Consider the following 922746-nt stretch of genomic DNA (forward strand, 5'->3'; position numbering starts at 1 on the left):
CTGGACCTGTCGCGCATCGAGGCCGGGAAGGTGGACCTCCTCCCCGAGCACGTGGGTCTGCCGCGCTTCGTGGAGAACCTCACCCGCACCTTCCAGGTGCTGGCGCAGGAGAAGGGCATTGGCTTCACCGCCCAGGTGGACCCGGGCGTGCCCGCCACCCTGGAGACGGACCCTCAGCGGCTGGGCCAGGTGTTGAAGAACCTGCTCTCCAACGCCCTCAAGTTCACCGAGAAGGGCGCGGTGTCCCTGCGCGTCTCGCTCGTGGACCCGGGGCACCTGGCGTTCGCCGTCACCGACACGGGCATTGGCATTCCTGCCCACCTCCAGGCCCTCATCTTCGAGGCCTTCCGGCAGGCGGACGGCAGCACCCACCGGAAGTACGGAGGTTCGGGGCTGGGGCTGTCCATCTCCCGCGACCTGGCGCGGCTCCTGGGCGGTGATGTCTCGGTGCAGAGCACGCCGGGCAAGGGCAGCACCTTCACGGTGACGGTTCCCGTGTCCCTCTCCGCTCCCGCGCCGGTGGGCCGTGAGCCGTCCCTCCCCGAGGTACCGGTCCGTCCTCCCCTGGCGCTGACGCAGGCCGTTGCGCCCGAGCCGGGTGCGGCCCTGCCCCTGGCTTCTGACTACGTCGAGGACGACCGGGAGCGGCTCGGCACGGACTCGCGTGTCATCCTCATCGTCGAGGACGACCGTCGCTTCGCGCTCATCCTGCGGGATTTGGCGCGGGAGCTGGGCTTCCTGACCCTCGTCACCGACAACGGCGGCGCCGCCTACCGCGCCGCGGTGGAGTACCAGCCGAGCGCCGTCCTGCTGGACATGAACCTGCCGGACCACTCGGGGCTGGCGGTGTTGGATCAGCTCAAGCGCAACGCGAAGACGCGGCACATTCCCGTCCACGTCATCTCCGTGGCGGACCATTCGCGTGAGGCGCTGGAATTGGGGGCCGTGGGCTATGCCCTCAAGCCGGTACAGCGCGAGCAGCTCATGGAGGCGGTGCGCAAGCTGGAGACGAAGCTGTCGCCCGGGGGGCGCCGGGTGCTCGTGGTGGAGGACGACGCCCGCCAGCGCGAGAGCATCCAGCACCTGCTGGAGAGCGAGGACGTGGGCATCGTCGGGGTGGCCACGGCAGGGGCCGCGCTGGAGCAGCTTCGCCAGAGCACCTTCGACTGCATGGTGATGGACCTCAACCTGCCGGACCTCAGCGGCTACGAGCTGCTCGAGCAGATGGCCGCCCTGGAGAACGTCTCCTTCCCGCCCGTCATCGTCTACACGGGCCGCTCGCTGACGCGGGATGAGGAGCAGCGGCTGCGGCGCTTCTCCAAGTCCATCATCATCAAGGGCGCGCGGTCTCCCGAGCGCCTCCTGGACGAAGTCACGCTCTTCCTCCACCAAGTGGAGGCGCGGATGCCGCCCGAGCGCCAGCGCATGCTGCAGGTGGCGCGCGACCGGGAAGCGGCGCTGGAGGGCCGGCGCATCCTGGTGGTGGAGGACGATGTGCGGAACATCTTCGCGCTCTCCAGCGTGTTGGAGCCGCGGGGCGCGAAGGTGGAGATTGCCCGCAACGGAAAGGAGGCACTGGAGCGCTTGACGCGCAGCCTCGCCCAGCCGTCGCTGACGGTGGACCTGGTGCTGATGGACATCATGATGCCGGAGATGGACGGGCTGACAGCCATGCGTGAAATCCGCAAGCGTGGCGAGTGGCAGAAGCTGCCCATCATCGCCCTGACGGCGAAGGCCATGCGGGACGACCAGGAGAAGTGCCTGGCCGCGGGCGCCAACGACTACATCGCCAAGCCCCTGGACGTGGAGAAGCTGCTGTCGCTCATCCGCGTCTGGATGCCCAAGGCCTAGGGACACACGGCGCCGCATGGCAACCAAGGACCTGGACATCGAGCTGAAGCTGCTGCTCGACGCCATCTACCTGAAGTACCACTACGACTTTCGTGGCTACGCCATGGCGTCGCTCAAGCGCCGCATGACGCTGGCCGCGGACCACTTTGGTTGCCGCACGCTGTCCCAGCTCCAGGACCGCATCCTCCACGAGCCGCCCCTGTTCCCCGAGCTGCTCAACTACCTCACCGTGCAGGTGAGCGAGATGTTCCGGGACCCGACCTACTTCCGCTCACTGCGTGAGAGCGTCATCCCCCTGCTGCGCACGTATCCTTCGCTCAAGGTCTGGGTCGCGGGGTGCAGCACGGGCGAGGAGGTCTACTCCCTGGCCATCCTGCTGCGAGAGGAGGGGCTGCTGGAGCGCACCCTCATCTACGCGACGGACATCAACACCCAGGCGCTCCAGAAGGCGGAGGCGGGGGTCTACGCGGTGGACCGGATTGCCGCCTTCACCCAGAACCACAGCCAGTCGGGTGGCCATGCCTCGCTGTCGGACTACTACACGGCGGCCTACGGCAACGTGGTGTTCGACCGCGCGTTGAAGAAGCACATCGTCTTCTCGGACCACAGCCTCGCCACCGACAGCGTCTTCGCCGAGGTGCAGTTGCTGTCCTGCCGCAACGTCCTCATCTACTTCAATCGCGAGCTGCAGGAGCGGGCCCTCGGGCTCTTCAAGGACTCGCTCTGCCGCAGGGGATTCCTGGGCCTGGGGGCCCGTGAGTCCCTGCGTTTCTCCCAACATGCCCCGGCGTTCTCCTCCCTCGTCTGGGAGGACCGCATCTTCCAGAAAGGGTAGGGCGTTCGTGGACTTTGAAAGCCCCACGGGCATCCAAGCTGCCGCCCTCGCGGGCCGCATCGACGCGGTGGTGGTGGGTGCGTCCGCCGGTGGCGTGGAGGCGCTGGGCACGTTGTTGCCCGCGCTCCCCCGAGGGTTTCGTCCCGCGGTGCTCGTCGTCCTCCACCAGCCCCGCGAGCGACGCAGCCTGCTGGTCGACATCTTCTCGAGCCGGTGCGCGCTGCCTGTCCAGGAGGCGCAGGACAAGGAGCCCGCCCAGCCGGGCACCATCTACTTCGCGCCCCCGGACTACCACCTGCTGGTGGATGACGGCCCCTCCCTGGCCTTGTCGGCGGATGAGCCCGTGCTCTTCTCCCGGCCGTCCATCGACGTGCTCTTCGAGTCGGCCGCGGACACCTATGGCCACCGGCTGGCGGGGCTCATCCTCACGGGCGCGAACTCGGATGGCGCGCGGGGCCTGGCGGCGGTCCGCGAGGCAGGCGGGGTGACGCTGGTGCAGCGCCCGGACACCGCGATGGTGGCGACCATGCCCACGGCCGCGCTGGCGCGAGGGCGGCCGACTTCGTGCTCTCGCTCGAACAGATGGCCCAGCTCCTGCGGATGATGGGAGGCGGGCATGAAGGTTGACGTTTTCGGGAAGGAATCTGCTTCCATGACGCCACGGGTGAAATGCCTCCTTGTCGATGACCTCGAGGAAAACCTCATCGCGCTGGGGGCCTTGCTCCGCCGCGAGGACGTGGAGGTGCTCCAGGCCCGCTCGGGCGCTCAGGCCCTCGAGCTGTTGCTCGAACACGAGGACGTCGCGCTCGCGTTCCTCGACGTGCAGATGCCGGAGATGGACGGCTTCGAGCTGGCGGAGCTGATGCGCGGCTCGGAGCGCACGCGCCACATCCCCATCATCTTCGTCACCGCCGGCGCCCACGACCAACGGCGGCGCTTCAAGGGCTATGACGCCGGCGCGGTGGACTTCCTCTACAAGCCGCTGGAGCCACATGTCCTCCGGAACAAGGCGGAGGTCTTCTTCCAGCTCTATCGGCAGAAGCAGCAACTGGCGCAGCAGCTCGAGGAGCTGACGGAGACGCTGCGCCTCAACGAGATGTTCACCGCCGTGCTGGGGCACGACCTGCGCAATCCGCTGAGCGCCATCCTCACCGCGGCGGACCTGCTCTACCGCCGCACCGAGGACCCCGCCGTGCGCAAGAGCGCCATCCGCATGCTGACGAGCGGCAAGCGGATGGGGCGGATGATCGAGGACGTCCTCGACCTGGCCCGAGCCCGGCTCGCGGGCGGCATTCCCCTGCGCCGCAGTGAGACGGACTTCTCCCAGCTCGTCCACCGCATGGTGCAGGAGCACCAGACGGCGTTCCCCCAGCACTCCATCGAGGTCCGGCAAGACGGGGACCTGGTGGGGGACTGGGACGCGGACCGGCTGGCGCAGGTGGCGTCGAACCTGATTGGCAATGCGCTCCAGCACGGCGACGCCAGCGAGCCTGTCCAACTGCGCCTCGACGGCAGCAAGACGGACGCCGTCTCCTTCTCCGTGTCCAACGTGGGCGTGATTCCCACCGAACTCCAGCCCTACCTCTTCGACCCGTTCCGGCGAGGCTCCCAGCAGCGCGGCCGCACCGGGGGGTTGGGCTTGGGCCTCTACATCGTCCAGCAGATCATCCATGCGCACCACGGCAGCGTGGATGTGGACTCGGGCGCCAGCCGGCATACGACGTTCCGCGTCGTGCTCCCGCGCCGAGGAACGGAGGTCGTCAAGCTCTGAGTCCCGTCAGGTCCTTGTCCTTCGTCAACGCCTGTGACGGGATGCCACGCAAAGACGACGTGGACAGGAGATGCATGCGTGCGAGTGGCCCGGCCCCTGAGCCCCAACGAGGCGGAGTTTGAGTTCTACAACAGCCACCTGAGCGGCGCGCTGCAGATGCAGTTGTGCCTCCGGGTGGAGGGGCCGCTCGACTTTGGCATCCTCGAACGCGCGTTGCGGCTGCTCCAGCAGGAGCACACGTTGCTCCAGGCGCGGATCGCCGGGCCTGAAGGTGCGCCTCACTACGAGGTCGACCCGGACCTGCGCATCCCCGCCCAGCAGATTCCCCGTGAGCAAGCCGAGCAATGGCGGGCCGTGATGTCGGACGCGCTGAACGCCTCGCTGGACACGTCACGGGGATTGCTTCGCGTCAGCTACATCCCCGCGGGCCAGGGTGCGGCGTGGCACGACGTGGTCATCAAGTCACACCACGGCATCATGGACGCCGCCGTGATGATGCGCGTGTACGGGCGTTTGTTGGAGCTATGTGGAGCGCTGGCCGAGGGACGCGAGCCGGCACTGTCGCCCGCGCGTCCGGTCTCTCCGCCCACGACGGAGCTGTTGCCCCTGAGCGGGTGGGCGTTGCGCGCGAAGGTGGCCCGGTTCATGGCTCACATGGGGTGGACGATGCTCACGCGGAGGCCCCAGCCGATGCCGCTGAAGGACTTCGTGCCCGTGAGCGAGCAGCAGTCGAGCTTCCTCGACATCCAGTTGCCGTCCGAGCTGCTGTCGAGCCTGGTCGCGCGTGCGCGGCAAGAGCGCACCACGGTGACGGGGGCCCTTGCTGCGGCGATGCTGCTCACCATCCGGAAGGAGCTGGGCGGGGTGGGGCGGATGAATCTCGGCTGGCTTTCGCCCATGAGTTACCGCAACGCGCTGCCTGCGGACTTCGCGGACCCGTCGAACCTGGCCTTCGCTTTCGGCACGGGAATGTTCGTCAACGCCGTCGAAGCCCGGGACGGTGGCTTTTGGGAGTTGGCCCGCGCAACGAAGGCGAACTTCGAAGCCGCCCGCGAGTCCGAGCTGCACTACACCACCCCGCATCTGGCGAAGCTGCGCATGTCCTTCTTCCGGAAGGAGCAGGCCCCGCCGATGTCGCTGTCCTTCTCGAACATGGGCACCTTTCAGGTCCCCGCATCGCTGGGGCCGCTGTCGCTCCAGGAGATTCAGTTCACGCCGTCCATCCGGGGCTACGGCCCCTTGTGGGTCGTGCACGCGTACACCTTCCGAGACGCGCTCAACATCCACCTGGGCTTCACCGAGCCCCTGCTGCGCCCCGAAGCCGCGCGCCAATGGTTGGACTCGGTGGTGGCGCTCTTGAAATAAGCCCTGGTCTGAGTCGGATACGCGCGCCCGGCTGGCCCCTTCCCGCGAAGGGGCCGTGGCCGCTCCTGGGTGAGGCGCGGCCGTCTCGTGCGTTCGAGGGGCTCCATCCGGCGTCGTGCCCCCGTGCCCCTTGGGCCCGGTCGGGCTGTCCGGCGTCAGGGCTCGCCAGAGCGACTGGGCTGCGTCGAGGACATCCGTGTCGGTGACCTCCTCGCCCTCGGTCACACGGCGGGCCAGTTCCAGAACGAGACCCCACGCCAGGCACTCGTGCGTCCGAAGGCGGCCCTTCATCAGCGCGCCCTCGCGCTCGCCATGGACGAGCAGTTGCCGCACCACCGCCCGGATAGGGCCCGTCGGATTCTCAGGGTCGGTGCTCTCCGGATGCCAGTGCAGGAAGGCGAAGCTGAAGAGCGCGGGGTGCTGGATGGCCCACCACGCGACTTCACACCAGACGTCGAAGAACACCCCTCGGAATCCATGGGTCCGCGCGTAGTCAAGTGACACCTGGAACGCGACGTTCCCCACGTGCGCGAGTTCACCCTCGGCATACCTTCTTATCGCCGTCGCGAAGCCCTGTTTGCTGCCGTAGCGCCGGTACATCGAGCCGATCGACATCCGCACGGCTTGAGCGAGCTCTCCAGCCTGAACATTGTCGAAGCCCTTCCGTGCGAGCACCGTCGCGGCGTCCCGCATGTGGAAGCCCATCAACATGGCTGGACTGAACATCGGCCTTCCCCCCTCACCGTTCGCGGACGGACTTGCGTGGAAGGAACGTTCCTTCCACGCCTCCCTGTCTACAGGGTGGGGCTGACATGAGGTGCTCGGCCAAGTCGCGAACCCCTGTGGACGCGAGTGCCGGTGGCCATGCGTCCACGCGTTTGGCCAGGGGGCGTCGTTCCGCGGAACGCGCTGGAGCAGGCGCGCCGTGGCGGCTGGGGCCTGACCTCGTGCATCAATCGATGCGCGCTCAGCTCCCGGTTACGGTTGCCTGAGTGGCTGATGCGGCAGACGGATGCGCGCGACATCGTGCGAAAAGTCGGTACCCGTGTGGGGCGACCCGGCAGATGGAGCTGACTTCCGAGACGATTCAGATTCGGTTGTGTGCGTCACCGTCGGAGCCACGACGTGGCGGCTCGGGGGCCGTCGCTCGCCGGAGGACCTCTGACGCCACTTGGGTTCTGGCGGGCGCGTTGCGCACGTCGCAGACGGTGAGCAGGTGTGGCTACTTGGGCGCGTCTGGGATCCGGCACGCGGGAACCGTGGCCTGCGCGAGCGCCTCTTGGCTGCTGGAGCCCCGCTGCGTGGCCGAGGCGAGAGCAGGGCAATGGCGTCAAGGTGTTGGCTTGGTTTGCGCGCCTTCCTTGGAGGTGTCCGGGACGTTCTCCAGAAGTTCCTCGGGTCGGGTTGGGAGTACCACCTTGGCTTCGGGGACTTTGAGGACATCGGCTCCCGAGCCTCGTGCGTACAGCGCGCCGGGCTCATCCGGCACTTCGCTGCCCAACCAGAGTCTTGCCAGTTCCTTGCCATCCTCGCCCAGCAGCACGACGCCTGGGGAAGTCGCGCTCACTCCGTACCGAGCCCAGTTCTTCGGGGCTGTTTCCCCAAAGCCCGTTGCCTTCAACGTCTCCAGCGCACGCAGCAGTGACGCGAGCTTGAAGTGTTGCGCCTTGCCCTGCCGAGGCGATTCCATGTCCCAATGGCCAACGCCGTCGTTCGTGCCCGCGGCGCTCACAACTGTGATGGCGGGTGCGTCGCCCCCAGGGTGAACCACGACGCGGCGGACGTCCTTGCGCTGGAAGTCGAGCACGCGCCGGTCCTTCAATTCGCGGGCGCCCACGTCCAGCACGCTCAGGGCGTCTTCGGCGATTTCACCCAGCAGGGCCTGCGTTCCCTGCTCACGCAATGCGTAGGCGCGTGTGACGCCTGCCTCCGTCACCCGGGACATCCTCACGCGCACGGGCTCGTCCGCGTCGCTGGTGAATCGTGCATCCACCGACGGCGTTTCGAGGCCCAGCCGCTTACGAGCCTCCGGGGTGTCCTCGGGGAACGACAGGGCTCGCTGCTCGACCAGGGTCTTCACCAAGCCAGCGACGCGCGCCGTGTCCGCGCTGGCGGCCACCGGCTCCACCAGGCGCCAGCCCGTGCCGTCCGCCGCCCGGGCCAACTGGTACGACTGTAGACCCGCCTTCACCTCGATGCGCTTCAACGCGCGTTCATCCAGAGGGCCCAGGAGGGCCTTGGATCGCAGGGCGAAGGTGTCCCGGTCCAGCGCCCACCGGACCGTTCCCGCGGCGGCGTAGACCGTGGGCTCCTCATCACGGCGCACATAGACGGAGCCGTCGTAGGTGTTCTCGCGACCGCCATGGAGTGTCACCGTCCGCTGGCGCTCGGCGTCTTGCGCTCCTCCGCCCTGGGCATCGGGAACGTAGGCTCGGGCGGTAACCGTGAAGACGGGTGGTTTGAGGCCGAACGCCGCCAGGTCAGCTTCGGTAGGCGCCTCCTTTACGGTGGCGCTGAACGTCGAGGACGCGAGCGTGCTGATGATGGACTCAACCACGACGGCCTCCGCGCGAGCCGCCACCGGCGCGGTCACCCTCCAGGTGCCATCCTTCTCGCGAATCAGCTCCGTCGTGACGCCTTGGGCGCGGACCGACAGGTGCGTGAAGACCGGCTTCGCCCGGGCGCTTCCTTCTCCACCCTGGGCATTCGGTTCGCCCGTAGCGAAGAGCTGCTGAGACGTCGCGTTGTCCTTGCCCGGCTCACGGGATTTGCCTGCGCGCTCCTCGGTGCATGCGGAGAGCGCCAGGCACGCCGCGGCGGCCACCGCGAGTGTGCTCCGGAGCGGATGTCTTCTCGAAGGGCTCACTTGTTCCGCCTCGCCAGCCAGATGGCCAGGCCGATGCCCAGAAGGGACAGGGGCATCAGGTCGGTGGTGACGAACCGGATGCCGCTGAGCGTCGCCGCGTCGAGTTCCAGCGTGGACACCTCACGGTCCGGGGGGCGGATGGTGATTTTGGTGACCTGATTGGATGCCCAGCCCAGCGCGTTCATCACCAGATTCCGGTTCGGCTCATGGCCCCAGTTTGGATCGAGGAGGATTTCCGAGTCCCCCATCACCACGAGCCGGCCTTCGTCGAAGCGCTTGCCCGGAGCGTCCTTCGTGTCACGTGTCACGGCCGCCACGAGGATGAGCTGTCCCGTCTTCTCGCCCGCGGAGGGCAGGGCGTTCTCCTCGGGGGTGCTCTCCAGCCAGCCATGCTGCGAGGTGAGGACCACCGGCTCCACCTGGACGCCCGGCGCCAGTCCCTGGCGCAGCAGGGAGAGGCTGCGGGAGGTCGGGAACTCCACGTTGAGCGCCTGTTGGCGTAGCGGCTGGCCAATCTCGTGGTCGCTGTAGAAGAGCGACAACACGACGAAGGGATTGCCGCTGTTGAATTGCGCGTCGGCGACGATGCCTTCGTCCACCTGCACGCCGTGCTCCGCCAGCAGCGCGTCCAGGCCGTCCCGGAGTCCCGCGTCCGCGAAGTAGAGCAGGCGACCTCCGGAGGCGAGATAGCGCCGGAGGGAGTCCTTCTCCGGGGCCACGAAAGGGACGCGGGCGCCCGCGATGACCACCAGCGCGGCGTCCTTCGGCACATCCGCGACGCCCGCGAGGTGAAGGGGCTCGGCGGCGTAGCCTTCCTGTGTCAGTTGCCGTCGGAACTCGGACAGGCTGGCGCCCGGGTCGTTGGGCGGTGCCTGCTCCTTGTCGAGCGGCCACTCTCCGTGGCCCATGACGAAATAGACCTTCTGCGTGCCCACCGCGTTGAGCTTGATGAGCGCTTGCGTCAGCTCCTGCTCGGAAACGGTGTGCAGCGTGGTGTGTGAGGCGTGTTCACCCTCGCCACGCGCCAGGACCACCGCCGTCTGTCCCTCGCGGACCTGGTACTTCGCGGCCAGGTCCGGGCTCCGGCGTGGGTCCTTGAAGGTGAACTCGAAGCGCTCCGGTGCCTCCGCGCGGTAGAGCTGGAAGAGCGCTTCCAACTGGCCATATTGGGGATGCGCCGGGGTGATGAATCCAATGGCGCGCACCGGGTCGGGGATGGCGGTGAGCGTGGACACTGTCTGCGGCGAGAGCGTGTGGATGCGCGCCTGCGTCAAGTCCCAACGCCGGTTGAGCTTGAAGGCCAGGGCGTTCACCGCCACCAGGGCCGCGAGGACGCCGAGCGTGAGGAGCACCGTGGTGCCAAAGGCCCGCCCCGTCTTGCGCGTGGCGAACTGGTTGAGCTGCCGGAAATTTGTCGCGACGTAGACGCCCACCAGCACCAGGCCCACGCCCGCCTTCACCGCGGCGGCGAGGTGGCTGTCCGAGGTGACCAGCAGGGTGAAGGGGCTCGACAGCAGGAGCAGCAGTCCGAACGCGCCCAGGACCTTCCCAAGGTTGCCGGTCTTCATCTCAGGCCCACCGCTGCGCTTCCACCGTGCGGTGGGTGAGGAAGAGGGAGAACACGATGACGGAGGCGAAGAACACCAGCGACTGCAGCTCCATCACGCCCTTGATCATCCCCTGGAGCTGGAGGTCGCAGGCGACGTAGGCCAGTGCCGAGCGCAGGGGCTCGTCCGCGCGCCGGGCGAGCTGGCCCAGCAGCATCCACGCCAGCAGGGTGCAGAAGGTGAGGAAGGCCGCCAGCATCTGGCTCTCCGTCAGCGCGGAGATGAACAAGCCCACGGCCATGCAGGTGGCGCCCCAGAGCAGCAGCGCGCCGTAGCCCAGCAGGACGGTGGACCACTCCAGCGCGAGGCCGGATTCGGCGCGGCCGAACACGGACAGGAGCAGGGGGAAGACGAGCGTGAGTCCCAGCGTGGCGGTGATGACGCCCAGGCCGCCCAGGTACTTGCCGAGCACGATTTCAATGGGGCGCACGGGCGCCGTCATCAGCAGCTCGAAGGTGCGGTTGCGCTTCTCCTCCGCGAACAGCCGCATGGACAGGAAGGGCGTGACGACCAGGGTGATGACGAGCACGCTGCCCCAGAGCTCCACCACCACCCCGTCCGTGAGGTTGCGGTACATGTTGAAGTCCGGGGACATCTGGGACCAGCCCACCCGGCGCGCCACGGCCTGGACCTCATTGAAGCCTTGCAGCAGGTCCGTGAAGTAGAAGGCCGTCAGCGCCGCCATCGCCGTGAAGACCGCGTAGGCCCACGGGGTGGTGAAGTAGATGGACAGTTCCTTGCGGGCAATCGCCAGGGCGGTGCGCATGGAGTTGGGGTCCTCGAAGGGAGGCCGCGTTCAGGCGGCGGTCAGCTTGATGAAGACTTCTTCCAGCGACGCGCTCTCCGCCTGGCCATGAAGGCGGGCCAGTTGGTGGATGTCGTCGTAGGCCGCCATCTTCCCTTGGTGGATGATGAGCACCTTCTCGCACGTCATCGTTACTTCCGGGAGGATGTGCGTGGAGAGGATGACGGTGTGCTTGCCGGCCAGGCCCTTGATGAGCGCGCGCAGCTCGGCGCGCTGCGCCGGGTCCAGGCCTTCGGTGGGCTCGTCCAGGATGAGCACCGGCGGTGAGCCGAGCAGGGCCTGCGCGATGCCCACGCGCTGCTTGTAGCCCTTGGACAGATTCTGGATGACGCGGTCCATGACGTGCGTCACCCCCATGAGGTTGGCGACGCGCTCCAGCTCGGCGGCGAGCGCCCGCCCGGACAGGCCCTTCAGCGAGGCGACGAAGCGCAGATAGCCGCGGACCGTCATCTCCACGTAGAGCGGGGGCATCTCCGGCAGGTAGCCGATGCGGCGCTTTACCTCGAGCGGCTGCGCCTCCACGTCGTAGCCCCCGACGCGCACCACCCCCTCCGACGGGGGGATGAAGCCGGTGAGCATCTTCATGGTGGTGGACTTGCCGGCGCCGTTGGGTCCGAGGAAGCCGAGTATCTGCCCCTCCTCGACCTGGAAGGTGAGGTCGTCCACGGCCACCCGGTCTCGGTATCGCTTGGTGAGGTACTGGACCTCAATCATCGGCATGGGGGCTTCCGGTGAAGGATGCGGTCATCGCTGGGCCGCCGGGGTGTTTCTCCGGACGGCCCCGGAGAGGGGGGCCGGTATTAAACCCGACATTCGGATGTTTAGGCGACCCTGACTCCGGGTACGGGCTTCGCTCGCGCACTGGCCAGACTTCTGCAAGAAGGGCCACCGGTGTGGTTTTCCGGACACACCGAACAGGGGTAGTGAGGCGCGTATGCCAATCGTGGTCCAGAAGTACGGCGGTTCGTCCGTCGCTGGCGTGGAGAAGCTCCGCAAGGTCGCCCAGCGGGTGAAGGCCCGGCGCGAGGCGGGCTATCAGGTGGTCGTCGTGGTGAGTGCCATGGGCGACACCACGGACGAGCTGCTGGCGCTGGCCAAGGGCGTTTCGCCGGACCCGCCGCGCCGCGAACTGGACATGCTGCTCACGTGCGGCGAGCGCATCTCCATGGCGCTGCTCTCCATGGCGCTCCAGGAGATGGAGGTGCCGGCCATCAGCTTCACCGGCAGCCAGAGCGGCATCATCACCACGGACGCGCACTCGCAGGCGCGCATCGTGGAGGTGAGGCCCTTCCGCATCCATGACGAGCTGGCGCGGGGCAAGGTCGTCATCGTCGCGGGTTACCAGGGCGTGTCCTTCAAGAAGGAAGTGACGACGCTGGGGCGCGGCGGCTCGGACACCACGGCGGTGGCCCTGGCGGCGGCGTTGGACGCGGAGGCGTGTGAAATCTATTCGGACGTGGACGGCGTGTTCAGCGCGGACCCCCGGGTGGTCCCCGATGCGCGCAAGCTGGAGACGCTGAGCTACGACGAGATGCAGGAGTTGGCGAGCGCGGGCGCCAAGGTGCTCAACGCCCAGGCGGTGGAGTGGGCCAAGGCCCGCGGCATCACCATCCTCGCCCGTTCGGCGCATGGCGAGGGGACGGGGACCGCGGTGCAGGAGCTGACCGTGCCTTCGGAGAGCCGGCTCAAGGGCGTCACCGCCGACGCGGAGATGGCGGTGCTGACGGCGGCCGAGCCCGTCCCTCTGGCCGAGCTGCTGGAGTTCCTGGACGCGCGCGTCGTGCGAGGCCGGACGCTGGACTTCGAGGGGCCCACGGGGGGCGCGCGCCGGACGGCCATCACCATCCCGCTGGCGGACGTGCATGGCCCGGACGCCCTGCGCCGTGAACTGGTCACGCGCTTTGGCGACGCCGTGTCATGGCGCGAGGACCTGGGGACCGTCACCTGTGTGGGCGTGGGGCTGAACTCGGACTGGGCTCCGCTGCGCCGGGCGCTGGTGGCCGCGGAGGAGCTCTCAGCCCCTGTGTATTCGGTCCACACCTCGCCCTTGCAGCTCACGCTGCTCGTGGACAAAGCGCACTTGAAAGCGCTGACGGCCCGGCTGCACCGGGAGCTGCTCGGAGGGTAGGAACTTTCCCATTCTGGGCATTCCAGCGCCCCGCCATCCCAATCCCCCCGCACGGGGAGGGTACCCCGCTTCCCTCCCTGGGGTTCGTGCCTACCGTCCGGTCCTGGATGTGTGGCTGGGAGGAACGGGATGGCGAAGGCAAGCCGTTGGGCAGGGTGGGTGTGCGGGCTCGCCCTCGTGATGCTGGGCAGTGGCTGTGACGAGGCCGCCGTCCGCCCGGTGATTCCGGGAGACCGGCATGACACGCCGCCCCTGAATGACGGCTACGACGGCGGCGACGGTGAGCCGCACCCGGGCCTCATCGACGCGGGTTCGCCCGACGCGGGAACCGGGGATCCCGAGCCGCCCGACGCCGGCCCGGTGGAGCCGCCCCCGCGGGATTCGGGCGCCGTGCGCGAGGAGAACCGCCGCCCCGGCACGACGGCGTGGCGCATCACCCGCAACGCCCACAGCCGTGAAATCGAAGGCTATGCGCTGAAGGCCACGCTGACGCAGGGCGAGACGCTGCGCGTCGCGGTGTCGGTGTCCGAGGCCCGCTCCTTCCGCTGGTACGTGTACCGGATGGGCTACTACGCAGGCACGGGGGCCCGCGAGGTGGCGCGAGGCGGCCCGGTGCCCGGCGTGCGCCAGGGCGACTGCCCCGCGGACCGGGCCACCGGTGCCGTGGCCTGTACCTGGGCGCCCACGTTGGAGGTGCCCGTCGGAGAGGACTGGGTCCGCGGCGTGTACGTGGTGAAGCTGGTGCGCGAGGACAACCACCAGCGCTACGTGCCCTTCTTCGTGCGGGACGCGAACCCGCGCGCGGAGGTGGCCGTGCTCATCCCCACCGCGACGTGGGCCGCCTACAACACCTGGGGCGGCACCAGTCTCTATGACGACCGGGACCGGGTGATGCGCGAGCACGGCGTGAGCCGCGCTTTCAAGGTCTCCTATGACCGGCCCAACTCCCGGGGCCACGGCAGCGGACACCTGCTGACGGATGACCTGAGCCTGGTGCAGTGGCTGGAGTCGCAGGACCTGGACGTGGGCTACTTCACCGACGAGGACCTGGACGCCAGCTACGACTTCCTGGCCGGGGCGAAGGCCTTCTTCATGTCCGGCCATGACGAGTACTGGAGCCCCCGCATCCGCGAGTACGCGGACCGGGCCGTGGCGGAGGGCCGCTCGCTGCTCAACCTCGGCGCGAACAATGCCTATTGGCAGGTGCAGATGGAGCCGTCCAAGGACGGCCGGGCCCGCCGTGTCATCGCCTGCTACAAGGGACACGCGAATGACCCGTACCAGGGCCCCCAGCGCACGGTGAAGTTCCGCGAGCGCGTGGTGGGGCGGCCGGAGAACGCGCTGCTCGGCGTGCAGTTCTCCAGCCGCTGGCACCAGTTCGGCTTCCCGGCCGTCATCACCAACCCGGGGCACTGGGCGCTGGCGGGCTCGGGGTTGAAGGCCGGTGACACGCTGTGGATGGCCAACGGCTACGAGGTGGACCAGCTCGCGAGCAACGGCCACTCCCCGGATGGCGTGGACGTGCTGGCCGAGTCCCCTCTGCTGTCGCTGCAGGGCGCCTTCGGCTTCGGTCACATGGTGCTGCGCAAGCAGGGCGGCGCCTACGTGTTCTCCTCGGGCGGCATCGACTTCGTGCGCACGCTGGCCTCCGAGGACATGGCGGACCCGCGCGCGGCGCGCATCGTGGCCAACGTGCTCTACAAGGCCCTGGGCCGGGCGGTGCCCGACACCCTGGTGCGCTTCGAGCGGCAGAACCGCGCCAGCGCCCAGGGGCCCTTCGCGGCGCAGGTGCGGACGGTGGCCGGTGTTCCCGGGCAGCGCAGCCGGGCCGGGGCCTCCGTGCCCGGCAACGCGCTGGGGGCGCCCACGGCGGTGGCGCTGCTCCCCGAGGGTGGCCTCGTGGTGGCGGACGGTTATGGCAACGCGGTGAAGCGGGTCGCGGCCGGGGGCGAGGTGACGACGCTGGCCTCGGGGCTCAACGGGCCCATGGGCATCGCCACGGACGCCGCGGGCAACGTGTATGTGTCCGACACGGACCACTACGTCATTCGCCGCATCGACCCGGAAGGGAAGGTGGAGCTGTTCGCCGGAAGCACGCCCGGGCTGCAGGACGGCCCCGCGAAGCAGGCGGCCTTCAACCAGCCCGCGGGCCTGACGGTGACTCCGGACGGCAGCGCGCTGCTGGTGGCGGACCTGAACAACGGGGTGATTCGCCGCATCGACCTGGTGGCGGAGGGCCACCCGGTGACGACGCTGCAGGGTGACTGGCTGTACCGGCCCTCGGGGGTGACGGTGAGCGAGGACGGCGGCACGCTCTACGTCGTCGAGTCCGGCATGTCGCGGGTGGTGCGCATCCGTGACGGCGTCACCTCGGTGGTGGCGGGCACGACGCCGGGCTTCCGCGACGGCGCCCCCGAGTCGTCACAGTTCCTGCCGTACCTGGGCATCGCGGTGCTGAAGGACGGCTCCCTCGCGGTGTCGGACCCGGGCAACTACCGCGTGCGTCGCATCCACCTGGATGGGAACGGGCAGGCGCGCAAGGTGACGACGCTCGCGGGCAGTGGAACCTACGGCCACGCGGACGGGCCGGGAGAGGACGCGCAGCTCGTTCTCCCGGCCGGTCTGGTGGTGGGGCCGGATGGCCGCCTCTACGTGGCGGACTCCGGTAATGCGTTGGTGCGCACCATCACTCCATGAGCGCCGCGGTCGCGGTGTCGGGGCAGTCGGACTCCACCGCGCCGATGTCGGGCGCGGCGCCGCAGTAGGGCAGGCCCAGGTCCATGCCCCGGTCCACCGCGCTCGCACCGGGCATCAGCGTGTCCAGGTCCACCAGGGGCTCGCCGCTTTCACCCGAGCCCAGCTCGACGCCGTTCGTCAGCCAGGCGGCGAGTCTGGCGCCGACCCAGTTACTCTGGGTGGACACGAAGATGCCCGTGTTGAAGGCCGCGTCCGTCAGGTAGAGGTTGGACTCCATGCGGAGGCCCGGGGCGGACAAGCCCATGCTGACCGCGTTGCGCGTGGCGAACAGGTTGTTGCGCACCGCCACGTTGCTGGAGGCCCCGCCGGTGCCGTGGCCCACCACGAACGCGAAGCCGTCCGTGCCCACGACGGTGTTGTGCAGCACGCGCACGTCGCTGCCATTTTCAATGCGGATGCCGGAGCCTTCGGGCGTCTTCAAGTCGTGGATGCGGTTGCGCCGGATGGAGATGTTGGTGGGCGGCGCGCCCACGCGGTTTCCGCCCACGGCGATACCAATGGAGGAATCGAAGATGTCGTTCTCCTCGATGACGACATTCTTCGCGGAGTAGTGCACCACCACGGCCTCGCCGCGTGACGAGGTGGACTTGGTGAACCCGTACATGCGGTTGCCGCGCACGACGACGTCGTGACACGTCTTGAGGTCCACGGCGTTCTCCCGGTTGTCGTACATCTCGTTGTCCTCGATGACGACGCCGCGCGCCGGGGCGTTGTTGCTGAAGCCCTCGGGCCCGAGGCACTGCACCGAGTCACCCGAGTTGTCGTGGATTTCGTTGCCGCGGATGGTGATGTCCGACGACGTGGGGGCAATGACGATGCCGTGCGAGTCCACGTTGCCACGCGCGAAGTGGTGGATGTGGTTGTTCTCGAAGGTGAGGCCCTTGGCGCCGTAGTCGGTGCTGATGCCGCTGCCGAACGCGCCGTGGTGCAGCTCGTTGTCCGCGACGACGGTGCCCTCGGTGTTGCCGGAGAACGTCATGGCGACCTGCCGCTGCCCGCGGACATCGAACTCGAAGCCCTCGATGCGCCAGTGCGGCCGCTGCACGTGGGCCATGAACCAGCCGCTGGAGGTGGGGACCACCTTGGGCGCGCCTTCACCGCGCAGGGTGATGGGCGCGGACGCGGTGCCCGCCTGGGCGCTCGCGTCGATGACGAGCTTCTCCTCGTAGGTGCCCTTCTGGACGCGGATGATTTCGCCCGGGCCCACGAGCGTCAGGGCCTTGGAGATGGTGCGCAGGGGCTTGTCTTGGGTGCCATTCGCCGAGTCGTTGCCGGACGGGCTGACGTACCACTCACGCGCGTACGTGGGGGGCGCGGGCGGCTCGTCAGGGCGGGGGACTGGCACGGGAGGCGGCTGCTCCGCGACGGGAGGACCGTCGCTCGTGTCGTCGTTGCCCTGCGGCTGGGGTGTGGGCGCGGGCTCGGTGGGGGCCGAGGGTTGGCGTGAGCCCGGGAAGCTGGGCAACGGGTTCTCGCCGGATGCGGGAGCAGGCTCCTGCGGGCTGCTAGAGCAGGCGACGCCACCCACGGACATGAGTCCGAGGAGGCACAAGCTGCGCAGTCTGGACATGGGGGTCGGCTCCTGGGGAGGTAAGGGGCGAGCCGAGAACGTCCCCGCGGTTGAGTCCTATTCTGCTTCCCGCTCATGCCCGCACCCTCGTGCAGCAGGCGACCTGCCGCGCGATGCAGGCCCGGCGCGGGCGCCATGGCTCCACCGCTCCTCTGTGGAACGGCGCGGCGGTGGGGCCTCGCGGCCGCCCGCTCGTCCTACTGGGGGAGTGGAGAGCGTGTGGAGTGTCGCCCGGAGGGGCAGGGGCCGTGGCCGTCAGTCCGGGGCGCGCGTGCTGGCCAGAATCCAGGACAAATAGGGCGCATGTCCGTCCGCGACGTCCAGGCGCAGCACCTCCGGGACGTCGTAGGGGTGAAGCTCGACGATGCGGGCGCGCAGCGGCTCGAAGAGGGCGGCGCGTGTCTTGAGGATGAGCAACACTTCGGCCTCATCTTGGACGTGTCCCTCCCACCGGTAGATTGAGCGCACGCCGGGGACGAGGTTGCCACACGCGGCGAGCTGCTCCTCCACGAGCGCGCGCGCCAACTCGGCGGCCTTGTCCGTGGAGGGGGCGGTGACGAGGACGATGATGGCGTCGGTCATGGGCGGAAGGATGCGTGAAGCCGTCCTTGCCCGTCGAGCCACCCGTGCGCGGGGCTCAGCGGCCCAGGGGCCGCCCGTGGCCCGAGGGATGGCGCATGGGGGCCTCCATCTCCTGGCGGGTCCGGCGCAGATCCGGTGTGTCCTTCGGGAACTCGATGAAGGTGCACAGCTCGCACAGCCGGCTGTAGATGCGCTCACCCACGCGCTCGCGCAGCAGTTCCATTTCACGGACCGCGCCGCGCGCGTCCTCGGTGGTCCGGTAGCCCGAAGGCGCCGCGCTCCGGACGGCTCGCTTCTCCGGCTCCAGCGAGTAGTTCGTCGCGAACAGCGTGGTGCGTCCCGCGTTGTAGCGGCGGGCAATCAGCTCATCGAGCGTCTCCATCTCGAAGGGACTGCCGCGCCCCTTGCCCATCTCGTCGATGGCGAGGACCTCGACCTCCGACAGCGGCCCGATGATTTCTCCGCCGCTCTTGCCCTCCTGGAAGCCGCGCCGGATGGTGGCGTAGAGCAGGGAGATTTCGACGTAGCGGCCGCGCACGCCCAGCTCCAGCGCGAGGTGCGCGAGCGTCGCCGCCAAAAGGTGCGTCTTCCCCGTGCCGACAGGGCCACTCAGGATGAAACCCTTGGACGAATTGCCCTGCACGTACTGATAGGCGAACTGCATCGCCACGTTCCGGCCCCGGTCCTGTTCTTCCTTGGACGCGCGGTAGTTGTCGAACGTGGCGTGCGCGGCCGAGGCGGGGATGCCCAGGGCATCGAAGCGGGAGATGCGCTTGCGCAGCTTCGTGCACGTGCACTGCTCCATCACCTCGTAGCGGCGGGGGCCAACCTTCTGGCTGAACTCACCCTCGCGCTCGACGAGCACGTGCCCGCGTCCGCCGCACACCGAGCAATGTTCGGAGCACGCGCAGATGCGTGCCTGGGCCTGGTCCCCACGGCGCTCGATGACATAGGTCCGCCCGCCGCACACACCACACGCCTCGCCATTCGCCTTTGGAGCCATCTCACGCACCGCCATACCAGAGCCTCCCTCGGCCGTCAGTCCACTGAACGGGCGGGCAGGCGAAAGTGCCCGCCTACATCTCCTTCATGCCGAGCCGCCGCCGCACCGTGGCCAGCACCCGGAACCGCCGCGCCACCTTCCGCGCGCGCGGCGACATCACCTGCTGCTCGGTGGACGCGGCCATGGCCTCGCGCCACAGCGCGCAGCGATCCGTAAAGGGCAGGGCGCGCAGCAGCAACAGGAAGGCCAGGGCTTCCTGGGCATCCATGGCCGCCGGTTCCTCCGGGACATGGGTCAGGAGGGTGATGCGCAGGCTGCGCACACGGTGCGCAAGTGCCTCCTCCCGCCCCGCCAGGTCCTCGAGCGCGGTGCAGAGCCGCGCGTGCCGCGTCTCCTCCCAGGAGCGGGTGCGCTTGCGCCGGGGCGAGGAGGCCTCCTCGGTGCCCGCGCCCGCCGCCAGCTCTCGGTACTTCTTGATCTCCGACTCCACCTGCCGGCGACAGGCGCGCAGCGAGCGGAGCACCGGCTCACCGGGGCGCGCGTCCCAGAGGGCCTTCTCCGCGGAGCGGGAGATGCCCTTGGCCACCACCTCGAAGGGAACCCCTTCCCGGGCCCAGGTCGTCAAAAGCTCGGTGTCCAGCGCGGAGAGCATCAGCCCCGCGCCACGCACGGCGAGGAAGTAGTCCTGGACCAGCTCTTCGAAGCTGGCGCTTTCGGGGAGGAGACTCATGATCCGACGCGTACTCCAGTGCAGGGAGGCCGGACAACCGACCGTCCGCTCCCCCATACCTGGCAGGTCCGACATGGCAACTCCAGCACGCCGTTTTTCACAGCGGATCTGGAAGATTTCGAACCGACGATTCCCCAGGGAAGCAGGCGGCCAGTCAGTGTTGACCCGTCGCGCGAAAACCGCGCATAGTGAGGGTCCCCGAATGGAAATTCCCGAAGATTCCCGGACACTTGCCTACCAGGCAAGCGGCCGGGAACGCCGGTGCCCCTCTCTTAGGAAGACCATGCGCCGTTCGCTTCTCGTCTGCCTCGTGCTCCTGGCCACGGCCGCCACCGCCCAGGAGAAGAAAGCCCCGCGCGATGCCGATCTCGGCCGGAAGTCCACCACCTCGGTGGACAAGTCCCTGGCCGGCGACATCACCCGCGAAAAGAAGAAGGAAGAGGTCGCCCCCGCGCTCCAGTACGACCAGTTCCGGCTGGGCGTGGAGCTGCAGGTGGCCTCCAAGCGGCGTGAGCAGATCCAGTCGCTGAAGAAGATCATCTCCCTGTCGCCGGATCCGAAGGAGGCCCCCAGCCTCCTGTTCCGGCTCGGCGAGTTCTACTGGGAGGAGTCGAAGTTCTTCTTCTTCGAGGCGAACCGGAAGGATGACGACCTCATCCAGGCCATGAACCGCAACGACGCGGCGGGCCAGCAGCAGGCCAAGGCGGAGAAGGCGGAGTTCGTCGCGAGGCAGAAGGAGTACGGCAAGCTCGCGGTGGAGCAGTACACGAAGATCGTCCAGGAGTACCCGTCCTTCGAGCGCACCGACGAGGTGCTCTTCTTCCTCGGCCAGTACCTCATGGAGGACGGCCAGGACCGCAAGGCGCTGGTGGCCTTCAAGCGGCTGGTGGAGAAGCACCCGCAGTCCAAGTTCATCCCGGACGCCTACTTCGCCTTCGGCGAGTACTACTTCAACAACTCCAAGGGGAAGCGCCCGGAGCTGGAGAAGGCGCTGGTGGCCTACAAGAAGGCCGCCGAGTTCCCGGAGAGCCAAGTGTACGCCTTCGCCCTCTACAAGCAGGGCTGGTGCCACTACAACATGGGCGACTTCGAGTCGGCCAAGGACAAGTTCAAGACGGTGGTGCTCTACGGTGAGCTCGCCGGCGCCAACGCCCTGGAGAAGGACGGCGGCGCCAGCAAGGGCGGCCGCGGCTCGCTGCTGCGAGAGGCGCGCACCGACTACGTGCGAGCGTACGCGCACCAGGGTGACGTGGCGCAGGCCCGGGCCGAGTTCGGCAAGGTGGCCACCAACCCGGACGACCGCTTCACGATGCTGAAGCAGTTGGCCAACCTGTACTACGGCGATGGCAAGGACCGCGAGGCGGCCATCACCTACAACGGCCTCATCAAGGAGAAGCCGCTGTCGCCCGAGGCGCCCGGCTTCCAGGGCCGCATCGTCGACTGCATCCTCCGCATGGGCAACAAGGAGCGCACCGTGGTCCAGGTGCGCCGGCTCGTGAAGATCATGAAGGAGGTCGAGTCCTCTGGCGTCATCAAGGAGGACAAGGACAAGAAGCTGCTGGCGGAGGCGAAGGAGCTGTCCGAGCGCACGCTGTCCAACCTCGCCGTGACCTGGCACAACGAGGGCAAGAAGACGCGCAACGAGGAGACGTTCCGTTACGCGGACGCGGTGTACAGCGACTACCTCACGCTCTTCCCGGAGAACCCCAAGGCGTACGATTTGCGCTTCTTCTGGGCGGAGCTCCTCAACGACAACCTGCAGAACTTCGAGAAGGCCGCCGCCAACTACACGCTCGTCGTGCTCCAGGACGCCAAGGTGCTGGAGGCCAAGGACGACCAGGGCAAGGCGAAGCCGGGCAAGCCGGGCAAGTGGCTGCAGAACGCCGCCTACAACGCGGTGCTCTCCTACGACGAGGTCGTCAAGGCCGCCGAGGCGCGCGGCGAGGCCAAGAGCGAGTCGGTGGGCTCGGACATCACGAAGAAGGCCTCCATCCCCACGCTGAAGAAGGCGCTGCTCGACGCGTGCGAGCGCTACCTCAAGTACGTGCCCAAGGGGGACAAGCGGGTGGAGATCGCCTTCAAGGCGGCCAACATCTACTACCGCCACAACCACTTCGACGAGGCGGTGCTGCGCTTCAGCGAAATCGCGCTCGGCTACCCCGAATACAAGTTCGAGAACGGCGAGCGCGCGGCGGAGATCTCCGCCAACCTCATCCTCGACTCGTACCACCTGCTGCAGGACTACGCGAAGGTGAACGAGTGGGCGCGGCGCTTCTACGCCAACGACAAGCTGGCGGTGGGCAAGTTCCGCGACGACCTGGCCAAGCTCATCGAGCAGTCGTCCTTCAAGCTCGTCAGCCAGTTGGAGGAGAAGAAGGAGTTCGAGAAGGCCGCCGAGGCGTACCTGGCCTTCGTGAAGGACTTCCCCCAGACGGAGATCGCCGACCTGGCGCTCTACAACGCGTCTGTCGACTACTACAAGGCGAAGCGCCTGGATAAGGCCATCGAGGTGCGCAAGCGCCTGTTCGCCGAGTACCCGCGCTCCAAGCACGTGCCGGACTCCATCTACGCCAACGCCGAGGCGCTGGAAGCCATTGGCGACTTCGAGGACGCGGCCACCACCTACGAGGCCTACGTGCGCGGCTACGAGCGCAGCCTCGGGGAGAAGGGCACGGCGAAGTCGCGGGGCAGCGCCAAGAAGAAGGGCAAGGCGCCCGCGGACGACAAGCCGGGGGTGGTGCAGAAGTGGGACGAGTCCAAGGCGCAGATCGCCCTGTTCAACGCCGCCACCTACCGCGAGGGCCTGGGCCAGACGAAGGCGGCGCTGCGCAACCGCGAGCACTACCTGGAGCTGTGGCCTCGCGCGAAGGACGCGGATGACATCCGGCTGTCCATCATCGACCTGACGGCCAAGAGCGGCGCGGCCTTCAAGGCCATCAAGATGCTGGAGGAGTACGAGCGCGACAACATGCGTTCGCCCAGCCGGTTCCTGGCCGCCGAGGGCCGCATCGTCGAGCTGTACAAGAAGCTGGGCAAGACGCGCGACGTGGTCCGCATGCAGAAGCGCATCTTCGACCACTTCGACCAACTGCCCCGCCGCGTGCAGGGCTCGCTGGAGAAGCCGGCGCTCGCCACGGCCGCGCAGGCGCAGTTCCTGTCGGTGGATGCGGACTGGAACGAGTACCGCCGCCTGAAGCTGTACTGGGGCGCTCCGCCGTCGCCGGACCGCTTCAAGGCGAGCATCCAGGACAAGAGCCGCGCGCTCCAGGTGGTGGAGAAGAAGTACGTGCAGACGGTGACGCTGGGCGCGCCCGAGCCCGCCATCTGCGCGCTGCACCGCATTGGCCTGGCGTATGACCACTTCGCCGACCGGCTCATCAACTCGCCCATGCCTCGCGGCCTGGACGAGGAGTCGCAGCAGGCGCTGCGCGACGAGTTCACCAACCAGGCGCAGCCGCTCAAGGACAAGGCGGCCGAGGCGTTCTCCGCCACGGTGGCCAAGAGCCGCGAGCTGGACGTGTACAACGACTGCGCCGCGGAGAGCCTGAAGCTGCTGCGCACCACGTACCAGCCGGACCGCTACCCCGAGATGCCCGAGGAGAAGGTGGCGCTGAAGGGCCGCGTGCAGTTGATGGGCGGCGACCTGCTGGCCACCATCCAGGACGTGCCGCCGCCGGCGCCCAAGGCGGCGGACGCGCAGCAGGCCCGCGCGGCGACGATGCAGGAGGACCTGACGGACCTCACCGCGCAGCTTCGCTCGCAGACCGAGACCCAGGTGGACGCCCGCCCGGCGGCCCCCGCCAACGGCACCACTCCCGCGAAGCAGGGCGGGAGTGACGAGGAGCCGGAGGACTTCCTCTAATGAACCGGACGATTCGCACCATGCGCCTGTTCCCCTTGTTGGCGGCGGTCTCCCTGGCCGCCGCCGGTTGTTCCTCCTCCACGGCCACCGGCCCCACCGGCCCGAAGACAGCGGACCCGAACGCTGGCAAGGCCGCGGCGGCGGCGCCCATCTCCAACACGGCCAAGGCCCGCTTCGAGGACGCGCTGAAGGCGTTCGACACGCAGAAGAAGGCCAAGGCGATTGACTACCCGGCGCTGGAACGGAAGTTCCAGTCCGCGCTGGAGGCGGACGCCAACCTGGCGGAGGCCGACTACAACCTGGGCGTGCTGGCCGAGCGCCAGGGCAAACTCCCGGAGGCGCGCAACCACTACAAGGCGGCGCTCACCAAGAAGCCCTCGCTGCGTCAGGCGTCGGAGAACCTGGCGGTGATGGAGCAGAACGCGGGCAACGTCGCCGGCGCGGTGGCGCTGTACCAGGAGGTGCTCCAGCGCTACCCGGATGACGCGCAGTCGCGCGCGCGGCTGGCGGAAATCTACCGGCAGCAGGGTGACCACACCAAGGCCATGGACCTGTCGCGCGCCGCGCTGATGCGCGACCCGCAGTCCACCACCGCGCTGAAGGTGATGATTCGCAGCTACCTGGAGCGCAAGCAGCTCGCCATGGCGAAGCTGGTGGCGCTGCGAGGCGTGAAGCTGGACGGCATGGACCCCGAGCTCCACCACGCGGTGGGCCTCATCCTGCTGCAGGAGGGCGACGTCGACGACGCGCGCCTGTCCTTCAAGAAGGCGCTGGAGGTGCGTGAGGACTACGTGCCGTCGCACGTGGAGCTGGCGCAGTTGGCCATGCAGGCGGAGAACTTCCCCACGGCCGAGCAGCACCTGCGGCGCATCCTCCAGGCGGACGGCAAGAACGCCGCCGCGCACCTGGACCTGGGCATCGCCTACAAGGGCATGGGCCAGTTCGACAAGGCCATGCAGGAGTACGACGAGGCGGAGAAGCTCGACCCGGAGATGGCCGCGGTGAACCTCAACCGCGCCATCATCCTTCACCGCGTGAAGGACGCGCCCGAGCGCGCCTCGGAGCTGTACCGCAAGTACATCGCCATGGCCGGCGGCGAGGTCGCCCTGCCCGCCGAGGCGCCTGTGTACGCCCTGTTGCGCGAGGTGGAGGTCATCGTCAACGCCAAGCGCGAGGCCAAGTTCGCCGAGGAGCAGGCCAAGCAGATGGAAGAGCTGCAGAAGCAGCAGCAGGCCCAGATGCAGGCCGCGGAGAAGGCGGCCGCCGGGAAGACCCCGGCGACGCCCGCCACGGGCAACGCCACCGCGCCTCAGGCCACGCCCGCGGGCGGCACCGCGCCGGTGCAGGCACCCGCGAACGGGACGTCCAACCAGAAGAATGCAGGCACGGCGGAACCCGGTGAGCCAGAAGACGACCTGCTGTGAAAGTTGAGCCGCCCCGGGTGCCTTCGCTGTGGCGGGGCCTCGGGGAAGATGCGAACCTTGTGTTTCCCCCTCATCCGGGGATTCGGTGTGGGATGGGCCCTGCGAGGCCCGTCTGGGAGGCAGTGATGCGGAAGGCGTTGATGCTGTGTGCGGCGCTCGCGGTGACGCCGGCCCTGGCCCAGGACGAGGGCTCCAACCCGGGTGGTGCCGGGGAGGGCAATGTGCGCTACTCCAAGACGACCAACATCGACTTCGAGGACGACACCATCGAGGGTGACCTCACGAAGCCGGATGGCGAGTACATCGAAGCGCGTGACAAGGTGAAGCACTCGAACCTCATCCGCATCCGCGAGGACTTCGAGGACAAGGTGATGCAGTCCGTGGGCGAGCTGTAGCCAGCGCGGCGAATGGGCGGGAACCCACCGCCACCAGCGTTGTCTGTCACCGTACCCACCTTTTGTAGGAGCCCCCCATGGCCGTTCCTCTGACACTCAAGGTCTTCAAGGGCGACTCGATGGTCGCCTCCAAGGACTACGAGCGCGACATCATCAAGATTGGCCGTCTGTCCTCCGCGCACCTGTGCCTGGAAGACGACAAGGTCAGCCGCATCCACTCCGTCATCGAGGTCGCCGGCGACGGCGCCATGTCCATCATCGACATGGGCAGCGTCGAGGGCACGTACGTCAACGGCAAGCGCGTCACCAAGGGGCAGTTGTCCTTTGGCGATGAGATTCGCGTGGGTGGCACCACCATCCGCCTGGAGAACCCGGCCGCCGTGGCCGCGGTGAACCTGGCCGCCGCCGCCGCCAGCTCCGACGTGGAGACGGAGAAGAACGCGGTGGTCGCCGCCGCGGCGCCGGCCGTGAGCCTGGCGCAGGCCGCGGTGGCCGCCCCGGTCGAGGCCGCCATCGACCCGTCCTTCGCCGCCACGCAGGAGAGCGCGGTGATTGCCGCCGCGCCCGAGCCCGCCCCGGTCGCTCCCGTGGAAGCCGCGCCGCGCGTGCGCACCGTGCGCCGCGCCAAGTCCAGCGGCCCGATGGGCGTCGCCCTGCACTTCATGTGGGGTGAGCAGCGCGTGGGCGAGTTCTTCATGGCGCCCGGCAAGAAGCGGATCTTCACGGTGGGCAGCCAGAAGGGCGTGGACTTCGTCATGGGCGACTCCCGGCTGGGAGGCCCGAAGTTCGACGTGCTGCGCTCGGACGGCCAGTCCTTCGTCGTGCGCTTCAGCGCGAAGATGAAGGGCGAGCTCACCCGCAAGGGCGAGACGCTGGACCTCAAGGCCGTCATCGAGTCCGGCAAGGCGTCGCACGAGGGTGACGCGTACTCGCTCACGCTCGAAGCGGATGACTTCATCTGGGTGGACCTGGGCGGCGTGTCGGTCGAGGCGGGCTTCGAGCCCGTGCCCAAGCGCGTCGTGGTGCCGCTGGGCGAGTCGATGGACTACACCGCGCTCAACATCTTCCTGGTGCTGTTCTTCATCGCGACGGCGTTCGTCATCACCGCGATGAACCGCTCGGGCGCTGGCGACGAGTACGCGGACGAGCTGTCGTCCGACAACGCCCGCATCGCCAAGCTCATCATCAAGCCGCCGGAGACGCAGAAGAACAAGTTCCTCGAGCGGCTCAACCAGCAGAAGGAGCAGAAGAAGAGCGGGGAGATGGCCGCGAAGAGCCGCGGCGACGAAGGCCAGATGGGCAAGAAGGACGCGCCCAAGACGAACAACCGCACCGCGCCCAAGGGCGACCCGAACAAGAAGGACGAGGCGCGCGCGCTGACGGCCAAGATTTTCGGCGGCGGCAAGGGCGGCATCTCCACCGTGTTCGGAAAGAGCGGCCTGGGCGGCGACCTGAAGAGCGCCATGGGCAACATGTTCGGCGCCAAGGCGGGCACGTCGGGCGGCTTCGGCGGCCTGGGGCTGCGCGGCGGCGGCGGTGGCGGTGGCGGCACCGGTGACACCATCGGCATCGGGGGCATTGGCACCAAGGGCCGTGGCGGCGGCACCGGCTCCTACGGCAGCGGCGTGGGCGTGCTGGGTGGCAAGCAGAGCGTCGACGTGGGCATCACGTCCTCGGAGCCGGAGGTCATGGGCTCGCTGGACAAGGAGCTCATCCGCAAGGTCATCCACATGAACCGCGGGCAGATCCGCTACTGCTACGAGAGCATGCTCAACCGCTTCCCGAAGCTGGGCGGCAAGGTGGCGGTGAAGTTCGTCATCGCCGCGAACGGCTCGGTCGCCTCGTCGTCGGTGGCTCAGTCCACCGCCGGCAACGCGGAGCTGGAGACGTGCGTGGCCGGCCGTGTGCGCACCTGGAAGTTCCCCGAGCCGAAGGGCGGCGGCGTGGTGGTCGTCACGTATCCGTTCATCTTCAAGCAGTCCGGCGAATAGCGCCGGGTGGCCTTTCTTTCGGGTGGGCGGGCCTGAATGCGGGTCCGCCCACCGCGCCTTTCCCCGGCTCTCACTCCCCCCGGGAGCCGGGCCAACGTCAGGACCGCATGAAAGCCCTCGCCTCACTTGCCCTGTGCGCCTCGTTCCTCCTCCCCACGGTCGCGAGCGCCCAGACGCCCACCAATGCCCCGGGGGATCGCCCCGCCGTCACGTTCGATGAAATCGAGCGGGGCATCTACTTCGGGGTGCTCGGTGGGCCCTTGTTCCTCACCAACCCCCCGGCGCCCGCGGGCACGCCGCGTCCGTTCTCCTCCGGGCCCATGGCGCAGGTGGAAGTGGGCATCGACCTGGGTGAGCGCCTGTCCGTCGGCCTGTTCATCATGGGCTCGAGCATCCGGACGAGCGCTGACTACGTCGGCAACTCGGGCGGCGCGGTGTCCGGTGACTTCTCCGCCCTGGTTCCCGGCGCGTCGCTGCGTGCTCGGCTGGTGGGCTTCGCGGACAGTCAGGAAGTGAAGCGCACCTGGTTCTATCTCCGCGCGGGTGCTGGCTATGCGATGTTTTCGCCGAAGCGGCTCCTCCCCGATTCCGACATTCTTGTGTTTGCCGGGCCCGGAGTGGAGTACTACACACGGCTGCGCCACTTTTCCGTGGGGCTCGAGGTGACGGGGAGCTACCTCGTCTCCGGGGGCTCGTTCGGGTTCGCGGTGGCGCCGAACATTCGCTACGCGTTCTAGCGGGAGACAGACGTGCCTCAGGAGAATGGAAGCGGTGGGCCGCGCCCGGGTGGGCGCGGTCGTGACGGGGGTGCACCGGGCCAGGGTCCTCGCCGTGACGGACCGGGTGGTGGATTTGGTGGGCGGGGTGGTCCAGGACGCGGCGAAGGCCGTGGGCGTGGCGACGGACGTGGACGCGGGCGTGATCGTGAAGAGGGCCCGGTGGGCCCCGGTCAGCGCGTCATCTCCGAGCTGAGCATCCTGGAGAAGGCACTCTCCAAGACGGATTTCGGCGCGGAGAAGGGCCCGCTGCAGGCCATTGTCCGCTCGCTGCGGCCCATGCGCCTGAAGTCCCTGGACGACCTGGACCTCAACACGCGTGGCCGCCTCATCACCACGCTGCTGCGCGTTCAGCGCCAGCCCAAGCCGGCCGCCCCCGAGGCGGGTTCGGCCGAGGCCGCCGCGCCCGCCGAGGCGCCTGCCCCCGCTGAGGTCGAGACGCCCGCCGAGGCGCCTGCCGCGGCCGAGGGTGAGGCGGCCGCGCCCGCGGAGGCCGCTGCTCCGACGGAGGCCGCCGCGCCCGCAGTGGACCCCGCGCGCGAGAAGTTCGAGGCCTGGACGGACGTCCTCTTCCTGGTGGGCCAGGCCTGGCGCGCCGCGGGTGATTCCGAGCGCGCCGAGGCGGCCTTCGCCGCGAGCGGCCGCCAGCCGGGCGCCGAGGTGGAGGAGCCCGTCGCGGCGCCTCGCGAGGAGCGCCGTGAGCGTGGCGAGCGCCCGGAGCGCGGTGAGCGTCGCGAGCGTCCGGCTCGGGGTGAGCGCCCGGAGCGTGGCGAGCGCGCGGCTTCGGGTGAGCGCCGCGAGCGTGGCGAGCGCCCGGAGCGGGGTGAGCGCCGCGAGCGTCCGGCTCGGGCTGAGCGCCCGGAGCGTGGCGAGCGTCCGTTGCCGGAGCTGACCGGCACCTGGGACGAGCAGGCCAAGCAGCTCGAGACCATGGGCCGCACCCGTGACGCGGGTCGGCTGCACGAGCGGAACAACTCCTTCGCGGAGGCCGCGCGCCTCTTCGAGGCGGGTGGTGACCTGAAGAGCGCGCTGCGCAACGCCCTGTCGGGGAGCGACAACGACATGGCCCGCCGGTTGGTGGGCACGCTGCCTCCGGATCAGCTCGCGCCCACGCTGGAGAAGGCCGGTGCCTACGAGCTCCTCATGGAGCACTACGTCGGCAAGGCGGACTTCGAGAACGTGGCCCGGCTCTACGAGCGCGCGCGCCAGTTCGACCAGGCGGCGCTCGCCTACGAGCGCTCTGGCAAGCTGACCCTGGCGCGCAAGTCGTACGAGCGCGCGCGGGACATCGCCAGTGCCAACCGCATCCGGGGGCTCGAGGTGAAGAGCCTGGTGGAGCGGGGTGATCGGCTCGGCGCAGCGACGCTGCTCGCGGCGGTCGGTCAGCGCCGTGAGGCCGTCGAGGTCCTCAGCCCGCTGCCTCCGCCCAAGGCCTTCCACTTCATGCAGCGTCTGAAGCTGGACGACGAGGCGAAGGAGCTGGCGCAGAAGGAGCTGGCTCGGGCGGAGCAGGAGCAGAAGCCCGCGGGCCGCGCCCGTTGGCTGGAGCTGCTGGGCGACGTCACCGCCGCCGCCGAGGCGTGGGAGACGGCGGGCCGCAAGGACAAGGCGCTCCCGCTGCACGAGAAGCTCGGCAACCTGCCGCGCGCCGCTCAGCTCGCGGAGGAGCTGCAGCAGCGTGACAAGGCCATCGCCCTCTACACCCAGTTGAACGACAGCGCCGGTGTGGAGCGTGCGAAGGCGCTTCCTGAGACCGCGGCTGCCCCTGCCCCCACGGCGGACGCGGCGGATGGAAGCGCGGGTGACGAGACGTCGCCTGACGACGCTCCCTCGGCTGGGTAGCAAGAAGGTCAATGATTCCCGCCGTTTGGCGGGTTTTGCACGATTGCTCGGGGGCGCTGGCGACCGGTAGAGTTCCGGTCACTGGCGCCCTCGCTGCTTTTCTTTTCCATTCCAAGGCCCGCCCCTCCATGCAACAGCCCACGCCCTCGTCGCGTCCCACGCTGCGCGTGTCCGATGACCGCACCTTCGTCGAAACCGAAGCGGCTCTCGAAAAGGCCGGCCGTATCGAGGAATTGATCCGCCTGTACGAGGGGCGTTCCCGCGACGTGGTCTCCGACGAGGCGGTGCGCCTGCTGTGCCGCGCCGCCGAGCTCGCGCATGACCGTCAGCGCAACACGCAGCGCGCGGAGGAGCTGCTCAAGCGCGCGTTGCTGGTGGCGAAGGACCCACTGCCCGCGCTGCGCGGTCTGAAGCGGCTGCACGAGTCTCGGCAGGATGGCGCCGCGCTGGCGGACATCCTGGAGCGCCTGGGCGGTGTCACGCAGGGCGAGGAGTGCGCGGGCCACTACCTGAAGGCCGCGGACGTCTACGAGCAGAAGTTGTTCCGTCGCGACCGGGCGGTGCTGTGCCTGCAGCGCGCGGCGCGAGCGAAGCCGGACCGGGCCGTCTTCCGGCGCGTGCGGCAGTTGCTGCTGTCGGAAGAGCGCTTCCAGCCGGCCTTCGAGGCGCTGGAGCGTGAGCGCGCGGCGCTGGGCGACGCGGGCATGGCCGAGGAGTACGCGGCGCTCGCCGAGCGGCTGGTGGATGACCCCACCGAGCACGAGCTGGCGCAGAGCGTGGTGGAGGTCGCCCGGGTGCTGGAGCCGCAGAACGCGCGCCTGGAGAAGGCGGCGCGGGCGCTGCAGCGCTTCGAGCAGACGTGGCGCGACCGCGTGCGGATGCTGCGCAGCATGTCGCTGGAGGAGCGGGACCGGAAGAGCGCGGCGCGGTTGTCGCTGCTCGTGGCGAAGCTCTTCGCCTGGTACGACCCGGGCTCGGCGGCCAAGGTGAAGGAGGCGTTGGACCGCTGCTTCCTGCTGTGGCCGGGCATGCCGGAGGGCCTGTCGCTCATCGAGAAGTTGACGCTGCGCGCGGGCGGCGATTTCGCGCCGGCGATTGCGCAGATTGAAGCGATGGCGGGCGAGGTGAAGGACCGCAACGCGCAGGTGGACCTGTGGCTGCGCGTGGGCACGCTGCGGCTGGGCCGGTTGAACGACGCGGACGGCGCGCTGGCGGCCTTCGAGAAGGCGGTGGCGGCGGACCCCTCGCGTGCGGACGCGGCGAGCCTGACGGCGGAGCAGCTCCTGGAGAAGGGCCGCGCTCCGGAGGCCGTGGCGGTGCTGGAGCGCTACCTGGCGACGGTGAAGGACCGCTCGGCGCAGGCGGCGATGCGGCTGCGCCTCGCGGACCTCTTCCTGACGCAGCTTCGCGACGCGGACGCCGCGCGCGAGCACCTGGAAGCGGCGCTGAAGCTGGACCCCACGCAGGCGCTCGCGGCCTTCCAACTGGCGCGGCTGCTGGCGGAGGACGAGAACCTGGACGCGGTGGTGCCGCTGCTGGACCTGGCGCTGCTGGCGCCGCGCCCGCGGCCGGAGCGTGTGGCCTTCTGCGAGGCGCTCGCGCTGATGTTCGAGGAGAAGGACGACGCGCGCGGCGCCTTCGAGGTGCTGTCACGCGCGCTGGAGCTGGAGCCGGGTCGGCCGCTGCTGCTGGGCTCGGTGGTGGAGCACGCGGAGAAGGCCCAGGTGCAGCCCGCGCTGGCCCTGGCGCTGCAACGCGCGGCGCAGGCGGCCCCGGTGCCGGAGGTCGCGGCCACGTTGTGGCGGCAGCTCGCGCAGTTGCTCCAAGGCCCCTTGGCGGACCCCTCGCGCGCGGAGGCCGCGTGGCGGGAAGTGCTGGCCCGCGTCCCCGGAGACGCGGCGGCGATGGAGGCGGTGAAGTCGCTCCAGGCGGCCGCGGCGCTCGCGGATGACCCGAAGGCCCGACTGGAAGCGGACCTCGCGCGGCGCGAGGCGGCCAGCACGGCGCCCGAGGAGTTGGAGCCGCTCGCGCGTCAGTTGGTGCAGATGGCGCCGGATGACGCGGCGGCGGTGCAGCGGCTCCAGGCGCTCTGCGTCTCCCTGTCGAAGTTCGACGAGGCGGCGGCGCTGGCCGGGCGCCTGGCGGGGCTGGCCGAGACGCAGTTGGAGCGCAACGAGTGGACGGCGCGCCAGGCGAAGCTCTACGCGGAGCGGCTGGGCCGTCAGGAGGACGCGACGGACCTGTTCCTCGGCCTGCTCGCGGAGAACGTCTCCACGGGCGTGGTGGTGGGCGGCCTGGAGCGGCTGGCCGCGGCGGGCATTCGCACGCCCGAGGTGACCGAGGCGCTGGCGGCGCACTACGGCCGCAGTGGCGACCACCAGCGTCAGGTCGCCGCGCTCCACCAGCAGTTGGAGGTGACGACGGAGGCCTCGGCCCGCAAGCGCCTCTTCTCGCTGATGGCCAGCGTCCATGAGAAGCAGTTGGCCGACAGCCGCGCTGCGTTCGACGTCCGCGTCCGCGCGCTGCGCGAGGACACGAAGGACGAAGGGGGCCGGGCGGAGACACTGCGGCTGGCGCGCGACCTGTCCGCCCACGCCGAGTTGGGGCGGGTGTTGCGCACGCTGGCCTCCGAGTCCGAGGACCCCGCGGTGGCGGTGCCGCTGCTGCTCGAGGCGGCGAGCCTGGCGGAAGAGGGCGCGCTCGCGGCCGAGGCCATGACGGCGCTGGAAGCCGCTGTCGCCCGCGCCCCCGAGTCGAACGCGCTGCTGCAGCGACTGGTGCGGCTGTACGGACGCGCGGGCCGCTCGGCGGACGCGGAAGGCTTGCTGCGCAAGCGCATCCAGGGCGCGCGCGGGCCCGAGCGGCTGGAGCTGTTGCTCCAGTTGGTGGACCTCAACACGGAGCTGGGCCGCGACGCCCAGGCCGCCGAGGCGCTGCAGTCAGCGCTCTCGCATGGGGCCGAGGAGGGCAAGCACCTGCCGCGTCTCGCCGAGCTGTATGAGAAGGCGGGCCGCACGCGGGAGCTGGGCGACACGCTGGCGCGGCTGATCGCGCTGGCCGAGTCCGCGGGTGACGCGGACAAGGTGGCGCGGTTGAAGCTGCGTCGCGCGCACCTGCTGCAGGACTCGCAGGACGGCAGCGCGGAGGCGGTGCAGAGCTACGCGGACATCCTGCTCCAGCGCCCCACGGATCCGGATGCGCTGGCGGCACTGGAGGCGATGCTGGCCTCGGGCCCGTCGCGCGAGGCCGCGGCGCGGGTGCTGGTGCCCGCTTTCGAGCGCACCAAGGACCACCGCAAGCTGGTGTCCACGCTGGACGTGCTCGCGGAGGTGGCGAAGGACGATGCCGCGCGCGTGCAGGCGCTGCGGCAGGCGGCGCAGGTTCACCTGTCGCACCTGCGCCAACCGGAGCTGGCCTTCGCGGCGCTCGCGCGTGCCTTGCGGCTGGCGCCGGGAGACGCGGGGCTGCGCTCGTCGGCGCGGCAGGCGGCGGAGGACGCGGACTCGCTGGACAGCTACGCGGAGATTCTCGCCGAGCTGGCCGAGGAAGGTGACGTCGGTCCCGCGCGCCTGGCGCTGCTGCGTGAGCTGGCGGAGGTGCAGGAGAAGAAGCTCGACGACAAGGCGGGCGCGGTGAATGCACTGCGCGCGTTGCTGGCCATCGAGCCGGGCAGCCTGGACTGCCTGCGCGCCCTCCAGCGGCTGCACCGCGCGGGCGAGGAGTGGGCCGCGCTCGCGGAGGTGCTGGAGAAGCTGTCCGCCGCGTCTCCGGAGCCGGCCGAGCAGTTGGCGTTCCTGCGTGAGGCCGCGCTGCTTCACGAGACGAAGTTGATGGACAAGGAGAGCGCCGCCGACGCGTGGCGCGTCATCGCGGAGCGCGACCCGGCGAGCCGCGAGGCCGCGGCGACGTTGGACCGCCTCTACACCGAGAGCGCCCGGCACACGGACCTGGCCTGGGCGCTGGCGCTGCGCCGCAACCAGGAAGGGCAGAGCCCGCAGGGGCGTGAAGTGTCGTTCCGCCTGGCGGAGCTCCAGCGCACCGTGCTGGATGACCCCAACGCGGCGCTGGGGCTCTACCGGAAGATTCTGGCCGAGGACTCGGGCCACCCGGGGGCCCGGGCGGCGCTCGAGGCCTGGGTGAAGGCGGCGGTGCCGGCGAGTGGCGCGGCCTTGGAGGTGCTCGACCCGGTGCTCGTGCAGGTGGGCGACCATGCCCGCCGCGTGGCGCTGCGCGAGGCGCGCATGGCCTCCGCGCTCACGGTGGAGAAGATTCTCCTCGCGGGCGAGATTCGCCGCATCCATGAGCGGGACATGCTCCAGCCTTCGCTGGCGTTCATGTCCGCGGTGAAGTCCTTCGCGCAGGGATTGGACCGGGACGGCGTGCGGCCGGACCTGGAGCGGCTGGCGCGCGAGACGGGCTCGCACGAGGTGCTGGCCGAAATCTACGAGACGGCGGCGTCCGAGCTGACCTCGGGCGACCCCTCGGCGCTGGACCTGCTGCGGCGCTCGGCGGAGCTGCGTGAGTCGTTGGACCAGCCCGAGGAGGCCGCGCGCCTGTGGAAGAGCCTGCTCGCGGACGCGCCGCAGGACCGTCAGGCGTTGGAGGCGCTGTCCCGGCTGTACGAGAAGGGGCAGAACGCCAAGAGCCTGTCGGAGGTCTACGCGCGTCAGGCGCAGCTCTCCACGGACCCCGAGGAGCGGGTGGGGCTGCTGCTGAAGGCCGGCGAGGCCCATGCGAACGCGGGCGAGGACGCGAAGGCCATCGAGACGTACCGCTCCGCGTTGGCGCTCCGGAAGGTGCCCGAAGGGCTGCTCGCGCTGGAGAAGCTGTACGCGAAGGCGCGGCGCTTCGTGGAGCAGGCGGACGTCCTGGACCAGCTCGCGGACAGCTCGGCGGATGAGCCCACGCGGCGCAACTGGCTGTTGAAGCGCGCTCAGTTGCTGGAGAAGGAAGTGGGCCCCGCGGAGTCGCTGCCTGTGTACCGGCGCTTGCTGGAGCTCGCGCCGGGAGACGGACAGGTGGTGGCGGGCCTGGAGCGGCTGATGGCGCACGATGCGCCTCGCACCGAGGCGGCGCGCCTGCTCGAGCCCGTCTACCGCGGCGTCAACGACACGCGGAAGCTCGTGGACGTCCTGGAGGTTCTGCTGCCCGGGGTGGCCCCGGAGCGACGCCTGGAGCACGTCCAGGAGATTGCGACCCTGCGCGAGGCGCTCGGTCAGACGTCGCTCGCGTTCGTCGCACGGCTGCGCGCCTTCAACGAGGCGCCCCAGGAAGCGACGGTGCGTGACGAGCTGGAGCGGCTGGCCGCCGACTCCGGTGCGTTCGAAGAGGTCGCCGCCGCGTACGAGGACCAACTGGAGCGTGGCGCGCAGGAGCCCCTTGCGGGTGACTTGTGGCGGCGCCTGGCCGGCATCTACGACAACCGCCTCAAGCGCTATGATTTGGCTGTGCGCGCGATGGAGGAGATGTCGCGCCGCGACCCGAAGAACAAGGCGGTGCTGGACGCCATCGCGCGGGTCCACCGCCGCACGGGCGCGCATCGCGAGCTGGCGCTTGTCATGCGCCGGCAGGTGGCGGCCGAGCCCAATGCGTCGTCGCAGGTGAACCTGCTCTTCGAGCTGGCGCATCTGGCCGAGGAGACGCTGGCCGACAAGTCGCTGGCGGCACAGTCGTACCGCGAGATTCTGGGGCTGCGGCCGGAGAACACCAACGCGCTGAAGCTGCTCGGACGGGTGCTCGCGGAGATGGAGCGCTGGCCGGAGCTGGCGCAGCACATCGAGCGGGAAATCCACCTGGCGGACGAGCGGGGGCTCAGGAAGAGGCCTCCGATTTGCGCGTGCGCCTGGGCCGCCTGAAGGTGTCGCGCCTGGACGACCCGCGCGGCGCGCTGGAGCTGTACCAGACGGTGCTCACGCGCCGGGCCGGGCATGCCGGGGCTGTCGGGGCGCTGGAGGAGATGGCGCGCTCGGAGAGCGCGCTGCGGGGCGCGGCCGCCAGTGCGCTGGAGCCCATCTTCGCATCGGTGGGCAACCACCTGAAGCAGGTGGAGATGCTGGAGTCGCGAGCCTCGGCGGAGGCCGTGCCGCAGGAGCGCGCCGCGCTGCTCCGCCGCATCTCGGAGATCTACTCCGGCTCGCTGGAGAACGCGGAGATGGCCTTCCTGGCCGCCACGCGCGCGCTGCGCGAGCTGCCGGATGACCTGCGCTCGTTGGAGCTGTGCGTCTCGCTGGTGGACAAGGCCGAGGCTCCCGAGGAGCTGGCCGCCATCCTGACGGAGGTGGTGGGCAAGGCGGGCGACACGTCGCGGGCCGAGCTGTACCGCGCGCTGGCGCGCATCCAGACGGACCTGGGCGAACCGGCCGAGGCGCTGACGTCGTGGAAGCGCGTGCTGGAGCTGCGGCCGACGGACACCGAGGCGCTGGACGGCACGGTGCGCCTGGTCGCGTCGCAGGGCAAGCCCACGGAGCTGCTGGAGGTGCTGCGCCGGCAGCTCGCCGTGGCCGAGGAACCCTCGCGCCGCGCCGCCGTGCTGTTCCAGTTGGGCACGCTCCAGGAGGAGCAGCTCAAGGACGCGTTGGGCGCACTGGCCACCTTCCGCCGTCTGCTGGAGCTCAAGCCGGACGACCTGCCGACGCTGGAGCGCATGGAGACGCTCTGCCAGAAGCAGGAGCGTTGGCCGGAGCTGGCGGACGCGCTGGCTCGCCGCATCGCGCTGCTGCCGTCCGAGGAAGGTCTGGAGCTGAAGTTCCGTCTGGCCACCGTGCGTGAGTCGCGTCTGTTGGACCGCGCGGGCGCGCTGGCGCTGTACGGCGAGGTGCTGTCCGTGCAGGCCAACCATGCCGGCGCGGTGGGACGCATGGAGGCGCTCGTCGCCCGCGAGCCGCAGAACCTGCTCGCGGTGGAGACGCTGCTGCGCGCGCTTCGGGCCAGCGGCGACCTGGTGCGGCTGTCGCAGGTCATCGAGACGCGCGTGGGCGTGTCGGGCGACGCGTTCGAGCGCAAGGCGCTGCTGGGCGAGCTCGCCACGCTGCGCGAGTCCCAGGAGGAAGCGGAGTTGGCCTTCCTGGCGCTCTTCCGCGCCTTCAAGGAGGACCCGAACGACGCCGCGATTCGCGCCCGTCTGGAGAACGCGGCGGATGCATCCGCCAGTTACGACGAGCTGCTGTCCGCGTACGAAGAGGCGCTGCCTCGCATCGCCGAGGCCGCGGATGCCGCGCAGGTCTGCCTGCGTCTGGGGCAGATGCTGGAGACGAAGCTGCGCGATTCGGACCGCGCCGTCTCCTACTACGAGCGCGCACGCACGCTGCACCCCGCGGTGCAGGAGCCCTCGTTGGTCGCGTTGGACCGGCTCTATCTCCAGTTGGAGGCGTGGCCGGAGCTCGCGGGCATCCTGGAGTCCCTGGTCGCCGGTGTGACGGAGCCCGCGGACCGCGTCGGTTACCTGTTCCGCCTGGGCCAGCTCTACCAGGAGCGGTTGGACAGCCCCGACCGCGCGGCCGGCGCCTACGAGGGAATCCTCGCGCTGGACGCGGGGCACCTGGCCTCCGCGCGTCTGCTGGAGGGCATCTACGAGTCCGCGGGAGCGTCGGAGAAGCTCTACGGCATCCTGAAGCTCCAGGCGGAGAAGGTGTCCGGCGCCGAGCGCGACCGCGTGCTGGCGAAGATGGCCCAGGTGTCGTCGGAAGGCCTGGCCGACCTGGGCCGCTCCATCGAGCTCTACCGTGAGCTGCTGTCGAAGAACGCGCGCAACGAACAGGCGTTCTCCGCGCTGGAGTCGCTGTACGAGCGCGCCGACCGGCCCCAGGACCTGCGCGAGCTCCTCGAAGGCCGGCTGGCGGTGACGTTGGACCCGCGCGAGGTGGTGCGTCTCAACGAGCGCCTGGGCCGCGTGGTGTACCGACTGCTGAAGCAGCCGGAGCAGGCGGTGCCGTACTTCAAGGCCGCGCTGGACCGCGACGCGCGCCACCGGGGCGTGTTGGACACGCTGCGTGAGCTGTACGACGAGACGGGCCAGCGTGAAGAGCTGGTGGGTGTGCTGCGCCGGCTCATCCCGCTGCAGGAGAGCAGCGAGGGTGTGAAGGCGTTGCGGCTGCGGCTGGCGGAAGTGCTCGCTGGGATGGGCCGCCGCGAGGAGGCGCTGGACGCCGCCCGCCGCGCGCTGGAGGTGGAGCCGCACCAGGTGCCCGAGTTGGACCGCGTGCACTCGCTCTTCGTCTCGCTGCGCGCGTGGAACGACGCCGTGCGGTCGCTGGAGCTCAAGGTGCAGGTGCACCTGCTGGTGGAAGAGCGCGAGCAGGCCGTGGCCACGTACTTCGCGGTCGCGGACCTCTGGGTGGGGCAGGGTGGCAAGCCCGAGCTGTCCTCGGGGGCGCTGGAGAAGGTCCTCGAACTCGACCCCGCCAACCGCACGGCCTACGAGCGGGCGTGTGAGCTGTACCGCACGCACAACGACTGGCGCGCGTACGCCCAGGTGATGGACCGCTACATGCCCCACCTCGTCACGGACGAGGAGAAGCTGGCCGCGCTGCGCGAGCTGGCCCGGGTGCAGGAAGCGCGGCTGGGACAGAAGGACGTGGCCTTCCTGGCGCTGTGCCGCGCGCTCCAACTGGACGCGTCGGACGACACGCTGCGCGAGGAGGTCGAGCGCCTGGCCGACGAGACGGGCAGCCACGAAGAGCTGGCCGCCGTCTACGAAGAGGTCGCCGACGAGCTGCCCCGCGGCGCCCTGGCCGAGCGCCTCTACGCCACGCTCGCGCGCGTCCACGACACGCACCTGGATGACCCGCAGGCGGCGGAAGCGGCGTTCCGGAAGATTCTCGAGTTCGACCCGACCAACGCCACCGCGCTGGACGGGCTCGCCGCGGTGTTCCAGCGCCGGGGCCGGCAGCGTGAGTACGTGGTGGCCCTGGAGCAGAAGCTCGAGGCCGCCGGCTCCATCGAGCAGCGCAAGGGCATCCTCCGTGAGATTGCCCGCGTCTGGGACGCGCAGTTGGAGGACCCGGTCGAGTCCGCCAGCGCGCTGCTGAGGGCCCTGGAGCTCGAGCCTGACGCCGAGACGCTCGGCGTGCTCACGGCGCTGTATCGCCGTCAGCGCTCGTGGCCGGATGTCGCGTCCACGTTGCTGCGCGCCCGTGACCTGGCGGACAGCATCGAGGAGCGCGCGCGCATCCAGGTGGAGGTGGCCGGCGTCTACGAGCGCGACATCGGCGACGACGAGTCGGCGGTGGCCGCGTACCGGCAGGCGTTGGAGTTCGACCCCGTGAACCGCGAGGCGCTGGACGCGCTGGAGCGGCTCCACACGCGGCTGGACCACCCGGCGGACCTGCTCGCCATCTACGAGCGGATGCTGGAGCTGAGCGAGGACTGGCGCGAGAAGATCCGCGTCCTCTTCCGCAGCGCCACCATCTGGGAGGACAAGTACCAGAACCCGGCGAACGCGGACGTGTGCGTCGAGAGCGTGCTCGCCATCGACCCGCAGAACGTCCAGGCCATCAAGACGCTCATCCGGCTGCGGCGCGCGCAAGCGCGGTGGGAGGACCTCATCGCGGCGTACGAGCGGCAGCTCGCGCTGGCCGTCAGCCCGCAGGAGCAGGCCGAGCTGTACGTGGACATCGGTAACGTCCAGTACCAGCAGCTCAAGGCGCTCGACCGCGCGGTGAACAACTACCACGCGGCGCTCTCCGTGGACGCCGAGTGCCGCCCCGCGCTGCACGCCCTGGGCACGATGTACGAGCGCAGTGGCAACTGGCCCTTCGCGCTGGAGATGCTGTCGAAGGAAGCGGAGATCGCCGGCCAGTCGAAGGACGCGGTGGAGCTCTACTACCGGCTCGGGAAGATCAACGAGGACATGCTGATGGACACCGGCAGCGCCCGGACCGCCTATCAGCAGGCGCTCGCCGTGGACGCGGGCCACCTGCCCAGCATCCGCGCCCTCAAGGGCATCCAGGAGCAGGAGCAGGACTGGAGCGGCTACGAGCAGACGCTGCGTCAGGAAGCGGAGCAGACCGATGACCCCGTGGCCAAGGGCCGCGCGCTGCTCGACGTGGCGCGGTACCACGCGGAGACGCGCGAGGACCGTGACACGGCCGTCGGCTACTGGCAGGAGGCGCTCAAGCACATCCCGGACAGCCTCGAGGCCGCGCGGCCGTTGTCGGATGTCTACATCGCGCACGAGGACTGGGCGTCCGGCGAGCGGATGCTGGACATCGTCACGCGGAAGATGGCGGAGATGGCCATGGCGGAGAAGGACTCCGTCTCCGCCGCGGACCTCTGCCGTCAGCTCTACCGCCTGGGCTACGTGGCGGAGAAGCTGGGCAAGCGCGACAAGGCCCTGGGCTGCTACGAGAAGGCTTACGAGTTGGACGCCACGTACCTCCCGGCGCTGGAGGGCTACGGCAACCTGCTGGTCCAGACGCGCCGCTACGAGGGCGCGCTCAAGGTCTTCCAGACCATCCTCATCCATCACCGCGAGGAGCTGACGGACCTGGAGGTGGTGGAGGTGTACTGGCAGCTCGGCGACATCCACGCCGCGCTGAACCAGACGGACCGCGCGCAGAACCACTTCGAGAAGGCGCTGGCCATCGACCCGGGCCACGAGCCGACGCTGCGCGCCCAGGTCGCGCTGCTGGAGAAGCAGGGCCAGTACGAGAAGTCCGCCGACCTGCGCCAGCAGTTGGTGGGCGTGCTCGAGGGCGAGGCTCGCGCGAAGGTGTGTCTGGAGTTGGGCCGCATCGCTCGCGACGAGCTGCATGACCCGTACATGGCCATCGACGCCTTCACCAACGCGCTCAAGTCCCAACCGGACGCGCCAGAGGTGATGGACCAGCTCTATGTGTTGCTGCGTGAGACGCGGCAGGGCCAGAAGGCGGCGGACGTGCTGGCGCGCATGCTCGCGCTCCCCGCGCTGGGATTGGAGCCGCACAAGGCCAAGCGCGTCTGGTTCGCGCTGGGCGAGCTGCGCCGCGACGACCTGAAGGACGTGGAAGGCGCCACCGAGGCCTTCAACGCCGCCTTGGACCTGGACCCTCGCTTCGTGGAGGCCTTCAGCGCGCTGGAGGCCATGCTCGGCGCGGCGCGACAGTGGAAGCCGCTGGAAGAGAACTACACGAAGATGCTGGGCCGGCTGCCCAAGACGCCGGAGACGCACGTGGCGCGCATGGCGCTGTGGCGCGCGCTCGGCGACCTGTACCTCCAGGTGCTCAAGCACCCCGAGGGCGCGGTGGCCGCCTACGGTGTCGCGGCCAAGGGCCTGCCCGACGACGCGGCGGTGCAGGAGGCCTTCGCGGACCTGGCGGGGCAGATGCCGGGCCGCGAGGACGAGGCCATCGCCGCGCTGAGGCGCGCGCTGCCGAACACGACGGACCCGCGCAAGGTGGTGGGCGCGCTGGTGCGCCTGTCCGCGATGCGCAAGGACTACGACGGCGCGTGGCTCGCGGCGCAGGCCGTGTCGGGCCTGCTGGGCGAAGCAGGGGAGGACGAGCAGGAAATCCTCACCAAGCTGGGGCCCTACGCGAAGAGCAAGGAGAAGGTGGAGCCTCGGCCGCTGAACGACCAGCTCTGGCACAACCACCTGTTCCACCCGAAGGCGCGGGGGCCGCTGGCCGAGCTGCTGGGGCTGCTGTTCGCGAAGGTGGGCCACCTGTACGCGGTGCCCTTCCCGCAGTACCAACTGGTGCCCAAGCGCCACCGCATCGACGTGGCGACGGCGCCCGAGTACCACGTGCACCACTACCGGTACGTGGCGCGCGTGCTCGGCATGGAGGCGGTGGAGCTGTACTCGCCGTTCCTGGTGGCGACGCGTGAGCGGATGGCGAAGCGCTCCAACGAGCCGGCGCCCGAGCCGCTCGTCAACGTGGAGCTTCTGCAGACGCACCCGGCCTCGCTGCGGGTGGGCGGCAAGTACTTCGCGGAGCAGGGGCTGAAGGAGGTCTATTACCTCCTGGGCCGCACCCTGGCGCTGGCGCGCTCCGAGCTGGCCTTGAGCCAGCGCGTGGCGCCCGAGCGGCTGGAAGCCATCCTCCAGGCCGCGCTGAGCCTCGTCGTGGGGAACGTGCGCATCGCCGAGGCACAGCACCTGGTGGAACCGGAGCGCCGGCTGCTGGAGAAGAGCCTCAGCGAGCCGGACCGCGCGGCCCTGGCGAAGGCGGCCCGCGCGTGGCTGCCCACCGCCACCCCGCAGGCCGTGCGTCAGTATCTGGAGGGCGCGGAGCTCACCGCGGCCCGGGCGGGCTTGCTCGCCGCGGGTGAGATGGAGCCGGTGCGCCGCATGGTTCAGGGGGAGACGGGCTCCGCCTTCCGCGTTCCGGTGCGCAGCAAGCTGCGGGAACTCCTGGTGTTCGCCACCTCCGAGGACCTGCACGAGCTGCGCGTCGCAGTGGGTACGCACGTGGAGGTCCAGGTGCGCAGGTAGCGACAGAACCCGGAGCCGGGTTCATGCGTTAATAGGCAGGCGGGCGGTCTTGGCTCGTATCCTTGACCCCTCCGTCTGCCACTTCTACGATTCACGCGGGATTTCTCCCGTCATTTCCGAGGCTTACGGGAACGATGCGTTTCGTCTGCGACAGTTGCCGCGCGCAGTACATGATCAGCGACGACAAGATTGGCCCCAAGGGGGTCAAGGTTCGTTGCAAGAAGTGCGGCCACACCATCACCGTGCGTCCCGCTGGCGCGCCGGCCGCGAAGGACTCCGCTTCTGAGGCCGCGACCTCCGAGTCCTCCACCTCGAGTGAGGCGAGCAAGGGGAATGACGCGGCGGCAACCATGCCCGCCACCCTGGGCACGCCGCCCGAAGGTGGACTCTTCACCGACGTGGAAGAGGACGAGATTGGCGCCGTCTTCGACCAGGTGCTGAGCTCCGGCACGCACAAGATTCCCACGGAGGCGGCGAACGAAGCCGCCGCGCGTGAGGCGTCCGCGGAGAACGTGCGCAAGCTGGCCGAGGCCGAGGCCGAGCCGGACAAGGACGACGCGAAGTCGAACGCGGCCGCGCATGAGTGGTACGTGGCCATCGACGAGAAGCAGGTCGGCCCCTTCTCCGTCGAGAAGGTCAAGGACCTGTGGGACCGCGGCGAAGTGGGCCCGGACAGCCTGTGCTGGCGCTCGGGGTTCAGCGACTGGATTCCGCTGTCGGAGACCGCGGAACTGGCGTCGGTGCTGGCGCCCCGGCCCTCCAAGCCCGTCATCGTCGCGCCCGAGCCTGTGTCGGGTTCGACGCCCACGGTGTCCTCCGGTCCGGTGCAGTCGGCCTTCAGCGCGGGCAAGGGTGCTCGCGGTGAGTCGGGACCGGCGCCCGCGTCCGAGGAGCCCGTTGGCTGGAAGCCGTCCGCGGCGAGCGTGCTGGCCTCGCTGGTGAAGGAGGAGAACGACGCGCTGTCCAAGCCGCCGCCGACGCCCGCGCCCGCGCTGGGCAGGGAGCCGGTGTCGCAGTCGCGGCTGCTCGATGTGCCCATGCCGCCGCCGGAGCCGGTGTCCTCGCCGTCGCTGCGGGGGGCAGAGGTTCCGATGGCGCAGCCCATGGCCGCGCCAATGCCGTATGGCCAGCCGCAGGCGCCGCAGTACGCGCAGCCCGCGCCGATGCCGTATGGCCACCAGCCTCAGGCGCCGCAGTACGCGCAGCCCATGCCCGCGCCGTATCCGCCGCCGGGCTACCCGCCCGCCTATCCCCCCGCGGGGGTGGGGCAGGGTGGTGGGAAGGGCAAGACGGGGCTCTTCGTGGGCATCGCGGCGGGACTGCTCGTCGTGGGTGGTGGCGCCATGGCGTTCTTCATGAAGGGCGGGGCTGGCACGGATGCCGCGCCGGTGCCGCCCCCGGTGGTCGCGGCGGCGCCTCCGCCCGTGGCCGCGCCGACGCCTCCTCCCCCGGCGCCTCCGCCGGTGGTTGCAACGGCGCCGGCCGCGGCTCCCGAGGTGCCCGTGAATGCCGCGCCGCCTCCGGGCACGGAAGTGGCGGCGGCGCCCGCGAACACCGCGACTGCGCCCGCGCCGACGCCGCCCCCGGAGACGACGCCCACCGCCGTGGCCGCCGCGCCGACGCCGACCCCGGCGGCGCCCGAGCCTTCGAAGCCCCCGGAGACGCTGGTGGCGAAGGTGGAGCGGCCCAGCAGCAGTCGCCGGACGACGTCTTCCTCGCGTCGGGAAGACCCGGAGCCCCGCACCACGCCGGCGCCGGCGCGGGCCGAGCGGCCTTCGTCGAACGACTCGGATGATGACTTCGATGAGCTCTTCGGCACGAAGAAGCCGTCGAGTTCGGAGTCGAAGACGACGGCCGCGCGTCCGACGGCGTACGTCCCTCCCGAGCCCGGGGGCGGCATGCCGGACCGGTTGCAGCAGTCCGACATCATGGCGGTGGTGCTGGCGAACAAGCCGGCCATCATCAAGTGCGTCAACGAGCAGAAGAAGAAGGACCCCTCGTTGAGCGGCAAGCTGGTGATGCGGTGGACCATCGAGACGAGCGGAAAGACGGCGGCCGTGTCGTGCCGCACGGATGAATTCCGTTCGACCTACATGGCGAGTTGCATCACCGGGCTCATCAAGAGTTGGTCCTTCCCGCGTCACAAGCGGAAGGGCGAGCCCATCGACTTTCCGTTCACCTTCTGAAGCTGCGGGGTGTGATGAGAGCGCATCGCGACATGCACGTCGCGATGCGCTCCGCCCCGGCTGTGTGCTTGTGCAACGGGTGAATTTCCCGGCCAGGCAGCCGTCCAGGAGTCGTCGACACTCGTTGACACGTCCGGACGGGCGGGACTAAGCCTCTCTTGCTCGCATGGATGTCGGGGCCTGTTGCCTGTGGCCGGAGGCCCCCCGGGCGGCGTTCCAAAAAAGAGGAAATCTCAACATGCAGCTTCGCAAGATGATGTTGGTGCTCACGGCGCTGGGCGCGATGAGCGGTCTCATGGCTGGCTGTGACGACCCGGCGACGTCTCAGGGCTCGTGCAGCAGCAATGACGAGTGCGGCGAGACGGAAATCTGTCACCCGACGGCCCAGGTCTGCGTGCAGACGTGTAACTCGGGTTCGGACTGCCCCGACACGGCGAAGACCTGCGCCCCGCTGGGTGGCACGGGCGCCAACGCCAACACGCGCATCTGCCAGTGCTCCACCGACGTGCTCTGCAACGGTGGCACGGGCTCCAGCTCCACGGACCTGGTCTGCTCTGACCTGGACAACGTCTGCGTGACGCGCTGCACGTCCAACTCGGAGTGCACGGGCACCCGCACCTGCAACACCGGCACGGGTCAGTGCGAAGAGGGTGACACGGAGCCGGAGCCCGGTCAGAGCTGCTCCGGCGAGGGCCTGTCCACGTGCGGCTATGGTCTCATCTGCACCAACAGCGTCTGCTCCGAGCCGCCCGCGCCGACGTGCCAGAACTACACGAACTTCCCCAACAAGGCGGACCTCGGCACCTCGGGCCCCATCATCTACAGCACGGCGCTGATCAATGCCGCGACGGACGCGTTCTGCCCCTCGAGCCAGCCCAAGCGCGTGCGGATTCGCATCAAGGCGTACTCCAACACGCCGTTCCCCCAGACCGCTGCGGAGCTCAGCAACTTCCTCTACGTCCAGACGGACGGTGGCCGCAGCAACGCGTCCATCAGCAGCTCTTCGGGTAACTATACGGTGACGGGCACCAACCGCAGCAACGCGGACATCATCGTCAACCTCTGCGTTGCCGCGAACAGCACCACCAACTCGGCTGGCTTCTACTTCACTGATGGCAACTTCGTTTGCTATCAGTCGAACTACCAGTAGTCGCACGCTCAGGTGAATATTCGAGCCCCGCTCTGGTTCACGGGGCGGGGCTCGGTCATTGATGGAAGCCGGCGTGGACTTGTTCTTGAGGGGATTGCGGTCCCCACAGGTCAACGGGAATGACGCTGAATTTCGGCCGGAGCCAAGCGTTTCAATGAGGGGCGCGGGAATCCCGGCGTCTTGAAAAGGAGAGTCAATGCTGTCTACCAAGCTGATTCGAACGCTGACCCTTGGACTTGCGCTGGCTGCGCCAGCGGCGATGGCTGAAGACGCATCGGAGCGGCTGAACTGCCCTGCCGGAACGAGCGTGCTCGGCTCCAAGCAGGAGGGGCTTTCGTGCGTGAAGTCCGACACGAAGGCCGGCCCCCGGACTTCGCATGGGGCGTATGTGGAGTACCATCCCAATGGCGTGAAGGCAGCCCAGGGGCAGTTCGAGAACGGCCTCAAGGTCGGGACCTGGACCTTCTTCGACGCGTCCGGCAACAAGCGCGGCACCGCTGAGTTCAAGGATGGTGGCTGGCACGGCCAGCGCATCATGTACTTCCCCAATGGGAAGCCTCAGTTGGTCGAGGAGTACAAGAAGGGCCGGAAGCATGGCGTCGTCAAGGAGTTCGCCGAGGATGGCCAGGTGGTGAGCCAGGTGCACTACGAGAACAACCGGGTGATCTCCGCGCAGTAGCGGGTGGCTCCGGAGGTCGAAAAGGGGCCCTTCCTACGGGAAGCGGCCCCTTTTTCGTTTGGGAGGAGAGCTCTTTTCTAGCCGAAGAGGCTCGGCTAGGAAGCTTCCCTGTGAAGGCGCCTTCTCTAACACCCGTTTTGCCGGACATCCCCATCTGTACGGTGGAGCGGATGGGGTTGCGCGAGCTCGAACGCCTCCGCCTCATCCTCCGTGGAGGCTCGGTCATCGACTGGCGGCGGATGCACTTCCAGTCCCGTGGGGAAGTCGACAACTTCCTCCGGCTTCTTCAGTTGGATGTGTCGCGGCCCTACGACGAGGAGTGGGCACGTGGGGTGCTGGCTGAAGCCGTCGAGTACCTCCGCAAGACGTTCAACTATCGCGTCGCGGACGCGGTGGCTCGGCCCGAAGAAATCCACGACCTCTTTCTCTACGCTTCAGGTGTCAAAGGGTCGCCGCGGCATCGGCGGATTGCCTGCGTCGTTCTGAAGGTGATGCACGTCATCCAGCACATCGAAGGGCGAGATCTGCTCTTTCGCCTCCCTGTGTCAGAGGCGGAGTTGGGGGGGCTGATTACGGAAAGGGTCTTGGGCGTTGCTGCTGAGATGCAGGCGAAGGGGCTGCCTGTCGTGGAGTTCGCACACTCCATCAAGACGCAGGACTCGCTCATCACGAAGCTGCTGGCCAAGAAAGATACGGTTGCCGCACAGGTCTATGACCGGACCCGCTTCCGGGTGGTGACTCGGAAGCGGGAGGACTTGTTGCCCGTCCTGTACTACCTCACCCAGCGGCTGTTCCCCTTTCACCTCGTCGTGCCGGGGCAGACCGAAAACACGCTGATGCCTTTCAAAGCGGTGCTCGCAGAGAACCCCCACTTCGAGCAGCACATTGCCAGGCTTCATTTAGACCGCGATTACGAAGACCGCGAAGGCGCTGGCGGGAACGCTTTTTCCGGGAACAGCTATCGGGCGCTCAACTTCGTGGTGGATATCCCCATGCGGATGGATGCCTATCTTCCGCCCCCAGAGGAAGACACCCGTGAGCGAAAGGGCCGAATCATCATTTCGCTCGTCGAGTTCCAAATTGTCGATGAGGAGACGGCTCGGCTCAATGAACGTGGGGATAACGCTCACGAAGCCTACAAGCGACGGCAGAAGCAGCGGGTGCTCAGGCGCCTGAGTCAGGGCCTCGTGGTGCCAAAGAGCCAGGATTAGTCGCTTCGGCAGGTAATGCGGAGACGAGCCGGTTTCTTCCGGCTCGTCTGTTCGCGCACGTCACGGGTGCTCGTAGACGACTTCAAGCTCGGCCAGCGTGGCATGGCTGCTTACGCTCGAACGTAGCTCGTCAGTGACCCCGTCATAGTTGGTTTCCTGAGTGAATCGAAGACGGAGCTGAGACCTGTGGTTGCGGTCCATTCGGCTGGCCCAATCTTGCGAGACAAAAGGCGTGACGTCGAATACCCCCGGTGTTCCGGTATCGGCTGCGCCGATGCTGAGGGCGGGAGCGAGAGGGATTGCATCGTAGGCCGCGGCCAGCTCTGGGTATTCTGTTTCTTCTATAATTGACTGGGGGAGCGATTCGCCTACGTCGACAGACTCCATCAGGAGGGGCCCAAGCTTTTCGAAGGGCTGGCCTGTCTGAGAAGACAACCACCACCTGACGGTCGACCGATTGATACGGATGAGTTCAGGGGGCAGGGCGTCGAGCTTGAAGCTGAGAAAGAGCCGGCTGCTTTGGTGGGCGCTATTATCTCCGATACGCTCGAGATCGTATAGATTGAAAGGCCGGTAGTGGCGCCCGGATGAGTCGGCGGTGACGGTTCCGCTCGCTGAATACAGCAAAGGCAGCATCGCTGAAGATTGGCGAACAATTCTGAACTCTCGTTGTTCAGTGTCTTCCAGAGGGTTGCCTGCTGTGTCCTTGGCAAAGGTAGAGACTTGCCAGGTGATGCTGGTGCCATGGTCTGGTCGCGACGGAAGCGAGTACGTCACTACGGTACTTGTCTCATTCCACGTAAAGCTGCCGGAGTTGAGACCCGCGGGCGAAGTGATGGCAAAGGCGGTCTGAACCGAGTCCCTGTCCATGGGCTCGGAGAAGAGAATCTCAATGAGCGTGTCTCGCGGAACACCGACGGCTGCGTGACTGGGCGTCGTGCTCAGGAGCGTCGGCGGGAGTGTATCGGGGGCGGGGCCCGTCGTGCTGAAGGAGAACGAACGGGTTCCGGTCAGCGACGGCCCCGAGAGCGCCTTGGCGTCGACCGTGACGGTGTACGTCGTGTTCTGCTCCAGTGCCGCCGAGGGGCGCAGCGTCGCGACCGTGCCTCGATTGCCCCACTCGATGGGGCGAAAGCTCACCTGGGGCGTCACTTCCACCCTCAGCGACCCCGTATCAAGAGGGCTTGAGAAGGTGAGCGTGAACTGGGTACCAGTGGCGACTTGCGTGGACCCACCTGCCGGGAAGCTGGTGAGCAGGGTGAGGGATTCAGGCACGTCGGAACCTGCATCGGGCGTGGTGCCTGCATCCACCTCGTTCTCACCAGGAGGTGGCTCGATGTCGGGAACGTTGATGCAGGCCGTGACTGCATGAAGGACGAACAGCAGGGGAAGAAGGCGTCGTGGGTGGTGCATGCCGTGGCCCATCGCAAGAACCGTTCCGGGCGGGGCGGCGCTCGGAACCGGGGCCGAGATGTCCCTGCGGCCTCTCGTCTTGTGCCTTCTCCCGGGTGGGCATCGCAAGCCACGCCTGGTATCGACCCTGAGCGTAGAAGCCACGAGACGGGCGTCCCTCGCGCCGGACCCATGCTCCAGAAACACGAACGCCCGCACTCCCAGCACGGATGCGGGAGGCGGGCGTGGGGCCTGGGGCCGCGTGAGGCCTACTTCTTCTTCCGGTTCTTCTTCTTGTTTTCCTTCTCCCGCTTGCGGCGCTCCTTGATGGCGTCGCGGTCCTCGGGCTTGCCGGACGCGGAGGGCGGCGCGTAGCCCATCAGCCGGGCCTTGGCCATGGCGGCCTGTCCCATGGGCGGCGTGTACCCGGGCGCAATCTGCGGCATCTGCATGGGCATGCCCATGCCAGGCATGCCGCCGCTCATCATCTTCTCCATCATCTTCGGGTCGCCGCCGAACATGCTGGAGAGGTCCATGTTCTTCATCTGCGAGAGCTGACCGAGCTGCTTGAAGCCGGGGATGCGGCCCAGCAGGCCCGGATTCTGCCCGATGGTGCCCATCACCTGCTGCATCATCCCGAACTTCTGGAGCAGCTCCTTGACCTCATCGACCTTGCGGCCGCTGCCCTTGGCGATGCGCTGGATGCGGCTGTTGTTGATGGTGTCCGGGCGCAGGCGCTCCTTCGCCGTCATCGAGTCGTACATCGACTCAATCTTCGTGAGCTCCTTCTCGTCCGGGTTGAGGTGCTCGGTGAGGTCGCCGAAGAGGGGGAACTTCTCCAGCAGGTCCTTGAGCGGTCCCATCTTCCGGACCATGCGGATCTGCTCGACGAAGTCCTTCATCGTGAACTGGCCGGAGAGGAGCTTCTTCGCATCCTCCTCGGCCTTCTTTTCATCGACGACCTTCTCGAAGTCCTTCATCAGGCCGACGATGTCGCCGAACCCGAGGATGCGGCCCGCAAGGCCCGCGGGGCGGAACTCCTCGAGCTTGTCCATGGACTCGCCCATGCCGAGGAACTTGATGGGCTTGCCCGTGACTTCCTTGATGGACAGCGCCGCGCCGCCGCGGGCGTCACCGTCCAGCTTGGTGAGGATGAAGCCGTCCAGCGTCAGGCGCCGGTCGAACTCCGCCGCCGTCCGCACGGCGTCCTGGCCAATCATCGCGTCGCAGACCAGCAGGATGTTGTCCGGCTGGACGTTGCCCTTGATGGACTCCAGTTCGGCCATCAGCGACTCGTCGATGGCGAGCCGGCCGGCGGTGTCGATGAGCACCACGTCGCACTTCTGCTCGCGGGCGGCGGCGTAGCCGCGCTTGGCGAGCTCGGGCGGCTGGACGCCGGGCTCATGGTAGACGGGGACCTTGAGGCGCTCGCCCAGGACCTTGAGCTGGTCCACGGCGGCGGGGCGGTAGATGTCGGCGGCGACGAGCAGGGGCTTGCGTCCCTCCTGCAGGAGCCGGCTGGCGAGCTTCCCGGTGGTGGTCGTCTTACCGGAACCCTGGAGGCCCACCATCATGATGCCGGAAAGCTGGCCCTTGGGCTTCAGCTTCAAGCTGGTGTCGACGGGCCCCATGAGGGCCTCCAGCTCGTCGTGGCAGATCTTGATGAAGTGGTCCATCGGGCTGACCTTGCGCTTCTGGCCAGCCGCGTCGGTGACGGTCGTTTGGACCAGCTCACCCACGGACTTCTCGCGGACGCGGGCGACAAACTTCTTCACCACATCGAAGGCCACGTCGGCCTCGAGCAGGGAGACGCGGATGTCGCGCAGCGACTCGTCCACCAGCTCCGGGGTGAGCTCGCTCTTGCCGGCGAGGCGGTTCTTGGCGGCGCGGAAGCCCTTGGTAACAGTCTCGAGCATGGGGGGCGCTTTATAACAGGGTCAGGCGGGATGCGACGGTGGAGCACATCCCGGACGTCGAACTCTGGAGAGAAGGGCCGTGGGAAGGGCCGCCCTGGCGGCGAATCCGACCCAGGGCCCTGGATTCCTCAACGCTCTCCAGGGGTTGCGCCATCCCTCCGGGCCCCCCGGAGGTTGTCAGGGGCCGCCATGACGGGCGTCGAGCCCCCACGCGCCCGCCTGGAGGGCCTTCAGCAGGGATGGGGGCAGGGGACCGCACGAGGCCTTTGCCGGAGACGGGACAGGCCCTGTAGGGTGCGGCGCGCAGCAGGGCACGAGTGGCGGAACTGGCAGACGCAGCGGACTTAAAATCCGCTGGCCCGTAAGGGCCGTCCGGGTTCGATCCCCGGCTCGTGCATTAAATTTTGTAGTAATTACGTGCGGTTAGGGGCGGCCTCCTTCCATGTTGCACGTATGTCGCACGCCAGAGCGAGAGGCCGGTCCAAAACGGCGACTGCCTCTCTCCGAGTGTCGGGGCTCAGGTGGGCGTAGCGCATGGTCATCTCGATGGTCGAATGGCCCATCAGCTCCTGGATGACTTTGAGCGGAACACCCCTCATCGCGAGATGGCTGCCGTAGGTGTGGCGCAAGTCGTGCCACCCAATCGTTCCCGCCTCGCGAGAGATGCCCGCCGCCCGGAGGGCGCGCCCCAGTGGTGCCGCCATTTTGCCCTTGGTGAGTGGCTGCCCGTCTTCCTGGCAGAAGACGAACCGCCCCCGACGGTGCCGGTGGGCGTTGAGATCATCAACCACGGAGGCGGGCACGTCGACCGTCCGTTCACGTCCTCCCTTCGGCAATCCCTCTATGCCGCGCCAGAGGGTCCTACGAACGTGAAGCAGGCCCCGCGTCAAGGTCAGGTCGTGCCACTGGAGCCCGATCAGTGCCCCCTGCCGTAGCCCCGTCTTGATAGCGACCAGCAGCAACGTGCGCCATTCGGGCTCAGCGGCGGCGAGAAGCCGATCCGCTTCCCCAAAGCTCAGGAAGTCAAAGGGAGGCTTCGGTAGCTTTCCGAACGGCTTTACGCGCGGCGCCTGACGGATGACCCCATGCTCTTCTGCCAGCGTCAGGAGCTTGTGAAGCACTGTCATCACGTTGTTGATGGTCTTCAGGCTCAGGGATTTGGGCTCGCTACGCTGCCGCTTCCGGATGGCTCGCGTTGACGCGGAATCCTTCCGTTGGTGAGCTGCCGACTTCTTCTTGCGCATGTGCGCCTTGAAGTCTTCGATTTGGGCCAAGCCAATGTTCGCGAGCGGCATTTCCCTGAAGAATGGGAGGATGTGGTCTCTGAGAATCTGTCGTTTGCTGTCGACGCTTGAGTGCTTGTTGTTGTTCTCGCTCTAGGTGAGGAGTCGCGGGGTGAAGTCCGCAAGCGTGATGACGCTTTCCTCGCCGCACTGCTCCTTTCCGAAAGTCCCGTTGAGCAAGGCGCTTCGCAATTCGCGTTCGTACTGCTCAGCACCCCGACGGGTCTGGACGGGCGAGAACTTCACGACTCGCTGTTTCCGTCCGTCCGCGTGCTGAAATACGAAGTCCACTTGCCACGCCTCCTCAGACTTTCCTTCCTTCGTCGTCCACTTTCGCAACCTGGCGCTCATCGTCGACTCCAAAGCGCAGAATCGCGGCCCGTTCCCGAGGGCGACGTTACGATGGCCTCCCGTCGAATGCGCAGCGCTTTTCCGATGCGAACGACTCCCGGGAGCTGCCCCAGGCGAATCGACTCGTAGAGCGTCTTTCGGTTCACGCGCAGAAGTGCTGCGGCCTCATCGACCGTCAGGAACTCCGGGATTCCTTCATGGCTATCAGGCATGGCTACCTCGGGAAGACCTTCCGGGGCGCGAGTCGGCCGACGACGTGAAGGCCGATGCCGACGGCGTCCCAAACGTTGTGGTGCTTGTCTTGGGCGCGCGGGAGCTGCACCCGTAGGTGTTCGTGGGGGCGCTCGCCGAGGCGCGCTTTGATGCGCTCGACCATGACGTCTCTGTCGAGCGTTCCCTTCCACTCGCGCGGCAGGAAGCTGCGCTTACTCGTCGCGCGAAGCTCACCGGCAACCCGGCCGACGACTCCCGCGAGTTCAATCAGGTCGTTCGGGTCGCCCTTGCTCTTCCCGGCTGTGTAGACCTGGGGGCACTCGCTCGCGACGGTGACAGAAACAGCCACGCCAGCGGCCCTGAGCGGCTCCAGGAACGTTGAGACGAACGCGGCGACCCCTCCCGCCATGCGCGACCATGTCGTAAGCCCACGGGCCTTCCGCTCGGGATTCGTGGGCATACCCGCCGCGAGCAGCTCGCCCGAGTCCAGGTCGAAGAGCGCGACGCCGCACTCGCGAAGCCCGGGGTCGAGCGCCACCAGTAGATTTCGAGTCGTCGGCATCAGCAGGCCGCCCCCAGGAGATGACGGGAGGTCGCTTCACCTCCCAGCGCGGACAGCAAGCGCAGCTCGTGGAAGTCGGCGACATCGAAGGCGACCGCGTCGTCGATGTCCGCGTCGAGATACGGGCAGAGAGCGGGCGGGAGCTGTTCGCGCGCGTCGGTTGTCTTGGCCATGCGTTGCACCTGTTAGGGAGTGCGTGTGCTCCCTAAATGGGTGCGGATTTCGGCCGTGGTTCAGGCAGCGCGCTTTGTTGGTGGCTCCCAGACGAGCAGTCGCCCGGAGCTGTCGCGCACGGTGGCGACGTCCTTCGACATGATGCGAGACAGCGCAGGCTCGGCTTCGATTGCCGGTGCCAGGTCGGGAGTCGTCTCCTTCATCGCCTCGCGCATCAGGTACGCCTTGCGCTCGGCGGCGTCGTGCATCCGCTGGGCGTCATTGGCGAGCAGCTCGCTAATCAGCTCGTCATGCACCATGAGGACGAGTCGCGAGCCGTAGAGCGGCGAGCGACGGTCAACGTACATCTCGCGGCTGACGCGCCACATGGCGAGCTTGCACCCGACAGCGCCGAGCCCCTGGAATGGCGTGTTGAGAATCTGCGTGTAGCCGCACCCGCCGCGCAGGATGTTCGCGCCCGGAGTCATCACATCGGCGAACCCGCCCCCGTAGGTGCTCGACTTCGCCCGCTGCTGAAGCTCGCGCTGCTCAGGCCACGCGTTGAGCCACTTCGTGTCCAGTTCCTTCGCCACTTCGACGCAGGCCCGGCAGACCATCTTCGGCTTGCGCTGCACGGTGATGACGACGCGCTGGACACCGCAGACGTCTGCGCGCTTCGCCAGCAGGCAGAAGGAAACCCGGTCCTTCGCGCGTGCGTTGTAGACGAGCGAGCCGCCCGTCATCCCGCCGCCTTTGCCGAAGTTGAGAATCTTCGCGAGCTGGCGGAAGGCGACCGCGAGGGGCTCTTTCGCCTTCACCTTCGGAAGCAGCTCGTCGTAGCTCGCCCCGAGGAATTCGGCCGCGGCAAGGGTGTGGACGTCGAGGCCGCTGTTCAGCGCTTCGGCCATCTTCGAGAAGCCGAGTTCCCAGATGGCCCGCTGAGCCATGGTGCGAAGCTCAAGCCCTCCGTAGTCGACCGAGCAGTAGGCGAAGCCGGGACGGGCCTCGTGGACCTCCCGGATGCCGCCCTTCTGCGGGAGCTGCTGGTAGTCGCTCGAAACGCGCGTGGTGCTGACGAGCACGTTGAAGCGTGGATTGATGGGGAGCGAGGTGCCCGCTTCGACGACGTCCAGGTAAGTCGACTTGTACTTGTCGACGCGCCCGCTCTTGCCCAAATCTTCGAGCAGCGTGTCGCCCGAACCGAGCAGCGTGTCACGGTCGGTCGCGACTTGGCCGTCGGGGAATCGGTCGCTGGGCGCGGTGATGGGCGGCTGTCCGTCGTAGGCGGCAGTCACGAGCGCCGCGAGGCGCTTTGAGTCTTTGGTGCCATCGGCCCGGTAGATGCCCGCCGCCTGGAACTTGGCCCGGTTCTCTCCCCACTCCCGTTCCACCCGCTCCCGCAGCACGGCGACCGAGTCACCGTTCGTTCTGAGTCCCCAGATGGAAGCGAGGTGGAGCGCGAAGGCGGCGCGCATTTGCTCGGCTTCGGCATGCAGGTTGCCGCCGTTGGGGGTCTCCCGGGCTATGGCTTCCTGCCGGAAGAAGACGTTGAGTGTGTAGCGGGCATCTCGCTTCGGGTACGCAGCGGCTTCCGTCGGCCAGCGCTCGACAGGCACGCCGTCGAGTTCCCCGTAGCGCAGGCGCCATGCCTTCGGATTCTTTTTGTCCTCGCTGATGTCGAGGCCCAGGTAGCGCTGCACGAGAAGCGCGAGCGGGTAGCGGGCGCCTTCGTCGTCGTCGAGCTTCCGGCCCGTCGACGGGTCCACGCCGTAGAGCCCCCGCGCGATGTCGATGAGGGCTTCGCGGACCTGGACGCAATGCAGGCGGCGGCTTCGAGCGCCGCGAAGATGAGCGCCACGAGGCTCGGGTCATCCGCCGCCATGACGCCCAGGTCGTAGGCGAGGTTTGCGCCGACAAGGTCCGTGTCAGGTGAGGTGATGGCCTCGCGAAAGAACTGCCGGGCTTGAGCCTTGTCGAGCAGTCGTTCACTGCCTGGAGCTGCCGCTGCTATGCTGCCGCACACGAGAGGGGGCGCAAGCAAGCCGGGCTGAATCAGCCACGTTTCCGTGTCGAAGGACCAGACACTCAAAAGGGTTTCCTTGTTGTTTTGGAAAGGTGAGGCTGGTTTTGAAGTAAACATACGTGGATGCCTGCTTAGGAGCCTAATTCCCGACAAGACAAATGAACTGATGCGGCACGGAGAGTTCCGAGTCCTGAATAGACCTGCACCGGCGAGCAATTTCAGGCGTGACTTGTGTCGGTTAACGTCGGTGCGCGAACAAGAGTTCGTTCAAAGGAGGACTTGAACATGAAGACAGTCATTTTTGCCGGTGAGGGAGTCGCCGGAGTCGCGCAGCTCGCAGCGGCTTGCTTTGGTGCTTTGGCGGACCCTCAGAAGGCGCAGGCAATTGTTGCGGGAACGAAGGCCGCGGACAACTACCATCCACTAGTCGCGGCGGCGCTGCGTGAAATGGAAGTTGAGAAGACGGACGGCAAAGTGGTGGTTCTCACACCTGAACTCGCCAAAAGCGCAGCGCATATTGTCACTTCTGTCGGTTCGAGCGTAGCTAAGGGGATTCAGGGGCCGCAGCGCGTGGAATGGCCTCCGATGGATAGCCCTGAGGACAAGAAGAGCTTTCAGGAGGTCGAACCGATTCGCGATGCGATTGCTGCACTCGTCTCGGGCTTTGTAGAGGAGAACGGTTGGGGTCGCCCCACGTAGCAGCGACTCCATAGGGCTAGCCATGATGCACGGCGAACCTACCCAATGAGGTTCGCCGTAGCAGCGAACTAGGCGAGGGCGTCGGCGAGCGCGGGGAGCTTGCTCGCCTTGCGCGCGTGCTCAGCTTGGGTGAGCTGCTCGTCGTTCAGCTCGACGTGCGACCAGCGATAGCCGCTGATGACCTTCCCGGCGTGGCCCTCCTTCGCGGGGAGCTGCTTCGGGAAGACCTCGCAGCGAATCAGGAGGTGCGTACCCGCCTGCCGCTCGTCGAAGAACTTCTTCAGGGCGGCCGGGTTGGCGAACTCGTACTCGTCGGCACCCACGAGCGTCATCAGGAAGGACTTGAAGCGCTCTCCGCCGCCCTTCTTCTCGTCGCTCAGGTTCTCGACGTAGTCGACCGTCTCGCCCGGTCGGCTCGGAGTCTCGCCACCCGCGAGGGGCTCGGACTCGCGAACCTTCAACTCGGCAATGGCGGAATCGCCCTTGAAGCCCTCCTTCGTGCGGATGACCTCGACTTCGAGCAGGTAGCGACCGAAGCGCGGGTAGCGTCCGCCAGCCGCAGCCTGCGCGGTGGCAATCTTCGTCAGTGCATTGTTCATGTTACGTGGGCCCTTCGGCTTGGGTTATGTCAGCGGCGAAGCGCGCTGACCCCACGTAAATGCGTGCGGATTCTGGGAGTGGCCCGGACCAATGGGTTCGGCCTGGGCTGTCAGGTGTACTCTCTGGCAATCCCCGGGTACTCTATAGCGGAACACTCCAATGAGAGGTCACAATGGAAAGTCCAGCCAGAGCGATATTCAATGCAGTCAATACCGAGCAGGATGTAGAGCGCTTGCTTAATACGACTTGGTCACTTCCAGAATGCGTGAGGGCGGGCGGACTGTTCCCCATGCATGACGCCGAGGCAACTGAAGCGGCTGGAGGGGGAGCTGGAGAGCTTCCTTGGGTCGATGTTCACAGGCCTGGGCCGCGTAGAGCGGCGACGGGCGATGGACTGGTACGTCAAGGGCCTGCTGCTCGAAGGCGAGCGCAAGAGCATCGACCCGATGGCGGGGCGACTGGTGGAAGACGCTGGCGAGCAGGAGGCCATGCGCCAGCGCCTCCAGCAGTGCGTCAGCGGCAGCGCATGGGCGGACGAGGAGGTCATGCGCCGACTGGCACTGGAACTGGAGGCAGAGTTACCGGACATTGAGGCGCTGGTACTGGATGACACGGGCTTTCCCAAGAAGGGCAAGCATTCGGTAGGCGTCGCCCGGTAGTATTCGGGCACGTTGGGCCGGACCGACAACTGCCAGGTGGCCGTCAGTCTGCATTTGGCGGGAGAGAAGGGCAGCGGCTGCATTGGGATGCGGCTGTATTTGCCGGCGGAATGGACATCCGCCCCGGAGCGACTGCACAAGGCGGGCGTGCCCGAGGATGTCTCGTTCGAGACGAAGCGGGACATCGCCCTCGGGCTCCTTGCGCGCGCGCTTGGCTGGGGTGTCAGGCCGCGTCTTTTCCTGGCGGACTCAGGTTACGGAAACGAAGTCGAGTTTCGCGAGGAGCTCACGCGCCGAGGGCTTCCGTACATCGTCGGCATCCGAGGCGACTCGGTGCTCTGGCCTCCAGGATTCGCGCCTCCGCCCATTCCTCCTAAGTCTGAGGGAATGAGTGGGCCTGCGCGCACGCGCTACCGCTATGGTGACGCGAAGCCCATTGCCGCCCAGAAGCTTGCCGCTGACCTGCCACCCACCGCTTGGAAGTCGGTCAATTGGGGTGAAGGTGCCAAGGGGCGCAAGCGTTCACGTTTCGCAGCGCTGCGAATCCGCATCGCCCATGGGTACTCAGTGGGACTGGCCCCGGGCGATGAGCAGTGGCTTCTGTGCGAATGGCCCAAGAACGAGAAGCAGCCCACCAAGTTCCACCTCTCGACGCTGCCTGCCAGTATTTCCCTGAAGCAACTCGTGCGCCTTACCAAGCTGCGCTGGCGCGTCGAGCGTGACTACCAGGAGTTGAAGGCTGAAGTCGGTCTCGACCACTTCGAAGGACGCACGTGGCGTGGCTTCCACCACCACGCCACCCTCTGCGCCGTGGCTCACGGCTTCCTCGCGCTCCGTCGGGCGCTTTTCCCCCCGGAGCCGAGTGCACTGGACGCTGCCCATGGTTCGGCGCGCGCTTCAGCCGCTCCTGCTTCGGCAAATCGGCACCTGCCCGCTCTGCAACAGGGCCATCAACTCCAGAGCTCCGCCTGTGGGCCTGCTCCGGTTCGGTGGACAGGTTGACTATGCTGCCAGCCTCTTGGTTTCGGCCATCCGCTCGTACTCCGCAGGGCAGACGTAGCCCAGGGCTGAGTGGCGCCGCTTCCGGTTGTAGAACACCTCAATGTACTCGAACAGCGACTGCTTCGCCGCCTCACGCGTCTTGAAGCGGGTGACGTAGACGAGCTCCAACTTCAGGGTGGAGAAGAAGCTTTCCGCCACGGCGTTGTCCCAGCAGTTACCCTTGCGCGACATGCTGCATCCGATGCCGTGCTCCTCCAGCAGCCGGCGGTAGTCCTCGCTTGCGTATTGGCTGCCCCTATCCGAGTGGTGAAGTTGCGGGGCGGGACGGCTGAGCAACGCCATGTCGAGTGCGCGCAGCACCAGGCCGCGGTCGATTCTCTCGCCCATCGCCCAGCCCACCACCTTGCGGCTGAAGAGGTCCAGCAGCACCGCCAGGTACAGCCAGCCCTCGTCGGTCCAGACATAGGTGATGTCACCCACCCACGTACGGTGGAGCTGACCGGGTTGGAAGTTCCTCTCCAGGGTGTTCGGCGCCACGGGGTGGTGGTGGGCCGAGTCGGTGGTCCGTACGAAGCGACGCCGTGCACGGCCACGCAGGCCCGCCTGGCGCATCAGGCGAGCCACTCGCTTCCGCGCCACCCGCTGGCCTCTCGCTTTGAGTTCCGCATGCACCCGCGGAGCGCCGTACGTGCCCCGGCTCTCCTGGTGGACGGCTGCCACTTCGAGATGAAGCGCCCGGTCGCGTTGCTTCCGCTCGCACTCGGGCCGCGCCGCCCAGGCGTAGTAGCCACTGCGTGAGACGCCCAGGTGACGACAGAGGACAGCGACGGGAAAGAGGGCCTTCTTCGCGTGGATGAAGGAGAACTTCACTTCATCTCCTTCGCGAAGAAGGCCGCCGCGTTTTTTAGTATCTCCCGCTCCATCCGCAGCTCCCGGTTCTCCTTGCGCAGCCGAGAGAGTTCCTCGCGCTCCACCGTCGTCAGCGCTCCAGGCCTGCCCCCGCCCCGGTCCGTCTTCGTCTGCTCGACCCACAGCCGCAGCGCTGACTCCGTCAGGTCCAAGTCTCGGGCGGCCTGGGGAATCGTTTTCCCCTCCTCCAGCACCAGCCTCACCGCCCCGGCCTTGAACTCCGCCGTGAACTCCCGGCGTGGCCTACGGGGCTTCCTCTGCTTCTCGTCAGTCGCGGACATCCCGTGCTCCTTCCATCACATCTCGGGTGTCCACGGAACCGGGCTACTCCCACCTGAGCTGCCCTCACGGATGTGACCAAGTCGTATTAAGGACCAAGTTGAGGATCTCTATGTTGACTTCAAAATAAAGCAGGATTGTGCTAGCCCATTGTTGGATAAGGACTTTCAGCATGTGCTCTCCAAGGCAATTTCAGGATTCGCCAACGCCGACGGAGGAGTAATTGTCTTGGGGGTCGATGCCCCGCAGAATAAAGCGCCGACCTTAGAGCTGATCTCCCCAGTTAATGATTTTGAGCAGGAGGTCAACACGTATATCCCGCGCTCCACATCCTTTCCTGTTTCAGGAGTAGAGACGAAGAGGCTTCTATTCCAAGGACAGACAGGTGGAGTGGTGTTGGTGTACGTGCCGAAGAGCGATCTTGCGCCGCATCGCAGCATGAAAGACCATCGGTATTATCAAAGGATCGGAGACTCTTTCATGCCGATGGAGCACTATCAAGTTGCCGATATGTTTGGGCGCCGCCATCAGCCGCGACTCACCCCGTACGTCGAGGCCCGTTCTGACGTGAACTCCCGAGGGCGAGTAAGGTTGCTTGTTGGTATCAAGAATGTCGGGGTGGCGATTGCAAAATATATCTACCTGTCCGTAGACGAGCGCGGGCCGTTTTCATTTTCGGCTTACGGGGTTAGTGGCAATGGCCATTGGGGGTTGCCTCCTGTTTCTGGTCAGAGCGTGATAACTGAGTATCGCGGCGGTGCTGACCACGTCATTCATCCCGGAATCGCGCTGCCCGTGACTCAGCTTGAGTATAGGTTTGCGGTTAGTGGTGTGGGCTCTTTGGCAGGGGATGTGGCGATTCAGATCGCGGGCCGCATCTGTGCGGAGGGGGTTGTGCTGAAGGGCTGGCGCGTGAACTTTAACCATGAGCAGATAAGGGAGATTGTTGAAAATCCATATTTCTCCGTGAGTGCAGAGGGGGTGCTGAACTGACATACCTGCCGAGTGCGGCATCGGGGCTTGCCAGTCGTATGAAGGCGTTTGTCGCCTGTGTTGAATTGGTGCTCATTATCTGTTCTTCCGTGGACTTCGACAGGGGTGCGTCTTCATAGATTTGCGAAATTCAGTTTCTGCGGTGTGACCTCCGTCTGTTCGATGAATCGGGCGAAGTCGCGGGCCTTCTGGAATGCCCCGACAAGCTCGTCGGTGTGCTGGTACAGTTCGACCTCGACTTCGTCGGCGAGCTGCCCCTGTCGGTGGCACCGGCCGATGGCCTGTTCCCACGCAGCGCCGTCGGCCGGAGGATTCACGAACATCATCCGCGAGAACATCGTCAGGTTCTTCCCCGTCCCGTGGGCACGAAGCGAAGCGACGATGGAACGCGTCCCACTCTCCCTGATGATGGTCGCCGACGCTTCCGGGCCGCCGCCGTAGAAGGGCACGCCCGCTGCCTTCGCGATGCGCTGGCCAATCTCCGGGAACTCAACCCATACGATTCCCGGCTGCCCCTTGCGTAGCGCCCACTTCGCCGCGTCACGCACAATGAAGTCGGAGAGCCACACGGCTTCGGTGACGTGGACGATGCGTTTGTGAATCTCAGCCCACGCGGGCCACGACATCGCGCGCCAAGTCGGCAGTTCTCCTTCGTAGGGCGGTGACTGGTGAGCGCGAATCGCGGCGCGCATCAGCAGTCCGGGTGAGTCGAGATGCTCAGCGGGGCGCTTGATGCGCTCGCGCAGCTCCCGGTTGAACTCCTGCCGACGCGCGAACCACCGAACGATCAGCTCGGGGTCCTGCGGAACGCCCTGGACGTCGGGGTAGCGCCAGCGGTGGAAGAAGCCGCTCGCGAGCTGCCGAGCACAGACGACGCGTTGCAGCTCGTCGACGAACTCTTCGCCGTCGGGGCGTTGCCCTCCGAGTGCCGTCTGAATGTGGGCGAGCAGCTCGTTGGGGACCTGCCCCGGGTCGCGCGTGCGAATGACGAGCGGCATGCCGACGGCGCTTTCGTCCGTAGCTACGACACCCGGTGTTGCGTTGCGCCACCGTCGATAGGCGTTACGCACGCGTCGGCGCTCACGGTCGGCTTCGTTCTCCCCTTCAAGCGGGGCGAGTGAGTGCGCCGGGTCAACGAGCTGAAGGAGTGCGCCCGGAGGGGCGACGGTAGTTCCGGGGTCCAGCGCAGAGGCCCACTCTTCGACGACGTGCTGCTTCAACGGTAGCGGGCTGCCGCCACGTAGCGCGTACTCCGCGAGGTGGGCGTAGTCCTTGACCGTCCTCGTCGCCAGCGTGCCCGACTGGGCCACGAGACGCGTTTCGGGGTTCAGCTCCAAGTAGCGAAGGAACTGGCCCGTCCGAGCGCTCTTCCTGTCCTTCAGCTTGTGCGCTTCGTCGCAGATGATGAGGTCCGGCCGGATGCGCGTCAGGAGGTCGGTGCCTTCCTGAGTCGAAAACTTCTCGTAGGTGATGACGTGAAGGACAGGCAGACCGGGGCGGAACCACCTGCCGCCAGCGAGGTTGGGCAAGCGCCAGTGCCCGCTGTAGAACTGCCAGTCGACCTCGATGAGCTGGGCGCGGAGGTTGGACGGCAGGAGTAGGACGGCGACCTTGCACCCGGGCACGACGAGCGGCAGCAGGAGGTCGACCAACGTCTTCCCGTGCCCCACGCCGATGGGAAACAGCCCGCCACCCATGCGCGCGGCTTCCAGGAGGGCGAGACGCTGAATGGGGAGCAACGCGGCCGGGCACCGCTTCCCGAGCGTCCCGCAAGTGCAACGCGTGTCGGCAGGGGCGCGCAGCGTGGCTTCCAGCGCGGCGAAGTCCGCATCGGCGTAGGTGCTCGCGAGGTCGCGGCGCGGCAGGCTGAGCACCCGTGCGAGGTCGGGAGACCAGCCCACGGGCTGCCCCTTTGCGATAGGCGAGCGGTCGCCAGCGAGCTTTGCGAGAGCTGTTTGCGCAGCGGTGGCGGGGCGCTCACTCAAGTAGCGTCTGCCCAGTAGTCTCATCTTGGGTGGTGTCTCCAGCGAACGAGTTGGCGACGGGTGCTCGTCTGCGCTGCCTCAGTCGATTTGACGGTGCGGCTGCTGTTGGTGTCGAAATTGCCGCTGCGCGACATTCAAGAATTCGCTAAGCTCCTGGCACCACAAATCACGCGAAGCCGAAATCATGGACTATCATTCTCTGCCGCTCACACGAGACGATGTGCTTAAGTTGCAGCGAGTGGTTTTTCAGGATCGCGGTCAACTGCCGGTAGAGTCGGGCATCTATTTTGTTCTTTATGGGGAGCCGCCCGAGCGAATTGCGTACATTGGGAAGGCGAAGAATTTCCAAAAACGATGGGTTGGCCACCACCGTATTCCGGAATTCATTTTACTCACCAAGCTGTATATTCCTGTAAGCATAGCTTGGGTCGTCGTTCCGATTGTTGAACTCGAAAGCAACGAGATGTTCCTGATTTCAACCTTTGCTCCCCGCTGAATGATGGCTTGACGCTTGATGTGGCCAGAATTCGCATGCTGCCTCCAGTTGGTCCGTCTCAATCGATTGAAGGGATTCTGGAGGAGTTCAGGGCTCGTCGTGAGAATGCTGTGGATTTGCTAGTGACGGAGGAGTTTTGGAATGCGTGTAATGATGATGAAGGAGATCTGCTCTGTGTGTGGCCATTTGTCGACGAGGCGGTAACGGTCGACTTTAATGATTTGTGGGCTCAGGAGGATAATCACTATACGCAGCCGTCGCGCGTCATCTATCCGCCTTTGATTCGTGCAAACAACGGGGCTGCGGCACCTAACAGAAGTTATGAAGCTTCCTGGGCGGAGCGTTTGGAGTGGACACTTGAGGTCGCGCGCCAAGTAGATTCTTTTCTTATGGCGATTGTTGGCTCGCATGTTGCGGCACTTGATGAGGAATGTCGCCATCAAGTTTTGAGCCGTATTGCGCGAGAGTCGAGTGTAGAGCGTATTCTTCGTGAGAACCCAGAACGCCTTGCGCGAGGGGTGTGAGCCCTGGCGGCCTGTCTGCCTCGCTCCACGAACGACCACGTCGAACGCCGGTTCGAGCGCCTCGACGATGACCTGCATCAGCTCCGACTGGGCAACCCCGAGCGCGACGTAGCTGCCGGGTGCGGGCAGCTCGGCGCGCGCCGCCATGGCCAGCGCCCCGCGCCACTTGCCGAACCCGAGCGCCGAGTCGGAGCCCGCGAAGCGCACGTCGTCGACGCCGCCCGCTTCGGCCACCTTGCGATGCATGGTGTCGACGTAGCTCGTAAGCGACTCGGGCGTCGGTCCGTCGAAGGTCGTCGGGATGCAGTCGACGAAAAGCACCCGAAGGGAACTCGCAGGCGACGGGGCCGCGTCGGTGGGCTGCTCGGACTCGGCCACCTTGCGAGGGCGACCGCGACGCTTCGGCGCGGGCTGCTCAGTCGCCTGGGCGACCTCTGGAGCCGTCTGCACGGGGGTAGGTGCGGGCGCGTCCGGGGGAAGAACGGCGGGCAGCTCCGGGGCGTTGCGCTCGACCGCAGCAACGGAAAGGGGGACGGACTCGGAAGCCTTGTTGAGCAGCTTGTCGCGCAGGGACATCGTCTTGTTCTCTCCTGTGAGGCACTTCGCCATGAACGGACATCCGCCGTACTTGCCGCAGGCGGGGCCGTAATTCGCGGGCACGTCGGAAGCGCGGGCGGCTTGCGCGTGCTCCTTCATCGCTTCGACCTGGGGAGCGACTTTTGTCTGCCACTCGCGCTCGACGTGCTCGGCGGGCACCGTTGCGACGACGGACGCGGCAAGGCGCTGTCCCCGGGTCTGGTAGTAGAAGTGTTCGAGCTCCAGCGTGCGCAGCCCCGGGAAGCGCTCAACCTGGCTGAGTGCCCACGCGCCATAGCCGACCATCTGCAAGCCGGGTTCGGTGTCGGCGTCGGCGAGCTGCTCAGCGCTCGCGGCATTCGACGCGACGTTGCTGGTGAACTTGTGGTCGGTGATGCGAAGGACGCCGTCAGAGGCGAGCCGTCGAGCGTCTACGAGGTCGATGAATCCGGTGAAAGGGATGCCGCGTGCCGTCAGCGGCGGTGCACCGTTCAGGGGCTGCTCGACGAGCAGGTCGGGACCGGGCGTGGGCAGAAGGTGGGCGCCTGCCCTCGCGAACGAGCCCAGGACGTCTTCACCCGTCGCTAGGAAATGTTCAAGCTGGGCGTGCCCTTCGGTGCCGACCTGCTGCGCTCCCGTGCTGGGCTCGGGGACGCGCATGACCTTCTGAAAGAACCATGCGCGCGGGCACAGCTTGTGGCGCTTGAGCTGGGAAACGCTGAGGCGCTGGATGACCCCGGCAATCACCGAGGGTCCATGCTTCGGGATATCGGCGGGAGGCGTCACCCTCCCTAAATGCGTGCGGATTTCGGGAGTGGCTCAATCGCATGACGCAGTCAGTACATGCGGTTTTTACGTATGCCGACTCGCGCCACCCATTACATCAACAGGCGACGGGGTAGCTTAGCTAGGCGTGCCTGCGCTTCACCATTCGCCGTCGCGCTCTCCGATGGCAGCCTTGTGGGCTCGGCCAGGGCATCACCAGCAACAGTTCCAATCGCCTTGCTGCGCGTTGTTTATGCGGGGCGTAAAAGTGTGGATAATGTGCAGTATTTGACAGAATTGAATGGCGAGGGCAGTCTGTCTTTGGTCCCAAGCACTGCGGGGTAGTTCATGATCGTCGACGGCAAGAACTCGGCTTCGATTGCTCTTCTGATTCTCCTTGGCTCTGCGCAAGCTGGCGCAGACGACCTAAAGGCACCTGGAACGAACATGCTCCAATCGGTCGGATCTCAGAAGATCTGCTCGTATATTATTCGTAGCGCCAACGTTGCAGGCTGGGATTACGTCGCGTTTTCGGTTCCTGCGCCCTCGAGCTGGAACTGGGAGACGTGCAAGAACCACGCGCTCGCTCATTTCCCAAATGCCTATAATTATCAGCTCTCCTGCCTTTTTGATACCCCTGTTTCATGGGTGTCTTCTTCGTTTGGCGCGTGGGTGGATTTCTACACTGCGGCTCCTGTGCCGTCGCCCAACTGCGGTTGGTGAGTTTGAAGGCTGCCATTGTGGGGCGAGGGGCTTGAATGCCCCTCGCCTTGGCTAGGTGGGTGCGGATTTCGGGAGTGGCTCAATCGCATGACACAGACGTGCGTGCGCAATCTCCGCATATGCCGGCTCGCGCTCGATGCCGATGAAATCGAAGCCTTCGGCGAGCGCCGCGACACCTGTCGAGCCGCTACCCGCGAACAGGTCGAGAACCGTCCCACCCGGGGGCGTGATGAGCCGACAAAGCCAGCGCATCAGGGCGAGCGACTTCACCGTCGGATGATGGTTGCGCCCGCCTCCTGAGTTCGCCCCCGCGCGTGGCGAGTTCATCCCCGCGCTGCCTTCCTTGCGCCCGCACGCTTCGGCACCCGTGCGGAATGGCAGGTGAGCACATCCCGTGTCCCGCTCGGTCCTGGTGGGCTTGGCGATGTAGAAGAACCGGGTTGCGCCGCCATTTGTCGCTTGCCCGTCGAGCAGCTCGGCCGCCGCTTCGTCGAGCGTGACATTCGCTGGCCAGCGCCCAGATTCGTCGACTCGCTGCTGCGGGCGTCCAGTGCCGTAGACGGCGCTCGTCACCGTGTCAGCCCGCCCAGGGTTACGCGCCTTCGATTCGGCGAGGTCCGTCGGGTCTGCGTGGGGGATTCGGCACGCAGCGACGTTGAGCGCCCCCGTGCGCCAGCGCTGGATGTTCGCGGCGACAGTTCCCGCTAGGGGCTTTCGGTAGAGAATCCAGTGCTCAGCGGCGGGCTTGAGCGCCGTTCCTCAGCCCTCCCATTCGCGAGCGGCGTCCGTAGCCGGAAGCGTCTCGACTTCCAGGTGAGAGGGAGTGCCCGCGCCGAAGACTTGATTGTCGGAGCGCCGCCCCCGGTCTGCGTACTTCCCAGGGCCGATGGTGAGGCGCTGAGCGCCCGCCGCTGCGTCGAGTGCCTTGCTGCCGTTGAGGGACTTCGGGAACCCCGTGCCGAATAGGTGCGTGACGACATCGCGAACCTCGAAGCCCGCATCTTCCAGCGCCGTTGCCGTCCAGTGCGACGTTCGCTGGAGTGTCCAAACGAGCGCGTGGCCTCCGGGCTTGAGCACCCGCAGCGCTTCGCTCATCACGTTGGAGAGCCACGCGACCCACGCGTCGCGCCCGCCCTTGTCGCTGCCCCACTCGCGACCCATGAAGCCGATTCCGGCCGGTGGGTCAGTGACAATGGCGTCGACGCTGTCTGGCGTGAGAACCTCGCCCACCCGCGCGGCATCTCCAACGAAGAGCGCCGCACGGTCGGTGAGTAGCGAGTGGCTCACTCATGCGGCGCCGAGCTGCCCGCGATGACCTGAAATGGCGCGCGTCACTCGCCCCGCTTCTCCGTGGCGGCGTTCCGCAGTTCATCCGGGACGTAGTAGACAAGCGGCCGGGTGCCATCGTCCTTCCGACGCTGGCCACGGGTGAAGTGCAACGCCTTCAAGGCCGCCCCAATCTCCAGGGAGAGGCGCGGGTCGACCTGGGCCGGGTGGAGCGAGAAGGCTTCGACGCCGACCTGAAGAAGCGTGACGTCCGTCGGGCGCTTGTCGGCGGGCATTTCGAGCAGCCAGCGCAAGATGACTTCCTTCCGGCTGTCCCCGTGGTTCTCCATGCGCAGCGCGGCCTGCTGCTCGGCCCCTGCCGCTTCCTCGTTGCTCAGCCACCACTCTCCGCCCTGGTGGGCGCGCACGACGGCTTCCGCCCAGATTTGGTCCCTGTCGCGTGCGAGCGCGTCGACTTCGATGCCGCTGCACTTCACCGGCCAGAAGCGCCGATGGTCGGTGGGGTCTCTGAGGTAGTCGTCATCGTTCGTGGTGCCGACGAAGACGCAGTGCCGCGGTGACTTCACGTTGGCGCGTCCGTAGGGCGGACGGTAGGTGTCATCGGTGCGGCTGATGAATGCCTTGAGTGCCTGGTCCTCGCTTTTGCGGAAGGTGCTCAGCTCGGCCAGTTCGATGAACCAGAACTGAGAGGCCAGCATCGCACTGTCCTTGTTGGTGACGTCGATAGGCGCGTCGCTGAAATACTGGCCACCCAGCGTCCGGAACGCCGTCGACTTCCGCAGCCCCTGGGGGCCTTCGAGAATCAACACCGTGTCGACCTTGCACCCGGGGCAGGGCACGCGCGACAGCGGAGATGGCGAACTTCGCGCCGACGGCCCGCAGGTATCCAGGCTCACCCCGAGCGCCGAAGTACGTCACGAGCAGCTCGTCGAGGCGCGGCTGCCCGTCCCAGACAAGCCCCGCGAGGTAGTCGGCGACCGGGTCGTAGCTGTTACGCTTCGCCACGGCGAGGAGCTGCTGCGCGACGACGTGCGCCTTCGGCATCAACCCGAGCTGGCCGTAGCTGCTGCGCTGAAGCCAGTTGGCGACGAGCACGTCGAGCGTTTCGAGGTCCACGCCGGGGCCAAGCGGGCCGCCTTCAACCTCGAGCCCCTTCGTGACTTAGTTGAAGCGCAGGACGCCGTGCCACTCGGGCGAGCTGAGAAGCACCGTGAAGACGTTCGCCTCACAGTTCTTGATTCGCTTGCCGCCTTCCTTCGTCGTGTCGAGCACGAGTTCCTTCCCCCACGCGTCGAGGTCTGGGGCGTCTTCTTCCTGTCCGGGGGAGTCCGTGAGGGGCGCGGCCGGGGCGCTCCCGCTGAGGGCTTCCCAATGGGCCTTGTTGTCGGCGAGCCGTCCCGCGTCACAGGCCTTCCGTCGCTCGCGGTGGCGCCGCAGCTTCAAGCGGGCTTGTTCACAAAGGTGTTCCGTCCCTTCCTGCGAGTCCGTTGTCGCGAAGGACGCGCGGAAGAGTTCGAGGACGGCCGCCAACGTGCACGACACGCACGAACTCTTCCCTCTGCTAGACGCGGTGCCCGCAGTGAAGACACCCGCGGGCGGTCGTCGATTCCGGCCGAAGAAGGCCCATGGCGACAAGGCCTACGCCTCGAAGAAGAACCGGCGAGAGCTGCACAGGTGCAGCATCGCCCGCGCATTGCCCGTCCTGGGGTAGAGTCGAAGGGCCGACTGGGTCGGCACCGCTGGGTGGTGGAGCGCACGCAGGCCTGGAAGAACCAGTTCCAACGTCTTCGAATGCGAGATGAGCGGAGGGCCGATGTTCACTTCGGCTCCCTCGTTCTCAGTTGCTGCGTCATCCTCCTACGCAGCCTCAACTCTCACATTTGGTAGGCCGTTTTGTGCGGGAACCCCTTGACCGAACCTTCATGTGAAGCTTGTTGGTTGTCGCTGGCGCAGTGTTCGCTGGCGGACTGGGTTCCCGGGTTTGGCTATTTGGGGCGCCGGGCGGGACTTGACTATGGTTTCAAGATTGGCCGATTTTAATTGCGATGTATCCGAATTGGGGCACTGGGGGACATGCAATGACGAGCAAAGGTCCGTTTCGACGGGGATTTCTGCTGGCGGTTGCCGTGGTGTCGACAGGGTGCAGTGATTATCTTGGTGAAGATCAAACGCCAATAGACCTGAATCCTCCATCGCTGACTGAGGCGCAACGGTCACTCCAGCGCATCGACCGACTCTCTGAATCCAACCCGGTGGCTGCAATGGACGCCACGCGGAAGTTGCGTCCGAAGCTCGATGAGCTCAATCAATTGACTGCGCGCGTCGAGATGGCGCCGAATCACTTTGTTGAGTTCTATGTTCTGTCGCACGGCACCCTTATCGTGGAGCGCCGCCCCGTCGGGGATGAGCGTGTCTTGCGTGATGCGGATGTTTCCGAGCATTCCGCTGCGGAGCTCTACCGTCGGCTTACGGACGGCGCCACGCCGCCACCATCATTGCTGAGGGCCGAGTCGCACCGTGGGTCTCCTGATGACTCCTCTATGGCTGGGCGAAATGAAGCAGTCCCCAGCTCGGAGTCGACAGCGGGCTCTGACCCGGATGTCACCTCGTCGTGGACGGGGACTGATGGCCAACGCTGGAGAGATGCTGTTTGCTTCAGGGGCGGAGATTTTTATGATTGCTTGCCCAATAGGACCGGCTTTGCGCATGCGGCCGCGAATACCAAGACGTCATTTGCCGAGGTTGCGCCCTATAGGGGTAATGTGAGGCTGCAGTTCACTTATGACAATGCCCCAAGGGCGGGTTGGCCTGTTTTTGTCGGAGAGCACTGGTCAGGCTGGTGGCATAGTTCCGGCAGTGGGACGGATTATCACATTGTCAATCATCGATGGGATGTCATGGAGGCGGAAGGGGACGGATTTCACTGGGCCTTTTCGTTCAGGTGGAATTGTACCTTGGGTGCCTGTAATACCCGCCCTTGATGTTTTCGGCGGTTGCTTTCGTTGAAGCGGGCGAAGTCGTGGGCCTTCTAGAAGGTCCCGACAAGCTCGTGGGTGTGCTGGTGCAGCTCGACCTCGACTTCGTCGGCAAGCTTCCCTTCTCGGTGGCACCGGCCGATCGCCTGTTCCCACGCAGCGCCGTCGGCCGGTGGATTCACAAACAGCATTCGCGAGAACATCGTCAGGTTCTTGCCCGTCCCGTGGGCGCGGAGCGAAGCGTCGCTTCCAGGCTGCCGCCGTAGAAGGGCAAACCTGCCGCCTTCGGGTTGCGCTGGCCAGGCTCCGGGAACGCAACCCAGACGACTCCCGCCTGCCCCTCGTTTCTCGTAGAGGCGCCAGGATTGGCGCTCATCGACTTGGCGGCGGCGCCCAACGGACGCGACACGCACCGGCTCTTCCCGCTGGTCGACTCCGTGCCGCACTCAGACACATGGGCTGGCACGGGGGGCGGCCACCGCTTGACGAGTCGGAACTCAGATGATCGTTGCGCAGGGGCGACTCGATGGTCGAATGGCCGTCGAATATGCGTGCCGCGGACTTGGAACGGACCTGAGCACGCTCCGACCGTGCCCAGCGGTCTCCAAGCAGCCAGCAGGTGTTTCGGCTTGGCGTCACGGTGTTGTCGGCGCGAACCCTGGACACTCTGCGTTGATGTACTCGATGAAGTGAGACGTTCTGCGGCCAGATCGAATTGGCGTGGAATCGCAGAAGCATCGGTCCGAGCCAACTTCCGTGCTGTAGGTGGCGTCGCTGTAATACACGGTGAGGGAGTCAGTCAGACAGCGGAACAGCGGGGCTTCGCTCGATGCTACATCGGCTTGCGCGCCCAGGTCTGCCTCATCCCCTCCACAGCCGAACTGAAGTCCGACGACGACGCATCCCAGCATCAACAGTGTGCGCATTGTTCCTCCTGGTGATGAACCGCTCCAGACAACTGTTGCGAGAAGAGGCTGCCACAAAGTCTGATGGGCGTGTGTCGGGGATGGGTATTTCGTGGTGCGCGCAACAGTTCAGCTTGTTGGGGCGGTTGCCATTGGGTCGGGAGGCCTGGGCTTGATGGACATGGGAACCTCTCTTGCGGCTGGATGACGCCGCGCCGCAGCGGCCGAGGTCGCGGAAGCCAAGGGAGGCGGGTGTAGATGGGGACACTGTCCCTCCATGTCCCGGACTGAGTCCGAGATGTGCTGACCGTGCATGGACTCCGGGCGCGTCCCGGTGGAGGCTTGGGGGCGGTACACCCGGTTTCAGGAAGGGTTCATGACCTTCAGCTCGCGCCGCAGCTTCCTCGTCCAGTCCGGTCTTCTCGTGGCCGCCTCGGCCCTTGGGTGTCGGCGCTCGGAGTCCCCGGCGGTCATCCTGAAGTCGCAGCGCGCGGTGACGCAGACCCTCGAGGGCATTCCGGCGACGGATGGCGCGGGCGTGAGCCTGACGCGTGTCATCGGGCAACCCGCGCTGCGGAACCTCGACCCGTTCCTGATGCTGGACCGGTTCCACTCGGATGATCCGGGGGCCTACATCAACGGGTTTCCGAACCACCCGCACCGGGGCTTCGAGACGGTCACCGTCATGCTCGACGGACGGATGCGCCACCGGGACAGCCGAGGCAACAGCGGGCTCATCGCCGGGGGCGGCTCGCAGTGGATGACCGCGGGGCGGGGCCTCATCCACTCGGAGATGCCCGAGCAGGTCCACGGCCTCATGTCCGGCTTCCAGCTCTGGCTCAACCTCCCCGCCGCGGAGAAGATGTGTCCGCCCGCCTACCAGGACCATGCTCCCGAACAGCTCGCGGAGGAGCGGCTCAGCCCCTCCGGCAGCCGCGCTCGCGTCATCGCGGGCCAGATGAACGGGCTGCAAGGGCCTGTCCGAGAGCGGCCTACGCAGCCGCTCCTGCTGACCCTGGCGCTCGAGGACGACCGGCCCTTCGAAATCGAGCTTCCCATGGACCACACGGCCTTCGCCTTCGTGTCCGCCGGAGAGGTCGACCTGGGGCCCGAGAGTTCGGCCAGGGCCGTTCGTGAAAACTCGCTCGCGCTGCTCGGTCCAGGCCGTCGGCTTCGCGTTCGCGCGAAGAACCGGCGGAGTGCGCTGCTCATCGCCGCGGCGAGGCCCTTGCGAGAGCCCATCGTCCAATACGGCCCCTTCGTCATGAACACCCGTGAAGAGATTCAACAGGCGTTCGATGACTACCGCGCGGGTGTGCTCGACCGGGGCTGAGCGGGCTCACGTCATCGTTTGACGGCAGAAGCCGAGCACCTCGGCGAAGGGCCAGGCGTCGAGCGCCCCGAACAGCGCGTGGCCTCCGAGCTTCGCCCGGGTGAGGGCGGGGCTGCTCAACCCGCAGAGGAAGCGCGCGGACTGACGCGGGTGGCTCAGGGCCTCGGGATGCCGCGCCACCAACGCCCGGAAGGCGGCCACGTCCAGCTTCGCGGGCAGCGAGGGCCTCGGCCGGGTGGCGGGGAGGACCTGTGCTTCGCCCGTGCGGCAGAACGTGCAGTGTCCACACGGCGCTTCGCGCCACTGGCCAAAGTGCGACACCAGGGCATTGCTCTGGCAACCCGTATGCGTGACGAGCTTCAGCACGGCCTGAACGCGCGCGACCTCCTGGGCTTCACGTTGTTGGAACCGGCGCACGAGGAGTGTTGAGAGCGCGTCGGCGCCCTTGTCGGAATGCAGCCGCGTGTAGTGCTGACGGGGCTCGGTGACTTGCGTCAGCACGAGCCCCTGTTCCTGGAGGTACTCGAGCGCCTTCACCACGCGTTCGCGCGGCTGCTGGAGCGACTCCGCGACCACCGTGGGTTCGAGCGTGTACCAGGTGCGCCCCTTCTTCGCGGCCGCGAAGACGTCACGCAGGAACTTCGCGCGTTCCCCCTTGAAGCGGCCCACGAGTTCCTCGAGGGTAACGAGCGGCTGCACCTTGTATCCCACGAAGTACGGCGTGCCCTGCCGGAGGACGCCTTCGAGCTCCAGGTACGTCAGCGCCGTGCGCAGCACGAGTTGCCGCACGTCATGCTGGGTGGACAAGGCGTACAGGTTGAGGCTCAGCTCGGGGCCCATGTCGAGCAGCTCCGTGACGAGCCCCTGGATTGCCTCGGCGGTCGGTGTGTCGCCGTGCGCGAAGTTCTCCAAGGTGGGCACGTCGTCGGGACAGGCGAACAGCTCCACCACGGACGGTGCGCCATCCCGTCCTGCCCGGCCGATTTCCTGGCTGTAGCTCTCCAGTCCCTTCGGCAGGTTGTAGTGATACACGGCCCGGACATTCGCTTTGTCGATGCCCATCCCAAACGCGATGGTGGCCACGACGATGCCGTTGCCGGACGTCATCCACCGTTCCTGCACCTGCTCCCGGACCTCGCTCTCCAGGCCCGCGTGGTAGGCCTGGGCGGGAAGGCCCTTGGCGGCGAGAAACGTCGCGACGCGCTCGGCGGTCTTCTGCAGGGTGACGTAGATGATGGTGGGCCCAGGCGGACGCGTGTTCAGCCGCTCGAGCAGCAGTGCATCCCGGTCCTCCGCTTCGACCGGCGTGGTCTCCAGGGTGAGGTTCTGACGGTAGAAGCCGGTGATGACCGCGTTGGACTCGGGGATGCCGAAGCCCTGGCAGATGTCCCGGACCACGGAAGGTGTCGCCGTGGCGGTGAGCGCGAGCAGCCGCTCGGCTGAAACGTCCCGCGCCGCCTTCGCCAGCTTGAGGTAGTCCGGTCGGAAGTTGTGTCCCCATTCGGAGACACAATGCGCTTCATCCACGGCGAACAGCGCGATGCGCAGTTCCCGGAGCAGGGACAGGAAGCGCTCGTTGTTGAATCGCTCGGGCGCGACGTACAGCAGCTTGATGGCACCGTCGCGCAGCGCCTGCGTCACCTCGCGTGCGTCGTCCAGGGACTGGGACGAGTCCAGCTTCGCGGCCCGGATGCCTTGCCGTTCCAGCGCGTCAATCTGGTCTTTCATCAACGCAATCAGCGGCGAGACGACGACGGTGATGCCGTCCAGCATCAGCGCGGGGAGTTGGTAGCACAGGGATTTTCCGCCGCCTGTTGGGAACACGGCGAGCGCAGCGGCCCCCGGCCCCAGCAATGCGTCGATGACTTCGCGTTGGCCCGGCCGGAAGCCGGTCAGTCCGAAGCGTTCGCGGAGCACCGTGTCGAGCGGGCGGCTGGGGGCGTTCTCGTTCCGTTGCATGAAGGTGTTCACCTGGCGAAGAGCGTAACCACGAAGTCCAAGAACACGCGAACGCGCGAGGGCAGGTGCTTGCCGCGCGGGTACACGGCATGGATGGCGCACTCCTCGCCTAGGTGCTCCTCGAGCACGGGCACGAGCGCACCGGACTCAAGGTGCCTCGCCACCATGAAGTCGAAGAGCCAGGTGATTCCCACGCCCAACACGGCCGCGTCGAGCAGGGTGGCGCCATGATTCGTGTGGAACGTGCCTCTTGGCTCGAAGTGCACCGGCGCTTCCGTTCCTCGCGATTGCATCACCCAGGGGGCCAGCGCTCCGTCGCGGAGGAAGCCCAGGCAGTTGTGCCGGGACAGGTCCTCGGGTGTCGCGGGGCGGCCGTGGCGTCGCAGGTACGCGGGGGCGGCACAGGCCATCAGCCGCGTGACGCCCAGCTTCCGCGCCACCAATCGCGAGTCCTGCATCGCGCCCAGGCGGAGCAGCACGTCAACGCCTTCGGCGACGGGGTCCACGACATGGTCTCGGAGCGTCAGTTGGACTTCCAATCCCGGATGGGCCGCCAGGAAGCGGGGGAGCGCGGGCATGAGCACGAGCTGCCCCATGACTTGCGTCGCGTCGACGCGGAGCACGCCCACCGGGCGGTGCCGGGCGTGGGAAAGGGACTCCTTCGCGTCCTGCAGTTCTCCGAGGATGCGCTGGCAGCGCTCGTAGAACGCGCGGCCGTCCTCGGTGAGGCGCAGCGTGCGGGTGGTTCGTTGGAAGAGCACGACGCCCAGCTCGTCCTCCAGCCGGGCGATGCGCCGACTCACGGCGGAGGCGGTGACCTGGAGCTTTCGGGCCGCACGCGTGAAGTCACCGTGTTCCACGGCGCGGACGAAGGCTTCGATGTTCGAGAGGGAGTGCATTGATGCGTGGCCCGCACAGATGATGTTCACGGACCTCATTCGCATTCCACCTCGACGCGCGACAGAACCGTTCGGGAATCGTCACGGAGAGGTTCGAGGATGAGTGCTGAGGGGCGGAGCGGGGACATCATCGTCGTTGGGGGTTATGGGCAGGTCGGAAGGGAGGTGGTGCGCGTCCTGGCGCCCGCGTTCCCGGGCCGCGTCGTGGTGGCGGGACGGAGCGCCGCTCGCGCGGAAGCCCTCGCGAGACGAACGGGCGAGGGCGCTCGAGGGCTCGCGCTGGACATCACGTCGCCCACGGCCCTCTCCCGCCTCGAAGGCGCGGCGCTGGTGGTGATGTGCCTGGACCAGCGGACCACGTTTTTCGTCGAGCAGTGTCTGCGGGCGGGCATCGACTACGTGGACGTGACGGCCAACGGTGACTCGCTGGCGGCTTTCGAGCGCCTGGGGCCGCTCGCCCGTGAGGCCGGGAGCACCGCTGTCGTCAGTGTCGGCATCGCGCCGGGACTCACCCAGCTTCTGGCCGCGCAGGCCGTGTCCAGGCTCGATGCGACGCAGCGCCTGGACCTCTTCGTCCTGTTGGGGGCGGGGGATGTCCACGGCGCGGCGGCCATTGAATGGACACTGGAGAACCTGGCCGCTCCGTTCGACGTCTACCGGGACGGTGTGCTCCAGCGGGTTCACAGCTTTCGTGAGACCACGGATGTCCAGTTCCCTGGGGAGCGCCAGGCGCGGCCTGCGTGGCGATTCAACTTCCCGGACCAGCGCGCCGCGGCGCGGACCTTGTCCGTGCCCACCGTTTCCACGTGGCTTCGCTTCGACCCTTCGTGGCTGGGCGGGGTGGCCGCGTTCGCCGTGAAAGCCGGCCTGGGGCGCCTGCTGCACCGGGCCTGGGTTCGTCGTGCGCTGACCTGGCTCTCGCAGCGTGTTCACGCGGGCTCGGATGCGTTCGCGGTGATGGCGCGGGCCGAGGGACAGGTCGCGGGCGTGCCCGCCGTCCGGTGGGCCGCGGTGCAAGGCCACCGGGAAGCGGAGGCGACGGGCCGGGTCGCCGCGGAGGTGGCTCGCGAGCTGCTCACAGGCCGACGGCCCGGTGGTGTGCTTCACCTGGACCAGTTCGTCGAACAGCCCGAGGCCCTCGTCCGGCGCGTCGTCGAGGCCGTGCCGGACGCGCGGTATGAGACGAGCCCCACGGGGGCGGTCACCGAAGCTGTCATCCCGCATGCGGTGCTCGCGGCGCGGGGATAGGCTGTGGCGTCATGACCTACCAACGCAACCCGGTGAAGGCGCCCCGCGTGTCGGGCATGGCGCTCAAGGCCTTCGTGAAGTCGCTCGAGAGCGGCGTCGGGTCCGTGATGCTGGACAAGCTGACCCGCGACAGCGGCATCGATCGCTGGCGTGAACTCTCCGCGGGGGACGCGCCGCCGCTCCAGTTCCCCTTGCCCCCGGGCTCGGCCGCCACGGAGTCGCAGACGCCCACCGAGCAGGCCGCGCGGGCCATTGCGTCCGCTTCCGGTCCGCCGGAGCGCGAGAGCGTCGCCGCCTATGCTCGCGCGTACCGCGAAGGCTCAGCGGATCCGGTCTCCGTGGTGGGCCGGATTCATGACGCCATCTCGCGGCTGGACAGCGGGAAGACGCGCCTGGGCCTCTTCATCGCGCGCAAGCCCGATGAAGTGCACCGCGCCGCCGAGGCCTCCACGGAGCGTCTGCGCGCCGGCCGTCCCTTGAGCGTGCTCGACGGCGTCCCCGTCGTCCTGAAGGACGAGGTCGACCTGGCCGGGTTCCCCACGACGCTGGGCACGCGGTTCCGCACGCAGGTGGCCACCGCGGACTCGACGGTGGCGGCGCGGCTCAAGGCCGCGGGCGCCATCATCCTCGGCAAGGCCAACATGAACGAGATTGGCATCAACCCCATCGGGTTGAATCCCCACCATGGGGCCGCTCGCAACCCCTGGGATACGGGCCGCATCACCGGTGGCAGCTCCAGCGCCTCCGCCGCGGCGGTGGCGGCGGGCCTGTGCCCCGTGAGCATTGGCGCGGATGGTGGCGGCTCCATCCGCATCCCCGCCGCCTTGTGCGGTATCGTGGGCCTCAAGGCGACGTGGGGGCGCATTCCGGAGACGGGCGTGCCGCCGCTGTGCTGGAACGTGGGCCACGTGGGGCCCATGGGGCTCACCGTCGACGACGTCGCCGCCGCGTATGCGCTGCTCGCGGGGCCGGATGGACATGACCTCGTCTCGCAGGGGCAGTCGCCGCATCATCTGTCTGGCTACGAGGACGGCGCCCTGAGCGGTGTTCGGCTGGGCATCTGCTGGGACTACTTCGAGGACGCAGATGCCGACGTCGTGGCCCGCTGCAAGGAGGCCGTGGCGGCATTGACGGCCGCGGGGGCGCGTGTGGTGGAGGTTCCTCCGCCCGACCTCAACGCGGTGCTGTGGACCCATAGCTGCATCATCCTGAGCGAGATGTCCGAGTCGATGGGCCCGTCCATGAAGGAGCACCTGTCGGACTTCGGGCTCGACACGCGCACCAACCTCGCCATCGGCAGGCACTTCCGGGCCACGGACCTGGTGCATGCCTTGCGGCACCGGCATCGGCTGACGCGCGAGGTGCTCGCGCAGATGGCGGACGTGGATGTGTTCGTGACGCCCACGACGGCCTCCACCGCGCCCGTGATTCCGGAGGCGGCGCTGCCCGATGGTGAGTCGAACCTCCCCGTGGTCGATGCCCTCATGCGCTTCGTCCGCCTGGCCAACCTGACGGGCTTCCCGTCCCTGTCGGTGCCGGCCGGGTTCGACGAAGAGGGCCTCCCCGTGGGGGTTCAGCTCACCGGAAGACCCTACGAGGAGCACCTGCTGCTGCGGCTGGGGCGCGTGGTGGAGCGGGCCTCCGAGCACCGGGTCCCACCTGTTCATCTGCGCGCACTTCGCTGAACACGACGCGGTAGAGACTTGGAAAAGAAGTAAAACGTGTAAATGTGGCACCGCGGGCTCGCGGTGCCATCCCACGGGCCACGCACTCGACACAGCCCGCGTCACCTCGGACGCCGCTCCCTGGCGTCCGCACGCGGGCGGGAGGAATGGCCTCGTGCAACTTCGTGACATCGCCAGTTCGCCGTCCCGTCGTCTTTCCCTGCTGTTGGCCGCCGCGCTCGTGAGCGCCTGTGGTCCCTCCGAGCCGGCCGCCCCGGTGGACTCCGACGAGTCCACAGGCGTCAGCACCGCCGCGCTCACGGAGCTGGTCTCCAACGGCAACTTCAACAGTGGAACCGTCACGCCGTGGTGGAGCGGCGCCAACACGCAGTCGCGCGTGGAGAATGGCCGTCTGCGCGTGGACGTTGGCGGAGGGACGGCCAACCCCTGGGATGCCTTGATTGGTCAGAGCGGCATCCCCCTGGTGAGTGGCCGGGCGTACACGCTGGCCTTCACCGCGTCCGCGTCGGTGAGCACGACGGTGCGCGTGACGGTGCAACTGGAGAGCGCCCCGTACACCGCCGTGTTCGACCGGCAGGTGACGTTCGATGGAACGTCGCGGCGCTTCACGTTCCCCTTCACGTCGTCGCTGGCCACGCAGGCGGGGCAGGTGACCTTCCAGTTCGGCGGCCGCCCGGCGAGCCTCAGCGCGTTCCTCGATGACGTCTCGCTCACCACGGAGAATGGCAGCGGGGGTGGCGGTCCCCTGGCGATGACGAGCGGCTTCTACATCGACCCGAACTCGAACCCCGCCAACTGGGTCCGCGCCAACAGCGGGGACTCGCGCGCGGCGCGCATCCAGGCCTCCATCGCGAACAACATGACGGCCCGTTGGTTCGCCGCGTGGAGCGGCAACATCACCACGGCGGTGTCCAGCTTCGTCGCCGCCGCGGACGCCGCGGACAAGCTGCCCGTGCTGGTGGCGTACAACATCCCCGGCCGGGACTGCGGCAGTCACTCGGGGGGCGGCGCCGGAACGCCGGACGCCTATCGCACGTGGATCTCCGCGTTCGCCTCGGCCATTGGCAACCGTCCCGCCGTCGTCATCATCGAGCCGGACGCCGTCGCCCAGCTCGACTGCCTGGCCAACGACGCCGAGCGGCAGACGCGCATCAGCCTGATTCGCTACGCGACGGAGCAGTTCCGGGACCGCGCGCCCAACACCTGGGCGTACCTGGACGCGGGGAACGCGCTGTGGATCAACGCGGACACCATGGCCCAGCGACTGGAGAACATGGGCGTGCGCAACGTGCGGGGCTTCGCCCTCAACGTGTCGAACTTCTACACCACCGCGCAGTCGGCCTCGTACGCCGGCAACGTGAATGCCTCGCTGAGCAGCCGCTACGGCTACACCAAGCCCTTCGTCGTGGACACCAGCCGCAACGGCAACGGCTCCAACGGTGAGTGGTGCAACCCCGCGGGCCGGCGGATTGGGACCACGAACCAGGTGGGCGTCGGCGGCGCGGAGATGACCTTGTGGATCAAGGTCCCCGGGGACTCGGATGGCCAGTGTGGCGTCGGGCCCAACTCGCCCGCCGGGACGTTCATGCCGGACGTGGCGCTGCGGATGATCGACGGCCTGTAGTCAAAGGGCCCGGCGCCGCACGACGTCAGTGCGGCGCCGCCACGTCGCTGGCTGAAACCGTCTTGGTGCGGGCCACCTTCGGGAAGAACAGCCCCGCCGCGAAGGCGGCCACCGTGAAGGCGCACATCAGCCAGAAGTTGATGCTCAGGCCGGTGCCCAGCGCGCCGCTCAGTTTCGCCACCAGCTCCGCGGGCAGGCCCTGTCCATGGTCGGGGCTCATCAAGGCATTGGCCGCGGAGATGGGCACCGTCGGGTCCTTGAGGAGCTGCGACACCATGACGCCGCCCATCAGCCCCACGCCAATGGCGCCGCCGATGGTGCGGAAGAACATGTTGCTGGCCGTGGCCACGCCGCGCAGCTCCCAGCCCACGCTCGTCTGCACGGCGATGAGCAGCGCGGTGGAGGCGAAGCCCATGCCGACGCCGAACAGGCCCATGGCCACCTCGGGCACCAGCTTCGGCGCCTGGGGGCCCAGCAGCAGCGCCATCAGCGAGGTGCCCACGACGGTCAACCCCAGCCCGCCCACGATGAGCGGACGGAAGCCCGTCTTGAGCAGCAGCTTGCCGGCCACCACGGCCGCCAGCGGCCAACCGACAATCATGGGGGTGATCATCCCGCCGGCCTCGGTCGGCGTGCCGCCCAGGACGGCCTGGACGAACAGCGGGACGTAGGTGGTGGCGCCGAACATCGCCGCGGAGAAGAGCGCTCCCGCGATGGACGAGATGACGATGGCGGGCACCTTGAAGATGGACATGGGGATGATGGGGTCGGGCGCCTTGCGCTCCACGGCGACGAACGCCGCCAGCAGCACGGCCGCCACGGGCAGCCCCCACAGATTCATTCCCACGCCCTGCACCCCGACGAGCAGCGCCACCACCCACCCGGTGAGCAGCGCGGCGCCGGCGTAGTCCAGTTGCTGGGGTTTGCGCTCCACGCGCTCGTGGAAGTGGCTGAGCAGCAGGATGACGCAGCCCACGCCCACCGGGACGTTGATGAAGAAGACCCAGTGCCACGTGAGGTACTTCACGATGAAGCCGCCGGTGATGGGGCCAATCAGGCCCGCCAGTCCCCACACCGCGCTGAACGCGCCCTGGACCTTCGCGCGCTCCTCCAGCGTGTAGAGGTCCCCGATGATGGTGAGCGCCACCGGCTGCATGGCGCCCGCGCCCAGGCCCTGGAGCGTCCGGAAGGCGATCAGCATGGCCATGGACGTGGACATGCCGCTGGCGATGGAGCCCACCAGGAACAGGGCGATGCCGAACAGGAGCACCGGCTTGCGGCCGTACAGGTCCGCCAGCTTCCCGTAGATGGGCACGGTGATGGTGGACGACAGCATGTACGCGGTGAAGACCCACGCGTAGTGCTGGATGCCACCCAGCTCGCCCACCACCGTGGGCATGGCGGTGGAGACGACAGTCGCCTCCAAGGCGGCCATGAAGAGGCTCAGGGCCAGGGCCAGGGTGGTCAGGGGTCGATGGGTGGTTCGCATGAAGGGGCCAGCGCGGGAGAGGGCCTCCTTAACGGCTGCGAGCCGAGGTCGCCAGAGACAAGCGGCGTCAAGCACGGACGCCAGACGTACGAAGGGCCAGCTCCCGGAATTCCGGAGGCTGGCCCTGGGGGGCTTGCAGCGGAAGCTGGATTACAGGCCGCGCATCAACTGCGCCTGGGCGAAAGCCGCCATCTGCTGGGCGTTGAAGCGGCCCTCGGCGATGTCGCCGACCGTCTTCGCGCCGGTGCGGACGGTGTCCACCATGTCCGCCAGCTTGCCCACGGTGCCGGCCTTGCCGAACATGGAGGCGACGCCGGCCAGCGGGCCACCGGCGACCATGGCCAGACCGTTGTCGATGAACTTGTCGGCGAAGGGCTTCGCGAGCTGGCCGATGCCGAAGGGCATCTTGTCCAGCAGGCCGCCAATCATGCCCTTGAGGGGGCCGGTGATGGCGCTCATCGCCTTGTCGACGAGGCCCGACACCTGGCTCAGCGCGCTGCCAATCTTGCCGGCGATGCCACCGACGGCGTTCGCCAGGCCGCCCACGGCCTTGCCGATGCCGCCCAGCGCCTTGCCGATGCCGCCCAGCGCGCCGGCCAGACCGCTCGCGGCCTTGCCCGCGGCGCTCGCCGCACCCGCGGCGGAGCTACGGCCCGCGCTGCTGGCGCCACTCGAGCCACGGCTACCGTTCGAACCACCTGCGCCGCCAACGGACATGTGAAGAACCTCTTAAAGGGGGGTGAATGTACGGATTGTCGGGGACCGCTCGGGAAAGTTGCGTCAAAACCGCCTAGGCGCGTTCTCCGCCGCCCTTGGGCACGTGTTTCCGCAGCTTTTGGCTCGTCTCTTCGTCCACCGTGACCTGTTCTTGACCTTCGTCGCCTCGCAGGGACGGCTTGTTGGAGGCGTCCTGGGCGGCCTCGAAGCCCGTGTAGTAGGACTTGGGCGGCCCGATGCCCAGCTCCCCATTGGCGGCGGCGATGAAGAAGTTGGCGACGTCCTGGGTGGACGGCGGGTTGTAGCCCGCGGCGCGCAGCTCCTCGTCCGGGGCGACGATGAGCGTCGGCTCCTTGTCCGGGTTCTGCGCGTAGTCCAGCACCAGCTCGACGTAGGCCTCCAGCTCCATGTCCAGCGACTTGGCGATGCGCTGGGTGTCTGGATCCGCCAGCAGCTCGGCGCGGACATTCTCCACGGGGCGCTTCAGGCGGGGCTTCTGCTCGGACATGTGAGGACTCCCGGAGGACGTTGAAAGAACGACTCTTTCGGCACGTTAGCGTCCCCTGCAACGGGGGGCCACCCTGGACGCCTGGCCCGGCCCTGGGCCGGAGGTTCCGGGGCCCGGTCATTCCTAGCGTTGACACACCACTGTCATCCGCGGGGACCGAAAGCCATGGCCACTGTCTGCGACCTCTGTCACCAGCGCCCGGCGACCACCCGGGTCACCCGCGTCGTCGGGAACCGGCGCACCACCGAATCCCTCTGTGACGTCTGCAGCAGTCAGCGCTCCCGCTTCGGGCGCATGGGCCTGGGGACCTCGCTCTTCGACCAGTTCTTCAGTGATTTCGGCGGCGAGGACCTCGGCGGCCTGTCCCAGGCCATTCAACAGCCGGTGGAGCGCTACGACATCACGGAGGCCTTCTCCGACGAGACGCGGCGCGTTCTGGAGGGCGCCTTCGAGGCGGCGCGCAACGCGGGGGCGGCTTCCATCGACACGGAGCATCTGCTCGTGGCGCTCGCGAAGGACCCGTTGGGCCGCACGGCGCTCGCCCGGATGAAGCTGGACCCCGCGCGCGTCGCCGAGCGCGCCGAGTCCGAGATGCGCCGGGGCAAGCGGCCCATGGAGCGCCCGGAGCTCTCTCCGCATGCCAAGCGGGCGCTGGAGCTGGCGTATCAGGAGGCCTACGAGCTGGGCCACTCCTACGTGGGACCCGAGCACGTGCTGCTGGGCCTGCTCCAGGAAGGCGAGGGGCTGGCGTCGGAAATTCTGCGGGAGCAGGGGGCGCAGCACGGCAAGGCCCGCGCGGCCGTGGCGGAGGCGCTGGCGCCGTCGTCCGAGTCGCGCCGCTCGCCCACGCCCACGTTGGACGAGTACTGCCGTGACCTCACGCGCATGGCCTCGGAGGGAAAGCTGGACCCGGTGGTGGGGCGCGCCAACGAAATCGAGACCACGCTCGAAATCCTCTCCCGCCGGACGAAGAACAACCCGGTGCTCATCGGCGAGCCGGGCGTGGGCAAGACGGCCATCGTGGAGGGCATCGCCCAACGCATCATCTCCGCCGCCGTCCCGGACACGCTGCGCGACAAGCGCGTCCTGCAATTGGACCTCTCCGGCCTGCTCGCGGGCAGCAAGTACCGCGGCGAGTTCGAGGAGCGCCTGAAGAAGGTCATGGACGAGGTGAAGGCCCACAGCGAGGAAATCGTCCTCTTCATCGACGAGATTCACACCATCGTCGGCGCGGGCGCGGCGGAGGGCGCCATGGACGCGGGCAACATGCTCAAGCCGTCCCTGGCCCGGGGCGAGCTGCACGTCATTGGGGCCACCACGCTGGACGAGTACCGCAAGCGCATCGAGAAGGACGCCGCGTTGGAGCGCCGCTTCCAGCCCGTGGTCGTCCCCGAACCGACGGCCGAGCAGGCCATCGAGATTCTCCGAGGCCTCAAGGACCGGTACGAGTCGCACCACCGCGTGCGCATCGCGGACGACGCGCTCGTCGCGGCGGTGGAGTTGTCGGACCGCTACGTCACCGGCCGCTTCCTGCCCGACAAGGCCATCGATTTGGTGGACCAGGCCGCCGCCCGGGTGCGGCTGCGCCTCACGTTGCCTCCCGAGCGGCTGGTGAACGCCGAGCACGAGGTGGTGAAGGTGAAGCGCGCGCTCGACGAGGCCCGGGACCGCAAGGCGAAGCCCCGCATCCAGGAGCTGGAGTCCAAGCTGCGCGACGCGGAGCGGGAGGTGCAGAGCGCGCAGAAGGAGCGCCGCACCCAGAAGTCGAGTGAGACGCCCGAGGTCCGCGCCGAGGACGTGGCGGAGGTGCTGTCCCGCATGACGGGCATCCCCGTGACGCAGATGACGGAGGACGAGCGCAAGAAGCTGCTGGAGCTGGAGTCCCGCCTGCACGAGCGTGTCATTGGCCAGGACGAGGCCATCCGCGTGCTGTCACAGTCCATCCGGCGGGCGAGGGCGGGGCTCAAGGATGAGGCGCGGCCCATTGGCTCCTTCCTCTTCCTGGGCCCCACCGGCGTGGGCAAGACGGAGCTGGCGAAGACGCTGGCGGAGCTGCTCTTCGGCGACGAGAAGGCGCTCATCCGCTTCGACATGAGTGAGTACATGGAAAAGCATACCGTGAGTCGGCTGGTGGGCGCGCCGCCGGGTTATGTCGGCTACGAGGAGGGCGGGCAGCTCACGGAGGCCGTCCGCCGGCGGCCCTACTGCGTGCTCTTGTTCGACGAGGTGGAGAAGGCGCACCCCGACGTGTTCCACATGCTGCTCCAGGTGCTGGATGACGGACGCCTCACGGACTCGCAGGGCACGGTGGTGAACTTCAAGAACACCGTCATCATCTGCACCAGCAACCTGGGCTCGCACCTCATCCAGGAGTCCACCGCGCGCAAGGAGCCCCAGGAGCGGATGCGCGAGCGCGTCATGGGCGTGCTCAAGGGGCACTTCCCGCCGGAGTTCCTCAACCGCATCGACGAGACGGTCGTCTTCGAGCCGCTCAACCGCGCACAGTTGCGCGCCATCGTGGAGTTGATGCTGGAGAAGACGCGCCGCCTGCTGCATGGGCAGGGCATCGACTTGGAGATGACGCCCGCGGCCCTGGAGGCGTTGGTGGACAAGGGATGGGACCCCACCTTCGGTGCCCGCCCGCTGCGGCGTGAAATCCAGCGCGCCATCGAAGCGCCGCTCGCGGAGTCCCTCATCTCCGGTTCCATCCGCGAGAACAGCCGGGTCCGCGCGGACTTCAAGGATGGAAAATTCCGTTTCGAGGAGGCGCAGGCGCCCGAGTCGGAAGAGGCGCAGGCGGAGCCCAGTGCCGTTCACTGAACCGTTGCGCGAGGGGGCTCGGGGCCGCCCCACATTCACCTTGTAGTCGGTGGTGACATGCCGGACCCTTGGGGGAATGCAGCCATCTCTTCCGGTCATGGCCTCGCTCTCCGTCCTCCTGCTGGCGGGAGGGTGCAAGCGGGAGCCCGATGCCGCGGCGGCGCATGTTCCGGCGCTGCCCGAGGTTGCCCCCGACGCACTGCGGCCCCTCGAGGCCTTCGCGGTCATCCCCGACAGGAAGGAGCGCTCCCGGGCGCTCTTCCTGGAGGCCAGCCGCGTCCTCTTCCACCCGCGGTGCGCGAACTGTCACCCCTCGGGCGAAAGCCCGCTCCAGGGGGATGACGGGCAGCTCCATTATCCGCCCGTGGTGCGGGGCCCCGAGGACCAGGGCGTGGTGGGCATGGAGTGCACGAGCTGCCACCAGGACAAGAACCAGGACCTGGCCCGCGTGCCCGGCGCGCCGAAGTGGCATGTCGCGCCCATGGAGATGGCGTGGGTGGGCAAGAGCCCGCGCGAGGTGTGCGAGCAGCTCAAGGACACGAAGCGCAACGGCGGCAAGACGCCCGCGCAGATGATTGAACACAACGCCCATGACGAACTGGTGGCCTGGGGCTGGAACCCGGGAATGGGGCGGAAGCCCGCGCCGGGGACGCAGGCGCAGTTCGGCGCCATCGTCGCGGCCTGGGTGGAGACGGGCTCGGAGTGCCCGAGCGAGGAGGCACGGCCGTGACGGTTCGCGTTCGCATCAACGGTGAGGAGCAGGAGCTGGACGTGGACCCGGAGATGCCGCTGCTGTGGGCGGTGCGGGACGTGCTCGGGCTCACCGGGACGAAGTACGGCTGCGGCCAGGCGCTGTGCGGCGCCTGCACCGTGCACCTGGACGGCCAGCCGGTCCGCGCGTGTGTGACGCCCATCCGCCGCGCGGAGGGTCACTCCGTGACGACCATCGAGGGGCTGTCGCCGGAGGGCAACCACCCGCTCCAGCGCGCGTGGGTGGACCTGGGCGTGCCGCAGTGTGGCTTCTGTCAGACGGGGCAAATCATGTGCGCGGCGGCGCTGCTGGCGAAGAAGCCGAAGCCGTCGGACGCGGAAATCGACCAGTCGCTCGCCGGCAACCTCTGCCGTTGCGGCACCTATACGCGGATCCGCGCGGCCGTGAAGAAGGTCGCGGGCCTGTCCGAGGAGTGACGAGGACGCCATGATGAAGCACTTCTCGTTGATTAGCCGGCGCTCGTTCCTGGAGGGCCTGAACCTGTCGGTGGGCGGGCTCGCGCTGGGTGTCTTCTCCGGCGGCGCCGCGGTGGCGGCCGCGGGCGCTCCCTCCACGAAGCCCGCTCCGGGGCTGAACCCGAATGTGTTCGTCCACGTGGCGCCGGATGGCGAGGTCACCATCGTCTGCGCCCGGTCGGAGATGGGGCAGGGCGTTCGCAGCTCGCTGCCGGTGCTCGTCGCGGACGAGATGGGCGCGGACATGGCGCGCGTGAAGGTGGTCCAGGCCGTGGGCGACAAGGTCTACGGCGACCAGAACACGGACGGCTCCAGCAGCGTGCGCGGCGTGTATGACGACATCCGCCGCATGGGCGCCACCGCGCGGGAGATGCTGGTGGCCGCCGCCGCCCGCCGCTGGAAGGTGAAGCCGGACGCATGCGAGGCCCGGGACCACGCCGTCTTCCTCCGGGGGAGCGAGCGTTCGCTGGGCTTCGGGGCGCTGGTGGCGGACGCGTCCAAGCGGGCCGTTCCCAAGGAGTCCACCGTCAAGCTGCGGCCCAAGAACGAGCTGCGCATGGCGGGCCGGCCGATGCCGCTGCTGGACGGCCCGGCCTACGTGACGGGCACCGCGGTGTTCGGCGCGGACATCCGGTTGCCGGGCATGCTCATCGCCGTGGTGGCGCGGCCCCCCGTGGTGGGCGGCAAGGTCGTTCGGTTTGATGCCACCCGTGCGCTCGCCGTCCCCGGCGTGAAGAAGGTCCTCGAGCTGCCCGCGCCGAAGCCGCCCTACACGTTCCAGTTCTGGGGCGGTGTCGCGGTGCTCGCGGACAACACCTGGGCGGCGATGCGCGGGCGCGAGGCGTTGGACATCACGTGGGATGACGGCCCGAACGCCTCCTACGACTCCACCACGTACCGCGAGCAGTTGACGGCTTCGATTCGCGCGCCCGGGACGGTGGCGCGCAACGTGGGTGACGTCGACGCGGCGCTGGCGTCCGCGGCCCGCGTCGTCGAATCCGAGTACCACGTCCCACACCAGTCCCACGTGCCCATGGAGCCGCCCGTGGCCCTGGCCCGCGTGGAGAACGGCCTGTGCGAGGTGTGGGCGCCCACGCAGCATCCGCAGGCCGCGCGCAGCGTGGCGGCGGCGACGTCCGGGCTCCCCGAGGACAAGGTCACCGTCAACGTGACGTTCCTGGGCGGCGGCTTCGGCCGCAAGTCCAAGGCGGACTTCATCGCCGAGGTGGTGTGGCTCGCGAAGGAGACCGGCGTTCCGGTGCGCGTGCAGTGGACGCGCGAGGACGACGTCCGTCACGACTACTACCACTCCGTCAGCGCGCAGCAGCTCACCGCGGGCCTGGATGCCTCGGGCAAGGTCATCGCGTGGCGGCACCGCACGGCGTTCCCACCCATCGCCTCCACGTTCGGCCAGGCGACGCGGCCCAGTCCGTCGGACCTCCAGCAGGGCGTGCTCGACCTGGCGCTCTCGGTGCCCAACGTCCGCGCGGAGACCTGCGAGGCGCCGCCCCACGTGCGCATTGGCTGGCTTCGCTCCGTCTACAACATCTTCCACGCCTTCTCGGTGAACTCGTTCGTGGACGAGCTGGCGCACCTGCGGGGCACGGACTCGCGCGACATGCTCCTGGAGGTGCTCGGGCCGCCGCGCGTGGCCACGCTCCAGGAGTTGGGCATCTCCGCGCTCCGGAACTACGGCGCGTCGGTGGAGGACCACCCCGTGGACGCGGGGCGCCTGAGGGGCGTCATCGAGCGCGTCACGGCGAACGCCGGTTGGGACGCGCGGAAGCAGCATGGCCGGGCGCTCGGGCTCGCGGCGCACCGCAGCTTCCTCAGCTACGTGGCCGTGGTGGCGTCGGTGGTGAAGGACGACAAGGGCCGGATTCGCGTCGACGAGGCGTGGATTACGGTGGACGCCGGCACCATCCTCAATCCGGAGCGCGTGCGCTCGCAGATGGAGGGCTCCATCATCTTCGGCATGAGCATCGCGCTGCACGGCGCCGTCACCATGAAGGGCGGCGTGACGGAGCAGTCGAACTTCCGCGACCTCAAGCTGGTCCGCATCGGCGAGGCGCCCCGGAAGATTCACGTGGACATCGTCCCCAGCGAGCTGCCGTCCGGCGGCGTGGGTGAGCCGGGAGTGCCGCCGGTGGCGCCAGCCATCGCGAACGCCGTCTTCGCGCTGACGGGGACGCGCATCCGCGAGCTGCCCATCTCCCGCACCTTCTCTGTCTGAGCCGTGCTGGGGCCTCGTCTCGAGGCCCGCTTCCGGTGCCCGCCTGACGTCGCGGGCACCGGCGTGGCGCGTCAGATTTCGTGCCAGGTCTGCTCGTAGACGACGACCTTGAACGACCTCGGGAAGAGGATGACGAACAGGGAGCGCTTGTTGTCGCCGTTGGGGCCCGTGGAGAACTCACGGTAGTAGCGCTTCACCTGAACGTTCTCCGTGCCATTGCCGTAGGTGGCGAGGATGGCCGGGTGCAGCGGGGTGAACATCGAGAACATGAGGGATTCGAAGCCCGCGTAGGTCAGCGTCTCCGGGGTCGGGTAGCTCCGGTAGCCGCGGTACTGGCCCCGGGCCAGGATGGCGGCGGCCGCCGCGTCCAACGTCGTCTCCCCGGAGTAGGGCCACGCGAAGTCGAACGCCGTCAGGTACCCGATGGCGTCCTCGCGCACGGAGTTGCCCGCGTCCAGCACGGACTGGAGGTTCGCGGTGATGGGGCTCTGCACCAGCGCGGAGATGTAGTTCGCCGGCGCGGACGGCGGGTTGGACAGACACGTGCCGCCCATGCAATCCACCGCCAGCCGGAACTGCTTGCCCGCGGGGTTCGCGAAGCCAACGACGGCCAGGTACTCGCCGCCGTGGGGGAAGGTCATCAGGCCAATCTTGCTGAGCTGGCCGTAGCCGGCGTCGTCATCCTGGGCCAGCACGGCGGTGCCGTAGCTGCCGTTGGCGTCCTTGGGACCGTACAGGAACAGGCCCGTGTCCAGGTACATGGAGCTGCCCAGGTGGGTGATCTCGAACTTGAGCTGCGCGCCCGCCTGCACCTGGACGCGGTAGCCGTAGTAGTGGCTGGACACGGTGGGCGCACCCTCCTGCAGGGCGCTTCCCACCGCGATGTCGCCCATGCGCATCAGGCTGTCCGCGATGTTGCCGCTGGGCGGCACGGGAGGCGCGGCCACGAGGGACTGCGCGCTCTCGCGGACGACGTCCTCGGCAGCAGCTTCTTCGGGGGCTCCGCCGCAGGCGCTCAGCAGGCCCACCGGCATCATCCACAACAACGCTGCCTTCAAGCTCCGACGCATCGTGACATCCTCGTGTGAGTGGCGGAGGCCGGACGCATTCGCGAGGGCCTCCACTCTGGGTGTGGGCGCCCATATGCCACGGAGTTACGTTGAATTCATGTAAACTCAGTGTTGGTGGGTATTCTGTGCCCCTGTCAGCACAGCAACATCCCGCCAATCTATTGGCAGGTGTGATGACAGGTGGGCGGAGCGCCTGTATCCAGGGTGCATGATGCAGAGCACTCCAGGCGGTGTGGACGCCCGCGGCTTTCGGGATGCGATGGCCCGTTGGGCCAGCGGCGTGGCCGTGGTGGCGGTCCGGGACGCGGAAGGGCTGCGCGCGACGACGGTGAGCTCCTTCAGTTCACTTTCCCTGGAGCCGCCGTTGGTGGTGGTGGCGCTCTCCCAGGCCTCGCGGACCTTGACGCGGGTGGAGGCCGCGGGCGGCTTCACGCTCAGCGTCCTGTCCTCCGCCCAACGTTCCATCTCCGTGAAATGCGCCCGAGGCGAACTGGATGCGCATCTCTTCGATGATGACGCCTTCGTGCGGGACAGTCTGATGGGGCTGTCCTGCGTGGTGCATGGCCTCCATCGTCACGGTGACCACACGCTCATTGTCGGCCGCGTCACACGCCTTCATGAGGGACGTCCGCAAGAGCCCCTTCTTTATTGGGAGCGCGGATATCGAACCGTGACCTCGTTGCTTCCGTCTGATACCGATTGCGCCTGACTCTCACTCCGAAAGGAAACGACCATGCCGTTCACGCTGCCTGAACTGCCGTACAAGAAGGACGCGCTCCAGCCGCACATGAGCGCGGAGACGCTTGAGTTCCACCACGACAAGCACCACGCCGCCTACGTCAACAACCTGAACAAGCTCCTGGATGGCAAGGCGGAGGCGAACAAGTCGCTGGAGGAGATCATCCTCAGCAGCGACGGTGGCGTCTTCAACAACGCCGCGCAGGTGTGGAACCACACCTTCTTCTGGAACTGCATGAAGCCGGCTGGCGGCGGCAAGCCGACGGGTGAGCTCGCGGCGGCCATCGACCGTGACTTCGGCTCCTTCGACAAGTTCAAGGAGGAGTTCTCCACCGCAGCGGCCACGCAGTTCGGCTCGGGCTGGGCCTGGCTGGTGCTGGAGGGTGGCAAGCTCAAGGTCACCAAGACGGGCAACGCCGACCTGCCGATGAAGCACGGCCAGAAGGCCCTGCTGACCATCGATGTGTGGGAGCACGCCTATTACATCGACTACCGCAACTTGCGCCCCAAGTTCATCGAGACGTTCCTGACGCACCTCGTGAACTGGGACTTCGTGGCCCAGAACCTCAAGGGCTAGGTCCCTTCGGTCGCCCACGCACGGCGGTACTCGCTGGCCTGGGCGGCCTCGGCAATCATCCGAGGCCGCTCAACTCGATTCGCCCCTCCACCCCCACGCCGAGCTTCACCTGGGGGGGAGTGCTGGAAGATTGAGCCGCCAGCCACTGCGAAAGGGGCGCCACCACGTGTTGCTCCACGGCACGCTTGAGTGGCCTTGCCCCGTAGCGAGCGTCGAAGCCGACGCGCGCCAGATGCTCCACCACGTCCTCCCCGAACGTCACCGTCACCCCTCGGCGGCGGAGCCCCTCGCGAGCGAGGGCGGCTTCCAGCGTGCGCCGGGCGAGTGACGCGATGACGTCCGGCGTGAGCGCGCGGTAGGGCACCACCCGGTCCAACCGGTTCAGCAGCTCGGGCCGGAAGAAGGCCGCCGCGGCGCCCAGGTAGTGCGCCTCACGCTCCCGGACGCCGGGCTCTCCAAATCCCAGCGAGCGCCCGGCGCTGTCCGCGCCCAGATTGCTCGTGAGCAAGACGACGGTGTTGCGGAAGCTGACGGTGCGGCCCGTGGCGTCGGTGAGGCGGCCTTCGCCCATGACCTGCAACAGCAGGTCATGGACGCCCGGGTCCGCCTTCTCGACTTCGTCCAGCAGCACCACGCCAAAGGGCTGCTCGCGGACGCGCCGTGTCAGGCTGCCCTGTTGGCCTCCGGCGTCCCCCACCAGGCGCGCGGCGCTGCCTGGCGCGGCGTACTCCGCCATGTCGAAGCGCGCCAGCCGGGCCACGTCGCCGAACAGGTACTCGGCCAGCGCGAGCGCCGACTCCGTCTTGCCCACGCCCGTGGGACCCAGCAGCAGGAAGGCCCCCAACGGACGCGCGGGGTCCGCGAGGCCCGTCTTCAAGGTGACGACCAGGTTGCGCAGCAGGAGGGTGGCTTCGTCCTGGCCCACCACGCGCTCCCGGAAGCGGCGCAGCAGCGCGTCCGGGTCCAGGCGGATGGCCGTGTCCACCAGCTCGCGCGGGTACCCGGTCCGGGTGCAGAAGGCGCGCGTCACCGAGGCGGCGTCCACCTCACCTGCGGTACAGGGCTCCGTGCTGGCGGCGCGCAGCAGGGACACCGCGCCGCCGGGCGAGGGCCCCGCGCCGAAGCGCTCCGTGAGTTCGTCAGCGCGGTCCAGTGCCTCCGGCATGAAGCGCACCTTGCGCGCGCGGCCCACCCGGTGCGAGGCCTGCTGCAGCGCGGTGCGGGCCGAATGCGGTGAGAGGGGCGCCACGGCGATGTGCCGGAGCGCTTGCAGGAACGCCGCGTGGGTCCGCTCCGCGCGGGCCACGTCCTCCGGCGTCGCCTCCAGGATGAGGGAGACCTCGCCGCTCTCCAGCGCGGGCAGCAGTTGCCGCGCCACATCCAAGCCCGTGTCACCGCCGCCCAGCGAGAGCAGCTCCGACAGGCTGTCCAGGTGCAGCACGGCCCGGCGGATTCGCAGGGCCTCCACCATCTGCTTCACGCGCTCCTGCCACTGCCCCAGGTAGCGCATGCCCGCCATGATGCGGTTGCCGGAGGAGCTGTAGACCTCCATCCCGAGAAGGGGCGAGCCCTTCGTGGCCGCCTCCGCGCGCTGAACGAGTTCATGGACCAGGGCCGTCTTGCCCACGGACGACGGGCCCACCAGGAGCACGCTGGCGCGGGTGCGCGAGGTGACGGCCTCCGCGAGCCGGGACACCTCTGTGTCTCGCTCCCATGCGCGCTCCAGCAGGCCCGCGCGGGCTTCCTCGTTGAGGCACCGGCTGGCTTCCGCGAGGCCCGGTGGTGGCGCCTGGCGCCGCTGCGGCTTCACCGAATCACCAGCGCGGGCGCGCGGCGTGTCCCGGAAGCGGACCGGCACCGACAGGGTCTCCACCTGCTCCTCGCCCACGTAGGCCAGCGCCCTCAGCCGGTCGAGCGGCGCGAGGTAGAGCTCGTGACGGACCAACTCCTCGACGTAGGGCTCCAGGTCCGCCTCGTCGTACAGCGTCCCCTGGACATCCACGCGCGGTACCCACACCCGCAGGGACCGGTGACCTGAAGCTTCCTTGCGGGGCGCGCGGGATTTCGCCCCGTGCGTCAGCACGGTGAGCCGCAAGGGGACCGACAGCATCTTCCCGTGTTCGAGCGCGCGCACGGTCAGCGTCGTCCTCCGCTGACGCAAATCGCTCCAGTGCGTCTCTTCGTCCCAGAGTTCTCCTCGCTTGAGGAGCCGGCCCACCACCGCCGCGATGTCGAGCCGCGCGGCGTTCAGCGTCGGCGCGAAGGACGCCAGGTGTGGATGGGTGAGGACATGCGCCGCCACGCCCAGTCCGGGATAGGTGCGCACGAAGAGGTGGACGTTCTTTTCCATGTCAGTCGTGTCCCTGGGTGGGCTTCCGGAGCACCCGCGCGGCCCAGGCGTGCGCCTCCACGGGCCGGCGCCCGCTCGCCACATGCGTGAGCTCGGTCGAGTTGTGAGGGCGCCCGGTGGTGACTCCGCCAGGGCCCCGCAGGATGACGTGGCTGTTCGCGGCCACTGACGCGGTGCCGCTCCTTCGTCCTTCGCGTTCGGCGGCGCGCTCGGCATCCCACGCCTTCACCACGCGGGGCACGTCTTCCAGGCCTTGTACGTCCTCGGGCAGATGCTCCACCCGGACCAGGACTTGTCGCGGCCCATCGCCCTGGACGAGGTCCACCAGTGCATAGCCCCGCAGGGGCGCGAGCACCTCGCGCAGCCCGACGGCCGACATCCGCACGGTGACACGCCGCAGCTCCAGGTCGTCGGCCCGCTCGTCTCCATGGCGGAACCACTCGGTGCGCCCATCGGCGTGGACGGCCTCCAGGTACATCGCCGTCTCCGCGAGGGCGAAGGGAAGGGAGTTGGTCACGGTCCACACCGCGGAGGGCGTGGCGTCTCCGAGCCCCTCCACCAGCACCGTCACGGCGTCCGTTCCCCGTGCCACGTGCTCGAGCTGATGTTCGACCCAGGCGGCTTCGTCGCGGAGGGCCAGCACCCGGGGGCGTGCGCGCCGGAGCTGCTCCTCGTTCGAGATGGGCAGCGGACGCTCTTCATAGACAGTCCGCTGACGCAGGCCCAGGTGGCCCACCTGGTTCGAGTAGGAGGTAATCACTTGCTTCACGGTGGACTCGGGCGCCCGCGCTTCCTGGTAGTCACGTGGTGCCAGTTCGTACTCGCGAATGTCCGTGGCCTCGAGCGCGAGCAGGCGCAGTCGCTCCTCCAACTCCCGGGCCTCGGACGAGCCCTCCGCGGACAGCAACGCCGCCAGCCGCGCGCCGGTCTCCTCGAGCAGGCTGGAGACCTCCGCCAGTGTCCAGGACGAGGCCGGCCGCTCCGGTGTCCACGCTGGCGCGTTGGCCAACAACTCCACCGACACCCGCATGTCGTCGCCGTTCCGCAGCAACTCCACGCGCGCGAGGTCGTCCGCGCTCCGCCGTATCAGGTGATGGGCCAGGGGCAGGGTGAGGCGCTTCTCCAGTGCGCGCTTGAGCGGACGTGCTCCGTAGCGCGGGTCGTAGGCCTCCTCCACCAGCAGGTCCAGCAGTCGCGGCTCCACTTCCACCAGCACGTTGCCCTGGCGGATGCCATGGCGCGACAGCAAGGCTTCGAGCGCATGGTCCACCACCACACGCAGCGCGGCGGGAGTCAGCGGACGGAAGGGCACGACGCGGTCCAGCCGGTTGAAGAACTCCGGACGGAAGTATGCGCGCACGGCGGAGAGGTAGTGCGCCTCCGCGCTGTCCGCGGTGCGGTGGAAGCCGGTGTGGCTGGCGGCTTCCCGCACGCCCAGGTTGCTCGTGAGCACGACGACGGACTGCCGTGCGTCCACCGTGCGCCCCGCGCCGTCCGTCAGCCGCCCCTCACCGAGGAACTGGAGGAGGGCGTCGAACACGCGGGGATGCGCCTTCTCCACCTCGTCGAACAGCACCACGCAGAAGGGCTGCGTGCGCAGCGCGGTGGTCAGCTCGCCGTCGGGAGCGCCGGGGCGTCCGAGCAGTCGGGTGATGCTGGAGGCCGTGACGAACTCCGACATGTCGAAACGGATGAGCCGCTGCTCGCCGCCGAAGAGCGTCCGCGCGAGCGCCTTGGCCGTCTCCGTCTTCCCCACGCCCGTGGGACCCACGAAGAGGTAGGTGGCCAGGGGCTTGTCGGACGGCTGGAGCGCGGACTGCAACGTGAGGATGGCGTCCACCACGGCTTCGACGGCTTCGGGCTGTCCCGCCACCTGCCGCTGCATCTCCCACGTCAGGGCCTCGCGCGTCTTCGGTTGGGCGCTGCCCAGGACGAAGTCCGGAAGGCCGGTCTGCTCCCTCATCGCGTCGATGACGTCTCCGTTGGAGAAGCGCCGGGCCCCATCGGTGCAGACGCCTTGTCGGGCCATGACCCGGCGCAGCAGACGGACCGCCTTGCCCGGGAAGGCTTCGTGCGACACGAAGCGCTCCTGCAGGGAGAGCAGCGTCTCCAGCGCCAGCGGCGAGAGCCGGAGGGAGGTGCCCGTGCTCTCGGCCTCCAGTTCACGCACGGTGCCGAGGAGCGCGGGCAGCGTGGCGCGCGCGTCCATGGCGGGGACGTGGATGACCCGGAAGAGCGAGGCGAGGGTGGGGGCTTCTTCCCGGACGCGCTCGAAACGCTCGGGCGTGGACTCGGCGAGCACCGTGAGCTCACCGCGGGCCATGTGCGGCTCCAGGAATTGCGCGACGTTGGTGCGCTCGTTGCGCGTGCGGCCCGCGTAGACGAGTGAGGCGAGGTCGTCCACGTAGAGCAGGTCGCCGACCTCCATCAGCTCCTTCACCACGCCCCGGGCACGGGCCTCCCACTGGCCCACGTACATCATGCCCGCGATGAACTGGTTGCCGTCCACGCGCCACACGTCCCGGCGCGAACCCGCGGCATCCTGCCGGGCGGTGAGCCGGCTCACCGCTTCGTGAATCAGGGCCGTCTTCCCCGCGCCGGGCGGTCCCACCAGCACCAGCGCGGAGCCTTCGCGGCCCTCGAGCGCCTCCACCAACTCGCGCACCAGGGCCTCCCGGCCAAAGCAACGCTCCAGCGAGCCGTCCCGGGCGCCGTGGCTCAGGTTGCGCGCCACCGCCCGCAGCTCCACCACGGACAGGCGGCGGCGGTTGCGACGCTGTTCCCGCTGCTCCGGCGTCTCGGGCGCGGTGTCCTCATTCGCCGCGCTCTGGGGCCGACGGCGCCGCGCCGACACCGCCGGCCGTGGCGGGGTGCGCGGAAGCACGGTGGGGGCATAGGCATCCACCTCGAGCAGCTCCAGCCGCTCCCGGCCTTGCGCCCAGTGCGCGTCCAGCGAGTCCAGGCCGTGTTCCAGGCACCACGCCACCAGCCGCCGCGCGAGCGCCTGGGGCAGGTCCGCGGGCTGGCTTAACGCGAAGCGCGCCGCGGGGAGCCGCGTGGGCGTGACGACCCAGAAGGTGTCACGGGGCCACTTCTCCAGCAGCACCGTCATGGTTCCCTGGAGGATGACGCGGCGGTTCTTCTCCCGGTCCCGGCCCTCCGTGTCGACAGGGACGTGCTTCAGGGCGAAGTGGGGTGGCAGTTGGTACTGCGCCACCTGAGTCGGGGACTCACGTTCGAAGCGCTCCATGACGGCAAGCGCGAGTTCATCCCGCAACAAGGACAGGCTGGAGCCCACCTTGTGAAGGGCAGGGAAGAAGGCGGGCACCCAGGCCTCGACGAGCCGGCCGCCGCGCGGGGCCACCACGAAGGGAAGCTTCAGGTCCATGTCGTCAGTCCTCGTCCAGGCTGTTGAAGACGTGCCACTGCATCCAGGGTTCCTGCAGGGGCTCCAGGTCAGGGCCCTCCGGACCGAAGCGCTGCTGCACGCCGGTGCGAAGGTCCGTCAACGTCCCCTGGCCAGAGCCAGTGCCCGACAGGCGCACCTGACGGACCTCGTTCCTGGGCAGCAGCTTCTGCAACGTGTCTCGCGAGGAGAGGTCGAGCAGCGAGCGGGGGCGCGGCTCGAAGTACGCATGCACCATCGAAATCTGACTGCCTTCGATGAATCGATGCAGGCCGTGCTCGCCAGCGAGCTGCAAGGCGTGGGGGCCGCCCTTGACTTGCAACGCGTAGGCGACGGGTTGGACGACGAGCTTGTCGAGGTCCTCGTCGTTGGCCCACCGCCACTGGGGCGGCGGGGGCGTGCGCTGGGCCTTCTCGCCAGGCTTGCGCTCGGGCGTGGCGAGCAGGCCCCGGCGCATCTCCAGGGAGGCCTTCTGCACCCACGCCTCACAGGCGGCGGCGAGCGTGCGCACCTGCTTCCACGCGCCACGTCCCGGCACCAGATAGAGGGTTACCCCTTGAGACGGCGGGAAGCGGGAGGAATAGATGCGCTGCCGGATGCGCGCGAAGGCCGCCTTGACCTGGCGAACCTCGCGGCCCAGCGACTCCGCCTGCTCCACGGTCCTGGACAGGTGGGCCTCGAAGAGCAGGTCCTCGATGGCCTCCGCTTGCTGGGAGCACTCCCGAAGCGTCTTGTCGAGCTCTCTCGCCTCCGCCGACTTGCGCGAGCTGTCTTCGGCCAGGGAGCGCTCCGCCCAGTACGCGGAGTTGCGGGAGACCTTGTCGAAGACGGCCAGGACGCGGCGAAGGGCGCTCATGGGCGGGGAGTGGCTCCACCGCTGGACCTCCGCCCGCACGGTGGCTGCTTCTTCGAGAATCTGTTCGAGACTCTCCCGGCCCGCGCTCTCCGCGGCGCCACCCAGGGCTTCGGCGCGCAGCTCGAGCCCGCTCGCGCCGGCGTCCACCGTGAGGCTCGCCGGCCCCGTGCGGCGATGGGCCGCGAGCCAGCCCGCCACGGGCACCACCAGCTCGCGCTCCAGGGCCCGCTTCAGGGGACGGGCGCCATAGCGGGCGTCGAAGCCGCGCAGGGCCAGCCAGTCCTGCGCGGCGGGGGTGACGTCCAGCACGGCGTCATGGAGTGAAAGACCGGGGCGCCGGCACACGGCTTCGAGTTCGCGCACCACCAGCCGGCGCAGCAGCGGGGCGGCCAGCGGCGAGAAGACGACCACGTCGTCCAGGCGGTTGAACAGCTCCGGCCGGAAGAAGCGCTGCACCTCGGAGAGGTAGTGCGTGCGCAAGGCCGCCATGTCGGGGGCACCGCCCGTCGCATCGAAGCCCACGCGGGCGCGCAGGGTGTCCGCGCCCAGGTTGCTGGTGAGGATGATGAGCGCGTTGCGGAAGTCCGTGAAGCGCCCGGAGGCGTCGGTGAGGCGGCCTTCGCCCAGCACCCCCAGCAGCGCGTCGTGAACGGCCGGGTGGGCCTTCTCCACCTCGTCGAGCAGCACCACGCAGAACGGTTGCCGGCGCACCTCCGAGGTGAGGTAGCCCGGCGACTCACCATCTCCCATCAAGCGCAGCAGGGCGTCCGGACCGGCGTACTCTCCCATGTCCAGGCGGACCATGCGCTCCTTCGCACCGAAGAGCAGCTCCGCCAGCGCCTTGGACAGCTCCGTCTTGCCCACGCCCGTGGGACCCACGAAGAGCAACACCCCCAGCGGGCGGCGCGTGTCGGACATGCCGGCCTTGAGGACCGACACCACCGAAGCCGCGCGCTCCACGGCGGCGTCCTGGCCCAGCACGCGGGCGCTGAGGAAGGCGCGCACGTTCGCGGACTCCAGCGGCTGGTCGTCCCGGAGCAGGTGCTCGGGGATGCCGGATTCGGAGGCGAACTGGTGAATGGCCTCCAGCCGGGTGACCGAGGTGCGCGAGTCCTGCGCGCACGACGCCAGCAGCCGGCGCACGAAGGCCACGGTGTTGCCCACCTGGGCGCCGTAGGGGAGGAAGCGACGGCAGAGGAACCGCGCTTCTTCGAGTGCCTCGGGCTGCACGCGCATCGCCGTGGCGGAGGCGTCGTCTTCGGCCACCTTGGCGACGATGCGTCCGAGCGCGTCCGGCGTGGGCTCCGCGATGCGGACCACTGAAAAGAGCCGCGCGAAGCTGGTGTTTCGACGCTCCACCTGGGCCCAGGTCTCCTCCGTGGCCTCGGCCACGACGGCCACGTCGCGCGCGGCGAGGAGCGGCAGCAGCAACTGCGCCACGTTCTGCTCGCTGTGGGCGCTCTTGCCCGCGTCCAGCAGCTCCACGGCGTGTCCCAGGGAGAGCAGGGCGCGGGCCTCGGTGGCCTCGCGGAAGGCGCGCAGCACCTGCTGCTGCCAGTCTCCGAAGAACCCGTCGCCCGCGATGAGCCGGCTGCCGTCGAGGAAGTAGAACGGGCGGGCTCGCTCGGCTTCGGTGGCGGTGGGGGCTCGCAGCGACTGGGCGAGCGCGTGGAGCAACGACGTCTTGCCCACACCCGAGGGGCCCACCAGCACCACGGGCTCGGCATCCTTGGCCGCGAAGCGCGTGCGGAGCAGGTCGACCAGCGCCTCCTGCTCGTAGGCCGCGTCGAGCTGTCCTTCCTGCGCGAGCCGGTGCCAGGCCACGCCGATGCTGTCCAGGGTGGGTGTGGGCGGCGGCTTCGCGGGCTGCTCACCCGGGCCGCGGTGCGCGGTGCGGCGGCGCGGCTCCCAGCTATCCAGGTCCAGCGCCTCCGCGTCTTCGCCCGCGTCGTCATCCCGCGAGTCGGCCTCCGCGTCCGCGGGGGCTTCCGGCGGGCGCGGCGGCAGGCGGATGTCCCGGTGCAGTTCGCGAGGTGTCAGGTCCGCGAGGGCGAGCGGCTTGGCCCGCACTTCGATTTCCAACAGGGACTCGGCGCCATCCGGACGCAGCGCCAGCCGTTGCGCGTCGGACATCCCCACCAGACGGTCGCCCAGCAGCTCCTGGACCTCCGCGGGAAGTGTCTTGCTCTGGAACCAATGGTGGCTGTCGAGGCGCGGCGCGTGGAGTCCCAGGAAGGCATTGAGCGTGGGGGCCACCACGGTGGACAGCGTCAGGGGCGCGAAGTGGTTCTCCTCGGCGCCCCAGACGGGAAGGGCGGGCAGCTCCACTGTTTCGAGCGTTCCCCCGGCGGGGGCGATGAACTCCGGCACGCGACGCGGGTGGATGCGGGAGAGCTGGTCATCCAGCGCGAGCGTCAGCTCCTCGGTGGCGGCCTCCAGCGAGTCCGCGTGCACCGCCAGGCGGCGCAGCGCCAGCGGCGTGAGCGTCACCCGGCCGCTGACGTGCTTCTGTAGCCAGCATTGAAAACGGAAGTTCATGGTCGAGGGCTCGGGTGGAAACGGTGCCGTGCGTGACGGCAGGAGCCCTCGGGAGCTGACCGGACCCGCTCACGACGCGGGTCCGGCTTCACATTTCGTCGCGGAGGTCAGGGGTTGAAGCGCCACGGCACCGTCGCGGCGGGGTGGAAGCAGTGCACCTCCGCCGTCGTGCTCGAGGGCACCTCCTGGACGATGCCCGCGCCATAGCCGCGCTGCTGGCACCAGGCGCTGTACTCCAGCCGGGCCGCCGAGGAGGTCAGGCTTCCCGACGTGGCCGCGGGCCCCAGTTGTGCGCGCGGGACGTTCTGGATGAGGCCAGAGTTGAAGCAGGCCACCCAGGGCCGCGTGGTGAGCTCGAAGAACTGGCCCGATGTCCAGCCCCGGTCGCTGCACCAGCGCTTGGAGGCCGCGCTGCAGTCGGTGGACTGCGCCGCCCGGTCATCCGCGCAGCCGCTGTGCTTGCGCGCGAGCTCCTCGAAGGTGACGGCCAGGCTCTCGTGCTGGATGGGGCCGCACGCCACATTCACAGTGTTGGCATCCGCGCTCGCGGGCACGCCCATGAGCGAGATGGGCGGCCGGTTTCCGACGAGCTGCCGAATCGTCTCGAGGAGGTTCCGCGTGCTGTCGAGCGCGTTCGTGGCGCCGCGCTGGGCACAGACGCGGTGCATGGACACCGTGCACGCCGTGGCGCCCAGGGCGCTCTGGCTGTTGCAGCCCGGATGTTGCTGGCTCATGCCGAACTGCCCTTCGGAGGGGTCCACCTGGATGGCGGCCTCCTTGCAGTTGGCGCCGTGCGACGACATGCAGACGGTCCGATTGGAGCGCGCGTTGCTGAACAGTCGGACTTCGTCGATGGCGCCCCGGAAGGAGCCCTCGCCGTTGACGGGACAGGTCTGCGCGTCCATCGCGATTCCCGCGCCCACGGACAGCGTGCCCGTGCCCAGGCGCATGGTGCCCTGCGCCACGGGGAGCACGCGCTTGGTGGACACGCCGTTGATGTACTCGTGGAAGGCGCCGGTGACGCCGTCCCACGAATAGGCCAGGTGCGTCCAGACGCCTCGGGGCAGCGCGGGGCTGCGGCCCAAGCGCACGCGCGTGCCATTGATGACGAAGGAGGCCTGGACGGTGTGGTTGGACTCATAGATGAGGTCCAGCCCACCGGGCTTCTGCAGGAGGTAGCGGTACGGATTGCCGGTGCAGCCCTGGTTGATGGCCGCGTCGGGCTTCACCGCGACCTGCACCGAGAACCCGCGCACGAATCCGCCCACGCCCGGAATGGCGCCGCTGGCGTCCGCGAGATTCACCGTGAGGGCGCCGCCACCGGGAAGCACCAGCGCCTTGCCCTTGCCATGGGGCTCCCAGAGCGAGCCGGAGGGCGGCTGCGTCGTCGCGTTGTCGGGAGAGATGCTCGCGGTGCCGGTGAGGGCGCCCGTGAAGAAGTGGCCCGACAGGTCCGGCGTCTTCGTCAAGTCGTAGTCGCCGGCCCGGTTGACCATTTCATTCAGGGGCAGGAAGAGCACCTGGAAGGGGCTGGTCAAATCGCCGACGTCGACCTCGTTGTAGTCCCGCGTGTTGCTGCCGAAGAGCGGGAACACGTCGTGCGTCTTGGTGGCGGGCAGGTAGTGGTTCGTGTTGCTGGAGCCCGGCGGGAAGTTCTGCGACGGGTGGCGCTCCTGCTCCAGGTTCCACATGGGGCTGGAGTAGAAGAGGTGCCCGATGTCGCTGCGGTCCGTGTTGATGGCGCCGTCGATGTGGTACGCGGTGAAGTTCGTGTCCGCGCCAATCAGGCTGACGGCTTCACGCCGCGCGCCGTCCATGTAGCGCACGCCGGTGTAGAGGACGTTGCGGCCCTCGTGGTCCACCCATGCGTAGGCGCCTCGGATGAGCGTGGTCGCGGTGGCGGTGTTTCCGAAGGCCTCACCGGTGGCGGCCTTCAGCGGCTGCCACGCCAAGGGATAGCGCTTGAGGCCCGGGTTCGGGTCATTGAACATCATCGACAGGGGACGCGGCTCGCTCCAGCCCGAGGCCGCGCACGGCGTCGGGTTGTACGTGTACATGAGGTAGTCGATGGTGCCGTTGTTCTGGGGGCCGCCCTGGTAGATGAAGAGGCGCCCATCGGACGTCATTGACGGCTCGATGCCCCGGATGCTCGCGCCGCTGACGGTGGTGAGGGGTGTCAGGTTGCCCGTGGTGAAGGACGAGATGTCTGCTTGCGGCGTGAAGGGCTGCGAGACGCGGACATCGATGGGCCGACGGCGGAAGACGTTGGGCCCGTTGAACATCCGCGAGTCGAAGAGGAACGGCGTGTACACGGCCACTCCCCCGGACAACGTGTACGGCGCCGCGGGGTTGGGGAAGCAGAAGGTCAGCGCGTTCTCTCCGTTCCTCACGAAGGTGCTGCGCCCAGGGGAGAAGGTACCCGCGAAGTTGGGCTTGCCCTCACTGTCGTAGGTGAGCGCTTCGGGGCGGAACACCCGTGCCTGCCACGTCGTCTCGTCGTTCGCGTGGTCCTCGCGCACGTTGCCAATGAAGACGCGGCCGTCCAGGGTGGAGGCGTGGCCGTTGGCGCCGTAGACGTTGGTGATGCGCGTGTTCACGAGCGAGGGGCGCTCGGCCGCGGTGGCGCTCAGCGGCAACAAGGCCAGGGACAGCAGGGGCGCGCAGCGCAGCGCGCTCACATAAGGGGGGCGTCGAGGCATGGGACTCCTGGGGGAGGGGAAGTCCAGATGTTCTCGTATTGCTGTGAAGTCCTGTAGGACTCCACCGGTCGCGTTGACAACGACAGCCCCCCCGGGCATCGTCGTGGGACTCATGACGTGTTCGACCCACCCGACGTGTTGCTGCTGTCCGGCATCCGCGGTGGGCGTCCGTCCGCCAGTGGCCTGAGCGCCCTGGCTGAGTTGTCCGGAAAGCCCACTGCCCGCGAGGGAGTGGGCTTTTGACTTTCTCGCGTGGCCCCGTTTCACCCCGAGGTCCCGCATGGAAAGTCGCGCGCGTTCGAGCGCCAGGAACTGGGCACCGCTGGCCCTGCTGTTGTCCCTGGCGGGCTGTTCCCGGTCCTCGGGAGAGGAGGACGCGGGCAGGAGCGTCACCCTGCTCAACGTCTCGTATGACCCCACGCGGGAGCTCTATGAGGACCTCAACGCCGCCTTCGCGTGCCATTGGGAGTCCGCGCACGGCCAGCGGGTGTCCATCCGGCAGTCACATGGGGGCTCCGGGAAGCAGGCCCGGTCCGTCATCGAGGGGCTGACGGCGGACGTCGTCACGTTGGCGCTCGCGTACGACGTGGACATGCTGCACGCGAAGGCGCAGCTCCTCCCGGCGGACTGGCAGTCTCGGCTGCCGCACAACAGCGCGCCGTATACGTCCACCGTCGTCTTCGTGGTGCGCAAGGGCAACCCAAAGGGCATCCACGACTGGGACGACCTCGTGCGCGAGGGCATCACCGTCATCACCCCCAACCCGAAGACGTCGGGCGGCGCGCGGTGGAACTATCTGGCCGCGTGGGGCCAGGCGTTGAAAGGAAAGGGCGGCAGCGAGGCGCGCGCCCAGGCGTATGTGGAGAAGCTCTATCGCAACGTTCCCGTGCTGGACTCGGGGGCGAGGGGCGCCACCACCACCTTCGCGGAACGGGGCCTGGGTGACGTGCTGCTCGCGTGGGAGAACGAGGCGTACCTCCTCACGCGCGAGGCGGGTCGGTCGGAGTTCGAAGTGGTGGTGCCGCCGGTGAGCATCCTCGCCGAGCCGCCCGTCGCCCTGGTGGACCGTGTCGTGGACCGCAAGGGCACTCGCGCCGTGGCGGAGGCGTACCTGCGCTACCTGTACTCGGACGAGGGGCAGGAGATCGCGGCCCGGCACCACTTCCGGCCGCGCTCGGCCGCGGTGGCCGCGAAGCACGCGTCCGGCTTCCCCCAGGTGACGCGGCTCACGCTGGCGGAGGTGGCCGGTGATTGGGCGCGCGCGCAGGCCGCGCACTTCGCTGACGGTGGCGTCCTCGACCGCATCTACGCGCCCCACGCGAACTGAGGACGCCACGTCATGTCTCGTTCTTCCCGACACCGGGTGCTCCCGGGGTTCCGGCTGACGCTGGGCTACACCTGGTTCTACCTGGGGCTCGTCGTGCTCATCCCGCTCTCCAGCCTCTTCTTGAAGACGTTCTCCCTGAGCTGGGAGGCGTTCTGGAGCACGGTGACGACGGCGCGCGCGCTCGCCGCGTACCGGCTCAGCTTCGGTGCGTCGCTGGCCGCCGCCCTGGCCAACGTCGTCTTCGGCTTGCTGGTGGCCTGGGTGCTGGTGCGCTACCGCTTCCCGGGGCGTGACGTGCTGGAGTCCCTGGTGGACCTACCCTTCGCGCTGCCCACGGCGGTGGCCGGGCTGACGCTCACGACGTTGTTCTCCAACAAAGGCTGGTACGGCCAGCATTTGGAGGCCCTGGGCATCTCAGTGGCCTACACGTCCCTGGGCGTGGCCGTCGCGTTGACCTTCATCGGGTTGCCCTTCGTCGTGCGCGCGGTGCAACCCGTGCTCGAGGAGCTGGACGCGGACGTGGAGGAGGCCGCCGCCACGCTGGGCGCCTCGCCCTGGCAGACGTTCCGGCGCGTGCTCTTCCCGGCGCTCGTCCCCGCGCTGCTCAGCGGCTTCACGTTGGCGTTCGCGCGGGCGCTGGGGGAGTACGGCTCCGTCGTCTTCATCTCCGGCAACATGCCGCTGCGCACGGAGATTGTTCCCCTGCTCATCATCACCCGGCTGGAGCAGTACGACTACGAGGGGGCGACGGCCATCGCCATCGTGATGCTGGCGGCGTCGTTCTCGCTGCTGCTCGCCGTCAACCTGCTCCACCGCTGGAGTCATCGGCGGCTGGAAGCCCGCCCGGGAGCGTGAGCGCCGTGCCTTCCTCCTCTTTCGTCCTGCGCCGGCGGGCGCACGGTCTTCAAGGCCCGGTCTTCGTCCGCTGGGGCCTCATTGGCGCGACGCTGTTGCTGCTCGGCGTGTTCCTCGTCATCCCGCTGGTGGCTGTCTTCACCTTCGCCTTCCAGAAGGGCTGGGAGGCCTATGGGGCTTCTCTGGTTCGACCCGCCGCCTTGGCGGCCATGCGACTGACGTTGTTGGCGGCGGCCATCGCGGTGCCGCTCAACCTCGTCTTCGGATTGTCCGCCGCGTGGCTCATCGCGCGGTACCGGTTCCGAGGGCGCTCGGTCCTGCTGACGCTCATCGATTTGCCCTTCAGCGTGTCGCCCGTCATCGCGGGGCTCATCTTCGTGCTGCTCTTCGGCCGTCAGGGGTGGTTCGGGCCCTGGCTGTTGGACCACGACGTGCGCGTCATCTTCGCCGTGCCCGGCATCGTCCTGGCCACCGTGTTCGTCACCTTCCCCTACGTCGTGCGGGAAGTCCTGCCGGTGATGGAGGCGCAAGGCAGCGACGAGGAAGAGGCGGCGCTGACGTTGGGCGCGAGCGGTTGGCGGACCTTCTGGCGCGTGACGTTGCCCAAGGTGAAGTGGGGCGTGCTCTACGGCGTCATCCTCTGCAACGCACGCGCGATGGGCGAGTTCGGCGCCGTGTCGGTCGTGTCCGGCCACGTGCGCGGCGTGACGACCACGCTGCCGCTGCACGCGGAGATTCTCTACAACGAGTACGACCTGGCGGGGGCCTTCGCCGTGGCGTCGCTGCTGACGCTGCTCGCGCTCGTGACGTTGGTGGTGAAGAAGTTCGTGGAGTGGAGGAGTCAGCCGTCATGAGCATCGTCGTCGAGCAGCTCGCCCGCCGGTTCAGTCCAGATGGCAGTCCCGCTGTCTCCGAGGTGTCCTTCCAGGCACCCGCGGGCGCCATCACCTCGCTGCTCGGGCCTTCGGGCGCGGGCAAGTCCACGCTGCTCCGCCTCATCGCGGGGCTGGAGATTCCCGACGAAGGCCGCGTCCTCATCGACGGCGTGGACTGCACGACGATGCCGGTGCAGCGGCGCGGCGTGGGCGTCGTCTTCCAGAGCTACGCCCTCTTCAAGCACATGACGGTGCGGCAGAACGTGGCCTTCGGCCTGGAGATTCAGCGCGTGCCCAAAGCGGAGCGCGAGGCCCGGGTGGAGGAGATGCTCCGCATGGTGCAGTTGGAGCACCTGGGCGGCCGTTACCCCGGGCAGCTTTCCGGAGGACAGCGCCAGCGGGTGGCCTTCGCTCGGGCCCTGGCCATCCGTCCCCGGGTGCTGCTGCTGGACGAGCCCTTCGGGGCCTTGGACACGCGCGTTCGCGAGGAGCTGCGTGAGTGGTTGCACGCCCTGCACGAGCGGACGCGGCTGACGACGCTCCTGGTGACGCATGACCAGCAGGAAGCCCTGGAGATTTCGCAGCACGTGGTGGTGATGCGCGAAGGTCGGGTGGCGCAGGCCGGCTCGCCGGCGGAGGTGTATGACCGGCCCGCGTCCCCCTTCGTGGCGTCCTTCATTGGCGGGGCCAGCGTGCTGCGCGGCCATGTCCAGGCGGGCAGGGCGGCCATGGGGGCGCTGTCCGTGGAGGCCCCGGTCGCCGCGCGTGAAGGTGAGTCGGTGCAGGCCTTCGTCCGGCCGCATGACATCAAGCTGGCCCGCTCGCTCGCGGACGCGGCGAGCGCGTCCACGGCGCTGGGGCGGGTGGAGCGCCTCAAATCCGTGGGCGGCTATGTGAAGGTGTTCTTGCGGCTGCCCACCGGAGACGAAGTCACGGTGGAGGTGCCTCGCTCGGAGTTCGATGCGCTGGGCGTGGTCGAAGGTGACTCGGTTCGCGCCGACGTCCGGAGCGCCACCGTCTTCGTAGGGGACTACTCCATCTAGTTTGACTGTCTTGAAAAACTAATATTCCAGTTAAATCCGTTTGTGCGGCTTGGGAGGCCGGATATGTCCAGGGGAATCCCCCTCCCCCTGGAGTGAGACATGCACAGACGACATGCGTTGCGTTCGATGGTGTTGGCCGCGAGCAGCCTGGCGATGCTCGGTGGTTGTTCTCCCGAGTCGGACCTGGACGAGGCCGATGCCCTTCCCCTGGTGAGCCAGGAGCAAGGTGAGCGGGCGTATGACCCAGGCTCGGGCTGGCGGCTGGCATGGCAGGACGACTTCACGGGCACCAGCCTCAATTCCAGCCACTGGACGGTGCTGACGAGCAACTGGGACCCCGTCACCACCAACTGCAACTTCGGCACGGGCGAGCTGGAGTATCCGCGCGCGCAGAACGTCACCGTGTCGGGTGGCAAGCTCATCCTCACCGCGCAGCGGACGGATGAACGGCCCATGGACTCGCGCTGCACGGGCTTCGGGCCACGCTCGTTCTATTCGGGTCGAATCCACTCCAAGGGCAAGGTGGAGCGGCGCTACGGCAAGATTGTGGCGAGCATCAAGGTGCCTTCCGGCTACGGCATGTGGCCCGCGTTCTGGACGCTGGGCGCGAACATCTCCAACGTCGGGTGGCCGCGGAGCGGTGAAATCGACATCCTGGAGTGGCACTCCAACGAGCCCACGTGGATGAAGTCCGCCACGCACTATTTCAATAACGGACAGCGGAGCTGGGGCACGGGCGCGAACCGTGGCTACAGCATCGCGGACGGGTTCCACACGTATGAAGTCGAGTGGACCGCGAACCAGATGATCTTCCGGCTGGACGGACAGATTCAGGGGAACGTCTTCAACCACAACGAGCCGGCCTTCCAGCAGAACCACTACATCATCCTCAATCTCGCGCTGGGCGGGAACTGGTACGGCGATCCTCCGGCGAGCGCGATCCAACTGCCCGCGGGCCAGACGAAGACCATGGAGGTGGAGTGGGTGCGCTGGTACGAGCAGGGCGGCACCACGACGCCCACGGCGCTCACCAATCCCAGCTTCGAGAGCGGGATGACGGGCTGGGCCAACTGGAGCCCCAACGGCACCGCGGCTGCGGCCTTCAGCGAGACGCACAACGGGGGGCGCACCGGCCCTCACCACCTGACGCACTGGACCAACAACACGCCCTTCGAGGTGTGGACGTACCAGGCGAAGTCCGGCCTGCCGTCGGGCAACTACCGGGTCCGTGCCTGGGTGCGGAAGAGCGGCAACTACGACATCGCGCGCCTCCAGGCGAAGACGTGCGGCGAGTGCGCGCCGGTCTTCACCAACCTGGGCAACTACGGCAGCTACACGCTGGTGGAGACTCCGACCATCTCCGTGACGGGCGGCAACCTGGAACTCGGCTTCCACACGCGCGCCACGTCGGGCAACTCGGCGAACTTCATCCACATGGATGACGTGGAGCTCATCCGCCTCTAGTCAGGGCACGCGGCCCGGGGGCTACAACATCAATCGCCAGCCCAGTCCGGCGAGGGTGGTGTAGCCCACCGCGGCCCGCTCCACGCGGCCCTCCGCGTTGACGAAGAACACGGTGGGGAAGCTGTTCACGCGCCACGCGGCCTGGATGGCGTCGTCACCGAGCAGCACCGGATAGTCCACGCCGTGCTTCTGGACGAAGCCGCGCACGGCCTCTTCGTCCTCATAGGCCACGGCGATGGACACCACGTGAGCGGAGTCCCCCGCGAGCTTTCGCAGTTGGGAGAGGTTGGAGGACTCCATCCCGCAGACGCCGCACCAGGGGGCCCAGAATGCCACCACCACCGGCTTGCCTCGCAGCGCCTCCAAACGCACGGTGTCGCCGGACAGCGTGGTGAGCGTGAAGTCGGGGGCGGGCGTTCCTCCACCGGGGAGGTTCCGGGCCTGCCACGCGGCCACCGCGGTGAAGAGCAGGGCGAACACCACCAGGTCCACTCCCCAGCGCACCCACCACCGGGTCCGGGCGCGGGCCCAGGCGGACTTCAGGCGCGCGAGTGCGCCGGGACTGCCCTGCATGTGCATCCTCCTGCTGGGGGCGGACCCCGGCCGCCCGAAGGAGACGGCCGGGCCCGCGTCACATCATGTCAGGGTGGCGGCCTCATCGGGCTGCCACGCCGCGTCACGCACCCGGGTGCTGACCTGGCGCTGCGCGCGGCCGACCGCGCGGGTGACGGCGTTGCTGGCGCGCTCCAGCGTCCGGTCGATGGCCGCCAGCAGATTCGCATCCGCGGACTCGATGGCCAGCTCCCGCCCGTGCTCCAGGCGCAGCGCCACGCGGCACACCTGGTCCACGCCGCCCTTGGGGCCGTTGGCGTCCTCCAAGCGCACCACGACGTCCTTCACCCTGTCCGACAGCCGGTCCAGGGCGAAGCGCACGCGGCGCTCGGTGTAGGTTCGAAGGGTCTCCGTGAGGGGGATGTTCCGGGCTCGGATTTCGACGCGCATCCACGACGCTCCTTCCGGGGGCCCACCATGGGCCCTCCCCACTATCTCTGTCGTCGTGACGCATTTGCCGCAAATAGGAAAAGCCCCCGTGGGCGCTTCAGAAAACCGAAGAGTCACGGGGGCCAGGAAGCGCCAGCATGGCGCGGAGGCGATTACGGGCCGCTGGGCGTCGCGGTGGTGGACCCTGGCTTCTTGGCCGCCGCCGGCTTCGCGGGCGTGCTGGTGGTGCCCGCCGGAGCGGGGGCAGGGGCCGGGGTCTTGCTGGCCGTCGAGGCCTCCGAGGGCTGCAGGGGCGCCTTCTTCGGGGGCATGGCCCAGATGGGCGCCTCTGGCACCGCGGTGGCGCCAATGCGCACCTGCTGCTCCACCATGCGCGACCACAGTGACGCCTTGTTGCCCACCAGGGCGTTGTTCGCCAGCTCCAACGCTCGCGTGTCCTGGGCGCGGCGGTAGAGGCGCGGGGCCACGTCCGGCTGCGCCGGGTCGGAGTCACTCACCTGCACCTGCTCCTGCACGCTGATGCCGTCCTCGGCGAAGGTGAGGGTGGACGTCAGCTCGAACTTGCGGCGCAGGCCGTTGGGCAACTGGAAGGTCAGCTCCCGGGACAGCGGGAACCAGGCGGCGCCCAGGCACGCGCGGTTCGCGTTGGACACGGACTCGCTGAAGAAGCGGTTGGTGCGCAGCGGCATGATGCGCGCGTGCCGGCGGCAGACCTCTTCGTCACCGGTGGTGCACGCGTCGCCTTCCGCGACGAGGATTTGCGTGCCCTTCACCTTCTCCAGGCGCAGCTTGGTGTTCTTCGCCATGGCGCGCAGCGAGCCCAGGGCCTCCACCCGGAAGCCCTGCTCGTTGGTCTCCACCAGCGCCACCGGGCCCAGGGCCTCGCCGTTGGTGAAGCGGCGCGTCTGCACCCAGACCAGCCGCTGGCCGGCCTGGAGCGTCTCCAGGACGAGGTCCTCCTCGGAGAGCTTCTCCGCGGGCGGCAGCGGCTGCGAGTCCGGCCCCGCCTCCACGCACTCGTCCGCGGCCGGGTCCTGCCACCACACGGGGGCGCCAGCGCAGTCCACGGAGGGACGCGGGTTGGCGCTGGTGTCCTTGTCGTAGCCGTGCAGCATCAGTGAGAACCAGATGTCCGGCGTGGGGAAGGAGCGCGCGTTGGGGCCCGCCTCGGCGAAGCACATCGCCGGCTTTTGCACGGTGGCGCAGCCGGACAGCAGGGACAGCGCGACGGCGGAGACCTGAAGCGTTCGTTTCATGGGTTTTCTCAGGCCTGGGTGAAGCGCAGGTCCCAGTCGCCTTCCTCGGTCAGGGCCACGTGCAGCTTCGGAGGCACCGAGCCGCCCACCAGGTGCTGCAACAACTCGCGGGACAGCGCGGGCATCAGCGAGCCCTGGAGAATCTGCTCCATGTTGCGCGCGCCCATCTCCGACTCCGTGCAGCGGCGCGCGAGCTCGTCCAGCAGCTCCGGCGCCAGCGTCGTCTCCACGTTGTGCGCGTCGCGCAGCCGGCCCACCAGCTTGGTCAGCTTCATCTCGGCGATCTGCCGCATCACGTCGCGCTGCACCGGGCCGAAGGGGACCACCGTCATGCGCGCCAGCAGCGCCGGCTTGAAGTGCTGGCTGAGCGCGGGGCGAATCACCGACAGCACCTCGTCGGAGGTGGGCTGCGCGCCGTCCTCGAACATGCGCATCACCAGGTCCGAGGCCAGGTTGCTGGTGAGGATGAGCACGGTGTTCTTGAAGTCCACCGCGCGGCCCTCGCCGTCCGTCAGCGAGCCCTTGTCGAACACCTGGTAGAAGAGGTTCATCACCTCCAGGTCGGCCTTCTCGCACTCGTCCAGCAGCACGACGGAGTAGGGGCGCTGGCGCACCGCCTCCGTCAGCAGGCCACCCTCGCCGTAGCCCACGTACCCCGGCGGCGAACCGATGAGCCGGCTCACCGTGTGCTTCTCCTGGAACTCGCTCATGTTGAGCGTGGTCATGAAGCGCTCGCCGCCGTAGAGCGCGTCCGCCAGCGCCAGCGCCGTCTCCGTCTTGCCCACGCCGCTGGGGCCCACGAAGAGCATGACGCCAATCGGCGTGTCCGGGTTGCGGATGCCCGCCTGGGAGATGCGGATGATCTCCGCCACCTTCTTGAGCGCCGCCTCCTGGCCTCGCACGCGGCCCCGGAGCTTGTCCTCCAGGTGGAGCACCGACTCCAGCATGTCGCTGCGCATCTTCCCCACGGGCACGCCCGTCCAGCCCGCCACCACCCGCGCGACGATGTCCGCGTCCACGTCCGCGTGCACCAGCGGCACCTCGCCGCGCGCGCTGGCCAGCTTCGCCGTGGCCTCGTCCACCGTCGCCTTCAGGGGCGCGATGTCCGTGTCCGCGGGCGCCTCGCGCAGCGCCTTGCGGGCCGCCATCAACGCGGCCACCGCGGCGCGCTCGTTCTCCCAGCGCGCGTGCAGCGCGGCGCGTGCGTCCACCGTGGCGAGGAGCTTCTCCTCGGCGGCTTGCAGCTCGTCCTGCGCGTCCGCGTCTCCGGTGCCCTCGGCGAGGTCGCGCTTGCGCGCATCCCGCTCACGCTCCAGCGCTGAAATCTCCTGGTCCAACTGCACCAGCTCCTCGGGGCGCGTGGACAGCTCAATCTTCACGCGGGCCGCGGACGTGTCGAGCAGGTCCACCGCCTTGTCCGGCAACTGCCGACCGGAGATGTACCGGCTGGACAGACGCACCGCCGCGGTGACGGCCTCGTCGCGGATGATGACGTCGTGGGCCGCTTCGTACGTGGGCCGCAGGCCGCGCAGCATCAGCTCCGCGTCCTCCACGCTGGGCTCCTCCACCTTCACCGGCTGGAAGCGCCGCTCCAGCGCGGCGTCCTTCTCGAAGTACTTCTTGTACTCGGCCCAGGTGGTGGCCGCGAGCGTGCGCAGCTCACCGCGCGCCAGCGCCGGCTTGAGCAGGTTGGACGCATCCGTCCCGCCCTGCGAGCCGCCCGCGCCGATGATGGTGTGCGCCTCGTCGATGAACAGGATGATGGGCGTGGGCGAGGCCTTCACTTCCGCGATGACGGCCTTGAGCCGGTTCTCGAACTCGCCGCGCACGCCCGCGCCCGCCTGGAGCAGGCCCAGGTCCAGCCCGAGCAGCTCCACGTTCTTCAGCGCGTCGGGCACCTCGCCTCGGACAATGGCCCAGGCCAGGCCCTCCACCAGCGCCGTCTTGCCCACGCCGGGCTCGCCCACCAGGATGGGGTTGTTCTTCCGGCGGCGGGAGAGGATGTCCACCATCTGCCGGATTTCGCGGTGCCGGCCGAAGATGGGGTCGATCTTCCCCTCGCGCACGCGGCCCGTGAAGGACGTGGCGAAGCGCTTGAGGGCCTCGTCTCCCCGGCCTCCCGCGCTGGCGGCGCCGCCCGCCGCGCCGCTGGCGGCGGCGTCCGCGGAGGCGACCTCGACGTTCTCCGGCGAGGGCCGCAGCACCACGTCCAGCGAGCTCATCAGCTCATCGCGGCTGATGGCGTCCAGCTCCGGGAACAGCTCGGCGGTGTAGCGCGCGCGGCGGCTGACGAACTGGGCGAACAGCAGGCCGGAGCGCAGCCGGGTGGCGCCTTGCTCCACGGAGGCCAGGAGCCACGCCTCCTCGAACCACTGGAACAGCGTCTCGGAGAAGACGGGCCGGCCGGAGCTGCCGGCGCGCAGGCCCTGGAGCGCGCGCTCCATGCTGGCCAGCACGTGGCGGCGGTCCACGCCGAACTGCTGCAGGATGCGCGCGACGTCGGAGTCCTCAGGCTCGAGCATCTGCGCCAGCAGGTGCTCCGGGACGATTTCGTAGAACCGTCCCGCGCTGGCCCGGGCCACGGCGGCCTCGAGCAGACGGGTAGAGGTGGGCGTCAGGCGACGGACGAGCGCTTTCGGATCGACGCGAATGGGAGCCCCCAGAAGTGACAACGATGGTGGACGGTATATCGAGCGCCCCCTGGCGGCGTAAATCCCCGCGGCCCGCGCCCGCTTGCTCTATCGGCTCATTTCACCCCGGGGACGCTCAACTGGGTCTGCTGACTCTGGCCCAGCCACGTATCGCGCCCCAACTGACTGGGCTCCTGGGTCGACAGCCGGAACTGGTGCTGCACGCCCTCGGTGAGCCCCAGCTCCAAATCGTACTCCAGGGGGTCCCTCACGAAGAGGGCCACCACCTCCCGCACCAGCGGCAAGAGGTCCCCCTCCTGCATCAGCCGCTTGTAGGCGCGTGGTGGCAGGGGCCGGATGTGGATTTGAATCTTCCCCGTCCGGTCGAAGGCCTTGCCCCCCAGCAGCATGTTGCGACCCAGTTGGTGGTTGGAGTGGCCCAGCCGCGCCCGCGCGTCGATGTCCACCCAGCGGCCCACGAACTGCCGCACCGAGACGCGCGCGCCCTCCAGGTCCTCGCCCAGCACGTCCTCGAGCGCGACCTCCAACTGCTCGGAGGTCCTCGCCCGGCTGGCCAGCAGCGGGGCAATGCGCAGCAGCCGCCAGGTCGGCAGGGTGCCGTCCAGCGCCTTCTCGTAGGTGTCGAAGCCGCCCAGCGCGAGCAGTCGCCGGGACCACTGGTCCGAGAACGACGTGTCCGTCTCGCTGGAGACGCGGTACTTCGACTCGATGCGGTACAGCAGTGACAGCAGGCGGTGGTGGAAGAGGTCCAGGAACTCACGCCGCGCGGGGTGGTCCGGGTCCTCCTGCGCCACTTCCTCCGCCAGGTAGTGCGGGAGGGGACTCACCGAGCCCGTCAGGCCCAGGAAGCGCGTCACCACCTCGAACAGGGGCCGCTTCGAGTACGGGTCCTCCGCCCGGACTGGCACCGAGTGCAGCGACACCGCGCTCAGGTCGCCCGAGGAGAACCCCAGGGACGGGTCGTGCCGGAAGCGGATCATCTCCTCGTTGACGGGGCCCGCCCCGCCCACGCGCGTCGCCTCCGACGTCAGCCGCTCCAGGAAGGCCACCAGGGGGAAGAAGCCCACCTGGGGCGCAACCTCGGTCAGTCGCCGGGCCGCTTCTACAAAAGCGTCTGGGAGCCGTTCCTCGGAAGCCACGCGAACTCCGTCTGCGAGGGGTGAAGCCGGATGCTCAGCTCGTTGAAGGAGTTGATGGTGACGTGGGACGCGAGCAGCTCCTCCAGCACGCAGCCGAAGAGGAACGAGTCGCCCACGCCCATGAAGTTCTCCTCGTCCAGGTCCACCCTCGTGCGGTGGCCTCGCAGCGGCGCGCCCTCCAGGAAGCGCGTCACCGGCTTCGTCTCCACCGCGCGGATGGAGTTGATGCGCAGGCGGCTGGCGCGCGCGGACAGGTTGTCGGTGAGCGAGTGGAAGTTGTACAGGTCCATCAGTCGCCGCAGCGCCGCCGCGTCCGCCAGCGAGTGCTGGTTGATGGCCAGATGCGAGAGCAGGCGCCAGTGGAGCTCCGAGCCCAGGGGCGCGCGCGCCGGGCGGCTCACCGGCGAGATGTTCTTGAACTTCGCCTGCGTAGGGCTGGCGGACGTGGAGACGACGAGGTCACCCACCTGCAGCCGCGAGGGCAGCGAGCGGTTGGTGCACGTCAGGTCCATGGAGAGCGCCTCCTCGGAGTTCAAGTCCGGGACGACGTTTCGCGGGGTCTCCAGGGCGATGTACGTGTCGATGCCTTCGTCCAGCGGCGAGGTCGCCCGGCGCAACCGGAAGAAGGCCTGCTCCGCGGCGCCACCCGCGGTGTGGGTGAACTCGTGGAAGGGCCGGTACACGCGCCGCTCGTTGCGCCCCGCCTTGAGGCCCGTGACGGAGTCCACCGAGTAGATTTCCGCGTGGTTGGGCGGCAGGTCGGACGCGCGCAGCAGGTGCTCTCCGTCCAGCGTGTGGTGGAGGACGGGGTCGGCCGGCACGCTGAAGAGATTCACCGCCGGCGCGCAGTGGAGTCGGAACATCTCCCGGTGGATGCGCGCGTCCAGGGGTGGCGGGCGCTCCAGGTGGAAGGAAATCTCGAAGCGGTCCTCCTTCAGCCCCGCGGCGGCGTCCAGTCCTCGCACCTCGAAGAACAGGAACTTCTCCGGCAGCGTCAGGTACTCCTGGAGGTGCCGGTAGCCCTCGCTGGCGCGCGGCCAGGGCAGCAGCTTGAAGTCCCGGTCGAAGCCCACCGGATGGAGGGCGTTCGCCGGCAGCTTGATGCCGTCACCCTGGGCCGCCACGCCGCGCACGCGCACCTGGCGGCAGTAGCGCAGCAGCCACAGCAGGACGACGGACGCGGCGGACATCTCGGTGTGGATGAACAGGCGCAGGCCCTGCTCGCGAAAGACCTCCGCGCGGCCCTGTTCGGTCGTCTGGAAGTACAGCCGCAGCACCGGCGACGTGAGCGAGGAGCGGTCCAGCAGCGCGTCGGTGAGCTGCACGGGCAGCAGGTCCACGTCCGTGGTGGTGCGGAAGACGCAGGAGGTGCCGTCAATGGGCTGCGAGGCCACCTCCGCCCCGGCGGCCAGCCGCGAGCGGCCGCGCAGCGCGCGCAGGTGGGGGGTGAACTCGACGATGGTGGAGGCCGGCAGCGGGCGCAGGTAGTGCGGCAGCAGCAGCTCCGTGAGCCCGTGCACCAGCTCCGGGACGTCGTCGTCCACCCGTTCGCGGATGCGGGCCGCGAGGAACGCGAAGCCCTCCAGCAGCCGCTCCACGTCCGGGTCCGCGCCGCGCTCCACCAACAGGCCCGCGACGGAGGGGTTGGCCAACCCGAAGGCCCGCCCCATCTCCCGCAGGTACGACAACTCACTCAGGTAGTACTTGCTGAACATCCTCGCCCTCCGCCACGCACCCCTGGATTCAAGCGCTCACCACAGGTCCACGCGACCACCCGGATGCACCTGGGTGTGGAACCGTACCAGTCCCTTGCGATCCCGGGTCGCCAGTTGGGCGGTGATGTCGAAGCGCAGCGCCGTCGGGTCGACGGTGTCCTCGCTGTGCGTCACCACCACGCTCTTCAATCGCGGCTCGAAATCCTGGATGGCCGTCCGGATGGACTGCGTCATCCGAGGAATGGCCGCCGGGTACGAATGGACGATGTCATTCAGGTCCAGGATTCCGTAGCCCGGCGACGCCACGGACTCCCCTCTGCGCGTGTTGAGCAGACTGCGCAGGTGCTCGGCGATGGATTCGACGACGTCGCCAGACGGGGCGAGCGAGCCGTTGCCTTCAGCGATGCGCGACAGCAGCCCTCGGGTGCCCATGGAGTCTCGTCAGCAGCAGGGTACCCCACCGCCGGCCGCCCGCGTTGCCAACTGCACGGACGGCCGGTGGAGGGAAGAACATCAACGCTGGGCGTCCCAGGTGTCCAGGTGCGTGACGCCGCCCTGGGTGATGGTCCAGGAGATGGAGTGGAACACGATGCTGATGTTCTCCAGCGGGGGCGAGTTGCTGCTCGCCGGGACGAAGGCGTTCGGCACCGTCTGCTGGATGGCGTTGATGCGCGCCTTCTTGATTTCCACCGTGTAGAACTGCTCGGTGGTGCCGTCGCCCGTGGGGTTCGGGCGGAAGAACTTGAAGGTCGCGTCGATGACCTGGTTCTCGCAGAGGGCCTTCATCAGCAGCGGCGACGACTTGTCGATGCGCTTGGTGATTTCGATGCCCTCGTACTGGCGGCGGCCCGTCGCCAGACCGGAGCCGGACTCGCGAGCGGTGAAAACCTTCTGGCTGTACGACACGCACTCGATGGAGTCCGCGCGTCCCAGGCTGGTCTGCGTGCTGTCGCCCTTGATGTCCGTCCCGTTCGCCTTCAGGTACAGGTGTACTGATTCAGCCATGACTTCAACCTCTTCGCGTTGCGCGCGTTGGCGCGTTGATGGACCCAGGCTCACCGTGAGCCTGGGCTTGTTGGAGCCCCTAAACTAGCTGAAATGACCGACGCTGGGTGAAACGGGCTCTACTCCTTGTCCAACTTACCGACGAGGGACAGGGTGAACGAAGCGCCCATGTACTTGAAGTGGGGGCGCACCTGCAGACCGCAGCGGTACCAACCCGGCTGACCCTCCACGTCCTCCACCACCACGCGCGCGGCGCGCAGCGGACGGCGTGAGCGGACGGCGGGCGCGGGGTCGTCCATGTCGGAGACGTACTGGCTGAGCCACTGGTTCAGCTCACGCTCCAGGTCGGCCTTCTCCTTCCAGCTTCCAATCTGCTCGCGCTGCAGCACTTTGATGTAGTGCGCCAGGCGCGTCATGATGAACATGTAGGGAAGCTGCGTGCCCAGGCGGTAGTTGGTCTCCGCCGCCTTGCCCTCGGGCGTGTTGCCGAAGAACTTGGGCTTCTGCGTGGAGTTGGCGCTGAAGAAGGCCGCGTTGTCCGAGTCCTTGCGGAAGACGAGCCCGATGAAGCCCTCTTCGGAGAGCTCGAACTCGCGCCGCTCGGTGAGCATGATTTCGGTGGGAATCTTGGTCTGGATTTCCCCCATGGCCTCGTACTGGTGCAGCGGCAGGTTCTCCACCGCGCCACCGGACTGGGGACCAATGATGTTCGGGCCCCAGCGGAACTTGGCGAACGAGTCCACCACGCGGCTCGTCATCGCCACGGAGGCGTGACCCCACAGGTAGCGCTCGTGGTGACCCACGATGTCCTCGGTGAAGTTGAAGGCCTTCACCGGAATCGTCTTCTCACCGTAGGGCAGGCGGAGCAGGAAGCGCGGCAGCGCCAGGCCCACGTAGCGCGCGTCCTCGCTCTCGCGGAACGAGTGCCACCGGGCGTACTGCGGCCCCTCGAAGAGCGACTTGAGGTCCTTGAGGTCCGGCAGCTTGAGGAAGCTCTGCTCGCCGAAGACTTCCGGAGACGCGTTGCCAATGAAGGGCGCGTGCGCCATGGAGGCCACGGAAGCGCACTTGCGCAGCAGCTCCATGTCCTGCGGGCCCACGTTGAAGTCGTAGTTGGCGGAGATGACGCCGTAGGGCTTGCCGCCGAAGACGCCGTACTCGTTGGAGTACACGAGCTTGTACAGGCCGCTCTTGGTGACCTCGGGCGCGTCCTCGAAGTCCTTCTGGAGGTCTTCCTTGGAGGCGTTCAGCATCTCCACGCGGACGTTCTCGCGGAAGTCGGTGCGGTCCACCAGGAACTTCAGCGAACGCCACGACGACTCCAGCTTCTGGAACTCGGGCGCGTGGAGGATTTCGTTGACCTGTGAGGACAGGCGCTTGTCGATTTCGGCGATCATCGCGTCGACGAGCGCCTTGTCCACGCGCTCCTCGGCGCGGTTGGGCGCCAGCATCTCGGCGATGAAGGCTTGCACGCCCCGCTTGGCGACGTCGTAGCCCTCGTCCTTCGGCTTCAGCTTGGCCTCGGACAGGATTTCGTCGAGCAGGGACAGTGAGGCGTCATTGGCGACGCCCGTGGACTTCTGGGTCTGGGTCTCGTTGGCCATGGTGATTCGGTTCCCCCGGAAAGGGCTACTTGGTCTCTTCGGTCAGACCCAGTTCCTTGATGAGCGCCTTGCGGCCTTCCTCGTCGGCGAGCAGCGCCTGGAGCTTCTTGCGGAACGCCGGCAGGTTGCCCAGGGGGCCCTTGAGGGCGTTGAGCGCGCTGCGCAGCTCGAGCAGCTTCTTCAGCTCCGGCACCTGATTGACGACGCTCTCGGGCGAAAAGTCATTCAGGTTCTTGAACTGGAGCGAGACGTTCATGGTCGCGCCCGCGTCCGCGGAGAGCTTGTCGGCGGCCGTCAGGGTGACCTTGAGGTTCTGCTGGGACATGACCTCGTTGAAGTTGCCCTTGTCCACGTTGATGGGGGCCCGCTGCTCCAGCGGACGCGTGTCTTCCTGGCCCGTGAAGTCGCCCAGCATCAGCACCTTCAAAGGCAGCTCCACCTGCTCCTGGGAGTTGCCGGTGGCGGGCTTGTAGACGATGTTGACGCGCTCGGTTGGGGCGACGGAACTCTCTTTGCTCATCTGCGGCTTTCTCCTTGAGAACTGCGTAGAAGACGCGGGCGTCGCATGGGAGAGAGCTTCGCCGCGGTACGACCGGGGTTCTTCAAGCGCCGACGCGCAGCGTGGCGGAAGAGTCCAACAACGCTAGACGACGATACCGGTTTCGAAATTTCACTGCCACCGGTCCGGATTCCTTTTCCGTGACGGTTCGCGTCTGCAACCATCCTTCCAGACACGCGGCGGCCAACACCGGCTCCCAGGTGTCCAGCGAATGAGCAGTGACCTCTTCGTCCAGCGCGTCGAAGACGGCGCGCGCGAGTGGCAAGTGTCCCGCATTGGCACACAGCCGCGCCAGCTCCAATCGGGCGATGAAGCGATTCCGTCCCGTGCTGGCGGAGGCCACCGCGACCTGCAACCGCGTAACAGCCTCGTGGACACGGCCCTCCGCGAGCAAGCTGCGGGCTTCCGCTTCGAGCGCCGATGCTTCGACAGGGCCCGCGGGGCCCAGGGAGAGGGGCGCCAGGGCCAGCGGGGTGGAGGCCACGGCCGCCGGGCCAGGGGCGGGCGCGTCCGCGCGGAGGACCTCGGCGCGCAGCCAGTCGCGGGTGGCATCGTCCGTGAGAGGAGAGCCGGTGTTGGAGCGCAGCGTCTCCACGCCGGCCATCCGGCGGAGCTGGATGCCCAACTCCTGCACCAACGCGGTGCGGGCCCCCGCATGCGTCGCGCCGAGCCCTTCCAGTGACATGGCGCTGTAACGGTGGAGTGTCAGCGCGAAGCGGTGGCGCGACAGGGCGGCTTCGGATTCGTCGAGCAGCTCGCTCCAGCGCTGGTTTTGCGCCAGGACCTCCAGCTTGGCGCTCAGCGGTTCGGGCAGCGGGGGAATCGCGGTGTTGCCGGCGTCATTGGAGGTGGGCGGCTGGGACAGGTGCAGCCACAGCCCCATGCGGATGAGCCGGTAGGAGAGCGGGTCCTCCACGCTGGCGCGGCGCAGCGCACCGGCTCCGTCCAGCAGCGCGCCGCCCACGGTGCGGAGGAAGGCTGTCACGGCCTCCGCGTTGGACAGGTCCGGTGCGGAGGGAAGCTCGGGCAGGGGCGGAACTTCGACAGGCGGTGTGGCGCGCTGCGGCGTGGCGGCCGGGGCCTTGGCGTCGGTGTTGGCTTTGCCCGCAGGGGGCGCTGCATTGCCTTTGTTCGCGGCGCCGACCTGGGCCGTGTTGCTTTGGGCCGCCGCTTTATCCTGGGGCGCACTGGCTTTGGCCGGAGGCGTGTTGCCTTTGCTGGGGACGCCAGTCTTTTCGGTGTTGGCTTTGCCCTCGGCGCGGCCCGTGTCCTGCGGGGCAATGGCTTCCGTCGATGCGGAATCGCTGTCCTTGCCTCGCGAAGCCACGGCTTCGCTCGCGGCGGCGGCCGTGTCCTCGGCGGTGGATGTTGCGTCACCGGCCGTCTGGAGATGCTCGTCGGGCGCGGCGGCGGGGACCTCGGGCTCCGGCTCGGGCAGGCCCGCGCGGAGGCGGGCGATGGCGTCCTGGAGGGGGCCGAAGGCGGGGCCCATGTCCGAGAAGCGCTCGCGGGAGAGCTGGGACAGCCGCTTCAACGCGACGGAGAGCGCGTCCAGGGGCTCCGCGCTCACCGAGGACTGCTCGACGGTGGGCAGGATGCGGCCCAGGCGTTCCACGAACCAGGTCACCGCGTTGGCGCGGCCCCGCAGCCGCTTCAGCTCGGGGAAGAGGTCTGGCCAGTAGCGCTCGGTGACCTCGGCGAGCACGGTGGCGCCGGTGGCCGCGCCGTCCACGCCTTTTGTGACATACAGGCCATAGGCCATGTACGAGGCGAGCCAGAGGTCCTTGGTGGTGTGCTTGAGCAGGTCGCTCGCGCCCTCGACGACCTCATCCCAGCGCACCGCCTTGCTGGCGGGAGACTCCAGCTTCGCCACCTCCAACGCGACGGCCTCGTAGGCGGACTCGTGCTTCGCCTGGACGCCGGCGGGTGACGCACCCGGCACGGGCTCGACCCAGGGGAGGGCACGCTCGCGAAGCTGTTCGAGGGTCGGCGGCATAGGCGTGGCGGGCTTCAGCGCGCGAGCGCGCGCAACAGTTGTTCAAGGGTGGTGGAGGGCGCGTCGATGACCTGCCGCGCGGCGGCCGTGAGCCCCTTGCGCGCGTTGTCGATGGCGGCGGGACGCTCGGTGCGCAGCGGCCAGACCTGCGCGCCCGGGCGGCTGGGCTGCGCCAGCGCCAGGAAGAGGGCAGGGGAGGCCGCGCCCAGGCTGATGAGCAACCGGGGCCGTTCGCCCTCGGACCAGAAGAGGGCGGGAGGCTGGTGCGTCCAGCGCAAGAGCCGCGCGGACAGCTCCAGCCAGGCGACGGGCCCCACGCGGGGAGACAGCGGACAGTCCAGGGTGACGCCGGCCGGCGACTGCTCCTTGCCGCGCTCACCCGCGCACGCGGTGAGGAAGGTGTGCAGCGCGTAGTAGCGGCCGCCGTCCGGGGCGCCTTCCACCACCGGGCCCAGCAGGTCCACGGTGTGGTGCTCCGCCAACACGGCGTCGAGCAGCCGCTTCGCGACGCTGAAGTCGCCAGGGCCCGGCAACGGCAGCGCCGCCGCGCGTTCCAGCAACTGCGGCACCTCCAACTCCGCGGCGGTCTGGGCCAGGGTCCCCGCCGCCCGCATGAAGGGTTGGAAGGCCTCGGGCGTCAGCGCGAGCTTGGAGGCCGCGTCCGCCGAGGGCACCTCGGTGAAGATGGCCAGCGGGAAGGAGCGCCCCACGCTGTCGCGGCTGGGCGCCATCAGCCCCACCAGGGCCTGCTTCTTCCCGGGGGCGGTGAACATGAACGACACGGGCTCCGCGGGCAGCTCCACCCGCGCCCGCTGGGCCCGCTCCACTCCGCCTTCCATCCAGCCGTAGAGCTGGAGTGCCAGCGGGGTGGCCGCGTTGAAGCGGATGAACTCGGCCTGCCGGGGAGTCTTGCCCAGCAGGCCGATGCGCGACGACGGCACTGCCATCAGTGAACTCCATCCGCCGCGATGGCCTGCGGCGCGCACTCGCCCTTGCGCGCGATGCCCACCGGCGGTTGCAGCCCCGGATCCCGGAAGATGGCGAGCAGCTTGGACGTGTTGCCCGCCACGCCGAAGAACGGGTTCGCGGTGCGCTCGGGACGGAAGTCGATGGACACCAGCGCGCCGTTCATCTCTTCAATCTCCCACGTCGCCGTGAAGTAGCGGCCGTCCGCGCTGGGCTCGATGCGCTTGACGCGCTCCAGCAGGCGGAACAGACCCCATTCACCCTCGGCCTCCAGCGACGTCTCCGTGGAGCCATCCGCGCTCTGAACGGTGATGCGGGCGCCGAGCTTGCCAGCCTGACCGGGCCAGATCATCGGCTTCCACACCGTGTCCGGGCCGTTGCGGTACGTCTCGTCGGTGCCGTCCAGGGTGAGGGTGATGGTGGAGATCTGCGACGCCATGCCGTCCGCGGCGACGCCCGGACGCAGGCGCACCTGGAAGCGGACCAGCGGGTCCACCGTGTCACCGCCGGGGAACAGCGTGGTGGACAGCGCGCCCGTCTTCTCCAGGAAGGCGAGCAGGTCCGGGCGATACATGACGCCGCCCGACGAGGTGAACTCCCACCGGCGGCCCGTGGCCACCACGTCCTCCAGGAGCTGCTCCTTGACGAACTTGCGCACCTGTCCGCCCTCGGGGCGCAGGAACTCGGCGACCTCGGGCAGCGGGGCGTCCGCCTGCGACGCGCGGTCGAACGGGTACTTGCCCTTGAAGGCGTGGCTCCACGGCAGCACCACCTGGTCGTGCCACAGCTTGCTCTTGTTGCAGGCCACGCCCACGAACACCACGGAGCGCATCTCCTGGAACGGCGGGAGCAGCAGCCGCTCGAAGATGGCGACGTTGTCCGTCTGCTTGCGCACCATCATCTCCACGTTGGTGCGGGTGGACTCAATCTTGTCGAGCAGCAGGCCGGACTCGGCGGGCTTGTCCTTCACCGCCAGCAGCGTCGTCTGGACGGTGGCGAGCTGGTCCTCATAGGAATCCAGCGCGGTCAGCGACTCCTCGCCGTCCTCGGTCTTGGAGGACTCCGTCGCGAAGCGGATGAGCGAGGCGAACTCCCGCTCCACGTCGCGGGCCGTGACTTCCTGCGCGCCGGACGGCGAGTTGGCGTTCAACAGCTCCCGCTTCTGCGGGAGGGCCTTCTCCGGCTCGGAGCCGAACAACTTGCCCGCCTTGGCCAGGATGCCCGTCGCCGCCTCCGGCGGCTTCATGGACTGCTTGTCGAGCTGCACGTTGTACGTGAGGGCGCGGAACAGCCGGCCATAGGGCTTGGGCTTGCCGCGCGTCAGGTTCGTCAGCAGGCTCTCCATCTGCGTCAGGTTCTCCGGCGCCTGCACCCGGATGGAGCCGAGGAAGTCCCGCCACTCCTGGGTATAGGCCTCGAAGTAGCGCGTGCGCAGCTCACGGCGCGAGCCGACCGTGTCCACCTTCTCGTCGCGGTCGAGCACCCACGATTGCTGGTCCTGGAAGGCCAGGTCCAGCCGCTCGCGGATGACGTCGTCGTAGGCCTTGCGCGTGAAGGCGCCCCGTACCCGCGCCGACGCGTTCATTTGCGGCACCGAGCCCACGAGCTGGTCCAGCGTCACGTCCGGGTACGCGCCGCTCATGTTGGCCACGAGCTGCGCCAGCTCCAGCCGGACCAGGGGCACATTGTTGAGGGAGCGCCGCGCCGACTGCACCACGCCGGTGACACGGCCGAAGGCGATGCGCTGGTCCCTGGCGGGCTTCTGCTCCTCGGCGAGCATCTGCTCGTTGGCGAGCATCAGCAGGAACGTCTCCGCGTGGTTCGCCACGGCCCGCTCGTCCACCGTGTCACCGCGCACGCGCTTCCAGTGCTTGACGATTTCGTCCTGGAGCCACTTTCGCTGCGTCTCGTCCAGCTCGGGCTCGCGTGACTCTCTGGGCGTCGTCACCAGCAGGTACATCTTCAAGTCATCGAAGTACTGTCGGTAGGCGTCAAAGTGCTTGCTGTAATCCTCGTCGCTGCGCACCGTCAGGAGGTCCGGGTTCTTCCCGAAGCTGTCCAGCCGCTGCTGGATGAGCTCGAACTGCTTGCCCAGCAGCACCCGGCGCAAGGCCGCGTTGTAGAACTGGCGCGCCTGGGGGAGCAGCTTCTGTCCCTGGTAGAGACCGAAGCGCATGAACACCGGGGCGTTGCTCTTCTCGTACTCGGTCAGCTCCTGGAGCCGGTTGCGCAGGGGAATCAGGTCCTCGACGCGGCGGATGTCGTCGCGCGGGTCCAGGTTGACGCTGGTGATGGCCTCGGTGACGGCCTCCGCGAGGTTGCGGTTCTTGAAGAAGGAGACCGTGGGCAGTGACAGCAGCAGCGCCGTGGCGACGGAGGCGGCGCTGGCCAGGATCATCCGCTGCCGGCGCACCCTCGCTTCCTCCAGCGAGCTGCGCACCGCCACCTGCTGGTCCTGGAACATCACCTTGGTGAAGACGTCCCAGAGGAAGTAGCTACGGCCGTCGGTGGCTCCGTCCGTCTGCGCCCGGCCGTTGGTGCTGCCGAAGATTTCCGCCGCGGACGGGGACACCTTGTCCGTCGCGCGCAGCTCCTGCGTGCCGCTGTTGAAGTACAGGCCGCGGAAGACGGGCGTGTCCTGGAACACGTTCTCCATGAAGAGCGGCTGGAGGAACTCCGCCAGGTTCTTCCGGAGCGCGTCGAACTTCTGCGGGAAGCTGTAGATGTTCTCGCGCGTCTCCAGCCGGCGCTCCTGGCCCAGCCGGCGCAACGAGCGCTGCTCCAGCACGGAGAGCATCTGGTCGAAGCGCTCGCGGAACAGGTCCGTGCTCGCCTCGCGCTGCTGGTCCAGTGGCACCGTGAAGCCCCAGATCTGCCCGCGCTCCACGCGCGACAGGTCGGAGAACATCTCCACGAAGCCGGGCAGCAGGTCGCACTTGGTGATCATCACGTAGACCGGCACGAGCATCTTCAGCCGGGCGGTGATTTCATCCAGGCGCTCGCGGATGGTCTGCCCCATCTCGCCCACGGCCTGCGGGTCCGCGTTCAGCAGCTCGCTGACGCTGATGGCCACGATGAGGCCGTTGATGGGACGGCCGGGGCGGTGCTTCGCCACCGTGTCGAGGAAGGCCAGCCACTCCGGCCGGTCCTCCTCCGCGCTGGTGTAGCGGCCCGCTGTGTCGAGCAGCACGGCCTCGTTGGTCAGCCACCAGTCGCAGTTGCGCGTGCCACCCACGCCGCGCACGCCGCCGCGCGCGGAGAGGTAGGGGAACTTGAGCCCCGAGTTGCGCAGCGCGGTGCTCTTGCCCGCGCCCGGAGGGCCGACGATGAGGTACCAGGGCAGCACCGCCAGCGCGTCCTTGCCACCGCGTGCCAGCTTGGACGCCTTGAGGGCCTCCACCGCCTTGGTGAACTCGGCCTGCATGGCCTTGATTTCGGGCTGCAGGTCCGGCCGCACCGTGGTGGCCTGCTCATCCGCCTGTGCCGCCAGCGCGCCTTCCAGCTTCTTGGCGGCGGCGCGCGCGCGGATGCGCTTGATGACCCACACGATGCCCACGGCCAGCAGGCCCGCCAGCGCGGCGATGATGGCCGCCTGTTGGACCGTGAAGCCCAGGTAGTTCAGCAGGGCGAACATCGGCGCGCCGATGCCCAACAGCGGTAACAGGTACATCATCACTGCGCCCCTCCTGTCGCTTGCGTCTGAGTGGCGCTGGTGGCGGTGTTGCGCGCCGCGTGGACCTCGATGCGGCTGCGCAGCTCGCCAATCTTGTCGTTCATGAAGAACTGCAGCACGCCGTAGAAGAGGACGGCCACTGCGAGCGCCGCCGCGGAGATGCCCAACGTCGACACCTTCTTGTGCTTGGAGAGCAGGGACTCGGTCGGCCGGTCACCGTGCGGAGACAGCACGTCGAAGTCGAAGGGCCGCGCGCGCTCCAAGTCCTTCTGCACCGTGTCGATGAGCGTCATCAGCTCCAGCTCGCCGCCGCGGATGCGGTAGCGGCCCTGGAAGCCGAAGAGCATGCACAGGTAGTAGACCTGCAGCACCTCGTGCCGGTGCGGGTCCTTGCGCACGGTGTTGAGGCGCGCGAAGAAGCCGTCACCGGCGACGTTCTCATTGAAGTAGTGGAGCTGCAGGGGCATCCAGAGCTGCCGGTACTCCTCGGGCCGGCCCAGGACGATCTCGTCGATGAGCGCGACCAGCGCGTAGGCCATGTCTTGGGCGTCCTGATGGCTGAAGCCCAGCACGGCGGCGCGCCGCAGCGTCTCATCCACCACCCCGCGCAGCCGGTGGTGCAGCGTCTCGGGCGGGGGCACCGCCGAGGCCTCCGAATTGCGCAACTGGATGGCGGCGTCGAAACAATCCTTGGTGGCTTCGGTGACTCGGTCCATGGGCGGCTCGGGGCGTCAGCGATTGGCGGTGGGAACCGCGAGCAGTTCCACGGTCGTTCGGCTCGCGTCGAACGGCTGCGGCAGGTAGATGGCGAGGTTCCGGTCGCGCATCACGTTCCGCCAGTAGCCGTCGTTCATCGAAAGGCTGAAGTAGACGGTGCCCGGCTGCACCGGAATCTCCGGCGGCGGACGGTACGTCACCGACAGCGGCACGCCCGGGGCGGCGGCCTGCACCAGCGAGCGGATGTCCTCCCACGCGGCCACCTTGGACAGCTTGGGCAGTTGTTCGGCCACCACGCGCTCGGGCAGATCGCTGCGCACCGCGAGGATGAAGTGACCGCAGCGCTCCAGCCGCTCGTCCTCCAGCCGTCCGCGGAACATGCCGTCCGTGCCCGCGGGCAGCTCCACCGACAGGCACTGCTCCAGCGCCACCGAGCGCATCAGCTCGGAGAGGCGGCGGAACAGGTCCTCGAAGGTGCCGCGCAGGTTCGTGAACTGGAAGCTCGGCAGCGTGGACGGGTCCGCGCTGGCGGAGAAGGTGCACAACTGCCCCGCGCACTGCACCAGCGCCAGGTACAAATCCCGGGGACGCAGGTTGCCCGCGTCCAGCGCGTGCTGGAGGAAGGGGATGGTGCCGTTGAGCGCGTTGAGCTCCAGGAAGAGCGTCACGTCGCCCGCGGTGAACTCCAGCGAGGACGCGTCGCGGTGCCGCCGCCGCGAGGCGAGCTGGCGCTGCTTGGACACCATGAGCCGCAGCATCGTGCGCAGCTCGTTCATGATGTACGCGGACGCGTCGATGCGCAGGCACGACGGGATGAACGACTCGACGAGCGTCAGGTTGCCGGAGCGGTCTCGCGACAGCTCGCACAGCTTGATGGCCTCGAAGTCGTCGCGCGGCTCGGTGCCGAAGAGCAGCCGCACGTTGCGCTGTCCGAACGCCACCTGCGAGATGGAGGTGGACGCCGTCAGGTCGCTGACGGGCCGCGAGGCGGGGGAGTAGCGAGGACTGTTGCCCAGCCGCTCGCCGCTGCCAATGCTCTCCACGCCGCTGCGCTCGCGCGGCACGCCCAGGAACACGTCCAGGGTGCGCTGGGCCGGCGGGAAGTAGCCGTCCGCGGGCCGCGCGGGCGGGGCTTCCGCGTCACCGGCCTCGAAGGAGACGGGGAGGCCGTCCGGGAGGATGCCCACGAAGTGGGAGAGCTGTACCTGGCCGGCGCGCAGCGCCTCCATGTCCAGCTCCAGCGCCACCACGCCCCATGGGTAGGGCTCGAGCGAAGCCAGGCGCTGATCCAGCAGTTGCTCGTGGTAGAGGTCCTGCTGCTGGAGGTGGTGGGGGCTCATGAACATGCCCTCCGACCACACGACACGCTGCACGGACTTCATACACCTCTCCGCGGCGACGCGGTGTCGCCAGCTTGGGGTTGGAGCCGAGGCTCCGGCGCCTGCGTCATGGGCCGGAGCATCAAGTCGATCTGATAGCCTTGCAGCCGGTAGCGGAAGACGTCGTCGCCCGACTTGGGGTCGCCCTGGTCACCCGCGGGGCGCTCCACGCAGCGCGCCTCCTCCACCACGGGCAACACCGCCACTGTGCGCCACGAGTAACCCAGGGGCTGCCGGAAGTGCCCCATGGCCATGACGAAGCGGGCCTTGGGATCACGCTGCACCCAGCGCTTCACCTGCCGGCCCGGGGGAATCACCACCTCGGCCACCTGGAGCAGGTCCTCCTTGAGGAACTCCTCCGGCTTGCCCCACAGGTCCTTGAAGCCCGCGCGCTCCAGCCGGACGCTGTCCTTGAGTTGGACGATCTGCACCACGGTGGGCAGCGAGCGTCCGCGGGCATCCGGGTTGAGTTGCTCCGACGCATCCACCACCACCTGGAACGGTGGCGGCGTCTCACACGCCTGGGGCACGCGCTTCACACAGCCCGCGTTCCCGCCCAAGGCGGCCGCGAGCGCGATGACCACACCCCACCGAAGGTTCCGGCCCGTCTTCCCCTCCCGGCCGGCGCCTGTGTGTCCTAGCGCCAAGATTTGCATTCCTTGAAAGAACGCACGGACCGTCGGAACGTCCGTGCGAAGCGTAAACTGCCAGACAGGACGGACAGGACACAAGCCACACCCCCGCGGGCTGGTCCCCTGCTTGCTCCTAATTCTCCGAAATCTTGGAGCCCTTGATGACGACATCCCCGGATGCCGTGATTTCAACCTTGGCGCCCTTGATGACGACATCCCCGTTTTTCTTCACCTGGAGCGTGGCGGACCCTACCTTCAGGGTGAACTGCTCCTGGGCGACCAGGGAGATTTCCTTGGCGGACAGGGTGTAGGCGTCCTTGGCGGCGTGATTGACCTTGCCGCCGACGCTCACGAGCATGTCCTTGTCCACCTTGAGCGTGCGGGACTTGCCGATCTCCTCGGAGAGGTCGCCGCCCACCTGCATCGTGCGCGCGCCCTTGACCGTCTCCGACTTCTTGGCGCCCACCACCTCCACCTTGGCGCCACCCACCTGTTCGGACTTGAGGCCGCCCACCAGTTCGTTGAAGGCGGCGCCCACGGTGACGGCGAGCGCGCCGCCCACGTTGAGCATCTTCCCCAGGGCCACCGTCTCCGCGGACGCCATGGCCACCGTGAGGGCCTGGTTGCCCGTGACGCTGATGGACTGGTCTCCGGCCACCGCCTCGGTGTGATTGCCGCCCACGGTGGTGGAGCGGTTGAGGGTGACGGCCAGCGACTGGTTGCCGGTGATGGTGCTGTCGTCGTTCTTCAGCACCGTGAGGGCCTGGTTGCCTTCGATGACGCGGGTGCGGTCCTTCTTCACCAGCAACGTCTCGTTGCCGCGGACCTCCTGCGTCTTGTCGTTCTCCACGACGATGTTGAAGTCCCGCTGCGCGTGGACATAGACGAGCTCGGTGCCGGCGGCGTCCTCGAAGCGCAGCTCGTTGGAGCCCGCGCCTCCGGGGCTGGAGCTGGAGCGCAGGGTGCTCTGCGTCTTGCTGCCGGGCAGGTCGATGGGCGTCGGGTTGGCGCCGTTGTAGACGCTGCCCGTGACGATGGGACGGTCCGGGTCACCCTCGAGGAACTCGACGACGACCTCGTGCCCGATGCGCGGCAGGTACAGCGCGCCCCAGCCCGGACCGGCCCAGGCCTGGCTGACGCGAATCCAGCACGAGCTCTTGTCGTTGTTCTTGCCCTCGCGGTCCCAGTGGAACTGGACCTTGATGCGGCCGTGCTCGTCGGTGTGGATCTCCTCGCCCGAGGGACCCACGACGATGGCCGTCTGCGCGCCCGGAATCACCGGCCGGGGCGTCACGCGGGGCGGGCGGAAGGGGACCTCTGCGGGCTGGCAGATGAACTCGTTGCGGTAGCCCTCGCGGCTGCGCAGCGACCCCTGCTCGATGCTCAGCGCCTCGGACTGGTGGCCCAGGTGCCGCACGGAGATGGGCAGGTACTTGCGGTTGGCGGACTCGTCGGGGTGCTCGGCCAACTCGAAGGAGTGGCCCACGCAGATGCGGCGGCTGTAGCTGGCGCCCGTCACCGTCTCCGCCCGCGCGCGCAGCTCTTCCAGGCGCACCTTGGCCAGGTTGCGGCCGGGGCCGGGCGCGTCGTAACGGCCGGGGTAGTCGTAGATTTCGAGCGCCACCTCGGCGTCGTCCGCCTCGGACGAGGAGCCCAGGTCCTGTGCGGGGCGCAGGAAGTTGTAGTCGCGCAGCGCGACGGCGCCGGGCTGGACCTCCGTCCGGGAGACCAGCTCGTGGACGTACTCCTGCGAGGCGACCATCTGGCTGCGCTCGCGGAAGACGAGCTTGGGCTCGCCCATCATCGCCGGGTTGGCGGAGGCGCCATCCCCCAGCACCATCATGTGGGCGTCCTCGCCGTGCTCGAAGAAGTAGAAGATGCCTTCCTCCTCGAGCAGGCGGGCCACGAAGTCGAGGTCCGACTCGCGGTACTGCACGCAGTAGTCGCGCTTCGGGTAGTCCCCCGTGAGCGCCAGCCGGTGCTCCACCTTGGCCTCGTCCAGCACCTTGTGGACGATGTCCGGGACGGTCAGCTCCTGGTAGATGCGGCTCTTGCGCCGGTGGCGGAGCGTCCACAGCCGGGGCACGACGGTGGCGCGGTAGCGGCGGCGCTCCGGGCCATTGCCTTCATCCCAGCGTGACATGCGCGACACGATGCCGTGGAAGAAGCGCGCGGTGCCGTCGCCGAGCATGATGGTGAGCCGGGCGTCCTGGCCCAACAACGCCTTCTCATCGATCTCCACGTCCGGCCGGGCGGCCAGCGCGACTTCGACGGCGTAGGGCTGTGACAGCGTCTCCTCGGCCTCGAACCCGAGGACCGCCAGCTCTCCGGCGGTGAATGGCCCTGCCTGGAACTCGAACTCAGCCTGGTTGGCTTGCAAGGCGGCGTTCGCGATCATCCACAGACCCCCGGGGCGGGGCCGCATCCAGAGGAGGTGGCCCGATAGTGGTGCGGCAGCATGCCACGAATTGACGTACCAAGGGGGCCTGACACGAAATTTTCATTGCCGCCGTGAAGCGCAGCCGGTGCCCACTCCATTTCAGGCAGCGCTTCGGTATAGAGTGGAAAAGGGGGGCTGGCTTGAAACCGCAGGTGTCCCCGGGGTACCCAGGCAGCTTCCTTCGGGGAGAATCATGAGAAGAAAAGAGCTCCTGCACCGCGGGCTCGCGTTGGCACTGGTGCTGTCGTCCCTGTCCGCTGGGGCGCAGGAAGGATCGCCCCTTCAGCGCGGGTTCGACCTGGAGCGCCTGGAGCTGAACCCCGGAGCGGAGGGCTCGCTGTTGGTGGGCCTGGGTGAGCTCCTTCCCAAGGGGCGCTTCCGCGCCACGGTGCTCGCGCACTACGCCCACAACCCGCTGCTCTTCGTCGATTCGGGCCGGGAGCTGGCGGTGGTGGGCAGCCGCGCCACCGCGCATCTGGCCGCCGCCTACGCCCCGTTGGACTGGTTGCAGGTGGGGCTCCAGGTGCCGCTGGTTGCCTTTCAAGGTGGCAACACGCTGCTGATGCAGGAGAAGAACATCGCCGCGCCCGCCAGCCAGGCCCTGGCGACGCCGCGCGTGAGCGGCCGGTTCGGTCTGCTGCGGCAGGATGTGCAGGGCGGCGTGGACCTCGCGGTGGAGCTGGGCGTGGGTCTGCCATTGGGCTCGCGCGACGCGTTCTCCCGGGATGGTGATTCGCTGCGCTTCTCGCCCAAGGTGATGGTGGGCCGCCACTTCGGCTTCGTCCGCGCGGGCGCGGAGATTGGCTATGAGCGGCGTCCGCGTCTGTTGTTGACGGAAAGAACGGGCGACCTCGAGGACGAGGTGGGCGAGGAGCTGCGGGTGGGCCTGGCGCTCGCCACCACCGGCCGGCGGATGCGGTGGGAGTTCAACGTGCGGGGCATGGTGCCGCTGACGAATCAGCCCACCTCCGTGGAGCTGCTGCCCGGCGGCCGCTACCTGGTCAATTCCTCGCTGGAGCTGTTCGGGTTGGTGGGCATTGGCGTCGGCTCCGCGCCGGGAACGCCGCTGTTCCGGTTGATGGTGGGCGGCGCCTTCGGTCAGGTGACGCCGCCGCGCGGCCCGGGCGAGTCGTCGGTGATGTGTGAGATGGGGCTGCCTCCCGAAGTGAAGGTCGTGGAGTGCCCCGACCTGGACGAGGACATGGACGGCGTCCGGAACGGCGACGACAAGTGCCCGCTGGTGGCGGGCGACGTCGCGCGGCAGGGCTGCTCCGCGCAGGACACCGACGGCGACGGCATCGAGGACATGCTCGACGGCTGCCCGCTGGAGCCGGGGCCGGCGGCGCGCCAGGGGTGCCCCATCCCCGACCAGGACGGTGACGAGGTCCCTGATGAAATCGATAGCTGCCCCAATGATCCGGGGCCCGCGGACAACCGGGGCTGCCCCATCCGGGACACGGACGGCGACGGCATCGACAACGACAAGGACGAGTGCCCGAACGAGCCGGGTCCTCCGGAGCGCAATGGCTGCCCGGAGTCGGACTCGGACAAGGACGGCGTGCCCAACCGGGTGGACAGTTGCGCGAACGAGCCCGGTGACGCGAAGAACCTGGGCTGTCCGCTGCACGTGCTGCCGTTGGTGGAGCTGCGGCCCGACCGCCTGGTGGTGATGGGCAAGGTGTTCTTCGAGCCTTCGCAGGCGCGCGTGCAGAGCCGCTCCTACGAACTGCTGGACTGGGTGGCGAAGGTCATCAACGAGCACCCGGAGATTCCGTCCGTCGTCGTGGGCGCGCACACGGATGACCGGGGCTTCCCGGATGCGAACCGCCGGCTGTCGCAGGGCCGCGCGGAGGCGGTGCGTCAATACCTCATCACCAAGGGCGTGGAGCCGGGACGCTTGCAGTCCGTGGGCTTCGGTCAGGACCGCCCCATCGACAGCAACGCGACCTCGAACGGCCGCGAGAACAACCGCCGCGTGGAGTTCCTGCTGGTGGTTCCCGAAAAGGAGAAGACGGGCACGCCCCGTCGCTGAGCCATGGGCCATCCACACAAGAGCGTCTCGATGAACGGAACGTGGCTCAGGATGGTGCTCGCGGGGGCGGTGGCGCTGAGCGCCATCGTCGCGGTCGCCGGGCCCGATACATTCTGGGTGGGCGGGAGCTCAGACGGCTCGCTGACCGTTGCCGAAGAAGAAGTGGCGCAGGTCAATACCTACGCCCAGGTCACCGCCATCAGTACGGATACGCAGGGCCGTCCGGTGCTCGACCTCGGGACATCACGGCTGGGCAGCGAGAACCTGAGCTTCGCGACCAACAAGCTCGTGTTGGTGCTCCAGGCCACCAGTCCCGCCGCTGGCCCCGTGCCAGGTTCGGGCACGGGGCAGAACACCATCGACCTGGAACTCAGCAGCGTCGGCCGGTGGGAGTTGGCGCGGGTGTCTTCGTACACGACAGGCACCCGGAGGATGGTGCTGACCCAGCCGCTCAAGCACGCCTACGAAGTGCTCGCCACGCAGGTCATCCTGGTGCCCGAGTACTCGAACGTCACGGTCGAGGACGACGCGGTCATCGAGGCCTTGCCCTGGAATGGCGTGACGGGCGGCGTGGTAGCGCTGTTCTCGAGCGGGGCCATCAACCTCAATGACACGGGGCGCATCAGTGCCTCGGCGAAGGGGTTCCGGGGTGGCGTCTTCACGCCCGAGCCGCCCCCTGAGGATGGGGGCACGCCCGCGGACGGATGCGACGCGGATGATGACGGTCCCACCGATTACCGCTTGGGCTCGAAGGGAGAGGGCCTGTCGGCGCACGTCTACGATGCGGGAACGACGCGGGGGAATGCGAACGCCACCACGGGTGGTGGTGGCGGCGCGTGCAGACAGTCGGGTGGTGGTGGCGGCGGTAACGCGGGGCTTGGCGGCATGGGTGGTAATGCGCGGGATCGCGCGAGCGGTGGCGCTTCACGTGACGTCGGCGGGCTGGGCGGTGCGTCGCTGGCCTACTCTCCGTTGACGCAACTGTCGCTGGGCGGCGGCGGCGGTAGTGGCCAAGGCGTGCACGCCACCGCGACAACGACCCCCAACGGCGGAGCCGGCGGAGGCATTGTCTTCCTTCGCGCGGCGAGCTTGAACGGCGGCGTCGTGGCGGCTTCGGGAGGGAGCGCCGAAGCGAGTGTCGTCAGCGGCGGCGGCGGTGGTGGTGGTGGCACCATCTCCCTTCGGCTCGTGGGAGCCTGCGTCGGAACGGAATTGCACGCGGAGGGTGGAACTGGCGGCGCCGTTCAATCGTCGTCATCGGCCGCGGCCAATGCAGCGGGGCCGGGTGGCGGTGGCGGCGGTGGACGCATCTTCTTCCAGTCCGCGAGCAGCTCGAGTTGCCCGGTGTCCGTGGCCGCGGGGCTCGCGGGAATGACGGCCAACGGAGGGCCGAGCTCACCGCCAATTCCTCAAGGCGCGCTGCCCATTCATCCAGTTCAGCATTCGCCGCCGTACGTGGGGACCGTCGGTTTCCTGATGGGTGGGATGCCAAATCCCATCGCGGTGCCAACACTGTCGGCGCTCGCATCCCCCATCAAGACGGCGTATCCCCAAATCACGGGAACGGGCACGCCGGGCGGGACGGTGCTCATCTATCGGAATCACACGGCCAGCTCTCAGGTCCAGGTGCTGCTCGCACGGACCGTCGTGGGCGCGAATGGCCAGTTCTCCGTGACGGTCTCCCTGCCTGCGAATGAAACGTCGACGTTGCGTGCGGCACATGAAGTTCAGGGGCTGCAAGGCAGCTACAGTGGGCCGCTTACGCTGCGGGTGGACACCCTGCCACCGGATACGCAGGCTTCCACGAGCGTGACGTTCCCCACGCGGGCCACGAGCATCAGCTTCACCATTCAAGGTTTCGAGGCGGATGGGTCTCCGTGCAATGGAACCACCACGCCCAGTTGCTCGTATGAGTGCAGGCTGGTGACTCCCTCGACGCCCAGCCCCAGCTTTGGGGCGTGTTCATCTCCTCGTACTTTTGCACTCAGTGGGAGTGGGACCCATCGCTTCGAGGCCCGTGCGATTGATGCCGCTCAGAACGTGGATGCGTCGCCAGCCATCATCGAATTCGTCGTGGACCATGACGCTCCCGATGTAGCGATTCTCGCTGCGAACCCAACCCCCCCCGCCGCACGTTCGCGATTCACGACCGCTGAGTTTGGTTTTGCAACGACTGCTTCCGATGTCGTGAGATTCGAATGTGAACTGGTTCGTCAGCCCCCATTTGACCCGCCGACGGGATGGGTCACATGTCCCGCCCATCATGGGCTGACGGGACTTCAGAACGCTGCCCAATACACGTTGTCGGTGCGGGCCGTGGACCGGGCTGGGAATGTGTCCGCAGCGCCCGCGACGCGTTCGTGGGTGGTGGACACGACGCCCCCAAACACAGAGTTCACGGGGAGCGCGCTGCCCACGGTGACGTCCGAGAACATCTCGTTCGCGTTCCAGGGCGTGGGCGGTGACATCGCGCGACTCGAGTGCAGCCTGGATTCGGCTGAGTTCACGACGTGCACGAGTCCTTATCGGCCGACGACGCGGCCGGCGGATGGTCCTCATGTCTTCCAGGTGAGGGCCGTGGACCAGGCCGGGAACGTGGATCCGACGCCCGCGATGCATCGCTGGGAGGTGGACACGGTTCCTCCGCCGGTCACCATCGTGAACAAACCGTCCGATCCGAGCAACCAGGCGACGGCGGGCTTTGATTTCGACTCCACGGCGACGGACGTCGTGCGCTTCGAGTGTTTGTTGGAGGCGAGCCCCGAACCCGAGCCGCCTTTGCCGAGTTGGCAGACGTGTGCGGCCTCCAGCCTGTTTCCGAACCTGACCCACGGGACGCGGTACACGTTGTCGGTGCGAGCGGTGGACCGGGCTCTCAATGAGACGGTGACGCCCGCGACGCACGCGTGGACGGTGGATCTGGTGGCGCCCGACACGGAGTTCACGGGTAGCCCGAGGCCCGCTGTGACGCGCCAGAACATCTCGTTTACGTTCCAGGGGTTGGGCGGAGATATCGCGCGCCTGGAGTGCAGCCTGGATGCCGAGGCGTTCAGGCCGTGCACGAGTCCCTACCAGCCGGCAGTGATTCCCGCAGACGGGTCGCACGTCTTCCAGGTGAGGGCCGTGGACCACGCGGGGAACGTGGACCCGACGCCCGCGACCCATAGTTGGGAGGTGGACACGCAGGCACCACCCGTCACCATCGTGACGAGACCCGCGGACCCGAGCAATCAGACGACGGCGGGTTTCGACTTCAACTCCACGGCGACGGACGTCATCCGTTTCGAGTGCTTGTTGCAGGCCGTGCCCGCGCACGTGCCACCGCTGCCGGGTTGGCAGACGTGTGGTGCTTCCAGCCTGTTCCCCAACCTGAGAAATGCCACCCGGTACACGTTGTCGGTGCGGGCGGTGGACCGGGCTGGCAACCAGTCCGATGATTTCGCCACGTATTCGTGGTCCGTGGACACGATGGCGCCGGATACGGTGTTCACGGGAAGCCCGAGGCCCGCCGTGACCCGCGAGAACATCGCGTTCACGTTCCAGGGCGTGGGCGGGGACATCGCGCGGCTGGAGTGCAGCCTGGACGCGGAGGCATTCACGACGTGCACGAGTCCCTACCAGCCGGAGACGATTCCCGCGGACGGGACGCACGTCTTCCAGGTGAGGGCCGTGGACCAGGCAGGAAACGTGGATCCGACCCCTGCGACGCATAGCTGGGAGGTGGATACCACCGCGCCAGATACCGCCATCAGCCCGACCTCACCCGCGCCCCCGCGTGACCCGACCAACGTGACGGCGTCTCCATTTGGTTTCACTTCGACCGCGACGGACGTGGCGTACTTCGAATGCCGTCTGAACACGGTGGCGCCGTCAACGCCCACCACGGGGAACTGGGTCCGGTGCCCCGCCGCGCATGTCGTTTCGGGGGGGGCGGATGGCACCCGGTACCAGCTCCAGGTCCGGGCGGTGGACCGCGTGGGAAATACAGACGCAACGCCCGCGAGTCACGCGTGGCTGGTGGACACCACGCCTCCGAATACGGCGTTCACGGCGGAGGTGCCTAATGCGTTGACGAGCCTGTTCAACGCTCGTTTCGGGTTCCATGCACCCGGCGCGGACGATATCGATCGGTTCGAGTGCAGCCTTGATGGCGGGCCGTTCTACACCTGCGCGTCTCCGCATGATCTGACCGTCGGTGACGGGGACCACACGATGCTCGTTCGCGCCGTGGATCGCGCCGGCAATGTGGACCAAACGCCCGCCACGCATTTCTGGCGGGTGCTGTCCGGCCCCGTGAGGACCTTCATCACCAAGCCGACGGAGACCCTCACCAACAACCCCCGGATGGAGTTCACCTTCTCGTCGACCAAGGGGAACGTCGAATTCTTCTGCCGTCTGAACACGGAGCCCGAGCGCTCTTGCGGCACCATCGACTCGGAGCGGCGTGAAGTGGACTGGGCCATCGACGTCGGCGAGGGCGACCACACGATGAACGTCCAGGCCGTGGACCTCGACAATCTCGATCGGGACACGGTGGGTGAGACCCGATACTGGACGGTGGACATGACGCCGCCTCCGGCGCCGCTCATCACCAATCCAGCTTCCACCTACATCAACACGCGGGCACCCGCCATCGAGGGAACCGCCACCGAGGGTGGGACTGTCACCGTGTACGACGTGGACTCCGTGCCGCCGTTGGCGCTTGGGTCGAATGTGATCTCAATCACGGGCTTGTGGCGGGTGGACGGGGTGCTGCTCTCGGAGGGCTCGCACACGCTGGGGGTCACGCATCGGGACGGAGCCAACAACACGTCCGCACTGGAAGTGTCTGAGCGTCGCATCATCATCGTGGACACGCTGCCGCCGGAGACCGCCGTCTCCGTTCGGCCTGCAGCGCGCGGGCGTGAGCGGACCGTCCACTTCGAGTTCCAGCACCTGAACGAGCCCAACTTCGCGACGTTCGAGTGCAGCCTCAACGGCGCGGACTTCCAGAACTGTCCATCACCCCATCAGGTCACCGTCGCCCAGGACGGGTCGCACTCGATGCGCGTCCGCGCCAAGGACCTGGCGGGCAACGTGGACCCTTCGCCGGTCGTCGTCGAGTGGGCGGTCGATTCCATTCCGCCGAGGACGACCATTGGGACGGTCCCCGCCGAGTTCTCTCAGTCGGCGGCCTCCAGCTTCGCGTTCACCGCGGTGGATGAGTCGGATGTCGTTTTCGAGTGCAGTTTGAACGATGGCGGCTTCGTGCCGTGCGCCTCTCCATTCGTGCCCACGGGCCTTGTTCAGGGGGTGAACCGGCTCGCGATTCGCGCCACGGACAGCGTCGGGAACGAGGAAGTCACCACCCCCGCTGCATGGACCGTGGATGACACACCGCCCGATTTGCCAGTGCTGGAGTCCCCGGAGGCCGGGAGCACGGTGGAGACACCCACGCCCCAGTTCCGCGGTGTCGCCTTGGGCGGCGCCCATGAAGTGTTCATCCATCTGGATGGTTTCTTGCTGGGGAAGGCCTCCGTGAATGCTTCGGGAGAGTGGCGCTACACCGGGACAGGGAACCTCTCGAGCGGCGAACACTTCGTGTCCGTCTACGCCGTGGACCGGGCCCTCAATGCGTCCGACCCGACGACGCCTTCGTTCTTCAAGATCATTCCGTCGACGGAGATCGACTCGCGGGGTGGCGGCTTGAGCTGCACCCTTGGAGGCTCAAGTGGCGGTACGCCGCTCACAGCCCTGGGGCTCGTGGCGTTCGCCCTGCTGGCCGCCCGCCGCGGGAGGCGGCCGTAGGGTAGGGGACAGCCGCGGGGATTGTGTGCTTGCGTCGGCGGGGGACTTCGGCTACTTGTGCCCCGCCGGAGAGCAGTAGCGGTGTGCGCGATTAGCTCAGCTGGATAGAGCGTTGGCCTCCGGAGCCAAAGGCCGCAGGTTCGAATCCTGCATCGCGCGCTCGTAGATGGGCCCGGAACTCGAGGAGATATCTCCTCAGGTTCCGGGCCTTTCTCTTTCCTGCGTGGTGTGGAGACTTGCAGGCCGGCTGAAGTGCCGCCTCGTCCCACGGTCGCGGTGTCTGACATCACCCAATCGTCGTCGCGAACGGCTCCTGTAGAGTCCGCGCTCTTTGCCAGGTGTCGAGCCCCGCTGGGGGGCCGTTCAGGGGCCTGGAGCGAGGTGACAGTGATGCGCCGTCTCCCGATGAAGGCATGGTGCCTGCTTCTGGTGCTGGGACTTTCGGCCTGCGGTGGCTCCGACGGCCCCTCCGAGCCCGCCGTTCCGAGTGCTCCGCGGTTGTTGGAGGCCCTCGCCGGGGACGCTCAAGTCACGGTGAGCTGGTCTGCGCCTTCGTCGCAAGGTGACAGCCCCATCCAGGGCTACGTCGTTCGGGCGCGGCTCAACGGAGCGGTGTCCGTGTCGCAGGAGAGCACGGCGACCTCGGTCACCCTCTCGGGGTTGACGAATGGGCAGACGTATACCGTTGTCGTCGCCGCTCGGAACGCGCAGGGAGAGGGACCCGAATCGTCGCCTTCTTCGCCGGTGGTTCCTCATGACATTCCAGGCGCCCCGCGCGACGTCACCGCGACGCCGGGCGACCGTCAGGCCGAGGTGGCGTGGTCCCCGCCGGACGCCGCGGACATGCCGGTGACGGGCTACGTCGTGACGGTGCGCCAGGGCGATACCGTCTTCACGACGGTGAACGCGACGGAGCAGCGGGCCCTCGTTTCCGGGCTGACGAACGGCACGGACTACCGCGTCACCGTCGCGGCCACCAATGCCGTGGCCGGCGGGCCGGAGTCCTCGCCGGTGGCGGTGACGCCGGTGGCGGTGCCGGGCGCGCCTCGGCTCGAGTTGTTCAATCGGGCGAGGACGTGGCTGGCCGTGCAGTGGGAGCCCCAGGACACGGGCGGCAGCCCCATCACGGACTATGTTGTCGAGCTGAGCCTGGACGGCGCGGTGGTCCAGTCGTTCGAGACGACGGAGACGTTGCAGCGCTTCGATGGATTGACCACGGGCGCCGCGTACCGCGTCACGGTGGCCGCGCGGAACGCCGTGGGCCTGGGCGCGTCCGCGGAGATTGCGGTGCTGAGGCCCTGCGACAGGCCTCTTTCGCCCACCCGGCTGTTGGCGGAGGCAGGGGACGGCCAGATTTCCCTGTCGTGGGGGGCCCCCGCGGACCTGGGCGGCTGCGCCCTCCGGGATTACCGCATCGACCTCCAGGCGAGGAATGGCGCGGCCCCGGCCCGCGTGGAGCGGACCCCGGAGCGGAGCCTGGTGGTGACGGGGCTCGTGAATGGGGTGGAGTACGACGTGACGGTCCGGGTCACCACGGAGGTGGGGGCCGCCGACAGAGGGGTGGCTTCGGTGGCAACACCTCACCCGGCGCCCGACGCGCCCGGCAGCCTCGCCGCGACGCCGGGCGATGGGATCGTGCTGCTCACCTGGGAGCCGCCGCCCCACGTTGGCGCACCGCTCATCCGCTACGTGCTGACGGTCGAGCCCGAAGTGGAGGGGCTGTACCTCATCGCGGGGGGACAGGCGCGGGAGTGGTACGTGGAAGGCCTGACGAACGGCACGGCCTACACCTTCACCCTGCGCGCGGAGAACAGCGTGGGCCAGAGTCCGCCCGCGACGGTGCAGGCCACTCCGGCACCCTGAGTCTTTGGCTCCGGAGGCCAACGCCCGGGCGTTGGCCTCAAACGCCTAGGCCTGCGCCGGCTCCTCGCGCTTGGGCAGGTGGAAGCGCACGGTGCGCACGCGGCGGGGAGAGGACTCGACGACTTCCAGCGTGAGCCCGCTCTGCGTCTGCACCTTGGTGCCCGACCCGGGGATGGCGCCACCGGACAGGGCGATGCACAGGCCGGCCACGGTGGCGTAGTCCTGGTCCTCGTCCAAGTCCAGGGACAGCGCCCGGTTGACGTCGCGGATGCTCGCGGTGCCGAGCACGAGGGCGGTGTTGGGGCCCTCGCGCTTCACCAGCTCCTCGGGGACCTCCGACTCGCTGAGGATGTCACCGACGAGCTCCTCGACGAGGTCCTCCACCGTCACCAGGCCCACCACGCCGCCACGCTCGTCCACCACCACGGCCAACTGCATGCGGCGCTTCTGGAGCTCGCGCAGCGCGTCCATGGCCCGCATCGTCTCCACGACGAAGAAGGGCGGACGCATCACGTCCTCGAGGATGATGAGGTTGCTCTCCCAGGCGACGCCCAGCAGGTCCTTGGCGATGACGTAGCCCACGATATTGTCCATCGTGTCCTCGTACACGGGCATGCGGGAGTGCCCGCCCTCCAGCAGCACGCGGCGAATCTCCTCGGGGCTGGAGTGACGCCGCAGCGCCACCATCTCGTCCCGGGCCACCGACAGCTCGCCCACCGTCACGTCGCCCATCTCGAAGGCGCGCGACGCGATTTCACTGGCGTGCTGATCCAACGTGCCCTGCTTCGCCGCCTCCTCCACCAACTGCTGGAGCTCCTCCGTGGACAGGCGGCCTTCCGTGAAGTTGGTCCGGTCTCCGAACAGGCGCAGCACCACGTTGGAGCTGGCCGTGAGGAACCACACCACCGGCTGCATCACCCACGACAGCCCCCGCAGAGGCCGGCCAATGAGCAGCGCGTAGCGCTCGCCGGCTCGCAGTGCGAGCGACTTGGGCACCAGCTCACCCAGCACAAGAGAGAGGTACGACACGAAGGCCACCACGCCGGCCAGGGCCACTTCGTCCGCCTGCTGCTCGGGCACACCCAGGCCCGTGATGAAGTCACCCAGGCGGGTGGCGATGCTCGCGCCACCGAAGGCGGCCGCCGTGGCGCCGATGACGGTGATGCCAATCTGCACCGTGGCGAGGAACCGCTCGGGGTTTCCGCGCAGGGCCTCCACCGCTTTCGCGGAGGCGCTGCCTTGCTCAACCAGTTCCTTCAGCCGGGTCCGGCGGACGGAGATGATGGCGAGCTCCGCACCTGCGAAGACGCCATTGGCCAGGACCAGCACAAGGATGATGAGAAGCTCGGTGACGATGATGGCCCTCCTCTCAGGGGCCCTCTACCCTATACGCCGGAGGCTGGCTGCTCACTCACCAAGTGATTGCAAGAGGAGCGACAATTGGTCGCGGCTCGCACCTTTTGGCAGGTAGTAGTGCGGCCCGGAGAGCAGGGCACTGCCTACATCCTGCGCCGCCGCCGAGGTCAGGAAGACGACGCGAGGTTGCGGGCCTCGGGGCAGCCGCTCCACGACCTCCAGCCCCGTCATTCCGGGCATGTTGAGGTCCAGCAACATCACGCCGTAGCGGTCGCCGCGCCTCAACGTCTCCAGGGCCTCCTGCCCATCCGAGGCCTCGGTCGTTTCGTAACCGAGGTCCTCCAGGCTGAGCCGGAGAAATTCCCTCCAGTCCGCGTCGTCATCGACGACCAGGACCTTCCTTGCGCCGTCTTCCGTTGCCAGTCGCGCCAATCGTCCTCCCCCGACAGGAGATGAACGCTGCTGAAGGGCCCCATCATTCTCCGAGCGTGATGATGTGGCGCACGCTCAGCGGACAGCCTGGCAAGCCCTGGCCCGGCGCAACCCCGAGCCAGGGGGCGCGGTGGCCTCAGCCGGCGAGCACCCGGCCGCTCTGAGGCAGGGAGGTGGCGGACTCCAGCCCCGTCGCGCGCAGCGGAACCAGCCGGGAGCCGCGGGCGACGCGCAGGCGGGTGCCGCGCCAGTTCACCGTCCGGGAGAAGAGCGCGTAGGTCCACGCCGCGAAGAGCAGGGCGTCCTTGGCGAACACCGCGGGCACCGCGTCCCACGTCAGCGGCTGGGGCCGCAGGGCGCGCACGGTGGACAGGTCCACCGCCACCTTGCCCAGCGCGACCACCAGGCACAGGGCCGCGCTCTCCTCAGACGGCGCGAGCAAGGCGCCCAGCAGCGCCAGCGGGGTGGGGTTGAGCAGCGCCTGCGCGAAGTAGGTGCCCGGCGACACGGCGGTGCGGTGGATGACGCTCCAGCGGACGTAGCGCTGGAAGAAGGACAGGACGCTCTTGCGCAGCGACACGTTGAACACCGGCGTGCGCGCCACCACCACGCGGCGACCCAGCTTGCGCGTCACCCACTGGCCAATGACGAAGTCCTCGGCCAGCACGTCCTTCACGGAGAAGAAGCCGCCCAGCGCGTCCACGTCCTCGCGGCGCAGCGCCATGGACTTGCCCACCACGATGTCCTGGTCCGCCGCCCGCTTGGCGGCGATCATCCCCGCCGCCGCGCTGGCGCTCAGGTGCAGGTTGTCCAGGAGCGAGCCGAAGGTGCGCTCACCCACGCCCGACACCGGGTGGGTGACGCAGCCCACGTCCGGGTCCTCGAAGGCCTGGGCAATCTCTTCCAGGTAGCCCGGCGCCACGCGCGTGTTGCTGTCGCTGATGACGAGCACGTCGTGGCGGGCCCGGTCCGCCAGGGTGATGAGCTGGTTCACCTTCGGGTTGCGGCCCGGCTCTCCCTCCTGGACCTCCAGGCGCATGACGTGGGGCCAGCGGGCCACGGCCGCGCGGGCCACGGCGAAGGCGGGGTCCCTGGCGTCCTTGACGCCCAGCACCACCTCGTAGTTCCCGGCGTAATCCAGCCCGGCGAACTGCTCGAGGTTGGCCTCCAGGTCGTCATCCACGCCGCACAGCGGCTTGAGGATGGAGATGCCGGGCCGTGCGCCGCCGGAGCGCGTGGGGGCTGGCGCTTCGCCGCGGTGGCGCAGCACCAGCGCGAACTGGACGGTGAGGACGAACAGCCCGATGCAGGAGGCAATCAGCAGGACGGTGGAAGCGAGCAACATTCGCGGGCAATCCCCGAGGCCGGTGCGCCGTCATGGCGCGACCACGGTGAGCACGCTAGAGGGCCTCCACGTCAGCCCCGCGAAGCACGCGGGGCGGGCCGGGCAATTCGCGGTGACGGGACGGTGAAGCCGCCCCCGCCTACTCGACGAGGTTGCGGCTCTGCGGGTGGCGGATGTCCTTGCCCCGCACCATGTAGACGACCATCTCCGCCACGTTCAGCGCGTGGTCGCCAATGCGCTCCAGGTGCTTGGCGATGAACATCAGCGCCGTGGCGCGGCGGATGTTCCGCGAGTCCTCCATCATGTACGCGAGGAGCTCGTTGAAGATTTTCAGGAAGAGGGCATCCAGCAGGTCGTCGCCGCGGAGCACTTCCTCGGCCTTGGTGACGTCGCCGGACACGAAGGCGTCCAGGGACATCCGCACCTGCCGCTGGGCCAGCTCCGCCAGCCGGGGCGTGTCCACGTAGGGGGCCAGCGGCGGCACCTGGTTCAGGTCGATGGAGCGCTCGGCGATGTTCACCGCCAGGTCGCCAATGCGCTCCAGGTCGGTGACGATTTTCAGCGCCGTGGTGATGAGGCGCAGGTCACTGGCGGCGGGCTGGCGCAGCGCGAGAATCTTGCGGCACAGCTCGTCGATGTCCACCTCCAGGCGATTGACGTCCTTGTCGGCGGCGACGACCTTCTCGGCCACGGCGCTGTCCCGGTCGGTGAGCGCCTTCATGCTCTGGACGATGAGGTTCTCCACCTTCGCGCCCATCGCGAGCAGCTTCTCCCGCAAATCCCTCAGGTCGGCTTCGAAGGCCTTGTCCGTGTGCGTCGACGGCATGTGTCCGGTCCCCTTTTTCTTCCACTCACCCGAACTTGCCGGTGACGTAGTCCTCGGTGCGCTTCTCGCGCGGGTTGGTGAAGATCTGCTCGGTGGGACCGCATTCCACCAGCTCGCCCATGTAGAAGAAAGCGGTGCGGTCGCTGACGCGCGCGGCCTGCTGCATGTTGTGGGTGACGATGGCGATGGTGTACGTCGCCTTGAGCTCGTGGATGAGCTCCTCGATTTTCGCCGTGGCGATGGGGTCCAACGCGCTGGCGGGCTCGTCCATCAGCAGCACCTCCGGCTCCACCGCCATCGCGCGGGCGATGCACAGCCGCTGCTGCTGGCCGCCGGACAGGCCCAGCGCGCTCTCGTCGAGCCGGTCCTTCACCTCGTCCCAGAGCGCGGCGCCGCGCAGCGACTTCTCCACGCGCGTGGCCAGCTCCGCCTTGTCCTTCATCCCGCCCACGCGCAGGCCGTAGGCCACGTTCTCGAAGATGCTCTTGGGGAAGGGGTTGGACTTCTGGAACACCATGCCCACGCGGCGACGCAGGTCCACCACGTCCACGCCCCGGTCATGGATGTCCGTGCCGTCCAGCAGGATGGCGCCCGAATGCGTCGTGCCGGAGATGAGGTCGTTCATCCGGTTGAGCGAGCGCAGGAACGTGGACTTCCCGCAGCCCGAGGGCCCGATGAGCGCCGTCACCTGGCGGTCGAGGATGGCCAGGGAGACCTTGTGGATGGCCGTCTTGGGGCCGTAGCGCAGGGTGAGCTCCCGCGCCTCCATCTTCGCGCGCGGCTTCTGGGGGTTGAGGGACATGGCAGGCGTACCGTCAGTGGGCGCTGGCCGCCTTGCGGCGGGTTCGCGTCCGGATGATGACCGCGACGAGGTTGAGGGCGAAGGTGAGCGCCAGCAGCACCAGCACCGTCGCGTAGAGCGGGCCGCTGGCCTCCGTCACGTTGGGCGACTGCGTCGCCATGACGTACGTGTGATAGCCCAGGTGCATGAACTGGGAGTCGAGGCTCGTGGGCAAGTCCGGCAGGAAGTAGGCCGCGCCCGTGAAGAGGATGGGCGCCACCTCGCCCGCGCCGCGGGAGATGGCCAGCACCGCGCCGGTGAGGATGCCGGGCAGGGCACCGGGCAGCACCACCCGCGCCAGCGTCTGCGACTGGGTGGCCCCCAGGGCCAGGCTGGCGGTCCGCTGGTCCAGGGGCACCGCGCGCAGCGCCTCCTCCGTGGACACGATGACGACGGGCAGCGTGAGCACCGCCAGCGTCAGGGACGCCCAGAGGATGCCGGGCTGCGCCCAGTGCATCTCCTGGTAGCCGAGCAGCCGGTCCAGGTTGCCGCCCACGAAGAGGATGAAGAAGCCGAGCCCGAAGAGGCCGAAGACGATGGAGGGCACACCCGCGAGGTTCACCACCGCCACGCGCACCCAGCGGGCGAAGCGCGATTCCGGCGGCGCGTACTCGTGCAGGTACACCGCGGTGAGCACGCCCACCGGCATCACCGCCAGCGTCATCAGGAGCGTGAGCGCGGCGGTGCCGAAGATGGCGGGGAAGATGCCGCCGCCCATCATGCCGTCGCTGGGGGCTTCAGTAAGGAAGGCCCAGGAGATGTGGCGGGCGCCGTGGCGCGCGACGTCCCACAGGATGAGGGCCAGCATGCCCACGATGAAGAAGGCCGCGAAGGCCGTCAGTCCCGTGAGGCCCAACCCGATTGCCCGGCGCGTGGTGTACTTCACGAGGCGCTCCCGGTCAGTCGCTGGAGGACCTTCTTCGTCCACGTGGACGCAATCATGTTGAGGACGAAGGTGAAGATGAACAGCTCCACGCCGATGAAGAAGAGCAGGGCGTAGTGCGGGCTGCCCACCACGACCTCGCCCATCTCCGCGGCGATGGTGGCCGACAAGGAGCGCGCCGAATCCCCCAGGCTCCACGACACGATGTCCGCGTTGCCGGAGGCCATGAGGACAATCATCGTCTCGCCAATGGCCCGGCCGAAGCCCAGGACACACGCGGCGAGGATGCCGGGCGCGGCCGCGGGCAGCACCACCTTCCAAGCCGTTTCCCAGAGCGTGGCGCCCAGGGCGAGGGACGCCTCGCGGTAGCTGCGGGGCACCGCGGTGAGTGCGTCCTCGGACACGGTGAAGATGACGGGGACGATGGCCAGCGCCAACGCCAGGCCCGCCAGCGTGCCGTTGAGCGGCCGGTCCAGGTGGAAGAGGTTCTTCACCACCGGCGAGAGCACCATCAGCGCGAAGAAGCCGAGGACGACGGAGGGGATGCCCGCGAGCAGCTCGATGACGGGCTTGAGCAGCTCGCGCAGGCGGCGCGGGGCGAACTCCGCCACGAACAGCGCGCCGAAGACGCCCAGCGGCACCGCCACCAGCATGGAGACGACGGTGATTTTCAGCGTGCCCACGAACAGCGGAATCATGCTGACCTTGGGCGTTCCCGACACGGGCTGCCACCGGAACGGGTAGCGGCCCTCCTGCGCCAGGAACATCTTCGACAGGCTGGCCTCGTGGCGCGCCTCGGCGTCCGTGAAGAGCGCCAGGGCCTCCTTGGCCACGAAGACGATGATGAGGATGAGCGCCGCGATGCCGGTGAACGCCATCAGCGTGATGAAGCCCGCGACGGCCTTCTCCCGCAGTTGACGCCGCCGCGCGGCCGCTGACAGGCGCGGCGCGGCCACGGCTTGCGTGAGACCCTGCTCCATGGTCGCCTGTCTATCCATTGTGTCTCAGGGCCTCCTGTGACATTCGTGTGACGCTGCGCGTCTACTTCACCGGGAAGTAGCCGACTTGCGTGACGATGGCCTGACCTTCAGGGGAAAGCGCGAAGTCGATGAACGTCTTGATGTCGCCCGTGGGCTCGGCGCGAAGGTAGAAGAAGAGGTCTCGCGCCAGCGGGTACTTGCCGCTCTTGATGTTGTCGGCGGAGGGGGCGATCTCCTCGTTGCCCTTCTTGACCTTCAGCTCCTTGATGCCCTCCGCGTAGGCGGCGCCGCCGTAGCCCAGGCTGTTCTTCTCCTTGGAGACGGCGTTCACCACCGCGGCGGTGCCGGGCAGCGTCTGGATGGCGGGCGCGAAGTCCTCGCCGTCCAGCACCATGTCCTTCACGAAGACGTAGGTGCCGGAGGAGTTCTCCCTGGAGTACGCGACGATGGGCGCGTCCGCGCCGCCCACCTGCTTCCAGTTGGAGAGGTCCCCCACGTAGATGGCGCGGAGCTGCTCGGTGGTGAGCGCGCCCACGGGGTTGGCCTGGTGGACGTAGAAGGTGACGCCGTCCTTGGCCACCGAGCGCTGGACCGGAGGCGACTTGTAGCGGGCCTTCAGCTTGTCGGCCTCCGGCTTCTTCATCTCCCGGCTGGACATGGCGATGTCCGTGGTGCCGTTCTGCAGGGCCGCCAGGCCCACGCCGGAGCCTCCGCCCGTCACCTGCACCTTGATGGCGGGGTTCTTCTTCATGAACGCCTCGGCCCAGCGCTGGCCGAGGATGACCATGGTGTCGGAGCCCTTGATGGTGATGGTTCCCGCCCGCGCTGCGGCGGGGAGGGCCACGAGGAGCACCGCGAGGAGCGGCTTGAGGAGCGATTTCATGGGAAGGCTTCTCCTGGGCTGCGTGGAGCGGACCGGAATCTGGACGCTGGGGGGGCCCTGCGTGAGGTCGGCGCGCTTCTACGTGACATGGGTGTCCGTTTCGCGTCCGACACGTGACATCGCTGTCACGTCACCTAGTTGGTCGCGGGGTCCAGCATCCGGTAGCCAACACCGCGGACCGTCTCCAGCAGGGTCCGCGCGGGGCCCAGCTTGTCGCGCAGGCGCATGACGTGGGTGTCGATGGTGCGCGTCTCCAGGGACGAGGACAGGCCCCAGACCTCTTCCAGGAGCTGCTCACGCGTCTGCACCCGGCCCAGACGGGCGAGCAGGTGTTCCAGCAGCCGGAACTCGAGCGCGGTGAGGGACACCTCGCGCTCCTCCACGAAGAAGCGGTGCGAGGCGACGTCCAGGCGCAGGGGCCCCAGCGCGAGCGGCGCCGCGTTGCCGGTGGTGGACGCGCCCCGGCGGAGGATGGCCTTCAGGCGCAGCACCAGCTCCCGCACACTGAAGGGTTTCACCACGTAGTCGTCCGCGCCCACCTCGAAGCCGCGGATGCGGTCCGACTCCTCGCCCTTGGCGGTGAGCATGACGATGAGCACGCCCCGTGAGGGCGGGCTCGCGCGCAACTGCCGGCAGACGTCGATGCCGGACATGTCGGGCAGCATCAAATCCAGCAGCACGAGGTCGGGGTTCTGGGCACGTGAGGCCGCCAGCGCTTCTTCGCCGGTGTGGGCTACGTGGGTGGTGAAGCCTGAACCCCGCAGGTTGAAATCAATGAGCTCCGCGAGGTCGCGTTCGTCGTCGACGATGAGGACATGGGGCATGGCGGGCTGTGACTCTGCGCGTCCGCTTTTCCGAACGTGTGACTCGTGTGCAACAACTTCGTCATTGCCGTAAGACGCTGCGAACGCGTCCGCGGGCCGCGAAGTGAAGGCCCGTGATGGGACGAGTGCGGCCACTCAACGGCCAAGTCCCATGGTTGGGGGCCTGATTGCGCGTGATGGCATCGCCGCGCCGAGGTAAACCCAGGGTCGCACGGTCATGACATCTGCCCACCCACCGCCACCCACACCCCCACTTCCCTCGCTGACCCCCACGCCTGGAGAGCTGGCGCACGCACAGCGGCGCGGCGGACGCTCCGCGCTCGTGGGGTTGGGGCTCGTGGGGTTGGTGGCGCTGACGAGTCCGGTGCTGGGCTACGTGGAGGATGTGCGCAACGCGCGTGAGGAGTTGCTGAGCCGGCTGTCGAACCAGGCCCAGGTGCAGTCCCATGCGCTGGGCGTCCACCTCGGCTTGCTGGAGGCGGAGCTCGCGCGCGTGGCGGGCCACCCGGCGCTCTTGCCGGAGGATGGCATCTCTCCCGCAGAGCTGGCCCTGCTGGAGAGCGCCTTCTATCACTCGTCTCTCTTCTCCGAGGGCGTGGCCCTGTTGACGCCCACCGGCGAGCGCGTCTGGAGCGATCCTCCGGACATGCCGCTGGGGCGCTCGACGCTGACGCTGCGGCCCTGGTTCCAGCGGATGGTGAGCGGCCGCCAGCCGGAGATTGACCTGCTGGAGGGCGAGGGCGGCCCCATGGTCGTCTCCGTGCCCATGTTCCAGGAAGGCCGCCTCAAGGGCGTGCTCCTGGGCGAGGTGCGCGCGAGCGCGCTGCCCACGCGGCCCACCGCGCAGACGACGCTGGTCCTCCTGGATGACCACGGCCAGTTGCTGATGCAGGGGGGCCTGAAATTGGGGCCGGGGGACGCCACGGGGCCGCTGCGCGCGCTGGCGGAGATTCCCGGGCCGCTGACACTGGACGGCAAGCACATGATGGGCGCCGCCGCGTGGGTGGGGAAGAGCGAGCTGCTGCTCGTCGTGCTGGAAGAGGAGACGGCCACCGCGGATCTGCGCGCGCGCTTCCTGCGGCAGTTGGCGTTCCACATCGCACTGCTCAGCAGCACGCTCATCATCTTCATCCTGCTGTTGCGGCACTCGTACCGTTCGTTGCTCGCCGCCGAGGAGCGGCTGCGCCGGCAGGAGACGATGGCCGCGCTGGGCACCGCCGCGTCGCTCATCGCCCACGAGGTGAAGAACGCGCTCAATGGCATCCAGGCAGCGCTGTCCGTGCTCCGGCACACCGCGGCCGGCAGTGAGCTGCCCGTGCGCGCGCTGCGCTCCCAGGTGGAGCGGCTGGGGCACCTGGCGCGCTCGCTGCTGTCCTTCGGGGCTCCCCGCGCCGCGCTGCGGCGGAGCTGCGAGGTGCACCTGTTGGTGCAGGACGCGCTCCAGGCGGTGAAGCTGCTCCCGGAGTCGGAGGCCGTGGCGCTGACGACCTCCCTGGATGAGTCGCTGTGGGTCCAGGGGGATGCGGCGTTGTTGGTGTCCGCCATCGACAACCTGCTGCGCAACGCGGTGGAGGCGGGCGCCGTGGCGCGCGACACCGGGCTACAGCCCGCGCCCTGGGTGAACGTGCGTCTGACGCGGGACGACCATGACGCCGTTCTCGTGGTGGAGGACAATGCGGGCGGCGTGGACCCACGCTTCGAGCCGAGGTTGTGGGAACCTTTCGCCACCGGGCGGGCCAAGGGGTGGGGCTGGGGCTGCCGATGGCGCGCGCCTCCGTGGAGGCGCATGGGGGCAGTCTGAACTACGCCCGGAGTCCGCTGGGCAGCCGCTTCACGCTGCGTCTGCCGTTGGAGGTGGCGAAGTCATGAGCACCCATCTGCTGCTGGTGGACGACGACCGGACCTTCGCGTCGCTGGCGGCCTCCGTGCTGCGCCATGAAGGCTTCCGCGTCGCCCTGGCGCACTCGCTTCATGACGCGCGCGGCGCCATGTCCCGGGAGGCCCCGGACCTGGTGGTGCTGGACCGCCGCCTGCCGGATGGGGATGGCATCGACTTCCTGCCCGAGCTGCGCGCCCAGCTCCCGGACACGCCGGTGTTGATGGTGACGGCGCACGGCGACATCGCCAGCGCGGTGGAGGCCATCCAGGCGGGGGCGCGCGACTACCTGTCCAAGCCCGTGGAGCTGGATGACCTGGTGCTGCGCGCCCGCCGCGCCGCCGCGGACCTTCAGCTCCAGGAGCGCCTGCGTCAGGCGGAGAGCGAGCTGGGCGGCCGGCGTCGCCTGTCGCGGCCCCACTCGCCGAAGATGCTGGCGGCGCTCCAGATGCTGGAGCGCATCGCCAAGGCCCCGCGCAGCCCCGTGCTGCTCTTGGGCGAGACGGGCGTGGGCAAGGAGGTCATCGCGCGCCACCTGCACGCGTTGCAAGGCGGGCAGGGCGCGTTCGTGCACATCAACTGCGCCGCGCTGCCCGCCACCATGGTGGAGAGCGAGCTGTTCGGCCACGAGCGCGGCGCCTTCACCGACGCGCGCACGGCCCGCCGCGGCCTGGTGGAGGTGGCCGCGGGAGGCGTGCTCTTCCTCGACGAGGTGGGCGAGCTGCCGCTGGGCCTTCAAGCCAAGCTGCTCACGTTCCTGGACAAGGGCGCCTTCCGCCGGCTGGGCGGCACCGCCGAGCTGAGCAGCAGCGCGCGCGTGGTGACGGCCACCAACCGCGACCTGACGCAGGAGGTGGCCCAGGGCCGCTTCCGCGAGGACCTCTACTTTCGCCTGAGCGTCTTCAAGGTGGACATTCCTCCGCTGCGGGAGCGCCGCGAGGACGTGTTGCCGCTGGCGCAGTCGCTCGTCGCGGAATTGTCCGCGGAGCTGGGCCGCAGGCCGGTGGGATTCTCCAAGGCGGCCCAGGCACGCCTGGAGCGCTACCCCTTCCCGGGCAACGTGCGCGAGCTGCGCAACGTGCTGGAGCGCGCGCTCGTCCTCGAAACGGGCCCGGAGCTGGAGCTGTCCGCCCTGGAGCCCCAGGGCGGCAGTGGCCCCACCGCGACGGACCCGGATGCCTTCATCGTCTCCGGTTCACCGCGCTCGTTGCAGGACGTGGAGCGGCTGTACGTCCGCCATGTCCTCAGCCGGCTCGACGGGCGCCGCATGGAGGCCGCTCGGGTGTTGGGGCTCTCCTATCCCACCTTCCTCCGAAGGCTGGAGGAGGAGTAGGCCTTCAAGAATCTTGAAGGGTCCGGCTTCAAGATTCTTTAAGTCAGTCACCCGGAATTAAAATCCCTTTCATATTCCCATCTGCAATCAAAATGCGTTCCCTCTGACCGAAACAGGCAGGGAACGGCACGAGATTTGCGGAGGGCCCTCCACGGTGATCCAGCGCGCGCCGCATTCGCGGCGACTTGTGTGGAGGTGTGATGTCGAATCCGAAGAGTCCTGAGGGTGGCGGTACCCCGTGGAAGACGCTGGCCGCGGACCTGCCTGCATCGCTGGTGGTCTTCCTGGTCGCGCTGCCGCTGTGCATGGGCATCGCGCTGGCCTCTGGCGCGCCCATCGTCTCCGGCCTCATCGCGGGCGTGATTGGCGGCATCGTGGTGGGCCTGTTCGGTGGCGTGCCGCTCCAGGTGAGTGGCCCCGCGGCGGGACTCGCGGTGATGGTCTTCGGCTTCATCCAGACGATGGGCCTGGCCATGACGTGCGCGGCGGTGGCCGTCGCTGGCGTCATCCAGATGATTCTCGGTGGCCTGAAGGTGGCGCGCGGTGCGCTGGCCATCTCGCCCGCCGTCATCCACGGGATGATGGCCGGCATCGGCATCCTCATCGTCCTGGGACAGGTCCACATCGTCATGGGCGGCGCGCCCCAGTCGAACGCGTGGCAGAACCTGAAGGAGCTGCCGGGGCAGATCGCCGACCTGCACGGCGCCGCGACGCTGCTGGGCCTGCTGACCATTGGCTTGATGGTCGCGTGGCAGTTCGTCCCCGCGAAGCTGAAGAAGATTCCGGGACCGCTCATCGCCGTGGTGGGCGCCACCACGGTGGCCGCGTTCGTGGGCGCCGACGTGGCGCGCGTGGACCTGCCGGAGAACATCTTCGCCAGCATCCAGCCGCCCACGCTGCCCAAGGGGGACTGGGGCACCTTCGCCGCGGCGGTGCTGTCGCTGGCGCTGGTGGCCAGCGCGGAGTCGCTCCTGAGCGCGGTGGCCACGGACAAGATGCACACCGGCCCTCGGGCGAACCTGGACAAGGAGCTCTTTGGTCAGGGCCTGGCGAACACGCTGTCCGGCCTCGCGGGCGGTCTGCCCATCACCGGCGTCATCGTGCGCAGCGCCACCAACATCACCGCCGGCGCGAAGTCGCGGTGGTCGGGCACGCTGCACGGCGTGTGGCTGCTCCTGTTCGCCACGCTGCTCGGCTCCGTCGCGGGCCTGGTGCCCCTCACGGTGCTGGCCGGTCTGCTGGTGTTCGTCGGCGCCAAGCTGGTGAACGTCCACCACATTCGCGAGCTGCAGAAGCGCGGTGAGCTGGCCGTGTACCTGGTGACGGTGGCCGGCGTGGTCGGCGTCAACCTGCTGGCCGGCATCGGCATGGGCCTGGCGTTCGCCATCCTGCGCCTGCTGTGGCACCTGGGCAGCGTCAAGGTGGAGGTCCAGCAGCAGCCGGACGCGTCGTATCTGGTTCGAATCTCGGGCGCGCTGACGTTCGTCGGTGTACCCAAGTTGTCCAGCGCGCTCGCCCAGGTCCCCTCGGGGTCCAAGGTGGAGCTGGACCTGGCGGTGCAGACACTGGACCACTCCGGGCATGAGGCCTTGGAGAGCTGGTGTGACACGCACCGCAAGACGGGCGGCACGGTGTTCACCGAGTCGCTCGAGGATGTCTGGAGCCGTAAGGGAACGGTCAAGTCGAGCGCGCCCGCGGTCGTCGACGCTCCCAACCACAACACGCTTGTTTCTGGAGGTGCGCAGTGAGGAAGCTCATCCGCGGTCTGTTGGATTTTCAGCTCAACGCCCGTTCCAACTACCGTGAGAAGTTCGCGTTGCTGGCGCAGGGGCAGAAGCCGGATTGTCTCTTCATCGCGTGCTCGGACAGCCGCGTCGTCCCGAACCTGCTCGTGTCCACCGACCCGGGTGACCTCTTCGTGGTCCGCAACGTGGGCAACATGATGCCGCCGTCGGACTCCAAGGGGCAGTCGACGGGCGACCAGTCCGAGGCCGCCGCGCTGGAGTTCTCGCTGCGCAACCTGCCGGTGGAGGACATCGTCGTGTGTGGCCACTCGAGCTGCGGCGCGATGAAGGCCGTCCTCGCCGGCGGCGTGGGCCCGGAGCACCCGAACCTCAACGGCTGGCTGGAGCACGGCAAGGTCGCGCTGACGCGCCTGAAGGACAACTCCAAGCTGGGCGAGGGCCTGCCGGACCACGACCGCCTGTCCCAGCACAACGTGCTGCTGCAGATGGAGCACATCGCCAGCTATCCGTGGGTGAAGGAGCGGCTCGAGGCGGGCACGCTGCGCCTGCACGGCTGGTGGTTCGACATCGGCACCGCGCAGGTCCACGCCTGGCGCTCCGCCGTGGGCCGCTTCATCCCCATGGATGAGCTGGTGGGTGAGGCCCTGCTGCGCGAGCTGGGCACGGACAGCAACGCCGCGCTGAAGAACGGCAACGGCCACCTGTCCGTGGCCGCCAGCAACCCGTAGCGTCCCGCTGGAAACAGCGGGCAGGCAGGGGAGCGGCGAGCGCGTTACGCACCGCTCCTCGGTAGCCAAACGGGGATGAGGAAGGGAGGATGGGCCGCGGGCTCCATGACTCCCTTCCTCTTCATGCTCGTCGTCCTGGGATTCTCCGTGGGCGCGGGACTGCTGGGTTCGCTCCTGGGTATCGGCGGCGGACTCATCCTGATTCCCGTCCTCACGCTGCTCCTGAAAGTGGACATCCAGTACGCGGTGGGGGCGTCCATCGTCTCCGTCATCGCGACGTCCAGCGGCGCCGCCGCCGCGTACGTCCGCGACCGGATGGCCAACACCCGCGTCGCCATGTTCCTGGAGCTGGCCACCACGGCGGGGGCGCTCAGCGGCGCCTTCCTGTCGGGCATGGTGGGTGGGCGTGGGGTGTACTTCGTGTTCGGCGCCGTCATGGCGTGGTCCGCGCTGGTGATGCTGCGGCGGATGCGCGTGGCCGCGGAGGCGCCGGTGCCGGCGGATGCCCTGGCGGACCGGCTGGCCCTGCACGGCAGCTACTGGGACGAGTCGCAGGGCCGCGAGGTGGCCTACCGCGTGACGCGGCCGCTCGCGGGCCTGGGGCTGATGTACGTGGCGGGCACGGTGAGCGGCATGCTGGGCATCGGCTCGGGGGCGCTGAAGGTGCCGGCCATGGACCTGGCCATGCGGCTGCCCCTCAAGGTGTCCACGGCCACCAGCAACTTCATGATTGGCGTGACGGCGGCGGCCAGCGCGGGTGTGTACTTCGCGCGCGGCAACATCGACCCGTTCATCGCGGGGCCGGTGTGCGTGGGCGTGACGCTGGGCGCGTGGCTGGGCTCTCGCCACCTGATGGCCCGGGTGAACAGCACCTGGCTGCGCGCGCTCTTCGTGGGCGTGTTGCTGTGGGTGTCCTTCGAAATGCTGCGCAAGGGATGGGCGCCATGAGCGACACGTCGAATCCCGAGCCGCGCGGCCCCGAGGCCACCGCCTCGCTTCGCGACGAAAGCGGGCCGCTCCAGCCGGAGGTGCTCATCAGCGACCTGCTGCGCTACGGCGTGGCCGCCAGCCTGTCCCTGGTGACGCTGGGCACGGTGGTGACGTTCTTCCGCCACCCCGACTACCTCGTCTCGTCGGAGGCGCTCCAGCGCCTCACCTCGCCCCACCCGGTGCCGCACACCCTGAGGGACGTGCTGACGGGCGCCCTGGCCGCGCGGGGCCAGGCCTTCGTCATGGCGGGGCTGCTGGTGATGATGGCCGTGCCGGTGATGCGGGTGGCGCTGTCGCTGCTCATCTTCCGGCAGCAGAAGGACCGGCTCTACGTGGGCATCACCAGCGCGGTGCTGGCCATGCTCATCCTGTCCTTCCTGCTGGGCGCAGTGCACTGAGTCGGCGGCGTCAGCGCAAGTCGCCGGGGCGCTTCACCGGCTTGCCCGGCGTGGCCCACCACGCCAGCGTGAAGCCGCCATTCTTCAGCGGGTGCAGGGCCAGCGCGGCGCCCTTGCGGAGCTTGTCCGGCAGCTCATGCTCCAGGGCGCGCTGGGCGGCGCGCTCCAGGGAGGGGTTGTGGCCCACCAGCGCCCAGCCCGGGCCGCGCTCGCGCGCCAGGTCGATGACGCGCTTGTGCGCGCCGCGCTGGGGCAGCAGGGCGGGGTGGACCTCCACGCTGGACGCGCCGAAGGCCTCGGCGAGCAGCTCCGCCGTCTGGACGGCCCGGACGAGCGGACTGGTGATGATGCCGCGAAGGGGCGTGAGGCGCGCCAGCTTCCGCGCGTGATGACGGAAGGCGGCTCGGCCCTCCGCGGTGAGGGCGCGGGCTTCGTCGCCCAGGACGTGGGAGTCCTCCGCGACGGCGTGGCGGACGAGGAGCAGCGGCAGGTCACGAGCTGACATGGTGGCCGCCGTGAATCACTCCCGGCGGCCCGGTGCAAGCAACGGGCTCGCGACAACGTCTACCCTTCAAAATCGTTGAGCGCGTCCAGAGGGAGGGGCGCGGCGCCCGTCACCGTCCCATCCAGGTCCGTGGGCAGCGATTCGGGGTCGACCGCGGGGGAGGGGCGGCTGTCCATGGGCGTGGCCGCCGCACGCGAGCCCGCCCCCGGAGGCGGGCGCAGCACGGGGCCCGGCGGCGGCAGGCCGGAGTGGCGCCGCGCGGCTTCCATCAGCGCGTTGTGGTGGCGGTAGCGCGCCTCCACCAGCTTGTGGACCAGCAGCGGCCCGCCGGGGACGCGGCGCGCGGTGAGGGCCTGCGTGGCCTTGCGCACCGGGTAGCGCACGCGGCGAATCTGCACGCGCCAGCCCTTGGGGTGAAGGTGAAGACGCCGTAGGCGGGGCGCAAATCCCCGTCCCGGGGGATGCCCGCGCTGGCCACGTCCGCGATGAGCATGCGGCCCACGCGGCGGCGGTAGGGGAAGTGCAGGTGGCCGAAGGCGCAGGCCGCCGCGTCCAGGTGGCTGAAGAAGCGGCGCACCGCGACGTCATCCAGCGTGGGGTCCAGCGACTCCTCGAGGTTGCGAGGGTTCGCGTGGCAGACGAAGAGGTCCTGACCCTTGCGCGGCGTGTAGCGCACGGAGAAGGGCAGGGCGCCCAGCTTCTCCAGCAGCGCGCCGCCCAACTGGTCGCGCGTCCAGCGCAGCAGCTCCGTCTTCCAGTGGTCCTTCTCCCGGTACGCGCCCCCCAGGTAGTTGCCCGCGAGGTAGCAGTCGGTGTTGCCCATCAGCACCGAGTCACATCGGTCGAAGAGCAGGTCCACCGTCTCGCGTGGGTGCGCGCCGCGAAGGGCGAGGTCGCCGGCGGCGACGATGTAGTCCGGAGCCACGGAGCGAGCGATGTCCTCGAGGACGGCCTCGCAGGCAGGAAGATTGCCGTGGATGTCCGCGAGGATGGCGACCCGCATGGTCACTCCATCCTACCCCGTCGCCGCGCTCGATGAAGCTGCCTGGGGCAGAAAAATCGTGAAGGTGCTCCCCTCGTTGGGTTGGCTCTCCACCTTGACCTCTCCGTCCATGGCCTGGAGGAGGTGCTTGACGATGGACAGGCCCAGTCCGGTGCCGCCCATGTCCCGGCTGCGCCCCTTGTCCACCCGGTAGAAGCGCTCGAAAATACGAGGCAGGTGCTTGGGCTCGATGCCCAGCCCCGTGTCCTTCACCCGCACCACGCAGCGGCCCGCCTCATACGCGCCGTAGACGTCCACCCGGCCGCCGCGGGGCGTGTACTTCACCGCGTTGTCCAACAGATTGAGGAGCACCTGCTCCACGGCGCGGGTGTCCCCCACCGCGAGTAGATTCTGCGGGACATGGAGTGAAACCACCTGGCCCTTGCCCTCGGCCTTGGGCCGCACGGTGTCCGCGGCGCGGGCGGTGGCGACGGCCAGGGGGACCTGGGTGAGCTTCAGGCTGACCTCGCGAAACTCCAGGCGGGACAGCTCCAGCAGGTCCTCCACCAGCTCGGACAGGCGCTCGGATTGGCGGTGGATGATTTCCACCATCTTCGGCGCCATGACGGGGTCATTGAGGGCGCCGCCCTGCAGCGTCTCCGCGTAGCCGCGGACGGCGGTGATGGGCGTGCGCAGCTCGTGCGACACGTTGGCCACGAAGTCCTTGCGCACCTTCTCCAGCCGGCGCAGCTCGGTGATGTCGTGGAAGACGGCGGCGCTGCCTGGCAGGTCCTTGGCCAGCGGCGTCACGCGGACGGAGAGCGTGCGCGGGAAGAGCCCCTCCAGCGTGAGCTCCAGGTGGCTGGACGCTCCGTCCCGGCAGGCGCGAATCACGGCGTCGTGCAGGGCTTCGTTGCGGATGACGGCCAGGGGGCGCTGCCCGGTGAGGGGGCCGCCCGTGGTGGGCAGCAGGAAGTCCCGGAGCGCGTCGTTGTGGCGCACCACGGTGCCCTCGGCGTCCGTCACCCAGACGCCCTCCGCCATGCCATCCAGCACGGCGGTGAGGGTGCGGGCCTCCTGGTTGAGCTGCGCGGTGCGCGCCGTCATTTGGGCGTGGAGCGAATCAATGGCGCCCTCGAGCCCGGCCATCTCCTCCAGCCGCTCGGGCGGTGGAGGGACGGAGGCGGGGCTGCCCTCGGCGCGGTCCCGCGTCTGGCGCGCCAGCAGGTCCAACTGGCGCTGCAGCGTGCCGCGGCTCAGCCCCAGGGACATGAGGGAGCCGGCGAGCGCGACGAGCGCCGCGGCGACGACCTCCTTGGGGCCGTCCAACAGGGCGACGAGCACCGCGACGATGAGCGGCGGGAGGAGGAGCGGAAGGAGCGTGGCGCGCAGGGGCAGCATGGGCGGTCGTGCGTCACGGGGGGCTGAGCTTGTAGCCCACGCCTCGCACCGTCTCGATGATGTCGCCGGCCGGTCCCAGCTTCTCGCGCAGCCGCTTGATGTGCGTGTCCACGGTGCGCGTGTGGATTTCCGCCTGGATGCCCCAGACGTCCGACAGCAGCACCTCGCGCGTCTGCACCCGGTCGGAGCGCTCCAGCAGCGTGCGCAGCAGCCGGAACTCGAGCGCGGTGAGCAGCACCTCCTCGCCCTTCACGCGCACCTGGTGACGGGTGGTGTCCAGGCTGATGTCGCCGGAGGCCAGCACCGCGGAGGGGCCGTCCTCGGCGTCCGCGCGGCGCAGCACCGCCTTGACGCGCAGGAGCAGCTCGCGGACGGAGAAGGGCTTCACCACGTAGTCGTCCGCGCCCAGCTCCAGGCCCTGGACGCGGTCGGACTCCTGGCCCTTGGCGCTGACGATGATGACGGACGCCTTGCGCAGCTCCGTATCCGCCTTGAGCATGCGCAGCACCTCGCTGCCCGCCACGTCCGGCAGCATCAGGTCCAGCAGCACCAGGTCGGGGGGGTGGGCGCGGGCCTTGGCGAGCCCACCGGCGCCGGTGTTCGCCGTCTCCGTTTCGAAGCCCGCGGCCCGCAGGTTGTAGTCGACGAGGCCGGCGAGGTCCTGCTCGTCCTCGATAATCAGGATGCGCGACATGAAGTCCTCTTGAGTTCCGCTGTGCTCAGGGCGCGATGGACGGATTGCACTCGCCGCCGCCGGTCAGCGTCAGGGGCGCGGCGATCAGCGGTGGGTTGTCGCCCGCGTTGACTTCGCGGAGGTAGTTGCACGAACTGCCCAGGAAGGTGGGCGTCGTCCCCGTCGTGATGGCTTCGATGACGAGCGCGTAATCTCGGCCCACCGGAACGTCCACCGCGAGCTGCAGGCTGCCACCCGACTGGAGGGCCGCCAGGTCCACCGGGAAGCGCAGGGCCCGGCTCTCACGGCCCTGGCTGTCCTTGAGGACCAGCAATGAGTCCCGCCGCGCCTGCGTGCTCAGGCAGGTGCGTTGGACCTCGGTGCAGTTGAGGCTGGAGCCGCGCGTCACCACGGCCACCTGCAGCGCCTGGACCTCGTCGGCGACGGCGCGCTCCATCGTCAGCGCGAGCCCGAAGCGGCCCGCGGGCTCGGCGTCGGGGCCGCAGGCGGGCAGGGCGAGCAGCAGCAGCGGCGACAGGAGTCGTAGGTTCATGGGGGCGGAGGGGCCACGCGAATGGTGATGGGAACACGGCCCCGCTCCTCGCCGGAGGTCAGGGCCACGATGCCGGCCGTGGCGCCAATGGCCACCGCGCCCACGCCCACCCAGAGCCAGGGGCTCTTGTACCAGGGGCGCGAGCCACCGTCGGCGGCGGCACCCGCGCGCAGCGCCCGGGGCGCCACCTGGAAGATGAGCGGCTGGAAGGAGTCCCCCCGGCCCGCGAGCCGGCGCTGCGCCGCATCCGCGACCTCGAAGTAGTACTCCATCTCGTAGGGCTCGGCCTCGGAGGGAATCTCGTAGGCGGGGAGCACCGCGCGGTAGCGCTCGCGGGTGCGGCCGTCCGGCGTGCGCTCCTTCGCGAAGTCCACCGAGCTGTAGGCCTCATCGCCGGCGCGCCGGTAGAAGAGGCGCGCGCGGGCGCCCAGGGCGAGGTCCAGGATGGTGGCCTCCACCATGAGGGGCTCGCCACCGGGCGGGTCGGGGATGGGGTCCACGTCCAGGGTGACGGGGCGGACCCGCCGGCTCTTGATGTCCTCGCGGATGCGCGCGTAGAGGGCGCGCAGCTTGGGCGGGGCGCTGCGCGGCAGCTCGTAGTCCGGCCTCGCCTGGAGCAGCTTCTCGTAGGCGTCGCGCGCCTGGGGCTCGTCGCCCAGGTACAGCGCCGTCAGGCCCAGGAGGCCGTAGAGCTCCACCAACTGATTGTCGGTGAGGTCCGGAGCGTCCAGCCCTTCCAGGATGGTCCGCCGCGCCTTCTCGAACTCGCCCTGGTCGAGCTGCTCGCGAGCCTCGGTGATGGCCGGGCTCGCAGGGCCGAGCTGGGAGAGTACGGGCTCTGGGAAGAGGGGCTGGCTCCAGCCCGGGCGGGCGCCCAGGCCCAGCACCAGGAGGAGGGCCCACCCGCGCAACCGCCTGCCGTGTCCGTGCATCGAATTGAACCTATCAAAACGTTATTGAGAGAATCCATGAAGGCCGTCCCGCTGGGGGTGACGGCGCGGTGACATCTTCATGGCGCTGTCGCACGAGGGCGTGTTGACGCTGGAGGGGCAGCCCTCTATGTTGCGCGCCCCTTTTTGCCTGGAAGTAGCGTAAATGCTCGTAAAGGTTGACCAAATCAAAGAGACAGGGCTGAAGCTGGATGAGCCCATCGGTCTCGAGCTGCTCGGTGACGTGCTGGGTGGCGCTGCCTCCGGCGAAGATACCGGTTTTCGGGCCACGGCCCCCTCCACATTGAAGGCGTCGCTGCGCAAGCTCAGCGGTGGCGTGCTGCTGGAGGCTCGGTTCTCCGTGGACGTGACGAGCCCCTGCAAGCGGTGCGTCACCGACGTGTCCACGACGGTGCCCGTGTCCTTCACGCTCAACCTGGTGCCGGAGTCGCTGGCTCGGGGCGACGACTTCAAGGACGACGACGAGAAGTCCATGGAGAAGAAGGAGCGCAGCCAGGGCGAGTCCGGCGGCTCCTTCCAACTGGATGACGTGGATCAGGAAGTCTTCGACGGGAAGAGCATCGACCTGGACCCCATCGTCCGGGAGCAGCTTCTGCTGGCCCTGCCGATGAACGCCGTGTGCCGGGAGGACTGCAAGGGCCTGTGCTCGCAGTGCGGCGCGAACCGCAACGAGGCCACCTGCGCCTGCGACACCAAGCCCGTGGACCCCCGGCTGGCGCCGCTGAAGAACATCAAGCTCAGCAACTGACGTGCTGGGGCAGGGCCACCCCCTGAAAGGGGTGGCCCGGAACGACAAGGGCCGCGTCCTCCGAAGTGGAGGCGCGGCCCGTCGTACTTCAAGGCGCCCGCGAACGGGCGCTGTGTGCTGCTGTGGGTCAGGCCTCGGCCTGAGCAACCACCTCACGGCCCTTGTACTGGCCGCAGGACGTGCAGGCGCGGTGAGGCATCACCGGCTCCTTGCAGTTCGGGCACTTGGTCACCTGCACGGCGCTCCGCAGGTTGTTGTTGGCCGCACGACGGCGGTCACGACGCATCTTGGAAGTACGCTTCTTGGGGACACCCACGGCTCACCTCTTAATTTCGACCCCGACCCGGAGCGTTCGCGCCGGTCCGGACCGGTTGAGTCCAAATGTCTTCGCGCTGTGCCGGGGTCCCCGGCTCCCTGCGCAACACTCTCTGCCTCGATATACCGGACTGGGGCGGTCGCACGAAGGCTCCCGTACTCCATGTCCGGCTTCGGAAGGCGGCGGACCCTAGCGGCTCGCTGCCCCCGAGTCAATGTGACAACGCGCGGATGCCCGTTATCTCCTGGGCACCGTCTATCCCGGACGCTGTCCGGAGACAACGCCCGTCCTTCGGAACGCATTCAGGGCGGGCGTTTTCAAGGGCAGGCAGCCAGCCGTTGCCCCCCTGGAGGGTTCCTGGTGTGCTGCGCGCCGCCCGCCCCCCGGCGGGTAGCAGACGGACATCCGCCCAGGACGCCTGGCGGGCAAGGAGAGGGTGGGGATGAGGCTGGTGCTGGATGCCATGGGCGGCGATCACGCGCCGGCCGCGCCGGTGGAGGGGGCGGTGCTCTTCGCGCGCGCCCACCCCGGCTGCCAGGTGCTCCTGGTGGGGGACGAGGCGAAGGTGGCGCCGCTGCTGGGCAAGGGCCGGCCTCCCTCCAATCTGGAGGTCCACCATGCCTCCGAGGTCGTGGAGATGGACGAGCACGCCTCCACGGCCTTCCGCCGCAAGCGCGACTCCTCCCTCCGGGTCGGCTTCGAGCTGGTGCGCGACGGCCGGGCGGACGCGCTGGTGTCGGCGGGCAACTCCGGGGCCGTCATGGCCGGGGGTCTGCTGACGCTGGGGCGGTTGCCGGGGGTGGAGCGGCCCGCCATCGCCGCGCTCTTCCCCGCCTTGAAAGGTGGGGGCCGCTGCCTGCTGCTGGACGCGGGGGCCAACGTGGACTGCCGCCCCTCGCACCTGGCCCAGTTCGCCGTCATGGGGGAGGCCTACGTGCGCGCCCGCATGGGCGTGGCCCGGCCCCGGGTGGCGGTGCTCTCCAATGGTGAGGAGTCCTCCAAGGGCACGCCGCTCACCCGGGAGGCCAGTGACCTGCTGCGCCGCTCGGACCTGGACTTCGTGGGCTACGTGGAGGGCAAGGACCTCTTCTCCGGCGACGTGCAGGTCGTGGTGACGGACGGCTTCACCGGAAATGTCGTCTTGAAGACGTCCGAGGGCGTGGGCATGGGCGTCATTGGCATGTTGCGTCAGGCGATTGAGCGGCGCGGCGGGCTGGCCGAGAAGGTGGGGGCGATGCTGCTCCAGCCAGCGCTGGCGGGCCTGCGCCGGGTGGTGGACTACGCTGAATATGGAGGGGCGCCGCTCCTCGGTATCCAGGGGGTGGGCATCGTCGCGCATGGACGTTCCACGCCCCGGGCCCTGTTCAACGCGCTGGGGGCCGCGCTGGCCATGGCGGAGGGCGGCGTCCAGGCGGAGTTGACGCGTTGCATCGGGCGGGCAGCGGGCTGGCTGCCGTCCGTGCCCAAGGGAAAAAGGGCGACAGAGGCGGGCGTTTCCGATTAGAGCCAGCGCCCGAAGCGTGCAGGCCGCCTCGCGGTGGGGGCAGGGTTCCCCCGCGAAATGAGTTGGCGCCACCTGCCAGATGCGGCAACAGGGCGTCCATCTGGCGGCCCAGGCCGCTGAAAGTGGGTCCACCGCGCCGGGAGGTCGGGGCGTGGGGACTGACGAAATTCGAGGAGGCAGAGTCCGCATGTCGAAGGTCGCGTTCGTGTTCCCCGGGCAAGGCAGCCAGGCCGTGGGGATGGGCAAGGACCTGTATGAGAAGTTCCCCGAGGCCCGCGCCGTGTTCGACGCGGTGGATGACGCCCTGGGGGAGAAGCTCTCCACCCTCTGCTTCGAGGGTCCGGACGAGGCGCTGAAGCTCACGGCCAACACGCAGCCGGCCATCCTCACCGTGTCGCTGGCGGTGCACGCCGTGTTCGCCAGGCGCGGACCGGCGCCGTCCTTCGTCGCGGGCCACTCGCTGGGCGAGTACTCGGCGCTGGTGGCGGCGGGTGCCATGAGCCTGGCCGATGCGGTCCGGGCGGTGCGCGCGCGCGGCACCTTCATGCAGGAGGCGGTGCCCGCGGGCGTGGGCGCCATGGCCGCGGTGCTGGGCCTGGTTCCGGAGAAGGTCAAGGCGGCCTGCGACGCGGCGGCCGAGGGGCAGGTGGTGTCCCCCGCGAACTACAACTCGCCGGAGCAGACCGTGATTGCCGGCGACGCCGCGGCCGTGGAGCGCGCCGGGGTGAAGTGCAAGGAGGCGGGGGCCAAGCGCGTGATGCCGCTGCCCGTGTCCGCTCCCTTCCACTGCGCGCTGATGGCGCCGGTGCAGCCGCGGCTGGCGGAGGTGCTGGGCCGCATCCAGGTGTCCGCGCCCTCCGTGCCGGTGGTGACCAACGTGGAGGCCCGCCCCAACGCGGACGCCTCGCGCGTGGTGCCGCTGCTGCTGGAGCAGGTGAGCTCGCCGGTCCGCTGGATTGAGTGCGTGGAGGCGCTGAAGGCCGAGGGCGTCACCCGCATCATCGAGCTGGGGCCGGGCAAGGTGTTGGTGGGCTTGGTCAAGCGCATCACCAAGGACATCGAGCTGTTCAACGTCGAGGACTCCGCGAGCCTGGACAAGGCGCTCGCGGCACTGGGGGTGGCACCATGAGCGGCTTCAAGGACAAGGTCGTGCTCGTGACGGGTGGCTCGCGCGGCATCGGCCGGGCGTGCGCGGTGGCCTTCGCCAAGGCGGGGGCCTCCACCGTGGTCATCAGTTATGCGGGCAACGAGGCGGCCGCGCAGGAGACGGTGAAGCTCCTGGAGGCCGAGGGCGCCAAGGCGGAGGCCCTCCGCTTCGACGTGTCCGACAGCGCCGCGTGCGCCAGCGCCGTGGACGGCATCGTGAAGTCGCACGGCCGCCTGGACGTGCTCGTCAACAACGCGGGCATCGCCGTGGACGGCCTGGTGATGCGCGTGAAGGACGAGGACTGGGACAAGCAGCTCGACACCAACCTCAAGGGCGCCTTCTCGCTCATCCGCGCCGTCAGCCGCCCCATGATGAAGCAGCGCGGCGGCGCCATCATCAACATCACCTCCGTGGTGGGGGAGATGGGCAACGGCGGACAGGCGGCCTACTCGGCGTCCAAGGCGGGGCTCATTGGCCTGACGAAGTCAGTGGCGCGCGAGCTTTCCAGCCGGAACATCCGCGTGAATGCCGTGTCCCCCGGATTCATCGGAACGGACATGACTCATCAGCTCAATGACGAGTTGCGCCAGAAGATGCTGGAGGGAATCCCCCTGGGTCGGCTGGGGAATCCGGAGGAGGTCGCCGGTGCCGTCGTGTTCCTGGCGGGGGACGCCGCGTCCTACATCACCGGTGAGGTCCTGAAGGTCAATGGCGGCATGTACATGTAACCCACGGTTGGATTGCTGCCGGGCGTGGGATATACCGCGCCCGTTTTCGCCATGGTCCGGGAAGCCTGCCGGACCCCATCTGGTTCCTGGAGGGTTCTACACTTATGTCGACGTCAACCATTGAGGCCAAGGTCAAGTCCATCATCGCCGACCAGCTCGGTGTCGGAGAGGATGAGATCAAGCCTGAGTCTTCCTTCATCGAGGACCTGGGCGCGGACAGCCTCGACATCGTGGAACTCGTGATGGCGATGGAGGAGGAGTTCGAGGTCGAAATCCCCGACGAAGAGGCGGAGAACATCAAGTCCGTCAACGACGCCATCAACTACATCAACACCCACAAGAAGTAGGCAGCACCACGTGGCGTGCCGGGGTGCGGGGAGGCGCCGCGTGAATCGCGGCGTCCCCGGTGTCCCTACCGCCAGCGGAGAGGACCGTGTCACACCGTCGAGTCGTCGTCACCGGAACCGGGCTTGTTTCGGCTCTGGGAACCGGAACCGAGAAGAACTGGCAGGCGTTGATCGCCGGCAAGTCAGGTATTGCCCAGGTCACGCGCTTTGACGTTGGCAAGATCGACACGCGCATCGCGGGTGAGGTGAAGGACTTCGATCCCGAGAAGTTCATCGAGAAGCGCGAAGTGCGCCGGATGGACCTGTATGCGCAGTTCTCGCTCGCCGCCGCGCAGATGGCGGTGGAGGAGTCGGGGATTCCCGTCGGTCTGGACAAGCCTCACGGCTACATCCCCGAGAAGGTCGGCGTCATCGTCGGCTCGGGCATTGGTGGCATCTCCTCTCTGGAAGAGCAGCACCGCAAGGGGCTGGAGAAGGGGTTCGACCGGCTGTCGCCCTTCTTCATCATCCAGATGATCATCAACATGGCGCCGGGCCTCATCTCCATGCGGTACAACTGCAAGGGGCCGAACTGGGCACCGGTGTCCGCATGCGCCACCAGCGCTCACGCCATTGGCGAGGCCTGGAAGTCCATCCGTCTGGGTGAGACGGACGCGGTCATCGCGGGTGGCGCCGAGGCGGCCATCACCCCGCTGGGGCTGGGTGGCTTCTCCGTGATGAAGGCGCTGTCCACGCGCAATGACGACCCCGCCGGGGCCAGCCGTCCTTTCGACAAGGACCGCGACGGCTTCGTGATGGGCGAGGGCGCGGGCATCCTCGTTCTGGAGGAGATGGAGGCCGCGAAGAAGCGCGGCGCCAACATCCTGGCGGAGGTGGTGGGGTACGGTGCCAACTCGGACGCGTACCACGTCACCCAGCCGGCGCCCGAGGGCGAGGGCGCGGCGCGCTGCATGCGCCTGGCGCTCCAGTCCGCGGGGCTGAACCCGGAGGACGTGGGCTACATCAACGCGCACGGCACCTCGACGCCCTTCAACGACGCGAACGAGACCAAGGCCATCAAGGCGGTGTTCGGTGACCACGCCCGCAAGGTCGCGGTGTCGTCCACCAAGTCCATGACGGGCCACATGCTCGGCGCGGCGGGTGGGTTCGAGGGTGTGGTCAGCGCGCTGGCGCTGTCGCGCGGCATCCTGCCGCCCACCATCAACCAGACGTCGCCGGATCCGGACTGCGACCTGGACTACGTGCCCAACCAGGCGCGCGAGGCCCAGGTGGACGTGGTCATGAGCAACTCGTTCGGCTTCGGCGGCACCAACGCGGTGCTGGTGTTCAAGCGCTTCTAACCGTCCCAGGAGAGTCCCGCGTGAAAGTCATCCTCGCTTCCGACCACGCGGGCCTGGAGCTCCGGCAGGAGCTGGTGGCGGCGCTCGCCGCGCAAGGCGTGGCCCATGAAGACGTGGGCCCGTCCACGCGGGACTCGGTGGACTATCCGGACTTCGCGGCGCGGGTGTCTCGCGCCGTGGCGTCCGGTGAAGCCACCCTGGGCGTGCTGGTGTGTGGCACCGGCATTGGTATGAGCATCGTGGCCAACAAGCACAAGGGCATCCGCGCGGCCCTGTGCACCACCGAGTTCGAGGCCCGCATGGCCCGGGCTCACAACGACGCCAACGTGCTGTGCCTGGGCCAGCGCGTGGTGGGGCCGGCGTGGGCCGCGCCATCCTGGAGGCGTTCCTCAGCACTGCTTTCGAGGGCGGCCGCCATGAGCGGCGCGTCCAGATGATCCGCGAGGCCGAGTCCCAGGGCTGACGGCCGCGCCGCACCCGCTGTTCGAGGGAGTCCGCCATGGAGAACGTCCGTACGCTGGCCGAAGTGGACCCGGAGATTGCCCGCGTCCTTCGCGAGGAGACCCAGCGCCAGGAAGAAGGCCTGGAGCTCATCGCCTCCGAGAACTTCGTCTCTCCGGCGGTGATGGAAGCGGTGGGCTCGGTGCTCACCAACAAGTACGCGGAGGGCTACCCCGGCAAGCGCTACTACGGTGGCTGCGAGGTGGTGGACATCGCGGAGAGCCTGGCGATTTCGCGCGCCAAGGACCTGTTTGGCGCGGACGCCGTCAACGTGCAGGCGCACTCCGGCAGCCAGGCCAACATGGGCGCCTTCATGGCGCTGATGAAGCCGGGCGACACCATGCTGTCGCTGGACCTGAACTCCGGCGGCCACCTCACGCACGGCGCCACGTTCAACTTCTCCGGCAAGCTCTACAAGGTCGTCCACTACGGCCTGACGCGCGACACGGAGACCATCGACTTCGCGCAGGTGGAGTCGCTGGCCAAGGAGCACAAGCCGAAGGTCATCGTCGTGGGCGCCAGCGCGTACCCGCGCACGCTGGACTTCGCGAAGTTCCGTGAGATCGCCGACGCGGTGGGCGCGGCCATGCTGGTGGACATGGCGCACATCGCGGGCCTGGTGGCCGCGGGCGTGCACCCCTCGCCGGTGCCGGTGGCGGACATCGTCACCAGCACCACGCACAAGACGCTGCGCGGCCCTCGCGGCGGCCTGGTGCTCAGCCGCGAGCAGTACGCCAAGTCCATCAACAGCCAGATCTTCCCCGGCATCCAGGGCGGCCCGCTGATGCACGTCATCGCCGGCAAGGCGGTGGCCTTCAAGGAGGCGCTGTCGCCGGAGTTCAAGGCGTACCAGCGGCAGATTGTCGCCAACGCGAAGGCGCTGGCGGAGGCGCTGCTGCGCGCGGGCCTGCGGCTGACGTCGGGCGGCACGGACAACCACCTGATGCTGGTGGACCTGCGGCCCAAGCAGCTCACGGGCAAGGTGGCCGAGGAGGTGCTCGGCAAGGCCGGCATCACCGTGAACAAGAACATGATTCCGTTCGACCCGGAGAAGCCGATGGTGACGTCCGGCGTCCGGGTGGGCACGCCCGCCATCACCACGCGCGGCATGCGCGAGGCGGAGATGGCCGTGGTGGGCCGACTCATCGGCGAGGCACTGGACGCCGCGCAGGACGACGCCGCGCTGACGCGCATCCGGGGGCAGGTGAAGGAGCTCTCACAAGGCTTCCCGCTCTACGCCTCGCGGTTGAAGTAGACTGCGGCGCCGTACCCCCCATGCGCTGCCCCTTCTGCCAGGACGCCGAGAACAAGGTCATCGACTCCCGCGAGTCCCACGAGGGCTCCGTCACCCGCCGGCGCCGTGAGTGCCTGGCGTGCAAGCGCCGCTTCACGACGTATGAGCGGGTGGAGGAGCTCTACCCGCTCATCGTGAAGAAGGACGGGCGGCGCGAGGCCTTCGACCGGGAGAAGATCGTCAACGGGCTGAAGAAGGCGTGTGAGAAGCGGCCCGTCTCCGCGGACCAGCTCGAGGAGACGGTGGTCGCCATCGAGCGGCAGTTGCAGGGCATGGGCGAGAAGGAAGTGCCCTCGTCCGTGATTGGCGAGGAAATCATGCGCCGGCTGCGGCAGTTGGACGAGGTGGCCTATGTCCGCTTCGCGTCCGTCTACCGCAGCTTCCGCGACATCGCGGAGTTCATGGACGAGCTGAAGGCCCTGCGCGAGGCGGAGGCGCGTGAGAAGTGCGAGGCCGCACCCACGGCGCCGGTGGACAAGGGCGGTTAGAGAAGGAACATGCGGCTGCTGACACGGGCAAAGCTGGAAGCGACGAGGGCACCTCGCGCGAAGCGGGCTGCGGACTTCGACCGGGCGGTGGCCGAGTTCTTCATGCGCATCGCGCTGGAGGAGGCCGCCAAGGGCCTGGGCCGCACCAGCCCCAACCCGGTGGTGGGTGCGGTGCTGGTGAAGGGCGGGCGCATCATCGCCCGCGGCTACCACAAGAAGGCGGGCACGGCGCACGCGGAGGTCGTGGCGCTGGAGGCCGCGGGCGCTCGCGCGAAGGGCGCGGACCTCTACACCACGCTGGAGCCGTGCGACCACTACGGGCGCACCCCGCCGTGCAGCATGGCCATCATCGAGGCGGGCGTCCGGCGCGTCATCTGCGCGTCGGCGGACCCCAACCCGAAGGTGAGTGGCAAGGGCGTGGCGCGCATGCGGCGCGCTGGCTTGAAGGTCCTCACCGGCGTGCTCACGGAGGAGGCGGACCGGCTCAACCGGCCCTTCTTCAAGATGATTCGCACCGGCCTGCCCTGGGTGTCGCTCAAGGCGGCGGTGACGCTGGACGGGAAGCTGGCCACGGCCACCGGTGACTCGCGTTGGGTGACGGGCCCGCCGGCGCGCGCGTGGGTCCACCGGCTGCGGGACTCGGTGGACGTCATCCTGGTGGGCGCGAACACCGTCCGGAAGGATGACCCGAAGCTGACCACGCGGCTGCCCGGTGGCGGTGGGAAGGACCCGCTGCGCGTGGTGGTGGACAGCCACCTGCGCCTGTCGCCGGGGTACACCGTCTTCACGCAGCGCAGCGCCGCGCGCACCGTGGTGGCCACGCTGGAGGACCCGGAGGGCCGCAAGGCCCGGCGCTTCCTGGCGCAGGGCGTGGACGTCTGGCAGATGCGCCAGAAGTCGGGTCAGGTGGACCTCAAGGCCCTGCTGCGGCGGCTGGCCAAGGAGGGCCTCAACCACGTCATGGTGGAGGGCGGCGCGGAGATGTACGCCTCCTTCCTGCGGGGGCACCTGGCGGATTCGCTGGCGCTGTTCCTCGCGCCCAAGCTGATTGGCAGCCCGGGCCTGTCCTGGGCGGGCGACCTGGGCGTGAAGGAGATGGCGCAGGCCCTGTCGGTGAAGGACCTGACCTTCGAGCGCCACGGCGACGACATGCTGCTCCAGGCGTTGCTGTAGGACGCCGGGCCGCCGTCGCCATGGGCGGGAGGGGGCCGGTCCGTTATAAGCGGCCCCATGTTTACCGGGCTCATTCAGGACCTTGGCAGGGTGGAGCGTGTCATCCCCGGCGGGATGACCGACCTGTGGATTCACACCGCGCTGGGCGCGTCGGCTTTCGAGCTGGGCGAGTCGATCGCCGTCAACGGCGCCTGCCTCACGGTGGTGGAGCGCACGGGCGACAGCTTCCGCGTGCAGGCCGCCCCGGAGACGCTGCGGCGGACGACGCTGGGCTCGGTGCAGCCTGGCGACCCGGTGAACCTGGAGCGGGCCCTGGCGCTGGGGGACCGGCTGGGCGGGCACCTGGTCTCCGGCCACGTGGACGCCGTCAGTGAGGTGCTGGAGACCTACCCGGAAGGGGGCTCCTGGGTGATGGGCTTCCGGCTGCCGGAGGCGCTGGCGCCCTACTTCATCGAGAAGGGCTCGGTGGCCATCGACGGCATCAGCCTCACCGTCAACACGCTGGAGGCGGACCGCTTCCGGGTGCAGCTCATCCCGGAGACGCAGGAGCGCACCACCCTGAAGGCACGGGGCGTGGGGGCGAAGGTGAACCTGGAGGCGGACCAGATTGGCAAGTACGTGGCCCGGCTCTTCGCGCTCCAGCGGGGGCAGGGGGCTCCCGGGGGCGGCGGGCTGACGGCGGCGGCCATCGCGGCCGCGGGGTTTGGCACGCCGTAGCAGGCGACGCCGGGCCCCGGGGTGGTGTAGGAAGCGCGGCATGCCTCGCTACTTCGACGGTGACTTTCTACCCCCCAAGGGCCGCTTCGCCATCTGCGTGGCCCGCTTCAACGGCTTCATCACCGAGGAGCTGGCCAAAGGCGCGGTGGACACGCTGGTTCGCCACGGCGTCGCCGACGCGGACATCGACGTGTACCGCTGCCCCGGAACGTATGAGCTGCCCGGCCTGGTCCGGCGCGTGACGGAGACCCGGCAGTACGCGGGGGTCATCACCCTGGGCGCCGTCATCCGGGGCGGCACGCCGCACTTCGACTACGTGGCCGGTGAGTGCGCCAAGGGCATTGGCGCGGTGGCCTTCGAGGCCGCGGCGGCCAGTCCCGCGACGACCGTCACCTTCGGCGTGTTGACCACGGACACGGTGGAGCAGGCCATTGACCGGGCGGGCGTGAAGGCGGGGAACAAGGGAGCGGAGGCCACGCTGGCCTGCATCGAGATGGTCAATCTGTACGCGAAGATGTCGGCGGCCGAAGGAAGGAAGGCGTAGGCCATGGGCGCGCGGAGAACGGGACGTGAGCGTGCGCTGCAGGCGCTCTACCAGTTGGAGATGTCCAACGCGACGACGGCCGAGGCGCTGGAGTCGGCCTGGTCGGCGGCGGACGAAGGCCCCAAGCGGGATCCGGACGCGGTGAAGTTCGCCCGGGAGCTGGCGGAGGGCGTGAGCTCGCACCGGGACGAAATCGACCAGCTCATCGAGCGGCACAGCCACAACTGGCGCCTGGACCGCATGTCGCGCATCGACCGCAACGTGCTGCGCCTGGGCATCTTCGAGCTCAAGTACCGGCCGGACATCCCTCGCAAGGTGACCATCAACGAGGCGGTGGAGCTGGGGAAGAACTTCGGGACGGAGGAGTCGAGCGCCTTCGTCAACGGCCTGCTGGACCGCGTTGCTTCGGCCCTGAACAAGTCGTGAGCCGCTGATACCCGCCGGGAGGACGCGCCGTGAGCCAGACGACGACGCACGACATCGGATTGGAAGGGCTGGACACGCTCGGCGGGGTGGACGCGCTCTGCCTCTTCATCGCCGAGGATGACCGGCCCCTGCCGTCCTCGGCGGGGTTCGTCGACTGGCGGCTGTGCGGCACGCTCTCGCGGGTGCTCAAGGCGGGCTTCTTCACCGGCGCGAAGGACGACTGGCTCCTCCTCCCCTCGGACGGGAAGCTGGAGGTGCCTCGCGTCTTCGTGGTGGGCCTGGGCGCCCGTCAGAAGCTGGACGCCAGCGCGCTGAACGAGGCCCTGGCCGGCGCCGGCCGCGTGCTGAGCAAGGCCAAGGTGGACTCGGTGGCGCTGGAGGTCCCCAGCGGCGGGCAGTTGGAGGACGCCGCGCGGGCGGACGCTTTCCAGAAGGGCTTCCTGCCTGCGTTCAAGGGCGCACGGGTGGCGGTCCTGGCGGACAAGGGACTCGTCAAGTCGCTGCCTGCCCGAAAGGGCTGACGCTCGGCGGGCTGGCGGGCCTTCTGCTAGCATGCCTCGCCCGGGGCGAGCGCACATGCGTGTCAAGGTGTTGATTGTCGAGGACTCGAAAGCATCGCGCGAGTACATCGCGGCGATGGTCGAGGCCGTGGAGGGTGTCGAGGTGGTGGTGACTTCGAGCGGCTTCGAAGCGCTGAAGCTGCTGCCACGTCACCGCTTCGAGCTCATCATCACCGACATCAACATGCCCGACATCAACGGGTTGGAGCTCATCAACTTCGTCAAAAAGAACCCCAACTACCGCGACGTGCCGCTCTTCGTCATCACCACCGAGGGACGCGAGCAGGACCGCGACCGTGGCCTCGCGCTGGGCGCCGCGGAGTACCTGGTGAAGCCCTTCGTCCCTGGGAGTCTGGAAGCGCTGCTGCGGCGCTACCTGAAGCTGCCGTGAATCCTGGAAGCAAGGCACTGGCCGAGTTCGTGGCGGAGGCGACCGAGATTCTCGACGCCCTCGCCAGGGACCTGCTCGTGTTGGACGAGCGCCGCGGCCAGGAGGCCGACCCGGACCTGGTCAACGGCATCTTCCGCGCGGCGCACTCGCTCAAGGGCCTGTCGGGCCTGTTCGGCCAGGAGCGCATCTCCCGGCTGGCGCATGGCACGGAGGACCTGCTCGACCGTCTCCGGCTGGGGAAGCTGTTGCTGGACGGCGCGGTGTTGGACGCGCTGATCGAAGCCCTGGACGCGTTTCAGGCGCTGCTGGGCGAGGCGGCGCGAGGCACCGAGACGGAGGGGCTCTCCGGCCGCGTGGACGTGATGGCCGCGCGGCTGGCGTCGCTGGGCGCTCCGACGGAGGTGTCCGAGGACGACCCTCTGGACCGGCTGGAGTTGGAGGCGCAGGTTCGCTCCGTCTTCACCGAGTACGAGGAGCACCGGCTCCGGGAGAACGTGCGGCGCGGTGTGGCGCTGTGGCGTGTGCGCGCCGCGTTCGATTTGTCGGACTTCGACAAGGGGTTGGCGGAGCTCAATGCCCGCCTCAAGCCGCTGGGCGAGGTCATCAGCACGCTGCCGTCGGCTCAGCCCGGTGGGGCGCACGGCATCGCGTTCGACCTGATTTTTGGTGGGCAGGTGGACAGCGCGGCGCTGGCGGCGGGGTTGGAGGGCACTCCCGCGGAGCTGGCTCCGTTGGTGGTGCGTCCGGCCGTGGACGCCGTGACGCCCGCCCTGGTCCGTGCCGCGCAGCCCGCCGTGACGGTTCGGCAGGGCGCTTTGAAATCTCCCGGCGCCGGTTCGGAGAAGGCATCTCCCTCCGAGAAAGGCAGAGCAGCGCGGTCATCCGCGCCAGCGCCCGGGTCGACGGAGCATTCCGGTGCGGTGGCGCAGGGGCGTGTGGCGTCTTCCGACGCGGCGTCGTTCGCGCATTCGACGCCCACGGGCGAGACGGCTGCGGTGTCTCCCGGCGCTGCGAAGCCGGGTCGTTCGGGCCGGACAGGGACGGGCGCCGGTTCGGCGCTGGGTGCTCCGGAGTCCGGGAGCGACGCACGGGGCGAGGGCAACGCGACGGGGGCGCCAGACACGGCGTCCACTGCGACGACGAAGCGCAACGGTGGCCGGAAGCGGGCGTCCCGCGCGGCCTCCGCGACGCATCCCGAAGAGCAACAGCCCTTGTTGCCACACCTGTCCGAGGACGCGGCGCAGGGGGGCGCTTCCGAAGGCGTGGCCCACCTGGACCCATCGGACTCCGGCGCGCCAGCGTCGCCCGAGGTCTTCGTTTCGCACGAGCCCGTTGCCGCCCCAGAAGTGACGCCCGCGCCGCTCGTGGCCTATCTCCAGGGCGCGGCGAAGGCGGCGCCCAAGGGGCTCTCGGTCGCCCCAGCTCCGTCGGCCCCGGGAGCGGGTTCCGCACCTGCTTCCACCGGGAGTGGCCCCGCTGCACAGACGGCGGACACATCGCTCCGCTCCCTCACGCAGACCGTCCGCGTGGACATCGGCCGGCTGGATGGCCTCATCAACATGGTGGGCGAGCTGTTGCTCATCAAGGCCAACCTCCAGCGGCTCGCGGAGTCGGCGAGGCAGGACGGCGCGGTGGCGCTGTCCAAGCTGTTCGGTCAGGAACTGGCGCGCGAGACTCGCGGCCTGGAGCGCAAGCTGGAAGCCCTTCAGGAAGGGCTCCTGGAAGCGCGGATGGTCCCCGTCGGCCAGGTGTTCGACAAGCTGGCCCGGCTGGTGCGCCGCATCACCCGCGAGGCGGGGAAGGAAATCGAGTTCGTCATCAGCGGTGGCGAGGTGGAGCTGGACAAGCTCATCGTCGAGGAACTCAGCGACCCGCTGATGCACCTCATCCGGAACGCCATCGACCACGGCGTCGAGTCGCCCGACGCGCGGCTGGCCGCGGGCAAGTCCCGCCGCGCCGTGGTGTCGCTGCGCGCCGAGCAGAAGGGCAACCACGTCGTCATCGAAGTGAGTGACGACGGCGCGGGCATCGACGAGGTGCGCGTGCGCGAGGTGGCCATCACCCGCGGCCTCATCACCTTCGCGCAGGCCCAGGAGATGTCGCGGCGCGAACTGCTCAACCTCATTTTCCAGCCCGGCTTCTCCACCGCGCGCAGCGTCTCCGAGCTGTCCGGCCGGGGCGTGGGCCTGGACGTGGTGAAGAACAACCTGGGCAACCTGTCCGGCATCATCGACGTGTGGAGCGAGCGGGGGAAGGGGACGTCCTTCCACCTCACGTTGCCCGTGACGCTGGCCATCATCCGCGCGTTGCTGGTGGGCGTCAGTGGCCGCACGTACGCGGTGCCGCTCAACAGCGTGCTGGAAATCATCTCCGTCCAGCCTCGGGACATCCGCACCGTGGAGCGCCGAGAGGTGCTGGACGTGCGCGGCCAGACGCTGCCCTTCGTGCGGCTGGCGCGCATGTTCGCCCTGCCGGACCGCCCGGTCAGCCGCTACTTCGTGGTGGTGGTGGGGCTGGCCCAGGAGCGTCTGGGCATCGCGGTGGATGAGCTGCATGGCCAGCAGGACATCGTCACCAAGCCCTTGGGGGGACGGCTTCAGTCCATCCGGGGAATCTCGGGAGCCACGGACCTGGGCAACCGGCGCACGGTGTTGGTGCTGGACGTGGCGGCGCTCCTGGAAGAGGGGATGTCCCCGGAGCGGCGTCGCGCCTGACCCTCGCTGCGGACGGGCGCGCCGGCTGCTATCCTCCGTCCTCGTGTCCCGGTTCTCGGAGCTGCTCGACGACTTCTTCTACCGTCCGGACGAGGACGTCACCGGGCTTCACGACTTCGCGGCGGGCAGCGACGGCGTACGGACGGTCGTCCCCGAGGAGGTCCCCGAGGAGTACCTGGCGTTCCGGTTGGAGTCGGAGTGCTACGCGGTGCCCATCCGGGGCGTGCGTGAAATCTCCAAGGTTCCTCCGTTGACGGAGATTCCCCGGGCCGAGCCCCAATTGCTGGGCGTGATGAACCTGCGCGGCGAGCTGCTGCCCGTGTATGACATCAAGGTTCGCCTGCGCCTGGCGGAGCGGCCTCCCTTGGTGGCGGGCCCCGACGCGCCGGCGCCGCCTCGGAGCGCGCGCATCCTGGTGCTGCGAACGGAGGCGGGCCCCGCGGGCGTTTGGGTGGACGGGGTCGTGGGCGTGGTGAAGCTCAGGCCCTCCATGGTGGAGGCTCCGCCACCGGGAATGCGGACCGGTGACAAGGATTGCGTGGTGGGCATGGGCCGGCGTGGCCCCACGCTCTACATCCTCCTGGACGCGGAACAGGCGCTCGCACCATGAAGGACCCCGTCAATCTGCTCCCAAGCCGTCCCCACGCCGTCGCCGACGAAGCGGCGTCGGCGGCGGATGTCGTGGTGCAGCTCTGTGCCTTCTACATTGGCGCGGCGGAGTACGTGCTGGACATCATGCGGGTGGAGGAAATCCTCCCGCTCCAGCGCGTCACGCCCATTCCCCATGCCCCGGCCTTCGTGGAAGGCGTGCTCCACTTGCGAGGCGTCATCCTCCCGGTGGTGGACCTGCGTTGCAGGCTCCTGGGCGCACCGGGGCCGGAGACGCCGAAGACACGGCTGCTGGTGTGTAAGCTGGGCGCGCGGCGCGTGGCGGTGAAGGTGGACCGCGTGGCGGAGGTGCTGCGGGTGCGCAAGGGCGACATCAAGCCCGCGCCCGCCCTGGTGGTGGCGGGGCACTCGCCGTTTGTCGTGGGGGTGTGCGGTCCACCGGACAGGCTCCGGTTGTTATTGGACCTCAAGGCCCTGCTGCGCGTGGAGCTGGAGCGCGAGTCTTTGAAAGCACCGGAGTCGATACGCAAGGGGGACTGAGGTGGGCGCACAACACCTGGAGCAGCACCGTCGAATCCTCGGCATCCTCTTCATCGTCATCAACGCGGTGACGTTGCTGCTCTCCGCGGGCATCCTGGTGTTCTTCGGGGCAGTGGGCGGTCTGGTTCCCGACGTCGAACCCGAGGGGCGGGCCGCGCTGCTCATCATCGGACTGGTGGCGGGAGGGTGTCTGGCTTTGTTGGGCCTGCCGGGCGTCATCACGGGCCTTGGCCTGGTGAGGCGCAAGTCCTGGTCACGAACGGTGGCGCTCGTGCTGGGAGTCCTCGCGCTGCCCAACGTCCCGTTGGGTACGGCCCTGGGCGCGTATGCCCTCTGGTTCTATCTCCAACCCGGCTCCGACCAGGTCTTCGACCGATGAGTCCCTCCTCCGAAGTCCCCGTCGCGGAAGAGGTGCGCTACCTGGCGCTCCAGGCGTTGGACCCCTGCGCCGCGGGCGTGCTGGAGATTCTCGTGGTCGGCCTGCATGACGAGAGCTGGCGCGTGCGTCACGTCGCGGCGGAGGCCCTCAAGCGGATGCCCGCGTCGACCGAACTCGCCGCGAGGCTCATCGCCGTCCTGGGCGAGCGGGGGGAGACGGGGGCCCGCAACGCGGCGGCGGAGGCGCTCGCCGGACTCGGGGGCATCGCGTTGGCACCGCTGGTGGACCTGCTGTCCCACCCGGACCCCGACCAACGCAAGTTCGCGGCGGACATCCTGGGACAGATAGGGCATCGCGGGGCGGAGGCGCCTCTCGTGCAGGCGCTGGCGGACCGGGACCTCAATGTCCGGGTTTCCGCGGCGGAGGCCCTGGGCCGTGTCGGGGGGGAGCAGGCGATGGGGGCGCTGGAGGCTCTGTTGGCGGAGCCCGAGCCGTTGCTCCGCCTGTCCGCGCTGGAGGGCCTCACGCTGCTCGAGCGCGCGGTGCCGCTGCGCGTGGTGACGGCGCTGCTGGAGGACGTCCCCCTTCAGCGCAGCGCGTACAGGATGTTGGGGCTCATCCCCGACGCCGAGGCCACGCAGCGCATCTGCCAGGGGCTGGGGTCGGGGCTGCGCTCGGTGCGTGAGGCCGCGCTGTCCGCGCTGGGCACCCAGGCGTTGCGCGCGGAGGGCGAGCGGCGGGCCGAATTCGAAGCGGTGGTGCGCGAGTCGCTGCATGCGTCGCCCGGCCTGCTGTCCAGGTTGGAGGAGGCCCTGGCCGCCGAGGACGTCATGGTGCGCGAGTCGCTGCATGCGTCGCCCGGCCTGCTGTCCAGGTTGGAGGAGGCCCTGGCCGCTGAGGACGTCATGGTGCGCGCGGGCGCGCTGGTGGTGGTGGCGTCGCTGGGCGATGCGTCACTGGCCATCCCCGTGGCGGAGTGCGCGCGCGAGCCTCGGCTCCTGCGCGAGGTGTTGCACACGCTGGACACGTTGGGCCCGGCGGCGGGGCACGCGTTGCTGGTGCGCATGCCGGACCTGTCCCTGCCTGCCCGGGCCGCGGTGGCCGAGGCGCTGGTGCACTTGGTGGACGCGTCGGCGGTGGCGGCCCTGTGCTCCTTGCTGGAGTGGATGGAGGGAGACCTCCGCGCCGTGGTCGTGCGCGCCCTGGGGCGCACGGGTTCGGCGGACGCGGTGCCGCCGCTGGTTGAGTTGTTGGAGGAACCTTCGCTGGCGGGGGCTGCGACGCGTTCGTTGATGGGGCTCGCGGAGTCCCATCAGATGGACGTCGTGGTGGCGTTGCAGGACGCGGTGGTGCGGAAGCGTTCGCCCGCGGCGGTGGCGGCCATGGCGCGAATCGGGAGTGCGTGGGCCGTGCCGCTGCTGAAGCGGCTGTCGCGCGACACGGAGCCCGAGTGGCGCGCGGCGGCGGTGATGGCGGCCTGCGAGCTGGAAGGCGACGCGGGCCGGGAGTGGGTCTACGCGGCGCTCGCGGATGAGTCCGCCCAGGTTCGCATCGCGGGGGCCCGTGCCCTGGCGCGGCTGGGCGGCGCGGAGGCGGGGGCCCTGCTGTCGCCCGCGCTGCGAGACGAGGACCTCTCCGTCCGGGTGGCCGCGGTCCAGGCAGTGGGAGACTGTGGGGCCTTGGACCGCGTGCCGGACCTGGTGGCGCTGACGCGGCACACCGATGGAGCGCTGGCCGTGACCGCGGTGCGGGCCCTGGCGCGGCTGGGGGCGGCGGAGCCCGATGTCCTGCGCGCGGCGGCCAATCATGCCGACGTGGAGGTCGTGAAGGCGGCGCTGGCCGTGGGCGCGGAGACGGCGGCCGGCGTGGCGATGGCGCTCGCGTTGCTGCACCACCCACGCTGGGACGTGCGCACCGCCGCCGCGCGAGTCCTGGGCGATTCAGCGGGTCCGGAATCCCTGCCCGCCGCGCGTGAGGCCCTGGACGCGGAGTCGGACGCCCTGGCGCTGCAAGCCCTCTCGGAGGCCGTGGAGCGCCTGGTCCGGCGCTGAGGGGCTCTCATGGCACGCTTCGACGACGGGCGCCCGGAGATGTCGGTGGAGGAGTTTCGGCTCCTCCGGGACCACGTGTATTCGCACTGCGGCATCCTCATGCATGAGGACATGAAGTTCGTGATGGAGCGCCGGCTGTGGCCCCGGCTGGAGCTGCTCGGCCTGCCGGACTACGGCGCCTATCACCGGTACCTGCGCTACGACGCCAACCGCTCGGCCGAACTGGAGGCGGCGGTCGAGTCCCTCACCACGCACGAGACGTACTTCTTCCGCGAGCCCATGCAGCTCCAGTCCTTCACGGACGAGCTGCTCCCCGCGCTGCAGAAGCGCAATGCCCGGCTGAAGCGGCTCCGCGTGTGGTCGGCGGGCTGCTCTTCCGGAGAAGAGGCCTACACGCTGGCCATGATTCTCAAGGACAGCGGCCGTTTCTCGGACTGGGACGTGGAGGTCCACGGCACGGACATCTCCCGGCGCGTGCTCGCCCTGGCGCGGCGGGCGGAGTACGGGCCGTCCGCGCTGCGGGCCACGTCACGTGAGCTGCAAGAGCGTCACTTCGCCCAACTGGCGCCCAACCGGTTCGGCGTGAGGGACGACGTGAGGGCCTGGGTGTCCTTTGGCCATCTCAACCTGCTGGATGAGGCGGGCAGCCAGTTGGTGCCGCGCATGGACGTGGTGTTCTGCCGCAACGTGCTCATCTATTTCGACCTGGCCGCGCGTCAGAAGTTCCTGCGCATCGTCCGGGACAGGCTGGTGCCGGGGGGGTACCTCCTGCTGGGACACTCCGAGAACCTGCTGAGCCTGGGCGCGGACTTCGAGTTCGTTCACCTGCGGGGGACCTGGTGTACCGGAGGCCCGAGCTGGACGACGGAGCCCTCAGGTGAGCACCCAGGATGTCATCACCGTATTGGTCATCGATGATTCGGCGCACAACCGGCGCACCCTCGCCACGATGCTGGAGTCGGAGCAGGACGTGCGAGTGGTGGACCGCGCGGCGGACGGTGAGGAGGGGCTGAAGAAGGTCGTCGAGCTGAAGCCCGACGTGGTGACGCTGGACCTGGAGATGCCGAAGCTGGGGGGCTACACGTTCCTCCGCTTGCTGATGCGCACGGCGCCCACGCCCGTCATCGTCATCTCCAGCTATTCGCACCGCTCGGACGTCTTCAAGGCGCTGGACCTGGGGGCTTTCGACTTCATCGCGAAGCCGCAGCACGCCACGTTCGACGCGATGGAGGCGCTCCGGCGCGAGCTGTTGGAGAAGGTGCGGGCGGCGCGGCACATGCGGCCCGGCCACCGGCACGCGGCGCCGGGCGCCCGGGCGATGGCGGTCGCGGGTGAGCCGCCGTTGGTGATCGCCGTGGGGGCGTCCACGGGAGGGCCCCCGGCGGTGCAGCGCGTGCTGGAGGGCCTGGCGGCGGAGCCCACCCCGTGCGTGTTGGTGTGTCAGCACATGCCGCCATTGTTCACCCGGGCCTTCGCGGACCGGTTGGACCGCATCGGGCCCTTCTCGGTGTCGGAGGCCCGCGACGGGGACCTGGTGCAGCCCGGGCACGTGTACATCGCCCCAGGAGGCCGGCACCTCGTGGTGTCGGAGCGGGGCTCGAAGCTGGAGCTGCACACGCCGCCGCCCACGCCCGCGGACAAGTACGCGCCCAGCGTGGACCGGCTCTTCTCCAGCGTGGCGGAGGTGTTGGGGCCCAAGTCCCTGGGCGTGGTGCTGACGGGGATGGGGGCGGATGGCGCGGAGGGCACGCGTCACATCCACCGCGCGGGAGGCGAGGTCTGGGCGCAGTCCGAGGAGACCTCGGTGGTGTTCGGCATGCCCGGTGAGGCCATCGCGACCGGGGCGGTGAAGCGGGTGATTCCACTGGGAGACATCGGGGCGGCGCTCGCGGCCCAGGCGCGGCGGCGGCGCTGAATCTCCTGCTTCGGCCCACGGGTGCTAACGTCCGCGCCCCATGACGCAGCAGATTCGAGCCCTGGTGGTGGATGACTCGCAGGCGATGCGGCGAAGCATCATGTACGCGCTGCAACGGCTCTCCGGTGTGGTGTGCACCGAGGCCCAGGACGGCGCGGAGGGCTTGAAGAAGCTGACGCAGGCTCGGTTCGACCTGGTGCTCACCGACATCAACATGCCGTTGATGGACGGACTCAAGCTCATCAGCCACATCCGGCAGGCGTCCGAGCACCGCGACGTCCCCATCATCGTCGTCACCACGGAGGGCGCGGCGGCGGACCGGGAGCGCGCGATGAAGCTGGGCGCGAGCGCGTACCTGGTGAAACCCGTGCAGGCGAAGGTCGTGCTGGATACCGTTCGGGACCTGCTGAAGCTGGATTGAAGGCGAGCGCGTACGAATGGATTCCGTCCTGCGGGTGGAGGGCCTGGAGAAGACCTACGGTGAGGTGAAGGCCGTGCAGGGGCTCTCCTTCGAGGTGGCGCCAGGGGAGATCCTCGGCCTGGTGGGGCCCAACGGGGCGGGGAAGACGTCCACGCTTCGCTGCCTGGCGGGAATCCTTCCGCCGTCCTCGGGCCAGGTCTTCGTCGCGGGGCATGACCTGACGCAGGCGCCCGTGGATGCGAAGCGCGCGCTGGCCTTCCTGCCCGACGAGCCCCGCTTCTTCGAGTACCTCACCGTCTGGGAGCACCTGAACTTCACCGCGCGCCTCTACGGTGTGGAGGACTGGGAGGCGCGAGGCCGCGCGCTGTTGGAGGAGATGGAGCTGTCCGGCAAGGAGAAGTCGCTGCCGGGTGAGCTGTCACGCGGCATGAAGCAGAAGCTCTCCATCGCGTGTGGCTTCTTGCATTCACCCAAGCTCATCCTGCTGGACGAGCCGCTCACGGGCCTGGACCCCATTGGCATCCGGCGGATGAAGGCGTCGTTGCGGCGCAGGGCGGAGGAGGGCGCGGCCCTGGTGTTGTCCTCACACCTGCTGCCATTGGTCGAGGAGCTGTGCCACCGGCTGCTCGTCATCGCGGGGGGCAAGGCGGTGGCGCTCGGAAGTCTGGATGACATCCGCGCGCGCCTGAGCGGCGTGGAGGGGGAGCACGCGTCGCTGGAGGAACTCTTCGTGCGCATCACCAGCGCGGGAACGCAGACGCCGTGAGCTTTTCCCGCGCGGTGGCGTTCCTCTGGGTGGCGTCCTGGCGTAATCGCATCCGGAGGCAGTTGGCGCGGCTGCGCAAGCCACGCTACCTGCTGGGCGCCCTGGTGGGCGCGGCGTATCTCTACTCGGTCTTCTTTCGGAGGATGGACTTCCGGGGGCCCGTGGGCGGCGTGTCGGAGGGCGTCCAGTTGTTCGCCGAGCTGTCCCTGGTCGGCTCCGCGCTGGGGACGCTCTTCGCCGCCTGGGTGTTGGGCAGGGACCGGCCGTCGTTGACCTTCTCCGAGACAGAGGTCGTCCAGCTCTTCCCCGCGCCCGTCTCACGGCGGGCCCTGCTGCAATACAAGCTCGTGCGTGGGCTTCTGGGCACGACGGTGGGCGCGCTCTTCGCCACGTTGTTCCTGGGAAGGACCATCAGTCCGCACCCCGTGCTCTTCTTCGTGGGGGCGTGTCTGGCATTGGGCACGCTGTATCTGCATTCGACGGCGGCGGCCTTCGTCCGCACGCGGCTGGCGGCGCGAGGCACCTGGGGACTGGTGATTCGCTGGGGCGGGGTGGCGGTCGTCCTGGGGCTCGTGGCGTTGGCGGCGCTCAGCTCGTTGCAAGCGCATCCGGTGCCGGAGGACCTGTCTTCGGGACGTGCGCTGCGCGCGTGGCTTCAGTCGTTGATGGCCTCTCCGGGCGTGGGGGCGGTGTTGTGGCCCGGACGGTTGTTGGTGGCGCCCGCGCTGGCGCAGAGCGTGCGGGACTTCCTCGCCGCGTTGCCTCCCGTGCTGGCGTTGATGGTGGCGCATTACGTCTGGGTGTTGCTCGCCGAGGTTCCCTTCGAGGAGACGGCGGTGGTGCGCGCGGAGTCCCGCTCACGCGAGCGCATGCTGCGCGCGTCGGGGCGGATGGCCCGCGTCGGGTCGATGACGCTGAGCCGGCCCCCATTTCGGCTGCTGGCACGTGGCAGGCCCGAGGTGGCCATCCTCTGGAAGAACCTCATCGCCCGGAAGCGGATGGGCGGCGGGCTCGCGGTGTTCCTCGTCTTCATCGTCATGGGCGGTGGCATCGCGGCGCTGATGGGGGACGCGCGCCTGTTCACGGACACGCGGCGGGTGCTCGGGCCGGTGGCGTTGGCGCTCGCGGTGACGTTGACGGTGGTGGGGCCGAGCGCGTTTCGCATGGACCTGCGGATGGACCTGCCCAAGCTGGACCTGTTGCGCGCGTTGCCGCTGACGGGCCGGCAGGTGGTGCGTGCCCAGCTCGCGGCCTCCGCGCTGGCCGTGGCCTCGTTCCAGCTCGCGCTGCTGGCGGTGGCGCTCGTGTTGGGCCCAGGGGTGGAGGCCCCCCGGCTGGGCGGCTGGTGGTGGCCCGGGGGGCTGGCGCTGGCGTTTCTGCTCCCAGCCATCTCCCCGGCGGGGCTCTTCGTTCAGAACGCGGCGGTGGTGCTCTTCCCCGCATGGGTGCCGGCGGACATGGGAGAGCGGGCGCGCGGGCTCGAGGCGATGGGGCAGCGGCTGCTCGCGCTCGTGGGCACGCTGGTGGTGACGCTGGTGGGCCTGATTCCCGCGAGCCTGGTGGCGCTCGTGGTGGGCGTGCCGTTGTCGCCGTTCCTGGGCCCATGGTCCTTGCCCGTGGCGGGGCTCGCGGCGGCGGGCGTGCTGGTGGGGGAGGTGGCCCTGGGCGTCATCGGACTGGGACATGCCTTCGAGCGCCTGGACCTCTCGGAGGACCGTCCGGAGTAGTCCGTCGCGTGGGCGCCCTCGCGTTCGCTCGTGGACGCGTGGGTGCTTTGCGGTGGCCGGGCCGAACGGCGCGGACTATCCGGACCGCTTCTGGGAGGAGACGCGCATGAAGATTGGATTCGTGGGCCTGGGGAACATGGGCCTGCCCATGGCGGCGAACCTGCTGGCCGCGGGCCACACGTTGACGGTGTGGAACCGCACGGAGGCGAAGGCCGCGCCGCTGAAGGCGAAGGGCGCGAAGGTCGCCGCCACGCCCGCTGAGGCGGCCCGAGGTGCGGAAGCCGTGTTCAGCATGTTGGCGGACGACGCCGCGGTGGGCTCGGCCGTGTTCGGGAAGGAGGGCATCCAGGCGGGAATGTCGCCCGGCGCCCTGCACGTCTCGTCGAGCACCATCTCGGTGGCCCTGTCGGAGAAGCTGGCGGAGGCGCACGCGAGCGCGGGGCAACGGTACGTCGCCGCGCCCGTCTTCGGCCGGCCCGCCGCGGCCGAGTCGAAGCAGCTCTGGGTGGTGGCCGCCGGCCCGAAGCAGGACGTGGAGCGCTGCCGCCCGCTGCTGGAGGCCCTGGGGCGAGGGCTGACGGTGTTGGGCGAGAACGCCCCCGCGGCGAACGTGGTGAAGCTGTCGGGCAACTTCCTCATCGCGTCGATGATGGAAGCGCTCGCCGAGTCCTTCGCCCTGACGCGCAAGTCGGGCATCGAGCCGAAGGCGTTCCTGGACGTCTTCCAGTCCGTCTTCGCCCGCTCCCCCATCTTCGAGACCTACGCGCAGCTCATCGCGGAGGAGAAGTACTCACCGGCGGGCTTCAAGTTGAAGCTGGGGCTCAAGGACATGGAGCTCGTCCTGGGCGCGGCCCGAGGCGCCGAGGTGCCCATGCCGCTGGCCAGCCTGGTGAAGGACCAGTTCCTGGGAGGCGTCGCGCAGGGCCATGGGGACCTGGACTGGTCCGCGTTGGGCGCGCTCGTCGCCGAGCGGGCCGGACTCAAGCGAGGCACCTGAGTCCAGGCCGGGGTGCGGATTCCAGGTGCACGCAGGGACGCCGTGCACCTGGAGCTTCAGCAGGCGCGGTGACGTGCTACTCCCGGGCGTTCAGCTCCGCGAGCGGGATGGGGAAGCGCTCGTGGGGCGCGATGTCCGGGTCCAGCTCGCGGGGCAGCGTGTCGAGTCGCCCGTAGCGCCGCAGGTCGATCCACCGGTGGCCGCCCTCGAACAGGAGCGAGTACCGCTTCTGCTTGAGCAGCTCGTCCAACGCGTTCGACTCATCGATGTCCAGACGCGGAAGCAACCGGCCGGAGATGGTGCGGATGGTGTTGATGTCGTCCGCGGCGGGGCCGAAGTTCCGCAGCCCGATGTTGGCCTCCGCGCGCAGGAGGATGAGCTCCTCGTTGCGGATGATGGGGAGGGGCGTGTTGTTCGAGGTGTAGATTCGGAACCGCCAGTCTGTCGTCAGCCTGCCTCCTCCTGCGGCAACGGTGCTCTCCAGCCGTTGGAGCTTTCGGACGACGCGATCATCCACGGTGCCGTCTGCTTGGAGGTCGGCTTCGTTGAAGGTCGACGGGTGCGCGTAGACGTTGCGGTTGAAGAGGCCGTTGGCGGTGTCTCCGGAGTTCGTTCCGAAGGCGTGATAGACGCCCACGTCCAGCGACCCCGTCGCGTTGATGAAGGACTCACTCAGGGCGGTGAGCGCCTCGGGATAGAGGCCCCGGTACACAGCGACTCGCGCGGCGAGGCCGCGGTTGAACCGCCGGAACGTCTCGGGAGTGTTGAATCCCGTGAAGCCCGGGCTGAGCTGGAAGGCGAACGTGTTGCCCGCGTTGTTCAAGTGGGTGGCGCTCTCGTCGAGCAGCGAGGCGATGCGTGCGAACACGGCCTCCTTGCTCTCGAAGGGGGCCAGTTGCCCGATGGGGAGGTTGACGTCGATGGGCGCCCCATGGGTGTCGCGCGTGTTGATGACGATGAGGAAGTCCAGGGCCTGCAGCGTCTTCGCGAAGCCGCGGATGCCTTCCTTTTCCGCATCGGAGGTGCTGGGGACCTTCTCCAAGGCATCCAGCACCGTGAAGGCATTGCGGATGTTCAGATAGGGCGTGGTCCAGTGATTCCCGCCGAACGCCGGGCCACCCGGGTCCAGGGTGGGGCCCAGCAGTTCGTTGACGGCGCGCGGGTCCGCGGGGTCGAAGACGTACGCCTCACGGCCGATGATGCCCAACTGGGCCACGTAGCCGTTGGGTGCCGAGATGCCGGCGCGATGACCCACGAGCAGACCCGTGGCCGCGGTCAGCACGGCCTGTTTCGAGGGACGTTCGCGGAAATCATCGAAGCTGGGGTTGTTCAGGTCGGGGACGTCCATGCTCCCGCAGCCGCTCAGGCCCAGGACGGTGCACAGCCCCACGAACGCCTTCTTGGTCAGATGGATGGTCATGGCTCAGAACCCCACGTCGATGGACGTCCAGAAGCTGCGGCTGGGCGGGAAGGGGGCCACGTCCACGTTGCGGGCGATGGCCTGGTTGCCGAAGTTGCTCACCTCCGGATCCAAGCCGGAGTAGCGGGTGAACATGAGGAGGTTGCGGCCGCTCAGGCTGAGCCGGGCCGTCTTCACCCCGGGGACCATGGTCACCCAGTCCCGAGGCAGGTTGTACATGAGGGTCACCTCGCGCAGCTTGAGGAAGCTGGCGTCCTCCAGGTACGCGCTCGCATGCGTACGGCTCCGCAGGATTCGCTCACGTCCGCCCGTCGTGTAGTCCGGTGACGTGCCGGCGTCGTCGTAGATGTACCGGGTCAGGTTGATGACGTCGCTGCCTTGCTGCCAGTCGAACAGGAAGGACAGGCTGAAGTCCCGGTACTTCAGGTTGTTGGTGAAGGACATTCGGAAGGTGGGCTCGGTGTCGCCAATCTTCCGGACAATCGGGTTGCCGTTCTCGTCCACGCCGTCGTTACCGACAATCTGCGTCGCCGTCGCGCCTTCCTCGATGCGGAACGCGCCCAGGCCGGTGCCGAAGCCGCCCGAGAGGAACGCGGGCACGGGCAGATTCGTCACCCGGCTGCGGTTGAGGGCGAACGTCGCGCCGCTGGTCCACTCGACGGTGCCGCGCACGGGCGTCACCTGGAGCATGGCCTCGATGCCGCGGTTGCGCAGCGAGCCGCCGTTGAAGATCTGCGTGGCGAAGCCGCCGGAGGGGGCCAGGGCGCGCTGCAGCAGCAGGTCGCTGATGTTGCGCTGGTAGATGGACACCTCCGCGACCACGTCTCCGCCGAACAGGAGCGCGTCCACGCCGGTTTCGAACTCGCGCTGCCGTTCCGGTTGGATGTTCGGGTCACCCGCGATGCCGCTGCCCACCAGACCCGGGTTGCCGGCGATGTTGCCCGTGGCGCGCATGCCATTGAACCGCATGCCGTACAGCGGCAGGTTGCCCGTCTCGCCGTAGGCCGCGCGCACCTTGAACTCGTTCACCGTGGGGTGGAACGAGGGGATGCGGTAGGCGGACGCCACCTTCGGGTACAGGAACAGGGCGTTGGGGTTGCCGTTGGCGCTGCTCTGCTCGCCGCGGAGGGCGCCCACCAGCGTGAGCCGCTCGTCCAACAGGAGCAGCTCTTCCTGGACGTAATAGCCCCGATCTCTCACCAGCGAGCGGTTCTGCCGCAAGCTGACCGCGGTGCCGCTGTCCACGTTCTGCTGTCCCGCGTTCATGTTCCGGCTGACGATGTAGACGGAGTCGACGTTGCGCTCTTCGAACTGGAGACCGCCGGAGGTGGTCGCCACGATGCCGCCGGACGTGGGCCGGTAGGTGTGCACCAGGTTCAACCCGGAGTTCAGGTTGAGCACCTGACTGGTTCCGAAGAGGGACGAGCCGGGCATGCCGTCATCCAGCGGCTCGAAGTTGAGCTCGGGCGGGAAGAACAGCGAGTTCTCCTGCTGGAAGCGGTCCACGCCCGCGTTGGCGAGCACGCGCAGGTGGTGCGCGTCCGTCTTCCACAGGTGCCACGTCAGGTCGCCGGAGCCGATGAAGCGCCACACGTCCTCGTCGTTCTTCACCAGGGCCGCCGTCTGCAGTGGGTTGGCGCGGCTGTTGATGAAGGGGTTCTGCGGGTAGATGCCGTCCGAGCTGGCCCCCAGCGGGAGGAACTCCGGCGAGTACGGCAGCACCATGTAGTTGCTGATGCTGGCGTTGTCGTTGTTCGTCAGGCCGCGCTGTCCCAGCGAATGGATCAGGTTGGTGGCGACGTTGACGTCCACCGCATCACCGAACTTCTGTCCCAGGTTCAGACGGAAGGACTGCTTCTCGTACCCGGTGTTGGCGATGATGCCTTCGTCGTTCTTGATGAGCGCCGAGGCGAAGTACTTCGTGTTCCCCGCCACGCCGCTGACGCTGGCGATGGTCTCCGAGGACAGGTCGCGGCGACCCGTCAGCGCTGACTCGTGGTCGAAGCGCCTGCCTGGCACGTAGTACTGGGCCGCGTCCGGACCGAACGTCTCGGTGACTTCCTCGACGCTGTTGAATTGGCGGGTGCCGAGCCGGTTGAGCGCGGTGTACATGCCCAGCCGCTGCGTCACCGCGAACTCCGGGGTGCTGGAGCGGCCCCGCTTGGTGTTGATGATGACCACGCCGTTGGCGGCCTTGGAGCCGTAGATGGCGGCGGCGGAAGCACCCTTGAGGACCTCGATGCTCTCGATGTCGTTGGGGTTGATGTCCGCGATGCGGTTGACCTGGTTGTCTTGCGTGGGGTTGGGGTTGGACCCGCCCACGGACCGGGTGACGGCGAACATGCCGGACGCGATGGACACGTCGCTGACGAGCACGCCGTCGATGACGTAGAGCGGCGTGCTGGAGCCGTTGATGGTCGACACGCCGCGCAGCCGGAGCTGGAGACCGCCGCCCGGGGCGCCGCCGTTGCTCTGGATGTTGGCGCCGGCGACCTTGCCCTGGAGCGCCTGGTCCACTGTCTGGGCGGGCGCGCGGTTGATCTCCTCGGCGTTCACGGAGGCCACGGAGTTGGCCAGGTTCTTTCGCGCCACTTCACTGGCGCGGCCCACCACCACCATCTCCTCCGCGAAGATGTTGTCGAGCGCGACCTCGACAAGGCGCTGGCTGCTTCCAATCACGACCTCCCGTTCACCGTAGTCCTGGCTGGAGAACAGCAGCGTCACCGAGCCCGCGGGCACGTTGGGCAGGGAGAACGTGCCGTCCAGCTCCGTCTCCACGCCTTGCTTGGTGCCCTTGATGATGACGCGCACCAGGGGCAGCCCCTCGTTGGTGAGCCGGTCCGCGACGCGGCCCTTCACCGTCCGCCCCGTGACAGGGGCTGGAGCGGGGGCGGCCGGCGTGGCGACAGCCGGCGCGGACGGCGGCGTGGCCACGGGCTGTGGCGTCCCCTGTGAGGTTGTTTGTGTTTCGGTCGCAGGCGCGGTGCTGCTCACGTCCTGTGCCAGCGTTTCCAACGAGAAGAGTGCAAACACGCACCCCGGAATCAACGCCCTTCTCAGCGCCATTCGGACCTCGCTCGCTGCGGATTGACGGCTCCCCCCCAAGGCAGGTTGCCGGTGGTTGGAATCGTCACTGGGTCAACGATTGCCAGTCAACGGCATATCCTCACTTTTATTGCTATTCTTTGAATCCAGGTTGGCGCGAATGTTTGGCCGGAATTGGAGAACACCTGGCTTGAGAGGGAATGGCCGAGCGCGTCGGGCATATCGCCTGGGGATGAACGGGCATTGCTTGGAGGCCCGACCAGCGCGGTTGGGGGGGCTGGTCAGCCGCCCATGGGAGGCCTCGTCCGTTCGGAGCGGATCTATCCCGGCGAGACATGTTGCCCGGGGCACGTCCCTCCTCTAAGAGACTCGATAGATATGGCGATGAACGAGCGTTACGAGCCGCAGGCGATTGAAGGCAAGTGGCAGACCCGTTGGGACGAGGCGGGCATCTTCCGGGCAGGCAGCCGCCCCGGAGCACCCAAGAAGTACGTGCTCGAGATGCTGCCGTACCCCAGCGGGAAGATGCACATGGGCCATGTGCGCAACTATCTGCTTGGGGATGTGTACGCTCGCTTCTTCCGGATGAAGGGGTTCGATGTCCTGCATCCCATGGGCTGGGATGCCTTCGGCCTGCCGGCCGAGAACGCGGCCATCAAGGACGGCGTGCATCCGGCGGTGCGCACGGCGGAGAACATCGCCTCCTTCAAGAAGGAGATTCAGAGCCTGGGGTACAGCTACGACTGGGACCGCGAGGTCAACACCAGCTCCCCCGAGTACTACCGCTGGAACCAGTGGTTCTTCATCCAGATGCTGGAGCGAGGGCTCGTCTATCGCCGCTTCAGCAAGGTGAACTGGTGTACCGGTTGTCACACCGTCATCGCCAACGAGCAGGTGAAGGACGGCGTCTGCGAGCGGTGCGATTCGCCCGTGGTGGACAAGGAGATGCCCGAGTGGGCGTTCCGCATCACCCGCTTCTCGCAGGACCTGCTGGACTCGCTGGACACGCTGAAGGAGTGGCCCGACCGCATCACCTCCATGCAGCGGAACTGGATTGGCCGCTCGGATGGTGCGGAGGCGGACTTCCGCGTGCAGGGCCACGACGCCTCGCTGCGCGTGTTCACCACCCGCATCGACACCATCTATGGCTGCACCTACGTGGTGCTGGCGCCGGACCACAAGCTGGTGGCCCAGGTAACGACGCCGGAGCGTCGCGCCGAGGTGGAGGCCTTCGCGAAGCGCATGGCCGCCCAGTCCAAGACGGAGCGCCTGGGCGAGGGCACGGAGAAGGAGGGCGTCTTCACGGGCGCCTACGCGGAGAACCCCTTCACCGGGCAGGCGGTCCCCATCTGGATCGCCAACTTCGTGCTCAGCGACTACGGCACCGGCGCGGTGATGAGCGTGCCCGCGCATGACGAGCGCGACTTCGCCTTCGCTCGCAAGTACAGCCTGCCCGTGAAGGTCGTCATCCAGCCGGCGTCCGGGGACGCGCTCCCCGCGGGCGACGCGCTCGAGGCGGCGTATACGGAGTACGGCGTGCTGGCGGACTCGGGCTCCTACTCGGGCCAGACGTCCGAGCAGGCGCGCCAGGCGATGGCGTCGGCCCTGGAGAAGGACGGCAAGGGCCAGGCGACGGTGACGTACCGCCAGAAGGACTGGGGCTTCAGCCGTCAGCGCTACTGGGGCACGCCCATCCCCATCGTCTACTGCGAGCAGTGCGACCCGGACCGTCACGGCATCCCGGTGCCGGTGGACCAGCTCCCGGTGCGTTTGCCGGAGATCGACACCCAGGCGGTGCTCACCGGCAAGGGGGAGCCGCCGCTGGCCAAGGTGGCCTCGTGGGTGAACACCTCGTGTCCGAAGTGCGGCGGCCCTGCCCGGCGCGAGGCGGAGACGATGGACACCTTCGTCGACTCCTGTTGGTACTTCGCGCGCTACCTGTCGCCGCGCTACGACGCCGCGCCGTTCGACCCGAAGGAGGCCCAGCGCTTCCTGCCCGTGGACATCTACGTGGGCGGTCCCGAGCACGCGGTGATGCACCTGCTGTACTTCCGCTTCTGGACCCGGGTGATGAAGGAGCTGGGGCTGAGCCCGGTGGCGGAGCCCGTCACGCGCCTGATTACGCAGGGCATCGTCAACGGCCCGGATGGCCGGAAGATGTCCAAGCGCTGGGGCAACGTGGTGGCGCCTGCCTCCATCGTGGAGCGGTACGGTGCCGACACGGCGCGGGCCTACGTGCTGTTCGCCGGCCCGCCGGAGCGGGACTTCGACTGGTCCGACAAGCAGGTGGAGGGCGTGTTCCGCTTCCTCAAGCGCGTCTGGACGCTGGCCGCCACGCACCACGAGGCCTCGGCCGGGGCGGCCCACGATGGCGCCTACGAGGGCAAGGCGCTGGAGATTCGCCGCGCCGCGCACAAGACGCTGAAGCGGGTGGGGGAGGCCATCGAGCGCCTGTCCTTCAACACGGCCATCGCCGCCATCATGGAGGGGCTGAACGCGCTGACGGACCTGGGGACGCCGGAGTCGGCCGCGGAGAAGGCCGCCATGGGCGAGGCCATGCGGACGCTGGCGGTGGTGCTGACGCCTTTCACGCCGCACATCGCCGACGAAATCGCGGAGGCCTACGGCAGCAAGGACTTCACCGTCGCCCAGGAGTGGCCAGCGTTCGACCCGGCGCTGGTGGTGGACGACGTCATCCCCTACGCCGTGCAGGTGAACGGCAAGCTGCGCGCGGAGATTCGCGTCGCGGCGGACGCGGCGGAGGCGGACGTGCGCGCCGCCGCCGAGGCGGATGAGAAGGTCCAGTCAGCCCTGGCGGGCAAGACGCTGCGCAAGTTCGTCTTCGTCCCCAAGCGGCTCGTGAACTTCGTCGTCTCTTGAGCGAGGTCCCCAGGTGCCGGCCGAAGTCCTCGTCATGTGCAGTGCTTGTGGGCGGCCCCAGTCGGCCGGCCGCCCACGGTGCGTCGCGTGTGAGGCTCCGCTGCCGGAAGCGCCGCTGCCCGGAGGCCCGGCACCCGGGCAGCCCTTCCTCCACGAGGACCTGGGTGGGGGGCGCATGCTCTCCGGCGAGGGGACGCGGCTCTTCTATCAGCCGCATCCCTCGGTGATGGTGCCGCCGGTGGAGCTGGACTCCCTGCGCGAGGTCCGGCTGGAGTCGCACTTCTTCAAGGAGGCCCTGGCGCTCTTGGCCTTCGTGGCCCTGGGTGTCGTCGCCCAGGCGCTCGCGCTGAAGCTGGTCGCTTTCGGCATCGCGGCGCTGGGCACCCTGCTGGCGGTGACGTGCCGCTCCCACGTGCTCGTCTTGGAGCCCCGGGAAGGGCGCGCGGTGCACTGGCCGCTGGGGCTCGCGCGCCGGGGCTCGTCGCGGGACACCCGGCTCCTGGGCGCCTGGGGTACGCTGGCCGAGGCGCTGCGCGCGCGGGGCATCCCGGTGCGCGGCGCGGGCGTGGAGACGTCCTCGGCGGACGCGCGGGGACACGGGCCGCACGCTTGACGGGCGGATCCGGCCGGGTAGGGTGCCGCGCATGTCGCGACCCTGCGCTGCCGTAGTCACTCGGCGCCTTCGGATTGGCGTGGTGCTGGGAATGTGGGTGGCCGCTGGGACGGGGTGCGGCTATCGCCTGACGCCCCGGGGAGACGGCTTGCCGGAAGGCGTGACGGCCCTCTGCGCGCCCGTCTTCACCAACGCGACGGCGGAACCCACCCTGGAAACGGTCTTCACGCGCTTCCTGCGGCAGGAGTTGATCCGCGTGGGGCGGCTGGCGGACGCCGCGTCGTGCAACGCGCGCATGGAGGGGACCGTGCTGTCGGTGGCGAGCTCACCCACCATCATCCCCAACTACTTCCGGGTCTTCGCGCAGGCACGCGTCCGCATCGTGAAGGACGGTCAGGTCCTCACGGAGACGATTGTCTCCGGGACCGAGGACTACCTGCTGGGAAGCGGTGACGTCCTGGAGGCGGAGGCGAACCGGCAGGTCGCGCTCGAGCGCCTCGCGGAAGTCTTGATGCGGGACGGGTACGACCGGCTGGCGGGCGCCTGGTGAGGAGGCAAGAACCTCCTCCCGGCAGCCTGCACGGATGAAGCAGGGCCACGCGAGGTGGCCCAGCGCTTCGACTAGGCCTGCGCGCTGGCGGCCTTGGAGGCGGCCTTCGCGAGACGGGAGATGCGGCGGGACGCGGTGCGCTTGTGCAGCACGCCCTTGGTGGCGGCCTTGTTCAGCGCCTTGGAGGCCGTCTTGAGGGCGTCCGTCATCTTCGCCCCATCCTTGGTGCCGAGCGCCTCGCGGGCGGACTTCACGGCGGTCTTCACGTCACCGCGCACGGTGATGTTGCGCGCACGGCGCTTGACGGACTGACGGTGACGCTTCTCTGCGGACTTGGTGTTGGCCAAGGAAATCTCCAGCGGTTATGGCAGGCTAAAAAGAGGGGCCGTCCTTACTGCGACGCCTCGCAGGCGTCAAGACGGGTGTGGGCCCCCAGCCGGGATTTCCGGGATCTGGACGCCACGCCGAGTGCTCCTGCGAGGAAAATCACTCTACCGAAGGCGCATATTCCCACACCAGCCCCGAAGGATCCTGAAACGCGAGTCGTCCCTCCCCGTGCTGGATCAGCCGGCCGCCGGGGATTTCACCCAGAACGGACTGGAGCCGGTCCACGGCGGCGGGGGAGGGGGCCGTCAGGGAGAAGGTCATGCCAGCGGCCGGGGCCTGGGCCGCGTGGAAGACGAGCCGCAAGCCGCCATCCTCATAGGAAGCCTGATCCGGGGCCTGAGCGCGCGGGGTGCTCCACCCCAGCCGGGGGGCCAGGGCGTCCCAGAAGGCGCGCTGGGCGGGCAGGTCCGCCACGCCCAGGCGCAGGGTGGTGACGGGGGACCGGGGAACCCAGGACGGCGCGGGCAGGGCCTTTTCGCGGGCCTTGGCGTCCTGCCAGTGGCGCTCCATGTGCTCCAGGGTGGCGTCGCCCAGGGCCACGCCTTCGGCGCGCAGGGCGGACTCGATGTGCTGGAAGCGGGCGGTGAAGCGGCGGATGGCCATCCGGAGCGCGTCCTCGGCCGGCGCTCCAACGAAGCGCGCGAGGTTGGCCAGGGAGAAGAGCACGTCACCCAGCTCGTGCTCGATGGCGTCCCGATCATTGGCGGCGATGGCCTCGTCGAGCTCGCCCAGCTCCTCCTCCAGCTTGGCGCGCACGCTGGCGACGTCCGGCCAGTCGAAGCCAATGCGGCTGGCCTTCTCCGTGAGCCGCTCGGCGCGCATCAGCGCCGGGGCGGCGACGGGCACGCCGTCCAGCACCGAGCCCTCCCGGCCCGTCTTTCGCTTCTTCTCCGCGGCCTTCAGCTTGGCCCAGTTGTCCAGCACCTGTTCGGCGCCGTTCATGGGTTGGCCGCCGCCAAAGACGTGCGGGTGGCGGCTCACCAGCTTGTCGCTGATGGCCTTGGCCACGTCCGCCAGGGTGAACTCCCCCATCTCCGTCGCGAGCTGCGCATGGAAGACAATCTGGAAAAGCAGGTCTCCCAGCTCCTCACAGAAGGTGCGCCAGGAGCCGCCGTAGGCCACCCGGTCCATCTCCTCCAGGACCTCGAAGGCTTCCTCCAGGAGGTAGGGTCGCAGCGAGCGCAGATCCTGCTCGCGATCCCACGGACAGCCGCCATCGGCGCGCAGCTTCCGCATGATGTCGACCAGTCGCTCCAGCTCGGCCCCGGGGTTCAACGTCGTGTCCGCCATGCACATCCCTGTAGCACGCGCGGGTCAGGCACTGTCCGGCAAACGCGGCAGGTGGGCTGTCTGGCTGGCGTTCGTTTTCGCGGTTGGCCCTGGGTCGCCTATCATCCACCCCCTGGATGATCCGTCTCCCGCTTCTCGCCCTTCTTCTCAGCGGCTTCACGCTCCTGGCTCCCACGGTCGCGTTCGCGCAGCTCGAGGCCCCCACACGCCTTCCCGAGGTGGATCCGGGCCCGATGGAGCCCGACCTGCGGGACGAGTCCATGGATCCGCCGCGGCAGGATGACGCCGACGACTACGCCGAGGATGCGCCCGAGGACGATGGCCTGGCGGAGGACGCCTCCACCGCGGATCCGGAAGAGGCGGCTGTGCCCCCCAGGGGCCCGGCGCGTGGCACCCGTGAGGGCGTGACGGCGCCCGGAAATGGCAAGACGCAGGAGCCGCCCGTGGCCGAGGAACCCTCGGTCATCACGCCCCGTCCGGTGGTGCTGAGCCCCATCCTCGCGCCCCGGGTGGCCGACTCGGACCTGGAGGCCCTCTGGAATCGGTGGCGGCAGGCCCGGGCGACCAACGACCGGGAGGCGGCCGCGGCGGCGCTCACGGAGCTGCGGACGTTGCGCGTTGAACTGGCCGCCACCGACCTGGAGCCCCTGAGCGCGGGCTTCTTGCGGGAAGCGGCCGTGCGTCGCAGGGCGGGGGATACGGCCGGCGCGGTACGGCTGGCCGAGACGGCGGTGGAGCTGTCTCCCGGACTTCCCTACGCGCGCTTCGAGCTCGCGGAGCTGTACGCGCTGGACAAGCCGGGTGACGTGCCCCGGTACTTCGGTCAGGTGCGGCAGGCGCTTTCGACGCTGGCGCTCGACGCGCGCTACCGCCGCCCGGCGATGGCGGACCTGGGCGGGTTGCTGCTCATGGCGTGGGGCGCCACCGCGTTGGCGGTGATGACCTTGTTCTTCCTGCGCAAGGTCCGCTCCGCGCTGCACGATTTCCACCACCTGCTGCCCCGAGTCGTCTCGAGGTGGCAGTCCACCGTGCTGGGCCTGCTGCTCCTGAGCCTGCCCTGGGTGCTGGGGCTCGGTGTCCTTCCCTCGCTGCTGCTGATGCTGGCCGTGGTGTCCCTGTACCTGTCCCGTGCGGAGCGGGTCGTCGCCGCGGTGCTGGTCGCGGGCATGGCGGTGCTGCCGTTGGCGGCCGGGCAACTCGCGCGCATGACGGCGTTCGCTGGAACCCCGGCGGAGGACGTCTATCTCCTGGAGCGGGGTGGACTGTCCGCCGAGGAGGCCCGGACGCGCGTGAAGGCCCGGATGGAGGCGCGCACGGCGACCTTCGCGGAGGTCGCGTCGCTGGCGTACTTCGAAGCGCGCCGGGGGCTGCTGGAGGATGCCCGGACGCACTACAAGGCGGCATCTCAGTTGAAGAGTTCGGACGCGCGGCTGCTCACACGCTTCGGCAACACCCTGGTCGCGTTGGAAGACCCGGATGGCGCGGCGCAGTTGTACGCGCAGGCTTCCCGGACGGCGCCCGAGCTGGCGGCTCCGCACTACAACCTGGCCCAGATTGTCCGCAGAAGGGCGAAGACGCTGCCTGACTCGGAGGTGGGCCGGGAGTTGGACCGGGCCGCGACGGCCATGGCCTCGGCGCAGGCGCTCGATGCCTCCCTGATTGCCCGCGAGCTGCCCCCGGAGAGCCGTCTGCTGATGAACCTGCTGCTGCTGTCTCCGCCAGTTCTCGAGCGCGACTGGCTGCCGCTCGCGGACGGCGCCGAGGCGGGGCGTCAGGTGGAGACCCAGGTGTCCCGGTGGTTGCTTCCCGGGATTCCGCCCGGGGCCCTGGCGGCGGTGAGCGCGGTGGGGGTGGTGGTGCTGCTGACCTTGTTCGGCTTCGCGTCGGACCGGCTGAAGTCCGCCAGGGTGTGCGAGCGCTGCGGCCGCCCGGTGTGCGTGCGTTGCGACCCGGAGCTGGGTGTGGGGAGCAAGCAGTGTGGCCAGTGCGTCAACGTGTTCGCGCGCAGAGGACTGGTGCCCCAGCACCTCCGGACGCGCAAGCAGTCCCAGGTGGACCGCCACCAGGCGTGGTCAGGCCGCCTGACGTACGCGTTGGGCGCGGTGTTGTCCGGCGCGGGCCACGTGGCGTCGGGAGTACCCGTGCGCGGTGCCCTCTACGCCTTTGGATTCCTCTTCGCCGTGGCCGCCGTGCTGCTCCACCAGGGGCTGGTGCGAGGGCCCTACGGTGACGCGCCGCTGTACCTCAAGCTGGCACCCGCGGTGCTGCTCCTGCTGACCGTCCACGTGCTGTCATTGCGCGGCCTGCGCCGCCTGCGGCGGGGAGAGTAAACGTCCATGTCCCTGCAAGGCACCCTGAAGGATTTTGGGATTGGCGACATCCTGCAGCTCATCGGGCAGCAGCAGAAGACAGGCACGCTCCACGTCCGCTCCAAGGACCAGGAGGTGCGCGTCGGCTTCAGTGATGGCCACATCATCAAGGCGGAGAGCGTCACCCGGAATCGCAAGGAGCTCATCGGTGCCATGCTGGTGCGCTCGGAGCTCATCACCGAGACGCAGCTCGAAGCGGCCCTGGAGACGCAGCGCCGCACCCTGAAGCGGCTGGGGGACGTGCTGGTCTCCAACCAGGCGCTCACCGCCGAGCGCTTCCAGTCGATGATGCAGCTCCAGGCAACGGAGACACTCTACCGGCTGTTCACCTGGAAGTCGGGCACCTACGAATTCGTCCAGGAGCCCGTGGAGCCCGACGCCGAAGCCATCCGTCCCCTCCGCGCCGAGACGGTGCTGATGGAGGGCTTCCGGATGGTGGATGAGTGGCCCGTCATCCGGCAGAAGATCCACCGGGACGACCTCGTCTTCGAGCGCATCAAGGCCCTGCCTCAGCCACGCTTCGATGAAGAGGGTGGGGAGCTGGGGGCCATCGGTCCCTCGGAGCGGCGCATCTACGACGAACTCTCGCTCGGGCGGGACTTGCGCAAGCTCGTGGACATCTCCTGCCTGGGCGAGTTCGAGACCTGCAAGGCCCTCTACAACCTGGTGAAGGGCGAATACATCCGGCCCATCCTCCCGGAGGGCGCTCCCGCTCCCTCGCCAGGTGACCAGCGCCTGCTCGCTCGGCTGGGCGGCCCGCTGGGGCGGCTGTTGGCCTCCATGGTGGTGTTCGCGGCGCTGGGCGTCGTGGCGTTTCGCGTGGTGAGCGCCCGTCACGAAGGTGTCGCGGCCACGCCGTTTGCGGATTCCGCGGCCCAGCGTCATGTTTCACAGGCCCAACGCGTCCGCATCGAGGCCGCGCTGGAGGTCTTCCGGCTGGAGCGCGGTGAGCTGCCCGAACGTCTGGATTCTTTGGTCCAGGCTGGACTGTTGGAATCGGGCGAACTGAAATACCCGTGGCGGGAAGAGTACTATTACCGGCGGTTGGCCGCTCGTCAGTTCATTCTCCTGCCACCCTTGCGCTAGTCCTGACACAAAGTCGTCTTTCGCGGCCTGAATGGCGGCGTTACGTTGGTGTCAGCCGTAGCGACACAAGACCGAGGAAAGAACCCGCATTGCGAAATCCCGCCACGTTGGAAGCGCCCGAAGTCATTACCGCCTCCGCCAAGGTGGACGTTCGTGACAACGCGACGGCCCTGGCTCTGTGCGGCAACCAGAACGAAAACCTCAAGTTGATGGAGCGGCGCCTCGGGGTCCGGGTGGGACAACGGGGAACCGAATTCCATCTGTCCGGCCCGTCGGATGCCGTGGCCTTCTCGGTGCGCCTCCTGGAGAACCTGGAGGAGATGATCCGCGCCGGTCGCCCCATCTACCGCGAGGACGTGGAGCAGGGCATCAAGGTGCTCGGCCGTGGAGCGGAGTCCCTCCAGGAGGTCATGCTGGGGCCGGTGCTGAAGAGCTCCGGGAACCGGCAGATCTCCCCCAAGAGCATCAACCAGAAGCGCTACGTGGATGCCATCCGCAACCATGACATCGTCTTCGGTATCGGCCCCGCCGGTACGGGCAAGACGTATCTGGCCATGGCCATGGCGGTCGCCTTCCTCCAGGAGCGCAAGGTCAAGCGCATCGTCCTGGCGCGTCCCGCCGTCGAAGCCGGTGAGAAGCTGGGCTTCCTGCCGGGCGACCTGCAGGAGAAGGTGAACCCCTACCTGCGGCCGCTCTACGACGCGCTCAACGACATGATGGCGGCCGAGCGCGCCGCCCAACTGTTGGAGCAGGGCGTGGTGGAAGTGGCGCCGCTGGCCTTCATGCGCGGCCGGACGCTCAACGACGCCTTCGTCATCCTCGACGAGGCGCAGAACACCACCGTGGAACAGATGAAGATGTTCCTGACGCGCCTGGGCTACAACAGCAAGGCCGTCATCACCGGTGACGTGACGCAGGTGGACCTGCCCACGGGGAAGATGTCCGGGCTCAACCACGCCCGGGCCGTGCTGAAGAACATCGAGGGCATCCACTTCGCGGAGTTCTCGGACGTGGACGTCGTCCGGCACCCCCTGGTCCAGGAAGTCATCCGCGCCTATGACCGCGCGGACCTCGCCCAGCGCGAGGCCCAGGCGGCCCGAGAGGCCGCAGCCCGGCCCGCCGGGGCTTCTGTGACTCAGTCCCCCTCGGAATCGGCTGCAGAGCCCGTTGCCGTTGAGTAACGGTCTCTTGACCTACGTACGCCCACCCGTGCATACCCTGCCGGGCGGGCGTACCCCATCCCACCCTCGCGAATATTCCCAGGCGCTGCGTCCTTGAAGGATCCGCGACGCCTTATCTAGGGTGAGGACCCCCATGGCCGAACCGGAAACGCAGCCCCCCGGGCGCAGTCCACTGGACGCGCTCGCCGAACGCCTCGGCCTGGACAATGGCGTCTGGGGGCGGCGCGCCGTCCAGGTCCTCCTGCTGCTCGCCGTCTCGGTGGGCGCGGGCTTCATCATCTCCCCCGGGCTCTACAGCCAGCAGATTCCGGCCCTCTCCGAGGAGAACCTGGGCAAGCCGTTCCGGGCGAGCTCTCCGGCGGGCTTCAAGGCCGCCCGGGACTATGAGGTCGTCCACCGGGCCATGACGCAGCAGCGCCGCCAGGATGCGCGCGCCGCCGTCCGGCCCGTCTATGACTTGAATCCCGCCGTGCTGGGGCAGCTTCGCGGGACGGTGAGCTCCGCCTTCGCGTCCATGCGCACGCACCTGGACACCCTGGCGGAGGCCCAGTCGGACGCGGAGCCCGAGGAGCGCGAGGGCAACCGCAAACGCAAGGCCGCCGCCTCACCGGAGATGGTGGAGTTGGAGCGTGGCACCCGCGAGAAGATGCGCGCGGAGCTCCAGGAGCGCTTCTTCGGCAAGCGGGACGCGGTGCTGGAGTCAGAGGACTTCCAGGCGCTGTACGCCACCAGGTTCTCCCTGGAGGCGGAGACGGCCATGCTGCTGGTGCTGGAGCGGGCCTACCGCTCCGAGCGCGGGCCGGTGTACGTCGCGGGCCTGCGGGAGGAGCTGGTTCGCGAGGCGCACCAGGGGCTCACCGTCCGGGACGTGGTGAACAAGGCGGAGGAGACGCTGTCGGGCGGCTCCGCCCAGGTGATGGACGTCGCCGAGGCGCACCAGGAGATGGAGCGCTTCGCCTCCGTCCCCGGCAACCTGATGCCGGACGCGCCGGGCATCCAGCGCCGCGCCATCCTGCGGATGGCCCAGCGGCTGGTGCGTCCCAACCTGACCATCAACATCGCGGAGACGGATGCGCGCCGGAACCAGGCCGCGCAGGCGGTGAAGGACGCCGTCATCTCCATCAAGAAGGGCCAGCGCGTCATCGGCGACGGCGAACTCGTCAACGAGTCGCACCTCGTCATCCTGCGGGGCATGCGCGCGGAGACGGACCGCCTGGACCTGGTGCAGCTCCAGGTGGGCGGCACCGGCCTGGTGGGCCTGCTCATCGTGGCGTCGTACTTCTTCTGCAGCGCCGCCTTCCGCCGCTTCCGGCCCACCCGCAAGGATGGGGTCTTGCTGGGCATGCTCCTGCTGCTCTCGCTGGGCCTGCTGCAGCTCTGGGTGTCCATCGCGGACGCGGTGCAGGACCGGTACACGGCGCTGCCCATCGAGGCCTTCTATTACGCCTTCCCGGTGGCCGCCGGCGCCATGCTGGTGCGCTTCATCCTCACCCAGGAGATGGCGCTCTTCTTCGCGCTCGTCTTCGCGTGCCTCACGGGTGTGATGCTGGGCAACTCGCTGGCCTTCGGCATCTTCACGCTGGTGGGCTCGCTGGTGGCCGCCGACCGCATCGTCAAGGCGAAGGACCGCGTGGGCATCTTCCGCGCGGGCTTGATTACGGGCGCGGTGAACCTAGTGGCGGTGCTCTTCCTCTTCCTGGTGGAAGGCAAGGGCCTGTCGGCCGACACGCTCGTCACCGCGCTGAGCGCCTTCGTGGGCTCGTCCCTGGCGGTGCCGGTGATGGTGATGGCGCTCACGCCGCTCATCGAGGCCACCTTCGGCTACGCGTCGGACATCAAGCTGCTGGAGCTGGCCAACCTCAACCACCCGGCGCTCAAGGAGCTCATCGTCCAGGCGCCCGGCACCTACCACCACTCCATCATCATCGGTTCGCTGGTGGAGAACGCGGCGGAGACCATCGGGGCCAATCCACTGTTGGCGCGTTCGTGTGCGTACTACCACGACATCGGCAAGGGCCGGAATCCGCTCTACTTCGGTGAGAACCAGAAGGGCGAGAACCGCCATGACGCGCTCGCGCCCGCGATGAGCGCGGTCATCATCAAGCGCCACGTGACGGAGGGCCTGGAGATGGCCCGCCAGTACCGGTTGCCCAAGCTGGTGGCGGACGCGATTCCGCAGCACCACGGCACCCGGACGGTGGGCTTCTTCTACCACAAGGCCCTGAAGGAGCAGGAAGGCAAGGAGGGCGCGCCTCCCATCGACGAGAGCATCTACCGCTACCCGGGGCCGAAGCCGCAGTTCCGGGAGGCGGCGTTGGTGATGATCGCCGACGCGGTGGAGGCGTCCACGCGCGCCATGCCGGACCCCACCACGTCCAAGCTCCAGGGGCAGTTGCAGAAGATCATCAACCTCATCTTCTCCGAGGGTCAGCTCGACGAGTGTGACCTGACGCTGAAGGACCTCAACCTCATCTCGCAGTCCTTCCTGCACACGCTCGAGGGCATCTACCACACGCGTCCGGCCTATCCGGCGGGCGCCGTGGGAGGTGGCAAGGCGCCGCCGCTGGTGGTGGCGGGCGCGCCGCGGGCGGTGGAAGCCAAGGACAAACCACGGAACGCGGGGGGGGCATGAGCGGGGCACGGAAGGGCACCAGCGTGAGATTGCGCAAGGGGAAGCTGATTCCCCGCGACGACGGCAAGCGCATCGAGGAGTTCGTGGGCGCGGCGACCACCCACACGGAGTCCGCGTCGGTGGCGAGGATGCTGGCCCCGCCGGGCTGGTCCGAGCCCGCGCAGCGGCCCGAGTTCGACGAGGTCGTCATCGTCCTGACAGGAGAGCTGACGGTGGTTGTGGAAGGCCGCCGCCAGCGCATCGCCGCGGGCGAGGTGGGGCTGGTGCCGCGCGGCAAGCGCGTGGTGTACCGCAACGACGGCCAGGGCGCGTGTGACTACTGGTCGGTGTGCGCGCCCGCCTTCCGCCCGGAGCTGGCGCACATGGAGGCGCCCAAGCCTCGCGTGGAAGGCAACCACGTCACCATCCAGGTGGCGCACGGCCAGGGCCGGGACTTCGCGCGCCTGCTGACCACGTGGGCGAAGGACTACCTGCTGCAGCTCGAACTGGCGGGCGTGGAGCTGTCGCTGTCGCTGGTGGACGACCGGGCCATCCGCCGCCTCAACCGCACCTGGCGGCAGAAGGACAAGGCCACGGACGTGCTGAGCTTCCCCGCGGGGGATTTGCCCAAGGGCACCCCGGGCCCGCGCCCGCTGGGCGACGTGGTCATCTCCCTGGACACGGCGAAGCGTCAGGCCAAGGAGTACGGCCGCACGCTGGAGTCGGAGATGGCGCGCTACCTGGCGCACGGTCTGCTCCACCTGTTGGGGCACGACCATGAGCGTCCGCGTGACGCCAAGCGCATGGCGGCCCTGGAGGAGCAGCTTCTGGGGGAGCGGGGCATGGTGGCGGACTCGCTCCAGGTGGATGCCCGGGCCCGGCGGGCCCGCAGCCTCATGTAGGCCCTCTGTCGGCTCCCCGCCGGACAATCCGGCATCCAGCCCGTTGAGCCGGGCATGTCGCGTGATAGGTAGGCCGCCTCCCACGTGTTGGACCCTCCCATGCTCCGCCCGTCACTCATCGCCTCCTTCCTGATTGGCCTGCTGCTGCTGGCGGTCCCCGCTCGCGCGGCCTCCACGTCGCCGTGGGGCACGGGGGAGAGCCGGGGCGAGGACCTGTCCATTCTCCTGGTGACCTTCAGTCCCGGGGATGACGTGCCCTCGTGGTGGGGCCATGGCTCGTTGGTGGTGGAGGACCGGCGGCTGCGGCAGTCGCGCCTCTACAACTACGGCATGTTCTCGTTCGACGAGGCCATGCTCGCGCGCTTCGCCATGGGCCGCCTGGAGTTCTGGGTAGGCCAGTCGTCGGTGGGCGGCACCTTCCGCCACTACCAGGCGGAGGACCGCGATGTCCGCGTCCAGGAGCTGAACCTGACGCCGGAGCAGCGCGTCGTGGTGGCGAAGCGCCTGGCGGACAACGTGCTGCCGGAGAACCGCGAGTACCTGTACCACCACTACAACGACAACTGCGTCACCCGGCTGCGGGACATGATTGATGTGGCCGTGGGGGGGCAGCTCCGCGAGGCGGACCGGGCGCCGGGGCGGATGACGCTGCGCGAGCACACCCGGCGCTACACCGCGGTGAACGCGCCCATGAGCGTGCTGCTCGACTTCATGATGAACGACGAAATCGATCGTCCCGTCACGAAGTGGGAGGAGGCGTTCCTCCCGGACGAGCTGGAGGCCCAGGTGGCCGCGCTCCAGGTGAAGGGCCCGGATGGGCAGTTGGAGTCGCTGGTCGCGAAGCAGTGGAATCAATACGAGTCCGCCACCCGCAGGCGCCCGCCGGCGGAGCCTCCCGCCTGGGGCCCGTGGATTCTCGCCCTGGGCCTGTCGCTGGGCGGCCTGGCGGTGGGGCTGGCGGCGTGGGAGCGCCAGCGTGGCAGCCGCATCGCCCGCATGCTGCTGGGGCTGGAGAACGCCGTGGTGGGGCTGCTGCTCGGGCTGCCGGGCACCGCGCTCTTCATCATGGGCCTGGTGACGGACCACTCGGTGACGTTCCGCAACGAGAACCTTTTCCTGGCCAACCCGCTGACGCTCTTGGCGCTGCCCTTCGGCGTGGCTGTCATGTGGGGAAGCCAGAAGGCGCGGGCGCGGCTGTCCAAGGTGTGGCTGCTGCTGGCCGCCTCGGGCGTGCTAGGCGTGCTGCTCAAGGTGTTGCCGCCTTTCGACCAGGACAACTGGCGGCTCATCGCGCTCATCCTGCCCATCTCCCTGGGCATGGCGGGCGCTTTCGGACTGGACCGGGTGCTGGCGCGCTTTCCTGGAGCGGATCGCGCGTCAGCGGGACGGCGGGATGCCGTCGCATCGCTGAAGACTCCTTAAACGGACACGGAAAGAAGCCATGGCGAACGATTCGATGGAGAAGATCAACGGCCTCCGGGAGCGTGTGTTGGCGCTCCGGGGGCATCTTTGACCTCGACCGCAAGCGGTCCCGCATCGCGCTGATTGAACGCGACTCCACGCTGCCCACCTTCTGGGACGACAACACCAAGGCGCAGGCCCTGCTCAAGGAGAAGTCCACGCTGGAGGCCAGCGTCGGTGCCTATGACAAGGTGATGCGCGGCCTGGATGACGCGCAGGTGCTCTTCGAGCTGGCCGCCGAGGCCAACGACGAGGCCACCACCCAGGAGGCGGAAGGCTCGCTCACGGGGCTCGAGGGAGACGTCGCCACGCTGGAGCTGGCGCGCATGCTCTCCGGCGAGCAGGACCGCAGTAGCTGCTTCATGGACATCAACGCCGGCGCCGGTGGCACCGACTCCATGGACTGGGCGGCCATGCTGCTGCGCATGTACTCGCGCTACTGCGAGGCCAAGGGCTGGAAGGTCGAAATCAGCGACGAGGTGCCGGGCGAAGAGGCGGGCTTCAAGAACGTCTCCCTGCGCATCGAGGGGGACTTCGCCTACGGCTACCTGAAGGCGGAGGTCGGCGTGCACCGGCTGGTGCGCATCTCCCCCTTCGACGCCAACGCGCGGCGCCAGACGGCCTTCGCGTCCGTGGACGTCTACCCGGAGGTGGATGACTCCATTCAGATCGACCTTCCGGAGAAGGACATCGAGCTGAAGTTCATCCGCGGCGGCGGCGCGGGTGGCCAGAAGGTGAACAAGACGTCCTCCACCGCGCAGCTCCGCCACCTGCCCACGGGCATCATCATCACCTGCCAGACGGAGCGCTCGCAGTCGGCCAACAAGGACATGGCCTTCAAGATTCTGCGCGGCCGCCTGTACGAGCTGGAGTTGAAGAAGCGAGAGGCCGCGCGCGACGCCGCCGAGGCGCAGAAGAAGGACATCTCCTTCGGCTCGCAGATTCGCTCCTACGTGCTGGCGCCGTACCGGATGGTCAAGGACCTGCGCACCGGCATCGAGACGGGCAACGTGGACTCGGTGCTAGACGGGGACCTGGAGGAGTTCGTCACCGCGCAGCTCCTGGGCGTGAAGAACCCCAACCGCGGCGCCGGCGCGGACTGAGCCGTCACGCCGGCGCTTTCCCGCCTTCGACCGGAACCTTTTCCGCGGCCCTGCTGTCCGAGGGCCGCGGGGCAGGGGACAGGATAGGCTGAGGGACGGTGGCGCCTCCTGCGGAGGGGCTGACGCGGGAGGCCAGCGGTGTCGTCGGGCGGTGTGCTCGAAATCGGACAGGAAGGGGCCGCGGCCGCGGACGCGTCCGAAGCGCGCCGTCAGGACGCCGCGCTGCTCGTCCGCCTGCGCAGGGGAGACCCGGACGCCTTCGAGCTGCTGGTCCGCACCCACCAGGACCGCCTCTACGACTTCTGCGTCCGCATGCTGGGGGACCGCGAGGAGGCTCACGACCTGGTGCAGGAAATCTTCGTCAGCGTGCACCAGAACGTCCGCCGCTTCCGCGAGGACGCCAAGCTGTCCACCTGGCTGTTCCGCATCACCCGCAACCACTGCATCAACCGGCTCAAGTACCTCAAGCGCCGGGGCCGGGGGCGCTCCGAGGTGTACGACGAGGCCACCGCGCTCTTCTCCGAGGGCGGTGGGACAGCGCCGGGCCCGGATGCCGCGCTGGAGTCCGCGCGCGAGCGCGCCCGCGTGCAGTGGGCCATCTCCCAACTGGAGCCGGACGCGCGGATGCTGGTGGCGCTGCGCGACATCGAAGGCCTCAGCTACGACGAAATCATCGACATCACCGAGCTACCGGAGGGCACGGTGAAGAGCCGGCTCCACCGGGCGCGGGAAAAACTGGCGGACCTCCTGGGGCGGCTTGAGCCATGACGGGCATTCATCGCAGACTGAGGGACGTGGAACCGCGGATGAACCATCGAGAGGCGAGGGCGCTGTTCCTCGCGCTCGCGGACGACGAACTCCCTGCCCCCCAGGCGCAGGAGGTCCGCACCCACCTGGACGGCTGCGAGGACTGCCGCCAGGGTTGGCAGCGCTATGCCAGCGTGGTGAAGCGGGTCCAGGCCGTGGAGCGTGAGAAGGCGCCGCCCGCGCTCGCCTCCAGGGTGATGAACCGGGTGCGCCACCAGCGCCGCTTCGGTCTGCGGGGCCTGCACACCGCGCACATGAACCACCGCCTGCCGGTGGAAATCCTCATCCCGCTGCTGCTGGCCGCCGCCGTGGCCGCCTTCCTGGTGATGGCCGCCCCCTGAGCGGCCGTCCGATGTGTTGCGTTGCTTCCCGAGGGAGCCTTGGCTACGGTGCCGCGCCTTTGGGAAAGCGCGTCATGGCCGAGACCGAAAACAAGAGCGACAAGAGTGCGGGCGAGGGCGACCTCGGGACGAAGGAACAGGAAATCTACGACCAGCGCCTGGAGAAGGCCGGCAAGTGGCGTGACGCCGGCTTCAATCCGTACGGCAACGGCTACCGTCCTCAGCACCAGGCCGCCGAAATCCACGAGAAGCACAGCGCGCAGACCGCCGAGGAAATCGAGCAGGCCGCGCCCCCTCCGTACGACGTCGCGGGCCGCGTCGTGGCCATGCGCTCGTTCGGCAAGGCCGCGTTCATCAAGCTGCGCGACCGCTCGGGCGAAATCCAGGTCCACATGAAGAAGGACGCCCTGGGTGACACCTACGAGACCTTCAAGCTCTGCGACGTGGGCGACTTCCTCGCGGCCACGGGCACGATTTTCCGCTCCAAGACGGGCGAGCTGACGCTGTCGGCCACGAAGTTCGTTCCGCTCACCAAGTCCCTGCGCCCCCTGCCTGAGAAGTGGCACGGCCTGCAGGACGTGGAGATGCGCTACCGCCAGCGCTACCTGGACCTCGTGTCCAACCCGGACGTGAAGCAGACCTTCCTCCGGCGCAACAAGCTCATCCGCTTCATCCGCAACTTCCTCGACACGCGCGACTTCGTCGAGGTCGAGACGCCGATGATGCACCCGCTCGTCTCCGGCGCGGCGGCGCGGCCCTTCAGCACGCACCACAACGCGCTCGACATTGATTTGTACATGCGCATCGCCCCGGAGCTGTATCTCAAGCGCCTGGTGGTGGGCGGGTTCGACCGCGTCTACGAGGTCAACCGCAACTTCCGCAACGAAGGCATCAGCACCCGGCACAACCCCGAGTTCACGATGCTGGAGTTCTATCAGGCGTACGCCACGTACGAGGACCTGATGGACCTCTCCGAGGAGATGATTTCGGAGGCGGCCCAGGCCGTCACCGGCGACTCCAAGGTGAAGTACGGCGAGCACGTGCTCGACTTCGGCAAGGGCTGGAAGCGCATCTCCATGACGGAGGCCATCCGCGAGGTGGTGAGCGGCCTGTCCGACAAGGACATGGCGGACGCGGACCGGCTGCGCCACGAGCTGCTCAAGACGAGCCACTCGGAGGCCGAGCGGCGCGCCGTGGACACCATGAACCATGGTGAGCTGGTGGGCGCGCTCTTTGAGCACCACGTCGAGCACACGCTCATCCATCCCACCTTCATCACCCATTTCCCCACCGCCGTCTCGCCGCTGGCTCGCCGCAATGACGCGAACCCGGACGTGACGGACCGCTTCGAGCTGTACGTGGCGGGCCGGGAAATCGCGAACGCCTTCTCCGAGCTGAACGACCCGCTGGACCAGAAGGGCCGCTTCCTGGCCCAACTGGAGGCGAAGCAGCGGGGCCAGCAGGAGACCATGGACTACGACGACGACTACATCCGCGCCCTGGAACACGGCATGCCGCCCACGGCCGGTGAAGGCATCGGGATTGATCGGCTCGCCATGTTGTTCACGGATTCGCAGAGCATCCGGGACGTCATCCTGTTTCCCCTCCTCAAGCCACTGGCGAAGTAGCCAGGAGGCCGCGTGCACTCCGCCGAACGGCAGACCGTCTATCGCTGGTCCTTCATCTGGGTGGGGGCGCTGGTCTCCCTTGCGGGCTTCGCCCTGCTCGGGGTCGCGCTCACGTCCTCTCAGGCCTGGGTCGAGGCCAGCCCCGCTTTGGGGCTCTCCCTGCTGGGTTGGGGAGGTCTGGTCCAGGCCCTGAACGCGGTGCTGCTGGTCTCCCAGCAGGCTGTCGCGCCTTTTCCGCACACCGGTGTGTTGGTGGCGGGCGCGGCCGTCTGGCTCGCGGGGTGGGCACTGATCGCCGCGGGCGTCCGCCGCGCGCCGGCGTCCGCCGAAGGGCCGAGCCCCGCCGCGGGCGCCACGCTGTACCCTCGGCTGGCGCGCTACCGGGACTTCTACTGGAGCACCCTGGGCGCCTACGGCGGCGGCATCCTCCTGGCGGAGGTCGTCCTCATCCTCCTGCAGACGCTGCTGTCCAGCGGGGTGTCGACCACCGAGCTGGCGGGCGCGGCGAAGGAGGGCGGCGGGATGACGCTGGCGCCCACCGGCGCCTTCGCCATCGCGCTGCTCGCGGGCGGCATGGTGGCGTTCATCTCCGGCTTCATCGGCGCCTCGCGCGCGCAGCGCCTGTCGCTGCCCGAGGCCACCATTGGCGTGCTGTACCTGGGCCTGCCCATCCCCATCATCCTCACGCTGATGGAGCGGCTGCCGGGCCTGCAGCTCGCGCTGGGCTACCGGCTGCGCGAGGTGACGTACGTCGCGGGGCTGATTGGCCGCCCGGAGCTGGGGTACTGGCTCGTCTTCACCTTCCTGGTGCTGGCGCTGGTGCTGGGCGTCAACACCGGCTTCATCGCCGCGGGCAGCGGCCGCGTGGACCTGAAGCTCGGCTTCGAGCTCTTCGTCGCGCGCCGGCACGTGGCGGTGTTCCGTCCCTCGTTGCTGCTGGGGACGCTGGCGGTGCTGATGTTCGGCATCATCCCGCCGCTGCTCGTGTACTTCATCATCCGCTCGGCGGAGGCTGCGGTGGAGCGCACGCGCATCCGCAAGCTGGGCCTCAAGGACCCGCTGGCTGCCGCTTCCGACCTCAACCGGCTCAAGCTGCATGAGCAGTCGCCCACCATGATGATGACCGCCCTGTCCGTGGGCGGCGTGGGCGTGGGCGTGATGGCGCTCATCATCGTGCTGTCGGTGATGAGCGGCTTCGAGGCCGACCTTCAGCAGAAGATCCTGGGCACCAACGCGCACGCGGTGGTGTCCAAGTACGCTGGGGACCTGCCCGAGTACGCCAAGGTCATGGACTCGGTGCGCAAGGTGCGCGGCGTGGTGGGCCAGACGCCCTTCATCATCAATCAGGTGATGATCGCCTCCGAAGGCAACGTGGACGGCGTCATCATCAAGGGCATCGACCCGGCCACCGTGGGCGAGGTGACGGACCTGCCGCGCAACATCCTCCACGGCGGCTCGCTCGACATCCTCTACACCCCGGAGAAGATCGCCCACCGGGGCCTGACGGACGAGGAGCCCGCGGAGGAGGGCGGGGTGGAGGAGGACGACATCATCCGTCGCTCCGGCACGCCCAAGAAGCCGCCCGTCCTGCCCGGCATCGTCATTGGCCGCGAGCTGGCGGCGTCGCTGCGCGTGGTGGTGGGAGACCGGGTGAACGTCGTCTCCCCGCTGGGCACCGAGCTGGGGCCGTCCGGCCCGATTCCGAAGAGCCGCGCCTTCCGCGTGGCGGCCATCTTCTACTCGGGCATGTACGAGTACGACTCCAAGTTCGTCTACATCCTCCTCAAGGAGGCCCAGGACTTCTTCAACGTGAAGGGCGCCACGGGCATCGAACTCAAGGTGGCGGACATCGACGACGCGCGCCGCATCGCCTCGCAGGTGGTGAAGTCGCTGGGCGGCTATCCCTACCGGGCACGTGACTGGGGAGAGATGAACAAGAACCTCTTCTCCGCGCTGCGCCTGGAGAAGCTGGTGATGGGCATCATCCTCTCCATCATCATCATCGTGGCCGCGGGCCTCATCGTCGCCACCGTCATCATGCTGGTGCTGGAAAAGCGGAAGGAGATCTCCGTTCTCAAGGCGCTGGGCGTCCCCGATGGCGGCATCGTGAAGATATTCCTCGCCGAGGGCCTCCAGATTGGTGTCGCGGGCGGCTTCCTCGGGCTGATTTCCGGCCTCTCGTGGTGCGTCTTCATCGAGAAGGTCGGCATCAAGCTGGACCCGGACGTCTATTACATCCCGGCGCTGCCGGTGCGCATCGAGCCCGTGCAGACCGTGCTGGCCGTCGTCATCGCGGTGCTCGTCACCTACCTCGCCTCCATCTACCCGGCCCTCAAGGCCAGCAGCGTGGAGCCGGTGGAAGGCCTGAAGGCGGAGTAGCCATGGCGCTGTTGTCCATCCGCAATGTCTTCAAGAGCTACTTCCTGCACGGCAAGCGCATCGACATCCTTCGAGGCGTTTCGCTGGACATCCAGCGGGGAGAGCTGGTCTCGCTGGTGGGCGCCTCCGGCGCGGGAAAGAGCACCTTCCTGCACGTGCTGGGCACGCTGGATGCTCCGGCCGCGGGCGAGGTCCTCTTCGAGGGCCGCTCCGTGTTCTCCATGAACGACGCGGAGATCGCCGAGTTCCGGAATCGGACCATCGGCTTCGTCTTCCAGAGCCACTACCTGCTGCCGGAGTTCACCGCGTTGGAGAACGTGGCGATGCCCGCGCTCATTCAGCGACAGGAGCGCACGGGGGCCTACGCGTACGCCCGTGAACTGCTGGAGCGGGTCGGGCTGGGACATCGCGTGGACCACCGTCCAGGGGAGTTGTCCGGTGGTGAAGCCCAGCGTGTGGCCCTGGCGCGCGCGTTGGTGCTCAAGCCCGCGGTGTTGCTGGCGGACGAGCCCACCGGCAACCTGGACCCCACGACGGGTGAGGGCATCCACCAGCTCCTGCGTGAAGTGAACCGCGAGCAGGGCATCACCGCCGTGGTCGTCACGCACAACGAGGCGCTTGCCCGCTCCATGCCCCGCCGTCTCAGGTTGGCCGGGGGGGAGGTGTCGGAGGCGTGATGTCCCGGCAATTTTGCATTGAGGGCCTCGGGGACCTTCCCGTAGATTGCCCCGCCTTTTCCTGGCCGGTCTCCACTTGAGGCTCCCCGTTCTGTCGCGCAAGTCACTGCTCCCGCTGCTGGCGGTCGCCATGTGGTCCCTCGTGCCCGGCTCCGCGCTGGCACAGGAAGACGGGGGTGTTGTCTCGCCCTCGCTCGTACCCGAGGTCGCCGCCCCCGCCACTCCCGCCGGCACCCAGGAGTCGGCGTCCGAGCCCGAACTCCCCCAGGATGCTCCGGTCTCCCCGAGGACATCACGCGCGTCGTCGAGGTCCGTGTCGAGGGCAACCGCCGCGTGGAGGCCGAGGCCATCCGCCGCGCCCTCCGGACGCGCGTGGGCGACTCGCTCACCCCCACCCGGACCGCGCAGGACCTGCGCGCGGTGTGGGCCCTGGGCTACTTCCAGGACGTGGAGCTGCTCGTCCAGCGGATGTCCCGCGGCGTGGCCTATGTCGTCCGCGTCGAGGAGCGGCCCACCGTCCGGCTCGTCCAGCTCCTGGGCAACGATGAGCTGAGCAAGGACGACCTGAAGGAGGAGATCGACGTCAAGCCCTCCACCATCCTGGACATGGAGCTGGTGCGCTCCACGGTGAAGAAGATCCAGGCGAAGTACGTGGAGAAGGGCTACTTCCTCGCGGAGGTCAACCACCAGATCAAGCCCGTCGAGGGCGGCGCCAACGTGGATGTGGTGTTCAACATCAACGAGCGCGCGAAGGTGATGGTGAAGCAGATCACCATCCTCGGCGCGGAGAAGGTCTCCGCCGCGGAGCTCAAGGAGACGATGATCACCCGCGAGGGTGGGTTCCTCTCCTTCTTCACTGGCGAGGGTACCTACCGCGAGGAGGCCTTCCAGCGCGACCTGGCCGTCATCCAGATCGCCTACTACGACAAGGGCTTCATCAACGTCCGGGTGGACAAGCCCACCGTCCAGCTCTCCGCGGACAAGCGCTTCATCTTCATCACCCTGCGCGTGACGGAAGGCGAGGCCTACGACATCGGGAAGGTCGACTTCGCCGGCGACCTGCTCGACGACGTCCCCAAGGCGGCCATGGCGGCGAAGATGAAGTCCGCCACGGGCGAGCGCTTCAACCGCTCGCAGTTGTCGGAGGACATCCTCTCCGTCTCGGACGTCTACTACGACCGCGGCTACGCCTACGCGAACATCAACCCCATCACCAGCGTCAACGCGGACAACCGCACGGTGGACCTGACCTTCGACGTCCAGAAGGGCCCCCAGGTCACCATCGAGCGCATCGACGTGGTGGGCAACAGCAAGACGCGGGACAAGGTCATCCGGCGCGAGCTGCGCGTCTATGAAGGCGAGCTCTACGACGGTGGCGGCGTGCGCCGCAGCCGCGAGCGCGTCACCGCGCTGGGCTTCTTCGAGACGGTGGAAATCACCCAGCGCCCCGGCTCGGCGGACGACACCATCGTCCTCCAGGTGGAGGTGAAGGAGAAGGCCACCGGTACCTTCCAGGTCGGCCTCGGCTTCTCCAACGTGGAGAACTTCATCTTCACGGCGCAGATCGCCCAGAACAACTTCCTGGGGTGGGGCCAGAGCCTCTCTGCGTCCGCGCAGATCTCCGGCCTGCGCTCCCTGGTGCAGTTGTCCTTCTATGACCCGTACTTCCTGGACACGCGCTACCTGCTGTCCGCGGAGTTCTTCCGCATCCAGGCGGACTACGAGGGCTTCATCCGCAGCTCCACGGGTGGCACGGTGTCCATCGGCTACCAGTTCGTGGACGACCTGCTGGGCACCATTGGTTACTCGCGCGAATGGGTCAACGTGGAGGCGGGGCAGAACCTGGGCGCGGTGCTGCTGGCCAACCAGTTCCTGTCCGGCACCACCAGCGCGGCCCGCGTGTCGCTGTCGTTCGACCGCCGCAACAACCGCCTGTTCCCGTCGAAGGGCTTCATCCACTTCGGCTCGGTGGAGTTCGCCCCGGACTTCCTCGGCGGCACGTTCCTCTACAACCGGTACACGGCGTACTCGCGCTTGTACTTCCCGATGCCGCTGGGCTTCGTCTTCAAGACGAACGCCACCGTGGGCTACATCCAGCAGTTGGACTCGAACAAGCCGCTGCCCATCTCCGAACTCTACTACGTGGGCGGCATCAACAGCGTCCGCGGCTACTTCCTGCGCAGCATCAGCCCGTCCGTGAAGGTTCCGCGCTCCGGCAGTCCGGACGCGACCATCACCGACTTCCGCGTGGGTGGTAACAAGCAGCTCGTCTTCAACTTCGAACTGGAATTCCCCATCTTCGAAAAGGCCGGTCTGCGCGGCGTGGTTTTCTACGACGCGGGTAACGCTTTTGCCGCCAACGAGCGTTTCTTCGAGGACCGGCAGGACAAGCTGCCGCTCGGTCTCTTCCATGCCGCCGGCTTCGGCTTCCGCTGGTTCTCTCCCATTGGCCCTCTTCGCTTCGAGTGGGGCATCCCGCTCACCAGGCGGCCAGAGGACGACAGAATCTTGTTCGAGTTCACTATCGGCAACTTCTTCTGATAAGCCCTTGGCCCGCCGTCCGGGGCCCGCCCCCACGGGCGGAGGGAATTGAAGAAGCCCGATAGGCGTACGTCGGAGCCTGTACCCTTCCTGAGGAGTCGCTGAACATGTCGCTTCGCACCACCATCGCGGCCGCCGCCGCTGCCCTGTCGCTCGGCCTTCCGGTGGCCGCCTCCGCTGCTGACGTGAAGGTCGCCTACGTCGACCTGCAGAAGGTCATGCTGGAGGTGGATGATGGAAAGGCCGCCAAGACCCGCCTCCAGAAGTGGCTCGAGGACCGCCAGAAGGAAATCGACAAGGAGCAGAACGCGCTCCGCACGGAGAAGGAGACGCTCGACAAGCAGTCCAGCGCGATGAGTGCGGAGAACAAGGCCCAGAAGGAGGCCGAGCTCCAGCGCAAGGTCATGCTGCTCGCCCAGAAGTGGGAGAAGAGCCGCTCCGAGGCCGCGACGAAGGAGCAGCAGGAGATGCAGCCGATCATCCAGAAGATCGACGGCATCATCGCCGTCATCGCCGAGCGCGATGACCTGGGCTTCGTGCTGGAGCGCCGTGACTCGGGCATCGTGTTCGCCCGCTCGGTGCACGACATCTCCAACGAGGTCATCCGGGCGTACAACGCCTCGAAGAAGACGGCGGCCAAGGACGCCCCGACGAAGAAGTAGCCTCGTCACTCCCTACTCGTGCAGACCGCTCCCATGCCCCGACAGCTCGGGGAGCTCGCCGCCCACGTCGGTGGTGAGCTCCTCGGTGATTCCTCACTGCTCATCCACGGACTCAACGGCCTTGAAGAAGCGGGCCCGGGAGACGTGTCCTTCTACGGAAACGCGCGCTACCGCCGCCAGTTCGAGACCTCCAAGGCCTCGGCCGTGCTGGTGGGCCATGACGCGCCGCCGCGAGAGGGCGTCGCGCTGGTGCGGGTGGCCAACCCGCATCTGGCCTACGCGAAGCTGCTGCAGTTGTTCCATCCGACGGCCCGTCCCGCCGCCGGTGTGCGTCCGGGGGCCTGGGTCCATCCCGAGGCCACGGTGCATCCGGAGGCGGTGGTGCTGCCTGGCGCCTCGGTGGACCGGGGTGGCCGCGTGGGCGCGCGCACGGTGCTGTACCCGGGCGCGTACGTGGGCGAGCAGGCCGAGGTGGGAGACGACTGCATCCTGTACCCCAACGTGACGGTGCGCGAGCGCTGCATCGTGGGCGCGCGGGTCATCCTCCACGCCTCCAGCGTGGTGGGGGCGGACGGCTTCGGCTTCGCTTTCAACCCGGAAGGCGAGACGGGGCCGGAGCACTTCAAGATTCCCCAGGTCGGCATCGTCCGCATCGAGGACGACGTCGAGGTGGGCGCGTGCACGTGCATCGACCGGGCGACGGTGGGCGAAACCGTCGTGGGCCGAGGCTCGAAGCTCGACAACCTGGTGCAGATCGCCCACAACGTGCGCGTCGGGCCGCTGTCGCTCATCTGCGCGCAGGCCGGTGTCTCGGGCTCGGCGGAGATTGGCACGGGCGTGGTGCTGGCGGGGCAGGTGGGCGTGGTGGGCCACATCCGCGTCGGTGACCTGGCCAAGGTGGGCGCGCAGTCCGGCGTGGCGCACGACGTGCCGGACGGCCAGGTCGTGAGTGGCAGTCCGGCCATTCCCCACCGGGAGTGGCTGCGTGCCAGCGCCGCGGCGGGTCAGATGGCCGACCTGCTCAAGGAAGTGCGGGCCTTGCGGCGCCGGGTCGAGACGCTCGAGAAGGAAAAGGGGCCTTGATGGACATCGGAGAGATTCTCAATCTGCTGCCGCACCGGTACCCGTTCCTGCTGGTGGACCGGGTGGTGGAGATCGTCCCGGGCCAGAAGCTGGTTGCCTACAAGAACGTCACCATCAACGAGCCCTTCTTCAACGGCCACTTCCCGGGGCACCCGGTGATGCCGGGAGTGCTCATCCTGGAGGCGTTGGCGCAGGCGACGGCCATCCTCGCGTACAAGAGCGAGAACATGGATCCGGCGCGCAAGCTCACCTACCTGATGGGGGTGGACGGCGCGCGCTTCCGCAAGCCGGTGCTGCCGGGTGACCGGCTCCAATTGGAGATCGAGGTCATCCGTCACAAGGGCGCCGTCTGGAAGACCAAGGGCCTGGCGACGGTGGACGGCGTACGCGTCTCCGAAGGCGAGTTCCTGGCAACCGTCGTCGACAAGGACGCCGCAGCGGCTGACAACGCGGCACCCTGACGCGCGCGCCCCGCGAGCAAGAGGAAACTTCATGGCTCAGGTTCATCCGACCGCGGTGGTCCATTCCGGCGCCCGGCTCCACGAAACAGTCGAAGTCGGTCCCTATTCGGTCATCGGTCCCCAGGTGACGCTCGGCGCGGGCACCCGCGTGGGGCCGCATGTCGTCATTGAGGGCCGCACGACGCTGGGCGAGCGCAACCGCATCTTCCAGTTCGCTTCGGTGGGCGCCGACCCGCAGGACCTGAAGTACGCGGGCGAGGACACGGAGCTGGTGCTCGGCGACGACAACCAGATTCGTGAGTTCGTCTCCCTGCACAAGGGCACCGCGGGCGGCGGCGGGGCCACGCGCGTGGGCAGCGGCAACCTCTTCATGGCCAACTGCCACGTCGCGCACGACTGCGTGGTGGCCAATGGCTGCCGCATTGGCAACGGGTCCGCGCTGGCGGGCCACGTCACCATGGAGGACCACGTCATCATCAGCGGCCTGGCGGCGGTGCATCAGTTCACCCGGCTGGGCAAGCACGCCTTCATCTCCGGCGGCGCGATGGTGACCATGGACATCCCGCCGTACGCCACCGCCCAGGGTGACCGGGCGGAGCTGGTGGGCCTCAACACGGTGGGCCTGGAGCGCAACGGCTTCTCGAAGGAGCAGATCGAGCGCGTCAAGGAGGCGCACCGCATCCTGTTCCGCTCGAAGCTGACGCTCCAGGAGGCCATGGTGCGGCTGCGCGCGGAGTTGGCGGGCCACTCCGAGGTGGACCACCTCATCCAGTTCATCCAGCAGAGCAAGCGCGGCCTGACGCGCTGACGCCGTGGGCGACGGAGGGGAGTCAGCGATGGAGCGGATTGGCCTCATCGCGGGCAACGGCCGGCTGCCGTTTCTCTTCGCGCGGGCGGCGCGCAAGAAGGGGCTGGAAGTCGTCGCCGTGGCGCACCGGGGAGAGACGGACCCGGCCTTGGCCTCGGAAGTGGACCGCCTGACGTGGGTGCGCGTCGGGCAGGTGGACCGCATCCAGAAGGCCTTCCGGGAAGCCGGCGTGAAGCAGGCGGCCATGGCGGGTGGTATCGGCCGGGTGCGCGCGTTGGCGGAAGCGCGGCCGGACCTGGGCGCGGTGCGCATCATCTCCAAGCTGCGCAGCTTCCGGGATGACGCGCTCCTGCGCGCGGTGGCCGCGGACTTCGAGTCGCGCGGCGTCACCATCATCGCCCCCACGGACTTCCTGGGCGAGGTGCTGTGCCCGGAGGGCCACCTCGCGGGGCCCGGCTGCACCCAGCGCAGGAGAAGGACGTTGCCCTGGGCCGCGAGGTGGCGGTGCTGCTGGGGCAGGCGGACGTCGGGCAGACGGTGGTGGTGCACAACGGCCACGTGCTCGCGTTGGAGGCGGTGGAGGGCACGGACGAGGCCATCCGCCGCGGTGGCCGGCTCGGCGGCAACGTGGGCGCCGTCGTCGTGAAGCGGTCCAAGCCGCAGCAGGACCTGCGCTTCGACCTGCCCGCCGTGGGGCCTCGCACCCTGGACGTCATGCAGGAGGTCGGCGCGCGCGTGCTGGCGCTCGAGGTGGGGCGCACGGTGCTGCTGGACGCCCCGGCCCTGTTCGCGGGCGCCGAAGCCGCGGGTATCACCATCGTCGGCGTGCCCTGAGCAGGTGACGTCGGGCCTGGCGCGCCGCACAGGTGGCGCATGCTGGCCTGCATGTCGGGTTGCCACGCACCGGGGCCCCGGCTCCCTGTCTGGCCGTCCCCAGGGCCAGGGGCGATTGAATACCGTCGCACCTCCAACGTCCCCTGCGGGGAGCGTTTCCCTGTACGCCGCCTCGTCCTACCCTCGCGGAGGAACCTGCCGACCACGCCCGAGGACTTCACCGCGCCATGACTGCCCGCCTGCTGCTCGTCACCCTGGTCCTGTCCTCAGCGACGCCCGCGTCGGCGGAAGCCATCCGTGTCTCCCTGGAAGGGCGCGCGGTGCTGGGAGAGAAGCTCCCCGCGCTGCTCGTCCACATCGAGGAACCCATCGCGGGCTTCGAGGTGAAGTTGAAGCGCAGTGACGGTGAGTCGGTGGAGGTGAAGGGCGGAGGCAATCCGGGCATCACCCGCCGCATCGAGCTGGCGCAGCCCGAAGGCCGCTTCCACTACGAGGGAGCGCTCACGGTGCGATTCCCGGATGCGGAAGCGGGCGAAATGCCGTTGTCCTTCGACACGGAGCTGTATGGCCCGTTGAAGGTGGACGTGCGCCGGGAGGACGTGGACGTGGCTGCGCGCCGGCTGCGCTTCGTCCTGAACCGGCCCGCGAAGCGCGCGGAGCTGACGGTGCTGATGGACACCGGGAAGAAGGCCTTCGAGGGCGAGGTGCCATTCAAGGGCGAGGCGGCGGGCACGCCCCTGGATCTGACGTGGCCGGCGGAGGAGGGGCGGGTGATGAAGATCTCCCTCCGGGCGTTCGACACGGCGGAGTTCTACACGGGCGTCGACCTGTTTCCGTGGCAGGTGGACATTCCGCACGAGGAGGTGAACTTCGCCTCGGGCCGTGCGGACATCCCGGCGGCGGAGCGGGGCAAGCTGGACAAGAGCCACGCGCTCATCGCGGAAGCGCTGGCCAGGTATGGCCGCTTCGCCTCGCTGCGGCTCTACGTGATTGGCCACACGGACACCGTGGGAGCGGCGGCGGAGAATCAGGCGTTGTCGCTGCGGCGGGCGAAGAGCCTGGCGGCGTATTTCCGGAAGAAGGGCCTGCGGGTGCCCGTCTTCTACGAAGGGCTGGGAGAAGCGGCCCCGGCGGTCGTGACGCCGGACGAGACGGCGGAGGCGGCCAACCGCCGGGCGGAATACATCATCGCGGTGGAGGACCCGGTGCTGCAGCACGCGCCGCGTCCCGCGCGGTGGCGGAAGCTGTAGCGCAGTCACCGACGGAGAAAAGAGGACGCATGGACCGATTCCACCGGAAGGTGTGGGTGTTGCTCGGGTTGGGCGTGCTGGGTGGCACGGGATGCGCGCATCAGGCGCCTCTCGCGGTGCGGCAGGGGGTGGAGGCGGAGAAGTGTGAGCTCGTCCACCGGCTCATGAAGGAGCCCGTGCCGTCCCAGGTGGTCCAGCAGGTCGCCGCGACAGGCCGCGACGAGCCCGCGCCGGTGGTGGTGTACGTCCGCAGGCCCGAGCAGGCGATGCTGGAGCGCTTCTTCAGCGGAGACGCGCCGAGCTGCGGTGACGCCACCTTCAAGGTGGTGCAGGAGAACGTGCTCGACGCCGTGGTGGTGTACCTGCAGGAGGTCCAGGACGGCTACGCCTACGACGCGCGCCGCGCGAGCCACGACGAGCTGTCCCTGGAGGGCAAGCCGCAGGGCATGTTGAAGCGCCGCGGCCCGGAGTGGGTCGCCTTCCCCGGTCCTACTTGAGCAGCTCCTTGGCGCCGTCCGCCATGAACTGCACCGCGATGGCGGCCAGGATGAGTCCCATCACCCGCTCGACGATGGCGACGCCGGACTGACGCAGCACGCGCTGGATGAGGCCGGACGCCCGGAGGATGAAGTAGCTGGACACGAAGGTCAGCACGACGGCGGCCAGCACCGGCAGGGCGGAGACGAGCGTGTCGCCCTTGGCCATCAGCACCATGGCGGTGGCGATGGCGCCCGGCCCCGCGAGCAGCGGAATGGCGAGCGGGACAATGGCCACGTCTTCCTTCACCACGCCTTCTTGTTCCTCGGAGGGCGTGGTGCGCGTCTCGGATGGACGGGCCCGGAGCATGTCCAGCGCGGTGATGAGCAGCAGGATTCCGCCGGCCACCCGGAAGGCGCCCAGCGACACGCCGAACACCTTGAAGATGACGCCGCCGAAGAGGGCGAAGAACAGCATCATCCCGCACGCCACCAGACAGGCGCGCATCGCGGTGCGGCGCACCTTCTCCTGGGTGTCACCGGCCGTCATCGCCAGGAACAGCGGGACGACGCCAATGGGGTCCACCACGAAGAAGATGGCGGACAGCGAGACGAGGAAGAGCGACAGGTATTCCGACATGGCGGAGCGGGCCTACACCGTCATCCGCAGCTTCCACACCATGGTGAGAGCCTCGGCGAAGATTTTCTTGCTCATCTTCGAGTGGCCCACGCGCCGGTCCTCGAAGACGATGGGGACCTCGCGCACGGTGAAGCCCTTGCGCAGCGTGCGGTACGTCAGCTCGATTTGGAACGCGTAGCCGGTGCTTTTCACCGCGTCCAGGTCGATGGCCTCCAGCACCCGGCGGTGGAAGCACTTGAAGCCGCCCGTGAGGTCCTGGATGCCCACGCCCAGAATGGACCGTGCGTAGAGGCTGCCGCCGCGGCTGATGATTTGCCGGCCCACGCCCCAGTTCACGGTGCCGCCGCCGGTGACGTAGCGCGAGCCCAGCACCAGGTCCGCGCCGGCCTCGGCCGCGTCCAGGATGCCGGAGAGGTAGCGCGGGTCATGGCTGAAGTCCGCGTCCATCTCCAGGATGTACGTGTACTGCTCGGCCAGCGCCCAACGGAAGGCGGCGAGGTAGGCGCGGCCCAGGCCCTCCTTCTTCTCGCGGTGCAGCACGCGCACGCGCGAGTCCGCCTGGGCGAGCCCGTCCGCGAGCTGCCCGGTGCCATCGGGCGAGTTGTCGTCGACGATGAGGATGTCGACCCGAGGGTCGGCCGCCAGCACCGCCTGGACGATGGCCTCGATGTTTTCCCGCTCGTTGTACGTGGGGATGCAGACCAGGGCAGGGTTCATGACCCGGCCGACATACCCTAAACGCGGCCCGGGGGCAGCAGCTCCAGCACGGACTCCGCCGCCCGGGCGGCCGCGCCCGTCTCCCCCAGCCGTCCCCGCATCTCCGCCAACCCCTGGAGCATCTCCTCTCGGGGAGCACCGGGTATCCAGACGCGGCGGACCTCCTCCGCGATGCGGTCGGGCGACATGTCGTCTTGGAGCAGCTCGGGGACGACCTTCCGGCCCGCAAGCAGGTTGATGAGGGACACGAAGGCCACCTTCAGCATCAACCGGCCCACCCAATAGGTGATGCGTGACACGCGGTAGACGACCACCAGTGGACGCTGCATCAGCCCGGCTTCCAGTACGGCGGTACCGGAGGCCACCACCGCGGTGTCGCTGGCGCCCACGACCTCGGGGGCCCGGCCTTCCACCAGGATGGGCGTCAGGCCACTGCCCTCGAAGCGGGACGTCACCTCCACCCGGTCGATGGTGGGCGCGACGGGGACCACGACCTGGAGGCCGGGCCGCTCAGCGGCGAGCCGTTTCGCGGCCTCCACCATGTCGGGCAGCAGCCGTCGGATTTCGCTCATCCGGCTGCCCGGAAGGAGCGCCAGGGTGGGGGCGTCCGTCGCCAACCCGAGCCGCTCACGGAAGGTGGCGGCGGTCTGCGGCGCGGGCATCTGCTCCAGCACGGGGCTGCCGACGTAGCGGGCGCTGACCCCGGCTTCCCGGTAGAAGTCCTCCTCGAACGGGAGGATGCAGAGCATCCGGTCCACCAACCGTTTGATGGTGCGCACCCGTCCCCGGCGCCAGGCCCAAATCATGGGAGACACGTAGTAGGCGACAGGCACCCCGAGCGCCTTGAGCTTCTTGGCCAGCCGCAGGTTGAAGTCCGGGATGTCCACCAGGATGGCCACGTCGGGCTTCCGGTCGGCGGCGGCCCCGGCCAGTCCCTTCAGGATTTGGAGGATGCGGGGAATCCGGGGCAGCACCTCGGTGATGCCCATGACGGACACCTCCCGGGCGTCGAAGAGCAGCTCCACTCCCTGGCTGGCCAGGCGGGCGCCGCCCATCCCAAAGAAGGTGAGGTCGGGGCGGCGGGAGCGGAGCGCGGCGACGAGCTCGGCGGCGTGGGTATCGCCTGACGCCTCACCGGCGACCACGAGGATGCGGGGGGGATTCGTCATGAGAGGGGCGCGCATCGTACCTGATGCGGGAGCGGGTGAAGGTGTAGACTGTGGCCCCTTGAAGACGCTTCTGCTCGCCGAGAGCCACCCCCCCACGCTCGAGCACCTGAAGGGCTTGCTCTCGCAGGCCGGGTACACCGTTCGCGCGGTGAATGATCCGGTGGCGGTGCTGGAGCACTTCGCGGCGGACAACCCGGATGTGGTGGTGCTGTCGGTGGACCTGCCGCGCGTGGACGGCGCGCACGTGGTGCATCTTCTCCGGGGACATGGGCAGGGCGGTCGGGTGCCCATCGTCGCCATCGACAAGGGACACCTCGGGCGTGCGCGGGGCGTGAGCTCGGTGCTGGACCTCAAGGTGAACGCCTACGTCGCGGACCCGCTCAAGCCCGGCGAACTGGTGCCCCGGCTGGAGTCGTTGGTGCGCGCCGCGCAAGCGGTGCAGCTCACGGGGCTCGCGGCCACGCTCTCCCGGCCCGCGGTGAACTCGGGCGAGCTGAAGGGCTACCCCCTGCCGGCGCTGATGCACTCCATCTACCGGCTGCGCCGGGACGGCGTGCTCGTGGTGGCGCACGGAGGCTTGAGCCGGCGCGTGTATTTCCTGCGGGGCGGGCCGGTGAGCTACGACTCGACGGCGAAGGCGGACTCGCTCCCCAGCTTCCTGCTCGCGCGCAACGTCCTCAACGCCCAGCAGGCGGAGCGGGTGAAGGAGGCGTTGGACTCCGGCCTTCGCATCGGCGCGGCGCTCGCGGACGCGGGCGTGGAAGCCGCGGGAGATGAGCTGCTGCAACTGCTACGCGACTACGACCGGGACGGCGTGGAGCGTGTCCTCGGCATGCGCGAGGGGCGCTACGCCTTCTACGCGGGCGACGACTTCACCTCGGAAGTCGCGTCCGTGGACCTGCCGCCCCTGGCGTCGGTGTTGGATGGTGCGCGGCGCTGCTTTCCGATGAAGGTGATGGCCGCCTCGCTGCGGGCGCACATGGGTGACTACCCGGTGCGCTCGCAGGAGTTCGGGCGCGACCTGCAGGCCATGGCGCTGGACACGGATGACCTGAAGATCGCCATGCAGGTCAACGGCCGCATCGCGCTGAAGGACCTGCTGGCGCACGGGCGCGGCGAGCTGCGCATGGCGTACTCGCTGCTGTGGTTCCTGAAGCTGACGGGTGGGGTGACATTCTCCTCCTCGCCGGTGGCCACGGGCGCGGACATGTTGTCCGCGGCGGTGCTTCCGGACCGCATCGCGCCGCGCAAGCGCAAGGCGCTGCCTCCGGAGACGGCGGCCTCCCTGCGCGAGGAGGCGCTGCGCATCATCACCCGCAGCTACTTCGGCGGGCTGGGGCTGGACATCGCGGCGGACGCGGAGGCGGTGGAGCGCGCCTACCACGAGACGGCGATGCGCTTTCACCCGGACACCTACGCCGAGTTCGACATCTCCGACCTGAGAGACTTGTTGGATTCGGTGCAGGACCGGCTGTCCGCGTCGTACCGGGTGCTGAGCGTGGAGGAGAAGCGCAAGGCGTATCTCCAGTACCTCTTCAGCCGGATGGACGTGGGCCGGAACGCGGCGGTGGTGGTGGAGGCGGAGATCGCGCTGCGGCGAGGCGGGTCCGCGCTGAAGCGCCGTGACATCCCCTCGGCGGCGAAGGCCTTCGAGGAAGCGGTGTCACTCAACCCGAGCGAGCCGGAGTACTACCCGTTCCTCGCCTGGGCCACGTACCGCGCGCCCACGGGGGCCTTGATGGTGCGGGCGCAGAAGGCGCAGCAGGTGCTGAAGAAGGCGCTGTCGCTGGGCCCGTACGTGGAGCGGTTGCACATCATCTCCGCCATCATCGACATGGACTTGGGGGACGCGCCGCTGGCGCGGAAGAAGCTGCTGCGTGTGTTGGAGTACAACCCGTACTCCCAACTCGCGAAGGCGGCGCTGCGCAAGGTGGGACGCTAGCGATGCATACGGTTCTCTGGCGGTTGTTGCGTTACGCGCGCCCGCACTTCGGCGTGCTCCTGCTCGCGTTCGTGGGCATGGCGGCGGTGGGCCTGACGACGGGGGCGTACGCGTACCTCACGGGGCCGGCGTTGAAGTTCCTGCTGTCGGGCGGTGAAGAGGGCTTCGGCAGCGCGCAGCATGTGCCCTGGCTCGCGGATCTGCCACGCGACGCGGCGCTGTGGGGCTTCCCGCTGGTGATGGTCACCGTCGGCGCCGTGAAGGGCGTGGGGTACCTGGCGCAGTTCTATTTCATGGGCCTGTTCGCCCAGCGGGTGGTGAAGGACCTGCGGCGCGACCTGTTCCAGCGTCTCACCGCGCTGTCTCCCGCCCAGCTCGCGCGCGAGCGAATGGGCGATTTGCTCAGCCGCTTCTCCTCGGACGTCAGCGCGGTGGAGGCGGCGGCCATGTACACGGTGGGCTCGTACCTGCGTGACAGCCTCCAGGTCATCATCCTGGCGGGCGTGGCGCTCTCGATGAGTCCCTTGCTGGGGGGCCTCATGTTGCTGGTGATTCCGCTCGCGGCGTTGCCGGCCTCCAAGCTGACGCGCAAGGTGCTCAAGCGCACGCGGGAAGGGCAGACGCAACTGGGCAACCTGGCCGGGCAGCTTCACGAGGGGCTGGGCGGTCTGCGCACCATTCAGGCCTTCAACGGTCAGGAGGCGGAGCTGGCCCGCTTCTCGGCCTTCGCGCAGGCGCACGAGAAGGCGGTGGTGAGCGCGGCCTGGGCTCGGGGCGCGGTCCCTGGGCTGATGGAAGTGCTGGCCGCGGCGGCGCTGGCCGGAGCCCTGGCCTACGCCGCGGGCGCGCGGCTGATGGAGCCCGAGGCCCTGTTGTCGCTGCTGACGGCCGTCATCCTGGTGTACCAGCCCGTGAAGGACCTGGGCCGGGTGACGCAGTTCGCGGTGCAGGCGGGCGCGGCGGGTGAGCGGCTCTTCTCGCTGCTCGACATGAAGCACCCGGTGGAGGACGCGCCGGATGCGGTGCCCGCGCCGCCGGTGTCGCGGAGCATCCGGTTCGAAGGCGTGCGCTTCTCCTACGGCGAGCGCCCGGCGCTGGATGGCCTGACGCTGGAGCTGAAGGCCGGGCAGGTGACGGCGCTCGTGGGTGGCAGTGGCGGAGGCAAGAGCACGGTGACGTCGCTGTTGCTGCGCTTCGAGCGGCCGCAGAAGGGCCAACTGCACCTCGATGGCGTGGACGCGGACCGGTACACGGCCGCGAGTGTCCGCTCCCAGTTCGCGTTGGTGACGCAAGAGCCACTGCTGTTCAGCGGCACGGTGTTGGACAACCTTCGTTATGCGCGCCCGGATGCCACGCGTGAAGAAGTGGAGGCCGCCGCGAAGGTGGCGCATGCCGACGGCTTCATCCGCGCGTTGCCGGAGGGCTACGACACGCGCATCGGCGAGCGGGGCGTGACGCTCAGCGGCGGCCAGCGTCAGCGGTTGTGCATCGCCCGGGCGGTGCTGGCGAAGGCCCCGGTGCTGGTCCTGGACGAGGCGACGAGCAGCCTCGACCCGGAGAGCGAGCGCGAGGTGCAAGCGGCGCTGGCTGCGGTGTTGCCTGGGCGCACGGCGCTGGTCATCGCGCACCGGCTGTCGACGGTGGTGAACGCGGACGTCCTCAACGTGATGGAGGCGGGCCGCGCCGTGGAGACGGGCTCGCACGCGGAGCTGCTGAAGCGGGACGGGCGCTACGCGGCGCTGTGGCGGATGCAGACGGAGGGCTCGTCCGAGCGAGGCGCGGCGTGAATCGGTGGACCTGGGCGTTAGGCAAGGGCCTCAAGGCGGTCTTGGGGCTGTTGGTATTGATTCTGGGGATGGCGGGCGTCTTCGCCGTGCCCGCCTCCGTGGCCACCTATCCGGTGGTGCTCCCCAAGGGCGATGAACCCCGCTGGGTGCGAGGCGCCTTCCACGTCCACACCACGCGCTCGGACGGACGGGGCACGCCGGAGCAGGTCGCCGTCGCGGCGAAGACGGCGGGCCTGGATTTCGTCGTCCTCACCGACCACAACGACTTCGAGCTCCGGCCTCCTGTCTATGTGCAGGGCGTGTTGCTGGTGCACGGCGTGGAGATCTCCACCTCCGACGGGCATCTGGTGGCGTTGGGGATGTCCAGGCCCCTGGAGGGCGTACGCCCGTGGATGCCGCCGGGTGACGCGGTGCGGGCCGTGGCCAGCGCGGGGGGGACGGCGGTGCTCGCGCACCCTGTTCAGAAGCGAAACCCCTGGAAGGATGATGCGAGCGCCAGGCAAACCCCCGGCTTCGAGCTGTACTCCGCGGACACCTTCTTCCGGCAGGCGACGAGCAACCCCATGAGCCGGCTGCTGCCCGCAGTGGGAGCCTCGCTGGCCAGTCCGAAGCACGGGGTGATGCTCCTCGTCTCTCCGGAGCCCGAGCCCGGGGCGCGGTTCCTGAAACTCTCACGGGAGCAGCCCCGGGTGGCCTTCTGCGCTCACGACGCCCACGGTCTGCCCCATACCGGGCGGTCTTCGAGTCCCTGGCCACATACCTGCCCCCGGAGCAGGTGCCGTTACCGCTGCCTTCGGACCCTGTTGAAGCGGCGGAGCGGGTGACGCGGACCCTGGGGAGCGGACAGGCGCTCTGTGCGTTCCGGGCGCTGGGAGAGCCGGAGGGCTTCAAGCTGGAGGGCATGAACCCGGAGCGTCGCGAGGCGCAGGTCGGGGACGTGTTGTCCGTCGTCATGCCGGGCCTCCCAGAAGCAGGCTCGACACGGGTGGAGGTCTGGGGGAGCGGCAGATTGCGCCCCGACGGTACGTCCGTCGAGCTCACCGAGCCGGGCGTGGTGCAGGTGGAGGTGTGGGTCGCGGCGCCGGGGCGCTTCTTCGGCACCGAGTGGCGGCCCTGGATCGTGCCTGGCCCCGTGCGCGTGCTGCCCCGCGGGCCGGGCATCTGATAGACGGCGCGGAAGCCGCCCATGCGCGTCCTCTACGTCCTCGCCACCTACGTGCTGTTCGTGCTCCTGTTTCCGGTGCTCGCACTGCACCGGAAGACGCGTCATGGGCTGATGGAGCGCCTGGGCTTCTATGGCGCCGACAGCCTCGTGCCGCGGGGGGACGGTCCGCTCCTGTGGCTGCACGGCGCGAGCGCGGGAGACCTGCTGGCCCTCTCTCCGATGTTCGGCCCGCTGCGGGCTCGCTTCCCGGGCTGCCGCATCCTCCTGTCGACGATGACGGACAGCGGCTACGCGATGGCGAAGGGCCGTCTGGCGAGCGAAATCGATGGTGTCGTCTACGTCCCCTATGACCTCTGGGGCGCGACGCGGCGGGCCGTGAAGGCCCTGCGTCCGGACGTGCTGGTGCTGGAGTACACCGAAATCTGGCCCAACCTCATTCGCGCCGCGAAGCGCGGCGGGGCGCGCGTGGTGATGACGAACGGCCGCTTCTCCCCGGCGAACGTGGGGAAGTACCGGTGGCTGTTTGGCCTCATCGGCAACCCGCTTCGAGAGCTGGACTTGCTCCTGATGCGCGAAGAGGACGAAGCGGTCCGGGCGCGGCAACTGGGGGCGAGGCCTGACTGGGTGTTGGTGACGGGGAACACGAAGTTCGACGCGCTCGCCGCCGGCCCGGTGGCCGAGGACGAAAACCTCCGCGCGGCTTTGGGCCTCACGCCCGGCGAACCCGTGTGGATTGCCGGCAGCACCCACGAGGGCGAGGAGGCCGCGCTGCTGGGCGTCTACGCACGGCTCCTGCCGAAGTGGCCCGCGCTGCGGCTGGTGATTGCGCCCCGGTACGTGGACCGAGCGGAGCGAATCGTCGCGCTCGCGCGAGAGGCGGGGTTGAGCGTGGGGCTGCGCTCGCGGGGCAACCCGGAGCGGGGGCAGGTCGTGGTGATGGACACGATAGGCGAGCTGTCGAGGGCCTACCGGCTGGCCACGGTCGTCTTCGTCGGCGGCTCATTCACCAAGCGCGGCGGGCAGAACATCCTGGAGCCGGCGGGGCAGGGGAAGCCGGTGTTCTACGGGCCGCACATGGACAACTTTCGGGACAGTGTGGCCCTGCTGACGGGGCACGGGGGCGTGCAGGTGAGGGACGCGGCGGCCTTGGAGTGGGAACTCGAGTCGCTGCTCGCATCTCCGGAGCGGCTCGAACGCCTGGGCGCCCAGGCGTTGGAGACGGTGGGCCGGATTTCAGGCGCGAGTGAGAGGAACGCCGAAGCGATGACGACGTTGTTCCCGCATGGGAGACCGGACCCGCGATGACGCTCATCGTTCACCCGCACTTCCACAACCGGTACACGGGCGTGACGCGCCACGTGGAGTCCGTGGTGCCCGCGCTCGCCCGGGATTCGGGCTCGGAGACGCGTGTCATGGGGACGGGCCTGAGCCAGGAGCTGCCCCGAATCACCTGGCCGGAGCTGCTCCGCCGGCTGCGCCGTGAGCCCGTGGTGTGGCACGCGCACCGCAACAACGAGTTGCTGGTGGGCATGTTGCTCAAGCTGCTGGGCCGCCAGGTGCGCCTCGTCTTCACCCGGCACACGTCGATTGCCCCCAGTGGCTTCACGCGCTTCATCGCCCGGGGGGCGGATGCGCTCGTCTCGCTGACGAAGCAGGTCGCGGACGTCATCGCGCTGCCATCGACCGTCGTCTCGCACGGCATCGACCTGTCGCGCTTCCACCCGCCCGAGGACCGGGACGCGGCGTGGCGCAAGCTGGGGCTCAAGGGCCGCTACGGCATCGGGGTCATCGGCCGGATTCGCAAGGAGAAGGGGCAGGGGGATTTCGTTCAGGCCCTCCGTCCGTTGCTGCCGGCGCATCCCGATTGGCAGGCGGTCCTCGTCGGGCTCGCGAAGGGGCCGGACCAGGACTGGTTGAAACAGCAGATGGCGGGCCTCGAGGACCGCATCTCCCTGCCGGGGGAGCAGTCCGTCATCGAGCCCTGGTATCAGGGGTTGAGCGTGCTCGTTCATCCCTCGTACGCGGAGGGCTATTCGTTGGTGCACGTCGAGGCGATGGCCTCCGGGTGCTGCGTGGTGGCGTCGAAGCTCCCGTACCTGGACACGCTCATCGAGCACGGCAGGACAGGCTTCTTCTTCGAACCGGGCGACGTGCAGGGCCTGCGGGAGCTCCTGGACATGCTGATGCGGGAGCCAGAGCGTGCCCGGGAGATTGGCCGCAACGCGGCGGAAGAGGCCCGGCGACGCTGTGGCGTGGAGCACGAAGCGCGCGCCTTGACCGAGCTGTACCAGTCCACACTGGAGCGCTGAGCGGATGCGAATCCTCCATCTGCTGGCGAGTCCCTTCTTCAGTGGTCCGGCCGAGAACGTGGCCCTCCTGGCGCAGGCCCAGCGCGCCGCGGGGCACGAAGTCACGGTCGCGGTGGACCGGCTTCGCAAGGAGGTGCTCGCGGAGGAGCCCGCGGCGCCGAGGTTCCACGCGCTGGGCCTGTTGGACGAAGGGGGCCTGGAGCTGTCCGTGAAGTCGCCGCCGTGGCGGATGTGGCGGGACCTCCGCCGACTGAAGGCGCGCTCGGTGGATGTGGTGCACTCGCATTTCAGCCATGACCACCTGTTGGCCCGGTGGGGACGGCCGGCGGGCGCGACGTTGGTCCGTTCGCTCCACGCGCCCAGGTCTCTGCGCAGCTCACTGCCCGTGGCCGATGCGTACACGGTGCCCGCGAGCTCGTTGCTCCCTCGCCTGGAGGCGAAGGGCAAGCCAGCGAGTGTCTTGCCCGCCCTGGTGGACGCCCGTTTCGAACCCGCGAAGGACCGTGCGGTGCTCCGTCGTGAGCTGGGCCTGACCGGCGCGCCGGTCATCGGAATGGTCTCCACGTTCCAGCCGTCGAGGCGGCACGGCGTTGGTGTGGAGGCCTTTGCGCTGTATCTGCGGCGTGAGCCCGAAGCCCGCTTCGTGTTGGTTGGGGATGGAGGGCTGGTGGAGCAGACCCGCCAACAGGTGTCCGCACTGGGGCTATCGCAAGCCGTGACCTTCGCGGGTTACCAGCAAGGGGACGCATTCGCGAGGTGGCTGCAGGCACTCGATGAGGTCTGGTTGCTGGGCCTGGGGAACGACTGGAGCGCTCGAGCGGCGGCCCAGGCTCGCGCGTGTGGTGTCCGCGTGGTGGCGGTGAACGAAGGCGCGCTTCCTGACCTCGCTGATGTGGTGGTGCGAGAGCCATCGCCCGAGGCGGTGGTGGAAGCGGCCATGTCCCGGCAAATGGCGCCGGTGAACCATCCCTCGAATGCGCAAATCGCCGCGGACATTCTCTCGCTCTATTCACGAGTGAGGCCCGCCCGATGACGCCAACCGTCGACCGGGCCACCTCCTCTCCATTGGTGGGTGCACTGCGTCCGTCGCTGTTCCTGCGCGAGCGAGGCCTGGCCGATGACGCCTCCTGACGCGCCCACTGCGATCGAACGGGTCTTCTATCCGCCAGCGGCGGAGCCCTGGAGTCGGCGGCTGCTCCTGTCGCCACTCTCGGTGTTGTCGTGGACCTATTCCGCCGCGGTGCACGTTCGGCGTGCCTTCTACGACGCGGGCTTGCTTCGAGCAGAGCGCGTCGAAGGACTGCGCGTCATCTCGGTTGGCAACGTCAACGTGGGCGGGACGGGCAAGACGCCCGCGGTGCTTCACCTTTCGGAGCAGTTGATTCGAGCAGGGCGCAAGGTTGGCATCCTGACGCGAGGCTATGGCCGTGCCACGAAGGAGCCGCTGACGTTCGTGGGCGCTGAGCCGCTCCCCTCCGTGGAGCTGGCAGGAGACGAGCCGCTCCTGTTGGCGAAGCGGTGTCCCGAGGTCCGGCTGTTCGTGGGCGCGGACCGCGTCGCGAGTGCATACCGGGCGCGCGACGAATTCGGACTCGACACGGTGTTGCTCGACGACGGCTTTCAGCACCGCAGGCTGGCGAGGGACGAGGACTTCGTCGTGGTGGACGAATCCGTCGGGTTGGGGAATGGCCACATGCTCCCCAGGGGCCCACTGCGCGAGCCGCGGACCTCGCTCCGGCGTGCCACGCTCTTCTGGTTGAGAGCCCCCGCCTCCCAGCGCGGAGGGACTCCCGAAGCGCCGCGCCTCGCCAGCGGCTCCGACAAACCGCCCTCGCTGCTTTCGGAGGGGCCTGCCCGGGGCGGGGCGACCCATCACCTCCTCACGCCACCTCCGGAGGCGCCCTTCGCCGACACACTGGGGGGATGGTTGCCCGCGAGTGCGGGCATTCCGAGGGTCCGGACGCGGTACCTCCCCACGGCCTGGGTCGACCCCTCGGGGACGATCCACTCCGTGACCGCGTTGGCGGGGCAGCCGGTGGTCGCCCTGGCGGGCCTCGCCCGTCCGGGAGGTTTCCTGAAGACCTTGCGGTCGCTCGGGGTGGAGCTCCGCGACGCCGCGCTGTATCCGGACCACCATCGCTTCACCGCGGAGGAGCTGCGGGACGTGCAGTCTCGAGCGGCGCGTCAAGGCGCGCGGGTGGTGACGACCGAGAAGGACGCCGTCCGCCTGCCGCCCGGCTTCGAGGTCTGGACGGTCCGGCTGGGCGTGGAGGTGTTGGAGGGCGAGTCCCATCTGCGCAGGGCGCTGGGGCTGGAGGACGCACCGCGTGGCTTGTGAGGTGAGGACGCCTGTGGGACAAACCGCCGCCATGGCCGCAGTCCCGCCCGTTCGTCAGATGCCCGCGCTCTCCCGCCTGCCGTCGGCGTTTTCGCGCCGCAAGGTGTTGTTGGTGGGGGACCTCGTCGCCGACCACTACATCTACGGACAAACGGACCGTGTGAGCCGAGAGGCCCCGGTCCTCATCGTTCGTTACGAGTCCGCGGAGGTGAAGCTCGGAGGGGGCGCCAACGTCGCCGCCAACGTGCGAGCCCTGTCCGGGCAGGTCACCGCCGTCGGAGCCCTTGGCCAGGACGACATGGGCAAGGAGCTGCGTCGCCTCTTCAAGGCGTCGGGCATCGCATTGAACGCGGTAAGCGGGCGCGACATCGAGACGGAGACGAAGACGCGCATCCTGGCGGGAGGCGTGAGCACCACCCGGCAGCAGATGTTGCGCCTCGACCGGGGCCAGCGTGGGGTTCTGTCGCCGCGGATGCGCAAGGCCTTGGCGAAGCAGGTCGAAGCCTCGGCGCGAGACGCGGACGCGGTGGTGGTGTCTGACTACGGCGCGGGCGTGCTGTGCGAAGAGGTTCGCGACGTGTTGCGCCGCCTGGCCGCGGCCGGCCTGCCCGTGTGTGTGGACAGCCGCTATGCGCTGTCCTCCTTCTCGGGGCTGACGGTGTGCAAGCCCAATGAGCCGGAGCTCGAGGCGCTCGCGGGACGTCCGGTGCGAACGCATGAGGACCTCCTGGAAGCCGGTCACGCCGCCTTGAAGCGGTTGGAGTGTCGCGCGCTCCTGGTGACGCGAGGCCGTCACGGCATGGCGCTCTTCGACGCGGACGGCGGCGTGGACCTCATCCCCGTCCATGGCGCGAAGGCCGCTGTGGACGTGACGGGCGCGGGCGACACGGTGATTGCGACGTTCGCGCTGGCGTTGGCCGCGAAGGCGTCGCTGGGAGAGGCGGCGCGGTTGGCGAACGTCGCGGGCTCGCTGGTCGTGCAGAAGCCGGGGACGGCGACGGTGTCCCGTGACGAACTGGTCGACGAGCTGCGGAGCACGCGATGAACACCCTGGAGAAGATTCAACCGCTCGCCCAGGTGGCGGAAGAGCGCGAGCGTTGGCGCGCCGAGGGCCGAACGGTGGCCCTGGCCAACGGCGTGTTCGACCTGCTGCACGTGGGCCATGTCCGTTACCTGGAAGGGGCGCGGGCCTTGGCGGATGTCCTCGTGGTGGCGGTGAACTCGGACGCGTCCACCAGGGCCTACAAGGGCCCGGGGCGTCCGTACATCCCGGAGGGGGAGCGGGCGGAGCTGGTCGCGGCGCTTGCCTGCACCGACCGGGTCATCGTGTTCGACGAGTCCAACGTGCGCGTCATCATCCGGGCGTTGAAGCCGGATGTTCACGTGAAGGGCACGGACTACACGCCCGACAGCATCCCCGAGGCAGACGAAGTCCGGGCCTATGGTGGGCGGACGGCGGTCTCAGGTGACCCGAAGGACCACAGCACCACGGACCTCGCCCGGCGTCTGGGGCGTGAGGGCACGGGGTAGGCGTGCCGCCCCTCCCTCCGGTGGTGTTGGACGTCCTGGGGTGTCCTCACTGCAAGGGGGCGCTCGATGAGATGGGAGCGCAAGTCGCCTGTCCACGCTGTGGGCTGAGCTGGCCCGTGGAGGACGGCATCCCCAGACTGACGCCGGAGCGTGCGGTGGCCGTGACGCCGTTGACCGGAGCGTGAGGCCCCCGGCTTCGGAGGTCACGCCAGGTTCAATGCGAACGCACGGGCCTCGTCCGCGGCGCGTTCCTCGAGGGCCTGGCCCCCCGCTCCATCCACCAGCGAGGTGAGGTCCACCATCCGGTGGGGGGCGTAGGCGTGGCCCCAGCGCTCCATGTCCATCCGGAGGAAGAAGGCCAGCGTCGGCGCTCCCGCGGCGACGGAGAGGTGCATGGGGCCGGTGTTGTTGCAGACCGTGAGGCCGGCCGCGCGCATCAGCGCCGCCAGTTCATCAAGGTTGGTCGCGGGGGCGAACTCCGAGCCAGGGGCTGCGTCCACCACGCTGCGCGCGAGGGCCTCTTCACCGGGGCCCCAGGTGACAATCGGAGTGCGGCCTTGTTCCACGAGTGCACGTGCGGCGGCCGCGAAGGCCATGGGCGGAATGCGCCGCGGCCCCAGGCGTCCACCGGGATTGATGACGGCGAGGCGCTTGCCGGCATTCGCATCCAGATACGCGCGGATGGCCGGGCCCACCGCGGGCTCCCGGAACGACAGTCCCCTCGCCACGGCCCCCTGCGTGAGCGGGGTCAGCAGGTGCGTCCGCTGGATGGCCTCGTTCCGGGTCTCCGTCAGCGAGGGGACGGGTAGGGAATGCAGGCGCGATACAGGCCAGAGGTCCGGCCCGATGACCACGGCCTTCGGCCCGGCGAGCCGGGACACGAGCGCGCTCGTGACGGAAGGGGACTCCCAGTTGGCGCAGTCGACCACCACGTCGTACTGGGCGCGCCGCAGCGCGGCGATACCGGGTGCCAGCGGCCCCATCCAGATTCGGCGTCGGTCAAAGGGAATGACGACGTCCGCATCGGGATGCCCGGTCAGGACGCGAGCGACCTTGGCATGTACGAGGACATGCACCTCGGGCGCGGGATGCAGGTGCGCCTTGAGGGTCCGCATGAGCGGGGTGGTGAGGAGTGCCTCGCCCACCCGGTTGTCGGGCCGAACCAGCAAGACCTTGCGAGGAACAGGGAGACGGGTGCCCGCGGCACGTCGACGACCCGGGCGCCACAGGAGGGCGGACGCCACGAGCGCCAGTGCCAGCTTCGCCCACAACTCGAGCCGCTTGTGCCAGGACATCTCGCGGCGGGACCCTACACAGAACTATGGGCTGTGCAAGCGCGCGGCTTGACCTCGGACCGGAAAGCCCCTAGCAACCGCCCAATGTTGAAGAGCATGACCGGGTTTGGCGCGGGCCGCGCGCGGGTGGGGGACGAGGAAGTCTCCGTCGAGCTGCGCTCCCTCAACCACAAGTTCTGTGAGGTGAAGGCACGCCTCCCCCGAGAGATGGCGTCGTTGGAGCCGGGGGTGACCAAGCAGGTGAAGGACCGGCTCGCCCGGGGCTCCGTGGAGCTCCTGGTGAAGCGGCAGGCGCCCACCGCCTCGGGGACGGTCCCCACGGTGGACCTGGGACTGGCGCGCGAGTACGTGCGGGCGTTCCGCGAGCTGGCCAGCGAACTGGGCCTCTCGACCGACATCGCCTGGTCCCAGGTGGCGAACCAGCCGGGCGTCGTCCGTCTGGAGGAGAAGGGCGTCGACCTGGAGTCCGCGTCCCAGGCGCTGCAGGCCGCGCTGGAGCAGGCCCTCACGGCGCTGGAGAAGATGCGCGGCGTCGAAGGCGAGGCCATCTACGCGGACCTCGATGCGCGCATGAAGCTCCTGGAGGGGTGGAGCCAGGACGTGGCGAAGCTCGCGCCCAAGGCCGTGCAGGAGTACCAGCAGCGCCTGACGGACCGGATCGCCGAACTGGCCAGTGGCGTCGCGGTGGATCCGCAGCGGCTGGCCCAGGAAGTGGCGCTCTTCGCCGAGCGCACGGACATCGCCGAAGAGGTGACGCGCCTGGCGAGCCACCTGGAGCAGTTCCGGGTCCTCATGGCCAGCACGGAGCCCACGGGCCGCCGAATGGATTTCCTCGTGCAGGAGATGCACCGCGAGGTGAACACGACCGGTTCCAAGAGCCAGCACGCGGAAATCTCCGTGCGCGTGGTCTCGATGAAGGCCGAGGTCGAGCGCATCCGCGAACAGGTGCAGAACATCGAATGAACGCGAATATCGTGCTCCCACCGGGTTTGTTGCTCGTCCTCTCCGCGCCCTCTGGGGCGGGGAAGACCACCCTCGCGCACCGGCTCATCAAGGAGACGCCGGAATCCGTCTTCTCCATCAGCGTCACCACCCGGCGACCCCGGGGGAAGGAGCGCGATGGGGTGGACTACAACTTCGTCGATGTCGCGACCTTCCAGTCGAAGATCGAGCGCGGCGAGTTCGTCGAGTGGGCGGACGTCCATGGCCACTTCTACGGAAGCCCCCAGTCGGTAGTGGATGAGGCCCGCTCCCGGAAGAGCGTGGCCATCTTCGACATCGACGTTCAGGGCGGGCAGGCCATCAAGCGCAAGCACTCGGATGCGGTGACCATCTTCGTGCTGCCTCCCTCCATGGATGAGCTCGAGCGGCGCCTTCGGGCTCGGCAGACGGACTCGGATGAGACGATCCGGCGCCGCATGCTGGCCGCCCGTTCCGAAATGGAGCGAGGGATCGCTTCCTACGACTACGTGGTCGTCAATGACGACCTGGAGCGCGCCTACAGCGAGCTTCGCTCGGTCGTGGTGGCGGAGCGGTGCCGGCGGGGCCGGGTCGACGTGTCGAAGCTGGGCCTCGGCGTCTGAGGGCCGCGCGAGAAGTGCTCGAAATCAAACTTCTTGCGCTGCCTGATCTCTTGGTGGATAAGCGATCCACCTCGCCACGTTGCGCGGGCGTCATACAGGCGCCCACCGGAACGGGGCTGGGCCTCACGCAGTCCGCCCGAAATGGGTGGGGAATCAGCGCGATGAGGCCCTCGGTTCTCTGATTTGAATCGAATATGACCACGGGCCATGCCCGAGTGTCTCTCGCTGTCCGAAGAGGCCTCGCCTGGCTCGGGGATCCTGGAAGAGTTCGCGACCACGAGGTCGAAACTTCCAGTGATCCGCATGACGGTCGGCCGAAAGGGCAGTGAGCCAGCGGGCGGTGGGTAGGGGAGTGGGAGCCATCTCAATGGGAGATGGAGCGGTGGTAGATCGGTCGACAGTCGGGAGCGCGACGCTCCAGGCGGTCAGCAGGAAGCGCGGTGATAGAAGCCGCGCCCCTCGCGAAGAAGCCCACGCACTGGCGTGGAAGGCACTTCGAGCGAGATGCAGGACGAAAATACGGAATACGGCGGTCAACGCAGCGAGTTGATAGGAAACGCGGTGGTGGTAGAAGCCGCGCCCCCGACGAAGAAGCCCGGAAGAAAGGGCGGACGAGTCGAGGGAGTCAACGAGAAGCAGCGGTTGACAGGGCGGGCGGCGAAGCGGTAGAAGCCGCGCCCCTCCAGAAGAAAACAGCGGAAGCCACTGGGCGGCGCTGAGGACTTCGGGAAGCCAGCAGGACGGTGAAAAAGAAGCAGCTTGACAGAAGACGCCGGACTGAAATAGAAGCTGACGCCCCGCCGGACGAAAAGACGGCGAGGCAGCAACGAAGAAAACGGTAGCAAGAAGTCGCGGGAAGTACAAGCGACTCGGTCTTTGAAAACCAAATAGCAAGCCCAAGAAGAAGCTAGATTGCGGAAACCGCAGTCAATTTCTTAAGACGGTGCCAGCCAGGTCGCGCTGCGAAGCGCAGCCGGCAGCACTGTAACGAATCAGCGAGTTTCAGGTTCCTTAGCCGGGCCTGAGACTGACGCCGGTTCAATTCTTCAAAAATTCAATTGGAGAGTTTGATCCTGGCTCAGAACGAACGCTGGCGGCGTGCCTAACACATGCAAGTCGAGCGCGAATAGGGGCAACCCTTAGTAGAGCGGCGCACGGGTGCGTAACACGTGGATAATCTGCCTGGATGCTCGGGATAACCAGTCGAAAGATTGGCTAATACCGGATAAGCCCACGGTTTCTTCGGAGACTGAGGGAAAAGGTGGCCTCTGTATACAAGCTATCACAACCAGATGAGTCCGCGGCCCATCAGCTAGTTGGCGGGGTAATGGCCCACCAAGGCGACGACGGGTAGCTGGTCTGAGAGGACGATCAGCCACACTGGAACTGAGACACGGTCCAGACTCCTACGGGAGGCAGCAGTGGGGAATTTTGCGCAATGGGCGAAAGCCTGACGCAGCAACGCCGCGTGTGTGATGAAGGTCTTTGGATTGTAAAGCACTTTCGACCGAGAAGAAAACCCGTTGGCTAACATCCAACGGCTTGACGGTATCGGGAGAAGAAGCACCGGCTAACTCTGTGCCAGCAGCCGCGGTAATACAGAGGGTGCAAGCGTTGTTCGGAATTATTGGGCGTAAAGCGCGTGTAGGCGGCGTGACAAGTCGGGTGTGAAAGCCCTCAGCTCAACTGAGGAAGTGCGCCCGAAACTGTCGTGCTTGAGTGCCGGAGAGGGTGGCGGAATTCCCCAAGTAGAGGTGAAATTCGTAGATATGGGGAGGAACACCGGTGGCGAAGGCGGCCACCTGGACGGTAACTGACGCTGAGACGCGAAAGCGTGGGGAGCAAACAGGATTAGATACCCTGGTAGTCCACGCCGTAAACGATGAGAACTAGGTGTCGTGGGAGTTGACCCCCGCGGTGCCGAAGCTAACGCATTAAGTTCTCCGCCTGGGAAGTACGGTCGCAAGACTAAAACTCAAAGGAATTGACGGGGGCCCGCACAAGCGGTGGAGCATGTGGTTTAATTCGACGCAACGCGCAGAACCTTACCTGGTCTTGACATCCTCAGAATCCTTCAGAGATGAGGGAGTGCCCGCAAGGGAACTGAGAGACAGGTGCTGCATGGCTGTCGTCAGCTCGTGTCGTGAGATGTTGGGTTAAGTCCCGCAACGAGCGCAACCCTCGCCTTTAGTTGCCACGCAAGTGGATCTCTAGAGGGACTGCCGGTGTTAAACCGGAGGAAGGTGGGGATGACGTCAAGTCCTCATGGCCTTTATGACCAGGGCTACACACGTGCTACAATGGCCGGTACAGAGCGTTGCCAACCCGCGAGGGGGAGCTAATCGCATAAAACCGGTCTCAGTTCAGATTGGAGTCTGCAACTCGACTCCATGAAGGCGGAATCGCTAGTAATCGCAGATCAGCACGCTGCGGTGAATACGTTCCCGGGCCTTGTACACACCGCCCGTCACACCATGGGAGTCGATTGCTCCAGAAGTCATCTCACCAAGAGGTGCCCAAGGAGTGGTCGGTAACTGGGGTGAAGTCGTAACAAGGTAGCCGTAGGGGAACCTGCGGCTGGATCACCTCCTTTCTAAGGAGACCGGGCATCGGACAGCGTCTTTGGACGCAGTAGGCGATGCCAGCGACTCTTCGAGTCGCGTCAGGTCAACCAGGTCAACGTTTCCGAATAACAATCTAGCTGAAAACTTAGGGCTTGCTGTTTGGTTTTGAAGGACTGAGTCTTTGACTCGGCTCTTTGAGAATGAAGGACGCTGTAGGGTTTGCCGACGCGGTAGCCCCCTGGGCCTATAGCTCAGCTGGCTAGAGCGCGCGCCTGATAAGCGCGAGGTCGGTGGTTCAAGTCCACCTAGGCCCACCATTTCCTCCCTTGAGAGGAGGAAAGCGGTGACGCGCACTGGCAGGCTGTCGGGCCCCAGCGATTCCAAAAGTTTCTCTGAAGTCTAGAGAGCGTTCTTTGACAAGTGCATACGAAGGGTAAGTTCAATTTCTGCTGAGAGAAGTTCTCACAGAAGCCCTGACAAAGTACCCGCCAACGCCGAGAGGCGAAGGTGAGGGGAAGCAAGTCAGGGCTCAATCAAGCGTAGGTAAATAAGAAGTCTTCCAGGCTTGCTGCGAAGAGCAGGAGTCTGGGCCTTGGTTTCGAGTTTCGACAATCCGCCGGGAGGCGGGCGTGAAACAAGAGATTAGGGCAAGTAAGCTACTAAGGGCGTGCGGTGGATGCCTAGGTGCCAAGAGGCGATGAAGGACGCGGGTGGCTGCGAAAAGCCCCGGGGAGCTGTCAACCGAGCGTTGATCCGGGGATGTCCGAATGGGGAAACCCAGCACTGCGAATAGCGGTGTTACCTTCCACTGAATACATAGGTGGAATGGAGCTAACCAGGGGAAGTGAAACATCTCAGTACCCTGAGGAAGAGAAAACAATGAGTGATTCCCAAAGTAGTGGCGAGCGAAATGGGAGAAGCCCAAACCGAAACCACGAAAGTGGCGTCGGGGTAGAGGGTCCACGGTAGGACTTTGACTTGCTAGCGGAAGCTCCTGGAAAGGGGCACCAAAGAGCGTGATAGTCGCGTACGCGAAAGCGGGTTGGAGCTGAGTGGGTTACCCAAGTAGGGCGGGACACGTGCAATCCTGCCTGAATCAGCCGGGACCATCCGGTAAGGCTAAATACTCCTTGGCGACCGATAGTGAACAAGTACCGCGAGGGAAAGGTGAAAAGAACCCCGGTGAGGGGAGTCAAAAGAACCTGAAACCGCATGTCTACAAGCAGTTCGAGCACTACGGGGCAACCCAGTGCGAGAGCGTACCTTTTGCATCATGATTCGGCGACTTAATATACGTAGCGAGGCTAAGCCGTTAGGTGGAGCCGTAGCGAAAGCGAGTCCGAATAGGGCGAAGAGTTGCGTGTATTATAACCCGAAGCGGGGTGATCTACACATGGCCAGGTTGAAGTGCGGGTAACACCGCATGGAGGACCGAACCCGTGAAAGTTGAAAATTTCTGGGATGAGCTGTGTGTAGGGGTGAAAGGCCAATCAAACTCCGTGATAGCTGGTTCTCCCCGAAAGATATTTAGGTATCGGCTCGGGCAATTCAATGCCGGAGGTAGAGCACTGGAACGGCTAGGGGTCTCACCAGATTACCAAACCGTACCAAACTCCGAATGCCGGCAATTGTTATCCCGGGACGCAGTCAGTGGGTGATAACGTCCATTGGCAAGAGGGGAATAACCCAGACCGACAGCTAAGGCCCCCAAATCTAGTCTAAGTGAACACTAGAAAGGATGTGGCAGGTCATTGACAACCAGGAGGTTGGCTTAGAAGCAGCCATCCTTTAAAGAAAGCGTAATAGCTCACTGGTCAAGACAGGCCGCGCCGAAAATGTAACGGGGCTCAAGACTAGTGCCGAAGCTTCGGGTCACACGTAAAGCGTGTGGCGGTAGGGGAGCGTCCCAGTTGCAGCGAAGGTCGACTGAAAAGGCGGCTGGAGCGACTGGGAGTGCTGATGCCGAAATGAGTAGCGATAAAGGGGGTGAGAAACCCCCTCGCCGTAAGCCCAAGGTTTCCTGGGTCAAGTTAATCTTCCCAGGGTTAGTCGGAACCTAAGCCGAGGCCGAAAGGCGTAGGTGATGGAAAGCGGGTTAATATTCCTGCACCATCTTGTGAGCGTTGAACTAAGGGAGGACGGAGAAAGCTAGGCGAGCTGACCGGTGGTTGTGTCAGTCTAAAGGTGTAGGGGTGTCGCGTACGAATAAAGGCGCGGCAGCTATCCCCGAGACTCCATGGCGCCCCGTAAGGGGTAAGTCGCTGATGCTCTGCTTCCAAGAAAAGTCCCGTAGGGAGCTTACAGGGTGTCCGTACCGTAAACCGACACAGGTGGGCGAGGAGAAAATCCTAAGGCGCTTGAGAGAACTCTCCTCCAAGGAACTAGGCAAATTTCCACCGTAACTTCGGAAGAAGGTGGGCCTCTGGTAGGTGTAGGCGTACAGCCGAAGCTGAGAGAGGTTGCAGAGAAATGGCGGTAGCGACTGTTTACCAAAAACACAGGACTCTGCGAAGGCGACAAGCCGACGTATAGGGTCTGACTCCTGCCCGGTGCTGGAAGGTTAAGGGGATTCGTCAGCCGCAAGGTGAAGCGATGATCCGAAGCCCCAGTAAACGGCGGCCGTAACTATAACGGTCCTAAGGTAGCGAAATTCCTTGTCGGGTAAGTTCCGACCTGCACGAATGGAGTAACGACTTCCGCGCTGTCTCGGAGAGGGACTCAGCGAAATTGAAATAGCTGTGCCGATGCAGTTTACCCGCAGCAAGACGGAAAGACCCCGTGAACCTTTACTATAACTTGACAGTGACACTAGGGATTGACTGTGTAGGATAGGTGGGAGCCTTTGAAGCCGGGCCGCTAGGTTCGGTGGAGGCAACGGTGAAATACCACCCTGTTGATTTCTGGTGTCTAACCATGTCCCGTCAGCCGGGATTGGGACACTGTCTGGTGGGTAGTTTGACTGGGGCGGTCGCCTCCCAAAAAGTAACGGAGGCGCGCGATGGTTCCCTCAGCCCGATTGGAAACCGGGCGTCGAGTGCAATGGCATAAGGGAGCTTGACTGCGAGACGGACACGTCGAGCAGGTGCGAAAGCAGGTCATAGTGATCCGGTGGTCCTGAATGGAAGGGCCATCGCTCAACGGATAAAAGGTACTCCGGGGATAACAGGCTTATCTCCCCCAAGAGTTCACATCGACGGGGAGGTTTGGCACCTCGATGTCGGCTCATCGCATCCTGGGGCTGGAGCAGGTCCCAAGGGTTTGGCTGTTCGCCAATTAAAGCGGTACGCGAGCTGGGTTCAAAACGTCGTGAGACAGTTTGGTCCCTATCTGCTGTGGGCGTAGGATACTTGAGAGGCTCTGACCTTAGTACGAGAGGACCGGGTTGGAGGCACCGCTGGTGTACCAGTTGTCTCGCCAGAGGCATCGCTGGGTAGCCATGTGCCGATTGGATAACCGCTGAAAGCATCTAAGCGGGAAACCGACCTCAAGACCAGGTATCCCGGGCGCAAGCCCCTGAAGACCCGTCGAAGACTACGACGTTGATAGGCCGGGTGTGTAAGCGTGGTAACACGTTCAGCTAACCGGTACTAATTGGTCGTGAGGCTTACTTTCCCCATTCTCTTGCATGCCCCCTCAAGGGGAGTAAGGGACTCGGGGCCAAGGCCGAGGCTCGAGTGCGACGCGCACTCGCCTGGAAGACGTACCTACGCACAGCGAGACTTCGCTTAGTAGAAATTCGAAACTTACCCTTTGTATGCACTGTCGCTTGTTTTCCGGTGGCTATGTCGGAGGGGTCCCACCCGTTCCCATCCCGAACACGGAAGTTAAGCCCTCCAGAGCCGATGGTACTTCGCGGGAAACCGCGCGGGAGAGTAGGTCGCTGCCGGATTCTTTTTGAGAAACCCCTGGTGTCCCTCGTGGACACCAGGGGTTTTCCTTTTTGGGGCCTTGGGGCTGTCTCAGCGTTGGCGCCGTCCGCGCAGCCAGCGCACGCCCACGTAGACCGCCGCGGCCAGCACCGCCGCCAGCAGCAGCAGGTGCTCGGCGTGCGCCGCCCCTTTCGCCACCGCGTCCACGCTGTGCGAGAAGGCGTAGCCCAGCCCCACCACCACCGGCACGCTCAGGCACAACGCCAGCCCGTCCCACAGCAGGAAGTGGCGCAGCCGCATGCCGTGCACCGCGGCCCTGGTGAAGCCAGTCCCCTCAGCGCCGAGGGGACAAGTCTCGGCCTGGCCCACGACAAGAGACAGCGCTCCCGGGTTCGTCGAAGCACCGTGCAGAGCTCCGCGCGCGACAGCGTGGGGCGGGGCGATGGATGCGGCTGAGTTCTGGTGGGCTGTCTGGAACTCCTGGATCGAGTCGGTCCCAATGAAGCTTTCGGCCTGGGATCCGCAGGGTTCCCTCGCTGGGAGACACGCGGCTCCCGAAGCCGCAGCGTTCACTTGGGCCTGCGAAATCGCGGGCCAGCCGACTGGGCTTCTTGAGGCCGCGCAGTTACCTGAACCACGGATGAGCTTGGGGGCGCGGCCCGCGCCGTGTGGCGGTGGGGCCAACTCGCTGCAGGTGACGTCCGCCAAGCCCACCACAAGCGCGAGCACCCTGGGCATCACATGCGGCGGGGCAGGGGCATCTGCTGAGAGCGGTGATCATTGCTGCCGTTCTGTTTCCACCCGCTGCGGCCCGCTCCCGGTCCACGCGCGGAGGCATCGGTGTCCACCTGCTCCGGCGCGACGTTCGTGCGATCGCAGGCGGCCAAACGGGGCGCCCAACCATCGCCGAGGGCGACATCTACCTACTTCTGCGCTTGCATGCTGCCCGTCGATGTGCCGCCCCTGGAGGCTGCCGCCACGCGTCGTGGATTTTGACGCTTCGGTGGCGAACGATGGAGGGCCCTTGGAGGGCTCAAGCTCCTGGATTCGTTCAGCTTTCAGGCCACTGTGCGTGTTTGACTCGCCGTTGGCGCTGCGAATAGAGTCAGGGTTTCCGCCCGGTCTGCGCACCGCCTGTCGCGGTGCGCGCCTCCCGGTGCCGGGCCGCTCCACGAGATGAAGAAGCCGACCCTCTTTGGGAAGTACCTGCTCCTCGAGCGCATCAACGTCGGCGGCATGGCGGAGGTGTTCATCGCGAAGGCCTTCGGCGTCGAGGGCTTCGAGCGAATCCTGGCCATCAAGAAGATCCTCCCCACCATGGCGGAGGATGAAGAGTTCATCACGATGTTCATCGACGAGGCGCGGATCAGCGTTCAGCTGAACCACGCCAACGTCGTGCACATCAACGAACTCGGGAAGCACGACGACACCTACTTCATCGCCATGGAGTACGTGGCCGGCCGCGACGTGCGGACGATGTTGGAGCGCTACCGGCGTCGCAAGGAGATCATGCCCACCGCGCAGGCGGTGTTCATCGCCTCCAAGATCTGCGACGGCCTGGACTACGCGCACCGCAAGAAGGACGCCCGCGGCCAGGATCTCCACATCATCCACCGCGACGTGTCGCCTCAGAACATCCTCATTTCCTATGAGGGCGAGGTCAAAGTCATCGACTTCGGTATCGCCAAGGCGGCGAACCGCTCGCAGAAGACGCAAGCCGGCATCCTCAAGGGGAAGTTCGGCTACATGAGCCCGGAGCAGGTCCGGGGCATGCCCATTGACCGGCGCAGCGACATCTTCGCCGTGGGCGTGCTGCTGTACGAAATGCTCACCGGCGAGAAGCTCTTCGTCGGCGAGTCCGACTTCTCCACGCTGGAGAAGGTGCGCAACGCCGACGTTCCGCTCCCCAGCGAGTTCAACCCGAGCATTCCGCAGGGCCTGGAGAAGGTGGTTCTCAAGGCGCTCACCCGTGAGCCCGAGGACCGCTACCAGTGGGCGTCCGACATGGCCGAGGACCTGATGCGGTTCCTCCTGGCCGGGGATGCCATCTACTCGTCGAAGCACCTCTCTTCGTACATGAAGGAGGCCTTCGCCGAGGACATGCTCCGCGAGGCGGAGAAGATGGAGCGCTACGCGGGGATCGAGCGCCCTGATCAACTGGAGACCTCCAACGTCACCGTGGCGCCCGGCCTCAACCGTCAGGCGTCGCGGCGAGCTCCGCCTCCCGCGGTGGTCGTGACGGGAACCCCCGCGGGCCGGGCCTCGACCTCGCCCGCGCAGCCCGCCCAGGACTACATCCCGCCTCCCACCGCCGAGGAGCTCGAGGAGATGGGCGTCGGCGCGGGCGACAAGACCCAGATTGTCGACTCCACGCAGACGTTCATGTCCCCGGAGACCCGGGTGGCAGACAGCAGCGTCGTCGTGGATGACAGCATCACCGGCCGCACGGAGAACCCCATGCACGAGGGCGGCCCGTCCGCCCCCTTGAAGCATGCCCGCGCGCCCGCGCCGGATACGTCCTCCCGCAAGGGCAAGAGCGGCCCGAAGGCCCAGGTCGTCATCGGAAATGAAGACGGCGAGGCCTACTCCGGCGCCACGATGATCGGTCCCGCGCCGACGGCTCCGCCGTCGCGTTCGCGCGGCTCGTCGCCTTCGCTGGACGAGGAAACGGGCAGTCGCCCGGCGCCGTCGGGCCGTGGCAGCGGCTCGAAGCGCGGCGTCGAGGCCGAAGACCCCTCCGACTACGAGGAGCCGCCCGAAGAGGACAGCGGCGCCGCGTACGACGAGCACGATGACTACGGTGAGGACGCGCCTCACCCCGACGACATGGATGAGCCGGAGGAGGAGGTCACCGGCTCGGTCCCGCTGCCGCCCGAGGACGCGGAGCCTCCCGCGAAGGCCGCGGTGCCAGCGAAGGCGAAGGCGAAGACGAAGGTCCCCTCGAAGGGGAAGCCCGCGCTCAACCTCAAGACCTTGCCCAAGCCGGTGCTGTTCGCCGCCGCCGTGGGCATCGTGCTCCTGCTCGTCGTGGGCGTGGTGATGTTCAGCAAGCCCTCGGTGGGCGAGGTCACCTTCATGGTGTCTCCGTCCAATCCCGAGGCGCGCATCCAGGTGAACGGGCAGGACGTCCAGATCAACACGCTGCTCTCGCTCCCCGCGGGCCAGTACCGGGTCACCGCGAGCGCGCCGGGACAGCAGGACGCCGCCAAGACGGTGGACGTCGTCGCGGGAAGCCGGATCGTCGTCTCGTTGCCGCTCGCGGCTGGCAAGCCAGCGGCGCCGCCGGTTCAGCCGCCCCCGACGCAGCCTCAGAACACCGGCATCGTCATTGCCGCTGGGACGACCGAGACGCCGCCTCCGGAGACTCCCACGGACACGCCTACGCCGGACGAGCCCCGTGGGACCGACACGAACCCTCCGCCCGCCACGGATCCGGACCCGGCGCCCGTTCAGGTCGCCGCCGTGTTCGATGGCGAGAAGGGCGCGGAGATCGCCGTGGATGGCGAGCGCCTGGGCCGCATTCCTGACGCGCGGATGGCGAACCTCGAGGTGGGCAAGACGTACAAGTTCACCGCGAAGCTCGCGGGCTACAAGCCGTACGCGGGCGAGTTCAAGGCGGATGGCAGCAGCCCGCAGCTCACGGTCGAGTTCGCGATGACCAAGGAGCCGGAGCCCGTGGTTGCTGATGCACCGCAGCAACCCAAGCCGCCAGCGGCGCCCAAGCCGCCGCCCGCCGCCCCCAAGCCGCCGAAGGCCCCCAAGGTCATGGGCAAGTTCGCTTGCAGCACAAAGCCGGCCGGCGCGGATATCTATGTCGATGGGAAGAAGACGAATCGCCAGACGCCGGTGACGCTTGGCAGTCCGTTGATGCTACCGGTGGGCAAGCGGAAGATTTCCTTCAAGCTCAACGGCAAGTCGACCAAGCCGGTGGTGGTGGACGTCACGGAGGCCGGCGTCGCGAAGCTGGTCAACGTTCCTATCGAGTGAGAAAGCGGGCATCCGATGCCCTCTTCGATTGTTGACCGAAGTGGGGCATTGGCGCGCTATGACGCCTCGCCCGCGCGCAGTAACAAAGAGGTGAAGCGTCATGCAATCCACGCCCATCCGGGCCAAGCCTGAGGCTGGCCCCGCAGAGCAGCCTTTTTCGTATCCCCTCCGTCGGGAGTTCATCGAGCCCGACTGGAGACGGATTCCTGGCTACAAGGACGTGTCCGCCGCCGACTGGGAGAACTCCGTCTGGCAGCGGAAGCACACCGTCAAGAACCTCAAGGAGCTCAAGGCCACGTTGGGAGCGCTGCTCCCCGACGACCTGGCGGAGAGCATCGAGCGTGACCAGCGCGACCGGGCGACCATGTCCGTGCTCGTGCCGCCGCAGATGCTCAACACGATGAACCTGGAGGACCTGTGGCGCGACCCGGTTCGTCGCTACATGCTCCCCGCGTTCGACGACCGCCTGACGGAGTGGACCAACCACCCGAAGGCCAGCCGCGACAGTCTTCACGAGCAGGACATGTGGGTGGTGGAGGGGCTCACGCACCGCTATCCCACCAAGGTCCTGGCGGAGATGTTGCCGACCTGTCCGCAGTACTGCGGGCACTGTACGCGCATGGACCTGGTGGGCAATGACGTGCCCCAGGTCAGCAAGCACAAGTTCGGAATCGGTCCGAAGGACCGCTACGCGCAGATGCTGGAGTACCTGCGCAAGACGCCGACGGTGCGCGACGTGGTGGTGTCGGGTGGCGACATCGCCAACCTGCCCATCCAGCAACTGGAGCCCTTCGTCAGCGCGCTGATGGACATCCCGAACATCCGGGACATCCGTCTGGCCAGCAAGGGCCTGATGGCCATTCCGCAGCACTTCCTCCAGGACTCGGTGCTCCAGGGCCTGGACCGGCTGGCGAAGAAGGCCATTGAGCGCGGCGTGGACCTGGCGATGCACACGCACGTCAATCACGCCCAGCAGCTCACGCCGTTGGTGGGCAAGGCGGCGCGCAAGCTGCTCGACATGGGCTTCCGCGACGTGCGCAACCAGGGCGTGTTGCTGCGCGGCGTGAATGACAGCCCGCAGGCCCTGCTGGACCTGTGCTTCACGCTGCTCGATCACGCGAAGATCCTGCCGTACTACTTCTACATGTGCGACATGATCCCCAACAGCGAGCACTGGCGGCTGTCGGTCGCGCAAGCGCAGAAGCTGCAGCACGACATCATGGGCTACATGCCGGGCTTCGCCACGCCGCGCATCGTCTGTGACGTGCCTTTCGTCGGGAAGCGCTGGGTGCACCAGGTGGCGGAGTACGACCGCGAGCGCGGCATCTCGTACTGGACCAAGAACTACCGCACCGGCATTGAAATGAACGATGCGGAAGCGCTCAGCCGGAAGTACGAATACTTCGATCCCATCGACCAGCTCCCCGAGGCTGGCCAGGCATGGTGGCGGGAGCAGCAGAAGGCAGCGTAATGGATACCTCAGTGGTTCCGGCGGTCCTCCCGCCGGAGCCGGCGACGTCTCGTGGTTCGCTCAGCGCCGAAGGGCGCAAGCGGTTGTTCCCCAACGCCACCGACGCGGAGTGGTCGGATTGGCGTTGGCAGCAGCGGAACGCGGTGCGCGGGCTGGAGCAGCTCGAGCGCTACGTTCCGTTGTCCGCCGACGAGCGCGCGGGCGTCCAGGAGACGTCCTCGCTGTTCCGCATCGGCATCAGCCCGTACTACCTGTCACTCATCGACCCGGAGCATCCGTTCTGCCCGGTGCGCATGCAGTCCATCCCCGTCCGGGCCGAGGCACGCGTCCGCCCCGGGGAGCTCTCCGACCCGCTGGGGGAGGACAAGACGCGCCCCGAGGAGTGCATCGTCCACAAGTATCCGGACCGGGTGCTCTTCCTCGCGCTGGATACGTGCTCTGTCTATTGCCGTCACTGCACGCGGCGGCGCATCACCCAGGGCGGCGTGGCCGAGCTCTCTAAGGAGCAGATCCGGCGCGGCGTGGACTACGTCCGGCGTCACCCCGAGGTTCGGGACGTCCTCATCTCAGGGGGTGACCCCTTCATGCTGAGTGACTCGCGGCTGGAGGAGATACTCGCTCCGCTCAGCGAGATTCCGCACGTGGAGATGATTCGCATTGGCACCCGCGTGCCCGTGTGTCTGCCCATGCGCGTCACGGATTCCCTGGCGAAGACGCTCCGGCGGTACGCCCCTGTCTTCGTCGTCACGCACTTCAATCATCCGAAGGAAGTGACGCCGGAGGCCCGCGAGGCCTGTGAGCGCCTGGTGGACCACGGGGTCCCGGTGGAGAACCAGGCCGTGTTGATGCGGCAGCTCAACTCCGACGCGCGCATCATCAAGGAGCTGTCACACCTGCTGCTGCGCACCCGCGTGCGGCCGTACTACCTGCACCAGATGGACGTGGCGGAGGGTTGTGAGCACCTGCGCACGCCCATCGCCAAGGGCCTGGAAATCATCCAGCAGCTTCGGGGGCACACCACGGGGCTCGCGGTGCCGCACCTCGCGGTGGACCTGCCCGGCGGCGGCGGGAAGGTGACGCTCCAGCCGGACTACGTCGTCGAGTACGGCCAGCAGGAGACGGTGTTCCGCAACTACAAGGGCGAACGCTACGCGTATCCAGAGCCCGAGGAGACGGACTGCGCCTGCCCCTACGAAGGGGTCTGGCAGGAGCGGGCCCTTCAGTACGGATACCGGAAGGGCTGAGCGAAAGGGGCCTCATCGGGCCCCTCGCCGCGCGGGCTACTCGACGGGGATGTTCTCCGCGGGGATGCCCACTTCGACCGTCGGGTCGGCACCTTCCGTGGCCTCCAGCTCCACCGGGTCCTTGTCGCTGAAGCCCTGCTGGATGTGGACTTCTTCCTGCGCCGGCGGCGGGGCCTGCTTCGCGGCCTTGGCGGCGTCCGCCAACCGCTGCTCCTCCGCCTTCGCGCGCGCGTTGTCCGCCGGCGACATCCGCGCCTCGAAGCGGGCGTAGTCCTTGGCCGAAACGCCGTGCTTCTCCAACACGGCGGCGGAGGCTTCGCGCTCCTTGCCCACGGCCTCCCGGCGCTCCTCGGTGCTCATCTCCGAGGGCTTGCGGTTGCCGTACTCCTCGCTGACCTTCGACAGGGCCTGCGCCTCGTCACGGCGGATTTCCGCCACCTTTTCGGGCGTCAGGTCGGCGAAGGCCAGTCCCGGGAGGACGAGCCACGAGGCGACCACGAGCAGGGCAGGGCGGGGGGACATGGCGGAAGACCTCGTTCGAAACAGTGAAAATCCGACCCATCTAATCACGGAGGCTGCCTGTGTGCATCGGACGCATGACCGTCAACCCGCACAGCGCGCGCAGCCGTCCCGAGCGCTGGAGCACTGCTCCCGTCCCTGCGTGCAGCGTGGCGGCAAGTCAGCGCGGTCGGCGTGGCGGTCCACGAGCGCGCACAGCTCCTCGGCCAGCTCACAGGTGCGCGTCGCCAGGGTGCAGCGGTCCGCGCATGACGCGTCCGCTCCCGTATCGCGGACCCGAAGCTCCTCGAGCCGCGTCGACAGGGCATCCATGGCCGCGTCATCACTGCCGGCCACGCGTGTGTCCACGCTCTTCGCGCAGCCCGCGAGCACGGCGCAGGCCACGAGCATCCGCAAGAGGGCAGGGAAGGTGGGCATGGCCTCCGACTTAGGCGTGCGCGACCACCGGCGTCCAGCCGCGGCCCGACGGTTCCTGCGCCGGGCTCAGGGGCGCGCCGGGCCCGTGTGAACCGGTGGACGTTGGCGCGGGGAGGTGGACTCTTTTCCGGAGTTCGACAGGTGCAGCCAGAGCGTCAACGCCGCCAGCGCGGCCACCGCGAGCCGTCTCAGCCATTCCTCGCGGCGGTGTTGCGGCGATTCACGGGCCGCGCGCTCGGCGGCGTCGAGCCCCTTGGCCACCTGGGGCGCCATCGCCTGGAGCTCGCGGCACGCCTCCACCACCGGGACCAACGCGGGGGGGAGCTTGACGTCCTGGCGTTCCAGGGCCTTGGTGAGCATCCGCGCCCATGCGGCCTCCTCGTCCTCGTTCGAGGGCTCCTGGAGGGCGCGCCCCCACTGGCGGGCCAGGAGCATGCCCGCGCGCAGGAGGAGCACGGAGAAGGCCTCGGGCGAGATGCCGTAGTGCGTCGCGCAGGCCCCCGGCGTCCAGCCTTCCACCAGCCGGTGGACGAGCATCGCGGAGGGGCGGGGCTCCAGTTCACGCAGCACGGTGATGGCGGCGGAGGCGGATTGGCCCAGGGTGTCGGAGCGCGGAGGTGACGTCACGGGTGTGCCATCCTCGCCCATCCGCGGGACGTTTTCTTGTGGCGCTCGCGTGCCCCTCTAGACTTCCCGGCCATGTTGCGACCTGTTGCACTCGTCCTGCTCCTGCTGGCGCCGCTGGGGGCGTCCGCCGTGGAGACCCTGCGCATCGCCATCGAGGACACGGGCAGTGAGGTGCGGGTCAGCGGCAAGGGGCTCGCGTCCGGTCCGGACAGTGAAGACGCGGACTTCACCCCCATCGCGTCCGGACAGGCCCTCATCCGCCGCAAGGGCGAACGGTTGGAGGTCAACGGCACGCTGGTGGAAGGGGACTCGGTCCGCTTCCGCGCGGGTGTGTCGAACGACTCCGCGGCGCCTGGCACCGAGCCGCTCAAGGCGGGCGCGGCGCAGGTTCGCGGGGACGTGGTGGTGCGCGCGCACCACCGCAACAGCCTCCAGCTCATCAACGTCATTCCGCTCGAGGACTACCTCGCCGCCGTGCTGGGCAGCGAGATGCCCGTCTCCTTTCCCGCGGAGGCGCTCAAGGCCCAGGCCGTGGCGGCCCGCACCTACGCGCTCCAGAAGAAGCTGGACGCCTACAGCAATGACTTCCACCTGGGCAGCAGCGTGCTCCACCAGGTGTACGGCGGCGTCAACCGCGAGGACCCGCGCACCCGCGCCGCGGTGGATGCCACCCGGGGGCAGGTGCTCACCTACGAGCTGGCGCCCATCGAAGCCTACTTCCATGCCTCGTGCGGAGGACGGACGGAGTCGGGGTTCGACGCCCTGCAGCGGAGCCTCCCGTACCTGCGGCCCGTCGACTGCCCTTGCGGCAAGCTGCCCGCCAGCCGCTGGACGGCGACGCTCTCCGACGCGGACATCAAGGCGGCGCTCCGCCACCCGGCGCAGGGCCTGAAGGTGGCCGCCCGCACGCGGACGAACCGGGTGACCCGCGTCACGCTGGGGGATGGCGCGTCGATGGACGGGGTGGAGCTGCGCCGCAAGCTCGGCTACACGCGCCTCAAGAGCCTGGACTTCGACCTGGAACGCACCGACCGCGGTTACGTGTTCACCGGGCGCGGATATGGCCACGGAGCGGGCCTGTGTCAGTGGGGCGCCAAGGCGCTCGCCGACAAGGGCCGGGAGTACCGGGAGATTCTCTCCCACTACTACCCCGGGGCCGAGCTGCAGCAACTCTACTGACGCCTCCTGTGTCCGGCGCGCTTTCCGCGACGGCGTGGGGGCTGCTACAAGCGCCACCCCCGTGTCGTCCCGCCTCTCTGACTACGACTTCGCGCTGCCCGAATCCCAGATCGCCCAGGCACCCCTGGCCGAGCGGGACGCGTCGCGCTTGATGACCCTCAGCCGCTCCAGCGGCGCCTGGTCGCACCGCCGCTTCTCCGACCTGCAGGAGCTGCTGCGCCCCGGAGACGTGCTCGTCCTCAACGACGCGCGCGTCATCCCCGCGCGCCTGCTGGGGCAGAAGGCGGGCACCGGGGGCCGGGTGGAGCTGCTCGTCGTCCGGCCCGCCGCGCAGCACACGCTGACCTCGGCGGCGCTGGGAGATGCACCCGAGTCGCTGGACTGGATTTGCCTGGGCCAGGCCTCCAAGGGGCTCAAGCCCGCGCAGCGCGTGACGTTCGCCGGGGGCCTGGAGGGCGAAATCCAGGAGGCGCTCGGGGGCGGGGAGTACCGCGTGCGGTTCCACGCGCCGAAGGGTACGTCGCTGGCGGCGCTGCTCGACGAGGCCGGGCGCCTGCCGCTGCCGCCCTACATCACCCGCGAGCCGGACGCCGCGGACGCCGAGCGCTACCAGACGGTGTACGCGCGGGCCTCCGGCGCCGTGGCCGCGCCCACCGCGGGCCTGCACTTCACCCAGGACGTGCTGGCCGCGTTGGAAGCGCGCGGCGTGCACCGGGCGCTGGTGACGCTGGACGTGGGGCCGGGCACCTTCCTGCCAGTGCGCGAGGACGACCTGGACCGGCACCACATGCACCCGGAGCGCTACACCGTGCCGGAGTCCACCGCGAAGGCCGTCAACGCGGCCAAGGCGGATGGCCGGCGCGTGGTGGCGGTGGGCACCACCGTGGTGCGCACCCTGGAGTCCGCCACCGACCCGGAGACGGGCCGGCTGCGCGAGGGGCCCGGGGAGACGACCCTCTTCATCCGTCCCGGCTTCGCCTTCCGCCAGGTGGACGTGCTGCTCACCAACTTCCACCTGCCGAAGTCGACGCTGGTGGTGCTGGTGAGCGCGCTGCTCGGACGGGAGCGCACCCTGGAGGCCTACGCGGAAGCGGTCCGCGAGGGCTACCGGTTCTTCAGTTACGGCGACGCCATGCTGGTGTCGGAGTGAACGCCATGGGCGAGCAGCAGGACGCAAAGCAGTCGGGAGAGAAGGGCGACACGCGCGTGGCGCCGGGGATGGTCCGCTTCGAGCTCCTCCACGAGGACGCCTCGGGTACCAAGGCGCGGCGCGGACGGCTGCACACGCCGCACGGCCCCGTGGAGACGCCCATCTTCATGCCCGTGGGCACCGTGGGCAGCGTAAAGGGCGTGGGCCCGGATGACCTGCTCACGCTGGACGCGCAAATCATCCTCGGGAACACCTACCACCTGATGCTCCGCCCCGGCGAAAAGCTGGTGGGGGAGATGGGCGGTCTGCACCGGTTCGTGTCGTGGGACCGGCCCATGCTCACCGACAGCGGCGGCTTCCAGGTGTTCAGCCTGTCGGGGAAGCGCAAAATCACGGAGGAGGGGGCCACCTTCCAGTCGCACCTGGACGGCGCGCGGCACTTCCTCACGCCGGAGCGCTCCATCGACATCCAGGAGACCCTGGGCGCCGACGTCATCATGGCCTTCGACGAGTGCCCGCCCTCCACCGAGGACCGTCCCTACCTGGAGGCGTCGCTGGCCCGCACCACCCGCTGGCTGCACCGGTGCGTGAAGGCCTGGAGCCGGCAGCGCTCGTCGCTGTTCGGAATCGTCCAGGGCGGCCTGCACGAGGACCTGCGCAAGCGCCACGCCGAGGAAGTGTGCGCGGTGGACCTGCCCGGGTACGCCCTGGGTGGCTATTCCGTGGGCGAGGCCCCCGAGGCGATGCACGACGGCGTGGCGTACTCCGCGCCGCTGCTGCCCCGCGACAAGCCGCGTTACCTGATGGGCGTGGGGACACCCGTGGACCTGGTCACCTGCGTGGAGCACGGGGTGGACATGTTCGACTGTGTCCTGCCCACCCGGTGCGCGCGCAATGGCCTGCTCTTCACCTCGGAGGGCAAGGTGGTCATCCGGAACGCGGCCTACGCCCGGGACCCCCGGCCGGTGGACCCTGCGTGCTCCTGCTACACCTGCCGCAATTTCAGCAGGGCGTACCTCCGGCACCTCTTCGCCGCCCAGGAGCTGTTGGCCATGCGGCTCAACACGATTCACAACCTCCACTACTTCCTGGGACTGATGGCAGAAGTCCGGCGCGCGGTGGCAGAGGACCGGTTCGCTGCGTTTGCCCGGGATTTCCGTGCCCGCGCGAAGGCCCAGGAGGCCGAACGGACCCGCGGTCGCTGACCGGGCAGATGGATTGCCCGGCTTCCCGCGTTCACTTGCTCACATGGGCCCCCCTTGCTAAGAGGGCCCCCTTTCGGATGCGGTCCTCAGACAAAATGGGGGCCTCCCATCCCAAGCTTTCCTCAACCGACGAGGCAGTGTGTGGCTGAGAGCTTTTTGATTCTGGCGCAGGCTGGCGGCGGCAATCCGCTGGGCACCCTGGGCTTCCTGGTCGTCCTCGTGGGCATCATGTACTTCGTCATGATTCGCCCGCAGCAGAAGCAGTTGAAGGAGCATCGTTCGCTCCTGTCTGCGCTGAAGAAGGGCGATGAGGTCGTCACGTCCGGGGGCATCCTCGGGAAGATCCACCTCGTGGAAGACCGCACCGTGATGCTGGAGGTCTCCAGCGGCGTGCGCATCCGCGTGCTCAAGACGGCCATCAGCGCGAAGGGCGGGGTGCCGGAAGGCGCGCCCGCGGCCACCGCGACGGCGACCGGCGAGAAGAAGGAGGAGAAGTAATGGACCGCGGCTGGTGGTGGAAGTTCGGTTTGATTGTCGCGGTGACGTTGGGCTGCATCTGGTTCCTCATCCCGACCTACTATTCGCTCGTCGTCCTCGACCGTGACCAGCGCAACAACCTGGCCGTGCTCGAGGAGCGGATGCCGAGCTGGGCGCCTCCCGCGAAGTACCGCCTGAACCTGGGGCTGGACCTCCAGGGCGGCATCCACATGGTGATGCGGGTGGACACCAAGACGGCGCTCCAGAAGCGGACCGAGCGCCGCGCACAGCAGATTGTCAATTACGTCAATGACAAGAAGCTGGGCCAGGTGTCGGCGGATACGGACCCGGAGAAGCTCGAGGTCACCCTGACGGCGGCGGACCCGGCGACGATGGACGCCATCCAGAAGGAGGTCCTCGCCACCTTCACGGACTTCAAGGAAGTCAACCGCAGCGGCGGCTCGCTGGTGCTGGTGCAGGACGAGAGCCAGGCCAACGTCTTCCGCACGGAAGCCGTGGACCAGGCGATGCTCGTCATCCGCCGCCGCATCGACAAGTGGGGCGTGGCGGAAGTCGACGTGCGCAAGCTCGGCTCCGACTCCATCCAGATCTCGCTGCCCGGCCGCAGCAACCCGGAGCAGGCCAAGGAGCTGGTGGGTACCACCGCGCAGCTCGAGTTCCGGATGGTGGATGACTCCAATCCGCAGTTCTTCGCGCAGCTCCTGCAGGCGACCCCGCCGCCGCCGGGCAGCGACATCACGGTGACCACCGAGGGTGGCTTCCCGCAGCTCCAGGCCCCGACGCGCGAGGCCATCATCGACTACACCAAGGACAAGGTTCCGGAGAACCGGGTGGTGCTCACCGAGTGCATCGCCAACCCGGTGAAGAAGAACGAGTGCAGCTCGTACCGCTCCTACCTGCTGGACCGCAACGTGCCGCTGACCGGCGAGAGCCTGGCGAGCGCGGACGCGAACATCAGCCAGCTCAACGAGCCCGAGGTGAACATCTCCTTCGACCCGGCCGGCGCGCGTGAGTTCGAGCGTCTGACCGAGGCCGGCGTGGGCCGCCGGATGGCCATCGTGCTGGACGACAATGTCCAGACGGCGCCGAACATCAACGAGAAGATCAGCGGCGGTTCGGCCCGCATCACCATGGGCCGCATGGGCGGCCGCTCCTTCGAGGAGTGGCTGGGTGAGGCGCAGACGCTGGCGCTGGTGCTGAAGGCGGGCGCGCTGCCGGCCCCGGTGACCGTCGGTGAGATTCGTCAGGTGGGCGCGAGCCTGGGTGACGAGCTCATCAAGAAGGGTGGCCTGGCCGCGGTGCTGGGTCTGGGTCTGGTCGTCCTCTTCATGGCGCTCTACTACAAGGCCTCGGGCCTCATCGCGGACGTCGCGCTGCTGCTGAACGGCCTGCTCATCCTCGCCGGTCTGGCCTTCTTCAACGCCACGTTGACGCTGCCGGGCATCGCCGGCTTCGTGCTGACGCTGGGCGTGGCGGTGGATGCCAACGTGCTCATCAACGAGCGCATCCGCGAGGAGCTGGGCCACGGCAAGACGGCCCGGGCGGCGGTGGACCAGGGCTACGACCGCGCCTTCTGGACCATCTTCGACTCCCACGTGACGGCGCTCATCTCCGCGTTCATCCTCTTCTTCACGGGAACGGGTCCGGTGCGGGGCTTCGCCACCACGCTCATCATCGGCCTGCTGGCGTCGCTGTTCACGTCCATCACGGTGACGCGAGTCATCATGACCTACTTCGTCCACGGTCGTAACGCGAAGGTCGTCTCCGTCTGACCGGCCGGAGTCCGGGAACCGTCATGCAGATTCTCAAGAACAAGACGAACATCGACTTCATCAGCAAGCGCAAGCCCGCGCTGTTTCTCTCCACGGTGCTGAACCTGGCGATCATCGTTGGCATCGCCGCCTTCGGGTTCAACTTCGGCGTGGACTTCGCGGGTGGCACGGTGGTCGAGGTGAAGTTCGACCACCCCATCAAGGCCGAGGAGGTCCGTGAGCGCGCCGAGAAGGGTGGCCTGCCGGACGTCAGCGTGCAGAACATCGGCGCGGCGGAGGAGAACACCTTCCTGCTGCGCATGGGCGGCGTCACGCAGCTCAACGAGGAGAGCGGCGCCAAGGGCAAGGCCGCGCTCGAGGCGCTGGGCAATGTGCGCAACGTGTACGTGGACATGCCCAACGGCATCATCCGCTTCCGCGCCGCGCAGGAGCTTCCGACCGACGCGGTGAAGAAGGCCGTCGAGGATTCCGGCATCGGCGTGCAGGAAGTCCGCGAGCTGGGCGAGGCTCAGGGCGGCACGGGCTTCGACTACCAGGTGGTGGCCAGCGGCATGGCGGACCGCGTGTTCGCCGCGCTGGGCCAGGGCCTGGAGAAGCCGGACTTCGAGCAGCGCCGCGTGGACTACGTGGGTCCGCAGGTGGGCAAGCAGCTCCGCAACCGCGGCATCATGGCGCTGCTGTACTCCATGGTCGCCATCCTCATCTACGTGGCGTTCCGGTTCGACTTCAAGTTCGGCCCCGGCGCGCTCATGGCCATGGTGCACGACGTCATCATGGTGGCGGGCTACTACCTGGTGACAAGGCGCGAGTTCAACCTGACGGCCATCGCCGCGCTGCTGACGGTGGTGGGCTACTCGGTGAACGACACCATCGTCATCTACGACCGCATCCGCGAGGACATGGCCAAGTTCAAGGGCAAGCCCTTCGCGGAGGTCATCAACATCGCCATCAACGACACGCTGGGCCGCACCATCCTCACGTCCGGCACCACCGCGCTGTCGCTCATCGGTCTGCTCATCTTCGGCGTGGGCGAAATCTTCGACTTCGCCATGGCGATGCTCGTCGGCATCGTGGTGGGTGTGTACTCCACCATCTACATCGCCAGCCCGCTGACCATCTGGCTGGACGAGCGCGCCGCTGCGAAGGAAGCCCGTCAGCGCGAGGGTGGCAACATCGACCAGCAGCAGCCGAAGGTCGCGTAGTCCTCACGCACCGGATGCACACGAGGGCCCTCTTCCTTCACGGGAAGCAGGGCCCTTGGTGTTTCTAGAGGGCGGCTGTCAGAAGCGCGCCCCCAGCGTGAGCGAGGCGTCCAGCAGGCCACCGCCCGCGTCCTCCACGGCGCCGTCCGCCCAGCCTTCGCTCAAGAGGACGCGGTACGTGGTGCGGAGGCCCGCGGTGAGGGCGCCGCGGTTGAACTCGATGCCCGCGGCCAGGGGCACCTCCGGCACGGTGTCCGACTGGTAGAGGTTGTCGAGCACGCTGCCGCGGATGTCGAAGTAGGTGACGCCGAGCCCCGCGCCCACGAAGGGCCGGATGGCGGTGAGGAAGGGCGGAGACACCTTCACCAGTGCGCTGCCGCCCTGTCGGACGAGCGCGGGGTTCTCCAGCAAGCGGCTGTCGGTGAGGCCGTTGCGCGAGCCCTCGTAGCCCACCTCGAAGCCGAGGAAGGTGGTGGGCTGCACGTTGAGCGTGACGCCCCACGCGGGACCGGTGCTGGTCAAATCGCCCAGGTTTCCGGTGTAGTCGCCCAGTCCTCCGCGCAGGAACACGTTCAAGTCACCTCGCTTGCCCTCGCGCCGCTCCTGCGCGGCGGCCGTGCCCGCGGTGCCCAGCGTGGCGAATGCCAGGGCCAGCGTGGCGGCCCGGATGCCTCTTGGTTGCATGCTCGACCTCACTGTCATCGGGTGTGCAGTTGAACCTGCGCATGGGCGGCCGACCGTGCGTGAAGCGGCGGGCCACCAGGCGTGCGCTTGCCTGAACGTCCGTGCAGGAGGGGAAGTGTCGTGCTCAAGGTTGGACTGTTCTGGTCAGACGTCTGAGGTACTGTCGACTTCGTAGCCAATTCATCCCGCCAACTCCCTCTGGGGGAAGGCGAGGAGGGGTGCCGAGCGTGCGGTGGTTGCTTCCAGATGTGGTCGAGCAGGAAGTGGCGTCCCTTTCCGGGGAGCTGTCGCTTCATCCGCTCGCGGCGCGGGTGCTCCTGCACCGCGGCTACCGCACGCCCGAGTCCGCGTCGGCGTTCCTGTCCGATCGCCTGGCGGACCTGCCGGACCCGTTCCGGATGAAGGGCATGCCCGCGGCGGTGGACCGTCTCGTCCGGGCGATTCGCTCGCGGGAGAAGGTGACGCTCTACGGCGACTACGACGTGGATGGCGTCTGCTCCACGTCGTTGCTGTTCCTCTTCCTCAAGGAGTTGGGCGTCCCGCCCGCCACGTACATCCCCCACCGGTTGGATGAGGGCTACGGCCTCAACGTCGGCGCGGTGGAGCGCATCGCCGCGGAGGGCACGCGGGTGCTGGTGACGCTCGATTGCGGCATCACCTCGGTGGCGGAGATCACCCGCGCGAAGGAGCTGGGCCTGGACGTGCTGGTGGTGGACCACCACACCGTGCCGCCCACGCTGCCCCCCGCGGTTGCGGTGCTGAACCCGCACCAGCCCGGCTGCGAGTACCCGACGAAGGCGCTGTGCGCCGCGGGCGTGGCCTTCAACTTCTGCATGGGCCTGCGCAAGCGGCTGCGGGACGAGGGCTTCTTCGCCACCCGCAAGGAGCCCAACCTCCGGACGATGATGGACCTGGTGGCGCTGGCCACCGTGGCGGACGTGGTGCCCCTCACGGGCGCCAACCGCATCCTCGTGTCGCACGGCCTCCAGGAGCTGAGCGCGGGCCGCCGTCCTGGCGTGCGCGCCCTGAAGGAAGTGGCGGGCATGGACCCGGACGCGTCCGTCACCGCCGGCCAGGTGGGCTTCCGTCTGGGGCCCCGCATCAACGCCGCGGGCCGGCTGCATGACGCGTCGCTGGGGCTCCAGCTCCTGTGCTCGGAGTCGCCGGAGACGGCGCGCTCGCTGGCGGGCGTGTTGGACCGGGCGAACGCGGAGCGCCAGAGCATCGAGAGCAGCATCCTCACGCAGGCGCTGGAGCAGGCCGAGTCGCTCAAGGACTCGCGCGGCCTCGTGCTCTACGACGAGGGCTGGCACCCGGGCGTCATCGGCATCGTGGCCTCGCGCGTGGTGGAGCGCTTCTACCGGCCCACCGTCATGGTGGGGGTGAAGGACGGGGTGGGGAAGGGCTCGGCGCGCAGCATCGAGGCCTTCCACCTCCATGACGCGCTCAGCGGCTGCGCGGAGCTGCTGACGCGCTTCGGTGGGCACAAACACGCCGCGGGCCTCACCATCGACGCGGACCGCCTGCCGGCCTTCCGGGAGGCCTTCGAGAAGATTGCCGCCCAGCGCCTGGCCCCGGAGGACCTCATCCCCCGGTGCCGTGTGGACGCGGTGGTGAATCCCAGCGAGCTGGACGCGGACGCCGTGGAGTCACTCCAACGGCTGGGGCCCTTCGGCCAGGGCAACCCGGAGCCGGTGTTGGTGCTGCGCCGGCAGGTGGCCCGCCCGCGCGTGCTTCAGCCCAAGTCGGGCAACGGGCATGGCCACCTGAAGCTGGCCCTGGCGGACGCGCCGGAGCTGGACGCCATTGGCTTCAACATGGCGGACCGTGCCCCGCTCGTGGAAGGGCCGGTGGACCTGGCCTTCCAGGCGGGGTTCGACACCTTCCGGGGCCAGCGCAAGCTGTCGCTGCGGCTCAAGGACTTGCGCGTGGCCGCCTGAGGCCTCCGCTCAGGCGATTCCCCAGCGGACGCGGCCCGGCGTCATCAGCGCACCGACGCGGGCCAGCTCGTTGAAGCGGAAGCGCTCCGCCTGCTTCTCGAAGGCGTGGCGGCAGCGCTCCGAGCAGAAGAAGTACCGCCGCTTCTTGTACTCGGAGGTGGGGCGGCCCTCGGGTGTGTCCAAGGTCTTCCCACATACGGGGTCCAAGTGCTGTCCCTGTCCCTGCGCGTTCTTCATCGCTCGCCTCCCAGCCCCTAGGGGAACTCACGTTCCCGACCCGGTGGAAAGTGGAGCACGACGCGTGCCAGCGCCAACTCCTTGAACTCGCAAGGCGTGGAGGCGGGCGTGACGGGGCGTGGGTGGAAATATCTACATGGCCGCTCGCCGAGGGCTGAAGGGCGAGCGGCCCATGAAGGCGACTTCAGAAGGCGGTGCCGACGCTGCCGCCCAGGAAGAAGTCGTTGTGGTAGCCGCGGCGGAAGCCCATGGCCTCCACGCGGAAGGAGAGCCGGAGGTTGCCGTCGGTAATCCGGGGCCGGCCGCGGAAGCCGACGCCGTATTGGAACAGCGGCTTCATGCCGCTCACCTTGGTCTCCAGCGTGTCGATGGTGATGGTGGACGCGGTGTAGGCCACGCCCGCGCCCACCTGGCCGAAGAAGCCGAAGTCCGACTTGCCGAGCTTCAGCTCATAGGCGGGGGCGATGGTGAAGTAGTGGAAGTTCGTCTTGCCCTGGAGGAACTCGGTGCCGTCGCTGGTGCCGCCGAACGTGTAGCGAAGGTCGGCCCAGAGGGACTCGCGCAGCGCCTCGTTGTCGAGGATGCGGCCGTACTCCCAGGTGGCGCGCACGCCCAGGCCCAGGCGCGTCTCCGTGGCCCGGCCGCGCGGGCTGTCGAGGAAGAGGGCGCCGGCGATGAACTCCATGGCGACGCCGAGGCTTGGGTCATCGAGGCCGGAGAGCGCCTTGAAGTCGTCCTCGCCGTCGGCGTGCTCCTGCTCGGACACGCGGCGGAAGTCGTCCGCTTCATCCACCTTGGGCCGAGGGCGGTTGTACGACTCCGCGGCGTCGTAGGCGGGCTCGTCGTCCGGATAGGCGTAGGGGTCTTCATCGTCCTGGGCCAGGGCGGGCGCGGACAGGGCGAGGCTGCCCAGGGCGCAACGCAGCAGCCACGTCTTCATGGAAGCAGTCTTCATGCTCACAGGTTCAGCCGGGGGCAGGTGGTGCCACCCGCGGAGCTGGGCGGGCACATGTTGGGGTCGTTACCGACGAGCTGGTCGCGCGGAATCTGGAGGTGGTCCATCAGCTCGTTGCAGACGGCCTCCTTCAGGCGCAGGTCGGTGATGTGGGTGATGATGGCGCTGGCGGCCACGGCCAGGGTGAAGCGGGACTGGTCCGCAATCGTCATCCGCTGAAGCTGGAAGAGGCCGGGGGTGACGGTGCTCTCGTCGTTGTACGAGGCGATGATGGCGCGCAGCAGCACGTCGCGCTGCCCGGTGGCCTCGCCGGCCTGGTAGAGGGCGCTCGCGAGCAGCGTGCCCACCCGGTACTCGTTGCCGCTGAACACGCTCAGGTTCTGGTTGTAGAGCTGGTTCAGGAGCGACACGTCCATGCAGCGGTCCACCCGGGCCAGGTCCCGGTCCTCGGTGATTTGCCCGTAGGTGTTGCCGTGGAAGGAGGTGGAGAAGAAGCGCGTGTCGCAGCCCTTGCCGCCCTGGGTCGTCTGACAGGTGGCGCCGTACGCGTGGTAGTCCGCGAGCCCCTCGTCGAAGGACTTGAGGATGTTGGCGCCCGGGCTGGCGCCGGCCATCTGCCACGTGGTGAGCGCGTCCGGGAACTGCTGGCCGCCGTAGGCCTTGAGGTTGAAGACGCGGTGCGCGTACTCGTGCGCGATGACGCCGGCGTTGATGGCCAGCGGCGCGCGCTGGAGCTGGTCGAAGGGCAGCACCATGAACGACTCCAGCACGGAGAAGTACATGGCGTTGTCGCTCAGCGGGTCCTTGTCCACTTCGGTGAGGACGAACTCCGGGAAGTAGTAGGTGGTGACGGGCTCCTTGAAGTCCGCCGCGGGGATGTTGCCCACGACCCGGAAGTAGTCGTACGCGCGCTCCAGGCTGTAGTACGCCGTCACCATGTTCCAGGTGTGGAAGTCCGCGGGCCAGAGGACGCCGCCCTGGGAGATGTAGTTGGCGCTCACGTCGCGCCCCCGGTTCTTCAGCAGGGCGTTGGCGTAGCCCTCCGGCGTGGTGGCGTTGTTGAGGTCCGGGTCGTTGGGGTCAATGACGATGCGCGCGCCTCCCTGGAGGTCGGCCACCGTGCCCTTGAGGCCCACGATGTCGGAGATGGTCTTCAGCTCCACCTCCTGGGGGACGTACTGGCCATTGCTGGAGAGCACCAGGGCACTGACCTTGACGGGCGCGGTCGAATCGGGCGCACAGCCAGCGGCCAGTCCCAGCGCGGCGGTCGCGGCGATGACTGTTCGGAGCATTCCGCCGTTTTACTCCGGACCGCCCGGAACGTGTATTCCCCCGACGGTTTGAGACCCGGCCGGGGCGCTGGGATTCCTTGACGCGTCGTTTCCACGGTCCGTATCGTGCCCCGCCTTTTCCCCTTTCGAATCCAGCAGGCGGTGCCATGGCAGTCCCGTTCATCTCCGAGGTCAAGCGTACCCACACTTGCGGTCAGCTCACCGCGACCAACGTCGGTGAGGAAGTCGTCCTCTTCGGCTGGGTGCACAACCGCCGGGACCACGGCGGCGCGGTGTTCATCGACCTGCGAGATCGCGACGGGCTCACGCAGGTGGTGTTCGAGCCGGACCACGCGGAGGCGCACGCGCTCGCCGGAAGCCTGCGGCTGGAGTACTGCGTGGGCGTGCGCGGCAAGGTCGTCTCGCGCGGGAAGAACGTGAACCCGAAGATGAAGACGGGTGAAATCGAGATCCGCGCCAGCGACCTGACCATCTTCAACCGCTCGGAGCCGACGCCGTTCCCCATTGAGGACGCCATCGACACGTCGGAGGAGAAGCGCCTGGCCCACCGCTTCCTGGACCTGCGCCGCGCGCCGCTCCAGCGCTCGCTGATGACGCGCTCGAAGATGAACGCGCTGACCCGTTCGTACATGGTGGACAACGGGTTCCTGGAGCTGGAGACGCCCTTCATGGGCAAGTACACGCCGGGCGGCGCGCGCAACTTCCTGGTCCCCAGCCGCCTCAACCCGGGCAAGTTCTACGCGCTGGCGGAGAGCCCGCAGCTCTACAAGCAGTTGTTCATGGTGGCGGGCTTCGACCGGTACTTCCAGATCGTGAAGTGCTTCCGCGATGAGGACCTGCGCGTGGACCGGCAGCCGGAGTTCACGCAGATCGACGTCGAGATGAGCTTCGTCAACCAGGACGACATCTTCACGATGATCGAGGGCCTGGTGAAGAAGCTGTGGGGCGAGGTGCTGGGCATCGACATCCCCACGCCCTTCCCGCGGATGGACTTCTACGAGTCAATGGCCAAGTACGGCAACGACAAGCCGGACCTGCGCTTCGGCCTGGAGCACGTGGTGCTCACCGACCTGATTCGCGAGCACGGCGAGTCCGGCGGCGTCCCCATGATTTGGGAGGCGGTGCAGAACAAGGGCATCGTGAAGGCGATGGTCGTCCCCGCGGAGAAGGCGATGAGCCGCGCGGAGAGCGACAAGCTGGAGGAGTTCGCCAAGCAGGCCGGCGCCAAGGGCCTGGCCCGCGCGAAGGTGGCCGACGGCGGCGAGTGGACGCAGTCTCCGCTGTCCAAGACCATCAGCCCCGCGCTGCGGCAGGCCATCAACCAGGCCGTGGGTGCGAAGACGGGCGACCTGCTCCTGTTCCAGTTCGGCAAGGAGTCGCTGGTCCACACGGTGATGGCCAACCTGCGCGTGCACGTGGCCAAGAAGCTGGGCCTGATTCCGGAGTACGGCAGCGGCGGCCAGTGGAAGTTCCTGTGGGTGGTGAACCCGCCGCTGTTCGAGTTCGACGACGAGACGAACACCTGGGCGGCGGCGCACCACGCCTTCACGCGTCCGCACGACGAGGACGTGGACTACCTGCTCACGGATCCGGGCCGGGTGAAGTGCCACCGCTACGACGTGGTGCTCAACGGCTTCGAGATTGGCGGCGGCTCCATCCGTCTGCACGACCCGAAGGTGCAGGCCGAGGTGTTCAAGGCGCTGGGCATCAGCGACGAGGACGCGCGCGCCAAGTTCGGCTTCCTGCTGGACGCGCTGAAGTACGGCGCTCCGCCGCACGGTGGCATCGCGCTGGGCATGGACCGGCTGGCCTTCCTGCTCACGGGCGCCGAGTCCCTGCGCGACGTGATTCCGTTCCCGAAGTCGAAGACGGGCACGGACTTGATGACGGGCGCCCCTGGCGACGTGGATGACCGGCAGTTGCGCGAGGTCCACGTGCGGCCGGTGCCCGTGGCGCCGAAGGCCTAGTCCGACGGACGCGAGCCCTCACCGTGTGCCGCGCCACCCCGTTTGACGCGGGGTGGCAGCGGACCCGCCCTCCCTGCAACTGGCCACGGAGTGGAGTGCCAGCGCGCAACCGCGTAAACAGGGAGGGCACAGGGAGGGGTAGGGCCTGATGAAGACGTTCCTCGTGGTGAATCCGCGCAGCGCCAATGGGCAGACGGGAAAGCGCTGGGCAGAGATTTCCGCGCAGGTGGGCAAGGCGTTGGGGGAGTTCGGCCACGGCTTCACCCAGGGCGGCATGGACGCCGCGCGCATCACCCGGCAAGCCCTCCTGGATGGCTATGAGTGCGTCGTCGCGGTGGGCGGTGACGGCACGCTCAACGAAGTCACCAACGGCTTCTTCGAGAATGGCCGCGCCATCAATCCCAACGCCGCGCTCGGGCTGATTCCGCGCGGAACGGGCGGTGACTTCCGGCGGACCTTTGGCTGGGATTTGGAGCTCGAGTCCTCGCTGGAGCGGCTGCGCTCCGGCACGACGGAGCCCTTCGACGTGGGGCAGTTGGAGTTCGTCGGCAACGACGGCCAGCCCGCCACGCGCTACTTCGCCAACATCGCCTCGTTTGGCGTGAGCGCGGTGGTGGCCCAGGAGGTCAACCGCAGCAGCAAGGCGCTGGGCGGCCACCTGAGCTTCATGTGGGGCACGCTGAAGGGCCTGGTGAAGTACTCCGAGCGGCAGGTGCGCCTGTCGGTGGACGGTGGCCCGGAAGAGGTGGTGAGCGTCACCGCGGTGGCCGTGGCGAACGGCCGCTACTTCGGCAGCGGCATGTTCGTCGCGCCGGACGCGGTCACCCATGACGGCCTCTTCGACGTCACCATCTGGTCCGGCTACGGCCTGAGCGACTTCGTCCTCAAGTCGAAGGGCGTCTACAACGGCTCGCACGTGAATTGGAAAGGCACGCGCCGGCTGCGCTGCCGCACGCTGCGCGCCGAGCCCCTGGAGGGCGGCGACGTGTTCCTCGACGTGGACGGCGAGACGCCCGGCCGTCTCCCGTGCACGATGACGCTGCTCCCGGGCGCCATCCGCCTCAAGGTGTCCTGACGCGAGGGGCCGTGTTGCCAGGTTGCCTGACAGGCGACATGGCACTTGGGAAGTGAGGCTGGACTGAGGCAACCTCCTGCATCTGGTGGCATCCGGCGTTACCTCCGTCGGATGCACGGCACCGTCGCCGCGGTGCCCTCTGGCCCAGGAGACGCGACATGCCTCAGCAGCGAGGCCCCGCCCAAATCGACCTCTTCACCGGCGCCGTGGTGGAGCCCCCCGCGAAGACGCGCAAGGGCGCGCGGCCGGTGGAGCCCGCGGCGGTGCCGGAGGCGTTGGCGGCGCTGGGCCAGGAGTTGCCCTCGGGCGTCTTCCTGGGGACCTCCTCGTGGACCTTCCCCGGCTGGTCCGGCATCGTCTACGACCACGAGGCCGCCGCTTCGCAGTTGGCGCGCGAGGGGCTGGGCGCCTACGCGCACCACCCGGTGCTGCGCACGGTGGGCATCGACCGGACGTTCTACGGTCCCATCTCCGCCAGCGCCTTCGCTGAGTACGCCGGGCAGGTGCCGGACACGTTCCGCTTCCTCGTGAAGGCCCACGAGGTGTGCACCCTGGCGCGCTTCCCGACGCATGAGCGCTACGGCGCGCAACGGGGGCAGGCCAATGAGCGCTTCCTCCACGCGGCCTACGCGACGGAGGCGGTGGTGGCGCCCTTCGTGGAGGGCCTGGGCGAGAAGGGCGGCCCGCTGGTGTTTCAGTTCCCCCCGCAGGACCCGCAGGCGCTTGGTGGCCCCGCGCGTTTCGTGGAGCGGCTGCACGCCTTTCTCTCCGCGCTGCCCAAGGGGCCGCTGTACGCGGTGGAGCTGCGCAACGAGGAGCTGCTCACGGAAGGTCTCGCCCAGGCGCTGGCCGACGTCGGCGTCGTTCCCGTGTTGGCGGTGTGGGCGCACATGCCGCCCGTGGGGCGCCAGGCGCGGCTCACCCGGGCCTTCGAATCACGCGCCTTGATTGTGCGTTGGATGCTCCCGCCGGACCTGGGCTACGAGGAGGCCCGCGCGCGCTACGCCCCGTTCAACCAGTTGGTGGATGAGGATGTCCCCACGCGGGATGTGCTCGCGCGCGTGTGCCTGGCGGCGCTCCGCCGGGACAAGCCCACCTACATCACCATCAACAACAAGGCGGAGGGCAGCGCGCCACTGTCCGCCATCAAACTGGCCGAGCGAATCGTGCTGGGCAGGAAGGAAGAGGCTGAGCGGCAGGCTGCTCCTCCCTGAGTGGCACTTGCCTCTGAGCACGCGTCTTGCTTACCTGTTGGTCCATGACAGCCATTTCGATGGCAGCACTGCTGGTCCAACTGATGTCCGCGGGAGGCGCCGGTACGGATGGCGAGCAGGCGGCCGTGCGGTCGGCAGGTGGCACGGGCAATGTGTCCACGCACCTCTCCGCGCTGAAGGGTGAAGTCTCGACGCTGTCGGAGCGCTTCAAGGCCGCCCGGGAGCGTCGCCGCCTGCAAGCGGAGCAGGAGCGGGAGGAGTGGGAGCGTGAGCCGCAGTCGCCTGCCCCGTCTCGGCCCTGACGAGGAGCCGCTTCCGCCCGAAGGCGACGCGCCTCCTCCCTTCGAGGACGAGGCTGTAGAAATTCCAATCGATGGGACCCTGGACCTGCACCTCTTCCACCCGAAAGAGGTGAAAGAGCTCGTCGTCGAGTACCTCTGGGCCTGCCGGCAGAAGGGCGTGCTCGACGTCCGCATCATCCACGGCAAGGGCACGGGCGCGCTGCGGCGCACCGTGCAGTCGCTGCTGCCCAAGCTGCCGGAAGTGGAGTCCTTCCGGTCCGCGGGCGAGGGTGACGGCGGGTGGGGCGCGACGTGGGTTCGCCTGCGCCCCGCGGACTACGACAGCCAGAAGTAGGCGGAGGCGATGAGGGAGCGCTTCTCCGTCACCTTGGCCTTGTTGGCCAGGTCCGCGAGCTGCCGGTCCTTGGAGGCGTAGCGCTTCTCCTCCTCGTTGCGCAGCGAGGACAGCTTGCGGCGGTACTCGCGCTCCATCCGGTCCGAGTGCGCGCGGGCCTTCGCCTTGTCGGCGATGTCCTCGGCCAGGCCCACCTGCTTGCGCGCTTCAATCCACGTCTGGCGCGCGGCCTCCACGGCCTCGCGGGACTCCATCAAGCAGTCCTCGACGTAGCGGTCCGCGCGCTCCTTGGCCTTGTCCAGCTCCAGGGCGTTGCGCCGCTCCGCGGCCCGGACGATTTCGTCCTTCGCCGCCACCAGCGCCTGCTCCTGCATGAGCTGCACGGAGACGGGGGCGGGTTGCCGCCGGCGCTCCGGCTTCGCGGCCAGCTTCACGAAGTGCGCGCCGTCCACCATGGGCAGCGCCCGGAAGCCGTCCCTGTCGCGCACGAGCACCAGGTGCGCCAGCTTCTCCTCCGGCTTGAGGCCCGTCGTCTCGAACTTGTAGGCGAACCACCAGCCCTCGCCGCCCGCGAGCCGTGCCAGCCGCGACGGCAGCCCCGCCGCGTCCAACTGCAGGAAGCTCACCGCGTCCTGCGTGCGCTCCTTGACGGCGTAGGCGGCCTTGGCCACCTCCAGGCGCCCCGAGTTGCGGCTGCCCAGCACGGAGGCCGTGAGCGCGCGCGCCTCCTGCTGGCGCTTGGCCAGGGCTTCCTTGGTCTGCTCGTTCTGGCCACGCAGCCGACGCCGCACGTCGCCGTCGAAGCGCTCCAGCACCACCGAGCGCATCTCCGTCATGCGCTGGCTGATGCGGCCTTCCAGCTCCCCGCGGAGCTTGTCGAAGGCGATGTTGATGTCCTCGGGCTTGCGGCAGGACTGGTAGATGTCCAGCACGCGACGCTCGAAGTCGACGCCGCTCTCCAGCGCGCCCAGGATTTCGTCCGACGCGCCGAACACGCCGTCGAACAGGTTCAGCTTCTTCTCCAGCAGCTCGAAGAGGCGGGCGTCCGCCGCGTTCATCCGGTTGAGGAAGTTGATGACCAGCACGTCCCGCTGCTGGCCGTACCGGTGGCAGCGGCCAATGCGCTGCTCCACGCGCTGCGGGTTCCAGGGCAAATCGTAGTTCACCACCAGGTTGCAGAACTGGAGGTTGAGGCCCTCGGCGCCGGCCTCGGTGCAGATGAGAATCTGGGTGCGGTGGCGGAACTCCTCCACCAGCGCGCGCCGGTCCTCCGGCGTGCCCGCGTCACCGGACAGCAGCGAAATCTTCCCCTGGTAGCCGCTCTCCGACAGCAGGTTGAAGAGGTACTGCTGCGTGCGCTTGGACTCGGTGAAGATGAGGGCCTTCTCCGGCCACCCGTGCGTCTTCATCACTGCGAAGGTGCGGTCCAGGCCGCGCTTGAGCGCCTCGCCCTTGGCGTTGACCTTGATGGAGTCCGCCAGGTCCGCGTACTGGCGCAGCTCCCACACTTCCTGCTCCAGCGCGCGGACGTTGGGCGCCTTGGCCGGATCATCCGACCACTCCTCGCCCTCCTCGACGAACTGCTTGGCCTCCTCGGGCTCGAACATCGCCAGGGCCTGCTGGCCCAGCTTGGCCGCGTGGAGCCGCTTCTCCAGGTTGTCCGACAGCCGCCGCAGCGTGGGGGCGATGGCGTACGTGGAGGACGCCAGCAGCTTGCGGTAGCAGAGCGTCAGCAGCGTCTTCTTGCCGGGTTCAATCGCCGCGGCCTCGGAGCGCTGGAGGTACTCGCTGACCTTCTCGTAGAGGTCGTGCTCCTCCGGGGAGGGGGTGAAGTCCTCCACGATGGAGCGGCGGTTGGTGTAGCGGACGTACTCGCGCACCTGCCGGCGCAGGGTGCGCTGCACCACGGGGGCCAGCCGCTCCTTCAGCTCGACGGCGGCGGCCTCGGGCATGCCGCCCGCCTCATCCGCCCGGTAGCGGCTGCGGAAGGCGTGCTCGGGGCCGAGGATCTGCTCGTCCAGCAGCGACATCAGCCCGAACAGCTCCATCAAGTCGTTCTGGAGCGGGGTGGCGGTGAGCAGCAGCTTGGGCTTGCCCGCCAGCGAGGCCCGCAGCGCCTGCCCCATCTTGTTGTTGGGCCGGTGCGCGTTGCGCAGGCGGTGGGCTTCGTCGATGACGATGAGGTCCCAGGCAATCTCCGACGTCAGGTGCGCCTTGTTGGCCGCGAACGGGTGCGAGCAGATGACGGGGAAGGGCTGGTCGAAGCAGTTGCCGGTGGCGCGCACGGTGCGGCCGTCCACCAGGACGCTGTCCAGGTCGAACTTCTCCCGCAGCTCGCTGTTCCACTGCGCCCGGAGCGTGGCGGGCGCCATGATGAGGATGCGCGACTTCCCCTCGGCCATGAGCTGGGCGATGACGAGCCCCGCCTCGATGGTCTTCCCCAGACCGACCTCGTCGCCCAGCATGCAGCCGCCGCGCGACAGCGAGTCGAGCGCGAACATGGCGCCCTCGACCTGATGCGGGTTGAGGTCCACCTTCGCTTCCGACAGCGCGCCGGCCAGCCGTTGCTGGGTGTCGCCGCTGCGCGCGAGCAGCTCCTCGGCCAGCAGGCGCTCATGAAAGGGCGTCAACGCCTCGGATGCCGTCGCGGACGCGGACTCCATCCGTGCCGCCACCGCAGCCGCCGCGTTCGCCTCGACCTCCACCCTGAATCCCCTCGCGACCTCCGCCAAGACCGTCTCCATCCGTGGTGTTTTCGAGGTCGCCCGCCGTCACGGCAGGCGAGGACCGGCCATTTTGTTGACGCGCGTCCATCTGTAAAGGGGGTCGTGTCCGAGGCCGAAAAATCGGCCTCCGCGCGATTGGCACGCTTCTTCGCGAGCGGCGTCGATACATGATGCCAGCACACTGCGTACAAACTTTCCGCTGGACTTGACGCAGAGGCCTAGAGTTGCCCCCGCGCCTTCACGTCCAGATAGGCATTGAGGGTGGCCGCGCCGAAGCCGCGGGCGGGGGCTCGGACCACCAGCGCCCCCGCGTCCCGCAGGGTGGTGGCGGTGCGGCGGAACTCGGTTTCCAGGCGCGCGGCGGCCTGTCGCGCGTACGCGTCCTGGGTTTCAGCGGGCACGCCGTGCGCCGCGGCCTGGACGTCCTCGTCCAGTAGCGAGGCGACGACGGGCAGGTGCCGGGGGCGCAGCGCCAGCGTGCGCGTGAGGAGGCTGGCGGAGGCGTCCGGGTCCACCAGGTCCGTGAAGAGCACCACCAGCGCGCGGCGCGTCTGCCGGGCGAAGGCGAAGTCGAAGGCGCGGCCGTAGTCGCTCTCCTCGAGCGCGGCCTCCGTGCGGTAGAGGGACTCGGTGATGAGGCGCAGGTGCTCACGCCCCTTGCGCGGCGGCAGGTAGGCCCGCACGCCGCTGGCGAAGGCGAGCACGCCCACCACGTCGCCGGCCTCCAGACCCACGCGGGCGAGCCGCAGCGCCGCGTCCACCGCGTGGTCCAGCTTGCGCCGCTCCTGGATTCGGCCCGCCATGTGCCGGCCGCAGTCCAGCAGGAGGAGCACGGGCTGGTGCCGCTCGGGCTGCCACGTGCGCACCAGCGTGTGGGCGTGGCGCGCGGAGGCCTTCCAGTCGATGTGGCGGTAGTCGTCGCCGGGGCGGTACTCGCGCAGCGACTCGAACTCCCGACCTTCCGCGGCGCGGCGCCGCTGGATGCGCGCGGAGGGGGACTCGGCGGCCCGGGTCAGCGCCAGGGCCTCGCGGGTGAGCGCGGTGAGGTCCGGGTACACCTTCACGGCTTGCTCCGCGGGAACGCGGACCTGCCGCGCGCACAGGCCCAGGGGCCCGAGCAGCCGCAGGTGCACGTCTCCGAAGCGGGCATCGCCCCGGGAGGGCGGCGTGACGAAGTAGCTGAGCGCTCGCGGTGACGCCGAGGCCGCGGGCAGGGTGGTGGACTGCCGGTGTCCGCTGCTGGCCATGCCCTCCGGCGGCTCGTCGCGAACCTCCACGTGCAGGGGGCTGGCGCCGGCGTCCATCCGCTCCAGTTCCAGTCGCACCGCGTTGCGCGTGCCCGAGGAGAGAATGGGCTCCACGCTCCGCCGCACCCGCACGGCTTCCGCGCGAGGGGCCCTCGTGAAGTCCACCGCGCAGAGGGCGAGCACGGCGATGTCCACCGCCAGCGCGAGCCATCCGAACGCGGGGCTGGCCACCGCCAACGCGGCCGGGAGGAGCCCCGCGGCGAGCAAGCCGACGGCGAGTCCGGTGGGGACGGGACGCCCGAGGCTCACCGGGGCACTCGCACCCGCTCGAGCGTCTGCTTCAGCACGTCGTCCGCGGTGATGCCTTCCACCTCGGCTTCGGCCTTGAGGAGCAGGCGGTGGTTGAGGACGCTGAAGGCTACGGCCTTCACCTCATCCGGGGTGACGAAGTCGGTGCCCATCAACGCCGCGCGGGCCTTGGCGGCCGCGAGCAGGGCCTGGGCGGAGCGCGGGCTCGCGCCCAGCCGCACCCGCGGATTCGCCCGGGTCTCCCGGACGAGCGCCACCACGTACTGGAGGATGGAGTCGTCACACGACACGCGGGCCGCGCGCGACTGCAGCTCCATCAGGGTGGCCGCGTCCAGCACCTTCTGGGTGGAGGTGGGCTTGCCCTCGCGCTGATGGAAGGCGCGGAGCATGGTCGTCTCCGCGTCGGCTTCCGGATAGCCCACGCGCACGCGCATGAGGAAGCGGTCCAGTTGGGCCTCGGGGAGCGGGTAGGTGCCCTCCAGCTCCAGCGGGTTCTGCGTGGCCACCACGAAGAAGTGCGGCGGCAGCGCGTGAGACACGCCGTCGATGGTGACCTGCCGTTCCTCCATGGCCTCCAGGAGCGCCGCCTGCGTCTTGGGCGGGGTGCGGTTGATTTCGTCCGCGACCACCACCTCCGTGAAGATGGGGCCCTTCACGAGGCGGAAGGCGTTGTCCTGGGGCTGGAAGATGTTGGTGCCCAGGATGTCCGCCGGCATCAGGTCCGGCGTGAACTGGATGCGCGTGAAGAGCAGGCCCAGGGCTCCGGCCATGCTGCGCGCGGTGAGCGTCTTGGCGACGCCCGGCACGCCCTCCAGCAGTACGTGGCCTCGCGCGAGGAAGGCGGTGACCAGGTCCGCCAGCACGCGCTGTTGTCCGAAGACGGCTGCGTCGAGCGCGGTGGTGAGGCGGGAGAGTGGGGTGGCGTCGGACATGGTGGCCGGTGACGCTGGTCCGCCGCCGCGAGTCGCGGCAGCGGGTTTCGTGGGCGGGGCAGCCGCCTCAGTGGTCGGACTGTCCCTTGAGGCCCATCAGCGTGCCGCCCAGCGTGGCGACCGCGCCGAGCACGGCGACGTAGACGCCGAAGCTGGGGGACGAGTTCATCATCTCCGAGTTGCCGATGGGCGTGGGCACCATCGTCGTGTCGGACGACATCTTGATGTAGACGATGCACCAGATGAGGCACACGATGCTCACGACGAGCTGTCCCATCCACGGCACCACGGGGTTCACGCTCGGAAGCGAGCCCTTGACGCGAATGGTGACGGCCGTGAGCAGCAGGATGGACATCACGAACGCGCCAACGCCCATGCTCATCAAGCCGAGCACGTCGCCGTCCACCGCCGTCTCCTTCCACGGCATGAAGCACGAGATCAGCACCACGGCGGCGGCCCAGAACGCGACCTTGTCGCCGCCTCGGAGCTGACCGAACAGCTCCTTCGCGTCGCGAATGAGTTCATCGGGGTCCGTGACTCCGCCGCTGCTCTCATCCGAATCCGAGGAGCGGTCCCACGGGTCCCCCGAGGAGGCTGCGGGTTCGGGAGCGGGGGCCCGGCGAGGCGCGGGACGGGGCGCCGCGGCCTTGGCCGCGCGTTGCTGAGGGGCGCTCCGGACGACCTCGTCCATGCTCCGGATGTTGGTGGAGTCTCCGCCGGGTTCGGCCGCGGCCGCGGGACGGCTGCCGGAGCGGCCGGGCGCGGGACGGGGGCGCTTGGGCGGAGGCGGCTTGGCGGCCCGGCGAGGATCTTCGGCTGCGTCCGTGGACTCCTCCGGGGCGTCAGGTGCGGGCTCTCCCGAGAGGAAGGAGCCATCGATGATGTAATCGCAGACGGAACAGATGGACGAGTTGGCGGCTACCTTCGAGCCGCAGCCAGGGCAGTTCAGGACCAGCGCTCCCGCGGAGAGAAACGAGCGCGTATCTTCGGAGCGCCGGGGCGTGCGTGTCAAACCCCCTCGTGGCCTAACCCCTGGATTTTCGCGGGGAATTGACCTAGGCCCGCGCCATGCGCCGCTCGCACTCCGTTCGTGCCCTGTCCGCCTGTGCCGTCACGTTCTCCCTGCTCACCGGCTGCGTCCGCCATGTGCCGCCCGTGGAGACGCCGCCTCTGGACGCGCAGACGCTCGCGCGCATCCAGGACTGGGAGGACTCGCGGTCGCTGGGGGATGGCGAACTGGTGTCGCTGGCGGGCCGTGCTTCGGATGCCTGGGTTCGCGCTCGATCCCTGCGCGCGCTGGCTCGAATCCAGGACCCCGCCACGTTGGAGACCGTCCTCGCGGGGTTGAAGGACGCCGAAGCGGACGTTCGCGGGGAAGCCGCCTTCGCCGCGGGGGAGATGGCGCTTTCGTGGGAGCCGCTCCTGGAGGCGGAGCTCACGTCCCTGGAGGCCGTGTTGCTGGAGGCGGAGCGCTCCGAGTCGGACGTGGACGTGCGACGGACGCTACTGGATTCCCTGGGGCGGCTGGGGACGCCGGGCGCGGTGACTCGATTGGCGGAGCGGATGCGGGACGGCGATGGGGCCCTGGCGGGCCGGTCCGCGCAGGCACTGGGCGTGGCGGCGCGGGTTCGGGGCGCGGCGGTGGCGGCGCAGGTGCCCCTGGCGTCGGCGGAGGCGTTGCTCGCGGCGGAGCGGCCGGTGGATGCACGACGGGGCGGCGCGTATCTGCTGTCGACCGTGAAGCGCCCGCAGGCCCTGGCCGCGTTGCGCCGCTGCCTGGGGGATGAGGACGCGGACGTGAGGGCCCTGTGCGCGAAGGGCTTTGGCGACGTGGGCGGGCCCGAGGACGCGGTGGTGCTGGGTCGGCTGTTGGAGGACCCCTCGCCGCGCGTGGCGTCGGAGGCGGCGCGGTCGCTGGCGAAGCTGGCGGCGTCCTGCAGCGCGCCGTGCACGGCGGTGGATGCGTTGGATGCGCTGTCGGTCCGGGCCAAGCGGGTGGCGCGAGGCATGGCGCCTCCAGAGGCGGCGGGCGATGCGAAGACGACCGTCGAGACGCTGGCGCGGTCCGCGGAAGGTCATCCGCTCCTGGCGCTGGCGCAGCAGGGGCTGCCCGACTTTGGCCGGCCCGTGTTCGAGTCGCTCCGGCTGGCCCTGGCGGACGCGGAGCGGGGCGCGGCTTCGGACGTGGCTCGTGCGGACCTCGCCTGGCTGGACTGCCGGCTCGCGGCCGCGATGGACCGGCAGGTGGGAACGCTGAAGGAAGTCCTCGATTGTGGGTACGGGCACATCCCGGAGCCGCGTCGGCTCGCGCTGGGCCTGCGTGAAGTGGCCCTGTCGAAGGGGAAGGGGGGCGCGGGCTTCGCGGTGAAGTACCTGCGCAACCCGGACGCGCGGGTGAAGCTGACGGCGTTGGAGGTCGTGGCGGCGCGGCCCGTGCCCGAAGCGGCGGCCGCGGTGCGTCCGCTCATCGAAGGGGAGGACACGGTGGTGGCGGGCGCGGCGGCGGCCACTGCGGGGCAGTTGAAGGACGCGGAAGCCTTGGCCGCGGTGGAGGCGCTGGCGGCACGCGTGCCCCAGACGCCGGGAGACCTGGCGGAGCCCGTGGCGGGGGCGCTGGTCGCGCTCCAGGGGCGCGCGGCCGAGCCTCGGCTTCGCGAGTGGCTGGAGCATCCGCACGCCAACGTGCGGCGCGTGGCGGCGCAGGCGCTGAGCGAGCTGACAGGGCAGCGTGTGCGGTCGACGCGCGTGCCGCAGTCCGCGTACACCTTCCGGCCGCAGGCGGCGCCAGCGCGCGCGGGGTTGGTGTTCCGCACCGACAAGGGAAACATCACCGTGCGGCTGGACGTGGATGAGGCGCCGCTGACGTCTGGCAACCTGCACGCGTTGGCTCGCAAGGGCTACTTCAACGGCGTGACGTTCCACCGCGTGGTGCCGGACTTCGTGGCGCAGGGCGGAGACCCGCGCGGGGACGGGGAGGGTGGACCGGGCTACTCCATCCGTTGCGAGATGACGCGCCGGCCGTACCTCCGGGGCACGGTGGGCATGGCGCTGGCGGGGAAGGACACGGGCGGCAGCCAGTTCTTCTTCACGCATGCGCCGCAGCCGCACCTGGACGGCCGCTACACGGCCTTCGGCGAGGTGGTGTCCGGCATGGACGTGGTGGACGCGCTCCTGGAAGGCGACGTCATCCGCGAAGTGCGCGCGGTGGAACTGGCGCCCTGAAGGCTCAGCGCAGCCGCAGCGAGCGGAGGGCCACTGAGGAGCCCGTGGTGTCACCGGACTGTGGCGTCCTTCTCGCCGTGGAAAGGATGTCCTGCGTGCTTGTTGTTCCCGCTGCGCGCGGAAGGGCGCTGCAAGGCCAGTCGCATCACCGCACCGTGGTGTCACCCTCGCGGTGGAACCGGCGCCCTGTCAGGGCTTGGTTCCTCTACGGAAATGGAAGGTCCGCCGCGGGGCCTCGGTGTTGCCGGGCGGCGCAATGGTCGCCCTGCGTGCCCATCGCCCCCGCAGCGAGCGAAGGTCCGCTGCAAGGCTCACCATGTTCCCGGACAGCGGCGTCACTCTCGCGGTGGACCAGGCACCTGTGAATCAGCGTGGGCTCAGGCGCCGCTGGCCTTCGCCAGGGGCGCTGGAGGGCCCAGCGGGTTGCTGTTCCAGCGAGCGTTCTCCTCGGCCTCCATGGCCTCGACTTCCTGCCGGATGCGCTGCCACTCCGTCTCCGGGATGTTGAGGAACGCCTCCGCGAGCGCCGGGTCGAACTGCGTCCCAGCGCACCGGCGGATCTCGTCCCGGGCCACGCTCATGGGCCGCCCCTTGCGATAGGGCCGGTCGGACGTGATCGCGTCCACCGTGTCCGCGAGGCAGAAGATGCGCGCGCCCAGTACGATGTCCTCACCCGCCAGGTTCTGCGGGTAGCCCTTGCCGTCCCAGCGCTCCTGGTGCTGGAGCACGATGAGCGCCGCCTCATGGAGGTACGGCATCTTCGCGAGCATCCGGTAGCCGAACTCCGGGTGCTTGCGCATCTCCACCCATTCGTCCGGCGTGAGTGGACCGGGCTTGAGCAGGATGGAGTCCTGCACGCCAATCTTCCCGATGTCGTGCAGCAGTGCGCCTTGCTCCACCACGTCGAGCGCCCCGCCCGAGAGCCCCACCTCCTGCGCCAGCCGCCGCGAGTAGAGCGACACGCGGCGCGAGTGCCACTGCGTCTCCGTATCGCGGTAGTCCAGCGCGCTGATGAGCCCATCGAGCAGCCCGGTGGTGCGCTCCACCACGCGGCGCTCCAGGTCGCGGTTGATGGCGACCAGCTCCTCGTTCTTCTCCGCCACCTCGCGCTGCAGCCGTTCGTTGGCCTCGACCAGCCGGTAGTGCGCGAAGGCCTGCCGCACGCTGCTCGTCAGGTCGCTGAGCGACCAGGGCTTGCCCAGAAGGCGGAAGACCTCACCGCGGTTGACGGCTTCGGAGGCGGTCCGGAAGTCCGCCGCCGCCGTCAGCATCAGCCGCACCGCCTTGGGGTTCTTCTCCCGCAGTGCACCAAGCAGCTCGATGCCGTTGAGGTACGGCATCATGAAGTCCGTCAGGACGACCTGGAAGCCCACCTCGCGCGCGGCCACCGCCGGGTCACTGTGCGTGACGACGTCGTAACCCTCGGTCTGGAGGATGCGGGACAGAGCGGCCAGGATGAGGACGTCGTCGTCCACGACGAGGATGCGATCCATGCCGAAGGTGCCTCCAGGACAGCGTGCCTGTACAGCTTTATACACGCTGGTAGCAGGCCCCAAAAGACCCCCAGGGCCTCCAGTGGGCTTCTAAGTCTTGGAAATCCTTGGAGGTTCTCCCATTCGGGAAGAGTGGTAGAACCACGTCACGCTTGCCTGCCCGCCAAGGTGTGATTTATGGTGCGCGGCAACGCTGAACTGTAGCGCTAACCCCTTGGAATCGTGGAGCAATCTCCGATGGCAAAAGCCCCGGAAGGGCCCGTGCCGGTGGTGGTGATGGGGCTGGGGTTCATCGGTCAGGAAATCGCCCGGGCCGCCATGTCCTCGCCGGAGGTGGAACTCGTCGGCGCGGTGGACGTGCAATCCAGCCTGGTGGGTCGTCCCCTGAGTGACGTCCTGGGCGGTCCTGCCCCCCGCATCACGGTGGTGGACTCGTTGGAGCAGGCGGTGGGCAAGCGCAAGGGCGTGGTCGTCCTGCATGCCACCACCTCACGGCTGCCGAAGGTCATCGACCAGATTCTGGACGCGGTGAAGCGCGGCCTGCCGGTGGCCAGCACGTGTGAGGAACTGGCCTTTCCGCACCTGAAGTACCCGGAGCTGGCGGACCAGCTCGACGCCGCCGCGCAGAAGGCGGGCGTGGCGGTGGTGGGCACGGGCGTCAATCCGGGCTTCGTGATGGACCGGCTGGTGGCGGCCGCGGGTCAGGTGTGCGGTCCTGTCCGGCGCGCGACGGTGACGCGCGTGGTGGACGCCCGGACCCGCCGTGAAGCGCTCCAGCGCAAGGTGGGCGCGGGGCTGACCGAGGACGAGTTCTTCGAGCTGGTGGACAGTGAGCAACTGGGCCATGTCGGCCTTGTAGAGTCGGCGGCGCTCGCGGCCCTCGGCCTGGGGCTGGATTGCGACGACTTCGAAGAAGAAGTAGCCCCCGTGTTCGCCGAGGAGGACATCTCCGGCGGCGCGTTCCCGGTCCGGAAGGGGCGGGTGGCTGGCATGTTCCAGTCCGTGGTGGGGTTGGAGGACGGACAGGAACGGGTGCGGCTGGAGTTGACCATCGCGGTGGGGGCGGACGAGCCCAAGGACCGTATCGAAATCGACGCTGACCCGAAGCTGGTGTTGGAAATCCCGGGGGGAGTGGCGGGCGACCGGGCCACCGCGAATGCGCTGGTGAATGCCGCGCCACGCTTGACGGCCGCTGAAGCTGGGCTCCTCACGGTGCTCGAGCTTCCGGCCGGACGCTAGAGTCAGGAGAGGAAATGCTGGACAAGAACGCGATCGGCCGCGCCTCGCCGCCGACGCTGAACGAGGTCGAAAAGGGCGCCATCCGTCGGTTCGCGGAGGCCATCGGGGACTACAATCCCATCTACTACGATGAGGAGTATGCCCGGGCGTCGGGGTACCCCACCATCATCGCGCCCCCCACGTTCCCCGCGTCCTTCCACTCGGCGGCGGACCTGCGGGAGCTGCTGGGCGTGGGCATCAAGAGCCTGCTCCACGCGGAGCAGGGCTTCGACTACGAGCGGCCCATCTTCGCGGGAGACCGCATCTACGTTTCCACACGCGTGTCGGACGTCTTCGAGCGCCCGGGCATGTCCGGGAAGATGGACATCGCGGTCATCGAGGACGAAGGCCGTGACGAGGAAGGCAACCTCGTGTTTCGCGCCCGCCGGACGCTGGTGGTCCGCGCCGCCAAGGAGACCCCGTGATGCCCGCGCGCAAGCTGTACTTCGAAGCCATCCGCGTCGGGGACGAGCTTCCCGCGCTGGCCAAGGCGCCCGTCGACCGCGTCCAGTTGTCGCGCTACGCGGGCGCCTCGGGTGACTTCAACCCCGTCCACGTCGACGAGCTCTACGCCAAGAGCGTGGGCATGCCGAGCGTGTACGCCCCGGGCATGCTCGTCATGGGCATGCTCGGCCAGCTCATCAGCGACTGGGCGCGCGGCGGGCAGATGCGCCGCTACAACGTGCGCTTCATCAAGATGGTGTGGCCGGGTGACACCGTCGTCTGCAAGGGCCGCGTGAGCGACCGGCACGGCTCGGGTGGCCGCTACTTCGTCGAAATCGACCTCTGGGCGGAGAACCAGAAGGGCGAACTGGTGATGAAGGGCTCCTCGCAGATCCAGCTCTTCTACTCGCTGGAGGACGAGAACCGGCAGCGCTCCGGCCAGTCCCCCATCATGGTGGAAGTGCCGCGCGAGAGCCTGAGCAACGCCAGCGCCAATGCCGCGGCGCCCGCGGGGACGTCCGGCGTCGCCGCCCCCGGCGCGGAGGACGAGGACTCGGATGAGCGCCTCCCTGGCGTCTCGTCCAAGAAGACGGTTCCCCGGGAAAAGCCGGCGGCCAAGACAGCCTCGCTTCCCACTGCGAAGAAGGCGAAGAAGTAGCCAGACGCACCGCGTCCTGAGTGGCGGTTGTGACCGCCGCTCAACGCGAGGTGTCATTCGGGGTTGACTCAAAAATCAGTCGCCGCCACACTTCCTGCGTCTCAACGCGCCGCTGACCTCAACCTTTTTCAACCAGGGTGGGCAGCGAGCCGTCACGCAGGAGTGGCCATGTCCGCCGGGATCAACACCTACAAGACCGACCTTCGAGAGATTTTCTTCACGCTGTTCGAGCAGTTCGGCTTCGGCCAGGTTGCCGGCCAGGTCCCCTTCGAGGCCTGGGGTTCCGACGAAGCGAAGGCGGTGTTGACGGAGACGTACCGCTTCGCGCGTGAGGTGCTCGGGCCCCTCAACTCGGTGGGCGACCGCGAGGGTTGCCGGGTGGAGAACGGCGCCGTCTTCACGCCGACGGGCTTCAAGGACGCGTGGAAGAAGCTCTACGAGCAGGGCTTCAAGACGGTGGGCGTGAGCCCGGAGCACGGCGGCCAGGGCTCGCCGATGATGCTCCAGGTGACGGTGGAGGAGCTGCTGTCGGGCGCCAACTCGGCGTTCAACATGTACCCCGGCCTGGCCTTCGGCGCCGCCGAGGTCGTCGCGGAGTGTGGCACCCCCGCGCAGCAGAAGCAGTTCGTGGAGCGCATGCTCAACGGCACGTGGGGCGGCACCATGTGCCTCACCGAGCCGCACGCCGGCTCGGACGTGGGCGCGGCCAAGTCGACGGCCCGCCGCAACGCGGACGGCACGTACAACATCCGCGGCACGAAGATCTTCATCTCCGGCGGCGACCACGACATGGCGGAGAACATCATCCACCTCGTGCTCGCGCGCATTGACGGCGCCGCGCCCGGCACGAAGGGCCTGTCGCTGTTCATCGTCCCCAAGCTGCGCATCAACGCGGACGGCAGCTCCGGCGCGGCCAACGACGTGGGCGTGGGCTCCATCGAGCACAAGATGGGCATCAACGGCTCCGCCACCTGTGTCATCAACTTCGGCGAGAGCGACAACTGTGTGGGCGAGCTCGTAGGGACCGTCGAGCACGTCGGCATGAGCCAGATGTTCAAGATGATGAACGGCGCGCGCATCGCCGTGGGCATCCAGGGCATCGGTCTGGCGTCCGCCGCGTACTACAACGCGCTGGACTACGCGAAGGACCGCAAGCAGGGCTCCCACTTCACCAAGTGGAAGGACCCCACCGCGCCCCGCGCCGCCATCATCGAGCACCCGGACGTCCGCCGCATGCTGCTGGACATCAAGGCGCACGTGGAGGGCATCCGCTCGCTCATCATCAAGCTGGCCATGCACCTGGACAAGGCGCGCCAGCTCGCCGGCAAGGATGACGACGCGGCCACCTACCACAAGGGCCAGGTCGAGCTGCTCACGCCGCTGGTGAAGGCGTACAGCTCCGAGCAGGCGTTCCGCCTGTGCGCGCAGGCCATCCAGATCTACGGCGGCGCCGGCTACATCCAGGACTACCCGGTGGAGCAGTACACCCGCGACTCGAAGATCTTCTCCATCTACGAGGGCACCACGCACATCCAGGCCATGGACCTGGTGGGCCGGAAGATGGGCCAGGCCGGTGGCATGCACTTCCAGCAGTTCATGGGCGACGTGGGCTCGTTCATCGAGACCCACCGCGAGCACGCCGTCTACGGCGAGGCCGTGAAGTCCCTGGCCGCGGCGCAGGAGGCCCTGATGGCCAGCGCCATGGTGGTGTTCGGCTGGTCGCAGGACGGCAGCAAGTTCCCGCTGATCCCGCTGTCCGCCAACCGCTTCCTCGACATGATGTCCGAGGTCGCCGTGGGCTGGCTGCTGCTGGACGCGGCGCTCATCGCGGAGAAGGCGAAGGCCGAGCTGTCCGCGGGCCACCCGGACGTCGCGTTCTACGAGGGCAAGAAGTACAGCGCCCTGTGGTATGCGCGGAACGTGCTGCCCAACGTGGAGAAGGCGGCGAAGCTGCTCACCATCGAGGACACCTCGCCGATGGACATCTCCGACGCCGCCTTCGCGAGCGTCTGATTCGAAGTCCGCGCCCCGCTGAAGGGCGGGGCGCCTGAAGCGCCAAAGGCCACCCGGGCTGTCCGCCCTGGGTGGCCTTCGTGTTTCCAGACCGCGAGCGGCTATTCGCCTTCGCGCACGCCGATGGCGAGCTGGGCGAGCCCGGCCTTCTTGGCCAGCTCCATCACCTGCACCACGGTGCCGTGGGGCACGCCTTCGTCCGCCTGGACGATGACCACCGTCTCCTCGTCCTTCTGCTTGGCCTCGTCGAAGGCCTGCTGCAGCTCCTCCTGCGACACGACGTTGCCGGCGAGCATGAAGCGGCCGTCCGCGAGCACCGCCACGGACAAATCCGTGGTGCGCGCGGTGACGTCCGCGGCGCCGCCCTTGGGCAGGTTCACCTTGAGGCCCGCCTTGGCGCCGCCGCCCGGTCCCTGCTGGACAATGACGGAGCTGGTCACCATGAAGATGATGAGCAGCACCAGGAAGATGTCGGTGAGCGGGGTGATGTTGATTTCAGCGAAGACGCCTTCCTCGCCGTCATCGCCGCCCGGTGTCTTGCCCATGGCCATGGTGTGTTCTCCTGGGGCTCAGGCGGGCTGGGCGTCCGCGCGCGTGGCGCTGGCGGCCTGGGGTTCGGGCGGCGTCTGCGGGGGCTCGACGGGGGGCAGGCCGGCGGCCCGCTCCTTGAGCAGCTCGACGAACTCGTCGCCAAGCAAGCGCAGCTCCACCAGCACGCGCGACAGGCGGGCCTGGAAGTAGTTGTAGAAGACCATCGCCTGCACGGCGACGAGGATGCCCACGGCGGTGGCCACGAGCGCCTCCGAGATGCCCGTCATCACCGCCGAGCTGCCGCCCGTGCCGCCCGCTTCCACGTCCAGGCCCAGGTCCTTGAAGGAGCGCATGATGCCGGCGACGGTGCCGAAGAGGCCGACGAAGGGGGTAATCGAGCCGATGGTGGCGAGGATCCAGAGGTAGCGGCGCAGCTTGAGGGCCACCTGGGCGCGTTCGCGCTCCACGGCGGCCTCGATGCCCGTGCCCCCGGCGAGGCGGGAGCGCTCCAGCCGGTCGAACCCGGCCAGGAAGATGTCGGCGGCCACCGCGTCAGACCGCTCGGCGGCGGTGCGGGCGGCCGTGACGTCGCCGCGCAGCAGGTGTTTGTTCACTGTCTCACCCAAGGCGCGCGAGCGCTCGCCCACGCCCCAGAGCGCGATGATGCGCTCGACGGCGACAATCAGCGCCGCGACCGAGGCGAAGAGCAGCATGGCGAGGGTGACGCCACCGATGCGAAGGTAATGAAGGATGTCGTTCAGGCTCATTGGTGGGTGACCGGGCAGGGCGGCATGGCCCAGACTAGGAGATATGAACCGCGCAGCCGCCGCAATCTTCCTGGTAGTGCTCTGTTCGGGTTGCCCCAAGCGAATCGAGTTCGGTCCCGAAGGGGAACTCACGGACGCGGACACCGTGTACCAACGCGTCGTGAAGAACCAGGAGAACGTCGTCACGTTGGAGGGTGACGCGAAGCTTCGCGCCGAGCTCCCCGAGCAGAGTGGCACGTTGAGCATGTTCGTCGCCGTCACCCGGCCGGCCATGCTGCACCTGGAGACGTTCGACTTCTTCAACAGGCCGCTCGCCTCCCTGACGTCCGACGGGCAGCGGTTCGGCCTGTATCAAGCGGACACGAACACCTGGTACCAGGGACCCGCGAGCCCGGCGAACGTGTCCCGCTTCCTGCCCGTCATGCTGCCAGGCGAGGAGCTGGTGCCCATCATGCTCGGGCAGGTGCCGCTCATTCCCCCGGAGCGGATGACGCTGGAGCTGGACCGCAAGAAGGGCGTCTACGTGCTGACGCTGTTCCGGGGCAAGGCGACCCAGATTCTGCACGTTCACACCAAGTACCTGCGGGTGATGAAGAGCATGGTGCGGGGCATCCCGGGCTACGACCTGGGCTTCGATGACTTCCTGAAGCAGGGGGACCTCATCTTCCCGGGCCGGGTGGAGCTGGATGCGAAGCAGGCGAAGACGAAGCTCCAGGTTCGCTACCAGCAGATCAAACTCAACGCGCGGCCGGACCTGACCCTCTATGAAATCGCGCCGCCCGAAGGCGCACGGGTAGTGGAGGTGGACGCATCCGGCAGGGAGCAGCCTCCCGGGGGGGCGGGATCCGGGTCGGCCGCGCCCCTGGCGCCGGGTTCCTGACCGGCCAGGCGCGGAAGAAGCGGCGCACGCTGCCGAGACAGTCTAGAGTGCGCGCCACGACATGGCACAGATCAAGCTTGGAGAATTGCTGATCAAGGCGAACGTGCTTCAGGAGAGCCAGCTCAAGGCCGCGCTCGCCGAACAGGCGAAGTGGGGCGGCAAGCTCGGCGAAATCCTGGTTCGGATGAGCCTCGTTTCGGAGGACATCCTGGTACGCGCCTTGTCCAAGCAGCTCGGGATGCCGGCGGTGAACCTGGACGCGGTGCAGATGGTGCAGCCGCACGTGAAGGCGAAGATTCCGGCGCAGACGGCGCGGGATTTCTCCGTGCTGCCGCTCCAACTGCGAGACGACGGCAAGTCGCTCGTGGTGGCGATGGCGGATCCGCTCAACGTGCGCATGCTGGACGAGCTGCGCGCCGTCTCCAAGTGCCGGATCATCCCCAACGTCGCGGGCCGCACCTCGATTGCCCGCGCCTTCGCCCGCATCTACGAGCAGAACCACGAGCTGGAGGACGCCGACACCAACTTCAAGGTGGTGGACGCCCAGGGCCGCACGGTGGTGAAGAACCTCAAGGACCTGGATCCGGCCGCCGCCGCGGCGACCGCGCCCCGGCCCCCGCCTGCTCCCGCCCGGCCCCCGCCCCCTCCGGAGGCCCCGGCGGCCCGTGCTCCGGCGCCGTCCGGCACGCCCGCGGAGCTGCTTCGCAGCGTGGAAGAGGTGCAGCGCAAGGAAGTCGCCGCCCTCAAGGCGATGGTGGAGCTGCTCATCGAGAAGGGCGTGTTCAGCCGCGAGGAGTACCTCGCGAAGGTCAAGCGGTAGCCCTCCATGCGCAAGAAGATTGGTGAACTGCTCGTCGAGGCTGGCGTCGTGACGGAGGAGCAGGTCCGCGTCGCGCTGGGGCGCAAGAGCGTCTACGGGAGCCAGCGACTGGGTGAGGTGCTGGTGGAGCAGGGGTTGTGTACGCCCACGCACATTGCCCGGGCGTTGTCCGCCCAGCACGCGCTGCCTTTCGTCGAACTGCCCGAGGAGTTTCCGTCCTCCGTCGTGGGGCTGGTGTCCGCGGACTTCCAGTCCGAGCACCGCATCGTGCCCTTCCGAGTGGAGATGGAAGGCCGCAGCGAGCGCATCCACGTCGCGGTGGATGACCCGGGCGACGTGACGCTCGTGGACGAGCTGCGCTTCCAGCTCCAGAAGCAGATGCGTGTCTTCGTCGCGGCCTCGGATGACCTGGATGCCGCGCTCGCGCGCGTCCGGGGCGAGCCGCTGGACATCGTGGAAGCCGTGGCCCTGGACGAGGACGAGGGTGTCCCGCCTCCTCCCGTGGCCGCTGACGCCGCTCCGCTCGAATGGGATTTTCCGGAGGCTCCGAAGCCCGTGCCCAAGTCCGTCCCGCCTGCTCCGCCGCCCGCCGCCCGTCCCCCCGCGTTTCGAGGCTCGGCTTCGCCGCCGCCACCGCCACCGGAGGCCACGGATGGGGAGCCCGGCGCGGACGCGCTGGATGATTTGCTCGGCCGAAAGGGCGCCGCCCCCGTGCGTCCGCCTCCGCCGCCCCCTCCCGACGCGGACGGTGACGCGGGCGAGGGCAAGCCGCGGGTGCCGGTGGTGGTGTTCGGCGGCGCCGCGCAGGGCTCGAGGCCTTCGGTGCCACTCACGCCGACGCCGCAGTTCTCCGACGAGGACCTGGCCGTCCTCGACGACATCGAGCGCATCTCGCGCGGCGAGGACGCCGAGCTCGACACGGAGAAGGTGAAGCCGGCCCGCATGGTCGCCAGCCTCATCCGCCTGCTCATCCGCAAGGGCGTCATCCAGGAGTCCGAATTCCTGGAGGAGCTGGCCCAGAAGTGATGGCCGCCGGGCCACCCGCGGGCGAGGAGCTGTTGCTCGACGTCCGCGGGCTCACCACGGAGCTCGCGTTGGAGACGGGCCCCGTGAGGGCCGTGGACGACGTGTCCTTCGCGTTGCCTCCCGGAGGAACGCTGGGGGTGGTGGGGGAGAGTGGTTGCGGCAAGAGCCTCACGGCGTTGTCGCTGCTGCGCCTGGCGCCCGAGCCTCCGGTGCGTGTCGTGGGCGGCGAGGTGCGCTTCCAGGGACGGGACTTGCTGAAGCTGTCCGAGCCAGAGCTGCGCCAGGTGCGCGGCCGGCGGGCGGCGATGATCTTCCAGGAGCCGATGACGTCGCTCAACCCGGTCTTCACCGTGGGCGAGCAGATCGCCGAGGGCGTGCGCTTGCACCTGGGCGCCTCGCGCGCCCAGGCCCGGGAGCGCGCGGTGGAGATGCTGCGGCAGGTGGGCATTCCCGCCCCGGGCGAGCGCGTGGATGCCTATCCCCACCAGCTTTCGGGCGGCATGCGGCAGCGGGTGATGATCGCCATGGCGCTGGCGTGTGATCCGGCGCTGCTCATCGCGGACGAGCCCACCACCGCGCTGGACGTCACCATCCAGGCGCAGATTCTGGATCTGCTCGCCAGACTCCAGGCGGAGCGCGGCATGGCGGTGCTGCTCATCACCCACGACCTGGGCGTGGTGGCGGAGAGCTGCGACGCGGTGGTGGTGATGTACGCGGGCCGCGTGGTGGAGCGCGCGCCGGTGCAGGCCCTGTTCTCCCGGCCCGCGCATCCGTACACGGCCGGGCTCCTCCGCTCGATTCCGTCGAGGCGCGGCGCTTCGGGGGCGGGCGCCCGGGAGCGGCTGCGCACCATTCCGGGCATGGTGCCGTCATTGCGGAAGCTGCCGGTGGGCTGTGCGTTCCGGGAGCGCTGCGACCGTGCGCAGGACATCTGCGCGCGGGTGACGCCGGCGCTGACGGCCCCTCGAGAAGGACAGTGGGCGGCCTGTCACAACCCGGTGCCCGTGCCATGAGCACGACCCCGTTGCTCCAGGTGGACGGCGTGAAGGTTCACTTCCCCGTGCGCGGTGGCGTGCTGGGCCGGGTTCGCGGCGCGGTGAAGGCCGTGGACGGCGTGAGCTTCGACGTGTCTCGTGGGGAGACGCTGGGGCTGGTGGGGGAGAGTGGCTGCGGCAAGAGCACCCTGGGCCGAGCGGTGTTGCGCCTGGTGGAGCCCACGGCGGGCTCGGTCCGCTTCGACGGCCGCGAGCTCACCGGGCTGTCGCAGCGTGAGCTCCAGCCGCTGCGTCAGCGGATGCAGTTCGTCTTCCAGGACCCCTACGCTTCGCTCAATCCCCGGTTGACGGTGCGGGAGATTCTGGAGGAGCCCTTCGCCATCCACGGACTGGCGCGAGGGCCAGGGGAGCGGGCGCGCGAGGTGGCGGCGCTGATGGACGCCATGGGGCTGCCGCGCGAGGCGTTGGAGCGGCTCCCCCACGAGTTCTCGGGAGGGCAGCGGCAGCGCATCGGCATCGCGCGGGCGCTGGCCCTGCGGCCCGACCTGGTGGTGGCGGACGAGCCCATCAGCGCGCTGGACGTGTCCGTGCAGGCGCAAATCGTCAACCTGCTGGTGGACCTGCAACGCGAGCGCGGCCTCACGTACGTCTTCATCGCCCACGACCTGAACATCGTCGAGTACGTCTCCACGCGCGTGGCAGTGATGTACCTGGGGCGCATCGTCGAATTGGCGCCCTCGGCCGCGCTCTACCGTCAGCCGCGCCATCCCTACACCCAGGCGTTGCTGTCCGCGGTTCCCGTGGCGGAGCCCGGGCACCAGCGCACGCGGCTGCTGGTGCCGGGCGAGCCGCCGTCCCCGCTGGCCCCGCCGCCGGGATGCACCTTCCATCCACGCTGTCCTCATGCGATGGAGCGTTGTCGGCGAGAAGTCCCTCCGTCCTATCCTCTGGGCGGTGGGCACTTCGCGGCCTGTTTCCTGGCGGAGCCCGATGCACGTGAGGCCCCGTCCGACGCAGCCCCAGGAGGAAGCACCGGTGTTCTGGCTCAGCCATCATCACCCGGATGAGTACAACCGCACGTACCTGTTCGGCGGCGTGCGCGTCTGCGCGCGCTGCCTGGGGACCTACCCGGTGATGCTGGCCGCGATGGTGGCGCAGTTCGCCCTTCGCGCGCCGCTTCACGGGTCGCTGGACGTCCCGGTGGTGTTGGGGCTCACGGTGCCAGCGCTGGCGGACTGGGCGCTGGGCCGCTTCCGGCCGGCGGCTGGCTCCAACGTGGTGCGGACGTCGACGGGGATTTTGTTGGGACTGGCGCTCGGCCGCTCCCTTTACGTGCATTTGCAGCAGCCACTGCCGGCCGTGCTGCTGGCGCAGGGCGCGCTCGTGACAGCGGTGGCCGTCCCTGTCATTCTCGCCACTTATCAAAGACCGCGCCCGGGATAGACCCTGGCGGCCCGTGGCCCGTTAACACGGCACGGTGGGTGGAGCGGGCCGGGCGAGGGTGGCTCCAAGGAGAGTTGGGGGAGTGTTGGGACCGGAAACCTCAGACGAGCGGCTGATGCTCGCCTTCCAGGCGGGGGAGCCGCGCGCGTTCGAGGCGCTGGTGCGCAAGCACCGGACGCCGGTGTTCAACTTCATCCTTCGCTTCACCGGGCACCGGGCCCGGGCGGAGGACGTGCTGCAGGAGACGTGGCTGAAGGTGGTTCGGAACGCGGGCGAATACACGCCCAAGGCGAAGTTCACGACCTGGCTCTACACGATTGCGAGGAACCTCTGCGTGGACAGCGCGCGCAAAGAGAGCTACCGCCAGGCGTCTTCCCTGGACGCCCCGTCACCGGGTTCGGAACGGGACGAGGCGCGCCCCCTGGGCGACGGGCTCCCCGACGCGGGCGCCAGTCCCGAGCGCGGCGCCTACAACGCCCGCTTGCGTCCCATGCTGGAGCGCGCGCTGGCGGCGCTTCCGGAAGAGCAACGCGAGGTCTTCACCTTGCGTGAGTACAGCGGCATCCCCTTCAAGGACATCGCGGAGGTGACGGGCGTGTCCGAGAACACGGTGAAGAGCCGCATGCGTTACGCACTCGAGGGGCTGCGCCGCCGCCTGGCGGAGATGGGCGTGGACGGCGACCTCGCCGAGGACGGAAGGACGGTGGTGGGATGAATCCTCAGAACGCGCACGCGCACGAGGACCGGTTGCTCGACTTCGCCTACGGCGAGCTGCCCGTGCCCGAAGCCCGTCTCGTCGAGGCACACCTGGAGGGCTGTGCCCGCTGCTCGCAGGCCCTGGATGAAATCCGCGGCGTGCGTGCCACCATGTCCCAACTGTCCGTGGAGTCCGCGCCGGACGCGGGGCTGGAGTCGCTGATGGCGTACGCCCAGCAGGCCGCGCGACGCGCCGCCGCGGGGCCCGAGCCGAAGCCGAGCCGCTGGCGCCGCTGGCTGTTGCCGGTGGTGGGGCTGGCCTCCGTCAGCACCCTGGGCATCGTGACGTTTCAGGCCCGCTCGCCCGAGCTCACCCAGCCGGATTTGCGCGCGGCCGAGGTGCAGTCGCCATGGGCCGCGAAGGACTCCGCGCCAGCTCCTGCGGCGCCCGTCGCGCCGGCCCCGACCGCCGCCGCACCCGCTCCGGTGCCTCCTCCCTCGGGGGTGAAGGTTCCCGCGGAGTTGATGGCCTCCGCGCCGGAGTGGGATGGCGACAAGGCCCAGAAGCCGTCCGGGCCCAGCAAGAACGCGCGAATGGCGGACCTGGGGGGGCAGGAGCGCCTGCGCGCGGACGATTGGGCCAACGCGGGAAGTGGTGGCGGCCTGGGCAAGCGGGGGAGCCAGGAGAGCGCCAGCAAATCGAAGTATGCGCCGTCCACGAGCGCCCGGGCTCGCGCGGAGGCGCCCGCGCCCGCGCCCGCCTCGAAGCTCGCGCTCTCGGAAGGTGCGGCTCATGACGACGAGGAGTCCCTCGTCATGGCGGAGCGGCGCGTGCCGGACTCCCAAGCCCCCATGAACGTGCCTCCGCGGGACTCGCTCCGGGTGGGGATGTCTCGGGCTGAGAAGAAGACCGCTGCCGCCGATGACTTCGCGGACAGGGATGCGCCCGCCGCCATGGCGAAGGCCGAGGCCGAGGTCGCGCCTCCGCCTCCGCCCAAGGGCCAGCCACTTGGTGAACCCGCGCCGGGCGCACCGTCGGAGGTGGCGGCCATTGGCTCCCCGCAGGGTGCCTCCGCCCCCGTGATGCGCAAGGAGCAGTCCGTCCCGGCGCAGTCCGCTGCCCGGCCATCGAAAGCGTCCGTGACGGTGTTGTCACAGGAGGCGAGGGTGGCTTCCCAGGCGGGAGACCGTTCCCAGGAGGCCGGGCTGATCCGCGCGGCGCTGGCGGCGGGGGCTTCCGGATCCGAGCGGTTGGATTTGTTGAACCGCCTGTGTGAGGCTGAGTTCGCCCTGGGTATGTATTCAGCGGGCGTCGAGACGTGTAACCTCGTGATACATGAAGCCCCCGGCTCGAGCGCCGCCAGCGCGGCCCGCCGGCGGCTCACGCGTGAGTCGGAGCGACGTCTCGCGCCTACGGAGCGCGGTAACCCCCCGAAATAGCTGTCGGTGCTTTCTCAGGAAATGGGAGAGAACGTAGGCGCAGGTCTGTCCATTTGACCGATGCGCTTCCGACACCTGTCCCGGGATAATGGCTTCATGGGACAGGAAGCACATGAGCCGGGGACGCAGGGGGCGTCTCGCCGGCAATCGGGTCAAGCCGCGGTCGAAGCGGCGATGATCATGCCGCTCGCCGTCTTCATGACGCTGGGGATCATCCAGCTCACGATGATGCAGCACGCGAAGCTCATGACGGAGTACGCCGCCTACCAGGCCGCGCGTGCCGGCATCGTGTGGAACGGCAACAACGAGCGCATGCACGACGCCGCCATCGTGGCGCTGCTTCCCACCATGGGACGCACGGACGACATCGTCGAACTGGGGAAGACGTTCATCATCCACCAGCTCTACGACTCCGGCATGCGCACGTTGAACTTCGGCGGTGGCCGCGTGCCCCGGACGGTCAACGGGTCCAACCTGTTCGGCGTCATCCGGGTGGACACCATCAGTCCCGCGTACTTCACGCCCATCGACTCGATGTGGAAGCTGCGCAGCGGCTACAACTGGCAGGAGCTGGATTTCGACGGCGCGGACTCCTTTCCGGAGGTTCCGTCGCTCGAAAACCACATCCGCAAGTTCTTCAACCTGCCCGAGCCGGACGACGCGGAGCTGGTGTTCCGCAAGTCCACGCGTCTCACCATCCGCCTTCGCTACTGGTACCAACTGCGGGTGCCCTTCGCGAACTCCATCATCTTCTACTCCTGGTTCGCTTCGAACGCGGGCATGGCGCTGCGAGGCGCCATCGACCGAAGCACCGTGGATCCGCGCGCGAACATGATGAACCGCCGCGGCAACCTCACCCCGTTGCTCGCGGGGGCCCGCGGTATCGAGCACGAGATGGGATACGACTCCGTCTATCCGCTCGAGATGACCGTGCTCTGGATGCTCGCCAACGGCAGCATCCCCATCGTTTCGAATCTGGCCGGCAAGCGGTATTTCATGCCGCTGACGGCCACCTACAGCATGCGCATGCAGTCCAACTTCCACCGCAAGTGGATCATGCATCTGAACCCCGACTGGGGTCTGTAAGAGGAAGAGGACTCCCGACCCATGTTCACCCGGACCCTCCGACAGAGTTTCCGCCGCCAGGAAGGCCAGGCGTTGGTGCTGGCCGCCCTGATGGTGTTGATCATGTCCATCGCCGTGTTGACCACCGTCAACATCGGCCACACGGTGCATGAGCGCATCCGCCTTCAGAACACGGCGGACTCAGCGTCGTACTCCATGGCCGCCATGGAGGCGCGCGCGTTCAATTTCTACGCGTATGCCAACCGCACGCAGGTGTCTCACTACGTGTCGGCGATGATGTGGCAGTCGCTGCTGTCGCTCATCTACTCCGCTGAGGCCTTCCTCACGGACATCTACGGCTTCATGCGCACGTTGAATCCGTGCGCGGGCAAGACGAGCAATCTCTTCTGGAAGATAGCCTGTCCCATTCTCGAAAACGTCATTCCGTACGTGAGTGCCGTCATCAAGGCCATTGGCCGGATCATGACCGCGTACAGAAACATGTTCTTGAGACCCATCCAGCAGGTCATCCGCTCCGCCAACCCGGACCGGATCATCGGTGAATGGATCATCCCTGCGCACCGTGTGTTGAACGGCGTCATGTACTTCGCGTCGCAGGCGGTGATGATGTCCGCGTCCACGCACGTGACGCAGACCACCCAGACGGTCATCGACGACAACGACAGCAACATCTCCTCGCTGGCCAGTCAGCTCGCGACGGGTATCTACAGCCAGTGTCTCTTCAGCCAGGCGCACAACCCGCACGCGGGTGGCAAGCCGCTGACGCCGAACACCTGGAAGAACCCCTTCGGCGCGCTGGACGTGACGAAGAAGGCCGCCAATGACCCCATCGCTCGCGCCAAGCGCTCCATGGGTGGCATCTCCAACGCCACGCGCTACGCGTGTGACGCCACCGGCGGCGCCTGCCCCCAGGGCTTCATCACCAGCCGTCGCATGGGTGACCTGCTGCCGCTGCCGGACATGCTCGGCTTCATGCGGGACTTCTTCAACGGCGGCGTCGACATCCCCGGCATCTTCGAGTTCGGCAAGATTGGCCAGACGCGCATGCTGTCCGCGACCTTCCCCAACGCCAACGTCCTCCGGGCGGGGCGGGGTCCCGGCCAGGATGGCCGCAACTACATCCGCGACTGGAACGACAACCTCAGCCCGTGGGGCATGACGGCGCAGGGTGACAACATCGGCTCGGACGACCCGTACTGGCTCAAGTTCGGCCCCGCGGAGATCGACGTGGGCGTGGGCAAGGCGGACAACCCGGTGTCGTGCACCAAGAACGACGACTACTGGAAGTGCTTCGGCGACAACCGCAAGGGCAAGGGTGACAACAACACCGCCAAGCTGCCCTACCGCCACATGACGAAGACGAGCATCTGGGCGCTCAACGACACGGACAGTGGTCGCACCCGTGGCGGTCTGCACTGGCGCGTGAACTACACGAACAACTCGGAGCGTTGGCAGGGCCACGTGCGGCCGAGCGGCCCGAGGGTGAAGTGGGTCTGCACCGCTCGCGCATCTGCGTGCTGGAACTGGCGTTCATCTGCTGGGCCCGCACGGATGTCTTCGCGGCCAACGTCCGGCCCGTGCAGGACGGTCACCACCCCTGGGGCGGTCTGACGCCGTTCATGCACTTCGAGCCCGGTCAGCTCGGCGCCGTGTGCAACCCGACGGCGAACGCGTCCATGTCCAACCCGGCCCGCCGCCAGGCGGACTTCAACCAGCCCACCGCCTGGGTGGCGTTGAACAAGGACCCGGAGCAGGTCGTGAACCGTGACAACAAGGACGGCACGGGCACCAACGCACCCGCGCTCCTGAACGACGAAGGCAAGGTGAAGTTCGCCTTCACGCCCGACTCGGAGGGCCTGGAGATGCTCAACAACCGGAAGAAGTTCCTCGGCCTGGTGGAAGGCCTGAACGTCATCTCCCGCGGTCAGTCCTACTACCACCGGCCGGGCAACTGGGCGGAGCAGCCGAACTTCTTCAATCCCTACTGGCGCCCGCGTCTGGCGTCCGTGTTCCAGGGCCGTCACTCGCTGCCGAAGATTGGTGAGATGATGGATGCGCTGCCCGGTCCGCTCCAGGGCATCGCCCCGAAGATCATCACGCACTGAGGACTGCCATGCGCGCCCGTCACCACTTGCGTTCACGCTCACGAGGTGCCGCCACGGTCGAGTTCGCTCTCTCCGTGCCGCTCCTCGTGACGATCCTGATGTTCAGCATGTACCTCACGGAGTTGGTGAGGGCGAAGCTCAAGCTCCAGGAGGCGGCGCGCTACGCCGTCTGGGAGATGACCAGCTACGCGCTCTCCGACTTCGCGAACGGCCGGCATGACGATGCCTTCGAGGACGCCCGCCAGGAGGCGCACGACGAGTTCGTCGAGCGCTACAAGGACATGGACTCGGTGGAGCCCAACGGCCCGGGTGGGAACTTCATCGCCCGCTTCACGGACGTGCAGGCGACCATCACCAACAAGGAGATCGCGCTCCTCGAGAGCGGGATGCTCAGTCGCCCGAGCACCAGCGAAGGAGGCGGGCTGGCAGGCGCCATCCTTGGCCCCTTGAACAACGGCATGGGATGGGTGTTGAACCAGTGGGGTTTCAACAACAAGGGCTGGGTCGAGTCCGAAGTCCAGATGACCTACCAGAACACCATCCTGCCCACGAGCTACCTCGACGAGAGTGGAGGTCGCGGCGGCTTTTTCAAGGAAAACATGATGGGCGGCCGTGACCTGGGCAGCATGACGCTCAAGTCCAAGTACTCCATGTACGCCAACGGCTGGCACATGCCGGACGGCGGCGACGCCATCATCCGTGGCCGCCGCGCGGGTCAGCACACCGGTGGTGACCTGAACCAGCCCCACGGCCTCTACCGTCAGGTGGACCGCATGGTGTACCTGGGCTTCGCCTCCACGCTGGACAGCCTGGGCATTGGCGCCATCCTGGATGTCGTCGCCTCGGTGCTCCCCAACTTCCTGGGCACCTTCGTGGTGGCGCGCAACTACGGCGTGGGCAACTCGCAGAAGGGTGACTGCACGGGTCTGGCCCAGTACGACGCGAAGGCGAGCAGCGGCCTGCACGTCATGCACAAGCGCCGCTTCGAGCTGACCGACCACGAGCGTCCGAACTGCTTCGACACCGCGCCGTTCCGCGACGAGATGACGTACAACGACAGCAACTACATCAAGGTCTTCAACGCGCGCGGCGAGTACTACATGGGTTGCAAGCGGGCCATGGCCGACGACCCGACCGACCCGGATGCCCGGCCGGAGTCCACGCGGAATGATGAGCAAGACCAGAAGATTCCTTGCGAGTAGTGTGAACGGGGTCCGGGTGGGCCTCCTGTGCGCGGTGCTGGCCTCCGGGCCGGTGGCCGCCGAGCAGGAGCTGCCCATCTACCCGGGCACCCTCCACACGCGCATTGGCAACGACCTCGTGATTGGCGGGGAGTACTACCGCCTCGCGTACTTCACGACGCCTGACCCCATGGACAAGGTGGCGCTCTACTTCGCCAAGAAGTGGCAGGAAGAGGGCTACCCCACCGTGGTGGAAGGGGACATGAAGGACGAGGGCGTGGTGTCCGCGCTCTACACCCGCGAGGGCCTTCAGCGCGGCGTCGTGCTGCGCAAGCACCTGGGCAAGACGGTGGGCTTCACCGTGCTGCGCGACCTCTGGGTGCGGCCGCCCAAGAAGCCGGCGCCCGGCCTGATTTCGCTCGAGGGCGCGCTGTACAGCCAGGACCTCTCCACGCGGGATGACCCGGGCGGCTCCCAGAGCCGCACCACCCTGGTGACGGGGGAGCTGACGAAGGTGCAGCAGCAGGTGAACGCGGAGCTGGAGAAGCGGGGGTATGCCCCGGTGCGCCACTCCGCGCTGAAGGTGGGCGGCGGCACGCAGTTGACCATGGAGCACGCGCGCAAGGGTGAGCAGGTGGTGACGACGCTGTCGCCCGCGGAAGAGGGTGTCACCGCGGTGGTCCAGATGTGGATTGGCTCGGACCGCCCGGACGCGGTGCCCAACGACGATGCCGTCCGTCAGAGCCGCCAGGCCTGGGAGAAGGACCAGTCGCAGAAGCAGGAGGGCGCCAAGTGAGGACCCTGTTGGTGGTGGCCGCGGTGGTGCTCGCACTGCCCACGCGGGCGGATGCGAATCCGGCGCGTGAGCTGGTGCAGCACATGTCCCGAGGCGCCCGGCCAGCCCGCATGGGCGACTGGGTGACGTACCGCTTCAACGGCGGTGGCACGCGTGTGTACTACTGGCGCCTGGCCGTGGTGGGCGAGGAGAAGGACAAAGAAGGCCGGGACGCGGTGTGGGTGGAGATGGAGGCGGGGACGCACCCGGCCATGAAGTCGCCGCTCTCGCAGATGCGCATGCTGGTGGCGCGCGAGGGCGACGAGATTCGCTACGACGCCATCTCCCGGCTCTACATCGGCACCGGTTTCAACCCGCCGCAGGAGTACTCGGACGAGGCGCTCGAGCAGGTGGTGAAGAAGCAGCAGGCGGAAGCGGAGAAGGACAAGAACGCGCCGCCGGAGAAGCCCGCCAAATTGCCTCAGGGCGTGAAGCCCGTGACGCGTTCGGGCAAGGAAACGCGGTTGATGACGCTCGCCGGGACGTTGCCAGCCGTCCCGGTCGAGGTCGTCCTGAAGAACACCGTCATCAAGCGGATGTGGCTCAGCCGCGAGATTCCGTTGCTCAACCTGGCGAAGATTGAGATTCCGGGCATCGGCCACGCCATGGAAGTGGCGGAGTACGGCATCGACGCCAAGCCCCGCATGCGCATCCCCGCTCCAGACGCTCCGAAGATCAAGCTGGAGTACGCGGATGCTATACTCGATGACCTGCCCGGCGACGCGGAGTCCGCGCACGGACACGACACCTCTGAGGATTCGCCGTGAACCACCCGAAGACGCTGCGTTCCCGCGCCCGTAACCGTCGCGGGCAGGCCATGCTGGAGTACTCGCTCCTGAACTGGATTCTCGTCGTCGCGCTCATCATCGGCGCGTCGGTGAAGGTCAACTGGTCCGAGGACCGTCAGTCCAACGTCATCGACCTGTTCATGGAGGCGTACCAGATTTATTACGACTCCTTCTACTTCGTGCTGAACCTGCCGTTCCCGTGACGGCGCGCAGTGAGGTGGGGCAGCCGTCCCCACTGGGCCTGCGGCTGGTCCACGCCGCCTTGTTCCTCGCCTTCGCCGCTGGCGTGGGCGTGGTGTCCGTTCCCGAGTGGACGCACCTGGGCAGCGCGCTGGCGCAGCCCTTCCACGCGGGCGCCGCGCCTCGCTGGCTGGTCCTGATGGGCTCGGTGCTCGCCGCGGTGGGCACCGTGCGTCTGGCCTGGGAGCTGCTCCGTGGCCGGTCCGCGCCCTTGTGGGCTTCCGGCGTCATCCTGCTGGGCGTCATGAGCACGCTCGCGGGAGGCCGTCCCCAAGGGTTGGAGCAGTCCCGTGCCGAAGTGACGGCGAACCTCGACCTGCTGCGCGTGGCCCGGCGCGTCCACTTGCAGATGGTGCACGAGCTCCAGTCCCACGGAGAGACGCCGCAGGCGCAGGACGTGTGGCGCACCGCCCTGGCGCAGGCGGGCGCGGACCAGGTTCGCGTCCACACGCGCACGTTCCAATCGCTGCATCCCCAGATTGCCTGGATGCCCTCCGAAAGCGCCGTGCCGGAGCCGCTCGTCCCCGGACAGTTGGCCGTCCATGTGACGTCGGATGGCGTGGGCTTCAGCGTGCGGCTCGTGGGGTTGGAGCAGGGCAGGCCCGTGCTCCTGAAGGACGACCAGGGCGCGACACTCGTCCTGCGCGGCCTCTACAACCCGGACCTGCCGCCCCCCACGCCACCGCAGGTTCCGCCCACTCCCTGACACCCCGCGGAATCACCAGGGTTGCTGGTGACCCGAGACTCAGCCAGTCTCGTCCGACCTCATGACGCGGTAGGCCCGGCCGGCGGGCCCGCCCTGAATTGATGAAGGAGCGCGAAATGGCGCATGCGGCATGGAAGTGGGCGGTTGTCGCGGCGGCGGTGGGAGCGGGAATCCTGGCGTGCACGGGCGACGACGATGACGGCGGTGGGAATCGGCCGCCGCCCTCCAACGAGTTCGATGCGGGCGTGAACGAGTTCCGTCCCGGCCTGGGCGAGGACGACGGCGAGCCGGTGGGCACGCCGTTCAACCTGCCCACGGGCATCAGCTACGCCGGGACGCTGCGCGGCGCGAGCGAGTTCACCGGCGAGTGCGAGAACGCCGGCACGGAGTCCCAGGGCAGCGGGGCCTACGTCCGGGTCTGCGTGCCGCTCCGCAATGACACGGGTGGGCCCGTGGAGGTGACATTCCCCCCGGGCATCGTCGTCGTGTCCACCTCCGAGGGCCGCAACCAGAACGGCTTGCTGATCGAGCGTTCCATCATCACGGTGCCGCCCACGCCTCCAGGTCCTGGCGGCCGGGACGACGCGGGCACCCCGGATGGTGGGGTGGAGGAGAACGCCTTCATCGTTCCGCTGTACATGTACTGCCTGAACGAGGAGCGTGACCCGTCCAACCCGTACATCACCTACGAGGTCGGCCCCATCACCTCGGATGCCGCGCTCCAGGAGCTGCTGCGCCTGCTGGACGGAAAGCGCATCGACACACCGGAGAAGGTCAGCGTGGTGCAGGACGCCCTCTACAGCATCACCGAGGGGCGCGGCCTGACGACGCCGGACCGCGAGGCCATCAACCGCCTCTGACGCGGCACGGCGTGAGTCCCCGGATTGCGCGCGATACAGAGTTGTCGCGAGAGGTGGTTTTGACACCCGGTGTATCGCACGGCTAACATCGCGCGCCATCCGCAGATTGCATTGCACTGTATTCCAACACCCGCTCTGGACTCCACTTCGGACTCCATCATCGCCGCCGAACGGCTCCCCCCCGTTCTGGAGGTTTCTGAACCATGCTGAAGGGCAAGACTCCGCTCGTCGTCGCGCTTGTGCTGGGCCTGTTGGCCGGTGTCATCGCGTATTCCGCCATCAAGAAGAAGGAGGCGGACGTCCGCCGCGGATGGAACCTGGTGCCCGTTGTCGTGGCGGCGCAGGACGTCCCTGAAGGCACGGTCATCACCTTCGAGATGATCTCGCAGCGCTCCGTGCCGGAGCAGTTCGTGACGTCGTCCGTCGTGCGTCCGGACTCCGCGTCCTACATCGTCAACCAGAAGGTGCTGGTGGCGCTGCAGGCGGGTGACCCGCTGCTGTGGAGCCAGTTCGAGACGACCAAGGCCGCCGAGCGCCTGTCGTCGAAGGTGCAGAAGAAGGCCCGCGCCATCACCATCGAGGCGAAGAACACCACGTCCGTGGGCGGCTGGATTCGCCCCAACGACCACGTGGACGTGATTGGCACCTTCCGCGATCCGCAGACGGACGAGAACGTCGCCGTGACGCTGCTCCAGAACGTCATCGTGGTGGCCACCGGCAAGATCACCGGCACCACCAACGTGAACCTCATCCCGGAGAACCAGCGCGAGTACAACAACATCTCGCTGATGGTGCTGCCGGAAGAGGCCGAAATCCTGGTGCTCGCCACGGAGCTCGGTCAGTTGACGCTCAGCCTCCGCAACGAGGACGACGTGGACCTCATCGAGGAGCGCGGCCGTGCCACCATCAGCACGCTGCTCTCCGGTGAGCGCACCCGCGTGCTGGAGCAGAAGCGCCGGGAGATCATCCAGATCATCAAGGGCGGTGCCGAGCGGGCCGCAGGCGCCGGCGCGCCGTGATGGCGTGCGTCGTCCACCCTCGCTCATAGGGAAGCGCGCACATGCTTGCAGGAATCGTCCTCCTCCTCGTCACCGGCTCGGTCTTCTTCTTCAGCCTGGTGATCTTCAGCGTCCTTTCGAAGGCGTATGAGCAGTACCAGGAACGCTACGTCGCCAAGTCGATGAACGACTTGAGCGACATGTTCCTCTTCATCGACCCACGCCAGATGTTGATCCTCAACATCGCGTGCATGTGCTTGTTGGGGATCCTGTCGTACATCATCTTCAACCCCATCCTCGCGGTGGTGGCCACGGTGTTCGGCTTCTTCCTGCCGATGCTGATGGTCAAGCACTACCGGAAGCGGCGCATCAAGAAGTTCAACGTGCAGCTCGTGGACGCGCTGCAGGCCATGGCCAACGCGTTCAAGGCCGGTCTCACGTTCCCGCAGGCCATCGAGCACGTGGCCCGCGAGGCGCTGCCGCCGCTGTCCCAGGAGTTCGGGCTCTTCGTGAAGGAAGTGAAGCTCGGTGTTCCGCTGGAGGAGGCGCTCATCAACATGGGCCGCCGCGTGGGCAGTGACGACCTGGAGTTGGTCGTCGTGTCCACCAACATCGCCCGTCAGCTCGGCGGCAACATGGCCGAGATGTTCGAGACGATCTCCACGGTGATCCGCGAGCGCTTCCGCCTCGAGGGCAAGATCGACGCGCTCACCTCTCAGGGCAAGCTGCAGGGGTGGATCGTCGCGGCGATGCCCGCCGTGCTCGGCATGGTGCTCAACTACATGCGGCCCGACCTGATGGAGCCGATGATGAACCACATCTTCGGTTGGATCCTCGTGGTCATCATCGCCATCATGGAAGTGATGGGCATCCTCATCATCCGGCGCATCGTCAACATCGATATCTGAGAGGTGCACCGTGGACGATGTCCTGACGCCAATGTTGATCGGCAGCTCGGCGCTCCTCTTCGCGGGGGCGGTGGGCTTCCTCGGGCTCGGGCTGTACCAGACGATGCTTGAGCGGTTCCTCACGGAGGTCCGTGACGAGTCGACGGGCGGCATGAAGGGTTTCGGCTCGGTGGCCATCCGCCGCCTGGGCTCGATGAACCGCCGCTTCATGTGGCCGGGCTACGAGGCCAAGGCGCGCCGCAACCTCATCAAGGCCGGCGAGCCGCAGATGTACAAGCCCGAGGACATCATGGCGCTGCAGGAAGTCAGCGCCGTGGTGGGCCTCCTCATGGGGCTCATCCTGCTCAACGGCTTTGGTGTGAGCCTGGTGTGGTCGCCGCTGTTCCTGCTCTTCGGCATGTACTACCCGCTGATGTGGCTGAACGATCAGGTGAAGAAGCGCCACCTGCTCATCAGCCGCGCGCTGCCCTACAGCCTCGACCTGCTGACGCTGTCCGTCGAAGCCGGTCTGGACTTCACGGCGGCCCTGGCCAAGGTGGTGGAGAAGGGCAAGGCGGGCCCGCTGCGCGAGGAGCTGCAGCTCGTCCTCAAGCAGTTGAAGATGGGCAAGACGCGTGAAGAGGGTCTCAAGAGCATGATTGTTCGCGTGGACCTGCCGCCGCTGACGACGTTCGTCACGGCGCTCATCCAGGCGGACAAGATGGGCACCAGCTTGGGCAAGGTGCTGCGCATCCAGTCCACGCAGATGCGCATCGACCGCACCCAGCGCGCGGAGAAGCTCGCGGGTGAGGCGCCGGTGAAGATGCTCTTCCCGCTCATCGCCTGCATCTTCCCGACGGTGTTCATGGTGCTGTTCGGGCCCATCGTGTTCCAGTTCATGTTCGGAAACATCTCGGGGTAGTGCCCCGTGCCCATCCTCCTGACCATCACCCAGGGGCTCCAGCAGGGGCGGGAGCTCGTCTTCGAGCAGGCCGAGGTGAACATCGGCCGCACGTCGGAGAACGACCTGGTGCTGCATGACCATGGCGTGTCGCGAAGGCACGCCCGCATCGTGCTCCGCGACGAGAAGTACTTCGTCGCGGACATGGGCAGCTCCAACGGCACCGTGCTCAACGGGGCCTTGCTGCCCGGTGAGCAGCAGCTTCGGGATGGCGACAAGATTGGCGTGGGCCCGGTGGAGTTCACCTTCGTCTGGGTGCCCCCGGACAGCGACGAGGACGCCACCCGGCCCATTCGCCGGGGCGACCCCGTTCCCGTCGACCCGGACGCCACGCGGCCCATCCGCCTGAACGACCCGATTCCCGCCGAGAGCGGCATCGTGCTGCCGGATGGATACCCCACCGCGCCGCAGCCCCTCGTGGCGCCGGTGCGTCCGGGGTCCGCGGCCCCGGCGCGGTCGACCACCGCGTCCGTGGCGAAGGTGGAGTCAGGCGAGGCCCCGACGGCGGCGGAGCGCGCCCGTCAGCGCCGCGAGCTTTCGAGCACCCAGGCGGGCCGGTTGCGCCTGTGGTGGGGACAGCTTTCCCTGCCGGCGCGGTTGGGTGTGAGCGCGCTCGGCGGCGGCATGGTGTTGGCGCTCGTGGGCCTCCTGGCCTCGTTCTTCATGCCGAGGGGAGACGGTCGGCCCTCGGGCGCGGAGCCGGAGGACCTGGGCTTCGAGGTGATCGCGGACTCGTTCGGGCTGGGCGAGGGCGTGACGTGGGAGAACCCGGACCACAAGTCCTTCGCGTTCCAGTTCGTCACCCCCACGCGGGCGGTGGCGGTGGTGCACTACATGGCCCGTGGCATCTCCAAGGAGGAGGTGTCGCTGGTCCTGAACGGCGTGGACCTGGGCTGGGTGCCTCCGGACGTGAGCATGGCCACGGAGCGCGAGCTGGAGCAGATTCTCCCGCCCGCGGTGCTGCGGCGGGGCGAGCTCAACTCCATCGTCTTCGACAACGTGCGCAACCCGCCCGGGCAGGAGACGTGGCGGGTGTGGAACCTGCGGCTGGAGATCATTCCCGTGCCGGAGCTTCCGCAGGAAGAGCTGCTGGCCAAGGCGCGCCAGTACGTCACGGCGGGAGCCCGCTTCTACGAGTCGCGCGACGTCGGGGCGGAGAATCTCTTCAAGGCGTGGCAGCAGTACCGTTTCGCGTGGGTGACGCTGGAGGCACTGGACACGAAGCCGGACATCTACCAGGACGTGCGCTTCCAGCTCGCTCAGGTGTCAGGCGAGCTCGACCATAAGTGCAGCCAGTTGATGCTCGATTTTCAGCGGAGCGTTCAGTACCGGAATGCGCGGACCGCCCGTGCCGCGTTGCAGGAAATGGGTCGGCGCTTCCCTACGGCCGAGCATCGCTGCCACAATCTAGGTTTGCAGTTGGCTTACGAGCACGAGCTGTAGGCGCGTGCTCCCTTCGTCAGGAAGTCGGTGATTCGCATGTCCAACGGTTCCCCTCCGGCACGCCGCAGGCCTCCGTCCGGGGCACCTTCGGGTGGGACCGGGTCCCGTCCCGCCGCGCGCAGGACGGCCGCCCGGCCCGCGCCCGCCCCGGTCTCCTCCGCTCCCCGGCTCATTTGCGTCGCAGGCCCCAAGAACGGCGAGGAGTTTGCCCTGTCCGAGGACGAGTACGTCATCGGTCGAGCGACCGATAACGCCATTTGCATCCCCGACACCTCCGTGTCCCGCAAGCACGTCGCCGTGCGCAAGAGCGGCACGGGCTGGACGGTGAGCGACCTGGGCTCGGGCAACGGCACGCTCGTCAACGGCGACGTCATCAACGACGAGACGCCGCTGTCCAACGGTGACGTCATCACGCTGGGCGACACGGAGCTTCGCTTCGAGGACGTGGCCAACTCCACGATGATGGTGGGGGCACCCGCGCCGGCTCCTGGCCCGCGTCCGCGTCCGGGGGCGTCCGGTGCCCGTGGCGCGATTCCGGCCCGTCCCGGGCCTCGGGGCGAAGGGGGGCGCGTGCGCAGCTCCCGGCATGCGGCCGCCGCCGCGCCCACGCCGGAAGAGCTGAAGAAGAAGAAGATCATCAAGCTGGCCGCGGTGGGCGTCGTCGTCCTCCTGTTCGCGGGTCTGGGCCTGGTCCGGATGAACGTCCAGCAGCAGCAGGCGGTGGCGGCCGAGGAGGCGCGGCAGGGCAAGTCCCGCCGCGAGATGCTCGGCAGCCTCTTCCAGGACGCGAAGAACCTGGTCCGCGAGGGCAAGTGGGTGGAGGCGAAGGCCAAGCTGGAGGAGCTCCAGACCGAGGCGCCCGACTACCCGGGCGTGGCCGACTACCTGGGCCATGCCGCGCGCGAGATTCCCATCCAGGAGAAGCTGACGGGCGCGCGCGCGGCGCTGGCGAAGAAGGAGCTGGGCAAGGCCAGCGGGCTGCTGGGGAGCACCGGCGAGAGCCAGTTCCTCTACGAGCAGGTCAACGCGGCGAAGCGCGAGCTGTTCGAGGCCGCGGACACCCGCACCCGCGAGGCCCGGAAGCTGCTCGACGAGAACCAGCTCGACATGGCGAAGGCCATCACCGACGACGTGCTGGTGGCCTTCCCGGAGCACCGGGACGCGAAGCTCATCAACGAGCAGGCGGCGCAGGCCATCATCGTCCGTGACACGCCTCGGCCGGTGGTGCAGGGGCCGGCGCCCAAGCCGTGGGAGCCCGCCGTGGACCGCTTCCGCGACGGTGACATGTCCGGCGCGGTGGCCATCCTCAATGCGTGCATGGCGCGCACGCCGCAGTGCAAGAAGGTGCTCGGTCAGGTGACGGAGTTCGGCAACCTGTACAAGCGCCTGGAGGACCTGGATGCCAAGGGTCTGTCCAAGTTGATGAACCTGGACAAGGAGATCACCGGCGGGCGTCCGAGCAAGATGGCGCGCAACGCGGGCACCCGCGCGGCCACCATCTTCTACAAGGGCGCCACCGCGGCGAAGGCGTCGGGGCAGTGGAGCCGCGCCATGGACTACTCGCGCAAGGCGCTCCAGGCCGACCCGGGCCACACCGGCGCCACCAACATCATCAGCGAGCTCCGGACGAAGGCGAAGGACGTCTACCTCCAGGCCTACTCCTTGAAGGACGGCAGCCCCGAGGAGGCCCTGCCCAAGTTCAAGGACGTGGTGGCGATGACGCCGCCCGACGACGAGTACCACGACAAGGCGAAGACCTGGGTCGAGAAGCTGTCGCGATGACCCGGCGCAAGGCAGGAGGTGGCACCTTGCCGCCCACGGGGCTGCAAGGTGATTTGTTCGGCGGTGGCGCCTCCCGTCCGCGCGCTGCGACGTCCGAGCCGCAGGTGGCGGCTTCCAAGAAGCCGCCACCGTCGCCGCCCGATGCGGACGGCACCTCCTTGCTGGGCCCCATGGAGGGGGCGCCTCCGCCGCCTCCCAAGCCCGAGCGCGTGGTGCTGTCGGTGGGCGAGCTCACCCGGCAGCTCAAGCAGACGCTGGAGTCGCGCTTCGCCCGCGTCATCGTCCGCGGTGAGGTGACGGGCTTTCGCGGGCCGAACGCGCGAGGCCACTGGTACTTCGCGCTGAAGGACTCCGGGGCTTCCATTGACGCGAAGGTGTGGGCCTCCATGGCGGCCCGGCTTCGCTTCGCGCTGCGCGACGGCATGGAGGTGCTGGCCGAAAGCAGCGTGGACCTCTACGAGCCGCAGGGGCGCTACAGCCTCATCGTCAACCGGCTGGAGCCCGTGGGGGAGGGCGCGCTCGCGCTCGCCTTCGAGCAGCTCAAGGAGCGGCTGGCGCAAGAAGGGCTCATCGGGCCCGGGCGGGTGCGTCCGCCCAGGCCGCTGCCGTTCCTGCCCCAGCGCATTGGCGTGGTGACGAGCCGCACGGGCGCGGCGCTCCAGGACTTCCTCCGCGTGCTGCACTCGCGCAACCCGCGGCAGAGCGTGCTGGTGGCGGATGCCCGCGTGCAGGGCGAGGGCTCCGCGGTCGAGGTGGCTCGCGCCATTCAGCGCCTGTCGCGCACGGACGTGGACGTCATCGTGGTGACGCGAGGCGGTGGCTCGGTGGAGGACCTCTGGACCTTCAACGAGGAGCTGGTGGCCCGCGCCATCTTCGCCTCGCCGGTGCCGGTGGTGTCGGCCATTGGCCACGAAATCGACTTCACCATCGCGGACTTCGTCGCGGACCTGCGCTCGCCCACGCCCAGCGCCGCGGCGGAGCGCCTGGCGCCCGTGCTGGCCGACCTGGAGCTGACGCTGGCCACCCAGGCGGGCCGGCTGCGGCGCGCCATGGAACGCCGGGTGCTGGAGCTGCGCGAGGAGCAAGGGCAGCTCGCGTCGCTGCTGGAGGACCCGCGGCGGGCCATCAATCATCAGCGGCTGCACCTGTCGGAGCAGGTGGAGTCGATGATGCGCGTGCTGCGGCCGTCGGTGCGTGGACACCGGGAGGGCCTCCGGGCGTTGACGGAGCGGCTCCAGCGCGCGCGTCCCCAGGCCCGCCTGGGCGAGCAGCGCGCGCACCTGTTGAAGCTGGCCATGCGGTTGTCGGAGGCGGTGCGCTCCGGCGTGGCGGAGCGGCAAGGCGCGTTGGCCTCGGCCCGGCTGGTGTTGGAGCGGGCGTCACCGGCGGCCCAGGTGTCGCGCGAGCACGCCCGGTTGGCCGCACAACGGTCGCGGCTGCTGGCGCTCCAACAAGGGGCCCTGGCGGATGCACAGAGGCGGTTTCAGCGTCTGGAGGGACGGCTGGACGCGATGAGTCCGTTGAAGGTGATGTCGCGCGGCTATTCGGTGGTGTTCCGCCAACGCGACGGCGCGGTGGTCCGCACGGGCGCGGATGTCCAGGTGGGAGAGCGCCTGGGGCTGAAGCTCGCGTCGAATGGCGCGAAGACGCTGGGAGGATGTGAAGAAATCGAAGCCACCGTCACGGCGGTGAAAGGGCCGGTGGACTGCTGACGGGCCACCCTCTAGAGTCCCGCGCCCCACACGGGGAGGTGGATGGCAGTGGCGAAGTCGGACAAGGCGCCCAAGGCGGACAAGGTGGCGGAGGCCGAGGTTCCCGAGCAGTACGGGGATGTGGTCTCCCGGCTCGAGGAGACGGTGGGACGTCTGGAGAGTGGAAATCTCTCTCTGGAGGACTCGCTCAAGGCCTTCGAGGAAGGCATCCGGCTGGTTCGCCGGGGTGAGAAGCTCCTGACCGAGGCGGAGCAGCGCATCGAGCAGCTCCTGCTGGATGAGGATGGCAAGGACGTGGTCGCCCCGCTGGCGGCGTCGGCACGTCCGGCGGCGGCCCCCGCGGCCCCTCGCGCTCCGGCCCCCCGTCCGCCCCCGGAGGATGACGTCCCGTTCTAGGTGGCTCGGGCGCGTCCATGCCGGCATGTCGAAGCCGAAAATCACCATTGTCGATGATGACCGCGACACGCGGGAGCTGCTGGCGGCGGCCCTGGAGGACGAGGGCTTTGCCGTCACCATGGCAGCCAACGGCCTGCGGCTCATCGCCTCGCTCCAACTGCACCGGCCGCACGCCATCCTCCTGGACGTGAACATGTCCTGGATTGACGGCTTCGAGCTGTGCCGGGCGGTGAAGAAGAACGAGCAGTTCCGGGACATCCCCGTCATCTTCATCAGTGGACGCGGTGAGCCCGAGGACAAGCGGCACGGCATGGAAGTCGGCGCCGCGGATTATTTCGTCAAGCCGCTGGACATGGACAAGCTCGTCAGCCGCATCCGCGAGCTCGTGCCCGCGGAGATTCCGTAAGAGGGGTTCGGACGCACTTGGCAACGTTTCAACTGGACACCTTCCTGGCCGCCCAGCAGGCGCGCGTCGAGGCCCTGCTGAACGAGCGGATGAACCGGCTCGGTCCCGCGGGCACGCCGCCGAGGCTCGCGGAGGCCATGCACTACTCCCTGATGGCCGGAGGCAAGCGCCTTCGCCCGGTGCTCTGCCTGGCCTTCGCCGACATCGTGGCCCGCGAGAGCACCGTGTCCGCGGTGGCGGGGGATGCCGCGTGCGCGCTGGAGTACGTGCACACCTATTCGCTGGTGCATGACGACCTGCCGGCGATGGACAACGACGACTACCGCCGGGGCCGGCTCACCAACCACAAGGTGTACGGCGAGCCCATGGCCATCCTCGCGGGCGACGCGCTGCTGACGGAGGCTTTCACGCTGGTGGCCAGTGGCCCGGAGGCCGCTCGCGCCGCGCTCTGCCGCGAGCTGGCGGTGGCGGCCGGGGCCGCGGGCATGGTGGGCGGTCAGGTCCTGGACATCGCGGAGGACCGTCCGGCCGCGCTCGACTACCTCCTCCGGCTGCACCGCATGAAGACGGGCGCCCTCATCCGCGCGGCGTGCCGCATGGGTGTGCTGGCCGGCGGCGGGGACGCGGATGCGTTGGCTCGCGCCGCGGCCTACGGCGAAGCGGTGGGGCTGGCCTTCCAGATTGCCGACGACGTGCTGGACGTGACGGCCACCGCGGAGCAACTGGGCAAGCCCGCGGGCGCGGACGCGGCGGCGGGTCGTTTCACCTTTCCGGCGGTGGTGGGCCTGGAGGCGTCCCGGAAGCTCGCGAAAGAGAAGGTGTCCGAGGCCATCGCGGCCGTGCGTCCCCTGGAGGGCGAGGACGGACCGCTCGCGGCGCTGGCACGCTACACGGTGGAGCGGCAGTCCTGATGTCGCAGTTGCTGGCACGCATCGGCTCGCCCTCGGATGTCCGCGCGCTCCCCGAGGAGGACCTGCCGCGCCTGTGCCAGGAGCTTCGCGAGGACATCATCTCCATCTGCGGCAGCGTGGGAGGCCACCTGGGGGCCTCCCTGGGCGCGGTGGAGCTCATCGTCGCGCTGCACCGGGTGTTCCATTCGCCGGGCGACGCGCTGCTCTTCGACGTGGGCCACCAGGCGTACGCGCACAAGCTCCTCACGGGGCGGCGTGAGCGGATGCACACGTTGCGGCACGCGGGGGGCATCGCGCCCTTCCTGGACCCTCGGGAGAGTCCGCACGATGCGCTGCTGGCGGGCCATTCGTGCACGGCGGTGTCCGCGGCCCTGGGGGTCCTGGAGGGCCGGAGGATGATGGGGCACCGGGGCCACGTGGTGGCGGTGCTGGGCGACGGCGGCCTCACCGGCGGCCTCACGTTCGAGGGCCTCAACAACGCGGGCGGCGGCCACCTGCCGCTGGTCGTCGTGCTCAACGACAACCAGATGTCCATCAGCGCCAACGTGGGCGCCATTCCCTCCCTGCTGCGGACCCGCGAGGCGCGGGGCTTCTTCGAGGGCCTGGGCTTCACGTACCTGGGCCCGGTGGATGGGCATGACCTGGGCGCGTTGATTCACGCGCTGCGCGAGGCTCGGGCTTCCTCCCGGCCGGTGGTGGTGCACGCGCTGACGCTGAAGGGGAAGGGGTTTCCGCCAGCGGAGGCCGACGCGCAGACGCGCGGTCACGCGATGGGGCCGTACGAGTGGCGCGATGGAAAGCTGGTGCGCTCGCGCGGTGGCCAGCGGACCTTCAGCGAGGCCTTCGCGGCGGTGCTGGAAGACGCCATGGCGAGCGACCCGCGCGTGGTGACGGTGACGCCGGCTATGTTGGAGGGCTCGGCGCTCAACGCGCTCAAGGCGCGCTTCCCGGACCGCGTGCACGACGTGGGCATCGCCGAGCAGCACGCGGTGACCTTCAGCGCGGGGTTGGCCGCCGCGGGCGCGCGTCCGGTGTGCTGCATCTACTCGACGTTCCTTCAGCGCGCGTACGACCAGATCATCCACGACGTGTGTCTGCCGGGACTGCCCGTCGTCTTCGCGGTGGACCGCGCGGGGCTCGTGGGCGCTGACGGCGCCACCCACCAGGGGACGTATGACGTGGCGTCGCTGCGGGCGATGCCGGACCTCCACCTGTGGTCCCCCGTGGTGGGCGAGGACCTGGCTCCCATGTTGGACACGGCCCTGGCGGCGCCGCATCCCTCCGTCATCCGGTTCCCGCGGGGCACGTTGCCGGCGCTGCCTCCGGATGCCCAGGCGGGAGGGGCGCCGCTGCAAGGGGCGCGTTGGCTCCTGCGGGCGGAGTCGCCCCGGTTGACGCTGGTGACGCTGGGCCCGCTGGGAATCGCCGCGCTGGACGCCGCGCGAGGCGAGCCGGGGTGGAGCGTGCTGGACGCGCGCCGGGCCTCGCCGCTGGATGAGGCCGCGTTGCTGGAGGCCGGCCGCGCCGGGCCCGTGGTGGTGGCGGAAGAGGGCACGACGCGCGGTGGATTGGGCAGCGCGGTGCTGGAGCTCTTCGCGGCTCACGGCGTGATGACTCGCGTGCGCCTGGTGGGCATGCCCGATGCGTTCGTGCCCCATGGCGACGCCCGCGTGCAGCGCGCGGAGCTGGGGTTGGACGCGGAGGGGCTGCGTCGCGCGGGGCGGGCGTTGCTGGAAGGGAGCGCGCGGTGAAGCCTCGCAAGGAGCGGCTGGACGTGTTGGTGGTGGAGCGCGGGCTGGCGGAGTCGCGCACCAAGGCCCAGGCGCTCATCCTGGCCGGCCAGGTCGTCGTCGATGACCAGCGCGTGGACAAGCCCGGCACGCTGATTCCGCAAGAGGCGGAGCTTCGCCTCAAGGGCGAGGTGATGCCCTACGTGTCTCGGGGTGGGCTCAAGCTGAAGGGCGCAATCGACCACTTCGAGCTCGACGTGCGGGGCAAGGTGGCCGCGGACATCGGAGCCAGCACGGGTGGCTTCACCGACTGCCTGCTCCAGCACGGCGCGGTCCGCGTGCATGCCATCGACGTGGGCTACGGACAGCTTCACGAGAAGCTGCGCACGGACGCCCGGGTGCGTTCGCGCGAGCGGGTGAATGCGCGCTACCTCACGGAAGAGGACCTGCCGGAGAAGGTCGGCGTTGTCGTCATCGACGTGAGCTTCATCTCCCTCACGCAGGTGCTGCCGTCGGTGCTGACGTACCTGGAGCCGGGCGGGCTGCTGGTGGCGCTGGTGAAGCCGCAGTTCGAGGTGGGGCCGGACCGGGTGGGGAAGGGCGGCGTCGTGCGGGACGTGGCCGCGCGTCAGGACGCCATCGACACGGTGACGGCGTTCGTTCGCGAGCAGGGCCTGGAGGTGCTCGGGCTGATGGACTCGACGGTGCCCGGGCCCGCTGGAAACGTGGAAGCGCTCCTCGTCGCCAGCAGGCCCTGAGCTTTCAGCCGGTGCCCACGCGGGCTACGGCCGGTAGCGGCGGTACTCGGACAGCGCCAGCGTCTGCACGACGTCGAAGCCGGTGCGAATCCACAGCCGCCCCTCCGGGTCGATGGAGCCGCCCAGGCTGCCCACCACCTGGTGGCGGAACAGCTCGCGCGCCTCGCCGTTGCCGGTCTGGTCCACGGCGACGATTTCGTTGGGCAGTGGGAATGGGTTGTCAGCGCGTCGCTCGGTCGCGTTGAGCAGGAAGAGTTCGGGCGAGTTGGGCCGGCGAAGCACCTGGAGGACGTTCAGCGCGCCATTCGCGTCGATGGAGCGGTTGTCCCGGTTGCGAATCTGGCCGGACGCGTCGAGGAACCACACGCGCTTCTGGCCCACCGCGACGAGGCGCGAGGCGCCCGGGTGGTAGAGGATGTGCGCGAGCGGCACCGGCAGCGCGGGGCTGGTCCACTGGAGTCGTGTTCCCTCGCACTCGTCCTGGGTGGCGGAGCAGGAGATGACCTGCGACTGCTCCGAGCCCAACTGGAGGCCCAGGTAGAGCGTGCTGCCCGTGTCGTTGAACGCGCCCAGCGGGAGGCGCTCGTTGCGGGCGAAGGTCCGCAGCCTGAAGGCCGCGCGCGCCGTGCCCCCCGCGCCCTGTTCACCCGTCTCTCCCGCGTACAGCTCGGTGACGGTGACGTCCGTGCGTGAGGCATCCGGGCCCGTGCCCAGGGACGCGATGAGAATCAGGCCGTCCGCGCGCACCAGCGGCGGCGCGATGACGCTCTCCAGCGTGGTGGGGGCGTAGAGCCACTTGACCTCGGCGACGCTCTCCGACGTGCCGTTGGGGTTGTGGGACAGCCGGCGCACCTCGTCGATGCGGTTGACGATGATGGCGTCGCCACCGGGCAGCACCGTGAGCTGCGTGGGGCCGATGTCCGTCGTCGTCCGCGCGGTGATTTGCATCTGCGCGTCGATGGCGAAGGCGCCCACGTTGGGCGTCCACACCCAGCGCTTGCCGCTGACGGGGTTGCGCTCGGTGATGACCGTCTCGGGGTTGCAGGTAATCGGCATCCCGACGGTGTGCGTCACGTTGCCACTGAGGTCCACGCGGTACATCGTGGAGATCTCCGTGGAGGGGACGCCGCAGCCGATGAAGCTCGGGTTGGCGGTGGTCCCATCGATGACGAAGTGGTCGGTGACGACCTGGCCCGCGTTCTGCGGCTCTACGATGCGCCGCTGCACGGGGAAGTAGCTGACGGGCGCGGGCTGGGAGTTGTTGGTGCGTCCGTCCGAGCACACGGCCACCGCGTTCAGCGACAGGTTCGCGGCCAGTCCCACGGTGGCGTAGGGGATGTCATTGCGCTCCAGCCGCAGCGTCATGGTGCCGCCGCTGTGCGGGAAGGTCCGGAGAATCGTCTCCCGGTCCCGGACATTGAGCGTGGAGCTGCCCTCGCAGCCGGACACGGTGACGATGACGTCCAGGTGGGTGTCCGAGATGATGCTCGCGGGGACCGTCAGGGCGACTTGCGGGGGATCCGGCGTGGGAGGGGGCGGTTCGCTGCCACCACAGGCTGCGGCCAGGCTGCTGGCGACAAGGAAGGCAGGGCGCCATGCGCGCCGCGTCAGGGAGGGGAGGGCCATGATGGCCCCGGACTCTATCCCGTACGGCCGGTCCCGGGCAGCCGCGGCCATCAGGCTCTCCGGGCGGCCCTGACTGGGGGGCTCGCGGCCCGGGTCCGGAACGTCCCCCAAGGCTCGCGGGCTGTGGTACTCCCCGCCGCGCCGCTGGGACCTCACTTCGGTGGGCGGCGTCACAGGCACAGGGCGCCAGGGAGTTGCAACTGCAGCCTGGGTGGCGCCTGATGGGTGGCAGGGCGGGCGGACGTGGCTCGTGGGCAGTAGGGAAGAGACGTCCATCGTGTACGCTCCGCGCCGGGCCGGCTTCGGGGCGATTGGCACCGAGTAGGCCACATCCTCCCACCCATGCCCGCCGTTCTGGCCCCAGGGCGTGTTCAGCGGCATGATCGGGATCCGAACCATGAACTCTTTCGCACGCAGCGGGTATTTGCGGCCTCTCAACCCGGGGCCAGGTCGCCAGGGCTGGGGTTCACCGTGAGAGTCGAGATGCAGGCTGATCAGCGGGGACGCGTGCTGGTGGTGGCCGCCAAGGAGGCGGGTGATGCGCTCATGGAGCGGCTCACGTCGAGCGGCTACCACTGCGCGTCCACGGAGAAGGAGAGCGGTCTGGCGCAGGTGGCGGACACCTTGCAGCCGGAGGTCGTGCTCCTGGCGGTGACGGCGAAGCGGGCCGCGGAGATGCTGGAGTCGCTACGCAAGGTGGACCGGTTGCAGCGCCTGCCGGTGCTGGTGGACCTGGGCCGTACGCGCTCGGCGGAAGCTTTCAAGCGCCTGGCGGTGGACGACTGGATTCGCAGCGCGGACGAGGTCGTCCCCCGGCTGGAGGCGGCGCTGCGCGTGGGCCGGCTGCGGGACCGCGAGGAGCGGATCCGCATGCGCATGGGGATGCTGCTCGAAATCACCCAGGCGGCCACCAGCTCGTTGGAGCTGGAGGAGATCCTCCGCATCGCCGTGGACAAGGTGGGCCGCGTCACCGGGACGGACCGTTGCTCGGTGGTGCTGGTGGAGGGCAGCCATGCCCGCACCGCCAAGGTGGTGGCCACGCAGGAGGACCCCAGCCTCGTCCAGTTGGACATCGAGGTGATGCGCTACCCCGAGCTGCGCCGCGCGCTGGAGACCCGCGAGGCGGTGGTCATCGACGAGGCGCAGCGGGACCCGTTGATGGCGGACGTGCGCACCAGCATCCTCCCGCTGGGCGTGAAGTCCATCCTGGTGCAGCCCCTCATCTGCCAGGGCGACCTGCTGGGCGCGCTGTTCCTGCGCGTGTCGCGCGCGGACGCGTCGTTCGGTCGTGACGAGCAGGAGTTCGCGCAGGCCGTGGCCGGCGTGCTGGCCAACTCCATCCGCAACGCGCGCCTGCACACGGCGGTGAAGAAGAAGCGCGAGGACCTGGAGGAGGCGTACGTCCAGCGCTACCAGGAGCTGAACGATGCCAACCGGCGTCTGAAGGAACTCAACCGCCTCAAGGACGAAATCATCGCGGTGTGCAGCCACGACCTGCGCGCGCCGCTCCAGGTGCTCCTGGGGCACGGCCGCTTGCTCCAGGAAGGTCCGCTGGAGGCGCAGCAGCGCCAGTCCGCCGAGGCGATGATTCGCCAGGGCAAGAAGATCCTCGGGCTGGTGGAGTCGCTGCTGGAGAAGGGCAAGGGCGAGGCGGCCCGGTTGTCCATCGAGCCCCGCGTGCTGGACGTGGCGCAGCTCTGCCGCGACGCCGTCAACGAGCTGGAGATTCTGGCCGCGGACCGGGGCGTGGCCCTGCGCGCGGACTGCCCCGACAGCCTGATGCTCATTGGCGACGAGGTGAAGCTGCACGAGGTGCTGCAGAACCTCATCACCAACGCCATCCACCACGCGCGCCAGGACGGCGAGGTGGTGGTGAGCACCCAGCGCCTGGGCCGCCCGGACGGCGACGCTGCCAAGGTGTGCGTGCAGGACGACGGCGTGGGCATTCCGCCGGACGAGCTGCACCTCGTCTTCGACCGGTACCGTCACGGTGGCAAGGGCACCGGGCTGGGCCTGGCCATCTGCAAGGAGTTCGTGGAGCTGCACGGCGGTGAAATCTGGGCGGAGAGCCCGCCGGACACCGGCTGCGTCTTCGTCTTCACGCTGCCGCTGGCGCAGGAAGCGGCGCGCAACCCGCGTCCGCCTCCCGCCGCCGCGCCCTCGCCGCAGGAGCAGCCGCGCGTGCTGGTGGTGGAGGACGAGCCGGAGATCGCCGCCGTCCTGTCGGAGGTGCTGCGCTCCAAGTACCGCGTCGACGTGGCGCGCGACGGCGCCGAGGGCCTGGCCCGGGCGAAGGCCCAGCGTCCGGATCTGGTGGTCATGGACGTGTTCCTGCCCAAGCTGGACGGCCTGGACGCGGCCATGGCGCTCAAGTCCTCCACGGACACGGCGCGCATCCCCGTCATCCTGCTGTCCGCCCACCAGGGCGTCGCGGAGAAGGTCCGCTCGCTGAACCTGGGCGCGGTGGACTACATGAGCAAGCCGTTCAACGCGGTGGAGCTCCTCAACCGCACCGAGCGCGCCCTCAAGCTGCGCCAGGGCGAGCGCGAGCAGCAGGAGAAGGAGAAGTCCAGCGCCCTGCAGCGCCGCACGGGCAGCGACCCCGCAACGGGCCTGCACGACCGGCGGGGGCTGCTCCTGCGGTTGGAGCAGGAGGTGGCCCGCAGCCGCCGCTACCACCGTGCGCTCAGCCTGGCGGTGCTGCGCCCCGACCGTCCGGTGGACCCGGTGCCTTCCAGCATCGCCGACGTCATGCGCAAGCGGGTGCGCCATCCGGATGCCATCTCCCACCTGGGCGGAGGGGTGTTCGCCGTCGTCCTGCCGGAGTGCCAGGCGGATGCCGCTCGGGCCGTCATCAACCGCATGCTGCCGGATGTGGAGAAGGTGACGGACACGGAGTACCGGTCGGCGGTGGCGGATGTGAGCCAGGACAGCGACTCGGTGGAGATGCTGCTGGAGAAGCTGGGCGCTCCGGGTCCCGAAGACACCTGAGGTGCCTGCACGCAGGACGGGCTCACGCTAGACTCCAGGTCGCGTGAGCTCGTCCCGACTCCTCGTCTCCGCCTTGCTGGCCGCCCTCGTGGCGCCGGGTGCCCTCGCGGCGGCCCCGTCGCGACGGCCCCGCGTGGACCGGGAGGCGATGCGGGAGGCCATCGACGCCGCCGCGACGGATGAGGGCCATTACGCGTCCTCCGCCAGCTACACGAACTTCCTCGAGTCCCGACTCCGCCACCATGTGGGGGACCATCGGGGCTCGGTGGATGCGCTTCGCCTGGCTTTGGCCACGGATGACGCCAATCCGCTGCTGCTCACCCGGCTGGGCGAGGAGTACGCCCGGCTGGGCGACCTGACTCGCGCCGAGCGCGAGCTGCGCAAGGCGGTGCTCCGCGCTCCCACCTACTACCCGGCGCATGTCCTGCTCGGGCGGGTGCTCATGGAGTCGAAGCGCTTCACCCGTTCCCGCCTGCACCTGCGGCGCGCGATGACGCTCAAGCCGCGCGAACCCGAGGCCTACCTGGTGATGGCCCAGCTTCACATGGAGCTGGGGGCCCCGGACGCGGCGGTGAAGGTGGTGGAGTCGTTGGCGCAGGCGCTGCCGGGCGAGGCCTCGGGCTACCAGCGTCTGGGACTGGCCTTGGCGGAGCGCGGCGATTCGGCGCGTGCCGAGCGCATGCTGGTCGAGGCGGCCGTGCGGGCTCCGGGGGACGTGGAGGTGCTGACAGCGCTCGCGCGGCTCTACGAGGACACCGGCCGGCCCGCGCAGGCGGAGGAGACCCTGGCCCGCGCGCTGGAAAGAGATCCGGACAGCCGGGAGGTCCTGCTGTCCGCTGGCCGCATGGCCTTGAAGGCCGACTCCGTGGTCCGCGCGCGCGCGTACTTCGACCGGCTGCTGTCGCTTTCGTCCGAGCCGGAGATTCCGGTGCGGGTGGCGTTCAGCTACCTCGCCGCGCGCGAGCCCTCGGCGGCCGCGGAGGTCCTGGAGTCCGCGCGCCGGGGCGACCCAGGCGAGCCCCGGCTGGCCTACTACGCGGGGTTGGTCCACGAGCGGATGCGCCGCTTCTCCGATGCCGCGGTGGCCTTCGAAGGCGTGCCCCAGGAGTCGGACGTCTTCGCCGACGCACGCGTCCGCCGCGCGCGCAGCCTGTCCCTGGTGGGAGAGCATTCACGCGCCATCACGCTGTACCGAGCCGCCATCCAGGATGCGCCCGAGGACGTGGACCTCCGCGCGCAGTTCGCCCGCGCGCTGGAGCGGGGCGGCACGCCGGGCCGGGCGGAGGCGTTGCTGCGGGAGGCGCTCGACGCGGGGCCCTCCGCGGCGCTGTATGACGCGCTGGCCGCGATGCTCCACCGGCAAGGGCGTGGGGACGAGGCCCTTCGCTTGCTGGGGGACGCGGTGGCGCGCTTCCCCCGCGACGAGGACCTGCTCTACGTGCTGGGCGCGGCCCATGAGCGGCAAGGGGACGTCCCTGGCGCGCTGGCCCGCATGCGCGCGGTGCTGGCCGTGTCGCCGGACCACGCCGCGGCGCTGAACTTCCTCGGATACCTGTTGGCGCAGGCGGGGCAGAACCTGGACGAGGCCGAGCGGCGGGTGCGGCGGGCGTTGGAGCTGCGGCCGGAGACCGGGGCCTATCTGGACTCGCTGGGCTGGGTGTACTTCCGGCGGGGTGACTACACCCGGGCGGTGGACGCCTTGGAGCGCGCGTCGTCGTTGTCGCCGGACGAGCCCGTCATCCTCGAACACCTGGGAGACGCGTACCAGCGGGCGTCCCGGATGGACGAGGCCGCGGCCGTCTGGCGGCGCGCGCTGGAGGTGCTGACGCTGGACCCCGAGTCCGCCGAGCCCCCGGAACAGCGCGCGGCCCTGGAGCGCAAGCTCAAGGCGCTACCCACGCGTGCGCCAGACCGCTAAGTTGCTGCGCCTATGGTGCGTCACGACGAGGGCTTCTTTCCCGGCAGGGACGGGACCCGGCTGTATTGGAAGTCACTGTTGCCAGACGCGGAGCCCCGGGCGCATGTCGCGGTGGTCCACGGCTACGGTGACCACTTCGGACGCTATACCTTCGTGACGGACGCCCTCCTGGCGGAGGGCTTCGCGGTCCACGGCTTCGACTACCGGGGCCATGGGCGCGCGGATGGACGCCGGGCGTATTGCGAGAAGTGGCCGGACTACCTGGATGACCTGGAGGTCTTCTGGGAGCGCGTCCGCGCGGTGTCCGAGGGCAAGAAGGCCTTCATGCTGGCGCACAGCCACGGCGGCCTGATGGCGGCGACGTGGGCCGCCCGTCAGCAGGTGGAGGGCCTGTCGGGGCTCGTGCTGTCGGCCCCATACCTCAAGCTGGCCATCACTCCACCGGCGGTGAAGGTGATGGCGGCGAAGGCCGTGGGGAAGGTGGTGCCGTGGCTCAGCATCGCCTCCGGACTGAAGGTGGAGGACCTCACGTATGACGTGGAGGTCCAGCGGGCCACCCGGGAGGACCCGCTTCATCAGGACATCGCCACGCCGCGTTGGTTCATCCAGTCCAACCAGGCCCAGGTTCAGGCGATGCTGCTGGCGCCGAAGATTCAAGTGCCGCTGTTCGTGCTGTGTGGCGCGGAGGATGGGGTCGCCGCCCCGGTGGCGGCGCGGGAGTACTTCGAACGGGCCGGTTCGCCGGACAAGAAGTTCAAGGAGTACCCCGGAATGCGGCATGAACCGCTCAACGAGGTGGGTCGTGCGGAGGTGTTCCGGGATATCTCCGGCTGGATCTCCGCGCATCTCTGACATAATCAGGTCGCCCGGCTCCTAGGGAGGAGCTGGCGCTGGGTGAGGTCACCGCATGGCAACGGGTGAAACGGGCATCATCGGCAAGGGCATCGTCATCAAGGGAAACCTCACGGGAGGTGGGGACCTGGTGATCGAGGGACGGGTGGAGGGGCAGATTGCCCTGAAGAACCACCTGACCATCGAGAGCACCGGCAAGGTGCAGGCGGACATCCGCGCCGAGGAGTTGACCATCAACGGCGAGGCCAGCGGCAACATCGACGCCTCGTCGCGCGTGGCCATCAACGCCTCGGCCAAGGTGGCCGGCGACATCAAGGCGCCGCGCGTCGTCATCGAGGACGGGGCCGTGTTCAACGGCTCCATCGAGATGGACGTACGGCTTCCCGACGACATTTGAGATTCACGCCGCGCACGGCACGGCACACACCTTTCTAGAGGCGGACAACACTCATGGCGAATACGGTCATTGGCTCGAGCATCGTCATCGACGGGGAAATCTCCGGCGACGAGGACCTGGTCATCCAGGGCACCGTGAAGGGGAAGATCTCCCTCAAGGAGAGCCTCTACGTGGAGGGCAGCGGCGTCGTCGAGGCCGACATCGAGACGCAGAACGTGGAGATCGCCGGCCGCGTCACGGGAAACATCGTCGCCAGCGACAAGGTGGAGCTGAAGACGGACTGCCGCGTGGTGGGTGACATCAAGGCGCCCCGAATCCTCATCGCCGACGGTGCCTCCTTCAAGGGCAACGTCGACATGGACATGAAGGAGCGCTGATTCGTGGCCACCGCGAAGGAGCTCTCAGGCAGCAATGCCGTCGACAACACCGTGGTGGGGCCTTCCATCCTCATCAGCGGCCGGTTGACGGGCGACGAGGACCTCACGGTTCGCGGGCGCGTCGAGGGTGAGCTGACGCTCAGCCGCACCCTCATCGTGGAGCCCTCGGGCGTGGTGAAGGCCAACGTGGCGGTGAGGAACGCCATCGTTTCGGGCGTGGTGGTGGGCAACATCAACGCCACCGAGAGCGTGGAGCTCACCCGCGAAGGCCGCATGGTGGGCGACATCCGCGCCCCGCGCGTCATCATCGTGGACGGCGCCAGCTTCCGCGGCCGCGTGGACATGGGTGACGTGGAGCCGGGTCGTCTGCCGGCCGAGCGCCCCGCGGTGGTCCGTCCGGCGGCGGTGACCCGCCCCACGATGACGCCGGCCCGTCCGACCATTCCGGCAGCGCGGCCCACGACGCCTCCGCCGCCCTCGCGGCCCACGCCCCCGCCTCCTCCCGCGCGGCCCACGCCGCCGCCCGCGGTGACGCGCCCCTCGGCGCCCATCACCCGTCCGGGGTTGGGTGGCCTGGGAAGCAAGCCGCTGCCGCCGCCTCCGCCGACCCGCGTCGAGCGGGCGGAGCCGGCTGAGCAGGCGGGCTCCTCCGAGGGTCCGTCGCCAGTCCTGGTGGGTGCTGGCGCGAAGAAGAAGGTCGTGGTGAAGAAGAAGACCCGCTAGCGCGCGCTGCCCGCGCCGCCAGTCGTTGGCGGTGCGGGCGCGTGGGCATATCAGGGGTGCCACCATGGACGCCGAGCACAGGGTTGATGGACAGGATGGGACGGCGGGTGCTGGGCCCGAGGGTGGCTCGCAGGCGTCGTCTGGGCACGAGGGTGCCCAGGCTCCTTCGGGTGAAGGAAGCCACGGCGGCGCCGCGTCCGAGGTAGCGCAGGGCCAGGGCTCGGAGGGCTCGTCGTCCGGCCAGGATGGCGCGTCTCAGGCCCAGGGCGGGGAAGGAACGCCCCCGGAGGCTGGCGAGCGCCGCGAGGAAGGCACGTCGCCTGGGCAGCAGGAGTCCCACTCCGAGGGCTCGGCTTCTGGCGAAGGCACGGCGCAGGCGAGCGGTGGCTCGCAATCCGAGAGCACGCAGCCTCGCGAAGATGGTGTGCAGGCGAGCGGTGCCTCGCAGTCTGAGAGCACGCAGCCTCGCGAAGGTGATGCGCAGGTCCGCGGTGGCTCGCAATCGGAGGGTTCGCAGTCGCCCGACGGTGGGGCGTCGACCAGCGGCGGCGCGCAGTCGTCGGCGGGTGGGGCGTCAGCCAGTGATGGTTCGCGGTCCGACAGCACGCAGTCGCCCGTGGTTGGGGCGGCGGCCATGGATGGCTCGCAGGGTCAGGGCATGCAGCCGACCGAGAGCGACTCGCAGTCCGAGGGCGGGGCGTCGGGCAGTGGTGGCTCGCAGGAACAGACAGGTTCGCAGGAAGGTGGACTCCACGCCGGGGGCGACGCCCACGGCGCGGGAGCGCCACCTGCCGAGGGTGAGTCTCATGCGCAGGGCGAGCACCGGGCCGTGAGTGAGTCCCAGGGGCAGGGTGGAAGTGAATCGAGCGAGCCGCGCGCCGAAGGCGAGCCGGATGCCGCTCGGGCCTCGGGTGAGGCCGGTACCGCGTCCGAGGGCACGGCACCTGGCTTGAACGCGCCGCCTCAGGGCGCGTTCTGGACGGGAGAGCCCAACGCGGAGGCCGAGTCCGACGAGGATCCGGACGTGCTCGACGCGCCCGAAGAGCGGCTGGCGGGCAGGGTGACGACAGTGCTGTTGCCACTGGAGAAGCTCCAGGACGACAGCGGGTTCAAGCTCCGCCCGGAAGGCGACGTGTCGGGCCTGGCCACGGACATCGCGCGGTTGGGGCAGTTGTTCCCGGTGGATGTCCGTCCCGCGGGCGATGACAGCTACCAACTGGTCTGCGGCTTCCGGCGCGTGGCGGCGCTGCGCTTCCTCAAGCGGGACGCGGTGCAGGCGCGCATCCACCTGCGGCTCACGGACGAGGACGCGCTGGTGATGTCGCTGGCGGAGGCGATTCACGCCACGCCCGTGGGGCCGGAGGTCCTGGAGGCCAAGCGCGACGAGCTGGAGGCGCAAGGCCGGCTGAGCGCCGCGGTGCGCGACATGCTGGAGAAGGCGCTCGCCACCGAGGACACCTTGGCGCCCGAAGGCGTCGAGGAAGAGATTGATGCCGATGAGATGGCGCAGGAAGTCGCGGAGCGCCTCGGGGCCATCAACCAGGACCTCTCGCTGCTGGCGGACGTGTTCGCGGCCCTGGATGAATCGCGCAAGGCGGAGCTGTTGATGCAGCTCCGGTACTCGTCGGAGCTCGTCACGTATCTGGAGGGTTTGTAGGCCATGGTGCAACCGCTCGTGCGCGACCGTGCCCGGCTGCTGGAGCTGCTCACGGAGCGCTCTTTCGAGCGGCGTCGCGTGGTGCTCTCCTCCGGCAAGGAGTCGGACTTCTACATCGACTGCAAGCGCACGGCGCTGCTGGCCGAGGGGCACTTCCTCATCGGTCGGCTGTTCCTGGAGGCCATCCGCCGTGAGGCGCCCGAAGCGGTGGGCGTGGGCGGATTGACGCTGGGCGCGGACCCGCTGGCTTCCGCGGTGAGCCTCACCGGCTACCTGTCGGGCACGCCGCTGGCGGCGTTCATCGTGCGCAAGGAGCCCAAGGGGCACGGGACAGGCCAGTGGATTGAAGGCCTGAGCGGGCTCGGGCAGGGCGCCGCGGTGGCCATCGTGGAGGACGTGGTGACGACGGGCGCCTCCACGCTCAAGGCCATCGAGCGGGCGCAATTGGAGGGCCTGAAGGTGTTGGGCGCCTTCGCGCTGGTGGACCGGCTGGAGGGTGGGCGTGAAGCCGTGGAGGCCTCGGGCCACAGGCTGCACACGCTGTTCACCCGCAAGGACTTCATTCCGTGAAGCAGCGCTTCGTTGCCGCGGCCCTGGTGGGGCTGCTGGCGGGGTGTGTCACCACGCCGCCGACCGCCGTCGCGGACCCGCCGCCGTCGCTCCCCGACGAGCACGCCGAGCACTCCTACCGGAAGATCCTGGCGCGCTACAGCGACAGCCGTGAAGTCTACGACGGCTTCGATACCCGCCTGTTCGCGGCGGTGACGCTGCAGACGGTGCCCTTCCGCGAGGCGCGTGTGCACCGCCAGGCGGCCTTCCAGCAACTGCCCGCGCCGAAGGTGGAGCAGTTGATCGCGGAGGAGCGCGAGAAGGCCACGCAGAGCCATGAGTTCTTCATGGGCGTGCACTTCAACGACGCGGCCTACGCGGACTTTGACTACAAGCACACCATCTGGCGCCTGGCGCTGGTGACACCGGCCGGCGAGGTGACGCCTTCGCGCATCCGCAGGCTGGGCCGCGTGAATCTGCAGACGCGGGCGTACTACCCCTACACGTCGATTTTCTGGGTCGGCTGGGAGGTGCAGTTCCCCACCCAGATGTCCGACGGACGGCCTGTCATCCCGCCCGGCACGGAGAAGGTGACGTTCCGCATGGCGTCGTCCCTGGGCAAGGCGGAGATGACGGTGAGCGCGCAGTAACGCGCGCCCCGCTCACGTCTGGCTGGTTCGCTTCAGCCACTTCTGCACGGTCGGCATGGTTGGCCCGGCCAGGAGCCGGTCCACCAGCGCCGCGGGCGAGTCACTCACTGCGAAGGGGACGGCCTGCTCCACGGGGACGAAGCCTTCCTCCGCGTGGTGCCGGGCCATGGCCAGCAGCGGCTGGAAGAAGCCACGCGTGTCCAGCAGTCCCATGGGCTTCTGGTGCAGGCCCAACTGCGCCCACGTCACGATTTCGAAGAGCTCATCCAGCGTGCCGTAGCCACCGGGCAGCGCGATGAAGGCGTCCGAGCGCTTCTCCATCAGCGCCTTGCGCTCGTGCATGGAGTCCACGGAGTGCAGCTCCGTCAGGCCGCGGTGGGCCAGCTCCTTCGCGCCCAGGAAGCCGGGCAGCACGCCCACCACCGTGCCTCCGGCGGCCAGCGCCGCGTCGGCCACCGCGCCCATGAGCCCCACGCTGGCGCCGCCATAGACGAGCGTCAGCCCCCGGCGCGCCAGCTCGGTGCCCATGTGCGTGGCGGCTTCCAGGTACTCCGGGCGGGCCCCAGGCCGGGAGCCGCAGAACACGCAGACACTTCGAACTTCCATGTCAAAAGCCTCCACGCCGTTCCGGGTGGGCCGCGTAGAGGGCCACCACCAGCGTGATGAAAAGAATGATGGGCAGGGCGCGGGCGTACACCTGTCGGCCCATGCGCAGGGCCAGGCCACACGGCAGCCCGAAGAGGAACCCGCCCAGGTGCCCCGCCCAGCTCACGAACGGTAGCAGGCTGAGGACGGCGACTTGTGCCAACCAGATGAACAAGTCCCGGCGGCCCTCGCGCGTGGCGACGGGCAGCATGGCGCCGGCCCACCCGAGAATCATTCCGGACGCGCCGACGGTGGGCACGTCGAAGTCGAAAATCAGCGAGAAGGCGGACGCGCCCAGGGCCGTGACGAGCGACAACCCCAGGAAGCGAAGGCTGCCGATGCCTCGCTCCAGCGTGAAGCCCAGCGTCACCACCACCGACATGTTGAAGAGCAGGTGGATGGCGCCGCCGTGCTCCAACACCGCGCCGAGCAGTCGCCAGTACTGGCCGGCCTGGACGGCGGGGCCGTACAGCGCCAGGGGCGGCAGGACGATGCTCCCGGAGGGGCTGGACACCCGCATCGAGATGGCGAGGAGCTGCTCGGCCAGGAACATGCCCACCGCGCCGGCGATGATGACGTAACACACCCAGGGCCGGGGCAGCGGCGGGCCCGGGACGGACTGTCGCGGACCCGGGCCGTCAGCGCCAGGGCCGGAGGGTGGGGCATCGAGGATGCGGCGCGGGCGCGAGGACATGAGCGCTCAAGGCTCCCGGGAGACGACGGTGTCCCGCAGCCAGCGGTGGTCGTCCGTGTGAGGGTAGTCCAGCGTGTAGTGGAGGCCGCGGCTCTCCTTGCGGCGGCTGGCGCAGTCGACGATGAGGTAGGCCACGTCGGCGATGTTGCGCAGCTCGATGACGTCGCGAGTCACCTTGAAGCGCCAGTAGTAGTCGCGAATCTCCTCGCGCAGCAGCTCCAGCCGCCGGCGCGCGCGCATCAGCCGCTTGTCCGTCCGGACGATGCCCACGTAGTTCCACATGAGCCGGCGAATCTCGTCCCAGTTGTGGGTGACGACGACGCTCTCGTCGGACTCCACCGCGCTGCCGGAGTCCCACGCGGGCGGGTCCTCGGCCGGGACGGGCTGGGTGCGGACCTCCTCGGCGGCCACCTGGACGGCCCGCTGGCCGAACACGAGCCCCTCCAGCAACGAGTTGGACGCGAGCCGGTTCGCGCCGTGCAGGCCCGTGCACGTGACTTCACCAATGGCGTACAGGCCGGGCACGTTGGTGCGTCCTTCCAAATCCGTGACGACGCCGCCGCACATGTAATGCGCCGCGGGCACCACGGGGATGGGCTGCACGGCCATGTCGATGTTGAAGGCCTTGCACGTGGCGTAGATGTTGGGGAAGCGCTCGGCGAGGAAGGCGCGGCCCAGGTGCGTCATGTCCAGATAGACGCAGTCGTCACCGGTGCGCTTCATCTCCGCGTCGATGGCGCGCGCCACCACGTCGCGCGGGGCGAGCGCGCCCATGGGGTGGTAGCGCTCCATGAACGACGCGCCGTTCTTGAGCTTCAGCTTGCCGCCTTCGCCGCGCAGCGCCTCGCTGATGAGGAAGCTCTTGGCCTCCGGGTGGTACAGGCAGGTGGGGTGGAACTGGTAGAACTCCATGTTCGCCACCTTCGCGCCCGCCCGGTACGCCATGGCCACGCCGTCACCGGTGGCCACGTCCGGATTGGACGTGTACAGGTACACCTTGCCCGCGCCGCCCGTGGCCAGCACCGTCACCTTGGCCAGGAAGCGCTCGATGATGCCGTCCTCCATCAGCGCGTAGACCCCCAGACAGCGGCTGACGCCGTGCGAGGGGAGCTTGCGGTCCTGGATGAGGTCGATGGCGGCTGTGTGCGGGAAGAAGGTGATGTTGGGCACCTCGTCGCATGCGGCGAGCAGCGCCCGCTGCACCTCGCGGCCGGTGATGTCGCCCGAATGGATGATGCGGCGGGCGGAGTGGCCGCCTTCTCGGGTGAGGTCGAACTCGCCGGTGGTGCGGCGGTTGAAGTCCGCGCCCAGGTCCACCAGCTCCTTCACCCGGGCGGGGCCTTCCTTCACGGTGACTTCCACGGCGTCCTGGTGGCACAGCCCCGCACCCGCCACCAGGGTGTCCTCGATGTGCGCCTCGAACGTGTCGGACGGCGCGAGCACACTGGCGATGCCACCCTGGGCATACGCGGTGTTGCTCTCGAACCGGTCACGCTTGGTGAGGATGGCCACCGTGCCGTGCCGGGCCGCCTGGAGGGCGAACGAGAGACCCGCTACGCCGCCGCCCAAGACGAGGAAATCGAACCGATGGGGCATGGTGAGCAGCCTTAGCGACTGTAAGTGCTGGAAACAAGGCGTTTTCTTGAGGACTTTCCCGTGGATGTCTAAGGTTCGTGGGGCCGATATGCGTGCTCCTTCCACGTTCCTCGCCGCCGTGCTGCTGACCCTGCCCTTGTCGGCGGGGGCGGATGCCATCTTCCGGTACGTCGAGAAGGACGGGACCATCATCTACACGAACGTCCAGCCCACGGGTTCCAAGCGGGCGAAGACGCTGAAGGGCACGTTCACCCAGGCGCCCACGAAGAACGCGCCGGTGGTGGGCCGCAAGCGGACGCCGCCGGAGTTGGATCCGCACATCACCGCCGCGGCGCTGCGCTACCGCATCCCCCCGGCGCTGGTGCGGGCCATCATGCACACCGAGAGCAACTTCAACCGGAACGCGCTCAGCCACAAGGGCGCCAGCGGGTTGATGCAGCTCATGCCGGCCACGGCCTCGGACATGTATGTGAAGGACATCTTCGACGAGCGCGACAACATCGAGGGCGGGGTGCGCTACCTGCGCGTGCTCGCCAACATGTTCGACGGCGACATGGTGAAGATGATTGCCGCGTACAACGCGGGCCCCGAAGCGGTGAAGCGCTACGGCGGCAAGGTGCCCCCCTACGAGGAAACGCAGGGGTACGTGCGCAAGGTGCTCAAGCTCTACTACCACTACAAGGAGCGCGAGCGGCCCGTCGAGGACGGACCCCGCGACCCCACATCCCAGAATGACGACGCGCGCGAAGGGGCGGGGGGAGACGAGCCCCGCTGATGACGAGTTCCTCCAGCAGATCTCCCGCGGTGGCGAGCTGTTGGCCTCAGGCCAGGTCCACGAGGCCCAGCCCTTCCTGGAGCGTGCCCACCAGCTCCAGCCCCGGATGGAGAAGGCCCAGAACCTCCTGGGCCTCTGCTACTTCAAGCTGGGCCTGTTCGACCGGGCGGCCGAGCTGTACGAGATGCTGGTGCGGGACAACCCGGTGGACCCGACGCTGCGGGTCAACCTGGGATTGGTGTACCTGAAGACGAGCGCGCTCCAGCGCGCCGCCCGCGAGTTCGAGACGGCCACCGACCTGGCCCCCGAGCACCAGAAGGCGCAGAACTACCTGGGGCTCACGCTGGCGCAGATGGGCGAGTACGGCCGCGCGCGTGAGCACTTCCTGCTCGCGGGCAGCGATGTGATGGCGGAGAAGATGTCGCGCGCCATCGCGGGAGAGGCCTATTCGAAGCCGGCTCCGCCCGCGCAGGGGAAGGGGCGGGGGGGCATGGAAGGCGCTGCCGTTCCGTCTCGCGCCGTGGTGAGCCCGCCGCCCGCGCCGCCTGCGCCTGAGCAGGAGGAAGAAGAAATTCGCTTCGCTGAGGACGAGGGTCCCAGCGCGTTGACGGACGCTTCGGCGGAGGGGGAGCAGGAGGCGCCTCCAGAGGCGGCCTTCGATGAGACGTCCGCGGCCGTGGCGGCGAGCGCTCCGCCGTCGCCTGTGCCGCTGACGAAGCTTCAGCTTCGCCGGGTGCCCGCGGAGGCGCTCGTCTCTGCTTCGGCGCGGGATGCCGCTACGGTCCACGGTGGAGTGGCGGAGTCGTCTGCTGCTCCGATTCGAGGCACGGGTGATGCGTCAGGCTCTGGCCGCGATGGTGCTGGCTACACTCACGACGCCGTGGCGACGCGAGGCGGCGTAGCCTCGGATGCGCGAGGCGCGGCAGCCCATACGCCTGATGCTGTGGCCGCGCGAGGCGGGGCTGCCTTGGAGGCACGTGGCGCGGCAGCTTCTGTGGATGCTGTTGCGACGCGAGGCGGCGCAGCCCCGGATGCGCGTGGCGCAGCAGCTTCTGCGGATGCTGTGGCCGCGCGAGGCGGCGCAGCTTCGGAGGCGCGTGGCGCGGCAGCCCATGGGCCTGATGCTGTGACGGCGCGAGGCGGCGCTGCTTCGGCGGGGGACACCACCGAGCCTCGAGGTGCGGCCGCCCAGTCACATGACGCGGCGGATGCGCGAAGCGGAGCCGCCACCGGCCGGGACGCCGCGGAATCGCGAGGCGCTCCAGCCTTGGCGCACGCCACGGAGGAGGTCTCCCTGGCCCGACTCGCCGCGTCGGTCGTTCTGACGAGCGCGGACGCGTCTGAGATCTTCCACGCGGGCCCGGATGGTTTCACCGTGGCGGTCGACGGAGAGCTCCTCACGCGCCTGGATGGACTGGTGGCCCTGGGAGGCCAGCTCACCTTCCAGCCGGAGATGAAGCGATTCCGGGGCCGCGCGACGGACAAGTCCTTCGGGGATGGCGCGACGCGGATGGTGCGCGCTCGCGGCAAGGGCATCCTGTACCTGACGCCGGGCGCGGCCCGGACCTTCCTGTCTGTGGACCTGGGCGATGACTCCGCCTACTTCCGCGACGAGTGCGTCTTCGCCTTCGAGGAAGCGGTGATGTTCGAGAACGGCCGCGTGCCGTCGGACATCGCGCCAGACCTGGACCTGGTGCACCTGCGAGGGCAGGGGCGGGTGTTGCTGAGCCTCCCCGGGCCCCTGCGGTCGGTGGCGGTGCGCCAGGACCAGCCGGTGACCGTCCCATTGGCGCACCTGGTGGGCTGGCAGGGAAACCTCACGCCACGCATGGTTCCTCTGCTCCAGGCGCCCACCGGTGAGACGCTCCGGGCGGGCGTGGAACTGGGCGGTGAAGGTTTTGCCCTCATCGCCCTCGCGGTCCGATAGAAGGGGCCCGCCATGGCCATGGACCGAGCGGCGCGGAAACAGCGGAAGCGTGAGGAGCGCGCCAGGAAGCGCGCGGCGCGCAAGCCCAGTGTGCTGGTGCAGGAGTTCTGGAACCTGCCCAACATGCTCACCCTGGGGCGCATCCTCATCATCCCGCTGTTCGTGTGGCTGACGTACGACGCGGACCCGCTCAACTCGCTGTTGGCGGGGCTCGTCTTCGCGGTGGCCGCCATCACCGACGTGGTGGACGGCTACCTGGCGCGCAAGTGGAACCTCATCACCGTGGTCGGCAAGTTCATGGACCCGCTGGCCGACAAGCTCATCGCCATGGCGGCACTGGTGATGATGGTGCGGCTGGGGCGCATCGCGGCCTGGGTCGTCATCGTGCTGCTGGCGCGCGAACTCATCGTCAGCGGCCTGCGCACCATCGCCGCCAGCGAGGGCATGGTCATCGCCGCCGGCCAGGAGGGGAAGTGGAAGACCTCCCTCCAACTGGTGGGCATCATCTCCCTGTGCGTGCACTACGTGCATCCCCTGGAGATGGGCAGCTTCTCCGTGCCGGTGGACTACAACCTCGTGGGCCAGGTGCTCGTCTACCTGTCGGGTGCCTTCTCGGTCTGGAGCGCGGTGGTCTACTTCCGGGCATTCCTGGCCATGCTCGCGAAGAGAGGGGGCGAGCCAGCCCCCGCGAAAAGTGTTTGACGGGTCCGGATGGGCTCTGTATACCCCACCTCACTTTCGGCCCGGCGGTCACACGGCGGTGACGAAGGTGTGGCACCTGATGCGGGAATAGCTCAGCGGTAGAGCATCGCCTTGCCAAGGCGAGGGTCGAGGGTTCAAATCCCTTTTCCCGCTCCAAAATCGGGCCCTCTGGGAAACCAGAGGGCCTTTTAGTTTGAAGGGTCTCACGCGGGAATAGCTCAGCGGTAGAGCATCGCCTTGCCAAGGCGAGGGTCGAGGGTTCAAATCCCTTTTCCCGCTCCAAAAAGAAGGCCCTCTGGGAAACCAGGGGGCCTTTTTGCTTTTCAGGTCAGGGCCGGATCATCGCCTCGGTCGCCGGGTTGCTTCACATGCGAGCAACCTCCCGGGCACGCTGTGAGAGTGGGGCCGAGGGCGCCGGGCGTCCTCGCAACAGTCGAAGGCCCTGCTATAGAAGGCCCCCTCATGATTCGCCTGGTTCGTGAACTGTATCAATACCGGGGCTTGCTCCTCAGCCTCGTCCAGCGGGAACTGAAAGCGCGGTATCGCGGCTCGTTCCTGGGGTTCTTGTGGACGTTCCTGAACCCGACGCTCCACATGCTGGTGTACGTGCTGTTGTTCACCGTGGTGATGCGGCAGAACATCCCGAACTTCCCGTTCTTCATGTTTACGGGCCTGCTTCCGTGGATCTGGTTCTCCACGTCCCTGGCGAGCGGTGCCAGCTCCATCAGCGACCGGCGAGATCTGCTGACCAAGGTCCGCTTCCCCGCCCAAGTGCTGCCGACGACGGTGGTGGTGACGAACCTCTGCAACTTCGTCCTCTCCCTGCCGCTGATGCTGGGGCTGGGTATGGCCTACGGGCAGTGGCCCACCTGGCATGTCGTCATGTTCCCGGTGGTGGTGCTCATCCAGCTCACCTTCACGCTGGCGCTGGCGTACATCCTGGCCGCCATCAACGTGACGTTCCGGGACCTTCAGCACATCGTGAGCAACCTGCTGACGCTGTGGTTCTTCGCCTCGCCCGTGCTGTACCCGTTCTCCACCATCCAGGATGAGCAGGCCCGCATGCTGATGACGGCGCTCAATCCCATGGTCAGCTTCATGTCGTCTTACCAGGCCATCTTCTACGAGCACCGGTTCCCGGATGCGGGGCCGCTGATGGCGTTGGCGGCGATCTCCGTGGTGCTGTTGTGGGGCGCCTCGTCCATCTTCGAATCCCGCCGCGAAGAGTTCGCGGAGTCCATCTGAGCGTCGGCATGACTGAATCCACAGACGCCATCATCCTGAAGGACGTCGTGAAGAGCTTCCGGAAGCGGACCATCCGGGGCGAGTACACGACATTCAAATCCGAGCTGCTGCGCTGGCTGCGGGGCAAGCGCCAGGCGCGTGACGCGTCGCTCATCACCGCGCTGCGGGGCATCAACCTCACCATCCCCAAGGGGAAGACGGTGGGCGTCATCGGGCGAAACGGCTCGGGGAAGAGCACGCTGCTCAAGCTCATCACCGGCATCTACACGCCCACGTCCGGCTCGTTGGAGATCAACGGCCGCATCTCCGCGTTGCTGGACCTGGGGGCGGGCTTCCACCCGGACTTCTCCGGCCGGGAGAACATCCTCATCAACGGCATCATCCTGGGGATGACGCGCGCCGAGGTCCGGGCGCGGATGGCGGACATCATCGCCTTCAGCGAGCTGGGAGAGTTCATCGACGAGCCGGTGCGCACGTACTCCAGCGGCATGTACATGCGCCTGGCGTTCGCGGTGGCCACGCACGTGGACCCGGACATCCTCATCATCGACGAAATCCTCGCCGTGGGTGACGAGCACTTCAGCAAGAAGAGCCTCGCCAAGATGATGGACTTCAAGCACCAGGGGAAGACCATCGTCCTGGTGACGCACGACCTGGGCACGGTGGAGCGTTGGTGTGACGTGGCCGCGTGGATCGACGGGGGTTACATCCGCCGCGTGGGCAAGCCGTCCGAGATTGCCGCGGAGTACCGCGAGGCGATCTCCCTGGCGGAAGCCCAGTCCGCCGCCTTCACGCCGCCGGCGCTCTCCGAAGGAGGCGGGGCGCTGCCGCAGGTGCCCACCGTGGCGCTGCCCACGGAGGGCCCGGTGCGCGTCCATGGCGTGAGCTTGCTCGACGCGCACGGCGCGCCCGTGGACGTCGTGTCTCCCGAGCAGGGCCTGGAGGTCCGCGCGGCCTTCGCGGTGGACGGGGCCTGTGAGGACGTGGACTTCGAGGTCCGGCTCCAGTCGGCGGATGGGCGGACCTTGTATGAGACGAGCACCCGCCGGGAGGCGGTGGCGCTCGCGCGCATGCCCTCGCAAGGCGTGCTGCGCTTCGTGGTCGAGCGCCTGGGCGTGCTCGGCGGCGACTTCGTGGTGACGGTGACGGCCCGTGCCGGAAAGGGGATCTCCTCGGCGCGCTGTGCGTTCCGGGTGGTGTCCACCTCGGAGGACGAGGGCGTCTTCCGGCCGCCGCACCGGTGGTTGGTGGAAGCCAGTGCCGGGGCCGAAGTGGGCGTCGCGTTCGCACCGGGTGCATCCCCGCGCGTGGAGGTGGGATGAGGGCCGGGGCGCGGAGCAGAACCCACGGGGAAGGGTGAGCCATGTGGCAGAAGTGGGCTGAGGCGTCCCAGGGGCCCGAGTCGGCGCCAGGGCCGGGGGACTTCGCGCAGATGGTGGCTGTCCTCCGCAAGGTGCTGGAGGAGCGGCGGCCGTGCCTGCCCGAGCAGTGCGACGAGCGCAGTGCCCTGGAGGGCGCGTTGCGGCTCGCGACAGAACAGCTCCACCGTGCGCTCCCCGAGGGCGGGCAGGGGATGTCCTCGCTCCAGGAGGCGGCGCGGCTGGCGGACCCGTCTGAGTTCTCCATCCCCGCCTCGCACCGGACGCGCGGCGGCACGCTGGTGACGACGGCGAAGCGCGCCTTCGTCAACGGGCTGGAACCCTTTCACGTCGAGACGCTGCGGCCGCAAGGCCAGTTCAACCGCGCGCTGGTGCGGGTGCTGGAGCACCTGACGGTCCACCGCGCGTTGGGGCTGCGCGAGGATTTGTCGGCGTGGGCCGTGTCGCAGTTGGAGCCGCTGGCGGTGCCCACCCGTTGGAAGGTGGGCTCGCATCGCGGACGTGTGGCGGGGGCGCTGGTGGGCTTCGCCAAGCGGGGCTACCTCTTCACGCTGGGGCCTGTGCTCGAGGCGGTCCTCGAGGGGCAGGCCCAGTGGAACCTGGCCATGGTGGAGGCCCTCCGTGCCGCGGCGGCGAATCAGGCGCCGTCGGAGGCCGAGGCCCTGCGCATCGTGGCCGAGGTCGAGGCGCTGCGTGAGCCCCAGGCCGGGCGCGCGCTCCCGGGGGCTCTGCGGGCCACCCAGCCCTTGTGGGGCGAGGTGCTGCGCCGCCAGGGCCGGTTCAACGCGGAGTCCGTGCTCGCGCTCGCGAACCTGCTGGGGACGCGGACCGCGCCGCCTCAGCCTCCCTCGCTGGCGGACTACCCCGCCTGGTGCGCGGCGCGTGAGCCCTCGCGCATCGAGGCCGTCCGTGCCGCGCTGGCGGACCTGGCGACGGGGCCTCGGGTGTCGCTGATCACGCCCGTCCACGACACGCCCGAGGCCTTCCTCCGCGCGTGCATCGCCTCCGTGAAAGCCCAGCTCCATCCCGAGTGGGAGTGGGTGCTGGTGGATGACGCCAACACGGCGCCGCACGTGTCCCGCCTCCTCCGGGAAGCGGCGGAGGGTGAGCCTCGCATCAAGATCATCACCGCGCCCGTCCGTGGGGGCGCCGTTCAGGCCACCCAGATGGGGCTCGAGGCCGCGCGGGGGGAGTTCGTCGGGTTCCTCGACGCGGGCGACACCCTGTCGCCGCACGCGCTGGGCGAGGTGGCGCTGGCGCTCGGCGCGCAGCCCGACCTGGACATCCTCTACACGGACGAGGACCGACTGGATGAGGAGGGCCGCCGCCTGGCGCCTTTCTTCAAGCCGGACTGGTCGCCGGACCTGCTGCGCTCGGTGGACTATGTCCGCCACTTCCTCGTCGTCCGCCGCGCGCTGCTGACGCAGGTGGGTGGGTTGCGAGAGGGGTTCGACGGCGCGCAGGGATATGACCTGATGTTCCGGCTGAGCGAGGTCACCTCCCGCATCGGCCACGTGCCCGAGCCGCTGTACCATGCGCGGTGGCGCACCGATTCCGACGCCGAGCAGGCCCGCGCCACGGCCGCTGGCCAGCGCGCGTTGACGGAGCACCTGTCCCGGAAGGGAGAGGAGGCGGAGGTCTCGAGCCCTGGCCCTTCGCGGTACCGTGTCCGCTATCCGGTCCGGGGGACGCCGAAGGTCTCCATCATCGTGCCCTTCAAGGACCGGCCGGACCTGCTGCGCACGTTGGTGGACAGCCTGCTGGCGCACACGCGCTATCCCCACTTCGAGGTGCTGCTCGTCTCCAACAACAGCACGCGGCCGGAGACCTTCGCGTTGTTGGAGCAGTGGGTGGACCCGCGGTTGGTGAAGCTGACGTGGGACCATCCTTTCAACTACCCGGCCATCAACAACTGGGCGGCGAAGCAGGCCACGGGCGAGCTGCTGCTCTTCCTCAACAACGACATGGAGGTCGTGGACCCCGACTGGCTGGGCGAACTGGTGTCCCAGGCGCAGCGGCCCGAGGTGGGCGCGGTGGGCTGCAAGCTGCTCTTCCCCGAAGGGACGGTGCAGCACGCGGGCGTGGTGGTGGGGATGACGGGCTTCGCGGGTCACCCGTTCTGGCGCTTGCCGGACGGCCCCATCCAGACGCCCTTCGGGCACACGGAGTGGACGCGCAACTGGCTGTCCGTCACCAGCGCGTGTGTCATCCTGCGGCGGGACATCTTCGAGTCCCTCCAGGGCTTCGACGAGCGTTTCCAGGTGTGTGGCAGCGACGTGGACCTGGGCCTGCGGGTGAACGCGCGGGGGCTGCGGGTCCTCAGCACCAGCCACACGCGGCTCATCCACCATGAGTCCGCCAGCCGGCGCGCGGACGCCATTCCAGAGGCGGACTACTGGCTGTCGTACGCCGCCTACCGGCCCTGGCTGGGGCCCAAGGGTGACCCCTACTACAGCCCGCACCTCACGCTGACCTCCACGGACTGTGGGCTGCGCCGCCACCCGGAAGATGGCGAGCAGCTCGCGGTGCGGACGCTCGGGCGCGACGTGCCGAGCGCGCGGGATGCCCGGAGTGAGCAGCGGGCCCGGTCGCAGCGGCACCTCATCGAGCACCTGGATGCGTGGGACTTCACGCCGGAGCAGGCCCAGGCCGCGCGCGAGTCGGCGCCCCAGGCGCTGTCAGCGCTGCGCGCGAAGGGGAGGGTGGAGACGGCCACCTGGTTCGTGCCCGCCTTCGGCCACGTGTACGCGGGCATCCACACCATCTTCCGCTTCGCGGACTTGATGCAGCGCCGCCACGGCGTGCGCAGCGACTTCGTCATCTACGACCAGCCGAACACGCGGCCCGGTGACATCGAGGCGCGGGTGGCCTCCATCTGTCCAAGCGCGGTGGGGGCGGTGCGGGTGCTGCGCCGGCCGGAAGACGTGGCGGAGCTGCCCGCGGTTGACCTCGCGCTGGCCACGGCGTGGACCTCCGCCTATCGCGTGTTGCACCACCCCCGGGCCGGCGTCCGCGGCTATTTCGTCCAGGATTACGAGCCGCTCTTCCACGCGGCGGGAACGCCTTCCGCGTTGGCGGAGCAGACGTATGGCCTGGGCTTCTACGGCATCTTCAACACCCCGGGCCTGTACGAGCACGTGGTGGGGCTGCATGGGATGGACGGCGTCTGGTTCGAGCCTGCCGTGGATGCGACGGTGTTTCATGCGCGCCGGCCACCGCGCCAGGGTCCTGTGCGTGTGTTCTTCTATGGACGCCCGGGCAATGAGCGCAATGGCTTCGAGCTGGGGCTGGCGGCGCTCGCGCGTCTGAAGCGGGAGTTGGGGCCGGCGGTGGAGGTGCTCGCGGCGGGTGCGGAGTGGGACCCCGAGGCGTATGGCGTGCGAGGCCTTGTCACCAATCTGGGAATGTTGCCGGCGGAACGGACGGCCGCGCTGTACCGTGAATGCGACGTCGGGTTGTGTTTCATGTTTACCCGGCACCCGTCGTATCTGCCGCTGGAGATGATGGCCTGCGGGGTGACGGTCGTGACGAATGACAACCCGACGAATCGGTGGCTGTTGACGCATGGTGAAAACTGCCTGCTTGCCGAGCCGACCCCGAGTGGCGTACTGGCCCGTCTGCGTGACGCCGTTTCGGATGGCGCGCTCCGCAGTCGCATCGGAGCGAACGCTGCGGCGCGGGTCCGCCGGACGACGTGGGAGGCGGAGGTGGACCGGGTCATGGCGAGCCTGCTGACCGCGGGTTGAACTTGGGCGTCAGGACTTCGTTCTAGGGTCGCGCCATCTGGAAGAGCCGCGCTGGCGGTTGAACATTGGCCCAGGGGGGCCGCAGCAGAAGGAACGCTCCACCATGCGGGATGACACTCCACTTCAAATCGTGCTGCCGTCAGAGCCGGGCGCTCCGAATCAGCCGCTGGTGGAAGATGCGGCGAGCAGCCAGTACTGGAAGGCCACGAGCGGCTACACCTACCGCGAGATGGTCCGGACGCGGCAAGAGGCGGGCAACCAGGGCTACGTCCAGCAAGAGGTGCTGCTCACGAAGTTGATGCAGACCGAGCAGCGCGCGCTCGGACGCCCTCTGGAGGTTCTCGAGTTCGGCTGCGGGTTCGGGCGTCATGCCGCCTACCTGGCGTCGCTCGAAGGCGTCCGTTACCACGGCTACGATTTCTCCGAAGCGATGATGGAGCCGCTGCGGCACGCGCCACCCGTGGGCCTGACGCCCGTGGATGAGCGGCTCTTCTGTGGTCCGGATGCGCTGAAGTCGGTGGGAGACAGGACGTTCGACGTCGTTTTCACCGTCTCCGTCCTGATTCACAACCCGCCGGAGCGCCTGCCCGACTTGCTGAACACGCTGGGCCAGCTCGTGCGGCCTGACGGTTTGCTGTGCCTCGTCGAGAACCAGCTCGTTCCTTTTGGAATCTGGGAGAACGGTTGGCACCAGGGCTGCTGGCTGCACCCGTACGCGGACCTGACGCCCACCGGGTGGGACCTGCACCATGTCGGCGGCGCGCTGGCGACGCATGACCTCTATATTTTCAAGCGCAACACCGCCCAGACGCGTCGTTTCTTCCAGCTCAAGTCCGTTGAGCAGCCAAGAGACGAGAGCCAGGCGGTCGCGCTGGAGACGCTGCACGTCCAGTCGCTCCCGCGGCTGCGTGCGTGGACGGAGCATGCGGGTGAGGCGCTCCGGGCAGGGGATGGCTTGTCCGGGATGCGGCTCTCGGAGTTGACGGAGCGCTTGACGGTCGAGGTGAAGCGGTCGGAACGCCGTCAGCGGTTGTTGTCTCTCTCGGACGAGCTGGTTCGACTCCGCGCCGAGCCTCCCGCGGTTGTCCAGGCGCCCCCCGCCACACCCAGCCCGCGATATGGAAACGACGCCGTGCCGGAGGCGGTCGTCGTCGATGCTCCGCTGGATACGACGTGGGCACACGTCGATCCTCGGTTCTCCCGAGTGGTGCATCTCTTCCACCAGGAGTGGTACGGCATTCGCGCGGCTTCGGGTTATGCCCCGGGGCACAAGATTGGCATTACCGCGAACCGCCCGCTCACCGCGGAGGACCACCGGCGCATCGTCGAAACCTGCGAGACGCTGGGGGCGAGGTCCGTCATCTTCCAGGGCTTCTCGCCCAATGCCCTGGAAGTCATGCACATGCTTCGTCGTGTGTTCGGCAGCACGCTCAAGTTGTGCTGCGTCTGGCACGGCTCGACGGCCCAGTTCCACTTCGATTTCGAACTCGAAACGTTCAGCCGGCTCCTGGCGCTCCGGGAGCAGGGGCTGCTGGATGCCGTGGCCTGCGTCAAGCCAGAGATGCATCTGATGTCACCTCTTTTGTTCCAGGAGGTGCTCCTCAATCTCCCTCCCCGCATCGCGCCTCCAGACCGCCGTCATCGGGCTGCATTGGCGCGAGCCGCCTTCGTGCCCACCCCCAACAACTGGTGGAAGAACTTCTACTCGAACGTCTTCGTCGCGGCGTCGTTGCCGTCCCTGGAGCGGGTCTATGTCACCAGCCCGTTCACGACCCGGCCGGAGCTGCCCCTGCGGGCGTCTGTCATCAACGTCGGGCCGCTCAAGCGCGCTGAGCTGTTCAATCTCATCCGAGAGACGGATGTCGTCCTCAACGTGACGCTCGCTGAGTGTCAGCCGATGACCGCATTGGAGGGGCTTGCTCACGGTGTGGCGTGTCTGACGGGGCCGTTGTCCCTGGGTGTCTTGGACGAACACCCCTATCAGCGATTGGTCCAGATTGCGGGCACCGGATCGCTCGGGCAGATTCGCTCCGCGTTGGAGCAAGTCATCCGCCTCCAGGAGCATTCGCCAGAGGAGCATGCGCAGATGCTTGAGGACTACACCCGCACGCTCTGTGAGCACGCGATCAATCGCTATCTTGAGTTCGCACAGCCATGAGCACGACCCGCGTTTGTCTCGTCACCGATGAGCTCTACCCCTTCACCCCGGGGGGAATCGGCCGCGTCGTACACAACCTCATCATGGACTCGCAGCGCCAGGGCTCGAAAGTCGAGTTCCATGTCCTGATGCCTGCGACGGTCCCCGTTCAGAAGGCTCAAGTGGAGCTCTTCTTCGGTGGAGGCGTGAAGGCACATCTGTGCCACTTTCGTGAGCCGCACCAGTCGGCCGCCGATGCGCACGGTCTCTATCCGCCCACCTCGGCGTTTCGTGACTCGCGCTGGCACGGTGAGTCGTTGGAGTTGATGCGCTACCTGAAGGCGCGAGAAGCGGAGGGGCTGCACTTCGACGTCATCGAGTTCGCGGACTTCCGTGGCTGGGCCTTCGCGACACTGCAGGAAAAGCATCTGGGCCTGGCGTTCGCGCAGAGCACCATCTCGGTCCGGCTCCACTCGAGCTACGGCACCATCATGCATCACGAGCCCAACACCCTCGAGGTGGAGAACCTGGGCCGCTTCGAAATCGAGCGGAAGTCATTGCTCGACGCGGATCTCGTGGTGGGGCACCTGCCGAGCATCGTCGAGTTCAACCGGCGCTTCTATGGCTTCGACGATGCCTGGCTGCGGAAGGTGAGGGTCGAGTTTCCGCCCGTGGTCATGGACCCTCCGGCGGAGGCGTCATCGCTCACGGACATCCCTTCGACCCGGCGCAACCTGGTGTTCGTCACCAAGATTCAGCACTTCAAGCAGCCGGACGTTTTCGTCCGGGGGGCTGTCCTGCTGATGCGCACGTGGCCAGCGTATGAGGGTAAAGCCATCCTGGCGTGTCATGCCTTCGACCTCGATTTCCTCGCCGAGGTCAAAGCGCTCATTCCGCCGGACCTGGAGGACCGCTTCGTTTTCATGAAGCCGGGGCCCGACCGTGACGCTTACATCCGCGCGGGCGTGGTCGTCATCACCTCGAGTTACGAGTCCCTGAACCTGACGGCCTACGAGGCTTCTGTCGCGGGCGCTCGGCTCGTGCTCAATTCGGCGTGTCTGGCCTTTGGGGATGAAAGTCCCTTCGTCGACGGAGTCCACTGCCACAAGTATGATGGCGGCTTGGATTCGTTGGCGGCGGCGATGCGCAAAGCGCTGGATGGACCCGCGCTGTCCCCCGTTCGATGGAGCGTGGACAGGCCTTATTGGGAGCGGAACGTGCGGGATGCCCCGCCTGGCCGCGCGGCGCAAAGCCCGCTGGTCAGCGTGGTTGTCATCAACCATGACCAAGGCATCTTTCTCCCGATTGCGCTTCAGGGCATTGCCGCCAGCACCTATCCCGAGGTGGAAGTCATCATCGTGGATGATGGCTCGACGAGCGCATTCGACATGCAGGTGCTGCAGCGCCTGGAGCGGTCCTCGGCGGAAGGGCCGGGGCTCAGCGTCGTCCGCTCTCCGATTCATCGGGGGCTCGCGGGGGCGCGGAACCTGGGCAGCCGCGCCGCTCGTGGCGCGTACGTCCTGTTCCTGGAGTCGGACGAGAGCGTGTCGCCCGGGTTCATTCAGCACGCGGTCTCCGCACTGGAGTCGCGACCGGAGTTCGCCGGGGTGGTTCCGACCGGAGGAAGCTTTCACTCCAGTGAGGAGCTGGCCAACCGCGAGTTCAAGGGATTCATGACGTATCTGGGCGACTGCCCGAGTTACGCATTGGTCGCCAACTACGTCGCGGCGCCCACGGCGCTTCTGCGCCGCTCCCTCTTGACGCAACAGGGCTACAACGAGGCCCTGTCAGGCTATGCGGATTGGGATTTCTTCTTGCGGCTCGTGCAGGGAGGACACCGTTTTCTGGTGACGAACCAGGTCCACGCCTTCTCCCGGCGACGACACGAAAGCGCCCACCGCGCGGCACCGCCTCGGCAGCACTTTCGTCGGCTCGTGCGGATGTTCGAAGGACTGCCCGCGCCGCTGCATCCATCGACGCGACTCTTCGCGATGCTGGCGCATTCACGGGAGGCCATGATGGATCCCCTGGGCGCGCTCGAGAGCCAGCCGGCGCAGCCTGTGCCAGGCGCCGCCGCGGCGCTGGAGTCCGCGCAGGTCCTCTCCGCCGCGGCACGTCCTCTCCGCTATGACGTGGTGGACATGATGAACGCGGCATTGAAGCGGCTGCCGCTCGTACACCCATTCCTCAAGCAATCTGTCACGAGCACCTCCAGCCCCGCGGGTGGTGAGCCGGGCGTCGCGCAGCCAGGCGAGGCGCTGCCGCTTCGCTATGCGCTCGTTGACCGTGCGAACGTGCTTGTCAAACGAGTGCCCCTCCTTCACCGAGCGCTCAAACAGACGGTCAGCCGACTGACCTGAGCGCCCGTGGATTCAAGCCGGTGGGCCCGTGGCTGAGGATGGGATGCGTGTGGGCGGGGCTCCTTCACACGTCATCCCAGGCGGCGTCTTCCTCGACGCCCCCCTTTGAGTCCGGGAGCATGCCGGGATAGACAGGCCGCTTGAGCCGGGAGCGGTCTCATGGACATTGCAGGAGATTCCAAGTTGAACGATGGCGGCAAAGACAGGGGCGGCTCGATGCCCGCCTGGATGAAATGGGCGTGGATGGTTGCTGGGCTGGTGCCAATTGTCGCCATGTCCGGCTGGACCGCCAGTCTCCTGCGCCGCATGGTGGACGTGGGCATGCAGGAGGACGCCATGATCGGCATGCGCCACCTGCGCAACCTCCTTGACGGGAAGGGCCTTGTCTACAATCCGGGAGAAGGCGTCGTCGGCGTCACCGACCCTTTGTTCTGGTTGGGCTCCGCGCTCTTTCATGTGCCTGGGAAGTTCCTGGGGGCCTCCGATCTCATCGTGAGCCACTACGCCTACGTCTGGGGCGTGGTGGTGGTCGCGTTGGTGCTCCTTGCGACGTTGGGCAAGGGGGCTCGGATGCCTTTGGCCGCGGGCATGGGCGCCTTGCTCTTCGCCTATTTTGTCGCGCCCCTCCGCTTCATGTTCCTGGGCCTCGAGGGGCCCTTCCTCTTGCTGTCCGTAGGGGTGCTGGGGTGGCTGTATCGCCGTGCAACCCCCACGGTCTTCTATGCCGCCGCGGCCTTTCTTTCGTGGAATCGCCCGGAGGTCGCCATCGCCGCGCTCCCGCTCCTGGTGTTCTTCTCCCTGTTCAGGGTGCGGGAGCACGGATGGGTTCGCGCGCTGGGGCCCGTTGTCGTTGGCGGCGCGGTGTTTCCGCTCACCTTGTGGCTGCTGACGGGGTCTCCGATTGTCCAGACCATCGTCGCCAAGTCCTACTTTGGTGCGCGGATTTCCCTGTCTCAAATGTTGATGGGGCTGGGCGGACGACTGGAGCAGATCAGTTCCTTCCTGGAGAAGGGACAGCATTCCGCGCTCCTGCTGACGGTGATTGTGACCGCAATCGCCGCCCATGACTTCGTTCGCTTTCTTGTCTCGAAGCCGAAGTCGGCGCCTTCCGCGGCGTTGCTCTATTCGATGTTCTGTGTGGCATACACCGGGTTCATCATTCTCGTTCCGAACCTCTGGGAGTGGTACATCACCAATTGGCTGGGGTTCGTCCTGGTGCTCCTGGCAGGCCGTTTCGCGGCACTGGTGGATGTCGCCACGCTCCGAAGCCCACGCTTCCAGTTGACGACTGTTGTCGCCGTGCTCGTCGGAGTCGCCATCCTTGTCAGGCCGCAACAGCCCGTCCGGCGAGCGCTGACGACGAGCCTCCACACGTGGCTGAAGCAGGAGAACGAGTTCCGGGGGCGCTTGGGCCGCGAGCTCGCGACGGAGTGGAATGCGAAGTCGGTCTGGATGGAGGCGGTTGGGTGGCAGGGGTACTACAACTCGGCTCGCGTCTTTGACGAAGTGGGCCTGGTTGACCGCGACACCCTGGCCCTCGCGAAGAAGTTCAAGTGCCGCTATTTCGTCGCGGCGCTCCTCGAGTTGAAGCCGCAGTTCATCGTCAAGCGGCGCTTCGAGGTCGAGCAGAATCGATTGATGCTTTCGCCAAAGAGTTGCCCAGGCGCTCCGTTGTTTGAGTCGGATGCTGACCGGGCGTTGTTCTTCCAGCACTATGAGCTGGTTCGTGAGTACAACACGGAGATTCCCGACCTCTTTGGCGAGTACTCGTACCTGAACCTCTACCGGCTTCGGGAGTCGCCCTTGACGCAGGGGTGAAGGGCGTAGGGGCCGTCGTCAACGACGGCGGCCAAGCAGTCGCTCCAGGACTTGTTGCCGCAGCGGTCGCGAATCGTCTTCCGCGCCCGCTGCCCACGCCACCGCCCGCCGCACGGTGCCGTGGACCGCGTCGAACCGCTTGAGGGTGCTGTTGACCCGATTCGCCACCTGACTCATCAGGGGAGGCGCGGCGGCGCGAAGGTGGGTTTCCTGCCGCTGGGCGCGGCCGAGCTGCATGCGCAGCGCCCGGTCCGGGCTCCGTGGCAGCGTCGGGTGTTTCTGGCTCAGGTAGGCCATCTGCGCGTAGCGACCGCTGACGTCGATTCCGCGAGTCATCGAGTCGGGCCGCTGCCGGTAGAGGAACAGCGGCTCCGGGATGACGGAGCCCTCGAGGCCTCGCTTCGCGAGCGAGCAGAACACGTCCCAGTCTTCATAGGCCGTGAGCCATTCGTCGTATCCGCCGATGTCCTCGAGGTGCGTTCGCTGCATCAGCGCGGTGCAGGTGGACGCGACGTTCTCCGCGAGGAGCGCGTCACGCTCGGTGCCCCAGGGAATCCATCCTCCCACGGGCTGTCGTGGGTCGTCGACGAAGTAGGAGACGAGCGACGTGACGTAGCCCAGCCCGGGCGCGCTCTCCATGACCGCGACGGCCTTCTCCAGGAAGGTGGGCTGGATGAGGTCATCCGGGTCGAGTGGAAGGACGTACGGGCCTCGCGCCACGCGCAACCCCGCGTTTCTGGCGGAGCTGAGTCCTCCGTTGGCCTTGCGGATGATGCGCAAGTCGGGCGCCTGGAGTGTTTCCAACAGGGCCACGCTGTCCGCGTCGGTGGATCCGTCATCCACGAGGATGATTTCGTAATCCGTGAACGTCTGGGCGCGGATGGAGTGGAGGGTCTCCGGAAGGTAGCGCCCCATGTTGAAGTAGGGCACGAGGATGGACACGCACGGTGAGGCCTTGGCGGGCTTCGTGCGCGAGCTGGGTGCTGGGCCGGGATGGCGATGGGGCAGGGCGCTCGTGGCCGCGGCTTCGTAGTCACGGACGAACCGAGCGGGAGCGCAGAGGCTCGCGACGCGCGCTGGCGCCGCCGCTCGGAGCGTGTCTCGCAGCGATGTGGACGCGAGCGCGCGTTGGAGCACGTCCTTCAGGTGTCCGGCGTCATCATGATGAAACAGCAGGCCGCTGCGCCCGTCTTCGATGAACTCCGCCATGCCGCCACTGTCGCTGGCCACCACTGCCGCGCCAGCGGACATCGCCGCCACGCCGGTCCCGTGCAGCGCGTCCCAGCGCGTGGGGATGCAGCACAGCGTGGCATGGGCGAACGCGGACGTGAGTTCGTCCCCGGCACGGGCGGGCAGGAATTGGAACCGGTGCCTCCACGCGGGCGCGATGCGCTGTTCCAGCCAGCTTCTCAGCGAGCGCCCGAACGGGCCGGTGCGGGTGTCGTCACCGACGAGGTCGACCTCCGCTGCCACGCCTTGCTCGAAGAGCGCTTGCATGGCGTCGATGAGCAGGTGGACGCCTTCGCGGTACTCCAGACGCCCGGCGTAAAGCACCCGGGGCGCCGCCTCGGAGGGGCTGGGCGTCGCGGCTTGGGCGGGAGCCGATTCGATGGGCGGTGGCAGCACGATACCGCCCGTCTTCAAGCCCAGTCGCGTGCGGGTCTGCTCCAAGGCCACGGCGGACGGCGACACCAGCAGGTCCGCTTCACGGAGGGCCGTGTCCTCCATGTGCTCTCGCTGCGCGGTGTCCATGTCCAGCGTGGCCACCTGGTTGAGCCGCAGCACATCGTGGCTGGAATGGTACAGACGGACGGCGAGGACCGCTGTGTCGAACTGTCCCAGGGTCCTGCGGGCGCGCAGGGCGAAGTGGCCTTCGCCTCCGCTGTCAGGGAACTCGATGATGTCGAACTGGTGGCTCGCGTGGAGCACCCGCAGCGCCCGGTACGCATCCCAGGCATGCCGGAGCTCGGCATGGGGAAAGGCGCCCTGGAGGTCTGTCTCTTGCTCGTCCACGTGGTGGATGTGGACGGAGGGGTGCACCGACGCTGCCCACCGCGCGTCCACGTGGGGCGCGGTGAGCACGTGCACGTCATGGCCCGCCTGGACGAGCGCCCGGCTCATGTTCGCGACGGCGGTTCCGACGCCGCTCTCCGTCGTGGACGCGAGTTCTCTGGAGACGAAGCAGATGCGCAAGGGCGGGACTCCAGACGGCGGGAATCTTCGAGACGGTTGTGGCGGGGCGTCCCGTCGCACGGTGCGGCCCCGAGGCCCGTGAACCGCGCGCGTGGGTTGGAATCACCGGCCCCGCTTGCGCGAGCGCTTCGTGTTCGAAGGGGGCGCGCCCGGGGCTTCGAGCTGCGCCAGTCGCCGCTCCAGTTCCTTCCTCCAGGCGGCTTGGGTCCGGGCTTGCTCGCGCTGGACGTCATGCATCGTGGCCAGCGCATCGAGGATGGACTCGTTGAACTCCACCTGCTTGCGCAGGACTTCGTTGATGAACGGCTGGAAGGTGAGCCGGAAGGCGCGCTTGGCCAGCACCAGCGCCGTTCCGGTGAGCCCTCCCCGGTGCGACGTCGCCGGCTCCGCGTAGCGGCTGTCCATCTTCCCGCGCGCTTCCTGGAGTAGCGCGGGCCATGGCGTGGGCGTGGAAGGCTGGGACGCGGCCTCCAGCGTCCGCCGGAGCGACTCCTCCGCCTCGGGCGAGGGCGAGGGAAGCCGCTCGGTTTCTCGCGCCACTGCCTCGGCGGTGGGGGCCCGGGTGATGAGGTCTTCAGGTCGCATGCGTGATGACTCCCTCGGACGCCAGGGCCGCGAGCAGCTCTTCGCGTGTGGGCTCGGAGTTGGCGGATTCCACGACGAGCACTTTGTCACCCAGGTGCTCGCGGGCAACAGCGCGCAGTTCAGCGGGCACCGTGGGTGTGGCGATGGCCCAGGCACGCTCCGCGACGCGAGGCAGCAGCGCCCGCACGGACGCCGTCTCCAAGCCCAGCAGCAGCACCCGCCCATTCGAGGCGCGCACCGCCGTCTCCAAGGACGACGAGCCCGGCAAGGGGGCCTCCGCATGCCGGCTCACCGGTTGGTCGGGCGTGAAGTACGCCACGGCGTGCGTGTCGTGCCCGTGTGCCTCGTCCGCGCCCCAGGGTTTCAAGGCGAGAATCCGGGCGCCGTCCAGTTGCTCCACGAGGAGGCGGGCGAGCCGGGACTCGGGGGCATCTGGGCGCACCGCGAAGGCGGGACAGACGACGTCGATGCCGCTGTGAAGGGCCTGCGCGCCCGGGCGAAAACCCGTGAGCACCTCCTGGAAGGCCTCGCGCACCTGCTCGGCGATGGTGTCTTGCGACAGCGCGGCGATCCGTTCGCGTTGCGCCGCGATCACCTGCCCGCGCAGGTTCGGGTTTCGCTCCAACACCGCGAGCAGCTCCGCGACCTCGCGGGGGTCATCGGAGCGCGTGGCCAGGCCGGCACCGCCCATCGTCTCAGGGACGGCGGCGGCGCCATAGGCCACCACGGGCACCCCGCGGTACATGGCCTCCAGCAGCGGCACCCCGAAGCCTTCGTGGCGGCTCATGGACAGGTACGCCGACGCGGTCGCGAAGCAGGCGGAGAGCTGCGCGGCGCTGACGCGGCCCAGGAACCGCACGCGCTCCGCACCGAGGAGGTCCTTCAATCCGTGCAGATATGCGCCGTAAGGACCATCGCGGTGCAACGCTCCGGCGATGACGAGCCGACTGCGTGGCTGATACAGCCTTTGGAACGCGGTGAACACGCGCAGCACGTCATCCACCTTCTTGCTGGGCACCGCGCGGCCCACGAAGAGGATGTTGGTGTGGCCGTCATCGAGTTCGGCCTGGAGCGCGGCATCAGGCGCCGTGTCGAACGCGGCCCAGTCGATGGCGAAGGGCAGGAGCGTGACATTGGAATATCCCGCTGACAGCAGCTCTTCCGCGCTGAAACGCGAGTAGGCGAACGCGGCTTCGACGTGCGGTTGGAGCGCGAGCAGCTCATCGCGCGCGGCGTCACATGCGGCGGCGATTTTTCGCTCGAAGCCTTCGAACAGCCGCGCGGGCGTCACGTTGTGATAGACAAGCACCTTGCGACAGTGGGTGCGCGCCAACCTCGGCACCAACCGAGACTCGAAGCTGTGGTGCACCAGCACGACATCGTCGCGGCCCACGTCGCGTGCGAGGTCTCGCACCGGGCGGACCTGGTCCTTGCAGGCGTCATCCCAGGCGTCGGCGTAGATTTCCGAGACATGGCCCCAGCGGCGCAGCAGGCCCTGGAGGTAACGCACCTGGTTGCCCACGGCGTCTCCCCAGGCCAGGCGGGGGAGCACTTGATGAATGGCGGGAGTGGGGCGCGGAGTACTCACGACCGGCTCCCTTAGCGCCGTGCCGGGCTGATACACAAGCTCGCCTCCATCGCGTCTTGACGGTCGTGGACCCCTTCGATACGCAGTCGCACACTCCGAGCGATTTGAGGTCCACGCGACATGAATGTTTTGGTGACAGGCGGCTGTGGCTTCATCGGCTCCAACCTCGTGAAGTATCTGCGCCGCGAGCGGCCGGGTTGGACGGTGGTCAACCTGGACAAGCTCACGTACGCCGGCAACCTCGAGAACCTCTCCGAGCTGGAAGGCGACCCCCAGCACGTCTTCATCCGGGGCGACATCGGCAACCGTGAGCTGGTGGAGCACGTGATGTCGGTGCACGGCATCGACGCGGTGATGCACCTGGCGGCGGAGAGCCACGTGGACCGCTCCATCCTCGGGCCGGAGGAGTTTGTCGCCACCAACGTGCTCGGCACGCAGCGCCTCCTGGAGGCCAGCCGCGCGCGCGGCGTGCAGCGCTTCCTCATGGTGTCCACCGACGAGGTCTACGGCTCGCTGGGCCCCACGGGCGCCTTCACGGAGTCCTCCCCCTTGCAGCCCTCGAGTCCGTACTCGGCCAGCAAGACGAGCTCCGACTTGCTGGCGCTCGCGTACCACCACACCTTCAAGCTGGATGTCGTGGTGACGCGTTGCTCGAACAACTACGGCCGCTACCAGTTCCCGGAGAAGCTGATTCCGTTGATGGTGGTGAACGCGCTGCACGACAAGCCGCTGCCCGTGTACGGCGACGGCGCCAACGTGCGGGATTGGCTCCACGTCGAGGACCACTGCCAGGCCCTGCTGCTCGCGCTGGAGAAGGGCCGCGCGGGAGAGGTCTACAACATTGGCGGCGGAGCGGAGCGGCGGAACATCGAGCTGGTGAAGGCGATTCTGGGGCTGGTGGGCAAGCCCGAGTCGCTCATCCAGTACGTGAAGGACCGGCCGGGGCATGACCGGCGCTACGCCATTGACCCGTCGAAGATTCGCGCGGAGCTGGGCTGGACGCCCGCGCACACCTTCGAGCAGGGACTGGCGGAGACGGTGCGCTGGTACGTGGACCACCCCGCCTGGTGGCAGCGGGTGACCAGCGGCGCCTATCTCCAGTACTTCGACACCCAGTACCGCACGCGGTTGCAAGGGAAGGCCTGAGCCATGCGCTTCCTCGTCACGGGGTCGAATGGCCTGGTGGGCAGCCGCCTCTGCGGGCTGTTGCACCAGAGCGGGCACCAGGTGGTGGGTCTGGGGCGCGGAGCCCGGCGCACGGGCGGCGAGTACGGCTACGTGAGCGTGGACCTGACGCGCGAGGCGGATGTCGCCTCCGCGGTGGAGGCCGCGGCGCCGGAGGTCATCATCCACTGCGCGTCCATGACGGAAGTGGACGCCTGTGAGAAGGACCCCGAGGCCGCCTACGCGGGCAACGTGACGGCCGCCGCGGCGGTCGCACGCAGTGCCCGGAAGGCCGGCGCGCACCTGGTGCATGTGTCCACCGACTACGTCTTCGACGGCGACGCCGGGCCGTATGACGAGGCCGCGGTGCCCAACCCTCGCGGTGTCTACTCCGTGACGAAGCACATGGGGGAGCAGGCCGCGCGGGTGCTCGCGCCGGGCTGTGCGATTGCGCGCACGGCGGTGGTGTACGGCTGGCCCCCCGTGGAGGGCCGGCTCAACTTCGGCGCGTGGCTGGTGACGGCGCTGGAGAAGGGGCAGCAGGTGCGCCTCTTCGAGGACCAGGTGGTTTCTCCGAGTCTCGCGGACAACGTGGCCGCCATGCTGATGGAGCTGGGCACGCGGCGGCTGGGTGGAGTGTGGAACACTTGCGGCGGCGCCGTCATCGACAGGGTGGGCTTCGGCCGCGCGCTGTGCGAGGTGTTCGGCTTCGACGCCAAGCTGATTGTTCCCACCCGAATGGCGGAGCTGAAGCTCGCCAGCCCGCGCCCGCTGAAGAGCGGCCTGCGCACCGACAAGGTCCGTGCCGAACTTTCCGTTCCTCCCTTGGAGCTGGCCGAGTCCCTGTCGCGTTTCCACGCGACGTGGCTCGCGGCCCGGGGACACTGACAGACCGAGGTGGACATGAAAGGCATCATCCTCGCAGGGGGCTCGGGAACGCGGCTGTATCCCCTGACGCGCGTGGTCAGCAAGCAACTGCTCCCCGTGCACGACAAGCCGATGATCTACTACCCGCTGAGCACGCTGATGCTGGCGGGCATCCGGGACGTGCTGGTCATCTCCACGCCGCAAGACTTGCCGCGCTTCCAGGAGCTGCTGGGCAGCGGCGACCAGTGGGGCATGCACCTGCGCTACGCGGAGCAGCCCCGGCCCGAGGGCCTGGCCCAGGCGTTCATCATTGGCCGTGAGTTCGTGGGCAACGACAGCGTGTCGCTGGTGCTGGGCGACAACATCTTCTACGGCCACGGCCTGAGCGAGCTGGTGAAGCGCGCGTCGGCGCGCACCTCGGGCGCGACGGTGTTCGGCTACTACGTGAAGGACCCGGAGCGTTACGGCGTGGTGGAGCTGGACGCCCGGAATCGCGCGGTGAGCCTGGAAGAGAAGCCGCTGAAGCCGAAGTCGAACTACGCCGTCACCGGGTTGTACTTCTACGACAACCAGGTGCTGGACATCGCGGCGGGGCTCAAGCCGAGCAAGCGCGGCGAGCTGGAGATCACCGACGTCAACGCGGAGTACCTGCGCCGCGGGCAGCTCGACGTGGAGCTCATGGGCCGCGGCTATGCGTGGCTGGACACCGGCACGCACGAGTCGCTGATGCAGGCGTCGAACTTCATCGAAATCATCGAGCGGCGTCAGGGGCTCAAGGTGTCGTGCCCGGAGGAGATCGCGTTCCGCATGGGCTACATCGACGCTCAGCAGCTTCGGGCGCTGGCCGAGCCGATGCTCAAGAACGAGTACGGGCAGTACCTGCTGGCGCTCGCGGAGAACCGGGGGGCCGTGTCGTGAAGGTGACCCCGCTGGAGATTCCGGACGTGCTGCTGTTGGAGCCGAAGGTGTTCGGCGATGACCGCGGCTTCTTCATGGAGATGTTCCACGCGGCGAAGTACGCCGACGCGGGCATCCCCGGGCCCTTCGTGCAGGACAACTACTCGCGCTCGGCGAAGGGGACGCTGCGGGGCCTGCACTTCCAGGAGCCGCAGGCGCAGGGGAAGCTGGTTCAGGTGCTCGCGGGGGCTGTCTACGACGTCGCGGTGGATGTGCGGCGCGGTTCGCCCACGTTCGGCAAGTGGGTGGCGGCCGAGCTGTCCTCGGAGAACCGGCGCCAGTTGTGGATTCCGGCTGGCTTCGCCCATGGCTTCTGCGTGGTGAGCGACTCCGCGGACTTCCATTACAAGTGCACCGCGCTGTACTCGCCGGAGACGGAGCGGAGCATCGTGTGGAACGACCCGGACCTGGCGATTCCGTGGCCGGCGGCGGTGCCACTGCTGTCGCCCAAGGATGCCCGGGCGCCGCGTCTCAAGGACGCGCCGGTGTTGCCGGAGTACGTGGGCTGAGCCGTGGAGGGTCGCGCGACTCCCAGTGCGCCGGAGGTGCCTCCGGCGTCTCCACGAGGCTCCCGGCTGGCGTCGATCGCCGTGGCCAGTGCGCTGTTCATGGAGTTCGTGGACTCCACCGCGCTGTCCACCGCGCTGCCGCGCTTGTCCGTGGCGTTCGGCACGGACCCCATCCACCTGAAGCTGGCGCTCACGTCGTACATCCTGGCGCTGGCCGTGCTGGCGCCCGCGAGCGGCTGGGTCGCGGACCGCTTCGGTCCCCGGCGCGTCTTCTTGTTCGCGATGTGCGTCTTCCTCACGGGCTCGGTGCTCTGCGGCTTCTCTCAGTCGCTGACCCAACTGGTCATCTTCCGCACGATTCAGGGCCTGGGCGGCGCGTTGATGACGCCGGTGGGGCGCATCATCGTGGTGAGCTCGGCGCCGCGTGAGCGGCTGGTCGCCGCGCTGAGCTGGTTCACGATGCCGGCGCTGGTGGGGCCGCTGGTGGGGCCTCCCCTGGCGGGCATCATCCTGGGCGTGGCGGACTGGCCGTGGATCTTCTTCATCAACGTGCCGGTGGGGTTGCTGGGCATGCTCGCGGTGGCGCGCTTCGTTCCGCCCCTGCACCAGCCGGACCCGGGGCCCTTCGACACGCGGGGCTTCGTGCTCGTGGCGGTCGCCATCACCACGCTGATTGGCGCGGCGGAGACGGTGGGCATCGGGCTGATGCCGCTGCCATACCAGTTGGGGCTCGCGGTGGTCGCGTTCTCGTCGCTGGGTGCCTACGTGTGGCACGCGCTGCGGGTGGAGCGGCCCGTGTTGAACCTGCGGTTGCTGCGCATCGACACCTTCCGGGCCAGCATGATTGGCGGAACCCTGGCGCGCATGGGGCTGGGAGCGTCTCCCTTCCTGTTGCCGCTGCTGTTCCAGGTCGGCCTGGGCTGGTCGCCCGTCGAGGCGGGCCTGGTGACCATTGGCAGCGGCGCGGGCGCGATGGCCTGCAAGTCGGTGGCGCCCTCCATCATCCGGCGCTTCGGCTTCCGGCAGACGCTCATCTTCGCCAACCTGGCATCCGCCGTCCTGACCGCGCTGCCGGCCTTCTTCCGGCACAGCACGCCGATTCCGCTCATCGTGGGGCTGCTGGTGATCAGCGGGTTCATGCGCTCGTTGCAGTTCACCGCGACCAACACCGTGGCGTATGCGGACATCCCTCCGGACACGGTGAGCAACGCGTCCACGGTGTCCGTGGTGACGATGCAGATGGCGCTGGGGTTGGGCATCAGCTTCGGTGGCTTGATGCTGCACCTGGCGCGAGGTGCGGGCGATGCGCCGTTGACGCCGGACCGCTTCGTGCTTCCGTTCATCGCGGTGGGCGTCATCTCCTCGCTCGCCGGCCCGCTCTACCGTCGGCTTTCCCCGAATGCGGGCGCGCACATCGGCGGCCGCAGGGTGGGGTGAGGCGGGGTGTTTCAGGTGCCGGAGCGGAGCCACTCCGCGAGGCGGTCGCGCTTCTTGCCTCGGAGGTTCGTCCTCGGAGGGCTCTCGCTGAAGTCCCACTCCGTGCCGAGCTGCCGGGCGGCCCGCGCAATCCATGCGGGGAGTTGCAGCGGTTCGCATGCTCCGACGCCGAGGACATCCTCGTGCAGCTTCTCGTTGTCGAAACGCGTGTCGCTCCAGTCGCCCGACAGCGGGACTTCCCGTCGGCTCAGCGAGACCTGGAACCAGACGGGGTTGCGGCTGTCGACCCGGATGTGTCCGTTGTAAGCGCGGAACATCAACCCGCCTTCCTCTCCGTGGAAGGCGTCGCCCCAGGACTCGGTGAACCAGAAGGTGTCCAGTTCCGCGAAGCCCAGGTGCTTCGCGAGGTCGAGCGCGGGCGAACGCGCACGGCGCGATTGGAGCAGCGCCTCCATGCGCGCGAACAGCTCATTCATCGCGGGCGTGGCGCGCGCGTGTTTGCGCAGGTCCTCCAGGCGGTCCAGTTCCATGCCCTGGCTTTGGACGGCCCGCTCGACATGGGGAATCAGCGCGTCGACCGACGCGTCCGAGGCATCCACCGTCAACACCGCGAGCATGTCCAGGGACACCTGCTCGCAGGCCACGACGGCGGTCTGGATGGCCTGGAGCAGGACAGGATTGTTGGCCAGGGCCTGGAACTTGGCTTTGCGCTGCTTCGAGCCCCACCCATAGGTCGTATCCAGGTCCAGCAGCCCGAGCAGTGCATCCGTCCATGCGGCTTGGACCGCTTCGTCAGGGGCCTCCACGGGGACGGCTTCGCGGAGGAAGTAGGCGTAGGGCTCGGAGTCCGCTTCGAGGCGGCGCAGGAGCACACGGATGACCGGCGCTGGCAGGTGCTGGCACTTGCGTCCGAAGGACCAGAGGGAGGGCCGAGGTCTCGGGATGAGGCTCAACGCGGCTTGCGCGGCCAGCTCGGGGTCGACGCCGCTGGGAAGCGCCTTGAGCGCCTGGGTGAACTGCTCCCAGTTCTTCTGGGTCGGCGAGCGGAGAATGGACTCCACGTCCGCCACCGTGCGGCGTTGGGGCATTCCCACGCTCTACCAGAACCGAGGCGGACCCCTCCCGTGGCAAAGGTCAACCGAGTGGTTGTGCATTGCCGTGTCCGGCGCTATCTTTTAACCAAGTGGTTTACCAACGAGCTTCATCCCCGTTGAAAGGGAGTTCGCCCATGTCCTCTTCCCAGAGTGTCCAGGTTCGCGTCACTCGGCAATTCAACGTGTCGCCCGAGCGGGTCTTCGATGCCTGGCTCCAGCCGGACCTGGTGGGCCAGTGGATGACGGGGCCGTCCGTTCGTGACGAAGAAGTGCTGCGGCTCGCCATCGACGCTCGGGTGGGCGGGAAGTTCTCCTTCTTCGTGCGCAGGGACGGGAGGAGATCGACCACGTGGGCACCTACCTGGAGATCGACCGGCCGCGCCGACTCGTCTTCACGTGGCACATCGACAAGGAAGAGGACGAGCTCAGCCGGGTGACGGTGGAAATCGCTCCGCGCGACAGCGGCTGTGAGCTGACCCTGACGCATGAGATGGACGCCAAGTGGGCGGAGTACACGAGCCGGACCGAGAACGGCTGGGCCACGATGATGGGCGTGCTGGCCCGCTTTCTGGCGCAGGGCTGACACTTCCCGCGCTCGTCGTTCCGCTTTCGGCGGTTATTCTTGATTTGTGGCCAGGGTCGCCACTCCCGTCCGGTCTGCATCGCGACACGAGGAGAGGTGACCTTGGCGATGAATGGCACGACGACATGGAAGTGGACGTTCCTGCTGCAATCCACGTGGGCGCTGTGGTGGGGCGCCGCCGCGGAGGCGGTGACGCCGTCGAACGTGACGAAGGTCGCTCGTGTGACGGGCGCGACGCCCTCCGGCGAGGCACTGCCGAACCCGAACCAGACGCACACGGGCTACGACGTGTATGGGACGGACCTTTGCATCGTCTGGGACAAGGGCGGTGGCGAGGTGTTCGTCCTCTTCGGCGACACCTTCGGCGCGGGCTGGTGCGAGGCGGCTCCATCTTGAACGAGGTCCGCATCTCCCAGCCCCTGGGCAATTACACGCAGCTCTCGGTGACGTTCAATTCGGGGGCGCAGCACAGCGTGGAGGTGTTCGCGGGCCTGTGGGCGAACCATGGCGACACCTGGATTCAGGTGGACGACCTGCGCCTGACACGGAACTGAGGCGAGCGCTCAGCCGCCAGAATCCAGCCACGCTCCGAGTCGCGCGCAGGTGGCAGTGGTGGCGACGCAGGGTATTCGCCTCCACCGATGCGCGCTGTCGAGGCATGCCCAGGGCTCTTTCGAAATGCGGGTGGCCTGGCCTCGTGGAGGACGGATGCTCCGAACGAGGTGGGCCGGTGTTCCTCGAGGACCGGCGTCACAGCGACTCGAGGGTGATGCACGGTCTCGCCGTGAACGCTCTCCCGCCGGAGCGTTGTCCCGCCCGCACTTCCAGCGGGCAGACGAAGCACCGTCAACGAGGCGAGTGCTAGGTCCCGGGCGCGGCCAGTGCTCCTCGACAGCCCAGCGTGTCTTGAGTTCGCAGCATGAGGCCGTGTCGCTGCAGCCACCCCGAAGCGCCCAGTCCAAGGAGAACCCCCATGAGCCTCAACATCACGACCCAGCATGCCGTGCTGAAGAAGGAGATTGACCGAATCAACGCGGACAATCGCGTCTCCTTCTCCGAGTTCCAGCATGTCCGCGATGCGGCCGATACCCAGATCGAGAAGCTGAAGGCCCCGGAGCTGCAGGCGCACCTGAAGAAGCTTCAGAAGTCCGTCGATGATGCGGTCGAAGCGCTCCAGCAGGTGGCACTGGCGGCCAAGAAGGCCAAGCTCGATGAGCCCACCAAGGCGGCGCTGAAGGAGTCCACGTCCTACCAGATCGCCTACCTGGTCATGGGCTTCAAGACGAGCGTCGACCGGCTCTGAGAGAACGCCGCTGGCACGAGGCTCCCGAGGGGCCTCGTGCCGACCGGCGCTGATACGAAAAGGCCGCGCTGCTAATCCGAGACGTCCGGAGGCAGCATGTCCTGGCAGCGGCGGAGGCCACGCTGGGCCTCCGCGAGCTGCGGGTAGTCACGCTTCAGCGCGCGGTAGAGCCCGATGGCCTCCTCGCAGCTTCCGTCGTTCTCCTTCGCGCGGGCACGCGTCATGCGCTTCGACGCGTCCTCGACCTTCCCGGCGAGCGCCATCAACTCGGGTTCGACCGCGTCCAGTCCCAGGCTCCGGGCCTGCGCCAGTCGCTTCATCGCGCTGTCCAGCCGGCCCTCGTTGAAGTCATTGCCGATGTCGATGACCTGGCCCGCCGCGAGCACCTTGAGCTGCTTCGCCGCGATGTCTCCGGTATCGGTCGGCACCGCGTGAGGTGCAGGCGCGGCTTCCGCGTGCGGAGCCGTGGCGGGAGGATGCGCCTGGGCGGGCTCACCCACGGGGACCAGCGTGCCGATCTTCGCGTCATCGCCGCCCCGCATCGCCACCACGCCCACGCCGCTCACCAGCAGGACGCCGGCGATGCCCAGCCCCACGACGACCCCGGACCTCGAACGCGGAGGCGGCGTGTACGGCGAGGCCGCATGCGCCGTCTTGTTGAAGCCCTCCGGTCCCACCCGGAGCCCACCCTCTGGGGCAGGCTGCGTCAGGGGAATGGGCGCCGCGGCAGCGGGCGCGGCGTCCGCTGGGACGGTGCGCACCAGCGTGGCCTCCGAGCCCTCCGCCCCGAAGAGGAGCGTCGCCGGCCGCACCGGCTCCAGCCCGCCTCCGGTGACAGCGGGGTTGAGCCCGCTGACGGCGCGGCGGTTGGTGAGCGTGGGCAGCGCGTTCACCAGGTCCGATGCGAAGGCCTCCATCGTGGCGTAGCGCTCCGCGCGGTTCTTCGCGGTGGCCTTCTGGATGACGGCGTCGACGCCCGGATGCTGGAGGTCCGCCACCGCCTGCGCCAGATGCGGCATGGGCTGGTGGACCTGCTTCTGCATGATTTCCGAGACGCTGGCGCCGTCGAAGGGCTGCTGTCCCGTGAGCAACTCGAAGAGGACGATGCCCACCGCGTACACGTCCGCGCGGGCGTCCACGTCCAGGCCCATGGCCTGCTCGGGGGACATGTAGCGCGGCGTGCCCGCCACCGAGCCCTGGATGGTGAGCCGCGTCGCGCCGTCCGCGATGCGAGCGATGCCGAAGTCGAGCACCTTCACGTGCCAACCCCGCATGCCCTGCCGGACCATGATGTTCTCCGGCTTGAGGTCGCGGTGGATGACCTGCCGGGCGTGGGCGTACGAGAGCACGTCCGCGACCTGGAGCACGATGTCCACGGCCTCATCGAGCGCGAGCCGCCCGCAGGTGGCGAGCAGGTGCTTGAGGTCGTCACCCTCCACGTACTCCATGGAGATGTAGAGCCCGCCGTCCTCGTCCTGCCCGAAGTCGTGCAGCGTGACGGCGTTCGGATGGGCGACGCGCGCGTAGCTCTTCGCCTCGTTGAGGAAGCGCCGGGCCACGTCCGGGTCCATGGACAGGCCGCTGTTGAGGAACTTCATGGCCACCTGCTGGCCAATGCCCACCTGCTCGGCGAGGTACACCGAGCCCATGCCACCCTGGCCCAGCCTCCGGAGGATGCGGAAGCGGCCGGCGACGACGCGCCCGAGCATCCGGTCCACCTGTGGGGCCACCGTCAGCAGCTCGGTGCCGCCACACGACGGACAGGCGCCGCCCCATTTCTCGTGCTGCGCCTCGCACCGCTGGCAGATGAAGAGGGACATCGCGTCCTTGCTGGGCAGAAGAGGGTGGGGCGTTGCTGTCAGCGCTGGGCCGGCGCGTAGCGCTGGAAGAGGAGCCGCTCCAGCTCGCGAGCCCCGGCTTCGGGGGACTGGCGCTGGGCGGACGCCGCGCGCAGCACGTCCGTGCGCGAGTCCTGGGGCAGGTCCGCTTCCATCACCGCGAGCGCCCCCGGCAGGTCTCCCGCGCGCTGGAGCGCGGCGGCGCGCCACACGCGGTACTCCGAGCGCTCGGGCGCGGCGGTGGCCGCCTGGGCGAACAGGCGCTGGGCCTCGGCGGTGTCGCCGTCCTGCAGCGCCGCCACCCCTTCCAGGAACGGCGCCTGGGAGGAGGCCTTCGCGTGCGGCGCGCCCATGTCGCGGGCCAGCGCGAACAGCGCGGCGCTCTCCCGCAGACGCTGGCTGGGGAGCGACTCTCCGGCCAGGGCGCGCTGGTGCGCGTCATCCGTGGTGGTGTGGCAGGCGGTGCTCAGCCGCGCGGCCATGTCGCCCAGGTCCGGGCCCAGGTAGCCCTCGGTGACGAGCGTGCGCAGCGTGTCGCCCGCGGCGTTCGGCCCCACGAGCTGCCCGTCTTCCAGCGCGGCGAAGAAGCCGGCCTTGAGCTCCACATGGCGCGCCGTCAGGTCCGCGGGCACCTTGTTGCGCTTGTTGCGCCGGGCGGCCTTCAACTTGCGCTCGCACAGCGACAGCTCGCGCTGGGCCTTCTTGCGGTCCTGGATGTCCGGCGCGCTGCGAACATAGGCGCGGTACGCGGTGCAGGCCCCGAAGACGTCCTTGGCGCCCATCCGCGCGCGGGCCAGCCCCAGGTAGGCGGGGAGGAGGGACGGGTTCGCGCGCGTGGCCAGGAGGAACCGCTCGGCGGCGTCCTTGTGCTTGCGCTTGTTGTAGAGCCGCGTGCCCTCGGCGAGCAGCGCGTCACCTTGTCCGACGGAGGGGCCCACCAGGGGCTCGGCCAGCGCGACACCGCACATCAACAGCGCACAGGCCCATGTCAGGCGCCGCAGGTCAGAACGCATAACCCAGCCCTCCGCGAATGTTGCTCGTCCCGGCGATCTTGTTCAGCAGCGTGAAGCTGTGCTGGTACGCCACGGAGGCGTACAGGCCTTCGTACATGAAGACGCGCGCGGTGGCCTGCGCGGACGCGTGCAGGTCCAGCGCGTAGAGGCCGTCCTTGAAGATGGCCGCGTCGCGGGCGCGCTCCTTCATCAGCAGCCCGCGCCCCTCCAGGCCCGCCTGGAGGGAGAGGGACACCGGCCCCAGGACGTAGCGGAACTGAGGTTGGAGCGCGCGCAGCGACACCGCCTGCACCTGCGTGTCCAGCGCGGAGAGGCCCTCCGGGCCCACGCCGGGCACACCGGCGGGCACGTCGATGCCCAGCGTCCAGGTGTCTCCGGTGGACGCGTAGGTGGCGCCCACCAGCATGACGCCGAAGAACTGGCCATAGCGGCCGTACTCGATGCCCACGCCGCGCAGGTTGCGTGCGCTGGGGGCGCGCACGTCCTGGCTGCGCAGGTTCTCCAGCTCCGCGGAGGTGCTCAGCGGCTGGGACGTCAGCGACGCGCTGGTGAGGCGCTGCATCTCGAACGACGCTTCCAGGTAGCTCTGCCGCGCCATCGTCGCTTCCTTGCGGCGGCGCATGGCCAGCTTGAAGGACTGCATCGACGTGGGCGTCATCGTGTGCTCCAGCGTGAACGTGCCGCCGGGCGAAATCTCCGCCTTCTCCTCGTGGGGCTCGTAGCCGTCGAGCGTCAGCGACAGGATGCGCGTGCCGGGCTGGATGCCCTGGTCCACCGCCGTGGTGCCCACGGGCTGGCCGTCCACGCGAATCTCCGTGCCCTCCGGCTGCGCCTTCACCACCAGCCGCGCGGGCACCTTCTCCAGGGCCGCGGTCAGCTTCACCTGCTCGCGAGAGCCCACCACCCGCGTCTCTTCCTTGGGCAGGTGCGAGGCCATCTCGAACCGGAAGGTGTGCTCACCCGGCAGCACCTCCGTGTGGAAGGGCGTGGTGCCCACCTTGAGGCCGTCGATGAAGACGGTGGCGCCCGCGGGCGTCGTCTCCGCGTCCACCGTGGCGTTGAGCGACAGGAACTTCACCAGCACGCCGGCCAGGGCCTTCTCGAAGGCGGGATTCGCCGTCTCCGCCTGTCCTCGCGCACCGGAGCCGGGGCGCACGCTGACGGCGCGGAAGCGGTAGCCCGCGTCGTCCTGGCCCACCTGCACCAGCACCACGCGCTCCAGGCCCAGCGAGTCCAGGTAGGACTCCAGCGGCTCGCGGCAGCGCGCCTCGCCGGACACGCAGCGCAAGTCGCCGGTGCGGCCCTTCAGGTGGCCCGTGAGCGCCTCACGGCCGATGAGCTGCTGTGCGCGCACGTCCTCGGGCAGCAGGGTGGCGATGCCTTCCTCGGTGCGCTGCAGCAAGGCGTCCTGGCCGGGGTACAGCGCCTGGACGAGCCACAAGGTGTGCGAGGGGGCGGGTGTCTGGGTGCCCGGAGGCAGTCCGGGTGCGGCGCCGGCGCTCAGCGCCAGGCTGACACTCAGGAGACAGGAGACGAACATGGCGTCCTCGGGGGAGGGGGCTTCGGCGCGACGGGCCGGCGGCCCCCAGCCATGGTGTACGCCAATGAACGCTGTCCTGCCTAGGGGGGAGGGCTGAGAACAGAGGGTTTTCTGGGAAGTCGATTCCCAGAGGGCTCCTGCCCGCCTGCTCTCCGGGCGCATGCGAGGAAGCTGGGGGCTGGAGGTCGCCTGGGGTGTGGGGAATGCGCATCGTTCCGCAGGTCGCAACACCTCCGAGGAGGCGGAATGGTTCTCCCTGGCAAGGGAATGAGCTGGAAGCGGTTCTTCATCGCGTTGAAGGACGAGTGGGCTCGCGACGACGTGGAGGATGTCGCCGGCGCGCTCACGTTCCGGGTGATTCTGGCGCTCTTCCCGTTCCTGCTGTTCCTGGTGTCGCTGGCGGGGCTCCTCATCGAACCGGCGCAGGCCCAGGCGCTCATCCAGGAGCTGGCGCGGGTGGCGCCGCGGGAAGTGACGACGATTCTCAGCGAGCGCATCGATGCGTTGGCGGAGAGCCGGCCGGTGGGGCTGCTGACGGTGGGCGGTGTCGGCGCCGTCTGGGCGGCGTCCAAGGGCGTGGCGGCGCTGATGAAGGCGCTCAACAAGGTCTACGGCGTGACGGAGTCCCGACCCGTCTGGAAGCAGAAGGGCACGGCGGTGCTGGTGACGCTGGGCGGCGCGGCGGTGGCCATCCTCGCGGCGGTCGCCGTCGTCGTGACGCCTGTCATCGCCGGCAAGCTGCCCGGTGCGTTGGGCACGGTGCTGATGTGGCTGCGCCTCCCGGTGGCCGGCCTGCTGATGATGTCCCTGTGGGCCGTGCTGTACTACGTGCTGCCGGACGTGAAGCAGCGGTTCCGCTTCATCACCCCGGGCTCGGTGGTGGGCGTGCTCATCTGGGTGGTGGCGTCGTGGGGCTTCTCCAAGTACGTCGCCAACTTCGGCAGCTACGACGTCAACTATGGCGCCATCGGCGGTGTCATCGTCATGCTGCTGTGGATGTGGCTCTCCGCGATGGTCGTGCTGCTGGGCGCGGAGATCAACGCCATCCTCGAGCACCGCTCCCCGGACGGGAAGGCGCCGGGCCAGAAGGTCCCCGAGCAGGGCAAGGCCTTGACGGCCACCAAGACGGAGCTGGAGGAGGGGGGCGCGGAGCTGCCGGGTGCCCCGGGCTTCCGGCCCACGGTGGACCCGGTGACGGGCAAGCCCCTGGACGGGCCACCCGCCATGCCGCCTCGGCTGCGCGATACGCCGCTCGCGGCGGCCTTCAAGTGGACGGCGGGCCTCGGGTTGGGATTGTTCCTGCTGCGCAGGTCGTCGACCCGGTAGGCCCGCCGTGCGCAGGGCCATCCTGGCTCAAAGCGGCAAATCGGTGTGCGCGGTGCCAAGGTAGGGGCTTGCGAAGCGCCTACTCCGAGTGAGAGTGTGCGCGCCTTGTTGACTGGACGACACGGCTGTCGTCGTCCACTGGCACCCCCTCGGACACTCCCCCGCACCCCGATTGCCTGGCGCACGGCCGACGTGTGCCCCTTGGAGTTTCGATGTCCCCGACGCTTTCCTGGCCCCTGCGCTGTGGCGCGGTGCTTCTCGCCGCGCAGCTCGTCCTCGCGTGTGGTGGTGGGGGTGGGCAACAACCGCCTCCGCCTTCCGATCTCACGCCGCCCACGACGCGCGTGACGCCCGCGGGAGGGGAGTTCACCAACTCCGTGGCGGTGACGCTGACGTGTGATGACGGAAGTGGCAGCGGCTGCGCGGCCACGTACTACACGCTGGATGGCACGACGCCCGGCACCGGCTCCACGCAATATCGCGAGCCCTTCACGCTGGGGAGCACCACCACGGTGCGCTTCTACTCCCTGGACGCGGCGGGCAACGCGGAGGCGCCGGGGACGGTGACCTTCACGCTGGTGGGGGCGGGGGACACGGCGGCGCCCACCACGGTGGCCAGCCCCGCGGGTGGCGCGTTCAACAGCCCCCGGAACGTCACGCTGACGTGCTCCGACGGCGAGGGTTCTGGCTGCGCGGCCACGCACTACACGCTGGATGGCAGCGTGCCCACGCTGGCCTCGCCGCGCTACACGGCGCCCGTCTCCATCTCCACCTCCGCCACGCTGCGCTTCTTCTCCGTGGACCGGGTGGGCAACCTCGAGGCGGTGCAGCAGGCTCGCTATGTCGTGGACACCCAGGCGCCCCAGGTGGTGGCGGCTCCCAGGGGAGGGGGCTTCACCACGTCGCGCGCCGTCACGCTGTCGTGTGACGACGGCGAGGGCAGCGGCTGCGCGGCCATCCACTACACCACCAACGGCAGCCTTCCCTCGCTGGACTCCGCCATCTACCAGGAGCCGCTGCTGCTGACGGCCACCACCCGCGTGCGGTTCATCGCGGTGGACTTCGTGGGCAATGTCTCCGACGTGGTGTCGGAGCAGTACACGCGCGACGCCTCGGTGGAGGATCGCACCGCGCCCACGACGGTGGCCTCACCCGCGGGCGGTGTCTACTGGAGCGCCCAGTCCGTCGTCCTGTCGTGCACGGACGACGCGGTGGGCAGTGGCTGCGCGGGCACGTACTACACGGTCGATGGCAGCGCGCCGACGACGTCCAGCATCCGCTATACGGGGCCCGTCTCCGTGACGCCCCCCACCACGCTGCGTTTCTTCTCCATGGACCTCGCCGGCAACGTCGAGGTCGCCAAGTCCGAGCAGTACACGCTGGACACGACGCCGCCGGTGACGACGGCCTCGCCCTCGGGCGGCGTCTATCAGGAGGCTGTCTCCGTGACGTTGGCGTGCAGTGACACGGCTTCGGGCTGCGCCGAGACGCGCTACACGCTGGATGGCTCCTCGCCCACCGCGAGCTCGCCGCGGTACGAGGGGCCCATTACCCTCACGCGCACCTTGATGCTGCGCTTCGCCTCCACCGACGTGGCGGGCAACGTGGAGTCAGCGAAGCAGGAGTCCTACGTCCTGCCCGAGCTGGACCGGCAGGCCTCCGAGCAGATTCTGGCCGTGCGCAACGCTGTGAATGGCACGGTGAACCTCGTCATCCACGGCGCCTGGATTACGTACATCAAGCAAGGCGTGGGCAACCTGGCGAACGACCCGGCGGGCTTCTTCCTCCAAGCGGAGCGGACGGGGCCAGCCTTGTTCGTTCCGGTGGACCCGTCGACGCTGACGCCCGTGCCGCACGTGGGAGACCGGGTGCGCGTCACGGTGAACGCGAAGAACGTCGTCAATGGCCAGGTGCGGGCGACCCTCTCCGGCCTCAGCGTGCTCAGCCGGGATGCGTCGGTGTCGGCGCTCCTCCAGGATGTCAGCGCGGTGGACGTCACCTCCGGCGGGACACAGCCTGACTATGAGTCCGAATACGTCTCCATCACCGGCACCATCGGCGCGCCTGGCTTCTCCGCCTCCGGTGACGGGCACCTCCAGGCACCGTTGACGACGGTGGGGGTTCCCTCCGGGTCGACGTCCGCGGCCTCGCTGCGGCTGCGGCTGGTGGAGCCCCTCCGCGACGACCTGGCCCTCACATCGGGATGCGAGGTGACGGTGACGTCGCCGCTCTGGGTGTTCATGTCGGGGACGCAGACGCGGCCCGCCATCCAGGCCTCCGGGTGGAAGGCGAGCGATGTCACGGTTCGCGCGTGTCCCGCCCCTCGCGTCATCAACGCGTGGGCCCCGGGCCGCAACACGGTCATGGTGCGGTTCGGTCGGCCGCTCGAGCCGACATCGCTGGTGGCCAATGGCAGCCAGTTCTCCATCTCGGGGCTGAACGTCACGCAGGCTCGGTTGGAGACCGACACCGTGGTCGCGCTGACCACCAGCGACCAGGCCCCCCGCCAGTCGTATGCCATCACCGTGGCGACCACGATTCGGGACAGGCTCGGCGTCCATCTCGACTCCATGGCGACCCAGACCACCTTCGCTGGCTATGTCCGGACGGCCCGGTTGCGCCTGAGCGAGGTGGCGCCCAACGTCCCCAATGGCAGGGACCTGGTGGAGCTCCTCGTCCGGGAGGGAGGCTCCACCGGGGGCGCCACGCTGATGGATGGCAACGCGACACTGGCGACGTTGCCGGACGTCGAGGTGGCCGCGGGAGACATCATCGTGGTCCATCTCAACCCGGACCGGGTGACGCCGGGGGTGGACGCGCCGGCCTCCGAGACGCTCGGCAAGACGCAGTATCCGGCGTCCAGCTACAGCTCGAACTACGACAACGCCTGGGACTTTCATGGCACGACGTTGGGGGTGGGGACTGGCAACCGGACCCTGCGCATCCGGGATGCCTTTGAGGTCACCCAGGATGGTGTGGCGCTCGTCGTGACGGGCAACACCTTCGCGGGCTACCCGGCGCTGCTCCAGGCGCTCCAGAGCGAAGGGCACTGGTTCCCGACGACCTGTTCCGGCGTGCCGTGTACGTATGAATCCAGCCCCTCGGCCCTCGATGTCTCGTTCGACTGGGGGATGGCTTTCTATTACGCGGGCCGCGAGTACACGCTTCAGCGCAATGGCACCATGGATAACGGCAACCGAGGGGACTGGAAGGTGGACTACGCCACGCTGGGTGCGCCCAATCTCCATTAAGCGCCGCGACGCGTGAGGGGGGCGGGGCGGTCCATACGCGGAGCGTCAGGGCCGGGGGCGCGGTGCCTGGGTGGGGGGGCTTGCGAGGCGCTTACTCCGAGTGCGAGTGTGCGTGCCCCCTTGGTTGGGCGACAGGGTCGTCGTCGTCTGTCCATGGCCCGTCGTTTCGACTGTCCCTCCACACCCCAGCGTGGCCCGGCGCACGGCCGATGTGTGCCCTTGGAGTTTCGATGTCCCTGACGTTGTCCTGGCCCTTGCGCCATGGCGCGGTGCTTCTCGCCGCGCAGCTTGTCCTCGCGTGTGGAGGAGGCGGGCAGCCGCCTCCCGCCGACCTCACGCCGCCCACGACGCGTGTGACGCCCGTCGGAGGGGAGTTCGCCAATTCCGTGGCGGTGACGCTGACGTGTGATGACGGAGGTGGCAGCGGCTGCGCGGCCACGTACTACACGCTGGATGGCACGACGCCCGGCACCGGCTCCACGCGGTACCGCGAGCCCTTCACGCTGGGGAACACCACCACGGTGCGGTTCTACTCCGTGGACGTGGCGGGCAACGCGGAGGCGCCGGGGACGGTGACCTTCACGCTGGTGGGGGCGGGGGACACGGCGGCGCCCACCACGGTGGCCAACCCCGGGGGCGGCGCGTTCAACAGCCCCCGGAGCGTCACGCTGACATGCGACGACGGCGAGGGCTCCGGCTGCGCGGCCACGCACTACACGCTGGATGGCAGCGTGCCCACGCTGGCCTCGTCGCGCTACACGGCGCCCCTGACCGTTACCGCATCCGCCACGCTGCGCTTCTTCTCCGTGGACCGGGTGGGCAATCTGGAGCCGGCACAGCAGGCTCGCTATGTCGTGGACACCCAGGCGCCCCTGGCGGCCGCGACGCCCCGGGGTGGCAGCTTCACCGCGTCGCGCACCGTCACGCTGTCGTGTGACGACGGCGAGGGCAGCGGCTGCGCGGCCATCCATTACACCACCAACGGCAGCATTCCCTCGCTGGACTCGGCCGTGTACCAGGAGCCGCTGTTGCTGACGGCCACCACCCGCGTGCGGTTCATCGCGGTGGACTTTGTGGGCAACGTGTCCGACGTGGTGTCGGAGCAGTACACGCGGGACACCTCGGTGGAGGATCGCACCGCGCCCACGACGGTGGCCTCACCCGCGGGCGGCGTCTATGAGCATGCCCAGTCCGTCGTCTTGGCTTGCACGGACGATGCGGAGGGAAGCGGTTGCGAGGCCACGTACTACACGGTCGATGGCAGCGCGCCGACGACGTCCAGCCTCCGCTACACGGGGCCCATCACCGTGGCGGCCACCACCACGCTGCGTTTCTTCTCCAGGGACCTCGCCGGCAACGACGAGGTCGCGAAGTCCGAGCAGTACACGCTGGACACGACGCCGCCGGTGACGACGGCCTCGCCCGGGGGCGGCGTCTTTCAAGACGCCGTCGCCGTGACACTGACGTGCAGCGATGGTCTCTCAGGCTGCGCCGAGACGCGCTACACGCTGGATGGCTCCGCGCCCACCGTGAGTTCGCCGCGGTACGAGGGACCCATCACCCTCACGCGCGCCGTGACGCTGCGCTTCGCCTCCACCGACGTGGCGGGCAACGTGGAGCCGGCGAAGCAGGAGTCCTACGAGCTGCCCGACCTGGACCGGCAGGCCTCCGAGCAGATTCAGGCGGTGCGCAACGCCTCCAATGGCGCGGTGAACCTCGACATCCACGGCGCCTGGATTACGTACATCAAGGAAGGCGTGGGCAACCTGGCGAACGACCCGGCGGGCCTCTTCCTTCAGTCGGAGCGGACAGGGCCGGCCGTGTTCGTTCCGGTGGACCCGTCGACACTGACGGCCGTGCCGCAAGTGGGAGACCGGGTGCGTGTCACGGTGAACGCGAAGAGCGTCGTCAATGGCCAGACGCGCGCGAGCATCGCCAGCCTTGACGTGCTCAGCCGTGGGCATCTGGTGTCATCGCTGCTCCAGGAGGTCAGCGAGGTGGACGTCACCTCCGGCGGGACACGGCCTGCCTATGAGTCCGAGTACATCTCCATCGACGGCACCATTCGCCCGCCCGGCTTCTCCGCCTCGGGGGCGGGACATCTCCAGGCGCCGTTCACGACGTGGGGAGTGCCCGCGGGGTCGACATCCGCGTCCTCGCTGCGGCTGCGCGTGGTGGAGTCTGTCAACGACAGCGTGGCCCTCTCGGCGGACTGCAGCGTGAGGGTGACGTCGCCGCTCTGGGTGTTCATGTCCGGAACGCAGACGCGGCCCCACATCCAGGTGTCCGCGTGGCGGGAGAGCGACGTCACGGTGAACTCGTGTCCCGCGCCCCTCTTGCTCGAGGCCTGGGCCACGGACCGCAACACGGTGATGGTGCGCTTCAGCCGCCCCATGGATCCTGCCTCGATCATCGCCAACGGCAGCCAGTTCGGCATCCCGGGATTGAGCGTCACCCAGGCCGGGCTGGCGGAGTCCTCGGTGATTTCGCTGACCACCGGCAACCAGGGGCATCGTCAGAACTACACGCTGACGGTGGCGATCACGCTGAGGGACCGTCGAGGCGTCTACCTCAACTCGACGTTCACCCAGGTCGCGTTCCGGGGCTTCCCAGGGTAGGCCCGGTTTCTTCCGGTAGGACGAACATCGCCGCCTCGTCCCGGGAGTGTTTCCCCGGGCCGGGCGGCGATGCGTACGTCAGCGGGTGGCTTCGTGACTACCGGCGGCGCGCGGCCACGTCGGAGTGCTTCTCCACGAACTCGGAGTAGGGCCCGTTGAAGTCGAGCACCTCCTGGCCCGCCTGGAGCGACCAGATGCGGGTGGCCACCTCGGAGATGAGCTCCTGGTCGTGCGTCACGACGATGACGGTGCCCTCGTACTTCTGGAGACCTTCGGCGAGCGCGGCGATGGACTCGAGGTCCAGGTGGTTGGTGGGCTCGTCGAGCACCAGCACGTTGTCCTGCATGATCATCAGCTTGGACAGGAGCAGCCGCACCGTCTCACCACCGGAGAGGGTGTCGGTGTTCTTCATGCGCTCCTCACCGGAGAAGAGCATCCGGCCCAGCACGCCGGAGATCTCCTCGTTGGTGAGCTTGTCGTGCAGGTCGCGCAGCCAGCCGAAGCAGGTGGTGCCCTTGCGCACGACGCCGTGGTGGTCCTGCGGCAGGTAGCCCACGGAGGCCTGGTGGCCCCAGCCAATCTTCCCGCCGTCCGGCTCCAACTGCCCGGCGATCATCTTCACCAGCGTGGACTTGCCCACGCCGTTGCGGCCGATGACGCAGACCTTCTCGCCCTTGCAGACCAGGGAGGTGAAGGGCTTGATGACCGACTGGCCGTCGAAGGACTTGTGGATGCCTTCAATCATCAGCGTCTGCTTTCCGCTGACCACCTTCTGGTCGAAGCGGATGAAGGGACGCGCGATGTTGGAGCGCTTGAGGTCGTCCGACTTCAGCTTGTCGATCTGCTTGATGCGGCTCTGCACCTGCGAGGCGCGGGTACCGGCGTGGAAGCGCGCGACGAAGTCCTGGAGCTGGGCGATCTTCTTCTTCTTCTCGGCCGTCTCGGACTCGACGCGGCTGCGCACCTGCGCCTTCTGCCGGACCATGTCGTCGTATCCACCGGGGTAGTGGATGATGGCCTCGTAGTCGATGTCCGCGATGTGCGTGCAGATGGCGTTGAGGAAGTGCCGGTCGTGGCTGATGGTGATGAGCACGCCCTCGTACTCGTGGAGGAACGTCTCCAGCCAGCGGATGGAGTCGATGTCGAGGTTGTTCGTGGGCTCGTCGAGCAGCAGGCCTTCGGGCTTGCCGAACAGCGCCTGCGCGAGCAGCACGCGGAGCTTGAGGCCGCCGGTGAGCTGCTTCATGGGCTCTTCGTGGAAGGCCTGGTCGATGCCGAGGCCCGCGAGCAGGGTGGAGGCGTCGCTCTCCGCGGAGTAGCCGTCCTCCTCGGCGATGACGCCCTCCAGCTCACCCAGCCGGTTGCCGTCCTCCTCGGTGATGTCCGACTTGGCCAGCAGCTCGTTCTTCTCGGACATGGCCGCCCAGAGGGGGCCGTTGCCCATGAGCACCACGTCGAGGACGCGGTTGTCCTCGTAGCGGAAGTGGTCCTGGCGGAGGATGCCCAGCTTGCGGGGCCGGACGATGTTGCCCATGTCCGCTTCCTCGTCCCCGGCGAGGATCTTCATGAACGTGGACTTCCCGGCCCCGTTCGGACCGGTCAGGCCGTAGCGACGGCCCGGTGAGAACGTGACGTTGACGTCCTCGAAAAGCTTCTTGGGCCCGTAGGCCTTGGAGACGTTGATGACGTTGAACATGGCGGCGGCGTTGTAGCGGAAATGGTGCGGTGGGCCAAAGCGGCGAGGTGTTTCGCGTTCTCCAGGTGACCGGGAGGACTCCCTGTAACCGTTGGGAACGCGGGAGAATGCCGCCCCCCGTGTGGGGCGGGGCCTCGCGGGGACGGTGGACGGGGTGAGATGCCCGGGCACCCCGGGCGTTCCGCCTTGAACGGAATGTCCGGATGCCTGCACGGCCGTCCAGGAGGGAGGGGGCCTCTGGGCCCGGGATGGAGGGAGGGGGAGCGGGCGGGGCAGATGGATGCGGTGCCTGCCGAGCCTGACGGGTATAAGGGCCGGCCCATGGCCGTTCGTTTCGAGCTTCTCACCACCGACCCCACGGGCGCGCGCGCAGGCATCCTGCACACCCGCCGGGGTTCCTTCAAAACACCCATGTTCATGCCGGTGGCCACCCACGCGGGCTTCCGGCACCTGGCCATGGAGGAGGTGAAGGAGGCGGGCGCCAGCATCCTGCTGGCCAACACCTACCACCTGATGCTCCGGCCCGGCGCCGAGGTCTTCAAGCGCTTCGGAGGCATCCACCCCTTCATGCAGTGGGACGGGGGCGTGCTCACGGACTCGGGCGGGTTTCAAATCTTCTCCCTGCCGGAGGACCGGCTCATCACGGAGAAGGGCGCCCACTTCCGCAGCTTCTACGACAACAGCCGGCAGCTCCTCAGCCCCGAGTCGAGCATCGCCATGCAGCAGGCCATCAACTCCGAAATCATGATGGTGCTGGATGTGTGCATCGACTCGCGGACCGACGAGGCGGGCACCCGTGAGGCCATGGAGCGCACCCACCGCTGGGCGGTGCGCAGCCTGGAGGCGAAGGCGGCCCACGACACGGGCCAGGCGATGTTCGGCATCGTCCAGGGCGGCGTCTTCCCGAACCTGCGCGACGAGAGCGCGGCCTTCCTGACGAAGCTGCCCTTCGACGGCTTCGCCATTGGCGGCCTGGCGGTGGGCGAGACGAAGGTGGAGCGCGAGTCCATGACGTTGCGCTCGGCCGCGCTGCTGCCGCAGGACAAGCCCCGCTACCTGATGGGCGTGGGGACGCCCACGGACCTGGTGGAGGCGGTGCTGCGCGGCGTGGACATGTTCGACTGCATCATCCCCACGAAGATGGCGCAGCAGGGGTATGCGTACACGTTCAGCGGCCTGGTCCGCATCTCCCGCAGCGTGTTCCGGCTGTCCGACGAGCCGCTGGACGCGGAGTGCGACTGCTACGTGTGCAAGCGCTACACGCGTGGCTACCTGCAGCACCTGATGCGCGGCAAGCACCACCTGGGCTCGCGCTTCCTGTCGGTGCACAACGTGCGGCACTACCAGAAGCTGATGGGCCGCATCCGCGAGGGCATCCTTGGGGGCACGTACGCGCAGGTGTACCGCGAGCTGAAGGCGGCCATCGCCACGCCCAAGGACTTGAAGGACGAGGCCGCCGCGCGCGAGGTGACGCTGAAGGAGGTCGGGTGAGCACCGCGCGCGAGGCCAATCCTCGCGACGGAGACTTTGAGCTCATCACCCTGCGCAATGGCTCGCGGGCCGTGCGGCACCTGGGCCACGGTGAGGTGATGCACCCCTCCGTGGGGCCGTGGCAGGAGGCGCTGCGGCTCTACGTGGAGCAGCCGCGCCTGGCGGACCGGCTCCGGCAGCCGGGGGCTCCGCTGGTGATTCACGACGTGGGCCTGGGGGCCGCCACCAACGCGGTGGCCGCGCTCACGTGCGCGCGGGGGCTGGGTGCGGAGCAGCGCCGGGGGCTCGAGGTGGTCAGCTTCGAGGTGGACCTGGCGCCGCTGCGGCTGGCCCTGGCGGACCCGGCGGGCTTCCCGTTCCTCCAGCCGTTCCGCGAGGCGGCGCAGACGCTGATGCGCGATGGCGTCTGGGAGGAGGAGGGCATCCGCTGGCGCTTGCTGCTGGGCGACGCGCTGCCGCACCTGGACGGGGAGCTGCCGGTGGCGGACCTCGTCTACTTCGACCCGTTCTCTCCGGCGTCCAATCCGGACATGTGGACCGAGGCGGTGCTGGCGCGTGTGCGCCGGCACTGCCGCGAGGACGGGGAGGGCACGCTGCTCCTCACGTACAGCGCAGCGACCCCCACGCGGGTGACGCTGCTGCTGGCCGGGTTCTTCGCGGGCGCGGGCGTGTCGACGGGGACCAAGGGCGAGACGACGGTGGGCGCGACGCGGCTGTCGTCGCTGGAGGCTCCGCTGGGTGCGCGGTGGCTGGAGCGGTGGAAGCGCTCGTCATCGCGTGCGCCGCACGGCGGGCAGCTCACGCCCGAGGTCGAAGCGCGGGTGTTGGCGCATCCGCAGTGGCGGTGACGGCGCTGGAGGCGCCACGTGCCTGACGGCGGTGGCCGCGCCGCGCGCCTGACGGTGGAGGAGGCGCCGCGTGTCGGATGGCGGTTCCGGGTGGCCGAGGCCGGTGTCATGGGCGGCACGCTCGTGGCGTTCCATGTCACGCACGGCAGACGGGCCGCCGTCAGCTCGTGAGGGAAGACAACCTGTGCGGTCCGAGGTAATCGACGGAGCATGCGCGAAGCCCTTCAGATGGAGGACTGGGGTGGTACCGGTCCGGTCCTGCACCTGGCCCACGCCAACGGATTTCCACCGGGCTGCTACCGGAAGCTCATCGAGCACCTGAAGCCGCGCTACCACGTCTTCACCCTGCGCACCCGCTGCCTCGTGCCGGGCTCCGACCCTCGGGAGCTGCGGACCTGGGATGACATGGCGGATGACCTGATTCATGCGCTGCGTGCGCAGGGCGTGCAGGGCATCGTGGGGGTGGGGCACAGCATGGGCGGCGTGGCGACACTGCTCGCGTCCGCGAAGGCCCCCGCGCTCTTTCGCGCCGTGGTGGCCATGGACCCGGTGTTGTTCACCGGGGCGCGGGAGTGGGCCCTGCGCGCGTTGACGCTGCTCGGATTGCGCAGTCGCGTGCCTCCCGCGAGCCTGGCGCGCCGGCGCCGGGAGGCCTGGGGCGCGCGTGAAGAGGCCGCCACGAGCTACGGCAAGAAGCCGCTGTTCGCCCGCTTCGACCCGGAGTGCTTCCAGGACTACATCCACCACGGCCTGACGGATGCTCCCGGTGGAGGCTTCCGGCTGACCATCCCCAAGGCCTGGGAGGCGCGTGTCTTCGAGACGTCTCCTCGCGACGCCTGGCAGACGCTGAGCACGGTGAGCGTGCCGACGCTGGTGATTCGCGGCGCTGACTCCGACACGCTGACCCGTGACGCACTGGAGCGGGCGCGACTTACGGTGTCGGACATCCAGACCGAGGAGCTGTCCGGCACGGGGCACCTCTTCCCGTTGGAGCAGCCCGCTCGGTGTGCCGAGCGAATCCTGGCCTTCCTGGACGGGCTGGACGCATCCCGCGCGGTGGCCATGTCCGCGCGCTGAGGCCGCGCGGTCCGGCGTCGGTGCGTCGCGTCGCGCTGTTCATCTCCCATGGGTAGGGGAGGCATGGCGCTGGTGTGTTACGTCGCGCTGCTCGGCCGCCGTGAGTTGGGGGGCTCTTGGTGTGCGTCATGGCCTGGCCGAGGCGTGGTGCTTCGCTGGGACCTTCGCCGCAAGACGTAGTTCATGAGGGTAAGACCGAGGCCATGAATGGCCGCGTCCGCGAGGGGCGCCAGTCCGAAGTGCAAGGCGCTCTCGCCGAGGCGCGGTCCCGGGCCAAAGTGCTCGACCGGAATCGCGACGAGCAAGAAGAGCGACATTGCCTCGAAGAACATGAAGCGCAGCCAGCAGCGCCAGCGCGCGTCCCGGAGTGCCCCCGACGAAAGCAGGGCAACGACCAGGGCAGGCGCCATCATCAGCATCGCGCGGAACTGCCAGAACTGGGAGAGGGTGCCCTCGGACCAGGCCCAGAAGGCCACGAAGCTGGCCACGGCTCCACCGACCAGGACCACCACGTCCAATGCGATGCCCAGGAACAGCCTCCCCTTGGTTTTCATGCGCGATCCCCCATGTGGATGCGGAAGGTATCGGCTCACGTCGAACACCGTGAGGAACAAGTTGTTCGAAGATTGATAGCCAGGAGTAATCAATGGACCGGCGGCTGTTGGGGGCGGAAGCCAGGTTCACGGGCCACCTGGTCGCGGCCGCCCCATCCCGACGCGCACCGCCATTGCGCATGGCAAATCTCACCCAGGCACATGTGCCTGCCACCTCCGCCGAAGTGCCTTTGGCCGCTAGCTGTTCGGAAATGTCGGGACATTTGCGGTGGGCGGTTGAGCGCGCCCCTCACAAAACCCCCGACATTTCCGAACAGCGAGCGGAGAGGCGACCTTCGGAATGGCCTCGACCGGCGTTCGCATCTTCGACGGTGGATGCGGGGACGCGTCGGGTCCGCGCCTCCGACCGATGCGCAGCCGCTCGCCCGCCAGTGCATCGGCCTCGAGCTAGCGGGCCATCCTCAGCCGGCGCTCTCCGGATGGCCGGGGAGTGGCGCTTCCTGACTCCTGGCGCGTGCCCGTTCACGAGCAAGAAACGCCTGTCGCGCGAGCCGGATGTCCTGACCCCTCCTCGCCTCAAGGACATCCAGGTAATGCCGGATGACCTTCGTGACGCGGCAGATTTCCGCGAAGCGCCAGATGTCCTCGGCCGTGCTGAGTCCAGACAGGAGCGTGTCGCGGATCGCACTCACCGCGATGGGGAATCCCAGCTTGTTGCGATACTTGAACAGGTCCGCGACAGTCTTCGCGGCCCCATAGACCACGATGGGCAGTGGCCCGAGGCGTCGGTGCTCGACGCCTTCCGTTCGAGCCCGCCCCGAGAAGCGCACCAATTGGAGTGGTGGCTCGGTCCACGTGGGCTTTCGAGCTCGCTCCCCGATGGCCATCCAGACTTCCGAGGGGGCTTGCGGCAGCAGGCCATGGACCCACAGCGCGGATTTGAGACAGAGCACGCCCTGGGGGACGCGCTTGGCCGCGATTGCCGTTGCGTTGACCCAGGCGTTGGATGGCGCCCAGACGCCCGGCGCGACTTCCCGCATCGCACCCAGGTTGCGGAGCAGGTTGAGCTCGCTTCGTGGGACGCCATGTGCTTCCAGGTCCCGCGAGCGAAGCAACCCCAAGTGCTCCGCCAGTGCCATCACGGAGGGCCGGGTCTTGTATCCAGGCCTCCGTCGCAATCTGTTCCCCATCGCCACCCCTCCTCGGCGCCCAGTCCCCGGACGGTGCTCCGGGGCCAGCATCGCGAGGAGGTCCAACACGCCACTGCCCGGTCAGTGGGACTTCGCGCGCGTCGCGTGCTCGGCCGAGGAGAAGGTGAACTCCGCGCGGCGGTTCTTGCGGAACGCCTCGTCCGTGTGGGCCTCCGACAGCGGCCGCTCCTCACCGTAGGAGATGATGGAGAGCTGCGCGGGAGCGACGCCCAGGTTGCGCAGGTAGTCGCGCACCACGGCGGCGCGCCGGTGGCCCAGCGCGATGTTGTACTCGACGGTGCCCAGCTCGCAGGTGTGGCCCGACACGGTGACGCGCGTCGCCGGCCGCTCACGCAGCGCGGTGGCGAGCTGGTTGAGCATCTCGCGGGACTCGGGCTTCAGCGTGGCCGAGTCGAGCTCGAAGTACACGGGGTCCGCGGCCAGTGCGCCCATGCGCCGCAGCGCCTCCTCGTCGTCATCGGCCGACGTCCGAGGCGTCGCCGCCACGGCGGTGGGCGCGCGGTTGTTGTGCGAATCCGGCAGCGTGTCCGTGGCAGAGGACGTCTTCTGCTTGGAGGCGCAACCAGTCAGGCTGACCACGACCAGGAGGGACAGGAGGGTTCGGTTCATGCCCTTCGTTGATTACAAACGCCGTGCCGCGGCCCCTTCACTCGGAGGCCCCCACGCGGGGGCCCGGGCACCGTTGCAGACCGCGCAGGTCAGCGTGGCGGAATGCCTTCCGCGCGCTCCCGCCGGTGGATGGTGGAGACGTCGATGCCGAGCAGCTCGGCGGCCTTGGTCTTGTTTCCCCCGCAGCGGGAGACGGCCCAGGCGATGTACTCCGTCTCCAACTGCCGCAACGGAATGATGGTGCGTTGCGCCGCCGCCAGGGGGTGGGGCTCGTTGCCGGTGTCCGCCGGGAGGTGGGGCCGGAGCTGGGGCAGGTCCACCACCTCCGTCGAGCCGAGCACCACCAGCCGCTGGATGAAGTTCTCCAGCTCGCGCACGTTGCCCGCCCAGGGCAGGGCGCCCATCGCGGCCAGCGTCTCCGGGGAGAATCGTTGGACCACCGACCGTGGGTTGCGCGCCTTCGCCTGTCCCAGGAAGTGCTCGATGAGCGCGGGGATGTCCTCACGGCGCTCGCGCAGCGGCGGCAGCCGCAGGGTGACGACGTTGAGCCGGTAGAAGACGTCCGCCCGGAAGCGGCCTTCCTTCACCCGGGTCTCCAAATCCTGATGCGTGGCGGCGACGACCCGCACGTCCACCGTGCGCGAGCCATCCGCGCCCACCGCGCGGACCTCGCCGTCCTCCAGCACGCGCAGCAGGCGGGCCTGGAGCTCGGGGCCATGTCTCCGATTTCATCGAGGAACAGGGTGCCGCCGTCCGCCTCCACGAAGAGGCCGCGCCGCGCGGTGGTGGCGCCCGTGAAGGCGCCCTTGACGTGGCCGAACAGCTCGCTCTCCAGCAGGGCGTGGGGGAGCGCGGTGCAGTTGACGGCCACGAAGGGGCCCGCGCGCCGCGTGCCCTCGAAGTGCAGCGCCCGGGCGACCAGCTCCTTGCCGCTGCCGCTCTCGCCGCGCACCAGGACGGGGGCGCTGGACCAGGCCACGCGCTCAATCAGCGCGTAGAGGTCCCGCATGACGGTGCTGCTGCCCACCAGGGCGCCCAGCCCGCCGCGGTCGGCGGCCTGCTGCTTGAGCGTGCGGTGCTCGGTGCGCAGGCGGCGCTGCTCCAGCGCGCGCCCCAGGGACAGGCGGACCTCGTCCAGGCGGAAGGGCTTGGTGAAGTAGTGGAAGGCGCCGCGCTTCATCGCCTCCACCGCGTTCTCCACGCCGCCGAAGGCCGTCATCATCAAGACGGGCAGGTCCGGGTCCATCTTGCGGGCCGCTTCGAGCACGTCGAAGCCGTCCACGTCCTGCATGCGCAAGTCACACAGCACCGCGTCGTAGACGCGCGCGCGGAGCTGGGCGATGGCATCCGCGCCACCCGTGGCGATGTCGACCTTGTAGCCGTCATCCGTCAGCGGCTCCCGCAGCATCTGCCCCATCTCGACGTGGTCATCCACGACGAGGACCCTGGCTCTAGACGACATGTCGCTCCTCTCCGGCGAGTGCGGCCACGGGCCAGCGCACGGTGACGCGGGTGCCGCGCTCGGGCGCGCTGTCCAGTTCGATGCGGCCTCCGTGGTTGCGCACGATGTGCGCCACCATCGTCAGGCCCAGGCCGGTGCCCTGGCCTCGCTTCTTGGTGGTGAAAAAGGGGTCGAAGACCTGGTGGACGTGGTGGGGGGAGATGCCGCAGCCGTTGTCTTCCACTTCCACGCGCACCATGTCCCAGGCGCCCGGCGCGTTCTCCGTGTCCAGGCTCGCGCTCAGCCGCACGCGGCCGCCGGGTTCGCAGGCGTCGCACGCGTTGATGACCAGGTTGATGAGCACCTGCTGGAACTGGTCGGGGTCCGCCGCCACGGCGGGCATGCCAGCGGCCACGTCCACCTCCAGCTTCAACCGGCGGCGCTCGACCTCCATCCACAGGAGCTCGCGCACGCTGTGCACCAGGGGCTCCAGCGCCACGGCCTGCGCGTCCGCCGGCTGGAGCCGCGAGAAGTCGAGCAGTTGGCGCAGCGTCCGGCTCACCCTGTCAATCTGCTCGACGATGGTGCCCAGGCCGGGCCCCTGCGCATGGCCCGGGCCCAGCTTCTCCATGACGTACTCGGCGCGGCCACGGACGATGCCCAGCGGCGTGCCAATCTCATGCGCGATGCCGGCCGCCAGCACGCCCACCGTGGCGAGCTTCTCCGCGCGCAGCAACTGTCCCTCCAGCGCGCGCAGGTTGCTCAGGTCCTCGATGACGACCAGCGTGTGGACGTCCGAGGTGCTGGGCTCCAGCGGCACCGCGTGGACGTTGTACTGGCCCTGCTCCTCGAAGAGGCACAGCGGCTCGCCATGGAGGTTGCGCACGCGGCCATCGAGCGTGGCCGCGTGGACCAGGTCCTCCAGGCGCTGGATGACGGGGGCCTGGGCGTGGGGGAAGGCGGCGGCCAGCGTCTGGCCCACGGCGTCCGCGGGCATGCGGGCGCTGAGCGCGCGGTTGGCGGCGGAGATGTGCCGGGACGCGGAGAGCGCCAGCACCCCCGTGGGGATGTGGTCGAGAATCTTCTGCGTCTTGTCGTGCAGGTGGGCCAGCCGCTGCGCGTGGCGCTGACTCTCCCGCAGGGCCTCGGCGCGGCTGTGCGCGAGCACCACGTACACGCCAAAGGCGATGATGAACCCGGAGACGAGCACCGCGGCCAGCGACAGGCGCAGAATCAAGCTGCGCTCGTGCGTGCGCAGCACCCGGGTGCTGGCAAGCGTCGCCACCGGCCACGCCGTGCCGTTCTTGAAGCGAACGGGGCTGAAGGTGACCACCGCCTCGGAGTCACCCAGCCCGAGCCGGGCGGCCTCCTGGCGCTCGATGACGAGGGTGCCGGATTCGCCCGCGCGCATCCGCTGGACGAGCGACGTCAGCCCGGGCGTCTGGTGGCCCTCGGTGGCGAGGCGCCCGAAGGCGTCCGACAAGCTGGGATGCGTCAGCGACCCGGGCGTGCCGTGAACCCCCAGCACCAGCAGCCGTGTCTCCGAATCCGAGGCGAGCAGCTTCAGCGGGGCGAAGAGCGGCTCGGCGTCCACCAGCACCACCACCACGCCGCCGCCGTCCGGCGCGTCTTCCGGAAGCGCGGTGGCGAAGGCGCGCAGCCAACCGGTGCGGGCGCGGGGCAGGGGCGGGGAGGAGACGATGTGTCCCGGCGGATGACGCCGCGCCTGCTCCACGGTGTGCGCGAGGTCCTCGGCGGTGAACTGGTGCGTCATCGACGCCGCGCTGCGCCGGTCCACCAGCCGGAGCCGCTCCTGGCCGTCCGTGCCGAAGACGAGGATGGCCTTGTATTGCCCCACCGCCTCCAGCAGGGCGCGCATCTCCCGGCGATGCTCCTCGGCGGTGCCGGGCTGGGCGAGCAGCTCACCGGCGAAGCGGAGGTCCTCCTCCGCGCCCTCCAGGGCCGCCGAGACGCCTCGCACGGCCTCCTGGAGCTGGGCCTGCCGCTCGCGGGCCATCTGGTCCACCAGGGCCTGCCTGTCTCGCTGCATGAAGTGCAGGACCCCCGCGATGATGCCGGAGAGCACCAGGCACAACAGCAGGACTGGCAAGACGGACAGGCGCATGAACTCGGGGGCCGGACGCTTCACCCGGACCTGGATGGGCCCGAGTGCCTGCTGGACCTCCGCGCCGCCTGGCAGCGCTTCAGCCCGGAGGAAAGTCACGCAGGTAGCAACGCGCGTGCCCCGCGGGCCGCTCCTCTGCGCGGCGATGGAACAGCCCAGAACACCGCCGCAATCTGCATGGCTGTCGTTGCATCCTGCCAGGGCCGGAGCGGGTGACGCGCTCCGGCACCGGCAGGTCCCCCGGGAAGGCGGGCGCTCAGCGGCGGGACGCCTGCTGGGTGAGCTGCTGGGACGCCTCGCGCACCTTGCCCTGGATGCGGCGGAGGTTCTGCGGACCCATGCGCAGCAGGTGCTTCTGCGCGGCCGTCAGCGACTCGAGCTTCGGGTCGGCGTAGACGTACATGGCGCCCTTGGGAACCACTTCCACGTCACCGTCGATGACGGGCACGGAGAGCACCTGCTCGAAGGCGAGGTGAAGCGTCGCGTCGAACGTGCTGCCCGGGCGCGCGTTCTCCTTGTGGAGGCGCTCGGCCAGGTGCCGCACCTCGCGGTACGTGGACACCAGCACGCCCATGTCGAGCGAGCCCACCACCTTGCCGATGACGTCGTAGCGCGCGTAGCTCTGCTTCTCGATGACGTGCTTGCCGGCCTTGCGGCGCGCCTCGAAGGTGCCGCCCGGGGCGAGGAAGCTCACGGCCTCGCGCGGGCTGTCTCCGGCCGCCACGTTCCCCACGACGGTGACGAAGCGGCGCAGCAAGTCATTCTCCCGCAGCCACCCGGCGAACTCCGGCAGGGCCGAGGCCCGCGCGAGCCGCGAGCGCATCAGCGCGTCCATCTCCGCCGAGGAGGGCAGCGCGCTCTCCGCGCGAGGCGCCACGCTCGGATGGGACGGCTTGGGAATCACCGCCTGCGACGGGTTGGGCAGCGCCGTCGACGACTGCCGGAGCACCAGCCACGTGCCCATGCCCGCGAACACCACCACCACCGCCGCAACGGCCACGCCCACGTGCAGCCGGCTGGGAGACTTCGTCACCACTTCAGGGTTGTTCATGCGCCATCCTCCGAGGGATGCCGCATGGGATTGCACCCGCGATGCCAGGGGCTCGCGCGAGGCCAGGATGCCTCGCGTTTCCCTCTGAGAGGCGCTCCACCGCGTGGTCCCCGCGGCACGCCCGCCTGCTCAGCGAGCGTGGCGTACCGCGGTTCACGCCGTGGCGAAGCGCCACGGCGCGTGGCCAGGATTACGCGCGGGGCCGGGACGCGCCGGAGTCGTCATCCGTCGCGGTGAGGGCCGCCTCGGCGGGAGCCTCCGCCCAGCGGATGTGGAACGTGGCCGCGGTGCCGTCGAACTCCTCGGGGATGGAGACCACCCGCCAGCCGCCGCACAGCTCCACCGCGCGCGCCAGCAGGCCCGCGGCGAAGGTCGGCATGTCGGCCAGCACGTCGTTCATCCGAAGCTCCAGCGACGTCGGCCCTCGCTCGACGATTTCGACCACACTGAAGTTGTTGCCGGCGCGAAAGCCCATCCCCGAGCGCAGCAGCATCCGCCGCGGACCGGCGAGCCGGACAACGCCCAGCAGGGCCCGGCCGAAGAAGGTGCCGAAGTACGCGTCCATGAACCGCTCGCCCAGCGAGTAGTAGGCCGCCTCGGCGGGGACGCCGCCGTAGACGTGGCCAGCGGCGATGCGGAGGAACTCCTTCCACTGCTCCAGGGTGTAGGACCGCTCCAACTTCTGGTCGAGGTCCAGTCCCGCCCGGCGCAGGTGCTCGCGGCACGCCGGGGTGAGCCGGTTCTCGAGGGCGCGAACGAAGAGCGCCTCAACGGTTTGGGTGAAAACAAGCTTCTCGGAAGAAGTCATAGAGGCGCCCCGTATACACCGAGCGGGCCGTGGGATGCTCGCCTACTGGTGAATGTTCGTTCAGGTAGACTGTCCACGAGCGTCAGAACGGCTCGCGTCACGTACTGGTTGTAAGTGCGACATGTGCGACTTCCGCCGGACCTGTCCCCCTCTGGGCAGCCGGGAGTGCCCGTAATTCAGTTCTATCTCATTTGGGCGCGGCTGCGGAGGGGGCACGCGAAGGCCATTGCGCGCGGGGGGCGGGGCCGCGATGACGGGGGCATGGACACGCGCGCCCCTGGCACCCGGAAGACGGACCCGTCCTACAACGTGCTGCACCAGCAGCCGGCGCGGCTGCCGCTGGACGTGCTCTTCGCGCCGCGCAGCGTGGCCGTCGTGGGGGCCACGGAGCGCCCGGGCAGCGTGGGCCGCACCGTCCTGTGGAACCTCATCAGCAACCCCTTCGGCGGCACCGTCTACCCCATCAACCCGAAGCGGCCCAACGTGCTGGGCATCAAGGCGTGGCCGTCGCTGGCGGCGCTGCCGGAGCGGGTGGACCTGGCCGTCGTCGTCACGCCCGCGCAGGCGGTGCCCGGCGTCATCCAGGAGTGCGCGGCGCTGGGCATCCGGGGCGCCATCATCCTGTCGGCGGGCTTCAAGGAGATTGGCGAGGAGGGCGAGCGCCTGGAGCGGGAGATTCTGCGCATCGCCCAGGACGCGAAGCTGCGCATCATCGGGCCCAACTGCCTGGGGGTGATGCGGCCGCCCAGCGGCTTCAACGCCACGTTCGCGGGCGCCATGGCCCGGCCGGGCAACGTGGCCTTCATCAGCCAGAGCGGCGCGCTCCTGACGTCCATCCTGGACTGGAGCCTGCGGGAGGCGGTGGGCTTCAGCGCCTTCGTGTCGGTGGGCTCGATGCTGGACGTGGGGTGGGGTGACCTCATCGACTTCCTCGCCGATGACCCGATGACGCGCTCCATCCTGCTGTACATGGAGTCCATTGGTGACGCGCGGGCCTTCCTCTCCGCCGCGCGCGAGGTGGCGCTCACCAAGCCCATCATCGTCATCAAGGCGGGGCGCACGGCGCAGGCCGCGCAGGCCGCGGCGTCCCATACGGGCTCGCTGACGGGCAGCGACGAGGTGCTCAGCGCCGCGTTCCGCCGCACCGGCGTGCTGCGCGTGGACTCCATCGCGGACCTCTTCTACATGGCGGAGACGCTGGCCCGGCAGCCGCGTCCGGCGGGGCGGCGCCTCACGGTGCTCACCAACGCGGGGGGCCCGGGCGTGCTCGCCACGGATGCCCTGGTGATGGGGGGCGGTGAGCTGGCGGTGCTGGGCACGCAGACGCGCCAGGCGTTGGACGCGTTCCTGCCGCCGCAGTGGAGTCACGGCAATCCGGTGGACATCCTCGGAGACGCGGACCCGGAGCGGTACGCGAAGGCGCTGGAGGCCACCAGCCGGGACGCGGCCAGCGACGGGCTGCTCGTCATCCTCACCCCGCAGGACATGACCGAGCCGACCCAGACGGCGGACCGGCTGAAGGCCTTCTCGAAGCTGCACGGCAAGCCGGTGCTGGCGAGCTGGATGGGCGGCTCGGAGGTGGCGGCGGGGGAGCGCATCCTCAATGACGCGGGCATCCCCACCTTCGGCTATCCGGACACGGCGGCGCGCATCTTCAATTACATGTGGCGCTACACGTACAACCTCGCGGGGCTGTACGAGACGCCCTCGCTGGCGCGGGGCGTGGACGCCGCCCGGGACGAGGCGCGCCAGTGGGTGGACGCCGCGCGCGCGGCCGGCCGCACGCTGCTGACGGAGTTCGAGTCCAAGAAGCTGCTCGCCGCCTACGGCATCCCCACGGTGGAGACGCGGCTGGCGGTGACGGAGGATGCCGCCGTGGCCGAGGCCGCGGCCCTGGGCTACCCCGTGGTGGTGAAGCTGCACTCGCTCACGGTGACGCACAAGACGGACGTGGGCGGCGTGCGGCTGAACCTCCCGGACGCGGAGGCGGTGCGCGGCGCGTTCCGGGACATCCGCGCGCGGCTGGAGGCGCTGGAGCAGGGGAGCGCGTTCGACGGCGTCACCGTGCAGCCCATGGTGCGGCTGGACGGCTATGAGCTCATCGTCGGCAGCAGCGTGGACGCGCAGTTCGGCCCGGTGCTGCTCTTCGGCGCGGGCGGGACGTTGGTGGAGGTGTTCCGAGACAGGGCGCTGGGGCTGCCGCCGCTGAACACGACGTTGGCGCGGCGGATGATGGAGCAGACGCGCATCTACGAGGCGCTGAAGGGCGTCCGGGGCCGTCCGCCCGTGGACCTGACGGCGCTGGAGATGCTGATGGTGCGCTTCAGCCAACTCGTGGTGGAGCAGCGCTTCGTGAAGGAGGTGGACATCAATCCGCTCCTGGCCTCACCCGAGCGGCTGCTGGCGCTGGACGCGCGCGTGGTGCTGCACCCGGCCTCGATGACGGAGGCCGAGCTGCCGAGGCTGACCATCACGCCGTATCCGACTCAGTACGTGGCGCCCTTCCTCCTGCGCGACGGCGAGGAAATCCTGCTGCGGCCCATCCGCCCGGAGGACGAGCCGCGCATGGCCGAGTTCCACCGCACGTTGTCGGAGCAGACGGTGTTCCTGCGCTACGCGGGGCTGATGCAGCTCAGCACGCGCGTGGCGCACGAGCGGCTGTCGCGCATCTGCTTCAACGACTACGCGCGGGAGATGGCCCTGGTGGCGGAGCGCGAGGATGGGGAGCTGCTCGGGGTGGGACGGCTCACCCGGCTGCGGGGGACGCGGGACGCGGAGTTCGCCATCCTCATCAGCGACCAGGTGCAGCGGCAGGGGTTGGGGGCGGAGATGCTGAAGCGGTTGGTGGCCATCGGCCGGGACTGGGGGATGGAGCGCATCGTCGCGGACATCCTCTCCGGCAACCGGGCCATGCAGACCATCAGCCGGAAGCTGGGCTTCTCCATCCTCCAGCACGAGGAGTTGTCCCCGGACATGGTCAAGGCCGTGAAGGTGCTCTGACGCGCGGCTCGGGGACCCGTCCCATCACACCCGGAGCCTTCACGCGCTCCGGGCGGATGGCAGGCGCGCCGCGGCTACGGCTTGTAGGCGTTGTAGAGCGTGACCTGGATGTTGGAGGCCTCCTGCAGGTGCATCTGCACCGTCTTTCGAATCGCCATCAGCTCCTGCTTGAGCGCGGGGTTCTGCACCTGCTGCGCGAGCAGGCCGTCTCCGAGCAGGGCCGTGCCGGCGTGAGCGGCCACCTGCGCGTCCATCACCGACAAGTCGAAGGCGCCGCCCTGGACGGCGTCGAGCAACTCGACGGTCCGCTGCGTCGTCATCTGGAGGTGCTGCGACACCGGGTTCTCCGCGGGGGCGATGCCCTGGGCCTGCGCCACCTGCTCCAGCCGCTGGATGACCTCCGTGTGCATGGTGACCATGCGTGCGTTGAAGTCGCGCGCGGTCGGGTCGGTTGCCCGGGCCTGGCCCACCTGTCCCAGCATCACCTCGCCCGCGTTGGCCACCAGGAGGACGCTCAGGATTTGACCGTCCGAGAGCATCACCGGCTGCCCGGCGGCCGCCTCCTGCGGGCCCACCAGGTTGTCATGGGCGTTGCCCTCGCCGCAGCCGCCGAACATCACGGTCGTCCCCACCATCGCCAGCCCCAGCATCGTGCGTGTGATTCGCATGACTGTTTCCCCCTCCGTGTGCCGTTCAGCGGAAGGTTGGGCAGTTGAAAAGCACACCGCCATGGGCGGGAAGCACGAGCCGGATGTCCCCGGGGTGACGAATGCGCCGTCGGCTCGGTGACGCGCCCGGGCGGGCGCGTGCGCCTACTTGAAGTCCGCGGGGGTCAGCCCGTGACGGCGCAGCAGCTCGTAGAAGTCCGTGCGGTTGCGGCTCGCCATGCGGGCGGCGGCGGCCACGTTGCCCTTGGAGCGGCGGAGCACCTCGCACAGGTAGCGCCGCTCGAAGCGGTCTCTGGCCTCGCGCAGCGTGGGCAGCTCGCCGCCGCCGCTGAGCACGTCCGGCCCCTCTTCCCGCGTGGCATCCGCCGCCGCGCGCGCGGACGTCGGCGGGTCCAGCATGCGCGCCACGTGTTCGGAGCGGACGTCGTCCTCGGGCGCCAGCAGGACCATCGCCTCCATGGCGTTGACCAGCTCCCGGACGTTGCCCGGCCACGAGTGGGTTTGCAGCAGGGCCAGCGCATCCGGCGCGAGCCGCGGCATGCGCATGCCGTTGCGCGCGGCGGCCTGCTCCAGGTGCCGCGTGGCCAGAATCGGGATGTCTTCCAGCCGCTCGCGCAGCGGCGGCATGACGATGGGGAGCACGGCCAGCCGGTAGTAGAGGTCCTCGCGGAAGCGCCGCTCCTCGACCTCCTCGCGCAGGTCCCGGTTGGTGGCCGCCACCACGCGCACGTCGGCTTCTTCCTCCACCGCGCTGCCCACCCGGGCGAAGCGGCGCTCCTGCAGCACGCGCAGCAGCTTCACCTGGACGCGGGGCGTGGCCTCGCCCACCTCGTCCAGGAACAACGTGCCGCCGCGCGCCGCGCCGAACAGGCCCTCGCGCGTCTGGGTGGCGCCGGTGAAGGCCCCCTTCACGTGGCCGAACAGCTCGCTCTCCAGCAGCTCCGGTGGCAGCGCGCCACAATTCACGGCGATGAAGGGGCCGTTGGCGCGGCGGGACAGGGCGTGGACCTGACGGGCCGCCAGCTCCTTGCCGGTGCCGGACTCGCCCAGGACGAGGACCGTGGCCTCGGAGGGGGCCACGCGCGCGATGCGGTCGCGCACCTCGGCGATGGCGGAGCTGGAGCCCAGCAGCCGCTCGGGCGTGGTGCCCGCGACGATGCGGCGCAGGTCCGCCAGCTCCCGCCGCAGGTCGCTGCGCTCCGTCGCGTGTAGCAGCTTCTGGACCAGCTCGTGGTCCTGGAAGGGCTTGGTGAGGAAGCCGTAGGCGCCGCGCTGCATGGCCTCGACGGCCGTCTCAATGGTGCCGTGCGCGGTGAGGATGACGACGGGCAGGTCGGGAGAGCGCTCCCGCATCTGGGCCAGCACCTCCAGCCCGTCCACGCCCTCCAGCCGGAGGTCGAGCACGACGGCGTCCACCTCCGCCGTTTCGACCAGCTCCAGTCCCCGGGCCGCCGTGAGGGCGGTGGTGACCTTCATGCCGCGCGCTTCCAGCCGCAACGAGATGAGCTCGCAGAGCTCCGCGTCGTCGTCCACCACCAGCACATGTCCGCCGCGGGGGCGCTTCATGCGTCATTCCTCTTGGCCGTCGTATCCGGCGTCGTGGAGGCCGGCACACCCAGCCCCATCGGGAACACCAGCGCGAATCGCGCGCCGGGGTTCGCGTTTTCCAGCAGCAACACATCTCCGCCGAGCGCGCGCATCATCCGCTGCGCCAGCGGCAGTCCCAGCCCCAGGCCATCCGCGTTGGCGGCGCCCACCGCGCGCGTGAAGAAGGGCTCGAAGACGCGCGGGCGCGCATCCTCGGGCACGCCGGGGCCTTCGTCGCGCACCTCCACCCGGGCCCACGTCCCCGACTCGCCGTTCGGGCCGCGCGAGGCGAGCGTGCGGGTGACGTAGACGCGCTGCCCGGGGACGAGACGCGCACGGCGTTGGTCATCAGGCTGACCAGCGAGCGCTCCACCAGGGCCGCGTCCAGCGAAGCGGGAGGCGTCGTGCCCTCGGCGAGGACCACCAGCTCCGTGCCGCGCTCCTCCGCCAGCTCGTTGACCTCCTCGACCGCGCGCTCGATGAGGTCATCCAACCGGCAGCCTTCGTCGCGCCGGACGGCCTTGCCCGCCTGGACGCGCGTCAGGTCCAACAGCGCGGTGACCAGCCGGATTTCCCGCTCACACGCCACGCGCGCCAGCTCCACCACGCGCTGCTGCTGGGTCGTCAGCGGTCCGGTGGTGCCGTCCGCCAGCAAGCCAATGGCCGTGCGCAGCCGGGCCAGCGGCGTGCGCAGGTCGTGCGACGCGGACGCCACGAAGGCATCCTTGAGCTGGTCGAGCTCGGACAGCCTGCCGCGCATCCGGTCCAGGTCCGCCCACAAGGCGCGAATCTCACTGGGACCGGAGACGGCGGGCAGGGCGGCGAAGTTGCCATCACCCACCCGGTGCGCCAGCGCGGACAACTGCCCCAACGGGCGCGTCACGCCCTGGGCCACCCACCGGGCCACGGCCCACGCCGCCACGACGGCCAGGGCGCCGAGCGTGAGCCCCACCGCGATGGCGGAGGAGCCGATGTCATGCGCCCGCTTCTCGCGCTGCCGGATGGCGGAATGGAGCGCGAGCGTGGTGTTGATCCACGCGTCGGTGAGCTGCTCCGCCAGGTAGAGGCGCTCGTTGCGCAGGGCCGCGTTCTGGAGCCGCTCGCAGGTATCGCCCGCGAGGATGTGGTTCGCGTACGTTTTGAAACCTTCGGCCGCGCGCAGGAGCAGCGGCTGCGTGGCCGGGCCATGCCGCTTGAGCAGGGCGTCCAGGTGGCTCACGCGCTGCTTGAGCGTGGCGGCCGCGGCGGGGACCTCCTGGGGACTGTGCTCGCAAGCGAACAGTCCCTGCCTCGCGGCGACCTCGACCCCCCAGGCGGCCTGATGCACGGCCTCTTCCTTGATGACCCCGCCTAGCTGTTCTTCCCGGACCTCCGTGAGAAGAGACGTCATCCGGACGATGGCCACCACTGAGAATGCAGCGGCTCCCAGCAGTGCGGCGGTGAGAAGCGCGTGGGAGATGAGCAGGCGGTGAGCGAGTCGCATGGGCCGGATGCAAAGACGCGCGTGGGGGCACGCTTGTTCCGGGAATCACCTCTACTGATGTTGCGAACGGCGCGCAGCATTTTCGAGCGAATGTTGCACTTCAAATACCGGGTGTCTGCTTCCGCAGACAGGTGTCGGCCAACAACCGGCGGCAGGGCGTCTGGATCCGCCGACAGGTGAATCAGGCTTCAGAGGGAAGAGGGCGTCGGCACGGTCCATGTAGATGCGTCGGGCATGGTCGAGACACCTACGCTCAAGACGCCCCGGGGATGGACCGACCGTCCCAAGCAGTTGTGGACGGAGTGGAAGCAGATGCTGTCCCCCCGGACGCTCCCCGGTGACGCGAGCGCCGCGCTGACGGTGGCGTGTGTGGCGCTGCCGCTGAACCTGGCGCTGGCGGTCGCCTCCGGTCTGCCTCCCGAGGTGGGGCTCATCAGTGGCGCGGTCGCCGGCGTGATTGCCGCGCTGCTGGGTGGCGGCCGACTCCAGGTGACGGGGCCGGAAGCCGCGCTCGTGCCCACCGTGCTGCTCATTTCGATGAAGCACGGCGTGGCGGGCGTGGTGGTTGCCACCTTGTTGTGTGGCGCGCTCCAGGTCCTGCTGGGTCTGTCGCGCGCGGGCCGGGTCGCGCAGTTCATGCCAGCCGAGGTGACGCGCGGCTTCACGGCCGGCATCGGGCTGCTGCTGCTGGACGGCCAGCTTCCCCGCCTGCTCGGCGCGGTGACGGAAGGCACGTCCTCGGCGCGGACGCTGGTCGTCCCGGCGAGCTGGCCCTCCTGGTCCGTGCACTGGAGCTCCGTCGCGGTGGGCGCCGTGGTGGTGGCCTGCATGCTCCTGATTCCCAAGCTCCACCGCTCCATTCCCGCCGTGCTGGTGGGCCTGGTCCTGGCCACCCTGGCGTCGGGCCTGGGCTTCCTGTCGGACGGTCTGGCCCGCGTTGGCGCGCTGCCCACCGGTCTGCCCATGCCGGTCCTTCCTTCGTTCGAGGCCCTGAACTTCGGCGCGCTCCTCCCGGACGTGCTGGCGTTGACGGTGCTGGCGTCGCTCGGCTCGCTGCTGTCGGCGCGGGCGCTGGACCAGTTGCCGGGCCTGGAGAACCACCGGACGGATGGCGACCAGGAGCTGGTGGCCCAGGGCGTGGGCAACGCGGCCTCGGCGATGTTCGGCGGCATGCCGGTGATGGGCGCCATCGTGCGCTCGTCCGTGTCCGTCCAGGCGGGTGGGCGCACGCGCGCCGCCTCCGTGCTGCACGCGGTGATGCTGCTCGCGGCCTGCATCCTGGCCGGTGCGCTGGTGGCCCTGATTCCGATGGCCGCGCTCGCCGCCATCCTGGTGGTCGTGGGAACGCGGCTGTTGGACATCAAGGGCCTGCGCGCGCTGATGGCGGACAACGCGGGCAAGGCGATGGTGGCCGTCGCCACCGCGGTGCTCATCGCGGCGATTGGCTTCCTCCCGGGTCTGGCCGCGGGCGTGCTGCTGTCGCTGGCGCGCAGCTTCTTCTCGCCGCCCAAGGCCAACGTTCGCAGCCTGCTGCTTCGCGAGGACGGCCGTCCGCTCTTCCGCAGCCTCGGCGCGGGGGGCGAGGATCGGGATGCGCGTCCCCCCGTGCAGCTCCTGCGGGTTCGGGGCGATTTGGATGTCCGCTCGTGCGCCAGCCTGAGCGCGGCGCTCCAGGGGCCGCCGTGGCCGCGCCACCTGGTGCTGGACCTGTCGGACGTGAAGTACATGGACGCCGCCGGTCTGCGCACCATCCGGGAGCTGTCGGATGTCCTGGCCGTCCGCGGGGGCCGGGTCCTCGTGGCGGGTGCTCGCGGCGGGGTCGCGGCGATGCTGCAGGAGGCCGGGACGTGGACCGGCTCCGGGCCGCACGCGCTGATGGCGTCCATGGACGACGTCATCGAGAGCATCAAGCAGGAGAACGCCCGGGAGTCCACCGGCCAGGTCTCTCCGACGCCGCAGGCGACGTGAGCCCCCGCGCCACCGGCTTCACGCGGGTGGCGCACGGTGTCTTCCAAGGCTGAGCGCACAGGCCCATTCCCCGCGTGTCGGGGGATGGGCCTTCGACCATCTACGGGCCTCGTCACAGGCCCCTTCCGCGTGTTTCGGGGGACGGGCCGTCGATTATCTGAGGGCCTCGTCACAGACCCATGCGTCCGCCGGGCCCATCGTCCGACGCGCCGGTGCCACTTCCCAGTCCCTCGCGTCCGCCGCCGCCCGAGCCGCTCCCGCCTCCGCGTGAGCCAGCGCCTCCGCTGGCGGAGCTGCCACCCCCCGCGATGCCGCCGCCCGAGCCACTTCGTTCCGGGACGCCACTTCGGCCGCTGCTGGTTCCGCCGCCGGTCGAACTGGCCCCGCCGGTGACGCTGTTGCCGCTGGACAGGCTGGTGCCGCCGGTGACGCTGGTGCCGCCCGTCCTGCTGTCGCCGCCGCCAAAGCCGCCGCCTCGGCCCGGCGCGCGGCCTCCCACGCCGCCGCCCCGGCCCATGCTGGAGACTCCCGAGCCCCCGCCGGACGCCGCGCCTTGGCCCACGCTGGCGCCTCCCGCCGGACTCCTGGCCGCGCCGCCGCTCGCGGCACTCTGGCTGCCACCTCCGCTCGCGCCGCCATGGGCGCTGGCTCCACCAGGATGGGCGCTTCCGGCCGATGGTCCCGTCGCCGCGCCGGGTCTGGCACCGCCCGCGGGCGGTGGAAGGGCGATATCGGGCGGTCCTCCCTCCAGGCCCGCGACCTCGGACGCGCCCGCGCCGTCCACCACGGGGCCTCGGCGTTGCTCACAGCCGCTGGTCAGCCAGGGCGCGGAGAGCAGGCCTCCCAGCAGCGCCGCTCGCCTGAGGCGCGCCATCCTCTTTCCAACGGTTCCTTGCATCCCCAACCCCCGGGTCCGAGTCCAGCCGCAACGGTGAGGAGGGCCTCCAGGACCGGGTATCGCGCCCTCGGTCCTTGCGCCCGGGCAGTCGCCGACAACCCCTGGGGGAACACGCCTGGCTCCCCGTCCCGGCGGGCGGAGCAGGGCGTGCCTGGCTTCACCCACCGTGCAGCCGGATGCGATTTTCCCGGTAGGTGCCGGGCGCGCCGCCTATTGTCCGCGGGTGATGGCCACCCCTGAAACCCAAGCTCCGCTCGCCGCGCTGCTCCCCAAGAAGGGCGAACCGCCCCTGGACGCGGACGAAATCCTCAACCGCTTCGTCGGCTACGTGGCGGCCAATGGCTTGAGCCTCTACTCCGCCCAGGAAGAGGCCATGCTGGAGCTGCTGGCGGGCAAGCACCTGTTCCTCAAGACGCCCACCGGCTCCGGCAAGTCGCTGGTGGCCACGGCGCTGCACTTCAAGGCCATGGCCGAGGGCAAGGTGTCCTTCTACACCTGCCCCATCAAGGCGCTGGTGAACGAGAAGTTCTTCGCCCTCTGCGACGCCTTCGGCGCGGAGAACGTGGGGATGCTCACCGGCGACGCGAGCATCAACCGCGACGCGCCCATCATCTGCTGCACCGCGGAGATTCTCGCCAACCTGGCCCTGCGCGACGCGAGCGCCCGCGTGGACTACGTCGTCATGGACGAGTTCCACTACTACTCGGACCGGGAGCGCGGCGTGGCCTGGCAGCTTCCGCTCATCGCGTTGCCGGACACCACGTTCCTGCTGATGTCCGCCACGCTGGGGCCCACGCACGTCATCGAGGAGAGCCTGGCGAAGCTGTCGGGCCGGGAGGTGGCCACCGTGCGCAGCGCGGAGCGCCCCGTGCCGCTGGACTTCGACTACCGCGAGTCGGCGCTGCACGAGACCATCGAGGACCTCATCGCGCGCGGGAAGTACCCCATCTACCTGGTGAACTTCACCCAGCGCACCGCCGCTGAGCAGGCGCAGAACCTGATGAGCGTGGACTTCTCCACCAAGGAGGAGAAGGAGGCCATCCGCCTGGCGCTCCAGGACGCGCCCTTCGACACGCCCTACGGCAAGGAGTTCCAGCGCTTCCTGCGCCACGGCATCGGCATGCACCACGCCGGCCTGCTGCCCAAGTACCGCCTGCTGGTGGAGAAGCTGGCGCAGCACGGCCACCTCAAGGTCATCAGCGGCACGGACACGCTGGGCGTGGGCGTGAACATCCCCATCCGCACGGTGCTCTTCACGCAGCTCTTCAAGTTCAACGGCGAGAAGCTGGCCACGTTGAGCGTGCGCGACTTCCAGCAGATCGCCGGCCGCGCGGGCCGCAAGGGCTTCGACACGCAGGGCAGCGTGGTCGCCCAGGCGCCCGAGTACGTCATCGAGAACATCAAGCTGGCCGCCAAGGAGGCCGCGGGCAAGAAGAAGACGCCCAAGGCCAAGCCGCCGCAGAAGAACTTCGTCCAGTACGACAAGAGCACCTTCGAGCGGCTCCAGAACGGCATGCCCGAGCCGCTGGAGTCCCGCTTCGCGGTGTCGCACGGCATGATTCTCAACCTGCTCCAGAGCGACCACCAGACGGAGCACAACGCCGGGTACAAGCGGCTGGTGACGCTGGTGCAGCGCAGCCACGACTCGGACTACCTCAAGCGCCGGCACCTCAAGGAGGCCGCGCGCAACTTCCGCACGCTGCGCGAGGCGGAGATCATCGAGGTGGAGAAGGGGACAGGCGGCTCCGGCGCCACGGTGAAGGTGGCGGGGGAGATGCAGCACGACTTCAGCCTCAACCACACGCTGTCGCTGTACCTGCTCGACACGCTGGAGCTGCTGGACCCGACCACGGAGTCGTACGCGCTGGACGTGGTGACGCTGGTGGAGTCCATCCTGGAGAACCCGGATGTGGTGCTCTACGCCCAGTTGCACCAGCTCAAGGGCGAGAAGATCAACGAGATGAAGGCGCAGGGCATCGAGTACGACGACCGCATGGCGGAGCTCGAGAAGCTCGAGTGGCCCAAGCCCAACCGCGACTTCATCTACGGCACCTTCAACAAGTTCGCGCAGAAGCACCCGTGGGTGGGCGAGGAGAACATCCGGCCCAAGTCCATTGTCCGGGACATGTTCGAGCGCTTCATGTCCTTCCCGGACTACATTCGCGAGTACGGCCTCCAGCGCAGCGAGGGCGTGCTGCTGCGCTACGTGAATGACACGTACAAGGCGCTGATGCAGACGGTGCCGGAGCGCTACCGCACGGAGGAGGTGGAGGACTTCATCGACCACCTGCGCGCCACGCTGCGGCAGGTGGACTCCAGCCTGCTGGATGAGTGGGAGCGCATGCGCAACCCGGACGCCGCCGTCGCGGCGAAGCCGGTGGTGGAGCTCAAGCCGAAGGAGCTCACCGAGGACCCGAAGGCCTTCGCCGCGCGCGTGCGCGAGGAGCTGCACCGGCTGCTCAAGGCCCTGGGCCAGAAGCGCTACCTGGACGCGCTGACCATGCTCGACAACGCCCTGGGCGAGTGGACCGCGCCCAAGCTGGAGCAGGCCATGGCGCCGTACTTCGAGGAGCACAAGATGGTGGTGCTCACGCCCCAGGCGCGCAAGCCGTCCAACACCCTCCTCAAGGAGACGGGCACGCGGCTGTGGGAGACCCAACAGCGCATCATCGACCCGGAGGGGCACGGCGACTGGATGCTCGACTGCGAAATCGACCTGCGTGACCGGCGCCTGGACGACGGCCCCATCCTGATGCTCCGCCGCATCACCGTGTGACGCGGGCTCAGCCCTCGGAGCCCGGTGCCTCCGTGGGGCGCGCGGCGGACACGGACTCGGGCTCCGGCGGCGTCATCTCGCTGACCTCGAGCCCGCCCCCCGCGCCCGCCGTGAGGACCATCCGCCACGCAGCCTTGGCCAGCACCACGCGGTCCGTCTCGCAGCGGACCTCCAGCCCCGTGTCCTCCACGGTCCACGAGCCCGCCCACACCGTGGTGAGGGCCTCGCAGCCGTCGTCGTCGCACGACTGCGTCTCCGCCACCCACACCCGTCCTTCGGGCGCGGCGGGGCAGGACATCGGCTCCGCGTAGCGCAGCATCGGCCCCTCCAGTTCCTGGGGGCCCGCGTCGGGGAAGCGCGTCTGCGCGTGGAACAGCTCGGTGGGCACCGCGTCGAGCTCCGGCCCTTGTGCGAACGCCATGGGCGCGGTCAGCCAGCCACACACCAACATCACCTTCCAACCCCGCATCGTCCACGTCACGACAGGCTCCTTGGCCGCGGCGTCGTCCGCGGCCCACGAAGGGAGTGATTGCAAGGCATGGACCGAGCGCGTGTGTGGCCCTGGAGCCACGGTGGGCCGCGCACCGTGGCGAATCGCCAGGGGCCTTCGTCGCTCGTGTCGGGGAGGGCAGACACCCGGCCGATGACTCGGCCCGCGCGTCATTTTCCGAGCGGAAATGCGGGCCATGTCGCCTGTCAGCAGCTACCGTCGCACCATATGGCTCGACTGCGTGCGGTGGATCAACCGCTTCGCCGGGACGTCCGCCTGCTTGGCCGGCTCCTGGGAGAAGTGCTCGTCGAACAGGAAGGGCAAGCGCTCTTCGACCTGGAAGAGGAGGTGCGCCGCCTCGCCATTCAACGGCGGCGTGGCCCCGTGGCCGGACGGCGCGCGGTGGCGGCCGAGCTGGCGGAGGTGCTCCAGCGCCTGCCGCTGGAACAGGCCGAGCCCGTGCTGCGTGCCTTCTCCGTCTACTTCCAGCTCGTGAACCTGGCGGAGCAGCACCACCGCATCCGCCGCGCCCGCACCCATGCGGACGCCGCGTCGGCGAAGCCCCAGCGCGGCTCGTTGGAGTCCACGCTGCTGCTGCTCAAGGAGGCCGGCGTTCCCGCGCAGCGGGTGCGCGAGGCCATGGGCAACATGCAGGTGATTCTGACGCTCACCGCGCACCCCACGCAGGCGGTGCGCCGCACGCTGCTGGAGAAGCTCTACCGGATGGCGGGGCTGCTGGAGGAACGGGACCGCTGCGAGCTGACGCCGCGCGAGTCCGCGACCAATCTGGAGTCGCTGCGCGAGGAAATCACGCTGCTGTGGCAGACGGACGAGCTGCGCCGCGAGCGCCCCACCGTGGGCGACGAGGTGAAGAACGTCCTCTGGTACGTGGAGGAGGTGCTCGCGGAGGAGCTGTCCCTGCTGCCGGAGCTGCTGGACTGGGCCTTCGAGCGCGCCTACGGCGAACCGCTGGGGCCGGTGGAGACGCCCGTGCGTGTCCACTCGTGGGTGGGCGGGGACATGGACGGCAACCCGCTGGTGACGCCCGACGTGTTCGCGGACACGTTGCGCGCGCACCGCGCCCGTGGGCTGCGGCGGCTGCTCCAGGACCTGGAGCGGCTGGGAGGCCGGCTGTCCCAGTCGGCGCGCCACGCGAAGCCGTCCGAGGAGCTGCTGCGCTCGGTGGAGAAGGACGCGCAGGAGCTGCCCGAGGCCGAGCGCCGCTACGGCCCGCGCACGCCGGGCGAGCCGCTGCGCCACAAGCTGCGCTTCATGGAGGAGCGGCTCCACCGCGCGCTCCACTACGTCACGCGGCAGCGCGCCGGAGAGCCCATCCCGATGCCGTCCGGGGCCTACCGCACGCCCGAGGCGTTGCTGGCGGACCTGGACGTGCTGGCGCGCGCGTTGGAGGCGTCGAAGGGCACGCACGCGGGGCTTCGCGATGTCCGGCGGGTGCGGCAGCGGGTGCTCGCGCTGGGCCTGTCCCTGGCGGAGCTGGAGGTGCGCGCGCCCGCCGAGGACGCGGTGAGCGCGGCGGCCTCGTTCGACGGTGGCCCGGAGCCCACCGAAGGCGGACAGCGCCTGCTGCAGGTGCTGGCGCGCCTGAAGGACGCGCAGTCCGAGTCGGGTGAGCCGGCCTGCCGCACGCTCATCCTCAGCATGGCCAGCACGGCCGAGGACGTGCTCGCGGCCTTCAAGTGCCTGAAGCACGCGGGCCTGTGGGACGACGCGCGCGGCTGCGCCACCGTGGACGTGGTGCCACTGTTCGAGCAGCTCGGGGCGCTGGACTCCGGGCCGGACGTGCTGCGCACGCTCTTCGCGAACCCGGAGTACCGGCGCCAGGTGGACGCGCGGGGTGGCCAGGAAGTGATGGTGGGCTACAGCGACTCCGGCAAGGAGGTGGGGCTCCTCGCGGCGAGCGCGGCGCTCTACCGCGCGCAGGTGGCGCTCACGGAGGTGTGTCGCGAGGCCGGCGTGCCGCTGCGGCTGTTCCACGGCCGCGGCGAGTCCGTGGCGCGTGGCGGCGGCCCCGCGCAGGAGGCCATCCTCGCGCTGCCGCCCGGCGCGGTGGCGGGTGGCTACAAGGCCACGGAGCAGGGCGAGGCGTTGGACCACAAGTACGCACGCCCGGAGCTGGCGCGGCGCACGTTGGAGCTCATCCTGGGCGGCGTGCTGCTGCACACGCTGGACGCGCAGCCTCGGCCGGAGGTGGAGGCCGAGCGGACCTTCCGCAAGGCCTTCGACACGCTGGCGGAGACGGGCCGGAAGGCCTATCGCTCGCTGGTGTGGGAGGACCCGTCCTTCCTGGAGTTCTTCACCACGGCGACGCCGGTGGAGGAGATTGCCTCGCTGCCCATCGGCTCGCGCCCCAGCAAGCGCCGCGCGGGCGGGTTGGAGTCGCTGCGCGCGATTCCGTGGGTGTTCGGATGGACGCAGAACCGCGCCATCCTGCCGGGCTGGTTCGGCGTGGGCTCGGCGCTGGAGGCGTTCGCCAAGGAGGAGGGTGGGGCGGCGCTGCTCAAGCGCATGTACCGGGAGTGGCCCTTCTTCCGCGCCGTCATCGACAACGTCACCATGGTGCTGGCCAAGTCGGACATGGCCATCGCCGGGCGTTACGCGGCGCTGGCGCCCGCGAGCACCCGCGCGCTGTGGCGGCGCATCCAGCAGGAGCACCGACGCACGCGCAGGCAGGTGAAGCGGCTGACGGGGGAGTCGAAGCTGCTCGACAACAACCCGCAGCTCCAGCGCAGCATCTCCCTGCGCAACCCCTACGTGGACCCCATGTCCTTCCTCCAGGTGGAGCTGCTCAAGCGCAAGCGCGAGGGCCAGGCGGAGGTGGACCGTCCACTGTTGCTCACCCTGAACGGCATTGCCGCCGGCATGCGCAACACCGGCTAGGCTCCGCGCCGTCGGACCTTCCGAGGAGGTGGCGATGGCCAGGGAGACGTTCAGCGTGGTGGAGGTCAACCCGGCGCACCGCTTCGCGCGGCTGCGGCCGGAGTCGGGCGGGGCCCTGCTGCACGCGGGGCTCTACCCCGAAGAGGAGTCCCCCGAGCCGCAGCTCCAACTGCGCGAAGGGGACCGCGTGGAGGGACAGCGTCGCGGCCAGTCGGTGGCGGACTGGGGCTGGGTGTCCCGGACCGAGCCGCCCCCGGATTTGGTGGAGCGCATGGGCGAGCTGCTCGCGAAGCTGGAGGGCTTCGAGCTGCGCGTGCCCGCCACGGCCTACGATTTGGCCGAGCACCACTGGCGGCGGAGCCGGGCGGACCCGCTGCACCAGGAGCTGCTCGCGCAGCTCCCCACGTTCTTCGACTGGGAGCTGTCGCACCCGTACGAGGACGGGGCGCTGCTCGACCGGCTCCAGGCCGCGATGCAGCCCTACCTGCCCGGCTTCGAGGTGGCGCCCCAGGCGGGCCGCTCCGCCTTCCGGCTGGAGCCCGGTGGACACGACGTGCCGGCGCCCGAGGGCAGCCGCGAGGCGCCCGCCACGACGTTCGAGCCGCTGCTCCTCCAGGTGAATGGCCTGCTGGAGGGGGCCGGGGCTCCCGTTCGCTGGGTGCCCACGGAGGACGATTGGATCCTGTCGCCTCCGGGGCTGGCCGAGCTGCTGGTGCTCCACGGCGTGCTCGGGCCTCGCCGGGAGTGAGCGCGGGGGTTAGAGGCCGCCCTGCTCACGCAGGACGCGGCTCACCTCGTCCGCCATCACCCGGTGGCCTTGTTGGCTGGGGTGGATGCCGTCCACCTCCAGCCCGTCCAGGAACAGGTGCACGTTCACCGACTGCCGCGTCACCGCGTCCAGGTCGATGACGTCCGGGCCCGCGCCGCCGCCGCGCACCCAGGCGTTGAACTCCAGCCGCTGCGTCTTCACGGCCTCGTAGGGCGCGTAGTTCGACTTCTCCTTGGGCAGCAGCGTGCTGACCCACGTGCGGCAGAAGGGCGCCAGCCGGCTGAGCAGCGTGGTCATCCGCGTTTGAATCAGCGCCACGGAGTTCTTGTCGCCCAAGTCATTGGTGCCCAGCAGCACCACACAGTCGGTGATGCCTTGGAGCCCCAGCACCTCGCCGTCGAGCTGCATCAGCGCGTCGTAGAAGCCCTGGCCGCTCACGCCCGCGTTCACCACCGGCACGCCCAGCGCGGTCTCCACCAGCGCGGGCCAGGCATTGCGCGTGTCGTTCTTCGTGTCGATGTAGCCCTCGGTGATGCTGTCGCCAATCGCGACGACGGCGCGTCCGGTGGGGCCTTCCACGTCCACGGTGGCCACGCCGATGGCATGGTCGAACACCGCGCCTCCCAGCGCGCCGGTGCTCATCGCGTGGCTCCCCGCGCGCGAGCTGCTGCCGGGGAACGCGCTGATGGTGCTGGAGGCCAGCGCGCCTCGCGCCTCGAAGGTGATGGCCAGCTCGTCGCGGAAGGACACGGGGAACGCCACCGCATCCGACGTCTTCCGCGTGCGCGCGGTCACCGTGAAGCCCTCGCTTCCGTCGAAGGTGAGCGGCACGGGCGCGGACACCAGCTCACCGGCCGCGCCCGCGTGCGCCACCGAGGCGCGCACCAGCGTCATGCTCCCATCGCCCGAGCGGAACGTCACGCGCACCCGCGCACCCGCGCGGGCCACGGGCACCTTCATGCGAAACGTCGTCGTGGCCCCCACGCTGTGTGACGTGCGAAGCGCCTGGTGGAAGCCCGGCTGGAAGGACGTCGCGGCGGGGGGCGACGGCGGCGCGGTCTGCACCTGTCTTTCGTCGTTGAGCACCAGCACCGGTGCGACTTCCAGCGACGCGTCTGGCGCGTTGCTCTCGATGGTGGAGGCGTGGTTGTCATCGTTCGGCGGTGCAAGCTCGTCCGGCGCACCATCGATGCTCCCCGCGCACGCCAGCAGCATGCCGCCAGCGCACGCGACGATCTTCCGCAACCCCGGCTTCATTCCCATTCCCATCCCTCCCGGCTTTGCAGGATGCACACCGCACGGTGCCCTGCCAGCGGGTTGACTGGGAAGCCTGCCCCCAGGTCGCGGCGGCCGCCTGCCTGCCCTGCGGGGTTGCTGCGGGAGAGGGGAACACCGAGCTAGGGCACGCAAGCTCCCACGCCAGGGTTGCCGTCCAGCGCTCGGCAGTTGCCCGTACTGCAGGCAGGCGAGCCATTGGGTACGCACAGCGAACGGCAGGTGAGCCCACCGCCCGCATTCACACAGGCGCTGCCCGGCGCGCACTGGTTGCTGAAGTCGCAAGACTGGCCTTCGGTCCGCGTCCCGCTCCCCGCGCAGACAGGACCGCTGGTGGACGGGTAGCAACTCAGGGGGGCCGTGCAGTCCTGGCCGAAGGGGTCGCAGGCGACGGATGGCGGTCCGCAGAGCAGCGGCAGCTCATCGGTGCCCTCCAGCCGGAGCACGGTGTTGCATTCACCCGAGTTCCCACACTGCGTCGTCGCGTGACACATCCGTTGGCACGTGAAGCCACCGCCTTGCCCTTCGGGTGCCTCACGGCAGAAAAGTCCCTGCCTGCAGGTGTCGTACGCCACGCCGCCGCCGGTGGGCGCCAGCGTGCATGGCGCGCCTTCGTCCGCGGTGCCCGGGGGCACGCAGCGCCGCCGCGTCCCGCCGGCCTCCGTCGCGTACGTGCAGCGCAGCCCGTCCGCGCAGTCCTGGGCGACGACGTCGCACTCCGCCTCGAAGCAGCGGCTGCCGGTGCCACCGTCCGCCAGGTCCGCGAAGTGGCAGCTCTGTCCCGGAGCGCAGGCGTCCTGACGGGCCACATTGCAGTCGAAGTCCTGTCCGCCCCCGCCGCCGCCGCCGTCGGAGCCCCCGCCGTCCGGCACGGGCGTGGTGCCCGCGTCCATGCCCGCGTCGCCGTCCCCGCCGGGCCCTGGGTCGTCACTGCCATTGCAGCTCGCCCCCCACAGGGCCAGGAGCAGGGTTCCAGTCAACACATAGAGGCGGTACACACGCATTCCAGAGCACTCCCAAGGCAGTCCCCGAGGACTTAGGCACTGGAATTCGATCGAGGGGGCCCCTTGTATCGGGCGTGGAAAGCAGCGGACACTTGGCGGACGCCCGGTGCTTCGAGGTTGGCCCGGCGCGTCACCCTGTGGGACTGTGGGTGTGGGAGCTCTGGAGTTTCGCCAGCAGCGTCGAACGTGGGGGTTATCGGGTGCGTATGACAACCAAGGCGGCGGATGACATGGAGAGCGGGGATGCTGCCTACGCGAACCGGCGTGCCGACGAGCGTGTGGCGGCGAGGTTCGAAGTTCGCTTCGAGCAGACGCAGGACGCGGCGCGGGCGTTGCGCGCGTACTCCATCAACATCTCCGCGGGTGGGCTGTGCCTGAAGACGCGGAAGGCCTACGACGTCGGCTCGCAGGTCCGCCTGTCCATGTCCATTGAAGGCGAGGAGTTCCACCTCACCGGCATCATCGCCTGGGTGCGCGACGAGGCGGAGGCCATCGGCGTGCGCTTCACGGACATGAACGACGAGGACCGGGCCCGGCTCCAGCGCGTGGTGGACAGCTTCAAGCGGTAGGCCCGGGGCCGAAGCCCCGGAGGGCCCGTCAGCGCTGCGACTCCGTATCCACGTGGCGGAACACGCCCGAGTCGATTTCGGAGAAGCCACACGCCGTGTAGAAGGTGCGCGTCTCCGGCGTCACCTCCATGGGCGAGACGAGCTGGAGCTGCTTCGCGCTCAGAACCTTGCACCGCTCCAGAATCTGGCGGATGAGCGCGCGGCCCACGCCCCGGCGGCGCCAGGTCTCCGTCACCACCAACTCGTCGATGGTGGCCACGCGCCCGCGCAGCCGAAGCTGCGGCCGGTGGGAGAAGGACAGCATGCCCACGGGCCTGTCTTGAGGATCGCCGGCCACGAAGATTTCAATCTCCGGATGGCTGACGACCCAGTGGACCGTCTGCTGGTCCGTCCCCTGGGGGTAGCCCAGCTCCTTCAGCAACGACGCCATGGCTTCGGCGTCGCCCCGGCGGGCACGGCGGATACGAAATGCCGGCGCGTCAGCACCAGCGGCGGGGATTGTCCGGACGATTGGTTGTGACAAAGCGTCCCGAGTCTAACGAATGGGCCGCCATCCCTCCAAAGAGGAATGGCGGCCCAAGGTGCTGGCCACGTGAGACAAGGCCTCACGGGCAGGGGATTGTGGGTGCGGCGCTTACGGCTGTTCGGCCGCGAGCGAGCGGATGGCGGTGGTGATGTCGCTCAACTGCGGCACCGACGCCATCTCCAGCGCGTCCGCCAGGCCGATGCCCGGCAGGAACTTGCCGGCCAAGAGCCGCGGCGGCGCCAGCAGCGAGTAGAACAGCTCCTCCACCGTGCGGCGCACCAGGTGCTCACCGAAGTTCGTCACCTCGGTGTCCTCGTTGACGAAGAGCACGCGGCCCGTCTTCTGGACGGAGGCCTTGATGAGCTCCCAGTCGTACGGCCACAGCGAGCGCAGGTCGATGACCTCCGCGCTGATGCCGTCGGCGGCCAGGTTCTCCGCGGCCTTGGCGCACAGGGGCAGGGTGCGGCCGTAGCTCACCACCGTGAGCTGCGTGCCTTCACGCACCGTCTTCCCCTTGCCGAAGGGCACCGCGTACGCCTGGAGCCCTTCGGGCCACTGCGCCTTCCACTGCGAGCGGTCGCCCAGCGGCGCGTCGATGAGCTTCGACAGGGCGCGGTCGTCGTCCGGCTCGCCCGGAATCCGCTCCTCGCCCTTCACGCGCAGCAGCGCCTTGGGCTCCAGGAACATGACGGGGTTCTTGTCCTGGCACGCGGTGATGAGCAGCCCGTACGCGTCCAGCGGCGTGGAGGGCATCACCACCTTCCACCCGGCGATGTGGGTCATCGTCGCGTCGAAGGAGTGCGAGTGGTAGATGGACCCGCGGATGCCGCTGCCCACCGGCGTGCGCACCACCATCGGCAGGTTCCAGTCACCGTTGGTGGACCAGCTCGTGTTGCCCGCCAGCTTCAGCAGGTCGATGGTGTTGTAGACGTAGTCGCAGAACTGGATCTCCGCCACCGGCCGGCCGCCGGCCATGGCGATGCCCATGGCCGCGCCGATGATGCCGCGCTCGTCCAGGGGAGAGTTCCACGCCGTCTTCAGGCCCTGGGTGCAGGTGAAGACGCCGCCCAGGGGGGCGCCCACGTCCTCGCCGAAGATGTCGGTGACGCCCAGGTGCTCCTCGGCGTAATGCAGGGCCATCCGGATGGCCTGTGCCATGTTCGCCATGGGTTACTTGTCCTCCGCGAAGATGTGCTTCCAGATGGTGTCTGGCTCGGGCTGCGGCTCGTCGCGCGCCGTCCGGGCCGCGGCGGCCATCTCTTCGGTGTAGCGGTTGCGCAAATCGTCCATCTGCTGCCGCGTCAGGACGCCGTCCTTCTCCAGCTTCGCCTCGAAGTCCTTGAGGCAGTCGACCTCGTTGCCCACGTAGTTGGCACCGGAGGCGGAGGAGTGGCCGTAGAGGCGCGACACGTTGGCCTCCAGCAGGAAGGGCTTTCGCTCCGTGCGCACGTAGGCCATGGCCTCACGCAGCTCGGTGTAGGCCTCCACGGCGTCGTTGCCGTTGATGGTCTTCGAGCGGATGCCAAAGGCCTTGCCGCGCTCGCTGACGCGCGGCTCGCCGTGCTGGCCCTCCGCGGACGTGGAGATGCCCCACTTGTTGTTGGTGACGATGATGAGGATGGGCAGCGGGTTGGCGGGGCGGCTGCTCCACACCAGGCACGAGGCGAAATCGCCTTCGGCCGTGCCGGCGTCGCCACCGGTGACGATGGTGATGCCGTCGCCACCCAGGCGCTTCTGCACCATGGCGGTGCCCGGGGCGATGGAGTACTGGACCTCGATGGGCGAGGACACCGGCGCCACGTTGATCTTCCGGGCGGAGTAGTGGCCCGCGAAGTTCCGGCCGCCTGAATACGGGTCCGTGGCCGTGTTCTTCATCTGCCGCAGCGAACCGATGGGCTCCTCGCCCAGGGCCAGCAGGGTGCCCGACTGACGGTAGTGGGCGTGCAGATAGTCGAACTCGGGGCCCTGGCCCTTCTTCATGAGCAGGCCCAGGGAGACGTTGAACGCCTCCTCACCGGGACCGCCAATCCAGAAGTACCCATGGCCCTGCTTGTACATCTGGATGAGGCGCTCTTCGAGCACTCGCGTCTTGACCATCAGGTCATGGATGCGGACCAGCAGCTCCCGCTCGAGCGGCGCGGACGCTTCTGAGGATTCTTTGATGAGTCGGGGACGAGACACGCGCGACCTTCCTCTGGCTGGAGGGGGACGCCCCTATAACCCGGATGGGTGCCTTCCGCTCAAGGCAGTTGATGGGCCGCCTGTCGGGACGTCAGGCAAAGAGCACCTTATGTCGCGGCGCGGCAATCAGCGGGACTCATCCGGGGCAGGAGTCCGGCCGTGTCGCAAGGCGGTGACGCGCTCCGCCAGTGTGGCCGGGGCCGCCTCCCCGGCGTGTTCGGAGATGAGGGCCAGGGTGTCCTCGGACAGTTGCTTGGCGTGAGAGCTGTCCAGCAGCGCGGACACATCCCGCAGCCGCCCCGTGCGCAGCAATGCGAGCACCAGCGCGTGGCCCGTGCGCGGCAGCGGCGCCTGGGTGAAGGCCGTCTGGAGCGGATGGACCGCCAGCTCCGGCAGCCCGCTGTCCAGGAGCATCTCGCCCACCAGCGCGGGGTCGTGCGGGCCCTCGAGTTCGTCCTCTTCCTCCGTCCACGCCTGGGCGGCGGGCGGGCCCCGCAGCGAGTCCATCAGCCGCTGGACGGAGACCGGGCCTTGCGAGGATGGCTCGGGCAATGGCGCGGCCCGGCGCGCCTTGGGTGGGAAGAACGTGCGCGCCGCCGCGGGGGCCTGCTGGGGCGTCCGGCGGAGCTGCTCGAAGTTCATCATCCCCAGCATCATCGCCAGGAGCCCCAGCCAGATGTGCTTTGACCAGATGGCCAGGCCCAGCACGGCCACCGCCGTGGCGATGCCGATGCCGAGCAGCCAGCGCTCGTACCGGTACCCGTTGCGCGCGCGCACCAGGTCCGCCAGCAGATGGCCTCCGTCCATGGGCTGCACGGGCAGCAGGTTGAACAGGCCCCAGCCGATGTTGACGAACAGGAACTGCTGGAGCCCCTGGTGCACCAGTCCGCCCGGCTCGCCCGTGGGCAGCAGCTTCGACGCCGCCCACACGAGTCCTCCGGCCGCGAAGCCGATGCCCGGCCCGGCGAAGCTCACCCAGGCCGACTGCTGGTGGGTGAGGTGGCCGACGCCTGTCGCGTGGGTGGTGCCGCCCATGCCGTGCAGCTCGATGCGAGAGGCGCAGCCGTAGCGGCGGAAGGCGAGCGCGTGCCCCAGCTCGTGGAGCAGCACCGACACGAAGACGATGGCCACCCACAGCGCGAGCCGCGCGGGTTCGGAGATGAGCGACCAGCCCGTCGCCAACGAGACGAGCAGGAAGAGCGGGTGGAGGTGGACCGGAAAGCCGGCCACGTGGAAATGGGGCCGCATGCGTCCGGCGAATGTAACCGGCGCGCGGGCGTGGCGCCTGGGGAAGGGCGGGGTGCGCCGCACCCGTGGTGAATGACGCAGGGCTTCCTCGGCGCGCCATGACACTGGGATGACATGGCTCCAGTGACATGCGGTCCGTGGCGCTTCCCCGGTGTGGCGTGGATGTGGGGACAGGGCCTCGCGAAGCACGAGAAGTGAGATAGAGTCTCAAACACCCCTGTTCCCGCGCTCCCCCGCGCGTCCCCACCCCGGCCCGCCCTTGTCCAGTACGAATACGCGACTGAAGTCCGCGCCCCCGTCCGACGCGCCCTCGGACGATGCGGCGCTCCCGCCGTCCGAGCGGACGGGCACCCAGGACGTCACGGGGACGCGTGAGTCCACCGCCACCCGGCTGACCGGCCCCCTGGGCATGGGACAGGGGGAGGGGGGGACACGCACCCTCATCGCTCCGCTGGAGGCGGGCGAGCTGCCCAACGTGGCCCTCATCAAGGGCCTGCGGTTGGATCAAATCCTCCTGCTCACCACCGGTGTGCTGGTGGTGCTCATCGTCGGCCTGCTGGCGGCGCTGTCGGTGGCCTCCACGCAGTCGCAGTTCGAGGAGACGGCGCTGGTCTCCAAGGAGCGCATCCAGGAGCAGGCGCGCGAGCTGGGCCAGACGGTGGGGCAGACCATCGCGCTCACGTCGGCCACCAACCTGCGCGACAACAACTACGCCTTCCTCGAGGAGGTGGCCGGCTCCATCGTCAAGACGAACCCCAACATCCTCCGGGTGCAGATTTTCGACCCGGACGGGGTGCGCATGGCGGACAGCGAGGGCGCCTCCGAGGACAAGGAGGACGCCGCCCCGGTCCGCCGCGCCGAGCGCCGCATGGTGAGCGCCTTCTACCAGGGGCAGCCCATCTCCGAGATTCAGGAGCCCATCGACTATGGCTCCAGCAGCGGCAAGGGGCTGGTCGTCATCAGCTACTCGCTGGGCGGGCTGCAGAAGCAGTTGGAGGCGCTGGAGCAGGACAAGCGCGCGACGGTGCGCGCCAACACGCTGCGCATGCTGGGCCTGGGGCTGGGCTTCGTGGTGCTGGCCGGCGTGCTGGTGGCCTACCAGAGCCGGCGCATCACCCGGCCGTTGGGCATGCTGACCAGCAAGGTGATGCAGCTCGCCGCCGGAAACCTGGGCGCGCGCGCGGGCACCGCCCAGGGCGCGGGCCGCGAGGTGGTGACGCTGGGCGTGGTGTTCAACCACATGGCCGAGCGCATCAAGGTGCTGCTGGAGGACGTGCGCGCCAAGGCCCAGTTGGAGCGCGAGGTGTCGCTCGCGCGGACCGTTCAGGAGACGCTGCTGCCCGGGCGCGAGGGCGTGCAGGTGGGGCCGCTGCGCATCGCCGGGCTCGTCATCACCGCGGATGCGTGCGGCGGTGACTGGTGGTTCCGCGCCGCGCTGGATGAGCGGCGCGTCGTGATTGGCATTGGCGACGTGACGGGCCACGGCCTGTCCACCTCGCTGGTGGCCACCAGCGCCACCAGCGGCTTCGCCTCCGCGATGACGCTGCGGGAGCCTTCGCAGGTGAACGCGCAGATGCTCATCACCGCGCTCAACGTGACGTTGGCCAACGTGGGCCGCGGCGAGCACCAGATGTCCAGCGCGCTGGCCGTCATCGACGTGTCCAACGGCTACATCGACTACGCGGCCGGCGCGCACCCCAGCGCGGTGGTGTTCAACAAGCACAGCGGCCAGCTCGCGTCGCTGCCGGCGCGCGGCCCGCTGCTGGGCGCGTCCGTGGCGTCCCAGTTCACCTCGCGGCAGGCGCAGCTTCGGCCCGGTGACGTGGTGGTCTGGTTCACGGACGGCCTCACCGAGGCGCGGGACGGCGCGGGCAAGCTGTACGGCACCCAGCGTCTGGCCGCCGCCATCCAGGCCCATTCCCACCTGTCCGCGGAGGCGCTGCGCGACGCGGTGCTGGCGGACGCCCGCGCCTTCAGTGCCGGCCAGCCGCAGCGCGACGACATCACCGTCGTCGTGGCCGAATTCAGCCCCGCCGCCTGACTTCCTCCTGGGACTCCACACGCATGCGACGCTCCCCACGCCATCCCCGGTCGCGCCGTCTCACGCCGGCACTCGCGCTGATGACCACCCTGTGCGGCGCCCCCGCGCTCGCGCAGTACCGGCCGCCGCCCATGTCGGAGTCGCAGCGCCTGGTGCGCGACGGCGAAGCGGCGCAGGTGTCCGCCAGCGCCGCCACCGCTTCGGGCAACAAGAAGGAGGCGGAGGAGAAGCACCGCAAGGCCCTGGCGCTCTTCGAGCAGGCGCTGACGGTGGAGCCGGGCTCGGTCGCCGCCGCCGCGGGCCTGGCCACCAGCGCCAACGCGCTCAATGACTGGCAACGCACCGTGGACCGCGTGCAGCCGGTGCTGACGGCGAACCCCGCGGAGCTGTCCCTGGCCTACCCGGTGAGCGTGGCCTACTTCAAGCTGCGCCGCTTCCAGGAGGCGGTGCCGCTGATGGAGCAGGTGGCCGCCGCCGACAAGGCCGAGCACCTCATCGTCCACTACTACCTGGCCAGCTACTACCTCTACGTCCAGCAGGGCGACGCGGCGGCGGCGCGGCTCAAGCGCTACCTGGCGCTGCGCCCGCAGGCGGTGGCGGGCAACGACTACCAGATTCACGAGCTGTTGGGCCGCGCCCACGTGCTGCGCCGGGACGCGGCGGCGGCGCGCGCGTCCTTCCAGCAGGCGCAGGCGGGGAAGCCGGAGTCCCCGTCCGTCCAACTGGGCCTCGCCCAGGTGCTGGAGCTGGAAGGCAAGCTGGTGGAGGCGCGCACGTTGCTGGAGGGCGTCACCACGCGCTTCCCGCAGGCGGGCGAGGCGCGCGAGAAGCTGGCGCGGCTGTACCTGGGCGCGGGGGAGGTCGCGAAGGCGGACGTGCAGGCGGACGCGCTGGTGAAGCTGGGCAGCTCCGCCGCCGCGCACCTGCTGCTGGGCGACGTGCGCTTCGCGCAGAAGAACGCGACCGCCGCCGAGGCTGAGTACCGCAAGGTGCTCCAGCTTCAGCCCGGGTTGGTGCTGGGGCAGATGGCGGTGGGCAAGGCGCTCCAGGCGCAGGGCCGTCACGAAGAGGCCATCCAGTTCCTGGAGAGCGCGGTCCGCTCGGGCGCCAACAGCCTGGAGCTGTACGCGAACCTCGGGTCGGTCAACCGGCGCGCGGGCCGCTTCCAGCGCGCGGTGGAGGTGCACCGGCGCGTGGTGGAGATGGCGCCGCGTCAGGCGCTGGGCTACGTGCTGCTGGGCGCGGACCACTTCGCGACGGGCCAGTGGGACCAGGCCATCGAGGACTACGCCAACGCCTTGCAGGTGGAGCCGGAGCACGCCGGGGCGAAGCAGTGGCTGGCCCGGGCCCTGGCGCACCGCGCGAGGGACCGCGCCGGGACGGGGCGACTGGAGGACTCCGTTCGCGACCTTCGCCGCGCCTACGACTTGGACCGGGGCGCGCCCATGGCCCGCCGGCTGGGCGCCGCGCTGCTGGAGACGCGCGCGTACGCCGACGCGCGCAAGGTGCTGGAGCAGGGCGTGTCACTGCCCGGGGCCACGTGGCGTGACGGCCTGCTGCTCGGCTACGCGCGGCTGGCCACGAACGACGCGCAGGCCGCGCTGGACGCCTTCACCCGCGCGGGCGCGCAGACGGAGGAGCCCGACGAGAAGGCCGAGACGTCCGTGGGCGCCGCGCTGGCCGAGGTGGAGCTGGGCAAGGTGGACGCGGCGGTGCAGCGGCTGACCGAAGTGGGCCCCTCGCGGGCCGCATCGCAGGTCGCCGGCGCGAACCTGCCGCGCGTGCTGGTGCGCCGCGCGCTGGCGCGGCTGGAGGCCGGTGACGCCGAGTCCGCGGACCGCGACCTGGACCTGGTGGACAAGCTGGGCACGGGCAATCGCAAGGACCTGGTGAAGCTGGCGCAGTTCGTCCGCGGGCTGGCGCGCGCGGAGGCGGGGCGTCACGCGGAGGCGAACACGGCCATCACCAAGGCCCTGACGCCCGCGCAGGCCTGGGCGTGGCCCAACACCCGCGGGCTGGCCACAGCATTCCTCCTCTACAAGAAGGGGCAGGTGCCGGCCGCGCGCAAGCAGCTCACCGCCGCGGCGAAGAAGCCGATGCCCGGCCAGCCCAAGTGGCTGACGGCGATGACGGGCGCGCTCCACCGCCGCGAGGCGTCGCAGGCCTATGGCGCCGGCAACATGAAGGTGGCGGAGAAGGCCTTCAAGGCCGCGCTCGCGGACAGCCCCAACGACGCGCTGGTGCAGCACAACCTGGCCTGCGTCGACTGGCGCAAGGGCCGGGCGACGGAGGCGCTGGAGACGTGGCGCAAGCTGGAGTCCGCCGTCCCGGTGGCCGCGCTCAACCTGGGCATCGACGCGCAGGAGCGCCGCAAGGACGCGGGCGAGGCGGTGGCGGCCTGGCGCCGCTACCTGGCCTCGGGCTCCGGTCCGCGCATGGCGCAGGTGCGTGAGTGGAAGGACCGCTTGCAGAGTCTGCATGGCCTCGCCGATTCCGCCTCGGGCGCGCCGGCCGACGCCACCGTGGAGGAGACCCCGTGATGAAGGCACCTCGTTTCCTCCTGGCGGGCCTGTTGCTGGCCTGCTCCCTGACGGCCAGCGCCGCGGCGCCGAAGAAGGCGACGCTGGGCGTGTTCCTGGCCACCACGCTGGCGGATGGACAGGAGCGCTTCGAATACGCGGAGGCCCTGGCCGCTCGGCTGACCCAGACGCTGGACGTGCCCGTCGCGGCGAAGAGCTTCGGCCGCTACGAGGACTTCTCGCGCGCCGTCGCGGGCGGGCTGGTGGACTTCGCGGTGGTGGACGCGTGGGCCGCCGTGCAACTGGGCGGCAAGGCGAAGCCGGTGGCCTGGGCCTCGCGCTCGGGTGACACGCAGCAGCGCTGGGCCATCGTCTCGCTGCAGCGCGGCGCGGTGAAGGACCTCGCCGGCAAGCGGCTGGCGCACGTGAAGGGCGCCGGCCCCTCCGACCCGAAGTTCGTCTCCCATGTCGTGCTCGGCGGCGACCTGGATGCGCAGCGTCACTTCAAGCTGACCCCCGTGCCCAACGTGGAGTCGGCGTTGAAGATGCTGGAGGCGAAGGGCGCGGACGCGGCGCTCGTCCCGTTGGCGCACGTGCCCAAGGGCAAGGAGGTGCGCACGCTCTTCCGCAGCGGCCGCGTTCCCGGCGCCGTGCTGGTGGACCTGCGCAACCACGAGGCGGCGCTCAACGGCGCGCTGGGGGCGGTGGGCGCGGTGGCCCCGTTCGATGCCTTCGCGCGGCTCCAGGACAAGGACTTCGAGGACTTCAGCCGGCTCGTGACGAAGGGCCCCCCGCGCCGTCAGCCGGTGCTCGCCGAAGGGCCGGACCTTCACGTGGAGGCCGAGGTGCTGGTGCGCTCCGAGGAATTGGGCCCCGCGCTTCCATCCTTCGTGGGGGACCTCGCCGTCTCCTCGGAACAGCCGGACGACTGATTGTTTCCCGTGTTTCTAGAGAATGAGAGTCAGCGACTTGGCCCGGCCCTGTCTCTGAGGTAGCTTGAAAATGATGGCGTCGGTGTCCAGCCATGAAGACGCGTTCCCCCGGACGCTGGGGTTGACGCCGCGCACGTCACCGGGTCGTACGTACAGGACCGCGGGTGTCCATGCTCCACCCTTGGATGTGAGAACGATGCACTCGACTGTGTTCGGTGAGCCGCGGCGAGGCGCGGCGAAGGCGGTTGCCGGACGCCGCGCTCTGCGCGCCGGCCTGCCTCTATCCCTCATGCTGTGCGTTCTGGCCTTCGCCGTTCCCTCTGTCGCGGGAGCTCAAGAGGCCGCCGAATCCGAAGCGCCCACGAAGGTGAAGCGCCGCAAGCGGGTGGTGAAGCCCACCGCGCCCGCGCGTCCGGCCGCCAAGAGCGCGAAGAAGCCGCGCAAGGCCGTGAAGGCGGCCCCCGTGGAGCCGGAGACGGACCTGGATGCGTCCACGGAGGAGGCCCAGATTCCCGTATTGGGTGGGCCCTCCACGGATGATCCCACGCCCGCGAGCCCGCCGCCCGCGCCGGCCCCCCTCGACCCGGTGCCGTCGCCTCACGCCGCCCCCATGACGGCCGAGCCCGCCGCGCCGCTGCCGCCGCCCATGGTGGGGCCGGACTTCAATCCCTCGGACGCGCCCCTGTCGCCGCCCGCCACCGCCACGCTGCCCGCCGTCCCGGCGCCGCCGCCGTCGAACGTGCCCATCACCGCGCCCTTCGCCGAGCCCGCCATGAACCGGCCCCTGCCGCCGCCCTCGGCGCTCGCGGGGCTGGACGTGGATCCGCTGGGCGGCGCCGACTCCCTGGAGGAGTCCGTCAACCGCGTGTTGAGCGAGGCGGTGGTGACCACCGCCGGCAAGCGCAGCCAGCGCATCTCCGAAGTGCCGCTCACCGTGTCCTGGATTCCCGCCGAGGAACTCGAGGGCACGGGCCAGTTCACGCTGTGCGAGGCCATCCAGTACTTTCCCGGCATGGAGTGCCGCCGGGGTTCCATGCGCAAGGCGGCGGTGAGCGCGCGCGGCCTGGGCTCCAACTACCTCTCCAACCGCCTGCTGCTCCTCCAGGACGGCCGTCCGCTGACGGACCCGTGGACGGGCCAGTTCTACGCGGATGAGACGACGCCGCTCACCAACCTGAAGCAGGTGGAGGTCATCCGCGGCCCGGGCTCCTCGCTGTACGGCTCCAACGCCTTCAGCGGTGTCATCAACATCATCCAGCGCCAGCCCTCCGACCTCATCGAGAAGGGGAAGAACGTGGGCGCCGAGGCCCGCGTGCTGGCGGGGCAGGACCAGACGTGGCGTCTGCACGGCACCGTGGCCGGGCGGGGCGGTCCGGTGGAGGCGCTCTTGGGCTACTACGGTTTCGGCTCGGACGGCCCGCAGCTCTTCAACGACCCGCGCGTGGGCCGGGTGGACAACAACCAGCACTCGCTGGTGCACCAGGTCAACGGCAAGGTGCGCGTGGGGCCGCTGGCGCTCGACGCGGACTTCACGGACGGCGAGATTGGCCGGCCGGGTGGCACGCACATCTCCACCGTGGGCAACTGCGGACGCTGCCACTACACGCCCAACGACTCCGAGGCGGTGCAGAACTTCAACGCCTCCGCGCAGGTGGATCAGCAAGTCACGGAGAACCTGCGCCTCTTCGGTCAGGCCTACGGCTTCTTCAAGCGCCGCGACGTGTTGATGGAGAACGCCTTCGGTGGCGACCCCACGCGCGCGCTCGGCAAGCGGCGCCGGCTGGGTGGCGAGGCGCGCGCCCTGTGGACCATGGGCGACCTCAACGTCACCTTTGGCGGTGACTTGAAGGCGGACGCGGTCAACGTGCCCAACGTCCTGCCCGAGCTGACCATGGACGACACGCGTCAGACCATCCTCGGTGGCTTCGTGGACGCGGAGTACCGCCTCTTCGACCGCCTGGTGTTCGGCGCGGGCGCCCGCTACGACCGCTACCAGATTCCGGAGCGCGTCTGGCAGAACCGCACGGACCAGATTTCGCCCCGCGCCAGCGTCGTGTTCCACGCGGTGCCGGAGCTGCTGACGGTGCGCACCAACTACGGCCGCGCCTTCCGCGCGCCCACCCTGGCGGAGCTGGCCATCAACCAGCAGATGTACGCGGCCACACTGGTGGGCAATGGGAACTTGCGCGCGGAGACGCTGGACACCCTGGAGGCCTCGGTGGATTTCTGGCCCTTCGAGCGGAGGGTGCGTCTGACGGGCACGGGCTTCTACAACCTGGCCAAGAACTTCATCAACCAGCAGCTCGTCTTCGGCTCCGTCTCCCAGTTCCAGAACATGGGCGACGCGCGGGTGGCGGGCTTCGAGCTGGAGGCGGCCGCGCAGATTCCGTCCATCAACTCGTCCTTCGACGTGGCCTACCAGTACCTGGACGCGAAGGCGCTGCCCTACAACGACGGGCCCTCGGCGCCGCTGGACTACGCGCCCACCCACCGCATCTACGCGCGCGGACGCACCAACATTGGCAAGGTGGCCTTCGTGGAGCTGTACGCGTTGCTCGTGGGCACGCGCTTCGATCCGGGCTTCCTGGTGGATGAGAACACCGGCCTGCCCACCACCCGCGTGCAACTGCCCAGCTACCTCACGGCCAGCGCGCGCGTGGGCTTCAACATCTACGACGGCGTCTCCGTGTCGTTCCTGGGCTCCAACCTCTTCAACGCGCAGTACGAGGAGTCCCACGGCTTCCCGGCGCCGCCCCAGTCCTTCTTCAGCGAAGTGAAGATTCGTTACTGACCTTTGAGTACCGCTCCCCATCTGGAGGCCGGCGGCCTCCTGTTGATTGCCGACACATCGCTTCCTGCCGAGGTGGTGGAGCAAGCGGCTCCCATCCTCGCGCAGGGCGGCCTGGCGCTGTGCCAGGGACCCGGGGTGCCTTCCGGGCCCCGGTGCCTGGTGCTCTTCGATGGGAAGCTGTCGCCCGCGCACGCGGACTGCCTGCGGCGCGAGCCTCCGGCGCTGCTGCTGGCCCAGCGTGGGAGCGAAGGCCGTCCCTCCGCCTGGGAGGTCCGCCTGCTGGGAGACCTGCTCCGCGGAGCGCCGCTGCTTCCCGCGGACGGGGTCCGGCATCGTCTCCAGACGGTGGCGGACATCGCGGCCACGGGAGAGGCGGCGGGGAAGGCCGTGACGCAGGCGGGAGGCTCCCGCGCGGCCGCGTCCCTGGTGGGGGACGTGATGCATGAGCTGGCCGCCAACGCGATGCTGGACGCGCCGGTGGATGCGCAGGGGCAGCACCGCTATGCGCACCGCCGCACGGAGGTGCGCGAGGTGGCGCCGGAGGACGCCTGCGAGCTGTCCTTCGTCGTCCACGACGGCCGCATGTGGCTGGAAGTGATGGACCGCTTCGGCGGTTTGCGTCCGGGGCCCTTCGCCCGGACGTTGGAGGGGTGGGGCGGGCGCGTCCAGGTGGATGCGTCCGGTGGAGGGGCAGGGCTGGGCCTGCGGCGCATCCTGGAACACAGCGACGTGGTGGCTGTTCGTGTGGCCGCTGGCCGGGAGTCGCGAGTCCTCTGTGTGGTGGACCTCGGGGAGGCCCGCCGCCGCGCCACACAACCCAAGTCGCTGCTGTTCTGTCTTCAATGAGGTCAGGGCCGGTGGATAGCCAGGTTTCCAACGCCATCATCAGCCGGCTCCGGGTGGGGACGATTACCCACGTCCGGATCTCCGGCGTCATCGACGAAACGTTCCCACTGACCTCCCACACCCCGGAGCTGAACGGGCTGTTGGTGGTCGACCTGGGACAGGTGGAGCGCATCAGCTCCTTCGGGGTCCGGCGGTGGATTGAGTTCGCCGCCAAGCTGCCCCCCGGGGCCCTGGGCCTCTACGTGGTCCACGCGCCGCCCGTCATCGTGGACCAGCTCAACATGGTGGAGGGCTTCGCCGGCGTCGCGCGGGTCCTCTCCGTGCTGGCGCCCTATACCTGCCGCGCGTGCAACGAGGACCGGCTGCGGCTGGTGAACCTGCTGGACGAGGCGCAGGTCATCTCCGAGGAGCGCGCGCCGGACCACACGTGTCCGGTCTGCTCCGGGCCGCTGGAGTTCGCGGACATCCCCGGCGAGTTCTTCGACTACGCCCGGCGGCAGCAGTTCGGCCAGGTGGACCCGGTCGTCATGCGCTACCTGCGCGCCAGCATGCCGGCGGTGCAGCCGGAGCTGTCGCAGCACCTGAAAATCATCCAGGACGACATCACGTACATCACCCTGGCCAGCGCGTTGAAGGGTGACCTCAACGTGCGCAAGCTGGCGTCGGGCCTGGAGGGCCGCGTCGGTTTCGACTTCAGCCACGTCAGCAAGGTGGAGCCGGAGGCCCTGCCGAAGCTGGAGCAGGTGCTGGAGACGGCGGCCCAGGGCGCGCACGTGGTGCTGTGCCGCATGCCGCCGCCCGCGCTGGCGGTGCTGGCGCGCTCGGCCAAGGTGTTGCCGGTGCGGCTGGCCACGCTGTGGTTGCCGTGTGACTGCCGCAACTGCGGCCAGGTGAGCCACCAGCGGCTCCAGGCGACGGACTACCTGGCGAGGCTGCGGGCGCAGGACGCGGGCGTGGAAGTCACGTGCCCCATCTGCGCGGGCAACGCGCGCGTCCCCCACATGCCGCAGCTCCAGGGCCTGCTGGCCCGGATGCAGCTCACGGACCGGCCGCTGGAGGACCTGGAGACGCTGGAGACGCGCGCCCTCAGCCAGTACCTCTTCGGCGCCACGAACATCGACCCGGCGGCCCGGCAGGGCGCGTCCACGGACATCTCCAACTCGCTGGGCAGCACCAAGCTGAACGTCATCCGGCGGCTGGGGCAGGGCGGCATGGCGGAGGTCTTCCTCGCCAAGCAGGTGGGCGTGAAGGGCTTCGAGAAGTTCGTGGTGATGAAGAAGATTCTCCCGCAGTTCGCGGAGAACCCCGAGTTCGTCGACATGCTCTTCGCGGAGGCCCGCGCCAACGCGCGGCTCACGCACCCCAACGTCGTGCAGACCTTCGACGTGGGCGTGTCCGACGGCGTCGCGTACATCCTCATGGAGTACGTGCGCGGCCCGGACCTGAAGAAGCTGGTCATCGAGCTGCGGCGTAAGGGCCTGGCGCTCCCGCTGGAGCACGCGCTGCGCATCGTGGCGGAGGTGGCCGCGGGCCTGCACTACGCCCACGCCTACGTGGACCCGGCGGGCACGCCGCATCCGGTGGTGCACCGGGACGTCAGTCCGCACAACGTGCTCATCTCGCTGGATGGCGCCATCAAGCTGAGTGACTTCGGCATCGCCAAGGTGGCGGGCGAGGAGCACACGCAGGCGGGCGTGCTGAAGGGGAAGATTTCGTACATCTCCCCGGAGGCGGCCTCCGGGCGCACGCTGGACGCGCGCAACGACGTGTTCGCGCTCGGCGTGGTGCTCTTCGAGCTGCTCACCGGTCAGCTCCCGTTCCGCAGGGACCACGACGCCGCGACGTTGCAGGCCATCGTCCGGGACCCGGCGCCAGTGCCGTCGCAGCTCAAGCCGAACATTCCGCAGGACGTCTCCGACCTCGTCCTCCGCGCGCTGGTGAAGGACCCCGCGCGCCGCACGCCGTCCGCGGCGGCGCTGCGTGAGGAGATTGAAGCGGTGATGGCGCACCACCGCCTCAACTCGTCGCCCGCGGCGGTGGCGCAGTTCTTCAAGGACACGCTGGGCGACCGGCTGGTCGAGTTCGCTCCGTCCGCGGTGAGCGGCACGGGCAGTCATCCCCGTCCGGTGCCCTCGGGGTCGGGCAGCGGCAACATCGGCGGCGGCGAGATGGCGGCGCCCACGGATGGGCGGACGCCGAGCCACGGCCGAGTGCCCGTCGTGGGCGGCCGGCCCGCCACGGGTGGCAGCGGTGGCATCCACAGGCCCGGGCCTCCCGTGCCCTCGGTGCCGCCACCGCCGCCGCGCCCGGTGGGCGTCGCGAGCCCGCTGCCGTCGCGTCCTCCCGCGCCTCCGCCCGCCGAGGACTCGTTCCCTGGCATCTCCGTGACGGAGGATGAGGACGGCGACCGGACGGAGATGGTGCCGCTCAACCTGGGCGCGCCGCCGCCGCGGGTGGAGGCTCCGCCTCGGCCCGTGGCGCCCGCCGCGCGTCCGCCGCAGCAGCAGGGTCCGGTGCCTCGTCCGTCGGGGCCGGTTCCGGCCCTAGGCACTGGCGCGACCGCGACGGGTGCGCGGCAGCATGAGGCCCCTCCGGCCCGGCCCGCGCCCGCGGCTCCGGTGGCGCGCGCCACCTCGGGCGACAGCGGCGAGCCGGACAAGCGAATCCCTTGGAAGTTGCTGGGCATCGCGGGCGGCGGTGCCCTGGTGCTGGCCGTTGTGGCGGTGGTGATGGCGCGCAGCGGGGGTTCGACGTTCGTCAACGTGGGGCCCGCGGAGCATGTCTATGTCGGCGGCCTGCGCCACGAGCCGGGGACGGAGATGCATGACCCCTCGGGCGGGTCGCTGCTCATCTCCACCGCGGTGGACGGGAAGCTGCGGCGTTTCGGGACGACGCAGCAGCGCGCGGACATCGACGTGCGCACATTGGCGGATGCCTCGCCCGAGCCCGGCACCACGGGGTTGCTCAGCGTCACGGACACCGCGCCAGGCTGCGAGGTCCACGTCGGCGGGAACCTGATGCCGGGTGGCACGCCCCTGATGAAGGCGCGCATCGAAGCGGGCCGGGAGCTGGAGGTCCTGGTTCGCTGCCCCACGGGTGTCAACAAGGTGTGGGTGATGGCGGTGCCGGGACAGCAAATCGAAGTGAAGTCGCGGCGGCGAGACTGAGCGGCTCGGTTCCGGGCGTGACGCCACGTCCCGGACAAAGGGTGCGAAACGCATGAAGGGTTGGACCCTCTTCCCCCACCTCGTGGTTCGCACGACTGGCTTTGCTTTCGACGGGCTGGAGCGGCTGGGGTGCCCGGCCGCCGCCGAGGCCGCGCGACGGCTGGCGGCGGAGCAGCGGGCCCTGGATGCGCTCCGGGCGCAGGGCCCTCGGGTCAAGCGCCCACCGCGCGCGGTGCTGGCCGCGTTGAAGGCAGGCCGCCCCGTGGACACCGAAGGGCTGGCGTCACCCGAGCTCTTCGCTGAATGGAACGCGCGGGCCCAGGCCTGTCAGGACGCGGAGGCTGCCTTCGCGTCCGCGATGAAGCAGGAGACGCAAGGCGTGGAGGCCGCGCTTCGAGCGCTCCGGGACGCGCCACGCTTCCTGGAAGCCGTGGCCAGCTCCAGTCCGCCCGTGGCTCGGGATTTGTTGGAAGGGCGCGATGGCGCACGGCTGCGGAGGCAGGTGGCCAGCTACCTCCAGCGCCTGTGCGCGAAGAACGAGACGATGGGGTTCTTCGGGCCCATCAACTACGGCCGGGTAGACGCGGACGCGCCCACGGGCATCACGGTGCGCTGGTCCGGTCCGGAGGTGCTCACGGGGCGGAACACCTTCGCGGCGTCGTGGCTGGTGCAGGGGCTGGTGCGCGCCATCGCGTTCGACCCGGAGGTCGCGCCGTGGCTGGTGCTGCGCCGCAAGGCCTTCGCGGAGGTGCCTTCACGCAAGGCGATGCCCGCGCCGGAGAGCGCCGAGGCGATGTTGCCCCGGTTGGTCGAGGTCGTGGACGGTACGCGGACGCTCGCGGGGGTGGCGTCGTCCCTGGGCGTGGCGCCCGGCCTGGTGCGTGAAGCGGCGCGAATGGGCTGCGAGAAGGGGCTGCTCACGCACCAGTTGGAGGTCCCCGCGGCCACGCACCATCCCGTGGACGACCTGGCCGAGCGCGTGGCCGGCTTGCCCTGCGCCGCCGCCCGTCGCCACGTCGAGGGCTTGAGCGCGCTGCTGGTGCTGATGGGCGGCTACGGCGCGGCGGATGCCGCCGGGAAGATGGCGCTCCAGGTCGCCTTCGCGCAGCGGGCGAAGACGCAGTGGGGCGTGACACCTCCCTTGGAGCGAGGGCCCGCTTCGGAGTCGCACAACTTCTATCAAGACCGGCTGGCCCTCCGGGAGGAGTGCGGCGGCGACCTGCGGGTGGAGGTCGGGGGCGAGCGGGCGCGAGAGCTGACGGCACGCCTGGAGCCCGCGCTGGCGTGGATGGGTGTGGCGGCGAGGCGGACTCGCGAGGCGGCGCGCTCCACCGTGGCGGGGTTGGTGGGGGCGCGGACGGTGCCTTTCTGGAAGGTCGCGGCCGCGTATGCGGACCGGCCGGTGCCCCAGGACACGTCGGTGGCGGAGGTGCTCGCGGGCGCGGTGGAGGATGCCTCCGCGCGGACGGTGGACCTGGGGCGGGTGACGCCGCCACCGCTGACGGACGAGGTGAAGGCCCTGCCGCTCGTCACCTCCGTGGACCTGCTCGTGGGTGCGCGGGATGTGGAGGCGTGGAGCCGGGGCGACTACGAACTGGTGATGGGCGACGTGCACGACACGGCGCTGGTCTGGGGCTGGGCGCTCCAGTTCCATGACGCCCGGGGCAAGGTGGAGAGCGCCATGGTTCAGGCGCTGGGGGCCTTGAGCCGGCCCGTGCCCCTGGTGACGGTGCTCGCGTCGCGGCGCACGGGGCTGCTGCCTTCGGAGTTCCCAGGGCCGGTGGTGGAGCTGGGGGGCGTCAGTGCCCGCGCTTCCGCCTGGCGGCTGCCGCTGGACGACCTCTTCGTGGAGAGTGATGGAACCCAGGCGCGGCTGGTGTCGAAGCGTCTGGGCTCCGAGGTGTGCCTCTACAACGGCGAATTGGAGAGCCTGGTCCACACCGCCTTCTCCCTGCCGCGCATCCGGCCACTGCGCGTGTCGTTGGGGACGCATACGCCCCGGCTGACGCTGGGCGGCGTGGTGGTGCAGCGCGAGCAGTGGCGGTTGGCGCCGGACGCCCGAGAGCGGTTGCTCGCGTGCCGTGACGACGCGGCGAGGCTGCGCGCGGCCGTGGACATCTGGGACGCCCACGGGATGCCGGACTGCGTGTTCGCGAAGTTCAAGGACGAGCGCAAGCCCGTGCTGGTCGACGTGCGCAGCCCTCTGTTGCTGCGCGTGTTCCTCAACCTGCTGGAGCAGAAGGAAGAGGTCATCCTGTCGGAGATGCTGCCGTCGCCGGAACAGCTCTGGCTGCGAGGCCCGTCGGGCCGTCACACCGTGGAGCTGCGGTGCACGCTGCTGTGGGGCGCGGAGCCGCCCGAGTCCCCCGGGAGCACGCGGGAATGAAGCTGCTCGTCCTGCCGCCGCATCGCGATGTGACGTTGGCTCCGGATGCGCCCGCGGGGTGGCACTGCGTGGATGTGGCCCGTGACTTCTGCCGCCGCGTCTTCGCAAGGGAGGCCGTGGAGTCCGAGGCGCGGCTTCGTGAGAACGCGCCGGCCACCGCGCAGTCCATGCGGGAGCTGTTGCTGCTTCGCGCCGCTCAGTCACTGTGGACGCGTGAAGGCGCCGGCCCGCACACGGGCCTGCGTGCCCAGGGCGCGGTGCTGACCGCCATCTCGGGCCCTCCGCACGGCGTCCACTTGCGGCTGGATGATGTGGAGTTGGAGGGCGGCACCACCGAGCGAAGCGCGGACGTCCTGCGGGCTATGGACGCTCCCGTGGCCTATCTGGCCGAGCTGGTCCAGGCCGCGGAGCGCTTCGCGGACGCCGAGCGCGTGCGGCTCTGGATTGACAGGGACCTTCAATTGCCCGCGGCGGCCTGGCTCGCGCGGGCGTGTCCAAGGCACGTGCCGCTCGAAGTCGCGGGGCCTTTCGCCTGGCAGTACCGCGAGGTGCTCCAGCACCTGTCCGTGTTCCAACGGGCGGCCTTCGTCGACGCGCCCCCGCTGCGCTGGCAGCTTGCCGGTGATGTCCATGGCGCCACACGGGCACGCCTCGTCTGGATTCCCGAATCTCAGGGCCTGCGCTTCGGTGAGGCTCAAGCCCCCGCTTCGGACGCCGAGGCGGCCCCTGTCGCGCGTCACCCCGCCTTGGGGACCAGTACGCCCGAGGCGGTGCGGGCCTTCACCGATGAGGCCCGGTGGGCGGGGCACGTGTCGCTCGATTCGTTGCTGCGGCCCGACGCGCTGGTGGAGAGCGGCTGCGAAGTGGCCATCGTGGGCTTCTGCGCCTTCAGCGAAGGCGACGTCGTGGACCCCTGGGGTGCCAGAATCCCGCGCGCGTCGTTGGTGCAGGGGGCTCGCGGGTTCCGGGCGGCCGGTGGGCGGATTGTCGCGGAGTGGTGGGTGGGCGCCCCGGGCATCGATGCCGCCGCGTTGGAAGCGACGTTCAACGCACTCGATGGCGAGCCGCTGTTCGACCATGTCTCTGGCGTGCGTCCCTTCCATTGGACACGGATGTCGTTGCCAGGGGGCGTCCCTCGCCTGTGGCAAGACGTGAACGTTGGCGCGCCTCCCGAGGACCGTGACCTCGCGCGAAGCCTGCCGTTCGAACATGCCGGGTCGATACCCAGCAGCAGCGTGCCGCAGGTGCTCGCGGGGCTCGCGAGTCGCTTGCTGGCGCGCGCTCCGCTGAGTCCCGGACGTGTCGCCGCCGCCTGTCTTCCGGATGCGACAGCACCCGTCTCCGAGGACGGTGGCCCTCGCGGCATCGTGCTCGATGCCGACTGTGCGCTGGTGCAGCTCCCCGCTGGTCTGGACGGTGCGGCGCGCGCGTCCTGGTACGCGGCGAATCTGCGGACGGGTGGGGTGCTCGCGATGGATGCACGGCTGGCGCCGAAGCTGGCCGGACTCACGCGCCCCGGGGAGGTGGCCCAGGTCCTGGGGGCTGTCCCGGAGGCGCAGCGGGGGAAGCTGGTGGAGACGCTGGTGGCCCGGTCGGTGCTGACGAAGGTGAACGGATGAGTGAGCCCTGGACGTTGGGCGAAGTATTCGTGTTGCGGCACGCGGGGTTTCCCTTCGACTGGTTGGAGTCGCTCGGGGTGTCCGAGGCCGTGCAGGACGATGTCGCCCGGTTGCTCGAGGCCGAGGACGCGCTCGTGGACGCCATCGGCACCGAGGGCGGCGCACCGGGGGCTCAGGCGGTACGCGACGCCCTGGCACAAGGCCGGGAGCCCAAGCTGGATGCACGGCTCGCTGCGTCCTGCCACGACGCGCTCGTCCGTTATCGCGACCACCGCGCGGCGCTGCAGTCGCGATACGCCGAGGAGCGCAAGTCCCTGCGCAGGCGGCTGCGTGAGCGCGCCGCGGACGCCGCCATTCAAGAGGCCGTGTTCCTCTCCAGCCCGGCGATGTTCGACAACGTCTGGGTGCGCTACCTGCGAGGCGGCGAGCGGCCGGACACCTCGGATGTGCGTAGGGTGGAGCGGCAGGTCTACACGTATCTCCAGCGCTTCTGCGCGAAGAACGAGACCACCAGCTTCTTCGGCCCCATCTCCTACGGCGAGCGCACCACGGATGACGGCTACGACGTGCGCACGGTGCCCAGCGGCAACACGCGCCGCCGCACGTTCTTCTCCTTCTGGGCCGTGACGGAGCTGGCCCGCGCGGTGGGGCGGGAGCGCACGCTGCGCCCCCATCTGCCCCTGCGCATCAACCCGCTCTTCACGCTGTCGCCGGGCCGGGCCGCCTGCGCGCCACTGAAGCTGGAGGTCGCCCTCTCACCGCAAGCGGAGCAGTTGTTGTCCGTCCTGCGGGAGCACGCGGTGCCCTCCGATGCGGCCCGGGTGCTCGGTGTGCCGGTGGAGGACGTGGAGCGGCAGGCGATTCCCCTGGTGAAGACCGCGCTGCTGCTGTGGGGGCTCCCGTTCCGGCCCAACGACTTCGCCACCTTCGAGAGCGTGCGGGATGCCGTGGCGGCGCTGCCGGACCTGGAGGCGCGCACGCGCTGGCTGGAGCGGCTGGACACCCTGGCGCGCCTCAAGGCCGACTTCGAGACAGCGGACCTGGCCCAGCGGCGAGAGCTGTTGCCTCGCCTGGAGGCCTTCTTCACCGAAGTCACGGGCAAGCCGGCCCGTCGTGGCGACGGTCAGGTCTACGCGGACCGGCTCATCCTCTACGAGGAGGCCAGCTCACCGTTCCGTTTGCGCTTCGGCGCCACCTTCACCGCGGAGCTGGAAGCGGCGCTGACCGGGGCCCTGGAGCTGTCGGCGGCCTATGGCGAGAAGGTGCAGCGCGGCTTCCGCGAGCAGGTCCGCGACGCGCTGGGCCCCGATGCCGGCCCCATGGACCTGTTGGACTACGCCGTGCGCCTGCGTCCAGACGGCGTGACGGGGAGCCGCTTCTCACCCGTGCCGCCGGTGATGCTGGAGCCAGACGCGGCTCGCGCCCGCGCGGTGCCGGTGGACTTCCTGGGCACGTCCACCCCGGGTGGGCGCTACGCCTTGCCGGACGTGTGTCTGGCGGCGAAGCCGGACGGCGGCGGCTTCGAGGTGATGCTGGCGCGCGTCCATCACCACCTGCTGCTGTGGAGCTGGCTGAGCGCCTTCCAACCCGAGCGCGAGCGGTATGCCTCCGTCGCGTCACGGTGGTTGGAGAAGGACGACGCCGCGCGGGGCCTCGTGGGGCTGTCCATCCGCAGGCGCAACAAGGGCTTCTACGTCTACCCGGGGCGGCGGCTGGTGTACTCGGTGTCGGACGTGCTCGACGTGGAGGACGGCGCGCTCACGCCGCGCGACGTGAAGGTGCTCCCCACGCCCGAGGGGCCGGTGCTCGTGGATGGCCAGGGGGCGCGGCTGAGCCTGTACCTGCCGCTGGACGACTTCTCGTCCTACCCGCCCTTCGCGGCGCTGGCCCATCCGCAGGTGTTGCACGCGCCGCTGCGCACGCAGGGCGAGCACCTGCCTCGGCTGAGCGTGGGCGGGGCGGTGTACCAGCGCGAGCGGTGGAACCTCCCGGCGTCGCGGCTGGCGAAGCCCGCGGGCTTCGAGCTGTTCCTCACCGTCCAGCGGGAGCGGCGGGCGGGTGGGTGGCCTCGCTTCGTGTTCATGCGCAGCTCGAAGGAGCGCAAGCCCTACCTCATCGACACCGCGAGCCCCTTCGCCGTGGACCTGCTGTCCCATCTGGCTCGGGACGCGGAGCGGCTGTCCGTCGAGGAGATGTACCCGGCGCCCGAGCAGCTCTGGCTGCGGGATGAACGGGGCCGCTACACCTGTGAGCTGCGGATGCAGTTCACCCGGTGGAGTGGGGCGCCTGTGTGACAGCCTTTGACATCCAGGGCGCATCCACGCCCAGAATGGCCTTTTCCCCGGCCTGGCGGTGCTGGCTGCCTTGCCAGGATGACGGGCCCATTCAGGAGACAGTCAATGTCCGGTGACAACGTCGTCGCGCCCCCCGCCAAGAAGCTCCGGCGGCCGGTGGAGGAGGTTCGCGCGGAGCTTCTGGCCGACGCGGACGTGAAGGAGCAGGCCCGCCTGCTCAAGGTGCCGCTCGCGGACTACGTCGAGAAAATCATCGACTACGCCCTCAACCCGGAGAAGCCGCCCCAGATCCAAATCGTCCCGGACGAGGAGCTGAAGGCGAAGGACCCGAACGTGCCCACCATCGCGGAGGTGGAGGCGCACCTGCAGGGCATCATCGACGGTGACGTCGTCATCAGCCGCGCGCACCAGCGGGACGGCTTCAGCGACAGCGACAGCGACGCCCGCTACAAGGCCGCGCTCGGATCCGACACCGCCCCGACGGGCGCCCCCGAAAAGCGCCAGGGCCCGGACAAAACCCCGAAGAACTGATCCACGCCGGAGGGGCCGGGGCAGCTCCGCCAGGGAGTCTCCTGGCCCCTGGGTGCTGGCCAAGTCCCTGAAATCGCAGGGACTTCACGGGGTGTCCGTTTTTTTCAGGGCGCTGGGAAACAAATGCCCCGACCCCCCGACAATTCCCACATCAGTCACATTTGCTGGCCGCCAGACGGCCACGCTCGAAAGGGGCAGTCACCATGTCCAAGGCATTCAAGGCGATCGGCAAGGTCCTCAACGTCATCAAGCCGTTCGTGTCCATGGTCAACCCGCTGCTCGGCGCGGCGATTGGCTTCGCGGGCAACCTGGCGCAGGGCAAGAACCCCATCCAGTCCCTGCTCGGCGCGGCGACGGACCTCATCCCCGGCGGCGGCGCGTTCAAGAACACGATTGGCAAGTTCGCCAGCAACTTCCTGATGGAAGGCGCGGGCGGCAACAGCCTGCTGAGCGGCGCGCTGAACCTGGCCACGGGCAAGGGCAAGGTCACCGACGTCATTGGCGACATGCTGAAGAACACGGCCAAGACGGGCCTGAGCCAGCTCGGCATGAACAACGCGGCCGAGCTGTCCGCGCAGCGGATGTCCCAGTTCCTGGTGTCGTAATATCCTGGGCGGATGACACTCGAACCCTACGTCCCAGAGCTGCACTTCGAGCACATCAAGGCTTGGTTGCAGTCCTGGGACGAAATCGTCACCCCGGACGGCCTGCCCAAGACGGGCTTCGTGGTTCCCGGCAAGGCCGCGGGGTTCATGTACAGGACCGACAGTTCGCTGGCCCTGATTGAAAACCTCGTCGCCGCTCCGGGACTGTCGAAGGAAGAGCGCAACGAAGCGGTGGACCTCGTCGTGGCGGCCATCTGCAAGGAGGCCACGCAGCAGGGGTTCAAGATTCTCCTCGGCACCACCCAGTTGGATGCGGTGGTGAAGCGCGCGGAGAAGCACGGCTTCATCTACGTGGATGGCGGTTTCCACGTCATCGCGTTGCGGCTCGCCTGACATGCGCCCTGGCGCGGACATCGTGATTCTGGGAGCCGGCGTCGTGGGCCTTTCGGCCGCGCGCCGGCTTTCTGTTTTGGGCGCGACCGTCACCGTGCTGGACGCCGTGGCGCCGGGAGGCCGGGGCTCGCGCGCCGCCGCTGGGGTGGCCATTCCCTCCGTCCGGTTGTTCGACGACCCGGTGATGCTCGCGTTCGCCCGGGCCGGCCGCGCCACGCTGACCGAGGACCTGGCCGCGTTGCCCGGCGGCACCTCGCTGCGGCGTGGGAACGGCATCCTCCGCATCGTCCCGGACGCCAAGGCGCGCGACGCGCTGGCGGCGAAGGCGGCGGGGGACGCGGAGGGGCTCGGCACGTGGCGGGACGCCGCGAGCCTGGTGTCCCTCGAGCCCGCGTTGGAGGGCACGCCTCTGTTTGGCGCCTTCGAGACGGCGCAAGGCCACCTCGTGGACACGGATGGCTACGTGGACGCGCTCTTGAAGGCCGCCACGGACGCGGGCGTGCGGACGCGGTTGGGCGTGGCCGCGCGGGCCGTCACGGAGACCTCCACGGGCGTCGAGGTCCTCACGGAAGGCGAGACGCTCCGTGCGGATCAGGTGCTGGTGTGCGCGGGGCCCTGGTCGACCCAGGTGGACGGCCTGCCCGCGTTGCCGCTGAAGCCCGTGCGGGGGCAGATGCTGGTGGTGCACCAGCCGGGGCTGCACCTGACGCGCGTCGTCTCCGGGCCCACGTACCTGGCGCCCTGGCGCGACGGCGAAATCGTCGTCGGGGCCACCGAGGAGGACGCGGGCTTCGTGGAGCAGGTGACTCCTGCGGGCCTGCTCCACCTCAGCGCCACCGTGGCGAAGCTGGCGCCGCGGCTGCGGGATTCCCGCTTCGTTCGCGCGTGGGCGGGCCTGCGCTCGGCGACGCCGGATGGCCGCCCGTACATCGGCCGTCATCCCGGCCTGGAGCGCGTGTTGCTCGCCACGGGCCTGGGCGGCCAGGGCATCCTCACGGGCGCGCACACGGGGGCCCTGCTCGCGGAGCTCGCGGCGCAGGGCCACTGCGCCGCCGCCGAGCCCTTCGCACCCTCGCGCGTCAGTACAGGTTGACCGGGTCGAAGGGGCGGTTGAGCTTCGTCCGGGCGCGGGGGAGCGCGCCGTGGATGGCCTGCGCGTCTCCCTGCGACAGCGCCTCCTTCAGCACCTGCGTCTGCTGGGGCCAGGTGGTGCTGGCCTCGGCGTAGCGCAGGGCCTGGGACCAGTCCGTGCGTCCTCCCGCCAGGGCCTGTCCGGCCAGGCTCTCCGCCGTCTTCAGCGGGTCGCCAATGGCGCGGGCGTGCTCCTCGGCGCGGGCGAACCAGTCCACGGCCGTCGCCTGCTGCTGGTCGTCCAGGAACAGCCGCCCCAGCTCCGCGGCAATCACCTGCCGGTGGAAGGAGTCGCCCAGCGCGTCGGCGTTGGCGAAGGCCTCGGTGAAGTGGGCCACGGCGGCGTCGCGCTCACCCGCGCCCAGCTCCAGTCCCGCCAGCCGGTAGCGGTGGTGCTTGGCGAAGTTCACGCCCCAGCTCTCGCTGATCTTCTCGAACCGGCGCCACGTGGAGATGGCGTCGCCGTACTGCCGCGCCGTCTCCTGGAGGTAGCTCGCGTTGGAGATGAGGTTGATCTTCAAGTGCGTGGCGCTGGCGTCGTGCAGATCCCCCACGCAGCGCATGGCGAGCTTTTCCTCCACCAGCGCCTTGTCCAGCTTGCGCTCCTGGAACCAGGTGAGCGCGCAGACGTTGCGAAGCCAGCCCTCTTGCAGCGCGCGGTCTGGCGCGGTGCTGCGCTCCAGGGCGGCGAGCCCCGCGGCGACCTCTTCCCGCGCGTTGGGAAGCTGCCCGAAGCGCTTCGTCAGCGTGAGTGCGCGGAACATATGGAGCCGCGCCACCATCTCCGGAGGAATCCGGCACGCCAGCCCCCGGCCGAAGGCCTCCATCGCCGCGTCATGCGCGCCGGTGTAGACGTGGACCACGCCCATGCTGCGCGCGAACAGGGCCCGCAGCTCCTCGGCGTCGCCCAGGCTGCTCCGGTCAATCTCGATGGCCGGCGTCGCGAAGCCCGTGTCCAGGCTGTCCCAGGCCTGGAGGACACGCCCGGGCAGCGAAGCGGCTTCGCCCTCCGCCAGCGCCGCCAGGCCCCGCTCGGCGGCCAGCATGGCGCCTTCGTAGTTCGTGGTGAAGAAGCAGCTCCGGATGGCGAGGATGGCCGCGGCCACGCGCGTCTCGGGGGCCTGCGCCGCATCCACCGCGAGCTGGAGATACCGCCCCTCCAGGTCCACGGGGGCCTCCAACGCCCGGCGGGACACCGGCCCCGGCGTGGGTGCCCGCGGCGCGCGCAGCCGGTCGCAGAGCGAGTCCAGGTAGGCCTGCCGCCGGGCCTCGAACGCCTCCGCGCCGTGCGGCCGGCGCACGTTCCACCCCGTCATCAACAGGGTGCCCTCCAGGCCCTCCAGCCGGCTCCACTCGGCGGCGCGCATCACGGCGCGCAGGCTGACCAGGTCACACTCGCCCGCGCCGTGGAGGACCAGCGGGCGGCCACTGGCGCGCAGCGTCTCCACGAGCGCCTTCGCGGCCACGTTGAGGACCCAGAACATCTGTTCGGATTCGCGGTGGAGCCGTCGCTCGGAGGGCGTCAGCGCCAGGTCGCTCAGGTCCGGCACGCCGTCGATGGCGCCCGGGAAGAGTCGGTTCCACTCGGAGGGGTTGGCGAGCGACAGGGCTCGCACCGCGTCGGGCGCGGCCTCTTCACACGCGCGGAGCACCTTCCGCAGGCCGCCGAAGGCGACCGGCAACGCCACCCCCACGTCCACTTCGATGGCGTTCGAGGGCAGGGTGACGGGACGCGCCGTCTCCACGGTGACAGCCAGCTCGCCGCGGGGACGCGCGACATGGGGACTCACGGGAGGCTCCTCGAAGGGGGGCGCAAGGCCGGGATGAGACACAAATACCTGTCTCATGCGCATCCTCACATCCTCTCAGGAACCGAGGCAAATGGGGCTGCCTCGAAAATGACGTTTCACCATGCGTCATTCCCGGCATGTCCCGATGCGTCGAGCCTCGCCCCCAGGCGTTCCGCTCCCAGCGGATGCCGGTGTGTCACGGCCCGGATGCTTCAGTCGTGCGTGCCGATGTGCTGATCGCCGTGGTGGTCGCAAATCCAGTGGAAGGCACACGAGCAGGCGACCGCGCGCGCCTGGGTGCAGCACCGGCCACCGAAGTGCTCCGGCAGGGGCTCCGCCTCGTCGTCCTCGGGCGGCTCCGGCAGGCACCGGGGGGCGGCGCGTCCAGACTCGGCCGGCTCGTTGTCGCAGCAGCCGCGCTCCATGCAGCCGGGGCACAGCGACAGCTCGCAGTTGGCACACCAGTCGAAGATTTCACCGGCGTTTCCGCGGCGCTCACATCCTCCACAACTGTCGAACATGGACGACCTCCAGTCGCATGCCCGTGAAGGTAGAGCGGGGGTCTGACAGGCGAAGCGTCCAGTCGGTCACGCTCCGGAGGCAAAGGCTTCCATCCGTGAACGTCTCCTGGCGGGAATGTGGGGCAATGAACCGTCGTGAGAAGACGGGCGCGCGTGATTGGAACAAGCTGGCGGCCGGGCCCGTCTTACTTGGGGGAAGGAGCGACGCCCATGCGCAAGCAACGGCGGATCATCGGTGTCTTCGGTTCTGGCAAGGAGGACCACGCGGAGCGCGTCATCCCGCTGGTGCGCTGGATTGCCGAAGCGGGGTTCGACTTGCTCACGGGGGCGGGCAGCGGCGTGATGCGCACGGCGGCGGATGCCTTTGTCCAGGTGGAGTACCGGCATGGCATCTCCATTGGCATCGTCCCGGGCACGGTGACGGGCAGGGAATACAAGCCGCGGTCGGGCTACCCCAATCCCAACGTGGAGCTGCCCATCTACACGCACCTGCCGCTCAGCGGCGAGCAGGGGACGGATCCGCTCAGCCGCAATCACATCAACGTGCTCACGCCGCACGCGCTGGTGTCGCTGCCCGGAGGCGCGGGCACCGTGGCGGAGGCCGCGCTGGCCCTGCGCTACGGCAAGCCCGTCATCCTCTACGGGCCGCCGGAGTCCTTCCGCCGCTTCCCGGCGGAGCTGGAGCGGACGGACTCGCTGGAGCGGGTGGCCGAGTTCCTCCGCGCCGCGGTGCGTGACCCGTTGCGTCTGGCCGCGCAGTAGCCCGGGCGAACGTCTAGAATGGGGCACTTGGGGGAACGGGCCCGGGCCACCCAGGCAGGGTGGGCCGTGACGTCTCGAGTGCGCCATCATGATCAGTGCCGAAACACCGCTCGCGAGCTGGTTCCTGGTCATCGCCGGGACGCTCTTCCTGGTCGTCTTCGCGCTCCCCCTGCTGCTGATGCCCCTGACGTGGGCGCGCTGGTTCGGGTGGCGGCTGCCGGAGGGTAACAATCACCTCACGGTGTACTTTGGCCGCTGCCTGGGGGCCGTGGCCCTGGCCATCATCCTGACGGCGGCGCGCTTCGTGTCCCGGCCGGGCCCTGCCATCTTCGACCTCATCGGGTGGGTGAGCGCGGGGATGGTCGTGGTCCACGTCTGGGGGGCCCTGAAGAAGGCGCAGCCGGTATCCGAGACGGTGGAGATCGGCTTCTATGCGGTGGTAGGCGTGCTCGCCATGTGGATTCGCTTCAACGCCCTCTCCTGAGCGCACGATGTCACCGGTGGACCTCGACCCCATCCTCGCGACGCTGGCGCCCTACATCCCCGGCGCCGTGCTCCGGCGTCTGGAGCGCACGGAGGCGCACGCGCTGCCGCTGGTGGAGCCCGTCCGGGGCGCCATCCTGCTGCTGGACATCGCGGGCTTCACGCCCATCGTCGTCAGCCTGAGCGGCGCGGGGCCCCGGGGCATCGACGCGCTCCAGCGGCTCTTGACGAGCTACTACACGGAGATGATCGACGTCGTGAAGGACCACGGCGGCGACATCTACCAGTTCGCCGGTGACTCCATCCTCGCGTGCTTCGAGGAAGAGCCCGGCACGGGGCCCACCGGCGCGGTGCAGCGCGCGGCGCGGTGCGCGCTGGATGTCCAGGCCCGGCTGTCCCGCTTCGTCCAACTGGAGCTCTTGGGCCAGCGCTTCACCGTGTCGTCGCGCATCGGCATCGGGTTTGGCGAAGCCCACCGCGTGGTGCTGGGCGCCACCGGGCTGTGGATGCACCCGGCGCTCATCGGTCAGCCGCTGACGCAGGCGGTGGCGGCGGAGAAGCGCGCCACCGTGGGCGAGGTGCTGCTCAGCGCGGAGGCCTGGGCCCTGCTGCCAGAGCCCGCGCGCCAGGGCGTGTCCCGCGACGGCGCCTTTCGCTTGGAGCCCTCCGCGCCGCTGACCGCGCCACCGGCCCCGGCGTTCGTGCTGCCAGCGGGGGAGGAGATGGTGGCCCGGTGCTCGCTGCTGCTGCACCCGGTGCTCTTCACGAAAATCACGACGGCGCACCAGGAGTACAGCGGCGACTTCCGCGACGTCACCTGCTTCTTCCTCCGCTTCAACAGCGCCCGCGCCACGTCGAGCACGGAGGACTTCACCCGCGAGCTGAACGCCTTCTACGAGTACGTCCAGCGAGAGAGCGCGCACCACGGCGGCGTGCTGCTGATGACGGACTTCACCGACAAGGGGAACGTCCTCTACGTCATCTTCGGCGCGCCCACCGCGCTCCAGAGCAAGGAGGTGCTGGCCTGCCGGCTCGCGTGCAAGCTGATGCGGGAGCAGGAGTCGTTCCCCTTCGTGGAGGCGCTGCAGATTGGCATCGCCACCGGCCCGGCGTACTTCGGTGACATGGGCTCGCCCTGGCGCAAGGGCTACTCCGCGCTGGGCGAGGTGGTGAACATGTCCGCGCGCCTGATGACGCACGGTCAGGGCAGCGGCATCCACATCGACGCGCAGACGGAGCGCAAGCTGTACCAGGGCGGCTTCGCCACCGAGTTCGTGGAGGATGCGCGGCTCAAGGGCGTCTCGCGCACCGTCCCCGTCTACCGGCTCACGTCGGAGGTGCGCCGCAGCCTGTTCCTCAAGGGCAAGGGTGACATCGTCGGCCGCAAGCGCGAGCTGGCGACGCTGCGCCAATCCCTGGACGCGTCGTTGGGCGGTCAGGGGCGCATCTGCGTGGTGTCGGGCGAGGCGGGCATCGGCAAGTCCCGGCTCGGCGCGAAGGTGGTGGAGCTGGCGGAGGCCAAGGGCGCGCGCTGCCTCTACGGCATCTGCTACTCGTACGAGATGTTCACACCCTTCTTCCCGTGGAAGGAGGTGCTCATCCAGCTCTTCGGCCTGCACGAAGGCGATGACGTGGACACGCAGATGTCGCGGCTCCGTCAGGGCTTCGCTGGGCTGGAGGACACGGGGCCGGAGTGGGTGCCGGTGCTGGCGGGCATCCTCGGGCTGCCCGTGGAGGAGTCACCGCTCACGCGCGACCTGGACGCGCGGCAGAAGAACCAGAAGCTCTTCCAGGTCATCTTCCAGCTCCTGGAGAAGCTGTCCCGCCAGACGCCGGTGCTGCTGTTCTTCGAGGACCTGCACTGGGCGGACAACATCTCCGTGGACCTCATCGAGTACGTCGCCGCGCGGCTGGCCTCGCTGCGGCTGACGCTGCTGGTGACGATGCGGCCGGGCGAGCACCTCAAGAGCCTCAAGGGGCTGCCGGGGCTGCACCGGTTGGACCTGTCCAGCCTGGACGACGAGGAGACGCGGGCACTGCTGCGGCTGCACCTGCGCATGGAGACGCCGGACACGGCGCTGGAGGAGATGCTCCAGGCCAAGGTGCAGGGCAACCCGTTCTTCATCGAGTCCATCGTCCAGGGGCTGGTGGAGAAGGGCTACCTGGGGCCGGTGGCGCCGGGCGCCGAACTCATGGAGCTCAAGCGCGGCCTCCAGGGCCTGGCGCTGCCGGACTCCATCCAGGACGTGGTGCTGTCGCGCATCGACCTGCTCACGGAGACGGAGAAGCTGGTGGTGCGCGTGGCGTCCGTGGTGGGGCGCATCTTCACGCTGGAGGCCGTGGCCGCGCTGGCGCCCGGCTCGGTGTCGCCCGAGCGCATCCGCGAGGCCATCGACACGCTGACGCGGCTGGGGCTCATCCTCCTGGAGATGGAGGAGCCCTTCACCTGCATCTTCAAGCACATCGTCATCCGAGACGTGGCGTACACCACGCTGCTGGTGTCGGCGCGCGAGGACCTGCACCGGCGCATGGCGCGCTTCATCGAGGCCCGCGCGGGAGACAACCCGGTGAAGTCCGCGGGCATCCTGGCCTACCACGCGCTTGCCGGGAACGACGAGGTGAAGGGCCTGGAGTACACGATGATGGCGGCGCGCAGCGCGCGCGAGCAGTACGCCAACGACGACGCGGTCCATCACTACAACCGCGCCATGGAGATTCTCGGCGGCACGTTGGCGCTGGACCCCGAGGAGGTCCTGCGCCAGACGCACGTCGTGATGAAGGAGCTGGCGGAGACCTTGCTCAACGCGGGCAACTACGCGGGCGCCATCCTCATGTTCGAGCAGTGTCTGGCGGACGAGGAGCAGGTGCCGCGCCGCGCGGAAATCCACCTGGGCCTGGGCCGCGCCCACCAGGAGAAGGGCGAGTCGAAGCGCGCCATCCAGGAGCTGGAGACCGCCTTGGAGCTCATGGGGCGCGACATGCCCCGGAGCCTGCCAGCGCTGGTGGTGCGCTCGCTCCTGGCCATGGGGCTGCACCTGCTCTACGGCCTGTTCCCCTGGCTGGTGCGGCCGCTGGGCGCGCGGTTGCCGCTGTACCTGAAGCAACTGTCGACGCTCATCTCGCTCATCAAAATCTACTACTTCGCGGACATCGGGAAGCTCACGTGGGCCACGCTGGTGGCCACGACGATGGCGGAGCGCTCGCGCAGCGAGTACGGGCTCAGTCTCGCGACCAGTTACTACGGCTCGCTGCTGTTCGGCTCGGGCATGGTGTGGCGCTCGGGGCACTGGTGCCGGCGCGCGCTGGAGCATGCTCGCCGCTCACGCGACTCGGCCGCGGAGGGCGTGGCGCTGAGCCGCCTGGCCACCCACGCCATCTTCACCAACGCGCAAGCCCAGGCCACCGAGTATGGCGAGCAGGCGGTGGCGCTGCTGCGGCAGGTGGGGGACATGTGGGAGGTTCAGACGGGGCTGATGATGCAGGCCACCAGCCTGTTCCTCGCCTCGCGCTTCGAGGACGCGGAGCGCGCGTACCGGGAGATGGGCCGCGTGGGCGTGGAGCTGAACGCGCTGATGCACCAGGGCTGGTCCCACGCGTGGGTGCCCATGTGCCGCTACCTGCGCGGTGACGGAGACGTGGGCGAGCTGTGCGCGGAGCTGGAGGAAGGCCTGCGCATCAGCATCGACGTGCAGGACCTGGCCAACCAGTGCGCCAGCTTGAATCACCTGGTCAACGTGGCGGTGCGTGAACACCAGGTGGAGGAGGCCGCGTTGATGGCGGTGCGCGCGGACGAGGCGCTGTGGCGCTACCACGTGCTGGTGCCCTTCCTCCAGATTGGGCTCGTGGACGCGGCGGAGGGCGCGCTCTTCGCCTTGGAGCAGGGCGCCGTCTCCGTGCCCCCGGAGCAGCTCTGGGCCATCTACCGTCGCTGCGCGCTCAAGGCCCGGGCGCTGGGGACGCTCTATCCGTACCTCCGCGGCCCGGCCATGCGGGTGATGGCGCGCGCGAAGGCGCTCAAGCGGGGCGCCAAGGCCGCGGAGCCGCTGTTCGACCGCGCGCTCGCCGTGCTGGAGGCTACGCCCAACCGCTGGGAGACGGGCGTGGCCTACCTGGACGCGGCCGCGGCGCTGCCGCACCGGAGGACGGCGCTGCTGGCCCGCGCGCGCGACATCTTCACCGCCATTGATGCCCAGGCGGAGCTGCGGCGGGTGGCGCAGTGGGAACCCACCGTCATCGATGCGACGGCGCGGCGGGTTCCCGTGGCGCTCACGTGAGCCGCTGCGGCCGCAGCCCGAGCTGGCTCATCTGCTGCGTGTCCCAGTACTCCAGCGCGTCCTGACCGGCGATGTAGCGGCGCGCGGTGTTCTTCACCGGGTTGCGGATGCTCGTGATTTCGGGCCCGGAGAAGAGGATGGTCTGCTTGTACCGGGGCATGTCGCTCATCGTGAGCTTGGACCAGTAGTGGCGCGCGATGTTGGGCAGGCTGCCGAGCTGGGCGCACAGCCGGTGGAAGTGCTCGATGACCTCCGAGGTGTGCAGGTTCTTGGGCTGGTGACAGAGCGTGTAGCCGTCGTAGTCGCGGCTGAGCGTCCCGGGCAGGAGCCGGCCATCGGCCTGGAGCTCCCGGAAGAAGGGCGTCTCCGGGTAGGGACACACGATGCCCAGGAAGGTGACGGAGAAGTACTGGAGGTCCGCGAGGTACTCGGGGAGCTTCTCCAGGTACTCGTTGGTGTCGCCGTCCGAGCCGACGATGAGGCCAAAGGACAGGAGGATGCCGGCGGAGAAGACGCGGCGGATGACGGCGTCGACCTCGCTCAGCTTGTTCTGCCCCTTGTTCATGGCCTTGATGGAGTCGGGGTTGAGGGATTCCAGGCCGGTGTAGACATAGCGGCAGCCGGCCTTGGCCATCAGCTTCACCAACGCCTCGTCCTTGAGGACGTTGAAGGTGAGCGCGCAGCCCCACGTCTTCTTCAGCGGGATGAGGGCCTCGCACAGTTCCCGCAGGTACTTCGGTGAGCCCCCGAGGTTGTTGTCCAGGAAGATGAACGCGTCATCCATCATCCCCATGAAGTTGGGGTTCCAGTGCATGCGCGTCTGGATTTCGTCGATGACGTGGGCGACGGGGCGGTAGCGGTAGCGCTCGTTGCCGGTGAGGACGCAGAAGTTGCAGGAGAAGGGGCAACCGCGCGACGCCTCGATGCCGGGCAGGCGCAGCTTGTTGTGCGTGAAGTCGATGAGGTCGTAGCGCGAGGGCCGGATGGCGGTGGGGCCCAGCGGCGGGCGCTGGTAGCGCGGCTGGAGCTGGCCCTTCTCGAAGTCCTCGATGAGGGCGGGGACGTTGGCCTCGGGCTCACCGGTGATGACGGCGTCGAAGTACTGCTGCGCGTCGTCGGGGAAGTAGCTGGCGTGGCGGCCCCCGGCCACCGTCTTCATGCCGCGCTGGCGGAAGAGGGTGGAGAGCACCTTGGTGTGCTCATAGAAGGAATGCAGATAGGAGAAGAAGACGAGGTCCCAATGGCGGTCCATGGGGATGTCGCGCTCCTTCTCGTTGAAGATCTCCACCTCCGCGTGCTCGGGGCACAGGCCGGCGATGAGCTCCGGCACGGAGGACTGCATGATGGAGGGTTCCTTGATGCGCAGCCGGGTGGGGTGCGTGTACGTGGCGATGACGGCAATCCGCATGCGATGACGTGGCTCCAAGAAGAGGCGGCGTGGCCACGGAGCGGCAAGGAGCATGCGTCATAGGGTTCGGCTCCCCCGGCCTGGCCTTGAAAACAGAATCCCCCTGTTTCACGGCCTACGCAAAATGACAGCGGGGTGAAGTCTGAATCTCAGGCTCAATCCTCCTGTGCGCAGCGGACGTCAGGAGTTCCGGAGTGTCACAGCGCGAACTCGACTCACGTGCAGTGAGACGCGTCACGCGGTGTGCATGGAATTTCAGTGAGCAGGTCATTATCTAGTGAGGGTCCGCTTGTCGGCCCCCCCCGACGCTCGAACCGCTTCGTTCTCCCCCCGCCCCCGCGAGCGCCCCCCATGTCCGTGAGCACCTGGAGCATCGATCCTTCGCATTCCTCCGTCTTGTTCGTGGCCCGCCACATGGTGGTGGCGCGCGTCCACGGCCGCTTCGAGCGTTTCAGTGGAACGCTCCGCGTGAATCCCGACCAGCCCATCCAGGGCGAAGTCGACATGACTGTTGAAACGGCGAGCATCTACACCGGCGCGCCGGACCGGGATGCGCACCTGCGCTCGCCGGACTTCCTCGACGCGGACGCCGCGCCCAAGCTCACCTTCCGCAGCACGAAGGTGGAGCCCACGGGCGGTGCCAGCTTCCGCCTGCTGGGGGACCTGACCATCCGCCATGTCACCCAGCCCGTGGCCTTCGAGGCGCGTCACACCGCCACGTCGAAGGACCCGTGGGGCAACACGCGCCTCATCTACTCCGCGCGCGCCACCATCAACCGCACGGACTACGGCATCCGCTGGAACAAGACGCTCGACAACGGTGGGTGGCTCGTCGGCGAGAAGATCGACCTGGAGTTGGACATCCAGGCCATCCCCGCGGCCTGAGCAGCGCGCTCACGGCGCGGGCATGAAGTCCGCGTAGACGGCGGCGTGGTCGGAGCCGCCAAAGCCGCCACGCGGATCGCGCATGGCCCGGAACGAGCCGGGCACATACGTTCCGCCTCCGCGCGCCAGGTACAGGTGGTCGATGGCCTGGCGCTCGCCGTAGAACGAATACGTCCACGTCTCGTCATCTGGCCGGTCGCTGGCGACGCGCAGCAGTGCGCCGTCGCGCTCCAGTGCTTGGATGGGCTCCGAGCCCGGCACGTCGTTGAGGTCGCCGCCCAGCACCACCAGCGCGTTCGGCGTTGCCTGGGCGACGCCCGCGATGATGTCGCGTGCGGCGGCGGCCTCCGCGAAGCGTCGCCCCGGGTCGTCGCTCGACTTGGAGCGGAAGTGCGCGGAGAAGACGATGACCTGCTTGCCGTCCACGTCCAGGTGGACCTCCAGCAGCTCCCGCGCGAAGCGCGTCTCCGTGCCATCCGGCCGCCACAGCGTGCGGTGGCGGTGGCCTCGGACGCGGGTGATGGGATGGACGGAGATGACGGCCACGTCCACCGACGCCGGCGCGCCCGTCTCGCCCAGCTCCGAGTAGCCGAAGCGGGGGAGGCGGGACGTCAGCGCGTCCAGTGATGCCTGCGTCTCCACCTCGGCGAGCAGCACCACGTCCGCGTTCAGTCGTGAGACGGCGGCGGCGAGCCGGTCCGCCTTCAATCCGAACTCGGAGGGCGTCGGCAGGGCCTCGTAGTTGCTCCCGCCGCACGCGCCGGAGTCGCACACCGTGTCGAAGAAGCGCTGCACGTTGTACGCGGCGATTCGGACGCTGCCCTCGAGCGCCGAGTCGGGCGGCTCGGGGGTGCCACAGCCCGTGCCCACGCAGTCGTCCGGCCCGGGGACTGGTGGCGTCCAGCGCCCGTCGCATCCGGACAGCGACAGGAAGGCACCCAGCAGGACGGCGGCCTGGGTTCGCGTGATGCGCCAGCGGGTGGGACGGAAGGCGAGTGACATGCGCGCGGCAGCGTACTCCAACGCGGCGCGGGCGCGGCCGGGCAGGCGGGCACAGTGTTCGCGGAAGGCTTCTTGGCCCCACGCGCATTGCTTCCAGGAAAGGGTTACGGCATGACAGCGAGTGCGGTGGGGCGCGTGCCCGCCGTACGGACCGGGCACGGAGGCGCGTTCGCGGCATGTTTTTCGAGATTCTCATTGGCGCCGCGGTGATGACGCTCATCACCGTGCTCTTCACCGGGCCCGGGATGTGGAGCTCCACCTGGGGCTACCGGAAGAAGGAAGGCAAGGGCACCTCCGAGCCTCCCGACGACGCGAAGAAGTAGTCGCCGGACGTTCGTTATTGGCAGATGCCCGGGCAGTCGGTCGCTCCCGAGCCCGGTGAGCAGGCATCCAGCGGGTCGTCGACGCACCGCGTCCCCGGTGACACGCAGCTACCGTAGAAGCCGCCACAGCACTCGGTGTAGCCCGCTGGCACGTCGCACGGCGTCGCGAAGCTTCGGCACTCGGCGCCGCCCGCGGCTGGACGGGCGAACACGAGCACCTGCGCGCAGCCCTCTCCGTTGTTGTCGTCGGAGCCCCCACTGCAAGCCGTCAGCAGCAGGGAGGCCAGGGCCGCGCCCGCGGCCATCATGAGTCGGTCCATGTCCGCTATCTGGCCAGGACCGGCCCGCGCGTCCAGCCCCCCACACGCTGGGATGTCATTCCACGAGCATCCGCTTCACGGGGGCGGGGTCCACAGCGACCATCAACGGCCGGGTGAAGTTGCTGAACGACACCAGCGCCTGGCCTGGGGCGAGCCTTGAGACGCGGTTCCACAGGCTCTCATCGATGCTGCCCGCTGTCTTCTGCATGCGGGCGATGACCGAGCTGTCCGCGATTTTGTGGATGACGAAGTTGTTGATGAGGCCCAGCACCTCGTTAGGGAGATGCTGTGGGAGCTGGGTGACGAACACGAGCCCCATCCACCGTTTGCGACCCCGCTTGGCGATCTTCGCCACCTGCTCGAAAAGTACGGGCATCTGGGAGATGCGGTGGGTGGAGAGGAACTCGTGGGCCTCCTCGATGATGATGAGCACCGGCGTGACGGAGCCATCCTGGGTGTTGGCTGATTGGTAACGAGCTTCTTGGGCCTCCTGAAGGCCCCGGAGGATGTCAGCGATGACCAGATTGTTGAGCTGTGGCGAATCGGTGTCCGACAGGTCGATGACGGACACTCGGCCCGGTGCGAGCATGGAGTCGTAGTCCACCGCATCCACGTTGCCCACGTCGAAGATGCCCAGGCGCCGGAGGCGGTGCAGTTTGCTGGCGAGCGCCTTCCAACTCACCTCGTGGCGGCTGCTCTGCGCCATGACCCGGGCCATCACCCGGCCAAAGCTGCTCCGGAACTCAGTGCGAAGGTTCAACCCACGGGAGGGGGCCTTGGCCGTGGTATCGGGTTCGGCCTCCTGCTCATCCTGATCTTCCAGTAGCGATGCTTGTTTCCTTGGAGTCGATCGCGACTTTCCTCGCGTTTCGGATTTCCCCTCGTCGCTCAAGCTGTAGATGTACGCGCTGACGACATCCAGCACGTGATCAATGGTCATCTGAGGGTAGCCCGTGGACAGTTCATCGACATCGAGGACCTGACGACGCTCCTCCTCCGTCTGAGGATAGATCTTGAAATCCTCCATCAGGAGCTTGGTGACGTCATAAGCCTTGAGGAACCGTTCTTGCTGCGCGTCCGACATGTCTAGAATCTCTGCCAGCGCGTAGGGCGAGAGGCTGGAGAACTTGAGTGAAAATGCGCGCCTGTTCCGGTGTCTCGGGTTGAGGCTGTCGCGGCCGATGAGGTGGTGGATGTGCAGGTCTTTAACGCCCTCTGCCTTCTGACCGCGGCGACGGAGTGCCTCGATCATTGCGGCATGGTCCGTCGGCTTGTCGACGTGGGTGTACTCACCTTCGACGTCGAAGACGATGGTGGCGATGCCCTGCTGCTGGGCACGGTGGATGAGTGTGGCGACGGTGGTGGATTTGCCCCCGCCTGTCGTTCCAATAATGCCGGTGTGGCGGGGGAGGATGGATTTGTCCCGAGGATTGAGGCGGGCCTCCATCTTGTCGTAGCCCACGACGAGGCCTAGGCACAGGTCGCCGCCTGTCCCGAGCACCCGTGCGCTCTCCTCATCGTCTAAACCACCGCTCGTGATTCTCGATCGCGGTTGGTGAGCGGGCGGGCGCGCGGGGCGCGAGGAAGAGGCAGGGGCGCATCCCGTTCGGCTCTGTGTGCGCAGAAGACCAGGAATCGGAAAGGCCCCGCCCAGGGATAAAGGTAGGCTGCGTCTGTCGCGGCTGCAGCGCCGCTCCCTCATTCGCTGGGGAGAAAGGAGCGGCTGCCCGCTCACCCTGCGACGGTGCATGGCGGTGGTGGGAGTGTCGCGCGGCAAATCGTGCAGCGAGGTCGCACGTGCGCTGGCGTGCGCCACCTCCACCGTCGTCTCCGCGGTCAATCGTTACCGGACGGGACGGCGTAAATCCCTGGTGGACCGCAGGGCAGCCAATGGCGAGGCGAAGGTGGATGAGCGCTTCCTCGCCATTCTCTCGCGTGTGCTGGCAGGTACTCCCGAAGAGGTGGGCTGGTGCCGCCCGACGTGGACGCGGGAGTTGCTCGCGCTGGAGATGGAGCGCCGGGGCTTGGCGCGGGTGTCGGTTGCCACCATGGGCCGTGCGCTTGCCACCCTCGGTGCGAGCCTGAAGGCGGCCAAACCCGTCGTGGGCTGCCCTTGGCCGGGCTGGAAGCGGCGCCGGCGCCTCTTCGAACTGCGGTGCCTGGAAGCCTATGCCCAGTGCGACGAGCCGGTCCTCTACGTGGACGAGGTGGACATCCACCTCAATCCGAAGGTGGGACGCGACTGGTGTCTGCCCGGCCAGCGCCGGGTGGTGCTCACGCCAGGCAACAACAAGAAGCGATACTTGGCTGGCGCCCTGGACTCGAAGACGGGCCGCCTCACCTGGGTGGAAGGCAAGTCGAAGGCCAGCTCCCTCTTCATCCAACTCCTTTGGCGCATCTGCGGTGAGTACCGTGGCGCGCCACGAATCCACCTCATCCTGGACAACGCCTCCATCCACAGCAGCAAGAAGACGAGGAAGGCGCTCGAGCAACTCGACGGTAGGATTGTCCTCCACTTCCTGCCGCCTTACTGCCCGGACGCCAATCGCATTGAGCGCGTCTGGCTGGACCTCCACTCCAACGTCACCCGCAACCATCACTGCCGCACCCTCCAGAAGCTGATGCGACGCGTCCAGGCATACCTGCTCGCTCGCAACGCCCAGCGGCGTGCCAGTCCTATCCTCCGCAAGGTCCATCTACGGCGCGCCGCCTGAACGCGTGCGAGATTCGTGATCGGCCGTTTAGTAGGAAGACAGGGCTTTGGGGACGCGGCCGGAAGCGCGGCGGCTTGAGTGAGCCGTCGACCTCCTCGCCAACAATCTCGATTTCCGCCCGGCCATGGTAGTCGAATGTATAGGCCAGCTTCTTTCCGTGAGTGACGACTCCAATGGCCATGGTGGAATTCGCGGGCACTGCGTTGGGTTCCGCGAACGGGCCCCGAACGACGACACCGAGGTACGCCCGGCGGTCATCCTTCGACTTCACCCGCACCAAGGTCTGTGACGCGAGCAGGTGCAAATCCTCGCGCGTCAGCAACACCGTGATGAGATTGTCCTGGCTGGACGTCACGTCGAAATGAGTGAAGCCCACGGCCGCTTCCAACTCGGGATCCACCTGCGGACCGGACTTCGCTTGCTGCTTGAGCGCATCCAATTCATTCAGGAGCGCTGGAGGTGTCCGTTGGACGACCTCCTTGTCTGCTGAAGGCGGGGGCACTGGGCCGTGCCCTTTGCCATTCATCATGGGTGTGGGGGCCACGGAGACGGGCCGATGTTGCCCGTTCAATCCCCCAGGAGGAGGAGGGCGATTGCCGCCGGAGGGCGGGCGCATGGTGGTGGAGGGGGGCGGCTGCGCAGCGCCTGATGGCATCCCGGGATTCCGAGCTGGGGGCGCGGGTGGACCCGCTTTCGGAGTGAACGGGACGCGGGCCTCGCCACCAACTGGTGGATTCACCGGCCGCGAACCCGCGCCGGCTCCACTGGGTTGGGAGGCCGTAGCCGCATGGCTGTTCGGTCCAGGCGGGACTTGCGCCTGGCTGGAGCTCGTGCGCCGGTAGCCTGGCGGAGGCTCTCCCCAGTTTCCGGGCACCTCAGGTGCATTGAAGGCCCGTGAAGGTGTCTTGCCATTGATAGGAGGTTGACCTCGGGCTGCGCCTGCACCTGGCGAGCGTTGTCCCTTGCCGTCGTCAGCGATGCTCATGACTCTCCTGACCTAATGGCGTTTGATGTGCTCGTTGAAGAACTGAAGACTGGCGCCCGCCTGCGCGTAGGCGTCGTGTACCAGCCCCATAAAGCCGTCTTCACCAAAAGCACTGCGGCACGATGCCTCCGCGACGTCGAGCAGCATGGGGAAGCCGCGCTCGGGCCGGAGAATGCTATCCGCCATTGCGATGCGCGCGGCGAGGTGGGCATGGTCACGGTGCGCGTAGAACGAGCGCGGCGGGGTTCGCTCGGAGGCGCGAAACACGCCAGAGATGACCTCCGGGCAGCACTCGCTGACGAAGTTCGCCGCGAAATGCTGGCTGCGGTCCCCGTACTTCCAATTCCCAATGACCCGTCGTCCAAACCGCTCGAGCGTCTCGAAAATGATGTACTCGCCAGCCTGAAGCGCATGGCCAATGGTCAGGATTCCGCGCTCTTCTAGTGCGCTTGGAACAAAGACGAACTTCTTGTGCTGTTTGATGAGGCGCCGGAGAACGCTCAGTGATGCTCGTAGAAGGCTCATGTATCCTGAGCCGGTGAGCAGTTCCTGTGCACACGGGTTCCCATGCCCGATGCGCCACTCTGCCTCGGATTTGTCCACCAGTACAGCCCGCTCGGCATAGGTCCGGATGCCCCGGCGGGCGAGTTTGGACAATGACTCCTTGCGGGGACTGGCGGAGCGCTCCATGCGGAGGTCGATGCAGTCCATCGCGGCCTGCACGGGATCCACGCTCTGGTCAGACATCTCCTTGCGAAAGAGTCGTTGAGAAAACGTGCCTGACGTGCCGCCGTAGCTCACTGCGGCGATTCCGATTTGAGTGATGCCGAGAGGCAGACTTTCATGACTGGTCGAGACACTGTTGACAGCCTCAACTCGCCCAGAAAAGAGCAGGCTTTGGTGGACGGTTGCCAGTTCGTCCGATGTGGCTCTGTAAACTCCCGCTTCCTCGGCGCCCCCGCCTGAGTTGGGGAGAATCCGAGGAAGGACGCGCTGCCGGATGATGCTCCGGACGGCGCTCTCCTTGTCCACGGCGTTGGAGATCTCTTGCCGGAAGCGCGCCATGATGCTGGCCAGATCGAGCCCTTGCGACCACGTATCGAGGTCGAGGGTCATCAATAAATCTTCGCCGAACGCATCCCGGAAATCCTCGTCACCAAAGAGGTCGGCGCCGTCGTCGTTATCGAAGTCCTGCGCCACGGTTACCTCCTCTCCTCGCCAAGGAACTGGATGATGGAAAACGGCTGTGGACGCTTGTGGGGGCGCAGCGTACGCAGATAGCCACGGGCTTTTTCCTCGGGGAGTCCGAAGTACCGAGACAACAATGCTGCTCCCTCATTCGCTGGGACGGATTGCAAGAGTTGGCGAGCATGTGTCGCTGGGGCGAGAATCTCGAGCGCAAGCCGATCCGCGCGTCGCTCGGCCTCAGCTACGGCGCCAGAAAGAATGTGCCCGGTTGGATTGCGGTCCATGAGTTTGATTTGGACGCCCAAGGGGACTTGTCCGAGGACCGACGACACTTTCTCGTCCAGATTGGCGCGTCGTTTCCCATTGAGTACCGGAAGGATTCCTTCTCCGAAATGATGCAATGCGCGCTCACGGGGGAGCAGGTGATCCAGCACGAAGTGTGCGACCTCGTGAGCCACGGTGAATCGTTGCTCGGCTTCAGTGTCCCCGGTGTCATGGAAGAGGAGCGCCGAGCCCGCCCTTGCGACCATGCACCCATACAGTTCGCGCTCGGCACCAGGAATGGTCCGACGAACGCCTCGGAGCAAAATCCAATCCAGGACGTGTCGGGTCGTCAATCCAGGAACGGGAACAAGTTCCACGTGCAGCCTTTTTTCTGCCTCTGCGGCAATGTCCCGAGGAAACGCCGTGAGGTGCTGCATCCCACTGAGGGACATGGCTTCATCCAACCAATGACCAATCAAGGGATGTTCTCGTCGTCGTGAGTGCGGTCCCGCGCCGCGAGCTGAATCGTCGCATTCTCGGCGGCAAGTTCCTCGTCTGATTCCGCGTTTAGGGCCGTGATGACTTCGACATGCCGGAGCACGCGAATGAGTTGCCGGAGTTCAACCGAGAACTGCTGGGCGACCGCCGCCGACTGTTCCGCGAATGAGTCGCCCACTGGACGTCGGCACAAGGACATCCACTGAAGCACGTCGGGAGTGCATCCCAGTTTCTGGGCCAAGGCAGAGGAGGTCATGCCTTCAATCTCAAGGTAGCGCTCGAATGCATGGCCGAGCATCCAGTCCGCCCTGGTGCTCCGTTTGGCCGCCGCTTCGAGCCAATCAGGAATTGACACTGACAACCTCCCTTCCAAATCGCTGTAACCACTTGATGATGCGATCGCGATGCCGCTTCACTTCACGTCGAACGTCGAGCGTGGGGAGATGGCTCAGGCCAAGCACCGCGCCAAGCCGTTGGGTCGACCTCTCACCCAGCAGAATGTGCGCCAGGACCGCTCGGTCGAGCACCCCAAGGTCGGATTTTTCAATGCGGTCCACGATGCGGCGCGCCTCCACTGCATCCTCCAAGCTGTCCTTCGGAGACCTCCCCAAGAGTTCGAAAAGGACACCGAATTTTTCTTCACGGAGGACCCGCCTGAGGGTGGCGCGGTACCAGTCCGTGAGCGTGTTCTTGGCGGATTGCGTCAAGTACGAGAGGAGGCTGCCCCGGTCCGGGTCAAAGCGTTCGGGCGCTTCGAGGTAGTCCATCAGTACGTCAATGGCCGCATCACGTGCTTCTTCGGGCGTGCACCTGCGTGCTCGAATCACCGTCGAAATGATGGGGCCCATGAAGAGCTCGAAGGCCTCCTTGTACGCCACTGACTCTTTCCGAAGGATGCGCGCATGCAGCGCGTTCTCCTGTTCCTGCATTGGATTCCCCATCCTGACTCCTCATCGGAAGTTTCCGCGCGCACCCCATTTACGTGTGCGTATGTGCTCCTTCGGTGCCGTCCTGGCGAGTTCGACGGAGACGTGTTTCCGAGACATCCCAGATGGTTTCTGGAGTTCGTTCCGTCTGTCTGTACCTCCCAGGTGGTATTGCCTTGAACGCTTGTGCAGGTGAGTGTTGCGGCATCGCGACAGAGGCATCGAAAGGCTTCCGGTGTCTGTCGACATGCCGTGCCGAATACGTGCGCCTTCTGTTCAAAAAGATCACAAGGCAAGGGAGGGCTCAATACCTGTGGTCTGAAAACAACGGGGCGCGCTGCTCCCTGCTGCGAAGGGGGCGGACCCACTTCATTAGGAGTGCGTTGGAATGACTCGGTGCAGTCATCGCGCACCCGCATGGGCAGACGCCGCAAGTCCATACCTCTCTGGAGGTAAAGACAGTGAAATCACGGGGCGGCATCGTGCGAGCGATGCGGGGCGTGGTCCCGCGCGGCCCGGGATGACTCAGGGGGGACGTCCTGGACTCAGCGCCGAGCTGGGGCAGGGGGCTGCCTGGCTTCAGGCGCGAGCGCGCGGGACGGGAACGACGGAGCCGGGCGGGACGGGAGCAGCGGGCCCGCCCGGCGTCTGGGGAGAGGTGCGATCACTCCTCACCTGCGTAGGGGTTCAGCAGCCCAGGTTGCCGCCCGGGCTCACGCCCAGCATGTTCGTGAACCGGTTGTAGTTGTTGATGCGGCTCTGGACCTGGCCCGGGTTGCCGCCGTTGCACTCGATGGCGCCGTTGATGGCGCGGATGGTTTCGCCAAAACCCCGGCCCTCCACCATGGCGCGATGGGCGGGAATGGAGCCGGCGCCGGCCTGCGTGGTCCAGAACCAGAAGGCGGAGCGCCACGAGGCGTTCGCGTCCCGCGCGAGCAGGTCCGGGTCGGTGTGGAGCGGCAGGCCCAGCGCGGTCCCGGCGGCGCAGTAGTTACCGTTCCACGACAACTGGATGGGACCGCGTCCGAAGTAGCGCTTCCCGGCGACGCAGTTGCAGCCCGGCGGGCCCCACGAGCCGCAGTACTCACCCTGTGCAATCTCCTCGATGTAGACGAAGTTGCCCGTCTCGTGCGCCGTGTTGGCGAAGAAGGCCGCCACCTCGCGCTTGCGTGTCTCCAGCGTGCCGGTGTTCGCGAAGGCGGGCATGGTCCGCGCCGCGGCAATCAGCGCGCTGTACGTGTAGAAGGGGTTGCGGTTGGGGAACATGGCGTTGAACGTGGACTCGCTGAGAATCTCAGCCAGGCCTGTGCCGCCGTTGCCGCCACCGTCCACCCGGTCAAAGCTCCACAGTTGGTTCGTGGCGCCGCTGTAGGGGTACTGGACGGTCTCCGTGCCGTCGTCGGGGCGGCCCCAATACAGGTCCACCGCCATGTCCGTGTGGCGCAAGTGCATGCTGAACTGCGTGCCACCCCGGTTGACGAAGCGGAACTGCTGGTGATTTCCGCCGCCGTAGGTCCATTGATGAATGCGCGCGTTCTGCGCCGTGCTCGCACCTTCGATGTCGAGCCCCTTGTTGCTGTTCACGTTGATGATGCTGAAGTAGCCACCAGACGTGGGCGTGATGCGGAAGCGCTGGGCGTTGGTGCCATTGCAGGTCCACTGCTGCACCTTGGCGCCGTCCGCCGTGCTCGACGACGCCACGTCGAGACACTTCTGCGTCACCATCGAGCGGATGACGTAGGTGCCCTGGGTGATGCTGGTGACGAGGGCCTCGCCTTGCACTTCACCGAGCGACTCGGGCTGGGCGGGCGTGGGCTCGACGCCGCCGCAGCCTCCCAGGACGCTCAGGCCTCCACAGAGTCCGAGCAGGGCCAGACCGCGGGTCACGAAATTGCCAGACATGATTGCTTCCTTGCGCAAGAGGGTGCGGGCGCTCCGCGCGGGGTGGTCGCGGAGGCCTCGGCTCCGGACGCCGGAGCCGCAAGGACTGTAGGACAATCAGTAAAGTCTGGAAAAGCTGACAAATTGGCCAAAGCCCAATCGTTGAGGACTGGACTTGGCTGTCACGTCAGACGTGTTGGCCCTCCAGCGGAGGTGTCCGGGGTGCCAGCGCATCCGGAAGTTCGTCCTCCACGGCGCGGACGCGTGGAGAGAGCCAGGCTGTCAGAACGCTGAGCACCAGCAGGAAGCCCAGGACGACGTAGAGCAACGCGATGCCTCGGCCCGGGCCGGTACCCAGGACCTGCCCCAGGCTTCCGGCGAGGAGCCCATCGTGGGCCATCCACGGGTCGAAGACCTTGTCGGCCAGGGGGCCCGCGAGCAGCGCGGCGAGCGGGGGGGCGGCCAGCGCCAGCAGCCGACGCGTGGCGAAGACGCGGCCCTGGATGGCCGGAGGCACCTTGGTCTGCCAGATGGCCTGCGAGCTGCCATTGCCCACCGGACTGGTGAACATGAAGAGGAACGCGGCGCCCGCGAAGAGGTACACGCTGGCGGGCATCGCCGCGGCCCACAGCGCCACGCCCGCGACCAACTGCGCGCCCAGCAGGCCCACGACGCGCCGCTTCGGCCCGCCCCAGACGCCCATCGTGATGCCGCCCAACAGGATGCCGCAGCCCGCGCAGGTCACCACCCAGCCCAGGGTGGTGGGCGAGGCGAAGCTCAACACCAGGGGGGTAATCAGCACCGTGACCAGCACCGTGAACAGGTTGACCGCCGAGCTGAAGGCCAGCAGCCCGAGCAACCCCGGACGCTCCCGGATGAACCTCCAGCCCAGGACGACGTCCTCCTTGAGAGAAGGTCGGCTGCGTTGCGTGCTCTCATCCCGCGGGGGCTGCGGAATGAGAACGGACAACAGCGCGCCGAGCGCACAAAGGTACGTCGACACGTTGATGAGCAGCACGCCCTGGAGCCCGATGGTCACCACGAGCACGCCCGCAAGCGCGGGGCTCAGCAATTGTCCCGCGCCAATGGCCAGCTCAATCATTCCGTTGGCCCGGCCCAGGTGCTGCTTGGGAATCAGCAAGGCCGTCGAGGTGGAGAAGGCCAACGTGTGGAAGGTGCTGCATGCGGAGCCCATCGCGAGGGGCAGGTAGAAGTGCCAGCTTTGCAGGCTCCACAACCCCGCGCGGTCCGCGCTGACCATCCCCCACATCAACAGGACGGTGGTGATGGCGCCCAGGTCCGCCAGCAGCATCACCCGCTGGCGGTTCCTCCGGTCCACCAGCGAGCCCGCGATGGGCGCGAGCAACATCATCGGGAGGAACCCGAAGAAGGACGCCAGCGAGTACTCCGTGACGGAATCGCTGTTCTGGTAGACGAAGACGCCCACCGAGAACTGCGTCAGCCCCGTCCCCAAGGAGGAGATGAGCTGACCCAGCCAGATGACGCCGAAGACGTGGATGGGGTTGGTGACGGCGCGCCTGCTCGTGGAAGTCATGCGGTCAGGGCGCCTCAGCCGGCTGCGTGTCACGGGAGTTGAACAAGGAGGACAGGGCCTTCACGAGCGCGTCCAACGCGGGGGCGCGCAGGAGGCTGTAGTGGTCGCCGGGAACATCCACGACGTCCACCTTCGCGGCGAATGTACCCCAGCCACGGTCGGACGACATGGGCCCTGTCGCCTCGCTCTCGGTGCCGCGGAACACGGTGAGGGCACCGGAGTACGGCTGGAGCGTGTGCTGCCGCAGCGCTTGATGATTGGCGACGAACACGCGCTGGAGCGTGCGGAGTTGTTCCAGGCCGACCTCGGGGACGAAGACGCCTGACTCGCGCCCCTTCTGAAGCAGGGCTTCCAGTTGGGCGTCGGGAGGCAGCGTGCTCACTGCGCCCGCGTCGGACACGTCCACGCCCGAGGTCCGGGCCAGGTCGAGCGCGAAGAGCGTGGCGGCGGAGTCGTCCTCTCCCGCGACGGCGCCCTGGGCAAGGGCCGTCGGGCTGGGCTCGATGAGCGCCAGCACGTCCACGGATTCGCCCTGCGCGTGTAGCAGCCGCGCCATCTCATGCGCGACGACCGCGCCGAGCGACCAACCGCCGAGCCGGTACGGGCCGTGCGGTTGGACGGTGCGGATGGCCTCGACGTAGGCCTGGGCCATCTCCGAGAGGGACTTGCGCGGCGGCTGTCCGCCGTCGAGCCCCTGGGCCTGCAGGCCGTAGACGGGCTGCTGCCGCCCCAGCCGGCGGGCCAGCTCGACGTAGGCGAAGACGTTGCCGCCCACGGGGTGAACGCAGAAGAACGGCGTCCCAGTGCCTTCGGGTTGCAGCGGCACCAGCGGCGACCAGCGCCTGGGCTCCTGCCGCAGCAGCGTGGCCAGCTCCTCCACCGTCGGCGCCTGGAAGAGCGCGGCGATGGGGAGGTCTCGGCCCAACCGCTCGCGAATCTGCGCGACGAGACGGACGGCGAGGAACGAGTGGCCTCCCAGTTGGAAGAAGTCATCGCGCGCGCCGACGGACGGGAGGCCGAGGACCTCTTCGAAGAGGCGTGCCAGCTCCAGCTCCGCGACATCGCGCGGCGCGACCTGCGAGCGCGACGCGGTGCCGGCTTCCGGGGCGGGGAGCGCCTTGCGGTCGACCTTGCCGTTCGGCGTCAGCGGGAAGGCACCCAGCGTGATGAACGTCGAGGGCACCATGAAGGCAGGGAGCTGTTGGCGCAGGTGTGCGCGGAGGGCTTCCGGCTCCAGTGTGACGTTCGCGCTCGGGACGACGTAGGCGACGAGCCGCGTGTCTCCAGCGGAGAAGACATGCGGGGTGACCAGGGCCCCCTCGACGTTGGGATGGGCCTGGATCGCGGACTCGATTTCACCCAGTTCGATGCGGAAGCCGCGCAGCTTGACCTGGAAGTCGATGCGGCCGAGGTACTCGAGCTCGCCGTTGGAGAGCCAGCGGACGCGGTCTCCGGTGCGGTAGAGGCGAGCCCCCGGCGTGTCGGTGAAGGCGTCGGGGATGAAGCGCTCGGCGCTGAGGTCGGGACGGCGGAGGTAGCCGCGCGCGAGGCCGGCGCCGCCGATGAAGAGCTCACCCGGGATCCCGGTGGGGACGGGCTGAAGCTGCGCATCGAGGACGTAGAACCGCACGTTGGCCAGTGGGCCGCCCAGCGTGGGGCGCGGTCCTGCGCCACGGATGGCCCTGGCGGTGGAGTCGACGGTGCACTCGGTGGGGCCGTAGACGTTGAAGGCCTGGAGGCGCGGATGCGTGGACAGCCGTGCCCACAGCGCGTCGTCAATGGCTTCGCCACCGACGAGGACGCGCAGGTCGCGCGTGCCCAGACCCGCGTCGAACAACATGCGCAGGTGCGAGGGCGCGCAGTCCAGGACGTCGAGGTGATGCTTCTCGACCCACGCGACGAGCAACGAGGCGTCCTCGCGGGCCGCTTGCGGAACGACGCACAGGGTGTGTCCGTCGGAGAGCTGGACGAGCTGCTGCACGGAGGCGTCGAAGGAGAGCGGCGCGTTGAGTGAGACGCGCAGCGGCGAGGTGACACCGTCGTAGACGGTACGCGCGAGGGCGGCGCGCAGGTTCATGACGGAGCCGTGCGTGACCTCCACGCCCTTGGGCCTGCCCGTGCTGCCGGAGGTGTAGATGACGTAGGCGGGGTGGGCCGCGGAGGCGAGCGGCGACGGGTTGTTCGCGGGGAAGGCCGCGGCGGAGGCCTCGTCGAGGCAGAGGACGTCGACGCCGTGAGGCGCGAGTGAATCCGCGAGGTGAGGCTGCGTGAGGACGAGCAGGGGCTGCGCGTCCTGGAGCATGAAGCCGATGCGCTGCGCCGGGTAGGTGGGGTCGAGCGGGAGGTATGCGCCGCCCGCCTTGAGGATGGCGAGGAGGGCGACGAGCATGTCGGCGGAGCGCTCGAAGCAGAGCGCGACGCGGACTTCGGGACGGACACCCCGCTGACGCAGGAGCCCCGCCCACTGGTTGGCGCGCTGATTGAGCGCGCTGAAGGAGAGAGACGCCTCATCGGAGAGGACGGCGAGCGCGTCAGGCGTGCGAGCGGCCTGGGCCTCGAAGCGCTCGTGGAGGCACCCGTCCCAGGAGAACGACTGGTGGGTGTCGTTCCACGTCGAGAGCAGTTGCTGGCGCTCCGAGCCCGCGAGGATGGAGAGCGAAGAGACGCTGCTCTCGGGGTGAGCGACCACCGCCTCGATGAGCGCGTGGAAGTGCGCGGCCATGCGCTGAGCCGTCGCGCCATCAAACAGGTCCGAGTTGTAGTTGAGCGTGCCGCCGTAGCCGCCGTTGGTCTCAGCGAGCGTGAGCGTCAGGTCGAACTTGGCGAGCGGGCTGTCAAACGAGAGGGGCCGGACAGTGAGGCCCGTCAGGTCGAGCGCCTCTTGAGGCGTGTTCTGCAGAGAGAACATCATCTGGAATAGGGGCGAGTGGCTGAGGCTGCGCTGAGGGCGCAGCTCCTCGACGAGCTTCTCGAAGGGGACGTCCTGGTGCTCGTAGGCGCCCAGGGTCGTCTGCTTCACCTGGGCGAGGAGCTGGACGAAGGACGCACCAGAGTCGATGCGCGCGCGCAGGACGAGCGTGTTGACGAAGAAGCCGATGAGGCCTTCGAGCTCGGAGCGGGTCCGGCCTGCGATGGGCGATCCGACGCTGACGTCATCCTGACCCGAGTAGCGAGACAGCAGAAGCTGCCAGGAGGCGAGCAGCACCATGAAGGGCGTGGCGCCGTGCGTGTGTGCCAGTGCATTGATACCGGCCGCGAGCGCCGGAGGAATGGCGAAGGGCAGGGAGTCGCCGCGGTACGTCTGAACGGCGGGACGCGGCCTGTCGGTGGGCAGCTCGAGGACAGGCGGTGCGCCCGTGAGCTGGTCGCGCCAGAAGTCGAGCTGGGCCTGGAGGACGGGGCCGTGGAGCCAGCCGCGCTGCCACGCCGCGAAGTCCGCGTACTGAATGGGCAGCGGCGAGAGCGGCGACGGCGTGCCCTGCGCCAGTGAGAGGTAGAGCGCACCGAGCTCACGGATGAGCACGCCCATGGACCACCCGTCGGAGACGATGTGGTGGAGGGTGAGGACGAGCACGTGCCGCTCGGAATCGAGTCGGAAGAGGCGAGCACGCAGCAGCGGACCTTCGGACAGGTTGAACGGACGCTGGGCCTCTTCGGAGACCTGGCGACGCGACTCCGCGTCCTGCTCGGCTGGCTTCAGTCCGCTGAGGTCGACGAGGGGAAGCGGGACCTCGAGGTGCGGAAGGATGCGCTGGACGGAGTCCGCACCCTGCGCCGCGAAGGTGGTGCGAAGAGACTCATGCCGGAAGGTGAGCGCTTCCAGTGCCTGCTGGAGGAGCGCTGGCTGCAGAGCGCCCTCGAGAAGGACCGCGGTGGGGATGTTGTAGGCGGCGCTGCCGGGCTCGAGCTGATCGATGAACCAGAGGCGTTGCTGGGCGAACGAGAGCGGGAGGTTTCCGTCGCGTGCAGCGGGCACGAGCGGCGGTGCGGCTGCGCTGGGGCGTGTGCCCGCGTCGATGCGAGCAGCCAATGCGGCGATCGTCGGTGCCTCGAAGAGCGCGCGCAGGGGCAGCTCGATGCCCAGGTCCCGGCGAAGGCGTGAGACGACCTGCGTGGCGAGCAGGGAGTGCCCACCCAGCGAGAAGAAGTCGTCCGTCCTGCTCACCTTGTCGACGCGGAGGAGCTGCGCCCAGAGCGAGGCGATGCGTTCCTCTGTCGGCGTTTGCGGAGCCTCGAAGGCGCGCGAGTCGGAGAGCTGCGAGGCGATGGGCGCGGGGAGCGCCTTCCGGTCAACCTTGCCGTTGGGTGTCAGAGGCAGGGCGGCGAGCGGCACGAAGAGGGCGGGCACCATGAAGTCCGGCAACCGCTCGCGCACGAAGTGGCGGAGAGCCTCTGTATCGACGGAGGGTGACGCGACGACGTACGCGACGAGGCGCTTGTCGCTTTCCGAGAAGGCGTGGACGAGAACGACGGCGGAGTCGACGCCGGGGTGCGCCCGGAGCGCGGACTCGATTTCACCCAGCTCGATGCGGAAGCCGCGCAGCTTCACCTGGAAGTCGATGCGGCCGAGGTACTCGAGCTCACCGTTGGGCAACCAGCGGACCCGGTCGCCCGTGCGGTACATGCGGCTGCCGGGGACGTTGGCGAACGGGTCGGGCACGAAGCGCTCGGCGGTGAGGTCCGGCTGACCGAGGTAGCCGCGAGCGAGGCCAGCGCCGGCGAGGTAGAGCTCGCCCGGAGCGCCGACAGGCTGGAGTTGGAGCTGAGGGGTGAGGACGTAGGCGCTGGACTGAGGAAGAGGAGCGCCGATGGAGGGCTCGACGACGTCGGCGGGGACCCGGGTGAAGGTGGAGTAGGTGGTGTCCTCGGTGGGGCCGTAGAGGTTGAAGACGTCCTGGACGGAGGTGGAGGCGTAGAGGGCGCGCGCGAGGGTGCCCGGGAGAGGTTCACCCGCGAGGTTGATGGTGCGCACGGAGGCGGGAATGGCCCCGAGGCGGAGCAACTCCGCGATGGCGGAGGGCACGGTGTTGAGGAGCGTCACCTCCTGCGCGGCGGGGAGCGTGGCAAGGGCCAGCGCGTCGTCGGCGAGCAGGACGCAGCCACCGCAACTGAGCGGCGCGAAGAGCTCGAAGACGGAGAGGTCGAAGCAGACGGAGGTGGAAGCGAGCGTCCCCGCGAGCTGGGCCGGAGAGAAGGTGCGCGTAGCCCAGTCGAGGAAGGAGGTGGCACTGGCGTGGGAGATGGAGACGCCCTTGGGCTTGCCGGTGCTGCCCGAGGTGTAGATGAGGTAGGCGAGGTTGTCGTCGCCGACGGTGGAAGCCGGCGCGTCGGTGGGCAGCGAGGCGAAGTGAGCCGGCAGCGCGTCGAGGAAGACGGTGCTGGTGGCCGGGAAGTCGAGCTGCAGGGACGCGGGCAGAGCCTGGTGCGAGAGCAGGAGGCGAGGCTCGGCGCTGGAGAGCGTCGACTCAATCCGCTGACGGGGGTAATTGGGGTCGAGGGGGACGTAGGCGCCGCCCGCCTTGAGAATGGCGAGGAGGGAGACGACCAGCTCGGCCGAGCGCTTCATGCAGACAGCGACGCGGACATCGGGCCCCACACCGAGAGACTTCAGCAGGTGAGCGAGGCGGTTGGAGCGAGCCTCCAGCTCTCGGTAGGAGACGCGCTCGGTGCCGACGACGAGGGCGGTGGCGTCGGGCGTGAGAGTGGCCTGCTCCGAGACGCGCTGGTGGATGAGCCCACGGCGCAGCGGGGTGCGCAGGTCGTTCCACTCCGTCAGCAGTCGCTGGCGCTCGATGCTCGAGAGGAACGAGAGAGAAGAGACGGCCTGCTCGGGGTGCTCGACAATGGTTTCGAGCAGCGAGTGGAAGTGCGCGGCCATCCGCTGGACTGTCGAGGCGTCGAACAGGTCCGAGCTGTAGTCCAGGACACCTTCGAGGGCTCCGTTCACCTCGGTCATCACCAGACTCAGGTCGAACTTGGCGACCGGACTGTCGAACGAGAGTGACCGGACGGTGAGTCCCGAGAGGTCGATGGCCTCTTGAGGCGTGTTCTGCAGAGAGAACATCACCTGGAAGAGGGGCGAGTGGCTCAGGCTGCGCTGCGGGCGCAGTTCCTCGACGAGCTTCTCGAAGGGGACGTCCTGGTGCTCGTAGGCGCCCAGGGTTGTCTGCTTCACCTGCCCGAGGAGCTGCGCGAACGAATCACCCGCGTCGATGCGTGCGCGCAAGACGAGCGTGTTGACGAAGAAGCCAATGAGGCTTTCGACTTCAGTCCGCGTGCGGCCGGCAATGGGCGATCCGACGCTGATGTCGTCCTGTCCCGAGTAGCGAGACAGCAGGAGTTGCCAGGAGGCGAGCAGCACCATGAACGGCGTGGCGCCGTGGCTTTGAGCCAATGCGTTGACGCGTGTGGCGAGTGTCTGCGGAATGGTGAAGGAAAGCGTGGCGCCGCGATACGTCTGGACAGCGGGCCGAGGCCTGTCCGTGGGCAGCTCCAGGATGGGCGGAGCGCTCGCGAGCTGATTGCGCCAGAAGTCGAGCTGGGCCTGGAGGGCCGCCCCCTGAAGCCAGCCGCGCTGCCACGCCGCGAAGTCGGCGTACTGAATGGGCAGCGGCGACAGCGGCGACTGCGTGCCCCGAGCCAGTGCGATGTAGAGCGCGCTCAACTCCCGGATGAGCACACCCATGGACCAACCGTCGGAGACGATGTGGTGGAGGGTGAGCACGAGCACGTGCCGCGCGGGGGCGAGGTGGAACAGTCGCGCGCGCAGGAGCGGGCCGTCCGCGAGGTTGAAGGGGCGCTGGGCTTCCTCGGAGACCCGACGACGCGTCTCCGAATCTTGCTCTGTCTCAGGCAGGTGACTCAGATCGACCTGCGGGAGCGGGACATCGATCGTCGGAAGGATGTGTTGCGCCGCATCGCCTGCTTGAGCGGGGAACGTGGTCCGGAGGGATTCGTGCCGGAGGGTGAGTGCCTCCAACGCTTGCTGGAGCAACTCGGGCTGGAGGTCGCCTTCCAGAAGGACGGCGGTGGGGATGTTGTAGGCGGCGCTGCCGGGTTCGAGCTGGTCGATGAACCAGAGGCGCTGCTGGGCGAAGGAGAGGGGCAGGTCACCGTCGCGTGAAGAGGGCACGAGCGGCGGCGCGGATGCGCTGGGACGTGAGCCGGAGTCGATGCGAGCGGCGAGCAATGCGAGGGTCGGCGCCTCGAAGAGCGTACGCAGGGGCAACTCGATGCCCAGCTCACGGCGGAGGCGCGAGACGACCTGCGTGGCGAGCAGGGAGTGCCCACCCAGCGAGAAGAAGTCGTCCGTCCTGCTCACCTTGTCGACGCGGAGGAGCTGCGCCCAAAGCGAGGCAATCAGCTCTTCCGTCTTCGTCCGAGGCGCCTCGAAGGAACGCGAGTCCGAAAGCTGCGAGGCGATGGGCGCCGGGAGCGCCTTCCGGTCGACCTTGCCGTTGGGTGTCAGAGGCAGGGCGGCGAGCGGCACGAAGAGGGCGGGCACCATGAACTCAGGGAGCCGCTCACGGAGGAAGAGTCGGAGCGCGTCGGTGTCCAGAGCCGCGGAGGGAACGACGTACGCGACGAGGCGCTTGTCGCTGTCCGAGAAGGCGTGGACGAGGACAACGGCGGAGTCGACGTCGGGGTGCGCCCGGAGCGCGGACTCGATTTCGCCCAGCTCGATGCGGAAGCCGCGCAACTTCACCTGGAAGTCGATGCGGCCGAGGTACTCGAGCTCACCGTTGGGCAACCAGCGGACCCGGTCGCCCGTGCGGTACATGCGGCTGCCGGGGACGTTGGCGAACGGGTCCGGGACGAAGCGCTCGGCGGTGAGGTCCGGCTGACCGAGGTAGCCGCGAGCGAGGCCAGCACCCGCGAGATAGAGCTCGCCCGGAGCGCCAACAGGCTGGAGTTGGAGCTGAGGGGTGAGGACGTAGGCGCTGGACTGAGGAAGAGGAGCGCCGATGGTGGGCTCGACGACGTCGGCGGGGACCCGGGTGAAGGTGGAGTAGGTGGTGTCCTCGGTGGGGCCGTAGAGGTTGAAGACGTCCTGGACGGAGGTGGAGGCGTAGAGGGCGCGCGCGAGAGTGCCCGGGAGAGGCTCGCCCGCGAGGTTGATGGTGCGCACGGAGGCGGGAATGGCCCCGAGGCGGAGCAGCTCCGCGATGGCGGAGGGCACGGTGTTGAGGAGCGTTACTTCGCGCGCGGCGGGCAGCGTGGCGAGGGCCAGCGCGTCGTCGGCGAGCAGGACGCAGCCACCGCAACTGAGCGGGGCGAAGAGCTCGAAGACGGAGAGGTCGAAGCAGACGGAGGTGGAAGCGAGCGTCCCCGCGAGCTGGGCCGGAGAGAAGGTGCGCGTGGCCCAGTCGAGGAAGGAGGTGGCGCTGGCGTGGGAGATGGAGACGCCCTTGGGCTTGCCGGTGCTGCCCGAGGTGTAGATGAGGTAGGCGAGGTTGTCGTCGCCGACGGCGGAAGCCGGCGCGTCGGTGGGCAGCGAGGCGAAGTGAGGCGGCAGCGCGTCGAGGAAGACGGTGCTGGCGGCCGGGAAGTCGAGCTGCAGGGACGAGGGCAGAGCCTGGTGCGAGAGCAGGAGGCGAGGCTCGGCGCTGGAGAGCGTCGACTCAATCCGCTGACGGGGGTAATTGGGGTCGAGGGGGACGTAGGCGCCGCCCGCCTTGAGAATGGCGAGGAGGGAGACGACCAGCTCGGCCGAGCGCTTCATGCAGACAGCGACGCGGACATCGGGCCCCACGCCGAAGGACTTCAGCAGGTGGGCGAGCCGGTTGGAGCGAGCCTCCAACTCCCGGTAGGAGTGGCGCGCGGTGCCGACGACGAGGGCGGTGGCCTCGGGCGTGCGAGCGGCCTGCTCGGAGACGCGCTGGTGGATGAGCCCACGGCGCAGCGGGGTGCGCAGGTCATTCCACTCCGTCAGCAGTTGCTGACGCTCCGTGCTGGGGACCAGCGGGAGCTTCCACACGGGCTGGGTCGCATCGGCGGCAATGCCTTCGAGCAGGACACCCAGGTGCCCGGCCATGCGCTGAATGGTCGCCGCGTCGAACAGGTCCGAGTTGTAGTTGAGCGTGCCGTTGTATCCGCCGTTGGACGCGGCCAACGCGAGGCTCAAGTCGAACTTGGCCACCGGGCTGTCGAGTTCGAGAGGCCGGACGGAGAGACCCACCAGATCAAGCGCCTCTTGAGGCGTGTTCTGCAGAGAGAACATGACCTGGAAGAGGGGCGAGTGGCTGAGGCTGCGCTGAGGGCGCAGCTCCTCGACGAGCTTCTCGAAGGGGACGTCCTGGTGCTCATAGGCGCCCAGCGTCGTCTGCTTCACCTGGGTGAGAAGCTGCACGAAGGACGCATTCGCGTCGATGCGAGCCCGCAGGACGAGCGTGTTGACGAAGAATCCGATGAGGCTTTCGAGCTCCGCGCGAGTGCGGCCTGCGATGGGTGAGCCGACGCTGATGTCATCCTGTCCGGAGTAGCGAGACAGGAGGAGCTGCCACGCCGCCAGCAGCACCATGAAGGGCGTGGTGCCGTGGCTCTGGGCGAGCGCGTTGATGCGGGCCGCCAGCGCCTGGGGGATGGTGAACGGCAGGGAGTCGCCGCGATACGTCTGGACGGGAGGACGCGGCCTGTCGGTGGGCAGCTCCAGGATGGGCGGAGCGCCCGTGAGTTGATTGCGCCAGAAGTCGAGCTGGGCCTGGAGGACGGGGCCCTGGAGCCAGCCGCGCTGCCACGCCGCGAAGTCCGCGTACTGCACCGGCAGCGGCGCGAGAGGTGAAGGCAGGCCCTTCGCCAATGACAGATAGAGCGCACCGAGCTCACGGATGAGCACACCCATGGACCACCCGTCAGAGACGATGTGGTGGAGGGTGAGCACGAGGACGTGCCGGGCGTCCGCGAGGCGGAAGAGGCGTGCTCGGAGGAGAGGACCCTCCGCGAGGTTGAAGGGGCGCTGGGCCTCCTCGGCGACCCGGCGGCGCGTCTCCGCGTCCTGCTCGGCTTGGTTCAACCCGCTGAGGTCAACCAGGGGAAGCGGAACCTCCAGGCGCGGGAGGATGCGCTGGATGGCGTCCTCACCTTGCGCGGCGAACGTGGTGCGCAGGGACTCATGCCGGAGGGTGAGTGCCTCCAGGGCCTGCTGGAGCAGCTCGGGCTGGAGGTCGCCTTCCAGAAGGACGGCGGTGGGGATGTTGTAGGTCGCGCTGCCGGGCTCCAACTGGTCGATGAACCAGAGACGCTGCTGCGCGAAGGAGAGCGGCAGGTCGCCGTCGCGTGAAGCGGGCTGGAGCGGTGGCGCGGACGCGCTGGGCCGCGAGCCCGCGTCGATACGAGAGGCCAGCGAGGCGAGCGTCGGCGCCTCGAACAGCGCGCGCAGGGGCAACTCGATGCCCATCTCACGGCGGAGCCGGGAGACGACCTGGGTGGCCAGCAGCGAGTGCCCACCCAGTGAGAAGAAGTCGTCGGCCCTGCCCACCTTGTCGACGCGGAGGAGCTGCGCCCAGAGCGAGGCGATCAACTCCTCGGTCTTCGTCTGCGGTGCCTCGAAGACGCGCGCGTCCGAAAGCTGAGAGGCGATGGGGGACGGGAGCGCCTTCCGGTCGACCTTGCCGTTGGTCGTGAGGGGAATCGCGGCAAGCGGCACGAAGAGGGCGGGCACCATGAACTCAGGCAGGCGCTCGCGCAGGGAGACGCGGAGGGACTCCGTGTCGAGGGTGGCCGCCGAAGCGGGGACGACGTAGGCGACGAGGCGCTTGTCGCTCTCCGAGAACGCGTGGACGAGGACGACAGCGGTGTCGACGTCGGGGTGAGCCCGAAGCGCGGCTTCGATTTCACCCAGCTCGATGCGGTAGCCACGGACCTTGACCTGGAAGTCGATGCGGCCGAGGTACTCGAGCTCTCCGTTGTCCAACCAGCGGACGCGGTCCCCCGTGCGGTAGAGGCGTGCCCCCGGCGAATCACCGAAGGCGTCGGGGATGAAGCGCTCGGCGGTGAGGTCGGGGCGGCGGAGGTAGCCGCGCGCGAGGCCGGCGCCGCCGATGAAGAGCTCGCCCGGAACGCCCGCGGGAACAGGCTGGAGGTGCGAGTCGAGGACGTAGAAGCGCGCGTTGGCCAACGGGCCACCCAGCGAGGGCTGAGGCCCCGCGCCACGGATGGCCTTGGCGGTGGAGTCGACGGTGCACTCGGTGGGGCCGTAGACATTGAAGGCCTGGATGTGCGGATGCGAGGCGAGACGCGCCCAGAGGGCTTCGTCGATGGCCTCACCACCCGAGAGGACGCGCAACGCCCTGGAGCCCAGCCCTTCATCGAGCAGGAGCCGCAGGTGGGACGGCGAGCAGTCGAGGACGTCGAGCTGGTTTCGCTCCAGCCACGCCACCATCAGGCGCACGTCTTCGCGCACTTCCTTGGGGATGACGCAGAGGGTGTGCCCGTCGGTGAGCTGCACGAGCTGCTGGACGGAGGCGTCGAAGGAGAGTGGCGCGTTGAGAGAGACGCGAAGAGACGATGTGACGCCCGCGTACACCGTACGCGCGAGGGCCGCGCGCAGGTTCATGACGGAGGCGTGGGTGACTTCGACGCCCTTGGGCCTGCCGGTGCTACCCGACGTGTAGATGACGTAGGCCGGGTGGTCGGCGGAGGCGAGAGGAGGCGGATTGGTGGCGGGGAAGTCAGCGGCAGCGGCGTCATCGAGGCAGAGGACGTCGAGGCCGTGAGCGGAGAGAGACTCAACGAGGTGCGGCTGAGAGAGGACGAGCAGGGGCTGCGCGTCCTGGAGCATGAAGCCGATGCGCTGAGCGGGGTAGGCCGGGTCGAGCGGGACGTAGGAGCCGCCAGCCTTGAGGACGGCGAGGAGGGCGACGAGCATTTCGGCGGAACGCTCGAAGCAGAGGGCGACGTGGACCTCGGGACGAACGCCCCGGTGACGAAGGAGGCCGGCCCACTGATTGGCGCGCTGGTTGAGAGCGCTGAAGGAGAAGGAGGCTTCGTCGGAGAGGACGGCGAGCGCGTCGGGCGTGCGAGCGGCCTGAGCCTCGAAGCGCTCGTGGAGGCCGCCTTCCCAGGGGAGCTGCTGTCCGGTGGCATTCCAGTCGCGAAGGATGCGCTGCTGCTCCTCCGTCGACAGCAACGTGACCTGGTCATGACGCGCATCGGGCGTCGTCGCGAGCGTCTCCAGCGCGCGCAGGTAGTACTGGCTGACGGTCTTCACCCACGAGGCATCGCGCGTCGCGCCCGTGCTGGACACGGCGAAGTCGAGCGCCGACGTGGCGGGGTCCAGGGAGAACGAGACGTCGAGCGGGAGCTCCATCCAGGCCGCGGCATCGACCTCTTCGATGACCCGGATGCCTTCGCGCTCCATCATGTCGCCCATGACGTGGAAGTGGACGAAGTTGAAGAGCGTCTGGAACAGGGGCTGGCCGCCGAGCTTCTTCTTCAGCCGCGCCATGGGGTAGCGGCGGTGCGGTAGCAGCTCGCGCTCCCGCTTGGCGACCTCGCGAATCAGCTCCCGCCAGGTGCCACCCGTGAGCATGAGCGGGAAGGGCACGCTGTTGAGGAACAAGCCAATCATGCGCTCGCCGTCCGCGACCTCGGGACGGCCGTTGCTGACGAGGCCGGTGACGACCGAGTTGCTTCCGTCCACGAAGCTGGACACCCGCAGGTGCGTGGCCAGCAGCACGCTCTTGAGCGAGACACCCAGCTCCTGCGCCACGCGCTGCAAGCGCTCCTGAAGGTCAATGGACACACTGACCTTGTGGCGGTGCATCATGTCGGGCTGGCCGCTCTGGCTGGGCGGCCGCGCGGTAGGCGGTTCGACCTCGCTCATGCGCTCCAGCCAGAACTGCTCATCGCGTCCCGAGGACAGCGATTCCCTCTCCAGCGCGACGAACTGGCGGTAGGTGACGGCCAGCGGGGGCGCCGCGGGCGAGTCACCGCCGGCGAGCAGCTCCAGGTATCGGCCGAGCAGCTCGGTGAAGACAGACGTCGCGCTCCAGCCGTCCAGGATGGCGTGGTGGAACAGGAACGTGAGCTGGAGCGTGGTGTCGCTGCGCCGGTGCACGGTGGTGTGCAGCAGCGGAGCCCGGGTCCAGTCGAAGTTCTGCCGGCGGTACGTCTCCGCCCAGTCGCGCAGGAACACGTCCTGCTCCGCCCTGGAGAGGTGGCGCAGGTCCTCGAAGCGCAGAGAGGGCTCCACCTGCCGGTGCACGAACTGGATGGGCTCGCTGTAGCCCTCCAGGTCGAACGACGTCCGGAGGATGGAGTGACGGTTCATCACCTCCTGGAGCGCCTGGCGAATCCGCGTCTCGTCCAGCGCCAGCTCCAGGTGGAGGCTGAACATGTCGTGGTAGATGCCCGTGCCCACGTGCAGCGTGCTCTCGAAGAGCATGCCGGACTGGAGGTACGTCAGCGGGTAGGCGTCCTCGACACCCTCGGGCATGCGCTGCCGGTCCTCCTCGGTGAGGAGGCTGAACGGCGAGGACTCCACGGCGGGCTTCACATGGGCCGTGGACTTCAGCTCGGACGACAGCTCGCGGATGGTGGGGTGCTGAAGGAGCGCCATCATCGGCAGCTCCAGCCCCAGCTCCCGCAGCTTCGCGACCACCTGGATGCTGCGCATCGAGTCGCCACCCAGGTCGAAGTAGCTGTCATCGATGCCCACCTGCTTCACGCCCAAGACCTCGCACCAGACCCTGGCGAGCGCCACTTCGGCGGGCGTGCGCGGCGCTTCGAACGGGAGCCCTTCTTCGCGAGCCTCGGCCTCCGGCGGGGGGAGGGCCTTGCGGTCCACCTTCCCGTTGGCGTTGAGCGGCAAGGCCTCCATGGGCACGAAGACCGCCGGAACCATGTAGTCCGGCAGCCGCTGGGCCAGGAAGTCATGCAGCGCGCGCGGCTGCACGGACTCCGGGCCATCCATGCCCACGAGGTACGCGACGAGCCGCTTGTCACCGGGTACGTCCTCGCGCACCGCCACCACGGCCTCCTGCACGCCGGGGGCGCGCTGGAGCTGCGCTTCGATTTCGCCCAGCTCGATGCGGAAGCCGCGCACCTTCACCTGGAAGTCGGTCCGGCCCAGGAACTCCAGCGTGCCGTCCGCGAGCCAGCGTGCACGGTCTCCCGTGCGGTAGAGGCGCGCGCCGGGAGCGCTGCTGAACGGGTGCGGAACGAACTTCTCCGCGGTGAGGTCCGGCCGGTTCAAGTAGCCCCAGGCGAGGCCGTCGCCACCGACGAACAGTTCACCCGGAACACCCACGGGAGCGGGCTGCAGGAAGGTGTCCAGCACGTACGTGGTGGAGTGGCCCAGCGGTCGGCCGATGGGAACGGAGGACCCCAGCGACATGCCAGGGCGCAGCGTGTACGTCGCGGAGAAGGTGGTGTTCTCCGTGGGGCCGTAGCCGTTGACGAGCACGGCGTTGGAAGGCACGCGGGACAGGTGCTGGAGCACGCGCTGCATGGGCAACACGTCGCCACCCGCGAGCACCTGCCGCACCGTCGCCAGCGAGGCGCCCATGTGGAGGACGGCCTGCTCGAAGAGGGCCGCCGTCAGCCACAGCGTGGTGACGCCGTGCGCCTCCAGCAGGGCGCCCAGCTCATTCAGCGCGGGCGTTCCGGGAGGCGCGAGCACCAGCCGTGCGCCGTGGAGCAAGGCGCCCCAGATTTCCAGCGTGGATGCGTCGAAGGCCACCGGCGCGAGCTGGAGGAACACCTCATCGGGGCCGAACTGGATGAACGGGTTGGCGCACACCAGACGCACCACGCCCCGGTGCGGCACGCACACGCCCTTGGGCACGCCCGTGCTTCCGGACGTGAACATGACGTAGGCCAGGTCGTCGCCGCCCACCTTCGCGGGCGGCGGAGCGTCCGCGGGCTGCCGCGCGAGCATGGCTTCATCCGCGTCCAGGCAGACGAACAGGGAGCCACCCGCGGGCAGCTCGTCCGCCAGCTCCTCCAGTGTGACGATCACGCTGATGCCGGCCTCCTGGAGGAAGAACGAGATGCGCTCGGCCGGATAGCCTCGGTTGATCGGCACGTAGGCGCCGCCCGCCTTGAGGATGCCCAGCAGACCCACCACCAGTTCGAATGAGCGTTCCAGGCACAGGCCCACACGCGTGCCAGCGTCCACACCGTAGGCGCGCAGGTGATGCGCGAGCTGGTTGGACCGCTGATTCAGCTCACCGTACGTCAATTGCTCATCACCGAAGATGAGCGCCACCGCATCCGGAGTCCGCGCCGCCTGCTCCGCGAAGCGGACGTGGATCGGCATGTCCCTCGGGTAGTCGGCGGACGTGGCGTTCCAGTCCAGGAGGACCTGCTGACGCTCGGAGACGGGGAGCGGGCTCAGGTCGGAAAGACGCGCGTGCTCGTTCGAGACGAACGCCTCCAGGAGCACGCGGTAGTGCTCCATCATCCGCGCGACGGTGGCGCGGTCGAAGAGGTCGGTGTCGTAGTTGAGCACGCCGCTCACCCCGTCCGGCCCTTCGCCGAGCACGAGGCTCATGTCGAACTTGGCGGTCTCGATGTCCACGTCCAGCACGCGGAGCGACAGGCCCGGCAGCTCGAGGCGAACGGGGGGCGTGTTCTGCAGGGTGAACGTCACCTGGAACAGCGGCGAGCGGCTCGTGTCGCGCGGTGGCTTCAGCACCTCCACCAGCTTCTCGAAGGGGACGTCCTGGTGCTCGGTGGCGCCCAGCGTGGCCTGCTTCACCTGGGAGAGCAGCTCACTCACCGTGAGCTGTGGCGACAGCCGCGCACGGAGGATGACCGTGTTGACGAAGAAGCCAATGAGGTCTTCCAGCTCCGAGCGGTTGCGTCCCGCCACGGGCGAGCCCACGGACACATCCTCCTGTCCCGAGTAGCGCGACAGCAGGAGCTGCCAGGCGGCCAGCATCACCACGAAGGGCGTGGTGCCGGTGCGCCGGGCCAGCTCCTGGATGCCCTGGGCCACGGAGAGCGGGAGCTGGACGGGGAGGCCCGCGCCGCGATTGGCTTGCACCGCCGGGCGAGGTCTGTCCGTTGGAAGCTCCAGCGCCGACGGGGCCCCCGTGAGCTGCTCCCGCCAGTAGTCGAGCTCCGCCTCCAGGACGGGCCCCTGCATCCAGTCGTGCTGCCACCGGGCGAAGTCCGCGTACTGCACGGGCAGTTCCGGCAGGCTGGGGGCGCCGCCGCGAAGGCCGGCCTCGTAGAAGGCGGCGACCTCACGGACCAACACGCCGATGGACCAACCATCCGAGATGATGTGGTGCATCGTGACGAGCAGCACGTGGTGCTCGGGGGCGAGCCGCAGGAGGCGGGCCCGGAAGAGCGGGCCGCGCTCCAGGTCGAAGGGCCGGTGGGCCTCTTCGTTCGCCAGCGTGCGCGCCTGCGCCTCGCGTGCGGACTCCGGCAATGAAATCAGGTCCTCCACCGCCAGCGTGAAGCTGACGTTGGGATGGAGGACCTGGACGGGGAGTTCCTCGTGATTCCGGAACGTCGTGCGCAGGGCGGCCTGGCGGCTCACCACGGCGCGGAGTGCCTGCTCCATGCCGGCAGGGTCCAGCGCTCCGTCGATGCGAACCGCCGCGGGGATGTTGTACGCGGCGCTTCCCGGAGCCAGCCGGTCGACGTACCACAGTCGGCGCTGCGCGCTGGACTGGGGCAGGGGCTGTCCGGCGGGGGCCGGCTTCAGCGGAGGAAGGGCGCTCTGGCCCGGCGTCGCGTCCAGCTTCGCGGCCAGCGAGGACACCGTCCGCTGCTCGAACAATGCGCGGAGCGGGAGCTCGACGCGGAACGTCGAGCGGATGCGTGAGACGAGCTGGGTGGCCAGCAACGAGTGGCCGCCGAGCTCGAAGAAGTCGTCATTCGCGCCAACGGGCTTCACCCCGAGCAGGTCCTCGAAGAGCCCGGCCAACGTCTGCTCCGTACCCTCTCGCGGCGGCACGTGCGTGCGCGTCCCGGCCTCGTGCGGCGCGGGCAGCGCGTTCCGGTCCAGCTTCCCGTTCGTGTTGAGCGGGAGCGCCTCCAGCACCATGAGCGCGGAGGGCACCATGTACTCAGGCAGCCGCTCCTTCAGGAAGGTTCGCAGCGTGGCCACTTCCAGGGCCTGGCCCGCGGTGGGAACGACATAGCCCACGAGTTGAGGGGCCGCGCCGTCCTTGCGGACGATGACCGCGGACTCGCGCACGTCGGCGTGCTCGGTGAGCGCGGCTTCGATTTCACCCAGCTCGATGCGGAAGCCGCGCAGCTTGACCTGGAAGTCGATGCGGCCGAGGTACTCGAGTTCTCCGTTGGCGAGCCAGCGGACGCGGTCTCCGGTGCGGTAGAGGCGCGCACCCGGCGAAGCGCTGAAGCCGTCCGGGATGAAGCGCTCGGCGGTGAGGTCGGGGCGGCGGAGGTAGCCACGCGCGAGGCCGGCGCCACCGATGAAGAGCTCGCCCGGGACACCCGTGGGCACAGGCTGAAGCTGCGCGTCGAGGACGTAGAAGCGCGCGTTCGCCAACGGACCGCCCAGTGAGGGACGGGGCTCCGCGCCACGGACCGTCTTGGCCGTCGAGTCGACGGTGCACTCGGTGGGGCCGTAGACGTTGAAGGCCTGGAGGTTCGGGTGTGCGGACAGCCGCGCCCAGAGGGCTTCGTCGATGGCTTCACCCCCCACGAGGACGCGCAGGGGCTGCGCACCGAGCCCTTCGTCGAGCATGAGCCGCAGGTGGGACGGCGAGCAGTCCAGGACCTCCACCCGGTGACGCTCCAGCCACGCCACCATCAGGCGCACGTCTTCGCGCACCTCCTTGGGGATGACGCAGAGGGTGTGTCCGTCGGTGAGCTGCACGAGCTGCTGGACGGAGGCGTCAAAGGCAAGCGGCGCGTTGAGCGAAACGCGAAGCGGAGACGTGACGTCTGCGTACACCGTACGCGCGAGGGCCGCGCGCAGGTTCATGACAGAGGCGTGGGTGACTTCGACGCCCTTGGGCTTGCCGGTGCTACCCGACGTGTAGATGACGTAGGCCGGGTGGTCGGCGGAGGCGAGAGGAGGCGGATTGGTGGCGGGGAAGTCGGCGGCAGCGGCGTCGTCGAGGCAGAGGACGTCGAGGCCGTGAGCGGAGAGCGACTCAACGAGGTGCGGCTGAGAGAGGACGAGCAGGGGCTGCGCGTCCTGGAGCATGAAGCCGATGCGCTGAGCGGGGTAGGCCGGGTCGAGCGGGACGTAGGAGCCGCCAGCCTTGAGGACGGCGAGGAGGGCGACGAGCATTTCGGCGGAACGCTCGAAGCAGAGGGCGACGTGGACCTCGGGACGAACGCCCCGGTGACGAAGGAGGCCGGCCCACTGATTGGCGCGCTGGTTGAGAGCGCTGAAGGAGAAGGAGGCTTCGTCGGAGAGGACGGCGAGCGCGTCGGGCGTGCGAGCGGCCTGCGCCTCGAAGCGCTCGTGGAGGCCGCCTTCCCAGGGGAACGGCTGGTGGGTGTCGTTCCAGGCGGAGAGGAGTTGCTGCCGCTCGGTGCCGGACAGGAAGGAGAGCGAAGAGACAGCCCGCTCGGGGTGCTCGACGATGGTTTCGAGCAGCGCGTGGAAGTGTACGGCCATCCGCTGGACGGTCGCGGCGTCGAACAGGTCCGAGCTGTAATCCAAGACGCCTTCGAGCGCACCGTTGCCCTCGGTCAGTGAGAGCGACAGGTCGAACTTGGCGACTCCGCTGTCGAGCGCGAAGGGACGGAGCGCCAGTCGCGGCAGGTCGAGGGCCTCTTGAGGCGTGTTCTGGAGGGAGAACATCACCTGGAAGAGAGGCGTATGGCTGAGGCTGCGCTGCGGACGCAGCTCCTCGACGAGCTTCTCGAAGGGGACGTCCTGGTGCTCATAGGCGCCCAGGGTCGTCTGCTTCACCTGCCCGAGGAGCTGAACGAAGGACGCACCGGAGTCGATGCGCGCGCGCAGGACGAGCGTGTTGACGAAGAAGCCGATGAGGCCTTCGAGCTCGGTGCGCGTGCGGCCGGCGATGGGGGAGCCCACGCTGACGTCGTCCTGTCCCGAATAGCGAGACAGCAAAAGCTGCCATGCCGCCAGCAGCACCATGAACGGCGTGGCGCCGTGGCGCTGGGCGAGCGTGTTGATGCGAGCCGTCAGTGTGGAGGGAATGCTGAAAGGCAGCGCCGCTCCACGGTACGTCTGGACGGCGGGACGGGGCCTGTCAGTGGGCAGCTCGAGAACGGGCGGAGCGCCCGTGAGCTGATTGCGCCAGAAGTCGAGCTGGGCCTGGAGGACCGCGCCCTGGAGCCAGCCGCGCTGCCACGCCGCGAAGTCGGCGTACTGCACCGGCAGTGGGGCCAGTGACGAAGGCGTGCCCTGCGTCAGCGACAGGTAGAGCGAGCCCAACTCACGAATGAGCACACCCATGGACCAACCGTCGGAGACGATGTGGTGGAGGGTGAGCACGAGCACGTGTCGCGCGGGGGCGAGGCGGAACAGTCGCGCGCGCAGGAGTGGGCCGTCCGCGAGGTTGAAGGGGCGCTGGGCCTCCTCGGAGACGAGGCGGCGGGTCTCCGCGTCCTGCTCGGCTTCCTGCATTCCGCTCAGGTCGACCCGCGGAAGCGGAACCTCCAGGCGCGCGAGAATGCGCTGGAAGGCGTCCTCACCTTGCGCGGCGAACGTCGTGCGGAGGGATTCGTGCCGGAGGGTGAGTGCCTCCAACGCTTGCTGGAGCAGCTCGGGCTGGAGGTCGCCTTCCAGGAGGACAGCGGTGGGAATGTTGTAGGCAGCGCTGCCGGGCTCCAACTGGTCGATGAACCAGAGACGCTGCTGGGCGAAGGAGAGCGGCAGGTGTCCCTCGCGTGAAGCGGGCACGAGCGGCGGCGCGGACGCGTTGGGACGCGTGCCCCCGTCGATGCGTGAAGCCAACGCGGCGAGCGTCGGCGATTCGAAGAGGGCGCGCAGGGGCAGCTCGACGCCCAGCTCGCGACGGAGCCGGGAGACGACTTGCGTGGCCAGCAGCGAGTGCCCACCCAGCGCGAAGAAATCATCGGCCGCGGTGATGGACTCGACGCCGAGCAGCTCGGTCCAGAGCGCGGCGACCCGCTTCTCGGTCTCGGTCTCCGGTGCGCGCGCCGCGGCGCGGGCGAGGGACTCCGCGCCGGGAATGGGGAGCGCGCGGACGTCCAGCTTGCCGTGCGCGGTGAGCGGCAGCGCGGGCAGGGAGACGAACGCGGCGGGGACCATGTAATCGGGGAGCACCTCGGCGAGGCGCGCGCGCAACGACGCCGCATCCAGGGCCGCATCCCCCTGCGGCACCACGTAGGCCACCAACCGTGAGTCACCGGACGCGTCCTTCCGGACCATCGCCGCGGCCTGCCGGGCTCCTGCGTGAGCGACGAGGGCGGACTCCACCTCGCCCAGCTCCACGCGGAAGCCTCGCAGCTTCACCTGCGCGTCCAGTCGGCCCAGGAACTCCAGCGAGCCGTCCGCGCTCCAACGCACGTTGTCGCCCGTGCGATACAGCCGCCCACCCGGCGTGCCGCCGAACGGGTCGGGAACGAACTTCTCCGCGGAGAGGTCCGCGCGGCCCAGGTACCCACGCGCCAGACCCACGCCGCTGATGAACAGCTCGCCCGCGACGCCCGCGGGCACCAGCTCCATGGCGCCATTGAGCACGTACAGCCGCGTGTTGGGCCACGGCTTGCCCATGTCCGGCGCGCGCGTGCCGTTCGCCGCCAGCGGCTCACGGGTGATGGAGGCGCAGACGGTGACCTCGGTGGGGCCGTACGCATTGAGCAGACGGACGCGGCCAGCCCAGGCCTGGACCAGCTCCGGCGTCAGTGCCTCGCCCGCGCAGATGAGCGTCTCCAGCGACGACAGGCCCCGCGGCTCCAGCCGTGCGAGCACCGACGGCGTCAGGGTGACGGCGGTGATGCGATGCTCGTCCAGCAACGCACGCAGCGGTGCGTCGGGCAGCAGCCGCTCCCGCGGCGCCATGACCAGCGTGGCTCCCGCGACGAGCGTGGCGAACACCTCGCACACGGCGGCGTCGAAGCCGGGGGACGCGAACTGAAGAACGCGGCCCTGGGGGTGGTAGCCGTGCGCGTGCGCGGCGGCCACGGCGGTGTTCACCAGACCGCGATGGCTCAGCAGCGTGCCCTTGGGACGGCCGGTGCTTCCCGACGTGTAGATGATGTACGCGAGCTGCGCGGGCTCCACGGCCGTGACGGGCGGCGCGTCCGACGGGTTCGCGGCGATGCGTGCGCTCTCTGCATCCAAGAGCACGCGAACGGGGCCGGCGGGGAGCAGTGACTCCGGCAGGGTGCTCAGGGTCAGCACCACCTCGATGGCGGCGTCCCGCACCATGAACGCCAGTCGATCCGAGGGATACGTCGGGTCGAGGGTGACGAACGCACCCCCGGCCTTGTGGATGGCGAGCATGCCCACCACGAGGTCTTCCGAGCGCTCCACGCACAGGCCGACGCGAGACTCCGGTCCCACGCCCAGCGAGCGCAGGTGATGCGCGAGCGCGTTCGCCCTCGCGTCGAGCTGGCTCCGGGTGAGGCGCGTGTCCCCAGCGATGACGGCGAGCGCGTCCGGTGCGTTCCGGGCCTGCGCTTCGATGAGCTGGTGCGCGCCGCGGTCCTCGGGGAAGGGGGCGGCGGTGTCGTTCCAGCTCACGAGCAGCCGCTGGCGCTCCGTGGGCGTGAGCAGCGGGAGCTGTGCGATGGGCAGCGCCACGTCCGCGACGAGCGCCTCCAGCAGCACCCGGAAATGACCGACCATGTGCTCCACGGTCGACACGTCGAACAGGTCGGTGCTGTAGGTGAGAATCCCGCTGAACCCGTTGGGCGACTCGGCCAGGGCCAGGGTGAGGTCGAACTTGGTGGCGGTGATTTCCGGGCGCAGGACTTCCAGGCCCAGGCCCGGCAGGCGCTGCTCGGTGCCCGGCGTGTTCTGCAGCACGAACATCACCTGGAAGAGCGGTGAGTGGCTGAGGCTGCGCTCCGGGCGCAGCTCCTCCACCAGCCGCTCGAAGGGGACGTCCTGGTGCTCGTAGGCGGCCAGCGTCGTGCGCTTCACGTTCGCCAGCAGCTCGGGGAAGGTCTGCGCAGGAGACACCTGGGTGCGCAGGACCAGGGTGTTCACGAAGAAGCCGATGAGACCTTCCAGCTCGGTGCCACGGCGTCCCGCGATGGGCGAGCCGACGCTGATGTCGTCCTGGCCGGAGTAGCGCGACAGCAAGAGTTGCCACGCGGCCAGCAGCACCATGAAGGGCGTGGCGCCATGCCGCTGCCCCAGCGCGATGATGGCTTGCGTGAGGGGGTTGCCCAGCTCCACGCGGACCGCGCTGCCCCGGAAGGTCTGCGCGGCGGGGCGGGGACGGTCGGTGGGCAGCGCCAGCGTGGGCGCCGCGCCCGACAAATGGCCGCGCCAGTAGTCGAGCTGCTTCTTCAGCACCGGCCCCTGCATCCAGTCCCGCTGCCAGACGGAATAGTCGGCGTACTGCACGGGCAGGGGAGGCAGCACGGGCTCGCGCCGGGTGGCGTGGGCCGAATAGAGCACGGCCATCTCCTGGGCCAGCACGGCGGTGGACCAGCCGTCGGAGATGATGTGGTGCATGGACAGGAGCAGCACGTGCCGCTCGGGCGACAGGCGCAGCACGGTCGTCCGGAACAGCGGCCCCTGCTCCAGGGAGAAGGGACGGCGCGCCTCTTCCGCGGCGACGCGCCGGGCCTCCGCTTCGCGCGTGGCCTCGGGCACGCCCGTGAGGTCGATGACGGGCAGCGCCACCGTGCCTTCGGGATGGACCACCTGGAAGGGCAGGTCGTCATCGCCTTGTTGGAACGTGGTGCGCAGCGCCTCGTGTCGGCGGACCAGGTCCGCCAGGCCCTGCTCCATCGCGCGCAGGTCCAGCGCGCCATCCAGCCGCACCGCCACCGGGATGTTGTAGGTGGACGAGCTGCCGCCCTCGAGCTGATTGAGGACCCACAGGCGTTGCTGGGAGAAGGACGCGGCCACCGGGCCGCTGCCTTGACGCCGCGGGATGCCCGGTGCCGCCTGGGCCTCCTGCTGCTTCTGCCGCTGTCGCAGCAGGGCTTCGAAGAGCTCCCGCTGCTTGGGGGACAGCTTGCCAAGTTCCTTCGAGATGTCGCGCATGGAGAGGCGTCCGGATGGAATGCGCGCCCACCGCCAGCGAGGCTGGCATCCGGTGGGCGCGGAAAAGGGTCCGGCGGAGCGGTGGCTCGCGCCGGCGTGTGGCTCAGTTTTCCTGGGCGGCCTTGGCCAGCAGGTCCTCGAGCTGGTCGTCGGGCGTGTTGGCCACCTGGTCGAGCAGCTCCTGGTAGAGCGCTGCTTCCTGGGCCTCCTTCGCCACGGTCACCGCCTGGGCGAGCCCCGACACGGTGGAGACCTCGAACAGCTTCGCCAGGGGCAGGTCCACGTTGAACGCGGAGCGCAGCCGGCCCACGATGCGCGTGGCCAGCAGCGAGTGTCCGCCCAGGTCGAAGAAGCTCTCGTGGCGGCCCACCTGCTCCACGCCGAGGACCTCCTGCCACATGGCCGCGATGGCCTGCTCCGTCTCGTTGGCGGGCGGCACGTAGGTGCCCTTGCGCGCCTGCCGCGAGGCGGACCCGGAGGGGCGGGTCGCGGGGGCGTCCCGGTGGATCCACACCGCCAGGCGGTGGGTCAGGTCACCCGTGGCCACCACGACCGGACCGTCCAGGCCCTGCGTGGCGAGCCGGCGCACCGCCTCCGCGCCTTCCTCGCGCGTCATGGCGTACTGGTCCATGCTCGTCTTGAAGCCCGCGTAGTGCTTCGTCTCCTCGGGCCAGCCGTCCCAGGACGCGCTCACCCAACGCGTGCCGCCCACGCCCCGGGCCGCGCGGTTCGACGCGAAGGCGTCCATGAACACGTTGGCGGACGCGTAGGTGAGGTAGCCGAGACCACCGAGCACCGCCGCGTTGGAGGAGAACAGCAGCACGAAGTCGATGTCCCGGCCGCGCAGCGCCTCGTCCAGCGCGTAGGTGCCGTACACCTTGGGCTGGAACTGCGTCTCGGAGGCCTGCGTGCCCAGCTCCGTGAGCGAGCTGTACAGCGAGTCACCGTGGGTGACACCGGCGCAGTGAAGCACGCCGTGCAGCACGCCGAAGCGCGACTCCACCTGCTCCACGACGGTCCGCATCCGCGCGGCGTCCGACACGTCCGCCGCCAGCACGAGCACCTCGGCCCCGTGGGCCTCCATGGCGCGCACGCGGTGGATGAGCTTGCTGATGCGGTCGTCCTCGCCCTTGTCGGTCAGCCAGCCGTCCCACGACTCGCGAGCGGGGAAGGCCGAGCGGCCGAGCAGCACCAGCCGGGCGCGCTGCGTCTCCGCCAGGTGCTCGGCGAGCAGCAGACCCACGCCGCCCAGACCACCGGTGATGAGGTACACGCCGCGCTCGCGCAGCGGGTGCACGGGCGCGTCTCCGCCCATCTTCACCGGGGTGAACTCCTGCACCCAACGGCGCGTGCCCCGGAAGGCCACCAGCATGTCGCGCGTGCGGGTGGACAGCTCGGCGAGCAGGCCGCGCGCGAGCGTGTCCGCGGCGCTGGCCTCCGGGAGCACCACGTCGATGCAGCGCGTGGCGACGTGCTGGTGCTCCTGCGGCAGCACCTTGCACACGCCCAGCATCGTCGCCTTCTCGGGCAGCGCCTCCGCGGCGCCGTCCGGGTCGTGCACGTGGTTGGAGATGACCTCCACGCGCACGGGCTCGCTGCCGCCCGCCTTCCCCAGGGCCTGGGCCAGGAAGAGGAGGCTGTAGTAGCCGCGCGACTGCGTGTCGCGGAAGCGCTCGGAGGACGACGCGACGTCCCCTTGCTTCGTGAGGCTCCAGAAGTGGACGAACACCTCGGGGCGGTGCGCGCGGCCCTTCAGGGCTTCGAGCAGCGACACGTAGTCGGCCGGCTGTCCCGGCGCCACGGTGAAGCGGTGGTCGTCCTCGCGGGCGAAGCTGGTGCCCGCCTGCACGGTGACGACGTCCTGGCCCGCCTCGGCCAGCAGCGCCAGCAGCCGCGAGGCCAGGGGGCCTCCGTCCGTGAACACCACCCAGCCTCGCGGGGAGGCCAGCGTCTCAGGCTTCGCGGCCAGCGGCGGCGTGCGCCGCCACGACGGCAGGTGGAACCAGTCCGCCACGTCGGGCAGCTTGCCCTGCTGCGTGGCACCGGCGCTCGCGGAGCGCTCGCCGGGCGGGACGAAGAAGCGCTCCCGCTCGAAGGGGTACGGGGGCAGGGACACGCGGCGGCGAGGACCGTGGGCATGCACGCCCAGCCAGTCCACCTCCACGCCGCCCAGCCACAGCCGACCCAGGGCGCCCTGGAGGAAGGCCTCGTCGGGCTGCGGGTCCTTGGGGTGCGGCAGGGAGGAGATGTACGGCCGCGTCCCCGGCGCCTCGCCCTGGAGCTTCGCCAGGGCCGTGAGCGACTGCGCGGGCCCCACCTCGAGCAGGACGCGCGCGGGCTCGGCCAGCAGCACGCGCAGACCCTCCATGAAGCGCACCGGCTGGCGCAGGTGGTCCACCCAGTACTTGGGCTGGGTGACCTCCTCGGCGGTGATCCAGGTGCCCGTGAGGCAGGACACGTAGCGCCGCGTGGGCGGGTTCAGCTTCAGGCTGGCGACCTTGGCGTGGAACTCCGCCAGGATGGGCTCCAGCATGCGTGAGTGAGCCGCCGCGTCCACATGCAGGCGCCGGTGCTCCACGCCACGCGCCGTCAGCGTGGCCGCCAGCGCCTCCACCGCGTCGGTGCGGCCCGAGGCCACGCACTGGTCGGGCGCGTTCACCGCGGCGAGGTCCAGGGCGTCGCCCAGCAGGGGCCGCAGCTCGGCCTCCGGCAGGCTGACGCTGAGCATGGCGCCCGCGGGCACCCCGTCGATGAGCTTGCCGCGCAGGGCCACCAGGGCCACCGCGTCTTCCAGGGACAGCACGTCCGCCAGGCAGGCCGCGGCGTACTCACCCAGGCTGTGGCCAATCATGGCCTCCGGCTCGATGCCCCAGGACATCCAGAGGCGGGCGAGCGCGTACTCCACGGCGAAGATGGCGGGCAGCGCCAGGGCATTGCGAGACAGGCCGTCCACGGTGTCGCCCGGCGCGGCTTGAATCACGGCGAGCAGGTTGGAGACGCCGTGCGGGCGGAGCAGGGCGGCGATGCGGTCCATCTCCGCACGGAAGACCGGCTCGGTGCGGTAGAGGCCGCCGGCCATGCCCGCGTGCTGGGTACCGCCGCCCGGCAGCAGGAACACCACGGGGCGGGTGCGGGACTCCTGGTGCGTGGTGACGACGCGCTCGGGCTCCTCGCCGCGCAGCACGCGCACGGCTTGCGCGTGGTCGGACACCACCGCCATGCGGCGGTAGGAGAAGTGCTGGCGGCCCGTTTGGAGCGTGTAGGCCGCATCCGCCATGGACAGCTCCGGGTGCTGCTCCAGCCACGCGGCCAGCGCCGTGGTGGCGCTGTCGAGCGCGGAGTCCGTCCGGGTGGCCAACGGCAGCACGTTCCAGGGGCGGCTCGGCGCGGCGGTCTCCAGCGCGGGGGCCTCCTCCAGGATGACGTGGGCGTTGGTTCCGCCAATGCCGAACGCGCTCACGCCCGCGCGGCGCGGGTGGGCGCCCGCCTTCCACTCGCGCAGGGTGGCGTTGACGAAGAAGGGGCTGTTGGCGAAGTCGATCTGCGCGTTGGGCTGCTCGAAGTGCAGCGTGGGCGGCATCTCCCGGTGCTTCAGGCAGAGCACGGCCTTGATGAAGCTGGCGATACCGGCCGCCGCGTCGAGGTGGCCAATGTTCGTCTTCACCGAGCCCAGCGCGCAGAAGCCCGTGTCATCCGTGCTGGCGCGGAACGCCTTGGTGAGCGCGCGCACCTCGATGGGGTCACCCAACTGGGTGCCGGTGCCGTGCGTCTCCACGTAGGTGATGCTCCGCGCGTCCACGTCCGCGGCGGCGAGCGCGTCGCGGATGACGCGGGCCTGGCCCTGGACGCTGGGCGCGCCGAAGCTGGCCTTCTGCGAACCGTCGTTGTTGATGGCCGAGCCGCGGATGACGGCGTGGATGGTGTCTCCATCCGCCAGCGCATCCTCCAGGCGCTTGAGCACCACCACACCCGCGCCGTTGCCGAACACCGTGCCCTGCGCCTTCGCGTCGAAGGCACGGCAGTGTCCGTCCGGCGAGGACACGCCGCCGAATTGGTACAGGTAGCCGCTGCGCTGGGGGGCCTGGATGGCGACGCCACCCGCCAGCGCCATGCGGCACTCACCAGCGAGCAGGGCCTGTCCGGCCAGATGCACGGCCACCAGCGCCGTGGAGCACGCGGTGTGCAGCGAGTACGCCGGTCCCCGCAGGTTCAGCAGGTGAGACACGCGCGTGCTGAGAAACGCGAGGTCGTTGCCCAGGCCCAGCTCGAACGCGCCCGCGCCACCCAGCGCCGCCGGGTTGGAGAAGAGGTTGAACACGTAGGTGTTCGTCCGCGCGCCCGCGTAGACGCCAATCCGGTCCTTGTACCGGCTGGCGTCGTAACCGGCGTCTTCCAGCGCCGACCACGCGCACTCCAGGAAGACGCGGTGCTGCGGGTCCATCAGCTCCGCTTCCTTGGGCGGGATGCCGAAGAAGGACGCGGCGAAGTCTTCGGCGCCGTCGACCATGGCCGCCGCGCGCACGTAGTTCGGGTCCTTGCGCAGGGAGGCATCCTCCATGAGCGAGGGCTCCAGCTCCGAGTCCTGGAGCGGCACGATGGACTCCACGCCGCCGCGGAGGTTCTTCCAATACGTTGCGACGTCGGGGGCTCCCGGGAGGCGGCACGCCATCCCGATGACCGCGATCTCAAGCCCGTTCCACGCGTTTTCATCAGCCATGGGTCTCGAATCCTCTCGTTGAGAAAGTCAGTGGCTCCGCCTGCGGAGGCGCTGCTGCTCCAGTGCGGAGCGCCTGCGTGGGCCGGAGGAGGTGTCTTCGTCTTCGTCGGTCGCGCCCGTCTGGGCCGCCGCGGGCTGCGCGCCACCCAGCCGCGTCAGCAACTGTTCGATGTGTTGCCGCGCGACCATGAGGCCCTGCTCGCCCCGGACGCGCTCGCCCACCGCGGTGGACGCTTCGCGGATTCGCGGAGACGTCAATGCCTCGCGGATGGCGTCACCCAGGCGCGCGGCCGTCAGTTGTGAAGCGGGCAGGGGCGCCGGCGCGCAGCCGCGGTCGAAGCCCAGGTCCGCCCAGAGGAACTGATCGTAGGCATGCGGCACCAACACCTGCGGCGTACCCGCTCGGAAAGCCAGCGAGCAGGTTCCCGCGCCGCTGTGGTGCACGACACAGGCGGTGCGCGGGAAGAGCCACGAATACGGCAGCATGCCATCCACGGCGAGGAAGCCCGGCGGCAGCGCCTGCTTCGCCAGCCGGCTGGCGCCGCTCTGGATGATGGCCCGCCGGCCCGAGCGGAGCGCGGCGTCCACCAGCAATTGCGTGAAGGCTTCCGGGTCCTGGTGCAGCAGGCTTCCGAAGGTGAAGAACAGCGGGGGCTCGCCCTCGGCCAGGAAGTCCTTCAGCGCGTCGGGCGGGGTCCACGCCAGCGCATCGCCCTCCAGGTAGAAGTAGCCCACCATGTGGTGGTGCCCCGGCAAATCACGCGGCGGCGGGCGCACGTGCTGGCTCATCGCATACAGGACAAGCTGCGGTGATTCCCCGTCCACCAGCGGATTGTGAAACGGCGGCAGCCCGGCGTTTTGTCTCACGGGATTGATGAGACGCCGCACGGCCTCGAGAAACGCGGGGTGCCCTCCGCCGCTGCCGGAGTGCTCCACGTAGACGGACACCAGCGGGATGCGCGTGAGGTCGTGGACCATTCGCGCCGCGGGCTGCACGCGTCCGCTGATGAGGACGTCCGCTCCGGCGCAGGCGGCGCGCAGGTCCTCGAGCATGCGAGGCAACCCGGTGGCCAGCGGCGTGAAGAGCGACTGGAGATGATCGCCCTCACCGATGCGGTCCGGGCTCACCATCATCTGCCGGGTGATGTCGTCTTGCGCGTGGCTCAGATCCGGGCCCACCGGCGTGAACGGCACGCCCTGGGCGCGGGCGAGCGGCTCGAACGAGGGCGGCAGCGCGAGCACGGGATGATGCCCATGGCGTCGCAGCTCCTGGGCCAGGGCCACGAAGGGCAGGATGTCTCCCGTACTTCCGAAGTTTGTCAGCACCGCGCGCATCGACGCTCCTACTCGCCGTTCGTACCGCGCGTGCCTCCATCTCCGGGGGCTGGCGTACGCACCCCACCGGGCGTCACGGCAGTTGCCGGTCCGAACCGCTGTTCAACTGGCATTCGTGTACGCGTATATGGCTGCTCAATTCCGAATTGAAAGTGAAATGCGACAGCGCTTCAGGCGCGTCGCCGGTGGTGGAATATTTTTATCAGGAACCGCTATCACTGTAATTGTCGGTATCATCGTTTATCTGGACAAGCAGGCGGAGCCGGTGGCACAAGCGCTGCCTATAGAGGCGGTTCACTCGGGTAGCGTGCGAGCGGGCTGCCTCCTCCTGATGGAGCGGCGTGCGGGTTCGGGGGTTGTTGACCGGCGATGTTTTCCGGGTTCTCCGTACTCCGTTTGGTGTTTGGCCGCATGACATCCCTGGCCCTGTGCACTGCAGGAGAAGACATGTCCGAGAACATCGAGCCGTTGGCTCACCGGTTTCCCACTCTCGTGGACGTCTTGTGCCAGAGAGCCGAATCTCAAGCCGACGCGCTGCTGTATCGCTTCCTTGAGACGGGCGATGTCGACGGCCCCATCGAGGAGTGGACCTACCGGCGGCTGGATGTCAGGGCTCGCTCGCTCGCGGCTCGGCTGCGCGAACTCGGTGCGGCGGGAGAGCGGGCGCTGCTGCTCTACCCGCCAGGGTTGGAGTTCGTCGCGGGCTTCATGGGCTGCCTCTACGGCGGCGTCATCGCGGTGCCATGCTATCCGCCAGACCCCACGCGGCTGGAGCGCACGCTGCCCCGGCTGCGAGCCATCGCTCGGGATTGCGGCGCGCGCTACGTGCTCACGACGAGCATGATTCTGGAGATGTCGGAGTTCCTCACGCCCCAGGCTCCCGAGCTCGGTGAGCTTCAGTGGATCGCGACTGATGCGGTGCCGGAGTCCGAGGCCACTGCGTGGAAGCGCCCGGACCTGACGGCCGACACACTGGCTTTTTTACAATACACGTCGGGGTCCACCGGCAACCCCAAGGGCGTCAAGGTCAGCCACGCCAACATTCTGCATAACGAGTCATTGATCACCCGTGGGTTCGGATTGTCCTCCGAGCGCTCCGTGGGCGTGGGTTGGTTGCCCATGTTCCATGACATGGGACTCATTGGGAAGGTGCTACAGCCGCTCTACCTGGGCTTCCCTTGCGTGCTGATGTCACCCATCGCGTTCCTTCAGCGCCCCATGCGCTGGCTGGAGGCGATTTCCCAGTTCAAGGGAACCTGCAGCGGCGGACCCAACTTCGCGTTCGACCTCTGTGCCAGGAAGGCCCGTCCCGATGACGTGGCCCGCCTGGATTTGAGCCACTGGGACCTGGCGTTCAACGGCGCGGAGCCGGTGCGGCGCGAGACGATGGAGCGCTTCGCGGAGACGTTCGCGCCCGCGGGCTTCCGGCGCGAGGCGTTCTACCCGTGCTACGGCCTCGCGGAGGCGACGCTCATCGTCACGGGTGGCACGAAGGGCACGCCCTACGTGGAGACGCGCTTCGACACGGGCTCGCTGGAGCTGGGCCAGGCGAAGCCGGTCCCGGGCGCGGCGGAGGGCCCGTCCGCGCGCACGATGGTGTCTTCTGGTCCGGGGGCGCCGGATCAGCGGCTGCTCATCGTCGACCCGGAGACGCGCCTGCCGCGCGGGCCGCACGAGGTCGGTGAGGTCTGGGTGTCGGGGCCCAGCGTGGCGGGTGGTTATTGGAACCGTCCGGAGGAGACGGCGCACGCCTTCGACGCGCGGCTCGCGAGCGGGGAGGGGCCCTTCCTGCGCACCGGCGACCTGGCGTTCCTCTCGCCGGAAGGCGAGCTGTTCATCACCGGGCGACTCAAGGACCTGCTCATCGTTCGGGGCCGCAACCTGTACCCGCAGGACCTGGAGCTGACCGCCGAGCGCGCGCACCCCGCGGTGCGTCCCGGCTGCAGCGCCGCCTTCGCCGTGGAGGTGGATGGCGAGGAGCGGCTGGTCCTCGTCTCCGAGGTGGACGTTCGCGAAGGGTTCGACGGCGCGGCCGTCGCGGGAGCGCTTCGCAGCGCGCTGGCGGATGAGCACCAGGTGCGTGCGCACTCGGTGGTGCTGCTCCAGTCCCGGAGCATTCCGAAGACGTCCAGCGGGAAGATTCAGCGCCGCGCCTGCCGTGATGGCTTCCTGTCCAACACGCTGGAAGTGGTGACGCTCTCCGCCGAGGAGACGCACGAGGCCCCCGTGGCCGCGCCCACCGGCCCCGTGCGGGAGCGGCTGGCGTCCGCACCCGCGCAGGAGCGGAAGGCGCTGATGGAGGAGTTCCTCCGTCACGAGGCCGCCCGCGTGCTGCGCGCCGAGCCCGCGTCGCTGGGCGCGGACACGTCGCTGGCCAGCCTGGGGCTGGACTCGCTGATGGCGCTGGACCTTCACGGGCGCCTGGAGGAGTCGCTGGGCGTTTCGCTGCCCGTGGCGTTCCTCTGGCAGCACCCGACCCTGGGCGCGGCCGCCGCGCACCTGCTGGAGGCCTGGGGCGGCGCCGCTGTCGCACCCATGGGCCCCGCGCTGACGGCGGGCTCCCTGGAGGGCGAGCTGCCGCTGTCGCCCGGCCAGCAGCGCCTGTGGTTCCTGGACCGGCTGGTGCCGGAGAGTGCGCTGTACAACGTCCACTTCCAGTTGCGCCTGTCCGGGCCGCTCGACGTGTCCGCGCTGGGCCGCGCCTTGGATTCGCTCCTGACCCGCCACGCGGTGCTGCGTGCGTCCTTCCCGGAGATGGAGGGGCAGCCGCGTCAGGTGGTGCCCGCCGCGCGCCCGCTGGAGCTGGGCCGTGAGGACCTGCGTGCGTTGCCCGCTCCCGAGCGCGAGGCGGAGCTGGGCCGGCTGTCGCGGCTGCAGGGTGAGGCGCCCTTCCAGCTCGCGGAAGGGCCCCTGGTTCGCGCGGCGCTGGTGGCCTTGGAGGACCAGGAGCATGTGCTCCTGATGACCCAGCACCACATCGTCACGGATGGCTGGTCCATCGGCGTCCTGGCCCGGGAGCTGGCCGCGCTGTATCGCGCGGAGGTGTCCGGCGCCGCCGCGTCGTTGGGGGCGCCCGCGTTCCAGTACGTGGACTATGCGCGGTGGCAGCAGGGCCTGGGGAACGCGCTGGACGGCCAGCGTGCCTACTGGGCGCGCAAGCTGGAGAACCTGCCGCGTCTGGAGCTGCCCACGGATTTCGCTCGGCCGCGTGAGCCGGGCTTCCGCGGCGCGCTGCACCGCTTCACGCTGCCTGCTTCGCTGGTGGAGTCGCTCAAGGCGGTGGGCCGCGCCGAGGGCAGCACCTTCTTCGTCACGCTGGCGGCGGCCTGGGCGGCGCTGCTGCACCGCTACAGCGGCCAGGACGACTTCGGGCTGGGGACCATCTTCGCCCAGCGCGACCGGGCCGAGCTCCGTGACGTGGTGGGCTTCTTCGCCAGCACGCTGGTCCTTCGCGCCGACGTGTCGGGGAGCCCGCGGTTCCGCGAGCTGCTCGGTCGCATGCGGAGCACCTTCCACGAGGCCCTGGCCAACGCGGACCTTCCCTTCGAGGAGGTCGTGGGGGCCGCGCGCGCGACGCGTGGGGGCGACAATCCGCTCTTCCAGGCGAACCTGGTGCTGGAGAGCCTGCCGCCCGTGGACCTGGACGTGCCCGGCATGCAGTGGCGCCCGGTGCTGCCCGTGCCGGACGGCGCGGTCGAGGGCACGGCGAAGTTCGACCTGCAGCTCGCGGTGGTGGAGACGCCTCGGGGGCTGGAAGGCGCGCTGGAGTACCGCTCCGACCTCTTCACGCCCGAGACGGCGGCGCGGCTCGCCGGGCACCTGGAGGCGTTGCTGCGAGGCATCGTCGCGTCTCCGGACGCGCGGGTGGAGGACCTGCCGCTGCTCGACGACGCGGAGCGCCGCGCGCTGCTGGTGGACTGGAACGACTTCACCTCGCCCCTGGCGCAGGACCCGTCGCTCTGCATCCACGCGCAGTTCCGCGCCCGGGCCGCGCTGACGCCAGACGCGGTGGCGGTGGTCGCGGACGACGGCTCGCTCACCTACGCCGAACTCGCGCGCCGCGCGACCTCCCTGGCGCTCCACCTGCGGAGTCTCGGGGTGGGGCCGGAGACGCGCGTGGGTCTGTGCGTCGAGCGCTCGGTGGAGATGGTGGTGGGGATGCTCGGCATCCTCGAGGCCGGCGGCGCGTACGTGCCGCTGGATCCGGACTACCCCCGAGAGCGGCTCACGTACATGCTGGAGGACTCCGGCGCGCGCGTGCTGCTGACCCAGTCGCACCTCGCCGGCACGCTGCCCTCCGCGGGCCTGCGCACCGTGCTGTTGGATGACGCGGCGTCGTACCCGGCAGGACCTGGACACGCGGTGGACGCTGGCGCGATGCCCGACAGTCCCGCCTACGTCATCTACACCTCGGGCTCCACGGGACGGCCCAAGGGCGTCGTGGTGCCACACGGCGGCGTGGCCAACTTCTTCGCGGCCATGGATGTGCGCGTGGGCCATGAGCCCGCGGGCACGTGGCTGGCCGTCACCAGCATCTCCTTCGACATCTCCGTCCTGGAGCTGCTGTGGACGCTCACGCGCGGCTTCAAGGTGGTGGTGCAGGGCGATGGCGCGTCGCTGAAGGCGCCCGCGCGTGCGGCCGGGGCCGGCAGCGGCCCATGGACTTCAGCCTCTTCTACTTCGCAGATGACGCGGAGGCGTCACACGGTGAGAGCAGCTACCGGCTGCTGCTGGAGGGCGCGAAGTTCGCGGACACCCACGGCTTCGCGGCGGTGTGGACGCCGGAGCGCCACTTCCATGCCTTCGGCGGTCTGTACCCGAACCCCTCCGTGGCGGGCGCGGCGGTCGCCGCTGTCACCAAGCGCGTGGCCATCCGGGCGGGCAGCGTGGTGCTGCCCCTGCATCACCCGGTGCGCGTGGCGGAGGAGTGGGCGCTGGTGGACAACCTGTCCGGCGGCCGTGTGGGCATCTCCGTGGCCTCGGGTTGGCATGCGAACGACTTCGTCTTCGCCCCCGAGAAGTACGAGAAGCGCCGCGAGCTGATGATGGAGGGCCTCGACACCGTGCGCCAGTTGTGGCGCGGCCAGACGGTGCGCTTCCCCGGCGGCGGCGGCGCGCAGGTGGATGTGCGCCTGCGCCCCCGTCCGGTGCAGGCGGAGCTGCCCGTGTGGCTCACGGCCGCGGGCAACCCGGAGACGTTCATCTCCGCGGGTCGGCTGGGCTGCAACATCCTCACGCACCTGCTGGGGCAGACGTGGGAGGACCTGGCGCAGAAGGTCGGGCTGTACCGTCAGGCCTGGCGCGACGCCGGCCACGCGGGGGAGGGGCACGTCACCCTCATGCTCCACACCTTCATCGGCGAGGACGCGGCGCAGGTTCGCGCGGTGGTGGAGCAGCCCTTCCGCAACTACCTGAAGAGCTCGGCGGACCTGATGCGGGGCCTGGGACGCACGCTGGGCATCGACATGGACGCGGCCACCGAGGCGGACATGGACCGGCTCGCGGGCCACGCCTTTGAGCGCTACTTCGAGACGAGCGGCCTGTTCGGCACGCCTCGCTCCGTGCGCGAGCGCGTGGGCCAGCTCCAGGCGCTGGGCGTGGACGAGGTGGGGTGCCTCATCGACTTCGGCATCCCCACGGACACCGTGCTCGCCAGTCTGCCGCTGCTCGACGAGGTCCGTCAGCGCAGCGTGCGCGACAGCCGCCGCTCGGGCGCGGCGAAGTCCATTCCGGAGCAACTGCGCGAGCACGGCGTGTCCCATCTTCAGTGCACGCCGTCCCTGGCGCGCACGCTGTTGACCGAGCCGGAGTCCGTGGAGGCCCTGGGCGGTCTGCGCCGGCTGATGGTCGGCGGCGAGGCGTTGCCCGGCGCTCTCGCGGTGGCGCTGCGGCAGGCGCTGCCGGAGGACGCCCGGTTGCTCAACATGTACGGGCCCACGGAGACGACCATCTGGTCTTCCACCGCGAGCGTGGACGCGGGAGAGGCCGCCGCGGTGGTCTCCATCGGTACGCCGCTGCTGCGCACGCAGCTCTATGTGCTCGACGCGCGGCTGCGTCCGGCGCCGGTGGGCGTGCCCGGTGAGTTGTTCATCGGCGGCGCGGGCGTGGTGCGTGGCTACCTGGGGCGGCCGGAGCTGACGGCGGAGCGCTTCATCCCGGACGCCCAGTCCACCGAGCCCGGGGCGCGGCTGTACCGCACGGGTGACCGCGCGCGCTGGCGGCCGGATGGCACCATGGAGTTCCTGGGCCGGGTCGACCACCAGCTCAAGGTGCGCGGGTTCCGCATCGAGGCGGGCGAAATCGAGGCGGCGCTCGCCGCGCAGGCGCCGGTCCGCGAGGCCGTGGTGGTGGCGCGCGAGGACGTGCCCGGTGACGTGCGGCTGGTGGCCTACGTGGTGCCGAAGCAGGGCGCCACGGTGGATGTGACGGCGCTCCGGGATGCCCTGGCGCAGCGGCTGCCTGAACACATGGTGCCTTCGTTGGTGGTGGAGTTGCCGGCGCTGCCGCTGACGCCCAACGGCAAGGTGGACCGCAAGGCCCTGCCCGCGCCCAGCGTGGTGCGCTCCGCGAAGGCGGCCTTCGTGGCGCCGCAGGGACAGCTCGAGGAGCAGATTGCCCAGGTGTGGCGCACCGTCCTGCGGGTGGAGGAGGTGGGCGTGCACGACAACTTCTTCGACCTGGGTGGCCACTCGCTGTTGATGGTGCAGGTGCACACGCAGCTCAAGACGGTGCTGGGCCAGGACCTGCCCCTGTTGAAGCTGCTGGAGTACCCGACCATCAGCGCGCTGGCGCGCTTCGCGAGGCAGGAGCCAGCGTCGTCGCAGTCCCAGGTCGAGGCGGCGCAAGACCGCGCCAAGCGTCAGTTGGAGAGCCTCAAGCGTCAGCGTCAGCGGGCCAGGAAGTAGGGCAGGGACATCATGAGCCAGAGCACCGAGTACCAGGGAGATGCGAGCCTCGCCGTGGCCATCGTGGGCATGGCCGTGCGCGTGCCGGGCGCGGAGGACGTGGAGGCCTTCTGGCGGAACCTGCGCGAAGGCATCGAGTCCATCCGCCACTTCACGGACGATGAGCTGCGGGCGCTCGGTGTGTCGCCGGAGGCGTTGGCCCATCCCCAGTTCGTCCGCTCGGCCCCGGTGCTGGAGCGGCCGGGCCGGTTCGATGCGTCCTTCTTCGGTTATTCGCCGAGGGAGGCCGAGGTGCTCGACCCCCAGCACCGCGTCTTCCTGGAGTGTGCCTGGACGGCGCTGGAGCACGCGGGTTACGCCCCGGGCCGCATCCCGGGCGCGACCGCCGTCTTCGCGGGCTCCAGCCTGAGCAGCTACCTGCTGTTCAACCTGCTGTCGCGCGCCGAGTTCCAGCAGGCCGAGGACACGTTCCCGGCCATGGTGGCCAACGACAAGGACTTCCTGGCCACCCGGGTGGCCTATCACCTGGACTTGAAGGGCCCCGCGCTCACCGTGCAGACGGGGTGCTCCACGTCGCTGGTGGCCACCCATCTGGCCTGCCAGTCGCTGCTCGGCTACCAGAGTGACATCGCGCTCGCGGGCGGCGTGTCCGTGCACATGCCGCAGCGCACGGGCTACGTGCACCAGGAGGGCGGCATCACCTCTCCGGACGGGCACTGCCGCGCCTTCGACGCGAAGGGGCAGGGCACGCTGTTCGGCAGCGGTGCCGGCGTCGTCGTCCTCAAGCGGTTGGAGGACGCGCTGGCGGATGGTGACACCATCCACGCCGTCATCCGCGGCTCGGCCATCAACAACGATGGCTCCGCGAAGGTGGGCTTCGTCGCCCCGAGCGTGGAAGGCCAGACGGAGGTCATCTCCCGCGCGCAGGCCATGGCCGAGGTGGCGCCGGAATCCATCGCCTACGTGGAGACCCATGGCACCGCCACGCAGCTTGGCGACCCGGTGGAGGTCGAAGCGCTGACCCAGGCCTTCCGTGCGGGCACGGAGGCGAAGGGCTTCTGCGGCCTTGGTTCGGTGAAGACGAACGTGGGCCATCTGGACGCGGCCGCCGGTGTCACGGGGCTCATCAAGACCACGCTGGCGCTGGAGCACCGGGAGCTGCCGCCCAGCCTGTTCTTCGAGTCACCCAATCCACGCATCGACTTCGCGAACAGCCCCTTCTACGTCAACGCCGCGTTGAAGCCGTGGGCCGCCGGCGACGCACCTCGGCGCGCGGGCGTGAGCTCATTTGGCATTGGCGGCACCAACGCCCACGTCATCCTGGAGGAGGCTCCGGCCACCGCGCCGGGCGGCGAGGCGCGACCCTGGCAGGTGCTGGCGCTGTCCGCGAAGACGCCCACCGCGTTGGAGGCGAGGACGGCCTCGTTGCTGGCCCACCTCAAGGCCCATCCCGAGCAGGCACTGGCGGACGTGGCCTGGACGCTCCAGATGGGGCGCAAGCCGCTGGAGCACCGGCGCGTGGTGGTGTGCCAGGACCGCGATGACGCGCTCCAGGTGTTGGAGTCGCGCGACCCGCAGCGCACCTTCTCGTTGTCGCCAGGGGCCACGCGGCCCTCGGTCGTCTTCATGTTCCCCGGCGGCGGCGCGCAGTACGCGGACATGGGGCGTGGGCTGTACGCCTCCGAGCCCGTGTATCGCGAGGCGGTGGACCGCTGCTGCGAGCTGCTGCGCCCCAAGCTGGGCTTCGACCTGCGGACGATTCTCCACCCCGACGCGGCGAACCTGGCCGCGGTGCAGCAGCGCATCAAGAAGACGTCGGTGGCGCTGCCCTCGCTGTTCACGGTGGAGTACGCCACCGCGCGCCTCTGGGAGTCCTGGGGCGTGAAGCCCGAGGCGCTCATCGGCCACAGCCTGGGCGAGTACGCCGCGGCGTGCCTGGCGGGTGTCTTCTCGCTGGAGGACGCGCTGTCGCTGGTGGTGAAGCGGGGGCAGCTCTTCGAGGAGCTCCCCGGGGGCGGCATGTTGAGCGTCCCGCTGCCCGAGGCGGAGGTCCTTCCGTTGCTGGGTGACCAGCTCTCCGTCGCGGCGGTGAACGGCGCCGCGCAGTGCGCGGTGGCCGGGACGGTGGAGGCCATCGAGGCGCTCGCCGCGGAGCTCACGCGCCGCGAGGTGGAGTTCCGGCACATCCAGATTGACGTGGCGGCGCACTCGCACCTGGTGGAGCCGCTGTTGGGGCGCTTCCAGGCCTTCGTGGCGGGCCTCACGCGCAACGCCCCGTCGCTGCCCTTCGTCTCCAATGTCACCGGCACCTGGATTACGCCCGAGGAGGCGGTGGACCCGGTGTATTGGACCCGGCACCTTCGCCAGACGGTGCGCTTCAGCGAAGGCGTCGCCGTGCTGCGCGAGCAGCCCGGCCGCGTGTTCCTGGAAGTGGGCCCGGGCCGGACACTCAGCACGCTGGTTCGCCTGCGCACGGCGGGGGCCGCGGCGCCCGTGGTGTTGTCCTCGGTTCGCCACCCCCAGGACCCGATGGCGGACGATGCCTTCCTGGCCATGTCGCTGGGCCGGCTCTGGACCGCGGGCGTCGAGGTGGACTGGTCCGCGGTGCACCATTCCGCGCGGCGCCTTCGCGTGCCGCTGCCCACCTACGCCTTCGAGGGCCAGGACTACTGGCTCGCGCCCGAGGCCGCTTCCACGCGTCAGCGCGGTGTGGCCCGCAAGGGCGCGGACCTCGCGGGGTGGTTCTACCTGTCGGCCTGGCGGGCAGCGCCGTTGCCGCTGACGCGTGCGGCCCCCGCGACGCTCAAGGGCTGGCTGCTCTTCGTGGACAGCGGTGGCGTGGGACAGGCCCTGGCCGAGCGGCTGCGGCAGCAGGGGCACGTGGTCACCACGGTGGAGGCGGGTGCGAGCTTCTCCCGGCTGGACACGCATCGCTATGTCGTGGACCCGCGCGTGCGGGAAGACCTCGGCGCCGTGTTGCGCGCGCTGAAGGAGTCTCCCCGCCCCGTGGAGCAGGTTGTTCACCTGTGGAGCCTGGATGCGGCGTCCAGCTTCGACGAAGCGCAGGAACTCGGCTTCTACAGCGTCCTGCGGTGCTTCCAGGCGCTCACCGAGGTGTCTCCGGACGCCGAGGTCGACCTGACCGTCGTGGGCCGTGAGGCGCTGGAGGTGGAGAGCGCCGACACCGTGGCCCCCGAGCGCGCCACGCTGCCGGCCTTGTGCAAGGTCATCCCGCAGGAGCAGCCGTCGTTGACGTGCCGCTACGTGGATGCTCGTGGTCCGGGCACCGTCGATGCGCTGCTGCGCGAGGTGACGTCGGGGTCCACGGACCCCGTGGTCGCGTGGCGCGGCCGGCATCGGCACGTGCAGCAGCACGAGTCCCTGCGGCTGGAGGCTGACTCCCTGACGGGGACGCCGCTGAAGCAGGGCGGTGCGTACCTCATCACGGGTGGTCTGGGCGGCGTGGGCTTGATGCTCGCGGACGCCCTGGCGCGGCGCTGCCAGGCGAAGCTGGTGCTGGTGGGGCGCGCGGGGCTGAAGGGCGACACGGGCGGTCGCCAGCGCGCGGTGCAGGCGCTGGAAGCGGCGGGGGCGCAGGTCCTGGTGCTGAGCGCCGACGTCGCGGACGAAGCGCGGATGCGCGAGGTGGTGGCGGAGGCGGAGCAGCGCTTCGGCCCCCTGTCGGGCGTCATTCATGCCGCGGGTCTCGCGGGCGACCGGGCCGTGGGCTTGCTCTCCGGGCTGGATGCGGCGTCCTGCGCGGCGCACTTCCGGGCGAAGGCGCATGGCACGCTGGTGCTGGAGCGGGTGCTCGCGGGCCGCACGCTGGACTTCGTGATGCTCCTGTCCTCCAACGCCGCGGTGCTGGGCGGCCTGGGCCTGGCGGCGTACGGCGCGGCCAACGCGTTCCTGGATGCCTTCGCGGCGTCTCGCTCGCGGGATGGGGCGCGCTGGCTGAGCACCAACTGGGACGGGTGGCCCGTGGCGGAGGAGGGCGCGGCGAAGGTGCGAACGAGCATCGACCAGTTCGCCATGTCCGCCGACGAAGCCGTGGAGGCCTTCCGCCGGGTGGTGGAGGCGCCGCTGAGTGGACAAGTGGTGGTGTCCACCGGTGGGCTGGACGCGCGGCTGGCGCAGTGGCTGCGGCGGGGCCGAGTGGTGGAGACGCCAGCGGCCGCGGGCGGCGCGCTGCATGCCCGGCCCGCGTTGGGCACGGACTATGTTCCGCCCGCCAACGACGCGGAGCGCACGCTCGCCCAGGTGTGGCAGGAGATGCTGGGCCTGGAGCAGCTCGGCGTGCACGACAACTTCTTCGACCTCGGGGGCAACTCGCTCTTGTGGCTGAAGATTGTCGGCCGGCTGAAGCGCGAGCTGGGCCGAGATGTACCGCTGACCTCCGTATTCGAGGCGCCCACCGTGGCCCTGTTGGCGAAGAAGCTGGCGCAGCCCGCGGGCGCGGCGGCCGAAGCCCCCGTCCTGGATGCGAGCCAAAGCCGCGGCGCTCAGCGCCGGGAGCGCCGCAGCCGGCGGGACTGAGACGACACCCAGACGAGGAGTAGTGCCGTGGAGACGCAAACGCCGCTGGAGCTGGACGACGCCGACATCGCCATCATTGGAATGGCGGGGCGTTTTCCAGGCGCACCCGACGTGGAGCGCTTCTGGGAGAACGTACGGGATGGAGTGGAGTCCATCCGCTTCCTCTCCGAGGAGGAGTGCCGCGCCGCCGGCGTGCCCGAGGCCCGGCTGAAGGACCCCGCCTATGTCCGGGCAGCGGCCATCCTGGAGGAGCCCGAGCAGTTCGACGCGGCCTTCTTCGACATCCCGCCGCGCGAGGCGGAGCTCACGGACCCCCAGCACCGCGTCTTCCTGGAGGTCTGCTGGGAAGCCCTGGAGCACGCGGGGTACGCGGCGCGCGAGTACCCGGGCGCGGTCTCCGTGTACGGCGGCGCCACGTTGAACACGTACCTGCTCATGAACCTGGCGCGCAATCCGCGCGTCATGGAGTCCGTCGAGCCGGTGCAGATCAACATCGGCAACGGCGGCGACTTCCTCACCACGCGCGTCTCGTACAAGCTCAACCTCAAGGGCGCCAGCCACACCGTCCAGAGCGCGTGCTCCACCTCGCTGGTGGCGGTCCACCAGGCCTGCCAGAGCCTGCTCAACGGCGAGTGTGACGCGGCGCTCGCCGGAGGCGTCTCCGTCAACGTCGGGATGTTCCAGGGCTACCGGTACGTGGAGGGGGGAATGACCTCTCCCGACGGCCACTGCCGACCCTTCGACGCGCGGGCCCAGGGCACGTTGTTCGGCAGCGGCGCGGGTGTGGTGGTCCTCAAGAAGCTCCGCAACGCGGTCCGGGATGGCGACACCGTCCACGCGGTCATCAAGGGCTCTGCCATCAACAACGATGGTGCGCTGAAGGCCGGCTACACCGCGCCCAGCGTCGAAGGCCAGTCGCAGGTCGTCGCGGAGGCCCTGGCCGCCGCCGGCCTGAACGCGGAGGACGTCTCGTACGTGGAGGCCCACGGCACCGCGACGCCGCTGGGAGACCCCATCGAGGTCCAGGCGCTGACGCAGGCGTTCCGCGCCACCACCGAGCGCCGCCGCTTCTGCGCGCTCGGTTCGGTGAAGGGGAACGTGGGCCACCTGGACGCGGCGGCGGGAATCACCGGCCTGCTCAAGACGGTGCAGGCGCTGCGCCACGGCCAGCTCCCGCCGACGCTCCACTTCGAGAGCCCCAACCCCGCCATCGACTTCGACAGCAGCCCCTTCTACGTCAACGCCGCCCTGAAGCCCTGGCCGTCGGATGGCGAGCCTCGGCGCGCGGGGGTGAGTTCGTTCGGCGTGGGTGGCACCAACGCCCATGTCGTCCTGGAGGAATCGCCCCGGCTGCCGTCCAGCGCGCAGCCTCGCAGGCCGTGGCAACTGCTGCCCCTGTCCGCCAAGACGCCTTCGGCGCTGGAGCAGGCCACGCGCGGACTCCTGGGGCACCTGGAGGCTTCGTCCACGGGGCAGCCGTTGGCCGACGTGGCGTGGACGCTTCAGGCGGGGCGGCAACGCTTCGCGCATCGCCGCGTCGTCCTGGCGCGTGACCTCGCCGAGGCAAAGGCCGCGTTGGCGCGAGCGGGTGATGCGCCCGGCGCCGAGGATGCCGTGAACCGGCCGGTGGCGTTCCTGTTCCCCGGCCAGGGCACGCAGCACGCCGACATGGCGCGTGAACTCTATGACGCGGAGCCGGTGTTTCGCGCGGAGGTGGACCGCTGCTGCGAGCTGCTGAAGCCCGCGCTGGGCATGGACCTGCGCTCGGTCCTGTACTCGCGGCCCGGCGAGGCGGAGAGCACGGCGCGGCAGCTCGCGCGGACCGAACTCACCCAGCCCGCCCTCTTCACCATCGAGTACTCGCTGGCGCGCCTGTGGATGTCGTGGGGCGTGAAGCCGGAGGCGATGCTGGGGCACAGCATTGGCGAGCTGGTGGCCGCGTGCCTCGCGGAGGTCTTCACGCTGGAGCACGCGCTCCAGGTGGTGGCGGCGCGCGGGAAGCTGATGCAGGGGCTGCCCACGGGCTCGATGCTCGCGGTGCCGCTGTCCGAGGACGAGGTGCAGCCCTACCTGGGGCCCGACGTGACGCTGGCCGCGCTCAACGCGCCCATGCAGTGCGTGCTCGCGGGAACGACCGAGGCCGTGGCGCGGGTCAAACAGTCGCTGGCGGACGCGGGCGTGAAGGGCACGCTGCTGGACACGTCGCATGCCTTCCATTCGCCGATGATGGACCCCATCCTCGACGCCTTCGCCGCTCGGGTGGCCACCGCGCCCCTGCGCCCGCCGAAGTTGCCGTTCGTGTCCAACGTCACCGGGACGTGGATTACCGCCGAGCAGGCCACGAGCCCTCGTTACTGGGCGGACCACCTGCGTGGCGCCGTTCGCTTCGCCGACGGCGTCCAGGCGCTGCTCGCGGACGACAAGCGCGTGTTGTTGGAGGTGGGCCCGGGGAAGGCGCTGGGCGGTCTGGCGAAGCGTCACCCGGCCTTCTCCCCGTCGCGGTATCTGCTGGCCTCGCTGCCGTCGGTCAAGGAGTCGCAGGCAGGTGAGGGGCAGGCGCCCCGTGCCTACGAGACGTTGGGGGCGTTGTGGCGCGCGGGTGTGCCGGTGGACTGGAAGGGTTTCCACGGCGAGGCCCGTCGCCGCGTTCCCTTGCCCACCCAGCCGTTCGAGCGCCGTCGCTTCTGGGTGGAGCCCGTGGACGTCGGGCAGCCCGCGGCGCCATCGGCGCAGCAGCCGGTGGGCGCACCCGCCGCGACGCCTGAGCGGGCCCCCGAGCCGGAGGCGCCGCGCACGTATCACCCGCGCCCGGAGCTGCGCACGCCGTATGTCGCGGCCAGCTCGGCACTGGAGCGTGCGCTCGTGACGCTCTGGCAGGACTCGCTGGGCGTGTCGCCCATTGGTGTCCAGGACAACTTCTTCGAGCTGGGCGGTGACTCGCTCGTCGCGGTGCAGATGAGCGACCGGCTCAAGACGCGTCTGGGCATGGAGGTGTCGGCCTCGAGTCTGTACGAAGGCGTGACGGTGCAGGCCCTCGCCGCGCTGCTTCAGCCGCCGGAGGCCGCTCCGAAGACCGCCGCCGCCGACAAGGACGCGGAATCGCTCCAGTCCCGCAGGAAGCAGTCGCTGGAGCAACAACGCTCGCGCCGCCGCGCGACGGACGATTCGGACCTGTAGGCCGCGTCAGCGCGAGAGGAACCCGGGAGATGGACACAGACTTGGCAGCCACCCGGCGCAACGGGGCCGTGGCGCGTGATGGCTGGGACGTGGTGATTGTCGGCACGGGGATGGGCGGCTCGACGCTGGGCCACGCCCTGGCCCGGCAGGGCCGCTCCGTCCTCTTCCTGGAGCGAGGGCCCGCTCGGGACCAGGCCGGGAGCATCCCGACCGCGCCAACCGCCGAGACGGCCCTGATGTCCGTGGAGGATCGCCGGATGCACTGGGGGCAGTGGCCGAACCCCCTCCGGCAGTTCCTGGACGACCAGGCGCCCAAGGACTTCCTGCACCCCCTGGGCGTAGGCGGTGGTGGCTCATCTTCACGCTTCGGCATGGTGATGGACCGGTTCTTCCCGGAGGACTTCTCGCCGCGAAAGAGCCACCCGTCCGCCACCGACTCCAGCCTCCCCGAGTCGTGGCCCTTCTCCTACGAGGAGCTGGCTCCGTACTACGCGCGCGCCGAGGCCCAGTTCCGCGTCCGCGGTTCAGGGGACCCGACGCGCCCCCAGGTGAACTTCAGCTTGCTCGAACCGCCACCCGTCGCGGGCAAGGAACAGGCGCTCCTGGAGGGCTTCCAGGCGTTGGGGCTCAACCCGTACCGCATCCACTATGCCTGCGAGCAGGTCCCGGGCTGCGACACGTGCGTGGGCGCGCTCTGTCCCAAGGAGTGCCGGAACGACGCGGGCCGCATCTGCCTGCGCCCGGCGCTTCGTGACTTCCAGGCGCGCATCCTGGATCACTGCGAGGTGTTGTCGCTGGAAGAGGAGGGCGGCGTGGTGCGGGCCGCCGTGTGCAGGCAGGGCCCTGGTGGTGAGCCCTTCAAGGTTCGCGGTCGCATGTTCGTGATGGCCGCAGGCGCCTTCATGACGCCCGTCATCCTCCAGCGCTCCGTCTCTCCGCGGTACCCCATGGGGCTGGCGAACAACCATGACCAGGTGGGGCGCCACCTGATGCTCCATTGTTCGGACCACTACCTGGTGAAGGCCCGCAAGGCGCCTGCCTCCATGGAGATGGCGCACGGGGTGTCGCTCAATGACTTCTACCAACGCGACGGCGAGAAGCTGGGCAACTTCCACGCGCACCCCTTTACCGTCGACAAGGAGAAGGTGCTGAGCTTCCTCAGCGGGAAGAAGCAGGCGCTGCCCTTCTGGTTGCGCATGCTGAGCCCGCTGTTCCCGCTGGTGGCGGACATCGGCTCGCGCATCTATCGCTCGCGCGTCGTCTTCGCCTCGGTGCTGGAAGACCTGCCGTATGCGGACAACCGCGTCACGGGCAGCAGCGCGGACGGCGTCGTCCAATATCACTACCGCGTCCGTGACGAGCTCCGGCGCCGTGTGGAGCGCTCCCGCAAGGCGTTCCTCTCCACCTTGAAGCCGAAGTTCCGGGTGAAGATCATCTCCAACCCGCGGGACGTCGTCCTCAACCTGGGCCACGTGTGCGGGACGTGCCGCGCGGGAAGCTCGCCGGAGAACAGCGTCGTCGACGCGAGCAACCGCGCCCACGACGTGGACAACCTCTACGTCGTGGACGCGTCCTTCTTCCCGTCGAGCGGTGGAATCAATCCGTCCCTCACCATCGCCGCCAACGCGCTGCGGGTGGCGGACATCATCCACGCCCGGTTGTAGTCAGCCCGCCTGCCTCGTCACGCGGTCCGCTCCAGCGCCAGCCGGATGGAGCGTTCGAGCGGGGAGTCCAGGCCGTCCGTCCGGCGGACCTGGAAGGCGCTGGAGGAGAGCAGCGGCGGCTGTGCCATGAACTTGGGCCGGGTGCCGCGGTGGGGCTGCGCGGCGTGCACCAGGAACGGGTGGCACAGGTACACGGTGCCTGCCTCGCCCGTGGCGAACGCGACCTCACGGTGGGCGGACACGTCCACCTTCCCAGCGACGTCCATGAACGACAGGCCGGCGTCCCCCTGGGGCTCCAGCAGCCGTGCGATGTCCTGGTGTGAGCCCACGCGGAGGCGGGTGGGGGCGTCATCCTCTCCCACGTCGGAGAAGAGGAAGAGCATCAGCAAGGCGCGTCCCCGCGAGGCCACGTTCATCCGCCAGGAGAAGAAGGAGCTCGGGTCGTCGCCGGGGAAGCTGGCATCGACGTGCCAGCCGTCGTCTCCCGGCGCATCCGGGCTGGGAAAGCGCACGGGGAAGCTTCCCAGGCTGCCTCGGGGGAGCCAGCGTCCCGGGCCGACCAACCGGTCGTAGGCGGCGCGCAGCCGAGGAGCGTTCGCCGCGAGCCGGAAGGGCTCCTGCGCGTACTCACCGAGCCGGATGACGGGTTTTTTCCACGTCGAGGGGTCATCCGGCGCGCATCCGGTGTCACGCCAGAGCAGGTCACGCCCCGCGTCCGCCAGGTCGCGGGAAAACGCCTGGGTTACACGAACAAATCCCTCTTCGACGAACTGTTCGACTTCCTGAGCTGTGAGTTCCAGGGGCGGCTCCTTGTCGCGGTTCGGGGCCGCGGACGAAATGGCCGTCGTGGGCCTGACAAAAACCCCGGCGGGTGAGGCGGCGGGGTGCCTGCCTCACGGGGGCGAGCCCGCACAAGGTACCTGGCCTGACGTCGCGCATCTGCCCCCGGGGGAGAGGCGGATGGTGAGCTCCACACACCTCCTGTTCTTTGCGTTTGCTGGTGGAATCCCGAGGGGTTCGGCCCTGAGGGACTCTGGGAACAAGCCGGTTTTTTTGTGTATGGGTTGTGCGGATTCCTCGAAATGGAGGGCTGGGGGGAATCCACGCGCATGTCTGTCTGGGTGTCACGGCAGCAGGGTCTTTCTTGCTTGATTGGGTTTGAAGACGTGTCCCAGGCCTTGCTTGGCTGGAATGTCTTTTGGCGTTGCGCAGAGAGAACCAGTGTCTGAGCAGATGATTCTCATGGAGCGGCACGGCTCCATGACGAACAGACTCCGTTCGAGGTCCGAGTGTCATTACAGGATAGGTCGCAGGGAGCTGGGTTGGCCGAGGTGCGGGCACGTCTTGCCTCGGTGCTTGCTCAGCGATTGGGAATTGAGACACATCAACTGGATGTGCGTGAGCGCTTCAGTGTGTATGGCCTTGATTCGCTCAAGGCCACCGGCTTCATCGCGGATGTCGGCGCCGTGCTCGGACGTACGTTGTCGCCCACGCTTGCCTGGGAGTATCCCACGCTCGATGCCCTGGCCCGCCACCTCGTGGGCGCACGTGACGCGGGGGTGGCTTCATCACGCCCGCATGTCGCACGGGAGCAAGAGCCCATCGCCATCGTCGGACTGGCGTGCCGTCTTCCCCAGGCGCCGAATCCCGAGGCGTTCTGGCGTCTGCTGGTGAATGGGACGCACGCGATTACCGAGGTGCCGCCGGACCGCTGGGACGTCAACCGGCTCTACGACGCGGACCCGTCCACACCGGGCAAGGTGATTTCCCGCTGGGGCGGCTACCTGGAGTCGGTGGATGGCTTTGACCCGCTCTTCTTTGGCATCTCCCCCAAGGAGGCGCTCCACATGGATCCGCAGCAGCGGCTCATGTTGGAGCTGACCTGGGAGGCGCTGGAGGACGCCGGGATTCCCGCGGACCGGCTGCAAGGCTCAGCCACGGCTGTCTGCTTCGGCGCGGCGTGGATGGACTACGAGATGATGCTGCAGCGCTTGGGCTTGCGGCGCATCTCCTCGTACACGTCGACGGGCTACCACCACAGCGTCCTGTCCAACCGTGTCTCCTACGTCCTCGGGCTGCGCGGACCCAGCTTCTCCATCGACTCCGCGTGCTCCTCCTCGCTCACGGCCGTTCACCTGGCATGTGAGAGCCTGCGCCGGGGCGAGTCGACGCTGGCCCTGGTGGGGGGCGTGAACCTGACCCTCGCCCCCGAGAGCACGGTGGCCCTGTCCAAGCTGGGCGCGCTCTCGCCCGATGGGCACTGCTACACCTTCGATGCGCGCGCCAATGGCTTCGTCCGGGGCGAAGGAGCGGGGGTGGCGGTGCTCAAGCCACTGTCCCTCGCGCTCGCGGACGGTGACGCCCTCTATTGCGTCATTCGTGGCGGTGCCATCAACAACAACGGTGGCAGCAATGGCCTCACGGCGCCCAATCCCAAGGCGCAGGCGGAAGTCATCCGTCGGGCCTGTGAGCGCGCCGGCGTCGACCCGGCGGAGGTTCAGTACGTCGAGGCCCATGGCACAGGGACGCAGCTCGGGGACCCCCTGGAGGCCCAGGCCCTGGGCGAAGTGCTCGGCGCGGGACGCCCCTCGGGCAAGCCGCTGCGCATCGGCTCGTGCAAGACGAACATCGGTCACCTGGAAGCCGCCGCGGGCATCACGGGCCTCATCAAGACCGCGCTCTGCATCAAGCACCGGGCGCTTCCCGCCAGCCTCCACTTCGAGACGCCCAATCCGCTCATCACCTTCGAGTCCTTGGGCCTGACGGTTCAGCGGGCGGTGGGCGAGTGGCCGGAGCCGGACCGGAAGCTCCTCGCGGGCGTCAGCTCGTTCGGCTTCGGTGGCGCGAACTGCCACATGGTGCTGGAGGAGGCGGACGTGCCGAGGGCGGAGCCCGTCCACCTGTCCGGCGAAACAGCCGAAGACCTCCGCGCCGCGGCCCTGCGGCTGCTCGAACGCACGTTGGCCCCGGAGCACCTGTCCCTGGCGGATTTGCTGCGGGCCGCCGAGGCGGATGGCCGCGAGCATCCCCATCGTCTGGCATTGACGGTCCGGACGCGGAAGGACCTGCGGGCGGGGCTCGAGGCCTTCCTGGCGGGGGCGCTGCGGCCCGGTGTCGCGACGGGCGTGGTGGAGCCGGCGTCATCTCGGAAGCCGGTGTTCGTGTTCTCGGGGCATGGTTGCCAGTGGCCGCGCATGGGGTTGGCGCTCCTGCCGGTGGAGCCCGCGTTCCGCGCGACGCTGCTGCGGTGTGACCGCCTCATCCAGCAGTCGGAGGGGTGGTCGCTGCTGGAGGTGCTGCGCGCCGAGGATGCCTCCCAGCGGCTGAATCACATCGACATCGCGCTCCCCGCCATTGTGTCCGTCGAGATGGCCCTGACGGAGCTGTGGCGCTCCTGGGGCATCGAGCCCGCGGCGGTGGTGGGGCACAGCATTGGCGAGGTCTCGGCCGCCTACGCGGCGGGTGTCCTGGACCTCGAGGACGCCATCCGGGTCGTGTGCGCGGAGGCCCGTGTGATGGGCCAGCTTCGGGGGCAGGGCGGTCTGGTGGTCGTGGGGGTTCCCTGGGCGGAGGCCGCTGAACTGCTCGTCGGTTACGAGGGACGGCTGTTCCGGGCCATCGACTCCGGCGCCGACGCCACGGTGTTGTCGGGCGACGTGGATGCGCTGAACGCCGTGCTCGCGACGTTGCAGGCGCGTGGCGTCTTCTGCCGTCAGGTGGAGATCGATGTTCCTGTGCACTGCCCGCGCATGGACGTGCTGGCGCCGGAGCTTCGCGAAGCCCTTCGAGACCTCCGCCCACGCCCGGCGCGGGTGCCCTTGATTTCGTCCATCACCGGGGCGCCGCTCGACGGCATGAGCGCGGATGCCGCGCACTGGGTGAAGAACATCGCGTGGCCCACGCTCTTCACCGGCGCGCTGTCACACGCCATCCAACAGGGGCACGACACCTTCCTGGAGATCAGCCCGCACGCGATTCTGCGGCACCCCATCGAGGTGACGCTGCGCCACCTGGGGTGCCAGGGCCGAGTGGTTGCGTCCATGCGGCGGCAAGAGGACGAGCGGGGCACGCTGCTGGACACGCTGGGCGTGCTCTACACGCGGGGCGCTCCTGTCCCTTGGGACGCGCTGGGGACTGGAAGACGGCCGCGTGACACGGTGCCCGGGCCGGTGCGGGTGTTGCCGCTGTCGGCGCGAAGCCCGGAGGCGCTGGAGGCACTGGCGGCGGATTGGTGGGGCGTCCTGGAGGCGTCGGGGCAAGGGGGGCCCGCGCTGGAGGACCTCACGTACACGGCGGGAGTACGGCGCGGTCATCTCTCCCATCGGCTCTCGGTGGTGGGCAGCTCGCGGCAGGAGTTCGCGGAGGCGCTGGAGGCGTTCACGCGGGGGGAGCCCCACTCGTGCGTGCGCCAGGGACAGGTGAGCCCCGAGGGGCGGGCCAAGGTGGCGTTCGTCTTTCCAGGGCAGGGCTCGCAATGGCTGGGCATGGGGCGTCAGCTCCTTCGTGACGAGCCTGTGTTCCGGTCCGCCATCGAGGCCTGTGAGCGCGCGATGCGGCCGCATGTCGCCTGGTCGCTGGCCGAGGAGCTGCTCGCGGAGGAATCCCGGTCGCGTCTTCAGGACATCGACGTGGTGCAGCCGGTGCTCTTCGCGGTGCAGGTGGCGTTGGCCGCGCTGTGGCGCTCGTGGGGCATCGCGCCCGACGCGGTGGTGGGGCACAGCATGGGCGAAGTGGCCGCGGCGCATGTCGCGGGCGCGCTGAGTCTCAGCGATGCGGCCCGCATCATCTGCCTGCGCAGCCAACTGCTGCGGTGCAAGAGCGGTCAGGGGGCCATGGCCGTGGTGGAGCTGGGGCTGGAGCAGGCCCGCGCGGCGCTGGAGGGATTCGAATCGCGGCTGTCGGTCGCGGTCAGCAACAGCGCGCGCTCGACGGTGCTCTCCGGTGACACCGAGGCCCTGGATGTGCTGCTGCCACGGCTCGAGGCGGAGGGCGTCTTTTGCCGCAGGGTGAAGGTGAACGTCGCTTCGCACAGCCCGCAGATGGATGGGCTGAAGGAGGACTTGCTGCGCGTCCTCGATGGCGTCGCGCCGGTCGCCGCGCCGGTGCCCATCTGCTCGACGGTGACGGGGCAGGTGAGCGATGGCGCCGGCTTCCATGCGGTGTATTGGGTCAGCAACCTGCGCGAGCCCGTGCTGTTCCACGGGGCCGTCGAGCAGTTGTTGGCGGACGGCTTCAGTGTGTTCGTCGAGATGAGCCCGCACCCGGTGTTGCTCGCGCCCATCGATGAGACGCTCCGCGCGTCACGGAGGGACGCCCTCGTCGTCGCGTCATTGCGGCGGCAGTCGGACGAGCGGCGCAGCCTCCTGGAGTCCCTGGGGGCGCTTTACGCCTGGGGCTGCTCCGTGGACTGGACCGCGCTGCATCCGGCGGGGGGAAACGTCGTCGCGTTGCCCCGGTATCCGTGGCAGCGGGAGCGCTTCTGGTTGCCGGACGAGGCCGAGCGGGATGCGGTGCCCCTCGCGGATCGGCAGGGGCATCCGCTCATCGGACGTTCGCTCGACTCCTCCGTGCAGCCGGGCACCTGGTTCTGGGAGCAGACCGTCAGCGTGGCGGCCTTCCCATACCTCACCGACCACGTTGTCGGGGGCGACGTCGTCTTTCCAGGTGCTGGATACGTGGAGATGGCGTTGGGCGCGGGGGCGGAGGTGTTGGGTGAGGCGGGCCTGGTGCTGGAGGACGTGTCGCTCAGCGAGATGCTCGCGTTCGCCTCCGGAGAAGCGAGGCGTGTGCAGGTCGTGCTGAAGGAGGAGTCACCCGGCCACGCCACCTTCCAGATTTCCAGCCGACTGGAGGGGGAGAAGGTCTGGCGCAAGCACGCGGCGGGCTCCCTGCGCCGCGAGGCGCGCGCGGACGAGACGCACTCCGTCGAGACGCCAGACACCCTCTGGACCCGCCTCACGGTGCCGCTCTCCGCTGAGACGCACTACCACCGCCGTCGGGAGCAGGGGCTCCAGTACGGCCCCACGTTCCAGGGACTGCGCGGCATCTGGCGAACCGAGGACGAGGCCTTGGGGCGCCTGGAGGTCTCCGACGCGATTGCCGCCGAAAGTGAGGCGTATCGGCTCCATCCCGCGCTCCTGGATGCGGGGCTGCAAGTCGCGTTGGAGCTGCTGAACCCGCTGGCGGGTGGGGCCGTTTCCTCCACGTACGTTCCGGTGGGCTTGGGCCGCGTCCGGTACTTCCATCGGCCTGGGCGGTCGGCGTGGGCGCGCGTGAAGGCCCGGGGGGAGGGGGAGGCTGGGGCACGAGAGCGGAGCTTCGACTGCTGGCTCCTGGATGAGGAGGGCCGCGTCCTGATGTCGCTCGAAGGGCTGCGCCTCTACCGGCTCGATGCGGGGGCGTCGGCGCGCAAGGAACTCGGTGAATGGCTCTATCAGGTGGACTGGGAGGAGCGCTCGCTTCCCGCGGTCCTGACGTGGCCGGAGCGTACGCCGGGAAGCTGGCTGATTCTGGGCGACCGGGGGGGCGTGGGGCAGCGGCTTTCCACCGAGCTGCGGGCGCGAGGTGAGACGTGTGTGCTCGTCACGCCCGGGGAGGCGTATCGGTTCCTGGGCGCGGGTGGGGCGGAGGTCGACCCCAACAACGCGGAGCATTGGCGCCGGCTGCTCGGGGATGGGGTGGGGGTCGGTGTTCCGCCGTGCCGCGGCGTGGTGCATCTCTGGAGTCTCGACATCGCGTCGAACGACACGCTCACGGGGGAGGCGTTGGGCGCCGCGCGGCGGCTTGGCACCACGAGCGTGCTGCACCTGGTCCAGGCGCTGACGGGGGCTGGGTGGAGAGATGCGCCCCGGCTCTGGCTGGCCACGCGAGGTGCGCGGTCCGTTGGAGTTCCGGCGGAGCACGTCGCGGTGGCACAAGCTCCGCTCCTGGGGCTGGGACAGGTGCTCGCGGTGGAGCACCCGGAGCTGCGCTGCACGCGGGTGGACCTGGAAGGCGGCGTGGACGTCGCCGCCGACGCGCTCTTGCGAGAGGTGTCCTCCACCACCTTCGAGGACCAGACCGCCTGGCGCGGTGGCGCCCGGCGGGTGGCGAGGCTCTCTCGGGCGCCGGAGTGCTTGTCCCTCCGTGAGCCGTCGACCCTGTTTCGGCCGGATGGCACCTACCTCATCACGGGCGGCCTGGGCGGGCTGGGGCTCGAGCTCGCGCGCTGGCTCGTCGCTCACGGTGCCAGACATCTCCTATTGATGGGGCGCCGTGCGCCGGGCGTCGAGGCGGAGCAGGCGCTCACGGCGCTGCGCGAGGCGGGGGCGCGGGTGGAGTGCTTCCAGGCGGATGTCTCGCGCCCGGAGGACGTGGCACGGGCCCTGGCGCACGTGGCGACGGGGATGCGGCCGTTGAAGGGGGTGTTCCACGCGGCGGGCCTGCTCGATGACGGGTTGCTGCTGAACCTCACGGACGCGCGCTTCGCCTCGGTGTCGGCCCCCAAGGTCGAGGGGAGCTGGAACCTGCATTCGCAGACGCGCCATCTGCCATTGGAGCACTTCGTCCTCTTCTCCAGCGTGGCGGCGTCCCTGGGCACGCCGGGGCAGGCGAACTACGCGTCGGCGAATGCCTTCATGGATGCGCTGGCCCAGGCGCGCACGGCGGAGGGCCTGCCCGCGCTGAGCATCAACTGGGGCACCTGGACACGCGTGGGACTGGCGGCCGCGCAGGCCAATCGCGGGGAACGTCTGGAGGCGCGCGGACTGGGGGGCATGCCTCCGGACAAGGCGCTGACGGTGCTCGGCATGTTGATGGGCCAGGAGCGTCCCCACCTCAGTGTGATGGCCTTCGAGCCGAGACAATGGCTGGGTTTCTACCTGTCCGCCGCGCAGTCGCCGTACTTCACCCGGCTGGCCCAGGAAGCGGCGACTCGGGCACCGGCGATTTCGGGGCGCGGCAAGCTTCGCGAGCAGCTCGACACCGCGCGAGGCTCCGAGCGGCGGGGCCTGCTGGATGCGCACCTGCGTGAGTTGATTGGCGCGGTGCTGCGCATGCCGCCAGCGCGCATCGACTCGAGAACGCCGTTGGTGACGTTCGGGCTCGACTCACTGATGAGCATGGAGATTCGCAACCGCCTGGAAGCGGCGCTCGGGCTGAAGCTGAGCGCGACGGTGGTGTGGACATACCCGACGGTGGCCGCGCTGGCGCCGTTCCTGGCGGAGAAGCTGGGCCTCTCCCTGGAAGACACGCCGCCCGAAGCGGCACCGCCACCCGCGCCACGGGCGGGCGCGACGGCCAGTGCGATTGACGACCTGTCGGAAGACGAAGTCGAGCGGCTGTTCGCTCAGAGGATGGCGCGGGGCTCATGACGACTTTCGCGGAAAAGGTTGCGCTGTACTCCCCCAAGCGGCTCGCGCTGCTGGCGATGGAACTCAAGTCGCGGCTCGATGCGGTGGAAGCCATTCAATCCGAGCCGGTGGCCATCATTGGCATGGGGTGCCGGTTCCCGGGGGGCGGGAACAGCCCGGCGTCGTACTGGGACCTCCTGTGCAACGGCGTGGACGCCGTCACCGAGGTGCCGTCATCTCGGTGGACCCGTGAGGCCATGGCTCGCATGGACCCCGAGGCCTTGGAGAAGCTGGGCGCGAAGTGGGGTGCGTTCATCGACAAGGTGGACCAGTTCGACGCGGACTTCTTCGGCATCTCGCCGCACGAGGCGCACCGGATGGATCCGCAGCAGCGCATCCTGCTGGAGGTGGCGTGGGAGGCACTGGAGCACGCCGGATTGGACGTGGCGGGCCTTGCCGGCAGTCGCACGGGCGTGTTTGTCGGCGTGTACAGCGACGACTACGCGCTGCTCCAGATGGGCAATCCGTCCGCGCGTGACTCCAGCAGCGTGACGGGGGCCATCAACTGCGTGGTGCCGGGGCGCCTGTCGTACCTCCTGGACTTCCAAGGGCCGAGCCTGTCGGTGGACACCGCGTGTTCGTCGTCCCTGGTGGCGTTGCACCTGGCGGTCCAGAGCCTGCGTCAGCAGGAGTGCTCGATGGCGCTGGCCTGCGGCGTCAACCTCATCCTGTCGCCGCTCTCCTCCAGCAGGGTGTCCCGGGCACAGGCGCTCGCGCCGGACGGGCGCTGCAAGACGTTCGATGCGCGCGCCAATGGCTTCGTGCGTGGCGAGGGCTGCGGCGTGGTGGTCCTCAAGCGCTTGTCGGATGCGATTGCGGCCGGTGACCACATCCTCGCGCTCGTCCGAGGCTCGGCCGTCAACCAAGACGGCAAGTCCGCGGGCCTGACGGCGCCGAACGTGCTCGCGCAGAAGGCGCTCATCCGTCAGGCGCTCCAGAACGCGAGCCTGGAGCCCGCGGACATCGACTGCATCGAGGCCCATGGCACGGGCACCTCGCTGGGCGACCCCATCGAAATGGAGGCGCTCCATGAGGTCTACGCCCAGGGGCGCACCGCGGAGCAAGCGCTCGTCATTGGCGCGGCGAAGACGAACATCGGTCATCTGGAGTCGGCCGCGGGCATCGCGGGTGTCATCAAGATGGTCCTCTCGCTGCAACAAGAGGCCGTCCCGCCGCTCGCGCACTTCCAGCGTCTGAATCCGCGCATCGACTTCGGGGGGGAGTCCATCACCCTGCCGACGACGCTGCGCCCGTGGCCCGTACGTGATGCCCGGAAGCGCCGGGGCGCGGTGAGCTCCTTCGGCATCAGCGGAACGAACGCGCACGTGATTCTGGAAGAGCCTCCCGAAGCGCCCGTGGCCTCCGCCGCGCGGGAGAAGGGCGCGTACCTGCTGCCGCTGTCGGCCCGTTCGGCCTCGGCGCTCCAGACGTTGGCGCGTCGGTACGCGGACCTACTCGCGTCGGCGCCGGAGGTGTCGCTCCGGGATGTCTGCTTCACGTCCGCGCTGCGGCGGACGCATCACGAATACCGCGTGGCTTTCGCGGGGGAGTCTCCCGCCTCGCTGGCGGCACAGCTTCGCGAGTTCGCCGAGGCCCGCCCCGCGCCCGTCGCGGCGAAGACGGACACGCGGCGCAAGGTGGCCTTCGTGTTCCCGGGGCAGGGCTCGCAGTGGCTCGGCATGGGGCGGCAGCTCTTCGACCAGGAGCTTGTCTTCCGGGAGGCCGTGGAGCGCATCGACGAGGCCATGCGGCCCCACGTGTCCTGGCGCCTGGTCGAGGTGCTGCGCGCGCCGCCCGAGGCGTCCCGGCTCCATGAAATCGACGTCGTCCAGCCGGTGCTGTTCGCGATGGCGGTGGGGTTGTCGGCCCTCTGGCGGTCGTGGGGCGTCGAGCCCGACGCGGTGGTGGGGCACAGCATGGGCGAGGTGGCCGCGGCGCATGTGGCGGGCGCGCTGTCCCTGGAAGACGCGGCGGCCATCATCTGCCTGCGCAGCCGGCTGCTTCGGCGCATCAGCGGTCAGGGCGCGATGCTGGCGACCGAGCTGCCGCTGGAGGACGCACGCAAGGCGCTGGGGGGCCGCGAAGCGCAGGTGGCCATCGCGGTGAGCAACAGCCCCACGTCGACGGTGCTCTCCGGAGAGACCCGCGCGCTCGAAGCGATTCGCGGGGAACTCGAGGCGCGCAACGTGTTCTGCCGCTGGGTGAAGGTCGACGTGGCCTCACACAGCCCGCAGGTGGACCCGCTGCGTGACGAGCTCCTGTCGGTCCTCGCTCACGTGCATCCCAGGGCTTCATCGGTCCCCATCATCTCCACGGTGAGCGGGACGCCTTGCGACGGCTCGGGCTTCGACGCCGCGTACTGGGTGCGCAACCTCCGTGAGCCGGTGCTGTTCTCGACGGCCATCGGGAAGCTCGCGGAGGAAGGGCACACGGTCTTCATGGAGATGAGCCCGCATCCCATCCTCCTGCCGGCGGTCGAGCGCTGCCTGCAACATGCGGGCAGGGAGGGGCTGACGCTCGCGTCCTTGCGCCGAGACGAGCGAGAGCGGACCGTCCTCCTGGAGTCCATGGGTGCGCTGTACCGCGCGGGAAACCCCGTGCAATGGCGGCGGCTCTTCCCTGCGGGAGGCAGGCTGACGACGCTGCCCGCCTATCCGTGGCAGCACCGAGGGTATTGGCTCGACGCGGCGGCCTCGGCGGCGCCTTCGGTCGTCGAGGCGGTGACGTCCCTCAAGGGAAGGCCCGTGCGAGTCGCGCACGGGGTCGACGGCCACGTCTTCGAATTGGAGCTGAGCAGCACCGCGTTGCCGTGGCTCGGCGCGCATCGGTTGGGCGGCGTCGCCGTCGTTCCCGCGTCAGCGCTCATCGAGCTGGTCCTGAGCGGCGCCGCGGAGACGTTGGGTGTGGGAGGCCGGGCGCTGTCGAACGTGGCGTTCGAGAGAGCCCTGGTGTTGAAGGGGGACGCCCGGCGAGTCGTTCAGGTCCACCTGTCTTCCGCCTCGGGAGGCACGCACGCGTTCCAGATTCACAGCCGGGGTGAGGGCGGTGCGTCTTCGGATTCGAGCTGGGTCCGGCACTGCCAGGGGCAGCTCCAGCCGCTGGGCTCGGCGTTGCCAACGCATGAGTCCCTCGACGGGGTTCGCGCTCGGTGTGCGCAGCATGTGCCGGGCACGGCGGTCTACGCTGAGCTGGAGCGATGCAACGTCCAGTACGACGATGCGCTGCGGACGTTGGGCGAGGCGTGGCGATGGCCGGGCGAGGCGCTCGGGCGCGTGGTGCCTGCCTCGGAGCGGCTTCAGGAGGCGGCTCGTTATCAGCTCCATCCCGCGCTGCTGGACGCGGGGTTGCAGACGCTGGCGGTCGCGATGGCCGCCGAGCCGGATGAGGCCGCGCTCTTCATGCCGGTGGGCATCGAGTCGTTCGAATGCGTCCCAGGCCGGGCGGACGTCCAGTGGGCCCACGTCGCTGTCTCACACGCGTCTCAACCGGATGAACGCAGGGCGGCCCTGACCTTGTTGGATGGGGACGGCCGGGTGGTGGCGGTGGCCCGTGGTGTGCGGCTGCGGCGTGTGGCGGCGGAGCGGCTCCTCGAAGTGCTGGGGGAAGCCCGGGCGCAGGACTGGTTCCACGACGTGACGTGGGAAGAACGTCCGGTGGTTTCGACGCGGGCCGTGTCGGCGGAGTGGCTCATCTTCGCTGACCGGGGTGGTTGGGGTTCGACGTTCGCGGAGGCGTTGCGGCGTGAGGGGGTGCCCAGCGTCATCGTGACGGCGGGGGAGTCCTATCAGCGTCTGAATGCACACCGCTTCGTGGTGGACCCGAAGCGCCCCGAGGACCTGGCGCGCGTGCTGCGAGAGGCGCCCACCCCGACCCCGGAACACGAGGGGCGAGCGCTCTTTCTCTGGGGGCTCGACGAGGGGCTTGGCGCCATGTCGGAGACGGGGGCCCCTGAGTCCACGGTCGCCGCGTTGCACCTCATGAAGGCGCTCATCGCCGTGCCCGGGCGCGCGAAGCTCTGGGTGGTGACTCGGGGGGCTCAAGTCACGGGGACCGGCACGGAGCCGGTGTCGCTGGCACAGTCGCCGCTGTGGGGCATGGGCCGGAGCCTGTCCCTGGAACAGCCCGGGGTGTGGGGTGGCCTCATCGACCTGCCGCCGCTGGCCTCGGCCGATGAGACCTCCGCGGTCCTTCGGGAGATCGCCGCGTCGGGCCACGACGGCGAGGACCAGCTCGTCCTCCGTGAGGGCCGGGTGCTGGTGCCCCGGCTCTCGCGAGGGCGGGTGGAGGCGGGAGGCGAGTCCCCGCGGTTGCGCTCGGATGCGACGTACCTGGTGACGGGAGGGCTGGGCGGGCTGGGGCTGAAGGTCGCACGGTGGTTGGTGGAGCGGGGGGCTCGGCACCTGGTGTTGCTGGGCCGGAGCGGTGTGGCGGACGCCGGGGATGCCGTTTCAGCGCGGCGGCGTGAGGCGCTCGCGTCGCTCCGAGCCCAGGGGGCGACCGTCACCCCGGTGTCGGTGGACGTGGCGGACCGTGAGCGCATGGCGGCGCATCTCGTCTATCTGGCCGCGACGCTCCCGCCGTTGCGCGGGGTGATTCACGCCGCCGCGCTCATCACCGAATGCCCGCTGGAGGACCTGGACGCCGCTGCGATGACGGCGATGTTGCGGCCCAAGGTGCTCGGGAGCTGGGTGCTGCATGAGCTGACGCGCGGAATCGAACTCGACTTCTTCGTGCTGTTCTCCTCCACGTCGACGCTGTGGGGCGCCTCCGGGCTTGCGCACTACGCGGCGGGGAACCAGTTCCTCGAGGCGCTCGCGCACCACCGGCGAATGGGCGGACTGCCCGCGACCACCCTCCACTGGGGAACGTGGGACGAGATTGGCGGCGAGCGTGGCGGCTCCGCTCGCAGCTACACGCGGTTCGGGCTCAACCCCATGGACTCCGAGCGGGCGCTCGACGCGATGGGACAGGTGCTTCGCTCGGGGGCGAGCCACAAGACGGTCGCCTCGGTCGATTGGTCCGTGCTGAAGCCCATCTGGGAGGCCCGGCGTCGCAGGCCTTTCCTTCACCACATGGGCGAGTCCTCACCTGGCGTGGCCCGCGGCGCCACGTCGCGGGCGCGGCTGCTCCTGGAGCTCCAATCGCTCCCGGCGGACCGTCGCTTCGACACGTTGGTTCAACGCATCCAGGGTGAGGTGGGGCGCATCCTCGGATTCGCGCCCATGGAGCTTCCGCCCGCGGACCGTGGCTTCTTCCAGATGGGCATGACGTCCCAGATGTCCGTGGAGCTGCGCAATGTGTTGCAGCGCGGGCTCGAGAAGGAGTTGCCCGCGAGCCTCGCGTTCGACCACCCAACGGTGCTCGCGTTGGCGAAGCGGCTGGCCGCGACAGTCACCTCGGTCGAGGTCCCGTTGCCCGTGCCAACCGCCCCAGCACCGAAGTCCTCGGCGATGTCCGTGGACATCGATGACCTCTCGGCGCGCCTGTCTCAGGTCACCGAGCTGTCAGACGACGAAGTCGAACGGTTGATTGCCCAGAAGCTGCGCTGAATCGGACGGCCGCGATGAGCAAGGAATTCTACGAGAAGATTTCGGGCCTCTCGCCCAAGAGGCTCGCGTTGCTGGCGCTCGACCTGCACGCGGAGCGCGAGGCACTCCAGCGTGCGCGTTCGGAGCCCATCGCCATCGTGGGCGTGTCCTGCCGGATTCCCGGCGGAGCGCGGACACCGGAGGCCTTCTGGCGATTGCTCCACGACGGCGTGGACGCCATCACCGAAGTGCCGCGCGAGCGCTGGGACGTGGATGCGCTGTTCGACCCGGACCCCACCCGGCGGGGCCGGACCTATGCGCGCTGGGGTGGGTTCATCGAAGGCGTGGATCAATTCGACGCCGCCTTCTTCGGTGTCTCCCCTCGGGAGGCGTCGCGCATGGACCCTCAGCAGCGGATGTTGCTGGAGGTCGCGTGGGAGGCACTCGAACGCGCGGGGCAGCCTCCGGACCAGCTCGCCGGAAGCCGATCCGGTGTCTTCCTGGGCATCATCGGCAGTGACTACGCGCAGCTTCAGGCCCGCCAGCTCGGGGATGCCCCGGACATCTACCACCTGACGGGCACGTCGCTGAACGCCGCGGCCGGCCGTCTGGCGTACACGTTGGGGCTTCAGGGCCCGTGCATGGCCATCGACACCGCGTGCTCGTCATCGCTCGTGGGCCTGCACCTGGCCAGTCAGAGCCTGCGCAACCGCGAGTGCGACCTGGCGCTCGCGGCTGGCACCAACCTCATGCTGCTGCCGGACCCGACGATTGCCCTCTCCAGCAGCCGCGGGCTCGCACCGGATGGGCGGTGCAAGACCTTCGACGCGTCTGCCAATGGCTTCGTGCGCGCGGAGGGCTGCGTGGTCCTGGTGCTCAGGCGCCTCTCGGACGCACTGGCGCGAGGCGATGAGATTCTCTCGCTCATCGTGGGCTCGGCGGTGAACCAGGACGGCGCCAGCAGTGGACTCATGGTGCCCAACGGTCCGGCGCAGGAACGCGTCATCGAACAGGCGCTGGCGAGCGCTGGGCTCGGGCCTGAACGGATTTCCTATGTCGAGGCCCACGGGACGGGGACCTCGTTGGGCGACCCCATCGAGCTTCAAGCGCTGGCGCGTGCGCTGGGAGTAGGACGCGGTCCAGATGCACCGCTCTTCGTCGGCTCGGTGAAGACGAACGTCGGACACCTGGAGGCGAGCGCGGGCCTCACGGGCGTGCTGAAGACGGCGCTCGCGCTTCGTCACGAGGTGATTCCGCCGAACCTGCACTTCCGTCGCCTGAACCCGGACATCGTCCTGGAGGGGGTGCCGGTGGTTGTTCCCACCGAGCCGCAGCCGTGGCCTCGGACCGGGCAGCCGCGTTTGGCAGGCGTGAGTGCCTTTGGCATCAGCGGAACCAATGCGCACGTCATCCTCCAGGAGCCGCCCGCGCCTATGACTCCGCCGGCGGTGCCTGTTCGGGATTCGGAGCTGCTCGTGCTGTCGGCGCGCGGTCCGGAGGCGCTCCGGGCCATGGCGGGCGCACACGCGCAATGGCTCTCCTCGCACGGTGAGGTGCCACTTCGGGAGGTCTGCGCCACGGCGGCCGTGTCTCGCGCCCACCACGAGCATCGACTGGCGCTCGCGGGCCGGACCCATGAGGCGCTCGCGGAGCAGCTTGAGGCTTTCTCTCGCGGTGAGTCCGTGCCGGGGGCGGCGACTGGTCGTGTGACGGGGACGGCCCGACACCGCGTGGTGTTCGTGTTTCCGGGACAGGGCTCCCAGTGGCTGGGGATGGGCCGGAGGTTGCTGGCGGAGGAACCGGCGTTCCGCGAGGCATTGGAGCACTGCGACGCGGTCATTCAGAAGTGGTCGGGCTTCAGCATCCTGGAAGAGCTCGCGGCGGAGGAGGGCCGTAGCCGTCTCCAGGAGATTGACGTCATCCAGCCCGTGCTCTTCGCGATGGAGGTCGCGCTGGCGGAGCTGTGGCGCGCGTGGGGCATCCAGCCGCACGCGGTGGTGGGGCACAGCATGGGGGAGGTCGCCGCCGCGCATGTCGCGGGGACGCTGAGTCTGGAGGACGCCGCGAGAATCATCTGCCGACGCAGTCGCTTGCTGCGGGGCGTGAGTGGCCAGGGCGCCATGCTCCTGGTGGACCTGACGTTGGAGGAGGCGAAGGAGGCCCTGCGCGGCTTCGAGGCGCAGGTCTCCGTCGCGGTGAGCAACAGCGTGCGCTCCACCGTGTTCTCCGGCGCACCGGGCGCCATCGAAGCCATCGCGGGTCAGCTCAAGCAGCGCGACGTCTTCTGCCGCTTCGTGAAAGTGGATGTGGCGTCGCACAGCCCGCAGATGGACCCGCTGCGGCCGGAGTTGCTCGCCGCCTTGGAGGGAATCCAGCCGCGCGCATCACAGGTCCCCATCTGTTCGACAGTCTCAGGGAGGGTGACGGATGGTGCGGAGTTCGGCGCGGACTACTGGGCCGACAATCTCCGTGAGCCGGTGTTGTTCTCGAAGGCCATCGAGAAGCTCGCAGTGGATGGCCATGACCTCTTCATCGAGCTGAGTCCGCATCCCATCCTCCTGCCCGCGGTGGAGCAGCACCTGCGGCACCTCGGACGCGAAGGGACGGTGCTGCCGTCGCTCCGGCGGGACGAGGACGAGCGCGGTTCGATGCTGACCTCACTGGGCGCTCTGTACGTCGACGGGTACGAGGTCGACCTCGCGCGCCAGCACCCGGTGCGAGGCCGGCTCGCGGCGCTGCCCACCTATCCTTGGCAGCACGAGCGCTTCTGGATGGAGTCTTCGCCAAGGTCCCGGCGGGGCGGTGAGCTGGGGCTCCATCCGCTGCTGGGTCGGCATGTGCCGCTGGCCGGACAGGACGGTGCGCATCTCTGGCAGACCGAGCTGTTCGCTGACGCCCCGGCGTACCTGGCGGACCACGTCGTCCACGGGGAGGTCGTGCTGCCAGGCACTGGTTATCTGGAGATGGCGCTCGCGGGGGCCGCCGAGGTTTGGGGACAGGCGAGCCATGCGCTCGAGGACGTCATCTTCCAGGAGATGATGGTGCTGCCCCGGGACGAGGCGCGCTCGGTTCAGATGCGCCTCAGCCCCGAGGAGGATGGCGCGAAGCGCTTCCAGATTTTCAGCAGACCGGCGGACGCTCAGGGCACCTGGACGCTGCACGCCGAAGGGCGGCTGCGCGAGAGGGATTCGGCCGAGGCGTTCTCGCTCGATGAGGCGAGGGCGCGCTGCTCCGTACACCTGGAAGGGGAGACGCACTACCAGCTCATGCTGGAGCGCGGCGTGGCGTTCGGGCCGAGCTTTCGTCTGGTGAAGGAGCTGTGGAAGGGCGAAGGCGAGGCGGTGGCCCGCTTGGAGCTGTCGCCGTCCGTGGCGGCGGAGATGTCAGCGCACCAGCTCCATCCCGCGCTGCTGGATGCCTGCTTGCAAGCCATCAACGGTGCGGGTCTGGGGGACCGTCGGGGCGAGACGTTCGTCCCGGTGGCCGTGGACACGCTTCGCGTCCACGGGCGCCCTGGCCGAGAGCTCTGGGGGCACGCCCGTGTTCGTCCAGGCACCGCGAGCGGCCCGGGGGCGATTGAAGCGGACGTGACGCTGCTGAGCGCGGACGGCCAGGTCCTGATGGAGGCGAGGGGTCTGATGGCGCGTCGTCTGGACTCGGTGCGCCGGCGCTCCGCGGACGAAATCGACGGGTGGATGTATCAGGTCGAGTGGCACGAGGCTCCGCGCGAGGAGTCCCCCTCACCCGCGGAGGCGCCAGCCGGAGCATGGCTGGTGCTCGCGGACCGCCAGGGGTTCGGGCGGAAGCTGAAGGCCGCGCTGAACGAGCGCGGTGAACGCTGCGTCCTCGTATCGCACGGGCCGGAGTCGCGTCAGCTCGAACCCGGTCACCACGTGGTCGACCCGTCACGGCCGGAGGGCTTCGAGCGAATCCTGGCGGCGGAGTTCGGCGCGGGGCGGCCCGCGTGCCGAGGCGTCGTGCACCTCTTCAGTCTGGACGTGCCGAAGCCGGACGTGGGCGTGGATGCGCTGACGAAGGCACGGGCGTTGAGCGTGGAGAGCGCCCTGCACCTCGCGCAGGCGTGGGTCGGCGCGGGATTCCGGGACATGCCCCGGATGTGGTTGGTGACGGAAGGCGCCCAGGCCGTCACGGTGGGCGCGCATGTCGAGCACGTCGCGCAGTCCTCGCTCTGGGGACTGGGGCGGGTGCTGTCGCTGGAGCACCCGGAGCTGCGGAGCTGCAACGTGGACCTGGGCGCCCGCGACGACGCCCAGGCGCATGCGCTGGTGGGCGAGCTGCTCGCGTCGAGCCTGGAAGATCAGGTCGCGCTCCGGGGGACGGCGCGGTTCGTGGCGCGGCTGACTCGGATGGCGCGGAGTCCATCCGCGCCGGTGGAGTTCCGCGCGGATGGCACCTACCTGATAACGGGAGGTCTGGGAGGCTTGGGCCTGGAGCTCGCGAAGTGGCTGGTCGAGCGTGGCGCGCGGCACCTCGCGTTGCTGGGACGGAAGGGCGCTTCCTCGGAGGCGCACGGGGCGCTGGACGCCCTTCGCGCGATGGGGGCCGAGGTTCGCGTCTTCAAGGCCGATGTCGCCGCGCGTCCGGACCTCGAGCGTGTGTTGGGGGAGGTCGCGGCGGACATGCCTCCGCTCCGAGGCGTCTTCCACGCCTCGGCCGTGCTCGACGACGGCGTCCTGGTGAACCTCAACGCGGAGCGGTTGCGCAAGGTGATGGAGCCCAAGGTCCAGGGCGCCTGGAACCTGCATGCGCTGACGGCGGGGGCTCCGCTCGAACACTTCGTGCTCTTCGCCGCGGCGGGCTCACTGCTGGGCTCACCGGGCCAGGGCAACTACGCGGCGGCCAATGCCTTCCTCGACGCGTTGGCGGCTTATCGGCGGGGGCTCGGCATGCCCGCGTTGAGCGTGGACTGGGGGGCCTGGGCGGCCGTGGGACTGGCGGCAGCGGCGGAGGCGCGCGGAGAGCGCATCACCCAACGCGGCGTGGACAGCATGCCGCCCGCGCAGGCCCTGGAGGCCCTGGGCCGCATCCTGGACAGCGCGTTGCCACGCGTGGTGGTGATGCGCTTCGACCTGCGGCAGTGGAGCGAGTTCTACCTCACGGCGGCGCGTTCACCGTTCCTGTCCCGGCTGGCGCGGGAACAGGCCGGTGGTGGCGCGGCCCAGGCGGTGAGGGGGGCCTTCGTGGAGACGCTTCGGGCCACGGAGATGCTCAAGCGAGCCCAACTGCTGGAAACACACCTGTGTGAGCAGGCGGGGCACGTGCTCCGTCTGGCGCCGACGCGAATCGACCCGCAGCAGCCGCTGGGCAGCATGGGGCTGGATTCGCTGATGGGTTTGGAGATTCGCAACCGGCTCGAGGCCAGCCTGGGGCTGCGGCTGCCCGCGACGCTGGTGTGGCGTCACCCGACGGTGGCGGCGCTGGTCGCGCATCTGGCGGAGCTTCTGCACCTGCCTCTGACAGCCCCGGTCGAAGCGCCGAGGGATGAAGCCGAGGCGCTCGAAGCCGCCATCGTCAACAACGTCAAGCTGCTCTCGGACAACGAAGCCGAGGCGCTCCTCGCGGAGAAGCTCGCCGCGCTCGCGGATTGAAGAAAGTCCCCTATGTCCCATCGGAACGACGAATCGGCCGAGCTGTCTCCCGCCAAGCGCATGCTGGTGGCGTTGGAGAAGATGCAGTCGCGGTTGAATGCCGTGGAAGGCGCGGCGAAGGAGCCCATCGCCATCGTCGGCATGGCGTGCCGCTTCCCGCGCGCGGATGACGTGGAGGCTTACTGGCGGCTGCTCGAAGCGGGGGTGGACGCCGTCCGTGAGATTCCGCTCGACCGCTGGCCGGGAGAAGACGTCTCCGGCCTCGCGGAAGGTGCCATGCGGTGGGGCGGCTACCTGGACGCGGTGGATGGGTTCGACCCGGCCTTCTTCGGCATCTCGCCGCGCGAGGCCGTGCGGATGGACCCCCAGCAGCGCTTGTTGCTGGAGGTGGCCTGGGAGGCGCTCGAGGACGCGGGGCTGGACGTCGAGGGGCTCTCCGGCAGCCGCAGCGGCGTGTTCATCGGCGCGTGCAACGACGACTACCACTGCATGCAGGTGGAGCAGCCTGAGACCGGGGACGCGTTCAGCGCCACGGGCGTCGCCGCGAGCGTCCTCTCCGGCCGGCTGTCCTATCTGCTCAACTTCCAGGGCCCGAGCCTGGTGGTGGACACGGCGTGCTCGTCCTCGCTCGTGTCGCTCCATCTGGCATGTCAGAGTCTGCGCGCGCGTGAGTGCAACATGGCGCTCGCGGGTGGCGTGAACCTGATTCTGTCGCCGCGGTCCGTGCAGCTCGTGGCGAAGCTCCAGGCGCTCGCGCCGGATGGCCGGAGCAAGGCGTTTGATGCCTCCGCCAATGGCTTCACCCGGGGCGAGGGCTGCGGGCTCGTCGTCCTCAAGCGACTGTCGGACGCGGTCGCGGACGGCGACCACATCCTGGCGACGGTTCGTGGCTCCGCCATCAACCAGGATGGACGGTCGACCGGACTCACCACGCCCAACGTGCTCTCGCAACAGGCCCTCATCCGCCAGGCCTTGGACAGCGCGGGGTTGAAGCCAGAGCACGTGAGTTACGTGGAGGCGCACGGCACGGGCACGCCCATTGGTGACCCGATTGAGTTCGAGGCGCTCCAGGAGACCTACGGCATGCCTCGCCCGGAAGGTGGGGTGTGTGGCGTCGGCTCGGTGAAGACGAACCTGGGCCACCTGGAGTCCGCCGCGGGCATCGCGGGCATCATGAAGGTCGTCCTCGCGATGCGGCACCAGCGCATCCCCGCGCACCTGCACCTCAAGCAGGTGAACCCGCGCATCCCCATGGAGGCCGGCACGCTCACGATTCCCACGCGGCTCACGCCGTGGGAGTCGTCCGGTCAGCCGCGCCGCGCCGGTGTCAGCTCCTTCGGCATCAGTGGGACCAACGCACACGTCATCCTGGAGGAGGCGCCCGTTTCGGCGTGCCAGGACGTGCTGCCTCTCCGTGACGAACTGCTGCCGCTGTCCGCGCGCAGCCGTGAGGCCCTGGTGGCCCTCGCGGCGCGCCACGCGGAGCGACTCGTCGGAGAGAGTGGCGACCGCCTGGTGGACGTCTGCTACACGGCGTCCTCGCACCGCACGCACCATGCGCACCGGCTCACGGTCCTCGCGGACACTCCTGCGCGCACCGCCGAGCGACTCCGGGCGTTCGTGCGCGGCGAGCTTCCAGAGGGCACGTGGGCGGGCCGAAAGGCATTCAGCGCACGGCGCAAGGTCGTCTTCGTCTATCCCGGCCAAGGTGCACAGCGCGTCGGGATGGGCCGGGCGTTGCTGGAGCGCGAGCCCGTGTTCCGGGAGGCGCTCGTCAACGTCGACGCGGTGCTGAGACCCCATCTGGGCTGGAGTGTGCTCGACGAGCTGGGCGCGGACGAGCCGCACTCACGTCTGGCGGAAATCGACATCAACCAACCGGTCCTCTTCGCCGTCGAGGTGGCGCTGACCGCGCTGTGGCGTGCTTGGGGCATCGAGCCGGACGCGGTGATGGGCCACAGCATGGGCGAGGTGGTCGCGGCGCATGTGGCCGGGGCGCTCAGCCTGGAGGATGCCTGCCTCATCATGTGTCACCGCAGCAAGCTCATGCGGACCCTCGCGGGGCAGGGCGCGACCATGGCCCTGGTGGAGCTCTCGGTGGAGGACGCCGAGGAGGCCATTCGTCCCTGGGGCGGCCGGCTCTGGCTGGGCGGATTGAACGGCCCCCGGTCGCAGGTGCTCTCCGGCGAGCATGAGGCCGTCAAGGAGGCGGTCGAGGCGCTTGGACAGCGCGGGGTCTTCACCCGCTGGGTGAAGATGGATGTGCCGTCGCACACCCCCCTGGTGGAGGTCATCAGCCGGGAGCTGGAAGGGCGCATCGCACCCATTGTTCCTCGCGCGGCGCGAATCCCCATCTGCTCCACCGTGACGGGGGCGTTCGTCGAAGGCACGTCGCTGAACGCCGCCCATTGGGGGAACAACCTCCGCTTGCCCGTGCGCTTCGAGGCCGCGACGCGTGAACTGCTGGGGAGCGAGCATGCCGTCTTCATCGAGGTGAGCCCGCACCCCGTCCTGCTCCCAGCCATCGAGCAGACACTGTCCGCCGCGTCCATGGACGGCCTGGTGCTCGCGTCCTCGCGGCGAGGCGAGGACGAACGGCGGACGATGCTCTCCTCGTTGGGGGCGCTCCATGCCTCCGGGCACCGCGTGATGTGGAGCCGCGTGTACCCGGCCAAGGGCCAGCGCGTGCCGCTTCCGGCCTACCCCTGGCAACGCGAGCGCTTCTGGATGGAGCCCGCGTCCCGTACTGCGCGCGCGGCTCGGTCCGCGTCCGCGCATCCGCTCATCGGTGAGCGCATCGACTTGTCCGCACAGGGGGAGGTCTCCCGCTTGTGGCAGGTGCAGTTGGGCCCGAAGCACGTCCCGCTGCTCGCGGAGCATCGCGTTCAGGGCGTCCCCGCGTTGCCTGCCGCGGCCATGGCCGAGATGGCCCTCGGCGCGGCGAAGCAGGCGCTGGGGGGCGCGGTGGCTTTGGAGGAGGTGCGCTTCAGCGCGCTCATGTCCTTCCCGGAGGACGAGGAGCGGGTGCTCCAACTCTGGCTCACCTCGGAGCGCCCGGAGCGCAGCGCGTTCCGGCTCTTCAGTGCCCCCGTGCTGCGCGAGACGCCTTCCGACGAGGTCACCTGGACGCTTCATTCGGAGGGGACGTTGCGGCATGACGTGTCCAGTGCTGTCACCCCCGTCGCGCTGGAGTCGCTGCGGGAGCGTCTGGGCGCACCGTGCTCCGTCGAGGCGCACTACCAGGGCCTGCGGGAGTTGGGCCTGGACTACGGCCCCAGCTACCGCGTCGTCCAGGCGCTGTACCGGGGTGAGGGCGAGGCCCTGGGGCGTGTGCAACTCACGGGCGAACCCTCGTCCGAGGAGACGCGTTTCACGCTGCATCCGGCGTTGCTCGATGGCTGCTTCCAGGTGCTGGCCGCCGCGCTGGAGGGCATCGACAGCCGTGGGGGCGTCTACGTTCCGGTGGCGCTCTCCCGGCTGCGCGTCCTGGCGACGCCAGCGGCGGGCCTGTGGAGCCACGTGCGCATCTCCCACGGCGCGGCGGTGGGTTCGGACAGCATCGAGTGCGACGTCACGCTGCTGGATGACCGGGGTGGGGTGGTGGCCGAGGTGCATCGGCTGGTCTGCAAGAAGGCCGCGGCCACCCGCGCGCCTGCCGATGAGGTGGACCGCTGGCTGTATTCGGTTCAATGGCAACCCCAGCCGAGGCTGGCCGCTGTCGAGACTGGGAGTCCTCGCACCGAGGGGGGGTGGCTCGTCTTCGCGGACGGGCGAGGTGTCGCGCTGACCTTGGTCCGCGCCCTCGCCGGACGCTCCGAGCGCTGCGTCGTCGTGGAGCCCGGGGCGCCCTACGCGCGGCTGGGGAATGGCCACTACCGAGTCGATTCTTCGCGGCTCGAGGACTTCCAGTCACTGCTGCGGGATGCCTTCAGCGAGCGGTCGCCCTGCAAGGGGATGGTGCATCTCTACGGGCTCGATGTCGCGGCGGATGTCTCGGACCCCATGGCCTTCGAGAACGCCGTGACCTCCGGCGGTACCAGCGTGGTGCAACTGCTCCAAGCCTGGGCGCAACGCGGCTGGCGTGACGCGCCTCGCTTGTGGCTGGTGACGTCGGGTCTGCACGTCACGGCCCGGGAGGATGTGCCGGGTGTCCCGGCGGCTGCGTCCCTGGCGGGGCTCGCGGCGGTCATCACCCATGAGCACCCGGAGCTGCACTGCTCGCATGTGGACCTGAGTGCACGGGCCTCGGCGGAGGAGGTGGCGTCCCTGGTTGATGAACTCCTGGCGAATGGCCCGGAGGACCGGGTGGCGTTGCGTGGGGCACAGCGCTTCGTCGCGCGTCTGGGGCGAGGGGCGACTGGGGCGGAGACGGGGCTCGGCGTGCGCTCGGACGATGCGGCGTACCTCGTCACCGGCGGGTTGGGCGGGCTGGGTCTGGAGGTGGCGAAGTGGCTCGTCCAGCAAGGCGCCCGGCACGTGGCCCTGACCGGGAGGAGCGCACCGTCCGCGGAGGCGAATCAGGCGCTGGACACGCTCCGCGCGAACGGCGTCACCGTGCGCGTCTACGCCACGGATGTCACGCGAGCCGACGAGGTGCGCCGCTTGCTCACGGCGCTGGAAGCGGAGCTGCCTCCGCTGCGAGGCATCGTCCACGCGGCTGGCGTCATCGCGGATGGCGTGTTGGCGCAACTCGACGCGTCTCGGCTGCGCTCGGTGCTGGCTCCGAAAGTCCAGGGCGCGTGGAACCTGCATGCCCAGACGCTGGACCGGCCGCTCGACTTCTTCGTGATGTTCTCCTCGGCGGCCTCGCTGCTCGGCTCTCCGGGGCAAGGCAACTACGCGGCGGCCAATGCCTTCATGGACGTGCTCGCGCACCACCGCCGCGCGGCGGGCCTGCCCGCATTGAGCATCAACTGGGGACCCTGGGCCGACGTGGGGCTCGCGGCGGCGGCGACGGGCCGAGGTGACCGCCTGGCCCTGCGAGGCGTGGGCAACATGCCGCCAGCGCAAGCGTTGGACGCGCTGGGCAGACTCCTGGCGCGGGACATCACCCAGGCGGCCGTGGTTCCACTCGACCTGCGGCAGTGGCGCGAGTTCTACCTGAACGCGGCGCAATCGCCGTTCCTGTCGGTCCTCATGCAGGAGCGAGTGAACTCGCCCGCCTCGCGCAAGGGTGGGGCAAGGGACCTGCTGGCGGCGGCGGAGCCCGCTCGGCGGCGGGAGGTGCTGGAGGGCTATTTGCGTGAGCAGCTCGGGCGCATCCTGCGCATGGAGCCGGCTCGAATCGACTCCGAGCAGCCGTTTGGCGACCTCGGCATGGACAGCCTGACGGGCCTGGAGCTGCGCAACCGGCTCGAATCCGGGCTCAAGCTCACGCTGTCCGCGACGCTCGCTTACGCCTATCCCACGGTGCGGTCGCTGACGGCGCATCTGTTCGGCAAGCTGGAGCCTGTCCTCGACGCCGAGGCGCGGCCCCTGGCGCCCCCGAAGGTGAAAGAGGTCACGGCCGACGCGGGGCCGGAGCACCTCGCCATCGTCGGCATGGGGTGCCGCTTCCCGGGCGGAGCGAATGACCCGGAGGCCTACTGGCGGCTGTTGAGCGGCGGTGTGGATGCCGTCCGTGAAGTCCCGGCCGATCGGTGGCTGAGCAGCACGGATGCCGCCGAGCACAAGGGAACGCGCTGGGGCGGCTTCCTGGACCGGGTGGATGGCTTTGACCCGGAGTTCTTTGGGATTGCGCCGCGCGAAGCCGTGGCGATGGACCCACAGCAGCGGCTGCTGCTCGAGGTCGCGTGGGAGGCGCTGGACGACGCGGGGCTTCCGAAGACGCGGCTCGCGGGCTCGCGGACGGGCGTCTTCGTCGGTGTGTGCGGCAACGACTACGCGATGCTCCAGGCGGAGCGGGACGTCGAGGGAGACGTCTACTCGGTCATCGGCTGCTCCAACAGTGTGATTGCCGGCCGGCTCTCCTACCTGTTGGACCTGCGCGGCCCCGCGATGTCGGTGGACACGGCGTGCTCGTCCTCCCTGGTGGCGTTGCACCTGGCCAGCCAGAGCCTGCGCAACCGCGAGTGCGACGCCGCGCTCGTGGGCGGGGTGAATCTGCTGCTGTCACAGCGGCCCAGTTCCTGGCTCTCCAAGCTCACGGCCCTGTCTCCGGATGGGCGTTGCCGGACGTTTGACTCCAGGGCGAACGGCTTCGTGCGAGGGGAGGGCTGCGGCGTCGTCGTCCTGAAGCGGCTCTCGGATGCACTGGCGCAGGGTGACAACGTCATCGGCGTGATTCGCGCATCGGCGGTGAATCAGGATGGCGGCTCCACGGGACTGACGACGCCGAACGTCCTGTCCCAACAGGCGCTGATTCGAGAAGCGCTGGCCACGGCGCGGGTGTCGCCACGGGACATCGGTTATGTCGAAGCCCACGGCACCGGCACGCCGTTGGGCGACCCGATAGAGGTCGAGGCCCTCCGTGAGACCTACGGCGCCCGGCGCGAGGATGACACGCGCTGCTATCTCGGCTCGGCCAAGACGAACATCGGCCACCTGGAGGCGGCCGCGGGCATCGCGGGCCTCATCAAGGTGCTCCTGGCGCTGCGCAACGAGGCCATTCCCAAGCACCTGCACTTCCAGGCGCTCAACCCGCGCATCTCCATCGACGACACCCCGCTGGCGATTCCGGTGCGGCAGCAGGCGTGGCCTGTCTCGCAGCGGCCTCGGTACGCCGCGGTGAGCTCCTTCGGCATCAGTGGAACGAACGCACATGTGATTCTGGAAGAGGCGCCCGCACGGTCCCCGGTGGCCGGTACCACCGACGCGGGGGCGCAGCTCCTCACCTTGTCCGCGAGGAGTGAAGACGCCCTGCGGGCGCTCGCGCGTTCGTACCGTGAGTTCCTGTCGAAGCCACGGCCATCGACGCCGCGCATCGAGGACCTGGCCTACACCGCCGCGCTTCGTCGCAACCCGCACGAGCATCGTCTCGCGGTCGCGGGCCGTACGGCCGCGGAGTGGAGTGAGCAGCTCCAGTCCTTCCTCGAAGGCGCGGCGCCGCCGTACCTGGCGGCGGGAATCGCGGAGGGCCGGAAGGAGCAACCCGTCTTCGTCTTCGGCGGTCAGGGCTCACAGTGGCAAGGGATGGGGCGGGACCTGCTCAAGGGGAATGCGGCCTTCGCCGCCGCGCTGCGTGAAGTCGATGCGGCCTTGATGCCGCACACCGGGTTCTCCATCGTCGATGCCCTGGAGGCGGAGGGCCCGCACTCGCGGCTGGATGCAACGGAGGTGGCACAGCCCGCCATCTTCGCGCTTCAGGTCTCGCTCACGGCCGCGTGGCGTGCGCTGGGGGTGGTCCCCGCCGCCGTCGTGGGGCACAGCGTGGGTGAGGTGGCCGCCGCGCATGTGGCGGGCGCGCTGAGTCTGCCGGAGGCCGCGCGCCTGGTGGCACATCGAGGCCGCGTCATGGAGAAGGCGACCGGCCAGGGCCGAATGGCATCCGTTGAGCTGACGCCTGAAGACGCGGCGCGAGAACTGGCGCCCCATGCCGGCCGGTTGTCGATCGGTGCCGTCAACGATGCCCGGGCCGTCGTCATCTCGGGAGCGCCCGACGCGCTGGGCGAGTTGCTGGAGGTGCTGCGCTCTCGCGGCGTCTCTGTCCGCGACCTGGGCGTTGACCATGCCTTCCACAGCCACCAGATGGCGCCACTCCAGGCGGAGCTGCTCAGCGCCCTGGGAGAGCTCGAACCGCGGCCGACGACGATTCCCCTGTTCTCGACGGTGACGGGGCAGGTCCTCGACGGACTGGCGCTCGATGCCGCGTATTGGGCACGCAACGTCCGCGAGCCGGTGCTGTTCGCCGATGCGGTCGAGGCCCTGCTCAGCGGTGGCCATTCTCTCTTCGTCGAAGTGGGCCCTCAGCCCGCGCTCAGCCGGTACGTCACGCAGGCGCTGGGTCGCCGGGGGCGAGAGGGCGCGGTGGTGCCGTCCCTGCGCAAGGGGCGTGACGGACAGACGGTGATGCTGGGCGCGCTGGGCGGGCTCCACGTGAAGGGCTTCCCGGTGGATTGGAGCCGCGTCTTCCCGAATGGCGGACATGTCGTGCCGCTGCCGCTCTATCCCTGGCAGCGGTCGCGATACTGGATTGACGATGCCCCCGCGCGGACACAGGTGCCGTCCTCCCGCGCGCGCGCCTCGACCCCGTCGAGCGAAGACCGTCCGGCGGACTGGGTCCATGACATCACCTGGAGCGCGGTGGCGCGTGGTGCGCCCTCACGCGCGCCGAAGGGGGAGGGCCGCTGGCTCGTCTTCGGGCATCGCGAGGGTGTCGGTGCGGCGTTGGTGGCCTTGTTGGAGGCGCGGGGCGAACCCTGCTGGCTGATTGTCCCAGGCGACGAGGCCACGGTCGAAGGACCCACGGTGCGTTCCATCCCAGCAGGGAACGCTGCGGATTACGCACGGCTCCTCGAAGAGGCGGGGCCGGTTCGGGCCGTGGTCCACCTGTGGGGCGCGGAGGCTGCTCAAGCGGCCGAGCCGACGCTCGCGGAGGTGGAGCGCGCGCAGCAGGAGGGCGTGTATTCGGCGCTGCATCTGGTGCAGGCCCTGGCGAAGTCGCCGGGTGCCCGTGTCTGGCTTTGCACGCGAGGCAGCCAGCCCGTGGGCGGGGGCTCGCGGGGAACTCCGGTGCAGGCCCCGCTGTGGGGGCTCGGGCGCGTGTTGGCGTTGGAGCACCCCGAGCTGTGGGGCGGCCTGCTGGACCTGGACCCCGCGGCACCCGAAGGTGAAGTGGAGGCGCTGTGGCACGAGGTGTCCCAGGCCGATGGTGAAGACCAATCCGCCTTCCGTGAGGGCGTCCGGTACGTGGCGAGGCTCACCCCCTCGGCTCCAGTCGAAGGGGCCGTCCCAGTCACGCTTCCCGCCGATGCCGCGTATCTCGTCACGGGGGGGCTTGGAGGGTTGGGGCTCCACGTGGCGCGGTGGCTGGTCTCACGGGGGGCGCGGAACCTGGTGCTGCTGGGTCGCAGGGGGCTGCCGGACCGGGAGACGTGGTCCTCGTTGGACGGGGACAGTGAGGTGGGCCGTCAAGTCGCCGCCGTCGAGGCGTTGGAGGCCGAGGGGGCCATCATCCAGGCGCTCAGCGCGGATGTGGCGGATGCGACGCGCATGGCGGAGGTCTTCGAGGTCATCCGGCGTGGGCCGGCTCCGCTGAAGGGCATCATCCACGCCGCGGGTGTCTCCACGCAGGTGTCCCTGGCGGCGATGGACGCGGCGTCGCTGGCGTCCATCCTGCGCCCGAAGGTGGCGGGGGGCTGGGTCCTGCACCAGCTCACGCGTGGGCTGGACCTGGACTTCACCGTCTACTTCTCGTCGGGCTCGGCCGTGTGGGGCTCGGCGCAACTGGCGCACTACGCCGCGGGCAACCAGTTCCTCGACGCGCTCGCGCATCACCGGCGTGCGCGGGGGCTGCATGCGTTGAGCATCAACTGGGGGCCCTGGGACGCGGAGGGCATGGTCGACGAGGGGGGCCTGCGCTGGTTCGAGCGGATGGGCGTCCGGGGCGTCTCCGTGGACGGCGGACTCCAACTGCTGGGCACGCTGATTGGCACGGACGTGACGCAGCGGAGCGTCGCCCGTATCGACTGGGACGTCTTCAAGTCGGTGCACGAGTCGCGGGCACGTAGGCCGCTGTTGGCGCTGCTCGGTTCGCCTTCAGAGTCCACACGAGAGAGCGTGACACCGCCGGAGGGCAGCGAAGCCCTGGCGGCACTGCGCAACGCCACGCCCGCTCGAAGGAAGGAGTGGGTGACGTCGTGGGTCCGCGAGGAGGTGGCCCGTGTGCTCGGCTTCGCTTCGAGCGCCGCCGTGAAGCTGGAGCAGGGGTTCTTCGATACGGGCATGGACTCCGTCACGGCCGTGGAGCTGCGGCGCAGGTTGGTGGCTCGATTCGGCGTTCAGCTCCCGTCCACCATCGCCTTCGACCGGCCGACGGTCGCCGCGCTCGCGTCGTACCTGCTGCAGGACGTGTTGCGCTTGGACTCCGACGCGAAGGCCGAGGAGGGCCGCGCCGTGAGCAACGCGACGGAGCCCATCGCCATCATCGGTCTGGGCTGCCGCGTCCCACAGGCCTCCGGGCCCGAGGCCTTCTGGAGGCTGTTGGAGGGCGGGGTGGACGCCATCCGCGAAGTGCCGGCGTCGCGGTGGAAGCTCGACGACTTCTACGACGCGCGTCCGGGCGTGCCCGGGAAGACCTACACGCGGTGGGGCGGGTTCCTGGACGACGCCGACCAGTTCGATGCCCAGTTCTTCGGCATCGCACCCCGTGAAGCGGCGAACATGGACCCGCAGCAGCGGCTGTTGCTCGAAGTCGCTTGGGAGTCCCTGGAGCACGCGGGGCTCGCGCCGGCGCGCCTGGCCAACACCCGCACGGGTGTGTTCGTCGGCATCGGCAGCAATGAGTACGCGATGCTCAATGGGGTGGGGAGCGCCTCGGCGGCGGGGGATGCGTACATCGCCACGGGCAACGACTCGAGCTTCGCGGCGGGCCGTCTGGCGTACCTGCTCCGGCTCCAAGGCCCGGCGATGAGCCTGAACACGGCGTGCTCCTCGTCCTTGGTGGCCGTGCATCTGGCGTGTCAGGCCCTGCGCTCGGGGGAGGCCCATCTGGCGCTGGCGGGCGGCGTCAACATGACGCTGGCGCCGCACTCCACCATCTACCTGGCTCAGTTGAGGGCGCTGTCCCAGGACGGCCGCTGCAAGACGTTCGATGCCTCCGCGGATGGCTACGTGCGCAGTGAGGGCTGCGGCATCGTGGTCCTCAAGCGCCTGTCGGACGCGCAGCGGGATGGCGATGACATCCTCGCTGTCATCCGGGGCTCGGCGGTCAATCACGACGGTCCCAGCAGTGCGCTCACCGTGCCCAACGGGGATGCTCAGCAACAGGTACTCCGCGCCGCCCTGGCGAACGCCGGTGTCGCGCCCGCGGACGTGGACTACATCGAGGCGCACGGTACGGGCACCTCGCTTGGTGACCCCATCGAGGTCCGGGCCGTGGCGAACGTCCTCGGCGAGGGACGGACGCCCGAGCAGCGACTGATGATCGGCTCGGTGAAGACGGCCATTGGCCACCTGGAGGCCGCGGCGGGCATCGCCGGGCTCATCAAGGTCGTCCTGGCGCACCGGCACGGCGTGATTCCTCCGCATCTGCATCTCAAGCAGCTCAACCCGCACATCGAGCTGAATGGCTTCCCGCTGGACATCACGACGCAGGTGACGCCATGGCCGGAGCGTTCGCGCCCGAGGCTCGCGGGCATCAGCGCATTCGGTTTGAGCGGTACGAATGCGCACATCCTCGTGGAGGAGGCGCCCAGCCCTGTCCCGCCGGAGCCGCAGTCCGAGCGGACCGTTCAGGTGCTCGCGCTCTCCGCGAAGAGCAAGGGTGCGCTGACTCAGCTCGCGGCCCGGGTGGGGGAGCATCTCGCCCACCATCCCGAACAGTCGCTCGCGGACGTGGCCCATGCGACGAACACCCAGCGCACCGTGTTCTCGCACCGGCTCGGGCTCGTCGTGGAAGCGGCGGCGCAGGCCCGGGAGCGGCTCCTCGCGTTCGCACGGGGGGAGGAACTTCCCTTGGCGGCGCACCACCGCTTCGAGGGCGAGCCTCCCAAGGTCGTCTTCGTCTTCACGGGACAAGGTGCGCAGTACGCGGGAATGGGGCGGGAGCTCTATTCGTCGGAGCCCGTCTTCCGGGCGGCGCTGGACCGGTGTGATGCGCTGCTCACGGGCGTCTGGAAAGAGTCGCTCCTCTCCGTGCTGCATGGCTCGGAGGCGGTCATCGATGACACGGGCTACACGCAGCCCGCGTTGTTCGCGCTGGAGTACGCCCTGGCGGAGCTGTGGCGGTCGTGGGGTGTGGAGCCTTGGGCGGTGCTGGGGCACAGCGTGGGGGAGTACGTGGCCGCCTGCGTGGCGGGCGTCATGGACCTGGAGGACGCGCTCCGGCTCATCACCGAGCGTGCGCGGCTGATGCAGGCGCTGCCTCGCGACGGGGAGATGGTGGCCCTGTCCGCGAGCGAGGCGGAGGTGGCGCAGGCGCTGCTTCCTCACGCGGACCAGGTGTCGATCGCGGCCGTCAACGGACCGGCGGACGTGGTCATCGCCGGAGCACGGGAGGCCGTGGAGTCCATCGCCTCGGCGTTCCAGGGGCGCGGCGTCAAGGCCCGGCGGCTGACGGTGTCCCACGCGTTCCATTCGCCGCTGATGGAGCCGATGCTGGACGCGTTCGAGAAGGCGGCGGGCACGGTGTCCTTCCGCGCGCCTCGCATCCACCTGGTCTCGAACGTCACCGGGTCGGTGTTGAGGGAGGGCACCGTGCTCGACGCGACGTACTTCCGCCGCCATGTGCGGGAGGCGGTGCGGTTCCACGATGGGCTTCGCTCGCTCCGGGCGTTGGGGGGCACCGTGTTCGTGGAGGTCGGGCCCCACCCGACGCTCACGGGGATGGCGCTCAAGGGGCTCGGGGACGACGCGGGGACCTGGTTGCCCTCGCTGCGAAAGGGGCAGCCTGAGCAGGCACACCTTCTTGCCAGTCTGGCCGCGCTCTACACACGGGGCGTGGACGTGGATTGGGACGCGCTGAATGGGGGGCGTCACCGCTCCCGCGTAGCGTTGCCCGTCTATCCGTGGCAGCACCAACGCCACTGGCTGGATGCGTCCAAGGCACCGCGTGCCGTCTCGCACACGACGACCGCACAGGCGCTCGTCGGTCAACGCGTGCGCTCGCCGCTGAGCAAGGCGCTGGTGTTCGAGGGCCGCTATAGCGCGCGTTCGTTGCCGTTCCTGGAGGACCACCGGCTCTATGGCACCATCGTCGTGCCGGGCTCGTGCCACATCGCGCGCATCATCGCGACGGCGGCTCAGACTTTCGGCGCCGGTCCCTACACCATCGAGAAGTGCGTCTTCTCCCAGCCCATCGTGCTCGCGGACGAGGAAGAGCAGCTCGTGCAGCTCGTGCTGTCACCTCAGGGAGAGCGCCGGTACGACTTCGAGCTCTACAGCCTCTCCGCGGCGGCCGCCGGGACGTCCTCCGAGGAATGGCTGCTGAACGGCACCGGCACGCTCCAAGTGGGGGAGGGGGCGCCTCGGCCCGCGCCCCTCTCACGTGAGGACATCCAAGCGCGCTGCGCCCGGCAGCTCGATGGCGGGCTCTACGAACGCAACTGGGACATTGGCTTCAACCTGGGCCCCGCGTTCCGATGGATTGAGCGCATCCACAGTGGCGGACGCGAGGCGCTGTGCCAGATGCGCCTGCCGACGGAGCAGGACGACCGCGGCCTGTTCGTCCATCCCGGCCTGGTCGACTCCTTCCTCCAGGCGATGGGCACCGACCTCATCCGCGAGGACGCGATGTTGAGCAGCGTCTACGTGCCCATCTCGGTGGAGCGCTTCCGCTTCCATGCGCAGCCGGCCGGTCCGGTGTGGGCCTACGCCGTCCGCCGCGATGCCGAGGACACCGTGGGCGAGGTCATCACGGGGGATGTCTCCGTGGTGGACGCACAGGGCCAGGTCCTCATTGAAATCGAGGGTCTCAAGCACAAGCGCGCGCCGCGTGAGGCCTTGATGGCGGTGCTGCGGCAGGGGCAACGCGACGGAATCTACGAACTGGGCTGGAAGCCGCAGGCCGTGCCCGAAGGAACGCCCGCCACGGGCTGCTGGATTGTGTTCGCGGACACCACGGGCACGGCGGAGGCGCTCGCGGAGCGCATCGCGAAGAGCGGTGGCCGCACCGTGCTCGTCCAGCCCGGGGAGGCGTTCGTCCGCCACGGGGAAGGCCACTTCAGCTTGAACGCGCGGCGCGCGGAGGACCCTGCGCGGCTGCTTCAGGAGGCCGTGCTTCCGGGAGAGTCGCTCGCGGGTGTCATCCACCTGTGGGCGCTGAGGGGACCGGGGGGCGAGGACCTGGAGTCGCTGCGCGCGGCGCACGAGCTGAGCGTGGGCAGTGCGTTGTCTCTGGCCCAAGCGCTGGCGAACTCCACGTTCACCGCGAGGCTTTGGATGGTGACACGTGGGGCCCGTGCTCTCGACTCACGTCCGGCGCCTCTCGCGATGGAGCAGGTTCCGCTCTGGGGCCTGGGCGCCGTCTTCTCGCAGGAGCACCCTGAGCTGTGTGGTGCGCTCATCGACCTGGACCCCGCGGCTCCGGGAGATGCTGTCTCCTCCCTCTGGCGGGAGCTCAGCGCCTCGGACGGCGAGCAGCAGGTGGTGATTCGCGAGGGCCAGCGCCACGTGGCCCGCATTCGAGCCTCGCGCGACGTGACGCGAAGCCCCATGCCCCGGTTCAACCCGGATGCCAGTTACCTGCTGACGGGCGGGCTGGGGGGATTGGGGCTCGCGCTGGCGGGATGGATGGTGGCGCGGGGCGCGAGAAACCTCGTGCTGACGGGACGTGGAGGGGCGCGCTCAGAAGCACGGGAGACGCTACATGCACTGGAGGAGGCTGGAGCCAAGGTCCTCGTCCTGCAGGCGGATGTGTCGAAGCGGGAGGACGTGGTTCGTGTCCTGGAGGACGCGGAGCGGCTCGCACCTCTGCGGGGTGTGTTCCACGCGGCGGGTGTCCTGGATGACGGCGTGCTCCTGCAGCAGGACTGGGGGCGCTTCAGCCGGGTGTTGGCGCCCAAGGTGGATGGTGCCTGGCACCTGCATGTCTTGACGCAGGGAAAGCCGCTCGACTTCTTCGTCCTGTACTCGTCTGCTTCGTCGTTGCTCGGTGCTCCTGGCCAGGGCAGCTACGCGGCGGCCAATGCCTTCCTGGACGCGCTGGCGCACCACCGGCGCGCGCTGGGGCTCCCGGCACTGAGCATCAACTGGGGGCCTTGGGCCGAAGTGGGCATGGCCGCGGAACTCGCGTCTCGCTACCGGGCGCAGGGCGTGGAGGCCTTCACCCCGGCCGAGGCCCTGGACGCCCTGGGCCGCGCATTCGGACTCGCGCGGCCACAACTCACGCTGTTGCAGGTTCAGTGGAGCCGCTACCTCGCCCAGTTCCCCCGTGGCGCGACACCCACCTTGCTCGCCGAGGTCGCCAGTCAGGCTCGCACCGAACCCGAGGTGGACGTCCCGTCGGCCTCCGAGCTTTGTCGCCGGCTCGACGCGGCTCCACCGCGCCAGCGCCTGGCCTTGCTGTTGGAGCACGTGCTGGACGCGGCGGTGCGGGTGCTGGGCCTGGAGGCCACGGCGTCGCTGGCGCCGCGTGAGCGCCTGTTCGAAGTGGGCATGGACTCGTTGATGGCGCTCGAGCTTCGCAACCGTCTCCAGAAAACAGTGGGCGCCTCGCTCCCGTCGACGCTCGCCTTCGACTACCCGACGGCCGAGGCCATCGCGACGTACCTGTCGGGCGAAGTCTTCGGCCAGGAGCCAGTGCAGGCCGAGGAAGCACCACGCGCGGTCCAGGACACGGACCGCCTCGAACGCATCATGGAACTCTCTCCGGATGAGCTCGCTGCTTCGCTCGACGCGAAGCTCTCCGCCTTGATGGAAGAAGGAACATGAGCCACCCACCTCCCTCCGCCGAACCCTCCGCGCTTCAGCGGGCCGCGTTGCTCGTGGAGAAGTTGCAGTCCCGTCTGGACATCCTGGAGCGGGCCCGGACCGAACCCATCGCCGTCATCGGCATGGGCTGCCGTTTTCCGGGGGGCGCCGTCGACGGACCGTCGTACTGGCGAATCCTGCGCGACGGCGTGGACGCGCTGCGCGAGGTGCCCGAGTCCCGCTGGGACGTGCCGCGCTACTTCGACGCCACGCGGGGCGCGCCAGGGAAGATGTACGGAACCCGGGGCGGCTTCCTGGACGACGTGGAGCACTTCGATGCCGAGTTCTTCGGCATCGCGCCCCGGGAGGCCGCGAGCCTGGACCCGCAGCAGCGGATTGCCCTCGAGGTCGCGTGGGAGGCGCTGGAGAACGCGGGGGTGGCCCCGGGGCAGCTCGCCGGCAGCAAGACAGGCGTCTTCATGGGCGTGATGTCCAGCGACTACATGGCGCGCCTGCTCAAGGAGAACGACCCGGCCCGGTTCGACGGGTACATGGCGACGGGCAACGGCTACAGCTTCGTTCCCGGGCGCATCGCGTATGTGCTCGGGTTGCAAGGCCCCTGCATGCCGGTGGACACGGCGTGTTCGTCGTCCCTGGTGGCACTCCATCTGGCGAGTGAGAGCCTGCGCAGAGGCGAGTCCAACCTCGCCCTGGCGGGTGGGGTGAACCTCATCCTGTCGCCCGAGACGACCATCTGTCTCTGCAGCATGCAGGCGCTCGCCAGTGATGGCCGTTGCAAGACGTTCGACGCGGCCGCGGATGGTTACGTGCGAGGGGAAGGCTGTGGGGTGCTGGTCCTCAAGCGGCTCTCGGACGCGCAGCGGGACGGCGACTCCATCCTCGCGTTGATTCGCGGCTCGGCGGTGAACCACGACGGCGCGAGTGGCGGTCTGACGGTGCCGAACGGGCCGTCGCAGCAGGCCGTGGTGGCGAAGGCGCTGGAGAACGCGCGGGTGCCTCCGGCGCTCGTGGGCTACGTGGAGGCGCATGGAACGGGCACGCCGCTGGGGGACCCGATAGAGCTGCGCGCATTGGGCGCGGTGCTGGGCAAGGGGCGTCCGGAGGACCGGCCGTTCTTCATCGGCTCGGTGAAGACGAACATCGGTCACCTGGAGCCGGCGGCGGGGATCGCGGGAGTCATCAAGACCATCCTCTCGTTGCAGCACCGGGAGATTCCTCCGCACCTGCACTTCCACACGCCGAATCCGCATGTGGCGTGGGACCGGATTCCCGCGCGAGTCCCCGTGGAGCGTGTGCCCTGGCCGGCGCACGAAGGGCGGCGCATCGCGGGAGTGAGCTCCTTTGGCCTGAGTGGCATCAACGCGCATGTGGTGCTGGAGGAGGCGCCGGTGTCCTCCGACGCCGTGACGCCCGCCGAGGAGCCGTCAGCGCAGCTCGTCGTCCTGTCCGCGAAGTCGGCGCCAGCGCTGGCCGACCTGGCGAAGACGTGGTGTTCGTTCCTCGGACGCGAGGACTCCGGGACGCTCGCGGACCTCAGCTACACCACGGCCCTGTGTCGCACGCACCATGACCACCGGGTGGCGCTCGCGGCGAAGTCCAAGGAAGAGCTCCTCGCCCAGTTGACCGCCTTCACGGCGGGCGAGGCCCACGCGGGGCTGTCCTCGGGCCGCCGGAGCACCACGCAAAAAGTCGTCTTCGTGTTTCCGGGCCAGGGCTCGCAGTGGCTCGGCATGGGGCGTCAGTTGTACGCACGCGACGCGACGTTCCGGGAAGCCATCGACCGATGTCATGGCGCGCTGGGACGCCACACGGACTGGTCTCTCCAGGAGGTGTTGAAGAACCCCGGACAGCAGCCCCGTTGGAATGACATCGACGTCATTCAGCCCACGCTGTTCGCCTTGCAGGTGGCGCTCGCGGCGGTGTGGCGCGCGTTGGGCTTGGAGCCGCACGCGGTGGTGGGGCACAGCATGGGCGAGGTCGCCGCCGCGCATGTCGCGGGAGCGCTTTCGCTGGACGACGCGGCGCGCATCATCTGCGAGCGGAGCAAGCTCCTCCGGCGTGTGAGTGGCAAGGGCGCCATGGCGGTCGTGGACCTCTCCCGCGAGCAAGCGGAGGTGGAGCTCCTCGGCGTGGAGGACCGGATCGCCATCGCGGTCAGCAACGGCCCGAAGGCGACGGTGCTCTCGGGCGACCCCGAGGCCTTGAAGGGGGTGCTGGCGCGCCTGGAGCAGCGGGAGGTGTTCTGCCGTTGGGTGAAGGTGGATGTGGCGTCGCACAGCCCGCAGATGGACCCGCTGCGGCAGGACCTCCTGGAGCGGATGGCCGCCCTCCAGCCCACCCGTGGCACGGTGCCCATCTACTCCACCGTGACGGGAGCGCCCATCGACGGTGAGGAGATGACCGCCGCCTACTGGGTGCGCAACCTGCGCCAGCCCGTGTTGTTCGCGGACGCGGTGCAGCGCCTCATCCAGGATGGAAACGTGCTCTTCATTGAGTTGAGCCCGCACCCCATCCTGGTTCCCTTCGTGGATGCGATGCTGCGGGACGGTGACGCCTCCGGCCGTGGGCTCGTGGTGCCGAGCCTGCTCCGGGAGCAGGAGGAGTGGCCGTCCCTGCTGTCGTCCCTGGGCGCTCTGTCCACGCGCGTGGATCGCGTGGATTGGGGCCGGTTGCATCCGAGCAGGCGCCAGCGGGTCTCACTGCCTGCGTACCCCTGGCAGCGGGAGCGACATTGGTTGGACCTGGCGGGCCGCGTCGTGCGAGCGGGCACGGGAAGTCATCCCTTGTTGGGGGCCTCGTTCACGACCTCCATTCAGCAGGAGACCCGCTTCTGGGAGTCCTCGCTGAGCGCGAGCGAGCCCGGGTACCTGGCGGACCACCGTGTCGCGGGCTCGGTGGTGGTGCCGGGCGCGGCCTACCTGGAGATGGCGCTGGCCGCTGCGAAGGAACAGGACTCGGACACGGTGTACGAGCTGGTGGAGACCACCTTCAAGGAAGGCCTGGTGCTCCCGGAGGGCCAGACGCGCACGCTTCAACTGGCGATGCACCGCGGCGGCGGAGGCTCCCTGACGTTCCAGCTCGCGAGCCAGACCGCGGCGCCGGAGCCGGGGTGGATGACGCACGTCGTAGGTCGGCTTCGTCCCGTTGACGGGCGCTTCACGGAGCCGCTGGCCGAGTCCTTCGACGCCATTCGGGCGCGCTGCACGGAGGTGATTCCGCAGGCGTCGCATTACGCGGCCATGGCTCGCAATGGCGTGGTCTACGGGCCCGCCTTCCAAGGCGTCCAGCAGGTGTGGCGCGGCAAGGAGGAAGCACTGGGGCATGTCCGGCTGCCCGAGCCGGTTGCCGCACGGGCCTCCGCGTATCGCGTTCATCCCGCGTTGCTCGATGCCTGCTTCCAATTGGTCTCCTCGGCCGTGCCTTCGGAAGCCATCAAGGCCGAGGCAGGTCCCGCCGTGCCCGTGGCACTCGACGCGCTGAGGCTCCATGCCGCTCCGGGGAGCGAGGCGTACTGCCATGTGAAGTTGCGGGATGGGGCCCGAAGCGGCGTCTACACCTTCGACCTCGTGCTGCGTGACGCAGCGGGCCGGGTGGTTGCCGAGATGCTCGGGCTCCGGGTTCAGCAACTGGATGCTCCGGCCGAGGCAGGGGCCAGCAAGGACCTGTACTTCGCACACGAATGGCGGCACGTCGCCACGCTGTCACCGCTCCCCTCGGAAGGGACGGAAGCGACTGGCCGGTGGCTCCTCATCGCGGATGGCAGCGAGTTCGCGGACGGAGTGGAGTCTCAACTTCGCTCGCGTCGTGGGGACGTCCTCCGCGTCGACGTGACGGGACGCGGCGAGGTGGACGGCCTCGCGCCAGGTGCCTTCGATGCGGTGCTGTCCGAGGCGTTGGGGGCTGGGGATGCTTTACGGGGTGTGGTCTATCTGAGCGGTCCGGTGTCGCTCGAGGCAGACCCGCTGTTGGGCTGCGGCGGCGTGCTGCACCTCGTCCAGGGCCTGTCCCGGCTGGCGCCGCCGAATCCGCCTCGGTTGTGGCTCGTCCTGCGGGGCTCGGGGCACCGCTCCGCCAAGGACGTGGCGCAGGCGCCGGTGTGGGGGCTGGGGCGCACGATTGCGCAGGAGCATTCCGAGTTGAAGTGCACGCGCGTGGACGTGTCCGCGGCGCTGGAGGCCGAAGCCGGAAGCTCCGCGCTGGTGCATGAGCTGTTGTCGGCGGACGCGGAGGAGGAGGTTTCCCTCCGCATCGAGGGACGTTACGTCGGGCGCATCGTGAGGGGGGCTCCTGGTGGAGCGCCGGATGAAGCCGTGGTTCCGGTGGGGCGCCACCCCTTCCAGGTGACGCGCGGCGCGCGGGGCCTCCGGGAGCTCCGGGCTGTTGAACGACGGTCGCCGGGTCGCGGCGAGGTCGAGCTCGAACTCCATGTGGCGGCACGTGCGGACACGGGTGCCCAGGAGCCGTGGGATGCCCCTCAGGTCACCGCGTGCAGTGGGCGCGTGGTGGCCTTGGGTGAAGGCGTGACGGACGTCTCGCTGGGGGAGGAGCGCATCGCCCTGGTGGCGTCGGGGCTCGGCTCGCATCTGTGCGTGCCGGTCGGGAGCACCGTGCTGCGTCCTCCCGCTTCCTCTCACGACGAAGCGGTGGCGCTGGCCGCGACGGTGTTGCCTGTCTGGTACGGCCTGCTCCAACTGGGCCGCCTCGAGAAACACGAGCGTGTGCTCGTGCTTGGGACGGACCACGGACTGGGTCGGGCGGCCATCAAGCTGGCCCAGCGAATGGGCGCGGAGGTCTTCGCCGCGGCCTTCACCGACGCACAGGGGGCCTCGCTGCGGGAACTCGGAGCCGACGCCGTGGTCGACCCGCGGAAGGTTTCCGCGGTGGATGGGGTCCTCGACGCGACGGGCGGGCGAGGCATTGACCTGGTGGTCCTCGCTCCGGGCGCCACCGAGGTCGAGCGAAGCCTCGCCATGCTGGCCGACGGCGCACGGGTCCTCGACCTGCGGGCTTCACCGGCCACGCCCGTGACCAATGGGGACGCGAACATCGCGTGGTGCGTCGTCGACATCCTGGCTTTCGCGCGGCGCTGGCCGGAGCGCTTCTCCCGTCTCTGGCATGAGGTGAAACACGCCTTCTTCGAGGCGGGGGCGCTGTCCTCGGCGGCGACGGAAGCGGTGCTCTTCCCCTTGAACGAGCCACACGCCCGAGTGGTGGTGCCCGCCCAGGGAGCCCGCAGGCTTCGCGGCGATGGCACCTACCTCGTCACGGGAGGACTCGGCGGGCTCGGCTTCGAGGTGGCGAAGTGGCTGGTGGAGCAGGGCGCGGGGCACCTCGTGCTCCTGGGACGGGATGCCTCCCTGTCACCAGCGCAGCAAGCGGACGTGGCCGCGCTCAAAGCCCAGGGCGCGAGGGTTCGGGTGATGGCGGCGGACGTGTCGGACCGCGCGCAACTGGGCCGGGCGTTCGCGGAGCTGGCCCGGGGCCCCGCGCCGTTGCGGGGTGTGATTCACGCCGCGGGTGTGTTGGATGATGGCGTCCTGCTCCAGCAGACGGTGGAGCGCTTCCGCCGGGTCATGGCGCCGAAGGTGCTCGGCGCTTGGAACCTGCACGTCCTGACGCGAGATGCGCCGCTCGACTTCTTCGTCCTGTATTCGTCCGCGGCCTCCCTGTTTGGCGCGCCAGGGCAGGGGAACTACGTGGCCGCCAATGCCTTCCTGGACGCGCTCGCGCATCACCGGCGCGAGCTGGGGCTTCCTGGCTTGAGCATCAACTGGGGCCCGTTCTCGGAGGTGGGACTGGCCGCGGCGCAAGCCAACCGGGGTGAACGCTTGGCGCAGCGGGGCTCGGACAGCCTCACGCCCGCCGAAGGCAACGCCATCCTGGGCCGGCTCTTGGATGGGGGTGTCACCCAGATGGCGGTGATGCCGCTGGAGCTGCGTCAGTGGGTGGAGTTCTATCCCCGAGCGAAGTCCGCGCCGTGGCTGTCGGAGTTGGTGCCCGCGGGTTCGGCAAGCGGGGCTCCGGGGGCGACGGACGTCGCGCTGCTCGAAACGCTGCGGCTGGCGACGCCGCGCGAGGCACGCGTCGCCCTGGAGTCCTTCGTGCGAGCACAACTGGGCCGGGTGCTTCGGCTCGACTCCGCGCGCATCGATGTGGAAGCGCCGCTCCAAAGCCTGGGGTTGGATTCGTTGATGGGGTTGGAGCTGCGCAACCGGTTGGCATCGGGGTTGGGGCTGTCGCTCCCCGCGTCGTTGATCTGGAAGCACCCGACGCTGGATGCGCTCTGTGTGCATCTCCAGAGTGAAGTCATGGACCGCGTCCTGGCCGAGACCCTGGCTCATCCGGTGGAGGTCACAGTGCCGGTGGCGGAATCGGCCGCCGCCAATGACAACGAGGTGTTCGTCCTATGAGTGTACGGGAGCTGTTGGGCACCCTTGCGTCCAAGGGCGTGCGCCTGCGCGTCGATGGTGACACGCTGGTGGTCGAAGCGAGCAAGTCCGTCTTCACGCCGGAGCTGCGGTCCACGCTGGCCGCGAACAAGGCAGACATCCTCGCGTTTCTCCGCAAGCACACGGGACGTGACGACACGGCACCGGAACCGTCGGTCGCGAGGCCCGAGGTCATTCCCCTGTCGAGCGGCCAGGAGCGGCTCTGGTTCCTGGACCGATTGTCGCCAGGGACCTCGCAGTACAACGTCCACTTGGGCCTCCGGGGTCGAGGCACGCTCGATTCGGTGGCGCTGCGCAAGAGCCTGGATCAGCTCGTTCGGCGGCACGAAGTCCTGCGGACATCCTTCCCGGAGGTGGATGGACAGCCTCGGCAGGTCATCGCGTCACCGGACGTCGGTGCGGCGCTGAACATCACGGCCCTCCCAGGTCTGTCCGACGCCGCGCGGGAGGACGTGCTTCAGCGGCACTCGGAGGCACTGGCCCAGCAACCCTTCAATCTGGCCACGGGGCCGCTTTTCCGCGTGGCGCTGGTGGCGCTGGACACCGACGACTTCGCCCTCTTCGTGACGAAGCATCACATCATCACGGACGGCTGGTCGCTGGGCGTCTTCATCCGGGAGCTTTCCGCGCTGTACGCATCATTCGTCCGGGGGCAGGTGGCGGCATTGCCGCGCGCGTCCATGCAGTTCGCCGAGGTGGCCCTTCGCGAACAAGCGTGGCTGGCGGGAGCGGAGGGTGACAGTGAGAGGGCTCACTGGAAGAGCGTATTGCAGGGGTTGCCGCCGCTGCAGCTCCCCGTGGACCATGCCGTGTCCAGCGCGATGAGCCACAGAGGGGCGACGGTGCCCGTTGCCTTCTCCCCCGGGTTGAGCGACGCCGTGCAGGCCTTCGCCCAACGAGAAGGCTGCAGCCTCTTCATGGTGCTGTATGCGGCGTTCTCCGCGCTGCTGCACCGCTACTCCGGACAGGCTGACTTCGGCGTGGGGACGGTGACCGCGAATCGCGGCAGCGTGTCGCCGGACCTGATTGGCTTCATGGCGAACACCCTCGTGCTCCGGTCCGACCTGTCGGGAGACCCCACCTTCGGGACGTGGCTAAGCCGTGCCAGGAAGACGGTGCTCGATGCGCAGGACCACCAGACGCTGCCGTTCAGCGAGGTGGTGAAGGCGGCCGGTGCGTCGCGAGAGGGTGGCCTCAACCCGCTGGTGCGCGCCTGCTTCACGCTGGAGAACATCCCCGCGCCCACGCTGGACCTGCCTGGAACGCGCTGGTCGTTCTTGAAGGGCGCTCCGGACGGCAGCGTGGAGGGCGTCGCCAAGTTCGAGCTGTCGCTCATCCTGGCCTCGGGGCCGCGGGGGCTGGCCGGCATGCTCGAGTACTCGCGAGAGGTCTTCGAGGCTTCGACCGTGGAGCGGATGGTGGGGCATCTCCAGGTGTTGCTGGAGGCGGCCATCGCGAAGCCGGAGACGCCACTGTCGAAGCTGCCCCTGCTGTCCGAGCACGAGCGGACGCACCTGCTCACCGTGTGCAACGGTCCGAGGCTCGAAGTCCCGGCCGCGTGCATGCATGAACTCATCCAGGCCCAGGCCGAGCGCACGCCGGAAGCCGTGGCCGTGGTGAGTGGCAAGACGCGCCTGACCTATGCCGAGCTCGATCGCCGGGCGAATCAACTGGCGCATCACCTCCGAAGGCTCGGAGTGCGGAGGGAGACACGTGTCGGCCTCTGCGTCGAGCGGACGGAGGACCTCGTCATCGGTTTGCTCGGCATCCTCAAGTCCGGCGGCGCCTACGTTCCGTTGGACCCGGCCTATCCGAAGGAGCGCTTGTCGCTCATCCTGGAGGATGCGCAGGTTCCTGTGCTGCTCACGCAGCAGCGGCTCGTGCCGGAGCTGCCGGCCACTTCCGCGCGAGTGGTGTGCCTGGATTCGGATGCGGACGTCATCGGCGGCGAGCCTGTACGCGCCTTGGAGCCCATCACGACGCCGGAGTCGCTCGCGTACCTCATCTACACCTCGGGCTCCACGGGCAAGCCCAAGGGCGTGATGATTGACCACCGCAACGCCGTGGCCTTCTTGCAGTGGGCGATGAGCGTCTTCTCGCCGGAGGTGCTGGCGGGGACCTTGGCGTCGACGTCCGTCTGCTTCGATTTGTCTGTCTTCGAAATCTTCACGCCCCTGTGCTGTGGCGCGAAGGTCATCGTCGCGAAGAACGCGCTGGAGCTACCAGACCTCCCTGCGGCGAACGAGGTGACGCTCATCAACACCGTGCCTTCGGCCATGGCCGCGCTGTTGCGAGCAGGGGCGGTGCCAGGCTCGGTCGCCACGGTGAATCTGGCCGGTGAGGCCCTCATGGGGGCGTTGGTCGAACACATCCATGCGCTCGGCCACGTCGAGGCTGTTTTCAACCTCTACGGGCCGAGCGAGACGACGACCTATTCGACGTACACACGCGTGGGCAGGGGACAGACGCCCACCATCGGGCGCCCGGTTGGAAACACCCAGGTGTACGTGCTGGACGCGAACCGGGAGCCGATGCCCGTGGGCGTGCCGGGAGAGGTCTACATCGGAGGCCAGGGGGTCGCGCGTGGTTACCTGGGGCGGCCGGAGCTGACCGCCGAGCGCTTCGTCACGTCGCCGTTCAGCCAGGAGACAGGGGCGCACCTGTACCGGACTGGCGACCTGGCGCGCTGGTTGCCAGACGGACGGCTCGAATACCTGGGCCGGATGGACCACCAGGTGAAGCTGCGCGGCTTCCGCATCGAGCTGGGCGAGATTGGCGAGGCGCTGCTGACGCACCCGAAGGTGCGGGACGCGGTGGTCGTCGTGCGAGAGGGTGGGGACGGCGACAAGCACCTGGTGGCGTACGTGGTGGGCCGAGGGGAGGAGAACCCCGAGTCCGCGGAGCTGCGTGACCACCTGAAGTCCCGCTTGCCGGAGTACATGGTTCCCTCCATCTTCGTTCGCTTGGAGGCGCTGCCGCTCACCCCGAACGGGAAGGTGGACCGCGCCGCGCTCCCCGCGCCGACGCGCCTGGGCGCCGGTCCGGTGAAGGCGTACGTGGCGCCGAGGACCCCTAGCGAAGCCGCGCTGGCGGTCATCTGGGAGCAAGTCCTCGGCGTGGAGCAGGTGAGCGTCCGCGACCACTTCTTCGAACTCGGTGGACACTCGTTGTTGCTCTACCGGGTGCTCGTCCTGGCGCGGACCCTCACGGGGTCGGACATCCCGCTGCGAGCCTTGTTGCAGGCGCCGACGCTCGAGGAGATGGCCCGGACCCTGGATGCGGCGAAGTCAGGCGCCTTGCCCACCCATGATGTGACCGTGGACATGGAAGCAGACGCCGTGCTGGCGGCGGACCTCTCGCCTGGGCACGACTTGCCGCAGGCCGAGGGTCCTGCACGCGCTGTCTTGCTGACGGGCGCCACCGGGTTCCTCGGAGCCTTCCTCTTGGAGGAACTCTTCCGGAAGACGGAGGCGCGTCTCTATTGTCTCGTGCGCGCGAAGACGGAGCGGGAGGGGATGCTCCGGATTCGCGTGAACCTGGAGCGGTATGGGCTGTGGCGAGACGAAATCGCGCCGCGAATCGTCATCGTCCAGGGGGACATCGGGCTGCCCCTGTTGGGGCTCTCCGAGACGGGATTCGACCGGCTCTCCGAGGAGCTGGACGCCGTCTATCACAACGGCGCGCTCGTCAATTTCCTCTATCCCTACGAGTCGATGCGGGCGGCCAACGTCTTGGGGACCCGGGAGATTCTCCGGCTGTCGATGCGCACGCGCATCAAGCCGCTCCACTATGTCTCCACGGTGTCCGTGCTCCCCGTGGGACGGCCGCGGCCCATCCGCGAGGATGAGCCATTGGAAGGCGCGTCGAGCCTGCTGGGCGGATATGCCCAGAGCAAGTGGGTAGCGGAGCAGCTCGTGAGAGAGGCTTCGCGGCGCGGCCTCCCGGTGACGATCCACCGGCCTGGACGGGTCACGGGGCATAGCCGGACCGGAGCCTGGAATACGGACGACCTGGTGTGCAGGACGCTCAAGGGGTGCGTCCAGTTGGGAAGCGCCCCTCTTGTCGAAGCCCTGCTCGATGTGACGCCCGTTGACTACGTGAGCAGCGCCATCGTCGACCTGTCCCTTCGCCCGGAGTCCGTGGGGCAGACGTTCCATCTGGTCAACCCGCACTTCGTCCGCGCGGAAGACATGTGGTCGCACATGCAAGCGTTCGGGTACGGGCTCCGAGTCCTGGCCTACGATGCGTGGCTCGCCGAGTTGGGGCACGCGGCGCCGTCTGACAGCGAGTTGGGGGACCTGCTGATGTTCCTTCAGCAGGTTCCTGCCGAGGACCGGAGCGTGGGAGGGCCTCGGATGGTCGTCTGCGACAGCGGACACACGCGGAAGGCGTTGGAGCCGACCAGGACGGCCTGCCCGCCGGTGGATGCCTCCCTGATTTCGACGTACCTCTCGTCACTCGTGGGGCGTGGCTTCCTCGCGGCGCCTGGGACTCGCTGAGGGACGCGGGGGGCACTCCGCGCGAGGCATGTCGTCTCGCGCGGAGAAGCCGGCCTCACGCCTCAGTTACAGGCGCGGCAACTGCTGCAGGAGGTCGTGATGGTGCAGCAGTAGCCAGAGGCGGGCGTACAGCAGTAGCGCCACCCGCCGCACGTCACACAGCACCGGGCCTTGTCGGCGGACGGGGCTTCGGGCGGGTAGGTGTTCAGCGCCTGTTCCTCGACGGTCGTCACGGAGACCTTGAAGGCGGCACGAATGCCATGGTGAATCTTGCCATCCGGCCGGGCTTCGATGACCTCGATGGGGGCCGCGGAGTTCAGGTCGTAGCCGTTGTAGATGGTGTAGCGGACGGTGTCCTTGTCGATGACCTCCGGGACGATCCGGTAGGACATCTTCAGCGTGTCGTTGGTTGCAATGACGGGCTGACCGTCAATGGCACGTAGCGCCGCGCTCTCTCCGGTTTCGCTGTAGACGGTCATGTGAATGACCTTTTTCTCGACGGAGGCCTCCGCGCTGCTGGCCACGAAGAGCAGAGAGGCGAGTCCCACGATACGGGTAAGGGTTCCAAGCATGGCTTTGCTCCTTTTCGGGTGGACGTGAGCCATCCCTGCGCCGGGGTGATTGAAGCGGCTTGGGGATGGCATTGTCGTTATGCGGCTGTTTGTGATTGCGGCTCAAGCCGCCCCTTGCTGGTTTTGTTTCAAAACTGTCTGGCCTGCGACGCTCACGCGATTTTTGTTGTTTGTCATGCAGGGACGAGCCCCACTGGCTGTGCCTCGCGGTGCCATGTCGTGCTCTGAGAAGCGGACTGACGGACAGTGTGGCGTGGTAGACTCCGAGTCCATGCCGTACCCGCAGCCGTGCGGGGCGGTCCCTCTCAATTTGTTGGAGTCTTGTCATGCATTGGAAAGCCTTGCCGTGGGTGTTGGCCCTGTCCTTGAGTGCCTGTTCGGAGACGGATCCCGAACCTCAGGACCGGAGGCCCCTGGCGGTGGTCCTCTTCCCCTACATCCCAGACGCCGCGGATGACGCCTTCGTCAGTCTCATGCGGCGGCTCGAGGCGGACTTCGAGCGCCAGCACCCGGACATCGATGTGGACATCGTGTTCGACCCGAATATGGACGTCTATGACCTGAGCGAGGGCGGCATGCTGAGCTGGCTCCTCGGCAACGGGGCCGCGCAGGTGGTGGAGATCGACACGTTGATCATGGGAGACCTCGTGTCGAAGGGCTGGGTGCGGCCGGTGCCCCTGACGCCAGGTGACTCGCACCCTGCGGCGGAGCAGGCCGTGACCGTCTCGGGGCAGAGCTATGGCGTGCCGACCTACCTGTGCAGCTATGTCGTCTACTCACACAGCCCGGACCTCTCTTCGGCCAGCGATGGCGCCTCGCTGGTCCGGATTCTCACCGACTTCGCGCCGGCTGCCATCCCCCTGGCGACGAACTACAGCGGGAGCTGGACGTTGCCCTCGTCGTACCTGGATGCCTGGGCCGACACGAACCCCTCGGGTGAGCTGTCCCAGGCCTTGACGCTGCCGCTGGACGCACCGACGTTGGACTCCTTCGAGGCCGTGGTGAAGAGCTGCGAGATTGAGTCGGGGAGGAACCCGTGCCTGGATGGCACCTTCGCGGACAACACGCAGGCGGAACAGAACTTCGCCTTCGGTCATGCCAACGGCTTCATGGGCTACACGGAGCGCCTCTTCTTCGCGCGTAAGGCGAATCCGAACATGGCGTTGCCGGAGGTTATTTCGGTGCCGCTGGGGACAGGCTCCGCGCCGACGGTGTTCGTGGACGCGCTGGTGGTCAGCGCGCAGTGCACGGGCCCTTGTGCCGAGGACGCCCAGGCCTTCACCGACTTCATGAAGGACCCGGCGGTGCGCAGCCTCATCGCCTTCAGTGGAGATGCCCCTCAGGGAACGACGCCTCGGTACCTGCTGCAGGCCAGCCAGGACTTCTACCAGCAAGAGCCGGCGCGTTCGGACCCGATGTATCAGAAGTATCGGGCGTTCCTGGATGGCGCTCGGCCCTATCCCAACCAGGGCTTCCCCGAGAACCGGCGGGCGCTCCAGGCCGCGTTGTTGGAGGCGCTCCAGTAACCGGGAGCGGCGTCCATGTGAGTCCCTCTCGCCGGGGTCATCCTGGCGAGAGGTCCGTGGGGCGCACTTCGGTTCGCGGCTCCGAAGGATGTGAACCGGACGGCGCGAGGCCGGAGCCGGGCCACACCGATGAGGAGTCCCATGACCTGCATGTCTTGCCGAGTTGCCACGACCCAGCGCGAGCTGGATGACGCGCTTCGCGTTCGCTGGGCTGTCTTCGGAGGGGAGTTGCAGTTGATCGCAGGCAAGCCGGCGCCGACCCAGCGGGAGGTGACTGGCTTCGACACGCTGGCGACCACGGTCCACGTGGTGGTCTATGACGCCCAAGAGCCGGTGGCGACCGTGCGGATTCTGCTGCCGAATCCCGAGGTGGCGCGCGCGAGCGGTGGCGTGCTGGGGGTCGAGTTGGAGCAACGGCTGGACCTGTCCGGACTGGCGGGGCCGGAGCAGGTGGTCGCGGAGGCCGGGCGCTTCTGCGTGCGTAGGAAGTGGCGTCACTCGGATGCGGTGGTCCGGCTTCAGGCGGCCTTCTACGCGGAGAGTCGTCGCCGGGGTGTCACGCACTGGCTGGCCGCGGCGAACCTGGAGACGGACTCGGAGGTGGACGCGCGCCTCATCCAGGAGTCCCTGGCGCGCCGTGGCTGGCTGAGTCCCCACTGGAGGCGGAGGACACCTGGCGCGTCCGCTGCACCCGTCGTGCCGAGCACGCCGTTCTACACCCCCGAGGAACGCGCCTGCGCCGTGGCGGGGCAATGGGAGGGGCTGCGGCTGCCTCGCTCTCCGGCGCTCGTCGCGCGGAGGATGGGCGCGCGCTTCATCTCCGAACCCCTGTACGACCCGGGCTTTCACCGCTTCACGTTGCCGCTCATCGCCGCGGTGGATGACATCCCCGCGAGCACCCTGGCCCGCTTCGCCGCGCTCGGGCCTCACTGCGCCGGCGAGCGGGGGGACCACGTACTTCCCGGGAGGTAGAGACAGCGCCACTTGACGGCGCAATCCTTCCTCATCAGCGAGCGCATCGACGTGGGAGGATGTCCGTGGACCGGCAGGTTTCGATTCCCGAGGCGAGGTCGAAGGAGGGGCTCGGTGGAGCTGACCGGCCCCTTTTAGATGGGCTTCATGAGCTGCAATGCCTGGTACATGAAGTCACCTCGGGTGCTGCACTTCAAACTCTCGTAGATGTCCCGCACGTGTACCTTCGCCGTGTTCTTCTTGATGCCGAGCGCTTCGGCGATCTCCTCATCGCTCTTGTTGTTGAGCATCGCTTCGGCGACCTCTATCTGCCTTGGGGTCAGTTGCTTGGCCAGTTGAGAGGGCAGCGAAATGGACTTGGGGAACTCGTGGAGGAAGAGCGCCCATTGCCGTGGGCCGTCGTGGGCAGGCATTTCGACGAAGTTCACGAGCAGCAGTTGATTGTCTTGACGGAAGTCCATCGTGTCATGCCGAGCTCGCTCATGGATGTCCATCCGGGTGAGTGCGTTCAAGCGCTCCAGGAGGCATGCCGGAGGTCCTCGACGGGCGCTTTCGCCCAGTGGGAACCACTTCTTGAGGAGGGCACTCGCCCGGTCCGAGCGATGGATTTCGGTGGAGGGGGGCACCATGAGAATGGTTTCGAACTGCTGGCGCTGACTCAATGCCTCCAGGAGGCGGTCTCCTCTCGAAGGCGTTGCGATGAGGCGGGAGTTCCGAATCGCGACCGTGAAGTCGCGGGTGAGGAACTGCATGGCCGCTTGCTCTCGTCGGGAGAAGGCGCGGCGGCGGTCCCGGTACAAGGTGATGCCGCAGAACACGCCGGGTTGAATCTCCAGCAGCACGGCCATGACCTGTTCCAGGTTCATGCCCATGTCACGGCTTTGCAGGTAGAGGGGACTGCGAACCAACTCCCTCCGGGAGATCATCTCCGAGTCGCGAAGGACCGTGCCGCGCCGGCGCACCACCGACTGGAGCACGAAGTCATTGGGCTGCAGCGAGGCGTACTGCGCCAGCAGCTTGTTGGGCGCCCCAGCCTCCTCCAACCACTGGTACCGCACGGGCGGTCCCGCGGTGACGATGCACATCGCCATGTAGTCGGAGGCAATGAGCCGAGCCAGCGGCTGGCGGCCCTCGCGCAACATATCGGGCAAGTGCTTTGATTCATGGAACGCGATGGCGGTATCTCGGAGGAGCCTCTGTTCCCGCGCACTGAAGCGAATTGATGCACCCATTCATACCCCCGCACCGATGGCCAGCATGGCGTTCAGGCTCTGAATAGGTCCTCGCCAAGCGTCTGTCCTTACCACCCTGGAGGTACCTTCCACCCCTTGCGCCAGGGGGTAGACGTCGCTACTGGAAGGTGCGGTGGACCCGCTCCTTGGCCGTCTCGACGAAGAGGCGCAGGGGCTCGGAGCGTTGGGCTCGGCTGGGATAGTAGAGGAAGAACCCAGGCACCGTGGGCGCGTAGGGTTCGAGCACGCGCAGCAGCCGGCCCGACTTCAGCACCTCCGCCACCATGGGTTCGACGACGTAAGCCAGTCCCTGATGCTGCTCCGCCAGGGCCACGCTCAACCGGCTGTCGTTGGTGACAATGCCGCCGCGCACCGGGACACGCCAGGTTCGACGGCCTCGCTCCAGTTCCCAGGCATAGAGCGCCCCCGTGGATTCGGAGCGGTAGGTGAGGCACTCGTGGCGGAGCAGGTCCTCGGGGCGTTGGGGCGTTCCGTACCGCTCCAGATACTCGGGTGAGCCCACCACCACGTAACGAAAGGCATCCGTGAGCCGCACCTGCACCATGTCGCGTTCAATGGATTCGCTGAGCCGCACGCCCGCGTCGTACCCATTCGCCACGATGTCCACGAAGCGGTCCTCGATGACGACCTCCACCTCCACGCGTGGATGCCGAGCGCGAAAAATGGGGAGCACGGGTGTGATGACGTAGGGCACCGCGGAGCGGGGCACCGACAACCGGACGCGGCCCACGGCTTCGCCCGGCCGCGCGGAAATCTCGGTCAGGGCCGCGAGTGTCTGCCCCAAGGCAGGGCCTGCTGTCTCCACCAGCCGCCTGCCGGCCTCCGTCAGCGAAACGCTGCGCGTCGTCCGGGTGAGCAGCACGACGTTGAGCTGCTCCTCGAGCTGGCGCACGGCTTGACTCACCGCTGACACGGAAAGCCCGAGCTCACGCGCCGCGGCGCTGAAGCTGCGAAGCCTCGCGACCACGAGAAACGTTTGCAGCAGCGGGATGAGCGTCGTCTTCATCGACCGAGAGTCTCCCAGGTCCTCGCCAGCGCGGATTGTTCAACGGCGCTTCAAAGCCCATCAGGCAGCGGATGCCTAGTGCGCCAGAGGGCAGCGCCGTATTGCTCCAGCGGGAGCCGCTCAGCGGCGCTCTGCTTCGCGCGTCCCCGGGCGTGCCTGGACGCGTATTCATGGAGGCACCATGCGAGGAAGTCCCATGGGGAGCCGTGTGCTCGCATCGGGCCTGTTCACCCTGATGCTGAGTTGCTCGGAAGGGAAGCGGGCGGAGTCACCGCGTCCCGTCGAGGTCGAGGCCGTCGCGCTGCACCCCTCCGAGATTCGCGCGACGGGGGAGTACCTGGGTGCGCTGCTCTCACGGCAGAGCGTTACGGTGATGCCGCAGGTGGCCGGTTACGTCCGGAAGATTCATGTCCGTCCGGGTCAGCAGGTGGAGGCGGGGCAGCCGCTCTTGGAGGTGGACTCCCGGGAGCAGACGGCCGCGCTGGAAAGTGCCCAGGCCCAGGAGCGCTCCACTCAGGTGAACCTCGCGCTCGCCCGGCGCACCCAGACGCGGACCGAGTCCCTGTTCAAGGAAGGGCTGGCCAGCGCGCAGGAAATGGAGCGCGCGGCGGCGGCGGTCGACGCCGCGGAGGCGGCCACCCGCTCGGCGGCGGCCCAGGTGTCCCAGCGCACCGTGCTGCTGGGCTTCAGCGTGGTTCGGGCCCCCTTCGCTGGCACCGTGGGTGAGGTGCGCGTGCGGCTGGGGGACGCGGTCTCCGCCACCACGGACCTGACCCGCGTCGCGCAGGCGAACGTCCTGGAGGTGAGCGTCGCGGTCCCCGGCGAGCGCGCCCGAGCCCTCCGGCCTGACACGCCCATGGAGGTGCTCGACACGCAGGGCAGGGTGCTCATCGCCAGTTCCCTGTTCTACATCGCACCCCAGGCGGACCCGGTCACCCAGCTCGTCGAGGTGAAAGCCGCGTTCCGCAACACGGTCGGGCTGCGTCCCAGTGAGTTGGTGCGGGCGCGGCTCGTCTTCGCCAGCGGCCAGGCGCTGCAACTGCCAGCCGTGGCGGTGGTTCGGCAGAGTGGTCAGCCCTTCGCTTGGGTGCTTAGGGACAGCGGCGGCCGGACGGTGGTGGAACGCCGCCCCGTCACCCTGGGCGTCCTTGGGGAGGGGACCTACGTCGTGGAGGCCGGGCTGAGCCCCGGAGACCGGGTCGCCGTCTCGTCACTGCAATCCCTGCGTGACGGCGCGCCCGTGACAGTGAAGGACGCGTCCCGGGCTCCGGCCGTGACGGACGCCGGGCTCGCGGGAGGATGCCTGTAGGCACACCATGATTCACTTCTTCATCCGCCGCCCGGTGTTCGCGGCCGTGGTCTCCATCCTGCTGACCCTGGTGGGCTTGATTGCCATTCCCACCCTGCCCATTGCCCAGTACCCGGACCTGGCGCCTCCACAGGTCACCGTGACGGCCACCTACGTGGGCGCGAGCGCGGAGGTCGTGGAGACCGCCGTCACCATCCCGCTGGAGCAGGAGCTCAACGGGGTGGAGGGCATGCGTTACATCACCTCCACCAGCAGCAACGACGGCAGCAGTCAAATCACCATCACCTTCGAGGCCACGCGCGACATCGAGGTGGCCGCCGTCGACGTGCAGAACCGCGTCAGTCGAGCCGCGGCGCGGCTGCCCTCGGAGGTGAACCAGACGGGCATCGTGGTCAGCAAGGCGTCCAACCAGTTGCTCATGTCCTTCGGGCTCTTCAGCCCGGATGACCGCTACGACGCGGGGTTCATCAGCAACTACGCCGACGTCAACATCAAGGACGCCATCAAGCGCATTCGTGGCGTCGGCGACGTCCGTCTCTTTGGCGAGCGGCGGTTCAGCATGCGGCTGTGGTTGAACCCCACGGCCCTGGCCCGTCACAAGTTGACGCCGCAGGACATCGCGCGGGCGCTGCGGGAGCAGAACCTCCAGGTGGCCGCGGGGCAGGTGGGACAGCCGCCCAGCCGGGACGACCAGGACTATCAGCTCGCGGTGCGTGCGCGCGGGCGGCTCGTGGAGCCCGCGGAGTTCGACGAAGTCGTCGTGCAGCGCAACCCAGGGGGCCGGCTGGTTCGGCTGAAGGACGTGGGCCGCGCGGAGATGGGCGCGGAGAACTACGGCATGCTGCTGCGCTTCAACGGGCGCCCTGGCATGGGGTTGGGCATCTTCCAGCTCCCCACGGCCAACGCGCTCGAGGTGCGTGACGCCGTGGTCCAGGAGATGGAGCGCCTGAGCCAGCAGTTTCCGCCCGGGCTCGAGTACCGGCACGCCACCGACACCACGCTCGCGGTGCGCGCCTCCATCAACGAGGTGCTCCAGACGTTGGTGGAGGCCATCGTCCTCGTCATCCTGGTCATCTTCCTTTTCTTGCACGGATGGCGGAGCGTCCTCATCACCGCGCTGACCTTGCCCGTGTCGCTGGTGGGTACCTTCGCCTTCGTCAAGCTGTTCGGCTTCTCCATCAACACGCTCACGCTGTTTGGCCTCACGCTGGCCACGGGCCTGGTGGTGGACGACGCCATCGTCGTCATCGAGAACATCGAACGGCTGATGGTGGAGCGGCACCTCAGTGCCCGCGCGGCGGCGCGCGAAGGCATGAAGGAGGTGGCTGGCGCGGTGGTGGCCATCTCCATCGTGTTGGTGGCGGTGTTCGTCCCGGTGGCGCTCTTCCCGGGCACCACGGGCGCCATCTACCGGCAGTTCGCGCTGACCATCGCCGCGTCGGTGGGACTGTCCACGGTGTGTGCGCTGACGCTCACGCCGGCGCTCTCGGCGATGCTGCTCAAGCACCACACGGGACCGAAGTGGATTTTCTTCCGCAAGGTGGACCAGGTGCTGGACGCGACGAAGGCCGTGTATGGCCGGATGCTGCGCCGGTTGCTCCAGCGTCCCGTCGCGGTGCTGCTCGTCTTCGTGACGTTCCTGGCCGCCACCGTGGCGCTGTTCCGCGTGGTTCCCACCGGCTTCATTCCGGACGAGGACCAGGGCTACTTCATCGTGTCGGTGCAAGGTCCGGAGGGCATGTCGCTCGCTCGGACGGAGAAGGTCCTGTACGAGATGGAAGCCGTGCTCCGGGAGCAGCCGGAGCTGCGGAGCATGTTCGTGCTCGGGGGCATGTCCCTGGGGAACAACGGATCCAACCTCGCCCAGGCGTGGGTCAACCTCAAGCCCTGGGAGGAGCGGAAGGGCGAGGCGCATACGGTGGCCGCCATCGTGGAGCGGCTGCGGGAGCCCCTCTCCAGGATTGGAGGCGCGAGGGTGATGCCCTTCCTGCCCCCAGCGATTCGAGGCGTCGGCACGGTGGGCGGCTTCCAGTTCATCGTCGAGGACACCTCGGGCGGGCGTGAGCTGTCCGAGCTGGCCACCGCGACCTTGGACCTGGTGGCGCGCAGCAATGAGGACAGCCGCCTGCGCGGCGTCTTCACGTCCTTCGCCGCGGACACGCCGCTCCTGGACGTGGAGGTGGACCGGCAGAAGGCCAACGCCCTGGGCGTGCCCGTGGACCAGCTCTTCAGCACCCTGCAGCTCTACATGGGCAGCCAGTACGTCAACGACTTCAACTACGCGAGCCGCACCTATCGCGTCTACGTCCAGGCCGAGCAGCAGTTCCGCGACACGCCGCAGGACATCGGTGCCTTCTACGTGCGGAACGACAGCGGGGACATGATTCCGCTCGAATCCCTGGTGACGGTGACGCCGACGACGTCCGCCCAGGTCATCCGGCGCTACAACCTCTTCCGCTCCGCCGAGCTCAACGGCCAGGCGGCGCCCGGCGTCTCGTCCGGTCAGGCGATGTCCGCCATGGAGGAGCTGTCCGCGGAGGTGCTGCCGCCCGGCACGAGCGTGGAGTGGTCCGGCCTCTCCTTGGAGCAACAGGAGAGCGGGGGACAGACGTTCGTCATCTTCGGGCTGGGGCTGCTCTTCGTCTTCCTGGTGCTCGCCGCGCAGTACGAGAGCTTCACGCTCCCGCTGGTCATCATCCTCTCGGTGCCACTGGCGGTGCTCGGCGCCCTGGGGTTCCAGGTGCTGCGCGGGCTGCCCAACGATGTCTTCTGTCAGGTGGGGCTCGTGATGCTGGTGGGACTGGCGAGCAAGAACGCCATCCTCATCGTGGAGTTCGCCGAGCAACTGCGTGAGCAAGGGCGCACCGCCGTGGAGGCCGCCATTGAAGCGTCGGAGGTGCGCCTGCGGCCCATCCTCATGACCTCCATCGCGTTCCTCCTGGGCGTGGTGCCGCTCATGCTGGCCAAGGGCGCTGGCGCCGCCGCGCGGAACAGCCTGGGGACAGCGGTCTTCGGCGGCATGTTGGTGTCCACCCTCGTCAACCTCGTCTTCATCCCGGGCCTCTACGTGCTCATGCAGAAGCTTCGGGGAGACGCCCGACGCTCACGGGACGAGGAGGACGACGACCTGCCGGTGCCGCACCCTCACCCGTGAGGTGCTGGGGAGGCACATTGTTCAGCAAGGCTTAAGAGCCCATCACCCAGGCGACGCGTAGTCATCGGCGGGGCGGGTGGGTAGTTCTTGGGGAGAGGAAAGGAGACGACATCATGCAGAAGCGCACGCTGGGAAAGAGCAACCTCGAGGTATCCGCCATCGGCCTGGGCTGCATGGGCATGAGCTTCGGCTACGGGCCGCCTGGGGACCGCCAGGAGATGATCAAGCTCATCCGAGCCGCCGTGGAGAAGGGCGTCACGTTCTTCGACACGGCCGAGGTCTACGGCCCCTGGACGAACGAGGAGCTGGTGGGCGAGGCCCTGGAGCCCTTCAAGGGGAAGGTGGTCATCGCCACCAAGTTTGGTTTCAAGGCCTCGACCCCTGGGGAGGCCCGCTGGAGCGGTTTCGACAGCCGCCCTGAACACATCAAGGCGGTGGCCGAGGCGTCGCTCAAGCGCCTGCGCATCGACGCAATCGACCTCTTCTACCAGCACCGGGTGGACACGGAGGTGCCCATCGAGGACGTCGCGGGCGCGGTGAAGGACCTGATTCGCGAAGGCAAGGTGAAGCACTTCGGCCTCTCCGAGGCGGGCGTGCAGACAGTCCGCCGAGCGCATGCCGTGCATCCCGTGACGGCGCTCCAGAGTGAGTACTCGCTTTGGTGGCGCAAGCCGGAGGAGGAGATGCTGGCGACGCTGGAGGAGCTCGGCATCGGCTTCGTTCCCTTCAGTCCGCTGGGCAAGGGCTTCCTGACCGGGAAGATTGACGACTCGACCTCCTTCGCGAAGGACGACTTCCGCAACAGCGTTCCCCGCTTCGCGCCCGAGGCCCGGAAGGCGAACCAGCGGCTGGTGGAGCTGATTCGCGGCGTCGCCGCGAGGAAGAACGCGACGCCGGCGCAGATTGCGCTCGCGTGGGTGCTCGCCCAGAAGCCGTGGATGGTTCCCATTCCAGGGACCACGAAGCTGCACCGGCTCGAAGAGAACCTGGGCGCGGCCGAAATCGTGCTGACGGCGCAAGACCTTCAGGAGATTGACGACACGGCTTCGAAGATCCCCGTCCAGGGGGCTCGCTACCCCGAGGCGCTGGAGCGGTTGACCGGACGTTGAGTGGTACCCTCACGCCTCACGCGCGCTTCGAGACGAGGCCGCGTGAGGTCCGTGCCCCCTTCTCCAGGAGTCAGCCGATGCGTGAAGTGAAGCGCCCCTACGTGATTTGCCACATGGTGCCCTCCGTCGACGGGCGCATCGTGACCCAGGGGTGGAAGCTGTCGCCCGGCGTCCTCGCCGAGTACGAGCGGACCGCGGAGACGTTCAACGCCGATGGCTGGATGATTGGCCGGATTTCGATGGAGCCCTACGCCGGCAAGGCGAAGGTGCCCGTGCGCAAGAATCCGCAGCCGATTCCCCGGACGGACTTCATCGCGCGCAGCGACGCGGAGTCGTATGCCATCGCGCTCGATCCGTCTGGGAAGCTCACCTGGAAGTCGGCGTCCATCGACGATGAACACGTCATCACGGTGCTCACGGAGCAGGTCTCGGATGAATATCTGGCGTTCCTCCAGGCCAAGGGCGTTTCGTACCTGTTCGGTGGCAAGACGGACCTGAACCTGAAGAAGGTGCTCGAAAAGCTCCGGGCCGAGTTCGGCATCAAGCGCTTGCTCTTGGAGGGAGGGGGGAAGATCAACGGCTCCTTCCTGGCAGCGGACCTCATCGACGAGCTGAGCGTGCTGCTGGCCCCTGTCGCGGATGGCTCCATCGGGACGCCCTCGCTCTTCGATTCAAGCGAGGGGAAGGGACCCAGCCGCGCCCTCAAACTGGTCTCCGTGGAGAAGCGGAAGGGCGACGTGGTGTGGCTGAAGTACAAGCTGCGGAAGTCCAACGCCAAGCGGTGATGGGCGTGGCCTCGTCGAAGCTCACGCCTTCGCCGATGTTCAAGGACGGCGCCTGCGCTGCATTCGCAGCGCGGCGAGTCCCACCAGCCCCAGCAGCGCGCTGCCGCCGCCCCCCGCGCCGCAGCCGCAGCCGCCTCCTTCGCTCTCCAGGGTCCTGCCCTGGCCGTGCAATTCAATGGTCAGGGCGGGAGACTGCGGATCCTGCAAGAACAGTTGAATCTCACCCGTCATGGGACCGCCCGCCTGCGGACGGAAGGTCACGCTGAGCGTGGTCTCCTCTCCCGGCGCGAGCTCCAGAGGAAGGTTCACGGCGCTCAGCTCGAAGGCCGGGTTCGTGACCTTCACGTCGCTCACCCGCATCGTCGCATCCGATTTGTTGGTGAGCGTGATGCGCGTGGGCTCGCTGGGGACGCCCATGTCTCCCCAGCCGAAGTCCACGCTCGTTGGGATGGCTTCCAGGAAGTTCTCGACCGTGACGCCCTTGAGTGCCACTTGCGCTGCCCGGGGTTGGTCATCGACCGCGAGCACCAGGGTGGCCTCCGAGGTGGCCACCTGGGCCGTGTCGTAGCGGATTTCGAGCGTCACCGACTCGGATGGCGCGAGCGTGCGACCGGCGGCATCGAACGCGGGCGCGATGACGTGGAAGTGGTGGGCCTGGGCCCCCTCGGGCGTAGCGGCTCTGAGGACGATGCTCCGGGTGCTGTCGTTGGTGAGCACGAGCTTGCGTGAGATGAGGACGGACCTGCGCACCGTGCCGAAGTCCACCGTCCGGCTGAGGTCCCTGAACATGGTGGAGAGCCCCTTGCCTGCCAGGTTCACCCTCGCGACGGGCGACGACACGTCGCTGCTGGTGAACTCCAGCGCCGCCTTCGACGTGATGTCCGCCCGGGGGGTGAATGCCACGCCCACCTGTGCGCTCTGGCGCGGCTGCAAGGTGAAGCGTGTCCCGCGCGCGCTCGTCGCTTCGAAATGCGAGGGTTCCGACTGAGCGCCGTCCGCAGTCCCCACGATGGCAATCCCCGTGATGTCGATGGGCTGGATGGACGTGTTCGTGATGTCGACAGGGAGCGTCACCTTCGTGTTCGCCTGCGCCACCTGCGCACCGAAGTCCAGGTTCGCGGGAGAGAGGAAGAGCAGGTGGTCTCGCCCTTCACCGGAGAGGCGCACCACCTGGCTGGGGGCGCCAGCGGCGTCCGAGGTGATTCTCAGCGCGGCGGAGAAGCCGCGCTTCTCCGCCCCCGGAATGAACTGCACCGTCAGCTCCGTGCTCCCTCCAGGTTGGAGCGTGAAGGGCAGTGAGGGTGTCCCCAGGCTGAAGGAGGCGTTGTCCGCTCCTTCGAGGCTCATGCTCCGGAGCGTCACCGGCGCTGCCGCCACGGTTCCCGCATCACCTCCGCCCAGGGGCGCGCCCGTGTGGGTGAGCCTGAGCCGTACGAGCGCGGAGCTCGTGCCCGTCCGGACTCCGCCAAAATCCAGTGCGTAGTTGAAGGGCAGCTCGTCCGTTCGCTCCACCCGCAGCCCGCTGGAGGTGCCCGTCCCTTGAAGCGTGAGCGTCAACGTCTGTCCGCTGCGCGTCCGCAAGTGGGCGGTGAGCCTGCGTTGGCTCACTTCGTTCCCTCGGGGATGGAACCTCAAGGTGAGGGGCACGCTTCTGCCGTCATTCGGTATCACGAGGGGAAGTTGCGCGGAGAACTCACTGCCCCAGGGGCTGTTCGCCGGGTCGAGTTCCAGCGCGGTCACTTCGTCACCCGTCAAGCCGGTGTTCGTGATGCTGATCTGCCTTTCGACGAGCGCACCCAGGTTGCATGCGCCAAAGTCGACCGAGGTCGAGGCCGTGGTGACGCCTCCCGTGCCGTTGACGCTCAGGGTGACGAGATTGGGGCTGGTCGCCGCGTTGCTGGAAATGGAGAGCGTCTCCACGATGGCCCGGACCTCGGTGGGGCGGGCCGTCAGCTTGAAGATGGCGGACTCCTGGGGCTGAAGGGTGCCCCCCGAGATGCTATGGGGGCAGGCCGTGCCGCCGTTGGGGTCCGTGGCGTAGATGCAGAAGTTGTTCGGGCTGTTGATGGCGTAGAGCTCGAGCGGCGCCAAGCCCGTGTTCTTGATGACCAGGTCTCTGGGCGGGCTCTCCTGGTTCTGCACCTGGGCCGCGAAGTCGATCGCCGTTCCGCCAGGAAGGTTGAGCACGGGCAAGGTGCCCGTGCCCACGGCGGTCAACTGGACGTTCGATGCCCCTTGGGAATTGCTGATGATCGTGAGTTGCCGCTCGACGGGCCCCTCCACTTCTGGCGTGAAGGTGACGTCAATCGTCCTGCTCTCTCCCGCGACGATGTCGATGGGCCAGGTGCCCTGGCTGGGGCGCGCGGAGAAGGGGGCGTTCGGGATGACATTGGAGACCGTGAGCGTCGCGGTGCCGATGTTCCGGAGGGTGACGGGCAGTGTGGTGGGGGCGCCCCGAGGGACCGTGTTGAAGTACACGGGCGAAGGGGTGAGCTGCGCCATGGCATAGGCGCCGATGCCCGAGAGCCGGATTCTCGGCAGCGGCTGGGCCTCGTTCCACAGCGTGATGGAGAGCTCCGCGGACAGCGTGGACGTGTCCTGCGGGCTGAAGGTGACCAGGACATCGCGGGAGCCGTGGACCGGAATGACCTTGGAGTCCGAGGCTCCCTCGAGGGCGGCCTTGAAGTAGACGTCGTCATTGAGCGTGAGGTTCTGGAGCTCGACGGGGACCCGGCCCGTGTTCGTGAGTGTGATCCGAAGCGTCCTGCTGGTCCTGGGCGACACGGCGCCGAAGTTGAGGCTTTCCGTCGAGGCGCTCAGCGTGGCCGTGTCCCCTTCGCCGGTCAGCGAGAAGGTCCGGGTCACCTGGCCCGCGCTCGCGGAGCTGCCCTGATAGACGACTTCGAGCGTGTCCTCGTATTGCCGGTGCGCCACCCGTGGCGTGAAGGTGATGCGGAGCGGTGACGCGCGAGTCTCACCTCTGCCGATGGCGGGTTCATTGGGGGAATGGCGTCCACATGAAAGTCAGCGGAGGTGTGCGAGGAGAGAATCCTTGCGCTGACGAGCTGAAGCGGACCGCCGGCGGTGATGTCATTCGAGATGTTCAGCGCGCGGGTGCCCGTGCGGCCGACCTCCTGCGTCGAGAACTCCACCGACGCGGAGGGCTCGAAGAGCGGGACCGGGCCGGCGGCGCTGCCCGTCAGCAGGAGGGTTGCTGGCAGGGCCGTGCCTTCGGACGGGCCTCCCGGCATCCGCGCGTGGAACCCGAGCCGCGCCTCCTTCGGCCCCACGCTCTGGGGCTTGAAGACGACCTGCACGTCCATCGACTGCGAGGGCTCGACCGTGCGGGGCACGAAGCCCCTGACCTCGAAGTGCGTGGGCTCGACGTGCGCGGGCTCGTCCAACACCGCTCGCGTCAATTCGAGGTTCGAGTTCCCCCGGTTCGTCAGGGTGACAGTCTGGACGGTGTTGCTCCCTGGAATCTGGGTTCCAAAGCCCAGGCGCTCCGTGTTGAGCGTCAGCTCGGGCCCCCTGGCGATGCCGCGGAGGGGAATGGCCGGAATGGCGTCCGTTGCATCACTCAGCAACTGCAACGATGCGTCGAACGCGTTGCCCCATCTGCTGGGATTGAAGCTCACCGTCAGCACCCGGGCCGAGCGGGAGCCAATCGTCAGCCCGTCGGCGGGGATGCCCGAGACGACGTAGGGCGTGAGGAGCCCCGCTGGTACGGGATAGAGCGTGATGGGCCAATCCGTGGGGTTCCAGAGTTGAATCTCCCGAGTCGGGGCGGGTGTGCCCACGAGGTGGCTGCCGAAATCGAGCGAGGTGGGCGTCAGGGTGAGGGCGGTCCGCTTCACGACGCCGCTCAGCGTGACGTCGAGTGGGGCAGGCAGGCTGGCGCTGCTGAGCGTCAGCGTGCCCGCCGCCGAGCCCGCGGCGGGGGGCGTGAACGTCACGAGCAGCTCCTGGACCGCGCCATCGGGCGCCAACCGGAACGGCGTGCTCGGTTCGACATGGAACGCCGGATGGCTGACCGACGGGGTCAACTCCACGGCAACGTTTCCGCTGTTTCGCACCCGCACCAGCTTCTGCTGGCCGCCGGACGACGGGTCGAAGGACAGGGCGAGCGGCTCCCGCTCGACGCTGATTCGCGCGGCCACGGTACTGCCCGTGAGCTCCACGAACGTGGGCGTCAGCGGGTCATTGCTGTCGAGCTGGAGCCGCGCTGACCGAGCCCCCGCTGACTGCGGGGCGAACGCCACGTCCAGGTGCTTGCTGCTTCCGGGCGGCAGGCTGAACGCCCCCTGGGGCATCACGGTGAAGTGTGCGCCTTCTGGAGACACGAGCGAGGGGGAGGAGACCGTGAGAAGGGTGTCTCCCTCATTGCGCACCGTCACCCGCTGTGGCGCGCTGGAGGTGCCCAACACTTGGTCACCAAAGGAGAGCACGGGAGGGCTGACCGAGAGGCTGGCGGGCTTCACCGCGGAGCCCGAGAGCCGCAGCCGGGAGACCGGGGAGCACACCGCGTTGCTGGTCAGCACGAGTTCGCCGGTGAAGCCGCCGCGGTCGGTGGGCGCGGGCTGGAACGTCACCGGGATGAGGGCGGAGCGTCCGGGCTGCACGGTGACCGGAGCGGATGGCACCGTGAAAGGCGCCGTGGCCGTGAGCGTATCGAGGGCGAGGACCGCGTCGCCCGGGTTTCGCACCGTCACGTTCCGGGTGAGTCCGAAACCCGGAGCCTGGGGCGGAAACGCGATGGCGGTCACGTCCGTCAAGAGAAACGGCCCCGAGCCCGAGCCCGTGAGGACCAGTGGGACCACGGGTTCGAGCGGGTCATCGGTGAAGAGTGAGAGCTTCCCGGTCACGTTTTCGGGCTGCTCGGGCGTGAACTCCACGGTGAGGCTCAGGCTCTCGCCAGAAGGCAGGACGTATGGCGGAGAAGGCGGCGCCGGTGGATTGCCTGGGACCGTGACGCGCTTGAGCGCGAAGGGGCCCTCGGTCCAATAGAAGAGGACCTGTCGGGAATCGGCGTGGGTGTTGCGGAGGGTGATGGACTGCTCCGTGCTCTCACAGCCAGGCCGCGGACCGAACATGAGCCTGTCGCTGGTGAAGAGCAGGCCCCTGGGGAGCACTCCCGTGCCCGCATCGCTCCCGGCGTCCGGGCTGATGCCCCCGTCCGGCTCCGTGCCCGCGTCGCTGCCCGCATCGGCGGTGCTCCCCCCGTCGGTCTCCTCGCCCCCGTCCAGCGCGCCCTGGAGGCGCCCGAGCGGAGGTGTCTCGGGGGCGTCGCGAAGCCCTGGCTCCGCGAGAAGGGAATCGGGACCGCAGGACGCGAGCAGACACACGCCCGTCGCGAGGAGGAGGTGAGGGAGGCGCTTCATCGGGAGTACCTGGGGAGCGACGGGAAGGCGTCAGTTCTTCGCGGCCGTCTTCGGCGGCGATGGAAGGTCGGGCATCTCCGGGGGAGCACCTGTGTCTTCTTCCTTCGCGGGGGCGAGTGGCGCGGCCCCTGTCTGGATGCGGCCCTCGAGCAGCGCGATGTCGAGCGAGCCCGGCACGGGCAGATTGACGAAGGTCTGCCAGGTGCCGTCGGGGGCGGTGAACAGGAAGGAGACGGCCAGGGGCGACTCCGGGGGGAGCTTCACCTTCAGGCGTTGCAACGTGCCGGGATAGATGAGCTCGGAGAGGACCACCGTCTCGTCGGGTTGGGCGACGCGGGCGGCGACCTCGGCATAGGACTCGACGGCGAACTGCTTGGGGTCCACCTTGCGCACGAGCATGTACATGGGGCGGCCCTGATTGGTGCCGGGGGGCGCCTTGACGTTGAGCTGAAGCGTCGCGGGGCGGCAGCCGGCGAGCAGCAGCGCGGCCAGGCCAAGGAGAAACACAGGCTTCATCGGGGAACCTCGCGGAAGGGGATCCAGGGCTCGCCCTTGAGCCCGAAGCGGATTTCCATCGACTGCTGGCCGCTCTGCGCGCTGCGCCCCCGCAGGGCCCACTGGCGGTGCTGGTCACCGGCGCGGGTGGAGGACTCCAGCAGGCGGAAGCAACTCCACGACGAGCGGGACTTCTCCAGCGTGGCGTATTGGATGGCCTGCTGCTCGGGCGAGCGCAGCTCCAACATGAGAGAGGACGTCTGCTGGTCCCACCACGTGAGGGGGAAGTCCTGCCAGGCGGGGCTCTGGTTGTAGGCGAGCGCGGCGGTCCTTCCGCACTTGAGCGAGCCCAGGGTGACGAAGGTGCCCGGCGTGGGCGCGGTGGGCAGTGGGAGGGGGAGCACCTGGAGCATCAGGGGCCGGGGACGCCCCTCGCCATCCCAGAGCATGCCGGACAGCCGAGAGAGCCGGCTGAGCGTGGGCAGCAGGGTGGCGGGAAGGGCCAGCTTCTCCCGCAGGGCCCCTCGCAGCACCCACTCCGAGCCGCGTTCCACGCTCACGGGTGACAGCACCCGGTCCACGAAGTCCCAGAAGGCGCCATCCTTGCGGCGCAACACCTCCAGGTCTCCTGGCTCCACCTCCTGGGTCGCATCCGCGTTGAACGGGTAGCGGGAGAGCAGGGGCCACAGCTTTCGCGTCCAGGTGTCCTCCCACTGTCGGTTCAGCGTCTGCTCGATTTCCTTCTGGCCCAGCTCGCGCACCGCGAGGAAGGGTTGGCGGAAAGGCTGTCGCAGCTCGCCGATGAGGCCTTGCTGGTCCAACCACGCGTCGACCTTGCGCAGATAGGAGCCTTCCTCCTCGAGCAGCATCGCCAGGGCCACCCGCCCCAGCGGTGTGAGCAACTCCGTGAGGCGCGCGCCCTGACTGCCATCCGAGGCAGGGAGGCCCGCGGCGGGAGCGGGCGCGGCGGCGCGGGAGACGGCGTTGAGTTCGTCGGAGAGCTGCGCCAGCAGGGCGCGATAGGGATTGAGCGCGGCATAGTTGCCGCTCTCGTCCGGACGCATCACCTGGACGATGGGCTGGAAGGGCGCCACGGCGTTGCGCAGCGACTCGTAGTAGGGGCCCTCGAGTGGTGTGAGCGTCGCGCCCTGCGCCACGTCCCGGAGCATGTCCACCAGGTCCGAAGAGGGCTGCGTGAGGCGGGAGAGCTCCTCGGCGAGCAGCGAGGTGTAGGGCGCGTTGAAGCGGTAGCTCGCCACGCGCTCGAAAAGTCTGTTGCGATAGCCACGGGCGAACTGGTCCACCTTGCGGCGCACGTGCTCTTGCCGCTGCGAGGCCTCCTCCAGGGGGAGCTCGGCGTTCTTCAGCCGCTGGGTGAACTCATCCACCAGGGGCCGGACGCGGGTGTCGAACTCCAGGCGCGCGGCGGCAACGGTGGTGGCCTGCGTGTCCCGGGCCCCCGCCTCGTCGCCCCGGCCGCCAAAGGGCATGCGGCCCGTCTTCGCGTGGTAGCGCAGCAGGGCCTGCAGGAGCTGGCGCGAGCTGTCTCGCGGGCGGAACTCGAAGGTGCCTTGCAGCACCGTCACCGCGTGGGGGCCGTTGCCGGTGCTCTGCAGCCACAGCCCGTCGCGCACGAGCAGCTCGGCGACGGTCATCTTCTGCACGGCCTTGACGCCCAGGTAGGCCTCCTCCTCCGTCCGGAGGATGGCGGTGAGCACCTCGCGGTGGGTGTTCATCCACTCGAGCGTCTTGAGCGTGGAGGTCAGGCCCTTGAAACGGCTGGTGTCGACGCGGGCCTCGGAGGCGTTGAGCAGGTCGAGCACACGCGGCAGGGTGGAGAAGAGGGCGCTTTCATCCAACCAGGCCTGGAGCTGGCGCCGCTCCTCGCGCAGGGCCTCCAGCTCCGCGTCCAGCCGTTCCAGCTTCGCGGGCTCCAGGGATTGGTCGTGCAACAGCTCTTGCAGCCGCTTGAGGTGGGCCTGCCAGCGGGAGAGCTGGCCCTCCAGCGTGAGCTCCTCGCGGAAAGGCCAGGTCGCCCAGCGCGCCTCCGGCGTGGCGGGGGCCTGCCAGGGCTTGTTGCTGATGTGGATGTAGTCCCCCACCAGCGACTCGGCGAGGTGGAGGGAGGTGACCCAGGAGCGTTTCGAGTCGAGCCCATCCGCTGCTGGCGCGGGGCCCGCCTCTGCCCGCTTCGCGAAGCCCCATGAGGGACGGTGGCGCAGGCTGGAGAGGACGAACTGGCCCAGCGCGTCGTCACGCGACGCATGGAGCGCCGCCAGCAGGTACACGGCCTGCTCTGGACGGCAGAGGTCGGGCTGCTTGTGGCAGCGTTCCAGGGCGGGGCGAAGGTGGGCTTCCCGGATGCCGCGGGCCAGTCGCAGTTGCAGCGCCTCGCGGTCTGCCTGGAAGCTGTAGGGCAGCAGGGGCCACCAATTCATGGCCCGCCACATCACGTCCATGGACTGGCCCGCGGCGAGCACCTGGTCCTGAACCACCGAGCCGGAGACCTCCTGGCCCTGGTCCCGCATGCGCTGCACGGTGTCCTCGAAGCGCTGCACGCTGTCGCGGGCCTGGGACAGGCGCCAGGAGAAGTGCGAGTAGGTGGCCACGATGGGCAGGCAGCACGTCATGGCGATCAGCGCGGCCCGCTGGAGGTGGGTTCGCAGGTAGCGCTGGCGCACCGCCTCCGTATCGTGCGCCTCCGTGGAGACGGCGAGCACGCCGTGGGCGCGCGCGGTGGGAGCTTGCGAGGACAGGTACACCCGCGACAGTCGGGGCGCGTGCGCGAGCGTCTTGCCTTCGAGCAGCGCGGTGACGAAGCGCGCCAGGGCCTCGAACGGGCGGTGGCCCTGGGAGTAGAAGCGCTCCAGCCGCTCGAAGGCGTCCACCGGCAGCGAGGTGAGCCCCAAGGCGAGGTACTGCTCCTGCGATTGCAGGAGGGAGGCCAGATGGCCCTCCTCGCCGCGCCGGGGCAGCTCGAAGGAGAGCGGCACCCGGTGCTCCTGCAGCAGGCGCGCGAAGTCCTCGAAGCCCTCCAGCGCGTCCATGTGCGTGAGGCAGACGCGAGTCTCCACGGGGGCGCGGCGGACCTCCGCGAGCAGGTTGAGCTTCCCGCGGAGCAGTTGCGCCGTGCGCCGCACCTCGTCCGGCGGTGTTTCGGCCAGCCACCGTGCGTCCAGCACCAGGACGGCCAGCGCCTGTTGGGGGCCAAAGGCGTCCGTCCACATCCGCCGCAGCGCCTTGCGCGCCTGAGGGGTGTCGTCCTCCAACAGCGGCGCGGACAGCTCCTGCACCACCGTGTCCGGCCCCAGGTAGATCTGGAGCAGCGAGTCCTCGGTGTAGCTGGGGAGGAACTGCCGGGCCTGGCGCTGCCAGTCCACGTCCAACTCGACGAGCTTCGACTTGCCCGCGCCCGCGGGGCCCATCACCAACGCGCCGGGCAGGTCCTTCACGGCGGCGCGGTGCCGCAGGGGCAGTCTCGCGAGGAAGCTCCGGCGGATGTTCCGGAGCCGGTTGCGCGACATCGGCGGTGGTGCGTCCAGCGTGGTGCGTGCCCGCTGCCTCCGTGCGCGCAGCCACAGCACCAACGGAACCGCGACGCCCACCAGGACCAGGGCGATGAGGACCCAGCTCTTGTACTGGGCGGGGATGAGGCTCGTGAGCTTCCGGAGATGCTCCATGACCTAGCGGCCTCTCGGACTGGAAGTGGCGCCGCGCTGGCGGCGGATGCGCGCCGCGCATTGGAGCGCCTCGAGCACGTCCTCCAGCTTGTCCAGGAGCTGCTCCAGCCTGGCTCGCTGCGCCTCCTGCTGCTGGGGCGGAAGCTGCTGGCCTCCTGGCGGGGGATGGAGCGCGCTGAGGCCCTGCCGGACCTGCTCCAGCAGTGGCTCCACGCCTTCGCGAAACGGGCCCAGCTCGGTGTCGATGAGCCGGTCCAGGCCCGTGAACAACGTCACGGCCGGCTCCGCCGCGAAAAGGGTTGGCGCCAGGGGGCGTCCGGTGGGGGAGGGGGCCGCCTTCGCGGCGCCAGGCGCATGGCCGGGATGGGGGGACACGGAGGCTTCCTTCATGGCGGGGCTCATTGGGACAGCCACCACAGCAGCCCCTGCACGCCCACCACGCACAGCCCAGCGGCGGCGTAGTAGCGGACGGGGAACTCGTAGAGCAGGGGCCGGACCTCTCCGGCCTCTTGCGGCAAAGGCGCGGCGGGCACTGGCGTGACGATGCGGTCGGCCAGCCGCTGCTTGTATTCGCGAAGCTTGGCGGTGTGGCCCAGGTAGCGGCCCGTGAAGCCGGCGGTGAGGCAGAAGTGCAGCACCTCGAAGACCAGCGGCGGGGCGCCGGGCTGGTTCAGCAGCCCATCCGCCTGCTCGTAGAACAGGTCGCCGCCGCCCTCTTCCCCCAGGAGGCGGTACTGCAGCAGCGGCCACGCCGCCTGTTCGTCCTCGGCCAGGCGCCGCAGCACCAGCTCATCCACCAGATAGGTGAAGGGCGGCAGGGCGTCCTCCACGTCCTCGGCGCGGTAGTGGGCGCCAAGCCCGGCGCGCAGCTCCTCCACGGTGGTCAGCAGCAGGGACTGCAACTGATGCAGGCCTTCGCGGCCCACGCGGACCTCCGTGCGTCTGTCATCCCCGGCCACCTCGGCCGGCAGCCACGAATCCAGCAGGGCACGCACCTGCCGGTACACCTTGAAGACAATCTGCCAGTGCTCCAGCTTCATCGGTCGGTCTCAACCCAGGTTGATGGAATTGCCGCTGATGTTGACGGTGGAGCCCTCGAGGGTCGCGACCCCCTTGGAGCTGACCTCGAAGTCGCCCGAGGTGGAGACCTTGAGGGTGGCCCCCTCCATCTGGGTTTCCTTGCCACTCAGCTCGAGCTTGGGTGACTTCAGGGTCAGCGGACCGCTCTTCGCCTCCACCTGGACCTGCTTCCCCTCGAGCGCCAGGGCCTCGGTGGCCTTCACCGCCACCTTGCCTTCCGAGGTCAGCGACGCATCACCGGTGGCCTTCTGGGTGAGCTTCTCGCTGGAGGTGAAGGACATGTCCTTCGCGCTCTCCACCTGCAGCGTCTCCTGGCTCTTCCAGACCGAGCCCTTCTTCGACTGGAGGGTGATGTTCTCGGCGTCCACGGTGAGGGCCTTGCACGTGAGGGTGATGCTGTCGGCCTTCTGGACGACGGTGCTCGTGTCGGAGTCGCTCTTCACTTCCAGGGTGAGGGCTGTCCCGTCGAGCGTCAGCGTCTGGCTGACCTTCCCGTCGGGGTCCTCGACCTTCAGGGTGAGGCCCTTCTCCTTGTCCAGCTCGATGGTGCAGATGAGCTTCGCCATGGCCTTGACCGCTCAGGCCCTCCGCCAGAAGAGGAAGACCTGGGCCCCCTCGAACGCGGGCGTGGCGGAGAAGCACAGGCCGTCCTCGCGCAGCGCGGCCTGCCACTCGTCGCTCTCCAAGGTGAGCTGGTACCAGTCGATGTCCGCGTCGAAGGCGTGGGGAAAGGACGGGTAGGCCACGTGCCGGTAGGGGACGCCCTTCAGCGCCTGCCGCCGCACGACGGGCAGGCGCAGGGGACTGGCCAGCTTCACGCCTTCCAGGGCCCGGGGCTTGTCACGTTCGTGGCGCCGCACCAGCAGGTAGAAATCATTGGGCGCGGGCGTGTCCTTGGGGAGGGACGTGAGCTGGAAGCGCCCGTCACGGCATTCGAAGGGGCGGTAGGAGCGCTGGCTCGTCTGTGGCCGGAAGCTGCGGTTGAGCAGCTCCATCCACCGCTCCAGGCCGGGACCGGGCTCCTCGTGGACATAGGCGGGCAGCGTCTCCTCGGGCTCGGACTCCAGGTAGCAACACACCTCGAAGTAGAGCCGGCGGAGGGCTTCGAACAGATGGTACGTGGGCGGGTGGATGCCGTGTCGCATGTCCACGCGCAGGGCCTGGAGCTGACGGACCTCGCACAGGGCGCGGCGGGCGTTGGAAAGCCTGTCACCTCGGACGTAGCTGTCTCGGATGGAGGTGCGAAGCTGGCCCTGCGCCTGCTCCAGCAACCCATCCAGTTGGGCGAACAGCGCGTCGAGGAAGGGATGGGGACCCACGCGGAGCAGGGGGGGAAGCTGCGTCCGGGAGAGGCGCCACGCGCCCAGCTCGTTCTTCGTCAGCCCCGCGAGCGCCAGCGTGCTGATGGCGCCGTCCACCGTGGGCTCCGCGGACAGTTGCAGCACGTGCAGCGCGCGGTGGAGCGCGGGGGGATCCTCGGCATAGAGCGGCAGGCCGTCAGCGCCGCGGGTCTCCTGCAACAGATGCAGATACACGGTGAGCTGCGAGCGGCCCGTCTCCTCCAGGGACAGCGGCGCCACCACGGCGTTGCCGGGCACCTGCACCAGATGCCCACCCGGCATGACCGCGTTCAACGAGGACAGGGAGAAGGTGCCCTCCGTCAGCAACACCGCGTTGAGCTCGAGCGCGCCCACCCCCAGCACGGGCAGGCCCGCGAGCTCCGCGTAGAGCCGGACCTCGGCGGCCAGGGACCCTTCCTGGGCGCGGAAATGATCGGGCAGCAGCGTCTGTCCGATCTGCCAACGCACCCGTGCGAGCTTTTGTAGCTCCATGCCGTACCCAGCGTCTTTGTGAGGGATTGCTCCTCGCGGCCGAAGGCTCGGCTCCGAGAGGAGACCCGGGTTGAAAGATGTTAATGAGAGTACAGATGGCGGGAAAATGCGTCAAGCCGGTCATTGAGCTTGCTTTGCTTGGTAGGGATTGCGCCCCAGAGGGGCGGACCTGCCCGGTTGGGTCCAAATCCGCTCATGGGGTGAGATGGACTGTTGGTTGTTTTTGAGGACCAATGAGTCGAGGCGTGCAGGCGAGGGTGTCAATTTTACTCGTCTTGCTTTCAAGAAGACATTTGCGTTACCAGTGAATGCCAGGTGTGGCCCCTGCCGCATCTGATGAGTGTTTGCCTGGGTGCGTGCATGGCCATTAATGACGAGATTCCGAAATCACGTATCACATTGACATACCGCACCAGCGTCAACGGAGAGCGCGTCAACAAGGCGCTTCCCCTCCGGTTGCTGGTGATGGGCGACTTCTCCAGCGGAACCTCCGCGGACCGGAAGAAGGACCTGGATCAGCGGCAGATCCGCAACCTGGATGGGAAGAACCTGGACCAGGTGATGCGGGACATGTCGATGACGCTTCAGTTCAAGGTTCCCAACCGGATCGACCCGGGGAACGCCGAGGAGCTGGAGGTCGCGCTTCCCGTCGACTCGATGAAGTCCTTCACGCCCGCGGAGCTGGCGAAGAACCTCCCCAAGGTCCGCGCGCTGCTGTTGCTGCGCAAGCTGCTGCTCGAGATGCAGGGCAACCTGGACAACCGCAAGGAGTTCCGCCGGATGGTGCGGGAGCTGGCTCAGAGTCCCGAGGCTGTCGCGGCGCTGCGCAAGGACTTGCAGGACTTCAATGGTCTGGCGATTCCGAAGCCGCAGCTCCCCGCGGGTGAGGCGTCCTCCAACGCGTCCCCTCCGGAAGCGAAGCCGCAATGAGTTGGCGGATGTCCCCTCCGTTCTGAAAGGTTATTCCCCATGTCGAACACGTCGCAGACTGCCACGGCTACCAACGCGGTGGCGGTGGACCAGAATTCCCTGGGTCTCCCGCAGTTCCTCACCAGCGTCCGGCTGAGCACGGACCTCCCGCAGCGCCGGCCCATGGTCGGGGCCAACCTCCAGCAGGTCACCGAGGACGTGAGCGCGGAAGAGCGCTTTCTCTCCGGCCTGGCGGCCATGGTCTACAACATGGACCCGGAGGTGGGCCGCTTCGACAAGCAGACCATCCAGGAGCTGGTCGCCACCATTGACCAGTTGGTGGACGCGCAGCTCAACGAGGTGCTGCACGCCCCCGAGTTCCAGGCGATGGAGTCCAACTGGGCTTCGTTGGCGGACCTGGTCCGGAGCACCAACTTCAAGGCCAACATCGAGCTGAGCCTCCTGGACGTCTCCAAGGACGAGGCCTACGTCGACCTGGAGAGCAACGCGGCCGACATCGCCGGCTCCGAGTTCTTCAAGAAGCTCTATGTGGCCGAGTATGACCAGTTCGGCGGCTCGCCCTATGGGGCCGTGGTGGGGCTGTACGAGTTCGCCAACACGCCCCAGGACATGCTCTGGCTGAAGGCGATGGGGAAGGTCTGCACGGCCAGCCACGCCCCCTTCGTCTCCGCCGTGTCGCCATCCTTCTTCGGCTGCACCAGCATGCGTGAGGTGGCGCAGCTTCGTGACCTGCACAGCCTGCTGGACGCGCCCAAGTACTCCGCCTGGAACGCGCTGCGTGACACCGAGGAGGCCGCCTACATCGGCCTGACGCTGCCCCGCTACATCGTGCGGCAGCCGTACAACAACGAGACGAACCCCGCCCAGGGCATCAACTTCACCGAGAAGGTCCGCGGGGACGATGAGGCCGAGTACCTCTGGGGCAATTCGGCCGTGCTCTTCGCCCGCAACCTGGTGCGCTCCTTCGAGACCTCCGGCTGGTGTCAGCACATCCGGGGGCCCAAGGGCGGTGGCCTCATCACCGGGCTTCCCGCGCACATCATCAACGTGCGTGGCGAGGAGGAGCTGAAGTTGCCGGTGGAGATCTCCATCCCCGACTTCCGCGAGTACGAGCTGGCGCGCGGCGGGTTCATGCCGCTCATCCACAAGAAGGGCACCGCGGAGGCCGTCTTCTTCAGCGCCCAGTCCCTCAAGAAGGCCCACACCTTCAAGGACCCGAAGGACTCGGAGAACTCGCAGCTCGTCACCAACCTCGCCTACACCTTCTCCATCAGCCGCATCGCGCACTACGTGAAGTCCATCATGCGCGACAACATCGGGAGCACGGCGGGGGCGCAGTACATCCAGGCCCAGCTCGAGCAGTGGATTTCCGGCTACGTGACGGCCCTGGTCAACCCGGACGACCTGACGCTCCGCTACTACCCGTTCAAGGCCTACAGCCTGACCGTCACCGAGGTGCCGGGCAAGGTGGGCTGGTACCACTGCAACCTCTCCATCCTGCCGCACATCCAGTTCGAGGGCATGGACGTGGACCTGCGCGTGGATGCGCGGCTGGGCTGATGACAGACGGAATCAAGCCCTGCTGAGGGGCATGCACTCAAAGGAAACGACCCATGTACAACCACAAGAACATGAACTGGCCGCAGGCGCTGCTTCCCAAGATGGGGGACCCCACGAAGATGGGCTACCTCATGAAGTTCTCGGGACTGGGCCTGGAAGGTGGATTCAAGCCCATCACCGCGTTCACGCCGTTCACGCAGGAGCCGACCAGCGGCCCCGCGAAGGAGGGCATTGGCGACATGTCCTCGGACCCGGGCGTGAAGAAGATCGACTGTCTGGGCGTCATCGCGGACTTCGAATGGGGGGGCGGCGCGGGCGACCCCATCAAGCTGACCGTCTACACCAACTCCTCCAACGTGACGCAGATGGAGGACAAGAAGACCAAGGGCACCTTGAAGCCCGAGGTGGAGACGCTCGCCTGGTGGATCATCGACTACACCAATGCCGCCGGCTGGTACGAGGTCTCCTATCCGAAGGAACCCGAGCTGGTGAAGGGGAAGATCCTCACCACGGATGGCAACATCGCCCTCAAGACCTTCGCGGAAAAGATCGAGCTGGAGGGGCGGGGTGAGACGACCTTGATCCGTGGCTTCTCCATCACGGTGATTCCGACGATGCTCGAGCTCAACGCGATGCACTATGCCAACGAGCCCAACCACAAGGGCGCCGCGGGCTGGGGCGTCAAGCTGAGCGCGGACTGACGCGCATCAGGCGTTCCTGGCCCGGGGCGCCTCCCCGGGCTCAGGGGCGGCGTCATCACTGCACGCCACCCCCGCCGCATCTACTGCTCGGTTCCCCACTGCTTCACCTGCCGCACCCGGGGGCCACTGGCGAACTCCAGCAGGGTCTTCTTCTTGTTGGCGGGGACCACGGTGAGCTGCATGCCGAAGAAGTCGACGCCAGGGTTCTGGGTGAGCGCGGCGGACGGTTGCTCATCCTGGGGAACGGGCTGGCTGTCGACGGAGATTTGAAGCCGGCCGTCCGTGCTGTCCAGGCTGGTCTCCGCCACCGTGGGGTCCTTGAGATGGGCCGCCTCGAACCAGGTGTTGTCGTTGGCGTCGAAGTCGATGATGGACCAGGCCAGCCGTACGCGGGGCTTGGACAAAGGTTGGGCCGGGTCGAGCTTGGCACGGAGGTTGGACGCCGTGGACTTGCTGACATAGGCCTGGATGCGAATGGGGTCCGTCTTTCCACCTTCGTAGCTGAGGTGGCCGATGAGCCCGACACATTTGATTCGAGGGCCACACACCACCCGCCGGCCGTCCGTGACAATCGGTGTCCAGAGCTCCATGTCCTTGCCCAGGTTGAGCCCGCAGCCATTCCATTGGAGCAGGTAGCCCAGCATCCCCTTGACGCCTGGCTTGAAGTTCAGCGCGGAGCGCCAATCACATTCGAATTCGAGCAGGTTGTGGTTTCGCGTGTCGCGGTTCATGAGAGACATATCCTGGCATAAATGTGCTTCTGGCGATAGCGCGTGTGCTCATGACAGGAATTGAGTTCGCAGTGGAGACACCATGAGAGAGCTGAACCTGTGCTTGCGCCCGTTCGACACGGACAGCGAGCGACTCGAAGCACATGATCCGCGCTTCCAGCACATCGCGGACCTGGTCCAGAAAGGCGAGTACACCCAGGCCGCTGACGCCGTGGAGAGTCTCCTGGCGGAGGGCGTCCACGAGGTCCGGCTGCTGAGCTACTTCCTCTATGCGGTGTTCCATGAGGAGGGGCTGGGCCGGATGCCCGCCATCCTGGAGACGCTCACGACGCTCATCCAGCGCGTGACGGCGGCGCTGGCTCCCGGAGACAAGCAGGGCGTCTTCCTGAACAAGGCCGTCACGTGGCTGGGCCAGACGCTGTTGGACGTGCTCCGGTATCACCAGTCCAAGCGAGACGCTCGGTGGGGGGACTGGCTGCGGTCACTCACCAGCGCCCAGGCCTCGGACGCGGTGCAGCGGGCGCAGGAGGCCGTGGCACTGCTGTCCGGGCCCCGCAACCGCACCGGCGCCGAGGCGCTCTCCCGGCTGGTTCAGTGGCTGCGGGACTTCAAGACGCAGCTCGAGGCGAATCAACCCGAGGAGGCGCCCGCTCCAGCGCCAACGCAAGAGCCCGCCGCCAAGGCGCCCCCGCCAGAGGCCGCGCCAGCGCCGCCTTCGGCCTTCATCCAACTGGGACAAATGCTGCAACTCCGAGGTTCGGCGCACCTCGTGGAGCTGTGCAACAAGCTCAAGGCCTTCGAGCTGCTCATCGCGCGCGAGGACTTTCAGAAGGCGGCCATGGTGAGCGACGACATCCTGGGCACGCTGGAGGCATTCGATCCCCGGCGCTACTTCCCCGACCTCTTCGCCACCTTCGGTGCGCTGCTCAACAAGCACGTGCAGCAGATCCACGGTCACTGGGAGAACAAGGATTCGATGGAGTGGAAGGCGCTCGCCCAGTTCTACCAGGTGGACTTGGAGCGGTTCGTCCGGAAGGACTGAGCGCGGACCATGGCCACCTCCACGTTGGAGCTCACGCCCATCGAGGCGCGAATCGCCGCTCGCGCACGGGATTTCGAGCTGGGGCCGCTGTTGCGGCTGCTCGAGGCGGAAGGGTACGCCGCCGAGCAAATCCTCTTCGAAAGCCCCGCCGAGCCCGTCTCGTCCGCGGCGCTGGTCGAGGCGGTGACGTTCCATGCCGTTCCCTACCGGCGGGTCGTGGTGACGCTCAACCTGGGCTTGCTGGGCGCCAACGCGTTGCTTCCAAGCTACTTCCTGGAGGTCGCCGAGCAGCTCCCAGAACCCGAGGTCTTCTTCGATTTCATCCGCTTCTTCGACCACCGGCTCATCGAGGCGTTCGTCCGGGCCGTCCATCCGGAGCGAGACCGCGCGCTGATGGGCGACTGGGAGCGCACCAAGGGCTTCTACTTCCGGATGTTGGGCGTGGGTTCGGTGACGACCCTCCAATCACTCTTTCAACTCCACTTCCCTGAGCTGCGGGTGTGGAGTCACCGGAAGGCGTTCCGGAGCGCGAGCCACGGCCATGACCTGCGCTCCGGCACGTCCCCGTTGGATGGCTCCGGGGTGCTGGGGTTCCTCTACGAATCCGACGTCCCTGGCTTCTTGGTGGAACTCCATGCCGACGAGGAGACGGATGCGCGGGTCAGGGGTGGCCGGCCGTCGTCCATCATCGGCTGTGTGAGGTCCTGCTGCCGCTGCTGGCGCCCTTCCGGCTGCGGCTGGAGGTGGGGCTGTCGGTGATGTCCCACGGGCTCTCGGCGCGGCTCACCGCGGCGGGCTGTCTGGGATATGAGCGCCTCGACGACGGCGCGGAGAAGGGGCACCGCATGGTCGTCTTCCAGGGAGACACCGCGGACGCCGTGCGACCTCCCGAGGAAGGGCTCGCGAGCATGGGCATGGCCCTGGGCGTGCCAGCACCGCTGCGGAAGGTGGGCTGAGCCATGGCCTTCCTGCATCGCAAGTTCCTGGGCATCCAGGAGTCGCTACTCGAGGACGTGCTGCGCAACGTGCGCTATCTGCTGCGCGCCAAGCGGGGCGCGGCATCCTGTCTGCCGGGATTCGGGTTGACCGAGACAGGGTTCCGCACGGCCGAGGAGATGCTCACGCTCATGGCGCAGGAGATTCGAGAGAACCTCCAGTTGTACGAGCCGCGCGTCGAGGTCACCGAAATCGAGGAGGGGGCGGAGGGCGACAGTGGCCGTCCCTGCCTCGTGGTGCATTGCAGGCTCCGGGCATCGCGCGAGCCGCTCTCCATCACGCTCGACCCGCAGAGCCGCGCCATCTCGCTGGGGGCCCAGGCCACGCCGGAGGACGCATGAAGCGCTTCCTGGACACGCTGAAGGTCGAGCTTCGGCTGAAGCTCGGCGAGAAGGAGTTTCGCGTCCCTGCTGGGAACATCAAGCGCTTCTCCGTGGAGCTCCACGGTCATGGCTTCTCCGCGACGGTGGAGTGGTGGTCCGTCTCCCAGCAGGAAGCGGTGGAGGACTCGCTCTTCGAGGACTTCATCAAGAAGGACCTGACGGAGGCGACGCTGGTGCTGGACCGCACCTATGACACCGAGGGTGGAAATGCCCTGCCGCTGGAGCTGAAGGGGCTGGTGGAGGAGCGCTGGGTTCACGAGCGTGCCTTCGACGAACTCCAAGGCGCGCCCGTGTTGCAGCGGCGCTACCGCATCCGGATGGCGGACCCAGCGGCGGTGCTGTGGCGGCAACACTTCCCCACGGGGGTCTGGGTGGACCAGAGCCTCCAGGAAGTGATCGAGGCCCATGCGCCCGCGGGGGTGACGCTTGCCTTCGCGTGGGAGGAGGCGAAGCGCAAGCTGCCCTTGCAGACGCTGGGGCTGGGGGCGGACGGCAATGCGGCCAGCTTCCATGACTACCTGCACTGGCTGCTGGCGCGGGAGAACGCCGGACTCTTCTGTACGCCCGCCACCGGCGAATACGCGCTGCGCGACACCAAGCCTGAAGGTGGCGAGGCCGTGGCGCTGCCCCTGGACGACGTGGAGGAACTGGAAGTGCGGTTCCCGGAGCCGCGGCGGGACCAGGTGTCGGTGCTCAACAGCTATGTGGAGGCGGGCACGCGCACGAAGGCGTTGCAGAACAGCCACGAGGTGAAGGGGGTGCGGAGCGAATACCTCCTCACCTCGCCGTTGGAAAACACGCTCACCCAGCGCGCCACCCTGGAGGAGCAGCGGCAGCGCGCATCCGAACCGGAGCTGCGCGTCCACTTTCGTCGCTACCCCAGCGTCACGCTTGCGCCCAATGGGCTCTACGGCTTCGGCGCGGAATGGAGCGCGAAGCTCTACCCGCAGGGCAAGCAGTACCGGCTCTACCGACTGGACATCGAGGCGCGGGCCCGGTCGCTGGACCCGGCCGACTGCGTGGGGGACAAGGACAACCGCTACGTCCTGACGATGACCGCGGCGCTGGAGCTGGAGTCGGATCCCACCTTCCGCCGGCCCGCCTTCACGCGTCCCCTCTGGCCCTTCCATGTGGAGGGGACGGTGGTGAGCGAGGTGGGGCAGGACGACGAGCGGACCTATCAGGCGAAGCAGGATGAGGAGACGTCGCTGGAGTCGTACCGGGTGAAGCTGCCCTTGTGGGACTTGGAGGTGCTGGCGCCCTACGATCCCCACCAGCAGCCCGGCCACTTCTACTTCCCGGCGGACAAGGGGACGCGGGTGTTGGTCGCCTTGGAGTTCCAGAGCGCCGTGGTGGCGAGGTTCCTGGCCTGGCGCCCCGGGGCGAAGCTCCCCAAGGAGTCGCAGGGCAACCACCTGCTCTTGGGCAAGAAGCCCGAGAGCGAGACGTCCATCCAGCACGTCTACCAGGACGCCAAGCCCCTGCTGCGCATCCAGCGCACCTCGGAGAAGGACACGCAGCTCATCGAGGTCGCCGAGGGCCGGATGCTGCTTCGCGTCCAGGAGTCCAAGTGAGGTGCGGCGGGCGGAGTGAAGTGGGCATGCGGACCCAGCGGGACTGAGCCGCGCTGGAGGCACGGAGATTCTGATGGACGACACGCTCTACAAGTCATTCCTGGACGAGCTCCAGGCGCTGGAGAAGTTCCGGATGGCGTACGCCGCGTTGCACCCCGCGGCGCCGCTGGACCGCGAGGACCCGGACGTGCGGCGTCTCACCGAGGCGCTGGCGCTGTTCACCACGCGCACGCGGCTGGCCGGACAGCGCGCCCTGTCGCGCGGAACGATGCGCTTGTTCCAGCAGCACTTCGCCTACCTGCTGAACCCCGTGCCCGCCATGGCCATGCTGCGGGCCGTTCCCGATGCCCGCTTCGTGGACGCCGCGGAGTTGCCTCGCGGGACGCAGGTGGTCCTGAATCCTCCCAGCGGGGGCACCTCCGCGGGGCCGCTGACCTTCCGGACCCAGGCGCCGCTGCGGCTGCTGCCCATCCGCCTGGGCCAGGTGCGCGTCGAGCGACAGGGCTCGGAGGCCAGCCGCCTGCGACTGACGTTCGAGAGTGGCTTTCCTCGCAACGATGCGCCCGGTATCCTGCGGCTGTATGTCAATCACCTCAACGATTTCCGAGCGTCGCTTGCGGTGTTCCACCAACTGAAGCACGCGCTGCGCACGGCGAGCGTCACCTTCGACGCGCGGGACGCCGAGGAGGGGCGGACGGCGGGAGGCGGAGCGGCCAGTCCGGTGCGGTTCGGTGCGCCTCGGCTTCCGCCGACGGACGCGGAGTCCTTCGAGCACCCGTTGCAGCGGCTGCGCTCCTTCATCCACTTCCCCAGCAAGAGCTCTTTCTGGAGGTGCAGGTGCCGGCTCCGCCGCGCAACTGGCGCGCCTTCTCCGTGTGCTTCGAGTTGGACGGGCGGTGGCCTCCTGAACTCGTGCTCACGCCGGAGACCTTCGTACTGCATGCCGTGCCCGTGATGAACCTCCAGCGGGGAATGTCGAACCCGGTCGAGCACGACGGGACCAAGGAGCGCCACAGCGTGCAGCACCCGGAGTTCGCCAGTGGCTATCGCGTGCACGCGGTGCTGGGCATCTACCGGATGGATGGCAAGGGGCTGATTCCCATGCGGCCCGGCGCCATCTCCGGCGGCCCGGGGACCTATGAGGTCGAACACGAAGGGCAGGGGCGGGGCCGCAAGACGTGGCTGTCATTGGAGCTACCAGGCGCGTTCACCCAACCGGAGCGGGTTGCGGTTGAAGCAAGCTGGCACCAGCCGCTTCCGGCGCAGTTCGATGCGAGTGGCTACCGGGCCGTCCTGGCGGACCGCTTCCTGGAGGGCGTGCAGTGGAGTTTGGTGGGCGCCATCGTTCCAGGCACGGACAGCGCGCTGGAGCACACCCAGCAGGGTTTGCTCCAGTTGCTGGCGCTTCGCAACCAGCGCTTCCTGGGGCTGGAGGACCTGGTCTTCTTGTTGGAGTCCCTGGGCATGCGGGAGCAGCGCCACTTCCGTGAGCTCGTGAAGCACCTGTCCGCCGTGAAGGCGTCCCCGAAGCCCTTCGCGAAGAGCGCAAGTGGCTTCAAATACATCTATCAGCTCACCCTTTCCGACCTGGACCCTTCGCTGCTCCCCGCGGTGGACCTGTTCTCGGAGCGGTTGCTGGAGCTGCTCGGGGCCTGGAGCACCGAGGAGGTGGTGGAGCTGGAGGTGAAGCTCTCCCATCTGGAGAAGCCGCTGCGGTACGTGCAGCGCGGTGGCTGACACTCCCAACGCACCTCTCAGTACACATCCTTCAACGTCTGAATCGGAAATAATGCCATGTTGCGTCGAAATATTGATGCCGTGATCCGTCGCGCCATCAGCCACGGAATCATCCGGATTGATTATGAGCTTCCGCAGAGCTTCGATGGAATCTACGGCCAGCATCTGGATACGGCGCTCATGTTGTTGGAGCGGATTCATCATGGTCTGACGATTCGAAAGATGATGTATGATCATGCCGACCTCTGCCAGACTCCGCTTGCGGAGCAGGCTCGGATGTATCCTAAGGGGGAGCGGGGCTCGAAGCCCGAACGCTACCAGCGAAAGGGCTTGGACAAGCTTGTGTTGGCCGCGAAGGAACTCCCAGTTGATAAGTTGGATTCGATTCACAATCCAAACATCATCGTTAATTGTGATTCAGGGACGGAAGGAGAGCTTGGCTGTGAACCTGGATACATCAAGGTCTACCAAGCGGTCTACTGTGCATCCTACGGCGCCAACAACTACAAAGACGTCTACGAAGTCCATGAGAAGGGCGCGAAGCGGATTGCCATTTGTCCCGCGGCGGGTGGTAAGTGCAACGTCAGCATCGGGAACCCATTCAGGATCGTGGGTTGGTATCTGAACTACATGAATCAAGGCTCCAAGGCGCCGTTGATTCGGATGTGGGAGATTCCTGCGAAGTACTTCGTCAATACCTTGCTGCGATATTGCGGTACCGAGAAGCAGATCAAGGACATGGGGAAGAAGGACCAGTACTTCGTCGAGATGTGTGACCACAAGGCTTCGAACCAGTTCGGCATCTGGACGCACGCCGTGGTCAAGACGTCGAATACCTATGACCTCCAGGGCAACCGGGTCCAGGAGGGAATGGTGCCGACTCAGGTCGGAGCTGAGTTCATCAGGAACAGTTGCCGGCTCGTCACCTACTACGATCCCAGGGGAGAACATCAGCCCGCCAAGCGGGATGGGGAGGCTCGGGATATTCGTCGCCTCTTCGAGCATCTCGCTATTCCCACGACCCTGGTCGATCGCTTCCACGACTTTGGCATGAGTTTGAGCGACGCGGCCGGAAACCTGACGATGAACGTGGAGGCCAGTGAACATGATCAGCGTCTGCTCGAGGTGATCGAGCTGATCCAAAGTGACGAGCCGGAGACTCGCGATCGTATTGCTCAATTGGATAGGGAGTCCTTGAGGGCTTTCGCGAGCCTGCTTAGTTACAACAATCTTAGTCCGCAGCAGTTCAATAGGTCGTTGCGATTCACGCGCACGGGCTTGGGGATCGAGAATCTGCGCCGGGAGACCCGTTTCATGGTCGAGGTCTATCAGGGGACCGGCTGGCGATACGCCGTGCAGTATGTGGTGTCGGAGATGTTGGCGGCAATGAATCCCGACGTGCCGCTTCCCGACGAGATCGAAGAAGCGCTACCTCCGGCGGCGGCCAGGTACGGAACCTACAACAATGTGCTTGGTATCATCAGTGGAAGGATCGGTCAGGCTCAGCATTCCGTGTTTGTGATTGATGCGCTGAATGTGATCTTGCGGCCGCTCTGTAGCGGTGGAGGTGTATTGAAAACGGGGCGGAAGAAGATTGGATATGATAATTTCCAGGTCTCTCTCCTGGAAGATCATAGGTTCGAGATTGGAAAGTCCCATCGGGTGGACCTCAAGGGGCATGAGGACAGGCCTGATTCCCTGGATGGCCATGCTGGCAGTGGTTTTGTTCGGGTTCAGGAGGCGGGGTTCGGTGCACCGCTTGGCAACGGAATCAAGACCAGCAACAAGAACGTCCAGCTCAACATCCATGAGCCGTTGGTGGCGCGTCTGCAGGAGCGAGGCATCCCCATGATGGGAGGCATCTCTGGAACGACCCGGGATATCTTCGCCACGTTGCAATCGATTTTCAATGACCGCACGCATGACCATTGGCAGTTTTTCGCAGTGGTGGCGGCCTTCATGATCAAGCACCATTATCACAGTCTCGTGGAGTGCTTCATCGCTGCGTACCAGGTTCGGAAGACAGGAACGCTGGTGCTCAAGGCCGAAACGGCCGAACAGTTCTACGGCATCATCCAGAATTTGACCGATGTGGACATCATTGAGATGGACTGAGGGTTTGGGAGGGGAAAATGCGTTACGATCGTTTCTGGGACGTTCATGTAACGGGTTCCAACGGCTGGTATGACTTCGCGGGAGCGATTCCTGAGATGGCCGATTACACGGCCAACAAGATGGGGGGCTATCTGAATGCGCCAGGTTCGGTTCGCCTGATTGCTGCCCCCATGCCGAACGTGCGCGGAGTTCTCAATGCCGCGCCTCTTCCGGGGCCGTTGCCTGACCAGGGGTACGTCGCGTCAGCGGTGAGCCTCACCGACATCCAGAACCAGACGGTGGCGCCGACGGTTCAAGCGATTCTGAGATGGGTGGGAAACTCCTACCACTACGGCAAGATTCGAATCAATTGCCACGGAGACACGGACGGCGGGCTGATGTTCATGCACACCGACGCGGCGCATACAAATCCAGACGTGTGCTTCTTCGGAAGTATCGCCGAGTGGCTCGTGGCAAATGGACTGCCCAAGGTCGCGCTGCGTTCCATGTGGCGCAAGTTGGGCAAGAACTGTGGCCTTGCGACCATCAGCCTCGCGGTGTGTCATTCCTCGAAGGCGCGAGGCTCACAGGTCACTCTCTATCCAGACACCATGTCGGGCGTCGAGCAAATCGTCGCTCGCTTGCAGGAGCACGGCTATTCCGGGATCGCCGTGAGTGGCCACGATGAGCCTTTCACCGCGGGACTCGGCGCGGCGGCTCAGGGCTGGGTGGCCGCGGAGCTGGCCGAGGCGCATGTCGACGGCCTGGCCTGGTGGGACCCAGCGGTGACGCAGTTGGCCACGGCCCAGGTGAATTCGCTGCAGCAGCTCGGAAACCTGGCGAACATTCCCCAGCCGCTCGTGCAGCAGCTCACGGCCGACATCAACAATGCGCTGCTTCACAACGGGGTTCGCAACGCGCTCATTCAGGGCTTCACCGAGCAGTACCGGGCGATGACGGCCGCGAGGATGGCGAACGCGCAGCCCGGTCAAACCCTTATCAGGGACGCGACTTCGGGCCAGTACGTGCGCTTCGCCCATCACGCCGGGAAGAAGACGACCCTGGCCTGATGCCTTGGTCACGTCGGGCCTCAACCTGCCTCCAGGGCGGGTTGAGGCGCTCCGTGGGTGAGCGGTTCATCCCACTTGCTCGCGTTTCTTCGTGCGGTACCGCGTGAAGGCATCCGTGGAGGACTGCTCGACCAGCTTGCGGATGGTGTCATGCATGAGCTTCAGGACCTCCTCGGGCTTCACGGCGCCCTGGGTCAGCAGCTCCATGCCCATCTTCTGCGCGAGGTAGGCGCTCATGACCGGATCCTCGACTTCGGCCGAAAGCTTCTCGTACTGGCTGACGGTCTCCGTCTTCACCCGAGGCATGTCGAGCGCGGCCTGACGCTGCTTCGTCCAGCGCACGTAGGTCGCGAGCGCGCTGCGTCCACTCTGCCGCTCGCTCTCCCACATGGCGTCGGCGAGCGCCTGAAGGTCGTCGCGCCACTTCTGGAGGTCGTCGGACGTGCGTGCGGACCCGAGCGCGCCCTCGTACCTGTCCCGGTAGAGCTGCTGCATCCAGGCGGTGAACGCAGCTTCGTCCAGGGGCACGCGGTAGGTCGCTCCTGGAGCCTGCCGGCTCTTGGCCTGGCCCGGGAGCGTCAGGAGGTAGGGGGGGGCGGAGAATCCCTGTGGCAGCTCGAGGAGCTCCTCTCTGCGCTGCCGCAGGGCGTCCCGTGCGAAGCGCCCCAGGTCGACGGTGCCTGCGTCCTCGTAAGCGCGGAGGTCGTCCTCCGTGGCGGCCAGGACCTTTCCTAGCGGGGACCAATAGCCCAGGACCGTGGGATTTCCGAAGAGCGGGGGCGGCGGATAGCAGTCCTGGATGCGCTTCTTCCCGTCCCACTTGCTGAGGGTGATGGTCATCCAGGCGTCCACGAGCGCGTGGCAGACGCGTTCCCAGCTCTTCGGTGTCTTGGGCAGCGCCGCGATCCACGGCGTTCCCAGGTGGAGCTCCAGGACCTTGTAGAGGACGTAGCAGTCCATGATGAGCGCGCCCCGCTGCGCTCCCTGGGCCGTGGTGTTGAAGAAGTGCCCGAACGTGAGCTTCTGGCCCAGCATCCGGAAGATGCCATGGCGTCCTGTCAGGTACTTCTCCGTCCGACTGGCCTTCGTGAAGCCGTGTGAGGCCACGCTCGCGTCGGCATCCTTCACGACGTGTTTCGTGACGGAGTCGACGTCCAACTGGGCCAGGGCCTCCTCGAAGTCAGACCGGTACGTCGCCATCTTCGCCTTGAAGATGAGGATCTTGTCGACCCGGGATGACTCCCATCCCAGCGCCTCGTAGACCCCCCGGGCCTCCGGGGACATCTTCCGCTGCGTCTCGATGATCTTCGGATCCTGGATCCATTTGCGCTTGTGCCAGCCCGCCTGGAGTCGGTTCGTCTTCTTGTCCCTGAGCGCCTCGTCGACCTCCTTGTCGCCGAGCGCCATGCGCTCCACGCCCGCTTTCAGGACCTTGAAGCCACCGAGGTTGGCGATGGCCACGCCGAGCTGCGGGAGCTGGACGTTGTCCGCGAAGGCGGCCAGGGCGTAGGGGAGCAGCGCGGCATCGCCGCCCTGGCGGATTTCGTCCAACTGGCCGAGTACCTGCATGTAGGTGGACAGCATCACCGCGCGGTCGACCTCGGCCATGTGGTCCTGGGTCGCGCGCTCGGCGGTGGCGTAGGTGATGGCCTCCAGTTCCGCGCTGGGGCCCGGCCGGTCTCGATCAACGACCCCTGACAGGGCATTGCCGGCGTCCGCTTCCAACTGTTTGAGCAGGTTGCCGTTGCCCTTGAAGAGGCTGGCCCCCGTTCCCCGCGCCGCGAAGGGGGTGAAGGCGGCGTTGGAGTTGACCAGGACCGGGTTGCCGTCGGCATCGACGACCGTGCTCATGGAGTTGACGCTGTTGCCGCCGAAGAAGGATGGCATGTGCGGGATGTTCTTCAGCTCGCTGTCGGAGCTCCGCAGGAGCCAGAGGGCGGACGCCAGGGACTTGTTGCGGAAGAGCTCCAGCGTCGCCTTGGCCGTGGGCCCGCCCGGGATGCTGTAGGCGGCGGCGATGACGATGTCGGCGACGGCGGCGATCGCGAAGTCGATGCGATCGTTCTTCATCTTGTCGATCTTCATCGCCTCGCGCAGCCGGGCGATGAGGCCGTCGGTGTTCTCCTTGCAGGCATTGATGGTGCTGACGAGCCGGTTGCTCATCTCCTCGGCCACCTGATTCTCCGAGATGCTCCGCTTGAGTTTGCCCATGGTTCCTTGGAGGTCGCTGCTGTCGTCGAGAGGGGACGTGCGGACTCGCGGCTCAGTCGACGTTCACGACCGTCTGGCCGGGGTTGGCGACCTCGATGACGCCGCCCCACGCGCAGTTGCACTTGGAGCTGTCATTCAGGGCCGGCATGTTGCCGATGCGGACCTTCGAGCAGCCCGGGCTCCACGGGCCCACCGTGATGGGCATGCACGGCTGCGGCGTCAGCGCCCCCAGCGCCGCCGCGGTGGCAGCGGCCACCATGGGGTTGCTCAGCGAGCGGCACATGCCGAAGGGCGGCACGTTCATCATCGGCAGGCTGTCCACGGTGTTGGCCGCCGGTGCGCCAGCCATCACCTTGTTGAGCGGCAGCACGCCCAGCGGCGCGCTGGCCGCGCCAAAGCTGCACTTCAACGTGGCACCGGACACGACCAGGGTTGCCATCGGCTCATCTCCTCGGTGTTTCGGGGGCACCCGGTCCTCGCGCCACGGCGCCGTGGACGACGTGGGTCCGCAGCGTGGTGAGCGCCTGGAACAGCGGGTCCGACGTCTTGCGGTGCAGGGCGCCCGACAGGTACTGCGCGCGGCACCATGCATCGTCGAGCTGTCCTTCCTGGCGCCTCGGATGCAGGGGGAAGAACTCGAAGCGGTCCGGCAGGAACTCGGCGCCGAGCTGCAACTCGATGCGCCGGCGAAGGTCCGAGAGAGACGGTGCCGCGCCCGCCGGCTGTCCACCCGTGAAGACGAGCAACACGAAGCGATGGGCACCCGCGAGTCCACTCAGGGGCACGGAGAGCAGGGAGGTGTCGAGCGCCGGCCCGGGTTCCTCGTGGAGTGCCTCCGTCACCTCGGCCGCGGGGAAGACGCGCCCCTCGCGCCGTGCCTCCAGGGTGCCCGCGTAGTGGTACTGCTCGCGGAAGCGGGAGAGCACCACGTGGCCCTGGGGCCTGTCCTCCGCGGGGAGCAGGGTGAAGATTCCCGTGTCGCCCGCGGCCTCCTGGCCGCTCTGGTTGAGGTCGTGGAGGGCCCAGGCGCGGCCGGGGGCTGGCGGTGCCTCGGAGTGGATGTCCCCCACGCGCCGCTGAGAGCAGAGCACGGCGCCGCCCGCCGCCGCGTCCACGAGCACGTTGGCGCAAGGCACCGAGGACACCCCGCACTGCTTCACCCAGTCCCGCCAGGACTGCCAGTCCAGGGGCGCCTCGGGGTTGCGGAACCAGTGGCCCACGCTCTTGAGCGGGGTGCGGGTGCGTGCCAGCAGGTCCCGCAGGGCCGGCGTGACGCCGAGCGCGCGCACCGGGTGGTCATTCAGCAGGGCCGGTGCGGCCTCCAGGTCCGCCATCTCCACATGCAGATAGCAGGCGCCGCGCAGCAGCGTGGCGAAGAGCAGGGCGGGCAGGTGCTGGAGCGGATGGAATCCAGGGGCGGCCAGGTGTTCTCCCGGTGCGAGCCCGAAGGTGAGCAATCCATCCACCAGGGCGCCCCGCCAGGCGTCCTCGGCTCGCAGCGCCACCGGCATGTGGGGTGGTGCCGCCAGCGGCGAAAAGAGGAGGCCCACGGTCTCACCGGGCTTGTACGTGTAGGAGGCGAGCGCCGGGGTGGTGGGGGCCTGGGACGACAGCAGGCACTTCGCGAAGGGGCCGAGCAGGGGCGCCTGATGTGGCTCGGCGGCGATGTGCTGGGGGGCCAGCGCCGCCAGTCTGCGCGCCACGAAGCGCCGTCCTCCGGGCGGCAGCAGGCTGATACAGGCGCCGAGCCCGAGCGCGGCCGCCAGGCTCACCAGCAACTCGGGACCCGGCGGGAGCAGCAGGCACAGTCTGGAGCCTGGCTTGACGCCTCGCTGGGCCCACGCCGTGGCGCGCCGGGCCGCCTGTTCATGGAGCTGGCGATAGCTGAGCGTCTGCCAGCCTCGGGCCCGCTCGAAGCTGCGCAAGGCGATGCGGTCCGTGGTGGCGTGGCGGCCCACCAGGTCGTGGAAGAAGTCGTAATGCTGGCCCGCGCGGCTCTTGAAGGGAGCGCCTCGGCCCACGTGGGCGGGCGCCAGGGCGGCGGCGAATCCCTCGGGGTCGCTCCAGCTTCGCGAGTGCCAGTCGGACACTCCTCCAGGAGGCACGGTGCCCGTCGCGAACTGCTCGAGGATGACGCGGACGTCGAAGGACATGGCAGGCGGTTACGGGGCGGGGCGTTCGGCGCGGGCCGAGGGGAGGGGCTCGGAGGGGAGGGGCTCGGAGGGGAGCAGCTCCCGCGTCGGCACGGGCATCGCGCCGTCCCGTGGGGGCTCCTGCCGTGGGGGCTGGTGTTCCTCCAGGCGGAAGTGGGGGACGGGTTCCGGGAGCCGCTCCATCCGGGGAGGAGGCTCGGTGCGGAAGCTCACGCCCATGAGCACGCGCACGATGGGGGTGCCTGGCGTCGCGCCGAAGCCCGGTCCCCCCCATGCGAACAACTCCAGCTCGTTGGACAGCGGCAGGTGGCCGCCAGCGAGCAGCTCGACGGAGGGTTGCCGGGAGTCGGCGGCGAAGGCGCCTCGCAAGGCCAGCTCGCCCCTCAAGCCCTTGCCCACCGTGGCGACGCTTGCGCCCATGCGGACCTCCAGCGTCTGGTCCGAAGCGGCGGGCGTGGCCAGCGGGTCCCGCGAACGCAGCAGGACGCCCGCATCGAGCGTGGGGTGGAGCCAGCCCAACTGCGTGCCCACCGTGGCCCGCGCCCGGAAGCGCATCCCCGCGTCGCGTGCCAGGGCTTCGGCGCTGCCCACCGGCAGTCCCGCGGCCAGGTCCAGGGCGAGGTCCACGGGGTGCTCGTCACGCCGGGCCAGCAGCCCCAGCCGGGCTTGGAGCACGGGCGTGCCGAGCCCCTGGGACGCCGCGGGTTTCAGCCCCACGAAGCCCAGGTCTCCGCCCTTCTGCCAGAGCACCACCGGTAGGATCGCCCCCACCTCCAGCCAGGGAAGGACACCGTAGCTGCCCGCGAGCACGGCGGAGGCGCGGCTGCGGAGCATCTCCGCCCGGTTCTCGCCATTGCGCAGCACGAGCGGGAGGTGCTGATAATGGCCGACCATCCCCACGCTGACGCCGCCCGGCACCAGCAGCTCGCCATTGCCAGACACCATCGAGCCACGGCCGGGGTTGACTTCCAGTCGCTCCAGCTCGAAGCCCGGCAACGCCGGTTGAGCCCATGCCACCGAGCAGCCCAAAAGGGCCGTCGTGACGGTTCCTCTCAACAATGGGGGGGCATTCATGTCAGACGCTCTGACCGCGTTCCGGAAGGGTTTGCCGGTGCGTCAGCTCACGTCAGAAAGATACAGGATGACGCAGGTGAAAGACAGTACCCGCAGGGAGGCTTTGCCCGACCCAACCTCCCTGACTGCAAGCCTGGATGCCCGCTCGGCGAGTTCCCGGGCGAGGCGCGGTCGCAGTTGACATTGGGAGGTCTGGGGTGACCCGTGAACGGGGTGGTGAAGAATTTGTTTGTCTTTGACGGATGAGGCTGGGCGCCAATCCGCTCGAATGTTTTTCAGTGACGTCCCGTGTCCGGGCTCCCTGGGGAAGAGCGAGGACTTCCCGACCCGCATTCCCATGCGCTCGGAGTTGTTGAAGCGCTGCGATGTATTGCATGGCGTGACGATTTCCCGTCGTGGCAGCCCCTCGCCGGATTGCATCGGTTCGGGTTGCGACATTCCGCGAGAATGGGTCGACCAGTTCCTCCAGCGGCATCACCAGAACCGTTTCCCCGTGTGCTCAATGGCCCGCTTACCAATCTCGCGCCGCGCCTCGCGAGGCTGTGTGATTAAGCTCTGCCTTGCGGTCTGTTTGGACGACTGCGTGATAGGTAGACGGGTTGATGAATAGAGTGGACTGACATCCGGTCGACGCGAGGTCGTCCAACAACGAATAGCGCTGATACGTGCTTCGGTCTTGAGCGGCGCTGGGGCGGAAGTGAGGCTGTACCGGCGGGCCTACGGGAACGTCACGCCGGAGAGCGTGATGGCGCGCAGTCCGCCCGGCCCCCACAGCTTCAGGGTGTAAGTGCCTTTGGCTGCATCCGGCGTTGCTTCCGCTTCCACCACGACGCGTCCGTCCGGGTAGCGAGAGATGGGGGCCTTCTGCCAGACCGTTAATATCTTCAGCGATGCGCCTGTCCTGCTCACCAGCGACGCGCCTTCCGCTGACCAGGGATTGGCGGCATCAGGGTTCTCAACCTCGACCGAGATGGCCACGCGGGCAGGGGCGCGATAGCTCCATGCCCGGTGTGCCCAGAGTGCATTGCCTGGATGTTGGTGGAGCTCCTTGTTGACCAGGAGGAACTTCGCATCGACGCCTTCCTCCTTGATGATGCCGGTGGCCAGGAGGCCCGCGATGCCCGCTGGACCTTCGTGCTCTGCGCGCAGCCGCGCATTCTCCTCGTGGCATTGCTGGGTCTCCGATCGGGCCGCCATCGCCTCTTGCTGGTAGGACTCCGCCGTACGAGGTTGACGCCACACCTCGATGAGTCGCTCGGCACGCGCGGGGTGGGCGACGAGGACAAATGCGCCACCGCGGGGGACCGAACCGTCCTTGAAGAGCACTGTCAGTCGCAGGCGCTCGCCCGGCAAGACTTGCTCCGAGGGCACCAGCCGGAGCGTGTTCCGCCCGATGTCCACGAGCGAGAAGCGCTTTTCGCCCTCGAGCACGACCTTCGCCGGATCGAGGGCGGCGTCGAACTCGAAGGTGGTGGATACTCGCGGGCTTATCTGGACCTCGGTAGGCGGCATCGCCTCGGATGGCTCCGCCAGGAGTTCGACACGGCGCACCTCGGGGCTCGCGGCCGTGGAAGGCTGTTGGGCGGTCGCGGCTCCAGAGAGGAGCATGAGCACCGCGAGAAGGGCGACAGGTGACGCGGGCACGGTCGGTCCTCACTCGAAGCGGCGCACAGCCTTCAGATCCATGCTGGAGTAGACAATGGCGCTGCCGGGGTCACTGATGGGCTCTCGCTTCAAGAGACCGAGGCGGGCGTCCTGTGCCTCGACGAATTGCACACAGACGGGGATCCGCTCGTTCTCGGGCGTACGCGCCTCGGTGAGCCGTCCGTAGACCCGCTCCGGGCCTACGAGGAGCTGCCCGGAGAACAGCGTCCCCGGTGGCATGCCACCCCAAGTGGATACCATGCGAACCGTCGTCGTGCCCTCACGGACCTTGATGAGCCCCCCGCCTTTGCCGGGGCTCAGGTCGAAGGTGGTCAGTGGCCGCTCGAGTCCGGGAGCGAAGAGGCCGAGTTGTTCCATGGCCTCAATGGCTCCTGGAGGGCAGTCCTCGGGAGCCGGCGTCGGGCGCACCTCGGCACTGGGGCACGCCATCGACAGGCAGGCCGCGACCCCCAGGCCCAGCGTCTTGCCAACGGTGGTGCCCCGGCTGCGTTGCGTCTCGGGCTGGGGGAGCATGCCGGTGTCCTTCATCATCTTCACGGAGACCTTCTCCTTGGAGTGCGTCGCGGGAAGGGCGACGGCCGCAAGGGTGGAGGCTCCATCGAGCGGGCCTGCGGCCTCGTCAGCTTCCAGTGGCCTCCAGGGTGCCGCCACTTCCTGACCGGGAGCCCAGGACGTGATGGCGAAGGCGGGCGCTACGGGGGGCGTTTCCACCGCGACCTCGGCGTGCGGAGCGGAGGGCATCAGGCCGCGCGCGAGCACCAGCCCGCCCACGATCAAGACCATCCACGGCGCCATCCAGGCCGCCACGCGCAGGGCCTTGGCGCGTGCCACGGGAGGCGGCTCGAAAGGGATGGCCGCTGCGTTCGAAACGGAGTCATGCGCATCTTCGCCGCGTGGCGGACGCGGTCCACGGCGAGGCCGGGCCTTGCGTCGCTTCAGCCACTGCGCCAGCTCGTCTTCGACCGCTTGCGGCGCCTCCGCGAGCGTCGTCGCGGTGTTCGCGCCATGGGCGTCGCAGAGCTTCACGTCCCAGTCTTCGTCCGCCTGGGCCAGCAGTCCCTCCAGCTCCGCGCACAGCGAGCCGGCGTCCGGGGGCCGCTCCTCGGGGGCCTTGGCCAGCAGGCGCATGCACACGTCGCCGAGGGCATCGGGAACGAGCGGGTTGAGCGCCTGGGGTTTTCTGGGCGCGCGGTTGAGCACGGCCTCCACGCCCTCGGCCTCGGCCGGATGGAAGGGCCGGCTGCCCGTCAGCAGCCAATAGAGGACGACGCCCAGCGCGTACAGGTCATCCGAGGGGCCGGGCTGGTAGGCGCGGCCATGCGCGTCTCCGTGTTCCTGTTGGAAGCGCCAGGCCTCGGGCGCGCGGTACTCCAGGGTGCCGGGCGGCAGCACGCCGCCGGTGATGCGGGGGGCGCTCTCGTACCCGCCCGCGCCGAAGTCCACCACCACCGCTTCGCCGTCCGCGTCGCGCACGACGACGTTGCTCTCCTTCAAGTCCCGGTGCACCACCTTCGCCCGGTGCGCGGCGCCCAGCCCGCGCGCCACGCCAAGCACCTTGCGCAGGACTTCTCTCGCCGAGGGGTTCTCCTCCTCGGCCCACACGTCCAGGCGGCGCCCCTCCACGTAGTCCATGACGATGAAGAAGGACTGGGGCGCTTCGTCCGGCCACTGGCCGTGTCCACGGATGCGCACCAGGTTGGCGTGCTTGAGGCGCAGGAGGATGGCCACCTCGCGCTCCGCCCACGCGGTCAGCCCCCAGAGGGGGATGAGCTTGAGCGCGGAGCTCCGCGCGCCCCGTCGGGCGCGGTACACGGCGCCGAAGCCCCCGGCGCCCAGCCGCTCCTCCACCAGGTACCCGCCAACGTCCGTGCCCGGGGGCACGACGGGATGCAGGCGCGGGCTCACGAGTCCTCTCCTTCGTCGGTCCTGGACATGCGCTCAACGGGCAACGGAACGCGGAGGCGTTCACCCCGCGAAGCAGCGCGGGACGGCGATAGACCTTGGACGGATACCATGGTTGAACCTGTTGAGATATATGCTTGGAGTGCCGTCTCCGCGGCCATCACCTCTTTTCCCAGGTCTCCTCATGTACGCGAAGCTCTCCCAGCGGATTGGAAGCCAGGTCCGCGCCGCCCGGCATCGGGCGGGCCTGTCGCAGGCCCAGGTGGCCGAGTCCATCCACGTGCCGACGCGGGTGCTCAGCCGCCTGGAGCGCGGAAGGTTGCTGCCCAGCCTCCCCACGTTGGTGGACCTGTGCGGCGTGCTTCGTGTCTCCGTGGACCTCCTGCTGAGCGGCGAGGGGCAGGCGTCTCCCGCGCCCGAGGGATCCGGCCCGTAGTTGGGGCGGCGCCGTCGACATGGCGGCCAAGATGCGGCAGGAAGGGCGTTCCCGAGTCGCGGGCTTCGTGTCCGCGCCAGCCCGGGTCCTCGGTGTTCCTGGTGCCCCGACGCATGAACGAAGAACTGGCGACCCGCATTGGAAGTGCCGCCCGGGAGGCCCGGACGCAGCTCGGGCTCACGCAGGCGGAGGTGGCCGAGAAGCTGGGCCTGGCGCACATGGTCTACAGCCGCCTGGAGCGCGGGAAGATGCTGCCCAGCGTGCAGACGTTGCTGCGGATGTGCGCGGTGCTGCGCATCGGCTCGGATGCGCTGCTGGGGCTCGCGGACGCGGAGGAGGGAAGGGAGGCGCGAGGCTCGGGCGGAGCGCCCAGGCTGCGGCAGCTCACCGGCCTCGCGCGAAAGATGGACGATGAGCAGCTCGACGCCCTGGTGAAGGTGGCCCAGGTGTTGCTGCGTTGACGCGGCGCCTGTCCGCCCGAGCTCACTTCGTGATGGGCGTGGGCATCGCTTCGTCGGCGTCCAGGCCTTCGGGGAAGATGCCCGCTTCGTCCAGCTCCACCCGGTCGCGCAGGACGGACGCGTCCGACATGAGCCGCGCCAGTTCCTCCGCCGCCTCCTTCCGTCCAAAGGGCTGGGGCTGCGCCGCGAGCGCCGCGCGAAGGGCATCGCGCAGCTCGGCGGCCGAGGGGTATCGCTCGGAGGGCTTGCGCTGGAGGGCCCTGTGGAGGATGGCCTTGAGCGCGTCTGGGAGGCCCGCCATCGCATCCTCCACGTCCTCGGGGCGGTAGCGGCTGACGGAGGCGATCATCTGCGTGAGGGGCACGGAGGGCGCTTCCTCCGTCGTCACAGGGTGGGCGCCAGGCCCTTCGAGACAGACGGGAGCGCAACGGACGCGCCAAGGTGGACGAGTGGTTTCGGGAGCGGCTGACCTGCGTGTTGGAGGGCGCGCCCGAGGACTGGGGCTGGTGCCGTCCCACCTGGACACGCGAGTTGCTGTGCCAGCAAATGGCTCGCCGAGGACAGGTGCGCGTGTCCGTGGCGACCCTGGGGCGCACGGCGCTCGCGCATTTCGGCGGGCGATTCGTCCCATGCCGTGTGGGAGACGTGCAGCCCCTCGATGCGGACGGTACTGTCGGCAGTGGCCTTGCGGCGCTCCGGGCGCGTCTTCGTTTTGTCGTGGCTGGGCACGCCGTCCTTCTCCCCCGCGCACCGAGGGGCAAGCCACGCTGCTGACGGTCGCGGTGGCCTACTCACCACGACAGCCTCCGCGTCCGTGACCTATTTGTCTGTGCTATCACGATTTGCGTGAAGCCGAATCGCCACCAGCGCTGCGTGAGTGCCGTCCTGCTGCTCGCCGCGGGCGGCTGCGGCTCTGCCACGGTCAGCACCGTGGGAGCGAAGCCCTCCGCGAAGTGGGTGGGCCCGAGCATCCCAAGCCCGGCCGGCGGCACGGTGCAGACGACCATTTACTATGGACCCTGGCTGTGCAACGCCGCGTTGATGGCTCGCTGCGAGCGTCGCTGTGTGGCCGAGGGGCACGTTCCGCTGCTTGGCTGCATCTGGCTGGCGGACATCAAGGGCGACTGGCAGGGGCGCTTCATGGCGCTCCCGGCTGCGGCTGGTGGGCGCCTCGCCGTCACCCACTGCTGCTGCGACTACCCCAAGGTGTCGGACCTCAACCGTCGTCGCGAGACATGGGAGGACGCACGCAAGACGTTCCGCAGGAAGTGGAGCTCGGAGTTCGGGGACTGGCCGAAGACGGAGACGGAGCACTGGCCCGGCCACCACATCTTCGACCTGGCGCACGGAGGTGCCCCCCTGGCGCCCGACAATGTGATTCCAGTCCCCCCCGGTGTGCATCGCGTCATCAACAGCGCCTACCCAGCTTGTTACGACGTGGCTGGCAAGTGGCGAGCCGTGGGGCCGGAGCGGCCCTACGTGGACTGAGGCGACCATGCCCATCGACACCCTGCTTGCTGAAGTCTCGCGACACCACTTCCCCAACCCTCCTGCGACGCCTGCCCAAATCGCGGCATTCGAGGCTCGCGTGGGGTGGAATCTGGACGCTGACTTGCGAGCCTTCTACCTCCACTGCGACGGAGCGGCGCTCTTCGAGCCCGTTCCCGACGCGGACTATCGGATTCTCCCGCTGGCGGAGCTTCGCCGTGCGCGAGTCGCCATCTTTGGCCGCGACGAGGACGCCTACGGCTCACCGTCGCTGTATGCCCTGGTCGACATGCAGGACACCAACTACGTCGTCATCGACGTGGCGTCGAAGGCCTCCAGGTACCCGCTGTTCGACGCCTTCCATGAAACGTTCCCGCAGGCGGATCAGATTGCACCGTCCTTCGAGGATTTCCTCGCACGGGCGCTGAAGAGCGGCGGTCGCTCCTTCTGGCTGGGGGCGTAGGGGAGAGCGAGTCTCCCGTGTTGATGGTCACCAAGAAGCGCGGAGTTCTGGTCGTGGGCGACCAGGCGTTCAGGAACTGCGAGTTCAGAGGCCGCGCAGGGCGCGGGGGAGAATCTCGCCGGCCTCTACGCCCTGGTGGCCACCTGCGAGGCCAACGGCGTCAATCCCGAGGCGTACCTGGCCGACGTGCTGCTGCGGGTGCAGACGCATCCCAACTCACGCATCCGGGAGCTGCTGCCACACGAGTGGAAACGGCGACGCATCGCCGAGCCGCCCGACGTCGCGCTCCAGCTTCAGCCCAGTCCCTGCACACCTCCCGCGTCGCGGCGCTCGCCGAACACGGTCCTCGTCCGTCCGCAACCGCTCACGCCACGTCGTTGCCCGGACGGTTAGTGCGCCGGGATAAACCGGCATGGAGTAACGGATGAAAGAGCCGTACATCAAAGGGCCAGCCACCCACGATGGCCCCGAGTCATGCGCAGGCGCTCGCGAGGGTGTCGGCGAAGCGTTGACAGGGGAAGGCGCAGGCAGGGTATCGAGCCGCGAAAACAGGACATCCAGGACGCCGACGCTGTTATCCGAAGCGGAAGGCAACACGCCCGAGGGCGCCATGGCGAGCCCGAAGACGGTGTCACGTGGGAGGCCTACCGCGAGGGGCTGGAGGACAACCTCCAGTCGCTCCACGGGCGGCTGCACCGAGGAGCGTACCGGGCGAGGCCCTCACGAAGGGTGTACATCCCCAAGGCGGACGGGCGGCAGCGACCGCTCGGCGTCGCTGCGCTGGAGGACAAGCTTGTCCAGCGCAGCCTCGTCAAGGTGATGAACGCCGTCTACGAAGAGGATTTCCTCGGCTTCAGCTACGGGTTCCGGCCAGGGCGCAGCCAGCATCATGCGCTGGATGCGCTCGCGGTCGGTCTGCAGCGGATGAAGGTGAGCTGGGTGCTCGACGCGGACATCCGTGGATTCTTGGATGCCATCGACCACGGGTGGATGCTGAAGTTCCTCGAGCACCGGATTGCGGACAAGCGGGTCCTGCGCCTCATCCAGAAATGGCTGGGCGCAGGAGTGATGGAGAAGGGGAAGTGGATGCAGACGGAGGAGGGAACACCACAGGGGGCCACCATCTCGCCCCTGCTGGCGAACATCTACCTCCACTACGTCCTCGACCTCTGGGCCCAGCAATGGAGGAAGCGGTGGGCGCGCGGCAGCATCATCATCGTGCGCTACGCCGACGACTTCGTCGTCGGGTTCCAATTCTACTCGGATGCCGAGCGGTTCCAGGTGGCGCTCCGCGAGCGGTTGCGGAAGTTCTCCCTGGAACTGCACCCCGAGAAGACGCGACTGCTCCTCTTCGGGCGGTACGCTGCGAAGATGCGGGAGGAGCGTGGACTCGGTAAGCCGGAGACCTTCGACTTTCTCGGCCTGACGCACATCTGCGGCAGGACGCGAAGCGGGAAGTTCCTGCTACGTCGGCACACGATGCGGAGGAGGATGCGAGCGAAGCTACGCGAGGTGAAGGCCGAGCTCCAGCGACGCAGGCATCTCCCCATCCCGGAACAGGGGGCATGGCTGCGCGTAGTCGTACGCGGCTATTTTGCCTACCACGCAGTACCCACCAACATCATGGCGCTGTCGTCCTTCCGGACTCAGCTCGCCCATCTCTGGCACCGGGCGCTGCAGCGCCGCAGCCAGAGGGCTGGGATGAACTGGGGCGAATGAACCAGCTCGTGGTGCGGTGGATTCCACCAGCTCGCATTCAGCACCCCTGGCCCAATGAGCGACTCAACGTCATCACCCGAGGCAAGAGCCCAGTGCGGTAGTGCCGCACGCTGGGATCTGTGCGGGGGGCGGGCCGCAAGGCCCGTCCCTACCGCGACCGCTACGTCACGCCCGAGGACAGGCACTTCGGCCGCGAGGGCGCGCTGCTGGCCCGACGCCACCAAGTGTACCAACGCGCCAAAGCCCGTCACCTCGAGCGATGGATCCGCGACACGCGCGACTGGACGCCTGCGGGCCCCGTCCGCCTCGGCCCCTCTCTCAACATCACCCCGCCAGTGCAGGAGTTGAAGCTCATCGGCTGAATCCTTTTACGCGACATCTACCTTGCCGCTCACCGGTTTTACTTAACTTTGAACGGTGATTTATTCATTGTCGGTGGTCACCCACAAAAGCGGGAGGCTCGCCGGATTTCGCTTGATTGCGATTTGTTGTTTTGAGCGCGCCTTGTTGATGCATTCTGTCCAGGCAATCGCCTCAATGGCGGATATGCGACTAGCCTTGCTTGACGCTTCCTCTTTTTCTCGCCATCTGCTTCCACTGGCGTCTAAAAAACGAATCGGAATGTTGTCGTGAGCGAGTTGATGAGCGCCGCTTCTGAATGCTGCATTCTCCACAATTAGGCGGCTTGCACGACTGATGAGTGCATCAAACCCGATGGCGATTCCAAGTGCCGCCTTATGGAATGAATCCAAATCGGACGTTGCGATATCTGCGTCTGGTCTATGTGCGGCTCGGTTGCGTGTACGAGATGCGGTTCGGAAAGAATCTTCAAGGCCAAGAGAGGGCAAGCCAGTTCGGCCAGCAAATTTGCTAATGTTCCCCCATCCATCCTTGATTCCAAATGCGCCAAGGATTTCCTTGATGTCATTGCTGTTGATGTTGGACTTGTCGTGTGCGAATGAAAGTTCTGCGAGTTCGTAGGTCGAGCGCGATGTGCTGGCGATCTGGCTTCCGACTCGCTGTATAAAGGATGTCACGTCCTCGCCATTTCGGCTGCGGAGGTCAATTTGAAAGCTAAGTGCCTTGATGGCCCCAAACGTGCAGCTTTCTTGAAGGCGAACAGGAAGATCCGAGAATTTTACTGGAGAGCCTGAGATTCTCCCTAGGATCTCACTTGTCCGGCTTCGAATGAATCCTTCGAGCGACGAAAATCCAACCACTGCGAGCCCGTTTCGAAGCAGGCGTGCTGTTTCATTGTGGTCGGAATCTGTTAGGGCCTTGTCGACGAGTGAGTCAGCGGAAAGCGCGCGGTGGAATGCGGCGAGTCGTTCGAGAAAGCTCCCCCTGGCGATTGACACGAGTGCCTCCTCGCTTTTACTGACCAGCAAGCGCCACTAGCATTTTGTGAATGGCGTTGATCCGGTAATGGACGCGTGCAGGAGTGTTCGTGCCTTGCCGCACTGCTGATTCAAACTGAGGGTCCTTAAATAGAAGTTTTGTTTCTTTTTGGACCCTTAAGTGATGTTGCTGAAGTTTGGTTATTTGTGAGTCGCTAGCCAGATTCACTCCTACCATCTCTGCGTCATACATTCCCGCTAACATTTGATCGCGCCAACTGTCGTTGGCAGGTCGCTTAAAAGCGTTCTTGCCCCAAAGAGATGCACACGCGCTAATCGCTCGTTCGAACCTCTGCTCTAGATCGCCAAGGCGACTCTCGTTTGCATGGCTGTTGGCGGCCATGAATTTGTCCATCGAAAAACGGAAATCTCCAGAGAATGAATTCCAGCTCTCCGATAGAGTCAAAAACCTCAAGACAAACTCCGCGTCTGCCATCTCGCGATAGGCGGCTGATTTTTCGTCTTTGATTTTGAGTTGTTGTTTTAGGAAAGAGTTTCTTGAGAGCTTGTATATTGACTCATTGAGGGCTCCGCGGAAAATTACGTTTCGGATCTCTTGTGCGTTTAGCGGCTCTCCTCCTGAGTTTAGTCTTGTGAATACTTCGTATTTCAGCTCGGGCGAAGATTGTTTTAAAAGCGTGACAGCTCGAACGTACGGTCGGACGCGGAGGGCGTTTACTAGTTGAGGGGGGAGTTCGGATGCTTTCAGTCCATTGAGTTCATGGAAGTAGTTGAGAGGGGAGAGTGTGAGTTTGTTTCTCATGAAGGCATGTATTGTCGTGATGCGCTGCTTTCCGTCGATGACTGAGTAAGTTCCGAAGTCCTCTTCTGCTAAGTAGACAGGGGGAACGGGGATGTTTAGAAGGAATGATTCTATCAGGGCGGCTTGCTGTTGATGTGGCCATCTCTCTCGACGTTGGTATCCGGGCCTAACGTCTATGGCGCCGGCCTCGACCATGCTTGCAATTGTTTCCAGTGAAAGATCTGATGCTTGGATTACTAGGCGATCTTGGGCTGATTCGAACTTGCCTATGATTGACTTGGCGTTAGTGTTCATTGGGTTTGATGTGTCCAGCGAAGCTTGATTGGGTCGTTGGCTGCGGATTCCGAATGGGGGCAGGGTAGGTGTCTCTATGCAACCGCTTTTGCTACAGCGGCTAGCATTGGGTCGTGGCTTCGCTTAAGGGGCTCTAGCCAATGACGAGCTTCATCGCCGGGAAGTACGCTCGCGGCCCAGACTACGGCTCGCTGGGCCCAAGGCCCCATGTTGCCGGCAACTTCTTTTTGCTCGCGAATATAGTCTGATCTTGCATGGGCTTGTGCGAGAAGGGAGAGTGCGCGGTCACGGAACACAGGTGGCGCACGATTGGCGAGACTCATTGCGCGTCCAGCTTCGCATAGTTCTGGTCGCTCGCAGAGGGCATGGAGAACCCAAATTTGTACAAAGGGGAGTGAGCTTTTTTCTCCACCTGTAGCGAAGTTGACTAGGGCGGATCCGATTTCCTCTGCGTTCTTTTCGTTGGTTACTCTTAAAAGAAAATTGATTACATCGGGGAGTACGGTCGCGAGTTTCTCTAGGCTGGAGAGTGTCTTGGGAACGAGAGCGCGAATTCTCTTTTCGGCAGCGACCCGGTAAATCCAGCCGACATCATAGACGCGAACGGTCCAGGAATTGTCGAGCGCTCTGCTTAGTAGGTCTGTTAGGGTTTTTGCTAGCGCTTCTGTTTTTGATCCCATGTTTTTGGTTGCGGATGGATTCATGCTGGCTGCGCTTGTGAGTTGCATGGCCTCCATCGCTTCGGCCATCTCTGCTGTGTCGAATAGCTCTTTATCGTGAAACTCCATCGCGCTGAGGATTGCCGTCTTCTTGGATTGGAGAGCCAATCGGTGGGCTGTGTAGAGATAATACGCTAGATCGTGGAGCGCTTGGGTCGCTTCTGACCTGGAGTTGACGAAGATTCGAAAGTCATCAAGGTAGCGCACGTGTGTGTAGCCGCGCCTAACCAGCATCGAGTCGACATCATTCAATGCCGCTTCTGCGAGAAGTCGACTTGCATTCGGACCAATTGGAAGTCCACGTGAGTTTTTTGCGTTCAGTCCCATTAGGAAACGTTCAATGTTCTTGGCGCGGTTTGAATTGACGCCGGCACTTTCGAGAGCGTTTCGAACTCTGTGAAGATAGATGTGATTGTAGAAATCCGCGATATCGGCGACTACGACATGGGAGAAATTCTTTTCTTTTACAATCTCTCTCGATCTTCGATGAAATCCACGCCACGTCACGGCAGGATCGAATAGCTGACCATTGTCGGTTAGTGAAACCCTGTACGAGAAGACCCGTCCATCTGCTTGAGGGTGCCGCATGGTTTCGATGGCCTCGGCGGCTTCCCGAGCTATTGCGGCGTAGATGATGCTATCCCATGGGTTCAGTTGTTTTATCGCGCGAAACGCCGCATCTCCTTTAGGTGCGAGGACTAAAAGTGGCGTGCTAGGCGAGTGCTCGGCGAGGTTCACCTTCTGGAATTCAGGCATCGCTGCGCTCCACGAAGCCCTCATGGCTTTGATCTCAAAAGGTCGGGGAAGGAAATCCGTGTCTCCCTGAACTTCTAGATGCTTTAACGCCCACTCGAGAGACTCAATGCTTAAATTATCCATGCTCATGCGCTTGCTTTAGAGGAGGATAGAACGGTCAGAGGGTATGATGAGCGTACTTTTGACTTTGGGGCTGGTCTCTAGTACGCGGAAGTCTAGGCATGACTCGTTGCGTCGTTTGCGCGGCTCGTGAGTCGATACCTATCGACGCCCTCGAAGAGGAGGGGCGCGGACGGACATGGTTCTTGGGCGGCGCTCACCACCGTGCCGGTTGGGTGCCCCACGAGGTGCCCCCCTTTTGTGAGGAGGGCTGGCAGTATACGCTCCGCCACCAATGTGGGCTTATTCTTTGCCGGGCGATTCCGAAGGGCCAGTTTCGCTCTCATTGAGATCGACTTTCGCTGCGTTGTTTGGCGTGCATGGAGAAGGTCCGGACTCACCTCCCTTTCCAGGGCCCAGTGCATGGGATTCAGTTATTCCTTCTCCCAAATGACAATGCCATGAGGGGGCTGGGCCGATGCTTGGCTGCGCATCCTGTCCTCGCGGAGGTTTATGATGATGATCTGGGCACCCCAGCGTGAATGGTGTATTGCGAAAGGTCGTAGGAAAGGCGGACTTTGAGGCCTGCCGCACTGATTGGGGCCACTTGGGCACCCGTAAAGTGGCACCACGATACGTATTTATCTATGGGATACAGGACGGTCGCACGCGCGTATGTGGCGGTAGGGCACGGGAATCGAACTCGCCAGGGACGCCTCTCGGCGCCCCTCTTCAGTTTTGAAGACTGAGCCGGCCACCAGGTCCGGAGGCCCTACCGTCTGCGATTACGCCGAACCCTTTGGACCCCGTCAACCTGGGTCCGTCGTGCTACCGGGCCTTCGTCTCCGCCTTCAGCCCCGGCAAGCCCATCACCAGCGTGGACACCAACACCTGCGTGAGCTCCTCCGCGGGCGAGCCCGGGAACCCGCTGCACGTCAGCTTCAACGCCACGATGCCGTGCACCCCCGCCCACAGCACCTCCGCGAGCTGGTCCGGCCTCGTGCCTTCCTCGAGCCTCCCGGCCTCCAGCAGGTCCACGAACACCTGCACCAGCACCCCGAAGGACCTCGGGCCCGGGCCCTCCGGATTGTCCGCGAACAACGCCGTGGAGAGCTTCGCGTCCTCCATGAAGATCAGCCGGTACGTCTCCGGGTTCTCCAAGCCGAAGCGGACGTAGGCCTTCGCCAACTGGGGCAGCCGTTCCAGCGGGTCCTCCACCTGGGCCGCGGGCTCCAGCACGGCCAGCAGGTCCTGGAAGCCGCGGACGCACAGCTCCTTCGCGATGGCCTCCCGGTTCTCGAAGTGGAGGTAGAGCGTCGCGGGCGCGTACTCCACCGCGTCCGCCAGCTTGCGCATCGAGAGGGCGGCGAAGCCCTCGCGCATCACCATGTCCCGGGCGGTTCGCAGAATCTGCTCGCGCAGCTCCGCCCGCTGCCGCTCCTTCCGCTCCGCGATCCCCATGTTCACACTGTAGGCCTTGACGGAGAGAACGGCCACCAGTAGATGAACGGTGTTCACCGAACGGTGTTCATAAACCACTCGCTGTTTGGGAAGGGGAGCCGGAGATGGGCACGGTCGCGTTGTTCGGTGCCTCGGGCGCCATTGGGCGCAGCGTCGCGCAGGCGCTGCGGGGGCAGGGGAGGGCGTACCGGGTGGTGGGGCGCTCCACGGGTTCGCTCCAGCGGGAGTTCGGCGCCGACCCCCAGGCCGAAATCGCCACCTGGAACCCCGAGGACCCGGATTCCATCCGCGCCGCGGCCCGGGGCGTCCAGACGCTCGTCTACCTGGTCGGCTTGCCGTACTGGCAGTTCCGCCTCCATCCCCAGTTGATGAAGCGCACTCTCGACGCCGCCATCGCCGAGGGCGTGGAGCGCATCGTCTTCATCGCCAGCGTGTACCCCTACGGCCGGCCGCGCACGGACATCGTCAACGAGTCCCACCCGCGCGTGCCGCACACTTTCAAGGGCCGCATGCGCAAGGAGCAGGAGGAGCTGCTGCTCGCGGCGGACAAGGCGGGCTCCATCCAGGTCTCCATCCTCCGCCTGCCGGACTTCTACGGCCCCGGCGTGGAGAGCAGCTTCCTCCACCGCCCCTTCGTCGCCGCGTCACAGGGCAAGCGCGCCCAGCTCATTGGCCCCATCGATACGCCCCACGAGTTCGTCTACGTGCCCGACGTGGGCCCCACCGTGACGGCGCTCATGGACGCGCCGGATGCCTATGGCCGCTTCTGGAACCTCGGCGGCGCGGGCGTCACCACCCAGAAGGCCCTGGTGGAGGACATCTACGCCCAGGCCGGCCACCCCGCGAAGTACACGGTGCTGGGGCCGGGGATGGTGCGCCTCATCGGCCTCTTCAACCCATTCATGCGGGAGCTGCCGGAGATGCACTACCTGCACACCACGCCCGTCATCATGGACGACTCGGCGCTGCGCTCGCTGCTGGGTGACATCCGCAAGACGCCCTACCGCGAGGGCATCCGCCAGACGCTGGCCGCGCTCAGTCCAGCCCCCGTTGCCACAGGTCATCCTCATCCAGTCCCATGAGGTGACCGACCTCGTGCATCACGGTGATGCCAATCTGCTCGATGAGCTCCTCGCGGCTGCGGGCGAAGCGCTCCAGGTTCTTCTGGTAGAGCACGATGGACGCCGGGACGTGGTCGAACGCGTTCGTCACGCTGCGCTCGCCCACCGCCAGGCCGCGGAACACCCCGAGGATGCTCGGTGACAGGGGCGGGTCCTCCGCCAGCAGGTCCTCGTCCGCCGGCAGGTCCTCCACCGCGATGGTGACGTTGTCCAGGTACTGCTTCGCGTGGCGGGGCAGGGCCTTCACCGCGTCCTCCACCGCCCGGTCGAACTCCGCCTCGCCCAGCTCCACCGGCGGGAAGAACTCCTTGGGCGCCAGGGCCTGCGCCTTGGCGAACCGGCGCTGGGCCTCCTTCGCGTCGCCGCGGCGCTCCGCCATCAGCCCCAGGTACTGGTGCGCCCAGGCCTCGTCGGGCGCCTCCGTCAGCACCTTGTCCAAGGCCGCCTTCGCCTCGTCGAAGCGGCACAGCTCGAAGAGGGCGAAGCCCCGCTCCACCTGCGCGTCCGGGGAGCTCGGCAGGTGCCCCAGGGCCGCGTCCAGGCTCTCCAGGGCCGCGCGGCACTCGCCCACCTGGTTCAGCCCCATGCCCTCCAACACGAGGAACTCATAGAGGACCTCCACGTCGCCGGCCTTCTGGGCCAGGCGCTTGCCCTTCGCGCAGAAGCCCAGGCCTTCCTCCACGGCCTCCCGGTCCTCGCCCGCGCGGCAGATGAGGCAGTCCGCCGTGTCCAGGAGCACCTCCAGGTCCTCGGGGGCCACCCGCAGCGCGGCGCCAAAGGCCCGGCCCGCCTCCTCCAGCCGGCCCAGCTCCATCAGGGCGGTGGCGCGCAGGTGCAGCGCGTCGAGGTTGTCTCGGGACTGGGTCAGGACGCGGTCGGCGGCGGCCAGGGCCGCGTCGAAATCCCCCGCCTCGAAGGCCTGTGCCGCGGCGTCCAGCGCCTCCATCCCGCCCACCCCCGTTCGCTTCGACGTCCGCGTCCCCATGGGGCCGCGACATATGAAGCCGTGCACTTCGTTGTCAACGCCGCGTGCGGCTGTTACGTTCCGTCGCCCGTCCAGGTACGGCGCTCGGTCCCGTGAACATCCTTGTCGTCGACGACGATCTCGAACTCTGCACGATGCTCTCTCGCTTCTTGGAGATGCATGGGTTCACGGTCTACTCGGCGTCCGACGCGCTGCAGGCGCTCGACGTGCTGGAGCGCAACCAGGTCAGCATGGTCATCACCGACTACGTGATGCCCCATATGGACGGCATCCAGTTCACGGAGATGCTGAAGGCCGACCCGCGCTTCCAGAGCGTCCCGGTGCTGCTGATGACGGGCAGCGAGGACGGCTCGGTGACGGACCGGGGCCTGCGCAAGGGCGTGGCCCTGACGCTCCACAAGCCCTTGGACATGGGGCAGCTCCTCACCCTGGTCCGCTTCGCGCAGTAGCCCACGGCGCCCGGCCCGCCAGGGCGCCCGGGGCCGTCCGCTCGCCTACACGGCCACCCTTCCTGGTTGACATCGTTTGCCCGGCCCTTATGTTGGCGCTCGCCATGGCCGAGTGCTAACGGCCAGCGTCGTATCAGTATAATCCCCCAATGAATTCAGGAGGTTGCGATGGCAGCGAAGGAGATTTTCTTCCATCAGTCCGCGCGTGAGGCCATCCTGCGCGGCGTCCGCATCCTGTCGGACGCGGTCGCGGTGACCCTCGGCCCCAAGGGCCGCAACGTGGTCATCGAGAAGAGCTTCGGCTCCCCCACGATCACCAAGGACGGCGTCACCGTCGCCAAGGAGATCGACCTCGAGAACAAGTTCGAGAACATGGGCGCGCAGATGGTGAAGGAGGTCGCGTCCAAGACCTCCGACAAGGCCGGCGACGGCACCACCACCGCCACGGTGCTGGCGCGCGCCATCTATGAGGAGGGCCTCAAGCTGGTGGCCGCCGGGCACAGCCCGATGGACCTCAAGCGCGGCATCGACAAGGCCGTCGAGGTCGTCGTGGGCGAGCTGCGGACCCTGTCCAAGCCCACCGCCGACAAGAAGGCCATCACCCAGGTGGGCACCATCTCCGCCAACGGTGATGAGACCATCGGCGTCATCATCGCGGACGCGATGGAGAAGGTCGGCAAGGAGGGCGTCATCACCGTCGAGGAGGCGAAGGGCCTCGAGACGACGCTCGACGTGGTCGAGGGCATGCAGTTCGACCGCGGCTACGTGTCCCCGTACTTCGTGACCAACCGCGAGCGGATGGAGGCCGTCCTGGACGACCCCTACATCCTCATCAGCGAGAAGAAGGTCTCGTCGATGCAGGACATGATTCCGCTGCTCGAGCAGGTGGCCCGCTCCGGCAAGCCGTTGATCATCATCGCCGACGACATCGAGGGCGAGGCCCTGGCCACGCTGGTGGTCAACAAGATCCGCGGCGTGCTGAACGTGTGCGCGGTGAAGGCCCCCGGCTTTGGTGACCGCCGCAAGGAGATGCTGCAGGACATCGCCGTCCTCACGGGCGGCACGGTGGTCAGCGAGGACCTCGGTCACAAGTTCGAGACCCTGGCGCTGACCGACCTGGGCCGCGCCAAGCGCGTCACGGTGGACAAGGACAACACCACCATCGTGGACGGCGTGGGCACGCGGGAGACCATCGAGGGTCGCATCAAGCTCATCCGCACCCAGATTGACTCCGTCACCAGCGACTACGACCGCGAGAAGCTCCAGGAGCGTCTGGCGAAGCTCGTGGGCGGCGTGGCCGTCATCAACGTCGGCGCGGCGACCGAGACGGAGATGAAGGAGAAGAAGGCCCGCGTCGAGGACGCGCTGCACGCGACCCGCGCGGCCGTCGAAGAGGGCATCGTCCCTGGCGGCGGCGTGGCCTACCTCCGCGCGCTGCCCGCGCTGGAGAAGCTGAAGCTGGGCGGCGAGCAGGACTTCGGCGTGGCCATCATCCTCCGTGCGCTCCAGGAGCCGCTGCGGAAGATTGCCTCCAACGCCGGCGTCGAGGGCGCCGTGGTCATCAACAAGGTTCGCGAGGGCACCGGCGCATTCGGCTACAACGCCCGCACGGAGACCTACGAGGACCTGGAGAAGGCGGGCGTCATCGACCCGACGAAGGTCGAGCGCACCGCGCTGCAGAACGCCGCGTCCGTCGCCTCGCTGCTGCTGACCACCGAGGCCATGGTCGCCGAGCGCCCGAAGGGCAAGGCCAAGGGCGGCGGTGCCGGCGCCGGCATGCCGGACTACGGCGGCGACGACATGGACTACTGAGTTCCTCCGGAGGGCTCGGGACCCGATGAGGGCCCGAGCCGTCTGGGACTCGGTGGTGAGCGGCCCCGGTTGCCTCTTCGCGAGGCGCCGGGGCCGTTGTCGTTTCAGGGGCCTCGCGGCTGGGCGCACGGCACGGGGGCGCTGGGCTTGCGCCGCAGGAGGCTCCGCTCGGGCCTCAACGCCCTTCAGGGGATGCGGCCGACAATGCGTCTCGCCTGCGTGGGGGGCAGGTTGGTGGGGCACACTGCACGCGGGGGCTGAGCGTGCTCCGCAAGAGGCTCCGCTCTTGCCTCACCGCCCTTCAGGGGATGCGGCCGACAGTGCCGCCGGTGCCGCTCTCCTGAGAGGTGTAGAGCAGGGTGGTTCCGTCCACCAGCAGGCCGCCGGGGCCCACGCCTTCCGGGCCCACGGGTTCAACGGCGCCGTCCGTACACGTGTTCACGCGGCGCAGGAAGTCCGTGCCGCCCGTGCTGACGTCCTTGAAGTACAGCGTCCCGTTCAGCTCCACGGGAAACACGGGCCCTTGGAGCCCGGAGGCAAGGACTTCCGCTGGCCCGCCGACTCGCGGCATCCGCAAGACGCGGCCGTTGCCGCCGCCTCCCTCGGTGATGAGGAAATGCGTGGAGGTGGCCTCCAACGAGGTGCCCGCCGTGATGCTGCCGTCCAGGTGTCTCGCCGGCTCGCCCCCGTTCAGCGGCACGCTGTAGAGGCCGGGGTTCTCTCCCGCGCCGACCAGGAACCACACCTGTTCGCCCAACACCCGCGCGCCGCGAACCTGGGTGTTGCCCGTCCCCGCGAACAGCTCACGGCGGTTGCCGCCCGACACGTCCACGCGCACCAGCCGACGGTGCGCCGTCGCGATGACCAACACGTCCCGGCCCTCGAAGCGCGCGGGCAGGATTTCCGTGCCGCCGATGGTGACGTTGTTCAGCGTGGCATCCAGGGGCCTCGCGTCCCTCGCGCCCGTCGCCTTGTCCACCCGCCACAGCCCATCCAAATCGAGCACGTAGAGGGAGTCCGACGTCACCGCGATGGCGTCCGGCGCCCGGAAGCCCGCGGCCACGGGCACCGCTTCACCCCCACCACGGGGCAGCCGGAGCACACGTCCGGGCCCTGGCTGCGGCTGCTGGGGATTCAGTGAATGCGATTCGGAGATGTAGAGGTCCGTCGCGTCCGCGGCGAGCCGGCGCGGCGTGTTCAACCCGGTGACGAGCAGGGTGCCGGGGCCCGCCGCCAATGGCGCACAGCCCGCGTCTCCACCTCCCGCGTCATCGTCGCCCGAACCGGCGTCCGCACCGGGCCCCGCGTCCGGTCCGCCCGGCTCGGGGGGCTTGTCCGAAGAGCAGGCCACACCGAGCAACAGGACGGACAGGAGCGCGAGTCTCATGCTTTCTCTCGTTTGAAGGCGCGGTTCAGCTCCCGGCTGAGCGCCGAGGCATCGGACATCAGCTTCGGCAGGCACGCGGCGGCGCCTGCTCGCAAGGACTCTAGCGCCGTCTCCATGGTGAGGTGTTCGGCCAGCACGACGAAAGGCGCGCCCTGGGCCAGCGCCTTGCCCAGCTCCAGCGCCTTGCGTCCGTAGGCGGGCCCGAAGTCCCAGCTCACCACCACGCCCGCGGGGGGCTCCAGCGCGGCCAGCTCGGTGGAGTTCAACACCCGCGCCTCCAGACCCACCATGGCCAGGGCGTTGGCGATTTGCGCCGCCGTCACCGGGTTGTCCTCCAGCACGTCCACGCGCCGCATCGCCGGGTTCGCGCTCACCGCGGCGGGGACGGGCTTGTGGGCGAGCGTGTGGCGCAGCAGCGTGCGCACCTCGCGGATGTCGTCGAAGGGCTTGAGCAGGTAGTCCACCACGCCCAGCTCCAACGCCTGCTGCGTCGTCACCAGCGAGGGGTAGCCCGTCATCAGGATGACGCGCGAGTCCGTCTGCAGCCGCCGCGCCTGCTGCGCCAGCTCCAGGCCAGACATGCCGGGCAGGTTCTTGTCGGTGACGATGAGGTCCACCGGGGCCTCGTGCAGCAGGTCCAGCGCCTCCTCGCCGGTGGCCGCCTCGATGACCTCGCACTCCTTGCCCATCAGGTCCCGGAAGACCATGCGGATGATGATTTCGTCATCCACCACCAAGAGCCGCTGCTTCCGCGTGGCCGGCACGTCCGTGGCGGGGAAGAGCACCCGGAACACGGTGGCCGGAGGGGGCACGTCGCGCAGCACGGTGGGCGGGGCCAGCTCGAGGTGCGCGTGGTGCTCCCGGGCGATGCGCTGGCACACCGAGAGGCCCAGGCCGGTGCCGCGTTTGTTGGCGGTGACGTACGGCTCGAAGATGCGGGCGCGCAGCTCCTCGGGGATGCCGGGACCCCAGTCCGCCACATAGAGGGCAGGGGTGGTGCCCTCCATCGTGAGCACCACCTTCACCCGTCCGCGCCCGGACATCGCGTCCCGGGCGTTGTTGAGCAGGTTCAGCGTGAGCTGCTCGATGAGCCGTGCGTTTCCCTGGATGGTGATGTCATCAGGGGCATCGACCTCCAGGGAGATGCGGGACGAGTCCGGGTTGATACTGAAATGTTTCGCCGCCGCCCAGATGGGGGCCGCCAGGGAGAGGCGTTGCTGGGAGGCCGGGCGCTCGCTCGACAGGCGGATGAAGTCGGAGACGATTTGTTCCATCCGCTCCACTTGCGCCAACAGCAGGCGCAGGGGGCCGGGGTTGGCGCCGTCCTCCGCGAGGAGCTGTGCGTAGGCCTTCACGCCGAGCAGGGGCTGCCGCAGCTCGTGCAGCACCTCCGCCGCGAGCTGTGAGGACTGGGTACCCGCACGTTGAAATGCCGCCGCCGCTGTTCGCGCGGCCGTCAGGTCCCCTGCCTCCACGGCCTGGAGCAGTTGGGCGAGCGGCGCGGGTATTTCCATGTGACGAGCATGACGGAGGCAACCGCTTGTACGCAACGCACCTGGAGGGAATCCGTTGACCGGGGCCGTCCCGGCGCGGATGCTGGCCAGCGACTTCTGCAAACTGTCCGGAAAACCGGACGCCGCCACCGGCCTCGGGAGGGCCTCCATGCCGCAGACCAACCCGTTCCACTCGTTGGTTCCCCGGAAGATGACGGACTCCGAGCTGGCCCGTTCCATCCGTCTCAACATCGAGGCGGAGCTGGACGCCATCAACCTCTACGCCGCTCACATCGACGCGACGGACAACGAGGACGCGAAGGCCATCCTCCAGCACGTCATGGACGAGGAGCGTGAGCACGCGGCGCTGTTCTGGGAGCTCATCGCCCGGCTCGACCCCGAGCAGGCCGCGCACGCGAAGGAGGCGGTGGAGAAGTACCGGCTGATCACGTCCGGTGCGTCTCACGAGGCCGTCGAGGCCGTGGGCAAGGAGGGCGCCGAGCCCGCAGCGGCAGCCGACGTCACCCCGCAGAAGCGCCTCACGGTGGGCAGCCTCCGGCGGTAGGCGCGCTCTCGCGGCGCCTCAAGTGAGGCGCCGCGGAGACAGACGGCTACGACGGCGTGTTGGCCAGCCGCCGCTCGGCCGGTAAGGCCTCCAGGTCGTTGGCCGCCATGTAGACGACGTTCCGAGTCCCTCGCTTGCCGCGATACATGGCCCGGTCCGACAGGTCCAAGAGCGTGGCCTTGTCCTGGGCATGTTCGGGGAAGCTGGCCACGCCGATACATGTGGTGAGCTTGAGTGACAGCCCTTCCCGCGCCAGGAAGTTGTGTGTCTCCATGGTGCGCCGGATGCGCTCGGCCACCTTGAGCGCGCCGCCCGAATCGGTGTTGCGCAGCACCACCACGTATTCGTCCCCGCCGTAGCGCGCGACGACGTCGTGGTCTCTCACGCAGCCCTTCACCACCCGCGCCGCCTCCACCAACACCTTGGAGCCCACGAGGTGCCCGTGCGTGTCGTTGATGGACTTGAAGTGGTCCAGGTCCAGGAAGAGCAGGCTGAAGGTGCGCTGCGACTGGAGCGAGTCCTGGACCTCTCGGTCCACCACCAGGTGCAGGTAGCGCGTGTTGAACAGGCGGGTGAGGTCGTCGACGTAGGCCAGGTCCTCGACCGCCGCGAAGCGCCCGAGGTTGCGCAGGGCCAGCGCCCAGTTGCGCACCAGGAAGCTGGCCGTCTCGCCTGTCCACTCGGCCGCCGGTCCCCCGAAGAAGAGCACCGCGTGGCCCAGCACCGCGTCCCCCTCCAAGGCGGGGAACGCCACGGCGCGAGGGAAGGGCGCGTCCAGCCCGTCCAGCTCGCGCGGGGCGCGTGCGTCCGCGAGGCGCTCGATGAGCGTCTCCGTGAGCGGTGCCTCCAGGGCGGAGGGCAGGCCGCTCGTCCCGTGGCGCCGCAGCGCGAAGGCGGAGTCGCGCTCCAACAGCACCACCGCGCTGGCGGAGGCCATCGTCTGGAGCGCACTGGCGGTGGCCACGGCCAGCTTCTCGCGGTCCAGGGTGGTGGCGATGCGCTGCCCCGCCTCCAGCATGGCCACGTGCCGGCGCAGCGAGGCGTTCTCCTGCATCAGGTCGCGCGTGGTGAGGGCCCGGCGCACGGCGTGCTGGAGGGCCTCCGGGGCCACGGGCTTGACCAGGTACTCGGCCGCGCCGCTCTTGATGGCGCGTACCGCCGGGTCGACTTTTTCCAGCCCGGTGATGACCACCACCTCCACGCCGGGGTGCCGCTCCCGCACGTACCGGAGGACCTCCATGCCGTCGCCACCGGGGAGGATGAGGTCCGTCACCACCGCGTCGAAGCGATCTCCGGCGAGTGCTTCCTTCGCTTCCTGCAGCGTGCCCACCGCCGTGACGGCGTGTCCCACGGCGGTGAGGTAGTCGCCGTACAGGGTGCGGGCGATCTTTTCGTCGTCGACGAGGAGGATTCGCGCCATCTCCCATCGGCTTAGCATCAACACCTGGAACGCTGCTAGGGTCGCGCCCCGTGTCCCCCTTCGAAAGCGGCCGTCGGCTCTGCCTTCTCGTGGAGGCCGGGGAAACCCGCTACGCCGTGGAAGCAACGTCTGTCATGGAAGTGGCGATGCCGGGCGCCAATGGCAGCAGCCTGCGGGGTGTGCTGGAGGTGAAGGACCTCTGCGCGCTGCTCGGCGGCCCCTCGGAGGAAGGGCAGGGGATGGTGGTGGTGCTGGACGTGAGCCCCACGCTGGCGGTGCGTGTCCGCTCCGTGGTGGAGGTCGCGGACGTGGCGCGCGCGCCGTTCTTCCTGCTGCCGCCGGGGCTGGCGGACTCGCTGGCGCCGCTGAGCCGGGGCGCGGTGCTGCACAAGTCGCGGCTGTACCTGGAGCTCATCGCGGAGGCGCTGCCACACCGGGTCGGCGCCATGTCGGCGGCGGTGCCCCAGCGGCCGGTGCACTGGGCGGAGGCGGCGCCGGACCGGGCGCTCGTCTTCGAATCCCAGGGGCGGTTCTTCGGCGTCCCGCTGGGCCTGGTGTCCCAGGTCATCGCGCGGGGCGAGGCCTTCAGCGTGCTTCCGGTGCAGAGCGGACCGGTGGCCGGTATCTTTCCGCATGACCAGGTGCTGTGGCCCGTGTGCTCCGTCCCGGCGTTGCTGGGGGAGGCGGCCTTGCCAGAAGCTTTCATCGTCCTTACCGAACTGGCCGGCAGGAACGTGGGGCTGACGGCCACGCGGGTGCTCGGCGTCCTGCAACGTTTCGAGCCAGACGACACCGCGGGGAGCTTCCGCGCTCCGGGCTTGACCGAGCCCGTGTCCTTCCTGGATCTGCAACGCATGTTTTCTTGATCGTCCCAGAGGGCAACTCGTAAGCTGCCCCGCTTGTCAGACTGCCGCGACTCAACCCTCGTGGCGGGAATCACCAACGAATTCAGGGGAGTGGATGCTCCCCGAGGCCCGAACCGATGCCCAAGAATCTGCTGGTCGCCGATGACTCGCTCACCATCCGCAAGGTGATCGGGATGATCTTCGCGACCGAGGACTTTCAGGTGACCGCGGTGGACAACGGGCTGGACGCAATCTCTCGCACCCGCGAGCTGCGTCCGGACGTCGTGCTCGCGGACGTCATGATGCCGGGCAAGAGCGGCTACGAGGTCTGCGAGGCCCTGAAGAACGACCCGGCCACCCAGGGCATCCCGGTGATGCTGCTGGCCGGCACGTTCGAGGCCTTCGACGAGAACCGCGCCCGGGCCGCTCGCGCGGACGACCACGTCACCAAGCCCTTCGAGAGCCAGGTGCTGCTCGACAAGGTGAAGGCGCTGGTGGGCCAGAAGTCCAACACGATGCCCGCCTCCTTCGCCACGCAGGTGCGCCCGCCGTCGGCCCAGCCCGCCGCGCCCGCGCCGCAGCCTGTCGCCGCCGCGCCCCAGCCCCCGGTCCTCGCGCCGGGCCGCCGCCGGGCGCGCGTCCGGGTGTTCCGCCGGGGCCGGGCATGCCGCGTCCTCCGGGGCCGGGCGTGCCGCCGCCGGGTGCGCGTCCGCCGGGGCCTGGGATGCCGCCGGGCATGGCGCGTCCGCCGGGGCCTGGGATGCCGCCGGGTGCTCCTCCGGGTGCGCGTCCGCCGGGGCCTGGGATGCCGCCGGGCATGGCGCGTCCGCCGGGGCCTGGGATGCCGCCGGGTGCCCGTCCTCCCGGGCCTGGGATGCCGCCGGGTGCCCGTCCGGGCGTGCCGCCTCCGCCGGGTGGCCACCCGGGTCTGCCGCCGCGTCCTGGCATGCCGCCGGGGCCGGGCGCCGTCGCCCGTCCGGGCGTGCCGCCTCCGCCGGGTGGTCCCGCGCCGGGCGGCCTCCCGCGTCCTCCGGCAGGCGCGCCGCTGCCGCCTCCGAGCGCCGCGCCGCAGCCCGCGGCCCGCGGCCGTGACCCGTTCGGCCTGGGCGCGTCCACCGCGGCCCAGCCGTCCATCAGCATCGAGGACTCCCTGCCGGAGCAGAGCGAGGCGGAGGAGATCTCCCTCGACGTGACCACCCCGGCGCCCGTCGCGGCCAGGCCGGCGAGCCCTCGTGCGCCCGCCGCGGATGGTGGCGAGGCCCTGCTGCGTGAGGCGCTTTCGAAGGCGTCCCGCGAGGTCATCGAGAAGATTGCATGGGAAGTGGTCCCGCAGCTCGCGGAGACCATCATCCGAGAGGAGCTCGAGCGGCTCATCAAGGACCGAGAGACCCAGCACTGAGGCGCCTGGCGCCGTAACCTCCCTCTAGACCTTCCGCCGGCCCCGGTCTCCGGGGCCGGCCGTTTTCAATGACCGATACCACTGAACTTTCGAAGGCCTACGAGCCCACCGAGGTCGAGGCTCGCCGCTATGCGTTCTGGTTGGAGCGCAACTACTTCCGCGCGGAGGCGCCTTCCGACAAGCCGCCGTTCTCCATCGTGCTGCCGCCGCCCAACGTCACGGGCAGCCTGCACATCGGTCACGCGCTGACGGCCACCATCCAGGACATCCTCACCCGCTGGAAGCGGATGAGCGGCTTCAATGCCCTGTGGCTCCCCGGCACGGACCACGCCGGCATCGCCACCCAGATGGTGGTGGAGAAGGAGCTGAAGAAGACGGAGGGCAAGAGCCGGCACGACCTGGGCCGCGAGGCCTTCCTGGAGCGCGTCTGGGAGTGGAAGGGCAAGTTCGGCGCCCGCATCGGTGAGCAGCACCGGTTCCTGGGCGCGTCCCTGGACTGGAGCCGCGAGCGCTTCACCATGGACGCGCAGTCCTCCGCCGCGGTGCGCGAGGTCTTCGTCCGGCTGCACGAGCAGGGCCTGATGTACCGGGCCCAGAAGCTCATCAACTGGTGCCCCTCGTGCCGCACGGCGCTCAGCGACCTGGAGGTCGAGCACGAGGAGAAGAACGGCTCCATCTGGCACATCCGGTATCCGGTCAAGGACTCCGACCGCACGCTCACCGTGGCCACCACGCGCCCGGAGACGATGCTGGGCGACACCGCCGTCGCCGTGCACCCGGAGGACGAGCGCTACCAGGACCTGATTGGCAAGCACGTGGTGCTGCCGCTCAGTGGCCGTGAGATTCCCATCATCGCGGACGGCGAGCTGGTGGATCCGAAGTTCGGCACCGGCGTGGTGAAGGTGACGCCCGCGCACGACTTCAACGACTACCAGACGGGCCTGCGTCACAAGCTGCCGATGCTGTCCATCCTGGACGAAGCGGCGCGGATGACGAAGGAGACCGGCAAGTACGCCGGCCTGGACCGCTTCGAGGCGCGCAAGCAGGTGCTGGCGGACCTCCAGGAGCAGGGCCTGCTGGAGAAGGAAGAGCCGCACAAGCTGTCCGTGGGCACGTGTCAGCGCAGCGCCACGGTGGTGGAGCCGCGCCTGTCGCCGCAGTGGTTCGTGAAGATTGAACCGCTGGCGAAGCCGGCCATCGAGGCGGTGGAGCAGGGCCGCACGAAGTTTGTCCCGGAGTCGTGGACGAACACGTACTTCCACTGGATGCGCAACATCCACGACTGGTGCGTCAGCCGCCAGCTCTGGTGGGGCCACCAGATTCCCGCGTACTACTGCACCGCGTGCAGCCCGCGTCTGGGTGACGACACGGACCTGCCGCTGGACGCCGCGACGGTGAAGGTGGGCGGCGTGGACTTCGCGCGCGCGGAGCCCATCGTCGCGCGTGAGCAGCCCACGTCCTGCCCCAAGTGCGGCGGGTCGACGTTCATCCAGGACCCGGACGTGCTGGACACGTGGTTCTCGTCCGCGCTGTGGCCGTTCTCCACGCTGGGCTGGCCGCGCAACACGCCGGAGCTGCAGACCTTCTACCCGACGTCCGTCATGGAGACGGGCCACGACATCATCTTCTTCTGGGTCTCCCGGATGATGATGATGGGCCTGCACTTCATGAACGATGTGCCCTTCCGCACCGTGTACCTGCACGCGATGGTGCGCGACGAGAAGGGCGAGAAGATGTCCAAGACGAAGGGGAACGTCATCGACCCCTTGGACGTCATCCTCGGCGCCACCGCGGACAAGCTCGCGCCCACGCTGAAGAACAAGTTCCCGCAGGGCATGCCGGCGTTCGGCGCGGACGCGCTGCGCTTCACGCTCGCGTCGCTCACGCAGCAGGGCCGGGACATCAAGCTGTCCATGGACCGGCTCGGTGGCTACAAGGCCTTCTGCAACAAGCTGTGGAACGCCAGCCGCTTCGCCCTGATGAACATGGGCGAGTTCACGCTGGACGCGCGCCCGCTGAAGGAGCGTTCGCTGACGCTGGCGGACCGCTGGATTCTGTCCCGGCTCCAGCGCGCCACCACCGAGGCCCGCGCCTCGCTGGAGACCTTCGGCTTCGCCGAGGCCGCCTCCACGCTGTACCAGTTCCTGTGGGCCGAGTTCTGCGACTGGTACATCGAGCTGGCGAAGGGCGCGCTGTACGGCACGGACGACGTGGCGAAGGACTCCACGCGCGCGGTGCTCGTCTACTCGCTGGACCGCATCCTGCGGCTGCTCCACCCGTTCATGCCGTTCATCACCGAGGAGATCTGGCAGAAGCTGCCGATGCCCCGTCCGGTGGACAGCATCATGATTGCCTCGTACCCGGAGCCGGAGGCGGACCTGCTGGACGAGGCCGCCGAGGCGGAGATGGCCCCGGTCATCGCCTCCATCGAGGGCCTGCGCACCATCCGTGGTGAGAGCAACCTGTCGCCCGCCACCAAGGTGAAGGCCGTGGTGCAGAGCCCGGACGCTCGCACCCGCGAGCTGCTGGAGCGCTGGCGCGCGTACCTGATGCCGCTGGCCGGCCTGTCCGACGTCGAGATTGGCGCGCCGGGGACCAAGCCTCCGCAGGCCGCGGCCTTCGTGGGCACGAACCTGGAAATCTACGTTCCGCTGGCGGGGCTCATCGACCTCGACGCGGAGCGCGAGCGCCTGCGCAAGGAGATCGCTCGCACCGAGCAGGAGGCCGCCGGTGTGCTGCGCAAGCTGGAGAATCCCAACTTCGTGGCCAAGGCGCCCCCGGACGTGGTCGAGAAGGACCGCGCCCGCGTGGAGGAGTTGAAGGAGCGCGCGGCCAAGCTTCAGGACCATCTGCAGCGCATTGCCCCGGAGCCCGCCATGCCCGCAGCGCCGCCGACCGAGACCGTTCCCCCGACCGAGGCTGAGATCGCGACTGAAGCCGACATCGCGACCGAGGCTGACGTCGTGACCGAGGAGCCCACCACGCCGCCCGAGGGGGCTCCATTAGAGGTGGAGGCGCCGCCCGCGGCCGAGGCGGGCACCGAGTACGAGACGCTCGCCGAGTCCACCGAGGAGGAGGAGGACGCCGCCGCTCCGGCCGAGGTGAAGGCCACTCCGGACGCGGAAGAGGAAGGGAGCGTCGACCTGGCGGAGGAGCTCAAGGACGAGCTCGAGGCCGCGGGCGGTGCGCCGGAGGTCGCGGATCCTCAGGTGCAGGACGCGCTGGCGAAGCTTCGCGCGGGGACCAAGGAAGGTCTGTCTCCCGCTGACCACCATGACCTCGGCGTGGCGTACATGAGCATGGGGCTGGTCGACGACGCGATGCGCGAGTTCAACACCGCGCGCGCTGGCGGTGATGCTCGCGAGGTTCCGGGCATGACCGAGGCCGCGGAGGAGACCGAGTCCGAGCCGTCGGTGGCGTCCACCGCGAAGGCCGTGGTGAAGGCCGCCCTTGCTGCCGTGAAGAAGGCTTCGTCCATCGCGAAGGACACGGTGGTGGAGGCCGTCTCGGGTTCCGATGAGGAGTCCACCGCTCCGGTCAGCAAGGCTCCCGCGAAGAAGGCGGGTGGCAAGAAGGCCTCGGCCAAGAAGGCGGCTGTGACCACCGCTCCGGCCAAGGCGGCGGGCTCGAAGGGCTCGGCCAAGGCTGCGGGTTCGAAGGGCTCGGCCAAGGCTGCGGGTGCGAAGGGCTCGGCCAAGGCGGCGGGTTCGAAGGCCCAGGCGGCGGGTTCGAAGGGCACTGCCAAGGCCGCAGGCGCGAAGGGCTCGGCCAAGGCGGCGGGTTCCAAGGCCAAGGCGGCGGGCACGAAGGGCACTGCCAAGAAGGCCTCGGCCAAGGCGGCGGGCGCGAAGGGCACTGCCAAGAAGGCCCCAGCCAAGTCGGCGGGCGTGAAGGGCTCCGCCAAGAAGTCGGCGGGCGCGAAGGGCGCTGCGAAGAAGGCCGCTGCGAAGAAGTCGGCCGCGAAGAAGGCCCCGGCCAAGACCGCGGCGAAGAAGGGTGCTGCTGCCGCCAAGAAGCCGGCGGTGAAGAAGGCCGCGGGCCGCAAGGCTCCGGCGAAGAAGGCCCCCGCCAAGAAGGCGGCGGCGAAAAAAACCACCCGGGCAAAACCCACGGCGCGGGCCAAGACCCGGCGGTAGCAGGAGGAGACGTGCAGCAGCAGGATTACCTCGACCGGCTCATCGCGCTCGCTCTCGATGAGGACCTGGGGGCGGCGGGTGACGTCACCTCGCAGGCCCTCATTCCTCCTGACTACGAGGGCAGCGCGGAGTTGGTCGCCAAGGAACAGTTGGTGCTCGCGGGCCTGGATGCCTTCGTCCGCGTCTTCAAGACGGTCGACCCGAACGTCGAGGTGGAAGTGCTCCGCCGCGACGGTCAGGAGATCAAACCGAAGATGGTCGCCGCGCGGTGTCACGGCCGGATGCGCTCGCTGCTCGCGGCGGAGCGCACCGCGCTCAACATCGTGCAGCGGGCGGCGGGCATCGCGACGCTGGCTCAGCAGGCGATGACGTCGGTGCGCGGCTCCAAGCTGCGCGTCCTGGACACGCGCAAGACGCCGCCAGGCATGCGCACCGTGGCCAAGGACGCCGTTCGCATGGGCGGCGCGTCCAACCACCGCTTCGGCCTCTTCGATGGCGTCCTCATCAAGGACAACCACATCGCCGCGGTGGGGGGCTCCATCGCGGAGGCGCTGCGCCGCGCGAAGCTCAACGGCCCCCGGCTGTGCAAGATTGAAATCGAGGTCACCAACCTCAAGCAGTTGGCCGAGGCGCTCGAGCACGGCGCCGACGTGGTGATGCTCGACAACATGGACGACGCGCAGATTCGCGAGGCCGTGAAGCTGACGGCCGGCCGCGTGCCGCTCGAGGTCTCCGGTGGCGTCACGCTGGACCGGCTGCCCCGGTTGGCGAAGCTGGGCATCGACTTCGTGTCCATGGGCGCGCTGACGCACTCGGCGCGGGCCATGGACCTGTCGCTGGAAATCTCCGCCGCCGCCAAGCGGCCCGCGCGCGCCAAGCAGGCGAAGCCGGCGTAGCGCGCGAATCGGGGGAGGCGCCTGGCCCAGGCGCCTCGCTCACTTCCCGGTGAGCACCTCAAAGCGCGGCTTGCCCTCCGCGGAGGCGGGCATCCCCATCTCCAGCAGCGCGGACAGGGTGGGCGCGAAGTCCACGGGGTCAATCTCCTCGAAGTAGGTCCCCGGCTTGATGCCCTTGCCCGCGAACACCATGGGCACCTGGGCATCGTAGGCGTACGGCGTGCCGTGGCTGGTGCCCGCGTCGCTGCCGTAGAGCAGGTGGAAGGGGCGCACCATGAAGAGCACGTCCCCGCTGCGGCCCGCGAAGTAGCTCTTGCGCATGCGCGGCAGGTAGCCCGCGATGTCCGGTGACGTGAAGAGGTCATCGCTCGCGACGGCCATCACCACCGCCGGTTGCTTCGCCATCCAGGCCGCCGCGGCTCGCCGCACCGCTGCATCCACCGCGCCGCCCTGGTGCGTCTTGCCGCCCAGGTACACGTCCAACTGCTCGAGCGTGGCCGTCACGTCGCCCCCGAACTGTTGGCTCAGGGCCTGCGTCAGTCCCATCGCCAGCTCCGTGGGGTTCACCCGCTTCGCCGGCAGGCCCGTGGCCGCCCACTGCTCCGGGGCCGCCGCGCCGCCGTGGTCCGCGGACAGCGCGATGACCAGGTTCCCCCGGCCTCCCGCGGCGCGCTCGGCGGCGGCGATGAGCTGCCCCATCGCCCGGTCCAACCGCAGCAGCGTGTCCTGCATCTCCCACGAGTACGGGCCGAACTCATGGAAGACGAGGTCCGTTCCGCTGAAGCTCACCGCGAGCAGGTCGGGCACGTCGTCCTTGCCCAGGCCCTCGCCGGCGATGGCCGCCTTGGCCGCCTCCACCAGAAAGTCATGGGAGTCCGGCGACAGCGCGAACGCCGAATAGAAGGTGGGCCCCGGGGAGGGCAGCCCGCCGTCCAGCGGGTGCGGGAAGGTGCGGCCCAGCCCGTAGACATCCGCCTCGGCGGGGCCTTCGTCCTCGCCCACGTACTCCGAGGCGGGCCGCATCAGCTCCCACTTCTTGCCGAAGGAGGCCTCGGGGAGCTTGCGCGCGTTGAGCGCCTTCACCCATTCGGGGAACTCCTTCGTGTACCAGGTGCCGGTGACGAACTTGCCCACCGTCTTGTTGAACCACCACGCCTGGCCCGCGCGGCCCGCCAGGGGGATGGCGGCGTGGGACTTGATGGACAGCGCCACCGCCTTGCCACGCTCCTGCGTCGCCACCCGCAGGCGGTCCGCCAGCGTCTCCGCCTGGATGTGGGCGGGGCCCGCGTCCTGGCCCGGCGTCTGCGGCACCTCCAGCACCGGGTGGGCGTCATCCGCGAAGGCGAGCACGCGCGTCATCGTGGAGCGGTCCACCCACCGGTTGTCCACGATGCCGTGACGCCACGGGTTGGCGCCCGTGGACAGCGTGGTGTGGCCCGGGGCGGTGCGGCATTCGGCGTAGCCGTAGCGCGCATAAGGAAAGTACGCGCCCTGGGCGAGGAGCTGGCCCAGGCCCCCCTTCAACCGGTGCCGGTTGCGCAGCAGCACGTCGCTGCTGAGCGCGTCCACGCTGATGACGAGCGTGAGCCGGGGAGGGCGGGCAAGAGCGGGCAGGGCGGTCAGCGCCACGGCGAGGACGAATGCGCGAATCATTGGGACGAGAACCATCTCTGGCGAGATGGTGAGAAGCAACCAACAACGCGTGTGACAGCTTGGACGCGGCACATCGCGCTGTTAGGGTCGGCCCCTTCATGGTCGAGGCCCGTCTTCGCGTCATCTACGGCGATACCGATCAGATGGGTGTCGTCTACTACGCGAACTACTTCCGTTACTTCGAGTTCGCGCGCAGTGAGTACTTCCGCGCACGCGGTGGCAGCTACGCCGAGCTGGAGCGCTCGGGTGCCCTGCTACCGGTGGCCGAGGCGAGCTGTCAGTACAAGGCATCCGCGCGGTACGACGATGTGTTGGTCATTGAAACCACCGTGAGCGAGTTGCGCCGCGCGTCCATCGTGTTCACCTACGCGCTGTTCCGCGACGGTGCGCCACGGACGCTGCTCTGCACCGGGATGACCCGTCACGCCTGCGTGGGGCGCGATGGCAAGCCGACGCGGCTGCCGGACACCCTCATCCGGCTGCTCGAAACACCCGAGCCTTCCCCAGGCTCTTCCACTTCCACCTGAACCCTTCCGGCATACCCAAGGAGCACACACATGGATCGCAACCTGGCAATGGAGGTCGTGCGCGTCACCGAGATGGCGGCCATCGCCTCCGCGCGACTGATGGGCCGCGGCAACAAGGACGAGTCCGACCAGGCCGCCGTGGACGCCATGCGCCGCGCCTTCGACGCGCTGCAGATTGATGGCACCGTCGTCATCGGTGAGGGCGAGCGCGACGAGGCGCCCATGCTCTACATCGGTGAGAAGGTGGGCAAGCGGGGCGAGGGCGCGCCCGAGGTCGACATCGCGCTGGATCCGCTGGAGGGCACCAACCTGTGCGCCTACGGCCGGCCGGGCTCCATCGCCGTGGTGGCCATGGCGGGCAAGGGCGGGCTGCTCAACGCCCCCGACACGTACATGGAGAAGCTGGCCGTGGGCCCGCGCGCCCGGGGCGCCATCGACCTGCGCAAGTCGCCCACGGAGAACCTCCGCGCCATCGCGGAGAAGATGAAGGTCTACGTGGAGGACCTCACGGTGGTGGTGCTGGACCGTGAGCGGCACACCGACCTCATCAAGGAGATTCGCGCGGCGGGCGCCCGCATCCGGCTCATCGAGGACGGTGACGTGGCCGGCGCCATCGCCACGTGCTTCGAGGGCACGGGCGTGGAGGTGCTGATGGGCATCGGCGGCGCGCCCGAGGGCGTCATCGCCGCGGCGGCCATCCGCGCCACCGGTGGTGACATGCAGGGCCGGCTCGTTCCCCGCAACCAGGGCGAAATCGACCGCGCCAAGACGATGGGCATCACCGACATCTCGAAGATCTACACCGCCGAGGAGCTGGCCAAGGGCGAGGTCATGTTCGCCGCCTCGGGCGTCACCACCGGCGACTTCCTCAAGGGCGTGCGCTTCTTCGGCGGCGGCTGCGAGACGCACTCCGTCGTGATGCGCAGCAAGACGGGCACCGTCCGCTTCATCCAGTCCGTGCACAAGTTCGACAAGAAGCCGGGGTACGCTTTCTAGGACGCGGCACCCACTTCACCTCACGCCCCTCTGGAGGAACCCATGCCTGGCGCTTCACGCACCATCGTCGTCAACGCCCCCATCGAGAAGGTCTTCGACGTCGTCACCCAGTATGAGCGCTACCCGGAGTTCCTGCCGGAGGTGAAGGGCATCCGGACCGAGAACCGCCAGGGCAACACGGTGGACGTCCACTACAAGGTGGATGTGGTGAAGACCATCAACTACTCCATCCGCGTCACGGAGCAGCGTCCCACCCGCATGTCCTGGACCTACATCAAGGGCGAGTTCATGAAGGACAACCAGGGGAGCTGGGTCCTGGAGGCGCAGGGAGAGAACCAGACGAAGGCCACCTACACGGTGGAGATGGCACTGGGCGCCCTGGTGCCCAAGAGCGTTGTCTCCGCCCTGGTGGAGACGTCCCTCCCCAAGATGCTGGACGCCTTCAAGCGCCGCTTCGAGGCCCCCTGACATCGGTGTCCTGATGTCACACCCCGGGCGGCTCGCGGGCGACCCCACCGTCGCTCGCAGGCCGCCCGAAGTCTTCGCGGACCCGGAATGCCCGGGTGCGTCGCAGCAGGCGGCCGGGCGGGGCCGGCAAAACGCCGGTTGCCACACGGGATATGGGGAGTATGCCCATGGGACGGTCCGCTTGCGGGCTGCATCGAGGGCATTAAAATGAACACCGTCCCGACGGGATTTTCGGCCTCCACGACATTTCTGCCCGGGGTGACCTGCCCCAGGTGTCGGGTGGCAGACGAGCAACCGTGCGAGATGGCTGCAACGTACCCAGCGAAGAACCGGGGTTCTTAATTTGCATCTGATATTGGTGGAAATGGTATTGGGGCGGGATGGGCGTACATCGGGGTACGTAGGCTGAGGGAGACGAAGACCCATGCTCGACGCCTTCATCATCGAAGAGATCAAGCGCCGTGAGCGCCGCCGTGAGGAGCACGACCGGCCGGTGGTGGAGCTTCCGCTCCCCGTCCCGGACGACCGTCCTCGCCGTCGCACCGAGACGGAAGACGACAAGCCCCAGCGGGGCGTGGTGGTCATCGACCTGCTGTCCTGACCTCGGGCGCGCGGCCTGACAGCCGCGCCCGTGTGTCCCCGAGCCCGCGGAGGCGGTCCTTCCCAGGACGGCCCCGCGGGCTTCGTGCATCCAGCCGCCGCCTCAGCCCTGCGTCAGCGCCAGCAGGTGGCGGGGGTGGTAGACTTCCCACAGCGGCCCCTTCACGGTGGCCAGCGCGTCCAGCACCTGTCGGCGCCACTCCTCGGGCAGGGCCTGCTCGCCATGGAAGGCGCCCAGGAGCGCGCCGGTAATCGTGGCGTGGGCCTCCGTGTCGCCTCCCCGGTGGACGACGTCCAGGAGGGCGGCCTCCGCGCTGGGGGCGTGGAGCAGCTCCCAGAAGGCCAGCCGGAAGGCGACCCGGACCGCGTGCTGGGCGCGGTGGAGGTGCAGCTCCGGCCCGTAGAGCATGGGGTCCTCTTGCTGGGCCGCCGCCAGGTCCTCCCGGAGCAGGCTGGCCGCGAAGCCCACCTCCTGCACGTGGTCCGCGGCGGAGCGCCCGAGCGCCGCGCCCGCCAGCAGCAGCCCGGACTCCGCGGCGGTGATGAGGTCCGTCGCCTTCAGGCCCGCGCCGTGGGTGACGGCGTGGCCAATGGCCGCGTTGAAGGCCGCGCAGGCGAGCTGGCAGCGCGGGTCGAAGTGGGTGAGGGCGGAGTCCTCCAGGGACGCCTGGGTGCGCGCGGCGGCGTCACCCGCCAGGTAGACGCCCAGCGGCGCGGTGCGCGACAGGCTCCCCGCGCCCGCGGGCTGGCGGTACGCGCGCAGCCAGACGCGCCGCCCCGCGCCCAGGGGCGGGAAGCCGGACGTGTCGCAGTCCTCGAACACGTCCTTCATGGGCTCGCTGACGTCGAAGGCGTGGGGCTGCCACGCGCGGTAACGACGCAGTGCGTCCGCGGCGTCGTAGCGTCGGAGGGCGCGCAGGCTGTGGCCCAGGCAGGCCGCGAGCTGGACCTCCTCCGTCACCTGGCCCCGGCGCAGCTCGTGGGGGCCGCCGCCCATCAACTTCAAGTAGGGGCCCTCCGCCTGTTTGGGAAACGAAACGGCCATGAAGGGCCGGTGCGCGGTGGGGACGGACAGCGCGTTGCCCACGGCCATGCCCAGCAGCGCGCCGCGGCGCCGTTGTGCGAGCAGAGGATCAGGCCCCTTCACGGCGGGGCGGCGTTGGGGCGGAGGCATTCGACGGGTGGACACTGTAGCAGCGCGACCTGCGACCACGCTTGCCCCTCCCGGGGGGGTCTTCTAGAAACGGCCGCCTATGACCGAGATTTCTCAGATTCTGGCGCGCGAAGTGCTCGACTCTCGTGGCAATCCCACCGTGGAGGCGGAGGTCCACCTGGCCGGTGGCGCCCGTGGCCGCGCCGCGGTGCCGTCCGGTGCGTCCACCGGTGAGCACGAAGCCATCGAGCTGCGTGACGGCGACAAGAAGCGCTACCTGGGCAAGGGCGTGCAGAACGCCGTGAAGAACGTGGTGGACGTGCTCGCGCCGGCGCTGATTGGCACGGACGCGGCGGACCAGTTCGCGGTGGACCAGCGGATGCTGGAGCTGGACGGCACGCCCACCAAGGGCAAGCTGGGCGCCAACGCCATCCTCGCGGTGTCCATGGCCGCCGCGCGGGCCGCCGCGGACGCGCACGGGCTGCCGCTGTACCGGTACGTGGGCGGCGTGCAGGCGCGCACCCTGCCGGTGCCGCTGATGAACATCCTCAACGGCGGCGCGCACGCGGACACGCGCGTGGACGTGCAGGAGTTCATGGTGGTGCCCGCGGGCGCCTCGTCCTTCGCGGAGGGCCTTCGCTGGGGCGCGGAGGTGTTCCACGCGCTGAAGAAGATCCTCAAGGACCGCAAGCTGGCCACGGGCGTGGGCGACGAGGGCGGCTACGCCCCGGACCTGCCGGCCAACGAAGAAGCGCTGAAGCTCATCATGGAGGCCATCGACAAGGCGGGCTTCAAGGCCGGTGAGCAGCTCTTCCTGGCCCTGGACGTGGCGGCCAGCGAGTTCTTCGACAAGGGCAGCAAGAAGTACAAGCTCAAGGGCGAGGGCAAGGAGTACGACTCCACGGGCCTGCTCGAGTACTACCGTGGCCTCTCGGAGCGCTACCCCATCATCTCCATCGAAGACGGCATGGCGGAGGATGACTGGGACGGTTGGAAGAAGCTCACCGACGCGCTCGGCTCGCGCATGCAGTTGGTGGGCGACGACCTCTTCGTCACCAACGTGGAGCGCCTGGGCCGCGGCATCGAGACGGGCACGGCCAACTCCATCCTGGTGAAGGTGAACCAGATTGGCACCCTGACGGAGACCTTCGACGCCGTGCGCATGGCGCACCGGGCCGGGTACACGTCCGTCATGAGCCACCGCTCGGGCGAGACGGAGGACACCACCATCGCCGACCTGGCGGTGGCCCTGGACTGCGGGCAGATCAAGACGGGCTCCGCGTCCCGCTCCGACCGCGTGGCCAAGTACAACCAGTTGCTGCGCATCGAAGGCGAGCTGGGGGCCTCGGCCCGCTACGCTGGCAAGTCGGTGTTCCGCGCCCTGAACCAGAAGAAGTGAGCCCGTGAGCGACAAGCCCAGACGCATCCTCGTCTCCAACGACGACGGTTACTTCTCCGAGGGGCTCCAGGCGCTGGTCGAGGCCGTGAGCCCCCTGGGCGAGGTGTGGGTGGTGGCTCCCGACCGGGAGCAGAGCGCCGCCTCCCACGCCATCTCCCTGCACCGCCCCCTGCGCATCAAGGAGGTGCGGGAGCGGTGGTTCGCCGTCGATGGGACGCCCGCGGACTGCGCTTATCTGGCGATCAACCATCTCCTGAAGGATGATCGCCCGGTCCTCATGGTTTCCGGCATCAACCACGGCGCGAACCTGGCCGAAGACATCATGTACTCCGGCACGGTGGCCGCGGCGATGGAGGGTGCGCTCCTGGGCGTCCCCGCCATCGCCTTCAGCCTCGTGTCCCGGCGTACGTTCGACTTCGGTCCGGGCGCCCGGTTCGCCCGGTCGCTGGTGGCCAGCGCGCTGTCCCGGCCGCTGCCGCCCAGGATGCTCCTCAACGTGAACATCCCCGGAGGCGTGGAGCCGGAGGGCTACGTCGTCACCCGTCAGGGTCGTCACTCGTACGGCTTCGAGGTGGTGGAGAACGAAGACCCGCGCGGCCGGAAGTACTACTGGATTGGCGGCAGCGACTACCAGCACGAGGACATCCCGGGCAGCGACTGCAATGCCGTGTTCCGGGACAAGCGCGTCTCCGTCACTCCGCTGCACTTCGAGCTGACGGACCACGGCCGCCTCCCGGACCTCTCCGGGTGGCAGGTCGATGGTTTCCTCCGGCACGAACCGGAGGGTGCCTAGCGTTGGCGTCGTGCGTGTCCAGCCGAGCGCTTGGGGCGCTCCGGGTGTTCCTCCTGGCCGTGACGTTGAGCGGCTGCGTGGGCACCCGGGTCTCCTCCGGGGCCGGCCCGGACACGGGACTGGACCCCGCGCCTGACGCCCCACGGGCCCAGGCCGCGGACACCGCCGAGCGGACCACGCCGCTGCCGTTCAACCTGCGCGGCGCGCATGCCGAGCCGGAGCTGGTGTCGGTGCGTCACGTCGTCGCCGCGGGCGAGACGATGTATCGCATCTCCAAGACGTACGGCCTCACGGTGGACGAGCTGGGCTCGGCCAACGGCATCAAGGCGCCCTGGACGCTGGCGGTGGGGCAGGAGCTCACCATCCCCGGCGTCGAGCGCAACGTGACGGTGCAGGCGCTGGCGGAGGCCGACGCGGAGCCGGTGCGGGCCTCCACGTCCACGGCGTCCCGGCGCAGTGTTCCCACCGCGGGGCGGCGCGAGGAGCCCCCCTCGCGGAGCCGGCCGCAGACACGCCCGGCAAGCGCGTCCCGCCCCCGGCTGGCCACGCAGGGGATGTTGGATTGGCCGCTGAAGGGCGTGCTGTACGGCCGCTTCGGCAAGAAGGGCAAGGAGCCGCACGACGGCATCGACCTGGCGGCGCCTTCGGGCACACCCGTGAAGACGGCGCAGGAAGGCACGGTCCTCTACGCGGGCGAGCAGCGGGGCTACGGCAACATCGTCATCGTCGAGCACGCCAACCGGCTGATTACGCTGTACGCCCACAACAAGGACTTGCGCGTGCGCACCGGGCAGAAGGTCCGCCGGGAGCAGGTCATCGCGACGGTGGGCGAGTCTGGCCGCACGTCCGGGCCGCACCTGCACTTCGAGGTCCGGTTGGATGGACGGCCGGTGGATCCTCTGGAGTACCTCGGCACGATGCCGTCCTCCTGAGCGAGGAGGCGAGGGCCTGCCCGGCTCCCTGGCGCCATCCTGGGAGAAAGGTCCGCTGGGATCGTGCAGCCGGGCGCTCGTGCCGGGCCCGGGTGAGGGTAGAGTGCCGCCCGTGTCACGTTCCTGGTTCCGGTGGTGCCCCGTTCTCGTCGTGCTCGCTTCGGCGGCACATGCCCGTGCGCTCATGACGGAGGCGCCGTCGATTGAGGCGCCACAGAGCGTGGCGAGGCGGGAGACGCCGCCGGGCGCGGAGTCCCTGAGCGCGCCCTTGACGGGCACGGCCTCAACGGGAGCGCCTTCGCCGAGCGCGGCGCCCGTGGGCTCCGACACGACGACGGGCAAGGAGCCCACCCCGGACGCCTCTTCGCCCGAGGCCGCGTCGCCGGAGTCCCCCACGAGTGATGGGGCCGCGGAAGCGGTCGGGGCGGAGGTTGCCGCCGCGGTCGCCACGGATGCTGCCGGGGTCGCGGCCACGGCCGCCGTCGCGGTGCTCATGCTGGAGTCCAACGACGCGGGGCGCGACGCGGCCCCTGGCGTCACCTCCCTCATCACGTCGCGGTTGGCGGAGTCATCGAAGCTGCGCGTCCTCTCCCAATGGGACGTGGAGTCGGCGCTCGACGCCGCGGGACAGAAGAAGCTCGAGGGCCTGAAATCCTGCGAGCGGGGGGACTGTGTCGAGGAACTGGTGAAGCTCACCGGCGCCCGGTACGTCGTCGCGGGCCGGCTGGACCGCTTCGGTGACCACTACCTGCTCACCGCCAACCTACTCGACACCACGGAGGGCCGGAGCCTCGCGCGTCCTCGCGCCGAAGCCGATGACGCGGAGGACCTGCTGCGGACCGCGAAGGCGGTGTCCGACCAGCTCTTCGCCGTGCTCGTCTCCCCCGAGGAGTCCGTGGCGGCGCGCCCGCTGCTGGGCGGCTCGTCGCGCACCGGGGGCGGCGGCTTGCTCCTGGGCCTGCGCGTGAACAACAACTTCATCGACAAGCTGTCCGCGGTGAACCCGGGCGGCGACATCGAGGTGGGCTACTGGTTCCACCCCGAATGGGTCGGCTTCATCCAGGTCGGCTTCAACTACGTGCGCTCCACCCAGGAGGGCGTGCGCAGCGGCCTCAACGTGCTGCCCAGCGTCGTGGGCGCGCGGCACTACCACAACCTGGAGCGCTCCCTGCGGCCCTACTGGGGTTTCGGCCTGGGCGTGCAGCTCTCCTTCGGCGACTTCGGTATCTTCCAGTCCACGGGACCGCTGCCCACGGTCATCGGGTTCGCGGGGCTCGAGTACCTCATCGCCGGCAAGGTGGGATTCCAGTTGGAGTTGGGGACCAACGTGGCCCAGGCGGTGCTGGGCCTGGCCGATTCGAAGCTGGGTGACGGCCTCAACCTGGACCTCAACGCAGGCATCGCGTACCACTTCTGAGCTTCGGAGCCTCCCATGTTCCCGCGACCGCGCGCCCTCTCCCTGATTGCCTTGCTCGCCCTGACCGGCTGTGACGACGAGACGCCTCGCGTCAAGCCGAAGGACCACGCGGAGGGCCTCTACGTCAAAGGCACCGCCGAGTACCTCCAGGGGCACTTCGACGCGGCCCTGGCCTCCTTCGAGGCCATGAAGCAGCTCGCCCCGGACGACCCGCGCCTGCCCGCCGCGCGCGGCGAGGTGTACCTGTCCATGGGCCGACTGACGGAGGCCGCGGCGGAGTTCGAGGCCGCCCTCAAGCTGGAGCCCAAGCGCTCCACCAACTGGAGCCGCCTGGGCTTCATCCAGGCCCAGCTCGGCCAGGTGGCCGAGGCCCAGAGCTCGCTGCGCAAGGCGCTGGCCCTCTTCCCCCAGGACTTCAACGCCCTGGAGTCGCTCGGCGACCTGTACCTGAAGAAGGGCGAGCATGACGCCGCCGTGCGGCACTTCACGCTCGCGGCCGGCGCGGCGCCCTCGCCGGAGCAGAAGTCCGCGCTCGTCATCCGCGCGCTGGACGTCCTGACGGAGCAGCGGCGCCACGCGGAGGTCCTCACCGTGGCGCAGAAGGCGGTGGACGACGGCATCCACACCGCCGAAGTGCTCTCCGCCCTGGGGGATGGCCTGGTCCACGCGGGCAACCTGCCCGAGGCCGCCAACGCCTACCGGGACGCGGCCAGCCGCGCGCCGAGGGATCCGACGCTGTGGGAGCTCGTCGGCGAAATCCAGACGAAGCTGGACAAGCCCGGTGACGCCATCTCCGCTTACAAGGAGTCCCTGCGCGTGAGGGATCGCGCCATCGTCCACGTGGCGCTGGCCCGCCTCTACCTGGGGCTGAAGGACAAGTCGGCGGCGAAGGAGGAGCTGGAGGCCGCGCTGGGGTCCGCCTCGGGCCAGGACATGCGCGAGCTGCGGGAGCTGGCCGACCTGCTGGTCACCATGGAGCGCAAGCCGGACGCGCTCCGAATCCTGGCCGGCCTGAGCGCGGAAGCGGACCAGGCGAAGGACGCCGAGCTGCACGTCACCACGGCGCGGCTGGCGCAGGAGCTGAAGGACAAGGGCATCCTCCAGGCCGCCTGCGCACGGGCCACCGCCGCGGACGCCACCCTCAAGAAGTGCCCGTGAGCCCCGCCCGGGCCTGAACGAGGCCCGGAGCGGCGTGGGGGACTACGGCGCCCGAGCGGCCTGGAGCTTCCGGTACACGCCCACCACCTGACCCAGAATCATGGTGGACCGGAACTCCGCCCGGCTCACGTAGATGGGCTGCATGGTGGCGTTGGCGGGCTGGAAGCGGATGCGGTCGCCTTCCGGGTAGTAGCGCTTCACCGTGGCCTCGTCCTCGATGAGGGCCACCACGATTTCACCCGGCTGCGCGGACGGCGTCTTCTTCACGAAGAGGTAGTCCCCGTCGTGGATGCCGTCGTCAATCATCGACTGGCCCTTCACGCGCAGGGCGAAGACCTCGCGGCCATTCACGCCTCCGAGCAGGAAGCTGTCGATCTTGACGGAGTCCTCCATGTTCTCCTGCGCGAGCAGCGGCGCGCCGGCGGCGACCTTGCCCAGCAGGGGAATCTCCACCATGCCCGAGTCCTTGCGCATCCCCAGGCCGAGCAGCAGCCTCGCGCGCTTGGTGGGCACCAGGGAGCGGCTCTGCTGCTCGCCCCGGTTCAGGTAGCCCTTGCGCTCCAGGGCCTTCAAATGGTCGTTCACGCCGTTCGTCGAGCGGATGTCCATGTGCTCCCCGATCTCGCGGATCGTCGGCGGGAAGCCCCGGGTTTCCGTCTCCTTGACGATGAAGCTGAGAATCTCGCGCTGGCGTTCCGTGAGCTCTTCCATGCGCTCCCTCACCCGTCTGCCGTCCAGCCGGGGAGTCGTTCCCCCAGGCAACAGGCTTTCAGTGTCACTCTCCCTGAACAGACGTGTAGAGTCAACTCGTCCGCTGTCACACCGCGCACTCCCGGTATGTCACGGACCGTCCTGTTTCTCACTTCTTGAGGTGGGACGGCGAACTCGACGTACACTTCTTCCGCTTTGTCCGAGCTCCGCCACACGCTGCTCTTCGTCGACGACGAGGCCGACGTCCTGGACATCCTCACCCGGATGTTTCAGCGCCGGTATCGCGTCCTCACGGCCCGAAGCGGCTCCGCCGCCCTGGAAATCCTGAGAAAGGAGTCAGTCGACGTCCTCGTGACGGACCAGCGGATGCCGGAGATGACGGGCATCGAGCTGGTCGCCACGGCGCGCTCGGAGGGCTTCGACGTCACCGCGCTGCTGCTGACGGGGTACACGCACCCGGACGACATCATCGCGGCCATCAACCAGGGGCAGGTGTACCGGTACATCACCAAGCCCTGGGACGTGAACGACCTGCTCATCACCGTGAAGAATGCGGTGGAGTACACGCAGCTTCGCAAGGACAAGGAGCGGCTGATCCGCCAGCTCCACCAGCGCGTGGAGGCGCTCTTCGTCCTGTACGAGGTCAGCCGCGCCAGCGCGAACGACCCGGCCAGCTACGACAACATCATCGACCGCGTGCTCATCGCCGTGGCGCGCGTGCTGCCGTACGACTGCGGCGCGGCGCTCATCGCTCCGGACGAGGCCCGCAGCGCCACCCTGCGGCTGCGCTGCCATGGCGTGGTGGGCGAGCAGGCGCTCCTGGGCGTGAAGGAGTCGATGCTCGGCGCCTACCGCAAGAGCAGCGGCCTGCTGTTGCCCGAGGACCGCGTCATCACCCGCGTGGCGGGCACCACCACGCAGGACGCGGCGGCCCCGTCCATCTACCCCAGCCAGCTCACGGTGAACCTGGTGGCGGGTGGGCGGCCGGTGGGCATGTTGTCGCTGTTCAGCCAGCGGCCGGACGCGTTCTCCGAGGATGACGGCGTCCTGCTGGACGTGCTCGCCAACCAGACGGCGGACGCCATCCAGTCCCTGCGCTCGGCCGAGGAAGAGGCCCGCCACCGCATGGAGCGGATGGTGGAGTCCATGGCCGACGGCGTGGTCCTCACCGACGAGAAGAACGACGTCGTGGTGATGAACCCGGCGGCGCGGCGGCTGCTGCACGCGGAGAACCCCGAGGAGCAGACGACGCGGCTGATGGAGGAGCGCCTGGGCTTCCAGCCGTTCCACCTGGTGCGCGGCTGGGAGTACGGCGGCGGGCAGGTGCTGCGCGAGGAGGTGAAGCTCTTCGACCGGCACGTCCAGACGACGGTGACGCCGGTGACGGACGCGCGCGGCACGCTGCGCGGCGTGTGCGTGGTGCTGCGCGACATCACCGAGCAGAAGCGGCTGGAGGAGCGCAAGGACGAGTTCGTCTCCATGGTCAGCCACGAGCTGCGCACGCCGCTCACGTCCATCTCCGGCGCGCTGGACCTGGTGCTGAACTTCATGGCCGGGGACATCAACGACCGGCAGCGGCGCTACCTGTCGCTGGCGCGCGACTCCACGGAGAAGCTCAACGCCATCGTGGATGACCTGCTGGACTTGTCGAAGTTCGCCAAGGGCCGGCTGCGGATGAACTTCGAGGTGTCGTACCTCGACGAGCTCGTCCAGCGCGTGGTGGAGAAGTACGGGCCGGCCTTCAGCGAGAAGCGCGTGGCGGTGAAGCCGCTGCTGCCGCGCCACCCGCTGCGCGTGCTGGTGGACCCCAACCGCTTGGACCAGGTCCTCAACAACCTGCTCAACAACGCGGTGAAGTTCACCCCGGAGGAGGGCGAGGTTCGCGTGGGCGTCCACGCCACCTCCAGCCTGCCGGGCTACGTGGTGGTGTCCTGCTGGAACAGCGGGGACCCCATCGCGGAGGAGAGCCTGGAGCGCATCTTCGACCGCTTCGAGCAGGCGCGCACCAAGGCCAACCGCACCGTGCGCGGCACCGGCCTGGGGCTGGCCATCTGCCGCAACATCGTGGAGGCCCACGGCGGCCGCATCTGGTGCGAACCGTGTTCGGACGGCGTGCGCTTCATGGTGGTGCTGCCCACCGAGCCGCCCCCCGAGCTGCGCCGCCAGGACGACGTGGCCGACGCCATCCAGCTCCCGCGCCGCCAGGAGAGCCGGGGCCGGGTGCTGGTCATCGACGGCGAGGCGGAGGTGGCCTACATCGCCAAGGCGCTCCTGGTGGGCCGTGGCTATGACGTGCGCGTGGCCTTCAACGCGGAGGACGGCCTGTCCGCCGCGCGCCGGCATGATCCGGACACGGTGATGGTGTCCGTGCGTCTGCCGGACGTGGACGGTCTGCGGCTGGCGGAGATTCTCCGGCACGACCCGGAGACGCGCCGCGCGCCGCTGCTGGTGTCCTCCGCCTTCGACGAGCGGCAGCGCGCCTTCCGCGCCGGGGCGGACGCCTTCCTCGTGCGCCCGCTGGCGGCGGACAAGCTGATGGCCACGGTGGACTCGCTGGTTCGTGGACGCCAGGGCCCGGCGCATGGCCGGGTGCTGGTGGTGGACGACGACACGAAGATCGCCGCCATCTGCCGCGAGGTGCTGGAGAACCTCGGCTTCGACGTGGCGCTGGCGGGCTCCATCGAAGAAGGGCGCCGCTCCCTGCGCGAGCGCCGTCCGGACGTGGTGCTGCTGGATGTCACGCTGCCCGACGGTGACGGCTTCGTCTTCCTGGAGGAAATCAAGGCGGAGAGCGCCGGTGGCCACATCTCCGTCATCTTCATCTCCGCGCGCGCGGAGACGTCCTCCAAGGTGCGCGCGCTCAAGCTGGGCGGCGACGACTACCTCACCAAGCCCTTCGACGCGTTGGAGCTGGGCGCCCGCGTGGAGAGCGTCATGCGGCGCAAGGAGCAGGAGCTGTCGGCCTCTCCGACGACGCAGCTCCCGGGCTCCACCGCCATCGAGCGCGAGGTGCAGCGGCGGCTGTCGCTGCGGCGGCCCTTCGCCTTCTGCTACCTGGATTTGGACAACCTTAAGGCCTACAACGACTACTACGGCTTCGCGAAGGCGGACGGCGTGGTGCGCCAGACGGGCGACCTGATGCGCGAGGTGTTCGCCCAGGACGGCGCGCCTGGGGACTTCCTGGGCCACGTGGCCGGTGACGACTTCGTGTTCATCACCTCCACGGACTCGGTGGACCGCATCTGCCAGAAGGCCATCGAGACGTTCGACCGCATCATCCCGCTCTATTACGACCGGCAGGACCGCGAGCGCGGGCACATCGAGGCGGAGGACCGTTACGGGGAGAAGCGGCAGTTCCCCATCATGAGCGTGTCCGTGGTGGCGGTGATGACCGACGGCACGCAGGACCACGCGGAGCTGGCTCGCCGCGCCGCGGACATGAAGAAGCGCGCCAAGGCCATCGCCGGCTCGGTGTTCCTGCGCAGTGACTTGGAGCGGGTGGTACGCTCCGCGGCCGGATGAGGCTCTACCAGCAACTCGTCCTGTTCATGCTCGCCGCGACGGTGCTTCCCCTGGCCGCGGTGGGCTTCCTGTTGCTTTCGCGCGCCGAGGCCACGCTCGCGGCCCGCATCGACGCGGAGCAGCGGGCGCAGGCCTCTTCGGCGGCCGAGGCCGTGGGCGCCTCCATGATGGAGGTGGTGGAGGCCCTGGCCCGCTCCGCCGAGCTCCTCGACTGGCAGGCCGCGAGCGAAGACGAGACGCAGGGCGCGCTGCGCCTTCTGTACGGCCAGTCCCCCGCGTTGAGCGTGGTGCTGAAGCTGGACGCGGAAGGCCGCCCGCTGGGCACGCCCGTCTTCCGGGCGCAGGCCGCGGACGGACACCCGGCCTTCTCCCCTGACTCGTTGGACAAGCTCATCCGCTCCATGCCCGTGCAGACGCTGCGAGGGGGTGGCAAGGGCCAGGCGGCGCTGGGCACCGCCTATGTCCAGTCGGACGACGGGCGCTCGGCGGTGGCCGTGGCGGTGAAGCTCGCGGACGGAGAGCGCGCACCCTTCGCGGTGGCGGAGCTGGTGCTTCATCCGTTGGAGTCCGTCCTGCGCCGCCGCCTGGGGGAAGGGCAGGGGCGCATCGACCTGGTGGATGAAGAACGGCGCGTGCTCGCCAGCACGGAGTCTGAGCGCAAGGGCCAGGTGCTGGCGCCCGAGCTGAGCGCGCACCTGCTGGGGCCGGCCGTGCCGCTGGCGGAGGCGGTGCGCAGCTTCCGGCTGGAGTCCCCCGCCCGCCGCATCAGCGTGGCGCGCGTGCCACACGGCATGCGCTTCGACGTGCTGGTGACGGTGGACGAGGACGCCGCGCTGGCGCCCGTCCACGCGATGCGGCGCACCGTGCTGATGTCGATTGGCGGCACCTTCCTGGTGCTGCTGGGCCTGGGCGCGCTCTTCACCCGCCGCCTCAACGTGCGCCTCACCGAGGTGATGCGCGGCGCGGAGGCGTACAGCCGGGGCGAGCTGGACAAGCGGGTGACGGTGACGGGGCAGGACGAGCTGAGCGAGCTGGCCACCACCTTCAACCGCATGGGCGAGGAGCTGGAGGCGGCGCGCGGCCGGCTGCTGCGTTGGAACGACGACTTGCGCGTCCGCGTGGACGAGGCCACCGCGGAGTTGAAGGCGGCCCAGGCGCAGTTGGTGGAGGCGCAGAAGCTGGCCGCGGTGGGACAGCTCGGCGCGGGCGTGGCGCACGAAATCAACAACCCGCTGGCCGGCATCCTGGGCAACGTGCAGTTGCTGATGCTGGACCGGGGCTCCTCGGACCCCGACGTGGAGACGCTGCGCAAGATTGAGCAGAGCGCCAAGCGCTGCAAGGAGATCACCCAGAACCTGCTGCGCTTCTCCCAGCAGCGCGAGCGCGCGGAGCTGCGCTCCGTGGACCTCAACGCCGTGGTGCGCGACGCGCTCAGCCTCACCGAGCATCAACTGCGGAGCGACGGCATCGTGCTGACCAGCGTGTTGAGCGACGGCATGGCGCGCGTGCGAGCGGACCCGGGACACCTGTCCCAGGTGGTGTTGGCGCTGGTGTCCAACGCGCGCACCGCGATGCTGAAGTCGCCCCAGAAGCGGCTCACGCTGCGCACGGGCGAGGCCGACGGCATTGGTTACGTGGAGGTGGAGGACACAGGAAAGGGCATCGCCGCCCACATCCGACCTCGCATCTTCGAGCCCTTCTTCACCACCAAGGACGTGTGGTCCAACGTGGGGTTGGGCCTCAGCGTGGCCTGGCGCATGGTGACGGAGGCGAACGGTAGCATCGAGGTCCGCTCGGAGGTCGAGCAGGGCAGTTGCTTTACCGTGAAGCTGCCGAAGGCGTGATAGCTAGCGAGACGTCCATGGCTGATTCCCGTCCATCGCGCCGTCAGGCGCCGTTCCTCATCGGCCTCGTGCTGATTCTCGCGGCGCTGCCGGTGGGGTGGTTCGTCTTCTTGCGTCAGCCGCCTCCGCCACCGCCGCCTCCCGTCGCGCCGCCTGTCGCCGCGGCGCCCGTGGCGCCGCGTCAGTTGCAACTGGAGCTGACGCAGGTCTCCGGCAAGGTGGAGGTGTGGAACACGGACGGCTCGTGGCGCGAGGCCTCCGTGGGCATGGCGCTGCGCCAGGATGAGCGGGTGCGCACGGATGACGGCTCGTACGCCAAGCTGATTGGCGGCGAATCCGTGGAAGTAAACATCGACCCCGCCACCGAAATCTCCGTGGACGCGCTGACGGAGTCGCTGTCTCGCATCCTGCTCTCTCGCGGTATGGCCACCGCGGTCGTCCGCCCCGGGCAGCGGCACACGTTCGAGGTGAAGGCCGCGAACTCGGATGCGACGGCCACGTTGCAGCAGGCGGGCGCCTTCACCATGAGCAACAACGGCGAGGGCACCGTCGCGGTGGGCACGCGCGAGGGCGAAGTCACCCTCGTGGGGCAGGGCAAGGTCGTCATCGTCCGCGCGGGTCAGCAGGCCGTCGTGCGTCCAGGACAGGCGCCGTCGGAACCGTCACCAGTGCCCACCAGCTTGCTGCTCAAGGTGGACTGGCCCAACGAGCGCACCCGCCGCGAGCGCGAGCTCGTGGTGCGCGGACAAGCAACGCCGGGCAGTCGCGTGGAGGTCGGTGGTGTCACCGTGAAGTCCGATGCGGAGGGAAACTTCCAGCGAAAGGTGATCCTCCGAGAAGGCCGCAACACCGTGGATGTGCAGGCCTTTGGCGTCGGTCGCACGAAGCAGCAGGAGCGTCAGGACGTCGTGGTCGACACGACGCCTCCGCCGCTGAAGACGGATACCGAGAACATCTGGAATCAGGCGCGCGACGACTGACACAGCAGGCAAGTGTACGAGCGGGTGTTCGCCTTGACCCACGTCGAGGGGGCTTCCTAGACTTCGGGTAGGAGTCGTTCCTGTTCAAGGGCAATCCCGGGCGAAAGCCCCGGTGCGCAAAGCCGCGGGGCCTGATGTCTGGCCGGCCGTGACCGCCGTGGGAAGTCAGCACCGGACGGGTCCGGTCCCACTGCGCCTTGTGCAGGGCGGAAGTGGGTCATCGATTCGAACCCCCGGAGGACCTATCCGATGCTGCGGACACTGGCCCTGAGTTGTTGGCTGCTTCCTCCGTTGGCGCTCGCAACCACCCCCGCGCCGAGAACGTTGACGGGCACCCTCCACGTCGTCGCCGGAGGCCCGGGAGACCAGACGGACCCTCACGTCAGCGGGCCGTGGGTGGCGTACACGAACGAGTCTCGGGGCACGAGCGAGATTCGCTACCACGACCTGCGGACCTCCACGGACGCGGCCATCCCGAACGAGGGCGCGTTCGACTTCGTGTCGGATATCTCGGGCAGCACCATCGTCTTCACGCGGGTGAGTACGTCGAGCGCCATCTACGTCTTCGACGTGGGCTCGGACACGGTGGCCCGGGAGCTGGCGCCGGAAGCGGGCAGCAGTCGCCGCTCCGCGGTGATTGGTGGCCGCACCGTCGCGTGGCAGGACTTCGGCTACACCGGCGTGACGTCGCAGCCGGAGATCGCCGCGTTTGACTTGGACCACGGCACGCTCACGCGCCTCACGGACGACACGTTCCATGACCGCACGCCCGCTGTGTCGCCGGATGGCGCGACGGTGGTCTGGGCCAAGTGCGACGAGCAGGGTTTGCGCTGCGACATCTGGCAGGCCCGGCGAGGCGCCAACGGCTTCACGTCGCAAGCGCTCACGGGCAGCGAAGGCGAGGAGTCCCATCCGGACACCAACGGCGAGGTGGCCGTCTACGCGAGCACGCGCACGCTCGACGGCGTGACGGACCGGGACATCTACTGGAAGCCGCTGAATGGGGGCACGGAGCAGCGACTGGCGCTGCCGGGGATGGACGCGAACCCCAGCATCAGCGGCTCCTTGATTGCCTTCGAGCGGAGGGACCCGGCGAAGAACGACTTCGACATCGTGCTCTACGACATGAACACGGAGACGCTCTACGCCATCACGAACACGCCTGAGAACGAGAGCCTCACCGACCTGAGCGTGGACGCGGACGGCACGGTGCGCGTGGTGTGGACCGTGTCGCAGAACGGGGACTTCAACGTCCACGCCTTCACCTTCAAGCTGGATGACGAGCCCGGCTGCAAGCTCGCGCCGGTGGAGCCGGCGGTGCCCGCGGAGGTCTGCGCGCGGCCCGGTGACTGGCCGATGCTCGCGTCGCTGGAGGTCGCGCGAACGAGCGGTCAGCCCAATGGCGTGGCGCTCGGCTTCGCGGGCACCGGTGACGGCGTGTTGTGCGTGGACAACGGCTACAACGGCGAGGACTCCACCGCGGGCTGGGTGTGGCTCAACGGTCGGGAGCTGGTGGACCCGTCGCGTTTCAAGCCGGGCGTGCCGCGCGTGGCGACGCGTGCACCGTTGGATGGGCACAACTCGCTGACGGCGCTCATCTCCGGCAGACCTGGGAGCGCGTTTCGGATCCGCGTGTATGGCCCGCCGAGGGTGTGTCAACCCCTGTCGGGGACACCCACCGACGCCACCGTCATTCCGGGGTTCGCACTCAAGCCGGTGTCATCTTCGTCCGCGCCGGTGTCTCCGATGACCTTCATTCCCGAGGGGCCGGTGCGGGATGCGGGGCTTCGGGGCTGTAGCACCGGCGGTGGTCCGATAACGCTTTCCGGGGTGATCCTGTTGCTGGCCGGATTGCTGCGTCCCCGTCGTGCGAAGGCGCTTCGACGTGGCGACGGTGCCCTGTAGACTGACACGGCCCTGAACCGGTTTCTCCTCTTCGGATTGCTGCTGCTGTGTGCCCCGGCCTGGGCGGACACGCTCGAGATTCTCGGGCCGTCGTCCGCCGTGGCGCCGGATGGCTTCCCCGTGGCAGTGGTCCGCAGGGATGCAGCGGGGCGCCCCATCCCGATGAGCCCGCCCACGCTGTCCGTCGAAGGCGCGGAAGCGCGGGGTGGTGAGGCCCAGCCGCCGCTGCACACGTTCGTGGTGGTGCCTCGGCCGGGCGCGCGCGAGGTGGCGGTGCAGGCGCGCGTGGACGGGCTGGAGGCCCACGCGCGCTACATCCTGGGCCCGCAGGCGGCCGACGTCCGGTTGTCGCTGGAGCCTCCCGCGCCCGTGAAGGGGAAGGACAAGGAGGCCCAGCTCACGGTGCGCATGGTCCGGCCGGATGGCACCGCGGATGACAGCGGCGCGCCGCCGGTGGTGCGCGTGAGCGTGGGGCGCGTGGAGGGGTTGGAGCGCACCGGACCGGGCACGTATCGCGCGCGGTATGTCCTGCCGGACACGCGTTATCCCGAAGTGGCCATCCTGGTGGCGTTCTCCGCGTGGCCCAGCCCGCAGTCGATTCATGGCGCGTACGGCCGGGTGCTCGTGCCGCTGGCCGCGGCGGTGAACCTGCCGGGCACGACGGAGCCGGACGCGGAGATTGCCATCGACATCGCGGGGCAGACGTTTGGCCCGGTGGTCGCGGGACACGACGGCCGCTTCCGCGTGCCCATCATCGTGCCCCCCGGGCATCGCATCGGGCAGGGCCGGGTGGTGGACAAGGTCGGCAACGTGCGGCGGATGCCCATCGACCTGCGGCTGCCTCCCACGGATGGCCTGGCGTGTGTGCTCCAGCCGCAGCGGCTGCCCGCGGATGGCGTGTCCCAGGCCCGGCTCGTCTGCGCGACGAGCGATGCGATGGGCGCGCCCGTGGAGGACGCGCGCGTCACCGCGCAGGCGCGCCACGGCACGTTGCGTGGCCCCACGCGCGCGCCGGGCGGGTTGCTGGAGTGGCGCTACACCGCGCCGCGCACGCTGACGGCCGAGGAGCGCATCGAGGCCGCGTGGCCCCAGCGCGGGCCCGGCTCGCGCGAGTCCCCGGCGCTGGAGCTGGTGCAGGGACCGGCGGTGGAGAGCCTCGTGAGCGTGGAGGAGTCGCTGGTCCACCGTGGCGCGCGCACGCATGTGACGGTGTCGGCGCGTGATGCGTTCGAGCGTCCGCGTCCGGGTTCGACGGTGGAGTTGAACGCGCCCGTTGGCGAGTTCTCGGCGCCGGTGGAAGCGCCGCCGGGGACCTTCACCAGCACGTGGTCGATTCCCGCGGAGGGCGACGCGGGCGAAGTGGAGCTACGAGCCCGGGCCTGGGGGCCTTCGGGGAGCGAGCCCGCGCGCCTTCGCGTGTGGCTGGCGGAGGGCTCGCTGTACGCGGGCGTCTCGGACCTGGCGGGGCTGCCGGTGCCCGCGCAGGCGCTGCGCGTGGATGGCCATGAGGTGGTGACGGGCGTCGACGGAACGGTGCGGCTGGGCCCCGCGCTTCCGGGCAAGGTGGAGCTCGCGCATGCGGTGTGGACGGGGCTGACGCGGACGGTGCATGTGCTGGGCGCGGACGGGCCTGTCTTCCCGATGGAGCGTCCCCTGGTGCCTTCCTTCGTGGCGCAGCCCGTGCGGCTGGCGCCCGCGGTGCCGGTGAACGTGCGGATGCAGGTGGCCGGTCCTCGCGTGACGTACTGGGTGGAGGACGCGAGCGGGCAGGTGCTTTCGGGACGGAACGTGTTCGTCTCGCTGTCCACGGGCGCGAGGACGGACGAGGTGACGCAGGAGGGCCGCACGTCGTTCACCGTGCGCGCCGCCGGGCCGGTGAGTGTCTCCGTCGCGGACGTGGCCACGGGCGTGACGGCGCTGGCGGAGGTCCGTCCATGAGGGCCGCGCTGGCGTGTCTCGCCGCCGCCCTGTGGCTCGTGCCCATGGGCGCGTGGGCCCAGGCCCTGTCGCTGGACACGGCCTCGCAGGCGTCCACCATCGCGGGCCGCGTGTGCCAGGACCTCGATGGCGACGGGCTGTGTGGCGTGGACGAGCCGGGCCTGGCCCATGTCCGGCTGGTGCTCACCACGGGCCGGGATGTCCGCACGGACGCGCAGGGCCGCTTCCACATCACCGGCGTGGACGCGCGGGTGCCGGATGCGGTGGGCGGGCTGCACCTGCGGCCAGGGCGTCACCGGTTGAAGGTGGACACGCGCTCGTTGCCGGTCACCCACCGCGTGAGTCCCGAGGCCGCGACGCTCGAGGTGCCGTGGGGCGCCGTCGTGCTCCAGGACTTCGCCGTACGCGATGTGGCCGTGGCGGCGGCGCCCGTGCGCCTCTCCTTCACCGAGGCGCCTCCGGTGGCGGAGGTCGTGACGGGGGAGGGCGCGGTCCGCTTCCGCGTGGCGGGACAGGCGTCGGCGGGCGACCGCGTCACCGTGGCGGGCGTGGCGGCCCAGGTGGACGAGAAGGGCGCGTGGCAGGCGCAGGTGCCGCTGGTGGGCGGAGAGAACAGGCTGCCCATCACCGCGACGTCTCCGGAGGGGCAGGTTCGGTTGTTCCGTCAGCGCGTGGACGTGGTGTCGCGCGAGGGTGGGTGGCTGGTGGCACCCCGGCCGATGTTGCCTGTGGCGACGCTTCAGTTGCCTTCGGGCCGGGATTCGCCCGCGGCCAGCGGACTCGCACGGGTGCGCGTGGAGGCGCCCGCGGGGACGCGTGTTGGCGCTCCGAGCGGGGACGTGGTGCTGGGGCCGGAAGGCCGCGTCGATGTCCCCGTGGTGCTGTCGCCGGGCCTCAACACCGTGAAGCTTCGCGTGACGTTGCCGGAGGAGGCGCCGCGCGACGAGACGCTGGAGATGACCGCCGCGGTCCGGTCCTTCGCGGTGGGGTTGTTGGACGTGGAGGCGACGTACGCACCGGCCACCGGCGATGTGCAGCTTCGTGGACGTGGCTCCGCTCACGCGGAGCTGCGGCTGGGCGCGGTGGACCTCGTGGGCGAGCTGGACCTGCGTGACACCGATGGGCGCACGTTGAAGGGCGCCGGCCTCCCGGATTGGCTGCGGCCGCGTGTGCCCGAGCGCTTCGACCGGGCCGCGGATCCAGACCTCGCGCCAGCGGAGTGGGGCGACGACTCGGTGTCGCTGACGCCCAACGCCACGGAGTCGCGGCTCCGGTTCGAGGCTCGGCACGCGGAGCTGGGGCGCGCGGGTCTGGGCACCTACCGCGCGCTGATTCAGGACCGCGAGGTGGGCCGCTACCACCGGCCGCTCTTCGGTCCCTACGCGGAGCTCCAGGCGGGCCAGGAGTCGGCGCGCGTGGGCGTGAATGCATTCGGTGGAAGCCTGACGGACCCGGTGCGGCAGGTGTCCGCGGTGCCCGCGCACGAGGAGCTGCGCGCCACGGGCGGCAGCCTGTACTACCTGGGCGCGGCGTCGGTGGCGGAGGGCTCGGAGCTGGTGCGCGTGGAGCTGCGCGACGGCGTCACCGGCCTGCCCCTGGGCGAGCGGCACCTCATTCGCGGCGTCGACTACGACATCGACTACTTCGCCGGACGCATCCTGCTCGCGCGGCCGTTGTCCTTCCTCGCGGGCGACGCCTGGTTGCGGACCGGCTCTCCCACGGAGACGCCGGAGCCGGTGCTGGTGGTGGACTACGCGGCGCTGCGGCTCGCGGACGGTGGCGATTCGGTCGGCGGTGAAGTGTGGGCCGAGTGGCGCGGTGCGCGGCTGGGCGTGGGCGCGGTGCGCGAGGGCCGGGAAGGGCGCCCGTATACGCTGTACACGGGACGCGCGAGCACGGCGCTGGGCGCCTGGCGCGTCGCGGCCGAAGTGGCGTCCAGCCGAGGCACGGCCGTGGACGCGTCCTTCTTCGGCGTGTCCGATGACGGTGGCCTCAGCTTCCTCCGGCCCCGGCCGGACGCGGGCACGGGCGCCGAAGCCGTGAGCCTCCAGCTTCACGGACCGGGGCTCTCGGGCGAGGGGACGGTGGACGCGGCATTCCGGCTGCGCGGGCGCGGCTTCTCCGACGGCTCGCACACCGACGTCGCGATGTTCCGGCAGTCGTCGCTCCGGATGAAGCAGCCCTTCGGACGGCTGCGGCTGACGCTGCTGGCGGATGAGCGGCGCTCGGCCGACCCGCGTGAGCCCTTCGTGGACTCGCCGTTCTCCGCGCAGGTGCTCGGGGCGGGCGTGGGCTGGGAGGAGTCGCGGTGGGGCGTGGGCCTGGAGGTCCGTGATGCCCGTCTGCGCGCCGCCCAGGTCGCGGGCGTGGGCCCGGCGTTGTCCGGTGGCCGAACCTCCGCGGGCGTGAGTGGCTCGCTGCGGGTCTGGGACCGTTTGCGCCTGCGCGCGGCGCACCGGCAAGCGCTGGCGCTCCACGGCGAGGGCCCGGGGCGCTTCGATGACACCTTCACCTCCGTGGGCGTGGACGTGGAAGTGGACCGCGACACACGGGCGGGTGTGTCCGGCGGCTGGGGACCGGAGCTGGGACCGCGTGCCTGGGCCAACCTCGAGTCGAGGCGGGGCCAGGACGTGTTCTATGGCGGATACTCCGTGGATGTGGACGGGCCCGACTACGGCGCGGGCCGCACGGTGACGGGCGCGCGCACGGAGCTTCCGGCGAGTGGCACGGCGCTCTTCGTGGAGGACGTGGGTTCCCATGACGCCACGGCCGTCCGGCTGGCGCGCGCGGTGGGTTTCCAGCAGCAGCTCACGGGCGGCTTCAGCGTGGGTGCCCGGTACGAGCGGGGCGTGCGCAGCCTGCTGGACGTGGACAGTCCCCTGGAGCGTGAAGCGGGCGGTGTGTTCGGTCAGCTCGTCTTGCCGCGCCTTCGTGTGGACGGCCGGGTGGAGCTGCGCCGGGAAGAGGGCACGTTGGAGCGAGGCTCCTCCGCCCCCGTGGACCGGCTCCAGGCGGTGGTGGCGCTGGCGGCGCAGGCGCAGTTGCTGGAGGACGTGACGGCCTCCGGGCGGCTGGACTTCGCGCGCACCGTCAACTCGGACGTGCTGGAGACGCGGTTGGTGGAAGGCTATGCCGCCCTGGCCTGGCGGCCTGGACCCTGGCTGGTGGTGGCGCGCTACGGCATCACCCGCGAGCTGCTGCCGGGGCTCCGGTCCGCGTTCGGTGACAGGGCCTTGCAGACCTTCTCCCTGCTGCCAGCCGTCCGCCTGGGAGACCGGCTCTCCGTGGCGGCGGGGCTGCATGCGGGCCGCTCCAGCGTGGAGGACGCCTCACGGTGGGTGTGGACGGGCACGCTTCGCCCCGCGGTGCGTGTGGTGGGCGGGTTGGAGGTAGGTGCCGAGCTGGCCCGTCGGACCGCGTCTCCTGAAGGGGAGCGGCTGACGGCGGTGCGTGCGGAAGTCGCCTATCGGGTGGACGAGCGGCTGCGATTGGCCACCGGGTACACACTTCTGGGGTTCAGCGGTTTGGGGCTGGAGCCCGGCTCGTCAGACAATCAGGACCGGCTCTACCTTCGAGCCGAAGTGGCCTATTAGGAGCGAGTCGTGCGTCCCCACCTCGTCATCAGCCTCTGCTTGGGTGTGGCCACCGCGGCCCACGCGGAATGGGACGTCACGGAGGTGCCGGGCATCGCCCGGTCGGTGGACGTCTTCGCCCCGGGTGTCTACGCGGTCTCGACGACGAATCAAACCGAGCTGCACCGGGGCTCGGGGACGCAGTCCCTCCTCTTCCTGCACTCGGACGTCTTCGGCACGTTCCTGTCTCCCGCGGGGTGCTTCGCCGTCGTCGTGCGCTCGGGCGACATCATCAGCCACGAGAACTGCCGCGCGGCAGGCAACATCATCCCGCCAGACCCGGTGAGCACGGTGGTGGGCGTCCGGCGGATGAAGCACACGCCGTCGGGCACGGGCTACGCGGCGGTGGCGCTCTCCGATGGTGGGTTGACGCTGCTCACCGCGTCTCAGGGCGTGGTGATGGGCCCCACGCCGTGGACGCCCCTGGCCATCGACGCGGGGTTGATGTCTCCGACCGATGTCCTGAGCGTGGTGGAGACGCAGGATGGCGCGCCGCACGCGCTCTTCAGCGTCACGGGGCACTCGCGCACGGAGCTCCTCTGGTACACGCGGGACCAGCGTCAGGCGCAGATGGTCGTGCCGCCGTTGCTGACGACGCTGTCACCGCGGACGGTGGACCTCTTCGCGGGGGATGGGCCGTACCCCATCGCTTTGTTCGGCAATGACGACGGGCTCTTCCGGGGCGCGCTCGACCCGAGCGGGACGATGTTCGAACCCGTGATGCTCCCGGACGGGCAGCCCGTCCGCATCACCTCGGTGGACGTGAACACCGGGAATGGGAGCGTCCGGGGCGAGGGCTTCGGGCTCGCCGTGGGACAAGGCGCGAATGGCGAGCCGGTGGTGCTGGGCGCCGTGCCTGGCTCCAGCGCGGAGCGAGCGGGCCTCCAGTGGCGAGTCCATCCCGCGTTCGACGGCTCGGCGCTCCCGGGCTCGCCCGTGGCGGCCCCGCTGGAAGTGTCCTGCGTGGATTCGTCCTACTGCGTGTTCATCCTGGACCAGCCGGGCTTCAACGTCGTGTCGTACTCCAACGTGAACGCGCCGGTGCTCGACGTGGGGAACACGCCCATCCTCGTCGAGGAGACCGGGACCGCGACGGCTCGATTCACTGCGACGGACGCCGACTTCGATGCGGTGCGCGTCTCGGTGGATGACAGCGCCTCCGCGGGGCTGCTCGCCGTCAACACGGTCGAGCGTCCCGATGAACTCGACGTGACGCTGATTCCGCAGCGGCCCGTCTGCCGGGACGAAGACGGCCAGTTGCACGTGTTCGCGTCGGATGGACTGGCGGCGCACGACAGGGAGGCCGTCGTCTCGTTTCGCGTGCTGAATGTGCAGGGCCCCCAGCGGCCGAGCGTGACGCCTCAGCGCGCTTCGACGATTGCGTCGGGCGCCCCGCAGGTGTTCACCGCGCAGCCCGTGGTCGAGGAATGCCCGTCGGTGACCTACACGTGGGAGCCCGTGGCGGGACAGTCGGGTGCTCCCCTTCTCACGCACTCGGGCGGCGCGCAGGCCAGCTTCACCCCGCCAGAGGTGCTGTGTCAGGCCTCGGGGGTCAGCTATTCGTACGAGCTTCGAGGCCTGGACGAGGGAGGGCTGCCCTCCAGTGCGCCGACGCTCTTCACCGTGGACGTCGCTCCGTGGGGCCGGCCGCTGGCGCCTTTCGGAGCAGGGGCGGTGCGCCGCCTGATGTCCGGTCCAGGCGCGAGCGTGGAGCTGGCCCCCGATACGTTGCACACCTGCTCCGGCACGCCAGGGCTGCCGGCCATCGAGACCGAGTGGTCGCTGTCGGAGCCGGGCTCGGGCTTGCCTTCGGGAATCACCGTGAGGACCGCGGACGGCGCGCCGGTGACGCTGGACGCGCCCGTGTCCAGCGAGCGCCTGCGCGTGGAGGCGGCGGACTGCAGCCTCGCGACGCTGTCGTTCGCCGCGAAGAACCGCATCCCCGTCACCGGGGGCGGCGTGCAGGACGGCCCCGAGGCCCAGGTGCGCGTGGTGGTGGAGCCGTCGCTGGAGGATGTGAGTTCGGGCACGCTGGAGCTGGGGGTGACGCCCTCGGGAGACGGGCAGGTGGACGTCTTCCTGGACACGTCGCTCAACTGCGTGGAGGCCCGGGCATTGAAGGCGCGGGTATTCGTGGAGACGCAGAGCGGTGAGGCGTTGGCCACGGACGTGGTTCCGGTGCCCGGGACGTGGCGTCCTCAGTTGCCGCGCTCCTGCACCGCGGAGTCCTACCGCATCCGTGGCGAGCTCTTCGACGACAGCAGCGGCACCGTGCAGGAAGGTGGCCGTGCTGAAACGGAGCTGTCCAACCAGCCGCTGCCCGCGGAGCTGGGGGCGCTCGAAGCCGGCGCACTGGTGGCGCGATGCGGCTCCGGAGCGAGCACCACGCTGACGCAGACGATTCCCGCGAACGCTTGCGGCGACGTGGCCGTCTCCTGGTCTCAGGTGGGCGGGCCCGCGCTGGTGGAAGCGTCCCTGTCCGGGCGGACCGTCACGGTGAGCACGCGTGACACGGCGCTGGAGGAACTGGTGGGCCAGTCCATCACCCTGCGCGTCCTCGCGGATGCGGGTGGGGGCAACTCGGCCGCGACCGACCATGTGGTGCCCATCACCGCCGAGCGCTTCGTGGACGTGCGGCACACGACGGAGGCGCCCTCCGCGTCGGAGAAGGGGCTGGTGGGCGTGTTGGTGGAGCTGCGCAATACGTCCGAGTGCGAAGTGGGCACGCTGCGCTACGTGGAGCATGTGGACGGGCTGGAGTGGGTGCCCGGCAGTGTGAAGCTGGACGGCGTCGACGTGGAGACCCAGGCGGTGGAGGGCGGCTTCGCGGTGGTCGACGTGCGGTTGCCCGCGCGAGGGACGCGCACGCTGTCCTACGTGGGCCGCGTGCCGCTGCTGGCCACGCCGAAGCTGGGCGGCGAGATGTCCCTCAACGGCGTGCCGGTGTCGGGGGAGGCCTCGGTGCCTCCGCCGGCGCAGAGCTGCGGCTGCTCGGGCGGCGGCTCCGGGGTGGCGCTGTTCGGACTGCTGGCGCTGACGCGGGTGCTGCGCCGCCGGAAGTAGCGCGGCTACAGGCCGAAGCTGATGCGGTGGCGGCGGCTCGGCGTGTCGGGCCGCTCCTCCAGGATGCCGAGCAGCTCCAGCGCGCGCAGCGTGGCCAGCGTCTGGCGCTCGGACAGGTCCGTGAGCGTGAGCAGATCCTCCACTGTCTTGCTGCCATCCGCGTAGGCCAGCACCAGCGCCTGGGGGCCCTCGAGCTTCAACTCGTGCAGGCCATACGGGGCGTCGGCGGTGGGGAACAGGCGCCGCGAGCGCGGCATGTGCTGGCGCAGGGCCACCAGTGTCTCCGTCTTCGCCACGCCTTCCAGCACCAGGTCGCCGGGGAAGACGGACAGCTTCACCAGGTCCGTGCGGCGGGGCCGCATGGCGCTGAAGCCAAAGCCGCCTTCCTTCCAGGCGAAGGTGGACGCGACGATGTCCTTCACCTGCTCCTCGAGCAACTGCTTGCGCTGGGCGGCGTCAATCAGGCCCATGCGAATCATGGCCTCGCCCGTGCGCAGGCCGTGCTCCTTCGCGTAGGCGGCGACTTCCGGCAGTTGCGACTCGGGCAGCACGCCGCGGCGGGCGCAGAAGCGGCCGAAGCGCTCCGCGGCCAGATTGGACGCGGCGTACACGATGTTGCCGGATTCGAAATAGACGACCTTGAGCACCGCGCCTTGCTGGAGCTTCAGCTCCCCGTGGTGGCGCGCCTCGTAGTACGCGTTGAGCAGCCTCGGGACGGACGTCTCCTTCAGCTCGCCGCCGAGCGACCACGTGGGCAGCGCGCGCCGGGGCGGCGGGGGCTCGGAGGGCGTGGCCGTCTCGCTCCACACCTTCTCGCGCATGCCGAAGGGCAGGGGGAGGGCGTGCTCCGCGTCGGAGGGCTCCGGGAGGGGATCCGTGCTGGGGACGACTTGAAGGGGCTCGGAGGAGCCTCCGGACTCGGGGGGAAACTCTTCCAGCACGATGAGGTCCTCGGCGTCGAGCAGCTCGTCCAACAGCACGCTCTCCGCGATGGGCGGGGGAGCGCGCGGTTGGGGGGACACGCCACCGGCCTGCTCCAGGGCCTCCATGACGGTGATGAGGTCGAACGGCTTTTCGAAGAAGGCGCGGGCCCCGTGGACCTGCACGGCTTCCTGGGCGAAGCGGTCGCCCTTGTACACGCCGCTCACCGCGAGGGCGGGGATGCCATGGGCTCGCAGCGCGGCCAGCACCTCGCTGCCTCGGATGTCGGGGAGCAGCAGGTCCACCAGCGCGGCGTCCCACCGGGTGTTCGGACCGAGCGACTCCAACGCGGCCTCGCCGGTGGAGGCGGCCTGCGCCTCGTGGCCACGGCTTTGCGCCATGGCGACGATGAGGGAGGCCAGCTCGTGGTTGTCTTCGACGATGAGCAGTCGCGCCATGGGCGCGCAGACCATAGCATCCGCGTCATGGACGTTCAGGGCTTCCACCACGTGGCCATCCAGGCGAAGGACATCGAACGCGTCACCGGGTTCTACAGGGACCTGCTGGGCTTTCCCGAGTTGACCCGGCATCTCCGTGCGGATGGCTCTCTCCGGAGCATCTGGGTCGGCGTGCCAGGGGGCGGCTTCCTGGCCATCGAGGCGGCGGGCGGGGAACCCGCGTCCACGTCGTTCCGTCATGACGCGCCGGGACTGCTGATGCTCGCGTTCCGGATTCCCAAGGCCGCCCGGGCTGGGGTCGTGGAGACCTTCTCCCTGGCGGGGGTGCCACTGGAGCACGAGACCCGGTGGTCCGTGTACGTCCGGGACCCGGAGGGGAACCGCGTGGCGCTGAGTCATCACCCGGAGGACTAGGACGCCCGGCGCGGGTGCGGGTGTGCTTGCGGAGTGGGATGGGGCACGGCTACAAGCGGCCCCATGCGCCTGGGTGAACAGCTCCTGAAGGATGGTCTCGTCTCCGCCGACGGGCTCGAGGAAGCGCTCGAAGCCCAGGTGGTGCATGGCGGGCGGCTGGGCACCAACCTGGTGGAGCTGGGGCTGCTGACAGAGCAGGACCTGTCGAAGACGCTGGGGAAGCTTCACAACAGCGCGTTCGCGTCCGGGGAGATGGTGCCCGACCCGAAGGCGATGGAGCTGGTCTCCCCGAACCACGCGGACGACAAGGAGTACCTGCCCATGCGGGTGGACGCGACGCGGCTGAGCCTCGCCGTGGTCAACCCGCACGACTTCGCGACGCTGGACGCGATCGCGTTCCGGACAGGCAAGCGCGTGGTGCCGGTGGTCATCCCCGAGTTCCGGATGAACCAACTGCTGCGCCGGTACTGCAAGGCGTTCCGGCCGCTGCGCGCCATCGACATGAACGCGGTGCGGCTGCGGCCCGCACCGGGCTCCCCGGCTGAATTGGCGAAGGCGGAGGAGAAGCCGCCCGACCTGATGAGCGAGGAGGAGTTTCAGTCCGTCTACGCCTCCGCGCTGCGCGGTGGCGCGGACTACGACGACTCGGACCTGGGCGAGGAGGAGATCATCACCGGCGTGGAGGTGCTGGAGCCCGCGCCGATGGCTCCGGTGGCCCAGGCCCCGGTGGCGCCGCCCATGCCGCCGCAGGTCGCGGCCCGGCCGCCCGTGGCCCCTCCGCTGGGGGGCATGGCGCCGCCTCCCGTGGGTGGCATCGTGGTTCCGCCGCCCATGGCGCAGGTGCCGGCGGCCGCGCAGATGGACGCCGCGCTGGGTGGGGCGGAGGCCACGGCCCCCGTGCAGCCGCCTCGTGCGCCGGAGCCTCCTCCGACGCCGCTCACCTTCGCGGAGGCGCAGGCGGAGCTCGCGCGCAGCTCGGACCGCGAGGACGTGGCGCGCACGGTGCTTCGCTTCGCGCTGGGCAAGTGGAAGCGCAACCTCCTGCTGTCGGTGCAGGGCAGCCTCGTGACGGGCTGGCACGGCATGGGCAAGGGTGTGCGCGACGCGGTGGTGCGGCGCATCGGCGTGCCGCTGCGCGAGCAGTCGACGTTCCGGCTCGTGCGTGACACGCGGTCGCACTACATCGGCCCGGTGCGCCGTGATGCGGCCATGGGCGTGTTCTACAAGTTGATGGGCGGCGGTTTCCCGACGACGGCCGTCATCCTCCCGCTGCTGGTGCGCGGCAAGGTCGTCCACCTGCTCTACGTGGACAACGGCCCCGACCAGCTCACGCCGCCCGACGTGGGGGAGCTGCTCATCCTCTCGCAGAGCGTGAACCGCTCGTACGAGGCGATGATGCGGCGCCGGAAGAGCGCGTAGGGGGATGCGTTCGCGGCGTTCGGCGCTACCGAACGCCCATGCCGCGTCACATGCTCGCGACGAGGTGAAGTGGCGCCGTCATGCAGCGGACGGCAGGTACGCCAGAAAGGGATCCAGCGCTTCGGACTCAATACGAAGCTGGGGGAGCCCCTCTCCGAGGTCGAGGATGTCGACGTTCATGAAGAAGTGGAGCTTCCTCGTCCTCACCTGGATGTCAGACCAGGGAATGAGGAGCGGGGTATGGAACATCCGCAAGACGTAGAGCGGAGCGAGGTAGAGGCCTCTCTCGTCGCCACCGACGGTGATGTAGTGCTGGTAGGTGACCCGACCTACCCGTGCCCAGACGAGGTACTTCCGCCGGTCCGGTTCGAACTCGCCTGCGGAGTATCGCTTCGCGAGGCGCCGCCAACCGCTCACCGTGGCTTGCACGAAGCTCGCGATGGAGAAGATCCCCGCGGAAGACGAAATGAGGGCCGCGATTTGCAGTTCATCAAGGGGGGCGTGCATGGTCGTGGCTTGGATGGTACCCGGACTTGCGCCAAAGCCGCTCAGGCGGGGAGCGTCTCCACCTCGAACGTCATGCCCGCGCGGCGCAGCCGTTCCACCAGCTTCATGCCCATGCAGGACGCCGGAGTGAGGACGCCGCCGCCCTTCTTGGGGACGTCATCGAACGCGAGGCTCAGCGCGGACTCGGAGAGCATACGCGCCGTGGCCGCGTAGCCCGGGTCTCCCTGCGCCGCCACCTTGCCCTTCACGCGCACCTGCTTCCCCGTCTTGGCCGAGGTGCCCTCGCCCATGAGGCGCGCGACGAAAAAGCCCTTTTCACGCGCCTCCGCCGAGGGGCCTTCTCCCGGCGCGGGGAGCACCTTCGTCTCCAGCAGCTTGCGCAGCGGCTTCACCTGCGCCGCGGCGACGAAGCCACCCAGGATGCCCACCGTCACACCCGTGGCGGTCAGCAGGCCCTTGGGCCCCGTGCCGTAGCTGGCGACCTCCGCGTACCGGAAGCCCTCACCCCAGGGGTGGCCCAGCAACGCGTTGCTGCGCCGGACGACGCGCGTGTTGACCGACGCCATGAAGAAGGGCCCCGTCCACTGGCCCACCTCCTGGCTGTAGTGGACGCCAAACGCATCGCGCGACTCGGGGCGCCACGGGCCGGGGACGGGGTCCAAGCCATGCGGGTGCGCCATGGTCTTCCGGACCTGCCGGTCCGTCGATGCATCCTCCATGGCTTGCAGCATGCTCGCAGCCGTTCCGCCGCTGGCGCCGCCGCGCATGGGACCCATGTAGAGGCGGACGCCATCCAGGTGGCCCCCGTGCGCCTCGCGCATGTGGTGCTGCATCATCAACACGCCCAGGTCGGACGGAATCGAATCGAAGCCGCAGGTGTGCACGATGCGGGCGCCCGTCTTCTGGGCCGCTTCGTGGTGCGCATCAATCATGCGGCGCATCCACTGCACTTCCCCGGTGAGGTCGCAGTAGCTGACGCCCGCCCGGACGCAGGCGGCGACGAGCTCGCTGCCATAGCGCGCATAGGGGCCCACCGTGGTGCAGACGACGCGGGTGCGCGGCACCAGGGCGTCCAGCGACGCGGCATCCCGTGCATCCGCGACGAGCAGCGGCAGCTCGGAGAAGGCGGGGGCAATGGCCGTCAGCCCCTGGCGAACCTTCTCCAGCTTGCCCAGGTCGCGGCCCGCGAGGGCCCACCGCGCGCGATGCGTGTCCTGCGTCTTCGCGAGGTACTCGGCCACCAGCCGTCCGGTGAAGCCCGTGGCACCCCAGACGACGATGTCGAACTCAGCGGTCGGCTTGCTCATGGGCGCGGGAGTCTTGTCCCACCGCCTGGGCGCCGCAACCGCGGCGTGAAGAGACTGTTCACGCCGCGGTAGTCGCCGTGCCTGCTAGTCCTCTTCAGGCTTCTCGAAGTTGACGTCGAAGGTGACCCGCTGGCCGGGCTCCACCTTGAACGTCTTCTGCCACCGCGCCCCGTTGACGATGACGAGGAGCTGGTGCGTGCCCTCGTACAGGTCCAGTTCATCCACGGGCGCGGCGCCCACGAGCCGCCCGTTGACGGTGACGATGGCGCCCTCGGGCGCGCGAACGTTCGCGAAGCCCTTGTTGAGGAAGATCTGCTGCGAGGACCGGCCGCCCGCGGGCACGGTGATGACCCGCGTCGTCTGGATGCCGAGCACCGGATTGCTCAGCGTCAGCACGTGCCGTCCGGCGGGGACCGAGGCGCTGACGGGCGTGCGTCCCAGGTACTGGCCCGGGATGGAGACCTCCACGCGGGGATCCACGGTGACGTCGAGCGTGCCCATGGCGATGCCCGCATCCACGGTGCCCGCGTCCTGCGGAACGCCCGCGTCCACGGGGAGCGCTTCCTCGGGGACACCCGCGTCCTCGATCTCGGCCTCGATGTTGGAGGGCAGCCGCTTGAGCACGATGGCCGCCGCTCCCAACGAGAGCGCGAGACCCACACCCACGAACGCCATCCAGGTCCGCGAGGGCTTCTGCGCGCTGGGAGGAGGGGGCAGGGCCTGTGCTCCCGCTGCCGTCGCCCCCTGGGCACCGGGGCCCGAGGCGCTGGCCTGTCCCGAGGTGCTCGAACCCGAGGCCGCCCCTGGAGCGGCGCTTCCCGCAGGTCCCTGCGCGGTGAGGCCACCGGACACGCCCGTCTGTCCCTGCGCGCTGGACACGTTGCCCGTGCTGGCTGAGGAAGTGCCCTGCGCGCTCGTGCCGGTAGCCCCGGCTTGTCCGTGAGCGCTCGAACCGGCAGCTCCTGCCTGTCCCTGCGCGCTCGAACCGGACGCAGCGCCCGTGTTCGCAGTGGCCTGAGCGGGCGTGCTCGCGGCGGCCTTCGCGCTGGCGCCACTCGCCGCCGCGTCCTTCGTGCTCGGCTTGGCGGCGGCCGACGAGCCCGCGCCCGACGACGTCGAAGTCCCGGACGAAGCATCCCCGGCGGCGGACAACTGCCCCGGCAGCTCCGGCCACTTCGCGGGCATCAGGGAGGGGGGCAGGGCGCCCCGCGCGAGGTACTCCGCGACGGCGGGCGGCGAAATCCCCGCCTTCTGCATGATGTCCGCGATGCCGCCTTCAATCACGCGGCGCCGCGCGGCGCGGGCCTCGCTCTCGGGCGGGAAGTGCTTGGACAGGAACTCCGAGAACTCGGCGTGCGTGGGCAGTGAGCCCACGGCCTCGACCACGGCTTCACGGAAGGCGAGCGCGGACGCATAGCGCTCCTTGGCCCGCTTCGCCGTGGCCCGGCGCAGCACCGCGTCCAGCTTCAGCGGCACGTCCTGCGCCATGGGCGGCAGCGAGCGCGTGAGCACCGCCTTGTCCGGGTCCGCGGCGTCCTTGAAGGGAATCTTGCCGGAGAGGCACTCGTGCAGCACGAGGCCCAGGAGGAACACGTCCGACTGCACGTTGACGGCTTCGCGTCCGCCGAGCAGTTGCTCCGGCGCGCTGTACATGCGGCGGTTCTTCACGCGCTTGCCGCCGCGCTCACGCGGAGCCACGCCGAGCGCGCCGTAGCCCGTCACCTTCGTCATGCCCGTGAACGAGAGCATCAGCGTCTCGGGCCGGACGTCGCCGTGCACGAACGGCGTGCCGTCGTCGTTACCGGCCACGTGGGCGTAGTGCAGGCCCACGGCGGCATCGGCGGCAATCAACGCGGCGAAGTGGGGCGGCAGCCGAGGCTGAAGCTCCAGCAGCTTCCGCAAAGGCTCGCCGTCGGCGAACTCCGTGACGCGGGCGAGGCCCCCATCCTGTTCGGCCAGGGCGTGGACGCGGAGGATGTGCGGATGCTCGAAGACGAGCGCGCGAGCCGTCTCGCGACGCAGCGTCGCCGTCAGCTCGGGGTTCTGCACGACATCTTGCGGTGCCCAGATGAGCACCACGGGACGGGGCGACGCGCCGTCCTCCAGGGCGAGTCCGAGGAAGGCGCGTGAGCCTTCCCCAGCCAGCAGGGGACCGAGGGACTGGTAACGGACGGAACTCATGACACCGCATGTTAGTGCGAGTCACGCGTGTCCTGAAATACGGGGAGCCCTCAGCGCCTGTAGCACCCCCTAAAGTCGGTAGCCTGCTTCCTGCTCGAACGGCAGCGTCACGTGGTAGCCGTAGCGTCCACGCCGCACGAGCAACAGCACGCTACGTCCCCGTCGCGCCGTGAGCAGCGCCTCGCGGAAGGCGTCGGTCGTCGTCACCGGCTGATTGTTCACTCGGAGAATGACGTCTCCCGGCTCCAGCCCGATGTCCGCCGCGGCGGAGCCTTGACGCACGCCCGACACGGCCAGCATGCCACGCAGTTCCTTCACGCGGAGTCCTAGGCGCTCCCACGCCAGCCCCTCGACCATGCGAGCAGGGAACTCCACCGGCGTCACCTGCACGGTGCGCAGGCCCCCCTCCCGGAAGAGGACCACGGGGAACGCGGAGCGGGCCGGATACCCGCGCACGCGGGTGTCGAAGTCCTCGGCGTCCTGGATGCGCGAGCCGCCCAGCTCGGCCACCACGTCACCGCGCTTCACGCCGGCCTGGGCCGCGGGGCTGCCTTCCTCCACCGACGTCACCAGCGCGCCATAGGCCCGGTCCCACCCGAGCTGCCGCGCGACACGCGAGGGCAGGTCGGCCGTGCCGATGCCCACCCACGCGGGGCGCACCTTTCCGAAGCGGGTCAGCTCGTCGACGATGCGGCGCACCTTGTCGGCGGGAATCGCGAAGCCGATGCCCTGCGCGCCGCCGCCGAAGATGGCGGTGTTGATGCCGATGATTTCCCCATCCACGTTGAGCAGCGGGCCGCCCGAGTTGCCCGGGTTGATGGCGGCGTCCGTCTGGACGAAGTCGTTGTAGACGCGGTTGTCGGCGCGGAAGGTGCGGCCCACGGCGGAGACCACGCCCGCGGTGACGGTCTTGCTGAGGCCAAACGGGCTGCCAATGGCCACCACCGTCTCACCAATCATCAGGTCGGCGCTGGTGCCCAGCTTCGCGATGGGCAGCGGCTCCTTCGCCTTGACCTTCAGCACGGCCAGGTCGTTCGCCGCGTCGCTGCCAATCACCTCGGCGTCGAACGAGCGGCCATCCGCCAGGATGACGTGGATGGCGGACGCGCCCCGGATGACGTGGTCATTGGTGACGATGATGCCGCTGGGGTCGATGATGGCGCCGCTGCCCAGGCCGGAGATTTTCTGCCGCTCCGGCTCCGCGCCCATGCCTCCGAAGAACTCCTCCAGCGGCGAGCGGCGTCCCCGGAAGCGCGACTCCACCTCCTGTTCGGTGCCGATGTAGACGACGGCCGGGGAGACCTTCTGGACGACCTCCACGATGGCGTCGCGCCGCCGCGCGAGGTCGGCGCTCGCCGTACCCGAGGCCAGCAGGGCAACCATCACCAGGCTCCACCTCATGACTGCGTGCTTCATTCCAAGCCTCCGTGCATCGCCAAGGGATTGTCGGGCGAACGACAGACTGATTGTCGGGAAGACCTCAGCCTGGCCGGGCCCCCTGGATGCGGTGTCTCGCTCTTCATAAACCACTCCGGTCAACCGTGAACGAATGCATCTCTGGGATGCACGTGCTCCGCGCGGCCCGGTACACCGTCGGAGCGGATGGTCGTCCTGGCGTCACGCCCTGTGTCGGGGTGTGCCGAGGTGAGGGAGTGGAAGCATGAGTCTCGTCCTGGTCGCGGACGATGAGCCGGCGGTGTTGGAAGTCCTCAGCCAGGTGGTGGAGGACCTGGGGCACGACGTGGTGCGAGCCCGGGACGGAGAGGAGGCGCTCGGCCTTGCGCGTGACCGGCACCCGCAGTTGGTCGTGACCGACCACATGATGCCGCGCTTGAGCGGCGTGGACCTGTGCCGCCGGATGAAGCAGGAGGCGCAGCTCAAGGACGTGCCCGTCATCCTGCTGAGCGCGGTGCTGCCGCAGGGCGCGCCCGAGGCCTTCGCGTTCCTCCACAAGCCCTTCGAAATCACCGACTTCGAATCGGTCATCCGCCAGTCCTTGGCGTCTTCGCCGGGCCCCAGGGCCGCGCCCGCGGAGTCGCCCGTGGGGGCGCTGGGGCAGTGGGTGGCGCGGACGCTCCAAGGGCCGCTGGAGACGGCGCGCGAACAGCTCCGCCGCCTGGAGGGCGCTGACGCCGTGGACCGGGGCGCGCTGGCGACCCTGGACGTGCAGCTCCGCTCCATGGAGTCCATGGGCCGCAACCTGCGCGAATTGGCGTGGCTGTCCTCGGGTGAGGCGACGGTGCGCCGCGGCGACACGGACCTGGGCCAGCAGCTTCGCGACGCCGTGTCGGCGCACGGGCCGCACGTCACGCTCAATGCACCGGAGACCCCCGTCCTCGTGCAGGCGGATTCCTCCCGCATCCGACAGGTCTTCGACGTGCTGCTGTCGAACGCCGTCCGTCAGGGGAGCACGGAGGTGGCGCTCGAGGTGTCGCCGACGCAGGTCAAGGTGCACGTGAAGGACGCGGGGCCAGGGCTGCCCGCGTCGACGGTGGCCCACCTCTTCGCGCCCTTCCAATCAGAGTCGGAGGGCGTCTGGGGGCTGGAGCTGTACGTGGCCTCGGAGCTGGTGCGCCTGCAAGGCGGCGCGTTGTCCGTGCAGTCACGGCCCGGTCAAGGCTCCACGTTCAGCCTGATGTTGCCGCGGCCCCACTGAAGCCCCCAGCGCGGGGCAGGTGCCGCTCGATGGCCTCCACGAGCGCCGCGTCACCTTCCGCGGCCTGGAAGCGAGTCCGCATTCGCTCCAGCGCCCGCCGGTACGCAGGCTGTTCGACGACCGCGTCCAGCAAGGGCACCAGGGTGTCCGGCGTCAGCGTGCGCGGGTCCGCGCGTTGGCCCAGGCCATGGTGGACGACGCGCGCGGCCACGCCGGGCTGGTCGAACTGGACCGGCAGGACGACCATCGGCACGCCGAAGTAGATGCACTCCTTGACGCTGTTGAACCCGCCATGCGTCACCATGGCGGACGCGCGTTTGAGCAACTGGAGCTGCGGGGCGCGCGTCACGGCCAGGAGGTTGGCGGGCAGGGGGCTGGGAAGCGCCTCGCGCCATTCGTTGGTGGCGACGACGAACTGCCACGCGGGCCGTCGCCGCGCGGCTTCGACGACGGACGCATGGAAGCGCCGCGCCTGTTCGGGCGGCATGGGCATGGTGCCCAGCGAGCAGAGCACCAGGGGCCGCTCCGGGCTCAGTCGCTCCCAGGGGAACTCGGGCTCGTGTCGCTCCAGGTCGATGCACGGGCCGGTGTAGTGGAAGTGGACCGAGGGCCGCACGCCCTGGAACTCCGCGAACTCGCGCGGACAGAGGATGAGCATGGGGTCATGCTCACCATTCCCGCGCCCGGCGAAGTCCAGGTGCGCGGGGGGATACCCGTGCTTGCGCGCGAGCGCGTGCCGATACCGGAGGTCATCGGGTTCCAGGCCCACGCGGCTGCGCAGTCCATCCAGCTTCGCGTCGAACAGGATGCGCCCCCAGTCGAAGGCGCCACGGAGGACGCTGGAGAGCTGACCGTCCGGGATGACATGGGAGGTGGGCGGCGGCGACTGGGGCTCCCACCGCAAGGGGATGCTGGTGTTCAACAGCAGGGTGGGGACCTGGTTGCCGCGGAGGACCAGGAACGGCTCCGGGAGGAACACGTCGGCGATGCCCAGGTCGGGTTTCGTCCGGCGGATGATGGCGTCGAGTTCGCCCTCGAGGAACCGCTCCATCATCCGCTTCTGCTTGCGCATCAACGCCAGCACGTAGCGCAGCCAGGCCACGCCCTTCAGTTGGCTGATGCGCTCCTTGACCTCGTCCTGAAAGCCCAGCGGAAACAGGTCCGCGAAGAGGCACTCGAAGTCGAAGCCCTCCTCCCGGATGACGGCTTCGGTGTCCCGGATGCCGCAGAAGAGAATCCGGTGGCCGCGTTTCTGGAGCGCCCTCGCGAGCTTGAGCGAGGGATTGATGTGCCCTCGCTCGGGGAGGGGGACGAACAGGAGGGTGGACATGGCGACGCGAGGTCAGGCGCGCTGCGACTTCAGCATCCAGCCAATCATCTTGTAGAGCAGCCGGGCGCCGACGTTGCCGTCCCACTCGCTGCCTTCGGGGTCGGGGGCCACCTCGGTGAGGTCGAAGCCCACGATGGTGCGCCCGGAGCGGACCACGCCGGAGATGAGGGCCACCGCCTCCGGGAAGGACAGGCCACCCGGCACGGGCGTACCGGTGTGCGGGCAGAGCACGGGGTCCAGCCCGTCGATGTCGAAGGACAGGTAGACCTGCTGCGGGAGCAGGTTGACGATGTCCGCCACCTGCTTGTTCCAGGGCACGCCGTCGAAGCGCCTGTTCTGGAGGTCGGCGTCGAAGAAGCCGTGCACGCGGCCCTGGGAGTCCGCGATGTACTGGTGCTCCTCTCCGCTCATGTCACGCAGGCCCACCTGGACCAGCGTCTTCACGCCGGGGATGCGCTCCACGACGTTGTACATGATGGACGCGTGGGACCAGGTGAAGCCCTCGTAGGCCACGCGCAGGTCGGCGTGCGCGTCCAGGTGCAGCACGCCCATGCCCGGATACTTCTCCGCGTGCGCGCGGATGATGCCGTAGGAGATGGAGTGGTCTCCGCCCACCGCGGCCACGCGCTTGCCCTGCTCCAACCAGTGCTTCGTGGTGCGGTAGACAAGCTCGTTCATCTGGTCGCACAGGCCATTCACGTCCTGGGCGGCCTGAATCAGCTCGGCCTCACCCGAGTGGATGCCACCGGCCTCGATGACGACCTGGGCGCGCTCCTTGGCGCGGGTGTTCCAGTCGCGCAGCTCCGCGGACTCGGGGAGCATGGCGATGCCGCGCTCGTAGGGGCGGCCCGTCTCCACGTCGAAGAGGTCGACCTGCCGGCTGGCCTCCAGGACGGCGGCCGGGCCGTCGGACGTCCCTCCGCCGTAGCTGGTGGTGGCCTCGAACGGCACGGGGATGAGGACGACGTGGGCCTCTTCCGGGGAGTGGGGGAGGCCGAACACGCCGGAGTCCGGCTGGGCGGCGGCGCTGGGGTCGAAGTGGGTGGACATAGGGCGGCGCAGGATAAGGGCACCCCAGGGGGGCGCAATGGAATTGGGAGGTGACGTCCGGGTGACTACTTCTCGACGCGTTCCTGCACGTCGAAACGGCTGGCGGTGACCTGATGTTTCTCAATCACGAGCTTCTGCGCCACCAGCGCGCCCCGGACCTCCAGGCTGTAGTCATTGTAGTACGCGTCGACGAGCGAGGCCTTCAGGTCCCCGCCGATGATGACAGGGCCTTCCGTCCGGAAGGTGTCGCAGGTGAAGTCGCCGCCGACGAAGAGCTGGGCGCCTTGGAAGTTGGAGGCCTTGCCGTGCACTTTCAGGTTCCCTGTCACCAGGAGCGACTTCACGTTCAACGGCCCCGTGACTTCCAGGTCACCGTGGTGGAGGAGGGGGCTCGTGGCCACCTTCTTGATCGTCTTGTTCAAGGGGGCCCGTGTGGAGACGGCCTGGATGAGGCCAATGATGGCGAACACCAAGGGAGCGTGGGTGTTGCCGTGCTCCTCGATGCCGGCGTAGAGCTGGTCGAGGTTGACGGAGTACTCCTCGACGAAGACGCTCTCCATGAAGCTGCGGAGCTGCGCCCAGGTCGCCGCGCTGACGCCCGCGGGCGCGTCACCTGAGAGATAGCGTGCGACGTCCGCCTCCGAGAGGTGCTTCACCTTCTTGGGCGGCGGGCCGCGCTGGTCCTTCGTCGTCTTCAGGAGTTCGACGAGCATGGGGACCACGTTCTTGCTGTGGCGGGACGCGCGAGCGGCGGAGAGCACCGACCGGCCTCCTTCCGTCTTCTGCCGAGGGTCGATGCCCTGGTCGAGGAAGAACTGCACGACGCGGTCGGCCCCGAACTCCGCGGCCCGGTGGATGGGGAACTCGTAGCTGGAGGTCGCCCGGATGTCGGCGCCGTGCTCCATGAGCAGTTGGATGACCTCGACGTTGTTTTGGGTCACGGCGATCATCATCGGCGTGTGGCCGTTGATGGTCTGGAAGTCCAGGCTGACGCCCGCTTCGAGCAGCTTCCTGATTTGAGCCACTGCCTCGGCGTTCTTCTGCTCCGCCTTCGCCAGGACTTGACGGTACTCCGCCTCCGGCATCTCGACCCGGTCATACGTCTGGATGTAGTGGAGGTCGTTGATCTGCCGGATGAGGCGTTCGAGTTCCTGCTGCTGCTCCGTCATCGCTTGCGTTCCTTCAAGGGGCAGTCAGGCTCAATCCCACCGCACCACGAGCTTGCCCACCGAGTCGTTGCCCGCCATGCGCTCCAGCGCCTGCCGGATGTCGGCGCGTGGCACCACGGCGTCTACCACGGGCCGCAGCGCTCCCGAGCGGAACAGCGGCAACAGGTGCCGCTCCGCGCTCTGGGCGAGCGCGATCTTCTCCTCGAGGGGACGGCTGCGCAGCACGGTGCCCGTGACGCGAAGGCGCTTCGTCAGCACGGCGCCCAGGTTCAGCTCCGTCGTCGCGCCCGCCACCAGCCCCACCAGCATCAGCCGCCCGCGAGGTGCCAGGGCGCTGAGCGTCTCTGGAACGTAGCTGCCACCCACCAGGTCCAAGCACAGGTCCGCGCCTCGGCCACCCGTCGCCTCACGCACCGCGTCCGCGAAGCGCGGGGGCTGGGTGTCACACAGCACGGTGCGCGCGACGTCCCATTCGGAGGCCCGCGCCAGCTTCGCCGCGTTCCGGCCGGTGCCCACCACCCGCGCGCCCATGGCGCGGCAGATGAGCGCCGCCGCCGAGCCGACCCCACTGGCCACCGCGTGGACGAGCACCGTCTCCCCGGGCTTGAACTCACCCTGGAGGACCAACGCGTCGAACGCGGTGAGGTAGGCCTCCGGGAGCGCCGCGGCGTCGGTGAAGTCCATGCCCTCGGGGAGGGGCATCGCCTCGCGCTCATGGGTGACCAACTGGTCCGCCCAGGCGCCTCCGCCCACGAGGCCCATCACCCGGTCGCCCGGCTGGAAGCGCCGTGCGCGCGGGCCCACGGCCACCACCTCGCCCGCGTACTCCAGCCCGGGAATGTCCGGGGCCACGTCCGGCGGGGCAGGGTAGTGACCGCGAAGTTGCAGTAGGTCCGCGCGGTTGAGCGCGGTGGCCCGGACCCGGACCACGATTTCTCCGGGGCCCGGAGCAGGGGCGGGTCGTTCCTCCTCGGCGAGCACCTCGGGCCCTCCTGGGCGGGTGATGCGCAGGACCTTCATGGCGGGGACCTCCGTGGGAACGGTGTGCACGAAACATCCTGGCTCGCGAGAGCGTCAACGCTTATCTAGAACACGACCACCATGAGCACCCTGCCGTGTCCCATCTGTCAGAAGCCCGTTGCCCCCCGGGGCACGAACACCGCGTTTCCGTTCTGTTCCAAGCGCTGCCGCGCCGTGGACCTTGGCCGGTGGCTGGGCGAGGAGTACCGCGTGCCCGACCGCCAGGCGGATGAGCAAGAGGACGAGGTGCCCTCGGACCGCCATCCGGACCGGCAGCACGGCGACGCATGAGCGGCTTCGTCGACCTGCACTGCCACCTCCTTCCTGGCGTGGATGACGGGGCTCGCACCCTGGACGACGCGCTGGAGATGGCGCGCGCGCTGGTCGACCTCGGCTTCTCCACCGTCGCGCCCAGCCCCCACGCCCGGCCCGAGTACGCCCCCGTCGACGTCGTGGACGCCCGCCGCGCGGAGCTCGAGGAGGCCCTGGCGCGCGAGCGGATTCCCCTGACGCTGGGGCGCAACGCGGAGAACGTGCTCGACGATGCCTTCTTGCGCGGCCTCACCACGCCGCAGGCGCGCAAGCTGGGGCCGGGCCGCTACGTGCTCGTCGAGCTGCCCTACACCGCGCCCGTTCCCGCCCTGCTGGACATCCTGTTCCGCATCCGGACCAAGGGCGTGGTGCCGCTGCTCGCGCACCCGGAGCGGTGCCTGGAGTTCGAGCGCAAGGGCCGCGCGGCGGAGGCCGTTCGAGCCGGCGCACTGTTACAACTGGATGTCGGAGCGCTCATCGGCCGCTACGGCGGCACCCCCAAGAAGCTGTCGCGGGCCTTCCTGGACGAGGGCCTCTACGCGGTGGGGGCCACGGACCTGCATGGCCCGGTGGGGGCCCGGGAGTGGGTGGGCCGCTCACTGGCGGAGCTGCGCGGCAGGGCAGGGGAGGCGGCCTTCGTCCGTCTCATGAGAGACCATCCCTCCCGCCTGCTGGCCGGGGAGTCGCTGGAGTCGGACCCGGAGTGACGGTATACCCGGCCGCTGTGAAACGCGCCGTCAAGCTCCTGGCCAGCCTGCTGGTCACCTTCATCTTCATGTGGTGGGCCTTCCGGGACACGGATTGGGCCACCCAACTGGCCAGCCTCAAGTCGGCCAACTACGTGTGGCTGGTGCCGTACTTCGGCTGCCTCCTGGCCATCCACGTGTTCCGCACCCTGCGCTGGGGGTGCCTGCTGTCGGGACTGGAGAAGGTTCCCTTCCGCAAGCTGAACGAGGCCTCCGGCATCGGCTTCATGATGCTGCTGGTGCTGCCCTTCCGCCTGGGGGAGTTCGCCCGGCCCTTCCTCATCGCCCAGCGCAGTGGCATCCGCCGCAGCGCGGCCATGACGTCGGTGGTGCTGGAGCGCATCGTGGACGGCCTCGCCGTGGCGGCGATGTTGCGGGTGCTCCTCTTCTTCGTCCCCACCGAGACGCCGGAGATTCGCTACGTCAAGCTGGGCTCGTGGCTGATGTTCGCCGTGTTCGGCGGAGGCCTGGCGTTCCTGCTCTTCGGCCTGTGGCAGCAGCAGCGCACGGTGGCGCTGGTGCGGGCCACGGTGGGCCGGCTGGCGCCGCCCGTGGCGGACAAGGTCGCGGACGTCGTCGACACCTTCGTCGGCGCCATGCGGCAGCTCCCCAAGGGGCGGCAGGTGGTGCTCTTCTTCATCTACACGGCGCTGTACTGGGGCGTGAACGGGGCGGGCATGTCGATGCTGGCCAACGCCTTCGACTGCTCCGGCGCGGCGCCCGGCGTGGTGTGCGAGCCCATGGACCTGTCGCTCTTCGAGGCCTACGTGGTGCTCGGCGTGCTGGTGGTGGGGCTGATGATTCCCGCGGCGCCCGGAATGATGGGCACCTTCCAGGCGGCGACGAAGGTGGGCCTGAGCCTCTTCCTCCCGGCGGCGGCGGTGAATGCCAGCGGGTTGGCCTACGCCAACGTCATGTGGCTGTCCCAGACGGTGCAGCAGGTGGGCCTGGGCCTCATCCTGCTGTCCATGGGGCACCTGTCGTTCAAGGACATCGCTGGCAAGCTGGACGACAAGGACAGCGAGGCGGCGGCCCCTTCCGCCTGAGCGCGGGGCCGCGTTACGGCGTGGGGGAGGCGGTCTGCGCCCCTTCGGTGGACGGAGTCGAGGCCTCGGTTTGCGCGGGGGCTTGTTCCCCGCCCTTGCCGGTGACGACGCCTTTCACCTTCTCGTAGGCGGCCTTCGGGTCGATGTTGCCCTTGAGGGAGCCAAAGGGCGTCTCGATGGTCTGCTGCCGCTGCTCCGCCGCCGCGTAGCCTTCCGGGGCGCACAGCGCCTTGGACGTGTCGCGCACCGACACCATGGGGGTGTTGATGGTGGCGTTGTCCTCGGAGGTGGCCTTGGCGACGAGCTTGTCGTCGCGCATCAGCACGCAGCGGTCATCGCCGTAGTACCAGGCGGTGGAGCTGTCGGGATACTCCTGCGCCCGCGACGGACCCGAGCCCATGGCCTCGACGACCTGATGGGAGGACATGCCGGGGTAGAGCTTGTCGAAGCCAGACGTGGCGCAGCCCACGGTGGCGAGGGCAAGGGCGGCGCTGAGTATCGGGAGACGCATGGGGTGTGGGGCTCCTGGAAGAAAGGGAATCCGGAGCCTACCCCTGCATCGCGTCCGGCCACCAAGGCGGGGCCGGACGGACTGTCCTACAGTTCCTGATCCAACCAGCGGAAGATGGCCTCACGAATCGAGGCCGGCCGCTCGGAGTCCAGGCGGGTGCGAGGCGTGCGAGCCGCGTCTGCGTCACGCAACATCGGAACGGGCATGAACTCGCGCGTACGGGGGAGGGACGCGCGGGACGCGACGGCGGCCGCCCTCATGACTGTCCTTCCTCCTTGGGCGTGCCGCGGCCGTACTTGCCGAGCAGGTCATCCACGGCCTCGCGGAGGTACTCGCTCTGGTGGATGCGGGTCCGCCGCGCCAGCTCGCGCAGCTTCTGGACCTGCTCCTCGGGAACGAGGACGTGGGTGGAGACAATGTCGGCGTCCGGGCCACGGACGTCGACAGACACTTCCGTGGCCGCCGGGGACGACGGAGCCTCGGGGCTCAGGGGACTGGCGCTTCCATCCTGCATCGGACTTCCTCCGGGCGTGGCTGCTACAGGCAGCTACCTGCCTGTGCCCGGCATTAGGCGGGCGGACGGGCACTCCGTCAAAAAATGCGCCGGTGAGCGGCCGCGCGCGGTGGGTCCTGGCTGGCGTTGACAGCGGGGGAGGCGCGCTGTTACTTCGCGCCTCACGTAAGGGGAGTAGTTCACGCCAGCGTTGCTGGCGGCGGGGCGCTCGACATACTGGCTGGAAACAGCCCGGGCCCCCACCTCGTGAGGTTCGCGAGACGAACGAGACCTTCGGACAGGAGTCGTTGTTTCTTCCTGGCCGAGGTCCGTCGTGCGCGTGCTTCCCTGACGCTTCCACGAGTCCGAACCCCGGCCACGCATCGCGAGGGGCGGTCATGTTGGAAGCGTTCATCGGTTCGTTCGTGTTGGTCGCCGCCAGTGAGATGGGGGACAAGACGCAGTTGCTCGCGTTCTCCCTGGCCACGCGGTTCCGCAAGCCGTGGCACGTGCTGGCGGGCATCTTCGTCGCCACCATCGCCAATCACGCGCTGGCCTCCAGCGTGGGCAGTTGGGTGTCCACGCACGTCCCGGCGAAGTGGATGGCGCTGCTGCTGGCGGTGCTGTTCATCGGCTTCGGCCTGTGGACGCTCAAGCCGGACACGCTGGATGAAGACGGCGGCAAGCCGCCGCGTTACGGAGCGTTCCTCACCACGGTGGTGCTCTTCTTCCTCGCGGAGATGGGGGACAAGACGCAGTTCGCCACCATGGCCGTGGCCGCGCGCTACCAGGCGCCGGTGATTGTGACGCTGGGCACCACCGCGGGAATGATGCTGTCCGACGGGCTCGCGGTGTTCCTGGGAGACCGGATCGCCGGGCGCGTGCAGATGAAATGGGTGCGCTGGGCCGCGGCCAGCCTGTTCTTCATCTTCGGCGCGCTGTCGCTGTGGTCGGCGCTCCGGATGGGGTGACGGAAGCGTTCGGGAACACGCATGTCACAAAGTCGTGCATTGCTGTGGAATGCGGGAAAAGCTCCTATGCTTGAGGTCCGGGCTGACCCGGATTTTCTTCAGGAGCTGACATGCGTTCGCCGATCCGTTTTTCCGCGATGGTTCTGATGAGCGCCCTGCTGGGCACGGGCTGTGACGGCACCCAGCCGCAGGGCGCCGAGGTAGTGGGCGACACGGTCGAGGTGAAGCAGGGCGCCGTGGGCGACCTGGTGCTGCGCTGTGACGAGTTCCAGGGTGGCTCGTACCTGGAGGTCGTCCAGGCGGCGACCGGCTTCGAGGCCACGTACACGTTCGAGGACCGGAACTCCGAGTCCCCCGACGGCATGACGCGCATCGTGCTGGGGCAGTACGAGCAGTGCCGCCGCTCCACGGTGGACGCGCGCATCCTGAACTGCTTCAGCGTCCGGCCGGGCAACTTCCTGGGCAAGGTGATTCTGTCGACCACGCGCGTGCAGAAGACGCAGATGGTCCTCGGCAGCAGCACGACGGTGAACTACAGCGAGCTGGGTGTCGCGGCCATCAACCAGGAGCCGGGCCAGACGCCGCGCCGCGACTACACGTTCCCGCTGAGCGACTGCCAGTAGTCCGTACCTGGGCCGGGGTGGCAGGCGAGCCCTGGCCCTTCCTCCACGGGAGCGATGATTTCGGGGGCCGAGGGGCGTCTCACCCTCAGGAACCCATTCCCTGGAGGTCGTCGTGGCAGCGCATGATTCGTTGAAGGCCCGTGCACCGGGTGGCCCCCCTGTCATCGTGAGTCTTCCGACGCGGGACCTGGCGAGGGCCTTTGGCTTCTACCGGAAGGGGCTCGGCTTCGAGCTGATGGTCGAGACGGAGGGCGACGCGATGCCCGAGCCCGTCCACTTCCGGCTCAACGCGGGTGTCAGCCTGATGCTCATCCCCACGGGTGGGTTCGGCTGGGTGGCCGGGGGCAACCGGGTGGCGGAGCAGGGCGTCTCCGAGTGCATCCTGGGCCTGTCGCTGGAGGCGGAGGCCCAGGTGGACGCGCTCATCGCCCGGGCGCGGGAGGCGGGGGCGGAGGTCCCGGCACCGCCGGCGAAGCAGCCCTGGGGGTACTCGGGGACGTTCAAGGACCCGGACGGCCACGTGTGGATGGTGGACGCGGCGGGCTGAGGAGGCTCCGGAAAAGAAAAACCCCGGTGCCACCGTGAGGTGACGCCGGGGAAGTGGCCAGGGTCAGACTTGAACTGACTACCTGCGGATTATGAGACCGCCGCTCTAACCAGGTGAGCTACCTGGCCGTAAGTGGACTGCAACCTACGGCTTTTACTGCGGAACTGCTACTGCCTTCCTACCTGCTCGCCCGGTGTCCCTGCAACCGTTTCGGACTCGACGCCCCGGGAAGCAGCGCTTCGGGGCCGCTCTATACCACATGCTCGGCGCTGGGCAATGGGAACGATGCAGTGGGGTGGTTGACGGGGGGTGGGGTGGGGGCCTGACGGCCAAGGGGGAGAAAGTCGCGGTTCTGGAGCCAGTGGGCGTCATATGGCGGGGCGAATGCGGCGCCTCTGGCGGATGGCCTTCAGGGCATATGGTCCAGCACGTTCTCCGTAGAGGGGCCGGGTTGGCCGTGCCGTCTTCGGGGTAGAGAACATGAATGGTTGAGCTCTCGCGCGTCATAGGCCGACAGCGGTTCACCGTGTCCTGCCAGGAAGGGGTGGTTCCGCTTGCAGAGCGCCTCCTCCGCACAGTCGAAGCGATGGTTTCAGCGGGGAGCGTCTTCAAGGACGGCGAGACGCTCAACTACGGCGGCTTGATCTTCGCGCTGCGACAGCGAGGAACGTCGCTGTGGCTGGGGTGCCCTCGGATTGAGGGGGACTCGGTTTTCGACGACGAAGGCGACGTGTCTCCGCTCTTGAGTCTCCTGGCCCGGGAGATTCACTTCGCGCGCAGCCTTGGCGTCGAGCCGGAGCAGGTCAACCTCTGGGACAAAGTGGTTCTCGAGGAGGGATGCCTGTCGGAGACGGATGTTTTCATGGAGCGGACACCGGATGCCCCGTCGGGAGACTCTGGGTGGTTCATCGGGCGTGTGGTGGAAGGGGAGGGTGAACGCGTACTGACGGCGCTTCGCGTGTGGCATCTGCTTCGTCTGCGGCCTCGCCTTGTGGACGCGATGGCCTTGCCACGCCGATTTCTTGTCGTTTGGCACGGTGACGATGTGGTCGGTGTTCAAGATGCGAACGGTAATGAGCGGTGGGGCTTGAAGTAGCCGTTGCTTGGGTCGCCGTGCAGCGGTTCGCGCGCGGACCCATTTGAATTCAGCGGCAATGGGGGGGCTTAATGGCCGCCAACTTAAGCGCATCGCGCAGCCACTGTGACAGCGGCGCCGCTTCCACTCGTGAGGCAGCAACTCCCCGATGAGGGAGTTGGGATGCGTCTGCACCCGGAGCCGCACGTCGTCCAGCGACTCCTTGCATCGTCGCCTCCAGCGACGTCAAGAACGCCTTGGGTTCCTCCGCCTCCTCGCGCCAGGGCCAGAAGCGGTCTTGAGGGAGCGTTCGGGGCACTCAGCCACAACACGTCGCCGCCGCGCCGCGCCGCGCCGCGTCCCGGGCCCCGGCGCGACAGGTGCCCGTGCGCCGGGGAGGCGTCCAGGCGGGCTGACGCCGTACCTGGGCCACGCGAGTCCTTGATGGCGTCGGCGAAGGTGACGTGCAGTCCCTGGATGAAGGAGAGCTGCTGCTGTTGAAACATTGCAGCCGCAATGACTCGCGAGGGTGGCTGCCTCAGCAGGTCGGAGGCGGGTGCTAAGTCGTTTCAAGCAGGCAGCTTCGCTCATCAATACAGGCGCGGCACACGGCGTAGCAGGTTCAAAATGGCGGGCGAGTCTGTCTGACTTACTGGGTTGTGGTTGCGGTGTCGCACAGCACAGGGGAGCCACGAGACTTGCAACAGCGATACAGGAGAACCCTGGCGTATTCAGTTCAGTCTCATGAGAGGTTCTAGAACAACCTGGCAGGTATGGGCACCTGCAGGAGCAAGGCGTTGCCAGAAATAAGAAGAGGGGCTGATGGAGAAATTCCCATCAACCCCCCTCTGAAACGAGGAACAACCCGCCGCGACAGCCGGCGTCAAAAACAACGAACTACTAGCGCGCCTTCGGGCCGCCGCGAACGTGGATCTTGATCTTCATGTGGTGCCTCCTTTCAAATTGAACGCTACGTGTACTCAAAACCGAATGTCAAATCGAACCAGGGAAAAATGTGCAACGCATTGCGGCGATACGAATGGAGTCCCGCGTCACATCGAAACGCTCGTATTCAGACAATGGGAGCGTGAATCGCAAAGCCGTGGCCGAGGTGTTGACACGGTGCGACCATTAAGGCGACTTTTGCTTGCGGACCATGGCCTATCCCTTCGAGCGGACCCTTCGTTCCCTGAACTACGAGTCGGACACGCGCCTCGTGTTCGTCGCTCTGATGGTGTTGTGCATCGGCGGGCTCTTCGCCTGGTCGCTGTTCGCCAAGGTCCCGCTCGTCAAAGCCAGCTCACAGGCCCGGATCGAGCCACACAACGCTGTTCATCGCATCGAGCCGCCCAGCGCGGGCAGGGTCGTGCTCTCTCAGCTCAAGCTCGACCACGAGGTCAAGGAAGGGGACCTTCTCATCGAGTTCGACGCACGGGCCGAGCGCCTCGAACTCGAGCGGAGCAAGGCGACGATCGCCGCGACCGAGAAGGAGCTCGCCATCATCCGCCAGCAGATCGCCAACAAGCACGAAGAGGCGGCTTTGACGGCGCGGGTGGACGAGGTCGCGGTCCAGGAAGCGCTGGGGCGGGAGCAGGAACTCGCGCCCAGGCACCGGCTCGCGGTGGAGCGCGAGCAGTTGGCCCTCAAGAGCCCGACGGGCTCGGTCTCGGAGATGGAGAAGCTGGAGCGCACGACCGATGTCGACGCGCTCCGCTACGCGCAGACGGCGCAGGGCCTGGCGCTCACCCGGCTGCGGCGCGAGCAGAACGTGCGCCGTCAGGCCCTCGCCGCGCAGCTGCTGGCGCTCGAGCGCGAGGCGCTGGGCGCCGAGGGGCGGATCCGGGAACTCCAGGGCGCCATCGACCGTCTCGAGTACCAGATCGAGCGGAAGCTGTATCGGGCGCCGGCCACGGGCCACCTGGTCGACGTGGCGGAGCTCGGCTCGGGCGCGTTCATCGCCGACGGGCAGCGGGTCGGCACCATCGTCGCGAGCAATGCCGAGGTGCGGGTGCGCGCCCGTTTCCCGAAGGAGGTCGTCGGATTGATCCAGCCCGGTCAAACGGCGCGCCTCAAGCTCGACGGCTACCCGATGACCATCTACGGGACGGTCCCCGCCAGGGTGACGGCCGTCGGGACCGAGCCTGGCCAGACCGCCACGCCCGAGGCCATCCCCGGGACGGTGCGCGTCGAGCTCAAGTTCGCACCGCCGGACGATCCGCGCATTCAACTGAGCCACGGCATGACCCTCACGGTCGAGGTCGAGGTCGCGCGGGCGTCGCCGGTCGCGCTGCTGATGCGGGCGGTCGGCGAATGGAATCCGCAGCCTGAAGCACCGCCCACGAGCGTGTTTCGGCCCGAAGCCGAGGCCCGCTGACCATGACTTCTCCCGGGCGTCGGCGCTCAATCATTCCCGAGGTGATTCAAATCTCGGCGACGGATTGCGGCCCCGCTTCACTCAAGAGCCTGTTCGCGGGGATGGGCGCCGAGCTCAACTATCGCGTCCTTCGCGAGGTGTGTCAGACGGACGTCGATGGCACCTCGATCGTCACCCTGGATGAAGTCGCGAACCAGCTCGGGCTCGACTCCGAGCAGGTGATGCTTCCGCTCGATCACGTGGTGGTCCCCGAAGCCAAGGCGCTTCCCGCCATCATCGTCACGCTCAGCGCCGGAGGCCGGCCGCACTTCGTGGTGCTGTGGAAGCGCGTTGGCCCGTTCATCCAGGTCATGGACCCGGCGGCGGGCCGTCACTGGACCCGGATTTCGACGCTGCTGAGCCACCTGTACCAGCACACCACGTCCGTTCCGGCGGAGGGCTGGCGGGAATGGGCCGGGTCCGAGGAGGCGGTCGCGACGTTCGAGCGCCGCTTGCTGGACCTGGGGGCGACGCAGGCGCGGGAGCTGGTTTCCCGCGCGCTCGAGGACCCCGAGTATTTGTCGATCGCCAGGCTCGACGCCGCGTGCCGGGCGTCCGAAGCGATGATCCGCGCGGGCGCCGTCCGGAGAGGCCGGACGGCGGCGGGTCTGCTGCAATCCATGATGGCGAAGGACGCTTCCGGCGAAGTGCCCATTCCCGCCACCTATTGGTCCGTTCGCCCCAACCCCGAGGTGGAGGGCGAGGTGTTGATGTCCGGCGCGGTGCTGATGCGGGTTCGCGGTTGGCGCGAGGCTCCGCGTGAAGGCGAAGACGCGCCGAGAGCCGTGCTCGCGAGCGACCTGGCGACGGAGCTCGTCGCCAAGCAGGTGAGCCCGGCGCGAACGCTGCTCCGCCTTCGAGGCGCGGACTCGTGGGTCGTTCCGGGTCTGATTGTGGTGGGACTTGTGTTCGCCACCTTCGGGCGAATCCTGCAAGCGCTGATGCTCCGTGGCGTGCTCGACCTGGGGCGCGACCTCGGCACGTTCGCGCAGCGTGCGACGGGCATGGCCGTTCTCGCGGGCGTCGCGCTCTGCTTCATGCTCATCCAAATCCCCATTTCATTGGGATTGCTCGGCATCGGCCGCCGGCTCGAGGTGCGGCTGCGGAAGGCGTATTTCGAGAAGCTCCCCGAGATGGAGGACCGCTATTTCCAGAGCCGGCTCGCCTCCGACATGGCGTCTCGCACGCACAACATCCAGGCGATGCGGTCGTTGCCGCCCCTGCTCGCGCAGGCCCTGGTCCTGTCGCTCGAGGTCGTGAGCATCACGGCCGCGCTCATCTGGGCCGCGCCGCACGCATGGCGCATCGTCCTCGCGCTCGCGGCGGTCACGCTGCTCGTGCCCCTGGTCGCGCAGAAGCTGCTGTTCGAGCCCGACCTGCGCGTGCAGATGCACGCAGGCGCGCTCAGCGGATTCACCCTGAACGCGCTCGTCGGGCTCACGCCGATCCGGATTCACGGCGCCGAGCGGTCGCTGCGCCGCGCGCAGGAGACCTTGCTCGTGAGCTGGAGCAAGGCGCGCTATTGGCTCCAGACGCTGTCGGTGGGGTTCGAAGGCGGGCTGATGCTGGGGAGCTACGGCCTCGTCATGCTGCTCGTCTATTCGTACCTCTCGGGCACCGAGCGGGCTTCGCTGGTGTTGTTGGTCGTCTATTGGGCGCTGCGGTTTCCCATCCTCGGCCAGCGGCTGATGCTGCTGAGCCGCGCGTTCCCGAATGCGATGAACCGGGTTCGCCGTCTCCTCGACGTCATCGGTGACATCAAGGAGCCGTCGGCCCGGTCCGAGGCGCCCGTGCAGGCGCCTGTCGCGCCCGCGGGCGCCGCGAGCGGCGTTTCCATCGTGATGGAGAAGGTCCGCGTGAAGGGCGGCGGTCACACCATCCTCGACAAGGTTTCCTTGAACATCGCCCCCGGCGAGCACGTGGCCGTGGTCGGTGTCTCCGGAGCAGGCAAGTCGACGCTGGTCGGCCTTTTGCTCGGCTGGCTCCGGCCGGCGCGCGGCGAGATCAAGGTCGACGGGCAGGTGCTCGATCAGGCCGCTGTCGAGCGGCTGCGGCGCACCACGGCCTGGGTGGATCCTTCGATCAGTCTCTGGAACCAGAGCCTCATCGACAACCTCCGGTATGGCAACGACGGCGCGCAAGGCTGGTCTCTGTCGGGGGCGCTCAAGGGGGCCGAGATGCTCGACATCCTCGAGGCGCTTCCAGACGGCCTGCAGACATCGTTGGGCGAAGGCGGAGGGCTGGTTTCGGGCGGCCAGGGTCAGCGCGTGCGCCTGGCTCGCGCGATGCTTCGCTCCGGCGTGCGCCTGGCCATCCTCGACGAGCCGTTTCGCGGTCTCGATCGCGACCGGCGCGCGCGGCTCCTCGCCGAGTCCCGGCGGCTCTGGGCGGACATCACGCTCCTCTGTGTCACCCACGACGTCGAGCACACCCAGGAGTTCGATCGCGTGCTCGTGATCGAGAACGGTCGGATCCTCGAGAACGGGCCGCCGAAGGAGCTGCTCGCGAACAAGGAGTCGCGGTACTCCGTGCTCCTTCGCGCCGACCAGGAGAATCGCACGCTGCTCTGGGGCGGTGGGCGCTGGCGCCATTGGTGGCTTTCGGGCGGCCAACTGGTGGAGAGGCCGGCGCCAAAGCCGGTGGCGGCGCCGGTCACGGAGCCCGTCGCGGACAAGCTGGAGCTGGTGGGATGACGCGCTCGGACTCCGACCTGTTGTGGCCGGTCGAGCGACTGCCCGACGCGCTGGAGCAACTGGCGCAGCGGCAAGGCTATGGCAGGACCGCGGGCGAGATCGCTCCGCCCGCGGCGGCCGTCGAGCCAAGCCGGGTCTGGATGTTCGCGCTCGGAGATCGACTCGGCGTGGAGCTCGAGCCGATCACGCCGCTCTACCACGAGCTGCCCGACGTCCTCGAGCGCGCCGCGCCCTGCATCCTCCAGGTCCGGCGAGACGGCGTCCCGTCCTATCTGGTGCTGCTGGGGACGCGGCGCGGGAAGCTGCGCCTGCTCGCGCGCGACGCCATGGTGGTTTCGGTCCCGACGAAGCTCGCGCTCGCGCTCCTGCGCGAAGAGCAGGAAGCCACCGTCGCCGAGGTGGACCAGCTTCTCGGCGGCGTGGAGATGTCGCCCCGTGCGCGCGAGCACGCCCGCTCCAAGATGCTGCTGCAGCGGCTCGGCCAGGCGCAGCTACGCACCGGCTGGATCATGCGCCCCAGGCGCACGGCGAGCCGTCGGACGCTGCTCGGCGACATCCCGTCGCTCGTCACCGGCATCCTCGTGAGCCACACGCTCCTCTCGCTGGTGCTGGCTGGCTCGTTCTGGTTGCTCGGTCGCGCCGCGCTCCAGGCCCACCTCGAGACCGGCTGGTTCCTGGGGTGGATCGCCGTGATCGCGTGCGCGATTCCGCTCCGCATGCTCGAGGTGTGGTGGCAGGGCGTGTTCTCGATCCGGCTCGGAACGCTGCTGAAGCAGCAGCTCCTGACGGGAACCCTCAAGCTGACCCCCGACGAGGTGCGGCTCGACGGCATCGGCCGCCATTTCGGCCGCGTCGCCGAGGCCGAGGTCGTCGAGCAGCTTGCGGTCGGTGGCGCCCTGCTCGCGGTGTTGTCGCTCGTCGACCTGGTCCTGGCGGGCGTCATCCTCGTGCTCGGGGCGGGAGGGTGGCTCCAGGCGGTGGTGCTCGTCCTGTGGGTCGCGGTCGCGTTCGTCCTGGCGCGCCGCCACTACGGCGTCCAGCGGGAGTGGTCGAGCTCGCGCGTCGAGATCACCCACGACCTGCTCGAGCGCATGCTCGGCCATCGAACGCGGCTGGCACAGCTTCCCCTCGAGCGCTGGCATGATGGCGAAGATGTCCGCTTGAGCTCCTACTCCGAGATCTCGAAGGTCATGGATCGCCGGACCATGCAACTGACCGCGCTCCTGCGCGACGGCTGGTTGGTGCTGGCCCTGTTGACCTTGCTGCCGGCGTTCAGCAGCGGTACGGCCAATCCCAGCCTGCTGGCAGTGTCCGTGGGCGGCATCTTGCTCGCGCTGCGAGCCTTCGACGAGGTCGCCGTCTACTTCCAGCAGGTCTCCCAGGCGGCGGTGTCGTTCGAGCAGATCCGCGACTTGTTGCTCGCGGTGGGCCGCCCCGAGCTCGAATCGAAAGTCCCTCTCGAAATGGAGGGAGGCAAGTCCACCGACGCCGCCGACGAAACCCTCATCGAGGCGCGGGGTGTGACTTTCCGGCACGACGCGCGCACCCGGCCGGTGCTCGAGAACTGCTCGTTCCAGATCGCGCAGGGCGACCGCATCCTGCTGGAGGGCCCATCGGGCGGTGGCAAGTCGACGCTGGTGTCGCTGTTGACGGGCCTGAGGACGCCGCAGGGCGGTGTGATGCTGCTGCATGCGTTGGACCGCGCGACGTTCGGCTCCTCGGGCTGGCGCAAGCGCATCACCGCCGCGCCGCAGTTCCACGAGAACCACGTCCTGTCCGGCAGCTTCGCGTACAATCTCCTGCTCGGACGCGAGTGGCCGACCTCGCCCGAGCTGCGGACCAAGGCCGCCGCGCTGTGCAAGGAGCTCGGGCTGGACGAGCTGGTCGCCAAGATGCCCGCCGGCCTCGAGGAGATGATCGGCGAGACCGGCTGGCAACTCTCCCACGGTGAGAAGAGCCGGCTCTACATCGCGCGCACGCTGCTGCAGGGGGTCGAGCTGGTCATCCTCGACGAGAGCTTCGCCTCCCTCGATCCCGAGACCATGCGGGTCGCGCAGCGCTGCGTCCTCAACCACGCGAAAGCCCTCGTGGTCGTCAGCCACCCATGAGACTTCGACTTACGCTCGCCCTCCTCGTGATGACCTGCTCCGGTTGCGAGCTGATCCGTCCCGTCGTCGTCAAACCGCCTCCGACGCCGGGCAGCTACTCGACCGCTGTCGATCTGCGCATCGAGCCGACCCCACTGTCCAGCGCACCCGAGGGCGGGGTTCCAAGCCCGCCGCCGAAGGAGGACGTGCCCGCGCAGCCCGCCGAGCGTGTCACCCAGGACACGGTCTGGTGGTCGGCGTTCGCCGATCCAGCGCTCGATGCGGCCATCCAGGAGTGCTTCGGCGACAACCTGGTCCTGCGCGAAGTGCGGGAGCTGATCTACGAGAACCAGCTCGACCCCAACGTGCCGCAAGGTTGGTGGTACCCGCTCCAGGTCGGCATCCTGAACCCGGCGGGGCTGAGTCGTGTCGTTGCCAACGCCAACCTTCCGCCCGCGCCGCCAACCCGGGCCGAGTACAACCTCGCCACCGTCGGTTTCGGTGTGACGTACCAGGTCGACCTGTTTGGATCCCTCGGTGCGCAGCGGCGCGCGGGAATGAACTTCGCCGAGCAGCAGCGGCAGCTCACCGAGGGCCGCATCCAGGACCTCGCGGTGCGGATCACCCAGGTCTGGTTCGACATCCTCGAGGCCCGCGCGCTCCGGGACCTCACGCTGCGGCAGATCGACTACAACAAGGAACTGCTCCGGCTGGTTCGAGCACGGTTCGAGCAGCACCTCACGCCCCGGCTCGTGGTGCTGCAGCAGGAGCAGTTGCTGGTGAACCTCGAATCGCAGGTGCCGCTGATCGCCACCCGGAACGCGCTCTTGAATTCGGAGCTGAAGGCGCTGCTGGGCAGGGTACCCACCCCCGCCGACGACATCGTTCCACTCGATCGACAGCTTCCCGATCTCCCGCCCCCACCGAAACTCGGAACGCCGGGCGACCTCAACGTGAACACGCCCGAGGTGCGGCTCGCGGAGCTGCGCGTCGCCGAGATCGATCACCGCATCAACGCGAACCTGGCGAGCTGGCTTCCGACGATTCAACTGGTGGGCACCGTGGGCGCTTTGAAGGTCGGCCTCTCGGAGCCGGCCCTGCGCGAGTCCGTCGTCGGGGTGAACCTGACCTGGGCCATGTTCGATGGAAGGCGCGTCACCGAATACATGCGACTGCCGATCCAGCTCCATCGTCGCCATATCCAACACCAGCTCGCGCTGAACACCGCGATTGGACGGGTGCAGGATGCCGTGGTCCAGGAGGAGAACGAGGCGACGAGCCTGCGCAGCCTGCGTGCGCAGGTCCAGCTCGGGCGGCAGCTCCTGGACGAGGCGAGGCGAATCTTCGAGCAGGGGCAATCAGACTATCTGACGGTGCTCTCCGCCCTGACGAATCTGGTCGGGCTCGAGCGCGCGAGTCTTCAGGCGCAACGGCTGCTGCTCAACCATCGCGTCGAGGTCTATCGCTCGCTCGGCGGCACCTGGTCGCGCGATGTCACACTGAAGCGGGAGTGAGAGGCCATGGCACAACTGCAAGCGGATGAGATGCTCTACATTCCCAATCGAAAGCGGCTCACGCACGACCGGCTCGACGCAGGGAATGGCCAGCAGGTCCTGCACCTCTTCTATGGCGAGGTGGAGCTCATCTTCGACGAGCCGGACATCGCGCCCTTGGGCGAGAAGCTGCTCCAGGTCGAGCAATTTCAAGCCGCCGACGCCATGGCGTGGTCGGATGGCGCGCCCCATTCCTGGGACAAGACCCGGGACCTGCTCGAGATGTTGATCGAACAGCGGGTGTTGAGGCGGGTCTCGGATGCGCCCACGGGCCGCACCACGGTGTCCTACCCTGAGCGGTTGGGTGAGGTGCCTGCCGGGCGTGAGCCGCTCACGTTCAGCGCCCGCGACAATCGTTGCCCCATGCTGACCGAACAGGCGTTTGGACGGGCGTTCGAGATCTCGAACCTCGAGGTGGTCGTGCCGGTCTACCGCGTGGCGCATCCGGCGCTCGACGGTGACGGCCGACAAGTGGGCGAGAACAACGTCGCACCGCGCACCTTGTTCCTCGACCTCCCCACGGTGCGCAAGCAGTGCCACTACGCGGGGAGCCGGTACCAGAGCGAACTGCCGATGAACGTGACCGCGATGAAGGCCATGGCGCGGCAGTGGCCGGACCTGCTCTCGCTGACCGAGCAGTTCCGCAAGGCCTTCTTCGCGCGCATGCCGCCACGGACCCCCGGCGTGCTCACCGCGGGCGAGCTCCACATGATGGTCGTCTGCACGCTCGCGTCGGTCGGGTACGTGATGGTGCGGGGCACCAATCCCGTGCTGAACGGGGAGCTCGACAACGGACTCTCGGCCATGTTCCGGCTGATCGACGGAGTTCGCCTGGTCACCAACGACCTGGTGCGCGACGCTCCCGAGCAGCCCGTCACCGCGCAAACGATCGTGGACTATGCCGAGCGTCACGCGGTCTTCCATGGTCCGCACGGCGTGTGCGCCGGGCCGCCGGCGCTCATCAACGAATACATGCAGGTGTTGACCGGCGCGGCCCCGGCACCCATCGAGGCCCAGCCCGACATCGCAGCGCGCCTGGGTGATCTCGACGCCGCGCTCGATTACGGCCTGCTCGGGCAGCGCGTCGAATCGGTGGTCCGCTTCTTCGGCGCGACCCAGGGGCTGCTCCACGAACGGCTCCGGGCGGCGTTCGCCGGACACCTCCCGCGCACCGCGCTGCAAGAGTTCGTGGAGGCGCCCATCGATGTCGCGCGTTACCCGCTGCTCCGGGACGATTTCCCACTCACCGAGACCTACCAGCGCGAGATCAACCTCAGCCGCTGGTTGTTCGCGCGCATCGGCGAGGCGTTCCCCGGCACGCCGCAGGGTACCTCGCTGGACGAACTGGCGAAGCTGGATCCCGCCGAGCAGGCCACGAGCCAGCGGCGACTGGCCGAACTCTTTTCGCATGGGCTGCCGGGAGACAAGGTCGTGGCGGAGCCCCTCTGCGGTGAGCTCGCTGCCGTCGCCGCCAGCGCGTTTTCCCTCGAGCGCCGGTGCCTGCGCGTCGTCGAGCGCGAGCAAGCGATGCTGAACCAGCGGCTCCAGCGCCCGGATCACCCACTGACCGGCATGGACCTGGCAGTGTTCACGCGGCCGCGCAATGGCCCCCCGTTGGCGGAGACGCTCGCGCGCGGTCTGGGCGTCTCGGTCACCAGCGACTCTGCCTCGACCGTGCTGGGCTACGGTGAGAGCAGCCTCACGTTGAAGGACTAGAGGATTCAATGCACCCAGAGCTCGTCCGCCGCTTCCACGAACCGATTCGCGATGAGGCCGCGCGCCGGTATGGCCTGTCGCCCGAGCAGCTCACCGAGCTCACGGCCTTCGAGAACTTCGTCTACGAGGCGGAGAACGACGACGGCGAGGGCCTCATCTTGCGCATCTCGCACAGTACGCGGCGAACGATCGACTACACGCTGGGGGAGGTCGAGTTCGTTCGCTATCTGGCGGCCGCGCGCATTCCCATCGCCTCGCCGGTCCTCTCCGATTCGGGGCAGTTCGTGGAGCGGATTGAAGACCGCGAGCCCGGCGGCTACTTCGTCGCCACCGCGTTCGAGCGCGCGCCGGGCATCGTCTTCGACGACGCGCCTCCGCTCAAGGAGCGCTACTGGAAGCCGCCCCTGTTCCGCGACCTGGGCCGGCTGTTCGCGCGGCTCCACAACCGCGCGCAGAGCTACGCGCCTTCGAGCCCCAAGCTCAAGCGACAGGAATGGCATGAGTACGACGTGGTCGACATCAATCGGTTCGCGCCTCCCGAGGAGACGCTCGTTCGTGAGCGCACCGCGGCGATCATCGCGCGATTGAACCAGCTACCGCGAACACCGGAGAGCTACGGGCTGATCCACGCCGATCTCCACATGCACAACTTCTGCTTCGCCGAAGGGAAGGTCACCGCGTTCGACTTCGACAACTGCGAGTACGCGTGGTTCGTCAAGGACATCGCGGTGCTCCTCTTCTACATCGCGCGAGGCGAGGAGAGAGAGGCGCGCGACGCAGCGGTTGCTGCGTTCCTGGGGCCGTTCCTCGAAGGGTATCGGGAACTCCGACGGATGGATCGTGAGTGGCTCGCGGCCGTGCCGGACCTGCTCGCGCTCCAGCGTTCGATGAACTACGCGCTGTTCCACCAGTATCGTGACCCGGCCGTGCTCGACGAGAGCACGCTCGACCGGTGGGGGCGGTTCCGGCGCGACATCGAAGCGGACACGCCCGTCCTGCAGCTTGATTTCACGAGCTTCTAGGCAGAACAGGGATGGGGCCGCACAAGGCCTACGGCGCCAGAGCGAAGGCAATGGCAATCGCCTCCTCGCTGAAGTGCTTGCGTGCGGAGACCGCCCACGGCGGAGGCTATTCCTCCAGCGGAATGAGCGGGAAGGCCAGTGGCTTGTAGGGCGCGTGGTCGACGCGTCGTACGAGGCCCGGGCAGAACCGATACTCCGGCTGTGTCTGAAGCCCGATCCGGCCGGCGATTTGGAGGAGGGCGAGACCCTCGACCATGACTTGCCGGTTGGGCTCGAAGGTGGCGTCACGCGCCAGGATGGACTTCTGCTGCTTCTTCATCTGTAGCTCATGGTCAACGAGCAGGCCGTCGAAGGATGCATCGAACGCGTTCTGGTCCTTGTTCAGGAGTGCGCGGCACAGGTCCAGCCGGACGCTCATGCCGCCTTCGAGCGCCTCCTCGAACTGGTTGAGCGCGTCGTTGAGCCCGGTCGTGTCCAATGCCTCGAAGTTCGTGAACAGGTACAGGAAGCGGGCATAGGCGAAGTCGTCTTCGTACTCCTCACCCTGAAGGTGGGTGTCCGACGCAAGCGTGGCGATCTTCCGGGCCAGCTTCCATTGGGCGGCGGTGACCGCGTCGAAGAAGGGGCCCACGGCGCTGGCGCCGCGGTGGGGCGACGCGAAGTTCCCTTCTGTCTGGCAGCGCTCCAGGAAGTATTGGCGCGCCAGGGCGGACTGGATGAGCCAATGGAAGAACATGTCGATGTTCGCCTCCCTGAGCAGGAGGCTGATGCCCAAGGCGCGGTACTGGTGCGACAGCTTCAAGCAGAGGCCGCCCAGGTGCTGGCTCGGGATCTTGTCGGAGGCGGTCTCCGCCAGCATTCGCGTGTAGGAGGCGATCTCCTCGGGCAATTCCTGGATGGACATGTGCAGGGGTCGTCAGTACTTGAAGAGGGATGGGTCCGTGAACTTGATGCCCGTCAGTCCAGCAGAGCGGATCTTTTCGACGAGGTCTTCGCGGAACATGGGCGCGTAGGGGAAGTATCTCGGCCGGAAAAGAGAGACCTCCGGGTCGATGCGGCGCTCGTCCAAGACGAACTGGCTGATGCTGCTGAGGAGGTCCGGGTCGAAGGCATTGCGCTCACAGACGGTCTTCTCGAAGTCGATGCAGTCCTGCAGCGTCACTTGATGGAGAATGTGGAAGGGGCCCTTCTCCTTGCGGCCCTTGTGATTGAGGATCGTCACCGGGAGGAACTCGTTGTTCTTCATGCCGATGGCGTCGAGTGTCTGGCGTGTCCGCTCTGAGACCACTAGAAGACTGGTGAGTTCGACGATGAAGTCCTCCGTGCGGATGTCATCCGGGAAGTCCTCGTCCATCTCGAAATAGGCATCCGCTGAGGAGTCGCTTGCGCGCGAAATCCCGTCGAAGAGTTCGAAGTCTCGCTCGAAGTCCATGAGTGACTTCAGTTGACAGGCTCCTCGCCCAGCGTCCGCTTCTCCGATGAGGTATCGCATGGTGGAGCCAGCCTACCCCCAAGACGAATGACATCTCATTGGCGCCGAACGTGTGAAAGGTGAATCCCTGCCTGTGCAATGAGAGCCGGGCAGGGGCTTCATCTTCACGTGGAGCGGGCTTTTTCAGGCCCACTTCATTCTTTATGACTTCAGCCGGTCTTCGGCATAGCGCTCAAAGGGGCGTGCCGGGTGGCCAGTCATTGCCGGGACTGTGTCGGTGACAGGGGCGGACCACTGTTCACGCACGGCGGCGAAGAGCGCGGCGAGCATCCCGGCGTAGGGCGCGTCGAACCCGAAGCCACGCATGCGCTGAATGAACGCTTCCTCGGTGAGCGCGACGTACTCCAAGGGCTTGCCCAGGGCGCGCGAGGCGATGGCCGCGGCTTCGTCGAACCCCAGCGCCTTCGGGCCCGTGAGCGTGAGGCCCTGTCCGTCGAAGCGGCTCGTGGTGAGCGCCACCGCTGCGGCATCCGCGATATCCCGTGCGTCGATGAAGCTCGTCTTCCCCGTGCCCGCAGGCAGCGGGAGCTTCCCGGCGTGGACGTCCTGGCTCCACATGAGGTGGAAGTTGTCCGAGAACCAGTTGGGCCGGAGGATGACGAAGGGGACGCCCGAGCGCTCCACCTGCAACTCCACCTGTCTGTACGGGGTGGCCTCCTCCGCCTCCGTGCCCATGGCCGACTGGAGGACCATCTTCACACCACGCTCGGCGGCCGCGCGGATGACGGGGCCTAGGTAGGCGAGGACCTCGACGCTGTCCGCGGGCATGATGAGGTAGGCGGCATCGATTCCGTCCAGCACGGCGGGGAGTTGCTCGGGCTGCGTGAAGTCGAAGCGGACGGCTTCCGCGCCTGGGAGGGCGGTGGCCTTGCGAGAGAGGGCCCTGACCTGATGGCCCTGCTTCACCAGGAGGGGGACCAGGAGCGAACCCACGGTGCCAGTCGCTCCGAACACTGCGATGCGTTGAGTTGTCATGCCCGTCAAAGTACGGAGATGACGCCTTTCACGGCAGTCGCCGCCTTCGCGAATCAACTTTAAGCTGCGCTTCAACATGGACGACCTCAAGCGCATGGCGCTCTTCGCTGAAATCGCGCGCGCCGGCTCCCTCAGCGCCGCGGCCCGGCATTTGCGCATCAGCACCTCCGCTGTCAGTCAGCAGCTCCGCATCCTGGAGGAAGACTTCGGCGTCATCCTCGTGCGGCGGTCGAACCGGAAGCTCACCCTCACGGATGCAGGCGCGCGCTTCGCCTCACACTGCCGGGAAATGGTGGAGGTGGCCGAGCGGGCACGCGAACAAATCTCGCTCGCGCGTGACACCCCCGCGGGTGAGCTGCGCATCGCCCTGCCGCTGGGGCTCGCGAGGTATGTCGCGCCCGCGTTGACGCCGCTGCTCGCGAAGCACCCGAACCTGAAGCTGCGCCTCGAAGCGGATGACGGAATGGTCGACCTCATCGACGAGCGCATCGACCTGGCCTTGCGCGCGGGGAAGCTGGCGGACTCTTCCTGGGTGGCCCAGCCGCTCTGCTTCGTGCATCTCGCCCTGTGCGCCTCGCCTGACTATCTCAAGCGCGCCGGGCGTCCCCGCACACCCAGCGAACTGCCCGGATACGATTGGCTCGCGGCCGTGTCGGATGGCCGGACCTTCACGGTCGACCTGCAGGGGCCCTCGGGGGAGAGCCGGTCCGTCCAGGTGGTGCCGAGAAACTCGTCCAACAATCAAGTCACCCTCCACCAGATGTGCGCGGCGGGGCTGGGCCTCTCGCGCTGCATCCTGGTCGACGTGGATGACGATGTCCGGCAGGGCCGGCTCGAAGTGCTCCTGCCGGAGTGGCGGCTGCGCCCGTTGCAGCTCTGGGTCGTCACGCCCAGACGCTCGGGGCAGCCCGCGAAGGTGCGCCACGCCATCGACGCCATCCGGAGCTACTTCCGCCACCAGCCCGGCATCTCCGTCTGAGCCTTCGCCGTCAGCGGAACGGCGGCGCGGGCTGCTTCGCGAACCATTGCTTCGCGTTCAGCAGGTGGACGTTCGGACCGCCCGGTTTGAACTCGATGCCGCCGGTGACGATGCCCAGCTTCGCCAGGAGCGCGCCCGTGAGTCGGCCCTGCACGAGGTCCAGGTGCCCTTCCAGGGAGAAGTTCTCACCGTCTGCCTTCAGTTCGCGAAGCTGCAGGCCCTGGTCATCAACCTGCACGCGGCCGTTGATGGAAACGTTCTGGATGTTGAGCACGGAGGTCAGGAGCGCGGGCAGGTTCTTGGCCGAGGTGAGCAGGGCGACCATGGGCTGCGTGTCCGTCAGCTTGCTGGAGAAGCGCGCCGACAACACCGTGGGCGACAAGGACAACCGCGCCTGGGGCAGGGTGAAGACGCCGCTCCAGGCGCGGATGGGCACAGGCCCATTCGTCGAGACATTGGTCAGCCGCACCGTCGTCCCTGTCAGCGACAGGGACTTCGTGTCCCACGACAGGTTGCGAGCGTCCACGTCCGCTTCCGCGCGCAGCAGGACCTTGATGTCGCCCATGCGGCCGGTCACGAGGTCGGAGTCCACGCTGAGCCGCAGCGAGTCCCGTGGCTTCGATGCCTTCGTCCGCTCCGGGCTCTGCACCGTCATGGAGCCCGATTCAATCTCAATTGTTCGCGCCAGCCAGGGATTGAGCATCTTCAAGTCCACGGGCCGGCTCTTCGCCACGCGCAGGTCTGGCTCCAACTGCCAGTCCGAGTGCTCGGCGCCGCGAGTCGCGAGGACCGTGAGGATGATTTCAGGCACCTCCGCCCCCGTGCCCTCGGGGCCGGAGACGCGCACGGGCGCGAGCGCGAGCCGCAGCGTCGCCTGACGCACGTCAACGCTCCTCGCTTCCATCGAAGCCGCGACGCTCCAGGGCGCCCGGGCGCGGATGGGCCCGGCCCTCACGTCCAGCTCCGCGCCCGCGGCTTTGATGCGCGTGCCGTTCGCCACCGCATTCCCTTGGAGGCGCAGGTCCAGGTCCAGCTTGCCGCCACCGCCTCGGAGCGACACGGCGGAGCGCGTGCCCAGGTGCTCGTTCAGCCAGTCCAGCGGGAGCAGCTCCATCTCACCCTGGATCCGCGCGCTGAGTGCCTGGGAGAGGTCCCAGCCCTTCTCCTCGGTGAAGGGGACGTCGAGCTGGGCCGTCGCCTCCAGCCGCTCCAGCCGGGTCACCGGCTTCATGTCGACCTCCATGAAGCCCGTGTTGACGCGGATGGTGGGCGTCTCGACGTGGACGTGGTCGCGACCTTTGATGTCGAGCAGGCCCTGGACGTCCAGGTCTCCCACGAAGCGGACCCGGCCGAAGTTCAGCTCGCGGACCTCGTGGACCGTGACGTCCGCGAGCTGGATGACCCACGGTTGATAGTCGGGGCCGGGCGAAGGTTCGTCCTCGATGCCGTAGGACGGCTCGATGCGGAACTTCGCTCCCTTGCCGTTGATGCGCTGGACGTCCACGCGCTTGCGGAGCAGCGCGGTCAGCGACACGTTGGCATCCAACGTGTCCATGTTCACCTGCCACCACTGATGCTTGTTCTGCTGGGTCAGGGTGAAGTCGCTCAGATGGAGCTGGCCGAAGGGCCAGAGCCACCACGCGCGTTTCCAGGCGAGCTCGGTGCGGCTCGTCGACCGGGCCATGATGGTCTGGACCACGCCCAGGTTGAGCGCGACGTTGATGGCGACTTCCAGGAGCAGGACGAACCCCAGCCCCCACAGCGCGGCGCGCCGCCATCGCTTCCGACGAGGGGCTGCGTCGTCCTGGACCTCTGGCGTCGGGAAGAGCGTCATGTCGCGGGTACCCGGTGGATGGACCCAGGGGCGCGATGTGGGCCGCTCCCAGGCTGCGCGGGTGCTGTCTCCCGCCCACCTTCGGGATGCCTCACCCGCCTCGCGTTCACAAGGCGTCAGCGTGGCAAGCAGGCGTATTCGCGGCCGGAGTGTCCGAGGGTGAGCCGATGTGGACGCCCCATCTCTGGACTGGGAATGGGCGCGGAGGGGTGGAAGGCTCGCCAGCCCCTCTTCCAAGAGACTTCACATCGTGCACCTGCTGTACGCCTTCGGGCTCTTCGTCCTCACCGCCGTCGCCGAGGTGGTGGGCTGCTACCTGCCGTACCTCTGGCTGCGGCAGGGCAAATCGCCGCTGCTCCTCGTGCCCGCGGCGGGGAGCCTCGCGCTCTTCGCGTGGCTGCTCACGCTGCATCCGACAGGCGCGGCGCGCACCTACGCGGCCTACGGCGGTGTGTACATCGCGGTGGCGCTCGTCTGGTTGTGGCTCGTGGAAGGGGAGCGGCCCACGACATGGGACCTCGTGGGCGCGCTCGTCGCCATCCTGGGGATGGCCATCATCGTGCTCGGCCCCCGGCGGTAGCGGAGACCGTCACACCGTCACTCCGGCCAGCGCTGGAGGCTGCCGTCCTGGTACTTCGCCTTGCACGCGCGCCGTTGGACCTTGCCGCTGGACGTCTTGAGGACCTCGCCCTGCTGGAGGAGGACGACCTCGCTCACGTCCACGGAGTGCCCCGCGGCCACGGCCTGGCGAATCTTCTTCTGAAGCTGGGCTGGGGCCACGGTGTTCGGCGTCTCGCCGCTCTCCGATGCCGAGTAGCGCGAGCTGACCTCGAGCAGGACAACCAGCCGCTCGCCTTCGGGGTGGTCCACGGAGAACGCCACGGAGCAGCCAGGACGGAGCGCCTCGTGCTGACTCTCGGCGGTCAGCTCGAGGTCCTGCGGGTAGTGGTTGCGGCCGTCGACGATGATGAGGTCCTTGATGCGGCCCGTGACGTACACCTCGCCGTCCACCATGAAGCCCAGGTCGCCGGTGCGCAGGAAGGGGCCTTCCTCGCTGCCCTGGATGCGGGCCTGGAAGGTCTCCGCGTTCGATTCCTCGCGGCCCCAGTAGCCATGGGTGACGTGGGGGCCGGCGGTCCAGATTTCGCCCACCTCGCCCGGCGCGCACGCCACCAGCGTGTCCGGCTTCACGATGCGGATGAGGCTGTCTCCCCAGCTTCGCCCGGAGCTCGCGAGCGTCCGCGCGTGGGGGCCCGGCTGAGTCGGCACGGCGCGGTTCTGCTCGAGGGTCGTCGCCTCCACGGTGAGGGTGCGCGGCAGGTCCGAGACGACGCCACCCGAGACGAACAGCGTCGCCTCCGCCAGACCGAAGCAGGGATAGAAGGCCTCCGGCCGGAAGCCCGCGGGGGCGAAGGTCTTCGCGAACTGCTCCATCGTGTCCGCGCGCACGGGCTCGGCGCCATTGAACGCGACGCGCCACGAGCTCAGGTCCAGCGACGCGAGCTGCTCGGGCTTCACCTTCCGCGTGCAGAGCGCGTAGCCGAAGTTGGGCCCGCCGCTCGTGGATACGCGGTACTTCGTGATGGCGGACAGCCAACGGATGGGGCGTTGCAGGAAGGCCCACGGCGACATCACGACGGCGTGGGAGCCCAGGTACATGGACTGGAGCACGATGCCGATGAGCCCCATGTCATGGTAGAGCGGCAGCCAGCCACAGACGGTGGTCTCTTCGGAGTGGCTGAAGCCTTGCTGAATCATCCCCTCGTTGGACATGAGGTTCCGGTGCAGCACCATGACGCCCTTGGGCGTCGAGGTGGAGCCCGACGTGTACTGGAGGAAGGCGAGTGAATCACCGGTGATGGCGGGGCGCTTCCAGCCGTCCTCCAGGCCCTCCTCCAGCGCGTCCGTGGCAATCCAGCGGATGTCCTTCAGCACGGGATAGGCCTCGGCCATGGCCTGGACGCTCTCCAGGATTTCGCGCGTGGTGAGCGCGAAACGCGGCTTCGCGTCCTGGAGGATGGCGAGGATGCGGTTGACGGCCTGGAGCTGCGTGGGGGGATAGGCGGGCACCGCGGTGACGCCCGCGTACAGGCTGCCGTAGAACGCGGCGATGTAATCCAGTCCGGGCGGGTAGAGCAGCAGGGCCCGTTCTCCGGCGCCCTTGTGCTCCTGGAGCGCGGCACCGATGGCGCGGGCGCGGCGATCCATCTCGCCATAGGTCCAGACGGTCTCCTGATTCTCTCCGTCCTCGAGGAAGGTGTACGCGCGGGCCTCGGTCTGGTTCGAGGCACGCCAGCGCAGCACGTCGGTCAGGGTCTGCAAGGAACGGCTGGGACTCGGCACGGCGGGTCTCCTGGGGGTGTCTTGTCGAAAGGGATGGGACTTCAGGGGCTCACCGCGGGCTCGGCGGAAGGCGCCTCCTGCGGCTGGGCCTCCAGCTCGCGCAGTGGGCGGTAGAGCGTGGACAGCAGCGTCACGAGGAGCGTCAGGGCTCCCGCGATGAAGAACATCAACGCGATGCCTCGGCCCGGTCCTTCTCCGAGGAATGCGCCCAGCAGGGGAACCAGCGCGCCGCCAGTGGCCATGGCCGGCTCGAAGACGTGGTCCGCGAGCGGGCCGGCGACGGTGTACGCCAGCGGCAACATGGCGCCGGTGATGGTGCTGGTGACGGCGAAGACGCGGCCTCGCATCGCCAGTGGCACGGTGCGCTGGAGGATGGCCTGGCTGGAGCCGTTGATGATGGGCAGGCCGAAGAAGAACGCGAAGGCGACGCAGGCCAGGACGGGGATGGACATGGCCAGCCCGACGCAGATGAGCGCGAGGCCGCAGGTGAACTGGAAGCCGAGCACGCCGTGTACCAGCCGCTTGGGACCGCCCCACGCGCTGATGACCAGACTGCCCGCCAGCATGCCCAGGCCGCCCGCCGTGGTGAGCGCCCCCAGCGTCCGGACGTCCGCGAAGGAGAGGACGAGCGGCGTGACGAGGACCTCGACGGTGCCGGTGATGAAGTTGCTGGCCGCGAGGAAGCCGATGAGCGCCAGCAGCCCCGGCGTGGTGCGCAGGTACACGCCGCCCTCGCGGATGGACTCCAGCAGTGACGGCCGCTCCTCGCTCGACGAGGACACGAGGTGCTCCCGGGGATGCGCGCCAACAGCAGCGGCAGCGTGCCGAGCGCGAGGGTGGTCGCGTCGATGATGAGGATGCCCTTGAGCTCGATGAACTCCATCAGCGTGGCGCTCAGCATGGGGGCCATGAGCTGGGAGAACGCGAGCCCGACCTGCACGAGCCCATTGGCCCGTCCCAGGTGCTGCGGCGGCACCGCCGTGGAGACGAGCACGCTGAAGGCGGGGTGCTGGAACGCGCTGGCCGCGGACACCACGGCTGTCGTGATGTAGGCATGCCACGGTTGGAGCAGGCCGTTGAACAGGAGCAGGGCCAGCACGAGGCTCGACATGCCCGCGGCCACGTCACTGAGCACCAGCACCCAGCGGCGGTTCCACCGGTCCACGAGCGCCCCGGCCACGGGGCCAAGCAGGATGCCCGGCAGCGTCGCGGCCAGCATGACCAGCGCGTATTGCGTCACGTCGCCCGTCGTCTTGTACGTCCAGACGCCGAGCGCGAAGCTCGTCAGCCCCGAACCCAGCAAGGACAGCACCTGTCCCAGCCAGATGGAGATGGCGGTCTTCACGGGAAAGGGAGGCGCCGCCGTCATCGCGTGCTCCCGGCGCGCAGCAGGCCCTGGCGCACGCACTCGGCCAGCACCTGGACGTGGGGCGCGGCCATCATCGTCATGTGGTCTCCGGGCACCGTCACGGGCGTGACGGACGCGGAGGCGTGGCGGCCCCAGCCCCACGTTGGGTCATCCGCGAAGGCCTCGGGGACGATGCCGTCCTCCTCGTGCCGCTCCTGCGCGCGGAAGAGCGCGACGGGCACGGGCACGGTGTCCCGAGGGATGTAATCAATCTGGTACGCGGCCTTGTAGACCTCGATGAACCCGTGGACCTGTTGGCTGTCCGAGCCCTCGGGCAACAGGCCCGACTGGACCAGTCGGTGCGTCAGGAGCTCGCGGCGCGCTTCCGGCGGCAGGGGCCGGAGCACCTCGGCGGAGATGCCCAAGTCCACGCCGTAGAGGCGGCCCGCCGTGCTGGCGACGGACGCCATCCAGTCCGCGTCATCGAGCGGCGGCGCTTCCCCCGCATCCTCCGAGAGCATCGGGACCGTGGTGTTGAGGATGCCCAGGAAGGCGACGTCCTCGCCCTTCTTTCGGAGCTGCTGCGCCATCTCGAACGCGACCCAGCTTCCGAACGAGTGGCCCAGCAGGTGATAAGGCCCCTGGGGCTGCGCCTGCTGAAGCGCTTCGACGTAGCACGACGCCATCTCCTCCACGGAGCGGTGCGGCGCTTCTCGGCCATCCAGTCCGCGGGCCTGGAAGGCAAACACGGGCAGGGTGGGGCCCAGGGACTGCGCCAGCTCGCGCAGGTACACGGCGTTGCCACCGGCACCGGGGACGCAGAACAGCGCGGGGCGGTGTGCTCCCGCCTGCAACGTCACCAGCGGCGACCACGGGCGCGGCGCGGACTCCTCGGACAGGGCCTTGGCGAGCTGCTCCAGCGCCGGGTTCTGGAACAGGACGGACAGCGGGAGCGAACGGCCGAACTGTTCGCGAATCCGCACCATCAGCCGGACCGCCAGCAGGGAGTGGCCGCCCTGGTCGAAGAAGTTGTCATGCGCGCCAATGGGGCGCACCGCGAGCAGCTCTTCCCAGAGGGCCGCGAGCCGTGCCTCCACGTCGCCGCGCGGAGCGACGAAGCCTTCCTGGGCCTCGCGGCGGACGCTCTCGGGGGCGGGCAGGGCCTTGCGGTCCACCTTGCCGTTGGGCGTGAGCGGGAAGGCGGCCAGGATGACGAAGGCCGCGGGCACCATGTACGGCGGCAGGTGCTTCTTCAGGTGCTGACGCAAGTCATCGGCCGAGGCCACATCCGGCGCGGTGAGCGTGAGATAGGCCACGAGCTGTTTGTTGCCAGCGTCCTCGTGGACGAGCAGCTCCACGGCCTGGACCGCCGCGTGCTCCAGCAGCTTCGCCTTGATTTCATCCAGCTCGATGCGGTGGCCGCGAATCTTCACCTGCGTGTCGTTGCGGCCGATGAAGGCGAGGGTGCCATCCTCCGTGTAACGGGCCAGGTCGCCCGTGCGGTACATGCGCGCGCCGGGCGTGGCGCTGAACGGGTTGGGGACGAAGCGCTCCGCGGTCAGGTTCGCCTGCCCCCAGTAGCCGCGCGCCACGCCTTCACCGCCCACGAACAGCTCACCCGGAATGCCGATGGGCACCGGTTGCATCGTGCTGTCCAACAGATACATCCGCGAGTTGGCGAAGGGCCGGCCAATGGGGACGATCTGCTCGCTGGGCGTGGGCTCGGGCTGCTCGAAGTACGTGCTGTCGATGGTGGCTTCGCTCAGGCCGTAGGAACTCACCAGCCGCGTCTCGGCGCCGCACAGGCCGCGGAGCTGGTGGTACTCGCGCATGTCCCAGGTGTCCGAGCCGACGATGAGCAGGCGCATGAAGTCCAGCCGGAGCCCGCGCTCCTGGCAGTGCCCCATCAGCAGGCGCACCACGGCGGGGACGAACTCGCCGCTGTCCACCTGCTCTCGCTGCATCAACGCGTAGAGCCGCTCGGGTTCGAGCAGCCAGTCGCGCGGGCAGAGGACCAGCGTCTTGCCGGAGCCGAGCGCCCGGGCCAGGTCGCCGGAGAAGACGTCGAACGAGAAGCTCGCCATCTGGAGATGGGCGCGCAGCTCGGGGAGCCGGTAGTCCCGTTCCCAGGCGAGATAGGCGTTGGTGAGGCTCCGGTGCGAAATCATCACGCCCTTGGGCCGACCCGTGGAGCCCGAGGTGTAGACGACGTAGGCGAGGTGCTCGGGGCCCGCGCCGCCCGGGGGCGGCGTCGTGGGGTGGGCGGAGATGGCCTCCGCGTCCGTGTCGATGCTCACCACGGGCGGCAGTGTCGCGGACAGGAGGGACACCAGTCCCTGGCGCGTGACGAGCACCGCGGGCCTGCTGTCGGCGAGCATCAGCGCCGTGCGCTCGGGTGGATAGGACGGGTCCAGCGGCACGTAGGCGCCGCCCGCCTTGAGCACGGCGAGCACGGCGACGACCATGTCCACGGAGCGGTCCAGGAAGACGCCGGTGATTCGCTCCGGGCCCACGCCCACGGTGCGCAGGTGGTGGGCGAGCTGGTTCGCCCGCGCGTTCAGCTCCGCGTAGGTGAGGCGCCGCTCGGGGTCGGTGACGGCGATGGCGTCGGGCGTCCGCGCCGCGTGCGCCTCGATGAGGTGGTGGAGGCAGGTGCCGGGCGGCACGTCGAGCCGGGCCTGGTTCCACGTCTCCAGGATGCGCCGGCGCTCGTCCACCGGGAGCAGCCGCAGGTCGAGCAGGCGCTGACCGGGGTCGGCGGCGATGCTCGCGAGCAGCGTCTGGAAGTGGGCGACCATCCGGTCGACGGTGGAGGCGTCGAAGAGGTCCCGGTTGTACTCCCAGATGCCTTGCAGGCCGCCGGCCTCCTCGGAGAACCACAGCGTCAGGTCGAACTGGGCGAAGGCCTCGCCTGCGACGCTGAAGGACTCCATCCGCAGCGCGCCCAGCTCCGCGGGGGGCGTGGGCGTATTCTGGAGGACCAGCATCACCTGGAAGAAGGGAGACTGGCTGGTGTCCCGAGACGGCGCGAGCTCCTCCAGCAGCTTCTCGAAGGGGATGTCCTGATGGGCGTAGGCGCCCAGCGTCACGTCCACCACGCGCCGCAGCAGCTCGCGGAAGCTCGGGTTGCCTTCGAGCCCCGTGCGCATGACGAGCGTGTTGAGGAAGAAGCCGATGAGGGGCTCCACCTCGGTCCGGTTCCGGTTCGCGATGTACGTGCCCACGCTGATGCGCGGCTCACGCGTGTAGCGGTGGAGCAGCGCCTGGAGCGCCGCCAGCAGCACCATGAAGAGCGAGGCCTTCTCCTGCGCACCCAGCGTCCGGAGTGCGTGGGCCACCGCCGGGTCCACCTGGAAGGCGCGCTTGCCGCCCGCATACGTGCGCACGCGAGGCCGCGCCCGGTCCGTGGGCAGCTTGAGCGCGCTGTCGCTGCCTTCGAGCTGGCGGCGCCAGTAGTCGAGCTGCGAGGTGAGCACCTCGCCCTGCATCCACTGGTTCTGCCACGCGGCGAAGTCGGCGTACTGGAGGGGCAGCTCCGGCAGGGGTGACGCCTGCTCCTGCGCGAAGGCGCCGTAGAGCGCTGTCAGCTCCTGCACGAAGATGCCGGTGGACCAGCCGTCCGAGACGATGTGGTGCACCACCAGCAGGAGGACGTGGTCCTCCTCGCCCATGCGGACCAGCCGCGCATGCAGCAGCGGCCCGGCGGCGAGGTCGAACGACGTTCCCGCGAGCTGAAGCGCCAGCTCCTGACAGAGGGGCTCGCGCTTCGACGTGGGCAGGTAGCTCAGGTCCAGCATGCCCAGGGCGAGCTTCAGCTCCGGGAGGATGCGCTGCCGGGGCTCTCCGTCCTCCGCGACGAAGGTCGTCCGCAGCACCTCGTGGCGCCGGATGACCTCGTTCAGCGCCCGCTCCAGGGCGGTGACGTGGAGCGGGCCGGCGAGGCGCACGAACTCGGGGATGTTGTAGGCGGGGGTTCCTGGCTCGAACTGGTCCAGGAACCAGAGCCGGCGCTGCGGGAAGGAGAGCGGCAGCGGCTGCTCACGCGAGACGCGTGGGATGACGGGCGTGCGGGCCTCCTCCTTCGGCGCGGCGACCACGTTCTGCTGCCGCAGCTTCTTGAGCACGGCCTCGCGCTTCTCCGGAGAGAGGCCGGCGAGCTTCTTCATCAGCTCACTCATTCGACCCCTCCAGCAGCTTCTCCAGGTCCTCGTCCGACAGGTCGCCGACTTCTTCCATGGCGGAGGCCAGCGCGGCTTCGTCCACGTTCTCCAACTGCGCCAGCACCACCTGCTCCGCGAGCCCCGCGATGGTGGCCTGCTCGAACAGGACGCGCAGCGGGAGCTTCACCCCGAACATCGCGTTGGTGCGCGAGATGATCTGCGTGGCCAGCAGGGAGTGCCCGCCCACGTCGAAGAAGTCATCCGTGACGCCCAGGGACGTCTGGCCCAGCACGTTCTTCCAGAGGTCCAGCAGGCTGGCCTCCGTCTCCGAGCGAGGCTCGACCAGCCGCTGCTCGCCCGTGCGCTGCGCCGCGTCCGGCGCCGGGAAGGCCTTGCGGTCCACCTTGCCGTTCGGGCTCAGCGGAATGGCCTCCAGCCGGACGAAGACGGCGGGCACCATGTAGTCGGGGAGCCGCTCTCTCAGGTGGTCGCGGAGCACCGCCGTGTCGCCGATGTCCGGGCCCACCACGTAGGCGACGAGCCGGCGGGGCGCTCCCGGGTCCTCGCGCAGCAACACCACCGCGCCCTGGACGGACGGGTGCTTGCCCAGCGCGGATTCGATTTCGCCCAGCTCCACGCGGAAGCCGCGCAGCTTCACCTGCGTGTCCGCGCGGCCGAGGAACTCCAGGTCCCCGCTGAGCAGATAACGCGCGCGGTCTCCCGTGCGGTAGAGGCGCGCGCCGGGCTCGGTGGAGAACGGGTCGGGCACGAAGCGCTCCGCCGTCAGGTCCGGGCGGTTGCAATAGCCGCGCGCCACGCCCAGGCCGCCGATGAAGAGCTCACCCGCGATGCCCGCCGGCACCGGCTGCCCATGCGCGTCCAGCACATGGAGCCGGTTGTTGGCGAAGGGCCGGCCAATGGGGACCAACTGCGTGTCGCCCGGGCCCAGCTCGCCGCTTTCGAACCACGTGCTGTCGATGGTGGCTTCGCTGACGCCGTACGAGTTGATGAGCCGGGTGTCGTCACCAATGACGGCCTGGAGCCGGTGGTACTCATTCACGTACCAGGCGTCGGAGCCGGCCACGAGGACGCGCATGAAGTCCAGCGACTGGCCCGTCTCCTCCAGATGCTGGAGCAGGCCGCGAAGCACCGCGGGGACGAACTCGGCGCAGTCCACGCGCTCCTCGCGCATCAGGGCGAGCAGCCTCGGCGGTTCGAGCAGCCACTCGCGCGGGCAGAGCACCAGCTTGCCGCCCGAGCAGAGCGCGCGGGACAGGTCGCCCGCGAACACGTCGAAGGAGAAGCTCGCCATCTGCAGGTGGCTCTGGCAGGCATCGCGCAGGCCGTAGCTTCGCGCCCAGCCCAGGTAGGCGTTGGACCAGCTCCGGTGGGAAATCATCACGCCCTTGGGCGTCCCCGTGGAGCCGGAGGTGAAGACGACGTAGGCCAGCCCGTCGGGCGAGGCGAGCCGCGCCGGTGCCTGCGTGGGCAGCGCGGCGCGCGCTGGCGCCTCCGTGTCGAGCAGGTACAGCGCCACCTCGGGGTTGGCGAAGGTCTCCACCAGGGACTGCTGTGTGAGCAGCAGGGAAAGCCGAGCCTCGGTGGCCATGCGCGCCAGGCGCTCGGCGGGGTAGGTGGGGTCGAGCGGCACGTAGGCGCCCCCCGCCTTGAGGATGCCCAGCAGCGCCACCAGCAGCTCGGGCGTCCGTTCCAGGCACACGCCCACCAGCAGCTCGGGGCCGATGCCTCGCTCGCGCAGGTGGTGCGCGAGCTGGTTCGCCCGTGCGTCGAGCTGCGCGTAGGTGAGCGAGCCCGCCTCGGGAGCGGTGACGGCCACCGCGTCGGGTGTCCGCTTCGCCTGGGCCTCGAAGAGCTCGTGGAGGCAGGCGCCCTGCGCCGGAACGTGCGTGTCGTTCCAGTCGTACACGACTTCACGGCGGCCCTCCTGCGTGAGCAGGGACAGCTCCCACAGGTGCTTGTCCTCGGCGTCGAGGATGCCCACGAGGACTGTCTGGAGCTGCTCCAGCAGCCGCTCCATCGCCTCCACGCCCAGGCGCGGGGACTCGAAGTCCAGGTTCAGCATCAACTGCTTGTCCGCGTGCGCGGAGAGCGTCAGCGGGTAGTTGGTGCGCTCCTGCGCGGTGACGTCGCGGACCTCCAGCACGCCCGCGCCTTGCCGCACGGAGTCCTCGACGGGGTAGTTCTCGAAGACGACGAGGCTCTCGAACAGCGGCGTGCCGCGCGGCACCGGGCTCCAGCCCTGGACCTTGACCAGCGGCGCGTACTCGAACGGAGCACGGTCCACCTGCCACGCCTGGAGCTCCTTCAGCCAGTCCACCACCTTGCGCTGGGCGGGCAGCGACACCCGGGCCGGCAGCGTGTTGATGAACAGGCCCACCATCTGCTCCACGCCGGGCAGCTCGGGCGGACGGCCGGCCACGGTGACGCCGAAGACGACGTCCTCCATGCCCGCGTGACGTCCGAGCACCAGCGCCCAGGCCGCCTGAACCAGCGTGCTGAGCGTCACCTGGTGTCGCCGCGTGAAGGCGCGGAGCTGCTCGGTGACCTCGGCGGAGAGGTGCACCTTGCGCTCGCCCATCACCTGCGCGGCGTTGCGCGCCTGGCCTCCCGTCTCACCGGGCAGCGGCGTGGGTTCACCGAAGCCCTGGAGGGCCTGCTTCCACCACGTCTCCGCCTGCGCGATGCCCCGGCCTTCGAGCCACGCGATGTAGTCGCGGAACACGGGCGGCGGCTCCAGGCGCAGCGGCTGCTTGCGCACCTGGGCGTCGTACATCGCCAGCATCTCGTTGAGGACGCGGCCCACGCTCCAGCCGTCGAGGAGCAGGTGGTGGAAGCTCCACACCACGCGCCACGTCTTCGCCCCCAGCCGCAGCACGCCCACGCGCATCAGCGGCGCCTGCTTCAGGTCGAAGCCCTTCGCGCGGTCCGCGTCCATCCAGGCCGACAGGCGCGTTTGCTGTTCGGCCTCCGGCAGGTGGCTCCAGTCCTGCTCACCCCAGGGCAGGGTGGCCGTGCGGTTCACCAGTTGGAGCGGCGCTTCCAGCTCCTCTCCCACGAAGCTGGTGCGGAGGATGGGGTAGCGCGCCATCACCTGCTGCCACGCCTCTCGCAGCGCCTCGCGGTGGAGGTCCGTGTCCAGCGTCCACGCGGCGCGCTCGAAGTACATCCCCGAGTCGGGGTCGAGCATCGCGTGGAAGAGCATGCCCTGCTGCATGGGCGACAGCGGGTAGAGGTCCTCCAGCTCCGGGTGCGACTGCATCAGGCCGCTCAGCGTGGCCTGCGACACCTTCGCCAGCGGGAAGTCCGCGGGGGAGAACCGTGCCGCGTCCGCGCCGCGCCGCTGCTCCACCAAGGCGCGGAGCGCGTGGAGGTAGCCCTGGGCCAGCGCGCCCACCGTGGTGCGCTGGTGCAGCGCCTGGCTGTAGGTGAAGGACACCTCCAGCTTGCCGCCGAACACGTGCGCATTCACCTCCAACACCTGCCGCCGCCGGCCCTGGCTGCCTTGCTGCGCGCCGAAGGGCTCGTCCGCGGACATCAGCAGCGACGACGTGGGCAGGGCCGAGTCGAGCTGTCCCAGGTAGTTGAAGGACACGGGCGCCTCGGGCTGCGCGCGCAGCCGAGCGCCTCGTTCATCCTGACGCAGGTAGCGGACGATGCCGTAACCCACACCCTTGTTCGGCACGCGCCGCAGCCCGTCGCGCACGGCGCGGAGTTCGTCACCCTCGCTGCCATCCTTCGGCAGCGCCAGCGTCACGGGGTACGTGCTCGTGAACCAGCCCACGGTGCGGCTCAGGTCCACGCCGTCGAACAGGTCCTCACGCCCGTGTCCCTCGAGCTGGACGCGCAAGCGGCGCTGTCCCGTCCACGTGGACAGGGCCTGGGCGAGGGCGGTGAGAAGCACCTCGTCGATGCGGGCGCGCCATGCGGTGGGGACTTCCTGGAGCAGCAGCCGCGTCTCCTCGGTTTCCAGCGTCACCGTCAGCGTGCGTGCGGACTCCAGTGTGTTCTCACCGTCAGCGGTGTCCAGGGGCAGCGGCGCGGTGTCCTCGCCCGCCTGGAACCAGTGGTCGGCTTCGACGTCCAGGGCCGGGCTGGAGGCGTACTCTTCCAACCGGCGGGCCCAGGCCTGGAAGGACGTCGTCTTCGGGGGCAGCGTCGCGGGCTGTCCCTGGGTGAGCTGCTGGCAGGCCGTCTCCAGGTCCGCGAGCAGGACCCGCCAGGACACGGCATCCACCGCGAGGTGGTGGATGGCGAAGAGCAGCCGGTCTCCCTTCTGCGGCCCGAGGTGGAAGCGCACGGCCGAGACCAGTGGCGCTTCGTCCAGCTTGAAGCCCGCTTGGGTGCGCTGTGCCTCTTCCTCCAGCGCGGCCCGCTGCGCGGCTTCATCCAACGTCGAGAGGTCCACCTCGCGCAGCGTCACGGTGCTGTCGAGTCCGAGGCCCTCCTGGCGCCATCCGTCGGCCGTCCGCTCGAAGCGGAGGCGGAGCGCGTCGTGGTGCGCGACCAGGGCCCGCAGTGCGTCTTGAAGCACGGACGCCGCGATGGGCTGCCGCAGCCCCAGGAGCAGCGCCTGGTTGTAGTGGTGGAGCTGCGGCAGGTCCCACTCGAAGAACCAGTGCTGGATGGGGGTGAGGGGCACGGCGCCCGTCACCGGGCCCTGCTCGCTCTCCACCACCTGCGCCTGTCCCACGTGCGGGGCCAGCGCGGCGATGGTCTGGTACTGGAAGAACTGACGCGGGCTGATGTGCAGCCCCGCCTCCAGCGCCCGCGCGATGACCTGGATGCTGACGATGGAGTCGCCGCCCAGCTCGAAGAAGTTGTCGTGGACGCTGACGCGCTCGCGGGTCAGCACCTTCGACCAGATGTCCGCGAGCGTCTGCTCCACCGGATTGCGCGGGGCGACGTGGACGTGCTCGGGCTTCGCCTGCTGCTGCGCCAGTGAAGGCAGCGCCTTGCGGTCCACCTTGCCACTGGTCGTCAACGGCAGGGCCTTCAGCATGACGAAGGCGGAGGGGACCATGTAGTCCGGCAGTCGGCCTTCCAGCGCCTTGCGCAGCGCGTCCGCTTCGACGGGCTGCTCCTCGTCGTCGGCGACGACGTAGGCCACCAGTTGCTTGCGGCCCGGGGCCTCCTCGCGCACGAGCACGGCCGCGTCCCGCACCTCGGGGTGGGCGGACAGCGCGGACTCGATTTCGCCCAGCTCGATGCGGAAGCCACGCAGCTTCACCTGGTGGTCCAGGCGTCCGAGGAACTCCAACCGCCCCTCGGGCAGCCAGCGCACGCGGTCTCCCGTCCGGTACAGCCGCTCTCCTGGCGTGGCGGAGAACGGGTCCGGCACGAAGCGCTCGGCGCTCAGGTCCGGGCGGCCCAGGTACCCACGCGCGACGCCGACGCCGCCGATGAACAGCTCACCGGGAACCCCCACGGGCAGCGGCTGCATCCGGGCGTCGAGCACGTAGAGCCGGACGTTCGCCCAGGCGCGTCCGATGCCGAGCCGGTCCGGGTCCACGGCCTCGTCCACGGACGCGCAGATGGTCGTCTCGGTGGGGCCATAGGCGTTGATGAAGCGGGTCGTCTTGAGCCACCGGCGCGCCAGCTCCGGCGCGCACGCCTCGCCCGCGGACACGACGCTCTCCAACAGGGGCAGGGTGTCTGGCTCCAACTGCGCGAGCACGGACGGCGTCAGCGTGACGCCGGTGATGCGCTGGGCCGCCAGCAGCCCCTGGAGCGGCGCGCCGGGCATGATGGCGTCACGCGGCGCGAGGCAGAGTTGCGCGCCCGCGAGCAGCGTGGAGAAGACCTCGCACACCGACGCGTCGAAGCCGAGCGCGGCGAACTGCAACACGCGGCTCTGGGCATGGACCCGGTGGGCCTGGATGGCGGACAGCGCCGTGTTGCACAGGCCCCGGTGCGTCAGCAGCGTGCCCTTGGGCCGGCCCGTCGAGCCGGAGGTGAAGATGATGTACGCGAGGTTTTCCTCGGACATCTCCACCGCGGGCGGCGTCTGGGGCTGGCCGGCGATCATCGGCCAGTCCGCGTCCAGGCAGACCAGCAGCCCGAGCGCGGGCAGCTCATCCGCCAGGTGCTCCTGGGTGACGAGCACCGGGATGGCGGCGTCGCGCATCATCAGCGTCAGCCGCTCCACGGGGTAGCTCGGGTCCAGCGGCAGCCAGGCGCCACCGGCCTTGAGGATGCCGAGGATGCCCACCACCAACTCCAGCGAGCGATCCACGCACAGGCCCACGCGGACCTCGGGGCCCACGCCGGAGGCCCGCAGGTGCCACGCGAGCTGGTTCGCCCGGGCGTCCAGCTCGCGGTAGGTGAGCTGCTGACCCTCGAAGGAGATCGCCACCGCGTCCGGCGTGCGGGCCGCCTGCTGCTCGAAGACGTGGTGCGCGCAGGTGCCCTCGGTGCGCGGCGTGGCCGTGTCGTTCCAGGCCACGAGCGTCTGCTCACGCTCGGCCTTGGACAGCAGGGGGAGCTGAGAGACGCTCGCGTCCGGCCCGTCCATGGCGGCGAGGAGCAGCTCGCGCAGGTGCCCCATCATCCGCTCGATGGTGGCCGCGTCGAAGAGGTCGGTGCTGTACTCGCACAGGCACTCCAGGCCCTGCTCGGTCTCCGTGGCCACCCACGTCATGTCGAACTTGGCGGCGCCGGTGGTGCTGGTCTCCTCATGCAGCGTCAATCCCTCCAGGTAGAGGTCGGACGACGGCGCGTTCTGGAGGATGAGCTTCACCTGGAAGAGCGGCGAGTAGCTGAGGTCGCGCTCCGGGTTTATGGCCTTCACCAGCTCCTCGAAGGGGAGGTCCTGGTGGGCGTACGCATCGAGCGCCACCCGCCGCGTCTGGGCCAGCAGCGCGCGGAACGTCGGGTCTCCGCTCAGGTCGCCGCGCATCACGAGCTGATTGACGAAGAAGCCGATGAGGCCCTCGGTGCCGGAGCGATTGCGGTTGGCGATGTCCGTGCCGACCACGATGTCCGTCTCACCGGTGTAGCGGTGCATCAGCGCCTGGAACGCCGCCATCACCGCCATGAACGGCGTGGCGCTCTCACGGCGGCAGAGCACCTGCAACGCCTTGGCGGCGTCGGCGGGCAGCAGCAATCCCCGGTGCGTGGCGCCGCGGAAGCTCTGCACGGGTGGACGCGGGCGGTCGGTGGGGAGGTCGAGCTGGGACGGTGCCCCCGCGAGCCGCTGCTTCCAGTAGTCGAGCTGCCGCTCGAGGACGTCGCCCGCCAGCCAGTCCCGCTGCCACCGCGCGTAGTCCGCGTACTGGACGGGCAGGGGGGCCATCGGAGGCGGCTGCCCCGTCGACAGCGCGGCATAGAGGTCCGCGACCTCACGCACCAGCACGGACAGCGACCAGCCGTCCGCGATGATGTGGTGCAGGGTCAGCAGCAGCAGGTGTTCCTGGTCCGCGAGCTGGATGAGCCCCATGCGGCACAGCGGCCCACGCGTCAGGTCGAAGGGACGGCGCGCTTCTTCGTCGGACAGGCGCCGGGCTTCGGCTTCGCGCAGCTCGGGCGCCACGCCTCGCAGGTCGATGAGGTCCACCTTCGGCGCGGAGGGCGGCTGGATGACCTGGACGGGCGTCTGCCCGTTCATCCGGAACGTCGTGCGGAGTGACTCGTGCCGGAGGATGAGCGCTTCCAGGCAGCGCTGGGCCGTCTCGGGGTTGAACGCGCCCGTCAGCCGGATGACGGCGGGCATGTTGTAGAAGGGGCTGTCCGGCTCCATCTGGTAGAGGAACCAGAGGCGCTGCTGCGCGAACGACAGCGGCATCTCCCCGTCGCGGGGGAACGCGCGCAGCGGCGGCGGAGGGGCCTCTCCCGCTTGCTGGGCCTGGAGCGCTTGCACCCGCTCCGCCAGCGTCGCGATGGTGGGGGCCTCGAAGAGGGCGGCGATGGGGACCTCCACGCCGAAGGCCTCGCGAATCCGCGACACCACGCGGGTGGCCAGCAGTGAGTGGCCGCCCAAATCGAAGAAGTGGTCGTGGATGCCCGCGCGGTTCGTGCGCAGCACGTCCACCCAGATGCTGGCGATCAGCTCCTCGGTGCCGTTTCGCGGCGCCGTGCGCGGCTCCAGGGACGTCATCCCATCGGGCAGCGGCAGTCCCTTGCGGTCCACCTTGCCGTTGGGCGTGAGGGGCAGCGACCACAGGCCCACCACGAAGGCGGGCACCATGTGCTCGGGCAGCCGCTGCTGGAGGAACGCGCGCATGGGGGCGGGGTCCACGTTCACGTCCGAACGCGGGACGAAGTAGGCGACCAGCCGCTGGTCACCGGGCACGTCCTCGCGAACGATGACGACCGCGTGCATCACGGACGGGTGCTGGCGGAAGGTGGCTTCGATTTCGCCCAGCTCGATTCGGTAGCCGCGCAGCTTCACCTGTCCGTCGCGGCGGCCCAGGAACTCCAGGTTGCCGTCCGGCAGGAAGCGGGCGTGGTCCCCCGTGCGGTACAGGCGCGCGCCCGGCGTGGTGCTGAAGGGATTGGGGACGAAGCGCTCGGCGGTGAGGGCGGGGCGGCCCAGGTAGCCGCGCGCCACGCCGGTGCCGCCGATGTACAGCTCACCCGTGACGCCCACGGGCAGGGGCTGCATGCGCGCATCCAGCACGTAGAGCGCCGTGTTCGCGATGGGGCGGCCGATGGGGACGATGCCGTCGGGCAGTTCCCCCGCGCTGGCGTCGAACACGGAGCAACCGACGACTGTCTCCGTGGGGCCGTACTCGTTGATGAGTCGAACCTGGGGCGCATGCTTCCGCCAGAAGTCCACGGTGGTGGGCGGCAGGGCCTCGCCACCGACGACGAAGGTCCCTGTCACCTGGGACAGGGCCTCCGGAGGAATCATGCCCGACAGCACTTGGAGGTGCGCCGGCGTGAGCTTCACCAGCTCGTGCCCGTGCGGTTGCTGAAGCGCCTGTGCGAGCGCCTCGACCTCGCGGCCCGCGGGCACCAGATGCACCGTCCCGCCCGCGAGCAGCGGCGTGAGCAGGCTGGTGATGGTGGCGTCGAAAGCGATGGAGGTGTGGACCAGCGAGCCGTGGCCCGGCTTCACCGCGTAGGCCGCCTGCGCCCACGTCAGGTAGTTGATGAGCCCTCGCTGGGTGAGCAGCGTGCCCTTGGGCAGACCCGTGGAGCCCGACGTGTAGATGACGTACGCCAGCGAGTCGCCCGTCGCGGTGGACACCGGCGCCTGGGAGGGCAGCGCTTCCCATGGCTGGGCCTCCGAGGTCATCAGGAGCCTGGGCACACTGGCGGCCGCGAACGTGGCCTCGTGCGCCTGGGTGGTGAGCAGCACGACGGCGCGCGAGTCGCCCAGCATGTACGCCAGTCGCTCCGCGGGGTAGCTCGGGTCCAGCGGCAGGTACGCCGCGCCGGCCTTGAGCGTGGCCAGCAGACCCGTGACCAGCTCGATGGAGCGGTCCAGGCCCAGCGCGACCACGCGCTCCGGCCCCGCGCCCAGCGACAGGAGGTGATAGGCGAGGCGGTTGGCGCGCGCGTCCAGCTCCCCGTAGGTCAGCGTCCGTTCACCATCGACGACCGCGACGGCATCCGGCGTCGCCGCCACCCGGGCCGCGAAGAGTCCCTGGAACGTCGGTTCCACGGGCAGCGCGGCGGTGGTGTCGTTCCACGCCGTCACCATGCGCCGCTGCACGTCGGCGGGCAGCGGGCTGGACGTGTGGTGCGGCGCGTGGGGCTCGAAGGCCAGCGCGTGGAGCACGCGCGAGAAGCACGCGCCAATCTGCTCCACCTGCTCGGCGTCCAGCTCAACGGCGTTGTAGTCCATCTCCAGCGTGAGCTCTTGCGTGTGGGGCTCGGTCTGGAAGTGGACGGCGAGGGTGACGTTGGTGCCCTCCGAGCGGATGGTGCTCAGCGCCTCCAGCTCCGCGAGCGTGCCCGCGAGGTCATGGAGCACGTGGAAGTGCATGTAGTTGAACATGACTTCGTAGAGCGTCTCGCGGCCCCACTGCCGCTGGATGTCCGCCATGGGGTAGCGGCGGAACGGGTACAGCGAGCGCTCCGCATCGAAGGCCGCGCGGACCAGGGACAGCCAGCTCCCCGGCGCCAGGTGCATGCGGAAGGGCACCGTGTTGAGGAAGATGCCCCGCAGCTTCGAGCCATCACCTTCCTCGGGCCGGCTGTTGACGCCGGTGCCGGTGATGACGTCTTCCTGGCCGCTCAGCACGCTCATCACCTTGAGGTGCGAGGCGAGCAGGATGCTCTTGAAGGGCACGCCCGCGTCGCGCGTCAGGGCGTTGAGACCCTCCGTCAGCGCGGGCGGGATGGGCACCTTGACGGTGGCGATGCGCGGCTCGCCCTCCACCAACGCGCGGCGCCAACGGGGCACGCGCATGACCTGGCCGTCCGCCAGCAGCTCGCGCCAGTAGCGCTGATGGTCCTCGGAGGCGAGCGCCTGCCGCTCCATGGCCACGAAGTCGCGGTAGGTGATGCTCAGCGGCTCGAAGCGCGGCGGTTCCTGGTGGTTCACCAGCGCGTAGTAGTGGTTGAAGATCTCCACCAGCGTGGAGTGGAGGCTCCAGCCGTCGATGATGGCGTGGCACTCCGTGAGCGTGAACTGGAAGTCCCGCTCGCCGCGGATGTGCACGAAGAAGCGCAGCAGCGGCGGGCACGCGAGGTCGAAGTGTTGCTGCTTCTCGTCCTCCAGCAACTGCCGGATGGCCGCGTCCTGCGCCTCGGTGGACAGGTGGCGGGCGTCGGTGACTTCCAGGGAGAGGTGGGCGGTCCGGTGCACGAGCTGCAACGGCTCGCTGTACGACGTCATGTCGAACGCCGTGCGCAGCACGGGCTGTCGCGCGGTGACGACCTGGACGGCTTCGTCGAAGTGCGCGGCGTTGAACGGCGTCTTCAGGCGCAGATGGAAGCTGTCGGTGTTGTGGTAGATGTTCGAGGTAGGCGCCAGCTCCATGTGGAAGAGCATGCCGGCCTGGATGCGGGCCAGCGGGTAGGCGTCCTCGATGCTCTCGGGCAGCTTCGCCCGGTCCTCGGCGGAGATGAGGCTGAACGGCTCGGTGCGCGGGAACACCTCGCGCGCGGGCTGGGCCTCTCCGGCCGCCGTGGCGAGCTCCGCCACCGTCTGGTGCTGGAAGAGCTGCTGGAGGGAGAAGCGGATGTCCTGCTTCTGCGCCAGCGTGAGCACCTGGATGCTCAGGATGGAGTCACCGCCCAGCGCGAAGAAGTTGTCATGGATGCCCACGCGCGGGACTTCCAGCACCTGGGACCAGATGGCGCAGAGCGCCTCCTCCACCTTCGTCCGAGGCGCGACGTACGCATCCGCCAGGTCGGCGCGAGCCGTCACCGGCTCCGGCAGGGCCTTGCGGTCCACCTTGCCGTTCGCGGTGAGCGGGAAGCGCTCCATCACCACGAAGGTGCTCGGCACCATGTAGTCCGGCAGCTTGGCGAGCAGGTGCTGGCGCAAGTCGTTGACGCCTGGCGCGGGCTGTTCGGCCGTCGCGACGTAGGCCACCAGGGCCTTGTTGCCGGGCGACGTCTCTCGCACCAACACCAGGGCCTCGCGCACGGCGGGGTGCAGGCTGAGCACCGTCTGGATTTCGCCCAGCTCGATGCGGAAGCCGCGAATCTTCACCTGGTGGTCGATGCGGCCCAGGTACTCGAGCTGCCCGTCCTTCGTGAAGCGCGCGAGGTCGCCCGTCCGGTACAGCCGGGCACCGGGCACACGGCTGAAGGGGTGGGGCACGAAGCGCTCGGCGGTGAGGCCGGGACGGCCCAGGTAGCCTCGCGCCAGACCCGCGCCGCCCACGAAGATTTCCCCGGCGACGCCCACGGGAGCGGGCTCCAGCCGCGAATCCAGGACGTACAACTGGAGGTCGGGAATCGCGACGCCAATGGGGCTCTGCTGCGTGCGCTCCGCTTCCACGGCATCCATGGGACGGTAGGTGACGTGCACCGTCGTCTCGGTGATGCCGTACATGTTGATGAGGCGAGGCTGGGTGTCGCCGTGCTTCCGGAACCAGGGGACCAGCGTCGCCGGCTCCAGCGCCTCGCCACCGAAGACGACGTAGCGCAGTGACAGCGATGGCGCCTCCGCGCCCAGGCGCTCCTCGGCCTGGATGAGCTGGCGGAAGGCCGCGGGCGTCTGGTTCAGCACGGTGACGCGTTCGTCGCTCAGCAGCCGGAAGAAGGCCTCCGGCGAGCGCGAGACGAGGTAGGGCACCACCACCAGCTTGCCGCCGTGGAGCAGCGCGCCCCACAGCTCCCAGACGGAGAAGTCGAACGCGTACGAGTGGAACAGCGTCCACGCGTCGTTCGCGTCGAAGTGGAACCAGTGTTCGGTGGCATCGAACAGGCGCATCACGTTGCCGTGAGGCAACAGCGAGCCCTTGGGGAGGCCCGTCGACCCGGACGTGTAGATGACGTAGGCGAGCTGTTCACGGGCCGCGGGAAGCCCGGGCGTGTGTGTGGGCTGACGCGCGAGTTCGTCCGCCGCGTCCTCCAGCACCATCAGCGCCGCGCCGTCCGAGGGCAGTCGCTCGAGGAGGTGCCGCTGCGTCACCACCAGCGGCATCCGGCTGTCGGACACCATGAAGGCCAGACGGTCCGCGGGATAGGTCGGGTCGAGCGGCACGTACGCCGCGCCCGCCTTCAAGATGCCGAGGATGCCCACCACCGTGGCCAGGGAACGCTCCACGCAGAGGCCCACCAGGGCCTCGCGGTGGACACCGCGCGCGAGCAGCGCATGGGCGAGCTGATTGGCCCGGCCGTCCAACTCCGCGTACGTGAGGCGCTCGCCGTCCGCGACCACCGCGATGGCATCCGGACGCTGGCGTACCTGCGCCTCGAAGCGGCCGTGCAGGGTGTCCTCGCCGGGGAAGGCCTTCAGCGCCGGCCAGACGTCGAGGAGCTGGTGCCGCTCGGGTTGCGTGAGCAGCGGCAGCGCGTCCAGCCGGAGCTCCGCGTTCGCGGCGACGCCCGCGAGCAGCGTCTGGAAGTGCCCCGTGAAGCGCTCCATCGTCTCCCGGTCGAACAGGTCGCTGTTGTACTCAATGAAGCCGCGCAGACCGTCCGTTGTCTCCTGGAGGTCCAGCGTCACGTCGAACTTCGACGTGCCCGGTGCCAGGTCGAGCTGCGTCAGGGTGACTCCGGGGAGCGTCAGCGCCGGGCCGGCCATTCCCTGGAAGTTGAACGCGGTCTGGAACAGCGGCGTGTAGGCCAGGTTGCGCGTGGGCTGCACCGCTTCGACCAGCTTCTCGAACGGAATGTCCTGGTGTGCGTAGGCCCCAGCGTCGCCTCGCGCACTCGCTGGAGCAGCTCGCGGAAGGTGGGGTTGCCGGACAGGTCCGCGCGCAGCACCAACGTGTTGACGAAGAAGCCGATGAGCCCTTCGGTCTGCACGCGGTTGCGGCTGTTCTGGGGCGCGCCGACGAGGATGTCCGTCTGGTGCGTGTACCTCGACAGCAGGGCCTGGAACGCGGCCAACACCGTCATGAAGAGGGTGGCGTTCTCCCGTTGGCCCACCTTCTGGAGCTCCGCGACCAGTGCCGAGGACAGGTGCAGGGACACCGCGTCACCGCGCTGCGTCTGGACCGCGGGGCGGGGCCGGTCGGTGGGCAGTTGCAGCACGGGGGCGCCCGCGAGCTGCTGCTTCCAGTACGTCACGTGTGCTTCGAGCGCGCCGGGGGACGCCATCCACTCGCGCTGCCACTCGGTGTAGTCCGCGTACTGGATGGGCAGCTCGGGCAGCTCCGGCTCGCGCTGGGCGATGAACGCGCCGTAGAGCTGAGACATCTCGTGGATGAGGATGCCCAGGGAGGCACCGTCCGAGATGATGTGGTGCATCGTCAGCACCAGGACATGGTCCGTCGCGCCAAGCTGGATCAGCCGCGTGCGCAGCAGCGGTCCCTTCATCAGGTCGAAGGGCTGGCGAATCTCCTCCGTCGCGAGCCGCTGCGCTTCCGCCTCGCGTGTCGCCTCGGGCAGTCCGGTCAGGTCATCGAGGACGGTGGACACCTCTCCTTCGGGCGAGACGACCTGGACCGGCTGTCCCGCTTCCTGCGCGAAGGTGGTGCGGAGCGACTCGTGGCGCTCCACCAGGGTCTCGAAGGCGCGGTGGAGCGCGCGGGTGTCGAGCGGACCGTTGAGCCGGACCGCGCCAGCGATGTGGTAGCTGGGGTTCTCCGGCTGCATCAGGTGGAGGAACCACAGTCGCTGCTGCGCGAAGGAGACAGGAAAGACGTAGGATTCAGCGGTCATGATGGGTGACGAACCGGCTGTGCAGGGATTTGGGGCGAGGAAGCGGCCGTAACGGAAGGGCCCGCGCCGTCTGGACGCGGGCCTGGTGCGCTACGCCTTCTTCGAAGTCGAGTCGGGCAGGTTGAGCTCCGCGTGGGTCGCGGCCTGGACGCGGCGGGCCTGGCGCGGCCGGGCCACCAGCGGAGGCGGCGCGGCGCTCGGTCCGGGCTGCTGGAGCGACTCCAGGTGCTTCGCCAGGGCCTCGAGCGTGGGGTGCTCGAAGAGGACGCGCAGTGACACGTCCACGCGCCACGCCTCCTGGATGCGGGCCACCACCTGGACGGCCTTCATCGACTGGCCTCCCAGGTCGAAGAAGCTGTCGCGCGCGCCCACCTGCTCCACCGCCAGCACGTCGCGCCAGATGGCGGCGAGCTGCGTCTCGGTGGGCGTGCGCGGCGCTTCGTAGGCCGCGGAGGCGCGCGGGTTGGCGGACGGTGCCGGAAGGGCCTTGCGGTCCAGCTTGCCGTTCGCGGTGCGCGGGAAGGTCTCCATCGTCACGAAGTGCGACGGCACCATGTACGCGGGCAGGTGGGACTGGAGGTGCTGGCGAATCGTCAGGGCATCGGGGGCAGGGGCGCCGCGCACATAGGCGACCAGCTCCGCATGGCCCGACACGTCCCAAAGCTTCACGGCGGCTTCCTGGATGCCGGGCACTTGCGCCAGCCGCGCTTCAATCTCGCCCAGCTCGATGCGGAAGCCACGCAGCTTCACTTGTCCGTCGCCGCGGCCCAGGTACTCCAGCGTGCCGTTCGGCAGGGCTCGCACCAGGTCGCCCGTGTTGTAGAGCCGCCCTCCGGACACCTGCCCGAAGGGGTCTGGCACGAAGCGCTCCGCCGTCAGGTCCGGCCGGTGGAGATAGCCTTGCGCGACGCCGCGTCCACCGATGTACAGCGCGCCCGTCACCCCCATGGGAACGGGCTGCAGGGCGTCATCCAGCACGTACACCTGCGTGTTGCCAATGGGCCGGCCCAAGGTGATACGGCCGCCGGCCTCCAGGCGCGTGGTGGTCGACCACACGGTGGTCTCCGTGGGGCCGTACATGTTCCACAGCGAAGCGCTGCGAGCCAGCAGGGGCTCCACGAGGTCCGCCGGGAGGGCTTCCCCGCCGCACAGCACCTTGAGCGTGGGGCTGCCCGTCCATCCGAGCGTCAGCAGCATCCGCCACGTGGAGGGCGTGGCCTGCATCACCGTGGCCTGGCTGTCCGCCAGCGCGCGCATGAGGCGCGTACCGTCAACGGCCGTCTCACGGCTGGCGATGACGACGCCGCCACCCACGCTCAGCGGGAGGAACAGCTCCAGCACGGAGATGTCGAAGGCCACCGTCGTCACGGCGAAGAGCGTGTCCTGCTCCGTGATGCCGGGCGCGCGCTGCATGGACGCCAGGAAGTTGATGACGGCGGAGTGGGGGACGGCCACGCCCTTGGGACGGCCGGTGGAGCCTGACGTGTAGAGCACGTAGGCCACGTGCGAACCGGAGACCTCGGCGCAAGGCGGCGTGGTGGGGGCACTGGAGACGTCGGTCAGCCGCAGTTGCTTCCCCGTGTAGGCGGGCACGAGCGCGGCCAGCCCGGGCTCGGTCAGCAGCAGTGACACGCCGCTGTCGTCCAGGATGTGCGCCAGCCGGTCCGCCGGATACACCGGGTCCAGCGGCACGTATGCGGCGCCCGCCTTCAGGATGCCGAGCATCGCCACGAGCAGCTCCAGCGAGCGCTCCAGGAAGAGCCCCACGCGGTGCCCGGGCTCAATCCCCAACTGCCGCAGGTGATTCGCGACCTGGTTCGCCCGTGCGTTCAGCTCGCCGTACGTCAGCGCCTGCGTTTCGAAGCGCGCGGCGATGGCGTCGGGCCGCCGGGCCGCTTGTGCCTCGACGAGGCCGTGCAGGTTGTCGGACAGGGGGAGGTCGAGCGCGGTGTCATTCCACTCGCGCAGCAGCCGCGTGCGCTCGGGCTCGGTGAGCAGGGGCAACTGGGCCACCGGCTGGGCGGGGTTCTCCGCGACAGCGGTGAGCAGTCGCGCGAAGTGCCCGGCCATCCGCTCGATGGTGGCCGCGTCGAACAGGTCCGTGTTGTACGTCAGCTCGCTGGCGAGCCCGTGGGACGTCTCCGCCATGGAGAGGGACAGGTCGAACTGCGTGGTGCCGCTTTCGAACTCCAACTGCTCCAGCGTGAGCCCCGACAGGGAGAGGACCTCGGACGGGGTGTTCTGGAGCGTGAACAACACCTGGAACAGCGGCGAGTAGCTCGGGTCTCGTGTGGGCTGGAGGGCCTCGACCATCTGCTCGAAGGGCAGCGTCTGGTGGGCGTAGGCGCTCAGCGTGTCCTGCCTCACCCGCGCGAGCAGCTCGGAGAAGGGCCGCGAGCCGTCCACCTGGAGGCGCAGCGGCAGCGTGTTGACGAAGAGGCCGATGAGCGGCTCCGTCTGCGGCACGCGGTTCGCGATGGGCGTCCCGATGACCAGGTCCGACTGCCGACTGGCGCGCGAAAGCAACACGCCGAACGACGCCAGCAGCATCATGAACAGGGTGGATTCGGTTTCACGGCTCCGCTGCTTGAGCCGCGCGGTCAGCTCCGCCGGAAGGGTGAAGCGGTGGGTCGCGCCGAGGAACCGCTGGTTCGCGGGACGGGCTCTGTCCGTGGGCAGCTCCAGCAGCGCCGGAGCCCCCGCGAGGTGCTCGCGCCACCAGGTGAGGCCTGGCTTCTGGGCTTCGCTGCCCACTCGCTCCTGCTGCCAACGCGCGAAGTCGCCGTACTGGAGGGACGGCTCGGGGAGCGGCGAGGCTTCGCCCGTGCTGAACGCCCGGTAGAGCGCCGCCAGCTCGCGGACGAGGACACCCAGCGACCAGCCGTCACACGCGATGTGGTGCAGCGTGAGCAGCAGCACATGCTCGCGCGCGTCCAGGCGGAGCAGGGACAGGCGCAGGGGCAGCTCCATCGCCAGATTGAATGGCCGGCCTGCCTCCTCCGTGGCGCGCCGGCGGACCTCGGCCCGTCGCTCCTCGGCCGGGACGTGGCCCAGGTCGACCTCGGGCATCGAGATGGAAGGCGAGGGAAGGACGCGCTGGAAGGGCTGTCCTTTCTCCTGGCCATACTGGGTGCGGAGGACTTCGTGGCGCCGGACGATTTCGTCCAGGCTCCGTTGGAGCGCCTTCACGTCCAGGTCGCCTTCCAGCCGCAGCGCCGCGGGCATGTTGTAGGCGCCGCTCGGCCCCTGGAACTGCTCCAGGAACCACATGCGCTGCTGGCCGGAGGACAGCGGCAACGCGCCCTCGCGATTCCCGGCGGGGATGACCTCCGCGGCGCCCTGGAGCGACTGGCCCACCTGCTGGAGGAAGGAGACGAGCTCCTCCTTGTGGGACTTCATTTCGCCCAGCAGGTCGGGCGTCATCACGCCCGGGGGTGCGTTGAAGCGAAGCCGCTCGCCTTCCATCCAGAGCCGCACGTCGTGCTTGCGCAGCCGGGTCAGGAGTCCGTCGATGCCGTTCACAGTTCCCCCTCTTCACGGCTCGCGCCGCTGACGTTCGTGTCCTCGGCGGCCTTGGACGCCCACAGCAGGGTGTCCACGTGCTCGGCGAGGCCCGCGATGGTCGTTTGCTTGAACAGCCGGTCCAGCGGCAGCTCCACCTTGAGCGCGTCGCGGAGCCGTGATGCCACCTGCGTGGCGAGCAGCGAATCGCCGCCCAGCTCGAAGAAGTCGTCGTGGATGCCCACGCGTTGCAGCCGCAGGGCCTTCATCCATACGTCCGCCAGCGTCTGCTCGGTGGCCGTGCGGGGCGCGATGAACGGCCGCGTGGGCGCGCTGGACTCCGGGTCGGGCGCGGGCAGGGCCTTGCGGTCGAGCTTCCCACTGGCCGTGAGCGGCAGGGCGTCCAGGAGGACGAAGAAGGCGGGGGCCATGTAGTCCGGCAGCTTCTCCAGCAGGAACTGGCGCAGGTCCGCGGGCGTCACTGCGCCCTGAGAGGACGGCACGACGTAGGCCACCAGCCGCTTGTCATGGCCGGCCAGCGCGCCCGGCTCCTCGCGGACGGTGACGACCACCTCCTGGACCTTCTCGTGCGCGCTCAGCGCGGACTCAATCTCTCCCAGCTCGATGCGGAAGCCGCGCACCTTCACCTGGTGGTCGGTGCGGCCCAGGAACTCCAGCGCGCCTTCTGGCCGGTAGCGCACCAGGTCCCCCGTCCGGTACAGGCGCGCCGCCGGGTCGTCACTGAACGGGTCCGGCACGAAGCGCTGGGCCGTGAGCTCCGGGCGGTTGAGGTAGCCCGCGGCGACCATCGGGCCACCGATGTGCAGCTCGCCCGCGACGCCAATGGGCACCGGCTGGCCGTGGCGGTCCAACACGTAGCAGGGGCGGTTCGCCAGCGGCCGGCCAATGGGGACGCGCGTCGCGCTCCAGCCCTTGGGGATGTCGAACGTGGTGGCGGTGATGAGCGTCTCGGTGGGGCCGTACGCATTGAGCGTCCGCACGGTGCCCAGCGGGCCTTGCTGCCACAGCTCCAGCACCTTCGGCAGCACCGTGTCGCCGCCGATGATGACCAGCCGCAGGTCATGCGCGCCGATGGCCGGCGGTGACTCCGCCCAGCTCTGCGTGAGCTGCTGCCAGTACGCCGTGGGGAAGTTCATCACGGAGAGGCGCTGCTCGACGACGCGGCGGGCCAGCTCCTCGGGCGTCCAGACCTGGTTGCCGCGCAGGACGAGCGTGGCGCCCGTCATGAGCGTGGGCAGCATCTGCTCCAGGGATGCGTCGAAGTTGAACGAGGCGAACTGCAGCACCCGGTCGCGCTCGCTCAGCTCGAAGTGGAGCTGCATATCCTGGAAGTGCACCGCCATCTGCCCGTGGGCGATGACGACGCCCTTGGGCTCGCCCGTGGAGCCCGAGGTGTAGATGACGTACGCGGGGGAGGTCGCCGTCGCGGTGTTGACCGGGTTCTCGGTGGGGCGGCTCGCCAGCGTCACGGCGTCCGTGTCCAGTTGGACGACCTTCGCCGTGTGCAGTGGCAGCCGCTCCGCGAGAGGCTGCTTCGTCACCACCACGCCCACGCGCGCGTCCTCCAGCAGGAAGCGCAGCCGCTCCGGCGGGTGCCCCGGATCCAGCGGGACGTAGGCACCACCGGCCTTGAGGATGGCCAGCAGCGTCACCAGCATCTCCGGTGAACGGTCGATGAAGGCGCCCACCAGGGTTCCGGGTCCGACGCCCAGGCCGCGCAGGTGATGCGCGAGCTGATTCGCCCGCCGGTTGAAGTCCGCGTAGGTGAGGCACTGCCCGTCCAATTCCACCGCGTTCACGCCGGGCCGGGCCGCGGCTTGCTGCTCGATGAACTGGTGGGTGAGCAGGTCCTCTCGGTAGCCCACCTGGTTCTGGTTCCAGGCCAGCAGGACCTTGCGCCGCTCCGCGGGCGTGAGCACCGGCAGGGCGGACACCGGGGCTTCCGGCTGCGCGAGCACGCCCGAGAGCAGCGTGCGGAAGCCCTGGGCCCAGCGGGTCAGCGTCGCTGGCAGGAACAGGTCGGTGTTGTAATCGAAGTCCAGCACCAGCCCGTCGTCCGCGTCGATGACGTTCAGGCTCAAGTCAAAGGCGGAGTAGCGCACCGGCTGCGGCATGAAGCGCGCGCGCAGCCCGCCCATCTGGAGCTGGCCCAGCGGTCGCTCCAGGTTGAACGTGACGCTGACCAGGGGGTTGTGGCTCGTGCTGCGCGGCAGGCCCAGGCGCTTGATGAGCAGCGCGAAGGGGTAGTCCTGATGCTCGTAGGCCTCCCAGAGGACCTGCTTGAGGCCCTGGAGGTGGTCCGTGAAGGTCTGCGTGCCCTGGAGGTGGCTGGCGATGGGCAGCAGGTGCGAGCAATAGCCCACCAGTCCCTCGCTGCCCTCCATGCCCCGGCCCGCGGTGGGGATGCCGACCAGCACATCATCCTGTCCCGTCATGCGATGGAGGAACGAGGTGTAGACGGACAACAGCAGCATGAAGAGCGTGGACTGCTGCTGCGCCGCCGCCTCACGCAGCGCCTGCGTGGTGGCGCGGTCCAGGCGGAGCGTCTCGCGAGCGCCCTGGTAGCTGCGCTGCGCGGGGCGGCCGAGGTCGGTGGGCAGCTCCAACGCGGGCAGTGTCTCCACGCGCCGGCTCAGCCAGAAACGCTCGTGGGACGTCTGGTCCTTGGTGCCGCTCTGCTGTTCCAACCACTGCGCGTATTCGCTCCACTGCAAGGCGGGAGGCAGCGCGGCGGCGGTGCCACCCAGCAGCGCGGTGTACTGCGCGGCGACTTCACGGACGATGACAGCCAGGGACCATCCGTCCACGGCCACGTGATGTGCCGTGAGGACGAAGAGATGTGCCTGCGCGCTCAGCTTCAGCAGATGGACGCGGAACGGGGGCGCCTGGTGCAGGTCGAAAGGCGCGCTGCTCTCCTTCGCGTACCAGTCCGCGAGCCGCTCGGCCTGCTCCTTCTCCGGCAGCGTGGACAGGTCATGCAGCGGCAGCGGCAGCGTGAGGGCCGCAGCGGCCGTCTGCTGTTCTCCAGAGGCGTGGATGTGGAGGCGCAGCGCCTCGTGTCGATCGACGACGTGCTGGACGGCGCGCTGGAGCCGCTCCGCGTCGAGCGTGCCCTCGAGCCGCAGGCTCATCGACAGGTTGTAGGAGATGGAGCCGCCGGGGCTCATCTGCGAGAGGACCCAGAGCTGCCGCTGGGCCTCGGTCGTCGGCACGGTGCGGGCCTCCCCGCGAGTGGGCTCGGGCGAGGAGGGCCGGGGCCAGAAGCCGCCGGCGCGCATGTCGGCGACGGTCTCCGCGACCGAGCGCACGATGGTGTCGAGGTCCTCGTCCGTGTGCGCGGTGGAGAGCATGCACGTGCGCCCCTCCCAGATGTAGATGCCGCGCTGGACCAGGTGGCAGAAGAACAGGTCCATCTCCAGCGACTGGTACAGGTAGCTGAAGTTGCCGGCGGCCGAGAAGCGCAGCACCGAGCCGCAGTGGACGACCTCGATGGGCGCGTGCTCGCGCTGGAACACGTCGTTGATGCGCGCGGCCAGTCCCGCGGCCCGGCGGCCCAACTCTTCCTGCAGCGCGGGGCCCTGGTCCTTGAGGTGGCTCAGCGTGGCCACCGTGGTCGCCATGGTCAGCGGGTGCTTGCAGAACGTGCCCGCGGAGAAGGTCGTCTCGACGGCCGGGTAGGACGCGTCGCCGTAGTTCCAGTCACCCCCGTCGATGCGGTCCACGAAGCCGCCACGGTCCGCGACGGCGCCAATGGCCATGCCGCCACCCAGCACCTTGCCGTAGGTCACCAGGTCCGCCTCGATGCCGTACCAGGCCTGCGCGCCGCCAGGGTGCAGACGGAAGCCGGTGATGACCTCGTCGAAGATGAGCGGCACGCCCGCTTCGCGCGTCATCGTCCGCAGCGCCTGGAGGAAGGCCCGAGGCTGGAGGTTGGGGCGGCGGCTCTGGATGGGCTCGACGAGGACGCCCGCCAGTTCGTGCAGGTGCTCGCGGATGAGCTCCAGCGAGCGGTCCTCTCCGTAGGGGAGCACGAGGACGTCCTCGACCACCTTCGACGTCACACCCGCCGCCATCGGCAGCGACTGCGGCTGGCCGTCGACCATGCGCCCCACCACGAGCGTCCCGTCCGAGTGCCCGTGGTAGGAGCCGGTGAACATCACGATTTTCGAGCGGCCCGTGGCGGCGCGCGCCAGCCGCAGCGCCGTCATCACCGCCTCCGTGCCGGAGTTGCAGAAGGTGACGCGCTTCATGCCCGTCAGCTCGCAAACCAGCTCGGCGGCCCGTCCACCCAGGTCCGACTGGGGGCCCAGCTCCATGCCCTCCGCCAGGCGCTGTTGCAGCGCCTCCATGATGAAGGGCGGGTTGTGCCCGAAGAGGTGCACGCCGAAGCCCATGGAGAAGTCGATGTACTCGTTGCCGTCGACGTCCCAGATGCGCGAGCCCTTCGAGCGCGCGCTGACGATGGGGTAGCAGACCTCCTTCAGCTCGGGCCGGAAGTTCATCAACCAGCGCACGTCGCTCCACTTCGCGCGGTAGCGGATGGCCGCTTCCTTGGACTGCTTCGTGCGGCCTGTGTGCCGCGCGATGAGCGCGTCGATGTGCCGCTGCTGCGCCACGGGGAGCGCGCGCTCGGGAACGCCGGACTTCGGTCCCGCGCCGAACGGCGACGCGCCCCCCGCCTTCGCTGGTGCGCCGGGCGCCGCCTTGACCACGGGCGCCTCGGGAGCGGGGAGCACGGGCGCCACCGCGGGACGGCCGCCCAGGAGCGCGAGCTGCTGCGCCATCAACTGGAGCTGCTGCTGGATGAGCTGCTCGATGGCCCCGCCCGGCTGGGCGATGACGGTGGTCGCCGGGGCCGTGACGGCCAGGGCGGGAAGGTTCGAGGCCATCACCGGCGCGGGCTGCTGCTGCCGGGTGGGCGCACTGTCCACGGTGACGTGCGCGGGCAGTGTCTGGTCCAGGTACGCCGCGAGGGCGTCCATCGACGTCAGCTCCTCGAAGAGCTGGCGGATGGCCAGCTTGACGCCAAAGCGCTTCTCCACGTTGCGGATGGCGTCCATCAACACGAGCGAGTCCGCGCCCATCTCCAGGAAGGACATCCGCGCGTCGAGCTTCTCGGGCGGCGCCTGGAGCAGCAGGGCAATCACCGTTCGGATTTCAGCGAGGATGCGCTCCTTGCGTGACAGAACGGGCGCTGCGACGGAGGTCTGGGTCATCATCGTCGGAGTGGGGGCAGGAGAGGGGAGCGCCGAGTCCAGCAAGTACCTCTGACGCTCGAACGGGTAGGTGGGCAGCGCGACGCGCCGTCTTGCGTGCGCACCTTCCAAAGCGTTCCAGGAAACGGAGATGCCGCGCGTATGCAGCCCGCCGACGCTGCTGAGCAGCGTCTCCCAGGCGTCGTGCTGGCGGCGAAGACTGGGCAACCACAGGCTCGTGTCGCCGGGGACGCAGCGCCGGGCCATGTTCAGCAACGTGTCGTGCGGCCCCAGTTCGATGAAGAGCGCGGGGCCGGTTCGCGTCAGTGTCTGGACGCTCTTGAGGAACTGCACAGGCGCGCGCGCGTGCCGACGCCAGTAGTCGGCGTCCGGTGCCTGGTGCCGTTGCTCGCCGGTGAGGTTGGAGATGAGCGGGATGCGCGGCGCGTGGGACGGCAGCATGCGCGCGATCTGCTCGAAGCCATCGAGCATCGGCTCCAGCAGGGGCGAGTGGAACGCGTGCGAGACGGTGAGCGGCCTCGATTCCACACCGCGGGATTGGAGCGCCGTGGTGATGCGCTGCACCGCCTCCCGTTCGCCGGAGATGACGACGTGCCGAGGGCCGTTGATGGCGGCGATGTCCACTTGCGGCTCGCCGCGCAGCGCTTCCCGCACGGTCGGCTCGTCCTCCATGACGGCCGCCATGGCGCCGTTCTGGGGAAGCGCCTGGATGAGCCGGCTGCGCGTCGCGAGCAAGCCCAGGGCTTCCTCCAGCCCGAGCGCGCCCGCGGTGTGCGCCGCGGTGAACTCTCCGACGCTGTGGCCCATCACCGCGTCGGGGGTGATGCCCCAGGAACGCCACAGCTCCGTCAGCGCGTGTCCCAGCGCGAACAGCGCCGGCTGGGTGTAGCGCGTCTGGTGGATGAGCGAGGCATTCGCGTCCGTCGACGGGAAGAGGACCGACAGCAGCGGGACGTCGAGGTGGGGGCGAAGCAGGGCGTCGCAGTGCTCCAGCGCCTCGCGGAAGACGGGGGCGCTGTCGAAGAGCTGCCGCCCCATGCCCGGGTACTGAGTGCCCTGGCCAGGGTACAGAAAGATGATTCGCGGCGCGGTGCTGCGCTGGACCTCTCCGTGGTTCACGCCGGCACCGGAGCGCCCCTGCGAGAAGTCCTCCAGTCGCGTGGCCAGCTCAGCGCGGGTCCCCGCGGTGATGGCGAGCCGGTGCGGCCACGTGTTGCGCCCGGTGTTCGCGGTGAAGCAGGCGTCCGCCAACTCCGGCGCATCCGGCCGCGCGAGGTGCTCCTGGTACTGCCGCGCCATGACGCGCAGGGCCGCCTCGCTCCGTGCGGACAGCGTCAGGACGTGGCTGCCTCGCTCGGGCGGAGTCGGCGTGGCCGCGGGGCGCGGCGGCGCCTCACCCAGGATGACGTGCGCGTTGGTGCCGCCGAAGCCAAAGGCGCTCACGCCCGCGAGGCGTGTGCCCGGCGCCTGCGGCCAGGGCTGGGACGAGGTTGGAATCTGGAAGCGCTCCGCGTCCAATGCGATGTGCGGGTTGAGCTCGCGCAGGTGGATTTGCGGGGGCACTTCGCCGTGGCCCAGGGCCAGCACCGTCTTCATCAGCCCCGCGATGCCCGCCGCCGCTTCCAGGTGGCCAATGTTGCTCTTCGCCGACCCGATGAGGCAGCGCTGGCCAGGGGCGCGGCCGGAAGACAGCACGGCCTTCAGCGCGGACACTTCAATGGGGTCGCCCAGCGGCGTGCCGGTGCCATGGGCTTCGACGTAGCCAAGCTGCTCGGGCTTCAGCCGCGCCTGGCGCAGCGCCTGCTGGATGACGTCCTGTTGCGCAGAACCACTGGGCGCCGTGAGTCCATTGCTGAGCCCGTCATGATTCACCGCCGAGCCGCGGATGACGGCGAGGATGGGCGCCCCCGAGGCCAGCGCATCGGACAGTCGCTGGAGCACGATGATGCCGCACCCCTCGGAGCGCACGTAGCCATCCGCGGAGGCGTCGAACGTCTTGCAGCGTCCGTCCGCCGCCATCATCCCCGCTTGCGAGAAGGCGATGGTCAGCTCGGGCGACAGGATGAGATTGACGCCGCCCGCGAGCGCCAGGTCGCACTCGCGGCCACGGAGGCTCTGACACGCGAGGTGCACGGCGACGAGCGACGACGAGCACGCCGTGTCCACGGCCATGCTGGGACCGCGGAGGCCCAGCACATACGACAGGCGGTTGGCCGCGATGCTGTGCGCGTTGCCAGTGCCCGCGTAGGCGTCCAGCAGGGCGCGGTTTCCGAACTGCCGCTGGGCGTAGTCGCTGGTGCTGATGCCGACGAAGACACCCGTGCGGCTGCCCTGCAGCGACGACGGCGCCTGTCCCGCGCGCTCCAACGCCTCCCACGCCACCTCGAGCAGCAGGCGCTGCTGCGGATCCATCCGCACGGCCTCGCGAGGGGAGATGCCGAAGAAGAGCGGGTCGAACGCGTCGACGTCGTCGAGGAACCCGCCCCATCGCGTGTTCATCGTCGCGGGCGTGGAGGCGTCCGGTGAGTAGACGCTCGACACGTCCCAGCGGCTCGCGGGGACTTCGGTGATGGCATCGCCGCCGCGCTGGAGCAGGGACCAGAAGGCCTCGGGCGAAGGTGCACCTGGAAACCTGCAGCCCAGGGCCGTCACCGCGATGACGTCGTCGTGCGCCTCGGTGACGGCGGGCCCGAGTGCGGGGCTCGGTGCGGGTGTTTCAGCGCGGCCAAGCGCTTCACTGAGCGTGCCGATGTTGGGGTGTTCCCAGACGATGGTGGGTGACACGTCGTGTCCCAGCCAGTCCGCGAGCTCGCCCGACAGGAAAACCGCGTCTTTCGACGTCAGCCCGTAACGAACGAACGGTTGTTGCGGGTCGACTTCGTTCAGTTCGAGCCCTGCCGCCTTCGCCACGTAATCCCGCAACCACACTGCGATTTCGTCGCGGCTCCGGGCACCAGGCGCACCTGAAATCCGAGGGGAATCCACAGGGGCCTGCAAGACACCGGGAGATGGTTTCATGGAAACTGAAGGAACAGAGGTGTAACCAAGTAGATCGGGATTATTATGAAATTGTCATGAAGACGACTAGTGCAGAAGGTGTTTAAGGGTAAACTTCTGGTGCCAGCGCTCGAAACGGGTGGGGGCACGGGGTGTGTGGGGACTTGGGACGAAGGTGTCCGGGCCGACTCCCTGCTGTGACGACAGGTGGTCTCAGATGGCGTTCAGCGAGTTCGAGTGCTGGTCGGAGTCAGGCCAGTTGGATTGCGTCGCGGTGTTCCGCCCCGCCGCTTTGGACGTCACCTCCGCCGAGGAGGCCGCGGCCGTGGGTTTCAACCGGCCCGTCACGCGCTCCGAGGCGGAGGATGCCTTCGGACGGCTGCGCGACGCGCTGGTCCGCCAGGGCTGCCAGGCGATTGATTTGTGGGAGTTGTTGCCCGCACCGGAGCGCGCGGTGAGCGACACCACGGTGAACCGGGTGTTCGTGCGGGATACGGCGGCGGTGCTCGGGCGTCAGCTCGTGACGGGCACCGCGGCCTTCCCCGTGCGGCTGGCGGAGTTCGACGTGGCGCACCGAGCGCTGTCGCAGCTCCAGCCGCCGCGTCCGGATGACGAGCCCGCGTCCTCCGCGCGCATCGAGTTCGGAGACGTCTTCGTGCTCGACGGCGAGCGGCTGCTCGTCAACGTGGGACTGCGCAGCGACGCAAAGGCGCTATCGCCGTTCCTGGAACTGGCGTGGCGCTCGGGCTTCCGCGAGGCCGCGGTGGTGCGCATCCCCGAAAGCCTGGGCATCATCCACCTGGACCTGGCCTTCAACGTGTTGGGCCCGCACGCCGTGGTGGCGCGCGCCTTCCTGCGGCACACGCCCATCCAGGTGTTCCAACAAGGCCGCGCTCCGCACTGGGAGCCGTTCGACGGCTACTTCGCGCAGCGGGGACGCCGCGTCATTCCCTTCGAGCCGAGCGGCGCGCAGGGCTTCCTGTCCAACTTCATCTACGTGGGGCCGGACTTGATTCTGGCCTCGGAGAGCGCCGCGCCAGGCCTGCGCCCGCTGGCGAAGGCGTGCGGCATCGAGGTGGACAGCGTGGACATCGAGGCGCTGGAGCGGGGCAACGGCAGCGTGCGGTGCCTCACCATGCCTCTGCGGCGGCGCCCGGCGTAGCGCGGCGCCGTCGGGTGCTCAGGAAGGCCGGTTGGCGGGGGCGGGGGCCGCGTCATCGCGCTCGTAGTAGAGGCTCGCGCAACCCTTCTCGTAGACCACGAGCACACGGTCATTCTCCTCCAGAAGATTGGAGGCCTTCTCCGTGGCTTTGCGGACGAGTACGTCGAACTTTCCCGGGCGCTGTTTGTTTCCGGCCCGGACGGTCACGACTGGCATGCGCTGTGTCATAGCGAAACGAACAGTCCGTTGACAAGCGGGCCGTGGCATGGCGGGAAGTGGTCCCATGCACCGCAAGCTCCCCGTTTTGCTGGTTGTCGTCCTGGGTCTGGCTTCTTCCGCGAGCGCGCAGTCGACGCGGCCTCCGGAGCACCGCTCGCCCACGCCCGCCTGGGCGCCGCGTGGCGTGCTGCTGGGCGCCAGCCTCCAGGACGGCGTGTTGTCCCCGACGGCGAAGGTCCAGTGGCAGTTCACCTTCTACCAGGACCGCAAGGACGCCATGGCGCTCCTGCTGGAAGGCAGCGCTTCGTGGGGTGTTGCGTTCCCGTCTCCCGCGGCCGACAAGCCGCAGAACGCGGTGAACCGGTTCTACCAGTACAGCCCCCAGCTTGGCGTGGGCTACCGCAACCATCTGCCCGGCCAGGTGCACTGGGGCTTCCAGGTGACGGGCGGTCCCATCTTCTACGGCGCTGACTTCAACGGTGGGGCGGAGCCGGACCGGCGCGTCGCGGGCATCATCGAGGGCCGCATCCACCTGGGCTACCAGTTCGGCGCGGTCGCGGGCGGGCTCGCGGTGGGGTACGCGGAGGTTTTTGGCTACAGGCGCCGCAGTCTTGGCCGGTTCTTCGTCGGTGGCCCGATGGTCGGGTTGTTCATGGATTGGCGCTAGGGTTTGCGTAGAGTGCGGCCTGGGAGCACCCTGTCCGCACGCTACGTATGTCCGAGCCGCTCAGCGCCCACGTCTCACGGTATCTCCGCAATCGAGAAGCCTTCGAGCGGAACCTCCCGTCCGCGTTGCTCGTCTTCACTCCGGCGTCGGAGGTCGCGGGTGGCGAGGAGTCGGAGGAGTACCGCCTCAAGACGGTGACGAATGCCGGGGCCCCCACGCTGGGGGCGAACGGGCCGTTGGTGTTTCCCGTCGTGAAATCACGTCCCAACGCCTTCGCGCGGGGTATCACCGTGGGGCGGACGGGCAATAACGACGTGGTGTTGGACGACGGGAGTGTCTCCCGTTTCCACGCTTGGTTCAGCCGGGAAGAAGGGCAGGCCGGATTCTTGCTGACGGACGCCGGCTCCAAGAACGGCTCCTGGGCGGGTGGGGTCCGGCTTGTCCCACGGCGGGCCGTCCCGGTGGCGGATGGGGCCCGGCTCCGCTTCGGTCAGGTGGAGGTCGGCTTCTACACGGCCAGCGGTTTTATGCGGATGCTGGCCGTGAGGATGTCTCCCTGAGCCTTGCCACGTCTTCGTGGGCCTGCGTAACGTGCGGAGTCGCCCTCTGTCACACATGGGAGTGTTCGCGGTGGCCTTGACCACAGAAGCTTTTGGACTGACCGACGTCGGCCGCAGGCGGCAGCACAATGAAGACGCGATGTTGGTGGACGCGTCGCTCGGGCTCTACGTGGTCGCGGACGGAATGGGCGGGCACGCGGCCGGCGAGGTCGCGAGCAATCGCGCCACGGAGGTCGTCAAGCAGCACATCTCCTCCAACCGCCACCTGCTGAAGGATTTGGGCAACAACCCGACGCCGGACAGCCGCTCCGCCGCGGCGGCGCTCATCGAAGTCGCGGTCCAACGCGCGTGCGCGGACATCTACCGGACGGCGATGTCGGACGCGACCAAGCGCGGCATGGGCACCACGTTCGTGTGCCTCGCGGTGGGCGGCAACAAGGGCGTCATTGGCCACGTGGGTGACAGCCGCGTCTACCTGGTGCGGCATGGCCAGTGTCACCGGCTGACCGAGGACCACACCCTGGTGGCCGCGCAGCTCAAGGCCGGCACGATTACCAAGGACCAGGCCGCCACCTCGCAGTACCGCAACGTGATTACGCGCGCGGTGGGCATCCAGGAGTCCGTCCAGGTCGACACGCTCATCGTGGACCTGGTGCCCGGCGACATGTTCATCCTCTGCTCGGACGGCCTGCACGGCTACGTCGAGGACGAGGAGGTCCTGTCGGTCATCGCGGGCATCGCGCCGGCGGACCTGCCCAAGCGCTTCATCGACATCGCCAACGAGCGCGGCGGCAAGGACAACATCACCGCGGTGGTGGTGAAGGTCGCAGGCGAGGGCGCGTCCGTCAGCGAGGAGTCGAGCGAGGCGCAGTCGCGCATGGAGGCGCTGCGCAAGATTCCGCTCTTCCGCCACCTCACGTACAAGGAGCAGACGGCGGTGTTGTCCATCGCCACCACGCGCACGTATCCCGCGGGCCGCGAAATCGTGGTGGAGGGGCAGCCGGGCGAGGAGCTCTTCGTCGTCATCCGGGGCCGGGTCGCCATCGAGAAGAACGGCGTGGAGATCGCCGAGCTCCGCGCGGGCGGTCACTTTGGAGAGATGGGCCTCATCGACAACGCGCCGCGCTCGGCGACGGTGCGGGCCACGGAGCCCACGCGCACCATGGTCATCTCCCGGCCCGACCTGATGGGGCTGATGAAGCGCGAGTCCATCCTCGCGGTGAAGATGCTCTGGAGCTTCGTGCAGGTGCTCAGTGACCGGCTGCGCGCCACCAACTCCGAGCTGAGCGAGGCCCGGCAGGAACTGGCGGTGGCGCAAGCCATCGCGCCCTTCGCCGAGGAGTAGGAGAAAGGAACCGCCATGGCCCCCCGTCGCCCGCGTCCCCTGTCCGAATCACGTCAGACCTCCCAGGTACGGTCTCGCCGTACCGTGGCGGGAGGGCGCATGGCGAGGGCGGTGGGCGGCGACGTGGTGTTGAAGTTCCTGGGCGAGGTGACCGAGCTGCGTCACGAGCTGAGGGCGACGCAGGGGGATGTCGAAGGCATCCTGGTCAGCATGGGCGTCATGCGGTCGAGCATGGGGCTGATGCGCTCGAACATGGCCGTCATGCACACGAACATGACCGTGATGCATTCGAACATGGAGGCCATGATGACGAACATGGCCTCCATGGCATCGAACATCGGAGCCGTGTCGTCGAACATCGAGTCGGTGTCATCGACCATGGAGACGATGATGACGACCATGGAGACCATGTCGGAAGGACTGAGCGCCATGGCCGGGCGGATGAACCGGATGGACGCTCACGCGGGGCGCCTGGCGCGGCTGGTGGGGTCCGTCGCGGACTCGACCCAGGCGCGCTTCGAGCAGGTCGAGAAGCGGCTGGACGACCTCGAAGACAAGGCGTCGCGCGAGTAGGCCGCGGCGCCTGGCCGCCTGCCTGGAGCCGTCGGAGGTCCGGGAGCGGACGCGACTGGAATTTCCGGGGGAATCGGCCGTTCGGGGGCTTCGGCCTCGGGCTAAGGTCCGCGCCGCGTGCGCATGCGCAAATGGACAGTCATAGGCGTATTGGCGGCCCTGCTGGTGGCGGGGGTGGTGTGGCTATGGCTCGGCGCGGGTTCGACGCCGGGTGGGCCGGAGACCCACGCTGTCACCGCCAGGGCGCTGCCTGACTTCTCCGCGGTGGACGTTTCGTCCTCCGACGGAGAGGGGCTCTCGCTCACGGGCCGGGTCCTCGATGCGTCGGGCCGGCCGGTTTCGGGGGCCGAGGTCTTCCTGGCCGCCAGCGCCGAACGGACGCTGCTCGGTTTGCGCTGCGACGAATGTGGCCAGGCGCTGCTGTCCTGTCCGGCGCGCGAGACGGCGCTGCACGCGCTGGCGTTCTTCGAACAGCAGCAGGGCTTTCTGACGCCGCGGGCCACCGTCTCCACGGACGCGGACGGGCGCTTCCGCTTCGAGCGCCTCGCGGGCGTGTCCTTCAATGTCTGGGCCCGCGCTCCGGGCCTGGGCGTCGCGCTGCGGGAGCGGGCGGCGCCAGGAGACCCGGTGGAGCTGTACCTGCCACCGCTGCGCAGCATTCGAGGGCAGGTGGTGGACGAGGCCGGGCGCCCCCTGGGCGGCGCTCGCGTCCACGTGATGTCGCGTCGGATTCCGCTGCCCTTCGAGACCACGAGCGGGCCGGATGGCGTGTTCAACCTGTCGGGGCTGGGGGAAGGGCCGTTCTACGTGCTGGCCACGTCGGAGGGCTATCTGCCCGCGGTGGAGCCCCAGGTGGAGGCCGGTCCTCAGCCCGTGCGCCTGCGGCTGACTCCGGCGCGCACGCTGGAGGTGCGCGTCACCCGCGATGGTGCGCCCGCGTCCGCGATGGTGCGCCTGCGCGCGGACCACCTGTCGCGCGAGCTGCGCACGGACGGCGCGCCGCTGCACTTCACGGGCTTGTACCCGGATTCGCTGGTGGTGACGGCCGAGGCGAAGAACCTGGCGTCCGTGCCGCGCACCGTGGTGCTGGAGGACTCGGTCACCCGCGTCACGCTGGAGTTGGAGGAGGCGGGCACGCTCCTCGTCACGGTGGTGGACGAGGACGGTCAGCCGGTGCCGGAGCCCGAGCTGCAACTGCGCATGCCGGCGGGCGAGCTCATCCGCGGTGAGCGCGGCGGCACGGGCGCGCTGATGACGTTCGGGCCGCTCGCGGTGGGCGACTACGTGCTCGCGGGGCGCGCGGAGGGCTTCCGGGATACGCAGCTTCCCGCGCGCGTGAAGCCGGGCGAGACGCAGCTCGAGCTGGAGATGGAGCGCGCCACGGTCATCAGCGGCCAGGTGCTGGACGTGTATGGCCGGCCCGCGCCGGGCGTGTCCGTGCTGGTCCAGCCCACCGGCGCCTCCGTGATTGCGGATGGAGAAGGCCGCTTCACGGCGCCGGTGCCCACGCCCGGATTGTACGAACTGCACGCGCACCATTCGGAGTGGGGCGGTGGCCAGCTTCCGGTGACGGCGCCCGCCACCGGTGTGGAGCTGGCGCTGGAGCCTCGGGCCTCCGTGGAGGTGACGGTGTCCGCCGAGGGCCGGCGCGTGGAAGGCGCGGACGTGGTGTTGTGGGTGGAGCAGGAAGGCATCTTCCGCAGCGACCGGCCGTCTGGCTCGGACGGCATGGTTCCCATGCGGGGCATGCCCGCGGGCACGTATTCGATGATGGCCTCGCATCCGGACTACCAGCCGTCGGAGCGCAGGGAGGTGACGCTGGCGGACGGGCAGACGCTGAAGCTGGAGGCGGAGCTGAAGCCCGGGGCACCGCTGAGCGGTGAGGTGGTGGACGGCCAGAACGCGCCGGTGGCGGGTGCCACGCTGGTGGTGGTGCCGCGGGGCGCGGACCCGGTGCAGTCCGACGCCAGCGGCCGTTTCGAGTTCCGCTCGCTGCGCCCGGGCCGGGGCTACCGCCTGGAGGTCCGGCATACGGGGTACGACCAGGTGGAGCGCGCCGAGGGCACGGCGGGGGGCCCCCCGGTCCGCGTGGTGCTCAAGAAGCGCGACGTCTTCCGGGGCCGGGTCGTCGGCGATGACGGCGCGCCCGTGCGGCGCTTCCGCGTGGACGAGCACGACGTGAATGCCCCGGATGGCCGGTTCGAGCTCCCACTGCCCTCCGCTGGAGGCCGCGTCATCGCCTCGGTGGATGCGACGGGCTACGAGCCGCTGATGGTGGACAAGCCCGCCTCTCCAGACCTGGGCGACCTGGTGTTGGAGAAGCTGCCCAGCGTCTCGGGGAGGGTGATCAACGAGGGGGGCGGTCCCGTTCCGGATGCCGTGGTGACGTGCGACGTCTGTGATGGCTCCGTGCTCTCCGGACCGGATGGGAGCTTCACCCTTGCCAGTCCGCCCTATGTGACGCGCTATTCGGTCTCCGCCCGGAAGGGCCGGCTGAGCGCCTCGCAGAGCCTGGAGCGCGACGCCCGCGGGCCCGTGGAGCTGAAGCTGCGGCAGGCGACGCGCCTGAGCGGCAAGGTGTACCGCCAGGATGGCAGCCCCGCGGCGGGCTTCGAGGTCGAGGCCGTCAACGCGGACCGCAGCGAGACGCTCTCCATCGTCACCGGACCGGACGGCGGCTACAGCGTGGAGGTGTCGCCGGGCAACTACCGCTTCGCGTTGGGCGCGCAGCGGGAGTTCTCCGGCGAGCCCGCGCTGGTGGTGCAGGTGGGCGGTTCGGACATGCACCTGGACCTGGGGCCTGGACCGGGCAGCGCGTCGCTCACCGTTCAGTTGAAGCCGGAGCGCGGACGGGCCCTGTGGGTGGTGGCGGGCGAGCTGGGCGCGGTGGGCAACCCGCCGTCCGTGGCGTTGATGCGCTCGCGGTGGGCGCAGCTCGTCTACCAGCCTCGGACGGAGCAGGTCCGGCTCAGCGGCCTGTCTCCTGGGCGCTACACCCTGGTGTGGGGGAACTTCCACGTGGAGACGCCGGAGGGGCCGGAGGTGCGCGTCGTGGACGTGCCCGCGAGCAGCGAAGTGCTGATGGGCCGCTGAAGGGCCCGGGATGGTTGCGAGCCCACGGTCGTGCGCATTAGGAAGCCGCATGGACGTGACGGCACTGAGAGGCCGCCGAGTGGTTGTCGGCGTAGGCGGTGGCATCGCGGCATACAAGGCCTGCGAGTTGGTGCGGGAGTTGTCGCGCGCCGGGGCCGAGGTCCGGGTGGCCATGACGGAGGCCGCGCGCCAGTTCGTCACCCCGCTGACCTTCCAGGCGCTCAGCGGCCATCCCGTGCTCACGGACTACTTCGACCCCGCCCAGGAGGGGAACTTCGGCCACCTGGACCTGGCGCGTTGGGCCGAAGCCTTCGTCATCGCTCCGGCCACGGCGGACCTGCTGGCGCGCATCCGCGCGGGCATGGGGAACGACGCGGTGACGACGTCACTGCTCGCCTTCCGGGGCCCGGTGGTGCTGTCTCCCGCGATGAACGTGGCGATGTGGGACAACCCGATGACGCAGGAGAACCTGGCGGCGCTCCTGCGCTACCCCCGTTTCACGCGGGTGGGGCCGGGCGCGGGCCTGCTGGCGTGCGGCGACGTGGGCGAAGGGCGGCTGGCGGACGTGCCCGCCATCGTCGATGCCGTCGCGGCGCGTTTCGGGGCCGGGCCCCTGGCCGGGAAGCGGGTGCTGCTGACGGCGGGCCCCACGCGTGAGTTCCTGGACCCGGTGCGGTTCATCTCCAATCCCTCCACGGGGAAGATGGGCATGGCCCTGGCGCACGCGGCGCGGAGCCTGGGCGCGGAGGTGACGGTGGTCCTCGGCCCCGTGGGCACCGTGGAGCGCGGCGGTCTGGACATCGTGGACGTGGTGAGCGCGGACGACATGGCGCGCGAAGTGCTGGCGCGCGTGGGCAACGCGGACGCATTCATCGCCACGGCGGCGGTGAGTGATTGGCGGCCGGAGACACGGGCCCCGCAGAAGGTGAAGAAGGGCGCGGCCGGAACGCCCGAGGCGTTGACGCTCGTGCGCACGCCGGACGTGCTCGCCGAGGCGTCGCGGAAGGTCGCCGCTCAGGCGAAGCGGCCGGTGCTGGTGGGCTTCGCGGCGGAGACGGAGCGGGTGCTGGAGCACGCGCGCGACAAGCTGGAGCGCAAGGGCCTGGACGCCATCGTCGCCAACGACGTGACGGCGCCGGGCGCGGGCTTCGGCACCGACACCAACCAGGTGACGGTGCTCACGCGCGCCGGGGCGCAGCGTGAACTCCAGGGCTCCAAGCACGAGGTGGCGCGCGCCATCCTCGAGTTCCTGCTGGTGTCCGCGCCGTCACGGGCGAACGGCTAGCGCGGGTCCATCACCGCGAGGGTGACGGTGGTCTTCGAAACGAGGCGCGGCGTGCCCTCCTGGACGGCGTGGACCTCGGACTCCGTGACGATGAGCCGACGCCCGGCGCGCAGCACCCGGGCCTTGCAGCGCAGCTCCTCGCCGGAGGCCGTCTGGAGCAGGTGGACGGTGAAGCTGGTGGACAGCGCCCGTTGCCCCTTTCGCAGGACGGTGTAGGCGGCGGCCCCCGCCGTGTGGTCCGCGAGCGTCGCCTGGACGCCCGCATGGATGACGCCGTCCTGCTGGAGGTGGCGGGGCTGGACCCTCAGCCGGGCCTCGACTTCACCGGGACGGATGGCCGTGGGCTCGATGCCCAGGTCCACGACGAAGCGCGCCATGGTGAACACGGCCTCCGTGTCCTGAAGGTAATCCGGGTTCTGGGCTTCCATGGTGTGGGGCTCCTGGGGGCGCGCCCCCGGTTCGCGCGGCAACATCGCACGCCGCCGGGCGAGACAGGGGGCCGGTGGTGCCCGGACCGCCTCTGGCGGGGGGCGAACAGCCGTCTGGGGCGTCCGCTTCCTTGCGCCCGGGCGCTACGTCCGATACCGATCCAGGACCGTGAATGAAAACACGCCCGATGCCTCGCAGGACCTGAGCGCCCTGCTGGACGATGTGCGCCGCCATCTGCTCTGGCAGGAGGAGGCCGCCGGCCGGGTGCTGATGATTGACGCCAAGGCGGCGCTGGAGCTCCAGCGCTCGGGCCCGTCGCTGAGGGAGCGCTTCGCCCGGACCCACGGTGCGCCGGACGCCGCGCCAGCGCCCCAAGCGCCGCGTGCCGAGCCGCCGCCGCCCCGGATGCCCACGGTGCCAGAGGCTCGCCCCGCCGGCTGGGAGCGGCCCGTCGCGGCACCGCAAGCAGGGCAGGGTGCCACGGTGCCCGCGAGGATGCCGCCGCCCGCGGAAGCACGGCCGCCGGTGTCCCGCCCACTGGCGGCGGGGATGCTCGTGGACGCGCCGCCGCGGCAGTCACCGCCGACTTCCGGCCCCCCGCCTGGCGCGTCGAGTGGGGAGCGGCCCACGCTGGACGAGATTCGCCGCGACCTGGGGGACTGCCGCCGCTGCAAGCTGTGCACGGGGCGCAAGAACCTCGTGTTCGGCTCGGGCAACCCGCGGGCGGAGCTGGTGTTCGTGGGCGAAGGCCCGGGGGAGAACGAGGACCTGCAAGGGGTCCCCTTCGTGGGCGCGGCCGGCGAGCTGCTGACGAAGATGATTGGCGCCATGGGCTACCGCCGCGACGACGTCTACATCTGCAACGTCGTGAAGTGCCGGCCGCCGGGGAACCGCAACCCAGAGCCGGAGGAGATCGCCGCGTGTGAGCCGTTCCTGCGCGCGCAGCTCGCGGCCATCCAGCCCAAGGTGGTGGTGGCGCTGGGCAAGTTCGCGGCGCAGACGCTGCTGCGCGACAGCACGGCCATCACCCGCCTGCGTGGCAACTGGCGCACCTACGAGGGCATCCAGCTCATGCCCACCTTCCACCCGGCGTACCTCCTGCGCAGCCCCGCGGAGAAGCGCAAGGCGTGGGAGGACCTGCAAGCGGTGATGAAGGTCCTGGGGAAGCAACCTGGTTCGCGCGCGTAGCCGCGGGCCCGAGGAAGGGAATGCACGGATGAATGGATTGCTGGAGTCGAGTGAGCTGCTGTCGCCCGCGCTGGAGTCGAACCCGCTGGGAGACCCGGCTCGCCGCAAGCTCACCGTGTACCTTCCTCCCGGCTACGGCGCGGGCGAGCGGCGCTACCCGGTCGTCTACTTCCTGCATGCCTTCGGCAACAGCGGGGGCTCGTGGACGAACGCCTCCGGCTTCGCGCCCACCGTCCCCCTGCGCCTGGACGCGCTCATCGAATCCGGCGCGATTCCGCCCGTCATCGGCGTCTTTCCGGACGGCTGGACGTCGCTGGGCGGCAGCCAGTGGGTGAACAGCGATGCGATTGGCCGGTACCGCGACTACCTGACCAAGGACGTGGTGGGGTACGTGGACCGCACCTACCGCACCCTGCCGAAGGCCGCCTCGCGCGCGGTGGTGGGGCACAGCTCCGGCGGTTATGGCGCGCTGGTGATGGGGCGCTACCACCCGGACCTGTTCTCGCACGTGGGCATGCACGCGGCGGACGCCTACTTCGAATACTGCTACCTGCCGGACCTGCCGAAGGCCGCGGCGGCGTTGCTCAAGGCGGGTGGGGTGGAGGCGTGGCACGCGGACTTCCACGCGCGCGTGCGCGAGACGAAGATGCGCGGTGACGACTTTCCGGTGGTGAACGTGCTGGCGATGGCCGCCGCGTACTCCCCGAAGAAGGGCGAGCCGCTCAACCTGGAGCTGCCCTTCGACGTGAACACGGGCCGGCTGCGCCTGGACGTGTGGAACCGCTGGTTGGTGCACGACCCGGTGCGCTTCGTGCCCAAGTTCATGGACGCGTTCCGGAAGCTCAAGACCGTCTATCTCGACTGTGGGACGCGCGACGAGTTCAACATCCGCTGGGGCACGCGGATGCTCGCCGAGGACTTCAAGAACGCGGGCGTGGAGCGCGTCCACGAGGAGTTCGAGGACGGCCACTCCGGCGTGTCCTACCGCTTCGAGCGCTCGCTGTCCGTCCTGGTGCCGAACCTGGCGCAGGAGTGACGCAACCGGACACCGGGGCGTTTCGCGTGGGCGGGATGCCCGCTGCGGGACGCCCCGCGCCGCTTCGGTGACGTGGCGCTGGCCATTCCCCCGCCGGAGCGGGTAGACGCCTCCCTGGGTGCGCCCCGCCGTGAGTGGGCCGGGCGCCCGCCACACCTCAGGGAGACGGGAACATGAGCATCGACCTCTACGGACTGTCCCGCGTCGTCGGCGAGAAGGGCGTACTGCCCCAGCGCGCCAAGCAACTGGACCCGTCGCTGCCGTGCCGCGAGTCCGAGCTGCTCATCGACGTGGAGAGCCTCAACATCGACGCCGCGTCCTTCAAGCAGATCAAGGGCGAGGTGGGTGGTGATGCGAAGCGCATTGGCGAGCGCATCCAGGAAATCGTCCGCGAGCGGGGGAAGATGCAGAACCCCGTCACCGGCTCGGGCGGCATGTTGATTGGCCGTGTGAAGGAGCTGGGCGCGAAGCACCCCGCGCGTGAGTTCCTCAAGGTGGGGGACCGCATCGCGACGCTGGTGAGCCTCACGCTGACGCCGCTGGTCATCGAGGAAGTGAAGGCGGTGCACGCCGACATCGACCGGGTGGACATCCGCGGCCACGCGCTGCTGTTCGCCAGTGGCATCTACGCCAAGCTGCCCACGGACATGCCGGACACGCTGGCGCTGGCGGCGCTGGACGTCTGTGGCGCTCCCGCGCTCGTGGCGCGTCACGTGCGGCCGGGCATGACGGTGGCGGTGCTGGGCGCGGGGAAGAGCGGTGCCCTGTGCCTCGCGCAGGCGCGGCGCAACCTGGAGAGCCGCGGCAAGCTGCTCGCGCTGGACGTGTCGCAAGGCGCGCTCGACGCGCTGTCGGGCATCGGCCTGTGTGACGTCGCGCTGAAGGTGGACGCCACGCAGGGCGTGGACGTGATGGAGGCCGTGAGCCAGGCCACGGACGGTCAGCTCTGCGACCTGGTCATCAACTGCGCCAGCGTGGGCAACACGGAGATGGCCACCATCCTGTCGGTGAAGGACGGCGGCACGGCCATCTTCTTCTCCATGGCCACCAGCTTCACGGCGGCGGCGCTGGGGGCCGAGGGCGTGGGCAAGGACGTCACCATGGTGGTGGGCAACGGGTACGTGCCCGGCCACGCGGCGCTGACGCTCGACCTGCTGCGCACCGAGCCGGAGCTGCTCCAGCTCTTCGCCACGCGTTACGTTTAGTCGGCGCGCGCCGCCCGAAGTCCCGCCGGGGTTGCTCGACGGCCGGACTTCTGGCGGCAGTCCGCGCTCGTTGCCAGGGCTGCCGGCTCCAAGCCTCCTGGAGCTGCGGCTCGAGGCGCCAGCGTCACCCGCGTTGCGTGAAGTCGGGACTCCTGGCGGTAGCCAGCCGCCCTTCCCGGGGGCGTCGGCTCCATGTCTCCTGGAGCTGCGGCTCGAGGCGCCAGCGTCACCCGCGTTGCGTGAAGTCGGGACTCCTGGCGGCAACCAGCCGCCCTTGTCGAGGGCGTCGGCTCCATGTCTCCTGGAGCCGCTGTCCGAGGCGCCAGCGTCACCCGTGACCGGTTGTCGCCGCGGCCCTGGCTTCAGTGCGCCGCCGCGGAGGGCTCGGGTGCCTCGGGCGTTTCCGGCACCGGGGCCCGCGGCTCCTGCGTGAGCGCCCAGTCCTGGGCGCTGCGTCCGCTGCCATCGCGCACCTCGGACGAGGCGCCTTTCTGTCGGAGCTGCTCCACCACCTCCTTGCGGCCGAAGAGGGACGCGAACATCAGCGCCGTCTGGCCAAAGCGGTTGCCCTGGTCCACCGCGCAGGGCTGCTGGTTCAACATGCCCACGATGTCCGCGTAGCCCTTGAAGGCGGCGCCCATCAGCGCGGTGTTGCCGTTGTTGTCCCCGGCGCAGGCATCCGCGCCAGCGGCGAGCAGCGCGCGCACCGTCTCCGCATGTCCGTGGTACGCGGCGAGGATGAGCGGGGAGAACCCGCGCGCATCCCGTGCCTCCACGGGCGTCCCCGCCTTGACGAGCCCCGCCACCAGGTCCGTTTCACCCGCGCGGGCGGCGGCCAGCAGGTAGCGCTCGGCGTCGCTGGTCGCCAGCAGCCGTCCCTGGGGCGCGGGCGTCGTGCGCAGGGACATCCACGCGGCCGTCAGCACGCCGCCGCCCAGCATCATCAGCGCCAGGGTTCCCAACAGCAGTTTGCGAATCATGTCGGACTCCAGAAGCGAAGGTGCTGCTCCCGCTGAGGGAAGACCGGGACGCGACGACGGCGGCGTGAGGGGGAGACTCGCCACCCGGTGACATCACGCCCCGGCCTTCTCGCAGGGAGAGCGGCGGAGTGGGGCCGGCCCCTGGCGAACGGCGCGCCAGGGACCGGAGCCAGGGGAACTCAGCGGGCGGCGAGCGGGGCCACGGCGGCCTTGGCGTCGTCCACCTTCACGTTGACCGCCTTGGCCAGGCGGGTGCCGTAGTCGGCGTTGGCCATGAAGAAGTGGCCCACCATGCGCGCCTTGATCTTCGCGTCACGCACCTGGTTCAGGTCGGCGGCCAGGTTCTTGATGAGGCGGTCCTTCCCGCCCGCGTCGAGCGCGGCGTAGAAGGCGCCCGCCTGGGCGAAGTTGTCCGTCTTCTCGATGCCGCGCTGCTGCGTGGTGCCACTGAGCGCCGCGTTGGAGAAGAGGAACTCGGGCGCGTCCTGCGTCTCCCGGGTGACGCTGGGCTCGTAGTTCACGTCCGACTTCGTGTTGGCGGAGTTCATGCTGCCCGCCTGGCTGTTGTTGTTCACCGCCGCGCGCGCCTTGTTGATGGGCAGCGACTGGTAGTTGGCGCCAATGCGGTAGCGCTGCGTGTCCGCGTAGGAGAAGAGGCGACCCTGCAGGAGCCGGTCCTCGGAGGGCTCGATGCCCGGCGGCTGCACGCCCGGGGAGAAGGCCGCCTGCTCCGTCTCCTCGAAGAAGTTGTCCGGCATCTTGTTGAGCGTGAACTTGCCCAGCTTGATGGACGGCACCTGGGCCTCGGGCCAGAGCTTCGTCGCGTCGAGCGGGTCGAAGCTGAACTTATCCAGCTCCTTGGGGTCCAGCACCTGCACGCTCAGCTCCCACGAGGGGAACTTGCCCGCGCCAATGGACGCGTAGAGGTCCGAGGTGGCGTGCTGGTGGTCCTGCCCGACCACCCGCGTGGCCTCGTCGGCGGTGAGGCTCTTCACGCCCTGCTGCGAGGCCCAGTTGAACTTCACGTACTTGTACTCACCCTTCGCGTTGACCAACTTGAAGGAGTGGACGCCGTGCCCGTTCATCTGGCGGTAGTTCGCCGGGATGCCGATGTCCGAGTACACCTGCGTGAGCATGTGCGTCGACTCGGGCTGGTGCGAGAAGAAGTCGAAGAAGCGGTTCGGGTCCTGCTTGTTGGTGATGGGCGACGGCTTCAGCGAGTGCACCATGTCCGGGAACTTGATGGCGTCGCGGATGAAGAAGATGGGCAGGTTGTTGCCCACCAGGTCCCAGTTGCCCTCGTCCGTGTAGAACTTGAGCGCGAAGCCGCGAGGATCGCGCAGCGTCTCCGGCGAACCGGACGGATGGATGACCGTGGAGAAGCGCACGAACATCGGCGTCTTCTTGCCCTTGGCGGAGAAGATCGACGCGCGCGTCAGCTTGGAGAAGTCGCCGTAGCTTTCGAAGGTGCCGTACGCGCCGGTGCCGCGTGCATGGACCACGCGCTCGGGGATGCGCTCGCGGTCAAAGCGCGCCAGCTTTTCGATGAGATGGAAGTCCTCCAGCAGGATGCCGCCACGGGGGCCCGCCGTTTTGGAGCTCTGGTTGGTCCCAACGGGAGAGCCGGTATCCGTCGTGAGGGGAGGCGGCGTGGCGGCAACAGCGGCCGAGCCGCCAAGAAGCATGGCCGACAGCAGCAGGGAGCGGGTCTGCAAGGGATTCTCCGTGTCTTGGGGGATGAGACGACCCCTACCAAAGCACTCCTCATGCCGTTGCTTCGTGAGCAATAAAGTCAGTGACTTACGAGTGGTGTTCAAGCGACATCACCGAAGTATCGGTGGAATCACCGCTCCGTCGGTGGCCCCGTTCACCGCCCCATCGGTGCTGTGAGCCGCGAACCGGTAATGCGGTGCGGCAACGCTCCAGGGGTGTGTATCGGCGCTACCGGCTTCCGCCCGGGCGGGTAAGGTGCGCTCATGCCAGGCCCGTTCATTGAAGATGCGCGAATCGATCATGCGCGCAAGCTGGCGGACGAAATCGTCAACCCGATCTTCGACCTCATCCGCCGTAACACCACTGTTTCGACCGAGCGCACCGTGTTGCGCTTCTTTGGAATCTCCGGAGCTGGCGCGCGAGGCGTGCCGCTTGCCAACCTGATGGTGGACAAGCTGAAGGCCGCCGGGGTGCTCAACAAGGGCGCCGCCTATTGGTACGGCCGTGCGCTGGAGCTGGGGGCGAAGAGCCCGCTGGAGGCCGTGGAGCGGCTGACGGCGCTTCCCACCGAGAAGCTCGCGCCCCTGTCCGCCGAGAAGGAGCACAACCTCCGCGAAGAGGTCCGCGCCGAGGCGCGCGCCGCGATGGAGGACTTGAAGGCGCGCATCGCGCAGCGCGACGCATTGCAGAAGCAGTTCCCCATGCCGCCCGCGCCGCACAAGTACGTCATCGTGGCCACGGGCAACATCTACGACGACGTGGACCAGGCGCGCGCGGCGGCCCAGGCGGGCGCGGACGTCATCGCCGTCATCCGCTCCACGGCCCAGTCGCTGCTGGACTACGTCCCGCACGGCGCGACCACGGAAGGCTACGGCGGCACCTACGCCACCCAGGAGAACTTCCGCATCATGCGCGAGGCCCTGGATGACGAGAGCCGCAAGCAGAAGCGCTACATCCAGTTGACCAACTACTCGTCCGGCCTCTGCATGTCGGAGATCGCGTTCTGCGCGGCCTACGAGAAGCTGGACATGCTGCTCAACGACGCGATGTACGGAATCCTCTTCCGTGACATCAACATGCGGCGCACGTTCATCGACCAGTACTTCAGCCGCCGCATCTGCGCCCTGGCCGGCATCATCATCAACACCGGCGAGGACAACTACATCACCACGGCGGACGCGTACGACGCGGCCCACACCGTCATCGCCAGCCAGTTCATCAACGAGTGCTTCGCCAAGCGCGCGGGCCTCAAGGACTGGCAGTTGGGCATTGGCCACGCGTACGAAATCGACCCGTACCGCGAGGACACGCTCCTGTTGGAGCTGTCGCAGGCCATGCTGGTGCGCCGCTGCTTCCCGGACGCGCCGCTGAAGTACATGCCGCCCACCAAGCACAAGGAGACGGACATCTTCTTCAGCCACGCATACGACGTGATGGCGAACCTGGTGGCCATGTGGACGCGGCAGGGCATCCAACTCCTGGGCATGATGACGGAGGCCATGCACACGCCGCTGCTCGCGGACCGCTACGTGGCGCTCAAGTCCGCGGCCTACATCCACCGCGCGGCGCGGGGCATCGACGAGGAGTTCACCGTTCGCGAGGACGGGAAGATCGCCAACCGGGCTCGCGAGGTCTTCGCCCGGGCGGAGCAGCTCCTCCAGGAGTGCCGTGACGAGGGCATGGTGACCGCCATCGGCCGGGGCCACTTCGGTGACGTGAAGCGCGAGGAGACCGGCGGCAAGGGCCTGGACGGCGTGCTGGAGAAGGCGCCGGATTACTTCAACCCGTTCCTCGACCTCCTGGAGGCGCAGTGATGCTCGGTTCAGTGCTTGCCATGGTTCTCTCCGCGGGCGGCTCCGCGGACGCGCTGGCGCAGGTCCAGGTGAAGAACATCTCCCTCAGCGTTCCCGCGTCGTGGAGCCGCGCGGAAGAGGAGGGGACGTTCAAGTTCCAGGCGCCCAGCGGGGATGCGTACTTCCTGGTGGACGTGGGCGCCGTGCAGACGGCCGGCATGAAGGCCCAGACGTGCGTGGACAAGATTGTCGCGTCCATTGGCGGAAAGGGCTGGGAGCGCTTGAAGGTGGGCGCCCAGCCGGCGGCGAAGCGTCAGGAGACGGACGTGGCGCCGGATGGCAGTGGCGCGGTGGATTCCGTGACGTATGTGGGCTGCGACGGGAAGACGACGTGGTCGGTCATCTTCTATCTGGAGCAGACGAAGCAGGAGCGGTTCGCGCCGCTGGCCCAGAAGGTGGGCACCAGCGTCAAGATTCAGCGGGCCCGGGGGAAGTGAACCGATGGTGAAGCCGAGCAAGCAGATCATCCGTCCCTACGGCGACCGGCGGGACGACGGCGTGGTGCAGTTGTCGTTCACCCTGCCGGTGCCGCTGTCCGAAAAGGCCAAGGAGGCCGCCGCCGTCTTCACGAAGAAGATGGGGTTCTCCGACGTGAAGGTGGCCGCCGCCGAGCGCGCCGCGGACAGCTACACGTTCTTCGTCGTCTACGCGCGGTCGTCCGTCGCGCTGGACTACTCCGAAATCGACGTGCCCGAAGTCGTCGTGAAGAAGATGTCCTTCGACGACCTCAACGCCTTCATCAAGGAGAAGGTGAAGCGGCGCATCGTGGTGTTCGGCGCCTGCACGGGCACGGACACGCACACGGTGGGCATCGACGCCATCCTCAACATGAAGGGCTACGCGGGCGACTACGGCTTGGAGCGCTACGCGTGGTTCGAGGCCTTCAACCTGGGCAGCCAGGTGCCGAACGAGGACCTCATCAAGAAGGCCATGGCGCGCAACGCGGACGCCATCCTGGTGAGCCAGGTCGTCACCCAGCGTGACGTGCACAAGGACAACTCGCGGCACTTCATCGAGGCGGCGAAGGCCGCGGGCATCCACGGCAAGGTCCAGCTCCTGCTGGGCGGGCCCCGCGTGGACCACAAGCTGGCGCTGGAGCTGGGCTTCGACGCCGGCTTCGGGCCTGGCACCAAGCCGTCCGACGTGGCGAACTACATCGTCCATGCGCTGCTCAAGAAGGAAGGCAAGGAGCCGCAGGACGCGCACTACCAGGGGGAGCCCCAGTGAGCACGGGAACGAAGGCGGTCATCCGGCTGCGCATGAGCAGCCACGACGCGCACTACGGCGGCAACCTGGTGGACGGCGCGCGCATGCTGGGGCTCTTTGGCGACGTGGCCACGGAGCTGTGCATCCGCAGCGACGGCGACGAGGGCCTGTTCCGCGCCTACGACGCCGTGGAGTTCCTGGCCCCGGTGTACGCGGGGGACTTCATCGAGGCGGAGGGTGAAATCGTCAGCGCGGGCAACACGTCGCGCAAGATGCGCTTCGAGGCGCGCAAGGTCATCAAGCCGCGGCCGGACGTGAATGACTCGGCGGCGGACGTCCTGGCGGAGCCGGTGGTGGTGTGCCGGGCCACGGGGACGTGCGTGGTGCCCAAGGACAAGCAGCGGGGGGCGAAATGAGCGCGCCCATGGTCATCACCGCGGCCATGGTGGGCGCGGAGACGACGCGCGAGCAGACACCGCACCTGCCCATCACCGCGGAGGAGATCGCCGAGGACGCCGTGCGCTGCCGTGAGGCGGGCGCGGCGATGGTGCACCTGCACGTGCGCACGGCGGACGGCAAGCCGTCGCAGGACGCGGAGCTGTTCCGCGCGGCCATCCGCGCCATCCGCAAGCGCACGGACGTGCTCATCCAGACGTCCACGGGCGGCGCGGTGGGCATGACGGTGGACCAGCGCTGCGGGCCGCTGACGCTCACCGGCGAGGACCGGCCGGACATGGCCACCTTGACGACGGGCACGGTGAACTTCGGCGAGGACGTCTTCTGGAATCCCCGGCCGCTGGTGCGCGACATCGCCAGGCGCATCCGGGATGCCGGGCTGCGGCCGGAGCTGGAGTGCTTCGACGTGGGCATGATTGACGAGGCCCGTTACCTGGCGAAGGAAGGGCTGGTGGACCTGCCGGCGCACTTCGACTTCGTGCTCGGGGTGCCGGGCACGTTGCAGCCGCGTCCGGAGGTGCTGGACTTCATGATCGCCTCGCTGCCGGAAGGCTCCACCTGGACGGTGGCGGGCGTGGGGCGGCACCAGCTTGCCTACGTGGACGAGGCGGCGAAGCGGGGCGGCAACGCGCGCGTGGGCCTGGAGGACAACATCTACGTGTCCAAGGGCGTGCTCGCGAAGGGCAACTGGGAGCTCGTCGCGGAGGCGGTGAAGCGCGCGCGGGCCCACGGCCGGGAGCCGGCGACGCCGGAGCAGGCGCGCAAGCTGTTGCGGTTGTCGTAGCACCGTCGAGCGTGATGGCCGCCGCCCGAGTCCTGCCGGGCGGCGCCCTTCACCGGAGTACTGACGCTTGGTGCCAAGTTGTCAGCTAGGCTCGCTTTCCATGGAAAAGCGGAGCGCAGGACTTGGCCTCTCGTGCCTCTTTGCCGTCGTGTCGCTGGGCTGTGCCAGCAGTAGCGCCACCAGCACGACGCTCCAACGCGATGCCTATGCCCTGGCGTCTTGCACCGACACGGTGTCGTGCTGCCTCCAGCGCAACCCGGGAATGCCCGAAGCGTGCGGCCTTTCGGCGAGCGAGGCGGCATCGCATCTGGCCGGCGTCAAGATGGCCATGGAGGCGACGGACGACGCGCCCTCCGTAGATGATGCTCACAACGCAGAGCTGCCCGAGTGGAAGCGCCGCTGCATTTCGACATATGCCGAGTGCAAAAACGACGATTGGCGGGGGCCTGCTACGCCTGCTTTCGCTACTGCGAGGGGCAGCAGGAGTGGCCCCTCAACAAGTGTCGCCCGCGCACGGGCAAGAGGTAATCGCTCATGACCGACGATCTCGAATGGGAGCCAGTTCGCGCGCTGGCACGGCGAATCCGAAGCGGGGAGTCGCTGACGCTGACGGACGAGGTGAAAGCGCTGTTGATACGAACCGCTCCCGAAGTGGGCATCAGCGCCGCCGATGCCACTCAAGCACTCGGCTCGCGCGCCAGTGCGGAAGCGCTGCTCCTGGAGTGCGCGCGTCGCATCAAGGAGGGCTCGGATCGCATCGTGGACGCGCTCTATCGCGCCAAGCGCTATCGGCAGGCGGGGGACTACGACAATGCCCGGCAGGAAATGCGCGATGTGCTCGCCGTCGAAGTGGTGCCGCTCTACCGCGAGATAGCGGAAGGCCAGCTCGAGGACCTGGCAGATGCGCCGTAGCGCGGGCCTCGCAGGGACAAGAGGAGATGGGCATGTTCCGAAGCGCTCGATTGGGACCTGGTCCAAGCGCTGGCTCGGCGTGTTGATGGATTGCTCGAATCCTGTCCAGCGGCGCCCGATGCCCGATTGTCCGGGATGCGCGGGTTTCGCTAGCTTGCCGCGGCCATGCGAACACCGTCTACGCCGCCCGAGCCGTTGTCTCAGGTCAAGAAGCTCACCATCGCCCTCGCCGCTTTCGGGGCCTGGCGCTCGTCGCGGTGGTGGCTGTGGCGGTGGCCGCGGGAACCGCGCCCATGGGCTGGATGCGGACCACGGACGTGGGACAGCTTCCGGAGTTGACCGCCATCCAGGCGCAGTTGTCGTCCCTCGACGCGTGCGAGATGCAGTACGGGAGTCGAAGTCGCGCGAACAGGGTGGGCTCGACGGGTTCTCATAAGACGATTCGGGTCGTGCCCTGCGGGACTCACTCTGCCTTTGGGATCTCCGTCGGGGTGCCGCAGGCGCTGCAGGCGCGCGGTGTCGCCTTCAACCTGAAGCGGGACTCCGTGAAAGCGCCTTGGAAGATCCTGATCGAGAAGGAGGAGACGGCGTTCCCCGCGCTCAAGCAGTCGCTCGAACAGCTCACGCCCCTGCTGCTCACGCAGTATCCGATCGAGCGTCAGCGTGACGCCGACGAGCGGGCGCGGTCGGCACGCGACTGGGCGGCGTACAAGGATGCGGAGCGCGCTCGCAAAGAAGCGGCGAAGAATTCTTATCCGGAGTGAGAACCGCGCCGCTGCGGAGTCCTGCTGATGCGGCTGCCGCCCGAATCCAGTCGGGCGACGCCCGTTGCCCGATTTTCTTTCAAGAGCGAGCTCCTTTAGGGTTCGGCGGCAATGGAAACATCGCCTACGCCGCCCGCGAGAATGTCGCAGGGCAAGAAAATCCTGATGGTCACTTTCGCCGTGTCGCTGCTCGTGGCGCTCATGGCGGTGGTGATCACGGGCCTCGCGCCCATGGGCTGGATGCGGACCACGAACGTGGGACCGCTTCCGGAGTTGGCCGCCGTCCAGGCGCAGTGGTCGTCCCTGGACGCGTGCGAGGTCGAATACGGAGCTCGGAAACGGTTGGGGGGGAAGTGGATGCTCGGTTCCAGGGAGACGGCCTACGTCACGCCCTGCGGGTCCTCTTATCGGGTCTTCGTCAGCGTGCCTCCGGAGCGACAGGTGGACGGCGTCGCCTTCGACATGACGCGGAGCTCGGTGAATGCGCCCTGGAAGATCCTGGTCGTGAAGGAGAAGACCTCGTTCCCCGCGCTCAAAAACTCGCTCGAACAGCTCGCCCCCCACCTCCTCACGCAGTACCCCATCGAGCGTCAACGTGATGCCGACCTGGATGCGCGCTGGGCTCGCGAGCGGGCGGAAAAGAAGGAGGCGGAGCGCACTCTCAAAGAAGCGGCGAAGAATTCTTATCCGGAGTGAACTTCCCGCCTTTTTCACGCGCCCCCCGTTCAGGGGTTTTCGGTGGGTGCGCGTTGCATTTAGGTTCGTGCCCCGATGACTCAAAGAGCGACGCAGCCCGGGCGAAAGTCCGGCAACGCCACCGTCATCCGCCTCCTGGCGGTCGCTGTGTTTGTCGGCCTCATGGGTGGCGGGGCGATGCTGCTCAATGGCGGCGGAATGGGCGGCGGCTTGCATTCCGATGTCGGCGGCAATCCAGAACTGGCGCCGTTCCAGGCGCAGTTACAGGCGTTGAATGCCTGCATCATTGAATACGGCGCGCGGCGAGGCGTGGCGAGGCACCGCTGGTTGGGCTCCTCCAAGTACGTCTCCGTCTCGCACTGTGACGGGCCGTCGGCCTCCTCTGTCTCTATCTCCGTTCCGGAGGAGTTGCAGTCACGCAAGGTCGCCTTCGCCATGAAGCGGAGCTCCAGGTCCGCGGCTTGGAAGGTTCTCGTCGACAAGGAGGAGACCTCGTTCCCGGATCTCAAGCAGTCGCTCCAGCAGCTCGCGCCGCTCCTCGTGGAGAAGTATCCAGAGGAACTCGCCAATGCAGTCCAGCGGCGGGCGGACAGCGAGCGCGCGCAGCAGGAGTACAAGGACGCCGAACGTTCTCGCAAGGAAGCGGCGAAGAACTCCTATACCGAGTGAGTCACTGGACATGAAGACACTGCCTTCGGAGCCGGCGCGGACGTCCGGCAAGGGCGCGATTTTCATCTTCGCCGCGGTCGCGATGGTGGGCGGCGTGGCCGCGACGACGTTCCTGTTGAACCGGAAACCGACCGACATCGGGATGATCGGCAAGACGGACGTCGGGGGCCTGCAGGCGCTGGCCGGCATCCAGGTGCAACTGCGTCCCCTGCGGGCGTGCAGCGCCCAATACGGGGAGCGGGGGAGGCGAGGGAGGACGGGTTCGCACACGGAGGTCATCGTCACCGCGTGTGAGAATGACGGCTTCGGGTTCGTCCGCATCTCTGTCCCCACCGAGCGCCAGGTGGAGCGAGTCGCTTTCAATCTGGCGCGAAACTCCATCTCCGAGCCCTGGAAGATCCTGGTCGAAAAAGATCAGGTGCCCTTTCCGGAACTCGAGCGGGCACTCACGCAGCTCGCGCCCTTCCTCGCCGAGGAGGTTCCCTCGAAGCTGGCCCAAGCCGTCGAGGAGAAGCTCGCGGCTGACCGCGAGTTTCAGGAGCGCAAGGCCGCGGAGCCTGCTCGCAGGAAAGCGGCGCAAGACTCATATCCGGAGTGAGGCGCCGGGCGGAGGGGCCGGGCCCGAGGTACGCGTCCAGGTGCACGTGGCCCCTGGCGTCGAAGCCGACGCCTGCGGTCTCCAGCAGCTCGCGCTGTCGGGCGCCGGAGGTGCGGATGTCGCCCGTGCCGTTGATGATGCGCTGCCGGGGCGCGCTCGTGGCTCGCGAGCCCAGGGCCGCCATGGTGTGGCCCGGCCTTCAGGCGGCCACGGACTGTTGGTCCTCGGGCTGGGGGCGCTGCGGGTTGAGCACGGACCATTCCTGGCGCAGCCGCTCATAGAGGGCGTTGAGCGGCTGGCCCGGGGCCTCGAACTGGCCGGTGTGGTGGTCGATGAGGTGGCGCAGCAGCACGAAGCAGAGGGTGGCCGCGCCGGCGGACTCCACGGCGGTGAACTGGCGGGCCTGCGTGAACCAGAGCGTGGTGGGCATCTGGCAAGCTTGGGTGCCCAGCGCGACCAGGTGCGGGCCGGGCTTGAGCCACGGGTGCTTCGCGAACAGGTGGGGGCGGTCCACGGTGAGCGCGGTGATGAGGTTGGACACGCGCCGGTCCTTGAAGCGGCGGTCCTGGTAGAGCTGACTGAAGACGAGGCCGCGCACGCGCTTCATGAACACCTGCGACGTCATCGCCAGCATCGATGTGACGCGCAGGACGAGCATCTGTGCGAACTCCAGCACCGTGAGCTTCTTGAACGAGGGCCAGACGTCCAGGTCCATCTGCCGCTTGAGGAGCGCCATGACGTCGTTGAGTCGCGCGCGCGCCCAGACCAGCGCGGTGGCCGCCGCCGCGCTCATCAGGCCGGGAATCAGATACAGGAAGTAATCGCTCGGGGACCAGGCACCCTGGCTCGCGGTTTCGAAGCCGCGCCACGCGAGGATGGCGGCGGAGGCCAGCGTCAGCGCGAACAGGCCATAGGCCATCCAGGAGACGCCATCGAGCGTCACCCAGCCGCGCTTCGTGGGGTTCTCCGGGACGTCGTACATGCGCGGGCTCTGGGTGCTCACGTCGGAGATGATCAACGTGGGCGGCGGTTCGGACGCGCCATACGCCAGCATCAGGCTGTCGATGCCCTGGTTGTCATAGATGCCGCCATCCATCAGGGGCAGTCCGCCCTCGAACTTCGGGCCCAGCTCCTGCTTCGCCGTGTCGAGCGGGTAGTCCTGGGGCCAGTGGAACTGCTGGGGGAAGACGAGGGGCTCGAAGCCGCCGGGGAAGCAGGACGATGCGGCGGCGATGTCCGCCAGCCGCACGTGCTGGCCCACGGAGCGGGGCACCCGGTAGCCGTTGTTGCCCAGCAGCGCGCCGGGCCTGTCGCTGCGGCGGAAGCGGAAGTCCAGGCCGGTGTGGAACTCGGTGGTGTTGAAGATGGCCTCCTTCAACTGCACGCGGTCCGAGTCCAGGACCGCGCCCAGTCGCCGGTCGCCCAGGAAGTCGGGCCGCGCGTAGATGTCCGAGGCGGAGCGGATGAGGCTGGCCCACGCGTGGCTGCCGTGGTCACGGTTCGACGTGAGTCCGGTGAGGGCCTCGGCGATGACGTTGGTGCGCTGGAGATAGCCGGAGTAGCCGGCATGGAACTCGCGGAACGACTTGCCTTCCAACTGGCTCGTCACCCAGGCCAGCCCCGTGAGCGTGCCGCCGGACACGGTGGACAGACCCACCACGTCGGGGAGCAGCCCCACGGCGTCCAGAAGGCGCAGCGCCCCCAGGTGGAAGGCCGCCGCGCGGTAGCCACCCCCTGACAGTGACAAGGCGAGCGGTCCGAGAGACGTGGGTTCTGGGCTCATGTGGGAGTGTCCTGGGGCGCCGCGAGGGAGACACTGTTCAGCATAGGACAGTTGCGTCGCGAGGATGACAGGGGCGGTATCGGTCCGTGCCGCGCGTCAGGTCGCGGCGACTGGGAGGCCCATCAGGCAGGGAGGTACGTGTCGAGACGGGCTCTCCAACCCGACGAAAGCGCAGCCGTCCTCGTGAGGGAGATTGCGTCCCGCATCACCAATGGCTCGCGCCGCCTGTCCCGCATGTTGGTTGAAGTGGACCGCCGTCGCGATGCCGGCGACGTAGATGGCGCCCGGCAACTGCTCCACGACGCCCTGGCGGTCGAAGTGGTGCACCACCACGCTACGGCTCGTCCGCCATTTCTTCGAGCTGACCCTGTGCCGTCGCTCGGTAGCGCGGTACCTCCTCGACGGCGAGCACATCTCGCATTTCCTGGCGGGCGCTGTCGAAGTCTCCGGCCTTCTGGTGGCGGTACATCCTGTGTAACGCGTCCATCAATCTGTTGGACCCGTCCGTGATGCGTCGCGAGGTCTCGTTGAGGAGGTCCAAGGCGCCCGCCTCTGTCGTGAGCGCGCGCGCAGCATTGGCATCGCTGATGCCTACTTCTCGCGCTGTGCGCCGGAGGAGTGCGCGCACATCCTCGTCAAGGACGAGTGGCGCCCCCTCCCGGATGACCCGGCGTGCCAGCGCGCGGATGGGGTCCCAGTCAACCTTTTCGGACATGCGTCACCTCTTCCACAGTCATCTTGACGCCGGCCATGTGAGAGGCGGCTTCGCTCGCCGTAAGACCGCACATTTCGGGCATGCCTGGGTTTCGTTGGATGCAGCACGAGACAGTGTCAGTGCAGGTTGCCAGCGCGTAGGCATCGCGGCGACTCGCCGTGCCGGTGGCAGTGCTGGAGCAGCCCAGCGGCTGGGGTAGGCTGCCCCCTGGTCTCTGTGTTGGTGGCCGAGTCCCATTCGATTGGCCCTGCTCCAACGTCGTGGATATCGGCACTGGCGTGATGCGCTCGGCTGGCTCGTCGCTCACGGGAACTCGATGTTGCCGAGGATGACGGGGCGCTTGCCGTCCTCTCCCCACAGCGTCAGGGTGAAGGGGCCTCGTGGTGCGACTTCCACGGGCTCGGTCTCCACCAGGATGTCCATTTCGTCGCCGGGGTTGATGGCGGCCGGGGCCCATACCCGCGCGATCTTCAACTCCGCGCCATCGGGACCGACCAATGCCGCGCCGGTGACTTGCCAGGGCTTCGCACCCAGCGGGTTCTTCAGGCCCACGACCACCAACATGCTCCGGGCCCGGAAGGTCATCCCGGCCCGAAGCACCAGGCTGTTCCTCGCGTGTCTCCGGACGTCCAGAAGCTCTCGTGTGGCGACGCCTGCGCCGCCCATGACTCCACTCACCCACAGCCCCATCAAGCCACCGGGGCGCGCCTGCGCCGCGCGCAGCCGCGCGTTCTCCTCACGCAGTTCCTGAAGCGTCCGCTGCGTCTCGCGCAGTTCCCGTTGGAGCGAGGCCGCTGTGCGCGCTCGCCGGAAGATCTCCACCTGCCGCTCCGCTCGCGCGGGCGTCGCCACGACGAGGTGGAGCGTGGCCTGGGTAGGGACCGCTCCGTCCGCGAAGTACACCGTGAGCGAGGCGCGGGATTCGTCAGTCACGGGCTCCTCTGGCACCAAGATGAGGAGTTCACCGTCCACGACCCGGCGGAAGCTCCCTGGGCCAGTCGTCTCGGCGCGTACCAGGGGCGTGTCGAAGCGCAACACCGTGACGACGCCTTCTCCAACCCGGATTTCAGGCGGCTGGCCGCACCACGCATCGCCCAACGCAATGGGACGCTCCGTCGACTCACGGCAGGAGGTGGGCTGGGCGTACGCGGGCTCCGCGGGCAGGGCCGCGAAGGCAAGGGCAATCAGGATGGGCAGTGGCGTGAACACGGACAATCACTTCCCTGACATGCGGAACAGGCCGGTGGTGGAGGCCACTATTCGAAGCGACTCACGGCGTAGACCACGGCGGTGTTGCTGACCGTGGCGCTGCCAGGGCCCGGGTCGCGGCCTTTTCGCCGGATGCCGCGGACCCCGTACTGCTCGACCATCTCCAGGCACACGGGGATGTAGTCCCCTCCACGGGTGTAGGCCTGGGTGAAGCGGCCGTAGACGCGGTCAGCGAAGATCAGCTCGCCCACGGCCTTGCCGGACGTGAGGGCTCCGAAGTTCGTGCTGAGTTCGACCTGGACGCGGCCCTCCCGGACGGGGACCGGTTCTCCAAAATCCTTCGCGTCGACGAAGATGAGGCCGGTTCTATCCCCGATTCGGATTCCGGCCTTCCTCATCGCCTCCACCGCGCCGGGCGGGCAGGGCTCTCCGGGCGGCGCCGTGCGCACCTGCGGGCCGCTGGGGCAACCCAGGCCCGAGCAGGCGGCGACGGCCACCATCGTCCGGGCCGCGGCCTTGAGGGCCCGCGCGCTGGAGGCGGGCTGCGGGGGAGTCGTCACGCTGTCGGGCATCTGCTTCACGGGGAGCTCTTCCTTCTTCGGGGGCGCCACCTCGGCGGTGGCGGCCGCGAGGGTGGACCCAGGGCTGGGCAGGGTCGCGGCCTGCTCACTTTCCGGCGGGCCACCGGGCAAAGCCACTTCCCGGATGGCCTGGGGCATCTCGTCAGGTGTGGGCGCCGCCACCCAGTGCCACGTGCCCACCACGCACGCCAGTCCGGCGAACAGCACGGCCCACCGCGCGGCGTGGCGGCGCGCAGGCCCCCGGGGCGGCGAGGCGTCGGAAGCACACAGCTCCAGTGGCGCCTTGTGGGGCAGGGGGCCTCGCCTGGGCGCGGCCCAGTGGGCGTCACCCGCCTCGACCCACATCACCAGCGCGGCGTCGTTGTCGTCCTCGGACCTGGCGCCGAGGGTGGGAGCCTCGGCACCCTGCCGCCACTCGCACAAGGGCGCGTCCCAGGTCGCGTCCGCGGTCGCGAGCGCATGCTCCACGTCGACAGTCAGCGCCGCCGCGCTCCCTCGGGCTTCGGCATCCTTCGCCAGCATCCGCAGGCACAGCTCGCTCAGCGCTGCGGGCACGCGTGGGTTCACCGCGTGGGGAGCGCGAGGCACCTCGGAGATGACGGCCTCGACCTCCGAGGGCGTCACCACGTCCAGGAAGGGAGGGCGGCCAGTGAGCATCCAGTAGAGGACGACCCCCAGCGCGTAGACGTCATCGGCGGGGCCACACCGGTACTTCGGGCACGTGGCGCTGCTGCTGCCTCTGCGAAACGCCAGCGCCTCCGGGCTGCGGTAACGCAGGGTGCCCGGTGGCAGGACGCCCTGGGTGATGCGAGGCGCTCCAGCGAAGTCTCCCACGCCGAAGTCGACCAGGACGGGCTCCCCGTCCGACTCCCGCACCATGACGTTGGACTCCTTGAGGTCGCGATGCACGACGCCCGCCGCGTGCGTGGCCTCCAGCCCCAGGGCCATGCCGCGCAGCAGCCGTGCCACCTGCCGCGCGCTGGGGTTCTCCTCTTCCACCCACTGGTGCAGCGTCCGCCCTCGAACGCATTCCATCGCCAGGTAGAACAGCCGCGGCGCTTCGCCCGGGTATTTGCCACAGGCACGAAAGCCCACGACGTTGGGGTGGCGCAGCCGCAAGAGGATGGCGCATTCGCGCTCCGGCCACCCAGCCATCTGCTGGAGGTCCTGGAGCTTGAGCGCGACCTCCTCTCCGTCGCGCATCGCGAGGTACACGTCTCCGCACGCGCCGCTGCCCAGTCGCTTGCCCAGGGCAAAGCCCGCGATGCGTGTCCCCGGCGAAGCTTCTCGCCTCTGCGCTGCCGCCATGCCGTCTCCCAGGAGCTTCCCACCCGGCGGGTCCAACCTCGAATGTCACTCGACGCGAGCACGACCCTGCCGGGAGGATGCCGTTCCCGTGGCTGACGGGGAAGGCCAAAATGCTTCCTCATGAGTGGGCCTGAAAGGTTTAGGGCCACATGACGCCACCCGCGGCCACCGGGCTTTGGGCTAGGCTGCCGGGCGAGCCATGGACGAAGAACTGGGAGCGACTTTTGGAAAGGCCGTGCGCGAGGCGCGAGCGCGGCTGGGGTTGACGCAGGCCGAAGTGGCGGCGCTGTTGGACATGCACCCCATGGTCTACAGCCGGATGGAGCGGGGGAAGATGCTGCCGCGGGTGTCCACGCTCCGGAAGGTGGCCATGGTGCTGCGCACCTCCACGGATGAGCTGCTGGGGCTCTCCCGCGAGGGCCGGCCGGGCGCCAGGAAGCAGTCCTCGCTGCAGCGGAGGTTGGCGACGCTCTCGGAAGGTCTGGACGAAGAGAAGCTCAAGGCGCTCGTCGTGATGGCGAGCGCCCTGTCTCGTTAGCGTCGGGGACGGGCCTCAGGTGTCCTTGGGGCCGCGCCCTGGCAGTTCGTGGGACTCGAGGCCCGAGGGAAAGAGGCTCTCGTCGAGCAGCTCGACCTCGTCGCGCACCGCGCTGGCGTCGCTGATGAGCCGCGCCAGTTCATCCGCCACGTCGGCCCTTCCGAAGGGGCGGCCCGTGCGGCGGATGGCCTGGACGAGGCACTCCCGGAGCGCCAGGCACACTGCTCCCGCCGAGCCGAAACGCTTCGACACGTCCTTGTGCAGCATGCCGTGAAGGACGGCCCGCACGTCGTGCGGCAGGCTCGCGGCGGCTCGCTCGACGTCCTGGGGGCCATGGTCCTCCATCGCCATCAGCATCTGCGTGAGCGGCAGGGAAGGGGGCTCCTCCAGTCGCAGTTCCCGTGACTTCGCGCGCGGTGGCTCCAGCGAGTCGGGCGCGGCGGCGAACAGGTGTCTCCCCGTGGCCAGCTCCAGCAGCACCAGCCCCAGCGAGAAGAGGTCCGAGGCGGAGGTCAGCGTCGTGCCCGCGAGGTACTCCGGCGAGGCATAGGCCACGTCGCCCTTGAGCAAGGCCCCGGCGGTCTCCTCCCTCCCAATCAGGTGCGAATAGGCCACGCCAAAGTGCGTCAGCTTCACCTCGCCCGTTCGCGCGACCCGCACGTTGCGCGGGCTGACATCGCGATGAATCAGCCCCAGGGAGCGGCCCTGCTCATCCTTGAGCGAGTGAGCGTGATGCAGGGCGTCCGCCAGCTCCGCGGCGACATGGAGCGCGAAGGCCAGGGACACCGGCCTTCCGCGCATGGCCATCAGATTCAGGACGGTCTCCAGTGAGGGGCCGTTCACGTGCTCCATGATGATGTACGGCCTGCCCCGGTGGATCTTGAAGTAGTGCACCTGGGCGATGGTGGGATGGTGGAGCCGGTAGGCCAGTTGCACTTCCTCCACCAGCCGGTGCCGGCGCGCGGAGCTGGCGGGGCTGCGCACTCGCTTGATGACGACGGGGCCCGAAAGCCCGTGCCGCTGGTAGCGGTCGGCCAGGAGCAACTCCTCCCCGTTGGCACGTCGCTCCAGCGTGCGGACGAATTCGAACCGCGTGTGCTCCACGGAGAAGAGCACATGCCTCCGTTCGAACCTGATGATGGAGGGGTGGTCCCGGGTGGTGGTCGTGGGGTGCTGAGAGGCCAAGGGCGGCTCCTGGATATAAACCTAAGAGGATTAGGTGTAGATAAGCACCAAGCGGGCCTGGAGCGGAAGCGGGTCCCGGTGCGGGGTGCCCGGCAGGATTTTTCCGCTGGCCTTCGTGTCAGCGGACGGGCTCTTGTCAGGAGCCGGGGCCTTTTCTCGTCGTGAGCCGCCGGACGCCACCGGTGTGCCCGGGACTCCGCGACAAGCGGCCCCGTGAATGCACGACCGAGGAGAACACCCGGATGGACACGGAGCTGCAGGGCAGAGGCGTCCTGGTCACGGGCGGCGCTGGAGGCATCGGCACCGCCCTGGTCCACACCTTCGCGGAAGAAGGCGCGAAGGTCGCGGTGCACTACCACTCCAGTACCGAGAAGGCCCAGGCACTGGCGCGCGAGGTCGGCGGCGCCGCGGTGCGCGCGGACCTGACGGTGGAGTCAGACGTGGACGCGCTCGTCCCCGCGGCGGTGGCCGCGCTGGGGCGGCTGGACGTGCTGGTGTGCAACGCGGGCGTCTGGCCCGCCCCGGATGAGCCCCTCTGGGAGATGTCCCTGACGCGCTGGCGCCGCACGCTGGCGGAGAACCTGGACAGCGTCTTCCTGTGTTGCCGCGCCTTCCTCCGGCACGTGGCCACCACGAAGACGGGCAACATCGTCATCATCAGCTCCACCGCGGGGCTGTTCGGTGAAGCAGGCCATGCCGACTACGCCGCCGCCAAGGGCGCGCTGGCGAGCGGCTTCCTCAAGAGCCTCAAGAACGAACTGGGCCGCATCGCGCCCCTGGCCCGCGTCAACGTCGTGTGCCCGGGATGGACGGCGGTGGACCGCAGCCGCGACAAGCTGGCGCAGCCGGGCTTCGTCGAGCGCGTCACGCGGACGATGCCGCTGCGCAAGGTGGCCGAGCCCGTGGATGTGGCGCGAATGGTGGTGTCGCTCGCGTCGGACCGAATCTCCGGACACGTGACCGGTGAAGTCGTCACGGTGGCCGGAGGCATGGAAGGAAGGGTGTTGCATGACGACTGAATCGGACGTGCGGAAGTACAACCGCGAGGCGTGGAATCACCAGGTGGCCACGGGCAACAAGTGGACGCTTCCCGTGAGCCCGGAGGTCATCGCGGCCGCGCGGCGGGGCGACTGGAGCGTGGTCCTCACCCCGACGAAGCCCGTTCCGCGCGAGTGGTTCGGTGACATCCAGGGCAAGGACCTCCTGTGCCTCGCGGGCTCGGGTGGGCAGCAGGCCCCGGTGTTCGCGGCGGCGGGCGCCCGGGTGTCGGTGCTGGACAACTCCCCCGCGCAGCTCGGCCAGGACCGCCTGGTGGCGGAGCGCGAGGGCCTGGCGCTGCGGCTGGTGGAGGGCGACATGCGCGACCTCTCCGCCTTCGAGGACGCGAGCTTCGACCTCATCTTCCACCCGTGCTCCAACTGCTTCGTGGACGCGGTGCGCCCCGTGTGGCGTGAGGCGGCGCGCGTGCTGCGTCCTGGCGGTGTGCTGCTGTCCGGCTTCACCAACCCCGTGAACTACCTGTTCGACCTGGCCTTGGAGAAGCAGGGCATCTTCACGTTGAAGTACCGGATGCCCTATTCGGACTTCACCAGCCTGTCCGACGAGGAGCGCCGCCGCTTCACGGATGCGAACGAGCCGCTCTGCGTGGGCCACTCCTTGGAGGACCAGATTGGCGGACAGGTGGACGCGGGGCTCGCCGTCGTCGGCTTCTTCGAGGACTCGTTCGGTCCGGAAGATGCCCTGTCGCGGTACTACAACGGCTTCATCGCCACCCGCGCGGTGAAGCTCCCCACGCGGTAGGTCGTGGGGCAGGGGAGCCGGCGCGAAATGGCATTCGCTTCAGCGGATTTAACCTTTCGCGCCGCGCGGGGTTTTTCAGGGCATGAGGCGCCGGGAAGGCCGGTTTCCGGCGCCTCCGTCAACCTGAGGAGCCCACCACCATGAAGCTCATGACCACGCTGCGTTCCGTTGCCGTTGCCTCGCTGTTCCTCGCCGCTCCCGTGCTGGCCCAGACGGCCACGCCCGAGTCCGCCAATCCCCCCGCCGAGGGCAAGGGATACGGAGGGCACCACCGGCACAAGGGCAAGAAGCACGGCCACAAGATGGCCCGCATGGCGGAGCGGATGGACAAGGCCGTGGCGGAGGGGCGGCTGACCCAGGCCCAGGCGGACCAGTTCAAGGCGGAGGGCAAGCAGCTCCGGGAGGAGCTCCAGGCCCAGCGCGAGGCCGCTGGCGGCAAGCTCTCCGACGCGCAGAAGGACGAGGCGCGCGCGAAGATGCGCGCCTTCAAGGCGAAGGTGAAGGAGGCCATGCACGCCAACGCGCCGCAGAAGACGTAGTTTCTGAATCATGACAGGGGGCCCGCCACCCAGGCCCGCCATCGCGAATCATGGCGGCGGGTGGGGCGGCTGGCGCAGAATGGGCGGACCCGACGTCCTGGACGAGGTCCCCCATGCGCGTATCCCTGGTTATGACGTTCGCCGTTCTCCTGCTTGGGTGCGGAGCGCACGCGGGCCGTGCGCGGTTGCAGGACGCGGTGCCCCTCCCGGATGACGCGGAGTTGATCCGGGTCCAGTCGCGCGCGATGTCCATCTACGACACGGTGCGCGCGGCGGCCTTCGCCACCGAACAGATGCGCGTCCAGGGGGATGGAGACGCCGACCCGGGGGAGTGGTTCTTCACCGTGCCGCTCGAGGACGGCTGGTACTCCCTCTTCGGCGTGTTGGATGGCGCGGGGACCTTCACCCCGGCGCACGCCTACAAGGCGCCGCTGGAAGACGCCGAGCAGGTGGAGCCGCTGGCGCTGGAGGCGCTTCCCAGGGACTTCAGTCCCGAGGCCCGCGCGGTCCAGGCGTCGATGGTTGCGAGCGTGGAGGCCTTCCAGCGGCACACCATCAGCCCCGTCGTGGTCCTGGAGGACGACGGCGACATCTCCGTGTACGTGCTCCAGGGTTCGATGGACGCGACGCGCTTCGCCCTCGGCGGCGACATGCGCTTTCGCTACGGCCCGGACGGATTCACGCAGCGGGAGGCGGTGAAGCTGCACTCTCGCGTCTTCGACATCGACACCCGGCCTCGTCAGAAGGGGGAGCTGTATGAGGGCTCGGCCCACGACCACGTCCTCTTCGGGGGGCCCCTGGAGACGGAGTTGGCGATGGTCATGCTCTACCCGGAGCTGGGACTGGTGGCGGTGGTGCATCCCTCGCACCCCGTCGCGTACGTCCTCACGCCCAGCGGGGCCATTCGGGTGATGACCCAGGCGCCCGCTCAGCGCAGGGTGCTGCAGCCGGACGGGACGTTCGCGCCCATCGACAGCGACACGTAGTCCGCCTCAGAGGCCCAGGCGCTCCGCCCAATGGAAGTACGCGGCGCGAGGATCCACGAAGGGGTCCCGGAACAGCGCCTGGACCTCCGCCTTGTCGACCTGACCCGCGTCGAAGGCCTGGTACAGCCCGTCGCCGAGCAGGTAGCCCAGCGCATGGCTGACGCCATGGAACAGGCGGTCCTTGCGCAGGGGGAGGAGCTTCACGGCCTCCTCGGGGGCTTCCGACTCCGTGGCCTTGTGCGCCAGGACGAAGGCGGCGATCTGCCGGTCCACGCCACGGCTCTCACCGAAGCGCTTCGCCCACTCCGCGACGCCCAGGCAGGTGCGCCGGGGGTTGACGAGCTTCGAGCCGAAGAAGCCCAGCGCCTCTTCCAGGCAGCGCGCGTAGAAGGCCTCCGACGCGTTGCGAGGCGCGTCCATGGCGTCACCCACGGCGCAGTGACGGACGAAGTGCGCCGCCTCCTCCGCCGCGTGGTTCAGGGACAGCGACGCGAGGTAGGCCATTCGCGCGCGTGGGATGTAGCTGCTCTCACGCGACAGGATGTGCCGGCGGAGCTGGGCGAGCTCGGTTTGAGTGAAGCGTCCGCGCCGTTGGATGCGCGCCAGGACGTCGCCGTCCGCGGCGGTGACCACGTCCACGGTGTCCAACGCCCGGCCCACGGACACGCCCGCGAGCCGGCCGATCAACGAGGACATCTCCCGGAAGCGCTCCGCGGCGCCACGGTCGAGCAGGGGGGCGTCGCCGGCCTCCGCCTCCAGGTAGTCCAGGAAGCTCTGCTGGCACACGACGGGCGACGCGTTCATCAGGCACAGGGCGCCGTCCGCGAGTTCCACGGCCTCCACGGCGCCCGCGCGGCCCTCTCGCGCCAGCCGCCACCAGATGCCTTCGGCGTTCTGGTACAGGATGAGTCCCTTGCGCGTCTCCGCGCCCAACGCGCGCTCCACCTGCGCGGGGAGGTGGCAGGGCGCGACGTGGTACTGGCCCACCAGCACCATGACGAGGGGCCTGTCGGACGCGCGGGCGGCGCGGGCGATGCGCTCGGCCGCGTACGCATCCCGCAGCTCCAACGAACGTTCGCCCTGGGCCCGGCGGTCGATGCCCACCACCTCCAGCTTGTGCTTGCGCGCGAAGGCGAGCAGGGCGCGTGAACCGGAGCCGGTGCCCGGGCCCAGCTTCGCCAGCAGGGAGCGCTCCGTGATTCGGCCCGCCCGCCACGCATCCACCGTGGCCTGGTGACGGCCTTCCACGCACTCGAGCGCCATGATGACGCGGCGGCCCGAGGCCACGGCCCGCTCCACCAGTGTGAGGTACGTTTCCTGCGCGAGCGGGAGCGTGTGGTAGTCGCCGACGTAGACCACGTCCGCGGCCTGCACCTGCTGGTACACGGCGGGCAGGGTGGTGAGGTTCCGATAGGCCGTGGTGCGCCGCCGGAAGCGGGCCTCGTAGGCACGGAAGGATGCCGTCTGTCCGTCCACCACTCGGGCGATTTGCGCGCGCTGGCGTCGGAACAGGGCGAGGTGCAAGGCGAGCGAAGCGCGCATGGAGTGCCGCAATCCCTCGCACGGCGCCGTGGACCCGGCAAAAAAACGGCGGCCCCGGGTGTCGGGTGCGTTCCTTGACTGTGCGTGACGGGCAAAGGACCATGGTCCTCAGCCTTGAGAACTGCACACGCTCGCGCGACCCTTCTCAGCCTGGTCCTCATGATGGCGGTGCCCGGCCGCGCCGAGGAGCCGGGGCTTCTGCATTCTCCTCCAGAGCGCGCCGAACCCCGCGTCGCGCTCCCGCTCGATGCCACGCTGGTGGAAGGCCGCCGCGTGCTCGAGCTGTATGTCCGCTACCGCGGCCCTGGTGAGCCCTACGCCCGCCGGCCCATGGAGCGCGAATACGGCGACCTGTACCGCGCCATGATTCCCGCCGAGCACGTCGTGCCGCCGGGCTTCGAGTACTACATCGAGGGCCTCACCGCGGACGGCGAGCGCGTCCCGCTCTTCCAGTCCGCGTCGCGTCCCGCCCGGGTGCTCGTGGGCGGCGAGACGCCGGCCAGCGCCTCCGTCGCGCGGCCCCCGCCCCCTCCCGAGCGCCGCCCCGCGCCGGGCAAGGCGCCCCGCACGGCGACGCCGGAGCGTCCCCCCGCGCCGGAGCGCACGCCTCCTCCCGAGCGTCCCCGCGCCAACGCGCAAGCCGCGGCGCCTCGCTCGGATGCGCCCCGGAAGGTGGATGACTCGATGGCGGCGCTCACCGCGGACCTGCCCTCGGAGTCCGCCTCCGAGCCCGTGGAGTCCACCCGCGCGCCCCGCGCCTCGGCGTCCACCGTGGCGACGCCCGCGCCACGGGCGGCCGCGCCGGCCCGTTCGGAGCTGGAGGAGGACCTGGCCCTCTACAGCGCCGAGGACACGCTGGCGCTGGCCACGCGCCACGAGGCGACGGTGCGCACGGTGCCCGCCATTGGCGCTTCGTTCGGCCGCCAGCAGCTCCGCTCCCTGGGCGCGCGCACCGTGGCGGACGTGCTGGACGTGGTGCCGGGCCTGTCCGTGAGCCGCGACGTGCAGGGCTTCCACCGCACCGCCATCCGCGGCCTGCGCAACGACGCGGAGGTGCTGTTCCTCCTCAACGGCCACCGGCTCAACAACTTCTTCGACGGCAAGGCGCTGATGAACCTGCCGGTGGAGAACCTGGAGCGCGTGGAGGTCATCCGCGGCCCGGGTTCCGCGCTGCACGGCGCGGGGGCCTTCCTGGGCGTGGTCAACATCGTGACGGACCGCACGGATGGTGTCCGCTCGGCCGTCTCCGTCGGTGGGTTCCCCGGTCAGGAGGACCGCATCGCGGCCACGGGCAACGGCCATCTCTCCGCCGGGCACACGGCGGGTGACCTGCGCCTCTTCGCGGACGTGGACGTGTGGAGCCAGGCGGGCGATTCGACGCTCATCGAGAACGACGGGCTCGACGACGAGTCGATTTCGCAAGGGCTGCGCGACGTGGCGGACCCGGCCGGCCGGACCCGCGACGATCGCTTCCTCTTCAACGCGGGCGCGGGCGCCTCCTACGCCATGGGCAGCGCGGGCCGTCTGGCGGCTTCCGCGCGGTACCTCACGGAGCGCCGCAGCGCCCTGTTGGGCCTGTTCGACGCCGTGGGCGAGGACTCGAAGCTGGGCTGGAACGTGTTCCTCGCGGACCTGACCTGGGAGCGCAACTTCGGGCCCGACGTGACGCTGCGGGCCCGGGCCGCGTATGACCAGCAGTCCACCGACCGCTTCTTTCAAATCACGCCCCGCCGGTTCACCACGGGCTCGGGCGCGAGCCGGCTGTTCGAGGAGGGGATGCAGGAGCAGACGCGCGTCGCCGTGCGCTCGCTCACCGGAAGCATGGACGCCGACGTGGCCTTGAGCGCCTACAACCGCCTGTCCCTGGGCGCGGTGGTGGAGCAGCAGACGCTGGGCACCTACGAGTACGAGACGAACTACACGCTGGACGCGCAGGTGCGTCCGGAGGGGCTGACGCGGCCCGAGGGCCTGGTGGACCTGGTGGGAGGCCCCGCGTCCCGCCGGCTCAACGTGGGGCTCTTCGCGCAGGACCAGTGGACCGTCGTCAACGCGCTCACGCTGACGTTTGGCGTGCGCATGGATGCCACCCAGTTGCCCACGGTGGATGGCTCGGGCGCCATCAACGGCACGCGCTTCGTGCCCACGCTCAACCCGCGCGTGGGCCTGGTGTTCGCCGCCACGGACGCGCTGGTGCTCAAGGCCCTGTATGGCCGCGCCTTCCGCGCCCCCACGCTGCAGGAGCTGGTCGAGCGCATCCCCGACACCGAGTACAACCAGGGCCGCTTCGAGGGGAACCCGCGGCTGCAGCCCGCCACGGTGGACACCTTCGAGCTGGGCGCCGACCTCATCCAGGCCGCCGGTGACGCGCGCGTGCGGCTGCGCGCCAATGCCTACGTGGCCTTCTTCGGCTCGCCCATCGTCCCCGTGGACACGTCCGGCAACATCGTCCCGCTGCGCAACCGCGAGCTGGGCGTGCGCGTCTATGGCGTGGAGGGCGAGGCGCGGCTGGAGGCGTCCAAGCGCGCGTATGTGTGGCTCAACGCCAGCATCTCCCGCGCCGAGGACCTGGAGCTGCCGGCCCAGTCCCGCCTCCTCACCGACACGCCGCAGGCGCGCTTCAACGCGGGCGTGTCCATGCCCATTGGCGCGTATGTGAATTTCGACGTGGTGGTGCGCACGGGCGCCGAGCGGCGCAACAACAGCCGCTCCGTGCTGGAGCTCATCCGCCGCTACAAGATTCCCTCGTACAGCCTCATCACCGCGCAGCTTCGCACCGAGCCCATCCTGGACCACTTCGAGGTGGCCCTGGTGGCGCACAACCTGTTCGACAACGACCTGCGTGATGACGTGCCCCGCCCGGACCGCGTGCCGGGGCTGTTGCCGCGCGAAGGCATGTCCGGATTCCTGACCGTGAGGGCTCAGTACTGATGCCGCGCTCCCGCTCCGTGATTGCTTCGCTCGCCCTCGCCTTGGGGGCCTTCCATGGCGGCTGCATCGCCTACAACGATTCGTGCCAGCCCCTGGTGGACGACCCCGATGCCGTCGTGGGCTACCTGGGACACGACGTGCTGCTCGACAAGGTGTTCACCCGGCACGACAACAACGCGCTGGGCCAGCTCGTCGCGGATGCCTTGATGCACGCGGAGGATGATTCGCAGACCCCGGCGCAGTTGGGCATCGTCAACGGCGGGTCGCTGCGTCAGGAAGGCATCTGCGTCACGCGCACGTCGCTGCGCCGGGGGCCGCTGACCGACGGCGTGCTGCACGAGCTCATCCTCTTCGAGAACCTGGTGGTGACGGTGGACCTCACCGAGCAGGAGCTCGTGAACCTGATGGAGCACTCCGTCGGCGCGCTCTACCGGGCAGGGGAGAGCATCGCGTCGCCCTCGGGCGCCTTCCTGCACGTGTCGGAGGGCACCTCGCTGAGCGTGGACTGCAGCCGTCCGCGCGGCTCGCGCGTCGTGTCGATGCGAGTGGGGGCGCGGCAGGTGGAGCTGAACCCGGCCTTGAACGCCGTCTCCGGCCTCCGCTACCGCGTCGCGATGAACGCGTACCTCCTGGATGGAGGTGACGGCTACGGCACGGTGCTGGGCAACGCGGGGAAGGATCCGGACCGCAACCCGGTGCAGGCGCGGATGCTCGGCGGCACGGAGGCCAACATCACCTCGGCGTACATGAAGACGAAGCACCCCACGCCCGTGCAGGCGCTGCAGGAGGAACAGCGAATCGTCTTCCAGAACTGCGAACTGCCCGCGCGGCCCGCGGGCAGGTGAGGCTGGGAGGCCGGGCCGTGACGAAGGCCCGGCTTCCGCCGCCTACTTGGGCTCGTCCGAGGGCGTGGCCACTGCAACGGCCGTGGCGGGCTGGGCGGGCGCGGGTGCCGGAGCCGGTGCGGGACGCGGCGGCGGGCTGAGCACGTCATTGACCGAGGGCATCTTCCGGATGTCCCCACGCGCGACCTTCCACGCCTGCTGGACAATCCAGGACAGCGAGCGGTCCTGACGGGTCGCTTCGCGCTGGATCTCCTCCAGCATGTCCTCGGGGAAGTAGAGACTCTGCTTACGATGGTCCGTCGTTGCCATCCGTCGTTACTCCTCCCGAGGGTCCTGGCGCTCGTCGCCAGTCACATCGTTGACGGCGGGGAACGACTTGATTCGCTCGCGGGCGATCTTCCACGCTTGCTGAACGACCCACGAAAGAGAGCGGTCCTGTCGGGTCGCTTCCTCCTGGATTTCCTTCAGCATCTCCTCGGGGAAGTACAGCGACTGCTTGCGCTTGTCGGTGCCTGCCATACTTGGGTCTCCGGGGCGGATTCGGGGTGACGACCTGAACACACCTGGGCCGTTATCCGACAGACTCCCAAGAGGGTCAACGGTTTCCAAGGACTCATTCCGCGGCCGCACGGTCCGTCCCCCGGCTCGTCCAGTCGCACGTAAGCTGTGCAACCGTGCGCGAAAAAGGAAACGCCCCGGACTCCACGAGGGAGGCCGGGGCGTTTCGGAAAGAGGGACCGCCTGGAGATGAACTCCGGGCGGACCCGTGGACCCAGAGGGGGAGGGGGGGGACCCCTAGGTCCAACAGCTCAAAATTCGACCGTCCCCAGAACAACGTGCGCGGCCGCGTGTATTTCCGCTACCGCCTGCACGTCGATTCGATGTTGTGACGATCATAAGAATCAGCCCCCCTGCCATCAACCGCGCTTGTCCCTGTAACCGGCCCACCCGACACTCCATTCCCCCGCCGTCCGATGCCCCGTCACGATTCCGCGACACCCCTGCTGAGGACGACGCTTCGCGCGGCGTACAGGCGACTGGGCCTGGAGGGTGGCTCCGTGCTGCTCGCCGTGTCGGGCGGCGCGGATTCAGTGGCGCTGCTGGTGGGCACCGCGGACGTCGCCTCGGAGCTGCGGCTGCGCGTGGAGGTGGCCACCCTGGACCACGGGCTGCGTCGGGAGGCGGCTGACGAGGCCCGCTCGGTTACCGTCCTGGCGGCCGCGAAGGGGCTGCCCTGCCACGTCCAGTCACTGGGCCTGCGGGCGGGGCCGGGTGTCGAGGCGCGAGCACGCGAGGCCCGCTACGCGGCGCTGGAGGCCCTCCGGCGCGAGCGGGGCCTGGACGCGGTGGCGACCGCGCATACGGCGTCGGACCAGGCGGAGACGCTGTTGATGCGCCTGTCGCGTGGCACCGCGCTGCGCGGGGCCGTGGGCATCCAGGAAGCCCGTGCGGGCCTGGTCCGGCCGCTGCTGGAGCGCACCCGCGCGGACATCGAGGCATTTCTGGCGGAGCAGGGTGTTGCTTATGTGACAGACCCTATGAACGCCGACCCTGTTCACTTCCGAACGCGCGTCCGCAAGGACGTGCTGCCCGCCCTGTCCCGCGCCGCGGGTTTCGCGGTGGCGCCGCGCCTGGCGGCGTTCGCGCGCGTCGCGGCGGAGGACGAGGCGCTGCTGTCGTCCCTGGCGGACGCGGCATTCGACCGGCTGCGCCTGGAGGATGGCGCGCTGGACGCGGTGGGCGTGCGCGCGCTGGAGCCCGCCCTGCGGCGTCGGGTGCTCGCCCGGCTCGTGGCGGAGGTGGACGCGGCGGTGGACGAGGCCACGCTGGCGCGCGTGCAGCGCGCGGTGGCGGACGGAGCGACGGCCACGCTCGGGCGAGGCTACCTGCTGCGTGCGACGAGCGGCCGGGTGCGCTGCGTGCGTCAGACGCCCGCGCCCGCGCCCGCGCCCGGCGCGCTGCGGCTGGAGCGTGCGGGTGCGCGGGGCGCGCTCGAGGGCACGGGCTGGGAATTTTCCGTTGAACCCTCGCGGCCGCCCGCGGGCGTGTACGGGCTGGGGCTCGGGGAGGGGACGCGCTGGCCGCTGACCGTCCGGACGCGCCGCCCCGGAGACCGGGTGCGCATGAACGGGGGACAACGAAAACTCCAAGATGTGTTGGTGGATCTTCGGGTGCCCGCGGAGGTGCGGGCCACGCGGCCCGTGGTGACGGATGCCGAGGGGCAGGTGTTGTGGCTCCCCGGTCTCTGGCCACCCACGGCTTCACACGGGGCCTTCAGGGCGTTCCTCTGGGCGGCTCCCCCCGGTTCGAGCATTCAGCGGACCGCGGCGTTATAGAGTGGCAGAGTCGCAGTTCGGGGGATGGGCGCGGCCCCCTAAATAGTTGAGGGCTTTTTGCTGTTGCTGATACGGTCCGCCGCTGGGTAGCTCGCCTGGTGTCGGCCAAGTGATGGATAAAGCTGGGGTTCTTCCTGGCGCGGCCCTCATCCCGCCGAGTTCCGAAAGGGCAGCTGACACGTGCGTTCGACTTACAAGACCATCGGGCTCTGGGTCATCCTGATCGTCCTCTTCGTCGCCTTCTACAACTTCTTCTCCCAGGGCAATGACCAGGTCCAGGAACCGTCCTTCACCCAGTTGCTGACGAAGGTGGAGGAGAAGAAGGTCAAGGAAGTTGCCGTCAAGGGCAACACCTACTCCGGCAAGTTCACCGACACGTCGGAGAAGTTCCGGACCACCGGGCCGGCGCCGGATGCGGCGATGCTGAACCAGCTCCGCAACAACGGCGTCGACGTGAAGTACGAGCGGGAGGAGCAGAACAGCCTCTGGCTGACCATCCTCGGTCAGTGGATGCCGGTCGTCTTCCTCTTCCTGTTCTTCATCTTCTTCATGCGCCAGTTGCAGGGTGGCAGTGGCAAGGCGATGACCTTCGGCAAGTCGAAGGCCAAGCTCCTCAGTGAGAGCCACAACAAGGTCACCTTCGCGGACGTGGCCGGCGCGGACGAGTGCAAGGAAGAGCTCGAGGAGATCGTCGCCTTCCTGAAGGATCCGAAGAAGTTCACCAAGCTGGGCGGCCGGATTCCCAAGGGCGTGCTGATGATGGGCTCGCCGGGTACGGGCAAGACGCTGCTCGCCCGCGCGGTGGCCGGCGAGGCCGGCGTGCCGTTCTTCTCCATCTCCGGCTCCGACTTCGTGGAGATGTTCGTGGGCGTGGGCGCCAGCCGCGTCCGTGACCTGTTCGAGCAGGGCAAGAAGAACGCCCCCTGCATCATCTTCATCGACGAGATTGACGCCGTGGGCCGCCACCGTGGCGCGGGCCTGGGCGGTGGGCACGACGAGCGCGAGCAGACGCTCAACCAGCTCCTCGTGGAGATGGACGGCTTCGAGTCCAACGACGGCGTCATCCTGATTGCCGCCACCAACCGTCCGGACGTGCTGGACCCCGCGCTGCAGCGCCCCGGCCGCTTCGACCGCCGCATCGTGGTGCCGCGTCCCGACCTGAAGGGCCGTCTGGGCGTGCTGAAGGTGCACACCCGCCGCGTGCCGCTGGCGCCGGAAGTGGACCTGGAAGTCATCGCCCGCGGTACGCCGGGCATGACGGGCGCGGACCTGGAGAACCTCGTCAACGAGTCGGCGCTGATGGCCGCGCGGCAGAACAAGGAGCGCGTGGACCTGAGCGACTTCGAGGCCGCCAAGGACAAGGTGTTCATGGGCCCCGAGCGGCGCTCCATGATCATGACCGAGAAGGAGAAGCGGAACACGGCGACGCACGAGGCGGGCCACGCGCTGCTCGCCAAGCTGCTGCCGGGCTGCGACCCCCTCCACAAGGTCACCATCATCCCGCGCGGTCAGGCCCTGGGCGTCACCTGGAGCCTGCCCACCGAGGACAAGGTCAACGGCTACAAGAAGCAGATGCTCGACCAGATCTCCATGGCCATGGGCGGCCGCATCGCCGAAGAGCTCATGTTCAACGAGATGAGCAGCGGCGCCGCCAACGACATCGAGCGCGCCACCGAGACGGCGCGCGCCATGGTGTGCCGCTGGGGCATGAGCGAGAAGATGGGCCCGCTGGCGTTCGGCAAGAGCGACGGCGAGGTGTTCCTGGGCCGCGACTTCAACTCGTCCAAGGACTACTCCGAGGACACCGCCCGGCAGATTGACGCCGAGGTCCGCAGCATCGTCGTGGGCAGCTACGAGCGTGGCAAGCAACTGCTGACGGAGAACATCGAGGCCCTGCGCCGCGTGACGGACGCGCTGGTGGAGTACGAGACGCTGGACGCCGAGGACGTGAACATCCTCCTCCAGGGTGGCCAGTTGACCCGTGAGCGTCCGCCCCCGCGCGTGAATGCGCCCCCGAAGGCGACGGAGAAGAAGGACAAGCGGAAGATCCTCGACGCGCTCGAGGGCCTGCCGGCGATGGAGCCGAAGAAGGCCTGAGCCGCACCGCTTCAGTCCCGCTGAAATGAAGAAGGCCCTTCCCAGCAGCGTGGGAAGGGCCTTCGTCTTTGCGGGGCCTGAGCGCCTCGCCTCGCTCAGGGGTAGCGGACGGGGAGGGGTGCCTCGGGCAGCGGGATGAACTCCGTCTCCTCCGGGACGCGGGCGAAGCGCTGGGCCTGCCAGTCCGCCTTGGCCTGCTCCAGCCGCTCCTTCGAGCTGGAGACGAAGTTCCAGAACATGTACCGCGGCCCGTCCATGGGCTCACCGCCGAGCGCCAGCATCCGCGCGCCGGTGGTGGCGTGGAGGGTGACTGACTGACCCGGCCGGAAGACGAGCAGCTCTCCCGGCTGGAAGGCGACGCCGTCCACCTCCACCGTGCCCTCGACGACGTACACCGCCCGCTCCTCGTGCTCGGCCGGAATCACGAAGCGCGCCTGGGCGTCCATCGCCACGTCCGCGTAGAACATGTCCGACAGCGTCTGCACCGGCGAGCGCTGGCCGTGCATGCCGCCCGTGATGACGCGCAGCCGGACGCCTTCCCCTTCGTGGAAGGGCATCGTGTCTTCGGGGTGGTGGACGAAGGCCGGGGCCGTCTCCTCGTGGCGCTTGGGGAGCGCCACCCACGCCTGCATCCCGAAGAGCTTGCTGCCCGCGGCGCGGTGGCCGGGGCCGGTGCGCTCCGAGTGGACGATGCCGTTGCCGGCCGTCATCCAGTTCACCGCGCCGGGACGGATGGGCTGCACGGTGCCCAGGCTGTCCCGGTGCATGATTTCTCCGTCGAAGAGGTAGGTGACGGTGGCCAGGCCGATGTGCGGATGCGGCCGCACATCCAGCCCGATGCCGGGCGCGAAGCCGGCGGGGCCCATCTGGTCGAGGAAGATGAAGGGCCCCACCATCCGGCGGCGGGCCGAGGGCAGCGCGCGCCGCACCTCGAACCCGTCGCCCAAGTCCCGTGAGGGCGCGACGATGAGTGTTTCCATCGAAGGGGGAAGCTGCTCCGCGTTCATGTCATCCCGGCTCATCGTCTTGCTCTCTTTCGTTCAGCGATTCAGGTCAGGCCAGGTCGAACAGCAGGGCTTCGATGGGCTCCGAGGCGGTCAGCACCAACTTCGACTCCTCCGCCACCGCGACGCCGTCACCCGCCTTCACTTCCACGCCATTGAAGGTGCCCTTGCCGCGCGCCACCTGGAGCCAGACATGGCGGCCTGGCGCCAGCGTGTATTCCGCCTGCTCGCCCTTGCCCAGCAGCGTCGCGTGAAGCACCACGTCCTGGTGCACCGTGAGACTGCCGTCGCGGGCGTCCGGGCTGACCACCACCCGCCAGCGCCCCTGGCGCTCGGCTTCCGTGAAGGCCTTCTGCTCGTAGCTGGGCGTCAGGCCCCGGCGGTCCGGGATGATCCAAATCTGCAGGAAGTGCAGGTTCTCGTTCGCACCGTTCATCTCGCTGTGCAGCACGCCCGTGCCGGCCGTCATCCGCTGTACCTCACCGGCGCGCAGCAGGCCCTCGCCGCCCGTGCTGTCGCGGTGGGCAATGGCCCCGCTGAGCGGGTAGGTGATGATTTCCATGTCCCGGTGCGGGTGCGTGTCGAAGCCCTCGTGAGGCGCGACGCGGTCCTCGTTGATGACGCGCAGGGCGCGGAAGCCCATGAAGTCCGGGTCGTAGTAGCTCGCGAAGGAGAAGGTGTGGTGGGAGTCGAGCCAGCCGTGGTTGGCGTGGCCGCGCGCTTCCGAGGGTCGAATGGCAATCATGATGTTCCTTTCCGCGGCAGCGCCTGAAGGGCGGCCGCTGTTTCGAGAATCATGATGTGCGTGGAGGCGCTCCGGTACTAGGCGTGGACAATGGGAAGCATCGTTCCATGGGTGGAACAGTCCCTCTGTCACACGAGCCTGGGCCAGTGTTCTCGCAGGCACTCCACGAAGGCCATCACCTTGGGGGAGTGGTGGCGCGTGCTCGGGTAGACGGCGTGCACGGGCGTCTCCGTGGAGTGCCAGTCCGGCAGGATGCGCTGCAGACGCCCGGAGGTCAGCTCCGAGGAGAAGTGGAGGTTGGGCAGCAGGGCGATGCCGGCGCCCGCTCGCGCGACCGCGTAGACCATGTCGGGTTCATTCACCACGAGCCGCGCGGGCACCTTGATGTCCACGGAGCGTGTGCCGGCGAAGAGGGTCCAGACGTTGTTCTCCAGTCCGTTGCCGAAGAGGAGGCAGTCGTGCTTCTCCAGGTCCTTGGGTGTCTTGGGCGTCCCCCGGGCCTTGAGGTAGCTGGGCGAGGCGATGACGACGCGCTCCACGCTGCCCAGCCGCCGGGCCATGAGCGAGGAGTCCGCCAGCCGCCCGGCGCGCACCGCCACGTCGAAACCCTCCGCCATCAGGTCCACGTTGCGGTCGCTGCACACCAGCTCGAGCTGGACCTCCGGGAACTGCTCGAGGAACCGGGCGAGCAACGGCCCGATGAAGCTGAACGTCAGCGGCGTCGTCACGCGCAGCAGGCCGTGGGGGGCCGCCTGCATCCGTGTCACCGCGAGCTCGGCCTGCTCCGCCTCCGCGACGATGCGCGCGCAGTGCTCGTAGTACGTCCGGCCGACGTCGGTGAGGCGCAGCTTGCGGGTGGTCCGCTGTAGCAACTGCGCGCCCACGCGCGTCTCCAGCTCCGACACCTTCCGGCTCACCGTGGACTTGGGCATCCGCAGGCCCTTGGCCGCGGCCGTGAAGCTGCCGGACTGCACCACGCGCGCGAAGATGAGGAGTTCGTTGAGGTCCATCGCCCTTCCTTGCCGAGGTGTTTGTTCCGTGGGTGGAACAGTTCTTCCAATTTGGCCCATCTAATCAAGGCGGGGGGCCACCGCTACCTTCCTCCTCGTCGAACACACCGCTTTACGAAAAAGGAAGGCACCTCATGGCCACCACGACCTGGAATCTCGATACGACCCACTCCGGCATCCACTTCTCCGTTCGCCACATGGTCATCGCGAAGGTGCGGGGCAGCTTCCGGAAGTTCAGCGGCGCGGTGTCGCTGGACGAGCAGAACGTCGCCGCCTCGTCCGTCGCCGTCACCATCGAGACGGGCAGCGTCGACACTGGCGTCGAGCAGCGCGACAACCACCTGCGCTCGCCGGACTTCTTCGACGTGGAGAAGTTCCCCAGCATCGCCTTCCAGAGCACGAAGGTGGAGAAGACGTCTGGCAACGGGCTGAAGGTCACGGGCAACCTGACCATCCGTGACGTCACCCGCGAGGTGGTGCTGGAGGCGGAGCAGCTCGGCGTGGGCAAGGACCCCTGGGGCAACACCAAGGCCGCCTTCGAGGCGAAGACGTCGGTGGATCGCCGTGACTTCGGCCTGACGTGGAACCAGGCGCTGGAGACGGGCGGCGTGCTGGTGGGCGAGAAGATTGAGATCGCCATCGAGATTCAGGCCGTGAAGGCGCAGGGCGAGCAGGCCGCCTGAGCTGTCTTCGAGGACCCTTCCGGAGGCGCCGTTACCGGGCCTCCGGTCCCGCTGTGACCCCACGTTCTTCCTTGGATGGAAACCCCATGACGATTCACAGCCAGACCGAGAAGCCCGGAGTGTTCCGCCAGGTCCTTTCGACGGGCAGCCATACGTTGCACGCGGATGTGGCTCCGGCCCTGGGCGGGCAGGACTCCGCGCCCGGCCCGCATGACTACTTCGACGCGGCGCTGGCGGCCTGCAAGGCGCTGACGGCCACGTGGTACGCGAAGCGCCATGGTCTCGCGCTGGAGCGGGTGGAGACCCAGGTGGAGCGCGACGACTCGCGGGAGCGGCAGGGGACGTATGGGTTGAAGGTGAAGCTGGTGTTCCACGGGGCGCTGTCTCCCGAGGACAAACAGCGGCTGTACAACGCGGTCGCGCAGTGCCCCGTCCACAAGTTGATGACGACGGCGACGGTGGAGATCACGACGGAACCGCTGGAGGCGTGAGGCTTCTTGCCGCCGCCGATGCGGCAGCGCAGTGGAGATGATTCTGGACGCCCGCGCCCCATGTCTTTCCCAGGGCGGTAGGGTAGGGAGGGTGCGTCCCGTCCTGGTGGCGGTGTGCATCCTCTGCCCTGGAGCCCTCCATGATTCGCGCCCGCCCCGTCACCGCTGAGGACCTGTCCGACCTCGTCCTCGCCTTTCGGCGGCTGGGGCTGGCCGCCGCATCGCAGGCCGCGCTGCGGGAGTCCCAACCGCACACCCGCCTGCTCCTCACGGGGTTGGGCCCGCAAGAAGTCGCCTTCCTCCAGTCGTCTCCGCCCCCCACGGCGCTCCGGAGGCTTTGCCCGTATGGCTCGCCGGGGACGTCCAGACCCGGCCCGGAACCGGCCTGCTGTCCGGACGTGCCGAGCAGTTTCACCGTTGGGTGGCGACTGCGCGCGCGGAGGGCCGAGGGCTGACCGCGCTGGCCTCGGCGGTGGAGTCCGCGCTGGCCTCGGGCGCCACACCCCCGGCACTATCCCTGGGCGACAGGCGCTTCGAATGGGGTGCCCGCACCTATGTCATGGGCGTGGTGAACGTGACGCCGGACAGCTTCTCCGACGGAGGGCGGTTCGCTTCGACGGAGGCCGCCATCGCCCACGGGCTCGCCCTGGCGGAAGCGGGAGCCGACCTGCTCGACGTGGGCGGTGAGTCCACCCGGCCGGGCTCGCTGCCCGTGAGCGTCGAGGACGAACTGGCCCGCGTCGTGCCCGTCATCGAGGGCCTTCGCGCGCGGACCGCCGTGCCGCTCTCCGTGGACACCACGAAGGCCGCCGTGGCCCGCGAGGCACTCCGCGCCGGAGCGCACCTCATCAACGACGTCACGGGCTTCGGCGCCGACGCCGAGCTTCCCCGCGTGGTGTCCGAAGCCGGCGCCGCCTGTTGCCTGATGCACATCCAGGGCACGCCCGCGACGATGCAGCAGGCACCGCGCTACGACGACCTCGTCGAGGACGTGCTGGCCTTCCTGGAGGACGCCATCGCTCGGGCCGAGGCGGCCGGCATTCCCCGGGGGCGCATCCTCCTGGACCCGGGCATCGGCTTTGGAAAGACCTTCGAGCACAACCTCTTCCTGCTGCGCCGCCTCAACGAGCTGCGCGTCCTGGGGCTGCCGCTGCTCGTCGGGACCAGCCGGAAGGGCTTCCTCGGCCGGTTGGCGGGCGGGAAGCCTGCCTCCGAGCGGCTGGCGGCGACCCTGGGCTCCGTGGCGTCCATGGCCGCGCTGGGCGGGGCGGACGTGGTCCGGGTCCACGACGTGGCCGAGGCCCGGGATGCGCTGGCGGTCGCGGACGCCATCCGGCGCGGCGAGGACGGCGGAGCGCTCTACGCCCGGTAACAAGGTGTGGCTTTCAGCCCTCAGGGTGTGGCCCGGCCGGGGCTGTCCCCGGTGTTTTCGCCGGCATCTTCCTCTGGCCGCCCCCCGAGCCGCCGTGTATGGACGCGGGCGATTCGGTTGGTACTGATTTCGCAACCTCTTCTAGTTTGCGACGGCCTGCATGCCTGGGAGGTTGCCCAGGGAGCAGTGGGTTCCTAACTTCGGTCCCGCGTAGAGGGCGGGGTATAAGCCCCGACGTCGAGAGGCCGGCGCAGGCCCGGCGTGGGAAAGGCGGAGCGGCACACATGGCGTACAGGATGAACATGCCTCCCAAGGAGGCGCAGGCTTCCCAGAAGCTGTTCGGCACGGATGGTGTTCGCGGGAAGGCGAACGTCTATCCCATGACTGCCGAAGTCGCGATGCAGCTCGGGCGAGCGCTCGCGTTCCTCATCCGCAACGGTCCGCATCGTCACCGCGTCATCGTGGGCAAGGACACCCGGCTCTCCGGCTACATGCTGGAGCAGGCGCTCGCCGCGGGCCTCACCTCCATGGGCGTGGACGTGGAGCTCGTCGGCCCGCTGCCGACGCCCGGCATCTCCAACATCACCACCTCCATGCGGGCGGACGCGGGCGCGGTCATCTCCGCCTCGCACAACCCCTACGAGGACAACGGCATCAAGTTCTTCTGGCGCGACGGCTTCAAGCTTCCGGACGAGACGGAAGGCAAGATTGAAGAGCTGGTGTCCAGCGGCTCCATCGACTCCATCCGTCCCACGGCCACCAAGATTGGCCGGGCCTTCCGCATGGAGGACGCGCGCGGCCGTTACATCGTGTTCCTCAAGGCCACCTTCCCGCGCGAGCTGACGCTGGAGGGGATGACCATCGTCGTCGACTGCGCCAATGGCGCGGCCTACAAGACGGCCCCCGCGGTGCTGGAGGAGCTGGGCGCCAAGGTGATTGCGCTCGGCGTGTCGCCGGACGGCAAGAACATCAACCACAAGTGTGGCGCGCTCTACCCGGAGAACCTCGCCAAGACGGTGGTGAAGCACGGCGCGCACCTGGGCATCGCCCTGGACGGTGACGCCGACCGCCTCATCGTCGTGGATGAGAAGGGCAAGGTCGTGGATGGCGACGCCATCATGGCCATCTGCACCGGCGAGCTGGTGGCCCGCAAGCAGCTCAAGAAGAAGATGCTGGTCTCCACGGTGATGAGCAACATCGGCCTGGAGCGCGCGGTGGCCCGCTTCGGCGTGAAGGTGGCCCGCACGCGCGTGGGTGACCGCTACGTCGTCGATGAGATGCGCCGCAACGGCTACAACCTGGGCGGCGAGCAGAGCGGCCACCTCATCTTCCTGGACCACACCACCACGGGTGATGGCACCCTGGCCGCGCTCCAGCTCCTGGCGGTGATGTGCCGCGCCGGCAAGCCCCTGAGCGAGCTGGCCTCCATCTTCGAGCCCGTGCCCCAGACGCTGCTCAACGTCGTCGTGAAGCAGAAGAAGGAGCTGGGCGAGCTTCCCACGGTGATGAAGGTCATCAAGAGCGTGGAGCAGCGCCTGGGCAACTCCGGCCGCGTGCTGGTGCGCTTCTCCGGCACCGAGCCCAAGGCCCGCGTCCTCATCGAGGGCGAGGACGCCGCCCGCAACCAGGCGTACGCGAAGGAAATCGCGGACGCGCTGTCCAAGGCGCTGAGCAGCTAGTTCTCACTGCGCTCGGCGGTTGACTTCCGGACGCCGGCGGCATGAAGAAGGGCCGGCGCGCACCGGGGCCCTCGACAATCCCACGGCCGCGCTCAAGCGAGGTGCGGTCGATGGGACAGCGACTGGGTGTCAACGTGGACCATGTGGCGACGCTGCGTCAGGCGCGGCGCACCACATATCCGGATCCGGTGACGGCCGCGGCGCTGGCGGAGCTCGCCGGCGCGCAGCAGATCACCATCCACCTGCGCGAGGACCGGCGGCATATCCAGGACCGGGATTTGCGCATCCTCCGTGAGACGGTGCAGTCGCTCCTGAACCTGGAGATGGCCGCCACCGCGGAGATGGTGAAGATCGCCTACGAGCACAAGCCGGACGTGGTGACGCTGGTGCCCGAGCGCCGCGAGGAGCTCACCACGGAGGGCGGCCTCGAGGTCGCCAATCAGCGCGAGCACATCGCGAAGATCATCAAGAACCTCAAGGATGGCGAAATCGCCGTCTCGTTGTTCATCGACCCGGACCTGGACCAGGTGCGGGCGGCGCACAAGGTGAACGCGGACCGCATCGAGCTGCACACCGGCCGCTACTGCGAGGCGCGCAACGAGAAGGAGCGGGCCCGGGAGCTGGCGCGCATCGTCGACGCGGCCAAGGCGGGCACCAAGCTGGGCATGGGCGTCGCCGCGGGCCACGGGCTCAACTACGACAACGTGCAGCCCATTGCCCGCATCAGCGAAATCGACGAGCTGAACATCGGGCACGCCATCGTCGGGCGCGCGGTGCTGGTGGGCTTCGAGCGGGCCGTCCGCGAGATGCTCGAGCTCATGCGCAACCCGGGGTAGGGCACCATGGGAATCCGGGGCCTGGGCCTGGACATCTGCTCCATCTCCCGCATCCAGCGCATCCTGGACGGGCCGCGCGCGGAGCCCTTCCTGAACCGCGTCTACACGGAGGCGGAGCGGGCCCTCTGTGGCCAGCGCAGTGACTCGGCCAGCGCCTATGCCGCGCGTTTCGCGGCGAAAGAGGCGCTGGTCAAGGCGCTGGGCGCGCCGAAGGGCATCCGGTGGAAGGACATGGAGGTCCGCCGGGACGGGGGAGCGCCTTATTTCGCACTGTCCGGCGTGGCCCGGGAGGTCATGGACGCGCGAGGGCTGGAGGCCTTCCTCGCGCTGACCCACGATGCGGACGTCGCCGCCGCCACGGTGGTGCTCCAGAACCAAGGGGATTGAAGCCATGTTGCGAGTCCTCACCGCCGCGCAGATGCGCCAGGCCGAGCAGGCCGCCGAAGCGCGCCACGGGATGCCCTCCGCGTTGCTGATGGAGAACGCCGGGCGCGGGCTCGCGGATGTGGCCCGGAGCTTCGCGAATCCGGGGGGCCGCTTCGTGGTGGTGTGCGGCCCCGGGAACAATGGGGGGGACGGGCTCGTGGCGGCGCGTTTCCTCCAGGAGCGCGGCGCCCGGGTGTCGGTGGTGATGGTGGGCGACGCCGCGAAGCTCACGCCGGAGTCGCGGCGCAACGTGGAGGCGCTGAAGGGCTTCGGGGTGACGCCCCGAGGGCTGGCGGAGGTGGACGCCCCCGGTCGGGGTGACGTGGTGGTGGATGCGCTCTTCGGCACGGGCTTGAGCCGTGCTCCCGCGGGGGCCTTCGCGGACGCCGTGGTGGCCATCCGGGGCTGGCGCGCGGCGGGGGCGAAGGTGGTGGCGGCGGATGTTCCCTCCGGCCTCCAGAGCGACTCGGGGGCGCCCTTCTCTCCATGCGTGGAAGCGGATGCCACGGTGGCGTTTGGCTTCCTCAAGCCGGGGCAGGTGCTGGAGCCCGGTGCCACGTTGTGTGGGCACGTGCACCGGGTGGACATCGGGATGGGCGGTGAGTCCTCGAAGGAGGTCTCTGGTCCCGAGCTCTTCGTGGTGGAGGAGTCGGACGCTCGGCGCACGTTGCCGGTGCGCAAGGCGGACTCGCACAAGGGGACGTTTGGCCACGTGCTGGTGGTCGCGGGCGGCCGAGGGAAGACGGGGGCCGCGGCCCTGGTGGCGAAGTCGGCGCTGCGCTCGGGCGCGGGGCTCGTCACCGTGGCGGCGCGGTCGGATGCGCTGGACTCCATCCAGGCGCACTCCGCGGAGATCATGGGCATCCCGCTGGAGGCCACCGGCCCGTTGGGGCTTGGCGACCTGGACGCGTTGGTGGCGGCGGCGGAGGGGAAGGATGCGCTCGTCATCGGGCCGGGGATTCCTCGGGGCGACGAGACGGGGGCGCTGATCGGCGAGCTGCTCGCGCGCGTGGAGATTCCCGCGGTGCTGGACGCGGACGCGCTCAACGCGGTGGCCACGGACCTGTCAGTGCTGCGCCGGGCGAAGGGCCCGGTGGTGATGACGCCGCACCCGGGCGAGATGGCGCGGCTGACGGGCAAGTCCACGAAGGAGGTCCAGGCGCACCGGTTGGACGTGGCCCGTCAGTTCTCGACCGGGCTGAAGGTGACGCTGGTCCTCAAGGGGGACCGGACGCTGACGAGCGACCCGGACGGGCGCGTGTACCTCAACACCACCGGCAACCCGGGCATGGCCACGGGCGGCTCGGGGGATGTGCTGTCGGGAATTTGCGGCGCGTTCCTGGCGCAGTCGCTGCCGGTGCCCGCGGCCCTCTGGACGGCGGTGTACGCGCACGGCCTCGCGGGGGACCTGGCGGCGGCGAAGCGCGGACAGCTCGGGCTGGTCGCGGGAGACATCGTGGAACAAGGGCTGTGTGAGGTGTGGCTTCGGTGGGAACGATGAGCGCGGAGACGTCGGCGGTGCGGACGGTGCGGCTGGAGTCCCCCGACGCGACACACCGGCTGGGTGTCCGTCTGGGCGAGCTGCTGGAACCCGGTGACTTCGTGGGGCTGATTGGCGACCTGGGCGCGGGCAAGACACACCTGGTGCGCGGCGTGGCGGAGGGGGCGAAGGTGCCTCGCTCCGAGGTGGCGAGCCCCACGTTCGCCATCGTCTATCCGTACGCCGGGCGCATCCCGCTGTACCACGCGGACCTGTACCGCCTGACGGACTACGACGACCTGTACGCCACGGGCTTCCTGGACCTGGAAGGCACCGACAGCGCGATGCTGGTCGAGTGGCTGGACAAGATTCCCCAGGCCGCGCCCCGCGACTACCTGCGCGTCACGTTGAAGCACACCGGCGGCGATGCCCGCGACTTGATGGCCGAGGCGTTTGGCGCAAGGCCCGCGGCGCTGCTCGAAGCCTGGATGCCCTGACGCACACGGGGGCGTTCCGGAGCCGCAGCGCAGCTAGCTGTTCGGAAATGTCGGGGGTTTTAGCGGCTGAAATGTCCCGACATTTCCGAACAGTGACCGATGGATGCGCGCGGCCCGCCTCATCGGGGCCCGAAGCGGCCCAACCCGCATCCATCTGCACGATGCGCCAGTCCGGCTCGTTCAGGATGGCGCGCAGTTTGGCTGGCAGGTCCTGCCCCGACAGGTCGATGCCGCGGAGGTCCCGCGGATTGTCACCCAGCTCAGAGGCTGCCTCGAAACCACTCAACGCCTCAGGCCAGTTGCCACACAAGCCCATCCGCACGAGTTCCGAGCGGCGACGCTGACCATCGGTCGTCAGCCAGCGGTCGACGAGCTCGGCGCGCACCCTGGGCCCTACGCCACGCTGCGCGAGGCGTCCTGCTTCGCCGTGGAGAGGAGGTCCGTGCCCGTGAGCTCCGGCACCCGCCAATGGTGGAACACGAGATTCGCGTCCACGCCGATAACGTCTTCTTCGGCCACGGGCGCCCAGTACGGCCCGCCGCAGAGCGACTCACTGGCGACGACGAGCTGCTCCAGCTTCGTCCCCGGCGACGGCAGCGAGGGCTCCTCGTTGCGCGCGCCATTCGTGGACACGAACAGCGTCCGGTTGCGCCGCGTGGCCACCATGACGTTGCCGTCGGAGACCAGGAAGTTCATCGCGGACCGCGCGTCCTGCCCCGGCTCGTCCGTAATCGTCGCCACCAGCGACATCGTCTCCGCCAACGCGCGCGCCACGGCCTCCACGGTGACCTCGCGGTCGATCGGGTGCCGGGCGGCCAGGCGGGTGAGGAACAGGTAGAAGCAGCGCTCGCTGTCCGTGGTGCCCTTGATGTTCGTCTTCAGCCGCGGGCAGATGAGCGCTTCCACGGCTGCCCGGTGGGTGGCGAACTCGCGCAGCGTGCCGTTGTGCACGAACGACCAGCGGCCGTGCAGGAAGGGGTGGGAGTTGCGCAGCTCCACCGCGCCCACGGACGCGAGCCGGATGTGCGCCACCACCGTGTGCGAGGACACCCGGCTGCTCACCCGCTCGAAGTCCGGGTCGCTGTGCGCGGGGCCCACACCGTGTGCCACCACCGGCGACTGCTCGACGCCGTACGCGGCGATTCCCCATCCGTCCTTGTGCTCGCGGGACTGGATGAGGAGCGAGTTCTTCTCCGTCACCAGGGCGGGGTGGACTGCTGCGGGAATGGCGGAACGGAATCCAAATAGTCGGCACATGGCGGGTGACGATGACTCCTAACGTCCGGCCCTGACGGATGTCGTCCCGTTCTTACCCACGCGGGGCCGTCGTGTCTCTGCGACGCCGGTTCACATGCAGCCGTCCATCGGCTGGCGGACATGGATGCGCCCGGCCTTCACCACGACACGCGCGTGGGTGATTCCTAGATGGTAGGGCAGATGACGGTACGAAGCACAGCCGAAGACCACCAGGTCGGCCGGGTCGCCCACGGACAGCCTGCCGTGCTGTTGCAACCCCAATGACAACGCGGCGCCCCGGGTGGCTCCCCAATACGCCTCGGCGGCCGTAAGTCCGTTTTCCAGGCACGCAAGCCCCAGCGCCAACGCCGTGTTTTCACTCATGGCGGAGCCGGGATTCACATTGGTCCCCAAAGCGATGTTGAGCCCCGCATCACGGATGCGTCGTCCAGGAGCGTACGGTCGCATGCGCAGGAACAGCGTCGATGTCGGCACGAGTACGGCGGTGACGTTGGCCGCCGCCAGCGCCTGCAATCCCGCGTCCGTCACTTGTTCCAGGTGATCGGCCGTTGCGGCTCCAAGCTCCGCCGCGAGCTCGGAGGCTCCAAAGGCGGTGATCTGGTCCGCGTGCAGCCTGGGCTGCATGCCCAGCGACATGCCCGCGCTGAGGATGCGCCGCGCCTCGTCCACGGTGAAGGCGCTGTCCTCGACGAAGACGTCGCAGAAGCGCGCCAGCCCCTCGCCCGCGACAGCGGGGAGAATCTCCTCGATGCACAGCCGCACGTAGTCCTCGCGGCGGCTCTTGTACTCCTCGGGGAGCGCGTGCGCGCACAGCAGCGTGGGCACCAGCTCCAGCGGCGTGAGCGTGCCGAGCGTCCGCACCGCGCGCAGCATCTTCAGCTCGGTCTCCAGGTTGAGCCCGTAGCCGCTCTTCACCTCCGCCGTCGTCACGCCCTGCGCCAGCAGGCGCTTCGTACGGGGCAGGGCGAGCTGCACCAGCTCCTCCTCGCTGGCGGCCCGCGTGGCTCGCACCGTGCCCGCGATTCCGCCCCCCGCCTTGGCGATCTCCAGGTACGTGGCGCCCTGGTTGCGCAGGTCGAACTCCGCGGACCGCTCACCCGCGAAGACGAGGTGCGTGTGCGGGTCCACGAAGCCCGGACCCACGAAGCCGCCCTGGGCGTCCACCACCTCCGTCCCAGGACCCACCGCGCCCGCGGGCAACCCTGACTCCGGGCCCACGTAGGTGACACGGCCACCGCTCACGCCCACCACCGCGCCCGGGCGAGGGGTGAGCGCGTCCTCCGCGCGCTCCCGGTGCGTGCCTTCCACCGTGAGCACCTCGGAGGTGTTTCGAACCAGCAACTCGAGCCTGTCCATGCGTCAACGACCTCCGCGAGCACCCATGATGGGGACGTTCCAGCTCAACCCTTTGCCGACCTTCGCGCGGCCAAAGCCGCCTGACACTTCCAGGTCATTCAACCCGCCCCAGGAGACGCGCGCCGCCACCACGCCGCCGTAGTACAGCGCCTGCTCGGTGCGGCCTCCCGCGACCACCGCGTGCCACGACACGAACGGAACCAGGCCCAGTGAGACGTTCTTCTCCGGTTGCATCGTCAGCGCGCAGGAGGCCTCCGTGCCGAAGATGCTGCCGGGACCCCCTCGGGAGTTGATGAGCCCGAAGTCGGACGCGCCGCGAACCGACACGGCCGGGGCCAGTCCCCACTGCTCCGACCCCAGGTAGTACGACGCTCCGGCATACAGGCCATACGCGGGAAGGGGCACGGGCAGGAACATCTCCCCCTGCATGCCGGTGTGCAGGTGCAGCCGCTCCGACAGCGGAATCGTCAGCGCCGCGTCGAACGCCATGCCCCACTGCTGCGTGGAGAAGCTCGACTCGTCGCCGCGGAACCGGTCCCCGGCGGGGAGGGACGGCTGCGAGCCCACGACGGGTGCGCTCAGCCGGGGGCCGGAGCGCATGCCCATCTGCAGGACGTTCTGGTCCGGCCGCCCGGGCCCCATGCGCATCACCATGGGGCCCATGGCCGTGGGGGCGCACCCCGTCCCCGCCGCGACGGCGACGCTCCACAGCCCGATGACCGCACCGCGCAAGCGTGTCACGGCGGACTCCATTCTCAGGTGGTGATGCCGGGAATCTTCACGCCGCGCTGCTTGGCCACGTCGATGGCCTCGGAGTAGCCCGCGTCCGCGTGGCGCAGCACGCCCATGCCGGGGTCGCTGGTGAGCACGCGCTCGATGCGGCGCGCGGCCTCCGGCGTTCCGTCCGCGACGATGACCTGACCCGCGTGCAGCGAGTAGCCCATGCCCACGCCGCCGCCGTGGTGGAAGGACACCCACGAGGCGCCGTTCACCGCGTTCACCAGCGCGTTGAGGATGGGCCAGTCCGCCACCGCGTCCGTGCCGTCCTTCATCGCCTCCGTCTCGCGGTTGGGCGACGCCACCGAGCCGCAGTCCAGGTGGTCGCGACCGATGACGATGGGCGCCTTCACCTCGCCTTTGCGCACCAGCTCGTTGAAGGCGAGGCCCGCCTTGGCGCGCTCGCCGTAGCCCAGCCAGCAGATGCGCGAGGGCAGGCCCTGGAACGCCACGCGCTCCTCGGCCATGTTGAGCCAGCGCTGGAGCGAGGCCTTCTGCGGGAACAGCTCGCGCACCACGCGGTCCGTGACGCGGATGTCCTCCGGGTCTCCGGAGAGGGCCACCCAGCGGAAGGGGCCCATGCCCTCGCAGAAGAGGGGGCGGATGTACGCCGGCACGAAGCCCGGGAACTCGAAGGCGTTCGTCATGCCGCCCAGCTCCGCCTGACCGCGCAGGTTGTTGCCGTAGTCGAAGACGTGGCTGCCGGCCGCCTTGAAGTCGTTCATCGCCTGCACGTGCATGATCATCGACTCACGGGCGCGACGCACGTACGTCTCCGGGTCGCGCTGACGCAGCTCGGCGGCGGCCTCCAGCGACAGGTCCGTGGGGATGTAGCCGTTGAGCGGGTCGTGCGCGCTCGTCTGGTCCGTGACGAGGTCCGGCTTGATGCCCCGGCGGTACAGCTCGCGGAACACCGACGCCGCGTTGCCGATGACGGCGATGGAGCGGCCCACGCGCTTCTCCTGGGCCTCCTTCACCATCGCCAGCGCCTCGTCGAGGTCCTTGGCGACGACGTCCAGGTAGCGCGTCTCCACGCGGCGTTGGGCGCGGGTGGGGTCGATCTCCACGCCGAGGAACACCGCGTTGTTCATGGTGGCGGCCAGCGGCTGCGCGCCGCCCATGCCACCTAGACCGCCGGAGAGGATGAGCCGGCCCGCCAGGTCATCGGAGCCGTAGTGGAAGCGGCCGGCGGCGGCGAAGGTCTCGTAGGTGCCCTGAAGGATGCCCTGCGTGCCGATGTAGATCCACGAGCCCGCGGTCATCTGGCCGTACATCATCAGGCCCTTCTTCTCCAACTCGTGGAAGTGCTCCCAGTTGGCCCAGCGGCCCACGAGGTTGGAGTTGGCGATGAGCACGCGCGGCGCGTCCGGGTGCGTGCGGAAGATGCCCACCGGCTTGCCGGACTGGACGAGCAGCGTCTCGTCCTCGCCCAGGTCCTGGAGGCTCGCGACGATGCGGTCGAACGAGGGCCAGTCGCGGGCGGCCTTGCCGGTACCGCCGTAGACGACGAGGTCCTCGGGACGCTCGGCGACGTCCGGGTCGAGGTTGTTCATCAACATCCGGAGCGCGGCTTCCTGGACCCAGCCCTTGCAGGACAGGGTGGAACCACGGGGGGCGCGGATGACGCGGGACATGAACGGACTCCTAGGGTGTGGCGGACGGAAAGGCCCGGCACACTACCTGAAGCCGCGCGCTTCCGGGCCACCACGATGTCTCCGTCGCGCCGCGTCGCGTTCGTCGCCTTACGAATGCAGCGTGTCGTCGTCGGCCTCGTCCTCTCCGAAAGCCTGGACCGGCCTGCGCGAGGAGGGTAGGGCCATGATGCCCTCGTCGCGTTGGACGCGAATGTCGTTGATGACCTCCTTCACGCCGAGCACCTCGTGGGCCAGGGCCTCGGTGGCCTGCCGTTCGTCCGCGCTGCGCACCACGCCGCTGAGCAGCACCACGCCGTCGCGCACGCGGATGTCCACGTCCTCGGCGTCCACCCAGCTCCGCATCAGCCCGTCACAGAGGTCCGAGAGGATGCGCTCACTGGAGCGTTGATAGCCCCGGGGCGCCTTGCCACGAGGCCTCTCGCCACGTCGCTCCCGTCCACCCGCCGCGAAGCCGCCGTGCCCCAGCTCATGGTCCTCGGGCCGTGAGCGGCTGGTGGCGTAGCCGTCCCACGGCGGCGCCATGTTCTCCACGCCGGGCCCATGCCCCGCGGGCTGGGTGCCGCCGTAGCGCACGTCGGTTTCGGCCATGCGTCCAGCGCCTCGCCATGGCCGGCCCCGGTCCGGAAGGCCGCCCTCCCGGCCGCGACGCTCTCGGGGGCCTCTGCTCCCCGGTCATCAGAGGTGCCACCCCCGGTGCTCCGGCCCTGGGGCCCGTGGCCGCCCATGTCCTCCCGTCGGCGGCGCCAGCCCTGGCCAGGGCCGCCGTGGGAGCTTCCCGCCCGGCGGTCGTCCCGATGCTCGCCTTCGCCCACATCCCGGAACGTGCCGCTGGGGCTGTAGCCGGGCTGCCGGGCGATGCGCTCCGGGTCGAACTCCCGAGCGCGGCGGTCGAGCTCCCGGTCCAGGTCGAAGTCACGGCCGTACTCCCGGGCATGGTTCAGGGCACGCGCGGCGCGGCCATAATCGAGGTCGCGTTGGTAGTCGCGCTCGTCCCGCTCCCTGGCCGCGGCGTGGAAGTACCGCTCACTGTCGAAGCCGCGTGGCTGCCAGCCATCCTCCGCGTCCGGCGCACCCCGGCGCTCGTCCCGTTCGGAGGCCCTGGCCCGCTCCCTGTCTGCCCACCGCGCGTCGTCGTCGCGTCTGCCGCTCATCGAATGGCCTCCTCTCGTCGGGTGTGTGCCCTGGCGCTCCTGGCCCGTCCCTGGACGTTCGGGACCGCGTGCGGACTCGGCAACGCGGCCCGCTCCCGCCTGGAGTCCGGCCGGGCGCGGAGGCGTCTGGCGAAGCAGGCACCCTGGGTGGACCTCCAACGGGGTTCCAGGCGTTCCATGAGCGTTCCCGCGCGCCCGGAGCGCGGTAGAGTCCGGGGCGTCGCGATCGGCCGGTCAACCGGCCGTCAGCCGCCAGGAGGACGTGCCATGGATGATGGGAGCCGGAACGCGGAGGGAGCCGAGGCCGAAGTGGCTTCGGGCCTCGCGAAGGTGACGCCCAGCGCCCAGCCTCCGGAAGAGGCGCGCGGACCGTCCGTGGGGCCCATCGCGACGGTGGCGGGGGGAATCCCGGCTGTCGTGTCGGCCATGCGGCACGTCTACGGTGAGATGGACGTGGTGCGCGGCACGCGGCTGTTGCTCAAGGTCAACCAGAAGGAAGGCTTCGACTGCCCCGGCTGCGCGTGGCCGGATCCGGGACACCGCTCCATGGCGGAGTTCTGTGAGAATGGCGCCAAGGCCGTGGCGGAAGAGGCGATGTCCGCGCGCGTGACGCCGGAGTTCTTCCGCCAGTGGAGCGTGGCCGAGCTGTCCCTCCAGACGGACCACTGGCTGGGCAAGCAGGGTCGGCTCACGCAGCCCATGGTGCTCCGCGAGGGCGCCACGCATTACGAGCCCCTCTCCTGGGACGACGCCTTCGCGCTGGTGGCGGAGGAGCTGAACTCGCTCGACTCACCGCACGCCGCGAGCTTCTACACGTCGGGCCGGACCAGCAACGAAGCCGCGTTCCTGTACCAGCTCTTCGTGCGGCAGTTCGGCACCAACAACCTGCCGGACTGCTCCAACATGTGCCACGAGTCCAGTGGCTCCGCCCTCAATGAGACAGTGGGCATTGGCAAGGGCACCGTCACGTTGGAGGACTTCGACAAGGCCGACGCCATCTTCGTCATCGGCCAGAATCCGGGCACCAACCACCCGCGCATGCTGTCCTCGCTGGAGTCCGCCGCGCGCCGGGGCTGCCAGATTGTCAGCATCAACCCGTTGCCGGAGACGGGCCTCAATCGCTTCAAGCACCCGCAGGACGTGCTGCACCTCATCGGTCCTGGCACGGCGCTGAATACGCTGTTCCTCCAGGTTCGCATCAACGGAGACGCGGCGCTGCTCCAGGGCCTGGGCAAGGCGCTGTTCGAGATGGAGGACGCCCGTCCTGGCTCGGTGGTGGCCAAGGCCTTCATCGAGGACAAGACGCTGGGCTTCGACGCCTACGCGGCCCACATGCGCGCGGTGAACTGGGAGGACGTGGAGGAGGGCAGCGGCGTGCCTCGCGCGCGGATTGTCGAGGCGGCGGAGCTGCTCGCGCGCTCCGAGCGCACCATCTTCTGCTGGGCCATGGGGCTGACCCAGCACCGCAACGGCGTGGCGTGCATCCAGGAGATCGTCAACCTGGCGCTCCTGCGCGGCGGCATCGGCAAGCCGGGCGCGGGGCTGTGCCCGGTCCGTGGCCACAGCAACGTGCAAGGCGACCGCACCATGGGCATCTGGGAGAAGCCGCCCGCGGCGCTCCTGGCCTCGTTGGAGCGGGAGTTCGGCTTCAAGCCGCCGCGGCATCACGGCATGGACGTGGTGGAGACGCTGAAGGCGATGCACGACGGGCGCGTGAAGGTGTTCTTCGCGCTCGGAGGGAACTTCCTCTCCGCCACGCCGGACACGGAGTTCACCGCCGAGGCCCTGCGCCGCACGCGCCTCACCGCGCACGTGTCCACCAAGCTCAACCGCGCGCACCTGGTGCACGGACGGCGGGCCCTCATCCTTCCGTGCCTGGGACGCACCGAGCACGACGTCCAGGCCGCGGGGACCCAGTTCGTCACGGTGGAGAACTCCATGGGCGTGGTGTCGACCTCGCGGGGCTCGGTGGCGCCCGCGTCGGAGCACCTGCTCAGCGAGCCCGTCATCGTCGCGCGGCTCGCCTCGGCGGTGCTGGGGGCGCGTTCGAGCGTGCCGTGGCTGCTGCTGACCGAGGACTACGACCGCATCCGCGAGCGCATCGCCCGCGTGATTCCCGGCTTCGACGACTTCAACCGCCGCGTGCGCGAGCCGGGAGGCTTCGCCCTGCCGAACGGCCCGCGCGAGGGCCGCTTCACCACCGCCAGCGGCAAGGCGCACTTCACGGTGCATGGGCTGCCGCGAATCCCGCTGGAGCCCGGGCAGCTCCTGATGATGACGATTCGGACGCACGACCAGTTCAACACCACGGTGTACGGGCTGGATGACCGCTACCGGGGCATTCGCAATGGCCGGCGCGTGGTGTTGCTGCATCCTTCGGACATGAAGGCGTTGGGGCTGTCGGCGGATCAGCTCGTGGATTTGCGCAGCCACTTCGAGGGCGAGACGCGGCTGGCGCGGGCCTTCCGCGTGGTGCCGTACAACATCCCGAAAGGGTGTGCGGCCACGTATTTCCCAGAGGCCAACGTGCTGATTCCCGTGAACAGCTTCGCGGAGAAGAGCCGCACGCCGACCTCCAAGTCGGTGGTCATCAGCATCACCCCCGTGGCGGAGACACGCTCCCTGCCCGCGGGCGCGGTGGCGTGAGCGAACATGCAGCCGGTCAGTGAGACGGGGTGGCCGGAGTCGCTCCGCCCGCTCTACGAAACGGTGACAGGCACTCCCGTGGCGGAGGCGTTGGACGCGTCCGCGCAATGGCGCGAGTCCTTCGCGGGCTGGGTGCGCGGTGCCACGCTGGATGAACGCACCCTGGCGCAGGCGGCGGCGTGGAGCCGCATGGACGCTGGCGACCGGACGCCCGCGGAGCTGCTGTTCCTGTTGTCCTCGTGCAGTGAGTTGCTGTGGCCCTACGCGGCGCCGCCCCAGGGGCTGCTGCCGAGACTGAAGTGGCGTCAGGAGGTGCTGCTGGCCGCGCTGCTCGAGGCGAGCGACGCGGAGGTTGTCGCGCGCGTGCGGCGTGAGACAGAGGCCACGGTCACCACGGTGTTGACGCGCATTCTCAAGCGCCACCCGGAGTCGCTGCGTGCGCTGGTGGGGGACGCGCCGTGCACGTTCGATGGCCGGGCCCTTCGCTTCCATGGCGCGGTGGAGGTGGACCTCCGGCAGGTGTTGGGGACCGGGGCGCGGTCCGTGGCCTTGCTGGAGCAACTGCGTGCGCTGATGCCCGCGACGGCGGCGGACGGCCGGGACCGGCTGGCCGAGTTCATCCGGACGCGGGCCTCTCGGCTGCCGTGGAAGGAGGCCTCGGAGATGCTGGCCGAGCGGCTCTTCGCCCTGGCGACCTCGCCCGATGGCCGCGGAGGGATGAGCGGCTTCCTGGCGTGTTATCCGGCGGGTCGGAAGGAGCCGGATTGGTGCGCGAGGGCGGGGCTGCTGCTGTCGCGGACGCTTGAAGTGGGCGGGCCTCCCGAGGTGGTGGAGAACCTCTGTGAGCTGCTGGCGCGTTTCGATGCGCCGCCCGTGGATGGGCTCCGTGGGGCGCTGGGCGCGCTCGTGGGCGGGGACTTTGGCGCGGCGGCGGACCTTCGGCCGGTGCGCTTCGTGCTCGACCACTGTCAGGCCACGCTTCGCAAGGGCGAGCCGGGGCTCGTGCTCACGTTGCTGTGGTTGGAGGAGCGGTTGTTCCGCGCGGCGGTGCGCCAGGGCGTGCCGGATGCGTTCGAGCGGCGAAAGCGCGCGCTGTCGAAGCTGCGGCCGGGCGCTCCGGGCTTTGAGCAGCTTCAATGGCTCGCGGAGGAGTGCGCCGAACTCTGGCCGCGCTTCCTTCCAGGCGGTGTGCGGCCAGGGCTGGATGAACTGGCCGCGTGGCGGCACGAGGTCTCCGAGCGCGTGGGCAAGAAGCCCATGCTTCGCAAGGCGGGCATCGAGTTCTTCCTGTGGTGCGCGCCGGATGCCGCATCGTCCGAGGCGGAGCTCACGGTGCTGGCGCTCGTCCGCACCGCGACGGACCGGCGTCAGGTTCGGCGGTTGAAGGACCATCCTTCCTCGCGTGTCCGTTTGCGGGTGCGGACGCTGCAGTCCTGGCTGCAAGGTGAGGGCGGCAAGGAGAAGCCGGGAGCGCAGCGGGAGCCCACGCTAGGCGCGGGGGCCGCGACGCTGACGGAGGCGCTGCGTCATCTGCACGTGACGCGGGCGGTTCCGCTGGGGGGCCGGACGTGGCTCCGCGACAGGGATTTGGAGGAGGCGCTGCTGGGGGCGCTCGCCCGTGTCGAGGCTGAGTTCTCCGCGGGGTATCCCGCGCGCTTCCGGGAGGCCCCGGAGTCGCTGGCGGCAGGGCTGCTGGAGGGGCTCGCCGCGGAGATGGAGCGCGTGAAGGCGGACCTGTCCGCGTTGATGTCTCAGGGACAGGCGACGCCCCGTGAGCTGACGCTGTCGGTCCGGCGCCGGATGCCCGCGCCCGTCGAACCACTGCCCGCTGTTTCAGTGCCGGTCGTGCTGGCGGCTGAGGCGCTTGCCGTTTCCGAGCCAGATGTCTCGGAGCCGAATGTCTCAATTTCCGAGGAGCCGGCGCCCGTCTCGCTCGAGCAGGGGCCCGTGCGTACCGGGGTGGAAGTGGCCTTCGTCGTGGACGTCGCCGTGGGAGACTTCCTCCGCACGCGGCGTGTCGTCTCGCTGCAAGTGGTGAAGCTGGAGCAGCGTGGGGAGGGCCAGTGGCTTCCGGCGTTCAAGCTCGGACGTGAGCTTCTGGATGCACAATTGTTGCGGACCGATTCCGCGTTCTGCCTGTTCCTCGCACCCCCGTTTCCTCGTGCGGAGTGCTGGGTGGTGCCCTCCCGGACGGTGCGCGCCCTGATGGAATCCCAGCGCTCCCTGTCGGGCGTGACGCGCGAAGCAATACAGCGCGTGGCACGTCCGCTGTCGCACTGGCTGCTGGGCGACCTGGTGGGGTTGTGGACCGGAGACGAGCGGCCCGAGGCCCATGCCCGGCTGACGGACACCGCCACCGGGCCCGACTTCATCGCCGAATGGCGCCTTGGCTAGCGCACGGTGGTAGCGTCAGCCGCTGATGAGTCACTCCGAGCGACCGCAGGGAAGTGGCCCGACCGCCGAGGGGGCTGAGGGTGTTCAGCAGACACGGCCCACGGGAACAGCACGGCCGGGGGCTGGCGGCGCTGTCCGCCGCTTCCGTCTCACCGTCCTGGAAGGCCCGCAGCCGGGACAAGCCAAAGAGTCCAACGTGGATTCGTGTTCCATCGGCTCCCACGGGCTCAACGACTTCGTCGTCGAGGAGCCCACCGTCTCGCGCTTTCACTGCGAGGTGAAGGTCGACCAGGACGGGGCTCGGTTGAAGGACCTGGACAGCCGCAATGGGACCATCCTCGATGGCGTCCACGTGCGGGACGCGTATCTGCGCGGCGGCAGCATCCTGCGCCTGGGACGCGTCAGCGTCCGGTTCGACTTCAGCCCGGAGAGCAACCGCCTCCTCATCTCCGACCGCACGACGTTCGGTGACCTCGTCGGCTCTTCCGCCGTCGCGCGGAGCAGCTTCGCACTGATGGAGCGCGCCGCCGCGAGCGACGCCACGGTGCTGCTCGAAGGGGAGACGGGGACCGGCAAGAGCCGCGCGGCCTACGCCATCCATCAAGCCAGCACCCGTGCGTCGGGGCCGTTCCTGACGGTGGACTGTGGCGCCATTCCAGGCAACCTGCTGGAGAGTGAGCTGTTCGGCCACGAGAAGGGGTCCTTCACCGGCGCCCTCCAGCGGCGCATCGGGGCCTTCGAGGAGGCCGACGGCGGCACCATCTTCCTCGACGAGATTGGCGAGCTGCCGCCCGAGCTTCAGCCGAAGTTGCTGCGCGTCCTGGAGAACAAGGAGATTCGCAGGCTGGGCGCCAACGGCTACCAGTCCGTCAACGTGCGCGTCATCGCCGCCACGCATCGCGACCTCCGCGCCGAGGTCAACGTCGCCCGCTTCCGTCCCGACTTGTTCTTCCGGCTCGCGGTGGTGCGCATCATCATCCCCGCGCTGCGTGAGCGGCCCGAGGACATCCCGCTCATCGCCGAGCGCATCCTGTCGCGGCTGGGCGCGGGCGCCGAGCAGGCCTCCGTCTTCGCCGCGCCCGAGTTCATCGCCCAGCTCCAGCGGGCCGCCTGGCCTGGGAATGTGCGCGAGCTGCGCAACCACCTGGAGCGCTGCCTCGTCTTCCAGGACACGATGCCCCCGGACGCCGACGAGGTGAGCGCGCAGGCCGTGCTCCGCAGCCTCGTGGACCCCAAGCAGCCCTACGCCGAGGCCCGCCGCCGCGCGCTGGAGGTGTTCGAGCGCGAATACCTGGACGCGCTCATCAAGCTGCACGGGGGCAAGGTGTCGCAGGCCGCCGCCGCCGCGGACATCGACCGCGTGTACCTGTACCGGCTGCTGCGCCGGCACCGGATGCGGACCTAGTCAGCGCGAGGGGAACGCCGCCGACACGCGAAGCTCCCCCGAGGCGCCATTCACCGCCCAGCGCTCCCACTGAAGCAAGTCGCCGCTCACGAGCCGCGGCTTGCCGTCGGAGTCGGTGCCGAGTTCGCTGGGCGCCGCATGGACATAGACGCGGACCTCCACGGCGTGGCCCGCGGCCTCGCGGGCCTCGTGAAGGACCGCGTCCGCCAGGTGCCGCGTGTGTTCCAGTTCCCGTGGCGGGGGCTCGGAGGGCCAGTGCCGCCAGGCGAGCACGGCGTTGCCGCCCTCCATCGCGAGCATCCACCCTTGCGAGGCCAACACCGTGAGGGCTGTCTCCAGCGCGGCGTCCCGGGCATCCAGGTCCGCGTCGGTCGGCTCGTCCACGGCTTCGGGGAACCGCACATCCACGTAGAGGGCCGCGGCCCAGCGTGACTGGGTGTCCTGGGTGAGCGCCGAGCGGAGGGCCTCCAGGAACGTGGGCACGTCCAGCCAGCGTTCGTCGCGCGTCTTCGCGAGACACCGTTGGAGCACGCCGTCCAAGGCCGGTGGAGCTTGCACCCGTCCCGCGAGGCGCGGCGCGGGCGCGTGGAGATGCTGTTCCTCCACTTCCACCGCGCTGGTGCCCTGGAACGGGAGCGCGCCCGTGAGGAGTTGGTAGAAGAGCACGCCCATCGCATACAGGTCCGTGCGGGCGTCCACGTCGAGTCCACGAATCTGCTCGGGCGCCATCGACACGGGCGTTCCGAGCACCGCGCCGCCCGTCGTCAACCCGGTGAGCCCCTCCGGCGGGTCGACGTGGGCGATGCCGAAGTCCACCAGCTTCACGGTGAAGCCCTCGGCGCGAGGGATGAGCATCACGTTCTGGGCCTTGAGGTCCCGGTGCAGGACGCCCTGCGCGTGGGCGAAGTGGAGCGCGGCGCCCAGCTCCTCCATCACCGTGAGGGCCTCCGCCAGGGAGAAGGGGCCCTGGCGCGCGAGCCACCGGTCCACGCTCTCTCCCTCCAACCACGCCATCGCCAACCAGGGCCGCCCGTCGCGAAGCTCTCCGTATTCGAGCACCTCCACGATGTGGGAATGGTGCAAGGCCTGGAGCGTGTCCGCCTCCTGCTTGAAGCGCCGGAGGACGCCTGGCACGTGGTTGAACTCGGCGCGGACGACCTTGACCGCGGCGGGGGCTCGGGTGGCGAGGTGCGATGCGCGATAGAGCCACGCGCTCACGCCCGCGTGGACGCGGGATTCGATGACCCAGTCGCCGACCAGCGCTCCGGGTTCCAGCTCGTCTCCGTACAGGGATACTTCGTGGTTGTGAGGGGACCCACCGGCCATGGGACGTGCCTCCGTGCAGTCTGCGTGCGGCGCTCCCTTCCTGCTACCACGCCGTTCAGGCGGCCTCCACCAGCGCCCGGACACGGTCCGTCCAGAGCGGGGCCTCCTTCGCGGTCGCTTCGACTTCCTCCACCCGGGTTCGCAACGTCGCCACGTCCCCCGCCGCGCGGGCCGCGCGCGCCGCCCAGACGAGAATCTCCAGCCGCTCGTCGGGGGTCGCCACCTGCGTCGACGCGTCGACCAGCCGGGCCCAGGCGTCTCCGGCGTAGGGCAGGGTGCCTCGGGCTTCGTCCACCACGCGCCGGACCACCGAGCACATCAGGCTGTCAGGGGGCGACAGTCGGGCTCGCGTCTCGGGTTCTTCCAGCCATTCGAGCTGGCGTGAGACTTCTGGCAGGTCGTCCAGCTCGCAGCACAGGCGGGCCACCAGCAAGGCGTCCTGTGCCATGGACCGGGGGAAGAACCGCTGACTCAGCACGCCGGCACGCCGCGCCAGGGGCAGCGCTTCACCCGCGCGCCCCTGGTAACCGAGGAGCAACGCGAGGTTGAAGGCGGAGGTCCGCTCAATCTGCACGTTGCCGAGCTCCCGCCCCAGGGACACCGCGCGCTCCAGGTCCGCGCGCGCCCCGGAGGCGTCCCTCCGCTGGACGTGCAACACCATCCGGTTGTTGAGCGCGACGCCCAGGTGCAGCGTGTCACCGGTCTGTTCGCAGAGGGTGATGGCTTCGTCGAAGCGGTTCGAGGCCTCTTCCAGCCGGTCGGTCCACGCGAGCATCGCGCCCAGCATGGACAAGGCAATGGCCTGGGTTTCGGTGTCGGCGCCGGTTCGCGCGGCCTCCACCGCGTGCTCCAGCGCGGGCACGGCGCCGGTGATGTCTTCACGACGGACGAAGACGCGCGCCTGCGCCAGGGCATGGCGTGCTTCCAGCTCTGGAGGCACGGCATCTTTCAAACAGAGCAGCGCCTGCTCCAGCAGCGCGGTGGAGCCCGCGGCGTCGTCCTGCCAGTCCAGCGCCGTGGCTTCCTCCAGCAGCAGGTCGGCTTCCCGCACCACGTTCCGATGGCTCGCGGCCAAGGCCCTGGCGGCGCGAAGGTCCTCGACGGCGTCTTCGATGCGCTGAAGCCTGTATCGGACGCGCCCTCGTCCGGAGAGCAGCTCCAGCCGGATGAGGTCGTCCTCGCGAGAGACCAGGGCCAGGGCGGCGGAGTAGTGCCGCTCCGACTCCAACAGCCGGTGCGCGCGGCGGGCGGACTCGGCCAGGACCGCGTGGAGTGACGCTGCCTGACGCAGGTCACCCGTGGCTTCCGCGAGCCGGGCCCTTCGCGCGGTCGGCGTTTCGGGCAGCGCTCGCAGGGCCGCGGTGCCAATGCTGCGTTTCACCGGCGTGGGCAGCAGGGCCGCATACGCTTCTCGAAGCGTGGTGTGTTCGAAGCGCCAGCGCCGCGCGCCCCGTGGCTCGAGCATGCCCGCCCGGGCCAGCCGCTCCATCGCGACGCCCGCGTCCATCGACAGGTCCAGCGAGGTGTTGGCGTCCAGGTGCGCGAGCGTGGCGGACAGCTCCTCCAGTCGCACGTCATCGCCCAGCAGCGCCGCGACCTGGAGAAGTGCGCGCAGTCCGGAGGGCAGCGCCGCGAGGCTGCGCTCCGCGAGCCGCTCATCCGTGCCGGGCCGTTCCGACTCCAGCGCGTTCAGCGCATCGGCCGCCAGATAGCCGCCACCGTCGGGACGGCTGCGCACGGCCCCCGCACCCCGCAGGGCCCGCACCGTCTCCAGCATGCGCAGGGGGGAGCCGCCACAGCGGTCCACGAGCTCGCGGAGCACGCCTTCGGCAATCAGGTCCACGGGCCGGAGGAGCTGACGCAACACCTCGCGAGCATCGCGATCCGAGAGCGGAGGCAGTTCGAGCTGTTCCGCGTCCCGCGCCCGTTCACCCAGGTAGGGCCGCATCCCCAGCAGCCGATGGCGTCCGGTGAGGACCACATAGAGCGGCGCGGCCTCGCCCGCGAGCGTCGCCAGCTCCAGGGCATCGAGGGCGGTGGGGTCCAGCGCGTGGGCGTCGTCCACGAGCAGCACGAGGGGCCGGGCACTCGCCAACCTCCCCAGGTGCGCCGCGATGGCGCGGGCAACGTGTTGTCGCCGGGCCGCTGGATGCACCGTCGCCACCTCCACGGGGGGCTGTGCGTCCGCCAGCAGCCGATAGAGCGCTTCGTCCGAGGATGTCTGCTGTGGCAGGCCCAGGACGGTGCAGATGAGGCTTCTCAGCCCGCTCTCGCTCGCGCTGCCCTCGTCCGACAGGGACTCCACGACGAGCACATCCACGCCGGCGTGGGACGTCAGTTCCTTGCGCCAGGTGGCGAGGAGCCGTGTCTTCCCGAGGCCTTCTTCTCCCAGCAGCGTTCGCAGCACGGGCGCGCCGTGTGCCTGCACCCGCGTCAGGCCTTCTCGTAGCCACGCCAGTTCCGAGTCGCGACCGAGCAGCTCCTCGGGCGGAAGCACATCCGGAGAGGGGGTGGCGCCGGTGGCCGGTGCGCCCACGTGGGCGCGGGCCTCGGCGGTCAGGTGGAGGTGCTCCTGGGGCTGATTGGGCGAGGGCGCGGGCCACCAGCGCTCGGGGCGTTCCAGCGCGGAGCCACCGAGCGTGAGCCGCCCCTGGCGCTCGCGGGTTCGCAGCGGCGCGCAGTGGATGGCGAGAGCGGCATCACCGGGGAGGTGGGGCCTTAACAGCTCCACGGCCTTGAGCGCCGCGCGCAGCCCGGCGTCCACGGAGGCTTCATGCGGAAACGCGAAGAGCGCGAGGCCTGCCTCCACGCGCGCGAGGGTGGCGCCACTGTTTCCGAGGTGGGTGAGGAGGGCCGGAGCCGAAACCGAACCGCGAATGCCCAGCAAGGCCACCTCGGGCGCCTGCCTGGGCGCGCCCGTCGATGACGAGTCGACCGTGCTCCCCGGTGCGGTGGTGGGAGGTGTTTCCGCCAGTGAGCCACTCTTCTCGGCGCCGGGCGAGGGCTCGCGCGCGTCCATTGCCTCCGAGTCGAGCGGGCGGCCCGGTGCGGTGATAGGCGGCGTCTCCGCCTGTGCGCCGCTCTTCTCCGCGCTGGGTGGGGGCTTGGGCGCGTCCGTTGACGCCGAGCCGAGTACCGCGCCAACAGGCCCCGGCGCTGTGCGCGCCAGTACGTCCGCCGCCCCCTGAAGCTCGCCCAGTGCCTGTGCCAGCTCCCGCGCACTGCCGAACCGGTCCTCGGGCGCCTTCGCCAGCAGCCGTTGCACCACCGCATCCAGCGCGGCGGGCACCGGCCATGGCGCCAGCGTGCTCAAGGCCGGAGGTCTGCGTGACACCTGCGCCTGCAGCACCGCGGCACTCTCCCCAACGAAGGGCGGCCGGCCGCACAGCATCTCGAACGCGACGACGCCCAGGCTGTACAGGTCCGAGCGGGCATCGATGTACCGCGCGTCCCGGCACTGCTCGGGGGACATGTATTCATGCGTCCCCAGCCGCTGCCCCGTGCGCGTCAGGTTGGGGGGGGGTGCTTCCGCATCGTCACGGGCCGACAGGCGCGCCAGCCCGAAATCCAGGAGCACCACCCGGGCCCCCGAAAGCATGACGTTCTCCGGCTTGAGGTCCCGGTGGACCACGTCCACGGCATGGGCCCGGGCCACCGCCTCCGCCAGGCCGCGCAGTCGCGGGAGCGCCTCGGTCCAGGGCAGGGCGCCCGAGTCCGGCAGCTCCGCCAACTGCCGGGCAAGCGTCATCCCCTCGATGCGCTCCATGATGACCACGCGCTCGCCCGCGAGAGTCGTGGCCTCGCCCAGCAGCGCTGGGGCGTCGGGGGGGCCGATGCGGCGCAGCGCCTCCAGCTCCCGGGTCAGCCGCTCACCGGCCAGGGGCTCCAGCACCTTGAGGGCCACCTCGTGGCCGTCGGCCTCGCGCCGGGCGGAGAACACCCGGCCGAAGCCGCCCCGCCCCAAGGGCGCGCCCGGTTCATAGCCGGGAAGCTCGGGGGGCGCGGGAGGCAGTCCCGTCGCGCGAATCACGGCCTCGGGGTGGCGAGGACAGCCATGGGCCACGCGTCGATGGCAGAGAGGGCAACGCATGGGTGTCGGGGTGGGCCGTCAGGAGCGCGTTCTGCGATGGCAGCATCGCGGGTCCGCGGCGCGGACGGAAGGCGCTCCCAGGTCGCCAGCCTGGACACATGCCAGGGAGGAGTGCTCGCGGCACTCCCGGGCGTCAGTCACTCATCTCCGGCAGCTCGGGGAGCGCGTCCGGGTCCAACTTCAGAATCACGCACAGCCGCGTCAGGGTGGGAATGGTCGGGACCATGACCCCCCGTTCCACCCGGGCCAGCACCTCCACGGGGATTTCCAGTTGCTCGGCGACCTCCTCCATGCCGAGCCCCGCCTCCTGGCGGGCGGCCTTCAGTGCCGCTCCGAGCACCTCGGCCCTTTCCCTGCGACTCGTCGTCATGGGCGGAGCATGACGCCTTCTTGCGCTCCCGTCATCCAATTCACCACATGCTCGCGCGCAGGAGCATGACCTCGAACACTGTCCGGGGGCCGGGTGGGCGGGGCAAGCCCCCCGCGTGTCGGCGGGCAGTGTGCGGCCCTGGGGGAGGGTGGCCGGGACGTCCCGACGTGAACAGGCTGGTCGGCAGGGGTTGCGGCATTGGCGCCGGGCAAGGGCTGTGTTAGTTCGCCCCTCCCCCCGGTGTCCCGCCAGAAAGAGGAGAAGCGAATGGCCCGCCGTCAGGTTCGTGTCGTCGGTGCGATGCTCCAGAATGAGCAGGGGCGCTACCTCATCACCCAGCGCCCCCCCACCGCGTCACTTCCCCTGCTGTGGGAATTCCCCGGTGGCCGGGTGGAGGAGGGCGAGGAGGACGCCGAGGCCCTTGCCCGGGAAATCCAGGAAGAGATGGGGGTGGACGTGGATGTGCTGGCGCAGGCCATGCACACACACCACGAGTATCCCAACTACGACATCGACTTCCGCGTCTTCCACTGCCGCCTGTCGCGCCCCGGAGACGACATCCAGCACCTGCGCGTGCACGACCACCGCTGGGTGACGCTGGAGGAGATGTCGAACTACCGCTTCCCGGACGCGGATGCGAAGACGTTGGCCAAGCTGCTGGACCTGGATAGCTGACGTGCCGGGCCGCCTCCTCCTGGCGCTGCTGGTGGGGGTCCTGGGCGCATGTTCGCGCTCCAAGCCCGCGCCCGCGGCGCCTCCGCACGAGGCAACGAACCAGGTTCCGGCACAGGGCGTGCCGGGGTGCACGCTGTACAGCGCGCCGGAGAAGACCGGTGAGGTGCCGGACGTGCTGCCCGAGCTGTCCGGCCTGGCGGCCAGCCAGCGCCATCCCGGGGCCTTCTGGGCCCACAACGACTCCGGCAACGCCTTCGAGCTGTTCGCGCTGGACGCCAAGGGCACCGTCCTCGCCCGGCTCGCGCTCACGGGCGCCCAGCCCCGGGACATGGAGGCCGTCACCGTGGGGCCCTGCGCCCCGGGCGACTCGCGCACGTGCGTGTACCTGGCGGACATTGGCGACAACTTCGCGCGCCGTGAGCAGGTGCGGCTGTACCGGCTGCCCGAGCCGGAGACGCTGGCCGACGCCACGGTGCCCGTCGAGGTGCTGCCCTTCATGTACCCAGGCGGCCCTCGGGACGCGGAGTCGGTCATCATCGACGCGCGCTCGGGCCGACTGGCCGTCATCTCCAAGTCGCTGGACTCGCTGGGAGACGTCTTCGCCCTGGATGGCTTGCACGCGGGCGCGCCCATCCAGGCGAAGAAGCTGGGCACGCTGACGGCGCCCCTGGGGATGGACCGGGCCACCACCGACGCGTCGCTGCATCCTTCGGGGGAGCGGCTCCTGGTGCGGACGTATTCGCGGGCCTACGAGCTGCGCCGCCCCAAGGCCGCGCGGCTGGAGGACCTGCTGGAGGGACAGCTCGTCGAGGTTCCGAGCGGGAGCCAGGCGCAGGCGGAGGCCATCACCTACTTGCAAGATGGCAACGGCTATTTGTTGGGCACGGAGTTCACTGGTCAACCTCTGTGGTTGATCCGATGTCGGTGATTCGCCGCAAGCGCACGCACCTGCCGTGAAGCCCGCCTGGCGGGTTGACGGTATGGCAACGGTGAACATCTTTGGCCCGCTAGGGAAGACGCCTCGCGGTCACGGTGTCCGCGTGTGCGGGGGAGGGGGAGGGTCGAGCGTGCCGACAATGAAGCCACAGGATTTGCCGCCTGGGATGGGCCCACGCGGAAAGAAGACAGACAAGCCAACGCCAACGGGGAAGGGTTTCAAGTTCGGCTCACCGTTGGGCTACATCCTGTTGCTCGTCCTGGGCTTTTTGCTGTTCCGCAATGTCTTCCAGGACGCGGGTGTCCGCCGGGTCAGCTACAGCCAGTTCCGGGACGGCGTGGAAGCCGGCAACTTCAGCCGGGTCCAGATCTCCAATGAGTGGGTGAAGGGCTTCCTGAAGGACACCGCGCAGCCGCCGCCTCCGCAGGACGGAGAGCGCACGCTGCGGGGTGAGCCCAGCGCCCTGCCGTGGATGGCCTACCGGGTCGCTGGGGATGAAGGGCTGGTGCCGCTGCTGGAGCAGAAGGGCATCCAGTTCGAGGCGGTGCCGCAGTCCGGCCTGGGCGAGGCGCTCTGGATATGGCTGCTGCCGCTGGGCCTCTTCTTCCTCTTCTGGAGCTTCATGATGCGCCGGGTGGCCGGCGGCATGGGGCAGGGCCCGCAGAGCGTCATGAGCTTCGGGAAGACGCGCGCCAAGGTGCAGGCCGAGGCCGACACCGGCGTGGGCTTCAAGGACGTGGCCGGCGTGGACGAGGCCGTGGACGAGCTGCGCGAAATCGTCGAGTTCCTCAAGACGCCGGAGAAGTTCCGCCGCCTGGGCGGGCGCATCCCCAAGGGCGTGCTGCTGGTGGGGCCTCCGGGCACGGGCAAGACGCTGCTGGCGCGGGCCGTGGCCGGCGAGGCGGGCGTGCCGTTCTTCAGCCTGTCCGGTTCGGAGTTCGTGGAGATGTTCGTCGGCGTGGGTGCCGCGCGCGTTCGAGACTTGTTCGCGCAGGCCACCTCGAAGGCGCCGTGCATCATCTTCATCGACGAGCTGGACGCCATTGGCAAGAGCCGCAACTCGGGCGTGGCGGGTGGCCATGACGAGCGTGAGCAGACGCTCAACCAGCTCCTCGCGGAGATGGACGGCTTCGACAGCCGGGCCGGCCTCATCATCCTGGCGGCGACGAACCGCCCGGAGATCCTGGACAGCGCGCTGATGCGTCCGGGCCGCTTCGACCGGCAGGTGCTGGTGGACCGTCCGGACAAGCGGGGCCGCGAGCGGGTGCTGGAGATTCACGCCAAGGGCGTGAAGCTGGGCGCGGACGTGGACCTCAAGGCCATCGCCTCTCGCACGCCGGGCTTCGCGGGCGCCGACCTGGCCAACGTGGTGAACGAGGCCGCGCTGCTGGCCGCGCGCCGCAACCGCGACGCGGTGATGCGGGCGGACTTCGAGGAGGCCATCGAGCGCGTCGTCGCCGGTCTGGAGAAGAAGAACCGCCGGATGAACGAGCGCGAGAAGGAAATCGTCGCGCACCACGAAGCGGGCCACGCGGTGGTGGGGTGGATGATGCCTCACGCGGAGCGGGTGACGAAGGTCTCCATCATCCCGCGCGGCCTGGCGGCGCTGGGCTACACCATGTCGCTGCCGCTGGAGGACCGCTACCTCATGTCGCTGGACGAGCTGCGCGACAAGATGGCGGGGATGATGGGCGGCCGCGCGGCGGAGGAGATATTCATCGGGGAAATCTCCACCGGTGCCTCCAACGACATCCGCCAGGCCACGGAGATGGCCCGGATGATGGTGCGCGACTACGGCATGAGCACGCTGGGCCCCGTGGCCCTGAGCGCGGAACACGGACCGGGCTTCCTTCGCTCGGCCGGCATGCCCGAAACGCGCAGCTACTCCGAGCAGACGGCGCGGATGATTGACGAGGAGGTGCGCAAGCTCGTCAGCGAGGCGCTCGACCGGGCCCGCGAGGTGCTCACCCTCCACAAGGACAAGGTGCAGGGACTGGCGGCCCGGCTCCTGGCGGTGGAGGTGGTGGAGGAGGACACCATGACGACGATTCTGGGTCCCAAGGTGCTGGCGCAGCGCGGCCTCCTGCACCCCGAGGCCCGGCAGGTCATCTCTGCCCACCCGGTGGACGTCGGCGGCGGTGACGACCAGACGCCACCCACGCAGCACGCGGAAAAGCTCGATTCCTGAGGCAAGGGCCGGCAGGGCGCCTGCCCTCCGGCCGTCCCTTGGCCCACCGCCACCGTGACGTCCTGCGGTGGCCGGTGGGCGAAATTATCTTAGGAAGAAAGGAGGCGTCGCCGTGGAGAACAGGATCGGCAAGAGCTACGTGGCCCGAAAGGCCCTCTTCGCGAAGGGGCTCAAGGAAGGGCGGCTCACGGTTCAGGAGATTGAGGAAGCCCTGCCCGCGGGCACGCTGACCGCGGCCGAGCGGTGGCTCCTCTACTACTCACTGCGAGCCGCGCAGGTGGAAATCATCGACGAGGTGACGGGCCAGGTGGACCACGGCTTCATGGCCGAGTCTCCCGCCGCGCCCCAGGAGCACTAGCTCGCTCCTGCGTTGACAGGTGCCGTCTCGCGGTTAGGTTCCGGGCAGCAGAAGTGCCTCCCAACCTTTCGCGCGAGACCGCGCACCCATCCAACGCCTCAGGTTCGACATGGCCGGTAACACCCCCACCGACGCAGCCTCCGAAGCCTCGCAGCAGCCCCCGTCCAACAACGGCGAGGGGCCTGTCTCCGCCGCCGGAGCGACCTCCTCGCCGCAGCAGGGCCCGGAAGCGGACGTCTCCGACGAGCGCGGCGCCTCCGCGAAGGACCCGGAGCGGGAGCGGCTGGTGGCGGAGCTGGACACGCTTCGCAAGAAGTACGACACCGCCGTCCGCGCCGTGCAGGCCGGTGAGAAGGACCGCGAGGAGTTCAAGCAGCGGCTGACCCGTGAGCGGGAGCGGATGCTGGACGTGGAGCGCGGCAACGTGGCCGTCACGCTGCTGGAGGCCATTGACGAGCTGGACCGCTGCCTCTCCGCCAGCGCGCAGGACGCCTCGCCCCTGGCCGAGGGCGTGCGGATGATTCGCGACGTGCTGCTCACCAAGGTGCAGGGCACCGGCATCGAGCGCCTCCAGGTCGTGGGCCAGACGTTCGACCCGAACGTGGCCGAGGCCGCGGACATGGAAATCACCGCCACCCCGGACGAGGACCAGCGCATCGTCGCCGAGCTGCGTGCGGGCTACCGGCTGAAGGACCGCGTCATCCGGCCGGCCCGGGTGAAGGTGGCGAAGTACATCGCCCCCGCCCAGGCTTGAGCCTGCGCTTGTCGGCGCCCCCCGACACGGGAAGGGGGCGCCGGGCCTTGTTTGTTGAGTCCGCTCGACCATGGCCCGCCGTGTAAGCTGCCTCACCGTGTCTTCCCGATTTCTGTCCGTCTGTCTGGCGCTGGCGCTCATCCCCGGGGTGGCGGGCGCCGAGAGTCCTCTCGACACCTGGCTGCCCGCGCGAGCCCGCGAGCACGCCGCCTGGTTCGCGGCGAAGGCCGCCGGTCCGGAGGGGCAGACGGCCGAGCTGGGGCTGTGGCGCGAGCGCGCCGAGGGCGACCCGGGCATCCCCGACTTCGTCCCCCCGTCCTCGCTGGCGCCGCTGATTCGCGCGGTGGAGGCGGGCGTCGTCAACATCACCACCGTGGGGCCGCGGAGTAACGGGCTGGAGGGCATGAAGCGGGCCACGGGCTCCGGCTTCGTGCTGACGCCCGACGGGCACGTCGTCACCAACAACCACGTGGTGGCCAGCGCCCAGCAGATCGCCGTGCGGTTGGCGGACGGCCGTGAGTTCGCCGCCTCCGTGGTGGGCCGTGACGCCTCCACGGACGTGGCGCTGCTGCGGCTCAGCGGCGTGGACCTGGGGCGGCTGCCCGCGCTCTACCTGGGCGACTCGGACCGGATGGCGGTGGGCGACTGGGTGGTGGCCATTGGCAACCCCTTCGGCCTGGACCACTCGGTGTCGCACGGCATGATTTCCGCCAAGGAGCGCGTGCTGGGCGTGGGCCAGTTCGACGACTTCATCCAGACGGACGCGCTCATCAACCCCGGCAACTCCGGCGGGCCGCTCTTCAACATGAAGGGCGAGGTGGTGGGGGTAAACACCGCCATCATCAGCCAGGGGCAGGGCATTGGCTTCGCGGTGCCCATCAACCTGGTGAAGGAGCTGCTGCCCAACCTCCGGGAGAACGGCAAGCTGGAGCGCGGCTGGCTGGGCGTGGTCATCAACGACGACGGCGTCAACGGCGGCGAGCGCCGGGCGCCGCTGGTGAAGGACGTCTACAAGGGCAGCCCCGCCGCCGCCGCGGGCATCCGCTCCGGTGACAGGCTGGTGGCCGTCAACGGGCGGCCCATCGGCTCCTACCTGCAGCTTCTGCGCAAGGTGGCGCTGCTGGCGCCGGGGACCGAGGCGAAGCTGTCGCTGATGCGCGGGGACGCCACGCAGGACGTCACGGTGCGGCTGGTGGCGCGTCCGGCGCAAGAGGCCACCGAGGGGCTCATCCAGCGCACCACCAGCGAGGAGGAGGTGGGGCTGGTGCTCCGCGACCTCACGCCCGAGGTGGCCGCGCCCCTGGGCGAGACGGCCTGGTCCGGCGCGCTGGTGTCCGGGGTGGCGCCGCGCAGTCCGGCGGACTCGGCCGGCCTGCGGGCGGGGGACGTGGTGACGGAGGTGAACCGCCGCCGGGTGAAGGACGCGGCGGGCGTGCGGGCGGCGCTGTCCAAGGGCAGCGCCGGCGCCAGCATCCTGCTGCGGGTGAAGCGGGGCGACGCGCTCCAGTACATCGCCGTCGCCCGGTGAGGCGCGCCTAGCGCTTCTTGGCGTCCTTGCCGTTGAGCCACAGGCCCATGGGCTGGCCGCTGCGGCCCTCCGTGAGGAGGATGGCCTCGATGCGGGCCGTCACGCCGTGGATCTTCCCGCTGCCCTTCTTGGGCAGGCTCCAAACACCCTGCGGCGTGAAGACGACCTGCGCCCGCACCGCGCGCATGGAGAACATGCGGGTGAACATCTGCAGATTCCAACCCTCCGGCATGTCTCCGGTGACGGCGAGGTAGGGGAGGATGGGGTTGCCGTTGGCGTCCGTCTTCTTGGGCGCGCCGTGCGTGAGCGCCGAGCTGCCGCCGGGGAAGAACGGGGTGATGTTGATGGTGTACTCCCCCGTGCCCGGCGAGTACGGCCCCGGGCTGAGCATGGACGCGTCGTCCTCGGTGACGATCATGTACAGGCGCTTGCCCTGATACTTCTTCCGGAACGCCTCCGCGTTGGACTTGCACTGCGCGTCCACGAAGGCGCCTTCACACGCGCCAATGTACTTCTCCAGGAAGGTCCCCAGCCCGCCGAGCGGCTCGGCCTCGTCGCGCAGTTTGGCGAAACGAGGGTCCGCGTCGGCGAAGGCGAGCGCGGGCAGGAGGAAGGCGGCGGCTAGGAGGATGCGGTTCACGGGCGGGGTCTCCGGGGAACAGGGGTTCAGCCAAGCATGGTGCCATGCCCGGGCCTGCTCGGCAGCCGTTACATAGGTGTGTGGGGGTGGATGTAGGTGAAGAAGTTGCCTACATCTGGCTACCGTGTAGTTTGCCCCTGTCACCACCTGTTCCGGGAGCTACCCCCATGTTCGAGCGTCCTCACGAGCGCCGGTCCCACCTCCGTTTCGACAAGGTCTTCACCGTGTACCTCACCACCCAGGACGGCATGCTGCGTGGCGTGGGCCGCAACATCAGCACCCGGGGCATGTTCGTGGAGGTCCGGGACCAGGTGGGCCTGGGGGAGAAGCTGAAGGTGACCTTCGCCGGCGAGGACGGGACGGAGATGACGTGCCTGTGCGAGGTCCGCTACCAGGTGGCCCTGGCCTTCGGGCGCAAGGACGGGCGCGAAGGCAGCAGCCGCGGCGTGGGGCTGCGCATCGTGGCCTATGAGACGCAGGACGACGCGCCCTTGCTGCTGGTGGACCGCGAGCGGGTGATGCACTGAGGTTGCCCGTGGTCCCGTGAGGGGCTTGCGCGGCCTGGCGCTCCCGGACAAGCGGGGGCCGCCGAGCCACCCTGTCGGGCCCGCGAATGACAAAGGGCACGGCCTCCCTGAATGGAGGACGTGCCCTTCGTGTTTCCAGCGTCCGCGGTGGGCGTTACTGCGAGAAGCCCTCGAGGAGGTAGTGCGCCTCGATGCGCTTGAGCGCGAGAATCATCGCGGCGCAGCGGGTGTCCACCGTCTGGCCAATGCAGTACTGGCGGCTGTCATGCATCTCCGTCTTGCGCGGCTGGTTGCGCGAGATGTCGCGGATGATGCGGTAGTTGCGCTTCATGGCGCGCTCGAGGCGCTGATCGACCTCGGCCTCGCTCCAGCGCTCCATGCGCTTGTTCTGGATCCACTCGTAGTAGCTCACCGTCACGCCGCCGGCGTTGGCGATGATGTCCGGGATGAGCTCGATGCCGCGCTTCTCCAGGATGCGGTCGGCTTCCGGGGTGGTGGGGCCGTTGGCGCCCTCGGCCACCAGCTTCACGCGGAGGCGCTCGGCCACGTCGGCGGTGATTTCGCCGCCCAGGGCCGCGGGGATGAGGATGTCGGCCTGGACGTCCCAGAGGTCCTTCTTCTCGATGCGCTGCGCGCCGGGGAAGCCGAGCACGCTGTGCTTGAGGTTCTTGGCGTCCTGGACGTAGGTGGACAGCGCCGTCACGTCGATGCCGTCACCGTTGAAGATGGTGCCGTCGGCGTCGTTCACCGCCAGGAGGCGGGCGCCCATCTGCGACAGGATGATGGCGGCGTGGCTGCCCACGTTGCCGAAGCCCTGGAGGATGAACGTCTTGCCCTTCACGGACTCGCCGCGGTCGGCGTAGTAGTCCTCGATGCAGAAGGCGACGCCCTGGCCGGTGGCCTTGTTGCGGCCCTCGGAGCCACCGATGCGCACGTCCTTGCCGGTGACGATGCCGCGCAGGTTGTGACGCTCGCGCTCACCGTCCGAGTACTGGCGGTAGAGCAGGGCCATGATGCCGGGGTTGGTGCCCACGTCCGGCGCCGGGATGTCGATGTCCGGGCCAATCATGCTCTTGAGCCGGTACATGAAGCGCAGGGTGATGGCCTCGATCTCCTCGCGGCCGTACTCGCGCGGGTCAATCTGGATGCCGCCCTTGCCGCCGCCGAAGGGAACCTCCGCGATGGCCGTCTTCCAGGTCATCTCCGCGGCCAGGGCCTTGAACAGGTCCAGGGACACCTCGCGGTGGTAGCGCAGGCCGCCCTTGTAGGGGCCGCGCGCCTGGTTGTGCTGCACGCGGTAGGCCTTGAAGCGCTGCGACTCACCGGGGACCAACTGGTACACCTTGCCGTCGGGCAGGCGCAGGTGGCCCTGGCGGATGTCCACATCCGAGCCGAGCAGCGCGCGGCCGTTGAGGATGATGTTGCCGTTGGCCAGCAGCTCCAGGCCTTCCTTGTTGCGCACCTGCGTCTCGGGCAGGTTGGCGAAGCCGCGCGCCTTGTCCTCCGGCAGGGGGACCAGGCGGTCCTTCAGCTTGGCCGTCACGTAGAAGATGTGCTCGTAGTCCGGCTCCTCCAGCTCGAGACGGACGCGCTTGTCCAGCGCGATGAGGTCCGAGGCTCGATGGAAGATCTCCATCGCCTCGGTGTAGACGGTGCGCTTGGGCGTAGGGGCCGGGGCGCGCATGAAATTCTCTTCGCTGGCCATGACGGAAGATGCTCCTTGTCGCGTCGCCGGGTGTGGGCGAGGCACGTGGGGGTAGCGGCGCCCTTATGTGCATATGCGCTACGAGGGGTCAACCGCAGCGGACCCGCCTTCCGATCCCCAGAATCTGGAAAGATAACGGGCAGTTATGGCAACGCGGTGTGTCAGCTACGGCAGACGCGGTGTGTCATCCATGTCAGGGTGGTCAACCGGGTGGATGGTTGGAAATCCAACGAAAACGGCACGGATGAATTGATGCGGTCCCGTGAATCGATCGGGGCCCCACATCAATTCTGCTTGCCGGACATGCGACCCCATGGTACTCCCCGCCCACCTCTCGCGCCGACATAGCTCAGCGGTAGAGCAACTGATTCGTAATCAGTAGGTCCCCAGTTCAAGCCTGGGTGTCGGCTCCAAGAAATTCAAAGGCCTGGGTGACTTCGGTCATCCAGGCCTTTTTTCATGGTTGCCACTGGGTTGCCTCCGGAGTTCCGAGAGGCCGCTTCGCGCCGCTGAGATGAGGCCGCCGCCAGCGGCGAAGGGGCATCGCACGGTCCACACCCGCGCGAAGCGGGCCCAGCGCGGTCGGCTTCTGGAAATGGCCGTTCTCCGCGCGTAGCGGCATCAGGGCCCCGGGAAGACACGACGCGCAGGGCGACCTTGCTCACGAGCGCGAACGGGTTGGCGCCTGTCCGGATTTCGCTCAACGAAGGCTTGCCTCAGTCCGGCATGCAGATGGCTCGCAAGTCAAAGGCTTGTCACCGCGCCCCGTCTGTAAAGGCCGTCCTTGGCAGCGATGGCTTTGGGGATGGCTGTCGCAGGGGAAGGTCGCGTGATCTTCGCTTGGATTGTCAGACCCCAAAGTCAGGCTGCCGCGCCTCCTGATTTCGGAGAGGCAGCTTTGGGGGAGTCCATGAGATTGATTGCAGTCGGTTCTCTGCTGCTGCTTTCAGTGGGGTGTGCGACCACCCGTGTCGTCCATATCGATGTTGGGAACGGGCAGCGGTTTGTCCACGAGTCAGTTGCTGTTGACCCTGTTCAGGTGAGTGAGGACGCGTTCAAGTCCGCCCTCTCGCGCCTTGTTCTCGACATGAGAATGGACGTCGCCTTCCGCGAAACCGATGCGGTCGACCAGCATGAGTGGTCGCGGTCCAAATCGCTGCTGGCGTCATCCACGGGCATTGTTGACTCAGGCACGGGCAGCTCGCTGGAGACCCTGCATTCGCGCATCTGCCCCGATGCGAATGACTGTCTGACCCTGGTGGGCGGAACGGGGCTGACCTTCTCGCGAAAGGACCGAACGTTGATGGCGCTTTCCTTCGCGCTCGACACCGTGTGGGAGAGCGTTGAGGCCGAGGTCGGTGCTGTGCTGAACCCGGTGGCGCTGAAGGCCATGGTGACGTCGGCTGCGCTGACGCTGCTCCTTACGCTGGCCCTCCCCGAACCTGTTACCAAGGTCATCGCCGTGGCCTTGACGGCGGCGATGGTGGCCTACCTGGGCGTCGTGCCCGTCTGGGAGATAGGGCGCGGATTCGTCCGGTTGTGGGATGATGCTGGGACGGCAATGAGCGTCATCGAGCTACAGGGCATCGGGCATCGGTTCGGGCGGGTGCTGGGACGAACGGCACACGTGTCCTGGTGCTCGTCGTCATGGCGGCGCTCGGTGGAAAGAGCGCGATGGCGGCCCAGGGGCCGAAACTCCCGGGGTTTTCTCAAGCCGCGCTTCGCGCACAGTCCGAGGCGGGATTCCAGCTCGGGGCCGCCCTGAGTGGCGGCGTGACGTCAATCGCGATGCCTGCCTCTGGAGTGCTGAATGTGACACTGGCGCCCGGGGCTGCTGCCGCCTTGGCGATGTACGGGGAAGGGCGGTTCCCTGGCGATGAGACCGGGCCGGTTCATCACATCTGCACGAACAAGAACCCCATTGCCGACACTTCCGGGGGGCCTTGGACGCCGAGGTGCGAGGAGGTCTTCAAGAAGGCCGGGATGACGCTTGAGGACGCCGCAAACAAGGTCCGGCTCAATGGGCACGATGGGCCTCATCCCGAATTTTATCACAATGAGGTGCTTCAGCGGCTAACTCGTTCTGTTGCACGCTGCCGAACGACGGAGAGCTGCCAGGCCAGTTTGATGAAGGAACTCGCGAAGATTGCAGATGAGTTGCTCACGCCGGGTTCGGAATTGCGCAGCTTCATCGTGAAGTAGGAGGGTCGGGTGGAACGGAACTTCTATTGGGTGAGACTTGGCGATGTGCCCCAATGGCTGCTTGAGACGCCGATACGGGACTCTGGTGAGTCGTTTGACGAGCCTTGGTTGTTCACGGATGGTCGAGTCCTTCCAGATTCTGGACCCATCAAGGCGCAGGTTTCACATCCCGGAAAGAAGCGCGCGTTCGTGTTCGCAGGGGTAGAGGGGAGTCCCATCGGCAGCGAAGCACTCGCGAACGTCTTCAGAACAATGGCTCCCGATGACGTCCAACTGTTTCCGGTGGCGGTGGAGGGAGAGTCCGAACAGTACTTCGTCGTCAATGCGACCAAGGTGGTTGATGCCATAGACGAGGCCGGGTGCCGGGAAGTGCATCACTATGACGAGGACGACCCTGCCCCTGGATATGAGGGAGAGTACAACTGGATCTACGGACTGCGAATCGATCCCTCGAAGACTGAGGGCGCGCGGGTCTTTCGGCTGAAGAAGTTCAAGATCGCGTTCATTGTTTCAGAGGACATCAAGAACGCACTCGAAGGGGTAGGGAACCTTGGGGTGTCGTTCGAGCGTGTGACAGAGCCGTATGTGCCTCATTGACGGTCAATAATGAGGCCGTCCTTCTGGACTGCTCCGATGACCAGGAAGTCGCCGGAGTCGAAACCGACATGGAGGACTCGCTGGGCTGCATCCCCGAGGATCCGTGTGCTCATGCGCTGTGCAAGGTGTCGGATCGCGAGCGCGGCGTACGCCAGCGCCAAGGGGTATTCGGCATCGTTCCCGAGGCCGTCCTCGTGCCCGTAGGCAATCTGGTAGATGGCATCAAGGACCTTGGAGCCCGAGTCGGGCGTGTCCTTGCCCCACCGCTGCCGAAACAGCCAATCGGGGTCGGTCGCGTCGTAGGGGGCCCCGATGAGATGGAGGTCCGCTGTCACGCGGTCCTGCACGACTGGGTTGAAGAGACCAAACCATAGGCCGGTGATGGGCGCTGGCGGTGGTGCTTCCCGCGTGATGGTTTCCAGCCATTGCTGGAGGTACTGGAGATCGCTTTCCACAGGCAGTGTCCGGAGCGCGGACCAGTCTGGATGAGGGCGTGCCGTCGAGCAGAACTGGATGATGCGCAGGAACGCTTCCTCGACGGAGAGATCCGACTTCACGGCGCGCTCGATCTCACCGAAGAGCTTGCCGGCGTTGTAGGCGGTCATTGATTGATTCTACGGAGTGGTCGCCTGCCTGATGCAATGGCCACGAGCGGAGCCCGTGGCAAGCGTGCGCTGGCCCGTTTCTTATTCCTATCTTTCCTGTTCGTCTTCTGCTGCTGACGGCATATTCAGAAGGACTCGAAGTTCAAATCCAGATGTGGCGCCAGGGTTCAAGGCGCGGCGGGATGGACCATTGCCTCTCGTCGGTCCTCGGACACGGGCGCACCGAGCGCCTGGTAGATCTCGAACCAGGCCACGTAGGAGCGCCACGCCGGATCGCGCAATTCATTGAGCGAGCGTTGCGCCTGTCCCAGGCGCTTGGGTACGTCGAAGCCCAACTGGGCCTCTCCCTTCGCGTGCAACTGCGCCGCGAACCAGAGGATGTTGAGCTGCCCCGTGTCGACGTCCGCGTGGGTACGCGCGATCAGCTTGTCGGCGTGCTTCAGCGCCTCGTTCAGCCACTGGGCCGCGCGGGCCGGGTCCTGACGGTCCACGGCATTCTCCGCCAGCCGCAGCTCCGACAGCGTCACCGCGCGGATGTCCTCGTCACGGTCCAACTGGTCGAACTGTTTCAGGTACAGCTCGCGTCGAAGCGCGAGCGCCTTGGCCGCCTCGTCCAGCCGCCCGAGCCGCGTCTCGGCGTTCGCCCGCAGGCCCGCGGCCATGAGCCGGTACGAGCGCAGCACATGCTCCGGCGTGGTGTGCGCCCACTTCAACGCGGCGCGGACCGCTGGCGACTCCAAATCGCGCTCGACGTGCGTCAAATCCTCCAGCGTTCGCTCCGGATGCCCCGCGCCCAACGCCGCGGCCGCTCGGGCCAGATGCACCACCAGTCGGTTGCGCAGCCCCTCTTCGTCCTGGGCGCCCGCTTCGACAAAGGGCATCTCCCGGTCATAGAGCGCCAGGGCTCGCTCGAAGTTGCCCGACGCCAGGTTGTAGAGGGCCGCGCGGTCCAGGGCCACGGGCAGGAACCGCTCCAGCCGGGGCGTGGCGTCCACCATGGCCAGGGCCTTGTCCGCCGCCTTCGCCGCGTCCGCTTCGCGGTCCACGTGCATGAGCACCTTGGCGCGCGCCAGCGACACGGCCAGCCCGGCCCAGTTGTCCACGTACGGCAACGCGTCCCGCTGTTCCAGGTAGTTCAGGGCGATGTGGTAGTTGCCCACCTGCGTGTGCAGCATGCCCAGCGCGCCCAGCACCATGGCCCGGTAACGCACGTTGTCGCGCATCAAGTCCAAGGCCACCATGTAGTGGCGGTTGGCGCGCTCGGCGGAGGCGGGGTTTCGGCTGCGAAGGAAGTCCTCGTGGTGCAGGGCGCCGGAGAGGACATGCACCGCGCGCTGGTTCTTGATGTCGGGCCAGACGGCGCGCAGCTCGCTCAGCGCGGAGACCACCGCCTCGGAGTGGGCGCGGTCCTCCATCTTGGGCAACTGGCGCGCGGTGACGTACGCCTTCACGAAGTGCGCGAGTGGCTTCACCATCTTGGGCGACGTGGTGGTGACTTCCTTCTGCACCTGCTCGGGGCTGACGCGGGCCCGCAGCCGCAGGTTCATGGATTCGACCGCGCTCTCCAGGGAGCCCGTGCGCTGTGTCACCAGGTCGAAGTCCGCGAGGGCGGCGTCCGTGCGCTGGCGCGCCAGCCGTCGGTAGGCGCGGCCCATCAAGGCCCGGCGGAACAGCCGCTCGGCGCGGCGCCGCTCCTCTGTGCCCGGAGGGGCGTCGTCGACGTAGAGGTTCGCCAGCGTCTCCATGATGCCATCCGCGCCCACTTCGGAGGCGCGCTCGACGGCGTCCTGCACCAGCGTCCTGCGGCGCAGCGGGTCCGTCTGCTGTCGGTAGAACGTGCTCAGCGCGTCCCGAACGGCGCGTGGAGGCCGCTCCGTGTTGATGGCATTCACATGCCGGCCCAGCTCCAGCGCGAAGGCATAGGCGGAGCCCTCGGGGGCCGTGCTCAGCGCCTGCACCATGGCCGCGTCCGCCTCGGCGTAGGGCCGGCCCCGGTACAGGGCGCGGGCTGCCGCGCGAGCGAAGTCGAGCTGGTCATCGGCGGGGAAGACCTTGTGCTCGGACAGCCTGCGGCCCGCTTCGACCAGCGCCTCCCGGTCATCGAGCTTGCGGTAAAGCGCATCCGCCTGTTCGAAGTACGCCTGCAGCACCGCGCGCGGCGTGGTGTCCGTGATGCGCGCTTCCTCCAGCTCCTTCCGGGCCAGCGTGAAGTCACCCGCGTCATCCGCCAGCTCGCTGCGCACCACGTGCTGGAGGACCTCGGTGGCGGGGCTGGGGGCCCGCGTGGGGTCCAGCGCCTCCATGCGCCGCTCCTCCGCGACGCTCAATTCCTCCACCATGCGGCCGCGCTCGCGCTCCTTCATCGCGCGCCGATGGTCGATGAGGATCAGCAGCGGCTCCTCCAGGCCCGCGGTGGCGGCTTCCTCCACGGAGCGCATGTGGCGCGCGTAGAACTCCGCCGCGACGAAGTCCTCGAACGCCAGGTGCAGCATGCTCAGGCGCATCATCAGCAAGCGCTGGAGCCGGGGGCGCTTCTCGGCCAACAGCCGGTGGCGGTAGAGCAGCAGTTCATCCGCGCGCCGTCCCACCATGCGCAGCTCTTCGCTGAGCTTGCGCGCGTCCCAGTGGCTGGGAACCTGCCCATCCAGCGGCATCTGGTACACGTTCAGGGCCTTCGACCGTGAACACGTGGCGACCAGGGACTCGGCCGCGGGCGCGGGGTACTGGCAATTCCACGACTCGCTGGTGAGCTGGTCCGGGCTGGCCGCGGCGGCGAGCTCGGCCGCGTCGTCACGGTCTGGCTCGAAGGGCACGCGGAACAGCACCCCGGCGTCGCTGGCGTCGATGAGCCCATCCCCGTTGGAGTCGGTGAAGAACTGCACCACGTAGAGGAACCGCCCGTCGCGCGAGAACATCGGCTGCCCCGTCTGTCCGGGGATGTCGAGCGACAGCGGGATGGGCTTCGAGCCTGGGCGGTCCAGTCTGAAGGCTTCCAGGTGGGGCGCGGCGCGTGCGGCGAAACCAGGGCCCACCTGCCGCACGGAACGCTCGACCGGGACGTACACCACCCAGCGCCCGTCCGGCGACACGGTGGGGCTGGTCAGGTTCCGCTCGAGCAGGGGACTCACGCGCCACGCGCCGCCCAGCTCGACACGTGACAGCCGCAGGTCACCCTGGATGGTGGCGCGGCTCACCAAGGCGATGTGCGACGCATCAATCCACTCGGCCTGGAGCGCGCTGGCTTCCTCCGTGAGACAGCGCCGCACCTTCGCGTCGGGCAGGTCGCGCACGCAGAGCTGACCACCGGCCTGGTCCCGGAAGGAGATGTAGAGCAGGTGCTTGCCATCCGGACTCACACGCGGCCAGGTGACGTCCGCGCCTTCCTCGAACAAGCGTCGCTCTCGGCCGCGCTCCAAATCCTGCACGAAGATTTCGGTCGCGATGTCGCGGTTGGTCGCGAAGATCAACGTGTTCCCGTCGGGCGCGAGCTGCCCCAGGAACTGGTCGCCACCGCCCACGGTGAGGCGGGTGGGCGTGCGCAGACCGCCGTCGTTCTCGTCGTCCTGGGCCGTGGCGCTGCCCGCCAGGAGCGCGGCCAGGCCCACCACGTAGAGCCTGTGGCGCTTCAGCACTTCTTCTCTCCCCAGGTGCCGTCATCGGCCTCGACCCAGCCACCACAGACGACCCCTGGCGCGTGTGCCTGCTGCCAGTTCCGGCGCAGCGTGTCCTCCGGCACGCCCGGGCGGACCGAGCCCATCCACTTCCAGAGTTGCTGCCGGGAGCGGTTCACCCGCTCCACCAGGGCGACGTCATCCGCCGTCATGCGTCCGGCCTGGCAGCGGCGCCGCGTGTTCACCAGCAGCCCCTCCTTGCCTTCACCCACGCAGTGGCGGCGCAGCAGGTCGTCCACGCGGTCCGCGGGCGTCTTGCTCATGTTCTCCACCAGGGGCGTGGCCTGGATGCCCAGCTCCTCCAGTTGGTTGGGCGTGAGCGGCACGGGCGTGGGGTTCATGGCCGCGCGAGCCAGCCGCTGCTCCACGTCTTTGAACGAACCCGAGGCCTGATCCTCGAGTGCCGTCGCGCGATCGACCATGACGATTTCCGGGGCACTGATGCACCCCGAAACGACGAGGGCGGCCCACGGCAGCAACGCGCGGTGTTTCATGGCGTGGTCTCCGGAGGGGACATGGATTTGATGAGCTGATCGACGATGGGGCCCATGGGGATGCCGCGGATTTCATCGATGCTGAGCAGCTTGGCCATCCCGCCCATGGTGATGCGCAGGCTGCCGAAGCCGTGGTTGAAGCTCACCCGCACGTGCTCCGGGTAGCCCAGGCGCAGGGCGTAGCGGACGCGGTTGGTGGCGGGGTCGATGTGGCGCGGGTCCTCGATGTCGAGCAGGTCCAGCAGGTGGCGATTGCCAATGCGGAGAATCTCCGCGCGGCCATCGATGCTGCGGTCCTTCGCGGAGATGACCACGGCGGCGTTGCCGTCGAAGGGCTCGCCTCGGGAGGACTGCACGCCCGTCGCGCGCACGCGGGCCTCCATGGTGGAGTGCTTGCCTTGCCAGTCCAGCAACCACTGGCCGGTGATGCGGCCACCGCGGACGCCCATCTCCAACTGCGTCATGGAGGCCACGTGCTGGTCGATGGACAGGTTGCCCGCCAGGGGCGCGATGGCCACGTACGGCGTGACGATGCGCTTCGCGGACACGTACCCGCTGCGTGACAGCAGGGGGTGCTGGTCGGCGAAGCGGAGCATCGGGTACGGATTCACATCGATGTCGCTCTGCAACCGCACCTGCCCGTTGCGCAGCTCCACGTTCTCCGTCACCGGGACGTTGCCGTCCAGCGCCTCGACCTCGAACCCCTGCTCGGGCATCCGCACATTCACATCCTGGAGGAGCAGGTTGGAGAGCGTGCGGAAGGCGATGAGGTCGGGAGAGGCCACCCGGAAATCGACGGTGACGTGGCCACTGCTCTCCAGGACGCCGGGTTGCGCGAGCTTGCTCAGGTCCTGTGCCAGTTCTCCACGGAGCGCGAGCCGGCGCCGGTCCTCGCTCATGTCGAGCCGGCCGCGGACCTTCAACTGCGTGTTCGTGCCCGCATGGGCCAGATGGAACTCGGGCACGTGGATGACGCCGTTGGGCTTGCGCCGGGCGGAGAAGACCGCGGCCACGTCTTGGATGGGGTAGGGCAGCGCTGGATTCTGTTCGAGCGTGCGAAGCTTCACCTCCTGCTTCAGCTCGATTTCATCCGCGTCCAACGCCTCGGTGAAGAACGCGGTGGTGTCGCTGGACAGGCCCGCGAGCGACAGGCGGCGATCGCTCATGCCGACGGTGAGCTTCTCCGCGCGCAGGTCGCTGTGGACGGTGCGCTTCGGGCCATCGACGCGCGATTCGAGTCGCCAGTTCAGCTCGGGGAGGTTGACGAAGAGGGCATCCTGCCGCCAGCGGAAGCCTCGGGCCTCCACCGCCGCCATGCCTTCGAAGCTGGCGGTCCGCGCCGGGTCGGGGGCCATGCGCGGGAGTCCCTCCGCGGTGAACCCGGTGACGATGCCGCGCAGCTTGCCGTTGAGTTCCAGGCCTAACGTGAGCCGTGAGGTGTCCAGCTCCGCCGGAACCTGCGCCTTGGCCAGCAGCGGCGCCAGGGCTCCGAGCGGCGGGACGTTGCCCTTCACCTCGCACCGCAGCGCGCGGGCCTTCCGGTCGTACGCCACCGAGGCATCGAGCGAGAGTTTCGGCCCCTCCTGACTCGCAAGTCCCAGGCGCAGCGCGGGCTTTCGGCGATCCAGGTCCAGTGACAGCGTATGGTGCTGAATTCCCAGGTCCGACTCACCGGCCTTGAGTCCTTCGATGCGAAGGTCCATCGCGCCCTTGTGGCGCCAGGCATCGCCTTGTGAGCGCACGACGACGGCGACGGTGCGCGCGGAGACGTCATCCCAGGCGGGGCGCTGCAGGTTCAGCTCCGTGTGGTGGTCCACCCGGGGCGCGGCAGTGAAGAGCGCCGTCACGCGGCCCTTGGACGCCAGCATCACGCCCAGGTGCTTCCAGGGAATGCTCGCGGCGACTGAATCAGGGATGAAGGGACGTGCCACGACGAGGTCCGGTGTCTGCACCGCGAGCTTGTACGCGACGTCGTCGCTTCCCTTCGTTGCGTCCAGCGAAACCTGGGCGGTGCCCACCTCGAGCACGAGCCTTCCCCGGCCCCGGCTGCGCTCCGGCGCGTCGAGCTCGGGGATGGCATCCGATACGTCGAGCTTCAGCCGCACGGGCCCCTTCATCACCTCGCGTCCCTTGTCCAGGAACACCTGGAGCGCCCCGATGGGGAGGTTCGCGCTCAGTGCGAAGGGCGGCTCGGCCGAGAGAGGGGCGCTGAGTTCGAAGCCCAGCCGCTCCGCCTTGGCGCGGAGGTCGGGCACCCGGAGGTCCAGGGCTTCCACCATGCCAGACAGGCTCACGTTTCCAGCGACCTGGAGCGGCGAAGCGGGCTCTGGCCGAAGCTGCTGCCCCGTCAGCTCACCGTGGGCTTTCGGCAGCCGCACGGTGGTGGGGCCGTCGACTTCGAGGCCGTCGAGCCCGAACGTCAACTGCGCGGAGAGTCCCTGCTGCGCGTCCGGGGTCGCGACCAACGAGACGCGGCCACCTCCGAGCGCGACCTGGAGCGGGGCGTCGGCCAGGCGCAGCGATGCGAGCTCCACATCCAGGCCCAACCGGCCCTGCGGCCCGAGCTGAGGCATCGCGCTGAGCGTGATGTCGCGCGCGTCCAGGTGCACCTTGCCGCGCTCGAGGGAGAACGGGCGCCAGTCCGCGGGGATGACTTGAAGCAGCTTCGCCACTTCGATGTCCGCCAGCGCCTGCTTCAGGAGGGGGGCCGTCCCGGGGGCATCCGGCAGAATCACCGCGCCCTGCACCTCGGCGCTGTCGGTCAGTTGGGTGCGTTCCAACTCGACGGCGATGTGCTCCTTCTCGACGTCGAAGCGCGCCACCACCGCGCCGTGGAGCAGCGAGCGAACCGAGAAGCGCGGGTCGAAGCTCTGCTTCGTGACGTCGACGTCCACCCGTGCCCGCGCGACCGAGGCACCGGCTTCCACCGAGAAGGCCAGTGCGAGCTGCGCCAGCGCGGGCGGCAGGCCGCGGACTTCCCGGCGCACCTCCAATGGCAGCGGCGCGTCGGCCTTGCCCAGGTTCGCGAAGACCTTCCATTGCCCGTCCAACTGCTTCGCTTCGACCTGGGCTCCCAGTCCGCGCAGCGCCCAGCGTTCGAGCACCTCCCCGTTCTGGACGAGGAGGTAGTCCAACGCGACGCCGGACAGCTCCACGGACCCGACAGGGAGCGCGGTGCCCAGGAGGTCCGCGACCTGGCGCGAGGCGCCCACGGGGGCTTCAGGCGGTGGCTCGGGTTCTTCGGACGGCGGCCCGGTCAGGCTCGACAGGGAGGTGGCGCCGCTCTCATCCGCCACCAGGGCGAGGGCGACATCGCGCACCAGCACCCGTTCAATCTGCGGGGGCCCGTTCAGGAGCGAGCCGAGCGACCAGTTCGCCTCCACGGTGCCGATACGCAGCAGCTCCGGCGCGGCGCTCTGGAACGGGGCCGGGGTGCGCACCACCAGACCCTCCAGCCGCAGCCCCGAGAGCACGGCGACATGCGCGGTCTGGAAGTCCAGTTGGACGCCCGTGGCGGATTCGACCTCGGAGAGCAGTGGCTTCTTCAGCCAGGGGTGGTCGAGATTGCGCAACCCGACCACCACTGACACGAGTGCCAGCGTGGGGAGTACGACGAGAATTGCCAGCACGCCCGCGATGATTCGAGCCCACCGCCGGCGAGGCCGTACAGCACTGGTGGATTCCATGTGGCCCGTTTGACGCGAGCGGGCATCATCGTCGGCCATCCCTATGAAGTCGAGCGGCGGATGCAGGCAGGCGGGGAGGCGAGTGCCCGTAATGGCGGACTGCTGACGAAACCCGAGGGGTTTCGAGCGGCTGGGATACACGGAGGGTATGGGCCGCGGGGCGGGCTCGGGCCGCGGTCCTCACGTGCGCGGCACGCGCTGCACGCTCGTGGGCGAAGGCGATTCTCCGCGCGTCAGCTTCGGCTTCAACCCCGCCGCGACGTCCACGGCCACTGCAGGGTGCACATCCCGGCTGACTCCACACGTCCTTGAAGTCTGTCATTGCGAGGACAAGCGTACGGCTTCGCCCACGAGGACTCCGTGCCCGAATCCCTGACAGCCCGTTTCCCGATGTCGCCGTATCCCGTCGGCTGGTTTCGCGTCGCCGCGTCGAATGCGCTTCGGCCCGGGACGCACCAGAACCTCCGCATCTTCGGGCAGGAGTTGGTGTTGTTCCGCACGACCAGCGGCGTGCCGCGTCTCATCGAGGCGTACTGCCCTCATCTGGGCACGCACCTGGGGAAGGGCGGCTGCGTGGAAGGGGAGAACATGGTGTGCCCGCTCCATGCCTGGCGCATTGGCGGCGACGGTTCGGTCGTTCACGTGCCCTACAGCAAGGCCACGCCACGCATCGCCGTACGCTCCTGGCTGCTCCGGGAGGTCAGCGGCCAGATTTTCGTCTGGCATCACCCCGATGACGTGGCGCCCGAGTGGGAGCCGCCCGTGCTCTTCGAGGCCACGGATTCAAATTGGACTGGCTTCCTGCCCGCCCGGACCTGGACACTGCGCACGCACGTCCAGGAGTTCTGTGAGAACGGCGCGGACAACGTGCACAGCACCTGGCTGCACGGTCAGCAGAGCGTCACCAAGTCGGTGGAGGTGGACAAGCACGTCTACACGCATCGCACGGCGCAGCGTTTCACCTTCTTCGGTCTGGTGAAGGCGCTGGCGAAGGAGGCGGAAGGGACGCTCGACATCTCGTGCCATGGCCTGGGCATCGTCGTGGAGCGCGGCCAGGTCACGATGAAGCTGACGATGGAGTACTGCCTCGTCTTCTTCCCCGTCCCCGTGGACGACACGTGCATCGAGCTGCACAGCGTCCTGTCCATCCGGCGGCTCCCCACGGAGCTCGCCACGCGGCTCTTGTGGAAGAAGTCCGCCGCGGAGATGAGCGCCATCATCGACCAGGACGTGCCCGTCTGGGAGTCGAAGAAATGGAAGGAGCGTCCCGTGCTCGTGGCGGAGGACGGCCCCATCCATGCCTACCGTTCCTGGGCCCGTCAGTTCTACCCGAAGACGCAGGCGACGCTGCGTCCCGGGCAGACCGGTTGAGGCAGGTCAGCGCGACACGGGCTGCTGCGCCAGGGTGCGCAGCGCTCGCCGGTCGAGCTTGCCATTCGGCGTCCGTGGCAGCTCCGCCATGGCGCGGACCTCGTCGACAATCATGTAGCGCGGCAGCCGCTCCGCGCAGTGCTTCTTCACGTTGAGCAGGGAAGGCGGCCGTGCGGCGTTGCTGACCACGAAGGCCACCAGCCGCGTCGCCAGTCCCTCACCCGAGGTGACCACGCCCACCTCGCGGATGTCGGGGTGGGTGAGCAGCACCGCTTCGAGCTCGCCGGCCTCGATGCGGCGGCCCCGCACCTTCAGCATGTTGTCGCGGCGCCCCAGGTACTCGAAGGTACCGTCAGGCAGCTCGCGGCAGCGGTCGCCGGTGGCATATGGCTTTGCCCCGTGGAGCGGCTGGCCCCAGTAGCCCAGCATCACCGTGGGGCCTTCGACCATCAGCTCGCCCACGCCGTCGCCTTCCTCGCGCGCCTCATCGGAGTCCGGCGGGGGCCGGGCCAGCCACACCCGGTTGCCGCAGCTCGCGCGGCCAATGGGGACCGGCTCGGTGCGGTGGGCCGAGATGTCCGTCACCTCGTGGAACGTGCAGACGTTCGTCTCCGTGGGCCCGTAGAGGTTGAACAGGCGCGCATCCCGCAGGTGCTCGCGGAGCGGACGCAGGTGGCGGATGGGGAAGGGCTCGCCCGCGAAGAGCACGGCGCGGAAGGGCAGGTCCGCGTGGCTCAGCAGGCCGCCCTCCTGCATCATCTGCATCAACACCGACGGCACCGAGTACCACACGGTGAACCGCTCCCGGAGGACCTGCTCCACCAGCTTCTCGGGGGAGAACGCGAGCGCCTCCGGGATGAGCGTGACGGAGGCGCCGCCCATGAAGGCCGCGTAGAGGTCCAGCACCGACAGGTCGAAGAAGAACGGCGCGTGGTTGCTGAAGCGGTCCTCGGGCGTGGTCTCCAGCAACTCGTGGCACCACTCGATGAAGGCCAGCGCGTTCCGCTGACTGATGCACACGCCCTTGGGTGTGCCCGTGGAGCCGGAGGTGTAGAGGATGTACGCGAGGTCGTCGTCGCCCGCGCCGTGGGGGGGCAGGGGCTCCGACGAGAAGCTGGAGAGACGGTTCCACGACAGCGCGGGGCCCTTGTCGTCCACCAGCAGGAAGCGCAGCCGGCCCATGCCCGCGTTGTGGAGCTCCGCGGCCCGGGTGGTGGTGGTCACCAGCACGTCGATGCCGCAGTCGTCCAGGATGAGTCGCGTCCGGGTCGCGGGATTCAACGGGTCCATGGGGACGTAGGCCGCGCCCAGCCGCGCGATGCCTTGCATCGCCGCCACGGCGCGCACGGACTTCTCCGCCCACAGGCCCACGCGGTCGCCGCGCCGGATGCCCAGCTCCTGGAGTGCGCGGGCGATGCGATTGGCGAGCGCATCCAACTGGCCGTAGGTGAGCGTCCCGTCGGGACCCTTGATGGCGACGGCTTCGGGAGCCTTCGCCGCTGCACGGATGACGATTTGGTCGAGTGTCATAGGCCGAGCTGGTTGGCGATGATGTCGCGCTGGATTTCGGAGGTGCCGGAGAAGATGGCGCTGGGTATGGCGTCGCGGAGCACGCGCTCGATGCCCGTCTCCGTCACGTAGCCCATGCCGCCGTGAATCTGGATGGCGTCCAGTCCGCTCTGGATGGCGGCCTCGCTGATGGCCAGCTTGGCCAGGGACACCTCCATCGCCGCTTCCTGGCCGCGGTCCATCTTCCAGCAGGCCTGGTACAGCAGCAGCCGCGAGGCCTCGAGCCGCTGCTTCATGTCCGCGAGCCGGTGGGAAATGGCCTGGTTCTTCGACAGCGGCTTCTTGAACTGCTTGCGCGTCCGGGCGAAGTCCACCGTCTGTTCGAGCACGCGCTCCATGACGCCCACGTACGCGGCGAAGAGGCACGCGCGCTCCCATTGCATGGAGCGCTTGAAGATGGCCGCGCCCTGGCCCTCGGCTCCCACGCGCGCGGACTCCGGAACGCGGCAGCCTTCCAAGTAGATGGGCGCGATGGGCGACGTGGACAGGCCCATCTTCTCGAAGGGCCGGCCCACCGACAGTCCGGGCGTGTCCTTCTCGATGAGGAACGCGCTGATGCCCATGTAGCCGTGAGACGGCTGCGTGGCGGCGTAGACGAGGAACACGTCGGCGGACGGTCCGTTGGTGACGTAGCTCTTGCCGCCGTCGAGCACGTAGCCGTCCCCGTCGCGCACCGCGCGCGTCTTGAGGGCGAAGACATCCGAGCCCGCCTCCGGTTCGGAGATGGCGTTGGCGCCAATCCACTCGCCCGAACTCAGCCGGGGCAGGTACCGGGCCTTCTGGGCGTCGTCGCCGCTCTCCAGGAGGGGCATCACGCAGGCGAAGAGATGCGCGCCCACGGAGAAGACCAGCCCGGTGTCCACGCAGCCTCGGCCCAGCGCTTCCATCACCCGGGCTGTCGTCAGCGTGTCCAGCCCCAAGCCCCCCAGGGTCGTGGGGACGGGCAGGCCCAGGAAACCAAACTCACCACATCGCTGCCAGAGATTGCGTGGCAGGACTTCCTTGGTAGGCTTTGCCGTCTCCGGCAGGTGGTCGCGCGCGAACGCGAGGGCGCGGTCGTAGAGCTCCGCTTGCTCGTGTGTCCAACTGAAGTCCATGTGTTCCTGACGTTCCAACGGGTGACAGGGCCGAGGCGCCGCATTTCGAACGCCTCGCGCATGCGCGCGGATGGGCTCTCGGGATCCGGATGAGACGTGAGTGGATGCGGGCGAAGTCTTGCGTGTGTCAGCGCGCACCGTCAAGGACCTGTGAGATGACAATGTGTCACGAATGTCATTGGACGCGCGCCGTTCGGCCCTGGCGAAAGCCCCCATCCCGGGCCGCATTTCGCACCGGTTTGGACGACTTTTTTGCACGCCCGGACACCGCGTTCCGAAGGGCACCACTACCCATTGCGCCGGGTGCGCTGTTACTCAGACACGGCATGAACGCACGCATTGAAATTTCCCAGCCAGGGGCCGCGGTAACTTTCCACGGGCGGCTGTCAGGCGGTGCGGGCCATCCAAGCAGCCTGGGCCCAGAGAGTGCCCAACCTGGTCGGTGATTGACTGGTGCGAGCCCGGGCAGTTTGCTCACGGCATGGAACGTTGCGTCGTTTTGGATTTGCCTGGTTTGTGCGCGAGGTACGTGGGTCCCTCGACGCCCAACATGCAGGCATTCGCGGGAGCGGGGCGGATGGTCTCGCTTCAGCCCGTCCTACCGGCGCTGAACTGCACGATGCAGGCGACGTTCCTCACGGGGAAGTACCCGAGCGAGCATGGCGTCGTCGCGGACGGGTGGCTGCACCGGGAGCTGGGCGAGGTGCGCTTCTGGCCCCAGACGGATGGACTGGTGCAGGTGCCGCAGATCTGGGACGCGGCGCGCAGTCTGGACCCCAGCTTCACCTGCGCTCGGGTGTGCTGGTTCATGAACATGTATTCCAAGGCGGACTACGCCATCACCCCGCAGCCGTCCTTCACCTCGGATGGCCGGGTGCTGCCGGATGTCTTCACGGAGCCGCTCCATCTGCGCAAGCCGCTGGTCAAGGCGCTGGGGAACTTCCCCGCGTATGACTATTGGGGCCCCAGCTACAGCATCCGCTCGTCGGAGTGGATCGCGGACGTCGCGATGTGGCTGGAGGAGCGGCACAGCCCCACGTTGTCCCTCGTGTTCCTGCCGCACCTGGACTACACGCCGCACACGTTTGGCCCGGACGCGAAGGAGATTCACAAGAGCCTCCAGGAGATTGACGCCGTGGTGGGCCGCCTCATCGCCTTCTACGAGGCGCGCGGTGTCCGGGTCATCATCCTCTCCGAGTTCGGCGCCACGCCCGTCTCCCGGCCCGTTCATCTGAACCGCCTCTTCCGGCAGCGGGGCTGGCTCGCCATCCGCGAGGAGGAAGGCCGTGACCAGGTCTACCCGCGCGGGAGCGCCGCCTTCGCCGTCGCGGACATGCAGGTCGCGCATATCTACGTCCGCGACCCGGCGCTGGTCGACGAGGTGAAGGCGCTGGTCGAGGCCGAGCCCGGGGTGGCGCAGGTGCTGGACGCGGAGGGGAAGCGGGCTCACCACCTGGACCATCCGCGCTCGGGTGAGCTCGTCGCCCTGGCCGAGCCGGACGCCTGGTTCACGTACTTCTATTGGTTGGACGAGCAGCGAGCCCCGGACTACGCGCGCACCGTCGATATCTACCGCAAGCCCGGCTACGACCCGCTGGAGATGTTCCTGGACCCCAAGCTGGGCCTCCGGATGTTGGACGTGGGCGGTAGCGTCCTGAAAGAGAAGCTGGGATTGCGCACGCGCCTGGAGGTCGTCTCGATGGACGGCTCGCTCCTCAAGGGGGCGCATGGGCTGCTGCCCGAGCCCGGCCGCGCCCCCATCTTGATGACACGCAGTGCCGAACTCCTCGAGGCAGACACTCTACACGCCACTCAAGTTCACGACCTCATCCTGGCGCATCTGACAGGACAACAGGCCGCGGCCTGAGGGGCGGGACTCGTCATGAACAAACTTCCGGGAAGCGCCATCGTCATTGGCGCGAGCATTGGCGGTCTCAGCGCCGCGCGCGTGCTGGCGGACCACTTCGAGCGGGTCACCGTCATCGAGCGTGACGTGCTCGACGACGGCCCCCGTTCGGGCGCCCCGCAGGCCAATCACATCCATGTGTTGTTGCGGCGTGGCGTGGACCTCCTGGATCAGTACTTCCCGGGGCTCCTGGAGGAGATGAAGGCGGAGGGCGTCGAGCCCTTCGACTTCACCCGAGATCTGCGCTGGCTCCAGTTCGGTGACTGGATGCCGCGTGATCCCAGCGGCATCGTGTTGTACCCGCAGACGCGCTTCTCCCTGGAGCGCCACCTCCGCCGGCGCCTGCGCGCCTACGCCAACGTGGAGATCCTGGAGTCGACCGCCGTGCGCGCCTTGCTGGCCACGCCCGATGGCCGGCGCATCCTGGGCGTCCAGACGCATTCACGGCAGGAGGCGAACGGCGCGGTGACGAACCGGCTCGCGAACGTCGTCGTCGACGCGAGCGGGCGTGGGACGCAACTGGGCAAGTGGCTGGCGGACCTGGGGTATGGCCCGCTGGAGGAGAGCCGGCTCCCCATCAACCTCTGCTACGTCTCGCGGCTCTTCGAGCGGCCCTCGACGCCCAGGGACTGGCGCGGCCTGTGGGTGACGCCGTTGCCTCCGGAGGCGCCTCGGGGCGGGGCGATGCAGGAGGTGGAGGACCACCGCTGGATTGTGTCCCTGTTCGGCTACGAGGGACACCACCCGCCGCGCGACGAGAGCGGCTTCGTGGAGTTCGCGAAGAGCCTTCGCGAGCCCGACATCTACGAGGCCATCAAGGATGCTCGGCCCGTGTCGGACGTGCAGGTGTACCGGGTCCCCGACGTGCGGTGGCGCCACTTCGAGCGGCTGTCGGACTTCCCCGCGGGGCTGCTCGTCCTGGGGGATGCCTGGTGCTACTTCGATCCCGTCTTCGGCCAGGGCATGTCCGTGGCGATGCTGGAAGCCAACCTCCTGAATGAGTCGCTGCACCAGCTCGACAGTCTGGATGCGGTGACCCAGGCGTGGACCGCGACGTACCTGCGCACGGGCGCCCAGTGGCTGCGCGGACTCTGGTTCTTCGTGACGGCGGAGGCGATGCGGCACCCGCACGTGCCCGGCGAGCGCACCCGTCTGGTCAAGTTGGCGCAGTGGTACGTGGAAGAGCTCTACGCCCTCAATCACGAGCACCCCGAGGTCTACCGGGAGTTCCTCAAGCTGATGCACGTCCAGGCGGGGCCGGAGTTCCTCCTCCGTCCGGACATCGCGCTGCGGCTGGCGAAGCGCGCGTGGCGGAAGAAGCAGGTCATGGGGTTCGGCGCCCAGGCGCTTCAGCCGGAGGGCGCCACCGCTGAGCCGGCCAGCGACCTGCCCTTGTGGCCCGCGAGCCGGGTGGCCCTGGGCATGCGCTACGTGGGCAGGGTGCTGGCCAACATCGTAGCGCCCGGGCAGGTGGGGCCGCGGGATCGCATCTGCCACTTCGACACCGAAATGATGTGGACCCCGGACCCATCGCTCGGCTGGTTCGTGCGCGACGCGCTCCGCTCCCAGAACCTGCTGGGCGAGGCCCAGGAGGTCCGTCGGTTCCTCGAGTACTGGCTCCCGGTGCAAGGGCTGAGCGTGTCGAAGAAGGCGTTGATTGAGTTCTCCTTCAACGTGGACGAGCCCGGCCTGGGCTTCATGCTCTACAGCGACACCGAGACGGTGACGCGGTCCTTCCGGGAGTACACGCGCCAGATGGGTCTCTCCAACGAGGGCGTGGAGCGCTCGGTGGCCATCTGCGAGACGTTCCGTCCCTCGGACCTGGGCCTGGTGCGGGCCGAGTTCAAGCCGGGGAGTCCGACGCGATACTCGATCGCCGCGAGCTGGCACTTCGATCCGATGCGGGGGCACTCGGGGTTCGAGGATGCGATGCGCCGGCTCCCGGAGCGCTTCCGGGCCGGCCCCTTCGCGGAGCGGGTGAAGTCCCATGCCCAGGCGCTGGGGACCGAGTACTTCCCGCTGTTCCTGGGGCTGAGCTTCCAGGAGGACGGGACGCTCGAATCGAAGATGTATCTGGTTCGCTTCGACGACAAGCAGCCGCCATTCCAGCCCGGCTCGGCGCTGTGGCGCTTCCTCGAAGGGATGGGCGTGCCCGCACCGGAGCTGGAGCGCATCCGCCAGTTGAACGAGCTGCTGTGGGAGCGGTCCGCGGACAAGATGACCCAGATCGCCATCGAGGCCTCGGAATCCCAGCCCCAGGCCAGACGGGTCAACCTCATCTACTGTGGGACCCAGACCTCTGCGGTTCTGGAGGCGATTCCCCGATTCGGGTATCCCTCTTCCGCGACTCAAGCTGTTCGGGAGTTCGAGCAGCGGATGCAAACCGATCGCGCGAAGTTCGTCGCGGTGCGTGTCGGCCCCGAGGGACTGAGTCCACGCCTCAAGTTGTACAAGCATGCGTTGTTCGACTTCGCGGATCTGTCCGTGGTGGAGGATGGGGGCCTCAAACCACGGGTTTCTCAGACAGTGGGAGACAGCCCGGCGGCCGCGAGTGACGCCCCTGATGTGTGTCTTTATTGATTTCTGTTGGTCGTGATTGAAGTTCAAACAAGCAATGAGTCTGAGCGGCTTTCCTGCCGTCAGCGGAGCCGTGTCCCGATGTGGTGTGAGCCGATTGCTGTCGTGGGTCTGGGGTTGCGCTTCCCCAAGTCAGACAGCCCCAGTGCGCTTTGGAAACTGCTGTGCGAGGGGGCCGACGCGACGGGGGACATTCCACCCGGACGCTGGCCCATGGAGTCTCTCTTTGACTCCAGCCCAGACCAGCCCGGGAAGATTCGGAATCGCCGTGCGGGCTTGATTGACGGCGTGGACCAGGCGGACCCCACGGCCTTCCGGCTGTCGAAGCGCGAGCTGCGGCAGATGGACCCACAGCATCGGCTGTTGTTCGAGTGCGCGTGGCACGCCTTGGAGGACGCGGGCATTCCCTTCGATGCCGTGCGGGGGAGCCGCACGGGTGTCTTCATGGGGGTCAACTTCAGCGACTTCCAGCGGATGCTGACCAAGGACTGGTCGGCGCTGGATGGCTATGCCGTCCTCGGGACGACGGCGTCCTTCGCCGCCAACCGGCTCTCCTATGCGTTCGACCTGCGCGGGCCCAGCACCGTGTCCAGCGTGGGCTGCGCGTCGTCGACGGTGGCCCTTCACGAGGCCTGCCGCGCCTTGATGCTGGGCGAGGTGGAGCTGGCGCTGGCGGGCGGCGTGGAGCTGATGTTGTCCCCGGACAGCAGCATCATGCTGTCTCAGGCCGGGGTGTTCTCCGAGCAGGGCCAGTGCCGGACCTTGGATGCCAAGGCCGACGGGTACGTGCGCGGCGAGGGCGCGGGCGTGGTGGTGCTCAAGCGCCTGTCGAAGGTCGACGCCAGCGACCGCGTGTACGCCGTGATTCGCGGCAGCGCCGTCAATCACAACGGCCGCAACGAGTGGATCATGGCGCCCAGCGCCGGGGCCCAGGCGGAGGTCATCCGCTCGGCCTGCGAGCACGGCGGCGTGGACCCCGCGAGCCTCGACTACATCGAGCTGCACGGCTCGTCCTTCCTGAAGGGGGACGCCGCCGAGGCGGACGCGATTGGCGAGGCGCTCGGGACGCAGCGGCCGTTCCCGTGCCGGCTGGGCGCCATCAGCAACAACCTGGGCTATCAGGGCGCGGCGGCGGGCATCGCCCAGTTCATCAAGGTGTGCCTGTCCCTGCACCACCGCGTCTTGCCGCCCACGATTCACGTGGACGCGCCGAACCCGCTCATCGACTTCGATGCGCTGGGGCTGCGCATCCAATCGGAGCGGGAGCCCTGGCCCTCGCGTGCGGCGGGTGTTCCTCCCCGGGCGGGCATCGTGTCGACCTCGCTGGGGGGCGCCAACGGCTTCGTGGTGCTCGAGGCAGCGCCGCAAGCCGTGGACGCCGGGAGGGCGGAGGCCTCTGGGCATCTGCTGGTGCTTTCGGCGCTCACGCCGGAGGGGCTTCGCCAACGCGCGCTCCAACTGCGGGACTTCCTTGCCGCGACCCCCGAGTCCTCGCTGGAGGACATCTGCTTCACCGCTGCGTTCAAGCGCCAGCATCACCGGCACCGGGCCGCGGTGGTCGCGGAGGACCTCGCGGGGCTCGTGGAGCGGCTCGGCTTGTTGGCACGGCCCGGGGAATCCTCGGTGCTGGCACAGGCCGGGCAGCCGGAGCAGCGGGTGGAGGCCGCGCGGGCTTTCGTGGCGGGTGGGGCTTTCGACCACGACGCCATGGGGGCGCGTGGCGGCCGTTGCGTGAGCCTTCCGGTCCATCCCTTCCAGCGGCAGCGCCTGTGGCCTGAGTGGCTCTCGCCGGAGGAGGTCTGCCGGTCGCCCACGGAGGCCCGGGCGGACGCCTCCACGGTGCTTCAGGCGGCGGCGCGGGTCGCTGGAGATGCGCGCGAGGTCCCGGCGATTCAGGGGGAGTTTCAGATGCGGGCGTTCCTGCGGGGACAGCTCGCGCAGGTGCTGGAGGTCGAACCCACGACGCTCGACGCGGAGGGGCGGACCTTCTTCGAGCTGGGGTTGAACTCGATTGGCGCCACCCAGTTGAAGGAGCGGCTGGCCCGCGCGCTGGAGCTGACGCTGTCGACGACGCTCCTCTTCGAACTCCCCCGGCTGGAGCCGCTCGCGAAGCGGCTGGTGGCCCTTCAAGAGGCGAAAGGTGCGCGGAAACGCGAGGCCGTGAGCGTGTCCGAGCAGGAGGACACGGGGCTGGTCGAGCGCATTGCCGGGCTGTCCGAGGACGAGGCGCGCGAGCAGATCGCCCGGACGTTGGCCCAACTCAATCTCGAGGTGGCGTGATGAGTCGGAAGGACGAAGCCGTGGCGGAGCTGACGCCTCTTCAGCAGGCGCTGCTGACCATCGAGAAGCTGCAGAAGAAGCTGGCGACGGCCACCCAGGGTGACAGTGAGCCCATCGCCATCATCGGCATGGGCTGCCGGTTTCCGGGGGGCGCGAACAGCCCGGAGACGTTCCACGAACTGCTGTGGGGCGGGGGCGAGGCGCTGTCGGAGATTCCCGCGGACCGTCGCGCCCTTCAGGGGCTCTACGACCCGGACCCCACCAAGCCGGGGAAGCTCGCCATGCGGCGCGCTGGCTTCGTCGACGGCGCCGACCGGTTCGACGCCGAGTTCTTCCACATCTCCCGGCGCGAAGCCGAGGGCATGGACCCGCAGCAGCGCTTCTTCCTGGAGGTGAGCTGGGAGGCCCTGGAGCACGCGGGGATTCCGCCGCGCCAACTGCAGGGGACTCGCACGGGCGTGTTCGCGGGTGTCCACGCGAAGGACTACGCGTTCGTGACGGGGGGCGGACTGGAGAAGGTGGGGACCCACTACTCCACGGGTGTGGACGCCAGCTATGTCGCGGGGCGCCTGTCCTATCTGTTGGGGCTCGAGGGCCCCAGCATGGCCGTGGACACGGCGTGTTCGTCGTCGCTGTCCGCCGTGCACCTGGCGTGTCAGAGCCTGCGGACCGAGGAGTCGACGCTGGCCATCGCCGGTGGCGTGAAGCTCATCCTGGCGCCGCACCTCAGCGTCTTCCTGTCCAAGGCGGGGGCCCTGTCTCCGACCAGCCGCTGCCGCACCTTCGACCGGGAGGCCGACGGCATGGTGCAGGGCGAAGGCTGCGGCGTGGTCGTCCTGAAGCGGCTGCGGGACGCCGTCCGGGATGGCGACCGCATCCTCGCGACCCTTCGCGGTACCGGCATGAACCACGACGGCGCCAGCGGTGGCCTCACGGTTCCGAACGTCCGGGCGCAGGAAGCACTGTACCGGCGCGTTCTCCAACGCGCGGGCATCGACCCGGCCCAGGTGGACTACCTGGAAGCGCATGGGACCGGGACGCGCCTGGGTGACCCGATTGAGCTCGACGGGGTGGCGCGTGTCTACGGTGCGTCGCGGCCGGCGGAGCGCCCGCTGTGGGTGGGCTCCGTCAAACCGAACATCGGACATACCGAAGCCGCCGCGGGCATCGCCGGGCTCATCAAGGCGGTGCTTGTCCTCCAGTCCGGAGAGATTCCGCCGTCCCTCCACTTCGAGCATCCGACCCCGGAGTTCGCGTGGGAGGGCTCGGGCCTCGACGTGCCTCGGGGCCGCACGCCGCTCGCGTCCAAGGACGGTCCGCACCGCGTCGCGGTGAGCTCGTTCGGCATGAGCGGGGTGAACGCGCACGCGCTCGTCGAGTCCTATTCGAATCCCACGGAGGGGGCCGCGACGTCTGGGCACTTCGTGCTCCCGCTGTCGGCGCGGACGGAGCCGGCGTTGCGCGAGCTGGCGGGAGCCTGGGCCCGGCGGCTGTCGTCCCTGATGGACCTCCGGCTGGGAGACGTCTGCTACACGGCCGGGGCCGGGCGTTCCCATCACGCGCATCGCGCCGCGCTGTTGGGCGCCACACCTGAAGCGTTGCGTGCGGCGCTGCTGGCGGTCGCCGAAGGACGCGCCGTTGAAGGCGTCGTTCGCGGGCACGCCAAGGCGGACGTGGACGGCTCCACGGTGCTCGTGTTCGGTGACACGGAGCCCGGCGTGGAGCGGCTCCTGCGCGAACTGCTGGAGCACGCGGCGTTCCGGCGGCACGCGGAGAAGGTGGACGCCACGTTCCGGCAGGTGGCCGGATGGTCCGTCCTGGAACACGTGGCGCGCGGACAGGGGTCGTCGGGCGACGAGACGAAGGCGGGGGTCCTGTTCGTCTACCAGGTGGCTTGGGCCGCGCTGTGGCAGGCGTGCGGCCTGACCGCCGTGGGCGTCGCGGGGGCTGGCATCGGGGCGCTCTCCGCGGCGGTGGTCTCGGGGCTGCTCGCGGAGGAGGACGCCATCCGGCTGAGCCTGCGTCTGCCCTCGACACAGCCTGTTCGTCCTCAGCCCGCGAAGTGCCCGTACTTCTCCTTCGTGGACGCAGCCTGGGTCGAAGCGGGCGCGACGCTGCCCGCGGAGGCTTGGGAGCAGCAGCGGGCCGCCGCGGTGGACCTGCATCGGGTGGCGGAACACCTGAGCTCACGTCGCGTGGCCGCCTTCGTTCTGGCTTCCACTGGGGACGCGGGCCACGAGGCCTTCGAGGCCGAGACTCGGCGCCTGGGCAGCGGCGCGCTCGTGCTTCGCGCCAGCCAGCAGGAGCGCGGCGCCTGGCCGGGGGTGCTGCATATCATCGCGCGCCTCTATGGCAGTGGAGTGCGGGTCCGGTTCGAGGGGCTCCATGTCGGGGCCCGGAAGACGGCGGTGCCGACGTATCCGTGGCAGCGCGAGCGTTTCTGGTGGGATGGGGAACACGCCCCCGCGAAGACGGCGGTCGTCCCTTCGCCCTCGCTTCCGGTGGTGCTCGCGCCGCCGTCCGTGGACGGCCTCTTTTGTGATGTCTCGTGGACCGAACAGGTTGCTCGCGAGGCCCAGGTCCAGGCGGCGGGACACTGGCTCATCGTCACGGAGGCGGCGGACGGTGCGAGCGCTCTTCATGCCGCGTTGGTGAAGGCGGGCGGCACCGTCCGCTTGGCGCGTGCGGACTCCGACCTGGATGCCGTGCTGCGTGAGTCGACGTCGAGTGGGCAGTCGCTCCGAGGCGTCGTCTTCCTGGCGAGCGCGGCACGGTCCGAGGCGCTGGATGGGCTGAGCGCGTCCGTCTTGCGTGAAGTCACAGCGGCGGTGTCGCTCGTGCAAGCCCTGTCGCGGATGGCGGAGCCGCCCCGGCTGGTCCTGGTCACGCAAGGTGCGCAGGCCGCGGATGACGCGGCGGGGCCGGTGGTGCTGTCCGGTGCGCCGCTCTGGGGGCTCGGTCGTGTCATCGCCTACGAGCACCCGGAGCTCGCCTGCAAGCGAATCGATGTCGACCCGTCGTTGCTCCATGCCGTGGTGCCGGAGTTCGTGCGCGCGGGAGGGGCAACTTCGGACGACGACGAAGTGGTCCTCCGGGGCGAGAAGCGGCTGACGCCTTCGTTCACGCAGGACCTCACGCCGAAGCGAGAGGCGGGCGCCTTCCGTCCTCGGGCGGACCGCACGTATCTGATTACAGGAGGCCTGGGGGGGATCGGCCTTCGGCTGGCGTCGTGGCTAGCGGCCCATGGCGCCCGGCACCTCGCCCTGTGCGGCAGGAAGGGGGAGACGGAAGAAGCGCGCCTCGCTCTGGCTCCGCTCCGTGATGCGGGTGTGCGCGTGGCGACGTTCCGCGTCGACGTGAGCCGCGCCGAGCAGGTGGCGGAGATGCTGGAGTCCCTCCGGCGGGGTGGGGCGCCCCTGGGCGGCATCTTCCACAGCGCGGGTGTGCTGGCGGACAGCTCCCTGTTGCAGTGGGCGTCGCGCGACTTCGAGACCGTCATGGGGCCGAAGGTGCAAGGCGCCTGGAACCTCCACGCGCTGGCGACGGACGCCACGCTCGAACAGTTCGTCCTCTTCTCTTCGACCGCGTCGTTGATGGGCTCACCGGGCCAGGCCAGCTACGCAGCGGCGAACGCGTTCCTCGATGCGTTGGCGCAGCTCCGGCGCGCTCGGGGTCTGCCTGCCGTCAGCCTCAACTGGGGAAGCTGGGGCGAAGTCGGAATGGCCGTCGCGGATGCACGGCGAGGCGAGCGGCTCGCGGGGCAGGGCATGTCGCCCATGTCCGTGGACGAAGCCCTGGCGGCCATGGCGCAGGTTCTCGTCGAGAACCCCATCCGCCGGGGAATTGCCCGCTTCGACGCGGAGCGGTGGTGCGCGAGTCATCCCTCCATCGCGACCTCATCCTTGTTCCGCGGTGCCTCCGTGCCCGAAGAGGCCACCGAGGCGGAGTCGGCGCCGCGCAAGCTGCGCGAGGTGCTGCTCTCGCTCGAGGGGAGCGCTCGCCGGGAAGCCTTGGAGATTCGGCTGAAGGAGATGGTCAGCGAGGTCGGAAAGATTCCGGCCGCGAAGCTGTCACCCTCCGACTCGTTCGACGCGCTGGGGTTCGACTCCATCATGGCGCTCGAACTTCGCGACCTGGTGCTGGGCGAGCTCGACGTGAGCATGCCCCTCAAGAGTTTCGTCGATGATCGTTCCATCGAGCAGGTGACGGTTGAGCTTCTCGAGAAGCTCGCGGTCGCCAGTGTGCTCAGCGCTGCCCCTTCGGAGCGCGGTGAATCCAAGCGGGTCCTGCTATGACATTGAGTGAGCTTCTTCAGGCCCTGGCTGGGCACGGCATCAAGCTGTCCGTGGATGGGGACCGCCTGGCCGTGGAATCTCCCACGGGGGAGATTCCGGGCGCGCTGCGCGAGCAGCTCGTGGCGAACAAGGCCGCGTTGCTGGCCCTGCTGGCCGAGCAGCGCGTTCCGCAGGCGGAGACGCTGCCGCAAATCACGCCTCAGCCCGAGGCGCGGCACGAGCCGTTCCCGATGACGGAGATTCAGCAGGCCTACAGCGTGGGTCGGCAGGCCGAACTCGAGATGAACGCGGCGATGCACGCGTACAACGAGATTGACTGCCACGCGCTCGACCTGGGTCGCCTCGAGGAGGCGTGGAACCTGCTCATCGCTCGTCACGAGATGCTCCGCGTCGTGGCGCTCCCCGGGTTCCAGCAGCGAATCCTCCCCAGCGTCCCGTACTACGAGGTGCCGGTGGAGGACCTGCGAGGCCGCGGCCAGGAGGAGACGGACGCCCGCTTCGCGGCGATTCGTGAGCGGTTGTCCCAACAGGTGCTGGCGCTCGACCAGTGGCCGCTGTTCGAGCTGCGGGTGTGCCTGCTCGACGGTGGCCGGTCGCGGCTCTTCATGAGCATCGATGGCACCTTCATCGATGGCTACAGCTTCCAGATTCTGTATCGGGAGCTGGTCCACTTCTACAAGCACCTGGGCGGTGCCCCGGCGCTGCCTCGGCTGGACCTCTCGTTCCGGGACTACGCGCTCGCGGTTCAGCATGCGCGCGGCGCCCGTTACGCGCGTTCGCTGGCGTACTGGCGTTCGCGGCTGCCCAACCTCCCACCCGCGCCGGACCTCCCTCTGGAGCGCGACCCCAGCTCGCTCCGGCGTCCCCGCTTCGGCCGCGTCTTCGAGCGGCTGAACGCCGACATCTGGCAACCCCTGAAGCAGCGGGCGCGCGCACGCAAGTTGACGGAGCCTGAGCTCCTGCTGGCGGCCTACGCGGAGGTGATGGCGCGCTGGAGCCGCAGCCCGCGCTTCACGCTCAACGTGCCGCACTTCAACCGGCTGCCGCTCCATCCGCAGGTGAATGAGATTGCCGGCACCTTCGCCAGCTTCACGCTGATCGAGGTGGACCACCGGCCGGAGCGCAGCTTCACCGAGCGGGCGCTGGCCATTCGAGACCAGCTCTTCCTCGCGTTGGAGCACCGCGACGTCAGCGGCGTCGAGCTGTTGCGCGAGCTGTTCCGGGCACAGGGCCGAATCTCCGGCGCCATCATGCCGGTGGTGATGACGAGCTTCGCGTCTCACTCCAAGAGCAAGGACTCCCACTGGGTGGACTTCCTGGCGGAGGAGTTCGGCGAGCTCATCGAGGCGCTGACGCAGACGCCGCAGGTGTGGATCGACCTCCAGATTGTCTACCAGCGCGGCGGCGTCTTCCTGAACTGGGACGTGGCGGAGGAGCTGTTCCCGTCCGGCATGATCGACGACATGTTCTCCAGCTTCTGCGCGCTGCTGCGGCGCCTGGCGGAGGATGACGCGGCCTGGGACTCGCAAGGGCTGGACACGCGGCCCGCCCGGCAGGTCGAGCTGCTTGCCCGCGTCAACGACACCGCCCGCCCGTTGAGCGGGGAGCTGCTGCACACGGGCTTCTTCCGGAACGCCGTGGCGCGCCCGGACGCCCTGGCGCTGGCTTCGTCGAGCGGCACGTTGAGCTACGGAGAGCTGTCCAATCGCTCCAGCCGGCTGGGCCACGCGCTGCGTGAGCGCGGCGCCGCGCCCAACCGCATCGTCGCGGTGGTGATGGAGAAGGGCTGGGAGCAGGTCGTGGCGGCGCTGGGCGTCCTCGCCTCGGGCGCGGCCTACCTGCCCATCGACGCCGGACTGCCCCACGAGCGCCGGGTCTTCATGATGAAGAACGGCGGCGCGGACCTGGCGGTGACGCAGCCGAAGTTCGCGACCGAGGCCTGGCCGGAAGGCGTCCAGGTGCTGGTCGTCACGCCGGAGTCCTTCCGGGAGTACAGCGATACGCCGCTGGCGCCCGTGCAGCGTCCCGAGGACCTCGCGCACATCCTCTACACCTCCGGCTCCACGGGGCAGCCCAACGGGGCCATGTTGTCCCACGCGGGGATGCTCAACGGGGTGGAGTGGACGAACCGGACCTTCGGCGTGGGTCCGGATGACCGCGTCATCGCGCTGAGCGCGCTCCACCACGACTTCTCCGTCTACGACATCTTCGGGACGCTGAGCGCGGGCGCCGCCATCGTGATGCCGGACGCGGCGTCGCGGCGCGACCCCTCGCACTGGGCCGACCTGATGTCCCGTCACGGCGTGAGCATCTGGAGCACCGTGCCGGCGATGATGGAGATGCTGCTGACGTACCTCGAAGGCAGCAACGCCCGCATGTCGTGCCCGCTGCGACTGGTGATGCTGGGCGGCGACTGGCTCCCTGTCACCATGCCCGCGCGGCTGCGCGCGAAGTTCGGTGGCGTGAGGCTGATGAGCGTCGGTGGGCCCACCGAGACGTCCCTCTGGAACATCTCGCACCCCGTGGTCGAGGCGGATGAGCGCCGCCGCAGCATCCCGTACGGCAAGCCCATCTCGAACACGAAGTACTACGTGCTGGACGAGCACCTGGACGAGCGTCCCCTCTGGGTGCCCGGAGAGCTGTGCTGCGCGGGTGTGGGCGTGGCCCAGGGCTACGTCGGCGCGGGCGCGGGCTCCAAGAAGTTCACCGTGCATCCGCGCACGGGGGAGCGCCTCTACCGGACGGGGGACCTCGGGCGCTACCTGCCGGATGGCACCATCGAGTTCCTCGGCCGCGTGGACTTCCAGCTCTCCATCCGGGGGCAGCGCATCGAGCCAGGGGAGATTGAAGCGGCGCTGCTCCAGGAGCCGAGCATTAGCGCCGCGGTGGTGAGCGCGGTGGGCGAGCATCACGAGAAGCGGCTCGTCGCCTATGTCATCCCCTCGGATTTGAAGCGGGGCGTCGACACGCGACACGTTCGCGAGTTCCTGTCGCGCAAGCTGCCCGAGCACCTCGTGCCCGCGACGTATGTCGTGCTGGAGGCGCTGCCGCTGACCCGGAACGCCAAGGTGGACCGTCGCTCGTTGCCGCACCCCGACCAGGTGGCGCAGCCGGCCCGGAGCGAGGAGCGCAAGCCGGCGGCAACCGCCACGAGTGGCCGGGAGGCCCAGGCGCTTCAGCAGTCGCTCGCGAGGACCGTGGCCGAGGTGCTCGGCATTCCCGACGTCCACCCGGATCGGAACTTCTTCGAGCTGGGCGCCAACTCGGTGCACCTCATCAAGTTGAGCCTCCAGCTCAAGGAGAAGCTGGGGGTTTCGATTCCCGTCACGGACCTGTTCGGCAAGCCGACCATCAAGTCGCTCGCGGCGAAGCTGGCCTCCTCGGGGGCGGAGTCGATGCCGGTGGCGGCGCCCATGCCCGCGCCTCGGGAGGAGACGCCGCGCGCCGAGGACACGCAGGACATCGCCATCATCGGGATGAGCTGCCGTCTTCCGGGCGCTGCGTCCCCCAGCGAGTTCTGGCGGAACCTGATGGAGGGCGTCGAGTCGGTGGAGTCCTTCACCGATGACGAGCTGCTGGCCGCGGGCGTGAGCCCGGAGGCCTTCCGGGACCCGGGGTACGTGCGTGCGTCCGCGGTGATGGACGGCTTCGACCTGTTCGACGCGGAGTTCTTCTCGCTCACGCCGCGAGAGGCCCGGGCGTTGGACCCGCAGCAGCGGGTGTTCCTCGAATGCGCCTGGGAGGCGCTGGAGGACGCGGGCTATCCACCGTCCGGACGGAAGGAGCTCGTCGGCGTGTATGCCGGCAAGAGCGTCAGTCACTACCGCTACCCGTATCCGGACCTGACCCGGCCGCTGGGGTTCTTCCAGGACCTGATGGCACAGGACAAGGACTTCCTGGCCACGCAGGTCTCCTACAAGCTCGACCTGCGCGGGCCCAGCATCAACCTCCAGACGGCCTGCTCGACGTCGCTGGTGGCGGTGTCCGCGGCGTGCGCGGCGCTGCTCGATGGAAGCTGCGACCTGGCGCTCGCGGGCGGCATCGCCATCAAGGTGCCGCACCGGGTGGGGTACTCGTTCGAAGAGGGCAGCGTCTTCTCGCGTGACGGCCACTGCCGACCCTTCGATGCCAAGGCCAACGGCACCATTCCGGGCAGCGGCGCGGGCATCGTCGTCCTCAAGCGCTTGAGTCAGGCGCTCGCGGACGGTGACCGGGTGCTCGCGGTCATCAAGGGCTCCGCCATCAACAACGACGGCCACCGGAAGGTGGGCTTCATGGCGCCCGGTGTCGACGGGCAGACGGACGTGGTCCGGCGCGCGCACGAGCACGCGAAGGTGGATCCGCGGTCCATCTCCTACGTGGAGGCCCACGGCACGGGGACGGCGATTGGTGACCCCATTGAAGTCGCGGCGCTGACCGAGGCCTTTGGCGGTCAGGTCCAGGCGCAGTCATGCGGCATCGGCTCGGTGAAGGGCAATATCGGTCACCTCGACAGCGCGGCGGGAATCGCGGGCCTCATCAAGGTCGTCATGGCGCTCCAGCACCGCACGCTGCCGCCCACGCTCCACTACGAGACGCCGAATCCGCGGCTGGAGCTTCACCGGACGCCGTTCTACGTGGTCGACAAGGCCCGGCCTTGGAGCGTGGCGAACGGTGCGTTGCGCGCGGGCCTCAGCTCGTTCGGCATCGGTGGAACCAACGCGCACATGGTGCTGGAGGAGGCGCCCCGGCAGGTGACGGTCGAGGCGAGCACCGGACTGCCGGACCGCTCCCGTCATGTCCTGACGTTGTCTGCTCGAAACCCGGAGGCCCTGCGAGCGCTGGCGGGCCGGTACCAGGAGGTGCTCCAAGGTTCTGGGGTCTCGCTCGCGGACGTGTGCTTCTCCGCGAACACGGGCCGCGTGGCGTTCGACCATCGGCTCGCGGTGGTGGGCGCGGACGCGGCTCAAGTGGCGGAGGCCCTGGGGGCGGAGGAGCATCCCTTGCTCGCCAAGGGGACCGCCGACGCGAAGCAGGTGCTGAAGGTCGCGTTCCTGTTCTCTGGCCAGGGCTCGCAGTACGTCGGCGCCGCGCGTGAGCTCTACCAGACGCATCCAGGCTTCCGCCGGCGCATCGATGCGTTCGACCAGCTCCTGCGTGCGTACTGGGACCGCTCTCTCATCTCCGTGCTCTACGCGGAGCCCGGGCAGCCGTCGCCCATCGACGAGCTCGACTATGCCCAGCCGGTGGTCTTCATCCTGGAGTACGCGCTGGCCGAGCTCTGGATGTCGTGGGGCATCCAGCCGGATGTGTTGCTGGGCCACAGCACGGGCGAGCTCGCCGCGGCCTGCATCGCGGGCGTCTTCAGCGTGGAGGACGGGCTGAAGCTGGCGGTGCACCGGGGCCGGTTGATTCAGCAGCTCCCCGAGGGCCGCAACATCGCCGTCGCCGCCGCCGAGCCCGAGCTGCGGGCCTTCCTGTCGGAGGGCGGATGGGCCAGCTCCATCGCGGCCGTCAACGGGCCGGACAACGTCGTCATCTCGGGCATCCCCGCCGAAATCGACGAGATTGCCCAGGCGCTGGATGCGCGTGGCTACAAGGTCAAGCGCCTGAACATTCCGCGCGCGGCCCACTCGGTGATGATGGAGGCCATCCTGCCGGAGTTCCGCGCGGTCGCCGCGACGCTCCGTTACTCGCCGCCGACGATTCCGATGGTCTCCGGCATGACGGGCGAGCTCATCACCGAGGAGCTGTGCTCGCCGGACTACTGGTGCAGTCAGCTCCGCAACCCGGTGCAGTTCGCCAAGGGCGTGGAGTCGCTCTACCGCGACGGGATGCGCGTCTTCGTCGAAGTGGGGCCCAAGGCGACCCTGCTGGGGATGGCGGCGCGCTCCGTGCCCGAGGGCATGGGGACGTGGCTGCCCAGCCTGCGCGCGGATGACGGCGGCTGGCGGCAGATGCTGGAGAGCCTGTCCGCGCTGTATGTGCGTGGCGCTTCGGTGGACTGGGCCGCGGTCGATGCCGGCTTCGCGCGCCGGAAGGTGCAGGTGCCGACCTATGCCTTCCAGCGGCAGCGCTATTGGGAAGACGGGGCGGGGCTCCAGCGCCCCCAGGGCCGCGCTGCCTCCCGGTCGGAGCACCCGCTCCTGGGCGCGCGCGTGCCCTTGTCGGTGCTCGAAGCGGGCGAGCTGTTGTTCGAGGCGGTGCTCGGGCCCTCCTCGCTGGGCTTCCTCGGGCAGCACCGTGTCTTCGGGACGCCCACGCTCCCGGCGACGGCCTACGTGGAGATGGCCCTGGCCGCGGGTTCGCGGCTGCTCGGCACGCGTGCGCTCGAGCTGAAGGACCTGGCCATCCTCAACGCGATGGCCTTCCCCAAGGACGCCGAGCGCAAGGTGCAGTGCGCGGTGCGGCGCGAGGGCCCAGGGCAGGCCACGCTGCGCATCTTCAGCCGCGCGGGCGACGATACGGACACCGCGTGGGACCTGCATGCGACCGCGAGCGTTTCGACGCTGGGGGCGCAGCCCTTGGCGGCGCAGGACCTCGACGAGGTGCTCAAGTCACTGACGGTGTCGCTCCCGGTCGAGGACTACTACCGCCGGGCCCAGAGCGCGGGTGTCGATTTCGGCCCGGAGTTCCAGGGCATCACCGAGCTGCGGCAACACGGGGAGCAGGTGCTGGCACGCATCGAGACGCCGGCCGGGCTCAGCGGGGGCAGCGCCTACTTCGCGCACCCCGCGCTGTTGGACGCCTGCCTCCAGGTGGTGGGCGGCGCGTATCCGGACATGGATGGTTCGGAGCTCTACGTGCCGGTGCACATCGACCGCCTCGCGCTGCTGGGCAGCGTGGACGACGGCGTGTGGAGCCATGCGGTGGTGCGGCCGCTCGATGCCTCCAAGAAGCGCCTGCGCGCGGACGTCAGCATCTTTGGCGGGGACGGCACGCCGCGCGCCTGGGTGTATGGGTTGGAGCTGCAGCGGACGAGCAAGGAGGCCCTCCGCGCGGCGGTCGCAACGTCCCTGGACGAGTGGCTCTACGCGCGTCAGTGGGACGCGCTGGCGCTGGAGGGCCACCAGGGGAGCGCGAGCGGTCCGTGTCTGGTGCTGTCGGACCGGGCCGGGGTCGGAGACGCGCTCGCGCGGACGCTGGCCCGCGAGGGCAGGCCGTGTGTCGTCGCCTTTCAGGGCACGGGGCTCCGGCAGGTGGATGCGCGGACCTTCGAGGTGCCGACCGAGCCCGAGGCGCTCGCGGAGGCCCTGCGGAGCCTGCCACTCCCGGTGGACCTGTCCGACGTCATCCTGCTGTGGGGTGTCGACAGTCCCGACGTCGAGACGTTGGACGCGGAGGGGCTGGGACAGGCGGCGCGGGTGGGCGGCGGTGCCGCGCTGGGGCTGCTCCAGTTCCTCCTGAACCGGGGGTACGCCGGCGCGGTGTGGCTGGTGTCCCGTGGCGCGCAGCCCGTGACGCCTGGCGCCACCTTGCCGGGGCTCGCACAGTCGTTGCTGTGGGGTATGGCGCGGCCCCTGGCCATCGAGGCGTCCGAGCTGGACTGCCGATGTGTCGACCTGGATCCCCAAGGCGCGCCGGAGGCCCAGGCGGAGCTGCTGGCACGGGAGCTTCGTGCGCGCACGGAGGTCGCCGACAACCAGGTGGCCTTCCGGGATGGACGCTATGTCGCTCGGCTGCGGAGGGTGGAGTCGCGGAAGGTCGCGGCGGCGCCTTCGGTGCGAAGCGATGCCCTGCGGGCGGACCGCACCTATCTGGTGGCGGGTGGCCTGGGGCGTCTGGGTTTGCTGACGGCGGAGTTGCTGGCGAGCCGCGGCGCGCGCAGCCTGGTGTTGACGGGCCGGGGCCCCGGGAGCGCGCACGCCGCGGATCGAATCGAGCGTCTGCGTCAGCAGGGTGTTCGCGTCGACTACCATCAGGTCGACATCGCGGACACCGAGTCCGTGGCGGCGCTGCTGCGCGAGGTGGCGCGGGACATGGCGCCCCTGGGGGGCGTGTTCCACTCGGCGGGCGTGCTCGATGACGGCGTCCTGCGGCAACAGCGCTGGGAGCGGTTCGACACGGTGCTGCGGCCCAAGATGCGCGGTGCGTGGAACCTGCACCGCCTGACGGCGGACCTGCCGCTGGACCACTTCGTGATGTTCTCGTCGGTGGCCTCGCTGGTCGGCTCCGCCGGACAGTCCAACCACTGCGCGGCGAACGCCTTCGAGGACGCGTTGGCGCACCACCGGCGCGCGCGCGGGCTGCCGGGCCTGAGCATCAACTGGGGCATCTGGGCGGGCGACGCCGGCGCCCAGGTCTCGGTCCGTGAGGAGGCCCGTACGCCAGGGTTCGGCGTTCTCCCGAAGGAGCAGGGCCTGCGCGCGCTGGAGCTGCTGCTCGCGTCGTCCCTCCCGCAGGTGGGCGTGGCCGCTATCGACTGGGCTGTGTTCGGCGCGGGCAGGCCGTCGCCCTATGACGCCGAGCTGCGCTCGAAGGTGGCGAGCACGAAGCCCGCGGAGCGCGCGGCGTTCCTGGAGACGCTCCGGTCGGCGCCCATCCCGCGTCGTCGGCAACTGGTGATGGACTACGTGCGCGACCAGGTGGCCTGGATGCGTGGCGTGGGCTCCAGCGCGTCCATCGACCCGGCGCGTGGCTTCCATGAGCTCGGCATCGACTCGCTGGCGGCGCTGCAACTGAAGAACCGTCTCCAGAGCGGCCTGGGCGTGCCGTTGCCGGCGACGCTCGTCTTCAACTACCCCACGGCCGAGAAGCTCGCGGTGCATCTGATGGAGGCGTTCATCCCCGTGGAGTTCACGGAGGAGGCCCGCGTGGAGCCTCCGTCGGAGCGCCCCGCGGAGAGCGCACTCGATGGCCTGGCGGAAGCGAACCTCGCGCACCTGCTCTCCGAGCAGTTGTCGAAGATGAACTAGGACGGATCGATGTCAGCGCAAGGAAGCGATACGAGCTACGGCGAGCTGATGAAGCGCGCGCTCCTGAAGTTGCAGGAGGCCCAGTCGAAGCTCGATGCCCAGGAGCTGGAGCGGCATGGCGCCATCGCCATCGTGGGGATGGGCTGCCGTTTCCCCGGCGGCGTGACGGACCCAGAGGGCTACTGGCGCCTCCTCGCGGAGGGCACGGACACCGTCACGGAGGTGCCTGGCGACCGGTGGAACGCGGACAGCTTCTTCCACCCCGACCCGGACCATCCCGGTGGCATCTACACGCGCCACGGCAGCTTCCTTCGGGGGATGGACCAGTTCGAGCCGCGCTTCTTCGGCATCTCTCCGCGCGAAGCGGCGCGGATGGACCCGCAGCACCGCCTGCTGTTGGAGGTGGCCTGGGAGTCGGTGGAGCGCGCTGGCCGCAGTCCGGCGAGCCTCCACGGCACGCGGACAGGCGTCTTCGTGGGCCTGATGGGGCAGGACTACACGCAGATTGCCACGCAGTCGCCGGAGTTGATCGACGCGCACACGGGCGCGGGCAACGGCGCGAGCGTCGCCGCCGGGCGGCTCTCGTACACGTTCGGTCTCCAGGGCCCCAGCCTCACGGTGGACACCGCGTGCTCGTCGTCGCTCGTCGCGGTGCACCTCGCCATTCGCAGCCTGCGTCAGCGTGAGAGCGACTTCGCCTTCGCGGGGGGCGTGAACCTGGTCCTCTCGCCAGTGGCGACGTTGATCGAGTCCCGCACGCACATGCTGTCTCCGGATGGGCGCTGCAAGACCTTCGACGCTTCGGCCAACGGCATCGGGCGAGGGGAAGGGTGTGGCCTCGTCTTCCTGCGGCGCCTGGAAGACGCGCTCGCGGACGGGGACCCCATCGTCGCGGTGCTTCGTGGCTCGGCGGTGAACCAGGATGGGCGCACCAGCGGGCTCACCGTCCCCAACGGCCTCGCACAGCAGCGGGTCATCCGTGATGCGTTGAATGACGCGAAGGTCGAGCCCGCGAAGGTGGGGTACGTCGAGGCCCACGGGACGGGCACCGCGTTGGGTGACCCCATCGAGCTGGAGGCGCTCTCCGCCGTCTACTGCGCCAGGACGGGACGCCAGCAGCCCCTGATGGCGGGCTCCGTGAAGACGAACATGGGGCACCTGGAGGGGGCCTCCGGCATCGCGGGGTTGATCAAGTCGGCGCTGTGTCTGGCGAAGGCGGAGGTGCCTCCTCATCTCCACCTGCGCACGCCCACGTCGCACGTGGATTGGCGGCAACTGTCCATCGAGGTGCCCACCGCGCTCCGTCCTTGGACGGCCGAGGCGTCACGCTTCGCGGCCGTGAGCTCGTTCGGGTTCTCGGGGACCAACGCGCACGTGGTCCTGGAGTCGGCCCCGGCGCCCAAGCTGTCGGAGCGCGCGGTGGCGCGGCCATCGCATGTCCTGGCGCTCTCGGCCCGGTCGGCGGGAAGCCTGCGCCGGCTCGCGGGTTCGTTGGCGGACGCGCTGTCGAACGGGCACGGTGATGCGCTCGCGGACGTCTGCCACACGATGAACACCGGCCGTGCCGCCATGGAGGAGCGCGCGGCGTTCGTGGCCCCGACGTCCGAAGCGTTGGCTCAGTCCCTGCGCGCCTTCAGCCAGGGGGAGGGCGGAGCCGCCGCGGAGGGTCGGAAGGAGGAGCACGCGCCCAAGGTCGCCTTCCTCTTCACGGGACAAGGCTCCCAGTACGTGGGCATGGGCCGTGAGCTGTTCGACACGGAGCCCGCCTTCCGTCGCGAGCTGCTGCGCTTCGAGGAGATTCTGAAGCCGCACCTCGAGCGGCCTTTGACGGAGGTGTTGTTCAAGGACACCTCGGGCGCGCTCGACGAGACGCGGTACACCCAGCCGGCGTTGGTGGCGCTGGAGCTGGCCCTGGCGAGTCTGCTTCGCGCCTGGGGCCTGCGCGCGGACGCGGTCCTGGGGCACAGCGTGGGTGAGTACGCGGCGGCCATGTTCGCGGGTGTCATGACGCCCGAGGCCGGGCTCCCGCTGGTGGCCGAGCGCGCGCGGTTGATGCAAGCGCTGCAAGCGCCCGGCGCGATGCTGGCCGTGTTCGCGGAGCCGTCACGCGTGGCACCGTTCCTCGCACCGCATCCGAGGGTGAGCGTCGCGGCGCTCAATGGTCCGCGCAACACGGTGATTTCCGGGGATGCGGCGTCCATCGACGCGATTGTCCAACGGCTGGTGTCGGAGGGAATCGAGAGCCGGCGGTTGAACGTCTCGCACGCCTTCCACTCGCCGCTGATGCAGCCCATGCTGGCGGAGTTCGAGCGCGCCGTCGCGCGCGTCGCGTTGCAGCCGCCCCAGGTCGCGCTCATCTCGAATCTCGACGGCCGCGAGGTGGGGGAGGCCATCACCCAGTCCGGCTATTGGTCTCGCCACGTCCTCCAGCCCGTGTGCTTCGCGGAGGGCGTCCAGACGCTCGTCCAGCGCGGGGTGCGCGTGTTCCTGGAGCTCGGGCCCAAGCCCTCGTTGTCGGGCTTCGCTCGGGACGTGGTGGCCAGCGAAGCCGCGGTGTGGCTGGAGACGCTGCATCCGCGCCGCTCGGACTGGGCGGGCCTGCTCCGCGCGCTGGCCGAGCTTCACGTGCGCGGCGTCAGCGTGGACTGGGCGGGCTTCGACGTGGGCCAGGGCCTCAGGCGCACGGTGTTGCCGACCTATCCCTTCGAGCGCCAGCGCTACTGGTTGGACGTCCCCGCACCCTGGACGCGGCAGGTCCGGCGCGCTTCGACACATCCCTTGCTCGGTGCCCGGTTGGAGTCTCCGGCGCTGAAGGACGGCACGACGGTCTTCAGTTCGGAGCTGTCCGCGGACACCGCGTCCTTCGTCACGGACCACCGTGTGTATGGCAAGGCCGTGGTCCCGGCCTCGGCGTTCGTGGAGATGCTGGCCTCCGCCGCGTCCCAGGTGCTGGGGACGGAGTCGCTGCGGCTGGAGGACCTCTCGCTGCTCCAGCCGCTGCTGTTGCCGGAGCAGCAGACGCGCACCGTCCAGACGTTGGTGGAGCGGGTGGGCGAGGACGGCCTGTCGTGCACGGTGATGAGCCGTGGCGACGAGCGTCCGGAGGAGGGCCGCGGCGCGCGCGCGCCATGGGTCACCCATGTGACGTGCCGTGCCTCCGTCCTGAGCGAGTCACCGCCTGTCGTCAGCCGTGAGGCGTGGAGTCAGCACTGTGCCACGGCGGTCTCCATCGAGGACCTCTCCGCCGTCTTCACCCAGCACGGGCTCGACTATGGGCCCTCGCTGCGCGTGTTGAGCTCACTCCACCGGGGCACCGGTGCCGCGCTGTCCTTCAGCCAGGTCGAGGACCGGAGTGGGCAGTACCGCGTCCATCCGGCCCTCTTCGACGGCTGCCTGCGCACCGCCGCCGCGGTGACGCGGCTCACCGGAGAGGACGCGCTGCACCTGCCGGTGGCGATGCGACGGCTCGACCTGTACCGGGCACTGCCGGAGCGCGTCTGGACCCATGCGACGCAGCCGCCACATGAAGGGCAGGCGGGCTTCCCGGCCTCGGACCTCACCGTGTGCTCCGAGGATGGCGGCGTGGTGGCCGTCCTGTCGGGCTTCTCGGTGCGGAGGGCCGAACGGGACGCGCTGCTTCGTGGGCTCGACGGAGACTTCCAGGACTGGCTCTACCGTGTCGCCTGGGCGCCGCGTGCCGTTCCGGAGGAGACGCAGGGCGCGGGCCAGCACTGGGCCGTCTTCGTCAACGCGGAGGGGTTTGGCTCGGAGCTCGTGCAGGTGCTCACGCAGCGCGGTGAGCGGTGCACCGTGATTCGCAGGGGAGAGACCTACAGCCAGGGGGCGGAGGGCTACCGCGTCAATCCTTCCTCCACGGACCACTTCGAACGGCTCGTTCAGGACTGGGCGCACGCACCGCCCACGGGCGTGCTGTACCTCTGGGGCCTCGACGAGGGGCCTGTGAGCCCGGGGACGCTGGCCCACTTGGAGGCGGCACACGTCTCCGGGCTCACGGGCGCATTGCACCTGACGCAGGCCCTGGCGCGGAGCGCGGCGGCTGCGCCCCGGCTGGTCCTGGTGACGCGAGGAACCCAGAGCCTCGCCTCGGATGCGCAGGGCGCGCGGGTGGCGCAGGCTCCGCTGTGGGGCTTCGGTCAGGCCGTGGCGACGGAGCTGCCCGAGCTGCGGTGCCTGCGCATCGACCTGTCGGCGGAGCCCCGTGCCGAGGACCTGGGCGCGTTCGTCCGGGCGTTGTCGCTACCCGGCGAGGAGTCCAGCGCGGCCATTCGCGACGGCGGTCTGTATACCGCCCGGCTCGAGCGGGCCCGGCTGCGCGCCTCGTCCGCGAAGAAGCCGGCGATCGTGGCGGACGCGGCGTATGTCGTCGCGGGCGGCCTGGGCGGCCTGGGGCTCCGCGTCGCGCTCTGGCTGGCGGAGAAGGGTGCGCGGCACCTCGTGTTGATGGGCCGCAACGCGCCTTCCGCTGAATCACGAGCACAGCTCGACGCACTGGCCGCGAAGGGCGTCCAGGTCCAGGTCGCGCTCGTGGATGTCACCTCGCGCGACGCCGTGGCGGAGCTCTTCGAGCGTCTGCGGAGCGGGCCTCCCGTGCGCGGCATCTTCCACTCCGCGGGTGTCCTGCGCGATGGCACGCTCGCGAACCAGACGTCCGAGCAGTTCCGCGCGGTGTTGGCACCGAAGGTCCAAGGCGCGTGGAACCTGCACGAACTCAGCGCGCGCATGGCGCTGGACTTCTTCGTCTGCTTCTCGTCTGCGGCCTCGCTCATCGGCTCACCGGGTCAGGCGAACTACGTCGCGGCGAATGCCTTCCTCGACGCGTTGGCCCACCTGCGTCAGGCGGAGGGCAAGCCCGCGCTGACGCTCAACTGGGGCTCCTGGGCGGAGACGGGCATGGCCGCGAGGCTGGAGCGCGCCGCCTCGGTGCGCCCGGGGGCGCAGGGCTTCGGCTCCATCCCGGTGGAGCAGGGCCTGAGCGTGCTCGAGCGGCTCCTGGGCAGCGGTCAGGTCCAGTGGGGCGTCTTCCCCGTGGACTGGGCGCGGCTCGCGGAGCAGCTCCCGGGGCTCGCGCGCCAGTCGCTGGTGCAGGGCTTCATCAGCGCCGTCCCTCAGCGGGCGCCAGCACCCGTCTTCCAGGTGGAGTTGGACGCGGCGCCAGCGAACCGGCGGCTGGAGTTGTTGCGGCGGCACGTGTCGGCGCAGGTCGCCACGACGCTGGGAATGCCAGAGACAGAGAAGCTCGCGGGGAACGAGCGCCTGTTCGAGGTCGGCGTGGATTCGCTGCTGGCCATCGAAATCCGGAACCGGCTCGCCAGCAGCCTGGGGCGGAGCCTCCGCTCGACGCTGATTTTCGATTTCCCCACCGTGAATGCCCTCGTCGCGCACCTGGCCGAGCAGTTGGGTGTGGAGGCCGAGGTCCCCAAGCAACAGGAAGCATCGCGGGAGGCGCAGGGCGCGCTCACCGCGGAGATCCAAGGGCTGTCAGAGCAGGAGCTGACGTCCCTCATCGACCAGGAGCTGGAGAGCGCGCTCACCAGATGAGACCCTGATGGCGAAACTATCCTCACGAATTTCGGAGTTGCCTGTCGTCAAGCTCGCGTACCTCGCGAGTCAACTGCGCTCGAAGAAGGAGCTGCTGGCGGCGGAGCCCATCGCGGTGGTGGGCATGTCGTGCCGTTTTCCCGGTGGCGGTGAGCTGCCCGAGACGTTCTGGGAGCTGCTGGCGGCCGGGCGCGACGCGTCGCGGGAAGTCCCGGCCTCGCGCTGGGACGTCAATGACTTCTACGACCCGACGCCCGGTGTCCCGGGGAAGATGTACACGCGCCGGGGTTCCTTCATCGACAACGTGGACCTGTTCGACCCGGGCTTCTTCGGCATCACGCCGCGAGACGCCAAGGGGATGGACCCGCAGCAACGGCTGTTGCTCGAGGAGTGCTGGCGGGCCCTGGAGCGCGCGGGCATTCCTCCCAGCAGCCTGACGGGGAGCCGCACCGGCATCTTCCTGGGGTTGATGCACAACGACTACAACCTGCTCGGCATCAGCGAGGAGATGGAGATGCACTCCGCATCTCTCAACTATCCCTCCGTTGCCGCGGGTCGCATCTCCCACACGTTGGGCCTTCAGGGGCCCGCTGTCTCCGTGGACACGGCCTGCTCGTCGTCGGCCGTGGCCATCCACCTGGCGTGTCAGAGCCTGCGCAACGACGAGAGCGACATCGCGCTCGCCGCGGGCGCGAACCTGAACCTCTCGCCCGTCACGGTGATGGTCGAGTGCCAGAACCGGATGCTCGCCGCCGACGGGCGCTGCAAGACGTTCGACGCCTCCGCCGATGGTTTCGGGCGAGGTGAGGGATGCGCGGTCGTCGTGCTCAAGCGGCTGTCGGACGCGCTGGCCCAGGGTGACGCCATCATCGGTGTCATCCGCGGCTCGGCGGTGACGCATGACGGCCGCAGCAGCGGGTTGATGGTCCCCAACGGTCGCTCCCAGGAGCGCGTCATCCGCGCGGCGCTCGACAGTTGTGGGGTGGAGCCGGAGCAGGTCGGCTACATCGAAGCCCACGGCACGGGGACGTTGCTCGGTGACCCCATCGAGATGGAGGCGTTGCGCTCCGTCTTTGGCCGGAAGGGCACCCGGAGCGATCCGCTGTTCGTCGGTTCCGTGAAGACGAACATCGGGCACCTGGAGGCCGCCGCGGGCATCGCGGGGCTCATCAAGGTGCTCCTCTCGCTGCAGAACGAGGCCATCCCCGCCCACCTGAACTTCGAGCGGCCCAACCCCAACATCCGCTGGGAGGACCTGCCCGTCACGGTGCCCACCACCACGCGGCCCTGGCCGCGGGGCGAGAAGCGCCGCATCGCGGGGGTCAGCAGCTTCGGCTTCAGCGGCACCAACGTCCACATGGTGGTGGAGGAGGCCCCCGTGCTGGCGCGGCCGCGCGTGGAGCGTGAGCGCCCGGCGCACGTGCTGTCCCTGTCCGCCAAGAGCGAGGCCTCGTTGGAGGCCCTGATGGAGGCGCAGGAGCACGCGTTGCCCGAGGCGGCGTCCGCCCTGGGCGACTGGTGCTACACGGCGAACACGGGCCGCTCCCAGTTCGAGCACCGCGCGGCCGTGACGGGGACGACCGCGGCCGAGCTGCGCGCGAACCTGAAGCGCCTGCGCGAGGAGAAGCTTCGCCCGGCACGGGAGCCCCTGCGCGGCACGGAGAGCCCCAAGCCCGTCTTCCTGTTCACGGGACAAGGCGCGCTTCGCCCTGGCGTGGGAAGGGAACTCTACGAGACGCAGCCCGCGTTTCGGACCGCGCTGGAGCGCTGCTCCCAGGCCCTGGCAGGGCTGCTGGATTGCAAGCTGGAGGACCTGCTCTTTGGCGAAAGCTCCGCCGCGCTCATGGAGGATACGCGGCACGCACAGCCCGCGTTGGTGGCGCTGGAGTACGCCCTCGCGGAGCTGTGGAGTGCCTGGGGCGTCACGCCCGGGGCGGTCATCGGGCACAGCCTGGGCGAGTACGCGGCGGCCGCGGTCGCGGGTGTGTTCAGCATCGAGGAGGCCTTGCGCCTGGTGGTGACGCGCGCCCGGCTCATCAGCGAGCACCTGTCGGCCGGGGCGATGTCATCCATCTCCGCCCGACTCGAAACCGTGGAGCGCGTCATCGCGACGCACGCCGGGGCGGTCTGCCTGGCCGCCGTCAACGGCCCCGAGGACCTGGTCGTCTCGGGACAGCCGGATGCCATCACCGCTGTGGAGGCGGAGCTGGCGCGCGAAGGCATCCCCTTCAAGCGGCTGCGAATGGCCTACGCGTTCCACTCGAACATGATGGAGCCGGTGCTCGCGCCGTTCGCGGCGTCGTTCCGCGGGCTGTCCCTGTCCGCGCCCCGGATTCCGCTCGTCTCCGCGCTGCACGGTCGGCACATCGACGCCGAAATCACCCAGCCGGAGTACTGGTGCCGGCAGCTCTGTGAGCCTGTCGCCTTCGCGAGCGGCTTGGAGGCCCTGCGCGCGGAAGGGCACCGGACCTATCTGGAGATTGGACCGGCGCCCATCCTCGCGGGAATCGGCCGCCGGAACTTCCAGAGCGCGGACGAGCTGTCGTGGCTCCCGAGCTTGCGCCCCTCGTCGGGAGAGACGGCGCAGCTCGTCGCCAGCCTGGCGGAGCTGTACATGCGGGGCTTCGAGGTCGACTGGGCCGCGTTCGATGCGCCCTTCGAACGGCGTCCGCTGTGCCTGCCGACCCATCCGTTCCTCCGGGAACGCTACTGGATGGAGAAGCGGCAGGTGGAGAAGCCCGGCTATGCGTCGAAGGAGGGCTCGGCGCGGAGCGGTGGCCCCCCCATGCCGGGGGCTCGGCTGTCATTGCCCGGCTCACAGGAGGCGCGCTTCTCCGCGCGGTTGAGCACGCGCTCGCCCGCCTTCATCGAAGAGCATCGCGTGCTCGGCAATCCCGTGCTGCCGGCCGCTTGCTACGTCGAGATGGCGATCGGCGCGGCGCACCAGGTGGCCTCGGGTGAGCGCCCGTTGGAACTCACGGCCATCGAGTTGGAGCGAGCCCTGGTCCTCACGGAGGGGCAGGCCCAGGACGTCCAGACGGTGCTGACGCCCGATGAGGGCGGCTCCCGGTTCGAGATTCACGGGCAGGGCACGGGCGCGGACCGGAACTGGCACCGCCTGGCCCAGGGCCGCATCGTCGAGGGCCGCACGCGTCCGGAGTCCGTCGACGTCGAGGGCAGCCTGTTCAAGGCCTTCCCGCGCGAAGGCTCGGTGAGCGCCTTCTACGAGATGATGGCGAGCGGAGGGCTCGAGTACGGCCCGTCCTTCCAGGGCATCGATGCGCTGAGGTTCGGTGACGGCGGTTGCCTGGCGCACGTGCGGCTGCCGGATGCACTCGTCATCGGCGTGGGCGACTACTGGCTCCACCCGCTGCTCCTGGACGCGTGTTTCCAGACGGCCGCGGCGGCGTTCACGGGCGGCGAGGCCCCGCGCGAAGGTGGCGGACAGGGCCGCATCCCCGTCGCCATCGAACGGCTGCGGTGGTTCAAGCGCCCCGGAAGCCGCGTCTGGGTTCAGGCGCGGGGCGGCACGGGGGCCGCGCTCTCCGAGGGACTGGTGAGCACCGACCTGCGCATCCTCGATGAAGAGGGCGCGGTCATCGCCGAGGTGGAGGGCCTGCTGCTGAAGCAGCTCGACCGCCGCGCGTTCAAGGCGTCCTTCTCGGGCGCCATGCAAGAGCTCCTCTTCGAGCTGGCGTGGCGTGAACACGCCGCGCCCGCGGGCCGGGACCAGGTCGCGAACCATCCCGGCGCGTGCCTGTTGTGGGTGGACGCGGGCCACGACGCGGAAGCCGTCCGCGCCCTGGCGCGAGAGCGTGCCTGGAGCTGCGTGGTGGTGACGCCGGGCCCGGCGTATGAGCACGTCGAGCCGGGCCTCTACCGCGTGGACCCCATGGACCCCGCGGGCTTCGAGCGTCTGCTCCAGGACGTGGTGGCCGCGGGCACGGTGCCCGCGACGGTCGCGTACCTGTGGGGACGGAGTGAGCGCGCTCCCGAGTCGCCGTCAGGTGAGGTGCCTTGGAACACGGTGGGAGCGCTCCACCTGGTCAAGGCCCTGGCGCGGGCGAACTGGGCCCAGCGCCCCGCGTTGTGGATGGTGACGGAAGGGGCCGTCGCCGTGGCGGCGACGGACACCGTGGACCGCTTCACCCAGGCGTCGCTCTGGGGCTTCGGCCGGGCCGCCGCCATCGAGCATACGGAGCTGCGCTGCCGCATGGTCGACCTGGAGCCCGGCGACGACGCGCTGGCGCGGCTGTTCCACCTCATGGCGGAGCCGCTCGAGGAGAACGTCATGGCCCTGCGTGACGGCCGGCTCCTCGGCGCGCGTCTGGTGCGTCCGACCCAGGCGCCGGAGCAGGCAGCCCCCGTGCGCATCCAGCCCGAGGGGGTGTACCTCGTCACCGGAGGTCTGGGCGCGCTCGGGCTCGCGACCGCGGAGTGGTTGGCCGGAGCGGGCGCGAAGCACCTGCTGCTGGTCGGCCGAAGCGCTCCGGGCGACGAGGCGAAGGCCCGGCTCCAGTCGCTGAGTTCGCGAGGCGTCGACGTCACCGTCGCGCGCGCGGACGTCTCCCGGTGGGACGACGTGCAGCGGCTCGTGGACGGGGTGGCGGAGCGGGGCTCACGCCTGCGCGGCGTCATCCACACGGCGGGCGTGCTGGAGGACGGCGTCATCCTTCACCAGGACCGGACGCGTTTCTCCCGTGTCTTCGCGCCCAAGGTGCAAGGCGCGTTGAACCTCCACCGCGCCACGGCGGGCCTGTCGCTGGACCTCTTCGTGACGTACTCGTCCGCGGCCTCGTTGGTGGGCGTGGCGGGGCAGTCCAATTACGTCGCGGCCAACAGCGTCCTCGACGCCCTGGCGCATCACCGGCGCCGGATGGGACTTCCCGCGCTCAGCATCAACTGGGGGCGCTGGGCCGGCGCGGGCATGGCCGCCAAGAGCGCGGACCGGGGCGAGGTCTCCGACGGCTCCAGCCTCGCTCCAGAACTGGCCCTCCAGGTCTTCGAGCAGCTCCTGGAGCAGGGGGCCGTGCAGATGGGCGTGGTGCCGTTCAGCGTGGCCTCGCTGGAGTCGGGCCCGTCGCCCGGCCACGGGCTTCTGTTCTCCGAACTCATGCTTCGCGAGCAGGCGCGCTCCGCGGGGGCCTCGCGCATGCACGAGTTGATGGAGGAGCTGAAGCGCGCGGACAGCGAGCGACGGCGCGCGCTGCTGACGCGGTACGTGCAGAGCCGCCTGGGTCCGTTGCTGGGCTTCGCCCCGGACCACGAAGTCCTTCAGAAGAAAATCTCCCTGAACGAGATGGGGCTCGATTCGCTGCGCGCGGTCGAGCTGAAGAACCGCATTGGCCGTGAGCTGGGCGTGGAGCTCCTCATGGCGCGGTTCATCGACGGAACGACGCTCGATGGGCTCGTGGACGCGCTCCACACCCAGCTCGGGCTGAAGGAACTGCTCGCGCGCGCGCCCGCTGCCACGGCCGCCGCCGAAATCGAGGAGTTGACGGTATGAACCTGGGGGAACTGGTCGCCGAGATGAACCGGCGGGGACTGGAAGTCCGCGTGGAAGGCGATGCGCTGCGGCTTCGCGGCCCGAAGGGCGCCGCCGACCCGGAGCTGCGCCATGCGCTGGCGGAGCACAAGCAGGCCCTGCTGAAGCTGCTGCGGGACCATGACGAGGTCCGGGAGGAGGCCCCCATCGTCCCGGTCCGCCGGGATGGGTACGCGCCCCTGTCGTATGGGCAGACGCGGCTGTGGTTCCTGGACCGGCTCGAGCCTGGCAGCACCGCCTACAACCTGGTGCTGGCCCTCCAGGTCGAAGGGCGGCTCGACCCGTCCATCCTGCACCGCTGCTTCGTGGAGATTGTCCGCCGCCACGAGATTCTCCGCACCCGCTACGCCGAACACGAAGGCGCGGCCGTGCAGTGGGTGGACCCGGAGCCCCGCTTCGGCTTCCAGGTGCTGAAGGAAGCCGAGGTGCTCGCCACCGCGCCCGCGGGCGTGGAGGCGTTCCTCCGGCGCGAGGGAGATCGCCCCTTCGACCTCGCCACGGGGCCGGTGGTCCGCGTGCTCGTCATCGAAGGCGGGGAGGGGGGGCAGTTCATCCAGCTCTGCCTGCATCACATCGCGGCGGACGTGTGGGCGCAGGCGGTGCTCGTCCGCGAAGTCGTGACGCTGTACGGCGCCTTCGCGTCCGGGCAACCCTCGCCGTTGCCTCCGCTCACGCTCCAGTACGGCGACTTCGCCGTCTGGCAGCGGGACTATCTCCAGGGGGAGGTCCGTCAGCGCCTGGTGGACTTCTGGCGGAAGAAGCTGGAGGGCGCGCCGCCTCTGCTGGAGCTGCCCACGGACCATGTTCGGCCCAAGGTGCAGACGAACCGGGGCGGCGAGGTCCGCTTCGAGGTCGGCCCTCGCGTCACCTCGGCCCTCAAGGCCCTGAGCCACTCGGCTAAGACGACGCCCTTCGTGGGCATGTTGAGCGCGTTCTTCGTGCTGCTGCACCGCCTCACGGGGCGGGATGACCTGGTGCTGGGGGCCAACTCCATCAACCGGACCCGCACGGAGCTGGAGCCCCTGGTGGGCTTCTTCGTGGACAACCTGGTCATGCGCGTGGACCTGGGCGGTGCCCCCGGCTTCTCCACGGTGCTGGAGCGCGTGCGCGAGACGGTGCTGGAGGCCTTCGCGCACCAGGACCTGCCTTTCGACCTGCTCGTCGAGGAGCTGCGACCCGCGAGAAGCCTGGGCCACAACCCGCTGTTCCAGGTCGTGTTCGCCTGGGTCCGGGCCGCCAGCGAGTCGCCGGATGGGACGGGCGTCCGGATGCGGCCGCTCGAGTTCGAGGCCACCACCTCGCGCTTCGATCTCAACCTGTTCGTGGATGACCACGGAGACCGGTTGGTGGCGCGCATGGTCTACAACCGCGACCTCTTCGAGCACTCGACCATCCAGCACCACATGGACTGCTTCCAGGTCCTGCTGGACGGGCTGGTGAACGAGCCCCAGCGGCCCGTGGCCGAGCTGCCCGTGCTCCCCCCGGCGGACCGTGAGCGTGTGCTCCAGCACTGGAACGCCACGGGAACGGACGCTTCCCCCGAGGTCTGCCTCCATACGCTCATCGAGGCCCAGGCGGCGCGCAACCCCGACGCCGTCGCGCTCGTCGTGGATGACTGGGAGCTGACGTACGGCGAGCTGGACCAGCTCAGTGATCGCCTCGCGGCGCACCTCCAGGATTTGGACGTGGGGCCGGAGGTGGTGGTGGGCGTCTACCTGGAGCGCACGCCCGAGCTCATCGTCAGCCTGCTGGCGGTGCTCAAGGCGGGCGGCGCGTTCCTGGCGCTCGACGCCGATGAGCCCACGGACCGGCTCCGGCACATCGTGGCGGATGCACGGCCGCGCGTGTTGATCTCCACCTCGCAACGCGCCGAGCGCCTCTGGGGCATGGGCGGCTTCGTCACCGTCCTCGTGGACGAGGGCTACCGAGACGTCCCCGCCGCCACCGGCGTGCGGCTGCGTCGCGACGTGCTGCCGGGACAGCTCGCCTACATCCTCTATACGTCGGGGTCGACGGGCCGGCCGAAGGGCACGGAGATCACCCACCGCAGCATCATCAACTACCTGCGGTGGTCCGCCCGCGCGTACCGGCTCCACGAGGGGACGGGGAGCCCGGTGATTGGCTCCGTGAGCTTCGACGGGACGTTGACGAGCCTCTTCGCGCCACTGCTGGCGGGTCGCGCGCTGTTCCTCGTCCCGAGGGGGCGCGAAATCGACGTGCTGACGTCCGGTGACTACCCGGAGCAGGGCTTCAGCTTCATCAAGATGACGCCTTCACATCTGCGGGCCTTCAACGGCCTGGGCAAGACGCGGCAGGTGTTGGGGCGCGCGCACGCGGTGGTGCTGGGCGGCGAAGGGCTGCACGGCGTGGACCTGACGTCGTGGCGGGAGCAGGGCGTGCCCACCCGCATCATCAACGAGTACGGGCCCACCGAGGCCTCCGTGGCGTGCTGCTTCGAGGAACTGCTCCCGGACGGTGCGCCGCTGCCGGAGCGGGTTCCCATTGGCCGGCCCATCACCGGCATGCGGCTGTACATCCTCGACCGTTTCCTCCAGCCGGTGCCGGTGGGGGTGTCCGGAGAGCTGTACATCGGAGGCATCGGGCTGGCCCGGGGCTATCTGCGCCGCCCGGACCTGACGGCGGAGCGGTTCATCCCCAACCCCTTCGACACGGACTCGACGGGGGCGGGGGGCTCGCGGCTCTACCGGACGGGCGACCATGCCCGGTATCTGCACGACGGCCGCATCGAGTACCTGGGGCGACAGGACGATCAGCTCAAGATTCGCGGCCACCGCGTCGAAGCGGGGGAGGTCGAGGCCGCGCTCGGTCGCCACGACGACGTCGTCCAGGCCGCGGTGGTGTTGCGGCGCGCGCCCGACGGCGCGGCCCGCCTGGTGGCCTACGTGCAGCCCCAGACGATGGAGCGCCCGGACGGCACGGACCTGCGCACGGAGCTGCGCAAGGCCCTGCGCGACGTGGTGCCCGAGTACATGGTGCCCGAGGTCATCGTGGTCCTCCCGGAGCTGCCGCTGAGCCCCAGCGGGAAGATTGACCGCAAGGCCCTGCCGCACGTGACGTCGGAGGCCGCCACGGGCGTGGCGTTGGCCCGCACCGGGGCGCTCACGGAGACGGAGCGGCAGCTCCAGGCGCTCTTCAGCGAGCTGTTGGGCCTGAGCGCCGTGGCGCCCACCGACAGCTTCTTCGAGCTGGGCGGACACTCGCTCCTGGCCGTCACGCTCATCTCGCGCATCTCCGCGAAGCTGGGGGTGGAGGTTCCGCTCAACGAAGTCTTCGACCGTCCCTCGGTGGAGGCGCTGGCCCGTTGGATTGAAGAGCACTCGGTGATGGTCACCGCGCTGGTCCGGCAGCTCCCCGCCTGTGTGATCGCGCTGAAGCCGCTGGGCAAGAATCCGCCGTTGTTCTTGGCGCCGCCCTCGGCGGGCAGCCCCGCCGTCTACGTCACCCTGGCGCGCTACCTGTCCTCGGACCAGCCCGTGTTCGGCTTCCAGATGCCGGGGGTGATGGATGACCAGCAGCCTCCGGAGACCATCGAGGAGTCGGCCGCGCTGTACGTGGCGGCCATGAGACAGGTCCAGCCGCGCGGGCCCTACCGCATCGCGGGCTGGTCCTACGGTGGGCTCGTCGTGTGTGAGATGGCCCGCCAACTGGAGGCGATGGGGGAGCAGGTGGCCTTGTTGGGCCTGATTGACGGCGCCGCGCTGGACCGGCTCGCCGCGCATGACGCGAATGGTGAAGAGATTCCCGGGGGCTCGCAGATGTTCAAGGCGCTGGGGGAAGCCCCCATGCCGAAGGACTACGCGAGCGCCAGGCAGATCGGTGAATGGATGGGTATCAGCCTGCCGGAGTCGCTAGGTGACCTGCTCCGTCGGGACGCGGAAGGACACCATTCCTATCTCCGGCGTTTCTTGCGCGATACAGCCCTCACCGCGCGGAATTTCCTGGCAACACGGCGCTCCGAACAACTCTATACGTTCACTTCATACAGCGGCACCGCCACACTTTTCAGGACGGGTCCTGTGACAGTGGGAGGTGACCCGCTTGTCGACAGCGTGAAGACGTTCGCCCTTGCCGGCACGGAAGTGATTCCCGTTCCGGGTAATCACATGACACTCATCATGGATGAGAGAAATGTCCTCGTGCTTGCAAATGAAATTCAAAAATGTCTGGATAGGGTGCTGGTTTTTCCTGCCCTCGCTGAGCTGTCTCGGGCGGAAATGCCAGTGCAAGGTTTGACTGCGTAGCTCCCCAAGGAGGTCCTGCAATGCCACACCGAGTCCTATCGATGGACGGTACTTCTATTTCTGGCGGTGAAGGGTATGTCACCGCCGGCATGCTCAAATCGCTTCGTGAGAATTTGACCGCGAAAGGGCAAACCCAGTCACTGCTGAACGACGTCGAGCTGTTCTCGGGCACGTCCGCGGGGGCGTTCAACGCGGCGTTCTTCGCCAGCTACGAGAACCCGGACGATGCCTTCCCCAAGATTCTCGACTTCTGGGGCGAAGTCGTCTCGATGAACCGCAAGGCCGTGGGGCTGGCCCGGACCGCGCTGGCGCTGACGGGCAACAGCGCGCTGCTCGATTCGAGCTACATGCGTGACTTCTTCTGCAGCTACTTCGGCGCCACGCTGCGGCTGGGCGACTTGAAGCGCAAGGTCGCGCTGCCGTCCTTCCAGTTGGATGGTCAGCGCAAGGCGCTCCGGACGTGGAAGGCCAAGGTGTTCCACAACACCGGCCACGACAACGATCCGGATCTCAACGAGCTGGTGGTGGACGTGCTGATGCGGAGCGGTTCGCCGCCGCTGTCCTATCCCATCTACCAGGGGATGCGGCACGAGGGGAGCGGCTACGTGGATGGCGGCATCTTCGCCAACAACCCGTCGCTGGTGGCCCTGGCGCAGATCGTCAACAACATCACCCGGAAGAGCCGCGCGGAGAAGGTCGAGACGATGGAGACCGAGCCGCCCGACCTCACGAACATCCTGATGATGTCGGTGGGCAACGGCTGCACGTCCTCCTATCTCACGCCGCGCTTCTGTAACGGCGTCGCCAACTGGGGCTTCTCCAACTGGCTGCTCGACTTCCATGACCCCATGGTCCTGGTGAAGATGATGCTCGAGGCCGGCTCGGACGCGGCGGACCACCAGTGCCGGATGATTCTGCGGAAGAAGTACTTCCGGCTGAATCCCGTGGTGGAGCACTCGCTCTCCGCGGGCAACACCAAGCAGGTCGAGTCCACCGTCCAGCAGCTCGTGAGCACGCAGTCCACGCTCATGCAGCTCAACCGGGCGCAGGCGTGGCTCGGCAAGTCCGGCTGGATGGAGAAGTCCGCGCCCAGCCAGACGCAGCCGACCCCGGCGACCTAACACGCAGGCCACACCCAGCACGGACCCAACCCGAGAGGTGCATTGAGATGGTCAGGATTCTTCTTGTCTCCGGAAGAGGCGGCGCCGGAAAGAGCACCGTGGCCGCCGCGACGGCGCTGGCCGCTTCGCGCCGGGGCCTCCGGACGATGCTGCTTTCGTTCGGCACGTCTCGCGGTCTGGGCACCGCGTTCGGTCTGGAGGCGCCGCTCTTCTCCGGACCCCGGGGCGTGCCGGTGGGCATCAACGACCAGCTCTCCCTCCACGAGGTGGATGTCGCGGAGGAGCTCCGGTTGGGATGGAACAGCGGCCAGGGCGGCCTGGCCGCGCTGGTGGGCAGTGGCTTGGAGCGCGTGAGCGCGGAGGAGGTGGCGGTGACGGCCGAAGCGGCCCACATCGTCACGCTCCTCCGGCTGGGCGAGTACGTCCGGGAGCAGCGTCACGACCTCATCGTCGTGGACTGTCCGTCCACCTCCGAGGCGCTCCAGCTTCTCAACACCGTCTCCGCGATGAGCTGGTACGCGCGCAAGCAGCAGGCGCCCACGCAGCCGGGCCGCAAGGCGCGTTTGTTGGCCGCGAGCCTCCACGGCGCGGAGGCCAGCCTGGAGGTGCGTGACCGGCTCAAGGCCGTGGATGAGCTGCTGCACAACCCCGAGGTGACCACGCTGCGGCTGGTGACCTCCGCGGACACGGCCTCCGTTCAGGAGACGCAGCGGGCCTATACGTTCTTCAACCTCCACGGAGCCGCCGTGGACTGTGTCGTCATCAACCGCCTGGCACCGGACGGCGAGGGCGCGGACGCCGAGCTTTCGCGGGTGCAGCAGCCGCACGTGGAGAAGCTGCGCGGTGTCTTCAGCGGGGTGTTGTTGCTCGAGGTCTCGCGGCAAGTCGGGGACGTGGTGGGCGAGGTGCCGCTGGAGGCGTTCGCCGAGCAGCTCTACCAGGGCGAGGACCCGGTGCGACTCGGCGAGCCGCAGCCCTTGCTGGGCCTGCGCAAGGACGCGGTGGACGCGTACCTGCTGGAGGTCCGGCTCCCCTTCGTGACGAAGGGTGAGGTCGAGCTGTCCCGGAGGGGCGAGGAGTTCGTCATCCAGGTGGGTGGGGTCCGGCGCAACGTCGTGTTGCCCCGGATGGTCGCGCAGTTGCCGACGTCGGGTGCCCGCATGGAGGGCGACCGGCTCATCGTGAGTTTCCAGAAGGAAAGGGGTGTCTGATGTCCACGCAAGATGGTCGTTATCCCAAAGGCGCGTTTGGCAGTTCCCCCATGTATGCGGCCCGGATCGCGGACCTCACCAACGCGGTGATTCCCGGTGGCCGGGAGTTCGTGCAGCAGCTCTTCCGCGCGAAGCAGGAGGCCCTGAAGGGCGTGGCCCACCTGGTCGACGCGCAGATTCAGGAGCTGGCGCACATCGACTCCGCCATCGATGACCGGGCGAAGCAGCCGCCGGTCCAGCCCGCGCCGCATGCGCAGGCGGCGAGTCGTCCGCCCAAGCCGGTGATGTCGCTGGGCGAGGCGTTCCAGAAGGCGAGCGACCTGTTCATGTCGAAGCGGCCGAAGAGCGCCTCGGGCGCCACGATTCCCGCGGCGTGCGCCAGGCCGAGTGACCGCCGTGCGCCTCCCTCGGCGTCGGCCCCCGTCGCCCCGGCCGAGTGCCCCGTGAGCTCGAGCAGCACGAGTGCTCCCAGCGCGGATGTCAGCCCCGCGCCGGAGCCTCTGGAGAAGATTTCAATCAGCTAGGCAGTGAAAGGGGTGGGTCGTGTCGGAGGAGAATGCTTCCTCGATGGAGTCGATGACGCCGCTGCAGCGAGCGGCGCTGGCAATCAAGACCCTGCGGGCGCGCGTCGACGGATTGGAGCGCGCGCGCTCGGAGCCCATCGCCATCATTGGCATGGGGTGCCGGTTTCCAGGTGGGGCCAATGACCCCGCGACGTACTGGGACCTGCTGCGCGCGGGTGTGGACGCGGTGGGGCCGGTGCCTCCAGACCGCTGGGACGCGGAGGCGTACTACGCCGCGGACCCGGACGCGGTCTGGAAGATGATTGTCCGTGAGGGAGGCTTCCTGTCGCAGCCCATCACCGGCTTCGACAGCGAGTTCTTCGGGCTGTCGCCCCGCGAGGCGAACTACGTCGACCCCCAGCAGCGCCTCATGCTCGAGGTGTCGTGGGAAGCGCTGGAGGACGCCGGCATCGCGCCGGGCTCGCTGGCGGGCAGCGACACCGGCGTCTATGTCGGCTTCCTGAGCAGTGACTACGGCCGCGTGCCCTTCAAGGCGGTGCAGACCCGGGACCTGCCGTACATGGGGACCGGCAACGAGCTGAGCTTCTCCGCGGGGCGCGTCTCGTACGTGCTGGGCCTCCAGGGGCCGTCCATGGTCGTCGCGACGGCGTGCTCCTCCGCGCTCGTCTCGGCCCACCTCGCGTGTCAGGCCCTGCGTCAGGGCGAGTGCTCGCTCGCGCTCGCGGGCGGGGTGAATGTCATCATCCGGCCGGACAGCAACATCGTCCTGTCGAAGATGCGCGCCCTGGCGCCGGACGGACGGTCGAAGACGTTCGATGCCTCCGCCAATGGCTACGGCCGTGGTGAGGGCTGCGGCGTCCTGGTGCTCAAGCGCCTCTCCGACGCGCAGCGGGACAAGGACCGCATCCTCGCCGTCATCCGTGGCTCGGCGGTGAACCATGACGGCCTCAGCGGCGGACTGACGGTCCCCAACGGCCCCGCGCAGGAGAAGCTGCTGCGCAAGGCGCTGGAGTCCGCGGGCCTGTCGCCCTCGGACGTGAGCTACATCGAAGCCCACGGAACGGGGACTCCGCTGGGCGACCCCATCGAGCTGCGCGCGCTCGACGCCGTGCTCCGTCATGGCCGGAGCCCCGAGGCGCCGTTGCTCGTCGGCTCGGCGAAGACGAACCTCGGACACCTGGAGTCCGCCGCCGGTGCCGCGGGGATGATCAAGGTCGTGCTGTCGATGCGGCAGGGAGAGATTCCCCCGCACCTGCACTTCCGCAAGCCCAACCCGGCCGTGGATTGGGACCAGTTGAACCTCGCCATCCCCACGCAGGTGACGCCGTGGCCGGCGGGCGAGAAGCCCCGGGTCGCCGGCATCAGCGGCTTCGGCCTCAGCGGTGTGAACTCCCACGTGCTCATCGCGGAGGCTCCGCCCGTGCAGCCGCGGACGCCGGAGCTCACGCCTCGGCCGCACCATGTGCTCGCGCTCTCGGCGCGGACGCCGCAGGCGCTCGGTGAGCTGGCGCAGCGTTACGCGCAGGCGCTCGGCCAGCCCGAGCTCACGGCGCAGCCGCTGGAGGACATCTGCTTCACCGCGAACACGGGGCGTGAGTCCTTCCGTCACCGGCTGGCGGTGCTGGGCACGTCGCACGATGCGCTGCGCACGCAGCTCGCCGCCTTCGCCACGGGGGAGAACCCACCCTCGGTGCTGACGGGCAAGGCGGAGGCGGCGCCCAAGCTGGCCTTCCTCTTCACCGGGCAGGGCGCGCAGTGGCTGGGGATGGGGGAAGAGCTGTTCAAGACGGAGCCCGCGTTCCGTCAGGCGCTGCTTCGGTGCGACGAGGTGCTGCGGCCGTTGATGGGCCAGTCGCTCATCGACCTGCTCTATCCGGCGGATCGCGACGCACAGGCGCGGGCGCGGCTGGACGAGACGGGCTTCACCCAGCCCGCCCTGTTCGCGTTGGAGTACGCCCTGGCGCAGGTGTGGATGCAGTGGGGCGTCCGGCCGGACTTCGTCATGGGGCACTCCGTCGGCGAGTTCGTGGCAGCGTGCGTGGCGGGGGTATTCACCCTCGAAGAGGGGCTGGATCTCATCGCCACCCGTGCGCGGCTGATGCAGTCGCTGCCCGCCGGAGGCGCCATGGCGGCCGTGTCCGCCGAGCGCGCCGAGGTCGAGGCGCTGCTGGGCCGGTACGACGGCCAGGTCTCCATCGCGGCCTTCAATGGCCCTCGCAACATCGTGATTTCGGGGCGTGAAGCCGCGGTGAAGGACTGCGTGGCCGAGCTGACGCGGCAGGGGAAGCGCGGGACGATGCTGCGCGTCTCCCATGCGTTCCACTCGGCGTTGATGGACCCCATCCTCGATGCGTTCGCGCGGGCGGTGGAGAAGGTCCGCTTCCAGGCGCCGACGCTCCCGTTGATTTCCAACCTGACCGGGCGCGAGGCGGGGAAGGAAATCCTGACGCCCCGATACTGGGTGCAGCACCTCCGCGAGCCGGTGATGTTCGCCCGTGGAATGCAGACGCTGGAGCAGGCGGGCGTGAAGGCCTTCCTGGAGGTCGGTCCCAAGCCCACGCTGGTGACGATGGGCCAGTCCTGCATCACGCAGGGGAACCCGCTCTGGGCGGGGAGCTTGCGTCCCGAGCGCTCGGATTGGCAGCAACTGTTGGAGGGGCTCGGTGCGCTGTACGTCGCGGGTGTGCCCGTGAACTGGCGGGGCCTGGACCAGGGGCGAGAGCGATACAAGGTCGCGCTGCCCGTGTATCCCTTCCAGCGGCGGAGTCACTGGATGGAGCTGACGGGGGACTCCTGGGACTACCCGGGGGCGAGCACGGCGCCGACGCCGCTCCACCCGCTCCTGGGACACCTGCACGCTTCGCCGTCGCAGACGCGGCAGTTCGAGTCCTCCGTGGGCGCCGCGAAGCCCGCCTTCCTCAAGGACCATGGTGTGTATGGACAGGTCCTGATGCCCGGCGCGGCCTACGTGGAGATGGCGCTCGCGGCGGGGGCGGCGCTCTTCACGGGGACAGGAGGGACGGTCGACGAGGTCACGTTCTCGCAGGCCCTCTTCCTACCCGAAGCAGGTGAGCGCCGGGTCCACTTGCTGTACTCGCCGGAAGGCGAACGCGGCGGGCGCTTCGAAATCCACAGCCAGGAAGAGCGCACCGGTGACGGGGAGTCCGCGTGGATTCTCCATGCGCACGGTAAGGTGTCCGCCGCTGGGGCCACGGACGGCTCCCGCGTGGACCTCGCGCGCTTGAAGAAGCAGGTGTCGCGGGAAGTCCCGGTGGCGGGCTACTACGAGAAGCTGAGCCACGCCGGGCTCGCCTATGGTCCGAGCTTCCGTGGCATCCAGCAGCTCTGGCGCGGTGAAAATGAGGTCCTGGGCCGGTTGGCCCTCACTGGCAGCGCGGCGGACGAGGCGGAGCAGTACACGCTCCAGCCCGCGCTCCTGGATGCCTGCTTCCAGATGGTCGGGGCCGTGCTCGACGAGGAGGGCGATGCGGCCTACCTGCCCGTGGGCGTCGGCAAGGTCCAGGTGCTCCGGAGCGGCTTGAAGGACGTCTGGGCCCACGCCACGTTGTCCCGGTGCGATGACGCGAAGGGCCCTGGCTTCACGTGTGATCTCCAGCTCCTGACGGCGGACGGAGACCTCGTGGCGACGGTGGAGCGGTTGTCACTCCGGCGCATCACCCGCGAGAGCCTCCTGGGCGCGAAGGGCAAGCGCTTCCAGGGCTGGCTCTATGAGCTGGAGTGGCAGGAGCGGCGGCTGGAGGCCGCGCCGTCAGTGGAGTCCTCCGCGCCGACGACGCAGTGCCTCATCCTGTCCGACGTGGCGGGCGTGGGAGCGCGGCTCGCCGAAAAGCTCAAGGGGCGCGGATGGCATGTCGTGACGGTGCGCGCGGACGCGCCGGGCGGGCGTGAGTCCGCGCAGGCGCTCCTCGCCCGGTTGCCGTCGGGCGCGGCGCAAGGGCCCTTGCGCGTGGTCGACTTGTGGAGCCTCGACGGTGATGGCCATGACGTCCCGGCGCATGCCTTGGGACACGCCTCACGCGTGCTCGCGCTGGCCCAGGCGCTGGTCGAGGCCAAGGGGGCGGACACGGCCCTCTGGCTGGTGACGCGTGGCGCGCAGTCGACGTCGGAGAAAGAGCGCATCACCCACCTCGGAAGCTCGGTGTTGTGGGGGCTGGGCAAGTCCATCACCCGCGAGCACCCGGACCTCCACTGTCGCCGCGTGGACCTGGATGCGGGCGCGCCCGGGCACGAAGTCGAGCAGCTCCAGGCCGAGCTGCTCGGCGCCGGCGCCGAGGACGAAATCGCGCTGCGTGGCACGTCCCGCCGCGTGGCCCGGCTGGTGCGGAGCCGTCGGGCGCGGAGCGCGGGGAGCGACGTCACGTTGTCGCCCGACGCGAGCTACCTGGTGACGGGTGGCCTCGGCGGCCTGGGGCTCGTCGTCGCGGAGCGGCTGGTGGAGCGGGGGGCCCGTCACCTCGTGTTGATGGGCCGTCGCGCGCCATCCCCGGAGGCTCGAGCCCGGCTCGACGTGCTGGAGCAGCGCGGGGTGACGCTCCAGGTCCTGCAATGCGACGTGGCGGCGGCCTCGGAGCTGGAGCGCGCCGTCTCGGAGCTCTCCGGACGGATGCCGCCCATCCGGGGCGTGGTCCACTCCGCGGGCGTCATCGATGATGGCCTCTTCGTGCAGATGACGCCGGAGCGGCTGGCGAAGGCCTTCGCGCCCAAGGTCTCCGGTGGTTGGAACCTTCACCAGGTGTTCCAGGGCACGGCGCTGGACTTCTTCGTCGTGTTCTCCTCGGCCTCGTCCCTCATCGGCTCGGCGGGACAGGCCAACTACGTGGCCGCCAATGCCTTCCTCGACGGGCTCGCGCGTCACCGCCAGGCACAGGGCCTGCCCGGACTGAGCCTCAACTGGGGCGCCTGGGCCGACGTGGGCGCGGCGGCGGAGGACTCGATTCGCCGTCGCATGGAGCAGTTGGGCTTCGGCGTGATTCCGCTGGAAGACGGGCTTCAGGCCTTTGAACAGGCCCTGGGGCTCAAGGGACAGCTCGGCGTCCTTCCGGTGGACTGGGCGGTGCTCGGACGCCGAGGTGCTTCGCCGCTCTTCGAGGCCTTCATCGAGAAGCCGGGCCCGGCCGCGAGCGAGGGCATTCGTCAGAAGCTGGAGAAGCTGCCGCCCAAGGAGCGCCGAGGCGCGTTGCGCGCGCACGTGGGCACGCTGGTGAATGGCGTGCTGGGGCGTCCGCCGACGGAGCCGCTCGACCCGAACCAGGGCTTCTTCGAGTTCGGCATGGACTCGCTGATGTCCGTGGAGCTGCGCAACGTCCTGCAGCGCAGCCTGGGCACCTCGCTGCACGCGACGGTGGCCTTCGACAACCCCACCGTCAACGGGCTGGTGGACTACCTGGCGGCGGAGGTGTTGGGCCTGCGGGAGGAGGAGGCCACGCCCGTGGAGGAGGCGCCCCAGGACACCGAGCTGGAGGCGCTCCTGGCCGACGTGGACAGCCTGGACGACGATGCCGTCCAGGCCATGCTCCGGCGCGGCCGCTGAGCGACTACGGCTGGCGGGGCCTCGCGTCGTAGACGAGGTCCGTGATGGCGGAGAGCGTCTGGAGGTTCTCCACCTTCAGCGCCTCCGCGGGGACGGAGATGCCGTACTTCTTCTGGACGAAGGCCATCATCCGCGCCGTCTCCAGCGAGTTCAGCACGCCCAGCTCCAGCAGCGGGGTGGACGCGTCGAGCTCGTTGGAGTCTCCATCCAGGAGCTCCTCGACGACGTAGTGGGTCAGTTCCTTGAGGAGGGTGTCTCGGTTCATGATGTGAGACCTGTCGTGGGGGTGAGTTCGTTTTGAACGGCCTGGACAACCTGGACGGTCATTTCATTGATGAAGAAATGGCCGCCCGGAAACATCTTCATGGAGAAGGATTTCTGTGTTTGCCGCCGCCAGTCCTCCAGCGCGGCTTCAGACACACGCGGATCCCGCGTGCCGCCCAATGCACAGACTGGCACGGGGAGCGGCGGCTCGTCCTGGTAAATATAGCTCTCCGACAGCTTCAGGTCGGCGCGCAGGATGGGGAGGATGAGGTCCAGAATCTCGGGCTGTGCCAGGACTTGCTGAGGGATTCCGTCGTAGCGGGCGCTCAGCTCACGGATGAAGTCATCCCGCTTGAGGCCACTCAGGGGCGGCAGGCCGCTGCGCCGCGACGGCGCCTCGGCGCCGGAGACGATGAGCGCCTGGGGCAGCGGCAGTCCCCGGCGGCGCAGCTCGCGGGTCAGCTCGAAGGCGATGAGGGCGCCCAGGCTGTGGCCGAAGAAGGCGAAGGGCGCGCCCAGGAGGGGCGACAGCTCCTTCACGAGGGCGTCCATCAGCCGGGGCAGCTCCTCCACGGAGGGCTCATGGAGGCGGCTCTCCCGGCCGGGAGGCTGGATGGCGCACACCTCGATGTCTGCCTCTGGGAGCAGGTCCGGCCATTTGAAGTAGGGAAGGCTGCCCGCGCCCGCATAGGGAAAGCAGAACAGCCGCAGGCGCGGCGCCGCGGTGGGCTTCCGCCGGATGAGCCAGGGCGTCGGCTCCGTGACTGGATGGGTTTGTGAATTCATGACGTGATTCGTAAACACGAATGTGAGAGTGGCTGCAATGTCAAACGCACTGTGGGGCGTCCGTCCGCTGGTGGAGTTCGAGCCGTTCTCTTCCGTGCACTGGGAGGACCCATACCCAGTCTACCGCGCGCTGCGGGAGCACAGCCCCGTGCATTGGGCACCCAAGGCGAAGCTGTTCTGTGTATCACGACACGCTGACGTCGACTTCGTCCTGCGCCGGCCCGAGCAATTCTCATCCCGGGCGATGACGGCGGTGATGTTCGAGAACAAGCGTCCGGAACTTGGGGACGTGCCCTCACTGTTGCGCCTGGTCGTGCGGGGCCGGGTGGATGTGCAGAAGTTCTTCCAGGGGCCGCCGGACGCCATCATCAACTCGGACCCGCCTCGGCACGGCGCGCTCCGGGGCATGGTGAGCCGTTGTTTCACGCCGCGCACCATCGCTTCCTGGGAGCCGAGAATCCGCGAGCTCGTCAATGAATGCCTGGCGCCGCTCCGTGCGGGGCAGCCGTTCGACGTGGTGTCCGGGCTCGCCGTGCCGCTGCCCGTGGTCATCGTGACGGAGATGCTCGGCGTGGAGCCGGAGTGGCGCGCGGACTTCAAGCGGTGGGCCGCTGGCTTCATCACCTATGCCACCGGCGCGGGCCGTGACACGCGGCCGATGCGCGAGTTCTTCGACGTCCTCACGGAGTTTCGCGCCTACATGCGCACGCTGGTGGAGAAGCGGCGCCAGGCGCCAACGGAAGACCTCATCAGCGTGCTCGTGGATCCGGCGCAGAAGGAGGTGCTCGATGAAGAGGAGCTGTTCAGCTTCATCCACACGCTCCTCCTGGGGGGCAATGAGACGACCACCAATCTGATTGGCAACGCCGTCGCCGCGCTGCTGGACCACCCGGAGCAGCTCGCTCTCGTGCAGGGGGCGCCGGAGAAGATTCCGGGGCTCGTCGAGGAGACGCTGCGCTGGGAGTCGCCGGTGCAGTTCACCCTGCGCTCGGCGGTGGAGGACGTGGACGTGGGTGGGGTGCGCCTGCCCGCGGGCTCCAACATGGCCCTGCTGCTGGGGGCGGCGAACCGGGACGAGCGTGCCTTCAAGTCGCCAGACACCTTCGACGTGACGCGCACGCCCTCGCCGCACCGGGCCTTTGGCTTTGGCATCCATCATTGCCTGGGCGCGGGGCTCGCGCGCCTGGAGGCCCGCGTGGCGCTGGAGGAGCTGGTGCCGCTGCTCCCCGGCGTGCGCCGCGCGGACGCACGCCGGGAGTACGTGGACTCGTTGATGATGCGTGGCCTGGCGCGGCTGCCGCTCGTGCCGCGCTGAGAGGCCGCGGTGGCTACTTCCGGCAGCCGCCGCGCAGCTCCCGGGCCGCCGCCGCGACCGTCTCGATGCTCAGCGCGACCCAGTCCGCGCTGTCACGGGCGAACTGCTCCGCGAGCTCCGCGTCCACCGCGGGGTTTCGCCGGGAGCCCGGGCGGAGCTGCTGGAGGAAGTTGTCGCGGGCCGCGATGGAGTGGCGCGCGGTGCGCTCCGCCAACTCGCGGCCGCTGTTGAAGACCTCCTTCAGGCCCGGGTCGCGCAGGTTGGACGGCGAGCCCGCGGCGGACTCGCGGCAGCTCCGGGCGAAGTCCGCGGCCGTGCTCTTCGCCGGCGTGGCCAGGAGCAGGCGCTCCAGCGCGCTGGCCTTCGGGCCGGGCTGGTCGAAGGACTCGCGGTCGCCTTCCGCCTCGCAGGCGCCCATGACCTCCAGCGCGACGGCCGGGGCCAGGGCCGCGGGGCAGCCTCCGAGCTGCTGCAACTCACGACGGCTGGCGGCCACGTCCACGGGCGGCAGCGGCAGCGCGGAGATGAGGGAGAAGAAGGAGCGCAGCACCGGCAGCTTCACCGTCTCCGAGCCTGGGATGGCCTTCAGGGCCGTCTGGATGGCGCTCCAGGGCTTGGTCTCCTTCGCCCCATAGATTTTGAGGTAGCCCTGCTGCAGGAAGCTCAGCCAGCCCTCCGCGAACGCCGTGGCGATCTTCCGGCTCTCCGGCGAGGTGAGGCGTGAGGCCTCGTCGTGGACGGCCAGGAAGTACTCCAGGCAGATGGCCTTGCGCATCCGGACGATGCGCTCGCCCGCGGTGGAAGGGAGCGAGGCGGGAGGCGTCATGGTCAGCCCCAGCAGCTCCAGCTCCTCGGCGCTCAACCAGAAGCGGCCCAGGTCGAGGTCCTCCTGCAGGTCCACGAGGTCGTCGAACATCTGGAGGCCCACGGCGGACAGCTTCACGATGCGGCGCACCGTGGCCTCGTCCACGTCGGAAAGCTGGAGGCGCTGCACCATGTACGCGCCAGGGCCGGCCTTCAGGTACCAGAGGGAGAACAGCTCCTTGACGGTGAGCGGGCGGCCCAGCGCCAGGTACTCGCGCTCCGCGTAGAAGGAGCGGATCTGCTCGATGAGCCGACGGCGGCCGTCGATGAGCGTGGGGGCCGCGGCCATGAACTCGCGGAGCACGCGAATGGCGTCCAGGTCCTCGGTGAAGGCGTTGGGGTCATCCAGAATCTGGAACCCGTGCGCGTCCACGAGGTCGTCGATGCGGCGGATGCCGAACCAGAAGTAGGTCCACAGCCGTCCTTCCGACTCCGTGGCGACGATTTGGGGCAGGTACCCCAACACGTCGACCTCCAGGAGCCAGCGCCGCATCGCGGCGAGGGACGTCTCGCTCAGTGGATTCCCATGCAGCTCGACGGCGCTTTTCATGTCACGGCTCCTGGGTGGATGTAGGAGGGTGACAGGATAGTGAGCGCGGCTGCCTGCTCCAGAATGCCTTGCATCGGTTTCGTCAGGCACACTGCGCAGGTTGGGCTCCGGGCCGCTGACGCCTCCCAGCGGCCCGGAAGACTGCTGTCAGTAGGGGGAGCAGTAGACCTTGATGCAGGTCCTCGCGGCGGCCTTCGTTGCCGAGGGCGAGGTGGACTTCTCCATCTCGCGCATCATCTCCACGAGCTTCTGCTTGGCTTGCTTGGAAGCCTGGGGCGCCTTCGACTTCGCTTTCGTCATGATGACTCTCCTCCGTCGGTGTGGGCGAACTGCGGGCGTAGCGTGGGCTTTGATGACGGATGCGTCAAGGGGTGAGAGTGATTGAGCGGAATGTATGAAGTTTTTCCAGGAGGCTGCGCATTCCGTCACGCGTCGCGGCAATGATATCCGCGTCGTGTGTCGCGGTGTGTCGTGCTCGAAAGGGCTGTATCAGCTCACCCACGGACACCGCCCGTCCTGTGTTCAATCGTTGGAACAACGTTTCGACTGTTTTTCCTCCGCCGATTCCTCGCAGCGCGTGGCCATTGACGGCACAGAGCCACTGCCGGGCCCCGTCGCGTTCGAAGAGCACGGGGAAGCGTGAGTCCACCCGGATGCGCTGCGAATCGCGCAGCCGCCGGGTGCGAGCAGGGGCTGGAACGGGTTCGAAGCCTCCGGCGGAGAGCCGTTTCATCCAGGTGGCCTGGATGTGCCGCTGGGCTTCCTGTGGCGCGCTGACGTCATGAAACGCCTCCACCGCCTCGGCGAGCGCGCGAGGCAACCGCGCGGACAGGACGCCCTTGTTCTCGAACGCGCCTCGGTCCAAGGGCGAGGCCTTCACGCGGGCCAGCCGCGTCTGCTTCCACTGCTGCTCCGCCAGGGAGGTCTCGTCGAGCATCCCGCGCAGCAGGTCGTCGACGGAGAAGAGGGGCGGGTGTCCGCTGATGGGGATGCCGACATTCACGCTGCTGGCCACGCCCGTGCCTGTGTTTTCGCCCACGTGGTAGTAGGTGGAGGGCCAGTAGAGGATGTCTCCGGGCTCGACCTCGGCCACGAAGGACGACTTCAGATAGGGCTGATAGTCCAGGATGGTGGAGACGTCTTCACGCCAGGGGCGCCGGGCCCAGAAGCGCATGCGCTTGCGGCCCCGGAGCGCGAAGAGGAAGGTCGTGAACCGGTCCATGTGGACGCCTACGGGGCTGCTTTCGTAGGTGCCATGAAACAGGGTGGTGATGCCGCCTGATTGGGGAAGTCCCACGCGCCGCCACAGCTCGGAGAAGAAGTCGCGCTCGCGGGACCACAGCAGGTGGCTGAAGCTGTGCAGGCTGGAGACGATGAGGGCATAGCGCTGCTCGCCCAGCCGGGCCGCGAGGCGGGCGTCATAGCCATCCAGGGAGCCATCCTTCGCCTGGGGCAGCCACTCCCTGGCGAAGAGCTGCCGGAGCCGGTCCACCGTGAAGGTGATCTCCGGGCGGGAGTTCGAGGCGTAGCTCCGTGACAGGTAGTGCCGGGTGGCGCTGGCGGCGGCCTCGAAGGTGTCCTCGGCCGTGAAGGGCGAGGCCCCCGTTCCCTTGAAGAGCACCGGGCGCTGGTTCCAATAGCGCGCGACGAAGGTGTCCCAGTCGAAGCGATGCGTGATTTCGAGCGCGGGCATGTGTCAGACCTCCGTCCCGGCCACGGCCTGGATTCCGCGCAGCCGCAGCAGGGAGCCCAGCAGGACGCGGACCTCCTCGCGCTGCGCGGCGGTGCGCCCCAGGCCGCAGAGCGCGTCGACGCGGCAGGGGGCGCCGGTGTCCAGGGCGTCGAACAGCCGCCGCGCCAGGGCCTCGCCGGGCCCCGGAAACGCGTGGCCATTCACGGCCCATATCCACAGGCCCGAAGGGTCCTTCATCCGGAGGATGTCCGTGGAGGGCGTGCGCCGCACGTGCAGCGTGTCCTTCAACGCGGTCGCCGTATCCGGTGGGGGCACGGGCTCGAGCGCGCAGGCGCTGACACGCCGGGCCCAGGTGATGCGGAGCATTTGCTGAAGCTCGGCCTCCCGGGTCAGCGTGTGGAGCGTGTCCGCGGTCTGCTCCAGTCGCTCCACGGTGGCCCGTCGGCCCGCGCGGGGCCGGCGCCAGGGATAGGACAGGTAGGGCACCGTCTCGTCGTGTTCGGCCTCGCGTTCGAGCATCGACACGAGCACGCGCTTCACCTCATCCGTGGGCCGGCTGCCCTTGACGGGAATCCAGACGTGGAGCGCCATGCAGTCACCCGGCGCCTCTTCGAGATGCCAGCGCTGGGACGGGATGTAGAGGCACTCTCCGGCCCGGGCTTCCAGCGTCGTGGCCTCGTGGAGATGCTGGTCGAAGTCCACCGTCTCGTTCGCGGGCTGGCCCCAGAGCTTCTTCCAGAGCCGGACGCGAAGCTGGCCCTGGAGCACCAGGGTGAAGCGCGAATGGTGGGGCCGCTTCGCCAATCCCAAGGGGCCCCGGCTGAAGCGGCCCAGCACCAGCTCCGTGGTGGCGGGCAGCACGGGGACACCCACGCGCTCCATCAACCCCCGGAGGAAGCCGCGCACGGCGCCCCAGAGGCTGAAGTCGAACATGAAGGGCTGTTCAACCTGGATTTGGAAGGACGCGCCTTCGAGCCCTCCGGAGGCACGGTCCAGGTAGCCACCGAGGGTGGCGTCGTCGTGACCAGGGAGGAGGGGGCCCGGTGACGCCAGCCGGGCGTGTCCCACGTAGAAGCGGACGTCGGGCAGGGCGCGAAACCGCGTGCCGTGTCGGAAGGGCTCGCAGGTGGCCGCGGTGCGCTGAAAGACCTCTCCCGCGGAGAGGACGGGGGCCGGCAGCTTCATTCGCGCCGGTGTCTTCTCCCAGTGCCGCTCCACGAAACGTTCCCAGTCGAATCCATGACGCACGGTGTCTCCGGTCAGGTGGGAAGGAAGTGCCGGCGGATGCGCCGGGCATACACCTCCAGCGGGGGAAGGTTCAGCGCTTCGCGCCTGACGTCAACGGTGTCTGGCCTCTCGATGGGATACGGAACGAACTCGCCCTTCACCTTGCGGAACTTCGTTCCATAGAGCTGCTTTTTTCCCTCACGCATGCGCACCACGTCCGTGAGGTAGGCCACCTGCTCGATGGGGACGTCGCCGCGCTTCGCCGCGTCGCGCAACAGTCTCAAGCACCGTCGCTGGAAGGTGATGGCGCATTCGGCATGCTGGACCAGTCGCCATGCGGCGGCCGCCGCGGAGGCCCCCACCAGCTTGTGGCCCGGCCAGCCATGCTCCGCGATGACGCCTCGCAGCCAGTCAATGCCGGTGGTCGTCAGTGCGTCGAGCTGGCGTTCGAGGGACCGGTCCTTGAACGCCGTCTGCACCCAGGCCGCGCGGAGCTGACTGTCGATGCGGTCCAATCGCAGCAACTGCGCGCGCACGTCGCGATTCACCTTCGCCGAGGCGGACCGGTCCGCGGCACGCTTGCGCCGCGGCGTTGGACGTTGGAGGAGACTCATGGCGGCACAGCCTAACAGTCCGGCGGTGCCGCCAGACATCACGGCTTCACGTAGCGCCCGAGGAACAGGAGCTGCCGCGTGGGCACATGCTCGATGGTGAAGATGAAGGGCCGGTTCACGTGGACCGTCTCGGGGTCCGACGCGGGCGCCGTGCCCACCGCCGTGGCGGCGCTGGCTTCCGTGCCGCGCTCGTTCACGGACACGTAGGCCCTGTGGCTCACGGAGGACAGCAGCAACCGCTCGGAAGAGAGCCCCGAGAAGTCCGCGTTGGACGTGAAGGCATCCGTCATCCCCAGGGACTTCAGCACCGGGACGAGGTCGGGCGTGGAGTCAATCTTGAAACGGGGCAGCCGGATGTCGAGGTGCCGCGACTCAAGTCCGGCGCGGAGCTGCGTGAGGAACCCTGGAGACAGCCGCGCCTCGACCTCCGCGAAGCGGCCTTGCTCCGGGACGACAATCAGCATGCGGTACTCGTCGTGGCGATAACCCAGGGTGACGGCTTCGAAGCCGTCGCCTCGCAGGTACTGCCCCTTGCCGCCGCGCATCGTCGGCACGGAGTGGCTCGTTCCGTCCAAGGCCGTGAAGGGCTGGTCCTGGGTGCCATTCGCCAGGAAGGGCGTTGACCAGGACCCGTGGAAGAAGAGCACGTTGACGAGCATGAGACGCGTGGCGTTCGTCACGGTGCCTTCATTCAGGAGGTTCTGGATGCGGCCACCGGTCCGGGTCTCGATCCACTGATTGATTTCCTCGCGGGCACGGGAGGTCTGGCCCTGGAAGTCCATCAGGTGCACGCCGCTGTCGTAGTCGTGGGCGAGCGTGTCCAGGAAGGCGGGATGGAGGGGCGTGCCCTGCTGCGCCCAGGCCGAGTTCATGGAGTGGAAGGCCGGCGCGGTGCCGGAGCCGGAGGTCGGCGCGGAGGCGTCGGTGATGACGAAGTCCGCCAGCTCCCGCATCGCCAGGTGATGCCGCTCTTGAGGGAGCGTGAAGTTCAGCGCCTGGGCCATCTGGGCCTCGGTTTGTCCCCGGGCGCCCGCGTAGAGCATGGAGAAGGCGGACGAGACGCTGTAGGGCGAGAAGAAGAGGTTCTCCGTTCCGGAGATGCTGCGCTGATAGAGGGCGAAGGCGAGCTGGGTGTTGCCGCTGGCGACTTCCTGGAACTCCAGCGCGGTGGCGACGCGCTCCGGGTCGCGCGGCGTCGTGGAGCGAGCGACCTCGCCCGGGGCTTCCACGTGGGGAAACTCCTCCGGTGGCAGGCAGGCGGCGAAGTTCCCGAGCGGGACCGAACGGCAAGGCGTGGGATCGGACGGGCCGCTTTCACAGCCGGAGAGGAGCAGGACAGCGGCGCAGCGGGAGAGGATGCCAATGCGGGGGATGGTCATGGAGACTCCTGGGCGGCTTGAACGCGGCGCGTGTCAAAGCAAGACGCGTGCTTGGATTCTGGTGAGTGAATCTCAAGGTTTGCCGCACCCGCCATGCCTCGTTCTCTCAGAAATCCGAGGTTGGCCGTTACCGGCGCGGCACCGCGCCGTATCCAGGCCCTGGCCCGGCGTCTAGGATGCGCCGCCATGGGAATGGTCATCTTTGGCGCCCTGGCCCTGGCGGTCGTGGGCGGGGGCATGCTCGGAGCGATTGCGCTGCTCATTCACTTCTTCGCGAACCGCAAGGGGTACGGCTCGTGGAAGTCGTATCTCATCATCTCCGCGGTCGTGACGCTGGTCGTGGGCGTGTCGGCCGTGATGTGGATGTTCAGCTCAGACGACGTGCCCGGTGCACCCACCGCCGATGAGTACAACCGCTGGATCTTCGGCGCCGCGTTGTTGGGGGGCTCTCCCGGGGTGGGCCTGTTGGCGGGGCTGCTGTCCCTGCTGAAGGGGCGCGAGCCCGCGTCTCCCGCGGCTCCCGTTGGCGGGCAGCCCTGATGCGCCTCCCGCTCATCGTCATGGGGTTGTCCGCGGCCCTGTCGCTGGGCTGCGGCGGTGATTCACCGAAGCCAGGCACGGACTCGCGGGAGGACGCGGGGACCGGCGCGCCCGATGGCGGCGGCGTGGCCACCAAGAGCGTGAAGCGGGGACTGGCCTTCGACCTCGCGACGCCGGAGGACATGGCGGCCGTCGCCCCGGGCGTGAGCTGGTGGTACAACTGGAGCCCCACGCCGCATCCGGGCGTGCCCTCGGACTTCGAGACCCGCTACGGCATGGACTTCATCCCCATGCTCTGGAACGGGAACTTCGACGCGGACCGCATCGAGTCCATCCTCCGGGCGAATCCCCGCATCCAGTACCTGCTGCTCCTCAACGAGCCCAACCTCACGGACCAGGCCAACATGTCGCCCCAGGCCGCGGCGGCGCTGTGGCCTCGGTATGAGCGCGTCGCGCAGAACACCGGCGTCAAGCTGGTGGGGCCCGCGATGAACTGGGGCACGATGGCGGGCTACGGAGACCCCGTGGTCTGGCTGGACGCGTTCTATGCCGCGTACCGCGCCGCGAATGGCAATCGAGATCCCCGCATCGATTACCTCGGGTTCCATTGGTACGACTACGGCTTGGACTACCACCTGAACCGGCTCACGAAGTACGGCAAGCCGTTCTGGGTCACCGAGTTCGCCAACTGCCACAGTCAGCCGGACGGCGCGCAGATTGATTCGGTCGCCAAGCAGCGGGTGCAGATGACGGAGATGGTGGCGGTCTGCGAGCGTCGCGCCGACGTGTTCCGCTATGCGTGGTTCACCGGGCGTTGGACGAACGACCCGTGCTTCGCGAGCCTGTTGGGCGCCGCGGGCACACTGACGGAGCTGGGTGAACACTACCTGTCGCTGCCCGCGGGGGGCGCACCGTAACCGCCAGCGGGAGTTGCCGGACGCCCACCCTGGGGACAGAGTGGGCGCCACGATGACTGAAGCACCTGACGCGTTCCTGCTGTCGATTTTCCAGAAGTCGGGCATCTCCCTGGGCTCGGTGGCAGAGGCCTGGGAGCGCTCCGAGCACCTCTATCCCTTGTTGGGCTGGCTGACGGCGAGCTTCCCCGCGCCCTCGGCCTTCGACATCTGCGCTGAGTGGCTTCGGCGGTGCGCGGAGCGCATCGACGGAGGGGCACCTGTCGCGGCGCTGTTCGCGCGAGCCCGCGATGAAGGCCCGCGTCAGGCGCACGTCGTCGCCGGGGCGCTGGGAGATGTTCGCAATCAATCCATCCTGGATGGGAAGCCCGCCGTGGCCGCCTTCGCGGACGGGGCCAGCGACCTGTGTGAGGTCTGGGCCGCCGTGACGACGAACGAGGCGGACGCGGAGACCGAGGCCTGGGCGCGGGCAAAGTCCGCCTCGGCCGCGATGGTGACGGCGCTCCTGGCGCAGCGGGGGCAGGACGCGCAGGCCAAGGCCGCGGCGCGCGTCGAGCTCACCGGGCTGTTGCGGCTCGCGCGGGCAACGGTGGCTTCGCGCTGAGTGCTGGAAGGGGCCCGTGGGCCTCCCGTGCCGTCAACCGGGCGGCGTGGCGGTCATCCCGCCGGACCGGTTCTCCTGGCGCGGAAAGCCTCTAGCTTGAGTGCGCCGAACCGTGGATGCCCACATCGGATGCCCCCCACCGGCCGTGTCGCGCCTGCCAGGTCAGACGCGGACGGCCGTTTCCGCACGCAAGCCCAATGACACGAACTGCTTCGTTCCACCCGGAAGATGCCGCGACGCCGGCGGCCGTACTGCACCCGTTGCGAGACTTCGCCGAGAAGCTCGGACGGGAGTTGCGCCTCGAGGACCTCCGCACCGGCGCGTGGCACGCCCGGCTGGTGACCGCCTTCGTGCGACACCATGAGGCGCGGCAGGCCGCCGCTGGCGCGGGGGCCCGTACGCTCCGGCCCTCCGACACGAAGGCCATCATCCGCCGCGCCTGCAAGGAGGCGGCACTGGTGGGCGCGAGCGCCGCGGGGGTCTCCACCAGCGCGACTGTCTTCACCGTGGACACGGGCTTCCTGGGTGCCCTCGTGGCCGTGCCCGTGGCGGGCGCCGCCATCGGCCTGGACACGATGTTGCGCTCGCTCATCCAGGCGCGGATGACGTGTGACGTGGCGTCCGCGTTTGGCGTGCGCATCGACCCGGATGACCCGTGGGACTTCCTCCATCTGCACGCGCTCACCGCGAGCGCCGGGTCGCATGGCGCCAAGGAGGGCGCGGAGCGGGTGGGCGACATGTTGATGGCGGACCCGGACGAGATGGAGCGGAAGCTCGGCAACCTGCTGCTGGGGGAGAGCGTGCTGCGCAACATCGTGCCGTTCGTGGGTGTCGCCACGTCGTCGGTGACGAGCTGGCGCCACACCCGCCGGTTTGGAGAGGCCGCGGTGGAGTACGTGCGCTACCGCCGTGCGCTGGATGACGCCTTCTCCACCGTGCGGGCCCTGGACGCCCGGTGCGTGGAGCTGCTCATCGAGGGCGCCTGGTTCCTGTTCAACGCGGATGGCGCGTTGCGCGCGGAAGAGGCCGTCATGCTGGCGCACCTGCTGCGCAACAGTCCGTCCGCGGCGCGCAAGCGGGTGCTGGAGCGCCTGGTGGAGGACGACACCTCGTGGCAGTCGCGGCTGGTCGAGGTGCCCGAGTCGGCGCGCGACGCCTTCCTGCACGCGCTGGAGGTGGTCGCCGCCGTGGACCTGACCACGTCGACCGCCGAGTGGCAGTTGCTGCGGCAGGCGGCCAGCGCGCTTCACCGTCCGCTGCGGCGCGAGCGGGTGCAGTCCCTGGTGAAGCAGCTTCGCGCCAACGGCATCGTGGCCGTGGCCCGCGCGGACGGGGCCTCGCCGCGCGATGAGCGGATGCCTCCGGCCCGGGAGCTGGGGCTGGGCGTGGACTCGCAGATGATGCCGGGGGCCGTATGAAGACGGCGGTCGCCTTCCTGGCGGGCGTGGCCACGGGGTGGATGGCACGCAGCACCGTGGACACCTCGCGCGGCGCCGTCGTCTCCGTGGCGACGGCCGCGTTCGACCTCATGGGGTGGACGCGGCGGCTCATCGCGACCGAGCGCGAGTACCTCTCCGACCTCATCGCCGAGGCCCGCTCGCGTGCCGACAGCCATCAGGCGCCGCGCCGGCGGCCGGCGGATGCCAGCGCCCGTCCGATGGAGAACGGCCGGGAGGGACACGCATGAGGCTCGACCCGGACTCGGGAACGATCGAGGGGCAGTGGCTGCTGCTCGTCCACCACTCCCCGGGCCGGCTCCGGGTGCGCGCGGACTGCTTCCGGGATGCCTCGGAGCTGGCGGACCGCGTGCGCGGCGAGCTGGGGGAGACGCAAGGCGTGTTCAGCACGACGCATGCGCCGCTCACGGGCAGCCTGCTCATCGAATACAGCCCGGATGCCGCCGACGTGGAGTCGCTCCTCGCGGCCATCGTCGACTCCGCGGGTCTGGACGGCATCGTGGATGCGAAGGCCCTGTCGCATTCGCGCAAGGCACCGGCCGAGCACATCGTGGATGGCGTCCGGCGGTTGAACGGACTGGCCCGTGAGCTGACCGGCGCGGGCCTGTACGAGTTGATTCCCGCCGTGTTGACGGTGACGGGCATCTACTCGCTGGTGGCCAATCCGTCCCAGAAGGGGTTGCTGCCCCGCTGGGACAACGCCTTGTACTGGGCCTACAGCGTGTTTCGCGACGGCGTCCGCGAAGAGGAGCGGGAGGAAGACGTCGCGCGCGTCAGTGGGGCCGTGGCCTTCCGGCCCAGGCCTCACGTGTAAGGCACGGGCCCTGGCGCGCGGCGCCGCCGGGCCTGGGAGCGGACACAGCGCGGTCATCTTGGAGGGCGGTTCATGCGGGCGGAGGTCGAGTTCCTCAGTGGCATCGCGCGAGGCTGGCGGGGCCGGGCGCAGGACGTCCTGGATGGCAACGAGGTCCAGGTCCGCACATCGGGGCGGCCCGCGCTCGTTCACGTGTCCGCCGTGTCCCCGGGCCGGTTGCTCATCCGGGGCGCGTCGGAGGACACGGAGACGCTGCGCAAGCTGCTCGACTGGCTCGATACCCGCCCCGAGGTCCAGGTGGCCACGTGTCAGCGCGCCACGGGGCTGGTCAAGGTGCACTACCGCGACACCTCGCGCTTCCCGGGGGCCTTCGCGCTGAAGGTGCGGGACTTCGCCTTCACGCTGCACCAACGGGCGCCCAGGCCTTTCCAGGTGGAGGTGTCGCACGCGCTGCCGGAGCGCGTGCGCCTGCACGTTCGCGGACTGGAGGATGACGACATCCTGAAGCTGGCGGCCTGGGCGGCCACGCAGGTGGGGGTCCACAAGGCGAGCGCCTCGCCCGCCATCCACTCGTTGGTGGTGACGTTCGACCCGGAGGTGCTCAACGCGAATCAGCTTGTGGCGGCCGTGCGGATGAGCGAGCCGTCCACCTGGCCCGCGGCGCCCGCGCCCCCCAAGCGCGAGTGGGTGGCCACGGCCTTCAACTCGGCCGTGCTCGCCGCGTGTGTCGTGCGGGCGGCGCCCGTGCCCGTCTTGGCCGCGGGGGTCGCGGTGACGGGGCTGCCGCTGGCGCAGCGTGCCTTCGAATCCGTCGCGGCGCGGCGCATCACCGTGGACCTGCTCGACCTGGCGGCGGTGGGGGTGTCGCTGGCCACGGGGCAGGTGCAGACGGCCGCGCTCATCACCTGGCTGCTGGGCATTGGCGACCTGCTGATTGAGCGCAGCGCGGACCGGGCGCGCTCCGCCATCTCCCGGCTGATGCGGCTGGAGGTGCTGAACGCCTGGCGAATCCGCGCAGGCGGCGACGTGGAGCAGGTGCGGGCGGACCGGCTCAAGGAGGGGGACCTCATCGTCGTGCACTCCGGCGAGAGCGTGCCGGCCGATGGCACGGTGGAGTCCGGCACGGCCTGGGTGGACGAGAAGGCCCTGACGGGGGAGTCGGAGCCCCGCGTGCGCGAGGCGGGAGACCGGGTGCTGGCGGCGTCGGTGGTGGGGGAGGGCAGCCTGCGGGTGCGGGTGCTGCGCGCGGGCGTGGAGACCACGGCGTCCAAGATTCTCCACATCCTCGAAGGCGCGGGCGCCAAGCCCATGACGTTGCAGGCGCGGGTGGACAAGGTGGCCAACAGCATGGTGTTGCCGACCTTCGGCCTCGCTGGCGCCACGTGGCTGTGGACGCGTGAGGCGGCGCGGCCCATCAGCATCCTCATCACCGACTTTGGAACGGGCGTCCGGATTGTCGTGCCCGCGAGCGCCCTGGTGGCGATGACGCTTGCGGCGCGGCAGGGCATCCTCATCAAGGGCGCGCAGTACCTGGAGCGGCTGGCCCAGGCGGACACGGTGGTGTTCGACAAGACGGGCACCCTGACGCTGGGCGTCCCCGAGGTGGTGGACGTCATCCCTGCGGAAGGCTGGTCCGTGCAGGACGTCGTGTCCCTGAGCGCCGCGGCGGAGCTGCGCCAATCCCACCCGGTGGCGGAGGCGGTGCGGCGGCACGCCCAGGTGGTGGGCGTCCAGGTGCCCCAACCCGACGCGGGGATGGAGGAGTTCGTCCTGGGGCGTGGTGTCTGCGCCAAGGTAAACGGGCGCCGCGTGTGTGTGGGCAGCGTGCGCTGGATTCAGCATCAAGGGGTGGACCCGGCGAAGGCCCGCGCGGTGCTGGTCCGGCCCGTGGACGACCGGGCCTCCGTGTTGTGGGTGACGGTGGATGGCCAACCCGCGGGGTGCATCGTCTACGTGGAGACGCTGCGGCCGGAGAGCGCCCGGGTGGTCCAGGCCCTGAAGGAGAACGGGCGCAGGCGCATCATCCTGCTCTCCGGCGACACGCCGGCCCGCGTGGCGGAGGTGGCGAGCCGGTTGGGCGTGGACGAAGCCATCGCGGAGCTCCTCCCCGAGGACAAGGCGGCGCACGTCCGTTCGCTCCGGCGTCAGGGCCGCATCGTCGCCATGGTGGGGGACGGCATCAATGACGCGCCCGCGCTGGCGCTGGCCGATGTCGGCATCTCGCTGCGCGGCGCCACGGATGTGGCCCTGGAGACCGCGGATGTGGTGCTGCTGCGGGGGAACCTGGATGACCTGCTGGTGGCCTTCGCCGCGGGCGAGGACACGCTGACCCGCGTGCGCAGGGGCCTGGGGCTGGTGCTGGTGCCCAATGCCGTGGCCATGGTGCTCGCGGCGTTGGGTTTGCTGCCCCCGCCGCCGCGGCCATGGTGAACAACGGCTCCACGGTGGCTGCGGGCTTCGTCGCGCTGGCCCCGCTGTTCCGTCAGGCCCGCGCGGTCCGCCGTGAGGATGCGGCGGTGGCCGCGAGTCACTGACGCATTCCGCGAGCAGGGGATGCCTGCTCGCGGAGCGCCTCTCAGGTGCACTACGGCGTGGTGTCGAGGCTCTTCAGGAACTCCACCACGTCTGTCCGCTGCGCCGCGTCCGCGACGTAGAAGGCATGCGGCGCGGCGGGCCCGCGGCTCGGGTCGAGCAACGAGTCCAGCGTGGCCACCGAGCTGTCGTGGAGGAAGTTGGGCTTGCGCGCCAGGTCCAGCAGCAGCGGCATGGCGCTGCCTCGCGGCTGGCCGCGGCGGCTGGCGTCCACAATCACCGTCTTGTCGTCGAAGATGGTGGAGACGTCATTCTGGATGGGGTCGAAGGCCATGGGCCGGAAGGGGAGCTGGACCGGCCGCTCCGCCAGGACGACGGGCATGTAGTCCGCCAGGAGCTGGTTGATGGGCACGATGAAGCTGGGCACGCGCCGGCCCTGGTCCACGTTGTGGCACTGGACGCAGCTCCCCGTGCGGAACACCTCCTTGCCGCGCATGGCGGCAGCGGCGTCGAAGCCCGTGGCCATGGGGGCCTGCAGGCTGTCGGTGTACGCGTTGAGGTCCCGGAGCTTCTGCTCGTCCACGCGGCGGCCCACCGGGGTCGCCTCCTCGCCGGGCATCCCCATGGTGGAGGCCGTCACATAGGGGAAGCCTTCGCCCACCTGACCTCCAGGGCCGATGACGCCCGTCTCCTGGAGAATCTGGAGGTAGTCGTCCGCCATCTCCTTGCCCGCGGCCTCCCCCGCGAGCGCCATGAGGAAACTCCGGCCGCCTTCCGTCACCAGGCTCGTGGGGTCCAGCAGCACCGTGTAGACGAGGTTGTTGAAGTTATCGAGCCTGGCGATGTCCCCGGGCGTGCCGAAGGGCGCGGACAGGTCCGTGCGGAAGAAGGGGGCGATGTGCTGCGGCGCTCCCGTGCCATCCGGCGCGTCGTCGAACGTGCCGACGGGGTAGTAGTTCGGATTGCTCAGGTAGGCGTCGACCTCTTCCTCGGTGGAGGCCTCCGTCAGCCCCATCTCCGGGGCGCGCGGCCAATGGAGGTGTCCCCGTTGGCCGTCAGCTTCACCTGGGTCAGCGGGTAGTAGGCCCTCGAGTTCGCCGCGATCGCGAGGATGGCGCCGACATTGAGCGTGTGCGGCGTGGGCCCGTCGATGCGCTTGCCCACCGAGCCGCCGTCGGGGACGGCGAGCACGCTGCCATCGGTGATGGCGTGACAGAGGGCACAGGACACACCCACCTGGTCACCGGTGGCCACGTCCAGCACGCCGTCACCATTGGTGTCCTTGACCACCACGCCGATTACCGCGTTGGCATTCAGGAGCTTCAGCGTCGTCTCGGGGTCGTTGAGCAGCGGTCCGTCGGTGCCGTGCGCCGCCAGCTCCGCGGCCACGGCCTGCTGCGTGGCGGTGTCGAGCGCCTCCACGTCCACGCTCAGGCCCGCCATCAACGCCTGCTTGGGCGTGAGCCTCTGGGCGACGATGCCTTCGGGCAACCGCATGGCGTTCGTCCAGAAGCCTTCGTTCCCGAAGGTCTCGAAGCGGAAGACCTCCTTGCCGGAGGCCGGATCTCCGACTTCGTGCGGGAAGTCCGGCCCCTGGTCCGCGGGGCCGTCCGAGCCTTGCGTCCCGGCGTCGGAGCCCGCGTCCATGTCATCACCAGCGTCCGTGCCCGCATCTGTTCCCGCGTCGACGTTCGGCGGGGGAGCAGGTGGGTTTTCATCATCGCTACAGCCGGAGAACGCGACCAGGCAGGCGCAGAGCGCACCTGCCGTCCAGCGCCGGCGAGAGCGGACAGCATAGGGCTTCAAGGGAGGCCATCCTTTCAATGCATGACGTCAACGGGTGTGCGAGTGCACACGCCGCGGGATGTCTATGCATGCCCCTCCCCGATGGAGTTCACCTGCCCCTGTCGCGGTCAAGATGGGTCTCGTTTCGGACAGGCGAGCGCCGAGGAATTGCCTCGGCTGTCCGTTCCAAGAAACGGACGGAGTCCGAAGTGCCGGGTCAGGGCCGGGGCTTCACGTCGGTGTTCTGGCCCGCGAGGATTCGCCACTGGCCGTCCACGGCCTTCATCACGTAGCGCATCTGCGTGCGCAGCACGCCGGGCTCGGTGTTCTGGACGCCGGGCGGCAGGCCGGGGTGTCCCGTCACCTCGTGCGTCGTGTCGACAATGGCGAGGCCATCCTGGATGAAGGTGACCTTCCGCACGGTGACCTGGCTCTGGCTGCCCTTGAAGAGGGTCTCGAAGATGCCCGCGTGGCGCTGTTGGATTTCGTCGCGGCCCTCGAAGACGGTGCCCACGATGTTGATGAACGCGGCATCCGTCGCGAAGTCCTTGGACCAGGCCGCGGCGTCCTGCCGGTTCCAGGCCTCCGTCTGGTCGCTCACGAGCTGGAGGATGGCGGCTTCACCCGGCGGCGCGCTGGTGGTGGCACACGCGGAGGCCAGCAGCAGGCTGGAGGCCAGGAGCGGAAGGACGGCGAGGCGGTAGCGCACGGTAGGGCCTGCTTTCAGGAAAAGCCGGTTGTTATGGCGAACCCCATAACACGGCCGGCTTCGCCTGAAAGCGACCCGGTACGGCTCAGGCGTCAGGCTTCGTGTGCTCCGCGCCCTTGCGCATCTTCTCCCGGAGGCTGAGCCTCGAGCTCCACATCGCGGGTGTCACCACCACGATGAGCAAGGTCAACCCCAAGGTTCCCAGCAACAGCTCCCAGAACATGTCCACGTCACGACTCCGTCGTCATTGATTCGAGAAAACAGCGCGTTCGGATGGGCTCGACGCGGTCGGCTCAAATCAGCAACGTGCGGATGCGAAGGTAGACAGGGGGGCCCTGGCCTTGGGGACCTCCCAGCGCGCGAAGGCGGGCAGGGGCCGGGGCGCCGTGGGAGGACTGGGCAGCCAGACGGCTGGCACCAGGGCATGCGGGGCGTGGATGAGGGGCGCGTGGCTGGCGGAGCCCGCCTCGGTGGGCGCGGGCAGGTTCCAGTGAGGCGCGTCACAGCAGTGCGCATGCAGAACGGGCTCGCCGCGCGAGGCCGCCTCGGAATGCACCGCCCCATGCGGGCACTTGCAGACGCTGGACTTCCGCTGGACCTGCTTCTCGCAGTAGTGCCCCAAGCCGCCGGCACCGCTGGCGACGGTTTGCCAGAGGAGCAGCAGCGCGAGCGCGAGGAGTCGCGAAAGCCCAGACATGGTGGGCTTTCTATATGCCGACGGACGGGCCGCCGCAATGCGCCCCGGGCGGCGTCCTGGCGGGCCGCCGCGCGGGAGCGGTTCGCCTTACGGGCGCGATTCGCCGCGCTCACCGCCCCGGCGCCGGGGGTCTGGCCTCAGGCCTTGGCCTTTTCGCCGCGCTCGCCGCCGACCTTGATGCGCTTGGGCTGGTCCTCGGTCTTCTTGGGGATGCGGAGGTTGAGGACGCCGTTCTTGAAGTCCGCCTGCACGTCGTCGGTGTTCACGCCACGGGGCAGGGTGAAGGTGCGGTTGAACGAGCCGTAGTTGCGCTCGTAGGTGTAGAAGCGGTCGCCTTCCTCGCGCCGCTCCTCCTCTCGCTTGCCGCTGATGGTGAGCCGGTTCTCCGCGAGCGTGATTTCGAGGTCCTTCTCCTCCACGCCGGGGATGTCCCCCTTGAAGATGAAGGCGTCCTTCGTCTCCTTCACCTCGAAGTCAGGGGCGAACTCACTTTCGCCGCTTCCCGGGCGGGTGAGCATCCGGCCCAAATCGAAGCCCAGCAGGTCTTGCATGCGCTCGAAGGGGTCCCAGCCGCGTTGGGGGCCCAGTCCGCCTCCGCCTCTGCGGGCAGGTAGGTCAGCCATGATTGTGTCTCCTTTCGCGCGTGACGGGTGTCACGCCGAGGGTCCGACACTCACGGTAGGGAGGCGCTGGCGCGAGGTGAGGCACCGGGCAGTGCTCCGGTGTCTCGCCTCGCTCGGGGGTTCACCGCTCCGGCGTCGTCACGCGCCTTCGGCGTACAGTCGGCGGTGGTCGCGAATCTCCGTCAGGCGGAAGGCGCCTGGCGCCGGGGCCACGGCCTCGGGCGCGTCCGAGGGGAGCTTCATCAGCCGCTCGTACTCCTCGATGGAGATGCGCTCGCGCTTCGCCAACACCGTGTCCAGGTCCGCCTTGGCCATCCGCTCGGCGGCCTTCTCGCCCACGGTGCCGGAGTAGAACTCCGCCGCGCAGCCGCTGCCGTAGGACAGCAGGCCCATGCGCTGTCCCGCGAGCGCACCGGCCTCGCGATGGAGCAGGCCGGCCAGCGCCAGGTAGAGCGACGCCGTGTACACGTTGCCGATGCGCGAGTTCAGCCCCAGGGACGAGGCCACCTGCGCGTCGTAGCTCGCGGCGGACTTCGCCGCCTCTTCCCGCGCCTCGGGCGTCAGGCCCGCGGCGCCGGGGGACTCCTCCAGGTCACAGAGCCGAAGCTGGGTGTGCGCCTTGCGGGCCATCTTGCAGAAGGGCACGTGGTAGGCGATGCGCGCGAGCTGCTCGCCGGGCTGCGTGTCGGACCAGCGAACCAACCCCGCCTCCACCGCCTTCTCGCGCCAGCCGCGGTACGCGCCGGACAGGGCTTCCAGGTAGCAGGTGATGGAGTAGTGCCCATCCACGAGCGCCTCCCGCCGGCCCACCGGCCGCCAGAAGTCATACACGTCCATGGTGCAGACGCCGTTGAGGCCCACGTCGATCGCGAGCAGGTCGGGCTGCTCGGAGACCAGCAGGGCCACCGCGCCGCCACCCTGCGTGGGCTCGCCGGCGGTGTTCAGCCCGTAGCGCGCGATGTCCGAACAGATGACCACGGCCACCTTGCCCGCGCCGGCGCCGGACGCGATCCACTCCACCGCCGCCATCAGTCCGGCGGTGCCGCCGTAGCACGCGTGCTGGGTGTCATATGTCCGCATGGTGCGCGGCAGCTTCAGCAGGCCCTGCACGTGCGAGGCGACCGGCTTCGAGTGGTCGATGCCCGTCTCCGTGCCCACCACCAGCATGCCAATGCGAGACGTGTCCACGTCCTGCTGACGAATCAGGCGCGCGGCCGCGGTGGCCGCCAGCGCCACGGTGTCCTCACCCGGGTCGTTGACCGCCATCTCCTTCGCACCCAGGCCCGCCGTGTACTTCGCCGGGTCCACACCCCGGGCCCGGGCCAGGTCCTCGATGTCCACGTACCGGGACGGCACCGCGACCGCCAACGCTTCGATTCCCACGCGCTTCTTCATCGGAGTCCTCGATTCCTTGTCGTGCTCTGGATTCCAGCCGCCGCTTCGCTCACGCCTCGGGCGGCACCAGCACCAGCCGGCCCGCCACCTCGCGGTTCTCCAGGCGGAAGTGCGCCTTCGCGGCCTCCGCCAGCGGCACCGCGTCCGTCACGAACTGCCGCACGCCGCCGGTGGCCGTCAGGCGCAGGGCCTCGTCCAGCTCCTCCTGCGTGGTGGCATAGGCGCCCAGAATCTCCAGCTCCTTGACGATGACGAGCCCGGGGTTGAGCTGCACCATCCCCGACTCCAGGTTGCCCACCACCACCACGCGTCCACCCGGCGCCATGGCCTTCAGCGTCTGGTCGAAGGTGGCGCTGCCCACGATTTCGACGGCCACGTCCACGCCCGCGCCCTGGGTGCGCTTGCGGACGTCCGACGCGAAGTCCAGGCCGCGCGAGACGATGACCTCGTCCGCGCCCGCCTCCTTGAGCGCCCGCACCTTGGCCTCGCTGGACGTCACCGCGATGACGCGCGCGCCGTCCAGCCGCGCCAACTGCACGGAGGACAGGCCCACGCCGCCGCTGGCGCCGGTGATGAGCACCGTTTCACCCGCGCGGACGCGGCCCCGCGTGCGCACCGTGTGCACCGCCGTGCCCGTGGTGCAGCACACCGTGGCGGCCTCGTTCCAGGGCAGGGACGCGGGCACCCGGCCCAGGCCGCGCACGGGCGCCACCATGAACTGCGCATAGCCGCCTTGCAGCTCCTCGCCGAAGAAGCGGTTGTCCGTCTTGCAGAGGCTGTTGCGGCCAATCTTGCACAGGGCGCATTCGCCGCAGGACATGCGCTGCAACGTCGCCGCGCGGTCGCCCGTCTTCCACCCCGGCGTGTCCGGGCCGACTTCAATCACCTCACCGGCGGCCTCGTGGCCCAGGATGGCGGGCACGCTGGTGCGAGGCAGGTTGCCGCGGCGGTTGATGACGTCGTGGTAGCAGACGCCACAGGCGTGCACGCGGAGCAGGACCTCTCCACGCCCGGGGCGGGGCATGGCGACGGTCTCCATCTTCAGGTTGCCCGCTTCACCAAAGCTGCGCAGAACGACGGCTTTCATCACAGGTCTCCGTGAATCAATCCAAGACAGGAAAGGGATATCGAGACGTCAGGCGCCGACGAGCGCGTCGCGGTAGCCACGGGGGTCGATGGCGCGAATGGCTTCCACGGTGCGCGCATCGGGCAGCGGGGTGACGGGCAGCGTCTCCGGCACCTGGAAGGCGAAGCCGGTGCGCTCGGCGATGGATTCCTCCGTCGCCCAGGGGTGACGCGCGAGCAGCCGCGCTCCACCGGCGCCCAGCTCGAACACGCCCAGGTCGGAGATGAGCGTCACCGGCCGGCGCGGGTCGCGCGTGGTGGCGACCTGGACCGCGGGCACCAGGTTGCGGCGCGACTGCCGGGGCACCAGCAGCACGGGCTTTCGCACCCACTGCCGCAACGTCGCGGCGCCCGCCACGCCCGGGAACTTGGTGCGCGGTTTCTCCAGGCTGCCGCTGGCCGTCATGTTGGTGCTGCCTTCGGCATCGACCTCCGCCGCGCCGAAGAAGACGGTGTCCACCCGCCCGCGCCGCGCATGGTCGAACAGGTCCGGAATGGTGATTTCCGCGGAGCGGCCGTCCAGATAGCCCAGGTCCTCGGAGGAGGGGAGCAGCGTGGGAATCTCCGGGTCCAGCGAGCCCACGCAGGCCAGGTACGTGAGGTCCGGCGCGTGGGTGGCGCGCGCAACCGCGATGGCGAGGATGGCCAGCGGCGATGCCACGCCCGTGGCCACGACTCCGCCGTCGTCAATCTGCCGCGCCAGCAGCGCCACCACGGTCTCCGCCGGGGTGATGTCCAGGGGCGCGCTCATGCCGCCCTCCGCGTCCGCAGCGACTCGAGGAACTCCGCCTCGCGGCCCGTCTCGGCCAGCGACAGGTAATGGGCCAGCATGGCGTCGTCGTGCGGGTACAGCCCGGCGCAGCCGGTGGGCAGCGCGCCGCCGGGGGCCAGCACGATGCGGTCCACCTGGAAGCCAGGCAGCGTGGCGCGAGGCAGCTTCGTCACGCGCTCCTCCACCGTGGCAATCACGCGCTTCGCCGCGCCCGCCACCAGCAGGTCCGTGGTGGGGTCCTCCATGTAGAGGTTGCCGCGCTCGTCCGCGGCGCGCGCGTGAATCAGCGCCACGTCCGGGTAGTACGCGGGCTCCACCGCCACGCGCTGACCGGTGAAGGGGTCCTCCACCGTGGGCGGCGGCTCCGTGCGCGCCAGGTCGGACACCTCCGCGTCCGGCGCGGGGATGAAGGGCAGCCCCATGGACGCCGCGCGCAGCCGCTGGACGACGCGGTAGCCGTCATGTTCGCGCCAGGAGAGGGTGCCTTGCTCCATGGCCCGCTTGAGACAGGGCATGGGGCGCACGCGGCCCTGGAGGCTCAGCGCGCCGAAGGCAATCTCCAGCGTCTCCAGACAGCCGCCCGCCACGAGGAACTCCGCGGGCAAGGGGTTGGGCAGCGAGATGAGGCCGAGCTTCCGCTTGCCCTGGGCGATGAGCTCCAGCACCAGCGCCATGGGCGCGCGGCCGAGCATGAAGCCGCCGGTGGCCAGCGACGCTCCGTCCGGAATGGACGCCACGGCTTCTTCCAACGAACACCAGCGCGCCGTCTTCATGCGTCCTCCGGGTCAGTCCCGGTGGCGGTGGCGGCGGTGCGCGGCACCATGCGCAGCGCGGCGGAGCCCGGAAGGCCCGCGAGGTCCGCGGCCGTGAGGGGCGGGAACAGCATGTCCACCATGCCGTCGGCGATCTGCTCGTCCGTGAGGCGCCCGTCCGGCTTGAACCACTTGTAGATCCACAGCACCATGCCCAGGAACGAGAAGGCGCCCACCGTGGGGTCCACGGGACGGATGAGGCCCTGCTGCGACGCCTGCCCGAAGGCCTCCTCCAGGAAGTCGACGTACTTCTTCTTCCGGGCGTCGATGAAGGCGCGCGCCTCGCCGGTGAGCGTGGCGTGCTCGTGGAGGATGATGATGACCTCCTTGCTCCACCCCCGCGTCACCAGCAGGATGTTGTGGCGCATGCACGCGCGCAGCCGCTCCACCGGATTGGGGATGTCCTGCACGCGCGAGAGGACCTGCTCCTCGAACAAGTCCATCCCGTAATTCATGATGGCGAAGAGCAACTGCTCCTTGTTCTGGATGTGGTGGTAGAGGCCCGCCTTCGTCATGCGGCACGCGGCGGCGATCTCCTGCATCGACGTGCCCTCGTACCCCCGGTCGCAGATGAGCCTCGCCGCCGTTTCCAAGATGGCCCGGTAGCGCTCGCCCTCGTCCGGCTTCCGTCCTCCGGTGTTCGTCACGTGTGCTCCTCTTTCTCGACCTACCGACCGGTAGGTAACAGCGTCCGACGCAGGGTGTCAATCGCCAAAGTCGGCGCCCAGGCACGCGAGCCTCTTGTTTTCCCTGCTATTTCAAGGGGTTGGGTACTCGCCGGCGGTTAGACTCCGCGGCCCATGCGGTACGCGCTCATCCCCATCCTGCTGCTCTGCGCCGCCCTCACGACCGTGGGGGTGGGGGTTTTCACCCTGCTCGAACGCAACCGGGAGGACCAGGCGCGGCAGTTCGCGGTGGAGCGCCAGGCCCAGCTCGATGAGGCCACGCGCGGTGTGGCGGAGACGCTGGAGGACGTGGCCGAGGACCTGCGCTTCGCGGGCGAGTTGATGTCCCAGCCGGGCACGGTCGCCGAGCACCGCCGCGAGCTGCGCGCGTTGCTGGAGGCGGTGGGCCAGTACAAGGTCATCATCGCCTATGACGCCCGGGCCAGGAGTGGCTGCGCATGTTGGACCGGCGCATGGGCAAGCAGGTGGCGCGCGCGCCCGTGCTGGCGCAGATGACGGATGCGGCCCGGCGCGCGCTCGCGCGTCCTCCGGGCGACGTCACCATGTCGCCGCCCGTGGAGGACGGTGGTTCGGATGGGCTGCGCGTCATGGCCACGGCGTTGCCCCTGGATGACTCGGGCCGTCCCGGTGGCGCGGTGGCGGTGCTGGTGGACACCACATCCTTCTTCATGCCGCTGCGCATCGTCACGTCGGACCCGGATGCGCGGCTGCTGCTGTTGGGCGCGTACGGTCAGCCCACTTCCGCGAGCGACGCCACGCTGGTGGATTGGTTCCGGCGGCTGGAGCTGGAGCGCTCGTTGGTGCCGGGCTTCACGGAGTTGATCGCGCGCATGCGCGAGGGCGAACGCGGCGCCTTTCCCCTGCGCGCGGAAGAAGCCGAGCGGCTGGGCCTGGGGCGCTCCGAGGCCATCGCCGTGTTCACGCCCATCCGCGTCCGAGGCGGCAGTCACTGGTCCGCGGCGACGCTGGTGTCCACGGCGACGCTGCGCTCGCATCAGCAGGCGCTCATCTGGCGGCTCCTGGCGGCGGCGTTGCTCGTGGCGCTCTTCCTCGTGACGTTCGCGGTGTACGTGGTGCTGGCGCAGCGCAGGGCGGCGGCGCTCCGGGAGAGCCGGCAGCACGCGGACCAGCTCGCGCACCTTCACGACAAGACGCAGAAGATTCTCGACCACATTCCCTCGGGCGTGCTGGCGCTCACCGCGGACGGGCGCATCAGCGCGGTGAATCAGGTGCTGCGCGCGCGCATGCCGCCCGACGCCATTCATGCGCCGTTGGAGTCCGCCTTTCCCCAGGCGCCGGGGCCGGTGGTGGCGCGGATTCGCGCGCTGGTGGCGGCGGCGGCCAGCGAGTCCCGGGCGCACAGTGTGCTGGGCGAGACGCTGGTTCTCTTTGGCGAGGAGGGCCGGTTCAACCTCCATGCGGTGCCGTTGGAGGCGCGCCACCCGGAGGTTCAGACGCTGCTGGTGGTGGAGGACTTGAGCAACGTGCGCGCCCTGGAGACGCAGCTCCTTCGCGCGGAGAAGCTGGCCACGGTGGGTGTGCTCGCCGCGGGCATCGCGCATGAAATCGGGACGCCGCTGGGGGTGGTGCGCGGACGGGCCGAGTACGTCCTGAGCAAGCTGGGCAAGGAGCACCCGCAGGGGCCCGGCATCGCCGTCATCATCGAACAGATTGACCGGGTGAGCCGCACGCTGCGCCAGCTCCTGGACTTCTCCCGCTTGCAGCCCACCGCGGTTCGCCCGGTGCCCTTGGACGCCATCCTGCGCGACGTCCATGAGCTGCTGCGCGTGGAGGTGGAGCGGCGGCAGATTCACTTGGAGATGGAGGTCCCGGCCTCGCTTCCGCCGTTGGCCGCCGACCCGGACCAGCTCCAGCAGGTGCTGGTGAACCTGGCGCTCAACGCCTGTCATGCCTGCGGCGAGGGCGGCCGGGTGACGCTGTCCGCGTCGATGTCGGAGGGCCCAGGCGTGGAGCCATGGGGCCTGGTCTCGCTGTCCATTCGCGACGACGGCTGCGGCATCCCCCGCGAGCACCTCAATCAGGTCTTCGACCCGTTCTTCACCACGAAGAAGCGGGGCAGGGCACGGGGCTGGGCCTGACGATGGTGGCCCACGTCGTGCGCAACCACGGTGGCCGGTTGGAGCTGGAGAGCGAGGAGGGCCGGGGCACCTGCGTCACCGTGTCGTGGCCCAGCGCGAAGCCCGGTACGGAGGAGCGGTATGTCGGCTAAGGGACGCATCCTGGTGGTGGATGACCACGTGGAGATGGGGCTCATGCTGCGCGAGCCCCTCACGGACGCGGGCTACGGGGTGGACCTGTCCACGGGCGGCGAGGAGGCCATCCGGATGGCGCGCGCGCGGCCCTATGACGCGGTGCTGTGCGACCTGCGGATGGAAGGCGTGGACGGCCTGGACGTGTTGGAGGCCGTGCGCGCGCTCGACGCGGACGTCCCCGTGTTGATGATGACGGCCTTCGGTGGCGTGGAGAGCGCGGTCGAGGCGATGCGGCGCGGCGCCTTTCACTACTTCACCAAGCCCTTCCGGCTGGACGAGGTGCTCGTCTTCCTGGAGCGCGCGCTGAAGGAGCGCCGGCTCCACGCGGAGAACCGGGCCCTGCGGCGGGCCGCCGCCGAGCGCAGCGGACTGGGCGCCCTGGTGGGACGCAGCGCGGCGATGCGTCACCTGTATGAACTCATCGACCGCGTCGCGCACGCCCACGCGGCGGTGTTGCTGCGAGGGCCCAGCGGCACGGGCAAGGAGCTGGTGGCCCGCGCGCTGCACTTCCAGGGGCCGCGCGCCTCCGGGCCCTTCGTGGCCGTCAACTGCACGGCGCTGCCCCATGAGCTGCTGGAGAGCGAGCTCTTCGGACACTTGAAGGGCGCCTTCACCGGGGCGACGCACGCCCGGCGCGGTCTCTTCGTGGAGGCGGACCAAGGCACGCTGTTCCTCGACGAGATTGGCGACATGCCGCTGGAGCTCCAGGCCCGGCTGCTGCGCGTCCTCGAGGACGGCGAGGTGCGCGCGGTGGGCGCGGATGGCAGCCGCACGGTGGACGTGCGGGTCGTCGCCGCCACCCATCAGGATTTGGAAGCGCGGGTGCGCGAGGGGCGCTTTCGCGCGGACCTCTTCTACCGTCTCAATGTCGTCACGCTCCGGCTGCCGCCCTTGTCGGAGCGGTGTGAGGACATCCCCCTGTTGGTGGAGCACTTCATCACCCGCGCCCGCGCCCGCAACCCGCGCGCCTGCATGCAGTCGCTCGCGCCCGAGGCCGTGGCCGTGCTGGCCAACATGCCCTGGCCGGGAAACGTGAGGGAGTTGGAGAACCTGATAGAGCGGCTCGCCGTCATGGTGTCGCGCGAGGTGGTGGGGCTGGAAGACCTGCGCCCACACCTGCCGCCCGAATCACCCGAAGTGCAGCCCTTGGTGATGGCGCAGCACGCCCTGTGGCCGCTGCGGCGGCTGGAGGGCGAGTACATCGCGTGGATGGTGACACGCTGCGGCGGGAACAAGACGCGCGCCGCGGAGGTGCTCGGCATCGATGTGTCGACCATCCACCGACGCGAGCGGGAGCGCGGGTAGGGCGGGCGGGACACCGTGGTAATCCGCCATGCTCGGCTGGCGTGATGCAACGGTCCGCGCCGGTGCGGGCGTGTCCCCCGGGGCGGAGCGGGCGGGCATGGGTGTTGCTTGATGTTCCAACGTGAAGTCTTCGTCCACTGCCCGTGCCCTCCTGCTCGGAGGAGATGCGTCACTCGGCTCGCTCCTCGAGGACGTGCTGGCCGAGCTGGGCATCGCGCTGGAGTCGAGCGCGGCCGCGGCGGACCGGCCGGACCTCGTGCTCGTTCACGTCGAGCGGGGTGAGAGCCTCCCGTGTCAGCTCAAGCTCGCCCGGGAGCTCTCCGCGCAGGGGCCCGTCATCGTGCTGGTGCCCTTCGCGGATGAGCGGCTGGTGGGACTCGCCCTGCGGCTGGGCGCCCGCGACTGTTTCGCGATGGGCAGCCCGCTCGACGAGCTTCGCAGGGTGTTGATGGCGCACGTCCCCGTGCAGCCGAGTCTGGCGTTCATTTCTCCCGGCGGGGCCGTGCCGCCGTCTCCTGGGTCCACCCATGATTGAGCCACTCGCCGTTCCCGCGTCGCTGCCTGGTTCTCCCGCGTTTTCGGAACGGCCGGCCGTGGCGCCGCCCGCGCCCTCCGAAGCACCGCTGTTCCAAGAGGCGGGCATGCTGGTGACGACCGAGCGGGTGGTGGCCCGGGGCAAGACGCTGCTGCTCGCGGACATCCAGCGCGTGGAGTCCGTGCGGCGCACGCCGCGCATGGTGCCTGTGATTGCCACGCTGGGCCTGTCCATGAGCGTGGGGTTGCCCGCCCTGTCCGCGCTGTCCGTCTCGGCCAGCGCGTCCCGGGGCGTCTACGAGGCCGCGCTGATTGCCGTCGTCCTGGTCATCTTCGGGTGCATCGCCCGGCTCGTGCTCGCCGAGGAGTCCTACCGGCTGATGCTCCACACCCGCGCGGGCGCGTGGCGCGTGCACACCAGCAAGGACGCGCAGGGCTCCATCCGGCTGGCGGGCCTCATCCAGGAGGCCGTCGCGGCGCGGCTGCGTCGCTGAGGCCTCGTTGCGTCAGGGCGGGGCGTGGCCCTTCAGCCGCTCCGCTTCGAGCGCGTCATGGACGGGGCGGCACCAGCGCTCCGCCAGCTCACGCGCGAGCGGCGAGACCCGCCGGGCCTTCTCCTGGGTGTCGTCCTCGAAGGGCAGCACCGGGTTCTTCGCGTTGCGCTCCAGCACGTCGCGCAGGCGCGCGTCGTCGTCGCCTGTCAGCGCCACGCCGAACAGCTCCGTGAGCAGCGGCATGGCTTCCCGCTGGAGCTGCCGGTGGTCCACCAGCCGCGCCGGAGCCTGACGCGCCTGGTAGCCCCGCCGCCCGGCCTCGCAGTAGGCCGCCAGCACGCGCGCGCCGTACTCGTCCAGGGGCATGCCCTCCAACTGTCCGGACGCCAGGCCCAGGTGCTCCGGCGGCAACAGCCCCGGCAACATGTGCGCGCCCCGGTGGTTCTGGTGTGAGGCCATGACCTCCACCGGGTCTCGGTAGAGGAACATCCACGGCACGCCGGGAAAGGCGCGCTGGAGGAGCGGAAGCTCCAGCACGTGCCACGCGTCCAGCTTGAGGAACACCGCGCGTTCGTCCGGATGGCGCTGCTGGCCCAACGCGCTCACCACCGCGCGAAGCCATTCGACGCGCTGCGCGTCGGTGAGACCGGGCAGCCGTTGATGCGCCCGCAGCACCGTGTCCACGGGACCCGCCTCGGAGAGGACGATGTTCCGGGGCAGCGCGGCCAGGAGCTGCGCCACCAGCGTGGAGCCGCAGCGGGACATGTGGAACACCAGCCCCCGCACGGGCAGCCCCGGCCGCCGGGCCTGCCGCGCCACCAGGTCCTCCATGGACGTCTGGTGCCGGAAGAGCATGGCGAACGGGTGGCGCAGGCGCCGCTCCAACGTCTCATCGAAGAACGGGTCGGTGAAGCGCTGGTCGCCCAGGTGGCACCAGTCCACGCGCAGCCGGCCTGCGTCCTCATGGATGCGCGCGGGCACCCAGCCTTCGAGCGTGGTCATATCCAGCGCTCCCGCCACGCCCGGCGGGCCTCGCGCAGGGCCTCCTGGACGTCCTCGGCGGTGAAGTGACAGCCCTGCGCAGCGCCCAACGCCACGGCCCGGGCGAGGAACGTGGCGGTGTCCGGTGTGTCGCGCAGGGCTTTTTGAAGCGCCGTGTCCTCGAGGACGCGCTGACGGAAGCGCTCGAAGGCCTCACGCTCCATGAATGGCTCCGGCGAAGACGTCGCGCAGCCAGTCGTTCAACGCGCAGTCCAGCACCAGGTGGACGCGGTCGGTGTCGCTGGGGTTGTCCACGCGGTGCGGGTGGTTGAAGTCCAGGTACCAGCACTCGCCCGGCTGGAGCACCACGCGCTCACCCGCCAGGAAGAAGGCCACGTCGGGGTGCGTGGTGACGGGGACATGGAGCCGCACCTCGCCGTCCGCGTAGCCCAGGTTGTAGTCGGTGTGCTCCCGGATGTGCGCGCCCGCCGCGAGCTTCAGCAGCCGCGCCGCGCCAATGGGGCACTGGAACGTGGCCAGCACGGCGCGGAACGCGGGACAGCGCGACAGCAGCGGCGTGTCGGCGTAACGCTCCCGGCCGGTGGGGTCCGGGTAGATGTGTCCGTCCCTGCCGCCGACGGAGCGGAGGGGCACGCCGCTCCATTCGCCTTCGTACTCGCGCTTGTTGAAGTGGGGCACCCACGCCTCGGCGGGGAGGCTCGCGAGCTCGTGCTGGAGCGGGGCCGCGTCGAAGTGGAAGGGCAGACGGAGGCGGTCGGGCACGGCGGTTGGCATGCGAGGCTCTCAGGTCAGGTGCGGCGGCCGCTGCTCCGTCTTCGCGCGGACGAGCGCCGCTTGCGCGCGGGCCAGGGTGCCCTGGGGATCTTCCTCACCCTCGACCGTGACGGCGGCCGTCACCAGTGGGGGGCTTCCGGCGGTGTCGTGGAGCCGTTGACGAAGCGTCTCCGCCTGCGCGGCATCCACGCCGGGGAGCGCCAGCAGGAATGCGCCGCCTTCCCACCGCACCGCGAAGCCCGAGGGTGCCCCCAAGGCCTCCAGGATGCGCGCGCCGTCGCGCAGCGCGGCGTCACCCGCGTCGAAGCCCTGCGCCGCGTTGATGCGGCTCAGTCCGGCGAGGTCGGCCAGCAGCACGCTGAAGGGCACACCGCTGCGGCGGCATCGGCCAATCTCACGCAGCACGCGCTCCTCGCCCTCGCGCCGCGTGTCCAGGCCCGTCAGCGCGTCCACCCGGACCTGGCGCTCTCGCTCCTCGCGCGAGGTGCGGGCGTTGCCCAGGTCGGAGAGCGTCAGCATCTGCGCCACGCCGCCGGGGATGGGGAAGGGCCTGGCCACCCAGCGCAGCCGCCGGGGCTGGGGCCGCTCCAGCGCGAGTGACAAACGGAGACCCCGGGAGGACTCCGCGGCCAGGTCGAGCTGCCGCAGCGTGCCCGCCGGGTCGGCGGTGAGGCCCGCCACGTGTTGGCAGAAGGCCTCGAACGTCATGCCCGGGAACGGCGTGGCGGGAAGTCCCAGCAGCTCCGTCAACGCGGCGTTGCTCGCGTGGGGCCTCCGTCCGGGCGCCACCAGCAGGGCGGGCACGTCCAGGGCCTGCACCGCTTCGCGCAGCAGCGACAGGGCCGTGGCTTCGGAGAGGCCGGGCTCGGCCTGGGCCTTCGCGGCGGCCAGCTTCGCCCGGCCCCGTTGCTCCAGGTCCTCGGCCACGCGGTGGGCGAGCTCCCGCAGGGCGGCCAGGTCCTCCGCGCCGAGCACGAGCGGACGCGTGTCGATGACGCACAGCGAGCCCAGCACCTCGCCCGTGGAGGTCTGGAGGGGCGCGCCCGCGTAGCTCCCCACGATGCCGTCGCGGACCAGCGGGTTGTCCCGGAAGTAGGGGTGGCGCCGGGCATCGGGCACCACCAGGGGCTCGCGGCCCTGCACCACGTGGTGGCAGAAGGCCCAGTCGCGCGGTGTGCCCCGGTCCTTCGCGAGCGAAGGCGGCAGGCCCACGTGGGCCTTGAACCACTGCCGCTCGCCCAGCACCAGCGTCAGCAGGGCCACGGGGACGCCGAACGCCTGCGCCACCTCCGTGACGAGCTGCTGGAGCTCGGCCTCGGGCGGCCCGTCGTCCACCAGCCGCATGGCGGCGATGCTCGCCAGCCGCTGCCGTTCCTGTTCGGCGGTGGGCTCTTCCAGGAGCGGCTGGGACGCGAGCTGTCCGCCGAGGACCCGCCGCAGCGTGTCCCGCATCAACTCCGCCGAGGCCCGGCGGCTGAGCAGCGCGTGAATGCCCAGCGTGTCCTTGAGCTGCCACGCACGCACGCGCAGCTCGTCGAAGGCCGTCACCACCACCACCTGCGTGTCCGCGGCGTCCTTCTGTTCGCGGAGCCACGTCAGCAGCGCGAAGCCATCCACGCGGGGCAGCGCCAGGTCCGTGACGAGCAGCAGGGGCGCGCCGCGCTGGCGCATCGTCTCCTCGGCCTCGGCGCCATCCCGGGCGACGACGCCCTCGAGCCCTTCCTCGACGACGAGGGACAACAGACCTGCGGCTCGCTGGGGATCGGGCTCGGCGATGAGGGCGTAGCGGACCATGGAGGAGGCTGGGATGCTGCCACGGTTGTCCGTGGGCTCAAGGCTTCGCGTGGAGGCGATGTTCGGCTAGTCCTGGCGCATCGCGTCGGTGCGAGCGGGAGGGGCCTCTCGCGACGCGGGGGCGGGCTCCACCGAGGCCTGGGGGTAGCGGATGAAGAGCCGGCGCAGGGCCCCGCGCTGCCGCCCCAGCTCCTCGGCGCGCGAGGCCGCGTCCACCAGCAGTACCCACGCCAGCCCCACCCAGGCGGGGACCAGCGGGATGAGCCAGCCCGGGTCCGCCGCCAGCCACGCCACCAGCGCGGTGTGCACCGCCGTCAGGGCCAGCGCGCTCCGGAGCACGGCGCCCAGCGTGCGCGCCCGCCGGCAGAGCAGCACGAAGCCGAGGAGCACCGCCGCGGTCTCCAGCACGCCCAGCAGCGCGACCCAGCCCGACGAGCGCATCAGCCGCCCCGAGCGCAGGTTGTCCAAGGCGAAGGCGTGAATCTCCACGCCGGGCACCGCCACCTGACCGGGGAGCGTGCTTTGTCCGTGCAGCCCCGTCGCGGTGACGCCCACGAAGACCGTCTTGTCCCGCAGCGCCAGGTCCAGTCCCACCGAGCGAGGGTCCGAGTGCAGCACGTCCGCCAGGCTCAGCCGGGGCAGCCAGTTGGGGGCGGGGAGGCGCATCAACGGCGCGCCGTGGTCCACGGCGGCGAACGCGCGCAGGGGCTCGGCCCGTTCGGGCGACAGGTGCAGCGCGGTGGCCAGCGCCAGGGAAGGCCAGGACTGGCCCTTCACGCCCACCGCGTAGGGATAGCGGCGGATGACGCCGTCGCCGTCCACGAGCATGTTCAGCGTGCCGCTGCCCCGCGCCGCCATTCGCAGCGGAGCGATGCTGCCCGCCACCTCCTGCGCCTGGAGCCGCAGCGCCTGGGCTGGCAGGGCCAGGGGCGTGCCGAGCGCGCCATCCTCCAGCGGCTGCATCACCGGGACATCGTGGGTGAGGGCGGCGGCGCCCAGGATGATTCCGTGTCCCTCCGAGAGGGCCTCCGCGAGCCGGGCGTCGCCGTCCCGGGTCCGCAGCCGCGCCTCCAGGTCCTCCGCCAGCGCCGCGCCCGCGGGTTGCTCCATCAACCCCGAACGTTGGAGCGCCGTCAGGATGTCCTCGCCCAGCTCCAGCGCGTCGCGCGGACCGGGCTGGTCGAAGACGACGTCCACCGCCACGGCGGCCGGACGCTGCGCGGCGAGTGCATGGAACACGCTGGCCCACGTCGCGCGAGACAGCGGCCACCGCTCGCCCAGGGACGCGAGCGCGCGGTCATCCACCTCCACCAGCACCAGGTCCTCGCTGGGAGGCACGGCGGGGAGCAGCCGACTCACCGCCTGGTCGTAGAGTGAGCGCTCGAGGAAGCCCGGCGCGCCGCCCTGGACCGCCGTCACCACCGCCAGCGCGATGCCCACGCACGCGCCCTGCCACCGCGACAAGGCGGGTGAGGGCAGACGGCGGGGGTCGCGTCGGCTGGGCTCGGCGGGGTGGGAGTCCATGGGCGGGGTCCCGCTGGGACGCGGGGCCCGGCCATCATGCGTGCCCGGATGGGCCCGCGCAATGCAGCAGTCTCAGGGCTGGACGTCGAAGGTGTAGATCTTCGAGGGGAAACCCACGAAGCCATCGGCGTCCACGGCCACCACCCGCCAGAACCACTTGCCCTGACGAGGTCCGGGGACCGCCAGCTCGGCGCCAGACGTGTCATACGTCTGCACGTCCGTGATGAAGTCCGCCGTGCGCGCCAGTTGGACCCGGTACGTCGACGCGCCTTCGAGCGGCCGCCAGGTGACCTTCGGCACGGCCTGGAACGAACCGCCGCGAGGCCCCACCAGCGTGGGCGCCGCGAGCAGCGGACGCGGAGGCTCGGGCGGTGAGCCCAGCTTCGCGCGGGAGCCCTGGCCGCCCGCGACTTCGACCTCCGCTTGCGCCGCGTTCAACGCCACCTTGCCTTCGAGCGTCTCCAGTCGGCTGGTGCCGTCGTCCTGGGTGGACACGCGGAAGCGCGTCCCTCGCACGCCTGCCACCGCGCCGCGGGTGCGGACCTCGAAGATGGAGCCCATGCCACCGGGCGCCGCGTCCGTCTCGACGGTGCCCCGCAGCAGGTCCAACTGCACCTTGCGCTGGAGGTTGGCCGTCAGCTCGATGGTGCCGACCTTGATGAGGCTGTCCGGCACCACGCGCACCACGCTGCCGTCCGCCAGGGCCAGCTCGGCCTGGGCGTTCGCGCCGGTGCGCAGCAGCTCCCCGGGATAGAGCGAGTCGCCCGCCGCCCTGGGGCTGAGCTGCGCCTCCGTGGCGCCCGCGTCGACCGCGCCGCTGGCCGCGCGCACCCGGGCCACCGCGGGCTGCGCCGGGCGTTCCACGTACGCGAGCTGGAGCTGTGACGGCTCACCCTCCACCGAGGCGGGGGCCACGGCCGACACGCGGGTGCGTGGCACGCCCGCGGCCACCAGGACCTCCGCCGCGCGCTTCGCCGTGGCCAGTCCCCGGCCGTCCAGCCGGTCCGCGTCGGGGAGCTTCGCCGCCACCGTCACCGAGCGGATGGCGGGACGCGCCAGCACGGCCTCCGCGACATGTTTGAGGCACGCCTCCGTCTCCGGGCCCTGTGGGGCCAGCGTCCGGCCAAACACCATCCGTCCACTTTCGAAGCGCAGCCCGCCACACGGCGCGGGTGCCGGTGCGGCGAGCGCGGGTGCACCCGCCAGGAGCACCGCCATCATCCAAGGGGCTGTCCGCATCAGTGCGTGCCTCCTTCCGTCGAAGGCTGGGAGACCTTCACGATATTGAATTCGACGCGCCGGTTGTTCTCGCGCCCCTTGGCCGTCTTGTTGGTGTCCACCGGCTTGGCCTCACCGTAGCCCACCGCCTCCAGGCGCTCCGCGGCGATGCCCTCCTTCACCAGGAAGGCGACCACATTCTTCGCCCGGCGCTGGGACAGGTCCAGGTTCTTCGCGTCGTTGCCCTGGTCATCCGTGTGTCCCTCGACACGCACCTGGAGGATCCGCGGGTTCGCCTTGAGGGTGGAGGCGACCTGCCGCAGCAGGCTGAACGAGCGGGGGAGAATCCGATCCCTGCCGGTGGCGAAGTACACCTTGTCCAGGATGACGATGCGCGCGCCCTCCACGCGCACCTGGGACTTGCCCTTGTCCGGGCAGCCGTCGTCGTCCTGGAAGCCGTTGATGGTCTCCGCTTCCAGGGGGCACTTGTCCACCGCGTCCGGGATGCCGTCCTGGTCGTTGTCGGGGTCGGGGCAGCCGTCCTCGTCCTCGAAGCCGTCAAAATCCTCGGGCTCGTTGGGGCAGGCGTCCTCGGAGTCGATGATGCCGTCGCCGTCGCTGTCGACCGGGGCGGGGGGCAGCGACAGGGCCGGCGGGGGCGCGGCGGGCGTGCCCTCCTGCGTCGGCGGCTGGTGGGCGGTCGGGTCATCCGGGCAGCCGTCCTCGTCCTGGAAGCCGTTGTAGGTCTCCGGCTCGGTCGGGCACACATCGACGACGTCGGGGATGCCGTCGTTGTCGTCGTCCGGGTCCAGGCAGTTGTCGTCGTCCTGGAAGCCGTCGTAGTCCTCCGGCCCCAGGTCGCAGGGGGGCGGCAGCGCCGCGGGCGCCGCCTTCGACACGGACGGAGTCCAGGCCACGCCCGCGAGCAGGCGGAAGGACGGCGTGCCGTAGCCGCGCGACAGGCCCGGCCCCGCGCCCACGTGGGCGGCCAGCCCGTCGATGAAGCGGTACTTCAGCGCGCCCAGGGCCTCCATGGGCCGCTGGGCCGAACCTGACTCATTCAACCCGAGCGCGCCCGCCAGGGTGGCCTGGGCGGTCAGCTTCTCGGTGAGGGGCACCTCGGCGCCCAACGCGTACGCCAGCTCATGGCCCACGCGCAGGTTGCGCAACTGCTCTTCGCGCCGGAAGTTGAAGCCCACGTTGGCCAAGAGGCGCACCGCGGTGGTGGCCCACTCCGCCACGAAGCGCGGCTGGAACGTCACGGTGTCCGAGCCGAGGAACTTCGCGCCGCCCGCGGTGGGCAGCGTCAACGGCGCCGTCACCGCGAGGTGGATGCCGCTGTCGGTGGAGAGCAGGCGGACCTTGGGCACCAGGCGCAGGTCGCCCACGCCGGTGGTGCCCACGCCGTTCGCCAGGTCCGGCGCGACGGCGGCCGCGGGCTCGGAGGTGGTGTGGGAGACGGGCAGCGACACACCCAGCTCCACCCGGTCGAAGAGGGAGATGGCGCCCATCAGGTCCAGCGTGAGCTGGCTGTCCACGATGCGGTAGAGGAACCGGTCCGCTCGGGGGTCCACGAGATTGAGCGGATCCTCCGCGTAGTTGAGCGACGCACCCAGGTTCCAGCTCAGGTGCGGCGCGATACGCGCGCTGTGCACGCCGAGCACGTCATAGGCGCCCGGGCCGGGCTTGTACTGCTGCACGTCGATGGCCTGCGATACCGAGGGCTGCGCGCTGGCGGTGGCCGAGGCCACCAGCAGCAATGCGGCGGCGAGCCGTGTCACGCGGCGGAAGAGGCTGCGCGGTGCGGTTGGGAGAACGAAGGTGAAGTGCATGGCAGGTCGAGGCTGGGACGGGCCCCGGTAGGAGCCGCGAAGGTTGGCACCGGCGGATGGCCGACTCAAGAAACGATGAGCCAATCCATCCGCCGGTATCGAGACGGTGGAAGAAGGTGGCCTCAGTCCACCGGAACACCCCGGGAACGGCGGTCACCTGTCGGCCGGAGCCGACGCCGCAGCGGCAGGGCGAGCAGCATCAGCGCCAGCGGAGCAAGGGTGCTCGCGCCGCCCGTGCTGCAGCCGTGGCCGGAGATGGTGAAGTCGTCGTTGGGGTCCAGCGGGTTGGTGCCGCCGGCGACTTCATCACCATCGTTGGCGCCGCCATTGTCCGTGTCGGCGTTGTTCGGGTCGGTCTCCGTGGCGTCGCGGACGCCGTTGTGGTTGGCGTCCTCGGCGCCGTCGAGCAGGCCATCGCCGTCCGTGTCCGGGTTGAGCGGGTCGGTGGGGTTGGCGCCCTTCACTTCGACGCCATCCGGGAGCCCGTCGTCATCCGTGTCCGGGTTGTTCGGGTCGGTCTCCGTGGCATCGACGCGGCCGTCGTGGTTGGCGTCCTCCTCGCCGTCGAGCAGCCCGTCACCATCCGTGTCCGGGTTCTTCGGGTCGGTGGTGGTGCTCGGGTCCGCGTCCGGACGGAAGTTGGGCGAGCTGCGGTCCGTGTCCGCCGGAGCGGTCTCCAACGTCACGCCCATCTCCGTGCCGTCCAGGATGCCGTCGTTGTCGCTGTCGGGGTCCAACGCGTCGATGAGGCCGTCACCATCCGTGTCGGTGATGCCGTCGATGCCGTCGGGCACGCCGTCGTTGTCGCTGTCCGAGCTGTAGGGGTTCATGCCCAGCCGGCGCTCCGTTTCGTCGTCGATACCGTCCAGGTCGGCGTCGAGGTCGTCCTCGGTGACCAGCGGATTGCTCTCACCCGGGTCCACGCGGCCGTTGCGGTTGAGGTCCTCATAGCCGTCCCACACGCTGCCGTGGTCCGTGTCGCGGTTGAGCGGGTCCGTCGTCGTCGTCGGGTCCGCGTCCGCCACGAAGCGCGTCATGTCGGTGTCCCTGCCCTGGGGCGCGGTGAGGCCCATCTCCAGACCGTCGGAGAGCAGGTCACCGTCGGTGTCCCAGTTCTTCGGGTCCGTCTCTCCCTCGTCGACGATGCCGTTGTGGTTGGCGTCCTCGTTGCCGTCCAGGATGCCGTCGTCGTCCGTGTCGTCGTCGAGCGGGTCGGTTCCGGCGACGAGCACCTCGATGCCGTCCGGCAGGCCGTCACCGTCCGTGTCGGGGTTGTTCGGGTCGGTGCCCAGGGCAATCTCCTCGGCGTCCGTCAGGCCGTCGCCGTCCGCGTCGGCGGTGACCACCCAGGTGTACGTGGCCGGCGTCTGGTCCACGTTGCCGAGTTGATCCACCGCGCGCACCTGCAGCGTGTGCGAGCCCAGCGCCAGTTCGGTGAAGGTGACCGGGTTCGTGCACGCCGCGAAGGGCGCGCCGTCCAGGCTGCACTCGTACGTCACCGGCGCCTCGTTCGACTCGAAGGTGAACGTGGCCTGGGCGGGAGCCTCGGTGAGCGGCGGGCCGTTGACGATGGTGGTCTCCGGCGGCGTGGTGTCCACCGTCCACTCGAAGGCGGCGGGGGTCGGGTCCACGTTGCCGTCCGTGTCCCGGGCGCGCACCTCGAAGCGGTGCTCACCGTCGGACAGGCCCGTCAGCTCGGTCGGGTTGTCGCACGCCGCGAAGGGCGCGCCGTCCAGGCTGCACTCGTACGTCACCGGGGACTCATCCGAATCGAACGCGAAGGTGGCCGTGCTGGCGCCGCTGAGCGTGGGCGGCGTCTGGGTGAACAGCGTCTCGGGCGGCTCGGCGTCCATGGTGAAGGTGTGGGTCACCGGGGTGCTGGTGTTGCCAGCCGCGTCCGTCGCGGTGACGGAGACGGTGTGCGAGCCCTCCGCCAGCGGCGCGTTCGCCGTGAACGTCCAGTTGCCTGCGCCGTCCGCGTCGACGGTGCCAAGCGTGACGCCGTCCACCACCACCGTCACCGTGCTGTCCGGCTCCGCGGTGCCCGTGTACGTCACCGTCGCCACGTCGAGCACCGCGCCGTTGGCGGGAGCGGTGATGGCCACCGTGGGCGGCTGGGTATCGACCGTCCACGTGTGCGTGGCGGGCGTGGCGTCCACGTTGCCGGCGGCGTCCACCGCGCGCACCGCCAGGGTGTGCTCGCCGTCGCTCAGCGGTCCGAAGTCGGCCTGGGCCGGGCACGCCGCGAAGGCCGCGCCGTCCAGGCTGCACTCGTACGTCACCGAGGCCTCGTTCGACGAGAAGACGAAGGACGCGGAGGTGTCGTTCGTCAGGGTCGCCGGGCCACTGTCGATGGCGGTGTCCGGCGCGGTGGTGTCCACCGTGAAGGTGACGGTGGCCGGGGCGCTGGTGTTGCCCGCGGCGTCCTGGGCCGTGACGGTGGCGGTGTACGTGCCATCCGGCAGCGTCACCGGCACGTCGAAGCTCCAGTTGCCCGAACCGTCCACGAGGATGGGGCCGTAGGTCGTGTTGCCCACCGACACCATGACGGACACCGCGTCGGTGGTGGTGCCGGTGATCGTCACCGCGCCGTCGTTCAGCACCGCGCCCTGGCTGGGCGAGGCGATGACCGGGGCCGCCGGAGGCGTCAGGTCCACCGTCCAGGTGTAGCTGTCCGGCGTGCTGTCCACGTTGCCCGCGGCATCCACGGCGCGGACCCACAGCGTGTGCTCGCCCTCGGCGAAGCCCTCGAGAACGAGGGGACTGGTGCACGTGGTGTAGGCCGTGCCGTCCACGCTGCACTCGAACGTCGAGCCCGGCTCGTTGGACGTGAACTCGAAGGTCGCGGACGTGGCGTTGGTGGGAGACGCCGGACCGGACACGATGACGGTGTCCGGCTCCACGGTGTCCACGGTCCACGTGTACTCCGCGGGCGTGGCGTCCACGTTGCCCACCGCGTCGAAGGCGCGCACCAGGAACAGGTGTTCGCCATCCGCGAGCCCGGTGTAGCTCACCGGCGAGGTGCAGGCGGTGAAGGACGCGCCATCCAGACTGCACTCGAAGCCCACGGCGCCGCCCTCGGCGCGCAGCTCGAAGGTGGCGGACGTCTCACGGGTGATGAGGGCTGGGCCCGAGTCGATGAACGTGTCGGGCGGCGTCAGGTCGACGATGAAGCCGTGGGCCGTCGGCTCGCTGGTGTTGCCCGCCGCGTCCACGCTGACCACGGAGAGGCTCACGGGGCCCTCGGGCAGCGCCTGGGGCAGGGTGTAGGTCCAGTCGCCGTCGCCATCCACGAGGATGGGGCCGTACGTGACGCCGTCCACCTCCACGTAGATCTGGCTGTGGGGTTCACCCGTGCCAGTGAGCGTGGGCGTCGCGGTGCCCACCGTGTCGCCGTTCGCGGGCGAGACGACGCTGGGCGCGGTGGGCGCCACCCGGTCCACGGTCCACGCGTAGGTCGCGGGTGACGGGTCGACGGTGCCCAGCGCGTTCACCGCGCGCACCGCCAGGGTGTGGGGGCCCTCCGTCAGGCCGCTGAACACCGCGGGGCTGGTGCAGGCCGTGAAGGGCCCGCCATCCAGGCTGCACTCGAAGGCAACACCGCCGTTCTCCGTGCGCAGCACGAAGCTGGCGGACGTGTCGCGCGTGAAGGCCGCCGGGCCGGAGTCGATGTACGTCTCCGGGGTGGACAGGTCGATGACGAAGTCGTGCGACGTCGCCTCGCTGGTGTTGCCCGCCGCGTCGGTGGCGGTGGCCTCCACGGTGTGCGGACCTTCGTCCAGCGCGTCGGGCGCGGTGATGCTCCAGAGGCCGTCACCGTTCGCCGTCACGGTGCCGATGACTTCACCATCCACCGTCACCGTCACCTGGGCGTAGGGCTCGGACGTGCCCTCGAACACAGGCGTCGCGGTGGCGAGGGTGGTGCCGTCGCCCGGCGCGGTGATTTCGGGCGCATCCGGGGCCACCGTGTCGACAGTGAACGTCGTGGGGGCGCTCGGGTCGCTCACGTTGCCGGCGGCGTCCGTGGACGTCACGGTGACGGTGTGCGAGCCCTGGTCCAGCGGGGCGGGCGGGGTGAACGTCCAGTCACCGTTCGCGTCCACGGGGGCGCTGCCCAGCACGTTGCCGTCCACCGTCACCGTCACGACGGTGCCGGGCTCGGCGGTGCCGGAGATGACCGGCTGCTGCGTTGGCACGGAGACGCCGTTGGCGGGCGCGGTGATGACGGGCGCGTCCGGAGCGGCGGTGTCCACCGTCCACGTGTGCGTGGCGGGCGTGGGGTCCACGTTGCCCGCGGCGTCCACGGCGCGAACCGCCAGGGTGTGGCTGCCTTGCCCCAGGCTGGAGAACGTCACCGGGTTCGCGCACGCCGCGAAGGCCGCGCCATCCAGCGAGCACTCATACGTCACCGGCGAGGAGTCGCTGGCGAAGCCGAACGTGGCGGACGTTGCGTTGGTGATGGCCGCCGGCGAGGTGGTGATGGAGGTGCTGGGCGGCGTGGTGTCCACCGTCCAGGTGTGCGTAGCGGGCGTGGGGTCCACGTTGCCCGCGGCGTCCACCGCGCGCACCGTCAAGGTGTGGCTGCCATCCGCCAGCCCGGTGAAGGTGACGGGGTTGGTGCAGGCGGCGTAGGTCGCGCCATCCAGCGAGCACTCATACGTCACCCCGGACTCAGAGGCGCTGAAGGTGAACGTCGCGCCGTCGCTGTTCGTCAGCGCGGGCGGGCCGCTGACGATGCTGGTGTTCGGCGCGGTGGTGTCGATGGTCCACGTGTACGTCGCGGGTGAGGCATCCACGTTGCCCACGGCGTCGCGAGCGCGCACCGCCAGGGTGTGCTCGCCGTCCGCGAGCCCCGTGAAGGTCTGCGGGGTGGCGCAAGCGGCGAAGGTCGCGCCATCCAGCGAGCACTCGTACGTCACCGGGCTCTCGTTGGACGTGAAGCCGAAGGTGGCCGACGCCGAGTTGGACACGGCGGCCGGCGTGCTGGTGAACGACGTCTCCGGCGCGGTGGTGTCCACCGTCCAGGTGCGAGAGGCCGGGGTCGGGTCGATGTTGCCCGCCGCGTCCACGGCGCGGACTCGCAAGGTGTGGCTGCCGTCCGCCAGGCCGGTGTACGTCACGGGCGCCGTGCAGGTCGTGAAGGGCGCGCCGTCGAGCGAGCACTCGAACGTGGCCGGCGACTCATTGGCCGTGAAGCTGAACGTCGCGTCCGTGGCCGCCGTCGTCCCGGTGGGGCCGCCCGAGAGGGTGGTGTCCGGCGCGATGGTGTCGATGGTCCAGGTATAGACGGCGGGCGTGGGGTCCACGTTGCCCGCGGCATCCACGGCGCGGACCTGCAGCGTGTGGCTGCCCTGCGCCAGCTCGGGGAAGGTCTGCGGGTCGGTGCAGGCGGTGAACAGCGGCGCGCCGTCCAGCCGGCACTCATACGTCACGTTGCTCTCGTTGGAGCTGAAGTCGAAGGTGGCATCCGCCGAGTTGGACACCAGCGGCGGCGTGCTCGCGAAGGACGTCTCCGGAGCCACCGTGTCCACCGTCCAGGTGCGGGTGGCGGGCGTGGAGTCCACGTTGCCCGCGGCATCCCGGGCACGCACCGCGAAGGTGTGGCTGCCTTCGGCCAGCCCCGTGTACGCCTGGGGCGAGGTGCAGGCGGTGAACGTGGCGCCATCGAGCGAGCACTCGAACGTCGCCGGGCTCTCCGTGGCGGTGAAGGCGAACGTCGCGTTGGCGGTGCTCACCGTGCCCGAAGGGCCGCTGACCAGGGTGGTGTCCGGGGGCGTCGTGTCGACGGTCCAGGTGCGGGTGGCGGGCGTGGCGTCCACGTTGCCCGCGGCGTCCCGGGCGCGCACCGCGAAGGTGTGGCTGCCGTCCGCCAGGTTGCTGAGGTTCGCGGGCGACGTGCACGCCGTGAACGCGGCGCCGTCCAGGCTGCACTCGTAGGTGGCCGGGCTCTCGTTGGCGGTGAAGGTGAACGTGGCGCTGGAGCTGCTCGTCGTCCCCGAAGGGCCGCTGACCAGGGTGGTGTCCGGGGCCACCGTGTCCACCGTCCACGTGCGCGAGGCGGGCGTCGCGTCGATGTTGCCCGCCGCGTCCACGGCGCGGACCCGCAGGGTGTGGCTGCCCTGGGACAGGCCGGAGAAGGTGGAGGGATTCGTACACGCCGCGAAGGCGCCGCCATCCAGGGCGCACTGGTACGTCACGTTGCTCTCATTGGAGCCGAAGGTGAACGTGGCGCTGGCGGAGTTCGTCAGGCCGGAGGGGCCGGTGACGATGCTGGTGTCCGGAGCCACCGTGTCCACGGTCCAGACGCGGGTGGCCGGCGTCGGGTCGACGTTGCCCGCCGCGTCCCGGGCGCGCACGGCCAAGGTGTGGCTGCCCTGGGACAGGCCCGTGTAGGTCGCCGGTGAAGCGCACGCCGCATACGCCGCGCCGTCCAGCGAGCACTCATACGTCACCGGGCTCTCGTTGGAGGAGAAGGTGAAGGTCGCGCTGTTCGTGGCGACGGCGCCCGTGGGGCCGGTGACGATGCTGGTGTCCGGCGCGGTGGTGTCGACGGTGAACGTCACCTGCGTGGCCGGGCTGACGTTGCCCTGGGGGTCGCTCGTCGTGACGGTGGCCGTGTGCGTGCCTTCCGGCAGCGTGCTGGTGGTGCAGGACCAGGCGCCCGTCTGCGGGTGGGCCGCGGCGGTGCAGACGACGTTGCCGTTGACCACCACGCTGACGGTGCTGCCGGGCTCGGCCGTGCCCGTGAAGGCGGGCGCGTTCGTCCCCACGGTGGTTCCGTTCGTGGGCGAGGTCACCACGGGGGCATCCGGCACCGACACGCTGATGGTCGTCGGACCGGTGGTGGAGGGAGACGGCGAGCTGGTCGCGGAGCTGGCGGGCGCGCCGCGCTCGCCCTGGGCGGTGATGGTGGCCTGGTTGGCCACGACGCCGGACGCATCCGCGTTCACCACCGTGCGGAAGCGGATGGACGTGCTCTGGCCGATTTGCAGGCTGCCGCCCAGCGTGGCCGTCGCGCCGGTGCCCAGGCGGACGGTGATGACGCCCGCGGCGCTGACCTCACCGACGTCGTCGCCCGCGGCGTCCGTCAGCGCGCCCGCGTTGGGGCCGGAGACAATCGACAGCGAGCCCGGCAGATACGAAAGCTGCGAGGGCAGCGGGTCGCGCAGGACGGTCTCGATGCTGACGTCATCCCCCGTGTTGGTGGTGACGATGGTGTACTCGATGATGTCGCCGCCGCGCAGCGAACCGTCCGCGCGAGGATTCACCGGGGTCGCCGTCTTGTACGTGTTCGTGAAGTCCGGCCGCAGCGTGGCGATGGACGTGGCGAAGGCGCCGAGCAGGTACGTGTCTCCCGACGACGTCGCGGTCAGCGTCATCGACGTGTCGCCGCCCGAGACGCGCTGGGTGATGTCCACGATGTCCAGGTCCACGCCAGACATGCTCGCTTGCGCACCCGTCAGCCGGGGCAAGTCATTGGCATGTGAGGCGGGCGTTCCCAGCACCGAACGGCTGCTGTTGAAGAAGTTGTTCATCGGGTTGGCGCCGTCCGAGAGGGCCACCCCGTTGACGCGGAACTGGTCACCGGTGCGCGTGGCGTCACCTTCGTAGGCCAGCACGCCCAGCTTGGCGTCGAAGCCCGACTGCGGCACCTGGAAGCCCGACAGCACCACCGTCTGGGGATTGCCGTTGCTCACGTTGTCCAGGCCGTCGAACAGGGCCAGGTTGCGGATGGGCGAGTCCGGGTGCCGGTAGAAGACGACCAGCGCCCACGCGCTGAACGGGTCCGTGCTGTTGAGGTTGGCGAGGGGCACGGCGTCCACGTCACTGACCTCGAAGACGCCCGAGCCGTGGGTGGCGACGAGGCTGGTGACGTCCGCGGACGCTTCGTAGATGAACCGGCCGTTCGGCGCATACTGGTGCGTCACGTCGGCCGTCAGCATCTGGGTGAAGACGCCGGGCCGGCCGAACTCCGCCGTGGTGTCCGGCGTCCGGTTGGACGTGGTGGTGGACAGGTGCGCGGCCCAGTAGAGCCGCGCATACGTCACGATGGCGCCCGTCGGAATCACCAGCGCGGCCCGGCTGCGGGCCTGGGTGGCCGTCACCGACGTGTTCGCGTAGGCCACACCGGCTTCGATGGTCCAGTACACGTCGACGGCGTCATCGCTCGTGTTGGAGCCACAGGGGCCCACGGTGCCGACCAGGGGCGCCGGAACGTTGTTGGCGCAGTCGTGGGCCAGCGTGTTGCCAATCATCAGCAGGTCGCCGCGCTGGTCCGCCGTGTGGCGCAGCACCGGGGCCGCCGCCGCCTGGCCCGCCGTGACGGCCATCATCAGGGCGAGCACCCAGGGAAGACACGCCGTCTGTCTTCTGTCGCGGTGTGAGGATTTCGAGGACATGGGGGTACCCGGGCGAATGGAAGGAGAGGTCGAGCGAGGGGAGTCGGAGGCCACCCGGAACGCCGTGTCTGGGCTCAGGGATTCACGGGGGGGCGTGAAATCCCTGCCAGACGGCTGGCGCCGGGAGGATGGCTCGGTGGGGGAGAGGGCTCGCTCAGTCACTGCGGTGTTCAAGAGCAACCACGGTGCCACCTTGAATGGGCATCCTCGAGGCCGATTTGTCTGTGTTTGAAGCGGTTCTGGAACAGCGCGGCGTCACGGTTGTCCAGACACTGGATCTGGTTTCTGGAATCCGGAAACGCAGGGACGCTGCGAAGGGAGCCTGCGTCACGACGAAAGTCTGGAGTTGCTGTTCTGAATCTTGATTGTCTATGCGATGCGTCGTCTCGCGGAGCCTCAGTGGACTCGTACGCGGAGCGCGGGCACGGCTCAGGTGGCCAGGGACATGGCGCCCAGCAGCCGGGACACGTGCTCGGCGAGCGCGGGCAGCGGCTGCGGCTTGGGGAGCACCAGGTCCACCCCCAGGGATTGGGCGCGGTCGGTGAGCTCCTGGGTGGCGAACGCCGTCAGCAGCATCATCCGCGTCTGGGGCGCGAAGCGGCGCACGAAGTCCGCCAGCATCAGCCCTTCCTCGGACAGCGTGCCGCTCAGGCGCAGGTCGGTGATGACCAGGTCGTAGCGGCCCGTCGTAATCAGGTTCAGCGCTTCGTCCAGCGCTCCGGCGGAGTCCACGCGGTAGCCGGCCCCGGAGAAGAACTGGCCCAACACCCAGCAGAGGGAAGACTCGTCGTCGACGATCAGGATGTTCTGGGCCACGGAGGTGGCCCCACCAGCAAACTCAAGGCCAGGAACCGGCTTGTCGTGGTTCCATGTAAATTCCGCCGCTTGCTCCACCCGTCCAGGCCGGATTCGCGCGCTGCGTCCAGGCTACGGATCCGGTTTCTGGAATCCGGACCGGTTGATGCCCAGGCGCTTGAGGCGTTCGTAGAGCGACGAGCGGGGGATGCCGAGCCGCGCGGCGGCGCGCTCCACGTGGCCATGTTCGCGGCGCAGGACGCGCTCGATGTGGCGGCGCTCCAGCTCCTCGAGCGTGATGTCCTCGTCCACGTCGGCCGCGGCCTCGCCGGCGGTGGCCTCGAAGCGCAGGTCGCCCCGGGACAGCGGGCCGCCGCCGGACAGCAGCACGGCGCGCTCCAGCACGTTGCGCAGCTCGCGGATGTTGCCGGGCCAGGCGTAGCGGGTGAGGGCCGCGTCCGCGTCGGGCTGCAGGCCCACGGCGCCACGGCCGCGCGAGGCCCCCATCTCCGCGAGGAAGTGGTGCGCCAGCCCCACGATGTCCTCCGGCCGCTCGCGCAGGGGCGGGACGTGGAGGATGAGGGTGCTGACGCGGAAGTAGAGGTCGCTGCGGAAGCGCTTCTCGCGGGCGGCCGTGCCCAGGTCCTGATGCGTGGCGGCGATGAGGCGCACGTCCACGCGCCGATCTCTCACGTCGCCCAGGCGCCGGAAGCGCTTCTCCTCCAAGACCTTCAGCAGCTTGGGTTGGACGGCGGCGTCCATGTCGCCAATCTCGTCCAGGAAGAGGGTGCCCCGGTCGGCGACCTCCAGCAGGCCCTGCTTGGCGGCCACCGCGCCGGTGAAGGCGCCTTTCTCATGGCCGAACAGCTCCGAGTCGAGCAAATCCTTGGAGAGCGCCGCGCAGTTGAGGTCCACGAAGGGCGCGTCCTTGCGTGGCCCGCCTTCGTGCAGCCAGCGCGCGAGCACGCTCTTGCCGCTGCCCGTCTCGCCGGTGATGAGCACCGGGCTGTCGCTTTCGATGATGCGCTCGGCCTGCGCCTGGAGCGCGCGGATGGCGGCGCTGCTGCCCACGAAGGGGTCCACCGTGCCGCGCGCCGTGCGCGAGCGCTCCGCGAGCAACCGCTGCCGCTCACGCCGCTGCGCCACCAGCCGGTCCAGGACGACCTTGAGGACGGCCAGCTCCACCGGCTTGGTGAGGAACTGCTCGGCGCCTTCCTTCACGGCCTGGACGGCCAGCTCGATGGAGCCATGCCCGGTGAGCACCACCAGGGGCACCGAGCCGTCGATTTCCTTCAGGCGCGGTAGCAGCTCCAGCGCGGTGCCGTCGGTGAGGCGGTAGTCCACCACGGCGACGTCGGGGCGCGTGGTGCGGAACGCCTCCTGTGCCTCGGCGAGGCTGGTGGCCTCGTCCACGTCGAAGCCGTGGGCGGTGAGGAAGCCCCTCATGCCCAGGCGGATGCCGGGCTCGTCGTCCACGAGGAGGATGCGGGTGCGCGTCATGAAGCCAGGGAGTCTACGTGTTGCGTTGCGTCGGGCGAAGAAACAGCCGGCAGCAGCAGCGTGACCTCCGCGCCGCCCTCCGGGTGATTGCCCAGGCGGATGACCCCCTGGTGCTCCTCCAGGATGCGCTGGACGATGGAGAGTCCCAGTCCCGTGCCGCCGCGCCGCTTGCTGAAGAAGGGCTCGAACACGTGGGGCAGGTCCTCCGCGCGGAAGCCCGGCCCGCCGTCGCGCACGGTGCATCGCACCCACGCGCGGCCTGTCTCCTCCACCTCCTCCGCGGACACGCGCACCGTGCTCCCAGCGGGGGAGTGCTGCACCGCGTTCTCCACCACGTTGCGGAAGACGTGGAACAGGCGCCGGGCATCCATGCGCACCCGAGGCAGCGCGTCGGCCAGCGTCCGGTCCACCGACACGCCCGCGCGCTCGCTGGCCAGGGCGCACGCGGAGAGCGCATCCGCCACCACGGGGAGCACGGGCCCCTCCACCCACTCGCCCCGGGTGGGGCGGCCATATTCGAACAGCTCCTGGGTGAGGTGGTTGAGGCGCTTCACCTCGCCGCGCAAGACGTCGACGTAGGGCTTGAGCTCCGCGCGGGTGCCGAACGTCGCTTCCACGGCGTCCACCACGGCGGAGATGGAGAAGAGCGGGTTGCGGACTTCATGGGCCACGCCGGCGACGATGGCGCCCATGGCCGCCATTGTTTCGTTGCGGCGCAGGCTGGCTTGCAGCTCCAGCAGGCGCGTCACCTCGGTGGCCACCAGGATGATGCGGGAGTCCTCGCCGCCCGCTTCTTCCACCCAGGTGGCGGAGACCTCCCAGGTGCGGCGCGACAGCGGGTCTCCCAGCTCGCGGGTGGCGCTGGCGTGGGTGCGGCGCAGCTCATCCACCAACGGCAGCGCATGGGACCAGGGCGGGGCGCTGGCCGCGGTGAACAGGGGCTGTCCGGACGGGTCCACGCCGCCAAAGAGCGCGATGGCCGCGGCGTTGAGCCGTTGGACGGTGCCGTCGGGGCCCAGCACCATCAGCGGCGAGGACACGGCGTCGAAGGTGCGGCGCCACTCCTGCGCGGAGCGGCGGAAGCTGTCGTGCAGCCGCTGGCGCAGGTCGTCGGCGAGGCGCCGGTCGGTGATGTCGGTGACGACGCAGCCCACGTGCAGCTCGCCCTGGGCGTCCAGCGCGGACGCGGCGGCGCGGCTTCGCACCCAGCGCACGCGGCCGTCGGCGCAGATGAGCCGGTGCTCCAGCTCCGCCTCGGCGCCCGGGGCCATGCTTTCGATGCTGGCGCGGTATCGGGCGCGGTCCTCGGGGTGGATCATCTCCGCCCACAGCGGCGGCGGCCCACCATCCGGCGCGGGCCGCACGAACGCGGAGGCCGCGTAGCCGGTGGTCCGCTCGATGACCGGCGTGCAGTAGAAGTCGCGCAGCCGTCCCTCGCGGAGCTTGCCGCCCCAGAGGTAGTCCGGCAGCGAGCGCGTGAGCACGTCCAGCCGGCCTTCGTGCTCCTGCAGGCTCTCCTCGGCGCGCATGCGCTCGGTGAGCTCGGACAGGGCGGCGATGACGCCGAGCACCTCACCGTTCGCGCCGCACACGCGCAGGTAGCTGCCGAACCAGTAGCGGCTTTCGCCCGGCGCCGCGGGCGTCTCCACCTGGAGGAGCGTGTCCTGGATGGAGGTGCCCGTGTCGAGCGCGAGCTGGAGCCGCGGCGCGATGAGCCGTCCCAGGTCGGGCATCACCTCGGTGACGTGCCGGCCCAGGTGGTGCTCCGCGGACAGGCCGTGCATCGCCGCCAGCGCGGTGTTGACATGCACGTACCTCAGCTCGCGGTCGAAGAAGGCGAAGCCCACGGGCGTGACGTCCATCACCGCTTCGCGCAGGGCGCTCGCCTCATTCGCGCTGCGCAGCGCCGCGTCGCGGACCTGGTGCGCCCTGTTTCGGGCGCGCAGCAGCAGCCACGCCAGCGTGCCGCTGATGAGCAGCCCCACGGCCGCGGTGAGGAGGATGCGCGCGGGGGTGTTCGCGGCCCCGGAGTGGCTCCAGACCCCCTCGACCGCCGCGGAAAGAGTGGTGGCCACGAGGACGGCCAGCAGCAACTGTCGGCGAGAAGGGAACTCGTGCATGGGGTGGGGGCGGGTGCGGGAGCTTACCCAGATTCCGTGCCAGGACGGTGACGCGTCTGTCATTGGGCTGCCGCCCTGGCGGTGCGGCGGGCAGGAGGCCGGGCTTTTGCTCCGGCGGACGGATTCCGCACCCGGAATTTCACGTCCTGCGGATAGATTGAGGGCCGTCACCTGGATGCCCCAACCGGAGATGCTGGTCCCATCATGACCTTGGCAGTTCCCCTGCTCGCCGACGAAGCGTCACCGACCTCGCGTCCCACCCCTCTGCCTCCCGCGCTCGCCGAGCCCGAGGCCTTCGCGCAGGAGCTGCAAGCGCTCCGGCAGGAGCTGGAGTCCTCGCTCGGTGAGGAGGACCTCGCCCACGCACGGAAGATTGAGCGCTGGGGCCGGGCCTGCTCGGTGCTGGGGTACGCCACGGCGTGGCTGCTGCCCAACCCCCTCTCCGCGATGCTCATCGCGCAGGGCAACACGGCGCGCTGGACGATGATGGCCCACCACGTCACCCACCGGGGCTACGACAAGGTGCCGGGCATCCCGTCGCACTACACGGGCAAGCGCTTCGCCACGGGGTGGCGCCGCTTCCTGGACTGGCCGGACTGGATTCATCCCCAGGCGTGGCGGCACGAGCACAACGTGCTGCACCACGGGCACACCGGCGAGACGGCGGACCCGGACCTGGTGGAGATGAACACGGAGTGGCTGCGCCAGTCGCGCATGCCCCTGGTGGCGAAGTACGCGTTGGTGGCGTTCTTCGCGTGCACGTGGAAGCTGACGTACTACGCGCCCAACACGTTCCTGGAGTGGCGTCGCTTCGAGCGCAAGCGCGCGGGCGGGCCGGACGAGGCGGGCACGCTGCCGCTCATCACCGCCTTCAATCCCTTTTCGCCGGAAGGCCGCGCCTTCTGGTGGACGTGCATCCTTCCGTACGCGGGGCTGCGGTTCGCGCTGCTGCCCGCGCTCTTCGCGCCGCTGGGCCCGTGGGCGGTCTTCAGCGTGTTCGCCAACAGCGTGTTCGCCGAGGTGCTCGCGAACATCCAGTCCTTCATCCTCATCGCGCCCAACCACGCGGGGGATGACCTGTACCGCTTCGAGGGCCGCTCACGCAGCGGCGCCGAGTTCTCCGTGCGCCAGGTGGTGGGCTCGGCCAACTACACCACGGGCGGCGACGTGGTGGACTTCCTGCACGGGTGGCTGAACTACCAGATTGAACACCACCTCTGGCCCAGCCTGCCCATGACGCGGTACCGGCAGGCGCAGCCGCGCGTGAAGGCGCTGTGTGAGAAGCACGGCGTGCCCTACGTGCAGGAGAACGTGTTCCGCCGCGTGAAGCGGCTGGTGGACATCATGGTGGGGCGCACGTCGATGCGCGCGTGGTCCGCGCCAGCGCGTCCCTGAAGTCCAAGGCGTGCTCAGGCGGAGGATTGGGCCCCGGTTGATGGGGGCGCTTGCGCCGCCTGGGCCAGCAGGGCGCGGACCTCGTCGTCTTCCGTCTGGTCGAAGTCGCGGTACCACAGGCCCACGGAATAGAACGGCTCCGGCATCCGCACGCAGATGATCCGGTCGGCCACCAGGGCGAGGCTCGTGCACGAGTCCGCCGCGGCCACGGGCACCGCGACGACAATGGCGGCAGGTTCGAGGATTCGCAGCGCCGCCACCGCCGCGCGCATCGTCGTTCCCGTGGCCAGTCCATCGTCCACCAGGATGACGGTGCGGCCGCGCACGTCGGGAGGCGGCCTGCCTTCGCGGTAGCGCTGCTCGCGGCGTTGGAGCTCCAGCGCTTCGCGCCGTGCGGTGGCCTCAATCTGGTCGCGGCGGATGTTCAGTTCGTCCACGACCTCGCGGTTGAGCACGCGCATGCCCCCGGAGGCGATGGCGCCCATGGCCAGCTCCTCATGGCCCGGTGTGCCCAGCTTGCGCACGAGGAACACGTCCAGGGGCACACCCAGGCGCCGGGCGACCTCGGCGGCCACGGGAACCCCTCCGCGCGGGAGGGCGAGCACCACGACCCCAGGCCGTCCCGCGTAGTCCCGCAGGTGCTCGGCGAGGGCACGGCCTCCTTCGTAGCGGTCCTGGAACTCGGGTTCGTTCATGCCAGCGCTCCCCGGCGCCCCTGGCTGAGCGAGTGCGCCTTCCAGGAAATTGCGCACCGCCGCGGCCTCGCGGAACAGGCGCTCGCGTCTGAGTCCGGCACGAGCGCCCGTCTGGGTTGCCCCGTCGCCTGCACGACAACGGCGGCGTCACGCTCAGGCGATGATTTCCGGCCGGCCCGGCTGGTTGGGCATGGGCGGGTCGCGGATGCCCGGAGGCTTGATTTCGGGCGGCTGCGGCGGCTCGATTTCGGGCGGTCGCGGCGGGTTGGGAGGCTCCTCCTTGGGAGGCTCCAGCGGCTTCGGAGGCTCGCGTCCGGGCTTCTTGTCGGGATCCGGATCCTTCACGGGGGCGCCGGGCGTCGTTGGCACTTCAGGCATGCAGCGTTGCTCCTCTCGGGTTCGCCAGCCTGGACACAGTGGCCACGCCCGGGCGCTCGGGCACCACCTCCGTTGCCCAGTCAACGCGGCGACCTTCGTGCGCCGGGTCGCTCGGTTGGAAGGCGAGCGCGTTGCACGGACGCGAGCGGCGCAGCCCTTTCCCGTCTGCTGCACCGCGCCATCGCCGCCTTCAGGTTCCGGGGAGCGGATATCGAATCGAGACCTGAGAGGAGAGGAATGATGAAAGCTGCCCTATGGGGAATCGGAGGCGCGGGGCTGGGCCTGGGCCTGATGTACTGGGCGGATCCACGCAGTGGCCGCTGGCGCCGGTCCCATCTTCAAGGCAAGGCGGTGCACGCGGCGCATGAGGCGGGGGGCGCGATGGGCATCGTCGCGCGGGACCTCTCGCAGCGCTCTCGCGGCCTCTATTTCGAGCAGCGCCGCAAGCTGAGGCGAGAATCGGTGGAGGACTTCATCCTGGAAGAACGGGTGCGCTCGGCGCTGGGCCGCGTGTGCTCGCATCCCAGCGCGGTGCGCGTCTCCGCCAGAGACGGCCTCGTGAAACTCGAGGGCGTCATCCTTGGCGACGAGCTGCGGCGGGTGCTTCCCCGTCTCGCCAAGGTGCATGGCGTCCTCGGCCTGGACAACCAACTCATTCCCCATCCGGACGGTGCGGCGCACCCCGCGCTTCAGGGAGGCCTCATGCGCTCAGGTGAAGCGCGAATCTTCCTGCAGGAGCATTGGTCTCCGTCGGAGCGTTTGTTCGGCGCGCTCGGCGGGCTCATGTTGACGGCGTGGGGGCTGGGACGCCGGGGCTTCACGGGAACCGTGGCCGCGCTGGGCGGAGCGCTGCTGGGGGCCCGCTCGTTCACGAACATGGGGATGAAGCAGCTCACCGGCGTGGGGGCCGGACGTCGCGGCATCTCCCTGCACAAGGACATCACGGTGAACGCGCCGGTGGAGGAGGTGTTCGCCTTCTGGCGCGAGATGCAGAACTTCCCCCGGTTCATGACGCACGTGGATGAGGTCATCCCGGGCGCGCAGGGGCGCTCGCATTGGAAGGTGCGCGGCCCGGCGGGGCTGCACTTCGAATGGGATGCCGTCGTCACGAAGTTCGAGCCCAACAAGGTGCTGGCGTGGAAGAGCGTGGAGGGCACGGCGGTGGAGAACCTGGGGATCATCCACTTCGAGCCCACGGCCAGCGGCGGGACGCGAGTGGACATCCGCATGGCGTACAACCCACCCGCGGGCGCCATTGGCCATGCGTTCGCGAAGCTCCTGGGCTCGGACCCCAAGAAGCAGATGGACGATGACCTGCTGCGCTTCAAGTCGCTGTTGGAGCGGGGCAGGGCGACCGGTCGCGAGACGGTGACGCGTGAGCAGCTCGCGCCCCGTCGCATGGAGCGGCGCGACACCACGACGCACTGAGCGAAGCAGCGCGCGGACCACGCGGCTCGTGGTGGGGTGACCTCGCCACGAGCCGTTCGCCTGGGCCGCGCGAATCGCCCCGGCGGTCGGGGCGTGCGACGGGAAACCGACGCCCGGTGTGTCTTGCGTTGACTGAGTGACCAGAATATCGTTTTGGTCATCTGGCATCCGAGCGGCGGACTTCCTCATGTCTCGAAATGACCAGAAAACCGAATGGGTCATGAAGTCCGCGAGGCCGCGGCGACGCCAGGGTGAGCGCGGATGGGGCGTGGCGCTCATCGCCTTCGTGTTCGCGACGGGCGTGGCGCGCGCGGACCCGCCTGAAGCGTCTCCGTTCGAGCCGGTGCCTCAAGGGAGCGCGTACTCCCTCACAGTCAGCGGCGCGGTGTCGTTGGGGCCTACGAAGCCGGCTTTCTCGCGTATGCGGCTCGCACCGCTCGCTCCGGCGGCGTGGAGCACATGCGCCTGCTGACGGGCGCTTCGGCAGGCAGCCTCAACGTGCTGCTGGCCGTCCTCGCCGCGTGTGGCGAAGCCGCGCCGGGGGCGCCCGCGCAGTCCCTGTTCTGGGAGACGTGGATTCCGGTGGGGTATGGCCAGCTCTACGTTCCCGAGGAGGTGACGCCGCTGGGCGTCTTCTCGCGAGCGTGGCTGGAGTCCCAGGCGCGTCGCATCGAGGACGCGTGGAATCGGGGGCTCACGCCGGCCTGTGACGTGGTGCTGGGCGTGTCGGTCACGCGCGTCGAGCCGCGCCTGGTCCCCGTGGCGGGTGGGCGCATGTCGCTGCCTCGCATGGAGGAGAAGTTCGCCCTGCGCATCCAGGGGCGGGGCCCGGGTCGACCACCTCGGGTGACGAACTACACCACGCCGCTCAGCACGCGGCGCGAGCCACTGCTCGTCACTGATGCGCGAGGCGAGGTCGCCTTCGAGCAGGTGCGCGACCTGGTCCTCGCGTCCATGGCGTTCCCGGTGGCGTTTCCGCCCAAGGCGCTGGCCACCTGCGCGGCGGGCGCGACGGCCCGTGCGGGCGTGTGCCTGGCGGACGAGGCCCAGGTGGCCGACTACGTGGACGGAGGCATCTTCGACAACACGCCGCTGCGGCTGGCCGTGGGGCTCGCGCGCGATGGGCTCGTCTCCGGGAAGGATGGCGGTGTTCCTCGGTGGCGCGACGTGCCCGAGCCCGGTGGCAGACGCTCTCCCTCCGACGTGTTCTTCGCCTTCCTCGACCCGGACGCCGCCGAGTATCCCGTGGCGCCCGGCCCCCAGACACCCCGGGCGGAGCTCCACCTGCCTCAACTGCTGGGCGGGGTGCTCGCGTCCTTCGTCGACACGGCGAGGTCGAAGGAGCTGGCGCTGCTGTTGGAGGAAGAGCCCGACATCGCCCGGCGGCTGGCCCTTCCTCGGCGGCACTTTCCGGCCGCGGGTGCGCCGCTGGCCGCGTTTCTCGGCTTCTTCGAGACGGCCTTTCGCGGCTTCGACTTCCACCTGGGGATGTATGACGCGCGAGCCCTGTACACCCAGGCGGCCGACGGAGGCTTCGGCGTCATCGAGGCGCTCGATGGGACGGAGCCCTCGCCCCTGGCCTGCATGAGCGCCGTCTACGACAGTCTGCCGGGAGCAGAGATGGTGTGTGCCGGCGAGGCGCTGGCCGACTTCCGCATCCTGCTCCAGGTGTCGATCGACCGGCTCTATGCCGTGTGCCACGACGCGACGGGAGCGTCCGATGCGCGCGGCTGGCGGAATGCGCAGTGCGCTCGCGCCGCGGCGGGTGGCGCGCCGCCACGCGTTCCCGGCGTCACCCCGGAGCGATGGCCGGACTGGCGGCGGGGGGCGCAGGAACTCGAGCTCGTGCACACCCTCCGGTTGCTGGGCGCCTATGGCTTTCATTTCACCGACCTGGGGGTTCCCCCGGGACGTGATGACCTGGCGCTGCTTCGCATCCGTCAGGTCCTGGGGCGCGCGGTGAAGCAGCTCGCCGACGTGCAGCCCGGCGACGGACAGTCGGCGGTCGAGTTCGCCGGGAAGCTGGTGGCCGACACCATCGCCTACGAGCCCCCAGGGACTTCGTTGCACCTGGTGATGGGGCCGACCCTCACCGAGGTGGGGGTGAGCCTTGGCACCGACGCGCCCGCGATTCCCCAGGGGCTGCGGCTGACCGGGGCGTTGGGGTTGCGCGGCTTGCAGCGCGTGTTCTCTTCGGGCGGTGGAGAACACTTCGCGTGGGTCGTGGTGGCGGGCCCCGAATACCGGCCCGCCTCGCTCCAGGCGGCGTTCGTCCAGGGGCGGCTCGCGCTGCGTGGCGGCTGGCAGTTCAGCACGCGGGAGCACTCGAGCCGCGAGGACTGCGGCGCGGCGGGGGTCAGCGCATGTTCGCGCCCCGTGGTGCAGGCGCTCCTGGGGGCGACGTTCCTGGAGCGCTTCCGGGTGCAGGTGGTCGGTGAGTGGTACCCGCCATCGCGAGGCAGCCGGGGACTGTGGGCCATTGCACCAGGCATCGGCTTGGAGTTGAGCCCGTGAGGCCTCGTGGACAGATTCAGCGTGGGGACGACAGCTCCCACATGCGAGGTGATGGCGTGACGGATGCCGTTCAGCGCGAACAGTCGCCCACGGGAGCTGCCTCACCCGCGGATGGTCCTCTGGCAGGGGAGGGCGAGGTCCTCTTCGAGCGTGACGGCATGCAGGTCACGACGCAGCGCGTGGTCATGAATGGCAAGAGCTGGGGCCTGGAGCACGTCTGCGGCGTCACGGTGTTGTTCCAGCGGCCCACGGCCCGCTCGATGCGCGGCGTCGCCCTGTTCGCGGGGGCGCTGATGTTGATCGACCTGCTCGTGCAGGGCCCTCTGGCGGCGGCCCGCTCCAACGGGAGCGTGGGCGGCGTGGTGTTCAGCGTGGCGGCGCTCGTGGGCTACGCGGCCCTGGCGTGGCGCGTGCTCCACGCCGAACACGTCTACATCTGGCTGCACACCCGCTTCAGCTCGCAGATGGTGTACCGAGGCCGCTCCTCGGAGATGACGCGCGCGCTGACGCACTCGCTGCGCACGGTCGTGCGGACCGGTCCCCGCCAAGGGGTCATCTGAGACGGCTTGTTGTGACCGGATGACCAGGATATCAGGCCAGTCAATGAGTTCGAGCCCGCGCACCGCCATTCTCGACGCCGCCGGCGAAGTCTTCGCTCGCTTCGGCTTCAAGAAGGCTTCTGTCGAGGACATCGCCCGCCGTGCCGGCGTGGGCAAGGGCAGCATCTACTTGCACTTCGAGAGCAAGGAATCGCTGTTCGAGGCGAGCCTTCAGGTCTCGCATGCCCATGCGCTCTCCGAGCTGGAGGCGAGCATCCGCGGTGTCTCGACGCCGGAGGCTCAGGTCCGCGCCTTCATCGAGTGCAAGCGGCTGCAATCCACGCGAGGGCCCATGGGGCACCGCATCGAATTGGGAACGCTCTTCGAGTTGGGCGCCCAGGCCGCCAACTACGTGCCGCGCATGCGGGAAGCCGAGGCCCGGATCCTGGCGCGCGTCATTGAAGACGGCGTGGCGCAGGGGGTGTTCGTCGCGGCGCAGCCCTTTCGGGTGGCGCTGGGCTTCGTGGAGCTCCTCATGATGCTCACCGTCCGGACGATGACGCAGCTCCCCGACGCCCCGGACACACAAGCGCTGGATGCCTGCTTCGAGGTGTTCATCCGCGGACTCGTGGCCAGGACCGCTCCTGCTCGCGGCAAGCGCTGACCTTCCACCGGGAGCGCCCTGGCAGAATGCCTCCGAAGGCACGTCGGGCAGGAGGCACGATGCGACTCGATCTCGCGGATCTTCATTTGTTCCTGTGCATCGTGGATGCGGGGAGCATCACGCAAGGCGCTCAGCGCGCGCACCTGACGTTGGCCTCCGCCAGCGAGCGTCTTCGGAGCATCGAAGAGGATGTCGGCGTCAAGCTGCTCGAACGGCGTCCCCGAGGTGTGGTCACCACGGAGGCGGGGGACGCCCTGGCACAGCACGCCCGGTTGCTCCTCCAGCAGCAGGCACTGATGAAGGACGCGTTGAACGCGTTCGTTGCAGGCCGGCGAGGCACCCTCCGGCTCGACGCGAACACCGCCGCGCTGACGGAGTTCCTGCCGGAGAAGCTGGCCCACTGGCTGGTCCGGCATCCGCAGTTGAATGTCGAGCTGCGAGAGCGGACCAGCGTGGACATCGTCAAGGCTGTCGAGGCGGGGTTCGCGGAGGCAGGGCTGATCTCGGATGCCGTGGACACGGGGGACCTGCAGGTGCGTCCGGTCGCACCGGAACCCCTGGTGCTCATCGTGCCATGCGGACATCCGCTCGCGACTTCCCAGGGCCTCGCGTTGCGCGACGTCCACCGCGAGCCCTTCGTCGGCTTGTTCCCCGAGAGCGCACTGCAGGAGCACATCTCCGAGCAGGCCCGAATCGCGGGGCTCGAGCTGTCCTTCCGCGTCCGGATGAAGGACTTTCGCGGCGTGTGCGAAATGGTGGCCCACGGCGTGGGGATGGGCATCGTCCCGGCCAGCGTCGCCTTGCGGCAGGCCCGTGAGGGTGCGTATCGCAGCGTGCCGCTCGCCGATGCCTGGGCGCGCCGGCGCTTGTGTGTCTGCGTCAGGGACTGGGACAGCCTGTCGGTTCCGGTTCGTGACCTGCTGAATCACCTGCTCGCGGACGCGGAGGCCTGAGCGGCGCTCACAGCGTCCTACGTGAGTGCTCGCGCGCGGTTTCGACGAAGAGCCGCAACGGGACCGAGCGCTGCGACCGGCTGGGGTAGTAGAGGAAGAAGCCGGGCACCGTCGGTGCGTATGCCTCGAGCACCCGCACGAGGCGCTGCTCCCGAATCAGCGGCAGCACCGTGGGTTCGAACGCGTAGGCGAGCCCCAGCCCTTCGCCCGCGAGCGCGACGGTGGTGGCACCGTCGTTGGTGATGACGCCGCCCCTCACGGGCACGCGCCAGTTCCTGCGCCCCTTTTCGAACTCCCACGCATAGAGCGCTCCGGTGGACTGCATGCGGAACGTGATGCACTCGTGGCGCAGCAGGTCCTCGGGCCGCTGCGGGACGCCGTGGCGTTCGAAGTATCCAGGGGTGCCCACGATGACGAAGCGGAAGGCATCGGTGAGGCGGACTTGCACCATGTCCCGCTCAATGGCTTCGCTCAGGCGCACGCCCGCGTCATAGCCCTCGGCGACGATGTCCACGAAGCGCTCGTCGACGACGACCTCCACGTCCACGCGAGGATGGCGTTCGCGGAAGATGGGCAGGACGGGCGTGATGAGAAATGGCACCGCCGCGCGGGAGACCGAAAGCCTGAGCTTGCCCACGGCCTCGCCCGGTTGTGCGGACACCTGCTGGAGCGCGGCCATGGCCTGGCTCAAGGCCGGGCCCGCGCCGTCCACCAGCCTTCGTCCCGCTTCCGTCAGCGACACACTGCGCGTCGTGCGCGTGAGGAGGACCACGCGCAGTTGTTCCTCGAGCTGTCGCACGGACTGGCTCACCGCCGCCGTGGACACCCCCAGCGAACGCGCCGCGCCGCTGAAGCTGCGTTGGCGAGCCACCTCGAGAAACACCTGCAGTTGCGGGAGGACGGCGGTTTTCATGGTCGTGGCGCCGGAGCTTACTTTCTCCAGACAGCCTCAATGGCCGGACGTGGGGGCTTCATTCTCAACCAGCACTTAACAGCCCATTCGCCAACAGCCCCCTAGTGGCGCGGCGCGTGGGCACGTACCTCATTCGCAGCGGGCCGCCAGGGCGCCGTTCCGCTTCGAGAGGACCCTGCGCCGGACATCCAGAAACGGAGGATGGACATGAAGCTGCTCGGCACCGCGCTCGTTTCATTGCCCCTGCTCGGGGTTGCTCTCGCTCAAGCGGGTAATCGGAGTGACGCGGGAGCGCCCTCGCCGCGAGCGTCGCAGCCGCTGCTTCACGTCACGCGGAGCGGGGCTCAGCCCTCCGCCAAGGGGCCCGCCGAGAACTTCACCGGGACGGTGCGTGTCGACCCGTTGTTCCCTGCGCGCGCTCCGGCACGCACCTCGGGGGCCTTGGTCACCTTCGAGCCGGGCGCTCGTTCCGCATGGCATACACACCCGCTGGGGCAGACGCTGGTCGTGACCTCGGGCCTTGGCCGGGTGCAAGCGTGGGGCGGCGCGGTCGAGGAGATTCGGCCGGGAGACGTGGTGTGGATTCCTCCGGGCCAGAAGCACTGGCACGGCGCTTCGCCCACCACCGCCATGAGCCACATGGCCATCCAGGAAGCGCTCGACGGGAAGGTCGTCGAGTGGATGGAGAAGGTCTCCGACGCGCAGTACGCCGTACACCCTGGCGCGGGCGGTGCTCCGTGATGAAGCCTCGGCACGCGCTCATCCTCTGCGCTGCGATGGCGGCATCGTTCCTGGGGGGCCTTGCCTTCGCGGGGAAGGCCGCGGTCCCGGTCGTGCGAATCGCGGAGCTCGAAATCGACCCGGCGCAACTCGACGCCTATCAGGCCGCCGTCAAGGAGGAGATGGCGACCTCGGTGCGCATCGAGCCTGGGGTGCTGGCCATCTACGCCGTGGCGGAAAAGGCGCATCCCAACCGTCTCAGGTTCTTCGAGATGTACGCGGATGAGGCTGCGTACAGGTCCCATCTGGCGTCGCCGCATTTCCAGAAGTACGTCAAGACGACCCAGCAGATGATTCTGTCTCGAAAGCTGATTGAGACAGTGCCTGTCCTGCTGGCCACGAATCCCCGGTGAGGCAAGGTCGACTCCCTCACCCGGCTTCATCCCGCTGGGCAAGCTGGCTTCGAGCGTGGAGGTGTTCAATGTGCCTTGAAAGGTCAGGGTGGCGCTTGCGTTGGCGAAGGGCCTGGGGCGTCGCCGCGCTCGGGCTGTTCGGGGCGTTGCCCGCGTGTGCTCACAGGGAAGGGACGGGCTTCATGCCGCGAGAACCATCGGTGTCCGAAGTGCCGGCATTGGAAGACCTTCGTCGGGTGTCTCCAGCGCTGGAGCATTACACGCGGGAGCGGCTGCTCGGTGAGCTGTGGACGCGTCCGGACTTGTCTGCGCGAGACCGGAGCCTCGTGACGCTCGCGACCGTGATTGCGCGGAACCAGTCCACCGCGATGGCGGCCTATTTCGGACGGGCGCTTGATAGTGGTGTCGAGCCGGGTGAACTCTCGGAGTTGGTGACGCACCTCGCGTTCTACGCCGGTTGGGGTAACGCCATGGGAGCGGTGGGCGTCGTGAAGGACACGTTCGCGGCGCGTGGCATCACCGCCGAGCAGCTCCCTCCGGCGGTGGGTGAGCTGCTTCCGTTGAACGAGGCCGCGGAGGCCCAGCGCGCGGAGCGGGTCGGGAAGGACTTTGGCGCGGTCGCGCCCGGCGTGGTGCAGTACACCACCGAGCTGTTGTTCCGAGATTTGTGGCTTCGCCCGGGGCTCGCGCCGCGAGACCGAAGCCTGGTGACTGTCAGCGCGCTCATCTCCGCGGGGCAGGTCGCGCAGGTCCCCTATCACCTCAACAGGGCCATGGATAATGGCCTGACGAAGGCGCAGGTGTCCGAGATGATGACGCACCTGGCGTTCTACGCGGGGTGGCCGAACGTCTTCTCCGCGTTGCCCGTGGTCAAGGACGTCCTGGAGAAGCGGCCGGACTGACGGCGCGGTCGCTGGGAGATGCCTCGCGCGCAATCCTTGCGCGCCTTGCACCGTGCTCCGACGCATGCGCAAAGCTTGCGCCCGTGAAGCGCATTCAACGGCTGAAGCCTGTTGGCGCGCAGCTTGCTGAAACGGTCAGGCAAGAGGCTCTCTTCATGGCAAGTCGCGCCGCGGGGCAGGCGCTTCACGACAGGTGCTTGACGGAGGTCGTTCATCCCTGCCCGAAGTTCCTGCTCCCAGGCGTTCCGCGCGGTTAGTCTCTCTCCCCAGGACTCATGGCGGAAACCTTGTTCGAGGAATTGAAGCGGTACGTGGGTTTCAGCTCGGCCGACGAGCAGGCTCTCGTGACCTTGCACGCCACCGCGAAGCCGCACTTTCCGCGCATCGCGCGCCTCTTCTACGACCGCATCCTGGAGCACGAGGGCGCCCGCCAGGCGCTCGAAGGGGGCGAGAGTCAGGTCGGGCACCTGCGCGGCACGCTCCAGGTATGGATGGACCAGCTTCTCCGAGGTCCCTGGGACGAGGCCTACTTCGCGCTGCGCTGCCGCATTGGCCGCATGCACGTGCGCATCGCGCTGCCGCAGCACTACATGTTCGGCGCCATGAACGTCCTGCGGCAGGAGTTCAACGGCATCATCGACGCCTCCTACCTGGAGCAGCCCGCCGCGCTCTTCGCCGCGCGCGGCGCGGTGGGGAAGATTCTGGACCTGGAGCTGGCCATCATGCTCCACACGTACCGGGAGGACCTGCTCGCGCAGCAAGCACGCAGCGAGCGCCTGTCCACCTTCGGCCAGCTCGTGGGCTCCATTGGCCATGAGCTGCGCAACCCGCTGGGCGTCATCGAGACGTCGCTCTACATCCTGCGCGGACGTCCCGGCGCGGTGGATGAGCGCACCACCAAGCACCTGGACCGCATTGGCGACCAGGTGGGCATCGCCAACCGCATTGTCTCTGACCTGCTGGACATGATTCGGGACCGGCCCCTGCATCGGCAGGAGGTGTGGTTGGACGAGGTCTGGCAGGAGGCGCTCCGGTCCGTGCAGCGGCCCGACACCGTCACGGTGAGCGAGGAGGGCCTGGCCACGTTGCCAGCGGTGCAGGGGGACGCGGGGCAGTTGCGGCAGGTGTTCGTGAACCTGCTGGACAATGCCGTCCAGGCGCTCGAGGAGACGGGCGGCACCGTGTCGCTGGTGGCCAGCGGGAACGAGCCGGGCTTCGTCGAGCTGGTGCTGGAGGACTCCGGCCCTGGCGTCAGTGACACCATCCGCCGCCGACTCTTCGAGCCGTTGATGACCACGAAGGCGCGGGGCATCGGGCTCGGGCTGCCGCTGGTCAAGCGCATCCTGGAGCGTCACGGTGGCTCCATCGCGTATGTCCCGCGTCCTGGCGCGGGAGCGCGTTTCGTCATCCGGCTTCCCCTCATCGCGTCGGAGGAGACGCATGCGCCAGTACCTCCTGTTGGATGACAACCGGGCGTTCGCGGAGAACCTCGCGGAGATTCTCCGGGACGCGGGGGACGAGGCCACGGTGGTCACCCGCGGTGACGAAGCCGTGCGCCTGGCGCGCACGACGCGCTTCGACGCCCTGCTCACGGACATGCGGATGCCCGGCATGAGCGGCGCGGACGCGGTGCAGCAGCTCCGCCGCGTGGACCCGGGGCTCGCCGCCGTGGTCATCACCGCCTACCCGCGGCAGGACGACCTGGAGACGGCGCGGCGCGAGGGCCTGCTCGCGGTGCTCCCCAAGCCCGTCCCCATCCCCACGCTGGTGGAGCTGCTGTCCGGCGCGCGCCGGGATGGCCTCGTGGTCCTCGTGGAGGACGACCCCGCGCTGAGCGACAACCTGGCGGAGCTGCTGCGCGGACGCGGCTTCTCGTGCGTGACGGCGGCGTCGGTGTTGGATGCGGACCGCATCCTCTGTGCCCAGCCCTTCGCGGCGCTGGTGGACCTGCGCGTGCCTGGGGGCCCGGATGGCGAGGCACTGAGGCGGCTGCGCGCGCGCTATCCGCGCCTGCCCGCCTTCGTCATCACCGCGTACCCGAATGCCTCGCTCGTGCAGGACGCCGCGGGCGTCTTCTCCAAACCCTTCGACCCTGGGACGTTGCTGGCGGTGCTGGAAACAGCGCACGCGGCCCGGCCCGCCCACGCCTCATGAGTGAGCCCCACGCTCCGTCCCCGCCCACGGTCCTCGTGGTGGATGACAACGCGGCGTTCCTGGACAACCTGGAGGAGCTGCTCGGGGACGCCGGCTACACCGTCCGGGGGGCGTCGAACTGCAAGGCGGCGCATGAGCGCGCGCGGGAAGGCTTCGATGTGGCGCTGGTGGACCTGCGCCTGCCGGATGGCGACGGCACGGCCCTGGCCGCGGAGCTGAAGGCCGCGTCACCGGACTCGGAGGTCGTGCTGCTCACGGGCTTCGCCACGCTGGAGACGGCCGTCGCGGCCGTGCGCGCGGGCGCGTGTGCCTACCTGATGAAGCCCTGCGCGCCGCAGGAGCTGCTGCTCACCCTGGAGCAGGCCATGCGTCAGGTGCGCCTGCACGGGGAGAAGCGCGAGCTGGCGCGGCGCGCGCAGATGACGGAGAAGCTGGCGGCGGTGGGGACGATGACGGCGGGCCTGTCCCACGAAATCCGCAACCCGCTGAACGCGGCGGCGCTCCAGCTCTCCGTGTTGGAGCGTCGCCTGCGGCGGTTGCCGGACGGCCAGCAGGCCCCCTTGCTGGAGCCCCTGCTGCTCGTCCGCGACGAAATCCGCCGCCTGGACCACATCCTGGAGGACTTCCTCCAGTTCGCGAGGCCCCGTGAGTTCCGGCCCGCCTCCGTGGACGTGAATGAGTTGCTCCGGCGCGTGGTGGACCTGCTGAGCGGGCAGGCCGCGTCACGCAAGGTGACGTTGGAGCTCACGGCGCGGGAGGCCGCCGTGCCCCCGGTGGCGGGGGAGGAGGAGCGGCTGCGTCAGGTGCTCATCAACCTGTGCCTCAACGCGCTGGAGGCCACGCCTTCGGGGGGACAGGTGACGCTCTCCGCGGGACAGGAGGGCGGGCGTGTCTGGCTCACCGTGGACGACAGCGGCCCCGGGGTGCCTCAGGCCGTCCGGGACCGCATCTTCGAGCCCTTCTTCACCACGAAGGCCCAGGGCTCCGGGCTGGGGCTCTCCATCGTCCACGCCATCGTCACCCAGCATGGCGGCTCGTTGGAGGTGGACGCCGCGCCAGGCGGCGGCGCCCGCTTCGTCCTCCGCCTGCCGCTCGCGGGTTAGCGCGTCGCCGTCGGGCTGTGGAAGACGAAGGCGTCGCAGTCGTCGCAGTCCAGCGTGTTCGTGGTGCCCAGCACGTCGGAGAGGTCGAGTCCCGCCACTTGCTTGGACTCGCGCGGGCCGCCACCGGGCTCCTTGGTGAACCAGATGTCGAACACGTACCGCACCGCGACGGGCTTTCCGTCGAGCCTCGCGGGCTCGTAGCGCCACGTGGAGAGCGTGCGGATGACGCCGGCCTCCAACCCCCGCAGTCCCTTGAGGGGCTGGCAGTCCGTCACGGAGCCTTCCGCGGTGATGACGCAGCGAGCGACCACCGCGCCCTTGGGGAACCCGTCCAGGGAGGTCTGCGAACCGTACGCGACGTTGCGGAACTGGATGCGCTCACCCGAGAGGAACCTCGGCGGGGTGATGCCGGGCCGGAGCCGCTTGAGGGGCGGCGGCGCCGTCATGTGCTTGTAGATGGCGTCATACGCGGAGGCGCGGGCGGGCGCGGGCGCGGAGACGACCACCTGGGGCCGCTCGTTGGCGTGTTCGTCGGCGTGCGCGGACGCGGCATTCACCAGGGCGTCGTCGAGGTCTGGCGCGGCGGTGTCGTCCACCACCATCAGCGCGGCGGGTGCGCCGTCGAGGGAGTAGGGGACGCGGGACAGCTCCGTGCGCGCAATCGACCCGGTGTCGGGGATGAGCAGCGGCCCGGTAACCCGGGCGGGGCGCGCCTTCGCGGGGGGCGTGCGTTGCACCTTCTGGGGCGCCGGCGCGGTGAGGGTCCGCGGTCCCGAGGGCTCGAGCCGGGCTTGCGAGGTGAATGACTCCGGCGCGACGAGCAGGTGGTGCATCGGCGCGGTGTTCGACAGCATGCCCGCCGCTTCGGAGCGCACCTCGGGTTGGAGGGCCGTCGGGCCCAGGGGCACCTCGGCGTGCGCCGTCTCCGGAACCTGTGAGGTCGCGAGCGCCACGGCGAGCCCCGCGCCGCCCAGGCCACTGGCGAGCCGCCACGGCCGGCGCGGCGAGCGGGGCTCGGCGGCGGACAGCAACCGGCGGACCCGGGCGAGCAGCGCACCGCCGCCCACGCCGAGCGCGGGGTGGGGCGTCGCGCCGAAGCGCTGCTCCTCGATCATCGCCAGGGCGCGGGCGTACAGCACCACATCCCCGCAGCACTGGACGGCCAGGTCGTCCGCGCAGTGCTCGCGCTCTTCGCGGATGCGGTGGGACAGCCACCACACGGCCGGGTGGTAGAAGAGGAGGGTCTCCACCAAGGACTGGAGCAGGTTGACCAGGTAGTCGTGGCGGCGGATGTGGGCCAGCTCGTGCGCGAGCACGGCCTCGAGCTGCGCGGGTGACAGCCCGGCGATGGCTCCCGCCGGCACGAGGATGAGCGGTCGCCACAGTCCCATCACCATGGGGACGTCGACCCGGGTGGAGGCCAGCATCCGCACGGGCCGCGACAGGCGAACGCGGCTCAACGCGCGCGTCAGGGCCTCACGCCAGGGGGCCGCGGGGGCCTGCGTGTCCCGCCGGGTCATCCGCTGCGTCACCACCCAGGCGACGACGGTGCGCGCCGACAGCAGCAGGACACCGCAGCACCACGCGGGCAGCAGCCAGGGACGGAGGGTTTCGGTCCACGGGACGTCCGCCAGGATGACGCCTTCGCTGGCGACCACCGTCAGCATGCCGGCCTGGGCGAGCGCCTCGAAGGCGCCGGACGTCGCCTCTCGCGTGGCGTCCGCCAGGGCGGCGAGGAAGGTGACCACGGGCAGGAGGGCCATGACCACCAGCCCCAGGCACGCCGTGGCGTAGCGCATCCGGGCGGCGCGCTGCGGCATCAGGGCCAGCAGCCCCGCGACGGCCAGTGCCACCACCGCACCCTGCCAGACGAAGCCGAGCAGGGCCTGTTCCAGGGCGTGGAGATAACGCGCGTCCATCATTTCCCCCGCTTTTCGTGTGCGTCGAGCAGCCGGCGAATCTCCGCCAGCTCCTCGGCGGAAGCGCGCTTCATGGTCAACGCCTGGGCAACGACTGTCATGGCCGAGCCCCCGAATGCCCGGTCCATCAAATCCCGCAGCAGGTCGCGCTGGGTGCGCGTCTCGCTGAGGGCGGCTTCATAGACGTGCGTCCGTTCGCTCTCGTCGCGCTGGACGATGCCCTTCTCCGTCATGTTCTGAAGGAGCTTGAGCACCGTGGTGTAGCCGGTGTCCTTGTCCTGTGTGCCGCGCATCAGCTCATGCACCTGACGGACGGTGCAAGGGCCGTGCTGCCAGAGCACACGGAGGATGGCCAGCTCTGCACGCGTCGGCTGCGGGAGGGCGTGGGTGGTCATGGCGCGGAGTATTACGACGCCCGTCGTACGTGTCAACGACGGGCGTCGTAGATGTCGGTCCCGAACACTGGATGGGCGGCGCCCTCCGTCTGGAGCGCTTCGAGCCCGGGACCCTGCCGGCGCTGGGGAGGCCCGCCCCTCATCGGGGCGTCATGGTTCCAAATCCACCGCGGCGGAGGGCGAAGCCGCCTCCTTGAGTCCGTCCAACGCGGAGCGCCACGGCAGGGCCTTCATCAGGACATGGTTGGCGATGTGCCGGTGGGAGGCCTGCTCCGGCAGGAGCGTCAGCAGCGCGGGCAGGGTGATGTCGACGTTCGTCGTTGATTGCGCATCGAGGAGGGTGGCGCCGCGCGCCCAGAGGGCTGGGTGCAGGGACGTGTTGCAGCCGTCCGTGTCCGTCTCCAGCGCCACGTAGGCGTCACGATAGGCTTCCCTCGCGTAAGGCTCCACGACGCGGGCAAGGACGATGCCCTCCGTGAGGCCAATGCAGCGGCCCACGGGCGGGCTGCCGCAAATCCGGGCCTTCTTGCCGGTCTCGGGCGCCATGGCGACGAGTGAGAACAGGGGCGCGGCCATGGCGATGGCCTTGATGCGCTCGCTGTCTTCGGCGCGCATGGGCTTCCATTCGGCGGGAGGCGCGTCCATGGAGGCGCGGGCCTCCTGCTCGTACCCCAGGATGGACGTGGCGATGACCGCACCGAGCGACGTCTCCGTCCGATACGCCAGCCACGCCAACTGTCGCGCGTCACGCGCTGCTTCCAGGGGCGCTCCTTGTTGGACGCCGTGGCGGAGCCGGAGGCTCGCCCAGTTCAGCAAATCGATGACGTGAGGTTGGGCTGGACCGAACAGGGTGACGGGGCCATCGCCCGGCGCGGAAAGCCCCGGCGGTGTCCAGCGGTCGAATTCGTGGAGCCGTGCCATCCAGCCAAAGTCCACGCTGGACAGGTCTGTCTCCAGGGACAGCCAGTGTCCGTCGTCCAGCGCCTGCTTCACGGGGGCGGGAATGCGAAGTGGCGAATCCACCGGCAGCGCCCCTTGGGCATCTGGTGTCAGCCAGGGATTGAGGAGGGCACCCGCGTCCTTCTGGGGACGTGCCTCGTGGAACCACGCATCGGCGGACACGGCCGTCGATGCTTCACAATAGGCATTCAATTGACCTTCGATTTCGGTCCGGAAGGGCGCGACGGCGCTCTCATCCAGATGCCTCATCCAGGCATGGAGCCCAAACCAGGCGCCCATGGCGAGCAGCCCCAGACCGCCGACTCCCCACGCGACGGCCCGCAGTGCGACGCTGCCACGTGGACTCCGGCCCCCTCTCAGTGTCAAACGCATATCCCGCCACCCTATATCAACCGATGGCGGGTATGGATTTCCGTGTCAGGATTCCGCGGCGAAGTCCTCCGCCTCGTCGGGCACCGCCTTGAGCGGGGCGCCGTCCGGCGTGCTGTACTCCTTGAGCCGGTATTGAATCTTGCGCACGCTGATGCCCAGCACCTCGGCGGCGCGCGACGTGGAGCCCTGCACCATCTCCAGCGTGCGCAGAATCGCCTCTCTTTCGATGAGCGCCAGCGTGGCGCCAGGGATGAGGGCGCCCGTGGATGTCCCATGCGGCCGGGGCCCGCGCAGCACGGGGGGCAGGTCATCCGTCGTGAGCTCCTGGGCCTGGGCCAGCACCACGGCGCGCTCGATGGCGTTCTCCAGCTCGCGGATGTTGCCCGGCCAGTCGTGGGACAGCAGCGCCTGAAGCGTCCCGGGCGCAAGCCCTCGCACCTGCTTGCCGTAGGCGTCGCTGTACTTCTCCAGGAAGTGGTTCACCAGCGCGGGGATGTCGCTCTTGCGGTCCCTCAGCGGCGGTAGCGTCACGCTCACCACGTTGAGGCGGTAATAGAGATCCTCGCGGAACCGGCCCGCCTTCACCTCGGCCACCAGGTCCCGGTGCGTGGCCGCGACGATGCGCACGTCGACCTTCAGGGACTGGGTGCCGCCCACGCGCTCGAACTCGCGCTGCTGGAGCACCCGCAGCAGCTTCACCTGCACGGCGGGGGAGATTTCACCAATCTCATCCAGGAAGAGCGTGCCGCCGTCGGCCAGCTCGAAGCGGCCTTCCTTCCGGGCCAGCGCCCCGGTGAACGAGCCCTTCTCGTGGCCGAACAGCTCGCTCTCCAGCAGGTTCTCCGACAGGGCCGCGCAGTGCACCCGGATGAAGGGTTTGTCCTTGCGTGGCGACTCCTGGTGCAGGGCCTGGGCAATCAACTCCTTGCCCGTGCCCGACTCGCCCAGGATGAGCACCGTGGCGCGCGTGCCCGCGGCCCGGCGGATGACGTCGTAGATGCCCTGGAGTTGGGGCGACTCGCCGATGATGTCGTGGAAGCGGCGGACGCGCGAGCGCACCTGGTCCCGCAGGGCCTCCGCCTCCTGTCGCAGGCTGCGTTTCTCCAGCACCTTGCCCAGCGTGACGAGCACCTGGTCCGCGTCCAGCGGCTTGAGCAGGAAGTTGTCCGCGCCCGACTTCATCGCCTCGACGGCCGTCTCCACGCTGGCGAAGGCCGTCATCATCACGAACGTCGCGTCGCTGCCTTGCTCGCGCGCCGTCTTCAGCAGCGTGAGTCCGTCCATCTGCGGCATGCGCACGTCGGTGAGCACCACGGCGGGGGAGAACTCGCCGATGCGGACCAGCGCCTCCGCGCCATTGGCGGCCTCGGCCACCTCATAGCCTTCCTCATTCAGGATGGTGGCAATCGCCCGGCGGGCATTGTCCTCATCGTCGACGACCAGGATGCGCTGTTGGGACATGGGAGAAGAAAGGCCTTTGCTGTCAGGTCAGGTTGCGGAAGCTCTTACCGTGGGCGCGCCCGGTCCGATGATACGGGCGTGCCAGGTCTCCACCACCGGTTCGATGCGGGGCGTGATGTTGACGACGGAGCTGGGGAAGCAGTGCGCGGGGAGCTCGGAGAAGATGAGGCGGACCGCCTCCGCGTCGGCCTCCGTGGAGACGGCCACGTGGGGCCTCACGATGAGGTCGGTGAGGTGGGGTGGCTGGTCGGCGCCGCACACGACGCGAGCCACCGCGGAGCTCTGGTAGAACAGCACCCGCACGTCCGCCTCGCGGGCCTGCTCCAGGAAGGCCAGCAGGGTGCGGCCCTCCACGGCGCCCACCAGCAAGGCCTCCGGAGACCAGGGTCCCATGGCCACCGAGTCCTGCCCGGACAGGGGCTGGCCAATGGGCACGGGCGGCGCACGGTCGCTCGTCAGGATGGCGCCCCGTTCTCCCTGCCAATAGAGGCGCGTTTCGTACTCAGTGATGGTCACGTTCGTCACGGGCTCACCTCCACTGACGCCAGAGCAGGCAGTGCCCCTTCAACGCGCATGCCGCGCGAGTGCTTCTTTCGGGACGCCGCATGGGTACCGGGGTGCCGGGCCTGCGAGGAGCGGAACTCATGGCCAACCGAAGCGGCGGGGCACAGCCGGTTTCATGAGGCTAACCAGCGAACAGGCGCTCAACATCAGGGGAACCCCCGACTTCATGGGTGAGGGCGGGGCGCGCCCGGTGTCGCATGCGGGCTCAGGCGTTGAACTCCGCGGCCAGTTCGTGGCGGTCCTGCTCTTCGATGAGATAGCGGGCGTAGCGCACCAGGTCCGCCTCGGTGAGGAGCCCTTGGAGCGTGCCCGTCTCGTCCACCACGGGCAGGCAGCCGTATTTGTGGTCGAGCATCATTGTCACCGCGCGCTTGAGCGGCGTTTCCGGGCGCACCGTCTTCACGTCCCGAGTCATGATGTCCGCGGCCCACAGCGGGTGCGCGGCCGGGTCGTTGGCGTGGGTGGCGGCGGCGCGCAGCAGGTCGCGGTGGGTGATGAGGCCCACCAGCTTGTCCTGCCGCACCACCGGCAGGTGACGGATGCGGTGCAGCCGAAGCAGCTCGTCCGCCTTGGCCAGGTTCTGCGTCTCCTTGAGCGTGACCACGTCGCGGGTCATCAGCTCTCCGACAATCTGCATGGGGCTCTCCGGGCTGAGGGAACGGTGTCGCCCCTGTGCGTTTTGCATCTCCGGGGCCAACGGGGCTGCCCCAGGGAACGGTGTTTCCCGGCCTCGGAACGCGCAAGGTTTGCGCGAAGGCGCGCTTCCCCGCAGGCATTGCGCGGGTGACAGCGCCTGGCGCCCACGGGCCGGTTGCTGGCGGCCCGCCTGTGCGCTACATGCTCACCTCGTCGCTAGGGGTGCCCTTGTAGGGGCTGAGACGGCCGTGGTCACGGCCAACCCTTGGAACCTGAACCGGTTAATACCGGCGGAGGGAAGCGGCCCGGGTGGCTTGCTGCCCCCCGACCGTCTGCCCGTCCGCCTTCTCAGAGGAGAAGCGAGATGAGCGGAGCATCCAGAAGCCTCAAGGTCGACGGCAAGGTGCTGGAGGGAATCAGCCGGGGGCCGCTGCCGGCCTCGCGCAAGGTGTACGTGCCGGGCCAGCTTCACCCGGACCTGCGCGTGCCGCTGCGGGAAATCAGCCAGACGTCCACGCGCCACGGCCATGGGCCGGACGCGAAGGAGACGGCCAACCCGCCCGTGCACGTCTATGACTCCAGCGGGCCGTACACGGATCCGTCGGCGGCGTTGGACCTGCGCCAGGGGCTGCCCGCGCCGCGCGAGGCGTGGATCCTGGGCCGCAATGACACCGAGGCGCTGCCGGGCGTCAGCTCCGAATACGGCCGCGCGCGTGAAGCGGACCCGCGACTGGCGGGCCTGCGCTTCTCCCACCGGCGCAAGCCGCGTGTGGCGAAGGTCGGCGCCAACGTCACGCAACTGCACTACGCGCGCAAGGGCATCATCACCCCGGAGATGGAGTACGTGGCGCTGCGGGAGAACCTCCAGGTGGAGGCGTCGCTCGCGGCTCAGCATCCGGGCCAGTCGTGGGGCGCGTCCATTCCGCGCGTCATCACGCCGGAGTTCGTGCGCGACGAAATCGCCCGGGGCCGCGCCATCATCCCGGCGAACATCAACCACCCGGAGCTGGAGCCGATGATCATCGGCCGCAACTTCCTGGTGAAGATCAACGCCAACATCGGCAACTCGGCCGTCACGTCTTCCATCGAGGAAGAGGTGGAGAAGATGGTGTGGTCCATCCGCTGGGGCGCGGACACGGTGATGGACCTGTCCACGGGGCGGAACATCCACGAGACGCGCGAGTGGATTCTCCGCAACGCGCCGGTGCCCATCGGCACGGTGCCCATCTACCAGGCGCTGGAGAAGGTGGGCGGCAAGGCGGAGGACCTCACGTGGGAGCTCTACCGCGACACGCTGGTGGAGCAGTGTGAGCAGGGCGTGGATTACTTCACCATCCACGCGGGCGTGCTGCTGCGCTACGTGCCCTGGACGGCGAAGCGCCTCACCGGCATCGTCAGCCGAGGCGGCTCCATCCTCGCCAAGTGGTGCCTGGCCCACCACCGGGAGAATTTCCTCTACACGCACTTCGAGGAGATCTGCGAAATCATGAAGGCGTACGACGTCAGCTTCAGCCTGGGGGACGGGCTGCGGCCGGGCTCCATCGCGGACGCCAACGACGCGGCGCAGTTCGGCGAGCTGGAGACGCTGGGCGAGCTGACGAAGATCGCCTGGAAGCACGACGTGCAGGTGATGATTGAAGGCCCGGGCCAC

Annotated in this window: 623 protein-coding genes, 8 tRNA genes, 3 rRNA genes, 23 pseudogenes and 1 riboswitch (2 of these 658 running past the window's edge); of the genes and pseudogenes, 393 read left to right on the forward strand and 264 right to left on the reverse strand. The window is 69.0% G+C overall.

Features of this window, described 5'->3' with window-relative positions:
* The 5 genes from A176_RS09665 to A176_RS39795 form a co-directional block, all read left to right on the forward strand.
* Positions 1-1851, forward strand: the 3' portion of a protein-coding gene (locus A176_RS09665) for a response regulator (RefSeq protein WP_002640419.1). The gene continues 1605 nt to the left of window position 1, outside the view; only the last 1851 of its 3456 coding nucleotides appear in the window; its start codon lies beyond the left edge, outside the window; the stop codon is at positions 1849-1851.
* Positions 1852-1867: 16 nt separating this feature from the next.
* Positions 1868-2686, forward strand: a complete 819-nt coding sequence (locus A176_RS09670) for a CheR family methyltransferase (protein WP_002640418.1) — start codon at positions 1868-1870, stop codon at positions 2684-2686.
* Positions 2687-2693: 7 nt separating this feature from the next.
* Positions 2694-3290: a chemotaxis protein CheB gene (locus A176_RS09675; RefSeq protein ID WP_226994263.1), complete on the forward strand. Its 597-nt coding sequence runs from the start codon at positions 2694-2696 to the stop codon at positions 3288-3290.
* A gap of 12 nt (positions 3291-3302) precedes the next feature.
* A complete protein-coding gene (locus tag A176_RS09680; RefSeq protein WP_044891069.1) occupies positions 3303-4457 on the forward strand; it encodes a hybrid sensor histidine kinase/response regulator in 1155 nt (384 codons plus the stop codon).
* Positions 4458-4535: 78 nt separating this feature from the next.
* Positions 4536-5822 (forward strand): phthiocerol/phthiodiolone dimycocerosyl transferase family protein, encoded by a 1287-nt coding sequence (locus A176_RS39795; protein WP_002640415.1) that lies wholly within the window; start codon positions 4536-4538, stop codon positions 5820-5822.
* 570 nt (positions 5823-6392) lie between these two features.
* On the opposite strand, the pseudogene A176_RS41160 reads toward A176_RS39795, so the two are convergent.
* The 5 genes and pseudogenes from A176_RS41160 to A176_RS09705 form a co-directional block, all read right to left on the reverse strand.
* A pseudogene (locus tag A176_RS41160) lies at positions 6393-6548 on the reverse strand (helix-turn-helix domain-containing protein); the annotation flags it as partial.
* A 604-nt stretch (positions 6549-7152) separates the two neighbouring features.
* Complete coding sequence (locus A176_RS09690; protein WP_226994264.1) at positions 7153-8688, reverse strand: DUF4340 domain-containing protein; 1536 nt, start codon at positions 8686-8688, stop codon at positions 7153-7155.
* The gene (locus tag A176_RS09695; protein ID WP_002640412.1) at positions 8685-10256 is read right to left on the reverse strand and encodes a GldG family protein; all 1572 of its coding nucleotides are present in this window, start codon (positions 10254-10256) and stop codon (positions 8685-8687) included. Before A176_RS09695 ends, A176_RS09690 begins: the two co-directional genes overlap by 4 nt.
* 1 nt (position 10257) lies before the next feature.
* Positions 10258-11061 (reverse strand): ABC transporter permease, encoded by an 804-nt coding sequence (locus A176_RS09700; protein ID WP_002640411.1) that lies wholly within the window; start codon positions 11059-11061, stop codon positions 10258-10260.
* Positions 11062-11091: 30 nt separating this feature from the next.
* Positions 11092-11814 carry an ATP-binding cassette domain-containing protein gene (locus tag A176_RS09705; RefSeq protein ID WP_044891072.1) on the reverse strand — a complete coding sequence of 241 codons (723 nt, stop codon included), beginning with the start codon at positions 11812-11814 and terminating at the stop codon, positions 11092-11094.
* Between the two features lie 220 nt (positions 11815-12034).
* On the opposite strand from A176_RS09705, the gene A176_RS09710 reads away from it, so the two are divergent.
* The gene (locus tag A176_RS09710) at positions 12035-13228 is read left to right on the forward strand and encodes an aspartate kinase (protein ID WP_002640409.1); all 1194 of its coding nucleotides are present in this window, start codon (positions 12035-12037) and stop codon (positions 13226-13228) included.
* Between the two features lie 129 nt (positions 13229-13357).
* A complete protein-coding gene (locus tag A176_RS09715) occupies positions 13358-15925 on the forward strand; it encodes a N,N-dimethylformamidase beta subunit family domain-containing protein (protein ID WP_002640408.1) in 2568 nt (855 codons plus the stop codon).
* Here the strand turns inward: A176_RS09715 and A176_RS09720 are convergent.
* The 4 genes from A176_RS09720 to A176_RS09735 all read right to left on the reverse strand — a co-directional run bounded on the left by A176_RS09720 (position 15915) and on the right by A176_RS09735 (position 19870).
* Positions 15915-17555 (reverse strand): right-handed parallel beta-helix repeat-containing protein, encoded by a 1641-nt coding sequence (locus tag A176_RS09720; RefSeq protein WP_002640407.1) that lies wholly within the window; start codon positions 17553-17555, stop codon positions 15915-15917. The two genes, A176_RS09715 and A176_RS09720, sit on opposite strands and share 11 nt — an antisense overlap.
* 255 nt (positions 17556-17810) lie before the next feature.
* Positions 17811-18137, reverse strand: a complete 327-nt coding sequence (gene cutA / locus A176_RS09725) for a divalent-cation tolerance protein CutA (RefSeq protein ID WP_002640406.1) — start codon at positions 18135-18137, stop codon at positions 17811-17813.
* Between the two features lie 55 nt (positions 18138-18192).
* Positions 18193-19155, reverse strand: coding sequence for an ATP-binding protein (locus A176_RS09730; protein WP_002640405.1), 963 nt, complete (start codon positions 19153-19155; stop codon positions 18193-18195).
* Positions 19156-19213: 58 nt separating this feature from the next.
* The gene (locus A176_RS09735; protein ID WP_002640404.1) at positions 19214-19870 is read right to left on the reverse strand and encodes a hypothetical protein; all 657 of its coding nucleotides are present in this window, start codon (positions 19868-19870) and stop codon (positions 19214-19216) included.
* A gap of 283 nt (positions 19871-20153) precedes the next feature.
* Here A176_RS09735 and A176_RS09740 point away from each other — a divergent pair, with 283 nt between their 5' ends.
* The 12 genes and pseudogenes from A176_RS09740 (at position 20154) to A176_RS09790 (ending at position 47795) form a co-directional block, all read left to right on the forward strand.
* Positions 20154-23732: a tetratricopeptide repeat protein gene (locus A176_RS09740; RefSeq protein WP_002640403.1), complete on the forward strand. Its 3579-nt coding sequence runs from the start codon at positions 20154-20156 to the stop codon at positions 23730-23732.
* Positions 23732-25156 carry an adventurous gliding motility TPR repeat lipoprotein GltE gene (gene gltE, locus A176_RS09745; RefSeq protein ID WP_002640402.1) on the forward strand — a complete coding sequence of 475 codons (1425 nt, stop codon included), beginning with the start codon at positions 23732-23734 and terminating at the stop codon, positions 25154-25156. Before A176_RS09740 ends, gltE begins: the two co-directional genes overlap by 1 nt.
* A gap of 125 nt (positions 25157-25281) precedes the next feature.
* Positions 25282-25551 (forward strand): adventurous gliding motility protein CglF, encoded by a 270-nt coding sequence (gene cglF / locus A176_RS09750; protein ID WP_002640401.1) that lies wholly within the window; start codon positions 25282-25284, stop codon positions 25549-25551.
* A 77-nt stretch (positions 25552-25628) separates the two neighbouring features.
* Entirely contained in the window at positions 25629-27542 is a 1914-nt protein-coding gene (gene gltG, locus A176_RS09755; RefSeq protein WP_002640400.1) for an adventurous gliding motility protein GltG, read from the forward strand.
* Between the two features lie 107 nt (positions 27543-27649).
* A complete protein-coding gene (cglE, locus tag A176_RS09760; protein ID WP_002640399.1) occupies positions 27650-28279 on the forward strand; it encodes an adventurous gliding motility protein CglE in 630 nt (209 codons plus the stop codon).
* Between the two features lie 25 nt (positions 28280-28304).
* Positions 28305-28514 carry a hypothetical protein gene (locus A176_RS39805; protein WP_226994265.1) on the forward strand — a complete coding sequence of 70 codons (210 nt, stop codon included), beginning with the start codon at positions 28305-28307 and terminating at the stop codon, positions 28512-28514.
* Positions 28481-30160, forward strand: coding sequence for a hypothetical protein (locus tag A176_RS09765; protein WP_002640397.1), 1680 nt, complete (start codon positions 28481-28483; stop codon positions 30158-30160). The genes A176_RS39805 and A176_RS09765 overlap by 34 nt, the downstream gene beginning before the upstream one ends.
* 128 nt (positions 30161-30288) lie before the next feature.
* Positions 30289-42569: pseudogene (locus A176_RS40870) on the forward strand (tetratricopeptide repeat protein).
* Between the two features lie 134 nt (positions 42570-42703).
* The gene (gene gltJ / locus A176_RS09775) at positions 42704-44755 is read left to right on the forward strand and encodes an adventurous gliding motility protein GltJ (protein ID WP_021781619.1); all 2052 of its coding nucleotides are present in this window, start codon (positions 42704-42706) and stop codon (positions 44753-44755) included.
* 238 nt (positions 44756-44993) lie between these two features.
* Entirely contained in the window at positions 44994-45905 is a 912-nt protein-coding gene (locus tag A176_RS09780) for a hypothetical protein (protein ID WP_002640392.1), read from the forward strand.
* 340 nt (positions 45906-46245) lie between these two features.
* Positions 46246-46584, forward strand: a complete 339-nt coding sequence (locus A176_RS09785; RefSeq protein WP_226994267.1) for a toxin-antitoxin system YwqK family antitoxin — start codon at positions 46246-46248, stop codon at positions 46582-46584.
* 110 nt (positions 46585-46694) lie between these two features.
* Positions 46695-47795: a TIGR04552 family protein gene (locus A176_RS09790; protein ID WP_021781620.1), complete on the forward strand. Its 1101-nt coding sequence runs from the start codon at positions 46695-46697 to the stop codon at positions 47793-47795.
* A gap of 60 nt (positions 47796-47855) precedes the next feature.
* On the opposite strand, the gene A176_RS09795 is transcribed toward A176_RS09790, so the two are convergent.
* Entirely contained in the window at positions 47856-49220 is a 1365-nt protein-coding gene (locus tag A176_RS09795; protein WP_044891077.1) for an Ig-like domain-containing domain, read from the reverse strand.
* 236 nt (positions 49221-49456) lie between these two features.
* A complete protein-coding gene (ffh, locus tag A176_RS09800; RefSeq protein WP_002640388.1) occupies positions 49457-51103 on the reverse strand; it encodes a signal recognition particle protein in 1647 nt (548 codons plus the stop codon).
* Between the two features lie 311 nt (positions 51104-51414).
* Here ffh and A176_RS09805 point away from each other — a divergent pair.
* Positions 51415-51500: transfer RNA gene (locus A176_RS09805), tRNA-Leu, on the forward strand.
* 16 nt (positions 51501-51516) lie between these two features.
* Here A176_RS09805 and A176_RS09810 read toward each other — a convergent pair.
* The 5 genes and pseudogenes from A176_RS09810 to A176_RS09820 form a co-directional block, all read right to left on the reverse strand.
* Positions 51517-52737, reverse strand: a pseudogene (locus A176_RS09810) (tyrosine-type recombinase/integrase).
* Positions 52734-52949, reverse strand: coding sequence for a helix-turn-helix domain-containing protein (locus A176_RS37865; RefSeq protein ID WP_082282714.1), 216 nt, complete (start codon positions 52947-52949; stop codon positions 52734-52736). The pseudogene A176_RS09810 and the gene A176_RS37865 overlap by 4 nt, the downstream one beginning before the upstream one ends.
* Before the next feature lie 2 nt (positions 52950-52951).
* Entirely contained in the window at positions 52952-53488 is a 537-nt protein-coding gene (locus tag A176_RS09815; protein ID WP_002640387.1) for a hypothetical protein, read from the reverse strand.
* Positions 53489-53511: 23 nt separating this feature from the next.
* Entirely contained in the window at positions 53512-53685 is a 174-nt protein-coding gene (locus tag A176_RS37870) for a hypothetical protein (protein ID WP_002640386.1), read from the reverse strand.
* Positions 53686-53745: 60 nt separating this feature from the next.
* Positions 53746-55431, reverse strand: a complete 1686-nt coding sequence (locus tag A176_RS09820) for a DNA polymerase family A protein (RefSeq protein ID WP_002640385.1) — start codon at positions 55429-55431, stop codon at positions 53746-53748.
* A 542-nt stretch (positions 55432-55973) separates the two neighbouring features.
* On the opposite strand from A176_RS09820, the gene A176_RS38630 reads away from it, so the two are divergent.
* Positions 55974-56387 carry an arsenate reductase ArsC gene (locus tag A176_RS38630; RefSeq protein WP_144429522.1) on the forward strand — a complete coding sequence of 138 codons (414 nt, stop codon included), beginning with the start codon at positions 55974-55976 and terminating at the stop codon, positions 56385-56387.
* A 68-nt stretch (positions 56388-56455) separates the two neighbouring features.
* Here the strand turns inward: A176_RS38630 and A176_RS09825 are convergent, their stop codons facing one another.
* On the reverse strand, positions 56456-56986 hold the full coding sequence (locus tag A176_RS09825) for a hypothetical protein (RefSeq protein ID WP_002640384.1): 531 nt from the start codon (positions 56984-56986) through the stop codon (positions 56456-56458).
* Positions 56987-57280: 294 nt separating this feature from the next.
* On the opposite strand from A176_RS09825, the pseudogene A176_RS09830 reads away from it, so the two are divergent.
* A pseudogene (locus A176_RS09830) lies at positions 57281-58648 on the forward strand (IS701 family transposase).
* Here the strand turns inward: A176_RS09830 and A176_RS09835 are convergent.
* Positions 58649-59838, reverse strand: a protein-coding gene (locus A176_RS09835; RefSeq protein ID WP_226993910.1) for an IS3 family transposase whose coding sequence is annotated in 2 segments (ribosomal slippage) — positions 58649-59556 and positions 59556-59838 — 1191 coding nt in all. Because the reading frame shifts where the segments join, the coding sequence is not laid out codon by codon here. It abuts the pseudogene before it with no gap.
* A gap of 85 nt (positions 59839-59923) precedes the next feature.
* Here A176_RS09835 and A176_RS37875 point away from each other — a divergent pair.
* Positions 59924-60829, forward strand: coding sequence for an AlbA family DNA-binding domain-containing protein (locus A176_RS37875; protein WP_082282716.1), 906 nt, complete (start codon positions 59924-59926; stop codon positions 60827-60829).
* Positions 60830-60942: 113 nt separating this feature from the next.
* Here the strand turns inward: A176_RS37875 and A176_RS09845 are convergent, their stop codons facing one another.
* On the reverse strand, positions 60943-62838 hold the full coding sequence (locus A176_RS09845; RefSeq protein WP_002639817.1) for a DEAD/DEAH box-containing ATP-dependent helicase: 1896 nt from the start codon (positions 62836-62838) through the stop codon (positions 60943-60945).
* Between the two features lie 160 nt (positions 62839-62998).
* Here A176_RS09845 and A176_RS38640 point away from each other — a divergent pair, with 160 nt between their 5' ends.
* Positions 62999-63310: a GIY-YIG nuclease family protein gene (locus tag A176_RS38640; protein ID WP_144429524.1), complete on the forward strand. Its 312-nt coding sequence runs from the start codon at positions 62999-63001 to the stop codon at positions 63308-63310.
* A 119-nt stretch (positions 63311-63429) separates the two neighbouring features.
* Here the strand turns inward: A176_RS38640 and A176_RS09850 are convergent, their stop codons facing one another.
* Positions 63430-65157 (reverse strand): PD-(D/E)XK nuclease family protein, encoded by a 1728-nt coding sequence (locus A176_RS09850; protein ID WP_002639818.1) that lies wholly within the window; start codon positions 65155-65157, stop codon positions 63430-63432.
* A 366-nt stretch (positions 65158-65523) separates the two neighbouring features.
* Here A176_RS09850 and A176_RS38645 point away from each other — a divergent pair, with 366 nt between their 5' ends.
* Positions 65524-65898, forward strand: a complete 375-nt coding sequence (locus tag A176_RS38645) for a hypothetical protein (protein WP_144429525.1) — start codon at positions 65524-65526, stop codon at positions 65896-65898.
* Between the two features lie 51 nt (positions 65899-65949).
* On the opposite strand, the gene A176_RS39820 is transcribed toward A176_RS38645, so the two are convergent.
* From A176_RS39820 to A176_RS39055, 5 genes are all read right to left on the reverse strand, one after another.
* On the reverse strand, positions 65950-66471 hold the full coding sequence (locus A176_RS39820) for a DNA methyltransferase (RefSeq protein WP_002639819.1): 522 nt from the start codon (positions 66469-66471) through the stop codon (positions 65950-65952).
* A gap of 186 nt (positions 66472-66657) precedes the next feature.
* Positions 66658-67059 (reverse strand): class I SAM-dependent methyltransferase, encoded by a 402-nt coding sequence (locus A176_RS39825; protein ID WP_002639820.1) that lies wholly within the window; start codon positions 67057-67059, stop codon positions 66658-66660.
* 170 nt (positions 67060-67229) lie between these two features.
* Positions 67230-67994 (reverse strand): VapE domain-containing protein, encoded by a 765-nt coding sequence (locus A176_RS09865; RefSeq protein ID WP_237076911.1) that lies wholly within the window; start codon positions 67992-67994, stop codon positions 67230-67232.
* A 352-nt stretch (positions 67995-68346) separates the two neighbouring features.
* Positions 68347-68727, reverse strand: a complete 381-nt coding sequence (locus A176_RS39830; RefSeq protein ID WP_002639822.1) for a hypothetical protein — start codon at positions 68725-68727, stop codon at positions 68347-68349.
* Positions 68728-69398: 671 nt separating this feature from the next.
* On the reverse strand, positions 69399-69626 hold the full coding sequence (locus tag A176_RS39055; protein WP_044890883.1) for a hypothetical protein: 228 nt from the start codon (positions 69624-69626) through the stop codon (positions 69399-69401).
* 539 nt (positions 69627-70165) lie between these two features.
* Here A176_RS39055 and A176_RS39290 point away from each other — a divergent pair.
* Positions 70166-70426, forward strand: coding sequence for a hypothetical protein (locus A176_RS39290; RefSeq protein WP_193409837.1), 261 nt, complete (start codon positions 70166-70168; stop codon positions 70424-70426).
* Positions 70427-70795: 369 nt separating this feature from the next.
* Here the strand turns inward: A176_RS39290 and A176_RS41165 are convergent, their stop codons facing one another.
* On the reverse strand, positions 70796-71086 hold the full coding sequence (locus A176_RS41165) for a DUF6289 family protein (protein ID WP_420811429.1): 291 nt from the start codon (positions 71084-71086) through the stop codon (positions 70796-70798).
* A gap of 355 nt (positions 71087-71441) precedes the next feature.
* Between A176_RS41165 and A176_RS09880 the strand changes: the two genes are divergently transcribed.
* A complete protein-coding gene (locus A176_RS09880; RefSeq protein WP_002639825.1) occupies positions 71442-72398 on the forward strand; it encodes a pirin family protein in 957 nt (318 codons plus the stop codon).
* Positions 72399-72404: 6 nt separating this feature from the next.
* On the opposite strand, the gene A176_RS09885 is transcribed toward A176_RS09880, so the two are convergent.
* Positions 72405-74357 (reverse strand): RecQ family ATP-dependent DNA helicase, encoded by a 1953-nt coding sequence (locus A176_RS09885; protein ID WP_044890892.1) that lies wholly within the window; start codon positions 74355-74357, stop codon positions 72405-72407.
* Between the two features lie 8 nt (positions 74358-74365).
* Positions 74366-75256, reverse strand: a complete 891-nt coding sequence (locus A176_RS09890) for a LysR family transcriptional regulator (protein ID WP_021781557.1) — start codon at positions 75254-75256, stop codon at positions 74366-74368.
* A gap of 99 nt (positions 75257-75355) precedes the next feature.
* Between A176_RS09890 and A176_RS09895 the strand changes: the two genes are divergently transcribed.
* From A176_RS09895 to A176_RS09905, 3 genes are all read left to right on the forward strand, one after another.
* Entirely contained in the window at positions 75356-76504 is a 1149-nt protein-coding gene (locus A176_RS09895; RefSeq protein ID WP_021781556.1) for a saccharopine dehydrogenase family protein, read from the forward strand.
* 11 nt (positions 76505-76515) lie between these two features.
* The gene (locus tag A176_RS09900) at positions 76516-78189 is read left to right on the forward strand and encodes an amidase (protein ID WP_002639829.1); all 1674 of its coding nucleotides are present in this window, start codon (positions 76516-76518) and stop codon (positions 78187-78189) included.
* Positions 78190-78343: 154 nt separating this feature from the next.
* Entirely contained in the window at positions 78344-79813 is a 1470-nt protein-coding gene (locus tag A176_RS09905; protein ID WP_002639830.1) for a glycoside hydrolase family 6 protein, read from the forward strand.
* Between the two features lie 25 nt (positions 79814-79838).
* Here A176_RS09905 and A176_RS09910 read toward each other — a convergent pair whose 3' ends face one another.
* From A176_RS09910 to A176_RS09920, 3 genes are all read right to left on the reverse strand, one after another.
* Positions 79839-81302, reverse strand: a complete 1464-nt coding sequence (locus A176_RS09910; RefSeq protein WP_044890882.1) for an MDR family MFS transporter — start codon at positions 81300-81302, stop codon at positions 79839-79841.
* A gap of 150 nt (positions 81303-81452) precedes the next feature.
* The gene (locus A176_RS09915; RefSeq protein WP_002639832.1) at positions 81453-82019 is read right to left on the reverse strand and encodes a hypothetical protein; all 567 of its coding nucleotides are present in this window, start codon (positions 82017-82019) and stop codon (positions 81453-81455) included.
* A 73-nt stretch (positions 82020-82092) separates the two neighbouring features.
* Positions 82093-82527 (reverse strand): hypothetical protein, encoded by a 435-nt coding sequence (locus A176_RS09920; RefSeq protein WP_002639833.1) that lies wholly within the window; start codon positions 82525-82527, stop codon positions 82093-82095.
* A gap of 165 nt (positions 82528-82692) precedes the next feature.
* On the opposite strand from A176_RS09920, the gene A176_RS09925 reads away from it, so the two are divergent.
* From A176_RS09925 to A176_RS09940, 4 genes are all read left to right on the forward strand, one after another.
* Positions 82693-85347, forward strand: coding sequence for an ATP-dependent Clp protease ATP-binding subunit (locus A176_RS09925; RefSeq protein ID WP_002639834.1), 2655 nt, complete (start codon positions 82693-82695; stop codon positions 85345-85347).
* Positions 85348-85444: 97 nt separating this feature from the next.
* Entirely contained in the window at positions 85445-86077 is a 633-nt protein-coding gene (locus A176_RS09930) for a hypothetical protein (protein ID WP_021781555.1), read from the forward strand.
* Positions 86074-86535, forward strand: a complete 462-nt coding sequence (locus A176_RS09935; protein WP_002639836.1) for a (2Fe-2S)-binding protein — start codon at positions 86074-86076, stop codon at positions 86533-86535. The genes A176_RS09930 and A176_RS09935 overlap by 4 nt, the downstream gene beginning before the upstream one ends.
* Before the next feature lie 10 nt (positions 86536-86545).
* Positions 86546-88807, forward strand: a complete 2262-nt coding sequence (locus tag A176_RS09940; RefSeq protein WP_002639837.1) for a xanthine dehydrogenase family protein molybdopterin-binding subunit — start codon at positions 86546-86548, stop codon at positions 88805-88807.
* Between the two features lie 71 nt (positions 88808-88878).
* Here A176_RS09940 and A176_RS09945 read toward each other — a convergent pair whose 3' ends face one another.
* Positions 88879-89877 carry a hypothetical protein gene (locus tag A176_RS09945; protein WP_002639838.1) on the reverse strand — a complete coding sequence of 333 codons (999 nt, stop codon included), beginning with the start codon at positions 89875-89877 and terminating at the stop codon, positions 88879-88881.
* A gap of 208 nt (positions 89878-90085) precedes the next feature.
* Here A176_RS09945 and A176_RS09950 point away from each other — a divergent pair, with 208 nt between their 5' ends.
* Both A176_RS09950 and A176_RS09955 read left to right on the forward strand, forming a co-directional pair.
* Positions 90086-90586 (forward strand): flavin reductase family protein, encoded by a 501-nt coding sequence (locus tag A176_RS09950; protein ID WP_044890881.1) that lies wholly within the window; start codon positions 90086-90088, stop codon positions 90584-90586.
* 24 nt (positions 90587-90610) lie between these two features.
* Positions 90611-91192: a superoxide dismutase gene (locus tag A176_RS09955; RefSeq protein ID WP_002639840.1), complete on the forward strand. Its 582-nt coding sequence runs from the start codon at positions 90611-90613 to the stop codon at positions 91190-91192.
* A 55-nt stretch (positions 91193-91247) separates the two neighbouring features.
* Here the strand turns inward: A176_RS09955 and A176_RS09960 are convergent, their stop codons facing one another.
* From A176_RS09960 to A176_RS09975, 4 genes are all read right to left on the reverse strand, one after another.
* Complete coding sequence (locus A176_RS09960; protein WP_002639841.1) at positions 91248-93542, reverse strand: AAA family ATPase; 2295 nt, start codon at positions 93540-93542, stop codon at positions 91248-91250.
* Position 93543: 1 nt separating this feature from the next.
* Positions 93544-96930 carry an AAA family ATPase gene (locus A176_RS09965; RefSeq protein WP_002639842.1) on the reverse strand — a complete coding sequence of 1129 codons (3387 nt, stop codon included), beginning with the start codon at positions 96928-96930 and terminating at the stop codon, positions 93544-93546.
* Between the two features lie 4 nt (positions 96931-96934).
* Complete coding sequence (locus A176_RS09970; RefSeq protein WP_002639843.1) at positions 96935-100342, reverse strand: AAA family ATPase; 3408 nt, start codon at positions 100340-100342, stop codon at positions 96935-96937.
* Positions 100343-100449: 107 nt separating this feature from the next.
* Positions 100450-103041, reverse strand: a complete 2592-nt coding sequence (locus tag A176_RS09975) for a LamG-like jellyroll fold domain-containing protein (protein ID WP_021781553.1) — start codon at positions 103039-103041, stop codon at positions 100450-100452.
* Between the two features lie 280 nt (positions 103042-103321).
* Between A176_RS09975 and A176_RS09980 the strand changes: the two genes are divergently transcribed.
* The 5 genes from A176_RS09980 (at position 103322) to A176_RS10000 (ending at position 108605) form a co-directional block, all read left to right on the forward strand.
* Complete coding sequence (locus A176_RS09980; protein ID WP_002639846.1) at positions 103322-104368, forward strand: sulfate ABC transporter substrate-binding protein; 1047 nt, start codon at positions 103322-103324, stop codon at positions 104366-104368.
* A gap of 12 nt (positions 104369-104380) precedes the next feature.
* A complete protein-coding gene (gene cysT, locus A176_RS09985) occupies positions 104381-105223 on the forward strand; it encodes a sulfate ABC transporter permease subunit CysT (protein WP_002639847.1) in 843 nt (280 codons plus the stop codon).
* Between the two features lie 5 nt (positions 105224-105228).
* Entirely contained in the window at positions 105229-106077 is an 849-nt protein-coding gene (gene cysW, locus A176_RS09990) for a sulfate ABC transporter permease subunit CysW (protein WP_002639848.1), read from the forward strand.
* Positions 106074-107141, forward strand: a complete 1068-nt coding sequence (locus A176_RS09995) for a sulfate/molybdate ABC transporter ATP-binding protein (protein WP_002639849.1) — start codon at positions 106074-106076, stop codon at positions 107139-107141. Before cysW ends, A176_RS09995 begins: the two co-directional genes overlap by 4 nt.
* A 99-nt stretch (positions 107142-107240) precedes the next feature.
* Positions 107241-108605: a glycoside hydrolase family 16 protein gene (locus A176_RS10000; RefSeq protein ID WP_002639850.1), complete on the forward strand. Its 1365-nt coding sequence runs from the start codon at positions 107241-107243 to the stop codon at positions 108603-108605.
* Positions 108606-108626: 21 nt separating this feature from the next.
* Here A176_RS10000 and A176_RS10005 read toward each other — a convergent pair whose 3' ends face one another.
* The 17 genes from A176_RS10005 to A176_RS10085 all read right to left on the reverse strand — a co-directional run bounded on the left by A176_RS10005 (position 108627) and on the right by A176_RS10085 (position 131297).
* The gene (locus A176_RS10005; RefSeq protein WP_044890879.1) at positions 108627-109184 is read right to left on the reverse strand and encodes a TlpA disulfide reductase family protein; all 558 of its coding nucleotides are present in this window, start codon (positions 109182-109184) and stop codon (positions 108627-108629) included.
* Between the two features lie 57 nt (positions 109185-109241).
* A complete protein-coding gene (locus tag A176_RS10010; RefSeq protein WP_002639852.1) occupies positions 109242-109607 on the reverse strand; it encodes an HPF/RaiA family ribosome-associated protein in 366 nt (121 codons plus the stop codon).
* A 152-nt stretch (positions 109608-109759) separates the two neighbouring features.
* Complete coding sequence (locus A176_RS10015) at positions 109760-110863, reverse strand: hypothetical protein (protein WP_002639853.1); 1104 nt, start codon at positions 110861-110863, stop codon at positions 109760-109762.
* 8 nt (positions 110864-110871) lie between these two features.
* Positions 110872-113526 (reverse strand): type VI secretion system ATPase TssH, encoded by a 2655-nt coding sequence (gene tssH / locus A176_RS10020; protein ID WP_044890889.1) that lies wholly within the window; start codon positions 113524-113526, stop codon positions 110872-110874.
* Between the two features lie 83 nt (positions 113527-113609).
* Positions 113610-114653, reverse strand: coding sequence for a type VI secretion system baseplate subunit TssG (gene tssG / locus A176_RS10025; RefSeq protein WP_002639855.1), 1044 nt, complete (start codon positions 114651-114653; stop codon positions 113610-113612).
* On the reverse strand, positions 114617-116368 hold the full coding sequence (gene tssF / locus A176_RS10030; protein ID WP_002639856.1) for a type VI secretion system baseplate subunit TssF: 1752 nt from the start codon (positions 116366-116368) through the stop codon (positions 114617-114619). Before tssF ends, tssG begins: the two co-directional genes overlap by 37 nt.
* Before the next feature lie 36 nt (positions 116369-116404).
* A complete protein-coding gene (gene tssE / locus A176_RS10035; RefSeq protein WP_002639857.1) occupies positions 116405-116800 on the reverse strand; it encodes a type VI secretion system baseplate subunit TssE in 396 nt (131 codons plus the stop codon).
* A gap of 81 nt (positions 116801-116881) precedes the next feature.
* Complete coding sequence (locus A176_RS10040; RefSeq protein ID WP_002639858.1) at positions 116882-117373, reverse strand: Hcp family type VI secretion system effector; 492 nt, start codon at positions 117371-117373, stop codon at positions 116882-116884.
* Positions 117374-117492: 119 nt separating this feature from the next.
* Positions 117493-118977, reverse strand: coding sequence for a type VI secretion system contractile sheath large subunit (gene tssC / locus A176_RS10045; RefSeq protein WP_002639859.1), 1485 nt, complete (start codon positions 118975-118977; stop codon positions 117493-117495).
* Positions 118978-119002: 25 nt separating this feature from the next.
* Complete coding sequence (gene tssB / locus A176_RS10050; RefSeq protein WP_002639860.1) at positions 119003-119497, reverse strand: type VI secretion system contractile sheath small subunit; 495 nt, start codon at positions 119495-119497, stop codon at positions 119003-119005.
* 82 nt (positions 119498-119579) lie between these two features.
* Positions 119580-121532 carry a type VI secretion system protein TssA gene (gene tssA, locus A176_RS10055; protein ID WP_002639861.1) on the reverse strand — a complete coding sequence of 651 codons (1953 nt, stop codon included), beginning with the start codon at positions 121530-121532 and terminating at the stop codon, positions 119580-119582.
* A gap of 14 nt (positions 121533-121546) precedes the next feature.
* Positions 121547-122479 (reverse strand): type VI secretion system-associated protein TagF, encoded by a 933-nt coding sequence (gene tagF, locus A176_RS10060; protein WP_002639862.1) that lies wholly within the window; start codon positions 122477-122479, stop codon positions 121547-121549.
* Complete coding sequence (gene tssM, locus A176_RS10065) at positions 122479-126171, reverse strand: type VI secretion system membrane subunit TssM (protein WP_226994268.1); 3693 nt, start codon at positions 126169-126171, stop codon at positions 122479-122481. The genes tagF and tssM overlap by 1 nt, the downstream gene beginning before the upstream one ends.
* Positions 126171-126887: a DotU family type IV/VI secretion system protein gene (locus tag A176_RS10070; RefSeq protein ID WP_002639864.1), complete on the reverse strand. Its 717-nt coding sequence runs from the start codon at positions 126885-126887 to the stop codon at positions 126171-126173. Before A176_RS10070 ends, tssM begins: the two co-directional genes overlap by 1 nt.
* Before the next feature lie 15 nt (positions 126888-126902).
* Complete coding sequence (gene tssK, locus A176_RS10075) at positions 126903-128270, reverse strand: type VI secretion system baseplate subunit TssK (protein ID WP_002639865.1); 1368 nt, start codon at positions 128268-128270, stop codon at positions 126903-126905.
* A complete protein-coding gene (tssJ, locus tag A176_RS10080; RefSeq protein WP_226994269.1) occupies positions 128267-128914 on the reverse strand; it encodes a type VI secretion system lipoprotein TssJ in 648 nt (215 codons plus the stop codon). The genes tssK (A176_RS10075) and tssJ overlap by 4 nt, the downstream gene beginning before the upstream one ends.
* Before the next feature lie 118 nt (positions 128915-129032).
* On the reverse strand, positions 129033-131297 hold the full coding sequence (locus A176_RS10085) for a type VI secretion system Vgr family protein (protein ID WP_002639867.1): 2265 nt from the start codon (positions 131295-131297) through the stop codon (positions 129033-129035).
* 235 nt (positions 131298-131532) lie between these two features.
* On the opposite strand from A176_RS10085, the gene A176_RS10090 reads away from it, so the two are divergent.
* The 4 genes from A176_RS10090 to A176_RS10105 all read left to right on the forward strand — a co-directional run bounded on the left by A176_RS10090 (position 131533) and on the right by A176_RS10105 (position 141021).
* Entirely contained in the window at positions 131533-133371 is a 1839-nt protein-coding gene (locus tag A176_RS10090; RefSeq protein ID WP_002639869.1) for an OmpA family protein, read from the forward strand.
* Between the two features lie 30 nt (positions 133372-133401).
* The gene (agmC, locus tag A176_RS10095; RefSeq protein WP_144429526.1) at positions 133402-139158 is read left to right on the forward strand and encodes an adventurous gliding motility protein AgmC; all 5757 of its coding nucleotides are present in this window, start codon (positions 133402-133404) and stop codon (positions 139156-139158) included.
* Between the two features lie 85 nt (positions 139159-139243).
* Positions 139244-139317: transfer RNA gene (locus A176_RS10100), tRNA-Arg, on the forward strand.
* Between the two features lie 231 nt (positions 139318-139548).
* The gene (locus A176_RS10105) at positions 139549-141021 is read left to right on the forward strand and encodes a fibronectin type III domain-containing protein (protein ID WP_082282718.1); all 1473 of its coding nucleotides are present in this window, start codon (positions 139549-139551) and stop codon (positions 141019-141021) included.
* Between the two features lie 45 nt (positions 141022-141066).
* On the opposite strand, the gene A176_RS10110 is transcribed toward A176_RS10105, so the two are convergent.
* The 9 genes from A176_RS10110 to A176_RS10150 all read right to left on the reverse strand — a co-directional run bounded on the left by A176_RS10110 (position 141067) and on the right by A176_RS10150 (position 149391).
* Complete coding sequence (locus A176_RS10110; RefSeq protein WP_002639872.1) at positions 141067-142350, reverse strand: hemolysin family protein; 1284 nt, start codon at positions 142348-142350, stop codon at positions 141067-141069.
* Between the two features lie 78 nt (positions 142351-142428).
* Positions 142429-142809 (reverse strand): response regulator, encoded by a 381-nt coding sequence (locus A176_RS10115; protein ID WP_002639873.1) that lies wholly within the window; start codon positions 142807-142809, stop codon positions 142429-142431.
* 136 nt (positions 142810-142945) lie between these two features.
* Positions 142946-144154, reverse strand: a complete 1209-nt coding sequence (locus tag A176_RS10120; protein ID WP_002639874.1) for a ceramide glucosyltransferase — start codon at positions 144152-144154, stop codon at positions 142946-142948.
* A 139-nt stretch (positions 144155-144293) separates the two neighbouring features.
* Entirely contained in the window at positions 144294-144980 is a 687-nt protein-coding gene (gene phoU, locus A176_RS10125; protein ID WP_002639875.1) for a phosphate signaling complex protein PhoU, read from the reverse strand.
* Between the two features lie 25 nt (positions 144981-145005).
* Complete coding sequence (gene pstB, locus A176_RS10130; RefSeq protein WP_226994383.1) at positions 145006-145749, reverse strand: phosphate ABC transporter ATP-binding protein PstB; 744 nt, start codon at positions 145747-145749, stop codon at positions 145006-145008.
* Between the two features lie 46 nt (positions 145750-145795).
* A complete protein-coding gene (gene pstA / locus A176_RS10135; protein ID WP_002639877.1) occupies positions 145796-146707 on the reverse strand; it encodes a phosphate ABC transporter permease PstA in 912 nt (303 codons plus the stop codon).
* A complete protein-coding gene (pstC, locus tag A176_RS10140; protein WP_002639878.1) occupies positions 146704-147684 on the reverse strand; it encodes a phosphate ABC transporter permease subunit PstC in 981 nt (326 codons plus the stop codon). The genes pstA and pstC overlap by 4 nt, the downstream gene beginning before the upstream one ends.
* 61 nt (positions 147685-147745) lie before the next feature.
* Positions 147746-148567: a phosphate ABC transporter substrate-binding protein gene (locus A176_RS10145; RefSeq protein ID WP_002639879.1), complete on the reverse strand. Its 822-nt coding sequence runs from the start codon at positions 148565-148567 to the stop codon at positions 147746-147748.
* A 134-nt stretch (positions 148568-148701) separates the two neighbouring features.
* Positions 148702-149391, reverse strand: coding sequence for a response regulator (locus A176_RS10150; RefSeq protein ID WP_002639880.1), 690 nt, complete (start codon positions 149389-149391; stop codon positions 148702-148704).
* Positions 149392-150589: 1198 nt separating this feature from the next.
* On the opposite strand from A176_RS10150, the pseudogene A176_RS41170 reads away from it, so the two are divergent.
* The 6 genes and pseudogenes from A176_RS41170 (at position 150590) to A176_RS10180 (ending at position 156461) form a co-directional block, all read left to right on the forward strand.
* Positions 150590-151260: pseudogene (locus A176_RS41170) on the forward strand (ATP-binding protein).
* On the forward strand, positions 151257-152600 hold the full coding sequence (locus A176_RS10160; protein ID WP_002639882.1) for a sigma-54-dependent transcriptional regulator: 1344 nt from the start codon (positions 151257-151259) through the stop codon (positions 152598-152600). The pseudogene A176_RS41170 and the gene A176_RS10160 overlap by 4 nt, the downstream one beginning before the upstream one ends.
* Before the next feature lie 200 nt (positions 152601-152800).
* Positions 152801-154348, forward strand: a complete 1548-nt coding sequence (locus A176_RS10165) for a SulP family inorganic anion transporter (protein WP_002639883.1) — start codon at positions 152801-152803, stop codon at positions 154346-154348.
* On the forward strand, positions 154345-155073 hold the full coding sequence (locus A176_RS10170; RefSeq protein ID WP_002639884.1) for a carbonic anhydrase: 729 nt from the start codon (positions 154345-154347) through the stop codon (positions 155071-155073). Before A176_RS10165 ends, A176_RS10170 begins: the two co-directional genes overlap by 4 nt.
* 105 nt (positions 155074-155178) lie before the next feature.
* Positions 155179-156021: a sulfite exporter TauE/SafE family protein gene (locus A176_RS10175; RefSeq protein WP_044890874.1), complete on the forward strand. Its 843-nt coding sequence runs from the start codon at positions 155179-155181 to the stop codon at positions 156019-156021.
* Positions 156018-156461 (forward strand): DUF1634 domain-containing protein, encoded by a 444-nt coding sequence (locus tag A176_RS10180; RefSeq protein ID WP_002639886.1) that lies wholly within the window; start codon positions 156018-156020, stop codon positions 156459-156461. Before A176_RS10175 ends, A176_RS10180 begins: the two co-directional genes overlap by 4 nt.
* Positions 156462-156471: 10 nt before the next feature.
* Here the strand turns inward: A176_RS10180 and A176_RS10185 are convergent, their stop codons facing one another.
* The 6 genes and pseudogenes from A176_RS10185 to A176_RS10210 form a co-directional block, all read right to left on the reverse strand.
* On the reverse strand, positions 156472-156966 hold the full coding sequence (locus A176_RS10185) for a SixA phosphatase family protein (RefSeq protein WP_002639887.1): 495 nt from the start codon (positions 156964-156966) through the stop codon (positions 156472-156474).
* 59 nt (positions 156967-157025) lie between these two features.
* Positions 157026-157969 (reverse strand): annotated as a pseudogene (locus A176_RS10190) (metallophosphoesterase family protein).
* 12 nt (positions 157970-157981) lie between these two features.
* The gene (locus tag A176_RS10195) at positions 157982-159346 is read right to left on the reverse strand and encodes a sensor histidine kinase (RefSeq protein ID WP_044890888.1); all 1365 of its coding nucleotides are present in this window, start codon (positions 159344-159346) and stop codon (positions 157982-157984) included.
* A 16-nt stretch (positions 159347-159362) separates the two neighbouring features.
* Complete coding sequence (locus A176_RS10200; RefSeq protein WP_002639890.1) at positions 159363-160043, reverse strand: response regulator; 681 nt, start codon at positions 160041-160043, stop codon at positions 159363-159365.
* Between the two features lie 25 nt (positions 160044-160068).
* On the reverse strand, positions 160069-160575 hold the full coding sequence (locus A176_RS10205; protein ID WP_002639891.1) for a hypothetical protein: 507 nt from the start codon (positions 160573-160575) through the stop codon (positions 160069-160071).
* The gene (locus A176_RS10210; RefSeq protein WP_044890872.1) at positions 160572-161507 is read right to left on the reverse strand and encodes a tetratricopeptide repeat protein; all 936 of its coding nucleotides are present in this window, start codon (positions 161505-161507) and stop codon (positions 160572-160574) included. The genes A176_RS10205 and A176_RS10210 overlap by 4 nt, the downstream gene beginning before the upstream one ends.
* 163 nt (positions 161508-161670) lie before the next feature.
* On the opposite strand from A176_RS10210, the gene A176_RS10215 reads away from it, so the two are divergent.
* Positions 161671-162273, forward strand: coding sequence for a YceD family protein (locus tag A176_RS10215; RefSeq protein ID WP_002639893.1), 603 nt, complete (start codon positions 161671-161673; stop codon positions 162271-162273).
* Between the two features lie 127 nt (positions 162274-162400).
* Here A176_RS10215 and rpmF read toward each other — a convergent pair whose 3' ends face one another.
* A complete protein-coding gene (gene rpmF / locus A176_RS10220) occupies positions 162401-162589 on the reverse strand; it encodes a 50S ribosomal protein L32 (protein WP_011554760.1) in 189 nt (62 codons plus the stop codon).
* A gap of 442 nt (positions 162590-163031) precedes the next feature.
* Here rpmF and plsX point away from each other — a divergent pair, with 442 nt between their 5' ends.
* The 25 genes and pseudogenes from plsX to A176_RS10345 all read left to right on the forward strand — a co-directional run bounded on the left by plsX (position 163032) and on the right by A176_RS10345 (position 185868).
* On the forward strand, positions 163032-164093 hold the full coding sequence (plsX, locus tag A176_RS10225) for a phosphate acyltransferase PlsX (RefSeq protein ID WP_002639896.1): 1062 nt from the start codon (positions 163032-163034) through the stop codon (positions 164091-164093).
* Between the two features lie 187 nt (positions 164094-164280).
* Complete coding sequence (gene fabD, locus A176_RS10230) at positions 164281-165222, forward strand: ACP S-malonyltransferase (protein ID WP_002639897.1); 942 nt, start codon at positions 164281-164283, stop codon at positions 165220-165222.
* Entirely contained in the window at positions 165219-165968 is a 750-nt protein-coding gene (fabG, locus tag A176_RS10235) for a 3-oxoacyl-[acyl-carrier-protein] reductase (RefSeq protein WP_002639898.1), read from the forward strand. The genes fabD and fabG overlap by 4 nt, the downstream gene beginning before the upstream one ends.
* Positions 165969-166072: 104 nt before the next feature.
* Positions 166073-166315, forward strand: coding sequence for an acyl carrier protein (acpP, locus tag A176_RS10240; protein ID WP_002639899.1), 243 nt, complete (start codon positions 166073-166075; stop codon positions 166313-166315).
* Positions 166316-166401: 86 nt separating this feature from the next.
* The gene (gene fabF, locus A176_RS10245) at positions 166402-167655 is read left to right on the forward strand and encodes a beta-ketoacyl-ACP synthase II (protein ID WP_002639900.1); all 1254 of its coding nucleotides are present in this window, start codon (positions 166402-166404) and stop codon (positions 167653-167655) included.
* Positions 167656-167675: 20 nt separating this feature from the next.
* A pseudogene (gene rpiB / locus A176_RS10250) lies at positions 167676-168118 on the forward strand (ribose 5-phosphate isomerase B).
* 36 nt (positions 168119-168154) lie between these two features.
* A complete protein-coding gene (gene glyA, locus A176_RS10255; protein WP_002639902.1) occupies positions 168155-169411 on the forward strand; it encodes a serine hydroxymethyltransferase in 1257 nt (418 codons plus the stop codon).
* 20 nt (positions 169412-169431) lie between these two features.
* The gene (nrdR, locus tag A176_RS10260) at positions 169432-169938 is read left to right on the forward strand and encodes a transcriptional regulator NrdR (protein WP_002639903.1); all 507 of its coding nucleotides are present in this window, start codon (positions 169432-169434) and stop codon (positions 169936-169938) included.
* 9 nt (positions 169939-169947) lie between these two features.
* Complete coding sequence (gene ribD, locus A176_RS10265) at positions 169948-171111, forward strand: bifunctional diaminohydroxyphosphoribosylaminopyrimidine deaminase/5-amino-6-(5-phosphoribosylamino)uracil reductase RibD (RefSeq protein ID WP_002639904.1); 1164 nt, start codon at positions 169948-169950, stop codon at positions 171109-171111.
* 57 nt (positions 171112-171168) lie between these two features.
* The gene (locus tag A176_RS10270; RefSeq protein ID WP_044890871.1) at positions 171169-171828 is read left to right on the forward strand and encodes a riboflavin synthase; all 660 of its coding nucleotides are present in this window, start codon (positions 171169-171171) and stop codon (positions 171826-171828) included.
* A 40-nt stretch (positions 171829-171868) separates the two neighbouring features.
* Positions 171869-172372, forward strand: coding sequence for a 6,7-dimethyl-8-ribityllumazine synthase (gene ribH, locus A176_RS10275; RefSeq protein WP_002639906.1), 504 nt, complete (start codon positions 171869-171871; stop codon positions 172370-172372).
* 3 nt (positions 172373-172375) lie between these two features.
* Entirely contained in the window at positions 172376-172798 is a 423-nt protein-coding gene (nusB, locus tag A176_RS10280; protein ID WP_002639907.1) for a transcription antitermination factor NusB, read from the forward strand.
* 29 nt (positions 172799-172827) lie between these two features.
* On the forward strand, positions 172828-173319 hold the full coding sequence (locus tag A176_RS10285; protein ID WP_002639908.1) for a M17 family peptidase N-terminal domain-containing protein: 492 nt from the start codon (positions 172828-172830) through the stop codon (positions 173317-173319).
* A gap of 55 nt (positions 173320-173374) precedes the next feature.
* On the forward strand, positions 173375-173749 hold the full coding sequence (locus A176_RS10290; RefSeq protein ID WP_044890870.1) for a response regulator: 375 nt from the start codon (positions 173375-173377) through the stop codon (positions 173747-173749).
* Positions 173746-176463, forward strand: coding sequence for a chemotaxis protein CheA (locus A176_RS10295; RefSeq protein ID WP_002639910.1), 2718 nt, complete (start codon positions 173746-173748; stop codon positions 176461-176463). The genes A176_RS10290 and A176_RS10295 overlap by 4 nt, the downstream gene beginning before the upstream one ends.
* A 43-nt stretch (positions 176464-176506) precedes the next feature.
* On the forward strand, positions 176507-177073 hold the full coding sequence (locus A176_RS10300; protein ID WP_002639911.1) for a chemotaxis protein CheW: 567 nt from the start codon (positions 176507-176509) through the stop codon (positions 177071-177073).
* On the forward strand, positions 177070-177612 hold the full coding sequence (locus A176_RS10305) for a chemotaxis protein CheW (RefSeq protein WP_021781552.1): 543 nt from the start codon (positions 177070-177072) through the stop codon (positions 177610-177612). The genes A176_RS10300 and A176_RS10305 overlap by 4 nt, the downstream gene beginning before the upstream one ends.
* Position 177613: 1 nt before the next feature.
* A complete protein-coding gene (locus A176_RS10310; RefSeq protein ID WP_002639912.1) occupies positions 177614-177991 on the forward strand; it encodes a hypothetical protein in 378 nt (125 codons plus the stop codon).
* Entirely contained in the window at positions 177988-180042 is a 2055-nt protein-coding gene (locus A176_RS10315; RefSeq protein ID WP_002639913.1) for a HEAT repeat domain-containing protein, read from the forward strand. The genes A176_RS10310 and A176_RS10315 overlap by 4 nt, the downstream gene beginning before the upstream one ends.
* Positions 180043-180051: 9 nt before the next feature.
* Positions 180052-180923 (forward strand): annotated as a pseudogene (locus A176_RS10320) (CheR family methyltransferase).
* Complete coding sequence (locus tag A176_RS10325) at positions 180920-181957, forward strand: protein-glutamate methylesterase/protein-glutamine glutaminase (RefSeq protein ID WP_002639915.1); 1038 nt, start codon at positions 180920-180922, stop codon at positions 181955-181957. Before A176_RS10320 ends, A176_RS10325 begins: the two are co-directional and overlap by 4 nt.
* A gap of 40 nt (positions 181958-181997) precedes the next feature.
* Entirely contained in the window at positions 181998-182378 is a 381-nt protein-coding gene (locus A176_RS10330; protein WP_002639916.1) for a response regulator, read from the forward strand.
* A gap of 16 nt (positions 182379-182394) precedes the next feature.
* The gene (locus A176_RS10335) at positions 182395-183144 is read left to right on the forward strand and encodes an ABC transporter ATP-binding protein (protein WP_002639917.1); all 750 of its coding nucleotides are present in this window, start codon (positions 182395-182397) and stop codon (positions 183142-183144) included.
* Complete coding sequence (locus A176_RS10340; RefSeq protein WP_002639918.1) at positions 183141-184871, forward strand: putative ABC exporter domain-containing protein; 1731 nt, start codon at positions 183141-183143, stop codon at positions 184869-184871. The genes A176_RS10335 and A176_RS10340 overlap by 4 nt, the downstream gene beginning before the upstream one ends.
* A 106-nt stretch (positions 184872-184977) precedes the next feature.
* The gene (locus tag A176_RS10345; RefSeq protein WP_044890887.1) at positions 184978-185868 is read left to right on the forward strand and encodes an NAD(P)-dependent oxidoreductase; all 891 of its coding nucleotides are present in this window, start codon (positions 184978-184980) and stop codon (positions 185866-185868) included.
* Between the two features lie 76 nt (positions 185869-185944).
* On the opposite strand, the gene A176_RS10350 is transcribed toward A176_RS10345, so the two are convergent.
* Positions 185945-187288, reverse strand: coding sequence for a RagB/SusD family nutrient uptake outer membrane protein (locus A176_RS10350; RefSeq protein ID WP_002639920.1), 1344 nt, complete (start codon positions 187286-187288; stop codon positions 185945-185947).
* A gap of 3 nt (positions 187289-187291) precedes the next feature.
* On the reverse strand, positions 187292-190354 hold the full coding sequence (locus A176_RS10355) for a SusC/RagA family TonB-linked outer membrane protein (RefSeq protein ID WP_002639921.1): 3063 nt from the start codon (positions 190352-190354) through the stop codon (positions 187292-187294).
* 357 nt (positions 190355-190711) lie between these two features.
* On the opposite strand from A176_RS10355, the gene leuS reads away from it, so the two are divergent.
* The 3 genes from leuS (at position 190712) to lptE (ending at position 194376) form a co-directional block, all read left to right on the forward strand.
* Positions 190712-193213: a leucine--tRNA ligase gene (leuS, locus tag A176_RS10360; protein WP_002639922.1), complete on the forward strand. Its 2502-nt coding sequence runs from the start codon at positions 190712-190714 to the stop codon at positions 193211-193213.
* Positions 193214-193388: 175 nt separating this feature from the next.
* Positions 193389-193826, forward strand: a complete 438-nt coding sequence (locus A176_RS10365) for a hypothetical protein (RefSeq protein WP_002639923.1) — start codon at positions 193389-193391, stop codon at positions 193824-193826.
* A 91-nt stretch (positions 193827-193917) separates the two neighbouring features.
* Positions 193918-194376 carry an LPS assembly lipoprotein LptE gene (lptE, locus tag A176_RS10370; protein WP_226994385.1) on the forward strand — a complete coding sequence of 153 codons (459 nt, stop codon included), beginning with the start codon at positions 193918-193920 and terminating at the stop codon, positions 194374-194376.
* A 71-nt stretch (positions 194377-194447) separates the two neighbouring features.
* Here the strand turns inward: lptE and rpsT are convergent, their stop codons facing one another.
* Positions 194448-194723: a 30S ribosomal protein S20 gene (gene rpsT, locus A176_RS10375; RefSeq protein ID WP_002639925.1), complete on the reverse strand. Its 276-nt coding sequence runs from the start codon at positions 194721-194723 to the stop codon at positions 194448-194450.
* Positions 194724-194862: 139 nt separating this feature from the next.
* Entirely contained in the window at positions 194863-196053 is a 1191-nt protein-coding gene (gene mazG, locus A176_RS10380; RefSeq protein ID WP_002639926.1) for a nucleoside triphosphate pyrophosphohydrolase, read from the reverse strand.
* A gap of 116 nt (positions 196054-196169) precedes the next feature.
* Between mazG and A176_RS10385 the strand changes: the two genes are divergently transcribed.
* The 20 genes and pseudogenes from A176_RS10385 (at position 196170) to A176_RS10480 (ending at position 220734) form a co-directional block, all read left to right on the forward strand.
* Entirely contained in the window at positions 196170-198383 is a 2214-nt protein-coding gene (locus A176_RS10385) for a hypothetical protein (protein ID WP_021781551.1), read from the forward strand.
* A 6-nt stretch (positions 198384-198389) separates the two neighbouring features.
* On the forward strand, positions 198390-199508 hold the full coding sequence (locus tag A176_RS10390) for a DUF4388 domain-containing protein (RefSeq protein ID WP_002639928.1): 1119 nt from the start codon (positions 198390-198392) through the stop codon (positions 199506-199508).
* Between the two features lie 89 nt (positions 199509-199597).
* Entirely contained in the window at positions 199598-200689 is a 1092-nt protein-coding gene (locus tag A176_RS10395; protein ID WP_002639929.1) for a PhoH family protein, read from the forward strand.
* Between the two features lie 133 nt (positions 200690-200822).
* The gene (locus A176_RS10400; RefSeq protein ID WP_002639930.1) at positions 200823-203321 is read left to right on the forward strand and encodes an HD family phosphohydrolase; all 2499 of its coding nucleotides are present in this window, start codon (positions 200823-200825) and stop codon (positions 203319-203321) included.
* Entirely contained in the window at positions 203318-204202 is an 885-nt protein-coding gene (gene ybeY, locus A176_RS10405) for an rRNA maturation RNase YbeY (RefSeq protein ID WP_021781550.1), read from the forward strand. The genes A176_RS10400 and ybeY overlap by 4 nt, the downstream gene beginning before the upstream one ends.
* A 99-nt stretch (positions 204203-204301) precedes the next feature.
* On the forward strand, positions 204302-205624 hold the full coding sequence (locus A176_RS10410; protein WP_002639932.1) for an Lnb N-terminal periplasmic domain-containing protein: 1323 nt from the start codon (positions 204302-204304) through the stop codon (positions 205622-205624).
* A gap of 19 nt (positions 205625-205643) precedes the next feature.
* Positions 205644-206766, forward strand: a protein-coding gene (gene prfB / locus A176_RS10415; RefSeq protein ID WP_226994274.1) for a peptide chain release factor 2 whose coding sequence is annotated in 2 segments (ribosomal slippage) — positions 205644-205712 and positions 205714-206766 — 1122 coding nt in all. Because the reading frame shifts where the segments join, the coding sequence is not laid out codon by codon here.
* 138 nt (positions 206767-206904) lie between these two features.
* Positions 206905-207534 carry an RNA polymerase sigma factor gene (locus A176_RS10420; protein ID WP_002639934.1) on the forward strand — a complete coding sequence of 210 codons (630 nt, stop codon included), beginning with the start codon at positions 206905-206907 and terminating at the stop codon, positions 207532-207534.
* Positions 207535-207572: 38 nt separating this feature from the next.
* The gene (locus A176_RS10425; protein WP_002639935.1) at positions 207573-207914 is read left to right on the forward strand and encodes an anti-sigma factor family protein; all 342 of its coding nucleotides are present in this window, start codon (positions 207573-207575) and stop codon (positions 207912-207914) included.
* 74 nt (positions 207915-207988) lie between these two features.
* Complete coding sequence (gene lysS / locus A176_RS10430) at positions 207989-209542, forward strand: lysine--tRNA ligase (protein ID WP_002639936.1); 1554 nt, start codon at positions 207989-207991, stop codon at positions 209540-209542.
* A 12-nt stretch (positions 209543-209554) separates the two neighbouring features.
* The gene (locus A176_RS10435) at positions 209555-211921 is read left to right on the forward strand and encodes an ABC transporter permease (protein WP_002639937.1); all 2367 of its coding nucleotides are present in this window, start codon (positions 209555-209557) and stop codon (positions 211919-211921) included.
* 2 nt (positions 211922-211923) lie between these two features.
* Positions 211924-212598 carry an ABC transporter ATP-binding protein gene (locus tag A176_RS10440; RefSeq protein ID WP_002639938.1) on the forward strand — a complete coding sequence of 225 codons (675 nt, stop codon included), beginning with the start codon at positions 211924-211926 and terminating at the stop codon, positions 212596-212598.
* A 333-nt stretch (positions 212599-212931) separates the two neighbouring features.
* Positions 212932-215139: an outer membrane protein assembly factor BamA gene (bamA, locus tag A176_RS10445; RefSeq protein WP_237076913.1), complete on the forward strand. Its 2208-nt coding sequence runs from the start codon at positions 212932-212934 to the stop codon at positions 215137-215139.
* A 107-nt stretch (positions 215140-215246) separates the two neighbouring features.
* Complete coding sequence (locus tag A176_RS10450) at positions 215247-215801, forward strand: OmpH/Skp family outer membrane protein (RefSeq protein ID WP_002639940.1); 555 nt, start codon at positions 215247-215249, stop codon at positions 215799-215801.
* A gap of 33 nt (positions 215802-215834) precedes the next feature.
* Complete coding sequence (lpxD, locus tag A176_RS10455; protein WP_002639941.1) at positions 215835-216884, forward strand: UDP-3-O-(3-hydroxymyristoyl)glucosamine N-acyltransferase; 1050 nt, start codon at positions 215835-215837, stop codon at positions 216882-216884.
* A complete protein-coding gene (fabZ, locus tag A176_RS10460; RefSeq protein WP_002639942.1) occupies positions 216884-217345 on the forward strand; it encodes a 3-hydroxyacyl-ACP dehydratase FabZ in 462 nt (153 codons plus the stop codon). The genes lpxD and fabZ overlap by 1 nt, the downstream gene beginning before the upstream one ends.
* A gap of 31 nt (positions 217346-217376) precedes the next feature.
* Positions 217377-218153: an acyl-ACP--UDP-N-acetylglucosamine O-acyltransferase gene (gene lpxA / locus A176_RS10465; protein WP_002639943.1), complete on the forward strand. Its 777-nt coding sequence runs from the start codon at positions 217377-217379 to the stop codon at positions 218151-218153.
* A 28-nt stretch (positions 218154-218181) separates the two neighbouring features.
* Positions 218182-218987: pseudogene (locus A176_RS10470) on the forward strand (LpxI family protein).
* A 227-nt stretch (positions 218988-219214) separates the two neighbouring features.
* Positions 219215-220237 (forward strand): OmpA family protein, encoded by a 1023-nt coding sequence (locus A176_RS10475; protein ID WP_002639945.1) that lies wholly within the window; start codon positions 219215-219217, stop codon positions 220235-220237.
* Between the two features lie 29 nt (positions 220238-220266).
* On the forward strand, positions 220267-220734 hold the full coding sequence (locus A176_RS10480; protein ID WP_002639946.1) for a hypothetical protein: 468 nt from the start codon (positions 220267-220269) through the stop codon (positions 220732-220734).
* Here A176_RS10480 and A176_RS10485 read toward each other — a convergent pair.
* From A176_RS10485 to lpxB, 3 genes are read right to left on the reverse strand one after another with little or no spacing between them, the layout of a single operon-like run.
* Positions 220727-221353, reverse strand: coding sequence for a MarC family protein (locus tag A176_RS10485; RefSeq protein WP_002639947.1), 627 nt, complete (start codon positions 221351-221353; stop codon positions 220727-220729). The two genes, A176_RS10480 and A176_RS10485, sit on opposite strands and share 8 nt — an antisense overlap.
* A 12-nt stretch (positions 221354-221365) precedes the next feature.
* Positions 221366-222070 carry a polyprenol monophosphomannose synthase gene (locus A176_RS10490; protein ID WP_002639948.1) on the reverse strand — a complete coding sequence of 235 codons (705 nt, stop codon included), beginning with the start codon at positions 222068-222070 and terminating at the stop codon, positions 221366-221368.
* A 17-nt stretch (positions 222071-222087) separates the two neighbouring features.
* On the reverse strand, positions 222088-223239 hold the full coding sequence (gene lpxB, locus A176_RS10495; RefSeq protein ID WP_002639949.1) for a lipid-A-disaccharide synthase: 1152 nt from the start codon (positions 223237-223239) through the stop codon (positions 222088-222090).
* Here lpxB and A176_RS10500 point away from each other — a divergent pair.
* The 11 genes from A176_RS10500 (at position 223238) to A176_RS37895 (ending at position 234495) form a co-directional block, all read left to right on the forward strand.
* Complete coding sequence (locus tag A176_RS10500; RefSeq protein ID WP_226994275.1) at positions 223238-225181, forward strand: DUF4388 domain-containing protein; 1944 nt, start codon at positions 223238-223240, stop codon at positions 225179-225181. The two genes, lpxB and A176_RS10500, sit on opposite strands and share 2 nt — an antisense overlap.
* 2 nt (positions 225182-225183) lie before the next feature.
* Positions 225184-226968 (forward strand): ABC transporter ATP-binding protein, encoded by a 1785-nt coding sequence (locus A176_RS10505; RefSeq protein ID WP_002639951.1) that lies wholly within the window; start codon positions 225184-225186, stop codon positions 226966-226968.
* Positions 226965-227792 (forward strand): PHP domain-containing protein, encoded by an 828-nt coding sequence (locus tag A176_RS40985; protein ID WP_275472533.1) that lies wholly within the window; start codon positions 226965-226967, stop codon positions 227790-227792. Before A176_RS10505 ends, A176_RS40985 begins: the two co-directional genes overlap by 4 nt.
* On the forward strand, positions 227789-228133 hold the full coding sequence (locus tag A176_RS40990) for a hypothetical protein (RefSeq protein WP_275472534.1): 345 nt from the start codon (positions 227789-227791) through the stop codon (positions 228131-228133). The genes A176_RS40985 and A176_RS40990 overlap by 4 nt, the downstream gene beginning before the upstream one ends.
* Positions 228134-228154: 21 nt before the next feature.
* Complete coding sequence (locus A176_RS10515; protein WP_002639953.1) at positions 228155-229438, forward strand: 3-deoxy-D-manno-octulosonic acid transferase; 1284 nt, start codon at positions 228155-228157, stop codon at positions 229436-229438.
* Positions 229435-230442 (forward strand): glycosyltransferase family 4 protein, encoded by a 1008-nt coding sequence (locus tag A176_RS10520; RefSeq protein WP_002639954.1) that lies wholly within the window; start codon positions 229435-229437, stop codon positions 230440-230442. The genes A176_RS10515 and A176_RS10520 overlap by 4 nt, the downstream gene beginning before the upstream one ends.
* 4 nt (positions 230443-230446) lie before the next feature.
* The gene (locus A176_RS10525; RefSeq protein ID WP_002639955.1) at positions 230447-231475 is read left to right on the forward strand and encodes a glycosyltransferase; all 1029 of its coding nucleotides are present in this window, start codon (positions 230447-230449) and stop codon (positions 231473-231475) included.
* Positions 231476-231559: 84 nt separating this feature from the next.
* Positions 231560-232780 (forward strand): tetraacyldisaccharide 4'-kinase, encoded by a 1221-nt coding sequence (lpxK, locus tag A176_RS10530; RefSeq protein ID WP_002639956.1) that lies wholly within the window; start codon positions 231560-231562, stop codon positions 232778-232780.
* A 31-nt stretch (positions 232781-232811) separates the two neighbouring features.
* Entirely contained in the window at positions 232812-233825 is a 1014-nt protein-coding gene (locus A176_RS10535) for a bifunctional heptose 7-phosphate kinase/heptose 1-phosphate adenyltransferase (RefSeq protein WP_044890863.1), read from the forward strand.
* Positions 233822-234310 (forward strand): adenylyltransferase/cytidyltransferase family protein, encoded by a 489-nt coding sequence (locus tag A176_RS10540; RefSeq protein WP_021781548.1) that lies wholly within the window; start codon positions 233822-233824, stop codon positions 234308-234310. Before A176_RS10535 ends, A176_RS10540 begins: the two co-directional genes overlap by 4 nt.
* 23 nt (positions 234311-234333) lie before the next feature.
* Positions 234334-234495, forward strand: coding sequence for a Trm112 family protein (locus A176_RS37895; protein WP_144429724.1), 162 nt, complete (start codon positions 234334-234336; stop codon positions 234493-234495).
* A gap of 18 nt (positions 234496-234513) precedes the next feature.
* Here the strand turns inward: A176_RS37895 and A176_RS10545 are convergent, their stop codons facing one another.
* Positions 234514-235605: a glycosyltransferase family 9 protein gene (locus tag A176_RS10545; RefSeq protein ID WP_002639959.1), complete on the reverse strand. Its 1092-nt coding sequence runs from the start codon at positions 235603-235605 to the stop codon at positions 234514-234516.
* 84 nt (positions 235606-235689) lie between these two features.
* Between A176_RS10545 and A176_RS10550 the strand changes: the two genes are divergently transcribed.
* From A176_RS10550 to rrf, 6 genes are all read left to right on the forward strand, one after another.
* Positions 235690-236568, forward strand: a complete 879-nt coding sequence (locus A176_RS10550) for a YicC/YloC family endoribonuclease (protein ID WP_044890862.1) — start codon at positions 235690-235692, stop codon at positions 236566-236568.
* Positions 236565-237188, forward strand: a complete 624-nt coding sequence (gene gmk, locus A176_RS10555) for a guanylate kinase (RefSeq protein ID WP_002639961.1) — start codon at positions 236565-236567, stop codon at positions 237186-237188. Before A176_RS10550 ends, gmk begins: the two co-directional genes overlap by 4 nt.
* A 1055-nt stretch (positions 237189-238243) precedes the next feature.
* A 16S ribosomal RNA gene (locus A176_RS10560) occupies positions 238244-239781 on the forward strand.
* A 211-nt stretch (positions 239782-239992) separates the two neighbouring features.
* Positions 239993-240069, forward strand: a tRNA-Ile gene (locus A176_RS10565).
* A 332-nt stretch (positions 240070-240401) separates the two neighbouring features.
* Positions 240402-243364 (forward strand): 23S ribosomal RNA (locus tag A176_RS10570).
* A 160-nt stretch (positions 243365-243524) separates the two neighbouring features.
* Positions 243525-243641: ribosomal RNA gene (rrf, locus tag A176_RS10575) — 5S ribosomal RNA — on the forward strand.
* The 16S, 23S and 5S rRNA genes sit together here with 1 tRNA gene alongside, the layout of an rRNA operon.
* Before the next feature lie 70 nt (positions 243642-243711).
* Here rrf and A176_RS10580 read toward each other — a convergent pair.
* Positions 243712-243921, reverse strand: a complete 210-nt coding sequence (locus A176_RS10580) for a hypothetical protein (RefSeq protein WP_021781537.1) — start codon at positions 243919-243921, stop codon at positions 243712-243714.
* Between the two features lie 876 nt (positions 243922-244797).
* Here A176_RS10580 and A176_RS10585 point away from each other — a divergent pair.
* The 3 genes from A176_RS10585 (at position 244798) to A176_RS10595 (ending at position 250323) form a co-directional block, all read left to right on the forward strand.
* Positions 244798-247608, forward strand: a complete 2811-nt coding sequence (locus tag A176_RS10585) for a protein kinase domain-containing protein (RefSeq protein ID WP_002636767.1) — start codon at positions 244798-244800, stop codon at positions 247606-247608.
* A 100-nt stretch (positions 247609-247708) separates the two neighbouring features.
* Positions 247709-249079, forward strand: coding sequence for a KamA family radical SAM protein (locus A176_RS10590; protein ID WP_002636766.1), 1371 nt, complete (start codon positions 247709-247711; stop codon positions 249077-249079).
* On the forward strand, positions 249079-250323 hold the full coding sequence (locus tag A176_RS10595; RefSeq protein WP_044890820.1) for a KamA family radical SAM protein: 1245 nt from the start codon (positions 249079-249081) through the stop codon (positions 250321-250323). Before A176_RS10590 ends, A176_RS10595 begins: the two co-directional genes overlap by 1 nt.
* 36 nt (positions 250324-250359) lie before the next feature.
* Here A176_RS10595 and A176_RS10600 read toward each other — a convergent pair whose 3' ends face one another.
* The 3 genes from A176_RS10600 to A176_RS10610 all read right to left on the reverse strand — a co-directional run bounded on the left by A176_RS10600 (position 250360) and on the right by A176_RS10610 (position 251886).
* A complete protein-coding gene (locus A176_RS10600) occupies positions 250360-250845 on the reverse strand; it encodes a hypothetical protein (protein WP_002636764.1) in 486 nt (161 codons plus the stop codon).
* Positions 250846-250926: 81 nt separating this feature from the next.
* Complete coding sequence (locus A176_RS10605) at positions 250927-251259, reverse strand: hypothetical protein (RefSeq protein ID WP_002636763.1); 333 nt, start codon at positions 251257-251259, stop codon at positions 250927-250929.
* A gap of 66 nt (positions 251260-251325) precedes the next feature.
* Positions 251326-251886 carry a hypothetical protein gene (locus A176_RS10610; protein WP_226994276.1) on the reverse strand — a complete coding sequence of 187 codons (561 nt, stop codon included), beginning with the start codon at positions 251884-251886 and terminating at the stop codon, positions 251326-251328.
* 72 nt (positions 251887-251958) lie between these two features.
* Between A176_RS10610 and A176_RS10615 the strand changes: the two genes are divergently transcribed.
* From A176_RS10615 to secF, 6 genes are all read left to right on the forward strand, one after another.
* Entirely contained in the window at positions 251959-253065 is a 1107-nt protein-coding gene (locus tag A176_RS10615) for a SpoIID/LytB domain-containing protein (protein ID WP_002636761.1), read from the forward strand.
* A gap of 61 nt (positions 253066-253126) precedes the next feature.
* Complete coding sequence (gene queA / locus A176_RS10620) at positions 253127-254215, forward strand: tRNA preQ1(34) S-adenosylmethionine ribosyltransferase-isomerase QueA (protein ID WP_002636760.1); 1089 nt, start codon at positions 253127-253129, stop codon at positions 254213-254215.
* Positions 254216-254220: 5 nt separating this feature from the next.
* Complete coding sequence (gene tgt, locus A176_RS10625; protein ID WP_044890822.1) at positions 254221-255420, forward strand: tRNA guanosine(34) transglycosylase Tgt; 1200 nt, start codon at positions 254221-254223, stop codon at positions 255418-255420.
* Positions 255421-255561: 141 nt separating this feature from the next.
* A complete protein-coding gene (yajC, locus tag A176_RS10630; protein WP_049872267.1) occupies positions 255562-255918 on the forward strand; it encodes a preprotein translocase subunit YajC in 357 nt (118 codons plus the stop codon).
* Entirely contained in the window at positions 255918-257690 is a 1773-nt protein-coding gene (secD, locus tag A176_RS10635; protein WP_002636757.1) for a protein translocase subunit SecD, read from the forward strand. Before yajC ends, secD begins: the two co-directional genes overlap by 1 nt.
* A 23-nt stretch (positions 257691-257713) precedes the next feature.
* Positions 257714-258892, forward strand: coding sequence for a protein translocase subunit SecF (secF, locus tag A176_RS10640; protein WP_002636756.1), 1179 nt, complete (start codon positions 257714-257716; stop codon positions 258890-258892).
* Between the two features lie 78 nt (positions 258893-258970).
* On the opposite strand, the gene A176_RS10645 is transcribed toward secF, so the two are convergent.
* Complete coding sequence (locus A176_RS10645; protein WP_002636755.1) at positions 258971-259576, reverse strand: hypothetical protein; 606 nt, start codon at positions 259574-259576, stop codon at positions 258971-258973.
* Positions 259577-259803: 227 nt separating this feature from the next.
* Here A176_RS10645 and recJ point away from each other — a divergent pair, with 227 nt between their 5' ends.
* On the forward strand, positions 259804-261516 hold the full coding sequence (gene recJ, locus A176_RS10650) for a single-stranded-DNA-specific exonuclease RecJ (protein WP_002636753.1): 1713 nt from the start codon (positions 259804-259806) through the stop codon (positions 261514-261516).
* Positions 261517-261525: 9 nt separating this feature from the next.
* Here recJ and A176_RS10655 read toward each other — a convergent pair whose 3' ends face one another.
* The 3 genes from A176_RS10655 to A176_RS10665 form a co-directional block, all read right to left on the reverse strand.
* Positions 261526-261753 (reverse strand): YHS domain-containing protein, encoded by a 228-nt coding sequence (locus A176_RS10655; RefSeq protein ID WP_002636752.1) that lies wholly within the window; start codon positions 261751-261753, stop codon positions 261526-261528.
* A gap of 184 nt (positions 261754-261937) precedes the next feature.
* Positions 261938-262693, reverse strand: a complete 756-nt coding sequence (locus A176_RS10660; protein WP_002636751.1) for a hypothetical protein — start codon at positions 262691-262693, stop codon at positions 261938-261940.
* 17 nt (positions 262694-262710) lie between these two features.
* Complete coding sequence (locus A176_RS10665; protein ID WP_002636750.1) at positions 262711-264000, reverse strand: hypothetical protein; 1290 nt, start codon at positions 263998-264000, stop codon at positions 262711-262713.
* 146 nt (positions 264001-264146) lie between these two features.
* Here A176_RS10665 and aspS point away from each other — a divergent pair, with 146 nt between their 5' ends.
* The 5 genes from aspS to A176_RS10690 all read left to right on the forward strand — a co-directional run bounded on the left by aspS (position 264147) and on the right by A176_RS10690 (position 268892).
* Positions 264147-265967 (forward strand): aspartate--tRNA ligase, encoded by a 1821-nt coding sequence (gene aspS, locus A176_RS10670; protein ID WP_002636749.1) that lies wholly within the window; start codon positions 264147-264149, stop codon positions 265965-265967.
* 148 nt (positions 265968-266115) lie between these two features.
* Positions 266116-267042 carry a diacylglycerol/lipid kinase family protein gene (locus A176_RS10675; RefSeq protein WP_002636748.1) on the forward strand — a complete coding sequence of 309 codons (927 nt, stop codon included), beginning with the start codon at positions 266116-266118 and terminating at the stop codon, positions 267040-267042.
* 158 nt (positions 267043-267200) lie between these two features.
* A complete protein-coding gene (locus A176_RS10680; protein WP_002636747.1) occupies positions 267201-268256 on the forward strand; it encodes a DUF72 domain-containing protein in 1056 nt (351 codons plus the stop codon).
* 59 nt (positions 268257-268315) lie between these two features.
* Positions 268316-268558, forward strand: coding sequence for a hypothetical protein (locus A176_RS10685; RefSeq protein ID WP_002636746.1), 243 nt, complete (start codon positions 268316-268318; stop codon positions 268556-268558).
* On the forward strand, positions 268524-268892 hold the full coding sequence (locus A176_RS10690; RefSeq protein WP_002636745.1) for a Smr/MutS family protein: 369 nt from the start codon (positions 268524-268526) through the stop codon (positions 268890-268892). The genes A176_RS10685 and A176_RS10690 overlap by 35 nt, the downstream gene beginning before the upstream one ends.
* On the opposite strand, the gene A176_RS10695 is transcribed toward A176_RS10690, so the two are convergent.
* From A176_RS10695 to A176_RS10710, 4 genes are all read right to left on the reverse strand, one after another.
* Positions 268874-271636, reverse strand: coding sequence for an SNF2-related protein (locus A176_RS10695; protein ID WP_044890824.1), 2763 nt, complete (start codon positions 271634-271636; stop codon positions 268874-268876). The two genes, A176_RS10690 and A176_RS10695, sit on opposite strands and share 19 nt — an antisense overlap.
* A gap of 200 nt (positions 271637-271836) precedes the next feature.
* Positions 271837-273174, reverse strand: coding sequence for a DUF58 domain-containing protein (locus A176_RS10700; protein WP_044890825.1), 1338 nt, complete (start codon positions 273172-273174; stop codon positions 271837-271839).
* Positions 273171-274106: an AAA family ATPase gene (locus A176_RS10705; RefSeq protein WP_002636741.1), complete on the reverse strand. Its 936-nt coding sequence runs from the start codon at positions 274104-274106 to the stop codon at positions 273171-273173. Before A176_RS10705 ends, A176_RS10700 begins: the two co-directional genes overlap by 4 nt.
* 67 nt (positions 274107-274173) lie before the next feature.
* A complete protein-coding gene (locus A176_RS10710; protein ID WP_002636740.1) occupies positions 274174-275118 on the reverse strand; it encodes a hypothetical protein in 945 nt (314 codons plus the stop codon).
* A 56-nt stretch (positions 275119-275174) separates the two neighbouring features.
* Here A176_RS10710 and A176_RS37900 point away from each other — a divergent pair, with 56 nt between their 5' ends.
* Positions 275175-277328: a peptidylprolyl isomerase gene (locus A176_RS37900; RefSeq protein WP_002636739.1), complete on the forward strand. Its 2154-nt coding sequence runs from the start codon at positions 275175-275177 to the stop codon at positions 277326-277328.
* Positions 277329-277705: 377 nt separating this feature from the next.
* Here A176_RS37900 and A176_RS10720 read toward each other — a convergent pair whose 3' ends face one another.
* Positions 277706-278821, reverse strand: a complete 1116-nt coding sequence (locus A176_RS10720) for an HD domain-containing phosphohydrolase (protein WP_002636738.1) — start codon at positions 278819-278821, stop codon at positions 277706-277708.
* A 237-nt stretch (positions 278822-279058) separates the two neighbouring features.
* On the opposite strand from A176_RS10720, the gene A176_RS10725 reads away from it, so the two are divergent.
* From A176_RS10725 to A176_RS10740, 4 genes are all read left to right on the forward strand, one after another.
* On the forward strand, positions 279059-280060 hold the full coding sequence (locus A176_RS10725; protein WP_002636737.1) for an NAD(P)H-dependent amine dehydrogenase family protein: 1002 nt from the start codon (positions 279059-279061) through the stop codon (positions 280058-280060).
* A 14-nt stretch (positions 280061-280074) separates the two neighbouring features.
* Entirely contained in the window at positions 280075-280524 is a 450-nt protein-coding gene (locus A176_RS10730; RefSeq protein ID WP_002636736.1) for a MaoC family dehydratase N-terminal domain-containing protein, read from the forward strand.
* Positions 280524-281201 (forward strand): MaoC family dehydratase, encoded by a 678-nt coding sequence (locus tag A176_RS10735; protein ID WP_002636735.1) that lies wholly within the window; start codon positions 280524-280526, stop codon positions 281199-281201. Before A176_RS10730 ends, A176_RS10735 begins: the two co-directional genes overlap by 1 nt.
* Positions 281202-281369: 168 nt before the next feature.
* Positions 281370-283214 carry an acyl-CoA dehydrogenase family protein gene (locus A176_RS10740; RefSeq protein ID WP_002636734.1) on the forward strand — a complete coding sequence of 615 codons (1845 nt, stop codon included), beginning with the start codon at positions 281370-281372 and terminating at the stop codon, positions 283212-283214.
* A gap of 101 nt (positions 283215-283315) precedes the next feature.
* On the opposite strand, the gene A176_RS10745 is transcribed toward A176_RS10740, so the two are convergent.
* Entirely contained in the window at positions 283316-283765 is a 450-nt protein-coding gene (locus A176_RS10745) for an ExbD/TolR family protein (protein WP_002636733.1), read from the reverse strand.
* Positions 283766-283783: 18 nt separating this feature from the next.
* The gene (locus A176_RS10750) at positions 283784-284512 is read right to left on the reverse strand and encodes a MotA/TolQ/ExbB proton channel family protein (protein ID WP_002636732.1); all 729 of its coding nucleotides are present in this window, start codon (positions 284510-284512) and stop codon (positions 283784-283786) included.
* Between the two features lie 43 nt (positions 284513-284555).
* Between A176_RS10750 and A176_RS10755 the strand changes: the two genes are divergently transcribed.
* The 27 genes and pseudogenes from A176_RS10755 (at position 284556) to A176_RS10885 (ending at position 311597) form a co-directional block, all read left to right on the forward strand.
* Positions 284556-285392, forward strand: a complete 837-nt coding sequence (locus A176_RS10755; protein ID WP_044890826.1) for a DUF4292 domain-containing protein — start codon at positions 284556-284558, stop codon at positions 285390-285392.
* Between the two features lie 61 nt (positions 285393-285453).
* Positions 285454-286212: a cyclic di-GMP-binding domain-containing protein, MshE-related gene (locus A176_RS10760; RefSeq protein WP_002636730.1), complete on the forward strand. Its 759-nt coding sequence runs from the start codon at positions 285454-285456 to the stop codon at positions 286210-286212.
* A 6-nt stretch (positions 286213-286218) separates the two neighbouring features.
* Positions 286219-287238 (forward strand): cyclic di-GMP-binding domain-containing protein, MshE-related, encoded by a 1020-nt coding sequence (locus A176_RS10765; RefSeq protein WP_002636729.1) that lies wholly within the window; start codon positions 286219-286221, stop codon positions 287236-287238.
* Positions 287238-288251: an ABC transporter ATP-binding protein gene (locus tag A176_RS10770; RefSeq protein WP_193409839.1), complete on the forward strand. Its 1014-nt coding sequence runs from the start codon at positions 287238-287240 to the stop codon at positions 288249-288251. Before A176_RS10765 ends, A176_RS10770 begins: the two co-directional genes overlap by 1 nt.
* A complete protein-coding gene (locus A176_RS10775) occupies positions 288248-289300 on the forward strand; it encodes an ABC transporter ATP-binding protein (RefSeq protein ID WP_044890827.1) in 1053 nt (350 codons plus the stop codon). Before A176_RS10770 ends, A176_RS10775 begins: the two co-directional genes overlap by 4 nt.
* On the forward strand, positions 289269-289676 hold the full coding sequence (locus A176_RS10780; RefSeq protein ID WP_002636726.1) for a DUF2085 domain-containing protein: 408 nt from the start codon (positions 289269-289271) through the stop codon (positions 289674-289676). The genes A176_RS10775 and A176_RS10780 overlap by 32 nt, the downstream gene beginning before the upstream one ends.
* 82 nt (positions 289677-289758) lie before the next feature.
* Positions 289759-290391 carry an RNA polymerase sigma factor gene (locus A176_RS10785; protein WP_002636725.1) on the forward strand — a complete coding sequence of 211 codons (633 nt, stop codon included), beginning with the start codon at positions 289759-289761 and terminating at the stop codon, positions 290389-290391.
* Positions 290388-291812, forward strand: a complete 1425-nt coding sequence (locus A176_RS10790) for an anti-sigma factor family protein (RefSeq protein ID WP_002636724.1) — start codon at positions 290388-290390, stop codon at positions 291810-291812. The genes A176_RS10785 and A176_RS10790 overlap by 4 nt, the downstream gene beginning before the upstream one ends.
* Positions 291813-291908: 96 nt before the next feature.
* The gene (locus tag A176_RS10795) at positions 291909-292898 is read left to right on the forward strand and encodes a TadE/TadG family type IV pilus assembly protein (RefSeq protein WP_044890854.1); all 990 of its coding nucleotides are present in this window, start codon (positions 291909-291911) and stop codon (positions 292896-292898) included.
* Positions 292899-292919: 21 nt separating this feature from the next.
* A pseudogene (locus A176_RS10800) lies at positions 292920-295003 on the forward strand (Tad domain-containing protein).
* A gap of 8 nt (positions 295004-295011) precedes the next feature.
* Complete coding sequence (locus A176_RS10805; protein ID WP_002636721.1) at positions 295012-296205, forward strand: TadE/TadG family type IV pilus assembly protein; 1194 nt, start codon at positions 295012-295014, stop codon at positions 296203-296205.
* On the forward strand, positions 296174-296980 hold the full coding sequence (locus tag A176_RS10810; protein WP_044890855.1) for a hypothetical protein: 807 nt from the start codon (positions 296174-296176) through the stop codon (positions 296978-296980). Before A176_RS10805 ends, A176_RS10810 begins: the two co-directional genes overlap by 32 nt.
* Positions 296977-297786, forward strand: a complete 810-nt coding sequence (locus A176_RS10815) for a hypothetical protein (RefSeq protein WP_002636719.1) — start codon at positions 296977-296979, stop codon at positions 297784-297786. Before A176_RS10810 ends, A176_RS10815 begins: the two co-directional genes overlap by 4 nt.
* A complete protein-coding gene (locus A176_RS10820; protein ID WP_002636718.1) occupies positions 297783-298010 on the forward strand; it encodes a hypothetical protein in 228 nt (75 codons plus the stop codon). The genes A176_RS10815 and A176_RS10820 overlap by 4 nt, the downstream gene beginning before the upstream one ends.
* Positions 298007-298753, forward strand: coding sequence for a hypothetical protein (locus A176_RS10825; protein WP_002636717.1), 747 nt, complete (start codon positions 298007-298009; stop codon positions 298751-298753). The genes A176_RS10820 and A176_RS10825 overlap by 4 nt, the downstream gene beginning before the upstream one ends.
* 116 nt (positions 298754-298869) lie before the next feature.
* Positions 298870-299613 carry a hypothetical protein gene (locus tag A176_RS10830; protein ID WP_002636716.1) on the forward strand — a complete coding sequence of 248 codons (744 nt, stop codon included), beginning with the start codon at positions 298870-298872 and terminating at the stop codon, positions 299611-299613.
* Between the two features lie 203 nt (positions 299614-299816).
* Positions 299817-300632 carry a Flp pilus assembly protein CpaB gene (gene cpaB, locus A176_RS10835; RefSeq protein WP_002636715.1) on the forward strand — a complete coding sequence of 272 codons (816 nt, stop codon included), beginning with the start codon at positions 299817-299819 and terminating at the stop codon, positions 300630-300632.
* Between the two features lie 41 nt (positions 300633-300673).
* Positions 300674-301519, forward strand: coding sequence for a type II secretion system F family protein (locus A176_RS10840; protein ID WP_002636714.1), 846 nt, complete (start codon positions 300674-300676; stop codon positions 301517-301519).
* Between the two features lie 10 nt (positions 301520-301529).
* Complete coding sequence (locus tag A176_RS10845; RefSeq protein ID WP_002636713.1) at positions 301530-302420, forward strand: type II secretion system F family protein; 891 nt, start codon at positions 301530-301532, stop codon at positions 302418-302420.
* Positions 302421-302426: 6 nt separating this feature from the next.
* Positions 302427-303902, forward strand: a complete 1476-nt coding sequence (locus A176_RS10850; protein ID WP_002636712.1) for an FHA domain-containing protein — start codon at positions 302427-302429, stop codon at positions 303900-303902.
* A 36-nt stretch (positions 303903-303938) separates the two neighbouring features.
* The gene (locus tag A176_RS10855; RefSeq protein ID WP_226994277.1) at positions 303939-305684 is read left to right on the forward strand and encodes an FHA domain-containing protein; all 1746 of its coding nucleotides are present in this window, start codon (positions 303939-303941) and stop codon (positions 305682-305684) included.
* Positions 305681-307396: an exodeoxyribonuclease VII large subunit gene (gene xseA, locus A176_RS10860; RefSeq protein ID WP_002636709.1), complete on the forward strand. Its 1716-nt coding sequence runs from the start codon at positions 305681-305683 to the stop codon at positions 307394-307396. Before A176_RS10855 ends, xseA begins: the two co-directional genes overlap by 4 nt.
* A 42-nt stretch (positions 307397-307438) precedes the next feature.
* The gene (xseB, locus tag A176_RS10865; protein WP_044890829.1) at positions 307439-307792 is read left to right on the forward strand and encodes an exodeoxyribonuclease VII small subunit; all 354 of its coding nucleotides are present in this window, start codon (positions 307439-307441) and stop codon (positions 307790-307792) included.
* A 25-nt stretch (positions 307793-307817) separates the two neighbouring features.
* Positions 307818-308198: a response regulator gene (locus A176_RS10870; protein ID WP_002636707.1), complete on the forward strand. Its 381-nt coding sequence runs from the start codon at positions 307818-307820 to the stop codon at positions 308196-308198.
* Positions 308199-308215: 17 nt separating this feature from the next.
* Positions 308216-309109 (forward strand): polyprenyl synthetase family protein, encoded by an 894-nt coding sequence (locus tag A176_RS10875; protein ID WP_002636706.1) that lies wholly within the window; start codon positions 308216-308218, stop codon positions 309107-309109.
* Positions 309109-310860 carry a 1-deoxy-D-xylulose-5-phosphate synthase gene (locus tag A176_RS10880; RefSeq protein ID WP_002636705.1) on the forward strand — a complete coding sequence of 584 codons (1752 nt, stop codon included), beginning with the start codon at positions 309109-309111 and terminating at the stop codon, positions 310858-310860. The genes A176_RS10875 and A176_RS10880 overlap by 1 nt, the downstream gene beginning before the upstream one ends.
* Positions 310857-311597, forward strand: coding sequence for a TlyA family RNA methyltransferase (locus A176_RS10885; RefSeq protein WP_002636704.1), 741 nt, complete (start codon positions 310857-310859; stop codon positions 311595-311597). The genes A176_RS10880 and A176_RS10885 overlap by 4 nt, the downstream gene beginning before the upstream one ends.
* Positions 311598-311621: 24 nt before the next feature.
* Here A176_RS10885 and A176_RS10890 read toward each other — a convergent pair whose 3' ends face one another.
* Positions 311622-313223, reverse strand: coding sequence for a hypothetical protein (locus tag A176_RS10890; protein ID WP_002636703.1), 1602 nt, complete (start codon positions 313221-313223; stop codon positions 311622-311624).
* 483 nt (positions 313224-313706) lie between these two features.
* Between A176_RS10890 and A176_RS10895 the strand changes: the two genes are divergently transcribed.
* From A176_RS10895 to A176_RS10935, 9 genes are all read left to right on the forward strand, one after another.
* Positions 313707-316214, forward strand: a complete 2508-nt coding sequence (locus A176_RS10895) for an ATP-binding protein (RefSeq protein WP_002636702.1) — start codon at positions 313707-313709, stop codon at positions 316212-316214.
* A gap of 43 nt (positions 316215-316257) precedes the next feature.
* Positions 316258-318132 (forward strand): tetratricopeptide repeat protein, encoded by a 1875-nt coding sequence (locus A176_RS10900; protein ID WP_002636701.1) that lies wholly within the window; start codon positions 316258-316260, stop codon positions 318130-318132.
* Positions 318133-318144: 12 nt separating this feature from the next.
* Positions 318145-318984, forward strand: a complete 840-nt coding sequence (locus A176_RS10905) for an alpha/beta hydrolase (protein WP_002636700.1) — start codon at positions 318145-318147, stop codon at positions 318982-318984.
* Positions 318985-319039: 55 nt separating this feature from the next.
* Positions 319040-319381, forward strand: coding sequence for a bactofilin BacN (gene bacN, locus A176_RS10910; RefSeq protein WP_002636699.1), 342 nt, complete (start codon positions 319040-319042; stop codon positions 319379-319381).
* A 53-nt stretch (positions 319382-319434) separates the two neighbouring features.
* Positions 319435-319758: a bactofilin family protein gene (locus A176_RS10915; protein ID WP_002636698.1), complete on the forward strand. Its 324-nt coding sequence runs from the start codon at positions 319435-319437 to the stop codon at positions 319756-319758.
* 3 nt (positions 319759-319761) lie between these two features.
* On the forward strand, positions 319762-320481 hold the full coding sequence (gene bacP / locus A176_RS10920) for a bactofilin BacP (RefSeq protein WP_002636697.1): 720 nt from the start codon (positions 319762-319764) through the stop codon (positions 320479-320481).
* 64 nt (positions 320482-320545) lie between these two features.
* Positions 320546-322138, forward strand: coding sequence for a ParB/RepB/Spo0J family partition protein (locus A176_RS37595; RefSeq protein ID WP_082282722.1), 1593 nt, complete (start codon positions 320546-320548; stop codon positions 322136-322138).
* A 3-nt stretch (positions 322139-322141) separates the two neighbouring features.
* Positions 322142-322708, forward strand: coding sequence for an orotate phosphoribosyltransferase (gene pyrE, locus A176_RS10930; RefSeq protein ID WP_002636694.1), 567 nt, complete (start codon positions 322142-322144; stop codon positions 322706-322708).
* A complete protein-coding gene (locus tag A176_RS10935) occupies positions 322705-323337 on the forward strand; it encodes a hypothetical protein (protein ID WP_002636693.1) in 633 nt (210 codons plus the stop codon). The genes pyrE and A176_RS10935 overlap by 4 nt, the downstream gene beginning before the upstream one ends.
* A gap of 12 nt (positions 323338-323349) precedes the next feature.
* Here the strand turns inward: A176_RS10935 and A176_RS10940 are convergent, their stop codons facing one another.
* Genes A176_RS10940 through nadB form a run of 3 tightly spaced genes read right to left on the reverse strand, consistent with a single transcriptional unit; the run spans position 323350 to position 326272 of the window.
* Positions 323350-323943: an LOG family protein gene (locus tag A176_RS10940; RefSeq protein ID WP_002636692.1), complete on the reverse strand. Its 594-nt coding sequence runs from the start codon at positions 323941-323943 to the stop codon at positions 323350-323352.
* A gap of 1 nt (position 323944) precedes the next feature.
* Positions 323945-324676, reverse strand: a complete 732-nt coding sequence (locus tag A176_RS10945; protein ID WP_002636691.1) for a rhomboid family intramembrane serine protease — start codon at positions 324674-324676, stop codon at positions 323945-323947.
* A 6-nt stretch (positions 324677-324682) separates the two neighbouring features.
* Positions 324683-326272, reverse strand: a complete 1590-nt coding sequence (gene nadB / locus A176_RS10950; RefSeq protein ID WP_002636690.1) for an L-aspartate oxidase — start codon at positions 326270-326272, stop codon at positions 324683-324685.
* 88 nt (positions 326273-326360) lie between these two features.
* On the opposite strand from nadB, the gene A176_RS10955 reads away from it, so the two are divergent.
* The 11 genes from A176_RS10955 (at position 326361) to A176_RS11005 (ending at position 342361) form a co-directional block, all read left to right on the forward strand.
* The gene (locus A176_RS10955; RefSeq protein WP_002636689.1) at positions 326361-327047 is read left to right on the forward strand and encodes a lytic transglycosylase domain-containing protein; all 687 of its coding nucleotides are present in this window, start codon (positions 326361-326363) and stop codon (positions 327045-327047) included.
* Positions 327004-328974, forward strand: coding sequence for a tetratricopeptide repeat protein (locus A176_RS10960; RefSeq protein ID WP_002636688.1), 1971 nt, complete (start codon positions 327004-327006; stop codon positions 328972-328974). The genes A176_RS10955 and A176_RS10960 overlap by 44 nt, the downstream gene beginning before the upstream one ends.
* 12 nt (positions 328975-328986) lie before the next feature.
* A complete protein-coding gene (gene pgsA / locus A176_RS10965) occupies positions 328987-329676 on the forward strand; it encodes a CDP-diacylglycerol--glycerol-3-phosphate 3-phosphatidyltransferase (RefSeq protein WP_002636687.1) in 690 nt (229 codons plus the stop codon).
* 81 nt (positions 329677-329757) lie between these two features.
* Positions 329758-329832: transfer RNA gene (locus A176_RS10970), tRNA-Gly, on the forward strand.
* A gap of 51 nt (positions 329833-329883) precedes the next feature.
* Positions 329884-329958: transfer RNA gene (locus A176_RS10975), tRNA-Gly, on the forward strand.
* A 180-nt stretch (positions 329959-330138) separates the two neighbouring features.
* Positions 330139-330921 (forward strand): ABC transporter permease, encoded by a 783-nt coding sequence (locus A176_RS10980; protein ID WP_002636686.1) that lies wholly within the window; start codon positions 330139-330141, stop codon positions 330919-330921.
* Between the two features lie 8 nt (positions 330922-330929).
* Positions 330930-332243, forward strand: a complete 1314-nt coding sequence (locus A176_RS10985) for an ABC transporter ATP-binding protein (RefSeq protein ID WP_002636685.1) — start codon at positions 330930-330932, stop codon at positions 332241-332243.
* 41 nt (positions 332244-332284) lie between these two features.
* Positions 332285-336046, forward strand: a complete 3762-nt coding sequence (locus A176_RS10990) for a rhamnosyltransferase WsaF family glycosyltransferase (RefSeq protein WP_002636684.1) — start codon at positions 332285-332287, stop codon at positions 336044-336046.
* A gap of 103 nt (positions 336047-336149) precedes the next feature.
* Positions 336150-338204, forward strand: a complete 2055-nt coding sequence (locus A176_RS10995) for a class I SAM-dependent methyltransferase (RefSeq protein ID WP_002636683.1) — start codon at positions 336150-336152, stop codon at positions 338202-338204.
* Positions 338201-340543 (forward strand): glycosyltransferase, encoded by a 2343-nt coding sequence (locus A176_RS11000; protein ID WP_002636682.1) that lies wholly within the window; start codon positions 338201-338203, stop codon positions 340541-340543. The genes A176_RS10995 and A176_RS11000 overlap by 4 nt, the downstream gene beginning before the upstream one ends.
* A gap of 273 nt (positions 340544-340816) precedes the next feature.
* Positions 340817-342361 (forward strand): hypothetical protein, encoded by a 1545-nt coding sequence (locus tag A176_RS11005; protein WP_144429528.1) that lies wholly within the window; start codon positions 340817-340819, stop codon positions 342359-342361.
* Between the two features lie 18 nt (positions 342362-342379).
* On the opposite strand, the gene A176_RS11010 is transcribed toward A176_RS11005, so the two are convergent.
* From A176_RS11010 to A176_RS11020, 3 genes are all read right to left on the reverse strand, one after another.
* Complete coding sequence (locus tag A176_RS11010) at positions 342380-344554, reverse strand: glycosyltransferase (protein ID WP_002636679.1); 2175 nt, start codon at positions 344552-344554, stop codon at positions 342380-342382.
* Positions 344555-344656: 102 nt separating this feature from the next.
* Positions 344657-345139 carry a hypothetical protein gene (locus A176_RS11015; RefSeq protein ID WP_002636678.1) on the reverse strand — a complete coding sequence of 161 codons (483 nt, stop codon included), beginning with the start codon at positions 345137-345139 and terminating at the stop codon, positions 344657-344659.
* Positions 345129-346727, reverse strand: a complete 1599-nt coding sequence (locus tag A176_RS11020) for a glycosyltransferase (RefSeq protein WP_044890856.1) — start codon at positions 346725-346727, stop codon at positions 345129-345131. Before A176_RS11020 ends, A176_RS11015 begins: the two co-directional genes overlap by 11 nt.
* A 120-nt stretch (positions 346728-346847) precedes the next feature.
* Between A176_RS11020 and rfbB the strand changes: the two genes are divergently transcribed.
* The 5 genes from rfbB to A176_RS11045 all read left to right on the forward strand — a co-directional run bounded on the left by rfbB (position 346848) and on the right by A176_RS11045 (position 351661).
* Positions 346848-347873 carry a dTDP-glucose 4,6-dehydratase gene (rfbB, locus tag A176_RS11025; protein WP_002636676.1) on the forward strand — a complete coding sequence of 342 codons (1026 nt, stop codon included), beginning with the start codon at positions 346848-346850 and terminating at the stop codon, positions 347871-347873.
* A gap of 3 nt (positions 347874-347876) precedes the next feature.
* On the forward strand, positions 347877-348779 hold the full coding sequence (locus A176_RS11030; RefSeq protein WP_002636675.1) for an SDR family oxidoreductase: 903 nt from the start codon (positions 347877-347879) through the stop codon (positions 348777-348779).
* A gap of 15 nt (positions 348780-348794) precedes the next feature.
* The gene (rfbA, locus tag A176_RS11035) at positions 348795-349676 is read left to right on the forward strand and encodes a glucose-1-phosphate thymidylyltransferase RfbA (protein WP_044890833.1); all 882 of its coding nucleotides are present in this window, start codon (positions 348795-348797) and stop codon (positions 349674-349676) included.
* Positions 349673-350224 carry a dTDP-4-dehydrorhamnose 3,5-epimerase gene (gene rfbC / locus A176_RS11040; protein WP_002636673.1) on the forward strand — a complete coding sequence of 184 codons (552 nt, stop codon included), beginning with the start codon at positions 349673-349675 and terminating at the stop codon, positions 350222-350224. Before rfbA ends, rfbC begins: the two co-directional genes overlap by 4 nt.
* Before the next feature lie 81 nt (positions 350225-350305).
* On the forward strand, positions 350306-351661 hold the full coding sequence (locus tag A176_RS11045) for an MFS transporter (RefSeq protein WP_002636672.1): 1356 nt from the start codon (positions 350306-350308) through the stop codon (positions 351659-351661).
* Positions 351662-351672: 11 nt separating this feature from the next.
* On the opposite strand, the gene A176_RS11050 is transcribed toward A176_RS11045, so the two are convergent.
* Complete coding sequence (locus A176_RS11050) at positions 351673-352749, reverse strand: hypothetical protein (protein ID WP_002636671.1); 1077 nt, start codon at positions 352747-352749, stop codon at positions 351673-351675.
* A gap of 245 nt (positions 352750-352994) precedes the next feature.
* Between A176_RS11050 and A176_RS11055 the strand changes: the two are divergent.
* The 4 genes and pseudogenes from A176_RS11055 to A176_RS11065 all read left to right on the forward strand — a co-directional run bounded on the left by A176_RS11055 (position 352995) and on the right by A176_RS11065 (position 354641).
* A pseudogene (locus A176_RS11055) lies at positions 352995-353338 on the forward strand (SRPBCC family protein).
* 102 nt (positions 353339-353440) lie between these two features.
* On the forward strand, positions 353441-353734 hold the full coding sequence (locus A176_RS11060) for a DUF4185 domain-containing protein (RefSeq protein ID WP_021781540.1): 294 nt from the start codon (positions 353441-353443) through the stop codon (positions 353732-353734).
* Complete coding sequence (locus tag A176_RS39060) at positions 353731-353892, forward strand: hypothetical protein (protein ID WP_002636668.1); 162 nt, start codon at positions 353731-353733, stop codon at positions 353890-353892. The genes A176_RS11060 and A176_RS39060 overlap by 4 nt, the downstream gene beginning before the upstream one ends.
* Positions 353893-354311: 419 nt before the next feature.
* Positions 354312-354641, forward strand: a complete 330-nt coding sequence (locus A176_RS11065) for a hypothetical protein (protein ID WP_002636667.1) — start codon at positions 354312-354314, stop codon at positions 354639-354641.
* Between the two features lie 71 nt (positions 354642-354712).
* On the opposite strand, the gene A176_RS11070 is transcribed toward A176_RS11065, so the two are convergent.
* The 3 genes from A176_RS11070 to A176_RS11080 are packed head-to-tail and all read right to left on the reverse strand — an operon-like array spanning position 354713 to position 359032.
* Complete coding sequence (locus tag A176_RS11070) at positions 354713-356461, reverse strand: serine/threonine-protein kinase (protein WP_002636666.1); 1749 nt, start codon at positions 356459-356461, stop codon at positions 354713-354715.
* 38 nt (positions 356462-356499) lie between these two features.
* Positions 356500-357492: a hypothetical protein gene (locus A176_RS11075; RefSeq protein WP_002636665.1), complete on the reverse strand. Its 993-nt coding sequence runs from the start codon at positions 357490-357492 to the stop codon at positions 356500-356502.
* On the reverse strand, positions 357482-359032 hold the full coding sequence (locus A176_RS11080) for a PEGA domain-containing protein (RefSeq protein WP_226994278.1): 1551 nt from the start codon (positions 359030-359032) through the stop codon (positions 357482-357484). The genes A176_RS11075 and A176_RS11080 overlap by 11 nt, the downstream gene beginning before the upstream one ends.
* Positions 359033-359278: 246 nt before the next feature.
* Between A176_RS11080 and A176_RS11085 the strand changes: the two genes are divergently transcribed.
* The 3 genes from A176_RS11085 to A176_RS11095 all read left to right on the forward strand — a co-directional run bounded on the left by A176_RS11085 (position 359279) and on the right by A176_RS11095 (position 366227).
* Entirely contained in the window at positions 359279-360358 is a 1080-nt protein-coding gene (locus A176_RS11085) for a YihY/virulence factor BrkB family protein (RefSeq protein WP_002636662.1), read from the forward strand.
* Between the two features lie 212 nt (positions 360359-360570).
* Positions 360571-363609 carry a chitobiase/beta-hexosaminidase C-terminal domain-containing protein gene (locus A176_RS11090; protein WP_002636661.1) on the forward strand — a complete coding sequence of 1013 codons (3039 nt, stop codon included), beginning with the start codon at positions 360571-360573 and terminating at the stop codon, positions 363607-363609.
* 230 nt (positions 363610-363839) lie between these two features.
* Positions 363840-366227 (forward strand): chitobiase/beta-hexosaminidase C-terminal domain-containing protein, encoded by a 2388-nt coding sequence (locus tag A176_RS11095; protein ID WP_002636660.1) that lies wholly within the window; start codon positions 363840-363842, stop codon positions 366225-366227.
* A 97-nt stretch (positions 366228-366324) separates the two neighbouring features.
* On the opposite strand, the gene A176_RS11100 is transcribed toward A176_RS11095, so the two are convergent.
* A complete protein-coding gene (locus A176_RS11100; RefSeq protein ID WP_002636659.1) occupies positions 366325-367923 on the reverse strand; it encodes an ABC-F family ATP-binding cassette domain-containing protein in 1599 nt (532 codons plus the stop codon).
* 321 nt (positions 367924-368244) lie between these two features.
* Here A176_RS11100 and tgt (A176_RS11105) point away from each other — a divergent pair, with 321 nt between their 5' ends.
* Genes tgt (A176_RS11105) through A176_RS11115 form a run of 4 tightly spaced genes read left to right on the forward strand, consistent with a single transcriptional unit; the run spans position 368245 to position 371339 of the window.
* A complete protein-coding gene (tgt, locus tag A176_RS11105; protein WP_021781541.1) occupies positions 368245-369414 on the forward strand; it encodes a tRNA guanosine(34) transglycosylase Tgt in 1170 nt (389 codons plus the stop codon).
* Complete coding sequence (locus A176_RS11110) at positions 369411-370262, forward strand: tRNA (5-methylaminomethyl-2-thiouridine)(34)-methyltransferase MnmD (RefSeq protein ID WP_002636658.1); 852 nt, start codon at positions 369411-369413, stop codon at positions 370260-370262. Before tgt (A176_RS11105) ends, A176_RS11110 begins: the two co-directional genes overlap by 4 nt.
* An 18-nt stretch (positions 370263-370280) precedes the next feature.
* On the forward strand, positions 370281-370433 hold the full coding sequence (locus tag A176_RS39065) for a hypothetical protein (RefSeq protein ID WP_002636657.1): 153 nt from the start codon (positions 370281-370283) through the stop codon (positions 370431-370433).
* Between the two features lie 39 nt (positions 370434-370472).
* Positions 370473-371339 (forward strand): alpha/beta fold hydrolase, encoded by an 867-nt coding sequence (locus tag A176_RS11115; RefSeq protein ID WP_044890837.1) that lies wholly within the window; start codon positions 370473-370475, stop codon positions 371337-371339.
* Positions 371340-371416: 77 nt separating this feature from the next.
* Here the strand turns inward: A176_RS11115 and A176_RS11120 are convergent, their stop codons facing one another.
* From A176_RS11120 to A176_RS11150, 7 genes and pseudogenes are all read right to left on the reverse strand, one after another.
* A complete protein-coding gene (locus tag A176_RS11120; RefSeq protein ID WP_002636655.1) occupies positions 371417-371893 on the reverse strand; it encodes a hypothetical protein in 477 nt (158 codons plus the stop codon).
* Between the two features lie 461 nt (positions 371894-372354).
* Complete coding sequence (locus A176_RS11125) at positions 372355-373083, reverse strand: type IV toxin-antitoxin system AbiEi family antitoxin domain-containing protein (protein ID WP_002636654.1); 729 nt, start codon at positions 373081-373083, stop codon at positions 372355-372357.
* Positions 373084-373164: 81 nt separating this feature from the next.
* A complete protein-coding gene (locus tag A176_RS11130; protein WP_002636653.1) occupies positions 373165-373713 on the reverse strand; it encodes an OmpA family protein in 549 nt (182 codons plus the stop codon).
* An 89-nt stretch (positions 373714-373802) separates the two neighbouring features.
* Positions 373803-375175 (reverse strand): annotated as a pseudogene (locus tag A176_RS11135) (sigma-54-dependent transcriptional regulator).
* Entirely contained in the window at positions 375165-377279 is a 2115-nt protein-coding gene (locus A176_RS11140) for a two-component system sensor histidine kinase NtrB (protein WP_044890858.1), read from the reverse strand. The pseudogene A176_RS11135 and the gene A176_RS11140 overlap by 11 nt, the downstream one beginning before the upstream one ends.
* Before the next feature lie 256 nt (positions 377280-377535).
* Positions 377536-378330 carry a DUF3014 domain-containing protein gene (locus A176_RS11145; RefSeq protein WP_002636650.1) on the reverse strand — a complete coding sequence of 265 codons (795 nt, stop codon included), beginning with the start codon at positions 378328-378330 and terminating at the stop codon, positions 377536-377538.
* A 190-nt stretch (positions 378331-378520) separates the two neighbouring features.
* Positions 378521-379138, reverse strand: a complete 618-nt coding sequence (locus tag A176_RS11150; protein ID WP_002636648.1) for a DUF2378 family protein — start codon at positions 379136-379138, stop codon at positions 378521-378523.
* 261 nt (positions 379139-379399) lie between these two features.
* Here A176_RS11150 and A176_RS11155 point away from each other — a divergent pair, with 261 nt between their 5' ends.
* Positions 379400-382138, forward strand: coding sequence for a bifunctional acetate--CoA ligase family protein/GNAT family N-acetyltransferase (locus A176_RS11155; protein ID WP_002636646.1), 2739 nt, complete (start codon positions 379400-379402; stop codon positions 382136-382138).
* Between the two features lie 74 nt (positions 382139-382212).
* Here the strand turns inward: A176_RS11155 and A176_RS11160 are convergent, their stop codons facing one another.
* The 4 genes from A176_RS11160 to A176_RS11175 all read right to left on the reverse strand — a co-directional run bounded on the left by A176_RS11160 (position 382213) and on the right by A176_RS11175 (position 385876).
* The gene (locus A176_RS11160; RefSeq protein ID WP_002636645.1) at positions 382213-382806 is read right to left on the reverse strand and encodes a DUF4142 domain-containing protein; all 594 of its coding nucleotides are present in this window, start codon (positions 382804-382806) and stop codon (positions 382213-382215) included.
* Positions 382807-382950: 144 nt separating this feature from the next.
* Positions 382951-384372 carry a sigma-54-dependent transcriptional regulator gene (locus A176_RS11165; protein WP_002636644.1) on the reverse strand — a complete coding sequence of 474 codons (1422 nt, stop codon included), beginning with the start codon at positions 384370-384372 and terminating at the stop codon, positions 382951-382953.
* Positions 384369-384614, reverse strand: coding sequence for an ATP-binding protein (locus A176_RS39850; RefSeq protein ID WP_226994279.1), 246 nt, complete (start codon positions 384612-384614; stop codon positions 384369-384371). Before A176_RS39850 ends, A176_RS11165 begins: the two co-directional genes overlap by 4 nt.
* A complete protein-coding gene (locus A176_RS11175) occupies positions 384506-385876 on the reverse strand; it encodes a sensor histidine kinase (RefSeq protein WP_049872269.1) in 1371 nt (456 codons plus the stop codon). The genes A176_RS39850 and A176_RS11175 overlap by 109 nt, the downstream gene beginning before the upstream one ends.
* A gap of 234 nt (positions 385877-386110) precedes the next feature.
* Between A176_RS11175 and A176_RS11180 the strand changes: the two genes are divergently transcribed.
* Entirely contained in the window at positions 386111-387844 is a 1734-nt protein-coding gene (locus tag A176_RS11180; RefSeq protein ID WP_002636641.1) for a SulP family inorganic anion transporter, read from the forward strand.
* Positions 387845-388013: 169 nt separating this feature from the next.
* Here A176_RS11180 and A176_RS11185 read toward each other — a convergent pair whose 3' ends face one another.
* Complete coding sequence (locus tag A176_RS11185; protein ID WP_021781544.1) at positions 388014-388718, reverse strand: hypothetical protein; 705 nt, start codon at positions 388716-388718, stop codon at positions 388014-388016.
* Positions 388719-388968: 250 nt separating this feature from the next.
* On the opposite strand from A176_RS11185, the gene A176_RS11190 reads away from it, so the two are divergent.
* Complete coding sequence (locus A176_RS11190; protein WP_044890840.1) at positions 388969-391518, forward strand: DEAD/DEAH box helicase; 2550 nt, start codon at positions 388969-388971, stop codon at positions 391516-391518.
* A gap of 7 nt (positions 391519-391525) precedes the next feature.
* Here the strand turns inward: A176_RS11190 and A176_RS11195 are convergent, their stop codons facing one another.
* Positions 391526-391999: a hypothetical protein gene (locus A176_RS11195; protein ID WP_002636638.1), complete on the reverse strand. Its 474-nt coding sequence runs from the start codon at positions 391997-391999 to the stop codon at positions 391526-391528.
* A gap of 237 nt (positions 392000-392236) precedes the next feature.
* Here A176_RS11195 and A176_RS11200 point away from each other — a divergent pair, with 237 nt between their 5' ends.
* A complete protein-coding gene (locus A176_RS11200) occupies positions 392237-394906 on the forward strand; it encodes a phosphoenolpyruvate carboxylase (RefSeq protein WP_021781545.1) in 2670 nt (889 codons plus the stop codon).
* Between the two features lie 34 nt (positions 394907-394940).
* Positions 394941-395654 carry a hypothetical protein gene (locus A176_RS11205; protein WP_002636636.1) on the forward strand — a complete coding sequence of 238 codons (714 nt, stop codon included), beginning with the start codon at positions 394941-394943 and terminating at the stop codon, positions 395652-395654.
* Positions 395655-395663: 9 nt separating this feature from the next.
* On the opposite strand, the gene A176_RS11210 is transcribed toward A176_RS11205, so the two are convergent.
* Together A176_RS11210 and A176_RS11215 are read right to left on the reverse strand one after the other, a co-directional pair.
* On the reverse strand, positions 395664-396938 hold the full coding sequence (locus A176_RS11210; RefSeq protein WP_002636635.1) for an SGNH/GDSL hydrolase family protein: 1275 nt from the start codon (positions 396936-396938) through the stop codon (positions 395664-395666).
* Between the two features lie 134 nt (positions 396939-397072).
* Complete coding sequence (locus tag A176_RS11215; RefSeq protein WP_002636634.1) at positions 397073-397954, reverse strand: hypothetical protein; 882 nt, start codon at positions 397952-397954, stop codon at positions 397073-397075.
* Positions 397955-398160: 206 nt separating this feature from the next.
* Between A176_RS11215 and A176_RS11220 the strand changes: the two genes are divergently transcribed.
* Entirely contained in the window at positions 398161-398523 is a 363-nt protein-coding gene (locus tag A176_RS11220; RefSeq protein WP_021781547.1) for a TIGR02266 family protein, read from the forward strand.
* A 28-nt stretch (positions 398524-398551) separates the two neighbouring features.
* Here the strand turns inward: A176_RS11220 and A176_RS11225 are convergent, their stop codons facing one another.
* The 4 genes from A176_RS11225 to A176_RS11240 all read right to left on the reverse strand — a co-directional run bounded on the left by A176_RS11225 (position 398552) and on the right by A176_RS11240 (position 402478).
* A complete protein-coding gene (locus A176_RS11225; protein ID WP_002636632.1) occupies positions 398552-398953 on the reverse strand; it encodes a GNAT family N-acetyltransferase in 402 nt (133 codons plus the stop codon).
* 204 nt (positions 398954-399157) lie between these two features.
* Entirely contained in the window at positions 399158-400216 is a 1059-nt protein-coding gene (locus A176_RS11230; RefSeq protein ID WP_002636631.1) for an alpha-ketoacid dehydrogenase subunit beta, read from the reverse strand.
* A 3-nt stretch (positions 400217-400219) separates the two neighbouring features.
* Positions 400220-401230 carry a thiamine pyrophosphate-dependent dehydrogenase E1 component subunit alpha gene (locus tag A176_RS11235; protein ID WP_002636630.1) on the reverse strand — a complete coding sequence of 337 codons (1011 nt, stop codon included), beginning with the start codon at positions 401228-401230 and terminating at the stop codon, positions 400220-400222.
* A gap of 126 nt (positions 401231-401356) precedes the next feature.
* Complete coding sequence (locus A176_RS11240; protein WP_002636629.1) at positions 401357-402478, reverse strand: M50 family metallopeptidase; 1122 nt, start codon at positions 402476-402478, stop codon at positions 401357-401359.
* A 259-nt stretch (positions 402479-402737) separates the two neighbouring features.
* On the opposite strand from A176_RS11240, the gene A176_RS11245 reads away from it, so the two are divergent.
* From A176_RS11245 to A176_RS11305, 13 genes are all read left to right on the forward strand, one after another.
* The gene (locus tag A176_RS11245) at positions 402738-404519 is read left to right on the forward strand and encodes a PP2C family protein-serine/threonine phosphatase (protein ID WP_002636628.1); all 1782 of its coding nucleotides are present in this window, start codon (positions 402738-402740) and stop codon (positions 404517-404519) included.
* A gap of 23 nt (positions 404520-404542) precedes the next feature.
* Positions 404543-407059 carry a tetratricopeptide repeat protein gene (locus A176_RS11250; RefSeq protein ID WP_044890843.1) on the forward strand — a complete coding sequence of 839 codons (2517 nt, stop codon included), beginning with the start codon at positions 404543-404545 and terminating at the stop codon, positions 407057-407059.
* Entirely contained in the window at positions 407056-407970 is a 915-nt protein-coding gene (locus tag A176_RS11255; protein WP_002636626.1) for a PhnD/SsuA/transferrin family substrate-binding protein, read from the forward strand. The genes A176_RS11250 and A176_RS11255 overlap by 4 nt, the downstream gene beginning before the upstream one ends.
* Positions 407971-408259: 289 nt before the next feature.
* Entirely contained in the window at positions 408260-410761 is a 2502-nt protein-coding gene (locus A176_RS11260) for a TonB-dependent receptor (RefSeq protein ID WP_226994280.1), read from the forward strand.
* A gap of 42 nt (positions 410762-410803) precedes the next feature.
* Complete coding sequence (locus A176_RS11265) at positions 410804-411607, forward strand: hypothetical protein (RefSeq protein ID WP_002636624.1); 804 nt, start codon at positions 410804-410806, stop codon at positions 411605-411607.
* A gap of 11 nt (positions 411608-411618) precedes the next feature.
* The gene (locus tag A176_RS11270; RefSeq protein WP_002636623.1) at positions 411619-414774 is read left to right on the forward strand and encodes a serine/threonine-protein kinase; all 3156 of its coding nucleotides are present in this window, start codon (positions 411619-411621) and stop codon (positions 414772-414774) included.
* Positions 414775-414826: 52 nt separating this feature from the next.
* A complete protein-coding gene (locus tag A176_RS11275) occupies positions 414827-417160 on the forward strand; it encodes a lantibiotic dehydratase (protein WP_002636622.1) in 2334 nt (777 codons plus the stop codon).
* A complete protein-coding gene (locus tag A176_RS11280) occupies positions 417157-418779 on the forward strand; it encodes a hypothetical protein (protein ID WP_002636621.1) in 1623 nt (540 codons plus the stop codon). The genes A176_RS11275 and A176_RS11280 overlap by 4 nt, the downstream gene beginning before the upstream one ends.
* Positions 418776-421073 (forward strand): lantibiotic dehydratase, encoded by a 2298-nt coding sequence (locus tag A176_RS11285; RefSeq protein WP_002636620.1) that lies wholly within the window; start codon positions 418776-418778, stop codon positions 421071-421073. Before A176_RS11280 ends, A176_RS11285 begins: the two co-directional genes overlap by 4 nt.
* A 105-nt stretch (positions 421074-421178) precedes the next feature.
* Positions 421179-421604 carry a hypothetical protein gene (locus A176_RS11290; RefSeq protein WP_002636619.1) on the forward strand — a complete coding sequence of 142 codons (426 nt, stop codon included), beginning with the start codon at positions 421179-421181 and terminating at the stop codon, positions 421602-421604.
* 203 nt (positions 421605-421807) lie between these two features.
* Positions 421808-422209 (forward strand): hypothetical protein, encoded by a 402-nt coding sequence (locus tag A176_RS11295; RefSeq protein WP_002636618.1) that lies wholly within the window; start codon positions 421808-421810, stop codon positions 422207-422209.
* A 12-nt stretch (positions 422210-422221) separates the two neighbouring features.
* Positions 422222-422602, forward strand: coding sequence for a hypothetical protein (locus tag A176_RS11300; RefSeq protein WP_002636617.1), 381 nt, complete (start codon positions 422222-422224; stop codon positions 422600-422602).
* 22 nt (positions 422603-422624) lie between these two features.
* On the forward strand, positions 422625-423695 hold the full coding sequence (locus tag A176_RS11305) for an NAD(P)/FAD-dependent oxidoreductase (RefSeq protein ID WP_237076914.1): 1071 nt from the start codon (positions 422625-422627) through the stop codon (positions 423693-423695).
* Here A176_RS11305 and A176_RS11310 read toward each other — a convergent pair.
* Both A176_RS11310 and A176_RS11315 read right to left on the reverse strand, forming a co-directional pair.
* Positions 423682-425523 (reverse strand): tetratricopeptide repeat protein, encoded by a 1842-nt coding sequence (locus A176_RS11310; protein ID WP_002636615.1) that lies wholly within the window; start codon positions 425521-425523, stop codon positions 423682-423684. The two genes, A176_RS11305 and A176_RS11310, sit on opposite strands and share 14 nt — an antisense overlap.
* A gap of 212 nt (positions 425524-425735) precedes the next feature.
* The gene (locus tag A176_RS11315; RefSeq protein ID WP_002636613.1) at positions 425736-426044 is read right to left on the reverse strand and encodes a hypothetical protein; all 309 of its coding nucleotides are present in this window, start codon (positions 426042-426044) and stop codon (positions 425736-425738) included.
* A 210-nt stretch (positions 426045-426254) separates the two neighbouring features.
* On the opposite strand from A176_RS11315, the gene A176_RS11320 reads away from it, so the two are divergent.
* From A176_RS11320 to A176_RS11330, 3 genes are all read left to right on the forward strand, one after another.
* Positions 426255-426806, forward strand: coding sequence for an SLOG cluster 4 domain-containing protein (locus tag A176_RS11320; RefSeq protein ID WP_002636612.1), 552 nt, complete (start codon positions 426255-426257; stop codon positions 426804-426806).
* An 88-nt stretch (positions 426807-426894) separates the two neighbouring features.
* Positions 426895-427290: a hypothetical protein gene (locus A176_RS11325; protein WP_002636611.1), complete on the forward strand. Its 396-nt coding sequence runs from the start codon at positions 426895-426897 to the stop codon at positions 427288-427290.
* 7 nt (positions 427291-427297) lie between these two features.
* On the forward strand, positions 427298-431563 hold the full coding sequence (locus A176_RS11330; protein ID WP_002636610.1) for an AAA family ATPase: 4266 nt from the start codon (positions 427298-427300) through the stop codon (positions 431561-431563).
* Here the strand turns inward: A176_RS11330 and A176_RS11335 are convergent.
* Positions 431556-432971: a B12-binding domain-containing radical SAM protein gene (locus A176_RS11335; protein ID WP_002636609.1), complete on the reverse strand. Its 1416-nt coding sequence runs from the start codon at positions 432969-432971 to the stop codon at positions 431556-431558. The genes A176_RS11330 and A176_RS11335 overlap by 8 nt on opposite strands.
* A 351-nt stretch (positions 432972-433322) precedes the next feature.
* Here A176_RS11335 and A176_RS11340 point away from each other — a divergent pair, with 351 nt between their 5' ends.
* Positions 433323-433856, forward strand: coding sequence for a YceI family protein (locus A176_RS11340; protein WP_002636608.1), 534 nt, complete (start codon positions 433323-433325; stop codon positions 433854-433856).
* A gap of 9 nt (positions 433857-433865) precedes the next feature.
* Here the strand turns inward: A176_RS11340 and A176_RS11345 are convergent, their stop codons facing one another.
* A complete protein-coding gene (locus tag A176_RS11345; protein WP_002636607.1) occupies positions 433866-434858 on the reverse strand; it encodes an endonuclease/exonuclease/phosphatase family protein in 993 nt (330 codons plus the stop codon).
* A gap of 176 nt (positions 434859-435034) precedes the next feature.
* On the opposite strand from A176_RS11345, the gene A176_RS39295 reads away from it, so the two are divergent.
* On the forward strand, positions 435035-435181 hold the full coding sequence (locus tag A176_RS39295) for a hypothetical protein (protein WP_002636606.1): 147 nt from the start codon (positions 435035-435037) through the stop codon (positions 435179-435181).
* Positions 435182-435195: 14 nt separating this feature from the next.
* On the opposite strand, the gene A176_RS11350 is transcribed toward A176_RS39295, so the two are convergent.
* Positions 435196-435501: a hypothetical protein gene (locus A176_RS11350; RefSeq protein WP_044890849.1), complete on the reverse strand. Its 306-nt coding sequence runs from the start codon at positions 435499-435501 to the stop codon at positions 435196-435198.
* A gap of 55 nt (positions 435502-435556) precedes the next feature.
* A pseudogene (locus tag A176_RS11355) lies at positions 435557-437026 on the reverse strand (ATP-binding protein); the annotation flags it as partial.
* Positions 437027-437249: 223 nt separating this feature from the next.
* Here A176_RS11355 and A176_RS11360 point away from each other — a divergent pair.
* Entirely contained in the window at positions 437250-438215 is a 966-nt protein-coding gene (locus A176_RS11360) for an IS630 family transposase (protein ID WP_002640924.1), read from the forward strand.
* Here the strand turns inward: A176_RS11360 and A176_RS39855 are convergent.
* Both A176_RS39855 and A176_RS11370 read right to left on the reverse strand, forming a co-directional pair.
* Entirely contained in the window at positions 438178-438654 is a 477-nt protein-coding gene (locus tag A176_RS39855; RefSeq protein ID WP_049872270.1) for a hypothetical protein, read from the reverse strand. The genes A176_RS11360 and A176_RS39855 overlap by 38 nt on opposite strands.
* Positions 438655-439212: 558 nt before the next feature.
* Positions 439213-440400, reverse strand: coding sequence for a hypothetical protein (locus A176_RS11370; RefSeq protein WP_021781646.1), 1188 nt, complete (start codon positions 440398-440400; stop codon positions 439213-439215).
* A gap of 170 nt (positions 440401-440570) precedes the next feature.
* On the opposite strand from A176_RS11370, the gene A176_RS41175 reads away from it, so the two are divergent.
* On the forward strand, positions 440571-441152 hold the full coding sequence (locus tag A176_RS41175) for a hypothetical protein (protein WP_420811430.1): 582 nt from the start codon (positions 440571-440573) through the stop codon (positions 441150-441152).
* Here the strand turns inward: A176_RS41175 and A176_RS11380 are convergent.
* The 7 genes from A176_RS11380 to A176_RS11410 all read right to left on the reverse strand — a co-directional run bounded on the left by A176_RS11380 (position 441128) and on the right by A176_RS11410 (position 474659).
* Complete coding sequence (locus A176_RS11380) at positions 441128-441505, reverse strand: hypothetical protein (RefSeq protein WP_044891157.1); 378 nt, start codon at positions 441503-441505, stop codon at positions 441128-441130. The two genes, A176_RS41175 and A176_RS11380, sit on opposite strands and share 25 nt — an antisense overlap.
* Positions 441492-442079 (reverse strand): RNA polymerase sigma factor, encoded by a 588-nt coding sequence (locus A176_RS11385; RefSeq protein ID WP_226994281.1) that lies wholly within the window; start codon positions 442077-442079, stop codon positions 441492-441494. Before A176_RS11385 ends, A176_RS11380 begins: the two co-directional genes overlap by 14 nt.
* Before the next feature lie 684 nt (positions 442080-442763).
* Positions 442764-443978 (reverse strand): RICIN domain-containing protein, encoded by a 1215-nt coding sequence (locus A176_RS11390; RefSeq protein WP_002640894.1) that lies wholly within the window; start codon positions 443976-443978, stop codon positions 442764-442766.
* Positions 443979-444144: 166 nt separating this feature from the next.
* Positions 444145-445512, reverse strand: a complete 1368-nt coding sequence (locus tag A176_RS11395) for an MFS transporter (protein ID WP_002640893.1) — start codon at positions 445510-445512, stop codon at positions 444145-444147.
* Between the two features lie 4 nt (positions 445513-445516).
* Positions 445517-468607: a non-ribosomal peptide synthetase gene (locus A176_RS11400; protein ID WP_049872272.1), complete on the reverse strand. Its 23091-nt coding sequence runs from the start codon at positions 468605-468607 to the stop codon at positions 445517-445519.
* A 103-nt stretch (positions 468608-468710) separates the two neighbouring features.
* Positions 468711-473324, reverse strand: a complete 4614-nt coding sequence (locus A176_RS11405) for a type I polyketide synthase (protein ID WP_002639516.1) — start codon at positions 473322-473324, stop codon at positions 468711-468713.
* A gap of 27 nt (positions 473325-473351) precedes the next feature.
* The gene (locus tag A176_RS11410; RefSeq protein ID WP_002639515.1) at positions 473352-474659 is read right to left on the reverse strand and encodes a glycosyltransferase; all 1308 of its coding nucleotides are present in this window, start codon (positions 474657-474659) and stop codon (positions 473352-473354) included.
* A gap of 447 nt (positions 474660-475106) precedes the next feature.
* On the opposite strand from A176_RS11410, the pseudogene A176_RS41180 reads away from it, so the two are divergent.
* The 4 genes and pseudogenes from A176_RS41180 (at position 475107) to A176_RS11430 (ending at position 490941) form a co-directional block, all read left to right on the forward strand.
* Positions 475107-481564, forward strand: a pseudogene (locus A176_RS41180) (MupA/Atu3671 family FMN-dependent luciferase-like monooxygenase).
* 12 nt (positions 481565-481576) lie between these two features.
* A complete protein-coding gene (locus A176_RS11420; protein ID WP_002639513.1) occupies positions 481577-486100 on the forward strand; it encodes a type I polyketide synthase in 4524 nt (1507 codons plus the stop codon).
* 27 nt (positions 486101-486127) lie between these two features.
* Complete coding sequence (locus A176_RS11425; RefSeq protein WP_002639512.1) at positions 486128-489277, forward strand: type I polyketide synthase; 3150 nt, start codon at positions 486128-486130, stop codon at positions 489275-489277.
* Between the two features lie 29 nt (positions 489278-489306).
* A complete protein-coding gene (locus A176_RS11430; protein WP_002639511.1) occupies positions 489307-490941 on the forward strand; it encodes a GMC oxidoreductase in 1635 nt (544 codons plus the stop codon).
* A gap of 17 nt (positions 490942-490958) precedes the next feature.
* Here the strand turns inward: A176_RS11430 and A176_RS40995 are convergent, their stop codons facing one another.
* Positions 490959-491453 carry a phytanoyl-CoA dioxygenase family protein gene (locus tag A176_RS40995; protein ID WP_002639510.1) on the reverse strand — a complete coding sequence of 165 codons (495 nt, stop codon included), beginning with the start codon at positions 491451-491453 and terminating at the stop codon, positions 490959-490961.
* An 840-nt stretch (positions 491454-492293) separates the two neighbouring features.
* Between A176_RS40995 and A176_RS11440 the strand changes: the two genes are divergently transcribed.
* Genes A176_RS11440 through A176_RS11465 form a run of 6 tightly spaced genes read left to right on the forward strand, consistent with a single transcriptional unit; the run spans position 492294 to position 536944 of the window.
* On the forward strand, positions 492294-499292 hold the full coding sequence (locus tag A176_RS11440; RefSeq protein ID WP_082282916.1) for a type I polyketide synthase: 6999 nt from the start codon (positions 492294-492296) through the stop codon (positions 499290-499292).
* Complete coding sequence (locus A176_RS11445) at positions 499289-504880, forward strand: type I polyketide synthase (protein ID WP_044889055.1); 5592 nt, start codon at positions 499289-499291, stop codon at positions 504878-504880. Before A176_RS11440 ends, A176_RS11445 begins: the two co-directional genes overlap by 4 nt.
* 14 nt (positions 504881-504894) lie before the next feature.
* Positions 504895-510468, forward strand: coding sequence for a type I polyketide synthase (locus tag A176_RS11450; RefSeq protein ID WP_021780891.1), 5574 nt, complete (start codon positions 504895-504897; stop codon positions 510466-510468).
* 12 nt (positions 510469-510480) lie between these two features.
* Entirely contained in the window at positions 510481-525996 is a 15516-nt protein-coding gene (locus A176_RS11455; protein WP_021780892.1) for a type I polyketide synthase, read from the forward strand.
* A complete protein-coding gene (locus A176_RS11460; RefSeq protein ID WP_002639509.1) occupies positions 525993-532406 on the forward strand; it encodes a type I polyketide synthase in 6414 nt (2137 codons plus the stop codon). Before A176_RS11455 ends, A176_RS11460 begins: the two co-directional genes overlap by 4 nt.
* Positions 532403-536944: a non-ribosomal peptide synthetase gene (locus A176_RS11465; protein WP_002639508.1), complete on the forward strand. Its 4542-nt coding sequence runs from the start codon at positions 532403-532405 to the stop codon at positions 536942-536944. Before A176_RS11460 ends, A176_RS11465 begins: the two co-directional genes overlap by 4 nt.
* Positions 536945-537006: 62 nt before the next feature.
* Here the strand turns inward: A176_RS11465 and A176_RS11470 are convergent, their stop codons facing one another.
* Positions 537007-537516, reverse strand: a complete 510-nt coding sequence (locus tag A176_RS11470; RefSeq protein WP_226994283.1) for a hypothetical protein — start codon at positions 537514-537516, stop codon at positions 537007-537009.
* A gap of 326 nt (positions 537517-537842) precedes the next feature.
* Between A176_RS11470 and A176_RS11475 the strand changes: the two genes are divergently transcribed.
* Complete coding sequence (locus tag A176_RS11475) at positions 537843-539042, forward strand: extracellular solute-binding protein (RefSeq protein WP_002639506.1); 1200 nt, start codon at positions 537843-537845, stop codon at positions 539040-539042.
* A 141-nt stretch (positions 539043-539183) separates the two neighbouring features.
* Positions 539184-540014 carry a GNAT family N-acetyltransferase gene (locus tag A176_RS11480; protein ID WP_002639505.1) on the forward strand — a complete coding sequence of 277 codons (831 nt, stop codon included), beginning with the start codon at positions 539184-539186 and terminating at the stop codon, positions 540012-540014.
* A gap of 134 nt (positions 540015-540148) precedes the next feature.
* On the opposite strand, the gene A176_RS11485 is transcribed toward A176_RS11480, so the two are convergent.
* Together A176_RS11485 and A176_RS11490 are read right to left on the reverse strand one after the other, a co-directional pair.
* Positions 540149-541156 (reverse strand): helix-turn-helix transcriptional regulator, encoded by a 1008-nt coding sequence (locus A176_RS11485; protein ID WP_002639504.1) that lies wholly within the window; start codon positions 541154-541156, stop codon positions 540149-540151.
* 208 nt (positions 541157-541364) lie between these two features.
* The gene (locus A176_RS11490; protein ID WP_002639503.1) at positions 541365-542273 is read right to left on the reverse strand and encodes a LysR family transcriptional regulator; all 909 of its coding nucleotides are present in this window, start codon (positions 542271-542273) and stop codon (positions 541365-541367) included.
* A 181-nt stretch (positions 542274-542454) separates the two neighbouring features.
* On the opposite strand from A176_RS11490, the gene A176_RS11495 reads away from it, so the two are divergent.
* From A176_RS11495 to A176_RS11510, 4 genes are all read left to right on the forward strand, one after another.
* Positions 542455-543582, forward strand: a complete 1128-nt coding sequence (locus tag A176_RS11495; protein WP_044889057.1) for an efflux RND transporter periplasmic adaptor subunit — start codon at positions 542455-542457, stop codon at positions 543580-543582.
* 7 nt (positions 543583-543589) lie between these two features.
* The gene (locus A176_RS11500) at positions 543590-546736 is read left to right on the forward strand and encodes an efflux RND transporter permease subunit (RefSeq protein ID WP_002639501.1); all 3147 of its coding nucleotides are present in this window, start codon (positions 543590-543592) and stop codon (positions 546734-546736) included.
* 113 nt (positions 546737-546849) lie between these two features.
* Entirely contained in the window at positions 546850-547845 is a 996-nt protein-coding gene (locus A176_RS11505; protein ID WP_002639500.1) for an aldo/keto reductase, read from the forward strand.
* A gap of 77 nt (positions 547846-547922) precedes the next feature.
* Entirely contained in the window at positions 547923-548630 is a 708-nt protein-coding gene (locus A176_RS11510; RefSeq protein ID WP_002639499.1) for a RibD family protein, read from the forward strand.
* 39 nt (positions 548631-548669) lie between these two features.
* On the opposite strand, the gene A176_RS11515 is transcribed toward A176_RS11510, so the two are convergent.
* The 8 genes from A176_RS11515 to tssK (A176_RS11550) are packed head-to-tail and all read right to left on the reverse strand — an operon-like array spanning position 548670 to position 561098.
* Positions 548670-551564 carry a choice-of-anchor D domain-containing protein gene (locus A176_RS11515; protein WP_049872273.1) on the reverse strand — a complete coding sequence of 965 codons (2895 nt, stop codon included), beginning with the start codon at positions 551562-551564 and terminating at the stop codon, positions 548670-548672.
* The gene (locus A176_RS11520; protein WP_049872274.1) at positions 551492-554011 is read right to left on the reverse strand and encodes a choice-of-anchor D domain-containing protein; all 2520 of its coding nucleotides are present in this window, start codon (positions 554009-554011) and stop codon (positions 551492-551494) included. Before A176_RS11520 ends, A176_RS11515 begins: the two co-directional genes overlap by 73 nt.
* Before the next feature lie 30 nt (positions 554012-554041).
* Positions 554042-554527 (reverse strand): hypothetical protein, encoded by a 486-nt coding sequence (locus A176_RS11525; RefSeq protein ID WP_044889058.1) that lies wholly within the window; start codon positions 554525-554527, stop codon positions 554042-554044.
* Entirely contained in the window at positions 554524-558186 is a 3663-nt protein-coding gene (locus tag A176_RS11530; RefSeq protein WP_002639496.1) for a type VI secretion IcmF C-terminal domain-containing protein, read from the reverse strand. The genes A176_RS11525 and A176_RS11530 overlap by 4 nt, the downstream gene beginning before the upstream one ends.
* A gap of 3 nt (positions 558187-558189) precedes the next feature.
* On the reverse strand, positions 558190-558576 hold the full coding sequence (locus A176_RS11535) for a hypothetical protein (protein WP_002639495.1): 387 nt from the start codon (positions 558574-558576) through the stop codon (positions 558190-558192).
* A gap of 8 nt (positions 558577-558584) precedes the next feature.
* Positions 558585-559226 (reverse strand): DotU family type IV/VI secretion system protein, encoded by a 642-nt coding sequence (locus A176_RS11540; RefSeq protein ID WP_002639494.1) that lies wholly within the window; start codon positions 559224-559226, stop codon positions 558585-558587.
* Between the two features lie 9 nt (positions 559227-559235).
* Positions 559236-559832, reverse strand: a complete 597-nt coding sequence (locus A176_RS11545; RefSeq protein WP_002639493.1) for a hypothetical protein — start codon at positions 559830-559832, stop codon at positions 559236-559238.
* A gap of 12 nt (positions 559833-559844) precedes the next feature.
* Positions 559845-561098, reverse strand: a complete 1254-nt coding sequence (gene tssK, locus A176_RS11550) for a type VI secretion system baseplate subunit TssK (protein ID WP_044889059.1) — start codon at positions 561096-561098, stop codon at positions 559845-559847.
* 360 nt (positions 561099-561458) lie between these two features.
* Between tssK (A176_RS11550) and tssB (A176_RS11555) the strand changes: the two genes are divergently transcribed.
* The 3 genes from tssB (A176_RS11555) to A176_RS11565 are packed head-to-tail and all read left to right on the forward strand — an operon-like array spanning position 561459 to position 564289.
* A complete protein-coding gene (gene tssB, locus A176_RS11555; protein WP_002639491.1) occupies positions 561459-562028 on the forward strand; it encodes a type VI secretion system contractile sheath small subunit in 570 nt (189 codons plus the stop codon).
* 39 nt (positions 562029-562067) lie between these two features.
* Positions 562068-563588 carry a type VI secretion system contractile sheath large subunit gene (gene tssC / locus A176_RS11560; RefSeq protein WP_002639490.1) on the forward strand — a complete coding sequence of 507 codons (1521 nt, stop codon included), beginning with the start codon at positions 562068-562070 and terminating at the stop codon, positions 563586-563588.
* Between the two features lie 53 nt (positions 563589-563641).
* On the forward strand, positions 563642-564289 hold the full coding sequence (locus A176_RS11565) for a hypothetical protein (RefSeq protein WP_002639489.1): 648 nt from the start codon (positions 563642-563644) through the stop codon (positions 564287-564289).
* 80 nt (positions 564290-564369) lie between these two features.
* Here the strand turns inward: A176_RS11565 and A176_RS11570 are convergent, their stop codons facing one another.
* Positions 564370-565020 carry a hypothetical protein gene (locus tag A176_RS11570; RefSeq protein WP_002639488.1) on the reverse strand — a complete coding sequence of 217 codons (651 nt, stop codon included), beginning with the start codon at positions 565018-565020 and terminating at the stop codon, positions 564370-564372.
* 82 nt (positions 565021-565102) lie between these two features.
* Here A176_RS11570 and A176_RS11575 point away from each other — a divergent pair, with 82 nt between their 5' ends.
* The 9 genes from A176_RS11575 (at position 565103) to A176_RS11615 (ending at position 573916) form a co-directional block, all read left to right on the forward strand.
* Positions 565103-566062 carry a type VI secretion system protein IglI family protein gene (locus A176_RS11575; protein WP_002639487.1) on the forward strand — a complete coding sequence of 320 codons (960 nt, stop codon included), beginning with the start codon at positions 565103-565105 and terminating at the stop codon, positions 566060-566062.
* 9 nt (positions 566063-566071) lie between these two features.
* On the forward strand, positions 566072-566821 hold the full coding sequence (locus A176_RS11580) for a type VI secretion system baseplate subunit TssG (protein WP_049872275.1): 750 nt from the start codon (positions 566072-566074) through the stop codon (positions 566819-566821).
* Positions 566821-567018: a hypothetical protein gene (locus A176_RS11585; RefSeq protein ID WP_049872276.1), complete on the forward strand. Its 198-nt coding sequence runs from the start codon at positions 566821-566823 to the stop codon at positions 567016-567018. The genes A176_RS11580 and A176_RS11585 overlap by 1 nt, the downstream gene beginning before the upstream one ends.
* A 3-nt stretch (positions 567019-567021) precedes the next feature.
* A complete protein-coding gene (locus tag A176_RS11590; protein WP_002639485.1) occupies positions 567022-567399 on the forward strand; it encodes a GPW/gp25 family protein in 378 nt (125 codons plus the stop codon).
* The gene (locus tag A176_RS11595) at positions 567396-569015 is read left to right on the forward strand and encodes a hypothetical protein (RefSeq protein WP_002639484.1); all 1620 of its coding nucleotides are present in this window, start codon (positions 567396-567398) and stop codon (positions 569013-569015) included. Before A176_RS11590 ends, A176_RS11595 begins: the two co-directional genes overlap by 4 nt.
* 73 nt (positions 569016-569088) lie before the next feature.
* Positions 569089-569970 carry a type VI secretion system baseplate subunit TssF gene (locus tag A176_RS11600; RefSeq protein ID WP_049872277.1) on the forward strand — a complete coding sequence of 294 codons (882 nt, stop codon included), beginning with the start codon at positions 569089-569091 and terminating at the stop codon, positions 569968-569970.
* Positions 569853-570752 carry a type VI secretion system baseplate subunit TssF gene (locus A176_RS11605; RefSeq protein ID WP_158513086.1) on the forward strand — a complete coding sequence of 300 codons (900 nt, stop codon included), beginning with the start codon at positions 569853-569855 and terminating at the stop codon, positions 570750-570752. The genes A176_RS11600 and A176_RS11605 overlap by 118 nt, the downstream gene beginning before the upstream one ends.
* A gap of 57 nt (positions 570753-570809) precedes the next feature.
* Positions 570810-572867 carry a hypothetical protein gene (locus tag A176_RS11610; RefSeq protein WP_002639482.1) on the forward strand — a complete coding sequence of 686 codons (2058 nt, stop codon included), beginning with the start codon at positions 570810-570812 and terminating at the stop codon, positions 572865-572867.
* Positions 572868-572884: 17 nt separating this feature from the next.
* Positions 572885-573916, forward strand: a complete 1032-nt coding sequence (locus A176_RS11615) for a hypothetical protein (RefSeq protein WP_002639481.1) — start codon at positions 572885-572887, stop codon at positions 573914-573916.
* Positions 573917-573982: 66 nt separating this feature from the next.
* On the opposite strand, the gene A176_RS11620 is transcribed toward A176_RS11615, so the two are convergent.
* The 6 genes from A176_RS11620 to A176_RS11645 form a co-directional block, all read right to left on the reverse strand.
* Positions 573983-576127, reverse strand: coding sequence for a hypothetical protein (locus tag A176_RS11620; RefSeq protein WP_002639480.1), 2145 nt, complete (start codon positions 576125-576127; stop codon positions 573983-573985).
* A 52-nt stretch (positions 576128-576179) separates the two neighbouring features.
* The gene (locus A176_RS11625; RefSeq protein ID WP_002639479.1) at positions 576180-576566 is read right to left on the reverse strand and encodes a DUF4280 domain-containing protein; all 387 of its coding nucleotides are present in this window, start codon (positions 576564-576566) and stop codon (positions 576180-576182) included.
* Between the two features lie 4 nt (positions 576567-576570).
* The gene (locus A176_RS11630) at positions 576571-578280 is read right to left on the reverse strand and encodes an AMP-binding protein (RefSeq protein WP_002639478.1); all 1710 of its coding nucleotides are present in this window, start codon (positions 578278-578280) and stop codon (positions 576571-576573) included.
* Between the two features lie 9 nt (positions 578281-578289).
* On the reverse strand, positions 578290-579354 hold the full coding sequence (locus tag A176_RS38650; RefSeq protein ID WP_144429530.1) for a hypothetical protein: 1065 nt from the start codon (positions 579352-579354) through the stop codon (positions 578290-578292).
* 717 nt (positions 579355-580071) lie between these two features.
* On the reverse strand, positions 580072-580998 hold the full coding sequence (locus tag A176_RS11640; RefSeq protein WP_002639476.1) for a DUF2381 family protein: 927 nt from the start codon (positions 580996-580998) through the stop codon (positions 580072-580074).
* Positions 580999-581007: 9 nt separating this feature from the next.
* Positions 581008-582924 (reverse strand): serine/threonine-protein kinase, encoded by a 1917-nt coding sequence (locus A176_RS11645; protein WP_002639475.1) that lies wholly within the window; start codon positions 582922-582924, stop codon positions 581008-581010.
* 181 nt (positions 582925-583105) lie between these two features.
* Here A176_RS11645 and A176_RS11650 point away from each other — a divergent pair, with 181 nt between their 5' ends.
* Both A176_RS11650 and A176_RS11655 read left to right on the forward strand, forming a co-directional pair.
* Positions 583106-583357, forward strand: coding sequence for a helix-turn-helix domain-containing protein (locus A176_RS11650; protein ID WP_002639474.1), 252 nt, complete (start codon positions 583106-583108; stop codon positions 583355-583357).
* 113 nt (positions 583358-583470) lie between these two features.
* Complete coding sequence (locus A176_RS11655) at positions 583471-583818, forward strand: helix-turn-helix domain-containing protein (protein ID WP_002639473.1); 348 nt, start codon at positions 583471-583473, stop codon at positions 583816-583818.
* 22 nt (positions 583819-583840) lie between these two features.
* Here A176_RS11655 and A176_RS11660 read toward each other — a convergent pair whose 3' ends face one another.
* On the reverse strand, positions 583841-584182 hold the full coding sequence (locus tag A176_RS11660) for a hypothetical protein (protein WP_002639472.1): 342 nt from the start codon (positions 584180-584182) through the stop codon (positions 583841-583843).
* A 482-nt stretch (positions 584183-584664) separates the two neighbouring features.
* On the opposite strand from A176_RS11660, the gene A176_RS11665 reads away from it, so the two are divergent.
* From A176_RS11665 to ltrA, 4 genes and pseudogenes are all read left to right on the forward strand, one after another.
* Positions 584665-585306, forward strand: a complete 642-nt coding sequence (locus A176_RS11665) for a hypothetical protein (protein ID WP_063787447.1) — start codon at positions 584665-584667, stop codon at positions 585304-585306.
* Positions 585307-585313: 7 nt separating this feature from the next.
* On the forward strand, positions 585314-585769 hold the full coding sequence (locus A176_RS11670) for an SMI1/KNR4 family protein (RefSeq protein WP_021780894.1): 456 nt from the start codon (positions 585314-585316) through the stop codon (positions 585767-585769).
* Between the two features lie 102 nt (positions 585770-585871).
* A pseudogene (locus tag A176_RS11675) lies at positions 585872-586042 on the forward strand (transposase domain-containing protein); the annotation flags it as partial.
* A gap of 201 nt (positions 586043-586243) precedes the next feature.
* Entirely contained in the window at positions 586244-587488 is a 1245-nt protein-coding gene (ltrA, locus tag A176_RS11680) for a group II intron reverse transcriptase/maturase (protein WP_021780895.1), read from the forward strand.
* A gap of 422 nt (positions 587489-587910) precedes the next feature.
* On the opposite strand, the gene A176_RS38655 is transcribed toward ltrA, so the two are convergent.
* From A176_RS38655 to A176_RS11695, 5 genes are all read right to left on the reverse strand, one after another.
* Positions 587911-588846, reverse strand: coding sequence for a HEPN domain-containing protein (locus A176_RS38655; RefSeq protein WP_144429531.1), 936 nt, complete (start codon positions 588844-588846; stop codon positions 587911-587913).
* Between the two features lie 16 nt (positions 588847-588862).
* Positions 588863-589942 (reverse strand): DUF262 domain-containing protein, encoded by a 1080-nt coding sequence (locus A176_RS37925; RefSeq protein ID WP_226994285.1) that lies wholly within the window; start codon positions 589940-589942, stop codon positions 588863-588865.
* 74 nt (positions 589943-590016) lie between these two features.
* Positions 590017-591546 carry an RNA-directed DNA polymerase gene (locus A176_RS37930; RefSeq protein WP_082282726.1) on the reverse strand — a complete coding sequence of 510 codons (1530 nt, stop codon included), beginning with the start codon at positions 591544-591546 and terminating at the stop codon, positions 590017-590019.
* Between the two features lie 648 nt (positions 591547-592194).
* A tRNA-Sec gene (locus A176_RS11690) sits at positions 592195-592293 on the reverse strand.
* Between the two features lie 51 nt (positions 592294-592344).
* Positions 592345-592977 carry a TetR/AcrR family transcriptional regulator gene (locus A176_RS11695; RefSeq protein WP_193409857.1) on the reverse strand — a complete coding sequence of 211 codons (633 nt, stop codon included), beginning with the start codon at positions 592975-592977 and terminating at the stop codon, positions 592345-592347.
* 104 nt (positions 592978-593081) lie between these two features.
* Here A176_RS11695 and A176_RS11700 point away from each other — a divergent pair, with 104 nt between their 5' ends.
* Positions 593082-594059 (forward strand): NAD-dependent epimerase/dehydratase family protein, encoded by a 978-nt coding sequence (locus A176_RS11700; protein WP_002639465.1) that lies wholly within the window; start codon positions 593082-593084, stop codon positions 594057-594059.
* Here the strand turns inward: A176_RS11700 and A176_RS11705 are convergent.
* Positions 594013-595083, reverse strand: a complete 1071-nt coding sequence (locus tag A176_RS11705; RefSeq protein WP_044889064.1) for a metallopeptidase family protein — start codon at positions 595081-595083, stop codon at positions 594013-594015. The genes A176_RS11700 and A176_RS11705 overlap by 47 nt on opposite strands.
* 92 nt (positions 595084-595175) lie before the next feature.
* On the opposite strand from A176_RS11705, the gene A176_RS11710 reads away from it, so the two are divergent.
* Together A176_RS11710 and groL are read left to right on the forward strand one after the other, a co-directional pair.
* Entirely contained in the window at positions 595176-595532 is a 357-nt protein-coding gene (locus tag A176_RS11710; RefSeq protein ID WP_002639463.1) for a response regulator, read from the forward strand.
* 168 nt (positions 595533-595700) lie between these two features.
* The gene (gene groL, locus A176_RS11715) at positions 595701-597344 is read left to right on the forward strand and encodes a chaperonin GroEL (protein ID WP_002639462.1); all 1644 of its coding nucleotides are present in this window, start codon (positions 595701-595703) and stop codon (positions 597342-597344) included.
* A gap of 301 nt (positions 597345-597645) precedes the next feature.
* On the opposite strand, the gene sinM is transcribed toward groL, so the two are convergent.
* Positions 597646-598731, reverse strand: a complete 1086-nt coding sequence (sinM, locus tag A176_RS11720; protein WP_002639461.1) for a signal integration modulator SinM — start codon at positions 598729-598731, stop codon at positions 597646-597648.
* Positions 598728-600245 carry a hybrid histidine protein kinase/response regulator SinK gene (gene sinK, locus A176_RS11725; protein WP_002639460.1) on the reverse strand — a complete coding sequence of 506 codons (1518 nt, stop codon included), beginning with the start codon at positions 600243-600245 and terminating at the stop codon, positions 598728-598730. The genes sinM and sinK overlap by 4 nt, the downstream gene beginning before the upstream one ends.
* Positions 600246-600393: 148 nt before the next feature.
* On the opposite strand from sinK, the gene encC reads away from it, so the two are divergent.
* On the forward strand, positions 600394-600789 hold the full coding sequence (gene encC, locus A176_RS11730) for an encapsulin nanocompartment cargo protein EncC (RefSeq protein WP_002639459.1): 396 nt from the start codon (positions 600394-600396) through the stop codon (positions 600787-600789).
* 46 nt (positions 600790-600835) lie between these two features.
* Here the strand turns inward: encC and A176_RS11735 are convergent, their stop codons facing one another.
* Positions 600836-602209: a GGDEF domain-containing response regulator gene (locus A176_RS11735; RefSeq protein ID WP_002639458.1), complete on the reverse strand. Its 1374-nt coding sequence runs from the start codon at positions 602207-602209 to the stop codon at positions 600836-600838.
* A 50-nt stretch (positions 602210-602259) separates the two neighbouring features.
* Here A176_RS11735 and A176_RS11740 point away from each other — a divergent pair, with 50 nt between their 5' ends.
* The 4 genes and pseudogenes from A176_RS11740 to nadC all read left to right on the forward strand — a co-directional run bounded on the left by A176_RS11740 (position 602260) and on the right by nadC (position 609485).
* Positions 602260-603075, forward strand: coding sequence for a chemotaxis protein CheW (locus tag A176_RS11740; protein WP_044889065.1), 816 nt, complete (start codon positions 602260-602262; stop codon positions 603073-603075).
* 116 nt (positions 603076-603191) lie between these two features.
* A pseudogene (locus A176_RS11745) lies at positions 603192-604453 on the forward strand (response regulator).
* 68 nt (positions 604454-604521) lie between these two features.
* Positions 604522-608589 carry a valine--tRNA ligase gene (locus tag A176_RS11750; protein ID WP_002639455.1) on the forward strand — a complete coding sequence of 1356 codons (4068 nt, stop codon included), beginning with the start codon at positions 604522-604524 and terminating at the stop codon, positions 608587-608589.
* An 11-nt stretch (positions 608590-608600) separates the two neighbouring features.
* Complete coding sequence (gene nadC, locus A176_RS11755) at positions 608601-609485, forward strand: carboxylating nicotinate-nucleotide diphosphorylase (RefSeq protein ID WP_002639454.1); 885 nt, start codon at positions 608601-608603, stop codon at positions 609483-609485.
* A 39-nt stretch (positions 609486-609524) separates the two neighbouring features.
* Here the strand turns inward: nadC and A176_RS11760 are convergent, their stop codons facing one another.
* Positions 609525-611138 carry an alkaline phosphatase family protein gene (locus A176_RS11760; protein WP_002639453.1) on the reverse strand — a complete coding sequence of 538 codons (1614 nt, stop codon included), beginning with the start codon at positions 611136-611138 and terminating at the stop codon, positions 609525-609527.
* A 98-nt stretch (positions 611139-611236) separates the two neighbouring features.
* Between A176_RS11760 and A176_RS11765 the strand changes: the two genes are divergently transcribed.
* The 4 genes from A176_RS11765 to A176_RS39300 all read left to right on the forward strand — a co-directional run bounded on the left by A176_RS11765 (position 611237) and on the right by A176_RS39300 (position 613730).
* Entirely contained in the window at positions 611237-611665 is a 429-nt protein-coding gene (locus A176_RS11765) for an acyl-CoA thioesterase (RefSeq protein WP_002639452.1), read from the forward strand.
* A gap of 30 nt (positions 611666-611695) precedes the next feature.
* Positions 611696-612661 carry a class II fructose-bisphosphatase gene (glpX, locus tag A176_RS11770; RefSeq protein WP_002639451.1) on the forward strand — a complete coding sequence of 322 codons (966 nt, stop codon included), beginning with the start codon at positions 611696-611698 and terminating at the stop codon, positions 612659-612661.
* Positions 612662-612703: 42 nt separating this feature from the next.
* Positions 612704-613129, forward strand: a complete 426-nt coding sequence (locus A176_RS11775) for a type II toxin-antitoxin system RatA family toxin (RefSeq protein ID WP_002639450.1) — start codon at positions 612704-612706, stop codon at positions 613127-613129.
* A gap of 424 nt (positions 613130-613553) precedes the next feature.
* On the forward strand, positions 613554-613730 hold the full coding sequence (locus A176_RS39300) for a hypothetical protein (protein ID WP_002639449.1): 177 nt from the start codon (positions 613554-613556) through the stop codon (positions 613728-613730).
* Between the two features lie 102 nt (positions 613731-613832).
* Here the strand turns inward: A176_RS39300 and A176_RS11780 are convergent, their stop codons facing one another.
* Entirely contained in the window at positions 613833-614903 is a 1071-nt protein-coding gene (locus A176_RS11780; RefSeq protein WP_226994286.1) for an ADP-ribosylglycohydrolase family protein, read from the reverse strand.
* Positions 614904-614982: 79 nt separating this feature from the next.
* Here A176_RS11780 and eno point away from each other — a divergent pair, with 79 nt between their 5' ends.
* The 5 genes from eno (at position 614983) to A176_RS11805 (ending at position 620581) form a co-directional block, all read left to right on the forward strand.
* Complete coding sequence (gene eno / locus A176_RS11785; RefSeq protein ID WP_002639447.1) at positions 614983-616281, forward strand: phosphopyruvate hydratase; 1299 nt, start codon at positions 614983-614985, stop codon at positions 616279-616281.
* Positions 616282-616285: 4 nt separating this feature from the next.
* The gene (gene surE, locus A176_RS11790) at positions 616286-617074 is read left to right on the forward strand and encodes a 5'/3'-nucleotidase SurE (protein ID WP_002639446.1); all 789 of its coding nucleotides are present in this window, start codon (positions 616286-616288) and stop codon (positions 617072-617074) included.
* 2 nt (positions 617075-617076) lie between these two features.
* On the forward strand, positions 617077-618006 hold the full coding sequence (locus A176_RS11795) for a peptidoglycan DD-metalloendopeptidase family protein (RefSeq protein WP_044889068.1): 930 nt from the start codon (positions 617077-617079) through the stop codon (positions 618004-618006).
* A gap of 112 nt (positions 618007-618118) precedes the next feature.
* Positions 618119-619423: an RAD23 family protein gene (locus A176_RS11800; RefSeq protein ID WP_226994287.1), complete on the forward strand. Its 1305-nt coding sequence runs from the start codon at positions 618119-618121 to the stop codon at positions 619421-619423.
* A gap of 15 nt (positions 619424-619438) precedes the next feature.
* Entirely contained in the window at positions 619439-620581 is a 1143-nt protein-coding gene (locus tag A176_RS11805) for a tetratricopeptide repeat protein (RefSeq protein WP_002639443.1), read from the forward strand.
* Positions 620582-620623: 42 nt separating this feature from the next.
* Here A176_RS11805 and lexA read toward each other — a convergent pair whose 3' ends face one another.
* On the reverse strand, positions 620624-621292 hold the full coding sequence (gene lexA, locus A176_RS11810; protein WP_044889069.1) for a transcriptional repressor LexA: 669 nt from the start codon (positions 621290-621292) through the stop codon (positions 620624-620626).
* 195 nt (positions 621293-621487) lie between these two features.
* On the opposite strand from lexA, the gene A176_RS11815 reads away from it, so the two are divergent.
* The 7 genes from A176_RS11815 to A176_RS11845 all read left to right on the forward strand — a co-directional run bounded on the left by A176_RS11815 (position 621488) and on the right by A176_RS11845 (position 638176).
* Positions 621488-624814 (forward strand): response regulator, encoded by a 3327-nt coding sequence (locus tag A176_RS11815; RefSeq protein WP_002639441.1) that lies wholly within the window; start codon positions 621488-621490, stop codon positions 624812-624814.
* On the forward strand, positions 624811-626658 hold the full coding sequence (locus A176_RS11820) for a sensor histidine kinase (protein ID WP_002639440.1): 1848 nt from the start codon (positions 624811-624813) through the stop codon (positions 626656-626658). Before A176_RS11815 ends, A176_RS11820 begins: the two co-directional genes overlap by 4 nt.
* 17 nt (positions 626659-626675) lie before the next feature.
* A complete protein-coding gene (locus A176_RS11825) occupies positions 626676-627638 on the forward strand; it encodes a FecR domain-containing protein (protein WP_002639439.1) in 963 nt (320 codons plus the stop codon).
* A gap of 249 nt (positions 627639-627887) precedes the next feature.
* Positions 627888-629543, forward strand: coding sequence for a TolB family protein (locus A176_RS11830; protein WP_021780896.1), 1656 nt, complete (start codon positions 627888-627890; stop codon positions 629541-629543).
* A gap of 36 nt (positions 629544-629579) precedes the next feature.
* Positions 629580-631481, forward strand: a complete 1902-nt coding sequence (locus A176_RS11835) for a hypothetical protein (RefSeq protein ID WP_002639437.1) — start codon at positions 629580-629582, stop codon at positions 631479-631481.
* On the forward strand, positions 631478-635074 hold the full coding sequence (locus A176_RS11840) for a hypothetical protein (protein WP_002639436.1): 3597 nt from the start codon (positions 631478-631480) through the stop codon (positions 635072-635074). Before A176_RS11835 ends, A176_RS11840 begins: the two co-directional genes overlap by 4 nt.
* Positions 635075-635083: 9 nt before the next feature.
* Entirely contained in the window at positions 635084-638176 is a 3093-nt protein-coding gene (locus A176_RS11845) for a hypothetical protein (RefSeq protein ID WP_002639435.1), read from the forward strand.
* Positions 638177-638181: 5 nt separating this feature from the next.
* Here A176_RS11845 and A176_RS11850 read toward each other — a convergent pair whose 3' ends face one another.
* A complete protein-coding gene (locus tag A176_RS11850; protein WP_002639434.1) occupies positions 638182-639570 on the reverse strand; it encodes a DUF4388 domain-containing protein in 1389 nt (462 codons plus the stop codon).
* A 12-nt stretch (positions 639571-639582) separates the two neighbouring features.
* Between A176_RS11850 and A176_RS11855 the strand changes: the two genes are divergently transcribed.
* Both A176_RS11855 and A176_RS11860 read left to right on the forward strand, forming a co-directional pair.
* Positions 639583-639969, forward strand: coding sequence for a VOC family protein (locus A176_RS11855; protein WP_002639433.1), 387 nt, complete (start codon positions 639583-639585; stop codon positions 639967-639969).
* A 63-nt stretch (positions 639970-640032) separates the two neighbouring features.
* Entirely contained in the window at positions 640033-641388 is a 1356-nt protein-coding gene (locus A176_RS11860) for a GspE/PulE/PilB domain-containing protein (RefSeq protein WP_002639432.1), read from the forward strand.
* Between the two features lie 78 nt (positions 641389-641466).
* Here the strand turns inward: A176_RS11860 and A176_RS11865 are convergent, their stop codons facing one another.
* The 4 genes from A176_RS11865 to A176_RS11880 form a co-directional block, all read right to left on the reverse strand.
* The gene (locus A176_RS11865; RefSeq protein ID WP_021780897.1) at positions 641467-641895 is read right to left on the reverse strand and encodes a hypothetical protein; all 429 of its coding nucleotides are present in this window, start codon (positions 641893-641895) and stop codon (positions 641467-641469) included.
* A gap of 41 nt (positions 641896-641936) precedes the next feature.
* On the reverse strand, positions 641937-643202 hold the full coding sequence (locus A176_RS11870) for a saccharopine dehydrogenase family protein (RefSeq protein WP_002639430.1): 1266 nt from the start codon (positions 643200-643202) through the stop codon (positions 641937-641939).
* A gap of 84 nt (positions 643203-643286) precedes the next feature.
* The gene (locus A176_RS11875) at positions 643287-645383 is read right to left on the reverse strand and encodes a protein kinase domain-containing protein (protein WP_002639429.1); all 2097 of its coding nucleotides are present in this window, start codon (positions 645381-645383) and stop codon (positions 643287-643289) included.
* A 69-nt stretch (positions 645384-645452) separates the two neighbouring features.
* Positions 645453-646799 (reverse strand): trypsin-like peptidase domain-containing protein, encoded by a 1347-nt coding sequence (locus tag A176_RS11880; protein WP_002639428.1) that lies wholly within the window; start codon positions 646797-646799, stop codon positions 645453-645455.
* 244 nt (positions 646800-647043) lie between these two features.
* Between A176_RS11880 and A176_RS11885 the strand changes: the two genes are divergently transcribed.
* Positions 647044-648039, forward strand: coding sequence for an ATP-binding response regulator (locus A176_RS11885; RefSeq protein WP_002639427.1), 996 nt, complete (start codon positions 647044-647046; stop codon positions 648037-648039).
* On the opposite strand, the gene A176_RS11890 is transcribed toward A176_RS11885, so the two are convergent.
* The 4 genes from A176_RS11890 to A176_RS11905 form a co-directional block, all read right to left on the reverse strand.
* Positions 648011-649369, reverse strand: coding sequence for a glycosyltransferase (locus A176_RS11890; protein ID WP_002639426.1), 1359 nt, complete (start codon positions 649367-649369; stop codon positions 648011-648013). The two genes, A176_RS11885 and A176_RS11890, sit on opposite strands and share 29 nt — an antisense overlap.
* 12 nt (positions 649370-649381) lie before the next feature.
* On the reverse strand, positions 649382-650419 hold the full coding sequence (locus A176_RS11895; protein ID WP_002639425.1) for an agmatinase family protein: 1038 nt from the start codon (positions 650417-650419) through the stop codon (positions 649382-649384).
* Positions 650420-650484: 65 nt separating this feature from the next.
* The gene (locus A176_RS11900) at positions 650485-651588 is read right to left on the reverse strand and encodes an ankyrin repeat domain-containing protein (protein WP_002639424.1); all 1104 of its coding nucleotides are present in this window, start codon (positions 651586-651588) and stop codon (positions 650485-650487) included.
* A gap of 30 nt (positions 651589-651618) precedes the next feature.
* On the reverse strand, positions 651619-652608 hold the full coding sequence (locus A176_RS11905; protein ID WP_044889208.1) for an NAD(P)H-quinone oxidoreductase: 990 nt from the start codon (positions 652606-652608) through the stop codon (positions 651619-651621).
* Between the two features lie 81 nt (positions 652609-652689).
* On the opposite strand from A176_RS11905, the gene A176_RS11910 reads away from it, so the two are divergent.
* The 3 genes from A176_RS11910 to A176_RS11920 are packed head-to-tail and all read left to right on the forward strand — an operon-like array spanning position 652690 to position 654712.
* Complete coding sequence (locus A176_RS11910) at positions 652690-652899, forward strand: DNA gyrase inhibitor YacG (RefSeq protein ID WP_002639422.1); 210 nt, start codon at positions 652690-652692, stop codon at positions 652897-652899.
* A complete protein-coding gene (locus A176_RS11915) occupies positions 652896-653627 on the forward strand; it encodes a tyrosine-protein phosphatase (RefSeq protein WP_002639421.1) in 732 nt (243 codons plus the stop codon). Before A176_RS11910 ends, A176_RS11915 begins: the two co-directional genes overlap by 4 nt.
* Before the next feature lie 17 nt (positions 653628-653644).
* Entirely contained in the window at positions 653645-654712 is a 1068-nt protein-coding gene (locus tag A176_RS11920; protein ID WP_002639420.1) for a lysylphosphatidylglycerol synthase transmembrane domain-containing protein, read from the forward strand.
* A 13-nt stretch (positions 654713-654725) separates the two neighbouring features.
* On the opposite strand, the gene A176_RS11925 is transcribed toward A176_RS11920, so the two are convergent.
* The 3 genes from A176_RS11925 to A176_RS11930 form a co-directional block, all read right to left on the reverse strand.
* Positions 654726-655223 (reverse strand): hypothetical protein, encoded by a 498-nt coding sequence (locus tag A176_RS11925; protein WP_002639419.1) that lies wholly within the window; start codon positions 655221-655223, stop codon positions 654726-654728.
* Between the two features lie 86 nt (positions 655224-655309).
* A complete protein-coding gene (locus tag A176_RS39305; RefSeq protein WP_002639418.1) occupies positions 655310-655483 on the reverse strand; it encodes a hypothetical protein in 174 nt (57 codons plus the stop codon).
* Positions 655480-655737 (reverse strand): ribbon-helix-helix domain-containing protein, encoded by a 258-nt coding sequence (locus A176_RS11930; protein ID WP_002639417.1) that lies wholly within the window; start codon positions 655735-655737, stop codon positions 655480-655482. The genes A176_RS39305 and A176_RS11930 overlap by 4 nt, the downstream gene beginning before the upstream one ends.
* A gap of 377 nt (positions 655738-656114) precedes the next feature.
* Here A176_RS11930 and A176_RS11935 point away from each other — a divergent pair, with 377 nt between their 5' ends.
* From A176_RS11935 to A176_RS11945, 3 genes are all read left to right on the forward strand, one after another.
* Positions 656115-656687, forward strand: coding sequence for a TMEM165/GDT1 family protein (locus A176_RS11935; RefSeq protein WP_002639416.1), 573 nt, complete (start codon positions 656115-656117; stop codon positions 656685-656687).
* 110 nt (positions 656688-656797) lie between these two features.
* On the forward strand, positions 656798-657310 hold the full coding sequence (locus tag A176_RS11940; protein WP_021780898.1) for a hypothetical protein: 513 nt from the start codon (positions 656798-656800) through the stop codon (positions 657308-657310).
* A 112-nt stretch (positions 657311-657422) separates the two neighbouring features.
* Positions 657423-657857: a VOC family protein gene (locus A176_RS11945; RefSeq protein ID WP_002639414.1), complete on the forward strand. Its 435-nt coding sequence runs from the start codon at positions 657423-657425 to the stop codon at positions 657855-657857.
* A gap of 54 nt (positions 657858-657911) precedes the next feature.
* On the opposite strand, the gene A176_RS11950 is transcribed toward A176_RS11945, so the two are convergent.
* Positions 657912-657985 (reverse strand) — tRNA-Ile (locus A176_RS11950).
* Positions 657986-658341: 356 nt separating this feature from the next.
* On the opposite strand from A176_RS11950, the gene A176_RS11955 reads away from it, so the two are divergent.
* The 7 genes from A176_RS11955 to A176_RS11985 all read left to right on the forward strand — a co-directional run bounded on the left by A176_RS11955 (position 658342) and on the right by A176_RS11985 (position 670416).
* On the forward strand, positions 658342-658953 hold the full coding sequence (locus tag A176_RS11955; RefSeq protein WP_044889071.1) for an immunity protein Imm33 domain-containing protein: 612 nt from the start codon (positions 658342-658344) through the stop codon (positions 658951-658953).
* Positions 658954-660088: 1135 nt separating this feature from the next.
* Positions 660089-661306, forward strand: a complete 1218-nt coding sequence (locus A176_RS11960; protein WP_021780899.1) for an HlyD family secretion protein — start codon at positions 660089-660091, stop codon at positions 661304-661306.
* Between the two features lie 2 nt (positions 661307-661308).
* The gene (locus A176_RS11965; protein ID WP_002638706.1) at positions 661309-664038 is read left to right on the forward strand and encodes an ATP-binding cassette domain-containing protein; all 2730 of its coding nucleotides are present in this window, start codon (positions 661309-661311) and stop codon (positions 664036-664038) included.
* Positions 664035-666146, forward strand: a complete 2112-nt coding sequence (locus A176_RS11970) for an ATP-binding cassette domain-containing protein (RefSeq protein ID WP_002638705.1) — start codon at positions 664035-664037, stop codon at positions 666144-666146. Before A176_RS11965 ends, A176_RS11970 begins: the two co-directional genes overlap by 4 nt.
* Positions 666143-667639, forward strand: a complete 1497-nt coding sequence (locus A176_RS11975; RefSeq protein ID WP_044889072.1) for a TolC family protein — start codon at positions 666143-666145, stop codon at positions 667637-667639. Before A176_RS11970 ends, A176_RS11975 begins: the two co-directional genes overlap by 4 nt.
* A gap of 6 nt (positions 667640-667645) precedes the next feature.
* Positions 667646-669394 (forward strand): hypothetical protein, encoded by a 1749-nt coding sequence (locus tag A176_RS11980; protein WP_002638703.1) that lies wholly within the window; start codon positions 667646-667648, stop codon positions 669392-669394.
* Positions 669395-669402: 8 nt separating this feature from the next.
* Positions 669403-670416, forward strand: a complete 1014-nt coding sequence (locus tag A176_RS11985) for a phosphotransferase enzyme family protein (RefSeq protein WP_002638702.1) — start codon at positions 669403-669405, stop codon at positions 670414-670416.
* A gap of 106 nt (positions 670417-670522) precedes the next feature.
* Here the strand turns inward: A176_RS11985 and A176_RS11990 are convergent, their stop codons facing one another.
* The 3 genes from A176_RS11990 to A176_RS12000 form a co-directional block, all read right to left on the reverse strand.
* Positions 670523-671320, reverse strand: a complete 798-nt coding sequence (locus A176_RS11990; protein WP_002638701.1) for an immunity 49 family protein — start codon at positions 671318-671320, stop codon at positions 670523-670525.
* Between the two features lie 12 nt (positions 671321-671332).
* The gene (locus A176_RS11995) at positions 671333-671848 is read right to left on the reverse strand and encodes an imm11 family protein (RefSeq protein ID WP_002638700.1); all 516 of its coding nucleotides are present in this window, start codon (positions 671846-671848) and stop codon (positions 671333-671335) included.
* Positions 671849-672049: 201 nt separating this feature from the next.
* Positions 672050-673042: an NmrA family NAD(P)-binding protein gene (locus A176_RS12000; protein WP_338042826.1), complete on the reverse strand. Its 993-nt coding sequence runs from the start codon at positions 673040-673042 to the stop codon at positions 672050-672052.
* Between A176_RS12000 and A176_RS12005 the strand changes: the two genes are divergently transcribed.
* Positions 672960-673862 carry a LysR family transcriptional regulator gene (locus A176_RS12005; RefSeq protein WP_002638698.1) on the forward strand — a complete coding sequence of 301 codons (903 nt, stop codon included), beginning with the start codon at positions 672960-672962 and terminating at the stop codon, positions 673860-673862. The two genes, A176_RS12000 and A176_RS12005, sit on opposite strands and share 83 nt — an antisense overlap.
* A 10-nt stretch (positions 673863-673872) precedes the next feature.
* On the opposite strand, the gene A176_RS12010 is transcribed toward A176_RS12005, so the two are convergent.
* Entirely contained in the window at positions 673873-675696 is a 1824-nt protein-coding gene (locus A176_RS12010) for an AsmA family protein (RefSeq protein WP_002638697.1), read from the reverse strand.
* A 250-nt stretch (positions 675697-675946) separates the two neighbouring features.
* Between A176_RS12010 and A176_RS12015 the strand changes: the two genes are divergently transcribed.
* The gene (locus tag A176_RS12015; RefSeq protein WP_002638696.1) at positions 675947-676276 is read left to right on the forward strand and encodes a YnfA family protein; all 330 of its coding nucleotides are present in this window, start codon (positions 675947-675949) and stop codon (positions 676274-676276) included.
* A gap of 17 nt (positions 676277-676293) precedes the next feature.
* Here the strand turns inward: A176_RS12015 and A176_RS12020 are convergent, their stop codons facing one another.
* From A176_RS12020 to A176_RS12045, 7 genes and pseudogenes are all read right to left on the reverse strand, one after another.
* Entirely contained in the window at positions 676294-678039 is a 1746-nt protein-coding gene (locus tag A176_RS12020) for a fatty acyl-AMP ligase (RefSeq protein ID WP_002638695.1), read from the reverse strand.
* 41 nt (positions 678040-678080) lie between these two features.
* Entirely contained in the window at positions 678081-678605 is a 525-nt protein-coding gene (locus A176_RS40530) for an MFS transporter (RefSeq protein WP_420811434.1), read from the reverse strand.
* 32 nt (positions 678606-678637) lie between these two features.
* Positions 678638-679408, reverse strand: a pseudogene (locus A176_RS41185) (MFS transporter); the annotation flags it as partial.
* Positions 679405-683565 carry a non-ribosomal peptide synthetase gene (locus A176_RS12030; protein ID WP_021780900.1) on the reverse strand — a complete coding sequence of 1387 codons (4161 nt, stop codon included), beginning with the start codon at positions 683563-683565 and terminating at the stop codon, positions 679405-679407. The gene A176_RS12030 and the pseudogene A176_RS41185, both read right to left, overlap by 4 nt.
* Positions 683558-697797, reverse strand: a pseudogene (locus A176_RS12035) (non-ribosomal peptide synthetase). Before A176_RS12035 ends, A176_RS12030 begins: the two are co-directional and overlap by 8 nt.
* Positions 697798-697887: 90 nt before the next feature.
* A complete protein-coding gene (locus A176_RS12040) occupies positions 697888-701319 on the reverse strand; it encodes a non-ribosomal peptide synthetase (protein ID WP_002638692.1) in 3432 nt (1143 codons plus the stop codon).
* A complete protein-coding gene (locus tag A176_RS12045; protein WP_044889074.1) occupies positions 701316-709553 on the reverse strand; it encodes a hybrid non-ribosomal peptide synthetase/type I polyketide synthase in 8238 nt (2745 codons plus the stop codon). Before A176_RS12045 ends, A176_RS12040 begins: the two co-directional genes overlap by 4 nt.
* A gap of 196 nt (positions 709554-709749) precedes the next feature.
* Between A176_RS12045 and A176_RS12050 the strand changes: the two genes are divergently transcribed.
* Positions 709750-710694 (forward strand): arginine deiminase family protein, encoded by a 945-nt coding sequence (locus A176_RS12050; RefSeq protein WP_002638690.1) that lies wholly within the window; start codon positions 709750-709752, stop codon positions 710692-710694.
* An 18-nt stretch (positions 710695-710712) separates the two neighbouring features.
* Here A176_RS12050 and A176_RS12055 read toward each other — a convergent pair whose 3' ends face one another.
* A complete protein-coding gene (locus A176_RS12055; protein ID WP_044889075.1) occupies positions 710713-710910 on the reverse strand; it encodes a hypothetical protein in 198 nt (65 codons plus the stop codon).
* Positions 710911-710977: 67 nt separating this feature from the next.
* On the opposite strand from A176_RS12055, the gene A176_RS12060 reads away from it, so the two are divergent.
* From A176_RS12060 to coaBC, 6 genes are all read left to right on the forward strand, one after another.
* Positions 710978-711580 carry a hypothetical protein gene (locus A176_RS12060; protein WP_002638688.1) on the forward strand — a complete coding sequence of 201 codons (603 nt, stop codon included), beginning with the start codon at positions 710978-710980 and terminating at the stop codon, positions 711578-711580.
* A gap of 47 nt (positions 711581-711627) precedes the next feature.
* Positions 711628-712140 carry an FHA domain-containing protein gene (locus tag A176_RS12065; protein WP_002638687.1) on the forward strand — a complete coding sequence of 171 codons (513 nt, stop codon included), beginning with the start codon at positions 711628-711630 and terminating at the stop codon, positions 712138-712140.
* Positions 712141-712201: 61 nt separating this feature from the next.
* Positions 712202-713485: a Stp1/IreP family PP2C-type Ser/Thr phosphatase gene (locus A176_RS12070; protein ID WP_044889210.1), complete on the forward strand. Its 1284-nt coding sequence runs from the start codon at positions 712202-712204 to the stop codon at positions 713483-713485.
* Positions 713486-713584: 99 nt separating this feature from the next.
* Positions 713585-714058, forward strand: a complete 474-nt coding sequence (locus A176_RS12075) for a hypothetical protein (RefSeq protein ID WP_002638685.1) — start codon at positions 713585-713587, stop codon at positions 714056-714058.
* Between the two features lie 123 nt (positions 714059-714181).
* Complete coding sequence (locus A176_RS12080; RefSeq protein ID WP_044889076.1) at positions 714182-717151, forward strand: carboxypeptidase regulatory-like domain-containing protein; 2970 nt, start codon at positions 714182-714184, stop codon at positions 717149-717151.
* A gap of 49 nt (positions 717152-717200) precedes the next feature.
* Entirely contained in the window at positions 717201-718436 is a 1236-nt protein-coding gene (gene coaBC, locus A176_RS12085; RefSeq protein ID WP_002638683.1) for a bifunctional phosphopantothenoylcysteine decarboxylase/phosphopantothenate--cysteine ligase CoaBC, read from the forward strand.
* Here coaBC and A176_RS12090 read toward each other — a convergent pair.
* The gene (locus tag A176_RS12090; protein ID WP_002638682.1) at positions 718433-718864 is read right to left on the reverse strand and encodes a PaaI family thioesterase; all 432 of its coding nucleotides are present in this window, start codon (positions 718862-718864) and stop codon (positions 718433-718435) included. The genes coaBC and A176_RS12090 overlap by 4 nt on opposite strands.
* 169 nt (positions 718865-719033) lie before the next feature.
* Here A176_RS12090 and A176_RS39310 point away from each other — a divergent pair, with 169 nt between their 5' ends.
* The 3 genes from A176_RS39310 to kdd all read left to right on the forward strand — a co-directional run bounded on the left by A176_RS39310 (position 719034) and on the right by kdd (position 722294).
* Positions 719034-720053 carry a uracil-DNA glycosylase gene (locus A176_RS39310; protein WP_002638681.1) on the forward strand — a complete coding sequence of 340 codons (1020 nt, stop codon included), beginning with the start codon at positions 719034-719036 and terminating at the stop codon, positions 720051-720053.
* Positions 720054-720081: 28 nt separating this feature from the next.
* Positions 720082-721089: an alpha/beta hydrolase gene (locus A176_RS12100; RefSeq protein WP_002638680.1), complete on the forward strand. Its 1008-nt coding sequence runs from the start codon at positions 720082-720084 to the stop codon at positions 721087-721089.
* Positions 721090-721262: 173 nt separating this feature from the next.
* The gene (kdd, locus tag A176_RS12105) at positions 721263-722294 is read left to right on the forward strand and encodes an L-erythro-3,5-diaminohexanoate dehydrogenase (RefSeq protein WP_002638679.1); all 1032 of its coding nucleotides are present in this window, start codon (positions 721263-721265) and stop codon (positions 722292-722294) included.
* A gap of 362 nt (positions 722295-722656) precedes the next feature.
* Here the strand turns inward: kdd and A176_RS12110 are convergent, their stop codons facing one another.
* Both A176_RS12110 and A176_RS12115 read right to left on the reverse strand, forming a co-directional pair.
* A complete protein-coding gene (locus A176_RS12110) occupies positions 722657-723274 on the reverse strand; it encodes an ankyrin repeat domain-containing protein (protein ID WP_002638678.1) in 618 nt (205 codons plus the stop codon).
* Positions 723275-723453: 179 nt separating this feature from the next.
* Positions 723454-724989 (reverse strand): catalase, encoded by a 1536-nt coding sequence (locus tag A176_RS12115; protein ID WP_002638677.1) that lies wholly within the window; start codon positions 724987-724989, stop codon positions 723454-723456.
* Between the two features lie 261 nt (positions 724990-725250).
* On the opposite strand from A176_RS12115, the gene kamD reads away from it, so the two are divergent.
* The 11 genes and pseudogenes from kamD (at position 725251) to A176_RS12165 (ending at position 732925) form a co-directional block, all read left to right on the forward strand.
* Positions 725251-726801: a lysine 5,6-aminomutase subunit alpha gene (gene kamD, locus A176_RS12120; RefSeq protein ID WP_002638675.1), complete on the forward strand. Its 1551-nt coding sequence runs from the start codon at positions 725251-725253 to the stop codon at positions 726799-726801.
* Positions 726798-727277, forward strand: a complete 480-nt coding sequence (locus A176_RS12125) for a hypothetical protein (protein WP_002638674.1) — start codon at positions 726798-726800, stop codon at positions 727275-727277. The genes kamD and A176_RS12125 overlap by 4 nt, the downstream gene beginning before the upstream one ends.
* A gap of 4 nt (positions 727278-727281) precedes the next feature.
* Complete coding sequence (gene kamE, locus A176_RS12130) at positions 727282-728067, forward strand: lysine 5,6-aminomutase subunit beta (protein ID WP_002638673.1); 786 nt, start codon at positions 727282-727284, stop codon at positions 728065-728067.
* The gene (gene kal, locus A176_RS12135) at positions 728064-728462 is read left to right on the forward strand and encodes a 3-aminobutyryl-CoA ammonia lyase (protein ID WP_002638672.1); all 399 of its coding nucleotides are present in this window, start codon (positions 728064-728066) and stop codon (positions 728460-728462) included. Before kamE ends, kal begins: the two co-directional genes overlap by 4 nt.
* Positions 728459-729286 (forward strand): 3-keto-5-aminohexanoate cleavage enzyme, encoded by an 828-nt coding sequence (kce, locus tag A176_RS12140; RefSeq protein ID WP_044889077.1) that lies wholly within the window; start codon positions 728459-728461, stop codon positions 729284-729286. The genes kal and kce overlap by 4 nt, the downstream gene beginning before the upstream one ends.
* A 100-nt stretch (positions 729287-729386) precedes the next feature.
* A pseudogene (locus A176_RS39875) lies at positions 729387-729814 on the forward strand (hypothetical protein).
* 6 nt (positions 729815-729820) lie between these two features.
* A complete protein-coding gene (locus tag A176_RS12145) occupies positions 729821-730198 on the forward strand; it encodes a DUSAM domain-containing protein (protein WP_002638670.1) in 378 nt (125 codons plus the stop codon).
* Positions 730199-730689: 491 nt separating this feature from the next.
* Positions 730690-730962, forward strand: a complete 273-nt coding sequence (locus tag A176_RS39880; protein WP_002638669.1) for a hypothetical protein — start codon at positions 730690-730692, stop codon at positions 730960-730962.
* 165 nt (positions 730963-731127) lie between these two features.
* Positions 731128-731658 carry a hypothetical protein gene (locus tag A176_RS12155; protein ID WP_226994290.1) on the forward strand — a complete coding sequence of 177 codons (531 nt, stop codon included), beginning with the start codon at positions 731128-731130 and terminating at the stop codon, positions 731656-731658.
* A 75-nt stretch (positions 731659-731733) separates the two neighbouring features.
* Complete coding sequence (locus tag A176_RS12160; RefSeq protein WP_044889081.1) at positions 731734-732327, forward strand: hypothetical protein; 594 nt, start codon at positions 731734-731736, stop codon at positions 732325-732327.
* A 10-nt stretch (positions 732328-732337) separates the two neighbouring features.
* Positions 732338-732925, forward strand: a complete 588-nt coding sequence (locus tag A176_RS12165; protein ID WP_002638666.1) for a hypothetical protein — start codon at positions 732338-732340, stop codon at positions 732923-732925.
* A 199-nt stretch (positions 732926-733124) separates the two neighbouring features.
* Here the strand turns inward: A176_RS12165 and A176_RS12170 are convergent, their stop codons facing one another.
* A complete protein-coding gene (locus A176_RS12170) occupies positions 733125-734708 on the reverse strand; it encodes a patatin-like phospholipase family protein (RefSeq protein WP_021780903.1) in 1584 nt (527 codons plus the stop codon).
* A 183-nt stretch (positions 734709-734891) separates the two neighbouring features.
* On the opposite strand from A176_RS12170, the pseudogene A176_RS40545 reads away from it, so the two are divergent.
* Positions 734892-734981: pseudogene (locus tag A176_RS40545) on the forward strand (DUSAM domain-containing protein); the annotation flags it as partial.
* Positions 734982-735042: 61 nt separating this feature from the next.
* On the opposite strand, the gene A176_RS12180 reads toward A176_RS40545, so the two are convergent.
* From A176_RS12180 to A176_RS12190, 3 genes are all read right to left on the reverse strand, one after another.
* A complete protein-coding gene (locus A176_RS12180) occupies positions 735043-735423 on the reverse strand; it encodes a DUSAM domain-containing protein (RefSeq protein ID WP_044889082.1) in 381 nt (126 codons plus the stop codon).
* Between the two features lie 303 nt (positions 735424-735726).
* Entirely contained in the window at positions 735727-736632 is a 906-nt protein-coding gene (locus A176_RS12185) for a DUF2381 family protein (protein ID WP_002638662.1), read from the reverse strand.
* 47 nt (positions 736633-736679) lie between these two features.
* Complete coding sequence (locus A176_RS12190) at positions 736680-738521, reverse strand: serine/threonine-protein kinase (protein ID WP_002638661.1); 1842 nt, start codon at positions 738519-738521, stop codon at positions 736680-736682.
* A gap of 199 nt (positions 738522-738720) precedes the next feature.
* Here A176_RS12190 and A176_RS12195 point away from each other — a divergent pair, with 199 nt between their 5' ends.
* Positions 738721-739059, forward strand: a complete 339-nt coding sequence (locus A176_RS12195; RefSeq protein WP_021780905.1) for a helix-turn-helix domain-containing protein — start codon at positions 738721-738723, stop codon at positions 739057-739059.
* Positions 739060-739074: 15 nt separating this feature from the next.
* Here the strand turns inward: A176_RS12195 and A176_RS12200 are convergent, their stop codons facing one another.
* Positions 739075-740244 carry a serine/threonine protein kinase gene (locus tag A176_RS12200; protein ID WP_044889084.1) on the reverse strand — a complete coding sequence of 390 codons (1170 nt, stop codon included), beginning with the start codon at positions 740242-740244 and terminating at the stop codon, positions 739075-739077.
* A gap of 242 nt (positions 740245-740486) precedes the next feature.
* Here A176_RS12200 and A176_RS12205 point away from each other — a divergent pair, with 242 nt between their 5' ends.
* The 4 genes from A176_RS12205 to A176_RS12220 all read left to right on the forward strand — a co-directional run bounded on the left by A176_RS12205 (position 740487) and on the right by A176_RS12220 (position 743569).
* Positions 740487-741263, forward strand: coding sequence for an SDR family NAD(P)-dependent oxidoreductase (locus A176_RS12205; RefSeq protein ID WP_002638657.1), 777 nt, complete (start codon positions 740487-740489; stop codon positions 741261-741263).
* Entirely contained in the window at positions 741253-742044 is a 792-nt protein-coding gene (locus A176_RS12210; RefSeq protein WP_002638656.1) for a class I SAM-dependent methyltransferase, read from the forward strand. The genes A176_RS12205 and A176_RS12210 overlap by 11 nt, the downstream gene beginning before the upstream one ends.
* A gap of 140 nt (positions 742045-742184) precedes the next feature.
* The gene (locus tag A176_RS12215) at positions 742185-742583 is read left to right on the forward strand and encodes a hypothetical protein (protein WP_002638655.1); all 399 of its coding nucleotides are present in this window, start codon (positions 742185-742187) and stop codon (positions 742581-742583) included.
* A 113-nt stretch (positions 742584-742696) separates the two neighbouring features.
* Entirely contained in the window at positions 742697-743569 is an 873-nt protein-coding gene (locus A176_RS12220) for a hypothetical protein (protein ID WP_021780906.1), read from the forward strand.
* A 6-nt stretch (positions 743570-743575) separates the two neighbouring features.
* Here the strand turns inward: A176_RS12220 and A176_RS12225 are convergent, their stop codons facing one another.
* Positions 743576-745111, reverse strand: a complete 1536-nt coding sequence (locus tag A176_RS12225) for a ChaN family lipoprotein (RefSeq protein ID WP_002638653.1) — start codon at positions 745109-745111, stop codon at positions 743576-743578.
* Positions 745112-745225: 114 nt separating this feature from the next.
* Between A176_RS12225 and A176_RS12230 the strand changes: the two genes are divergently transcribed.
* Together A176_RS12230 and A176_RS12235 are read left to right on the forward strand one after the other, a co-directional pair.
* On the forward strand, positions 745226-748039 hold the full coding sequence (locus A176_RS12230; protein ID WP_044889085.1) for a TonB-dependent receptor plug domain-containing protein: 2814 nt from the start codon (positions 745226-745228) through the stop codon (positions 748037-748039).
* The gene (locus A176_RS12235) at positions 748039-748884 is read left to right on the forward strand and encodes a 5'-nucleotidase C-terminal domain-containing protein (RefSeq protein WP_002638651.1); all 846 of its coding nucleotides are present in this window, start codon (positions 748039-748041) and stop codon (positions 748882-748884) included. Before A176_RS12230 ends, A176_RS12235 begins: the two co-directional genes overlap by 1 nt.
* Positions 748885-748926: 42 nt before the next feature.
* Here A176_RS12235 and A176_RS12240 read toward each other — a convergent pair whose 3' ends face one another.
* Positions 748927-749193: a TIGR04563 family protein gene (locus tag A176_RS12240; protein WP_002638650.1), complete on the reverse strand. Its 267-nt coding sequence runs from the start codon at positions 749191-749193 to the stop codon at positions 748927-748929.
* A gap of 6 nt (positions 749194-749199) precedes the next feature.
* Entirely contained in the window at positions 749200-749403 is a 204-nt protein-coding gene (locus A176_RS12245) for a TIGR04563 family protein (RefSeq protein ID WP_002638649.1), read from the reverse strand.
* Positions 749404-749858: 455 nt separating this feature from the next.
* Between A176_RS12245 and tilS the strand changes: the two genes are divergently transcribed.
* Positions 749859-751220 (forward strand): tRNA lysidine(34) synthetase TilS, encoded by a 1362-nt coding sequence (gene tilS, locus A176_RS12250; protein ID WP_044889086.1) that lies wholly within the window; start codon positions 749859-749861, stop codon positions 751218-751220.
* A 180-nt stretch (positions 751221-751400) separates the two neighbouring features.
* Entirely contained in the window at positions 751401-753317 is a 1917-nt protein-coding gene (ftsH, locus tag A176_RS12255; RefSeq protein ID WP_002638646.1) for an ATP-dependent zinc metalloprotease FtsH, read from the forward strand.
* 95 nt (positions 753318-753412) lie between these two features.
* Here ftsH (A176_RS12255) and A176_RS12260 read toward each other — a convergent pair whose 3' ends face one another.
* From A176_RS12260 to A176_RS12270, 3 genes are all read right to left on the reverse strand, one after another.
* Positions 753413-754339, reverse strand: coding sequence for a pirin family protein (locus A176_RS12260; protein WP_002638645.1), 927 nt, complete (start codon positions 754337-754339; stop codon positions 753413-753415).
* 31 nt (positions 754340-754370) lie between these two features.
* Positions 754371-755066 carry a pirin family protein gene (locus A176_RS12265; RefSeq protein ID WP_002638644.1) on the reverse strand — a complete coding sequence of 232 codons (696 nt, stop codon included), beginning with the start codon at positions 755064-755066 and terminating at the stop codon, positions 754371-754373.
* Positions 755067-755194: 128 nt separating this feature from the next.
* Entirely contained in the window at positions 755195-756076 is an 882-nt protein-coding gene (locus A176_RS12270; protein ID WP_002638643.1) for a LysR family transcriptional regulator, read from the reverse strand.
* A 134-nt stretch (positions 756077-756210) separates the two neighbouring features.
* Here A176_RS12270 and A176_RS12275 point away from each other — a divergent pair, with 134 nt between their 5' ends.
* The 9 genes from A176_RS12275 (at position 756211) to tsaE (ending at position 763540) form a co-directional block, all read left to right on the forward strand.
* Complete coding sequence (locus tag A176_RS12275; protein ID WP_002638642.1) at positions 756211-756759, forward strand: YceI family protein; 549 nt, start codon at positions 756211-756213, stop codon at positions 756757-756759.
* 86 nt (positions 756760-756845) lie between these two features.
* The gene (locus A176_RS12280) at positions 756846-757250 is read left to right on the forward strand and encodes an OsmC family protein (RefSeq protein WP_002638641.1); all 405 of its coding nucleotides are present in this window, start codon (positions 756846-756848) and stop codon (positions 757248-757250) included.
* Positions 757251-757390: 140 nt separating this feature from the next.
* Entirely contained in the window at positions 757391-757705 is a 315-nt protein-coding gene (locus A176_RS39890; protein WP_049872281.1) for a hypothetical protein, read from the forward strand.
* A complete protein-coding gene (gene folP / locus A176_RS12290) occupies positions 757672-758622 on the forward strand; it encodes a dihydropteroate synthase (RefSeq protein WP_226994291.1) in 951 nt (316 codons plus the stop codon). The genes A176_RS39890 and folP overlap by 34 nt, the downstream gene beginning before the upstream one ends.
* A 284-nt stretch (positions 758623-758906) precedes the next feature.
* Entirely contained in the window at positions 758907-760301 is a 1395-nt protein-coding gene (glmM, locus tag A176_RS12295) for a phosphoglucosamine mutase (protein ID WP_002638639.1), read from the forward strand.
* A gap of 110 nt (positions 760302-760411) precedes the next feature.
* Entirely contained in the window at positions 760412-761137 is a 726-nt protein-coding gene (locus A176_RS12300) for a pyridoxine 5'-phosphate synthase (protein ID WP_002638638.1), read from the forward strand.
* A gap of 6 nt (positions 761138-761143) precedes the next feature.
* Entirely contained in the window at positions 761144-761524 is a 381-nt protein-coding gene (gene acpS, locus A176_RS12305; protein WP_002638637.1) for a holo-ACP synthase, read from the forward strand.
* A 4-nt stretch (positions 761525-761528) separates the two neighbouring features.
* Positions 761529-763064, forward strand: coding sequence for an NAD(P)H-hydrate dehydratase (locus A176_RS12310; protein WP_002638636.1), 1536 nt, complete (start codon positions 761529-761531; stop codon positions 763062-763064).
* Positions 763061-763540 carry a tRNA (adenosine(37)-N6)-threonylcarbamoyltransferase complex ATPase subunit type 1 TsaE gene (gene tsaE, locus A176_RS12315; protein WP_044889087.1) on the forward strand — a complete coding sequence of 160 codons (480 nt, stop codon included), beginning with the start codon at positions 763061-763063 and terminating at the stop codon, positions 763538-763540. The genes A176_RS12310 and tsaE overlap by 4 nt, the downstream gene beginning before the upstream one ends.
* Positions 763541-763933: 393 nt before the next feature.
* On the opposite strand, the gene A176_RS12320 is transcribed toward tsaE, so the two are convergent.
* The 5 genes from A176_RS12320 to A176_RS39895 form a co-directional block, all read right to left on the reverse strand.
* The gene (locus tag A176_RS12320; RefSeq protein WP_044889088.1) at positions 763934-764797 is read right to left on the reverse strand and encodes a class II glutamine amidotransferase; all 864 of its coding nucleotides are present in this window, start codon (positions 764795-764797) and stop codon (positions 763934-763936) included.
* Between the two features lie 90 nt (positions 764798-764887).
* Entirely contained in the window at positions 764888-766153 is a 1266-nt protein-coding gene (gene hutI, locus A176_RS12325) for an imidazolonepropionase (RefSeq protein WP_002638633.1), read from the reverse strand.
* A gap of 3 nt (positions 766154-766156) precedes the next feature.
* The gene (locus A176_RS12330) at positions 766157-766894 is read right to left on the reverse strand and encodes a hypothetical protein (protein WP_002638632.1); all 738 of its coding nucleotides are present in this window, start codon (positions 766892-766894) and stop codon (positions 766157-766159) included.
* 14 nt (positions 766895-766908) lie between these two features.
* Positions 766909-768564 (reverse strand): urocanate hydratase, encoded by a 1656-nt coding sequence (hutU, locus tag A176_RS12335; RefSeq protein ID WP_002638631.1) that lies wholly within the window; start codon positions 768562-768564, stop codon positions 766909-766911.
* 108 nt (positions 768565-768672) lie between these two features.
* Positions 768673-769173: a BON domain-containing protein gene (locus A176_RS39895; protein WP_049872282.1), complete on the reverse strand. Its 501-nt coding sequence runs from the start codon at positions 769171-769173 to the stop codon at positions 768673-768675.
* A gap of 830 nt (positions 769174-770003) precedes the next feature.
* On the opposite strand from A176_RS39895, the gene A176_RS12345 reads away from it, so the two are divergent.
* From A176_RS12345 to A176_RS12355, 3 genes are read left to right on the forward strand one after another with little or no spacing between them, the layout of a single operon-like run.
* Complete coding sequence (locus A176_RS12345; RefSeq protein WP_002638629.1) at positions 770004-772382, forward strand: FdhF/YdeP family oxidoreductase; 2379 nt, start codon at positions 770004-770006, stop codon at positions 772380-772382.
* Between the two features lie 6 nt (positions 772383-772388).
* Positions 772389-774776: a hypothetical protein gene (locus A176_RS12350; protein WP_002638628.1), complete on the forward strand. Its 2388-nt coding sequence runs from the start codon at positions 772389-772391 to the stop codon at positions 774774-774776.
* Positions 774777-774801: 25 nt separating this feature from the next.
* The gene (locus tag A176_RS12355) at positions 774802-776181 is read left to right on the forward strand and encodes a sigma 54-interacting transcriptional regulator (protein WP_044889089.1); all 1380 of its coding nucleotides are present in this window, start codon (positions 774802-774804) and stop codon (positions 776179-776181) included.
* Here the strand turns inward: A176_RS12355 and A176_RS12360 are convergent, their stop codons facing one another.
* The 3 genes from A176_RS12360 to A176_RS12370 all read right to left on the reverse strand — a co-directional run bounded on the left by A176_RS12360 (position 776182) and on the right by A176_RS12370 (position 781967).
* Positions 776182-777507, reverse strand: coding sequence for a serine/threonine-protein kinase (locus A176_RS12360; RefSeq protein WP_002638626.1), 1326 nt, complete (start codon positions 777505-777507; stop codon positions 776182-776184).
* A gap of 55 nt (positions 777508-777562) precedes the next feature.
* Positions 777563-781537, reverse strand: a complete 3975-nt coding sequence (locus A176_RS12365) for a serine/threonine-protein kinase (protein WP_002638625.1) — start codon at positions 781535-781537, stop codon at positions 777563-777565.
* A gap of 193 nt (positions 781538-781730) precedes the next feature.
* Positions 781731-781967: a helix-turn-helix domain-containing protein gene (locus A176_RS12370; RefSeq protein ID WP_201962172.1), complete on the reverse strand. Its 237-nt coding sequence runs from the start codon at positions 781965-781967 to the stop codon at positions 781731-781733.
* 267 nt (positions 781968-782234) lie between these two features.
* Between A176_RS12370 and A176_RS12375 the strand changes: the two genes are divergently transcribed.
* The 6 genes from A176_RS12375 to A176_RS12400 all read left to right on the forward strand — a co-directional run bounded on the left by A176_RS12375 (position 782235) and on the right by A176_RS12400 (position 788407).
* Positions 782235-782642 (forward strand): (deoxy)nucleoside triphosphate pyrophosphohydrolase, encoded by a 408-nt coding sequence (locus A176_RS12375; RefSeq protein ID WP_002638623.1) that lies wholly within the window; start codon positions 782235-782237, stop codon positions 782640-782642.
* 1 nt (position 782643) lies between these two features.
* Complete coding sequence (locus tag A176_RS12380; protein WP_002638622.1) at positions 782644-783570, forward strand: hypothetical protein; 927 nt, start codon at positions 782644-782646, stop codon at positions 783568-783570.
* A 175-nt stretch (positions 783571-783745) separates the two neighbouring features.
* On the forward strand, positions 783746-785767 hold the full coding sequence (gene ftsH, locus A176_RS12385) for an ATP-dependent zinc metalloprotease FtsH (RefSeq protein ID WP_002638621.1): 2022 nt from the start codon (positions 783746-783748) through the stop codon (positions 785765-785767).
* A gap of 112 nt (positions 785768-785879) precedes the next feature.
* Positions 785880-786125 (forward strand): RNA polymerase sigma factor region1.1 domain-containing protein, encoded by a 246-nt coding sequence (locus A176_RS12390; protein ID WP_002638620.1) that lies wholly within the window; start codon positions 785880-785882, stop codon positions 786123-786125.
* A gap of 109 nt (positions 786126-786234) precedes the next feature.
* Positions 786235-786879 (forward strand): nucleotide exchange factor GrpE, encoded by a 645-nt coding sequence (locus A176_RS12395; RefSeq protein ID WP_002638619.1) that lies wholly within the window; start codon positions 786235-786237, stop codon positions 786877-786879.
* Between the two features lie 70 nt (positions 786880-786949).
* Positions 786950-788407, forward strand: a complete 1458-nt coding sequence (locus A176_RS12400; protein WP_002638618.1) for a trypsin-like peptidase domain-containing protein — start codon at positions 786950-786952, stop codon at positions 788405-788407.
* 7 nt (positions 788408-788414) lie between these two features.
* On the opposite strand, the gene A176_RS12405 is transcribed toward A176_RS12400, so the two are convergent.
* Entirely contained in the window at positions 788415-789047 is a 633-nt protein-coding gene (locus A176_RS12405; RefSeq protein WP_002638617.1) for a DUF6066 family protein, read from the reverse strand.
* Positions 789048-789214: 167 nt separating this feature from the next.
* Between A176_RS12405 and A176_RS12410 the strand changes: the two genes are divergently transcribed.
* Positions 789215-789574: a PilZ domain-containing protein gene (locus tag A176_RS12410; RefSeq protein ID WP_002638616.1), complete on the forward strand. Its 360-nt coding sequence runs from the start codon at positions 789215-789217 to the stop codon at positions 789572-789574.
* Between the two features lie 154 nt (positions 789575-789728).
* Here the strand turns inward: A176_RS12410 and A176_RS12415 are convergent, their stop codons facing one another.
* On the reverse strand, positions 789729-791279 hold the full coding sequence (locus A176_RS12415; protein ID WP_002638615.1) for a Glu/Leu/Phe/Val family dehydrogenase: 1551 nt from the start codon (positions 791277-791279) through the stop codon (positions 789729-789731).
* 338 nt (positions 791280-791617) lie between these two features.
* Between A176_RS12415 and A176_RS12420 the strand changes: the two genes are divergently transcribed.
* From A176_RS12420 to A176_RS12430, 3 genes and pseudogenes are all read left to right on the forward strand, one after another.
* Positions 791618-791692 (forward strand) — tRNA-Thr (locus A176_RS12420).
* A 497-nt stretch (positions 791693-792189) separates the two neighbouring features.
* Positions 792190-793481, forward strand: a pseudogene (locus A176_RS12425) (AHH domain-containing protein).
* Between the two features lie 9 nt (positions 793482-793490).
* On the forward strand, positions 793491-794078 hold the full coding sequence (locus A176_RS12430; RefSeq protein WP_193409841.1) for an imm11 family protein: 588 nt from the start codon (positions 793491-793493) through the stop codon (positions 794076-794078).
* Here the strand turns inward: A176_RS12430 and A176_RS12435 are convergent.
* The 4 genes from A176_RS12435 to A176_RS12450 form a co-directional block, all read right to left on the reverse strand.
* On the reverse strand, positions 794072-794683 hold the full coding sequence (locus A176_RS12435; RefSeq protein WP_002638611.1) for a hypothetical protein: 612 nt from the start codon (positions 794681-794683) through the stop codon (positions 794072-794074). The genes A176_RS12430 and A176_RS12435 overlap by 7 nt on opposite strands.
* A gap of 167 nt (positions 794684-794850) precedes the next feature.
* Complete coding sequence (locus A176_RS12440) at positions 794851-798315, reverse strand: TolB family protein (RefSeq protein ID WP_002638610.1); 3465 nt, start codon at positions 798313-798315, stop codon at positions 794851-794853.
* The gene (locus A176_RS12445; protein WP_002638609.1) at positions 798309-798848 is read right to left on the reverse strand and encodes a DUF1318 domain-containing protein; all 540 of its coding nucleotides are present in this window, start codon (positions 798846-798848) and stop codon (positions 798309-798311) included. The genes A176_RS12440 and A176_RS12445 overlap by 7 nt, the downstream gene beginning before the upstream one ends.
* Positions 798845-802534, reverse strand: a complete 3690-nt coding sequence (locus A176_RS12450; RefSeq protein WP_021780909.1) for a translocation/assembly module TamB domain-containing protein — start codon at positions 802532-802534, stop codon at positions 798845-798847. The genes A176_RS12445 and A176_RS12450 overlap by 4 nt, the downstream gene beginning before the upstream one ends.
* 321 nt (positions 802535-802855) lie before the next feature.
* On the opposite strand from A176_RS12450, the gene A176_RS12455 reads away from it, so the two are divergent.
* The gene (locus A176_RS12455) at positions 802856-803905 is read left to right on the forward strand and encodes a Rieske 2Fe-2S domain-containing protein (RefSeq protein ID WP_002638607.1); all 1050 of its coding nucleotides are present in this window, start codon (positions 802856-802858) and stop codon (positions 803903-803905) included.
* Between the two features lie 6 nt (positions 803906-803911).
* Here the strand turns inward: A176_RS12455 and A176_RS12460 are convergent, their stop codons facing one another.
* Positions 803912-805435: an amino acid adenylation domain-containing protein gene (locus A176_RS12460; protein WP_002638606.1), complete on the reverse strand. Its 1524-nt coding sequence runs from the start codon at positions 805433-805435 to the stop codon at positions 803912-803914.
* Positions 805432-806571 (reverse strand): prodigiosin MBC biosynthesis dehydrogenase PigA, encoded by a 1140-nt coding sequence (gene pigA, locus A176_RS12465; protein WP_002638605.1) that lies wholly within the window; start codon positions 806569-806571, stop codon positions 805432-805434. Before pigA ends, A176_RS12460 begins: the two co-directional genes overlap by 4 nt.
* 481 nt (positions 806572-807052) lie before the next feature.
* Here pigA and A176_RS12470 point away from each other — a divergent pair, with 481 nt between their 5' ends.
* From A176_RS12470 to A176_RS12525, 12 genes are all read left to right on the forward strand, one after another.
* A complete protein-coding gene (locus tag A176_RS12470) occupies positions 807053-808438 on the forward strand; it encodes an alkaline phosphatase family protein (protein ID WP_044889094.1) in 1386 nt (461 codons plus the stop codon).
* Between the two features lie 15 nt (positions 808439-808453).
* Positions 808454-811057, forward strand: coding sequence for an NAD(P)/FAD-dependent oxidoreductase (locus A176_RS12475; protein ID WP_002638603.1), 2604 nt, complete (start codon positions 808454-808456; stop codon positions 811055-811057).
* A gap of 78 nt (positions 811058-811135) precedes the next feature.
* The gene (locus A176_RS12480; RefSeq protein WP_082282729.1) at positions 811136-813334 is read left to right on the forward strand and encodes a beta-ketoacyl synthase N-terminal-like domain-containing protein; all 2199 of its coding nucleotides are present in this window, start codon (positions 811136-811138) and stop codon (positions 813332-813334) included.
* Positions 813334-817629: a type I polyketide synthase gene (locus A176_RS12485; protein ID WP_002638602.1), complete on the forward strand. Its 4296-nt coding sequence runs from the start codon at positions 813334-813336 to the stop codon at positions 817627-817629. The genes A176_RS12480 and A176_RS12485 overlap by 1 nt, the downstream gene beginning before the upstream one ends.
* The gene (locus tag A176_RS12490) at positions 817626-826523 is read left to right on the forward strand and encodes a hybrid non-ribosomal peptide synthetase/type I polyketide synthase (RefSeq protein WP_044889096.1); all 8898 of its coding nucleotides are present in this window, start codon (positions 817626-817628) and stop codon (positions 826521-826523) included. Before A176_RS12485 ends, A176_RS12490 begins: the two co-directional genes overlap by 4 nt.
* 9 nt (positions 826524-826532) lie before the next feature.
* Positions 826533-832082: a type I polyketide synthase gene (locus tag A176_RS12495; RefSeq protein WP_002638601.1), complete on the forward strand. Its 5550-nt coding sequence runs from the start codon at positions 826533-826535 to the stop codon at positions 832080-832082.
* A gap of 7 nt (positions 832083-832089) precedes the next feature.
* Positions 832090-837588 (forward strand): type I polyketide synthase, encoded by a 5499-nt coding sequence (locus tag A176_RS12500; RefSeq protein WP_002638600.1) that lies wholly within the window; start codon positions 832090-832092, stop codon positions 837586-837588.
* Complete coding sequence (locus A176_RS12505; RefSeq protein WP_002638599.1) at positions 837585-841889, forward strand: non-ribosomal peptide synthetase; 4305 nt, start codon at positions 837585-837587, stop codon at positions 841887-841889. The genes A176_RS12500 and A176_RS12505 overlap by 4 nt, the downstream gene beginning before the upstream one ends.
* A 20-nt stretch (positions 841890-841909) precedes the next feature.
* Positions 841910-843010, forward strand: coding sequence for a patatin-like phospholipase family protein (locus A176_RS12510; protein WP_044889097.1), 1101 nt, complete (start codon positions 841910-841912; stop codon positions 843008-843010).
* Between the two features lie 47 nt (positions 843011-843057).
* Positions 843058-844221, forward strand: coding sequence for an ArsA family ATPase (locus tag A176_RS12515; RefSeq protein WP_021780912.1), 1164 nt, complete (start codon positions 843058-843060; stop codon positions 844219-844221).
* Positions 844222-844271: 50 nt separating this feature from the next.
* Positions 844272-844745: a hypothetical protein gene (locus A176_RS12520; protein ID WP_021780913.1), complete on the forward strand. Its 474-nt coding sequence runs from the start codon at positions 844272-844274 to the stop codon at positions 844743-844745.
* A gap of 43 nt (positions 844746-844788) precedes the next feature.
* Complete coding sequence (locus A176_RS12525; protein WP_002638595.1) at positions 844789-850296, forward strand: type I polyketide synthase; 5508 nt, start codon at positions 844789-844791, stop codon at positions 850294-850296.
* Between the two features lie 4 nt (positions 850297-850300).
* On the opposite strand, the gene A176_RS12530 is transcribed toward A176_RS12525, so the two are convergent.
* Together A176_RS12530 and A176_RS12535 are read right to left on the reverse strand one after the other, a co-directional pair.
* Positions 850301-850561, reverse strand: a complete 261-nt coding sequence (locus A176_RS12530) for an acyl carrier protein (protein ID WP_002638594.1) — start codon at positions 850559-850561, stop codon at positions 850301-850303.
* On the reverse strand, positions 850558-851346 hold the full coding sequence (locus A176_RS12535; RefSeq protein ID WP_002638593.1) for a thioesterase II family protein: 789 nt from the start codon (positions 851344-851346) through the stop codon (positions 850558-850560). Before A176_RS12535 ends, A176_RS12530 begins: the two co-directional genes overlap by 4 nt.
* Positions 851347-851383: 37 nt before the next feature.
* Between A176_RS12535 and A176_RS12540 the strand changes: the two genes are divergently transcribed.
* Positions 851384-852661 (forward strand): cytochrome P450, encoded by a 1278-nt coding sequence (locus A176_RS12540; RefSeq protein ID WP_002638592.1) that lies wholly within the window; start codon positions 851384-851386, stop codon positions 852659-852661.
* Positions 852662-852674: 13 nt separating this feature from the next.
* Here A176_RS12540 and A176_RS12545 read toward each other — a convergent pair whose 3' ends face one another.
* From A176_RS12545 to A176_RS12565, 6 genes are all read right to left on the reverse strand, one after another.
* Positions 852675-854075 (reverse strand): isoprenoid biosynthesis enzyme family protein, encoded by a 1401-nt coding sequence (locus tag A176_RS12545; RefSeq protein WP_002638591.1) that lies wholly within the window; start codon positions 854073-854075, stop codon positions 852675-852677.
* 147 nt (positions 854076-854222) lie between these two features.
* Positions 854223-854375 carry a hypothetical protein gene (locus tag A176_RS39315; RefSeq protein ID WP_002638590.1) on the reverse strand — a complete coding sequence of 51 codons (153 nt, stop codon included), beginning with the start codon at positions 854373-854375 and terminating at the stop codon, positions 854223-854225.
* 64 nt (positions 854376-854439) lie between these two features.
* Positions 854440-855768 carry a JmjC domain-containing protein gene (locus A176_RS12550; RefSeq protein ID WP_002638589.1) on the reverse strand — a complete coding sequence of 443 codons (1329 nt, stop codon included), beginning with the start codon at positions 855766-855768 and terminating at the stop codon, positions 854440-854442.
* Between the two features lie 3 nt (positions 855769-855771).
* Positions 855772-857016, reverse strand: a complete 1245-nt coding sequence (locus A176_RS12555) for a hypothetical protein (RefSeq protein ID WP_002638588.1) — start codon at positions 857014-857016, stop codon at positions 855772-855774.
* Between the two features lie 11 nt (positions 857017-857027).
* Positions 857028-857609: a DUF6624 domain-containing protein gene (locus A176_RS12560; protein WP_044889217.1), complete on the reverse strand. Its 582-nt coding sequence runs from the start codon at positions 857607-857609 to the stop codon at positions 857028-857030.
* A gap of 38 nt (positions 857610-857647) precedes the next feature.
* The gene (locus tag A176_RS12565; RefSeq protein WP_002638586.1) at positions 857648-858988 is read right to left on the reverse strand and encodes a serpin family protein; all 1341 of its coding nucleotides are present in this window, start codon (positions 858986-858988) and stop codon (positions 857648-857650) included.
* Positions 858989-859174: 186 nt separating this feature from the next.
* Here A176_RS12565 and A176_RS12570 point away from each other — a divergent pair, with 186 nt between their 5' ends.
* The 7 genes from A176_RS12570 (at position 859175) to A176_RS12600 (ending at position 865747) form a co-directional block, all read left to right on the forward strand.
* Positions 859175-859528 (forward strand): hypothetical protein, encoded by a 354-nt coding sequence (locus A176_RS12570; protein WP_002638585.1) that lies wholly within the window; start codon positions 859175-859177, stop codon positions 859526-859528.
* Positions 859528-860445 (forward strand): glycoside hydrolase family protein, encoded by a 918-nt coding sequence (locus A176_RS12575; RefSeq protein ID WP_002638584.1) that lies wholly within the window; start codon positions 859528-859530, stop codon positions 860443-860445. Before A176_RS12570 ends, A176_RS12575 begins: the two co-directional genes overlap by 1 nt.
* Positions 860446-860497: 52 nt before the next feature.
* Positions 860498-861046, forward strand: coding sequence for a hypothetical protein (locus A176_RS12580; protein ID WP_044889218.1), 549 nt, complete (start codon positions 860498-860500; stop codon positions 861044-861046).
* A 197-nt stretch (positions 861047-861243) separates the two neighbouring features.
* Positions 861244-862464, forward strand: coding sequence for a hypothetical protein (locus A176_RS12585; protein ID WP_002638582.1), 1221 nt, complete (start codon positions 861244-861246; stop codon positions 862462-862464).
* Positions 862461-862733, forward strand: a complete 273-nt coding sequence (locus A176_RS12590) for a hypothetical protein (RefSeq protein ID WP_002638581.1) — start codon at positions 862461-862463, stop codon at positions 862731-862733. Before A176_RS12585 ends, A176_RS12590 begins: the two co-directional genes overlap by 4 nt.
* The gene (locus A176_RS12595) at positions 862730-863317 is read left to right on the forward strand and encodes an HMA2 domain-containing protein (protein WP_002638580.1); all 588 of its coding nucleotides are present in this window, start codon (positions 862730-862732) and stop codon (positions 863315-863317) included. Before A176_RS12590 ends, A176_RS12595 begins: the two co-directional genes overlap by 4 nt.
* A gap of 72 nt (positions 863318-863389) precedes the next feature.
* On the forward strand, positions 863390-865747 hold the full coding sequence (locus tag A176_RS12600) for a heavy metal translocating P-type ATPase (RefSeq protein WP_226994293.1): 2358 nt from the start codon (positions 863390-863392) through the stop codon (positions 865745-865747).
* 154 nt (positions 865748-865901) lie between these two features.
* On the opposite strand, the gene A176_RS12605 is transcribed toward A176_RS12600, so the two are convergent.
* The 11 genes from A176_RS12605 to A176_RS12650 form a co-directional block, all read right to left on the reverse strand.
* The gene (locus A176_RS12605; RefSeq protein ID WP_049872283.1) at positions 865902-866864 is read right to left on the reverse strand and encodes a hypothetical protein; all 963 of its coding nucleotides are present in this window, start codon (positions 866862-866864) and stop codon (positions 865902-865904) included.
* Positions 866855-867496, reverse strand: coding sequence for a hypothetical protein (locus tag A176_RS12610; protein WP_049872284.1), 642 nt, complete (start codon positions 867494-867496; stop codon positions 866855-866857). The genes A176_RS12605 and A176_RS12610 overlap by 10 nt, the downstream gene beginning before the upstream one ends.
* A 355-nt stretch (positions 867497-867851) precedes the next feature.
* Positions 867852-868343 carry an SgcJ/EcaC family oxidoreductase gene (locus tag A176_RS12615; RefSeq protein ID WP_002638577.1) on the reverse strand — a complete coding sequence of 164 codons (492 nt, stop codon included), beginning with the start codon at positions 868341-868343 and terminating at the stop codon, positions 867852-867854.
* A gap of 85 nt (positions 868344-868428) precedes the next feature.
* Complete coding sequence (locus A176_RS39070) at positions 868429-868572, reverse strand: hypothetical protein (protein ID WP_002638576.1); 144 nt, start codon at positions 868570-868572, stop codon at positions 868429-868431.
* Between the two features lie 69 nt (positions 868573-868641).
* Complete coding sequence (locus tag A176_RS12620) at positions 868642-869040, reverse strand: hypothetical protein (RefSeq protein WP_049872285.1); 399 nt, start codon at positions 869038-869040, stop codon at positions 868642-868644.
* Between the two features lie 137 nt (positions 869041-869177).
* Entirely contained in the window at positions 869178-869663 is a 486-nt protein-coding gene (locus A176_RS12625) for an Hsp20/alpha crystallin family protein (protein ID WP_044889102.1), read from the reverse strand.
* A gap of 138 nt (positions 869664-869801) precedes the next feature.
* A complete protein-coding gene (locus tag A176_RS12630) occupies positions 869802-871058 on the reverse strand; it encodes a hydroxymethylglutaryl-CoA synthase family protein (RefSeq protein WP_002638573.1) in 1257 nt (418 codons plus the stop codon).
* A gap of 49 nt (positions 871059-871107) precedes the next feature.
* Positions 871108-872145 carry an alcohol dehydrogenase catalytic domain-containing protein gene (locus tag A176_RS12635; protein WP_002638572.1) on the reverse strand — a complete coding sequence of 346 codons (1038 nt, stop codon included), beginning with the start codon at positions 872143-872145 and terminating at the stop codon, positions 871108-871110.
* A 48-nt stretch (positions 872146-872193) separates the two neighbouring features.
* Complete coding sequence (locus A176_RS12640; protein ID WP_021780915.1) at positions 872194-872934, reverse strand: CoA-transferase subunit beta; 741 nt, start codon at positions 872932-872934, stop codon at positions 872194-872196.
* A complete protein-coding gene (locus tag A176_RS12645; protein WP_002638571.1) occupies positions 872931-873728 on the reverse strand; it encodes a CoA transferase subunit A in 798 nt (265 codons plus the stop codon). The genes A176_RS12640 and A176_RS12645 overlap by 4 nt, the downstream gene beginning before the upstream one ends.
* On the reverse strand, positions 873725-874414 hold the full coding sequence (locus A176_RS12650; protein WP_002638570.1) for a TetR/AcrR family transcriptional regulator: 690 nt from the start codon (positions 874412-874414) through the stop codon (positions 873725-873727). Before A176_RS12650 ends, A176_RS12645 begins: the two co-directional genes overlap by 4 nt.
* Before the next feature lie 153 nt (positions 874415-874567).
* Here A176_RS12650 and A176_RS12655 point away from each other — a divergent pair.
* The 4 genes and pseudogenes from A176_RS12655 to A176_RS12670 all read left to right on the forward strand — a co-directional run bounded on the left by A176_RS12655 (position 874568) and on the right by A176_RS12670 (position 879059).
* Positions 874568-876683: pseudogene (locus A176_RS12655) on the forward strand (two-component system sensor histidine kinase NtrB).
* Positions 876673-878031, forward strand: a complete 1359-nt coding sequence (locus tag A176_RS12660) for a sigma-54-dependent transcriptional regulator (RefSeq protein ID WP_002638568.1) — start codon at positions 876673-876675, stop codon at positions 878029-878031. The pseudogene A176_RS12655 and the gene A176_RS12660 overlap by 11 nt, the downstream one beginning before the upstream one ends.
* A 121-nt stretch (positions 878032-878152) precedes the next feature.
* Entirely contained in the window at positions 878153-878566 is a 414-nt protein-coding gene (locus A176_RS12665) for a DNA-binding transcriptional response regulator (RefSeq protein WP_002638567.1), read from the forward strand.
* Positions 878559-879059 carry a DUF6232 family protein gene (locus A176_RS12670; RefSeq protein ID WP_044889103.1) on the forward strand — a complete coding sequence of 167 codons (501 nt, stop codon included), beginning with the start codon at positions 878559-878561 and terminating at the stop codon, positions 879057-879059. Before A176_RS12665 ends, A176_RS12670 begins: the two co-directional genes overlap by 8 nt.
* Before the next feature lie 12 nt (positions 879060-879071).
* Here the strand turns inward: A176_RS12670 and A176_RS12675 are convergent, their stop codons facing one another.
* The 11 genes from A176_RS12675 to A176_RS12725 form a co-directional block, all read right to left on the reverse strand.
* A complete protein-coding gene (locus tag A176_RS12675; protein ID WP_002638565.1) occupies positions 879072-880061 on the reverse strand; it encodes a sulfotransferase family protein in 990 nt (329 codons plus the stop codon).
* Positions 880058-880264, reverse strand: coding sequence for a Nif11 family protein (locus A176_RS12680; protein WP_002638564.1), 207 nt, complete (start codon positions 880262-880264; stop codon positions 880058-880060). The genes A176_RS12675 and A176_RS12680 overlap by 4 nt, the downstream gene beginning before the upstream one ends.
* A complete protein-coding gene (locus A176_RS12685; protein WP_002638563.1) occupies positions 880254-880835 on the reverse strand; it encodes an aspartyl/asparaginyl beta-hydroxylase domain-containing protein in 582 nt (193 codons plus the stop codon). The genes A176_RS12680 and A176_RS12685 overlap by 11 nt, the downstream gene beginning before the upstream one ends.
* A gap of 9 nt (positions 880836-880844) precedes the next feature.
* Entirely contained in the window at positions 880845-882629 is a 1785-nt protein-coding gene (locus A176_RS12690; RefSeq protein ID WP_002638562.1) for a GGDEF domain-containing response regulator, read from the reverse strand.
* 66 nt (positions 882630-882695) lie between these two features.
* The gene (locus A176_RS12695) at positions 882696-884153 is read right to left on the reverse strand and encodes a CHASE2 domain-containing protein (protein WP_044889104.1); all 1458 of its coding nucleotides are present in this window, start codon (positions 884151-884153) and stop codon (positions 882696-882698) included.
* A gap of 72 nt (positions 884154-884225) precedes the next feature.
* Positions 884226-885392, reverse strand: coding sequence for a FecR family protein (locus A176_RS12700; protein ID WP_002638560.1), 1167 nt, complete (start codon positions 885390-885392; stop codon positions 884226-884228).
* Positions 885392-887203 (reverse strand): OmpA family protein, encoded by a 1812-nt coding sequence (locus tag A176_RS12705; protein WP_002638559.1) that lies wholly within the window; start codon positions 887201-887203, stop codon positions 885392-885394. The genes A176_RS12700 and A176_RS12705 overlap by 1 nt, the downstream gene beginning before the upstream one ends.
* 122 nt (positions 887204-887325) lie before the next feature.
* Complete coding sequence (locus tag A176_RS12710) at positions 887326-895602, reverse strand: Ig-like domain-containing protein (RefSeq protein WP_082282730.1); 8277 nt, start codon at positions 895600-895602, stop codon at positions 887326-887328.
* Between the two features lie 429 nt (positions 895603-896031).
* A complete protein-coding gene (locus tag A176_RS12715; RefSeq protein WP_002638557.1) occupies positions 896032-896418 on the reverse strand; it encodes a response regulator in 387 nt (128 codons plus the stop codon).
* 111 nt (positions 896419-896529) lie between these two features.
* Positions 896530-897897 (reverse strand): sigma-54-dependent transcriptional regulator, encoded by a 1368-nt coding sequence (locus A176_RS12720; RefSeq protein WP_002638556.1) that lies wholly within the window; start codon positions 897895-897897, stop codon positions 896530-896532.
* The gene (locus A176_RS12725) at positions 897894-900017 is read right to left on the reverse strand and encodes a PAS domain-containing sensor histidine kinase (protein WP_002638555.1); all 2124 of its coding nucleotides are present in this window, start codon (positions 900015-900017) and stop codon (positions 897894-897896) included. The genes A176_RS12720 and A176_RS12725 overlap by 4 nt, the downstream gene beginning before the upstream one ends.
* A gap of 204 nt (positions 900018-900221) precedes the next feature.
* Here A176_RS12725 and A176_RS12730 point away from each other — a divergent pair, with 204 nt between their 5' ends.
* Positions 900222-901412: a fatty acid desaturase family protein gene (locus A176_RS12730; RefSeq protein WP_002638553.1), complete on the forward strand. Its 1191-nt coding sequence runs from the start codon at positions 900222-900224 to the stop codon at positions 901410-901412.
* 14 nt (positions 901413-901426) lie between these two features.
* Here the strand turns inward: A176_RS12730 and A176_RS12735 are convergent, their stop codons facing one another.
* Positions 901427-902107, reverse strand: a complete 681-nt coding sequence (locus tag A176_RS12735; RefSeq protein ID WP_002638552.1) for a phosphoribosyltransferase — start codon at positions 902105-902107, stop codon at positions 901427-901429.
* A gap of 153 nt (positions 902108-902260) precedes the next feature.
* Positions 902261-902485: a hypothetical protein gene (locus tag A176_RS12740; RefSeq protein WP_002638551.1), complete on the reverse strand. Its 225-nt coding sequence runs from the start codon at positions 902483-902485 to the stop codon at positions 902261-902263.
* 237 nt (positions 902486-902722) lie between these two features.
* On the opposite strand from A176_RS12740, the gene A176_RS12745 reads away from it, so the two are divergent.
* From A176_RS12745 to A176_RS12765, 5 genes and pseudogenes are all read left to right on the forward strand, one after another.
* Entirely contained in the window at positions 902723-903913 is a 1191-nt protein-coding gene (locus A176_RS12745; RefSeq protein ID WP_002638550.1) for an SRPBCC family protein, read from the forward strand.
* Between the two features lie 444 nt (positions 903914-904357).
* Positions 904358-906427, forward strand: a pseudogene (locus tag A176_RS12750) (patatin-like phospholipase family protein); the annotation flags it as partial.
* Positions 906424-906987: a DUF6232 family protein gene (locus A176_RS39320; RefSeq protein ID WP_193409842.1), complete on the forward strand. Its 564-nt coding sequence runs from the start codon at positions 906424-906426 to the stop codon at positions 906985-906987. The pseudogene A176_RS12750 and the gene A176_RS39320, both read left to right, overlap by 4 nt.
* A 43-nt stretch (positions 906988-907030) precedes the next feature.
* On the forward strand, positions 907031-907630 hold the full coding sequence (locus A176_RS12760; RefSeq protein WP_002638547.1) for a TetR/AcrR family transcriptional regulator: 600 nt from the start codon (positions 907031-907033) through the stop codon (positions 907628-907630).
* Between the two features lie 59 nt (positions 907631-907689).
* The gene (locus tag A176_RS12765) at positions 907690-908583 is read left to right on the forward strand and encodes a LysR family transcriptional regulator (RefSeq protein ID WP_002638546.1); all 894 of its coding nucleotides are present in this window, start codon (positions 907690-907692) and stop codon (positions 908581-908583) included.
* A 7-nt stretch (positions 908584-908590) separates the two neighbouring features.
* On the opposite strand, the gene A176_RS12770 is transcribed toward A176_RS12765, so the two are convergent.
* Positions 908591-909496, reverse strand: a complete 906-nt coding sequence (locus A176_RS12770) for a LysR family transcriptional regulator (RefSeq protein WP_044889106.1) — start codon at positions 909494-909496, stop codon at positions 908591-908593.
* A gap of 207 nt (positions 909497-909703) precedes the next feature.
* On the opposite strand from A176_RS12770, the gene A176_RS12775 reads away from it, so the two are divergent.
* The 6 genes from A176_RS12775 (at position 909704) to A176_RS12800 (ending at position 914788) form a co-directional block, all read left to right on the forward strand.
* The gene (locus A176_RS12775; RefSeq protein ID WP_002638544.1) at positions 909704-910237 is read left to right on the forward strand and encodes a (R)-mandelonitrile lyase; all 534 of its coding nucleotides are present in this window, start codon (positions 909704-909706) and stop codon (positions 910235-910237) included.
* The gene (locus tag A176_RS12780; RefSeq protein ID WP_002638543.1) at positions 910237-910629 is read left to right on the forward strand and encodes a putative quinol monooxygenase; all 393 of its coding nucleotides are present in this window, start codon (positions 910237-910239) and stop codon (positions 910627-910629) included. Before A176_RS12775 ends, A176_RS12780 begins: the two co-directional genes overlap by 1 nt.
* 182 nt (positions 910630-910811) lie before the next feature.
* Positions 910812-911531 carry a carboxymuconolactone decarboxylase family protein gene (locus A176_RS12785; protein ID WP_044889107.1) on the forward strand — a complete coding sequence of 240 codons (720 nt, stop codon included), beginning with the start codon at positions 910812-910814 and terminating at the stop codon, positions 911529-911531.
* 275 nt (positions 911532-911806) lie between these two features.
* Complete coding sequence (locus A176_RS12790; protein ID WP_002638541.1) at positions 911807-912997, forward strand: sensor histidine kinase; 1191 nt, start codon at positions 911807-911809, stop codon at positions 912995-912997.
* Positions 912972-913685, forward strand: a complete 714-nt coding sequence (locus A176_RS12795) for a response regulator (RefSeq protein ID WP_002638540.1) — start codon at positions 912972-912974, stop codon at positions 913683-913685. The genes A176_RS12790 and A176_RS12795 overlap by 26 nt, the downstream gene beginning before the upstream one ends.
* A complete protein-coding gene (locus tag A176_RS12800; RefSeq protein WP_002638539.1) occupies positions 913682-914788 on the forward strand; it encodes a sensor histidine kinase in 1107 nt (368 codons plus the stop codon). The genes A176_RS12795 and A176_RS12800 overlap by 4 nt, the downstream gene beginning before the upstream one ends.
* Here the strand turns inward: A176_RS12800 and A176_RS12805 are convergent.
* From A176_RS12805 to A176_RS12830, 6 genes are all read right to left on the reverse strand, one after another.
* On the reverse strand, positions 914785-916710 hold the full coding sequence (locus A176_RS12805; RefSeq protein ID WP_002638538.1) for a M56 family metallopeptidase: 1926 nt from the start codon (positions 916708-916710) through the stop codon (positions 914785-914787). The genes A176_RS12800 and A176_RS12805 overlap by 4 nt on opposite strands.
* Complete coding sequence (locus A176_RS12810) at positions 916707-917102, reverse strand: BlaI/MecI/CopY family transcriptional regulator (protein ID WP_002638537.1); 396 nt, start codon at positions 917100-917102, stop codon at positions 916707-916709. The genes A176_RS12805 and A176_RS12810 overlap by 4 nt, the downstream gene beginning before the upstream one ends.
* A 150-nt stretch (positions 917103-917252) precedes the next feature.
* Complete coding sequence (locus A176_RS12815) at positions 917253-918341, reverse strand: hypothetical protein (protein WP_044889108.1); 1089 nt, start codon at positions 918339-918341, stop codon at positions 917253-917255.
* 138 nt (positions 918342-918479) lie between these two features.
* On the reverse strand, positions 918480-919895 hold the full coding sequence (locus tag A176_RS12820) for a sigma-54-dependent transcriptional regulator (RefSeq protein WP_002638535.1): 1416 nt from the start codon (positions 919893-919895) through the stop codon (positions 918480-918482).
* A gap of 27 nt (positions 919896-919922) precedes the next feature.
* The gene (locus A176_RS12825) at positions 919923-920420 is read right to left on the reverse strand and encodes an OsmC family protein (protein ID WP_002638534.1); all 498 of its coding nucleotides are present in this window, start codon (positions 920418-920420) and stop codon (positions 919923-919925) included.
* A gap of 244 nt (positions 920421-920664) precedes the next feature.
* Positions 920665-921096 (reverse strand): CBS domain-containing protein, encoded by a 432-nt coding sequence (locus A176_RS12830; RefSeq protein ID WP_002638532.1) that lies wholly within the window; start codon positions 921094-921096, stop codon positions 920665-920667.
* Between the two features lie 207 nt (positions 921097-921303).
* A riboswitch (TPP riboswitch) is annotated at positions 921304-921411 on the forward strand.
* 48 nt (positions 921412-921459) lie between these two features.
* Between A176_RS12830 and thiC the strand changes: the two genes are divergently transcribed.
* On the forward strand, positions 921460-922746 hold the 5' portion of the coding sequence (gene thiC / locus A176_RS12835) for a phosphomethylpyrimidine synthase ThiC (protein WP_002638531.1). It continues 597 nt past the right edge of the window; the window shows 1287 of its 1884 coding nt (coding positions 1-1287); it begins with the start codon at positions 921460-921462; its stop codon lies off the right edge, out of view.

It is taken from the genome of Myxococcus hansupus (assembly GCF_000280925.3).
Lineage (GTDB): Bacteria > Myxococcota > Myxococcia > Myxococcales > Myxococcaceae > Myxococcus > Myxococcus hansupus.

Bases quoted from the DNA above. Each gene is read 5' to 3' on its own strand.
- A176_RS09670 (WP_002640418.1), top strand. From the start codon at position 1,868: ATGGCAACCAAGGACCTGGACATCGAGCTGAAGCTGCTGCTCGACGCC.
- A176_RS09680 (WP_044891069.1), top strand. From the start codon at position 3,303: ATGAAGGTTGACGTTTTCGGGAAGGAATCTGCTTCCATGACGCCACGG.
- A176_RS09695 (WP_002640412.1), bottom strand. From the start codon at position 10,256: ATGAAGACCGGCAACCTTGGGAAGGTCCTGGGCGCGTTCGGACTGCTG.
- A176_RS09700 (WP_002640411.1), bottom strand. From the start codon at position 11,061: ATGCGCACCGCCCTGGCGATTGCCCGCAAGGAACTGTCCATCTACTTC.
- A176_RS09705 (WP_044891072.1), bottom strand. From the start codon at position 11,814: ATGATTGAGGTCCAGTACCTCACCAAGCGATACCGAGACCGGGTGGCC.
- A176_RS09710 (WP_002640409.1), top strand. From the start codon at position 12,035: ATGCCAATCGTGGTCCAGAAGTACGGCGGTTCGTCCGTCGCTGGCGTG.
- A176_RS09715 (WP_002640408.1), top strand. From the start codon at position 13,358: ATGGCGAAGGCAAGCCGTTGGGCAGGGTGGGTGTGCGGGCTCGCCCTC.
- A176_RS09720 (WP_002640407.1), bottom strand. From the start codon at position 17,555: ATGTCCAGACTGCGCAGCTTGTGCCTCCTCGGACTCATGTCCGTGGGT.
- cutA (WP_002640406.1), bottom strand. From the start codon at position 18,137: ATGACCGACGCCATCATCGTCCTCGTCACCGCCCCCTCCACGGACAAG.
- A176_RS09730 (WP_002640405.1), bottom strand. From the start codon at position 19,155: ATGGCGGTGCGTGAGATGGCTCCAAAGGCGAATGGCGAGGCGTGTGGT.
- A176_RS09735 (WP_002640404.1), bottom strand. From the start codon at position 19,870: ATGAGTCTCCTCCCCGAAAGCGCCAGCTTCGAAGAGCTGGTCCAGGAC.
- A176_RS09740 (WP_002640403.1), top strand. From the start codon at position 20,154: ATGCGCCGTTCGCTTCTCGTCTGCCTCGTGCTCCTGGCCACGGCCGCC.
- gltE (WP_002640402.1), top strand. From the start codon at position 23,732: ATGAACCGGACGATTCGCACCATGCGCCTGTTCCCCTTGTTGGCGGCG.
- cglF (WP_002640401.1), top strand. From the start codon at position 25,282: ATGCGGAAGGCGTTGATGCTGTGTGCGGCGCTCGCGGTGACGCCGGCC.
- gltG (WP_002640400.1), top strand. From the start codon at position 25,629: ATGGCCGTTCCTCTGACACTCAAGGTCTTCAAGGGCGACTCGATGGTC.
- cglE (WP_002640399.1), top strand. From the start codon at position 27,650: ATGAAAGCCCTCGCCTCACTTGCCCTGTGCGCCTCGTTCCTCCTCCCC.
- A176_RS39805 (WP_226994265.1), top strand. From the start codon at position 28,305: ATGGAAGCGGTGGGCCGCGCCCGGGTGGGCGCGGTCGTGACGGGGGTG.
- gltJ (WP_021781619.1), top strand. From the start codon at position 42,704: ATGCGTTTCGTCTGCGACAGTTGCCGCGCGCAGTACATGATCAGCGAC.
- A176_RS09780 (WP_002640392.1), top strand. From the start codon at position 44,994: ATGCAGCTTCGCAAGATGATGTTGGTGCTCACGGCGCTGGGCGCGATG.
- A176_RS09795 (WP_044891077.1), bottom strand. From the start codon at position 49,220: ATGGGCCACGGCATGCACCACCCACGACGCCTTCTTCCCCTGCTGTTC.
- ffh (WP_002640388.1), bottom strand. From the start codon at position 51,103: ATGCTCGAGACTGTTACCAAGGGCTTCCGCGCCGCCAAGAACCGCCTC.
- A176_RS37865 (WP_082282714.1), bottom strand. From the start codon at position 52,949: ATGCCTGATAGCCATGAAGGAATCCCGGAGTTCCTGACGGTCGATGAG.
- A176_RS37870 (WP_002640386.1), bottom strand. From the start codon at position 53,685: ATGGCCAAGACAACCGACGCGCGCGAACAGCTCCCGCCCGCTCTCTGC.
- A176_RS38630 (WP_144429522.1), top strand. From the start codon at position 55,974: ATGAAGACAGTCATTTTTGCCGGTGAGGGAGTCGCCGGAGTCGCGCAG.
- A176_RS09825 (WP_002640384.1), bottom strand. From the start codon at position 56,986: ATGAACAATGCACTGACGAAGATTGCCACCGCGCAGGCTGCGGCTGGC.
- A176_RS09845 (WP_002639817.1), bottom strand. From the start codon at position 62,838: ATGAGACTACTGGGCAGACGCTACTTGAGTGAGCGCCCCGCCACCGCT.
- A176_RS38640 (WP_144429524.1), top strand. From the start codon at position 62,999: ATGGACTATCATTCTCTGCCGCTCACACGAGACGATGTGCTTAAGTTG.
- A176_RS38645 (WP_144429525.1), top strand. From the start codon at position 65,524: ATGATCGTCGACGGCAAGAACTCGGCTTCGATTGCTCTTCTGATTCTC.
- A176_RS39825 (WP_002639820.1), bottom strand. From the start codon at position 67,059: ATGGGTCGCGAGTGGGGCAGCGACAAGGGCGGGCGCGACGCGTGGGTC.
- A176_RS39055 (WP_044890883.1), bottom strand. From the start codon at position 69,626: ATGCTCGGAAACATCCGCATCACGCAAGACACGCTCATCCCCGACGGG.
- A176_RS39290 (WP_193409837.1), top strand. From the start codon at position 70,166: ATGTTTTCGGCGGTTGCTTTCGTTGAAGCGGGCGAAGTCGTGGGCCTT.
- A176_RS41165 (WP_420811429.1), bottom strand. From the start codon at position 71,086: ATGCGCACACTGTTGATGCTGGGATGCGTCGTCGTCGGACTTCAGTTC.
- A176_RS09880 (WP_002639825.1), top strand. From the start codon at position 71,442: ATGACCTTCAGCTCGCGCCGCAGCTTCCTCGTCCAGTCCGGTCTTCTC.
- A176_RS09885 (WP_044890892.1), bottom strand. From the start codon at position 74,357: ATGCAACGGAACGAGAACGCCCCCAGCCGCCCGCTCGACACGGTGCTC.
- A176_RS09890 (WP_021781557.1), bottom strand. From the start codon at position 75,256: ATGCACTCCCTCTCGAACATCGAAGCCTTCGTCCGCGCCGTGGAACAC.
- A176_RS09895 (WP_021781556.1), top strand. From the start codon at position 75,356: ATGAGTGCTGAGGGGCGGAGCGGGGACATCATCGTCGTTGGGGGTTAT.
- A176_RS09900 (WP_002639829.1), top strand. From the start codon at position 76,516: ATGACCTACCAACGCAACCCGGTGAAGGCGCCCCGCGTGTCGGGCATG.
- A176_RS09910 (WP_044890882.1), bottom strand. From the start codon at position 81,302: ATGCGAACCACCCATCGACCCCTGACCACCCTGGCCCTGGCCCTGAGC.
- A176_RS09915 (WP_002639832.1), bottom strand. From the start codon at position 82,019: ATGTCCGTTGGCGGCGCAGGTGGTTCGAACGGTAGCCGTGGCTCGAGT.
- A176_RS09920 (WP_002639833.1), bottom strand. From the start codon at position 82,527: ATGTCCGAGCAGAAGCCCCGCCTGAAGCGCCCCGTGGAGAATGTCCGC.
- A176_RS09925 (WP_002639834.1), top strand. From the start codon at position 82,693: ATGGCCACTGTCTGCGACCTCTGTCACCAGCGCCCGGCGACCACCCGG.
- A176_RS09930 (WP_021781555.1), top strand. From the start codon at position 85,445: ATGGCCTCGCTCTCCGTCCTCCTGCTGGCGGGAGGGTGCAAGCGGGAG.
- A176_RS09940 (WP_002639837.1), top strand. From the start codon at position 86,546: ATGATGAAGCACTTCTCGTTGATTAGCCGGCGCTCGTTCCTGGAGGGC.
- A176_RS09945 (WP_002639838.1), bottom strand. From the start codon at position 89,877: ATGCGTCGGAGCTTGAAGGCAGCGTTGTTGTGGATGATGCCGGTGGGC.
- A176_RS09950 (WP_044890881.1), top strand. From the start codon at position 90,086: ATGATGCAGAGCACTCCAGGCGGTGTGGACGCCCGCGGCTTTCGGGAT.
- A176_RS09955 (WP_002639840.1), top strand. From the start codon at position 90,611: ATGCCGTTCACGCTGCCTGAACTGCCGTACAAGAAGGACGCGCTCCAG.
- A176_RS09960 (WP_002639841.1), bottom strand. From the start codon at position 93,542: ATGGAAAAGAACGTCCACCTCTTCGTGCGCACCTATCCCGGACTGGGC.
- A176_RS09965 (WP_002639842.1), bottom strand. From the start codon at position 96,930: ATGGACCTGAAGCTTCCCTTCGTGGTGGCCCCGCGCGGCGGCCGGCTC.
- A176_RS09970 (WP_002639843.1), bottom strand. From the start codon at position 100,342: ATGAACTTCCGTTTTCAATGCTGGCTACAGAAGCACGTCAGCGGCCGG.
- A176_RS09975 (WP_021781553.1), bottom strand. From the start codon at position 103,041: ATGCCTCGACGCCCCCCTTATGTGAGCGCGCTGCGCTGCGCGCCCCTG.
- A176_RS09980 (WP_002639846.1), top strand. From the start codon at position 103,322: ATGGAAAGTCGCGCGCGTTCGAGCGCCAGGAACTGGGCACCGCTGGCC.
- cysT (WP_002639847.1), top strand. From the start codon at position 104,381: ATGTCTCGTTCTTCCCGACACCGGGTGCTCCCGGGGTTCCGGCTGACG.
- A176_RS09995 (WP_002639849.1), top strand. From the start codon at position 106,074: ATGAGCATCGTCGTCGAGCAGCTCGCCCGCCGGTTCAGTCCAGATGGC.
- A176_RS10000 (WP_002639850.1), top strand. From the start codon at position 107,241: ATGCACAGACGACATGCGTTGCGTTCGATGGTGTTGGCCGCGAGCAGC.
- A176_RS10005 (WP_044890879.1), bottom strand. From the start codon at position 109,184: ATGCACATGCAGGGCAGTCCCGGCGCACTCGCGCGCCTGAAGTCCGCC.
- A176_RS10010 (WP_002639852.1), bottom strand. From the start codon at position 109,607: ATGCGCGTCGAAATCCGAGCCCGGAACATCCCCCTCACGGAGACCCTT.
- A176_RS10015 (WP_002639853.1), bottom strand. From the start codon at position 110,863: ATGAAACGAACGCTTCAGGTCTCCGCCGTCGCGCTGTCCCTGCTGTCC.
- tssF (WP_002639856.1), bottom strand. From the start codon at position 116,368: ATGTTCAGCAAGTACTACCTGAGTGAGTTGTCGTACCTGCGGGAGATG.
- tssE (WP_002639857.1), bottom strand. From the start codon at position 116,800: ATGGGCACCCGAGGGCTGCTGTCGCGCATCGCTGAAGGCAACGGCTCG.
- A176_RS10040 (WP_002639858.1), bottom strand. From the start codon at position 117,373: ATGGCTGAATCAGTACACCTGTACCTGAAGGCGAACGGGACGGACATC.
- tssC (WP_002639859.1), bottom strand. From the start codon at position 118,977: ATGGCCAACGAGACCCAGACCCAGAAGTCCACGGGCGTCGCCAATGAC.
- tssB (WP_002639860.1), bottom strand. From the start codon at position 119,497: ATGAGCAAAGAGAGTTCCGTCGCCCCAACCGAGCGCGTCAACATCGTC.
- tssA (WP_002639861.1), bottom strand. From the start codon at position 121,532: ATGCCGCCGACCCTCGAACAGCTTCGCGAGCGTGCCCTCCCCTGGGTC.
- tagF (WP_002639862.1), bottom strand. From the start codon at position 122,479: ATGGCAGTGCCGTCGTCGCGCATCGGCCTGCTGGGCAAGACTCCCCGG.
- tssM (WP_226994268.1), bottom strand. From the start codon at position 126,171: ATGATGTACCTGTTACCGCTGTTGGGCATCGGCGCGCCGATGTTCGCC.
- A176_RS10070 (WP_002639864.1), bottom strand. From the start codon at position 126,887: ATGGACCGAGTCACCGAAGCCACCAAGGATTGTTTCGACGCCGCCATC.
- tssK (WP_002639865.1), bottom strand. From the start codon at position 128,270: ATGAAGTCCGTGCAGCGTGTCGTGTGGTCGGAGGGCATGTTCATGAGC.
- A176_RS10085 (WP_002639867.1), bottom strand. From the start codon at position 131,297: ATGATCGCGAACGCCGCCTTGCAAGCCAACCAGGCTGAGTTCGAGTTC.
- A176_RS10090 (WP_002639869.1), top strand. From the start codon at position 131,533: ATGAGAAGAAAAGAGCTCCTGCACCGCGGGCTCGCGTTGGCACTGGTG.
- agmC (WP_144429526.1), top strand. From the start codon at position 133,402: ATGAACGGAACGTGGCTCAGGATGGTGCTCGCGGGGGCGGTGGCGCTG.
- A176_RS10105 (WP_082282718.1), top strand. From the start codon at position 139,549: ATGCGCCGTCTCCCGATGAAGGCATGGTGCCTGCTTCTGGTGCTGGGA.
- A176_RS10120 (WP_002639874.1), bottom strand. From the start codon at position 144,154: ATGTTGCTCGCTTCCACCGTCCTGCTGATTGCCTCCTGCATCGGGCTG.
- phoU (WP_002639875.1), bottom strand. From the start codon at position 144,980: ATGCCGTCGACGCACACGGACAAGGCCTTCGAAGCCGACCTGAGGGAT.
- pstB (WP_226994383.1), bottom strand. From the start codon at position 145,749: ATGGAGGCGCGGGAGCTCACCCTGCGCTACGGCCCCAAGACGGCCATC.
- pstC (WP_002639878.1), bottom strand. From the start codon at position 147,684: ATGGAGCAGGGTCTCACGCAAGCCGTGGCCGCGCCGCGCCTGTCAGCG.
- A176_RS10145 (WP_002639879.1), bottom strand. From the start codon at position 148,567: ATGAAATCGCTCCTCAAGCCGCTCCTCGCGGTGCTCCTCGTGGCCCTC.
- A176_RS10150 (WP_002639880.1), bottom strand. From the start codon at position 149,391: ATGCCCCATGTCCTCATCGTCGACGACGAACGCGACCTCGCGGAGCTC.
- A176_RS10160 (WP_002639882.1), top strand. From the start codon at position 151,257: ATGAGCACCCATCTGCTGCTGGTGGACGACGACCGGACCTTCGCGTCG.
- A176_RS10165 (WP_002639883.1), top strand. From the start codon at position 152,801: ATGTCGAATCCGAAGAGTCCTGAGGGTGGCGGTACCCCGTGGAAGACG.
- A176_RS10175 (WP_044890874.1), top strand. From the start codon at position 155,179: ATGACTCCCTTCCTCTTCATGCTCGTCGTCCTGGGATTCTCCGTGGGC.
- A176_RS10180 (WP_002639886.1), top strand. From the start codon at position 156,018: ATGAGCGACACGTCGAATCCCGAGCCGCGCGGCCCCGAGGCCACCGCC.
- A176_RS10185 (WP_002639887.1), bottom strand. From the start codon at position 156,966: ATGTCAGCTCGTGACCTGCCGCTGCTCCTCGTCCGCCACGCCGTCGCG.
- A176_RS10200 (WP_002639890.1), bottom strand. From the start codon at position 160,043: ATGTCGCGCATCCTGATTATCGAGGACGAGCAGGACCTCGCCGGCCTC.
- A176_RS10205 (WP_002639891.1), bottom strand. From the start codon at position 160,575: ATGAACCTACGACTCCTGTCGCCGCTGCTGCTGCTCGCCCTGCCCGCC.
- A176_RS10210 (WP_044890872.1), bottom strand. From the start codon at position 161,507: ATGCACGGACACGGCAGGCGGTTGCGCGGGTGGGCCCTCCTCCTGGTG.
- A176_RS10215 (WP_002639893.1), top strand. From the start codon at position 161,671: ATGCTCGTAAAGGTTGACCAAATCAAAGAGACAGGGCTGAAGCTGGAT.
- plsX (WP_002639896.1), top strand. From the start codon at position 163,032: ATGAGGCTGGTGCTGGATGCCATGGGCGGCGATCACGCGCCGGCCGCG.
- fabD (WP_002639897.1), top strand. From the start codon at position 164,281: ATGTCGAAGGTCGCGTTCGTGTTCCCCGGGCAAGGCAGCCAGGCCGTG.
- fabG (WP_002639898.1), top strand. From the start codon at position 165,219: ATGAGCGGCTTCAAGGACAAGGTCGTGCTCGTGACGGGTGGCTCGCGC.
- acpP (WP_002639899.1), top strand. From the start codon at position 166,073: ATGTCGACGTCAACCATTGAGGCCAAGGTCAAGTCCATCATCGCCGAC.
- glyA (WP_002639902.1), top strand. From the start codon at position 168,155: ATGGAGAACGTCCGTACGCTGGCCGAAGTGGACCCGGAGATTGCCCGC.
- nrdR (WP_002639903.1), top strand. From the start codon at position 169,432: ATGCGCTGCCCCTTCTGCCAGGACGCCGAGAACAAGGTCATCGACTCC.
- ribD (WP_002639904.1), top strand. From the start codon at position 169,948: ATGCGGCTGCTGACACGGGCAAAGCTGGAAGCGACGAGGGCACCTCGC.
- A176_RS10270 (WP_044890871.1), top strand. From the start codon at position 171,169: ATGTTTACCGGGCTCATTCAGGACCTTGGCAGGGTGGAGCGTGTCATC.
- ribH (WP_002639906.1), top strand. From the start codon at position 171,869: ATGCCTCGCTACTTCGACGGTGACTTTCTACCCCCCAAGGGCCGCTTC.
- nusB (WP_002639907.1), top strand. From the start codon at position 172,376: ATGGGCGCGCGGAGAACGGGACGTGAGCGTGCGCTGCAGGCGCTCTAC.
- A176_RS10290 (WP_044890870.1), top strand. From the start codon at position 173,375: ATGCGTGTCAAGGTGTTGATTGTCGAGGACTCGAAAGCATCGCGCGAG.
- A176_RS10305 (WP_021781552.1), top strand. From the start codon at position 177,070: ATGAAGGACCCCGTCAATCTGCTCCCAAGCCGTCCCCACGCCGTCGCC.
- A176_RS10315 (WP_002639913.1), top strand. From the start codon at position 177,988: ATGAGTCCCTCCTCCGAAGTCCCCGTCGCGGAAGAGGTGCGCTACCTG.
- A176_RS10330 (WP_002639916.1), top strand. From the start codon at position 181,998: ATGACGCAGCAGATTCGAGCCCTGGTGGTGGATGACTCGCAGGCGATG.
- A176_RS10335 (WP_002639917.1), top strand. From the start codon at position 182,395: ATGGATTCCGTCCTGCGGGTGGAGGGCCTGGAGAAGACCTACGGTGAG.
- A176_RS10345 (WP_044890887.1), top strand. From the start codon at position 184,978: ATGAAGATTGGATTCGTGGGCCTGGGGAACATGGGCCTGCCCATGGCG.
- A176_RS10350 (WP_002639920.1), bottom strand. From the start codon at position 187,288: ATGACCATCCATCTGACCAAGAAGGCGTTCGTGGGGCTGTGCACCGTC.
- A176_RS10355 (WP_002639921.1), bottom strand. From the start codon at position 190,354: ATGGCGCTGAGAAGGGCGTTGATTCCGGGGTGCGTGTTTGCACTCTTC.
- leuS (WP_002639922.1), top strand. From the start codon at position 190,712: ATGGCGATGAACGAGCGTTACGAGCCGCAGGCGATTGAAGGCAAGTGG.
- A176_RS10365 (WP_002639923.1), top strand. From the start codon at position 193,389: ATGCTCTCCGGCGAGGGGACGCGGCTCTTCTATCAGCCGCATCCCTCG.
- lptE (WP_226994385.1), top strand. From the start codon at position 193,918: ATGTGGGTGGCCGCTGGGACGGGGTGCGGCTATCGCCTGACGCCCCGG.
- mazG (WP_002639926.1), bottom strand. From the start codon at position 196,053: ATGGCGGACACGACGTTGAACCCCGGGGCCGAGCTGGAGCGACTGGTC.
- A176_RS10385 (WP_021781551.1), top strand. From the start codon at position 196,170: ATGATCCGTCTCCCGCTTCTCGCCCTTCTTCTCAGCGGCTTCACGCTC.
- A176_RS10390 (WP_002639928.1), top strand. From the start codon at position 198,390: ATGTCCCTGCAAGGCACCCTGAAGGATTTTGGGATTGGCGACATCCTG.
- A176_RS10400 (WP_002639930.1), top strand. From the start codon at position 200,823: ATGGCCGAACCGGAAACGCAGCCCCCCGGGCGCAGTCCACTGGACGCG.
- ybeY (WP_021781550.1), top strand. From the start codon at position 203,318: ATGAGCGGGGCACGGAAGGGCACCAGCGTGAGATTGCGCAAGGGGAAG.
- A176_RS10410 (WP_002639932.1), top strand. From the start codon at position 204,302: ATGCTCCGCCCGTCACTCATCGCCTCCTTCCTGATTGGCCTGCTGCTG.
- A176_RS10425 (WP_002639935.1), top strand. From the start codon at position 207,573: ATGAACCATCGAGAGGCGAGGGCGCTGTTCCTCGCGCTCGCGGACGAC.
- lysS (WP_002639936.1), top strand. From the start codon at position 207,989: ATGGCCGAGACCGAAAACAAGAGCGACAAGAGTGCGGGCGAGGGCGAC.
- A176_RS10440 (WP_002639938.1), top strand. From the start codon at position 211,924: ATGGCGCTGTTGTCCATCCGCAATGTCTTCAAGAGCTACTTCCTGCAC.
- A176_RS10450 (WP_002639940.1), top strand. From the start codon at position 215,247: ATGTCGCTTCGCACCACCATCGCGGCCGCCGCCGCTGCCCTGTCGCTC.
- lpxD (WP_002639941.1), top strand. From the start codon at position 215,835: ATGCCCCGACAGCTCGGGGAGCTCGCCGCCCACGTCGGTGGTGAGCTC.
- fabZ (WP_002639942.1), top strand. From the start codon at position 216,884: ATGGACATCGGAGAGATTCTCAATCTGCTGCCGCACCGGTACCCGTTC.
- lpxA (WP_002639943.1), top strand. From the start codon at position 217,377: ATGGCTCAGGTTCATCCGACCGCGGTGGTCCATTCCGGCGCCCGGCTC.
- A176_RS10475 (WP_002639945.1), top strand. From the start codon at position 219,215: ATGACTGCCCGCCTGCTGCTCGTCACCCTGGTCCTGTCCTCAGCGACG.
- A176_RS10480 (WP_002639946.1), top strand. From the start codon at position 220,267: ATGGACCGATTCCACCGGAAGGTGTGGGTGTTGCTCGGGTTGGGCGTG.
- A176_RS10485 (WP_002639947.1), bottom strand. From the start codon at position 221,353: ATGTCGGAATACCTGTCGCTCTTCCTCGTCTCGCTGTCCGCCATCTTC.
- A176_RS10490 (WP_002639948.1), bottom strand. From the start codon at position 222,070: ATGAACCCTGCCCTGGTCTGCATCCCCACGTACAACGAGCGGGAAAAC.
- A176_RS10500 (WP_226994275.1), top strand. From the start codon at position 223,238: ATGAGAGGGGCGCGCATCGTACCTGATGCGGGAGCGGGTGAAGGTGTA.
- lpxB (WP_002639949.1), bottom strand. From the start codon at position 223,239: ATGACGAATCCCCCCCGCATCCTCGTGGTCGCCGGTGAGGCGTCAGGC.
- A176_RS10505 (WP_002639951.1), top strand. From the start codon at position 225,184: ATGCATACGGTTCTCTGGCGGTTGTTGCGTTACGCGCGCCCGCACTTC.
- A176_RS10515 (WP_002639953.1), top strand. From the start codon at position 228,155: ATGCGCGTCCTCTACGTCCTCGCCACCTACGTGCTGTTCGTGCTCCTG.
- A176_RS10520 (WP_002639954.1), top strand. From the start codon at position 229,435: ATGACGCTCATCGTTCACCCGCACTTCCACAACCGGTACACGGGCGTG.
- A176_RS10525 (WP_002639955.1), top strand. From the start codon at position 230,447: ATGCGAATCCTCCATCTGCTGGCGAGTCCCTTCTTCAGTGGTCCGGCC.
- lpxK (WP_002639956.1), top strand. From the start codon at position 231,560: ATGACGCCTCCTGACGCGCCCACTGCGATCGAACGGGTCTTCTATCCG.
- A176_RS10535 (WP_044890863.1), top strand. From the start codon at position 232,812: ATGGCCGCAGTCCCGCCCGTTCGTCAGATGCCCGCGCTCTCCCGCCTG.
- A176_RS10540 (WP_021781548.1), top strand. From the start codon at position 233,822: ATGAACACCCTGGAGAAGATTCAACCGCTCGCCCAGGTGGCGGAAGAG.
- A176_RS10545 (WP_002639959.1), bottom strand. From the start codon at position 235,605: ATGTCCTGGCACAAGCGGCTCGAGTTGTGGGCGAAGCTGGCACTGGCG.
- A176_RS10550 (WP_044890862.1), top strand. From the start codon at position 235,690: ATGTTGAAGAGCATGACCGGGTTTGGCGCGGGCCGCGCGCGGGTGGGG.
- gmk (WP_002639961.1), top strand. From the start codon at position 236,565: ATGAACGCGAATATCGTGCTCCCACCGGGTTTGTTGCTCGTCCTCTCC.
- A176_RS10580 (WP_021781537.1), bottom strand. From the start codon at position 243,921: ATGCGGCTGCGCCACTTCCTGCTGTGGGACGGGCTGGCGTTGTGCCTG.
- A176_RS10585 (WP_002636767.1), top strand. From the start codon at position 244,798: ATGAAGAAGCCGACCCTCTTTGGGAAGTACCTGCTCCTCGAGCGCATC.
- A176_RS10590 (WP_002636766.1), top strand. From the start codon at position 247,709: ATGCAATCCACGCCCATCCGGGCCAAGCCTGAGGCTGGCCCCGCAGAG.
- A176_RS10595 (WP_044890820.1), top strand. From the start codon at position 249,079: ATGGATACCTCAGTGGTTCCGGCGGTCCTCCCGCCGGAGCCGGCGACG.
- A176_RS10600 (WP_002636764.1), bottom strand. From the start codon at position 250,845: ATGTCCCCCCGCCCTGCCCTGCTCGTGGTCGCCTCGTGGCTCGTCCTC.
- A176_RS10605 (WP_002636763.1), bottom strand. From the start codon at position 251,259: ATGCCCACCTTCCCTGCCCTCTTGCGGATGCTCGTGGCCTGCGCCGTG.
- A176_RS10615 (WP_002636761.1), top strand. From the start codon at position 251,959: ATGTTGCGACCTGTTGCACTCGTCCTGCTCCTGCTGGCGCCGCTGGGG.
- tgt (WP_044890822.1), top strand. From the start codon at position 254,221: ATGGGCGAGCAGCAGGACGCAAAGCAGTCGGGAGAGAAGGGCGACACG.
- secD (WP_002636757.1), top strand. From the start codon at position 255,918: ATGGACCGCGGCTGGTGGTGGAAGTTCGGTTTGATTGTCGCGGTGACG.
- secF (WP_002636756.1), top strand. From the start codon at position 257,714: ATGCAGATTCTCAAGAACAAGACGAACATCGACTTCATCAGCAAGCGC.
- A176_RS10645 (WP_002636755.1), bottom strand. From the start codon at position 259,576: ATGCAACCAAGAGGCATCCGGGCCGCCACGCTGGCCCTGGCATTCGCC.
- A176_RS10655 (WP_002636752.1), bottom strand. From the start codon at position 261,753: ATGAAGAACGCGCAGGGACAGGGACAGCACTTGGACCCCGTATGTGGG.
- A176_RS10660 (WP_002636751.1), bottom strand. From the start codon at position 262,693: ATGAAGACGTGGCTGCTGCGTTGCGCCCTGGGCAGCCTCGCCCTGTCC.
- A176_RS10665 (WP_002636750.1), bottom strand. From the start codon at position 264,000: ATGCTCCGAACAGTCATCGCCGCGACCGCCGCGCTGGGACTGGCCGCT.
- aspS (WP_002636749.1), top strand. From the start codon at position 264,147: ATGGCAGTCCCGTTCATCTCCGAGGTCAAGCGTACCCACACTTGCGGT.
- A176_RS10675 (WP_002636748.1), top strand. From the start codon at position 266,116: ATGAAGACGTTCCTCGTGGTGAATCCGCGCAGCGCCAATGGGCAGACG.
- A176_RS10680 (WP_002636747.1), top strand. From the start codon at position 267,201: ATGCCTCAGCAGCGAGGCCCCGCCCAAATCGACCTCTTCACCGGCGCC.
- A176_RS10685 (WP_002636746.1), top strand. From the start codon at position 268,316: ATGGCAGCACTGCTGGTCCAACTGATGTCCGCGGGAGGCGCCGGTACG.
- A176_RS10695 (WP_044890824.1), bottom strand. From the start codon at position 271,636: ATGGAGACGGTCTTGGCGGAGGTCGCGAGGGGATTCAGGGTGGAGGTC.
- A176_RS10705 (WP_002636741.1), bottom strand. From the start codon at position 274,106: ATGTCCGACGCCACCCCACTCTCCCGCCTCACCACCGCGCTCGACGCA.
- A176_RS37900 (WP_002636739.1), top strand. From the start codon at position 275,175: ATGCGCCGCTCGCACTCCGTTCGTGCCCTGTCCGCCTGTGCCGTCACG.
- A176_RS10720 (WP_002636738.1), bottom strand. From the start codon at position 278,821: ATGGATCGCATCCTCGTCGTGGACGACGACGTCCTCATCCTGGCCGCT.
- A176_RS10725 (WP_002636737.1), top strand. From the start codon at position 279,059: ATGGCAAAAGCCCCGGAAGGGCCCGTGCCGGTGGTGGTGATGGGGCTG.
- A176_RS10730 (WP_002636736.1), top strand. From the start codon at position 280,075: ATGCTGGACAAGAACGCGATCGGCCGCGCCTCGCCGCCGACGCTGAAC.
- A176_RS10735 (WP_002636735.1), top strand. From the start codon at position 280,524: ATGCCCGCGCGCAAGCTGTACTTCGAAGCCATCCGCGTCGGGGACGAG.
- A176_RS10740 (WP_002636734.1), top strand. From the start codon at position 281,370: ATGTCCGCCGGGATCAACACCTACAAGACCGACCTTCGAGAGATTTTC.
- A176_RS10745 (WP_002636733.1), bottom strand. From the start codon at position 283,765: ATGGCCATGGGCAAGACACCGGGCGGCGATGACGGCGAGGAAGGCGTC.
- A176_RS10750 (WP_002636732.1), bottom strand. From the start codon at position 284,512: ATGAGCCTGAACGACATCCTTCATTACCTTCGCATCGGTGGCGTCACC.
- A176_RS10755 (WP_044890826.1), top strand. From the start codon at position 284,556: ATGAACCGCGCAGCCGCCGCAATCTTCCTGGTAGTGCTCTGTTCGGGT.
- A176_RS10760 (WP_002636730.1), top strand. From the start codon at position 285,454: ATGGCACAGATCAAGCTTGGAGAATTGCTGATCAAGGCGAACGTGCTT.
- A176_RS10765 (WP_002636729.1), top strand. From the start codon at position 286,219: ATGCGCAAGAAGATTGGTGAACTGCTCGTCGAGGCTGGCGTCGTGACG.
- A176_RS10770 (WP_193409839.1), top strand. From the start codon at position 287,238: ATGGCCGCCGGGCCACCCGCGGGCGAGGAGCTGTTGCTCGACGTCCGC.
- A176_RS10775 (WP_044890827.1), top strand. From the start codon at position 288,248: ATGAGCACGACCCCGTTGCTCCAGGTGGACGGCGTGAAGGTTCACTTC.
- A176_RS10790 (WP_002636724.1), top strand. From the start codon at position 290,388: ATGAATCCTCAGAACGCGCACGCGCACGAGGACCGGTTGCTCGACTTC.
- A176_RS10795 (WP_044890854.1), top strand. From the start codon at position 291,909: ATGGGACAGGAAGCACATGAGCCGGGGACGCAGGGGGCGTCTCGCCGG.
- A176_RS10805 (WP_002636721.1), top strand. From the start codon at position 295,012: ATGCGCGCCCGTCACCACTTGCGTTCACGCTCACGAGGTGCCGCCACG.
- A176_RS10810 (WP_044890855.1), top strand. From the start codon at position 296,174: ATGAGCAAGACCAGAAGATTCCTTGCGAGTAGTGTGAACGGGGTCCGG.
- A176_RS10830 (WP_002636716.1), top strand. From the start codon at position 298,870: ATGGCGCATGCGGCATGGAAGTGGGCGGTTGTCGCGGCGGCGGTGGGA.
- cpaB (WP_002636715.1), top strand. From the start codon at position 299,817: ATGCTGAAGGGCAAGACTCCGCTCGTCGTCGCGCTTGTGCTGGGCCTG.
- A176_RS10840 (WP_002636714.1), top strand. From the start codon at position 300,674: ATGCTTGCAGGAATCGTCCTCCTCCTCGTCACCGGCTCGGTCTTCTTC.
- A176_RS10855 (WP_226994277.1), top strand. From the start codon at position 303,939: ATGTCCAACGGTTCCCCTCCGGCACGCCGCAGGCCTCCGTCCGGGGCA.
- xseA (WP_002636709.1), top strand. From the start codon at position 305,681: ATGACCCGGCGCAAGGCAGGAGGTGGCACCTTGCCGCCCACGGGGCTG.
- xseB (WP_044890829.1), top strand. From the start codon at position 307,439: ATGGCAGTGGCGAAGTCGGACAAGGCGCCCAAGGCGGACAAGGTGGCG.
- A176_RS10870 (WP_002636707.1), top strand. From the start codon at position 307,818: ATGTCGAAGCCGAAAATCACCATTGTCGATGATGACCGCGACACGCGG.
- A176_RS10880 (WP_002636705.1), top strand. From the start codon at position 309,109: ATGTCGCAGTTGCTGGCACGCATCGGCTCGCCCTCGGATGTCCGCGCG.
- A176_RS10890 (WP_002636703.1), bottom strand. From the start codon at position 313,223: ATGGCCCTCCCCTCCCTGACGCGGCGCGCATGGCGCCCTGCCTTCCTT.
- A176_RS10895 (WP_002636702.1), top strand. From the start codon at position 313,707: ATGCAGGCTGATCAGCGGGGACGCGTGCTGGTGGTGGCCGCCAAGGAG.
- A176_RS10905 (WP_002636700.1), top strand. From the start codon at position 318,145: ATGGTGCGTCACGACGAGGGCTTCTTTCCCGGCAGGGACGGGACCCGG.
- bacN (WP_002636699.1), top strand. From the start codon at position 319,040: ATGGCAACGGGTGAAACGGGCATCATCGGCAAGGGCATCGTCATCAAG.
- A176_RS10915 (WP_002636698.1), top strand. From the start codon at position 319,435: ATGGCGAATACGGTCATTGGCTCGAGCATCGTCATCGACGGGGAAATC.
- A176_RS37595 (WP_082282722.1), top strand. From the start codon at position 320,546: ATGGACGCCGAGCACAGGGTTGATGGACAGGATGGGACGGCGGGTGCT.
- pyrE (WP_002636694.1), top strand. From the start codon at position 322,142: ATGGTGCAACCGCTCGTGCGCGACCGTGCCCGGCTGCTGGAGCTGCTC.
- A176_RS10940 (WP_002636692.1), bottom strand. From the start codon at position 323,943: ATGGAAGTTCGAAGTGTCTGCGTGTTCTGCGGCTCCCGGCCTGGGGCC.
- A176_RS10945 (WP_002636691.1), bottom strand. From the start codon at position 324,676: ATGTCCTCGCGCCCGCGCCGCATCCTCGATGCCCCACCCTCCGGCCCT.
- nadB (WP_002636690.1), bottom strand. From the start codon at position 326,272: ATGCCCCATCGGTTCGATTTCCTCGTCTTGGGCGGCGGCGTAGCGGGT.
- A176_RS10955 (WP_002636689.1), top strand. From the start codon at position 326,361: ATGCGTGCTCCTTCCACGTTCCTCGCCGCCGTGCTGCTGACCCTGCCC.
- A176_RS10960 (WP_002636688.1), top strand. From the start codon at position 327,004: ATGACGACGCGCGCGAAGGGGCGGGGGGAGACGAGCCCCGCTGATGAC.
- pgsA (WP_002636687.1), top strand. From the start codon at position 328,987: ATGGCCATGGACCGAGCGGCGCGGAAACAGCGGAAGCGTGAGGAGCGC.
- A176_RS10980 (WP_002636686.1), top strand. From the start codon at position 330,139: ATGATTCGCCTGGTTCGTGAACTGTATCAATACCGGGGCTTGCTCCTC.
- A176_RS10985 (WP_002636685.1), top strand. From the start codon at position 330,930: ATGACTGAATCCACAGACGCCATCATCCTGAAGGACGTCGTGAAGAGC.
- A176_RS10990 (WP_002636684.1), top strand. From the start codon at position 332,285: ATGTGGCAGAAGTGGGCTGAGGCGTCCCAGGGGCCCGAGTCGGCGCCA.
- A176_RS10995 (WP_002636683.1), top strand. From the start codon at position 336,150: ATGCGGGATGACACTCCACTTCAAATCGTGCTGCCGTCAGAGCCGGGC.
- A176_RS11000 (WP_002636682.1), top strand. From the start codon at position 338,201: ATGAGCACGACCCGCGTTTGTCTCGTCACCGATGAGCTCTACCCCTTC.
- A176_RS11005 (WP_144429528.1), top strand. From the start codon at position 340,817: ATGTCCGGCTGGACCGCCAGTCTCCTGCGCCGCATGGTGGACGTGGGC.
- A176_RS11015 (WP_002636678.1), bottom strand. From the start codon at position 345,139: ATGCGACCTGAAGACCTCATCACCCGGGCCCCCACCGCCGAGGCAGTG.
- rfbB (WP_002636676.1), top strand. From the start codon at position 346,848: ATGAATGTTTTGGTGACAGGCGGCTGTGGCTTCATCGGCTCCAACCTC.
- A176_RS11030 (WP_002636675.1), top strand. From the start codon at position 347,877: ATGCGCTTCCTCGTCACGGGGTCGAATGGCCTGGTGGGCAGCCGCCTC.
- rfbA (WP_044890833.1), top strand. From the start codon at position 348,795: ATGAAAGGCATCATCCTCGCAGGGGGCTCGGGAACGCGGCTGTATCCC.
- A176_RS11050 (WP_002636671.1), bottom strand. From the start codon at position 352,749: ATGCCCCAACGCCGCACGGTGGCGGACGTGGAGTCCATTCTCCGCTCG.
- A176_RS11065 (WP_002636667.1), top strand. From the start codon at position 354,312: ATGAGCCTCAACATCACGACCCAGCATGCCGTGCTGAAGAAGGAGATT.
- A176_RS11070 (WP_002636666.1), bottom strand. From the start codon at position 356,461: ATGTCCCTCTTCATCTGCCAGCGGTGCGAGGCGCAGCACGAGAAATGG.
- A176_RS11075 (WP_002636665.1), bottom strand. From the start codon at position 357,492: ATGCGTTCTGACCTGCGGCGCCTGACATGGGCCTGTGCGCTGTTGATG.
- A176_RS11080 (WP_226994278.1), bottom strand. From the start codon at position 359,032: ATGTTCGTCTCCTGTCTCCTGAGTGTCAGCCTGGCGCTGAGCGCCGGC.
- A176_RS11085 (WP_002636662.1), top strand. From the start codon at position 359,279: ATGGTTCTCCCTGGCAAGGGAATGAGCTGGAAGCGGTTCTTCATCGCG.
- A176_RS11090 (WP_002636661.1), top strand. From the start codon at position 360,571: ATGTCCCCGACGCTTTCCTGGCCCCTGCGCTGTGGCGCGGTGCTTCTC.
- A176_RS11095 (WP_002636660.1), top strand. From the start codon at position 363,840: ATGTCCCTGACGTTGTCCTGGCCCTTGCGCCATGGCGCGGTGCTTCTC.
- A176_RS11100 (WP_002636659.1), bottom strand. From the start codon at position 367,923: ATGTTCAACGTCATCAACGTCTCCAAGGCCTACGGGCCCAAGAAGCTT.
- tgt (WP_021781541.1), top strand. From the start codon at position 368,245: ATGGCCGTTCGTTTCGAGCTTCTCACCACCGACCCCACGGGCGCGCGC.
- A176_RS11115 (WP_044890837.1), top strand. From the start codon at position 370,473: ATGCGCGAAGCCCTTCAGATGGAGGACTGGGGTGGTACCGGTCCGGTC.
- A176_RS11120 (WP_002636655.1), bottom strand. From the start codon at position 371,893: ATGAAAACCAAGGGGAGGCTGTTCCTGGGCATCGCATTGGACGTGGTG.
- A176_RS11125 (WP_002636654.1), bottom strand. From the start codon at position 373,083: ATGGGGAACAGATTGCGACGGAGGCCTGGATACAAGACCCGGCCCTCC.
- A176_RS11130 (WP_002636653.1), bottom strand. From the start codon at position 373,713: ATGAACCGAACCCTCCTGTCCCTCCTGGTCGTGGTCAGCCTGACTGGT.
- A176_RS11140 (WP_044890858.1), bottom strand. From the start codon at position 377,279: ATGCGCCTGTCCGTCTTGCCAGTCCTGCTGTTGTGCCTGGTGCTCTCC.
- A176_RS11145 (WP_002636650.1), bottom strand. From the start codon at position 378,330: ATGAACAACCCTGAAGTGGTGACGAAGTCTCCCAGCCGGCTGCACGTG.
- A176_RS11150 (WP_002636648.1), bottom strand. From the start codon at position 379,138: ATGACTTCTTCCGAGAAGCTTGTTTTCACCCAAACCGTTGAGGCGCTC.
- A176_RS11155 (WP_002636646.1), top strand. From the start codon at position 379,400: ATGGACACGCGCGCCCCTGGCACCCGGAAGACGGACCCGTCCTACAAC.
- A176_RS11160 (WP_002636645.1), bottom strand. From the start codon at position 382,806: ATGCGAATCACACGCACGATGCTGGGGCTGGCGATGGTGGGGACGACC.
- A176_RS11165 (WP_002636644.1), bottom strand. From the start codon at position 384,372: ATGAAGCGCCCCCGCGGCGGACATGTGCTGGTGGTGGACGACGACGCG.
- A176_RS11175 (WP_049872269.1), bottom strand. From the start codon at position 385,876: ATGCGACTCGCTCACCGCCTGCTCATCTCCCACGCGCTTCTCACCGCC.
- A176_RS11180 (WP_002636641.1), top strand. From the start codon at position 386,111: ATGGTCGAGACACCTACGCTCAAGACGCCCCGGGGATGGACCGACCGT.
- A176_RS11185 (WP_021781544.1), bottom strand. From the start codon at position 388,718: ATGGCGCGCCTCAGGCGAGCGGCGCTGCTGGGAGGCCTGCTCTCCGCG.
- A176_RS11190 (WP_044890840.1), top strand. From the start codon at position 388,969: ATGGCCACCCCTGAAACCCAAGCTCCGCTCGCCGCGCTGCTCCCCAAG.
- A176_RS11200 (WP_021781545.1), top strand. From the start codon at position 392,237: ATGGCTCGACTGCGTGCGGTGGATCAACCGCTTCGCCGGGACGTCCGC.
- A176_RS11205 (WP_002636636.1), top strand. From the start codon at position 394,941: ATGGCCAGGGAGACGTTCAGCGTGGTGGAGGTCAACCCGGCGCACCGC.
- A176_RS11210 (WP_002636635.1), bottom strand. From the start codon at position 396,938: ATGGGAATGAAGCCGGGGTTGCGGAAGATCGTCGCGTGCGCTGGCGGC.
- A176_RS11215 (WP_002636634.1), bottom strand. From the start codon at position 397,954: ATGCGTGTGTACCGCCTCTATGTGTTGACTGGAACCCTGCTCCTGGCC.
- A176_RS11220 (WP_021781547.1), top strand. From the start codon at position 398,161: ATGACAACCAAGGCGGCGGATGACATGGAGAGCGGGGATGCTGCCTAC.
- A176_RS11225 (WP_002636632.1), bottom strand. From the start codon at position 398,953: ATGGCGTCGTTGCTGAAGGAGCTGGGCTACCCCCAGGGGACGGACCAG.
- A176_RS11230 (WP_002636631.1), bottom strand. From the start codon at position 400,216: ATGGCGAACATGGCACAGGCCATCCGGATGGCCCTGCATTACGCCGAG.
- A176_RS11240 (WP_002636629.1), bottom strand. From the start codon at position 402,478: ATGCGGCCCCATTTCCACGTGGCCGGCTTTCCGGTCCACCTCCACCCG.
- A176_RS11250 (WP_044890843.1), top strand. From the start codon at position 404,543: ATGCGACGCTCCCCACGCCATCCCCGGTCGCGCCGTCTCACGCCGGCA.
- A176_RS11260 (WP_226994280.1), top strand. From the start codon at position 408,260: ATGCTGTGCGTTCTGGCCTTCGCCGTTCCCTCTGTCGCGGGAGCTCAA.
- A176_RS11275 (WP_002636622.1), top strand. From the start codon at position 414,827: ATGAAGGGTTGGACCCTCTTCCCCCACCTCGTGGTTCGCACGACTGGC.
- A176_RS11280 (WP_002636621.1), top strand. From the start codon at position 417,157: ATGAAGCTGCTCGTCCTGCCGCCGCATCGCGATGTGACGTTGGCTCCG.
- A176_RS11285 (WP_002636620.1), top strand. From the start codon at position 418,776: ATGAGTGAGCCCTGGACGTTGGGCGAAGTATTCGTGTTGCGGCACGCG.
- A176_RS11290 (WP_002636619.1), top strand. From the start codon at position 421,179: ATGTCCGGTGACAACGTCGTCGCGCCCCCCGCCAAGAAGCTCCGGCGG.
- A176_RS11295 (WP_002636618.1), top strand. From the start codon at position 421,808: ATGTCCAAGGCATTCAAGGCGATCGGCAAGGTCCTCAACGTCATCAAG.
- A176_RS11300 (WP_002636617.1), top strand. From the start codon at position 422,222: ATGACACTCGAACCCTACGTCCCAGAGCTGCACTTCGAGCACATCAAG.
- A176_RS11315 (WP_002636613.1), bottom strand. From the start codon at position 426,044: ATGTTCGACAGTTGTGGAGGATGTGAGCGCCGCGGAAACGCCGGTGAA.
- A176_RS11320 (WP_002636612.1), top strand. From the start codon at position 426,255: ATGCGCAAGCAACGGCGGATCATCGGTGTCTTCGGTTCTGGCAAGGAG.
- A176_RS11325 (WP_002636611.1), top strand. From the start codon at position 426,895: ATGATCAGTGCCGAAACACCGCTCGCGAGCTGGTTCCTGGTCATCGCC.
- A176_RS11330 (WP_002636610.1), top strand. From the start codon at position 427,298: ATGTCACCGGTGGACCTCGACCCCATCCTCGCGACGCTGGCGCCCTAC.
- A176_RS11335 (WP_002636609.1), bottom strand. From the start codon at position 432,971: ATGCGGATTGCCGTCATCGCCACGTACACGCACCCCACCCGGCTGCGC.
- A176_RS11340 (WP_002636608.1), top strand. From the start codon at position 433,323: ATGTCCGTGAGCACCTGGAGCATCGATCCTTCGCATTCCTCCGTCTTG.
- A176_RS11345 (WP_002636607.1), bottom strand. From the start codon at position 434,858: ATGTCACTCGCCTTCCGTCCCACCCGCTGGCGCATCACGCGAACCCAG.
- A176_RS39295 (WP_002636606.1), top strand. From the start codon at position 435,035: ATGTTTTTCGAGATTCTCATTGGCGCCGCGGTGATGACGCTCATCACC.
- A176_RS11350 (WP_044890849.1), bottom strand. From the start codon at position 435,501: ATGGACCGACTCATGATGGCCGCGGGCGCGGCCCTGGCCTCCCTGCTG.
- A176_RS11360 (WP_002640924.1), top strand. From the start codon at position 437,250: ATGGCGGTGGTGGGAGTGTCGCGCGGCAAATCGTGCAGCGAGGTCGCA.
- A176_RS41175 (WP_420811430.1), top strand. From the start codon at position 440,571: ATGTGTCGCTGGGGCGAGAATCTCGAGCGCAAGCCGATCCGCGCGTCG.
- A176_RS11385 (WP_226994281.1), bottom strand. From the start codon at position 442,079: ATGCAGGAACAGGAGAACGCGCTGCATGCGCGCATCCTTCGGAAAGAG.
- A176_RS11390 (WP_002640894.1), bottom strand. From the start codon at position 443,978: ATGTCTGGCAATTTCGTGACCCGCGGTCTGGCCCTGCTCGGACTCTGT.
- A176_RS11395 (WP_002640893.1), bottom strand. From the start codon at position 445,512: ATGACTTCCACGAGCAGGCGCGCCGTCACCAACCCCATCCACGTCTTC.
- A176_RS11400 (WP_049872272.1), bottom strand. From the start codon at position 468,607: ATGCGCGACATCTCGAAGGAACTTGGCAAGCTGTCCCCCAAGCAGCGG.
- A176_RS11405 (WP_002639516.1), bottom strand. From the start codon at position 473,324: ATGGCTGATGAAAACGCGTGGAACGGGCTTGAGATCGCGGTCATCGGG.
- A176_RS11410 (WP_002639515.1), bottom strand. From the start codon at position 474,659: ATGCGCGCGGTGCTGACAAACTTCGGAAGTACGGGAGACATCCTGCCC.
- A176_RS11420 (WP_002639513.1), top strand. From the start codon at position 481,577: ATGAGCCAGAGCACCGAGTACCAGGGAGATGCGAGCCTCGCCGTGGCC.
- A176_RS11430 (WP_002639511.1), top strand. From the start codon at position 489,307: ATGGACACAGACTTGGCAGCCACCCGGCGCAACGGGGCCGTGGCGCGT.
- A176_RS11445 (WP_044889055.1), top strand. From the start codon at position 499,289: ATGACGACTTTCGCGGAAAAGGTTGCGCTGTACTCCCCCAAGCGGCTC.
- A176_RS11450 (WP_021780891.1), top strand. From the start codon at position 504,895: ATGAGCAAGGAATTCTACGAGAAGATTTCGGGCCTCTCGCCCAAGAGG.
- A176_RS11455 (WP_021780892.1), top strand. From the start codon at position 510,481: ATGTCCCATCGGAACGACGAATCGGCCGAGCTGTCTCCCGCCAAGCGC.
- A176_RS11460 (WP_002639509.1), top strand. From the start codon at position 525,993: ATGAGCCACCCACCTCCCTCCGCCGAACCCTCCGCGCTTCAGCGGGCC.
- A176_RS11465 (WP_002639508.1), top strand. From the start codon at position 532,403: ATGAGTGTACGGGAGCTGTTGGGCACCCTTGCGTCCAAGGGCGTGCGC.
- A176_RS11470 (WP_226994283.1), bottom strand. From the start codon at position 537,516: ATGCTTGGAACCCTTACCCGTATCGTGGGACTCGCCTCTCTGCTCTTC.
- A176_RS11475 (WP_002639506.1), top strand. From the start codon at position 537,843: ATGCATTGGAAAGCCTTGCCGTGGGTGTTGGCCCTGTCCTTGAGTGCC.
- A176_RS11480 (WP_002639505.1), top strand. From the start codon at position 539,184: ATGACCTGCATGTCTTGCCGAGTTGCCACGACCCAGCGCGAGCTGGAT.
- A176_RS11485 (WP_002639504.1), bottom strand. From the start codon at position 541,156: ATGTTGCGCGAGGGCCGCCAGCCGCTGGCTCGGCTCATTGCCTCCGAC.
- A176_RS11490 (WP_002639503.1), bottom strand. From the start codon at position 542,273: ATGAAGACGACGCTCATCCCGCTGCTGCAAACGTTTCTCGTGGTCGCG.
- A176_RS11495 (WP_044889057.1), top strand. From the start codon at position 542,455: ATGCGAGGAAGTCCCATGGGGAGCCGTGTGCTCGCATCGGGCCTGTTC.
- A176_RS11500 (WP_002639501.1), top strand. From the start codon at position 543,590: ATGATTCACTTCTTCATCCGCCGCCCGGTGTTCGCGGCCGTGGTCTCC.
- A176_RS11505 (WP_002639500.1), top strand. From the start codon at position 546,850: ATGCAGAAGCGCACGCTGGGAAAGAGCAACCTCGAGGTATCCGCCATC.
- A176_RS11510 (WP_002639499.1), top strand. From the start codon at position 547,923: ATGCGTGAAGTGAAGCGCCCCTACGTGATTTGCCACATGGTGCCCTCC.
- A176_RS11520 (WP_049872274.1), bottom strand. From the start codon at position 554,011: ATGAAGCGCCTCCCTCACCTCCTCCTCGCGACGGGCGTGTGTCTGCTC.
- A176_RS11525 (WP_044889058.1), bottom strand. From the start codon at position 554,527: ATGAAGCCTGTGTTTCTCCTTGGCCTGGCCGCGCTGCTGCTCGCCGGC.
- A176_RS11530 (WP_002639496.1), bottom strand. From the start codon at position 558,186: ATGGAGCATCTCCGGAAGCTCACGAGCCTCATCCCCGCCCAGTACAAG.
- A176_RS11535 (WP_002639495.1), bottom strand. From the start codon at position 558,576: ATGAAGGAAGCCTCCGTGTCCCCCCATCCCGGCCATGCGCCTGGCGCC.
- A176_RS11540 (WP_002639494.1), bottom strand. From the start codon at position 559,226: ATGAAGCTGGAGCACTGGCAGATTGTCTTCAAGGTGTACCGGCAGGTG.
- A176_RS11545 (WP_002639493.1), bottom strand. From the start codon at position 559,832: ATGGCGAAGCTCATCTGCACCATCGAGCTGGACAAGGAGAAGGGCCTC.
- tssK (WP_044889059.1), bottom strand. From the start codon at position 561,098: ATGGAGCTACAAAAGCTCGCACGGGTGCGTTGGCAGATCGGACAGACG.
- tssB (WP_002639491.1), top strand. From the start codon at position 561,459: ATGGCCATTAATGACGAGATTCCGAAATCACGTATCACATTGACATAC.
- tssC (WP_002639490.1), top strand. From the start codon at position 562,068: ATGTCGAACACGTCGCAGACTGCCACGGCTACCAACGCGGTGGCGGTG.
- A176_RS11565 (WP_002639489.1), top strand. From the start codon at position 563,642: ATGTACAACCACAAGAACATGAACTGGCCGCAGGCGCTGCTTCCCAAG.
- A176_RS11570 (WP_002639488.1), bottom strand. From the start codon at position 565,020: ATGAACCGCGACACGCGAAACCACAACCTGCTCGAATTCGAATGTGAT.
- A176_RS11575 (WP_002639487.1), top strand. From the start codon at position 565,103: ATGAGAGAGCTGAACCTGTGCTTGCGCCCGTTCGACACGGACAGCGAG.
- A176_RS11580 (WP_049872275.1), top strand. From the start codon at position 566,072: ATGGCCACCTCCACGTTGGAGCTCACGCCCATCGAGGCGCGAATCGCC.
- A176_RS11585 (WP_049872276.1), top strand. From the start codon at position 566,821: ATGTCCCACGGGCTCTCGGCGCGGCTCACCGCGGCGGGCTGTCTGGGA.
- A176_RS11590 (WP_002639485.1), top strand. From the start codon at position 567,022: ATGGCCTTCCTGCATCGCAAGTTCCTGGGCATCCAGGAGTCGCTACTC.
- A176_RS11595 (WP_002639484.1), top strand. From the start codon at position 567,396: ATGAAGCGCTTCCTGGACACGCTGAAGGTCGAGCTTCGGCTGAAGCTC.
- A176_RS11600 (WP_049872277.1), top strand. From the start codon at position 569,089: ATGGACGACACGCTCTACAAGTCATTCCTGGACGAGCTCCAGGCGCTG.
- A176_RS11610 (WP_002639482.1), top strand. From the start codon at position 570,810: ATGTTGCGTCGAAATATTGATGCCGTGATCCGTCGCGCCATCAGCCAC.
- A176_RS11615 (WP_002639481.1), top strand. From the start codon at position 572,885: ATGCGTTACGATCGTTTCTGGGACGTTCATGTAACGGGTTCCAACGGC.
- A176_RS11620 (WP_002639480.1), bottom strand. From the start codon at position 576,127: ATGGGCAAACTCAAGCGGAGCATCTCGGAGAATCAGGTGGCCGAGGAG.
- A176_RS11625 (WP_002639479.1), bottom strand. From the start codon at position 576,566: ATGGCAACCCTGGTCGTGTCCGGTGCCACGTTGAAGTGCAGCTTTGGC.
- A176_RS11630 (WP_002639478.1), bottom strand. From the start codon at position 578,280: ATGTCCTTCGACGTCCGCGTCATCCTCGAGCAGTTCGCGACGGGCACC.
- A176_RS38650 (WP_144429530.1), bottom strand. From the start codon at position 579,354: ATGAATGCCCCCCCATTGTTGAGAGGAACCGTCACGACGGCCCTTTTG.
- A176_RS11650 (WP_002639474.1), top strand. From the start codon at position 583,106: ATGTACGCGAAGCTCTCCCAGCGGATTGGAAGCCAGGTCCGCGCCGCC.
- A176_RS11655 (WP_002639473.1), top strand. From the start codon at position 583,471: ATGAACGAAGAACTGGCGACCCGCATTGGAAGTGCCGCCCGGGAGGCC.
- A176_RS11670 (WP_021780894.1), top strand. From the start codon at position 585,314: ATGCCCATCGACACCCTGCTTGCTGAAGTCTCGCGACACCACTTCCCC.
- ltrA (WP_021780895.1), top strand. From the start codon at position 586,244: ATGCGCAGGCGCTCGCGAGGGTGTCGGCGAAGCGTTGACAGGGGAAGG.
- A176_RS37925 (WP_226994285.1), bottom strand. From the start codon at position 589,942: ATGAACACTAACGCCAAGTCAATCATAGGCAAGTTCGAATCAGCCCAA.
- A176_RS37930 (WP_082282726.1), bottom strand. From the start codon at position 591,546: ATGAGCATGGATAATTTAAGCATTGAGTCTCTCGAGTGGGCGTTAAAG.
- A176_RS11695 (WP_193409857.1), bottom strand. From the start codon at position 592,977: ATGGGGATCGCGGAGCGGAAGGAGCGGCAGCGGGCGGAGCTGCGCGAG.
- A176_RS11700 (WP_002639465.1), top strand. From the start codon at position 593,082: ATGGGCACGGTCGCGTTGTTCGGTGCCTCGGGCGCCATTGGGCGCAGC.
- A176_RS11705 (WP_044889064.1), bottom strand. From the start codon at position 595,083: ATGGGGACGCGGACGTCGAAGCGAACGGGGGTGGGCGGGATGGAGGCG.
- groL (WP_002639462.1), top strand. From the start codon at position 595,701: ATGGCAGCGAAGGAGATTTTCTTCCATCAGTCCGCGCGTGAGGCCATC.
- sinM (WP_002639461.1), bottom strand. From the start codon at position 598,731: ATGAGACTCGCGCTCCTGTCCGTCCTGTTGCTCGGTGTGGCCTGCTCT.
- sinK (WP_002639460.1), bottom strand. From the start codon at position 600,245: ATGGAAATACCCGCGCCGCTCGCCCAACTGCTCCAGGCCGTGGAGGCA.
- encC (WP_002639459.1), top strand. From the start codon at position 600,394: ATGCCGCAGACCAACCCGTTCCACTCGTTGGTTCCCCGGAAGATGACG.
- A176_RS11735 (WP_002639458.1), bottom strand. From the start codon at position 602,209: ATGGCGCGAATCCTCCTCGTCGACGACGAAAAGATCGCCCGCACCCTG.
- A176_RS11750 (WP_002639455.1), top strand. From the start codon at position 604,522: ATGACCGATACCACTGAACTTTCGAAGGCCTACGAGCCCACCGAGGTC.
- A176_RS11760 (WP_002639453.1), bottom strand. From the start codon at position 611,138: ATGATTCGCGCATTCGTCCTCGCCGTGGCGCTGACCGCCCTGCCCGCT.
- A176_RS11765 (WP_002639452.1), top strand. From the start codon at position 611,237: ATGGTCGAGGCCCGTCTTCGCGTCATCTACGGCGATACCGATCAGATG.
- glpX (WP_002639451.1), top strand. From the start codon at position 611,696: ATGGATCGCAACCTGGCAATGGAGGTCGTGCGCGTCACCGAGATGGCG.
- A176_RS11775 (WP_002639450.1), top strand. From the start codon at position 612,704: ATGCCTGGCGCTTCACGCACCATCGTCGTCAACGCCCCCATCGAGAAG.
- A176_RS39300 (WP_002639449.1), top strand. From the start codon at position 613,554: ATGCTCGACGCCTTCATCATCGAAGAGATCAAGCGCCGTGAGCGCCGC.
- A176_RS11780 (WP_226994286.1), bottom strand. From the start codon at position 614,903: ATGCCTCCGCCCCAACGCCGCCCCGCCGTGAAGGGGCCTGATCCTCTG.
- eno (WP_002639447.1), top strand. From the start codon at position 614,983: ATGACCGAGATTTCTCAGATTCTGGCGCGCGAAGTGCTCGACTCTCGT.
- A176_RS11805 (WP_002639443.1), top strand. From the start codon at position 619,439: ATGTTCCCGCGACCGCGCGCCCTCTCCCTGATTGCCTTGCTCGCCCTG.
- lexA (WP_044889069.1), bottom strand. From the start codon at position 621,292: ATGGAAGAGCTCACGGAACGCCAGCGCGAGATTCTCAGCTTCATCGTC.
- A176_RS11820 (WP_002639440.1), top strand. From the start codon at position 624,811: ATGAGGCTCTACCAGCAACTCGTCCTGTTCATGCTCGCCGCGACGGTG.
- A176_RS11825 (WP_002639439.1), top strand. From the start codon at position 626,676: ATGGCTGATTCCCGTCCATCGCGCCGTCAGGCGCCGTTCCTCATCGGC.
- A176_RS11830 (WP_021780896.1), top strand. From the start codon at position 627,888: ATGCTGCGGACACTGGCCCTGAGTTGTTGGCTGCTTCCTCCGTTGGCG.
- A176_RS11840 (WP_002639436.1), top strand. From the start codon at position 631,478: ATGAGGGCCGCGCTGGCGTGTCTCGCCGCCGCCCTGTGGCTCGTGCCC.
- A176_RS11850 (WP_002639434.1), bottom strand. From the start codon at position 639,570: ATGGTCTGCGCGCCCATGGCGCGACTGCTCATCGTCGAAGACAACCAC.
- A176_RS11855 (WP_002639433.1), top strand. From the start codon at position 639,583: ATGGACGTTCAGGGCTTCCACCACGTGGCCATCCAGGCGAAGGACATC.
- A176_RS11860 (WP_002639432.1), top strand. From the start codon at position 640,033: ATGCGCCTGGGTGAACAGCTCCTGAAGGATGGTCTCGTCTCCGCCGAC.
- A176_RS11865 (WP_021780897.1), bottom strand. From the start codon at position 641,895: ATGCACGCCCCCCTTGATGAACTGCAAATCGCGGCCCTCATTTCGTCT.
- A176_RS11870 (WP_002639430.1), bottom strand. From the start codon at position 643,202: ATGAGCAAGCCGACCGCTGAGTTCGACATCGTCGTCTGGGGTGCCACG.
- A176_RS11875 (WP_002639429.1), bottom strand. From the start codon at position 645,383: ATGAGTTCCGTCCGTTACCAGTCCCTCGGTCCCCTGCTGGCTGGGGAA.
- A176_RS11880 (WP_002639428.1), bottom strand. From the start codon at position 646,799: ATGAAGCACGCAGTCATGAGGTGGAGCCTGGTGATGGTTGCCCTGCTG.
- A176_RS11885 (WP_002639427.1), top strand. From the start codon at position 647,044: ATGAGTCTCGTCCTGGTCGCGGACGATGAGCCGGCGGTGTTGGAAGTC.
- A176_RS11890 (WP_002639426.1), bottom strand. From the start codon at position 649,369: ATGTCCACCCTCCTGTTCGTCCCCCTCCCCGAGCGAGGGCACATCAAT.
- A176_RS11895 (WP_002639425.1), bottom strand. From the start codon at position 650,419: ATGTCCACCCACTTCGACCCCAGCGCCGCCGCCCAGCCGGACTCCGGC.
- A176_RS11900 (WP_002639424.1), bottom strand. From the start codon at position 651,588: ATGACGGAGCAGCAGCAGGAACTCGAACGCCTCATCCGGCAGATCAAC.
- A176_RS11905 (WP_044889208.1), bottom strand. From the start codon at position 652,608: ATGAAGGTCCTGCGCATCACCCGCCCAGGAGGGCCCGAGGTGCTCGCC.
- A176_RS11910 (WP_002639422.1), top strand. From the start codon at position 652,690: ATGAGCACCCTGCCGTGTCCCATCTGTCAGAAGCCCGTTGCCCCCCGG.
- A176_RS11915 (WP_002639421.1), top strand. From the start codon at position 652,896: ATGAGCGGCTTCGTCGACCTGCACTGCCACCTCCTTCCTGGCGTGGAT.
- A176_RS11925 (WP_002639419.1), bottom strand. From the start codon at position 655,223: ATGCGTCTCCCGATACTCAGCGCCGCCCTTGCCCTCGCCACCGTGGGC.
- A176_RS39305 (WP_002639418.1), bottom strand. From the start codon at position 655,483: ATGAGGGCGGCCGCCGTCGCGTCCCGCGCGTCCCTCCCCCGTACGCGC.
- A176_RS11930 (WP_002639417.1), bottom strand. From the start codon at position 655,737: ATGCAGGATGGAAGCGCCAGTCCCCTGAGCCCCGAGGCTCCGTCGTCC.
- A176_RS11935 (WP_002639416.1), top strand. From the start codon at position 656,115: ATGTTGGAAGCGTTCATCGGTTCGTTCGTGTTGGTCGCCGCCAGTGAG.
- A176_RS11940 (WP_021780898.1), top strand. From the start codon at position 656,798: ATGCGTTCGCCGATCCGTTTTTCCGCGATGGTTCTGATGAGCGCCCTG.
- A176_RS11955 (WP_044889071.1), top strand. From the start codon at position 658,342: ATGGTTGAGCTCTCGCGCGTCATAGGCCGACAGCGGTTCACCGTGTCC.
- A176_RS11960 (WP_021780899.1), top strand. From the start codon at position 660,089: ATGGCCTATCCCTTCGAGCGGACCCTTCGTTCCCTGAACTACGAGTCG.
- A176_RS11965 (WP_002638706.1), top strand. From the start codon at position 661,309: ATGACTTCTCCCGGGCGTCGGCGCTCAATCATTCCCGAGGTGATTCAA.
- A176_RS11970 (WP_002638705.1), top strand. From the start codon at position 664,035: ATGACGCGCTCGGACTCCGACCTGTTGTGGCCGGTCGAGCGACTGCCC.
- A176_RS11975 (WP_044889072.1), top strand. From the start codon at position 666,143: ATGAGACTTCGACTTACGCTCGCCCTCCTCGTGATGACCTGCTCCGGT.
- A176_RS11980 (WP_002638703.1), top strand. From the start codon at position 667,646: ATGGCACAACTGCAAGCGGATGAGATGCTCTACATTCCCAATCGAAAG.
- A176_RS11985 (WP_002638702.1), top strand. From the start codon at position 669,403: ATGCACCCAGAGCTCGTCCGCCGCTTCCACGAACCGATTCGCGATGAG.
- A176_RS11990 (WP_002638701.1), bottom strand. From the start codon at position 671,320: ATGTCCATCCAGGAATTGCCCGAGGAGATCGCCTCCTACACGCGAATG.
- A176_RS11995 (WP_002638700.1), bottom strand. From the start codon at position 671,848: ATGGACTTCGAGCGAGACTTCGAACTCTTCGACGGGATTTCGCGCGCA.
- A176_RS12005 (WP_002638698.1), top strand. From the start codon at position 672,960: ATGGACGACCTCAAGCGCATGGCGCTCTTCGCTGAAATCGCGCGCGCC.
- A176_RS12000 (WP_338042826.1), bottom strand. From the start codon at position 673,042: ATGCGCAAATGCCGGGCCGCGGCGCTGAGGGAGCCGGCGCGCGCGATT.
- A176_RS12010 (WP_002638697.1), bottom strand. From the start codon at position 675,696: ATGACGCTCTTCCCGACGCCAGAGGTCCAGGACGACGCAGCCCCTCGT.
- A176_RS40530 (WP_420811434.1), bottom strand. From the start codon at position 678,605: ATGCTGGCGGGCAGTCTGGTCATCAGCGCGTGGGGCGGTCCCAAGCGG.
- A176_RS12030 (WP_021780900.1), bottom strand. From the start codon at position 683,565: ATGAGTGAGCTGATGAAGAAGCTCGCCGGCCTCTCTCCGGAGAAGCGC.
- A176_RS12045 (WP_044889074.1), bottom strand. From the start codon at position 709,553: ATGAAACCATCTCCCGGTGTCTTGCAGGCCCCTGTGGATTCCCCTCGG.
- A176_RS12050 (WP_002638690.1), top strand. From the start codon at position 709,750: ATGGCGTTCAGCGAGTTCGAGTGCTGGTCGGAGTCAGGCCAGTTGGAT.
- A176_RS12055 (WP_044889075.1), bottom strand. From the start codon at position 710,910: ATGCCAGTCGTGACCGTCCGGGCCGGAAACAAACAGCGCCCGGGAAAG.
- A176_RS12060 (WP_002638688.1), top strand. From the start codon at position 710,978: ATGCACCGCAAGCTCCCCGTTTTGCTGGTTGTCGTCCTGGGTCTGGCT.
- A176_RS12065 (WP_002638687.1), top strand. From the start codon at position 711,628: ATGTCCGAGCCGCTCAGCGCCCACGTCTCACGGTATCTCCGCAATCGA.
- A176_RS12075 (WP_002638685.1), top strand. From the start codon at position 713,585: ATGGCGAGGGCGGTGGGCGGCGACGTGGTGTTGAAGTTCCTGGGCGAG.
- A176_RS12080 (WP_044889076.1), top strand. From the start codon at position 714,182: ATGCGCAAATGGACAGTCATAGGCGTATTGGCGGCCCTGCTGGTGGCG.
- coaBC (WP_002638683.1), top strand. From the start codon at position 717,201: ATGGACGTGACGGCACTGAGAGGCCGCCGAGTGGTTGTCGGCGTAGGC.
- A176_RS12090 (WP_002638682.1), bottom strand. From the start codon at position 718,864: ATGGAAGCCCAGAACCCGGATTACCTTCAGGACACGGAGGCCGTGTTC.
- A176_RS12100 (WP_002638680.1), top strand. From the start codon at position 720,082: ATGAATGGATTGCTGGAGTCGAGTGAGCTGCTGTCGCCCGCGCTGGAG.
- kdd (WP_002638679.1), top strand. From the start codon at position 721,263: ATGAGCATCGACCTCTACGGACTGTCCCGCGTCGTCGGCGAGAAGGGC.
- A176_RS12110 (WP_002638678.1), bottom strand. From the start codon at position 723,274: ATGATTCGCAAACTGCTGTTGGGAACCCTGGCGCTGATGATGCTGGGC.
- kamD (WP_002638675.1), top strand. From the start codon at position 725,251: ATGCCAGGCCCGTTCATTGAAGATGCGCGAATCGATCATGCGCGCAAG.
- kamE (WP_002638673.1), top strand. From the start codon at position 727,282: ATGGTGAAGCCGAGCAAGCAGATCATCCGTCCCTACGGCGACCGGCGG.
- kce (WP_044889077.1), top strand. From the start codon at position 728,459: ATGAGCGCGCCCATGGTCATCACCGCGGCCATGGTGGGCGCGGAGACG.
- A176_RS12145 (WP_002638670.1), top strand. From the start codon at position 729,821: ATGACCGACGATCTCGAATGGGAGCCAGTTCGCGCGCTGGCACGGCGA.
- A176_RS12155 (WP_226994290.1), top strand. From the start codon at position 731,128: ATGGTCACTTTCGCCGTGTCGCTGCTCGTGGCGCTCATGGCGGTGGTG.
- A176_RS12160 (WP_044889081.1), top strand. From the start codon at position 731,734: ATGACTCAAAGAGCGACGCAGCCCGGGCGAAAGTCCGGCAACGCCACC.
- A176_RS12165 (WP_002638666.1), top strand. From the start codon at position 732,338: ATGAAGACACTGCCTTCGGAGCCGGCGCGGACGTCCGGCAAGGGCGCG.
- A176_RS12170 (WP_021780903.1), bottom strand. From the start codon at position 734,708: ATGAGCCCAGAACCCACGTCTCTCGGACCGCTCGCCTTGTCACTGTCA.
- A176_RS12180 (WP_044889082.1), bottom strand. From the start codon at position 735,423: ATGTCCGAAAAGGTTGACTGGGACCCCATCCGCGCGCTGGCACGCCGG.
- A176_RS12190 (WP_002638661.1), bottom strand. From the start codon at position 738,521: ATGGCGGCAGCGCAGAGGCGAGAAGCTTCGCCGGGGACACGCATCGCG.
- A176_RS12195 (WP_021780905.1), top strand. From the start codon at position 738,721: ATGGACGAAGAACTGGGAGCGACTTTTGGAAAGGCCGTGCGCGAGGCG.
- A176_RS12205 (WP_002638657.1), top strand. From the start codon at position 740,487: ATGGACACGGAGCTGCAGGGCAGAGGCGTCCTGGTCACGGGCGGCGCT.
- A176_RS12210 (WP_002638656.1), top strand. From the start codon at position 741,253: ATGACGACTGAATCGGACGTGCGGAAGTACAACCGCGAGGCGTGGAAT.
- A176_RS12215 (WP_002638655.1), top strand. From the start codon at position 742,185: ATGAAGCTCATGACCACGCTGCGTTCCGTTGCCGTTGCCTCGCTGTTC.
- A176_RS12220 (WP_021780906.1), top strand. From the start codon at position 742,697: ATGCGCGTATCCCTGGTTATGACGTTCGCCGTTCTCCTGCTTGGGTGC.
- A176_RS12225 (WP_002638653.1), bottom strand. From the start codon at position 745,111: ATGCGCGCTTCGCTCGCCTTGCACCTCGCCCTGTTCCGACGCCAGCGC.
- A176_RS12235 (WP_002638651.1), top strand. From the start codon at position 748,039: ATGCCGCGCTCCCGCTCCGTGATTGCTTCGCTCGCCCTCGCCTTGGGG.
- A176_RS12240 (WP_002638650.1), bottom strand. From the start codon at position 749,193: ATGGCAACGACGGACCATCGTAAGCAGAGTCTCTACTTCCCCGAGGAC.
- A176_RS12245 (WP_002638649.1), bottom strand. From the start codon at position 749,403: ATGGCAGGCACCGACAAGCGCAAGCAGTCGCTGTACTTCCCCGAGGAG.
- tilS (WP_044889086.1), top strand. From the start codon at position 749,859: ATGCCCCGTCACGATTCCGCGACACCCCTGCTGAGGACGACGCTTCGC.
- A176_RS12260 (WP_002638645.1), bottom strand. From the start codon at position 754,339: ATGAGCCGGGATGACATGAACGCGGAGCAGCTTCCCCCTTCGATGGAA.
- A176_RS12265 (WP_002638644.1), bottom strand. From the start codon at position 755,066: ATGATTGCCATTCGACCCTCGGAAGCGCGCGGCCACGCCAACCACGGC.
- A176_RS12270 (WP_002638643.1), bottom strand. From the start codon at position 756,076: ATGGACCTCAACGAACTCCTCATCTTCGCGCGCGTGGTGCAGTCCGGC.
- A176_RS12275 (WP_002638642.1), top strand. From the start codon at position 756,211: ATGGCCACCACGACCTGGAATCTCGATACGACCCACTCCGGCATCCAC.
- A176_RS12280 (WP_002638641.1), top strand. From the start codon at position 756,846: ATGACGATTCACAGCCAGACCGAGAAGCCCGGAGTGTTCCGCCAGGTC.
- A176_RS39890 (WP_049872281.1), top strand. From the start codon at position 757,391: ATGATTCGCGCCCGCCCCGTCACCGCTGAGGACCTGTCCGACCTCGTC.
- glmM (WP_002638639.1), top strand. From the start codon at position 758,907: ATGGCGTACAGGATGAACATGCCTCCCAAGGAGGCGCAGGCTTCCCAG.
- A176_RS12300 (WP_002638638.1), top strand. From the start codon at position 760,412: ATGGGACAGCGACTGGGTGTCAACGTGGACCATGTGGCGACGCTGCGT.
- acpS (WP_002638637.1), top strand. From the start codon at position 761,144: ATGGGAATCCGGGGCCTGGGCCTGGACATCTGCTCCATCTCCCGCATC.
- A176_RS12310 (WP_002638636.1), top strand. From the start codon at position 761,529: ATGTTGCGAGTCCTCACCGCCGCGCAGATGCGCCAGGCCGAGCAGGCC.
- tsaE (WP_044889087.1), top strand. From the start codon at position 763,061: ATGAGCGCGGAGACGTCGGCGGTGCGGACGGTGCGGCTGGAGTCCCCC.
- A176_RS12320 (WP_044889088.1), bottom strand. From the start codon at position 764,797: ATGTGCCGACTATTTGGATTCCGTTCCGCCATTCCCGCAGCAGTCCAC.
- hutI (WP_002638633.1), bottom strand. From the start codon at position 766,153: ATGGACAGGCTCGAGTTGCTGGTTCGAAACACCTCCGAGGTGCTCACG.
- hutU (WP_002638631.1), bottom strand. From the start codon at position 768,564: ATGTCCCGCGTCATCCGCGCCCCCCGTGGTTCCACCCTGTCCTGCAAG.
- A176_RS39895 (WP_049872282.1), bottom strand. From the start codon at position 769,173: ATGGCCGAAACCGACGTGCGCTACGGCGGCACCCAGCCCGCGGGGCAT.
- A176_RS12345 (WP_002638629.1), top strand. From the start codon at position 770,004: ATGGATGATGGGAGCCGGAACGCGGAGGGAGCCGAGGCCGAAGTGGCT.
- A176_RS12350 (WP_002638628.1), top strand. From the start codon at position 772,389: ATGCAGCCGGTCAGTGAGACGGGGTGGCCGGAGTCGCTCCGCCCGCTC.
- A176_RS12355 (WP_044889089.1), top strand. From the start codon at position 774,802: ATGAGTCACTCCGAGCGACCGCAGGGAAGTGGCCCGACCGCCGAGGGG.
- A176_RS12360 (WP_002638626.1), bottom strand. From the start codon at position 777,507: ATGGCCGGTGGGTCCCCTCACAACCACGAAGTATCCCTGTACGGAGAC.
- A176_RS12370 (WP_201962172.1), bottom strand. From the start codon at position 781,967: ATGACGACGAGTCGCAGGGAAAGGGCCGAGGTGCTCGGAGCGGCACTG.
- A176_RS12375 (WP_002638623.1), top strand. From the start codon at position 782,235: ATGGCCCGCCGTCAGGTTCGTGTCGTCGGTGCGATGCTCCAGAATGAG.
- ftsH (WP_002638621.1), top strand. From the start codon at position 783,746: ATGGGCCCACGCGGAAAGAAGACAGACAAGCCAACGCCAACGGGGAAG.
- A176_RS12395 (WP_002638619.1), top strand. From the start codon at position 786,235: ATGGCCGGTAACACCCCCACCGACGCAGCCTCCGAAGCCTCGCAGCAG.
- A176_RS12400 (WP_002638618.1), top strand. From the start codon at position 786,950: ATGGCCCGCCGTGTAAGCTGCCTCACCGTGTCTTCCCGATTTCTGTCC.
- A176_RS12410 (WP_002638616.1), top strand. From the start codon at position 789,215: ATGTTCGAGCGTCCTCACGAGCGCCGGTCCCACCTCCGTTTCGACAAG.
- A176_RS12415 (WP_002638615.1), bottom strand. From the start codon at position 791,279: ATGGCCAGCGAAGAGAATTTCATGCGCGCCCCGGCCCCTACGCCCAAG.
- A176_RS12435 (WP_002638611.1), bottom strand. From the start codon at position 794,683: ATGACCGCCTACAACGCCGGCAAGCTCTTCGGTGAGATCGAGCGCGCC.
- A176_RS12445 (WP_002638609.1), bottom strand. From the start codon at position 798,848: ATGAAACACCGCGCGTTGCTGCCGTGGGCCGCCCTCGTCGTTTCGGGG.
- A176_RS12450 (WP_021780909.1), bottom strand. From the start codon at position 802,534: ATGGAATCCACCAGTGCTGTACGGCCTCGCCGGCGGTGGGCTCGAATC.
- A176_RS12460 (WP_002638606.1), bottom strand. From the start codon at position 805,435: ATGACACTCGACCAAATCGTCATCCGTGCAGCGGCGAAGGCTCCCGAA.
- pigA (WP_002638605.1), bottom strand. From the start codon at position 806,571: ATGGACTTCAGTTGGACACACGAGCAAGCGGAGCTCTACGACCGCGCC.
- A176_RS12470 (WP_044889094.1), top strand. From the start codon at position 807,053: ATGGAACGTTGCGTCGTTTTGGATTTGCCTGGTTTGTGCGCGAGGTAC.
- A176_RS12475 (WP_002638603.1), top strand. From the start codon at position 808,454: ATGAACAAACTTCCGGGAAGCGCCATCGTCATTGGCGCGAGCATTGGC.
- A176_RS12480 (WP_082282729.1), top strand. From the start codon at position 811,136: ATGTGGTGTGAGCCGATTGCTGTCGTGGGTCTGGGGTTGCGCTTCCCC.
- A176_RS12485 (WP_002638602.1), top strand. From the start codon at position 813,334: ATGAGTCGGAAGGACGAAGCCGTGGCGGAGCTGACGCCTCTTCAGCAG.
- A176_RS12490 (WP_044889096.1), top strand. From the start codon at position 817,626: ATGACATTGAGTGAGCTTCTTCAGGCCCTGGCTGGGCACGGCATCAAG.
- A176_RS12495 (WP_002638601.1), top strand. From the start codon at position 826,533: ATGTCAGCGCAAGGAAGCGATACGAGCTACGGCGAGCTGATGAAGCGC.
- A176_RS12500 (WP_002638600.1), top strand. From the start codon at position 832,090: ATGGCGAAACTATCCTCACGAATTTCGGAGTTGCCTGTCGTCAAGCTC.
- A176_RS12505 (WP_002638599.1), top strand. From the start codon at position 837,585: ATGAACCTGGGGGAACTGGTCGCCGAGATGAACCGGCGGGGACTGGAA.
- A176_RS12510 (WP_044889097.1), top strand. From the start codon at position 841,910: ATGCCACACCGAGTCCTATCGATGGACGGTACTTCTATTTCTGGCGGT.
- A176_RS12515 (WP_021780912.1), top strand. From the start codon at position 843,058: ATGGTCAGGATTCTTCTTGTCTCCGGAAGAGGCGGCGCCGGAAAGAGC.
- A176_RS12520 (WP_021780913.1), top strand. From the start codon at position 844,272: ATGTATGCGGCCCGGATCGCGGACCTCACCAACGCGGTGATTCCCGGT.
- A176_RS12525 (WP_002638595.1), top strand. From the start codon at position 844,789: ATGGAGTCGATGACGCCGCTGCAGCGAGCGGCGCTGGCAATCAAGACC.
- A176_RS12530 (WP_002638594.1), bottom strand. From the start codon at position 850,561: ATGAACCGAGACACCCTCCTCAAGGAACTGACCCACTACGTCGTCGAG.
- A176_RS12535 (WP_002638593.1), bottom strand. From the start codon at position 851,346: ATGAATTCACAAACCCATCCAGTCACGGAGCCGACGCCCTGGCTCATC.
- A176_RS12540 (WP_002638592.1), top strand. From the start codon at position 851,384: ATGTCAAACGCACTGTGGGGCGTCCGTCCGCTGGTGGAGTTCGAGCCG.
- A176_RS12545 (WP_002638591.1), bottom strand. From the start codon at position 854,075: ATGAAAAGCGCCGTCGAGCTGCATGGGAATCCACTGAGCGAGACGTCC.
- A176_RS39315 (WP_002638590.1), bottom strand. From the start codon at position 854,375: ATGACGAAAGCGAAGTCGAAGGCGCCCCAGGCTTCCAAGCAAGCCAAG.
- A176_RS12550 (WP_002638589.1), bottom strand. From the start codon at position 855,768: ATGCCCGCGCTCGAAATCACGCATCGCTTCGACTGGGACACCTTCGTC.
- A176_RS12560 (WP_044889217.1), bottom strand. From the start codon at position 857,609: ATGAGTCTCCTCCAACGTCCAACGCCGCGGCGCAAGCGTGCCGCGGAC.
- A176_RS12565 (WP_002638586.1), bottom strand. From the start codon at position 858,988: ATGACCATCCCCCGCATTGGCATCCTCTCCCGCTGCGCCGCTGTCCTG.
- A176_RS12570 (WP_002638585.1), top strand. From the start codon at position 859,175: ATGGGAATGGTCATCTTTGGCGCCCTGGCCCTGGCGGTCGTGGGCGGG.
- A176_RS12575 (WP_002638584.1), top strand. From the start codon at position 859,528: ATGCGCCTCCCGCTCATCGTCATGGGGTTGTCCGCGGCCCTGTCGCTG.
- A176_RS12580 (WP_044889218.1), top strand. From the start codon at position 860,498: ATGACTGAAGCACCTGACGCGTTCCTGCTGTCGATTTTCCAGAAGTCG.
- A176_RS12585 (WP_002638582.1), top strand. From the start codon at position 861,244: ATGACACGAACTGCTTCGTTCCACCCGGAAGATGCCGCGACGCCGGCG.
- A176_RS12590 (WP_002638581.1), top strand. From the start codon at position 862,461: ATGAAGACGGCGGTCGCCTTCCTGGCGGGCGTGGCCACGGGGTGGATG.
- A176_RS12595 (WP_002638580.1), top strand. From the start codon at position 862,730: ATGAGGCTCGACCCGGACTCGGGAACGATCGAGGGGCAGTGGCTGCTG.
- A176_RS12600 (WP_226994293.1), top strand. From the start codon at position 863,390: ATGCGGGCGGAGGTCGAGTTCCTCAGTGGCATCGCGCGAGGCTGGCGG.
- A176_RS12605 (WP_049872283.1), bottom strand. From the start codon at position 866,864: ATGGGGCTGACGGAGGCCTCCACCGAGGAAGAGGTCGACGCCTACCTG.
- A176_RS12610 (WP_049872284.1), bottom strand. From the start codon at position 867,496: ATGGACGCGGGCTCCGACGCCGGGACGCAAGGCTCGGACGGCCCCGCG.
- A176_RS12620 (WP_049872285.1), bottom strand. From the start codon at position 869,040: ATGTCTGGGCTTTCGCGACTCCTCGCGCTCGCGCTGCTGCTCCTCTGG.
- A176_RS12625 (WP_044889102.1), bottom strand. From the start codon at position 869,663: ATGGCTGACCTACCTGCCCGCAGAGGCGGAGGCGGACTGGGCCCCCAA.
- A176_RS12630 (WP_002638573.1), bottom strand. From the start codon at position 871,058: ATGAAGAAGCGCGTGGGAATCGAAGCGTTGGCGGTCGCGGTGCCGTCC.
- A176_RS12635 (WP_002638572.1), bottom strand. From the start codon at position 872,145: ATGAAAGCCGTCGTTCTGCGCAGCTTTGGTGAAGCGGGCAACCTGAAG.
- A176_RS12640 (WP_021780915.1), bottom strand. From the start codon at position 872,934: ATGAGCGCGCCCCTGGACATCACCCCGGCGGAGACCGTGGTGGCGCTG.
- A176_RS12645 (WP_002638571.1), bottom strand. From the start codon at position 873,728: ATGAAGACGGCGCGCTGGTGTTCGTTGGAAGAAGCCGTGGCGTCCATT.
- A176_RS12660 (WP_002638568.1), top strand. From the start codon at position 876,673: ATGTCGGCTAAGGGACGCATCCTGGTGGTGGATGACCACGTGGAGATG.
- A176_RS12670 (WP_044889103.1), top strand. From the start codon at position 878,559: ATGATTGAGCCACTCGCCGTTCCCGCGTCGCTGCCTGGTTCTCCCGCG.
- A176_RS12675 (WP_002638565.1), bottom strand. From the start codon at position 880,061: ATGACCACGCTCGAAGGCTGGGTGCCCGCGCGCATCCATGAGGACGCA.
- A176_RS12680 (WP_002638564.1), bottom strand. From the start codon at position 880,264: ATGGAGCGTGAGGCCTTCGAGCGCTTCCGTCAGCGCGTCCTCGAGGAC.
- A176_RS12685 (WP_002638563.1), bottom strand. From the start codon at position 880,835: ATGCCAACCGCCGTGCCCGACCGCCTCCGTCTGCCCTTCCACTTCGAC.
- A176_RS12690 (WP_002638562.1), bottom strand. From the start codon at position 882,629: ATGGTCCGCTACGCCCTCATCGCCGAGCCCGATCCCCAGCGAGCCGCA.
- A176_RS12695 (WP_044889104.1), bottom strand. From the start codon at position 884,153: ATGGACTCCCACCCCGCCGAGCCCAGCCGACGCGACCCCCGCCGTCTG.
- A176_RS12700 (WP_002638560.1), bottom strand. From the start codon at position 885,392: ATGCGGACAGCCCCTTGGATGATGGCGGTGCTCCTGGCGGGTGCACCC.
- A176_RS12705 (WP_002638559.1), bottom strand. From the start codon at position 887,203: ATGCACTTCACCTTCGTTCTCCCAACCGCACCGCGCAGCCTCTTCCGC.
- A176_RS12710 (WP_082282730.1), bottom strand. From the start codon at position 895,602: ATGTCCTCGAAATCCTCACACCGCGACAGAAGACAGACGGCGTGTCTT.
- A176_RS12720 (WP_002638556.1), bottom strand. From the start codon at position 897,897: ATGACGCGCACCCGCATCCTCCTCGTGGACGACGAGCCCGGCATCCGC.
- A176_RS12725 (WP_002638555.1), bottom strand. From the start codon at position 900,017: ATGCACGAGTTCCCTTCTCGCCGACAGTTGCTGCTGGCCGTCCTCGTG.
- A176_RS12730 (WP_002638553.1), top strand. From the start codon at position 900,222: ATGACCTTGGCAGTTCCCCTGCTCGCCGACGAAGCGTCACCGACCTCG.
- A176_RS12735 (WP_002638552.1), bottom strand. From the start codon at position 902,107: ATGAACGAACCCGAGTTCCAGGACCGCTACGAAGGAGGCCGTGCCCTC.
- A176_RS12740 (WP_002638551.1), bottom strand. From the start codon at position 902,485: ATGCCTGAAGTGCCAACGACGCCCGGCGCCCCCGTGAAGGATCCGGAT.
- A176_RS12745 (WP_002638550.1), top strand. From the start codon at position 902,723: ATGATGAAAGCTGCCCTATGGGGAATCGGAGGCGCGGGGCTGGGCCTG.
- A176_RS12760 (WP_002638547.1), top strand. From the start codon at position 907,031: ATGAGTTCGAGCCCGCGCACCGCCATTCTCGACGCCGCCGGCGAAGTC.
- A176_RS12765 (WP_002638546.1), top strand. From the start codon at position 907,690: ATGCGACTCGATCTCGCGGATCTTCATTTGTTCCTGTGCATCGTGGAT.
- A176_RS12770 (WP_044889106.1), bottom strand. From the start codon at position 909,496: ATGAAAACCGCCGTCCTCCCGCAACTGCAGGTGTTTCTCGAGGTGGCT.
- A176_RS12775 (WP_002638544.1), top strand. From the start codon at position 909,704: ATGAAGCTGCTCGGCACCGCGCTCGTTTCATTGCCCCTGCTCGGGGTT.
- A176_RS12780 (WP_002638543.1), top strand. From the start codon at position 910,237: ATGAAGCCTCGGCACGCGCTCATCCTCTGCGCTGCGATGGCGGCATCG.
- A176_RS12785 (WP_044889107.1), top strand. From the start codon at position 910,812: ATGCCGCGAGAACCATCGGTGTCCGAAGTGCCGGCATTGGAAGACCTT.
- A176_RS12790 (WP_002638541.1), top strand. From the start codon at position 911,807: ATGGCGGAAACCTTGTTCGAGGAATTGAAGCGGTACGTGGGTTTCAGC.
- A176_RS12795 (WP_002638540.1), top strand. From the start codon at position 912,972: ATGCGCCAGTACCTCCTGTTGGATGACAACCGGGCGTTCGCGGAGAAC.
- A176_RS12800 (WP_002638539.1), top strand. From the start codon at position 913,682: ATGAGTGAGCCCCACGCTCCGTCCCCGCCCACGGTCCTCGTGGTGGAT.
- A176_RS12805 (WP_002638538.1), bottom strand. From the start codon at position 916,710: ATGATGGACGCGCGTTATCTCCACGCCCTGGAACAGGCCCTGCTCGGC.
- A176_RS12810 (WP_002638537.1), bottom strand. From the start codon at position 917,102: ATGACCACCCACGCCCTCCCGCAGCCGACGCGTGCAGAGCTGGCCATC.
- A176_RS12815 (WP_044889108.1), bottom strand. From the start codon at position 918,341: ATGGGCGCCTGGTTTGGGCTCCATGCCTGGATGAGGCATCTGGATGAG.
- A176_RS12820 (WP_002638535.1), bottom strand. From the start codon at position 919,895: ATGTCCCAACAGCGCATCCTGGTCGTCGACGATGAGGACAATGCCCGC.
- A176_RS12830 (WP_002638532.1), bottom strand. From the start codon at position 921,096: ATGCAGATTGTCGGAGAGCTGATGACCCGCGACGTGGTCACGCTCAAG.